Annotated in this window: 813 protein-coding genes, 5 tRNA genes, 1 other RNA gene, 6 pseudogenes and 1 CRISPR repeat array (2 of these 826 running past the window's edge); of the genes and pseudogenes, 509 read left to right on the top strand and 316 right to left on the bottom strand. The window is 34.3% G+C overall.

Translation table 11 applies throughout. The features are described from left to right. Positions 1 to 149, top strand: the 3' end of a protein-coding gene (locus AC1B0Z_RS05305) for an aminoacyl-histidine dipeptidase (RefSeq protein WP_483794534.1). Its footprint begins 1,312 nt before the window's first position; only the last 149 of its 1,461 coding nucleotides appear in the window; its start codon lies beyond the left edge, outside the window; it ends in the stop codon at positions 147 to 149. A 147-nt stretch (positions 150 to 296) separates the two neighbouring features. Here AC1B0Z_RS05305 and AC1B0Z_RS05300 read toward each other — a convergent pair whose 3' ends face one another. From AC1B0Z_RS05300 to folE (AC1B0Z_RS05280), 5 genes are all read right to left on the bottom strand, one after another. Then, positions 297 to 956 (bottom strand): SMI1/KNR4 family protein, encoded by a 660-nt coding sequence (locus AC1B0Z_RS05300; RefSeq protein ID WP_483794533.1) that lies wholly within the window; start codon positions 954 to 956, stop codon positions 297 to 299. A gap of 133 nt (positions 957 to 1,089) precedes the next feature. After that, complete coding sequence (locus tag AC1B0Z_RS05295) at positions 1,090 to 2,820, bottom strand: amidohydrolase (protein WP_483794531.1); 1,731 nt, start codon at positions 2,818 to 2,820, stop codon at positions 1,090 to 1,092. Between the two features lie 54 nt (positions 2,821 to 2,874). Further along, positions 2,875 to 3,099, bottom strand: a complete 225-nt coding sequence (gene yidD, locus AC1B0Z_RS05290; RefSeq protein WP_130965391.1) for a membrane protein insertion efficiency factor YidD — start codon at positions 3,097 to 3,099, stop codon at positions 2,875 to 2,877. Positions 3,100 to 3,196: 97 nt separating this feature from the next. Continuing rightward, on the bottom strand, positions 3,197 to 4,678 hold the full coding sequence (gene cysS, locus AC1B0Z_RS05285; protein WP_483794529.1) for a cysteine--tRNA ligase: 1,482 nt from the start codon (positions 4,676 to 4,678) through the stop codon (positions 3,197 to 3,199). Between the two features lie 71 nt (positions 4,679 to 4,749). Further along, positions 4,750 to 5,424 (bottom strand): GTP cyclohydrolase I FolE, encoded by a 675-nt coding sequence (folE, locus tag AC1B0Z_RS05280; protein ID WP_483794527.1) that lies wholly within the window; start codon positions 5,422 to 5,424, stop codon positions 4,750 to 4,752. Positions 5,425 to 5,648: 224 nt separating this feature from the next. On the opposite strand from folE (AC1B0Z_RS05280), the gene AC1B0Z_RS05275 reads away from it, so the two are divergent. Beyond that, positions 5,649 to 9,746 (top strand): T9SS type B sorting domain-containing protein, encoded by a 4,098-nt coding sequence (locus tag AC1B0Z_RS05275; RefSeq protein WP_483794525.1) that lies wholly within the window; start codon positions 5,649 to 5,651, stop codon positions 9,744 to 9,746. Between the two features lie 60 nt (positions 9,747 to 9,806). Here the strand turns inward: AC1B0Z_RS05275 and AC1B0Z_RS05270 are convergent, their stop codons facing one another. After that, on the bottom strand, positions 9,807 to 11,333 hold the full coding sequence (locus tag AC1B0Z_RS05270) for an OmpP1/FadL family transporter (RefSeq protein WP_483794523.1): 1,527 nt from the start codon (positions 11,331 to 11,333) through the stop codon (positions 9,807 to 9,809). Between the two features lie 129 nt (positions 11,334 to 11,462). Next, on the bottom strand, positions 11,463 to 12,692 hold the full coding sequence (locus AC1B0Z_RS05265; RefSeq protein ID WP_483794521.1) for a hypothetical protein: 1,230 nt from the start codon (positions 12,690 to 12,692) through the stop codon (positions 11,463 to 11,465). A 100-nt stretch (positions 12,693 to 12,792) separates the two neighbouring features. On the opposite strand from AC1B0Z_RS05265, the gene proS reads away from it, so the two are divergent. The 3 genes from proS to rpsT all read left to right on the top strand — a co-directional run bounded on the left by proS (position 12,793) and on the right by rpsT (position 14,729). Then, on the top strand, positions 12,793 to 14,271 hold the full coding sequence (proS, locus tag AC1B0Z_RS05260; protein WP_483794519.1) for a proline--tRNA ligase: 1,479 nt from the start codon (positions 12,793 to 12,795) through the stop codon (positions 14,269 to 14,271). A 113-nt stretch (positions 14,272 to 14,384) separates the two neighbouring features. Next, positions 14,385 to 14,456 (top strand) — tRNA-Glu (locus AC1B0Z_RS05255). 21 nt (positions 14,457 to 14,477) lie between these two features. Further along, the gene (gene rpsT / locus AC1B0Z_RS05250; RefSeq protein WP_483794517.1) at positions 14,478 to 14,729 is read left to right on the top strand and encodes a 30S ribosomal protein S20; all 252 of its coding nucleotides are present in this window, start codon (positions 14,478 to 14,480) and stop codon (positions 14,727 to 14,729) included. Positions 14,730 to 15,123: 394 nt separating this feature from the next. Here the strand turns inward: rpsT and AC1B0Z_RS05245 are convergent, their stop codons facing one another. Together AC1B0Z_RS05245 and AC1B0Z_RS05240 are read right to left on the bottom strand one after the other, a co-directional pair. After that, positions 15,124 to 16,062 carry a LysR substrate-binding domain-containing protein gene (locus AC1B0Z_RS05245; RefSeq protein WP_483794515.1) on the bottom strand — a complete coding sequence of 313 codons (939 nt, stop codon included), beginning with the start codon at positions 16,060 to 16,062 and terminating at the stop codon, positions 15,124 to 15,126. A 197-nt stretch (positions 16,063 to 16,259) separates the two neighbouring features. Then, positions 16,260 to 16,685 carry a DUF2141 domain-containing protein gene (locus AC1B0Z_RS05240; RefSeq protein ID WP_483794514.1) on the bottom strand — a complete coding sequence of 142 codons (426 nt, stop codon included), beginning with the start codon at positions 16,683 to 16,685 and terminating at the stop codon, positions 16,260 to 16,262. A 191-nt stretch (positions 16,686 to 16,876) separates the two neighbouring features. Here AC1B0Z_RS05240 and AC1B0Z_RS05235 point away from each other — a divergent pair, with 191 nt between their 5' ends. Beyond that, complete coding sequence (locus AC1B0Z_RS05235; protein ID WP_483794513.1) at positions 16,877 to 17,395, top strand: hypothetical protein; 519 nt, start codon at positions 16,877 to 16,879, stop codon at positions 17,393 to 17,395. Positions 17,396 to 17,401: 6 nt separating this feature from the next. Here AC1B0Z_RS05235 and AC1B0Z_RS05230 read toward each other — a convergent pair whose 3' ends face one another. The 5 genes from AC1B0Z_RS05230 to AC1B0Z_RS05210 are packed head-to-tail and all read right to left on the bottom strand — an operon-like array spanning position 17,402 to position 22,768. After that, a complete protein-coding gene (locus tag AC1B0Z_RS05230; protein ID WP_483794512.1) occupies positions 17,402 to 18,733 on the bottom strand; it encodes a DUF58 domain-containing protein in 1,332 nt (443 codons plus the stop codon). Between the two features lie 48 nt (positions 18,734 to 18,781). Further along, on the bottom strand, positions 18,782 to 19,858 hold the full coding sequence (locus AC1B0Z_RS05225) for an AAA family ATPase (RefSeq protein WP_483794511.1): 1,077 nt from the start codon (positions 19,856 to 19,858) through the stop codon (positions 18,782 to 18,784). A gap of 2 nt (positions 19,859 to 19,860) precedes the next feature. Continuing rightward, on the bottom strand, positions 19,861 to 21,066 hold the full coding sequence (locus tag AC1B0Z_RS05220) for a DUF4350 domain-containing protein (protein ID WP_483794510.1): 1,206 nt from the start codon (positions 21,064 to 21,066) through the stop codon (positions 19,861 to 19,863). Further along, the gene (locus AC1B0Z_RS05215; protein WP_483794509.1) at positions 21,066 to 21,791 is read right to left on the bottom strand and encodes a hypothetical protein; all 726 of its coding nucleotides are present in this window, start codon (positions 21,789 to 21,791) and stop codon (positions 21,066 to 21,068) included. The genes AC1B0Z_RS05220 and AC1B0Z_RS05215 overlap by 1 nt, the downstream gene beginning before the upstream one ends. Beyond that, on the bottom strand, positions 21,791 to 22,768 hold the full coding sequence (locus tag AC1B0Z_RS05210; protein WP_483794508.1) for a stage II sporulation protein M: 978 nt from the start codon (positions 22,766 to 22,768) through the stop codon (positions 21,791 to 21,793). The genes AC1B0Z_RS05215 and AC1B0Z_RS05210 overlap by 1 nt, the downstream gene beginning before the upstream one ends. A gap of 24 nt (positions 22,769 to 22,792) precedes the next feature. Between AC1B0Z_RS05210 and AC1B0Z_RS05205 the strand changes: the two genes are divergently transcribed. Further along, positions 22,793 to 23,512 (top strand): RDD family protein, encoded by a 720-nt coding sequence (locus AC1B0Z_RS05205; RefSeq protein WP_483794506.1) that lies wholly within the window; start codon positions 22,793 to 22,795, stop codon positions 23,510 to 23,512. 639 nt (positions 23,513 to 24,151) lie between these two features. Then, a complete protein-coding gene (locus AC1B0Z_RS05200; RefSeq protein WP_130962302.1) occupies positions 24,152 to 24,760 on the top strand; it encodes a trimeric intracellular cation channel family protein in 609 nt (202 codons plus the stop codon). Positions 24,761 to 24,763: 3 nt separating this feature from the next. Here the strand turns inward: AC1B0Z_RS05200 and AC1B0Z_RS05195 are convergent, their stop codons facing one another. Next, positions 24,764 to 25,462 carry a peptidylprolyl isomerase gene (locus tag AC1B0Z_RS05195; protein WP_483794504.1) on the bottom strand — a complete coding sequence of 233 codons (699 nt, stop codon included), beginning with the start codon at positions 25,460 to 25,462 and terminating at the stop codon, positions 24,764 to 24,766. A 5-nt stretch (positions 25,463 to 25,467) separates the two neighbouring features. Between AC1B0Z_RS05195 and AC1B0Z_RS05190 the strand changes: the two genes are divergently transcribed. The 3 genes from AC1B0Z_RS05190 to AC1B0Z_RS05180 all read left to right on the top strand — a co-directional run bounded on the left by AC1B0Z_RS05190 (position 25,468) and on the right by AC1B0Z_RS05180 (position 28,578). Next, a complete protein-coding gene (locus AC1B0Z_RS05190; protein ID WP_483794502.1) occupies positions 25,468 to 26,109 on the top strand; it encodes an NUDIX hydrolase in 642 nt (213 codons plus the stop codon). 49 nt (positions 26,110 to 26,158) lie between these two features. Next, positions 26,159 to 26,956, top strand: a complete 798-nt coding sequence (locus tag AC1B0Z_RS05185) for a lysophospholipid acyltransferase family protein (RefSeq protein ID WP_483794501.1) — start codon at positions 26,159 to 26,161, stop codon at positions 26,954 to 26,956. 161 nt (positions 26,957 to 27,117) lie between these two features. Beyond that, positions 27,118 to 28,578 carry a PQQ-dependent sugar dehydrogenase gene (locus tag AC1B0Z_RS05180; RefSeq protein ID WP_483794500.1) on the top strand — a complete coding sequence of 487 codons (1,461 nt, stop codon included), beginning with the start codon at positions 27,118 to 27,120 and terminating at the stop codon, positions 28,576 to 28,578. Positions 28,579 to 28,764: 186 nt separating this feature from the next. On the opposite strand, the gene AC1B0Z_RS05175 is transcribed toward AC1B0Z_RS05180, so the two are convergent. Then, positions 28,765 to 29,442 (bottom strand): SIR2 family NAD-dependent protein deacylase, encoded by a 678-nt coding sequence (locus tag AC1B0Z_RS05175; protein ID WP_483794499.1) that lies wholly within the window; start codon positions 29,440 to 29,442, stop codon positions 28,765 to 28,767. Positions 29,443 to 29,449: 7 nt separating this feature from the next. After that, entirely contained in the window at positions 29,450 to 30,676 is a 1,227-nt protein-coding gene (locus tag AC1B0Z_RS05170) for a tetratricopeptide repeat protein (protein ID WP_483794498.1), read from the bottom strand. A 44-nt stretch (positions 30,677 to 30,720) separates the two neighbouring features. Between AC1B0Z_RS05170 and AC1B0Z_RS05165 the strand changes: the two genes are divergently transcribed. Continuing rightward, entirely contained in the window at positions 30,721 to 31,380 is a 660-nt protein-coding gene (locus tag AC1B0Z_RS05165; protein WP_483794497.1) for a TrmH family RNA methyltransferase, read from the top strand. Positions 31,381 to 31,394: 14 nt separating this feature from the next. Here the strand turns inward: AC1B0Z_RS05165 and AC1B0Z_RS05160 are convergent, their stop codons facing one another. Both AC1B0Z_RS05160 and AC1B0Z_RS05155 read right to left on the bottom strand, forming a co-directional pair. Next, on the bottom strand, positions 31,395 to 32,171 hold the full coding sequence (locus AC1B0Z_RS05160) for a carboxypeptidase-like regulatory domain-containing protein (protein WP_483794496.1): 777 nt from the start codon (positions 32,169 to 32,171) through the stop codon (positions 31,395 to 31,397). A gap of 223 nt (positions 32,172 to 32,394) precedes the next feature. Further along, the gene (locus AC1B0Z_RS05155; RefSeq protein WP_483794495.1) at positions 32,395 to 34,152 is read right to left on the bottom strand and encodes a DEAD/DEAH box helicase; all 1,758 of its coding nucleotides are present in this window, start codon (positions 34,150 to 34,152) and stop codon (positions 32,395 to 32,397) included. 402 nt (positions 34,153 to 34,554) lie between these two features. Here AC1B0Z_RS05155 and lpdA (AC1B0Z_RS05150) point away from each other — a divergent pair, with 402 nt between their 5' ends. The 8 genes from lpdA (AC1B0Z_RS05150) (at position 34,555) to AC1B0Z_RS05115 (ending at position 42,769) form a co-directional block, all read left to right on the top strand. Next, positions 34,555 to 35,955, top strand: coding sequence for a dihydrolipoyl dehydrogenase (gene lpdA / locus AC1B0Z_RS05150; protein WP_483794494.1), 1,401 nt, complete (start codon positions 34,555 to 34,557; stop codon positions 35,953 to 35,955). A gap of 101 nt (positions 35,956 to 36,056) precedes the next feature. Then, positions 36,057 to 38,435 (top strand): TonB-dependent receptor, encoded by a 2,379-nt coding sequence (locus AC1B0Z_RS05145; RefSeq protein WP_483794492.1) that lies wholly within the window; start codon positions 36,057 to 36,059, stop codon positions 38,433 to 38,435. Between the two features lie 3 nt (positions 38,436 to 38,438). Continuing rightward, on the top strand, positions 38,439 to 39,281 hold the full coding sequence (locus AC1B0Z_RS05140) for a DUF4249 domain-containing protein (protein WP_483794490.1): 843 nt from the start codon (positions 38,439 to 38,441) through the stop codon (positions 39,279 to 39,281). 227 nt (positions 39,282 to 39,508) lie between these two features. After that, on the top strand, positions 39,509 to 40,078 hold the full coding sequence (locus AC1B0Z_RS05135) for an RNA polymerase sigma factor (RefSeq protein WP_483794488.1): 570 nt from the start codon (positions 39,509 to 39,511) through the stop codon (positions 40,076 to 40,078). 6 nt (positions 40,079 to 40,084) lie between these two features. Continuing rightward, on the top strand, positions 40,085 to 40,261 hold the full coding sequence (locus tag AC1B0Z_RS05130; protein ID WP_165453852.1) for a hypothetical protein: 177 nt from the start codon (positions 40,085 to 40,087) through the stop codon (positions 40,259 to 40,261). Positions 40,262 to 40,294: 33 nt separating this feature from the next. Continuing rightward, complete coding sequence (locus tag AC1B0Z_RS05125) at positions 40,295 to 41,122, top strand: mechanosensitive ion channel family protein (RefSeq protein ID WP_483794487.1); 828 nt, start codon at positions 40,295 to 40,297, stop codon at positions 41,120 to 41,122. Positions 41,123 to 41,315: 193 nt separating this feature from the next. Beyond that, positions 41,316 to 41,951, top strand: coding sequence for a peroxiredoxin-like family protein (locus AC1B0Z_RS05120; RefSeq protein WP_483794485.1), 636 nt, complete (start codon positions 41,316 to 41,318; stop codon positions 41,949 to 41,951). A gap of 116 nt (positions 41,952 to 42,067) precedes the next feature. Then, the gene (locus tag AC1B0Z_RS05115; protein ID WP_483794483.1) at positions 42,068 to 42,769 is read left to right on the top strand and encodes a hypothetical protein; all 702 of its coding nucleotides are present in this window, start codon (positions 42,068 to 42,070) and stop codon (positions 42,767 to 42,769) included. 139 nt (positions 42,770 to 42,908) lie between these two features. Here AC1B0Z_RS05115 and AC1B0Z_RS05110 read toward each other — a convergent pair whose 3' ends face one another. Then, on the bottom strand, positions 42,909 to 43,880 hold the full coding sequence (locus tag AC1B0Z_RS05110; protein ID WP_483794482.1) for a PKD domain-containing protein: 972 nt from the start codon (positions 43,878 to 43,880) through the stop codon (positions 42,909 to 42,911). Between the two features lie 535 nt (positions 43,881 to 44,415). Here AC1B0Z_RS05110 and AC1B0Z_RS05105 point away from each other — a divergent pair. Beyond that, positions 44,416 to 45,642 carry a porin family protein gene (locus AC1B0Z_RS05105; protein ID WP_483794481.1) on the top strand — a complete coding sequence of 409 codons (1,227 nt, stop codon included), beginning with the start codon at positions 44,416 to 44,418 and terminating at the stop codon, positions 45,640 to 45,642. 1,010 nt (positions 45,643 to 46,652) lie between these two features. Here AC1B0Z_RS05105 and AC1B0Z_RS05100 read toward each other — a convergent pair. The 5 genes from AC1B0Z_RS05100 to AC1B0Z_RS05080 all read right to left on the bottom strand — a co-directional run bounded on the left by AC1B0Z_RS05100 (position 46,653) and on the right by AC1B0Z_RS05080 (position 50,698). Further along, positions 46,653 to 46,805, bottom strand: coding sequence for a hypothetical protein (locus AC1B0Z_RS05100; RefSeq protein WP_483794480.1), 153 nt, complete (start codon positions 46,803 to 46,805; stop codon positions 46,653 to 46,655). A gap of 441 nt (positions 46,806 to 47,246) precedes the next feature. After that, positions 47,247 to 47,399, bottom strand: coding sequence for a hypothetical protein (locus AC1B0Z_RS05095; RefSeq protein ID WP_483794480.1), 153 nt, complete (start codon positions 47,397 to 47,399; stop codon positions 47,247 to 47,249). Between the two features lie 370 nt (positions 47,400 to 47,769). Continuing rightward, complete coding sequence (locus AC1B0Z_RS05090) at positions 47,770 to 48,081, bottom strand: GIY-YIG nuclease family protein (RefSeq protein WP_483794479.1); 312 nt, start codon at positions 48,079 to 48,081, stop codon at positions 47,770 to 47,772. A 243-nt stretch (positions 48,082 to 48,324) separates the two neighbouring features. Continuing rightward, a complete protein-coding gene (locus tag AC1B0Z_RS05085; protein WP_483794478.1) occupies positions 48,325 to 49,680 on the bottom strand; it encodes a DEAD/DEAH box helicase in 1,356 nt (451 codons plus the stop codon). A gap of 127 nt (positions 49,681 to 49,807) precedes the next feature. Continuing rightward, the gene (locus AC1B0Z_RS05080) at positions 49,808 to 50,698 is read right to left on the bottom strand and encodes an aldose 1-epimerase family protein (protein ID WP_483794477.1); all 891 of its coding nucleotides are present in this window, start codon (positions 50,696 to 50,698) and stop codon (positions 49,808 to 49,810) included. Positions 50,699 to 50,769: 71 nt separating this feature from the next. Between AC1B0Z_RS05080 and pabB the strand changes: the two genes are divergently transcribed. Further along, positions 50,770 to 52,062 carry an aminodeoxychorismate synthase component I gene (pabB, locus tag AC1B0Z_RS05075; RefSeq protein WP_483794476.1) on the top strand — a complete coding sequence of 431 codons (1,293 nt, stop codon included), beginning with the start codon at positions 50,770 to 50,772 and terminating at the stop codon, positions 52,060 to 52,062. Positions 52,063 to 52,119: 57 nt separating this feature from the next. After that, positions 52,120 to 52,734, top strand: coding sequence for a hypothetical protein (locus AC1B0Z_RS05070; RefSeq protein ID WP_483794475.1), 615 nt, complete (start codon positions 52,120 to 52,122; stop codon positions 52,732 to 52,734). A 21-nt stretch (positions 52,735 to 52,755) separates the two neighbouring features. Here the strand turns inward: AC1B0Z_RS05070 and AC1B0Z_RS05065 are convergent, their stop codons facing one another. After that, positions 52,756 to 53,448 carry a hypothetical protein gene (locus AC1B0Z_RS05065; RefSeq protein WP_483794474.1) on the bottom strand — a complete coding sequence of 231 codons (693 nt, stop codon included), beginning with the start codon at positions 53,446 to 53,448 and terminating at the stop codon, positions 52,756 to 52,758. 285 nt (positions 53,449 to 53,733) lie between these two features. On the opposite strand from AC1B0Z_RS05065, the gene tilS reads away from it, so the two are divergent. After that, positions 53,734 to 55,047 carry a tRNA lysidine(34) synthetase TilS gene (tilS, locus tag AC1B0Z_RS05060; protein ID WP_483795248.1) on the top strand — a complete coding sequence of 438 codons (1,314 nt, stop codon included), beginning with the start codon at positions 53,734 to 53,736 and terminating at the stop codon, positions 55,045 to 55,047. Positions 55,048 to 55,138: 91 nt separating this feature from the next. Here the strand turns inward: tilS and AC1B0Z_RS05055 are convergent, their stop codons facing one another. Further along, on the bottom strand, positions 55,139 to 55,477 hold the full coding sequence (locus tag AC1B0Z_RS05055) for a winged helix-turn-helix transcriptional regulator (RefSeq protein ID WP_483794473.1): 339 nt from the start codon (positions 55,475 to 55,477) through the stop codon (positions 55,139 to 55,141). A gap of 101 nt (positions 55,478 to 55,578) precedes the next feature. On the opposite strand from AC1B0Z_RS05055, the gene AC1B0Z_RS05050 reads away from it, so the two are divergent. The 24 genes from AC1B0Z_RS05050 to AC1B0Z_RS04935 all read left to right on the top strand — a co-directional run bounded on the left by AC1B0Z_RS05050 (position 55,579) and on the right by AC1B0Z_RS04935 (position 87,181). Beyond that, positions 55,579 to 56,253 (top strand): NAD(P)H-dependent oxidoreductase, encoded by a 675-nt coding sequence (locus AC1B0Z_RS05050; RefSeq protein ID WP_483794472.1) that lies wholly within the window; start codon positions 55,579 to 55,581, stop codon positions 56,251 to 56,253. 104 nt (positions 56,254 to 56,357) lie between these two features. Then, entirely contained in the window at positions 56,358 to 57,980 is a 1,623-nt protein-coding gene (ade, locus tag AC1B0Z_RS05045) for an adenine deaminase (protein ID WP_483794470.1), read from the top strand. A 3-nt stretch (positions 57,981 to 57,983) separates the two neighbouring features. Then, complete coding sequence (locus AC1B0Z_RS05040; protein ID WP_483794469.1) at positions 57,984 to 58,949, top strand: YheT family hydrolase; 966 nt, start codon at positions 57,984 to 57,986, stop codon at positions 58,947 to 58,949. Between the two features lie 87 nt (positions 58,950 to 59,036). Next, the gene (locus AC1B0Z_RS05035) at positions 59,037 to 59,498 is read left to right on the top strand and encodes a (2Fe-2S)-binding protein (protein WP_483794468.1); all 462 of its coding nucleotides are present in this window, start codon (positions 59,037 to 59,039) and stop codon (positions 59,496 to 59,498) included. Positions 59,499 to 59,517: 19 nt separating this feature from the next. Beyond that, positions 59,518 to 61,725, top strand: a complete 2,208-nt coding sequence (locus tag AC1B0Z_RS05030; protein ID WP_483794467.1) for a xanthine dehydrogenase family protein molybdopterin-binding subunit — start codon at positions 59,518 to 59,520, stop codon at positions 61,723 to 61,725. Positions 61,726 to 61,733: 8 nt separating this feature from the next. Beyond that, positions 61,734 to 62,750, top strand: a complete 1,017-nt coding sequence (locus AC1B0Z_RS05025; RefSeq protein ID WP_483794466.1) for an XdhC family protein — start codon at positions 61,734 to 61,736, stop codon at positions 62,748 to 62,750. A 2-nt stretch (positions 62,751 to 62,752) separates the two neighbouring features. Continuing rightward, positions 62,753 to 63,358 (top strand): nucleotidyltransferase family protein, encoded by a 606-nt coding sequence (locus AC1B0Z_RS05020; RefSeq protein ID WP_483794465.1) that lies wholly within the window; start codon positions 62,753 to 62,755, stop codon positions 63,356 to 63,358. A 242-nt stretch (positions 63,359 to 63,600) separates the two neighbouring features. Beyond that, positions 63,601 to 65,898 carry an FdhF/YdeP family oxidoreductase gene (locus tag AC1B0Z_RS05015; protein WP_483794464.1) on the top strand — a complete coding sequence of 766 codons (2,298 nt, stop codon included), beginning with the start codon at positions 63,601 to 63,603 and terminating at the stop codon, positions 65,896 to 65,898. 146 nt (positions 65,899 to 66,044) lie between these two features. Then, a complete protein-coding gene (locus tag AC1B0Z_RS05010; RefSeq protein ID WP_483794462.1) occupies positions 66,045 to 66,458 on the top strand; it encodes a response regulator in 414 nt (137 codons plus the stop codon). Continuing rightward, entirely contained in the window at positions 66,459 to 66,998 is a 540-nt protein-coding gene (locus AC1B0Z_RS05005) for a heme NO-binding domain-containing protein (protein WP_483794461.1), read from the top strand. Continuing rightward, positions 66,998 to 68,209 (top strand): sensor histidine kinase, encoded by a 1,212-nt coding sequence (locus AC1B0Z_RS05000; protein WP_483794459.1) that lies wholly within the window; start codon positions 66,998 to 67,000, stop codon positions 68,207 to 68,209. Before AC1B0Z_RS05005 ends, AC1B0Z_RS05000 begins: the two co-directional genes overlap by 1 nt. A gap of 3 nt (positions 68,210 to 68,212) precedes the next feature. Further along, the gene (locus tag AC1B0Z_RS04995; RefSeq protein WP_483794457.1) at positions 68,213 to 69,346 is read left to right on the top strand and encodes an FIST signal transduction protein; all 1,134 of its coding nucleotides are present in this window, start codon (positions 68,213 to 68,215) and stop codon (positions 69,344 to 69,346) included. Then, positions 69,346 to 70,395 carry a sensor histidine kinase gene (locus AC1B0Z_RS04990; RefSeq protein ID WP_483794456.1) on the top strand — a complete coding sequence of 350 codons (1,050 nt, stop codon included), beginning with the start codon at positions 69,346 to 69,348 and terminating at the stop codon, positions 70,393 to 70,395. Before AC1B0Z_RS04995 ends, AC1B0Z_RS04990 begins: the two co-directional genes overlap by 1 nt. Positions 70,396 to 70,398: 3 nt before the next feature. Next, positions 70,399 to 70,716, top strand: a complete 318-nt coding sequence (locus AC1B0Z_RS04985; RefSeq protein WP_483794455.1) for an Hpt domain-containing protein — start codon at positions 70,399 to 70,401, stop codon at positions 70,714 to 70,716. A gap of 10 nt (positions 70,717 to 70,726) precedes the next feature. Further along, the gene (locus tag AC1B0Z_RS04980; RefSeq protein ID WP_483794453.1) at positions 70,727 to 71,437 is read left to right on the top strand and encodes a LytR/AlgR family response regulator transcription factor; all 711 of its coding nucleotides are present in this window, start codon (positions 70,727 to 70,729) and stop codon (positions 71,435 to 71,437) included. 183 nt (positions 71,438 to 71,620) lie between these two features. After that, positions 71,621 to 72,604 (top strand): integrase core domain-containing protein, encoded by a 984-nt coding sequence (locus AC1B0Z_RS04975; protein ID WP_483791788.1) that lies wholly within the window; start codon positions 71,621 to 71,623, stop codon positions 72,602 to 72,604. A 306-nt stretch (positions 72,605 to 72,910) separates the two neighbouring features. After that, positions 72,911 to 75,514, top strand: coding sequence for a DUF6923 family protein (locus AC1B0Z_RS04970; protein WP_483794451.1), 2,604 nt, complete (start codon positions 72,911 to 72,913; stop codon positions 75,512 to 75,514). A 996-nt stretch (positions 75,515 to 76,510) separates the two neighbouring features. Further along, positions 76,511 to 78,010 carry a TolB family protein gene (locus AC1B0Z_RS04965; RefSeq protein WP_483794450.1) on the top strand — a complete coding sequence of 500 codons (1,500 nt, stop codon included), beginning with the start codon at positions 76,511 to 76,513 and terminating at the stop codon, positions 78,008 to 78,010. A gap of 1,171 nt (positions 78,011 to 79,181) precedes the next feature. After that, the gene (locus tag AC1B0Z_RS04960; RefSeq protein ID WP_483794449.1) at positions 79,182 to 81,497 is read left to right on the top strand and encodes a PHP domain-containing protein; all 2,316 of its coding nucleotides are present in this window, start codon (positions 79,182 to 79,184) and stop codon (positions 81,495 to 81,497) included. A 48-nt stretch (positions 81,498 to 81,545) separates the two neighbouring features. After that, positions 81,546 to 81,755, top strand: a complete 210-nt coding sequence (locus tag AC1B0Z_RS04955; RefSeq protein WP_483794448.1) for a hypothetical protein — start codon at positions 81,546 to 81,548, stop codon at positions 81,753 to 81,755. A gap of 253 nt (positions 81,756 to 82,008) precedes the next feature. Next, positions 82,009 to 84,669 carry an ATP-binding protein gene (locus AC1B0Z_RS04950; RefSeq protein ID WP_483794447.1) on the top strand — a complete coding sequence of 887 codons (2,661 nt, stop codon included), beginning with the start codon at positions 82,009 to 82,011 and terminating at the stop codon, positions 84,667 to 84,669. Further along, positions 84,669 to 85,463: a hypothetical protein gene (locus tag AC1B0Z_RS04945; RefSeq protein WP_483794446.1), complete on the top strand. Its 795-nt coding sequence runs from the start codon at positions 84,669 to 84,671 to the stop codon at positions 85,461 to 85,463. Before AC1B0Z_RS04950 ends, AC1B0Z_RS04945 begins: the two co-directional genes overlap by 1 nt. Continuing rightward, positions 85,456 to 86,667: a hypothetical protein gene (locus AC1B0Z_RS04940; protein WP_483794445.1), complete on the top strand. Its 1,212-nt coding sequence runs from the start codon at positions 85,456 to 85,458 to the stop codon at positions 86,665 to 86,667. Before AC1B0Z_RS04945 ends, AC1B0Z_RS04940 begins: the two co-directional genes overlap by 8 nt. Next, positions 86,654 to 87,181 (top strand): condensin complex protein MksE, encoded by a 528-nt coding sequence (locus tag AC1B0Z_RS04935; protein ID WP_483794443.1) that lies wholly within the window; start codon positions 86,654 to 86,656, stop codon positions 87,179 to 87,181. Before AC1B0Z_RS04940 ends, AC1B0Z_RS04935 begins: the two co-directional genes overlap by 14 nt. A gap of 101 nt (positions 87,182 to 87,282) precedes the next feature. Here the strand turns inward: AC1B0Z_RS04935 and AC1B0Z_RS04930 are convergent, their stop codons facing one another. Continuing rightward, on the bottom strand, positions 87,283 to 89,325 hold the full coding sequence (locus tag AC1B0Z_RS04930; RefSeq protein ID WP_483794441.1) for a tetratricopeptide repeat protein: 2,043 nt from the start codon (positions 89,323 to 89,325) through the stop codon (positions 87,283 to 87,285). A gap of 157 nt (positions 89,326 to 89,482) precedes the next feature. On the opposite strand from AC1B0Z_RS04930, the gene AC1B0Z_RS04925 reads away from it, so the two are divergent. The 4 genes from AC1B0Z_RS04925 to AC1B0Z_RS04910 all read left to right on the top strand — a co-directional run bounded on the left by AC1B0Z_RS04925 (position 89,483) and on the right by AC1B0Z_RS04910 (position 94,112). After that, entirely contained in the window at positions 89,483 to 89,761 is a 279-nt protein-coding gene (locus AC1B0Z_RS04925; protein WP_483794440.1) for an STAS domain-containing protein, read from the top strand. A 40-nt stretch (positions 89,762 to 89,801) separates the two neighbouring features. Then, positions 89,802 to 91,049: an oligosaccharide flippase family protein gene (locus AC1B0Z_RS04920; RefSeq protein WP_483794438.1), complete on the top strand. Its 1,248-nt coding sequence runs from the start codon at positions 89,802 to 89,804 to the stop codon at positions 91,047 to 91,049. Between the two features lie 70 nt (positions 91,050 to 91,119). After that, entirely contained in the window at positions 91,120 to 92,073 is a 954-nt protein-coding gene (locus tag AC1B0Z_RS04915) for a Fic family protein (protein ID WP_483794437.1), read from the top strand. Positions 92,074 to 92,894: 821 nt separating this feature from the next. Beyond that, complete coding sequence (locus AC1B0Z_RS04910) at positions 92,895 to 94,112, top strand: glycosyltransferase (RefSeq protein WP_483794436.1); 1,218 nt, start codon at positions 92,895 to 92,897, stop codon at positions 94,110 to 94,112. Here AC1B0Z_RS04910 and AC1B0Z_RS04905 read toward each other — a convergent pair. From AC1B0Z_RS04905 to AC1B0Z_RS04895, 3 genes are read right to left on the bottom strand one after another with little or no spacing between them, the layout of a single operon-like run. Further along, positions 94,102 to 95,619, bottom strand: coding sequence for a cellulase family glycosylhydrolase (locus AC1B0Z_RS04905; protein WP_483794435.1), 1,518 nt, complete (start codon positions 95,617 to 95,619; stop codon positions 94,102 to 94,104). The two genes, AC1B0Z_RS04910 and AC1B0Z_RS04905, sit on opposite strands and share 11 nt — an antisense overlap. Further along, positions 95,616 to 96,818, bottom strand: a complete 1,203-nt coding sequence (locus tag AC1B0Z_RS04900; RefSeq protein ID WP_483794434.1) for a hypothetical protein — start codon at positions 96,816 to 96,818, stop codon at positions 95,616 to 95,618. The genes AC1B0Z_RS04905 and AC1B0Z_RS04900 overlap by 4 nt, the downstream gene beginning before the upstream one ends. Further along, positions 96,818 to 99,910, bottom strand: a complete 3,093-nt coding sequence (locus AC1B0Z_RS04895) for a hypothetical protein (protein WP_483794433.1) — start codon at positions 99,908 to 99,910, stop codon at positions 96,818 to 96,820. The genes AC1B0Z_RS04900 and AC1B0Z_RS04895 overlap by 1 nt, the downstream gene beginning before the upstream one ends. 177 nt (positions 99,911 to 100,087) lie before the next feature. On the opposite strand from AC1B0Z_RS04895, the gene AC1B0Z_RS04890 reads away from it, so the two are divergent. Then, positions 100,088 to 101,278, top strand: a complete 1,191-nt coding sequence (locus AC1B0Z_RS04890) for a response regulator (protein WP_483794432.1) — start codon at positions 100,088 to 100,090, stop codon at positions 101,276 to 101,278. 60 nt (positions 101,279 to 101,338) lie between these two features. Here the strand turns inward: AC1B0Z_RS04890 and AC1B0Z_RS04885 are convergent, their stop codons facing one another. Beyond that, complete coding sequence (locus AC1B0Z_RS04885; protein WP_483794431.1) at positions 101,339 to 101,794, bottom strand: RNA methyltransferase; 456 nt, start codon at positions 101,792 to 101,794, stop codon at positions 101,339 to 101,341. A 127-nt stretch (positions 101,795 to 101,921) separates the two neighbouring features. Between AC1B0Z_RS04885 and AC1B0Z_RS04880 the strand changes: the two genes are divergently transcribed. After that, a complete protein-coding gene (locus AC1B0Z_RS04880; protein WP_483794430.1) occupies positions 101,922 to 103,022 on the top strand; it encodes a DUF748 domain-containing protein in 1,101 nt (366 codons plus the stop codon). A 24-nt stretch (positions 103,023 to 103,046) separates the two neighbouring features. On the opposite strand, the gene moaA is transcribed toward AC1B0Z_RS04880, so the two are convergent. From moaA to AC1B0Z_RS04830, 10 genes are all read right to left on the bottom strand, one after another. Beyond that, the gene (gene moaA, locus AC1B0Z_RS04875) at positions 103,047 to 104,054 is read right to left on the bottom strand and encodes a GTP 3',8-cyclase MoaA (RefSeq protein ID WP_483794429.1); all 1,008 of its coding nucleotides are present in this window, start codon (positions 104,052 to 104,054) and stop codon (positions 103,047 to 103,049) included. A 78-nt stretch (positions 104,055 to 104,132) separates the two neighbouring features. Then, positions 104,133 to 105,044, bottom strand: coding sequence for a bifunctional molybdenum cofactor biosynthesis protein MoaC/MoaB (moaCB, locus tag AC1B0Z_RS04870; protein ID WP_483794428.1), 912 nt, complete (start codon positions 105,042 to 105,044; stop codon positions 104,133 to 104,135). A 32-nt stretch (positions 105,045 to 105,076) separates the two neighbouring features. Further along, on the bottom strand, positions 105,077 to 105,394 hold the full coding sequence (locus AC1B0Z_RS04865; protein ID WP_483794427.1) for a four helix bundle protein: 318 nt from the start codon (positions 105,392 to 105,394) through the stop codon (positions 105,077 to 105,079). Between the two features lie 82 nt (positions 105,395 to 105,476). Beyond that, positions 105,477 to 105,920, bottom strand: a complete 444-nt coding sequence (locus AC1B0Z_RS04860; RefSeq protein WP_483794426.1) for a molybdenum cofactor biosynthesis protein MoaE — start codon at positions 105,918 to 105,920, stop codon at positions 105,477 to 105,479. Between the two features lie 2 nt (positions 105,921 to 105,922). Continuing rightward, entirely contained in the window at positions 105,923 to 107,047 is a 1,125-nt protein-coding gene (moeB, locus tag AC1B0Z_RS04855) for a molybdopterin-synthase adenylyltransferase MoeB (RefSeq protein ID WP_483794425.1), read from the bottom strand. A 138-nt stretch (positions 107,048 to 107,185) separates the two neighbouring features. Next, entirely contained in the window at positions 107,186 to 107,419 is a 234-nt protein-coding gene (locus AC1B0Z_RS04850) for a MoaD/ThiS family protein (RefSeq protein ID WP_483794424.1), read from the bottom strand. Beyond that, positions 107,403 to 107,987, bottom strand: a complete 585-nt coding sequence (mobA, locus tag AC1B0Z_RS04845; protein ID WP_483794423.1) for a molybdenum cofactor guanylyltransferase — start codon at positions 107,985 to 107,987, stop codon at positions 107,403 to 107,405. Before mobA ends, AC1B0Z_RS04850 begins: the two co-directional genes overlap by 17 nt. Positions 107,988 to 107,989: 2 nt before the next feature. Continuing rightward, positions 107,990 to 108,730 carry a sulfite exporter TauE/SafE family protein gene (locus AC1B0Z_RS04840; protein WP_483794422.1) on the bottom strand — a complete coding sequence of 247 codons (741 nt, stop codon included), beginning with the start codon at positions 108,728 to 108,730 and terminating at the stop codon, positions 107,990 to 107,992. 113 nt (positions 108,731 to 108,843) lie between these two features. Further along, on the bottom strand, positions 108,844 to 109,182 hold the full coding sequence (locus AC1B0Z_RS04835) for a winged helix-turn-helix domain-containing protein (protein ID WP_483794421.1): 339 nt from the start codon (positions 109,180 to 109,182) through the stop codon (positions 108,844 to 108,846). Between the two features lie 4 nt (positions 109,183 to 109,186). Further along, the gene (locus tag AC1B0Z_RS04830) at positions 109,187 to 110,365 is read right to left on the bottom strand and encodes a molybdopterin molybdotransferase MoeA (protein WP_483794420.1); all 1,179 of its coding nucleotides are present in this window, start codon (positions 110,363 to 110,365) and stop codon (positions 109,187 to 109,189) included. A gap of 125 nt (positions 110,366 to 110,490) precedes the next feature. Here AC1B0Z_RS04830 and AC1B0Z_RS04825 point away from each other — a divergent pair, with 125 nt between their 5' ends. The 11 genes from AC1B0Z_RS04825 (at position 110,491) to AC1B0Z_RS04775 (ending at position 122,513) form a co-directional block, all read left to right on the top strand. Beyond that, entirely contained in the window at positions 110,491 to 110,727 is a 237-nt protein-coding gene (locus AC1B0Z_RS04825; RefSeq protein WP_483794419.1) for a hypothetical protein, read from the top strand. 7 nt (positions 110,728 to 110,734) lie between these two features. After that, on the top strand, positions 110,735 to 113,062 hold the full coding sequence (locus AC1B0Z_RS04820) for a molybdopterin-dependent oxidoreductase (protein WP_483794418.1): 2,328 nt from the start codon (positions 110,735 to 110,737) through the stop codon (positions 113,060 to 113,062). 3 nt (positions 113,063 to 113,065) lie between these two features. Next, a complete protein-coding gene (locus AC1B0Z_RS04815; protein ID WP_483794417.1) occupies positions 113,066 to 113,761 on the top strand; it encodes a nitrate reductase cytochrome c-type subunit in 696 nt (231 codons plus the stop codon). Further along, positions 113,754 to 114,386: a multiheme c-type cytochrome gene (locus tag AC1B0Z_RS04810; RefSeq protein WP_483794416.1), complete on the top strand. Its 633-nt coding sequence runs from the start codon at positions 113,754 to 113,756 to the stop codon at positions 114,384 to 114,386. The genes AC1B0Z_RS04815 and AC1B0Z_RS04810 overlap by 8 nt, the downstream gene beginning before the upstream one ends. A gap of 10 nt (positions 114,387 to 114,396) precedes the next feature. Further along, positions 114,397 to 115,515: a 4Fe-4S dicluster domain-containing protein gene (locus AC1B0Z_RS04805; RefSeq protein WP_483794415.1), complete on the top strand. Its 1,119-nt coding sequence runs from the start codon at positions 114,397 to 114,399 to the stop codon at positions 115,513 to 115,515. A 300-nt stretch (positions 115,516 to 115,815) separates the two neighbouring features. Next, positions 115,816 to 117,033: a sulfate reduction electron transfer complex DsrMKJOP subunit DsrP gene (dsrP, locus tag AC1B0Z_RS04800; protein WP_483794414.1), complete on the top strand. Its 1,218-nt coding sequence runs from the start codon at positions 115,816 to 115,818 to the stop codon at positions 117,031 to 117,033. A 281-nt stretch (positions 117,034 to 117,314) separates the two neighbouring features. Next, positions 117,315 to 117,977: a carboxypeptidase-like regulatory domain-containing protein gene (locus AC1B0Z_RS04795; protein ID WP_483794413.1), complete on the top strand. Its 663-nt coding sequence runs from the start codon at positions 117,315 to 117,317 to the stop codon at positions 117,975 to 117,977. A 19-nt stretch (positions 117,978 to 117,996) separates the two neighbouring features. Continuing rightward, entirely contained in the window at positions 117,997 to 119,037 is a 1,041-nt protein-coding gene (locus AC1B0Z_RS04790; RefSeq protein WP_483794412.1) for a transglutaminase domain-containing protein, read from the top strand. Positions 119,038 to 119,089: 52 nt separating this feature from the next. Next, positions 119,090 to 120,625, top strand: a complete 1,536-nt coding sequence (locus AC1B0Z_RS04785) for a YifB family Mg chelatase-like AAA ATPase (protein ID WP_483794411.1) — start codon at positions 119,090 to 119,092, stop codon at positions 120,623 to 120,625. 91 nt (positions 120,626 to 120,716) lie between these two features. Then, positions 120,717 to 121,934: a hypothetical protein gene (locus AC1B0Z_RS04780; protein ID WP_483794410.1), complete on the top strand. Its 1,218-nt coding sequence runs from the start codon at positions 120,717 to 120,719 to the stop codon at positions 121,932 to 121,934. 72 nt (positions 121,935 to 122,006) lie between these two features. Then, entirely contained in the window at positions 122,007 to 122,513 is a 507-nt protein-coding gene (locus tag AC1B0Z_RS04775; protein WP_483794409.1) for a hypothetical protein, read from the top strand. Between the two features lie 133 nt (positions 122,514 to 122,646). On the opposite strand, the gene AC1B0Z_RS04770 is transcribed toward AC1B0Z_RS04775, so the two are convergent. The 4 genes from AC1B0Z_RS04770 to deoC (AC1B0Z_RS04755) form a co-directional block, all read right to left on the bottom strand. Further along, entirely contained in the window at positions 122,647 to 123,693 is a 1,047-nt protein-coding gene (locus tag AC1B0Z_RS04770) for a hypothetical protein (RefSeq protein WP_483794408.1), read from the bottom strand. Between the two features lie 412 nt (positions 123,694 to 124,105). Further along, positions 124,106 to 125,428 carry an ATP-dependent 6-phosphofructokinase gene (locus tag AC1B0Z_RS04765; RefSeq protein WP_483794407.1) on the bottom strand — a complete coding sequence of 441 codons (1,323 nt, stop codon included), beginning with the start codon at positions 125,426 to 125,428 and terminating at the stop codon, positions 124,106 to 124,108. Between the two features lie 256 nt (positions 125,429 to 125,684). Further along, positions 125,685 to 126,383 carry a purine-nucleoside phosphorylase gene (deoD, locus tag AC1B0Z_RS04760; protein WP_483794406.1) on the bottom strand — a complete coding sequence of 233 codons (699 nt, stop codon included), beginning with the start codon at positions 126,381 to 126,383 and terminating at the stop codon, positions 125,685 to 125,687. Positions 126,384 to 126,392: 9 nt separating this feature from the next. Further along, the gene (deoC, locus tag AC1B0Z_RS04755; RefSeq protein ID WP_483794405.1) at positions 126,393 to 127,058 is read right to left on the bottom strand and encodes a deoxyribose-phosphate aldolase; all 666 of its coding nucleotides are present in this window, start codon (positions 127,056 to 127,058) and stop codon (positions 126,393 to 126,395) included. 173 nt (positions 127,059 to 127,231) lie between these two features. Here deoC (AC1B0Z_RS04755) and AC1B0Z_RS04750 point away from each other — a divergent pair, with 173 nt between their 5' ends. The 5 genes from AC1B0Z_RS04750 to AC1B0Z_RS04730 all read left to right on the top strand — a co-directional run bounded on the left by AC1B0Z_RS04750 (position 127,232) and on the right by AC1B0Z_RS04730 (position 132,217). Beyond that, positions 127,232 to 128,362, top strand: a complete 1,131-nt coding sequence (locus tag AC1B0Z_RS04750) for a DUF2891 domain-containing protein (protein WP_483794404.1) — start codon at positions 127,232 to 127,234, stop codon at positions 128,360 to 128,362. A 305-nt stretch (positions 128,363 to 128,667) separates the two neighbouring features. Then, the gene (locus AC1B0Z_RS04745; RefSeq protein WP_483795247.1) at positions 128,668 to 129,900 is read left to right on the top strand and encodes an Nramp family divalent metal transporter; all 1,233 of its coding nucleotides are present in this window, start codon (positions 128,668 to 128,670) and stop codon (positions 129,898 to 129,900) included. Beyond that, entirely contained in the window at positions 129,900 to 130,640 is a 741-nt protein-coding gene (gene pxpA, locus AC1B0Z_RS04740; protein ID WP_483794403.1) for a 5-oxoprolinase subunit PxpA, read from the top strand. Before AC1B0Z_RS04745 ends, pxpA begins: the two co-directional genes overlap by 1 nt. 1 nt (position 130,641) lies before the next feature. Next, the gene (gene pxpB, locus AC1B0Z_RS04735; protein WP_483794402.1) at positions 130,642 to 131,373 is read left to right on the top strand and encodes a 5-oxoprolinase subunit PxpB; all 732 of its coding nucleotides are present in this window, start codon (positions 130,642 to 130,644) and stop codon (positions 131,371 to 131,373) included. Then, positions 131,366 to 132,217 carry a 5-oxoprolinase subunit C family protein gene (locus AC1B0Z_RS04730; RefSeq protein ID WP_483794401.1) on the top strand — a complete coding sequence of 284 codons (852 nt, stop codon included), beginning with the start codon at positions 131,366 to 131,368 and terminating at the stop codon, positions 132,215 to 132,217. Before pxpB ends, AC1B0Z_RS04730 begins: the two co-directional genes overlap by 8 nt. On the opposite strand, the gene deoC (AC1B0Z_RS04725) is transcribed toward AC1B0Z_RS04730, so the two are convergent. Both deoC (AC1B0Z_RS04725) and clpB read right to left on the bottom strand, forming a co-directional pair. Next, on the bottom strand, positions 132,207 to 132,950 hold the full coding sequence (gene deoC, locus AC1B0Z_RS04725) for a deoxyribose-phosphate aldolase (protein ID WP_483794400.1): 744 nt from the start codon (positions 132,948 to 132,950) through the stop codon (positions 132,207 to 132,209). The genes AC1B0Z_RS04730 and deoC (AC1B0Z_RS04725) overlap by 11 nt on opposite strands. Positions 132,951 to 133,260: 310 nt before the next feature. Continuing rightward, positions 133,261 to 135,864, bottom strand: a complete 2,604-nt coding sequence (gene clpB, locus AC1B0Z_RS04720; RefSeq protein WP_483794399.1) for an ATP-dependent chaperone ClpB — start codon at positions 135,862 to 135,864, stop codon at positions 133,261 to 133,263. 400 nt (positions 135,865 to 136,264) lie between these two features. Between clpB and ytxJ the strand changes: the two genes are divergently transcribed. From ytxJ to AC1B0Z_RS04690, 6 genes are all read left to right on the top strand, one after another. Then, complete coding sequence (gene ytxJ / locus AC1B0Z_RS04715; RefSeq protein WP_483794398.1) at positions 136,265 to 136,654, top strand: bacillithiol system redox-active protein YtxJ; 390 nt, start codon at positions 136,265 to 136,267, stop codon at positions 136,652 to 136,654. A 14-nt stretch (positions 136,655 to 136,668) separates the two neighbouring features. Next, positions 136,669 to 137,076, top strand: a complete 408-nt coding sequence (locus tag AC1B0Z_RS04710; protein ID WP_483794397.1) for a gamma-glutamylcyclotransferase family protein — start codon at positions 136,669 to 136,671, stop codon at positions 137,074 to 137,076. After that, positions 137,063 to 138,751 (top strand): RluA family pseudouridine synthase, encoded by a 1,689-nt coding sequence (locus tag AC1B0Z_RS04705; RefSeq protein WP_483794396.1) that lies wholly within the window; start codon positions 137,063 to 137,065, stop codon positions 138,749 to 138,751. The genes AC1B0Z_RS04710 and AC1B0Z_RS04705 overlap by 14 nt, the downstream gene beginning before the upstream one ends. Positions 138,752 to 139,125: 374 nt before the next feature. After that, a complete protein-coding gene (locus AC1B0Z_RS04700) occupies positions 139,126 to 140,091 on the top strand; it encodes a Rossmann-fold NAD(P)-binding domain-containing protein (protein ID WP_483794395.1) in 966 nt (321 codons plus the stop codon). A 2-nt stretch (positions 140,092 to 140,093) separates the two neighbouring features. Continuing rightward, a complete protein-coding gene (locus AC1B0Z_RS04695; protein ID WP_483794394.1) occupies positions 140,094 to 141,212 on the top strand; it encodes an aminotransferase class I/II-fold pyridoxal phosphate-dependent enzyme in 1,119 nt (372 codons plus the stop codon). Positions 141,213 to 141,527: 315 nt separating this feature from the next. Then, on the top strand, positions 141,528 to 143,486 hold the full coding sequence (locus AC1B0Z_RS04690) for a glycoside hydrolase family 9 protein (RefSeq protein WP_483794393.1): 1,959 nt from the start codon (positions 141,528 to 141,530) through the stop codon (positions 143,484 to 143,486). Between the two features lie 123 nt (positions 143,487 to 143,609). On the opposite strand, the gene AC1B0Z_RS04685 is transcribed toward AC1B0Z_RS04690, so the two are convergent. The 3 genes from AC1B0Z_RS04685 to fahA form a co-directional block, all read right to left on the bottom strand. Beyond that, the gene (locus AC1B0Z_RS04685) at positions 143,610 to 144,797 is read right to left on the bottom strand and encodes a hypothetical protein (RefSeq protein WP_483794392.1); all 1,188 of its coding nucleotides are present in this window, start codon (positions 144,795 to 144,797) and stop codon (positions 143,610 to 143,612) included. A gap of 305 nt (positions 144,798 to 145,102) precedes the next feature. Further along, positions 145,103 to 145,630: a hypothetical protein gene (locus AC1B0Z_RS04680; RefSeq protein WP_483794391.1), complete on the bottom strand. Its 528-nt coding sequence runs from the start codon at positions 145,628 to 145,630 to the stop codon at positions 145,103 to 145,105. A gap of 257 nt (positions 145,631 to 145,887) precedes the next feature. Then, positions 145,888 to 147,177 carry a fumarylacetoacetase gene (fahA, locus tag AC1B0Z_RS04675; protein WP_483794390.1) on the bottom strand — a complete coding sequence of 430 codons (1,290 nt, stop codon included), beginning with the start codon at positions 147,175 to 147,177 and terminating at the stop codon, positions 145,888 to 145,890. Between the two features lie 193 nt (positions 147,178 to 147,370). Between fahA and glyA the strand changes: the two genes are divergently transcribed. Further along, entirely contained in the window at positions 147,371 to 148,642 is a 1,272-nt protein-coding gene (glyA, locus tag AC1B0Z_RS04670) for a serine hydroxymethyltransferase (RefSeq protein WP_483794389.1), read from the top strand. Between the two features lie 452 nt (positions 148,643 to 149,094). Here the strand turns inward: glyA and AC1B0Z_RS04665 are convergent, their stop codons facing one another. From AC1B0Z_RS04665 to AC1B0Z_RS04655, 3 genes are read right to left on the bottom strand one after another with little or no spacing between them, the layout of a single operon-like run. Then, positions 149,095 to 149,517, bottom strand: a complete 423-nt coding sequence (locus AC1B0Z_RS04665) for a hypothetical protein (RefSeq protein ID WP_483794388.1) — start codon at positions 149,515 to 149,517, stop codon at positions 149,095 to 149,097. 3 nt (positions 149,518 to 149,520) lie between these two features. Continuing rightward, positions 149,521 to 149,949, bottom strand: coding sequence for a helix-turn-helix domain-containing protein (locus AC1B0Z_RS04660; protein ID WP_483794387.1), 429 nt, complete (start codon positions 149,947 to 149,949; stop codon positions 149,521 to 149,523). Then, positions 149,942 to 150,448 carry a hypothetical protein gene (locus tag AC1B0Z_RS04655; protein WP_483794386.1) on the bottom strand — a complete coding sequence of 169 codons (507 nt, stop codon included), beginning with the start codon at positions 150,446 to 150,448 and terminating at the stop codon, positions 149,942 to 149,944. Before AC1B0Z_RS04655 ends, AC1B0Z_RS04660 begins: the two co-directional genes overlap by 8 nt. A gap of 300 nt (positions 150,449 to 150,748) precedes the next feature. Here AC1B0Z_RS04655 and AC1B0Z_RS04650 point away from each other — a divergent pair, with 300 nt between their 5' ends. Together AC1B0Z_RS04650 and AC1B0Z_RS04645 are read left to right on the top strand one after the other, a co-directional pair. After that, positions 150,749 to 152,155, top strand: coding sequence for a M20/M25/M40 family metallo-hydrolase (locus AC1B0Z_RS04650; RefSeq protein WP_483794385.1), 1,407 nt, complete (start codon positions 150,749 to 150,751; stop codon positions 152,153 to 152,155). Between the two features lie 8 nt (positions 152,156 to 152,163). Beyond that, entirely contained in the window at positions 152,164 to 152,718 is a 555-nt protein-coding gene (locus tag AC1B0Z_RS04645) for a hypothetical protein (RefSeq protein WP_483794384.1), read from the top strand. Between the two features lie 161 nt (positions 152,719 to 152,879). On the opposite strand, the gene AC1B0Z_RS04640 is transcribed toward AC1B0Z_RS04645, so the two are convergent. The 7 genes from AC1B0Z_RS04640 to lysA all read right to left on the bottom strand — a co-directional run bounded on the left by AC1B0Z_RS04640 (position 152,880) and on the right by lysA (position 162,071). After that, positions 152,880 to 154,298: an amidohydrolase family protein gene (locus AC1B0Z_RS04640; RefSeq protein ID WP_483794383.1), complete on the bottom strand. Its 1,419-nt coding sequence runs from the start codon at positions 154,296 to 154,298 to the stop codon at positions 152,880 to 152,882. 13 nt (positions 154,299 to 154,311) lie between these two features. After that, positions 154,312 to 155,493 (bottom strand): acetyltransferase domain-containing protein, encoded by a 1,182-nt coding sequence (locus AC1B0Z_RS04635; RefSeq protein ID WP_483794382.1) that lies wholly within the window; start codon positions 155,491 to 155,493, stop codon positions 154,312 to 154,314. A gap of 196 nt (positions 155,494 to 155,689) precedes the next feature. Then, positions 155,690 to 157,048, bottom strand: a complete 1,359-nt coding sequence (locus AC1B0Z_RS04630) for an MFS transporter (protein WP_483794381.1) — start codon at positions 157,046 to 157,048, stop codon at positions 155,690 to 155,692. A gap of 166 nt (positions 157,049 to 157,214) precedes the next feature. After that, positions 157,215 to 157,952 carry a hypothetical protein gene (locus AC1B0Z_RS04625; protein WP_483794380.1) on the bottom strand — a complete coding sequence of 246 codons (738 nt, stop codon included), beginning with the start codon at positions 157,950 to 157,952 and terminating at the stop codon, positions 157,215 to 157,217. Positions 157,953 to 158,123: 171 nt separating this feature from the next. Further along, positions 158,124 to 158,867, bottom strand: a complete 744-nt coding sequence (locus AC1B0Z_RS04620) for a LytR/AlgR family response regulator transcription factor (protein WP_483794379.1) — start codon at positions 158,865 to 158,867, stop codon at positions 158,124 to 158,126. Next, positions 158,867 to 160,756, bottom strand: coding sequence for a tetratricopeptide repeat-containing sensor histidine kinase (locus AC1B0Z_RS04615; protein WP_483794378.1), 1,890 nt, complete (start codon positions 160,754 to 160,756; stop codon positions 158,867 to 158,869). The genes AC1B0Z_RS04620 and AC1B0Z_RS04615 overlap by 1 nt, the downstream gene beginning before the upstream one ends. A gap of 79 nt (positions 160,757 to 160,835) precedes the next feature. Then, complete coding sequence (lysA, locus tag AC1B0Z_RS04610; RefSeq protein WP_483795245.1) at positions 160,836 to 162,071, bottom strand: diaminopimelate decarboxylase; 1,236 nt, start codon at positions 162,069 to 162,071, stop codon at positions 160,836 to 160,838. 205 nt (positions 162,072 to 162,276) lie between these two features. Between lysA and sucC the strand changes: the two genes are divergently transcribed. Together sucC and AC1B0Z_RS04600 are read left to right on the top strand one after the other, a co-directional pair. Beyond that, positions 162,277 to 163,467: an ADP-forming succinate--CoA ligase subunit beta gene (gene sucC, locus AC1B0Z_RS04605; protein WP_483794377.1), complete on the top strand. Its 1,191-nt coding sequence runs from the start codon at positions 162,277 to 162,279 to the stop codon at positions 163,465 to 163,467. Positions 163,468 to 163,624: 157 nt separating this feature from the next. Then, on the top strand, positions 163,625 to 163,966 hold the full coding sequence (locus AC1B0Z_RS04600) for a hypothetical protein (protein WP_483794376.1): 342 nt from the start codon (positions 163,625 to 163,627) through the stop codon (positions 163,964 to 163,966). 21 nt (positions 163,967 to 163,987) lie between these two features. Here the strand turns inward: AC1B0Z_RS04600 and AC1B0Z_RS04595 are convergent, their stop codons facing one another. After that, positions 163,988 to 164,242 (bottom strand): DUF1456 family protein, encoded by a 255-nt coding sequence (locus AC1B0Z_RS04595; protein WP_483794375.1) that lies wholly within the window; start codon positions 164,240 to 164,242, stop codon positions 163,988 to 163,990. A gap of 370 nt (positions 164,243 to 164,612) precedes the next feature. Here AC1B0Z_RS04595 and AC1B0Z_RS04590 point away from each other — a divergent pair, with 370 nt between their 5' ends. Continuing rightward, the gene (locus AC1B0Z_RS04590) at positions 164,613 to 165,026 is read left to right on the top strand and encodes a TerB family tellurite resistance protein (RefSeq protein ID WP_483794374.1); all 414 of its coding nucleotides are present in this window, start codon (positions 164,613 to 164,615) and stop codon (positions 165,024 to 165,026) included. Between the two features lie 59 nt (positions 165,027 to 165,085). Here the strand turns inward: AC1B0Z_RS04590 and uvrB are convergent, their stop codons facing one another. The 8 genes from uvrB to AC1B0Z_RS04550 all read right to left on the bottom strand — a co-directional run bounded on the left by uvrB (position 165,086) and on the right by AC1B0Z_RS04550 (position 190,162). After that, positions 165,086 to 167,089 carry an excinuclease ABC subunit UvrB gene (gene uvrB / locus AC1B0Z_RS04585; RefSeq protein ID WP_483794373.1) on the bottom strand — a complete coding sequence of 668 codons (2,004 nt, stop codon included), beginning with the start codon at positions 167,087 to 167,089 and terminating at the stop codon, positions 165,086 to 165,088. A gap of 24 nt (positions 167,090 to 167,113) precedes the next feature. Beyond that, on the bottom strand, positions 167,114 to 172,270 hold the full coding sequence (locus AC1B0Z_RS04580; protein ID WP_483794372.1) for a T9SS type B sorting domain-containing protein: 5,157 nt from the start codon (positions 172,268 to 172,270) through the stop codon (positions 167,114 to 167,116). Between the two features lie 147 nt (positions 172,271 to 172,417). Beyond that, positions 172,418 to 178,090, bottom strand: coding sequence for a T9SS type B sorting domain-containing protein (locus AC1B0Z_RS04575; protein ID WP_483794371.1), 5,673 nt, complete (start codon positions 178,088 to 178,090; stop codon positions 172,418 to 172,420). Between the two features lie 147 nt (positions 178,091 to 178,237). Further along, positions 178,238 to 183,082, bottom strand: coding sequence for a T9SS type B sorting domain-containing protein (locus AC1B0Z_RS04570; RefSeq protein WP_483794370.1), 4,845 nt, complete (start codon positions 183,080 to 183,082; stop codon positions 178,238 to 178,240). A gap of 119 nt (positions 183,083 to 183,201) precedes the next feature. Further along, entirely contained in the window at positions 183,202 to 185,634 is a 2,433-nt protein-coding gene (locus AC1B0Z_RS04565) for a T9SS type B sorting domain-containing protein (RefSeq protein WP_483794369.1), read from the bottom strand. Between the two features lie 43 nt (positions 185,635 to 185,677). Continuing rightward, the gene (locus tag AC1B0Z_RS04560) at positions 185,678 to 188,398 is read right to left on the bottom strand and encodes a T9SS type B sorting domain-containing protein (RefSeq protein WP_483794368.1); all 2,721 of its coding nucleotides are present in this window, start codon (positions 188,396 to 188,398) and stop codon (positions 185,678 to 185,680) included. Positions 188,399 to 188,427: 29 nt separating this feature from the next. Further along, complete coding sequence (locus tag AC1B0Z_RS04555; RefSeq protein WP_483794367.1) at positions 188,428 to 189,255, bottom strand: ABC transporter permease; 828 nt, start codon at positions 189,253 to 189,255, stop codon at positions 188,428 to 188,430. A gap of 10 nt (positions 189,256 to 189,265) precedes the next feature. Beyond that, entirely contained in the window at positions 189,266 to 190,162 is an 897-nt protein-coding gene (locus tag AC1B0Z_RS04550; RefSeq protein ID WP_483794366.1) for an ABC transporter ATP-binding protein, read from the bottom strand. A gap of 121 nt (positions 190,163 to 190,283) precedes the next feature. On the opposite strand from AC1B0Z_RS04550, the gene AC1B0Z_RS04545 reads away from it, so the two are divergent. Then, positions 190,284 to 191,357: a hypothetical protein gene (locus AC1B0Z_RS04545; protein ID WP_483795243.1), complete on the top strand. Its 1,074-nt coding sequence runs from the start codon at positions 190,284 to 190,286 to the stop codon at positions 191,355 to 191,357. Here AC1B0Z_RS04545 and AC1B0Z_RS04540 read toward each other — a convergent pair. From AC1B0Z_RS04540 to AC1B0Z_RS04510, 7 genes and pseudogenes are all read right to left on the bottom strand, one after another. Continuing rightward, positions 191,354 to 191,866, bottom strand: a complete 513-nt coding sequence (locus AC1B0Z_RS04540) for an IS1096 element passenger TnpR family protein (protein ID WP_483794365.1) — start codon at positions 191,864 to 191,866, stop codon at positions 191,354 to 191,356. The two genes, AC1B0Z_RS04545 and AC1B0Z_RS04540, sit on opposite strands and share 4 nt — an antisense overlap. A 31-nt stretch (positions 191,867 to 191,897) precedes the next feature. Further along, on the bottom strand, positions 191,898 to 192,914 hold the full coding sequence (locus AC1B0Z_RS04535; RefSeq protein ID WP_483794364.1) for a COX15/CtaA family protein: 1,017 nt from the start codon (positions 192,912 to 192,914) through the stop codon (positions 191,898 to 191,900). Continuing rightward, complete coding sequence (locus AC1B0Z_RS04530; protein ID WP_483794363.1) at positions 192,901 to 193,365, bottom strand: GNAT family N-acetyltransferase; 465 nt, start codon at positions 193,363 to 193,365, stop codon at positions 192,901 to 192,903. The genes AC1B0Z_RS04535 and AC1B0Z_RS04530 overlap by 14 nt, the downstream gene beginning before the upstream one ends. Beyond that, positions 193,365 to 194,783, bottom strand: coding sequence for a CCA tRNA nucleotidyltransferase (locus AC1B0Z_RS04525; protein WP_483794362.1), 1,419 nt, complete (start codon positions 194,781 to 194,783; stop codon positions 193,365 to 193,367). Before AC1B0Z_RS04525 ends, AC1B0Z_RS04530 begins: the two co-directional genes overlap by 1 nt. A 113-nt stretch (positions 194,784 to 194,896) precedes the next feature. Then, positions 194,897 to 195,271: pseudogene (locus AC1B0Z_RS04520) on the bottom strand (GxxExxY protein). A 27-nt stretch (positions 195,272 to 195,298) separates the two neighbouring features. Then, a complete protein-coding gene (locus AC1B0Z_RS04515; RefSeq protein WP_483794361.1) occupies positions 195,299 to 195,868 on the bottom strand; it encodes an L-threonylcarbamoyladenylate synthase in 570 nt (189 codons plus the stop codon). After that, positions 195,861 to 196,970 (bottom strand): glycosyltransferase family 4 protein, encoded by a 1,110-nt coding sequence (locus AC1B0Z_RS04510; RefSeq protein WP_483794360.1) that lies wholly within the window; start codon positions 196,968 to 196,970, stop codon positions 195,861 to 195,863. Before AC1B0Z_RS04510 ends, AC1B0Z_RS04515 begins: the two co-directional genes overlap by 8 nt. A gap of 163 nt (positions 196,971 to 197,133) precedes the next feature. On the opposite strand from AC1B0Z_RS04510, the gene AC1B0Z_RS04505 reads away from it, so the two are divergent. Then, positions 197,134 to 197,934: a lipopolysaccharide kinase InaA family protein gene (locus AC1B0Z_RS04505; protein ID WP_483794359.1), complete on the top strand. Its 801-nt coding sequence runs from the start codon at positions 197,134 to 197,136 to the stop codon at positions 197,932 to 197,934. Positions 197,935 to 198,001: 67 nt separating this feature from the next. Next, complete coding sequence (locus tag AC1B0Z_RS04500; RefSeq protein WP_483794358.1) at positions 198,002 to 198,946, top strand: glycosyltransferase family 4 protein; 945 nt, start codon at positions 198,002 to 198,004, stop codon at positions 198,944 to 198,946. Here AC1B0Z_RS04500 and AC1B0Z_RS04495 read toward each other — a convergent pair. Beyond that, positions 198,938 to 199,705 (bottom strand): glycosyltransferase family 2 protein, encoded by a 768-nt coding sequence (locus AC1B0Z_RS04495; protein ID WP_483794357.1) that lies wholly within the window; start codon positions 199,703 to 199,705, stop codon positions 198,938 to 198,940. The two genes, AC1B0Z_RS04500 and AC1B0Z_RS04495, sit on opposite strands and share 9 nt — an antisense overlap. A 43-nt stretch (positions 199,706 to 199,748) precedes the next feature. On the opposite strand from AC1B0Z_RS04495, the gene AC1B0Z_RS04490 reads away from it, so the two are divergent. Further along, the gene (locus AC1B0Z_RS04490; RefSeq protein WP_483795241.1) at positions 199,749 to 200,567 is read left to right on the top strand and encodes a glycosyltransferase family 2 protein; all 819 of its coding nucleotides are present in this window, start codon (positions 199,749 to 199,751) and stop codon (positions 200,565 to 200,567) included. Here the strand turns inward: AC1B0Z_RS04490 and AC1B0Z_RS04485 are convergent. Further along, the gene (locus AC1B0Z_RS04485) at positions 200,557 to 201,621 is read right to left on the bottom strand and encodes a glycosyltransferase family 9 protein (protein ID WP_483794356.1); all 1,065 of its coding nucleotides are present in this window, start codon (positions 201,619 to 201,621) and stop codon (positions 200,557 to 200,559) included. The two genes, AC1B0Z_RS04490 and AC1B0Z_RS04485, sit on opposite strands and share 11 nt — an antisense overlap. An 88-nt stretch (positions 201,622 to 201,709) precedes the next feature. Further along, on the bottom strand, positions 201,710 to 202,525 hold the full coding sequence (locus AC1B0Z_RS04480) for a 2,3,4,5-tetrahydropyridine-2,6-dicarboxylate N-succinyltransferase (RefSeq protein WP_483794355.1): 816 nt from the start codon (positions 202,523 to 202,525) through the stop codon (positions 201,710 to 201,712). Between the two features lie 327 nt (positions 202,526 to 202,852). Between AC1B0Z_RS04480 and AC1B0Z_RS04475 the strand changes: the two genes are divergently transcribed. The 6 genes from AC1B0Z_RS04475 (at position 202,853) to AC1B0Z_RS04450 (ending at position 206,490) form a co-directional block, all read left to right on the top strand. After that, positions 202,853 to 203,113 carry a hypothetical protein gene (locus AC1B0Z_RS04475; RefSeq protein ID WP_483794354.1) on the top strand — a complete coding sequence of 87 codons (261 nt, stop codon included), beginning with the start codon at positions 202,853 to 202,855 and terminating at the stop codon, positions 203,111 to 203,113. A gap of 107 nt (positions 203,114 to 203,220) precedes the next feature. Further along, complete coding sequence (gene ruvX, locus AC1B0Z_RS04470) at positions 203,221 to 203,631, top strand: Holliday junction resolvase RuvX (RefSeq protein ID WP_483794353.1); 411 nt, start codon at positions 203,221 to 203,223, stop codon at positions 203,629 to 203,631. Between the two features lie 69 nt (positions 203,632 to 203,700). Continuing rightward, the gene (def, locus tag AC1B0Z_RS04465; protein ID WP_483794352.1) at positions 203,701 to 204,291 is read left to right on the top strand and encodes a peptide deformylase; all 591 of its coding nucleotides are present in this window, start codon (positions 203,701 to 203,703) and stop codon (positions 204,289 to 204,291) included. Positions 204,292 to 204,349: 58 nt separating this feature from the next. Next, positions 204,350 to 204,772, top strand: a complete 423-nt coding sequence (locus AC1B0Z_RS04460; RefSeq protein ID WP_483794351.1) for a DUF5606 family protein — start codon at positions 204,350 to 204,352, stop codon at positions 204,770 to 204,772. Positions 204,773 to 204,865: 93 nt separating this feature from the next. Further along, positions 204,866 to 205,537, top strand: a complete 672-nt coding sequence (locus tag AC1B0Z_RS04455) for a Crp/Fnr family transcriptional regulator (protein ID WP_483794350.1) — start codon at positions 204,866 to 204,868, stop codon at positions 205,535 to 205,537. A 74-nt stretch (positions 205,538 to 205,611) separates the two neighbouring features. Further along, complete coding sequence (locus AC1B0Z_RS04450; RefSeq protein ID WP_483794349.1) at positions 205,612 to 206,490, top strand: anti-sigma factor; 879 nt, start codon at positions 205,612 to 205,614, stop codon at positions 206,488 to 206,490. Positions 206,491 to 206,564: 74 nt separating this feature from the next. Here the strand turns inward: AC1B0Z_RS04450 and AC1B0Z_RS04445 are convergent, their stop codons facing one another. The 8 genes from AC1B0Z_RS04445 to AC1B0Z_RS04410 form a co-directional block, all read right to left on the bottom strand. Then, entirely contained in the window at positions 206,565 to 208,523 is a 1,959-nt protein-coding gene (locus AC1B0Z_RS04445; RefSeq protein WP_483794348.1) for a DUF349 domain-containing protein, read from the bottom strand. 97 nt (positions 208,524 to 208,620) lie between these two features. Continuing rightward, positions 208,621 to 209,364, bottom strand: coding sequence for a shikimate dehydrogenase family protein (locus AC1B0Z_RS04440; protein WP_483794347.1), 744 nt, complete (start codon positions 209,362 to 209,364; stop codon positions 208,621 to 208,623). Then, positions 209,357 to 210,373, bottom strand: a complete 1,017-nt coding sequence (locus AC1B0Z_RS04435; protein WP_483794346.1) for a DUF368 domain-containing protein — start codon at positions 210,371 to 210,373, stop codon at positions 209,357 to 209,359. The genes AC1B0Z_RS04440 and AC1B0Z_RS04435 overlap by 8 nt, the downstream gene beginning before the upstream one ends. Beyond that, the gene (locus AC1B0Z_RS04430; RefSeq protein WP_483794345.1) at positions 210,373 to 211,293 is read right to left on the bottom strand and encodes a polyprenyl-phosphate transporter; all 921 of its coding nucleotides are present in this window, start codon (positions 211,291 to 211,293) and stop codon (positions 210,373 to 210,375) included. The genes AC1B0Z_RS04435 and AC1B0Z_RS04430 overlap by 1 nt, the downstream gene beginning before the upstream one ends. A 43-nt stretch (positions 211,294 to 211,336) precedes the next feature. Continuing rightward, complete coding sequence (locus AC1B0Z_RS04425) at positions 211,337 to 212,725, bottom strand: tetratricopeptide repeat protein (protein ID WP_483794344.1); 1,389 nt, start codon at positions 212,723 to 212,725, stop codon at positions 211,337 to 211,339. 160 nt (positions 212,726 to 212,885) lie between these two features. After that, on the bottom strand, positions 212,886 to 214,070 hold the full coding sequence (locus AC1B0Z_RS04420) for an aspartate aminotransferase family protein (protein ID WP_483794343.1): 1,185 nt from the start codon (positions 214,068 to 214,070) through the stop codon (positions 212,886 to 212,888). Positions 214,071 to 214,072: 2 nt separating this feature from the next. After that, positions 214,073 to 215,800, bottom strand: a complete 1,728-nt coding sequence (locus AC1B0Z_RS04415; RefSeq protein WP_483794342.1) for an OstA-like protein — start codon at positions 215,798 to 215,800, stop codon at positions 214,073 to 214,075. Positions 215,801 to 216,090: 290 nt separating this feature from the next. After that, a complete protein-coding gene (locus AC1B0Z_RS04410) occupies positions 216,091 to 217,113 on the bottom strand; it encodes a glutamine synthetase beta-grasp domain-containing protein (RefSeq protein ID WP_483794341.1) in 1,023 nt (340 codons plus the stop codon). Between the two features lie 271 nt (positions 217,114 to 217,384). Here AC1B0Z_RS04410 and AC1B0Z_RS04405 point away from each other — a divergent pair, with 271 nt between their 5' ends. The 4 genes from AC1B0Z_RS04405 (at position 217,385) to AC1B0Z_RS04390 (ending at position 222,350) form a co-directional block, all read left to right on the top strand. Beyond that, complete coding sequence (locus tag AC1B0Z_RS04405) at positions 217,385 to 219,571, top strand: glutamine synthetase III family protein (protein ID WP_483794340.1); 2,187 nt, start codon at positions 217,385 to 217,387, stop codon at positions 219,569 to 219,571. Between the two features lie 56 nt (positions 219,572 to 219,627). After that, the gene (locus AC1B0Z_RS04400) at positions 219,628 to 221,283 is read left to right on the top strand and encodes a sensor histidine kinase (protein WP_483794339.1); all 1,656 of its coding nucleotides are present in this window, start codon (positions 219,628 to 219,630) and stop codon (positions 221,281 to 221,283) included. Then, positions 221,280 to 221,912: a response regulator transcription factor gene (locus AC1B0Z_RS04395; RefSeq protein ID WP_483794338.1), complete on the top strand. Its 633-nt coding sequence runs from the start codon at positions 221,280 to 221,282 to the stop codon at positions 221,910 to 221,912. Before AC1B0Z_RS04400 ends, AC1B0Z_RS04395 begins: the two co-directional genes overlap by 4 nt. A 114-nt stretch (positions 221,913 to 222,026) precedes the next feature. Continuing rightward, entirely contained in the window at positions 222,027 to 222,350 is a 324-nt protein-coding gene (locus AC1B0Z_RS04390) for a hypothetical protein (RefSeq protein WP_483794337.1), read from the top strand. Positions 222,351 to 222,745: 395 nt separating this feature from the next. Here the strand turns inward: AC1B0Z_RS04390 and AC1B0Z_RS04385 are convergent, their stop codons facing one another. Together AC1B0Z_RS04385 and AC1B0Z_RS04380 are read right to left on the bottom strand one after the other, a co-directional pair. Beyond that, positions 222,746 to 223,045 (bottom strand): type II toxin-antitoxin system RelE/ParE family toxin, encoded by a 300-nt coding sequence (locus tag AC1B0Z_RS04385; protein ID WP_483794336.1) that lies wholly within the window; start codon positions 223,043 to 223,045, stop codon positions 222,746 to 222,748. Next, complete coding sequence (locus AC1B0Z_RS04380) at positions 223,045 to 223,293, bottom strand: type II toxin-antitoxin system ParD family antitoxin (RefSeq protein ID WP_483794335.1); 249 nt, start codon at positions 223,291 to 223,293, stop codon at positions 223,045 to 223,047. Before AC1B0Z_RS04380 ends, AC1B0Z_RS04385 begins: the two co-directional genes overlap by 1 nt. A gap of 292 nt (positions 223,294 to 223,585) precedes the next feature. Here AC1B0Z_RS04380 and AC1B0Z_RS04375 point away from each other — a divergent pair, with 292 nt between their 5' ends. The 3 genes from AC1B0Z_RS04375 (at position 223,586) to AC1B0Z_RS04365 (ending at position 228,546) form a co-directional block, all read left to right on the top strand. Beyond that, complete coding sequence (locus tag AC1B0Z_RS04375; protein ID WP_483794334.1) at positions 223,586 to 224,767, top strand: AIR synthase related protein; 1,182 nt, start codon at positions 223,586 to 223,588, stop codon at positions 224,765 to 224,767. A 71-nt stretch (positions 224,768 to 224,838) separates the two neighbouring features. Next, positions 224,839 to 225,798, top strand: coding sequence for a DUF3078 domain-containing protein (locus tag AC1B0Z_RS04370; RefSeq protein WP_483794333.1), 960 nt, complete (start codon positions 224,839 to 224,841; stop codon positions 225,796 to 225,798). A gap of 195 nt (positions 225,799 to 225,993) precedes the next feature. Continuing rightward, positions 225,994 to 228,546, top strand: coding sequence for an adenosylcobalamin-dependent ribonucleoside-diphosphate reductase (locus AC1B0Z_RS04365; RefSeq protein WP_483794332.1), 2,553 nt, complete (start codon positions 225,994 to 225,996; stop codon positions 228,544 to 228,546). A gap of 53 nt (positions 228,547 to 228,599) precedes the next feature. Here AC1B0Z_RS04365 and AC1B0Z_RS04360 read toward each other — a convergent pair whose 3' ends face one another. Further along, entirely contained in the window at positions 228,600 to 229,259 is a 660-nt protein-coding gene (locus tag AC1B0Z_RS04360) for an ATP-binding cassette domain-containing protein (RefSeq protein WP_483794331.1), read from the bottom strand. 404 nt (positions 229,260 to 229,663) lie between these two features. Here AC1B0Z_RS04360 and prfA point away from each other — a divergent pair, with 404 nt between their 5' ends. Continuing rightward, positions 229,664 to 230,740, top strand: a complete 1,077-nt coding sequence (prfA, locus tag AC1B0Z_RS04355) for a peptide chain release factor 1 (protein ID WP_483794330.1) — start codon at positions 229,664 to 229,666, stop codon at positions 230,738 to 230,740. After that, entirely contained in the window at positions 230,741 to 231,562 is an 822-nt protein-coding gene (gene pyrF / locus AC1B0Z_RS04350; protein WP_483794329.1) for an orotidine-5'-phosphate decarboxylase, read from the top strand. Between the two features lie 229 nt (positions 231,563 to 231,791). Here pyrF and AC1B0Z_RS04345 read toward each other — a convergent pair whose 3' ends face one another. Continuing rightward, positions 231,792 to 233,621 carry an SLC13 family permease gene (locus tag AC1B0Z_RS04345; protein ID WP_483794328.1) on the bottom strand — a complete coding sequence of 610 codons (1,830 nt, stop codon included), beginning with the start codon at positions 233,619 to 233,621 and terminating at the stop codon, positions 231,792 to 231,794. Positions 233,622 to 233,963: 342 nt separating this feature from the next. Here AC1B0Z_RS04345 and bshB1 point away from each other — a divergent pair, with 342 nt between their 5' ends. Both bshB1 and AC1B0Z_RS04335 read left to right on the top strand, forming a co-directional pair. Further along, positions 233,964 to 234,683 (top strand): bacillithiol biosynthesis deacetylase BshB1, encoded by a 720-nt coding sequence (gene bshB1, locus AC1B0Z_RS04340; protein WP_483794327.1) that lies wholly within the window; start codon positions 233,964 to 233,966, stop codon positions 234,681 to 234,683. Between the two features lie 89 nt (positions 234,684 to 234,772). Next, positions 234,773 to 234,848, top strand: a tRNA-His gene (locus tag AC1B0Z_RS04335). A gap of 169 nt (positions 234,849 to 235,017) precedes the next feature. Here AC1B0Z_RS04335 and AC1B0Z_RS04330 read toward each other — a convergent pair. The 3 genes from AC1B0Z_RS04330 to AC1B0Z_RS04320 all read right to left on the bottom strand — a co-directional run bounded on the left by AC1B0Z_RS04330 (position 235,018) and on the right by AC1B0Z_RS04320 (position 239,819). Further along, positions 235,018 to 235,437 (bottom strand): thiol-disulfide oxidoreductase DCC family protein, encoded by a 420-nt coding sequence (locus AC1B0Z_RS04330; protein WP_483794326.1) that lies wholly within the window; start codon positions 235,435 to 235,437, stop codon positions 235,018 to 235,020. An 18-nt stretch (positions 235,438 to 235,455) separates the two neighbouring features. Next, positions 235,456 to 237,354 (bottom strand): tetratricopeptide repeat protein, encoded by a 1,899-nt coding sequence (locus tag AC1B0Z_RS04325; RefSeq protein WP_483794325.1) that lies wholly within the window; start codon positions 237,352 to 237,354, stop codon positions 235,456 to 235,458. 293 nt (positions 237,355 to 237,647) lie between these two features. Next, positions 237,648 to 239,819: an endonuclease MutS2 gene (locus AC1B0Z_RS04320; RefSeq protein WP_483794324.1), complete on the bottom strand. Its 2,172-nt coding sequence runs from the start codon at positions 239,817 to 239,819 to the stop codon at positions 237,648 to 237,650. A gap of 144 nt (positions 239,820 to 239,963) precedes the next feature. Here AC1B0Z_RS04320 and sppA point away from each other — a divergent pair, with 144 nt between their 5' ends. The 7 genes from sppA (at position 239,964) to AC1B0Z_RS04285 (ending at position 247,709) form a co-directional block, all read left to right on the top strand. After that, positions 239,964 to 241,730, top strand: coding sequence for a signal peptide peptidase SppA (gene sppA / locus AC1B0Z_RS04315; protein WP_483794323.1), 1,767 nt, complete (start codon positions 239,964 to 239,966; stop codon positions 241,728 to 241,730). Positions 241,731 to 241,953: 223 nt separating this feature from the next. Then, complete coding sequence (locus tag AC1B0Z_RS04310) at positions 241,954 to 243,099, top strand: T9SS type A sorting domain-containing protein (protein ID WP_483794322.1); 1,146 nt, start codon at positions 241,954 to 241,956, stop codon at positions 243,097 to 243,099. A gap of 145 nt (positions 243,100 to 243,244) precedes the next feature. After that, positions 243,245 to 243,538 (top strand): hypothetical protein, encoded by a 294-nt coding sequence (locus AC1B0Z_RS04305; RefSeq protein WP_483794321.1) that lies wholly within the window; start codon positions 243,245 to 243,247, stop codon positions 243,536 to 243,538. 572 nt (positions 243,539 to 244,110) lie between these two features. Further along, positions 244,111 to 245,052, top strand: coding sequence for a hypothetical protein (locus AC1B0Z_RS04300; RefSeq protein WP_483794320.1), 942 nt, complete (start codon positions 244,111 to 244,113; stop codon positions 245,050 to 245,052). 37 nt (positions 245,053 to 245,089) lie between these two features. Next, entirely contained in the window at positions 245,090 to 245,794 is a 705-nt protein-coding gene (locus AC1B0Z_RS04295; protein ID WP_483794319.1) for a hypothetical protein, read from the top strand. Positions 245,795 to 245,854: 60 nt separating this feature from the next. Further along, complete coding sequence (locus tag AC1B0Z_RS04290; RefSeq protein WP_483794318.1) at positions 245,855 to 246,568, top strand: hypothetical protein; 714 nt, start codon at positions 245,855 to 245,857, stop codon at positions 246,566 to 246,568. Between the two features lies 1 nt (position 246,569). Then, positions 246,570 to 247,709 (top strand): T9SS type B sorting domain-containing protein, encoded by a 1,140-nt coding sequence (locus AC1B0Z_RS04285; RefSeq protein ID WP_483794317.1) that lies wholly within the window; start codon positions 246,570 to 246,572, stop codon positions 247,707 to 247,709. Positions 247,710 to 247,719: 10 nt separating this feature from the next. Here the strand turns inward: AC1B0Z_RS04285 and AC1B0Z_RS04280 are convergent, their stop codons facing one another. From AC1B0Z_RS04280 to AC1B0Z_RS04260, 5 genes are all read right to left on the bottom strand, one after another. Beyond that, entirely contained in the window at positions 247,720 to 250,848 is a 3,129-nt protein-coding gene (locus tag AC1B0Z_RS04280; RefSeq protein ID WP_483794316.1) for a cytochrome c biogenesis protein, read from the bottom strand. 84 nt (positions 250,849 to 250,932) lie between these two features. After that, a complete protein-coding gene (gene nrfA, locus AC1B0Z_RS04275; RefSeq protein ID WP_483794315.1) occupies positions 250,933 to 252,429 on the bottom strand; it encodes an ammonia-forming cytochrome c nitrite reductase in 1,497 nt (498 codons plus the stop codon). An 11-nt stretch (positions 252,430 to 252,440) separates the two neighbouring features. Beyond that, on the bottom strand, positions 252,441 to 253,043 hold the full coding sequence (nrfH, locus tag AC1B0Z_RS04270; protein ID WP_483794314.1) for a cytochrome c nitrite reductase small subunit: 603 nt from the start codon (positions 253,041 to 253,043) through the stop codon (positions 252,441 to 252,443). A gap of 12 nt (positions 253,044 to 253,055) precedes the next feature. Continuing rightward, positions 253,056 to 254,333, bottom strand: a complete 1,278-nt coding sequence (locus AC1B0Z_RS04265; RefSeq protein WP_483794313.1) for an alginate export family protein — start codon at positions 254,331 to 254,333, stop codon at positions 253,056 to 253,058. A 198-nt stretch (positions 254,334 to 254,531) separates the two neighbouring features. Next, the gene (locus AC1B0Z_RS04260; RefSeq protein ID WP_483794312.1) at positions 254,532 to 256,175 is read right to left on the bottom strand and encodes an acyl-CoA carboxylase subunit beta; all 1,644 of its coding nucleotides are present in this window, start codon (positions 256,173 to 256,175) and stop codon (positions 254,532 to 254,534) included. A 144-nt stretch (positions 256,176 to 256,319) separates the two neighbouring features. On the opposite strand from AC1B0Z_RS04260, the gene AC1B0Z_RS04255 reads away from it, so the two are divergent. From AC1B0Z_RS04255 to ettA, 7 genes are all read left to right on the top strand, one after another. Continuing rightward, positions 256,320 to 256,676 (top strand): DoxX family protein, encoded by a 357-nt coding sequence (locus AC1B0Z_RS04255; RefSeq protein WP_483794311.1) that lies wholly within the window; start codon positions 256,320 to 256,322, stop codon positions 256,674 to 256,676. Between the two features lie 37 nt (positions 256,677 to 256,713). Next, the gene (locus AC1B0Z_RS04250; protein WP_483794310.1) at positions 256,714 to 257,244 is read left to right on the top strand and encodes an NADPH-dependent FMN reductase; all 531 of its coding nucleotides are present in this window, start codon (positions 256,714 to 256,716) and stop codon (positions 257,242 to 257,244) included. A 35-nt stretch (positions 257,245 to 257,279) separates the two neighbouring features. Next, the gene (locus AC1B0Z_RS04245) at positions 257,280 to 257,717 is read left to right on the top strand and encodes a MarR family winged helix-turn-helix transcriptional regulator (RefSeq protein ID WP_483794309.1); all 438 of its coding nucleotides are present in this window, start codon (positions 257,280 to 257,282) and stop codon (positions 257,715 to 257,717) included. A 50-nt stretch (positions 257,718 to 257,767) separates the two neighbouring features. Beyond that, complete coding sequence (locus tag AC1B0Z_RS04240) at positions 257,768 to 258,637, top strand: pirin family protein (RefSeq protein ID WP_483794308.1); 870 nt, start codon at positions 257,768 to 257,770, stop codon at positions 258,635 to 258,637. Positions 258,638 to 258,940: 303 nt separating this feature from the next. Next, positions 258,941 to 259,657, top strand: coding sequence for a pirin family protein (locus AC1B0Z_RS04235; protein ID WP_483794307.1), 717 nt, complete (start codon positions 258,941 to 258,943; stop codon positions 259,655 to 259,657). A 101-nt stretch (positions 259,658 to 259,758) separates the two neighbouring features. Further along, on the top strand, positions 259,759 to 259,941 hold the full coding sequence (locus tag AC1B0Z_RS04230; RefSeq protein ID WP_042243884.1) for a CAL67264 family membrane protein: 183 nt from the start codon (positions 259,759 to 259,761) through the stop codon (positions 259,939 to 259,941). Continuing rightward, positions 259,941 to 261,632, top strand: coding sequence for an energy-dependent translational throttle protein EttA (gene ettA / locus AC1B0Z_RS04225; RefSeq protein ID WP_483794306.1), 1,692 nt, complete (start codon positions 259,941 to 259,943; stop codon positions 261,630 to 261,632). The genes AC1B0Z_RS04230 and ettA overlap by 1 nt, the downstream gene beginning before the upstream one ends. A gap of 76 nt (positions 261,633 to 261,708) precedes the next feature. On the opposite strand, the gene AC1B0Z_RS04220 is transcribed toward ettA, so the two are convergent. Then, positions 261,709 to 261,879, bottom strand: coding sequence for a hypothetical protein (locus tag AC1B0Z_RS04220; RefSeq protein ID WP_483794305.1), 171 nt, complete (start codon positions 261,877 to 261,879; stop codon positions 261,709 to 261,711). 8 nt (positions 261,880 to 261,887) lie between these two features. Beyond that, positions 261,888 to 262,127, bottom strand: coding sequence for a hypothetical protein (locus tag AC1B0Z_RS04215; RefSeq protein WP_483794304.1), 240 nt, complete (start codon positions 262,125 to 262,127; stop codon positions 261,888 to 261,890). A 325-nt stretch (positions 262,128 to 262,452) separates the two neighbouring features. On the opposite strand from AC1B0Z_RS04215, the gene AC1B0Z_RS04210 reads away from it, so the two are divergent. The 11 genes from AC1B0Z_RS04210 (at position 262,453) to AC1B0Z_RS04160 (ending at position 274,457) form a co-directional block, all read left to right on the top strand. After that, positions 262,453 to 263,796, top strand: a complete 1,344-nt coding sequence (locus AC1B0Z_RS04210; protein WP_483794303.1) for a microtubule-binding protein — start codon at positions 262,453 to 262,455, stop codon at positions 263,794 to 263,796. A gap of 187 nt (positions 263,797 to 263,983) precedes the next feature. After that, positions 263,984 to 265,048, top strand: a complete 1,065-nt coding sequence (locus AC1B0Z_RS04205) for a hypothetical protein (RefSeq protein ID WP_483794302.1) — start codon at positions 263,984 to 263,986, stop codon at positions 265,046 to 265,048. Between the two features lie 60 nt (positions 265,049 to 265,108). Further along, on the top strand, positions 265,109 to 267,070 hold the full coding sequence (locus AC1B0Z_RS04200; RefSeq protein ID WP_483794301.1) for an AAA family ATPase: 1,962 nt from the start codon (positions 265,109 to 265,111) through the stop codon (positions 267,068 to 267,070). Further along, a complete protein-coding gene (locus AC1B0Z_RS04195) occupies positions 267,060 to 267,647 on the top strand; it encodes an NUDIX domain-containing protein (protein ID WP_483794300.1) in 588 nt (195 codons plus the stop codon). Before AC1B0Z_RS04200 ends, AC1B0Z_RS04195 begins: the two co-directional genes overlap by 11 nt. A gap of 12 nt (positions 267,648 to 267,659) precedes the next feature. Continuing rightward, positions 267,660 to 268,418: a pentapeptide repeat-containing protein gene (locus AC1B0Z_RS04190; RefSeq protein ID WP_483794299.1), complete on the top strand. Its 759-nt coding sequence runs from the start codon at positions 267,660 to 267,662 to the stop codon at positions 268,416 to 268,418. A 28-nt stretch (positions 268,419 to 268,446) separates the two neighbouring features. Then, entirely contained in the window at positions 268,447 to 269,682 is a 1,236-nt protein-coding gene (locus AC1B0Z_RS04185) for a DUF6638 family protein (protein WP_483794298.1), read from the top strand. 161 nt (positions 269,683 to 269,843) lie between these two features. After that, positions 269,844 to 270,101, top strand: coding sequence for a GIY-YIG nuclease family protein (locus AC1B0Z_RS04180; RefSeq protein WP_483794297.1), 258 nt, complete (start codon positions 269,844 to 269,846; stop codon positions 270,099 to 270,101). After that, on the top strand, positions 270,092 to 270,622 hold the full coding sequence (locus AC1B0Z_RS04175; protein ID WP_483794296.1) for a hypothetical protein: 531 nt from the start codon (positions 270,092 to 270,094) through the stop codon (positions 270,620 to 270,622). Before AC1B0Z_RS04180 ends, AC1B0Z_RS04175 begins: the two co-directional genes overlap by 10 nt. Before the next feature lie 262 nt (positions 270,623 to 270,884). Further along, the gene (locus AC1B0Z_RS04170) at positions 270,885 to 272,582 is read left to right on the top strand and encodes a hypothetical protein (protein ID WP_483794295.1); all 1,698 of its coding nucleotides are present in this window, start codon (positions 270,885 to 270,887) and stop codon (positions 272,580 to 272,582) included. Between the two features lie 261 nt (positions 272,583 to 272,843). Beyond that, entirely contained in the window at positions 272,844 to 273,725 is an 882-nt protein-coding gene (locus AC1B0Z_RS04165; RefSeq protein ID WP_483794294.1) for a chromosome partitioning protein ParA, read from the top strand. Positions 273,726 to 273,875: 150 nt separating this feature from the next. Beyond that, positions 273,876 to 274,457 carry a Crp/Fnr family transcriptional regulator gene (locus AC1B0Z_RS04160; RefSeq protein WP_483794293.1) on the top strand — a complete coding sequence of 194 codons (582 nt, stop codon included), beginning with the start codon at positions 273,876 to 273,878 and terminating at the stop codon, positions 274,455 to 274,457. 144 nt (positions 274,458 to 274,601) lie between these two features. Here the strand turns inward: AC1B0Z_RS04160 and fumC are convergent, their stop codons facing one another. Next, entirely contained in the window at positions 274,602 to 275,999 is a 1,398-nt protein-coding gene (gene fumC, locus AC1B0Z_RS04155; RefSeq protein ID WP_483794292.1) for a class II fumarate hydratase, read from the bottom strand. 186 nt (positions 276,000 to 276,185) lie between these two features. Between fumC and AC1B0Z_RS04150 the strand changes: the two genes are divergently transcribed. Continuing rightward, complete coding sequence (locus AC1B0Z_RS04150; RefSeq protein WP_483794291.1) at positions 276,186 to 276,827, top strand: peroxiredoxin; 642 nt, start codon at positions 276,186 to 276,188, stop codon at positions 276,825 to 276,827. An 89-nt stretch (positions 276,828 to 276,916) separates the two neighbouring features. Further along, positions 276,917 to 277,096 (top strand): hypothetical protein, encoded by a 180-nt coding sequence (locus tag AC1B0Z_RS04145; RefSeq protein WP_092578595.1) that lies wholly within the window; start codon positions 276,917 to 276,919, stop codon positions 277,094 to 277,096. A gap of 77 nt (positions 277,097 to 277,173) precedes the next feature. Here the strand turns inward: AC1B0Z_RS04145 and arsC are convergent, their stop codons facing one another. The 3 genes from arsC to prfB form a co-directional block, all read right to left on the bottom strand. Further along, positions 277,174 to 277,515: an arsenate reductase (glutaredoxin) gene (gene arsC / locus AC1B0Z_RS04140; RefSeq protein WP_483794290.1), complete on the bottom strand. Its 342-nt coding sequence runs from the start codon at positions 277,513 to 277,515 to the stop codon at positions 277,174 to 277,176. Next, complete coding sequence (locus tag AC1B0Z_RS04135) at positions 277,512 to 278,132, bottom strand: HAD family hydrolase (protein WP_483794289.1); 621 nt, start codon at positions 278,130 to 278,132, stop codon at positions 277,512 to 277,514. Before AC1B0Z_RS04135 ends, arsC begins: the two co-directional genes overlap by 4 nt. Then, positions 278,129 to 279,239, bottom strand: a protein-coding gene (gene prfB / locus AC1B0Z_RS04130) for a peptide chain release factor 2 (RefSeq protein ID WP_483794288.1) whose coding sequence is annotated in 2 segments (ribosomal slippage) — positions 278,129 to 279,175 and positions 279,177 to 279,239 — 1,110 coding nt in all. Because the reading frame shifts where the segments join, the coding sequence is not laid out codon by codon here. Before prfB ends, AC1B0Z_RS04135 begins: the two co-directional genes overlap by 4 nt. Positions 279,240 to 279,340: 101 nt before the next feature. Between prfB and AC1B0Z_RS04125 the strand changes: the two genes are divergently transcribed. Continuing rightward, a complete protein-coding gene (locus AC1B0Z_RS04125) occupies positions 279,341 to 280,357 on the top strand; it encodes a threonine aldolase family protein (RefSeq protein WP_483794287.1) in 1,017 nt (338 codons plus the stop codon). Positions 280,358 to 280,369: 12 nt separating this feature from the next. On the opposite strand, the gene AC1B0Z_RS04120 is transcribed toward AC1B0Z_RS04125, so the two are convergent. Continuing rightward, positions 280,370 to 280,693, bottom strand: a complete 324-nt coding sequence (locus tag AC1B0Z_RS04120) for a YbaB/EbfC family nucleoid-associated protein (RefSeq protein ID WP_483794286.1) — start codon at positions 280,691 to 280,693, stop codon at positions 280,370 to 280,372. Positions 280,694 to 280,838: 145 nt separating this feature from the next. On the opposite strand from AC1B0Z_RS04120, the gene AC1B0Z_RS04115 reads away from it, so the two are divergent. The 3 genes from AC1B0Z_RS04115 to capB all read left to right on the top strand — a co-directional run bounded on the left by AC1B0Z_RS04115 (position 280,839) and on the right by capB (position 285,510). Next, positions 280,839 to 282,908: a S9 family peptidase gene (locus tag AC1B0Z_RS04115; RefSeq protein WP_483795239.1), complete on the top strand. Its 2,070-nt coding sequence runs from the start codon at positions 280,839 to 280,841 to the stop codon at positions 282,906 to 282,908. 75 nt (positions 282,909 to 282,983) lie between these two features. Continuing rightward, positions 282,984 to 284,024 carry a cysteate synthase gene (capA, locus tag AC1B0Z_RS04110; protein WP_483794285.1) on the top strand — a complete coding sequence of 347 codons (1,041 nt, stop codon included), beginning with the start codon at positions 282,984 to 282,986 and terminating at the stop codon, positions 284,022 to 284,024. Positions 284,025 to 284,250: 226 nt separating this feature from the next. Continuing rightward, positions 284,251 to 285,510, top strand: a complete 1,260-nt coding sequence (gene capB / locus AC1B0Z_RS04105) for a cysteate-C-fatty acyltransferase (protein ID WP_483794284.1) — start codon at positions 284,251 to 284,253, stop codon at positions 285,508 to 285,510. Between the two features lie 57 nt (positions 285,511 to 285,567). On the opposite strand, the gene AC1B0Z_RS04100 is transcribed toward capB, so the two are convergent. Beyond that, the gene (locus tag AC1B0Z_RS04100; protein WP_483794283.1) at positions 285,568 to 286,686 is read right to left on the bottom strand and encodes a GTP cyclohydrolase; all 1,119 of its coding nucleotides are present in this window, start codon (positions 286,684 to 286,686) and stop codon (positions 285,568 to 285,570) included. A gap of 20 nt (positions 286,687 to 286,706) precedes the next feature. Beyond that, the gene (locus tag AC1B0Z_RS04095) at positions 286,707 to 287,735 is read right to left on the bottom strand and encodes a transporter (protein WP_483794282.1); all 1,029 of its coding nucleotides are present in this window, start codon (positions 287,733 to 287,735) and stop codon (positions 286,707 to 286,709) included. Between the two features lie 155 nt (positions 287,736 to 287,890). Here AC1B0Z_RS04095 and AC1B0Z_RS04090 point away from each other — a divergent pair, with 155 nt between their 5' ends. From AC1B0Z_RS04090 to AC1B0Z_RS04075, 4 genes are read left to right on the top strand one after another with little or no spacing between them, the layout of a single operon-like run. After that, on the top strand, positions 287,891 to 288,142 hold the full coding sequence (locus AC1B0Z_RS04090) for a DUF4834 family protein (RefSeq protein WP_483794281.1): 252 nt from the start codon (positions 287,891 to 287,893) through the stop codon (positions 288,140 to 288,142). 30 nt (positions 288,143 to 288,172) lie between these two features. Further along, positions 288,173 to 290,596, top strand: a complete 2,424-nt coding sequence (locus tag AC1B0Z_RS04085) for a YfhO family protein (RefSeq protein ID WP_483794280.1) — start codon at positions 288,173 to 288,175, stop codon at positions 290,594 to 290,596. Between the two features lie 24 nt (positions 290,597 to 290,620). Beyond that, positions 290,621 to 291,865 carry a glycosyltransferase gene (locus AC1B0Z_RS04080; protein ID WP_483794279.1) on the top strand — a complete coding sequence of 415 codons (1,245 nt, stop codon included), beginning with the start codon at positions 290,621 to 290,623 and terminating at the stop codon, positions 291,863 to 291,865. Beyond that, a complete protein-coding gene (locus AC1B0Z_RS04075; RefSeq protein WP_483794278.1) occupies positions 291,865 to 293,331 on the top strand; it encodes an oligosaccharide flippase family protein in 1,467 nt (488 codons plus the stop codon). Before AC1B0Z_RS04080 ends, AC1B0Z_RS04075 begins: the two co-directional genes overlap by 1 nt. 79 nt (positions 293,332 to 293,410) lie before the next feature. Here AC1B0Z_RS04075 and AC1B0Z_RS04070 read toward each other — a convergent pair whose 3' ends face one another. Continuing rightward, a complete protein-coding gene (locus tag AC1B0Z_RS04070; RefSeq protein ID WP_483794277.1) occupies positions 293,411 to 294,643 on the bottom strand; it encodes a hypothetical protein in 1,233 nt (410 codons plus the stop codon). A 135-nt stretch (positions 294,644 to 294,778) separates the two neighbouring features. On the opposite strand from AC1B0Z_RS04070, the gene AC1B0Z_RS04065 reads away from it, so the two are divergent. After that, positions 294,779 to 295,885, top strand: coding sequence for a DUF3667 domain-containing protein (locus AC1B0Z_RS04065; RefSeq protein ID WP_483794276.1), 1,107 nt, complete (start codon positions 294,779 to 294,781; stop codon positions 295,883 to 295,885). Positions 295,886 to 295,900: 15 nt separating this feature from the next. Here the strand turns inward: AC1B0Z_RS04065 and uvrA (AC1B0Z_RS04060) are convergent, their stop codons facing one another. Then, the gene (gene uvrA / locus AC1B0Z_RS04060; protein ID WP_483794275.1) at positions 295,901 to 298,684 is read right to left on the bottom strand and encodes an excinuclease ABC subunit UvrA; all 2,784 of its coding nucleotides are present in this window, start codon (positions 298,682 to 298,684) and stop codon (positions 295,901 to 295,903) included. A gap of 237 nt (positions 298,685 to 298,921) precedes the next feature. Here uvrA (AC1B0Z_RS04060) and AC1B0Z_RS04055 point away from each other — a divergent pair, with 237 nt between their 5' ends. Together AC1B0Z_RS04055 and AC1B0Z_RS04050 are read left to right on the top strand one after the other, a co-directional pair. Then, positions 298,922 to 299,506: an RNA polymerase sigma factor gene (locus AC1B0Z_RS04055; RefSeq protein WP_483794274.1), complete on the top strand. Its 585-nt coding sequence runs from the start codon at positions 298,922 to 298,924 to the stop codon at positions 299,504 to 299,506. A 309-nt stretch (positions 299,507 to 299,815) separates the two neighbouring features. Then, a complete protein-coding gene (locus AC1B0Z_RS04050; protein WP_483794273.1) occupies positions 299,816 to 299,962 on the top strand; it encodes a hypothetical protein in 147 nt (48 codons plus the stop codon). 55 nt (positions 299,963 to 300,017) lie between these two features. Here the strand turns inward: AC1B0Z_RS04050 and AC1B0Z_RS04045 are convergent, their stop codons facing one another. Next, positions 300,018 to 301,316: a Kelch repeat-containing protein gene (locus AC1B0Z_RS04045; protein WP_483794272.1), complete on the bottom strand. Its 1,299-nt coding sequence runs from the start codon at positions 301,314 to 301,316 to the stop codon at positions 300,018 to 300,020. Between the two features lie 74 nt (positions 301,317 to 301,390). After that, positions 301,391 to 302,980 carry an RICIN domain-containing protein gene (locus AC1B0Z_RS04040; protein ID WP_483794271.1) on the bottom strand — a complete coding sequence of 530 codons (1,590 nt, stop codon included), beginning with the start codon at positions 302,978 to 302,980 and terminating at the stop codon, positions 301,391 to 301,393. A gap of 223 nt (positions 302,981 to 303,203) precedes the next feature. On the opposite strand from AC1B0Z_RS04040, the gene AC1B0Z_RS04035 reads away from it, so the two are divergent. The 4 genes from AC1B0Z_RS04035 to AC1B0Z_RS04020 are packed head-to-tail and all read left to right on the top strand — an operon-like array spanning position 303,204 to position 305,958. After that, positions 303,204 to 303,914, top strand: a complete 711-nt coding sequence (locus tag AC1B0Z_RS04035; RefSeq protein ID WP_483794270.1) for a hypothetical protein — start codon at positions 303,204 to 303,206, stop codon at positions 303,912 to 303,914. A gap of 1 nt (position 303,915) precedes the next feature. Beyond that, positions 303,916 to 304,569, top strand: coding sequence for a hypothetical protein (locus tag AC1B0Z_RS04030; protein ID WP_483794269.1), 654 nt, complete (start codon positions 303,916 to 303,918; stop codon positions 304,567 to 304,569). Then, on the top strand, positions 304,545 to 305,327 hold the full coding sequence (locus tag AC1B0Z_RS04025; protein WP_483794268.1) for a sensor histidine kinase: 783 nt from the start codon (positions 304,545 to 304,547) through the stop codon (positions 305,325 to 305,327). The genes AC1B0Z_RS04030 and AC1B0Z_RS04025 overlap by 25 nt, the downstream gene beginning before the upstream one ends. After that, the gene (locus AC1B0Z_RS04020; RefSeq protein ID WP_483794267.1) at positions 305,317 to 305,958 is read left to right on the top strand and encodes a response regulator transcription factor; all 642 of its coding nucleotides are present in this window, start codon (positions 305,317 to 305,319) and stop codon (positions 305,956 to 305,958) included. Before AC1B0Z_RS04025 ends, AC1B0Z_RS04020 begins: the two co-directional genes overlap by 11 nt. A 3-nt stretch (positions 305,959 to 305,961) precedes the next feature. On the opposite strand, the gene AC1B0Z_RS04015 is transcribed toward AC1B0Z_RS04020, so the two are convergent. Beyond that, the gene (locus AC1B0Z_RS04015) at positions 305,962 to 306,621 is read right to left on the bottom strand and encodes an endonuclease III domain-containing protein (RefSeq protein ID WP_483794266.1); all 660 of its coding nucleotides are present in this window, start codon (positions 306,619 to 306,621) and stop codon (positions 305,962 to 305,964) included. Between the two features lie 53 nt (positions 306,622 to 306,674). On the opposite strand from AC1B0Z_RS04015, the gene bcp reads away from it, so the two are divergent. Continuing rightward, entirely contained in the window at positions 306,675 to 307,130 is a 456-nt protein-coding gene (bcp, locus tag AC1B0Z_RS04010) for a thioredoxin-dependent thiol peroxidase (RefSeq protein ID WP_483794265.1), read from the top strand. Positions 307,131 to 307,155: 25 nt separating this feature from the next. Here bcp and AC1B0Z_RS04005 read toward each other — a convergent pair whose 3' ends face one another. Further along, positions 307,156 to 308,640 (bottom strand): TonB-dependent receptor, encoded by a 1,485-nt coding sequence (locus AC1B0Z_RS04005; protein ID WP_483794264.1) that lies wholly within the window; start codon positions 308,638 to 308,640, stop codon positions 307,156 to 307,158. Between the two features lie 94 nt (positions 308,641 to 308,734). On the opposite strand from AC1B0Z_RS04005, the gene AC1B0Z_RS04000 reads away from it, so the two are divergent. Continuing rightward, positions 308,735 to 309,496: an MBL fold metallo-hydrolase gene (locus AC1B0Z_RS04000; protein WP_483794263.1), complete on the top strand. Its 762-nt coding sequence runs from the start codon at positions 308,735 to 308,737 to the stop codon at positions 309,494 to 309,496. 3 nt (positions 309,497 to 309,499) lie between these two features. Next, on the top strand, positions 309,500 to 310,000 hold the full coding sequence (locus tag AC1B0Z_RS03995) for a hydrolase (RefSeq protein ID WP_483794262.1): 501 nt from the start codon (positions 309,500 to 309,502) through the stop codon (positions 309,998 to 310,000). A gap of 3 nt (positions 310,001 to 310,003) precedes the next feature. On the opposite strand, the gene AC1B0Z_RS03990 is transcribed toward AC1B0Z_RS03995, so the two are convergent. Next, entirely contained in the window at positions 310,004 to 310,375 is a 372-nt protein-coding gene (locus tag AC1B0Z_RS03990) for a DNA topoisomerase IV (protein ID WP_483794261.1), read from the bottom strand. Positions 310,376 to 310,412: 37 nt separating this feature from the next. After that, positions 310,413 to 310,784 carry a helix-turn-helix domain-containing protein gene (locus tag AC1B0Z_RS03985; protein ID WP_483794260.1) on the bottom strand — a complete coding sequence of 124 codons (372 nt, stop codon included), beginning with the start codon at positions 310,782 to 310,784 and terminating at the stop codon, positions 310,413 to 310,415. A gap of 239 nt (positions 310,785 to 311,023) precedes the next feature. On the opposite strand from AC1B0Z_RS03985, the gene AC1B0Z_RS03980 reads away from it, so the two are divergent. Together AC1B0Z_RS03980 and AC1B0Z_RS03975 are read left to right on the top strand one after the other, a co-directional pair. Next, positions 311,024 to 312,232, top strand: coding sequence for a M14 family zinc carboxypeptidase (locus tag AC1B0Z_RS03980; protein WP_483794259.1), 1,209 nt, complete (start codon positions 311,024 to 311,026; stop codon positions 312,230 to 312,232). Between the two features lie 70 nt (positions 312,233 to 312,302). Continuing rightward, on the top strand, positions 312,303 to 312,782 hold the full coding sequence (locus AC1B0Z_RS03975; RefSeq protein WP_483794258.1) for an Lrp/AsnC family transcriptional regulator: 480 nt from the start codon (positions 312,303 to 312,305) through the stop codon (positions 312,780 to 312,782). Between the two features lie 154 nt (positions 312,783 to 312,936). Here AC1B0Z_RS03975 and AC1B0Z_RS03970 read toward each other — a convergent pair whose 3' ends face one another. The 3 genes from AC1B0Z_RS03970 to AC1B0Z_RS03960 form a co-directional block, all read right to left on the bottom strand. Beyond that, positions 312,937 to 313,962, bottom strand: coding sequence for a GNAT family N-acetyltransferase (locus AC1B0Z_RS03970; protein WP_483794257.1), 1,026 nt, complete (start codon positions 313,960 to 313,962; stop codon positions 312,937 to 312,939). Between the two features lie 280 nt (positions 313,963 to 314,242). After that, positions 314,243 to 314,890, bottom strand: coding sequence for a sugar transferase (locus AC1B0Z_RS03965; protein ID WP_483794256.1), 648 nt, complete (start codon positions 314,888 to 314,890; stop codon positions 314,243 to 314,245). A gap of 128 nt (positions 314,891 to 315,018) precedes the next feature. Further along, positions 315,019 to 315,870, bottom strand: a complete 852-nt coding sequence (locus AC1B0Z_RS03960) for an aldo/keto reductase (RefSeq protein WP_483794255.1) — start codon at positions 315,868 to 315,870, stop codon at positions 315,019 to 315,021. Positions 315,871 to 316,197: 327 nt separating this feature from the next. On the opposite strand from AC1B0Z_RS03960, the gene AC1B0Z_RS03955 reads away from it, so the two are divergent. From AC1B0Z_RS03955 to AC1B0Z_RS03935, 5 genes are all read left to right on the top strand, one after another. Further along, complete coding sequence (locus AC1B0Z_RS03955) at positions 316,198 to 316,689, top strand: hypothetical protein (protein WP_483794254.1); 492 nt, start codon at positions 316,198 to 316,200, stop codon at positions 316,687 to 316,689. 104 nt (positions 316,690 to 316,793) lie between these two features. After that, positions 316,794 to 317,399 (top strand): sugar transferase, encoded by a 606-nt coding sequence (locus AC1B0Z_RS03950; RefSeq protein ID WP_483794253.1) that lies wholly within the window; start codon positions 316,794 to 316,796, stop codon positions 317,397 to 317,399. Between the two features lie 138 nt (positions 317,400 to 317,537). Continuing rightward, the gene (locus AC1B0Z_RS03945) at positions 317,538 to 318,284 is read left to right on the top strand and encodes an SDR family NAD(P)-dependent oxidoreductase (RefSeq protein WP_483794252.1); all 747 of its coding nucleotides are present in this window, start codon (positions 317,538 to 317,540) and stop codon (positions 318,282 to 318,284) included. 14 nt (positions 318,285 to 318,298) lie between these two features. Then, the gene (locus AC1B0Z_RS03940; RefSeq protein ID WP_483794251.1) at positions 318,299 to 319,114 is read left to right on the top strand and encodes an SMP-30/gluconolactonase/LRE family protein; all 816 of its coding nucleotides are present in this window, start codon (positions 318,299 to 318,301) and stop codon (positions 319,112 to 319,114) included. A 4-nt stretch (positions 319,115 to 319,118) separates the two neighbouring features. Next, positions 319,119 to 320,333: a glycosyltransferase family 2 protein gene (locus AC1B0Z_RS03935; RefSeq protein WP_483794250.1), complete on the top strand. Its 1,215-nt coding sequence runs from the start codon at positions 319,119 to 319,121 to the stop codon at positions 320,331 to 320,333. A gap of 36 nt (positions 320,334 to 320,369) precedes the next feature. Here AC1B0Z_RS03935 and AC1B0Z_RS03930 read toward each other — a convergent pair whose 3' ends face one another. From AC1B0Z_RS03930 to rfbF, 3 genes are read right to left on the bottom strand one after another with little or no spacing between them, the layout of a single operon-like run. Then, positions 320,370 to 321,257: an NAD-dependent epimerase/dehydratase family protein gene (locus AC1B0Z_RS03930; protein WP_483794249.1), complete on the bottom strand. Its 888-nt coding sequence runs from the start codon at positions 321,255 to 321,257 to the stop codon at positions 320,370 to 320,372. 5 nt (positions 321,258 to 321,262) lie between these two features. Then, complete coding sequence (rfbG, locus tag AC1B0Z_RS03925) at positions 321,263 to 322,327, bottom strand: CDP-glucose 4,6-dehydratase (protein ID WP_483794248.1); 1,065 nt, start codon at positions 322,325 to 322,327, stop codon at positions 321,263 to 321,265. Then, positions 322,312 to 323,079: a glucose-1-phosphate cytidylyltransferase gene (rfbF, locus tag AC1B0Z_RS03920; RefSeq protein ID WP_483794247.1), complete on the bottom strand. Its 768-nt coding sequence runs from the start codon at positions 323,077 to 323,079 to the stop codon at positions 322,312 to 322,314. Before rfbF ends, rfbG begins: the two co-directional genes overlap by 16 nt. A 603-nt stretch (positions 323,080 to 323,682) precedes the next feature. Between rfbF and AC1B0Z_RS03915 the strand changes: the two genes are divergently transcribed. The 4 genes from AC1B0Z_RS03915 (at position 323,683) to AC1B0Z_RS03900 (ending at position 327,074) form a co-directional block, all read left to right on the top strand. Continuing rightward, positions 323,683 to 324,972, top strand: a complete 1,290-nt coding sequence (locus tag AC1B0Z_RS03915) for an ATP-grasp domain-containing protein (protein ID WP_483794246.1) — start codon at positions 323,683 to 323,685, stop codon at positions 324,970 to 324,972. Between the two features lie 39 nt (positions 324,973 to 325,011). Continuing rightward, entirely contained in the window at positions 325,012 to 325,785 is a 774-nt protein-coding gene (locus AC1B0Z_RS03910; RefSeq protein ID WP_483794245.1) for an SDR family oxidoreductase, read from the top strand. Positions 325,786 to 326,051: 266 nt separating this feature from the next. Continuing rightward, positions 326,052 to 326,378 carry a glycosyltransferase family 2 protein gene (locus tag AC1B0Z_RS03905; protein WP_483794244.1) on the top strand — a complete coding sequence of 109 codons (327 nt, stop codon included), beginning with the start codon at positions 326,052 to 326,054 and terminating at the stop codon, positions 326,376 to 326,378. A gap of 51 nt (positions 326,379 to 326,429) precedes the next feature. Beyond that, entirely contained in the window at positions 326,430 to 327,074 is a 645-nt protein-coding gene (locus tag AC1B0Z_RS03900; RefSeq protein WP_483794243.1) for a hypothetical protein, read from the top strand. A gap of 318 nt (positions 327,075 to 327,392) precedes the next feature. Here AC1B0Z_RS03900 and AC1B0Z_RS03895 read toward each other — a convergent pair whose 3' ends face one another. The 14 genes and pseudogenes from AC1B0Z_RS03895 to AC1B0Z_RS03830 form a co-directional block, all read right to left on the bottom strand. Continuing rightward, on the bottom strand, positions 327,393 to 328,526 hold the full coding sequence (locus AC1B0Z_RS03895) for a glycosyltransferase family 4 protein (protein ID WP_483794242.1): 1,134 nt from the start codon (positions 328,524 to 328,526) through the stop codon (positions 327,393 to 327,395). Further along, a complete protein-coding gene (gene asnB, locus AC1B0Z_RS03890) occupies positions 328,526 to 330,433 on the bottom strand; it encodes an asparagine synthase (glutamine-hydrolyzing) (protein WP_483794241.1) in 1,908 nt (635 codons plus the stop codon). The genes AC1B0Z_RS03895 and asnB (AC1B0Z_RS03890) overlap by 1 nt, the downstream gene beginning before the upstream one ends. A 15-nt stretch (positions 330,434 to 330,448) precedes the next feature. Then, a complete protein-coding gene (locus tag AC1B0Z_RS03885) occupies positions 330,449 to 331,591 on the bottom strand; it encodes a glycosyltransferase (protein ID WP_483794240.1) in 1,143 nt (380 codons plus the stop codon). Between the two features lie 13 nt (positions 331,592 to 331,604). Then, on the bottom strand, positions 331,605 to 332,687 hold the full coding sequence (locus AC1B0Z_RS03880) for a glycosyltransferase (RefSeq protein WP_483794239.1): 1,083 nt from the start codon (positions 332,685 to 332,687) through the stop codon (positions 331,605 to 331,607). A 2-nt stretch (positions 332,688 to 332,689) separates the two neighbouring features. Next, on the bottom strand, positions 332,690 to 333,274 hold the full coding sequence (locus AC1B0Z_RS03875; RefSeq protein ID WP_483794238.1) for a serine O-acetyltransferase: 585 nt from the start codon (positions 333,272 to 333,274) through the stop codon (positions 332,690 to 332,692). Between the two features lie 52 nt (positions 333,275 to 333,326). Then, positions 333,327 to 334,259, bottom strand: coding sequence for a hypothetical protein (locus tag AC1B0Z_RS03870; protein ID WP_483794237.1), 933 nt, complete (start codon positions 334,257 to 334,259; stop codon positions 333,327 to 333,329). Positions 334,260 to 334,261: 2 nt separating this feature from the next. Next, positions 334,262 to 335,695, bottom strand: coding sequence for an MBOAT family O-acyltransferase (locus tag AC1B0Z_RS03865; RefSeq protein ID WP_483794236.1), 1,434 nt, complete (start codon positions 335,693 to 335,695; stop codon positions 334,262 to 334,264). Between the two features lie 184 nt (positions 335,696 to 335,879). Further along, positions 335,880 to 336,965, bottom strand: a complete 1,086-nt coding sequence (locus AC1B0Z_RS03860; RefSeq protein ID WP_483794235.1) for an O-antigen ligase family protein — start codon at positions 336,963 to 336,965, stop codon at positions 335,880 to 335,882. Positions 336,966 to 336,971: 6 nt separating this feature from the next. Continuing rightward, entirely contained in the window at positions 336,972 to 338,069 is a 1,098-nt protein-coding gene (locus AC1B0Z_RS03855; RefSeq protein WP_483794234.1) for a glycosyltransferase family 4 protein, read from the bottom strand. Positions 338,070 to 338,079: 10 nt separating this feature from the next. Continuing rightward, complete coding sequence (locus AC1B0Z_RS03850) at positions 338,080 to 339,630, bottom strand: lipopolysaccharide biosynthesis protein (RefSeq protein WP_483794233.1); 1,551 nt, start codon at positions 339,628 to 339,630, stop codon at positions 338,080 to 338,082. A 70-nt stretch (positions 339,631 to 339,700) separates the two neighbouring features. Further along, on the bottom strand, positions 339,701 to 340,984 hold the full coding sequence (locus tag AC1B0Z_RS03845) for a nucleotide sugar dehydrogenase (RefSeq protein ID WP_483794232.1): 1,284 nt from the start codon (positions 340,982 to 340,984) through the stop codon (positions 339,701 to 339,703). A gap of 10 nt (positions 340,985 to 340,994) precedes the next feature. Next, positions 340,995 to 342,374, bottom strand: a complete 1,380-nt coding sequence (locus AC1B0Z_RS03840; protein WP_483795238.1) for a nucleotide sugar dehydrogenase — start codon at positions 342,372 to 342,374, stop codon at positions 340,995 to 340,997. Between the two features lie 15 nt (positions 342,375 to 342,389). Continuing rightward, positions 342,390 to 343,374, bottom strand: a pseudogene (locus AC1B0Z_RS03835) (SDR family oxidoreductase). A gap of 103 nt (positions 343,375 to 343,477) precedes the next feature. Then, a complete protein-coding gene (locus AC1B0Z_RS03830; RefSeq protein WP_483794231.1) occupies positions 343,478 to 344,506 on the bottom strand; it encodes an NAD-dependent epimerase in 1,029 nt (342 codons plus the stop codon). Between the two features lie 431 nt (positions 344,507 to 344,937). Here AC1B0Z_RS03830 and AC1B0Z_RS03825 point away from each other — a divergent pair, with 431 nt between their 5' ends. The 3 genes from AC1B0Z_RS03825 to AC1B0Z_RS03815 all read left to right on the top strand — a co-directional run bounded on the left by AC1B0Z_RS03825 (position 344,938) and on the right by AC1B0Z_RS03815 (position 350,213). Further along, positions 344,938 to 346,791: an Ig-like domain-containing protein gene (locus AC1B0Z_RS03825; protein WP_483794230.1), complete on the top strand. Its 1,854-nt coding sequence runs from the start codon at positions 344,938 to 344,940 to the stop codon at positions 346,789 to 346,791. A gap of 613 nt (positions 346,792 to 347,404) precedes the next feature. After that, entirely contained in the window at positions 347,405 to 348,496 is a 1,092-nt protein-coding gene (locus AC1B0Z_RS03820; RefSeq protein ID WP_483794229.1) for a GNAT family N-acetyltransferase, read from the top strand. A gap of 61 nt (positions 348,497 to 348,557) precedes the next feature. Continuing rightward, positions 348,558 to 350,213, top strand: coding sequence for a glucosamine inositolphosphorylceramide transferase family protein (locus AC1B0Z_RS03815; RefSeq protein ID WP_483794228.1), 1,656 nt, complete (start codon positions 348,558 to 348,560; stop codon positions 350,211 to 350,213). A gap of 65 nt (positions 350,214 to 350,278) precedes the next feature. Here the strand turns inward: AC1B0Z_RS03815 and asnB (AC1B0Z_RS03810) are convergent, their stop codons facing one another. After that, the gene (gene asnB / locus AC1B0Z_RS03810) at positions 350,279 to 352,084 is read right to left on the bottom strand and encodes an asparagine synthase (glutamine-hydrolyzing) (RefSeq protein WP_483794227.1); all 1,806 of its coding nucleotides are present in this window, start codon (positions 352,082 to 352,084) and stop codon (positions 350,279 to 350,281) included. 557 nt (positions 352,085 to 352,641) lie between these two features. Here asnB (AC1B0Z_RS03810) and AC1B0Z_RS03805 point away from each other — a divergent pair. From AC1B0Z_RS03805 to AC1B0Z_RS03790, 4 genes are read left to right on the top strand one after another with little or no spacing between them, the layout of a single operon-like run. Then, positions 352,642 to 353,721, top strand: a complete 1,080-nt coding sequence (locus tag AC1B0Z_RS03805; protein WP_483794226.1) for a DegT/DnrJ/EryC1/StrS family aminotransferase — start codon at positions 352,642 to 352,644, stop codon at positions 353,719 to 353,721. Positions 353,722 to 353,743: 22 nt separating this feature from the next. Further along, positions 353,744 to 355,705 (top strand): polysaccharide biosynthesis protein, encoded by a 1,962-nt coding sequence (locus AC1B0Z_RS03800; protein WP_483794225.1) that lies wholly within the window; start codon positions 353,744 to 353,746, stop codon positions 355,703 to 355,705. A gap of 45 nt (positions 355,706 to 355,750) precedes the next feature. Further along, complete coding sequence (locus tag AC1B0Z_RS03795; protein ID WP_483794224.1) at positions 355,751 to 356,524, top strand: polysaccharide biosynthesis/export family protein; 774 nt, start codon at positions 355,751 to 355,753, stop codon at positions 356,522 to 356,524. A 7-nt stretch (positions 356,525 to 356,531) separates the two neighbouring features. Further along, positions 356,532 to 358,928, top strand: a complete 2,397-nt coding sequence (locus AC1B0Z_RS03790) for a GumC family protein (RefSeq protein WP_483794223.1) — start codon at positions 356,532 to 356,534, stop codon at positions 358,926 to 358,928. Positions 358,929 to 358,978: 50 nt separating this feature from the next. Here AC1B0Z_RS03790 and aroB read toward each other — a convergent pair whose 3' ends face one another. Then, positions 358,979 to 360,046, bottom strand: a complete 1,068-nt coding sequence (gene aroB / locus AC1B0Z_RS03785) for a 3-dehydroquinate synthase (protein WP_483794222.1) — start codon at positions 360,044 to 360,046, stop codon at positions 358,979 to 358,981. Positions 360,047 to 360,140: 94 nt separating this feature from the next. Here aroB and AC1B0Z_RS03780 point away from each other — a divergent pair, with 94 nt between their 5' ends. Next, complete coding sequence (locus AC1B0Z_RS03780; protein WP_483794221.1) at positions 360,141 to 361,316, top strand: proline dehydrogenase family protein; 1,176 nt, start codon at positions 360,141 to 360,143, stop codon at positions 361,314 to 361,316. A 2-nt stretch (positions 361,317 to 361,318) separates the two neighbouring features. Here the strand turns inward: AC1B0Z_RS03780 and AC1B0Z_RS03775 are convergent, their stop codons facing one another. Genes AC1B0Z_RS03775 through AC1B0Z_RS03760 form a run of 4 tightly spaced genes read right to left on the bottom strand, consistent with a single transcriptional unit; the run spans position 361,319 to position 364,625 of the window. Next, complete coding sequence (locus tag AC1B0Z_RS03775) at positions 361,319 to 362,386, bottom strand: UDP-N-acetylglucosamine 4,6-dehydratase (RefSeq protein WP_483794220.1); 1,068 nt, start codon at positions 362,384 to 362,386, stop codon at positions 361,319 to 361,321. 60 nt (positions 362,387 to 362,446) lie between these two features. Further along, positions 362,447 to 363,040 carry a sugar transferase gene (locus AC1B0Z_RS03770; protein ID WP_483794219.1) on the bottom strand — a complete coding sequence of 198 codons (594 nt, stop codon included), beginning with the start codon at positions 363,038 to 363,040 and terminating at the stop codon, positions 362,447 to 362,449. Beyond that, complete coding sequence (locus tag AC1B0Z_RS03765; protein ID WP_483794218.1) at positions 363,037 to 363,396, bottom strand: hypothetical protein; 360 nt, start codon at positions 363,394 to 363,396, stop codon at positions 363,037 to 363,039. The genes AC1B0Z_RS03770 and AC1B0Z_RS03765 overlap by 4 nt, the downstream gene beginning before the upstream one ends. Before the next feature lie 29 nt (positions 363,397 to 363,425). Next, positions 363,426 to 364,625, bottom strand: coding sequence for an alanine dehydrogenase (locus tag AC1B0Z_RS03760; RefSeq protein ID WP_483794217.1), 1,200 nt, complete (start codon positions 364,623 to 364,625; stop codon positions 363,426 to 363,428). A 185-nt stretch (positions 364,626 to 364,810) separates the two neighbouring features. Here AC1B0Z_RS03760 and AC1B0Z_RS03755 point away from each other — a divergent pair, with 185 nt between their 5' ends. Continuing rightward, positions 364,811 to 367,237 carry a TonB-dependent receptor gene (locus tag AC1B0Z_RS03755; RefSeq protein ID WP_483794216.1) on the top strand — a complete coding sequence of 809 codons (2,427 nt, stop codon included), beginning with the start codon at positions 364,811 to 364,813 and terminating at the stop codon, positions 367,235 to 367,237. A 4-nt stretch (positions 367,238 to 367,241) separates the two neighbouring features. On the opposite strand, the gene AC1B0Z_RS03750 is transcribed toward AC1B0Z_RS03755, so the two are convergent. From AC1B0Z_RS03750 to porX, 4 genes are all read right to left on the bottom strand, one after another. After that, positions 367,242 to 367,763, bottom strand: coding sequence for a hypothetical protein (locus AC1B0Z_RS03750; RefSeq protein ID WP_483794215.1), 522 nt, complete (start codon positions 367,761 to 367,763; stop codon positions 367,242 to 367,244). Next, positions 367,726 to 367,869 (bottom strand): hypothetical protein, encoded by a 144-nt coding sequence (locus tag AC1B0Z_RS03745; protein WP_483794214.1) that lies wholly within the window; start codon positions 367,867 to 367,869, stop codon positions 367,726 to 367,728. The genes AC1B0Z_RS03750 and AC1B0Z_RS03745 overlap by 38 nt, the downstream gene beginning before the upstream one ends. A 200-nt stretch (positions 367,870 to 368,069) precedes the next feature. After that, positions 368,070 to 368,486, bottom strand: coding sequence for a tRNA (adenosine(37)-N6)-threonylcarbamoyltransferase complex ATPase subunit type 1 TsaE (tsaE, locus tag AC1B0Z_RS03740; protein ID WP_483794213.1), 417 nt, complete (start codon positions 368,484 to 368,486; stop codon positions 368,070 to 368,072). 84 nt (positions 368,487 to 368,570) lie between these two features. Next, on the bottom strand, positions 368,571 to 370,118 hold the full coding sequence (gene porX / locus AC1B0Z_RS03735) for a T9SS response regulator signal transducer PorX (protein ID WP_483794212.1): 1,548 nt from the start codon (positions 370,116 to 370,118) through the stop codon (positions 368,571 to 368,573). A gap of 80 nt (positions 370,119 to 370,198) precedes the next feature. Here porX and AC1B0Z_RS03730 point away from each other — a divergent pair, with 80 nt between their 5' ends. The 19 genes from AC1B0Z_RS03730 to hisIE all read left to right on the top strand — a co-directional run bounded on the left by AC1B0Z_RS03730 (position 370,199) and on the right by hisIE (position 389,270). Beyond that, positions 370,199 to 371,410 (top strand): HD domain-containing protein, encoded by a 1,212-nt coding sequence (locus AC1B0Z_RS03730; protein WP_483794211.1) that lies wholly within the window; start codon positions 370,199 to 370,201, stop codon positions 371,408 to 371,410. Between the two features lie 132 nt (positions 371,411 to 371,542). Continuing rightward, complete coding sequence (gene lpxD / locus AC1B0Z_RS03725; protein WP_483794210.1) at positions 371,543 to 372,568, top strand: UDP-3-O-(3-hydroxymyristoyl)glucosamine N-acyltransferase; 1,026 nt, start codon at positions 371,543 to 371,545, stop codon at positions 372,566 to 372,568. Continuing rightward, positions 372,555 to 373,961, top strand: a complete 1,407-nt coding sequence (locus AC1B0Z_RS03720; protein WP_483794209.1) for a bifunctional UDP-3-O-[3-hydroxymyristoyl] N-acetylglucosamine deacetylase/3-hydroxyacyl-ACP dehydratase — start codon at positions 372,555 to 372,557, stop codon at positions 373,959 to 373,961. Before lpxD ends, AC1B0Z_RS03720 begins: the two co-directional genes overlap by 14 nt. Positions 373,962 to 373,980: 19 nt before the next feature. Next, complete coding sequence (lpxA, locus tag AC1B0Z_RS03715) at positions 373,981 to 374,766, top strand: acyl-ACP--UDP-N-acetylglucosamine O-acyltransferase (RefSeq protein WP_483794208.1); 786 nt, start codon at positions 373,981 to 373,983, stop codon at positions 374,764 to 374,766. A gap of 24 nt (positions 374,767 to 374,790) precedes the next feature. Beyond that, on the top strand, positions 374,791 to 375,357 hold the full coding sequence (gene efp / locus AC1B0Z_RS03710) for an elongation factor P (RefSeq protein ID WP_483794207.1): 567 nt from the start codon (positions 374,791 to 374,793) through the stop codon (positions 375,355 to 375,357). A 5-nt stretch (positions 375,358 to 375,362) separates the two neighbouring features. Further along, positions 375,363 to 376,307, top strand: coding sequence for a UDP-3-O-(3-hydroxymyristoyl)glucosamine N-acyltransferase (locus tag AC1B0Z_RS03705; protein WP_483794206.1), 945 nt, complete (start codon positions 375,363 to 375,365; stop codon positions 376,305 to 376,307). A gap of 101 nt (positions 376,308 to 376,408) precedes the next feature. Beyond that, the gene (gene sucD, locus AC1B0Z_RS03700; RefSeq protein ID WP_483794205.1) at positions 376,409 to 377,281 is read left to right on the top strand and encodes a succinate--CoA ligase subunit alpha; all 873 of its coding nucleotides are present in this window, start codon (positions 376,409 to 376,411) and stop codon (positions 377,279 to 377,281) included. A gap of 126 nt (positions 377,282 to 377,407) precedes the next feature. Further along, a complete protein-coding gene (gene fabG / locus AC1B0Z_RS03695; protein WP_483794204.1) occupies positions 377,408 to 378,154 on the top strand; it encodes a 3-oxoacyl-[acyl-carrier-protein] reductase in 747 nt (248 codons plus the stop codon). Between the two features lie 9 nt (positions 378,155 to 378,163). Next, on the top strand, positions 378,164 to 380,194 hold the full coding sequence (locus AC1B0Z_RS03690) for a VWA domain-containing protein (RefSeq protein ID WP_483794203.1): 2,031 nt from the start codon (positions 378,164 to 378,166) through the stop codon (positions 380,192 to 380,194). Positions 380,195 to 380,204: 10 nt separating this feature from the next. After that, a complete protein-coding gene (locus AC1B0Z_RS03685) occupies positions 380,205 to 381,020 on the top strand; it encodes a prohibitin family protein (protein ID WP_483794202.1) in 816 nt (271 codons plus the stop codon). A 387-nt stretch (positions 381,021 to 381,407) separates the two neighbouring features. Next, positions 381,408 to 382,265, top strand: a complete 858-nt coding sequence (hisG, locus tag AC1B0Z_RS03680) for an ATP phosphoribosyltransferase (protein WP_483794201.1) — start codon at positions 381,408 to 381,410, stop codon at positions 382,263 to 382,265. Between the two features lie 57 nt (positions 382,266 to 382,322). After that, on the top strand, positions 382,323 to 383,609 hold the full coding sequence (gene hisD, locus AC1B0Z_RS03675) for a histidinol dehydrogenase (RefSeq protein WP_483794200.1): 1,287 nt from the start codon (positions 382,323 to 382,325) through the stop codon (positions 383,607 to 383,609). 38 nt (positions 383,610 to 383,647) lie between these two features. Next, the gene (hisC, locus tag AC1B0Z_RS03670; RefSeq protein ID WP_483794199.1) at positions 383,648 to 384,688 is read left to right on the top strand and encodes a histidinol-phosphate transaminase; all 1,041 of its coding nucleotides are present in this window, start codon (positions 383,648 to 383,650) and stop codon (positions 384,686 to 384,688) included. 109 nt (positions 384,689 to 384,797) lie between these two features. Next, the gene (hisB, locus tag AC1B0Z_RS03665; protein ID WP_483794198.1) at positions 384,798 to 385,934 is read left to right on the top strand and encodes a bifunctional histidinol-phosphatase/imidazoleglycerol-phosphate dehydratase HisB; all 1,137 of its coding nucleotides are present in this window, start codon (positions 384,798 to 384,800) and stop codon (positions 385,932 to 385,934) included. A 68-nt stretch (positions 385,935 to 386,002) separates the two neighbouring features. Then, entirely contained in the window at positions 386,003 to 386,584 is a 582-nt protein-coding gene (gene hisH, locus AC1B0Z_RS03660) for an imidazole glycerol phosphate synthase subunit HisH (RefSeq protein WP_483794197.1), read from the top strand. Positions 386,585 to 386,669: 85 nt separating this feature from the next. Then, positions 386,670 to 387,404, top strand: coding sequence for a 1-(5-phosphoribosyl)-5-[(5-phosphoribosylamino)methylideneamino]imidazole-4-carboxamide isomerase (gene hisA, locus AC1B0Z_RS03655; protein ID WP_483794196.1), 735 nt, complete (start codon positions 386,670 to 386,672; stop codon positions 387,402 to 387,404). A gap of 36 nt (positions 387,405 to 387,440) precedes the next feature. Then, positions 387,441 to 387,791: a four helix bundle protein gene (locus AC1B0Z_RS03650; RefSeq protein ID WP_483794195.1), complete on the top strand. Its 351-nt coding sequence runs from the start codon at positions 387,441 to 387,443 to the stop codon at positions 387,789 to 387,791. 34 nt (positions 387,792 to 387,825) lie between these two features. Beyond that, positions 387,826 to 388,581, top strand: a complete 756-nt coding sequence (gene hisF / locus AC1B0Z_RS03645) for an imidazole glycerol phosphate synthase subunit HisF (RefSeq protein ID WP_483794194.1) — start codon at positions 387,826 to 387,828, stop codon at positions 388,579 to 388,581. A 95-nt stretch (positions 388,582 to 388,676) separates the two neighbouring features. Next, positions 388,677 to 389,270, top strand: coding sequence for a bifunctional phosphoribosyl-AMP cyclohydrolase/phosphoribosyl-ATP diphosphatase HisIE (hisIE, locus tag AC1B0Z_RS03640; protein ID WP_483794193.1), 594 nt, complete (start codon positions 388,677 to 388,679; stop codon positions 389,268 to 389,270). Between the two features lie 87 nt (positions 389,271 to 389,357). Here the strand turns inward: hisIE and AC1B0Z_RS03635 are convergent, their stop codons facing one another. After that, positions 389,358 to 389,777 (bottom strand): hypothetical protein, encoded by a 420-nt coding sequence (locus tag AC1B0Z_RS03635; protein WP_483794192.1) that lies wholly within the window; start codon positions 389,775 to 389,777, stop codon positions 389,358 to 389,360. A gap of 96 nt (positions 389,778 to 389,873) precedes the next feature. Here AC1B0Z_RS03635 and AC1B0Z_RS03630 point away from each other — a divergent pair, with 96 nt between their 5' ends. The 7 genes from AC1B0Z_RS03630 (at position 389,874) to AC1B0Z_RS03600 (ending at position 394,630) form a co-directional block, all read left to right on the top strand. Beyond that, on the top strand, positions 389,874 to 390,659 hold the full coding sequence (locus tag AC1B0Z_RS03630) for a tRNA pseudouridine synthase A (protein ID WP_483794191.1): 786 nt from the start codon (positions 389,874 to 389,876) through the stop codon (positions 390,657 to 390,659). Between the two features lie 405 nt (positions 390,660 to 391,064). Then, positions 391,065 to 391,568, top strand: a complete 504-nt coding sequence (locus AC1B0Z_RS03625) for a Dps family protein (protein WP_483794190.1) — start codon at positions 391,065 to 391,067, stop codon at positions 391,566 to 391,568. Positions 391,569 to 391,625: 57 nt separating this feature from the next. Next, a complete protein-coding gene (locus tag AC1B0Z_RS03620) occupies positions 391,626 to 392,528 on the top strand; it encodes a mechanosensitive ion channel family protein (protein WP_483794189.1) in 903 nt (300 codons plus the stop codon). Between the two features lie 56 nt (positions 392,529 to 392,584). Continuing rightward, a complete protein-coding gene (locus AC1B0Z_RS03615) occupies positions 392,585 to 392,746 on the top strand; it encodes a DUF1328 domain-containing protein (RefSeq protein WP_483794188.1) in 162 nt (53 codons plus the stop codon). A gap of 29 nt (positions 392,747 to 392,775) precedes the next feature. Further along, positions 392,776 to 392,949, top strand: a complete 174-nt coding sequence (locus tag AC1B0Z_RS03610; protein ID WP_483794187.1) for a hypothetical protein — start codon at positions 392,776 to 392,778, stop codon at positions 392,947 to 392,949. Positions 392,950 to 393,008: 59 nt separating this feature from the next. Beyond that, positions 393,009 to 393,569 carry a hypothetical protein gene (locus tag AC1B0Z_RS03605; protein WP_483794186.1) on the top strand — a complete coding sequence of 187 codons (561 nt, stop codon included), beginning with the start codon at positions 393,009 to 393,011 and terminating at the stop codon, positions 393,567 to 393,569. Positions 393,570 to 393,946: 377 nt separating this feature from the next. After that, positions 393,947 to 394,630 (top strand): DUF2461 domain-containing protein, encoded by a 684-nt coding sequence (locus AC1B0Z_RS03600; RefSeq protein ID WP_483794185.1) that lies wholly within the window; start codon positions 393,947 to 393,949, stop codon positions 394,628 to 394,630. A 667-nt stretch (positions 394,631 to 395,297) separates the two neighbouring features. Here the strand turns inward: AC1B0Z_RS03600 and AC1B0Z_RS03595 are convergent. After that, entirely contained in the window at positions 395,298 to 395,714 is a 417-nt protein-coding gene (locus AC1B0Z_RS03595; protein WP_483794184.1) for a glyoxalase, read from the bottom strand. A gap of 116 nt (positions 395,715 to 395,830) precedes the next feature. Between AC1B0Z_RS03595 and AC1B0Z_RS03590 the strand changes: the two genes are divergently transcribed. From AC1B0Z_RS03590 to leuB, 6 genes are all read left to right on the top strand, one after another. After that, a complete protein-coding gene (locus tag AC1B0Z_RS03590) occupies positions 395,831 to 396,718 on the top strand; it encodes a DUF72 domain-containing protein (protein ID WP_483794183.1) in 888 nt (295 codons plus the stop codon). 14 nt (positions 396,719 to 396,732) lie between these two features. Next, the gene (locus AC1B0Z_RS03585) at positions 396,733 to 397,116 is read left to right on the top strand and encodes an acyl-CoA thioesterase (protein WP_483794182.1); all 384 of its coding nucleotides are present in this window, start codon (positions 396,733 to 396,735) and stop codon (positions 397,114 to 397,116) included. Positions 397,117 to 397,342: 226 nt separating this feature from the next. Next, positions 397,343 to 398,752, top strand: a complete 1,410-nt coding sequence (gene leuC, locus AC1B0Z_RS03580) for a 3-isopropylmalate dehydratase large subunit (RefSeq protein ID WP_483794181.1) — start codon at positions 397,343 to 397,345, stop codon at positions 398,750 to 398,752. 57 nt (positions 398,753 to 398,809) lie between these two features. Beyond that, on the top strand, positions 398,810 to 399,409 hold the full coding sequence (gene leuD, locus AC1B0Z_RS03575; protein WP_483794180.1) for a 3-isopropylmalate dehydratase small subunit: 600 nt from the start codon (positions 398,810 to 398,812) through the stop codon (positions 399,407 to 399,409). 86 nt (positions 399,410 to 399,495) lie between these two features. Beyond that, positions 399,496 to 401,016, top strand: coding sequence for an alpha-isopropylmalate synthase regulatory domain-containing protein (locus tag AC1B0Z_RS03570; protein WP_483794179.1), 1,521 nt, complete (start codon positions 399,496 to 399,498; stop codon positions 401,014 to 401,016). Positions 401,017 to 401,292: 276 nt separating this feature from the next. Continuing rightward, entirely contained in the window at positions 401,293 to 402,348 is a 1,056-nt protein-coding gene (leuB, locus tag AC1B0Z_RS03565; RefSeq protein WP_483794178.1) for a 3-isopropylmalate dehydrogenase, read from the top strand. 63 nt (positions 402,349 to 402,411) lie between these two features. Here the strand turns inward: leuB and AC1B0Z_RS03560 are convergent, their stop codons facing one another. The 7 genes from AC1B0Z_RS03560 to thrA all read right to left on the bottom strand — a co-directional run bounded on the left by AC1B0Z_RS03560 (position 402,412) and on the right by thrA (position 410,623). Continuing rightward, positions 402,412 to 403,683 (bottom strand): mechanosensitive ion channel family protein, encoded by a 1,272-nt coding sequence (locus AC1B0Z_RS03560; RefSeq protein WP_483794177.1) that lies wholly within the window; start codon positions 403,681 to 403,683, stop codon positions 402,412 to 402,414. Next, on the bottom strand, positions 403,683 to 403,970 hold the full coding sequence (locus AC1B0Z_RS03555; RefSeq protein ID WP_483794176.1) for a DUF3817 domain-containing protein: 288 nt from the start codon (positions 403,968 to 403,970) through the stop codon (positions 403,683 to 403,685). The genes AC1B0Z_RS03560 and AC1B0Z_RS03555 overlap by 1 nt, the downstream gene beginning before the upstream one ends. 62 nt (positions 403,971 to 404,032) lie before the next feature. Further along, positions 404,033 to 404,650: a YqaA family protein gene (locus AC1B0Z_RS03550; protein WP_483794175.1), complete on the bottom strand. Its 618-nt coding sequence runs from the start codon at positions 404,648 to 404,650 to the stop codon at positions 404,033 to 404,035. A 109-nt stretch (positions 404,651 to 404,759) separates the two neighbouring features. Next, a complete protein-coding gene (locus AC1B0Z_RS03545; RefSeq protein WP_483794174.1) occupies positions 404,760 to 405,773 on the bottom strand; it encodes a T9SS type A sorting domain-containing protein in 1,014 nt (337 codons plus the stop codon). Between the two features lie 112 nt (positions 405,774 to 405,885). Further along, the gene (gene thrC / locus AC1B0Z_RS03540; RefSeq protein WP_483794173.1) at positions 405,886 to 407,181 is read right to left on the bottom strand and encodes a threonine synthase; all 1,296 of its coding nucleotides are present in this window, start codon (positions 407,179 to 407,181) and stop codon (positions 405,886 to 405,888) included. Between the two features lie 2 nt (positions 407,182 to 407,183). Then, on the bottom strand, positions 407,184 to 408,107 hold the full coding sequence (locus tag AC1B0Z_RS03535) for a homoserine kinase (RefSeq protein WP_483795236.1): 924 nt from the start codon (positions 408,105 to 408,107) through the stop codon (positions 407,184 to 407,186). Between the two features lie 71 nt (positions 408,108 to 408,178). Next, positions 408,179 to 410,623 carry a bifunctional aspartate kinase/homoserine dehydrogenase I gene (gene thrA, locus AC1B0Z_RS03530; RefSeq protein WP_483794172.1) on the bottom strand — a complete coding sequence of 815 codons (2,445 nt, stop codon included), beginning with the start codon at positions 410,621 to 410,623 and terminating at the stop codon, positions 408,179 to 408,181. 340 nt (positions 410,624 to 410,963) lie between these two features. Here thrA and AC1B0Z_RS03525 point away from each other — a divergent pair, with 340 nt between their 5' ends. After that, complete coding sequence (locus AC1B0Z_RS03525) at positions 410,964 to 412,526, top strand: NAD(P)H-hydrate dehydratase (RefSeq protein ID WP_483794171.1); 1,563 nt, start codon at positions 410,964 to 410,966, stop codon at positions 412,524 to 412,526. Positions 412,527 to 412,570: 44 nt separating this feature from the next. Here AC1B0Z_RS03525 and AC1B0Z_RS03520 read toward each other — a convergent pair whose 3' ends face one another. From AC1B0Z_RS03520 to AC1B0Z_RS03495, 6 genes are all read right to left on the bottom strand, one after another. After that, on the bottom strand, positions 412,571 to 413,617 hold the full coding sequence (locus AC1B0Z_RS03520) for a TlpA family protein disulfide reductase (protein ID WP_483794170.1): 1,047 nt from the start codon (positions 413,615 to 413,617) through the stop codon (positions 412,571 to 412,573). Positions 413,618 to 413,686: 69 nt separating this feature from the next. Then, positions 413,687 to 414,547, bottom strand: coding sequence for a substrate-binding domain-containing protein (locus AC1B0Z_RS03515; protein WP_483794169.1), 861 nt, complete (start codon positions 414,545 to 414,547; stop codon positions 413,687 to 413,689). Positions 414,548 to 414,549: 2 nt separating this feature from the next. Then, positions 414,550 to 415,413 carry a nucleoside phosphorylase gene (locus AC1B0Z_RS03510; protein ID WP_483794168.1) on the bottom strand — a complete coding sequence of 288 codons (864 nt, stop codon included), beginning with the start codon at positions 415,411 to 415,413 and terminating at the stop codon, positions 414,550 to 414,552. Continuing rightward, positions 415,403 to 416,347: a DUF1835 domain-containing protein gene (locus tag AC1B0Z_RS03505; protein ID WP_483794167.1), complete on the bottom strand. Its 945-nt coding sequence runs from the start codon at positions 416,345 to 416,347 to the stop codon at positions 415,403 to 415,405. The genes AC1B0Z_RS03510 and AC1B0Z_RS03505 overlap by 11 nt, the downstream gene beginning before the upstream one ends. A 3-nt stretch (positions 416,348 to 416,350) precedes the next feature. Next, positions 416,351 to 416,680 carry a translation initiation factor gene (locus AC1B0Z_RS03500; protein WP_483794166.1) on the bottom strand — a complete coding sequence of 110 codons (330 nt, stop codon included), beginning with the start codon at positions 416,678 to 416,680 and terminating at the stop codon, positions 416,351 to 416,353. A 122-nt stretch (positions 416,681 to 416,802) separates the two neighbouring features. Then, positions 416,803 to 417,753 (bottom strand): isopenicillin N synthase family dioxygenase, encoded by a 951-nt coding sequence (locus tag AC1B0Z_RS03495; RefSeq protein WP_483794165.1) that lies wholly within the window; start codon positions 417,751 to 417,753, stop codon positions 416,803 to 416,805. A 137-nt stretch (positions 417,754 to 417,890) separates the two neighbouring features. Between AC1B0Z_RS03495 and AC1B0Z_RS03490 the strand changes: the two genes are divergently transcribed. Continuing rightward, positions 417,891 to 419,879: an alpha-ketoacid dehydrogenase subunit alpha/beta gene (locus tag AC1B0Z_RS03490; RefSeq protein ID WP_483795234.1), complete on the top strand. Its 1,989-nt coding sequence runs from the start codon at positions 417,891 to 417,893 to the stop codon at positions 419,877 to 419,879. A gap of 208 nt (positions 419,880 to 420,087) precedes the next feature. On the opposite strand, the gene corA is transcribed toward AC1B0Z_RS03490, so the two are convergent. The 8 genes from corA to AC1B0Z_RS03450 are packed head-to-tail and all read right to left on the bottom strand — an operon-like array spanning position 420,088 to position 426,414. Continuing rightward, positions 420,088 to 421,155 carry a magnesium/cobalt transporter CorA gene (gene corA / locus AC1B0Z_RS03485; RefSeq protein WP_483794164.1) on the bottom strand — a complete coding sequence of 356 codons (1,068 nt, stop codon included), beginning with the start codon at positions 421,153 to 421,155 and terminating at the stop codon, positions 420,088 to 420,090. Positions 421,156 to 421,166: 11 nt separating this feature from the next. Beyond that, positions 421,167 to 421,718 (bottom strand): mechanosensitive ion channel domain-containing protein, encoded by a 552-nt coding sequence (locus tag AC1B0Z_RS03480; RefSeq protein ID WP_483794163.1) that lies wholly within the window; start codon positions 421,716 to 421,718, stop codon positions 421,167 to 421,169. Between the two features lie 51 nt (positions 421,719 to 421,769). Further along, positions 421,770 to 422,684, bottom strand: coding sequence for a septum formation inhibitor Maf (locus AC1B0Z_RS03475; RefSeq protein ID WP_483794162.1), 915 nt, complete (start codon positions 422,682 to 422,684; stop codon positions 421,770 to 421,772). A gap of 29 nt (positions 422,685 to 422,713) precedes the next feature. Next, entirely contained in the window at positions 422,714 to 423,307 is a 594-nt protein-coding gene (locus tag AC1B0Z_RS03470; protein ID WP_483794161.1) for a Maf-like protein, read from the bottom strand. A 5-nt stretch (positions 423,308 to 423,312) separates the two neighbouring features. After that, positions 423,313 to 424,170 carry a geranylgeranylglycerol-phosphate geranylgeranyltransferase gene (locus tag AC1B0Z_RS03465; RefSeq protein ID WP_483794160.1) on the bottom strand — a complete coding sequence of 286 codons (858 nt, stop codon included), beginning with the start codon at positions 424,168 to 424,170 and terminating at the stop codon, positions 423,313 to 423,315. A 50-nt stretch (positions 424,171 to 424,220) separates the two neighbouring features. Next, positions 424,221 to 425,090, bottom strand: a complete 870-nt coding sequence (locus AC1B0Z_RS03460; RefSeq protein ID WP_483794158.1) for an energy transducer TonB — start codon at positions 425,088 to 425,090, stop codon at positions 424,221 to 424,223. A 1-nt stretch (position 425,091) separates the two neighbouring features. Continuing rightward, positions 425,092 to 425,622: a KdsC family phosphatase gene (locus tag AC1B0Z_RS03455; protein WP_483794156.1), complete on the bottom strand. Its 531-nt coding sequence runs from the start codon at positions 425,620 to 425,622 to the stop codon at positions 425,092 to 425,094. A gap of 3 nt (positions 425,623 to 425,625) precedes the next feature. Beyond that, positions 425,626 to 426,414, bottom strand: coding sequence for a Rossmann-like and DUF2520 domain-containing protein (locus tag AC1B0Z_RS03450; RefSeq protein WP_483794155.1), 789 nt, complete (start codon positions 426,412 to 426,414; stop codon positions 425,626 to 425,628). Between the two features lie 91 nt (positions 426,415 to 426,505). Here AC1B0Z_RS03450 and AC1B0Z_RS03445 point away from each other — a divergent pair, with 91 nt between their 5' ends. Further along, positions 426,506 to 426,892: a group III truncated hemoglobin gene (locus tag AC1B0Z_RS03445; RefSeq protein ID WP_483794154.1), complete on the top strand. Its 387-nt coding sequence runs from the start codon at positions 426,506 to 426,508 to the stop codon at positions 426,890 to 426,892. A gap of 117 nt (positions 426,893 to 427,009) precedes the next feature. Here the strand turns inward: AC1B0Z_RS03445 and AC1B0Z_RS03440 are convergent, their stop codons facing one another. From AC1B0Z_RS03440 to AC1B0Z_RS03430, 3 genes are read right to left on the bottom strand one after another with little or no spacing between them, the layout of a single operon-like run. Continuing rightward, positions 427,010 to 427,504, bottom strand: a complete 495-nt coding sequence (locus AC1B0Z_RS03440; RefSeq protein WP_483794153.1) for a GNAT family N-acetyltransferase — start codon at positions 427,502 to 427,504, stop codon at positions 427,010 to 427,012. After that, a complete protein-coding gene (gene trhA, locus AC1B0Z_RS03435; RefSeq protein ID WP_483794152.1) occupies positions 427,501 to 428,127 on the bottom strand; it encodes a PAQR family membrane homeostasis protein TrhA in 627 nt (208 codons plus the stop codon). Before trhA ends, AC1B0Z_RS03440 begins: the two co-directional genes overlap by 4 nt. Further along, positions 428,127 to 428,810: a DUF4294 domain-containing protein gene (locus AC1B0Z_RS03430; RefSeq protein ID WP_483795232.1), complete on the bottom strand. Its 684-nt coding sequence runs from the start codon at positions 428,808 to 428,810 to the stop codon at positions 428,127 to 428,129. The genes trhA and AC1B0Z_RS03430 overlap by 1 nt, the downstream gene beginning before the upstream one ends. Before the next feature lie 104 nt (positions 428,811 to 428,914). Between AC1B0Z_RS03430 and AC1B0Z_RS03425 the strand changes: the two genes are divergently transcribed. Both AC1B0Z_RS03425 and AC1B0Z_RS03420 read left to right on the top strand, forming a co-directional pair. After that, a complete protein-coding gene (locus tag AC1B0Z_RS03425) occupies positions 428,915 to 430,003 on the top strand; it encodes a M42 family metallopeptidase (RefSeq protein ID WP_483794150.1) in 1,089 nt (362 codons plus the stop codon). A gap of 158 nt (positions 430,004 to 430,161) precedes the next feature. After that, positions 430,162 to 430,235: transfer RNA gene (locus tag AC1B0Z_RS03420), tRNA-Arg, on the top strand. A 457-nt stretch (positions 430,236 to 430,692) separates the two neighbouring features. Here the strand turns inward: AC1B0Z_RS03420 and AC1B0Z_RS03415 are convergent. After that, positions 430,693 to 431,535: an AraC family transcriptional regulator gene (locus tag AC1B0Z_RS03415; protein ID WP_483794149.1), complete on the bottom strand. Its 843-nt coding sequence runs from the start codon at positions 431,533 to 431,535 to the stop codon at positions 430,693 to 430,695. Between the two features lie 133 nt (positions 431,536 to 431,668). Here AC1B0Z_RS03415 and AC1B0Z_RS03410 point away from each other — a divergent pair, with 133 nt between their 5' ends. The 5 genes from AC1B0Z_RS03410 to AC1B0Z_RS03390 all read left to right on the top strand — a co-directional run bounded on the left by AC1B0Z_RS03410 (position 431,669) and on the right by AC1B0Z_RS03390 (position 438,507). Then, complete coding sequence (locus tag AC1B0Z_RS03410; RefSeq protein ID WP_483794147.1) at positions 431,669 to 432,625, top strand: dihydrodipicolinate synthase family protein; 957 nt, start codon at positions 431,669 to 431,671, stop codon at positions 432,623 to 432,625. A 199-nt stretch (positions 432,626 to 432,824) separates the two neighbouring features. After that, a complete protein-coding gene (locus AC1B0Z_RS03405) occupies positions 432,825 to 434,348 on the top strand; it encodes an aldehyde dehydrogenase (NADP(+)) (protein WP_483794146.1) in 1,524 nt (507 codons plus the stop codon). Positions 434,349 to 434,366: 18 nt separating this feature from the next. After that, on the top strand, positions 434,367 to 435,377 hold the full coding sequence (locus tag AC1B0Z_RS03400; protein ID WP_483794144.1) for a 4-hydroxyproline epimerase: 1,011 nt from the start codon (positions 434,367 to 434,369) through the stop codon (positions 435,375 to 435,377). A gap of 7 nt (positions 435,378 to 435,384) precedes the next feature. Further along, entirely contained in the window at positions 435,385 to 436,632 is a 1,248-nt protein-coding gene (locus tag AC1B0Z_RS03395; RefSeq protein WP_483794142.1) for an NAD(P)/FAD-dependent oxidoreductase, read from the top strand. Between the two features lie 468 nt (positions 436,633 to 437,100). Beyond that, the gene (locus tag AC1B0Z_RS03390; protein WP_483794141.1) at positions 437,101 to 438,507 is read left to right on the top strand and encodes a hypothetical protein; all 1,407 of its coding nucleotides are present in this window, start codon (positions 437,101 to 437,103) and stop codon (positions 438,505 to 438,507) included. Positions 438,508 to 438,907: 400 nt separating this feature from the next. Here AC1B0Z_RS03390 and AC1B0Z_RS03385 read toward each other — a convergent pair whose 3' ends face one another. The 7 genes from AC1B0Z_RS03385 to tsaD all read right to left on the bottom strand — a co-directional run bounded on the left by AC1B0Z_RS03385 (position 438,908) and on the right by tsaD (position 445,517). After that, positions 438,908 to 440,086 (bottom strand): THUMP-like domain-containing protein, encoded by a 1,179-nt coding sequence (locus AC1B0Z_RS03385; protein ID WP_483794140.1) that lies wholly within the window; start codon positions 440,084 to 440,086, stop codon positions 438,908 to 438,910. A gap of 7 nt (positions 440,087 to 440,093) precedes the next feature. Then, the gene (locus AC1B0Z_RS03380; protein ID WP_483794139.1) at positions 440,094 to 441,182 is read right to left on the bottom strand and encodes an AI-2E family transporter; all 1,089 of its coding nucleotides are present in this window, start codon (positions 441,180 to 441,182) and stop codon (positions 440,094 to 440,096) included. 53 nt (positions 441,183 to 441,235) lie between these two features. Continuing rightward, entirely contained in the window at positions 441,236 to 441,739 is a 504-nt protein-coding gene (locus AC1B0Z_RS03375; protein WP_483794138.1) for a TrmH family RNA methyltransferase, read from the bottom strand. A gap of 208 nt (positions 441,740 to 441,947) precedes the next feature. Beyond that, positions 441,948 to 442,589, bottom strand: coding sequence for a DUF4159 domain-containing protein (locus AC1B0Z_RS03370; protein WP_483794137.1), 642 nt, complete (start codon positions 442,587 to 442,589; stop codon positions 441,948 to 441,950). A 4-nt stretch (positions 442,590 to 442,593) separates the two neighbouring features. Then, a complete protein-coding gene (locus AC1B0Z_RS03365) occupies positions 442,594 to 443,298 on the bottom strand; it encodes a 16S rRNA (uracil(1498)-N(3))-methyltransferase (RefSeq protein ID WP_483794136.1) in 705 nt (234 codons plus the stop codon). Further along, positions 443,299 to 443,937, bottom strand: coding sequence for a peptidylprolyl isomerase (locus AC1B0Z_RS03360; protein WP_483794135.1), 639 nt, complete (start codon positions 443,935 to 443,937; stop codon positions 443,299 to 443,301). A 557-nt stretch (positions 443,938 to 444,494) separates the two neighbouring features. Beyond that, positions 444,495 to 445,517, bottom strand: a complete 1,023-nt coding sequence (gene tsaD, locus AC1B0Z_RS03355) for a tRNA (adenosine(37)-N6)-threonylcarbamoyltransferase complex transferase subunit TsaD (RefSeq protein ID WP_483794134.1) — start codon at positions 445,515 to 445,517, stop codon at positions 444,495 to 444,497. Positions 445,518 to 445,713: 196 nt separating this feature from the next. Between tsaD and AC1B0Z_RS03350 the strand changes: the two genes are divergently transcribed. From AC1B0Z_RS03350 to AC1B0Z_RS03330, 5 genes are all read left to right on the top strand, one after another. Further along, positions 445,714 to 450,126 (top strand): translocation/assembly module TamB domain-containing protein, encoded by a 4,413-nt coding sequence (locus tag AC1B0Z_RS03350; protein ID WP_483794133.1) that lies wholly within the window; start codon positions 445,714 to 445,716, stop codon positions 450,124 to 450,126. Between the two features lie 145 nt (positions 450,127 to 450,271). Continuing rightward, entirely contained in the window at positions 450,272 to 451,258 is a 987-nt protein-coding gene (pfkA, locus tag AC1B0Z_RS03345) for a 6-phosphofructokinase (protein WP_483794132.1), read from the top strand. A 19-nt stretch (positions 451,259 to 451,277) separates the two neighbouring features. Next, a complete protein-coding gene (gene gap / locus AC1B0Z_RS03340; protein ID WP_483794131.1) occupies positions 451,278 to 452,279 on the top strand; it encodes a type I glyceraldehyde-3-phosphate dehydrogenase in 1,002 nt (333 codons plus the stop codon). Positions 452,280 to 452,362: 83 nt separating this feature from the next. Beyond that, the gene (locus AC1B0Z_RS03335; protein WP_483794130.1) at positions 452,363 to 453,223 is read left to right on the top strand and encodes an N-acetylglucosamine kinase; all 861 of its coding nucleotides are present in this window, start codon (positions 452,363 to 452,365) and stop codon (positions 453,221 to 453,223) included. Positions 453,224 to 453,232: 9 nt separating this feature from the next. Further along, positions 453,233 to 454,459: an ABC transporter ATP-binding protein gene (locus AC1B0Z_RS03330; protein ID WP_483794129.1), complete on the top strand. Its 1,227-nt coding sequence runs from the start codon at positions 453,233 to 453,235 to the stop codon at positions 454,457 to 454,459. 5 nt (positions 454,460 to 454,464) lie between these two features. On the opposite strand, the gene AC1B0Z_RS03325 is transcribed toward AC1B0Z_RS03330, so the two are convergent. From AC1B0Z_RS03325 to AC1B0Z_RS03310, 4 genes are all read right to left on the bottom strand, one after another. Then, positions 454,465 to 455,355, bottom strand: coding sequence for a transglutaminase family protein (locus AC1B0Z_RS03325; RefSeq protein ID WP_483794128.1), 891 nt, complete (start codon positions 455,353 to 455,355; stop codon positions 454,465 to 454,467). Next, positions 455,356 to 457,914, bottom strand: coding sequence for a circularly permuted type 2 ATP-grasp protein (locus AC1B0Z_RS03320; RefSeq protein WP_483794127.1), 2,559 nt, complete (start codon positions 457,912 to 457,914; stop codon positions 455,356 to 455,358). It abuts the gene before it with no gap. Between the two features lie 3 nt (positions 457,915 to 457,917). Further along, the gene (locus AC1B0Z_RS03315) at positions 457,918 to 461,235 is read right to left on the bottom strand and encodes a transglutaminase family protein (RefSeq protein ID WP_483794126.1); all 3,318 of its coding nucleotides are present in this window, start codon (positions 461,233 to 461,235) and stop codon (positions 457,918 to 457,920) included. Between the two features lie 206 nt (positions 461,236 to 461,441). Then, a complete protein-coding gene (locus AC1B0Z_RS03310; protein ID WP_483795230.1) occupies positions 461,442 to 462,482 on the bottom strand; it encodes a GMP reductase in 1,041 nt (346 codons plus the stop codon). Between the two features lie 121 nt (positions 462,483 to 462,603). Between AC1B0Z_RS03310 and AC1B0Z_RS03305 the strand changes: the two genes are divergently transcribed. Then, entirely contained in the window at positions 462,604 to 464,040 is a 1,437-nt protein-coding gene (locus tag AC1B0Z_RS03305) for an ATP-binding protein (protein ID WP_483794125.1), read from the top strand. 4 nt (positions 464,041 to 464,044) lie between these two features. Here the strand turns inward: AC1B0Z_RS03305 and AC1B0Z_RS03300 are convergent, their stop codons facing one another. Next, positions 464,045 to 464,425 carry a RidA family protein gene (locus AC1B0Z_RS03300; RefSeq protein ID WP_483794124.1) on the bottom strand — a complete coding sequence of 127 codons (381 nt, stop codon included), beginning with the start codon at positions 464,423 to 464,425 and terminating at the stop codon, positions 464,045 to 464,047. 39 nt (positions 464,426 to 464,464) lie between these two features. After that, complete coding sequence (locus AC1B0Z_RS03295; RefSeq protein WP_483794123.1) at positions 464,465 to 467,248, bottom strand: putative LPS assembly protein LptD; 2,784 nt, start codon at positions 467,246 to 467,248, stop codon at positions 464,465 to 464,467. A 159-nt stretch (positions 467,249 to 467,407) separates the two neighbouring features. On the opposite strand from AC1B0Z_RS03295, the gene AC1B0Z_RS03290 reads away from it, so the two are divergent. The 6 genes from AC1B0Z_RS03290 to AC1B0Z_RS03265 are packed head-to-tail and all read left to right on the top strand — an operon-like array spanning position 467,408 to position 472,510. Beyond that, positions 467,408 to 468,496, top strand: coding sequence for an N-acetylmuramoyl-L-alanine amidase family protein (locus AC1B0Z_RS03290; protein WP_483794122.1), 1,089 nt, complete (start codon positions 467,408 to 467,410; stop codon positions 468,494 to 468,496). 51 nt (positions 468,497 to 468,547) lie between these two features. Then, the gene (locus AC1B0Z_RS03285) at positions 468,548 to 469,489 is read left to right on the top strand and encodes an MlaD family protein (protein WP_483794121.1); all 942 of its coding nucleotides are present in this window, start codon (positions 468,548 to 468,550) and stop codon (positions 469,487 to 469,489) included. A 17-nt stretch (positions 469,490 to 469,506) separates the two neighbouring features. Beyond that, positions 469,507 to 470,820, top strand: a complete 1,314-nt coding sequence (locus AC1B0Z_RS03280) for a 4Fe-4S dicluster domain-containing protein (RefSeq protein WP_483794120.1) — start codon at positions 469,507 to 469,509, stop codon at positions 470,818 to 470,820. Next, on the top strand, positions 470,813 to 471,151 hold the full coding sequence (locus AC1B0Z_RS03275) for a hypothetical protein (RefSeq protein WP_483794119.1): 339 nt from the start codon (positions 470,813 to 470,815) through the stop codon (positions 471,149 to 471,151). The genes AC1B0Z_RS03280 and AC1B0Z_RS03275 overlap by 8 nt, the downstream gene beginning before the upstream one ends. Before the next feature lie 43 nt (positions 471,152 to 471,194). Then, the gene (locus AC1B0Z_RS03270) at positions 471,195 to 471,983 is read left to right on the top strand and encodes a (Fe-S)-binding protein (protein ID WP_483794118.1); all 789 of its coding nucleotides are present in this window, start codon (positions 471,195 to 471,197) and stop codon (positions 471,981 to 471,983) included. A 44-nt stretch (positions 471,984 to 472,027) separates the two neighbouring features. Then, entirely contained in the window at positions 472,028 to 472,510 is a 483-nt protein-coding gene (locus tag AC1B0Z_RS03265; RefSeq protein WP_483794117.1) for an ABC transporter ATPase, read from the top strand. A 42-nt stretch (positions 472,511 to 472,552) separates the two neighbouring features. Here the strand turns inward: AC1B0Z_RS03265 and AC1B0Z_RS03260 are convergent, their stop codons facing one another. Both AC1B0Z_RS03260 and AC1B0Z_RS03255 read right to left on the bottom strand, forming a co-directional pair. Beyond that, positions 472,553 to 473,302 (bottom strand): C40 family peptidase, encoded by a 750-nt coding sequence (locus AC1B0Z_RS03260; protein ID WP_483794116.1) that lies wholly within the window; start codon positions 473,300 to 473,302, stop codon positions 472,553 to 472,555. Positions 473,303 to 473,497: 195 nt separating this feature from the next. Next, entirely contained in the window at positions 473,498 to 474,676 is a 1,179-nt protein-coding gene (locus AC1B0Z_RS03255) for an acetyl-CoA C-acyltransferase (protein ID WP_483794115.1), read from the bottom strand. 127 nt (positions 474,677 to 474,803) lie between these two features. On the opposite strand from AC1B0Z_RS03255, the gene AC1B0Z_RS03250 reads away from it, so the two are divergent. The 8 genes from AC1B0Z_RS03250 to AC1B0Z_RS03215 all read left to right on the top strand — a co-directional run bounded on the left by AC1B0Z_RS03250 (position 474,804) and on the right by AC1B0Z_RS03215 (position 483,416). After that, positions 474,804 to 476,852, top strand: a complete 2,049-nt coding sequence (locus tag AC1B0Z_RS03250; protein ID WP_483794114.1) for an HD family phosphohydrolase — start codon at positions 474,804 to 474,806, stop codon at positions 476,850 to 476,852. Between the two features lie 95 nt (positions 476,853 to 476,947). Beyond that, positions 476,948 to 477,031, top strand: a tRNA-Ser gene (locus AC1B0Z_RS03245). A gap of 80 nt (positions 477,032 to 477,111) precedes the next feature. After that, positions 477,112 to 477,186 (top strand) — tRNA-Pro (locus AC1B0Z_RS03240). A gap of 258 nt (positions 477,187 to 477,444) precedes the next feature. Further along, entirely contained in the window at positions 477,445 to 479,961 is a 2,517-nt protein-coding gene (gene nirB, locus AC1B0Z_RS03235) for a nitrite reductase large subunit NirB (RefSeq protein WP_483794113.1), read from the top strand. 24 nt (positions 479,962 to 479,985) lie between these two features. Continuing rightward, a complete protein-coding gene (gene nirD / locus AC1B0Z_RS03230; RefSeq protein ID WP_483794112.1) occupies positions 479,986 to 480,363 on the top strand; it encodes a nitrite reductase small subunit NirD in 378 nt (125 codons plus the stop codon). Between the two features lie 251 nt (positions 480,364 to 480,614). Continuing rightward, positions 480,615 to 481,199: a DUF4202 domain-containing protein gene (locus AC1B0Z_RS03225; RefSeq protein ID WP_483794111.1), complete on the top strand. Its 585-nt coding sequence runs from the start codon at positions 480,615 to 480,617 to the stop codon at positions 481,197 to 481,199. Positions 481,200 to 481,211: 12 nt separating this feature from the next. Further along, on the top strand, positions 481,212 to 483,035 hold the full coding sequence (locus tag AC1B0Z_RS03220) for a sensor histidine kinase (RefSeq protein ID WP_483794110.1): 1,824 nt from the start codon (positions 481,212 to 481,214) through the stop codon (positions 483,033 to 483,035). Next, a complete protein-coding gene (locus AC1B0Z_RS03215; protein ID WP_483794109.1) occupies positions 483,036 to 483,416 on the top strand; it encodes a RidA family protein in 381 nt (126 codons plus the stop codon). Positions 483,417 to 483,539: 123 nt separating this feature from the next. On the opposite strand, the gene AC1B0Z_RS03210 is transcribed toward AC1B0Z_RS03215, so the two are convergent. Then, positions 483,540 to 484,802: a multiheme c-type cytochrome gene (locus tag AC1B0Z_RS03210; protein ID WP_483794108.1), complete on the bottom strand. Its 1,263-nt coding sequence runs from the start codon at positions 484,800 to 484,802 to the stop codon at positions 483,540 to 483,542. 241 nt (positions 484,803 to 485,043) lie between these two features. Between AC1B0Z_RS03210 and AC1B0Z_RS03205 the strand changes: the two genes are divergently transcribed. The 13 genes from AC1B0Z_RS03205 to AC1B0Z_RS03145 all read left to right on the top strand — a co-directional run bounded on the left by AC1B0Z_RS03205 (position 485,044) and on the right by AC1B0Z_RS03145 (position 503,456). Further along, entirely contained in the window at positions 485,044 to 485,709 is a 666-nt protein-coding gene (locus tag AC1B0Z_RS03205; protein ID WP_483794107.1) for a response regulator, read from the top strand. A gap of 18 nt (positions 485,710 to 485,727) precedes the next feature. Next, entirely contained in the window at positions 485,728 to 485,952 is a 225-nt protein-coding gene (locus tag AC1B0Z_RS03200) for a hypothetical protein (protein WP_483794106.1), read from the top strand. Between the two features lie 306 nt (positions 485,953 to 486,258). Beyond that, positions 486,259 to 489,780, top strand: a complete 3,522-nt coding sequence (locus AC1B0Z_RS03195; RefSeq protein WP_483794105.1) for a molybdopterin-dependent oxidoreductase — start codon at positions 486,259 to 486,261, stop codon at positions 489,778 to 489,780. Then, positions 489,780 to 491,222 carry a rubredoxin gene (locus tag AC1B0Z_RS03190; protein WP_483794104.1) on the top strand — a complete coding sequence of 481 codons (1,443 nt, stop codon included), beginning with the start codon at positions 489,780 to 489,782 and terminating at the stop codon, positions 491,220 to 491,222. Before AC1B0Z_RS03195 ends, AC1B0Z_RS03190 begins: the two co-directional genes overlap by 1 nt. Positions 491,223 to 491,301: 79 nt before the next feature. Continuing rightward, positions 491,302 to 492,036, top strand: a complete 735-nt coding sequence (locus AC1B0Z_RS03185) for a Crp/Fnr family transcriptional regulator (protein WP_483794103.1) — start codon at positions 491,302 to 491,304, stop codon at positions 492,034 to 492,036. A 165-nt stretch (positions 492,037 to 492,201) separates the two neighbouring features. Further along, complete coding sequence (locus tag AC1B0Z_RS03180) at positions 492,202 to 493,185, top strand: integrase core domain-containing protein (RefSeq protein ID WP_483791788.1); 984 nt, start codon at positions 492,202 to 492,204, stop codon at positions 493,183 to 493,185. Between the two features lie 234 nt (positions 493,186 to 493,419). Continuing rightward, positions 493,420 to 495,111 carry a DUF262 domain-containing protein gene (locus AC1B0Z_RS03175; protein ID WP_483794102.1) on the top strand — a complete coding sequence of 564 codons (1,692 nt, stop codon included), beginning with the start codon at positions 493,420 to 493,422 and terminating at the stop codon, positions 495,109 to 495,111. Next, complete coding sequence (locus AC1B0Z_RS03170) at positions 495,104 to 497,122, top strand: GmrSD restriction endonuclease domain-containing protein (RefSeq protein WP_483794101.1); 2,019 nt, start codon at positions 495,104 to 495,106, stop codon at positions 497,120 to 497,122. Before AC1B0Z_RS03175 ends, AC1B0Z_RS03170 begins: the two co-directional genes overlap by 8 nt. Positions 497,123 to 497,517: 395 nt before the next feature. After that, positions 497,518 to 498,912 (top strand): CmpA/NrtA family ABC transporter substrate-binding protein, encoded by a 1,395-nt coding sequence (locus AC1B0Z_RS03165; RefSeq protein WP_483794100.1) that lies wholly within the window; start codon positions 497,518 to 497,520, stop codon positions 498,910 to 498,912. 117 nt (positions 498,913 to 499,029) lie between these two features. Next, complete coding sequence (locus tag AC1B0Z_RS03160) at positions 499,030 to 500,136, top strand: ABC transporter permease (RefSeq protein ID WP_483794099.1); 1,107 nt, start codon at positions 499,030 to 499,032, stop codon at positions 500,134 to 500,136. 199 nt (positions 500,137 to 500,335) lie between these two features. Continuing rightward, entirely contained in the window at positions 500,336 to 501,184 is an 849-nt protein-coding gene (locus tag AC1B0Z_RS03155) for an ABC transporter ATP-binding protein (RefSeq protein WP_483794098.1), read from the top strand. A gap of 9 nt (positions 501,185 to 501,193) precedes the next feature. Next, positions 501,194 to 502,018 (top strand): ABC transporter ATP-binding protein, encoded by an 825-nt coding sequence (locus tag AC1B0Z_RS03150; protein ID WP_483794097.1) that lies wholly within the window; start codon positions 501,194 to 501,196, stop codon positions 502,016 to 502,018. Between the two features lie 145 nt (positions 502,019 to 502,163). Continuing rightward, a complete protein-coding gene (locus AC1B0Z_RS03145) occupies positions 502,164 to 503,456 on the top strand; it encodes an alginate export family protein (protein ID WP_483794096.1) in 1,293 nt (430 codons plus the stop codon). Between the two features lie 164 nt (positions 503,457 to 503,620). On the opposite strand, the pseudogene AC1B0Z_RS03140 reads toward AC1B0Z_RS03145, so the two are convergent. The 4 genes and pseudogenes from AC1B0Z_RS03140 to AC1B0Z_RS03125 form a co-directional block, all read right to left on the bottom strand. Continuing rightward, a pseudogene (locus tag AC1B0Z_RS03140) lies at positions 503,621 to 503,875 on the bottom strand (IS3 family transposase); the annotation flags it as partial. Between the two features lie 367 nt (positions 503,876 to 504,242). Further along, positions 504,243 to 504,578 (bottom strand): CCC motif membrane protein, encoded by a 336-nt coding sequence (locus AC1B0Z_RS03135; protein WP_483794095.1) that lies wholly within the window; start codon positions 504,576 to 504,578, stop codon positions 504,243 to 504,245. Between the two features lie 13 nt (positions 504,579 to 504,591). Then, positions 504,592 to 504,885, bottom strand: coding sequence for a DUF2752 domain-containing protein (locus AC1B0Z_RS03130; RefSeq protein ID WP_483794094.1), 294 nt, complete (start codon positions 504,883 to 504,885; stop codon positions 504,592 to 504,594). A gap of 74 nt (positions 504,886 to 504,959) precedes the next feature. Continuing rightward, positions 504,960 to 506,852, bottom strand: coding sequence for a T9SS type A sorting domain-containing protein (locus AC1B0Z_RS03125; protein ID WP_483794093.1), 1,893 nt, complete (start codon positions 506,850 to 506,852; stop codon positions 504,960 to 504,962). Positions 506,853 to 507,114: 262 nt separating this feature from the next. Between AC1B0Z_RS03125 and AC1B0Z_RS03120 the strand changes: the two genes are divergently transcribed. Together AC1B0Z_RS03120 and AC1B0Z_RS03115 are read left to right on the top strand one after the other, a co-directional pair. Beyond that, positions 507,115 to 507,294, top strand: coding sequence for a hypothetical protein (locus tag AC1B0Z_RS03120; protein ID WP_483794092.1), 180 nt, complete (start codon positions 507,115 to 507,117; stop codon positions 507,292 to 507,294). Positions 507,295 to 507,299: 5 nt separating this feature from the next. After that, positions 507,300 to 507,857: a Smr/MutS family protein gene (locus tag AC1B0Z_RS03115; RefSeq protein ID WP_483794091.1), complete on the top strand. Its 558-nt coding sequence runs from the start codon at positions 507,300 to 507,302 to the stop codon at positions 507,855 to 507,857. Here AC1B0Z_RS03115 and AC1B0Z_RS03110 read toward each other — a convergent pair. Next, entirely contained in the window at positions 507,854 to 508,774 is a 921-nt protein-coding gene (locus tag AC1B0Z_RS03110; protein WP_483794090.1) for a hypothetical protein, read from the bottom strand. The genes AC1B0Z_RS03115 and AC1B0Z_RS03110 overlap by 4 nt on opposite strands. Before the next feature lie 98 nt (positions 508,775 to 508,872). Here AC1B0Z_RS03110 and AC1B0Z_RS03105 point away from each other — a divergent pair, with 98 nt between their 5' ends. After that, positions 508,873 to 510,021, top strand: coding sequence for a cysteine desulfurase family protein (locus AC1B0Z_RS03105; RefSeq protein WP_483794089.1), 1,149 nt, complete (start codon positions 508,873 to 508,875; stop codon positions 510,019 to 510,021). Positions 510,022 to 510,280: 259 nt separating this feature from the next. Beyond that, positions 510,281 to 511,588 (top strand): hypothetical protein, encoded by a 1,308-nt coding sequence (locus tag AC1B0Z_RS03100; protein WP_483794088.1) that lies wholly within the window; start codon positions 510,281 to 510,283, stop codon positions 511,586 to 511,588. 4 nt (positions 511,589 to 511,592) lie between these two features. Here AC1B0Z_RS03100 and AC1B0Z_RS03095 read toward each other — a convergent pair whose 3' ends face one another. Genes AC1B0Z_RS03095 through AC1B0Z_RS03080 form a run of 4 tightly spaced genes read right to left on the bottom strand, consistent with a single transcriptional unit; the run spans position 511,593 to position 517,491 of the window. Then, the gene (locus AC1B0Z_RS03095; RefSeq protein WP_483794087.1) at positions 511,593 to 512,129 is read right to left on the bottom strand and encodes a PH domain-containing protein; all 537 of its coding nucleotides are present in this window, start codon (positions 512,127 to 512,129) and stop codon (positions 511,593 to 511,595) included. Between the two features lie 2 nt (positions 512,130 to 512,131). Next, positions 512,132 to 513,328: an aspartyl protease family protein gene (locus AC1B0Z_RS03090; protein WP_483794086.1), complete on the bottom strand. Its 1,197-nt coding sequence runs from the start codon at positions 513,326 to 513,328 to the stop codon at positions 512,132 to 512,134. A 2-nt stretch (positions 513,329 to 513,330) separates the two neighbouring features. Then, on the bottom strand, positions 513,331 to 515,793 hold the full coding sequence (locus AC1B0Z_RS03085; protein ID WP_483794085.1) for a TonB-dependent receptor: 2,463 nt from the start codon (positions 515,791 to 515,793) through the stop codon (positions 513,331 to 513,333). Positions 515,794 to 515,805: 12 nt separating this feature from the next. Then, complete coding sequence (locus tag AC1B0Z_RS03080; protein ID WP_483794084.1) at positions 515,806 to 517,491, bottom strand: M23 family metallopeptidase; 1,686 nt, start codon at positions 517,489 to 517,491, stop codon at positions 515,806 to 515,808. Between the two features lie 416 nt (positions 517,492 to 517,907). On the opposite strand from AC1B0Z_RS03080, the gene AC1B0Z_RS03075 reads away from it, so the two are divergent. The 4 genes from AC1B0Z_RS03075 (at position 517,908) to rny (ending at position 520,325) form a co-directional block, all read left to right on the top strand. Continuing rightward, positions 517,908 to 518,198: a hypothetical protein gene (locus AC1B0Z_RS03075; RefSeq protein WP_483794083.1), complete on the top strand. Its 291-nt coding sequence runs from the start codon at positions 517,908 to 517,910 to the stop codon at positions 518,196 to 518,198. A gap of 16 nt (positions 518,199 to 518,214) precedes the next feature. Next, positions 518,215 to 518,508: a cell division protein ZapA gene (locus AC1B0Z_RS03070; RefSeq protein WP_130962780.1), complete on the top strand. Its 294-nt coding sequence runs from the start codon at positions 518,215 to 518,217 to the stop codon at positions 518,506 to 518,508. Between the two features lie 55 nt (positions 518,509 to 518,563). After that, positions 518,564 to 518,692, top strand: a non-coding RNA gene (gene ssrS, locus AC1B0Z_RS03065) — 6S RNA. A gap of 58 nt (positions 518,693 to 518,750) precedes the next feature. Continuing rightward, a complete protein-coding gene (gene rny / locus AC1B0Z_RS03060) occupies positions 518,751 to 520,325 on the top strand; it encodes a ribonuclease Y (RefSeq protein WP_483794082.1) in 1,575 nt (524 codons plus the stop codon). 88 nt (positions 520,326 to 520,413) lie between these two features. Here rny and xerD read toward each other — a convergent pair whose 3' ends face one another. Continuing rightward, positions 520,414 to 521,310, bottom strand: coding sequence for a site-specific tyrosine recombinase XerD (gene xerD / locus AC1B0Z_RS03055; protein ID WP_483794081.1), 897 nt, complete (start codon positions 521,308 to 521,310; stop codon positions 520,414 to 520,416). Between the two features lie 227 nt (positions 521,311 to 521,537). Between xerD and AC1B0Z_RS03050 the strand changes: the two genes are divergently transcribed. The 5 genes from AC1B0Z_RS03050 to AC1B0Z_RS03030 all read left to right on the top strand — a co-directional run bounded on the left by AC1B0Z_RS03050 (position 521,538) and on the right by AC1B0Z_RS03030 (position 524,313). After that, a complete protein-coding gene (locus AC1B0Z_RS03050; RefSeq protein ID WP_483794080.1) occupies positions 521,538 to 522,035 on the top strand; it encodes a hypothetical protein in 498 nt (165 codons plus the stop codon). Positions 522,036 to 522,233: 198 nt separating this feature from the next. Beyond that, on the top strand, positions 522,234 to 522,713 hold the full coding sequence (locus AC1B0Z_RS03045; protein WP_483794079.1) for a DUF3575 domain-containing protein: 480 nt from the start codon (positions 522,234 to 522,236) through the stop codon (positions 522,711 to 522,713). A gap of 80 nt (positions 522,714 to 522,793) precedes the next feature. Beyond that, positions 522,794 to 523,213: a type II 3-dehydroquinate dehydratase gene (gene aroQ, locus AC1B0Z_RS03040; RefSeq protein WP_483794078.1), complete on the top strand. Its 420-nt coding sequence runs from the start codon at positions 522,794 to 522,796 to the stop codon at positions 523,211 to 523,213. 64 nt (positions 523,214 to 523,277) lie between these two features. Next, a complete protein-coding gene (locus AC1B0Z_RS03035) occupies positions 523,278 to 523,715 on the top strand; it encodes a hypothetical protein (RefSeq protein WP_483794077.1) in 438 nt (145 codons plus the stop codon). Positions 523,716 to 523,854: 139 nt separating this feature from the next. Then, on the top strand, positions 523,855 to 524,313 hold the full coding sequence (locus tag AC1B0Z_RS03030) for a hypothetical protein (RefSeq protein ID WP_483794076.1): 459 nt from the start codon (positions 523,855 to 523,857) through the stop codon (positions 524,311 to 524,313). A gap of 344 nt (positions 524,314 to 524,657) precedes the next feature. Here the strand turns inward: AC1B0Z_RS03030 and lpdA (AC1B0Z_RS03025) are convergent, their stop codons facing one another. Then, entirely contained in the window at positions 524,658 to 526,034 is a 1,377-nt protein-coding gene (lpdA, locus tag AC1B0Z_RS03025; protein WP_483794075.1) for a dihydrolipoyl dehydrogenase, read from the bottom strand. Positions 526,035 to 526,140: 106 nt separating this feature from the next. On the opposite strand from lpdA (AC1B0Z_RS03025), the gene AC1B0Z_RS03020 reads away from it, so the two are divergent. Further along, the gene (locus AC1B0Z_RS03020; RefSeq protein ID WP_483794074.1) at positions 526,141 to 527,415 is read left to right on the top strand and encodes an NAD(P)/FAD-dependent oxidoreductase; all 1,275 of its coding nucleotides are present in this window, start codon (positions 526,141 to 526,143) and stop codon (positions 527,413 to 527,415) included. Positions 527,416 to 527,508: 93 nt separating this feature from the next. Further along, positions 527,509 to 528,453 carry a nuclear transport factor 2 family protein gene (locus AC1B0Z_RS03015; RefSeq protein WP_483794073.1) on the top strand — a complete coding sequence of 315 codons (945 nt, stop codon included), beginning with the start codon at positions 527,509 to 527,511 and terminating at the stop codon, positions 528,451 to 528,453. Positions 528,454 to 528,500: 47 nt separating this feature from the next. Here AC1B0Z_RS03015 and AC1B0Z_RS03010 read toward each other — a convergent pair whose 3' ends face one another. Both AC1B0Z_RS03010 and msrB read right to left on the bottom strand, forming a co-directional pair. Continuing rightward, positions 528,501 to 529,052 (bottom strand): DUF1572 family protein, encoded by a 552-nt coding sequence (locus AC1B0Z_RS03010; RefSeq protein WP_483794072.1) that lies wholly within the window; start codon positions 529,050 to 529,052, stop codon positions 528,501 to 528,503. Positions 529,053 to 529,068: 16 nt separating this feature from the next. Continuing rightward, the gene (gene msrB, locus AC1B0Z_RS03005; protein ID WP_483794071.1) at positions 529,069 to 529,557 is read right to left on the bottom strand and encodes a peptide-methionine (R)-S-oxide reductase MsrB; all 489 of its coding nucleotides are present in this window, start codon (positions 529,555 to 529,557) and stop codon (positions 529,069 to 529,071) included. 166 nt (positions 529,558 to 529,723) lie between these two features. On the opposite strand from msrB, the gene AC1B0Z_RS03000 reads away from it, so the two are divergent. Then, complete coding sequence (locus tag AC1B0Z_RS03000; RefSeq protein WP_483794070.1) at positions 529,724 to 530,542, top strand: M48 family metallopeptidase; 819 nt, start codon at positions 529,724 to 529,726, stop codon at positions 530,540 to 530,542. A gap of 65 nt (positions 530,543 to 530,607) precedes the next feature. Further along, positions 530,608 to 531,987, top strand: a complete 1,380-nt coding sequence (locus AC1B0Z_RS02995) for an MFS transporter (RefSeq protein ID WP_483794069.1) — start codon at positions 530,608 to 530,610, stop codon at positions 531,985 to 531,987. A gap of 49 nt (positions 531,988 to 532,036) precedes the next feature. Here the strand turns inward: AC1B0Z_RS02995 and AC1B0Z_RS02990 are convergent, their stop codons facing one another. The 4 genes from AC1B0Z_RS02990 to AC1B0Z_RS02975 form a co-directional block, all read right to left on the bottom strand. Next, on the bottom strand, positions 532,037 to 533,131 hold the full coding sequence (locus AC1B0Z_RS02990) for a hypothetical protein (RefSeq protein ID WP_483794068.1): 1,095 nt from the start codon (positions 533,129 to 533,131) through the stop codon (positions 532,037 to 532,039). Beyond that, entirely contained in the window at positions 533,109 to 533,678 is a 570-nt protein-coding gene (locus AC1B0Z_RS02985) for a hypothetical protein (protein WP_483794067.1), read from the bottom strand. The genes AC1B0Z_RS02990 and AC1B0Z_RS02985 overlap by 23 nt, the downstream gene beginning before the upstream one ends. A 2-nt stretch (positions 533,679 to 533,680) precedes the next feature. Beyond that, entirely contained in the window at positions 533,681 to 534,250 is a 570-nt protein-coding gene (locus AC1B0Z_RS02980; RefSeq protein WP_483794066.1) for an RNA polymerase sigma factor, read from the bottom strand. Positions 534,251 to 534,367: 117 nt separating this feature from the next. Further along, positions 534,368 to 536,920: an ATP-dependent Clp protease ATP-binding subunit gene (locus AC1B0Z_RS02975; RefSeq protein WP_483794065.1), complete on the bottom strand. Its 2,553-nt coding sequence runs from the start codon at positions 536,918 to 536,920 to the stop codon at positions 534,368 to 534,370. A gap of 262 nt (positions 536,921 to 537,182) precedes the next feature. Between AC1B0Z_RS02975 and gyrA the strand changes: the two genes are divergently transcribed. Both gyrA and AC1B0Z_RS02965 read left to right on the top strand, forming a co-directional pair. Beyond that, positions 537,183 to 539,720: a DNA gyrase subunit A gene (gene gyrA, locus AC1B0Z_RS02970; protein ID WP_483794064.1), complete on the top strand. Its 2,538-nt coding sequence runs from the start codon at positions 537,183 to 537,185 to the stop codon at positions 539,718 to 539,720. Positions 539,721 to 539,737: 17 nt separating this feature from the next. After that, the gene (locus AC1B0Z_RS02965) at positions 539,738 to 540,991 is read left to right on the top strand and encodes a tetratricopeptide repeat protein (protein ID WP_483794063.1); all 1,254 of its coding nucleotides are present in this window, start codon (positions 539,738 to 539,740) and stop codon (positions 540,989 to 540,991) included. A gap of 73 nt (positions 540,992 to 541,064) precedes the next feature. Here AC1B0Z_RS02965 and rocD read toward each other — a convergent pair whose 3' ends face one another. From rocD to AC1B0Z_RS02945, 4 genes are all read right to left on the bottom strand, one after another. After that, on the bottom strand, positions 541,065 to 542,342 hold the full coding sequence (rocD, locus tag AC1B0Z_RS02960) for an ornithine--oxo-acid transaminase (protein WP_483794062.1): 1,278 nt from the start codon (positions 542,340 to 542,342) through the stop codon (positions 541,065 to 541,067). A gap of 213 nt (positions 542,343 to 542,555) precedes the next feature. Next, positions 542,556 to 542,939 (bottom strand): DUF6768 family protein, encoded by a 384-nt coding sequence (locus AC1B0Z_RS02955; protein ID WP_483794061.1) that lies wholly within the window; start codon positions 542,937 to 542,939, stop codon positions 542,556 to 542,558. Next, positions 542,929 to 543,474, bottom strand: a complete 546-nt coding sequence (locus AC1B0Z_RS02950) for an RNA polymerase sigma factor (RefSeq protein WP_483794060.1) — start codon at positions 543,472 to 543,474, stop codon at positions 542,929 to 542,931. Before AC1B0Z_RS02950 ends, AC1B0Z_RS02955 begins: the two co-directional genes overlap by 11 nt. Next, positions 543,471 to 543,959: a hypothetical protein gene (locus tag AC1B0Z_RS02945; protein WP_483794059.1), complete on the bottom strand. Its 489-nt coding sequence runs from the start codon at positions 543,957 to 543,959 to the stop codon at positions 543,471 to 543,473. Before AC1B0Z_RS02945 ends, AC1B0Z_RS02950 begins: the two co-directional genes overlap by 4 nt. A gap of 114 nt (positions 543,960 to 544,073) precedes the next feature. Here AC1B0Z_RS02945 and rlmD point away from each other — a divergent pair, with 114 nt between their 5' ends. The 5 genes from rlmD (at position 544,074) to AC1B0Z_RS02920 (ending at position 548,265) form a co-directional block, all read left to right on the top strand. Further along, positions 544,074 to 545,489, top strand: coding sequence for a 23S rRNA (uracil(1939)-C(5))-methyltransferase RlmD (gene rlmD / locus AC1B0Z_RS02940; RefSeq protein ID WP_483794058.1), 1,416 nt, complete (start codon positions 544,074 to 544,076; stop codon positions 545,487 to 545,489). Positions 545,490 to 545,501: 12 nt separating this feature from the next. Continuing rightward, the gene (locus AC1B0Z_RS02935; protein ID WP_483794057.1) at positions 545,502 to 546,059 is read left to right on the top strand and encodes a DUF6452 family protein; all 558 of its coding nucleotides are present in this window, start codon (positions 545,502 to 545,504) and stop codon (positions 546,057 to 546,059) included. Continuing rightward, complete coding sequence (locus AC1B0Z_RS02930; protein WP_483794056.1) at positions 546,025 to 546,774, top strand: DUF6048 family protein; 750 nt, start codon at positions 546,025 to 546,027, stop codon at positions 546,772 to 546,774. Before AC1B0Z_RS02935 ends, AC1B0Z_RS02930 begins: the two co-directional genes overlap by 35 nt. Before the next feature lie 113 nt (positions 546,775 to 546,887). Next, entirely contained in the window at positions 546,888 to 547,271 is a 384-nt protein-coding gene (locus AC1B0Z_RS02925) for a hypothetical protein (protein WP_483794055.1), read from the top strand. Between the two features lie 7 nt (positions 547,272 to 547,278). Beyond that, on the top strand, positions 547,279 to 548,265 hold the full coding sequence (locus AC1B0Z_RS02920) for an exonuclease/endonuclease/phosphatase family protein (protein WP_483794054.1): 987 nt from the start codon (positions 547,279 to 547,281) through the stop codon (positions 548,263 to 548,265). A gap of 73 nt (positions 548,266 to 548,338) precedes the next feature. Here the strand turns inward: AC1B0Z_RS02920 and AC1B0Z_RS02915 are convergent. Then, positions 548,339 to 548,674: pseudogene (locus AC1B0Z_RS02915) on the bottom strand (class I SAM-dependent RNA methyltransferase); the annotation flags it as partial. Positions 548,675 to 548,918: 244 nt separating this feature from the next. Here AC1B0Z_RS02915 and AC1B0Z_RS02910 point away from each other — a divergent pair. Further along, positions 548,919 to 550,346 (top strand): peroxidase family protein, encoded by a 1,428-nt coding sequence (locus AC1B0Z_RS02910; RefSeq protein ID WP_483794053.1) that lies wholly within the window; start codon positions 548,919 to 548,921, stop codon positions 550,344 to 550,346. Positions 550,347 to 550,628: 282 nt separating this feature from the next. Here the strand turns inward: AC1B0Z_RS02910 and AC1B0Z_RS02905 are convergent, their stop codons facing one another. Further along, positions 550,629 to 551,786 carry a THUMP domain-containing class I SAM-dependent RNA methyltransferase gene (locus tag AC1B0Z_RS02905; RefSeq protein WP_483794052.1) on the bottom strand — a complete coding sequence of 386 codons (1,158 nt, stop codon included), beginning with the start codon at positions 551,784 to 551,786 and terminating at the stop codon, positions 550,629 to 550,631. Positions 551,787 to 552,019: 233 nt separating this feature from the next. Here AC1B0Z_RS02905 and AC1B0Z_RS02900 point away from each other — a divergent pair, with 233 nt between their 5' ends. The 5 genes from AC1B0Z_RS02900 (at position 552,020) to mscL (ending at position 558,456) form a co-directional block, all read left to right on the top strand. Then, on the top strand, positions 552,020 to 552,751 hold the full coding sequence (locus tag AC1B0Z_RS02900; protein WP_483794051.1) for a class I SAM-dependent methyltransferase: 732 nt from the start codon (positions 552,020 to 552,022) through the stop codon (positions 552,749 to 552,751). A gap of 214 nt (positions 552,752 to 552,965) precedes the next feature. Further along, positions 552,966 to 553,640, top strand: a complete 675-nt coding sequence (locus tag AC1B0Z_RS02895; protein ID WP_483794050.1) for a ZIP family metal transporter — start codon at positions 552,966 to 552,968, stop codon at positions 553,638 to 553,640. A 153-nt stretch (positions 553,641 to 553,793) separates the two neighbouring features. Continuing rightward, positions 553,794 to 554,222, top strand: a complete 429-nt coding sequence (locus tag AC1B0Z_RS02890; RefSeq protein ID WP_483794049.1) for a DUF4268 domain-containing protein — start codon at positions 553,794 to 553,796, stop codon at positions 554,220 to 554,222. Positions 554,223 to 554,490: 268 nt separating this feature from the next. Continuing rightward, complete coding sequence (locus AC1B0Z_RS02885; protein WP_483794048.1) at positions 554,491 to 557,787, top strand: cytochrome c biogenesis protein; 3,297 nt, start codon at positions 554,491 to 554,493, stop codon at positions 557,785 to 557,787. Positions 557,788 to 558,015: 228 nt separating this feature from the next. After that, on the top strand, positions 558,016 to 558,456 hold the full coding sequence (mscL, locus tag AC1B0Z_RS02880) for a large conductance mechanosensitive channel protein MscL (RefSeq protein ID WP_483794047.1): 441 nt from the start codon (positions 558,016 to 558,018) through the stop codon (positions 558,454 to 558,456). A gap of 198 nt (positions 558,457 to 558,654) precedes the next feature. Here the strand turns inward: mscL and kbl are convergent, their stop codons facing one another. Continuing rightward, on the bottom strand, positions 558,655 to 559,842 hold the full coding sequence (gene kbl / locus AC1B0Z_RS02875) for a glycine C-acetyltransferase (protein ID WP_483794046.1): 1,188 nt from the start codon (positions 559,840 to 559,842) through the stop codon (positions 558,655 to 558,657). Between the two features lie 3 nt (positions 559,843 to 559,845). After that, positions 559,846 to 560,799: an NAD-dependent epimerase/dehydratase family protein gene (locus AC1B0Z_RS02870; RefSeq protein ID WP_483794045.1), complete on the bottom strand. Its 954-nt coding sequence runs from the start codon at positions 560,797 to 560,799 to the stop codon at positions 559,846 to 559,848. 169 nt (positions 560,800 to 560,968) lie between these two features. Here AC1B0Z_RS02870 and AC1B0Z_RS02865 point away from each other — a divergent pair, with 169 nt between their 5' ends. Continuing rightward, positions 560,969 to 561,430 carry an Lrp/AsnC family transcriptional regulator gene (locus tag AC1B0Z_RS02865; RefSeq protein WP_483794044.1) on the top strand — a complete coding sequence of 154 codons (462 nt, stop codon included), beginning with the start codon at positions 560,969 to 560,971 and terminating at the stop codon, positions 561,428 to 561,430. 59 nt (positions 561,431 to 561,489) lie between these two features. Here the strand turns inward: AC1B0Z_RS02865 and AC1B0Z_RS02860 are convergent, their stop codons facing one another. Then, complete coding sequence (locus tag AC1B0Z_RS02860; protein WP_483794043.1) at positions 561,490 to 562,161, bottom strand: HAD family hydrolase; 672 nt, start codon at positions 562,159 to 562,161, stop codon at positions 561,490 to 561,492. 76 nt (positions 562,162 to 562,237) lie between these two features. Here AC1B0Z_RS02860 and AC1B0Z_RS02855 point away from each other — a divergent pair, with 76 nt between their 5' ends. Beyond that, entirely contained in the window at positions 562,238 to 563,017 is a 780-nt protein-coding gene (locus AC1B0Z_RS02855) for an ABC transporter substrate-binding protein (protein WP_483794042.1), read from the top strand. Between the two features lie 197 nt (positions 563,018 to 563,214). Here the strand turns inward: AC1B0Z_RS02855 and AC1B0Z_RS02850 are convergent, their stop codons facing one another. Then, positions 563,215 to 563,421: a Lacal_2735 family protein gene (locus AC1B0Z_RS02850; protein WP_483794041.1), complete on the bottom strand. Its 207-nt coding sequence runs from the start codon at positions 563,419 to 563,421 to the stop codon at positions 563,215 to 563,217. Positions 563,422 to 563,935: 514 nt separating this feature from the next. Between AC1B0Z_RS02850 and AC1B0Z_RS02845 the strand changes: the two genes are divergently transcribed. Beyond that, complete coding sequence (locus AC1B0Z_RS02845) at positions 563,936 to 564,103, top strand: hypothetical protein (protein ID WP_483794040.1); 168 nt, start codon at positions 563,936 to 563,938, stop codon at positions 564,101 to 564,103. Positions 564,104 to 564,209: 106 nt separating this feature from the next. Here AC1B0Z_RS02845 and AC1B0Z_RS02840 read toward each other — a convergent pair whose 3' ends face one another. Next, the gene (locus AC1B0Z_RS02840; RefSeq protein WP_483794039.1) at positions 564,210 to 564,923 is read right to left on the bottom strand and encodes a DUF4197 domain-containing protein; all 714 of its coding nucleotides are present in this window, start codon (positions 564,921 to 564,923) and stop codon (positions 564,210 to 564,212) included. Positions 564,924 to 565,192: 269 nt separating this feature from the next. Here AC1B0Z_RS02840 and AC1B0Z_RS02835 point away from each other — a divergent pair, with 269 nt between their 5' ends. Both AC1B0Z_RS02835 and AC1B0Z_RS02830 read left to right on the top strand, forming a co-directional pair. Continuing rightward, complete coding sequence (locus AC1B0Z_RS02835) at positions 565,193 to 566,308, top strand: TlpA family protein disulfide reductase (RefSeq protein WP_483794038.1); 1,116 nt, start codon at positions 565,193 to 565,195, stop codon at positions 566,306 to 566,308. Between the two features lie 127 nt (positions 566,309 to 566,435). Then, a complete protein-coding gene (locus tag AC1B0Z_RS02830) occupies positions 566,436 to 567,020 on the top strand; it encodes a hypothetical protein (protein WP_483794037.1) in 585 nt (194 codons plus the stop codon). 101 nt (positions 567,021 to 567,121) lie between these two features. On the opposite strand, the gene AC1B0Z_RS02825 is transcribed toward AC1B0Z_RS02830, so the two are convergent. Further along, positions 567,122 to 568,219 carry an OmpA family protein gene (locus AC1B0Z_RS02825; protein ID WP_483794036.1) on the bottom strand — a complete coding sequence of 366 codons (1,098 nt, stop codon included), beginning with the start codon at positions 568,217 to 568,219 and terminating at the stop codon, positions 567,122 to 567,124. 151 nt (positions 568,220 to 568,370) lie between these two features. Continuing rightward, entirely contained in the window at positions 568,371 to 569,225 is an 855-nt protein-coding gene (gene purU, locus AC1B0Z_RS02820; protein WP_483794035.1) for a formyltetrahydrofolate deformylase, read from the bottom strand. 142 nt (positions 569,226 to 569,367) lie between these two features. On the opposite strand from purU, the gene AC1B0Z_RS02815 reads away from it, so the two are divergent. Together AC1B0Z_RS02815 and AC1B0Z_RS02810 are read left to right on the top strand one after the other, a co-directional pair. Beyond that, a complete protein-coding gene (locus AC1B0Z_RS02815; RefSeq protein ID WP_483794034.1) occupies positions 569,368 to 572,817 on the top strand; it encodes a methylmalonyl-CoA mutase family protein in 3,450 nt (1,149 codons plus the stop codon). Between the two features lie 129 nt (positions 572,818 to 572,946). Further along, positions 572,947 to 573,372, top strand: coding sequence for a hypothetical protein (locus tag AC1B0Z_RS02810; protein ID WP_483794033.1), 426 nt, complete (start codon positions 572,947 to 572,949; stop codon positions 573,370 to 573,372). Here AC1B0Z_RS02810 and AC1B0Z_RS02805 read toward each other — a convergent pair. Further along, positions 573,369 to 573,761: a hypothetical protein gene (locus AC1B0Z_RS02805; protein ID WP_483794032.1), complete on the bottom strand. Its 393-nt coding sequence runs from the start codon at positions 573,759 to 573,761 to the stop codon at positions 573,369 to 573,371. The two genes, AC1B0Z_RS02810 and AC1B0Z_RS02805, sit on opposite strands and share 4 nt — an antisense overlap. 125 nt (positions 573,762 to 573,886) lie before the next feature. Here AC1B0Z_RS02805 and AC1B0Z_RS02800 point away from each other — a divergent pair, with 125 nt between their 5' ends. Then, the gene (locus AC1B0Z_RS02800; RefSeq protein WP_483794031.1) at positions 573,887 to 574,330 is read left to right on the top strand and encodes an Lrp/AsnC family transcriptional regulator; all 444 of its coding nucleotides are present in this window, start codon (positions 573,887 to 573,889) and stop codon (positions 574,328 to 574,330) included. Here AC1B0Z_RS02800 and AC1B0Z_RS02795 read toward each other — a convergent pair whose 3' ends face one another. The 3 genes from AC1B0Z_RS02795 to AC1B0Z_RS02785 are packed head-to-tail and all read right to left on the bottom strand — an operon-like array spanning position 574,331 to position 577,016. Then, entirely contained in the window at positions 574,331 to 574,831 is a 501-nt protein-coding gene (locus tag AC1B0Z_RS02795) for a hypothetical protein (RefSeq protein WP_483794030.1), read from the bottom strand. Between the two features lie 14 nt (positions 574,832 to 574,845). Next, positions 574,846 to 575,805 (bottom strand): YpdA family putative bacillithiol disulfide reductase, encoded by a 960-nt coding sequence (locus AC1B0Z_RS02790; RefSeq protein ID WP_483794029.1) that lies wholly within the window; start codon positions 575,803 to 575,805, stop codon positions 574,846 to 574,848. Further along, positions 575,802 to 577,016 (bottom strand): MDR family MFS transporter, encoded by a 1,215-nt coding sequence (locus AC1B0Z_RS02785; RefSeq protein ID WP_483794028.1) that lies wholly within the window; start codon positions 577,014 to 577,016, stop codon positions 575,802 to 575,804. Before AC1B0Z_RS02785 ends, AC1B0Z_RS02790 begins: the two co-directional genes overlap by 4 nt. Before the next feature lie 267 nt (positions 577,017 to 577,283). Here AC1B0Z_RS02785 and AC1B0Z_RS02780 point away from each other — a divergent pair, with 267 nt between their 5' ends. Both AC1B0Z_RS02780 and AC1B0Z_RS02775 read left to right on the top strand, forming a co-directional pair. Further along, on the top strand, positions 577,284 to 577,811 hold the full coding sequence (locus tag AC1B0Z_RS02780; protein WP_483794027.1) for a DUF4252 domain-containing protein: 528 nt from the start codon (positions 577,284 to 577,286) through the stop codon (positions 577,809 to 577,811). Next, entirely contained in the window at positions 577,811 to 578,542 is a 732-nt protein-coding gene (locus tag AC1B0Z_RS02775) for a DUF1684 domain-containing protein (protein WP_483794026.1), read from the top strand. Before AC1B0Z_RS02780 ends, AC1B0Z_RS02775 begins: the two co-directional genes overlap by 1 nt. Before the next feature lie 24 nt (positions 578,543 to 578,566). Here the strand turns inward: AC1B0Z_RS02775 and AC1B0Z_RS02770 are convergent, their stop codons facing one another. The 3 genes from AC1B0Z_RS02770 to AC1B0Z_RS02760 form a co-directional block, all read right to left on the bottom strand. After that, the gene (locus tag AC1B0Z_RS02770; protein WP_483794025.1) at positions 578,567 to 579,580 is read right to left on the bottom strand and encodes a DUF3500 domain-containing protein; all 1,014 of its coding nucleotides are present in this window, start codon (positions 579,578 to 579,580) and stop codon (positions 578,567 to 578,569) included. 112 nt (positions 579,581 to 579,692) lie between these two features. Continuing rightward, positions 579,693 to 580,058, bottom strand: a complete 366-nt coding sequence (crcB, locus tag AC1B0Z_RS02765; RefSeq protein ID WP_483794024.1) for a fluoride efflux transporter CrcB — start codon at positions 580,056 to 580,058, stop codon at positions 579,693 to 579,695. Between the two features lie 4 nt (positions 580,059 to 580,062). After that, positions 580,063 to 581,082 (bottom strand): SRPBCC family protein, encoded by a 1,020-nt coding sequence (locus tag AC1B0Z_RS02760; RefSeq protein ID WP_483794023.1) that lies wholly within the window; start codon positions 581,080 to 581,082, stop codon positions 580,063 to 580,065. Between the two features lie 186 nt (positions 581,083 to 581,268). On the opposite strand from AC1B0Z_RS02760, the gene AC1B0Z_RS02755 reads away from it, so the two are divergent. From AC1B0Z_RS02755 to AC1B0Z_RS02730, 6 genes are all read left to right on the top strand, one after another. Further along, entirely contained in the window at positions 581,269 to 583,299 is a 2,031-nt protein-coding gene (locus tag AC1B0Z_RS02755) for a dipeptidyl-peptidase 3 family protein (RefSeq protein WP_483794022.1), read from the top strand. Between the two features lie 368 nt (positions 583,300 to 583,667). Continuing rightward, positions 583,668 to 584,687: a ligase-associated DNA damage response exonuclease gene (locus tag AC1B0Z_RS02750; RefSeq protein ID WP_483794021.1), complete on the top strand. Its 1,020-nt coding sequence runs from the start codon at positions 583,668 to 583,670 to the stop codon at positions 584,685 to 584,687. Continuing rightward, complete coding sequence (locus AC1B0Z_RS02745) at positions 584,684 to 586,273, top strand: ATP-dependent DNA ligase (RefSeq protein ID WP_483794020.1); 1,590 nt, start codon at positions 584,684 to 584,686, stop codon at positions 586,271 to 586,273. Before AC1B0Z_RS02750 ends, AC1B0Z_RS02745 begins: the two co-directional genes overlap by 4 nt. Next, entirely contained in the window at positions 586,273 to 588,726 is a 2,454-nt protein-coding gene (locus AC1B0Z_RS02740) for a ligase-associated DNA damage response DEXH box helicase (RefSeq protein ID WP_483794019.1), read from the top strand. Before AC1B0Z_RS02745 ends, AC1B0Z_RS02740 begins: the two co-directional genes overlap by 1 nt. 3 nt (positions 588,727 to 588,729) lie before the next feature. After that, positions 588,730 to 589,380: a ligase-associated DNA damage response endonuclease PdeM gene (gene pdeM, locus AC1B0Z_RS02735; protein WP_483794018.1), complete on the top strand. Its 651-nt coding sequence runs from the start codon at positions 588,730 to 588,732 to the stop codon at positions 589,378 to 589,380. A gap of 231 nt (positions 589,381 to 589,611) precedes the next feature. Next, positions 589,612 to 590,217: a hypothetical protein gene (locus AC1B0Z_RS02730; RefSeq protein ID WP_483794017.1), complete on the top strand. Its 606-nt coding sequence runs from the start codon at positions 589,612 to 589,614 to the stop codon at positions 590,215 to 590,217. Between the two features lie 207 nt (positions 590,218 to 590,424). On the opposite strand, the gene AC1B0Z_RS02725 is transcribed toward AC1B0Z_RS02730, so the two are convergent. Together AC1B0Z_RS02725 and AC1B0Z_RS02720 are read right to left on the bottom strand one after the other, a co-directional pair. Then, positions 590,425 to 590,727 (bottom strand): hypothetical protein, encoded by a 303-nt coding sequence (locus AC1B0Z_RS02725; RefSeq protein ID WP_483794016.1) that lies wholly within the window; start codon positions 590,725 to 590,727, stop codon positions 590,425 to 590,427. 157 nt (positions 590,728 to 590,884) lie between these two features. After that, the gene (locus AC1B0Z_RS02720) at positions 590,885 to 591,478 is read right to left on the bottom strand and encodes a hypothetical protein (protein WP_483794015.1); all 594 of its coding nucleotides are present in this window, start codon (positions 591,476 to 591,478) and stop codon (positions 590,885 to 590,887) included. A 78-nt stretch (positions 591,479 to 591,556) separates the two neighbouring features. On the opposite strand from AC1B0Z_RS02720, the gene AC1B0Z_RS02715 reads away from it, so the two are divergent. Further along, entirely contained in the window at positions 591,557 to 592,459 is a 903-nt protein-coding gene (locus AC1B0Z_RS02715; protein ID WP_483794014.1) for a winged helix-turn-helix domain-containing protein, read from the top strand. Positions 592,460 to 592,465: 6 nt separating this feature from the next. Here AC1B0Z_RS02715 and AC1B0Z_RS02710 read toward each other — a convergent pair whose 3' ends face one another. Then, positions 592,466 to 593,362 carry a peptidoglycan DD-metalloendopeptidase family protein gene (locus tag AC1B0Z_RS02710; protein WP_483794013.1) on the bottom strand — a complete coding sequence of 299 codons (897 nt, stop codon included), beginning with the start codon at positions 593,360 to 593,362 and terminating at the stop codon, positions 592,466 to 592,468. A gap of 228 nt (positions 593,363 to 593,590) precedes the next feature. Here AC1B0Z_RS02710 and AC1B0Z_RS02705 point away from each other — a divergent pair, with 228 nt between their 5' ends. The 12 genes from AC1B0Z_RS02705 (at position 593,591) to AC1B0Z_RS02650 (ending at position 608,281) form a co-directional block, all read left to right on the top strand. After that, the gene (locus AC1B0Z_RS02705) at positions 593,591 to 595,825 is read left to right on the top strand and encodes a leucine-rich repeat domain-containing protein (protein ID WP_483794012.1); all 2,235 of its coding nucleotides are present in this window, start codon (positions 593,591 to 593,593) and stop codon (positions 595,823 to 595,825) included. A gap of 126 nt (positions 595,826 to 595,951) precedes the next feature. Then, positions 595,952 to 598,132 (top strand): tetratricopeptide repeat-containing sensor histidine kinase, encoded by a 2,181-nt coding sequence (locus AC1B0Z_RS02700; RefSeq protein WP_483794011.1) that lies wholly within the window; start codon positions 595,952 to 595,954, stop codon positions 598,130 to 598,132. After that, positions 598,132 to 598,869, top strand: coding sequence for a LytR/AlgR family response regulator transcription factor (locus tag AC1B0Z_RS02695; RefSeq protein WP_483794010.1), 738 nt, complete (start codon positions 598,132 to 598,134; stop codon positions 598,867 to 598,869). Before AC1B0Z_RS02700 ends, AC1B0Z_RS02695 begins: the two co-directional genes overlap by 1 nt. A 123-nt stretch (positions 598,870 to 598,992) precedes the next feature. Then, on the top strand, positions 598,993 to 600,447 hold the full coding sequence (locus tag AC1B0Z_RS02690; RefSeq protein ID WP_483794009.1) for a DUF3360 family protein: 1,455 nt from the start codon (positions 598,993 to 598,995) through the stop codon (positions 600,445 to 600,447). Between the two features lie 168 nt (positions 600,448 to 600,615). Further along, a complete protein-coding gene (locus tag AC1B0Z_RS02685) occupies positions 600,616 to 600,753 on the top strand; it encodes a hypothetical protein (protein ID WP_483794008.1) in 138 nt (45 codons plus the stop codon). Between the two features lie 112 nt (positions 600,754 to 600,865). Continuing rightward, a complete protein-coding gene (locus AC1B0Z_RS02680; RefSeq protein WP_483794007.1) occupies positions 600,866 to 601,645 on the top strand; it encodes a prohibitin family protein in 780 nt (259 codons plus the stop codon). A 25-nt stretch (positions 601,646 to 601,670) separates the two neighbouring features. Beyond that, positions 601,671 to 601,820, top strand: coding sequence for a hypothetical protein (locus tag AC1B0Z_RS02675; protein WP_483794006.1), 150 nt, complete (start codon positions 601,671 to 601,673; stop codon positions 601,818 to 601,820). Positions 601,821 to 602,138: 318 nt separating this feature from the next. Beyond that, positions 602,139 to 603,182 (top strand): leishmanolysin-related zinc metalloendopeptidase, encoded by a 1,044-nt coding sequence (locus AC1B0Z_RS02670; protein ID WP_483794005.1) that lies wholly within the window; start codon positions 602,139 to 602,141, stop codon positions 603,180 to 603,182. 681 nt (positions 603,183 to 603,863) lie between these two features. Next, positions 603,864 to 604,466, top strand: a complete 603-nt coding sequence (locus AC1B0Z_RS02665) for a hypothetical protein (RefSeq protein ID WP_483794004.1) — start codon at positions 603,864 to 603,866, stop codon at positions 604,464 to 604,466. 55 nt (positions 604,467 to 604,521) lie between these two features. Continuing rightward, on the top strand, positions 604,522 to 606,267 hold the full coding sequence (locus AC1B0Z_RS02660; RefSeq protein WP_483794003.1) for a tetratricopeptide repeat-containing sensor histidine kinase: 1,746 nt from the start codon (positions 604,522 to 604,524) through the stop codon (positions 606,265 to 606,267). A gap of 20 nt (positions 606,268 to 606,287) precedes the next feature. Continuing rightward, positions 606,288 to 607,055: a LytR/AlgR family response regulator transcription factor gene (locus AC1B0Z_RS02655; RefSeq protein ID WP_483794002.1), complete on the top strand. Its 768-nt coding sequence runs from the start codon at positions 606,288 to 606,290 to the stop codon at positions 607,053 to 607,055. A gap of 323 nt (positions 607,056 to 607,378) precedes the next feature. Then, positions 607,379 to 608,281 carry a hypothetical protein gene (locus AC1B0Z_RS02650; RefSeq protein ID WP_483794001.1) on the top strand — a complete coding sequence of 301 codons (903 nt, stop codon included), beginning with the start codon at positions 607,379 to 607,381 and terminating at the stop codon, positions 608,279 to 608,281. Between the two features lie 375 nt (positions 608,282 to 608,656). Here AC1B0Z_RS02650 and AC1B0Z_RS02645 read toward each other — a convergent pair whose 3' ends face one another. After that, entirely contained in the window at positions 608,657 to 609,091 is a 435-nt protein-coding gene (locus tag AC1B0Z_RS02645; RefSeq protein ID WP_483794000.1) for a hypothetical protein, read from the bottom strand. Between the two features lie 52 nt (positions 609,092 to 609,143). Between AC1B0Z_RS02645 and AC1B0Z_RS02640 the strand changes: the two genes are divergently transcribed. The 19 genes from AC1B0Z_RS02640 (at position 609,144) to AC1B0Z_RS02550 (ending at position 635,588) form a co-directional block, all read left to right on the top strand. Beyond that, positions 609,144 to 610,273, top strand: a protein-coding gene (locus tag AC1B0Z_RS02640) for an IS3 family transposase (protein ID WP_483793999.1) whose coding sequence is annotated in 2 segments (ribosomal slippage) — positions 609,144 to 609,405 and positions 609,405 to 610,273 — 1,131 coding nt in all. Because the reading frame shifts where the segments join, the coding sequence is not laid out codon by codon here. A gap of 1,106 nt (positions 610,274 to 611,379) precedes the next feature. Beyond that, positions 611,380 to 613,449, top strand: coding sequence for a hypothetical protein (locus AC1B0Z_RS02635; RefSeq protein ID WP_483793998.1), 2,070 nt, complete (start codon positions 611,380 to 611,382; stop codon positions 613,447 to 613,449). Positions 613,450 to 613,454: 5 nt separating this feature from the next. Beyond that, a complete protein-coding gene (locus AC1B0Z_RS02630) occupies positions 613,455 to 613,925 on the top strand; it encodes a hypothetical protein (protein WP_483793997.1) in 471 nt (156 codons plus the stop codon). After that, entirely contained in the window at positions 613,922 to 614,989 is a 1,068-nt protein-coding gene (locus AC1B0Z_RS02625) for a hypothetical protein (RefSeq protein WP_483793996.1), read from the top strand. The genes AC1B0Z_RS02630 and AC1B0Z_RS02625 overlap by 4 nt, the downstream gene beginning before the upstream one ends. A gap of 28 nt (positions 614,990 to 615,017) precedes the next feature. Then, a complete protein-coding gene (locus tag AC1B0Z_RS02620; RefSeq protein ID WP_483793995.1) occupies positions 615,018 to 615,884 on the top strand; it encodes a hypothetical protein in 867 nt (288 codons plus the stop codon). Between the two features lie 235 nt (positions 615,885 to 616,119). After that, on the top strand, positions 616,120 to 617,343 hold the full coding sequence (locus AC1B0Z_RS02615) for a DNA cytosine methyltransferase (protein WP_483793994.1): 1,224 nt from the start codon (positions 616,120 to 616,122) through the stop codon (positions 617,341 to 617,343). Then, a complete protein-coding gene (locus AC1B0Z_RS02610) occupies positions 617,340 to 619,517 on the top strand; it encodes a sensor histidine kinase (RefSeq protein ID WP_483793993.1) in 2,178 nt (725 codons plus the stop codon). The genes AC1B0Z_RS02615 and AC1B0Z_RS02610 overlap by 4 nt, the downstream gene beginning before the upstream one ends. After that, the gene (locus AC1B0Z_RS02605; protein ID WP_483793992.1) at positions 619,514 to 620,623 is read left to right on the top strand and encodes a response regulator; all 1,110 of its coding nucleotides are present in this window, start codon (positions 619,514 to 619,516) and stop codon (positions 620,621 to 620,623) included. The genes AC1B0Z_RS02610 and AC1B0Z_RS02605 overlap by 4 nt, the downstream gene beginning before the upstream one ends. A 1,205-nt stretch (positions 620,624 to 621,828) precedes the next feature. After that, complete coding sequence (locus tag AC1B0Z_RS02600) at positions 621,829 to 622,248, top strand: GIY-YIG nuclease family protein (RefSeq protein WP_483793991.1); 420 nt, start codon at positions 621,829 to 621,831, stop codon at positions 622,246 to 622,248. Positions 622,249 to 622,253: 5 nt separating this feature from the next. Next, complete coding sequence (locus tag AC1B0Z_RS02595; RefSeq protein WP_483793990.1) at positions 622,254 to 622,457, top strand: hypothetical protein; 204 nt, start codon at positions 622,254 to 622,256, stop codon at positions 622,455 to 622,457. Beyond that, positions 622,438 to 624,861: a DUF2813 domain-containing protein gene (locus AC1B0Z_RS02590; RefSeq protein WP_483793989.1), complete on the top strand. Its 2,424-nt coding sequence runs from the start codon at positions 622,438 to 622,440 to the stop codon at positions 624,859 to 624,861. The genes AC1B0Z_RS02595 and AC1B0Z_RS02590 overlap by 20 nt, the downstream gene beginning before the upstream one ends. A 95-nt stretch (positions 624,862 to 624,956) precedes the next feature. Next, a complete protein-coding gene (locus AC1B0Z_RS02585; RefSeq protein WP_483793988.1) occupies positions 624,957 to 628,451 on the top strand; it encodes an AAA domain-containing protein in 3,495 nt (1,164 codons plus the stop codon). Next, complete coding sequence (locus AC1B0Z_RS02580) at positions 628,438 to 629,868, top strand: phospholipase D-like domain-containing protein (RefSeq protein ID WP_483793987.1); 1,431 nt, start codon at positions 628,438 to 628,440, stop codon at positions 629,866 to 629,868. The genes AC1B0Z_RS02585 and AC1B0Z_RS02580 overlap by 14 nt, the downstream gene beginning before the upstream one ends. 267 nt (positions 629,869 to 630,135) lie before the next feature. After that, on the top strand, positions 630,136 to 630,567 hold the full coding sequence (locus AC1B0Z_RS02575) for a hypothetical protein (protein WP_483793986.1): 432 nt from the start codon (positions 630,136 to 630,138) through the stop codon (positions 630,565 to 630,567). Between the two features lie 926 nt (positions 630,568 to 631,493). Beyond that, positions 631,494 to 632,576, top strand: coding sequence for a glycine cleavage system aminomethyltransferase GcvT (gene gcvT, locus AC1B0Z_RS02570; RefSeq protein ID WP_483793985.1), 1,083 nt, complete (start codon positions 631,494 to 631,496; stop codon positions 632,574 to 632,576). Then, positions 632,576 to 633,487, top strand: coding sequence for a glutaminase (locus AC1B0Z_RS02565; RefSeq protein WP_483793984.1), 912 nt, complete (start codon positions 632,576 to 632,578; stop codon positions 633,485 to 633,487). Before gcvT ends, AC1B0Z_RS02565 begins: the two co-directional genes overlap by 1 nt. 27 nt (positions 633,488 to 633,514) lie before the next feature. After that, positions 633,515 to 634,345, top strand: a complete 831-nt coding sequence (locus AC1B0Z_RS02560; protein ID WP_483793983.1) for a sugar nucleotide-binding protein — start codon at positions 633,515 to 633,517, stop codon at positions 634,343 to 634,345. A 63-nt stretch (positions 634,346 to 634,408) separates the two neighbouring features. Continuing rightward, positions 634,409 to 634,702 carry a 4a-hydroxytetrahydrobiopterin dehydratase gene (locus AC1B0Z_RS02555; protein WP_483793982.1) on the top strand — a complete coding sequence of 98 codons (294 nt, stop codon included), beginning with the start codon at positions 634,409 to 634,411 and terminating at the stop codon, positions 634,700 to 634,702. Positions 634,703 to 634,841: 139 nt separating this feature from the next. Further along, complete coding sequence (locus AC1B0Z_RS02550; protein ID WP_483793981.1) at positions 634,842 to 635,588, top strand: YebC/PmpR family DNA-binding transcriptional regulator; 747 nt, start codon at positions 634,842 to 634,844, stop codon at positions 635,586 to 635,588. A 53-nt stretch (positions 635,589 to 635,641) separates the two neighbouring features. On the opposite strand, the gene AC1B0Z_RS02545 is transcribed toward AC1B0Z_RS02550, so the two are convergent. The 8 genes from AC1B0Z_RS02545 to AC1B0Z_RS02510 all read right to left on the bottom strand — a co-directional run bounded on the left by AC1B0Z_RS02545 (position 635,642) and on the right by AC1B0Z_RS02510 (position 642,895). Next, positions 635,642 to 636,718 (bottom strand): AMP-binding protein, encoded by a 1,077-nt coding sequence (locus AC1B0Z_RS02545; protein ID WP_483793980.1) that lies wholly within the window; start codon positions 636,716 to 636,718, stop codon positions 635,642 to 635,644. A gap of 9 nt (positions 636,719 to 636,727) precedes the next feature. Then, positions 636,728 to 637,687, bottom strand: coding sequence for a lysostaphin resistance A-like protein (locus AC1B0Z_RS02540; RefSeq protein ID WP_483793979.1), 960 nt, complete (start codon positions 637,685 to 637,687; stop codon positions 636,728 to 636,730). Between the two features lie 3 nt (positions 637,688 to 637,690). Next, positions 637,691 to 638,725 (bottom strand): o-succinylbenzoate synthase, encoded by a 1,035-nt coding sequence (locus AC1B0Z_RS02535; protein ID WP_483793978.1) that lies wholly within the window; start codon positions 638,723 to 638,725, stop codon positions 637,691 to 637,693. 95 nt (positions 638,726 to 638,820) lie between these two features. Beyond that, positions 638,821 to 639,582, bottom strand: a complete 762-nt coding sequence (locus AC1B0Z_RS02530) for a carbonic anhydrase family protein (protein WP_483793977.1) — start codon at positions 639,580 to 639,582, stop codon at positions 638,821 to 638,823. A 21-nt stretch (positions 639,583 to 639,603) separates the two neighbouring features. Continuing rightward, a complete protein-coding gene (locus tag AC1B0Z_RS02525; protein WP_483793976.1) occupies positions 639,604 to 640,293 on the bottom strand; it encodes a DUF2490 domain-containing protein in 690 nt (229 codons plus the stop codon). Between the two features lie 115 nt (positions 640,294 to 640,408). Then, positions 640,409 to 641,086, bottom strand: a complete 678-nt coding sequence (locus AC1B0Z_RS02520) for a metal-dependent hydrolase (protein WP_483793975.1) — start codon at positions 641,084 to 641,086, stop codon at positions 640,409 to 640,411. A gap of 67 nt (positions 641,087 to 641,153) precedes the next feature. After that, positions 641,154 to 642,068 carry a 1,4-dihydroxy-2-naphthoate octaprenyltransferase gene (gene menA / locus AC1B0Z_RS02515; protein ID WP_483793974.1) on the bottom strand — a complete coding sequence of 305 codons (915 nt, stop codon included), beginning with the start codon at positions 642,066 to 642,068 and terminating at the stop codon, positions 641,154 to 641,156. Continuing rightward, on the bottom strand, positions 642,056 to 642,895 hold the full coding sequence (locus AC1B0Z_RS02510) for a 1,4-dihydroxy-2-naphthoyl-CoA synthase (RefSeq protein WP_483793973.1): 840 nt from the start codon (positions 642,893 to 642,895) through the stop codon (positions 642,056 to 642,058). Before AC1B0Z_RS02510 ends, menA begins: the two co-directional genes overlap by 13 nt. Before the next feature lie 263 nt (positions 642,896 to 643,158). On the opposite strand from AC1B0Z_RS02510, the gene AC1B0Z_RS02505 reads away from it, so the two are divergent. Continuing rightward, on the top strand, positions 643,159 to 643,359 hold the full coding sequence (locus AC1B0Z_RS02505; RefSeq protein WP_483793972.1) for a hypothetical protein: 201 nt from the start codon (positions 643,159 to 643,161) through the stop codon (positions 643,357 to 643,359). Between the two features lie 6 nt (positions 643,360 to 643,365). On the opposite strand, the gene AC1B0Z_RS02500 is transcribed toward AC1B0Z_RS02505, so the two are convergent. Both AC1B0Z_RS02500 and holA read right to left on the bottom strand, forming a co-directional pair. Continuing rightward, a complete protein-coding gene (locus AC1B0Z_RS02500) occupies positions 643,366 to 644,031 on the bottom strand; it encodes a uracil-DNA glycosylase (protein WP_483793971.1) in 666 nt (221 codons plus the stop codon). Next, positions 644,032 to 645,036, bottom strand: a complete 1,005-nt coding sequence (gene holA, locus AC1B0Z_RS02495) for a DNA polymerase III subunit delta (RefSeq protein ID WP_483793970.1) — start codon at positions 645,034 to 645,036, stop codon at positions 644,032 to 644,034. A 60-nt stretch (positions 645,037 to 645,096) separates the two neighbouring features. Here holA and AC1B0Z_RS02490 point away from each other — a divergent pair, with 60 nt between their 5' ends. The 3 genes from AC1B0Z_RS02490 to AC1B0Z_RS02480 all read left to right on the top strand — a co-directional run bounded on the left by AC1B0Z_RS02490 (position 645,097) and on the right by AC1B0Z_RS02480 (position 647,478). Then, positions 645,097 to 645,543 (top strand): type I restriction enzyme HsdR N-terminal domain-containing protein, encoded by a 447-nt coding sequence (locus AC1B0Z_RS02490; RefSeq protein ID WP_483793969.1) that lies wholly within the window; start codon positions 645,097 to 645,099, stop codon positions 645,541 to 645,543. Further along, positions 645,540 to 646,529, top strand: a complete 990-nt coding sequence (locus tag AC1B0Z_RS02485) for a glycosyltransferase family 2 protein (protein WP_483793968.1) — start codon at positions 645,540 to 645,542, stop codon at positions 646,527 to 646,529. The genes AC1B0Z_RS02490 and AC1B0Z_RS02485 overlap by 4 nt, the downstream gene beginning before the upstream one ends. 109 nt (positions 646,530 to 646,638) lie before the next feature. Beyond that, the gene (locus AC1B0Z_RS02480; protein ID WP_483793967.1) at positions 646,639 to 647,478 is read left to right on the top strand and encodes an OmpA/MotB family protein; all 840 of its coding nucleotides are present in this window, start codon (positions 646,639 to 646,641) and stop codon (positions 647,476 to 647,478) included. 871 nt (positions 647,479 to 648,349) lie between these two features. Continuing rightward, positions 648,350 to 651,354: direct repeats of the CRISPR family, unit length 46 nt; unit sequence GTTGTGAATTGCTTTCAGTTCTTTAAATTTATGGAGAATTCACAGG. 198 nt (positions 651,355 to 651,552) lie between these two features. Here AC1B0Z_RS02480 and cas2 read toward each other — a convergent pair. From cas2 to AC1B0Z_RS02460, 4 genes are all read right to left on the bottom strand, one after another. Next, positions 651,553 to 651,897, bottom strand: a complete 345-nt coding sequence (cas2, locus tag AC1B0Z_RS02475) for a CRISPR-associated endonuclease Cas2 (RefSeq protein ID WP_483793966.1) — start codon at positions 651,895 to 651,897, stop codon at positions 651,553 to 651,555. A 215-nt stretch (positions 651,898 to 652,112) separates the two neighbouring features. After that, positions 652,113 to 653,033, bottom strand: coding sequence for a type II CRISPR-associated endonuclease Cas1 (cas1, locus tag AC1B0Z_RS02470; protein WP_483793965.1), 921 nt, complete (start codon positions 653,031 to 653,033; stop codon positions 652,113 to 652,115). A gap of 8 nt (positions 653,034 to 653,041) precedes the next feature. After that, positions 653,042 to 656,611, bottom strand: a complete 3,570-nt coding sequence (cas9, locus tag AC1B0Z_RS02465) for a type II CRISPR RNA-guided endonuclease Cas9 (RefSeq protein ID WP_483793964.1) — start codon at positions 656,609 to 656,611, stop codon at positions 653,042 to 653,044. Positions 656,612 to 657,033: 422 nt separating this feature from the next. Beyond that, a complete protein-coding gene (locus tag AC1B0Z_RS02460; RefSeq protein WP_483793963.1) occupies positions 657,034 to 657,654 on the bottom strand; it encodes an L-threonylcarbamoyladenylate synthase in 621 nt (206 codons plus the stop codon). Positions 657,655 to 657,752: 98 nt separating this feature from the next. Between AC1B0Z_RS02460 and AC1B0Z_RS02455 the strand changes: the two genes are divergently transcribed. Genes AC1B0Z_RS02455 through AC1B0Z_RS02445 form a run of 3 tightly spaced genes read left to right on the top strand, consistent with a single transcriptional unit; the run spans position 657,753 to position 660,587 of the window. Continuing rightward, entirely contained in the window at positions 657,753 to 658,619 is an 867-nt protein-coding gene (locus AC1B0Z_RS02455; RefSeq protein ID WP_483793962.1) for an alpha/beta hydrolase fold domain-containing protein, read from the top strand. A gap of 40 nt (positions 658,620 to 658,659) precedes the next feature. Then, positions 658,660 to 659,625: a retropepsin-like aspartic protease gene (locus AC1B0Z_RS02450; RefSeq protein WP_483793961.1), complete on the top strand. Its 966-nt coding sequence runs from the start codon at positions 658,660 to 658,662 to the stop codon at positions 659,623 to 659,625. Beyond that, a complete protein-coding gene (locus tag AC1B0Z_RS02445) occupies positions 659,622 to 660,587 on the top strand; it encodes a glycogen-binding domain-containing protein (RefSeq protein ID WP_483793960.1) in 966 nt (321 codons plus the stop codon). Before AC1B0Z_RS02450 ends, AC1B0Z_RS02445 begins: the two co-directional genes overlap by 4 nt. A gap of 3 nt (positions 660,588 to 660,590) precedes the next feature. On the opposite strand, the gene AC1B0Z_RS02440 is transcribed toward AC1B0Z_RS02445, so the two are convergent. Then, positions 660,591 to 662,966 (bottom strand): ATP-dependent helicase, encoded by a 2,376-nt coding sequence (locus tag AC1B0Z_RS02440; RefSeq protein WP_483795229.1) that lies wholly within the window; start codon positions 662,964 to 662,966, stop codon positions 660,591 to 660,593. Between the two features lie 131 nt (positions 662,967 to 663,097). Between AC1B0Z_RS02440 and AC1B0Z_RS02435 the strand changes: the two genes are divergently transcribed. Both AC1B0Z_RS02435 and AC1B0Z_RS02430 read left to right on the top strand, forming a co-directional pair. Then, positions 663,098 to 664,660, top strand: coding sequence for an FMN-binding glutamate synthase family protein (locus tag AC1B0Z_RS02435; RefSeq protein WP_483793959.1), 1,563 nt, complete (start codon positions 663,098 to 663,100; stop codon positions 664,658 to 664,660). Positions 664,661 to 664,673: 13 nt separating this feature from the next. Next, a complete protein-coding gene (locus AC1B0Z_RS02430) occupies positions 664,674 to 665,195 on the top strand; it encodes a DUF7935 family protein (RefSeq protein WP_483793958.1) in 522 nt (173 codons plus the stop codon). A gap of 3 nt (positions 665,196 to 665,198) precedes the next feature. On the opposite strand, the gene AC1B0Z_RS02425 is transcribed toward AC1B0Z_RS02430, so the two are convergent. Then, positions 665,199 to 666,113, bottom strand: coding sequence for a patatin-like phospholipase family protein (locus AC1B0Z_RS02425; protein WP_483793957.1), 915 nt, complete (start codon positions 666,111 to 666,113; stop codon positions 665,199 to 665,201). 183 nt (positions 666,114 to 666,296) lie between these two features. On the opposite strand from AC1B0Z_RS02425, the gene AC1B0Z_RS02420 reads away from it, so the two are divergent. Together AC1B0Z_RS02420 and AC1B0Z_RS02415 are read left to right on the top strand one after the other, a co-directional pair. Beyond that, positions 666,297 to 672,374 carry a PKD domain-containing protein gene (locus tag AC1B0Z_RS02420; RefSeq protein WP_483793956.1) on the top strand — a complete coding sequence of 2,026 codons (6,078 nt, stop codon included), beginning with the start codon at positions 666,297 to 666,299 and terminating at the stop codon, positions 672,372 to 672,374. Positions 672,375 to 672,377: 3 nt separating this feature from the next. After that, positions 672,378 to 673,382, top strand: coding sequence for a PorP/SprF family type IX secretion system membrane protein (locus AC1B0Z_RS02415; RefSeq protein ID WP_483793955.1), 1,005 nt, complete (start codon positions 672,378 to 672,380; stop codon positions 673,380 to 673,382). Positions 673,383 to 673,482: 100 nt separating this feature from the next. Here AC1B0Z_RS02415 and AC1B0Z_RS02410 read toward each other — a convergent pair whose 3' ends face one another. Together AC1B0Z_RS02410 and AC1B0Z_RS02405 are read right to left on the bottom strand one after the other, a co-directional pair. Continuing rightward, complete coding sequence (locus AC1B0Z_RS02410; RefSeq protein ID WP_483793954.1) at positions 673,483 to 675,534, bottom strand: M1 family metallopeptidase; 2,052 nt, start codon at positions 675,532 to 675,534, stop codon at positions 673,483 to 673,485. A 177-nt stretch (positions 675,535 to 675,711) separates the two neighbouring features. Beyond that, the gene (locus AC1B0Z_RS02405) at positions 675,712 to 677,400 is read right to left on the bottom strand and encodes a histidinol-phosphatase HisJ family protein (RefSeq protein WP_483793953.1); all 1,689 of its coding nucleotides are present in this window, start codon (positions 677,398 to 677,400) and stop codon (positions 675,712 to 675,714) included. 459 nt (positions 677,401 to 677,859) lie between these two features. Between AC1B0Z_RS02405 and AC1B0Z_RS02400 the strand changes: the two genes are divergently transcribed. Next, positions 677,860 to 680,397 (top strand): DUF559 domain-containing protein, encoded by a 2,538-nt coding sequence (locus AC1B0Z_RS02400; protein WP_483793952.1) that lies wholly within the window; start codon positions 677,860 to 677,862, stop codon positions 680,395 to 680,397. 179 nt (positions 680,398 to 680,576) lie between these two features. Continuing rightward, the gene (locus AC1B0Z_RS02395) at positions 680,577 to 680,717 is read left to right on the top strand and encodes a hypothetical protein (protein WP_483793951.1); all 141 of its coding nucleotides are present in this window, start codon (positions 680,577 to 680,579) and stop codon (positions 680,715 to 680,717) included. Positions 680,718 to 680,749: 32 nt separating this feature from the next. On the opposite strand, the gene AC1B0Z_RS02390 is transcribed toward AC1B0Z_RS02395, so the two are convergent. The 3 genes from AC1B0Z_RS02390 to rpsA all read right to left on the bottom strand — a co-directional run bounded on the left by AC1B0Z_RS02390 (position 680,750) and on the right by rpsA (position 684,906). Then, a protein-coding gene (locus tag AC1B0Z_RS02390) for an IS3 family transposase (protein WP_483793950.1) occupies positions 680,750 to 681,879 on the bottom strand; the annotation gives its coding sequence in 2 pieces (ribosomal slippage) (positions 680,750 to 681,618 and positions 681,618 to 681,879; 1,131 coding nt in all). 50 nt (positions 681,880 to 681,929) lie between these two features. Beyond that, the gene (locus tag AC1B0Z_RS02385; protein ID WP_483793949.1) at positions 681,930 to 682,439 is read right to left on the bottom strand and encodes an IS110 family transposase; all 510 of its coding nucleotides are present in this window, start codon (positions 682,437 to 682,439) and stop codon (positions 681,930 to 681,932) included. 634 nt (positions 682,440 to 683,073) lie between these two features. Next, positions 683,074 to 684,906, bottom strand: a complete 1,833-nt coding sequence (gene rpsA / locus AC1B0Z_RS02380; protein ID WP_483793948.1) for a 30S ribosomal protein S1 — start codon at positions 684,904 to 684,906, stop codon at positions 683,074 to 683,076. Between the two features lie 347 nt (positions 684,907 to 685,253). On the opposite strand from rpsA, the gene AC1B0Z_RS02375 reads away from it, so the two are divergent. Then, a complete protein-coding gene (locus AC1B0Z_RS02375) occupies positions 685,254 to 685,631 on the top strand; it encodes a LysM peptidoglycan-binding domain-containing protein (RefSeq protein ID WP_483793947.1) in 378 nt (125 codons plus the stop codon). Between the two features lie 52 nt (positions 685,632 to 685,683). Here AC1B0Z_RS02375 and cmk read toward each other — a convergent pair whose 3' ends face one another. The 5 genes from cmk to AC1B0Z_RS02350 all read right to left on the bottom strand — a co-directional run bounded on the left by cmk (position 685,684) and on the right by AC1B0Z_RS02350 (position 691,358). Then, the gene (gene cmk / locus AC1B0Z_RS02370) at positions 685,684 to 686,379 is read right to left on the bottom strand and encodes a (d)CMP kinase (protein ID WP_483793946.1); all 696 of its coding nucleotides are present in this window, start codon (positions 686,377 to 686,379) and stop codon (positions 685,684 to 685,686) included. Positions 686,380 to 686,475: 96 nt separating this feature from the next. Next, positions 686,476 to 687,495 (bottom strand): type IX secretion system protein PorQ, encoded by a 1,020-nt coding sequence (porQ, locus tag AC1B0Z_RS02365; RefSeq protein ID WP_483793945.1) that lies wholly within the window; start codon positions 687,493 to 687,495, stop codon positions 686,476 to 686,478. A 73-nt stretch (positions 687,496 to 687,568) separates the two neighbouring features. Continuing rightward, positions 687,569 to 688,093, bottom strand: a complete 525-nt coding sequence (locus AC1B0Z_RS02360) for a LysM peptidoglycan-binding domain-containing protein (protein ID WP_483793944.1) — start codon at positions 688,091 to 688,093, stop codon at positions 687,569 to 687,571. Then, positions 688,077 to 690,527, bottom strand: coding sequence for an endopeptidase La (gene lon, locus AC1B0Z_RS02355; RefSeq protein WP_483793943.1), 2,451 nt, complete (start codon positions 690,525 to 690,527; stop codon positions 688,077 to 688,079). Before lon ends, AC1B0Z_RS02360 begins: the two co-directional genes overlap by 17 nt. A 159-nt stretch (positions 690,528 to 690,686) precedes the next feature. Continuing rightward, complete coding sequence (locus AC1B0Z_RS02350) at positions 690,687 to 691,358, bottom strand: rhomboid family intramembrane serine protease (protein WP_483793942.1); 672 nt, start codon at positions 691,356 to 691,358, stop codon at positions 690,687 to 690,689. Positions 691,359 to 691,420: 62 nt separating this feature from the next. On the opposite strand from AC1B0Z_RS02350, the gene AC1B0Z_RS02345 reads away from it, so the two are divergent. After that, complete coding sequence (locus AC1B0Z_RS02345; RefSeq protein ID WP_483793941.1) at positions 691,421 to 692,311, top strand: lysophospholipid acyltransferase family protein; 891 nt, start codon at positions 691,421 to 691,423, stop codon at positions 692,309 to 692,311. A gap of 32 nt (positions 692,312 to 692,343) precedes the next feature. On the opposite strand, the gene glmM is transcribed toward AC1B0Z_RS02345, so the two are convergent. Continuing rightward, positions 692,344 to 693,732, bottom strand: a complete 1,389-nt coding sequence (gene glmM / locus AC1B0Z_RS02340) for a phosphoglucosamine mutase (protein ID WP_483793940.1) — start codon at positions 693,730 to 693,732, stop codon at positions 692,344 to 692,346. 77 nt (positions 693,733 to 693,809) lie between these two features. Between glmM and AC1B0Z_RS02335 the strand changes: the two genes are divergently transcribed. The 8 genes from AC1B0Z_RS02335 to AC1B0Z_RS02300 all read left to right on the top strand — a co-directional run bounded on the left by AC1B0Z_RS02335 (position 693,810) and on the right by AC1B0Z_RS02300 (position 704,957). Then, the gene (locus tag AC1B0Z_RS02335; RefSeq protein WP_483793939.1) at positions 693,810 to 694,406 is read left to right on the top strand and encodes an acyl carrier protein phosphodiesterase; all 597 of its coding nucleotides are present in this window, start codon (positions 693,810 to 693,812) and stop codon (positions 694,404 to 694,406) included. A gap of 151 nt (positions 694,407 to 694,557) precedes the next feature. Beyond that, the gene (locus AC1B0Z_RS02330) at positions 694,558 to 695,256 is read left to right on the top strand and encodes a hypothetical protein (protein WP_483793938.1); all 699 of its coding nucleotides are present in this window, start codon (positions 694,558 to 694,560) and stop codon (positions 695,254 to 695,256) included. Between the two features lie 130 nt (positions 695,257 to 695,386). Continuing rightward, the gene (uvrA, locus tag AC1B0Z_RS02325) at positions 695,387 to 698,218 is read left to right on the top strand and encodes an excinuclease ABC subunit UvrA (RefSeq protein ID WP_483793937.1); all 2,832 of its coding nucleotides are present in this window, start codon (positions 695,387 to 695,389) and stop codon (positions 698,216 to 698,218) included. Between the two features lie 10 nt (positions 698,219 to 698,228). Next, positions 698,229 to 698,915, top strand: coding sequence for an LOG family protein (locus AC1B0Z_RS02320; RefSeq protein WP_483793936.1), 687 nt, complete (start codon positions 698,229 to 698,231; stop codon positions 698,913 to 698,915). Between the two features lie 136 nt (positions 698,916 to 699,051). Continuing rightward, entirely contained in the window at positions 699,052 to 699,879 is an 828-nt protein-coding gene (locus tag AC1B0Z_RS02315) for a gluzincin family metallopeptidase (protein WP_483793935.1), read from the top strand. A gap of 89 nt (positions 699,880 to 699,968) precedes the next feature. Then, positions 699,969 to 701,843 carry a hypothetical protein gene (locus AC1B0Z_RS02310; protein ID WP_483793934.1) on the top strand — a complete coding sequence of 625 codons (1,875 nt, stop codon included), beginning with the start codon at positions 699,969 to 699,971 and terminating at the stop codon, positions 701,841 to 701,843. A gap of 157 nt (positions 701,844 to 702,000) precedes the next feature. After that, a complete protein-coding gene (locus AC1B0Z_RS02305) occupies positions 702,001 to 704,412 on the top strand; it encodes an alpha-ketoacid dehydrogenase subunit alpha/beta (protein ID WP_483793933.1) in 2,412 nt (803 codons plus the stop codon). A gap of 71 nt (positions 704,413 to 704,483) precedes the next feature. After that, a complete protein-coding gene (locus AC1B0Z_RS02300; protein WP_483793932.1) occupies positions 704,484 to 704,957 on the top strand; it encodes a hypothetical protein in 474 nt (157 codons plus the stop codon). 39 nt (positions 704,958 to 704,996) lie between these two features. Here AC1B0Z_RS02300 and bshA read toward each other — a convergent pair whose 3' ends face one another. The 3 genes from bshA to AC1B0Z_RS02285 form a co-directional block, all read right to left on the bottom strand. After that, the gene (bshA, locus tag AC1B0Z_RS02295; protein WP_483793931.1) at positions 704,997 to 706,133 is read right to left on the bottom strand and encodes an N-acetyl-alpha-D-glucosaminyl L-malate synthase BshA; all 1,137 of its coding nucleotides are present in this window, start codon (positions 706,131 to 706,133) and stop codon (positions 704,997 to 704,999) included. A 12-nt stretch (positions 706,134 to 706,145) separates the two neighbouring features. Further along, entirely contained in the window at positions 706,146 to 709,058 is a 2,913-nt protein-coding gene (locus AC1B0Z_RS02290; RefSeq protein WP_483793930.1) for a serine hydrolase domain-containing protein, read from the bottom strand. 201 nt (positions 709,059 to 709,259) lie between these two features. After that, complete coding sequence (locus tag AC1B0Z_RS02285; RefSeq protein WP_483793929.1) at positions 709,260 to 710,906, bottom strand: sodium/sugar symporter; 1,647 nt, start codon at positions 710,904 to 710,906, stop codon at positions 709,260 to 709,262. A 147-nt stretch (positions 710,907 to 711,053) separates the two neighbouring features. Here AC1B0Z_RS02285 and AC1B0Z_RS02280 point away from each other — a divergent pair, with 147 nt between their 5' ends. From AC1B0Z_RS02280 to AC1B0Z_RS02250, 7 genes are all read left to right on the top strand, one after another. Further along, a complete protein-coding gene (locus AC1B0Z_RS02280) occupies positions 711,054 to 712,046 on the top strand; it encodes a GntR family transcriptional regulator (RefSeq protein ID WP_483793928.1) in 993 nt (330 codons plus the stop codon). Positions 712,047 to 712,057: 11 nt separating this feature from the next. After that, positions 712,058 to 712,948 carry an aldose epimerase family protein gene (locus AC1B0Z_RS02275; protein WP_483793927.1) on the top strand — a complete coding sequence of 297 codons (891 nt, stop codon included), beginning with the start codon at positions 712,058 to 712,060 and terminating at the stop codon, positions 712,946 to 712,948. 18 nt (positions 712,949 to 712,966) lie between these two features. Continuing rightward, positions 712,967 to 714,115 (top strand): galactokinase, encoded by a 1,149-nt coding sequence (gene galK / locus AC1B0Z_RS02270; protein ID WP_483793926.1) that lies wholly within the window; start codon positions 712,967 to 712,969, stop codon positions 714,113 to 714,115. Positions 714,116 to 714,134: 19 nt separating this feature from the next. Then, entirely contained in the window at positions 714,135 to 715,157 is a 1,023-nt protein-coding gene (locus AC1B0Z_RS02265) for a UDP-glucose--hexose-1-phosphate uridylyltransferase (protein ID WP_483793925.1), read from the top strand. Positions 715,158 to 715,302: 145 nt separating this feature from the next. Then, a complete protein-coding gene (locus tag AC1B0Z_RS02260) occupies positions 715,303 to 716,082 on the top strand; it encodes a hypothetical protein (RefSeq protein ID WP_483793924.1) in 780 nt (259 codons plus the stop codon). Positions 716,083 to 716,197: 115 nt separating this feature from the next. Next, positions 716,198 to 716,953 (top strand): hypothetical protein, encoded by a 756-nt coding sequence (locus tag AC1B0Z_RS02255; protein WP_483793923.1) that lies wholly within the window; start codon positions 716,198 to 716,200, stop codon positions 716,951 to 716,953. A 60-nt stretch (positions 716,954 to 717,013) separates the two neighbouring features. Next, on the top strand, positions 717,014 to 718,579 hold the full coding sequence (locus AC1B0Z_RS02250) for a hypothetical protein (RefSeq protein WP_483793922.1): 1,566 nt from the start codon (positions 717,014 to 717,016) through the stop codon (positions 718,577 to 718,579). A gap of 204 nt (positions 718,580 to 718,783) precedes the next feature. On the opposite strand, the gene AC1B0Z_RS02245 is transcribed toward AC1B0Z_RS02250, so the two are convergent. The 8 genes from AC1B0Z_RS02245 to AC1B0Z_RS02210 all read right to left on the bottom strand — a co-directional run bounded on the left by AC1B0Z_RS02245 (position 718,784) and on the right by AC1B0Z_RS02210 (position 727,122). After that, positions 718,784 to 719,635, bottom strand: coding sequence for a PPK2 family polyphosphate kinase (locus AC1B0Z_RS02245; RefSeq protein WP_483793921.1), 852 nt, complete (start codon positions 719,633 to 719,635; stop codon positions 718,784 to 718,786). A gap of 42 nt (positions 719,636 to 719,677) precedes the next feature. After that, the gene (locus AC1B0Z_RS02240; RefSeq protein WP_483793920.1) at positions 719,678 to 720,841 is read right to left on the bottom strand and encodes a sigma-54-dependent transcriptional regulator; all 1,164 of its coding nucleotides are present in this window, start codon (positions 720,839 to 720,841) and stop codon (positions 719,678 to 719,680) included. A gap of 3 nt (positions 720,842 to 720,844) precedes the next feature. Continuing rightward, positions 720,845 to 721,678: a DUF6268 family outer membrane beta-barrel protein gene (locus AC1B0Z_RS02235; RefSeq protein WP_483793919.1), complete on the bottom strand. Its 834-nt coding sequence runs from the start codon at positions 721,676 to 721,678 to the stop codon at positions 720,845 to 720,847. A gap of 61 nt (positions 721,679 to 721,739) precedes the next feature. Beyond that, positions 721,740 to 722,678 (bottom strand): mechanosensitive ion channel family protein, encoded by a 939-nt coding sequence (locus tag AC1B0Z_RS02230; protein ID WP_483793918.1) that lies wholly within the window; start codon positions 722,676 to 722,678, stop codon positions 721,740 to 721,742. A gap of 1 nt (position 722,679) precedes the next feature. After that, on the bottom strand, positions 722,680 to 723,993 hold the full coding sequence (locus tag AC1B0Z_RS02225) for an ABC transporter permease (RefSeq protein WP_483793917.1): 1,314 nt from the start codon (positions 723,991 to 723,993) through the stop codon (positions 722,680 to 722,682). Between the two features lie 4 nt (positions 723,994 to 723,997). Then, positions 723,998 to 724,933, bottom strand: coding sequence for an ABC transporter ATP-binding protein (locus AC1B0Z_RS02220; RefSeq protein ID WP_483793916.1), 936 nt, complete (start codon positions 724,931 to 724,933; stop codon positions 723,998 to 724,000). A 497-nt stretch (positions 724,934 to 725,430) separates the two neighbouring features. Next, positions 725,431 to 726,549, bottom strand: coding sequence for a molecular chaperone DnaJ (gene dnaJ / locus AC1B0Z_RS02215; RefSeq protein WP_483793915.1), 1,119 nt, complete (start codon positions 726,547 to 726,549; stop codon positions 725,431 to 725,433). Positions 726,550 to 726,558: 9 nt separating this feature from the next. Further along, positions 726,559 to 727,122 carry a nucleotide exchange factor GrpE gene (locus AC1B0Z_RS02210; protein WP_483793914.1) on the bottom strand — a complete coding sequence of 188 codons (564 nt, stop codon included), beginning with the start codon at positions 727,120 to 727,122 and terminating at the stop codon, positions 726,559 to 726,561. Positions 727,123 to 727,290: 168 nt separating this feature from the next. Between AC1B0Z_RS02210 and AC1B0Z_RS02205 the strand changes: the two genes are divergently transcribed. The 3 genes from AC1B0Z_RS02205 to AC1B0Z_RS02195 all read left to right on the top strand — a co-directional run bounded on the left by AC1B0Z_RS02205 (position 727,291) and on the right by AC1B0Z_RS02195 (position 729,096). Continuing rightward, complete coding sequence (locus tag AC1B0Z_RS02205) at positions 727,291 to 727,947, top strand: YceI family protein (RefSeq protein WP_483793913.1); 657 nt, start codon at positions 727,291 to 727,293, stop codon at positions 727,945 to 727,947. 204 nt (positions 727,948 to 728,151) lie between these two features. Further along, positions 728,152 to 728,832, top strand: coding sequence for a hypothetical protein (locus AC1B0Z_RS02200; protein ID WP_483793912.1), 681 nt, complete (start codon positions 728,152 to 728,154; stop codon positions 728,830 to 728,832). 9 nt (positions 728,833 to 728,841) lie between these two features. Continuing rightward, positions 728,842 to 729,096 carry a putative phage abortive infection protein gene (locus AC1B0Z_RS02195; protein WP_483795227.1) on the top strand — a complete coding sequence of 85 codons (255 nt, stop codon included), beginning with the start codon at positions 728,842 to 728,844 and terminating at the stop codon, positions 729,094 to 729,096. Between the two features lie 191 nt (positions 729,097 to 729,287). On the opposite strand, the gene AC1B0Z_RS02190 is transcribed toward AC1B0Z_RS02195, so the two are convergent. Then, positions 729,288 to 729,800, bottom strand: coding sequence for a fasciclin domain-containing protein (locus tag AC1B0Z_RS02190; RefSeq protein WP_483793911.1), 513 nt, complete (start codon positions 729,798 to 729,800; stop codon positions 729,288 to 729,290). Positions 729,801 to 729,928: 128 nt separating this feature from the next. Here AC1B0Z_RS02190 and AC1B0Z_RS02185 point away from each other — a divergent pair, with 128 nt between their 5' ends. Further along, complete coding sequence (locus tag AC1B0Z_RS02185; protein WP_483793910.1) at positions 729,929 to 730,486, top strand: RNA polymerase sigma factor; 558 nt, start codon at positions 729,929 to 729,931, stop codon at positions 730,484 to 730,486. Then, the gene (locus AC1B0Z_RS02180) at positions 730,483 to 731,259 is read left to right on the top strand and encodes an anti-sigma factor (protein ID WP_483793909.1); all 777 of its coding nucleotides are present in this window, start codon (positions 730,483 to 730,485) and stop codon (positions 731,257 to 731,259) included. Before AC1B0Z_RS02185 ends, AC1B0Z_RS02180 begins: the two co-directional genes overlap by 4 nt. Positions 731,260 to 731,268: 9 nt before the next feature. On the opposite strand, the gene AC1B0Z_RS02175 is transcribed toward AC1B0Z_RS02180, so the two are convergent. From AC1B0Z_RS02175 to AC1B0Z_RS02165, 3 genes are all read right to left on the bottom strand, one after another. Continuing rightward, complete coding sequence (locus tag AC1B0Z_RS02175) at positions 731,269 to 732,174, bottom strand: TIGR01777 family oxidoreductase (protein ID WP_483793908.1); 906 nt, start codon at positions 732,172 to 732,174, stop codon at positions 731,269 to 731,271. Between the two features lie 467 nt (positions 732,175 to 732,641). After that, on the bottom strand, positions 732,642 to 733,370 hold the full coding sequence (gene mnmC2, locus AC1B0Z_RS02170) for a tRNA (5-methylaminomethyl-2-thiouridine)(34)-methyltransferase MnmC2 (RefSeq protein WP_483793907.1): 729 nt from the start codon (positions 733,368 to 733,370) through the stop codon (positions 732,642 to 732,644). A gap of 157 nt (positions 733,371 to 733,527) precedes the next feature. Further along, positions 733,528 to 734,031, bottom strand: a complete 504-nt coding sequence (locus AC1B0Z_RS02165; RefSeq protein WP_483793906.1) for a DUF4920 domain-containing protein — start codon at positions 734,029 to 734,031, stop codon at positions 733,528 to 733,530. A 91-nt stretch (positions 734,032 to 734,122) separates the two neighbouring features. Here AC1B0Z_RS02165 and AC1B0Z_RS02160 point away from each other — a divergent pair, with 91 nt between their 5' ends. Beyond that, on the top strand, positions 734,123 to 735,190 hold the full coding sequence (locus tag AC1B0Z_RS02160; RefSeq protein WP_483793905.1) for a branched-chain amino acid aminotransferase: 1,068 nt from the start codon (positions 734,123 to 734,125) through the stop codon (positions 735,188 to 735,190). Positions 735,191 to 735,284: 94 nt separating this feature from the next. Here the strand turns inward: AC1B0Z_RS02160 and AC1B0Z_RS02155 are convergent, their stop codons facing one another. Beyond that, complete coding sequence (locus tag AC1B0Z_RS02155) at positions 735,285 to 735,671, bottom strand: pyrophosphohydrolase domain-containing protein (protein ID WP_483793904.1); 387 nt, start codon at positions 735,669 to 735,671, stop codon at positions 735,285 to 735,287. Between the two features lie 118 nt (positions 735,672 to 735,789). Here AC1B0Z_RS02155 and AC1B0Z_RS02150 point away from each other — a divergent pair, with 118 nt between their 5' ends. From AC1B0Z_RS02150 to AC1B0Z_RS02100, 11 genes are all read left to right on the top strand, one after another. Beyond that, positions 735,790 to 735,975 carry a hypothetical protein gene (locus tag AC1B0Z_RS02150; protein ID WP_483793903.1) on the top strand — a complete coding sequence of 62 codons (186 nt, stop codon included), beginning with the start codon at positions 735,790 to 735,792 and terminating at the stop codon, positions 735,973 to 735,975. 155 nt (positions 735,976 to 736,130) lie between these two features. Continuing rightward, on the top strand, positions 736,131 to 736,481 hold the full coding sequence (locus AC1B0Z_RS02145; RefSeq protein ID WP_483793902.1) for a hypothetical protein: 351 nt from the start codon (positions 736,131 to 736,133) through the stop codon (positions 736,479 to 736,481). A 5-nt stretch (positions 736,482 to 736,486) separates the two neighbouring features. Continuing rightward, a complete protein-coding gene (locus tag AC1B0Z_RS02140; RefSeq protein ID WP_483793901.1) occupies positions 736,487 to 737,572 on the top strand; it encodes a hypothetical protein in 1,086 nt (361 codons plus the stop codon). 2 nt (positions 737,573 to 737,574) lie between these two features. Continuing rightward, complete coding sequence (locus AC1B0Z_RS02135; protein WP_483793900.1) at positions 737,575 to 738,021, top strand: hypothetical protein; 447 nt, start codon at positions 737,575 to 737,577, stop codon at positions 738,019 to 738,021. Positions 738,022 to 738,104: 83 nt separating this feature from the next. Further along, complete coding sequence (locus tag AC1B0Z_RS02130; protein WP_483793899.1) at positions 738,105 to 739,790, top strand: tetratricopeptide repeat-containing sensor histidine kinase; 1,686 nt, start codon at positions 738,105 to 738,107, stop codon at positions 739,788 to 739,790. Further along, entirely contained in the window at positions 739,787 to 740,410 is a 624-nt protein-coding gene (locus AC1B0Z_RS02125; RefSeq protein ID WP_483793898.1) for a response regulator, read from the top strand. Before AC1B0Z_RS02130 ends, AC1B0Z_RS02125 begins: the two co-directional genes overlap by 4 nt. Before the next feature lie 76 nt (positions 740,411 to 740,486). Next, positions 740,487 to 741,311 (top strand): hypothetical protein, encoded by an 825-nt coding sequence (locus tag AC1B0Z_RS02120; RefSeq protein ID WP_483793897.1) that lies wholly within the window; start codon positions 740,487 to 740,489, stop codon positions 741,309 to 741,311. Between the two features lie 408 nt (positions 741,312 to 741,719). Further along, positions 741,720 to 742,769 (top strand): right-handed parallel beta-helix repeat-containing protein, encoded by a 1,050-nt coding sequence (locus AC1B0Z_RS02115; protein ID WP_483793896.1) that lies wholly within the window; start codon positions 741,720 to 741,722, stop codon positions 742,767 to 742,769. Positions 742,770 to 742,780: 11 nt separating this feature from the next. Then, positions 742,781 to 745,456: a T9SS type A sorting domain-containing protein gene (locus AC1B0Z_RS02110; RefSeq protein ID WP_483793895.1), complete on the top strand. Its 2,676-nt coding sequence runs from the start codon at positions 742,781 to 742,783 to the stop codon at positions 745,454 to 745,456. 117 nt (positions 745,457 to 745,573) lie between these two features. Next, a complete protein-coding gene (locus AC1B0Z_RS02105) occupies positions 745,574 to 749,149 on the top strand; it encodes an immunoglobulin domain-containing protein (RefSeq protein ID WP_483793894.1) in 3,576 nt (1,191 codons plus the stop codon). 89 nt (positions 749,150 to 749,238) lie between these two features. Beyond that, positions 749,239 to 749,646 carry a response regulator transcription factor gene (locus AC1B0Z_RS02100; protein WP_483793893.1) on the top strand — a complete coding sequence of 136 codons (408 nt, stop codon included), beginning with the start codon at positions 749,239 to 749,241 and terminating at the stop codon, positions 749,644 to 749,646. A gap of 327 nt (positions 749,647 to 749,973) precedes the next feature. Here the strand turns inward: AC1B0Z_RS02100 and AC1B0Z_RS02095 are convergent, their stop codons facing one another. From AC1B0Z_RS02095 to AC1B0Z_RS02040, 12 genes and pseudogenes are all read right to left on the bottom strand, one after another. Then, positions 749,974 to 750,111, bottom strand: a complete 138-nt coding sequence (locus tag AC1B0Z_RS02095; RefSeq protein WP_483793892.1) for a hypothetical protein — start codon at positions 750,109 to 750,111, stop codon at positions 749,974 to 749,976. A gap of 74 nt (positions 750,112 to 750,185) precedes the next feature. Then, a pseudogene (locus AC1B0Z_RS02090) lies at positions 750,186 to 750,337 on the bottom strand (pyrophosphohydrolase domain-containing protein); the annotation flags it as partial. Positions 750,338 to 750,457: 120 nt separating this feature from the next. Next, positions 750,458 to 750,931 (bottom strand): Hsp20/alpha crystallin family protein, encoded by a 474-nt coding sequence (locus AC1B0Z_RS02085; protein ID WP_483793891.1) that lies wholly within the window; start codon positions 750,929 to 750,931, stop codon positions 750,458 to 750,460. 224 nt (positions 750,932 to 751,155) lie between these two features. Next, positions 751,156 to 751,719 (bottom strand): DUF4251 domain-containing protein, encoded by a 564-nt coding sequence (locus AC1B0Z_RS02080; protein ID WP_483793890.1) that lies wholly within the window; start codon positions 751,717 to 751,719, stop codon positions 751,156 to 751,158. Positions 751,720 to 751,814: 95 nt separating this feature from the next. Further along, complete coding sequence (locus tag AC1B0Z_RS02075; protein ID WP_483793889.1) at positions 751,815 to 756,287, bottom strand: T9SS type B sorting domain-containing protein; 4,473 nt, start codon at positions 756,285 to 756,287, stop codon at positions 751,815 to 751,817. 135 nt (positions 756,288 to 756,422) lie between these two features. Then, a complete protein-coding gene (locus AC1B0Z_RS02070) occupies positions 756,423 to 757,724 on the bottom strand; it encodes an MFS transporter (RefSeq protein ID WP_483793888.1) in 1,302 nt (433 codons plus the stop codon). Positions 757,725 to 757,737: 13 nt separating this feature from the next. Then, a complete protein-coding gene (locus AC1B0Z_RS02065; RefSeq protein ID WP_483793887.1) occupies positions 757,738 to 758,790 on the bottom strand; it encodes a glycosyltransferase family 9 protein in 1,053 nt (350 codons plus the stop codon). Further along, positions 758,790 to 760,169, bottom strand: coding sequence for an NAD(P)(+) transhydrogenase (Re/Si-specific) subunit beta (locus tag AC1B0Z_RS02060; protein WP_483793886.1), 1,380 nt, complete (start codon positions 760,167 to 760,169; stop codon positions 758,790 to 758,792). Before AC1B0Z_RS02060 ends, AC1B0Z_RS02065 begins: the two co-directional genes overlap by 1 nt. After that, the gene (locus tag AC1B0Z_RS02055) at positions 760,169 to 760,477 is read right to left on the bottom strand and encodes an NAD(P) transhydrogenase subunit alpha part 2 (protein ID WP_483793885.1); all 309 of its coding nucleotides are present in this window, start codon (positions 760,475 to 760,477) and stop codon (positions 760,169 to 760,171) included. The genes AC1B0Z_RS02060 and AC1B0Z_RS02055 overlap by 1 nt, the downstream gene beginning before the upstream one ends. Positions 760,478 to 760,481: 4 nt before the next feature. Next, positions 760,482 to 761,582 (bottom strand): Re/Si-specific NAD(P)(+) transhydrogenase subunit alpha, encoded by a 1,101-nt coding sequence (locus AC1B0Z_RS02050; protein ID WP_483793884.1) that lies wholly within the window; start codon positions 761,580 to 761,582, stop codon positions 760,482 to 760,484. 289 nt (positions 761,583 to 761,871) lie between these two features. Beyond that, the gene (locus AC1B0Z_RS02045) at positions 761,872 to 762,711 is read right to left on the bottom strand and encodes a DMT family transporter (RefSeq protein WP_483793883.1); all 840 of its coding nucleotides are present in this window, start codon (positions 762,709 to 762,711) and stop codon (positions 761,872 to 761,874) included. Between the two features lie 17 nt (positions 762,712 to 762,728). Continuing rightward, complete coding sequence (locus AC1B0Z_RS02040) at positions 762,729 to 764,282, bottom strand: DEAD/DEAH box helicase (protein ID WP_483793882.1); 1,554 nt, start codon at positions 764,280 to 764,282, stop codon at positions 762,729 to 762,731. A 216-nt stretch (positions 764,283 to 764,498) separates the two neighbouring features. Between AC1B0Z_RS02040 and AC1B0Z_RS02035 the strand changes: the two genes are divergently transcribed. Next, on the top strand, positions 764,499 to 766,805 hold the full coding sequence (locus AC1B0Z_RS02035; RefSeq protein ID WP_483793881.1) for a S9 family peptidase: 2,307 nt from the start codon (positions 764,499 to 764,501) through the stop codon (positions 766,803 to 766,805). A gap of 99 nt (positions 766,806 to 766,904) precedes the next feature. Further along, positions 766,905 to 767,918, top strand: a complete 1,014-nt coding sequence (mgrA, locus tag AC1B0Z_RS02030) for an L-glyceraldehyde 3-phosphate reductase (RefSeq protein WP_483793880.1) — start codon at positions 766,905 to 766,907, stop codon at positions 767,916 to 767,918. A 6-nt stretch (positions 767,919 to 767,924) separates the two neighbouring features. On the opposite strand, the gene AC1B0Z_RS02025 is transcribed toward mgrA, so the two are convergent. Beyond that, positions 767,925 to 768,599 carry a hypothetical protein gene (locus tag AC1B0Z_RS02025; protein WP_483793879.1) on the bottom strand — a complete coding sequence of 225 codons (675 nt, stop codon included), beginning with the start codon at positions 768,597 to 768,599 and terminating at the stop codon, positions 767,925 to 767,927. 527 nt (positions 768,600 to 769,126) lie between these two features. On the opposite strand from AC1B0Z_RS02025, the gene AC1B0Z_RS02020 reads away from it, so the two are divergent. Beyond that, positions 769,127 to 769,258, top strand: coding sequence for a hypothetical protein (locus tag AC1B0Z_RS02020; protein WP_483793878.1), 132 nt, complete (start codon positions 769,127 to 769,129; stop codon positions 769,256 to 769,258). Positions 769,259 to 769,412: 154 nt separating this feature from the next. After that, on the top strand, positions 769,413 to 769,970 hold the full coding sequence (locus AC1B0Z_RS02015; RefSeq protein WP_483793877.1) for an ExbD/TolR family protein: 558 nt from the start codon (positions 769,413 to 769,415) through the stop codon (positions 769,968 to 769,970). 1 nt (position 769,971) lies between these two features. Here the strand turns inward: AC1B0Z_RS02015 and AC1B0Z_RS02010 are convergent, their stop codons facing one another. Then, positions 769,972 to 770,376 (bottom strand): 3D domain-containing protein, encoded by a 405-nt coding sequence (locus AC1B0Z_RS02010; RefSeq protein ID WP_483793876.1) that lies wholly within the window; start codon positions 770,374 to 770,376, stop codon positions 769,972 to 769,974. Positions 770,377 to 770,838: 462 nt separating this feature from the next. Here AC1B0Z_RS02010 and AC1B0Z_RS02005 point away from each other — a divergent pair, with 462 nt between their 5' ends. The 12 genes from AC1B0Z_RS02005 to AC1B0Z_RS01950 all read left to right on the top strand — a co-directional run bounded on the left by AC1B0Z_RS02005 (position 770,839) and on the right by AC1B0Z_RS01950 (position 780,342). Beyond that, the gene (locus AC1B0Z_RS02005) at positions 770,839 to 771,420 is read left to right on the top strand and encodes a hypothetical protein (protein WP_483793875.1); all 582 of its coding nucleotides are present in this window, start codon (positions 770,839 to 770,841) and stop codon (positions 771,418 to 771,420) included. A 230-nt stretch (positions 771,421 to 771,650) separates the two neighbouring features. Continuing rightward, entirely contained in the window at positions 771,651 to 771,899 is a 249-nt protein-coding gene (locus tag AC1B0Z_RS02000; protein ID WP_483793874.1) for a DUF6364 family protein, read from the top strand. Continuing rightward, positions 771,899 to 772,324, top strand: a complete 426-nt coding sequence (locus tag AC1B0Z_RS01995; protein WP_483793873.1) for a type II toxin-antitoxin system VapC family toxin — start codon at positions 771,899 to 771,901, stop codon at positions 772,322 to 772,324. Before AC1B0Z_RS02000 ends, AC1B0Z_RS01995 begins: the two co-directional genes overlap by 1 nt. 190 nt (positions 772,325 to 772,514) lie before the next feature. After that, positions 772,515 to 773,423, top strand: a complete 909-nt coding sequence (locus tag AC1B0Z_RS01990; RefSeq protein ID WP_483793872.1) for a hypothetical protein — start codon at positions 772,515 to 772,517, stop codon at positions 773,421 to 773,423. A 166-nt stretch (positions 773,424 to 773,589) separates the two neighbouring features. Continuing rightward, the gene (locus tag AC1B0Z_RS01985; protein WP_483793871.1) at positions 773,590 to 774,156 is read left to right on the top strand and encodes a hypothetical protein; all 567 of its coding nucleotides are present in this window, start codon (positions 773,590 to 773,592) and stop codon (positions 774,154 to 774,156) included. Between the two features lie 152 nt (positions 774,157 to 774,308). Beyond that, complete coding sequence (locus AC1B0Z_RS01980; protein ID WP_483793870.1) at positions 774,309 to 774,983, top strand: hypothetical protein; 675 nt, start codon at positions 774,309 to 774,311, stop codon at positions 774,981 to 774,983. A gap of 194 nt (positions 774,984 to 775,177) precedes the next feature. Then, a complete protein-coding gene (locus AC1B0Z_RS01975) occupies positions 775,178 to 775,579 on the top strand; it encodes a hypothetical protein (protein WP_483793869.1) in 402 nt (133 codons plus the stop codon). Positions 775,580 to 775,745: 166 nt separating this feature from the next. Then, positions 775,746 to 776,264 carry a hypothetical protein gene (locus AC1B0Z_RS01970; protein WP_483793868.1) on the top strand — a complete coding sequence of 173 codons (519 nt, stop codon included), beginning with the start codon at positions 775,746 to 775,748 and terminating at the stop codon, positions 776,262 to 776,264. Between the two features lie 179 nt (positions 776,265 to 776,443). Beyond that, positions 776,444 to 777,298 carry an SMI1/KNR4 family protein gene (locus AC1B0Z_RS01965; protein ID WP_483793867.1) on the top strand — a complete coding sequence of 285 codons (855 nt, stop codon included), beginning with the start codon at positions 776,444 to 776,446 and terminating at the stop codon, positions 777,296 to 777,298. A 775-nt stretch (positions 777,299 to 778,073) separates the two neighbouring features. Beyond that, positions 778,074 to 778,958 (top strand): T9SS type A sorting domain-containing protein, encoded by an 885-nt coding sequence (locus AC1B0Z_RS01960; protein ID WP_483793866.1) that lies wholly within the window; start codon positions 778,074 to 778,076, stop codon positions 778,956 to 778,958. 153 nt (positions 778,959 to 779,111) lie between these two features. After that, a complete protein-coding gene (locus AC1B0Z_RS01955) occupies positions 779,112 to 779,594 on the top strand; it encodes a YybH family protein (protein WP_483793865.1) in 483 nt (160 codons plus the stop codon). Between the two features lie 148 nt (positions 779,595 to 779,742). After that, on the top strand, positions 779,743 to 780,342 hold the full coding sequence (locus AC1B0Z_RS01950; protein ID WP_483793864.1) for a hypothetical protein: 600 nt from the start codon (positions 779,743 to 779,745) through the stop codon (positions 780,340 to 780,342). A gap of 110 nt (positions 780,343 to 780,452) precedes the next feature. Here AC1B0Z_RS01950 and AC1B0Z_RS01945 read toward each other — a convergent pair whose 3' ends face one another. Then, positions 780,453 to 782,012, bottom strand: a complete 1,560-nt coding sequence (locus AC1B0Z_RS01945) for an IS1182 family transposase (protein WP_483792090.1) — start codon at positions 782,010 to 782,012, stop codon at positions 780,453 to 780,455. Positions 782,013 to 782,193: 181 nt separating this feature from the next. After that, positions 782,194 to 782,472 carry a hypothetical protein gene (locus AC1B0Z_RS01940; RefSeq protein ID WP_483793863.1) on the bottom strand — a complete coding sequence of 93 codons (279 nt, stop codon included), beginning with the start codon at positions 782,470 to 782,472 and terminating at the stop codon, positions 782,194 to 782,196. A gap of 159 nt (positions 782,473 to 782,631) precedes the next feature. Here AC1B0Z_RS01940 and AC1B0Z_RS01935 point away from each other — a divergent pair, with 159 nt between their 5' ends. The 3 genes from AC1B0Z_RS01935 to AC1B0Z_RS01925 all read left to right on the top strand — a co-directional run bounded on the left by AC1B0Z_RS01935 (position 782,632) and on the right by AC1B0Z_RS01925 (position 785,743). Then, complete coding sequence (locus tag AC1B0Z_RS01935; RefSeq protein WP_483793862.1) at positions 782,632 to 783,348, top strand: hypothetical protein; 717 nt, start codon at positions 782,632 to 782,634, stop codon at positions 783,346 to 783,348. Positions 783,349 to 783,481: 133 nt separating this feature from the next. Continuing rightward, a complete protein-coding gene (locus AC1B0Z_RS01930) occupies positions 783,482 to 784,321 on the top strand; it encodes an energy transducer TonB (protein WP_483793861.1) in 840 nt (279 codons plus the stop codon). Positions 784,322 to 784,474: 153 nt separating this feature from the next. Next, entirely contained in the window at positions 784,475 to 785,743 is a 1,269-nt protein-coding gene (locus tag AC1B0Z_RS01925) for a hypothetical protein (RefSeq protein ID WP_483793860.1), read from the top strand. A 111-nt stretch (positions 785,744 to 785,854) separates the two neighbouring features. On the opposite strand, the gene AC1B0Z_RS01920 is transcribed toward AC1B0Z_RS01925, so the two are convergent. After that, complete coding sequence (locus AC1B0Z_RS01920; RefSeq protein WP_483792090.1) at positions 785,855 to 787,414, bottom strand: IS1182 family transposase; 1,560 nt, start codon at positions 787,412 to 787,414, stop codon at positions 785,855 to 785,857. A gap of 276 nt (positions 787,415 to 787,690) precedes the next feature. Here AC1B0Z_RS01920 and AC1B0Z_RS01915 point away from each other — a divergent pair, with 276 nt between their 5' ends. From AC1B0Z_RS01915 to AC1B0Z_RS01890, 6 genes are all read left to right on the top strand, one after another. Further along, complete coding sequence (locus AC1B0Z_RS01915; protein WP_279450110.1) at positions 787,691 to 788,032, top strand: type II toxin-antitoxin system RelE/ParE family toxin; 342 nt, start codon at positions 787,691 to 787,693, stop codon at positions 788,030 to 788,032. Next, positions 788,019 to 788,321 (top strand): helix-turn-helix domain-containing protein, encoded by a 303-nt coding sequence (locus AC1B0Z_RS01910; RefSeq protein ID WP_483793793.1) that lies wholly within the window; start codon positions 788,019 to 788,021, stop codon positions 788,319 to 788,321. The genes AC1B0Z_RS01915 and AC1B0Z_RS01910 overlap by 14 nt, the downstream gene beginning before the upstream one ends. A gap of 168 nt (positions 788,322 to 788,489) precedes the next feature. Then, positions 788,490 to 789,599, top strand: coding sequence for a DUF4236 domain-containing protein (locus tag AC1B0Z_RS01905; RefSeq protein WP_483793859.1), 1,110 nt, complete (start codon positions 788,490 to 788,492; stop codon positions 789,597 to 789,599). Positions 789,600 to 789,801: 202 nt separating this feature from the next. Further along, positions 789,802 to 790,536, top strand: a complete 735-nt coding sequence (locus tag AC1B0Z_RS01900; RefSeq protein WP_483793858.1) for a DUF6090 family protein — start codon at positions 789,802 to 789,804, stop codon at positions 790,534 to 790,536. A 209-nt stretch (positions 790,537 to 790,745) separates the two neighbouring features. Further along, complete coding sequence (locus AC1B0Z_RS01895; RefSeq protein WP_055413791.1) at positions 790,746 to 790,994, top strand: type II toxin-antitoxin system ParD family antitoxin; 249 nt, start codon at positions 790,746 to 790,748, stop codon at positions 790,992 to 790,994. After that, the gene (locus tag AC1B0Z_RS01890) at positions 790,987 to 791,286 is read left to right on the top strand and encodes a type II toxin-antitoxin system RelE/ParE family toxin (protein WP_483793857.1); all 300 of its coding nucleotides are present in this window, start codon (positions 790,987 to 790,989) and stop codon (positions 791,284 to 791,286) included. The genes AC1B0Z_RS01895 and AC1B0Z_RS01890 overlap by 8 nt, the downstream gene beginning before the upstream one ends. A gap of 111 nt (positions 791,287 to 791,397) precedes the next feature. On the opposite strand, the gene AC1B0Z_RS01885 is transcribed toward AC1B0Z_RS01890, so the two are convergent. After that, on the bottom strand, positions 791,398 to 792,957 hold the full coding sequence (locus AC1B0Z_RS01885) for an IS1182 family transposase (protein ID WP_483792090.1): 1,560 nt from the start codon (positions 792,955 to 792,957) through the stop codon (positions 791,398 to 791,400). A 288-nt stretch (positions 792,958 to 793,245) separates the two neighbouring features. On the opposite strand from AC1B0Z_RS01885, the gene AC1B0Z_RS01880 reads away from it, so the two are divergent. Together AC1B0Z_RS01880 and AC1B0Z_RS01875 are read left to right on the top strand one after the other, a co-directional pair. Next, positions 793,246 to 793,623, top strand: a complete 378-nt coding sequence (locus AC1B0Z_RS01880; RefSeq protein WP_483793856.1) for a DUF4242 domain-containing protein — start codon at positions 793,246 to 793,248, stop codon at positions 793,621 to 793,623. A gap of 91 nt (positions 793,624 to 793,714) precedes the next feature. Then, complete coding sequence (locus AC1B0Z_RS01875; RefSeq protein WP_483793855.1) at positions 793,715 to 794,800, top strand: nickel-binding protein; 1,086 nt, start codon at positions 793,715 to 793,717, stop codon at positions 794,798 to 794,800. Positions 794,801 to 795,605: 805 nt separating this feature from the next. Here AC1B0Z_RS01875 and AC1B0Z_RS01870 read toward each other — a convergent pair. Beyond that, a protein-coding gene (locus tag AC1B0Z_RS01870; protein WP_483791680.1) for an IS3 family transposase occupies positions 795,606 to 796,735 on the bottom strand; the annotation gives its coding sequence in 2 pieces (ribosomal slippage) (positions 795,606 to 796,474 and positions 796,474 to 796,735; 1,131 coding nt in all). A 91-nt stretch (positions 796,736 to 796,826) separates the two neighbouring features. Between AC1B0Z_RS01870 and AC1B0Z_RS01865 the strand changes: the two genes are divergently transcribed. The 5 genes from AC1B0Z_RS01865 (at position 796,827) to AC1B0Z_RS01845 (ending at position 800,481) form a co-directional block, all read left to right on the top strand. After that, positions 796,827 to 797,372 (top strand): STM3941 family protein, encoded by a 546-nt coding sequence (locus tag AC1B0Z_RS01865; RefSeq protein ID WP_483793854.1) that lies wholly within the window; start codon positions 796,827 to 796,829, stop codon positions 797,370 to 797,372. Positions 797,373 to 797,503: 131 nt separating this feature from the next. Beyond that, positions 797,504 to 798,028, top strand: a complete 525-nt coding sequence (locus tag AC1B0Z_RS01860) for a DUF6933 domain-containing protein (protein WP_483793853.1) — start codon at positions 797,504 to 797,506, stop codon at positions 798,026 to 798,028. 150 nt (positions 798,029 to 798,178) lie between these two features. Further along, complete coding sequence (locus AC1B0Z_RS01855; protein WP_483793852.1) at positions 798,179 to 798,826, top strand: hypothetical protein; 648 nt, start codon at positions 798,179 to 798,181, stop codon at positions 798,824 to 798,826. A 149-nt stretch (positions 798,827 to 798,975) separates the two neighbouring features. Then, complete coding sequence (locus tag AC1B0Z_RS01850) at positions 798,976 to 799,695, top strand: DUF2071 domain-containing protein (protein ID WP_483793851.1); 720 nt, start codon at positions 798,976 to 798,978, stop codon at positions 799,693 to 799,695. 231 nt (positions 799,696 to 799,926) lie between these two features. Then, positions 799,927 to 800,481 carry an SRPBCC family protein gene (locus tag AC1B0Z_RS01845; RefSeq protein ID WP_483793751.1) on the top strand — a complete coding sequence of 185 codons (555 nt, stop codon included), beginning with the start codon at positions 799,927 to 799,929 and terminating at the stop codon, positions 800,479 to 800,481. A 117-nt stretch (positions 800,482 to 800,598) separates the two neighbouring features. Here the strand turns inward: AC1B0Z_RS01845 and AC1B0Z_RS01840 are convergent, their stop codons facing one another. Next, the gene (locus AC1B0Z_RS01840) at positions 800,599 to 802,158 is read right to left on the bottom strand and encodes an IS1182 family transposase (protein WP_483793840.1); all 1,560 of its coding nucleotides are present in this window, start codon (positions 802,156 to 802,158) and stop codon (positions 800,599 to 800,601) included. 202 nt (positions 802,159 to 802,360) lie between these two features. On the opposite strand from AC1B0Z_RS01840, the gene AC1B0Z_RS01835 reads away from it, so the two are divergent. Then, positions 802,361 to 803,122 (top strand): DUF6090 family protein, encoded by a 762-nt coding sequence (locus AC1B0Z_RS01835; protein ID WP_483793850.1) that lies wholly within the window; start codon positions 802,361 to 802,363, stop codon positions 803,120 to 803,122. 286 nt (positions 803,123 to 803,408) lie between these two features. Next, positions 803,409 to 804,263, top strand: a complete 855-nt coding sequence (locus AC1B0Z_RS01830) for an SMI1/KNR4 family protein (protein WP_483793849.1) — start codon at positions 803,409 to 803,411, stop codon at positions 804,261 to 804,263. A gap of 111 nt (positions 804,264 to 804,374) precedes the next feature. Here AC1B0Z_RS01830 and AC1B0Z_RS01825 read toward each other — a convergent pair whose 3' ends face one another. Beyond that, positions 804,375 to 805,934, bottom strand: a complete 1,560-nt coding sequence (locus AC1B0Z_RS01825; RefSeq protein WP_483792090.1) for an IS1182 family transposase — start codon at positions 805,932 to 805,934, stop codon at positions 804,375 to 804,377. Between the two features lie 200 nt (positions 805,935 to 806,134). Here AC1B0Z_RS01825 and AC1B0Z_RS01820 point away from each other — a divergent pair, with 200 nt between their 5' ends. The 5 genes from AC1B0Z_RS01820 to AC1B0Z_RS01800 all read left to right on the top strand — a co-directional run bounded on the left by AC1B0Z_RS01820 (position 806,135) and on the right by AC1B0Z_RS01800 (position 809,475). Beyond that, the gene (locus tag AC1B0Z_RS01820; protein ID WP_483793848.1) at positions 806,135 to 806,461 is read left to right on the top strand and encodes an NUMOD4 domain-containing protein; all 327 of its coding nucleotides are present in this window, start codon (positions 806,135 to 806,137) and stop codon (positions 806,459 to 806,461) included. A 27-nt stretch (positions 806,462 to 806,488) separates the two neighbouring features. Beyond that, a protein-coding gene (locus tag AC1B0Z_RS01815) for an IS3 family transposase (protein WP_483791680.1) occupies positions 806,489 to 807,618 on the top strand; the annotation gives its coding sequence in 2 pieces (ribosomal slippage) (positions 806,489 to 806,750 and positions 806,750 to 807,618; 1,131 coding nt in all). Positions 807,619 to 807,627: 9 nt separating this feature from the next. After that, complete coding sequence (locus tag AC1B0Z_RS01810; protein WP_483793847.1) at positions 807,628 to 807,906, top strand: hypothetical protein; 279 nt, start codon at positions 807,628 to 807,630, stop codon at positions 807,904 to 807,906. A gap of 221 nt (positions 807,907 to 808,127) precedes the next feature. Continuing rightward, positions 808,128 to 808,574 (top strand): hypothetical protein, encoded by a 447-nt coding sequence (locus AC1B0Z_RS01805; RefSeq protein ID WP_483793846.1) that lies wholly within the window; start codon positions 808,128 to 808,130, stop codon positions 808,572 to 808,574. Positions 808,575 to 808,836: 262 nt separating this feature from the next. Beyond that, on the top strand, positions 808,837 to 809,475 hold the full coding sequence (locus tag AC1B0Z_RS01800) for a helix-turn-helix domain-containing protein (RefSeq protein ID WP_483793845.1): 639 nt from the start codon (positions 808,837 to 808,839) through the stop codon (positions 809,473 to 809,475). 69 nt (positions 809,476 to 809,544) lie between these two features. On the opposite strand, the gene AC1B0Z_RS01795 is transcribed toward AC1B0Z_RS01800, so the two are convergent. Continuing rightward, the gene (locus AC1B0Z_RS01795) at positions 809,545 to 811,104 is read right to left on the bottom strand and encodes an IS1182 family transposase (RefSeq protein ID WP_483793844.1); all 1,560 of its coding nucleotides are present in this window, start codon (positions 811,102 to 811,104) and stop codon (positions 809,545 to 809,547) included. A 266-nt stretch (positions 811,105 to 811,370) separates the two neighbouring features. Here AC1B0Z_RS01795 and AC1B0Z_RS01790 point away from each other — a divergent pair, with 266 nt between their 5' ends. The 4 genes from AC1B0Z_RS01790 (at position 811,371) to AC1B0Z_RS01775 (ending at position 812,929) form a co-directional block, all read left to right on the top strand. Further along, positions 811,371 to 811,619, top strand: coding sequence for a DUF6364 family protein (locus AC1B0Z_RS01790; RefSeq protein ID WP_483793843.1), 249 nt, complete (start codon positions 811,371 to 811,373; stop codon positions 811,617 to 811,619). Continuing rightward, complete coding sequence (locus AC1B0Z_RS01785; protein ID WP_483793842.1) at positions 811,619 to 812,044, top strand: type II toxin-antitoxin system VapC family toxin; 426 nt, start codon at positions 811,619 to 811,621, stop codon at positions 812,042 to 812,044. The genes AC1B0Z_RS01790 and AC1B0Z_RS01785 overlap by 1 nt, the downstream gene beginning before the upstream one ends. A 209-nt stretch (positions 812,045 to 812,253) precedes the next feature. Continuing rightward, a complete protein-coding gene (locus AC1B0Z_RS01780; RefSeq protein WP_040492771.1) occupies positions 812,254 to 812,586 on the top strand; it encodes a type II toxin-antitoxin system RelE/ParE family toxin in 333 nt (110 codons plus the stop codon). A gap of 10 nt (positions 812,587 to 812,596) precedes the next feature. Continuing rightward, positions 812,597 to 812,929, top strand: coding sequence for a helix-turn-helix domain-containing protein (locus AC1B0Z_RS01775; RefSeq protein WP_483793841.1), 333 nt, complete (start codon positions 812,597 to 812,599; stop codon positions 812,927 to 812,929). A gap of 110 nt (positions 812,930 to 813,039) precedes the next feature. Here the strand turns inward: AC1B0Z_RS01775 and AC1B0Z_RS01770 are convergent, their stop codons facing one another. Continuing rightward, the gene (locus AC1B0Z_RS01770) at positions 813,040 to 814,599 is read right to left on the bottom strand and encodes an IS1182 family transposase (protein ID WP_483793840.1); all 1,560 of its coding nucleotides are present in this window, start codon (positions 814,597 to 814,599) and stop codon (positions 813,040 to 813,042) included. Positions 814,600 to 814,783: 184 nt separating this feature from the next. Here AC1B0Z_RS01770 and AC1B0Z_RS01765 point away from each other — a divergent pair, with 184 nt between their 5' ends. The 7 genes and pseudogenes from AC1B0Z_RS01765 (at position 814,784) to AC1B0Z_RS01735 (ending at position 824,049) form a co-directional block, all read left to right on the top strand. Then, the gene (locus AC1B0Z_RS01765) at positions 814,784 to 815,863 is read left to right on the top strand and encodes a glycosyl hydrolase (protein WP_483793839.1); all 1,080 of its coding nucleotides are present in this window, start codon (positions 814,784 to 814,786) and stop codon (positions 815,861 to 815,863) included. 313 nt (positions 815,864 to 816,176) lie between these two features. Further along, positions 816,177 to 816,686: pseudogene (locus tag AC1B0Z_RS01760) on the top strand (RidA family protein). 239 nt (positions 816,687 to 816,925) lie between these two features. After that, complete coding sequence (locus AC1B0Z_RS01755) at positions 816,926 to 817,906, top strand: hypothetical protein (RefSeq protein WP_483793838.1); 981 nt, start codon at positions 816,926 to 816,928, stop codon at positions 817,904 to 817,906. 130 nt (positions 817,907 to 818,036) lie between these two features. Continuing rightward, a complete protein-coding gene (locus tag AC1B0Z_RS01750) occupies positions 818,037 to 818,525 on the top strand; it encodes a hypothetical protein (protein ID WP_483793837.1) in 489 nt (162 codons plus the stop codon). A 205-nt stretch (positions 818,526 to 818,730) separates the two neighbouring features. Continuing rightward, entirely contained in the window at positions 818,731 to 821,256 is a 2,526-nt protein-coding gene (locus AC1B0Z_RS01745) for a PIG-L family deacetylase (protein ID WP_483793836.1), read from the top strand. A 110-nt stretch (positions 821,257 to 821,366) separates the two neighbouring features. Continuing rightward, positions 821,367 to 823,082, top strand: a complete 1,716-nt coding sequence (locus tag AC1B0Z_RS01740) for a sodium:solute symporter family protein (RefSeq protein WP_483793835.1) — start codon at positions 821,367 to 821,369, stop codon at positions 823,080 to 823,082. Continuing rightward, positions 823,060 to 824,049 carry a Gfo/Idh/MocA family protein gene (locus tag AC1B0Z_RS01735; RefSeq protein WP_483793834.1) on the top strand — a complete coding sequence of 330 codons (990 nt, stop codon included), beginning with the start codon at positions 823,060 to 823,062 and terminating at the stop codon, positions 824,047 to 824,049. The genes AC1B0Z_RS01740 and AC1B0Z_RS01735 overlap by 23 nt, the downstream gene beginning before the upstream one ends. 209 nt (positions 824,050 to 824,258) lie before the next feature. Here the strand turns inward: AC1B0Z_RS01735 and AC1B0Z_RS01730 are convergent, their stop codons facing one another. After that, a complete protein-coding gene (locus AC1B0Z_RS01730) occupies positions 824,259 to 825,116 on the bottom strand; it encodes a DUF2911 domain-containing protein (protein WP_483793833.1) in 858 nt (285 codons plus the stop codon). Between the two features lie 231 nt (positions 825,117 to 825,347). Between AC1B0Z_RS01730 and AC1B0Z_RS01725 the strand changes: the two genes are divergently transcribed. The 28 genes from AC1B0Z_RS01725 (at position 825,348) to AC1B0Z_RS01590 (ending at position 850,000) form a co-directional block, all read left to right on the top strand. Further along, on the top strand, positions 825,348 to 826,004 hold the full coding sequence (locus AC1B0Z_RS01725; RefSeq protein ID WP_483793832.1) for an MIP/aquaporin family protein: 657 nt from the start codon (positions 825,348 to 825,350) through the stop codon (positions 826,002 to 826,004). A gap of 240 nt (positions 826,005 to 826,244) precedes the next feature. Then, complete coding sequence (locus AC1B0Z_RS01720; protein WP_483793831.1) at positions 826,245 to 826,613, top strand: endonuclease domain-containing protein; 369 nt, start codon at positions 826,245 to 826,247, stop codon at positions 826,611 to 826,613. Between the two features lie 274 nt (positions 826,614 to 826,887). Beyond that, positions 826,888 to 827,544 carry a TetR family transcriptional regulator C-terminal domain-containing protein gene (locus AC1B0Z_RS01715; RefSeq protein ID WP_483793830.1) on the top strand — a complete coding sequence of 219 codons (657 nt, stop codon included), beginning with the start codon at positions 826,888 to 826,890 and terminating at the stop codon, positions 827,542 to 827,544. After that, positions 827,544 to 828,857 carry an ABC1 kinase family protein gene (locus AC1B0Z_RS01710; protein ID WP_483793828.1) on the top strand — a complete coding sequence of 438 codons (1,314 nt, stop codon included), beginning with the start codon at positions 827,544 to 827,546 and terminating at the stop codon, positions 828,855 to 828,857. The genes AC1B0Z_RS01715 and AC1B0Z_RS01710 overlap by 1 nt, the downstream gene beginning before the upstream one ends. Before the next feature lies 1 nt (position 828,858). After that, positions 828,859 to 829,494 carry a flavin reductase family protein gene (locus AC1B0Z_RS01705; protein WP_483793827.1) on the top strand — a complete coding sequence of 212 codons (636 nt, stop codon included), beginning with the start codon at positions 828,859 to 828,861 and terminating at the stop codon, positions 829,492 to 829,494. After that, positions 829,491 to 830,951 (top strand): SDR family oxidoreductase, encoded by a 1,461-nt coding sequence (locus tag AC1B0Z_RS01700; RefSeq protein ID WP_483793826.1) that lies wholly within the window; start codon positions 829,491 to 829,493, stop codon positions 830,949 to 830,951. Before AC1B0Z_RS01705 ends, AC1B0Z_RS01700 begins: the two co-directional genes overlap by 4 nt. Further along, positions 830,911 to 831,057, top strand: coding sequence for a DUF2256 domain-containing protein (locus AC1B0Z_RS01695; RefSeq protein ID WP_483793824.1), 147 nt, complete (start codon positions 830,911 to 830,913; stop codon positions 831,055 to 831,057). The genes AC1B0Z_RS01700 and AC1B0Z_RS01695 overlap by 41 nt, the downstream gene beginning before the upstream one ends. After that, the gene (locus tag AC1B0Z_RS01690) at positions 831,027 to 832,337 is read left to right on the top strand and encodes a DASH family cryptochrome (RefSeq protein ID WP_483793823.1); all 1,311 of its coding nucleotides are present in this window, start codon (positions 831,027 to 831,029) and stop codon (positions 832,335 to 832,337) included. The genes AC1B0Z_RS01695 and AC1B0Z_RS01690 overlap by 31 nt, the downstream gene beginning before the upstream one ends. Then, on the top strand, positions 832,338 to 833,870 hold the full coding sequence (locus tag AC1B0Z_RS01685; RefSeq protein ID WP_483793822.1) for a cryptochrome/photolyase family protein: 1,533 nt from the start codon (positions 832,338 to 832,340) through the stop codon (positions 833,868 to 833,870). It begins immediately after the preceding gene. Next, positions 833,860 to 835,341, top strand: a complete 1,482-nt coding sequence (locus tag AC1B0Z_RS01680; RefSeq protein ID WP_483793821.1) for a cryptochrome/deoxyribodipyrimidine photo-lyase family protein — start codon at positions 833,860 to 833,862, stop codon at positions 835,339 to 835,341. The genes AC1B0Z_RS01685 and AC1B0Z_RS01680 overlap by 11 nt, the downstream gene beginning before the upstream one ends. A 123-nt stretch (positions 835,342 to 835,464) precedes the next feature. After that, positions 835,465 to 835,893: a hypothetical protein gene (locus AC1B0Z_RS01675; RefSeq protein ID WP_483793820.1), complete on the top strand. Its 429-nt coding sequence runs from the start codon at positions 835,465 to 835,467 to the stop codon at positions 835,891 to 835,893. Continuing rightward, positions 835,890 to 836,162: a TIGR03643 family protein gene (locus tag AC1B0Z_RS01670; protein WP_483793818.1), complete on the top strand. Its 273-nt coding sequence runs from the start codon at positions 835,890 to 835,892 to the stop codon at positions 836,160 to 836,162. The genes AC1B0Z_RS01675 and AC1B0Z_RS01670 overlap by 4 nt, the downstream gene beginning before the upstream one ends. A 48-nt stretch (positions 836,163 to 836,210) precedes the next feature. Continuing rightward, entirely contained in the window at positions 836,211 to 836,900 is a 690-nt protein-coding gene (gene folE, locus AC1B0Z_RS01665; protein WP_483793816.1) for a GTP cyclohydrolase I FolE, read from the top strand. A 10-nt stretch (positions 836,901 to 836,910) separates the two neighbouring features. After that, positions 836,911 to 837,126: a hypothetical protein gene (locus tag AC1B0Z_RS01660; protein WP_483795226.1), complete on the top strand. Its 216-nt coding sequence runs from the start codon at positions 836,911 to 836,913 to the stop codon at positions 837,124 to 837,126. A 155-nt stretch (positions 837,127 to 837,281) separates the two neighbouring features. Beyond that, positions 837,282 to 837,497 carry a hypothetical protein gene (locus AC1B0Z_RS01655; protein ID WP_109353114.1) on the top strand — a complete coding sequence of 72 codons (216 nt, stop codon included), beginning with the start codon at positions 837,282 to 837,284 and terminating at the stop codon, positions 837,495 to 837,497. A 21-nt stretch (positions 837,498 to 837,518) separates the two neighbouring features. Further along, positions 837,519 to 838,202, top strand: coding sequence for an SDR family NAD(P)-dependent oxidoreductase (locus AC1B0Z_RS01650; protein ID WP_483793815.1), 684 nt, complete (start codon positions 837,519 to 837,521; stop codon positions 838,200 to 838,202). A gap of 3 nt (positions 838,203 to 838,205) precedes the next feature. Further along, a complete protein-coding gene (locus tag AC1B0Z_RS01645; protein ID WP_483793814.1) occupies positions 838,206 to 838,742 on the top strand; it encodes a glutathione peroxidase in 537 nt (178 codons plus the stop codon). Between the two features lie 5 nt (positions 838,743 to 838,747). Then, positions 838,748 to 838,924 carry a Lacal_2735 family protein gene (locus AC1B0Z_RS01640; protein WP_483793813.1) on the top strand — a complete coding sequence of 59 codons (177 nt, stop codon included), beginning with the start codon at positions 838,748 to 838,750 and terminating at the stop codon, positions 838,922 to 838,924. Then, entirely contained in the window at positions 838,911 to 839,372 is a 462-nt protein-coding gene (locus tag AC1B0Z_RS01635) for a TspO/MBR family protein (protein WP_483793811.1), read from the top strand. The genes AC1B0Z_RS01640 and AC1B0Z_RS01635 overlap by 14 nt, the downstream gene beginning before the upstream one ends. Before the next feature lie 35 nt (positions 839,373 to 839,407). Beyond that, positions 839,408 to 839,869 carry an SRPBCC family protein gene (locus tag AC1B0Z_RS01630; RefSeq protein ID WP_483793809.1) on the top strand — a complete coding sequence of 154 codons (462 nt, stop codon included), beginning with the start codon at positions 839,408 to 839,410 and terminating at the stop codon, positions 839,867 to 839,869. A gap of 99 nt (positions 839,870 to 839,968) precedes the next feature. After that, on the top strand, positions 839,969 to 841,273 hold the full coding sequence (locus tag AC1B0Z_RS01625) for a cryptochrome/photolyase family protein (protein ID WP_483793808.1): 1,305 nt from the start codon (positions 839,969 to 839,971) through the stop codon (positions 841,271 to 841,273). A gap of 235 nt (positions 841,274 to 841,508) precedes the next feature. Further along, complete coding sequence (locus AC1B0Z_RS01620; protein WP_483793806.1) at positions 841,509 to 842,621, top strand: tyrosine-type recombinase/integrase; 1,113 nt, start codon at positions 841,509 to 841,511, stop codon at positions 842,619 to 842,621. Between the two features lie 155 nt (positions 842,622 to 842,776). Further along, positions 842,777 to 843,223 (top strand): GNAT family N-acetyltransferase, encoded by a 447-nt coding sequence (locus AC1B0Z_RS01615; protein WP_483793805.1) that lies wholly within the window; start codon positions 842,777 to 842,779, stop codon positions 843,221 to 843,223. Positions 843,224 to 843,486: 263 nt separating this feature from the next. Then, positions 843,487 to 843,693 (top strand): helix-turn-helix transcriptional regulator, encoded by a 207-nt coding sequence (locus tag AC1B0Z_RS01610; protein WP_483793804.1) that lies wholly within the window; start codon positions 843,487 to 843,489, stop codon positions 843,691 to 843,693. 5 nt (positions 843,694 to 843,698) lie between these two features. Then, the gene (locus AC1B0Z_RS01605; protein WP_483793803.1) at positions 843,699 to 845,972 is read left to right on the top strand and encodes an N-6 DNA methylase; all 2,274 of its coding nucleotides are present in this window, start codon (positions 843,699 to 843,701) and stop codon (positions 845,970 to 845,972) included. Positions 845,973 to 845,979: 7 nt separating this feature from the next. Then, a complete protein-coding gene (locus AC1B0Z_RS01600) occupies positions 845,980 to 847,317 on the top strand; it encodes a restriction endonuclease subunit S (protein ID WP_483793801.1) in 1,338 nt (445 codons plus the stop codon). After that, positions 847,317 to 849,005, top strand: a complete 1,689-nt coding sequence (locus AC1B0Z_RS01595; protein ID WP_483793800.1) for an ATP-dependent nuclease — start codon at positions 847,317 to 847,319, stop codon at positions 849,003 to 849,005. Before AC1B0Z_RS01600 ends, AC1B0Z_RS01595 begins: the two co-directional genes overlap by 1 nt. A 269-nt stretch (positions 849,006 to 849,274) precedes the next feature. Further along, entirely contained in the window at positions 849,275 to 850,000 is a 726-nt protein-coding gene (locus AC1B0Z_RS01590; RefSeq protein ID WP_483793791.1) for a hypothetical protein, read from the top strand. A gap of 152 nt (positions 850,001 to 850,152) precedes the next feature. Here the strand turns inward: AC1B0Z_RS01590 and AC1B0Z_RS01585 are convergent, their stop codons facing one another. Continuing rightward, positions 850,153 to 850,602, bottom strand: coding sequence for a hypothetical protein (locus AC1B0Z_RS01585; protein WP_483793798.1), 450 nt, complete (start codon positions 850,600 to 850,602; stop codon positions 850,153 to 850,155). Between the two features lie 233 nt (positions 850,603 to 850,835). Between AC1B0Z_RS01585 and AC1B0Z_RS01580 the strand changes: the two genes are divergently transcribed. The 4 genes from AC1B0Z_RS01580 to AC1B0Z_RS01565 all read left to right on the top strand — a co-directional run bounded on the left by AC1B0Z_RS01580 (position 850,836) and on the right by AC1B0Z_RS01565 (position 854,852). Further along, entirely contained in the window at positions 850,836 to 851,855 is a 1,020-nt protein-coding gene (locus AC1B0Z_RS01580; RefSeq protein WP_483793797.1) for a hypothetical protein, read from the top strand. Positions 851,856 to 852,043: 188 nt separating this feature from the next. Next, positions 852,044 to 852,379, top strand: coding sequence for a hypothetical protein (locus tag AC1B0Z_RS01575; RefSeq protein ID WP_483793796.1), 336 nt, complete (start codon positions 852,044 to 852,046; stop codon positions 852,377 to 852,379). 900 nt (positions 852,380 to 853,279) lie between these two features. Further along, positions 853,280 to 853,975 carry a gamma-glutamylcyclotransferase family protein gene (locus AC1B0Z_RS01570; RefSeq protein WP_483793755.1) on the top strand — a complete coding sequence of 232 codons (696 nt, stop codon included), beginning with the start codon at positions 853,280 to 853,282 and terminating at the stop codon, positions 853,973 to 853,975. Between the two features lie 145 nt (positions 853,976 to 854,120). Then, positions 854,121 to 854,852 (top strand): phospholipase D family protein, encoded by a 732-nt coding sequence (locus AC1B0Z_RS01565; RefSeq protein ID WP_483793795.1) that lies wholly within the window; start codon positions 854,121 to 854,123, stop codon positions 854,850 to 854,852. Positions 854,853 to 854,964: 112 nt separating this feature from the next. Here the strand turns inward: AC1B0Z_RS01565 and AC1B0Z_RS01560 are convergent, their stop codons facing one another. Beyond that, positions 854,965 to 856,524 (bottom strand): IS1182 family transposase, encoded by a 1,560-nt coding sequence (locus AC1B0Z_RS01560; RefSeq protein ID WP_483792090.1) that lies wholly within the window; start codon positions 856,522 to 856,524, stop codon positions 854,965 to 854,967. Between the two features lie 195 nt (positions 856,525 to 856,719). Between AC1B0Z_RS01560 and AC1B0Z_RS01555 the strand changes: the two genes are divergently transcribed. Then, positions 856,720 to 857,265, top strand: coding sequence for a hypothetical protein (locus tag AC1B0Z_RS01555; RefSeq protein WP_483793794.1), 546 nt, complete (start codon positions 856,720 to 856,722; stop codon positions 857,263 to 857,265). Between the two features lie 110 nt (positions 857,266 to 857,375). Here the strand turns inward: AC1B0Z_RS01555 and AC1B0Z_RS01550 are convergent, their stop codons facing one another. Further along, on the bottom strand, positions 857,376 to 858,935 hold the full coding sequence (locus tag AC1B0Z_RS01550) for an IS1182 family transposase (RefSeq protein WP_483792090.1): 1,560 nt from the start codon (positions 858,933 to 858,935) through the stop codon (positions 857,376 to 857,378). A gap of 276 nt (positions 858,936 to 859,211) precedes the next feature. On the opposite strand from AC1B0Z_RS01550, the gene AC1B0Z_RS01545 reads away from it, so the two are divergent. The 33 genes from AC1B0Z_RS01545 (at position 859,212) to AC1B0Z_RS01385 (ending at position 884,871) form a co-directional block, all read left to right on the top strand. Next, positions 859,212 to 859,553, top strand: coding sequence for a type II toxin-antitoxin system RelE/ParE family toxin (locus AC1B0Z_RS01545; protein ID WP_279450110.1), 342 nt, complete (start codon positions 859,212 to 859,214; stop codon positions 859,551 to 859,553). After that, on the top strand, positions 859,540 to 859,842 hold the full coding sequence (locus AC1B0Z_RS01540; protein ID WP_483793793.1) for a helix-turn-helix domain-containing protein: 303 nt from the start codon (positions 859,540 to 859,542) through the stop codon (positions 859,840 to 859,842). The genes AC1B0Z_RS01545 and AC1B0Z_RS01540 overlap by 14 nt, the downstream gene beginning before the upstream one ends. Positions 859,843 to 859,999: 157 nt before the next feature. Then, positions 860,000 to 860,725, top strand: coding sequence for a hypothetical protein (locus tag AC1B0Z_RS01535; protein WP_483793791.1), 726 nt, complete (start codon positions 860,000 to 860,002; stop codon positions 860,723 to 860,725). 134 nt (positions 860,726 to 860,859) lie between these two features. Then, on the top strand, positions 860,860 to 861,297 hold the full coding sequence (locus AC1B0Z_RS01530; RefSeq protein ID WP_298346699.1) for a hypothetical protein: 438 nt from the start codon (positions 860,860 to 860,862) through the stop codon (positions 861,295 to 861,297). Positions 861,298 to 861,570: 273 nt separating this feature from the next. Continuing rightward, positions 861,571 to 862,530 carry an ABC transporter substrate-binding protein gene (locus tag AC1B0Z_RS01525; RefSeq protein WP_483793790.1) on the top strand — a complete coding sequence of 320 codons (960 nt, stop codon included), beginning with the start codon at positions 861,571 to 861,573 and terminating at the stop codon, positions 862,528 to 862,530. Positions 862,531 to 862,534: 4 nt separating this feature from the next. Continuing rightward, a complete protein-coding gene (locus AC1B0Z_RS01520; RefSeq protein WP_483793788.1) occupies positions 862,535 to 863,290 on the top strand; it encodes an ATP-binding cassette domain-containing protein in 756 nt (251 codons plus the stop codon). Beyond that, positions 863,277 to 864,065: an ABC transporter permease gene (locus tag AC1B0Z_RS01515; RefSeq protein WP_483793786.1), complete on the top strand. Its 789-nt coding sequence runs from the start codon at positions 863,277 to 863,279 to the stop codon at positions 864,063 to 864,065. Before AC1B0Z_RS01520 ends, AC1B0Z_RS01515 begins: the two co-directional genes overlap by 14 nt. Continuing rightward, a complete protein-coding gene (locus AC1B0Z_RS01510) occupies positions 864,055 to 865,290 on the top strand; it encodes a hypothetical protein (protein ID WP_483793785.1) in 1,236 nt (411 codons plus the stop codon). The genes AC1B0Z_RS01515 and AC1B0Z_RS01510 overlap by 11 nt, the downstream gene beginning before the upstream one ends. Continuing rightward, positions 865,287 to 865,808: a cysteine hydrolase family protein gene (locus tag AC1B0Z_RS01505; protein ID WP_483793783.1), complete on the top strand. Its 522-nt coding sequence runs from the start codon at positions 865,287 to 865,289 to the stop codon at positions 865,806 to 865,808. The genes AC1B0Z_RS01510 and AC1B0Z_RS01505 overlap by 4 nt, the downstream gene beginning before the upstream one ends. 475 nt (positions 865,809 to 866,283) lie before the next feature. Further along, positions 866,284 to 866,574 carry a helix-turn-helix domain-containing protein gene (locus AC1B0Z_RS01500; protein WP_483793782.1) on the top strand — a complete coding sequence of 97 codons (291 nt, stop codon included), beginning with the start codon at positions 866,284 to 866,286 and terminating at the stop codon, positions 866,572 to 866,574. 3 nt (positions 866,575 to 866,577) lie between these two features. After that, complete coding sequence (locus AC1B0Z_RS01495; RefSeq protein WP_483793780.1) at positions 866,578 to 867,636, top strand: DNA methyltransferase; 1,059 nt, start codon at positions 866,578 to 866,580, stop codon at positions 867,634 to 867,636. After that, entirely contained in the window at positions 867,629 to 868,441 is an 813-nt protein-coding gene (locus AC1B0Z_RS01490; protein ID WP_483793778.1) for a DNA-methyltransferase, read from the top strand. The genes AC1B0Z_RS01495 and AC1B0Z_RS01490 overlap by 8 nt, the downstream gene beginning before the upstream one ends. A gap of 14 nt (positions 868,442 to 868,455) precedes the next feature. Further along, positions 868,456 to 869,712: a hypothetical protein gene (locus tag AC1B0Z_RS01485; RefSeq protein ID WP_483793777.1), complete on the top strand. Its 1,257-nt coding sequence runs from the start codon at positions 868,456 to 868,458 to the stop codon at positions 869,710 to 869,712. Between the two features lie 274 nt (positions 869,713 to 869,986). Next, the gene (locus tag AC1B0Z_RS01480) at positions 869,987 to 871,141 is read left to right on the top strand and encodes a peroxiredoxin family protein (RefSeq protein WP_483793775.1); all 1,155 of its coding nucleotides are present in this window, start codon (positions 869,987 to 869,989) and stop codon (positions 871,139 to 871,141) included. Between the two features lie 143 nt (positions 871,142 to 871,284). After that, the gene (locus AC1B0Z_RS01475) at positions 871,285 to 872,061 is read left to right on the top strand and encodes a hypothetical protein (protein WP_483793773.1); all 777 of its coding nucleotides are present in this window, start codon (positions 871,285 to 871,287) and stop codon (positions 872,059 to 872,061) included. A gap of 232 nt (positions 872,062 to 872,293) precedes the next feature. Beyond that, positions 872,294 to 872,944, top strand: a complete 651-nt coding sequence (locus tag AC1B0Z_RS01470) for a hypothetical protein (protein ID WP_483793771.1) — start codon at positions 872,294 to 872,296, stop codon at positions 872,942 to 872,944. Positions 872,945 to 873,425: 481 nt separating this feature from the next. Next, a complete protein-coding gene (locus tag AC1B0Z_RS01465; RefSeq protein WP_483793770.1) occupies positions 873,426 to 873,707 on the top strand; it encodes a hypothetical protein in 282 nt (93 codons plus the stop codon). Positions 873,708 to 873,905: 198 nt separating this feature from the next. Beyond that, a complete protein-coding gene (locus AC1B0Z_RS01460) occupies positions 873,906 to 874,277 on the top strand; it encodes a transposase (protein ID WP_483792995.1) in 372 nt (123 codons plus the stop codon). Beyond that, positions 874,235 to 875,128, top strand: a complete 894-nt coding sequence (locus AC1B0Z_RS01455; protein WP_483795225.1) for an IS3 family transposase — start codon at positions 874,235 to 874,237, stop codon at positions 875,126 to 875,128. Before AC1B0Z_RS01460 ends, AC1B0Z_RS01455 begins: the two co-directional genes overlap by 43 nt. Positions 875,129 to 875,179: 51 nt before the next feature. Then, the gene (locus AC1B0Z_RS01450; RefSeq protein ID WP_483793768.1) at positions 875,180 to 875,701 is read left to right on the top strand and encodes a hypothetical protein; all 522 of its coding nucleotides are present in this window, start codon (positions 875,180 to 875,182) and stop codon (positions 875,699 to 875,701) included. Between the two features lie 150 nt (positions 875,702 to 875,851). Beyond that, entirely contained in the window at positions 875,852 to 876,436 is a 585-nt protein-coding gene (locus AC1B0Z_RS01445; protein WP_186564013.1) for a hypothetical protein, read from the top strand. A gap of 126 nt (positions 876,437 to 876,562) precedes the next feature. After that, positions 876,563 to 877,735 carry a hypothetical protein gene (locus AC1B0Z_RS01440; protein ID WP_483793766.1) on the top strand — a complete coding sequence of 391 codons (1,173 nt, stop codon included), beginning with the start codon at positions 876,563 to 876,565 and terminating at the stop codon, positions 877,733 to 877,735. 166 nt (positions 877,736 to 877,901) lie between these two features. Further along, positions 877,902 to 878,759, top strand: coding sequence for a GIY-YIG nuclease family protein (locus AC1B0Z_RS01435; RefSeq protein ID WP_483793764.1), 858 nt, complete (start codon positions 877,902 to 877,904; stop codon positions 878,757 to 878,759). Positions 878,760 to 878,920: 161 nt separating this feature from the next. After that, positions 878,921 to 879,907 (top strand): hypothetical protein, encoded by a 987-nt coding sequence (locus tag AC1B0Z_RS01430; RefSeq protein ID WP_483793762.1) that lies wholly within the window; start codon positions 878,921 to 878,923, stop codon positions 879,905 to 879,907. Between the two features lie 226 nt (positions 879,908 to 880,133). Beyond that, positions 880,134 to 880,745: an LEM-3-like GIY-YIG domain-containing protein gene (locus tag AC1B0Z_RS01425; protein ID WP_483793760.1), complete on the top strand. Its 612-nt coding sequence runs from the start codon at positions 880,134 to 880,136 to the stop codon at positions 880,743 to 880,745. Continuing rightward, on the top strand, positions 880,717 to 881,010 hold the full coding sequence (locus tag AC1B0Z_RS01420; protein ID WP_483793759.1) for a hypothetical protein: 294 nt from the start codon (positions 880,717 to 880,719) through the stop codon (positions 881,008 to 881,010). The genes AC1B0Z_RS01425 and AC1B0Z_RS01420 overlap by 29 nt, the downstream gene beginning before the upstream one ends. A 214-nt stretch (positions 881,011 to 881,224) precedes the next feature. Then, positions 881,225 to 881,473, top strand: coding sequence for a type II toxin-antitoxin system ParD family antitoxin (locus AC1B0Z_RS01415; protein WP_055413791.1), 249 nt, complete (start codon positions 881,225 to 881,227; stop codon positions 881,471 to 881,473). Then, a complete protein-coding gene (locus AC1B0Z_RS01410; RefSeq protein ID WP_483793757.1) occupies positions 881,466 to 881,765 on the top strand; it encodes a type II toxin-antitoxin system RelE/ParE family toxin in 300 nt (99 codons plus the stop codon). The genes AC1B0Z_RS01415 and AC1B0Z_RS01410 overlap by 8 nt, the downstream gene beginning before the upstream one ends. Before the next feature lie 155 nt (positions 881,766 to 881,920). Then, positions 881,921 to 882,436 carry a hypothetical protein gene (locus tag AC1B0Z_RS01405; RefSeq protein ID WP_483792098.1) on the top strand — a complete coding sequence of 172 codons (516 nt, stop codon included), beginning with the start codon at positions 881,921 to 881,923 and terminating at the stop codon, positions 882,434 to 882,436. Between the two features lie 2 nt (positions 882,437 to 882,438). After that, positions 882,439 to 882,810: a hypothetical protein gene (locus tag AC1B0Z_RS01400; protein ID WP_483792096.1), complete on the top strand. Its 372-nt coding sequence runs from the start codon at positions 882,439 to 882,441 to the stop codon at positions 882,808 to 882,810. Between the two features lie 163 nt (positions 882,811 to 882,973). After that, entirely contained in the window at positions 882,974 to 883,669 is a 696-nt protein-coding gene (locus AC1B0Z_RS01395) for a gamma-glutamylcyclotransferase family protein (protein ID WP_483793755.1), read from the top strand. A gap of 144 nt (positions 883,670 to 883,813) precedes the next feature. Then, entirely contained in the window at positions 883,814 to 884,137 is a 324-nt protein-coding gene (locus AC1B0Z_RS01390; RefSeq protein ID WP_483793753.1) for a hypothetical protein, read from the top strand. Between the two features lie 179 nt (positions 884,138 to 884,316). Beyond that, the gene (locus AC1B0Z_RS01385; RefSeq protein WP_483793751.1) at positions 884,317 to 884,871 is read left to right on the top strand and encodes an SRPBCC family protein; all 555 of its coding nucleotides are present in this window, start codon (positions 884,317 to 884,319) and stop codon (positions 884,869 to 884,871) included. A 117-nt stretch (positions 884,872 to 884,988) separates the two neighbouring features. Here the strand turns inward: AC1B0Z_RS01385 and AC1B0Z_RS01380 are convergent, their stop codons facing one another. Further along, positions 884,989 to 886,548: an IS1182 family transposase gene (locus tag AC1B0Z_RS01380; protein WP_483793750.1), complete on the bottom strand. Its 1,560-nt coding sequence runs from the start codon at positions 886,546 to 886,548 to the stop codon at positions 884,989 to 884,991. Positions 886,549 to 886,772: 224 nt separating this feature from the next. On the opposite strand from AC1B0Z_RS01380, the gene AC1B0Z_RS01375 reads away from it, so the two are divergent. The 6 genes from AC1B0Z_RS01375 (at position 886,773) to AC1B0Z_RS01350 (ending at position 891,609) form a co-directional block, all read left to right on the top strand. Next, the gene (locus AC1B0Z_RS01375; RefSeq protein ID WP_483792995.1) at positions 886,773 to 887,144 is read left to right on the top strand and encodes a transposase; all 372 of its coding nucleotides are present in this window, start codon (positions 886,773 to 886,775) and stop codon (positions 887,142 to 887,144) included. Beyond that, entirely contained in the window at positions 887,102 to 887,995 is an 894-nt protein-coding gene (locus AC1B0Z_RS01370) for an IS3 family transposase (protein WP_483795225.1), read from the top strand. Before AC1B0Z_RS01375 ends, AC1B0Z_RS01370 begins: the two co-directional genes overlap by 43 nt. A 115-nt stretch (positions 887,996 to 888,110) precedes the next feature. Beyond that, positions 888,111 to 888,455 carry a PadR family transcriptional regulator gene (locus AC1B0Z_RS01365; RefSeq protein WP_483793748.1) on the top strand — a complete coding sequence of 115 codons (345 nt, stop codon included), beginning with the start codon at positions 888,111 to 888,113 and terminating at the stop codon, positions 888,453 to 888,455. Further along, positions 888,428 to 889,120, top strand: a complete 693-nt coding sequence (locus AC1B0Z_RS01360; protein WP_483793746.1) for a hypothetical protein — start codon at positions 888,428 to 888,430, stop codon at positions 889,118 to 889,120. Before AC1B0Z_RS01365 ends, AC1B0Z_RS01360 begins: the two co-directional genes overlap by 28 nt. 317 nt (positions 889,121 to 889,437) lie before the next feature. Further along, positions 889,438 to 889,821: a hypothetical protein gene (locus AC1B0Z_RS01355; RefSeq protein WP_483793745.1), complete on the top strand. Its 384-nt coding sequence runs from the start codon at positions 889,438 to 889,440 to the stop codon at positions 889,819 to 889,821. Positions 889,822 to 889,941: 120 nt separating this feature from the next. Continuing rightward, the gene (locus AC1B0Z_RS01350) at positions 889,942 to 891,609 is read left to right on the top strand and encodes a formate--tetrahydrofolate ligase (protein ID WP_483793744.1); all 1,668 of its coding nucleotides are present in this window, start codon (positions 889,942 to 889,944) and stop codon (positions 891,607 to 891,609) included. Here the strand turns inward: AC1B0Z_RS01350 and AC1B0Z_RS01345 are convergent. Further along, complete coding sequence (locus tag AC1B0Z_RS01345; protein ID WP_483793743.1) at positions 891,606 to 892,553, bottom strand: NAD(P)H-dependent flavin oxidoreductase; 948 nt, start codon at positions 892,551 to 892,553, stop codon at positions 891,606 to 891,608. The two genes, AC1B0Z_RS01350 and AC1B0Z_RS01345, sit on opposite strands and share 4 nt — an antisense overlap. Positions 892,554 to 892,727: 174 nt before the next feature. Here AC1B0Z_RS01345 and AC1B0Z_RS01340 point away from each other — a divergent pair, with 174 nt between their 5' ends. Further along, positions 892,728 to 893,228, top strand: a complete 501-nt coding sequence (locus AC1B0Z_RS01340) for a nicotinate-nucleotide adenylyltransferase (protein WP_483793742.1) — start codon at positions 892,728 to 892,730, stop codon at positions 893,226 to 893,228. 6 nt (positions 893,229 to 893,234) lie between these two features. Here AC1B0Z_RS01340 and AC1B0Z_RS01335 read toward each other — a convergent pair whose 3' ends face one another. The 3 genes from AC1B0Z_RS01335 to dnaK form a co-directional block, all read right to left on the bottom strand. Further along, the gene (locus AC1B0Z_RS01335) at positions 893,235 to 894,464 is read right to left on the bottom strand and encodes a class I SAM-dependent rRNA methyltransferase (protein WP_483793741.1); all 1,230 of its coding nucleotides are present in this window, start codon (positions 894,462 to 894,464) and stop codon (positions 893,235 to 893,237) included. A gap of 77 nt (positions 894,465 to 894,541) precedes the next feature. Beyond that, on the bottom strand, positions 894,542 to 895,108 hold the full coding sequence (locus AC1B0Z_RS01330) for a transposase (protein WP_483793740.1): 567 nt from the start codon (positions 895,106 to 895,108) through the stop codon (positions 894,542 to 894,544). Between the two features lie 155 nt (positions 895,109 to 895,263). Beyond that, positions 895,264 to 897,177, bottom strand: a complete 1,914-nt coding sequence (dnaK, locus tag AC1B0Z_RS01325; RefSeq protein ID WP_483793738.1) for a molecular chaperone DnaK — start codon at positions 897,175 to 897,177, stop codon at positions 895,264 to 895,266. A gap of 170 nt (positions 897,178 to 897,347) precedes the next feature. Here dnaK and AC1B0Z_RS01320 point away from each other — a divergent pair, with 170 nt between their 5' ends. The 8 genes from AC1B0Z_RS01320 to AC1B0Z_RS01285 all read left to right on the top strand — a co-directional run bounded on the left by AC1B0Z_RS01320 (position 897,348) and on the right by AC1B0Z_RS01285 (position 906,902). After that, the gene (locus tag AC1B0Z_RS01320; RefSeq protein WP_483793736.1) at positions 897,348 to 897,869 is read left to right on the top strand and encodes a collagen-like triple helix repeat-containing protein; all 522 of its coding nucleotides are present in this window, start codon (positions 897,348 to 897,350) and stop codon (positions 897,867 to 897,869) included. A gap of 139 nt (positions 897,870 to 898,008) precedes the next feature. Beyond that, the gene (locus AC1B0Z_RS01315) at positions 898,009 to 899,430 is read left to right on the top strand and encodes an L-serine ammonia-lyase (protein ID WP_483793734.1); all 1,422 of its coding nucleotides are present in this window, start codon (positions 898,009 to 898,011) and stop codon (positions 899,428 to 899,430) included. A 210-nt stretch (positions 899,431 to 899,640) separates the two neighbouring features. Continuing rightward, the gene (locus tag AC1B0Z_RS01310; protein WP_483793732.1) at positions 899,641 to 901,449 is read left to right on the top strand and encodes a DUF1800 domain-containing protein; all 1,809 of its coding nucleotides are present in this window, start codon (positions 899,641 to 899,643) and stop codon (positions 901,447 to 901,449) included. Positions 901,450 to 901,454: 5 nt separating this feature from the next. Then, positions 901,455 to 902,870 (top strand): DUF1501 domain-containing protein, encoded by a 1,416-nt coding sequence (locus AC1B0Z_RS01305; protein ID WP_483793730.1) that lies wholly within the window; start codon positions 901,455 to 901,457, stop codon positions 902,868 to 902,870. Next, positions 902,867 to 903,622, top strand: coding sequence for a T9SS type A sorting domain-containing protein (locus tag AC1B0Z_RS01300; protein WP_483793729.1), 756 nt, complete (start codon positions 902,867 to 902,869; stop codon positions 903,620 to 903,622). Before AC1B0Z_RS01305 ends, AC1B0Z_RS01300 begins: the two co-directional genes overlap by 4 nt. A 292-nt stretch (positions 903,623 to 903,914) precedes the next feature. Beyond that, entirely contained in the window at positions 903,915 to 904,733 is an 819-nt protein-coding gene (panB, locus tag AC1B0Z_RS01295; protein ID WP_483793727.1) for a 3-methyl-2-oxobutanoate hydroxymethyltransferase, read from the top strand. Positions 904,734 to 904,806: 73 nt separating this feature from the next. Continuing rightward, a complete protein-coding gene (locus AC1B0Z_RS01290; RefSeq protein WP_483793725.1) occupies positions 904,807 to 905,505 on the top strand; it encodes an RluA family pseudouridine synthase in 699 nt (232 codons plus the stop codon). A gap of 17 nt (positions 905,506 to 905,522) precedes the next feature. After that, positions 905,523 to 906,902 carry an aldehyde dehydrogenase gene (locus tag AC1B0Z_RS01285; protein WP_483793724.1) on the top strand — a complete coding sequence of 460 codons (1,380 nt, stop codon included), beginning with the start codon at positions 905,523 to 905,525 and terminating at the stop codon, positions 906,900 to 906,902. 4 nt (positions 906,903 to 906,906) lie between these two features. On the opposite strand, the gene AC1B0Z_RS01280 is transcribed toward AC1B0Z_RS01285, so the two are convergent. From AC1B0Z_RS01280 to AC1B0Z_RS01260, 5 genes are all read right to left on the bottom strand, one after another. Further along, a complete protein-coding gene (locus AC1B0Z_RS01280) occupies positions 906,907 to 907,707 on the bottom strand; it encodes a sensor histidine kinase (protein ID WP_483793722.1) in 801 nt (266 codons plus the stop codon). Beyond that, on the bottom strand, positions 907,683 to 908,405 hold the full coding sequence (locus AC1B0Z_RS01275; RefSeq protein WP_483793720.1) for a hypothetical protein: 723 nt from the start codon (positions 908,403 to 908,405) through the stop codon (positions 907,683 to 907,685). The genes AC1B0Z_RS01280 and AC1B0Z_RS01275 overlap by 25 nt, the downstream gene beginning before the upstream one ends. A gap of 20 nt (positions 908,406 to 908,425) precedes the next feature. Further along, the gene (locus AC1B0Z_RS01270; protein ID WP_483793718.1) at positions 908,426 to 908,947 is read right to left on the bottom strand and encodes a hypothetical protein; all 522 of its coding nucleotides are present in this window, start codon (positions 908,945 to 908,947) and stop codon (positions 908,426 to 908,428) included. A gap of 78 nt (positions 908,948 to 909,025) precedes the next feature. After that, a complete protein-coding gene (locus tag AC1B0Z_RS01265) occupies positions 909,026 to 909,652 on the bottom strand; it encodes a CPBP family intramembrane glutamic endopeptidase (protein WP_483793717.1) in 627 nt (208 codons plus the stop codon). Then, positions 909,649 to 910,110 (bottom strand): Lrp/AsnC family transcriptional regulator, encoded by a 462-nt coding sequence (locus tag AC1B0Z_RS01260; RefSeq protein ID WP_483793715.1) that lies wholly within the window; start codon positions 910,108 to 910,110, stop codon positions 909,649 to 909,651. Before AC1B0Z_RS01260 ends, AC1B0Z_RS01265 begins: the two co-directional genes overlap by 4 nt. Positions 910,111 to 910,268: 158 nt before the next feature. On the opposite strand from AC1B0Z_RS01260, the gene AC1B0Z_RS01255 reads away from it, so the two are divergent. Continuing rightward, on the top strand, positions 910,269 to 911,492 hold the full coding sequence (locus tag AC1B0Z_RS01255) for an aminotransferase class I/II-fold pyridoxal phosphate-dependent enzyme (RefSeq protein WP_483793713.1): 1,224 nt from the start codon (positions 910,269 to 910,271) through the stop codon (positions 911,490 to 911,492). Here the strand turns inward: AC1B0Z_RS01255 and AC1B0Z_RS01250 are convergent. From AC1B0Z_RS01250 to AC1B0Z_RS01240, 3 genes are all read right to left on the bottom strand, one after another. Beyond that, on the bottom strand, positions 911,489 to 912,511 hold the full coding sequence (locus AC1B0Z_RS01250; RefSeq protein WP_483793711.1) for a metal-dependent hydrolase: 1,023 nt from the start codon (positions 912,509 to 912,511) through the stop codon (positions 911,489 to 911,491). The two genes, AC1B0Z_RS01255 and AC1B0Z_RS01250, sit on opposite strands and share 4 nt — an antisense overlap. 40 nt (positions 912,512 to 912,551) lie before the next feature. Next, complete coding sequence (locus AC1B0Z_RS01245) at positions 912,552 to 913,322, bottom strand: hypothetical protein (RefSeq protein WP_483793709.1); 771 nt, start codon at positions 913,320 to 913,322, stop codon at positions 912,552 to 912,554. Between the two features lie 142 nt (positions 913,323 to 913,464). Further along, positions 913,465 to 913,683, bottom strand: coding sequence for a hypothetical protein (locus AC1B0Z_RS01240; RefSeq protein WP_483793707.1), 219 nt, complete (start codon positions 913,681 to 913,683; stop codon positions 913,465 to 913,467). A 110-nt stretch (positions 913,684 to 913,793) separates the two neighbouring features. On the opposite strand from AC1B0Z_RS01240, the gene nhaC reads away from it, so the two are divergent. The 6 genes from nhaC to AC1B0Z_RS01210 all read left to right on the top strand — a co-directional run bounded on the left by nhaC (position 913,794) and on the right by AC1B0Z_RS01210 (position 918,112). Beyond that, positions 913,794 to 915,287: a Na+/H+ antiporter NhaC gene (nhaC, locus tag AC1B0Z_RS01235; protein ID WP_483793705.1), complete on the top strand. Its 1,494-nt coding sequence runs from the start codon at positions 913,794 to 913,796 to the stop codon at positions 915,285 to 915,287. A gap of 216 nt (positions 915,288 to 915,503) precedes the next feature. Continuing rightward, on the top strand, positions 915,504 to 916,148 hold the full coding sequence (locus tag AC1B0Z_RS01230; RefSeq protein ID WP_483793703.1) for a peroxiredoxin: 645 nt from the start codon (positions 915,504 to 915,506) through the stop codon (positions 916,146 to 916,148). A 74-nt stretch (positions 916,149 to 916,222) separates the two neighbouring features. Beyond that, positions 916,223 to 916,531, top strand: coding sequence for a thioredoxin family protein (locus tag AC1B0Z_RS01225; RefSeq protein WP_483793701.1), 309 nt, complete (start codon positions 916,223 to 916,225; stop codon positions 916,529 to 916,531). Positions 916,532 to 916,615: 84 nt separating this feature from the next. Then, on the top strand, positions 916,616 to 916,873 hold the full coding sequence (locus AC1B0Z_RS01220; RefSeq protein ID WP_483793699.1) for a DUF6952 family protein: 258 nt from the start codon (positions 916,616 to 916,618) through the stop codon (positions 916,871 to 916,873). A 223-nt stretch (positions 916,874 to 917,096) separates the two neighbouring features. Next, a complete protein-coding gene (locus AC1B0Z_RS01215) occupies positions 917,097 to 917,591 on the top strand; it encodes a tetratricopeptide repeat protein (protein WP_483793697.1) in 495 nt (164 codons plus the stop codon). Positions 917,592 to 917,602: 11 nt separating this feature from the next. Continuing rightward, positions 917,603 to 918,112, top strand: coding sequence for a tetratricopeptide repeat protein (locus AC1B0Z_RS01210; RefSeq protein ID WP_483795223.1), 510 nt, complete (start codon positions 917,603 to 917,605; stop codon positions 918,110 to 918,112). Between the two features lie 160 nt (positions 918,113 to 918,272). On the opposite strand, the gene AC1B0Z_RS01205 is transcribed toward AC1B0Z_RS01210, so the two are convergent. Beyond that, complete coding sequence (locus AC1B0Z_RS01205; RefSeq protein ID WP_483793696.1) at positions 918,273 to 918,740, bottom strand: ankyrin repeat domain-containing protein; 468 nt, start codon at positions 918,738 to 918,740, stop codon at positions 918,273 to 918,275. Between the two features lie 76 nt (positions 918,741 to 918,816). Further along, on the bottom strand, positions 918,817 to 921,033 hold the full coding sequence (katG, locus tag AC1B0Z_RS01200) for a catalase/peroxidase HPI (protein WP_483793695.1): 2,217 nt from the start codon (positions 921,031 to 921,033) through the stop codon (positions 918,817 to 918,819). Positions 921,034 to 921,306: 273 nt separating this feature from the next. On the opposite strand from katG, the gene tpx reads away from it, so the two are divergent. The 3 genes from tpx to AC1B0Z_RS01185 all read left to right on the top strand — a co-directional run. Next, positions 921,307 to 921,813, top strand: coding sequence for a thiol peroxidase (tpx, locus tag AC1B0Z_RS01195; protein WP_483793694.1), 507 nt, complete (start codon positions 921,307 to 921,309; stop codon positions 921,811 to 921,813). Then, on the top strand, positions 921,806 to 922,174 hold the full coding sequence (locus AC1B0Z_RS01190) for a diacylglycerol kinase family protein (RefSeq protein WP_483793692.1): 369 nt from the start codon (positions 921,806 to 921,808) through the stop codon (positions 922,172 to 922,174). Before tpx ends, AC1B0Z_RS01190 begins: the two co-directional genes overlap by 8 nt. Before the next feature lie 63 nt (positions 922,175 to 922,237). Beyond that, positions 922,238 to 922,746: the 5' end (the start) of a DNA translocase FtsK gene (locus tag AC1B0Z_RS01185; protein WP_483793690.1), read on the top strand. It continues 1,882 nt past the right edge of the window; 509 of the gene's 2,391 nt are visible here — the first part of the coding sequence; it begins with the start codon at positions 922,238 to 922,240; its stop codon lies beyond the right edge, outside the window.

Below are 922,746 nucleotides of genomic sequence, written 5' to 3'. Positions count from 1 at the left end.
TAGGGCAAAACTATCCTGATATGGATATGATTAGTTTCGGACCAAATATTAAAGGGGCACACTCTCCAGATGAACGTGCACAAATTTCGTCCGTTCAAAAATATTGGAAGTTTGTTTTGGAGATTTTAAAGGCGATACCTGAGAATTAGAAGGGTTTCGTTAACGGTTTTGGCTATGGTTTCGTTACGGAATGGTACGCGAGTATCATTCCGCCGTAACCATAAATTTAGCAAAAAGGCTCGAAATTCCGATTAGGAATTTCAGCCGTAATGAACTATAGCCGTTGTTGTAAAGCGTTATTTTTCTAACCATTTTATCCATTTTTCCAATGTGGTTTGGTCAGAAAGCATAGTTTTTGATTCATAATCATAAAATGGTTCAAACTGCCAACCTTCTGTTCCTACGCAACCTATTTGAGTCCATTTATTTATAAAGTCAATAAAGTTATCCCCAAGTATTTGACCGTGAAACTCATCTCCGTCGTGACTCAAGTAAACTACCTGATTACCGTTCTCTGTTTTATCACCAAAGGCTATGATATCGCCATTTGGAATATCTAAAAATGGAACTTTGTTATACCAGACTTTATCATAATCATCTTCTGGATTCGAGTAACATTCAGCAATCCATTCTTGAATATTTTTATAGTCATCTCGCAGTGTTTCAAAATCCCATAAATATCCACGTCCAGCACCACAGAAAATTTGTCGAAACTCTCCATCAGTTTCTTCTCCCTCAATTTGCCAATCCATTAAAATTCCAGACGAATATTTGGTCAATACTTCTTTGAAGTCAGTAGGATATTCAAGATTTAAGTCTTTTTGAAGGATGTCGAATGCTTTTTCAGAAACAGGTTTCTTTATTCTTAATTCAGAATATTCCCAATTTCTTTTTTTTGCAATATTCAGAATCCACTCGACTCTTTCAATCCAATTATCCCAAATCTCCTTATTCATTCTTTTTTTTCGTAATGCTTTACAACGTGTTTACGGATATGCTTCGTTGACAATGACTTATATCCGCCGTTAACGAAGGTAGTTGAAAATTTTTACAAAATCAAGTTGTTAAAGTTTGTTGCAAATTATAAAATTAGTCCTTTTTTGTGTACACAACTTCACCGCCAAAAATAGTCATCACAATTTCGGTCTTTAAAATATCACTTTCATCAACACGCATCAAATCTTGATTAAAAATGGTAAAATCTGCCAGCTTTCCTACCGAGATAGATCCTTTTATATTTTCTTCGAAAGCGCCATAAGCAGCATCAAGTGTATAGGATTTTAAGGCTTGTGGTCTGGTCATTTTTTGCTCCGGTTCATAGCCATCTTCTGGTGTGCCTTTTAGCGTTTTTCGGCTTACACTGGCAAAAAAACTGGCAATGGGGTTTATGGGTTCTACTGGTACATCGGTACCGTTTACGATGGGTACACCACTTTTTAATAAAGCTTGCCACATGTAAGCCCCTTCCTTTATGCGTTTTTCACCAAGTCTATCAATAGCCCATGGCCTGTCAGAGGACATATGAATCGCTTGCATCGCAGGAATAACCTTTAATTCGGCAAAACGCGGTATATCATCTGGATGTAAATGTTGTGCATGCTCTATACGAAATCTATGGTTATTTGCTTTATTTGGAAGTTCTTTAATCGCCAATTCATATCGGTCTAAAATTTCACGATTTGCACGATCGCCAATAGCGTGTGAACAGACTTGAAAACCATGTTTCAATCCATTTAGTGCTGTTTCTTTTACAAATGCCATGGGTAACGTTTCATGTCCGTAATGGTCTGGTCTATCGCTGTATGGTTTTAGCAACCATGCACCACGAGAACCAAGGGCACCATCGCAGTTTAATTTTACTGAGCGAATCGTTAAAAGATGAGATGTATCAATCATAATACCTTTGGAGAACCATTCATTTAGTAGCGTCTTATCCCAACCTGTAAGCATCGCGTAAATTCTGGTTTTCATCTTGCCTTCGCGTTTCATTTTTTGGTACAATGCTATGGTTTCTCTAGGAATACCCGCATCATGAAAACTTGTGATGCCGTTTTTATGACAGGCTTTTACAGCTAAATCAAACGCTTTTAAATCGGTATTTATATTTTTCTCTGGAATATGTTTTGTTATCAATGTTTGCGCACGTTCATTGAAAATGCCCGTTGGTTTATCATTCTTGTCCACAATAACTTCTCCACCGTCTACATGAAATGTTTTAATGCCTTCTTTAGCGAATGCTTGTAAGCCTGCTATCTCCATAGCCTTGGCATTGGCAAAACCAGCATGACCACTGGCATGCGATAAATACACAGGATTATCTGGAGATATTTCACTTAACCTATGGTGCGTTTGAAATCCTTTGACCATATCTTGTGGTAAGGAATCCCATTTACTTTGGTGCCAACCTCTACCTACAATCCATTCTCCAGGTTCTAAAGTGGATACACGGTCTGCTACAGCATCAATAACGTCCTGATAACTCGTGGTATTTAGTAAATCTAAGTTTAGCTCATTATAACCTAAACCCATAAAGTGGCCATGACCTTCTATAAAACCAGGTGTCATGGTATTACCTTCCAAATCTATAAGTTGCGTGTTTTCATTTTTATACAACTCTGCTTCTTCAAGATTACCAACAAAAATGATTTTGTTGCCTTTTATAGCAACAGCTTCGGCAGTGGTTTGGGTTGAATCTACTGTATAAATAGTACCACCATGAATGAGTATAGTTGCATATTCTTTTTTAGTGTTTTTAGAACATGATAGTATGGCTAGTGAAAGAAAAACAACGTATAGCGATTTAATGTACCTTTTGTGCATAGTGAATGTTTTAAAGGATTAAGGTACAACAATTATAAAAATTGATGAAGTTTTTTAAGGCACCGGATCGTAACCCGAACCACCCCAAGGATGACAACTAAAAATACGTTTTAAAGCAAGCCATCCGCCTTTTAGTACACCATGCTTTTTTAACGCTTCTTTTGAATAATGAGAACACGTAGGTTGATAGCGACACGTCGCAGGAGTTAAAGGCGATATCAATGTTTGATAAACTTTTATCAAAAACAAAAAAGGTGCTATAAGAATTTTTTTTAGCATTTCGCTGTCTTTCCTGCATAGGCGGGAATCTATCTAATTAACATTTTGGGCTTTTATTTTGGATTCCCGCCTTCGTGGGAACGATAGAATGCACAATTTAATTCACCGAAAATGTTGTGCCGTCTTTTCCATCTTTTAGAACAATACCTACTTCGGCTAATTCATCACGAATTTTATCCGATAGGGCAAAATCTTTATTGGCTCTGGCTTCTTGTCTTAGTTTAATCAAAACGTCAATAGCTCCTGCCAACTTATCACCTCCAGAACTAGCTTTTGCAGTACTCTCCAAACCTAATACATCATACACAAAGGCATGCACCGTAGTTTTTAATACTTCTAAATCTTCTGAAGAAATACTAGCAGCTCCTTCTTTTATTTGATTGGTATATTTTACAGCCTCAAATAAATGCGCAATAAGAATTGGCGAATTAAAATCGTCATTCATCGCATCGTAACATTTCTGTTTCCACGAAGCAACATCGATAGTAGAGCTATCAGAGGGTTGAATTTTATTTAATAACTCCATGCCATCCATTAACCGGTAAAATCCTTTTTCGCTTGCTAGTAGCCCATCATCGGTTAAGTCTAACACACTTCTGTAAGAGGATTGTGCCATAAAAAACCGAATAACGCTAGGCGCATAGGCTTTACTCATTTTATCATTATTCCCCGACAGTAATTCATTGGGATTAATAATATTCCCAGTACTTTTAGACATGCGCTGTCCGTTCATTTCCAGCATGTTGGCGTGCATCCAATAATTTACGGGAGAAACCCCTTTCGCAGCTTCATTCTGTGCAATTTCACACTCATGATGCGGAAATTTTAAGTCCATCCCACCACCGTGTATATCAAACTGTTCTCCCAAATACTTGGTGCTCATGGCGGTACATTCTAAATGCCAACCTGGGAAACCATCGCTCCAAGGTGAGGGCCAACGCATAATATGTTGCGGTTCGGCTTTCTTCCAAAGGGCAAAATCTTGCGGATTCTTTTTATCGCTTTGTCCGTCCAATGCGCGGGTATTGTGAATTAAGTCTTCTAGCTTTCGCTTACTTAATTTTCCGTATTCGTTGGATTCGTTGAACTTGTGTACATCAAAATACACCGAACCGTTAACCTCATAAGCAAAACCATTATCCATAATCTTACTTATCAATTCAATTTGCTCAATAATATGTCCGGTGGCTGTAGGTTCAATGCTAGGAGGGAGGAAGTTTAAAGTATTAAGGATATTATGGAAATCTACAGTATAGCGCTGCACGACTTCCATGGGCTCAATTTGCTCCAAGCGCGCCTTTTTTGCGACTTTATCCTCACCAGCATCTTCATCATTCTCCAAATGGCCAGCATCCGTAATATTTCTAACATAGCGTACTTTATATCCTAAATGTTTCAGGTAGCGAAATACCATGTCGAAAGACATAAACGTCCTTACGTTTCCTAAATGAACATTGCTGTATACGGTTGGTCCACAAACATACATGCCCACATGCCCTTCGTTTATGGGTTTAAAAACTTCTTTTTGTCCAGTAAGGGAATTGTGTATTTTTATTTGGTTAGTTTGGTATAACTGCATTGTGGCATTCAATTAAAATCAGTAGGGTGCTAGTTTTGTTTAAAAACTTTCGGGCTAAATAACTAACATTTTTAAAATTCAGTGTCTAATTTGATGTAATCTAAAAACTCACGACGCGTTGCTCTATCTTTAAACTTTCCACCAAATTCCGAGGTAACGGTACTGCTTTCAATATCACGAATTCCTCTAGAATTTACGCAAAGGTGCTTTGCGTCTATAACGCAAGCCACATCTTTAGTATTTAATACCTTTTGAAGTTCTTTAACAATTTGAATGGTTAAACGTTCTTGTACTTGCGGGCGTTTAGCAAAATAATCTACAATACGGTTCATTTTAGATAGGCCTACAACCGTCCCGTTAGAAATATAAGCTACATGTGCTCTACCAACTATAGGAAGTAAGTGATGCTCGCAGGTTGAATATACTGTTATATTCTTCTCAACCAGCATTTCGCCATATTTGTATTTATTATCAAAAGTTGATGCGCTAGGTTTTTTTTTAGGGTCTAAACCTCCAAAAATCTCATTAACAAACATTTTAGCCACACGATTAGGCGTGCCGCTTAAGCTATCGTCCGTTAAATCTAAACCAAGGGTTTCCATGATGTGCCGTACATCATCTTTGATAATATCTATCTTTTCCTCGTTTGTTAGTTCAAAGGCATCATTACGCAATGGTGTATTCTCCGAAGAACCAACGTGTTCATCACCCAAAGCATCAAACTCTTCTAAATTGTCAAACTTCATGATATATAACTGAAAATTTAATTTGCAAAGATAAGCATTTCTTAGTTTTTGCGTTCTTAATTAACAAAGTATTCACGTGTGAGGAATCACTTGATATTGAGGTTTTATGTAGTCGAAATATAAGCAGATATCGACTTTTTGTTTTTAATTGTAATATTAACAAAAGTATGTCCTTATATTTGAAAGTTTAAAATACTTTTTTAATTGCTTTTGAAAAAGATTGTATGAAGAATATCCCTAAACTTTTCCTATTTCTTGTAGGTTGGTTAAGTTTTTCGCAAACCTGCCAAACTATTGATACACAATTGGATAATTCTATTCCAGCATTAAATGCTAACGGTATTATTCAGGTGTGTAGGAATCAAAATATTATACTTGAAGGTAGCGCAATATTCTCTGATAATGATACAGGTGCAGTGTATGAATGGGATTTGGGTGATGGTAATACTGTTAATGGAAGTACCGCTAGGTTTTCTTACATAAGAGCGGGTATTTATATCGTTAATCTTCAAGTAGAAGGAACTACACCTGTAAGATGTATAACATCTAGCACTCTAGAATTGGTAATTCAGGTAGCCGATAGCCCCGATTTTAGAGGTACGGCAGCAGATGACACTATTTTATGTTTTGGAGAATCAACATTACTAACAGGAGTTGTTGCTCCCACCGAAGTTTCATTTAATTGTACGCCTCCAGTTGGAACAACCACAGCTTTACCCGATGGTGTTGGAATACCTTATGAAACATCAGTGTTTGTAGATTGTTACGCTCTTGGTTCCACATTAACAAACGTTAATCAAATTGAAAGTATTTGTATGAGTCTTGAACACTCCTACGTAGGTGATTTAGATATTGAGATTGTTTCTCCAGATGGCAGAACAGTGGTTCTTGTAGCGAATAATCCAGTGGTTTCTGCAAATTTAGGGATTCCCTGGGCTGTAGGGGAGATAGATCTAGATAGTGCAAATACCACTCCAGGTACTGGTATCGAATATTGCTTTTTGCCCGATAGAACATTATTGTCTATACATGAGGGTATACAATTTGGAGGTGTTTTTACTAATGGAGACGGTCCAGGTAGTTATATAGATAACTTTGTTCCTGCTGGAAATTATAGATCTGATTTCCCTCTTAGCGGACTTATTGGTTCGCCCTTAAATGGTGAATGGCGAATTAGAATAACCGATAATTTTATAGAAGATAATGGTAATATTTTTGAATGGCAAATAACTTTCGATTCTGCTATTTTACCTGCTGATTTAACTACTACACCAGCCATAGTTTCAGAATCTTGGGATGCCGATGCTTCAATTACCAATACAGCTGGAAATGTAATAACGGTTTTACCAGCTACCGCAGGAAATAATTGCTATACCTATAGGGTTGTGGATGAATTTGGCTGTGAATACACTCAAGATGTATGTGTAGATGTTATAAGGGATATTTCCATCGTAGCATCTCCAGCAGATATTTATTTGTGTGATGCTGGAAGTGATGGTTTAGAAGTCTTTGATTTTTCTAATAATGAAGCTTTGGTAAGAGGCAGTCAACCTGTTTCGGAGGTTGTTGTTTCTTTCCATTCTAGCGAAGCTAACGCCATGAATAATGATAGTGCATTAGCATTAACATATACCAATACTCTTACTAGTGAAACTATTTGGGTTAGGGTAGCAGATGCAACACAACGTTGTTATGAGATAACATCGTTTAACATTCAAGTTTTATCTAGTCCCATTGCAAATGCTACCTCAAACTATTTATTATGCGATGATAATTCTGATGGTGACGATACAAATGGCAGTACAACATTTGATTTGTCTACTAAAGCTATTGAGGTGTTAGGTACTCAAAATGCAGCGGATTATGAAGTGAAATTTTACACCTCTCAGAGAGATGCTAATGCTGGTATTTTGGGAACAGAATTGCCTACATCATTTGTAAATACAATTAATCCTGAAACTATTTACGCACGAATAGAGCATAGGTTGAATACAGATTGTTTTGCTACTACCAATTTTGATCTTATTGTTAATCCGCTTCCAATAGTAAATTCCATTGTACTATTAGAGCAATGTGATGACGATACGGATGGCGTAACCGATTTTAATTTAACGGAAGCAAACGCATTAATATCAACAAATCATTTGAATGAGACGTTTACATATTATCCAACGCAAGCAGATGCAGATGGACTTTTAGCCAATCAAATTACAAACGAAACGAATTATACATATCCAAATGGAACAGCAGGTGCTTCTGTTTATACAAGAGTTGAGACCGCAAACGGTTGCCATAGGGTTGCTCAGATAGATTTAGTAGTTGGGGTATCACAAATTCCCACAACGTTTAATACTTTACAATATTTTGAGTGCGATACTAAAGAAGTGGATAATGACGATTTTAATGGGGTTGCTACTTTTGATTTTAGCGATGCAGAACAGACCATAAGAAATTTGTTTCCACCACCACAAAATTTCAGTATAACATTTTATGAAAATGAGGCAGATGCTCTTGCTGAAACTAATGTAATACCAGATATAAGTAACCATAGAAATGATGCTTCACCAAGAACGCAAAATATATATGTTAGAATAGACAGTAATGATGTGAACGCCTGCTTAGGATTAGGACATCATATTACTCTTAATGTAAATAGTTTGCCAGAAAATAATGTAGTTACCGATTTTGTAGAATGTAGTGATACCAATTCTGCCATATTCAACCTAACCACAAAAACAGCTGAAGTTATTGGGACTCAAACAAGACCCATAGTTGTAAGTTACCATAATGCCCAAGAGGATGCTAACAATAATATTTCGATAGTAAATCCTAATACCTATTTAGGTACTGATGGCGAGGTGATTTTTGTTAGGGCATTTTTTGATGATAATAATAATGGTCTGCTAGACGGCAACGAATGTGTCAATACCAATATGTCTTTTGTGCTGTCTACCATACCAAGCCCAGAGGTTTTTAATCCAGACCCTATAATCGTATGTAGCAATCAAGTAAATGCTATTTATGATTTAACTTTAAGAGAAAGTCAAATAACGAGTGGAGATACCAATATCATGCTTTCATATTTTGAAACCCAAACAGATTTAGATAATAACGATCCCATTATCTCACCGCTAGCTTACAATACTACTGTTGCCAATTCTACTTTATTAGTTTTAGCAACAGGTGCTAATGGTTGTTCTGCAACAGTAAATTTAGAGCTAAATACTATTTTATATAACAATTTGAATTTGTTGCCGCCATCACTGGAGGAATGTGAAATTGATAATAATGGTTTTGATATTTTTGATTTAACACGAAGTGAAAATGAAATTTTAAACGGATTAGACGAAGCTAATTTTACGTTTGATTATTTTGAAGACAGAGCAGATGCAGAAATCGGAAATTCAAATATAATTGACAATCCTTCAGCTTTTGAAAACACACAACCACGTCAACAAACCTTATATGTTCGTATTACTCCAATAACTGATGATTGTTTTCAAATAGCTGAACTACCAATTATTGTAAACCCTGTTCCAGAAATTCAGATAGCAGATGAGTATGTTATTTGTTTAGCATCTGACAATTCTGTAATACCGGCAATAGATAATCTATTGTTAGCATCGGTGCCTATTGATACGCAATTAAGTGTATCAGATTATAGTTTTGAGTGGTATGCAGGAACATCTGCAGACCCTACAAATATTATTGTAGGGGCAATAGATTCAATGTTTTCTCCTACAGAGGATGGAGATTATACCGTAATTGCAACCAACTTAGTTTCGGGTTGTACAATTCCTGCAACAACTACGGTTATTGGCTCTTATCCACCTGAAAGCATAACTGCAGAAGTTACAACAGATGCGTTTTCTGATAATGACATGATTGAAGTTACCGTTGTGGGTAACGGTGCTTATGAATTTAATTTAGATGGAGGTGAATGGCAAACGTCTAATGTTTTTGAAAATGTAAGAGGCGGGGAGCATATTGTGAGTGTAAGAGATATTTATAACTGTAACAGCTTAGATTCTCAATCTTTAATCGTGATTGATTATCCCAGATACTTTACGCCAAATGGTGATGGCACAAATGAGTTATGGCAAATTAGAGGTATAAATAATCAAGCAGATGCAAGAATATATATTTATAATCGCTATGGAAAATTATTAAAGCAATTGGTATCAACAGAACCTGGTTGGGATGGCACATCGAGAGGTAATATAATGCCGACGGATAGTTATTGGTTTACAGTTGAGTTTAACGACATAAATAAAAACAATACACGTAAAATATTTAAGGCATATTTCGCATTAAAAAGATAAGTAAACAAAAAACCCTCAAGTATATCCTTCTTGAGGGTTTTTTAGATAATAAAGTATGCTTTAGATATTAAACCCTAGGGTAAGAGTAATATTTGAATTTTGTCTATTAATTCTTGCGGTGTCAACCAATCCAATGTTGTAAAGTGGTGTTTGGTCTGTGCGTTCCCATTTGTCATAGGTAATATCGAGCCTCGTGTTTCCGAAGTTATATCCAAAACCAAGAGAAAAACCGGTTAAGTCACCAACTGTTACACCGTTAACATAAGGACTTTCCTCAAATCTGTAACCACCTCTAAAGCTAAATTGCTTGTGCTTGTACTCACCACCTAGCCTATAAGTTGCAGCAGTCGTTAAAATGTCACTTACATCAGCATTTAAGCCTGTAAAATCACTTTCGGGTCTAAATTTTGTAGCACCATAATTCTTAGTAGAATAATCAAAACTAATTAAGCCTTGTTTACCAAAGACATAAGCAGCACTACCTGTAATTCTAGATGGAGTTTGCAGTCTATATGATGGATAAATATTTGTTACTTGTGGGTTTATGGATACGTTGATAGGAGCGCCGTCATCTCCAACGGTACCTAAAAATTGAGACGTTTCCTCTTCAATGGTATACCAAACCGGAGAGTCATAAGTTAATCCAACTCTAAATTCGTTACTCAACTTTAAAATACCGCCTAATTGGAAGGAAAACCCTGATCCTCTGGTAGATAAATTATTTTCAAACTCCACGTCAGTAATAGTTGAGCCAGCGTTGTTGTTGTTCTCAAATAATAAGGTAGAACGGTCGTAATCTATAAAGTGTGAATTAAGGTTTGCCCCCAGAAACAAATCCTCGCCGTATTGTGCCGCGATATTTACTGCAATTTTCCCATTATATCCCGCAGATGCAAAAGTATAATCGTGGTTAAAGTTGCCTTCCGCAACATTCAATAAATAACTTGTATTATCATCAGCATCAACTTCAGGCTCTAAAATAAATGACTCGAATCCTAAAAAAGCTTGCTGGTGCGCAAAACCAAGATCATTACCTATGTTAACATAAGCATCATCTAAGGTTTCATTTGGAAAAGCTGAAATCTCATCCAAACGCAGTCCATTTGCGTAATCAAAGAAATAACTTCCGATGGTATTATTAAAATTGTTGCTGTTGGTGTTTGTTCCATCTCGGAAAAACCAACTGTCATCAAAATTATTTGTTCTATCGTAAGCCACACCAATAGTAAACTTTTTCCAAGGTGAGTTGCTTGTGCTTCTAAAAACAAAAGAAGCCCCTGCTTGTGCCAGATCAAAATTAGAATCGTTTACACTTCCTGTACCATTAAAGTACTGTGCATCATTATTTATTTCTGAATTACCTAAAGAAAATGAAGCATGGCTCTGGCTAAACACCGCTGAACCAGCTGGGTTTATATTAACGGCACTCATATCGCCACCTAGGGCACCAAATGCACCGCTTAAGGCTCTAAAACGCGCTGTTCCTTGAATGTTGTCTTGAGAATATCTTAAAGCATCGCTGATATCCTGTGCATAAATTGAGGATACCGATAAAAGCGCTATGCAAAATAATTGGAGCTTTTTCATAAGTTCACTATTTTTTTTATTAATTGGGCAAAGGTAACCTTAGCCTGTTTAAAATAATCACTGCTTTGTGAGCAACTTGATTATTTTAAACATTCATAAGGCATACTAATTTATTGTTTTGTTGAAATATTAACGTCTTCTTCCGCCACCAGAAGATCCTCTTGAACCTCCAGAGCTTCTAGAACCTCCTGATGATCTAGAGAAAGACCCAGAGCTTCTTGATGACGACGATCTTGAATATGAACCACTACTTCTGCTACTTGAAGAACCTCTGCTGTAGTTTGAGTTACGGCTAGAGCCACTTCTTGAGTATGTAGAAGAAGAATTTCTTCTTATAGGTGTCGAATATCTGCTTCTAGAAGCAGATGATCTATTAGGAGAATATGATGGCTGCCTAGAGCTACTTCTTCTCACAGTAGAGTTTCTATTAATTGTCGTAGGTGAACTAGAGCGTCTTACTCTATTGGACGTGCCATTATTTATTTTAGATGTCGCATTACGTCTAGTAGTACTATACCTTGATCCTGTATTATTACTTGCTACACTGGTTCTTCGAGATGTACTGTTATATCTTCTATTGGCAGTAGAAGTTCTAGCTGTTGTAGAAGACGAACGTCTTGTACTCGCTATACTGCTTCGTCGTAATGTGTTGCTTGCTGTTGTATTTCTACCAAATAATGCCGCACTACCTCGCCTTGTGTTACTAAAGGCTAATCTATTTCCGAATCTATTTGCACCGAAACCTCTATTTAGCCAAGGGTCATTCCATCCCCAGCCAAAGCCACCGCCCCAGCCCCAGTTGTTCCAGCCCCAGCCGAAGCCGCCGCCCCAGCCCCAGCCAGCACCCCAGCGGTTCCATCTATTCCAGCCCCAATTATTCCAACCCCAGTTATTCCATCCCCAACCGAAGCCGCCGCCCCAGCCCCAGCCAGCGTTAAACCATGGGTCCCAACCCCAGTTGTTCCAACCGTTGTCGATGTAATTTATGGTAACATTATCATTTGTCTGCCCCCATCCGGCAAATCCTTGATAATCATTGTATATGGTATCATTTACGGCGAGGTTTTCCTCACCACTGCTGTAGCTATCTATATCTGTGAAGATTGCCCCGTTATCCGTGGCTATTTCATATTCTTGCGCTTTATTTCTAAAGTAATTTTCATAGTAATCATTACCTTCAGCATTTCTGCTTGCATCAACAACTCTTTCTTGATTTTGCGTATTATCGGTGGTTCCGCCGTAAATCCCATCATTGTCAACACCTACGTATTGGTAGGAACCGCAAGATGCTAATCCGAAAAACAATCCAAGGATTGCTGCGAATCGCATTTTCGATTTTAAGTAGTTATTAATTTGCATATCTCTTATAATTTAATTGTTGAACATAACAAAAATAGTTAGTTTTGCGCAACTATTTTTTTATTTAACATAGACACAATATCTGTGCCAAAAAAGCGATATGGGAAAAAAATTGACGAGTAGGGCCGAAGATTATTCAAAATGGTATAACGAATTGGTTGTTAAGGCTGATTTAGCGGAGAATTCCGCAGTAAGAGGCTGTATGGTCATCAAACCCTATGGCTATGCTATTTGGGAAAAAATGCAGGCAGAATTAGATAGAATGTTTAAGGAAACGGGCCATCAAAATGCATATTTCCCGCTTTTTGTTCCCAAAAGCCTATTTGAAGCTGAAGAAAAAAATGCTGAAGGTTTTGCTAAGGAATGTGCAGTAGTTACGCATTATAGATTACAATCTGACCCTGATAACGAAGGAAAACTAAGAGTAGATCCACAGGCAAAACTAGAGGAAGAGTTAGTGGTTCGACCAACAAGTGAGGCCATTATTTGGAATACATACAGAAACTGGATTCAATCCTACCGAGATTTACCGTTGTTAATAAATCAATGGGCTAATGTGGTGCGTTGGGAAATGCGCACGCGCTTGTTTTTACGTACTGCTGAGTTTTTATGGCAGGAAGGGCATACGGCACATGCAACTAAGGCAGAAGCGATTGCCGAAACAAAATTGATGAATGGCGTATATGCGAAGTTCGTTGAGAATTTTATGGCTATTCCAGTTATTCAAGGTGTAAAAACTGAAAGTGAACGTTTTGCAGGAGCAGAGGACACTTATTGTATCGAAGCCTTAATGCAGGATGGGAAAGCGTTACAAGCAGGAACATCACATTTTTTAGGTCAGAATTTTGCAAAGGCCTTTGATGTTAAATTTGCTAATAAGGAAGGAAAACAAGATTATGTTTGGGCCACTTCATGGGGCGTTTCAACACGTTTGATGGGAGCACTTATTATGACGCATAGTGATGATAACGGATTGGTTTTACCACCAAACTTAGCACCTTATCAAGTAGTAATTGTACCCATTTACAAGAATGAGGAACAGTTTGATGCTATAGCTAAGGTTGCTGAAGACATCATGAAAGACCTGAGAGATAGAGGTATTTCCGTTAAGTTTGATAAACGGGACACGTTGCGTCCAGGAGCAAAATTTGCGCAACATGAGTTGCAGGGTGTGCCTTTGCGCATTGCTATAGGGCCAAAAGATTTGGAATACGAAACAGTTGAAGTTGCTAGGAGAGATACTTTAACAAAACAGTCGGTAATTTTAGATAGAATAACTGTTGTAATAGAGGATTTATTAGAAGAGATTCAAGAAAACCTTTTTGATAAAGCTCTAAAGTTTAGAGATTCTCATACCACAGCGGTAGATACATTTGAAGAGTTTAAAGAAGTGCTTGAAACCAAAGGAGGATTTGTTTCGGCGCATTGGGATGGAACCAATGAAACCGAAGACAAAATAAAAGAATTAACAAAGGCCACAATTCGTTGTATTCCATTAGATTTTAAGGAAGAAGAAGGGAAATGTGTTTACACAGGGAAGCCTTCAAGTAAGCGTGTTTTGTTTGCTAAAGCTTATTAGGTCAATTTTTTTTTAAAAAAGTTTCATCTACTGTTGCATCATTTAAAAATAGTTGTATTTTTGCATCCGCAATGGAAACATTGTTGTTCATTTAAAAACTGAATAATAAAAATGGCCCGTTCGTCTATCGGCTAGGACGCCAGGTTTTCATCCTGGTAAGAGGGGTTCGATTCCCCTACGGGCTACAATTAAATAATAAAAAATAAATGGCAAATCATAAGTCAGCTTTAAAAAGAATTAGAAGTAACGAAGCTAAGCGTGTGTTAAATAGATACCAACACAAAACAACGCGTAGTGCAATCAAAAAGTTACGTGAATTAACTGATAAAAAAGAAGCAGAAGCTATGTTTCCTTCAGTTGTTTCAATGTTGGATAAATTAGCTAAGAAAAACGTTATTCATGCTAACAAGGCTGCTAATATAAAATCTGGTTTAGCGAAACATATAGCTGCACTATAGTAGGTAGTTATAATAGTTATATAATATTAAACCACTCTTTTTAGAGTGGTTTTTTTGTTTAAAAACGCAAGGAATTCACATCTCTGCGGAAATTCTTTCCATTGAATTCTTTTTTTAATGGAATTTATTTTAACGCGAGTTCGATATAAGGTTTCCTTATTAATATACTGAAAAAGAACAAGTTGTCATTTCGACAGAGCGAGGAACGAGCGACGAGAAATCTCAAAAGCGATGAGATTCCTCCTCATACTTCGTTCGGAATGACAGAATAAATCTTATTTTACAGATATTTAGCTGTTTAAATTGCAGTTTACGTCTAACTCACGTTATTTTAGAATGACAAAGGCTAAATACTGACTGATTCCTTAAAACCCCGTGTTTTAACACTGAGTATTTACTTTGGTAATGGACTTACAATTTTTACATCTTGAAACTTAATTGCACCCCTAACAATTCCAGCAATAACGGACTGCATCGCTTCTATAATTTGCATTTTTAATTCGCTTTTATGGTAAATAATACTTACTTCTCGTGCAGGGCTTGGCTCTTCAAAGTAATGCAGGTTTTCTTTGGCCTTGTCGTTCACGTCTAAAGTATGTAAGTATGGGAGAAGCGTCATGCCCAGACCTTCGTTTGATAGTTTAATTAATGTCTCAATACTACCGCTTTCCAATTGAAACTTATCTTCTTCATGGTCTTTAAAAGCTTTACACAAATTAATAACGCCATCCCTGAAACAATGCCCGTCTTCTAAAAGCAAAATATCTTCAATCACCAGTTCATCAGCTTTAATTTTTTCCTTAGTATGCAATTTATGCCCCTTCGGTATGTAGGCAGCAAAAGGTTCAAAATATAACACGCGTTCTTTTATGTTTTCATTCTCAAGTGGCGTTGCGGCAATAGCAGCATCTAAATGTCCCTCGTTAATACGATGAATAATTTCTTCAGTATTTAACTCTTCAATTTTAAGCTTAATTTTGGGATATTTCTTTATAAATGTTTTTAAAAACATAGGTAGAAGAGTTGGCATTATTGTAGGAATAATACCTAACTTAAATTCTCCACCAATGTATCCTTTTTGCTGATCTACAATATCTTTAATTCTGTATGACTCATTAACTATATTTTTAGCTTGGGTAACTATTTTTCTACCAACATCAGTTAATTCTATAGGTTTTTTGCTCCGATCGAAAATTAAAATATCAAGTTCATCTTCTAATTTTTGAATTTGCATACTCAACGTAGGTTGCGTTACGAAGCATTTTTCCGCAGCTTTAGTAAAATTTTGATGTTCAGCAACGGCTAGAACATAGTATAATTGAGTAATTGTCATTTGAATAAGTTTAGGCTATAAAAATATAAAAACTATCAATTATATTTATGGAAATAGAGGAATATTATAAAGTATTTTTAATTTTCTAAAGTACACTTGTATAGTTACAAACGTGTTTTAGTTAGTTTAAGTTTAGTTTAGTTAAAAGAAAAAAGACGACCACATGGTCGTCTTTTTGTATGCTATAGTATTTTAAATTAGAATCTAATATTCATTTCTAAATCTTCAGCAGAAATCTCAAACTTTGCAGTTGCAAATTGTGGCGGGCCATAACTCATTGGATTATTGGACATCCCATAAGATTCTTTTGGCATACCGTTATCTTCAAAATCCATAGCGTTATTGTCGTTTTCATCATGCAATGCCATAACTGCATAGGTGCCAGGGGATATATTTTCAAAAGTTGCTGTAATCTTTCCATCAACAATTTCGCTTTTCACACTTTTTATACCAGGCCCTTTCATAAAAGTATCCTTAGTGTGTAGAGATAGTAAAACATGACCATTATTATTCGTAATGTTGTTGATTGTAACGGTTACTGTTTGTCCAGTAGTGTCTTCTTGTGCGTTGCTAAAGTTGATACTTAAAAATAATGCGATAAATAATGTTGTTAGTGTTCTCATGATGTATAGTGTTTTAGATGTTATGTTTTATTGAACACTTCAAAGATGCGGAGCCAAAGCAAAATTTTATAATTACTGTTACCGAATTGTGATTTTTTGAGGATGAATTGAATAAAAGGATAAATTTTAAATGATGACATTTCATTAAAGCTTCGATGTAGATATATATAGAAACTTTTAAATCTTAAATTATGAAACTTTTTAAAAAATCAATTTTAGTAATAATGCTAATTTTTTTATGTAATGCGTGTTCCGAAGGTGATGATGATAATTCTAATTTTAAAGCGCAACCACCTAATAGTTTTACTATAGATCCTTTATTGCAAGAAACCTTTCAAGTTTCAGGTTCTGAATTAGCTCATCATAATGTTTTAGTTGGGGTTTTCCCATTTGACCCTGATGCAGTTAGATATGAAGTTAAGTATTATGGTACTAATTTTCCTAATCTACATTTTGAGGTGAGTTGGAACGCATTTGAAACTTTACCAAATAAAGTTGCTCTTTCAAACCTCGTTGAAGGTTATAATAATGGGCGCATAGGCAATAATTTTTATATAAAGGCTGTTGGTAATGGGTGTAATTACACAATAAATCCAATGAACTCAGGATGCTACCCAGGAAGTGATGCATTAGAAAATAATAAACAAGCATTACTCGATATAGGTGGAAAAATGGATGTCACTATTTATTATGAAATTGAAGAGGATTAATTTTTCTTAAAGCAACCCTCTAGCTTTAATTTCTAAATATTTATTAATAGTATCCACCGTTAAGTTTTCTGGTGTAGTAAGAATGGAGTGAATGCCAAACTTTTTGAGTTCGTTTACAATTAAGCGCTTTTCAAAATCAAACTTTTCTGCGATCACCTTATCATACACCTGTTGAATGGTTTCAGCTTTGTTATTAATCAAGGTATCGATTTCAGTATTTTTAAAGAAAATTACAACTAGTAAATGGCTTTTAGCTATGGCCTTTAAATAGGGCAGCTGTCTGTTAAGCCCATCCAAAGTTTCAAAATTGGTATACATTAAAAGAAGGCTACGGTGGGTAACGTGGCGCTTGATATTAGCATAGAGCCTACCGAAATCACTTTCAAAAAAATCGGTTTTTACATTGTATAGCGCTTCTAAAATAAGTTGCATTTGTCCGCTGCGACGTTCAGCTACAACCACATTTTCAATCTTTTTAGAAAACGACAGCATACCTGCTTTATCATGTTTTTTTAACACTATATTGCTAATAACCAAAGTGGCATTAATCGCATAATCCAATAAGCTTAAACCATCAAAAGGCATTTTCATAATACGTCCTTTATCAATAATGGAATATACAGGTTGCGATTTTTCATCTTGAAATTGATTGACCATTAATTGATTTTTCTTAGCCGTAGCTTTCCAGTTAATGGTGCGCAAATCGTCTCCTAAAACATAATCCTTTATCTGTTCAAACTCCATGGTATGACCTAATCTGCGTACTTTTTTAAGTCCGTAATCCATGGCATTTTTATTAATGTTCAATAATTCAAACTTTTTAAGTTGTTTAAAACTAGGGTAGGTTGGCACCATCACCTTATGTTCTAACATAAAACGTTTTGCTACTAATTTAATGGCAGAAGATGCGTAAATATTTAGATATCCAAAATGATATTCTCCCCGTTCTTTGGGAGTTAAATTATAGTATATGTGTTTTTCTTTTCTGGGGTTTACCTTATCCTTTATTTTAAAATCCCTAATTTGAAATTGCTCTGGCACTTCATCTATAATTTCCAAATAGGCTATAAACGGGTAATTGTTTCTTATGGATAGCTCAATCTGGTTTGCATCTCCATTTGAAAACTTATCGGGAACAATTCTGCTAGCTTCAATCTTTTTGTTTCCAATAAACACCAATAAAATATCCAGTATAAAAAGAGCAGCTAAAACCAGAATGCTGAGTTGGGCAATATTAAACAGCAACGGTATAAAGTAACTTAATGCAAATAGCACCACAATACCAATGCCAGCATAGAAAAATCGTGGTTGTATGTAAAAGGGTTTAAGGAACTTCAATACTTTCGTTATTCGTTATTCGTTATTAGTCATTGCAAACTGCGACTTTTATCTAGGAATTTCCACCGTTTCAATAATCTGATTTATAATTTGTTTGCTCGTCACACCTTCCATTTCTCTCTCTGGTGTAACAATTACTCTATGATGCAACACAGGAACCACTGCACGTTTGATGTCCTCGGGCGTTACAAAATCTCGTCCGTTCATAGCAGCAAAGGCTTTACTCGCTTTTAATACAGAAATGGATGCCCTTGGAGAGGCGCCCAAGTATAAAAAGCGATTACTTCTGGTGGCCACAATCAATTCTGCGATATACTTCAATAGGTGTTTTTCAACAATTACCTGACTTACCAAACTTTGATAATTAGCAATTTGCTTTGCTGTTAAAAAAGATGTGATTTGTTCCGTTTTTGTATTTTCTTTCAACTCGTGCTCTCTCGACAGTATTTCAATTTCTTCATCTAAATTTGGGTAATCCACATCAATTTTAAATAAGAATCTATCTAATTGCGCTTCGGGTAAACGGTACGTGCCTTCTTGCTCTACAGGATTTTGCGTAGCTAATACCATAAATGGAGCATCTAAAATATACTTGTGTCCGTCAATTGTGATTTGCTGCTCTTCCATCACTTCAAATAGGGCAGCTTGTGTTTTTGCAGGCGCACGGTTAATCTCATCTATCAATACCATATTAGAGAAAATAGGCCCTTTTTTAAACTCAAATTCAGAATCCTTCAGATTAAAAACCGAAGTTCCTAAAATATCACTAGGCATTAAGTCTGGCGTGAACTGAATTCTGCTAAAATTAATACTCAAGGATTTTGCCAATAATTTTGCAGTTACCGTTTTTGCAACACCAGGAACACCTTCGATTAAGGAATGTCCTTTTGCCAAAAGTGAAGCTATCAGCATATCTACCATATCTTTTTGGCCTACGATGACTTTTCCAACTTCAGCCTTAATTTTTGCTACACTTTGTTGTAATTCTGATAAATCCAGTCGGTTTTTAAATTCCAAATCTTTGGATTCATCATTTAATGCGCTGTCATCAATTGATGATACAACGTCTTGCTCTGGTTTTGGCAAAAATTCTTCGTGATTCTCTTTTTCTTTGTTTTCGTCCATAATTATTGTAAATAAAAGGCTTCTATAAATCTATTAAGTTTTATGAGACTTTGCTCTGAAAGCTCATCTTTGGTTCGCAACCATTTTATATAATTCATCAATTGTGATACATCTTCTTTTTTTCTGCCTGCTTTTCCAGCCAATTTTTTGATAAAATCGTCGTCGAGCTTGGATGTATCCATATTAAAATCTGTTCTAATTTTTTCTAAAAAGTACATTATTTTTTTATCAATAAGGTTCTTATAATCCTGGGTTTCTATGTATAAATTAGAAATCGTTTTTACGAATGCCAAGGACGTATTTTGTAATGGTTTGATAATTTTTATAACACGTTGCCTGCGTTTTGCATTAAAAATCATGAAGAGTAACATGAAAATTAATGCAGTATACCACGCCCAACGAAACGATAGTTGATCTAAAAACCAGCTTAAGTTAGATTCTTGTTTGGCATCGCCATACGGCGTTTGTCGCTTTGCATAAGAATCATAATACACATCGTCATCAGGTAAATAAGAGAGCGCACTTTCCACATAGCGGTATCTATCATCCTTTAAAATGTGATAATTTGTGAATGCTTTGGGTTCGGTATGTAATAGAATGTTTCCTTTTCCAAAAGGCACTCTTATAAAGTTAACACGCTTTTTGTCAGTTTTCGCATGACCTAATATGGTGTAATTAATGCTATCAAAACTTGAAAAGAAATAGTCACCTTCGTTCTTATCAATAGTAATTGCGTTTAAGTTTTTATTCTGAAAGGACAGTTGAGATATACTGTCATTTTTCAAGTTATATTCAAAATCAACATCAATACCCAAAGTGTCATGAATACGCTGTGCAAAATAGTAATCTGAAATAAACAACGTATTTCCGGCATCTACAAAGCCTAAGAGTTTATCTACCGAAAAGTCCGTGAGATAATCAGAATTTCCAATAATAATATAGTTGCCTTTGGCATGATGGTCGCCATATCCAAATTCTGAATTCGCTGTGAGATAGCTTGAAGGTTGATGGTACACCGTTCTGAGTTTATAACCTTCAAAAAGACTAGGGAGTTCTTTATAGAGCACACTAGTACCATAAGGCTTATTGCTTTTTTCGTTGAAAGATTCTTCCCAGTCAACCGTTTTGGTGCGTTTTATCCCAAACGTTAAAGAAGCGACTACAATTAGTGCTACAATTACTAGTATGATAGGTAAAATCTTCTTCATTATTTTACCTGATTTAAAAGTGACTGGAAATTATCTTTCGCTTTGAAGTATTGCGATTCAGCCAGGGCAAATTTTCCATACCATATATAGGTATAGAGGTATGATACATATGAAAACCCTTTAAAGAAAGGCTTTTGGTTTAGTTCATTCAAATATTCGGCGTTTGTTTTATCATCTTCAAATTTTATATGATTTTTTAAACTAAGTGTTTTTAGAACCAACAGGTAATAATAACGAATAGCCAACCTGTAATCCTTACTGTTTTCGGCATTTTTTATTAATGCATGAATATCTGCGTGCTCAATGTTTTCGGCATTAATATCATCATAGCGCTCGATAGATTTATTTTTACTTGAAGCGAATATGCCAGTGCCGCCTTCATTCAATAAAACGTAAGCTAAATACAGAACTGCTCCAATTAATATAACTATGAATATCCACCAAAACGGACCTAGATTAATAATAATGTTTTCAGAATTATCCTGTTCTTTCGTTTTAATCTTTTCTTTATCATAGTCTTCAAATTCCCCTGAACCAGATTCTGTTCTATTAACCACCTTAGTGCCTTCGTAATTGTATTTATCGCCTGTATAACGCTCTTTAAAATCGGAATCAAAAACACGATACACTTCTGGGGATTGTACCGGAGTAATGGCATGAGACTCCGCATTGCCTAAAAGCAAAAACGCTAAAAATAAAAAAATATGTAAAGGCTTTTGTTTCATTAAGTGGGTAGGGGGATCTGGGTGATTTGTTTTTGAACTTTAAACGGATAAACTAAATAGTAATAACTAATAATAGTTAGTGTGATTAAGATGATACCTACCGAGAGCCAATTAGGCATAATGTTAGAATATCGGGTAATGAAACCTTCTAGAAAACCAGCGGAAAATGTAAAGGGGAAGGTGCTTATCAAAATTTTAATACCAGTTTTAGCACCTTGTTTAAAAGAGGTATAGCGTGAGTGTGTTGCAGGAAACAGTATGCTGGCGCCCAGAATGAGTCCAGCGGCACATTCGATAACAATGGCAAAAATTTCCATAGCACCATGTATCCAAATACCGCGAACACTTTCCCAAAACACGTTTTTTTCGTAAAAGAAGTATTGGAAAGACCCTAGCATGATACAATTTTTAAACATAATGTATAAGGTGCCAATACCCAAAAACACGCCAAATACAAAAGCAATTATGCCAACGCGTAAGTTGTTTATAGTAATACCGATAAAACTGCCCCAATTACTGCCACTTTTATAAACCGCAACGGGGTCACCAGCTTCGATATTCGCGATAGTTTGGTCTACATACGCATCTCCAACAACCGATCTTAAAAATTCAGCGTTGTTTGCAGCCGATATAACACCTATTAAAGTGAATACTGTAAACACAATAAACGCCACATAAATAAACTTACGATATTGGTAACAAATTAGCGGTACCTCAGTTTTCCAAAATCCGATGATTCTATTGGTATCTTGTCGTTTTGTTTTATAGATTTTTTGAAATGCCTTAGCAGCAAGCTGATTTAAATAGGTAATCACCTTACTTTTAGGATAGTACGTTTGGGCGTATGCTAAATCATTTATTAAGTGAATGTAGTTTGACGCAAGTTCATCGGGGTCCTTGAAATCATTATTAAAAATAGCATTCTCAAAACTCAACCATTTTTCTTTATTTTGCTTAATAAATGCAACTTCTCTCATATACGAGATAAATTAAAATATAAAATGTCAGAGTTACAAATTAACACGACGCAAAATGTAAAAATTAAGTTCACTGCAGCAGGCGTAGGAGAGCGATTGGTTGCTTTTATTATTGATACTGCTATTAAAATTGGGTATTTATTAATTCTGAACAAAGTCTTTGGAGTGTTTGAGGGAATGGATGAGTGGTCTCAAATTGGGATAAATACAGTTTTGAGTTTTCCAGTAATGTTTTACACGTTGGCTTTAGAAACTTTTTTAGATGGCCAAACTGTTGGGAAACTCGCTCTAAAAATAAGGGTGGTGAAGATAGATGGCTTTCAGGCTACGTTTTCTGATTATGTGGTACGTTGGTTTTTTAGAATTGTAGATGTCTGGATATTTGGTATTGGTTTTTTTGTGATTATTTTTAGTAAAAAGTTACAGCGTATTGGCGATATGGCAGCAGGTACGGGTGTTATCAGCTTGAAGGATAAGGTAAATATTAGCCATACTATTCTTGAGCAATTAAAAACGGATTATAAGCCAACTTATCCTAATGTGATTAAACTCTCCGATAATGATGCCCGAATTATAAAGGATACCTATACAAGAGCAAGAGCTGCTAAAGACTATTCAACATTAATAAAATTAAGAAATAAACTTATTGAAGTTGTGGGAATTAAAGAGGTGAAGCAAAGTAATGATATTGAATTTATTGATGTGATTTTAAAAGATTATAATTTTTACACTCAGGATATGTAAGCAGAGAGCCACTTTTTCTTTTTTCAGAAAAAGTGTGCGAATCGCTTATGCTGAGCGGAGCCGAAGTATCTCAGAGAGCCACTTTTTCTTTTTTCAGAAAAAGTGTGCGAATCGCTTATGCTGAGCGGAGCCGAAGTATCTCAGAGAGCCACTTTTTCTTTTTTCAGAAAAAGTGTGCGAATCGCTTATGCTGAGCGGAGCCGAAGTATCTCAGAGCGCCACTTTTTCTTTTTTCAGAAAAAGTGTGCGAATCGCTTATGCTGAGCGGAGCCGAAGTATCTCAGAGAGCCACTTTTCCTTTTTCAGAAAAAGTGTGCGAATCGCTTATGCTGAGCGGAGCCGAAGTATCTCAGAGCGCCACTATGATAGTTAATGGCAATTGGCTATCATAGTGTGCGAATCGCTTATCCCGCCTTTTGGTGGGATCTCTAAAAAGGAATAACTTAACAAAAGTGAATAGTTTTTTAGTAGAAAAAGGCACTAGCAGATAGGTGCGTTAGGTATTGAGCGGCATGCTTCGACTGCGCTCAGCATAAGTGTTTGAAATCCCCGACGTAGGAGGGAGGGAGTAGTGAAAGCCTGCCGGCAGGCAGGCTCGACCTCGCTAGAGCGGGGTAACGACCAAATAAAAATTAAAATATGTTTTACACTTTAGATATTTTAGGAACCATAGCATTTGCCATTTCGGGGGTATTGGTGGCTTTTAACAAAAAAATGGATTTGTTTGGGATTTTGATAATTGCATTTGTTACTGCTGTGGGCGGCGGGACTTTGCGCGATTTGCTTATTGGAAATACGCCTGTAAGCTGGATGCTGGATATGAATTATACTTATGTGATTTTAGGGGCGGCTATTTTGGCGATTATCTTTAGAAGTAAGATAAATTACTTGCGCACATCATTATTTTTATTTGATACAATAGGTATTGGTTTGTACACTGTGGTTGGTATTGAAAAAGGATTGAATGCCAATTTGCACCCTATTATTTGTATTGCCTTAGGTACTATGACTGCTAGTTTTGGTGGTGTTATTAGGGATATTTTATGTAATGAAATTCCAGTGATTTTCAGAAAGGAAATTTACGCCACAGCCTGTATCTTGGGAGGGTTTACTTATTTTCTTTTGAATGAATTACCGATAAAAACAGATGTTGTATTTATGATTTCTGGTTTAGTAGTGATTATAATTAGACTTTTAGCCGTGAAATTTAAAATAGCTTTACCAAATATTTATGCAAAGGAAAAGTAGCGCTTATTCCAAAATCTCTACTTTTCTGATATATACATTTTTTAAAGGCCAATCGGCTTCATCAGTGTCTACAGCGGCTATTTTATCTACCACATCCATACCTTTTATTACTTTACCAAAAACAGTGTAATTACCATCTAAATGATGTGCACCACCGTTTTGTTGTACAATAAAAAATTGATAGGGAGATGCTAATTTGTGCGGGTTTTCAATATCGCTACTAGGCATTGAGACTGTGCCACGATCGTGTTTAAAGCCCCGATTGGTATCCTTGGGGAGTAAATATTTCCCGATTTTTCGTCTTTTAATTGCGGTTGCCATATCGTCTCCATTACCACCTTGTATCATAAAATTATCTATCACTCTAAAAAACTGAGTGCCATCAAAATATTGCCTTTTAGTAAGGTAGATAAAATTTGAACGGTGGAATTTGGTTTCATTAAATAGCAGAATATCAATAGCTCCAAAATCTGTGGTAATCCTAACTATATTCTCTTTGTTTTCCTTGTCGTATTGTAAAAAAAACTCCATCGCATTTGGACTGTCCAGTACAGGAAACGCCTCCACTTTATTAGCTGTAGTATCCTTTGCTTTTTTTGGCTGTTTTTTTACTGTAGTAGTAACTTTTGCTTTGTTCTTAGATTGTTTATCTTCACAATTCAAAAGACATAAAAAAAAGCATAAAAACAATACAACGCGCATAAAGAATGAATTTTGATGAATTCGTAGCATTGCTGTCAAAAATAAAAAATATAGAGCTTCCAGCCGAATCATCTCATTTTAAAATGGTGCCGCCTACCAGAAAGGCGTTTGCACAATATTCTGATGAGCAATTACAAAACGCAAAACGCGCTGGGGTTTTGGCTTTATTCTATCCCAACACTTTAAATGAGACAAAGTTTGTGCTTATGCTGCGCAAAACGTATAAAGGGGTGCATTCTGCCCAGGTCTCCTTTCCAGGAGGAAAAAAAGAATCTCAGGATAAAAACTTGGAAGAAACTGCACTAAGAGAAACTTTTGAGGAAGTTGGAGTGCCAATTCCTGATATAAAAGTAGTAAGACCGTTATCTCAGGTTTTTATTCCACCAAGTAATTTTTGTGTAAAGCCTTTTGTAGGGGTTATGGATAAAATGCCCACTTTTATAAAAGAAGAAAGTGAGGTAGAAGAAATAATTGAAGTGAAATTATCTGATTTAATGAACGACACCAATCTTATTTCAAAAACGATAAAAACTTCATATAGTGCTAATATAGAAGTACCTGCATTTAACCTTAACGGATTTAAAGTTTGGGGAGCCACAGCGATGGTGCTAAGTGAAGTTAAAGATATTATCACAACATTGACATAGATGATAGATTTATTACCTTTGTTGCCCAACCATAACATGATAACAGTACATGGGATTGTTTAAAAAAAATCCTTTCGGACATATACTTTTTGTTAAAAGATGGCTCATCCGCATTTTGGGAGCCTTAACGCATAGACGTTTTAGAGGGTTTAACGAATTGCATATAGAAGGTTCAGAAATTATAAAAGATCTTCCAGACAAGAACGTACTTTTTATATCAAACCATCAAACCTATTTTGCCGATGTAGTGGCGATGTTCCACGTGTTTAATGCGAGTTTAAGCGGGCGCACCGATTCTATAAAAAACATAGGCTATCTCTGGAACCCGAAACTGAATATTTATTATGTAGCTGCAAAGGAAACCATGAAAGCTGGTTTACTTCCAAAAATACTGGCTTATGTGGGTTCCGTTAGTATTGAACGCACTTGGCGATCTGAGGGTAAAGATGTAAATAGGCAGGTACGTATGAGCGATATTTCCAATATTGGTACGGCCTTAGATGATGGTTGGGTAATTACCTTTCCGCAAGGTACAACTACACCTTTTAAACCTATAAGAAAAGGTACTGCACATATTATTAAACGCTACAAGCCAATTGTTATACCCATCGTTATTGATGGTTTTCGTCGTTCCTTTGATAAAAAAGGATTGCGTATTAAAAAGAAGAACATCTTGCAATCTATGGAAATAAAGCAACCTTTAGAAATAGACTATGATAACGAAACTACCGAGGAGATTGTAAAGAAAATTGAGTTTGCAATAGAGCAGCATCCGTCGTTCTTGAAAGTGATTCCAGAAAAAGAGTTGAAAGCCCAACTAGAGTTAGATAAATTGAGAGAGTGGTAGTTTGTTTTTAAATAAAAGAAAAATTACAGTAATTTGATTTGCAATAATTTAACAAAAAATTTCGTTATATTAATGTTGCAAAATTGATAGACAGTTAGTCGAATAACTCCTTGTTTTAGGATTTATTTTAGAGCTAGGAACACCCTCAAAACCTATCTGTTATGAAAAATCTTAACCATTCAAAATTAGCTTTTTTAAGTGTTCTCCTAATAATCTTTTTGTTTAATTGTTCCAACCAAACAGAAACTACGGGTCAAGAGGAGATGGAAGAAGAGCAGGAAGAAGTAGCAGCTGACTTTGCCAAGGCAGCCGTAAATTATACAAACCATTGTGGTGGTTGTCATGGACAAAAGTTTGAGTCCTTTATAGAACGGCAGTGGCTATATGGTAATGCTTCTGGAGATATAGCTAACTCTATTACCGTTGGATATGAATCCAATGGTATGCCTTCTTACGAAAATACGTTTACTGCGCAAGAAATAACGGATTTAGCAGATTATATTCTTCAAGAAATTGATGGAAAAACTAAGGCTGATATAGAAGTTGAAAACCCTAACCTTTCAGGAATCATAGAGTCTGACGATCTCATTTTTAGATTGGAAACCATAACGAATCAAATTACTGGTGTACCCTGGGGCATGGTGCAACTGCCAAATGGAGATTTTTTAGTTACACAACGAGAAGGAAAACTGTTTAGGGTAACGAGCGAAGGTGCAATTTCAGAGATTAGCGGTACTCCCAATGTAGTAGCGCAAGGTCAAGGTGGTTTATTGGATGTAATATTGCATCCTGATTTTGAGAATAATACGTACGTCTATTTATCTTATTCCAGTCCAAACCCAAATAATTCCAATCAAAAAACAACAGCTTTTGCGCGCGGACGTTTATCTGGTAACACCTTAGAGGGAACAGAAGAAATTTTTACTGCCTTACCCTATGAAAATAGTGGCAATCACTTTGGATCAAGATTGGTGTTTGATAATGCAGGCTATCTTTATGTTACAGTTGGAGACCGTGGTAATAGAAACACTTACCCTCAAGCTTTAAATAATGGTATAGGCAAAGTGCATAGGCTTATGGATGATGGTGCAATACCAACTGATAATCCGTTTTACAATATGCAAGATCGTGAGTGGTCCGTTTTTAGCTATGGAATTAGAAATCCTCAAGGTTTAACAAAACACCCTGTGACAGGTGATATTTGGGAGGGGGAACATGGTCCTCAGGGCGGTGACGAAATCAATATTATAGATTCTGGAAATAATTATGGTTGGCCAATAATTACTTACGGTATTAATTATAATGGTACACCCATAACAGATCAAACTGCAATGGCAGGAATGGAACAACCGGTTCATTATTGGGTACCCTCAATTGCACCTTGTGGTATGGATTTCTTGTCTGGTAATTTTTATGGTAAATGGCAAAATGATCTTTTTGTAGGGTCTTTAAAGTTTAGGTATTTACACCGTTTAAAAATGGACGGCAATGTAGTTACTGGTCATGAAGAGTTGTTAAACGATATTGGTCGTGTAAGAGATGTTCACATGGGTAATGATGGCTATATCTATGTTCTAGTTGAAGGTCCAGGAAGACTTATAAGACTTGTGCCTGAGCAATAATCTATTGTGTGTGCCTGCCTAATGGCCAGTAAGCGGACTTTCGGTAAAGTTTGTTCTTATCCAAGACAAAGGGCTTTCTGGCAATAGCTTCCACAAATTTGCGCTGAGTTTATCGAAGTATGCCTCAATCCGTAACGCAGATTTTGCAATTAAACCATTTTCTATCTTTTGCTTGGAATTTTACGATTATTCACTCAAAAATTTAAAGAACTTTTGTATACCCAGAGTAGCGGTTTCTGCAATAACGGTAACACGTGTATTACTCTCAATATTAGGTTTTGGGTCGATAAAATAAATTGGCGAATTACTTGGTGCATAATGCATCAATCCCGCAGCAGGATATACTTGCATAGATGTGCCAACAATTAATAAAACATCAGCAGTTTCACAAATTTGAGCAGCCTTTTCAATAAGAGGTACATCTTCTCCAAACCAAACAATATGTGGACGTAATTGATGTCCATTTTTACAAAGGTCGCCCAAAACCAAATCGGTTGTCCATTCTTGGATATCATTTGCATCAAAAGTGCTTCTTACTTTTAATAGCTCGCCATGCAAATGCAAAACGCTTGTGCTTCCTGCACGTTCATGCAAATTATCTACATTTTGTGTAATAACTGAGACGTCGTATCGCTCTTCTAATTTGGCAATGTCAATATGTGCAGCATTCGGTTTTACCTCAAACAACTGCCGACGTCTTTGGTTGTAAAAATCTAATACTAATTCTGGATTTTTTGCAAAACCTTCTGGTGTTGCTACTTCCATAACGTCATGTCCTTCCCATAAGCCGTTTTCATCCCTAAAGGTTTTCACACCACTTTCAGCACTCATGCCAGCTCCGGTAAGTACTACAATATGTTTCATAAGGTTATTATACTTTTTTCCAAGACCTAAAGGCCTCAGATTTTGCCAAACCTATTAAAATATTTTCGTTGTTTGCATCTAGTTCTTCAACAAAACCAATAATATCATCTTTGGCATAACCATCTTCAACTAAGAAGTTAAGTATATCAATACACTTATCATATTTCTTTAATAATGAGTAGCAGCTAAGTATAGAGGAATGCCCTTCGAATAGGTCTGGATAGCCTTTGGCTATATTTTTAAAATAGGATAGGGCTTTTTCATAATTCATTCTTTCAAATTCTACATTCCCCTTAAGTAAATCTAAAAAATCGTCTGCTGTATCCTCTTTTAGTTTATCGAACAAATTTTGTGCTCTATCATAATTCTCATTCAAAAGAAAATAGTCTATCTGGCTCAGATATAGAGTGGGGTCGTCGGGGTGATGCTCCATGATACGTTTCATAGATTCCTTATAAAGGTCATCACTAATATTTGATGCACAAACGGCTTTTATCACCAAAACAAATTTGTCGTTTTTTAAATCCCCTTTCAGCGTATTTAATTTTTTGTAGGCATTTTTAAAGTCCCCTTCATTATAAAAATTAACACCCTGAGCCATTTTAACGAATTCATCAGCATTACTTTTTCCAAAAAAATCGAATAAGCTTTTCTTTGGTAGCGCATATAGGTAAAAACGTTCCAAAGTTTTACTCAATTCCTCACCTGTTAAGTACACATAAACATCATTAAATGTAAACTTCCCATTTAGCTTTGAAACCCTGTAATGGTGGTAGTTGATACCTGTTTCCGCAGAAAAAATACGGAACAGCATATAATAGGTACCCATTTCATCATTGTAGCTATAGTTCACAAAATTATAATAGCTTCCAGCTTCTACTTCAGTAATGAGTCTTTTAGGAAAGACGCTGATATTTGATTTAAAACCGCTTAAAAAATTATCTCTGTAAGATTTTAGGGAATTATCCTTTCTGGTACTGTATGTAACTAATTTTCCAAAACCTTCGGTGTCAAAAAGTATCATGAAGGCATTGGTATTACTTTCAAGAATGGCGTTTTGTATCTGCTGCCCAAGTTCGGCTACTTTGGTATCATTAGTTTCGTTTTCAGCAATGTAAAAACTTGTGCTTGGAATCTGCTGTGACGTTATAGCGCGTTCTTTGCCTTGGGAAACTCCAGTGTTAAAAACTAAAAGTAAAATTTGGGTGATGAGAGATCTTTTAAAACGAATCATAGTCAGTGATTTGTATCTTTATGTTATAAATATAACTGAATTAAATGACAGACCAAGATTTACTGCGCCATTTGGAAGGGTATTTAACTGGGCATCGGCTTACAAAATTCATAAAAGTACTCTCTGAACGCACAAAATACTTTACAGTTGCTATTGAAGATGTTTACCAGTTGCATAATACCAGTGCCGTTATACGAAGTTGTGATGTTTTTGGCATACAAGAGGTGAATATTATCGAGGAGCAAAACACGAAACTTATAGACAGAGAAATAGCGATGGGTGCTCAAAAATGGGTAGATTTAAATAGATACCATTCGGTGGTAACTTGTATAAATGACTTAAAACAAGGTGGTTACCAAATAGTAGCGACTACACCTCACAAGAACGATTGTAATTTGCAAGATTTTGATGTTAGTAAAAAGTCCTGTTTTTTCTTCGGAAGAGAGACCGAGGGTTTATCTGATGAGGTCTTGAATGCCGCCGATTGTTACTTAAAAATTCCTATGGTTGGATTTACCGAGAGTTTAAATATTTCAGTATCTGCAGCAATCATTTTGCAGCATGTAACCCATAAGCTAAAGCAATCTAATATACATTGGCAACTATCAGAAGAAGAACAACTCGTAAAACGGATGGATTGGTGCAAGAAAACCATAAAAAGTTATGATAGGATTGTGGAACGATTTTATGAAAAAAGAACTTAGTTGGCCAACACGTGCTAAATACGATCTTTACGTCTGTTGCTAAGTAGCTTGTATTCTTCGTAGCATTCGCTAATAGCATCCAATATTTGTAGGTCATTAGCTGTTTGGATAAACCCTTTGGAGTAATTGCATTGGCTTACTATTTCATCCAAATCTACACGGTCTACCTTTAATAGGGCAGTAAGCATTTCACGGTCAAATCGGGAAGCTAGTAAATTACGTATTTCGTCATCCTTTTTCATCTGCTTTAACTTTCTAAGCTCGTTCGGTTTTTTGCCAAACATGCGATGCAAAAAGTCTGCAGGGTTAAAAATTGAACCTATAACTTTGGTTAAACCAGATTTTTTTCCAGCTTCATAGCCTTTAGATAAACCGGCTATCTGATAGCGGTAGTTATCATTTATCTGTGGTACTTGTTTTATGTCCACTTCTAAATATCCAGTAAGCTTTAGCTGATTTACAACAACCTCTTCCAGTGCTAAAGCCAATTCGGTTAATTCAATGGTAGAACTTCCAAATTTCAACCAGTCATTAGTTACTCTAACCTTTATAGATTTAAATCCTATATATGAGAAGTGCAGCGTGTCATTTACTTCTGCGGTTATTGCAAATTCACCTTTGCTGTTGGTTGTGGTACCCTTAACCTGATTTAGGTTAACAATATTAACACTTTCTAAGGGCTTGCTGTCTGCTGAATTTACAACTACACCAATCGCTTTTTTAGCGTCGTCTTGTCCCATTGCCAAAGCAGAGACTAAAAGAAAAGTAAAGATGCTTATGAAGCGTTTCATGGTATAACTGTAACAGATATGAGTTTATAAAAATACTAAACAAAACACTAATGCACCGCAATTAGGGTTTTAATTTGACTTAAAATTAACAAAAAGCATACCTAAATAATAACTATAATGCTATTCTGAACTTGTTTCAGAAGTTTATGTTGTTTTATTAGAATAATATTTAGCGACTGAAAACCAGTAAATTGAATTACAAAGGGTGAATTGCTAATTCAAGTTATCGTCTAGAACGTCTTGGTCTTGAACTCGCAATATCTCCAGACTTAGAACGTCTTGATTTTGATGCGCCTTCACTTCTACGTCCTCCTTTTTTACCAGAATTAAAGTTTCCTTTTCTATCATCACGACGTTTTCCCCGATTTCTATCACGTTTTCTTCCACGTCCGCGATTTTCAGATATTTCAACATTCACAAAGCGCCCATTATATTTAAAGTCGTTAAAAAAGCCAAGTACTTTCTCTTGTAGTTCTTTTTCAGTATTAAAGAACGAAAAGGTGTCTTTGGCTTCAACCTTAAACACATCGTCCTGCCCAAGTTCTAAAACTTCTTTTAAAAAGTCCTTTAGGCTCATCCAGTCAAAACCATCTTTCTTTCCAACATTGATAAAGTAGCGAACAGAATTCCCAGAATCTTTATGGTCATCGTTAGAAGTTGAAATATTTAAGTCTAATGCTTTCTGATAATAATTGTAAAAACGAGAAAACTCTACAGAAAAGAATTTTTTAATCAATTCATCCTTACTGGTGTCTTCAAATAGTGCATTAATATCTCCTAAATAGGCATCAATATCATGATTTACATCCGTATGGTGTACTTTTTTTGCAAGCGACATCAATTGCACTTCGCAAATTTCCATGCCATTTGGGATATCTTTCTTTTCAAACTGTTTCTTGATGATACGCTCAATACTTTTAATCTTGCGTACCTCACTCTTAGAAACAATTACCATAGATACTCCAGTTTTTCCTGCACGCCCCGTGCGCCCTGAACGGTGTGTGTAGGTTTCAATTTCATCAGGCAATTGGTAATTAATCACATGTGTAATATCATCCACATCAATACCACGAGCAGCAACATCTGTAGCCACTAACATTTGTATTTGTTTGTTTCTAAACGATTTCATCACCAAATCACGTTGGTTCTGGCTCAAGTCGCCATGCAGTGCACCAGCGCTATATCCATCTTCGATTAAACGTTCCGCAACTTTTTGGGTATCACGCTTTGTTCTGCAGAAAATCACCGAAAAAATATCTGGATTCGCGTCTGCTAAACGTTTCAACGCTTGGTAGCGATCTCTGGCATTTACCAAATAATATTCATGTGAGACTTGGCTGGTGCTTTCGTTTTTGCGACCCACAGTAATTTCCTGTGGATTATGCATAAAGTTTTTGGCGATTGCCGCGACCTCACGAGGCATAGTGGCCGAAAATAACCAAGTACTCTTGTCATTTGGTGTATGCGATAGAATAGATGTTATATCCTCCTTAAATCCCATGTTTAGCATCTCATCAGCCTCATCTAAAACCGCATATTCAATTTTGGTAATATCCACTAAACGTCTGCTAATCATATCCTTCATACGGCCAGGAGTAGCAACAATTATTTGGGCGCCTCGTTTTATTTCGCGTGCCTGTTCGGTAATGCTTGCACCACCGTAAACAGCAACCACGTTCAAACCTTTACAGTATTTACCATATAATTTCATTTCGTTGGTAATCTGTAAACAAAGTTCTCTTGTAGGCGATAGAATTAAGCCCTGGGTTGTGCGGCTATCCACATTAATTTTTTGAAGCATAGGGAAACCAAACGCCGCGGTTTTACCAGTACCGGTTTGGGCGAGTGCCACTAAATCGGTGTCAGAATTTAATAAAATGGGAACTGCTTTTTCTTGAACTTCACTTGGTTTTTCAAAACCTAAATCAGTAATAGCTTGTAATAGGTCCTTGTTAAGACCTAAATCTTGGAATGTGCTCATGTGTGTTATGTATGCGATTTTGTTATGCAGTGCTGCATAAGAAGCGCATCGACATACGTAACCTAAACTTCTAGCAACACATCCTCACCCTGAGGAATTTAAGAGGCAAAGATACATTAATATTTTATATTTACGGTTTTGGAGTAACGATTGATTATAAATCACCACTGATTATAAGTTTTGGATTTGTAATTATCATAGCGTCACCCACTCCCCGGTAGCGATCTAGATTGGAGATTTCAAAAATGGCGCCTGTACCGAGCGTAGTCGAAGTATTCAATCCCTGACGCGGGCAAGCTTGCCAAAGCCATTTTCATCAAATTTTATGGTGTATTTTTTTATGGTCTTCCCACAAAACATTTGTATTTTTGAATTTCATTTTTTTAAATTCAAAAATACACTATGAAATCATACGATGTAGCCGTTATCGGTTCTGGTCCTGGAGGATATGTTGCCGCAATACGCTGTGCGCAATTAGGCATGAAGACAGCAATAATAGAAAAATATAGTACTCTTGGCGGTACCTGTTTAAATGTGGGCTGTATACCGAGCAAAGCACTTTTAGATTCATCACACCATTATGACGATGCTGTAAAGCATTTTGAGGAACATGGCATTGAAATCCCAGGAGACGTAAAGGTGAATTTGGAAAAAATGATTGCAAGAAAGCAGGCTGTAGTAGATCAAACTACAGGAGGTATTGATTTTTTGATGAAGAAGAATGAGATTGATGTTTATAATGGTTTAGGAAGTTTTAAGGATGCCACCCATATTAAAATTGATGGAGAAGAACCCAACGAGATTGAAGCCAAAAAAACTATAATAGCCACAGGAAGTAAGCCATCAACTTTACCGTTTATTGATATTGATAAAGAGCGTGTTATTACGTCAACCGAAGCACTAAAACTTAAAGAAATACCAAAACACCTTATCATTATTGGCGGTGGTGTTATAGGTTTAGAATTGGGACAAGTGTATCGACGCCTTGGTGCTGAGGTTACCGTAATTGAATACATGGACAGAATTATCCCAACAATGGATGCAGGTCTTTCTAAAGAATTGAATAAAGTATTCAAGAAAGCAAAATTCAAGGTGCAAGTATCTCATAAAGTAAAATCTGTGGAGCGTAAAGGCGATGAGGTTGTTGTTAAAGCCGATAATAAAAAAGGAGAAGAAATTGAATTTAAAGGCGATTACTGTTTGGTATCTGTTGGGCGTCGCCCATATACCGATGGTTTAAATGCTGAAGCAGCAGGTGTCAAGTTGGATGATAGAGGCAGAGTGGAAGTAAACGAGCATTTACAAACTTCAGCATCCAATATTTATGCCATAGGTGATGTAGTGAAGGGAGCTATGTTAGCCCATAAGGCTGAAGAAGAAGGGGTATTTGTTGCCGAAACTATAGCAGGACAAAAACCACATATCGATTATAACTTAATACCTGGCGTGGTTTATACATGGCCAGAAGTAGCAGCGGTTGGAAAAACCGAAGAGCAATTAAAAGAAGCTGGAATTGATTATAAGGTAGGGGCTTTTCCAATGCGTGCCTTAGGTAGAAGTAGAGCCAGTATGGATTTAGACGGGTTTGTGAAGATACTAGCGGATAAAACTACAGATGAAATATTAGGTGTACACATGATAGGAGCAAGAGCAGCGGATATGATTGCAGAGGCTGTAGTGGCTATGGAATATCGTGCATCTGCCGAGGATGTATCAAGAATGTCTCATGCACACCCTACGTTTACAGAAGCTATCAAAGAAGCGGCATTGGCAGCTACTGAAGATAGAGCGTTGCATATTTAAATTCACTTAATTTAAGTTCGCTTTTTATGTTTAGCAATTTAACATTTAATTTAAACAAAATTAATCAAATTGCTTAATTTTGTTCTTCATAAATTGCTTGTATGGTCAACCCAAAACTATTATGTCTATCCCTTTTCCTAGTGCTTTCTGCCTTAGTTTCAGCCCAAGCTAAGTACACCATAAGCGGTACTGTTACAGACGCATCAAATGGGGAAACCGTGTTTGGAGCCTCTGTTTTTTTTGAGGGCACCGCGATAGGGGCGATTACTAATGAGTATGGTTTCTACTCTATAACTGCAGAAGAAGGAGATTATAAGTTAGTAATATCCTATGTAGGTTTTGCCTCATTAAAAACAAAAATTACCCTCGATGGAAACTTAAAGAGGGATTTCGAAATTTCTGAGGAATCTACCCAACTTGAAGAAGTTTTGGTGGTTTCTGAATCATCAGAGCGCCTTAATATCAAAAGTCCTCAAATGAGTGTGTCTAAGCTAAAATTGGAAACCATCAAACAGATGCCAGTTGTTCTTGGAGAGGTTGATATTTTAAAATCTATTCAATTATTACCTGGGGTTACAAGCGGTGCGGAAGGGTCTTCAGGGTTTAATGTGCGTGGGGGAGCTGCAGATCAAAACTTGGTGCTACTGGATGAAGCTATTATTTATAATACTTCCCACTTATTTGGTTTCTTTTCGGTATTTAATGCTGATGCAATTAAAGATGTAAAACTATACAAGGGCGGTATCCCAGCACGTTTTGGTGGGCGTGTATCATCAGTATTGGATGTGCGTCAAAAAGATGGTAACAGTAAAAATTTTGAACTTAATGGTGGTATTGGTTTGATTTCAAGTAGACTTTCTGCTGAAGGACCTATGTTTAACGAAAAGGGTTCGTTTCTAGTTGCCGGACGCGGATCCTATGCACATTTATTTTTACAAGCGTCTGGTGAAGAGAATAGTGCTTATTTTTATGATTTAAACCTTAAAACTAATTACAATATTAATAAAAACAACAAATTATATTTGTCAGGATATTTCGGGAGGGACGAGTTTAATTTTGGAGCTAATTTTAATAGCGGGTATGGTAATGCCTCTGGTAATTTAAGGTGGAATCATATCTTTAGTGATCGTATATTTTCAAATTTATCTTTTATTTACAGTGATTACGACTATATTTTGGATTTCAAATCTTTTGATTTTGATTGGATTTCAGAAATCACAAATTATAATATAAAATATGACGTAACGTATTACCAAAGTAATAAGTTGCAATTAGATTTTGGCTTGAATGCTATTTACTATGATTTTAACCCTGGCGAGATAAACCCAACTTCAGAAACATCATCTATCAATCCGCTACTTTTAGACCAAAAACGTGCGTTTGAAAATGGTATATATGCGAGTGCAGAATATAAAGTATCAGACAAACTCACTGCTAATATTGGGTTACGTTACAGCTATTTTATTAGGCGTGGCGGGCAGCCCATAACAGAATACGAGAATGGGCTACCCATAGTTTACAATGAAACTTTGGGGGTTTACGAAGAGGGTAATGCCATCGGCGAAACAATTTATCCTAAAAACGAGACTATAAAATCCTATGGTAATCTAGAGCCGCGTTTAGCATTAGCCTATCAATTAAATGATAATTCATCTATAAAAGCTGGATATAGTCATACAGCACAATACATTCATTTATTGTCTAATACCTTGTCGGTTACACCGTTAGATGTGTGGACACCAAGTGGAGGTTTTATTAAACCGCAATTATCCGACCAATATGCCATAGGGTATTTTAGAAACTTTAAGGACAGGGAATATTCATTAGAGGTGGAAGCCTACTATAAAACTGTGGATAATAGAATTGATTACGTGGATGGCTCAGATTTAATTGGCCAAAATACAATAGAGACGGAAATTTTAAATGGAGAATTAAGGGCTTATGGTCTTGAATTTCTTGTTAGAAAAACCAAAGGCGATTTCACAGGGTGGTTAGCTTACACGATTTCCAAGGCAGAACAAAGAACCCCAGGAGGTGCTGCCGGAGGCCCTGGTATTAATGATGGTAATTGGTACTACGCACCTCATGATAGAACGCATGATGTCTCCCTGACTGGTGCATACAAACTCAATAAAAAATGGAATTTTGGAGCTAATTTAATTTTTCAAACAGGACGTCCTGTAACATATCCAGATGGTCAATATACTTATGAAGACTTGAATATTGCTAATTTTTCAGATAGAAATGCAAGTAGACTAACAGACTATCATCGTATAGACGTATCTGCAACCTACGTTCCTAATAGAAAACCAGAAAAGCGTTGGAAAGGAGAATGGGTATTTGGTATTTATAATATTTATAATCGTAGAAATGCAGCCGCAATCTCTTTTGGACAAAATAGAGAAACAGGGGCTAATGAGGCTACCAGGACAGCAATTTTTGGTATCGTGCCTTCAATATCTTATAATTTTAAATTTTAAACCATGAAGACCCAAATTTTTAAAATTATCATTTTTGTTTTTGTAATCACTTCATGTACAGATGTGGTTGATGTAGATGTTCCAGAAGCTGCTCCTAGATTGGTAGTTGAAGCTTCTATTGATTGGGAAAAAAGCACCCAAGGTAATGAGCAATCTATAAAATTAAGTACATCTACGCCGTATTTTGATAATCTTAGTAATACCAGTGTTGTTAACGCCTCAGTTAAAATTACTAACAATGCTTCAAACGAAGAATTTATGTTTGCCCATCAAGGAAATGGTATTTATAGCACTTCAAGTTTTGTTCCTATTTTAAATCAGTCCTATACTTTAGAAATAAATTATCAAGGCGAAACTTACATAGCACAAGAAACCATGACTCCCGTAGTGGATATTGATGAAATAAGTCAGGCAAGAGTTGGAGGTTTTAACGATGACGCTTTAGAAGTGGATATCTATTTTAACGACCCACCAAATGAGGAAAATTTTTATTTCTTTAGATTTGAAGAGGAGGGCGATTTGCTGCCTGAATTATTGGCTATCCCAGATGAATTTACCGATGGAAATAGAATGAAAGTGTTTTTTGAGAAGGAGGAAGATGAAGATATCGGTCAGGAAGAATTTGAACCAGGAGATATCGCACACATAGCATTTTATGGGATTTCTAAGCAATATTTTAATTATATAGATCTTTTGATTGATCAATACGAAAATGCTCAAAACCCATTTGGTACCGTACCAGCAACTTTAAAAGGTAATGTTGTAAACCCTTCAAAGCCTGAAAACTATGCATTTGGTTATTTTAGGTTAACACAAGTGAATAAAGCTACTTATGTGTTTCAGTAGCGTTTTATAATTGGATTTACATAAAAAATCACTCAGCGTTCTATAAATGTTTAGTCAAAAAGCTTGGTAAATATTAAACTTTTGTTTGCGTACCAAATGCGTATAGATTTGGAAGTCTTTTTTTACATTATTACATTTTTTTTACTTTCTTTTGCCATACATGTGACTTACTAAACAAACATGTGTCTTAAATACATCAACTATTGTAATTTAGCGAGAAGCTACATTTGAAAACCCTAGAAGACATTAACAGCAAATCAGACGAGGATCTGGTAAAAGCAATTGTACAGAATAATGATACATTGCTTTTTGAGGTGCTTTATGATCGGTATGCAACTTTAGTATACAACAAATGTTATGGTTTTGCTAAGGATGAAGATGAAGCAAAAGATTTAACACAAGATGTATTTTTGAAGCTTTTTGTAAAATTAGCTAGCTTTAAAGGGAAATCTAAATTTTCAACATGGTTATATGCTTTTACATATAACCATTGCGTAAATTACGTAACAAGAAACACAGCGAAAAAAATTGAAAAACAATCTGTCGATTATAAGGATATTGAAAATGTATCCGATGATGAGATAGAAGATAAAGAGTTTCTCAACATGCGGGTAGATAAGTTAAAGAAATCTATGGAGTTGATATCTCCCGATGAGAAAATGATACTATTACTAAAATATCAAGACTTTTTAACCATAAAAGAAATAGAGTCGGTTTTAGGGATAGGAGAGAGTGCAGTAAAAATGAGAATTAAAAGAGCAAAGGATAAACTTATACAAGTTTATTCAGATAACTAATAACCGATGGAAAATCCGTTTAAACAAATAAATACGCCGCTTAAGGAAGTTCCGCCAGAGTTGAAGTCAAAGGTGATGAGCGATATCGCAATGGCAAAGCTTATTATGGATTTGGCTGCGTTGTTTTCATATAACATGGGGCATGTTATTGAAACGGTAATTAGTAAACGAGAAAAAAAATAAACCAAATAACCTAACATAAATATTTTATTAATCATGGAAAAAGCAGCAGAATGGAAAAATATGGCCATGGAATCTTTAACTGCAATATGGTCTGAAATATCGGCAATATTTCCTAATATTATCGGAACAATTTTAGTGTTACTTTTCGGTTGGCTTTTAACTAAAATAGTAGTCAAGATTATAAAAAAGGCATTAAGGCTTGCTAAAGCTAACAAATTGGACGATACTTTAAATGATATTGAAATAGTAGAAGGAAAAAAATTAAAGTTTGATACCATTAAAATTGTATCAAGTTTTGTGAAATGGGTAATGTATATCATGCTAATCATTATGGCATTGGATATTATGAACCTTACCATGATTTCTCAAAAAATAAGTGAACTATTAGGTTATTTGCCTCAATTGTTCACTGCGCTAATCATTTTTACAGTTGGATTATTACTGGCAAACCTTATCAAGAAAGGGTTGAAATCGTTCTTTGAGTCCATGGATTTGTCCGGTGCTAAAATTATCAGTCAGATTGTGTTTTTTATAATTCTTGTATTCGTTTCAATTACAGCGTTAAACCAAGCCGGCGTGAATACAGAGATTATTACAGAGAATCTTACAATGATACTTGGTGCATTTCTTTTAGCCTTTGCATTAGCTTTTGGGTTAGGTGCTCGAAATGCTATCGAGAAAGTGCTCAATACGTTTTATGCCAGAAAGCTATATGAAGTAGGACAGATAATTGAGTTTAATGATATTAGAGGCGAGGTAGAAGCGATTAATAGTATTTCCATAACTTTGAAAACAAAATCAGGTAAAATCATAGTGCCTATTAAAGATATTGTAGAGAGTCAAGTAAGTATACAGGATTAACTTTAAGTTAGGGTTAAAATTTGGTTGGTTACTTTTCTGTATACCGAAAACGGCTCTCTACATCTTATAATCCCTTTTCTCCCGATAGCTATCGGGATTGAAAAGGGATTTTTTTTATGCTACATGCAGTACCAATGAAAAAGTTAGGTTTTAATCGAAAAGAAGACCAACTGTAAAATTTAAAAGTTTAAAAATGAATTTAACAGAACAATTAATAGCTAGAAAAGACCAATCGGCAGCTAATATCCCAAAAGATAAGCTTGATGTAATGCTAGGTAGTACTCAAGACTTAATAAATAAACATCTATCTGAAAAAGCTTTAAATGTAGGCGATAGCATGATTAATTTTGAATTACCAAATGTTCATAACGAAAAGGAAAGTTTATCTAGCTACCTAAATAAAGGTGCGGTAGTTATTTCATTTTATAGAGGTGGATGGTGTCCATATTGCAATTTAGAACTTAAAGCTTTACAGGCTGTGCTACCTGAAATAAAAGCTAAAGGTGCATCTTTATTAGCCATATCTCCAGAAACGCCTGATAATTCTTTAACAACTTCAGAAAAAAATGAATTAGCGTTTTCTATATTAAGTGATATTGACAATAAGGTAGCCAAAGAAATAGGGCTTGTGTTTCAAATGCCAAAAGCGTTGCAGGATGTGTATAATGCATTCAATTTAGATGTTGCTAAGCACAATGGAAATTCTAATTATGAGTTACCCATGACGGCTACTTATGTAGTGAATTCAGATGGAAAAATAACATATGCTTTCGTTTCAGAAGATTATACCGAAAGAGCAGATCCTAAAGATATTTTAAAAGTGATATAAACAAAAGTATTTATTAATGCGTAAATATTTTGAAAATCCCTTTTCCAGACAATTTGGAAAGGGATTTTTAGTATTAAAATGAAAGGTTTATCTTAGGTATTTTAAATATATAAGATATGAAAAAATACTGTTTCATTTTGATGACTTTTGTTTTTTGTGCAGCTACAGGGGCACAAGCAAAAATTCCAGATACTTACAAATTAGTTTATACTCAAGATTTTGAATCGCCTAAAGTGATAAATGATTTTGAGATGACAGACAGTGATGTCTGGCGCATATCGAAAGAAGAGGATGGTAAGTGTTTAGAACTTTTTGCAAAAAGTAACTATAAACCAGAAGTAAGATCGCCTTTCAACATCGCTGTAATAAAAGAAGTTTTAGTTGGAGACTTTATTTTTGAAATAAAACTAAATCAAAACGGACGAGAATATCCCCATAGAGATTTATGTTTAATGTTTGGTATCCGTAATGCTTCAAATTTTTATTATACGCACATAGCGTCTAAAGCCGATGCACATGCTAACTCTATTTTTATAGTGAACGACGAGCCTAGAAAAAGTATAGCTTCAAAACGAACTGATGGAACCGCTTGGGGTGCTGAAGATTCTTGGCATACAGCAAGAGTAGTTAGAAAAACTAAAGAAGGGCTTATTGAAATTTATTTTGATGATATGGTTACACCTATAATGACTGCAAAAGATACTCATTTTAAATCGGGCTATCTAGGTTTTGGCTCTTTCGATGATACGGGTAAGTTTGATGATATTAAAGTTTGGGCTCCAAGTACTTTAGAAGTTAAAAGTGGTTTTTTTAATTAAAAACGTCCAAAATGTAGAGCGAGTCAAACTCATGCCTCTGTAATATTAAAAAAGCGGGAAACCCATTTCTGGAATTCCCCGCCTGAGGGTCATATCTACATGATGTAGATAAAGTTGGTTACCTCAAAAAGTTTAATAATTATAGCGTAAGGTTTACAGTTCTTGTAGAACTAACATCACCATTTGAGGCTACCAGGGTAATGGTTTTTACGCCTCCCTCTGTATAGGTTACACTAGGGTTTTCTTCTGTAGAAGTTTCAGGGCTTCCACCAGGAAAACTCCACTGAAAATCTGTTGCATTTGTAGAACGATTTCTCATCGTAACCACCGATTGCCCGTTTACTCTACGAATACTAACAAAAAATCTTGCTCTAACATCTACTGCTTCTGCAGGAGGGTTTACAACTTCATTAGGCACATTATTAATTGTAATGTTTTGTGTTACCGTATCGCTAGCATCACCGTTAGCCGCCACTAGTGTTATTGCAAAAGTTCCATTTCTTGGGTATGTTACAATAGGGTTTTCTTCTGTAGATGTTGCAGGCGTTCCTCCAGGAAAACTCCACCGGAAGCTTTCAGCATTTTCAGAACGATTGTTAAGCGTTACTTGCGCTTGATTATTTACAGTTCTAACACTAGTAAAAAATCTAGCATTAACGTTTACTTCACCTTGGTTAGGCGCTCCACCACCATTACCGTTAAGTTCAGATATAACAATATCTTGCGTAAAGGTATCTTTAGTTCCGTTTCTGTCTATTGCAACAAGAGTTACAGTAAATGTGCCATTCTCTGAATAAACCACCTGTGGGTTTCTTAAAGTAGAAGTTTCTGGTGCTCCTCCAGGAAAACTCCATTCAAACGTTCTCGCAAAACGAGATCTGTTTATAAAAGAAACAAATGCTTGATTGTTAATAATATCTACAGAGGGTTGAAAACTAGCTCTAAAAAACCTTGAGGTTCTTGCGGTTAGAGACTCATCATCAAGCTCCGTTTGTTCTTGAAGCGCCGCTTGTTCTTCTTCATACTCGTTAATAGATTGGTCTTCGTTGCACGACTGTAAGAAGATAAGAGAAAAAATTAGTGTTAATGATAATAAATACTTTGTGTTCATGGTTTTTAATGAATAAATTAATTAATAATAAATGTCAAACTTTATACCTACGCGCTTAGGGTTAAAAAATGCATGATCGAGTAGGCAGTACATTTACATAGTTGTAATTTTTGTTAATAATACTTACTGCTCAAACGCACTGCAAATCTATGCTACGACACTAGTCTCAAACTACTAAAACTGCTTAATGAGGAATTTTTAAGCTTAAAAAGGAATAATTAGCGGTATTAAAAATATTTTAGATTGTAGAGCACAGCCATGCAATTAAAAACACAATATACTGTGTTTCTTAATCCCTAATTTAAAATGATAACTACATGGGTTTTCACCTAATTTTTAAGATAATGGCGTATTAGAAGTTCTTGATAAGCCAAAGAGATAATCTAAACTATAAATCTGTTTCACTGTTTGGAGTAAAAAGGTTTTTTGTTAGAACATAAGTTGTATGTTAAAAATAATAACTTCTTTATTATAAACTTTGGTGGAACATATTATAAGTTATTTTAGCATTGTAATTATTAAACATAACATACAAATGAAAAGACAAACACTTCTTATTTTGATGATAGTATACAATACATATGCTTACACTCAAATTTCTTTTGAGAAAGGATATTTTATTGATAACGATAATAAAAAAACAAATTGTCTTATAAAAAATATGGATTGGGAAAGTAACCCAACAAAATTTGAATATAAATTATCTGCGGGGAGCCAATCAAAAATAGAAACAATACAAACAGTTAAAGAATTTGGTGTTATTAACGTGTCAAAGTATATTAAAAGTACTGTAAATATTGATAGATCGAGCGAAAATATAAATAAATTAACCACTAACAAAAACCCTAAATTTAATGAAGAAACACTTTTTTTAAAAGTATTGGTTGAAGGCAAAGCATCACTTTATGAATATAAGTCGGCAAATTTAAAGCGTTATTTTTATAATAAAGACAACATGGAAATTAAACAGCTCGTCTTTAAAAGTTATAAAGATGCTGAGAATAAATTAAAACAAAACAACACATTTAGAGAACAATTATTTGATGATTTGAATTGTCCTAAATTTAAAATAGATACTTTTTTAAATTTAGATTATTACAAGAAAGCATTGGTTAATGTGTTTGTAGAGTATAATGAATGCTTGGATGAAACATTAATAAATTATGAAGATAAAGTAAAAAGAGATGTATTCAATTTAAATATTCGACCTCGTATTGTTAATTCATCTTTAGTCATTAATGGTGTATCTGAGCTTAGAGATTTTGATTTTGGTACGAGCACTAATTTTGGTTTTGGAATTGAGGCTGAATTTATTTTATCATTCAACAAAAATAAGTGGGCCATTATAGTTGAGCCAACGTACCAAAACTATAAGAATGAAAAATCTAAAGATGTAGGTGTGTTTTTTGGAGGAGAATTAGCCCTAAAAGTTAATTATAATTCATTTGAGCTTCCGTTAGGGTTAAGGCATTATTTATTTTTAAATGAGACATCAAAAGTCTTTGTTAATGTTTTATATATACAAGATTATAGCTTTAGTTCATCAAGTGAATATGTAAGAGGTGATGGGTTTAGTTTAGATCCTTTGGTAATAGAAACAAAAGGAACCAACAATTGGGGATTTGGTTTTGGTTATAAATGGAAAGATTTATTTAGTGTAGAATTTAGACATCAGACGTCTAGGGAAATTTTAGGCGGCAATATTAGTGATGTTTCTAAATATGGTTCTAATTCAATAATACTTGGGTATTCGATTTTTTAAATAGCTTATGTGTTTTTTAACAACCGTTTTTGGTGCGGTTACTTTTATACTTCCTAGAATCGGTATTATTATTTTAAAAGTATTACAGAAAAACTAATTGCGTTAGTATGATTTCATTAATCAGTTAACTTTAAAATCTCTTTTCTCCCGATAGTTATCGGGATTGAAAAAGGGATTTTTTTGTTGATAACTGCTTGCAATTAAGTATAAGTGCTTAAGTGTATTAAAAAACATGCCAGCATTTGAATTGTGTAATAGATTCCTGCCTGCGCAGGAATGACAACGTTGTGTTTATTTGGCATGGAGGGATTTATGGTAATAAGTAAATTAAATTAGAGTTTTAATATATCTAAAAAGTTAGTTTTTTGCTGTCTGTCATTCCTGCGCAGGCAGGAATCCACAATAAAAGATTATTCAATCAAATAGATCCAATCCGCAGATAAACCTTCCCAATTAGGGTTGTATTATTAAATTAAGTTTATTTTTCATTAGAGTTTCCACTTTTATGTTTTTTGATAAAAATAGATTCCTGCCTGCGCAGGAATGACAACGTTGTGTTTATTTGGCATGGAGGGATTTATGGTAATAAGTAAATTAAATTAGAGTTTTAATATATCTAAAAAGTTAGTTTTTTGCTGTCTGTCATTCCTGCGCAGGCAGGAATCCACAATAAAAGATCATTCAATCAAATAGGTCCAATCCGCAGATAAACCTTCCCAATCAGGGTTGTATTATTAAATTAAGTTTATTTTCCATTGGCGTTTCCACTTTTATGTTTTTTGATAAAAATAGATTCCTGCCTGCGCAGGAATGACAACGTTGTGTTTATTTGGCATGGAGGGATTTATGGTAATAAGTAAATTAAATTAGAGTTTTAATATATCTAAAAAGTTAGTTTTTTGCTGTCTGTCATTCCTGCGCAGGCAGGAATCCATAATAAGGTCATTCAATTAAATACGTCCAATCCGCAGATAAACCTTCCCAATTAGGGTTGTATTATTAAATTAAGTTTATTTTCCATTGGCGTTCCCTTTTTTATATTTTTTTGGTGCTTCATAACGTCCTATATAAATTGAGTTTTTATGATAAAAAATAGATTCCTGCCTTACTGAAACGAGTTCAGCACATGTCGCAGGAATGACAACGTTGTGTTTATTTAGCATAGAGGGATTTATGGTAATAAGTAAATTAAATTAGAGTTTTAATATATCTAAAAAGTTAGTTTTTTGCTGTCTGTCATTCCTGCGCAGGCAGGAATCCACAATAAAAGATCATTCAATCAAATAGGTCCAATCCGCAGATAAACCTTCCCAATTAGGGTTGTATTATTAAATTAAGTTTATTTTTCATTAGAGTTTCCACTTTTATGTTTTTTGATAAAAATAGATTCCTGCCTTCGCAGGAATGACAACGTTGTGTCTATTTGAAATAGAGGAATTTATGGTAATAGGTAAACAAAATTGGAGTTTTGTTATATCTCAAAAGCCAAATTTTTATTGTCTGTCATTCCTGCGCATGCAGGAATCCATATCAAAATCATTCAATCAAATAGGTTCAATCCGCAGATAAACCTTCCCAATTAGGGTTGTATTATTAAATTAAGTTTATTTTCCATTGGCGTTCCCTTTTTTATATTTTTTTGGTGCTTCATAACGTCCTATATAAATTGAGTTTTTATGATAAAAAATAGATTCCTGCCTTACTGAAACGAGTTCAGCACATGTCGCAGGAATGACAACGTTGTGTTTATTTAGCATAGAGGGATTTATGGTAATAAGTAAATTAAATTAGAGTTTTAATATATCTAAAAAGTTAGTTTTTTGCTGTCTGTCATTCCTGCGCAGGCAGGAATCCATAATAAGGTCATTCAATTAAATACGTCCAATCCGCAGATAAACCTTCCCAATTAGGGTTGTATTATTAAATTAAGTTTATTTTCATTAGAGTTTCCACTTTTATGTTTTTTGATAAAAATAGATTCCTGCCTGCGCAGGAATGACAACGTTGTGTTTATTTGGAATGGAGGGATTTATGGTAATAAGTACATTAAATTAGAGTTTTAATATATCTAAAAAGTTAGTTTTTTGCTGTCTGTCATTCCTGCGCAGGCAGGAATCCACAATAAGGTCATTCAATTAAATACGTCCAATCAGCAGATAAATCATTCCAATTAGGATTCTCTTCTTCAATTAAATTAATTTTCCATTGGCGTTTCCATTTCTTCATGTTTTTTTCACGCTTTATGGCATCATTAACATATTGATAAGATTCAAAATACATGAGTTTGTCTAATCCGTATTTTAAAGTAAAACCCTCAACGAGTTTGTTTTTGTGTTCAAACATTCTGCGTTCTAAGTCATTTGTGACACCAATGTATAAGGTTCCGTTCTTTTTGTTTGAAAGTATATATAGGTAGTATTGGTGTATGTTTTTGTGCATTTGGTTTAATAAAGGTGGATTCCTGCCTTCGCAGGAATGACAGCGTTATTTTGTGGTAATTAGCTTTAGGGTAATAAGTATGATATGATTAATGCTTTTTGTTACATCTCAAAAATTAAGTTGTTGCTGTTTGTCATTCCTGCGCAGGCAGGAATCCATCCCCAAAACCTAAATATCAAAGAAAACTAAAACGTTAAATTTTAAAAACGCTAAACACTGCAAACTGCAACTGAGTACTGCGACTTATTTTTTCTTATTCCGCTTATTATAATTCTTATCCCCTCGTGTTTTAGGTTTTTTATACTTTTTAGCAATTTTAAATTTATAAGAACCACCTAAATTTTCCTTTTGGTTTTTTTCTTTCTTTTCATGGAATGCTGGCCCAGGCGCATCTTCGTCTCTGCGTTTTGTTGGGTTGTTGTGCTCTCTTATTTGTGGGCGTTCCTCTTCAATAAGCTCAGTGGAAATCTCGACAACCTCAGGGAGTTCTAAAACAGGGATTTTCATAGCCATTAAACGTTCTATGTTTTCAATGGCTTCCTGTTCTTTTTCAGTAGAAAATACCAGCGCTTCGCCTTTGCGTTCTGCTCTACCAGTTCGACCTATACGATGCATGTAGTTTTCAGGATATTGAGGGGTGTCAAAATTAATCACATGGCTTACATTATCAATATCTAAACCACGTGCCATAACATCTGTAGCTATTAATATGCGGTTTTCACCTTCACGAAATTGTTCGATACTTCTTAACCTATAATTTTGTGTTTTGTTCGAGTGTATCACACAGAGTTCTTCTTTAAAGAATGCATCTAATTTATCAAACAAGCGGTCAGCCATACGCTTAAACGCCACAAAAATCAACACTTTATTAAAACGTGCTTCGTCTTGTAATAAATGCACTAACAAATTTACTTTGGTGTAAAAGTTAGGAACATTATACAGGTGTTGTGAGATATTCTCTAATGGTGTGCCAGAAACAGCAATAGAAATGCGTTCTGGGTTTCTAAAGAAATCGGTAATCAACAAATCGACATCTTCAGTCATAGTAGCAGAAAACATGATATTTTGACGACGTTGCGGTAGAATATCAAAAATATTAATCAATTGGTGCCTAAATCCTAAATCGAGCATCACATCAACCTCATCAATAACCAATTTTTGAATGGATTTTAATTGCAATACACGACTCACAGCTAAATCATACAAACGCCCAGGTGTTGCCACAATAATATCTAAACCCTGAGCTACAGCTTGTTTTTGTGTGTTAATATTGGTGCCACCATAAACACCCAATACACGATTATTGATGTATTTAGATAGTTTTTCAATCTCTTCAACCACTTGTACTACCAATTCACGCGTAGGAACCAGAACCAATACACGCGGATTATCCTGCTTAGAGAATTTTAAATTCCGCAAAATTGGTAACATATAAGCAAAGGTTTTACCTGTACCTGTTTGTGCAATACCCACAACGTCTCTACCAGAGGCAACCACATTAAAAGCTTCTGCTTGAATTGGTGTAGGGGTAGTAAATCCTAAATCGTCTAAGGCGTTATAAAGCGGGGTGTTTAGGTTTAAATCTTTGAAATGAGCCATACAAATTATGATATTACTTCTATTGATGGGGCGAATTACAACTGTCCTTTAAAAATCAAATATTAGCCATCAGTTGAAAATCACGTATTAGCGTTTTGCAGGCAAAGGTAGCCTTAAATTATTTAGTTTATACTAAATGCCTATGGTCTATTTCTATGGTGTATGTGGCTTTAAATGTTTTGCTTTCTGGAAGAGCTATAATCCCTTCTTTGGTTTTAAAATCTTGGTTGGTGTTTACAGCATCTGCAATACCTAACCAGGGTTCTATACACACAAAGTTTCCGTTGGGTTTTGCCCAAATACCTAAATAGTTAAAATCTTTAAAATTTACCGATAGTATAGTACCCGAAATTTTGCTTTTCAATAATACTTTTCTGGATTTTAAATCTTTAAAAATTAAAGCATCTTCATCAAACAAATTATGTGTTAATGGTAAACTATTGGTGTTATTAAAAACAGATTTAGTTTCAGACGAAATAAGCCCGTTTTTCATGTCTATTAAATGCCTTTTAGAATTTTCAGGATGTTCAAATTCTAAAAAATAATCGTCGTAATTTTCATTATCAAATACAGGGCATTTAAAAGCGGGGTGCCCACCAAGTGAGAAATACATGGTTTTAGTGTCGCAATTCTTAACCGTGTGCGCTACTTCAATACAATTATCATTAAGTGTAAAGCTTATGTAAAATTCAAAATTAAAAGGGTAAGTATTTAATGAATTAGCGTTAGATGTCAACTTATAAGTTAAGTTGTTTTCGGTTTTATTATCCAGTACAATATCTTTGTTATGACGAACAAATCCGTGCTTAGGTAATGTATAAGTCTTTCTTTCATAAACATAAGAATCATCTTTTAAAGCACCAATAATAGGGAATAGGTTAGGAGCAAAACTTTCCCAAATATTAGGATCTGCATGCCACATAAAATCAGTGTTATGTTTTACAGAAGCGATTTCGCATAATTCAGCACCAATATCTTGTACAGCTATTTTTAGTTTGTCATTTTTTAATGAAGCCATTATATATGTATTTTTACAAAAGTCTTAATTTTTTAAGGATTCTAAGTAACTTTGCTGAATAATACTTTTTATTGAGAACAAATTACATTCATAAATTAAAACACCCCCAAATTTTTAAAAAGCAACTATTGCTTTGGGCGCAACAGTTTGACGATGTAGTTTGGTTAGACTCTAACAATTACGAGCAGAAATTTACAAGTTATGATGCGGTTTTAGCGGTTGATGCCTTTACAAGTATAAAGACGGATTATCACCAAGGTTTTGAAAAACTCAAAGAATATCAAAACTATACAAAAGACTGGATTTTTGGTTATTTGGGTTACGATTTAAAGAATGCTGTAGAACAATTAAAATCTGAAAATTTCGATGGCCTTGGGTTCTCAGATTTATGTTTTTTTCAACCCAAAAAAGTGTTTCTGATTAAAAATAATCAAGTTGAGATTCAATACTTAAATTTTGTTTCAGATGAAATTGAAGATGATTTATTTGATATAAGACAAGCAAAAGACCTAGCAAGAGGTAAAGCGTTTTCAGATATAAAAATTAAGCTTCGCATTCATAAAGATGCCTATTTTGATAAAGTGAATGCTATGTTAGAACACATCCACCGAGGCGATATTTATGAAGCCAATTTTTGTCAGGAATTTTATGCTGAAAACACTAAAATAAACCCCTTAGAAACTTATCAAAAGCTCAATAAGATATCAAAACCACCATTTGCGTCCTTTATTAAATTTGAAGATAAATATATTTTAGGCGCTTCTCCTGAACGATACATAAAAAAAGAAGGGCAAACCATTATCTCTCAACCTATAAAAGGTACAGCAAAACGTTCTGATAATCAAGAAGAAGATGAAAGGCTAAAAACAGCTTTAGAGCACGATGAAAAAGAGCGTAGTGAAAATATAATGATTGTAGATTTGGTGCGAAACGATCTCTCTAAAACCGCGTTAAAAGGCAGTGTAAACGTACACGAATTATGCAAGATTTACACGTTTGACCAAGTGCATCAAATGGTTTCTACCATCACTTCAAAAGTTGATAACAATACACATCCTGTAGACATTATTAAAAGTACATTCCCAATGGGAAGCATGACTGGAGCACCCAAAATTTCAGCAATGCAAATTATTGAAAACCTTGAAGAAACCAAACGAGGTGTTTATTCTGGAGGCATAGGATATTTTGCACCAAATGGCGATTTCGATTTTAATGTCGTCATCCGCAGCATTCTATATAACGCAACAAAGGAATATATATCATACTCAGTTGGAGGCGCTATTACAGCCAAAAGCAATCCGATGAAAGAATACGAAGAGTGTCTGGTAAAGGCTAAGGCTATGCGTGAGGTTTTGGAGAATTAAAAAGTTCATTTCACGCAACCTTTTGCAAATTAATGTATCTTGACAAAAAACCTATCTATGAAAAAGTATTTAAAATTTGTTGCCATAGCACCACTTTTTATGGCCGTTTTGTGTGAAGAAGACCAAGAAGAGAATTGCGGATTCGAACCTCCAGAAGCCTACACGCTAAACATTGAAAATACAGCAACAACTTATGCTGTAAATGAAACCATTTGGTTAAATGCGCAGACTTCTTCCATGCTTTTAGATAATTGTTCAGAAACCGAAGAGACCGTGTTAATAACCGACAGTGAGTTATTTATTGACGGGTTATTTATTCTAAAACTTAACAATCAAACAGACATTAATGCAGAGGTGTTTACAAACGCCACTATAAATTTTGATATCGGTGAGCTTTTTACTTTTAACGCGTGTGCAGAATCTACTAATTATATACCCGAACTCACTGATGACAATCAGTTTTACCAATACAGATTAGGCGTTTCAGTTAACACACCCGGTGATTATTGTATGGTAAGCGCCTATAGTAATGCGTTTAACCTAAATACCGAAAACAACGCTCAAATATTTGAGGCTTACAACACGTTAAACGACGAAATAAAGTTTGAAAGTTGTAACACCGTATTTACCCGAACGGGAACAGACGGACATTATTTTTTTACAATAGAATAATATTTTTTTAATGTATTGAAATTAAATAAGGTGTTCCTTAAAATCTTCAATAGCCAATTCTAAAATACGTTCAACACGTCTTGCTTCAATATTTTTTACTGTCGCTATTTCATCAAAACTCAATTTACCAAAAACGAATAAATCCACAATATCAGAAACCTTAAGGGGCAACCAAGTATAGTATTTACCTAATAAATGCTTGTTGCGTTTCGTAGAAATATCAGAAATATCAAAAGCATTTTGTAACGAGGCATTATTGTCATCATACACAAAAACATGTTTGTCCTCTTGGTCCTGATGGTACGAAATATCACTTAACTCCTCATTCATAATAAAATCAAAACCTTCATCAGCAGTAAATTCTTCTTCTAAACCATCCAATTCATCTTTTAGAATAGAATCCGTACTCATCGTATTTTGATGAAACGCTTCATTTTTAAACAAATCATCTAAATCTGCATCCACAATTTTAAAAAGCTCAATTTTTATAGAAGCCGCATCAGCATCCACATTATATCCTTGCTCATAAAACTTAGCAATGCCTTCATCTATAATATCGTTAGATTTATACATGTTTTTCGGGATAATCTTTGTCGATTCTGCAATATATAAACGGTGCTTTACGTAAGCTTGTAAATGTTGTGTAGCAGAAATAACCTTCTTATCAAATGCAGTTTGCGCGGTTTTGTCGTTTAATTTATCTATCGTACACATAACTCAATTATTTAAAATTTATAGTTTAAAATTACAAAATCTCCAAAACGAGCTTATGATTTTTGTCATGCCAAAATTCATTAAAGATGCTTATATCATTAATAATTATTTGGGCGCAACCCAAAGGGTCGGGCTTTTCGTTACAAGTCCTCGCAACCACAAAAAAAATGTGGTTGCTGTGGGCTTTCCTCTGCAATCCCTTGCGCATCTATCCGCTATGGTAGTTTCTTAAAACTTTAGGCCTTTGTACCTTTGCGAGAACAAAATGAAACCGTAAATTTGATTGTGTTAAAAGATTTTCAAAATCATATTTCTAGCAAGCTGCCCTTTTTAAACAACGGCAAGCTATTAATTGCAATCTCTGGAGGTATAGATAGTGTGGTGCTAACCCATTTATGTCATAGCGCTAATTTAAATGTTGCACTAGCGCACTGCAATTTCAATTTAAGAGGTACCGAAAGTGATGCCGATGAAGACTTTGTTGTAGAACTTGCTAAAAATTTAGAAGTAGAAGTATTTACCCAACGGTTTGATACCAATAAATATGCGCAAGATAACAAACGCTCCATACAAATGGCAGCACGGGAACTGCGTTACAATTGGTTTACAGAATTAGCAGATCAATTAAAATTCGACTATATTTTAACAGCACACCACGCCGATGATAATTTAGAAACCTTTTTAATCAATTTTACACGCGGTACAGGTTTAGAAGGTTTAACAGGAATCCCAGAAATTAATGGCAAATTTGTGCGTCCGTTATTACCATTCTCAAGTGATGATATTGAAAACTACGCTAAAGCCCACAGCATTAATTGGAGAGACGATAGTAGTAACGCATCTGTTAAATACTTGCGTAATAAATTAAGGCACGAGGTAGTACCGATTCTTAAAGAAATTAATCCCAGTTTATTACAAAGTTTTCAAACCACTCTAGAAAATTTAAACGATACCGCAGATATTGTTGAAGAAAGCACTAATGCTGTACTAAAGCGTGCTATCGAAACGATGAACGAGCATTTTATAACCTTTAAAATTTCAGAATTTAAAAAGGTAAATAATCCCAAGGCTTATATGTTCGAGGTCTTTAAAAGTTTTGGTTTTACCCAGTGGAATGATTTGGTAGATTTATTGGATGCCGAAACAGGTAAACAAGTATTCTCCAATACACACAGGCTTATAAAAAATAGAGATCAGTTATTATTAAGTCCGTTTAAAGGCGCAGAAACGCCAAATACCATTAGTATTTCAGAAGATGAAACACAAAAAGAAACCCCATTTGGAACGTTGTTTTTTGAAGCGGTTAATGCAATTTCAAAAACTCATCAAAACGTCATTTACGTAGATAAAGATACCTTAAAATACCCTTTAGAGTTAAGAAAACGACAAGAAGGCGATATATTTTATCCCTTAGGCATGAAAGGTAAAAAGAAGTTAAGCAAGTATTTTAAAGACGAAAAACTATCACTGTTAGATAAAGAAAACACATGGTTACTATGTTCCGATGATGCCATTGTTTGGGTAGTTGGAAGACGAGCCGATGAGCGTTATAAAATAACAAAAAGTACAAATCAGATACTTAAAATTGAATTGAAATAATGGCGTTCACTATGAGTAGTTCAATTATCTTTTTATTTAAGATATAAGTTTGTCATTCCTGCGGAGGCAGGAATCCAAACAAATAATAACACTAAGTTTCCATCTGCGTTTCAATAACATATTCGCCCCAATCAATAATAGATTGAATTAACGGAATAACACTTTTACCAAAATCAGTTAATGTATATTCAACTTTTAAAGGTGGTTTAGAGGTGTAGACTTTACGCTTAATAAGACCATCGTTTTCCAAAGTTTTTAATTGCAAACTCAACGTACGTTCAGTAACCGATGGTATTTCCTTGCGTAGTTCGTTATACCGCAACGTTTTATCAATTAAATGGTATAAGATTACCGTTTTCCACTTACCACCAATAATTCCCATGGTTAAGCTGGTACAGCAAGGATAGGTTTTACCTTTAAATGTATACATATCTTTAATTTTTTTCTAACTATCATTTATGACCGTTATTGCAAAGATAAAATACTATACTTAAGTTTGTAACTATAAAAAGTATAGTTAAAAATTTAAATATGAAAACACCTAATATTTCAAAAGAAGCCATTTTAAATGCCTTTAATTATAGGCATGCAACAAAAGAGTTTGATGCCACTAAAAAATTATCAAAAGCCGATATAGATTTTATCTTAAAAACGGCAAATTTATCTCCAAGTTCCTTTGGTTTCGAGCCTTGGCATTTTGTAGTAGTACAAGATAAAGACTTAAGAGAATTATTAAAACCAGTAGCTTGGGGTGCTCCTGTAAAGTTAGATACCGCAAGTCACTTTATTTTAGGCTTAAGTATGAAAGCACCTATGACGAAGTGGGACTCAGATTATATCATGCACATGATGAAAGATGTAAAGCAGTTTCCGCAAGATGTGATTGAGATGTACTCTGGGTTTTATAAAAATTTTCAGAAAGAAGATTTTAATTTAGATACCGATAAAAAATTATTTGATTGGGCATCAAAGCAAACTTACATTGCATTAGCAAATATGATGACGGCCGCTGCACTAAATGGTATTGATAGTTGCCCGATTGAAGGATTTCATCAAGAAAAAACAGAAGCCTTATTGCAAGATAAATTTGGAATAGATACTAGTAAATATGGTATGTCTTATATGGTAGCCTTTGGGTATAGAAAAGAGGCGCCACCTCATGCCAAATCCAGAAGACCAATTGACGATATTGTAACTTGGAAATAGAGGTTAATACACCAGACAAAAAAGAATTAAGCGAAAGTTTAGTTCTTTTTTTTTATCCATAAAAATAACCTCGTAACTTCGTTGATATTTTACGTATTACAACAATGAAACTACTAGGGAACATAGTAGACATACCAAACAAACGTGTTTACAAAGGCGAAATTACCATAGCCAACGGTAAAATAGTTGCTATTGTAGAGAAAGCACATGATGTAGACCATTACATTATACCAGGGTTTGTAGATGCACATATTCATATAGAAAGTTCTATGTTGGTGCCTTCAGAATTTGCTAAAATAGCAGTAAAGCATGGTACTGTAGCTACAGTGTCTGATCCACACGAAATTGCCAACGTATTAGGTGTTGCTGGTGTAGAATTTATGATTGAAAACGGAAAACAAGTACCGTTTAAATTCAATTTTGGAGCACCGTCTTGTGTGCCTGCAACTAGTTTTGAATCGGCAGGAGCAGTTATAGATTCAGAAGGTATTAAAATACTATTGAAAAATCCAGATATTAAATACCTCGCAGAACTAATGAATTACCCAGGTGTAATTTTTGATGATGCAGAGGTGCTAAAAAAAATAGCTTGGGCAAAACATTACAACAAACCTGTTGATGGACACGCACCTGGAGTAAGAGGAGACGATATTACAAAATACATTAACGCGGGTATCACAACCGACCACGAATGTTTTACTTATGAAGAAGCCATAGAGAAACTCGAAAAAAGCATGAAAATTTTAATACGTGAGGGTAGTGCTGCTAAAAATTTTGAAGCCTTAATTGATTTGCTACCTGAGCATTTTGATCGTATGATGTTCTGTAGCGATGATAAACATCCAGATGATTTACTTCTTGGGCATATCAATCAATTATGTGCTAGAGCTGTTTCAAAAGGTATTGATGTTTTTAAAGTATTGCAAGCAGCATGTATAAACCCAGTAAAACACTATAACTTAGATGTTGGATTGTTGCAAGTTGGAGATGAAGCCGATTGTATTGTAGTAGAAGATTTAAATCATTTTAAAACACTTCAAACGTACATTAATGGTGAATTGGTTTTTGATATTGATACATCCTTAATTGAGCCAGTACAGTTTAAAAACTTAAATAATTTTAATTGTGAAACGAAAGATGTATCAGATTTTAAATTTATATCAACTGCAAAACAAATCCGCGTTATCGAAGCTTTAGAAGGACAACTGGTAACCAATGAACTCATAGCGGAAGCCACAGTAGAAAACGGGAATTTAGTGTCAAATATTAAAAATGATATTTTAAAAATAACTGTCGTAAATCGCTATCAAAACCAAAAACCAGCAATAGCCTTTATCAAAAACTTCGAATTAAAAGAAGGTGCCATTGCATCCTCTGTAGGGCATGATTCCCATAATATAATTGCGGTTGGAGCCTCAGATGAGGCGATTTGTAAAGCAGTTAATTTAATCATTGAAAACAAGGGAGGTATTTGTGCTGTTTCTAATTCAGATGAAAAAATACTACCGCTACCTGTAGCAGGAATTATGAGTGACAAAGATTGTGTAACAATTGGTAGCCAATATGCCGAATTAGACAAAATGGCGAAATCTTTAGGTTGTACCTTAAATGCGCCATACATGAGCTTGTCGTTTATGGCGTTATTAGTAATTCCATCTTTAAAACTAAGTGATAAAGGGCTGTTTAATGGTTCTGCGTTTCAGTTTACAAATCTTGAAGTGAGGTAAGGTATGCCAGTAGTTGAATCAAAGTACAAGCCACCTTTCTATCTTAAGAACGGATTTCTGGCTACTGTTTACTCTGGGCTCTTTAGACGTGTTTCTATCGAGCAAACCCGAGAGCGCATTACATTAAGCGATGGTGATTTTTTAGATTTGGATTGGAGCTATTCAAAAGAGAAGACTAACGCCGTTGTCATTCTGCTGCATGGGCTAGAAGGTCATGGACAACGCCCTTATATGACGGGGGCTGCGAAACACTTTAACAACAACGGTATAGACGCAATCTGCGTAAATTTTAGAGGTTGTAGTGGCGAAAATAACTTGTATTACCATAGTTATCATTCGGGGTTTACTATGGATTTGCACGCTGTGATTCAACATGCTATGACTTCAAAAGAATATTCAAAAATTTACTTGAAGGGCATTAGTTTGGGAGCTAATATTATTTTGAAGTATTTGGGAGAACATTCCGATATTCCCCAGACAGTTAAAGCAGCAATCGCTGTTTCTGTTCCTGTGGATTTATACGGGTCTTGTAAAGAACTCCATAAACTAAAAAATAAACCATTTCACGACAGGTTTTTAAAGGACTTGGTAAAGCACCTCAAGGAAAAACAACGACGTTTTCCAAATGACTTAAATGTTGAAGAAGTGAAAGGTATCAAATCTTTAGTAGAGTTTGATAATGTGTATACTTCAAAAGCTCATGGTTTTAAAGATGCTTTAGACTATTATGAGAAATGCAGCAGTTTACAGTTTTTACCAAATATAGAGATACCTACTTTAATCATCAATGCGTTGAACGATTCATTTTTATCACCAGAATGCTACCCAGTTAAGGAAGCAAAAAACAATCCTAATTTATACTTGGAAATGCCAACACATGGCGGGCATGCAGGGTTTATCGCCCCGAAGAATATTTATTACAACGAAAAACGAGCTTTAGAGTTTTGTATTGCATTTTCGCAAGATTAAGTTGTATTCGTTAATCGATTGTTAAATATTAAGCTACTAGTATAGTAGCCTATAATTTTTTTTATACCTTTTTGAAAAAATTATAATATGCCAATATTCAATTTAAAAATTAATGGGAAAACACATGCTGTTGATACTGATGCAAACATGCCATTATTATGGGTTTTAAGAGATAAAATTAATTTAGTTGGTACCAAATTTGGATGCGGTATAGGCCAATGTGGTGCTTGTACGGTTCATATAGATGGTAGTGCTATGCGTAGTTGTCTTTTGCAAGTTTCTCAATCTGAAGAAATGGAGATAACCACCATTGAAGGCCTTTCAGAACATGGAGACCATCCCGTACAACAGGCTTGGAAAGATATTGATGTGCCGCAATGTGGGTATTGTCAAGCAGGACAAATTATGACAGCTTCTGCGTTTTTAAATGAAAATCCAAATCCTTCAAACGAGGATATTAGAAATGCTATGAACGGCAATATCTGCAGATGCGCTTCATACAATAGTATAGAGGAAGCTGTCAAAGTGGCTTCGAAAAAAATGAGTTAACCCAATTATAAAAACGAATATGAAACATACATTCAATAGAAGATCATTCTTAAAAACATCAGTACTGGCAAGTGGTGGCATGTTAATTGGGTTTAATCTTTTTAATGCCTGTAAATCAGATGTAGAACCTCCTGTAGATTTAAGCGCCCTTAACTACAAGGATTTTAATGCCTACATAAAAATATCTCCTGAAGGAAAGGTTACTATATATTCCGTAAACCCAGAAATCGGACAAGGCGTAAAAACGTCAATGCCCATGATAATTGCAGAAGAGTTAGATGTGGCTTGGGACGATGTTTATGTAGTGCAAGCGCCACTAGATACAGGAAATTTTAGTAACCAAGTAGCTGGTGGTAGTCAGTCTATTCGTGGTAGTTGGCAGCCATTGCGTGAAACTGGCGCGACAGCAAAACAGATGTTGATTAATGCTGCAGCGGCAAAGTGGGGTGTTGATGCTAATACGTGCAGCGCTAAAGCAGGTGTTATTACTAATGCTAATGGTGATACTTTAGGTTATGGGGATGTTGTTGAAGCTGCCGCTATTTTAGATGTGCCAGAGGAGGTGACTTTAAAAGATCCAAAAGACTTTACCATTATAGGAAAGGGTAAAGGAAATGTGGATATTGATAAAATCATCACAGGAAAACCACTTTTCGGACTAGACTACAAAGAAGAAGGTATGGTGTATGCTTCGGTATTACGACCGCCTGCATTTGGACAAGTACTGGAATCTTTCGACGCCTCAAAAGCAAAGGCATTACCTGGTGTTATAGATGTAATAACCATTGGGGAAAAAGCAAGATCAATTTTGGGTAAAAACAAACCTAATTGGAGTGTGAAATTGAGTACTACGGACAAAGTGGTAGTAATTGGAAAAACAACTTGGGATGTTATAAAAGGTAAAAAAGCGATAACCGCTACTTGGAAAACAGACTCCGAATTGGAAAGTACTGAGGATCATGATGAAAAGCTTTTGAATTTATTACATGGTAATACATTTAAAACTAGACGAAACGATGGTAATGTAAAAAAGGCTTTTGTCAACGCAGATAAAATATTAGAGCGTGTTTACGAATCTACATTTTTGCCGCATAATACAATGGAACCCATGAATTTTTTCGCTAATGTTACTCCTGAAAAAGTACATTTAGTAGGTCCCACACAAACGCCAGAGGCTGCAGAAGGTGCTGTGGCTGCTATGTTAGGGAGGCCTGTAGAAGATATTCATGTAGATCTTACAAGAATGGGTGGTGGCTTTGGAAGACGTTTGTATAACGATTATGTTTTAGAGGCTACCGAAATTTCAGATGCTATAAAACAACCTGTAAAAATGATTTCAACCAGAGAAGATGATATGTCTACAGGAGTCTATCGTCCCGCAAGCAAATATAAAATTGCGGCTTCCATAAAGGATGGAAAACTTACGGGCTATCATTTAAAAGAAGCCTGTGTAAATGGCAATATGTATGGGTTAATTCCTAATTTCTTTCCAGCTGGTGCCTTAGAGAATTATCAAGTAGATAGTGCTAGATTAAAAAGTAATATTACTGTTGGGGCTTGGAGAGCACCATATACTAACTTTTTGGCGACTGCTGAACAAAGCTTTTTTGATGAATTGGCTGAAGAACTAGGTGTAGATCGTGTACAATTGCACATGGATTTATTAGAAAACGTTAAGAACAATCCAGAGCCAAATATAGAATACAGTCCAGAACGATTGCAAGGCGTTTTAAAAATGGTGGTTGAGAAATCCAATTGGGGTAAAGTTGCTGATGGAATTTACCAAGGGCTATCTGTTTATTATTGCCATAATACGCATGTAGCTGAGGTTGCAGATGTAATGATGGAAAACGGTGTGCCTGTTGTTAAAAAGGTAACCTGTGCCATCGATTGTGGTATTGTGGTAAATCCTTTAGGTGCCATGAATCAAGCAAAAGGTGGTGTTTTAGATGGAATAGGACATGCCATGTACGCCGATTTTAGTTTTAAGGATGGTGTACCATCTGCTAATAATTTTAATGGCTACCAATTGATTCGTATGGCACAAACACCAAAAGTAGATGTGCATTTTATTGAAAGCAATATTGCACCAACTGGACTTGGAGAGCCTACGCTTCCACCAGTAGGGGCGGCAGTTGCAAATGCTATTTACAAGGCAATGGGAATACGTTTGACTAAATTTCCATATATCAATAATATGAATGCTGAATCAAGTATAGCAGGATAAAATTTTTAATGACACACGAGTTTAAACATATTATACAGGAAGCTATTCTAGCGAAATCAAAAGGGTTAAAATCTGTTTTGGCATCCGTGGTAGATTTAGATGGATCTTCATACAGACGCCCAGGAGTAAGAATGCTCATTTTAGAAAATGGAAATATGGTAGGCGCAGTAAGTGGTGGTTGCGTGGAGAAGGAAGTGGTCATACGGGCACAATCTGTTTTTGAAACAGGACAATCCAAAATGATGACTTATGATGGCAGATATCGTTTGGGGTGCGAAGGTGTTTTATATATTTTATTGGAAGAAGTTAATGTTGAATCCTTTTTTGAAGACACTTTTTTTAAATGCTTAAGAGGCAGAAATTCTTTTGAAGTAATTTCTAAATATAAAAAATCCGAAGGTGTTTTTGAGGGAATAGGTTCTGAAGTCATTATTGGGACTATCAGATTTACTATATCAAACAAATCAGTTGAGTCTTCGGATGGCTTAGTGTTTCATCAAAATATGCCACCATGCTTTAAATTGATAATTATAGGTGCAGACCATGATGCGGTGCAGTTGTGTAAATATGCAACATTAACAGGGTGGGAAGTTACCATAGTTGCAGGTCTTTCACAAGCTAAAACAGTTGATTATTTTGAAGGTGCTAATAGTTTGATTGCAACAACACCAGAACATCTAGACGTATCAAACATTGACGATCAAACAGCTATTGTTTTAATGACACATAATTTTGCTTACGACTTACGCTATTTGGTAGCTTTACAAAATACCAACCCTAATTATATTGGCCTTTTAGGCCCTACAAAACGACGTGAAGATTTATTGTCGCAGTTTATAGAATATTGTCCAGAGATATCAGATAAATTTTTAGAATCTATCCATGGACCTGCAGGTTTAGATATCGGTTCAGAAACCCCACAAGAAATTGCTATTTCTATAGTATCTGAGATTTTATCTGTAACTCGAAATAGAGATCCTAAATCGCTAAGTGAAAAGACAGGACGTATTCACCAGAAACAATAACTTTGGATTCATCTTCAAACATTGTTATCGCTATTCTAGCAGCGGGAGGTTCATCACGAATGGGAACCCCTAAACAACTTTTAAAATGGGGAGATGTTTCATTACTACAACATGCTATAAACACTTGTAATGCTAGTTCAGCTAAAGAAATTGCGGTCGTTTTAGGAGCAAATCAAGATGCAGTTTTTTCAGAAATTAAAGATGAATCAATTGTTGTAATCATCAATAAAGATTGGCAATTGGGTTTAGGGAAATCTATAGCTTGTGCAGCACTACATTATTTAGATTCAAAAGAAAAAATAGATGGACTTTTAATTGTTTTAGCAGATCAACCTTTTGTGACGTCTTCATTTTTAAGTGAAATGATAATGAGTTTTGATGTTGGTAGAGAAAGTATTTTCACAACCAAATACAATGAAGGCAAAAAGGGTGTACCAGTATTATTTCACAAGAATTATTTTAAAGAATTATCTCAAATTTCAGGTGATGGCGGTGCCAAATCGATACTAAAAAAGTATAACAGTTTGGTTAAAACTGTAATTCCAGATTTTGATAATATGGATATTGATACTCCAGAAGATTATCAGAACCTCAATAAACCTTTATAACGTGACTTCGACATAACATTTATATAATTAGATGCTTTATTTATTGTTTTTCAGCTATTTGTCAATTTCGACAGAGAGAGGAACTAGCGACGAGAAATCTCATTCAATAGACATTCTTCCTCATTCTTCGTCTGAATGACATAGTCTTAACTTTGTAAAGTTATAACTTGTTGATTTTGAATTATAATTGTATAGAACTCACGTTTATAGTTACTTTTTATAATTTATCATATCTTAGAAGCATGAGCAAGTCATCAATAGATAAAGCCTTAACACCAGAGGCGTTTAAAAACTTAAAAATATCAAAGCCTCCAACAAATTCTGCTGGAGTTGGAGGTTTAAAAGCGGCCACAACACATGCTGTAAAATACATTAAGCCATCAAATATTTTAAAAATTACCCAAAATCTGAATCAAAAAGGTGGTTTTGATTGCCCAGGTTGCGCATGGCCAGATCCAGATGATGAGCGTTCGTCTTTGGGCGAATATTGCGAAAATGGTTTAAAAGCCATGGCAGAAGAAATGCAAAATAAACTCATTAATCGTGATTTTTTTGCTAATAAATCTGTTGATGAACTAGCAGCATTGTCAGATTTTGAAATAGGTAAATCAGGACGATTAGCAGAACCGATGTATTTACCTCATGGCGCAACACATTATCAACCCATTTCTTGGGAAGATGCTTTTGCCAAAGTTGGTGAACATTTAAATGCTTTAGACCATCCAGATGAAGCGGTGTTTTACACTTCTGGAAGAACCACAAATGAAGCAGCCTTTTTATATCAATTATTTGTCCGCGAATATGGTACTTCAAACTTGCCAGATTGTTCAAATATGTGTCATGAAGCTAGTGGGAGTGCGTTGTCTGAAACACTTGGAATAGGTAAAGGCTCAGTTGCTTTAGACGATTTGTATAAAGCAGAATTGGTTATTGTTGTTGGTCAAAATCCTGCAACAAACCATCCAAGAATGTTGTCTGCTTTAGAAAAAACTAAGAAGAATGGTGGTAAGATTATAGCGATTAATCCATTACCAGAAGTAGGATTAATGAAGTTTACAAACCCACAGAATCCAATAAAAATGTTAACGGGTGGTACAAAACTTTCAGATGTATTTGTACCGATTACTATTAATGGTGATGTGGCATTTTTTAAGGCATTATTATTAAAACTCTTAGAAAAAGAAGAAGCCACAGAAAATGTATTTGATAAAGCGTTTATTGAAGCATACACAAACGGTTTAGAGGATTTTATTTCAGATTTAAAAACGTATAATTTTGAGGAATGTTTAAAAGCATCAGGCGTTTCTAGAGACATATTTGATGATGTTTTAGACTTGGTTTTAAATAAAAACAAGATTATAATTTGTTGGGCAATGGGCTTAACACAGCACGAAAATGCAGTTGATAACATCCGAGAATTAGTGAATCTGTTATTGCTTAAAGGCAGTATAGGAAAAGAAGGCGCAGGCACATGCCCTGTTCGGGGACATTCTAATGTACAGGGCGATAGAACTGTGGGTATTTGGGAGTCTGCACCACAGGCGTTTTTAGACAAAATTGAAGCAAAGTATGGATTTAAGCCGTCTCCAAAACATGGGTATAGTGTTATTGAAGCTATTAAAGCCATGTATGAAAAGAAAGCCAAAGTATTTTTTGGCTTAGGTGGTAATTTTATTTCGGCAGTTCCAGATACAGCATATTCTGCTCAGGCTTTGGCAAATTGTAATTTAACGGTACATGTAAGTACCAAATTAAACCGTTCGCATTTAGTTACAGGAAAAGAAGCGCTCATTTTGCCATGTTTAGGTAGAGCAGAGAAAGATTATCAAAAAACAGGTATACAAACGCAAAGTGTTGAAAACTCTATGGGAGTGGTGTCTTCTACAAGGGGTGTTTTGGAGCCATGTTCCGATGCATTGATGAGTGAGGTTGCCGTGGTTTGTAGCGTTGCTCACGCCACTTTAAAGGATCGTTCTAAAATCGATTGGTTGGCATACAAAGATGACTATAATTTGGTACGGGATGACATTGCCGAGGTAGTGAATGGTTTTGAAGGTTATAACACCAAATTAAAACAACCGTCTGGATTTTATTTGCCTAATGGGGCTAGGGAGCGCAAATTTAAAACCAAAACAGGAAAGGCAAACTTCACAAAAAACAAACTCCCCAATTGGCAATTAAAGGCCGACGAGTTAATTATGATGACAATTAGAAGTCATGATCAATTCAATACCACAATTTACGGTTTAGATGACAGATATAGAGGTGTTTTTAATGAACGGCGAATTATTTTTATGAACCGAGAGGACATGAAACAACGTGGTTTACGAGAACAGGATATTGTGAATCTAAAGTCGGAATACAATGGTGTTATCCGTGAAGCTAATAACTTCAAGGTGGTGGGTTACGATATTCCAAAAAACTGTTGTGCTACGTATTTCCCTGAAACCAATGTGCTAGTGCCTCTTGATAGTTTTGCGCATACTGCGAAGACTCCGGCTTCAAAAAGTGTTCGGATTATTGTTGAACATGCAAAATAATTTTATGGATACACTACTTAAAATTTTTTTTTAAACCATTCGTCTACACTTAAAGTCCATTCGTCTACACTTGTTTTCTGTTCACCTTGTTAAGAGATTGAAAGTTACTTTGTTTAATTAACTTCACTAACTAAAACAGGAGAGACATGGCAAACATACTTAACTTACTACTTATTGAAGACGACATGATAGAAGTGATGAAATTAAACAGAACAATTTCAAAACTCAATCTTCCTCATAAGATAATAGAAGCCAATAATGGTGAGGAAGCCTTAAAAATTTTACAAAACAAAGCAGATTTACCTGACATAATTTTATTAGATTTGAATATGCCTAAGCTAAATGGTATAGAGTTTTTAAGTATTCTGAAAAATGATAGTGTCTTAAAATATATTCCAACCATAATTTTAACGACTTCTAACAATCAAAATGATTTATTAGAATGTTATAAAATAGGAATTGCTGGTTATGTTTTAAAACCATTAAAATACGAAGACTACGTATTGAAAATTGAAAAGTTATTAGGATATTGGAGCATTAACGAGTTAAAGAAAGTATAGATGAAAGGTATAATATTTACAGAGTTTTTAGATTTAGTTGAGGATAAATTTGGATTGGAGATGGTTGATAAAATTATAAATCAATCCGATTTGCAATCAGAAGGTATTTACACTTCCGTTGGTACTTATGAGTTTAATGAAATGCTTCAACTTATTTCCCATCTCAGCAAAAATACCGACATATCAGTAGATGATTTGCTCATGGTTTATGCTGAACACTTGTTTGCTGCTTTGATAAAAACACATCCAAATTTAGTGAGTCATTACCAAGACCCAATGGATTTGATAGCATCTATAGAAAATCATATTCATGTTGAAGTAAAAAAGATATATCCTGACGCTCAATTACCAACATTTGATCTAGAAGAGCGTACTGAAACAAAAATGGTAATGGTGTATAAATCTGATAGAGCACTATACATGCTTGGTAAGGGATTGATGCTAGAAACATTTAAGTTATTTAAAGTACCAGTGCATATTGAATATGAAAAGCTTAATTCAGCTGGTACAGAGGTAAGGTTTGTAATTAACAAAAACTAATGAGTCAAGAAAAAATTGACATGTTACAGCGTGCATTAGTACGCGAAAAAGCTGCTCGTAAACAGGCTGAGAAAATCTTGGAAAGTAAATCGGCCGAATTATATGAAGCCAAACAAAAATTAGAGAAGTCTTATTCTGAATTAGAGGCACTACTCAACAAAACAGATTCTCAATTACAAGGTGTTTTCGAAAATATAGTAGACGCTTACGTAATAATGGATTTAATGGGTAATATTCTTAAAATGAATGATGCTGCGGTTAGCTTATTGGGTTTTGAAAATTCAAATGTTGAGTTTAATCTTCTTGAAATGGCGCATCCCGATGAAATAGAACGTGTTGCAGAATCATTTCAATCCTTAATGAGCAATGGTACACTCACTGATTTTGATGTTAATATTATTACCCAAAAAAAGGAAAAAAAGCTAGTTCATATCAATGCTAGTATTATTTATGATGAAGGACAACCAGTTGCTGCACAAGGTATAGTTAGAGACATTACAGAAGTAAATAGCCTACAGATACAAAAGGAAAACCTCCTTAAAAAATTAGAAAAAAGCAATAACGAACTCCAAGAATATGCCCATATCGTTTCACATGATTTAAAATCACCATTAAGAAGTATTGATGCTTTGGTCAATTGGATTAAGGAAGATAATAAGGATAAACTAGATGAAGTAAGTCTCCAAAATTTTGATCTCATTGAAACTACCTTAGAAAAAATGGAACAGCTCATTTCTGATGTACTAACCTATTCTAGTGTAAGTACAGAAACATTAGAAAAACAAACTGTTGATTTGCATGAGCTGGTAACAGACTTAAAATCTATTTTATATGTTCCAGACCATGTATCTATTTCAGTTTTGAATCCACTTCCGAAAATTGAAGGCGAAAAAGTTAAACTACAGCAATTATTTCAAAATTTAATTAGTAATGCTATTAAATTTATAGATAAAGACCTCGGGTTAGTTGAAATAGATGTTAACGATCATGATACACATTATCAATTCTCAGTTAAGGATAATGGAATTGGTATTGAGGAAAAGTTTCACGATAAAATTTTCAAAATATTTCATGCGCTTAACAAGAGTAAAGATTCAACAGGTATAGGGCTTTCCATTGTTAAAAAAATTGTGGATTTACACGAAGGCCAAATTTGGTTAGAAAGTAAACCTAATGAGGGTACTACATTCTTTTTTACACTAAAAAAATAGTATATGAAAATAGTACAATTAAAAAAATATAAAGATTCAGCTTGGGAATATTTATCGCCTAAGCTAACCCTTGCAAAACCGCTAGTGTTGGTTTTAGGTAACAGATATATGCTAGAAAATGACACTATTTTTGAAGAGGTGAAAACACTATTTCCTGATGGCGCCATAGTTATGGGTTCTACAAGTGGCGATATTACATCAAATAGGGTTGATGACAATAGTGTAACAGTTACTGCCGTAGAGTTTGAAAAAACAGAATTTTTAATTAAAACTAGTAATGTTTTAAGCTCAGATTTAGATAGTTATAAAACTGGGGTAAGCTTATTAAAGCAATTTCCAGAAGAAGGATTAAAATATGTTTTTGTATTATCCGAAGGAAGTTTTATAAATGGGAGTGAGCTAACCAAGGGGATGAATGCATCCGTACAAGATAATATTTTAATAACTGGTGGGTTATGCGGTGATGCTGCACGTTTTGAAAAAACTTTAGCAGGCTATAACGAAAACCCAAAACCAGGAGAGATTATAGCTATAGGATTTTATGGAGAAACCTTTGAAGCTTCGTTTTCAATCCATGGTGGATGGACACCATTTGGTCCAGAACGTGTGGTAACAAAATCAGAGTCTAATGTGCTATATGAGTTAGATAATAAACCTGCACTAGATTTATATAAGAAATATTTAGGAGAAAAATCTAATGAGCTACCAGCAGCTGCATTATTGTACCCATTAAATGTAAAATCTACAGAAGAAAAACAATCTTTTGTGCGCACTATTTTGAATATAAATGAAGACGATAATACAATGATTCTCGCTGGGGATATCCCTGAAAATTCCAAGGTTCAGCTCATGATGACTAATGTAGATAACATTGCAAATGCATCAGAACGAGCAGCAAAACAAGCTTTAGAAGTAAGAAATAATAAACCGCAATTGGCGTTATTAGTAAGCTGCATAGGCAGAAAGTTAGTTTTAGACCAGCGCGTTGAAGAAGAAATTGAAGAGGTTGTTGCAGTAGTGGGTGATAATACTACTATATGCGGGTTTTATTCCTATGGAGAGATAGCACCCTTCCACGGTGAGAAAAATTGCCAATTGCACAATCAAACGATGACTATAACGCTATTAAGTGAATAATGAACTCGTTACTAAAGCGACAAATACGTAAATATCTATCAGAAGAACAGGCCTCTTCACAGGAGATGGCAGAATTCCTAGATGCAGTAAATCGGTCTTATACCAATTTTGACGAACAATACGTCATGCAGCAAAGAGCTATGTCAATTAGTTCAGAAGAATTGTTTGTTGCTAACGAACAATTAAAGCAAGAAGCTCAAGCTCAAAAAGCATTTATTGATAAGCTAAAACACGTTATAGAAACCCTTAAGTTTTATGAGCTACCTAGTAGTTCAAGTTTAGATAATGTAGACCTAGATGGTTTAAAATTGGTTGAATTTATAGATAATCAAACCAAGGAAATCGTTAAAATGAATAAGCAGCGTGAAAAGTTGCTTGAAGAACTAGGGCATCAAAATCAAGAGCTAAGTGATTATGCGCACATGGTATCCCATGATTTAAAATCGCCGCTTCGAAGTATAGATGCATTAACGGCTTGGATAAGTGAAGACTATAAAGATAAGCTAGATGAGAATGGACGTGAAAGTTTAACACTCATTAGAAATAATGTTGAAAAAATGGATACGCTAATTAGCGGTATTTTAGATTATTCAACCATTAATAAAAATCAAACTGAAGTTTACGATGTTGATATTGATAAACTAGTTGAAAACATTATAACTACTATGTTGATACCACAACATATTACGATAGTTAAAGATGATAAGCTACCCCTAGTAAAAGGTGACAAATTTAGATTACAACAGCTCTTTCAAAACCTAATTGATAATGCTGTAAAGTATAATGATAAATCTCAAGGAAGGATAGAAATAGGAGTGGAAGATGATAATTCCTTTTGGAAGTTTTTTGTAAAAGATAACGGTAAAGGTATTGAAAAGACATACTTTGATAAAATATTCAAAACATTTCAAAAATTAGAGAATAATCCTGAATCTTCGGGAATTGGACTATCAATTGTAAAAAAAATAGTGACACTTTATGGTGGTGAAATTTGGGTAGAGTCTAAACTAGAAAGCGGCACAACATTTTATTTCACCTTAAAAAAATAATTCATGGAACAACCCAATCTGTCGTATATCAATGAGCTCTCTGGAGGAGACGAAAGTTTTAAGAATAAGCTAATTGCGATTATAAAAAAGGAATTTCCCGAAGAAAAAGAAGTGTATTTTAAGAATATACAGGCCAAAGATTTTAAAGCTTCAGCAGAAAATGTACACAAACTTAAACATAAAATTAGTATTTTAGGGCTTGAAAAAAGTTATGAGATAGCGGAGCGTTACGAGGATAACCTTAAAGAAAATAACACTTCTGGAGAAGAAGCGTTTAACGATATTCTTGAAACGATAACAGACTATCTGGCGACTTTGTAAAGCCACCTGCATGAACTGTATTATTATTGATGACGAAGCCACAGCAAGAACCATTCTTGCTCAATTGTGTTCTAATGTCCCCAGCTTAAATATCTTAGAAGAGTTTCCAAACGCTATTCAGGCTATTAAATACTTAAATCAGAATGAGGTCGATTTAATTTTTCTGGATATTCACATGCCTGATTTTACGGGCTTTGATTTCATTGAAACCATTAAAAATCCGCCTAAAATTATATTAACTACATCAGATTCTAACTTTGCTATTCAAGCTTTTGAATACGATTGTATTGTCGATTATTTAGTAAAACCAATAACACCAGAGCGTTTTCAAAAGGCAGTACAAAAAGCGGAATCGGTAAGCACAACAGCAGCTAAAACCTCCGAAAATGATAAGGTAGAAACGACTTCGGGTAACGATCTTTACGTCAATATCGACAGACGTTTAATTAAGATTGATATCCCTACTATCTATTTAATAGAAGCCAAAGGCGATTACATTCACGTAAAAACCGAGGAAAAGAATTATACCGTACATTCTACATTAAAGAAAATAGAGGAGAAGCTGCCCAAAGATCTCTTTTTAAAAGTACATCGATCTTATGTTATCAATGTTCAAAAAATCATTGATATAGAGGATAATAGCGTCCTTATTAAAAAAGATGTTATTCCCGTAAGTCGCTCCAATAGACCAGAATTGATGAAACGGCTTAATTTGCTTTAGCATTAGTAGTCATTTCGACAAAAGGAGAAATCACATAGAATTTTGAAGTATATAGGTTCTAAATAATGTGATGTCTCACATGCGTTCGACATGACAAAGGGCTTCAATTTAAATGATCAGAGTCATTTCTGTAGAAGTCAACTAATTCGATGACAGAATTAACCAAGAGATTAATTTTGTTCCATGAGAAATAACAACGACGACCTAACCTTAAAACGCAATTACCTCCAGAAATACCAGTTTTTGATTAGTGAGTATGAACTGGTGAAGAACAAGTGCCATCCCAGGTATCGATATGTCAAGGATTTTCATGAGGCCAATGGCACTGATCGACGAAGCTTTTTAAAATATTACAATAGGTTCAAGCAAAGCGGAAAAGCAGAAGACCTGTTGCCCCAGAAGCGTGGGCCAAAGTGGAAGAGCAGAAGGCCTCTGCCCTTTATTGAGCAAAAAGTCATAGCGTTAAGAAAGCAGGGGAACAACAAATACGAGATTAGTTGTATTTTAAAGCCCCAATTAAGACAGTTTACCCCATCGCCATCTGGAGTATATAACATCACCAAGCGCTATGGGCTAAACAAGCTAACACCAAAGATGCAATCCAACAAACGACGTATCATAAAAGAAAAGGCTGGGGAACTGGCACACATAGACACACATTATCTCCCAAAAGGTATCGTAGCCAAAGAACCTAAAAAACGGTATTATCTGTACGGTATCATAGACTCGTGCACCCGTGTGGCATGGGTAGAACTTACAGAAGACCTAACCGCGTTAACAACCATGTTTGCGGGACTTAGAAGCTTCAATATCCTTTCTGAACATTACAATATAAAGTTCAGGGAGGCTCTTACGGACAATGGACCCGAATTCGGGCAGAAACAAAGTAAATCAAAGCATAACCACGCCTTTGAGCGGATGCTGTCCGAACTTGGGGTCAAACATAGATATATAAGACCCTATAGGCCACAGACCAACGGAAAAATTGAACGCTTTTGGAGAACCATTGAGGACGACCTAATAAGAGAGACATATTTCGAATCCAAAGAACATCTAAAAGAGGAAATATTACAATACCTTTACTATTATAACGAGGAAAGGCCTCACCAAAGTTTAAATGGTAAAGCTCCTAACAAGTTTAACAAAAATTGTCCTCGAATTAGTTAACCTTTACAATTTCGACGCTAGGAGAAATCACATAATTCAGTTATTCTTAATTCTTATGAGATGTCTCAATCGTGCCTCATATCGACATGACTAACGTTACTCAGTTTAAGTATATAGTCACCGAGTCATTTCGACGACAGGAGAAATCACATCACACTTTTCCTAAAATAAAGAGAAACTTCAGACCTAAATAAAAAAAGCTAAACACCTTAAAACAACCATTCGTCTACACAAAATTTTCATCCACCGAAAAACAAAAAAATCACAGCATTAAGCAACTAGTTTTGTGGTATAAATTAATATATCATGAAAAAATTATTACTATTATGTGTTATCATTATTTGTTTTAAACACATTAACGCGCAGGTTGGAGCATCAACCCAAGACCAACCTTTTAATTGCGACTATAACGCCTACTTATTCCAGTATAACGATGTGTATGCCATTGATTTGGCTTCCGGAAATTCGTATGCGGTTGCTATGGATATCACTGAAGGCACTATTAACGCAGCCGCTTATAATCCGGCAGACGGTTATATTTGGGGGTCACTAAGTTTTCCTTCAAAATCGATAGTACGTATAGGAAAGGACTTTTCTACACTTACCTTTTATGTGGATGAACTGCCTGATAGCGGACGCTATATTGGCGATGTAAGTGCAGATGGCATATATTATCTTAAAGGCGGCGGAACCGAATATTATGCTATCGATGTAAACCCAGAATCCGATAATTACGGTCAGCACATCGCTACCTCAGATTTACCAAAGAGTATCAGTATCCACGATTGGGCATTTAATGCTGTAGATGGAATGTTATACACCGTTGAAAAAAAGACAAACTTTTTATACAGAATAGATATAAAAACTGGTGCGATGACCAACTTAGGCGAAGTGCCAATTCTTTCAGGATTAAACTATACGTATGGCGCAGTTTATTTTGATGCTGACGGTCGTTTTTATGTGTCAGCAAATCAAACAGGAACCATTTATGTCATTCAAAATGTGCAAGATGTAAATAGTGCAGCGGATATGGAATCTAATTTATTTGCTTTCGGGCCATCAAGTTCTCAAAATGATGGGGCACGTTGTCCAACAGCACCAGTACCACAAGAAGACTGTACCAATGGTATTGATGATGATGGTGATGGATTAATCGATTGCGAAGACCCTTCATGTTCAGGATATGCCGATTGTCCAGTAATAGAAGTATCTTCATCTTCAAGTGCAAATGCAGGAGGTTTAGAAAGTAATAACAGACTTTCAGAATTAATCAACAAACGCAACTTTAACCGTGCAAAACTGAACTATAAATTCAGTAAAACAACTGCGAAACGTCTATCTAAAAAATCCACTTATGGTAAGCGTATGATGGGTAAAAACGGAGGCTTCCTATTAACAGACTTCATTCCTTTAGATGTCATTAACGAAGACCAGGTGATCGAGTCCTCTCCAAGAGATTTAATCGGTATTACCAATGCTAAAGATTTGTATTCAGTAGACTATTTAAAAAACGGAGAAGCCGTAGGGTCTGTAATGGTTTTAGAAACAGAAAAAGGTGTTTACGAGCATACAAAATACATCTGCGATAGACTGTTAGGCGCAAAATTAATATCCGTATCTACTATTGAAATTAAGGAACAACAATTCATAAAAGCACTCATCCAGAATATAGATGGCTCTTTAGAATTCGTATTGAGTTTATCAGCAAAAGCCACCGATGGAAATACCAATTTCGGTATAGAAAGCCACTGGAATTTAGATAAATACCAAAAAGACGTACCGTTTTACAATTTCCAAATATGGTCTAGCTCACTAGATAATTTAATAAAGTTAGGTGAAGAAGTAGTAAGCCTGTTAGAAGGTCAAAAACCAGTAACACGTTATAACAACTCAACACCACCAACCGTATTTGTACGTCAAGGAAAATACCATAACGGAAAGTTAGATTTACAAATAGTAAATACCAACAGCACCGAAGCGGTACAATTTGATGGCGGAGTACGTAACACAGAAACCGATACCGTAGAATTTGTAACAACCAATATCGATTTAAACGGAAACTACATTTCAAATATAGAAGTAGATGCAGGCAACCTATTTGATGTAGGTTTCAGAATAGGCGATGGTACAAACACACCAGATGATTTATTTCTATCAGACGGTCCTTGGGGATACGACGATGCAAAAGCCAATGTAACACGTTTTGATGTCGCCACCAACGATGAAACGTTTGAAACTGATGCCTATGCAGTAGAACGTAACATCACTTTAGAAGCTACAACCAACGATTATGTAGCCGTATATCGTGCGCTTACACCAAAATTCAACCCCATAGATTTGTCGGCGTACAACAGTTTAAAACTAAATGCAAAAGGCACAGGCACACTAGTAGTACGTTTGGTAAAAGAAAGTGTGAATAATTGGGAAGCACAGTATAAAACCACAATCCAGTTAACAGAAACTATGTCGGGGTACACCTTACCATTCTCAGCATTCACATCCATCACAGGAACCGAAATGCAAGTAAACGATGTTACCTCAATCGTATACACCATGCTAACCGATACAGGCAATGTAGAAACCAAAACACTAATGCTAGAGCAGGTACACTTTGCAAACAGTAGCACCTTGTCGGTAAACACTATCGAAGAAAATGGGATACAAACCCAAGCCACACCCAACCCAATGCGCTTAAGCACAAGCATACAGTTTCAAGCACCAGTAAGCGAAACGTTAAATGTACACCTATACAACCAGCTAGGGCGTTTAGTAAGCACCATTCCGGTAACAGCGGTAAGAGGCGCAAATACCGTAACCGTAAAACGTGGCAACCTAAGTTCAGGTATGTATTTCGTAAAAATATCAGGTAGCCAAACCACCTATAACACCCTAAAACTACTCATAGAATAATTAATAGCAAATTTTCTAAAGTAGCCAGAGCGGAAGACATTAGTTTTTCGCTCTTTTTTTTATGGATGTACTTGTTGTGATAACGATTTGGGCGTTCCCTCCGCTTTGGCTCCGGTCGGGCTTTCCGCTATATCTTTTTAATGCGTCATTGCGAGGAGTAGGCGACGTGGCAATCTTTTACATTACAGTTCAAAAGCTAATTTTTTTCTAACCAAGCATTAAAAAGGATGCCGCTGCAATCCCTAACGCGGTGCAGAACAAACCTGAAACATAGGATATCATATTCAAAATACCTCATAATTCAAACACCGCAAGTCATGTCGACATGAGGAGCGATTGAGACATCACATAGGAGTAAGCAGGGGCTATTGCCAAAATAATGCGATTTCTCACATAAGTTCGAAATGACTAGAAATGTCAAATAAAGCAACGTTAGTCATGTCGACATGAGTCACGATTGAGACATCACACAAGAGTAAGCACGAGTGGTTGTCAAAACAATGCGATTTCTCACATAAGTTCGAAATGACTAGGAATATTAAATCAAGACAGGTTAGTCATGTCGACATGAGGCACGATTGAGACATCACATAACAGTAAGGAATAATCGTTAGCAAAACAATGTGATTTCTCACATAAGTTCGAAATGACTAGGAATGTCAAATCAAGACATGTTAGTCATGTCGACATGAGGTACGATTGAGAGATCACATAAGAGTAAGCAAGGGTTGTTGCCAAAATAATACGATTTCTCACATAAGTTTAAAATGACTAGGAATGTCAAATCGAGATACGTTAGTCATATCAACTTTTCGACTCCGCTCAAGATAAACTTTAGGAGACATTACCCCAGAACATCCTTACTGAATAAAGACTGCATAATATTAATTTATAGAAATACGCAACTGCGTATTAAACCTAAATGTATAATGCAACAGTTTAAGAATAATTATTATACTTTTAAGCAACTGTAATTTTGTAATTAAAAAGGTTTTTATGAAAATAGTATTATATGTAGCGTGTCTTATAACATCAATCACATTAACTCAAGCACAAACAAATTTAGGCGTATTTAGTAACCATCTAGATGTTGGAAACCCAGAGCATAGTGGATTTGCTCATTATAATACCGATAATCAAACGTATACAGTAGGAGGAAGCGGTACAAATATGTGGGCAGATACCGATCAGTTTCATTACTTATGGTCTACCATACAAGGCGATTTTATTTTAAGAGCAGAAGTTGCATTTTTAGGTAAAGGTGTAGATCCGCACCGTAAAGTAGGTTGGGTAGTAAAAAACGATTTAGATCATAATACGCCACATGTTAATGCAGCACTACATGGCGATGGCCTTACAGCATTACAATACCGTAAAACCACTAATGGTGCAACCGAAGAAATAGTCTCTAAAGATAGCTTACCAGACGTTATTCAATTAGAACGTAAAGGAAATACATTTATCATGTCTACCGCCAAATTTGGTAAACCTTTTACCCAAGTGCAATTGGAAGACATGCCACTAAAAAATCAAGTATATGTAGGTTTGGCAGTGTGTTCTCATAATCCAAACATCACAGAAACCGCAATGTTTAGAAATGTTAGAATTATCACCCCTGCAGAACAGGACTTTAAGCCTTATCAAGATTATATTGGGAGCCATCTGGAGCTAATGGAGGTTGCCACGGGGCACAGAAAAATAATTCACAGTACCAAGCATTCCATACAAGCGCCTAATTGGACTACGGATGGCACACAATTAATTTATAATTCCGAGGGGCGTCTTTTTAATTATAATTTAAACCACAAGCGCATTACACCTTTAAATACTGGTGCAGCAATTAATAATAATAACGACCACATATTGTCTTTTGATGGAAAATTATTAGGTATTAGCCACCATAACCCTGAAGATAATTATACATCAACGCTTTACTATTTGCCCACAACGGGCAGTTCCAATCCTGTAGTGGTTACAAAACCAGGTGCAGGAGCATCTTATTTGCATGGGTGGTCTCCAGATAATAAAAAAATGATTTTTACAGGAGAGCGTAACGGGCAATTCGATATTTATGCTATTGATGTAGCCACACGAAAAGAAACACAGTTAACCAACAGAAAAACATTGGATGATGGCTCAGAATACAGTCCAGACGGTAAATACATTTTCTTCAATTCTGTACGTACAGGAACGATGCAATTATGGCGTATGGATGCTGACGGCAAAAACAAAAAGCAGCTTACTTTTGATGGCTATAACGATTGGTTTCCCCATGTAAGTCCTAATAAAAAGTGGATTGTTTTTATTTCCTTTCCTAAGGATATGGATCCCACTACCCATCCATTTTACAAACATTGTTTATTGCGTATTATGCCTTACGAAGGCGGCACTCCAAAAGTTATTGGGTACATCTATGGTGGGCAAGGTTCAATAAATGTACCGAGTTGGTCGCCAGATAGTAAGTATATTGCTTTTGTTAGTAATTCTAAATTGTAGTATTATAATGGTTGTGAAGTAGTTTCGAAATGACAAGGAATGTCAAATCAAGACACGTTAGTCATGTCGACATGAGGCACGATTGAGACATCACATAAGAGTAAGCAAGGGTTGTTGCTAAAACAATGCGATTTCTCACATAAGTTCGAAATGACTAGAAATGTCAAATCAAGACATGTTAGTCATGTCGACATGAGGCACGATTGAGACATCACATAAGAGTAAGCAGGGGTTATTGCCAAAATAATACGATTTCTCACATAGTTCGAAATGACTAGCAATGTTAAATCAAGACACGTTAGTCATGTCGAAATGAGGCACGATTGAGACATCCCATAAGAGTAAGCAAGGGTTGTTGCTAAAACAATGCGATTTCTCACATAAGTTCGAAATGACTAGAAATGTCAAATCAAGACATGTTAGTCATGTCGACATGAGGCACGATTGAGACATCACATAAGAGTAAGCAGGGGTTATTGCCAAAATAATACGATTTCTCACATAGTTCGAAATGACTAGCAATGTTAAATCAAGACACGTTAGTCATGTCGAAATGAGGCACGATTGAGACATCCCATAAGAGTAAGCAAGGGTTGTTGCCAAAATAATACGATTTCTCACATAAGTTCGAAATGACTAGGAATATTAAATCTAGACACGTCAGTCATGTCGACATGAGGTACGATTGAGGCATCACACAGGAGTAAGCAGGGGCTATTGTCAAAACAATGCGATTTCTCACATAAGTTCGAAATGACTAAGCAACATAAATCAAATAGCGTTATTCATGTCGACTTTTAGACTCCGCTCAAAATAAACTTTAGGAGGCATCACACACCAACTTTTGTTTTGTCATTCCTGCGCAGGCAGGAATCCACTAATACAACAAGTAACTTTAATCTAAAGTACTGTAATTTACAAGAAAACAAATGATACCACTGTTCCCGATAGCTATGGCGACTAACACGGTCTTTGATTAAATATTTAGAGACTATAATTAAGTAAGAAAACTATAGGTTTTTAAAGTGTTATTTAGTACTTTTCTGTCAGATAAAAAACAGTATAAAATGTGGATGTTTCTAAATGGCATGCAGAAATAGAGGTATTGCCAGATAAGAGTTTTATAGGTAAATAAGTTAGCCACAAGCAAAACAAAATTAATGAAAATCAAATGAATCCAGTATTTCTTGACCTACATATACATACTTCTGACGACCCTAACAATCTGAATCCAGATTACGATTTACAATTGTTAGTGGGCAATATAAATAAATACACTAATGATTCTACATTTTTAATTTCAATTACTGACCACAATACCATTAACAAAACAGTATACCTGAAAGCAAAAGATTTAGGGATAAATATATTGGTTGGAGTTGAACTTCATATAAAAAATTATAGTACCTGTCCACCTTATCACTGTCATATTTATTTCAATTTAAATGAGATTAATAGTAAAACCATTGATGATTTGAACAGTAAATTAGATGAGTTATACCCAAACAAAGTAGTTCAAAAAGACGACGAGAATATTCCATCAATTGAAACTGTCATAAACACCTTTGATTTGTATGAGTTTTTGCTTTTACCACACGGAGGACAATCTCATTCAACATTTGACAAATCAATTCCTGATGGAGTTAGATTTGATAGTACGATGGAAAGAAGCATTTATTATAATCAGTTTGATGGATTTACTGCAAGAGGGAATTCTGGATTGGAAAGAACACAGGAATATTTCAAAAAGCTTGGTATTAATGAATTTGTGAATTTAATGACTTGTACGGATAATTATAACCCAAATCAATATCCAAACGCAAAATCATCACAAGCAAAACCTTTCGTACCTACTTGGATGTTTTCACTACCAACCTTTAACGGTTTAAGATTGTCTCTTTCAGAATCATCCAGATTAGCCTATTCAGAACAAAAACCAAAGAACTGGTCAGAAAGCATAAGAACAATAAAACTTTCCAAACCAAATATTGAAATAGATGTAGAATTGACATCAGGGTTGAATGTTGTAATTGGAGGTTCTTCAAGTGGAAAAACCCTATTGGTTGATTCCATAAACAACAAAATCTATAATGACTTTTCAAAAAGTAATTATGGGCATTTTGAGGTGGAAAAAATAATTATTGAGAATCCTTCAGGTTTGCATCCGCATTATATATCTCAAAACTATATTATGAGTATTGTCAACGAAACTACGGACGACAATCTTGGTAATATTGATATTATTAAAAAAGTTTTTCCTGGTGATGATACGATACGTGAAAAAGTAGATGCAGGTCTTTTAAAATTAAAATTGGACTTAAAAGATTTAGTCAAATGCGTTAAAATAATTGAAGACGAAGACAAAAATTTAAAAAAAATACCAATCCTTTCAAGGTTAGTTAATAAACAAGATGTTCAAAAAAACATCATATCGAATCTTTTACCTTCACAAGAAATTATAGACAAAACTGAATATCCACAACATCAGTACGAGCAACACTTATTAATCTTGGACGAGATTGAAAACCTTCTAACAGTTAATCCTTTCATTGAACATAATGAAGATTTGGTAGCTAATCTAAAAGAAGAGCTTGAAAAGGCTTTCAATGTTTCTAAATTCGAAAACAAAACAAGAAAATTAATTCAACAATCTAAATTAGCATATGACGAGCATTTAAAAGCATCAAACGAAGAAGAACAGTCTAAAAAACAACATTTTGACACACTAATTACAAGTATTAAAAATTACTTTAAAGCCTATTCACAATTCAAAAAGATTATTGAGAAAATTTCTGAATACGCAATTCGATGCGATTCAGAAGTAATTGAATCTATGGGACACAAACTATATATCCAAAATGATTTTAGTTTAACCAAAGAAAAATTTCTCGATGTGATTAATTTTTATTTAAAAACTGATAAGAAAGTTATTGACTTTACTCAATTAACACCTGAAAACTTATTTTTTGAAAATTTCAAACAACAGTCGCCTAAAGTTCACAGTTATGATGATTTTGAAATTAAAGTCAATAAAAAATTTGAAGACCTGAATAAGAAAAAATATAAAATTGAAACGGCTGATGGAAGAGATTTTGATAATTTGAGTGCTGGTTGGAAAACATCTGTAATACTCGATATTATTTTAGGTTATGATGGAGATATCGCACCAATTATAATTGACCAGCCAGAAGATAATTTAGCTACAAATTACATTAATAAAGGGCTAGTAAAAGCGATAAAAAAGATTAAGCCAAAAAAGCAAGTTATTTTGGTTTCTCACAACGCCACAATTCCAATGCTAGCAGATGCTCAAAACATTATTTTATGTCAAAATATAGATAATAAAATAAGTATTGTATCCAGTCGATTAGAAGGTCAAATAGATGATAAAAACGTCCTTGATTTCATAGCAGAAATTACGGATGGTGGTAAACCTTCAATTAAAAAACGAGTAAAAAAATACAACCTAAAACATTTTACAGAATAAATGAAACTATATTTTTCAAAAGACGACCAAGATGAGATAGTTGTTAAAATGTCAACATCTACTATTCAAGAAGATTTTTCGTATGTTGAAATGATTAAAAATCTATTAAATAATAATGAATTCGATGAGACTGAATTCAGTGACGACTTTTCAGATGATGAAAAATCAAGAATCCAAACAATGTTAAGTTCAATCAATGAATCTATAGCATCTGAAAATTTAGGAGAAAGTGAGACGTCAGAAAATGCCATTGACTAAAAATGTATAAAAAATAATAGCACTTTAATCTCTAAAACAAAACTAAATAATAATAAAAAGAGGGCAGTGTTTAACCGAAAAGTTAGTGCATAAACCAGTTGCTTTTCGTATATGAGACCTTTTTAAGTAATGCCAAATAATGCTGAAATTGAAAATTTGAATTAGAAAAGCGAAATTCATAAACAGAATATTTGGTTCTTTCCCAACTCTCAAAAAACTATATATTGAAAACGAATAAATTGACCTAAATTAAATGCTTAAAAGATTAATAATATTAAACTCTGACATCTATTCAAAAGCAGATATCGAACTTGATGATTGTAATTCCCTTCAAATTGTTGGGCCAAACAACATCGGAAAAAGTACGCTGATTTACGCTCTAAACTATCTATTTATAATTGATGGACGTGAAATGACCTTTAGTGGAAATAGAATTGGAGACAAAACTACTTTTAACCATTATTTTCCTTCAGTAAATTCTAGTTTTATAATCTTTGAAATTTTCAAAAACCGTTACTACTCTATTCTAGTAAAGAAAAATGCCGAAGGTAATCTAGACTACTATAAAATTGACAGCGAATACAAAGAAGAACTGTTTTTTACAGAAACAAATAACGGACAAAAAATAAGGAAATTCGATTCACTACTATCTGAACTTACAACAAATGGAATTGAACATAAAAAGTTTACTAAACGTTCAGAGGTTTTTAATTTTGTATATCAAAAAGGAAAAAGAAACAACGGAGTTGTTTGGCTAAATCAAAACGTAAATCAAGATGGACGTGGAATTAGCAATAATTTTTCTAAAATCTACAAATACTTAATAAACTCAAAATTAATCAATAACAATTCACTTAAAGAATCTTTAATTATAGCAGATAATAAAGAAAATGAGAGTGTGTCTTTTTCAAAGAAAAACCAAAAAGACATTCAGACTTTATTAAGGCATAATCGAGATATAAAAGTAATCAAAAGTATACAACGAAGCTTTACTGATTTCAAGGAATTGGTAAATCAATACAAAGGAAAAAGTGCAATTTTGTCTGAATTAATTTTTGCATTTGACCAACAATATTCTTCACTTTATTCTGAGTTGGGAACTTCTGTTTCTAAAATGAAAACAGAAAGAGATAAAAACCGGACTTATTTAAATGAAACCCTAAATCCAAGAAAGGACAGATTGAACCAAGAATTGGGTAAAATAAAAACCCAATTGGAGCAGAAACAGAAAGATATTGACAAAAAAGATGAACTGATAAAAGAAGTTAAGTCGTTTGAGGGTTTGCAATTTTTGGAACAATCTTTTGAAAATTTGGATACTGAAAGAAAAACAATAGAAAGTCAAATAACTCAAATAGAGCATCAAAATCTAAGCAGTAAAGATGTTGAGAGCAAGATTGAAAAACTCAAATCTCAAATTGATAAACTCACAAAACAAGTTGAGAGCTATTCAAATCAATTGATTCATCAGATTTCAGATAATCAAGAGAACAAAGAATTACTAAATAGAATTCTGTCAACAGAGATAACTAGTTTGCCATCAGAAAATATTTCTTCAAAAATCAATTATATAGAGAGCTTGATGAAACTTTTTGATGGAGCAATAGAATTACCTAATTACTTGAAAGGAAAATCAATAGATTCGATTGAAGATTTAAAAAAACGAGTAAAGGAATTTGAGAAAGAAAAGATTTATAATGAAAAATTACTACCAATTGTTAAAGATTTAGAAAAGCATCAAAAAGATTTAGAAGAAATAAAGAAAAAAATTAAAAATGTATCCAATAAAATTGAGAAGCTAAATAAGCTACCAACTTTAGAGAAGGAACTAGAAATATTAAGAGCTGAATTCAGTAAGCTACTAGAAGAACAAGAGAAATCTACAAGTGATATTAAACTTCTTGAGGAAGAAATAAGAAAGCTAGTTGAGTCTATAAGGCAAGACGATAGAGAAATTACTACAAAAGAAAATCGAATCAAAGAAATCCAAACTTGGAAAGTAGAACTTGAGCAACTTGGAATTAAACCTATCGAATATCAATCAACGGATTCACTTGATAATATCTATAAAAATCTTAAAAGAAACTTTGAAGAGAGAAGAGAAATCAAACTCAAAAAAGATAGTTTATTTGAACGGTTAAAGCTTAAAACAGAAACATCTTTTGCAAGTGAAACTGATTTCATAAAACACATTGATTCTGAATTAGTAACATTGGAAGACAAACAAAAGGCAATTGATGGTTTGCTTAAAAATATATCAACCCAATTTGCAAATCCTTGTCGTACAATTTATTCAAGATTTGAAGAATTTAACTCATTTATTACAAATCAATTCAATTCAAAAATTAAGAAAATAAAAATCTCTGATATTGATACCTTAAAAATTGAAATTGTAGAAAACGAGAAACTCATAAAGGACTTAAATAAAATCATTCAGATTAGAGATTTAACGTCAGAACTAATTTTTGATGACCAGTCAGAAAATCTAAACACACTTAATAAATATTTAGATAATCAAACCACAATTACATTTAATGATTTATTTGATATTAAACTTCACTTACATAAGAAAGGACAACACAAAGTTGTTGACCTAAAAAATCAAATTGAATCTGATGGAACAGATAAAATGATTCGGTTGGTACTAATTATGTCTATTATTAATCAAATAGTTGTAAAAGATGATGAAAACAAAATTGTACTTTTTGTTGATGAAATTGGAACTATTGATGAAGCAAACAGAATTGAAATATTGAACTTCTGCAAAGAACACAATTTTATACCGATTTCAGCTGCACCACTTCATCCTTATGATGGTTTTGATAAATACTATCTCGTCAGAAGAAACAAAGGTAAAATCGTAGTTAGTGAGAAGAACGGAAACGTGATATTAAGAAAACCGATTGAAGCATAATGAAAGAAGTTGACTTTAACACATATAGACTATTATATGAATCAAAATCGATTTCAAAATCGTCAATTCCTAGAAGCGTTTTAAAGTCTGATGTTTTTGAAAACTTGCTTCGTGCGGAAATTTTAGAATCATTAAAACTTGGTAGAGGTTTTAAAATTATAGTTTCTAAAGAAGAAGAATTTGAAAAGTTTTTTAAAACATCTTTTCCAGAACAAAACGTTAGCAAAAGCAAATCAGGGAATATTAAAAAATACAGAAACTCAAAAGCAACAAAAATTGACAATAACCCAATTTTCTTGTTAAGAGGTTTTAATCCTGTTCAAATAAACAATCAACTTGTAGATATAAAAAAAAAGACTCTTGATTTTGGTTTATTTTCTGTAGTTCCAAATTCAATTATTGCTGATAATATCTGTTTTGTAGAAAATTTAGAAACTTTTTTAAATGCAGAAAAACTATTAGGCAAAAAGTATTTGTATCTACATAAATATGGTAGAATCGGAAAAGAATCGATTTCAATGATTAGAGCTAAGGAAGTTTTAGTTTTTGTCGACTTTGACTTTAATGGACTTGATGAATATTTAAGAATAAAAGAGGTATTTACTAATGCTAAATTGTATTTACCATCCAACTACAATGAACTTTTCGATAAACATTCTGCTTCATTAAAAGGGAACAAAGCAAAAATGAGCATTCCGGTAAAAAACTCAAAAGATGCAATCGTTATTCAAATTAGAGAACAAGTTGCTCGCACAAATAGATTTTTAGAACAAGAAATTTTAATTAATGTTTAAGTCAGAACCAAAAACCATATTACAATTTTTGGCAACTCATTTTGACTTGCTAAGGCAACTCTTTGACATCCAAGTTAAGAATGAAATTATCTTAAAAAGTCAAGTTTCTGATGCACTTAAAGAATTTGGAAGTGATATTGAGAATCAGCTTTTTGAACACAAATTACTTGTGGAACAAAATGATGATTATTTAATTAACGAACCATATTTCGTTTTGTTTGAGTTTATTCTTCAACAATTCAAACCTTTACTTCCAGAAGAGATTGAAAAATTTGGGCAATCTATTAGAACTTTGTTCTTAAATATAAAAGAAGACATCAATCAAGATAAAAACATTTTGTTGGATAGGATTGAAGCTTTGGCAAACGAGATTAAGAAATTTTCAAATGCAGTAGCAAATAACACAATAAGTCTTTTAAATGAGTCTAGAGAACTAAAAGCAAATACTCGAAAAATAGAATATCAAGAGAAAGTACAAAAAGCGAGATATTTAATAGATTATTATATCATTCCTTTAAACACAATTTTAGATATAAATCATTCTCAATCCATTTATAATGAACTGCTAAGTATTTCTCAATTTTCAAATAACAAACGCTTTGATTATACAGATGAAAGCATTAGAAGACAGTTTGAAAAACTCTATAATCTGTTAAGACAAGTAGTGAAAGATATTAGCAAACAGTCTTCTATCTTAAGCAATGAACTTTTACCTCTTATAGATAGAATTAGAACAGAAAGTGAATATTTACAAGGTTTTCATTTATACTTAACAAATGGAAATTGTTATAAAGGAATTAAACCACCAGAGCTTTTCAATACAACAAGAGATAATCTATATAATCCGTTTATTTACGAAAATACAAAAGAGTATTTTGACCAATTTAAAAATGAAGAAGACGTATTTATTGAAGAAGAAACTGATATTGTAGAACAATGGATTTTCAACAAAAGTGAATACAAATCTCAACTCAATTCAAAACTTCCAGTAGATGACTTTTTTAGTTGGTGTAAAACAGCATTTGAAAATGAAAACAAGAATTTTGATTTTGACAACTATTTTATGGTTACCAGTCTAATATTTGAAGAAGATTATGAAGTACAGCAAGACAAAGAGAACCGAAATATTTCTTTTAAAACAGAACAAGGAGAGCTAATAATGCCAAAACTAAAAATCACTAAAAAAGAAAATGTATCCGAATAAACACAAACAAATAGTTACATCTTTAATGGATGGAAGATTTATAACCATTGACGAATCTTATTTTGATATCGTAAAGGAGAATCAAGATTTCTATGCTGAGTTTTTTGATAAATCTTTTGGTTTTGAATTAAAGAATACACAAGAGTTTTATTATATAATTTCAGAAGAAACAAATGAAAATACTTCTCGTGATATAAGCATATTTTTCTCAATATTTTGCTATGAACTAGACAAAGACGGAAAGAATTTTATGGATGAATTAGGGTTTTCGGACTTTCACATTGAGGAAATAATCGACTACATCAAAAACAGTTCTTGGAGTGATATTGTAAAATCAAATAAGCAGTTAAATGATGTAGATAGTATAAAAAGGTTAGTTGGTTCTACAATGGTAAAAAGGAACATAGCTGTTAAACATTCAGATGACAACTATTCATTTACAAAAGCATATAAATTATTCATTGATTTTGCACGTGAATTGATAAAATCTGAACCGAATAATGCCAAGATATAAGATATGTACATTTGCAATTTGCTAAAGCAAACACACAAGCCAAAACAGCAAGAAATTATGCTTTTGGCGATGATTTAAGCAATTGATTTTTACAAGCTAAATTACTTACCCAACCACCACTTAAACCTAACCCCAACTTCAGTAAACGTAAACCCCGCCGCAGTAGCCGAAGCAATATTACTTCTTGTGCCATACAGGTTTAATAAAGCACGTTCAGAGAATTTATAACCCAATTTTCCTTGTACGCGGTAGGTGCTTTGTTTAGCATCATCTTCAATAAACTGGTAACCTGTGGCCGCAGTCAGTTCGTAAAACCACGCTTTAGGTTTGGTAATGGTTTCATCTTTTATCAAATTAATAAATACCTCGCCGGCATTAAAACGCTCTGGGCTAAAATAAATACTAGGTACTTGGTCTTTAAATGTAATATACTGGTAGTTTAGTCCAGCCTTTAAACTTGGTTTTGCTAAAATGTTATAGTACAGCGAGGTAAACAATAAGTTTCTTGCGTTATTATCACTTTGTGTGGTGTAATAGTATTGCGTAAACCAGCCTAAATTAAAGTTGGTACTCAGGCTATAATTGGCGTAAAAGTTATTCATCACAATTTCACGATCTAATAAATCGGCATTAAAATTTTGCACATCCCTCTGGTAACCAACATCCAAAACCTGTAACTTAAATGGTTTAATCTGTAAAGACACATCGGCTAAAAATTGTGTAAAATCATCTGTATCTGCTTTTGCTGAGGTAATACCCGCAGTTCCCTTAAGCGTCATATTTGGTAACAACTGATACGCTAAGCCCAAACTAAAATTATTGGAGGATGCTTTGGCATCGGTTACCATATTGCTGGTGTTTCTATACCCATAACCAGCTAACCATTTAAATTTGGTAGAGGTTGGGTATTCCAAATTCGCTTGAAACATATAGGCTTCGTTATCGCCATTATCAAAACTGTAGGATGCCTTAGTTTCTAAAGACGGCGTAAATTGGGTGTTTAAGGTTTTAATAAACTGTGTGGCATCTTTTTGATTCTCATAAAACTTCAAGGTATTGTTCGCCGAGGTAAGCGCATCATCATATTTGCCTAAAGCTTTAAGCGTATTGGCTTTTCCTAAGTTACCATCAAAAGAGGTGCTGTCGTTTGCTAAAATCTGATTGTAATCGGCTAAACTTTTCTTAAAGTCGCTCTTATAAATATTTAAAGTCGCTCTTAAGGCTAATACCCAATTTTTATTGGGGTGTTGCTGTACTAACTTAGTAATTAACTGTTTCGCTTGTTTAAACTTTTTATTCCAAATTAAAGCTTGTGCATAACGTTCTGTTGTAGATTTTACCTGTACTTCATAAGTGGTGTCTGTGATGCTTAAAAAAGCCTGCTCGCTAAGTTTTAAAGCCTCTTTTTCTTTACCATTTAAATGTTGTGCTAAGGCTAAACCGTTTAATGCGATACGTTTGTTATCTGGATTTTGTGCGAGTATGTTATAAGTTTCAGTAGCTTTATCTAGCTCACCCATAATTAAATACAGATTTGCTAAATTCAGCAAGGTGTCTTTATCATTTTCAAACAAACCTAAGTTTTCTTTTAAAAGACGTTCTGCTTCCTCATAGTTTTGTGCTTGCTGATTTTGATAAGCGTATCCTAAATACATGTACTTTTTAGAGGTTAATGCATTTGGGTTTCCTGGAGAGACTTCCAATGCTTTATTCACATACGTTAAAGCATCTTTAAATAACTTAAGGTTAGATAAGGTATTGGCATACCCTAAAAGCGCAGAAAAACTTTGACTGTCTTCTTTTATTAAAGTTTCATAGTAAGGTTTAGCGGATGCAAAGTCCTTATTCCAAAGTAAGCTTTCCGCATAATTCAATTTAACTTCAAAATCGTTTGGGTATTGATTTAGTAAGTTGGTAAATAGTTGTACCGCAGTTTTAGAATCGCCAGATAGACCAACGGCTCTACCATAACATAGTTTAGCGGTTTTGTTATCAGGGTAATCGTCTAAAACTGTTTTAAAGAAGGTAACAGCCTCTGTATATTTTCCAGTTTCTAAGTAGGTAAATCCTTGTTGCATGTTTTGACTAAAGCCAAATGAAATAGCAAATAATAAGGTGAAACTTAAGTGTTTTAAAGTACGCATTACTTGGGTTTTTTTGTGATACTGCAAGTTAAGGACAAAAGGTGTTTCATTCATCTACAGCAACTTGCCACTCACCGAAATTTGACCGCCTTCCGTTGAATGTTGAAGCATCTTTGTGTCAGAAATCAATGAAAACAATAATTAAAACCTAGAAATTATGGCACTTAAAATTAAAGAAAACAACGGAACTTTTTTTATAGAAGGTATGATTAATGCTTCAACGGTGAAGCAATTTAAAAACCATGTAGAATTCTTATTATTTTATACCAAAGGGGTAACCCTTAATATAGATGAGGTAACCGAAATTGATACAAATGGCATGCATGCGTTAAGAGACTTGTACACAACAGCTCTTATAGAAAATAAGTCTTTTTACATTATCGGAAATGGCTGCAAGGAGATATTTCAAGATTTTGAAAGTCAGATAGCTGCATAACCCATTTCCCAAATTCACAAATCACAAAAATTTTTCAATCATGCAACTGATAGCATCCCTAAAATCAAAAAAAATTACGCCAGAACAACTATTTATGTTAAGTGTTCTGGCCGTAAATGGCGGTAATTATTTGTATAATTTAATTCTTGGTCGGTTATTGGGTCCTGCAGCTTTTGCAGACGCCGCTGTACTCATTACATTTTTGTTGGTATTGAGTTTCGCAGCAATGACCTTTCAGTTGGTAACCGCAAAATTCTCAGTGCTTTTTGAGCATCAATTATTTGAAAGTTTCATTGCAAAAGTCTATCAAAATGCATTTGCGGTAGGGTTGTTTTTTGGAATCGCTATCGTGGTGTTTGCACCAACATTACAAGAGATATTTAATACATCATCATCCACCATGTTTGTGGTGTTTGGGTGCGGTGTACCTATTTACTTTTTAATGAGCGTAAATAGAGGCGTTTTTCAAGGAAAAAAAGCCTTTAAATTGCTTTCCATAACCTATCAAACAGAGATGTGGAGTAGGTTGCTCATCACCTTGCTTTTAATACTGGTATTGGATATAAAATCACCTGTAATTATTGCTGTAGGTATTTTGGCATCTTTCGCTTTTGGACTAATACCATTTAAGTCGTCCAATATTAGTTTTAAACGTCAAGTAATTCCTCAAACACAGAAGAAAGCTATTAGAAGTTTCTTTGTAATTACGGCCTTTTACGAACTCACACAGATCATCATTAACAACAGTGATATCCTTTTAGTAAAGCACTATTTTGAATCGTATGAAGCGGGATTATACGCATCCTTAGCTTTAATAGGGCGTATTGTATATTTTATTGCTTGGATGTTTGTTATGTTACTTTTACCAACGGTAGTACAATTGAAAAAAGAAGGAAAAGCAACTTCTGGTATACTATTTAAATATATTGGTTACATCGCTGGTATATCACTTTCAATTGTTGTGGTGTGTTTTAGTTTTCCAGAACTCATCATTCAACTTTTATTTGGAGACAGCTACATTGCTATGGCACCATTACTTTATAAATATGCTATTGCTACATCTTTGTTCGCTATCTCAAACATTTTTGCATATTACTATTTGTCTTTAGATAAATATATTCCGGTAATTATTTCAGGAATATTCGGTATGCTTCAGGTAGCATTAGTTATAGGGTATCATGATAGTTTAAACCAGGTAGTTCACATGCAAATCGTAGCCATGGCGCAGCTTTTGGTGATTCAAATTGTGTTTTTTAGGCTTGATGGTAAAAGGAGTTCATCCCAATAAAACTCAGATTTAGTACATAATTTAGACTAAATGATTGTATATTTGATAGCATCAAATGATAGTATCAATAATGAAGCCACCTTACGAAATAACACCTTCAATTTTAAAATTAATTACTTCTATTTCTGAGAAAATAGGAGAGGTAAATGCAAACTTATTAAACAGACCTTCACCTAAATTACGAAAACAGAATAGAATTAAGACCATTCATTCTTCATTAAAAATAGAAGGGAATACACTTACAGAAACGCAAATAACAGCGCTTCTTGAAAACAGAAGAGTTGTTGGTCCTAAAAAAGACGTTCTTGAGGTTTTGAACGCTATTAAAATCTATGAAAATCTAGAACACTACAATCCTTCAAACGAAAAGTCATTTTTAAAAGCGCATAGACATTTGATGGAAGGGCTTATTGAAAGCTCTGGCACATACAGAAAGCAAAGTGTCGGCATTGTAAAAGGTTCTAAAGTTGAGCATTTGGCACCACCTTTTGAAAATGTACCGCACTTAATGAAAGACCTTTTTAAATATTTAAAAACCTCTGATGACATTGAATTAATTAAAAGTTGTGTGTTCCATTATGAAATGGAATTTATTCATCCTTTTTTGGATGGCAATGGGCGAATGGGACGATTATGGCAAACATTAATTTTAATGGAAAAATATCCCATCTTTGAGTTTTTACCTTTTGAAACTTTAATTAGCAACGACCAAGATAAATATTATAAAGCCTTGGCTGTAAGTGATAAATCTGGACAATCAACTACGTTTATCCAATATATGTTAAGCATAATTGACGCTTCAATAAGTGACTTATTAAATTTTAATAGTAGAACCTTAAATGAGAAGGACAGATTAGAATATTATGTGTCTTTAAATAAAACTGAATTTACTAGAAAAGATTACATGACTATTTTTAAAGCCATTTCAACTGCAACGGCAAGTAGAGATTTAAAAAAAGGAGTTGAGCTAGGTTTGTTTGAAAAAATAGGAGAAAAAAACAAAACAAGCTATCAATTAAAATAAGAGGGTACAGCGTTATATAAAAAGAATAACGGTTTGATCACTAAAACAAAAATGAAATTGATAAACCTTATGGATAATTTGATTTCTCCTAGCATCAGAAATGACTAGGAATGTTAAATTAAGGTAGGTTAGTCATGTCGACATGAGGCACGATTGAGACATCACATAAGAATAAGCGTGAATACTCTCAAGGATTAAATAAATAGTGTGATTTCTCTTAGCGTCGAAATGACAAGGAGTTTCTAATAAAGCGTACGAGTCATGTCGACGAAAGGAGACATTACTTAAGAGTGAGCAAGCATTGATTAAAAAAATAATGTGATTTCTCATATACATTCGAAATGACTAAAGTATATTCAATAAAAAGTCGTTAGTCATGTCGATATGAGGCACGATTGTGATATCATATAAGAGTAAGCACGAAGACTTTATAAGGATTAAATAAATAATGTGATTTCTCCTAGCGTCGAAATGACTAGGGATACTAAATTAATATACGTTATTCATGTCGATATGAGGCACGATTGTGATATCATATAAGAGTAAGCACGAAGACTTTATAAGGATTAAATAAATAATGTGATTTCTCCTAGCGTCGAAATGACTAGGGATACTAAATTAATATACGTTAGTCATGTCGACATGAGGTACGATTGAGACATCACATCACTTTGTCTAAATATATCTAAAACAGGCTTAATCTAAAGTAAATTACCATTCGTCTACAGTAATTTTCCATCTACCTAAATACACCATAAATATCTTGTAATACGCTGCATCTTTGTAGTGTAAATCACAAATAACATAAAACTCAAATCATTATGAAATTAGCAATCGTTACAGCATATCCGCCAAGTAAAGTTACTTTAAACGAATATGCATATCATTTAGTAAAACACTTCAGACAAAACCAAAATATCACAGAATTAGTTTTACTTACTGATACTACTGAAGGACAAAAAGACATCAATTTTACAGAAGATGGATGTAAAATTACAGTAAAAGAATGTTGGACATTTAATAGCTATTTAAACATTGTAAATGTTACCAAAGCTATTAATCAAGTGAAACCAGATGCAGTTCTATTTAACCTGCAGTTTATCAAGTTTGGCGATAAAAAAATCGCAGCAGCTTTAGGTTTAATGTTGCCATTGGTGTGTAAATTAAAAAAGATTCCAAACATTGTATTACTTCATAACATCATGGAAGAAGTAGATTTAGGAAGTGCAGGATTTACGAGTAACAAAATCATGCAAAAGATCTACGGATTCATTGGAAGTACCTTAACACGATTGATTTTACAAGCCGATACAGTTGCAGTGACTATGCAAAAGTATGTTGATATTTTAAGTAAAAAATATAATGCTGATAATGTAAAATTAATACCTCACGGGACTTTTGAAATTCTTGAAGAACCAAGTTATGATACACCTTTAGAACCTTTTAAAATAATGACTTTTGGAAAGTTTGGGACGTATAAGAAAGTAGAAGGAATGATTGAAGCTGTAGAAATGCTAAGAGAAGTTTCTGACTTAAATATGGAAATAGTCATTGCAGGAACTGATAACCCAAATACTCCTGGGTATTTAGAAAGCGTACAAAAACACTATAGCCATGTTAAAGGTTTAACATTTACCGGTTATGTTGCTGAAGAAGATGTGCCAAAGATTTTTAAAGAAAGTGCTGTTGTGGTATTTCCATACACATCAACTACTGGAAGTTCTGGTGTGTTACACCAAGCGGGTAGCTACGGTAAAGCAGTAGTGATGCCAGATTTAGGAGATTTAGCATTATTAGTACAAGATGAAGGCTATAGAGGTGAGTTTTTTGAACCAACAAGTGCAAGTAGTTTAGCTGTTGCATTACAGAACATATTGGAAGATAATGCGTATCGCGTATCACTTGAAAAAGCAAATTATAAAGCGGCTACGGCGTATCCCATGTCTAGAATTGCAGAGATGTATATCAATACTTTTGAAACGATAATTGATAAAAAATCTTTAGTAAAAACGGTACAATCTCAAGAAGTTATTCTTTAGAAATATATTTAAAAGCAGGCTTAGTCTCTCCGTTTTGGTCGATAAAACCAAAATATCCTTGAGCCTGTTTTCTCCAAGGAAGTCGTCCAACGACTTCCTTTGGTATTTCTGTAAAGTCGTAAAGGGTCCAGTTCATAAACTGGATATTGTTTTTAGCAAATAGTGTTTGCGCTTTCTTATGATAGCTGGCTTGATCCTCTTCATTGTTACCAAAAGGTCGCCACAAACCACGGTAAGAAGATAGCCCAAATTCTGAAATTATAACAGGTTTGTCTGGAATATTAGTTTTTAATGTATTGTATTCGGTTTCTAATGTATCTAAATCTTCATAATAGTGAAAGGATACAAAATCGACTTTGTCTTTTAAGATAGTAGCACTTTCGGTATTAGACCACCCTATAGTTACAGGGTGTTCTGGATCTGTAGCTTTTACTAAGTGTATCATTTTTTCTAACCAAGCTAAAACTAAGGCTTTTGTTCTTGATTCAAAATCTAAATTAGGTTCATTTTTAATATCCCAAGCTAAAAGGGCAGGATGATTTTTTAAGGCGTTTACAATAGTTTCAGCATGATGCTGATTTAGCGACCAGTTTAAAACAGAGTAATCACCATAAAAATCAAATAGTGTTACAATTACTTTTAAGTTTTCAGTTTCAGCTATATCTAATACAGTTTTGAGCTTATTTAGTTTTTCAGGTTTTACCTGCGCTTGTCCAAAATCTTCATAAGGCACAAAAATTCTAATGGTGTTTAAACCAGCTTCTTTTATAATTTTGAAATCTTTTGCAATAGTTCTTCTGTCAAATTTATTTCCATACATATCCCAAGGTGAGGATTGGGGATAATAATTAATACCCTTAATTTTTGAAACTTTAGTTTGGCCTGGAATACATTCGTTTTTGTAATCTTTACTTTGTTCTTTTATGATATGCCTAATACGCCAAAAGCCATCTTCCAAAAGAAAAATTATTTTGTAATTAGATGCTTCGGTAGTTTCAAGTATCAGGTTGTTGTTGTCAAAAACACGTTTAAATTCAATAACATTTTTGTCTGTAACTACTGCTAATTGCCCGTCTTCACTAAAAAAATCAAGAGTGAGGTGATGCGCCAAAGTGGTGCCTTCAATAGAAATATTATTTGATTTGTTTTGTGCTATAAGCGCAGCAATATTTTTACGTGCACTTTTAGTATAATAATCTTCAATTCCAGCTAAAGTATTGGTTTTGTAAGCTACATGTTTTACATACCAAGCGTCGAGATAATCGGTTTCAATAGATTTTAAAGTCTGTAAATCCATTGGTCGTCCTTCATTTTGTAAAGGTGCCCATTCTAATTTTGGTAGATACTGCTCTATTTTTTTAATTTCGGTATGGAGCATGGTGCTTCTGTCTGCACCAGTATTTAAATAACTATACAAACTACCAATACCAAATAAAACAAAGGCTATAATAGCGATGTAAGACAGCATTAAAACACTACGTAGTATATGTTTGTTAGTCCCTGTCATAGTTTAATGTTTGTATATGTTTTTTCTATGCCAGCAGTTTCAATTTTTAATGTATAGCTTTTGCTTGGGAAGTTATTGGTATCTAATTTAAAAGTGGCATAACCTTCAAAAGCACTTTTAGTAAGTGTATTTAATTTTTTGTTATTTTGAAAAATAGAAACTGATACCTCTAACCCATCAGGAACCATTTGATTCATAAAACTTTTTAAAGGCCCTATAGTCAACGTTCTATTATCTTCTGAAAATACAACGTTAAAATCTGTGATGATGGGTTTGAATACTAATTCGATCGCGTTACTTTCTGCCATACCCTCTATAATGGCTTTAACCAACCATTTATCTTCATAACTTGGATGAATTATTTTAGCACTTGCAATACCATTAATTGTTGTACCAGAAGTTTTTAAAATATGATTTTTGGCATTAGTTATAAAAAATTCAACATACGTACCATCGCTTACCACATTTTGATATTTGTCTTGGATAATTGATGTTGTAAACGTGGTAATTTGATTACCATCAGCATAATCATGATGTCTGCTATACGAAATACTAAAATCTGTTGGTATTGCTGGTAATACATTAACCGTAAATTCTTTAGAATTCAATCCCAGATGTTCTGAGGACACTAATATTCTACCTGTTTTAGTGTTTGAATATATGTTTTTATATGCAATTCTATTTTTTACTAGAATAACTTCGTTGTTCTGATTTTCTAAAAATTGATGTTTAACATTAAGCGCTGTATTATCAGCTAAAGGGTTGTCTAAACTATCTGTTGGGATAACCACTAGCATAGAATAATCTGTTCCACCAGCTTGAATACTTGGTGGGCCTAAATAGGTTTCTAAAGATGTTGCCTGTTGCTTAGCTATAATAGTGAATGAACCAGAAAGTGAATTGTTTTTTAATAATTTCCAATTTACAACTCCAGTTTTATTACTTATAGATTGTGGGATTTGATAATTTAAAACTCCTGATACTATTTTAGGTTTAATTATGGTAGAACCATAACTATTACTTACATATAAATTAGGTGTTTCGTTGTTATTACTTGAAAACTCTAAAGTAATAGATTGACCAGCTTTAAATGTAGTAACCTTGGTAAGCAGCTTTAAGTCTCCATTGCTTGCATAGGTAGCTATTGAGAGTAAAACCATCAATCCAGATAAAAGTAAATATGTAAGTTTCAATTTCATTAAAGAGGATTTCCTATATAAGTGTTTAATTCAATTTTAATAAAGCTATAGTTTTTGTTTTTAATGGGTTGCAAAAAGTTATGTGCTTGGTTTTTAATTCTATCAGGTACCACTTTGTTAGAAATAGATTCGTTTGGTAAACCGTTTACAAAACAGTTTTTCATATCTTCATTTATAACCTTTATGGTGTCACTTTTAATAATATGATAATTGAATGCTTGTTGACGTTGTTGCCTGATGCCTTCTGGGATAAATTGATGATCTACCCAAAGGATGTTTTTATTTGCATCATAATACGTAAATAGTAATTGTGGAATAGTTACCTCCTCCAAACCAGAATTGAATAGTTTTCCAGAAATGCTTTCTTCAGATATATCTAAATCACTCAATGTGGTGTCTTTATATAAATCTGACCCCGAAACGTTTCCTGCTATTTGTAAGTTGAATTTAGTTGGTTGCTCTTTAAATTCTACAGGAGTAAACTCATCAGGATTAAAGGTTTTAGGAATAGAATCTTGGGTTTTAGACCAGGCAATACCTTCAAAATTAATTTTAAAGGAACTCACTTCCTTGGGCAATAATTTGTGCTTTACATGATATTTAGCGTTGTAAGTCGCTAATTCTTTATTAGTATCATTATAAAGTGTGCCTTTTAAGACTACATCGGCAGGTACATTATCTATATTTTGAACTTCTCCAATTAATGCATAACTACCATTATGTTTTACCAGTTTAGCTGAAAGAATTTCTAAAACTGGCTGTTTTAAAACATCTTCGTGGTGGGTTTGTTCGGTTGTAATGCGACGCCTACCTTGATTAAAATATTTAGTAACATTTCCTGAATATAATTGGTCTGGAGGTAAGTCCAAATCAATATCCTCTGGGTTTACATACCATTTACCTTTTAGTTTGGTTAATGTTTTATAATCGGTTTTGTTTATTTTTTCTAAAGGCGTAATCCAATTAGTGTTCACTTTTACAGTAGCTAGAGTATCCGTTTTTGATATTATTACAGTTTCAATAGCGTCTAATTTAGCATAAGAACTTAACAAACCATCAGTTACCGATATCTCTAACATATATTGTGCAATTGATAAATTACTATTTGGGTTAATTAAGCTATGTGCGGTTTCAAATTCTTTAAAATCTAAGGCATCATAATAAGCTAATAAGGCATTTTCAGGAGAATGGTGTGAGTCATTTTTTATATAGAAGAAGTACATACCATAACATACAATTATGGCAAGAATAGCAGACCAAACATGAGTTATTCTTAAAATACCTCTTGAGAATTTAGTATAGTTGCTTTTAATGTTTAAAAATTCTGGAATAGTTGTGGTTTTAGTTTTAAGTGCATGTACCCAAAGCATTTGAATATTTAAAATAAACGCAATAATAACCGTTAAAAAAGGCATAATACCCCATAATATTTTTAGCCATGTACTAACATCGTCTTTAGGCAAAATAGATGATAGAGGAGGTACGTTAAGCTTCTCCCAGACTTGAATTCCATTTTCTAGTTGTCGTAGGCGCTGCCATCCGCAGAAATACAGAATAGGGTCGTAAAACTTATCGTTAGAAAAAATATACTTAAAATTATATTTTTCAGGAGCAGTTAAAAACTGTTGTAGCGAACCAATACCCTCAACACCTTTAAACTTTGAATTTTCTAAACGTTCTATGGGGCGGGTAGTTAATTCTGGTAATCGTCTTGCAGAGTGGTAATTACCATCTACACTCATAGCATTTGTTTGTGCAGATAACCACGCCATTTGATCGCCAAACCCTAAAGTCATATACCGCCATTGGTCATGCTGATCTTGATTCAAGAAATTGATAATGGGTAACATTTTTATTTTCTGAGGTTGCGATGGTCTAAAATAGCTCAGACTCATTGTAAAAATGGTCATAAATAAAAATAGGCCAGCGAGTAATCCACCAATTAATCGGTGGTATATGGCTCCAAATTGTTCTTGGATGAGCTGTTTTAAATCGCCTTCAACAAAACGATATACAAACTCTCCAAAAAGCGGTAATGACATAATTGATGCCCAAAGTGTAAATCGGTCTAAGGTTAAAATATTAAATGCAGTTTCCCCTAAAAATAATTTAGGGATAGGGGTTGTGCCTCCGGTTCCTAAAATTGTTAAAATGGTTATGGATAATCCAAAAAATAAATAACGCTTGCTATAGTATCTATAAAATATATAAGGCAACAGAATTAATAAAATTCCCCAAGGAATTAAAAAGAACACCAATCCTGATGAGGTCACTTCTAAAAAATTATCGCGCGATCCATGAGGGATTGGAACTTGCGTAATGGGGTTGTTTTTAGAGTTTATCCAATAGGGTAAAATACAGGTGATGATAATAACTAAGGATAACATTCCAAAGGCAACAATACGCTTAAAAAGTTTAAAAAAACTATTAAGAAATACTTTAAATGAAACGGCTTTCATGCTACCCGTTTTCTCTTTGGAAACATCCATAATTACCATACCAATCAATGGGAAAATAAAGAATACCATCCCAAAGATGGGTGTTACATGGTGTGAGGTAACCGTAACTGCTATTAGAGATAAGCAGGTACATAAGTATCGAAGCTTACCAGTTTTAAGCCATAAATATATTTCTGGTAGTGCATGCATTAAAATAGAAATACCTATAATACTTGGTAACTGCCCAAATACATGTAAAGTTTCTACAAAAGAGGACGATAAAACTGCCAAAATAGAAGCGTAACCCGCTACGGTACGGTTTCCAGTAATTAATAACGAAAATCGGTAAACACCAGTGATAAAAAGTACTATACTTATTAAAGCTACAGTAAACATCCCAAACTTAAGGCCACCAATTGCGGAAAGTGCTGCGATAGATTGATGTACCAACGGCGGATAACTCATTACAGTAAACCCAGTGTACCATTTATAATTCCAAGGCTCAAACCAACTATTTGCATAATGATCTGCAAAAAATAAGTGGATGAGCGCATCGTAGGTGGTTTCTAATGTAAAAAATATAGATGTGCCATGAAATGCAATACCTATAAGTAATGCTACAATTAAGTATTTATTTGATTTGGTTCGGTTCAATACATAAATATTTATAACGATGTAAAGATAAATATTGCTTTAGTAGGCATCAATTGTATTCATCTACAGTAAAACACCATTCGTCTACACAAAATATCGCCTTAGGCTAAAATACAGGATTTCTTACAGCATTCACAATACTTTTGTCTCAGAAATAATCACAAAAACAATATTATCATGAAAATTTTAGCTATTGATGACCAACAACTAGTGTTGTTACCATTACAAAAAAGATTAATAGAATTGGGTTATGACGTAAAAATAACTACCAGTTCTTTAGAAGGTATGGATCTATTGGGATCCTTTCAACCAGATTTATTAATAGTGGACATAAATATGCCAGAAATTCCTGGATTGGATATCGTAAGGTATGTTAGAACCACTATGGATTCTCAAGTACCAATAATGGTATTATCAGGTAATACTCAAGATAATGTAATAACTAAGGGGTTTGAATTGGGAATTAACGACTACATGAAAAAACCTCTAAGTCTCAATGAAATATGTGCCCGTGTAAAACGATTAATTGGGGCGCCAGAAACCAACATAGAAACATCTAAAACTGATGTTATGATACAACAACGTTGCGTTGGTGTTGTAATACCTTGTTATAATGAAGAAGATAGATTGTTAAGCGAAGAATTTCTTCAGTTTATTAATAAGAACTCAGGATACCATTTATGTTTTGTTAACGATGGTAGTAAAGATAACACCTTAGACGTTTTAAATAAGTTAAAGGAAGGGCGTGAAGATTATATTTCAGTATATAATTGCGAAAAAAATGGAGGAAAAGCAGAAGCGGTGAGATTGGGAATGTTGCACATGGCAGACAAGGAAGATTTAGACTATATAGGATTTTTAGATGCTGATTTGTCAACGGACTTAGAAGATTTTGACGATTTAGTTTCTACAATTGAAAATTCCGATTTTAAAATCGTAAGTGGTTCCAGAATTAGTAGAATGGGAGCAAATATTACCAAAGAGTCGGCAAGAAAACTAATAAGTATGACGATTAACTTCATTATTAGAAAGATTTTGGGTATGGACTTTAAAGACACGCAATGTGGTGCTAAAATCTTTAGAAAAGATGTGATTCAACTAGCTTTTGCAGAAGAATTTGTAACGCAATGGATTTTTGATGTTGAAATATTCAAAAGAATGTCTGCACATTTCGGTATTGAAAAAGCAAAACAATATATATGCGAGCAACCTTTAAAGCGTTGGATTCATGCTGATGGTTCTAAGCTTTCAATGAAAGATTCAGTTAAAATAGTTGGTCAGTTAGCCCAAATTGCATGGGTGTATAGAGTAAAGAAAAGTTTGGTTGATTATAATCAAGTTGAACTTTCGGTAGCGCATAGAAACTAGTTTAGCTTGATTTGTTTTTTGTGATTAAAAGGTGGTACTGTAAAGTATCGCCTTTTTTATTTAAGAACGCGGTTTTTCAATACCTCTATCATACATCACAATACTGCCGGCTACCGAAACATTTAAACTAAGTTGGGACTTAAATTTTACTAGAAAGTGACTCTTTTCAATGGCTTTTTTAGATAACCCATGATCCTCCGCACCTAACAAATACACACAACGCCTTGGGTGATGAAAGGTTTCTAAATCTTCAGCTTCATCTGTCAATTCAACGCCTACAAGTCTAGCACCTTTGGGTAGGTTTTTATAAAATTCTTCAAAGGTTTCATAATGAAAATAGGGCATTGCTTTTACCGCATTATGTGTATCACAGGCCTGTTTTGCATAACGATTTCCAATGGTAAAAATAAAACTCGCTCCTAAATTTTGAGCAGAACGCCATAGTACGCCAAGGTTTTCTGGAGTTTTACCGTTTTGTATGCCTATACCAAAGTATTCGTTTTCAAAATTATCCATGCAGCGGCTAAAAATACACATTTCCTATTTTATTGGGTTAATAAAATATTTAGAAACAACCCTTTTGTGTCTTTAATGAATTAATTTTGAACCATAAAAACCTTTAGATAAAATTAAATTTAAACGTATGAATGCTAAGAACCAAACAATAAAGCGAAAGGTGTACAAACGTAAACGCTATATTTTACCTGCCTTAATACTTCTGCTTTTAGTGTGTTTAAGGCTTTCTTTACCTTTTATAGCAAAACATCAAATTAATAAATCTCTAGCTGAAATTCCAGGATATTACGGCCAAATAGATAAGGTTGATATTGATTTATACCGTGGTGCTTATGTTTTGCATGGTTTATATATAAATAAAGTAGCGGCAAAAACTCAAATCCCTTTTTTAAACTTTCCCAAAAATGATATTGCCATAGAATGGAAACCGTTGCTTAAAGGAAAAATTGTTTGTGAAATTGTAATGCACTCCCCAGAGATTTCTTATGTTCTGGAAGATCAAAGTGCAAGTAATACAGATACCGATGTAGACGATTGGACAAAGGTACTTACCGACATAGTTCCAATAAATATTAACGATTTGCGCGTGCATAACGGGAAACTTGCTTATATAGAAAATGGAGTAAACCCAAAAATTGAACTTTTTTTTAACGACGTAGAATTTGAGGCAACCAATCTACGTAATGTTATAGAGCGTGAAATGGTGCTACCTTCCTCATTAAAAGGTAGTGCAATATCCTTTGGAGGCGGTAAAGTGGATGTTAAAGGTAAAATTAACCTTATTAAGCAAATACCAGATATGGATGTTTCGTTTGCTTTAGAAAATGCGAATGCCACAGCCTTAAATAATTTTACAAAACATTATGCTGAGTTAGATTTTGAATCGGGTGATTTTGGACTATATAGCGAAATTGCAATTGCCGATGGCTATTTAAAAGGTTACATGAAACCACTACTTAGCAACAGCAAATTAATAGGTAAAAACGATAGCTTTTTAAGTAAACTTTGGGAGGGGTTTGTTGGTTTTTTTAAGTTTATTCTTAAAAACCAAAGAACAAATACCTTGGCTACAAAAATACCAATTGAAGGTGATTTGAATCAGGTTGAATCTGGTGTTTGGACCACCATAACCAATATTTTTAAGAACGCTTGGATTAATGCGTTTAAGGGAACGGTAGATAACGACATAGAATTTAAGGACGCTATAGAGGGTAAAAACGATGAGTAGTTTACTATTTTAGACGGTGTTTTTTTACCCGCCAATAGTTATCATACTTCTATTTTTTGAATGTAAATCGGGTTTCTGAAGCTTCTCTAAAGTATCCATACCACCGCGGATTTTAAATTTGGCTTGTACTGCTTTTTGGATAATAGGCTCGATAGGTTTTCCTGCTCTAAGTGTTGTTAATAGATCGGATTCCGAAGATGAAAACAAACAGTTTTTTAATTGACCGTTAGCGGTTAAACGTAATCTATTACAGGAATCGCAAAACGGATTTGTAACCGAACTTATAATGGCAAAACTCCCTTGATAGCCTTTTATTTTGTAGTTTTTTGAAGTGTCGTTTGGTGCATCTTGTAAGCGTAAAATATCTTCTTTAGGATAGGTTTTATTGACATATTCCATGACTTCGGCATAAGACACCATTTTACTCATATCCCATTTGTTGCCATCAAAAGGCATAAACTCTATAAAACGAACTGAAATTGGTAGGTCTTTGGTGAAATTGATGAAATCTATAATTTCATCATCATTAAACCCTTTTATTAAAACTGCATTTACTTTTATTTTAAAGCCTTCTTTAACCAGTAAAAGAATATTATCATAAACCTTTTGAAATTCATGGCGACGTGTAATATGTTTAAATTTTGAAGCATCTAAAGAATCTAAACTTACATTGATTTTAGAAATGCCATTAGCCTTTAAAACATCGATGAATTTATCTATAATAACTGCATTCGAAGTAATAGACAATTCAACAGGTAATGTTGCCAATTTTTCAAGAATTACCGGGATATCTTTTCTAACCAAAGGTTCACCACCTGTTAATCTAATTTTGGTAACACCATGTTTTACAAAGGTTTTGGCAATATCGTAAATCTCTTCATACGTCATTAAATGACTTTTAGGAGATAATGGCACACCATTGGCAGGCATACAATAGGTGCATCGTAAATTGCATCGCTCGGTCAGAGAAATACGCAGATACGCATGGTCTCTACCGTGTAAATCTGTTAATATATTTTTGTTTTCGCTCATATCTTCACTTTGTTTAATCGTTGAATTGTTAAACTGTTTAATCGACTAAATGATTTAACGATTCCACGTATAAACATTTTAATCATGTCTCGCCCCTTTTAAAATTCTAAAACTATGTAACACAGCGGGAAAAATAGCATCCATAGACTCTTTAGCACCATTGGTAGAACCAGGTAAAGCCAATACTAAAGTATCGCCAATAGTTCCTGCAACACTTCTAGATAACATGGCAAATGGCATACGTCCTTGGCCGTAACTTCTAATGGCTTCTTCAATTCCAGGAATACGTCTGTCTAACAAAGGAATTAAAGCTTCTGGCGTTACATCTCTTCCAGATAAGCCTGTGCCTCCTGTGTAAATTACCATATCAATACCTTGTTCTTGGTACAGTTTTACTTTTTGTTGAATCACCTCTTTTTCATCAGGAATAATTACGTATTCATTCACCTTAACTTCACATTCTTCAAGCTTTTTTATAATAGCTTTCCCCGCTTTATCTTCTTTATGACCTGCCGAAATGGTATCGCTACATACCACAACTGCGGCGGTTAAATCTTTTCTAAACCTGTCCTTGAAATCAGACTTTCCGCCTTTCTTTTTGAGAAGTTTAATCGCATGAATTTCAATACCTTTATCAATAGGTTTTAGCATGTCATACATATTTAAGGCTACAACGCTAGCACCATGCATAGCCTCAACTTCAACCCCAGTTTTATAGATGGTTTTTACTGTAAACAGTACTGTGATTTCTAATCCGTCAATTTTATACTCCACCCCAGTAAATTCTATAGGTAAGGGGTGGCAATCGGGTAAAATATCTGGTGTGCGCTTTACACCCAAAAGTCCAGCGGCTTTACTCATTGCGAATACGTTTCCTTTTGGAACGGTATCGTTTTTAATAGCCGCAATCGTTTCAGGTTTACTGACTTTGACTATTGCTTGCGCAACTGCGGTTCTTAGGGTTGTGTTTTTATTTGTAATATCGACCATTTTGAGATTTATTATTTATTATTGAAAATTGATTATTTCTTACTTGCTGTCTTTCTGGATGCCATAAATATTGCTGTGAGTTCGCTAGATTCTTTCAATAATTTTTCAATGTTATTTTTCTGGATTAAATTTTCATCTAAAGTAAATTCTAACCAAAAATTCGCTTCATCTACTTCTTCAATTACAATGCTGATTTTAGCAATAAAGCTAGCTTTTGATTGCGCTATACAAGTAGCTCTATAATTTGCTGCAACAGATATAGAACATCTAATAAGTTGACCTTTAATATGATTTGCTAGATAATTGTTTGGTAACTGCTGTGTTATTTTAATACAATTATGTGCAAACAATTTAGTCCGTTTTTTTTAAAGCTTCTTTCATAGTATTGTTTTTCAGTTTGAGTGGCAATAATCAATAATAATTAGTCAATAATCAATTATTAATCTTCCATTGATGACTTTCATCCTCAAAAATCTCTTTTCCAAAAACAGGAACATCAGCTTTTATAGCTTCAACAATAAATTCTAAAGCTTCAAATACTACTTTTCGCCTAGGTGATGATACAAATACGAATAAGCATATTTCACCTGCTTTTACAGTTCCAAGACTATGATAAATATGCATGCAGGTTAAATCAAATTTTTCAAAAGCACCTTCACGTATCTCGTGAAATTTCTGATTCGCCATGTCCTCATAGGCTGTATATTCAATAGCCGAAACAGTTTTACCATCTATTTCATCGGCTCTCACTTGACCTAGGAAAATATTATGAGCACCAATACTCGTTTTTGTTTGGTGTTTGTAGATGGAGTTTCCAATAAATTCTGAGGAAATTGCACCTTGTTGGAATACGTTTTTTGGTTTTTTATCTTTCATAATTATATTTTTTCATTTCCGCGAATGCGGAAATCTTCTGTATTCACCTTACTGTGTTCTTTTAAATAATTATTTATTTCCGAAGCACCTTCTGGTATACTACAACAATTTTTAATACCTAATCCTTGTAATATTCTAACGGCATGTTTACAACGCATTCCTGATTTACAAAAAAGTGCTTTCTTTTTTGAAAGCTCAATGTGGTGTAGATTAGTTTCTAATGTGCTTAACGGTATACAGGTAACGTTTAAATGGTCTACTTTGGGGTGCTCGTGAGACTCTCTTACATCAATAAATTGTACGTTTTTTTCTGAAATTAAATCGACTATCGACACTTCAATAACTTCGGTATTACAACCTAAATGCATTTGCTTATTCTCAAAACTATGTGCTTCATCTAATACAGATGTAATCATAGCGTCGTTTCTGTTAATTTTTAAAGTTGACGTTTTAGAATTTAAAGCATTGTAGCACAATAATTTCCCTGAAAGTGTATCACCGAGGTCCAATATAATTTTTAAAACTTCGTTGGCTTGCATGCTTCCAATAATTCCAGGAAGAACGCCCAAAACACCAATGTCTGAGCAATTTGGAACTGCGTCTTTTTGCGGTGGGTTAGGGAAGAGGCATCGGTAACTTGGTCCGTTTTTATAATTGAAAACCGAAACCTGACCTTCAAACTTATAAATTGCTCCAAACACCAAAGGTTTTTTTGTTATAATACAGGCATCATTTACCAAATAGCGCGTTTCGAAATTATCAGAACCATCCACGATAATATCATATTGCTCAAATAGTGTAATGGCATTTTGGTAGGTGAGTGGCTCTGGGTAGGCATTTATCGAAATAGCGTCATTTAAATCCTCTAACCGTTCTTTAGCAGCTATGGCTTTATTTTTTCCAAGAGACGATTTACCAAATAAAACTTGACGTTGTAAATTGGATAATTCTACAACATCAAAATCTATAACACCAATAGTGCCAACGCCAGCCGCAGTAAGGTATTGTAAAATTGGGCAGCCCAAACCACCAGCACCAATTACTAGTACTTTGGCATTAAAAATTTTATCCTGACCAGCTTGTCCGATTTCTGATAAAATGATATGTCTGTTGTATCTATTTGTCATTCCTGCGAAGGCAGGAATCTCATCCTGCCAATTGTGAATTCTATATTATAAACTAATTTGTTTCAATTTCTTTTTGTTACGTCGGCAATAGAGACATCTCATCAAAATGATGTGATTTCTCCCTTTAGGTCGAAATGACTAGCCTCCCGCAAATGGCGGTAATAATGCAATTTCTGCACCCGTTATTGCTGTTTCATTAGTTACCAATTCCTGATTTTGGGCCACTTGAAAATCTTTCGATTTAAGTCCGTCATATTTTGAATACAACAGTTCCAATAGTTCAGAAATTAAGGTTACTTTAATCTCAATTTGCTCTTCCTCTTTTTCTGTTACCTCTGCAATTTGTCCGAAATATTTAATTGTTATGAGCATTTAATATGTGTTTAAAATCTTCTTTAGTATTTATATTCATTGTAGCATTCATATTGGTTTTATCCAACGTTACATTTTTAAAGCTACAGTGTTTCACAGCTATTCGCAATCGGCGTTCATCATTTTGCAATAACTCCAAAAATTTAGCCTTCACGCTACTTTTGTAAAGTGCAACAAGCGGCATGGATTTACCATTGCTTTCAGCTTGAATGATTTCGGTTTTGCTATCAGCTTTATTAATTAATTTTTCTAAAACCTCAGATGTAATTAAAGGAATATCGCAACTCAATATCAAATTATAGTCGGTTTTAGAAGCTTCTAAACCTGAATAAATACCAGAAATTGGTCCTGCATCTTTAATATGGTCGGTAATGCGTTTGTAACCTAAACTATCGTAAGTTGAATGGTCGGAAACTACAATAATTTCAGAAACCAATGGTGTTAATGCATCAATGCTATACTGTACAAATGATTTGCTATTGAGCTCTAAAAATCCTTTATCAGAACCCATACGAGAGCTTTTTCCGCCAGCTAAAATAATGCCTGTTATGTTTTTCTTTTCTATCATTTTTAGGTGAAAAATAATTTAGCACAGGCTATGATTAATACAAAAGCTAATAGGTATCGCAAACTTTGGTTGTTTATTTTTTTGCTGCCGTAATAACCGCCTAAAATACCGCCGACTAAGGCTATCCCAACCAATAGGAATGCGCCGCTTTCAATGGATACACCACTTTGCAGTTGTCCGATTAAACCAGCCACAGAATTCACCCAAATAAATAATGCGGAAACTGCTGCAGCTTCTTTCATATTGCCCCAATGGAGCAGTAGAATTACCGGCGTTAATATGATGCCACCACCAATGCCAATTAACCCAGAGAAGAACCCGATAATACCTCCAACTAAAAGTCCTTGCCAGAGTTTTATATTTTTAACGGTACGTGTTTCTTTTCCGAAAACATTCAACATTTTTAAAATGGCGAAAATGAGTAACACCGCTAATATCTTCTTGTAAATAGAAGCATCAACTTCTAAAGTACCACCGATGTAGGCTAGTGGAATAGAAGCCATCGCAAAAGATAGAAACAACTTTTTATTAAAGTGCCCTTCTTTGTAATAGTAATAAAATGAAATGCCCGCTACAAAAATATTGAGCAATAGGGCAGTAGGTTTCATGGTTTCTGGTGCAAATGAAAACAGTGCCATTAATGCTAAATATCCGCTCGCACCACCATGGCCCACACTAGCATATAGGAAGGATACTATGGGTAGTATGATGAGGAATAGGTATATGTTTTCTGTTTGCAGCACTTGTGTTAATTTATTCCGTCTTTGTCATGTCGAAATGAGGCAAGATTGAGACAGCTCATTATTCTAGTGCGATTTCTCACTGTGTTCGAAATGACAAGCGTTTAATATTTTAATTATAGTTTTTCAATTCTAGCTAATTCCTTATCCAAAAACGCCCAACAATTTCTATTGATTTCATCAAAAGCCTTAACTAAGGATTTTCCATACTCAGTTAATTGTGCGCCACCACCACCTTTACCACCAATACTATTTATAGTAACAGGTTTTTTAGACGATTTGTTTACAGAATCCAAAAGTTGCCATGCCTTTTTGTATGAAATGTTTAAAGATTTAGCTGCTTTAGATAATGAACCCGTTTTTTGAATCGCTTTCAATAAATGCACACGACCTTCGCCTAAAAGCACATTATTTTCAGATTCAATCCAAATACGACTTTTAATTTTGTATCCCATAGCTTTAATTTGGTAATAAAATCACTTCAATAGCATCACCAGTTTTAATATTAGTAACATCCTCAGGAGCAAACACCAAAGCATTAGCCAAAGCGAAGGTTTGCAGCATGGATGAATTCTGTCCATCTAAAATTTCAACATGTCCGTCGGTGTAAATACCTTTCAAAAATTGTGGTCTATCACCTTTCTTTTGAAATTGATTAGAAACGGTAGCCATAACCCTTGGCAACTCCAAAGCCTTACGATTCATAAATTGTTGCAAAGCGATATACACATATACATAAAAACACGACAAGGCTGCTGCTGGATTTCCAGGAAGCGCAAATATCTGAGTATCTTCTTTTTTGGCGTAAAATAAAGGCTTTCCAGGTTTTTGCTTTACCTTATAAAATAACTCTTCAACTTGTAATGCATTAAGTGCTTTCCCCACATAATCATAGTCACCAACAGAAATACCGCCAGTAATCATTACTAAATCGTTATCATTAATTGCTGTGCTTAATGTATCAACAGTTTTATCATAGTTGTCTTCAACTTTGTAAAGCGTGACGTCGTAAAACTTTAAATTGTAAAGTGCACTCAACAGCATTTTAGAGTTACTTTCAAATATTTTTCCGTGAGGTAAATCTTGTCCAGGTGCAATCAACTCATTACCTGTAGTTACAATCGCGATATTAGGTTTTTTAAATACAGAAACCTCAGTTATTCCTAAAGACAATAAGTAACCAATTGCAGCTGGTGTCAATTTCGTGCCTTTTTTCAAGGCAATGTCTCCAGTTTTTACCTGTTCACCTAGAGGACGGATATTGAGTTCAGGGTCAATATGATGCGCTATAGTAATCACATCACCATTAATTTCAACTTTTTCCTGCATCATTACAGCATTCGCAGAATCTGGTACTGCTGCTCCTGTAAAAATTCTAATAGCCTCTCCAGGGTTTAATTCGGGCTTATGGCCATCACCGGCTTTTACTTCTCCAATTAACTTATATGACAAATCGGTGTGTAAGTTTAAAGCGTAGCCATCCATGGCGGATTGCCTAAAAGGGGGCATGTTGATAGGGGATGTAATATCCATATATAACCCATAGCCACCAGCTTTTTCAACCTTTTTTAAGGTCGCTTGTTGTAAGGATTTGCCATTGTTTTTTACAATTGAAATGGCTTCTGAAATTGTAATCATTAACTTTTTCGTTATATCCATGCAAATATAGCGAATTGAAATTTCATCATAACATGATAATTGTCATATAATTTCCTGCTAAAAAACAGGACTTTTATGTCGGAAATAAAAAAATCGATTACGGAATGCCGATAAAAAGTTACCTAGCACACCCTAAAACGGGAGAAAAGCAAAAGCTGATAACTGCGCTTTCTCAATTAAACGGTTGTGAAGTGATACCAGCCACCAATCAAGATGTGGTTGTGTTGGTTACAGAAACATTAGACGACGCTTCTGATGTTATTCTCAAAGAAAAGATAGAACATATAGAGAGCCTAAAACTACTAGCATTAGTTTCTGGCTTTAATACTCCACAAAACTAGCACACGTATGTACAATTCATTATCAACTAGAAGAAGTTTTATTAAAAAGATGGCGCAACTATCTGCAATGACAGCAGCTGCCGCTATGTTTCCAGGTATATTGTTTGCTAGCGAGCAAGAAGCGGGAATTCCGAATAGTGCCAATTTAGACTGGAAAAAAGGCCCTTGTCGTTTCTGCGGTGTAGGCTGTGGTATTTTGGTAGGAACAGAAAACGGAAAAGCCGTTGCTGTAAAAGGCGATCCTAATTGTTCGGTAAATAAAGGGCTTTTATGTGTTAAAGGTTATCATCAAACTATGTGTATTCAATCTAAAGATAGATTAACACATGCTTTAGTAAAGAAAAATGGTAAGTACGTAAAAACACCTATTAGTGACGCTTTAGATCTTGTTGCTAGTAAAATGAAATCTACTATTGAAACGCATGGTAAAGATGCTGTGGCAATGTATACTTCTGGGCAATCTACAATTCCTGAAGGTTATGTAGCTTCTAAGTTAATGAAAGGTGCTATTGGTACTAATAATCTAGAATGTAATGCCCGTTTATGTATGGCAAGTGCTGTGGCAGGGTTTTTAACCACTTTTGGAGCTGATGAGCCTATGGGGTGTTATGAAGATATAGACCATGCAGACTATTTTATTACTTGGGGAAATAATATGGCAGAAATGCATCCCGTATTATTCTCCAGAATGTTAGAGCAGAAAACCAATCGAGGAGCTAAAATTATAGATTTTGCAACGCGAACATCACGTTCTAGTACAGCATCGGATAAATCTATTCTGTTTGAACCCCAAACCGATTTAGCTGTTGCTAATGCCATTTGCTATGAAATTATAAATAACGGTTGGGTTAATAAATCCTTTGTTGAAAAGCATTGTAATTTTAGTAAAGGCCTTACAAACATGGGTTATGGAACAGAGGATAAATATAGTTTTAATGATAAGCCAGAGAAAATAGATTTTCAAGCATTTAAAACATTTTTAAACGACTATACTCCTGAGAAAGTTGCTAAATACTCCAAAGTATCTGCAAAAGACATCAAATATTTAGCTTCTATTTATGGCGATCCAAATAAGAAAGTTGTTTCCTATTGGTGTATGGGAGTAAACCAACATACTAGAGGTACATGGATGAATAATTTAATTTATAACATGCATTTGCTTACAGGTAAAATTTCTCAACCAGGAAATGGCCCATTTTCATTAACGGGTCAGCCTTCAGCTTGTGGAACAGCTAGAGAAGTAGGTACGTTTACGCATAAATTACCAAAAGGTGTGGTGATGAATGAAAAGCACCGTCGTTTGGCCGCAAAAATTTGGAAAGTACCTTATGAGAATATTCCATCCAAACCAACGTATCATACCACTGAAATGTTTAGAGCTGTAGATCGTGGTGATATTAAATTTATATGGACTCAAGTAACAAACCCATTGGTATCCTTACCAAAAACAAGTCGTTACCGTGCTGCAATGGAAAAAGATTCTTGTTTTGTAGTGGTTTCAGATGTTTTTCCAACACCAACATCCGATGTGGCTGATGTTATTTTACCTGCATCATGGCATATTGAAAAAAGTGGTTTATACGGAAACTCAGAACGAAGAACGCAACATTGGGATAAAATGGTGGAAGGTCCAGGTGAAACCACACCAGATGCGTGGATGACTATTGAGGTGGCTAAGCGCATGGGTTACGGCAATTTGTTTCCATATAGCAAAGAAAATCACGTTGAGGAAATTTATAACGAGTACCGTCAATTTCATGAAGGCGCAAAACACGGTATGGCACCGTTGGAGGTTTTAAAGAAAGAATCGGGTGTAATTTGGCCTTATGTAAATGGTAAATCTACCCAATGGCGTTTTAATGCGAAATACGACCCCGCTTGTAAAGAAGGTTCTGATTTTGATTTCTACGGCAAACCAGATGGAAAAGCTGTGATTTGGCAGCGTCCTTATGAGCCTGCAGCAGAATCGCCAGATAATGAATACCCGTTTTGGTTAAATACTGGCCGTGTTATTGAACATTGGCATACAGGCTCTATGACGCGCAGAATACCAGTATTGCATAAAGCCATGCCAGAGGCTTATATAGAATTTCATCCAGAGGATGCCAAAGCATTGGGTATACGAGATGGAGAACGTATAAAAGTGAGTTCTAGACGTGGTAGTTGTGTATTGCCAGCGTCCATTAATAAGCGTGGATTACCAACACGCGGACAGGTGTTTGTGCCATTTTTTGATGAAAATATGATGATTAATGATGTGACATTGGATGCGTTTTGTCCGATTTCCAAAGAACCAGACTTCAAAAAGTGTGCTGTTAAAGTTGAAAAAGCATAAAACATGAAAAAACGACTCGGAATTATTTCACTTTTTGTACTGCTCTTTATAGCCTTTATTACCATTTGGAATTTTAGTTATCAGCAAGGTTTGGAAGAAGCCTATATTCCAGTAGAAGAGCGTAGTTCTGATTATTATTTACCATCAGAAGCTGGAGTTTTTGAGCGTTCAGAATATGCTACAGAATACGCTAATATACCCGTTGATGAAAACCATCAACGGTTACTAAAAGACTATTATAAAAACAGGGCCTACCATGGTGCACCACCAAGTATTCCGCATCCTGTTGAAGAAATGAATTTGGGTGATAACACCTGTTTACAATGCCATCAAAATGGCGGATTTGTAAATAAATATAAGGCTTATGCACCTGTGACGCCACATCCAGAAATGATTAATTGTAGGCAATGTCATGTAGCACAAAATAGTAATACACTATTTAAAGCTACTAATATGGCGCAGGTAAATGCACCAAAAGTGGGCGTAAATAATGCTTTAATTGGTACACCGCCCATGATACCACACCAAATACAAATGCGGGAAAATTGTTTATCGTGTCATGCAGGACCTGCGGCTCCCAAAGAGATAAGAGTAACACACCCAGAGCGTGTTAATTGCAGACAATGCCATGTGCCAACGGATAAAGTTGTTTCAGAAATAACACCTTTTTCAAGAACTAAAATAGATAGCAATGAATAGAAAGCTCTACAAATATAGTTTAGCATGTGCGTTTTTGGTTATGCTTTTTTCTTGTAAGCATAACGAAGGTGAATATCATAATTTGAATGATAAAATTAAAGCCGAAAGTAAAAGCTATCATGGGACTTTATCTTCAGAAGCATTGATTGATGGTATTAAAACTGTTGAAATTACTGAAGGCGATCACACGTTTTTAATTTCAGAAAGGAAAAGTCAAATAAAATCATTCGCTTGTATTGAGTGCCATAATACAGGTTTAGATAAATTACAAAGTAAAGGTATTAAGAAGGCCCATTGGGAAATTGCTTTGGTGCATGCTGATGAAAGCACCATGAATTGTGCAACCTGTCACAATGGCGAGGATATGAATGCCTTAAATACGTTAACAGGAAATAAGGTAGATTTTAATAAAAGTTATAAGCTATGTGCACAGTGTCATTCTTCACAATTTGAAGATTGGAAAGGTGGCGCACATGGTAAGAAAGTTGCAGGTTGGGCACCACCTCGAGCTTCGTATACGTGTGTGAATTGTCATAATCCGCACGACCCAAGTTTTAAATCGAGATGGCCATCGCGTTATAACACAGAACAAGTTGAAGCACCTAGTGCAGAGTCGGGTCATTAAATATTAAGGTATGAGTGAGAAGAAAAAATGGTATTCGCTAGATTTAGGATTGAACAGAAAAAAATCTGATACAGCCTGTGGTTGCGGTAAACCTGAAGGCGGTTGTGGAAATCATAAACCAGAGATGACTGATGATGCTTTTCTTGAAGCAGCAGTTAATGCATCTATTGGTGATGAAGTTAAAAAAGATGGATTTGAGCAGGTTTTTGATGTGAAAATGGACAGACGCTCTGCGTTTAAAAAGTTAACAGCAAGTTTATTAATTGGTGCAGGCGCAGTAAGCACATCGTGTAGCGTAATTACTGGTGATGAAACCAAAGAAAAAGCGCAAATAGATTGGGAAGAGCAGTTTAAGGGCAACTATAAACTGATGAATGATGACGAGAAAAAAGCCACTGTAGATAGACTGATGCGTTCTTATGAATTAAGAACGGGTAAAAATATAAGCATGACTGCTGAAAATGCCGCAGATGATGTGTTGTTTGGTTATGCCTTTAATATATCGAAGTGCCAAGGGTATATGGATTGTGTGAATGCTTGTGTTGAGGAAAATAACCAAGACCGAGACTCACAAATGCAGTACATCCGTATACATGAAATGAAGGATGGCAAAGGTTTTAATTTTAATGAAGCTGATGATAATTATTACCATGAAGTGCCTGCTGAAGGTCATTTTTATATGGGAACACAATGTTTTCATTGTGATAATCCGCCATGTGTAGAGGTTTGTCCGGTGTCGGCCACATGGAGAGAAGATGATGGTTTGGTGGTTATTGATTACGATTGGTGTGTAGGTTGCCGTTATTGTATGGCTGCTTGCCCTTACGATGGCCGACGTTTTAATTGGAGTAAGCCTGAAGTTCCTGAAACAGAAATTAACAAAAATCAGCATTATTTAGGAAACAGAATGCGTAAGAAGGGTGTTATGGAAAAGTGTACATTTTGTGTACAACGTTCTAGAAAAGGGCAAAATCCTGCCTGTGTTGAAGCTTGCCCAACGGGAGCTAGAATATTTGGAAATTTATTAGACCCGAAGAGTACCATTAGATGGGTTTTAGAGAATAAAAAGGTGTTTAGATTAAAAGAAGATTTAGGAACAGAACCTAAGTTCTGGTATTTTATGGACTAGATGTAAAATGTTTATTTGTTGAATTGTTGAAGTGTTCAAATTTTGAATTGAAACGAACGATTAAACATATAAACGCATAAACGATTACACAAAAAAGAAATGGCGATTGTAAGTATAAGTGATGCTTAGGGCAGGTAGTAGAATTTGCAAGTACGCCCCGCGTTAGGGATTGCAGAGGAAAGCCCACAGCGATTCCGATAGCTATCGGAAGAGCGAGGACTTGCAACGGAAAGCCCGACCACGCCTTAGCGTGGTAACGCCCAAATAAATAAAAATTGAAGTGTTTTAATTGACATACAGATGAGACGATTTAAGGTTTTTAAGAATTTAGTGATTGATAGTTTGGATACGATTACAAAAGGGTCGAAAAAATACCATATTTGGATGGGGTTTTTAACCTTTGTAATGTTGGTTGGCATGTATTGCTATTCGATACAATTGAAGGAGGGACTGAGTGTTACTGGGATGTCTGACCGCGTGAGTTGGGGTTTGTATATTTCTAATTTTACGTTTTTGGTGGGTGTTGCTGCCGCGGCTGTGATGTTGGTAATGCCTACCTATGTGCTTAAGGATATAGATTTTAAACGTTCTGTTTTAATGGGCGAGGGGCTTGCTGTGGCTGCCCTAATTATGTGTTTGGCTTTTGTGATTGCCGATATGGGTGGACCATCTGTACTTTGGCACATGATACCTGGGATTGGGGTGTTTAATTTTCCTAATTCTATGCTAACATGGGATGTTATTGTTTTAAATGGGTATTTGTTTTTAAATTTAAGTATTCCGTTTTATATATTGTTTAGACGCTACCAAGGGAAAGTACCCAACCCGAAGGTGTATATACCTGGGGCTATACTTTCTGTACTTTGGGCTGTTGCTATTCATTTAGTTACTGCATTTTTATACCAAGGGCTGCAGGCGCGTCCGTTTTGGAACAATGCGCTTTTAGGGCCTCGATTTTTAGCATCGGCTTTTGCTGCGGGTCCTGCACTTATTATTTTGGTACTGGCAGTTATTAGAAGCTTTACAGCTTTTAAAATAGAGGATAAAACAATTAGAAAAATAGCTATGATTGTTACTGTGGCGGCACAAATTAATATTATTATGTTAGTGTCTGAGTTATTTAAAGAGTTTTATGCGCCAACGCACCATAGTGAGAGTGCCTATTATTTATTCTTTGGATTAGATGGTAAAACGGCTTTACTACCTTGGATTTGGACAGCTATAAGTATGAATGTTTTGGCTACGGTAATTTTAACTATTGGTAAGCTGCGTAAAAATCTAAAAATACTGTATTTCTGTTGTGCCTTACTTTTTGTTGCTATTTGGATAGAGAAAGGGTTTGGGCTTATTGTGCCTGGGTTTATTCCAGGGCCTTATGGCAAAATTATAGAGTATCTTCCAACGGGTATTGAAGTAGGTGTTACTCTAGGTATTTGGGCTATGGGTGCCTTAATATTTACCATTTTAGCGAAAACTGCTATTGGTATTGAGTTGGGGGAGTTGCGGTATAAGAAATAAATTATTGTCTAGTTTGTCATTCCGCACTTGATGCGGAATCCAGTTCTTAGTTTTTCTGGATTCCTGACTTCATTGGAATGACAGTCGCTTTTGAAGAAAAATTTCATTCTTTTGTTAAAAACTATGGATTTAAAATCCATAATGCAATGCTTTATTTGGAGATTAATTATCTAAACTAACCCAAACCCATCTTTCACTCATTGATTTTGTATATTACATAAAACTAAATAGTCTATAATATTTCTTATTTTTAGATTCGAGATACCAAAAATTATAACATTATGAAAGCAAATTTTAGTATCTCAATCAAAAATCCGTGTTCTGAACTATTCAGCGGGTTTGAAAAAACAGCATCAGGAGGATTTTGTAAATCCTGCGAAAAGGAAGTCATTGATTTTAGAAATATGACAGACATGCAAGTAAAACAAGTTTTAAAACAAAAAGGAGATAATACCTGTGGTTATTTTAAAAAAGAACAATTACATGAAAACAATCACGCCATGGAAACTCGAAATAATCCAACATCAAAATTTATAAAAGCAGCTGCTATTGCGGTTTTAGCCTTCACTACGTTTCAAAATATTGAAGCACAGGAAAAAAGCAGCAGCACTGAAACGATTCAAAGTGTAAAATCTGATAAAGCCCAAGACAAGCTCTTAAAAGGTGAAGTTAAAGATGAATCAGGACCATTGGCTGGTGCAAGTATATTGCTTAAGGGTACAAAAATAGGAGTTACCGCCGATTTTGACGGTAAGTTTGTGTTCCCTAAAGCGTTAAAGGAAGGCGATATTCTTCTAGTAAGTTATATTGGTTATGAAACCCAGAAAATTGTTATTGCAAAAGACCAGAAGTTTTTAGGTGTGCAATTAACAGGGGATGATATTGATTTATTAGGAGAAGTTCAGGTAAATCAGGTGTATAGCTCAAAGCGAAAAGCAAAATAGCCCCGTTCTAGAAATTTCTATGATTCGTTTATACACCATTTTTCTATTCTTCTTTTGTATAACTCTATCTGCACAAAAATCTGATTTTAAACATATCAATTTTGATAAAGCCGATAATAAGGCAAAATCATGCAGTAAAATGTCGTTGAAAAACATGCCATTGTTAGTACATGAGCTAACAAATGACTTAAACACCCAAGTAGAACAGTTTAGGGCTATTCATACTTGGGTGTGTCTAAATATTGAAAGCGACCATTATTTTAGTGAGACTACGCTTAAAAAGCGTAAACAACTACATCATAACAGCACCGCTTTTTCCAAATGGAATACTAAGGCACAATCCAAAGTGTTTAAAAGGCTGGTAAGAGACAAAAAAACAATTTGTTCAGGGTATGCTTATATATTGAAGGCTTTAACTAATCTTGCCGATATTGAATGTGAAATTGTGAATGGCTACGCGCGTACAGTTAGAACCAATGTAAACACTGTCGATTTCCCAAACCACTCATGGAATGTTGTAAAGCTTAATGGCAAGTGGTATTTCGCAGATACAACACAAGCAAGTGGTTTTTACAATTTGGATGACCGCGAATTCATCAAGGACTATAATGATGGTTATTTTTTAGCTGAACCAGAATTGTTTGCAAAAAATCATTATCCGATAGATACATTGTGGTTGCTTTTGGATGATAAATTACTGACATTAAAAGATTTTGTAAAGGCACCAATAATTTATGGTAGTACCTACAAATATGGCATTGTTCCAATAACACCTGAAACTTTAGAAGCTACAATTCATGCTGGAGATGCAGTTGTTTTTCAATTTGATGTTTTAGATGAAACTTATCTGGAAGACATCACCTTGGTAATGAGCAGCGGTTTCAAGTTCAAGAGTATAAAGGCAACAGCGGTAAATTTAAAAAACGGTGTTTTAGAGCTAAGGCATAGGTTTACTAAAATAGGACAATACGATGTACATGTTAAAGTAGGAAAGGATATTATTGTGTCTTATGCCATTAAAGTAGAAAAACTTAAAACTGTCACACTCCAACGCTCTTAATTTATTTTCAAATCCAATAACATTTCTTACATTTAGCAGGTAAAGATATACTATGCTTAAAAAAGTTTTTGGTAGCGCTGTATTTGGTGTGGAAGCTACCACGGTTACGGTTGAAGTAAATACAGATAAAGGTATTGGTTATCATTTAGTTGGATTACCAGATAATGCTATAAAAGAGAGTAATTTTAGAATTGCGGCTGCACTACAAAACAACGGTTACCGAATTCCTGGAAAGAAGATTATCATCAATATGTCACCCGCCGATTTACGAAAGGAGGGAAGTGCTTACGATTTAACGTTGGCTATTGGAATTTTAGCGTCTTCAAGTCAGATAAAAGCTGAAAATTTAGACCGTTTTTTAATTATGGGAGAGCTGTCTCTTGATGGCAGTTTACAGCCCATAAAAGGCGCACTGCCAATTGCGGTTAAAGCTCGGGAAGAAGGTTTTAAAGGGTTTATTTTACCAGCTCAAAATGCTAAGGAAGCTGCTATTGTGAATGATTTGGAAGTTTATGGTGTGGATAATATTAAGCAGGTTATTAATTACTTTGATAAAGGTGAATCTCTAGAGCAAACCATTATAGATACAAGAAAAGAATTTGAGAAGAATTTGAATTATCCAGAATTTGATTTCTCGGATGTTAAAGGGCAAGAAGGGATAAAACGCTGTATGGAAATTGCTGCGGCAGGCGGACATAATATAATTTTAATTGGACCACCAGGAGCTGGAAAAACCATGTTAGCGAAACGCCTACCAAGTATTTTACCGCCTATGACCTTGCATGAAGCTTTAGAAACCACAAAAATTCATTCCGTGGTGGGGCGTGTAAAAGATACGGGATTGATGGCGCAACGCCCTTTTAGGAGTCCGCATCACACTATTTCAAATGTAGCACTTGTTGGCGGTGGGAGTTATCCGCAACCAGGAGAAATCTCTCTATCGCACAATGGGGTGTTGTTTTTAGATGAATTACCAGAATTTAAACGTGAAGTTTTAGAAGTGATGCGGCAGCCTTTGGAAGATAGAGAGGTAACGATTTCTAGAGCGAAATTTACAGTAACCTATCCATCATCATTTATGTTGGTAGCGAGTATGAACCCGAGTCCGGGAGGTTATTTTAACGATCCTGATGCGCCCGTAACATCAAGCCCTGCTGAAATGCAACGTTATTTAGGAAAGATTTCTGGTCCGTTATTGGACCGTATCGATATTCATATTGAAGTGACACCAGTACCTTTTGAAAAATTGTCGGATGATAGAAAAGGCGAATCCTCAGTAGAGATTAGAAAACGCGTTACCCAAGCCAGAGAAATACAGACCCAACGTTTTGCAGATTCTGAAACCGTACATTATAACGCACAAATGAATGTAAAACAGATTCGGAAATTTTGTGTGCTGGATGATGACTCGAAAGCATTACTAAAAACGGCTATGGAGCGTTTAAACCTTTCAGCTAGAGCCTATGATAGGATTTTGAAAGTTTCTAGGACGATTGCCGATTTGGAAGGTTCTAAAGATGTTAATGGTTCTCATATTAGTGAGGCTATTCAATATCGAAGTTTGGATCGTGAGGGGTGGTTGGGGTAGAATTCCTGCGGAGGCAGGAATCTCATATTAAATGGTGCATATCATAAACGCGTGCTGTTAATATTATATAAATAGTATTTTGTAAAAAAGGATGAAAAAGTTTTTCTTATCAATACTGTTATTAAGCTTCATGTTTTCTTGTGAAGAGAAAATAAGAACCTTATCCCAAGAAGAATTTGTAAATAATTACAAGTTTAAAGCTGAAATATTAAATAAACTATCATCAGATTCCTTAGAACCAGATTACAGTGATGCAGCACAAGACTTCTCTATAAAGGGTGATTTTAAAAATGCACTTTTGTATTTTGATAAAACGCCTATGTTTAAACCAAAAGAGGTTAATTTTACGCAAGCTGAAATAGATTCTGTAAACAAAAGGTATAGGGTTGTAGGCGCGAAAGACTACGTTTTAAAATTAGCAACAGATTATAAAATCATAATTATTAATGAATTACATCATAATGCGACTCACCGAGTTTTCACAACATATTTATTAAAGCAATTGTATAATAAAGGCTATAATAATTTATGTCTAGAAGCTCTTGGTTATGACGATATTGAAGACCTTAAGGCAAGGAAATATCCTATTCAATCTACAGGATATTATATAAAAAATCCGCAGTTTGGTGAGCTGGTAAGAAGTGCGCTTAGTATTGGATATAAGCTATTTCCTTATGAAACCACGCAGTCCATAGGTGGAGCGATAAGAGAGGAGGATCAGGCAAAAAACATGGCTAAAATAATTAGGGCGTACCCAAATCAAAAGTTTATTATACAATGTGGTTCTGCTCATGCACTTGAAGGAAAGGTAGGTTTTTATGGTGGTGCAACTTTCGCTGAACGATTAAAGCAAAAAACGGGCATTGACCCTTTAACGATCGATCAGGTATATTACACTGAGAAAAGTGGTGCTAAATATAGGTCGCCCATTTTCAAAGCGTTCAATATAGAAAAACCATCTGTATTATTGGATTCGCAAAACGCTCCATTTGCTTATGTAAAAAGGGATTCTTGGATGGATATTGTAGTATTTCACCCCAACACTACATATATTAATAATAGACCAAATTGGTTGGTTGACAGTGATAAGCGAAAAGTTTCAATCAAACTGGATGACATGGATTTAGAATTTCCAGTAATGATTCTGGCATATGATGCTAGTGAGGATTTTAAAAACGCCGTACCTGTTGATATTTTGGAAGTTGAAAATAGCGAAACTGTTAGTCTTTACTTGAATAAAGGGAACTACAATATAATTGTGGTAAACGCATTAAAAGAAGGGGTTGTGTTTGAAAAGACAGTACGATAGTCAGTTTTAAATTTAAATGAATTTGCTTGACGGATAGCTAATAAGCTTTTTTAAAAACTAAATTGTATAAATATGAAAAAAACACTGTTGATTTTTGCACTAATATCTTTAAGTTTAAATGGTCAAAATTCTGAAGAGGATAGTTATTACCCTCTAATAAATGGAATGAGTAAAACTTTAACTTGGTATGCTAGTAAATATCGCGAAGTAGTAAAAGATAGCGTTCTAGAAGAAAACGGGAAGTATTATACATTGATTTCTCAGGTTTTTCCACCAAATGAAACAATTGATATTTACATGAGAAAATCTAATGATACGGTATACTTTTACAATGAGGTAAAACATACCGATGTTCCCTTTTTTGGAATTAACCCCAAAATTGGAGAAACTATTGGTAAGGGAACAGTCATTGACATTGATGCAAAACTAAAAACACCAAAAGGAAAATTGACTGAATTATTGGTTGTAGAAATGAATTATTCTAAAGATTCTCAGGATATAAGGTATTATAATAAAGGAATTGGGCTTGTAGCCGTTAAAAACAAGCGTAGGTTAATTTGTTATTATGTTCCTGATTAATTTGCTACGAAGTTGCAAGTTTCGTTAAGCAGGTTTATCTTATAATTTCAATAATTGTGAAGGACTCATAGTCCTGAGACTTTACGGAACGAGTTAGCTTAATTGTTAACACTTTAAAACAATTACCAAGAAACTAATTAGATTCTTTGTTAAATCTAGGATTTTTTGTTCTTAAATTTTGAAGTTTTTTACACCAGTCTATAATACCCTTAGCGCGTTTCTTTGCTTCCTTAAACTGCTGTCCTTTTTCAGCATACTCATACAGTTTTTTCCAATCGCCTATTAAAAAATAAGATATAGCAATATTGTTATATAATCCACCAATTATTTTATCATTAATTCTTGCTTTCTTTGAATTAGGTTGGTATTCGGTAATAGCATTTTCCCATATCTTTATGCAGGCTTTTACTTTTTTTGCATCATCTTCATTTTTATAAAAGATAACTCCTGAAGATTTAGTTAAAGCGTTTATGGAATCAAATGCCATTTCTAAATCGGAATAATCATACTTTTTATTTTTTTTTCCTTTAGTGATTTTAAAACCAGTGCGTTTTAGAATGTATCCATATTTTTCATCAACTGATGTTGAAAAAGCTATAACTCTTTTATCTAACATATTCCTGTACATTCTTTTAATGTGTGATTTACCGTCACGTTTTAAAATTTTAGATGCTAAACCAATTTCTTCTATTGCACCAGTATCCCAAATTTGCTCCGAAACAAAATCTTTTTGAATGATTATATCTTTTTTATTCACAACATCACGCATTAGAACATCCGATTTAATTAATGTTGTGACAATTAGTTGTTCTGCTGGAACTTCAACTCTTTTACCATCCTTTTTAACCTGAGTAGTAGTTTTGTGTATTTTGGATTCCGATTTAGCGGAATGAAATTTTATCTTTAATTGAATATCGGCATCAACCGATTTTTCTGTTCTTGTATATCCAGCTAATGTTAATTTCTTTGGGCTAAATTCCTTTATTGTAAAATTATTTATATCGACTATTTCAGGAATAGTATTCAGTATTTCACTGCAGTAAGTCTTTAGCTCCTCTGGAAGAGGATGTGATGGAGGTTGTACGTATTTTACACCTATGCTTTTATAGCTTGGTTTTTGAGAACTTACGTTTAGAAAGGTAAACATCGAGAGAATAAAGAGGAAGTGTTTAATAAACATAAGTAAGAATTTTAAATAATAGCTAGTCAAATATATGGTAAATTTCTGCCAATATTTTTAATTGTGAATATTAATTCAGGTGGATGCGCCAACCAAAAACTTAAAACTTGGCATTACTGCCTCTCCTTGCTACCGCTAGTTTGTAACTAATAGCGGTAACGATGATTTTTCTATTTTTAATTTTGAAGCAATAGAGCCTAAAGCCACTACGTTAAAAAGGTATTAAGATTTATTATTTATGTTAGCAAATATACCAGTGTTAGGGATTGAACGGCATGCTTCGACTGAGCTCAGCACAGGTGTCGGGGCTTCTCGGGGTAACGCCCAAATAAAACCGCTCATCTACACATTACTTCCCCGCTAACGCTCGTTTGAAACGAGTGGTTGAGTAAGCTACGACGAATAATATACCCTACTTCATCGAAAAAGGCTGCCCTGTACTTTGTAAAGCGCCAAACCAAAAACTACCTTCCATATCAATCTTTTTTCGTTTTTTGGTAACATCTGTAATAGGTAGGTAAACAAATTTATTATTGACGCTGCCAACAACAAAATTGGTTTTTCCTGCCATGGCGCCATGTACCGCATGATACGCCAAATGGTTGCAATACAAACTGTCGTTGGCATTTGCAGGGGCACTGCGGATAATATAACTAGGATCTATGTATTTTATGGTTGTTTTCATTTGTAAACTATCAAAATAAGCTTTGATCTTTTGCTTTAAAAATAGTCCAATATCCTGATGTTGTATGTTTCCTGAAGCATCTGTAATGGTTTTACTATCTTTAAATAAATGCTGACCTGCACCTTCAGCAACGACAATTACAGCGTGTTTTTTTGATTGAAGCCGCTTTTTTAGGTTTTCTAGAAATCCGTTTTCGCCTTCTAATTCAAAATCCATTTCTGGCACCAAAACAAAATTCACAACTGGCATGGATAGGGCGGTAGATGCGGCAATAAAACCACTATCGCGACCCATGAGTTTTACAATAGCCATACCATTAAAAGCACCATCTGCTTCGTTATGTGCATCTCTTACAATGGGGCAGGCTACATCGAATGAGGTTTCAAACCCAAAGGATTTGTCAATGATATCTATATCATTATCTATGGTTTTTGGTATGCCAGCAACCGAAATTTTTAAACCTCTATTTAAAATCTCTGTTCCGATAGCGTTTGCGCCTTTTAATGTGCCATCGCCGCCAATGGCAAATAAGATATCAACGTTATTATTTACAAGTGTATCCACCATAACGGACACATCTTGTCCGCCTCTTGAAGAGCCTAAAATAGTACCACCAAACTCATGAATATCTTTAACTTTATCTGGAGTGAGTTCAATAAATTCGTGACCTACTTCAGGATTCAATCCCTCATAACCGTAAGGAATACCAATGACGCGCTTTACACCATAAAAGTAATGCAGTGCCATAACTAAGCTACGGATAACGTTGTTTATACCTGGGCATAGTCCGCCGCAAGTTACAATAGCAGCTGTGGTATTTTCTCCTTTAAAAAACACTTTTTCTCTAGGGCCAGAACGTTCGTAAGAATCTGGAGCTACACCATTTTCTATAGAAGTATTAAGATTATTTAATTTAACATCTGCTAAAATTCGATCTGAATCTTCAACAAAATTGAAAATGCTATCGCCTATGGTTTTGCTTAAGTGTATTGGGGATATTAGTGTTGGTTCACCTAGATGTGATATTCTGAAATTGTTGTTGTTTTTCATGAAGCGGCTATTTTTTATCAGTTAATTAGGCATAAAAATAAATTAAAATTAAGAACTTTATTACTCTTATTTTGACATTAGTTACTAAACGAGTACTAGCATTAGGTTTAAGACAATAGCTAGCAAACAAGTGCGTTAGGGATTGAATGGCATGCTTCGACTGAGCTCAGCACAGGTGTTGGAACTCCTCGCAGAGAGCGACTAGTGAAAGCCCGACCCGACTATTAGGAGGGTAACGCCCAGGAAAACATTGCGGTTAAGCCAACTCAACAGCGACATCTATCATGTCCTTAAAGGTGGTTTCACGTTCTTTGGCTGTAGTACGTTCGCCAGTAACTAAGGAATCCGAAATGGTTAAAATGGTTAAGGCTTTAACGTTGTGTTTCGCAGCAATGGTATACAATCCCGCAGTTTCCATATCTACACAGAGTACCCCGAATTTGGACCATTTTTTATAGGATTCGAAATCGTCGGCATAAAACTCATCTGAGGTAAATACATTTCCCGCTTTTATGGGGATTTGTTTTGCTTTTGCGGTTTCTACTGCTTTTTGAAACAAATCGAAGTTGGCAGTAGGGGCATAGTCTGCACCGCTAAAGCGCAATTCGTTGACACCAGAATTTGAAGATGCTGCCATTGCCAAAACGATATCCCTGATTTTTATGTGCTTTTGATATGAGCCAGAACTACCCACGCGAATTAGGTTTTTAACGCCATAATCCGTTATAAGTTCATGCGCATAAATGGATATAGAAGGTACGCCCATGCCGGTGCCCATAGCGGAAATACGTTTCCCGTTATAGGTGCCAGTGTACCCTAACATACCCCTTACTTTATTGAAACAGAATGGGTCTTCGAAAAAGGTTTCGGCAATCCATTTTGCTCTTAGTGGATCTCCTGGAAGCAATATGGTTTCCGCAATGTCTCCTTGTTTTGCCTCTATATGAATACTCATGACATGAAATTAATAGGTTGAATTTGACGTTTCTCCATTTACTATGGCCACACCTGATGACGTACCTAAACGTTCCACGCCAAGATTGATATATTCCAGAGCAGTTTTGGTATCCCTAATTCCGCCTGATGCTTTTATTTTTACACAATCGCCACATACACTTTTCATAAGTTTAATATCATTCACTGATGCGCCTCTGGTACCAAACCCTGTGGAGGTTTTAATAAAGTCGGCTCCACTTTGTACAGCCAGCTCACTGGCTTTAATAATTTCGATTTCCTCTAGATAACATGTTTCTAAAATTACTTTCAATATATTGTTGGGTAATTGACGTTTTACGGCTTCAATATCTTTCCAAACGGCGTCGAAATCCTTACTTTTTAAAAGCCCGATATTGATAACCATATCAATTTCATCTGCTCCCGCTTCTATAGCTGTTTTGGCTTCGGCTACTTTAGCTTCGGTACTTGCTGCTCCTAAAGGAAACCCTACTACAGTACACACTTTAACATTGCTATCGTTTAATTGGGCTTTGGCAAGTGCCACGTAACCGCTATTTACGCAAACTGAGAAAAAATTATGAGTTTTAGCCTCTTTGCATAAGCTGATAATTTGTTTTTTTGTTGCATCAGCTTTTAAAAGCGTGTGGTCTATATAACGATTTAATAATTTCATAGATGACGTTTTCTTGTTTTACAAAGGTATTTATTCTTGTTGTAACCTCATTTTTTAGTAGTAAAATAATTTAGTGCTTACGGGGCAAAAACAGCTTATTGAAAATGTTATTTGTTTTTATTTGGGAAATCTCACGAGGTAAGGTAAATTTAGCATATTCTTAAAACAGATATATGAAACAGTATCTTCTCATCATTTTAATGCTCGCCTTTTTTAGTTGCGATAATTCAAAAAAGAACACGAATGGTAGTGAGCCAACAAGCCTTACTTCTGGAATAAATAAAGACATTAGTATGGAAATACCAAAACTAGATTTGGAACACGCCAATAAACTGGCAGAATTACCTCTACACTGTATCAATATAGAGTACCCCAACCGTTTATCGCAAACTTTGGGCGGTGATGAAGATTTAAAATCTCCCGCAACTTTGCATCCTGCGTTTTATGGGTGTTTTGATTGGCATTCGTCAGTTCATGGGCATTGGAGTTTGGTGAGTTTATTAAAACAATTTCCCAATTTGGATAGAGCAGATGAAATTAAACAACGTTTATTGGATAATATTTCAAAGGAAAATATTGAGGCTGAGGTGGCTTATTTTCATGGTAAGCATAATACATCTTACGAGCGCACCTATGGTTGGGCGTGGCTTTTAAAACTTGCGGAAGAATTACACACTTGGGATGATGATACGGCACGAATACTGGAAAGTAATTTGCAACTCCTTACAGATTTAATTGCTGAAAAGTATATTGAGTATTTACCAAAATTAAACTATTCGCTAAGAGTTGGTACGCACACAAACACAGCTTTTGGTCTGTCATTTGCTTACGATTATGCTGTAACTGTAGGGCATGAACCTTTGAAAAAGGCCATTAAGGATAGGGCATTATTCTTCTTTAAGAATGATAACGATTGTCCTATCTCATGGGAGCCTAGTGGCAGTGATTTTTTATCGCCATGTTTGGAAGAGGCTGCTTTAATGAAGCGACTGTTGCCACTTGAAGACTATAAAGTTTGGTTGGATGGTTTTTTACCTCAGTTGAAGCATAAAAACTTCGATATTGAAGTAGGTGTGGTTTCGGATAGAACCGATGGGCATTTGGTGCATCTTGACGGTGTTAATTTCTCTAGGGCTTGGAATTTATTTAAGATTGCAGAGGGACTTCCAGAATACAGTCATTTAGCTAATGTCGCCAACAAACATATAGCGTATTCCTTACCAAGTATTTTTGATGATGATTATATGGGAGGCCACTGGTTGGGCAGTTTTGCTATTTATGCATTGAATTCTTCTAATTTATAATTTAGAGTCAATTATTTAGAGAGCGCAATAACCCTGATGACAAAGCTAAAACCAAAGATACGCAACTTAAAAAAGCGGTTGATGAATTATTAAGTCAATTAAAATAGTATCTTAGTTAGAATAACTATTTGAATTCAAAAAGAACTCCTCGATTTTTTTATCGAGGTTTCATTTGAAATTGTCATTCCCATGAAAATGGGAATCTAAATACAAAATTCAGGTTTTGAAATATAGATGACTCATGTTGTCAATAATAGCAGATATATTTCTAACTTAGATTTAATTATTTGTACTACGAAATTTTTATTGTGAAAAACTTCTTTAAAAATATAGGTCCTGGGCCTTTGGTAGCAGCAGCTTTCATTGGCCCAGGAACAGTTACGGTCTGTACACTTTCTGGGGTTCAGTTTGGATATGCATTGTTGTGGGCCATGGTACTTTCGGTAGTTGCTACAATTGTATTACAGGAAATGACTGCTAGGTTAGGATTGGTTACCCAAAAAGGGCTATCTGAAGTTATTCGTCAAGAACTACAATCTCCATTTTTTAGAGTTTTAGCAATTGCTCTTATACTTTCTGCCATAGTTATAGGCAATGCAGCTTATGAAGGTGGAAATATCAGTGGCGGTGTTCTAGGTTTAGAAACAATTTTTGGTAAACATGATATTCAATTTGGAAACTTAACACTAAATGGGTTTAGTGTCTTCATCGGGTTCATAGCTTTTATTTTATTGTTTCTTGGAAATTATAAAGCTTTGGAGCTTTGTCTTATTGCTCTAGTATTATTGATGAGTTTAGCTTTTTTAACTACGGCAATTTTGACCAAACCGAATATTACTGAGTTATTCAAAGGTGCATTTGTTCCAAAATTTCCAGATGGGAGTACATTGCTAATTATTGCATTGATAGGAACTACAGTTGTACCTTACAATCTATTTTTACATGCTTCACTCGTTAAAGAAAAATGGAAAAACGTAGAAGACTTAACCTATGCAAGAAAAGATACTTTTGTCGCCATTGGATTGGGTGGGTTAGTTTCCATGAGTATTATCGTAGTTTCAAGTGCTATAAAAATAAACGGCGTAAATAACGCAGCAGATTTAGCTTTGGGTTTAGAGCCTTTATTTGGTAGTTTTTCAAAATATGCTTTGGCTATAGGGCTTTTTGCAGCAGGAATAACCAGTGCCATTACCGCTCCTTTGGCGGCAGCTTATGTAGCTTCTGGATGTTTAGGTTGGTCGTCAAACTTAAAATCTGCGAAGTTCAGGATAGTTTGGATTAGTATTTTAGTTTTAGGTGTTATCATATCATCTTCAGGGTTGAAACCTATACAAATCATTAAATTTGCACAAATAGCAAACGGTATGTTACTTCCTGTGATTGCTGGAATTTTATTATGGGTTATGAATAGGGCATCGCTTTTGGGAATACATAAAAATACATTAGTAAATAATATTTTTGGTGGTTTTATTTTTATAATTAGCTTGCTTTTAGCAATATCAGCTCTAAATAAGGTTTTTGAATTAAACATGTTTTAATGCATCAGTTTTCAATAGATATTAATGCAGATTTAGGAGAAGGTTTAGGCAATGAGGAACAACTTATGCCATTAATTTCCTCATGTAATATTGCTTGCGGTGGTCATGCAGGTAATGAAGATACTATGCGGGGTGTAGTTAAGTTGGCAAAAAAACATAAAGTTAAGATAGGAGCACATCCGTCGTTTCCAGATACTGAAAACTTTGGACGCGTTTTAGTTGAAATGCCATGTACAGCTCTATTTAAGTCTATTGAAGACCAAATTAATGCCCTGGTGGATATTATAAACGAGCAAAATACTGTTTTGCATCATGTAAAGCCTCATGGCGCATTGTACAATAGTGCTGCTAAGGATGAAAAGACAGCAGCTGTAATTATCGAGGTAATGAAAGGTATGCATCTACCTGTGTATTTGTATGTGCCTTATAAATCTGTAATCGCCAATTTAGCTATTGAACACAGAATTCCAATTATTTATGAAGCATTCGCTGACAGAAATTATAATGATGATTTATCACTTGTTTCTAGAACTAAAAAGGGTGCGGTACTTCATAATGAAGATGAAGTTTTTCAGCATGTCTACAGAATGATATCTGAAGAAAAAGTAAAGACCATTTCTGGTAAGGATATTGATATTAAAGCCCACACATTTTGTATTCATGGTGATAACCCCAAAGCTATTTGGTTGGCTAACCGATTAAAACACAGCTTGGAGTCTAAAGGAATCAGTATTCTTTAGCATGGGTTACAAATTAAACTATATACGTTTTGGCGCATCTGCAATTCTAATTGAATGGCCTCAAAAGATTACAACGTCTATTCTGGATGATATACTTTTGTATAAGCGCAAAATAGAGCAATCCAATCCATCTTCCCTACAGTATATCAATCATGCTTATGCATCAATATTATTGCATTTTGATAAAGAAATTCTTGATTTTCCATCAGAAATTAAAACCCTTGAAGCTATATACGCGAAATCTGATGTAAGTCGGGATGTTACTAGAAAACTATGGAAAATACCTGTATGTTATGATAAGCGTTTCGGTATTGATTTGGGAGATTTTTCAAAGGAAAAAAATATAGAAATCGATGACATCATTCAACGCCACGCATCTCCAATTTATACTGTTTTTTTTATAGGGTTTTTACCTGGGTTTTTGTATTTGGGAGGTTTGGACAAAACACTTTATTTACCAAGGCGGTCATCACCAAGATTAAAAATCCCCAAGGGATCGGTTGCGATAGGAGGTCAGCAAACAGGAATTTACCCTAGTGAAAGCCCAGGAGGTTGGCATATTATCGGTAACTGTCCATTGGATTTTTTTAACGCAACTAAAGAGGAGCCTTGTTTTGCCAAAGCCGGTGATAGTCTTAGGTTCTACTCTGTTTCACTAGAAGAATACAATACCATACAGGCTTCGGTTGAAAATGGTAGTTATCAAATAGAAAACAAGGTGTTGCATGGTTGAAGTATTAAATAAAGGCTTTTACACTACAGTTCAAGATTTAGGAAGACAAAAACACCAAAACCTTGGTGTGCCTATATCAGGGGTTATGGACCAAAGAGCGGCTAGATTAGCTAATGCAATGGTAGGGAATTATGAAAATGAAGCTGTTCTTGAAATTACTATGAGCGGACCTAAACTTAATTTTGAAACAGCATCGGTAATCGCCGTAACAGGAGCAAACATGAGCCCTTTATTAAATGGAAAACCAATAAAGAATAATCGATTTCATTTAATAAAAAAAGATGATGTATTGAGTTTTGGAAGATTAATTTCTGGTTTTAGGTGTTATTTGGCAGTTTCAGGTGGGTTTCAAACCAAAATAGTTTTAGGCAGCAGAAGTATGTACCAAGGCATTACTTCAAAATTCAAAATTGAAAAAGGAGATATTCTTGAAATACAACAGGTAAAAAGTTCTTCTGTTCAAAAACATAATTCAGGATTAAGAGTTGATGAAGACTACATAAATGATTCTATAATCTCCGTTTATAAAGGGCCGGAATTTGATCAACTGAAGGATTCTCAAAAAGAACGATTATTTTCCAAACCGTTTACGATTTCAAAGGATAATAACAGAATGGCTTATCAGCTAGAAGAGCAGGTAGACAATAATTTAAACCCTATTATAACATCACCAGTATTACCAGGAACGGTACAATTAACACCATCGGGGGAATTGATTATTTTAATGCGTGATTGTCAAACTACAGGTGGATACCCGAGAGTTTTGCAACTAACTGCATCTGGAATAAATACTTTAGCTCAGAAGTATACTGGAAAAACTATTAATTTTATACTTAAAGTTTAACCTTAATATCTTTAAGTACCTCAAGTGATACTTCACTTTTTTGTGAGGTTTCCATGTAGCGTCTATAAATCTTAGAATTTCGCTTTTGAAGTGTGTCTTTTTCAGGTCGTAGAACAGTTGACGTTCCTATTCTATCTGCACCAGATTCTAGGTATTTTACCGCTGTTTCAAAATCTGAAACACCTCCGGATGCTTTAACTTTTGCTCTATCTTTTACGGTCTTTTTCATAATTTTCACCGCAGTAAATGTAGCACCACCAGAGGCAAATCCAGTAGAGGTTTTTACAAAATCGGCATTGGCATCAACCGCTATTTCGCAAGCTTTAACAATTTCGTTCTTGTTTAACTCCGAAATCTCTATAATAACCTTTAAGGTTGTGTCTCCTACTGCACGCTTCACATCAGATATATCTCTTAACACTGAGACATAATTTCTACTTTTAAGATATCCAAGGTTGATTACCATATCTATTTCATCTGCACCGTCCTCTATGGCATTTAACGCTTCAGATATTTTACTTTTTGTAGACATAGCCCCCAGTGGAAAACCTACTACCGTACATACTTTTACATCGGTGTCCTTAAGAAGTTCTTTGGCGAATTTTACGTAAGTTCCATTAACGCAAACTGAAAAGTATGTATTGGCTTTAGCTATCTTACACACATTGATGATATCTCTTTCTGTAGCAGTCGCTTTTAAAAATGCGTAATCAATATAATTAGATAAATTCATAAAATAAAAGTAGATTTCCTTTAAACATTAATACTCTTTCATATGTTCTTATTGGGGCGATAAGACTGCTGTGAAATTAAAAATTTAAGACTAAACGGAGAGGTGCCGTTTTATATTTTTATCAACAGATTAATAAACATTTAAAAGTAAACATTATTACATAGGATAGTGGATTTTTAGCATTTTATTCGATGAATGGAATTATTATTTGGGTTTATATCCTATATAATGAACTGGTAAAGAAAAAGCAACGTTCATCAATTAAGATTCCCGCTGCTTTTCAAACTAACCAACCAAACTAAACTTATCTTTATATTTCTTCTACTAGGTCGCTTTGATTTCTAAAAACTAACATGTCGTCAAAGGCATCCAACAGAATGATACTATCCGTTGTTACTTTGCCCGCTAAAATCTCTTTGCTCAAAGCATTCAGTACTTCTTTTTGTATCACGCGTTTTACTGGTCGCGCACCATATTCAGGGTTATAACCTTTATCCGCTAGGTAACTTACCGCTTCTTTTGTAGCATCAAAAGTGATGTTTTGTTGTCCTAACATTTTAGTCACGCTTTTCAATTGTAAGCCAACAATATCTACGATATTTTCCTTACTTAATGGTGTAAACATTACAGTATCGTCAATCCTGTTTAAAAATTCAGGACGTACACTTTGTTTTAGTAATGCCAGCACATCAACCTTAGCGGCTTCAATGGCAGACGCTATATCTTTTGTCGCCTCAAAACGCTCTTGTATGATGGTGCTTCCCATATTTGACGTCATGATGATTATTGTATTTTTAAAATCGGCTACACGTCCTTTGTTATCCGTTAAATGCCCTTCATCCAATACTTGTAATAGTATATTAAATGTGTCTGGGTGTGCCTTTTCAATTTCATCAAGTAACACTACGGAATAGGGTTTGCGTCTCACAGCTTCTGTTAATTGTCCGCCTTCATCATAACCTACATATCCTGGAGGTGCACCAACCAATCTGCTTACTGCATGTCGTTCTTGATACTCGCTCATGTCAATTCTTGTCATTGCACTTTCATCGTCAAACAAATATTCTGCTAAAGCCTTCGCTAACTCTGTTTTACCAACACCTGTTGTTCCCAGGAAAAGAAACGTTCCAATCGGTTTTTGTGGATTCTGTAACCCTGCGCGACTGCGTCTTACAGCGTCACTAACGGCTTCAATAGCTTCTTCTTGTCCTACCACACGTTTGTGCAATTCGTCTTCTAGTTTCAAGAGTTTCTCACGCTCACTTTGTAACATTTTAGTTACTGGGATTCCTGTCCACTTTGCAACTACTTCAGCAATATCATCATAGGTTACCTCTTCTTTTATCAAAGAGTTCTCAGATTGCTCCTGTAATTGTTTTTGATACACTTCCAGTTGCTCTTGAGCTTGCTTGATTTTGCCATAACGCAATTCTGCCACCTTGCCATAATCGCCCTCACGTTCTGCCTTTTCAGCTTCCAGTTTGTAGTTTTCAATATCTTGTTTTGTGTTCTGGATATTGTCTACTACTTCTTTTTCACTCTTCCATTTGGCGTTTAGTTCATTGCGCTGTTCTTTCAAATTTGCCAAATCAGCTCTTAAGGATTTTAACTTCGTCTCATCTTTTTCACGTTTAATGGCTTCAATCTCAATTTCTAACTGCATGATCTTTCTATCCAAAACATCTAATTCTTCTGGCTTTGAATTGATTTCCATACGCATTTTAGAGGCCGCTTCATCCATAAGGTCGATAGCCTTATCTGGTAAAAAACGGTTTGTAATATAACGTTGTGATAATTCTACAGCACCAATAATGGCGTCGTCTTTTATACGCACCTTGTGGTGTGTTTCATACTTTTCCTTGATACCTCTTAATATTGAAATAGCACTTTCGGTGTCAGGCTCATCAACCATAACTTTTTGGAAACGACGTTCTAGCGCTTTGTCTTTTTCAAAATACTTTTGATACTCATCTAAAGTGGTTGCACCAATGGCTCTTAATTCGCCGCGTGCTAAGGCGGGCTTTAATATGTTTGCTGCATCCATAGCACCTTGTCCGCCACCTGCGCCCACTAAAGTGTGGATTTCATCAATAAACAGTACAATATCGCCATCGCTTGTTGTTACTTCTTTAATAACTGCTTTAAGTCGCTCTTCAAACTCACCTTTGTATTTGGCGCCAGCTATAAGTGCGCCCATATCTAAGGCAAAAATTTGTTTTTCCTTTAGGTTTTCTGGGATGTCCCCATCTATAATTCTATGCGCTAAACCTTCGGCAATCGCTGTTTTACCTGTTCCGGGCTCTCCAACCAAAATTGGGTTGTTTTTTGTTCTTCGGGATAGAATTTGAAGAATGCGTCTTATTTCCTCATCCCGACCAATTACAGGATCTAACTTACCCTCTCTAGCCAGTTGATTTAAGTTCTTAGCATATTTATTGAGTGAATTGTAAGTGTCTTCCTGACTTTGAGAGGTTACATTTTCGCCTTTACGCAATTCTTCAATAGCTGTTTTTAATCCTTTTTCGGTTACGCCTTGGTCTTTTAGCATTTGCGCAATTTTGCTATTTGATTTAAAAACCGCAATTAGTAAATGCTCTACAGATACGTAATCATCCTTCATCTTTTTAGCGATGATGGAAGCTTCGTTTAGGGTTTTTCCAGCTTCACGCGATAGCATAAGATCTGTTCCAGAAACTTTTGAGAAACTTTCCAGTTGCTTATCTAAGGCTTGTTTTAGTATTGAAACGTTTACATTTAATTTTTTTAAAATAAATGGTAGTACGTTTTCATCTACCTCAAAAATACCTTTAAATATATGTTCGTTTTCAATTTGTTGATGCCCATAACCTTGCGCTATTTGTTGCGCCTCTTGTATGGCTTCTTGGGACTTTATGGTATAATTATTAAAATTCATAGTTGTATTGTGTTGTTTTCTTTTTCGTTAACTTTACGGCTATGATAGGTCAATAATCTTACCACTTCTAAAAACATCTAGTTTTAAGACAAAATGTCTTAAATTTATTTAAAACGGGTGACGTTTAGTCAGTTGTAAGTTTTAAAATTATAAGCGACCTAAAGTATTGAGTAAGCACATAAAAGTGGTGCGTTAGGGATTGAGGAATACTTCGGCTGCGTTCAGCACAGGTTTGTTGAAGCTCCCCGACGCAGGAGGGAGCGACTCCCGAAAGCCTGCCTGCCGTTAGGCAGGCCCGACCCCACCTGCACTGAGCGCGTCGAAGTGTTGTGGGTAACGCCCTAAACTTTATGCAATTTAATGAGAGATGCGTCGTTTTAATTACAATGAATAGCAATTTATGGGATTATTAAAAAAAATTTTTGGAGGCGAGAAAGTGGCTAAGGAAGAAAAGATATTGCCTTGGATTCCCTTGAATGACCTCAAACAAATAGACTATATTAAGCAGAAATCTAGTATAAAAGCACAGGTGATTTTTAAACATTCTACGCGCTGTGGCATTAGTAGTATGGTGCAACGCCAGTTTATTAATGACTATAATTTTAGCGAGAAAGAATTGGATTTGTACTACTTGGATATTTTGAGTTACCGAAAACTATCTGATGAGGTTGGATATAAGTTTCAACTGATACATGAATCACCGCAATTATTAGTAGTACGAAATGGCGAGTTGGTGGCACACGCTTCTCACGGGCAGATTAATCAGGTAGATTTAAGTAGATTTGTGTAAACCATTAGCTTTTTTTGAAATCTGATTACCTTTTTGTTTACGGGACTTTACAGAAAGAAGTGGACAATTTTATGTCCAAATTTTTAATGCAACACGCTGAAGTTGTAGGTAAAGGTTTTATGTATGGTAAGCTTTATAAAATTTCGTGGTTTCCAGGTGTGTTGAAATCTGCTTTTACGAATGATAAAGTGCATGGCACTGTTTTTAAATTGAAATCTGCTTTTGATGTTTTTAAAACTCTGGATGAATATGAGGGGTTTTATAAAGATGATATCGCTTCAAGCTTGTTTAAAAGAGTACAAACTGAAGTTTTTATTAAAAATGATGATGCTATTGACGCATGGGTGTATCTTTACAACCAGAATATTACGGACGAACAGCAAATTAGTTCTGGGGATTTTTTAAAAGATGCCAAATATTAAATTTACCGATACGTTTTTTCATCCTTTTGATGTTGATGAAGCCAAGGCTTTACCCAAAAAATTCACTTACCCTTTTTATTATGAACCGCATTCGTTGAGCATTCTTGCAGCACAAGACTTACAGCAATATTTAGAGTGTCAAGCCGATTTTGAACATAATTTTGGTTTAAAATCTGACGCCAAAGGTTTAGTGATAGGCAAGATGTTTGGGGTGATGGTGGTGCGGGACAAAAACGGAAAATTAGGATATTTAGCTGCGTTTTCTGGGAAGCTGGCCGAAAGCAATTACCACAGCGGTTTTGTGCCTACAGTTTACGATACGCTTGATGAAAACGGATTTTATAAAAAAGGGGAAGCTGAATTAAATAGGTTAAATGCAGAAATTGAAGTTTTAGAAACTGAACCAGATTTTGATGAGGCGCAACGTTTTTTAAGACAATGTGAATTAGATTATGATACGGAACTTAAAGCATTTAAAATAAAACTTAAAGCAGCAAAAAAGGCAAGAAAAGCACAACGCGAAAATAGTGCAAGCACATTATCTTCAGATGCCTATGAAGTTTTACTCGAAGATTTAAAAAAGCAAAGTATTTACTATCATTTTCGGTTAAAAGATTTAAAGACGGATTGGGATGCTAAAATTGAAAAGGCAAAGGCTAAAGTTGATAGTTTTATAGCTGCGATTGAGGCTTTAAAAGAAAAACGAGCCAATTTATCTGCTACTTTACAAAAACGCTTGCATGAACAATATCGCTTTTTGAATGCTAAAGGTGAAACTAAAGATTTGCTAGATATTTTTGATGATGCGCAGATACCGCCGCCTGCGGGTTCTGGGGAGTGTGCAGCACCAAAGTTATTTCAATATGCTTATGAGAATGATTTAAAACCTATAGCGATGGCTGAGTTTTGGTGGGGCGCCTCACCAAAATCTGAAGTGCGGAAACACAAACAATTTTATCCATCTTGCCGTAGTAAATGCGAGCCCATTTTGGGGCACATGATGCGAGGGTTAATAGTGGAAGATAATCCTATTGGTGTCATTGCCGAGTATAAAGCACCATTAGATATTGTGTATGAAGACGAGTATCTGTTATTAGTAAATAAACCCCATGAGTTTTTATCGGTTCCGGGAAAGCATATTCAAGAATCAGTATTAACTAGAATGCGTCGTTATTTACCAAAAGCCAAAGGGCCATTATTGGTACATCGTTTAGATATGTCCACTTCTGGATTGCTATTAGTGGCCAAAAACGAAAAAACGCATAAAAACCTCCAAAAGCAGTTCATGGAACGAACCATAACAAAACGATATGTTGCATTGTTGGATGGGGAAATTTCTAAAAAAGAAGGTGTAATAGCTTTGCCTTTACGCGTAGATTTGGATAACCGCCCACAACAATTGGTATGTTACGAGCATGGTAAACCTGCCAAAACAAAATTTGAAGTTATTGCTGTTGAAAATGGCAAAACTAGAATTTATTTTTATCCCATTACAGGACGCACGCATCAATTACGGGTGCATGCGGCGCATGTGAATGGTTTAAATTGCCCCATGGTTGGAGATGATTTATATGGTAAAAAGGGGGCGCGACTATTTTTGCACGCAGAGCGTATTGCATTTACACACCCTGTAAAACAAAAAGTGATGGAGGTATTTTGTGAGACGCCTTTTTAGCATTTTCTTATTACCTTTAATTTGATCCCAGATCTTCTAAAAATATTATAAATGCGTGTTTTGTATTCGCAGAATCACTTTTATTGCCTGTAAATGCCGACCAGAGTGCGCTAACTTTCAAAGTTAAAAACCCAAGCTTCGCCTGGTGAACGCAGTTGTTTATAACATCTGTAACAGGAACTATATCTAATCGATGGCTAGCATTTAAACACAGGTACCATATTTTAAAATAATACCATATATTTGTAACAGGAGAACATTAGACACGTTTCTTGTGTTGAGCTTTTTTCTAACATTAGAGAAGATTTTGGGAAATTAGCCTCGTTCTTGCACAATTTTGTGCTACTCTAATAAAATTAAAATTTTATTAGAAAATGAGTTCAGAATCACCTACCGTTTTTACGCTTGAGCAAATCATTGATTGTTTAAAAAATCAAGATCTTATTTCTATTATTGAGGAAGGGTTTATTGCACTTTCTTCTGAAAAAGCTATTGTTCCACCTGTTGGAGAATTACTATTTCACAAACAAGATGGGGAAACACACATCAAATACGGCTACATTCTTGACCAAGAGTTTTATGTGATAAAAATAGCATCTGGTTTTTATCAAAACCCAAAAATAGGGTTAAAATCAAGTCAAGGGCTACTATTGGTTTTTAGCCAGCAAACAGGTGTTCTTAAAGCTATTTTATTAGATGAAGGCTACCTAACCGACATTCGAACGGCCATTGCAAGCATGATTACTCTTAAATATTTGTCCCCAAAGGAAATTACAGGTATTGGCATTATTGGTACTGGCATTCAGGCAAAACTTCAATTAGAATATCTCCACACCATTACCTCTTGTAAAAATATAGTGGTATGGGGCAGAACAAAGGAAAACCTAAACGATTTTAAAACCTACTTTAAAGATACTGACTACAACATTACCATAGCTTCTTCTGCAGAAGAAGTTGCTGAAAAATGTAATGTAATTATTACCACCACTCCATCTAAAGAACCACTACTTTACGCATCACAAATTAAAAAAGGCACACACATCACAGCCATTGGTTCTGACACTTCTGAGAAAATTGAATTAGATCCGAACATCCTTAAAAAAGCAGATGTAATAGTTGCGGATAGCATAGCACAATCCAAAACAAGAGGCGAAATTTTTAAAGCTCGACAAGCCAATTGTTTAAATGAAGATAAATTGATTGAATTAGGAAATCTAATTCAAAACTCTGGTTTAGGTAGAAAAGATGACACACAAATAACTGTAGCTGACTTAACAGGAGTTGCTGTTCAAGATATTATGATAGCTACAGCAGTAATTAACAATACTAAAAATAAATAACTATGAACATAAGAATTTTTGACTTAGAACGTATTCAATCTTTATACGAAAATACTGTTCCAATTAATTTAACCGAAAGTGGGTTTCATCCATACACACTAGAAGAGCTATTAACCGAAGACCAAATAAAAATGCTCACTTCAACCGTTTTGGGTTATGGGCAAACCAATGGTTCTATTCCTTTAAGACAAACTATTTCAAAACTTTATCCAAATTGTAATGAAGATAATATTTTAGTTACTAACGGTTCTGCCGAAGCAAATTTTATTGCTTGCCATACCATACTTGAACCTGGAGATGAAGTTGTAATGATGGTACCCAACTATATGCAAATTTGGGGTATTGTTGAGGAAATGGGCTGCACACCTAAAAAATTCCACTTAAGAGAAGAAAATAATTGGAAACCAGATTTAGAAGAGTTAGCATCTAAAATGAATGCTAAAACTAAAATGATAGCTTTATGCAATCCTAATAATCCTACAGGTTACGTATTAACCGAAGATGAAATGAAAGCCATAGTTGATATTGCAAAAAAACATGATGCTTGGATTTATTGTGATGAAATTTATAAAGGTGCAGATTTAGATGGATTAGAAAAACCTAGCTTTTATGGCATGTACGATAAGGTTATGGTTAATGGAGGACTTTCCAAAGCTTACGCATTACCTGGGTTACGATTAGGTTGGTTAACAGGTCCTGAAGAATTAATAGCAGACACCTGGGCTTATCACGATTATACTTCAATAACTGCAGGAATATTAAGTCATAAAATAGGTGATATTGTCTTAAAGTCCGAAAAAAGAAAAGAAGTCCTTCAAAGAAATATTTCTATGCTCAACGAAAATCTTAAAATAACTCAAGATTGGGCAAATGAGCATGGAGATTTATTAGAATTTGTACCGCCAAAAGCAGGAGGAATGGTATTTATTAAATATAAATACCCCATTAACTCCACAGAATTGTCAGATTGGTTGCGATTAGAAAAAGGAGTTTTTATTTTGGCAGGAGATGTTTACGGCATGGACAACCATTTTAGAATAGGTATTGGAGCAGAAAAGAAAGATCTTATAAAAGGTTATAAAATTCTTACTGATGCTTTAAAAGAACGATTTGGTGTTTAAAAAAAGAGTAGCAACTTATAAAAAATAATAGCCAAATAAAATGCTCCATTTATATGAAGCTTTGTCAACTTTTTGGCGTACTTGATAAGTGGATCGATGGCTGATAGTTTTTTATAAAAAAATCAATCAAGGGCTAAACAACAAAGGTAAATCAGATGTATATGTTCTAATTAATCGAACTGAGATCTGGATTGTGAATAACTGTATTTTTTTAGTTAATAAATTCAACTTATCTTTAAGGAATCTTTTATAAGAAACAAATTAAGACCTACTTAAATTAAAACCAAATTTTAATAATTTTTACCCCCAAATCTTATGAAATCAAAATTACTTTTTACAATTTTTCTATTTAATGCATTGATATCTATTGCGCAATCTATAGACATCAGGTATAACCAGCTAGGTTATTTTAATGAAAGATCTAAAATTATCAGCTTAACATCTACGAGTACTTTCACACCCCAATCATTTTCTGTTATTGACAGTAACAACAGTCTTGTGATTTCTGGTACTTCGGAGGCAGTTAGATACTGGGGTGATGCACAAGAATATGTTTCAAAAATTGATTTGTCTGCCATCTCTACAGAAGGCGTTTACAGACTTCAAACAAATAATGAAGAGATAACATTTAATATAGGTGCTGATATTTATGAATCTTTATCAGAGGCAAGTTTAAAGTATTATTATTACAATAGAGCATCTTCTGCTATCTCTTCAACTCATGGAGGTATTCATGCTAGAAATTTAGGACATCCAGATACTAATGTTCGCGTGCATAGTTCGGCTGCTTCAGCTTCCAGACCTACAAACACTGTTATTTCAGCACCAAAAGGATGGTACGATGCTGGTGATTATAACAAATACATTGTAAATAGTGGTATTTCAACATATACGCTTTTAGCGGCTTTCGAACATTTTGAAGAATACTACAAAGCAAAAGCAATTTTTATTCCAGAAACTGGTGGTGCATTACCTGATATCTTGGATGAAGTAAAATGGAATTTAGATTGGATGTTGGCAATGCAAGAACCTGCAGATGGTGGTGTATATCATAAGCTCACGGGTTTCAATTTTTCTGGTAGAATAATGCCCGATCAGTATACTGCGCAGCGTTATGTAGTAGGCAAAAGTACGTCAGCAGCCTTGAACTTTGCTGCGGTTATGGCTGTAGCCTCTAGAGTTTATGCTGAGTATGAAACTGAATTACCAGGATATAGCGCTACGCTTTTAAACGCTGCAGAAGCCGCTTATGCATGGGCAGAAGCAAATCCTACTGAATATTTTACAAACCCTCCAAATGTTAATACTGGAGAATATGGTGATGGCGACGTTACTGATGAATTTCAATGGGCCGCTGTGGAGCTCTTCGTTACTACTGGAAATACAGATTATAGTAATGATATCAATATCTCTAGCATAGGCAATGGCACTCCAAGTTGGCAATACACCGACCCTTTGGCGTTAATATCAATATTGCACAATGATACCTCATTTGCTTCTAGTATTGTTAATTCAGCCAGAAACGTTTTTTTAAATACCGCCAATACTTTAAAGACTAGTGTTGAAAGTGGTGTAATGAATATTGCAATGGGTACCTCTAATTATGATTATGTATGGGGCAGTAACGGCGTAGCTGCAAATCAAATTGTACTGTTGATTAGGGCTTATGAATTGACCAATGACAATTCTTTTTTAGATGCGGCGTATGTGGCTGCAGATTATCTATTAGGTAGAAACGGTACAGGATATTGTTATGTTACAGGTTATGGAGATTTTCCAACAACGTACCCACATCATAGGGTTTCAGATGCTGACGGTGTAGCAGAACCAGTACCAGGAATGTTAAGTGGAGGTCCAAATCCAGGAAGACAGGATGGATGCTCTGGATATTTTAATACATCCAATGCAGGGTCTTATGTTGACGATTGGTGTTCATATGCTTCAAACGAGGTTACTATTAACTGGAATGCACCATTGGCTTACGCTGTAAACGCACTTAATTTCTATCAAAATGGTGCCACATTAAGTTCGGAAGAATTTAGTTTATTTCCGTCTAATGCTATAGTCGTATATCCTAATCCAACCAAAGGTGAAGTGAATATTAGTTCTGATAAAATAATAACATCAATAATTGTTTATGATACCCTCGGGCGAGTTGTAGATACCTTTAGCGAAACGAATTTTAATTTACCTAATGTAAAAGATGGTTTATACTATTTAAAAATTACTAATATAGATAACGAGACTTCTATTAAAACGATGCTAAAACAATAACATACCACAGTTGTTTTCCATGAGCATTATTTATAAGTTTAGATAGAGGTTATTTGCTGTATATTTCAATACTTTACGTTTTCGTATATTGTAAATGATATGAGTTTAAAGATGTTTTTATCTCTAAATTCTTGCTACTGCACTAGTATAAGAATTGATAACCTCTTTAAGTTGCATTTTTAAATCTTCTCCGGTATCAAAAATCATTTGTTCTTCGGTAGGGAAGGGTACCGCGCGAAGCTCTAAAAATGGAATTAAACTCGTGTCTAAAGCTCTTCTATCACCTCTTGAGGTGGCATAAATATGTTCAAAGATAAATTCGCTACTTATCGGGAAGGCGTCAACTAATTGGTTGTTACGCAAATCATAATATTCTACATTTCCCGTAATTTGTGAGGCTTTAAATTGTGTGAACTCGTAATATTCACAACGAACGGTTTTCATACGGTCTACCTTAATGGCATTGCCTAAACTGTCTTTTACAACTTTACCATTTTCAATTAAATCTTGCTTACCATCAGCAATTTGCTTCTCTTTAATAATTTGACGTTCCTTAATTTGCTCTGGAGAAATATTGATGTCTCTAAAGTTAACTTTCATATTAAAATCATAGTTCACTTTTTCTTCTGCGACGCTATGAAACTGCAGCCAGAACGTGTTAATACCATAGCTACTAAAGTTAAGTAAGTCGTTTTCCAAACGCGCGGGAATAATTTTTCCAGAATCGTTAATCATGTCTACAAGCACAAAATCAGTCCCTTTTTGGTGCGCCACGTTCATCAATTCACGTGTGTCTTTGTAATTAGGGTTAATATCTTCGATCTCACGAAGTTGATCGTATGCAGCCCTAATATCAAACTTATTATTAGAGTTTAATAAGGCTTGTGCATTGTTATACAATTGCAAAGATGCACTATTTCTGTAGGTAATAATCTCGTTGCTGTAATCGCTAAAATCAAATCGTATTTCATTGCCTTTTACGCGCAACGGCAGTAAAGGTTTTATGGCCTCTTGGCGGTTGTCTAAACTTACGTAAGCATCAAAAATACGCAAGTAGCTTTCTGGATTATTGTCTTTCTTTAAGAAGCGAATGTTTTCTAAATCTCGGGTATTAGCCTTATAATAGGCTTCTTCTAAAAGGATAATAATATCTGCTTTACCTTTTCTGTCCTTATTGATTTTTAACTTGCTTATGGCATCGTTTATGGCACGATCGTAATTGCCATAACTCATGGTTTTTTCCATTTGTCTTCGCGTACTGCAAGACATTAGGAAAACCAATACTAATACAGAAAGTAATATTTTTTTCATAGGTTAAAATTTAAAGGTTTGGGTTACCTGTTCAATTGTGGTGCCAAAATAGTGAATATATCTATGAAATACCAATAAACACGTTAAGATGTAAAAAACATTTTATTTTAGAAGGATTATTCTTTCTTTTTGAGTAATTTTGATTCTTTTTAGCCAATTTACGATACTCATTGTAGCGCATGAGTTTCCCCTCCTTGGAGGGGATTTAGGGGTGGGTTTTTAAGATTAAAATGCTATTTAAGCGAAGCTAAAAACACTACAAACTAATTTGAATATATGTTGAACAGTTGTTTAACTAGAACGCTTTATCCACCACATTCTGTGCAATTAAGTTTAATATTTGAGAATGTACCAGTTGCAGATTGACTGCCGTCAGAAACATTAAAACTACCAGATACTATTATTTTATCACCGTTTTGAGATTCATAATCATAAAATGATATGCTAATTGTACCAGAGTTTGCTTGGTATATAGTGCCATTATCAACACTTAATGTTGCATAAACACCAGCAGACATTGTAGGATCTATACTTATGGTTTCACCGGGTTGTAAATCTTTTGTTCCAATTTCTGTTGTATTATCTACTAGATTAATTGTAACGGTAACATCATTTAAACTATTAGTTGCAATTATTTCTGCAGATTCATTAAATCCTGATTCATAATTACTTCCCATTGCTGTACCAGAGGTGTTTTCTAATACAATTTCTGGCATGCCAGCAACATTTAAAGTTAGGTTTGCACTAGTCTCAATAATGGGTTCTGATTCGTCTTTTGAGCATCCATAAATTAGGCTAATGAGTAAGGATAGAAAAATAAGTTTTGTGTTCATAATTTATAAGTTTTATATGAACATCGTAAATGATATGATATGTCATCATACATTTTAAATAGAAAATAATTATAGGTTAGGTGAAGGCCAAAGCAAACAGACCCGCGTTAGGTATTGCAGTGATAGCTTTTGGCGAGGCGAGCATCGAGCCAAAACTACAAACGGAAAGCCCGATCCGATAGGGTAACGCCCAATTTTTCAATGTAATTCAGATGAAAATCGGAATTAATTTAATCAGGTTGCTTTTGGTTTAACTACTATTTCTTTTTGGGAGTAAAAACTGGGAGCAATTGCGTTTTAACCTGACCAAAACCAATACGCACATCATCATTTTCGCAATACCCACGCATTACAACCGTGTCGTAATCATTTATAAACTTACGAGACGTATTATCTTTAAGTTTTAAAGGTTTAGTGCCTTTCCAAGTTAATTCTAACATGGAACCATAAGAATCTTCAGTTGGACCAGAAATGGTGCCACTTCCCATCATATCACCAGAATTTACAGGGCAACCATTAACCGTATGGTGTGCTAATTGCTGTGCCATATTCCAGTACATGTGTTTAAAGTTGGTTTTACAAACTGTAGTTTCTTTTCCTCCTTTTGGAATAATACCAGCTTCTAAATGTATATCAAAACTGTGCTTGCCTTTGTTTTGAAGGTAAGATAATGGCTTAGGGTTTTGTTTTGGGCTTTCTACTCTAAATGGTTCTAAGGCGTCTAAGGTTACAATCCAAGGGGACATTGACGACGCAAAGTTTTTTCCAAGAAAAGGACCTAAAGGCACATATTCCCATTTTTGAATATCTCGAGCAGACCAATCGTTAAACACTACTAGTCCGAAGATGTATTCTTCGGCTTCTTCAATAGGTATTGGTTCACCCAAATCATTAGCATCTGTGGTAATAAAGGCCATTTCTAATTCAAAATCAATCATTTTACTAGGACCAAAAACAGGTTTTTTGGCGCCTTCAGGCATGGTTTGTCCTTGAGGTCTATGAATTGGTATATGGGTTGTAATGATAGAGGAGCTCCTGCCGTGATACCCAACAGGTAAATGCAACCAATTTGGCATTAAGGCATTATCCTCACCTCTAAACATAGTACCAACATTGGTAGCATGTTCTTTACTTGCATAAAAATCGGTATAGTCTCCAACATAAACCGGCATTTTCATCTCTATTTCATCCAAACGAAATAAAATACGTTCTTTATGTACCGTGTTATTTTTAAGAACAGGGTTTTCAGCATCAAAAATTTCGGCAATACGGTTTCTTACCAAACGCCATGTTTTACGGCCATCAGCAATAAAATCATTTAAAGTATCTTGAAGGAAGATATCATCCGTCAACGGTATGCCGTCAAAGTACCCAAGTTGGTGTAAGGCTCCTAAATCAATTGCTGTATCACCAATACGTGTTCCAATGGTGATAATATCATCTTTAGTTAGAAATACACCAAATGGTATATTCTGAATAGGAAAATCTGAATTTTTATTAACGTACAACCAAGAACTTCTATTGGGGTTATTTGCAGACAAAGACATGTTTTTCTTTTTTATTTTTATACTCAAACCTACGTAATTTTTTCATTTTAATAGAAAAAAAACAATAAAATATAAGTTTGTTTATAAGGTTGATAAATCGGTGTATAACTTGATAAGTAAATATATGTATTTTGATGTTTTTAAGTCTTGTATTTGTTATTTTTGCGCAATTATTTAACTACAATTTAATTTTATGCAACGCGACGAACAAATTTTTGAACTTATACAAGCTGAAAAAGAGCGCCAATTACATGGTATAGAACTTATAGCATCTGAGAATTTTGTAAGCGAACAGGTTATGGAAGCTGCAGGTTCAGTGTTAACCAATAAATATGCTGAGGGCTACCCTGGAAAGCGTTATTATGGCGGTTGCGAAGTGGTAGATGAGGTTGAGCAAATAGCCATAGACAGAGCAAAAACATTGTTTAATGCAGAATATGTAAATGTACAGCCACACTCTGGAAGTCAGGCAAACACTGCAGTATACCACGCATGCATAAAACCAGGCGATACCATTTTAGGTTTCGATTTGTCTCACGGTGGGCATTTAACACACGGCTCTCCCGTAAATTTTTCAGGACGTTTATATAAACCAGTGTTTTACGGTGTAGAAAAGGAAACAGGGGTATTGAATTACGATAAAATTCAAGAGATTGCCACTAAAGAGCAACCAAAATTAATTATTGCTGGAGCGTCGGCATATTCAAGAGATATAGATTTTAAGCGTTTTAGAGCAATTGCTGATAGCGTTGGGGCAATTTTATTGGCTGATATTTCGCATCCTGCGGGATTAATTGCTAAAGGTATTTTAAACGATCCGCTTCCGCATTGTCACGTGGTTACAACTACAACGCATAAAACATTAAGAGGACCAAGAGGCGGTATGATTATGATGGGGAAAGATTTTGAAAACCCTTTCGGTATCAAATTAAAGAATGGAAATCTTAGAAAAATGTCGTCGTTGTTAGATTCTGCGGTATTCCCAGGAAATCAAGGTGGCCCGTTAGAGCACATTATCGCAGCAAAAGCTATTGCATTTGGTGAAGCCTTAACCGATGATTTTTTAAACTACCAATTGCAAGTAAAAAAGAATGCATCAGCTATGGCCGAAGCATTAGTAGCTAAAGACTATCATATTATTTCTGGCGGAACGGATAACCACATGATGCTTATCGACCTTAGAAATAAAAACGTATCAGGTAAAGATGCAGAACAAGCTTTGGTAAAAGCAGATATTACAGCCAATAAAAACATGGTACCTTTTGATGATAAATCACCGTTTGTAACCTCTGGAATTCGCTTAGGTACAGCCGCCATCACTACGCGTGGGTGTAAAGAAGACGATATGGTTGCCATTGTAGAGTTAATCGATGAGGTTATTACAAACTTTGATGACGAAACCGTTTTAGAATCAGTAAAAGTACGAGTAAATGCCATGATGAAGGACAAACCTTTGTTTGTATAATTTAAAGTAAAGTTGTCATGCTGAACTCGTTTCAGCATCTCAGTATCTCAGCATCTATAAAATTTAAAATCCCGCCTTGTGTGGGATTTTTTTATGGCGTTACCCCGCAGAAAAAGCGGGGTCAGGCTATCCGCTATATCTTTTTATGGCGTCATTGCGAGGAGTGGGCGATGAAGCAATCTCATTAATTTTTAGACTAAACCTAAAAAATCTAGATATTTAAGCCATAAAAAGGATGCCGCTTCTATCCTTAACGCGATTATCTGCTGGCTTATGTTTTAAAATCTAAAAGAGGTTTTGTTTTTGGAGGGGTTGGTTTAAGGGTCTCTGCTATGAATAGTTGCGAGGGTTAGCACTTAACTTAGAAAGTGCATACAAAGCTGAAAATCCTTGAAGGTTTTCAGAAGCAGATGAGAATATGCAATTACTTATGGTATTGCTGGCTACCGTTTTTATTTTTTTATTTGCATATTAGGGTTAACGACAGGTAGAATAGCTCCATTTAAAAATGTACCTCTAAAAATTCCATACATAACTCCTCTAAGTGTAGAAATAGAAATAGAATTCAGCATAGTGATAACACCTTGAGGTAAATTTGGAGTATTTGCTTTCTCTTCAAAATATTGTTTGAAATTCTCAACATAGTATAAGCAACTTGCATTGACGTGACCTAATTTATCTTTAGAATTGTTGTCTAATACATCAATGTTTAGTGTAACTATAACTAATTCTTTTTCCAAATTAAAACTGTGTTGTGCCTGCAAATCAAATCCAAATACTGTATTTCCATCTATTCTATTCTTTGGTCTTACAATACTTGTATCAAGGATTTCGATACCTTTTATTTGAAAATTAAATGGTTTTTCTTCAGACATAATTTAAGCTTGATATTCTTTACAATTATTAGAAGAATTTGAGAAATTAATTTTGTTTGAATTTAAAATATAATCCAGACTACTAAATGAATCAAATCCATCTGTCTTGTTTTCTAAAATTGGGAAATTAAATTCGACAGTGATTTTTTGTTCTATCGTTTCAAAGAAATTAATTTCCAAAACTTCACCTATTTCAACTAAAGTGTCTTGAGTAAAATTATGAGTTCCACTTAACCATTTAGTTATAATGCTCGGGCTTTTCATATTTAGTGCTTCTAATAATTTGGTGTTATTCCACCCTTTTGCGTCCATAGCTTTGCGGATTTTCTCCGCATTAAGCATACGTTGTTCAATTTTTTTCATTTCTACAGGCGATATTTCTTCTAAAATATCGTCTATAAAGTCAAAATTTTCTTGCGCAGATTTATTCATAATTATAGTTTTCTATTGTTAAGTCACCTTCAAAATCTAAACCATCCTCACTAAACCAAATTTCCTTGTCTTGCATTTTTTCGGTAATAAGCTTTGATAAGTCTCTCAGAAAAAAATTTTGTTTCTCTAAATTTTCATCTTCTTGGAAAGTTCGAATAGATTTTGGTTTGTGGCCTCCACCACCAAGTATTACAATTTGAGAGCCATAACGAATACAATATAATCTTAAGTTACTATCTTCTCTGTCATACAAGGCGCAAACACCATCTCCAGGGTTACCTTCGTAAAGTTTAAAAAAGTCTTCTCTCATACCTGTTTTAAACCCCATAGTTTTTAAACGTCCAATTATATCTTTTATTTCACTTTTAAATGAATTATTGTTATCCATTACAAAGTTTTTGAACGCTGTTATTTCGTCGTCATCAATTAATATAGTATAAACAGAACCCTTTGGTCCGCTAAATTGTGGTATCTTAATTAATTGACATATCGAGAACATACGGTTTGCAAATATATAATAATTTTACTTATAAGTAAAATTTAATAATCCTTAAAAAATTTCAAATGTTTTTTTAGAGTAAAAAAAAGAAACAATATTAAATATCTGTTTATGAATAGAGTGAATTTAAATGGTAGCCAATGCTTTTAATGATATGCGTCCTCATAATAGTTTATATCCAACGCTAAACAAATTTATCGTTTTTTTCTGACAAATGATATTAATTTCTAAGCCTAAATTTTAAGATTTCTTTTAGGTATCCAAAGTTTCATAAGCCCTATATTTAAAACAAAAAATAACATGCGATTACTTACCTTATGTTTAATAGTACTTTTCACAGCATTACAGCTAAAAGCCCAAACCGATGAAGCCATTATTAAAGACATTTACAAAACGTCCTTAACCAACGGTAATAGTTACCAATGGTTAGATTATTTATCCAATCAAATCGGTGGGCGGTTATCAGGGTCTTACAATGCGGAGCGCGCGGTAAATTACACCAAAGAAGAATTAGAAAAACTAGGGTTGACCAAAGTATGGCTACAACCTGTTATGGTACCAAAATGGGTAAGAGGCGCAAAAGAATATGGCTATATTGAAACTGCGGAAGGAAAAACCAATACCGTAAATATATGTGCTTTAGGTGGTTCTGTTGCTACACCTGGATTAGGCGTTAAAGCATCTGTTGTAGAAGTTCAAAATTTTGAAGAGTTAGCAGCTCTTGGTGAGGAGAATATAAAAGGTAAGATTGTGTTTTACAATCGCCCCATGCAGGCTGATTTAATTCAAACATTTCAGGCTTATGGCGGTTGTGTCAATCAACGATACAAAGGCGCTGTAGAGGCTTCAAAATATGGGGCAGCGGGTGTGATAGTGCGGTCTATGAATTTACGTTTGGACGATTTACCGCATACTGGCAGCATGACGTATGACGATTTACCAAACGATAAACGTATTCCATCCGCAGCCATAAGTACCAACGATGCGGAGTTGCTAAGCAGTATGTTAAAATTGGATACAGATACTAAATTTTACTTTCGTCAACATTGTAAGCAACTAAAAGATGTACAATCCTATAACGTCATTGGGGAAATAAAAGGGAGTGAATTCCCAGATGAATACATCATAGTTTGTGGCCATTTAGATTCTTGGGATTTAGGAGATGGTTCGCACGACGATGGGGCAGGAGTGGTACAGTCTATGGAAGTATTACGTTTGCTGAAAGTAATGAATATAAAGCCTAAACGTACCATTAGAGTAGTATTGTTTATGAATGAGGAAAACGGATTACGAGGTGGAAATAAATATGCTGAAGAAGCAAAAGCGAAAGGCGAAAATCACATTTTTGCTTTAGAAAGTGATGCTGGCGGATTTACACCTAGAGGATTTTCTTTTGATTGTAATGACGCTAATTTCAACCAGATTTTAGGGTGGAAACATTTATTTAAACCCTATTTAATTCACTATTTTGAAAAGGGTGGCAGTGGTGCAGATGTTGGTCCGTTAAAAAGTACTGGAAATGTATTGGCAGGATTACGACCAGATTCACAACGCTATTTTGACCATCACCATGCGAGCAACGATACCTTTGATGCCGTAAACAAAAGAGAGTTAGAATTAGGAGCAGCAACCATGACGGCTTTGGTATATCTTTATGATACGTATGGTGTAAACCCTATCAATAACCCGACACAAATTAAAAACTAAAACATAAAATGAAAGCATATATTCTATTTTTAACTTTAAGCATTACTGCATTATCAATGGCACAAGACACAGAAAAATTACCATACTACGAAATACCAGAAGCTGCTGAAAGCTATACTGCGGGAACTGCCGTTTCAAGAATGATTGATGGTTTAGGGTTTCGTTATTATTGGGCTACCGAAGGCTTAAGACCTGAAGATTTGGCGTATAAACCCAGCGAATCAGGGAGAACTTCTGAAGAGACTATTGACCATTTGTACGGGTTGTCAAATTTTATTTTGAGTACGATTATAAAAGATTTTAAGCCTGTGGATGGTAAAGCAATGACGTTTGAACAAAAACGAAAGCAAACCCTATTGAATTATAAAACGGCTTCTGATATTTTAATGGCTACTGATGATATATCAAAATTTGATAATAACAGATTTCCATTTTGGAATGTTATAAATGGCCCAATTGCGGATGCGTTATGGCATTGCGGGCAAGTGGTAATGTTGCGTCGTGCTTCAGGAAATCCGTTCAATTCTAAAGTAAGTGTGTTTGCTGGAAAGTTGAGGGATTAGTTTGAAACGCGTCTCGATTAAGAAAGTTTATGTCAGTTTGAATGATTTTTGCAAATAATCGTATCGAAAACAAATAAATTTTCACATCAAAAGCTTCTCGATACATCACGCTAAGGCGTGACACTCGAAGTGACACTCCTAATTTTCAAACAAGATTCACGTTAATTCAATCCTACTTTTCCTTTAACAGATTCAAACAATTTTTTAGAGTCGAAACCAACCCCTTCCTTAAAAACAATTTCCATATTTCTGATGTTTTTAATGTCGGTTCTTAAGTCACCATCAATTAAAATTAAATCTGCAAGTTTTCCTTTTTCAATGGTGCCAATGGTGTTTTTTTGTTCTAAATAGCTAGCACCATTTAGTGTGCATATTTTTATCACATCTTCTAACGGAAAACCAGCTTCAACTAAAATTTCAATGGTACGTTGGTTGGCATAACCTGCAACTGTTCTTCCTGCACCTGTTGGGTCTGTACCTGCAACAAGTTTTCCTCCTTTATCGTAAAAACGTTTCAACCAAATAAGATTCTTTTCAAATCTTACCAGAGTTAGGGAATCCCTTCCAATGCTTCTGTCATAAATATTTTTTACTTCTTTTAAAACTTCGGGTGTTACGGCACTTTCCCCACCACCAGGAATCAATTCTCTATTAGTATATGGCTCAAAAACATTTGGTGTTGTTGTTATTGTGGTGCCGTTTTTAATTAAAATATCAATTAACCGATTTACTTTATCACTATCTACAGGCTCAGTAGTTAATGAAGTTCTGGCGTTAAACGGGTCACAAATATTTTCGTCTTTATCTTCATCAAAATCTGTTGAAGCCATAAATCCATGTTCTAGATTATCAATACCAAGATTAGAAGCTTCTTCATAAGTAACGGAGCATAAATGTCCCGTAACTTTAAGACCTCTTTTATGCGCTTCTTCTATACAAACTCGCATATCTTCTTTGGTAATATTATTGTATAATTTAAAAGAGGTAACACCTCTATTTGTCCAATAGTCTACCATTTCAGAAACTTCTTTAGTGTCTTTGATGAAACCTAATTCAGCAATTGGAGGACCTTCACGCTCAATAAACGGACTAGTAACGTCCATTTTTGGTCCAGTCATTTTGCCCTCAGAGATCCATTGTTTAACATTTAAATCAGATTGTGGTTGAATACTACCCGCAGTGCGCATAGTAGTAACACCACCAGCTAAATAGAGCCTTGGAAATGAAAAGGTCATTTGTCCCACGCTAAACCAATCTTCAAAGAATTTAGTGTAGAATAAATGTTCATGCATCATTACTAAACCAGGAATAACTGTTTTTCCTGTGCCATCAATAACTAAGGCATCTTTTGGTGTTTTTACTTTTGAGCTATCACCAAAATCATAAATAATTTTGTCTTTTAAAATAACAGTTTGTTTTTCTTTTATAGCATTACCTGTGCCGTCTATTACAGTTACATTTTCAATAACTACAAGCATAGTGTCAACGCTAATAAAGGTTTTTACTCGTGGAGAGAACTCTTGTGCAGTAATTTTTAATGTGTATAAAACGGCAGCAATATATAAGATTATTTTTTTCATAAATGTGGTATTTCTAAAGATAACTTAACCACCATTTGTCTTTATTTGAAGCTTTATAAGTCATATATTTTTTGCTTGGAAAATAAAGTAATGCGATTATAAATATCCAAACTAAATATACAACAAATAACGAATAACCGTAGTTTAGGAGTTTAGCATTCATAAAGACATCTTGTGTAAGAATCATGTTTGTCCAATCACCGCCAAATATTAAAATGCCTATGATGGCTAAAGCATGTATTACTATGACATGCAGGAAATAATAGAATAAGGGCACTCGTCCGAAAACCAAAAGAAAATCTGTTATTTTATTTTTAATATTTTCTATTGCATACAAAAATAGAAGAGCGGGCCCCATGGTAATTAGCAGGTAGCTTAAGGATGGCGGATACTTTGTAACTTTAAAGAACGATAGTACAGTTTTAGTTGTAGTATCTTGCACGGACCAAGGTACTAAATCACCATAAATATTTATGCCTCTAAGAATAAAAAACAATACAATTGCACCAATTCCTATAGAAAGTAAATACGTGTTTCTAATTTTTGGGTCGAAGTCTTTTTTATAAAGCATTCCAAAGCAATAGCCCAAAGTTATTAAACCAAACCAAGGAATAATCGGGTAGGCAAATGCTACTAATTTATCACCTATAGTAATAAATTGTTGTTGATGCAAAATATACCAAATTATAGATTTAAAACTTGTACCATCAAGAATAATATTATCTAGTAAATTATGACCTCCAACTAAAACTAGCCCTAATACTAGTAATGCTCTAACAGGAATATAAATAGCAAACGATAGTAATACCATGCATAAGCCTATAGCCCATATAACTTGTAAAAATATAAGGCTATACGTAACATCAAACTTCCAAACAAAATTATTAACAACTATAGCTAAAAAAATAAGCCAAAATCCTCTTGTAATTAGAAATTTAAATAACTGTTTTTTTGTTTTTTTAGTGCCGTATAAATATGCAGAAGTACCCGCTAGAAAAATAAAAACAGGGGCACAGTAATGCGTAATAAACCTAGTGAAAAACAAAAAAGGCGTTGTTGTATTTAAATCTGTAGGATCAGTGAAAAAAGAACCGTAATGAAAATAGTCTCTCGTATGATCTAATGCCATAAGTACCATCACGAGTCCTCTAAGGATATCTATGGATTCGATTCTTGATGATTTGATTTGTGGCATAACCTGGTATTTTAAGTTAGATGATATGAATTAAAGATATGAAAAGCAAGTGAGACTGGTTTTTAAGAACTCGTTTAAACAGGCGCATCAGTAATAGCTTATCATTAACTAATTGCAAAACTTCAAAACATTTCAACATCGTAGAAGTATTTTTGCTATTACTGATGTTTTCTTCATATTCAGCCTGTTTTCTATTTTAATCCTTAATAACCTGTGGTGTTACTAAAACTTTATCCAAAATACTAAAGCTATCTATTTTTTTTCTGTGTTTATCAAAGCATACAAACTTCATCAACAATGCCATGATTAAAGGCAGTATTGCTACAAATAGAAATACGTAATCCCAAGTGAAATACGTTTTAAGGATACCCAAGAGAGCAGACCCCGAAGCTCTTCCCATATTGGACAATGCCATATAAAGTGTAAATTGTGTAGCGGCTACTGTTTTCCAACATAATTGCATGGCGGAAGCAAAAACTGCAATACATAAAAACGTATACAGTGTATAATAACCAACTATAAACATGTAGATAAATATGTTGCTGCTACAAAAATTACTGGTAAATGCAAATACGGCAATTAATGTGGCTATGACTGTTAAGTAGAACATTAGCATCTTCATTTTTCCAAAGTAATCCACTAAATATCCACCAACAAACATCCCTAAAACACCACCAATAATTGAAGCTATTGAAAACACTTGAGAGAATGAAGTGTTTGTCCAGCCTAATTCTTGCACAGAGAAAATAGGAAAGAGTGTATCCATTAAGCCGTACATTATACCTATGACGAATGAGGCTATTCCAAAAATGATACTTCCTTTCAATCGTATTACACGATACAGGCTTTTTAAGATTTGAGACCAACTCCTGAGTTGTGTTTTTTTTGATTTGGAATTGGCTCTCCCTTTGCTCCAAGGCATAGTTTTTTCGCCAGGGCGTTCGGTGAAATATATTGGCACTATCATTATGAGAGCCACAGCTATGGACAACGATGCGATAGCAGACTTAAACCCGATAGAGTTAATTAGTGCTGTTCCAATAACTAGTGATAACGAAGTGCCAATGATTTTTGATCCCCACATTAAGCCATTGGCTCGGGCTTGTTCATCTGGGGGAATTACATCTACAGCCATTCCATCAGTTGCTACATCTTGAAAAGCCCCAAAAAAACTAATTAAAAACCCAACTGTGGCCAGAGCAGTTAAATTATGCAGTGGGTCTGCAATAAAAGCAATACTTAAAAAACTAAGAATTAACCCTAACTGACCGAATATAACCCATGGGCGTTTTCTACCCATGGCCAAATAAGTGAAACGATCCATTAATGGCGCTACTATTATTTTAAAGCTCCACGGTATACCAATAATACCAACAAATGTAGCTATTTCTAAAGGAGTTTTGTTATTCATGGCTAACCAAGCTGGAATAGCAAAAAATGTAATACCTTCAGGAATACCTTGGGCTATATAAAGTGTAGAAAACGAAAAATATCGAGATATAGCACTTGCCGTAAGGTTCCTACTAAATTTTCGATTTAATCTTAGTTGTAACACGGTGTAGGAATGAATAATGATTAGAGTGATGTACAGAAACTAAATTCTTTGAAATAAAGAAGTGAATGGTCAAAATTTCAAAAACACCGTACTAGTAACTCAAATATTAAAAATGACGCCAATAGCACAGTGTTTTCTAAAATTAGGTTGGTTAATTACGTTTAGTTTACATCATACTTAACTCTTTTTCTAATGTGTATGTATAGCTAGAGGAATTTTTAAGTACAGCATAAAATTTTTCACGAATCTCCTTTGTTTTTGCTTTTCCGTGCACTTTTTCATAGCTTTCCCATGCACTAGATCTTTCCTTATCTAAATCTGCGAAATCCTTGAAAGGCGTGGATACAAAATAGTTCATACCTTCTCCTGCCATATAGCGGTACCAATATGAGCGCAAATTACCTTCTTCAGCTTTGATAGCTGCAGTAACTTCGTTTACAATTTCATTGAAAACCATACTGTTGCTAATAGTAAAGCTGTTTACCCAAACAATGGTATTATCCCCTAATGGCTCTTTTTTACTTACTTTAGGCATTGGTCTGGCAGTATTGTATTCAGTACTTTCAATATGAGGTATAATAGAGCTTATTGCAATTGCGCTACAGGCTTTTCCAGCTGGATTACTTTTATCCATTTCTGCCCAGTTTTTTAGCCTTGAAGCCATTACATAAACATTGCCTTTACCCTGCAAACGATGCCAAACATTCCAAGTGTCTTTTCCACCGTTTTCTTTGTAGCATTTATTCCACTTTTTTACCCCGTCTGTAAAATTAGAATTGTGACCAAATTTAACAGTAAATTCTGTTAAGTCTAAGATAAAGTTGTCATCGTCTTGTGCTTGGGTTGCAATTGGTAGCATCAATAAAAAAGATGCCAACACTAAAATGGTTTTAAAAGATTTCATAATTAATAGTATTTAAATGGTTAATGATAATTGAATTCATTCGTTGAATTCTTGACCAAGTAACTGATTATCAATTTGAAATTGTATTGATTTAGGACGAAAGTGCTATTTTATTGTCCGAATGTTTACATTTCTTTATTGAAGTATGTTTGGAAAGCGAAGCATGCACTTTTACAGGGTTTGGAGGCGTTGTAACAATTCATCTTTTAATGATTTACTTATAGGAATTGCTTTTTTTCCGATAACGATATGACTGTTTGCAACTTCGTTAATTTTAGAAATGTTGATGATGTAGGAACGATGCACACGCAGAAAATGTTTTGATGGCAGTTTTTCGTCCATGTCCTTTAGAGTCATTACCAACAAATGCTCTTTAGTTTTTGAATAAATACGACAGTAATTACGTTCTGCTTCAATATAAAGGATGTCATTGATATCTACCTTAACCATAGAATTATTATGGCGCACAAATACACTATCGCTTAAAATAAAAGATTCTGAATTTTGTTGTTCTGTATGATTAGGTTCTTTAGTTTCAGAAGCTATTTGGCTAATGGTTAATTCTATTGTACGTTGAAGATCTAATTTTTTATAGGGTTTTGCAATAAAACCATAAGGATGTGTTTGTTTCGCTCTGTTAAAATGTGCATCATCAACATTAGCTGTTAAATAAATAATAGGGATGTTATTATTTTTTTGCATTGCTTTTGCGGTTTCAATACCGTCTAAAGCACCTTTTAAATTTATATCTAAGAGTAAGATATCTGGTTTGTTCGCCTCTATTTGCTTTAAAGCATCTTCCCCTCTTGGAACAATTCCAGTAACCTCATAGCCTAATTCCGTAAGTTGAAGTGAAATATTGGCAGCAATAATCATTTCATCTTCAACTATAAGTATTTTGGTTTTATCTTCCATTATGCCGCAGTGTCAAGTGAAAATTCAAATTCTACAAGCGTACCACTTTCTGATTTTTCAATCATTTTACCATTCAGTTGTTGAGTAAGAAGGCTTACCAACTGAGAACCAAACCCTGTACCCTTTGGAGCCAAACCTTTGGTTTTTCCAACACCATTATCTGCAACTATTAACTTTAATACATTATTGTTGGTTTTCTTCAAACTAATACTAATCTCGCCATTATCTTTTTCTGGAAAAGCATATTTTAAGGCATTTGTGAGCAGTTCATTTACAATTAAACCAATAGGTACAGCTGTATCAACATCTAAATCAAGATTATCCATGGCACACTTAATACTTACCTTATCGTCAGCATCAAATGTATCCAAAATGCCTTCGCTTAAGTTGATGAAGTAATCCTTCATTTCTATACTTCCTAAATTTTCACCTTGATAGAGTTTCTGATGAATAATTCCCATAGATTGTACCCTGTTTTGACTTGCAATCATTGCGTCTCTAGTAGCACCATCTTCAATTTGGGCGGATTGTAAGGCTATTAGGCTCTTAACCATTTCTAAATTATTTTTAACACGGTGGTGAATTTCTTTAAGTAGCAATTCGTTTTCGGAGTTTTTGGCGTGAATAATTCGTGTTGCTTTCTTATTCTTATTGAAAAAGTAGAGCAGTGATAAGAGTAATAGCCCTAATAAAGCCGCCGCCGCTATAATCAAGTTTTGTGTTTTTGTCTTTTGCGCTAGTAATGTCGCTTGATTAGCTAAAGCTTCATCTTTTTTACCTGTTTCATATTTCACAATAGTTTCTGCTTCAAGATTATCGATGGTACCCTTGAGATCATTGATTTCGTTAGTCTTTGCTTTGCTGTTGTAGAGAAGCGCATTCTTGTAGTCACCAAGCATTTCGTAGCATTTGGCTAAATCCTCGTATTGGGTGACTAGGGTAGTGGTTCCTTTTTTTTCATACGCTTTTACTCCATCTGATAAATATTTTAGGGCTTTCTTGTAATTGTTTTGCAATAAATAGACTTTACCAATTTCTGTTTCGTATGTAGCACATCGTTCTTTACCGATTTTAGCTGAACATATTTCCCATGCCTTGATGAAATCTTCTAATGCTTTATCGTATTTTTTTTCTTTTAAGTAAACTTCGCCTCTGTAGGAATGACCTCTTACCATAATAAAGGTCTCTTCAGGCACTTTTTTTCTCACAGTCTCTAAACAATAATCGGCTGCTGCGTATGCTTTTTCAAACTCGCCTAATTCCCCATAACTCTGAATAAGGCTAAATTGGGCAATGGCAACTCCTGCATAGTTTTCTGCTTTTTCTAGAATAGGTAGGGCTTTGTTTAGGTACTCTATTGACTTTTCATAATCTTCCATAATCTGGTAAAGTGCTCCAAGTGTTCGGTACGCCCTTCCCAAACCCGCTTCATCTTCCAGCTCCTCATAAAGAGATATAGCCTTAAATAATACATCTTGTGATTTATCTAACTCCCTTATATTTATGTAGTCTATTGATAAGGCTCTATAGGTGTTTGCAATTTTCTTTTTATCATTAAGTTTTATATAAATATTTAATGCGTTGTTGGCGTGGTGTATTATTGAATCACCTGGAAATGTACCATTATAACTATACCAATTGGCCATTTCCTCATGGACTTCGGCAATCGTTTTAATTTCTGATTCTTTTTTGCTTCGCTTAAGTGTTTGTAATCCAATAGCATGAAAATTATCTAAATCTTTGCCAGTGTAAGCATTGTTTCGCATCCATGATAAACACGAATCAATTGTAGCAGTTTGTAAATCTTCAGGCGTTAGAATTTTGGATTGGGAAAAGCAACTATATGCGAAGAAGCATAAGATAAAAATCGAGAGGTCGGTTTTAGTCATAAATTTCTAAGGTTGGAATTACATGACTTAGGGATGACCTAAAGGTAATAAAAAAGCGTTTCATTCGAAACGCTTTTTACTAAACTGTCGCAGCTTTTTTTGTTTTACTAGAAAAATCTACTTCTATTTGATTGTGAATAATGTCATCAAAAGTTTCACGTTTTCTAATTAAATGCGCTTTGTTGTTGTACCACAAAACTTCCGCAGGTCTGTATCTCGAATTGTAATTGCTAGCCATGGAGAAACAATAAGCACCCGCATTTTTAAAGCGTAAAATATCGCCCTCATTGATTTCATTGATGCGTCTGTTATTTCCAAACGTATCAGTTTCGCAAATGTAGCCTACAACAGAGTAAAATCGTTCACGACCATTAGGGTTTGAAATATTATCAATTTCGTGGTGCGACCCATAGAACATTGGTCTTACTAGATGATTGAAACCAGAATCTACCTGAGCAAAAACAGTAGAGGTAGTTTGCTTAACCGCATTTACTTTTGTCAAAAAATGTCCAGATTCACTCACGAGAAATTTACCAGGTTCAAAAGCTAAGGTTAATTCTTTACCATAGTCTTCACAAAATGCGTTGAATTTACTGGATAATTTTTTACCTAGTTCTTCAATATTTGTTTCGATATCTCCTGTTTTATAAGGCACTTTAAATCCAGACCCAAAGTCTATAAACTCTAAATTTTTGAAGTTTTTAGCAGTTTCAAACAAAATTTCGCTTGCATACAAAAACACGTCAATGTCAAGAATATCACTTCCGGTGTGCATATGAATACCATTAATGTTCATTTTGGTATTTTCAACAATACGTAACAAGTGAGGTATCTGGTGAATGGAAATACCAAACTTAGAATCTATATGTCCCACTGAAATATTAGCATTTCCACCAGCCATAACGTGCGGGTTTATACGAATGCAAACGGGAGTTTTGGGGTGCTTAGTTCCAAACTGTTCAAGTATGGAAAGGTTGTCAATGTTTATTTTAACTCCAAGTTTTGCCGCCTCTTCAATTTCATCTAGAGATACACCATTTGGTGTATAGATAATTTGATTTGGAGAAAAACCAGCTGCCAAACCAAGTTGTACTTCCTGAATAGAAACCGTATCTATACCAGAACCCAAATTTTTAAGTAACTTGAGGATAGATATATTTGATAACGCTTTTACCGCATAATTTATCTTTAGGTGTTTAATACCTTTAAATGCATCAGTTAATCTTTTATATTGTGATTCAATTTTCTCTCCCTCGTAAACATATACTGGGCTTCCAAAATCGTTTGCAATTTTTACTAAATCATTATTTTTCATCAATACAATTATAATTTCCGACAAAGATATTTTTTTAGTTTCAAAAACAAACAAATAACCAAATATTATACAAATTAAACAATGTGTTAAATATTTAACAGATAATTTCTGTTATTGATTTTTAAAAAAAGTCAATACTGCGTTAAATATTAGAATAATTACGAGTGATTATTTACTTTTGCTTTTCTAAAACAACGAGCAAATTATGAACTTACACGAGTATCAAGGAAAAGAGATATTAAGCAATTTTGGTGTGCGCATTCAACGTGGTATTGTTGCCCAAAATAAACATGAAGCAGTAGCAGCTGCAAAACAACTAACGTCTGAAACTGGCACAAGTTGGCATGTGATTAAGGCACAGGTTCACGCAGGTGGACGCGGAAAAGGTGGTGGTGTAAAGCTTGCTAAAAACTTGAATGAAGTTGAGGAAATTGCTGGACAAATTATTGGAATGAATTTAGTAACTCCTCAAACGTCCGCCGAAGGAAAGAAAGTGCATCAAGTACTTGTTGCTGAAGACGTGTATTATCCTGGCGAAACCGAAACCGATGAGTTCTATATGTCAGTGCTTTTGAATAGAGGAACTGGGCGCAACATGATTATGTATTCAACAGAAGGAGGTATGGATATTGAAACTGTGGCAGAAGAAACGCCTCATTTAATATTTACCGAGGAAATTGACCCAGCCGTTGGTTTATTGCCTTTTCAAGCTAGGCGCGTAGCGTTTAATTTAGGCTTATCTGGTATGGCTTTTAAAGAAATGACGAAATTTGTTACCGCGTTGTATACCGCGTATGTGAAGTCTGATTCTTCTTTATTTGAAATAAATCCAGTTTTAAAAACTAGTGATAACAAGATCATGGCGGTTGATGCTAAAGTTACCATAGATGATAACGCGCTATATAGACACAAGGATTACATTGATTTAAGAGATTTAAGAGAAGAAAATCCCATAGAAGTTGAAGCTAAAGAAGTTGGTTTAAACTATGTAGATTTAGATGGGAATGTAGGCTGCATGGTAAATGGAGCTGGTTTAGCAATGGCGACTATGGACTTAATTAAGCAAGCAGGTGGTGAGCCAGCAAACTTTTTAGACGTTGGCGGTACTGCGGATGCAGCCAGAGTAGAAGCAGCCTTTAAAATTATTTTGAAAGATCCTGCCGTAAAAGCTATTTTGATAAATATTTTTGGCGGAATTGTGCGCTGTGACCGTGTAGCACAAGGTGTAATAGATGCCTATAAAAACATGGGTAATATCAATGTCCCTATAATTGTAAGACTTCAGGGAACAAATGCAGATATTGCTAAGGAATTAATTGATAGTTCTGGGCTGGATGTATTGAGCGCTACTGAATTTCAGGAAGCCGCGGATAAGGTTCAAGACGTATTAGCTTAATAGTAACATTGAATATAATTTAAAAAAGCACCTTTTTAGGTGCTTTTTTTATTGATAAAACATCAATAAGAGGGTTTTAAGTTAAATAATGTTAAAAAATGTAAATTAAAACATACTTACTCGTCAATATGCGCATCAAATTAAAAAAACAAATATTATGAGAGCTTTAAAATGTTTATTGTTAATAGTAGTTATGGTGTCTGCTAGCACAGTGTCTGCGAATACAAACCCTATTAAAAAGGAAAAACCAACTACTATTACTGATGTAGTTGCTAAATTGTTAAAAAACCCAGAAATTCAAATTAATGAAGGTGCCTACATCGTTGCAGATTTATTTGTAAACACTAAAAATGAGATTGTGGTTTTATCTGTTAATTCTAATAGTGATGTATTAGAAAAATATGTTAAGGATAGATTAAATTATAAAATTGTAGACAATGGCGTAGTTAATTCAAAAAGAACATTTACAGTACCAATTAGGATAGTTAAATCTATCTAATCTAAAACTAAACGGTAATAATTAATTATTGCCGTTTTTTTTATTCTTTTGTTTTGGAGGCCTAGGACCCCTTAAATGAATGATTAAACCGTTTAAAAAATTTCTTAGGATTTGATCTCCGCACTCCATATATTTTGGATGATCTTCTCGTCTAAAGAAAGCACCCAATTCACTTTTTGAAATTCTAAAGTCTACCAAACCAAGAATCTTTACAATATCATCATCACGAAGTTTTAATGCTACTCTCAACTTCTTTAAAACATCATTATTTGTCATATGTTAATTATACTTATGTTTTGTAAATGCATTTCATCGATTTTACAAATGAGCCAATGCGTTTCTGGCGTTTTTGAAATAATTTCAAAGATACTTTATTATATCTTCTTTTAAAGACTCGTTTTTTATTTTACAACGTTTAATTAAGTGGTTGTTTATCAATTAATTACAATTATATTAACTGTAAAATAGTATAAATATTTAAAATGATGATATACGTTTTTTTTAGACTAAAAAAATTTTGGATTGATAAACTCGACAAAATAGCCGATAAATAACGCTTAGTTTTTCGATAAGAGGTGTCATATCTACGATTAGTACAAAAGCTTTCTGTGTAAATTTATACTGTAATAAAAATGACCCTCATAGAATGATTAATAGAATGGAAAAATTGAGTCTTTTATCAGAAATGATTGCCTTCGCGCAGTATGATAAGGACATTCAAGATATTGAATATAACTTCTTACTAGGAGTAGCTAAGCAATTGGATATTTCTCGTGAAGATTTTGACTATTTAATCAACCATCCCATAAATTACACGCATTTAAAATCGCATAGCGAACGCATCGTTCAATTTCACAGATTGGTTTTATTGATGAATATTGAACAGGAACATGGTAGAAATGCCGCCTCTGCTGGTGTGATAAAACTTTACAATTTTGGACTACGAATGGGACTAAGCCATGAATCCATCTCGAAAGTATTGTATTTGATGGAGAGTTTCCCTAATAAAATAGTGCCACCTGATGTTTTGATTGATATTTTTAAAACACAGTATAACTAATTAATGTTGACAAAGGTAGGTCGTTAATCGGCTGAATTTATGAAAAGCTAAAGGTTTGACTAAACCTTTAGCTTTTCTAATTTATCTTGGTAGTCTTTTATATCATCTCTAAGTTGTGCAGCAACTATGAAATCTAAAGCTTTAGCTGCATCTTCCATGAGTTTGCGCTTTTCACGAATTTTCTTTTCCAACTCTGGTTTGGTTAAATACTCGCTTTCCGGTTCGGCTGCTCTCGCGGCTTCCAATTCATAGCTGTAAGTACTTACAGAATTTTTGGCCAATGCATTATCCAAACTTTTATTTAATGCCTTTGGTTTAATATTGTGTTCAGTATTATATGCAATTTGTTTTTCACGTCGATAATTCGTTTCATCTATGGTTTTTTGCATACTGTTAGTGATTTTATCCGCATACATAATGGCTTTTCCATTTAGGTTTCTAGCTGCGCGTCCAACGGTTTGTGTTAAAGAGCGGTTAGACCGTAAAAAACCTTCTTTATCTGCATCCAAAATAGCAACTAATGATACCTCGGGTAAATCCAAACCTTCACGGAGTAGGTTTACACCAACGAGTACATCAAATAGACCTTTTCTTAAATCTTGCATAATTTCAACGCGTTCTAAAGTATCTACATCACTGTGAATATAGCGACAACGAATTTGAATGCGATCCAGGTACTTAGTTAATTCCTCTGCCATTCTTTTTGTTAATGTAGTGACTAATGTGCGCTCGTCTTTTTCAACCCGAACTTGAATTTCTTCAATTAAATCGTCAATTTGATTCAAACTAGGGCGTACTTCAATAATAGGATCCAATAAACCTGTTGGCCTAATTACCTGTTCTACATAAATACCGTCTGTTTTTTGTAGCTCATAGTCGGCAGGAGTTGCACTTACATATATAACTTGATTTTGAAGTGCCTCAAACTCTTCAAATTTTAAGGGTCTGTTATCCATTGCCGCTGGCAGTCTGAACCCATATTCCACGAGATTTTCTTTTCTGCTTCTGTCACCTCCATACATGGCGTGTACTTGCGAAATAGTAACGTGGCTTTCATCTACTACCATTAAATAGTCATCTGGAAAATAATCTAACAGGCAAAATGGACGTGTACCTGGAGCTCTACCATCCAGATACCTAGAATAATTTTCAATCCCAGAGCAATACCCCAATTCTCTTATCATTTCTAAATCAAACTCAGTGCGTTCTTTCAAACGTTTTGCTTCTAAATGCTTACCGATGTCTTTAAAATAGTCGTGCTGCTTTACTAAGTCGTCCTGAATTTCCTTTATAGCTCCTTGAAGAATTTCCGGTGAAGTAACAAACATATTTGCAGGGTAAATGTTGAGGCGATCGTATTTTTCAAGAACTTCATTTGTTTGAATATCAAAAGATTCAATATCCTCGATTTCATCCCCAAAAAAATGAATGCGGAAAGCATCATCTGCATAACTAGGAAATATATCTACGGTGTCTCCTTTTATTCTAAAATTACCGTGACGAAAATCTGCCTCGGTTCTAGAATATAGGCTTTGAACCAACTGATGTAATAGTTGTGTTCTAGAAATTACTTGATCTCTTTTGATTGTGATGACGTTTTTCTGAAATTCAATAGGGTTACCAATACCATAAAGACAAGATACTGACGCTACAACCAAAACATCACGTCTCCCTGAAAGTAGGGAAGAGGTAGTGCTTAATCGCATTTTTTCTATCTCTTCATTAATTGATAAATCTTTTTCGATATACACACCAGATACAGGAATATAAGCCTCGGGTTGATAGTAATCATAATAGGATACAAAATACTCTACAGCATTACTTGGGAAAAACTGCTTAAACTCAGAGTATAATTGCGCTGCAAGCGTTTTGTTGTGCGCCAAAACTAAGGTAGGGCGTTGCACTTCTTCAATAACATTTGCAACGGTAAATGTTTTACCGGAACCAGTTACTCCCAAAAGTGTTTGGTATTTTTCACCCGAAGTTACACCATCTGAAAGCTGTTGTATGGCTCCTGGTTGATCTCCAGTAGGATTAAATTCTGATTCTATTTTGAATTTCATTCAGCAAAATTACGGAAATACTGCTTACCTTTTTAAGGTAAAGTGTCCCATAAATGTTCTGCCATCTTCAAGATTCACTTTAAACCAATAGTCGTCTGTTGGCATCAGCTGTCCATTATATGTACCGTCCCAACCATCGGAAGAGGTAAGGAGCTGTTTAATAAGTTTACCATAGCGGTTATAGATATATATGGTACTATTAGCCTGTGTACTTTCATCTACACCTTTAATATTCCAAGTATCATTGAAACCATCTCCATTAGGCGTGAAAAACCTGAAATATCCAACCACCGATATGTCTAATGTAGAGACTCCACAAATAGTATCGCGTACGTAAATGGTGTAAAATCCTGGTTTTACCCTGTCGAAAAATGGATCAGCTTGATAATCTATAAAGGTTGAATTGTCTTCTACAAGCGCATATTCATAATCACCGCTACCTAGATTTGTTGGGTCTATTGTAACCGAGTTGTTTTCAGAAATATCAACTATGATAACATCATCTAATGTAATTATTGCTTGTTCGGAGGCGTCAACTACTATTTCCCTAGATCTAGAACAACTTGTACCATCGGTTTTGGATAAAGTTATCGTGTACGTACCCGGGTCTGATATATCAATATCTCTATCATTTGAAATAAATTGATTGATTGTGGTACCATCTAAACTCGTCCATAGCCATTCATAATCAAAAACTTCAGACGGGCTATCTTCAAAAGGTTCTAAATTAATTTCAAAAGTAGGATCCGAAGTACACACAAGTTGAGGCGTGATAACGGAAAACTCTGGAAGTGGATTTACAACTAAATTGATAATAGTACTATCTGAACACGACATATTTGTTGGATTGAACACTTCAACAAATACAGTTTGCGATGAAGAAATCAAGGGATTAGGCAAACTACTCTGATCGATTAAAAAATCACCATTTTCATCAATATAATCATAATTGATGTCCATACCTGTTTGACTATCAAGAATTGTACTGGTAAATGTAGAGGTGTCAAATGGATACAGACCATCATCATCAATATCGCCATTATCACCATCACACACCACTTGTTGGGGTACGGGGTTAGCTATTGGTAGAATATCTACAATAAAATCTACAAAAGTTTCATCATAGCAAGCTCCATCAGGATCTAAAGTGTTATTGTTGGTAACCCTTACAGTTATAATTTGATTTTCAGTGAAAAATATATCTTGAATTGGGCTAACCACAGGAGTGCCATCATTATAAAGTAATGGGTTGCCGCTATTGTCAAAATAAGTAATCGTGACATCTGATGGATTTTGACCATTGAGAATATTGTTTTCGAGCTGAGAGACATCAAACGGATGGTTTAATACATTATCTGTTAGGTTAAAATCGCATTCCCTTTCTAAAGTTACTGGATGCGCTACGGGTAGTGCTTCCACATTTAATAAATTAGTAAATTCTTCAAGCCCCAAGCAATCATTGCCCAAATCACTTTTTACTCTTACCCAAATATTTTGGGTATTAGGTGAATTTGTATTTTCATGGTTTTCAATATCTACTATTTCATTGGTTTCTAATTCTGCATCTGTAAGACTTTCATAAAAATGTACCGTAACGTTTATAGTATTAAAAATTGTTATAGTAATCTCGTTACGAATGGATGTCATATCAAATGTAGCAATACCATCTCGATTATCTGCGCCATCATCACACTGATAGATTGGAGTGGGGTTGTATGATGCTAATGCTGCACTACTCGGGTTCACTTCTAATGTAATTGGGGTAACCCTATGGCAACCATTGGGGTCTTCCACACGAATCCATATTGTTTCTGGAGCAAAACCTAAAGCATCTTGATAGGCTTCTGGAGTAACAATTGCATTTGTGGCACTTTCTGCTTCTGGCTGTGTTTCGTAATATGTAAATATTAGGTTTTCGCTCTCAAAATTAGGATTGATTTCTGCCTTAATATCATCTAAAGTTAGATTGAAAAAAGCTTGACCGTCATTACTGTCATCATCACACTGAGAGTAAGTGTCAGGAACGTTGACAGTGGGTAAAGCAAAAAGGCTGAGTGTAGCAGTTTCAGAAAATATTCCACAAGAGTTGCCTGCTCTATCTATTTTAACCCTATACATATTACCATCATAAACTGCAGGTATATTTGAAATGGATAATACATCAGTTTGAACATCAGTATATATGGCATCGTTTGTAAGGGTCGTCCAGTTTGCCCCATCTGTACTTACTTCCCATTGGTAGGCTTCGGCTTCTGATGATATAATACTAAACGTTACATTGGAAAGTTGGCAAACCGTTGTGTTTTGTGGTTGCGTGGTTATAGTTAAGGGTGTACCATCTAAATAATCAGAATTTGGTAGTGTATAGCCATCAGAAGCATTGTTTACCAAACCATTAACATCTACAGTTGCTATATTGTCACCAAGGTAATCATCACCATTAGCATCAGAAAATCCGGCTTCAATAACATCGCTACAGTCATCACCATCACTATCGGCATCAATATAGCTGAATGTAGAATCGGCGTCTAAATCGTTTAAGGTATAACCAATTATATTGCTGTCTGGTGTAGTTTCGGCGGCATCTGCCCAACCATTAGCGCCATAATTTGGACCATCTTCGATACCATCTAAATTGGTGTCAGAAAGCAGTCCCAGTTCACCTGTTTCAATTAAATCCGTAATGCCATCATTATCGCTATCCAAATCATAAAAATCTAAAATTCCGTCCCCGTCGGTATCTATTGGACTAAGGGATATATCGTAAATATCATCTAACCCATTTAGATCCGCATCTGTTGCGGAAAGGGGTACTAATACGCCTTGATTTTCAATAAAATCGGGAATACCATCATTATCGCTATCCAAGTCAAATTCATCTTTAACACCATCATTATCATTGTCTTTTTTGAAACAAGTAAGGGAAAGATTTCCGCTGAATACTGATGATTGTACTACACTTGTTGATTTGTGTGTAAAAATAAACCCATCAACTTGATTTGCGAAAAACTCGTATGGCGTTGTATCTGTTGGTGAAGGGTTGATCTTAAAGTGAATTTCAGACCCTGATATTTGTGTGATTCCTGCTTCAAAAATACCATCAAAATTAGAATCTACTAGTAATCTATCATCAGGATCTACCAACGTGATGTTTTTATTAGATGGTAGAATTTGTGCTATGAAAAATTCTTCGTTTACTGTATTGTGGATAACTGTTGTATTCTCTGAGAGCTTAACATTTACAGGCTCAGTGAAATTTAGTGCATATATATTTTCTGAATCTGGTGCGGGTAGCGCCGTACTTGTAAAATTGCCCGTATTAGTAGCCGTAAAGGTATTGGTGCTTCCAGAACTATTTGTTTGAACATAAGAACTGCTAGGTATGCTTGTGTTTACCGTTCCATCCTGAAATTCCAATTGAGGTAGATTAATGTTTGATAAATTCATAACAACATCACCCCTGGATTCGGTGCAATTTAAAATACCGTCATTATCGTTATCGACATCTATATTGTCAATTATACCATCGTTATCCCTGTCATCGGGACAAATACTAACAGGTACTTCGGGGGATTCCAAACGTTCTAATGTACACGTAATAATACCAATTAGTTTATATCGGCCAGGTACAGCAGGCATTATACTAGTTGCTGATATTCCTAAGTCCACAAAACCTGAGCCAGAACCATCGTCAAATTGCCATTCAAAGCTATCAAAACTTTCAGCGTTTGCAGCTTCTAAGGTAATATTTGGTATACAATTACCAAGTGCAGCAAATTGTGTGTCAAAATTAATTTCTGGTGCCGTGGGAAAACCAGAATAAAAACTACCAGATGTGGCGGCACCATTTACATTAAAATAAGCAACATAAAGCTCATCACTGCCTTGAACAGATATATTCCCCGTTAAACCAGTGACACGATAGGTCACATAATCATTATTTCCAGTTACAGCATTTGGGCCATTACTGTTGAAGTTAGCCAATGGTAAGTTATTTATGGTTACCGTAGCGCCAGTTCTCGTAACAATTGTAAGTCCTCCGCTGAATACTGTACCTCCAATTCTATCTATATTGGCTATGTTATTAATATTGCCTCTAGTTTCACAGCTAAGCGGGGGTACAAAGAACATGCCTTGATTTGCTTCGGAATTACTCCCTCCAACACCTTGATAAGCAAAAACAGGTTGAGACGTTGCAACGTACATATTACCACTTACGTTATAAGAATCACCCTCAATTATTAAAAACTGTCCAGCATTTAAGGTGGTTCCCGTAGGGTTTCCATTAACACTTACGGTTGTATTATCTGTGTGCGCTACAATTAAGACATTTTCCCACCCGTTTGGTCCATCACCTCTAACAAATATATATTCATTTCCCACTTTGCTCAGTCCAACAATTTGATCAATACCATAGTCTCTAGCACCACCAGTACCAAAACTTCCATTTGCTGATCCGCAATTTACCACAATGGGTTTATCTGAATTTACTAAACAGCCAATTAAGCCAGCTCTATTTACCAGTGCATCAAAACTGTTTAAGGCTATGGTATAACTTTGGCCCTCATTTAAAGTTACGTTTACTGGAACTGCACCCGTATAATTCTGTATGATGAGGTTATTCGCAAGGTTGCTAAAATTAACTTGTGTATTGTCTTCTGTTGCAATGACCGATACAAAATTCAGGTAATTATCTTGAGGGTTTGCATTTGGATAAGTACCTATTCTAAAAATATTGCCAAGAGCAGACGCACCTTTACTTACCAAAGCTCCGGCTTGGGAACCACTAGTGGCGCCAATCATCCTTACTGATACATAAATTGGAGACTCAGCTTCGATAATATAACCTCTATTGCTCGTAATGGTACTGGTTTGCCCAGGTGGGATAAACAATTGAGTATTACCTCCGTTGCCTATCGCAATTTCGCTTGGTAAAGCGTTTGAAACTGTACCAGAAATGTTAGAGGTAGGGGGTTGGCCAACTAATGTAATGGTATAGTTTACAGGGTTTGCTGATGGTGTTGATAAATATAAATATTGATCTTGAGGAAGGGAACTATTGGCATCTGCATAGGTTAATGGCGGTAGATAGTGTTTTTTACTTAATTGGGAAAACCCTTTAGAGCTAAAACAAATAATTAGGCAAACAAGAAGATGTTTTAAAATAGAGCTATTAATCATTTTAAAAAGGACATTTTTTTTCGAATGTTAAATATAGAATATTTAATTCTCTTAGACTTAAGTAAACGCTCAAGGTTTAATTTTTAGACTTTTAAAAGCTAGCCGTGTATGTAGCTTTTTTTATGAAAAAAAATGAAAAAATAAGTTTTATCGTTTAAGTGTAAAATGGCCTTTTACATCAAATTCATCGCCTTTATAGAATACATGTGCAGCGAACCAATAATCGTTTGATGGCATATGTTGTCCGTTGTATGTACCGTCCCAACCTGGAGAGTTATGCCCTAAGCTTTTAATTAGCTTACCATATTGGTCATAAATGTGTATGGTGGTGCCTTCTAACTGTTCTACTCCTGTTATGTGCCATGTATCAAAATACCCATCGTTATTTGGGGTTAGGAATTTTGGAGTATCTATGACTACCACTTCTTTTGATATGTATGAGCAGCCATTGATATCAATAACGGTTATTAATCTTGGCCCAATGGGGACATTTTGGAAAAAGTTTGAAGTTTGTGGTTCACCATCATCCATTTGGTATAAATAGTCGCCAATACCACTCACTGTGATCGTGATATTATTGGGGTCTGAAAAATCTACAGTCTCGGTAAATTCTATATTGGCCTGTTCCGATTCTATGACGTTAAAAGTTTTTATAGTAGAACAGCCGTATTTAGTAGTTACTGTAACACTATATTCTCCTATTTCTTCAATATCTATATCGGCAGTTGTTTGTCCATTAGGAGACCACAGATAAGTGTCACTTTCAAATCCAGTATCAACCGAAACCATTAATGGAAAATTTTCCAAGCAAATTACTTGATCTCCAATATCATTTACGGGTTTACGTCTTACATGTGACATAAACTCTGTTATGCTGTAGCAACCAGTACTATTGTTCTCAATTCTTGCAAATAGCTTTTCCTCTCTGTTTACAGTATGGAAATTGTCATGCGGGTTGGTTTTTGACATCGCCTGTTCTTCTGAAGCATAGTAACTTACAGTAAATTCTAATGGATTTTGAGAAGCTAAGATTTGAGCATCATTTTCGGAGAGATTAAATGTATACATGTTATCATAGTCATCATCACAAGTCTCAATATCATCGGGTTTATTGGCAACAGGAAGTGGATTGACTATGAGCTGAAACGGATATACATAGTGGCAACCTCTGGAGGATGATTCAATTCTAATATAAATTGTATCATTCATCGTATGATAAGTGTAATCTTTATCTATTTGATTATTAGCGATTTCAGCATCATCTTCATTCACGTAATATGAAATTATTGCGTCAGGATCGTTAGTTACTATAACTTGATCTATAGTAGTTAAGTTGAAGTATCGTGATGCGTTATCGCATATACTGTAGGTCTTAAAATCCTCAATAGTTGGAGGAGAAGTTACAACCAGTTCTTGGTATATCACATTATAGCAATTGGCAGAACTGTTGAACACTTTAATATAAATGGTTTGTGGGTTTGAAATATTGGTATAATGTTCTGGGTTCGTAATTGCCGCCGCATCATCATTAAGCAAACTTTCATCATCATAATAAGACACTATAATATCGCTGGAAGCAATAGGAAATAATTCATTTTCATTAGCCGAAATATCAAAAACTACAGTTTCGTCGTAATCCGAATCACATAAAGTAATTGTAGAAACTTCATTAGGATAATCATGTACAATAGTTGAAAATTCAGTATTGCTGAAGCACCCTGTTGTTTTATGTTCTAAACGTACAAAAATAGCCTGCCCATTTTGGGCATTATAATTTTCTTCTAATGGATTTTCACCGGCTAAGGCATCTTCATTAGCTTCATGAAACGTAATTACATAATCATCAACATTTTGATTGCTTAATATTGAAGATGCTTGCAAAGAAAAGTCGAATACCTCAAAACCATCAGCGCTAGCATCATCACAAGCCTCCATATTATCAGGTTTATATGCCATTGGTAGTGGATGTACAACAAGCTGGAAGGGGTATACGTAATGGCAACCTCTGGATGCAGATTCTAATCTTGCATAAATAGTGTCATTAGTTGTATTATACACATAATCAGGGCTAATGGTATTAATTCCAGCTTCTGCATCGGAAGTATTTACGTAATATGTAATTATAGCGTCATTATCATTAGGAGCTACAACTTCATTAATTTCATTTAAATCGAAATATTGTGATGGATTTTCACAAATTTCGAAGGTTTTGAAATCTACTAGTGCAGGAGGTAAATCTACTTGAAGTTCTATTGGTAAACTAACAGAACAATTTGAAATAGTGTTATTTATTTTAATGTAGACCGTTTCTGGATTGCTTGTATTACTGTAGTTTTCAGGATCTGTAATTATTTCAGTATGGTTATCTACACCATCTTGGGTTTTGTGATAGGTAATCACAAGATTATTTTGTCTTACATCTAGAATTTGTAGCTCAGATTCTGTGATGTCGAATGTTACAATACCATCGTAATCTACATCGCATTTAGTTAGTGGAGATGGTTCTGTAGTTTCAGGAACTTGTACAATACTGATTAAAAAGTCTGTAAGTCCATGACAGTAGGTGCCATTTGAAATTCGTACATAAATGGGTTGAGGATTCACATAATTTGTAAATAACGGATCTATGGGGTTATACCCAAATTCGGCATCATAGGATGTTGTGTGAAGCGTCACTGTCAAATCATCATTAATACCTTCTTTTATTTGGTCTATAGTGTCATTCAAATCAAAACCTTCAACACCATCATTAGAGATATCATCGCATACTATAATATTATCTGGTTCATTAAAAAGAGGGATAGAGCCCACTTCTAAAGTAAATGATGAGGTGCCAAAACATTCAGAATCTGTAACACTTTCAACTCTTGTGTAAATAGTTTGAGGATTTGATACGTTCTGATAAATATTGTATTTATCTATTTCGTTGGTTCTGTCTATGGCGTCCTGTTCTGTCTCAAAATATAGTACATGTTTACCCCACTGTCCATTTAAAATTTCATTATCCTTTTCATAAAAATAAAAGTCGGCAATGTCGTCAGTTCCAGATTCACAATTCTCAAAAATTGTAATCTCTGGAAATACAGGAAGTGTGTTTATATTTATATATACATACGAAATGTTGAAACAAGATGTTGTTTTACTTTTTACCCTAAAATAGGCGTATTGGTTAGTGGCATTAAAGTTTTCTGGATCTTCTAGAGGTGCTTCACCATTAAAGGCTTTCCAATAATCATCGTAATATGAAATTTCTATATCAGACATGTCAGCTACCACACCTGGCGCAGCGGCTGTTAAATCTACTATGGAAAAATAATCTTGATCATCATCACAAACAATTATGGGTTGCGGATAGTTTATAGTTGGAGCTGTAATAATATTTATTTCCAATGGCTTTACGGCAACACATCCACTTTGTGGGTTTGAAATTCTGGTGTAAATGGTCTGTGGATTATAAGAATTATAGAATGTTGGCGGGAGTCTATTTTCGTCATTTAGTGCGTCTATTTCAGTAAGATAGTATTCTATGGAAACAGGGGAGATACCTTCGGTTAAATCCGCATTAAATGTATCCAAAATAACAGAGGTATAGCCATCAGTATCTGTATCGCAATAATCAACACTATCAATATCTGGTAATTCTAAAGCAGGACTTATAATAAGATCTACCAGAACGTTTACCTTACATATATCATCAATTACTGTGGTGTAAAGTGTTTTAGGGCTTGATGTTACAGTTATGGGAATATTTTCATTCAATGGATTGGTTTGGTTGTCCAGGTCGTTTTGACTTTCATAAAACACCACATCAATATCTCCATACTCTCCTTTTATGTCTTCTTCTATACTTTTCAGATCAAAATCAGCCATACCGTCATTGGAAATATCATCACAAACAGCGTAACTATTATAGTCAATACCAAATTCTACCAGATTTGTTTGTAGCTCTAAAGTGGTCATGGAGAAACATCCAGTAGTATCGTCATAAACCCTAACATAGAGCAATTGATAAAATTCTGTTGTATTATTAAAAGCTGTTTCATTGGTTATTGGGTTTTCCCCAGTTAATGCATCTGCTTCCGTAAAGTGAAATGTTACTGTTGCATCAGTTACACCATTTAAAATACTGTTTAGAGCTACAGTTAAGTCAAATTCAGCAAAACCATCAGAATTCACTTCACAGGCATTAATCCAATGTCTGTCGGTAATATTAATATCAGGATTAGGTTGTACGGTTACATCTATGGTGGTGGTAGCATGACAACCAGAAAACGAATTATAAACCCTAACGAATAAATTATCTGTAGGATTAGTGTTTGTGTAAAAGGAATAGATTGGGAAAAACCCACTGTCCGCATCTTGTTGTGAATAGTGATACGTAACAAATAGTGAATTATCACCACCTGTTATATCGTTATTTGCTTGTGATAAATCAATTTCTTTAAAGCCGTCGTTATCTAAATCGTCACAAACTATTATGGGTTCTGGATTTGTGAATGTTGGAGCTTCATTTACAACTAAATCAAAAGTAGGGTAGGCTATGCACCCATTATTTGTATCTTCAATCCTTACATATATCGTTTGCGGGTTACTTGTATTTTGATATGATGCCGTAATGGGCGAATTGCTGTTTCTTGCATTGTCCTCTGAAATGTGGTATGAGATATTATAGGTTCCTGAAGGTACCGAGAATAGAATTTCGTTATACTTTGCATTCAAATCAAAGGTTTCCGTACCATTATTACTGTTATCATCGCACAATATATAATCGGTAATTTCACCTGATATTTGCTCACCATTTAGTGTAATATCTATCTCATCTTCTATGACACAGCTTGAATTATTTAATTCAATAGTTACTTCCACTTTATAAGTTCCAGAGGTTAAAGCTGTATATCCAGGTGTATCTATTCCAGGGATTAAAGCACCATCTAAATACCAATTATAGGACGCTAAATTATTGTTGATATCGGCATTCAAATCAACAGTATTTGCACATGTAGATATATCTTCTCCAAGATTGACGGAAGCATTAAAGCTATTACCCTCTATAAATACCGCAGAATCAAAATTCTGGTCGTCTTGATCTGCAATTATGAGTTTGATATTATATTTTACGTTGGGGGTTATTGTAGCGTTTGCAGTTAAAACAGTGGTTCTGCCATTAAAATTGGTATCACCTTGATTATTTCCTTGAAAATAAGCTTCGTTTTGTGCGGGACAAAAACCAACCACTTCCTCTCTTATCGTAGTAGTATTTACCGGTGTGCTGGTTCCAGGTATAAGCGCAATATTTTCGTAGGTATCCATAGTTCCAGCTTCTTTAATAAGAAAGGCGAACCCATCACTGTAATTGCATGGATTTGTTAAATAATACTCTTCTGAAGCCAATAAATAATTAAATTGAATTTGATTGGAAAACGAAACAAAATCAAATTCAATGGTTGTGGCGTTCATCGTATTTATAATACCTAACGCATTTTCTAGATCGGCATCTGTTCCCCATGATGTTTCGCCTTCATTTAGATTTGATGCGTTTACAGTGTTTCCAGCAGAATTTACGCTACCCGTAGACAGAACGATGCCATTTTCAAAAGGAAAATTTGAATTGCCTTTTTCGAAATATCCGTAGCTTTCTATATTATTTATATTCCCATTTGTATTTGAAGATATATTACTGATCTCTACACAACCTTGTGCTAAATTGTTTAAAATCAACTGTTCTAAAGGAATCGAACTATCTGTAGTTATCTGTTGGCTGAAGAGTTTAGGGCAAAAGCATAGAATAATAAAAAGCGAGAGAAAGTAAAAATTCTTCATACGGTTGATTTATCCAGTTAGCAAGGGGCAAACCAACTTTATTATTAATAGCAACGTAAATTTAGAATTTAAAATACAGAAAAACTATACCCGATACGGAGTATATTCAATAAAAAAGACCAACTGTTAAAAAATTTAGATGTAGAGCTATCGTTTCAATGCAAAATGGCCTCGGATGTTGAAACTTTCACCATCTTGAACTATATCGGCAGAAAACCAATAGTCATCTGCAGGCATATTTTGCCCGTTAAATGTACCATCCCAACCAGGAGAGGTATGTGGTAGCATTTTTAAAAGCTTACCGTGCCTGTTGTAAATGTATACTAAGGTACCAGGCAACTCATTTACACCTGTAATGTGCCAAGTATCAAAAAAGCCATCGTTGTTTGGTGTTACAAATTTCGGGATATCGTATATAAACACTGTATCATATGCTGGTGCACAACCGTTAATATCTATTACGGTAATCTCATGACGCCCGATAGTTACATTATCAAAAGCATTTGAAGCTTGAGGCTCTCCATCATCTAGAATAAATCTATAATCGCCAGTAGCCGTTGCATCAATATTTACTGTAATACTATTAGGATCAGCAAAATTAACTGTGGAACTTGGGTTTAGTGGTGCTTGTTGCGATTCTATTACAGAAAAATTCTGAGTGATTTCGCAACCCGTAGTTTTAGTTACTGTTACCCAATAATCTCCAATTTGGTTAACATCGTTCAAAGTAATTTCTGATGTGGTGGCACCGTTAGACCATAAATAACCGTCTCCACTAACTCCCGTATCTGCATTAATTACAAGTGGTAAATCATCAGTACAAAACGCAACAATATCATCAATTGGAACAACAGGTAAGGGTAATACAGTAGTGCTAAACTGAGTGGTGCCATAACATCCTGTAGTTCTGTTTTCAAGCCTTGCATAGAAGGTTTCGTTAAGGTTTACCTCACGAGATGCAACTATGGCATTAACGTCATTTTCAGCATCATTAAGCGAGGTATGAAACGTAATTTCATGGTTTGAAGCAATTTGCGCACCCAAAATATCACTCGTAGTTTCCGAAAGGTTAAATCTTAATATACCATCATAATTATCATCGCAGTATACTAGATTTTGAGGTGTATTGGCCACAGGGTTTTGATTTATTTGAAGGGTGAAACTTCCATAACCTATACAACCTGTATTCAAATCTTCCATTCTGGTATATATCACATGACTATTTGATGTGTAATTGAACAAGCTGGCTAAGGCATTGCTGTTATTTTGAGCATCTGTGGCACTTATAAAATAACTAATAGAAACTGCACTTAAATCCTCTACTATCACATCGTTCATAATGGATAAATCAAAAGTGTTTGTTTCATTATCACAAATTAGTTGGGTGCCACTAAATTGTATTGGAGGTAGAGGTGTTACTTCAAGCTGCAGTGGAAGTACTGTGTAACAGGTAGTTAGCGTATTTAAAACCTTGATATAAACAGTCTTCGAATTTGAATCGTAATTGTTTGGATTAGGAATAGCAAGTGCGTCATTCTCAACATCATCAATATTTTCAAAGTAACTTACTACAGTACCTGTTTGTATTCTATCAAAATTTTCATATTGTGCATTATCCAAGTCAAATATGGTAAAACCATCGTAATCATCATCGCAGAGTTCAAATATTTCTGCTTCAGAAAGATCAGGAGCTGCAACCACGTTAATACCAAAATCTTCGATAACAAAACATTCAGAATCTTGATTATCTATTCTTACATAAAGCTGTTGTGGGTTTAAGGTATTAGTAAAGTCTAATGGCACTGCGTTAATATTATCAATAGCATTTTGTTCGCTTGTAAAGAAGTTGATTTCTAGGTTTGTAGTTGAGCCTTGGGAAATCTCATCTATTTTTTCATTCAAATTAAAAACGCCAAAACCGTCATTGCTCTCGTCATCACATATTAAAAATGAACTTGGAGTGTTGTAATTAGGATTGGCTCCAACTTCAATGATGAAAGAAGAAGTGGCATTACAACTAACATCGGTTATATTCTCTACACGAACGTATATAGTTTGTGGGCTGGATGTGTTGGTGTAAGGGTTAGTTTTATCTATTGGCGATGTAAAAGCAGCGTCTTCAAAATAAAATACTTCTTTACCAGTTTGACCATTTAAAATTTCGGCATCCCAATCTGTAAATAGAAATTCCGTGCGCTCGTCGTCGTCGTCCTCGCATAACTGAAAATTACTTATTGTTGACATTACAGGAATGGTATTGACAATAATTTCTAGGTTAGCAATAGCATAACATCCAGAAGCAGAACTCTCAACTCTCACAAATACAGTTTGTGTACCAGTTTCAAAACTTGTGGGGTCTAGTACCGGGTTTAAATTGTTATTGGCATCGGTAACAGAAGTAAAAAACTGTATATCCAACCCAGCAGTACTAGGTACAATTTCGGGAATTTTGTCTTCAAGATTTAAAATTGTTAATGCATCATTATCAATATCACAAAATAACCAAGGCACTGGTTGGGTTATAGGTGGAGCAGCGCGAACTTCTATATCGAAAGATTCTACTGTAAAACATTCGGTAGCAATATTTTCAATTCTAACAAATATAGTTTCTGTAGGCGAAGAATTAGTATAAAATGGTGGTAGCTGATTAAAATTATTTTCGGCATCTGATTGACTTCCAAAGTAATATACTAGAAAATCTGTATCCCCTCCAGTAATAATAGTATCAAAACTTGACAAATCGATACTTACTACACCATCATCGTCATCATCACAATAGGGGATAGGAGCAATCGGAGTAAATACTAGTATAGGGTTTACTAATAAGTTAATGTCTGTAACTTCGGTACAATTTCCATTGCCTATGCTAACTATTAAATTTGTTGGATTTGAAGCATTGTATACTTGATTTTTATCTAACGGGTTGTTATTGTCAAAATCTGTTTGAGTTTCGAAAAATGATACGTTAATACCTGGAAGTTCATTAGCAATATAAGTTTCAACAACAAATAAATTAAATCCTTCAACACCATCATTAGAACCATCATCGCACAGGGCGAAATCTCCCGTATCAGTTCCGGTTAATAAAAGGTTTGTATGAATTTCAAGTGGTACAACAGAAGCACATCCAGTAGCATCATCTTCCACACGAACAAAAACTGTTTGTACATCTGGAGTAATATTTTGATAATTAGTTTCATTTGCAATAGTGTTAATACCGTTATTTGCATCATCTAAACTTTCATGAAATGTAGTAGTAACACCTGTTAACCCCTGCAAAATATCGCTGATAGCTTGGGTTAAGTCGAAATTATCAGTGCCGTCATAATCTGCATCACAACCATCTAATGGTACTGGTTCTCTATTAACTATTGGGCTATTGGTAATATCTACAGTAAGGGTGCTAGTTGTATAACATCCTGTGGTGGCATTTATAACTCTTACAAATAAAGACTCAGTTGGCGTATTTGTATTTATATATGGAATCGGAACGGGATTACTACCGCTATTAGCATCTAAATTATTATAATGGTAAGTGACTACCAAATTGGTGTCTCCAGACGTTATTTCATCATTTTTTACGCTAAGGTCTATGGTAGTAAAACCGTCACTTGGGTCATTATCACTATCACAAATTGCCAAGTTTGTTGGATTTGTAATGTTAGGAATAGGGTTTACTACTATGTTGAATGTTGTATATGCAACACAACCAGAATCTAAATCATCTATCCTCACAAAAATGGGTTGTGTGAGAGATGTATTTTGAATGGGACTAGTTATTGGGTTGGCTCCTGATCTTGCATCAGAATCAGATAGATGATAACTAAACGTGTAGTTTGTAAAAGTGACGATACCAGCTAGTTCTGCATCTTTTGTGGATAGGTCAAACGTTTCAACCTCATCTCCGCTTAAATCATCACAAAGCTGATAGTCCGTTAGTGGGTTTAAATTGATTTCATTTTGAATGGTAACTATAATTTCATCCTCCTCAACACAGCTTGATGAGCCTAAAGGCGTTGTAATTTCTACTCTATATGTACCGCTTTGAGAGACATTTAGCATAGGATTGGTCTGCCCTGGAATAGGTGTTGTGCTACCGTTTAAAAACCATTCATAAGTTGATGAAGGGTTCTGGATATCTGCATCAAGGGGCACTGAGCTAGCACAAGTTGTGATGTCCTCTCCTAAATCTAGTATTCTAAAACTATCACCCTCAATAAAAACTGCAGAATCAAATCTTTGGTCGGCTTGGTCAGCAATTACTAGTTTAATATGATATTGTACATAAGGCGTTATGGTTGCAGTGGCGGTGAGTACTTCTGTCCTACCATTATAATTTGTATCTCCAATGTTATAACCATCAAAATATTGCTCATTTTGTGCGGCACAAACACCAACAATTTCGTCATGCACCGTATTTGTGCTAACAGGTGTTGTGGTACCAGGAACTACTGCTATATTTTGATATGGCCCCACGCTACTAGCTTCTCTTATCAAAAAAGCAAAACCATCAGAGAACTGGCAAGGGTTAATGCCTGAGTATTCCTCAGATGCTAAAAGATAGTTAAATTGAACCTGATTAGAAATCGACACAAAGTCAAATTCTATTGAGGTAGCATTCAGAAAATTATTGTTGCCAAGGGCATTTTCTAAATCGGTATCTGTTCCCCAGGTGGTTGCGCCTTCACTTAAATCTGTAGTGATTAAAGTATTACCACCAGATTCTGCATTACCAGTGGAAAGCATTATTCCACTTTCAAAAGGAAAGTTGGAAGAACCACGACTAAACTCTGCAAAACTTCTAAAACCATTGGCATCACCATTAATGTTTGATGTAACATTTGAAACCTCAACGCACCCGTCAACTAAATTATCTTCGATAAGTTGATTTATGGTAACATTTCCATTAACGTTAATTTGTTGTGCCACAACGGAATATGTGCTTAATAAAAGCACAATTAAGATAAGATTGAAATGTAGGGGCTTTTTCAATGTCTTTAATTTGGATAAAACTACAACTTTTAAAAGATGCAATGCGAGGTCGAAAGTAAATATATTTTGGATGAAACGCAAAAAAATCCGATAAAAAGCAATAATTCTAAGTTATATGTTTAATGTATTAATGTGAAATGATCTTTAAAAATTCTCCCATCCTGTAGTATTACTGAAAACCAGTAGTCATCGGTTGGTAAAACCCGTCCATTAAAAAAACCATTCCATCCTTCCTCCGAAGGTGATAATTCTTTTAATAGTTTGCCATATCTGTTATAGATTAAAATTTTGGTCTGAGATTGAAACGTATCAGAAATACCGTAAACTTGCCAAGTATCGTTTTCACCATCGCTATTGGGCGTAAAAAACTTTGGGAAACCTATCACTGATATATCTTGCTCAGTTGTACCGCAATTATTTTCAATATCTCTAACTAAAATTGTATAAAATCCAGGTACTACATTTTCAAACGTGTTATTGTTTTGGAAGCCGTAGTTTACACCTTCATCATTGATCAAACTGTATTCATATTCACCTTCACCTGTAGCATTTACAATAACACTATTGTTTTCAAAGGCATCATTAACTTCTATGGATTCAATAGTTGCAGTATTTGAAGCTTCTATAGTTATAAGCCTTTCCTTGCTACAATTAGTGCTTCTATTCGTTACTGTAACTCTTATGTTTCCTATGGTATTGGCCTCTATCGTATAATTATCTTCCCCAGTTGACCAACTATATAAAAAATCTGCAGTGTTGCCACTATTTAAACCTGCATCTATCAGTGTAGGTTGAGGAAAAAAGTTAAGACAATAGTTTGTAACCATTTCAGTTTCAATATCTGGCAGTTCGTTAACGATGAGTTGTATTTCACTAATGCCGTAACAGTTATTGTTATTTTCCACTCTGGCAAAAATGGTTTGTAAATTGGGAAGCGTATTGGTATACGTTGTACTTAATCTATTTTGTTCTGTAAGGGCTTCTTCATAACTTTCGAAATAGGAAATATCAAGCCCTAACGGGAGCCCATTAACAATATCCGAATCTGCATCACTTAAGTTAAAATTATAAAGGCCATCTTCAACACCATCATTATCACAAGCTATTATGCTAGTATCAAAAACATCTGTTGTACTGACATTTATTATTAGTTCCGATTCTGTAATGCACGAGGTGTCATTATTTATTACCTCCACATAGATGTTTTGCGGATTTGATGTGTTCGGAAAATTATCAGGAGTTAGTATTTCGTTTGTTCTTAACACATCAGTATAAAACTTAGTGGATAGATTATCTGCACCATTCGTTAAAATTGAATTTGCCTCGTTGAGATTAAATATTGTAATGCCATCTAAAGTTCCATCTTCGTCGCATTGCAAAATGCTATGATCTGTTCTCAATGGTAACGGGTTTACCGCTAATGTCAAAGAAGATACGCTAGAGCAATCAGGGTTAATCACATCTTCAATTCGAAAATATATTTCTTCATTAAAAGGTGTATTGTTGTAATACGAATCGGGTAAAATTGTGCTTGCATCATTTAGTTCTGCACCAGCTAAGGTACTGTGGTATGTTATATTAAAATCTGACGGATTTTGTCCATCTAAAATTTCATTATTTCTTGAAGATAATATAAATATACTTCTTCCATTGGTATCGTCTCCATCACTGGGGTTATCACAGATTGCATATTCTGATGGAGCAACAAAATTTGGCCCTGGTTCTACATTTAGTCTAAACTCAGTTAAATCAAAACAGCCCGTATTATTGTTAGTAATTCTCGCATATATAATTTGAGAGTTAATTGTATTGGTGTAGCGGGTTGGAATTGCATTCACCCCTATATTAGCATCAGTTTCAGACAAATGGTAAGTTATTGTTATATTGGTTTGGCTTCCCTCAATTGCAATAGTATTTGGTGTTAAGTTAAATTCGGTTAAACCATCGTTAAAAGGCGCAGTTATATCACAACTTAGTAAATTTAGTGGTATTCCAGATGCTAACGCCTCATTTGTTGGAGGTGGAGAGAAAGTTGTACTTCCTGTCCATTCCAAGGAAAATCCACTATTTCCAATGGGCCGGTCAATAACAATAAAATAAGTATCTCCAGCTTCTACATCCAACCACCTAACAAAACTATCACCATCGGCACCAGGGCCTTCGTTGGTATCAGTGGATGTTCCGTTCATTCCAGTTAAATTGTTGCCTTGAGAAGCTGCTTGCGGGTTGGTGCTAGAGCACCTTATAGCTTGCCCTATATTTCCACATGATACGTTGGGGCCATAAACAAAAAAGTCATAATCTTCTACTATAGATGTGCTATTAGGTCTTAATATAAAGCCCAAGGTTCCTGGTGTAGCGGGAGTAACCTCTAGCCAAACGCTATTATTTTCTCCTAAGCTCCCTCCTCCAAAACCACAAACATTTGTGTCAAATAATTCTTGTGTACCTGAACCGTTCACATTTAAATTTATTGTGGAGTTTCCGCACGTTATAATTGCATCTACACAGTCATTTGGTTCCTGAGCAACGAATAAACTGCTTTTTAGCATTATGCATATCAATAAAGTTAACTTGTGGTAAAATTTCAATATGTTAGTTTTTTAGAGTGAAGTGATCTTTAAAAACCCTACCATCTTGTAGTTTTACAGAAAACCAATAGTCATCCGTGGGAAGCATCTGTCCATTCGCCAAACCGTCCCAACCTTCGCCCGTAGGTGATATTTCCTTTATAAGTTTGCCATATCTGTTGAAGATTAATATTTTACTATCGGGTTGAAACATCTCAGATACGCCATATAGTTGCCAAGTGTCATTTTGTCCATCGTTATTTGGAGTAAAAAATTTGGGGAATCCAATAACTGAAACAGCATCTTCAACAACACCGCACTCGTTTTCTATGTCCTTTACGAGAACATTGTAAATACCTGGACTAATATTTTCAAACACATTACTTTCTTGGTAAGGTATGATCACTTCGTTATTCTGTTTTACAAGACTAAATTGATAGCTCCCTTCTCCGGAAACGTTAACAGTTACTTTATTATTTTGTGTTACATCAATTACGTCTATTGAATTTATAGTTGCTGGATTGGAGGGTTGAATTGTAACACTACGTTGTTTAGAACATCCAGTAGAGATATCGGTAACTATAACCGAGTAAGTTCCTATCTCATTTATGTCTATGTCATAAGTTTGATCGCCTGTAGACCAGTTATAGCTGTAGTCAGAATAATTTAAATCTACAAGTCCAGCATCAATAGAAATAGTTTGAGGAAAAAAGTTTGTACAATAAATGGCTGTATCCTCTGTAATAATTTGGGGCAGTGTATTCACCTTTAGCAATACCTCACTAATACCATAGCAGTTATTATCATTTTCTACCCTTGCATATATCGTTTGAGAATAAGGGGTAGCATTAGTGTAAGTTTCTTCTAGAATGTTCTGTTCCAAAAGCGCATCTTCGTAGGTTTCAAAATACGTTATGTCTAAATTAGAAGGTAAACCATCAGTGACTTCTGCATTTGCATTCATGAGATTAAAACTATATTGTCCATCCTCTGTACCGTCGTCATCACACACGGTAATTTGTGTGTCAAAAGAGTCTGTAACACTTACTTCTAAGGTTAATTCTGTATCTGTTATACACAGAGTTTTCCCATTAAATACTTCAATATATATAACTTGAATGCTACTTGTATTTACAAAATCCTCGGGTTTCTCAACGGGGATTGTTCGTGCGGCATCTAAAAAAAACCTCGCAGATAAATCTGCATCTCCACCTGTCAAATCCACAATTGCTTCTTCTAGATTAAAACGAGTAAATCCATCTTTGCTACCGTCTTCATCACATTGAAGGATGGTATGGTTGTATCCAACAGGGTTTTCGTTAAATATTACAAATGCCTGTCCTTCAATGGCACATTCACCGTTGTTGGGGTTGATAAATACTTCATAGTGGCCAGACTCTATGACGTCCAAATCAAAGTCTGTATCAGGTAGGGGGATGCCATCCTTCGTCCAATCATAAGTTGCTCCTGGTATGACTTCGGATGTCAATGTATACAAGTCATTTTCGCAAAGCGCAAGATTTATTTGGCTTTCACCGTTTTTTATAATATCGATTTGAGTATTAAAAAAGGACGCAACAAAAGGAGGTAATCCTTGTGAGGATTGCGCAGGAAATAGATTAACGGTATTGTGGGTGTAATTGGATGCCGTTCCTACAGCATTAGGGTCTTCTATAGTACCCAAACCACTTGAGCCACTCGCATAGGTCTGACTTAGCGCTCTATATATTTTACCATCTGGTCCTAATTGAAGTGCTCCTCGGTAAAGTTGACGTTCATCCAGTATCACTTGAGAGTCTTGAAAATTGGTAGCGCTGTAATTAAATTGATATAGTGTAGCATAATGATTTGCAGGATTATCATTATTTATTGGGTTTTCCCTGTCGAAGAAATCATTAGTGGCGTTAACGTATAATAAGTTACTATCTGGTGAAAACTCGACACCATAAGCATAAATAGTTTCATTTGCACCGTTTAATATTAACTCCCTTTGGTTTGATACTCTACCAGTACCTGTATCAAAATCATAAATAAACATGCCGTTGCTGGTGTTGGCGCAAGCAACTTTCTCTCCATCGGGAGATAGTTTAAGATATCCTCGTGCATCGTCAATAGATATTGGAAATGAGGATGTTACGGAATTTGGATTTACTCCAGTAGCTGAAATTTCAAAAGCATGAAACGTATTGAAGACACGTTCTGTACCGTCAGATGAGGCAAATGTAAGAAGCCAAATTGAACCATCTAAACAATCTTTTAAAACCGCAGTAATTTTTTCAGAACAACTTTGCAGTAAATTAATATTTCTGGTGGTTACTTCTCCCAAACCATCATTTAAAGACATATCAACTATCGAGTAGTTTAAGCCTTGATCTACACCATCGAGTAGGTTGTCAACAGTAAATACATAGTAAATATCTGGATCATTTGGTTTTGGTACAATTATTCCAGACTGCGCACTTGAAGAGTCTCCAAAAAGTCCAAAACCATTAGACATTACGCCATGGTTCTTATCCCAAACGGTAAGGCCATCGGTGTAAAACAGTAAATTACCTTGTTCATCCGAGATGCTTGAACATCCTTCTCGCGTATTCAATTGTCCATCCCGAACGACGCTAACTGAATTATTATCCAAATTAAATTTTAGGCCAGCATTTTCACCGAAGTACCAATTTGCAGCCTGCCTTTGGGCAAATAGGCCAAGGGCAAACATCCATAGCAATACGAATAGTGCAGTTTTTTTCATCTTTTACATAGCAAATGCTACCAAAGATATTACAAATCGCGCTTTTTTAATAATCTATACGATAAAAAGATGAATAGGGCTGTCCAACCCAGTACTATCGCTATTTCATACCAGTGTACTGCATAATCGTATGCCAATTCTGCTTTATCGGGAAATTTTGTCATAGCTATCCGTTGAAAAGGTTGATCAATAAGCTTGTACATAGATTCTAATGGTAAAAAGTTCTTTAATTTGAAAGCGTTATCCGTACTTCCAAATACCTCGTAAGCTCCCCAAAATACTAGCCACTCAAAAATATAAAGCACAAATAGAAAGGCTAAGGCGAATGCTGAACGTTTTACCAACATTCCTAGAAATAAACAAAGACTAAAGAAACCTACTAGTTTTACAAAATAGCCTAGTAAAAAGTTCATTTCTTGAATGATGATACCAAACTCATTATAGCTTGAATAAAATAAACCAATACATAAAGAAATTAGTCCAATTAAAATTGTAGAAACTAAAGAAAAGAATATAATTGTGTAAAACTTTGAAAGAATAAATTCTTTCTTGCTCAACCCATCTATAAGGTTTTGTTTAAGGGTTTTGTTGCTGTATTCATTACCTATCATGCTTACAACCACAATGGCAAAGAAAAACTTGAATTGTGATGCAAAAAACGTTGTTAAATGCCAGATAATAGGGAAGTTAAACACACCCAACTCACCAAGTTCTAAAGTAAAAAAACCAAAAACATTGATTTTTATCGAGGATAATAATATGACTAAAAACGGCAAAACAAACGAAATAAAAATTAGTACTTTACTCGTTTTATTAAGTAGTAGTTTTTGTAACTCTAATTGTAAAAGACGTAACATTGGCAGTGGGTTAGTTGTTATCAGTTAGTTGTAAAAATTGTTCTTCAAGGCTTTCTTTTCGTTGTACCAAATGCGTCAACACAATACCTTCTTTAAAAAGTTGCTTATTAAAATCTTCAGAGCTTAACGGCTGGTTTAAAAATGCCGTAACTAAATTTTCCTCTACTTTTACTTTGCCAAAAACGGGATCTTTTTCAATAGCTTCAAGCAGACCTTTTTGGTTGTTACATTTCAACTCAAAAAATCCGTGACTTGAAATCATTTCATCCACGCGCCCAGAATATAATTTCACACCTTTTCGTAATACGACCACATGAGAACATACTTTTTCTACTTCATCCAATAAATGCGACGCCAATAAAATAGTAGTGCCTTGATTGGCAATTTCCTTTATTATTTGTCGAATTTGATGGATACCTTGTGGGTCTAAACCATTGGTGGGTTCATCTAAAATTAAAATTTCAGGGTCGTTCAATAGGGCAGAGGCAATCGCTAAACGTTGTTTCATACCCAAGGAGTAGGTTCTAAATTTACTGTTTTTACGTTCAAGCAGCCCTACTATTTCAAGTTTTTCGTCAATTTTAGTAACGTCAACTCCTTTTATTTTGCATACCAATTTTAAGTTCTCCGCAGCGGTCATGTACGGATAGAAGTTAGGCCTTTCAATGATAGCACCCACTTTTTTTAGTGCATCATGGGTGGTTATACTCCCATCAAACCATTTAAAATTGCCAGATGTTCTATTAACTACGTTAAGCACAATGCCTAAAGTTGTCGATTTTCCACTACCGTTAGGCCCTAAAATACCATAAACGTTTCCTTTATTAATGGTGAACGAAAGGTCTTTTACAGCGGTGAGATAGCCAAATTTTTTGGTAAGATTGTTGATTGTTAAAATTGGTTCCAAACGTAAAGATTTTATACTGAGAAGAATTCAGTGATTGATTAGTTATATTCTTAAGACGATGATTGGTTAATTTTGTTACATTAATGCCAATAAAATCTTAAATTTGGGTAACGACAAAATTATGGAAGATTTAAAAATTTCAAAGAAGAAACCCTCGTTCCCAATTTCCGAAAAACTGAACGCTTATCTTTCGGATTACAGCAGAAACCTTAAACTTCCAATCTTTTATGATGATTTGCTAAGGTTTCAAGGTGCTATTGAAGTACTTGATAAAGACGATGAAGACACCCTTTGGGTACGGGTGTATTACAGTGAATTTGATAGGCAAGAAATAGATGCCTCGTTAAAAAAAGTGTATACCATATTACATTCAGATGGAAACGAAGATATTTTTCCTTTTTTAAGCGTAGACGCCATAGACTACTGTACTTTCGGTAATTCTAAGCCTTTTAGAATAAAAGTTAGAAATGTTTTGAACGATAACTACACTTATTTTTATGTAAAAACCGCAGATGCTTCTAGGATTTACGGATTAGAGTTAGAACACATGCTATCGCCGTATAACTTGAATTTTTTGGTAAGCAACAATACACTAATTGAAGAACATATAGCTGGGATTCCTGGAGATGTTTTTATTAAGGATATGTTGCCTCAATGTACTAAAAGCGAAAAAGCTCAAATAGCAAAGGAGTTTGTAAAGTTTAACGAACGTTGTATGATTCGCCTATTGGGCGATATGCGCTCTTATAATTATGTAATTGTGCCTACGCATGATTTTGATAAGGTAGTTTATAAAATTAGAGCTATAGATTTTGATCAGCAATCCTACGAAGGGAAGTTTAATATATATCGCCCACAGTTTTTTAAGGAGAATTTGGAGATGGTAAAAATAGTATCAGATTCTTTTCAAAAGCTATCTATAGAACAGTATAAAATTGAAGAGCGCTCTATACTTGTAAAGCGATTAAAAAGTTATAATTCCCGAATTAATGAACTTTTAGAATGTATTGTTAAGGACAGTATTTCAACAAAAGAACATATTGATTTATTAAAGCTTAAAATTTTTGAGTATACCCATGATGTAAGTTTTAAGAAATGTAAAACCATGGGGGATATTCTAGAAAAGGCCTTGGAGTTTTTAGTGAACAACTATGAAAACGTTAATCCTTTGAATATAAGGAAAAAACGCATTTAGTTCCAGTTTTCATCGAAATCTAAATTGTCGTAATCTTCGACATCAATACCGTCATCAAACTCATTAAGGTCATCACTATCTTCAGCCTCAAAAATACGGTCTGGAGCAGCTTCTGGCACTTGCCCTTGAACAAACATAAGGTTGGGGTAGTCAAATCCTTCTACCACTTCTACAATTTCAGCGAGTTCGACATAAAAGGTCCACATACTTAAAAAGTCGTATACATATATCAACTTGGTTTGTGCCTCATGAACTACATCACTAATTTCAGTTTCATTCATTAAACGTGCAGAACCATCATCACTTAAATCAAATAATGAAATTTCTTCCCCTTGGTCCCATTGGTCATTGCTAATGTAAAATGATGCCATTTCGGTGCCGTCAAACCCAAAAGATTGGGTAATGATATTGTGTAAACCTTCTAAAGAATCGGTTTCGCGAATCTCTAAATCTCGAAAAATATCCTCTTCAGTATCGTTATCTAAGATGACTCTAAATCTATAAATCATAATTGAAATGTGTTGCCACAAAGATATAGTTTTATTTGCTAAACCTATGCAGTGTAAATACCATGGCAGATAGTAACAAAAACGCACCAACTTGATGGGCTACGCCCAACCATACCGGTACTTGAAGTAAGATAGTAAATACTCCAAGCAAGAATTGAATGAATACCATTATTAATAAGGCAGCAACACCAATAACTTGATATTTTGAAAGGATTAATTGTTTACTTTTTCGCCATATTAAAACAATCGTAATCACCACAACATAGGCCAAAATGCGATGCACAAACTGTACACCACTTTTGCCTTCAATAAAGTTTTTGTACAATGGGTTTTGTTCAATGTAAACTGTTTCGTGCATAAACTTACCTTCACTCATCATCGGCCAATGGTTGTGTATCCAGCCTGCATCTAAACCAGCTACAAAAGCACCGTATATTATTTGGATAATTAAAATCACCAATCCAAAACGCACTAGGTTTCTAAAAGAGGTGTTGATCTCTTTTCTATGCGGAAAAATTAAATCTAAAGCTACCCAGAAGGTGTAGGCAAATGTGAGGAACGCAGTGGTTAAATGTGCAGCTAGCCTATAATGGCTTACGTCTGGCCTGTCTACCAGTCCGCTTTTTACCATATACCAGCCCAAGAACCCCTGAAAACCGCCCATAAATAGCAATATCATTGCCTTTTTTGTAGTTCGTTTTGTGAGCTGTTTGGTGACTAAGAAATATAAAAATGGTATGATAAAAACTATTCCTATCAAACGACCTAGAACCCGATGTAACCATTCCCAAAAGTAAATATCCTTAAAATCTTCTAAATCAAAATGATTGTTTAGTTTTTGATATTCGGGGTATTGCTTGTATAAATCAAAAGCTTCTTGCCATTCAGCCTCATTCATTGGCGGTATTGTTCCAGATATCAATTTATAGTTAGAAATTGATAAACCAGAATGAGTTAACCGCGTAATTCCACCAACAATTACCATGATAAAAATCAATATACATCCAGTGAGTAACCAATAAATAATGCGTTTGTTATCCTTTTTCATAACCTAATTCTTTTTCAAAACAAATACTATTATCCACACCTATGTATGGACCAAAATTTTCTATAATTTGATAATTATTCTTTTTGTAAAAGCCAACAGCTTCAACTTGCCTTCTTCCTGTTTCTAGGATACAACTTTCAAATTTCAATTCTTTTGCCCAAGTTTCTAGCTCGGTTAAAACTTGTGTTGCAAGTTGTTTGCCTCTGTAGTTTGGAACGGTATACATCCTCTTAATTTCAACTTTTCTATCATCAAAAGGTTTAAAAGCACCACAAGCCACAGGTGTATTTTCTAGATATGCTACAACTACATGTTTTAAAACATCTATGCAATTGTACTGCATGTAAAATTCATGCTCCTCCCCATCAACGGTTTTGAGATAGTTGTTGAGTTGAGCTACCAAGTTTACAAAACCTGAATGTTTAGAATTTGTACGTACTAATTTCAGCATCAATCTTTTGCTTTAATTCCTAGTTCTTTTCCTTTTTGCAACATTAATGCATAAGCGGCATCATGTTCATTTGGTATATCACCTTCTAAAATAGCTTCTTTAATGGCTTCTTTTATCATGCCAATTTCTCTTGATGGTTTTAGGTTGAAAGTTTTCATTATCTCTTCACCTGAAACTGGAGGTTGAAAATTGCGAACATGATCGCGTTCTTCTACCTCAACAATTTTTTCTCTTACCAGCTTAAAATTATTATGATATTTGTTAAACTTTTTTGGGTTTTTTGTAGTGATGTCTGCTTCACAAAGTGTCATCAAATCATCAACATAATCTCCAGCATCAAAAATTAAGCGTCTTACAGCTGAGTCTGTAACAATGTCTTGAGCAAGCACAATCGGTCTTGAACTCATTAATACCATTTTTTGTACAAATTTCATTTTATCATTCAATGGCATTTTTAAACGCTTAAACAAATGATATACCATTTTGGAGCCTTCAAATTCATGCCCATGGAATGTCCAGCCCACCTTTTTGCTAAAACGTTTGGTTGGTGCTTTACCAATATCGTGCAGTAGGGCGGCCCAACGCAACCAAAGGTTATCGGTGTGTTTAGCAATGTTATCTACAACTTCAAGGGTATGGTAGAAGTTGTCTTTGTGGCGCTGCCCTTCTTTTTCATCAATGCCCTTTAGCGCAGTTAATTCAGGTAGAATATGCTTTAATAATCCCGTTTTTTCTAATAATAAGAAACCGATTGATGGTGTTTCGCTGTCTAATATTTTATGAAGCTCAACAACAATTCTTTCATTGGTAATTATTTTAATGCGACTAGAATTTTTTGAAATGGCACTCAAACTTTTGGCTTCAATTTTAAAATTAAGCTGAGTTGCAAACCTTATGGCGCGCATCATTCTTAAAGGGTCGTCACTGTATGTAATATCAGGGTTTAGAGGTGTTCTAATGATGCCATTCTTCAAATCATTTATTCCATTAAATGGGTCGAGTAGCTCTCCGTATGATGCTTCAGATAAATTAAGCGCCAATGCGTTAATGGTAAAATCTCTTCGATTTTGATCGTCTTCTAGTGTCCCATTTTCAATCACGGGGTTTCTACTATCCTCGGCATAAGATTCCTTTCTGGCACCAACAAATTCCACCTCAATATCTTTATAGCGCAACATTGCTGTTCCGTAAGTTTTAAAGACTTGTACCTTAGGTTGTGTTGGTAAATTTTCGGCAACCTTTTTAGCTAATTCAATACCGCTACCTATTGCAACGATATCTATGTCCTTTGCATCTCCGCGTTGTAGTAGCAAGTCCCGAACAAAACCGCCAATAACGTAGCTTTCTAGATTTAGTTGTTTTGCAGCGCTTGAAATAGCCTTAAATATATCGTTTTGTAGTGCTTCTTTGTAGTTCATACTTTAATTGCCACGAATTCACCAATTATTTTATGTCTCAAAATAAATTACTTTTAATAACATAAATGTTCTGAATTTCATCGATCCTCGGTAATACTATCGCTAGATGGATTTTATAATATTATTCTTTTATGTTGCAAACCGCCTTTATGAAAGTTTCCTAAAATAGCAAGTTTGTTTTTACTGACTTTAAGATAGTTAATACATTGAGAGATGTGTTTGTCATGTATACTTTCGGCACATTTCAATTCTAAGATGATTTTATTGTACACAATAAAATCAGCATAAAATTTGTGTGATAAAATAGTGTCTTTGTAATGAACCATATATTCTTTTTTTTCTTTCAAAAGGAATATTCATGCCCTTAAGTTCGTACTCAATTGCGTCTTTATAACTATTTCAGAAAAACCGCTTCCTAGGTTATTATAAACCTCAAATAACACACCCACAATTGTATAACTCTCATCTTTGTAAAGAATATTTGTCATAAATTATTTAGTGCATTAGTGGCTGTTTTACTTGCGTAAAATCTTTACAATACTGCTATTATCAATTTGAATAATAGACGCAGGTTTTGTGCAATTTTTTTGCTTTTGCAAATTTACGACATAGTCCACACCTTTTAAAATGGTAGGGGCTATTTCTTCATAAGATTTTGGACTGGCTTCTCCCTCGATACATGCCAAGGAAGTTGCTATGGCACAGTTTGTTCTCCTAAGTAGTTGATAACAAAACTCATCGTCTGGAATTCTGATAGCTATAGTGTTGTTTTTCCAGTATAAATTTGTTGCTAAATTTTGTGGCATATCATAAACTATCGTAGTTGGTGTATCGGCAATCTCAATAATACTTTGTGCTGCATCAGGTATTTGTTTTACATATTTACCTAGCATACGGTCGTCTGCCACCAGACATGTAATGTTTTTTGGGTTGTCGCTTTGTTTTAGTATTAAAAGTTTTTCAACACTAGATGCATTATTAGCATCACAGCCTATAGACCAACAAGTCTCTGTTGGAAACAAAATGAGTTTTCCAGCTTTTATGGCTTCAACAGCACTCTTAATTTCTAAATTAAAGTTAGGCATCTTTTAAAACATCTTTATAAATTTTGATAGTTTCTTGAGCCATATTAGAAGTAGTGAATTTCTCTAATAATTTGTTATGACTTTTTTCTAAGAATTGTGATTGTAACTCCTTAGAAACAGCCAGTTTTAATATATACTTGCTTAGAGTTTTATCATCATGCATTTTGGCTAAAAATCCATTAACACCGTGTTCAATAACTTCAGGAATACCACCAACATCAGTGCTAATTATTGGCGTTTTATGGTACATGGATTCATAAATAAATTGTGGTAAACCTTCGCTTTGGGATGTCATTAGCGATATATCAAACTGAGGAATAAAGTTTGACGCATTAGGGGTGTAATCCATAAAAATGATGTGGTTGTTTAAATTATGAGTTTCTACTTCTTCCAAAAGTGCATCGGTTCTTTCGCTAAATGTTCCAATTTGAACAAACACAAACTCTTTTCTTTTTTTAATATTAATAATATTATGAACAACCTTGATAAAGGTTTCTAAATGTTTAGCTCTAATATGGTTGCCAATATTTCCAATAACGATTTTATTTTTTGAAATATCATATTTATCACGAATTTTAAAAGGTGTCTTTTTACTTTTTGTCCTTAAGTTGGTGCCATGATAAACTGTCGCCAATTTACTTTTGTCCTTTATGGCTTTTTCTGAAACCCTTTTAGTTTCTTCCGATACACAGAGGATTTTTTTAATTCTTGGGTAGTTGTATTTAAACAAAGTCTTTTTGCGCTGTTTTATGGGGAACGATGTTTTTTTACTAAATATAAACGGCGGTAGGTTATAAATTTTATCAGCAATTATTGAAAGTTGCAACGCGCCTGGGTCGTGAATATGGATTAAGTCTATATCTAGTTTTTTACAAGTTTTACCAAGTTTAAAAACATATCTTAAGTCTATTTTAATTCTAAGAGGTGCGGTTTTAAAGGCAATTTCAGATTTTGACAGGCGCTTATGGAATGGCGTATCTTTAACACATAGCACTGTGTTTTTTATTTCAGGATTCGTAATTGCCAACTCATTGCACAAATTTTCTATATGATATTCGCCACCTCCCCAATTTGTTACTCCAGATACGTGTAAAATATGCATAAGCCCTGTTATTTGGAAGTTTTAAAACTTTAATCAAAGGTAGAATTTGTATGTTGATTACACAAATGTTGGAGCAGATTAACTAAAGCATCTTCTAGAGCTTTTACTCTAATTTATTTAGATATATTTGCAGAACTGGTAAGCTAAGATTCTTGTTTTTTTGATGCATAAAACCCTAGTTGTACATCCCGACAATTCTAATTTAAAAAAAGAGATTGCTGCCGTAATTTCTAATTTTGAAGATTATAATGATATCCTTGGGGATGCAGAAAGAAATATTATCAAAAATATAGCTTTAAATGATAGGATATTAACGATTAAATCATTTAAAATTCCCAATGTAGTCAATCAAATTGCCTATCGGTTTTTTAGAAAATCTAAAGCAGAACGTTCTTACAGGTATGCTATGAAATTGATAGGCTTAGGTGTCAAAACGCCGCCTCCTGTAGCTTACCAAATAGAATTTACCCGATTTTTATTCAAAAGAAGTTACTACATCAGTGAGTTTGTAAATGCTGATTTAACATACAGGGAGCTAACCACAGATTTTGATATTAAGGACCACGAGGCTATTCTCAGGGCATTTACAAGGTTTACTTATCAACTTCACGAAAAGGGTGTACATTTTTTAGATCATTCACCAGGAAATACACTAATCGAAAGAACAAAAGAAGGTTATAATTTTTATCTGGTTGATTTAAACCGGATGGAATTTGGAATCTTAGATTTTGATACAAGATTGAAAAACTTTTCTAAACTTACCATTCATAAACCCATGATAGAAGTAATGGCTAATGAATATGCAAAGTGTACGGGAGAAGATGAAGCCAAAATTTTTAATGCGATGTGGAACCATACAAAAGCATTTCAAGATAGGTTTTATAGAAAAATTAGAATTAAGAAGCGCGTGTTTTTCTGGAAAAAGAAATATAAGAACAGAGTATCTGAATCGCCAATAAAATAATGAGGAAACGGTAATGGGAGAACAACTTTATTTTGCGATTGTCCACAAGTGGAAATATTTGATAGCTATGTTTAAGTCAAAATTCCACTGCACTTCGGACGGAATGGATAAAGTAGTTTATGTAGCACGGGAGAAAGATAAAGACTGGATTTTTGGCGCTAAGGTTAGGCGACTTTCAAGATATTCTTCACTAAATGCTGTAACGCATTATCATAATAAATTAAGAGATTTGCCAAATGCAGATGGCTATTTTTACATTTATCAAAACTATTTTTGTCGTTGTATTAGGAGTACGCCTAGTATCCTTAAGAAACGAAATGTAGTGATGTTTACGCATCCTAATTGGTCAAAAAAATACTCAAAAACACATGTGGTTTGGTGTTTAAACAAAGCCGATGTTATTATTTGTTTAAATTCTGATGTTAAGGCATATTTAATCACGTGCGGTGTAAAAGCAGAGCTGCTTGAAGTATTGCACATTGGTACGTCTTCAAAACTATTTTATTTACATGAAAGAGGAAACGGTGATATTGGATTTTGCTCAAACTTTGGGGAAAGAAAGAATCCTGATTTGATATTTGATATTATTAAAAATATGCCCAAAAGAACCTTCCATATGATAGGCAGAAATTGGGAAGATTATAATAGGTACGATGAGCTGAAAGACCTACCAAATTTTGTGTATCATAATAATTTGCCTTATGAAAGCTATCCCGATTTATACAATAAATTAGATGTATTTGTTTCTCCCTCTTTATTAGAAGGCGGGCCAGTGCCTATTTTAGAAGCAATGATGTCCAATTGTGTGCCAGTTGCATCAAAAACGGGATTTGCGCCTGATTTAATTAAACATGGTAAAAATGGCTATTTATTTGATTTAGATGCTACGTACGAAGATGTAGTACCTTTAATTGAAAAAGCCTTTAATATTACAGAAGATATTCGTCAATATGTAATGCCATACACATGGGAGAATTGCTCCAAAACTATTGACGGTTATTTTTTAAGATGATTCTTTTCTTCTCTGTAGCTCCCAGAGTTTTGTGTATTTCAAGAAAGTAATATTTGCGGTTTGTGCACAAATCACCAATCCATTTATGCCATCCAGAATGCCAAGGCGTAAAAAATAAGCTTTAAAAAATGCCCAAGTAGGGTTAAAGGTCATTTTAAAATAGTTTGATTTTTTTCCTTTATCAAAATATGCTTTTGCCGCAATTGTTGAGAAATATTCTGTTTTATTATTAAATTCAGAGTAGTTCTGGTAAGTCCAGTGCAATATATCACCTTTTAAAAATCCTGCTTTAACATTTTTATTTAATAAACGCACATTATCGTGTGGGTTTATTCCTTGCCATTCGCCTTTTCTTCTATCAAAAACCCTTAGTTTTTTATTAGGATACCAATCGGAATATTTTATCCATTGCCCACAAAAATTATTGAACCTATTGCAGAAATAGCCATCATTTTTCCAATTCGATTTCAATGAAATGATAGATTTTTGAAGTGCTTCCGAAAGTGCTTCATCTCCATCTAAAGACACAACATAATCGTAAGATGCTTCCGAAAGTGCAAAATTCTTCTGTTCAATATATCCTAAAAATTTTTGCTCCACGAATTTGACATTAAATTTTTCACAAATCACTTTGGTTCTATCTGTTGAAAACGAATCTACAACAACAATCTCATCTACTACATTCACCAAAGATTCTAGGCATCTCTCAATGTTTCGTTCTTCATTGAATGTAATTATAACGCCAGATAGTTTAATCATTATTGCCCTTAAAATTTTGATAAAAATAGTTATTTTTGAAGCAATGAGCGCAATTGATATTTCAGTAATTATAAGTACCTATAATATGCCCCAGTGGCTGGAAAAAGTATTATGGAGTTACCAGTTTCAAACCTATAAAAATTTTGAAGTAGTAATTGCCGATGACGGTTCTACCGATGATACCAAATCATTAATCACAAATATCGCGTCTAAAGTAGATTATCCCATAAATCATGTATGGCATCCTGATAACGGATTTCAAAAAACCATCATTTTAAATAAAGCTACAGTAGCTGCAAAAGCAGATTATTTAGTGTATACGGATGGTGATTGTATCGCCAGAAGTGACTTTTTGGAGGTTCATTTTAATAAAAGACAGAAAGGTTATTTTTTATCAGGAGGGTATTTTAAGTTACCTATGAGCATTAGTGAAATGATAACTAAAGAGGATATTGAGCAACAAACCTGTTTTGATATCCAGTGGTTAAAAAAGAATGGACTTAAATCTTCTTTTAAAAATAATAAAATTACTTCCAGTGGCATAAAAGAAGCTGCGCTTAATAATTTTACACCAACAGCTGCAACATGGAATGGGCATAATGCTTCAGGCTGGAAAAAAGACATTATTAAGGCCAATGGATATGACGAGCGCATGCAATATGGGGGCGAGGATAGAGAGCTTGGAGAACGATTATTTAATGCAGGTATAAAAGCAAAACAAATTAGATATTCTGCAATTTGTTTGCATCTTGACCATGAAAGAGGTTATGTTAAGCCTGAAATGATTGCAAAAAACAAACAGATTAGAGCCGAAACAAAAAAGAACAAAATAAAACGAACAAAATACGGTATTACAAAATAGAACGTAAAAACGCTTTAAGTTTAGGTTTTATCATTTCTGGAGTAAATATATCGTATAATTTTTGATATCGTTTTTTAATCTGTTTTGGGCTTGTGTCTTTAAATAGTTCTGGTTTCACGTCTTTTAAATGGATAGAATCATTTCTTGTTCCATCTTCAAAGATGTTCCATGCTTCTTTTAAAATCCATGGTGAAAAAATTGAAAAAGTAGGTTTATTAATGGCTTTTGCCATATTTATAGCGCCGCCTTCATTTCCTATTAAAGCATTACAATGACTGGTTAAAGCTATAAATTCCCTAAGATCTTTTCCAAATACATGTAAATGGATATGATTTTTGGTTTTAGATTTACAGAGGCCTATTATTTTTTTTACATCTTCAATTTGATTAGGAATATAATTAAATAACAGTGCGCCTTTCGTTTCAGCCACTATAAAATCAATCAATTCTGCCATATATTGTAGTGGATATGTTTTTGTTTCATCACTCCCCAATATGCTCATCATAAATAATGGTGATGACAAATTAATCTTGAACTCCAAAAACATCTTTTTTGCCGCTTCTATCTCATCCTTTTTTAGATATATTTTTGGTTGTGGATATTCTAAGATTTCTTTTATACCCAAAGGTTGTAAGAGTTTAACCCTATTCTCTATAGCTAAGCCAGCATTTGAAACAGGAACTTTACTCTCCTCAAACGTATGCGTATATAAAAATGAGGTATACCATTTGTGTTTAGATATTTTTGTTTTCGCACCACTAAATAGCGTTATCAAATTACTGGAAAAGGTAGAATATACATCAATTACAACATTGTAATTTTCCTTTTGTATCTTCTTTAGAAAGGAAAAAAACAGTGCACTACTTTTTTCTATGTTAGGTGTGATGATTTGAAAATTATCAATATCAGGATGGTTTTCTACAACAGGAAGTGTGTGTGAGTTAATTAAATAGTGCAATTTGGCATTAGGAAAAGACTCGCGCAATAAAGAAAAAAGAATACTACTGGTGAGCACATCTCCAATCATTTTTTGTTGTATAACCAAAATCTTCATACCGCTGATGAAATTACAAATAAAAAATTCCAAATTCCATTTTTAACTTTTGGAATTTGGAATTTAGCTTGTTTTTCAAATTTATACCTTATACCGCCACATTATGCTCTCTTAGAGCGTCATTAAGCGATGTTTTTTTATTGGTACTTTCTTTGCGTTTTCCAATAATTAAGGCACATGGCACATTATAACTACCAGACGGGAATTCTTTGCTATAACTACCTGGAATTACCACTGAACGCGCAGGTACAACACCTCTATATTCTTTTGGCTCTTCTCCTGTAACATCAATAATTTTTGTACTCATGGTTAACACTACACCAGCGCCTAAAACAGCTTCAGTTTCTACTCTTACACCTTCAACAACGATACAGCGCGATCCAATAAAAGCATTATCTTCTATAATAACAGGAGCAGCTTGTAATGGCTCAAGTACACCGCCAATACCAACACCACCTGATAAATGCACATTTTTGCCAATTTGCGCACAGCTACCTACGGTGGCCCAAGTATCTACCATTGTACCTTCATCAACATAAGCTCCTATATTTACGTAACTTGGCATTAAGATAGTACCGGCAGAAATATAAGCACCATGTCTTGCAACAGCATTGGGTACAACGCGAATGCCTCTTTCGGCAAAATTTTTCTTTAAGGGAATTTTATCGTGATACTCAAAAATACCCGCTTCCAAGGTTTCCATTTTTTGAATAGGAAAATATAAAACAACAGCTTTTTTCACCCATTCGTTTACCTGCCATCCACCTTCTATAGGCTCTGCAACTCTTAATTCCCCCTTATCTAAAAGAGAGACTACATTTCTAATAGCGTTAGTTGTTTTGGTGTCCTTTAAAAGCTCTCGGTTCTCCCAAGCATTTTCTATAGTTTGTTGTAATTCTGTCATTAGTATCAATATTTTGGGCAAATATACTATCTAATGCCTAAAACAGATGTATTTATACCCTTTAATTATTTTGAAAAATTAACCACCATTTTTGAATATTTTTTAGCGTTTCATCACACTTTTTCCCTTTGAAGAATTATTTTTTGCAGATGAAATACATTTTTCGTGTATTTCATCGTTAAAATCAAGCACTTCCACTATTCATCGATAGAACTTCTCCGATTTTCTAATAATCGAAAATTCAGTGAGGTACAACTAATTTATTGTAGCTAAGCGTTAGGATGGATATATATTTGAACCGTTGAAACAAATGAAACAACCCAAATCATGAAAACAAATTTTTACATCTTATTCATCTTATTATTCTCTTTCTCAGCGTTAAGTGCTCAGAATGATGTTAAGACTGATAAAGTAGACACTGAGATTACTGTTTCTGAAGCTACTGAGGCTACAGTAATTATAGATACTGTAAAAATTAAAGAAACGATTGCTAGAAGTAGTGATATTAGAATTTTCTTAAACAGAGAAAGAAAAGTTGATAACATCAAATTAGTATTTCCTAAAATCAACAAAAGAAAATTATCTTAAAAAACGATTAAGTATTCAAATTTAATAATAAGGTTAAACACAAAGAAGGCTGTCTGAAAAGGCAGTCTTTTTTATTTTAAAGAATTACTTTTGCATAAAATTAAAGTATGGGCAGAATTTTAGCGATTGATTATGGAAAAGTAAGAACAGGAATTGCCATTACTGATGAGTTGCAGATAATTGCTTCTGGATTAACTACTGTAGCCAGTAAGGAGCTTATTGTTTTTTTGAAAGATTATCTACTCAAAGAAAATGTTGAATTGTTTTTGGTAGGAGAACCAAAACAACTTGATAATACACCTTCTGAAAGTGAGGTACTTATTTTGCCTTTTTTAGAAAAACTTAAAAAAACCTTTCCAAAAATTCCTATTAAAAGAGTAGATGAACGTTTTACATCAAAAATGGCTTTTCAAACCATGATTGATAGCGGACTTAAAAAGAACCAAAGAAAAAATAAAGCTCTGGTTGATGAAATTAGTGCTACTTTAATTCTTCAAAGTTATTTATATTCTAAATAGATTTTTTGCTCGATAGACTATTTTACGATGTAAGTGTCGTATTTTTGCGAAAATAATTTAATCCGGACAATGATTTTACCAATTGTAGCTTATGGCGACCCTGTTTTAAAGAAGAAAGGGATAGAAATATCTAAAGATTATCCAAATTTAAACGAGTTGCTGGATAATATGTTTGAAACCATGTATAACGCTTTGGGAGTAGGGCTGGCAGCACCGCAAATAGGACTGCCTATTCGTTTGTTTTTGGTTGACACTTCGCCTTTTGCTGAAGATGAAGAGCTGTCAGAAGAAGAAAGAAACAGTCTTAAGGATTTTAAGCGTGTGTTTATTAATGCCACTATTTTAGAGGAACAAGGAGATGAATGGGTGTTTAACGAAGGGTGTTTGAGCATTCCGGATGTTCGAGAATACGTATTTAGGCAACCTAAAGTTACTATTGAATATTATGATGAGAATTTTACAAAGCATACCGAAACATTTAATGGATTGATAGCTCGTGTAATTCAACACGAATACGATCATATTGAAGGTGTTTTATTCACCGATAAATTATCCAGTTTTAAAAAGAGACTGATAAAAGGCAAGCTTTCCAATATATCTAAAGGGAAGATAAATGTAGATTACAGAATGCGGTTTGTCAATCAAAAAAAGAAGCGATAATTTTTGCAATGGATTTTAAAAATATGATATTTGCGCCTCTCTAAAAACAAAATTATTTATGGGCTTAGAAAAAGTTTTGGCCATTTCGGGAAAACCCGGACTTTATAAATTAGTAACACAAACCCGAGGTGGTTTTGTGGCAGAATCTTTAATAAATGGTAAACGATTATCTATCAGTTTACAAAATAACGTAAGTGTATTAAGTGAAATAGCAATATATACCCTTACAGAAGAAGTACCATTGTATAAAGTATTAGATAAAATTAGAGAAAAGGAAAACAGCCAGCCATCTAGCGTTGGCCCAAAAGATGGTAAAGATAAACTTGAAGAATACTTTTTTGATGTATTGCCTGATTATGATGAAGATAGAGTTTATCCCAGCGATATAAAAAAGGTAATACAATGGTATAATTTGTTGCAGAAGCACGACATGTTAAACTTGCTTGAAGAAGAAGACACCTCAAGCGATGAAGAAGAATAAGATATCAACCTCCAAAACTGGAGGTTTTTTTATGACTTAACTGTAAGTAACCATGCCCGTTTGCGACCTTTTAAGAACAAAAAAGCGTAAACAATGAAGTCCCTTTGGTTTTTTGAAGATACCAACCTTTTCAAAATTTTGTGTCCACATAAATTTAAGGCCTATAAAGTTAATCATGATTTTGACGCCTACAAAAAACAAGATTATATCTACTTTGAGGAAGATTCAGCCAATAAAGTTTACTTGATTGAAAAAGGAAAAGTTAAGCTAGGATATTACAACGATGATGGGGAAGAAGTAGTAAAAGCAATATTGACTAGAGGGGAGTTGTTTGGCGAAACTGCAATTCTTGGAGAATCAAAGCGCGAAGAATTCGCAATGTCTATTGACAATACCACAAGTATTTGCCCCATTGGTGTTAAGACCATGCATAACCTCATGCGTGATAACCAAACCTTCAGTTTTAAGGTTTATAAATTTATAGGGTTTAAACTTAAAAAATTAGAGCGCAGACTTCAACTACTTTTGTTTAAAGATACAAAAACACGCCTTTTAGAATTTTTACATGAGTTATGTACGGACTATGGATATGATTGTGAAAAAACAGGAGATGAAATCATCAATCATCCATACACACAAAAAGATATTGCTTCATTAATTGGCACTTCTAGGCCAACATTAAATATCCTTTTGAATGAGCTTAAGGAAGAGAGTGTCATTGAGTTTTCTAGAAAAGAGATAAGAATCTATAAAAAAACCGCTTAATGTTAGCTAGCTAACATTTTATCATCTTCCCATGCTATAATTTTGATTTAAATAACAAACAAAAAATTATAGCAATGATTAAAAAAATGATTTTAGCCTTATTGGCAATGGGATGTTTTACTACCTCTTGTAGTAATGATGACGACAATACAGGATCTTCTACTTCAAATCTTACATTAAATTTACAAGGCTTAGAAGCTTTGGGTGATGATTACGTTTATGAAGGGTGGATTATAGTTAATGGCGCCCCAGTTTCAACAGGTACGTTTTCTGATGTATCTAGTGCACAGGTTTTTTCAGTAGAGTCTGATCAACTAAACAATGCCACTAGATTTGTACTTTCTATTGAGCCTGCTATTGATCCAGACCCTGCACCAGCAGATACAAAAGTCTTAGTTGGTGATTTTTCAGGAAGCAGCGCTACATTAAATTCAGATGGAATAGTAGCCGATTTTTCATCAGCTTCAGGAACTTATATTTTAGCAACTCCAACAGACTCAGACATGTCTAATGAAACCAGTGGTGTATGGTTTTTAGATAACTCAAGCGGAAGTCCTGCTACTGGATTAAATTTACCTACACTTTCTGCGGGATGGCAATATGAAGGCTGGGTGGTTTTTGATGGTACTCCTGTTTCCACAGGAACATTTACAAATCCAGCAATGGCAGATAACAATGCAGCAACTTCACCTTTTAAAGGCGCCGTTGGTAACGGTCCAGGCTATCCTGGAGAAGATTTTCTTATGGGATCTGCTGCTGGAGTAATATTTTTTCCTACTGATTTAAAAGGAAGAACAGTAGTGATTTCTGTTGAGCCATGGCCAGATAATAGTCCTGCACCGTTTGCTTTAAAACCATTAGCCCATATGGTGCCAAACAATGCTGCAGATCATTCTGCGATTACTATGGGAACAGGACCGGTAGTAAGTGTTTCTGGTACTGCCATGAGATAAATGAAAAGGGAAATAATTAATTAAAAAAGGCATGATTTTAAAATCATGCCTTTTGTTTTTATTACAGATGTATTTTAGTACATCTTCTTAATTTTTTTCAATTTAGTTTTCCAAAGTTCTAGCTCTTTTTTGTGTCTAGCTATGTTCGTATTTACATCTTTTACCAGTGGATTATCGTCATCAACATTTGTAAAAAACTGCAAATTATTCTCTAATTGATTGATTTGACTCTTTACTTCATCAATTTTCTTTCTAATAAATGAGCGTTCGTTGTCTAAACTCCTATTGTCATCGTCGTTATTATGTAATGTTTCAAGCTTGGTTTCAAACTTTATAATTTCAGCTTCATTTTTATCAATCTTAAGCTTAGAAAATAATTCGTCCACCGCTTTGTTAAATTTACCTTCAATAAAGCGCTTGTCATTTGGCACTTTTCCAATACTTTTCCAAGTATTTACATGTTCTTTAATTGTTGCTAAATCTTTGTCTTTGTCCTTTGATAGCTCTAAACTCTTTAAGGCATCAAGTAGTTCTTGTTTTTTATTGAAAGCTTCAATAAATACCTTATTAGCTTCGTTTCTCTTGGAATGTATTCTGTCAAAATAATAATTGCAAGCCGCTTTAAATTGCTTCCAGATTTTGTCACTGTCTTTCCTAGGAACATGTCCAATTTTTTTCCAATCGCTCTGAATTTTTTTCATCAAAGGGGTAGTGGCATCGAAATCTTCACTGTCCTTGTTGTCCTCTGCAATTTTTACAAGTTCTCTTTTCTTTTGAAGGTTGGCGTACTGCTCTTTTTTAAGTTCTTTATAAAAGGCATTCTTTTTTCTATTGAAATTTCTAACGGCCTCTTTAAACTTAGCCCAAGTAGCTTCATTTACTTTAATTGGCACTTTGCCAGCGTTGAAGAATCCCTCTCTTAAGGTTTCTATTTCTCTTATTTTCTTTTGCCAACCTCCGTGAGAGTTAGTGGGTTTTTCGGCAATTGCTGTAATCGCAGAAATGATTTCCTCCTTTTGCTCAAGGTTCTTTTCGTAAATTTTATCTTTTTCCTTGAAGAAAAGCTGCTTTTTTTCGTTAATAACCTTAGTAGCCGCTTTAAACCGGTCCCAAATCTCTTCACGATGTTCCTTTCCTACCGGTCCCAGCTCTTCTTTCCACATTTTATGCAACTCTTGTAACTCCCTAAAAGCAAGCATGGCATCATCATAGGTAGCTAGCTCTTCGGCACGTTCTATGATTTTTAGTTTTTTTTCTAAATTATGCTTGAAATCTAAGTCACGTAAATCCCTGTTTAAGTGTAAAAAGTCATAAAATATTTCAACATGGTGATGGTAACTATTCCATGCATTATTGTATTTATCCCTTGGAATGGGACCTGTATTTCTCCAACGTTCCTGTAATTCTTTAAAGTGTTTATACGTTGTATTGATATTTTCTTCAACATTAATCAGCCCTTTTAACTCCTCAATGATTTCTAGCTTTTTTTGAAGGTTTTGTTTAAGGTTTTGTTCTATATTTTTGTAGTGTTCATTTAGTTTATTGCGGTAGTCTCTGTAAGCTGATTTGAAACGTTTTTGGACTGGACTAGAGTAGTAGAAGTCTATTTCATTTCCGCCGTCATTTAAAAAATCGGCTTTTTTCTCATCAATAAGTGCATTAAACTTTGCATTAAATTCATGTTTTATGGCATCAACATGACGCTTTATAGCCTGAACTTTTTCCCTATTTAAAAGCTTTTCTAATTCGATGGCAAGCGCTTCCAAGGACATTTTATCATACTCCTTGAATTCTATAGTATGACGCTCCTTGTTGCCTTCATCTTCCGCATCTTCGGCATTTGACTCTTCAATTTCATCAATACCATTTTCTTCCTTCTCTTTTGCTGCTTCTTCTGGAGAATTTTCAGTTATTTCTGTTTCAGAATAATTAGTATCCGAATCTATGTTTGTTTCACTAATTTTTGCAGCTTCGGTAGCTTCAGCTTTCTCTTTTTTTCCATCTGCTTCTTGCAGGTTATCTGGCTCAGACATTTTTAATAAATGTTTAGGGTTCGTACTCTTTTGCTTAAAGATACTAACAACAAAAGTATTTACAAAAAAAGGAAAGCTGTTTTAATTTGTTAAATGCTTATTTATTTAGGTTCCAGATGGACCACGCTTTTTCAGCTTGTCGTTCTAGCATATTGAGTCCGTTGATGGCAGTAGCACCTTTTTGTTTGCCCAAGCGTAAAAAAGTTGTTTCTTCTGGATTATAGATTAAATCGAATAAAATATGTTTTTCTGTAATGGCTTCATAAGGAATTTTTGGGCAGTTTTCTATATTAGGAAAAGTGCCGACAGGGGAACAGTTTACTATGATTTGATATTTGGAAATAATCTCATCATTCAAATCATCGTATGTGAATTTTACATTTTTTTTAGCCATTCTTGATACATAATGACATGTAATACCTCTTTCCCGTAAAGTGTACACTACAGCTTTACTGGCACCTCCAGTTCCAAGGATTAAGGCTTTTTTATGATGTTTTTTTAAAAAAGGTTTAAGTGAGTTTATAAAACCATAGCAATCTGTGTTATAACCAACTAGTTTTCCTTTTTTTGTAATCTTTATGGTGTTTACTGCACCAATAGCCTTTGCTTTTTTATTTAGCTTGTGTAAATATGGTATAACGGCTTCTTTATAGGGAATAGTTACATTTAAGCCTTTTAATCCCTCCGTTTTATTTATAATTTCAGGGAATGACGAGATGCTTTCTATGTCAAAATTGTCATAGCTTACGCCAGTAATGTTTTCTTTTTTGAATTTATTTTTAAAGTAGTTTCTAGAAAATGAATATGATATATTTTTACCTAAAAGACCTAATTTATGCATGCTTTTTCTGTTTTTGACCATAGATTTCGAGCGCAACTACAATTACCAAACCTAAAATTATAAAGCCAATGGCATAATAGGTTTCTGCAGACAGTTCTGGCAAGTAACGTTTATAGTTCTCTACAATTTTTTCTCCTCTTGAATCTAGCATGAATTCGCCATTTCCCAAATGTTTATAAATGGTTTTTTTCCATGGCCATACTACACCTAAAGAACCGATAATGAAACCTATAATTGATGTTGTGGTAATACTTTTATAATGTTCTAAAATATAACTTAATACATGAGAAAAGGTAACAAGACCAGTAACTGAACCTAAAGTAAAAACTGCCAAAACCTTTAACATCCTGATACGAACTTGATCATAAATAAAATCAAAATTCCCACTGAAAATATCAGCTATCGTATCATAAAGTGCATTCACTGAATCAACTAAAAGAAGCACGTAGTTTCCTAATAAAATCAGAATAAACGAGCCAGAAAAACCAGGAAGTGTCATTCCCGAAACACTGATGATACCACAAAAGAATACAAAAAACAAATTGTCGTTTTCTTTTGCTGGATTTAGAAAACTAATACCTAACCCCACGATAATACCTAAAAATAATGAAATTATTGTTTTGCTATTCCAGTCGTTAAAATCTTTATTAATATAGTATATGGAGCCAACAATCATTCCGAAGAAAACACTCCAAACATAAAGCTCGTAGTGTAAAATAAGATAGTCTAGAATTTTTGAAACACTAAAGTAGCTTATTATCATACCTAGGAAAAGCAATCCCAGAAAACGACCATTGATATAATTAAAGAAACTCTTAAACCTTCCATTAATTAAAAGTTTAAACGCTTTTCCATTTACTTTTTTTAGAGAATAGATAAACTCTTGATAAAATCCTGCAACAAAGGCAACCACACCACCAGAAACTCCAGGCACCTTGTTGGCCGCACCCATACCTAGTCCTTTTAATACTAGAAAAAGCTTGTCATTAAAGGTTCTGGTACTTTGCATTATTGTTTTTTAGAGCCTAATTTTTCAAGAATAAAAATAGTTAAAAAACCAACAATCATTAAAATTAAAGCGTATACAAAGAAGTTTTCTCCTTGATAAGAAAAAGGAGATATGCTTTCTTCTAAAAAAGGCACTTGATTACCATGTGAGTCTTTACGGTAAGAGATAACTTTTTTCCAAGGCCAAATCTTATTTAATGAACCTATAATAAAACCGGTAAGAATTGCAAGAGTAAGGTTTTCATAGTGTTTGAAAAGCCATTTCAGTAATTTTGAAAAAGACAGAAGTCCAATAATGGCACCACAACCCACTATGGCAATGGTTTTAATATTTAAAGCGTCAACAGCTTCTAGTATGGGTTTGTACGCCCCTAGTAAAACCAAAATAAAAGCCCCTGATATTCCTGGTAAAATCATGGCGCAAATGGCTAAAGCACCTGCCAAAAATAAAAACCAACTTGAATTTGATGCGCTCATTGAAGGAATAGTGGTAATATAATATGCAGCTATCGCTCCTAGAGCCAACCCTAGAATCACTGGCACATTCCATTTTTTTATCTGTTTGCCAACAAACAAAATACTCGCTAATACCAAACCAAAGAAGAATGCCCAAATAAGTATAGGATGATGCTCTAAAACCCACTTTAAAATTTTGGCCAGAGATAAAACGCTTATACCTATTCCTGTAAAAAGTGCTAGTAAAAAGTTACCATTTAATTGATACCATGCAGTTTTAAAACCATGGGTTTTTAACGTTTTAAATAAAGAAACGTTAATGTTGTTTAAAGCGGTAATTAACTCTTCGTAAATACCAGAAATAAAAGCAATTGTTCCACCAGAAACTCCTGGAACAACATCAGCAGCACCCATAGCCACACCTTTAAGAGAGATTATTAAATAATCGGATAATCGTCGTTGCATACTTTGATTTTAGGAAAGTCAAAGGTATGTAATTTGAAGCAATTTACGACTTGGAATTAATTAATGAAGTTACTAGTTCATTTGCAAGTAGCTTAGGAAATAATTCATCTATAATAAAACTAAATTCCTCGTTATTTTTTAAACCATTTTTTATATGATAAATACCCTTGTCTCTTTCTTTGATGGTAAAAAACAAACCTCCTAAACGATACTGTATTTCAGCATTATCGGGATAAAACTCTAGTGCTTGCTCAAAATTAAAGATAGCAGCTTGTGGCTCTCCAAGTTGCAATAATAGGTCGCCTCTCGTAATCCAAGTATCCAATTCAAAATTGCCCAATTCAAGCGCTTTTTTGTAACCACGTTCTGCTTCTTCAAAGAAATTTAAACTTTGATTTATTTGAGCATATAGCTTCCAATAATTTACATTTTCAGCATCTATATTGATAGCTTTATTAATATAATATAGCGCTTTTTGTAAGTTTTTCTTTTTCTTGTAAAATTTAGTAATTGCTATCCAGCCCTTATCCAACAAAGGGTCCTCGCGTACCGTTTTATAATAATATTGAAGTGCCAAATCGCAGTTTCCTAATTTTTCGTAGCAACCGCCAATTCTTAGTAACGCAAAAGAAGTTGGATCATCTAATTCAAGAGTTATCTGATAACTTTCAATGGCCTCAACAAATTCCCTTTGTTTTTCTAAAACTTTTCCACGTTCTAAATAAGCCCCAACAAAGGTGTCATCCGAAATTATAGCAAAATCAAAAGCGGCAAGTGCCTTTTTGTAATTTTTGAGGGTAACATATTGTTTCCCTAATTGGTGCCATCCTACTTCACAGTATGGATTCTTGTCTAAAAAGATATTTAAGTAATCAATAGCCTCTTGGTGCTGTTCTAAATAATCAAAACAGTAAATAACGTTGTATAATGCAGAATAGTCATCAATATCTTGCTCAAGGCATTTCATGAAGTAGGTTTTTGCATCATCAAAAGCGTCTAAAAACAAATACTCCATTCCTATAAGCGAATATATATCTACCACATCTTCCGTTAAATCAAGCGCATGTTTAAGTACTTCGATAGCCTTTTTATGATTGTCTTGTTTTGAAAGAATATTGGCTTTCTGAATGAAGATTTCTTCGTTATGCGGCTCTAATTGGTAAAGCTCATTTAATAGACTGTCGGCAGCATCAAGATTATTTTCAAATACGTAAATCTCTACATTAAAAAGTTTGAGGTTAATAGAGGAGGGGTGCTGTTCCAAACCAAGTTTTATCGCTTTTTTTGCTAAAGCTATCTTTCCTTGGTTGAGGTAGTGATGAATGATGTTTTCAAATTCTTCGGAATCAAAAAACAAAACATGATTTGTTTTTAACATCGATTCAAACTTAGTAAGAGGCAAATTGTTGTTGTCGCTTTGACTAAACTCCATAAACACGTTTGAGTGTACTGTTCAACTGAGATAAAAATAATGTTCTCATATAGGAGTTTTAAAAGCTTGTTGTAAATGTTTTTAACAAAGTAATGAACAAGTTTCTTTGATTTTACAAAGACATAGGTTTGAATATCTAAAAATCAGATGTTTAAAAGTTTTATTGTTCCGTTATTTTATCTAAAAGAGAACAAATAATACTACATCCTTTAATGATTTCTTCTTTGGAAATGGTAAGTGGCGGGGTAATTCTAACCGCTTTTGGCTCAAATAACAGCCAGAAAAGTATCAATCCATGATTTTGGCTTTCTAAAACCAAATGGTTTGCTATCTCAGTGGAGGGGAGTATCATAGCCAACATTAATCCTTTGCCTCTAATTTCTTTAATCAGCTGGTGTTTTAGCAGTCTACGAAACAATTTTTCCTTTTCTAATGTTTGAGATATCAGACCGGTTTCAGTAATTTCTTTTAAAGTGGCTAATGCAGATGCCGCAATTAATGGATGGCCTCCAAACGTAGTAATATGTCCTAATTTTGGGTTATCCATGAGTAAATCCATGTGCTCTGATGAAGCGGTGAAAGCTCCAATGGGTAAACCACCACCTAGTCCTTTGCCAGTCACTAAAATATCTGGAATACAGTTGTAATGTTCAAACCCAAAGAGTTTACCTGTTCTACCTATGCCAGGTTGAATTTCATCTAAAATTAGAAGTGTTCCTGTGCTATCACATTTTTCACGAACCTTTTTAAGGTAATTATTAGTAGGTTCAATAAAACCTGCACCACCCTGAATGGTCTCAAGGATAACACCAGCGGTCTTAGTAGTTATGAATTCTAAGTCTTTTTCATTATTAAATTCAATAAATCTAATATCTGGTAGTAAGGGCCTAAACGCTTGTTTACGTTCTTCATAACCCATAACACTCAAAGCTCCTATGGTATTGCCATGATACGCATGCTTAGCAGCAATAATTTCGCTTCTTCCAGTTACTCTTTTCACGAGCTTTAAAGCGCCTTCGATAGCTTCGGTGCCAGAATTTGTTAAATAGGTTTTTTCTAATGGTTTGGGTAAATGCTGCGCTAAAAGTTTTGTAAGTTCTACTGCTGGTTTTTGTATATATTCTCCATACACCATTACATGCAGGTACTTATCCAATTGTTTTTTTATGGCGTCTTTTATTTTGGGATGATTATGTCCTAAAGGACAAGCTGACACGCCTGCAACAAAATCTAAATACCCTTTTTGATTGATATCGTATATATAGCAACCCTCTGCATGCGAAATTTCCACGGACAGCGGGTGTGGTGTAGTTTGCGCTTGGTATTTAAAGAAGTCTTGTTTCAAAATCAACTTCTCTTTTTATCATTTTGGGGCTTCTTTTTCTTTTCTTTTGATCCTTTGCTGTTTAGTTGTGTATCGGCATTTTTAATGTTTTCTTCATCAAAAAAATCTTCTTCTTCAATATAATCATCCAAACCTTTAATTATTGGTAATTCTAAAGGCGGATCGTCTTTAAATAAATCTTCAACACTATTTGGGCGTTCTTCCTCACGCCAATCAAAGCCTTTTAGTATTTTTTCATTTTTTGGAAATTCAGACTCTGGATAAATCTTTCCATCAATCTGGTTTATCTTGCGTACTTCCTCAATCTCATTGTTGTGGATTAGTATATTGATTAAGCCTGATTTCGATTTATCTATACCAACTAATTCTCCATTTTCATTTCTGAAGTAATAAATTGACTGGGCGTTTTTAATGATATCCACATGATATAATTGATTGTCATCGTTAAAAAGTCCTACTAATTTCTTGCCATTTATTTGATTAAAGCCATCTCCTAAGGTATCCTTACTGATTAAAAACGCATGGTTAAAAACAATTAGCGAGTCCATTTTATCTTTTTCCGGATCAGATTGCAAATGGATGGTATCGCCCGTCATTTGATTACCCAAATTCCATAAAATAGGTTTTCTTGCTGTTGAGAAGGCTGCATTGGCGCCAGGTGCATTTATATTTATAAGTTGAGTAAGCCCACTTTCATGATTAACATGAACAGAGTCTGCTTTACCACTCATATCAGATTTATATAATTTTACATTCCTAAAAATTCGGGTTATTCGTTTCTCTGGTTTACCAGTAACCATAAGCGTATCTCCATGTATATAAATCGAATCCTGCTCTTGCACCGTAATCGCATAGGCGCGTTTTGTGATGAAAATAGAATCCTTCGCCTTAAAAACTTCAGCATAATGCCCTTTTACAACACTATTGTTTACGGTGTCTGTAATTTTAATATTATTTGTTGCAGACGAAAAATTAATATTCTGATCAAAATACAAGCTATCACCAACTATTTCCTTGCCGTCATAGTCAATTTTTGCATTTTTCATGGCATAACCTGTTTTTGCTTTGGTATCGTAATAGCCTTTTTCACAATACGTCACACTTTCTTCTGTAGTTATGGTTGAAGGCCCAAATAAATAGGCGTGACCAGTATCTGAATAAAAATCAAAATAGTCAGTTATAATTTCTGCTTCAGGGTTTGTAAGTACCACATCCTCAACAAAACGATATTTTTTATCCTGCATATAATAACGCCCTATTTTGCTGGTTATGGTTCCTGACGAATCTTTTACTACGGTTCCGTAGCTTCTATAAAATGCTTGCTGGCGCTCTCTGTCAAAATATAAAGTATCAGTGGTGATTGTAGAACTTGGGTCGGTTAAAACTACTTCACCACTTGCAAATGCCAACTGATTTTTGCCATTGTACTCCACGTATTTGGAGGTCATATTTATAGTGTCACCTTGAATCATTTTTACATTGCCATAGGCTTCGATAAAGTTTTCGTTGCCATAATAGTATGCTTTATCACACCACATGTCTGTGCCGCTATGAAAAATATGAACTTGCTCTGAGTCGTCCCTCGTCAATATCCTTGCTCCAGGATATTCATCTTCATCATATGTCAAAAATCCAGAATATTTAATTTCTATTTTTTGTTGTGCTTTGATAGTATTTGTTTTGATAGAACAAAATAGCAACACTAAGAATATAGTAAAGAAAGCCTTCAAGATAATATAGGTTTGTGGCAAAAATAACGATTAAAATGATGTTTCTATTATGAAAATTGGCATAAGTTTAACAGGTAAAGAAGTACCATAGGGCTGGTAAGTGCATTTGCAGAATGGTGCGTTAGTGATTGAACGGCATACTTTGACTGCGCTCAGCACAGGTGCTTGAAATCCCCGACGAAGGAGGGATTGAGTAGTGAAAGCCTGCCTGCTGGCAGGTAAGGGCCATAAAACAAAAAACGCTCCAACTGATTGAAGCGTTTTCTGAGATTTAACTAATTTATTAAGAATTAAATATTAGCAGATTTAACTGTTTTAATAATTCTTCCTGCAATTTTGTAAGGATCACCGTTTGATGCTGGCCTTCTATCTTCTAACCAACCTTTCCAACCGCTTTCTACAGTTGCAACAGGGATACGGATAGAAGCTCCTCTATCTGAAACACCATAAGAGAAGTCTGTTATAGCCGCAGTTTCGTGCTCACCAGTTAAACGTTGGTCGTTAAACTCTCCATATACTTCAATATGTTCTTTTACCACTGGGCGGAATGCTTCACAAATAGCTTCGTAGGTTTCTTTTTTACCAGCAGTTCTCAATGTGGTATTTGAGAAGTTAGCGTGCATACCAGAACCGTTCCAGTCCATGTCTTTTCCTAGTGGTTTTGGGTGGTACTCAATGTAGTAACCATACTTTTCAGTTAAACGGTCTAATAAATATCTTGCAATCCAAATTTCGTCACCAGCTTTCTTAGCGCCTTTGGCGAATAGTTGGAATTCCCATTGTCCACAAGCAACTTCTTGGTTGATACCTTCAAAGTTTAATCCAGCTTCGATACATAAATCGGCATGCTCTTCAACTAAATCTCTACCGTGGGTGTTTTTTCCACCTACAGAACAGTAGTACATACCTTGAGGCGCAGGATATCCACCTACAGGGAAACCTAAAGGTAATTGTGTTGCAGTATCCATAATGAAATACTCCTGCTCAAAACCAAACCAAAAATCATTATCATCATCATCAATAGTAGCTCTACCATTAGATTCGTGCGGAGTACCATCAGCATTCAAAACTTCAGTCATCACTAAGTAACCGTTGATTCTGTCTGGATCAGGGTAGATTGCTACAGGCTTCAAAATACAGTCTGAAGAACCACCTTCAGCTTGTCTCGTTGAAGATCCGTCAAAAGACCAGTTTCCTATTTCTTCTAATGTACCTTTAAAGTTTTCATGCTCTTCTACCTTAGTCTTACTTCTCAAGTTTTGAGTTGGCTTGTAACCATCTAACCAAAGGTATTCTAATTTAATTTTAGCCATAATTATTGATTTATTGATGTATAATTTTTATTAATTTGAACAAATATAATTTTTTATTGAGTTACTTTAAATTATTAGGGGTGGTTTTCATAAAAGGCAATGTTATTTTTATTTATCCCCTATTTTTTTAAGGTTTATTTTAAAAAAAGTATAGTTTTTTATATAAATATTGAAATATTGATAACCGGAAAAAAGTACGTTCGTGCTTATTTGTTACTTCTAATCAATTATTTTTGTATTTTAATTTTTACAAACTAAACAAACGTTAATAATGGCCATTTTACGATTTCATGCACTTAAAGAATCCATAAGCTATAAACCCATAATTTTTGTTGAAGAAGGTAAGCGATCTGAGTTGTTTGGCGCTAATGTTTTTAATGAAGACAAAATGCGCCAATATTTAACGGGGGATGCTTTTAAAGGTGTAATTAGTGCAATAGAAGACGGAAAAAAAATAAGTAGAAACGTCGCAGACCAAGTGGCCTCTTCTATGAAAGATTGGGCACTATCAAAGGGCGTAACACATTATACCCATTGGTTTCAACCATTAACTGGGGCAACTGCAGAAAAACACGATGCTTTTTTTGAAACTCTAGAGCATGGAGGTGCGATTGAAAAATTTGGGGGCAGTCAATTGGTGCAGCAAGAACCTGATGCCTCTAGTTTTCCTAGTGGTGGTATCCGCAATACGTTTGAAGCAAGAGGATATACCGCTTGGGATCCATCTTCGCCCGCTTTTATTTATGAAACTACCTTATGTATACCTACTATTTTTGTAGCCTATACAGGAGAGGCCTTAGATTATAAAACGCCACTGTTGCGTGCACTTCACGCTGTGGATGATGCCGCCACTGCAGTATGTAAGTATTTTGATAAAAATGTAAAGAAGGTAACATGTTCAATGGGTTGGGAACAAGAGTATTTTTTGGTTGATAAAAACCTTGCAGCATGCCGACCAGATATTACTCAAACGGGAAGAACGTTATTGGGGCATTCTTCAGCCAAGGGACAGCAATTGGACGACCATTATTTTGGATCCATTCCCAATAGGGCATTAAACTTTATGCGCGATTTAGAAAATCAATGCATGCTTTTAGGGATACCAGCCAAAACAAGACATAATGAGGTGGCACCAAACCAATTTGAAATTGCACCAATTTATGAAGAAGCTAATTTGGCAGTAGACCACAATTCCTTACTAATGGATGTTATGGGGCGTATTGCGTCTCGCCATAATTTTAAAGTTCTGTTACACGAAAAACCCTTTGCCAACATTAATGGTTCTGGTAAGCATAATAATTGGTCGCTTTCAACTGATACAGGCGTTAATTTATTGAAACCGGGAAAAACTCCTATGAGCAACCTTCAGTTTTTAACCTTTTTTATCAATACCATAAAAGCGGTGTATGAAAATGAAGAATTGCTAAGAGCATCAATCGCCTCCGCAAGTAACGATCATAGGTTGGGGGCAAATGAAGCACCGCCTGCAATTATATCGGTTTTCATTGGAGAGCAATTAACAAAAGTATTGCAGGAATTAGAAGGAGTGACAAAAGGAAAATTATCACCTCAGGAAAAAACCGATTTAAAACTAAATGTCGTTGGTAAAATTCCTGATGTATTACTCGATAATACTGATAGAAACAGAACATCTCCGTTTGCCTTTACAGGAAATAAGTTTGAGTTTAGGGCAGTGGGTTCCATGGAAAATTGTGGCAACCCTATGATGGTATTAAACACCATTGTAGCTAAACAGTTGAAAGAATTTAAAGAAGAAACAGATGTGTTGATCGATAAAAAGAATTTTAAGAAGGATGAAGCTGTTTTTAATGTATTACGCGAGTACATCAAGGCTTCTAGGGATATTTTGTTTGAAGGTAATGGCTATGGTGAAGCATGGGAAAAAGAGGCTGCAAAAAGAGGGTTAAGCAATAATAAAACAACGCCCGAAGCTTTAAAGGTAAAACTACATAAAAGCACCATGAGCTTATTCGAAGAAATGGGGGTAATGAGTAAAATAGAAGCGGAAGCGCGTTATGAAGTGGAAATTGAAGCTTACATCAATCATATCCAAATTGAGAGTAGGGTGCTTGGCGATATTGCAAGAAATCATATAGTGCCAACCGCCGTAAAATACCAAAACATTTTGATAGATAACGTTAAGGGACTAAAAGAAATTTTTGATAAGGATTATAACAGTTTGGGCAAAGAGCAATTGAATCTTATCAAAGCTATTTCTGGCCATATAGATGGTATCAATAAAAATGTTACCAATATGATTAATGCCCGTAAAAAGGCAAATATATTGGAGAACGCAACTAAAAAAGCCGAGGCCTATTGTGATAATGTAAAACCGTTTTTAAGCGATATACGCTACCATTGTGATAAGCTTGAATTATTGGTTGATGACGAACTTTGGCCACTAACAAAATATAGGGAATTGCTGTTTACGCGCTAATGTGTAATAATAGAAAATCCAAATGTAATCCCAATGTGATTTTATCCTGATTTTTAATGAACATCAAAACATTAATATTAATACTAATTAATAGCTTAATCGCTTTAGTTGTTGCTATATTATCTTTTTCATTCTACAATCAGTTTTCAAAAGTTTTAAATGATCGTATTTTATTGCAGCTAAACTCTATAAGAACACTTAAGCAAATTCAGCTTCAAAATTTAATAAAATCTGAATGGAATAAGTTTTTAACCTCTAAAATAGATGATAAAGATTTTGATGAGGCGTTATTTGTATCCTTAGATAGCATCCAGAATATCGAAGGCGTTTATGATTTTACACCGTATCACATCAATAATGAAACTTCAATAGGATTCGTAGCAAATTCCGATGAGGGTTCAAGAATTAAGATTTTAGAATACGATAAAATCAAAAAGATTTTACTAGAACGCACTGGGATGGGTAAAAGTGGAGAATCTTATATTGTAGGCGAAGATTTCAGGATGCGCTCTCAGTCCCGTTTTTTTCCGGACAAAACACCTTACACTATGCAGGTAAAAACAGAAGGTGTGATTAATGCGCTAAATGGAGTAGATGGCAGGGGAGCTTTTGAGGATTATCGTGGTATAGATGTATATAGTGTGTATAGTCTCATCAATATTTCAAACCTTAAACTAGTTATTCTTTCTGAGATTGATGTGAGTGAGGTTGTGGAGCCCTTAGGAGAATTAAGATCAAGGCTTATTGTGTTAACATTGGTTATTCTATTAGTTGCTGTTGTGCTCTCCCTATTTCTTACAAAAATAATTACCGATCCCATACGCAACATGCAGCAAAGTTTAAAGGTTATGGCAGATGGGGATTATAACCAGAGCAACGAGTTTACAAAAAACTCTAATGAAATGAAGCAAATGTTTGATGCTCTGGCTAATTTAAAAGCGTCCTTGCAGGGAGCGGTAAAATTTTCTAATGCACTTGGGAATATGAATTTAAATACCGATTACCAGCCCAATAGTTCCAATGATCTGTTGGGTAAAAGCCTGATTGCCATGAGAGACAAGCTAATAGAATTTCGAAACAACGAGGAAAACAACAGGATACAGGCAAAACGTATGCTGGTAGATGGTCTTGAAAAAGAAAGACGACGCTTATCAAGAGAACTTCATGACGGTATTGGTCCATACTTAACGTCTTTGAAACATTATATAGAGAATAGGGTTGAAAATGAGGAGAGGAAAACAGAGATGAAACGGATAGTTGACGATACCATTTCTGAAATAAGGCTAATGTCCAATGCGCTGATGCCGTCCTCAATAGATGATTTTGGCATAGGCGATACATTAACAAATTTTGTTGAAAGTTTAAAAAAATCAACAACGGTTAATATAGAATACGAAGATTTAACCAAGGGAGACCTTACGAAAATAAGCAAACACCAAGGCATTAATCTTTTTAGAATAAGTCAAGAATTGATTAATAATTCATTGAAACATTCTCAAGCACAAAATATTAGAATCACACTTTCAGAGTTTGATGATTTTATATCTCTTTTTTACTTCGATGATGGTATTGGTTTTAATGTTGATACTGTAAAATTAGGTTCTGGAATCATTAATATAAAAGAACGTGTAGAAATTTGCAACGGTAAAATTGAAATTAACTCTAAACCAGAAAATACAACCTTTGAAATAGAGCTACCGGTAGAATTATGAGCGAGATTAAATTAGTAATAGCAGACGATCATGAGCTTTTCCGAAGTGGCTTAGCTGAATTGCTTGGGAAGCATGATGATATAGAAATAGTAAAAAGTGTAGCAGACGGCAAAGAGTTTTTAGATTTTATAGCTAGTGATGCGGCGGTGGATATAGTACTTTTAGATATTACTATGCCTAATATGGATGGATTTCAAGTTTTAGAAAACATGAAAACCTTAAATTCAGACATCAAACCCATTGTGATATCTATGCACAGCGATGGTAATTATATTGCTAAGTGTGCTAAAAGTGGTGCTTATGGTTACTTGCTAAAAAACACAGATGAAGATGAGTTAACTCTGGCCATAAGAAGGGTAAATAAAGGAAAAAAATATTTTAGTGCTGAGATTTCAGAGAAAATGATAAATTTCATGTCAACCCAAAATGTTAGTGCTAATCTTTTATCAAATAAGGAGACCGAAGTTTTGGGTTTAATATCAGAGGGATTAACCACAAAAGAAATAGCAGCTAAACTATTTGTGAGTACTAGAACTATAGAAACTCATAGAGCCAACATCTTAAAAAAACTAGAGGTAAAAAACACTGCAGAACTCATAAAGAAAGCTGCTAAAATCAACTTGATTTAACATCATATAATCTTCAATATCCGTATAAATACGGATACAGATTCGGTACATTCTTATAGTCCTAAACACCTGTATTGGTGTGTAATTTTGTCATGAACCATAAAACAAATAATCATGAAAAAAGTTGCATTAATCTTAGGAAGTTTACTTATATCTCTCGGAGCATTTGCACAAGAAGATAAAATTGTTAAAAGAAGTGATTTAAAAGGGCCTGCTTACAAAAACTACAAACCTTGGAAGCACAAAACCATACTTACGGCTGTTTACACCGTTGAGAGAGCTGAAAAGCTTACAGGACCCGCTTATAAAAATTATAAGCCATGGGAAGATAAAACAAGTAAAGAAAAAACTATTGTAAAGATTGGAGATAGTGAAAGGCAAAAATTAACTGGGCCTGCCTATAAAAACTACAAGCCTTGGAGAAAAAAGGCTAAATAGTTATGGTTCGATAGGCAGCATGTACCATGAGATGTAATAGTGCGTCAGGTCATGTTGCTTATTCAAACTGGATTAAAAAGCATCTAAAGCTATACAAGGTTTAGATGCTTTATTCTTTGATTTTAAGTTTTGTTGCATATTGGTTAATTAATTGGGTATGCTTTTAATCCTTGATGTGTTATATGAAAATGAGCATGATGTTTGAAGATAAATGTAATTTTAAATAGAGACAATCATTTTTTGGTAAGTTCGTTTAACGGTAAAGTGTATGATTTCGTCACGTGGTTTAGGCACTAAAGTTAGCAAATAATCACAGATAGAAAATTCCAGCGGAATTTTCGTAAGTAAGACTTTATTAGCAATAAATTACACACAGTGTTTGCAACTGGCATTTTTCATTCGTCCAATCGAGATTCTAAATCCATACGTTGGTGTAATACTCTTATTATCTCAATTTGTTCTTTCTTGAGATTAATTTTGTAGAAAATAAAGTGTGATTTTATTCGAGCACGAAAATATCCTTTTCTTATTTGATTATAATCCTTTCCAGATTTAGGATGTTCAGTCAAATATTCAATTTCATCAATTATCAAATTCAAATATCTGTCAGCTTGTTCAACGGACCAATTCTCGAATGTATAAAGCCATATATTTTCAATATCTCTATTAGCTTCTTCACTGATTATATAGTTCATTATTCAGCCAGATGCTTTTGATGTAATTGTTTTAAAAGCTTTTTTCGGTCAAAATTTTCGACAAATCCCGATTTCTCTCCTTTTTTAAGTTCCTTAATGAGTTCCACTTTTTTGGATTCCTCGTGCTCAAACATTCTCAATGCTGCTCTAACAACTTCACTTGCTGAAGAGTACTTTCCAGTTTTTATTTGTCGACTTATGAAGTTGTCGAAATAGTCGCCTAATAATATAGATGTGTTTTTAGCCATAACTACTTTTTTTCAAATATACCAACTCTTGGTATCAATTCAAAATTTTAAGCTTGAGATTCCATTCAGGGTTTTTGCTTGTTGCTAATGTGGAGATATCGTTCCGTTTTAATGAACTATATCGGATAATAAACGAATATATATTAAAATTCTTATAAAATCAAGTGACGTTAATTCAATCACAACACTCGCTTCTTCGGTTAAAAACACGTTAATAAATCCCTTTTCATAATTACCTTAAAAACCATAAATCTTTAAAATATTCCTTTTCTTTGTAGCATACTAAAGTTATATGAGTCAAGAAGTATCAAAACGCTATGCACAACGAGGAGTTTCAGCCTCAAAGGAAGATGTGCACAACGCCATTAAAAATATAGACAAAGGCCTGTTTCCAAAGGCGTTTTGTAAAATTGTACCCGATTATTTAACTGGTGATGAAGACTATTGCCTAATTATGCATGCTGACGGCGCGGGTACAAAATCATCTTTAGCCTATATGTATTGGAAAGAAACGGGAGATGTTTCCGTTTGGAAAGGTATTGCTCAAGATGCCTTAATTATGAATATTGATGATTTATTATGTGTTGGTGCTACAGATAATATTATGCTATCTTCAACTATTGGACGGAATAAAATTATTATTCCAGGTGAAGTGATTTCAGCAATAATAAACGGGACCGAAGAATTGATATCGGATTTAAAGTCTTTTGGGGTAACCATTCATTCTACGGGTGGTGAAACTGCTGATGTTGGTGATTTGGTGCGCACCATAATTGTGGATTCGACCGTAACTGCAAGAATGAAACGTAGCGCTGTGATTGATAATGCTAATATTAAAGCAGGTGATGTTATTGTTGGTTTAGCATCTTTTGGGCAAGCAAGTTACGAAACAGCATATAACGGTGGAATGGGCAGCAATGGTTTAACTTCCGCCCGTCATGATGTATTTCATAAATACTTAGCTGAAAAATATCCAGAGAGTTTTGATGCTGCAGTTCCAGAGGATTTAGTATATTCTGGGCGAGTAAAACTTACTGATGACGTTGAAAACGCACCAATTGATGCAGGCAGGTTAGTGCTATCGCCTACACGAACTTATGCCCCAATTATTAAAGAAATACTTTCAAAATACAAAAGTGATACTGTTCATGGTATGGTACACTGTTCAGGTGGCGCACAAACAAAGATTCTTCATTTTATTGATAATTTACATATTGTAAAGGATAATATGTTTCCTATACCGCCACTATTTAAGCTGATTCAAGAGCAATCAAAAACCGATTGGAAAGAAATGTACCAAGTGTTTAATTGTGGGCATAGAATGGAACTATACGTGTCTCCAGAAATAGCGAATAACATTATTGAAATTTCTAAATCTTTCAATGTAAATGCACAAATAATCGGTAGAGTAGAGGCTTCAGAAAAAAAATCACTTACAATAAAAAGTGAGTTTGGTAAGTTTATATACTCATAAAAATATTCCAAATTATTACAATCTATGGAATGGTTTTTGATAAAAACAGTGTTAATCAAACCAAAAGAACCATGAGAAGATTTATAACAGCCCTCACTGTTTGTATTATTCAATTCTCTTTTTCTCAACCCGATTCACTTTACATCAAAGAAAAAAAAGTCTATGATGGTCCGCAATGGGAACAAAATCAGAAGGCAAGCATAGATATTAGTCAAGTGAGTTTTACCAATTGGAATGCAGGAGGTACCAATTCCATTTCGGCGTTATTAGGCTATCAATACACTGCAAACTATAAAGACAAATTTTTCTTCTGGAATAATGGTGTAAGAGTGGGTTATGGCGTAAACAAACAGGAGGACAGAGAATTGCGTAAAACGGATGATATTTTTGAAATTACCTCAAATTTAGGGTATCAACCCACTCCAAATTCTAAATGGTTCTATTCAGCACGCTTTAATTTTAAAACCCAGCTTACAAATGGGTTTCAGTATCCTGATACAAGTAATCCTATTTCCCGACTAATGGCACCGGGATATCTGTTTTTTGGTGGTGGTATGGAATATGGTAAAAACATTGACGAATTATCTTTTTATGCTTCTCCCTTAACTTTAAAGGCCACATTTGTTTTAGATCAAGATTTAGCAGATGCAGGTTCTTTTGGAGTCGATCCGGCTATTTTTGATGAGAACGGAAATATTATAAGAGAGGGGAGTAACCTAAGGCGGGAAGTTGGTATTTTAATAACTAACACTTATGCGTTGGAACTTGCGAAAAACATTAAGGCAACCAACTTGCTAAGTGTTTACACTGATTACATCAATAATTTTGGAAATGTAGATGTGGATTGGAGAGTTAATTTTGATTTCAAAGTAAACAACTTTGTTAGAGCGACCTTAGAATCACATTTAAGATACGATGACGACGTGAAAACACTGCAGCCGTCTGCGACTGTGGATGGAGAGTTTGACGAAACGGGAGCGAGGGTACAATGGAAGCAGTTTTTGGGTATTGGTTTTGCAGTTGATTTCTAGTGTTTAAAAATTAATAAGATTTAAAAATTTGTTAACTTTTTTATGTTGATAAATATTTAAGTTGTTGAAAATCAAGTTTTTGATTATTTTTTAATGTAAACTTTATGATGTTTGTCATGTTTGAAATGAAATAAATTTTGTTGTTTTACGGTTTCTTAACTAATCCATAAATTTTATAAAAACCATAGAACTACAATGAATGTGAAAACCACCCCTCATCAAAAATCTTACACCCAAGAAGAAGCTTTTGAAGCTTCATTAAAATACTTTAAAAACGACGATTTAGCGGCACGCGTTTGGATAAATAAATATGCTTTAAAAGATTCTGAAGGTAATTTATTTGAATTATCACCTGATGATATGCACAAACGTATTGCAAAAGAAATTGCTCGTGTAGAAAAAAAATATGCTAATCCACTTACTGAAACTGAAGTTTTTGATTTAATAAAAGACTTTAAATATATAGTGCCTCAAGGAAGCCCCATGGCAGGCATTGGAAATCCGTATCAAATCGCATCACTTTCAAACTGCTTTGTTATTGGTAATGATGGCGCTTCAGATTCTTACGGTGGTATCATGAAAATTGACCAAGAGCAGGTGCAATTAATGAAACGTCGTGGAGGTGTTGGTCATGATTTATCTCATGTGCGCCCAAAAGGGTCTCAGGTAAAAAATTCAGCGTTAACATCAACAGGTATTGTACCTTTTATGGAGCGTTATTCTAACTCTACAAGAGAGGTGGCCCAAGATGGGAGAAGAGGGGCTTTAATGTTGTCAATTTCTATTAACCATCCTGATGCTGAGGATTTTATTGATGCTAAGTTAGAAGCTGGCAAAGTTACTGGTGCAAACGTTTCTGTTAGAATTGATGATAGTTTTATGAAAGCAGTTAAGGCTGATACAGAATATGTTCAGAAATATCCTGTATTTAGCGAAAAACCTAAGTTTTCAAAAACGATTGAAGCTAATGGGCTTTGGAAAAAAATAGTACATAACGCGTGGAAATCTGCCGAACCTGGAATTTTGTTTTGGGATACTATTGCAAACGAATCTGTACCAGATTGTTATGCAGATTTAGGCTATAAAACAGTATCCACTAACCCATGTGGAGAAATTCCACTTTGTCCTTATGATTCTTGCCGATTATTGGCCATAAATTTGTTTTCTTATGTTGAATCGCCTTTTACAGACAACGCAAAATTTAATTTTGATTTGTTTAAAGAGCACGTATCGTATGCGCAACGTATTATGGATGATATCATCGATTTAGAATTGGAAAAAATAGATGTTATTCTTAAAAAAATTGATGAAGATCCGGAAAGTGATGATGTAAAAACAGTTGAGCGTAATTTATGGTTAAATATTAGAAAGAAGGCACATGAAGGACGCAGAACCGGAATAGGTATCACTGCAGAAGGTGATATGCTGGCAGCACTGGGTTTAAAATATGGAAGCGAAGAAGGAAATGCATTTTCTGTAGAATTGCATAAAACTATCGCACTAGAGGCTTATCGCGGTTCGGTAAATTTAGCAAAAGAGCGCGGTGCTTTTTCAATTTATGATTCTGATAGAGAAAAAGATAACCCGTTTGTATTACGTATAAAGGAAGCAGACAGTCAGTTATATTACGAAATGATAGAATATGGAAGACGTAATATTGCATTATTAACCATTGCACCAACAGGTACAACAAGTTTAATGACGCAAACCACATCTGGTATTGAACCTGTGTTTTTACCAGTATATAAAAGAAGGAGAAAAGTAAACCCCAATGATAAGGATGTGCGCGTAGATTTTGTTGATGAAGTAGGAGATTCTTGGGAGGAATATGTGGTGTTTCATCATAAATTCAAGCAATGGATGGAGGTTAAGGGTATAGACACATCCAAGAATTTCTCGCAAGAAGAAATAGATAATTTAATTAAAGAATCTCCATATTACGGCGCAACATCAAATGATGTAGATTGGTTGAGCAAAGTGAGTATGCAGGGTGCTATCCAAAAATGGGTAGACCATTCCATAAGTGTTACTATTAATTTACCAAACAATGTAAGTGAAGAATTAGTGGGCGATTTATATGTAAAAGCATGGGAAGTTGGTTGTAAAGGAGTTACTGTATATCGTGAGGGTTCGCGCTCTGGTGTATTAATTTCAAATGATGAGAAGAAAGAAGAAAGTACTGAAAATAAATTAACTGTTTTCCCAAATAAGCGTCCGCAAATATTAGAAGCTGATGTAGTGCGTTTTCAAAATAATAAAGAAAAATGGATTGCTTTTATTGGTTTAGTTGATGCTAAGCCTTATGAAATCTTTACAGGTTTAGCAGATGATGAAGATGGTATTTTAATTCCGCGTTGGGTAAACCGTGGTTTAATTATCAAAAATAGAAATGAAGACGGTACATCACGTTATGATTTTCAATATAAGAATACCAGAGGCTATAAGACCACTATTGAAGGCTTATCCCATAAGTTTGATCCAGAATTTTGGAACTATGCAAAACTAATTTCTAGTACGTTGAGACATGGTATGCCAATTGACAAAATAGTAGATTTAATAAATAGTTTACAATTAGATAGTGAGTCTATAAACACCTGGAAAAACGGTGTGGGTAGAGCATTAAAACGTTATATAGAAGACGGTACACATGCCAAAGGGCAAACATGTATGAATTGTGAATCTGAAAATTTAATCTATCAAGAAGGTTGCCTAACGTGTAAGGATTGTGGTTCTTCAAAGTGTGGCTAAAGGTTAACACAAATTTTATATTGAAAAGGGAGGCTATTGAGGTTTCCCTTTTTTTATAAACTTCCTATAGTCAAATATTTATAATCTTCTAATTCGGTAAGTTTATCAATTAGTTTAGTGCACCCATTTTTCAAAAGATAAAGGTTGTCTGATATATCAACAATATGCCGATACATGTGATCGGTAATTATAATAATTTTATGCTGTTTTTCTTCTGAAATAATAGTCTTGATAGTTTCAATATGAAGCGGTGCTAAGTGAGAAAAGGGTTCATCTAAAAAAATGATTTCTTTATTGCTTCTTAAGATAATATATGTTTCAACCAAACGACGTTCTCCTCCTGATAGCCTACTAAATTTTGTGTTTTTTAAGATTTTTAATCCTTCAAAAGCAGTAATAAAACTCTCCCAATTCACTTTAAAAAGTTTAAAAGCAGTCTTCAACTTCATTTGATCTGGAATAAAATTGGTTTGAGGTAAAAGCGTAGTAATATTTGTTTGATATAAGGGTTTTAAAACAGGTTTATTATCCACTCTTACCAATTGGTATTTGGCTTTTAAATTTCCAAAAGCAATATTTAAGATACAACTTTTTCCACAACCATTGCTTCCTAATATTCCTGTAACTTCTCCAGTTTTTGCTTTTAAGTAAACGCCGCTTAAAATCTTTTTATTTGAAAAGTATAGCTCAATATTATCAAGTTCTAAAATCATACAAAAGCCTTAACTATTAATAGAAAAGGTAAACTCAATATTACATCTATCACAAAAAATATGGTAAACAGTTTGAATGTAGAAATGCCTAAATTTTTATAAAATATTAACTGGCGTTTTGCTTGTGTCTCAGTAATAAAATACCATATACATATTACTAGAAAAACTTTCACTATAAATAAAGGTATTACATCAAACCCTAAAAGTAAGAGTACAAAATTAACACCATAAGACCAGATAAAGAAAGGCCTATAAAACAGAAAGACTGATGAAAACTGCTGCATAGTAACACTACTAACGTATAAACTTTTAGATTATTTTTATTTGGCAGTGACATGGTGAGGTTTCAATAGATTATAATTCATAAATTATCGTATTTTTGATGACTAATTTGAATAGAGCAGATGTTAGACAAGTTACAGATAGTAAAGCAGCGTTTTGATGAAGTGAGTGATTTAATCATTCAACCAGACATTATTTCTGACCAGAAACGTTATGTGCAACTAACTAGAGAGTATAAGGATTTAAAACTTTTAATGGATAAGCGAGAGACTTATATTGAATTGACAAACAATTTAAATGAAGCCGAGGAAATAATAGCAGATGGAAGTGACCCAGAAATGGTAGAAATGGCAAAAATGCAATATGATGAAGCTAAGGAGGGTATTCCAAAACTCGAAGAAGAAATAAAAGTATTGCTCATTCCAAAAGACCCTGAAGATGCCAAAAACGCAGTGGTTGAATTACGCGCGGGCACAGGGGGAGACGAGGCAAGTATTTTTGCTGGAGATTTATTTAGAATGTATACCAAATATTGCGAAGGTAAAGGCTGGAATGTAAGTACTGTAGATTTTAGTGAAGGTACCAATGGAGGCTTTAAGGAAATACAGTTTGAGGTAACAGGTGAGGATGTTTACGGTACCTTAAAGTTTGAGGCTGGTGTACATCGTGTACAGCGTGTACCACAAACCGAAACGCAAGGGCGTGTACATACGAGTGCGGCAACCGTAATGGTATTTCCTGAAGCAGAGGAGTTTGATGTAGAAATAGATCCAAAAGATGTGCGTATTGATTATTTCTGTTCTTCAGGACCAGGTGGGCAATCTGTAAATACCACATATTCCGCAGTACGATTAACGCATGAGCCAACAGGTTTGGTAGCGCAATGTCAGGATCAAAAATCGCAACATAAAAATAAAGAGAAGGCTTTTAAGGTATTGCGTTCTCGTTTATACGATTTAGAGCTGGCTAAGAAACAAGAAGAAGATGCAGCAAAACGAGGAAGTATGGTGTCATCAGGAGATAGAAGTGCTAAAATTAGAACCTATAATTATCCGCAGGGACGTGTTACCGATCATCGTATCGGATTAACCCTTTACGACCTTCAGAATATTGTGAATGGCGATATTCAAAAAATAATTGATGAATTACAATTGGCTGAAAATACAGAGAAATTGAAGGCTAGTGACGACGTGATTTAAATGACAACAAACCAACTCATTTCAGAAATCAAAAAAAAGCAATCCTTTTTATGTATTGGATTGGATGTGGATTTAGATAAAATACCCCAACATCTTTTAAACGAAGAAGACCCAATTTTTGAATTTAACAAAGCCATTATTGATGCCACACATCACTTATGCGTAGCTTATAAACCTAATACTGCTTTTTATGAAGCTTACGGTATCAAAGGTTGGAAAGCATTAGAAAACACAATTAAGTATCTAAATAAAAATCACCCAGAAATATTCACTATTGCAGATGCAAAACGTGGAGATATTGGTAACACTAGTACTATGTATGCTAAAGCCTTTTTTGAGGATTTGCAGTTTGATTCCGTTACGGTTGCGCCATATATGGGAAAAGATTCAGTAGAACCCTTTTTAGCATTTAAAGATAAGCATACCATTATGTTGGCTTTAACCTCTAATAAAGGGGCTTTTGATTTTCAAACATTATCTGTGAACAATCAGGAATTGTATAAAGAAGTACTTAAGGTATCCAAAGCATGGACAAATTCTGAAAATTTGATGTACGTTGTTGGTGCTACAAAGGCTGAATATTTAGCTGACATAAGATACATTGTCCCAGATAGTTTTTTATTGGTTCCTGGAGTAGGAGCACAAGGAGGAAATCTTCAAGATGTTTGTAAATATGGTATGAATGATACTGTTGGATTGTTAATCAATTCTTCCCGAGGAATTATTTATGCTTCTAAAGGAGAGGATTTTGCTCAAATGGCTGCTGAAAAAGCAACCGAACTTCAAAAATCCATGGCTGTTGAGTTATCCAATTATTTCTAACACCTTGCAAAAAGGTACTTAGTTGTGATAGTACTGTCGTTGGCGTATAGGCCCCTGCGTTAGGGCTTGCAGCGGCATCCTTTTTGGTATTGGTGGCTGAGGTTCTCGAAGCCATAATAGCGAAAAGATATAGCGGAAAGCCCGAGCCGAAGGGGAACCTGCCTGCCGGCAGGCAGGCGCCCAAAGAAAAATTAAAAAACCTTTACATCACAAACAAAAATTCTTTGACTTAAAACGGCCAAATAATGGGTACGAGCAATAGCGATATAGCAAAGAATATAAGCAGTAATGGTGCGCCCACTTTTAAGTAGTCCATGAACTTGTACCCCCCGGCAGACATTACCATGGCGTTCGTTGTTGTACCTACAGGTGTTAAAAATGCTGTTGAAGCACTAATGGCAACCACTATCATAAATGGTTCAGGAGATAAGTTTAAAGAAGTTGCTGCAAGTATTGCTATTGGTGCCATAAGTACCGCAGTTGCAGAGTTATTGATAACCTGACTAAATGTGGTTGTTAATAAAAATATACCACCTAGGAGCATAACTGGGGAAACAGAACCCAAATAGGTTACAAGTGCATTTGCTACCATTTGTGCTGTTCCTGTTTTTTGTAGTGCTATACCCATAGGAATCATGGCTGCAATCATCACAACGCTTGTCCAACTTATACCTTTATATGCTTTTTGCATTGGGACACACCCTGTTAATAATACGATTCCAGCACAAATTAATGCAGCCATTGATCCTGGGACTACTTTAAAAACCAATAAACCAATCATTAGTAATAGAGCGCCTAAAGCGATGTAAGATTTTGAATTTAAGCTATCTACGTTTTTAGCCATTCCTTCTGGGCTACCACAAATTACGAGGTTGTCGTGTTGGTTTTTTAAATCTTCGATGTTTTCCCATGAACCTCTTAGTAAGAAAGAATCGCCTACTTTTACTTGTATCTCTTTATCAAGAAGCGGTTTGTTATTTCTGGATGCTGCTAGTAGTTGAATACCGTACCTTTTAAAATAGTCGCCTAGTTTATATTTTCTTCCTACTAGAATAGAGTTTGGGTTTACAATAACCTCTGTCATACCCACCTCTTGATTTATTAAGTTGTTTTTTAGTTCATCGGTCACGGGCTCCAGTGGTAAAAGACCTAATCTGAATTTAATCATTATTCTGTTAATATCTTCCGTACTACCTTTTACCGTAATGATATCGTGATATTTGAAGAATGTTTGATTATCCGGAAATTCAACAAATTGAGGCACACCTTTTAAAGGGTTTGGGTGTCTTCTTTTTAATCTAAGAATGGTGATGCCGTAATCTTTTTCAAAATTCCAGATACCGATTTTTGTATTTAATAAAGGGGAAACAGAGCGCACACGGAGTCTGTAGTAGTCATCATCTATTCGATAAGCCTCAATCCAATTATGAAACGTGGTTTCTAGGTTAACAGGCTTATTGTTAGTTTTGTTTTGAGGTAATAATTTGTAACCTATATATCTAAAATATACTAAGGCAATTATAAGTAATGGCAGTCCAATTAATCCAAACTCAAAAAACGAAAAACCTTCATAGCCACTTTCAACAAGAGCGTTACTAGCAATAATATTTGGTGGTGTTCCTGTAAGGGTTAATAACCCACCTGTATTTGATCCAAAAGCCACGGGCATTAGCATTTTTGATGGTAGTGTACCAATACTCCAAGCAGATGAGATGGTTAATGGCATTAAGGTGGCAACCGTACCTGTATTGCTTACAAAACCAGATAGTATTCCAGAACCTAAAGACACAATTACCAATAGTTTCGGAATGCTCTTTCCTGCCCATTCTACAAACTTTTTACCAGCCAATGCGGTCCAGCCTGTTTGCGATAAACCTTCACCAATAATGAAGAGCGCTGCAATCATGATAACGGTTGGGTTACTAAAACCACTTAAGGTTTCCTTAGCATCCAAAATTCCAGTTAAAAACAGACTGATCATTGAGAGTAGTGCAACAATATCCGGGGTAAATTTTCCCCAAACAAATAATGCTATTGTTATTACAAGAATGGTAAGCATTAAATAGATCATAATTTCTAATTGATTAAAGAGGTATTATTTTCCTCAAAATTATAATGTAAAATTACCCTAGTACCTCATTAATAATTATGACTATTGTCATGCTTTTTTAGGTAAACTAATTTTTATGTTTTTCTCTATTTTTTAGTGTCAAAAATAAGAAAAGCAGTTACGAAAACGCTTTCGTGATACAAGGTTGCTAAATAAAGTTGTAGTTTTGACTTGAAGTTTAATTTGAGCTAGGGGCATCATCCAATTATTTCGGTGAAAGTTTGTAAAAATATGTCAAAAGTTCAGTTTTTTTACGACAGATTAGTTCAAAAGCAAAAACCATAAATTTATATGAAGTTAGATATACTAGCCATAGGTGCACATCCTGATGATGTTGAACTAGGCTGTGGTGCTACCGTAGCTAAAGAGATAGCAAAGGGTAAAAAAGTTGGAATAATAGATTTAACACGTGGTGAGTTGGGTACTAGAGGTACAGTTGAAACTCGAAGGGTTGAAGCAAAAAATGCTGCAGATATTTTAGGTGTTTCGGTAAGGTTGAATATGGGATTTTCAGATGGGTTTTTTGTGAACGACAAAGCGCATCAATTGGCTTTAATTCAAAAAATAAGAAAGTTTCAGCCAGAAATAGTGTTATGTAATGCTATTGATGATAGGCATATAGACCATGGAAAAGGCAGTAAATTGGCAAGCGATGCTTGTTTTTTAAGCGGACTTGTTAAAATTGAAACTAACGATGATGACGGTGCTATCCAAAAACCATGGCGACCAAAATTTGTGTATCACTTTATACAGTGGAAAAATTTGGAGCCAGATATTGTTGTTGATGTTTCTGGATATATTGATACCAAAATGAAAGCGGTTTTGGCTTATGAAACTCAGTTTTATAGTGAAAATAGTAAGATGCCTGAAACGCCAATTTCTAGTAAAAACTTTACTGATAGTGTGAAGTATAGGGCAAGAGATTTGGGACGCCTAATTGGTGTTGAAGCAGGAGAGGGTTTTAATGTTGAACGCTATCCTGCGGTTGATAGCTTGTTTGATTTAAAGTAGTCCAAAACGCTTTTAAAAAACAAAAAAACGTTTTGCAGACAGAAGTAAATAAATTACATTTGCACTCGCATTTCTATTTAGAAATACATGGTGGTTGTAGCTCAGTTGGTTAGAGCGCCTGATTGTGGTTCAGGAGGTCGTCGGTTCGAGACCGATCTTCCACCCAAAAATACCAAGCCTTTCAGTTTTGAAAGGCTTTTTTTGTTTACCGTTACGGATATAAGCCGTTTTAATACTTCGATAAACTCAGCGCATGTGGTTTATATCCGACGGTAACTGTCTGCCAACAGGCAAGATCGAAGTAGTTTCAAGTTTTTACAAAGTCAAGTCAGGCTTACTCCAAAAACTTACTCTTCAATTCAGGAGTAGGAATCATACAAGCATCTTTTTTGCCATACCATTTATGGCGATTCTTGGCAATAAAATCATAAAACCAATTACTTATGAATGATGGTACAATAAGAAAAATACTCAATACATTGGTGGGAAACCCTAGTTTTGAAGCCACTTTTAAAGCAGCGGTACTTTTGGAAACAATGCCTTTTTCAGGAATATAAAGCAGTATAGAATCTACTTTTTGGGTATCAACATTAAAATGGCTTATTATCTTTTTTCCGGTTTCATTTTGAAGTGCGGTAAACATAAAACGGTTTTTCTTATCGTGCTTTATTACATATTGCACAGAGGAATTGCATAGGTTACAAACACCATCAAAAAGAATCAATTGTTTATCTTTTGGTACACCAAATTCCATGTTGCAAAGATACGCCCTTTATAACTCACTTAAAAATTGGTTGAGATCGACTTCTTTATCTAAATTGAGTTTCTTTTTGAGTCTATATTTACTTTTTAAAACACTTTCGGGCAACACGTTAAGCATAGATGCAATTTCCTTTGTAGACAAATTCATTCTTAAAAAAGAAGCTAAACGCATTTCTTTTTCCGAGGCATCGGGGTATATCTCTTTAATCTTATGGTCAAAGTTATTGTGCACTTCTGTAAAGTAGGATTTGAATACTTCCCAATCTTTATCTTCTGCACTCTCTTTTTTCAAGAGCATTACAATACGCCTAAATTCAACTTTAAACAATTCTGGCGAACGTTTTATCTTTTCTAAGTTTTCTTTCAATTCTTGAATAAAGGTGTTTTTTTGAACCAGATGCAGGGTTTGGGAAGCCAATTCCTTCTTTTTAAATTCAATTTCCTGTTTGTATATTTCTTCTTGTTTCTCGCGTTCTATTTTGTTTTTTTTCATGCGTTGTTTCAAGCTAAAAAAGATAAGGCCAGCAATAGCAATAAAGGAAAACATACCGATACCATAGAGTGTTTTGGTGAGCTTGTCGTTTTCTGCCTCAGCATTCAAGGTTTCAATCTCCTTTTTCTGAATGGAAATTTCTGCTTCTTTTTGTTCGGTTTCGTATATAGCTTTTAGTTCCTCAATTTGTTGTAACTTTTTTGTAGTGAAAAGGCTATCATTTATGGTTTGATATAACTTTAAGAATTCTAGCGCATCATTGCTTTTATTGAGACCTTCTAAAAATGTAGAGCGGTTTTTATATAAACGTGCAAGATGCGACATAGCACCTAAAGATTTTGCTATATCTATTGCTTCCACATTACGCTTTAATGCAGCGTTGTAGTTTTTATTTTGAAAATCAATTTTTGAGAGGCTTTCTAATGTGTTAACCATACCTAGCTTTAAATTTTCTTTTTTAGCGATATCCTTTGCTTCAATTAGTATAGGTTTGGCTTCATTGAGTTTGCCCTGTAAACGTTTAATTTCCCCAAGGTTATGTAATGCATTTGTAGTTCCTAAATTGTCCTCTACTTTTTTAGCATTTTCAACTGCGTGATTAAAATAAGTTTCAGCAGATTTATAATCATTCAAATTTTGATAGGAAATACCCATGGAATTTTGCGTGTATGCCACATAAAACGTTTCTTCAAAGCGCTCATATATGTTTAATGCATCTTTAAAATATTTTATGGAAGATTCATGGTTTTCTAAACCACTTTCTATGTCACCAATCATTTTCAGCGCATCTGCCTTTCGGGTTTCATGGTTTATGTTCTCAAAACATTTCAAACCTTGGAGCGCATATATTAATGCTGTTTTATAATTAGCCTTTTCTACATAAATACCAGCTATAGAAACGTATTGGGCTCCAAGAAATTTGGTTTTAGCATCACCTTCTTTTTCATGTGTTTTTATAAGTTTTATATTCTCTTTTGTAATGGCAACTGCATTATCAAGGTTGCCATTGGAACTTTCTATTGAGGACAATGAGTGATTAACAAAAATAAGCCCGCGCATACTTTTGGCTTCTTTAAAAACTATTTTGGCTTTGTTGTAGTAAAACAAGGCAGAGTCATTTTCAGATCTATTGGCAAAGTAATCAGCACGATGCATATAGCCAACAGCAATTCCTCTGGTATAATTTATTTGCTTTGAAATTTGTAGCCCTTGTTCTGCATAAATTTTAGCTTCTTCTGGTTTAGAGAACATCATTTTTTCATGAAGACGCGTTAAAATCATCACTTTAACAGAATCGTCTTCCTTTCTATTGGCGAGTTCGGTTTTTAAACTATCTATAAGTTTTGTGTTTTGGGAATAGCCCGATAAGGAAAGAAAAAATAGAAAGAACAAGAAAGCTAGGGTTGGATTTTTCATTTTCGACGGTTGTTAACTATTGCTAAGTTATAGATAATAGCGGTTCGTTCTACAAGGTTGTATTTTGCTAAAAGTATGTTTGTCTAGAACTTGTCCATCGTGTTCTTAAATTAAATTAGTTTTAATTATTTGAAAATAAGATACTTAAAAATTAACTTGATAAACAAATCCAGATACTGTCCTAATAGGGATTTAGATGAATGTCCCCCTTTTGTCCACTAATGAAAAAAGTAAATTCGTATTGATAAGCTTTTTATAATAATTGTAAAACTCGAAACTATAGCTGCGACTGTCTACTTTTTTCCTGCTTCGACTAACTCTAATAGATCCAAAGCCACATTAGTGGTGAACATACCGTAGTTTACATTGGCCTTATTTTTTTCAATACTATCAATGCTTCCAATGGCTCTTCCATCATTCATACGTACACGGTCGCCCACTTTTAAAACAGGTTTTGGTTTTGGTGGTGCTTCATCTGCTTTTTTCTTTGCGGCTTTCTTCTTCTTTCTAATAGCATTCACCTTTTTTTCGGCTTCCTGTTTTACTTGTTGTTCTTTGGCCTTTTGCGCACGTTTTTGTTTCGCAGATACTTTTTTGCGTTTAGAGTTTTCAATTTGTACTAATTTGAATAACTCTGCTAATAACTCGCGTTTCTTATGATTTTCAAAGTATTTTTCAGCAATATCATTCACTTTCTGACCTAAGTAAATTAAACGCTGATTACTATCATACAATTCTTGATAACTCTCTAATTTCTTCTGAATTTTAGTATTTATTTCTTCAAGTTTATCCGCTTCTTCCTCTTTTTTCTTTTCATTGATTTTTAGCGACTGCCCCGTTTTTTCTAATCTAGAACGTTCTTTTTGAAGCTTAGCAATTGTAGCATCAAAGCGCACTTTACTGCGTTCAATCTTTTTCTTTGCACGGTTAATTAAAGAATAAGGAATTCCATTTTTTTGTGCCACCTCAAACGTAAAACTGCTACCAGCTTGCCCTACTACCAGCTTAAACATGGGCTCAAGTGTACGCTCGTTAAAGAGCATATTGGCATTAATCATGTGTGGTAACTCCGTTGCTAAAATCTTTAGGTTGGAATAGTGTGTGGTAATAATCCCAAAAGCTTCACGATGGTAAAACTCTTCCAAAAAGGTTTCTGCCAGCGCTCCGCCTAATTCAGGGTCAGAACCCGTACCAAACTCATCAATTAAAAAGAGTGTGTTTTTGTTACACTTCCGAAGAAAATAATTCATCTGTTTTAAACGATAGCTATACGTACTTAAATGATTTTCAATAGATTGATTGTCGCCAATGTCACTTAAAATTCTATCGAATAAGCAAACGGTACTACGCTCATGAACAGGAATAAGCATGCCGCTTTGTAGCATCACCTGTAATAAACCAACGGTTTTTAAGGTGATACTTTTTCCGCCCGCATTTGGGCCAGAGATAACGATAATTCTGCTGCCTTCCTTTAGTGAAAGGGTTTGCGGAAAGGTTTTTTTCTTTTGCTCTAAATTATTTAAATAGAGTAGAGGGTGATATGCATCACGTAAATACATGCTCTTGTCTGTAGAAAGTTCAGGAAGAATAGCGTTCATAGATTTCGCATATTTTGCTTTTGCGGAAATCACATCAATATCAATCAAAAAAGATTGGTAGTCTTTTAAAAGAGGTAAAAAAGGACGCATAAAATCCGTTACTTCTTTTAAAATACGAACAACCTCTTCCTTTTCTTCATATTCTAAATTGTTAAGCTCTCGTGTATATTGCAGTGTAGTTTCAGGTTCAATATAAACAATGCTTCCTGTTTTACTGTTTCCCATAATGGCTCCCTTCACTTTTCGTCGGTACATGGCTTTTACAGCTAAAACACGACGGTTATCAACTACTGATTCTCGGATGTCATCCAAATATTCGAGATTGTGATAAGTGTTTAATGCAGATGCGAAACTCTGATTTATTTTACCTTTTACTTTGTTTATAGACTTTCGCAAATCATATAAGGTGTCAGAAGCATTATCTTTTATATCTCCAAAGCGGTCAACAATGGCGTCTACCTTTTCAATCAAAACTTTAGTAACTTCAATATGGGAGGCGAACTTATTTAACGTGGGGTAGTATTCCTCAAACTTCTTTAGAAAAGTAACGATGGTGTTCACGGTCAAAGACATGGAAACTATTTTCTTCAACCCATGAACCTCTAAAAACGTATTCTCAATATTTAAAAGCTGAATTTCCTTTGAAATGGTATCAAACCCATGATTTGGAATGCGGTTATCATTGTCGAAGGATGATATATATTCATTAGTAAGATGCAATGCAAACTGTAATTCCTCTCTGGTTCTGTAAGGAGAAATTTTTAGAGTAGCCTGATTTCCCAAGGGTGTAATGCACAACTCACTTACTTGTTGCAATACAGTTGGAAATTCTAAATCTTGTAATGTTTTATCGTGAATGTGTATCATTTTTTGCATTGTTGCAACAATGAATGTGCGAAGTTATGAATTCTTTACATTAAGTTTTAATAAATTTGCAAACCAAAAATTCTAAAATGTTGCCGGGGAGATGTAACATTTTTTGAATTTTAGAACTAATAAATAAAAATAAAAATGAACTTTATAAAAAGAGTATTATCAACAGTTGTAGGGATTATAGTTTTTTTGGTATTATGTTTCTTTGGGTTATTTATACTTGGGGCATTGCTAGGCGGTTCTTCGGAAGAAGTTGTTCAAGTAAAACCAAATTCGGTGTTGAACTTAAAACTGGATTTTCCAATTCAAGATTATGCAGGTAAAACCATCTATAAGGAATACCCTTTTTTAAATGAAGATGAGAAAAATGGGTTGTTCAATTTAGTAGATGCCTTAAAATACGCCAAAACCGATGATAAGATAAAAGGTATCTCCATAAATAATAATTTTATTATGGCTGGAATTACGCAAACCAAAACCCTGCGAGATGCCTTATTAGATTTTAAAGATTCAGGGAAATTTATAGTGGCTTATGCAGATATGTTTACGCAAAAAGACTACTATTTAAGCTCTGTAGCAGATACCATTTATATTAATCCAGTTGGAATGATGGAGTTTAAAGGGTTGTATACAGAGCGTTTGTATTTTAAGGATTTTCAAGAAAAATCTGGTATAAAAATGGAGGTGGTACGCCATGGGAAATACAAAAGTGCTGTTGAGCCATTTCTGGAAAGTGAAATGAGCGACAATAACCGAGAGCAAATTTCGGTGTATTTAAACGGACTTTGGTCAGAAATGAAAAAAGAAGTTTCTGAAGCTAGAAATGTTCCTGTAGAACAGCTTGATATAATAGCCGATAGTTTATTGGCTAGAACCCCAGAATTAGCGATAAGCTCTAAATTGGTAGACAAAATTGCATATTATGATGAATACATTGATGGCTTAAAACATGCAGTAGGCTTATCAAAAGATAAAAACTTAAAAATGGTAAGTATTGAAGATTACGCGCGTTATGCCTCGCCAAAACTAAAAGCGAAAACCAGTAGTAAAGATAAAATAGCAGTAATATACGCTGAAGGTGATATTATGTATGGCGAAGGCGATAATGGCGTTGTAGGGCACATAACCATTAACGAGGCTATACGAAAAGCTAGAAATGATGATAATACTAAAGCCATTGTATTACGGGTTAATTCCCCAGGCGGTTCTGCTTTGGCCAGCGAATTGATTTGGAGAGAAATAGAACTAACAAAAAAAGTAAAGCCTGTAATTGTTTCTATGGGAGATTTAGCGGCCTCTGGAGGTTATTATATCGCAACAAATGCAGATAAAATTATCGCAGAACCAACCACAATTACCGGAAGTATTGGTGTTTTTGGAACTCTGCCTAACTTCAAAAATTTAGCAGATGATATGGGTATAAATGCAGAACAAGTAGCAACCAATGCCAATGCCGTAACCTATAGTATTTTTGAACCTTTGAATGAAAATCAGCATAAATACATACAGGAAGGTATTATAGATGTATATAGTCTTTTCACCAAGCGCGTTGCTGATGGACGTAATCTAACTGCAGAACAGGTTGAAGCAATAGCTCAAGGCCGTGTATGGACAGGTAATGATGCTCTAGAAAAAGGACTTGTTGATGAGTTGGGCGGATTAGATCTTGCCCTAAAATATGCTGCTGAAGCTGCTGAAATTGAAGAATATAAAATTAGAGAATATCCAGTTTTTGAAAAGAATCTAGATGAAATGCTAGAAACTTTTGGACTAGCAAAAGCCAAGGAACAAATTCTAGCTGAAGAACTTGGTGAAGAAAATTATAAGTTGATAAAAGAAGTAAAGCGTTTATCGCAGAAAAAAGGCGTGCAATTGTTATTTCCTTTTAACACAGAGATAAAATAGATTTAACTTTTATACAGATATGAAAGGCGAACTTAGGTTCGCTTTTTTTGTATTCAACCTTTGAGTTTTTTCTCATTTCAATTAATCCCATTTTTTTTGCTTTTTATAGATTTATTGATAATACGCAAAGCTTTCTTCGTAATTTTCTGTAGATGGTTTTTGAAATATACATATTTCGGAATCAGCTTCTTATATTTTAGCTATTAACAAAAAACCCTCAATTATGAAAAAAATTACGTTTATCTTTTTTAGTTTTATAACTTTTTTAATTTATGGACAAAACGAACTCATGTCCTCAACAGAAGAATTCTATGATGGAGCCAATTGGATAAGCTCCTCAGGAAGTAATTATGAATATGATACAAATGGTAATTTAATAAAAGAGACAGGTTTTAATTGGAACTTTGTGTCAAGTTCTTGGGAGTATTCATTTGAAGATACATTTGTGTTTAATGCAAACGATAGAATGACGGAAGCCATCTATAAAAATTGGGACAATTCTTTAGGTGTATTCGTAAATTTAGATAGAGAAACATATACTTATAATAATGGAAACCTCATAGAAATAATAGAGTATGGTTGGGTAGGCAATAACTGGGTGAATGAATATAGAACAACGATAACCTATAGTGGTGGTTTACCCGATGAAGTTATTGATTATGAATGGGACGGACAATGGGAATTAGATGAAAGATCTGTGCCCATGTACAATGGTAGTATTGTTGAAATGACTACATCAGAAATTAGAAACGGAACAAGCTGGGAGTTAGATTCTCGGGTACTGTATTCATATGATTCTAATAATAAACTTATTAAAGAGACTTATGAGGATAGGGATGGTATGGTTTGGGAGCAAGAAAGCAGTGTGGAGTATACCTATGATGGGTCAGAAAATTTAATTACAGAAGTTTTCAAGACTCCAGAAGAAACTGTAACATTTGAAGAAACCTATGCTTACGATACTGGTGAGCTTATGTCTAGTTTTAAACACCCATTTAAGGAACGTACAGGCTTTGATTATTTTGTACAGGACTTTCCATATATAAATAAAGTTCTTAGCGCTACGCAAAGTAATTTTAGAGTATTATACAATTATAATAGTTCAATTGTTTTAAGTGATAAAAACATTGAATCTTCCAAACTAGAACTTACTCTGCATCCTAACCCGGTTATGGAGAATGTAACTATAGATTTGTCTAAAAATGTAATAATAGAAAAAATTCAACTTTTTAATAGTTTAGGAAAACAGGTTTTAAATATACCCTTTAAACCAACTATATATTTGGGCGATTTACAATCAGGTATATATCTTTTAAAGATTACTACTAATTTAGGCACTACAGAAATAAGTAAGATATGTAAATTATAGTATTTCAATTGTTAATAATTTGAAGAGAAACATTTTATGTTTCTCTTTTTTGTTTTCACTCATCAAAACGAGCCGTCCACTCCATACGGGTTTCACAAAATATTTTTCGGTTTTAATTTTAAAGAAAAACACTTAAAGCATTATTATGAAAACTGTTTTAAAAATCGTATTTCTTTACGCCTTATTTCAATTTAACCTAATTTTTAGTCAAGAAAAAAACATTGAAACGCATTCCATTCAAATTGATGATTTTATCTCTTACATTGCAGAAAACTACGAGAAGGATGGTGGTGAGCTGTACAACCTCACATTTTTAATACAAACATCTAATATAGGCTATTCAGTTGAAGACAAAGTTGTCTTAAAGCAAGCGTTTCGTTTGTTTTCCAAACGAATGGTGGAAGATAATACCATTTCTGTTGGGCCATTAAGGTTTTAATGTTGCGGCTTTACAATGCAATCTGTAAAGAAAATCGAGAAGATATTAAATGCCTTCAAGAACTTTAAATCCAATGTAAAGGAGCTTCATAATAACGGTATAACCTTCGCTTAGGAGTTTGTCAATAAAAATTTTGATAATAAAGCTATTAATAGAATAGTGATGATACGAATTCCAAACTTAGGTAATACCAATGTAGTTGTAGAAGCTTCAAAACAAAATAAAAAGAAAAACAATGCTGTAATTCTTACGGCTATAAGGCTTTTACCTTAGATTATTTCAGTATTAAATGATTAAATATTTAAAACTAAATAGTCTAAAAATGTACTAAAGAAGTGTCAATAGGTGTAATATCTCGCCGTAATCTACATGTTTTTGCATTCGGTCTAAAAAGTTATACTACCACTTCTTCCTCTGTATATTTATTGATAAAAAATTGGTTAACCAAAAAATAAGTGTATTTTAGCGAAAAAAAAAGCTTTTAAACGATATTTTTAAAAGAATAGTTATTGTGACCTAGAAAATTAAATAGTGTCAAAACTGTTAAGATGTAAAGTTTAACCTCTCGTAAATTGTACATAAACACTAAAATATTTGCCCCAGCTCTATTTTTGCTTGTGTTTCCAATATTGACTTTAGCTCAAGTTAAGATTGGTGATAATCCATCCTTAATAGATTCTAATTCAATTTTAGAATTAGAAAGTAATAACAAGGTTTTGGTTTTAACACGCTTATCGCAATCCCAGATAGATGCTCTTGTGCCGTTAGAAGGCGCCCTAGTTTATAACACCGATACCCAATGTATTTATGCTTTTGAAGGTACAACATGGAAAAATCTTTGTAATGAGCCTAATATCACGATTGGTAATACGAGCCCAATTGTTAATTCTATTGGTGATTTTTGGTTCAATGATTCCGATGGCGTTGTAAGTGTTTGGGATGGCAATCAATGGCTACCAATAAATTTACATCCTCGTAGAGGAAGTGGAGTCCCAAATGCTTCTTTACCAAATGTTGTTGCTGGCGATATATATGTAGATCAAAATAATGGAGATATTTATACCTATAATGGTACAAATTGGGTACCATTAAATCAAAGTATAGCAGCAGATAATGGACTTTCAATCTCTAGTAATACTATACAATTAGGAGGGTTGCTTACCAAACCAACAATAATTACTACCAATAATATTAACACTTTAGCTATAAGAGGTTTAGATGATACTTTTTTAGATAGTACTAATAATAGTGTTGTGGTTGTAGACAATACTTCAGGTGTATTAAGAAAGGTTTCTGCAACAAATTTAGTAACCCAAGAGCAAGTTGTTATTATAGCAACCAATGGGCAAACACAGTTTAACCCTCCTGGAACAATAACCGATATAGATAAAATAGATGTTTACAGAAATGGAGCCAGAGTAGCTTTTTCTTTAGTAAACGCTACAACTATAGAAATTGAAGCCGAAGCAACTTGTTTTGATGGCGACGAAATACGAATAGTACAAATAAATTAATAGCAATAATTTTTTTAAATATTAAACCCCAGAACACATGAAACAGAATTTTTTAAAATTAAGATTAGCATTAATAGCTATTTTAATGTTTAGCGTAAGTAATGCACAACAAACAACAGGCGATGTTGGTAAAACTGAAGATGTTGGAAGATCTACAACACTTAATGGTACAATTAGAGTAATTGATAATAAGGGTACCAAAAAGTTTTTACAAGTTAAAAATGGTATTACGCTTTTAACGGATGCTACACCAGATGGAGGGATTGTCTCTACATGGCAGTTAGGTGGTGCCTTAACGGATGATACTTATATTGATGCATCAGGAGCTGTTTTTGCATTAGATGGTTTAGAATTAGTAGATACAGCAACTGATGCTCCATCTACTGATGCTACTGATGGCTCAACGGCTGCGCCAGGAGGAACAGCAACTGGTACAGGTTGGACCATATTAGTTAGAGATGAAGCAACAGGAGAAACTAAAAAATTATTAGCTACTGATGTAGTAGCTGCAGGTCAATTAACAGCAACTGCTGCTGCTGATGGTGCAGCCCCTGCTTTAGCAGATGGTTCTATTCCTGCTATATACCAAAAAGTATGGGTGTATAGAAATGGTGCCAAACTTGTAGCCAATATAGACTATACTGTAGCTGCGGGAGTAGTAACATTAGCCCCAAGTACAGCCGCTCCAAATGATTGGGAAATTTTTGCAGGTGATGTATTTGAAGTACAGTGGATTAACTAATTGAAAACAATGCTGAGTTTCTTATTTAAAAAATACAAGTATTTAACTATACTATTCTTGATGTTGGTTGCAGTCACTGCAACCAACGCTCAAGTAATACGGGTAATTGATAATAAAGGAACTTTACAAGCCATACAAAGAGGAAATAGTCAAGTTACTACATCAGATACTGCACCACTTAATCCTTCGGCTGGAGATGTTTGGTATGATACTAGTGGAACAACAACAGTAACAAAAACCTATGATGGTACAAACTGGATTGCAAACTCTAGTAATGTATATAATGGTGTTTTTATTGTTTCATCTGCTGGTGAAACAACAGTTTCTTCTATTCCGTTTCAGCCTACTCAAGTTACATTTCAAGCCCATGCTAACGTTGAGAGTTTAGATATTAACGCCGATAATGCTGTTGGAAATAACGCAAGAGGTATTAGTAACTCGTACGGTAGTATGAACGGTTTTGCTAGATTAAATACTGATAGCTCCATTACTCAACAGGTTATTTACGTTGGTGGTCATGGAAATTCTATTAATGATATCTCAAGGTTTGCAAGTAGTTCAAGTTGTTTAGGGCTTCGCTATGGAGATCAAAATGGAAATAATTTAGGAGTAATCCGTGGTGCACTTACGGCATTTACTATTGATGGCTTCACGATTAATGTTACTTATACTAATGGTGTTATTACAAATAATAGTACCAACCCAGTTTTAAGGGTGCAACCCAACGATGTTCAAAATGAAGATGTTGTAGTATTATTTACCGCTTATCGTTAATATGAAACATATAGTTTACATATTTTTTTTAACTGTGGGCGCACCTATATATGCTCAACCTGCATTTCAAAACTTCGGCCATGTTCAAATGCATGAAAAGGCAGAGGTTGGTTTTCATATAGATTTAATAAATGATGGTATATTTAACGAAAATCTTGGTATAGCAGGTTTCTATAATAGTGATACTGCACTATCCATTTCAGGCTCTCAAGTGCCTAGGTTTTATGACATGGAAGTAGATGTTGTAAACCATTTATTTTTAGATATTAATACAGAGGTCGTCAACAGTGTAAGTTACATTGCTGGTGATGTAGTAACACCTAGAGAAGACCCTAGTATATCTATAGATTACTTAAATAATTCATTTTATATTTTAGAAGATGATGAGAGAAACACAGACGGTTATAATAGTTATTCTGGAGATCTCTTATTTACATTTCCTATTGGAGATAATGATAAGCTAAGACCATTAATAACTAGGAATACCACACCAAATACCGCTGTAAGAGCTGCATATTTTGATGAAAACCCAAATTTTCCTTCAACATTTGTTACAGATTTTAACACAGAAGCCTTAGAGCCAATTATAGGAGAGGTAAGCATTATAGAATTTTGGGATTTTGACGGCCCTTTAAATTCTGTAGTCACTTTAACTTGGAATTCAGAGAGTGAAATAGATAACTTAGTTCCAAATTTAAGTAAATTGAGAGTTGTGGGTTGGCACATAGCTGATCAACAATGGAAAGATTTAGGAAATACAAGTACTACGGGTTCTCATTCAGAAGGAACAATAACCTCTTTTTTGTTTAACCCATCAGATTTTGAAGTATTGACATTTGGTACTTTAATTACTGAAGACGATATTAATATTTATAATTTAGTCTCACCTAATGATGACGGTATTAATGATACTTTTAATATCGAAGGTATAGAAGCTTTTGATAATGAGTTAACCATTTTTAATAGATGGGGTGCTGTGGTATATAAAATAGATAATTATAAAAACGATTGGGATGGTGTCGCTAATGTAAAGCATGTGATACAGCGCCATAAAAAAGTACCAGTAGGAACTTACTATTATATACTTAAACTGAAGGATTCGAATAAAACATCAACTGGGTGGTTATATATTATTTATTAATATAAATTAATTACTTAAAAACTCGTTTTCTAAAATAAGCCATTACCGATACCAAAATAACAACTGCAATCAATACATAAATAAAGGTTGGAATTGGTAAAGGATCACCAGCAGCATAACTGTGCAATCCTGATAGATAGTAATTTACTCCAAAAGATGTCATTATTATAGAACCAAAGGCAAATACACTAGCCGTATTTAACACATAGTTGCTTTTTAGACTTGGAATTAGCCTTAAATGCAATACAATGGCATAAACAATTATGCTAATTAACGCCCATGTTTCCTTAGGGTCCCAAGCCCAATAACGTCCCCAGGATTCATTTGCCCAAATACCGCCTAGAAATGTACCTACAGCCAACACGAATAAGCCAATAGTCATGGATATTTCATTGATGTAAGTAAGCTCTTTTATTTTAATATCCATTACTTTTTTGGTCTTCTTTGTTTTGAAAATGGTAAGTAATAACGCCATAAAACCTAAGATAGCAGAAAGTGCTAATGGCGCATAACTGCTAACAATAGTAGCCACATGCACTTTTAACCAAAAGGATTTTAATACAGGCATTAAATTAGTTATTTCTGGGCTTAACCAATCTAGATAACTAACAAATAGTAAAGCACCAGAAAATAATGTAGCCAGTGGCAGTGCGAAATCAGATTTTCTAAAGGTTAGTAAACCACAAAGCACTAAAACCCACGATACAAATACTAACATTTCGTAACCATTGCTCCATGGTGCATGTTGTGATACATACCAACGCAAAATGATGTTTCCAGTAAATAGAAGAAAACTAATGAGGGTTATTAGTATTAAAGCATTCCATAAAAATTCAATTAATTTTTTCTTAGTAAATATTTTAGCAATAGCTAACACTAAGAGTATTGCGCCTAGTGTGAAAAACACTTGAAATAGCCAAAAGTTTAAATTGAGTTCGTTATACCAAAGTTCTGCTTCAATACGTTTTCTGCTTGGTATAATTTCTTTGCCTAATTCGTCTTGAAACGTCTTAATATAACCTAGTTTTTCACTAGCATCTATCCATTTTTTTTGATTAACGTCTTCAAAATAAGCTGGAATAATTTGTTTGGCAAACTTACCATCATCAACAGGGAAATCGTTAAAATGATGTGTTTGACTGTGCCATTTGTTATTCTCGTCATTACTGTTTGGAAACACCTTTAAATAATTGCCAGAAAACACATTATACAGAATATTAAAACGTTCATCAACTTTTAATATTTCCTTATCAAATTCACTACGTTCTGCAGGTTTCTTTTTATTTGCAATTTCAGCAGCTTCAGCTAAAATATAACTGCCTTCATCACCTAATAGTGCTACAAACGAAACTAATCCATCTTCACTAATATTTAAATCACTAAACAATTCGCCTCCTTTTTTTACATCTACTTTAATAAGAGGTACATATTGCCAAATGTTAGATGCAGATTGCATTGCCAAAAACGTTTGATTCGCACTATAGCGAATACTTTTTCCATTTTGGGTAAATTTAAAATAGGGCTTGCGCGATAGTTTCCTTAAAAACTCTGAGGCCAGTGTATTCATAGGTTTTACACGTCCGTCTAAATCTTGAACCATTAAACGTCCAAAAAGCTCTGCATGCTGATTGTCTATTTCAAGTTGTTCTACTAGTTTTAAATCTATGGTAGGTTTTTTCTCTTGACCAAAACTTAAACTAGTAATAGCAAATAATAAGAGAAGCAAACTGACACTTTTCACTTTTAATTTTTTTAGTTTTTTATTGATGAGGTTAAAGCGTGATGATTTTCCAAAAAGGGTAAAAAACATACCTATCATCATCAAAAAATACCCTATATAAGTTACGTTTGTTCCTAGCGCATCATGGTTAACGGCTAATACTGTTCCCAGTTCATCGGTATCATAACTCGCTTGAAAAAACCTGTAGCCCTTATAATCCAATACGTTATTCATAAAAATACGATGTGGTATTTCTTGTTCGTTATCAATAACCTTTACTTCACTAGCATAAGAAGATGGGCTGGTAGAACCTGGGTAGCGTTCTAATTGAAAATCATCTAAATGAATAGAAAATGGTATTGTAATAGGTTGCGCGCCGTAAGAAAGCGATACGTTGATGTCTTTAAAATTCACTTCACTTGAAATCGGTAAAAAGCCTTCACGATATAAGAGGTTAACCTCTTTTTCTATGTTATCAGCACTAACATTTACAATAAGCGCATCGTCTTTTTGGGCATCATTATCTTTAGGTTTTTCAGATGCACTAACAATTTCAATTTTACCTTTTGGATGATAGGCTAGAGGCACAAATGAAGCGTCTCCATCTCTGTATAATGTTCTTAATTGTATGCTATGAAGACTATCTTTTTTAATAGTTCCAGCAGTTTCGGTAGCCATAACAAAACTGCTTAAATTTCTAGGTGACAGAATTTTAAAACTACCATTCTCCTCAGTAATATTTATAACATCTTCTTGTTGAACATCAAATCCAATTTTGTGTTTATGTGCCCCAATAGCTTCAATTTCTCCTTTTTCAAGAAATACAGATTCTCGTCCATCACCAGCAGAAATTATCATTTCTAGCATCGGTTTTCCATCAGTGTCATTATGTACTATTTGCGGAATGGCATCAGCAATAAATGCTTTGTATGAAATTGAAATTGGGGTATTTTCAAAATCTGTTTCAATAGAGAAGTTATTGTTACTTAAAGGCGAAAAATCAAGCTGTTTTCTTAAGGTTTTGGTTTTTTTTCCGTTTGAAATATGAACATGTAAATAATTATTGTCTGATATTACTATGTTAGACGAAGCACCTTCACGAACCCTCATAATACCCCCGTAAGAGGCATAACGAGTAATTCCGGCTCCTAATAGAATAACGATAAATGCCAGATGAAACATTAATAGTGCCCATTTTTCTTTACGCCAAAGTTTGTATTTAAAAATGCTAATTACAAAACACATGCCCAAGCCTATCATAACGAGCTCGAACCACCAAGCATCATAAATAAGTTTCCATGCAGTTGCAGTACCATAATCATTCTCAATAAACGTGGCTACAGCCATAGCCGTTGCAAAAGTAAACAGGCATAAAACCGCAAGTATAGGAGAAGCAAAAAGACGTGCAAATTTATTCATGATGTAAATGGAATAGGAAGTGTAAAATAAAAGACACCTTATTTATACTATCCATAAGGTGTCTTTTAGGAGAATTATAGTTGTTTAGTTTGCTGAAGACACTGTGTTAATTGGCATTGCATCTTCTCTAGCTTTGGCCTCTTCTAGCCATTTAGGTAATAAGTTTTCTTTAAACGCTTTTTTCTCAGCCTCAAGTTTTTCTATGTCTAGTCCTATATATTTTTGTGCTTTTTCTTTTGTAGAGATATCAGGCATTTCTATAGGTTTGTTATGACCTAAGTCAGCCAATAACCTAGCTAATTTTACACGAGCTTCTTGAGCTATTACTAGTCCGCTTCCAATCACACGAGCTGTTTCAACTGGCGAGTGGAATGAAGCACCATGTGCTGCTGCAGAATAATCCCAACGCCATTGTCCATGACGAATATCGGTTAATATAGGTTTCATTTGTTCTTCTGTAGCCCCTAAATCCCAACATTTTTTAGCTTCTAAATGCGCGCTAACTAAAAGTTTTTCAAGTTTTAACCTGTTTTCAGTGGCCTTACGTTGTCTTTCGTATACATTCGCAATAAGCTTGTTAGATTCTTCTCTGTGACAAACTTGACAAGCATTGGATGTGTTATTTAAAGGAGACTGAATATGGTGGTCTGTAAATTTTTGCCCACCTTCACTTTTATAAGGCATGTGGCAATCTGCACACGATACACCTCTGTCTGCATGCACGCCAGTAGTAAATGTTTCATAACCTGGGTGTTGTGCCTTCAGCATAGGTGCTTTACTTATTTTATGTGTCCAGTCTTTAAATTCTAAATTGTCATAGTATTTTTCCATATCTTCAACAGTCATACCGTCTTTCCAAGGAAATACTAAATAAGGCGTACCTTCTTTACCAGGTAAGTTTTTGTTAAAATAATATTCTACATGACATTGTGCACAGACTAAAGATCGCATTTCGTTATGAGTAGCATTATTGATGTCTTTTCCCATAGCATCAAAAGCTTCAACAAGTGCAGGTCTGGTAATTTTCAATTTCATGGTTTTATTATCATGACAATCGGCGCAACCTATTGGATTAACTACTTCAGCACCTTTATCAGCCCATTTACCACTATAAAATTCAGTAATACCAATTTCATTCATTAAACGCGGCACATCGGGACTTTTACATGTCCAACATGTAGCAGGCATTGGACCATCTCCTTTTCCTTTTGGACCACCTGTTCTCAACGAATTTTGAAGATCTTCAACAGCATAAGCATGTCCTCTTCCTTGGTTGTAATCTTTAGAAAACCCATAGCCTGCAAAAAGAATTACTAGATTTGGGTCTTCCTCTAAAACATCTCGCATAGCAGAACCACCCTGCATAGAGGCAAATGTAGTATCTAATGTTTGCAAAGAAGATTGGTATTCTAAAGGAAAATTTTCTCCCCATACAGCGTTTCTGGGTTCGTTTTCAGCAATATTTACACTAGGCGTGTATTTGTATTTTGCTTCAGATTTTCTATTGACAATACTAGATGCTAGCAGCCCCAGTAAAAAAACCACGATAATGGTTACAATAAATAATACTTTGTTTTTCATTTGGTATGGGTTTAATCTTTAGTTTTTATTTGTTCTTCCATCCATTCAGGAATTACTAGTTCCTGCTGGTCTGTGGGTAACGGTGCAACATTAAATTTTATAGTAGATAAGCCATGAACTTTACCGTGTGGTACTTGTTTATGGCAGCTCCAGCATTGTCTGCCTGTTCTGTTTTCTCTATGATCTTCAATGTAGCCATCATATTTTGCCTGAGTTACTTGTTGCACATGGCAACGAATACAATTGTTTTGTACCACTTCTTGTGAAGCCTCTTTCATTTCTATTACATCTGGTTCAGCACGTGCAGTAAAAACTGAGGCGTGGTATAAACCATCTTTTGCTTTAAAATAGTATTTATTAACAACATTATTATGCGGTACATGGCAATCATTACAATTAGCCCATTCTCTATGAGAACTATGCATCCAACTATTGTATACAGGCGTCATAACATGGCAATTAACACAGGCTTGAGGGTCGTCAGACATATATGATAATACACGGGATTCTTTCGCCATAAATAATCCCAACCCGATAACAACTGCAATAAAGAAAACTGCAGTTGTTCGCCATCTTGTTGTTTTTGGGGGTAATATTTTCCTTTTGGTTTCCAATATATGTGTTAGTTAGTTGCTTTTAAAAAGTGTAGGATTAACTATTAGTTGTACCCAACCCCAATTATTTGTATTATCGTTTGGTCTTCCACCTTTTATCAAACTCATACTATCCGAAGCAAACATGTGTGAATATCCAATATTCATTTTTATGTTTTTTGCGAGTTTATTTGTGTAAACAAAATCAAATTCAGTACCTAAATACTTATCGGCATCATTGTTTAAACTTGCATTAGCTAAGAAATAATGCGCTTTCGCTAATAAGGTAGACTTTTCTCCGGTTTTAAATACAATTTTTGCATAAAAATCATCAAGTCCTACATTATTAGCATGGTTTCCAACATAGAAATAATCCATGAAACCATTAAATTTATGATTGGTACCATATAAAGGTAAAAAGGATTTATTTTTTGTGTCCCCACCTTGATCTGTACCACTTAATATTTCTAACCCTAATGCAAATAATGTATTATTTGGTTTGTAATTAGCCTCAAGAGATACTTGATATGCACTTAAATCTGTAGTTTTATCCGATTTTCCAAATTGATAATAAGCAGAACCTGCAAGTTTTACATTATCTATTGGAAATGTAAAATAGGAGCCTGCAGTATGTTTATAAAAAACGCCATCTGCGATATCATTGTCAACACCAGTTAAACTTTGAAAACCTGTATTTAGTAATAGAAAACTAGCAGAACTCTTCTCCCAAGTTTTCTTTAGATAAGCAAACTGCATTGCTTTGTAAGTTGATGCACCTTGTATGGTAAAAACATTGCCTTCATTTACTTGTGATTGCTGACTGAAGGTAAAACCAAAGTGAGCCATAAAGTTGTCCTTTTTATATTTGATTAAGCCCGCATCATGAAAACGCCCTTGCATTGCCCAGTCTAATCCTCCTAAAATTCTCTCGTCATCATACAAAAGTACTTGACGCCCGAGCTTAGTAGACCAGTTTTCATTTATATGATATTCAAACCAAGCTCTAAATAATGAAAATGAATTATTGCTATCAGTAACATCTATTTGTTTAGTATCTCCCCAAACACTTACATCTTGAACACTTATCATAATATCTAAGTTGTCCATAATATAACTCACATTCAGTCTGGAGCGTTGCACTACAAAAGCGGCAGGCTCTGTATTATTAGGAAATAGGTTGTTAAATCCATGCCTATATTCAAATCGAGGTCTTACATCTGCACCTATTTCTAATTGTGCATAAGTGCTTTGGAATGAAAAATGGATTAAAAAAAGTAGAAAAATTTTGGGTAATAGTTGGTTTTTGCTCATCTTCAAGTTTGTTTAGAATTGCTGAACAAATTTGATGACATTTTAAGCTACATTTTATGATAAATATCATAAACCTAAAAAGATTTAGGATTTTTTTGTCTTTTTATAAAATAATGAGAGTTTTGAGCTTTATAAATGCGATATCCGCAATTTTAAATAGATTTTATAATAGCAAGCAACTAATAACAATTGTAAATTTTAAACCTGCAAAACCCCCAAATTAAACTGTTTTTCAATAGGAGCATGATTAGCAGCCTCAATACCCATAGAAATCCAAGTTCTGGTATCTAACGGATTAATAATACCATCCGTCCATAATCGTGCAGCGGCATAATAAGGCGATACTTGATTATCGTAACGGTCTTTTATTTTATTGAATAGTTCTTCTTCTTTTTCAGGAGTAATTTTTTCGCCTTGTTTTTCAAGAGAAGCCTTTTCAATTTGCAACAAAACTTTAGCGGCAGAGTTTCCACTCATTACTGCAAGTTCTGCACTAGGCCATGCAAAAATTAATCTTGGATCATACGCTTTACCACACATGGCATAATTACCAGCGCCGTAACTGTTTCCAATGATAACTGTGAATTTTGGTACTACCGAATTACTAACCGCATTTACCATTTTAGCACCATCCTTTATGATACCAGAATGTTCACTTTTACTGCCCACCATAAAGCCAGTAACATCCTGTAAAAATACTAACGGAATTTTTTTCTGGTTACAATTGGCAATAAAACGTGTGGCTTTATCAGCAGAATCATTATAAATCACACCACCAAATTGCATTTCAGTTGGTTTGGTTTTTGAGCCTGTGGTTTTGACAATCTGACGTTGATTAGCTACAATACCAACCGCCCAACCATCAATTCTAGCATAACAAGTAATAATAGTTTGTCCGTAACCAGCTTTGTATTCTTCATATTCTGAATTATCTGCCAATCGTTTGATGATTTCATGCATATCGTACTGGTCCGCACGACTTTTTGGAAGAATTCCATAAATATCTTCGGGTTTTTCTGTTGGTTTTTTTGCTTCAATTCTGTTAAAACCAGCTTTATCGTAATCCCCAATTTTATCAATAATATTTTTAATTTTATCTAAAGCATCTTTATCATGTTTGGCTTTATAATCTGTAACACCAGAAACTTCGCAATGCGTTGTTGCACCGCCTAGGGTTTCATTATCAATACTTTCTCCAATAGCAGCTTTTACCAAATAACTTCCTGCTAAAAAGATGCTTCCTGTTTTATCAACAATCAACGCCTCATCACTCATAATAGGGAGGTAAGCACCACCCGCAACACAACTTCCCATAACAGCGGCAATTTGCGTTATGCCCATACTGCTCATTATGGCGTTGTTTCTAAATATGCGTCCGAAATGCTCCTTATCAGGAAAAATCTCATCTTGCATTGGTAAATACACACCAGCCGAATCTACCAAATAAATAATCGGTAGTCGGTTTTCAATAGCAATTTCTTGAGCACGTAAATTCTTTTTTCCAGTAATAGGAAACCACGCCCCAGCTTTAACTGTAGCATCATTAGCCACCACAATACATTGCTTGCCTTTAATGTACCCTATCTTTATAACCACACCTCCCGAAGGGCACCCACCATGCTCCGGATACATGTCTTCTCCAGCAAAAGCACCGATTTCAATAGATTTAGCTTTGTCATCCAACAAATAATCAATACGCTCTCTGGCTGTTAGTTTACCTTTGCTATGTAGCTTTTCAATACGTTTTTTGCCACCGCCCAAGCTTACTTTAGCTAATCGTTTATTGAGTTCAGAGACTAATAATTTATTGTGATCTTCATTTTTATTGAAGTTGATATCCATAGGTATATTTATTTTACACGAATTTACAAAACCAATTCCTGTATAAAAAGTGAATAATTTGTTAAAATATATAACATGGAAATATATTCCTTGGAATATAAATATATTTTGCGTAGTTTTGTCATGTAATTAAAAACAATCAAAATGAAAACAAACAAAATAATCTATTATGTAGCAACAGTAGTATTAACAGCCGTAATGCTATTTTCAGTAAGTATGTACTTTTTTCAGCACGACATGATTAAAGGTGCATTTGAGAGTTTTGGTTATCCAACGTATATAATATATCCTTATGCTATAATAAAACTATTAGGTTTAGTAGCTTTGTGGCTGCCTGGGTATAAAACTTTAAAAGAATGGGCTTATGCAGGTTTCTTTTATGCTTTTGTATTAGCCTTTTTTGCACATTATATGATAGGCGATGGGCAACAAGGAACAGCAGTAATTGCCTCAATAGCTTTAGCTGTTTCATATATATTTTATAAAAGGATAAATAAATAAAAATCTTTCCTAGAGGAAATAAAAAAACATTAACGCAATGAAAAAAATAATAGCATTTGCAGGTAGTAATAGTAAAACCTCAATAAATAAGCAGTTAGCAATTTATGCATCTAGCTTAGTTGAAGATGTAACGTTAGATATATTAGATTTAAACGATTTTGAATTGCCTATTTACGGTATCGATTTAGAAAACGAAAAAGGTATACCAGATAATGCCAAAACGTTTTTAGAACATATAAAATCATCAGATGGTATCATACTCTCACTAGCAGAACACAACGGTGCTTATGCTACAGTATTTAAAAATATTTTTGACTGGATGTCTAGAATAGACGGTAAGCTTTGGAGTGAAAAACCAATGTTATTAATGGCAGCGTCTCCAGGTGGCAGAGGAGGTGCATCAGTTTTACAAGTAGCAAAAGATCGTTTCCCTTTTATGGGTGGTAACATTGTAGCAGAGTTTAGTTTTCCATCTTTTGGCGACAATTTTTCGGGAGAAAAAATTTCAAATAAAGATTTGGATAAACAACTAAAAGAAAAAGTAGAAACTTTTAAAGCAGCTCTATAACTGTTAACTGAGTTCTGAACACTGAATACTAAACAATGGGAGATATTTCAAAAGACATAAAATCTAAATTTGTTAATAATAAAGTAAAGGCAATGCTAAATATTATTTACACTGCCAATTGGATAAATAGTATTCACAACGAATTTTTTAAACCCTATGGATTATCGCCACAACAATTTAATATTTTAAGAATTCTTAGAGGTGCAGGACAGCCGCTTAAAGTACAGGAAATAAAAACACGTATGATTGAGCGGGCTCCAAATGCGACAAGACTCATGGACAAACTCTGTGATAAAAATTTAATAAACAGGTTGCCCTGTCCTGGAGATAGACGTGTTGTACATATTGAAATTACAGATGTTGGTTTAGCACTATTAAAAAAAATTGAAGCTAATTTAAATGATGATTTGCTTGATAATTTATCTGAAGAAGAAGCAGGGACTTTAAGTGATTTATTAGATAAGATTAGATAAAAAAATTTACACAAATAGTTTCCATGGAAACTATTAAAAATACAAATATTATGAAACTAAATACAATAAAAAGAGTGGGTAGAAGTGATTTTGTGAATATGGGTCCAATTCAATTACGGCAGCCCATACCAGCAAGAACGATTGATAATATAGATCCGTTTATATTATTACATCATTACGGACCTTATGAGATTTCTGAACAGAATAATCCGTTTGATTTAGGGCCGCATCCACACCGTGGGTTTGAACCGATAACATTTTTGATTCAAGGCGAGCAGTTACACAGAGATTCGCTGGGTAATGAAAGTGTTGTAAAAGCAGGCGATGTACAATGGACTACGGCAGGTAGAGGTATTATTCATGCTGAAGCACCTACAAAGGCTTTTGTACAAAAAGGAGGAATTTTAGAGGGTATTCAGTTATGGTTGAATTTGCCTGCAGACAAAAAGATGATTGAAGCTAATTATCAGCATGTCGCCAATGACGATTTTAGAGTGGTAACATCTGATGATGGTAAAGTAAACATTCAGATTATAGCTGGAGAGTTTGATGGTGTTTACGGACGTATAAAAACACAAACCGCAGTTAATACTTATATGATTGATATTGAAGTAGATGGAAGTTTTGAAATGGCTGTTCCAGAGACACATCAATCGACGATTTATTTATTAAAAGGCGATGTTACAATAAATGGTTCAGAGGAATTGAAGCTCAATGAAAATCAGTTGATTCAATTTAATCAAGATGGCACAGGGTTTTCTATTGAAGGAAATGCGACAAGTAAATTATTGTTTCTTTCTGGAGAACCTTTTAATGAGCCTATTCAAACTTATGGTCCTTATGTAATGAACACACAAACTGAAATTATGGAAGCCATGAGAGATTATCAAATGGGTAAAATGGGGTTTCTAGCCCCCTAAAACAAGCCATCTAACCCCAGAAGGGGAACTCATAACCTGCAAAGTTTTTGAAACCTTGTAGGTTTGAAAAAGTATGGGTAAGCATTCCCCTCCTTGGAGGGGCTAGGGGTGGGTTGAAGAGTATGAGTGGCGCGTTAGTCCCGATAGCTATCGGGAGCAGTTGAAAGCCCACAGCCCGATCCCGATAGCTATCGGGAGAGGTGCGAGGACTTGTAGCGTAAAGCCCGACCCTTGTGGTAACGCCCAAATAAATAAAATAAAAATTAGATTTCCTTCTTCAAGGAAATGACAAAAACACAAATTATGAAAACAATAGTTCACAAAGCAGACACAAGAGGATTTGCAAATCACGGTTGGTTAAAATCACATCATACATTTAGTTTTTCAAGTTATCAAAATCCAGAGCGTATGAATTTTGGTAAGCTTAGAGTATTAAATGATGATGTGGTGCTACCTAAAATGGGTTTTGGAACGCACCCGCACCAGAATATGGAGATTATTTCTATTCCGCTAAAAGGCGCATTATCGCATAAAGATAGTATGGGGAATAAACGCGCCATTGAGGTTGGCGAAGTGCAGGTAATGAGTGCAGGAACAGGGTTAACACATTCTGAGTTTAATGACAGTAAAACAGATGACGTTAACTTTTTGCAACTTTGGATTATACCAGAGGAAATGGGTGTTGAACCAAATTATGAACAACGAAAATTTGATGTTTCTGCGCGTAAAAACACCTTGCAAACGGTTGTGGCACCTAAGGATAAATTAGAAGGAGATGCGCTACCGATTAGTCAACAGGCATATATTTATCGAACGAATTTAGAGGTTGGTAATTCTGTGAAGCTAAGTCCGAAAAATGCAGATAATGGATTTTATGTTTTTGTTGCAGAAGGCGGTGTGGAGCTTTCTGGAAATACTTTGGGTAAGCGCGATGCCATTGGCGTTTGGGATGTTGATAAGATTGAGATTTCAGCTAATGAAAACTCGGAACTAATTATAATTGAAGTGCCAATGCACTAATCATTAAGATTGATTAATAACGAAAAAGCACCTAGAAATAGGTGCTTTTTTTATTTAAAACTACGATATTTGTTTTTTAACTAACCAAAAAAGAAAAGATTATGGCGATGAATAAAAACACAGTTTTAGCTTGGGCAACCATTTTAATGATAATTATGGGCGTTGTGCTAATTTTAATGGGAGCATACAGATACGATGATGTTGCAGGCTGGGGCTTTGCCACTGTTGGTATTGGCTTTTTTGCAATAGCATGGGTGTTTAATGCTTTAAAAGGTAGAGTGTAATGAGTGACGACAAAAAAATAATTTTCTCAATGTCTGGGGTAACTAAGACATTTCAAAGTGCAAATACGCCAGTTTTAAAAAATATATACTTAAGCTTTTTTTACGGGGCTAAAATTGGAATTTTAGGGCTTAATGGTTCTGGTAAATCTACATTATTGAAGATTATCGCTGGTGCTGATAAAAATTACCAAGGCGATGTAGTGTTTTCTCAGGACTATTCCGTTGGGTATTTAGAGCAAGAGCCACAATTAGATGATGAAAAAACAGTAATGGAAGTAGTGCGTGAAGGTGCAGCAGAAACTGTTGCTATCCTTGATGAATACAATAAAATAAACGACCAATTTGGCTTAGAAGAAGTATATAGCGATCCTGATAAGATGGAAAAGTTAATGAACCGTCAAGCAGAATTGCAAGACCAAATTGATGCAGCAAATGCTTGGGAGCTAGACACCAAGTTAGAAATTGCTATGGATGCTTTAAGAACTCCAGATGGCGATAAGAAAATAGGCGTGCTGTCTGGTGGAGAACGCAGGCGTGTGGCTCTCTGTCGTTTGCTTTTAAAAGAACCAGATGTTTTATTATTAGATGAGCCTACCAACCATTTAGATGCAGAATCAGTACATTGGTTAGAGCATCATTTAGCACAATATAAAGGTACTGTAATAGCAGTAACTCACGATAGATATTTCTTAGATAACGTGGCTGGTTGGATTTTAGAGTTAGATAGAGGAGAAGGGATTCCTTGGAAAGGGAACTACTCGTCTTGGTTAGATCAAAAATCTAAGCGTATGGCGCAAGAAGGTAAAGCGGCTTCTAAACGTCAAAAAACGTTGGAGCGTGAGTTGGAGTGGGTGCGCCAAGGTGCTAAGGGGCGCCAAACCAAACAAAAAGCACGTTTGAAGAATTATGATAAGTTAATGAGTCAAGACCAAAAACAACTTGATGAAAAACTAGAAATATACATACCTAATGGTCCACGCTTAGGTACCAATGTTATTGAAGCCAAAGGTGTTGCCAAAGGTTATGACGATAAGTTATTGTATGACGATTTAAATTTCAATTTGCCACAAGCCGGAATAGTTGGTATTATTGGACCAAATGGTGCTGGTAAAACAACCATTTTCAGAATGATAATGGGAGAAGAAACGCCAGATAAAGGCGAGTTTGTTGTGGGTGACACCGCTAAAATTGCTTATGTAGACCAAAGTCATTCTAATATTGACCCCGAGAAGTCTATTTGGCAAAACTTTAGTGATGAGCAAGAGTTAGTAATGATGGGAGGAAAGCAGGTTAATTCTAGAGCATATTTGAGTAGATTCAATTTTTCTGGAAGTGAGCAAAACAAAAAAGTAAAATTACTTTCTGGTGGAGAGCGTAACCGTTTGCATTTGGCTATGACACTTAAAGAAGAAGGCAATGTGCTACTTTTAGATGAACCAACAAACGACCTTGATGTAAATACCCTAAGAGCCTTAGAGGAAGGTTTAGAGAACTTTGCGGGATGTGCCGTAGTTATTAGTCACGACCGTTGGTTCTTAGATAGAATATGTACACATATTTTAGCCTTTGAAGGCGATTCTCAAGTATATTTCTTTGAGGGTAGTTTCTCTGATTATGAGGAGAATAAAAAGAAACGTTTAGGTGGCGATTTGATGCCTAAACGTATAAAATATAAAAAGTTAGTTAGGTAAATAAGGTATTTAGTGTAACTAAAACAGCCCATTTTTTTTGAAAGTGGGCTTTTTTAATTGTATTAAGGTTTGTTTTCTATTTGTAAATATGACTGTCTCCTAATTTATAATCAGAAATTTTGATGTTTTCAAAACTCTTCTTTGTAACATCAAACTGACGTAACAATGTATTTTGCTTTTTTATATTTCTAGAAATTAGAAAAAGAAGTACTACAATAGGAGTAAATAAGAGGATTAGTAAAATCATTTTAGATATTAATTATTATCGTATAAATGACCGTCCCTAAAATCTTTATAAGTCTTGTTGTCATCATCGCTCTGTAAAGAGCCTGAATTAGCTAATTGATCGTTTTCTTTTTTAAGAATATAAGATTTTCTTACACCTAAGATAAGAAGCACTAAAAAGAACACCACTACTATCGATAAAACGGTAACAATTTGACTTTGACTAATTAGTAAGGGACTTGTCTTTTGACTAAAAGTAAAGAGAAACATGAACTAATTGATTTGGGTTAATAGCTTCACAAATATAATCTTTTTTGCAAACTAAAACGTTTAAAATGAAGTAAATATGTGTTTTTTATTAACATTAGGTTAATTGTTTGTGCTTCAAAACCACGTAAATTAATGGTTTTCAAGCATTTTGTTTAGTGAATTATCTGACGGAATTTTATCATAAAAATTGAAATTTTATAGTAATTTGTAACATTTTCGAATAAAAATACACCAATAATTTAAGGTCAATTAAATTTCAAAAGTCATCTTTTTTAACGAAATTGCTTGACCTTAAAGATGTTCAACCTAAAACACTACACATAACATGTCTGATGATTTTGACTTATTAGAAACCAATTCCAACGAAAAAACCGAAAAAGTAGATGTCAATTGGGGAAAAGCCATTGATACTATGAAATCTAAGCTATCGCAAGAGGATGATCCTGAAATGCGTCAGAAAATCTTAAATGCAACTTTGGATGATGTGGTGCACATGGCTGAAAAAGATAGAACTACCCTTTTAGATGCAATTAAGGACTTAACAGATTACCAGGATGAAGTTGGTATTTTATTCGAAAAATTCTCATCACTTAACGCGACCGAGCAAAAGGTAATAGATGATGCTCAAAAAGCTTTAGAGCGTGCCAGAATTGAATTGGAAGATGCACAAAAGAAACCCGATACCTGGTGGAATAACCTTTGGGGACGTAAAAGTAAGATAGCAAAAGCAGAACAGGCACTTCAAATTGCTGAAAAAACAAGAGCAGCAGCTGATAATAAGGCAAAAGCCATGTTTCAAGAGCGAATTGAAAATGCCGATGTAGAAACACTATTAAAAGAGCTGTCTTATAAATCTCAGGCTGCTGTTACACGTTTGAAGAATCGTGAAATTGAAATTAAAGAAGTAGAAGATAAATTACAAGATGCAATTGTTGAAGCTACTAAAAATCATACTAAAGCACTAGAGAAGAAAAAAGAGGTAGAAGCTAAACTAGAAGAGCAGTATGCGCTTTTAAAACAAGCCAGACAAGAATTAGAGGATATTGCCGACAAGCAATCTGCGGAATATGCACAGGCTATAGGTAAAGTTACGCAGTTGGAGCAAAAAGTAGAAGAGTTAGAAGGCTTGAAAAATGCATACACAACGCTTGCTGCTAGTAAGGATAGTTTTGTACATAAGCATAACTTAACTATTAAAGTGCTAACATCGCTTAGAAGTAATTTACAAACACACCGTGCGAAACTTAAAAGTGATACGGAAGAGCGTTTAAAATATTACGATGGTTACGTGGTGGCATTAAAAGCCCGTACAGACCAAGAATTTGCCGCCATTCTAGAGCATCTTGGTGTAAAAACCGATGAACATATAGGAGAAACCCTGGCTGCGATGCATACTGCAAGCGCCAAGGCACGTCAGGACATGATGGATAATATTCCAGTACATGAAAAAGTTATGCAAGGTGTTTACAGTAGTTATGCTGAGGCTTTACAGGAAATTAGGGAGAAGGATGTAGACATTCAGAAGAATTTTGCGGAGCGCTATGGTATCGATATGAAGGAAATCTTTGAAGAGTATTATAAAGCAGATGCAAATGCACCTTCAGGTGGCGATGGTAAACCGGTAGGAGAACCAAAGCCAAAAGCGGAGGATGACGATTTACTATCGTAAATTTTCAATAAAAGGCTATAACATTTAAAACTAGGTCTATCTGCGTTAGGGATCGAACGGTATGTTTGAGCTCCCCGACGCAGGAGGGAGCGAGTAGTGAAAGCCCGACCCTTGTGGTAACGCCAAAATAAAAATTATCCAAAATTTTATAGTCTGCTAACTGACGCTGCGACTGAAAACTGAATACATGTCCATAAACCAAATAGTTACACCTTTAGATTCCGCAATTTTAGATTCCAAAGCGCACTATACGTTTTATCATAAAATGATAGATTTTGTGTTTAAAGAGTTGGTGGTTGCAGTACAAAGAGAAAAGATATGTAATGATGCTGAGGTGGCGATGTTTAAGCAATATTGCGATTTGTTGTTGTATTCTATTGAGGCGATGCGCATTAAATACATGTATGACGACGAGGATAATATGAAGGTAGATTTAACCGAATCTGGTTTTCCTAACTATTTAGAGTTTCGTTATTTATTCAATGATTTAGAACTTAGGGATGACTATTTGGGCAAATTAACACCCATTTCAACCTTAAAAGAAGAGTTTTTAGATACCCTGATGCGTAAAAAGCAGCATGTGAAGAAAAGTAGATTGTTTCAGGCTGCATCAATTGTGTATTATGCTTCGGTAAACAAAAAATACATTTTTAATCGTTTTGTGCAGGGTAAAATTGTGAATGCTCCTGAGGGTGTTGATGCAAAATATATGACGAGTTGGAGTTTTTATGATGTGGTTAAAAACAGACCTTTTATTTGCTTTATGTATTTTGATTATAGCGGATCGGATGCTCGTGATGCAAAACCAGAAATTTATCAGATAATTAAGCATGTAGGCGATAGGGATATGGCTTTAGATACTATGGCATATGGTATTGATAAAAAGTTACCTAAAGTGTCGCCAAAAGTAATTAAGCGGATTGATTTAGGGCCAATTCATAACATGTTTGCTAAGGATGAAAACACATTAACGCATACCATTTTAGAAGCTATTAGCAAAAAAACAATTCCTTTAGAATCTTATGCGGTGTCGCTTAAAGTTACCGAAGTAGCCTCTAAAAGCGAATTTAAAGAGGGCAGTTTTTTTAATAAGCAAGTATTGCAAAACTGGGGCGATGTATTTCAGCAAAAATATGTGTTAGCGCCACATCGTGTGATACAATTATTATATAACAAAACACCAGATATGATGAATGGGTTAGCAAAACCACCTATTGAAATTGCTGGTGTAGAAATAAATTTAAAAAAGTAAACAGTCGAAGTCTAATTAAGCGGTACTGAAAACTGTGACTGCGGCTGAAAACTAAAAAATATGGAACATAACTCAACATTTCCTATAAAACTATCTGAACTTGACATGCTTCGGGATGAAGCTTCCTCATACTTAAAAAGTGTGCAATGGGAGCAAGGTGCTCGTGCAAAAAACAGAGATAAAGATGCTAAAGATGAATCTATCTTGTTGTATTTATCTCGCGCTAATAATGGAAGTTCGGTAAATGTAACTTCGGTTTCTAAAACTATTTTAGGTTTGAAGAAACGCTTATTACCAGATTCCGTTGCGATTCCTATTTATTTAAATCAGACGCTGTATGCAGTGCAAGAAGGGATTACTTTAGGTATCTGGATAAAGGATAGTTATTACGATGCCTCGGGTTTATCAAGTTTAAATGAGAATAAAACTGCTTTGGATAACAATGGAAAACGCGAGTTTGAAAGTAAAATGCATACGGCAACAGCATTTATGTTATTTGCCAAGGCTTATAAAATATTATACGACTTAAAACCTCATGCTTCTGACGATTTAAGTGTGATGAAGCAGAAATTCGCTGGTATTCCTGAAGTGTCTTTAATGTCGCCTATGAAAGGGATTTCCTGTAGTTTGTTTTATTATGATAAATACTTAGGACATCCAGAAATTATTAAGTCTGACAAAGATGTTATCGATTTTACGGTAGTATATTTTGAAGCCTTAATTGATGAGATTCAATTACGCAAAAGCTCTTTAGAATATACAGAAACGATTGAAGACAGAACGTATAAACTGGAAAACTCTGAGTTTGCAGTTTCAGGATGGAATAACGTATTTCAAGGTACCGCAAAAAGTGTAGAGTTTAATAAAATCCAGTTTGAACAAATTGTTGGTAACCGCGATGCAAAACACTTTGCAAGACGATTAACTGAGCGTTTACTGAGTTACGATTTTACTGCCAAGAAAAACCCGTTTCAAGAATTAGGCGGATTTATGCCTGTATTTATGGGCTACGGTATTCCAGGAACAGGTAAAAGTATGTTAATTGCAGCTATTGCTACACGATTAAAAGAGCATTGTGATACTTTGGATATTCCGTTTTTATTTCATCCAATGCCAGATACGTTGATTTCTACATTTCAAGGTGGTTCAGCAGAAAAAATGGTAGAGTGGATGAAACCTTTGCAAGATCCTTCAAAATTAATTTTTGCACCTATTGATGATGCAGAAAATAATTTACAAGAGCGAACTGCACAAGGCGTTTCGGCTGGTGTAAAAGAAGTTATTGGTGTCTTTTTAAGATATACTGAAGGTGCCTATGCTGTTAATTATGGCAACAGTTCCATTGGGTTGTTCACCAATTTACCTGAAATGCTGGATAAGGCTGTGATTTCCCGTGTACAAGGTCGTTTTAAGATTGATGGCGCGCGTACGGAGCATGATTTTTTAGATCAAGACCATTTATGGTGGCGTAAAATTGATGATACAATGCCAGATTTTGTGAACATGCAAGGGCCAGAAAATTATAGTTACCTGCAAGATCAAGGTTTAGCAAAAAATATGGGTGATATTCTAAGTAGTGTTGAGAAACCTACTGAAGAACGTGTACATGAGGTTTATGATAGCGTGGAAAAATACTTTAAAACGAATCAGCATTTGTTTTATGCGAATCTGTACAAAGAAATTCAGGCCATATTTCCGTTCTTTTCATCTCGTGATGTACGAAATATTCAATCGGCAATTTCGCTGCGTTTAACCGATTTTGATTTAGAAGAAGATTGGTTTGAAAACCCTGAAATTTATTTTAAACAAGACTATGATACGAAGTTTAATATGCTTCAAGAATTGATGCGCTCAAATATGAAAGATTTGGACTTTTCTGAAATCCGACGACAAGAAGTGGTGCGCTACCTTGATAATGTAGCAACCATTGCTGATACCGATTTTAAACGAAAAGTTGACGCAAGAGTAAATCAATTAAATATTGAAACAGAAGCGAGAAGAACGTTTGAGAATGAAAAATAAACAAGTTAAAAACATTGAGCATACCTTACTTTCAGACAATTATTATATTCTGAATAAAGTTACTTTTGATTATTTGATGAAAAGTGGCGAATGGGTCAATCAAATGCGAGAGGTGTATGATAGAGGTGATGGCGCAGGAATATTGTTGTACAACACAAAAAAGAAAACTGTAATTCTAACGAAGCAATTCAGAATGCCAACTTTTTTAAACGATAATAAAGATGGATTTTTAGTTGAAGTTGCTGCTGGTATGCTAGACAAAGACAACCCTGAGGCTTGTATAATTAGAGAGACAGAAGAGGAAGTTGGTTATCGCTTAAAAGAAGTAAAAAAAATATACGAAGCCTATTCTTCACCTGGTGTAATGACTGAAAAGATGCACTTTTTTGTTGGAGAATACACTGATGATATGAAAGTGAGCGATGGTGGCGGTTTAGATAGTGAAGCTGAAGATATTGAAGTGTTAGAAATACCTTTTGAAAAAGCTGTAGAAATGTTGCATAATGGCGAAATAGTGGATACACGTACCATTGTGTTGCTTCAGTATGCTATTATTCATAAACTGATAGATAATTAATTGTTAACTAATTTGAATTTCACTTTAAAAAATATTAATCCGAAGATTAAGCTTTTTGTTAGTCTTGGAATTATAGCAATACTTATAGTTATAATACTAGATTTCTTTGATAAAGAATTCACCGTACATGATATTTTAGTTGAATTTCATGGTCTTATTTTCGATTTATTTGTTTTTGGAATAGTTCTCACAATTTATGATACTTACAGAGAAAAGAAAGAAAAAATAAAGTCAGATGAGAGGAAAAAAAATGAATTAATTGAGAGATATACTGAAGAAATAAATGATTACAGATTTTGGAAGAGTGAAGAAGCTCTTTATAGAACTAGAGGATTAGTAGAGCGTTTAATAAAAATAGGTGCAACTAACCTAGATTTGTCGCATTGTTATCTTTCTACCAATAATTCCTTAATGTTTAAGGATATGAAAAACTGGAAATTTTCAGGAGCTCAAATGAACGAATGTGCTTTTGCATTAAGTGATATGTCTAATACTGAGTTTTATCATACCCAGTTAATGGATGCTAATTTTAATCAAGTAGATTTATCAAATTCGAAGTTTAATTCTTCCATATTAATTAATACAAAATTTGAAAAATGCAACTTTGATAATGTTTGTTTGGATAGGGCGATTGTAGGTTCTGAAATGTGGTTTGAAATGTTGAAGAATAATGAGAACTTAGGAATAGAGTCATTAACGGATAAATACAAAATTGAGAAAAGACCAAACGTTGTAAATGATAACGAAATATATCAGATTGCTAAAAAGTAATAATCAAAAAAAGAATAGAACCTAGTTAATGCAAAAACTAAAACAAGCAAACCTATACAGAAGTGAACTCATTCCTGTGAGTGGAAAACTAGTGGAGCGCTACAACAAATGCTTGGTTAAACTTGGGTTTACAAAAACCAAACTCAAAACCTTCCATATAGATGGTATAGGGTGGAGCCCAGAAGTAGCCGAAGAAAAAGAGGATATCAACTATTTGAATAATGGAGAGGCTAATCCACATGGTATTATTATTTCGCCCCTTCAAAAAGAAAAGCCTGTGTATTTACCCTTTCACACATTTGATAGGGATATGATGAAGTATCTCTTTAAAATTCATGGTGTTAAGATTAAAGATATCACTAGAGACAGCGCAATATGTTTAGATTTTGACCAAGGGATTGATGCGTTTTATGAACCTTTAGACGTTCTAAAATATAATGAAGTTACCATTCATTTTCATTTGATTGATAACCTGGATAAGGTAAAAGAGGAGCAGTTACAACTTGTTGAAGAATTCAATAGAGGTAATAATTTCATCAGCGAAACCATGCATCAAAAACTATTGGATTCTGCTAAGGCTTATGGTGACTTGCGTCATCGTGATTTGGATTTGCATGAGTTACAATACACCCCAAATTCCTTTTATACCCGAGCTTTTGGTGGTGTTTATCTATTGCGGGATTTTATTGTACCTATCGCCATTTTTGAAGATGAGGAATGGCATAAGGAAGCTATAAAAGACACCACACATGATGTGTTGATTTATCACATTTCACAACCCGAGTTAATGGATAAACTGAGAAGTCATTCCATAATTGATTATGATTTAGAAAGCGATGTGAACACCGAGCGTTACAGTCGTATCAAAAAATTTGAACTATTTCAACATTTAAAAAAGACACAGCATCCCATAAAAGAGATTTTAGAGAACCCTATTCTATTTAAAAGTTATTTAAACAAGTTGGATATCAAATCTCGAAAAAAGGTAATGAGCGTAGAGCGTTATTTGGAAAAAATTGAAACCAGCAACCAATTCAAGATTGCCGATATTATAGATGATGAACTGTTTTTTGCATTGCACAAACCGCATTCATCTTTAGAACCTAAACATCAAGATTTAATTTGGAAACTTTTGGTAAATATTGCTCCGAAGGATGTATTGTTTTGGTATTGGTATGACAAACCAGATTTTTATAAATCTTTTGAAGCTTGGGACGATTCGTTTAAAGATTGGGTGGTGGAAACGATTAGTAACAATATTTAAGTTTTTTAGACTAATTTTATAAACTACTAGTTTGTCATTCCGCACTTGATGCGGAATCGAGGATAAATGAAAGGGAATTATCATCAATATTATGTATATCTTTTATCAAACAAGAAAACGGCACTTTATATATTGGAGTAACAAATGATTTGGAAAGAAAAATGTTTGAGCACAAGAATAAATTAGTTTCAGGATTTACAGCCAAATATGGATTAGATAAATTGATGTATTTTGAACAATTTCAATATGTAAATGATGCCATTAAAAGAGAAAAACAATTGAAGAATTGGAACAGGCAATGGAAAATTGATCTGATTGAAGAAGAAAATAGTAATTGGGAAGATTTATCTTCCGATTGGAATATTAATGGATTCCGCATCAAGTGCGGAATGACAAAAACGCTTAAACCATGGGCTTAGAACTTGTAATTTTTATTGCGGCAATTTTATTTGGCATTTTTATTTATTGGAGGGAATCTCAAGGCAATAGGCTGTATCGTTTTTTCAATAAAATCTTTAATAGTAAAGAGTTACAAATGAAGCCCACTGAAAAGAAAGGCTTTGTATTTAAACAAGCTTTTTTACCAAGATTGGTTTATGTGGTAGGGTTTTATTTGCTAATTGGATTAATTATTCAATTTCTATCACCGTTCCAAATTTTTACGAGTTACAATGGAATATCTGCATTTTCATCGATAGCAGTTGGTACTCTTATCGGTACTTATGTCGCGAATTTTGTTTTGAAATCTGGAAAAGTCATTGAAGAAAAAAGTGATGTGGTAGAAGATATGGTTCAAGATACCATAGAAAAAGGAAAAGACTTTATTGAAGATTTAAAAACTAAAGAGGCGGAAGACGTAGTGGAAATTCCAAAAAAAGAACCAAAGGGTGATGGTAAGACCGCTAGGGAACGCTTAAAAGATAAAGGATATTTAAAATGAAAAAATCAATAAATAAATTTCGTTACATATTAATAGTAATCTTTGGTGCTATTTTACTAATCAATCTTTTGAACTTAGATTATAGCACTGTTCCGAAATTTTTAGAAGGAGCAAATATAGTATCGCCTATTTTAATGATAATCGCAATGATTTTTAGTATAAGGCACGAAAACCGAAATAAAGAAAACCAAATATATTAATAAACCACAGCTACCCATACTGTGAGTTTCCTCCCTTTTGGGAGGATTAAGGAGGGCTTATTATGATAAAAAACTATTGGAACAAGGGCAAAAAACAAAAAACGATTACAATTATTGTTGGTTTAATAGTGCTCATCTCATTATTTGTTTTACGTGATGATTATCAACCAGCGTTGTTGTTTGTGCGCAAGTTTATTTTCGTGATTTTACTTAGTGGAATTATCTTGTTTTTTGGACTTCGAAAATTCAGAAGATCTGCTAGTACTGTTGGCAGGTTGGGAATTCTTGCAGTTTTAGCATTGTTTTTTGGCCTTTTATATGTGGTAGGTTGGCACTTTAAAATGTACGATTATATGAAAACGTACAATGTATTTAATCATTTAAATAAATTGGAAATCAACGAACTGCCGTTAACGCAAAATGAACGCATTCAACCTTTACGGAACATCTTCTCAATGGCGAATGAAAGTGTTGGAGAAACTAAAGATGTATCATTACCACATTTGGTTCGTATTGCAGATGAGAATAAATGGACGATGGCTATTCAACCCACCGAAAAATATGTTTGGCAAGGGATTACAGATAATACCGAAGAGGTTTTCGCAGTATCGAGTACAACACCGTTTCCTAGGTTTTCAAGTGAAAATAGAATTCCTGTAACATTTTCAATTGGAGAATCATTGAAATTCAGTAGAAACACCTATAATGCTGTAGTACAACGCTTTAATTTCTTCCAGTTATTTACTTTGGAGCCTAGCGACACTTATTACATGAAAAATGATAAAGGTGCTTGGGTGCAGGTGGTAAGCTTAATAAAATGGAAAGGCTTTTTATTTCCTTACCCAACCTTTGGCGGTGTAATGGTTATTGATAATGGTGAGCACGATTTTAGTGATTATATTGAGAGGATTTTGATTGGAAAGGGAACTTACATAAGTCCTAAAGAAATGAAAAATCATACTTATTTAACACGACAAAATACATTGGCAGAAAAAGTATCACGACTTCAGGCAGAATCCCTTAAGTTCTTAGGTGGTTTTAGCGATCCGTTGCCTTGGAATATGGAAACGGCGGTTAAAATTCCTGAAATGCCTAAAGACCAAAACCAACAACCTTATGTTACTGATTTTAATTTTTCTGAAACAGGAGAAGAAGCTTACAGCGGGCTATATCATTGGTTTGGTTTAGAACCAGTAGGAGATGAGCGCACTAGTTTAAGTTTTAGTGTTTTTGTGCCTGCGGATGGTACCGACAAATTATATTATTACAATCATGCATCTAAAAAACAAGGCTACGCAGGGGTTTCGGCAATGCCACTAAAAGTTAAAGAATCAAGAAAAGAGTACGATTGGACAGCGAATACGCCTGTGGAGTTTAGGCCATATATAAAAAATATTGCCAGTAGAAAACGTATGTTTTTTATGGGAACGGTATCTTCTATTAGTGATAAAAATGCGCAACAGTTTGATGGTGCCGCAACTCCAGATTTGGTTTTAATAGATAGCGAATACCGAGATGTAGTCTGGATAGATGTTAAACACCCTAGTCAATGGGATAAAACAGTTTACGATCAGTTAAATGAAGCCTGGAGAGCCAGTGAAGGTATTGGTTACTATTTTGCAGAGGAAAAAAGAGAAATTGACATTGCTGAATCGGTTAAAGATTCACTCAATAAGGCAATTCCTATGGATAGTGATAAAAATAAACTGCTTGACAAACTTCAAAGACAAATTGACTCGTTAAAATCGGTTACTAATTAGCAGTTTTGTTATCAAGTGAACAGTCTATGCGAGATATTAATCCTTTTTCGGTAAAATTTTTACAATCTAAGATTTAAGGTTAACTAATTTTATTTCAATGTGTTATGGTTTTTTGTTTAAACTATATTTTATTTATAAACATCTAAAAGATACACTATTGCGTATATTTATATGTAAGCAAAAACTAATAGATCTATTCTAAAAATCAAAAAGGACTTTTTTGCTAAAAGTCTTAGTATTAACACTAAAAAGACAATAATTATGGAAAATAAAAGCAACACAGGTTTAAAAGTGGCATTAGGTATAGCTTTGGTTTTATTTTTAGCTACTGGATTTTACACAATGAATTTGTACAAAGAAAGTAAGGATACCAAAAATGAACTAAGCGCCGAAAAAGAATTGGTAATGAATGATTTGAACGCTATGGCAAAGCAATACGATGAGGCCATCGCTGAAAATGACATCGCCAATAAGGATTTAATTGAGGCAAGAGACCGTATTCAAGGTTTAATAGATTCATTAAGAATTTCAGAAACTAATGTAAAGAGTTTATGGCGCTATAAAACAAAATACAGAAACCTTCAAAAGGAAATGGATGTTTTATTGGCTTTAAATGATTCACTTAAAATTGAAAATTCATATCTGGCAACCTCATTGGACAGCACACGCGTTAGGCTTGAAGAGCGTACTATGTTTACAGATTCATTATTAGTACAGAACACAGCACTTGCTGAAGTTGTAGAAAACGCATCGATTTTGAATACTGTTGATTTAAAAGGATTTGGTGTTATCGAAAGAACGTCAGGAAAACTAATTCCAACGGAAAGAGCCAGAAGAGCTGATAAAATTCGAGTTTGTTTTACAGTTGCCAAGAATCCATTGGTGCAAGCCGGAGATCAAGAATTATATGTTCAAGTGATTGACCCGAACAACAATATCTTAGGAGCTAATGAACAAGTGGCTTTTGATGAGAAAACTTTAAATTATAGTGTTGTAAGCAAGTTTAACTATGAAAGTGCTAACTTAAATGTTTGTGAGTTTGTAACTTCAAATGGGGATAGTGATTTTGAAAAAGGACGTTATGTTGTAAACGTATTTAATAAGAAAGACCTAGTATCAACGTCAGAGTTTACGTTGAAGTAGCGCTGGTAATCCTTAAAGAATAAAAGCCCGAAAGTCTTGACTTTTGGGCTTTTTTATTTTTAATGGGAAATTATAACCTTATGTAGAGTTTTTTTCTGTGTTTTGGAAACAAATTCTATATTGCGGTTACCAACCAACCCACATAACTCAATGTTTGATAATGATGAATTCTCAGACTCTTTTGGTCATATACCCGAAGAAGCTTTTTTAAAAATCAAGGGAATCTCGGAGTTTAAGAAATTTGAGCCTCACGTTCAATTGGATGAACTCGGAAAAGTACCCTCAAAATTGTATTTGCTAATATCAGGCGTAATGCGTTGCTACATTACCTCAGAATCAGGAAAAGAATTTAATAAGCGTTTCTTTTTTCCTATGAACTTTGCAGGTTCACTTACCGCTTTGATAAAGAATGCACCGTCCGAAGTTGTGTATGAAACTATTACAAAATGTAGCCTCTACGAAATTGATTATAAAGAGTTAAAACAGATGTGCGCTACTGATATAGTAATTAGCAATTTGTACACAGTTATTCTTGAAAAGGTTTTTATGAGGTACGAAAAGCGACAGCTAGAGCTTATTTCGCTAAATGCTTCACAACGCTATTTGAAACTTAAGGCGGACATACCAAATATTGATAAATTAGTACCCCAATATCACATAGCATCCTACTTAAGTATTACACCGGTTCAGTTGAGTAGAATAAGAAAAAAATTAAAAGAATCTCAGGATTAACAAATGTTAACCTCTATAACTTTTGATAATTATATATTTGTTGTGATATCTTCCAGATATTAAATTATAGGAGGATTAATAGCTAACCGACCAAAAAAAGCAGGTGTATAACCTGCTTTTTTTATATTGCTTTTATGGTATCCCTTATTTTAAGGAACCTACCATGTCCTCAGGTTTTACCCATTCGTCATATTCCTCAGCAGTAACATATCCAAGGTTTATAGCTTCTTCTTTAAGTGTTGTTCCATTTTTATGAGCGGTATTTGCAATTTCTGCAGCCTTGTAATACCCTATTTTTGTATTTAATGCTGTAACAAGCATTAAAGAATTGTTTAATAATTCTTTAATTACGGCATGGTTAGGTTCAATACCAATAGCACAGTTTTCATCAAAGCTTACACAAGCATCACCAATTAATTGGGCAGACTGTAATACGTTAGCAGCCATTACAGGTTTAAAAACATTAAGCTCATAATGTCCCTGTGTACCACCAACAGAAACAGTGACGTCATTACCAATTACTTGCGCGCAAACCATCGTTAGTGCTTCACACTGTGTTGGATTTACTTTTCCCGGCATAATTGAACTCCCAGGTTCATTTGCTGGAATAATAATCTCTCCAATTCCTGAACGAGGTCCAGACGCCATCATTCTAATGTCGTTTGCAATTTTATTTAAAGAAACAGCTAATTGTTTTAGGGCACCATGAGTTTCTACTAAAGCGTCATGTGCGGCTAAAGCTTCAAATTTATTTGGGGCGGTTACAAAAGGTAACCCTGTAAATTCTGCTATATATTCAGCAACGCGCTTACTGTAGCCTTTAGGCGTGTTTAACCCAGTTCCTACGGCTGTTCCACCTAAAGCTAATTCGCTTAAATGAGACAATGTATTTTCCAAGGCTTTCAATCCGTGGTCTAATTGAGCCACATAGCCAGAAAGTTCTTGTCCTAAAGTCAATGGAGTTGCATCCATTAAGTGGGTCCTACCGATTTTTACAACATCCTTAAATTCCTGTGATTTTTTATTTAAGGTATCCCGTAGTTGTTTTACACCTGGTATTGTAGTTTCTACAATTTTTTTGTATGCTGCAATATGCATCCCAGTAGGGAAGGTGTCATTCGAGGATTGCGATTTATTTACATCATCATTAGGTTGAATTGTTTTTTCACCCTCTCCTATAACTTTTCCAGCTATTTGATGTGCTCTGTTAGCAACTACTTCATTAACATTCATGTTACTTTGTGTGCCAGAACCTGTTTGCCAAATTACTAAAGGGAATTGCTCGTCATGTTTACCTTCCAAAATCTCGTCACAAACCTTAGCGATTAAATCACGTTTTTCTATATCTAAAACTCCTAATTCGCAATTGGTATATGCAGCGGCCTTCTTTAAGTATGCAAAACCATAAACAATTTCCAATGGCATTGAACCGCTGGGACCAATTTTAAAATTATTTCTGGAGCGTTCAGTTTGCGCGCCCCAAAGTTTATCAGCGGGTACTTTTACCTCGCCCATAGTATCTTTTTCTATTCTAAAACTCATTTCGATGGATATTATAAGTAAGCTACAAAGTTAGGTCTTTTCTAACGTTTATAATTATGATTTTTGTTAGTTTTTACGTCTGTTTTTTAACATTTAAATAACTAATTTCATGTTAATAAGAATCTAAAATCTATTAATTTAGTAGGAATAAAGTAAAATTAACATATACACACTAAAAATAAAATTATGGCAACAATTAGACTAGGAGATGAAGCTCCAAATTTTAATGCGAAAACCACTGAAGGTGACATTAATTTCCATGACTGGTTAGGAGACAGTTGGGGTATTTTATTTTCCCATCCAGCAGATTACACACCGGTTTGTACTACAGAATTAGGAACTGTAGCAAAATATAAAGAAGAGTTTGACAAGCGTAATGTGAAAGTTGTTGCACTGAGCGTTGATGGATTAGATTCTCATAAAGGTTGGATTGGGGATATTAACGAAACCCAAGGCACCATAGTAAACTTCCCAATAATTGCAGATGAAGATAGGAAGGTATCTGAACTCTATGATATGATTCATCCAAATGCTGACAGCAAACTAACGGTACGTTCAGTTTTTGTGATTGGTGATGATAAAAAAGTGAAATTAATCATTACATATCCCGCTTCAACAGGTAGAAATTTTGACGAATTGCTAAGGGTAATAGATTCTCTACAGCTTACTGCATACCATAAAGTAGCTACACCAGCAAACTGGAATAATGGGGAAGATGTGGTAGTATCTCCTGCTATAGCAACTGAAGACATACCGAGTATGTTTCCTAAAGGGCATAAGGTTGTAAAACCATATTTACGCACAACACCACAACCAAATTTAGACTAGTTAAAAAAACTGTTAATAATTTTTGGTTTAATATTGTAAAACAAAAGGCTTTGTAGTAACTTTGCCAAATATTAATTAAGACGTTTAAAATGTTATTCGAATTTGACCAGTATTTAGGATTTTTAGCTTTCTTAACAATTTTGACCATTGGATTTTGGTTAATGATTTTTTTGTTGACCTTTGTGATTCCTTATTGGATAGGAGGATCGTTAATTGAAAGATTAAAAGAAATTAGAGAAGAGAAAAAAGCGAAACGTCTGCAGAGTTAGACCAATTTAGAATAAGATAATATAAAAAAAGGAAGCATTTTGCTTCCTTTTTTTATTAGAATACTGTTCGAAAAACATCAAAGAATTTCATTAATACTTTCAGCAGGTCTACCAATGACTGCTTTATCGTTATTGATAACGATAGGTCTTTCAATTAATTTGGGATTTTGAATCATTGCAGAAATAATATCGTCTTTTGATAGTTCTTTGCCCTTGTAATCTGCTTTCCAGATGGCTTCGTTTTTTCTGACCAATTCAATAGGTTTGATACCTAAAAGATTAATAATTTTTTTTAGCTCTTCTTTTGAAGGTATATCCTCTAAATATTTAATAATCTGAAATTTCTTTCCAGAATCTTCTAATATCTGTAAACCTTCGCGCGACTTTCTGCATCTATTGTTGTGGTATATTTTTATCATGGTAGTTTAATGTTATATTTTTTTAATTCTGAAACTAGTAGTTCAGGTGTTTTAAAATGTATGCCATGTATTCCCATGTTTTTTGCAGTTTCAATATTCCGAACATTGTCATCTATAAAAATGGAATTTTCAGGTTGAATATTGAATCTTTTAAGCGTAATTTCAAAAATATCCTTATTGGGTTTCCTTGTTTTTTCTTCTCCCGAAACCACAATGCCCTCAAACCAACCTAAAAACTCAAATCGTTTTTGCGCAATAGGAAAGGTTTCACTGCTCCAGTTGGTCAATGCCACTACTTTATATTTTTCGGTTTTTATAAGGGTTTTTAAAATTTCAACTGTACCCTCTATGGCACCTCCAATCATGTTTTCCCATTCACCGTAGTACATTTTTATATAGTTTTCATATTGAGGAAACTTCTCAATCAAGTCTTCAGTGCCCGAGGATATCGGGTAACCTTCATCTTGGTTTTCATTCCAGTCCATGGTACAAATATTATTCAAAAACCACTTGGTTTTCTCTTTATCTCCTTGGAAAGCTTTTAAAAACACGTATTCAGGATTCCAATCGATAAGAACCCCGCCTAAATCAAAAATAACAGTATCTATGTTCATCATAATTGGCTATCATCTTCAACTTTTTGCCCCATCATCATTAGGTATGCCTTTAAAAAGGCATCAATATCTCCGTTCATTACTGCATCAACATTCCCTGTTTCATGAGACGTTCTTACATCTTTTACCAATTTATACGGGTGCATTACATAGTTTCTTATTTGGCTACCCCATTCAATTTTCATTTTGCTGGCCTCAATATCGTCTCGTTGGGATAATTGCTTTTGAAGCTCGATTTCATATAACTGAGATTTTAGCATTTGCATAGCTCTTGCTCTGTTATCATGTTGAGAACGTGTTTCTGAACATGAAATTTGAATCCCAGTTGGTTTATGGGTTAATTGCACCTTAGTTTCTACTTTATTAACATTTTGTCCGCCAGCGCCACTTGAACGCGCGGTCGTAATTTCAATATCGGCAGGGTTAATTTCAATCTCAATAGTATCATCTACCAGCGGATAGACATATACAGAGGCAAAACTAGTATGGCGTTTCGCGTTACTATCAAAAGGAGAGATGCGAACCAAACGATGTACGCCATTTTCTCCTTTTAACCAACCAAATGCAAAATCGCCTTCAATTTCAAGAGTAACCGTTTTTATTCCTGCAACATCGCCTTCTTGAAAGTTTAGTTCCTTTACTTTAAAGCCACTTTTTTCTGCATACATTAAATACATGCGCATTAGCATGCTGGCCCAATCACAACTCTCGGTGCCACCGGCACCTGCCGTAATTTGTAATACTGCACTAAGGCTATCTCCTTCCTCAGAAAGCATGTTTCTAAACTCAATGTCCTCTAGTAAGTTAGCTGCTTTTGCATAGCGGTTTTCTACATCTTCTTGGGTAGCCTCTTCTTCTTTAAAAAACTCGTATATAACTTCTAAATCTTCAACTAAAGTTTTTGCGGTATTGAAATCTTCAATCCACTTTTTCTTCACGCGAATTGATTTCATAATAATTTCCGCTGCTTTGGAATCGTTCCAAAAATAAGGGTCGAAGGTTTGCTCTTCTTCGTTTTGTATTTCTATAAGTTTGGCATCTATGTCAAAGATAGTGCCTTAGTTTGTCAAGGCGGGTATTAAGATCTTTAATCTGATCGGATGTTATCATAAGTTTTTTTATTTCAACAAAAATAGGATTATTAATTATCGACGAAAAATACTTGTAATATTTTTTTAGATTTGAGTAATAAATTTTTCAAACTTCAAATAATGACGATAGACTTAAGAAGTGACACGGTTACAAAACCTTCTAAGAAAATGTTAAAAGCAATGTTAACAGCAGAGGTGGGCGATGATGTTTTTAGGGAAGATGTAACCATAAATGAATTAGAAACCGCAGTTGCAAAAATGTTTGGTAAAGAAAATGCATTGTTTTTTCCTAGTGGAACTATGGCAAACCAAACTGCAATAAAGTTACACACGCAACCTGGAGACCAAGTAATTTGCGATAAGTATGCACATATTTATAATTATGAATCTGGCGGTGTGGCATTTAATAGCGGTGTTTCGTGCAATTTAATTGATGGAGAACGGGGGATGTTTACTGCAGAACAGGTAAAAGATGCCATAAACCCTGATGCCTATTATTACAGCAAAACAAGTTTAGTTGAAATTGAGAATACGACTAACAAAGGTGGCGGAGCTTGTTGGGGTTTCAATGAAATCTTAAAAATTAAGCAGGTATGTAAAGAAAACAATTTAGGATTCCATTTAGACGGTGCGCGCTTGTGGAATGCTCTTGTTGTAAAAAACGAAACGGCTCAACAATATGGACAGGTATTTGATACTATTTCGGTTTGTTTTAGTAAAGGCTTGGGTTGCCCTGTAGGTTCAGTATTGGTTGGGAACCACGAAATAATGAAGGATGCTATCAGGATACGAAAAGTATTTGGAGGTAATATGCGGCAAGCAGGCTATTTGGCAGCAGCAGCTCTTTACGCATTGGATAATAATATTGAAAGATTAAGAGAAGATCACCAAAAAGCAAAAGAAATAGGAGAGGTGTTAAGTGCACTTTCAGTTGTGAAGCGTGTAGAACCAATTGAAACCAATATCATCATTTTCGAATTGAATTCAGATATTGATGAAAACCAATTTATCCAAAAATTGAAAGCGCATAACATATTAATAATTGGAATGGGAGGAGGTAAACTGCGTATGGTAACGCATTTAGACTATACCGACGCAATGCATCAAAAGCTATTGAATTTCATTAAAACTTTTTAATTTCGGGTACTTTTATTTAAACAAGTCCATTCCAGGAATATTCGGCATGCCCTCTTTTGCCACAGCAGCAAGTTCGGTCTCGTTTACCTTAGTTGCTTTTTCTATAGCTTTATTTAATGTGATTATTAAATAATCTTCCAATTGCTCTTTGTCTTCTAAAAGGGTGTCATCAATTTCAATAGATTTTATAGTTCTATTGGCAGTCAGCGTCACTTTAACTTTGCCATCATTACTTTTTTCATCTACCAATACCGTGTCTAAACGCTTTTTTGTTTCTTCTACTTTTTTCTGGGTTTCTTTTAGTTTTCCCATCATATTCATCATATCTCCAAACATAGTATTCTTGTTTAATAAACATATTTAGAGCAAAACTATTAAAATACATGGTATTTTTGATTTAAAAATTGTTAAAGTGAAAAAACAACTTATAATTGTCATCTTAAGCCTTATTTTTGCTTCTTCTTGTAAAGATGACGGACCGATGAAAAACACCTTAGGTATTGTAACACCACCTGTTGCAAGCAAAAAACCAAAAAAGCTTACCATACACAACGATACTAGAATAGATAACTACTACTGGTTGAATCAAAGAGAGGATACCGAGGTTTTAGACTATTTGAATGCCGAAAACGCTTATACCAAAACGATGATGAAGCACACAGAGGGTTTTCAGAAATCGTTATTTGAAGAAATGAAGGCAAGGATTAAAGAGAATGATACTTCTGTGCCTTATAAACTCAATGGCTATTGGTACATTACAAGATTTGAGACAGGAAAGGATTATCCCATTTATGCAAGGAAAAAGGAAAACTTAGAGGCTGAAGAAGAAATAATGTTTGATTGCAATGCAATGGCAAAACAACATGCGTATTTCAAACTGGGCGGTATTGCGATTAGTACTAACAATACTATGGCGGCATTTTCAACAGATATTGTAAGTAGAAGACAATACACTATCAGAATAAAAAATTTAAAAACAGGCGAGATTTACAAGGACGAAATTAAAAACACAACAGGCAGTATAACATGGGCAAACGATAATAAAACGTTCTTCTACACCAAAAAGGACGAGATCACACTTAGGTCTTATAAAATATTTAAACATGTTTTAGGAACAAATACTACTGAGGACGTTGAAGTATATCATGAAGCGGATGAAACCTTTAATACTTATATATATAAGACAAAATCCAAAAAATATTTAGTAATAGGTGCATCCAGTACGCTATCAACTGAATATCGTATTCTTGATGCTGATACACCAAATGGTGAGTTTGAAATATTTCAAAAGCGAATAAGGGATTTGGAATATTCTATTGCACATTTTCAGGGTTACTTTTATATAGTTACAAACGCTGATACGTCTACAAATTTTAAAGTATGTAAAACCCCTGAAGACAGAACTTCCAAAGAGAACTGGATAGATATTATTCCGCATCGCAATAATGTTTTAATCGAAGATATTGAGATTTTCAAAGATTATTTAGTGATTAACGAACGTGAAAACGGATTGAATAACATCCGAATTATCAATTGGGATGGTAAAGAGGATTACTATTTACCTTTTGATAATGAAACTTATAATGCTTATATAGGCAATAATCCAGACTTTCAGAGCGAAACACTTCGTTACGGATATAATTCTCTAACAACACCTAGTTCTATTATTGATTACAATTTCAGTACAAAAACGAAAGATATAAAGAAAGAACAAGAGGTTTTAGGCGGTAAGTTTAAAAAAGAGAATTATGAATCTCAGCGTATTTGGGCGAAAGCAAGAGATGGTGCGATGGTTCCTATGTCCATAGTATATAAAAAAGGCCTTAAGTTAGATAGTTCTAACCCAGTACTGCAATATGCTTATGGCTCTTATGGTTCCACTATAGACCCCACGTTTTCGAGTATAAGATTAAGTATGTTGGATAGGGGTTTTATTTACGCCATTAGTCATGTTAGGGGTGGTGAGTATTTGGGTAGAGATTGGTACGAAAATGGCAAGCTACTTTTTAAGAAAAATACTTTTACTGATTTTATAGATTGCTCAAAACACTTAATTGCCAAGGGCTATACTTCCGAAAAACATCTTTATGCTTATGGTGGTTCAGCGGGAGGTTTATTGATTGGTGCTATAATAAATATGAATCCAGAGCTATATAACGGGGTTTTAGCTGCGGTTCCATTTGTAGATGTTGTTACCACAATGCTCGATGATAGTATCCCATTAACTACTGGAGAATATGATGAATGGGGAAATCCTAATAATATTGATTTCTATAACTACATGAAAACGTATTCTCCGTACGATAATGTTGTAGCCCAAAATTACCCCAATATGCTTGTTACTACAGGTTTACACGATTCTCAAGTGCAATATTGGGAACCTGCCAAATGGGTAGCAAAATTACGAGATTTAAAAACGGATAGTAATACATTGCTATTACATGTTGATATGGATTCAGGTCATGGCGGTGCCTCAGGAAGGTTTGAGAGTTTAAAGGAAGTAGCGTTGGAATACGCATTTTTACTTGATTTAGAAGAGATTAGGCACTAAAAAAAAAATTCCTTATTTTTGCCAAGTTTAAGTCATCTTTTTGATTTCAAATCGAATTGTTGATAAATTACATTTATGAAACAACAAAATAAAGTTTTTGACAATGTATTAGATTTAGTAGGCAACACTCCGCTTGTTAAGCTTAATCGAATCACTTCAAAGCTAAAAGGAAAGTTTTACGCCAAGGTAGAATCTTTCAACCCTGGCCAATCTTCAAAAGATAGAATAGCACTTTACATTATAGAGCAAGCTGAAAAGCAAGGGATATTAAAACCAGGAGATACAATTATAGAAACAACATCTGGAAACACAGGTTTTAGTTTAGCTATGGTGAGTATCATTAAAGGGTATGATTGTATTCTTGCGGTAAGTTCTAAATCTTCGGCAGATAAAATTGATATGCTAAAAACCATGGGGGCAAAAGTTTATGTTTGTCCTGCTCATGTAAGTGCTGATGACCCTCGTTCGTATTATCAGGTAGCAAAGCGATTACATGATGAAATGAAGGGCTCTGTATACATAAACCAGTATTTCAACCAGTTGAACATTGATGCGCATTATGCATCCACTGGTCCAGAAATTTGGGAACAGACAGAGGGTAAAATAACACATTTGGTTGCCTGTAGTGGTACTGGAGGAACAATATCGGGTACTGCAAAGTATTTAAAGGAGCAAAATCCTAATATTAAAATTATAGGTGTTGATGCTTTTGGTTCTGTGATTAAAAAATATCATGAAACGCGCGAATTTGATGAAAAAGAAATCTACCCATACCGTATTGAAGGTTTAGGTAAAAACTTAATACCAGCAGCCACGGATTTTGATACCATTGACGAGTTTGTAAAAGTGAATGATGAGGATAGTGCCCACACTGCAAGAGAAATCGCCAAAACAGAAGGTATGTTTGTGGGGTATACGTCAGGAGCTGCTATTCAGGCGATAAAGCAAATGGGAGAAGAAAAAAGATTTAAAAAGGAAGATTTGGTTGTTGTTATTTTCCCTGATCATGGTTCAAGATATATGAGTAAAGTGTACTGTGATAAATGGATGAACGATCAAGGATTTTTTGATAGCATTCATGAAGAAGCTTCGCAATCAATTCAATACATAAAATAACAAGTAATTACATACTTTTTAGAGAAATGGTTTTTTGTTTTATCGCAAAAAACCATTTCTTTTTTTATTTTGTCAATAATTGAAGGGCAAAAATTGTGCATAAACCAGATAAATATTTAATTTTGCAGCAACTAACTAGGAACTTAAAACTTCATGTCTAAACATAAACGAACGATGTATTGCGTTCAAAAAACATGTTTAATTTTACAGTTATATTTAATAGTAGATGAAAGATTTATTTGATAAAATTTACAAGGATAAAGGGCCTTTAGGAAAATGGGCGGCTCATGCGGAAGGGTATTTTGTGTTTCCTAAACTTGAAGGAGAGATTTCAAACAGAATGAAATTTCAAGGCAAAGAGGTGATTACTTGGAGTATAAATGATTATTTAGGTTTAGCAAATCATCCAGAGGTTAGAAAAGTTGATGCAGAAGCAGCTGCAGAATATGGTTCCGCTTATCCTATGGGGGCTCGTATGATGTCTGGCCATACTAACCTTCATGAGCAATTACAAAATGAATTAGCTGCATTTGTTAAAAAGGAAGCAGCATATCTTTTGAATTTTGGATATCAGGGAATGGTATCTACTATTGATGCGCTTGTTTCTAAAGATGATATTATCGTTTATGACGTTGATGCACATGCTTGTATCATAGATGGTGTACGTTTGCATATGGGTAAACGTTTTACCTACAAGCACAATGACGTAGATAGTTTAGAGAAAAACTTAGAACGCGCCACTAAAATGGCAGAACAAACTGGAGGGGGTATTTTAGTGATTTCTGAAGGAGTGTTTGGCATGCGTGGTGAGCAAGGACGTTTAAAAGAAATTGTTGCGCTTAAAAAGAAGTTTAAATTCAGGCTATTTGTTGATGATGCTCACGGATTTGGAACTCTAGGAGCAACAGGAGCAGGAGCAGGTGAGGAGCAAGGTGTACAAGATGATATTGATGTGTATTTTGCAACATTTGCCAAATCTATGGCTAGCACAGGTGCTTTTATAGCGGGCGACCAGGAAATCATTGACTATTTAAAATACAATTTACGTTCTCAAATGTTTGCAAAATCATTGCAAATGCAATTGGTGAAAGGCGCCCTAAAGCGCTTGGATATGTTGAGAACAATGCCAGAGCTAAAAGAAAACCTATGGAAGATTGTCGATGCGCTTCAATCTGGTTTAAAAGATAGAGGTTTTGACATTGGTACCACTCAAAGTTGCGTGACTCCTGTATATCTGAAAGGTAGTATTCCTGAAGCAATGGCACTAGTTAAGGACTTGCGTGAAAATTACGGAATATTCTGTTCTATAGTGGTTTATCCTGTGATACCTAAAGGATTAATTTTGCTGCGAATGATTCCAACTGCTACACATACTTTAGAAGATGTAAGGGAAACGTTGGATGCTTTTGATGCCATTAGGGATAGATTGCAAAACGGAACTTACAAGCGCTTATCTGCGGCTGTAATGTCTGCTATGGGCGAATAAGAACATTATAAAATGTTATAAAAAAGGTTCGATATAAACTATCGAACTTTTTTCTGTTTATAAATCTTTTCTGAAAGTTTTCCTTTTTCTATAGACTTCTGGATTGAAATGTTTCCAAATATTATGAATGGCGTGGTTGTCCTCTAATTCTGGTGTACGATAGCACATTTTAATCCCTTTTTCGGTAAATGTATTGTAATATTCATTAAAAATAACAGCATGAACGCCTTTGTTTTGATATTCCGGGTGAATGCCAATTAAATAGAAGTTTACATCCTTACTGTGTTTTTTAGCTTTTAGGATATGCGAAAAACCAAACGGAAACAATTTCCCTTTAGCTTTTTGTAATGCTTCGGCATAAGACGGCATTACAATAGCAAAGCCAATAAGTTTATCATCTTTATCTACTACGAACTTTATGTATTCTGGATTGATAAAATTCAAGAATTTCTTCTTAAAATATTCTTTTTGAATATCAGTAATGGCAACAAAACTAGATAGGGAAGCGTAGGTTTCATTAAACAAATCAAACATTTTATCAGCATATGGCATAACCTCTTCGGTTTTATTAAAAGTTAATGCTTTTAGTTGATATCTGCGCTTTATAAGTGCTTGGGCTTTCATAAAAGTATCGGGGTCTACATTAGAAAAAGGAAATCTACTTTCTATATAGCCTTTTTCAATGTTGTACCCTGCTACCTCATAGTGCCTAATGTAATATTCGTGGTTGTACCAAGTAACCATGGGGGTAATTGCATCAAAACCTTCATCTATTACCCCAACTTTATCGAGATTTGAAAACCCAACTGGTCCTTCGACGAATTCAAGGTTGTTTTCTGCTCCTATAGCTTCTACTTTTTCCAATAATGCTTTTGAAACATCCAGATCATCAATAAAATCAAACCAACCAAAACGCATTTTCTTTTGACTCTGGTTTTTCACTTCCAACCAGTTAATAATAGCCGCCACACGCCCAACTATTTCATTATTTTTATAGGCCAAAAACAGTCGTGCATCTGCATCATTGAAAACTGGATTTTCATTCTTGTCAAAAGTTTTTAATTCTTGACTTATAATTGGCGGCGTCCAGTATTTTGAGCCTTCATACAATTTAAAAGGAAACTTAACGAATGCTTTTAAATGGCGTTTGGAAGTCACTTCTTCTACTCTAATCATAAATCCCAGTCTTAGATGGATTATTTGTCAAAATCTTCATCCTTTCTTTTGCGTTTTTTAGCTTTATTTTCATCTGGTGCGATATCTTTTTTGCTTTTTTTCTTTTTCCTCTTCGTTTTTCCTCTTCTAATCTTTCTTTCTAATTCATCCTCGGCTGAATTCCCATTATCAATTTCTTTGTCCCTGTGAAAATCAAACCTGTAAGAAGCACCTAATGTTAAATTTAAAACTGAAGGCGTATCTTTTGTGTTAAATGTTACAGCAGTATCTAATTGGAAATTTTTGTCCCATAAATATGCCCCACCAAAGCGCAATAAATTATCTGCATAAAAATCACTTTTAATACCTTGGGTTTCTCCAAAAACTACCCATTGTGGACTAAATGAGTGCGTAAGTGTTAAAATATATGAAAAATCAGATTGGTTTGTGCCAATTCTATCCTTAATCAAATTCATTACAAATACCCAACCGCCATTAAAATTATTTTGAGTAGCAATCATTACTTTGGGACTAAATCCTTCAATACCTGGAGCGGTATAAGGATTATTTTCCGTATCATAATTTGCTCCAACATATACTGCCACAGCTGGAATTAATGATTTCCATCTAAAGCTGTGATTAGCTTTCCAACTGTAAAGATTTGGTTTTTCACTTTCAGCGTTTTTGTAAGGGTCAAAAATAAGATATTTAGCCCCAAGCGTGAGATATCTAAAGTTGGAACGTGGTTCTTCAGTTGTTAAAGTTGAGATATTTCTTCTTGTGTCATTCTGATAATTCCCCTCAATATTTATTTCAAGTTGCTCAAATAGCAAGCCATATCTCGCTGAAAAATCCACACCAAAACCTGAAATTTCATATTGTGGTTGCGGTGTTCTTTCTTCTTGTATGTATAGTGGGCCAACTTCAAATTGCAGCACGTTTGTTCCTACTGAAAAGGCACTTCTGGACAAACCAGGTCTGTTGGAGTTTATGACTTCTGTGTACTGTGCAAAAAGGCAATTGCTGCCAATCAATACAGAGGCAATAAGCAGATGTTTAAAGATTTTCATACGAATGATTTAGGGTAAGAAATATTAAGATATCGGGATTAGGTTGGTTTTCCATTATTTCAAATATAGATATTTTATCTTTTTTTTATGTTTTTTCAACGTTTTTTAAACCTCTAGAATTGTATTTTTGTATTTAATTATTAATAAAAGCTAATATGGGTTTATTAAGAACCATACTTATAATAGTTTTAGTTTACTACGGAATTAAGGTCCTTTCAAGGGTATTTGCTCCTTTTTTGTTTAAATATGCTACTAAAAAGGCAGAGGAAAAGTTTGGTGGTCAGTTTAATAACCAGCGTCAAGAACCCCTTAAAAAGGAAGGTGAGATTAGTATTGATAAGATACCCAGACAAAAACAGTCAAATAAAGATGTTGGAGATTATGTCGATTTCGAGGAAATTGACTAATTTCATCCCTTAGTGTTTTAATCTTTTTCCATGCAGCTCTTATTTAAGAAATCACTTTCACATTTATTTATTTTAGTCGGATTTGTTATTGTTTCGCTTGCTTATTTTAATCCTGTTTTACAAGGAAAACAAATATATCAAAGTGATATTGTGCAATACATTGGCATGTCTAAGCAGCAAAAAGATTTTAAGGCAAAAACGGGAGAAGAAACGTATTGGACAAACAGCGCTTTTGGAGGTATGCCCACCTATCAATTGGGGGCGAGGTACCCGCATAACTACATTAAAAAATTAGACTTAACATTACGCTTTTTACCAAGACCAGCAGATTATTTGTTTCTCTATCTGTTAAGCTTTTATATTTTGTTGTTAGTGCTAAAGGTGGACTTTAAGCTGGCAGCTTTAGGGGCTTTAGCTTTCGGTTTTTCTACATATTTAATAATTATTCTAGGTGTGGGACACAACAGTAAGGCCCATGCTATTGCTTACATGCCTTTGGTTCTAAGCGGAATAATTTTAGTGTTTCAGAAACGATATGTTCTTGGGTTCTTATTGACAGCAATAGCGATGGGATTAGAATTGGTGGCGAACCATTTTCAAATGACGTACTATTTGCTCATTCTTGTTATTGTTTTAGGTGTTGCCTATTTGACTGACGCATACAGAAAGCGGATGCTGCCTCATTTTTTTAAGTCTATAGCTATTTTGTTTGCTGCAGTGGTTTTAGCCGTAGGATTAAACGCAACAAACGTGCTGGCAACCCAAGAGTATGTAAAACATAGTACACGAGGTAAAAGTGAGCTAACTATAAACCCTGATGGTTCTCCAAAAGAAGTAACATCAGGTTTGGATAAAGATTATATTACGCGATTTAGCTACGGCGGCTGGGAAACGTTCAACTTGTTTATTCCTAGGTTTATGGGAGGTGGTAATGCTGAAAACTTAGGTAAGGACTCCAAAACATATGATGCTGTTAGAAAACTGGGTGCATCTCCAGCACAGGCTTTAGACCAAGCAGAACATGCGCCAATGTACTGGGGAAATCAACCCATTGTTGAGGCTCCGGCCTATATTGGCGCAGTTGTTTTATTTCTATTTGTGTTTGCGTTATTTTTAGTCAAAGGCCGCTTAAAATGGTGGCTTGTGGGAGGAACAATACTAGCACTCTTGCTATCTTATGGTAAGAATTTAAATTTTTTGACTGATTTTTTTATTGATTACGTGCCGTTGTATAACAAATTTAGAGCGGTAACTTCCATTCAGGTAATTTTAGAGCTATGTGTGCCAGTGCTTGCTATTTTTGGTCTGGTAAGGCTTTTGAATGATTTTAATAAAGACGAGGAGAAGCTAAAAGCCTTAAAATATAGTACCTTGATTACCGGAGGATTGGCTTTGGTGTTTTTGCTTTTTGGGCGTTCGATGTTCGATTTTGTTGGTGCGAATGATGGTAGGTATATTCAGGCTCTAGGTCAAGATTTTATTAGGGCGGTTAAAGATGATAGGAAATCAATTTTTACTGCTGACACCTTCAGGTCATTGGTTTTAGTGTTGCTCTCGGCCTTATTGATTTTTGGTTATCTGAAAAACAAAATGAAGGAGCATTGGATGATTTTAGGATTTACGGCTTTAATTTTATTTGACTTAGTTGGCGTGAATCGTCGCTATGTTAATGAAGATGATTTTGTGTCGTCAATACAAATGTCAAAGCCATTTACAGCGAATCAAGTGGATAAGCAAATCATGAATGACACCTCCCATTTCAGGGTGTTCGATTTGGTTTCTGGCCCTTCAAAACCATCGTACTTTCATAATTCGTTAAATGGTTACAATGCTGCTGAATTAAAGCGTTATAGGGAAGTTTTTGATTGGTATGTGTCTCGTAACAATATTAATGTCCTTAATATGTTGAACACAAAATATATTATAGCACAAGACGAGGAAGGCAACGTTTTTCCTTATGTAAATGATGAAGCTAATGGAAATGCGTGGTTTGTAGAGAGGTTATTGGTGGTGCCATCTGCAAATGAGGAAATTAAGATTTTAGATAGTTTGGATACTAAACGCGTGGCTGTAATTGATTCAAAATATCATGCTTCAGATTTTAAAAATAGTTTTGAGGTAGATTCTATTGCTAGTATTGAAGTTGTTGAATACAAGCCTAATTATATAAAGTATATTGCTAAAAACAAAAATGAGGGGTTTGCAGTGTTTTCTGAGATATATTATCCAACGGGGTGGAAAGTCACGGTTGATGGGGAAGAAGCTGAGTTCGCCCGTGTAAACTATGTTTTAAGAGGCATGCCACTTCCAGCTGGAGAGCATACCGTAGAGTTTAGGTTTGATCCAGATGTTGTAAAAGCAGGGAGCTCTATTTCATTAGCAAGTTCTGCTATTCTTGTTATATTGCTGCTTGTAGGATTATTTTTTGAGTTTAAGACCAAAAAGAGTGCGTAAAAAAGTACTCATAGTAACCTATTATTGGCCCCGGCTGGAGGTCCGGGAGTACAGCGTTGGCTTAAATTTGTAAAATACTTGCCTAGTTTTGGTATCAAGCCGCTTGTTTTTGTACCCGAAAACGCCAATTATCCGATAATTGATAAAAGCCTTCAAGCTGAAGTTTTAGATGATATTGAAGTAGTAAAGCTACCTATTTCCGAACCTTATAAGTTGGCTCAGCTTTTTTCAAAAGGAAAAACTAGTACCATAAGTAAGGGTATAATTAGTGAAAATAAAAAGCAATCAATAGCGGAGAAGTTGATGCTTTTTGTAAGGGGTAATTTTTTTATACCTGATGCTAGAGTTGGGTGGGTAAAACCTGCAACGTCCTTTCTAGTGGATTTTATTCCAAATAATGATATTGAAACCGTTATTACTACGGGGCCTCCCCACAGTATGCATTTAATAGGGCTTAACCTAAAGCAAAAGCTAGGAGTGAAGTGGTTGGCAGACTTTAGGGATCCATGGACGACTATTGGATATCATAAACAATTGAAGCTTACAAAGTCATCTCAAGGAAAACATAAAGCTTTAGAAAGGCAAGTGCTTTCAAATGCTGATAAAATCGTTGTAACATCTTCGGTTACTAAGCACGAATTTCAACGCATAACAAAACAACCAATTGAAGTGATTACTAATGGATATGATGATGAAGTTAGAGGATCTGTTGAGCTAGATTCTAAATTTACAATATCACATATTGGCTCTTTACTATCCAAAAGAAACCCTGAAATTCTATGGAAAGCAGTTTCTGAATTAATTTCTGAATATGAGGATTTTAAAAATGATATTCAATTAAATTTTGTTGGCTTTATTAGTGAAAATATATTAAAAACAATTGCTAGTTATAATTTAAGTAACAATATAAATGAGGTAGGTTATGTTTCACATTTAGAATCAATTAAATATCAAAAAAAATCTCAATTATTATTACTTATAGAGATAGATTCTGAAGATACAAGAAGTATCATACCAGGTAAGCTTTTTGAGTATATGGTCTCAAACAGACCTATCCTTTCCATTGGCCCAAAGGGATCAGATATTGAACAAATTATTGAGGATACAAATACAGGGACATTCTTTAACTACCAAGATCTGGAATCGTTAAAAAAAACTATATTAGACCATTATAAGGCTTATAAAAAAGGTAATTTAAAATCTAGTCCTGTCGGATTACAGAAATACCATAGAAAGGCACTTACGCAATCATTGTCAAATTTATTATAATGGGCATTGTAGCTTCTCAATCATTTAAAAATATAATTTCTACGTACATAGGTTTTTTAATTGGAGCCATTAATACATTGTTTTTGTATGTAAATTTTATGAGTGACACATATTACGGTATGGTCGGTTTTATGCTGTCTGCGGCTTTTGTACTGATGCCTCTTATGGCCTTTGGCGTTAACAATACACTAGTAAAGTTTTATTCATCGTTTAAAACCCGATTATCCTTAAATAGTTTTTTAACACTCATGTTGTTTCTGCCGCTGGCCGTAATTATTCCATTAAGCATAATAAGTTATTTAACTTATGAAACTATTGCTGATTTTTTGTCTTCTGAAAATGCTTTGATAAAGGATTATCTGTGGCACATGATTATAATAGCAATAGCTTTGGCGTATTTTGAGGTGTTTTTTGCTTGGGTAAAAGTGCAATTGCAAACTGTTTTTGGCAACTTTATGAAAGAGGTTTTTCATAGGACAGGAGTAATGTTCCTGCTCTTTCTGTTATATTTTGAAGTTCTGAGTATAGAACAGTTTATGATAGGCATTGTATTAGTATATGTTCTGCGAATGTTGATAATGATGTTCTATGCCTTTAGTATAAAACTGCCTGTATTGGTATTTAAAAAAGTTAATGGTATTAAATCTATTTTAAAGTATTCGCTTCTCATAATTGTAGCGGGATCCATTGCAACAATACTATTAGATGTAGATAAGGTAATGTTGGGTAAATATATTCATATTAAAAACGTGGCTTATTACAACGTTGCTATTTTTATAGCGGCGGTAATAGCTGTACCACAACGTGCAATGCATCAAATACTACTTCCGCTTTCAGCTAAATATTTAAATGAAAGGGATATGGATAGTCTAGCTGACTTGTATAGGCGTAGCTCTTTAAATCTCCTAATTGTGGCTGGACTGATTTTTTTGTTGATTGTTCTCAATATAAATCAGCTATACACATTGATCGATATAGAATATAGCGTTGGCCTGTATGTTGTGCTACTTATTAGCTTCACTAAGCTCTATGATGCAGTATTAGGCAGTAACAATGCCATTTTATTTAATAGTAACTATTATAGAATAGTCCTAATACTGGGCGTTGTTTTGGTGGTGGTAATGATTTTATTAAATATAGTTTTAATTCCTGTTTATGGATTAAACGGCGCTGCTTTGGCGACTTTTATTGCTGTATTTTTATACAATACATCAAAGCTAGTGGTGGTTTACAGGGTATTTGGTATTACTCCTTTTTCTAGTAAAACGTTTAAGGTGTGCGCATTAATAATTCTTATGGGGCTTTTGGGTTACTTCTGGGATTTTAATTTTCACGCAATTTTAAACATTTTATTAAAATCGGTAATTACTGTTATCATGTTTTCTATTGTAATTTATAAGATGAATTTTTCTTCAGATATTAATACTTTTGTAAACAATCTACTTGCCAAATTAAGAGGTAAGTAATTACAAACAGAAAACCCCACGATATTGCTTTGAGGCATACATATCGCAGGGCTTTCTTAACTAACCAACCAAAATTTATTTATCTTCTTCTACGTGTAGAATTAGATGATGTATTGTTATTTCTAGAAGTGCTTCTACTTTGCGTGGCTCTAGAGTTTGTTTTTCTTGTAATTCTTGAAACACTAGAAGCTGGTTTTGAGCTTCTTGAAGATCTGTTTACAGTTTGTCCAGAGCTTCTATTTGTGCTTCTACTGTTATATATACGAGTGTTATTTGCTTTTGGTTTTTTCACAACCGTTGTGCTTCTATTTCTCGTTACTTGCTGAGACGAATTTCTTTTTGGGCTTTGTCTTACAGTAGTACTATTTTGCTTTCTAACATTAGTATTACTGTTTCCTCGCGTTCTATATTGAGAGTTTCTATTATTAGTAGCGCTCTCACGTCTCACGGTACTGTTTCCTCTGTTTTCAACTCTAGAATTTGTTCTGTTAATACTTCTACTTTTTGTGTTTCTATCATTAGTATTAGCAATTCTTCTAGAATTGTTATTTCTTACTTTATTATCTCTAGAAACTGATCTTCTAGTGGAGGCAACAGTATTTACTTTTGTTCTATTTCTAGCACTTCTGTTAACAGTGGCATATTTTCTATTTCTTACAATAGTATTGCCTCTTCTGTTAGCAATGGCAGTTCTAGGTCTAAAGTTATTACGGAACGGTCTGTTGTATACATATCTTACAGGGTTATAAAACTGTCTGTAAGGTCTATTGAAAACAACACAGTGGTTAAATACCGGTACACTGTAAAAACGGTGCCATGGTCTAAAAACATATCTACGATTAAATGGGTTTATAAATCCTGTATAGTGCGAAAATCTATTGAACCTGTTATAGTGAACAAATAGTCCGCCAATACGGTTTATACGACCAAAATTATTGTAAAATATATTTACATTGCCAACTTGTGCTACACGACCATAGAAGTCGTAGAATATAGGCGTGTTTTCAATTTGAATAACAGCACCAAATTCATCATACTGCACGTAGGCATTATAGTTAAAACCAGAATTGAATGTAATGTTTGCATTAGGTCTGCCTATTGATATAGCCAAATCTGGCTGATATCTCAAGATATTGAAATCAAACTGTCCGTCTGGGAATATAGAAAACTCTATACCATTTTCAACAAATATGAAAGAGTTGCCATAACCTCTGTAAAATGTTGATACAGTATTGTTTTCTAAATTGGTTGTAGCGGTAGCAGAAAATCCTCCTAGGATTATTGCTGCAAAAAATAAAATAAACTTTTTCATAATTGTGAAATTTTAAGGGTTCGGTTAGATATTTACAAACAGCGTGCCAAAAAACATAAATATTTGATTTACAATTAGGTAAAAATTTTTATAAGTCTAAATTCTTTTCTTAAATTTAGGATTGAATAACATAGTATGGCAAAACATTTAGAAATTTGTAAAAACTGTGAGCAACAGTTCAACGAAGGGTTTAACTATTGCCCAAACTGCGGACAACAAGCCAAAGATGAGCTTACCGTTAAGGTATTATTTTATAATACTATAAGCAATTATTTTTCGTATGACGCTAGGTTTTTTAAGAGTTTTTTGCCTCTGTTGATTAAACCTGGATATTTAGCAGCTAAGTTTATTGAAGGCAAGCGTTTGTTGTATTTACATCCAGCGCAGATATACCTGTTTATAGCGGTGGTGTTTTTCTTCTTGTTTTCATTTGTTCAAAGAAGTCAAGTTGAAACTTTAGATAGCAAATTAGCGCAAACTCTAACAAAAGATGTATTAATTAGTGAAGTAGATAACGAACGTCTTAAAGATTCTATATTAAGCGCCAAAAAAGCTTTGAAAAGTGCTGAAGATTCAATAGCAAGGCTAAAGATTAGGAAAGCTCTGCAGGACAGTAAATACATTACGGGCTATAATAACAAACAAATAGACTCTTTAGTGGCAAGGGATGATTTTAGTAAAAATGATAATATAGTTTTAAGTTCAGACTTTAATATGCAGTCGTTGGATTCCTTAATTGGGGATGGGGCTTCAGATGACACCCTTTACAAATCTATGGGCATGAGCGACGATGCTGGCTTTTGGGAAAGACGATTGTACAAGCAAGCCTTAAAGTTTTATAAATCAAGAAAGGGAGGGAGCATTCTTCAGGCATTTTATGATGCCATTCCTATTGCGATGTTTTTTCTATTGCCAATTTTTGCACTGATATTAAAAATTCTTCACCTAAAAAAGGGAGTATATGCACATCATTTGGTATTTAGCTTTTATTATTTTTCCTTTTTATTTACTGTTTTTAGTATTGTTCTTGGTATAAATTTCATTTTTGATGTGCCAGATTGGATAGACTCTTTAATTTTACTTTCCACTTTTATATATTTAGTAATGGCTTTAAAACGTTTTTACCTTCAAGGATGGTTTAAAAGCTTTTTTAAAGGTGCAGTAGCTTCGTTCATATTTCTTTCGGTTGTAACGCCAATTACATTTGCGCTACTTGGTTTGTTTGCCTTTTTGTTTTATTAGGAAGGATTTTACTTTTTAAAGTTTGTCTTTCAGGTACCTTCCAGTCTCAGAATATTTTACCGTTATAATGCTTTCAGGAGTCCCAGAAGCGATTAAATTTCCGCCGTCCTCGCCACCTTCAACCCCTAAATCAATTATGTAATCCGCGCACTTTATCAATTCTAAATTATGTTCAACCACAATTATAGAATGCCCTTTTTCAATTAAAGCATTAAAAGATTTTAAAAGTTTTTGAATATCATGAAAATGAAGTCCTGTGGTAGGCTCGTCAAAAATAAAAAGTGTTTTATCCTTGGAGTTGCCTTTTCCTAAAAACGTAGCAAGCTTTATACGTTGAGCCTCACCACCAGAAAGGGTAGACGAACTTTGACCTAGGGTGACATAGCCTAATCCAACATCTTGTAATTGCTGTAATTTATTTTTGATTTTATCTTGCTTATTGTTTTCAAAAAATAGGATGGCATCGTCAATAGTTAGATTTAAAATATCATCAATAGTTTTGTCGGCAAAAGTAACTTCCAATACTTCTTTTTTAAAGCGTTTGCCGTTACAGGTTTCGCACTCTAAATGTACATCTGCCATAAATTGCATTTCAATAGTTACTTCACCTTCACCTTTACAGGTTTCACAACGCCCGCCGTCAACATTAAACGAGAAGTGTTTTGCTTGATAGTTTCTAATTTTACTCAATTTCTGTTTAGAAAACAAAGCGCGAATATCATCGTATGCTTTAATATAGGTAACAGGATTGGAGCGTGATGACCTGCCAATTGGGTTTTGATCTACAAACTCTATTTGTTTGATATTACTAAAATTACCGCCAATTTCAGAAAACTGACCAGCCTTCTCTCCAAAATCGGTAAGTTTTTTTTGTAATGCGGGATATAAAATCTTTTTTACTAGGGTGCTTTTTCCACTTCCTGAAACACCAGTAACTATGGTAAGCATTTCCAAAGGGAATGTTACATCTATATTTTTTAGGTTATTTTCACGCGCTCCTTTAATATCTATATGATATTTTGAAGTTCTTCTATTTTTAGGAACTTCTATTTTAAAACTTTCGTTTAGATATTTAGCTGTTAAGGATTGTGAGGCTAAAATATCATCGTAAGTGCCTTTTGCTACAACTTCGCCTCCAAAAGTTCCTGCCTCTGGGCCAATATCGATAATGCTATCGGCGGCTTTCATGATATCTTCATCGTGTTCAACCACGATAACCGTATTTCCCAAATCACGTAATGATTGCAATACAGATATCAAGCGCTCTGTATCTTTTGGGTGCAGGCCTATGCTCGGTTCGTCCAATATATACATCGAACCCACTAAACTACTGCCTAAAGACGTCGCAAGATTAATACGTTGGCTTTCTCCACCAGATAGCGTGTTCGATTTTCTATTGAGCGTTAAATAGTCTAGGCCAACATTCGCTAAAAATGATAATCTGTTGTTTATTTCCTTTAATAAACGATTCGCAATTTTGGTGTCATGGTCATTCAATTCTAATTCTTTAAAAAACTGAACTAGCTTTTTAATAGGCATTTCCACCAAATCAGTTATCGATACTCCATGTATTCTTACATAATTAGCTTCAGGGCGTAAACGCTTGCCATTACACGTTTTGCATTTAGTTTTTCCACGGTACCGCGATAACATTACCCGGTTTTGAATTTTATAGGCCTTTGATTCTAATTCAGCAAAAAAGGAATTTAAGCCTTCAAAATATGAATTGCCGTCCCAAACAAGTTGTTTTTGTTCCTTCGTAAGTTCAAAATAGGGTTTATGTACGGGGAAATCGAATTTGTGTGAATTGTTTACTAATTGATCCTTGTACCAGCTCATGCTTTCACCTCTCCATGGAAAAATAGCACTTTCATATACCGAAAGCCCTGTGTTTGGAATAACCAAATCCTCATCAATACCAATAATATCTCCATAACCTTCACATTTGGGGCAAGCACCATATGGATTATTAAAACTGAACAGGTGTATATTTGGCTCTAAAAAAGACATACCGTCCAGTTCAAATTTATTGCTAAACTCTGCTGTTTTTTTATCAGACAAGGTCTCGATGACACATTCGCCCTTACCTTCAAAAAATGCCGTTTGAATGGCATCGGCTAATCGATTTTTAAAATCTTCCTCGTGTTTTACTATTACCCTGTCTACAACCAACAAAACCGTTTTATTTTCAGCTATGGTTTTTATTTCATCAATTCTTAAAACATCTTCATTAACTTTTACTCTAGCATATCCCTGCTGTTGTAATGTTTTCAACTTGTTGTCCATTGTACGGCCCTCTTCAAGATGAATTGGAGCAAGGAGCAATAGTTTTTCACCCTCAGGAAAAGACATAATATGTTTTAAAACATCTGCAACCCTATGCTTCTTCACCTTATTTCCAGAAATAGGAGAGATGGTCTTACCGATTCTAGCAAACAGCAACTTTAAATAATCATAAACCTCTGTAGTTGTACCAACTGTTGACCGTGGATTGGTAGAGTTTACCTTCTGTTCAATAGCAATAGCTGGTGCAATACCTTTTATGTAGTCCACTTTTGGTTTGTTTAATCTACCTAAAAACTGGCGGGCATAACTCGACAAGCTTTCCACATACCGCCTTTGTCCCTCTGCGTAAAGTGTGTCGAATGCCAAACTAGACTTTCCAGAACCAGACAGACCGGTTATCACTACCAATTCATTTCTGGGAATAACAACATCAATATTTTTAAGATTGTGCAATTTAGCACCTTTAATAATGATGTTTTCTTTTGGATTTACTTCAGAAATTGCAGTATACATAGGCTTTTAAGGGAATAATTTTGCAAAGATACTACAACTATATGAGCTTAAAAAATGAAGTGTAGTTACCAAAAATGTTAAAAAAAGATGTTAATTTTTGCTTTTTAGGAATGATTGTTGTTATATTTGAATTGTTAATAACTTATTAAAAACACTCGTCTATAGCATATAATTACTTTTAAAACTAATAACCCCAAGCCTCGAAGTACTCAACTTCGTGCATTAAAAGTAAACATTATGCAAAAAGAACTTATTACTGATGCTACTTTAGTTAGTAACTACATTAAAGGACAAGAAAGTGCGCTAGAAACTCTCATTAAAAGGCACAAACACAAAATTTACAGTTTTATTTACTCAAAGGTCTACGATAAAGATATCGCTGAAGACATTTTTCAAGATACGTTTATAAAGGTGATACGTACCTTAAAAAGAGGTGCTTACAATGAAGAAGGTAAGTTTTTACCATGGACTATGCGTATTGCGCATAATCTTGTAATTGATCATTTTAGAAAGAGCAACAGGATGCCAAAGTTTGATAATACAGGCGAGTTTAGTATTTTTTCTGTGCTTAGTGACAATGCGCTAAATGCTGAAAAAAGTATCATTAAAGAGCAAGTAGAGAGCGATGTAAGACGTCTGGTTGAAGAGTTACCGCAAGATCAAAAAGAAGTACTGCTAATGCGTATTTACAGCGATATGAGTTTTAAAGAAATTTCAGATCGTACAGGTGTAAGTATAAATACTGCACTGGGCAGGATGCGTTATGCACTTATTAACCTTAGAAAGATTATTGATAAGCACAATATTGTTTTAACCAATTAATCAGGTGTATAAAATATTTTGGGCATTCCCCTCGATGTACCTCTAGAAATTTTCAATAAACATACGTACTCGGGTCGCGCTTTCCGTTGCAAGTCCTCACTCCGCTATGGCTTCGTTGTGGGCTTTCCACTGCAATCCCTAATGCGAGTTAAGTTAAATGTACAAACAAAAGTTTATAATGTGAGTGTTTTGCGATATCTAAGCTAAATATTGCTTTTAGAAATGGCCTGTTTTAAGTAAAAAAAAGCTCAATACAATATAAAAAAGTTTGCTACGTTATTATTTTGAATTAACCCTTAAAATGATAAAATGGCAAAAATTTACTCTGAGAATTCACTTGAAAGCACCAAAAACCTTAAGCCTAAGGATGAAACAATTAAATTTCTTTTAAACTACTCAAAGGCTTTAAAGGTTGTAAACGGTAAAACCGAGCAGTACGAGTTGCTTCTTAATTAATACTAAAAAGTCCTGATTTGTGAGAATCAGGACTTTTTTATTTTCTTACGATAGTTCAATCAAAAACCCATATGTCTGATTTTATCATGTTGTCATTATTTCTACCACCAATCAACCAAATTTCATCTTTGTAAACAGTTGCTCCATGGCTGTACCTTCCCGAAAAAGGTGCGTTGTTGGTTGCCGCTATCCAATCTTCACCATTATTACTATACCAAATATCGTTTTTTGTATTATTGTTGTCTATACCTCCAATAATCCAGATTTTGTTATTGTATACACTACAAGAATGAGATGCTCTCTTCGAAAATACTGTATTCGTGTTTTGTCTTAACCAGTTTATTCCATCTGTACTGCTCCATACATCATTCAATGGTCCACTATTACCATAACCGCCTATTAACCAAAGACGATCATTAAGAACACAAACTTGACTTCTTAATCTTGGAGGGAAGGCAGCATTACTAGTTAGTTCAGTCCAATTACTACCATCTTCGCTATACCAAATATCATTAGCTCTCTCATTACCTGAACCGTATATTAGCCCACCGATTAACCACATTTTATTATCAAAAACAAACGAAGAGTGGCCATATCTTCTCAAAAAAGGTGCATTGTTTGTAGCTTCTATCCATGTAAAGCCATCTACACTGTACCAAACGTCTTTTCCTACTGTTGGGCTTGCACCACTAGTATTTATAGATCCTCCAATTACCCACATTTTATTATCGAACACTACAGTTGTATGACCGGATCTGTTTTCAAAAGCAACATTAGCAACTGACAACCAATTCACTCCATCTTCGCTATACCATACTCTACCATTATTAGGAAATCCGTTGTAACTTCCTCCTATGACCCATAATTTATTATTAAACGCAGTTACAGTATGGTAAGATAATGGGGTTGCGCTTGAGCTACTGCCTGGTGCGATATCAATATTATGGAATTCAGAATTTGGAATGTTTAGTCCTCTAGTTGTAAAAGTAAATGTATTACTTTCAGTTGAAGCATTGTTGGTGTCTTTAGCTACTATCTTCCAATTATATGTTTCATATAAGGATAAAGGGTTTTCTATTTCAAACCTCACATCTGTTAAATTTTCTACGATTAGGCTTAATGGCTCACCTGAAATACCTAAGTATAAATCGTACGTCACATTATCTCCATCAAGATCATTAGCTTCATCCCATGAAAATTTAGGCAATATATCTACACCAACACTATTATCTGCTACACCAATAAGCGAAAATGTTTCAGGAGGTGTATTTTGTTTAATTTCATCATCTTTACTACAAGAAGTAAGTGCTATAAATATAACTAAGATGAATTGTGTTAAATTTTTGTATTTCATTTTTCTAATTTTTTATGTTAAAATCTTTTCTATTCTTTTTTGAATTTAAATTTGTGATAATCTTTTGATATACTCTATTTTGTTGAAAACCATTGATGATCACCAGTAAACCGTTTTAAGGGTTTTCCGCTTTCTGAATAAAAATCATGTGTTTCTCCATTTCCTTGAACTGCAATGATATTCAAGCTGTCCATATTCCAATTATCACCAAACATTCCTCCTCCAAATGTAGTTTGTAGTTTAACAGAATCTATTTGATTTCTATAAACAGGTTTGTTTAGGTATAATTCTACAGTTTGGTTATTATTATCAGGCCAGCGATGTTTTTTATTTATATTTAAAATAGTTTGTTTGGTGCCGTCTTTAAAATGAATGTGTAAATGCACATTGTCGTTACCTCCTCTTAAATCATCGCCACCAGTTCTTATTGTTACTAATAACCTATTAATCTTTGTGCCATATGTTTTAGGAGGAAGCTTAATACGTGGCGGGCTTTTGTGTTTGTATCTTTTATCTAAAAAATAACTTCGCCATTTTTTACTTGATTCGGTTTGTTCAATAAATTTTCCATTTTTAATATCACCTACTAATTGTTTGTAATGGCTTTTGTTACTTACTGGCACAAGAGCACATATACTGTTTGGATAATTAGGGTCATAAATATAAATTCTAACATCATTTCTGCATGGGTCTTTTTCTTTTTTTCCAGTATACCCATTTAAATCATAACCAATAGCAAGCACTTGGTGGTGACTAGTAGGGTTATTATGAATGTTAAGTAACCCTAAAGGAATTGGTTGGTTTCTATCTATACATTTTTTTAATTCAAAAAGCCTTCCTTCTAAGCCCCAATAGAAAAATTCGCTGTCTCTTATGCCAAAAGGATTGAGAGTATACTCTGCAAACTTATCAAGATTTGCAAATGAGTTTTGTTGACGGTCAAAAATATAGCTATGAAGTTTAGAGCCTATTGATGGTTGAAAGTTCTGTTTCGGTATTTCTAATTTTGATAAGAAATAATCATTTGCAGCATAAGCCATTCCTCCGCAGAGTCCATTTAACGTAAATTTTATACTTCCAGCATCACCAACTGTACTCTTGAATTTGTTACGAAATTTGAATCCATGTAACTTTGGTTTAAAAGTTGTCACTTTAAGCTTTGATAGGTTTTTAGCAGGCTTTAATTTCCATTTTTGAGCTTTTCCATTGTTAGGCGCCCACATCCAAATTGGTGTTCCGTCCTCAGGTTTTGCCCATTGTACATCGAGATTAGTTCCTAATTTGGATTGAATATAGTGGTAGCCATTACCGGCATTAACGAATTTCCATTTAGTATTGTTATTGCCTTTCCCTTGCCAAATTACTGCACGTGCTTTGGGTTTATTGGATTCATTTTCAATATGAATGTATTTGCCTAATGCAGATTTAATATAAAAGTACCCGTCCTTAGCGTCTTCTAATGTGAATTTTTGTGCTACCTTCCCGTTAAATGTCCATAAATGCAATGGTGTTCCATTATTTGGGTTTGCCCATTTAACATCCATATATTTACCAGCAATTATTGATTGGAAATAATAAGTTTCTCCATCCTTTTGTGAGTATAGTTTTGTGCATACAAGAATTGTGAAAATTATAGCAAAAGTCTTTAATTTGTGATTTTTCATAATTTGTGATTATTTATTATTAATAGCTGCTACAAATCTTCAACCAAACCATAAATAAATCGATGACCCATAAACCCAAAACACAAAGGGTGTTCAACTAAAAATAAAAGGGTGTTTTAACCCTAAGGCTTTAGGTTGTTAAACAATCTGAAATACAGGAAGTTATTTGTTAATTTGTAAGTATTGTAGTAAATTCAATGTCTAACTATTAACAATTTTTATTATGAGAAGAATAATTTTAACAGCATTTGTAGTTTCTGGGGTATCCATATTTTTAACTTATTACACGTTAAATAAAAAACATTTAACAGAAAAGGCTGAAATAATTAAAAAGTGCAAAAATGGGTCTAATGATTCTGGAAGAGAAAAAGGTGATATATGTATGAATTATGGCGATAGCGGAATAAGTACTTTAAGTGTTAAGCTTATACGTGATATGACCTCAAGTTATCAAAAAGGATCGGACTACTTAGCTAATCATAAACATAAGCCTTTTGATGCTCAGTCAGTTTGGTTCGATTTAGAAACACTCAAGAAATTTATTTATCAAATTGAAAACTCTTCTAGAAGTCTACCTAACTTTAATATAAAGGAGACACCTTTGGGAGTGCGCATGTATTATTCAGATTATCCAGTTAGTAATCAATGGAACAACTATGTAGACTTATCTAATTCATCATTGGGTCAGGATTTTGAACTGATGCATACACTAATTATGATTCCTACTATTAGAAAGGGTATGCTAAATGTAGATTTTAATTTAGACACTAAAGCACCTATTAAATTAGATATAGACAGCTTGATAAATAAAAATCCAGATGCAAGAATTCAGGCTTATCTTAGTGTGGATGATAGGTTTTCTGCCCAAAACCACGGCAGTTTAATACCTCCAATGCAGAACACTGAAAGGCAGGCAGCTTTTATAAATCAGTAATATGCAAGAGTTGATTTCAGTTTTGAGACCTTTGCTTCTGGTTATTTACTTCACTTTAGCGATGGTTGTAATTTTACGTTTTCCAAAACTGAAAGAAACGTATTGGAAATGGTTTTGTTTTTATCTAATTTTTATTGTCATCCAAGAATACTTCTGGTATTTTGAAAGTTTCTTTGGCGCTTCTGTAAAGCAAAAATATTATGCGTATATAGGTATTCCTGTACAGTACTTGTTTTTTTATTGGCTTTATGCTTTTAAGTCTTTAAAGAATAAAAGTCTGTTCACTTGGTGTACTGTACTGTATTTGATCGCTTTTATAGCGCAATTATTTCAAGAAAAACTTAACGTTATAAATTCAATTAGTATGATTGTTGGGGTTTTATTAATGACCATATTGGTTTTTATGGAGTACATCAAGCAAATTAGGACTGATGATATTCTTAGGTTTAAAGAAAACAAAATGTTTTACATAAATTTAGGCGTAGTTTTATTTTATATTGGCACTTTGCCTTTTTTTGCTTTTTACCAAGAATTTTTTAAAAGAGGTTTCTTTACGCTTATTGATTGGTACCATCTTTATTTCAGAATCTCAGTCTGCCTAATGTATATGTTATTCATCTGTTCGTTTATATGGGGGAAACAACCTTTAAAATAATACAGGTTATTTTTTATTTGTTTTTTGCTGTATTTATTGCGGCAATATTCATTTTTATTAGAGAATACCGTATTAAAAAACGATTACATTTAAAAAAGCTAGAGCGTATGGATTTGCAGCATAAAAAGGAGTTGTTAGAAACCCAAACTGAAATACAACAGGAAACCATGAAGTATATTGGCAGGGAAATACACGACAATGTGGGACAAAAACTCACTTTATCCAGCTTGTATCTTCAACAATTGCTATTTGAAAACAAAGCACCTAATGTAAACACCAAGCTAGATGAGGTAAATACTATTATAAATGCCTCTTTGCAGGAATTGCGAAATTTATCAAAATCGTTAACAGATGATAATATTGAAAACAGTACGCTTTCAGAGTTGCTTAGGGTAGAGTGCGAAAAAATAAAGTCTCTAAAATCTTATGAGGTAATTTTTAATGATAAATTAAATATTCATTTATCATCATATCAAATTAAAAGTATTTTGGTACGTGTAGTTCAGGAATTCATTCAAAATAGTATCAAGCATGCGGGGTTCAAAACCCTCGAAATGTCAATTTCAAATACAAAAGATGTCTTAATGCTAAATATAAAAGATGATGGCAAAGGTTTTAATGTTGAAGAACACGCCTCAAAAGGCATAGGATTAAAAAACATGAAAAAGCGTATAGAACTCATTAATGGTGATTTTAAATTGAAGAGTGCTGCTGGCGGAACTGAACTGAACCTAAAAATAGCCATTAATGAAGTATAAAATTGCAATAGTAGACGATCATATTTTGATAGCCAAAGCATTACAAAGCATAATTTCAAAATTTAGGAGTTTTGAGGTCATCTATATATGCGAAAATGGAAAGGTGTTGCAGGAGAAACTTAAAACAGAGCCATTGCCAGAGCTAATACTTTTAGATATTAGCATGCCAGTTATGGATGGTTTTGAGACTGCCAATTGGCTTAAAGCGACCTACCCAAATGTTCACGTTATGGCATTGAGTATGCAAGACGATGATAAAAGTTTGATAAAAATGGTGAAAAACGGAGCAAAAGGTTATATGCTGAAAAATACTCAGCCTCAAGATTTAGAAAGGGGCCTTGAAACTTTAATACGTAAAGGACATTATTTTCCAGAATGGGCATCTAGCAAAATCTTTATGTCTATTAATGATAACTCTATAAATACTAGCGTAGCATCTAATTTATCGGATAGAGAACAGGAGTTTTTAAAATATGTGGCTACGGAGATGACTTATAAGGAAATATCAGAAATAATGTTTTGTAGCCCAAGAACCGTTGAAAACTATAGGGATAGCTTATTTGTAAAACTGGATGTAAAATCTAGAGTAGGTTTAGCGGTTTACGCGCTTAAAAATGGATTTGCAGAATAAACCTTATTTTTTCTTCTTCTTATAATACTCCTTAATCACCGACTTCCGCCCAATAGTCTTGGTAATCACATCCTTATCCAAGTCCCAACCACGGGCAGGAGAATATTCTCGTCCATACCAAATAATCTGTAAATGCAAATCGTTCCATAATTCTTTTGGAAATAGACGTTTTGCGTCTTTTTCAGTTTGCACTACATTTTTACCATTGCTTAAATTCCAGCGGTACATTAATCTATGAATATGCGTATCAACTGGAAATGCAGGTACACCAAACGCTTGTGACATCACTACGCTTGCTGTTTTATGTCCTACTGCGGGAAGCTCCTCTAAAGCCTCAAAACTTTGGGGTACTTTACCATCGTGTTTTTCTATTAATATTTTTGATAAACCATGAATGCCTTTGCTTTTCATTGGAGATAAGCCTACGGGTTTTATAATATCCCTTATTTCTTCTACTGAAAGTTTTATCATATCATAAGGGTTATCGGCAACTTCAAATAATAGCGGTGTTATTTGGTTTACGCGCACATCTGTGCTTTGGGCAGACATTAAAACTGCAATCAATAATGTGTAGGGGTCTTTATGGTCTAGAGGAATTGGTATATGCGGATAAATATTGTTTAACGTTTTTATAACAAAGTCTACACTTTCTTGTTTTGTCATTTGGTCGTATTTTTGTAAAACGAAGTTAATAAATTATTAAACAAAAAATTGGTATGACGACATTAAAAGCAGGGGATAAGGCGCCCGATTTTAAAGCCTTAGATGAACAAGGAAACACCGTTCAATTAAGTGATTATAAGGGGAAAAAGTTGGTGGTATTTTTTTACCCAAAGGCAAGTACGCCAGGGTGTACAGCAGAAGCATGTGATTTAAACGATAATTTTGATCGCTTTCAGGCACAAGGCTATGAGATTTTAGGGGTAAGTGCAGATAGTGCTAAACGTCAATCTAATTTTAAAAATAAATATGAGTTTAAATATCCATTGCTTGCAGATGAAGATAAAGCTGTAATTGAAGCCTTTGGCGTTTGGGGACCAAAAAAGTTTATGGGTAGGGAATATGATGGTATCCACCGTACTACATTTATAATTGATGAAAATGGTATTATTGAAAATATCATTACAAAAGTAAAAACTAAAGCACATACTGCTCAAATATTGGAGGCATAAAAAAAGAGCCAAATGGCTCTTTTTTTTATTTTTTCTTCCTTGCTGTGCGGTTTTTTAAGGTTAAGGGTTTTAGAGGTCTTCTGGTATAGCCGAATAGCCTAAAATCCTTTATTAAATCTGCTGTGCCTTCAGGTAGCATATCTTCCCAACCAGGTTCTCCTGTTTCAATCATTCTTAAGGCTTCTCTAGAGAAGATATTCATGATGCTTTCATCGTAGTCCTCAATGTCAATAACTTTTCCATTGTACTTAAAGAACTTGTAAAGCTCCTTCATTCGAGGATACACTTTAAGGTTTTCACTATTTATTAATTCTCCTGTTTTCGGGTCGAACATAGGGTATAGGTATACCTTTAAGTCCTTGAAGAATAATTTTCCGAAAGCTTCTAAAATTCCTCCACTAATATGACGATAATATTTCTCGTCAAATATATCGATGAGGTTGCTTACGCCCATTGCTAGACCCATTCGTGCCTTAGTGTAATTAGAGAAATACTCAACCACCTTATAGTATTCTTGGAAATTAGAAATCATTACAGATTGCCCAAGTGCACATAGCAAATCAGCTCTATCAATAAAATCTTGCTCATCTATTTTGCCTTCGGCGCGTAAGTTTGATAATGTAATTTCAAAAACCACCACAGTTTTATCAGGGTCAACCTTGTTCTCTTGTACAAACATTTCATATGACTTTTTATACATAGCCATATTAACCTTAGTCACCGGTCTAAAACTTCCGCGTAATGCCAGAATGTTCTTCTTGTAAAAAATTCTAGCTGGTAGAACATTGTTCCCATCAGGGCCGAACATTACGGCATCCGTCATGCCATTTTTTACAAGCTGCAAACTCATTAATCGGTTGTCTACATTTTTAAATACCGGTCCTGAAAAGTTTATAGTGTCAATTTCCAGTTGATCTTTGTCCAAGTGGTCATAAAGGTATCTTAGTAGCTTTTTTGGTTCGTTGTATTTATAAAAGGCACCGTAAATAAGGTTGGTTCCTAAAACACCTAAGGTTTCTTGTTGTAAACGGGCATCAGTCTCTTTAAATCTTATATGCAGGATTATCTCGTTATAGTCCGCACCGGCTTCAACCTGATATTTAATTCCGACCCATCCGTGGCCTTTAAATTGTTTCGCAAAATCAATGGTAGCTACTGTATTGGCATAAGTGAAGAATATTTTATCAGGATTTTTATCTCTTGTTATGCGCTCTTCCATTAATGCCATTTCGTGGACGAGCATTTTTCGTAACCTAGATTCGGTTACATAGCGTCTATCATCTTCAATTCCATAGATGGCATCACTAAAATCTTTATCATAGGCCGACATAGCCTTCGCTATTGTGCCAGAAGCTCCACCAGCTCTAAAAAAATGCCTCGCGGTTTCTTGTCCAGCGCCAATTTCAGCAAATGTTCCGTAAATATTTTCGTTTAAATTTATTCTGAGAGCCTTAGATTTTAATGAAGGGATATCATCAAATTCTCTATCACCTTGTATGCTAATTTCCATAAACTATAGGTTATTGCAATTTTTACGTAAAGATACCAAATAACCATAGTTTACAAAAAAATAACCCTATTTTTGTTTAGAAAAATCACACGTTTTGGAGGTAACTTTTTTAGGTACTGGCACGTCTCAAGGCATTCCTGTAATTGGGAGTAAACATCCAGTATGTTTGAGTGAAGATGCAAGGGATAAAAGACTTAGAACTTCTGTTTTAATTGAATGGGGGGAGTACAGTTATGTTATCGATTGCGGACCAGATTTCAGGCAGCAGATGTTGCGTTGTGGATGTGAAAAAATTGATGGTGTTTTATTTACCCACGAACACTCCGATCACGTTCTTGGATTGGACGACATTCGTCCATTTTATTTTAAGCAGGGAAATATTTCAATTTACGCACACAAACGCGTGTTAAAAGCCTTGAAAAAGAGATTTGATTACATTTTTACGACTGAGAATAGATATCCTGGAGCACCTTCAGTAGATATTTATAAAATAAAAAATAGGCCGTTTAAATTAGGAAACATTGAAGTTTTACCAGTTAAGGGCTTACATTTTAAGCTTAAGGTTTTTGGGTTTCGATTTAATGATTTTTGCTACACTACAGATATAAAGTCTATGAATCAAAAGGAAAAAGACAAGTTAAAAGGTGTGAAGGTACTTGTAGTAAACGCGCTAAGGATTGCCCCTCATTATTCTCATTTTAATTTGGAAGAAGCATTAAATTTTATAGAAGAAATAGGGCCAGAACGTGCTTATTTAACGCATATAAGTCATTTGTTGGGCTTTCATGCTGAGGTAGAAGAGCAATTGCCTGAAAATGTGTTTTTGGCCTATGACAATTTAAAAATTACAGTATAACAGATGAAGCAGAAGATTTTTATGTATCTATTTGTGTTCGCACTATTGTTAGTAATATTTCAATATGCAAACGCTAAGCGAATTTTTGACGATCAAAACAGCAAGTTAGAGAAGTATAAAGCAAAAGCTGAAAAGTTAAAGGATTCTTTGAATGTTCTTCAAGACGAAATACTTAACCTATCACATTTTAATTTAGAACGAAATGAAGATGCGCTTAGTTATTTTGAACAGGATGGGTATGATGTAAGTACATTAATTCCTCTCATTAAGGATGAAATTTATAGCACTAATGAAGCGAAAGGCCAGCATCCCATCGTGCCTTATGCGTCTACTGAAGGCAGAAAGATGTTGATAAACACGGTAAAGTTATTGAACCACAAATGGTTTATTGCCGATTTTTCAGATGGAGAGTATTGGGGAGAAGTGATGGTGAATTATTATATAAACGAAGATAAAACAGTTGATTTCGAATTAGCTGAATCCTTCTTATATCCATTTGATTAGGCTTTATTCAACTCTGTAAGCGGTTCCTTTAGCTTTTGTTATTTCGCCAACATAAGAATATTCAAAAGTATATGAAGAGTCGGTGGTTTGCAGGATTTTTAGGTGTACATCCTTTTGCTCTGCCATGTTTTTTGGGTTGATTGTTCTAAAAATCACCTCACAATCATTAATCCATCTTATTTCGGAAGAGTCTGTGTGATTGTCATAGGTTTCAATTTGCAGTTGCTCTGTTCTTGTAAACCTTGATTTGTACACTACATCATTGACAACCGATTCGCTGTAGAACTTTCCAGTTCTAAATTCTTTACAATTACGCTCCGTTTGATAACAAGAAGTAATCAAGGATAAAGCACAGAAAAGCAGAATCTTTTTCATTTATGACAAATTTGTTGCAAAGCTACAAACTAGAAGTTTATTTTTCGAAATTTTCAAAACTTCCATCAGAATAAAAAATAACAATCCTCTCAATTTTCTTTTGCAACGTATTATTAGGCTCTATTATATTCTCTGGAATTTTTTTGACTGAAGGAGTAGGTGCTACCTTTTCGGTTTCTAATGGTTTTGGAAAAGTACCTTTGCCATTTAGTAACCAATATAATTCTACTTCAGGAAAAGTAGATAACACTTTTAAAACGAACTCTAAACTTGGCTTATTTCTACCACTTAAAATATGTGAAATACTAGAGCGTTGTACTCCAATTTTTTCAGCAAAAGAGGAAGCAGATTCACCATAATATTCGATAACTTTTTGGAGTCTTTTAGTGAATGCCTCGCTGTTTATCATTGTAAATTAGTTTCAAACTAGATTGGTTGTTACAAATGTAATAAAAAGCTTCAAATAACACTTATTACAAGTTGTTAATCTTTATATTTATTTAATTTTTTAGTTTAAATAAAATTAACCATATAGCTGAATTACAATTAATTAAATTATTATTTTAAAAGTATATAATAATTTGAAACATTAATTGTTTTAATGCATCTTCTTTTGTTTACTAAACTATACAAAACCATGCAAATAGCATGTTTACATTTGTAAAAATCGAAATGTTTACTTTTGTAGACCAAATAGAGTTTATGGAAATTACAGACTTACAATTATTGTTTAAAAAATATAAAGAATCTTCACTTTTTCATAGGTATATTACTAATGAAAAAATTACACCTCTGCTTTCGAAATTGAAGAAAAATACCGATGTGAAAATTGTGGGTAAATCAGTTTTGGACAATGATATTTATACGATAAAAATTGGCAGTGGCTCAAAGCGGATTTTAATGTGGTCTCAAATGCACGGAAATGAATCTACCACTACCAAAGCGATTTTTGATTTTTTGAATGTATGTATTTCAAATAATTCTATTACCAATGAAATTTTAGATAATTGTACACTTTGCATCATTCCTATTTTGAATCCTGACGGAGCCGAGGCTTACACACGCGTAAATGCTAATAATGTGGATTTAAATAGGGATGCACAGAAGAGAACACAGCCTGAAAGTGATGTTTTACGAAAGGTATATAATGAGTTTAAGCCTCACTTTTGTTATAATTTACACGGACAGCGTACCATTTTTAGTGCTGGAAACACTAATAAATCAGCTACAGTATCATTTTTGGCTCCTGCCCAAGACGAAGCGTGCACTGTTACTCCAACAAGAAAGATAGCTATGGAAGTTATCTCAGAGATGAATAGCTTTTTGCAAAAGATAATCCCTGAACAGGTAGGGGTATACGATGATGCCTTCAATATTAATTGTGTGGGGGACACCTTTCAATCTGAAAACACACCTACTATTTTATTTGAGGCAGGCCATTTTCATAAAGATTATGCTAGGGACAAAACACGAGAACTGATTTTCATATCATATATCGTGTCTTTGTCATACATTTCAAATACAGATGTAGACGGTAGTAATTATGGAGCATATTTTGATATTCCCGAAAACAAGAAGTTGTTTTTTGATGTTATCATCAGAAATGCACGCTTGCATAAAAATGATGGAGACACAATTGATTTGGCTTTTCAGTTCGAAGAACGCTTAAAGGATGATGGAATAATATTTGTTCCAATCCTGAAAAATATTGAAATATTGTCAAACAATTTTGCGCATAAACAGATTGATGCAAAGGGCGCCATAGCCCGGGGTGCAGACAGTGAAATGTTGAAAGTAGGTTACGAAAACGTTTTCGTAAAATTGAATAATGAGAAAATCGCATTATTTTCAAAATAAAATGCACTAAATATGCGTAATCTTTAGTAAAAATGTAGTAATTTTGATTTTTATTTAAGAAAATCGAATTATGGGGAAAATTAAACTAGACGAAATCGATCACCAAATTCTTGACATGTTGATAGACAATACAAGAATACCTTTTACAGATATTGCTAAAAAGCTTTTAATTTCTGCGGGAACGGTACATGTAAGAGTAAAAAAAATGGAAGAATCAGGCATTATTAGAGGCTCCTCTTTAACACTGGACTATAAGAAGCTTGGATATTCATTTATTGCTTACGTAGGAGTGTACTTAAATAACACCTCGCAAACTCAATTTGTTTTAGAGCGTATAAATGATATACCCTGCGTAACCGTAGCACATATTACCACGGGGAAATTTAACATTTTCTGTAAGATTAGAGCTAGAAATACAGAGCATGCAAAAGAAGTTATTTTTAAACTTGATGAGATAGAAGGTGTGTATCGTACTGAAACAATGATTTCTCTTGAAGAAAGTATTAATGATAAGAAGCGATTAATGCATTCTATTTTTAATGAAATGTAGATACACGAAGTTAATATACATTGGAGTTGTTTATTTTACTTGCGGGGAATCGGCTACCAAGAACTAATTTGAGAATTTAGAATCTTCAAATTTATAATAAACTGAACTTTTAATTCCTTAGACGCACTATAAAGGTTATTTTAAATTTTAGCTGCTATTTAATTAATCTATATAGGGGAAAGAATTCGGAGTTTTGGGTAATATCAGTTTTGGAAACTAGTTTGTGATATACCTCTGGGTTTATAATGAATTTCCATAGTTTAAAGTCTTTGTAATCCTTTGAAAAATTCGATTTAAATCGAAATAACGAGTCATCAAAACTACCACCTAAACCTCCTCCTAAATTAAAGAAGGTATATCTTTTTTCATTAGCTATAACTCTCATTTCATCAATAAGAAGTTTAGTAACTCCTCTATCTAAAAATTCTTTTTTTGATCCCGAAAGATGGTACTGAACTATTCCGTTGCAGATAAAATAGAAACATCCTGCCATTATCTTATTTGTTTCTTTATCAATGGCTAAGAGTAACGTAGTTTTAAAATCATCAGATTTAACTAAATTTTTAAAATATAATTCATTAAAAAAATAGGATTTGCTAGCGCCTACTCTTGACATATTTTCGTGATAGATTTCAACAAATTTCTTTATATGTTCTTCAGTATTCTCCTCTATAACAATACATTCACGACTTAGTTTACTAATATATGTCTTAAGTCTACTTTGATAATGAGATTTTTGGTTTTCTTGATTTTTAGTTAAGTCTATATTTACAATTTTTCCTTTTACCGTTATCGAACCTAAGCCTTGTAATATTTTGAATTGGTTAGGTATAAATGGATTTAATCTGGAAAAGACTGATATGTAATTCTTTGTTTTTAAAAAATGCGCAATATTTTCTTTAAAAACAGAATTATCAAAAGTTTCCGTAATGCCCTTACTTACAGGGCCTGAGTAGCCATAAACAGAAGTGATATCCTTGTATTTAGTATTACCAATATATCTTACTAAAAACGGAATACCAATTAAAACTTCCGAGGCCTGATATTTTAGTAAAATAGGAGTCTCATCAGCTGATTTGGATATTTCATGATAATCATACGTATGATACGTATCATAAGATTCTACTAAAGACAAAAATTCATCCCAATTTTTCTTATCCTTGATAATTTCTATTTTCAATACTTAAAGCAAATTTTTTTTACCAATTTAAGCAATACTAGTTGTTTATCAAAAAAAAAGAGTTTATTGGCACGAATAATGTATTTCATCGAATTTTTTTTAATGAGTTGATGTTTTTAGCATCTAAAATTAGCTGAATATTACCAATACTATAAAATTGTATATATGATTCTAGTTTTTCGTTAAAAATTTAAATTCCTTTAATTTTTAATTTATCCAAAATATGTTCTAAAAAGGAAGTAGTGTGTTAAATTTTCACGATTACTGTATGAACTCTTTTTTAAGAAGTACCTTCAACTTCCCACTGTTTTCTTCGGAAAACATGAAACTCATCCATAAATTCATCTTGATCAATTATAACCTCTGATTTTGATACTATTTTAAGAGCTGTTTGGAAAAGGATTTTTATGTCAAGTAGTAAGCTTAGATTTTTTGCATAATAAACATCAAAAGCAAAGCGGTCTTCCCATCCTAAATTGTTTCGCCCTTTAACCTGAGCAAGACCGGTAATACCGGGTCTTACATCGTGTCTTTTTCGTTCCATTTCATTGTAATATTCGAGATAAAGAACTACTAAAGGTCGAGGTCCTACCAGACTCATGTCGCCTTTAATAACATTAAGTAATTGTGGAATTTCATCAAGAGAAGTTTTTCTAATAAATGTCCCAAGTTTAGTAATGCGCTCAGCTTGATTCTTTAATTCGCTCTCATTTTTTTTTGGATCTCTCATTGTTTTAAACTTGATAATTTTAAATATCTTTTCGTTCTTACCAGGACGTTCTTGAAGAAAGAAAGGAGATCCTTTAAAATCAAAATACAGGACTATAGAAATAACTAGAAATATTGGCGATAAAACAAGAAAACCAACAATCGAAGCAGTCAAATCAAAAAAGCGTTTAAAATAGGTAGCGTATAAAGAATTAGACATGGGTTAAAGATTTGGAGATTTATTAAACTTAATTATTGGAACAAATAAAAGCCAATAATTTTGACGTTGCGAATTTAGACGACAAAAAAACCAATTCATGGGATATACCACAATTTTTTTTCTTTATTCTATAAAATAAATGACCATTCAAAGTTGTCTGGATCTGGGCCAAACCTATGATGCTGATCCATAGCGTCAATAAAACTTATGTCTTCTCTAGAAAGTTCAAAATCAAATAGACTAGCATTGGAAATAATACGTTCCTTTTTTGCTGATTTTGGAATGGTAACAACTCCCTTTTGTAAATCGTATCGTAAAACAATTTGCGCAATACTTTTATCGTACTTCTTCGCCAACTTACGAAATTCGGGTAATTCAAAAACCTTACCTTCCATTAAAGGAGACCAAGCCTCATATTGAATTTTATGTAATCGACAAAAATCTAGTAATTCTTGTTGCACAAGGTAGGGATGAAATTCCATTTGATTTACCATAGGAATTATATCTGCACCTTCCATTAAATCCTCCAACTGATGTTTTAAAAAGTTGCTAACGCCAATAGCACGAACTCTTTTCTGTTTGTATAGTTCCTCCATAGCTTTCCAGGTTTCTTTATATAGGCCTACCACTGGCCAATGTATAAGGTAAAGATCTACGTAATCCATTTTTAAATTTTCCAGACTCCTCTCAAAAGCTTTGAAAGTTTTATCATAGCCATGGTCGCTATTCCAAAGTTTTGTGGTTAAGAAAATATCTTCTCTATCTACGCCACTAGCTTCAATTCCTAGTCTCACATCATTCTCGTTTCGATAAATAGCGGCGGTATCTATATGCCTATATCCACTTTCTAGTGCAAATTGAACGGAATTAGTGACTTCAAGACGATCTTTTGGCATATACGTTCCGAAGCCCAAGTAGGGCATGTCAACACCATTATTTAGTTTAAACGTCCCGGTAATATCTGTAATTTTCTTATCCATTAATATGTTCTTTGAGTTCAAAACTAAAAAAGAAACACAAATTATACTCAATAATTCTGTGTTATTACATGATTAAAAGACAAAATACTTAAATCTGTCTACAATAGACGCATTTTGATGATATATTCATTTTAGTATAGATTTTGGATTACTCAATTATGTTTAATTTAATATTAAAAGAATTTAATTAAGATTAAAACGGCACTTTCGTCTAGTAGAATTAGATTATTATCCACAAAAATTAGTTAGATTTTCAAATTATTAAAATAATTGTTTTTTATTTGAGTAGAATAATTGAAAATAAACCAAAGAAAACTATACAAATTGATGAAAAAAGAGTATTTAAAAAAGGTGCAAACTATTGATGATTTAATAACGGCATTTTATGCTTGTCTTGGAGGAGAGCCGGGAGAAAAAAGAGATTGGGATTTTATGAAATTTTTATTTCACCCTCAGGCTTTTAAAATTGGTTATGAATATGATATAAACCGCAATCTTAGGCCCCAATGGATTCACCCGAACGATTATGTTGAACGCATAGGCTATTGGTTTAACAATACTCGAGAAACTGCCTTTTACGAAAGAGAAGTAGGCAGAGTGGTAGAAACTTATGCTAATATTGGGCACGCATTTAGCCATTGCGAAGCTTTCCATAGTAAGGAAGATATGGCAAATAATAAGCCATATAAACAAGATGTAAAAAGTATCCAATTAGCTTATTATCAGGAGCGATGGTGGATTATAAATATGTTTTGGCACGGTGTTACCCCAGAATTCCCAGTTCCAGACAGGTATAAAAAATTTCAACAGTTTCCTTAAATTGATGTTTTAGCAATATTTTTACCATATTAATAATAGCGCCAATTTTTCGGGAAGTTTTAACTAGGGCTAAATACGCTCTAGACGCACTAAACTAATTCACTATGTATGAAATTTTTTTTAAAAGAATTTTAGATATTGTAATATCGCTCATGGTTTTGGTTTTATTATCTCCTTTAATTATTGCCTTAATAATATTGTTGTTGTTTGCTAATAAGGGCAAACCCTTCTACTTTCAAAAGAGACCTGGTAAGAATGCTAAAATATTTACCATTATCAAGTTTAAAACAATGAGGGATCCTGAAAAAAGTAAAAGTGAATTAGAAAATCAGGAGCAACGTATTACTAAGGTTGGTGCAATTATAAGAAAAACCTCTATAGACGAACTATTGCAACTTGTAAACGTTTTAAAAGGAGATATGTCTCTTATAGGGCCTAGACCACTTTTAATTGAATATCTTCCACTTTATAATCAAAACCAGTCAAGAAGGCACTTAGTTAGGCCTGGTATTACTGGATGGGCGCAGGTAAATGGACGAACTGCATTATCATGGCAGAAAAGATTTGATCACGATGTATGGTATGTAGATAATTTGAGCTTAAAAACTGACTTAAGAATTTTACTAAAAACTTTTCAAAAAATATTTAATAGAAAGGCGATGTCATCGATAGAAGAAGCTTCTTTTAGTCTATGGCAAGGAAACGACTAATTAAAACCAATAAGATCACTCATATCATAATTGCTTTGAACGACAATATGAGAATTATGTGGGTAAAAAATTTTGAACCTAGCAATAAATAACTAGATTTGGACGGTGATATAATAAAAACCAAAAAACTTTGCGTCTATGAAAACCGTAATGATTTTAGGAGGTACCAAAGGTGTTGGTTTCGAGGTTCTAAAGTCCTCTTTAGATAAAGGATATAATGTGTCCTTTTGTGGTAGGAACCAAGATGAAGGTAACGAGATCATTCAATCTTTACAATCGGAAAGCAGACTCTACTTTCATGAAATTGATTTAAATACCATAAATGAAATTGAGAATTTTTTTAAGCAAACTATTGCAAAATTTGGAAGAATTGATGCTTTAGTTTTATATGCTGGCATTACCCCAATTGCTGATATCCTTGAAACCGAGGAAGAGGTTTATGATAGTGTTTTCAATATTAATCTCAAGGCGGCATATTTTTTAGTAAAACATGTACTCAAGGCAATGATAAAATCTCAGGCAGGTTCAATCATCTTCTTTGGGTCGCCACATATGGACTATGGTGATATCGATAGGGCTCCATATGCGCTTACAAAAAGTGCTTTATATACATTGTCAAACCATATTGCGCACCACTATGCTCAATATGGGGTGAGATCAAATTATTTGGCAATGGGATGGACTAATACTGAAGGAGAGCTTAAATTAAGAGCAGAAGAGGGAGTTAGTGAGGAAGAATTGAATGCTATTGCTAGCGATGTTATTCCAATGGGGCGTTTACTAAATAAATATGATCCATTACCAGCAATAATGCATTTGATTTCAGATGAATCGGCTATGACCACAGGGTCTTTAATTAGAATTACAGGAGGGCATTACATTTAAAGAATATATAACTTATGAATCCTTCACTTATTTTTTACAATAAATCACAACTTTTAGAAGGACCAGTTTTCGACCACAAAGAGAATCTTCTTTATTTTGTATCCATTTTAGATTATTTGGTATTCTGTTATAACCCATCATCTGGAGAGATTTTAAGCGTAAAGTTTGATTCTCCTGTAAGTTGTATTTATTTGCTGGATAGTAAAAGAATCATGGTTGCCTCCAAAAACGGTTTTTTTGAAGTAGATTTTAACACACTACAGAAGAAATTTTCTTTTCAAATAGATATAGAAGATTATGTTAGATACAACGACGGAATTAAAGATCCAATTGGAAGGTTTATAATTGGCACAATGGGCTTTCCCGATGTTAAAAATAATATAGGTAAGGTTTTTTCATATTCTAACGGAAAATCTAAGGTTATAATAGAGAACACCACTATTTCTAATGGTTTGTCTTTTTCGCATGATGGGAGTAACCTTTACTTTATTGATACACCAACTAAAAAAGTGGCTAAATACGCATATGATTTGACAACAGGTAATGTTTCATTTGAATCCTACGTGATAGAATTTGATGGACTCGGAAGTCCTGATGGGATGTGTATGGACAAGGGCGGTATGTTGTGGATTGCAGAATGGGGTGGAAGTTGCGTATCACGATGGAACCCTAACAATGGTAAAAAACTTGATGAACTAAAATTACCATGTCCAAATGTTTCATCCTGCTGTTTAGATAATAATTTAAATCTATATATAACAACTGCAAAATCCTCTTCAAATGACGATATTTTTGGAGGTGGACTTTTTTATGTTGAATTAAATAAATAAACTTATGAGCGAAGTTAGTATAAGTGTTATTGTACCAGTTTATAAGATTGAAGCATATCTTCCCAAATGTATTGACAGTATTTTGGATCAATCTTTCACTGATTTTGAACTGATTTTAGTCGATAATGGAAGTCCAGACAATTGTCCGCAGATTTGTGATGACTACGCAAGAAAAGATAGTAGGATTAAAGCTGTGCACAAAGAACATGGGGAATTGTTAAGTGGAAGAAAGGAAGGTCTAAGAAACGCCAAGGGGAAATATGTGGCATATATTGATGGAGATGATTGGGTTGATAAATTTTATCTTGATATTTTATTTAAACTTGCTGAAGTAAATGAATCCGATCTTGTACTTACTGGACATTTTAGAGAGTTTAATGGAAAAATTGAAACAATAAGACCACCATATACAGGAGTTTTTGATGAAGAAGAAATCAAGTCTTCCATACTTCCAAAAGCCATGTATAACGGATCCTTTTGCGAACATGAAATATCGACTTATGTATGGAGTAAGCTTTTTAAACGGGAGTTACTAAACCAAGTATTGTTTGATGTTCCTGAAGAAATTGTAATGGGAGAGGATGCAGCTATAACTTATACTTATTTGTCAATTTGTAAAAAGCTAACAATAAGTAAAATACCATTGTATTATTATAGACAAAGACACGATTCCATACTAAAATCTATTAAAAACACTACAATTGAATTTTATAGATTAGGACTACTAAAGAATTTTCTGGAAACTAAATTGCGTCCTTTTCTTCCAGATGAAAACTTAAAAACGCAGATACTATATTATCTTTATTCATTAATTTTAGTTAGATCTGGGGGATTAATTCATGATGCTTCTGGAAATATAATTTTTAATCCATTTCTTAAAGCTGAGAGGAATTCAAGGGTTATGATTTATAGTTCAGGTTCGTTTGGCCAGCATCTATTATCATCCAATTATAAAAGCAATTTTTTTCAAATTGTTAAATGGATAGATATTGATTTCCATGAAATGAGTATTGGCGATAACTATGTTAATCCTTTTGGCTCTATTGTAAATACGGATTTTGATTTTTTTATAATAGCTACAATCAATCCGGTTGCTTTTAAGGCAATTATGGAAGAATTAGTCCTTATGGGTATTGATAGTAAAAAAGTGGTTCAAATAAATACGAATGAAAAAGAAATCACGCAGCTATTCGCTCAATTGGGTTTTGATTCTAATTAAGTGTTAAAAGTTAGGTTTACTTAAGTGGTTTTTAAATCAAAAAGGCGTTTGTTCTAGTGTAAGTAAAAGGCCATGATCGAGCGTGTAATTCGGTTTCCAGCCCCATGAATTAAGTAAATCAGGTTTGGCTTTTGCTTCCATGATTTCGTTTTCCCGATATGGTAAATATCCAAATCTAAGCTGAGTTTCTTGATTTCCAGCTACCTTTTTTAAAGTCTCAAGAAAATGTCGTAGTGTATGAGATGTCCCAGTACCTAAATCGGTTTGAGTATAAGATTCTTTTAGGTCAATATACCGATTTAATGCTAATTCAATAGCACCTACAACATCGCCTACATAAATAAAGTCTCTTTTTTGTTCACCAGGAGTTAATTCTATAAATGGAGTTCTTTTTTTTATGGATTTTACCATATTAGTGACAAACTTAGTATCTGCATCTCCCGGTCCAAAAGGATGATATAGGGTGAAATCGATGACCTTACACGTATTTACCTTACTTGCTACTAGTTCGAGCCATTGAGAGCATTGTTTTTTTGATAAGGCATAATCCTGCAAATAATTGTAGCCTTTACCTTGAGTAATGAAGCTACCAATATTGATGAATACTTTAGAATTATGGGTTTGCGCCAGTTCCAACAATTTCACAGGTAAATCAACATTGACATCGAGTAAACTAGGTACAGATTCATCAGTTCTGCCATATTTGGTAGCTGTATGTACAATTCCCACAGGTTTGTATCTTTCAAAAACTTCATCAAGAGGTTGGGAAGTGCTACATAATGTTATTTGTCCAACCTTTAAGCGTTTCAGCTTTTCGGGAGATCTTACTAAACCAATTATATGATAGGTTTCTGAAAGTTGTTTTACAAGGTGATGCCCCAGAAAACCATCAGCTCCAGTAATAAAAAGGGATTGTCTGTCCATACTATTTAATTCTGAAGGAATTCCTGTATTTGCTTTTCACAAAGCGCTAAAGCATTTTGCCCCTCTGAAAAAGATTTGTACCAATCTACTATTTGCGATACTGTTTTCTCCATACCCCACTTAGGGTGCCAACCTAGCTCTTGTCTAGCCAGTGAAATATCCAATCTCAATAAACCAGCTTCGTGGAAAGTGTTATTACCTTCAATTCTATAAGAAGCAGAATCACCCCATGATTTACAAACCATATCGATAAGAGATTCGACCGTCCTGATGTTATCATCATCAGGCCCAAAATTATAACTAGATGATAATTTTTTGTTAGTTGACAATTGCCAAATAAGATGTAAATAACCACCAAGACAATCAAGAACATGTTGCCAAGGTCTTACAGCTTTTGGACTCCTTATTACCACTTCTTCACCAGACTGGATAGCTCTTATAAAATCTGGCACCAATCTATTTGCAGCCCAATCTCCACCTCCAATTACATTTCCAGCTCTTCCTGTAGCCACAATCGTTGTAGAATCAACAAAAAAGGAATCACGGAATGATTGGGTCACTAATTCAGAACAAGCTTTACTGTTGGAATAAGGGTCATGTCCACCCAAGGCATCTGTTTCCCGATACCCCCAGAGCCATTCATTGTTCTTGTAAACTTTATCTGTGGTGATATTAAGACAAACATCTACATTGGGTAATTGACGTACCCCTTCAAGCAAGTTGGCAGTACCCATTACATTTGTCCCATAGGTATAAACAGGGTTTTTATATGATTCAATCACTAGGGGTTGAGCAGCCATATGAATCACGATGTCTGGATTGGCATTTTTCATTACATCCAGAAGAGAAGCACTATCTTGAATATCCCCAATATGAGAATGCATTTTTTTGTCCAAACCGGCATAATCAAATAAGTTCTGTTCTTGATCAGGACCAAGTGCGTAACCTGTTACTTCTGCTCCAAGGGCATGAAGTAAAAGTGTCATCCATGAACCTTTAAAACCAGTATGTCCAGTTAAAAAAACTTTTTTACCATTAAAAAAACCGTCATATGCTACCATGTTTTCCATTTTGCTGTATTGTTGGACCACATTTCCTCCAGTTGATTTTTATCTCTAAGGGTATCCATTGGTTTCCAAAAGCCTGTGTGTTTAAACGCAAATAGTTCTTTGTCATCTGCCATTTTTTCTAATGGCGCTCTTTCAAAAATAGTAGAATCTCCTTCCAAATATTCAAAAACCTTAGGGTCACAAACAAAGAAACCTCCATTTATCCAACCCCCATCTCCTTTAGGTTTTTCCATAAATTGGCTAATACGATCTCCGTCCATTTTAAGAGACCCGAATCTACCATCGGGCTGCACAGAGGTCATGGTAATACAACCTGAATGACTTTTGTGATATTCCACTAATTCCTTAATGTTTACATCAGATACACCATCACCATAGGTTAGCATAAAAGGTTCATCACCAACATAATCGCGAGCACGCAATACACGTCCACCTGTCATACTGTTTAACCCAGTATCTAAAAGTGTAATCTTCCATGGTTCAGCTTTATTATCATGAATAGTTAATTTGTTTTGTGCCAAATCAACAGTAACATCAGACTGATGCAGAAAGTAATTGGCGAAAAATTCTTTAACAATGTAACCCTTGTACCCCAATAAGACTGTAAATTCATTAAAACCATAATGAGAGTACATCTTCATAATATGCCATAAAATTGGTCTTCCACCTATTTCAATCATGGGCTTAGGCTTTAGATGTGTTTCTTCAGAAATTCTTGTTCCAAAACCACCTGCTAACAATAAAACTTTCATTTTGTATATTTAATATTAAACGTTATTTCAAAAATTAATCCCACAACAATCCGTAACAGATAATAATCCATACCATTGAGAGATTTGCGCAAATCTAAATACTTTTTATAAAAGTTTACCAGTTCATTTCATTTTTTCGATAAAAACGCTTTATAAGTATATAACATACTTATGTATGAACTTACTTGCACCTCTTGTATACTTATTAAGGTCTTTTATCCTAAAACTTAGTTTAAGTCAATAAGAAACAAGGTTGTTATTAAACAAGATTTAGATCAAAATTATGCTTGTGCTTATTATAGAAATTCCAAAAAAGTAGTTATCTGTTAAGTACATGAAACCCGTATAAGCTGTTTTACTATGCTATTATTGTTTATTTTTTGTGAAAGATAGAAATAATTGGCATAGTATTATTCCTTGTCAAGACTAAAATTGAGTTGATGGTCCATAAAGAAGAGTCGTTTTAGAGGTGTTTTTAATTAAGTTGTCGAAATTTACATAAGAAGCCGTGATACAATTTTCAAGTTGAATATATTTGTTGCTTTAAGAAGCGCTTTTTAAATGCACCAACATTTGAATTGATAGAAAATAAAAATATCGTAAATGCAAAAAAAACTTATAATACTTGGAGGAAACCCTGAAACTGGAGTTTTAGTAGATATTGCAGAGTCTATGGGTGTTTATACCATAGTTATAGACCCTAATCCAAATGCCCCTGCAAAAGAAAAAGCCTCAGAAACATATAATATAGACGGTTTTGATGTAGACAAAATTGTAAATGTAGCCAAAGAACGAAAAGTAGATGGTGTTTTAGTTGGTGTGGCCGACATACTAGTAAAACCTTACAGGGAAATTTGTAATGCACTAGGATTTCCTTGTTATGCCACAGAAAAAACAGTGGAGGCATTTTGTAGTAAAGATGGTTACAAAAAATATTGTGCTGAACATGGAGTTCAGGATATTCCTGGTATTTATTTAAACAAAAATGATAAAATTAGAAAACCCGAAGGGTTGGAATTGCCATTAATGGTAAAACCTGTTGATAGTGGGGGAGGTGTTGGAATGAAAATTTGTCGAGATGAACAAGACTACAATGCTACAGTAGAAAAAGCGCTAAAATTTTCGAAAAAAGGAGTAGTTCTTGTTGAAAAGTATATGGATGAAAATTGTGACGATATGTGCGCCTATTACACTTTCAAAGACGGAATTCCTTATCTATCAGCAACTTTTGATAGAACATTAACCCGAAAACAAGGTGATTCCAGTCCCATTGCTTTAGGTACTATATACCCTTCAAAATATACAAGTCAATTTATCAATAAAGTCCATCCTAAATTATCAGAACTGTTTAAAAGTACAGAAGTGAAAACGGGGATTATTAACATTCAGTTTTTTGTCGAGAATGGAGAATTCTATAGCTATGATCCAGGGTTTAGGTTGCAAGGTGAGGCTCCACATATACATTTATTGCATATCAACGGTTTTGACCATAGAAAAATGTTAATAAATTTTGCTTTGACAGGAGTATTCGGAGAGGACAACTTTGCTGAGAAGAATGACTACATGATGAATGGGAAAGTAGCTTCTTCTATTTGGGTATTGCTTACCAATGGTAAAATTGCCAACATAGAGGGGTTAGAAGCCATAAAAGCTCATAAAAATGTAAATTATGTAGTAGAACGATTTAAAAGTGGAGACTCGGTTAAAGAAGAGTGGGTTGGTACCGAAAGGCAAATTTTATACAGAATTTATACTGCAGCAGATTCTGTCGCAGAAATTAATGCAGTTTTAGAAGATGTAAAAAACACGCTTAAGGTTAGTAATGATGCAGGTGAAAATATGGTTATAGAGTGGTTGACACCTTGGAATCAGGAAGATTATATGGCTAATTAATTTTTTTTTGATTTAAATAATAATTAAGTATCAAACATTATGACTGAAAATATTTTAAATGCCTTTAATTTAAGAGGAAAGAAGGCAATTGTTGTTGGGGGCGCAGGAGATCTAGGTAAAGCCATGGTAGAAGCCATATCTCAAGCGGGGGCACAAACTGTTGTTATTGATTTTGATGACAGAGTATTTGATATATGTAAGAAGTTTAAAGAAGATGGCCTAAATGTAAGTGCAATAAAAGCCGATGTTAGCAAGATTGAACAAATACGTGCATCTTACAAGGAATCTTTAAATATACTTGGTGATACTGTAGATATTTTAATAAATTCTGCAGGGATACAAAGACGATATCCAAGTGAGGACTTTCCTGAAGAAGAGTGGAGCAAGGTTATAGCAATAAATTTAGATGCAACGTTTTACTACTGTAAATATGCAGGAAATACAATGCTGAAAAACGGAGGAGGAAAAATTATAAATATTGCTTCTATAATGAGTGTTTTAGGTGGCATTACTATACCAGCTTATGCTGCTTCTAAAGGTGGAGTAGGGCAATTAACAAAGGCTTTATCCAATGATTGGTCCTCTAAAGGGATTTGCGTTAATGCTATTGCACCTGGGTATATGGATACACAGTTAAATACTGCACTAATAAAAGATAAAAAAAGAACCGATGAGGTGTTTATGCGCGTTCCTATGAAAAGATGGGGAAGTGGCGAGGACTTAAAAGGATTAACTGTGCTATTAGCCTCATCTGCTAGCGACTATATCACTGGCACAATAATTCCAGTGGATGGAGGTTATCTTGGAAGATAAAATCTGGAAATCAAAGCACTTATAATTTGATAATTAAAATTTTTGGCCTTTATAACTTAGTCTAAATTTTTACTTAAAACTTTTGAAATTAAGTGTTTAGTGAAAGCGCATAAACTTATTTCACGAGGATAGCATCCCTCGATATTCTATTAAACCTTATATTTGTCCTTTTCCCCAAATAATCTGTGACCCGTAATTAGTTTGTGAAGAAGAGGGGTATAAGCCTAAAAATTGGCAGTACTTAAGTTTAATTAAAAAAACAATAAATGAAATTGAGTATTGTCATTCCTTTGTACAACAAGGAAAAGTATATTGAAAGATGTCTTAAAAGCCTCATAAATCAAGACACATTTAAAGAGGATTATGAAATAATTGTAATTGATGATGGCTCTACTGACTCTAGTGGAACTATTGCAGAAAATTTTAGTCTAAAACATGCAAATATTCGCATGTTCAACCAAAAGAATCATGGTTTGAGTGCAACCCGGAATAGAGGCCTTGATCTTGCCAAAGGGGATTATATTTATTTTCTAGATGCTGATGATTATATGGCTACAAATGTTTTAAGTACACTTATCAAGTTAGCCGAATAAAACAACCTAGAAATCCTAGGATTTACTACAAAAAATGCGAAAGATGATTCTATGATTGAATCATCTAGTTCTTCGCCTAGCCACTTTGATTTAAATGTAGTAGATGGTATTACATTTTTAGGAGAGAGTGGTTATAGGAGTGAAGTATGGTGGTACTTCATTAAGACAAAGTATCTTAAAGATACGGGATTAAGATTCGTTGAGAATTTTATGGTTGAAGACTCAATATTCACCTCTAATATTTTTGTTAAAGCTAATAGAGTAGCCAAGAAAAAGATTGATGCGCATAGGTTTGTGAAGGTTGAAGGTTCTGTTCAGACTAGTACGGATGATGCGCATTTGAAAAAATTTATATACGATCTTATTATAGCCATTGAGGAACTGGATTTATTGATGGATACTCTAGATAAATCACATAAAAGCTACAATAAGGCAATTATAAATTTTAAGAAAAGGCAGCAATCCTATGTGTTTGCAATATTCATTAAAATTTTTAGGTGTAATAATTTGGTTCTTAGAGATATAAAAGATATCAGACAACGGTTAAGTCAGTTAGGAGTTTATCCAATAAATAGAAATTTAGGTGGTATTGGAGGTCCCAAAACGAGTCTTATATATAGCATAGTTTTTGTATCCGTCTTTAATAACAAGGCTTTGCTTTATCCTAGTTTAAAACTTAAGAGACTAGTCTCCTAAAAACTGCCATTATAAAATCTAATAATTAGTAGAAAAACTTTATATCTTTAACAATGGTCATAAAGCGGTTTTACTAGGGTTTATTTCAACTAGTCAGTCTTAGAAAGAGAACTAAACAAATTATCCGTCAAGCAAAACCAAATAAAATTAAGCGTAATTATACCGTTGAATTATAATGAAAAGTACGTGGTTCTTTGCATAAGAAGCTTACTAAAAAAAACCTGCCACATGGTGAGTTTATGAAATAATCATTATTAATGACGGTTCCAAAGGTTCAGGGGGGTGTCGTAAAAAAACTACACTAATTCATTTCCAAATCTAAACGATACTTTTAATTACTTCAAGTAAATCTTTATTGATAATATTAACGTCAAATTTTTCTTCGGCATATTTTCTACTGTTGATGCCCATCTCCTTAATTTTTGCCTTATTGATTAAGAAATATTCCATGGCAGAAACTAATTCCTCATAGTTCTGAGGCTCTATTAAGAAACCATTCTTTTTGTTAATCACTGTTTCTTTGCAACCAGGGGTATTTGTAGTAATAACTGGCATGCCCACGGAAAGTGCTTCTAAAATAGATCTAGGAATACCTTCTCTATAGTATGTTGGCAGTACAAAAATATCTCTTTTGAATAAGTGCTCTGGAACATTGTTTTGTGGCCCGTGAAAAACAATAGTACCTTCTTCATGTAGCGCGTTTAATCTCTCTGAATTTAATGATGAGGTTGATTCGTTAGGAGAGCCGATGATATGAAACTCCGCTTTTGGGAACTTAGATTTAAGTTCCTGTGCAGCATCAATATAGAGTTCAATTCCTTTCTCCTTTATTAATCTGGATACTATAATAAAACTAATTACATCTGAAGCATTATTATTAATCCTTGTTTTAAATTGATTTAAATTAACACCAGAACCGCTAACTATATTTACTTGTTGTTTTGTAGATATGATTTTTCTATCTAAAAACAATTGATAGTCATCAGGGTTCTGGAAAACGATAACTTTGTTTTTCCTAATAGATAATTTGTATAAAAACTCATTGAATCTTTGAAGTGTTCTTGCTTTACGTGTTAGCCCAGTAAATGCAAATCCTAAACCAGTAATTAAAGATATTACTGGCTTTTTAGTCAAGTTTGCTGCAATTGAACCATAAATTACCGGTTTAACAGTATATGGGAATAATAAATCAATTTTATTGGCAGAAATTAATTTTCTTAGCTCCAGAATTGATTTTAAATCTTTAAACGGATTTAGCCCAGTTCTTTGCAAATTAAAGCTTATTGGCGTTGCGCCTAAATCTTTAACTTGTTGTCGCTTCTCATCACTAAAACTTGGTGCACCTGCAAAAACATCATAACCATTTTTTATTAGACTTTTAATGAAGTCTCCTCTAAAATTTATTAGTGAATGGTCTAAAGATGCCAGTACCAAAATTCTTTTCTTCTCCATTAGTCCGTTATCTGTAAATAATTAAACTTATACCATTTTTGAAAACAATAAAATGCCCAAACTCTAAAGGTGTTATCTCTAGTACTGCTTAAGTGATCTTTTACCAGAGGAATTATTTTATCAACATCAAAGATGTTTTGTTCTCTTAAAAAGTCTTTTTCGATGAAAGACTCCAACTCTTTTCTCAAACTTGATTTTAACCAGTTTCCAACTGGAGAACCGAAGCCCATTTTACTTTTTTCTAAAAACTCCTCAGGGAACTGATCTTTAAAAGCTTCTTTTAATATATATTTTTTATTCCATCCATTCATTAAGAATTTTTCTGGAAGTGTATTGGTATAGTCCCATATTTTTTTGTTCAAAAAAGGAGCTCTACATTCCAAAGAGTTCTGCATACTGGTTCTATCCACTTTTGCAAGCATACCACCTTCCAAACTTAAAATTTTATCTACATGTCTAAACTCAGTTAGTGTTTTAGCTTCATCGCAATATAGAATATCCTTGTATTCACTAAATAAGTTGCCTATATGTCTGTTCGGATTTAAAATTTCTTTCAGTTCTCTTTCTGTGTTTGCCAGAGATATGATATCCCAATAGTGCTCGCCATTATAGTTTATAGCTCTAAGCATTTTTTTTATTTTGAAACGTTTACCTCTGTTATCATCTTTAGTTGCTAGTAGATATTTTGAAGCAGAAAGGATACCTTTATGAGCAAATTCTGGAATAATACTAGTGTACCTAGAATTCATTTTACCAACATAATATTTGTTGTATCCACCAAATACTTCATCACCTCCATCACCGGTAAGTGCTACTTTAACATAATCCTTTGTCTTTTTTGAAACAAAGTATGTTGGTAGAGCTGCTGTATCCGAAAAAGGTTCGTCAAAATTCAATAGAATCTCTGCAATATTATCTCTTAAATCGTCTTCTCCAATTTTAAATTCATGGTGGTTACTTCCGATAAGATTTGCTACTAATCTAGATTTATCCGTTTCATCAGATTTTGCCTCCTTAAACCCAATGGAAAATGTTTCTATTTTTTTGTTTGTTGATTGTGACAAACACAATGATGTAATTGAAGAATCTACTCCGCCTGATAAGAACGTACCTAGAGGCACATCTGCTATAGATCTACTTTCAACACTTTCGTACATTAAATCCTTAACAGTTTTTTTAGCTTCTTCAAAGCTTATATCCTGTTCTTTAGGAAGAGTTTCTTCACAAATTTTATGTGTTTCAAACTTATTGGCTTCCAAGTCAAATTCTATATAGTGATTTGCCTCTAATTTGTAGATATTATCATAAATGGAATAAGGGGCAGGTATATATGTTAATCTTAAAAAAAGGTTTAGCCCTTTATTTGATATTTCAGGCTTAAAATCCAGAACATCTACTATTGATTTTAATTCTGAAGCCCATAAAAACTGTTTATCTGTATTGGTGTAATACAATGGTTTTTCGCCAAAGAAATCTCGAGCAATAAAAAGTTTATTTTTATTTGCATCATAAATACTAAAACCAAACATACCATCTAGCCACTTAAAACTATCTGTCCCATACTTTTCGTAAAGCTTAAGAATAACTTCAGTATCGCTAGTTGTTTTAAAAGCAACTCCTGATTCTTCAAGTTTTGCTTTAAGTTTTCTGTAATTATAAATTTCACCATTAAAGACGATTACAATTTTTTTGTCATCTGTGTAGATGGGTTGTTTTCCAGTAGAGAGGTCAATAATAGATAGTCTTCTCATGGCCATACCTAAACCAAAATGCTCTTTTTTCTCTACTACAAATCCATCTTCATCTGGGCCTCTATGAATAATTAAGTTATTCATTTTGGTAAGTGCAGTTTTTATATCTTGCTTACTGCAGCTAGTTTTATCGATTAATCCATTAATTCCGCACATGGTGATTTTTGGCTTTTAGTTTAATATAAAATCCTTAAACTGTGAATAAATTGTTTTAAGTAAATAAGCGTTGGATCGTTCCAAACTCAGTTTACTGTATCTTTCACGTTCATCAGGATTGTTTTCTAAATATCGTAGGGCTTTTTCTAAGGCTATGTGGTCGTCATTATTAACAAGAATACCGTATTTACCTTTATAAAATTCTCCTTCTTTTAGATTTATAGGCTCATTTTCGTTTAGTAATTCTAATGGTCCCGAAAGACAATTGGTCGAAACGGAAGGCAGTCCAATGGCCATAGCTTCTAACAATGCATTAGGGAAACCTTCTGTAAATGATGATAATACAAAACAATTACTGTTCACTAAATAATCATTTACATTTTTTACTTTACCTTTTAAAGAAACTTTTGCATTTAAACTTCTCGTCTCAATTTCATTTTTTAAATATGCCTCTAATTCACCACCTCCTAAGATTGATAGTTTATAATTGAATTTTAAATTTTCAACAGCCCTAATAATCATTATTTGATTCTTTCTTTTGTTCAAGGTTCCAGCTGTAATTATCTTTAGAGGCGCATTATTATTTAGAGTACTAGGGTTAATCACCTTTTCTGGTTTTTCTATTGGGTTGTAAATAATGTCCATAGGTATTTTAACTCCAAAATTATCTTTTAAGTCACTATTTATATAAACTGAATTTGAAAATAGTTTATCACATCTATTATAAAGCAGAGGGTAAAATATTTTTGAAATATAGTGAGAGGTTTTACTGCTCGTATTATCCGAAGGGAAACCTCTTTCACTTATAAAAGTTTTTGGTTTTTTGTCCAAGATAGAAATAATACCTGTAAGTAAATTTGGAAAAGCCAAAAAAGAAACCACATAATCTATTTTCTTTCTTTTTATGATTTTATGGTACTTAAATAAAAACTTAAAAACATTTATTGCTTTTTCATAAAACGGGATATTGTGGTTTTTTTTACTTAAAATTTCCACATTAACTCCTTCTGGAATTGGAAAGTGTATTTCATTATAGAAGAGAATTAGCGTAACATTAAAATCCTTTATTAACTCCTTCAATAAAAGACTTATGACCTTTTCCGCACCACCACTGGTTAAACTCGTATTAAGTATACTTATGTTTTTCTTTGAGGACATTTTTTTAATATTATCAACTTAGAATTTCAAGAAATAAATTTTCATATTTCTCAAGAATTCTTTCTTTGTTAAATTTAACTTTTACAGACTCACTTACTTGTTTGTGATCCCATTTTATGTCTTTTACGGCCTTATTAAGATTACTGATAAATTCGTCTTTGCTATTGCAAATAAACCCATTAATACCATTTTCTATGATTTCATTCAAGCCACCAGGCGCATCAAAAGCTATTACAGGAGTACCTACTGCACAACTTTCTATTAAAGAATTTGGGAAACCTTCAACATATGAACCTTGTAGAAAAAAGTTTGATGCTCTTAAATGCTCAGCAACCTTGTTTGTGTAAGGGATATGTTTAATACTTCCTTGCAACTTATATTTATTAATAAGCTGGAAAACATTTTCATTTTCAGGCCCATCTCCTACAATCGTATATTCAAAAGGGAAATCAAGTTTTGAAAGTATTTCAATAATTCGTTCGTGGCCTTTTTGTTTTTTTAATCTAGCAACTGTAATAAACCTAACTTTATCTGTTTTTTTTTGGACGTGGTTGGTATATTGAAAACCATCGCTTATCGGATTATTTATGATTCTAAGTTTTTTATTTGGAACTTTATATACCAATTTCATGTCCTCAAACATATCCTTGGACTGGCATAGAATAATATCTAAAAATTTATAGCTTATTTTAGCTAAAGGGAATTTTGTGAATATGTTCTTCTCATTTTTATTAGTATAGTTACTTCTTACACTGATAACGTTAGATTCTCTACCGATAAACTTAGTCACAGGGAAAAATACAGATAAAAAGCCCATCACGGAGTTAACATGGCCAATAGAGCTAATAACAATATCTGGTTTGTATTTTGAGAGTGCTTTATAAAAACTTGGAATAGCATTTAGTATTCTAGGTTTATTGAAGTATATCACATTTATGCCATCAAGGTTGTATTTGGTGTTCTTTTCAAAACCCGCAGCCCAGAGAGAAACATCAAACTTTTCTTTTGAAATATTAGTGGCAACAAAAGACATAACTCTTTCTGCGCCCCCTGAGGTAATATCAGGTAAAACAAATACAATCTTCTTTTTTGCCATAATTATATGTGCCTGATAATTTTGGTAATATCTATTTCTTTAATCTTTTTAGCAGGATTTCCTGCAATAAAAATATTCTCTTCTTCAAAGCTTTTATTTACTACTGCGTTGGCGCCAATTGCCACGTTATTTGCAATTTTAATATCACCATATATTTTGGCACCAGGAGCTATGTATACGTTATCTCCTATTATCGGGGCTTTTTTACTACCACCAGAAGCTCCAATATTTGTGCATGCATGCATCCTGCAATTTTTACCAACCTTACTATTTATGTTAACCACAATGGTACCATAATGGACTAAAGCTAATCCAGGACCAAATACATTTTCCGGTATTGAAAAGCCAAGTTTTACAGAAGACTTCTTTAATAAATACCTAAGGTAAAAATAATAAGCCCCGCTAAATGCACCTGTCTTTGCATTCTTATAGTATTCCGCCTTTCTCAACCGCTTTAAGAAAATTTTGATGGGGTTAGGCGTTATAATATTTACAAGAGTTTGAAATATGCCCGATGAATCTCCAAAGCCATTGGCAATTCTATCTTGCTTTAAATACTCTATATAATCTTTTTTTGATGTAATCATAAAACGGAATTAAAATGTCCACTTAAATTTCTACTGCCATACACGTTATATTTTATTTATTGAAGTCTTCAAAATTAATTTCTAAGCCTTCTTTCACTTGGTGAGCTACTTTTTCATGTCCATAGCAGGTCCAGTGGGGATCATAGTCAAATGTCCAACTTTTATCTTTAGATGAATCGAGCAATATGGTTTTAAGCCCCATGGACTTAAATAAATCTATAATACTCTTATCACTATTTGGTTTGAATACGAAAACTTTATTATTGATATTGTAATTGTCTTTTATATAGGCTAATAATATTTTAATGTAGGTTTCGTTTGATTCAAATCTCCTTTTATGGTTTTTATTTTTCTTTTTGGTTTTAGCATTTTTTTTATTCGAATTTAAAGGAAATCGGTCATAAAAATAATAAAGAAGTTTCCAGGAATAAAGTACTTTTTTCAAACCAGATGATTTCAACTTGCCGTATACAATAGTTTTTTCTTTGGTATTTAGCTGAGTAATATCTGGGAACGTTTTAATTTCCTGAATACTTTCATAAACGTCATTGTCACCAGTATGAATTACTACCATTTTGGGATTAAGTGTATCTATTTGTTTGCTTATTTCCATGGATTCAATCAAAGATACCCCAGATCGTGATGCTTCAATAAAATTACTGTTTGGCATTTCTTTTTTTAGGAATGTAGCCTGATGGCATTCAAAAGGATTCATAAAATTTTCAATATACGAATCTCCAATGATAGCAATAAGGTTGTCGTAGCTTTCGGGAAGTTCTCCTGGCCAGCCAAAACGATTAATAGCCCAGTGATGGTCTCTCATTTTCCAATCACCTTTTTGATTTGGGATATACTTTTGTATGCCAAAATTATCAATAGTTCTTTTTGGTATGTCGGGCATTACATGTAGTATTCTTACAACAATCTCTCCGGCTATAATACTAATCAATAGAAATACGACTATATTTTTTAAAAAAGCTTTCATAATTAGAATTGGAAGTAAATAAATTCTTGTTGTTCACCAGTATAAGAAAATAATAGGATTATAATTAAAATATAAAACCCCCATCTTAAGCCCTTGCTCCAACTATCAAGTTTTTCAATTGCGTATTCTCCAGTTCTTCCCATCCATTCAATTACAACAAAAACAAATATCAAAATAAGCACCGTAATGGGCCAAACTTCTGGGATAGCGAACAGTGTTGAAGAAAAGATATCTTTCACAAAAAGAAAGGCATGACTTACTGTATCGGCTCTGAAAAAGACCCAAGCTATTAGGGTGATAAAAAAAGTAACTAACATTTGTATTACTTCTTTGGCACTGGGTATTAGTTTACCTTGTGCCACCATATCTGTATTCACACGATTTTTATTTGTCAGCATTAGTGGTAAAAAATAAAGAGCGTTTAAACCACCCCAAATTATAAAAGTCCAGTTAGCACCATGCCAAAACCCGCTTACCAAAAAGATGATAAAGGTATTTCTAATCTTCATTTTAACACCGCCTCGGCTACCACCCAATGGGATGTATAAATAATCCCTAAACCAAGTGGATAGCGAAATATGCCATCGTCTCCAGAATTCGGCAATATCTCTTGAGAAATAAGGGAATGCAAAGTTCCTTTTCAAATTAAAACCAAATAATCTTGATACTCCAATGGCTATATCTGAATATCCTGAGAAGTCACCATAAATTTGAAACGCAAAGAAAAAGGCACCAAGTAATAATGTGCTTCCTGAATAGTCTTCATAATTGTTAAAGATCAAATTGGCATATTTAGCACAATTATCAGCAATAACTACTTTTTTGAATAATCCCCAAAGTACTTGACGCATGCCATCTACTGCCAAAGGATAGGAGAATGTGCGTTTCTTGTAAAATTGTGGCAGTAAATTCGTAGCTCTTTCAATAGGACCAGCCACTAGTTGAGGAAAGAAACTGACAAAGGCTGAAAATGCTATAAAATCTTTGGTAGGCTCCAGCCTTCTTTTGTAAACATCTATAGTATAACTCAAAGTTTGAAATGTATAAAAACTGATACCTACGGGGAGTATAATACTTAAAGTATTTACATTTAACGGTTTTCCTAACAATGTAAAAGAGTCTACCAGACTTTCAACGAAAAAATTGTAGTATTTAAAGAAGCCTAAAAACCCCAGATTAACACAAATACTAATCCATAAAAGTGTTTTACGCCTAAGTGGAGCATCAGTTTTGGATAACATTATACCCGCTGTATAATCAACAATAGAGCTAAATGCAATTAAGGAAAGAAACCTCCAGTCCCACCAGCCATAAAAAACGTAACTAGCAACTGCTACCAACAAATTTTGGGCCTTAAGGTTTTTAGCAGTTACAAACCAATATAAGCAAAAAACAATTGGTAAGAAAACAAAAAATTCTATGGAGTTGAATAACATATTAGATTTGAGGCTTTAATAAGTTAACAGGAACAAAAATGCTACATCCCATTGTATTATTCAAAATTAATCTATGAATTGTAATTAAATTTCTTTAACTAACTTGGTAAATTAATTAAAAGTAAGCAAATACGTTTGTTACATTGATTATTGTGACTTTTTTTCATAATATTTTAAAGAGTAGTTAAACTTCACTTTGTATCTTAAGTTGTGCTTGTTGTATCCACATTACCGCAAAAGTTATATAGTAGAAATTGAAAAAATTATGATTGGCTAATAGAAAAACAGATACAGCGATGGTTTGCATAATTAGATTAGGGGCGTGTTTAAAATAAACATATCCTTTCCAAAACATATTAAAGAACATAGCCAACATAACAAATAGAGCTAAAAATCCGGCTTCTCCAACCGCAACTAAGTATGAATTATGAGCGCCAGGACCATGGCCATATACGCCAGAAAAAGTACCCCATCCATTACCAATAAATGGCGAATCTAGTACCTTGTCATAATATAATGCCCAAGTGTCTGATCTTGAATCTTCGTTCATCTCGGTAGTTGAAACTTTTTCATTTGATGCTATATTTTTAAGCTGATCAAATCGCGGGTTATTTAACCCAACAATTTCATCTATTAAAAAAAGAGTACTTAATATTAAAAAACCAACTCCAAGCATTCTTATATTTTTTATACTAATTCTAAGGGAAATCAAGTTTAATAAAATCCATATAACAATAAAAGTCCTTGAAAACGTTAGCAGCCCCATTAAGGTGAAAATAAATTGACCTATTAATTTAAGTACTGGGTTCTTAATACCATAGGTGAGGGCGTAAGCATAAATACATATAAACCCAGCTACATTTGGATTTAAGTATAAACCACTATAGCGTCCCCATTTACTGGGTATAAACATGGCTTCATAACCTATACTTAATGTCCCAATAAGGAAGATAAAAAACATATCAACAGGGCTCATTCTTTTTAATAATGCGTAACCACCTAATAGCACAATGAAATATTTCATGCTTCCATTAACATATTCACTAGGTACGCCATAATATTGAAAACTGGCGATGACATAATAGACAAGACCTAAAACAATCATCCAAATATTAGGCTTTGTTTTCTTTTCTAAATAAAAATAAAGTGCTAACATTACTATAGTTGTATAGCTTAGTAAGCTACCAACAGTTGCATTCGAATTAATTAGAATGACTGAAGGTATATTGAGTAATACCAATCCAGCGATTATAAATTTTAGTATTTTCATTAATCTCTAAATTAACGAGCAAATTACTTCATCCCACTTACTAACTACAGCATCACAGTGGTAATCTAAAGTAGACTGTTTTGCATTTTTAGAAAATTTATTCCTAAGTTCTTCGTCATTGATTAAAGCAGCTAACCTCTTTTCCATCAAATTTTGGTATTCTACAGGAATTAAGTAGCCATTTTCACCATCATTTATAATTTCAGATGGGCCAAAATTACAATCCGTTGATATAGTTGGAATCCCAAAACTTAGTCCTTCTAAGAGAGCATTTGGAAACCCTTCCGTCCTTGAAGCAAGTACAAAAACTCTAGCTTTGTTGTAATATTCATGAATATTTTGCACTTTTCCTAGCATCTCAACAGTATTAGTCAAGTTGTTTGTATTAATTAATTCTTTTAAATTATTTTCTTCAGGTCCTATTCCAGCTATTAGAAGCTTCCAGCCCTTAGTATTTATATTTTTAAAGGCTTTTATTATTATATCATGACATTTATTCTTGTCTAGGCGTCCAACTGTGAGAATAATGTTTTCTTTTTTTATACTGTCATCTCTTAGTGCCAGTAGCTCAGTTGAAATAGGGTTAGGTAATATTACTATTTTTTTTGATTCTATTTTATTGTTGTAAAATTTTTTAACCCCTTCAGTCTGCAATACCAATTTATCAGTTTTGGGATAAGCAAAATTTCTCAAAAACTTCCAAAAGCTAGAGACCTGCTCTAGCATTGGATTATTGCGTTCACTAATTATAACGGGAATCTTATTTAGCTTACTTGCTATTACCGCAATTACATTTGCTGATGTAATAAAGCCTATGGTAATATCTATGTTTTCTGATTTTATTACTTTTGAAACGCTTTTAATTAATTGATAATTAAGCTTTAAGGACTCAAAAATAGAATTGGGCGGGATAATGCTTTTCTTGCAAGATATAACCTTGATATTCTCATTAAGCTGATAAAAAGGTGAAACTTCCACAAATGTAATAATTACTATATCGTACTTAGTAATAAGTTCATTACTTAAAGTGGAGATAACGCGTTCTGCACCTCCAGAGGATAGCTTCCCAATAATAAAACCTATTTTCTTCTTTTTAACGCTCAATTTAAAGTTATTAGTTGTTTTTGTTCAGTTTGTCTTTTACTAGGTTTTTCATTCTTAAGCAAAACATTTTAAAACCATTGATGAAAAGTAATAATAAAACACCATAAACGCATACTATTATTGCAACTACTTCAAAACCGTAAAGTATCAAGCTAAAAATATTTGATGAGCTTATATCATAAGTAATTTGTTCAACGACAAAGTTTATGATAAAGATAGAAATTGCTAGAACTGACACAATCGGTAAAACACCTTTCCAATAATGCCAAACACTTTTATGAAATCCATTTTTAAACAAGAAATATGGTTTCCATATTACTACAATTAAAACGAGACTAACCAATGTTCCTAGTAAAATCCCTTCAATACCCCATAACCTCCCAAAAATGAATGAAATAGAAAGATTTATTATGGCCTCTGTAATAGGCGCCCATGTGTCTGAATATATACCATATGCATTTTTGAAGCGTTCTATTGGCGAACTTATTTCAAAAAGAAAAAAATTGGCTATCATTAAAATTAGTATGCTATTTGATAAAATATATTCTTCCCCAAGCCATAATGCTATGAGATAACCCAAAAGATAATAAAGTGCCATACTAATAAAGCCAGCTATGAAAAACTGGATTGCCACTAACTCCCAGAAAACGTTGTTAATCTTTTCTTTATCATTTTCAGCTACTAAGTTGCCAATGGCTGAACCTGTTCCTGAAAATAACATTTTAATAAGCCCGCTAAGCTTTATTATTATTAATTGATAATTTCCAAAAAATGCTACGCTTTGTAAATTAACAAAGGCGTAGATAAGGATATTATCAGTACTACCCTTAACAAAGAGAGCAATTTTATGGACAAAAACTTGCTTTATTTTTTTTATGATGACAGGATATTGCTTTATAATTTGTGCTTTTTCTGTAGAATGGATAATAAGCCATGGGTATTCTTTCTTTATTCTTGCTCTTAGGATAACGCTGAAAATAATACTGAATACCAATTCCAACGCAATCCATAAATACAAGTTCTTTAAATAAATTGCAATTAGAGTCTGTAAAATTACTCTGGCTATAGTTAGTGTTTCAAATATCTTATTATCAACGTATCCTTTTTGATCTGCACTTAATAAACTGACGTGATAATTAAAAAAATACCCTAGTAGGGTAGAAAATAACAAAGAATAAAAAACAAAATATATTAGCGTAAATGAAAACGTAGTTTTAGCAAATATTAAGGGGAAAAATAGAGAAACAAGAATACCTAATCCTAATATTAATAAGCCAATTCTTTTGTAAAGGACCCCTAAAAGGGCTATAATTTTATTTAGTTCATCTCGGTTATTATCATAAAGTGGCTGATATAAAGCAAAACCAATAGCAATGCCTATACCGAGCTCAGTTAAATTTAAAAAACCAATTATACTTCTTATAGTGGACTCTAGACCAATAAAGTCGTCTCCTAAATTGTCAAGAAATATTTTTCTCGAAAAGAATTGAACAAAGATTGATAGTATGAAAAAAAATATACCAACCTTGGCATTCTTTATAGATTTGGAGATTCTGGACATTTAATTACTTTTAATGTTTAGTTAAAGTGTAGGTTTTAAATGAAGTAATTATAATTCTTTCAATGAAATATTAAAGGCATTTATGAGCTTTATCTTTTAAAACGCCTTTAACATCGTAAATCAACCCATTGGGGGATAATAAATTTGTAAAGTCTAAATCGTCAAAAGCTTTATGGGCCACACCTAAAACAATTGTGTCAAAAGTATCGGTAGGTACTGTCGTTGTAATATCAATACCATACTCATGCTTAACCTCATCTACATTTGCCCAAGGATCATAAATGGTTAAGTCTGCCTCATACTCATTTAAAGCAGTAATTACATCTATAATTTTCGTATTTCTTACATCTGGACAGTTTTCTTTAAAAGTTACGCCTAAAATCAGAATTTTACCGCCATTAACCTTTAGCTCATTCTTTATCATCATTTTAACTATCTCACTGGCAACGTATTCGCCCATGCTATCGTTTATGCGTCTTCCGGCTAGAATAATTTCAGGATGGTAACCAACTTCTTGAGCTTTTTGAGCTAAATAATAAGGGTCCACACCAATACAATGTCCGCCTACTAGTCCAGGTTTAAAGGGTAAGAAATTCCATTTTGTACCTGCAGCCGCAAGAACGTCGTGGGTATCTATGTCCAAAAGGTTGAAAATCTTCGCTAGTTCATTCACGAAGGCAATGTTAATATCTCGCTGAGAATTTTCAATAACCTTGGCAGCTTCAGCAACCTTAATGGTAGGAGCTAAATGAGTTCCAGCTGTGATTACCGATGCATATAAATTATTAACTTTTTCTCCAATTTCGGGCGTGGAACCTGCAGTAACTTTTAAAATTTTCTCAACGGTATGTTCCTTATCTCCCGGATTTATACGTTCTGGAGAGTAGCCAGCAAAAAAGTCCTTATTAAATTTCAATCCACTAACTTTTTCCAATACTGGAATACACTCTTCTTCAGTCGCACCAGGATAAACGGTAGATTCGTAAATTACAATATCACCTTTGGATAAAACTTTTCCGACTGTTTCACTTGATTTATATAACGGAGTTAAATCAGGCCTTTTGTTTTCGTCTATTGGAGTTGGTACAGTTACTATATAGTAATTACAGTCTTTAATATCCTCAAAAGAGGTAGTAAAATATAAGCCATTAGAATCATCAGTAGAGGATGTTTTAATTACCTCGTTTAAAAGATTGTTTTCTACCTCTAAGGTTGTATCAATACCTTTTTTTAAATCATCAACTCTTTTTTGATTTATATCAAAACCAACTACATTATACTTTGTTGCAAAAAGTCTAGCTAATGGTAAACCAACATATCCTAAGCCGATAATAGCAATTTTATCCTTCTTCATTGTATTTTTTTTAATGTCCAATTGAATAGTATTTAAAACCTATATTTTCCACCTTAGTTTTGTCTAAAATGTTTCTTCCATCAAAAATGAAAGCTGGTTTTTTCATTTCACTATATATTTTTTTCCAATCATAATCTTTAAATTCATCCCATTCGGTCATAATAGCAACGGCATGAGAATCTTTTAAAGCCTCATATGGAGACTTATTTACAGTTACATACTCCTCATTTTCTTGCTCTGATCTTGTGTTCAGATAGTTAAGGTCAGAATATACTTTTTGTTCTGGGACTTTAGGATCGTAAACCGCAACCTGTGCTTGCTCGTTCAACAAGTGGTCTGCTACATAAATAGCTGCAGACTCTCTAGTATCGTTCGTGTCTTTTTTGAAAGCCCACCCTAGCATTGATATTTTTTTTCCAGAGACGGTATTGTATAAGGTTTTGATTAAATTGTCCGAGAATCTCCTTTTTTGATGATCATTCATTATAATAACCTGTTCCCAATAATCTGCAACCTCATTTAGTCCATATGTTCTTGCAATGTAAACAAGGTTTAAAATATCCTTTTGAAAGCATGAGCCTCCAAAACCAACTGAAGCTTTTAAGAATTTAGGTCCAATTCTCGAATCCATACCAATGGCCTTAGCCACTTCATCTACATTGGCTTCGGTATGTTCACATAATTCAGAAATGGCATTAATAGAAGAAACTCTTTGTGCTAAAAATGCATTTGCTGTCAATTTAGAAAGCTCAGAGGACCACAAGTTTGTTTTCAATATCTGGTCTTTTGGGACCCAACTAGCATAGACACTAGACAAAGATTCTATAGCCTTTTCAGATTCGCCGCCAATTAGCACCCTGTCTGGTTTTAATAAATCATCGATAGCTGTTCCCTCAGCCAAAAACTCTGGATTTGAAAGGATATGAAAATTAATACCATTGCCAGTATTGTCTAAAATACTTTTTACTGCTTCGGCAGTTCTTACCGGCAGCGTGGATTTTTCAACAACTATTTTATCCGTTTTGGCAACTTTTGCAATATTTCGTGCACAAAGTTCAATATACTTCAAATCGGCCGCTTGACCTTTTCCTTTACCATAAGTTTTCGTTGGCGTATTCACTGATATAAAGATCATTTCGGCTTCATCAATAGCAGTATCTACGTCTGTTGAGAAGAATAAATTTTTTCCTCTTGTTTCACCAACAATTTCTGCCAAACCAGGTTCGTATATTGGAAGTTTAGATAAGTCTTTGTCATTCCACGCAGCAATTCTCTCTGCGTTTATATCAACTATCGTTACTTTAATTTGTGGATTTTTTTGCGCAATAACAGCCATTGTAGGACCTCCTACATATCCGGCTCCGATACAACAAATTTTTTCTACTTTCATCATGTAATTTATGGGTTATAGATTTTTCCAGTACCAGTTTACGGCTTCTTTTAATCCGTCGCTAACACTGTATTTTGGGTTGTAATTTAGAAGTTTTTTAGCTTTTTCTATTGATGCCAAGGAATGCGGTATGTCACCAGCTCTGTTTTCTCTGTGTTTAACGTCTACATCTTTGATCTTTGGATCAAATTCTGATAGATATTCCTTAAGCAAGGTTGTAAGTTCTAACAAAGTAGTTCTTTCACCAAATGCTACATTATATACTTGATTTAAACTGTCTTTATTCTGCGATGTAATTGCTCTCAGGTTCATTTGTACCACATTGTCGATGTAGGTAAAATCTCTTGAGTAACTTCCATCACCATTTATGTAAGGAGATTCATGTTTTACAAATTGCTGAACAAATTTTGGGATTACTGCAGCATAGGCCCCATTTGGATCCTGTCTTTCTTCCAAAAACATTAAAATATCTTAAACCAATAGTATCTAATTCATAAGTTTTATGGAATATATCTGCGTATAATTCATTTACATATTTTGTGATCGCGTAAGGAGAAAGAGGTTTACCTATAGTGTCCTCAATTTTAGGAAGCGCCTCGTGATCTCCATAAGTCGAAGAACTAGCGGCATAAACAAATCTTTTTACATTAGCATCCCTTGCTGCAATTAACATATTAAGAAAACCTGAAATGTTTACATCATTAGTAGTAGCCGGGTCGTTAATTGATCTGGGAACTGAGCCTAATGCTGCTTGATGTAATACATAATCTACGTTTTTACAGGCCTTATGGCAATCTTCAATGTTACGAATATCTCCTTCAATAAAGGTGAAATTCTTATTACTTAGAAAAGACTGAATGTTGTGTTTTTTACCAGTTGCAAAATTATCTAAACAAACAGTTTTAACATTGTTATTTAGTAATTCTTCACATAGATTGGAGCCAATAAAACCTGCTCCACCGGTTACAAGAATAGTACTGTTTTGTAATTGTTCTATCATTTTTAGATTTGGGTTTGTTGGGCAAATATGTAAAAAAATATCTAATTAAAATACTTATTATGTCAACTAAACATTTTTAACGATGAAATTCACCCTCAAAAACTTAGTTTACGTTGTAATACCTTTTATACCAGTCGATAAACGCTTTTACTCCGTTTTTAATTGATGTATTTGGTTGATAGTTATAGTCTCGTATTAAATCATCTACATCGGCCCATGTGCGCTCAACATCTCCAGGTTGGATGGGCATCATATCTTTTTTTGCAACAGTGCCCAGGTTTTGCTCTATTTCATTAATAAAGTCAAGAAGCTTAACAGAATTATTATTACCAATGTTGTAGACTTTATAAAGTTCTTGGTTTTCAACTCTGGATTTGGTATCCTTTTCTAGTATTCTTACAATTCCTTCAACTATGTCATCCACATAAGTAAAGTCTCTTTCCATTTTCCCATAGTTAAACACCTTTATAGGTCTATCGTTAACAATAGCATCTGTAAATAGAAACATGGCCATATCAGGTCTTCCCCATGGGCCATAAACGGTAAAAAATCTTAAGCCAGTAGTAGGAAACTTAAATAAATGACTATAGGTGTGTGCCATTAGTTCATTACTTTTCTTAGTGGCTGCGTATAAACTAATAGGGTTATCAACACTGTCATCGGTAGAAAAAGGAATCTTTTCATTTAAGCCATATACACTTGAACTGCTGGCATATACGAGATGTCCAACATTATTGTTTCTGCAGCATTCTAGAATATTTAAAAAACCAACAAGATTTGAATCAACATAAGATTCTGGATTCTCTAAACTATATCTTACACCTGCCTGGGCGGCTAGGTTACAAACGGCGTCAAATTTTTCTTTTTCAAAAAGCGCAGGAAGTTGTTCTCGATTTTCTAGATTCATCCTTATGAACGAAAACCTACCGTTTTTCCCACTTTTACATAATCTATTAAATACACTAGCTTCTTCATTACTAATTCCCAATTCTTTCAACCTGTTGTATTTAAGTTTGGTGTCGTAATAGTCATTAATATTATCGAGCCCAACAACGGTGTGCCCTTTTTCCAGTAGAATTTTTGAAGTGAAGAAACCAATAAAGCCTGCAGCTCCTGTAACTAGTATTTTCATTGTTTTTCGATTTGAGGTGTTAAAATATGTTTAATGGTGCAAATATTAAAAAAAGAATTTAATGACTTTACAGTTTGTGTTAAAATGAAAATAAAATCGATTAAGTTAACACAGGATGTCTAGTTATCCGATAATTAATGTAAGAGCTGTATATAGATTAGTTATCATCATATTATTAACAATACTTTTAAATAGTCGATGAACTACCTATTTTTGCCGTCGAATTTATTTTTTTTAAAAAATTATAGTCTAAATATGTGATGCACGCGTATATAAAGAAATTTAAAAATCGATAAAATGCATTTTAGGCACGATGAAATACAATACATGTATAAAATACTACAAAAAAATAATTTTTATCGATAAAATGTATTTAAAATCAGTTAAAGTAACTTATATTTGAAATTCCAAATCTAATTTTTATTAAAGCAATGAAACACCTACATTTGACCCCAAACCTACAATTAGCCTTAAATTTACGTTTAATACCGAAAGCATTGGTTGCCTTTTTTATTTTTTTCCTACTTTTTTCGTCATGTAATAACGAGGAAATATTTATTAGTGAGGAACTATTAGAAGAAGTTGTTGAAGACACCCCTAATCCGGAAGAAGAACCTGATGATGGAGCTCAACCAGAGGCACCTATTTTAGTAGATGATGAAGTAACCACTGATGAAGATACTTCTGTAGATTTTCAGCCATGGACCAATGACACAATTGTTCCTGCTGATTACATTTTAACTTTTTCCACACCAACAAACGGAGCCGTCGAAATTAATAACAATAACACACCGCTTGATATAAGTGATGATACCGTTCTGTATACACCAAACGTTGGATATTTTGGATCAGACTCTTTTGAGTACACGCTATGTTATCAGGACTTTACAGATGTATGCGCTTCAGCGACAGTTTCAATAACCGTTAACGAAGTTGAAGACATAAATATAGACGATGATGTTTCTTCAGAATTAAAAGCTTTCCCTGGCGCCCAAGGATATGGTAAGAATGCTGTTGGGGGCAGAGGTGGAAGAGTCATCAAAGTTACCAATTTGAACAATGCTGGACCAGGAAGCTTTAGAGAGGCCTGTGAATCTAGCGGTCCAAGAGTTGTTGTGTTTGATGTAGGTGGTAGAATTGATTTATCCAGTACGGTAGTTATTAATGATCCTTTTATAACGATATCAGGACAAACTGCACCTGGAGATGGTATTACACTTACTGCTGAAGGTACACCTAATATACCTGTATTGCGTATTTCAACAAATGATGTAATTATGCGTTACATCACGATTAGACGTTCATCGGTAGATGTTTCAGAAAGTAATTCTGATGGTTTGGTTATAACTAATGCACATGAAATAATTGTAGACCATTGTTCATTTAGTTGGGCTAGTGATGAAAACATAGCTATTTATGATTATGACGGAAATAATAGAACAAATACTTATAACATAACTTTGCAAAACTGTTTAATAGATACTGCCTATGGAGGGCAAGACAAGGGGGTTATTTGCGCTGGAGGTGTAAATTTCTTGTCTTTCTATAACTTGCTTTTCACGGATGTAGGACAAAGACAGCCTTTAATTAAGAATGAATCAGGTAATTACACTACTGAGGAAGGATATTTTGAAATTGTGAATAATGTTACTTTTGAAGGTAAGCTTCATACTGATTTCCGTAATGATATACCTCAAGCAGGAACAATGCACTTAAATTATATCAATAATATGTGTATAGATAGTTCTTTTGATAGAAATCAAGTCTATGTAACAGCTACTCAACCTATTTCAATGTACTTAAGAGGAAATATTACCCCATTAAGAACTTCAATCTCTTCTCCTGTAGATTGGGATGAAGAATGGAGCATTACCCAATATGGTGGTGGCTCTGGTGATGTTCAAAATGCCGCACCTGCATCTTACAGGGCAACAACACCGTTTGATACCCCATTAATTCAAGATGGTGTGGTGTTTGCAGATGCCGTAGATGTATTTGACAATATCAAAAGCCATGTTGGTGCTTCTTTACCTACCAGAGATTCGGAAGATGCAAGAGCTATTAGTGATGTAGAGAACAGAAGATCTACAGCACCTACACTTTCTGCAACTTACCCAAGCCTTGATAGTGGTACGCCACAAACAGACTCTGACGGAGATGGAATTCCTGATGCTTGGGAAGACGCCTACGGATTAGATAAAAATTCTCCATCCGATGCTATTCTGGATAAAGATGGAGACGGTTACACTAATATTGAAGAGTATATAAACAGTATTGGATCTTAAATATAATCTATACAGTTAGAAATTAAAACCACTGATTTTTCGGTGGTTTTTTTTTAAACAGACGTCAAGGTTTATTGGTAATAGAGATGTTATAAACTTTTGATAATTAAAAGGATAAATAATAATGTTTCGGTAAGTTGGATGTTGAAATTTATATTTTCTTCAATTATCCAAGTATTTGTAAACTTAGTGTCTTTAAAATATCCACTAAATGGAAATTTAAATCGATTTAACTAAAAAAATAACATCTTAACTGGAAAATTACCATTAGATTTTAAAAACGCAGTTAATTTACAATGGATTTAATCCATTTTTTTGTATCAATTTATTACTAATCAATTAAATAGCCATAAGGCAGTAGATTGACGTGAAAAAGAAAATAGTGAAATTAAGCTATAAAAGCCCTAAAAGTTTAACCATGTGCCCAGTTATGAAACCAACATACATAAATAAATCTTAGGTTTTTATTATTGAAAATGCAAGTTTAAATTGTATTTTCGGCATTTTTTTGATACAACTTCTTTGCACCAGATAAAACAATTGGGACTTTTTAGTAGCAGTAATTTTAAGAAAATAATAAGGTGAATTAATATCCTTAATTTAAAATATTAAAATGGAAATTAGAATAGTTACAGAAACTGAAGAATTTTTGACACTCAAAGACGAATGGAATCGAATTAATAGTTCGAAAGTACCTTTTTTAAATTTTGAATGGCAATACAATTGGTGGTTGGCTTATAAAGAGCAGCATTCCGCAGATAATTTATATATCATTGTTATTCAAGATAAAGGAAAAGTAAAGGCCATTATTCCTGGATTCACCAAATCTAAAAATGTATTCGGTAAAACGATAACGACTTGGCAGTTTCTAAGCAGTTTATTGGAAAGTAAGGATTTAGATGCCATAACAAGTGAAAATAGCCCTAAGGATTTCGTAGAGGTTATGCAGCAGATTTTTAAGGATAAAAAAGTTCATGTTTGGAAATTTCATTTTTTACTACCTGAAAGTTTTTTACAAAAAGCACTTAAAGAGGTTAAGGGAATCACCAAGGATGTTTTAGAAGGAGAGTATTTGGTAATAAAAAACCATAAAAATTTTGATGACTACATAAAGGTTTTAAAGCCTCGGATGCGCACCAAAGTGCGAAAAATGGTAAAAGAGGCCACAAAGCTTAATTTAGAAGTAAAGTTAGTAGACGATCAGGAGTCGCTGGATGATTTCATAGAGCTTCATCAGGTTCGTTGGGAAGCTGAAGGCAAATTGGGGGCATTTGGAGGATATAAAAAATATAGAATTTCTTTTTTCAAGAAAAATTTATCATGGTTAATTAGTAGTGGGATTATGAGGATTTATGCTCTAATTATGGCTGATGGACAGGTTTTGGGTTACAAACAATTTTTTATTGGAGATAAAGAGGTTTATTTATTTCAAGAAGCTCATGCCTACCAAAATGAGGTTATTAAAACTCCTGGTAACCTTCTGCGCGCTTTGGTGCTTAAGGAAGTTATGAATGAAGGAAAATATGATTATGATTTCATGGATGGCACCAGTTTTCATAAAAGTTCTTGGGGGCCGGAAAGCATGAAGCAGTATGATGTCACTATTTATAAAAGCAAAGTTGTGCAATCTTTTGTAGAAAAAACAAAATTGTTTAAGGGAAAGATGAATGGTCTGAAAGTTAGATTACAAAAACTGAATGCATAAAAGTATTTCTTGTTAATTTTTTTAACGAAATTAGCACTTATTTTTTTACAATGAAGTTGGAATGAATAAATTGCGAATTGGTCTGCTGGTTAACAGTTCTTTAGTGCCGGCATGGACATATAAAATGATTGAAGTTATTAATGCTTCTAATCATTCGGAAATAGTTTTGGTGGTAAAAAAGCAACCACAAAAGGCAAAAAAACAGCCCTTATTGAAATCCTTGTGGAGCCAGAGAAAACAATTAGTTTATGTATTTTATGAAAAGTACGAAAATAAATTTCACCATGTAAAACACGATGCTTTTAAGCCAAAGCGCCTTGAGGATGTAGTAGATTGCAAGGAAATCGTTGTGGATCCAAAGGAAACTAAGTTTAGTCACTGGTTTTCAGATCAGGATGTCGAAAAGATTAAATCAGAAAATATAGATGTTCTCGTTAGGTTAGGATTTAAGATTTTACGAGGTGATATTTTAAAATCTGCTAAATATGGTGTTTGGTCTTTTCATCATGGAGACAATAACGTTAATAGAGGAGGACCTGCTGGTCTCTGGGAAGTTTTTGAACAATGGAATGAAACTGGAATTGTTCTTCAGATTTTAACTGAAGACCTTGACGGCGGAATAAAATTAGCAGAAAGCTATTCCAAAACAGATTTCACAAGCGTAAGAAAAAATAAAAGTAATTATTACTGGAAGGCCCTATCACTAATCCCACGAAAACTAAACGAACTACATAATTTAGGAGAGGAAAACTTCTTTAACAATACTTCTCAAAGCAACCAAACCCCATATCTATACTATAATAGGTTATATACTATTCCGAGTAATAAAGAAGCTCTTAAAGGTGTTTACAATATTTTTTATAGAAAATTAAAGGAAAAAATATCAGGTTATTTCTTTTTTGAGCAATGGGTGTTGCTATATAAGATAAACAAAGAGCACAAGCCATCAAAATCTATTTTTAGATTTAAGAAAATATTACCTCCAAAAGATAGATTTTGGGCAGATCCGTTCATAGTTGAAAGAGACGATAAGTATTATATCTATCTTGAGGAATTAATTTTTTCAGATAATAAAGGAACAATCTGTTTGATGGAAATGGGCCAAAAAGGTAATTACACCACACCCCAAGTTATTATTGAAAAGGATTACCATTTATCTTACCCCTTTATCATTGAAGACAACGATGAGCTGTACATGATACCTGAAACAGCACAAAATGGTACTATTGAACTGTATAAATGTACGGGCTTTCCTGATAAGTGGGAATTAGAAAAGGTACTTATGAATGATGTTTATGCCGTGGATTCTACAATTTTAAAAAAAGATGGAAAGTATTGGCTGTTTTGTAATATTAGAGAGAATATGGGAGCTTCGTCCTTTGATGAATTATTCCTGTTCTATTCGGATACTCTAGTCACAGATAACTGGACACCTCACCCCAAGAACCCCATTGTTTCAGATGCTAGGTCTGCAAGACCTGCAGGGAATATATTTATGGAAAACGGTAGGCTTTTTAGGCCTGCACAGAATTGCTCAAAGCGGTATGGCTATGGACTTAAAATTAAAGAAATAATTACTATTAGCGAAAACGATTATCAGGAAATAGAAGTACAATCAGTTTATCCAAACTGGGAGAAAAATGTTTTAGGTACGCATACATTTAACTGTAAAGGTCGACTCACAATAATGGATGCGTCACTGAAAAGAAGGAAATAAAAAACAAAGTATATTATCTATCTTAGAAAATAAAAGAGGGAGTAGCTACTCCCTCTTTTATTTTTTTAGTCAAAACCAAATTCAGAATACCATTTACTTAAAACATAAACCTTCCAGATATTTGCCGTATGGTTCTTTTTTCCTTCCATGTGTTCATTCAATAGCTTTTTAAATTTAACTACATTAAGATTTGGAACCTTATTCAAAAACTCATCATTTAGTGAAGACATAAACTCATCCTTTAATTCATTTCTCATCCATTCTGCGATAGGTACAGCAAACCCCTGTTTTGGTTGATTAAATGTTTCCTCTGGGATGTAGTCGTTCAAGATATCTCTTAAGATTCTTTTTTGCCTTCCTTTTTGATATCTGTAAGATATGGGAAGTGATCTGGCATATTCAATAACTCTGTAGTCTAAAAATGGGCTTCTTACTTCAACAGAGTAAGCCATACTTGCTCTGTCCACTTTAACATTGCTGTCATTCTCAAGCCAAAGTTTAATGTTCAAATCTGCAGCTTTCTGTAAAAAAGTTTTAGACCATTTTTTATAATCTTGATAATGCTGCATGTACTCTTGTTTCTTTTCTAATAACAAGAATCCTTTCCTAGAAAATATATTCTCAATAAAGTCATTTTTTGTCTTAGTCCTTAAAGCGTTTTTAACTCTATGGGAGTTCAAACCAAATGGTTTAAGAAACAAAGGGTTAGACAATATTTTTCTAATAAAAAAAGGTATTTCCATTATTCGTTCATTTTTCACCAATGAATCAAAATAAGGATATCCTATAAAACTTTCATCTCCTCCATCTCCTGATAAGGCTACGGTAACATGCTGTTTTGTTACCGAATTCAACAATAATGATGGTAAAGCAGAACTATCTGCGAATGGCTCATCATATACCTCAGCAAGCTTGGGAATCAGTTTTAGAAAATCCTTTGGCCCGCAAATAGTGGTAGTGTGATTGGATTTTATAATTTTGGAGTATTCTTCTGCTTTTTTACTTTCATCAAAATTAGGGTCCTCAAAACCAATTGAAAAAGTATTTATTTGGGTATTGGATACCTCTGCCGCTAAAGCTGAGACGAGAGCAGAATCAATACCACCGGATAGAAATGTACCTATAGGGACATCGGATTGCAACCTTATTTTAACCGCGTCCTTTAAAAGTGTATGCAACTCTTTTTTCGCGTCTTCATAAGATATCTCTTTTATCTTTACTTTCTTTAAATTCCAGTACTCGGAAATATTAACTTCGTTCTTATTTAAGTCAATCTCCATATAGTTGCCTGGAGGCAGCTTATAAACATTCTTAACAATTGTGTAGGGACTAGGCACAAACATACAATCCAAAAACATGGAGATAGCATCTTCATTGATTTTTTTACTTTTTAATAAAGGACGAATTTGACTACAAATTTCAAATTTATTGTCATCCCAGTAGTAGTAGAAAGGTTTTACACCAAGCCTGTCGCGTGCTGAAAATATTATGTTCTTTTCGGTGTCATAAATCGAAAACGCAAACATACCGTTTATTTTGTCTAGCATGTCTTTTCCCCAAGCACGATAACCAACCAATAATACCTCAGTATCGCTTTCGGTATTAAATTCATAACCATCCTTAATCAGTTCTTCTTTTACATCTAAATAATTGTAAATCTCTCCGTTAAATACAATATGAAGATTGTTATAAGTCATAGGTTGGTTTGACCTAGGATCTAAATCAATAATCGAAAGTCTCAAATGTCCTAAAATCACATCATTAACTTTTTCAATGCCTGTATGGTCTGGGCCTCTGAAAGAAATAGAGTCTAATTTAGATTTCACCTCTTCCTTGGAGTATGGAATGTTACTTATATATATGCCGCACATATTTATTTTTTGTGTAAAGCAAGCATATATTTTTTATAAATACAATATAATAGAGATAAAATCTACCAAACGATTAAAAGAAGAGATGTTTTGAAATGATAAAATACTTTCGATGGCTTTACTCGAATCTGGTAAAATGAACCTCGCTAAAGTAAAAATCGGTGATATGCAAAGTTTATCCATAAACATATAACGAAATGTATTTAACCGATTTTAAATACATTTTTAGCGAAATAAGGGAATTGTTCTCTTTTCGAAGTAAAACAATTACTAAATTTACCGTCACAAAACGAAATTAAATTGATTAATAGCAAAGTTGGATTTAATAGAGTATTGTAAATTAATTTTGTCTTTATCCCTCTAAAACGACAAAATTTAGAATACAAACAATTTTAAGTCTAATAGAAATTTTGAATATTAGTTATTGATTTTGTTTTCTTCTTCTAAAAGAGGGAATACCAAAAATGAATTTGACTAGTTAGTTGCTGTTAAAGCGAATAATTGTAATAATGTTGACCAAAACAAAAATATATTTATCGTCACCCCACATGGGTGGTATGGAAAGAAGCTTTGTTGAAGAGGCTTTTAGTACAAACTGGATTGCTCCATTAGGACCAAATGTTAATGGTTTTGAAAAGGATATTGAAGATTATCTTGGAGGAAAAAATAAGGTTGCGGTATTAAGCTCAGGAACAGGTGCTATCCATCTGGCATTAGTAATGCTTGGGGTAACCAAAGGAGACGAGGTTTTATGTCAGAGTTTTACGTTTTCGGCTTCAGCTAACCCCATTATGTATTTAGGAGCTACTCCAATTTTTATTGATAGTGAAGCAGATACTTGGAATATTTGTCCTGATCTTTTAGAAATAGCTATTAAAGATAGAATAGAGAAGAATAAAAAGCCAAAGGCTATAATAGCCGTTCATTTGTATGGCATGCCATACAAGGCAAAAGCAATTAATGAAATAGCTGAAAAATATAATATTCCTGTCATTGAAGATAGTGCAGAAGCCCTTGGTAGTACATATATGGATAAACCATGTGGTACTTTGGGTACGTATGGAGTGCTGTCATTTAACGGTAATAAAATTATTACTACCTCTGGAGGAGGAGCATTAATTACTCAAAATGAAACAGAGAAAAATAAAGTAGTACATCTATCAACACAAGCGCGAGATAATGCACCACATTACGAACATTCAAAAGTTGGATATAACTACAGGATGAGTAATGTTGTTGCTGGAATTGGAAGAGGGCAGATGCAGGTGCTAGATGAAAGAGTCGAAGCAAGACGAAGAAATTTTGAATTTTATAAGAGAAACTTAGAAGCCTATAAGAATATAGAATTTCTAGATGAACCCGATGGTTTTTTCTCTAATAGATGGTTAACGTGCATTAAAACAGGTTCATTTGAACAGAGAGAACGAATAAGGCTAATCCTTCTTGAGGACGAAATAGAATCCAGACCTCTATGGAAGCCTATGCATGTACAACCAGTTTTTAAAGACTTTTTGCATTTTACAAATGGTGTGTCAGAAGATTTATTTGAAAAGGGGCTTTGCCTACCGAGTGGTTCCAATTTGACAGATGACGACTTAAATAGAATATTAAGTATTATAAAAAAAACCCTAGATTAAAACCTAACTAATACTCTCACTTATGATTAAGAATTACTTTTCCCATTATTCCCAGAAATTTGCCTCTAAATGGTTGGTTTTTGCAATTGATTTGGCGATAGTATCAATAACATTTTTCATTGTTTATTTTGTACGATTTAACTTTACTTTGAATTTTGATTTAAATCAATTTTTCGTACAAGTACCTATCCTATTATGTTTGGCAGCCATAAGTTTTTTAATAGTTGGTTCGTTTAAAAGTATCATTAGGCATACAGGCTTTGCCGATGTAGTAAATGTTTTCAAGGCAATTGTTGTAATGGTTGTTCTAAACACTATGGCGGTATTGATAAATGCAGCGTTTAATTTTGTTGATAGTTTTACAATTCCTAAATCAATAATAGTAACACACGCCTTGTTTAGCTTTGTTGCCCTAAGTGGATGTAGGTTAATTTTTAAAATCGTATATAATCATTTAAAATTGACATTTACGTCGACTAGAAATGTAATGATTTATGGTGCCGGTGATTCAGGGATTATTACTTACAATACCTTATTAAACAATACCAAGACGAATTATAATATTCTGTATTTCATTGATGATGATCTCAAAAAGAAAGGAAAATTAATTAATGGAATTAGAATAATGCCCCTAATGGATGTAGATGAGGATTTCATAAGGCGATTTGAAGTGGATGAGATTATTGTGGCTGCCCAGAGCATTGATACAAGCAACCTTATTAGTATGGTTGATAATTTAATTGATTTTGATGTAAAAATTAAAAAAGTACCACCCATTGAAGATTGGATTAATGGTGAGTTTAATAGCAATCAGATTAAACAATTTCAAGTTGAGGATTTACTGGGTAGACCGCCTATTAACATAGACAACCCTAATCTTCTGAATGAGTTTACGGGAGAGACAGTTTTAGTTACTGGTGCTGCTGGTTCAATAGGTAGTGAATTGGTTAAACAACTATCTAATTTCAATCTTAAAAAGCTTATTTTGGTTGATCAGGCTGAATCTGCGTTATATGATGTTCAACAAGACTTGAAAAGAGATGGAAAGTATAATTATGTTGCAATTGTTGCTGACATCCGAGATGGATTAAGGATTGATACCATTTTCCAACAAGAAAGACCAACCATGGTTTTCCATGCCGCTGCATATAAGCATGTACCATTAATGGAAAAATCTCCTTACGAAGCAATCAAGATTAATGTCAATGGAACAAAATTGTTAGCTGATACAGCTTCGAGGTACAACGTTAAGAAGTTTGTTTTCGTATCAACTGATAAAGCTGTGAATCCTACTAGTGTGATGGGTGCTACCAAACGCATGGCAGAAATGTATATTTCTTGTTTACAAAAAGAGAGTAAAACAAAATTCATCACTACTCGTTTTGGCAACGTACTAGGCTCAAATGGATCTGTTATCCCTCTGTTCAAGAAGCAAATTGAAAAAGGAGGCCCTTTAACATTGACGCACAAGGAGATCACACGTTATTTTATGACAATACCTGAAGCTGCGCAGTTGGTTTTAGAAGCTGGTACTATGGGTAAAGGCGGTGAAATTTTTATTTTCGATATGGGTGAATCAGTAAAGATTTTTGATCTAGCGAAAAATATGATTAAACTCTCTGGATTAAGCTTTCCAGAAGATATAGATATAGAAATTACAGGACTGAGACCTGGTGAGAAACTATATGAAGAACTTCTTGCCAATGGCGAAAATACACTTTCAACATACCACAAGAAAATTTTAATTAGTAAAACTAGAGAACTGGAGTATGCTAAAATAAAAGCAGAAATTGAAGAACTTTGCATTACCAATCGTTTTCAAAACTCTAGTATTGTTTTAAAAATGAAAAATATTATTCCGGAATATAAATCGAACAATTCAAGTTATGAGAAGTTTGATAAAAGAGTACAAATATTTAAAAAGGCTAAGGGATTGACAGATAATAGTTCTAAAGACGGATCAGTTTTTAAGTCAGTACAGTAGATTTTTTAAAAAATACCTTGTATATTTCCCCAAATCTTTAACAAAATGATTTTTAATTCTATTAAAAAGCAATATTTTATCTTAAGTATTGTTGTAATTTCATTATTTTCATGTGCTTCAAGGCAAGAAGTGGTTTATTTTCAAACCGCTAAGGATTTTGAGACTATAGTTGATACTAATACATTTACCCCTAAACTTAAAGTAAATGATATTATTAGTATTTATGTTTCCACTTTTGATTTAGAAGCAGTTGAACCTTTTAATTTGAAAAAAGGGCAAACAGATAGTGGTAAACTTCAATATATAGATTACTTGATTGATATTGATGGTAATATTGATTATCCAGTACTTGGCAAAATCAAATTGATTGGATTGAGTGTTGAACAAGCTAAGGAATTACTTAAGCAAAAGCTATCAGATTACCTAAAAGATCCCATAGTAAATATTAGAATACTTAATTTTAGAATTGCAGTTTTAGGTGAGGTCAATCAACCTGGTATGTATGACGTGTCAGGAGAGCGTATTACTCTTTTAGAGGCAATAGCTTTAGCTGGGGACTTAAAAATTAAGGCTAAAAGGGAGAATGTATTGGTAGTGAGAGATTTCAATGGAACTAAAACTTACACTAGAATAGATTTAACCAATAAGGAGTTATTTAATTCTCCAGTTTATTTTTTAACACAAAACGATGTCGTATATGTTGAACCGAACAAATCGGCTATAACACAGGCATATTTTGACGGAAGAGTTGGAGCAGCCATTTCTGTTGCTTCTATAATAATAACTTCTACCGTAATTTTATTGACAAGACAAAATTAATTTAGTTATGGATAATATGTCAAGTAAAAATAGCGGCAAAACTCAGGATAAGTTTGATATAGTTAAAGTACTAAGATTGTACTTTAAAGAGTGGAAGTGGTTTACAGTTTGTTGTATAATATCTCTTGTAATAGGATTCTTTTATTTGCGATATGCTACACCAGAATACAATGCTTACGCTATGATTATGTTGGTAGATGATCAACATGTAGCAACTCCAGCAGAAACACTTCTAAAGGACTTAGGGCAAATTTCGCCTACCGAAAGTAAAAAAATTGAAGACGAAATAGAAGTGCTAAAGTCTAGAAGGTTGATGAAACGCGTTGTTGATAGCTTAAATCTTAACATAAGTATTTATGTTAAAGGCAGACTTCACGATAAACAGTTTTACCCAAATAGCAAGGCACCTATCAAGTTGAGTTTTATTAAATCAGATTCAATAATTAATTTATCCTGGCTCGATTTTAGTCTTAAAGCTAATTCTGAAACTTCTTTTGATTTCACATACATTGATCCAGATAGCGAAGAAGAAATATTGGGCAAAGGAGTCTTTGGCAGTAATATATCAACCCCAGTTGGTGACATTATTATTACTCCAAATGTTACCAATGTTTCCAATTTAGTTGGGCAAGATATCTTTGTTAATATAACCCCTGTAGAAAGTGTAGCAGAATCTTATAAAAAAACTATTTTAATTGCTCAAACGACTAAACTTTCTAAGGTTTTAAATATTTCATTTAATGATCCTGTAAAACTCAAAGCTAAACATATTGTTGATGAGTTGATTGATGCTTATAATAGGTCTTCTATTGAAGAGAAGCAGAAAAAATCAAAAAACACAGCACAATTTATAAATAATAGAATTGATTTAATCTCGAGTGAACTATCACAGGCCGATGACGCAATTGAGTCTTTTAAGACGGGTAATAGGCTTACAAATATTACTTCTGAAGCTGATATCTATTTAAAGTCGGGTACACAAACGGAAGCAGAACTCGCTAAAAGCCGTACAGAGTATGGTTTAATCAATTATATGAAGAGTCAGGTAAATGAAGATGATTTGGCTAGGATACCTGCAAATTTAGGTACCGATCCAGCAATTAATAACTTGGCTGCCAAGTACAATACTTTATTGGATGATAGAGATAGATTGTTAAGCAGTTCTAATGAGAAAAATCCTATTATTGTAAATCTAGATCAGCAGATAAATAACATTAAAAACAACCTTAAAGAGAGTTTAGATAATTCTGCAAAGTCCATGCGATTAAAAATTAATAGCCTTGAAAATCGATCTGCTAAGATAAGCTCTAAAATTTATGCTGTTCCTGGACAAGTTAGAAAGTCTAGGGATATTGAGAGAGAACAAGGGATAATAGAATCATTGTACCTTTATTTGTTACAAAAGCGGGAAGAGGCTACAATATCCTTGATTTCTACATCGCCAAACGCCAAAATAGTGGATAGAGCTCGTTACAAGAGTAAACCAGTAGCGCCAAATCAACCTATAATATACTTGGCTTCACTTGTTATCGGTTTAGGTATTCCTTTTGCTTTTTTCTATGTGAAGGATTTATTGGATAATAAAATTCACAACAAAGAGGATTTAGAAAAAGAAATTTCTAATATTACTATCCTTGGAGAAATTCCGCATTTCTCGGGAACTAAAAAGGTTGAATTAATTAAGAAAAACGATAGATCAATTCTATCTGAATCCTTTAGAATTATAAGAACTAATTTAGATTATGTTCAACGGGGTAAGGATACTAAAAAATATGATAATGTGGTTTATGTTACATCCACAATCAATGGTGAAGGTAAGTCTTTTGTTAGTGTCAATTTAGCTCTTACCTTGGCTAATACTGGTAAAAAGGTATTATTGATTGGGGCTGATATTAGAAATCCTCAAATTTTTTCAGCTATTAAAACGGCAACTGATAAAGAACGATCTAATATTGGTTTGACCGAATACTTGGTGGATGAATCATTAACCTTGAAAGAGACAGTAAATCCTTATAGTTTAAATGATGTCAGAATTGATATTATGCTATCTGGAAAGGTGCCTCCTAATCCCGCAGAGCTTTTGATGAGTGATAGAATGAAGGATTTATTTGATCTTGTCTCAGAGGAGTATGATTATGTTGTTGTGGACACGGCACCATCCATGTTAGTTACTGATACATTATTAATTAGTCAATATGCGGGACATACAATTTTTGTAACTAGAGCTGGCTATACTGAAAAAAGAATACTTAATTTTGCAAAAGAGCTTCATGACGATGATAAACTAAATGGAATGATGCTTGTCGTTAATGATGTAAAGCAGTCTAACTTTGGTTATGGCGCTAAATATGGATACTATGGTACACCAAAAAAGAAAAAATGGTATGCTTTTGGAAAATCATAAAAAAAATCCAGTTATAAGTTTATAACTGGATTTTTTTATTGATCTAAATTTTAATTTGAGTAGTATTTAAAAGCTTTCAAAATAACACTTTCATCAACCAAACAATCAATTTTACATTTGCCTATCGATTCTAAAAGCACAAAATTAATATTACCGTGATTATTTTTCTTGTCATATTTTAATAGTTCAATAATTGGCGATAAATCTTCGTATTTGAATTCTACTTTGCCATAATAACTAGTAAATAGTGTTTTAATGTTTTCTGCTTTTTCTTTAGAAAATTTTAGTAGTTCGGTAGAAATATAACTTTCTAAAATCATTCCTATGGCTATTGCTTCTCCGTGCAATAAGGTTGTTTTATTTTCATTACTTAAAAAGTAAGATTCTATGGCATGACCTAGGGTATGCCCAAAATTCAAAGTTTTTCGCAATCCATTTTCATAAGGGTCTTGCACTACAACATCCCGTTTTATAATTACAGATTCATGAATCAATTCATCTAAATCATCTAACATAAGCTTAGATAGGTCTTGAAACTTATTCCAGTAACTTTCACCGGTTATCAACCCGTGTTTAAGCATTTCGGCTAAGCCAGAGCGCATTTGTTCTTTGGGCAGTGTGCTTAAAAAACTTGTATCGATCAAAACCAAATCTGGATCTTTTATAACTCCAACTTGATTCTTTAGGTGGCCTAGGTCCACACCGGTCTTTCCGCCAACTGACGCATCTACCATTGATAATAGAGTAGTTGGCACATTTACAAAAGTTATTCCTCTTTTAAACGTACAGGCTACAAAACCGCCTAAATCGGTAATTACGCCACCACCAATATTAATCATTAAACTTTTTCTGTCAGCATCCAGATCGGAAAGCGCGTTCCAAACACCAATACAGGTATCTATTGTTTTATTAATTTCACCAGATTCAATTTCAATTATCTCGATAATTTTATCTGTATCTAGCTTTTCTAAGAATTGAGGCAAACAGTATTCATGCGTATTTTCATCTACCAAAACAAAAATTTTAGAAAAATTGTTTTCTTGTACATATTGGTTTAAAGTGCTGTAGCACTTTTTGTTAAAGTGAATTATACTGTCATTTGCCTTAATAGAATCCATTAAAAAATATTGTTTATTAGAGGGCATGAAATTAAGGAGATTTTATATAAAATGATAGCGTCGCTATAATTATCTTTACGAAAAAAACTTTCTTATGACTACTGATTTGATTTTTGATAATACAGAAATCGCCTTTTCTTTAAAAACAGATTCTGAGCTAGAGCGTGCTTATTTTTTATTTAAAATGATTTCGGTAGAACCGTTGGTAAGGATCGGAACTGCTGCAACTAATTTTGCATTAAAAGCCAATTTACCCATAGAAGGGTTGATACGTTCTACCGTATTTGACCATTTTTGTGGTGGTATTAATGAGGAAGATTGTTTGCCAGTAATAGATAGAATGTTTGAAAAAGGGGTAAGTTCTGTTTTGGACTATTCAGTTGAGGGTAAGGAAAGCGAACAAGAATTTGATAATGCACTAAAAACAGTTTTGAATATTATTGAATTTGCCAAGGCTTTAGATGCCATTCCTATTGCTGTTTTTAAACCTTCTGGTTTTGGACGTTTTAAGCTTTATAAAAAGAAAAACGAAAATTTAGAGTTGAATGCCGAGGAGACTGAAGAATGGAAAAGGGTAGAGGATAGGTTTCATGCTGTATGCAAGAAGGCAAAAGCTTATGATGTGGCTGTATTAATTGATGCAGAGGAAAGTTGGATTCAGAATGCTGCAGATGCTTTGATAACCAAAATGATGAAGATTTATAATACCGAAAGGCCAATTGTATATAATACTTTACAGATGTACAGGCACGATAGGATGTCGTTTTTAAAGAAGGAACATGCTAAGGCAAAGACTGAGGGCTATTATCTTGGTTATAAAGTGGTGAGAGGAGCATATATGGAGAAAGAAAATGAAAGGGCCGAAAGGAAAAACTACGAATCGCCAATTTGTATAAGTAAACAGGCTACTGATGAAAATTTTAATAATGCTCTACGATATATGACGGATCATCTGGATTGTATGTCAATTTTCGCAGGCACACATAATGAAGATAGCAGCTATTTGTTAATGCAATTAATGGATGAAAAGCAGATATTAAATAACGACCCGCGTATTTGGTTTGGACAGTTATATGGTATGAGCGATCATATAAGCTTCAATTTAGGACATTTGGGATATAATGTTGCGAAATACGTGCCATTTGGACCTGTAAAAGATGTAATGCCCTATTTGATTAGAAGAGCAGAGGAAAACACCTCAGTTGCAGGACAAACAGGTAGAGAATTGGCTTTGATAAAAAAAGAGAAACAAAGGCGAAAACTAAAATAAGCTTAGCATATACTTTTTAAAATTTCTTTCATCTGCGGAAAGGTAGTTTTGTAATTTACTGTATAAAGTTTTTCCAAGTCTGATCCCATTTCGCACTTAGTCTTTTTGACTAAGTAGAATATTTTTTTGTGTTTTGAAGGAACAAGCGTTTCGTCTGCTGTCGTAATGGCTTCATGAAGTTTTTCTCCAGAAGTAAGATTCGCAAAGTTTATTGCTATTTTATTTTCTGCTTTATATGCAGAAATCAATACTTCGGCCAAATCGATTATTTTTATTGGCGTTCCCATATCAAAAGACACTTTATTATGACCACTCATGTCAAGTTTGGCTAACTCTAAAATTAAATTGCATGCTTCATTCTTGTCAATAAATAGTCTTGTTGCCTCCTTATTTGTAATCGTAATTACCCCACCGGTTTTTATTTGTTTAATGAACAATGGAACAACTGAACCGTTAGATCCAAAAATATTACCAAATCGCGCGGAAATAAACCTAGTAGATTTTGAATTGATATTTAGATTTGATAAATACGTTTCAGCTATGGATTTTGTCATACCCATAACTCCAATAGGTTCAACAGCCTTGTCAGTAGAAATGAAAATAAATCTTTTTGAATGATACTCTAAGGCTAGTTGCGCAAGCAATTGAGTTGCAAAAATATTTGTTTTTATGGCTTCATATGGATTTTCTTCTACCAAGGAGACATGTTTATAAGCTGCTGTATGAAATACAAAAGTTGGCCTATAAACCTCAAAAAGATGCGTCATATGAACTTTATCTCTTATGTCTCCCAAAACGAATTCTAGATTACTTTGAAAATTTAGGGAAGTATTCCTCTTTAAGAAAAATAGAGGGGTTTCCGCATTATCCAAGAAAATAAGCTTTTTGAATTTTGTTGAGCATAATTGTTCTGCGAGTCCACTTCCAATTGAGCCTGCAGCCCCAGTAATTAATATTACCTCTCCTGAGAAGTCATAAGTATTTGTATTATTAATTAAAGGTTCACCTGCTGAAAGTATTCCAGACGACTCAATTAAACTTTTAATCCTTTCAAAAACGGTAGTATCCATTTAGACAAAACGCACTTAAGTGGTGAAAGTATTAATAATTAGAGGATATTCCAATAATGGTTACTTAGCAATAACCCTATAAACGGTCTTAAGTATCAATTTCAAATCAAAAAAGAAGTTCTGTTTTTTTAAATAAAGCTTATTGTACCTTAATTTATCAGGAATAATTGTCTCGATAAAAAACTTCTCAGGGTCTTTAGCTTTTTTTAGCAATTCTACTTCATTTCGATATTCCAAGGATGCTAATCCAGTTATACCCGGTTTCATTTTAAATATAATCAAATCGTCTTGAGAATAGAAATTTACATAGTATCTAAGTTCTGGTCTTGGACCGACAAAACTCATATCGCCTTTAATGATATTGAAAAGTTGTGGAAATTCATCAATCTTATATTTTCTTAAAAAATATCCTATTTTGGTAACTCTAGCGTCATTGTCCCCAATAGTTAATAATCCTTTTTTTTGGGATTTAATGTACATGGTTCTGAATTTGTAGATGTTGAATTCCTTGTTATGTTGACCCACGCGCTCTTGAATAAACAAAACAGGTCCTTTGGAACCAAGTTTTATAATTATGGCAATTATAATTAGGATAGGAAATAGAACTACCAAACCCAAAATAGAAAAAACAAGGTCGAATACACGTTTTATCATTTCCTAAAAGACAAATTATTCACCTTTACTAGGCTATCACAATTCTCAACAGTTATTTCAATAGTTTTATCATTTAGACTACTTTCAATTAAATAGATGCCACATGGTTCTTGCCTTGGCGTACTTTTAGAAAAGTTTACATCACCAGTTTTTAATAGCTCCTTTATGGTATTGGCGTCATACTGCTCCAGAACCTTATTGGAGAACTCTTTAGATTTAGAATTGATATTTTTTAAAACCCGTGCTTCAGGACCATAAGCACAAGATGTTTTTTTTCCACTTAAGAAAAAGGCCAAAATTATGAGTCCTATTGAAAAACCACCAAGATAGTAGCCTATGCGTTGAATAAGTTTCATTTATAATAGTTAAAATAGTAGAGCGTAACTTAAAAGATCAAAAGATTAATGTCACTGTGCTTTAAATCAAACCACTCACCAACAGATTTGTTTGTTAAAATACCATGGTAAAAGTACAACCCATTTTTTAAACCTTTATCAAATCTTAAAGAATTTTCTATACCGCCATCTTCGGCTATTTTCATTAAGTAAGGTGTGAAAATATTACTAATTGAGATAGATGCAGTTCTAGAATATCTTGCGGGAATATTAGGCACGCAGTAGTGTATAACACCATGCTTAACAAAAGTTGGCTCTATATGTGAGGTAACTTCACTAGTTTCAAAACAACCTCCCATATCAATACTTACATCAATAATTACAGCGCCTTTTTTCATGTGTTGCACCATGGCTTCAGAAACTACAATAGGTGCTCTGTTAATACCTCTCACAGCGCCTATAACTACGTCACATCGTTTTAAAGCCTTTATCAGGTTTTTTGGCTGAATGGTTGAAGTAAATAATGATCTTCCTAAATTAGTTTGTATACGTCTTAGTTTGGTAATGGAATTATCAAAAACTTTAATACCAGCACCTAAACCAATAGCGCTTCTTGCTGCATACTCTCCAACTGTTCCAGCTCCTAGAATAACAACTTCAATAGGAGGTACACCACTAATGTTTCCGAGCATTAAACCAGAACTATTTTTACCATTTGACAGCAGTTCAGACGCAATTAAAACCGATGCTGTTCCCGCAATTTCACTTAAGGAGCGCACTGCTGGATAGGTACCATCCTCATCTTTTATAAACTCAAATGCCAGGGCTGTGATACGTTTTGCTGCTAAAGCTTCAAAATACTTTTTAGTTTGTGTTTTTAGCTGAAGTGCAGAAATTAAGATGGCCTGTGGATTCATCAATTTAATTTGCTCCAAACTTGGTGGCTCAACCTTTAGAATCATTGGGCAGGAATACACTTTTGTAGTGTCACTTGATATTTCGGCACCAGCCTCACTATAATCCTTGTCACTAAATCTAGCACCTTTTCCTGCACCAGACTCTATTAAAACCCTATGGCCATTACTTACTAAAGCGGATACCGCATCAGGAGTTAAGCAAATTCGGTTTTCTTGATAAGTTGTTTCTTTGGGAACACCTATATAAAGTTGCCTTTTATGCTTTAAAATTTCTAATTTTTCTTCTTGTGGAAGTAATTGTTGCTTTGTAAAAGGCGACAAGGATTGAGACATCTTAGTAGTGTTTATCAAAATTGAAATTACAAATATTTTTGGTTTTACGAATATTTTATATGCTAATAATTTGGTTGTCCCGCATATTGTTTGAAAATAAGTAGGAATATAAGTTAAACAACTTGCGGTATTTGCACATTATACTTTAATTTAATTATTCTAATTTTGTATAGTAAATTCCATTGATGCATTACAGAATTACATTCCTTATAATGTTGCTATTTTCTTCTTTAGGATTCTCTCAAAATTACAGTATTGAAGGGGTTGTAAAAGACGAGAAGGATTTAGAAATTGCATATGCAAATATAGTACTGGAAGACGCCGAAAACCCTGCGCTGTTATTGGGAACAACTACTGATGAAAAGGGTTTTTTTAAGTTTGATGATTTAAAGCCAAAAGCGTACCAACTAACTATAAGTTTTCTAGGGTTTAATAGTTTTTTAACAAAAATAAAGTTAACGGGTAATGTTGATTTTAAAACAATTATTTTAAAAAAAACTGAAGAAGCTCTTGACGAGGTAGTTGTTACCGCTAAAAGGCCTACGGTTAAGCGCTTGGTAGATCGTATTGTTTTTGATGTTGAAAACTCCACATTGTCCAACAGTAACGTTTTAGATGTTTTGAAACATACCCCCGGAGTTATTGTTAGAGACGGTTCTATTTCTGTAAAAAATACGCCGCCTGTTGTATATATAAATGATAGGAGAGTGCACTTGTCTGCCGATGAAGTTCAACAGCTTTTAGAGGCAACACCTGCAAATAATATTAAATCTATAGAGGTAATCACCAATCCACCAGCAAAATATGACGCAGAAGGAGGTGCTGTTTTAAACATAAAAACTAGTAAAAACATTATTGCTGGGTATCATGGTAGTGTTTTTAGTAATTATAATCAAGGATTTCAGTTCCCTAAGTTTTCTTTAGGTACAAGTCATTTTTTTAAATCTAAAAAACTAAGTGCTTATATTAATTATAATATCAGTCCACGTAAAGATTTCAGAAATAATTTAGAGGCTATTAATTTTATAGATAATAATAATATTGTATCTACTTGGAATACGGATTTCAAACGAGAAAGAGAATCTGATAACCAAAATATTACCGGTACTATTAATTACGATTTTAACGAGCGAAACAGCATAAACTTTACTGCTAATACCTTAATAGCTCCCAGAGATAATTCCAGAACTAGGGTAAATAGCTTAACAGAGATATTAGGTGCGAATCAGGCTCTCGACTCTACTTTTAGAACTTTCAACAATTTAGTTTCTGAAAAATTCAATCTGGCATTTTCGTTAGGATATATACATAAATTTGAAAGAGATGGCGAGCAACTATCTATAGATTTACACCATACAGATTACGATTTTTCAGAGTTTCAAAATGTAGATACCGGATATTTTTTACCTGGAGCCTCCTCATCTTTTAGGGATAACAGATTTCAGACGTTCTCTAGTCAAGAGATAAAACTAATGACAGGGCAAATAGATTATAAACTACCTTCTGAAGATGGTTCTAAATTTGAAGCAGGCATAAAAGCAGTTAGCATAAACTCTGATAATGTTTTAGACCAATTTAATTTTGAAAATAATATCCCTGAACAAGATCTAGATAATTCAGATGTTTTTATATACGATGAAAAAAACTTCGCTGGCTATGTTAGTTACGAGAAAGATTGGGAGCATTGGAGCTTAAAGGCGGGGTTAAGGGTTGAAGTTACCGAGACCGAAGGCGAATCGATATCAACCAGCTCAACCAATACAAATGAGTATACAAATTTGTTTCCTTCTTTTTATGTATTGAATAGGTTAGACAATAAAGATGAAATATACTTTAGTTACAATAGGCGTATTTATCGGCCAAGATATAGAGAGTTAAATCCATTTAGATATTTTTTAAACGATAATGCTTTTATAACTGGAGACCCAAAGTTGCTTCCAGAAATAGATGATAGTTTTACTTTAGGATATACTATAAACGATATATTCACTTTTGAGGCTTACTATCGTTATGAAAAGAACCCTACTTTAGAGTTGCCGATTCAGGATAATGATAATAGGCTCTTGAAATACGTATTTACGAATATAGATCATAATGAATCTTATGGTTTAGATTTTACCACTTATACTGAAATTGCAAAAGGATGGAATCTATATGTACTATCTTCATTGTTTTTTTATGAAAACAATTTTTTCGCAGTTGGAACTAATAACCAACTTCAAAGTAATGAAAGATGGTCCGTATATGCTAATGTCGTGAATTATTTTAGTATTTTAAAAGACAATAGTTTGACTGCTGATATTGGTGTAGATTATATTAGCTCTATATTTATAGGCCCAAGTGATATTAGTGAAAGACTGGGTGTGGATATTAATCTAAATAAAACGTTTTGGAATAATAGAGCATCATTAAATATTGGTGTTCGAGACTTATTTAATACCAGAAATTTTTCGCAAACAACACGATATTTAAACCAAGATTGGTTTGTAGATTCAAATTTAGAGAACCGATTATTCGTGTTAGGTTTTAACTATAAATTTGGAAATTATAGACTAAACGCAAAGCGTAAGGAAATTGATCTTAATGAGCGAGATCGTCTAGAGAAGGAATAACGTATTAAAAATACTGCTTTATTTTATCCCAGAAATTTTTAGGGGACATTTTAAATTCTTCTTCTAATTCTTCAAGAGATTTTGTCGCTTCGTTGATTTTATTAAATATTCTGGCTCTAACAAGATAAATTGATGGAATAACAACGGCCATAATGGGAATCATATAAATAAGTAGGAAAGCATCTAAATCCTGATCTTGGAAGAACAAATCGAATATCTGATATATATACATAGCAATAGGTACTAAAAGGGCATGATACCACCAATGCCTGTTTGTAAAAAACCAAATAAATAATAAAATTAAAGGAACGGCTTTTCCTGTAAAAATCCACATTACTAAATTGGCGTTCCCCCAACTTTTACTATCATACGAAAACAAAAAAGTGTCCCAAATTTGACTACTTGGGACACTATTATACAGTGAAAATAAATAGGGAGTTACGGCAATAAGTGTAGCTATAAGACTCCCTTTTAATAGATTAATTTTCTTATCCGCTTCTTGGGACTTTGAATGGCTTTCTTTCAATTTTTGATGTTTGTTCTGCATCTAGGTTGTATTGGTTAGCTGCGTTAGCTAAAAACAACATGCCTCCGAAAATTGCGATTGCAATTACATACTTTTTTGTTTTCATTTCTTTAAGGGATTTAATTAATTAATTATTACCTCAAAGGTAGATAAAGACTAAGGTTACAACTTTCGTTAAATGTTAAAATTATGTTAAAAACATTAATTTTTAAAATTCTTGCTGTGGGTTTCCCGTAATCTTATAAAAAATATATGAGTTATGTTGGTTTTTCCATGCTGCGTTTGGGTTTCGGTTAAGTTTATATTTTAAATTTTCAGCTTAATTTTTCTCAACATTTCATGGTTTTCTTCTAAAAAAATATCGCAATAATTATCTGATAAAAGTGGTTTGATAATATCTGGCCACTCGATAATAATCCAGTTATCCGAATATAAATATTCTTCAATACCAAAATTATAAGCTTCTTCAATATCACTTATTCTATAAAAATCAAAATGATACAACAAGCCATCATCCAACAGGTACTCGTTAATAATTGAAAACGTAGGACTACTTACTTCATCTTTGCTGCCTAAAGCCTTGGCAATACTTTTTACCAACGTTGTTTTACCAACTCCCATCTTACCATGAAGTAGGATGGTCTTGGAGTTTACCATTTCAATTAGTCGCTCTGCAACATCGTCAACTTCATCTAAGCGATAAGTAATGTCCAAATCAATCATTCAATTTAACGCAATATTAAGCATAAAAAATCAAAAAAACTAACAAAAAACGTATTTCATCGATGTTTTTTGTATTACAAGGAATTATTTGGGGCTGAAAACTGTAAATGGAATTATCATTTCTTCAAGTGAAACACCGCCATGTTGGTAAGTATTTCTGTAGTAACTAACATAGTGATTGTAGTTATTTGGGTACGCGAAAAACAAGTCTCCTTTCGCAAAAATAAAAGAGCTACTCATGTTAATTGTGGGTAAATGAATGTTTTTGGGCTCATCGGCAAAAAGTACATCTTTCTTTTCAAAAGTTAAGCTTCGCCCTGTTTTGTAGCGTAAGTTTAGGCTGGTGTCTCTATCGCCAATTACCTTTGATGGATTTTTTACATTAATGGTACCATGATCTGTAGTTAGTATCAACTTAAACCCGAGCTGTTGCGATTGCTGAATCATTTCTAAAAGAGGCGAGTTTTTAAACCAGCTAAGTGTCAGGGAGCGGTATGCTTTATCATTTGAAGCCAATTCCTTAACCACTTCCATCTCTGTTTTGGCGTGTGAAAGCATATCTACAAAGTTGTAAACAACAACTGTTAAGTCGTTATTTTTTAATGACTTAAAGTTCTCAACCAATTTCTTCCCATTTTTTAAGTTGGTAATTTTGTGGTATTCATAACTTAAATGGTTTAATCCCAAGCGCTGCATTTGGGCTTCTAAAAAATCAGCTTCATGTAAATTTCTTCCGCCTTCATCAGTATCATTTTTCCAATATTGCGGATACAGTTTTTCCATTTCACTTGGCATTAACCCAGAGAAAATGGCATTTCTTGCATATTGCGTTGCAGTTGGGAGTATACTAAAAAAGGCTTCCTCCTTTTCCTTTTTATAATAATTATTTATTACTGATTCAAAAACCTTCCATTGATCATATCTTAAATTATCCACAACCACTAATAGCGTTGGCTGTTCCTGGCTTAGTTCTGGAACAATTTTTTCTTTGAACAATGTGTGGGACATTATTGGGGCGTCCTCATGATCATCAAACCAATTGGGGTAATTTTTATCTATAAACTTACCAAATTGAATATTAGCTTCCGTTTTTTGAGACTCCAAGATATCAAACATCCCTGCATCTTCTATGTCCTCTAATTGAATTTCCCAATAAATTAATTTTTGATATAAATTTACCCAATCTTCATAAGAATTTACCATAGCTAAATCCATGGCTATTTTTCGAAATTCCTGTTGATAATTTGAAGTGGTTTTTTCAGATACTAACCTAGAATGGTCTAAATTCTTTTTTAATGAAAGTAGAATCTGATTTGGGTTAACAGGTTTTATTAAGTAATCCGCTATCTTATTGCCAATAGCTTCTTCCATAATATACTCTTCTTCACTTTTGGTAATCATAACGACGGGCACACTATCCTTTTTTGCCTTAATCTCATTTAAGGTTTCCAAACCTGTGAGTCCGGGCATATTTTCATCCAAAAAAACAATATCAAAATTCTTTTCATCAATAATATCAATGGCCTCTGTACCACTATTGCAAGTTGTTACTTTGTAGTTTTTCTTTTCAAGAAATAAAATGTGAGGTTTTAACAAATCAATTTCGTCATCAACCCAAAGTATATTAATCATGTTGTTTCTATTTTATTGCATGTGGCCCTAAATTGGACTTCATATAATTATATTTGTAAAAATTAGTAAAGCTTCAAAGTTTGAATAAACTCAAAATATTAAACGACCCAATTTACGGATTTATTACTATTCCAAATTCGTTGGTTTTCGATATCATTCAGCATAAATACTTTCAGCGGCTTAGAAGAATTACTCAAATGGGCATGTCTTATTTGGTGTATCCTGGAGCGCACCATACAAGATTTCATCATGCTATTGGTTGTATATATCTCATGCAAAAAGCTGTGAATGTACTTCGTTATAAGGGGGTTACAATTTCTAGGGAAGAGGAGGAAGCCTTAAACGTTGCCATTTTATTGCACGATATTGGTCATGGTCCGTTCTCACATGCTATGGAACATAGCATAGTAAATGGTGTATCCCACGAGCAAATTTCGCTGTTGTTTATGGAACGTATAAATGAAGAATTTAACGGAAGTTTAACGCTTGCTATTAAAATATTTAAGGGAGAATACCATCGTCCGTTTATGTGTCAACTTATATCTAGTCAATTAGATATAGATCGTGCAGACTATTTAAAACGCGATAGTTTTTATACGGGTGTTGCTGAAGGCAATGTAAATAGTGAGCGTTTGATTACAATGCTAAACGTTGTTGATGATAATTTGGTGGTTGAAGAAAAGGGGATTTACAGTGTTGAGAAATTTATAATTGCCCGCCGTTTTATGTACTGGCAAGTGTATTTACATAAAACAGGTTTGGTTGCAGAACAATTGTTGATGCGGGTTTTATCAAGAGCAAAGGACTTAACAAAGAAAGGTTGGGATTTAGAAGCTAGCGCAGCACTACAATATTTTTTGAAGAATGATATTTCAATTGAAGAATTTTCAAGCGAAACCCTAGACGTTTTTCACGAATTGGATGATTATGATATTGTATCCGCAATGAAATCGTGGAAAACCAGTGATGATTTTGTGCTTAGAAATTTGTGCAACATGATAATTAATAGAGAACTACTTAAGATAAAAATAAAGAGCAAACCCATTAAGGACAAGGATTTAAAAAAGCATACCAGTAGACTGGTTGAAGAGCACAATGTAACGATTGAAGAGGCTGAATACTTTGTGTTTACAGGAGATATTTTTAATCAAGCGTATCAAACCAAAAAGCAGAATATTAATATCTTATACAAATCTGGAAAAATCCAAGATATTGTAAAAGCTTCAGATCATTTAAATCTTCAAGCACTATCAAAACCGGTAACTAAATATTATATCTGCTACCCGAAATAAAATTTGATTGCTACATTTGAGATTTTCAAATTGTTCACAACCGTAGAATATCTTAAGAAACAGGGCGTTATAACTTTAGTACATTTTTCCTATTTTTGCTCAAATTATTAAAATTCAACTAACTTAAACCGTGTGAAGTTCACAGCACAACAAATAGCAGATATTTTAGAAGGAGATGTTGTTGGAGATGCAAATATTGAAGTATCAAAACTTGCAAAAATTGAAGAGGGGGTTAAAGGCACTCTAACGTTTTTGGCTAACCCTAAATATACGTCTTACATTTATTCTACAAAAGCTTCAATTACTATTGTGAGTAAGGATTTTGTCCCCGAAGAAAACATCACAACCACACTTATTAAGGTTGATGATGCTTATAAATCCTTTTCAAAACTTTTAGAATATTACAATCAAGTAAAGTTGAATAAGTTTGGTGTTGAGCAACCCTCATTCATTGCAGATACTTCTTCTTATGGAGAAAACATTTATATAGGAGCGTTCTCGTACATTGGAGAAAATGTTGAGATTGGCGAAAATGTAAAGATTTTTCCAAACACATATATTGGTGATAATGTGAAAATTGGAGATCATACTATAATTTTTGCCGGAGCCAAAATATATTCAGAATGTGTTATAGGAAATAACTGTGTTATTAATTCTGGAGCTATTATTGGAGCTGACGGGTTTGGTTTTGCGCCTAACGAACATGGAGAATACCAAAAAGTGCCACAAACTGGTAATGTGATTTTAGAAGATTTTGTAGACATTGGAGCCGCTACGACTATAGACAGGGCTACATTAGGTTCAACTGTGATACGAAAAGGAGTGAAATTGGATAATCAAATTCAAATAGCACATAATGTTGAAATAGGCAAAAACACAGTAATCGCTGCTCAAACAGGTGTAGCAGGTTCCACAAAGATTGGAGAAAATTGCCAAATAGGCGGTCAAGTAGGCATTGTGGGCCATATCACTATTGGTAATAATGTAAAGATTCAAGCCCAATCTGGTATTGGTAGAAATGTAAAAGATAATGAGGTGCTGCAAGGTTCCCCAGCATTAGCTTATGGGGATTATAATAAGTCCTATGTACATTTTAAAAACTTACCTAAAATTGTCAAAAAATTTAACGATATAGAAAAAAGCTATGGCAATAGTTAATACAGATACTAAACAAAAAACTATAAAAAATGAGGTGTCACTTACCGGCGTTGGTTTACATACTGGCAAAAATGTCACCTTAACCTTTAAACCGTCAACAGCTAATTCTGGTTTAGCTTTCAAAAGAGTGGATTTAGAAGGCGCGCCTCTGATTGAAGCCGATGCAAATTATGTAACAAATACCCAAAGAGGTACATGTTTGGAAAAGAATGGTGTTGTGATTCAGACTTCAGAACACGTATTGGCTGCTTTGATAGGATTAGACGTTGATAATGCTATAATAGAACTTAATGCTTCTGAACCACCAATTATGGATGGGTCTTCAAAATTTTTCATTGAAGCTCTAGAGGAAGCTGGTATTGTAGAATTGGATGCCACTAGAGAAGAATTTGTAGTTTCTGATGTGATTTCATATACCGATGAAGAAAGTGGAAGTGAGATTTTAGTGATGCCAGCTAAAGAATATCAAATAACTACTATGGTGGATTTTGGTACAAAAGTTTTAGGCACGCAAAACGCTACACTGAATCAGATTTCAGATTTTAAAGATGAAATAGCAAACTCCAGAACTTTTAGTTTTTTGCATGAAATTGAAATGCTTTTGGAGCACGGTTTGATAAAAGGAGGTGATTTAAATAATGCCATTGTTTATGTTGATAAGCCCTTATCACCCGAAACTATGGAAAAACTGAGAGTGGCTTTTAATAAAGATAATATTGCTGTAAAGCCTAACGGCATTCTTGATAACTTGACATTGCATCACCCTAATGAGGCGGCAAGACATAAATTATTGGATGTTCTTGGAGATTTAGCACTTGTTGGAACGCGAATTCGCGGAAAAATTATTGCCAATAAACCAGGACACTTTGTAAATACACAATTTGCCAAAAAACTTTCCAAAATAATCAAGAATGAGAGACGCAATAATGTGCCAAATGTTGATTTGAATCAGGAACCTCTAATGGACGTGACTCAAATCATGGCTATGTTACCACATCGTCAGCCATTTTTACTTTTGGATAAGGTGTTTGAATTGACTGATAAGCATGTAGTTGGAATGAAGAACGTCACCATGAATGAAGAGTTCTTTAAAGGACACTTTCCAGGAGCACCAGTAATGCCAGGAGTTTTAATTGTAGAAGCTATGGCGCAGACGGGTGGTATTTTGGTATTAAGCACTGTGCCTGATCCTGAAAATTACTTGACATTTTTTATGAAAATGGATAATGTTAAATTTAAACGAAAAGTAAGTCCTGGCGATACGCTTATTTTTAAATGTACATTAATTACCCCTATAAGACGTGGAATCTGCCATATGCAAGGTTTCGCTTATGCAAATGGGAAGTTATGTGCCGAAGCAGAATTAATGGCACAAATTTCTAAAGTAAAATAATTAAAAAGTAAAATAAAGCATGAATCAACCTTTGGCATATGTGCATCCTGGTGCAAAAATTGCAAAAAACGTTGTAATTGAACCCTTTACTACAATCAATAATAACGTGGTAATTGGCGAAGGTACTTGGATAGGTAGTAATGTTACTATCATGGAAGGTGCCCGTATCGGAAAAAATTGTAATATTTTCCCAGGCTCGGTTATTTCGGCAGTACCTCAAGATTTAAAGTATAATGATGAGGATACTACTGTAGAAATTGGTGATAATGTGACCATAAGGGAATGCGTTACGATTAACAGAGGTACGGTAGACAGAATGAAAACAGTTATCGGGGATAATTGTTTAATTATGGCATATTGCCATGTAGCCCATGATTGTATTGTTGGGAATAATTGTATTTTTTCTAATAATAGCACGCTTGCAGGACATATTACAGTAGGCGATTATGTGGTTTTAGCAGGTATGACAGCTGTACATCAATTTGTTTCTGTTGGAAATCATGCCTTTGTTACGGGAGGTTCATTAGTTAGAAAAGATGTGCCGCCTTATGTAAAAGCAGCGCGCGAGCCTTTATCTTATGTAGGCATAAATTCAGTTGGGTTAAGACGAAGGGGTTTTACAACAGAAAAAATTAGGGAAATTCAAGATATATACCGTATTCTATATCAAAAAACGTACAATAACTCTCAGGCAGCAGATATTATTGAAGCTGAAATGCAAGCGACCCCGGAAAGAGATGAGATTCTTCAGTTTATAAAGAATTCACACAGAGGTATTATGAAAGGATACTTCAAATCAAATTAAATAAAAAGTTAAAGAAAATATTTTATGGTTACGACGAGTGATATCAGAAACGGATTATGCATTAGATATAACAACGACATATATAAGATTGTTGAATTTTTACATGTAAAACCAGGCAAGGGGCCTGCATTCGTAAGAACAAAATTAAAAAGTGTTACCAATGGCAAAGTCATTGACAACACCTTTTCTGCGGGACATAAATTAGATGATGTTCGTGTTGAAACGCATAAATTCCAGTTTTTATATCATGACGGTGAGTATTACCACTTCATGAATACTGAAGATTACACGCAAATTCAATTATTAGAGGCTGCACTTGACAACTCCGGACTAATGAAGGAAGGAGAGGTTGTTACAGTTTTGATTAATACTGAGGATAATATGCCATTATCGGTAGATTTACCGGCAAGTGTTATTTTAGAAGTTACACATACCGAACCAGGAGTTAAAGGAAACACCGCAACAAATGCAACCAAACCCGCAACGGTAGAGACTGGGGCAGAGGTAAACGTTCCTTTATTTATTAATGAAGGCGATAAGATTAAGGTTGAAACCGCAAAGGGCACATACAAAGAACGCGTAAAAGAATAATTTAGTTGAAGTTTCCAAAACCAGAATCCTTAAAAAATATAGCGCAATTAATTAATTGTGAATTTGTTGGCGACTCAAGTTTTCCTGTTTTGGGAATGAACGAAATTCATGTTGTTGAACCCGGGGATATCGTTTTTGTAGATCATCCCAAATACTACGATAAAGCATTACAATCTGCTGCAACCATCATTTTAATTAATAAAAAAGTTGATTGCCCAGAGGGAAAAGCATTGTTGATTAGTGATGACCCGTTTCGAGATTTTAATAAAATAACTAATCACTTTAAGCCTTTTCAGTCCTCTCATAAATTAATTTCAGACTCTGCTCAAATTGGATTAGGTTCTGTTATTCAGCCAAATACATTTATTGGACATAATGTAAAAATTGGTAAAAATTGTATTATCCATTCAAATGTAAGCATCTATGATGATACAGTAATTGGTAACAACGTTACAATACACGCAGGTACTGTTTTGGGTGCTAATGCATTCTATTACAAAAAGCGACCAGATGGTTATGATAGATTAAAATCTGGAGGAAGGGTGGTTATTGAGGATAATGTTGATATTGGGGCAGCTTGTACAATAGATAGAGGTGTTACAGCAGATACTAAAATAGGCGAGGGTTCAAAATTAGACAATCAAATACAAATAGGTCATGATACGGTTTTAGGTAAGCAATGTTTAATAGCATCACAAACTGGTATTGCTGGTTGTGTTGTAGTTGAAGATAATGTTACTATTTGGGGACAAGTAGGCGTAAAAAGTGGTATAACGATAGCTAAAGGAACTGAGTTGTATGCGCAATCAGGACTTGGCCATTCTACAGATGAAAACAAGACTTATTTTGGGTCGCCAGCTTTTGAAGCTAGAGAAAAGTTTAAAGAAATGGCATATATCAGGAAAATCCCTGAAATATTGGCGCAGCTTAAGAAGCAAAAAAATAGTTAATATTTAGATAAACTTTAAAGAAAAGTAATGTTTTACTTTAAAATCTATGCTTAAAAAATTACTTTTGTTTCAATTTAAATAAATTTGAAAAATCATCACTTATGAGTGTATTAGTAAATAAAAATTCAAAAATAATTGTTCAAGGTTTTACAGGAAGCGAAGGTACATTCCATGCCAGTCAAATGATTGATTACGGTACCAATGTTGTCGGTGGAGTAACTCCTGGCAAAGGAGGGCAAACACATTTAGATAAACCTGTTTTTAACACGGTGGAAGAAGCTGTTAATCAAGTAGGAGCCGATACAACCATTATTTTTGTGCCACCTGCATTTGCTGCAGATGCTATTATGGAAGCTGCAGACGCTGGAATTAAGGTGATTATTACGATTACAGAAGGTATTCCTGTGGCAGATATGATTACTGCTTCAAATTATATAAAAGATAAAGGCTCAAGATTAATTGGCCCTAATTGTCCAGGTGTTATCACTCCTGGTGAAGCAAAAGTTGGTATCATGCCAGGTTTTGTATTCAAACAGGGTAAAGTTGGTATTGTTTCTAAATCAGGGACGTTAACTTATGAAGCTGCAGACCAAGTTGTAAAACAAGGTTTAGGTATTACCACAGCTATCGGCATTGGAGGAGATCCAATAATAGGTACTACAACCAAAGAAGCCGTTGAGCTTTTGATAAATGATCCAGAGACTGAAGCTGTAGTGATGATAGGAGAAATTGGTGGGCAATTAGAAGCTGATGCTGCAAATTGGTATAAAGAGAGTGGTAGCAAGAAACCTATTGTTGGTTTCATTGCTGGTGAAACGGCACCTGCGGGACGTACCATGGGACACGCGGGAGCTATTGTTGGTGGAAGTGATGATACTGCACAAGCCAAAAAGAAAATTATGAGAGCTTGTGGTATTCATGTTGTAGATTCACCTGCTGAGATTGGGAAAAAAGTTGCCGAAGTAATGGCTTAAGTATAAATTAGATCCGTTGAAAACCTTACAAATATTGTGAGGTTTTTTTATTTGAAGCCACTTCTATTTATTATATTTGAACAACTTGTTTACATGAAATCAACTATTATAAACTAACTATAACTCATGAAATTATTAGAAGGAAAAACAGCTATAATTACAGGTGCCAGTCGAGGTATTGGTAGAGGAATAGCAAAGGTTTTTGCAGAACATGGTGCTAACGTAGCGTTTACTTACAGCTCTTCTGTTGAAGCTGCAAATGAGCTGGAAAAAGAATTGAAGGCTTTAGGTGTAAATGCAAAAGGCTATCAAAGTAACGCGGCAAGTTTTGAAGAAGCACAAGAACTAGCTGCAGATGTAGTTAAAGACTTTGGAGGTATCGATGTATTAATAAATAATGCTGGTATTACAAAGGATAATTTGCTCATGCGTATTAGTGAGGAGGATTTTGATAAAGTTATTGAAGTAAACCTCAAATCGGTTTTTAACATGACAAAAGCGGTTCAGCGTACAATGCTTAAGCAGCGCAGAGGCTCAATTATCAATATGAGTTCCGTAGTTGGAGTAAAGGGTAATGCTGGACAAACCAATTATGCAGCATCAAAAGCTGGAATTATAGGTTTTTCTAAATCTGTCGCACTAGAATTAGGTTCTAGAAACATTCGAAGCAACGTGATTGCCCCTGGTTTTATAGAAACTGAAATGACAGCTAAATTAGATGAAGAAGTTGTAAAAGGCTGGAGAGCTGGCATTCCGTTAAAACGAGGTGGAACACCAGAAGACGTTGCAAATGTCTGTGTGTTTTTAGCAAGTGACATGAGTGCATACGTAACTGGACAAACGCTAAATGTAGATGGGGGAATGCTTACTTAAAAGATATTAATGCAAATAGAAACAGTTTTATACATAATACTATCTGGAATTATAGCGCTACTTGTAGCGCTTTTTCAGTATAAGTATAAAGAGAAACATAGACATGCATTATCTATTGCTTTTTCATTTCTAAGGTTTTTATCCGTATTTGCTATTTTGTTGCTTTTGGTGAATCCTAAATTCGACCAAGTTCAGGTTTTTACCGAAAAACCAAATCTTATTGTTACTGTTGACAATTCCAACTCAATTAAACATTTAAATCAAGTTGAGAATATCAATCAAACTCTTAGCACAATTAAAAATAATACTGAGCTTACTGAAAAATTTGATGTTGAGTACTTCAGATTTAATGAGGATATTGAAAACTCTGTAGTCTTAGATTTTGAATCTAAGGGAACAGATATCGACAAAGCATTAAATCAGATTTCTGATATTTATAAAAATGATATTGCGCCGATTGTTTTAATTTCAGATGGAAATCAAACATTTGGGAATGATTATGCGGTTTCCAATAATTATTCTCAACCTATTTATCCCATTATTTTAGGAGATACAACTACATATACCGATTTACAAGTAAAACAACTTAATGTCAATAAATATGCGTTTTTAAAAAACAAATTTCCCGTTGAAGCTATTTTATTATATCAGGGCAATACCGATATTACTTCTAGGTTTACCGTAATTTCAAATGGTAAAAGTGTATTTAATAAAACTATAAGTTTTTCAAAGGAAAATAATTCTGAGATAATCCAATTTACGTTACCAGCTAATAAAGTAGGGGTTAGAAGTTATACTGCAAGGTTAGAACCGATTCAAACAGAGAAAAACAAGATAAACAACTCAAAGAAGTTTGCTGTTGAAGTGATTGATCAAAAAACGAAAATTGCTTTGGTAAGTGATATGATTCATCCAGATATTGGAGCCCTAAAAAAAAGCATAGAAAGTAACGAACAGCGTGCTGTTTCAATTTTAAATCCATATGAAATTTTAAATCAACTAAATGATTTTCAATTAATTATACTTTATCAGCCTAATAATAAATTTAAGAGATTATATCAAAATTTAGAAAAAGAATCGATAAACACATTTACTATAATTGGAACCAAAACGGCATTAGGTTTCTTAAATAGTACAGTTGAAGTTTTTAATCAAGAGTCCACTGGACAAAAAGAGGATTTTCAACCAAAGGTCAATCTAAACTTTTCACCTTTTTTAGTGGAAGATATTAACTTTGAAACTTTTCCTCCTTTGATTGGGCCATTTGGTGCTTCAAATTTTTTTGTGCCTTATGAAACTTTGCTAGAGAAAACAGTTTTGGGGATTGATAAAAATGAGCCCTTGTTGGCAACATTAGAGCATAATTCTATAAAAAAAGCAGTCTTATTTGGAGAAAATATTTGGAGATGGCGTTCCCAGAGTTTTATAAACGAAAAATCTTTTGCAGATTTTGATAACTTCATGGGGAAATTGGTACAGTATTTAGCTTCAAGCAAAAGAAAATCTAGGCTAACCGTTGAATATGAATCGTTTTACACAGGTAGTTCCAATATTATTTTAAAAGCCCAAATTTTTGATAAAAATTACGAATTTGATGCACGTCAATCTTTATATGTTATTCTAGAGAATACAGTTTCAAAAGAAAAACAAGTATTTCCTTTTGTACTTAAAAACAATAACTATCAGGTTGATTTAAGTGGATTAAACCCTTCCAAATATAGTTTTACGGTACGTTCCAAAGGGGAAAATATTTCAAAATCGGGTAGTTTTGAAGTATTGGAATATAACATTGAGCAACAATTTTTAAATGCAGATGTAACTAAACTGCAACAACTTGCTACTAATACAAATGGTAAGGCATATTTTTCGAATGCTGTTGATGCTTTGATTTCAGATTTATTATCTAATGAAAGCTATAAAACAATTCAGAAAAGCAATAAAAATACCATACCTTTGATAGATTGGAAATTTCTGCTTGGTATCATACTTTTATCACTTTCAGCGGAATGGTTTTTAAGAAAATATAACGGACTAATTTAAATACATAACTATGGAAAGATTACCAAAAATTGCATTCCCCATAATAGTGGTGGCAATTATATTATTTGTTTTACTTGCCAAATCGGCTATAACTATTGGATCTGGTGAGGCTGGTGTTTTGTACAAAACATTTGGTGGCGGTGTTGTAACTGATGAGGCTCCTATGGGAGAAGGATTTCATATCGTTGCGCCTTGGAACAAGGTCTACATTTACGAGGTACGTCAGCAAGAATTATTTGAAAAAATGAGAGTGTTATCATCTAATGGATTAGAAATTCAAATTGACGGTTCTGCTTGGTATCAACCGGTATATAACGATTTAGGGAAACTACATCAAACCTTGGGAGAGAACTATTTACAGCGTGTTATTCAACCTGCTATACGTAGTGCTGCAAGAAGTGTTGTTGGGCGTTATACACCAGAGCAATTGTATTCCACCAAGAGAGACGCCATTCAAGATGAAATTTTTGTGGAAACAAAGAAAATTTTAGAAAAGCAATTCGTACAATTAAACGAGGTTTTAGTCCGCGATGTAACTTTACCTCCAACCATCAAAGAGGCAATTGAGCGCAAATTAAAGCAAGAGCAAGAATCTCTAGAATATGAGTTTAGATTAGTTACTGCAGCAAAAGAAGCTGAAAAAGTAATTATTGAAGCTAAAGGTAAAGCGGAATCAAACAGAATTTTAAGTGCCTCTTTAACAGATAAAATTCTTCAAGATAAAGGTATTGAAGCAACTGTTAAACTTTCAGAATCACCAAATAGCAAAGTCATTGTTATTGGTTCAGGTGATAGTGGTATGCCTATTATTCTAGGGAATCAATAAAAAGAATAAATTCATCAAACAAGGAGTTCTTTTAAAAATTATTAATTTTTCAGCATTCAAATATTAATAATTTTTAATTGTTACAAGAATTGTATTTATAATTTGGTTTAAATCATTTAAATTATAGATATTTGTATCAAATAAATAACATGACTTTTACTCAAACACATCATCATTTTTGCATTTGCTCTCAAGCGAAGTAAAAATGTATTGAGTAATATCAACATATATTTTAAACCCGTTTGAGACAATCAAGCGGGTTTTTTAGTGAAACTCAATTTGAAGAAGTCCAAAGGACGTACTTAAAATTGTAAGTTGAACTAATCCCGCTGAAAATCAGGATATAAGTTCTCAATCTGGAAACAGATAAATTAATTAAGATTTAAAATGAGTAAATTAAGAATTGCAGTGCAGAAATCGGGTCGATTAAACGAAGACTCGATGCGTTTATTAAAAGACATTGGTATTTCTATTGATAATGGAAAAGACCAATTAAAAGCTTCGGCAAAAGGGTTTCCAGTAGAGGTTTTCTATTTGCGTAATGGAGATATTCCACAATATTTAAAAGACGGTGTGGTTGATGCGGCCATAATTGGCGAGAATGTTTTAATCGAAAAAGGAGAGGGCATTGGTATAGTTGAAAAGCTAGGATTCTCGTCTTGTCGTGTTTGTATTGCAGTCCCAAAAGGAGATAAATATAAAAGCATTAAGGATTTAGAAGGCAAGCGAATTGCAACATCTTATCCGAATACAGTTCAACAATTTTTAGATAAAAATGGCGTAAGTGCAAATCTGCACATTATTAATGGCTCTGTTGAAATAGCTCCAAATATTGGTTTAGCTGATGCTATTTGTGATATTGTTTCTAGTGGTAGTACTTTGTTTAAAAACAACTTAAAAGAGGTTGATACGATTTTAAAATCAGAAGCGGTTTTAGCAGTGTCTCCAAAATTAGATGCTGAACGTCAAGCCATTTTAGAGAAAATTAAATTTAGAATTCAGTCTGTTTTGAAAGGTAGGGACTCTAAGTACGTCCTGTTAAATGCACCTAATGATAAACTAGAAGATATTATTAAAGTATTACCTGGAATGAAAAGCCCAACGGTATTGCCTTTAGCCGAAGAAGGGTGGAGTTCTGTACACTCTGTAATTAGTAAAAATCAGTTTTGGGATGTCATAGACGACTTAAAGGCCAAAGGTGCGCAAGGTATTTTGGTATGCCCAATTGAAAAAATGGTACTTTAATTTTTTGTCATTCTGAACTCGTTTCAGAATCTCACTATTAATTTGAAGATTTAAGTAATGCAAATCATAAAAAATCCAAATAGAAACGAGTGGTCTGAAATTTTAAAAAGACCAACCCAAACCGTTGGAGATATTGAAGATACTGTTAATACAGTGTTTAAAGATGTTTCTGCAAATGGGGATAGTGCTATTAAGCAATATACGCAAAAGTTTGATGGCGTCTCTTTAGAATCTAATGTGGTGACTTCTGAAGAAATTGAGGAGGCCATTCAATTAGTTCCAGAAAAATTACAGGATGCCATAAAGCAGGCAAAGCACAATATTGAAACGTTTCATAAGGCTCAAAGAACATCTAAAGTAGAGATAGAAACTACTAATGGCGTGAAATGTTGGCAAGAAAAAAGACCGATACAAAAAGTAGGTTTGTATATTCCTGGAGGGACGGCACCTTTATTTTCAACAGTATTGATGTTGGCTGTTCCTGCTCAAATAGCGGGTTGCAAAGAGATCGTTTTATGTTCTCCACCAAATAAAGAAGGTAAACTAGCACCTGAAATTTTGTTTACAGCTAAATTATGTGGAGTTACTAAAATTATCAAAGTTGGTGGTATTCAAGCCATAGCAGGATTAACTTTTGGTACAGAAACGATTCCAAAAGTTTATAAAATTTTTGGACCAGGAAATCAATTTGTAACCGTTGCTAAACAAATAGCCACAAAATATGGTGTAGCTATTGATATGCCTGCAGGACCAAGTGAATTATTGGTTGTTGCAGATGAAACTGCAAATGCCGCTTATGTGGCATCAGATTTATTGAGTCAGGCTGAACATGGTACAGATAGTCAAGTTATCTTAGTAACTACTTCAAAAGACATGATTACTAAAGTTTCGGAGGAAGTTGCGCAACAGTTAGCAGTTTTACCACGTAGAACCATTGCAGAAAAAGCCATAGCAAATTCAAAATTAATTTATGTTGAAGATGATGCAACAGCCATAGAAATAATCGATGAATATGGACCAGAGCATTACATTATCTGTTGTAAAAACGAAGACTTATATGTTGATAATATCAATAATGCAGGATCAGTTTTTATAGGTGATTACACGCCTGAAAGTGCAGGAGATTATGCTTCGGGAACCAATCATACCTTACCAACTAACGGATTTTCAAAAGCCTATTCAGGTGTAAACTTGGATAGTTTTATGAAACAAATGACCTTTCAAAAAATATCTAAAGAAGGCATTTTGAATATTGGAGAAACCATTGAATTGATGGCAGAGGCAGAAGGCTTACAAGCCCATAAAAATGCGGTAAGCATTCGATTAAAGGATTTAAAAAAATAACTTTTGTCATGCTGAACTAAATTTAGCATCTAAAGATTATGATAGATATACAAAAATTAATAAGACCAACGGTAAAAGCACTAAAACCTTATTCATCGGCAAGAGATGAATATCAAGGTAATAGTGACGACATGGTATTTTTAGATGCTAACGAAAATCCGTTTGAAAATGGGGTGAATCGTTATCCAGATCCACAGCAACGTACCGTGAAATCATTACTTTCAGAAATTAAAAGCATTCCACAAAAAAATATGCTTTTAGGAAATGGAAGTGATGAAGTTTTAGATTTAATTTACAGAGCATTTTGCGAACCAAATCAAGACAACATCATTACATTGCCACCAACTTATGGTATGTATAGTGTATTGGCTAATATTAATGCTATCGAGATTAAAAGTGTTCAGTTAGATAAAAATTTTCAACCTAAGGTTGATGAAATACTGAATATTACCGATTCAAATTCTAAATTATTGTTTCTGTGTTCGCCTAACAATCCCACAGGGAACAGTTTTGAAGCTTCTTCAATTGAAAAGTTGATAAATGAATTCAAAGGTATTCTAGTTATTGATGAAGCGTATATTGATTTTTCAAATGAAGAAAGTTGGGTAAGCAGATTGAATGAATTTCCTAATTTAATTGTAACGCAAACCTTATCAAAAGCTTATGGAATGGCAGGTATTCGATTAGGAATTTGTTATGCTTCAGAAGAAATCATTTCAGTATTAAATCGCATTAAACCGCCATATAATGTGAATGAGTTAACGCAACAAAAAGCGATTGCACAATTAGAGCAAAATGAGGTAACCCAAAAACAGGTGGCCGAAATTTTGAAAGAGCGAGATATTTTGGTTGAACAATTAGATGCGATTAGTTTTGTGTCAAAAATATATCCATCGGATGCTAATTTTTTATTGGCCAAGGTAGATGATGCTACAAAGCGTTATAATGAGTTAATAAAAAAAGGCATCGTAATCAGGAATAGAACGACGCAACCAGGATGCGAAAATTGTTTGCGTTTTACAATTGGAACTAAAAAAGAAAACGAAGTTTTAATAAAAGCTTTAAAAGCGTTAGAGTGATTTGTCATTCCGCACTGTCACACTGAGCGCAGTCGAAGTGTGATGCGGAATCCACAATAGACTATGTAATTTAAAATAGATTCCTGCCTTCGCAGGAATGACAAAAAAAATGAAGAAAGTACTTTTTATCGATAGAGACGGCACATTAGTATTAGAACCACCAGTAGATTATCAATTAGATAGTTTAGAAAAGCTGGAATACTACCCAAAAGTATTTCAATACATGGCTAGAATAGCTAATGAATTAGATTACGAATTGGTTATGGTGACTAACCAAGACGGTCTAGGAACAGATAGTTTTCCCGAAGACACCTTTTGGCCAGCTCAAAATAAAATCATTGATGCGTTTAAAAAAGAAGGCGTCGTATTTTCAGAAGTTCATATTGATAAAACCTTTCCGCATGAAAATGCAGATACACGCAAACCAAGAACCGGCTTATTAACGCAGTATTTTTCAAAAGACTATGATTTGGAGAATTCGTTTGTGTTAGGCGATAGAATTACAGATATGGAGTTGGCTAAAAACCTTGGCGCAAAGGGTATTTATTTATCTGAAGATCCAGAATTAGGAGCCGATGAAATTGAAAGTTCAAAACAAGATATTTTAGACTGTATAGCTTTAACAAGCACAGATTGGGCAGAGATATACGAGTTTTTAAAGTTGAAAGATAGAGTGGCTGAAATTACTAGAAACACTAATGAAACAAAGATATATATAAAGCTTAACTTAGATGGTTCTGGTAAAAATGATATTGATACTGGCTTGTCATTTTTCGATCACATGTTAGATCAAATTGGGCGACATGGTGCGATGGATTTAACCATTAAAGTTGATGGTGATTTAGAAGTTGACGAACACCATACTATTGAAGATACCATGATTGCTTTAGGCGAATTGTTTCATAAAGCCTTAGGTGATAAATTGGGCATAGAGCGCTACGGTTTCTGTTTACCAATGGACGATTGTTTAGCACAAGTAGCGGTTGACTTTGGCGGAAGAAATTGGCTGGAGTGGGATGCAGAGTTTAAACGTGAAAAAATAGGGGATATGCCAACGGAGATGTTTTTCCACCTATTCAAATCGTTTACTGATGGTGCGAAATGTAATTTAAACATAAAAGCAGAAGGCACAAACGAACATCATAAAATTGAAGGGATTTTTAAAGCCTTTGCAAAAGCTATGAAAATGGCTGTAAAACGCGATCCTAACAAGATGTTTTTACCAAGTACAAAGGGAATGTTATAAAATAGCCTTTAGCCTTTAGCTACTAGCATTTTGCTAAGAGCCAAAAGCTAAGAGCCAAGAGCTTATAAATGAAATTAGTAATAATAAATTACGGTGCAGGAAACATAAAGAGTATTCAGTTTGCTTTCAATCGTTTGGGTTGTGATGCTATTTTGTCAAATAATCCAGAGGAAATAAAAGCTGCTGATAAAGTGATTTTTCCTGGTGTTGGAGAAGCAAGTTCTGCAATGAAAATGCTTAAAGAAAGTGGTTTAGATGAATTGATTCCTACGCTTAAGCAACCCGTTTTGGGGATTTGTTTAGGTATGCAACTCATGTGTTTACATACTGAAGAAGGCGATACGAAAGGTTTGGGTATTTTTCAAACCAAGGTAAAACGCTTTTCTGAGCATGTGAAAGTGCCACAAATGGGATGGAATGTTATTAAAGATTTAAAATCTGATTTATTTAAAGATATCAAAGAAAACGAATACATGTATTTGGTTCACAGTTATTATGCAGAACATTGTAATGAAACCATTGCTGCTACAGATTATGGTATTAATTATGCGTCGGCATTACAACATGAAAATTTTTATGGTACGCAATTTCACCCAGAAAAAAGTGGAAATGAAGGAGCCAAAATATTAAAGAATTTTTTAGCACTTTAGTGTCATTCTGAACTTGTTTCAGAATCTGAAAATATAAAACAAAAAGACCCTGAAACAAGTTCGGGGTTGATTAACAAGTTAATCAATGAGAATAATACCAGCCATAGATATTATAGACGGAAAATGTGTACGTCTCACCAAAGGAGATTATGATACTAAAAAAGTATATAATGAAAATCCGCTTGAAGTTGCAAAAATGTTTGAAGCTTCAGGCATCGAGTATTTGCATTTAGTAGATTTAGATGGCGCTAAGGCGAAGCATATTGTAAATTATAAAGTATTAGAGCAAATTGCTTCTAAAACCAAATTAAAGATTGATTTTGGAGGTGGTTTAAAAGCAGATGAAGACTTACATATTGCCTTTAATTCTGGAGCAAGACAGGTTACAGGTGGAAGTATTGCTGTAAAAGACCCTAAAACATTTGAAGGTTGGGTTTCTAAATATGGCGGCAATAAAATTATTTTAGGTGCTGATAGTGATGCTGGAAAAGTATCAATAAGTGGTTGGATGGAACAAAGTAAAGAAGATGTTATTCCATTCATTAAAGGCTATCAAAAGAAGGGGATTCAATATGTAATTTGTACTGATATTTCAAAAGATGGTATGCTGGAAGGTCCATCTTTTGATTTGTATAAAGACATCATTGAAGAGTGTTCCAATAGTAGTAGTGGTCAATCTATAAAATTAATTGCCTCTGGAGGTATATCACATATTGATGAGTTGCCAAGACTCATTGAATTAGGTTGTGAAGGTGTTATTATTGGTAAGGCTATTTACGAAGACAGAATTAGTCTTCAGCAATTAGAAAAATTTGTGTAGCTAATAGTAATTAGATTTTAGTACTAAGTATTTAGAATGAATAAGTTTGAAGATTTGCATATTTGGAAAAAATCAATGAATTTGGTAGAACAAGTTTATTTGTTATCAAATGAGCTGCCTAACGAAGAACGTTATGGGTTGATATCTCTAATGAAAAGATGTAGTATTTCAATACCTTCAAATATAGCAGAAGGTGCTGGGAGAAATTCAAAAAAAGAGTTTATTCATTTTTTATCAATTGCAAACGGCTCAACATCAGAGCTTAAAACGCAACTATTATTGTCATTAAGATTAAATTTTCTTCCTAATGACATAGTTGAACCTTTAATTAACTTATGTAATGAAATTCAAAAGATGAATAGGTCATTACAAAACAAACTAAACTAACTTCTAGATACTAGAGACTAAATACTGATAAAAAGTGTTAACAAAAAGAATCATACCTTGTTTAGATATTAAAAATGGGCGTACTGTAAAAGGTGTAAATTTTGTTGATTTACGTGATGCAGGAGACCCTGTGGCATTAGCAAAGCAATATGCAGATCAAGGCGCTGATGAACTTGTATTTTTAGATATTGCAGCCACTTTAGAAAATAGAGGTACAACTTTAGATATGGTATTGCGTGTTGCAGAACAGGTTAATATTCCGTTTACCGTAGGTGGCGGTATTTCCAGTATTGCTCATGTAGATGCATTATTAAAAAACGGTGCAGATAAAGTTTCTATTAATTCTTCGGCAGTAAAGCGACCGGAATTGGTAAATGAATTGGCTGATAAATTTGGTAGCCAATGTGTAGTGGTGGCTATCGATGCGAAACAAGTTAACGGAGACTGGAAAGTGCATTTAGCAGGAGGAACGATTCCAACGGAGATTGATTTGTTTGAATGGGCAAAAGAAGTTGAAGAACGTGGTGCTGGAGAAATTTTGTTTACATCTATGAATCATGACGGTACTAAAAATGGTTTTGCTAATAAAGCCTTAGCGAAATTATCAGGAGAATTAAATATTCCAATAATTGCATCAGGTGGTGCAGGAAATATGCAGCATTTTGTAGATACTTTTAAAGAAGGAGAAGCTGATGCGGCATTGGCGGCTAGTGTGTTTCATTTTGGAGAAATTCCCATTCCAGAGTTAAAAAAAGAATTAAAAAAACAAGATATTGAAGTGCGTATTTAAAAATAATACGTGTTTTGTCATTCCGCACTTGATGCGGAATCCATAAAAACTAATAACATTAAATAGATTCCTGCCTTCGCAGGAATGACAAGAAAATGGAAATAAAATACGATCAAAACGGTTTAGTCCCAACTATCATTCAAGATGCCACGACAAAAAATGTATTAATGTTGGGGTACATGAATCCGGAAGCCTATGAAAAAACGTTACAAACCAAAAAAGTCACTTTTTTTAGTCGAAGCAAGCAACGCTTATGGACTAAAGGCGAAGAGAGTGGCAACTTTTTAGAATTAGTAGATATTAAAAACGACTGTGACAAGGATACGTTGTTAATTAAAGTGAATCCTATAGGTCCTACCTGCCATACGGGGACAGATACGTGCTGGAAAGAGGAGAACACCTCTAATTATGGATTTTTTTCTACGTTAGAAACAATAATTGCGGAGCGGGTTGCCAATAAGGATACAGCAAAATCTTATGTAGCGAGTTTATTTTCAAAGGGTATAAATAAAGTGGCTCAAAAAGTAGGGGAAGAAGCCGTAGAAACTGTAATTGAGGCAATGGATAATAATGATGAGCTTTTCTTATATGAATCGGCAGATTTATTATTTCATTACTTAATGTTATTGCAAGCTAAAGGATTTACTTTAAAAGATATTGAAGAAGAACTGAAAGGAAGGCATAAATAAACCACATTTGTCACCCTGAACTTGATTCAGAATCTAATGCTCTCAAAAAAGACCCTGAAACAAGTTCAGGGTGACAAATATTATGTATTACGATAACCACCCATTAGCTTCAGATTTTCTGGCAAACCAAGTAAAGAAAAAAGCAAATACTATTATCATTATGGTCATAACTATACTTGACGCATAGCCATTTATCAAAGCATATCCCATTTGGACTAATACCGCTAAAAGGGATAAGTACCAAAGTTTAACAGACCAAGATTTTCTGAGTAATAAACCAATAGCGGCTAAGGCGCCAGCAAATACTGCAATTGCAAAAGCAGCGGTAACCCATGCTGGCATATTTGCATCAATTTCAAGTTGTTCTGGTGTGTACATAGCACGGTAACTTTCTGTATTATAGGCTTGATCTAAATAAGCTTTTACACCCATTCCATTCCAAATTAGGGCAATAACACTAATAATCCAAAACCAAATTGGGAGCTTGTTTGATGTAGAATTCGACATAATTTTAAAGTTTTTAGTTAGTAAATTGTATTACAAGTTATAAATTTTTTGTCACAGTGGATTATATAGACTAATTTTCGCTTTCTTTTTATTGTTATGAAAAAGTACTTTTACCTTATTAAAATTCAATATTTAGGCTACCGTTTTCACGGTTGGCAAAAACAGCCTAACCTTAAGACGTTGCACTTAATGGTGGATAGAACATTTAATTATATTTTAGAAGGAAAGTATTTTAAAACACTAACTTCTGGTAGAACTGATGCCATGGTTTCTGCTGAAAGTGCTGCTTTTGAATTGTTTTTAAAGGAGCCTATAGAAGATGAAACTGCATTTTTAGAGCTGTTTAATTATAACTTACCTCAAGATATTAGAGCTTTAAGCATAAAGGAGGTTGATGCAGAATTTAACATCATTCAACATTCTAAAATAAAAGAGTATTTGTATTTATTTACCTATGGCGCTAAATGTCATCCATTTTGTGCACCAATAATGACAACTATTTTAGATGATTTGGATATCGACATTATGAAACAAGGTGCTAAACTGTTTGAAGGTGAAAACTACTTGTGGTCTTACTGCTATAAGCCTACCGAAAATGGTATTTACACTCGTAATATTCTACAATGTGAGTTGGTTAAAAATGACATATATACCGCTAATTACTTTCCTAAAAACTCTTATTTACTAAGGGTGAAAGGAAAAGGGTTTATGCGCAACCAAATACGTTTAATGATGGGCACCTTGATTGATTTAGGTAAAGAAAAACTAACGCTTCAGGATATTAAAGATAGTCTTGTTCCTGATAGTAAGATTAAAATGAATTATATCGCACCTGCGTCGGGGTTGATTTTGAATGCTGTGGAGTTTACAAGCCCCTCTTAATCTCCCCAAAGGGGAGAAACACATTCCTAGAAAATAATTCAGAGTTAGAGTGGAGTTCCCCTCCTTGGAGGGGCTAGGGGTGGGTTGCGCTAGGGATAGAAGTGGCATCCTTTTGCTTTTTTGGTGTTTTGCACGAGTTTTGGAAGCTAGAATTGGATTAGTGATAGATTCCTGCCTTCGCAGGAATGACAGAAAGCAAAAGATATAACGGATAGCCCGACCCTTGGGTAGCGCCCAAATATTTAAACAAGATATTCTCTTAAAATCCTTTAACATCTTCATTTTTATTTAACATAATTTAAGTTAATTATTTCTTAACGCCGTTAAAACCTGTTAAACCGCTTGACAAAATTGCTATTGCCCATATATTGAAAGTGAGTTTAATTTAAAAAACAAAAATATATTATGAGCTATTTAAACATGAATGAAGAAGAATTAATGCCTGTGGTGGTTGAATTAAATGTTTTATTAGCTGACTACCACGTGTATTATCAAAAATTAAGAAGTAAACATTGGAACATTATCGGGAAGAATTTTTTCGATTTGCATGAGCAATTTGAAACCATGTACAACGATGCAAAAGTTAAAATTGATGAAATTGCAGAACGTATTTTAACATTGCGTTTTCATCCGATGAGTAAGTTGGAGGACTATTTAAAGACTTCGGCTATTTTGGAAGAGGCGCCATTAAAGGAAGATCAGGATATGGTTGTAGATACATTAAACGATCATAAATTGTTACTGGCACAAATGAGTAAGGTTATTGAAAAGGCCGAAGCTATTAGTGATGAAGGTACGATTGACCTGATGGGAGCTTACATTAGAGAACTAGAGAAAACAAGTTGGATGCTAAATGCATGGACCAAAAAAACGTCGGAAAGTTTAAAGGAAAGTATTGTTGAAGCGTAATAGAATTTATAGACGCTATAATCTAAAACAATATTAACCTTAAAAAATTTTAAGACTATGGAAAGTACAATGTCTACGGCATTTGATAACTTATTAGATAAACTACAAGGCTGGGTAAGTGCCGTAATAGAAAACATACCAAATTTAATTCTGGCCATTTTGGTAATGACAGCCGCTTATTTTGTAGCCAGATACACGAGAAAATTAGTTTTAAAGCTAGTTGATAACAGAGTACCTCAAAAATCTATCGCTAATATTATTGCTAAAATTTCGGCAGTAGTTGTTGTAGTAGCGGGACTGTTTTTGGCTCTGGGAATTATGAACCTTAGTAAAATGCTAACCTCCTTATTGGCAGGTGCTGGTGTTGCAGGTTTAGCTATTGGTTTAGCATTGCAAGGTACATTATCTAACACTTTTGCTGGTGTAGTAATTTCGTTTAGAAAACGTATACAATTAGGTAATTGGGTAGAAACCAATGGCTATTCTGGAGAAGTAATTGATGTAAATTTGAAAGAATTTGTATTAAAGGAAGCCGATAATAATATTGTTATAATTCCTAATAAAATGATTCTTGAAAATCCTTTAAAAAACTATTCCTTAACGACGAGAATGCGTGTGTTTTTAGAATGTGGTGTGGGCTATGAGTCTGATTTAGAAGAAGTACAGCAATTAACTAAAGACGTTATAGCCGATACTTTTGATCAGGTTGAAAGCGCTGATGATGTAGAGTTTTACTATACCGAATTTGGAGATAGCTCTATTAACTACCTGTGCAGATTTTGGATTGATGCCGAAAGTATGTTAGAAAAGCTAAAGGCAAAAACCACAGCTATTATTGAAATTAAGAAAGCTTACGATAAAGCAGGAATTAATATTCCGTTCCCTATCCGTACTTTGGAATTTAACAATAAACTAGCGTTTGATGACGCTGTTATGGAAAACCAATTCTCTAACAACTAGAGTAGATTTATCGATCCTGATAAATTGTTAAGTCGAATTTTTTAAAACCATCGATTATGTTACGCTGGACGATAACGTTTGTAATAATCGCACTTATCGCAGGAGTACTAGGTTTTGGTGGCATTGCAGGAGCATCAGCTGGAATAGCTAAAATATGTTTCTACATTTTCATCATACTATTTGCAGTCTCCTTGATAAAAGGATTAGTGAGGAAATAAAAATTAATTAACCTATAAAATTTATAATCATGAAAAAAATCATAATAACATTGGCCTTATTATTTACAGTAACTACCGTATTTACAGGCTGTAGAGAAAAGAAAACAGAAGATAAAATTGAAGAAGCTGTAGAAGAAGTAAAAGATGAAGCTGGAGATGCTGTTGAAGAGATTGAAGACGAAATTGATGATGCTACCCATTAACTAGCAACACACTATAGCAGATATTAAATAAAAGATTAACAAGATAAAAAACAACAAAAATGAAAACTTACATATATATAATGGCTTTATTAATTTGTGTACCAGCAATGGCACAAGAAAAGCCAACAGAAATTAAGAAAGAAACTAAAGTAAAGGAAGTGAAATATACTGATGGTGACAAAACCAAAGAAGGAAAAATAAAAGTAGTTACCAAAGAAACTTCAAAAGTTAAGCTTGATGCTGATGATAAGTACAAGTTAAATCAGGATAGAGTTTCATCCGACAAAAAGGTAACAACTACCATAATGATTGATAACGATGCAGACAAAGCTTATAATGTTTTAACTTCTGAAACCTATTACATAAGTGCAGATAAGGATTATAAATTTAGTCCGAATACATCTGGGTTTATGATGGCATTAGCGAATGATAAGAATGAGTTTGTAGAAATAGGAAAAGCTTGGAATACGCACAGTCCAGGAAGTTACATTATTAAAGGCGAAACCTTTAACGGCATTGGTTATTTTGATAAAGATGGTAGTTTTATTGTAGAATACTATGATGAAGATTCAGAAAGTATTAAAACCATGACGTATAACGAAAAGAAAGACGCCATGTAATCACACATCGTGTTAAGATAAATAATAAGTCTCGGGGAAACTCGAGACTTTTTATGTTTAAAGGCTTATGTTGTATAAACAATTTTAGATAGTATTATTTGGGCGTTACCGCAATCCCGATAGCTATCGGGAGGGCTTTTCACTATATCTTTTTGCGCAGCAGTCCTGAACTCGTTTCAAGATATCGTTATTTAAATTAGTATCTCTAAAACAGTTTGAATATTCTATAGATTTAGGTGCTGCGCAAAAAAGATGCCGTTGCAATCCCTAACGCACTAATCCAGAAAATTTAAGGTTTAATTATGAGTAAGTAGAATGAATTAAGTCAATAACATCACATACTTTTTTGTAATTTAGAAACCACTTAAAAAGCAACAATGAGCATTACCGTACCAAAATCCGTATTCACATTTTTTAAAAAACTAGAAAAGAACAACAACCGCGATTGGTTTAACGAAAACAAACTAGAGTTTAAAGCGATTGAAGCAGAAGTAAAACAGTTTTATAATGCTATTTTAGAAAACTTGAACAAACATGACGAGATTGATAAACTTAAAATCTTTAGAATTTATCGTGATGTCCGTTTTTCAAAGAACAAGTTGCCCTATAAAACTCATTTTGGTGGCTCGTTTCATAGAACAAAACCGCGATTAAGAGGTGGGTACTATTTGCATATTCAGCCAAATAACGAAAGTTTCATTGCTACAGGTTTTTGGCAACCAGAGTCTGCAGATTTACTAAGAATACGTAAAGAATTTGAAATGGACGATTCTGAAATCCGAGAAATTCTAGCAGATAAAAATTTCAATTCAGTTTGGGATGATAAATTTGTTGGCGATGAAGTAAAAACAGCGCCTAAAGGATTTAGTAAAGAACATAAAGCGATAGATTTAATCAAAAAGAAACAGTATATCTTCACTAAAAAATATACCGATAAAGAAGTCTTGGATACTGGGTTTTTAGAAGAAGTGGATAATGCTTTTAAGGCAATTCGCCCATTTTTCGACTATATGAGTGATGTGTTGACCACAGATTTGAATGGGGTGTCTTTGATTGATTAGTTTTTTGTCGTTCCTGCGAAATGTGCTGAACTTGTTTCAGTAAGGCAGGAATCTCGTTATATAAAAGCAGAAACCATATAACGGTTTCATCGTTTTAATGTGATGTCTCAATCGTGCCTCATTTCGACATGACTAAGTTAATTTTTGATTATATGAGCGATGTGTTGACTATGGATTTGAATGGGATATCTTTGATAGACTAATTTCAAAATAGAGAAACTGAGTCATTTCGACGTTAGGAGAAATCACATAAGGTGTTTACTAGTTCTAATGTGATGTCTCAATCGTGCCTCATTTCGACATGACTAAGTTATTTTTAATTATTATGAGTGATGCTTTGACTATGGATTTGAATGGGGTTGCAACAATTAGAATAGTTAAAAAATATTGATGCGAGCGTCATTTCGACGAAAGGAGAAATCACACATGATTTTGTAGTGTATGTGATGTCTCAATCGTACCTCATTTCGACATGACTTAGTTTATTTTTATTATATGAGTGATGTGTTGACTACGGATTTGAATGGGATATCTTTGATAGACTAATTTCAAAATAGAAAAATTGAGTCATTTAGACGTTAGGAGAAATCACATAAAGTGTTTACTAGTTCTAATGTGATGTCTCAATCGTGCCTCATTTCGACATGACTAGTTTTTTAAATAATATTTAAACCGCCACCAAAACTTCAGGCTTCTCAAACAGTTGAATATTACTAATCAAGCGTTGCTTTACAATATTCATCATACGTTTATTTAAAGCAGAAGAATTTTGAATATATATCTCGTATTCTTCAACGGTAAACAAACCGATAATCATACCTTTCATAGAATTTCGAAGCTTCATGTCCTTTTGAATGGCATTTTCAATATAATCAATGCGCTTTTCAATAGACAAATCATAAAACACCGATTTATGTTTTTTAATATAATTTTTAAACACTGCTAGCAATAAATCATTTTGAAATTTAATAATAGGGCGTAATACCAAATTCTGAAAACGCTCATCTATACTCATATTGTCGTTAATTGTAGCACTTAAAATTTCAGGGCGAATATTTTTAAGGTTGAATTGTCTGGAGTCCATTTCTGTAGATTTTTAATAAAAATATTGAATATAGAAGTTGAATTTAATTCTTCATTTTATAATTGTTAACGAGGTTATCAACATTGAAGTTTTTATCTTTATTCAAAATTTAAAACATGAAATTTGGAAGCGTTGATAATCCTGAATTAATAGATTTTACTTTTCCGAAGGATCATCCTGATACGCAACGTGTATTAAATGCAGTAAAAGATGATAACATACCTGAAATTTATGTAGGCTGTGCCAAGTGGAATAAGGCAGACCTCAAAGGGTTTTATCCGAGAGGTACAAAAGATGAGTTGGGGTATTATTCGTCCCAATTTAATTGCATTGAGATGAATGCTACGTTTTATCGCATATTTCCAGCAGAACAATTTTCCAAATGGTACGATAAAACCCCTGAGGGTTTTAAGTTTTTTCCAAAGTTAAATCAAGAGATTAGCCATTGGAAACGCTTAAACGACACCAATGCCGTAGTTGAAAATTATTTGTACAACGCTTCAAACTTAAAAGAGAAATTAGGCACCATTTTTTTACAAATGCACAGTAATTTTGCGCCTAAAGATTTTGACAGAGTAATAACTTTTGTTGAAGCATGGCCAAGAGAAATTCCATTGGCTATAGAATTTAGACACACCAATTGGTATAACGATAAAGCTATTGCAGAAGACTTATACCAACTTTTGGAAGCCAATAATATATCCAATGTTATTGTAGATACTGCTGGCAGGCGTGATTTAATGCACATGCGATTAACCAACGCCACAGCATTCGTGCGCTATGTTGGTGCTAATCATGCATCTGATTATTCACGTTTAGACGATTGGGTAGAACGCTTAAAACTTTGGCAAAAACAAGGTGTTAAGGAGATAGATTTTTTTATTCATCAAAACATAGAAAAAGAGTCGCCCTTATTATCAGCTTATTTTATTAAAAAATTAAATGCAGCTTTGGGATGTCATCTTACCATTCCAAATGAAGATCCTCAAAAGACATTATTTTAACATAAAACCTAATTATGCGATTTCATACTAGAAAATGGATTAAACCAGAAGATTTGAATGCTAACGGCACCCTTTTTGGAGGGCGATTATTAGAGTGGATAGACGAAGAGGCTGCCCTATACAGTATTGTTCAGCTGGAAAACCAAAAGGTGGTTACCAAATATATTAGCGAGATAGATTTTAAGGCCTCAGCAAAACAAGGCGATGTTATTGAAATTGGTATTAAAGCTATAAAATTTGGAAAGGCATCACTTACTTTAAGTTGTGAGGTGAGAAACATGATGACCAGAGAAACCATTATTACCATTTCTAATATAGTCATGGTAAATGTAGGGCAAGATGGCAAGCCTCTGGCGCATGGAAAAACAAAAGTTGAGTTCGTAAAAGATAGATTGTAAATTAGAGTTAAAAATCTACTTTAAAAATTATAATCAAATTTTTAGTTTCATTGCATAAAATGCAATTTATATGGTGTTCATTGTGTTTTTTGTAAAAATAAAATAACAATATGGTCTAAACTTTTGAATAAATGTAATTAAGTATAAATTTGTATGCTGTTATAATTCTAAAAAACTGCTATTTGGTGTTTAGAGTTGTTTCATTCTGAAAAAACCTTTATTATTTATGAGTAAGACATTATTTGACAAAGTTTGGGATTCGCATGTTGTTAGAAACATAGAAGATGGACCAGACGTGTTTTTTATAGACCGTCATTTTATACACGAAGTAACAAGTCCTGTTGCATTTGTTGGTTTAAAACAACGCGGTATAGGTGTTATGTATCCAGAGCGCACATTTGCTACAGCCGATCATAACACACCAACTTGGGATCAACATTTACCAGTTGCAGACCCACTATCTGCTAATCAGTTAGAGGCTTTAGCCAATAACGCTGCTGAATATGGTATTTCGCACTGGGGATTAGGCCATAGAAATAATGGCATTGTGCATATTGTTGGGCCTGAAAATGGTATTACATTACCAGGTTCAACCATTGTTTGTGGCGATTCACATACCTCTACACACGGTGCTTTTGGTGCTATTGCCTTTGGTATTGGTACTTCGGAGGTGGAGATGGTATTATCTACACAATGTATCATGCAACCTAAGCCAAAGAAAATGAGAATTAACATTAATGGTGAATTAGGTTTTGGTGTAACACCTAAAGATGTGGCTTTATATATTATTTCTCAGCAAACCACTTCTGGAGCTACTGGATATTTTGTAGAATATGCAGGTGATGTATTTGAAAATATGTCTATGGAAGGCCGTATGACAGTGTGTAACCTTTCTATTGAGATGGGTGCTCGCGGTGGTATGATTGCTCCAGATGAAAAGACTTTTGAATATATTAAAGGTAGAAAGCATACACCAAAAGGTGCAGATTGGGATAAAGCGATGGACTATTGGAAAACGCTATACACAGAACCTGATGCTGAGTTTGACGTGGAGTTTACCTATGATGCTGCCGATATAGAGCCAATGATTACTTACGGTACCAATCCAGGAATGGGTATGGGGGTAACACAATCTATCCCAATGGCAGAAGATGTGCAAGGTGGTGTTGCTACCTATAAGAAGTCTTTAGGTTATATGAAGTTTGATGAAGGTGATGATATGATTGGCAAGCAAGTAGATTATGTATTCCTTGGATCTTGTACTAACGGACGTATTGAAGATTTTAGAGCATTCTGTTCTATTATAGAAGGACGTCAAAAAGCAGATAATATTACGGCTTGGTTGGTTCCAGGATCTCATAAAGTGGTAGATCAAATTAAAGAAGAAGGTTTAGACAAAATATTAGAAGCAGCTGGATTTGTATTAAGAGAACCAGGATGTTCTGCATGTTTAGCAATGAATGATGATAAAGTGCCTGCTGGTAAATTAGCGGTATCAACGTCAAACAGAAACTTTGAAGGACGCCAAGGACCAGGTTCAAGAACCTTACTAGCATCGCCTCTGGTAGCAGCTGCTACAGCGGTAACTGGTGTGGTAACCGACCCACGAACGATAATGGAGCAAGTTAGTGCTTAACAAATAAATTAAAGAATAATACTGCCAACTGATACTGGCAGATTGAATACTGAATATATGGCTTACGATAAATTTGAAGTATTAACAAGTACAGCATACCCACTACCAATTGAGAATGTGGATACAGACCAAATTATACCTGCACGTTTCTTAAAGGCTACAGAGCGTAAAGGGTTTGGCGATAATTTTTTCCGTGATTGGAGATACGATTCTGAAGGCAACCCCATTGTAGATTTCCCATTGAATGATGCAAAATATACAGGTTCTAAGATTTTAGTAGGAGGGAAGAATTTTGGTTCTGGATCTTCTAGAGAGCATGCAGCATGGTCGGTTTACGATTTTGGATTACGTTGTGTAATATCTTCGTTTTTTGCAGATATCTTTAGAAATAACTGTTTAAACATTGGTGTGTTACCAGTACAAGTTTCGGCTGATTTTGCTCAAACATTATTTGATGCAATAGAAGCAGATCCTAAAACTGAAATCAAGGTAGATTTACCAAATCAAACAGTGACATTATTGTCTACTGGAGAATCAGAGACCTTTGATATTAATGGTTACAAAAAGGGTAATATGCTAAATGGCTTTGATGATATAGACTATCTTCAAAACATGAAAGACGAAGTAAAAGCTTTTGCCGAAACAAGGCCATTTTAAGTATATTAGAAAAAAATATAATAATACATTAAAAAAAGCATTCCATTTAACTAATGAAATGCTTTTTGTGAATATAAAAACTGGCAATGTCTAAGCGAAGAATAGAAATAATGGATACGACTTTACGGGATGGAGAGCAAACCTCTACCGTGTCGTTTTCTGCATCTGAGAAACTAACGATAGCGAAACTTTTACTTGAAGAATTAAAGGTGGATCGTATTGAGGTTGCTTCGGCTAGAGTTTCAGAAGGTGAGTTTCAAGCGGTAAAAGACATTACAGATTGGGCATCAGAACACAATTACTTAGATAAGGTAGAAGTGTTGACTTTTGTTGACAAAGGCGTGTCTATAGATTGGATGGTTAAGGCTGGAGCAAAGGTTCAAAACTTATTAACTAAAGGTTCATTAAACCATTTAACACATCAGCTTAAAAAGACTTCTAATCAGCACTTTAAAGAGATAGGAGACACTATAGCGCTAGCCTCAAATCATGATATTATTACTAATGTATATTTAGAAGATTGGAGTAATGGTATGCGCAATTCTAAAGACTATGTGTACGAGTTTTTAGCCTTTTTAAGCACGCAAAATATAGCTAGAATAATGCTCCCTGATACCTTAGGGGTTTTAACTCCTGAAGAGTCGCACACGTTTGTTAAGGAAATAAAAGATACATATCCAAACTTGCATTTTGATTTTCATGCGCATAATGACTATGATTTGGGTGTGGCCAACGCCATTGAAGGTTTAAAGGCTGGTGCTGATGGCTTACACTTAACCGTAAATGGGATGGGAGAACGTGCTGGTAATGCTCCTATGAGCAGTACTATTGCCGTGATTAATGATTTTATGCCCAATATTGAAATGGGTGTAAATGAAAAGGTTTTATATACAGTAAGTAAGTTGGTGGAGAATTTTTCTGGCGTTATGATTCCTGCAAATAAGCCTATTGTTGGTGCTAATGTCTTTACACAAACGGCTGGAATTCATGCCGATGGTGACAATAAAAACAACCTGTATTTTAGTGATTTAATGCCGGAACGTTTTGGTAGAAAACGTCAGTATGCTTTAGGTAAAGCGTCTGGAAAAGCCAATATCCAAAAGAATTTACAGCAGTTGGGATTGCAGTTGAACGATGAAAATTTAAAGAAAGTTACCCAGCGTATTATAGAACTTGGCGATAAAAAGCAGGTGGTTACCAAAGAGGATTTACCATATATTATTTCGGATGTGTTGGATGAAACCTACGAGGAAAAGATAAGGGTAAACTCTTATGTGTTAACACATTCCAAAGGATTGAAGCCCTCTACAACAGTTTCTATTACTATAGAAGATGAAACTTTTGAAGAAAATGCTCAGGGCGACGGACAGTATGATGCGTTTATGAATGCTGTTAGAACGATTTTTAAAAGAAAAAAAATAGAGCTTCCAAATTTAATTGATTACGCGGTTAGAATTCCTCCAGGGAGTAATTCTGATGCTTTATGTGAAACGATTATTACTTGGAAAAACTCTGAAAAAGAATTTAAAACACGTGGTTTAGACAGCGATCAAACGGTTTCTGCCATTAAAGCTACGGAGAAGATGTTGAATATTGTAGTGAGTTAATATTGTTTAATCGTTTAGTTGTTTCACTGAAAAATCGATTACACAGTTAAACGTATAAACGTATAAACGGTTAAACAATTAAACAAAAGAAAAGGTTTTAGTAAGTGTGCTATTACTTTGAGTTGAGAACTTAGTAAGCAAGTACGCCCTGCGTTAGGGATTGCAGAGGAAAGCCCACAGTGAGCCCGAAGGAGCGAGCGAGGACTTGGAACGTAAAGCCCGACCCCTTGTGGGTAACGCCCAAAAAAGAATAAATAAAGATTAAATTACATATAAATGAAATTAAACATAGCCCTTTTAGCTGGAGACGGCATAGGACCTGAAGTGATAGACCAAGCAGTAAAAGTAAGTGATGCTGTTGCTGAAAAATTTGGACACGAGATTAATTGGAAACCTGCCTTAACGGGTGCAGCAGCCATTGATGCTGTTGGGGAGCCTTACCCAGATGAAACGCACGAGATTTGTAAAAGTAGTGATGCAGTGTTGTTTGGTGCTATTGGGCACCCAAAGTTTGATAATGATCCTTCGGCGAAGGTGCGTCCTGAACAAGGTTTATTAAAGATGCGTAAAGCTTTAGGCTTATTTGCTAATGTACGACCTACGTTTACGTTTCCATCGTTATTGGAAAAATCGCCATTAAAAAGAGAGCGAATTGAAGGTACCGATTTGGTGTTTTTACGCGAATTAACTGGAGGGATTTACTTTGGTGAAAAGGGTAGAAGAGAAGAGGGTGAAACGGCTTTTGACAATTGTGTGTACACCAGAGCAGAAGTACAACGTTTGGCTAAAAAAGGGTTTGAATTAGCAATGACTCGTGGTAAAAAATTATGCTGCGTGGATAAAGCGAATGTATTAGAAACATCAAGACTTTGGAGAGAAACGGTGCAAGCTATGGAGAAAGATTACCCAGAGGTAGAGGTGAGTTACGAGTTTGTTGATGCTGTTGCAATGCGTTTGGTACAATGGCCAAATAGCTACGACGTGTTAATTACTGAAAACTTGTTTGGAGATATTTTAACGGATGAGGCTTCTGTGATTTCAGGCTCTATGGGCTTAATGCCAAGTGCCTCTTTGGGATCGGATATTGGTTTGTTTGAGCCTATTCACGGATCGTACCCACAGGCTACTGGTTTAAACATTGCAAACCCAATGGCTACGGTACTTTCGGCAGCTATGATGTTTGAAAACTTTGGTTTACAAGCTGAAGGTAAAGCTATTAGAGATGCTGTAAATAGCGCCCTAGAAAAAGGTATGGTTACAGAAGATTTAGCCGATGGTGGTAAATCCTATGGTACTAGTGAGGTTGGTGATTGGTTAGCTGCTAATATCTAGACTTTAAAAAGATAAATATATAGGCCTGTTAGGTTTTTGAAACCTGACAGGTCTTTTTTTGTGCTATGATTTCAAACTAAGATTTGAAGGATATTCAAAAACCTCTAAGTCGAAATAGGGAACCGCAGCCAATACATGGTCAAAAATATCCGCCATAATATATTCGTAGCTTACCCAACGCTTGTCACTGCTAAAGGCATAGATTTCGATAGGCAAACCTTGTGCTGTTGGAGCTAATTGGCGCACCATAATCGTCATATCCTTATTAATTGCAGAATGGTTTTCTATGTATGTTTGAATGTATTTTCTAAAAACTCCAATATTGGTTAGGTTTCTGCCGTTTAAAGCAATTTCCTTATTAATATGGTGTTCTGCGTTATATTTATCAATATCTTTTTGTCTCTGTTCTAGATAAGGTCTTATTAACTCGATATGCTTTAGTTTATTGATATCATCTTCACTAAGACACTTAATGGTGTCTTGTTTTATATTAAGAGCTCTTTTAATTCGGCGTCCATCAGAATTAGACATACCTCTCCAATTTTTAAACGATTCGGAGATAAGTGCATAGGTTGGAATGGTAGTAATCGTTTTATCGAAATTCTGAACTTTAACCGTGGCCAAAGTAATTTCAATCACATCCCCGTCAGCGCCGTATTTTTCAAAAGTAATCCAATCTCCGATACGAACCATATCGTTAATTGACACCTGAATACTAGCTACAAAACCTAAAATGGTATCTCTGAACACTAGAATAATTACCGCGGAAATAGCCCCAAGTCCAGTTAAGAATTTAAAAAATGGTATTCCTGTAACAATTGCTATCGCAGACATAATGCCACCTAACCAAGCAAATATCATGAACACTTGAATATAACTAGCGATGGGCTTATCTTTTAATCTAGGAAGCGTTTTTAAATAATCTTTTATAGCATTTAGTAAGCTTCTTGCTATCCAAAGGGTTAATATTATAGCGAATACTTGTAGTCCCTTTTCTATAATAATCTCAAAATTGTAAAAATCAGCAAAAACATCTGGAACAAATTCTAGTGAAATTAGTAAAGGAATGATGTGTGCTATATTTAAAGGTACTTTGTTAGATATTAAAAAATCATCGAAATTGGTTTTAGTACGTTTAGCAAATTGTGTAAAAGTACCTATCAGCACGCGCCTTATCACCACATCAATAATAAAGATAACGATAAGAAGTACTATCAGTAAAACAAGCATATTTAAATACTGGGCAGCCTGTTCAGAAACTCCTAATTCTAAAAGTTTTGTAACAACCCAATGATTTAAATCTGATGATGGGTCTATTAGTTTATCTTGAACCATTATGCAGATTTTAAATATTTTCTATCAATATAAAATGTTCCAAAAGGGATGATTGCTGCCAGTAATACAGTTGCAAACGTTTTATTATTCCACTTCAAGTCGCTTTTAATAACAAACGCCATACCAACGTATGCAACAAACAGCAAACCATGGGGCATACCCAATAGTTTAACATATTGTGGATCGTTAGCTAGATATTTGATAGGTGTTGCAATAAACAGTAAAAGAATATATGAAACACCTTCTAAAAAGGCTACGGCCCTAAAAATGTTGATAAATGAAAACATGTTGTAAATTTTCTGCAAAAGTAGAACAGAAGAACAACATAGCACTACGATTTAAGTTTTTTTTATAATGCGCTAAAAATAACGAGACCATAAATTACGAAACGTAATAAACGCAACGCACCAAATAGCACAACAATTTTGAAAGGGAATTTAATAATGCCGGCAGCAATACATGATATTGAAAATGGAAGCGGTAGCAAAGCACCAACGATGATTAAAAATCCTCCCCATTTTCTGGAGTTTTTCAGCTGTTTTTGCATTTTCACCTCTAAATAGGTATGGACAGATGGGATTTTGGTAATTAAACGTCCTAAGTGATATGCCAATAACCCTGCCGAATAAGATAACACAGCTAAAATGCTTAAATATCCCCAAGGATTTGGCATTTTACCAGACCAAGCAATAAATATTTCTGGAGGAATGAGTCCTAAAAGCGTTTCAGATACGAAAAAGAAACTTAATACACCATGAGATGGCAGTATCTCTGTTAATCTTATTAAGGCATCATTAATATTGAAAAAATGATTTATTACATAGATTACGCCAATAGCACCAACAATATATGGTATTGCCTTTTTTACTGCTTGCCATACAAATGTGTAAAAACCAGTGTAATTATAATACTGGTGAAGTAATTGAAGACGTGATTTACCGCTTTTTTCTTTTGGTTTTGATTTCATGTTAAAAACTCCAGGCCAACAAATATAATTACCAGTCAGAAAAGCAAGAAATTATTAATGTTAATTAGGGATTATTTAACCTTTAAAATCGATGTAGCGCAACAAAAATTTAGATTTTAACAATCTTTTTCACAAAATAGTTGCTCGTATCAGAATTTGAGATAAAATAAACACCGGCCTGCAAATCACTTATATCAATGGTCTTATTTGAAGAGGTATAATTAAATATCTTTACAGTGATACCATAAATGTTTTTTAATAAAACTGTTCCTGTGTTTGGTAAGTTGCTAATTTTAATACTACCATTTGAAGGATTTGGGTATAATTTTATATCATTTCTTTTTGTTGCTTCGCTCAATGACAAAACAGCACAAGACGATTCACTATTGTTTAAATTAAATGCTATCCCATCAGATACATCTGTTCTACGTAATACCATTTTATCCATAAAAAAGAAGCTAGACCTTGCATCAACGATTACAGAATAGTTTCCTGGAGTATTAAAAGTTGCCCATATAAATCTAAAAGAATCCCCATCATTTGTATTAGTAACAAAGCCCCATACTCTATCAGGTGCAGAGTTTACAGGATGCCTATTCATAAACGCTTTAAAAAAACCACCAACGCTAGATCCTACAGGACAATTTCTATTTGGATTGCTATTACAATTAGGTCTTGGTTCTACCGCTTGAGTAGAAGTAGAACTACTTTGTTTGGTGGCATAAAAATCATCAGCTACAATTTTTAACCATGCATCGTTATGTTCACCACCAGAATTACCTTTACCGATACGTCCACGCCATGCTAATCTGTATGTTCCAGGGTTATTAATTTTTATGTTGTAAGTTATTTCAGCGCCTGCCAATGCATTAAAAATCTGATCCCCATCATCTACATCCCAATAAATATAATTAATAGTAGATCCTGCTAAGTTTGGGTCTGCTTCATTTCCAGTTTTCCAATTGGAACCATTTGGCAAAATACCTGATTCCATTTCAATTGTCAGTAATCCATTTTGCTCTTCAAATACACCATCGCAAGTAGTAGCTTGTGAAAATAATTGAAAATTAACTAATGAAAATATGGATAGGGCTACTAATGCTTTGAGAGTAATTTTTATCATTGCTTATTTTTATAGTTGCAATTTCCGAAAAAATAAGCATTAAACCGTCATGAGCTGTCCTGATGATTGTATTCTATATTTACTTAGAAAAAGTTTTGTTACTAAGGAATTATTATTTTGATAAAAAGAAGCTTTTCAAATCCTCATAAATAGAAATACTACTAGCTTCTTTAGCTTTTCCCATTACCGATTGAATTTGTGGAGGCAAGTTTTGCTTTTCTTTAATAACCTCTTCAACCACATCTAAGAACTTCGTTGGATGGGCAGTTTCTAAAAACACACAATGCGCACTAGGGTTGTCCTTTAAATAAGATTTACAACCCAAATAGCCCACTGCACCATGAGGATCTGCCACATAATTGAAATTATTATACATTTCCAACATGGCTTCTTTGGTTTCTTCGTCTGTAAAACTGTAAGAAGACAAGTTGTTCTTTAAATCCTCAAACCTGTTTTTATAAATCTCTTGAATACGAATAAAGTTACTTGGCGCACCAACATCCATAGCATTACTTATGGTTTGTATGGATGGTTTCGGTTCGTATAGCTGAGATATTAAATAACGAGTTACCACATTATTTAAGTTGTTAGCGGCTATAAAATGATTTACCGGCAGGCCTAATTGTTGGGCCACCATACCAGCACAAATATTTCCAAAATTTCCACTTGGAACAGAAAATACAATATCATCATATTGTTTATGTAACTGCTTATAGGCAAACATAAAATAGAAGAGTTGTGGTAACCAACGAGCAACGTTTATAGAGTTGGCAGAAGTCAATTGCATTTTACTTGTTAATTCTTCATCTAAAAATGCAGTTTTCACCATGGCTTGACAGTCATCAAAAGTACCTTCAACCTCAAGCGCCTTAATGTTTTGTCCAAGCGTTGTCAACTGTTTTTCCTGAATATCACTCACTTTTCCGCTAGGATATAGAATAACAACATTAACTCCTTTTACACCTAAAAACCCGTTGGCAACAGCACCTCCAGTATCTCCAGAAGTGGCTACTAATACAGTTACCTCTTTATTATTATGTTGGTTGAAATAGCCTAAACACCTTGCCATAAACCTTGCGCCAACATCCTTAAATGCCATGGTAGGACCATGAAACAACTCTAATGTAGAAATGTTATCATTTAATTTTACCACAGGAAAATCAAAGGATAGTGTATCGCGAACTATAGTTTTTAAAACATCTTCTGGAATTTCTGGAAGAACAAATTGTTTTATAGCTTCATATGCTATTTCAGGATATGATAGGCTATCAAAATCATTCCAAAATGACTTAGACAGCGGTTTAATATTTTCAGGAAAATACAATCCTTTATCAGGAGCTAAACCTTTAATTACAGCATTTTTGAAGGTTGAATTTGGAGCTTTTTTATTTAAAGAATAGTAATTCATTTTTAGCCTATAATTTTTACACCTTGGATGTTAATTTTTGATACATGAATATCGTAATCAATTACAAGATCTGCATATACATTTTCGAAACTTTGTTTTACATGATTAGCGATATCTAAGCCTTTACTCAACGAAAAAATTGAAGGACCAGAACCTGAAATACCGCATCCTAAGGCACCAGCATCTATGGCGGAACTTTTGGCTTCATTAAAAAGGGGTATCAATTTGCTTCTGTGTGGCTCAATAATCACATCTTTCAAAGCACTTTTTATCAAATCGTAATCACTGGTATGTAGCGCATGGACTAGACTGCCAAGGTTTGCCCATTGTTCAATGGCGTTGCTTAGTTTAACTTCTTTTGGAAGTACGGCTCTAGATTCTGATGTTTTAATTTCTATTTGTGGATGAATAATAGTCGCATACAAATCCTCAGGTGTGGGGATTTCTAACACTTTTAAAGGTGCTACACTTTTCACTAAGGTAAATCCTCCAAAAAGAGCCGGAGCGAGGTTATCCGCATGTTCGCATTTGCTTGCTAAAGCTTCTCCTTTTATGGCAAACTCGGTCAATTGTGTTTTGTTGAAAGGTCTCCCTAATAGCTCATTCATACCAAAAACACTACCAACTGCACTAGCTGCGCTACTGCCAATACCACTTCCAGGTTTTATGTTCTTGTAGATTTCAATTTCAAAACCAAAATCAACGTCAATAGCGTCATACATGGCTAAAGCAGAAACCCCAGCAACGTTCAACTCTGTTTCTAGTGGTAAATCAAATCCTTCTACTTTGGTAATGACAATACCTTTCTTATCAACTTTTCTTATTACCATTTCATCGCCAACTGTATCCAAACAAAATCCCATAACGTCGAAACCACAGGATACATTGGCTACAGTAGCTGGAGAAAATATTTTTATTTCGTTCATTTTTTCTATTAAATAGTTTTCTGCTGCACTAGAGCAGGAAATAGAACTTTCTATGTGCAACTCCATTTTAATTAATCGTTGCCCAATCTTATAATATCCGCAAACAGTCCAGAGGCGGTAACATCAGCACCAGCGCCAGCGCCTTTAACAATCATAGGTTGTTGTGAGTAGCGTTCTGTATAGAACATCACAATGTTATCACTACCTTCAAGATTATAAAACGGATGTCCTTCAGGAATTTCCTGTAAACCTACACTTGCTTGCCCATGATCAAATTTGGCCACATACTTTAATTGCGCATTATTGGCTTTCGCAGATGCATACAAGCCTTGATAATGAGTTTCGTCGGCAATGAGTGTTTTGTAAAATTCTTCAACTGTACCACTTTTTTGACCAGAAAGCGATAAAAATGATGTGTTTTCAATGTCCTCTAAATTCATTTCAACCCCACTTTCTCTAGCAAGAATTAGGATTTTTCGTGCTACATCAACACCACTTAAATCAATTCTCGGGTCTGGCTCGGTATAACCTTCAGCTCCAGCTTGTTTTACGATATCATAAAACTTAGTAGTATCATTAAAATTATTGAAAACAAAGTTTAAACTACCAGATAATACGGCTTGAATTGAAGTAACTTTATCTCCTGAGACCACCAAATTATTCAATGTGTCAATAATAGGTAAACCTGCGCCAACATTGGTTTCAAATAAAAATGGCGCGTTGTATTTTAATGATAAGCGTTTCAACTCTTTATAATTAGCAAAATCACTAGAACATGCAATTTTGTTACATGCCACTACAGCGATACTTTCTCTTAAGTAATTGGCATATAAACTAGCCACATCTGCGTTTGCAGTAACATCTACAAAAATACTATTGCGCAGATTTAATGCTTTTGATTTTTCGAAAAACCCTTGCAATGATGCTTTTTCTCCATCTGCCAATAACGTTTTCCAATGTTTTAAAGGAATGCCACTTTCATTAAAAACCATCGTTCTAGAGTTGGATAGTCCCGTAACACGGAGATTGATTTTAAGGTTTTCTTTAAGGTATTTTTTTTGTTGTCTTATTTGTTCGACCAAGCGTTCTCCAACATTTCCAACACCTGTAATGAAGACGTTGAGTTGTTTTGTGATGCTTTCAAAAAACACTTCATGCAACGTGTTTAATGCTTTTTTCACATCGCTATCTTCAATAACTATAGATATATTTCGCTCTGAAGCACCTTGGGCAATAGCTCTAATATTGATATTGTTTTTTCCTAAAGAAGAGAACATTTTACCGCTAATACCTTGATGGTTCTTCATATTATCACCAACTAGTGCTACGATAGACAAACCGGTTTCAACGGTTAAAGGTTCTATTTTATGTAAAGCAATTTCATTTTCAAAAGTAATATCGATAGCCGTTTTTGCAATTTCAACATCTTTTTTTTCAATACCCAAACATATAGAGTGTTCTGAAGAGGCTTGAGTAATTAAAATCACATTTATTTTTTCATTGGAAAGTGTTTCAAATAAACGTTTAGAAAACCCAGGAATTCCAACCATACCACTACCTTCGAGTGTCAATAATGCAATATTTGAAATATTACTAATGCCTTTTACAGGAGAACTTGTACCGTTTGCATCTTTAGAAATAATTGTACCCACAGCTTCAGGTTCCATGGTGTTTTTAATATGAATAGGAATCTCTAAATCCAATACAGGTTGTACCGTTGGAGGATATAATACTTTAGCCCCAAAATGAGACAGTTCCATAGCTTCTTGATAAGAAATAGTCTTTATAGGATATGCTTGTTTCACCATTTTTGGGTTTGTTGTAAACATACCGCTAACATCCGTCCAAATCTCTAACTGTTCTACCTTTAGAGCAGCAGCCACAATCGCCGCAGTAAAATCTGAACCACCTCTACCTAAAGTGGTTTGCTCCCCAAGGGCAGAATTAGCAATAAAACCTGGAAGTATCGTAGTACGTTCTTCAGCCGATTCAAAGTAATTTTTAATATTGCCGTTAGTAACATTATAATCTACTTCGGCTTTTGTGAAATTTGAATTGGTAACGACTAGCTCTTGCGAATTCTTTCTGGTTGCTGACAAACCTCTGTTTTTCATTGTTTCAGCAATAATATAAGATGACAATAACTCGCCAAAACTCACTAATTTATCTGATGTTTTTGGGGATACTTCGTTTATAAGAAAGATACCCTCCAATAGACTATGAAGCGCACTTAATTTTTCTTTAGCATAAGCTAAAATCCCCTCATTGTTTTCGGGGTTTAATTCTTTGATTATTGAAAAATGGATAGACGTGATAGTCTCAAAAGTATCATTAAAACTTGCATCTTTTGCCTGTGCTTGTCTTCCTGCAAGCAGCAATTTATCAGTGATACCGCCAACTGCCGAAACTACGCATGCTACTTTACCTTCTTGTGAATAAGTATCTAGAATACTTATGACTTTATTTATATTTTTTGAGGAACCTACTGAAGTTCCACCGAATTTTAAAACCTTCATTATGTAATGAATTGATATTTAAATGTAAAAATTGAAAGGGATGTAATTGTAAAATTACATGAAATGCTGGAATAATATATAACTAATAACCCCAAAGGGTTGTTGTATTTGTAGTTGTAGCTAAAATAGAAACAGTGCTTGCAGATATTGAAAACACGGTTGGATAATTATTTTGGCTTAAATGAATCATTTTCGTTATATAAAACACCTCAAAAGTATTACTTTTAGCCTAATAAAAAAACAAAAAACAGTTTTTTACAATATTCTTATAATCATGAATTTTTCGTTTAAAAAAAATGACTAATTATGATTAGAATTGAAAATTCAATAAAATAGTTTTATGAAGATTTTTTCTAAGGAACAGATATACGCTGGCGATAAACTAACTGCTAAACGCCAAAACATTACATCCGCCGAGCTTATGGAACGTGCAGGTACCCAAATTTTTAATTGGATGCACATGCGAATGCAAGGTGCTCAAGTACCTGTGCATGTTTTTTGTGGTATAGGCAATAATGGTGGCGACGGTTTGGTTTTAGCACGACATTTGGTAACGCACGGTTATAATGTGCATACTTACGTTGTAAACTGTAGCGACAAGCGCTCTAAGGATTTTTTAGTTAATTATGATCGTATAAAAAACGTTACTAAAAAATGGCCAACGCTTTTAAAATGTGCAGCGGATTTTCCAGAAATGCATCCAGATGATATTATTGTTGATGCTGTTTTTGGTATTGGTTTAAATCGGCCAGTACATGATTGGGTAAAGCAATTATTTCAACATTTTAGAGCTTCAAAAGCGTTTACACTATCTATTGATATTCCTTCGGGTTTATATCCTGATAGAGCTTTAGAAGATAAGGATGCAGCAGTTTATGCAGGGTTTACGTTAAGTTTTGCGTCTCCTAAATTAGTATTCTTCTTACCTGAAACTGCTAAATATACCGTGCAATGGGAGATTTTAGATATTGGTTTGGATCCTGAATATTTATATACCACAGAGACAGAAGCTCAACTTATAGGGAAACATGAAGTATTACCCAACTATATACCCAGAGACAAGTTTTCCCATAAAGGACAATTTGGACACGCCCTTATCATTGGCGGAAGCTATGGCAAGATTGGTGCTGTAACTCTTGCTAGTAGAGCAGCTCTATCAGCTGGGGCAGGTTTGATAACCACTTATGTGCCTAAATGTGGTTATGTCCCAATACAATCTTCTTTTCCCGAAGCTATGGTGATTACTGACAATGATGATGATAAAATTACTTCCATAAATTTTGACATCGAACCGACTGTTATAGGTTTTGGAGTAGGGGCAGGAACTGATGCGAAAACCATATCCGCTTTTGAAGCATTTTTAAATACTAACAAAAGCCGTCTAGTAATCGACGCTGATGGTTTAAATATGCTTGCAAAGAAAAAGGCACTATTGAAACTATTGCCAGAACTAACAGTTTTAACACCACACCCCAAAGAATTGGAGCGACTTGTAGGGGCGTGGACTGATGATTTTGATAAACTTGCAAAAGTGAAAGCATTTGCAAAAAAGCACAAGGTAATTGTAGTTATTAAAGGAGCAAATACTATCACCGTTTTTAACGATAAACTTTTTGTAAATACTACCGGCAATCCAGGATTAGCGACAGCTGGTAGTGGGGATGTATTAATGGGTATTATAACTGGATTACTGGCACAAGGTTACCATCCGTCAGTTGCAGCTATTTTTGGAGTGTATTTACATGGTAAATCAGCAGATATTGCGGTTGAGGACTTCGGTTATCAAAGTTTGATCGCAGGTCATGTAATTGACTATTTAGGAGAGGCCTTTATAGACCTATTTAAGCAGCCAGAGCAACCACCACAGCAAGACAAAGAAGAACATAGGGAAGAAAAACAATAATAAAAAAAGCCGCTATCTACGGCTTTTTTTGTTATCAAAAATTTTTAGATGTTTAACGATTTGAAAACATCCCGTAACTTAGGATTTGAAGGCCTAGGGGCATCAGGGTTTACTATGTTTCCATTTGGGTCGAGTAAAATAAACCTTGGGATGCCGTTGATTTTATAGTCCTGAATAAATTGAGATTGCCATCCCTTTGGTGCTATGATTTGGATACCTCCTAGCTCTTTTTCTGCAATCATTTTTTTCCACCCTTCTTTAGCTAATTTAGCTGATTCCTCTTTTGTCTTACCTCTATAGCCTCTGCCATCATCTACTGAAAGACTTACAAATTGAATATTCTTATCATGATATTCTTTTTCTAATTTTTTTAAGGATGGTATTTCAGCTTTACATGGTCCGCACCATGTTGCCCAGATATCAATATACACGTATTTTCCTTTTAGGTCTGATAAAGAAGTTTTTCCACCTTTATAATTTTCATAATTTGTAAATGAAGGAGAAGGCGACCCTTTTGGAAGTAATGATTTCAATCCAATACTTTGGCTAAAATATCTTTCATAAGACCTCAGCATAGCCTTTAATTGATTCTTGAAACTGTTAGTTATCGAAGTGTCAATTTTAGGATTAGAATTATAAAATGTTGTAAGCTCATTTTCTATACTACTTAGCTTTGTCTCTAACCCTTCCATATCAAGATTGTCGAAAGCACTTGGGTTTAAGAGTTTCTCATGAAGCAAATTACTCTTTGCTAAATAATTACTATGTTCAGAACCATTGCCACTATATGAAATGGTTTCATCAAATTCAGCAGCATCAAAAGTTAAATTGATATCAAATCCATTTTTTAAGAAAACAGATGTTATTTCTTTGCCGTCATATAAATTATATATTCCTGTTTCTGTTTTTAAAGTATCGCTAAAACTTCCATCTTCTGAGAGAGGGATTGTTTTAAGATAAGAACGGGAACGTATGGTGAGGGAATCACTATTTTTATTTGCTATTTTACCAGATAGCGAAACATAGTCTTTTGGTTCTGTTTTACAGCTAAAAATGCTAAGTATCACCATTAAACTAAGTAGCTTTTTCATAATTGTAATATTTGGTTAAGTTTCGAAAATAAATAAACCACTAAAGAAAGCTAAAACTTTAACAATTGTTTAGGGGTTCAATTTGTGTATGAGTCTTTCGTACGGAACAATTTCAGGGATAATATCTAAAGCCCTTAGTTCTTTCTGAACATTCACAATAGTAGGCTCATCAATAATTTCTTGAGACCATTCAGTAATAGTCAACCAATCTTGTACATCTTCAAGTTGTTGTTCATACCTGTTTGCAATCATACGATCAATACTCGGTATATGCTTAAATTCTGAAGTGGTTGCATTGATTATATTTAAAATGGTTCGCAGGTCGCTTAGGTTATTTTTCAAGAAATCCTCACGAACCGCAATTACAAAGCAAGGCCAAGGCGATGGACATTCTCCGATACGTCTAAAAACACCGTCGTCAACTATTGGTTTTGTGGTGTATTTTTCCCATAAAAAGTAATCGGCAGTCCCATTGGTTAAGCCTTCAACAGCACCGCTAAGATTTTTTATCACTTCAAAATTTAAATCTTTATCTAAATCCCAATCATTATTTTGTGCATTTATGTAGGCCATCAAGTGCGAACCAGAACCGTATCTGCTTATCGCCGCTTTAGCGCCTTTTAAATCTTCAATAGCTTTATATTTTGAATGATGTGCTACATGAACCCCCCAAATGAGTGGTGTTTCAACAAAGGTTTGAACAATCTTACTAGGATTTCCAGCGATTATATCTTTTATAATGCCTTCAGTTAAAATTACCGCAATATCTATATCACCCTCACGAAGCGCTTTGCACATGGCTCCTGTACCACCATGATAATCGTGCCAACGAAGATTTATACCTTCATTTTTATATTCACCATTTTTAAGTGTCAAATACCAAGCTAAATTGAAATGCTCTGGTACACCGCCAATATTCACTTTCTTCATTTTTAAATTCTATCTAAAGTATAAATGATTAAACTTTCTACTGCTTTTCGTGGGTTTATGCTAAAAGTACCATTGGCTCTATTAGCAATTATGGCATTGAGGGAGATCGCATGATGTCCTAAAAGTTTTGATAGGCCATATATGGCAGATGTTTCCATCTCAAAGTTTGTAACTTTTGTGCCCTCAAAATTAAAAGTATCCATCTTTGTATTCAGTTCAGCATCCATTAGTGGTAATCGCAAAATGCGTCCTTGAGGCCCATAAAACCCATTAGCTGTTGCCGTTAAACCTTTTATTGTAGATTCGCTTTTTAATTTTGATAAAAGTGTCTTGGAGCCATCAATTATTATAGGTCGAGCCTTACTAGTGTTCCAGTTGGTATGCTTTATAAAGGCTTCTTCGATTTTTGGTCTGGAAATACCTGCAATTTGGTAGGAGTGCAGCAACCCTGTTAAATCTAAGCCACTTTCGCTAATTACAAATGAATCAACTGGAATATTTGGTTGTAACCCTCCAGAGGTGCCAATTCTTACTATGTTTAAACTCTTAAGATATTGTTTAATAGTTCTCGTTTCAAAATCGATATTTGCTAACGCATCCAATTCATTTAGTACAATATCAATGTTGTCTGTACCAATACCTGTTGATATTACAGAGATTTTTTTACCACTGATTGTTCCGGTATGGGTTTTGAATTCACGTTTTTGAGTTTCAAATTCTATACTATCAAAATGCTTTGATACTAAAGCAACTCTATCTTGATCGCCAACTAAAATGATGGTATCCGCAATGTGTTCTGGTTTTAAATTTAGATGGTATATGCTACCGTCTGGATTTAGAATAAGTTCGGAATCCTTAATTGGCATGAAATGGCGACTTTATCAATTTATTTTGTGATTTACTGAATTGAAAATCTGTTTTTTTAACCCCACCAAAAACCATGGCATTATCAAATTCTCCTGTTGCATTGCGCTGACCTATTAAAACTTCATGCCCTTTTCTGTTCAAATCAATTTTTTCTTCCGTAACAGTATAGAAAGGTTGTAGATAATCAATAATACGCTGTATTTGCAGATCACCAAAGCCATAAAATCCTTGATAGTTTAATGCATAACCCAATAAATGGTGCTTGGATTTAATGTCGTTATCTTTAATAAGTTTAAGAATATTGGTTTCTAGAACGTTTAGACCTGTTTTTGAATCTGGAAAACGCTCCAAATGCGCTTTTAAACAATTGCTTAAGTATTTAAAAGAGGAGGACTGTACAATGTATGGTTTCAATAAGTTATGGTCTACACCACAATAGATATTCCAAAGTGTTTTTGCAAGATCTAAATCACTATCCAAAAGTTTAGTTTTGTTTTTATAATGCGCTAGAAGCTGACTAGAGCTTAATTCGCCTAAACCTTTTAGTTCTTTTACCCCAGGAATTCGTCCACTACAAACTAAATAAATTGGTAGGTTAATGCCCTTTTCATTCAGCAAGTTGATTACGGCTAGCATATTGACGTGGCAGAACAAATCATATTCAAACCAAAGTACAACTTCAGCGTACCTTTCATTGGCACCATTAAGTTGAGATAGTGCAAAGTTAATTTTATCAGAATCGAGATCTATATTATAAAATTCCTTTAAAAAATCGCGACGTGCTTCTATAAGTTCATCAGAATGCACTACCTCTTTTGTTGGGCCTTCACATAACATTTCCTGCCATGTAACTATCTCGCCTTCAACTTCCAACTCTTTTAAATATCCAGTTAAAACACCACCGTTTGTAATATGCAAAATACCTTTATTCATAATTTATCCACCAACTCGTTTAACATTAAATCCTTTATCTTTAAGTATTTGCATAATTTTATCACGATAATCTCCCTGAATGATAATCTTGTCATCTTTAAAACTACCACCAACGCTTAATTTGGTTTTAATCTCTTTTGCTAGGGCTTTAAAATCTTCTGTAGCACCAGTATACCCTTCAAGAATAGTTGTGGGTTTGCCTTTACGCTTTTCGTATTTACAGATAATAGGATCATCTTGCATCCAAATATTTGAAGTATCGGATATATCTTCTGTGGTTTCCTCTGGAGTATGGTCTGGAAATAGGTTTTTTAATTGATCTTGTAAATCCATTATAGGCCCCTCTTAATCTCCCCGAGGGGGAGAAACTCAAATCGGGTATTCTGAGTTGTTGTATGCAAAATAATTTATTTGTTGTAAGTTCCTTCCCTTTGGAAAGGTTAGGAAGGGTTTCTCTACTTTTTAATAAGCCCTAATTCAATTAAACGTTCTGTTAGAAATTCCCCTGCAGTAATATCCTCATATTGTTTCGGGTTATTTTCATCAATACAATTCTTAAGTACATCAAGTTTCATGTCGCTTACTGGATGCATAAAAAATGGAATAGAATATCTCGAAGTTCCCCAAAGTTCTTTAGGAGGGTTTACCACGCGGTGTATGGTTGATTTTAATTTGTTGTTGGTATGTCTTGAGAGCATATCTCCAACATTAATCATCAATTCATCTGGTTGAGCGATAGCATCTAACCATTCACCTTTATGATTTTGAACTTGTAAACCACGGCCTTGTGCCCCCATTAACAATGTAATTAAGTTGATATCGCCATGTGCCGCGGCACGAACAGCTTCCTTAGGCTCTTGCTTTATTGGTGGATAATGAATTGGACGTAAAATAGAATTTCCATTTTTAATATAATCGTCAAAATATGTTTCTTCCAAACCAAGATGCAATGCTAGTGCTCGTAAAACGTACTTTGCAGTTTTCTCAAGCATTTGATACGTTTGTTTTCCTATTCTATTAAATTCCGGTAATTCCTCAACAATCACATTATCAGGATATCCATACTTTTCCTTGTCATTGTCATCGATGTATTGTCCAAAATGCCAAAACTCCTTTAAATCTCCTTCTTTTTTACCTTTTGCACTTTCCTTTCCAAAGGATACATAACCACGTTGTCCTGAAATTTCAGGGATTTCGTATTTCTGTTTTACTTCAAGAGGTAAATCAAAAAAGTTTTTTACCTCGCTGTAAAGGTTATTCACTAAGGTATCATCTAAAAAATGACCTTTTAATGCTACAAACCCAATGTCTTCGTAAGCTTTTCCTATAGATTTTACAAAACTCTGTTTTCTTTCAGGATTTTCAGAAATAAAATCATTCAAATCTACGCTTGGGATACTATTCATGACTAAAGTACAATAATTGTGATGTCAACAAATGTACAAAAACATTCTATTGAATTATATGCAATTTATCTATTCATATATCGAAATTACAGTATATTTGATAGTAGATTAAGAGTTATTTTATGAAAACCTCAAAAATGCAGCCTCAGATAGACTTTAATACTGAGGGCTTAGACTCTGAAGTTTTACTGGAGCTTTATAAAAGTATGCTCAAGCCTAGACTTATTGAGGAAAAAATGCTGGTGCTATTACGACAGGGGAAAATCAGTAAATGGTTTTCAGGAATAGGGCAAGAAGCTATCGCGGTTGGGGTTACTTCAGCACTTAATTTAGATGAATATATCTTGCCAATGCATCGCAATTTAGGGGTGTTTACTACAAGAAAAATTCCTTTATACAGGCTTTTTGCACAGTGGCAGGGAAAAGCTTCTGGATTTACAAAGGGTAGAGATCGTTCGTTTCATTTTGGCACACAACAGTATCATATCGTTGGTATGATTTCGCATTTAGGGCCTCAACTGGGAGTTGCAGATGGGATTGCGCTAGCTTCAAAATTGCGACAAGAAAAAAAAGTGACTGCTGTTTTTACGGGAGAAGGCGGTACTAGCGAAGGTGATTTTCATGAAGCGCTAAACGTAGCGTCCGTATGGCAATTGCCGGTGTTATTTTGTATTGAAAATAATGGTTACGGGTTGTCTACACCAACTTCAGAACAATATCATTGTAAAGATTTAGCCGATAGAGGCTTAGGTTATGGTATAGAATCCCATATTATTGATGGCAATAATATTTTAGAGATTTATACGAAAGTTACTGAAATAGTAAAGAGTATACGAGAAAATCCACGTCCTGTGTTGATAGAGTTTAAAACCTTTAGGGTACGCGGGCATGAAGAGGCGAGTGGCACTAAATATGTTCCACAAGAGTTAATGGATGCTTGGGCAAAAAAAGACCCTATTGAAAATTATCAGAATTTTTTAAAAGAAGAAGGTATTATAGATGAGCCTTTAGAGGTTGAAATTAAAACAAAAATAGTTCATGAAATCAATGAACATTTGGAGGTTGCTTTTGATGAGGAAGTTGCACATCCAAATTTAACTAACGAATTGAATGATGTTTTTAAACGTTTTGATTATCAATATATTAATCCGAATTCGAATAAAAAGGAAATACGACTAGTTGATGCTATTTCGGAAGGTCTTCGTCAAAGTATGGAGCAACACGATGAACTCGTTATCATGGGACAGGACATCGCAGAATACGGTGGAGTTTTTAAAATCACAGAAGGTTTTGTTGAAAAATTTGGTAAAGACCGCGTTAGAAATACACCTATTTGTGAATCTGCAATTGTAGAAGCGGCAATGGGTTTATCTATTGCTGGGATGAAAAGTGTTATGGAAATGCAGTTTGCAGATTTTGTATCCTCTGGATTTAATCCGATTGTAAATTACCTAGCAAAATCGCATTACCGATGGGGGCAAGGTGCAGATGTAGTTATTAGAATGCCTTGTGGCGGTGGCGTAGGTGCTGGTCCTTTTCACTCACAAACCAACGAGGCTTGGTTTACCAAAACGCCAGGGTTAAAGGTGGTTTATCCCGCCTTTCCGTATGATGCAAAAGGCTTATTGAATACAGCAATTAACGACCCAAATCCAGTTCTATTTTTTGAACATAAAGGATTATACAGAAGTATTAGACAGGACGTACCAACAGGCTACTACACCATGCCATTTGGAAAAGCTAGCTTAATTACATCAGGAAATGAAATTACAATTATAAGTTATGGAGCTGGCGTACATTGGGCTATAGAAACTCTTGACAGTTACCCAGATATTTCAGCGGATGTTATCGACTTAAGATCACTTCAACCATTGGATACGGAGACTATTTTTGCATCGGTAAAGAAAACAGGTAAAGCCATAATTCTTCAAGAGGATTCTTTGTTTGGAGGTATTGCTAGTGACATTTCGGCGTTGATAATAGAGTATTGTTTTGAGTTTTTGGATGCTCCTGTAAGACGCGTGGCGAGTTTGGAAACACCAATTCCGTTTGCTAAATCTCTTGAAGAGCAGTATTTGCCAAAAGAAAGATTTGAAAGCGAATTACTAGCTTTATTATCATATTAGCATTAAGTTTTATTTGGAACATGCTTAAGCAGATATATGGGTTAAGGATAGGAACGGCATCTTTTTTTTTTCTCAAAAAAGATCTACCTGCTGGAAGAAAGGTATAGCGGATAGCCCGACCCACCACTTGCACCGAGCTTGTAGAATTGTTGCGGGTAACCTGCCTGCGATATCGAAGGTGGGCACGCTCCCTAATGCATAATAGCCGTTAGATCCACTTTTTTCTTTTAAAGTAGTAGAGTAGGACGACGAATATAAGTACCATGAGTGCCCAAACGATATGATAACCGTATTTGTAATGCAGCTCTGGCATGTTTTGGAAATTCATGCCGTAAACGCCTGCAATAAATGTAAGCGGTATGAAGATGGAAGCCATTATGGTGAGTACTTTCATGACTTCGTTCATTTTATTGCTTATGGAGGTCATGTACATGTCCATTAAACCCCATATCATTTCGCGGTAGATGTCTATGTTTTCTGAGACTTGTATTAGGTGGTCGTAAATATCTCTATAATAAGTTAGGGTTTTGCGCTGTATGAGTTCGGTTTCGTTTTTATCGATACGGTTAAGCATTTCGCGCAGTGGAAAGATAGCGCGACGTACGCGTAGTATTTCGCGTTTTAGCTCTTGAATGTTTCGGCTGGCGTCTTCGTTAACATTGCCTGCAAATATTTCGGTTTCAAAATCTTCTATTTTATCGCCTAGGATTTCAATAACCCCAAAATAATGATCTACAATGGCATCAACAAGCGTATACAATAAATAGTCTGCCTGCATGTTGCGCACGCGCCCTTTGGCATAACGAATGCGGTCTCTTACGGTATCAAACACATCCCCCTCGGCTTCTTGAAAGGAAAGGACGTAATTTTTACCCAATATAAAACTCACCTGCTCTGAAACAATATTTTGGGTTTTATCATAGTATAGCATTTTGAGTACGATAAACAGGTAATTTTCATATTCGTCAATTTTTGGGCGTTGGGCTATATTTACGATGTCTTCTAAAACTAAGGGATGTAGGTCGTAATGCTGCCCAAGTTTTTCAATCTCTGAAACGTAATTGAGTCCGTTGATGTTAATCCAGGTAATAGATTCTGTATGTTTAAAGTCGAAACTCTCTTCTATGTTTTGGAGTTTTTTTTCCGTGCAGTTCTGTTTGGTATAATCAAAGGCTTCTAATATTAACGTAGGTTTAGAGCGTTCGCCTGTATATACTACGCTTCCTGGAGCTTGTCCTAGTTTTTTCTTGGATCGGTACACTCTTTTTCTAGGCATAAGCATAATTTTTAAACCGCATCTGCGCCATCATCACTATCAGTTTCGATAGCGTCTTTCTCTACCAGTGTTACTGCTTTTTGTAGCATAAGGTTGTTTGGATAAGTGACCAAATCGCCATTTTCTAATCGTAAATGTAGCTGAAATGCCCTAATATCCTCAATTATGGCCGTGATAGGGAAATCTTTATCGTGTATTGAAATTTTATCGCCCACTTTATATGGGAAATTAAAGAACATGATGATGCCCGAAGTTACATTGCTTAAAATAGACCAGATGGCAAATAGTGCTATACCAATAATGGCAAATACTGAAGAGAATATGACTGCGATGTCCTCAAATTTAGCACCAAACACAAATGATTGGATTAAAATACCAATGATTAATAACGATACTAGCACGTATCTCCGCATCAGCCTTATTCTTGCCTCGTTAATACCACTTTTGCGTCCAATCTTTTTGATAAGAATGTTAGTGATGAGCGCAATGATGAAAAGAATGCCTATTACAAACCCGGTTTGTATAAGTTCTGTGCTGTACGTTTCAAAAAATTCTGCAATCATTCTTAAAAACCATTAAATATGCAGTAAATATACATTCAAAACTTTTAGATTTTAATTTAATTTGAGTGAATCTCTTAAAACTTCGTGTTTGTTCTGGTTTTTTTGCCAATATGGCGATGTTATGGTGTTGAGTTTGGTGGCCTTTGTTGTCATGGTTTGCGAGCGACTTTGAAACGTTTCTTCCCAACCCAAAATATCATGTGGAAACATTGGATTGAATGTGATGATTAATGACCTGTTTAGGTTATTGTATTTTAGGGTGTATGTATTCCCTGTTAAGGTCGCATCCGCTTGATATGGCTTAATATCGATATGTTTCATTCTAGTAAATTCCAATGATGGGATTACAGAAATACTTCCCGTTGGTAAGGATTTTGGGTTGATGCGCAATTGTGACCATAGTTCATTTTCCAAAATGGCTTTATCAAGTATTAAGTTTTGGTCAGCTTCTCCTTCAAAGTAGGAGTGGGACATGATTTCGAATTTATTCTTATTGTTTAGCTGTGCGTATACATGTCCGCACCATTCTTGCATGGAACTAGACACTTTAATGGCATGTTGGTTGTTTGCCAAAGGATAAAACGTACTTTGCATGATGCTGTAGGGATAAATGCCCGTGTTGAAATTTTTAGTGGCATTTAGCTTTAAAACAGGAATGTTTTTCTCATTTTGATGGTCTGCTTTAACCTGAATTTCGGGTAGAAAATCTTCAGTCACAAAAATTAAAACTGCGGTACCGTCTCGCATTTCGCCATAGCGGGCCTGTTCAAGTTTATAGGATGAAATTTCGGCTTTTCCTGCGTACCAATAGTCTTTAAACTGTTGGCTTAAAGGTTGTGCTGGTTTTGCATTTTGGTTGGATGAATTAATTGCTAGCGTATCTTTTTTTATGGATTCTTCCTTGCATCCAAAGCATGTTATTAATAATCCTAGGATAATAACAGTACATGAACTAATGGCCTTCATAGTATTATGTTTTTTATAAAATTACAAACTTACTTCAGGTCGGCAATGCTATTTAACGTTTTATACACAAGATGAACGGGCAAGCCCATAACGTTAAAATAGGAGCCTTCAATTTTGGTGGCACCAATATGCCCAATCCAATCTTGAATACCGTAAGCGCCTGCTTTATCAAAAGGCTTACGCGTTTTGATATAGTAGTCTATTTCATCATCTAACAGGGCTTTAAAGGTAACCTTGGTGATGTTGTGCAAGGTTTTTTCATAATCTTTCATAGTGAAACATACCGAGGTGATTACTTCGTGCGTGGTGTCGCTTAATGATTTTAATATTGAAACGGCCTCATCGATATTTTCTGGTTTTCCTAATGCGGTGTTATCGTTCCAAACAATAGTATCGCTGGTAATTAAAATATCATTGGGTTGCAATTCGTTTTTAAACGGAAGTGCCTTTAATTGCGCCAGGTAATTGCTTATTTCAAAATGCCTTAGCCTTGGCGGATATTCTTCTTTTACGGGTTTTAGTCGGATTTCAAAATCTAAACCTAGTTCCTTAAAAAATGCTTGTCGCCTTGGGGATTGAGAGGCTAAAATGATATTGTATTCTTTTAGTTTTTCTTTGAGCACCAGTCTTAAATTGTAAACGCATATAAAAGTAGCGAAAGCATTCCAAATAGCATCACTAACTTGTACATGTTTGATATATGCTGAAAATGGTTTTTGGATTTAGCACCGAATAATTTTATGGAAATATAGATTAGTGGCGCAATAATGCCTACTAAAAAGTAGATAAGCATTAGCTGTTGTTTGTACAAATTAATTACGGTGTAGATGATTATAACAACTAGTGGGATACAATTGAGTGCAATTAGCACATTACGGGTACGTTCGCGCCCAATGGCTATGGGTAAGGTGTTGTGGCCTGCTTTATGGTCGCCATCTACATCTTCAATATCTTTTGTAATTTCTCGTAGAAGATTAATCATAAAAGCGAATATGGCATAGTCTAAAACGATTCTAAAAAAAGTAATTTGAATTTCTCCGTTAAATGCTGTTATGGTTGGTGAGAGTTCAAACAGACCAACAATTAAAACGCTTGTAGCAACTAAAACTGAAATTATTATATTTCCGATGAGTAATATGCCTTTAAGATACGACGCATACATGTAGAGTAGTGCAGAAATAAGAACGAAAAAGGTAAAAAAAGGACTTTTACCTATGCGATGCGAGAGGTAAAACCCAACACCAACACCAATAATATTGAAAATGATAAAAGCATTATATGCTGCCTTTTCTGAGATGGATTTACCAACAATAGCCTTATCGGGTTTGTTGATGTAATCTGTATTTTGGTCGTAAATGTCGTTTATAATATTTCCTGCTGCCGCTATACATGTGGTAGCAAAAATTAATAGAGCAATTCCAAGTCCGTCAAGTGCTGTATTTACTCCAAAAGGCTCTAGAAGTGCATACTTAATTAAAAGTTGCACAAGAGCAATCATTAATAAATTCTTCCAGCGGATGAGGTTTAAGCAGATCATTAATCCATTACTTGAAATATAAATGGGAAGCTGTATTTAAAATTGATACTATTTCCATCTACTTTTGCAGGTATAAACTTAGGAAGTAAATTAATGGTACGTTTTATTTCATTGCTTAATTCCGGATTTTTTGATTCTACATCAATATTAACAATGTTACCTTCCTTATTAATTATAAATGTTATTTCACTCTTTAGTTTACCAGAAAGTCCAATTCGAGAAGCAATTTCAGGATTGAATTTTCTCATGAAAAACCTGTTGACAGTTCTCGATACACATTCTTTTATAACTGCTTTATCTTTTAAGTTGGCACAATTATAAGTTTTTGGGAATTCATCGTAATTATCTTTGACGGTAATGATTTCCTCTATATTTTTAAAAAGTAACGGTTTACTGGTTAAAAAACCTTTAGCACCTTGAATTATGCTTTTGTCTATTTTTAGTTTACTTTTAGTAGGGGCCTGTTTTACTTTGAGTAGTGCTCCTAATAAGTTGAAATACATGTAATTTTGACCTTCTTTGGCTTGAATGTATAAAACGTTAGCAATTTTTTTTCTACTGCCAATACTTATGATGTTGTTCTCGATATTATAATAAAAAACCTTATTGATAACATCCCTGTTAAAAGGTGTAGTAGCGTCTTCTTCAGAAGATAACCTTACCAGTCCATTTTTGCTAAACGTAAGTGATAAAGAAAGTAAAAATGATTCAATTTGATCAATTTTGGCTCTATCGGGGTTGTTAAAGACTTCGGGGTTTATTTCTGTATCAACCACCTCCCAGGTGCCAACTACAGATTTATTGGAAAAATTTTGCGAGTATATTTTGTTACAAATAACAATTAAAAAAAGAAAAGCAAATCGTCTCATGTCAATCATACTTCGCATCAAAATTACCGTTCCACTTTCCTTGAACTTTTAAAACCTGTTCAATAACGTCCCTTACTGCACCTTTACCGCCATTTTTGTGTGAAACGTATTTTGATATGGCTTTAATTTCAGGCACTGCATCTTGCGGACAGCAGGGTAGGCCTATACCTTTCATTACAGGATAATCGGGAATATCATCGCCCATATACAGTACATTTTCAGAAGTTAATTTTTTGCGATTAAAATAATCATCCAACTGCTCAATTTTATTGTGAGCGCCTAAATAAATATCACTAATGCCTAAACCCTTCAAACGTTTTTCAACACCTTTATTGCGGCCTCCAGAGATAATGCAAACGTTATATCCTTGGTCAATAGCGGTCTTAAGGGCGTAGCCATCTTTTATGTTCATGGTGCGCAACATTTCGCCAGATGATGTAATATGTACCGTGCCATCGGTTAGAACGCCGTCAACATCAAAAATAAACGTGGTAATATGATTTAAATATTCTTTATAACTTTTCTCTTCCATTATTTAGTTTTTTTTGGAGCTTGTTGCACGCGTTGCAACACCATGGGTGTTTTGGATTGATTTGGTCATTAATTTATAAATCTCTTGATGTTCTTCGTTTTTTAAAAGCTTTAAATGATTTTTAATGGTCTTTAGGTCATTACGCCTTGCCGGACCAGTTTGTGCCATATAAGGCGATAAATCTTGTATTTTGTTTGCAGTTTCTAATATAAGCGGTTTTAGTAAATCGAACTCTGTTGCTTCAGATTCTGTAATTTCATGAGCAATACGATACATCTGATTGGTAAAATTATTTACAAAAACGGCCGCTAAATGCAAGGTTTTCCGTTGGTCGCTATTCACTTTTTTTACAGGGCCACCTAATTTTTGGGCTAAGGACTTCAGGACCTGATAATCTATTTTTTCAAGGGTTTCGATGCAAATTGGGATTTCTGAAAAATCTAAATCGGCCGTTTTGGTAAAAGATTGCAAAGGGTAGAATACGCCGCGTCTGTTTTTTTTATCTAAATCGTGGATATTAATACTGCCAGCAGTATGCACTACCAATCTATTTTCAAAAGGTAATGCAGATGAAATATCGGTAACAGCTTCGTCGCTCACTGCAATAATGTAAACATCAGCAACTTCCAGACTGCTTAAATCATCTGTAATATTTACATCGTTTTTATATTTTGAAATCGAATTTATGCTTCTGTTAAACCATTGTTTTACAGTTATTTGATTGTTTTTATTGAACGCTTTAAATAAATGCGTTCCAACATTGCCAGCACCGAGAAGCGTTACAAAAATCATGACGCTAAAATAAGCAAGAATTACGATTTAGGATTTAGGATTTACATTTTTTTAATCGCATTATATGATTTAAAAAATTTACTTTTGAGTAATGGCGAAAAAGGATATCGAAAATAGGGAGGATGTTTATCTTTTAGTGAGTACATTCTATAGCATGGTTAGAGAAGACGAAACTTTGGGGTCTTTTTTTAATGAAACTATTAAAGATTGGGATGAACATTTGGAATTTCTTACGACATTTTGGGAATCGAGCTTATTTTTAAAAACGCGCTATTTTGGAGATCCAGTGGCAGCACACATTAAGGTTGACAAACAATTTAATCATTCTATTACCGAGATGCACTTTGGTATTTGGCTTAATTTATGGTTTGAAGCTATTAACGAGCTGTTTGAAGGCGATTATGCTGAAAACGCCAAACGGCGGGCCAGAAAAATGGGAACGTTTATTTATTTGAAGATTTTTGAGGCTAGAGGTTAGTCGTGGTTCATGGCTCTTCAATAGTGCTGGGTATAGGCTCTGCGAAGATTCATAATAACTATAGGGAGCGTAGTTTTATAGATGCTTCAATCACTATCTTCAGAATGATAAAATCTGTTATATAATTGATTTTTCCATCTTATAATCATCCATTAAAAAACCATTTCCAATATCAATAATGATATCTCCCATATTTTTAAACCCAGCTTTTTCATAGGCTTTCATGGAACTAAGGTTGTTCTTATTCACTGTTAAGCTAATGGCGTTGCAATCCATGTTTTTAGCTTTGGTTTCAATAAAAGCCAGTGCCTGTTTACCAAAACCTTTTCTGCGATGGGTTTTTAAGAGATATAATTTGCTTAAAAACAAACTTTTACATTTCTTTTTGATACATAGATAGCCGATATTGGATGTGAGAGTTTCCATCAAAAAATAGTGATAGCCATCTTTAATTTGTTGTTTTATAGCATCACGGGATTGAAATTTTTTCAGCATGTAGTCTACTTGTTCTTTTCCAATAATGGGAATATAATGCTCGTGCCAAATGCTATTGGCTAGTGCTTCAATAGTATTAAAGTGGTGCTCTTTTATGGCTTCAGTAAACGATATCATATCACATATAAAAATATCATCAAGAAATGAAAAATAGCACCAGCGAGTACAAATAAGTGCCAAATGACATGGTTGTATGGTATTTTTTCAATCACATAAAAAATGATACCCACAGTATAGGAAAGCCCTCCGGCAAATAGTAGAAGAATCCCGTTACTATGCATTACATCGGATAGGGTTGTAAAATCAAAAACTATCAACCAGCCCATAGCGAGATAGAGCAGAGTAGAGAATATTTCAAATTTTCCAGTGAAAAACGTTTTTAAAATGACTCCAAATGCAGCAATCCCCCAAACAGTGTAAAATAAAGCCCAGCCTAAGCTTTGTTCTAACATGATAAGCAATACGGGTGAGTACGTGCCAGCAATTAAAAGATAAATACTAATATGATCTATCACTCTAAGAAACCGTTTCTTGCGTTCGTCTTTTGCGGCATGATAAAATGTAGAAGCGCTAAAAAGTATAATTATTGAAAACCCATAAATAATGACGCTTGTTAAACTGTAATCGGTCTTTCTTGTATCAAAAACAATCAATAGTATCAGTGCTACAACTCCAAAAATAGCACCAATGGCATGACTTACTGTATTTAGTTTTTCTTCAAAAGCTGATTGTACACGCATTATTCGGGGGTCTCAGATTTGTAGTAAACCCATTTATCGGTAAGTTCGTAGAAATCAATATCCAACTTGGGTTTCTGTCGTTCCAAGCGCCCACTCTGAAAATTGCGTTGCAAAATATCTTCAATCAAATAATCTTCCTTATCATTCCATGGGTCGTATTCCTTTTTCAATTTTATATCAAACACGTTGGCGGTTGTATTGTACCAAAATGCACGCCATCCGTTGCGCAGTTCTTTCACCAAATCAAACGCAGTACGTCCCGTTTGCCTATGTATTAGCTTTACCAATATTTGTCCTTCAGTGCGTGTTAGTTTTTTCAGCTCATCTGAAAATTCCCCTTCAATATATTTCTGTACCTTTTTAGTGTAGCGCTTTTTTTGCCGCTTTTTAGTAAGCTTCGCTAAATGCTTCGTGAGCGAATCTAAACGTTCTGCGGCCATTTTTGCATATGGGTATACCTTAATGGTTTTTCGGCGTAAAATTAAATAACGGATACGGTCTTTTTTACTATCAAATTTTAACTTGTGAAGCAGCATTACTTCATCCAAATCTATTGCCGTTTTTGGTATGGAATCGCCTTCAACCACAATATAGGTCACCTCGGTAGAATCTGTTTCAACCTCGCTTGTTTGGGCAACCATTAACACTGGAAATAGAAGCGCTATGTATTTTAAATAATTCATGATATTGTCCATGGAGCAATTATGGTTTCAAAATTAAGAATTTACATGCTCTTAAACATTCATTTAACATATATATTGCTATTTTAGTGCAAAATCTTAAACACATGGCGAAACAATCGATTTTAAACAAAAAATCATTAGAATTTCTAGAGAAATATTTAAATAATGCAGCTCCTACGGGTTATGAGTGGGACGGACAAAAACTTTGGATGGACTACCTGAAACCTTATGTAGATGAGTTTATAACCGATACTTACGGTACAGCAGTTGGAGTTATTAATCCAAAAGCAAAATATAAAGTCGTTATTGAAGGGCATGCCGATGAAATTTCGTGGTACGTAAATTATATTTCGGACAATGGCCTAATTTATGTTATTAGGAACGGTGGAAGCGATCACCAAATTGCCCCTAGTAAAGTGGTTAACATCCATACCAAAAAAGGTATAGTAAAAGGTGTTTTTGGATGGCCGGCAATACACACAAGAAATAAGTCTAAAGAAGAGCCGCCAAAACCAGACAATATTTTTATTGACTGTGGTTGTGCGAATAAGGACGAAGTTGAAAAACTTGGTGTACATGTAGGTTGTGTGATTACCTACCCAGACGAATTTCATGTTTTAAATGGCGATAAATTTGTATGTCGCGCTATTGATAACCGCATGGGAGGTTTTATGATTGCCGAAGTGGCCCGTCTTTTAAAAGAAAACAAAAAGAAGTTGCCTTTTGGATTGTACATTACCAATGCGGTACAAGAAGAGATAGGTTTAAGAGGTGCCCAAATGATAACGGAGACTATTCAACCTAATGTTGCTATTGTGACTGATGTAACGCATGACACCACAACGCCAATGATAGAAAAGAAAAAAGAAGGGCATTTAGAAATAGGAAAAGGCCCTGTTGTGGCGTATGCACCTGCAGTACAACAGAAACTACGTGATTTAATTATTGATACGGCGCAAGAAAAGAACATACCATTTCAGCGTTCGGCATTATCACGTGCTACAGGAACAGATACCGATGCCTTTGCTTACAGTAATGGAGGTGTAGCTTCTGCATTAATCTCATTACCATTGCGATACATGCATACCACTGTAGAAATGGTACATAAAAACGATGTAGAAAATGTAATTAAATTGATTTACGAATCGGTTTTAAAGATTAAGGGAGGTGAAAGTTTTAGCTACTTCGATTAACCTAAAAATTAAGTCAAATTAAAAAACATTTGTCTTGTTTTATAGTGAAGATGTTTTATATTTGCACCGCTTTTAAACAAAAGATGTCGCTTTGATTTAAATCACAATCTGATGTCTGTCTTTCCCAAAAAAAAGGGGATTCTGTTTAAAATGTCAATGGTCGCGTAGCTCAGCTGGATAGAGCATCTGCCTTCTAAGCAGACGGTCACAGGTTCGAATCCTGTCGCGATCACAAATAAATAGATCAAACAAAAAACGCCAAGTGTACTTGAGCGTTTTTTTGTTTATTATTTGTTGTCTCGTCCTAAAATAGCGTTATAATAAAATGTTATTTATGGGATCTAAAACTTCAAATTATGTAAAGCGAACATAAAAGGATTACAGTTTATCCTTTAAACTACACCTTGTTCAATTTCTTGAACAAGGTGTATTAACGCGAACCAAAGCACTTGGACAAATATGGTATTCAAGCCAGATCGACGATTCGTACTTGATTAAAAAAATGATGGTAAATTTGATAATGATTTTAGCATTAATGAATCCATGTCCAAAACACCATAACAACGAATTTTAGAATTGGAACAACAAGTTAAACTACTTGAGAAACAAAAAGCAAAGGCAGAAACCCTGACAGAAGACGAAGACAAGAAAGACATTTGGAGTCCTGCCTTTAAAAACCGAAAGCAAGACTAAACACGTTTCCTAACAAATGAAGGAATGTGTCCTTTTACTTTTTTGTACTGCCTGTTAAAGTTTGATAAATTGTTAAACCCTGATAATTCAGCTATTTCAACAATAGGTAAATCTACCTGTTGCTCTAAAAGTCTTGTAGCGTGTTCTACCCGTATTTCATTTAAAAAGGTAACGTAAGTTTTATTAGTGCGTTTTTTAAAATATTTACAAAATGCATTTTTAGTCATATTTGCCTCATTTGCAATAGTTTCTAATGAAATGTCTTTTTGGTAGTTAGTCATCGTGTATTCAAAAACATGGCGCATACGGTTACCCTCGTTGTCAGAATAGGTTTTTTCATATATAAAAGTGGAAAGTGTTTCAGATTTAGCAGTAGCAATATGTTTTAAAATTTTTAAAAACAAAATAAATCGTTCTAATTTAGATGATTTTTTTAGTTTTTTAAAGCATTCTATAATGTCACTTTTATTATTTTTTACAACCAAACCCTGCGTAGATTTTGCAAAAAAACGGTTAAGTTCTGTAAATTCACTCAATTCAAAAAAAGTATCACCAAAAGAAGATTCAGTAAAAAATAAACTCAACATTTTAGATTCAGTCACACCATGTTTATCACTTTTAAAAGCATGTGGCAAATTGCTGCCAATAATAAAAATATCATGTTCTACATAACTAGAAATATGATCACCCACCAATAGCGTTCCGTTTCCTTTTTCTATAAAACTAATCTGAATTTCATTATGTTGATGCAACTTATCATAAAAAACTGCTTCAATATCTTCTTGATAAATTAATGCGCTATTTTCTGGCTTAGGTATTTTAAAAGGGTGTACTTTCATTAATACAAAAATACTCAAAATATAAGAATAATTTGAATAAATGGATAATATAATATTAAAACCGAATAATTTAGTAGTATTGTTGATGGTAATATTTATATAGTTTTATAACTCATTAAAAAGAATAAAAAAAATGAAATCCAATTGGGATGGTGTAATGCCTGCAGTGTTTACATGGTTGAAAGAATCAAAATCTGGTACTCTTGAAATTGATTTTGATACAACACAAAAACAAGCCGCAGGTATTTTAAAAGCTCAAGGAAAGGGAGGAAGCAGAATGAGCGGACTTGTTGGTTCTGGTACTCTGGGCGAGAATAGCTATTTGAGTAACACACAGCGCCTTTCTTTACTTAAATCCCTTTCTGAGGTTGCTGAGGAATACAATGTTCCGTTAATCAGCGGAGCTTCGGCAGAAACTAAGGAAGAACTTGCCAAAATCATTGAAGGGCTTGCAACAGTAGGAGTTGATACAGTTATGGTCATGCCGCCAAAAACTAAGGCGGTTCCTTCTGAAAAAGAAATGTATGAATATTATGCGCTTTCGGAAGCAACTGCAACGAAAATGGGTATAACAATGATGCCTTATAATAATCCTGATGCAGCTGGCTATCATTCGCTTTCAACTGATCTTCTTTTAAGACTTTCTGTGCTTCCTAAAGTAACTGCGCTTAAAATATCGACTATAGATGTTTCAATTATTGAAACGCTGATGTTAGAGAATAAAGATTTAAAAGTTTTGGCAGGAGTAGACACAGTTACTGTGCATGCAGGACTAGCTGGAGCATGTGGTGGAATTACAGGTGTAGGTTGTATCTTCCCGAAAGCAAGTGTTACCATGCAAGAGTATGTTTTAAATGGAGAGTGGGCTAAGGCAAACAAAATTTCTCAGGCTTTAAATTCCATATCGTATCTGGATGCTCAACCGCTGCTTTTGGAATATCTAAAACTTGCCATGGGAATTCATCATAATGATGTTGCTGGAGGGCTGCGTACCTTTGGTAAGAAATTAACTAAACAGCAAATTGATGATGTACGTGCAAGATATATTCTGGCAAAAGAAAGACTTGAAGTTTTGGACTTAATAAGTTGATCCTTTTAAATATTTAAAAATGAGAAAACTTCGTTTTTACAGAAAACAAATATGTAGATTTTATAACACGTTTATCACAATTATAGAGATGTTTATGAGAAAAGATTTTTCATTTTAAGGTATTTTGTAAAAATACCTATTATCAAAAAAAGTAGTTTACAAACGAGTAAATTAAAAAAAATTAAAAAAATAAGTAACAATGACTACAGGAAAAAACTATATCGGGCAAACACTTAAAGCCTCAGGTAATAGTACTTATAAAACCGTAAATCCTAAACTAAATATTGAAAACCCAACACTGTTTTTTGATGCCACGGAAGAAGAAGTAAATGAGGCAGTAAATTTAGCTTGGAACGCTTTTAAAATTTTTAGAAAAGTATCAGGAGCTAAAAGGGCGGCTTTTTTAAATGCCATTGCCGATGAGATTTTAGCTTTAGACAAAACATTAATCGACATGTATATGTCAGAATCTGGTTTGCCAGAAGGAAGAGCAGTAGGAGAGCGAGGTAGAACTATTTTTCAGTTACGATCTTTCGCTACATTAATAGAGAATGAAACTTGGAGAGATAATATTTTTGATGCCGCAGAGCCCGATAGAAAACCATTACCAAAAGCAGATTTAAGAAAAACCTCTATTCCATTAGGACCTGTAGTTGTTTTAGGAGCAAGTAATTTTCCACTGGCATTTTCCACCGCAGGTGGAGATACAGCTAGTGCTTTGGCTGCGGGTTGTCCTGTAATTGTAAAATCGCACCCAATGCATTCTGGAACAGGAGAATTGGTTGCTAATGCAGTTATTAAAGCAGCAAAAGATACAGGAATGCCAAATGGCGTGTTTTCAAATTTAAACGGAAAAAGTGTAGAAGTAGGTTCTACATTAGTAAAACACTCAAAAGTTAAAGCAGTTGGCTTTACAGGAAGTGTGGGAGGAGGAAGAGCGTTATTCAATCTGGCGACACAACGCGATGAACCTATCCCTGTTTTTGCTGAAATGGGAAGTATAAATCCAGTTATCATAACACCTAATGCTATTACAAAACGTTCAGAAGCTTTAGCTTCACAATACGCAAGTTCTATAACATTGGGAACAGGACAGTTTTGTACAAATCCTGGGTTACTTCTCACTATTGATAGTGACGAAACACAACAATTTATAAACGATTTAGCAGATAAAACCGTGGCCATTGAGGCGCAATGCATGTTGCATCCAAACATTAAAGCAGGTTTTTTAGAAAATGGAGCAAAAGTATCTTCACAAAATGGTGCAGAGACCGTTGCTAAAATTGAAGATAAAGTTGCACCAAATTACGCACCATCACAAATTGTAAGTGTTTCAGGAAAAGACTTCTTAGAAAATCCAAAAATGCAACAAGAGGTATTTGGACCATTTTCATTGGTAGTAAAAGCAAAAGATGAAGCAGAATTAATCGATATAATCAACGGTTTAGAAGGCCAATTAACAGGGACTATTATCGCCGAAGAATCAGAATATGCGCAACTTCATGACATTGTTGATGCGCTTGAAGATAGAGTAGGGCGTTTAATATTTAACGGTGTGCCAACAGGGGTTGAAGTATGTCCGTCTATGCAACATGGAGGACCATATCCTGCATCAACAGATTCTAGGTTTACAGCTGTTGGAACAAACTCTATTAAACGTTGGGTGCGTCCAGTAAGTTACCAATCATTTCCAAAGGTATTATTACCAGAAGCACTAAAATGATGAACTAAAGTTTTAATAATGACAAAACATACTTTTGTTTGTATTGATGCGCATACCTGCGGAAACCCAGTGCGAGTTATAAAAAAAGGCGGGCCAGAATTGGTGGGAACTAATATGAGTGAAAAGCGTCAGCATTTCTTAAAGGAATTCGATTGGATTCGCAAGGGCTTAATGTTTGAACCTCGTGGGCATGATATGATGAGTGGTAGTATTTTATATCCACCGCATAATCCAGATAATGATTTTGCAATACTGTTCATTGAAACCTCGGGATGCCTACCCATGTGTGGTCATGGAACTATTGGCACTATAACCATTGCTATTGAAGAAGGTTTAATTACACCTAAAACTCCAGGTAAAATTAAAATGGAAGCTCCAGCAGGTTTGGTGGAAATCGAATACCAACAAACCGATGGTAAAGTTGATTGGGTGCGATTAACAAATGTGAAAAGCTACTTAGCTGCTGAAGGATTAACGGTAGATTGTCCAGAACTAGGTCAGTTAATATTTGATGTGGCCTACGGAGGTAATTTCTATGCTATTATAGACCCTCAAAAGAATTTCTCTGGTATTCAGGATTTCTCAGCAAGTAAACTCATTCAATATTCACAAGTATTAAGGCAAGCTATTAATCAAAAATATCCTGATAGATTTATTCATCCAGAAAATGATACTATTAGAAACGTGTCTCATTTATTATGGACAGGAGTACCATTAGATCCAACTTCATCTGGAAGAAATGCAGTGTTTTATGGTGATAAAGCTATCGATAGAAGCCCTTGTGGCACAGGAACATCTGCAAGAATAGCGCAGCTTTATGCTAAAGGTAAATTGAAACTCAGAGAGAAATTTATTCATGAGAGTTTTATAGGAAGTAAATTTATTGGGCGTGTAACTGCAGAAACTTCTATATCGGGTAAACCAGCGATTATCCCAAGTATTCAAGGTTGGGCAAAAATTTATGGCTATAACACTATAATTATTGATGATGAAGACGATCCTTATGCACACGGTTTTCAAGTAATTTAATTATGGTATGAGTAAGAATGTAATCATTATTGGTGGTGGAATTATTGGGTTGTGTTCCGCTTATTATCTTCAAAAAGAAGGTCATCAGGTTACTGTTATCGATAAATCGAATATGGATTCTGGTGCATCTCATATTAATGCTGGTTATATTACCCCAAGTCACTTTATTTCCTTGGCTTCACCAGGAATGCTTTCAAAAGGTATTAAATGGATGTTCAATCCTAAAAGTCCATTGTACATAAAACCTAGGCTAGATTCAGATTTTTTAAAATGGTCTTGGGCCTTTAAAAAATCAGCAACACTTTCAAAGGTAGAACAATCAATAAAACCCTTATTGGATATTAATTTGCTTAGTAGAGATCTCTACGAAGATTTAAAGCAATCAAACAATTTCAATTTTCATTTTGAAAAAAAGGGACTTTTAATGTGCTATAAAACAGATAAGGTTGGTGAAGAAGAATGGGGAGTTGGTAAACGTGGATTAAAAGAAGGTTTACATGTTGAACACTTAACTGCAAAACAAGTTGAAGAAATTGAACCCAATGCGCATTTATCCATTAAAGGTGCTGTTTATTATCATTCTGATGCTCACATGACACCTAATAATTTCATGCAAGACATGATATTGTATTTAAAAAGTAAAGGAGTCTTAATTTTTAAAAATGAAAACGTTGAGGATGTTAAAATAGCCTATCATAAAATTTCAAAAGTAATTACTAATAAGCAACACTTAGATTGTGATGAAGTTGTTTTGGCTGCTGGTAGCTGGAGTCCAAAAATTAGTAAAAAATTAGGATTCAAATTATTACTTCAAGCGGGCAAAGGTTACAGTATTAATGTAAAGCAAGATACTAAAATTACTATTCCTGCAATACTATGTGAAGCCAAAGTTGCAGTAACTCCAATGGACGGTTTTACACGATTGGCGGGTACTATGGAAATGTCGGGAATTAATCATAAGATAAATACTGTTCGCGTAAATGCTATTGCGAAAGCTGGCGCATCATATTACAAAAAACTTCATGTAACTTTAGAGGAAAAAGCTCATGCTAAATGCGGTTTACGCCCCTGCACCCCTGATGGACTGCCATATATTGGTAAATCATCAAAATATAAAAATTTAACTATTGCAACAGGACATGCTATGATGGGTTGGAGTTTAGGGCCAGCTACAGGGAAATTGGTTTCAGATCTTATGTCAGAAAAGAAAACCACGCTCGATATTTCTGCTTTTCATCCAGATAGAAAGTTTTAATACTATTATATTAGATCAAGCCTGTAAATACATGTAGCGAAGCATAAATATAGTGCTGATAATAAGGATTATTTCAAACAAAATCTAGCAGAAATAACCTATGAAATGGCCGTGGATGAATAGGAATAGCCAAAATCTTTTAATTTTAAGGTTATATTTAAAATATTCCTCCTGTAGAGTTTCATCTTTCCAATAAAGATGCTATTTCAATCTTTGTTTTAAAGCTTTTATACGTGGTTTTTCTACTTAATCCTTTCAAACGTAACATGTTATTTATGTTAAAATTTCACATGTAAATAATTGATTAGTAATTCATTATGATCATTTTGTATTTCAGTATATATTTTATAAGTAATCAAAATAATAATCTTTCGTCTAAACCAGTGAAATTGTGAAGAAACTCTAGAGAAACCAATAAAAAATTCACAATATCTTAATAATATCGTATTAATATTAAAAAAAATCAAAATGAAAAAGTTAAATATAATGTTTGTGGCATTATTGTCACTAAGTGTATTCTTTGCTAGTTGTGAAGGCGAAGATGGAATCGACGGGGCAGATGGCAGAGACGGAATTGATGGACAAGACGGAATTGATGGACAAGATGGACAAGACGGAATTGATGGACAAGATGGACAAGACGGACAGGACGCAGTAGTAGTAATGATGGCAGATGCGGCTGATTTACTATTAACAAGTATTCAAACTGATGGTGGTGTTCCTTTTGATGCTGCGAACCCAGCCGTAGATTATCCAGAAGAGGCAAATGTATTTTTTCTGAGTGTATTGGGGGTTGATTATACCGTAGACAGGAGTATTGCTCCAGAGGGGCCTACAGTTAGACTTCCGTTGTTTCAAGGTTGGGAGATAGTAAATGGGGCTCCTAGGGAACTATATTATGTAATAACTGAAGCTTCTGATAGAGAATTAGCTAGATTACTAGGAGTGATTTATGCGCCAAGAATGGCAAATTCAATCGGGTCTGGAGGAGAACAAAATTCAACTTGGAGCGAAGACGGGAGGTTGGTTTTTGAAGGCACTGTAGATTTTTCTCCTAAAAGAAGTTTAACTCCAGGCGGTAGTTCTGATGATGGGTTATTAGTTGGTTTCCCACCAGCAGAAGTTATCCCTGGAGCTGTAGCAGATGATGCTTGGTCTTCTTATGTAGTATTGCCAGGTACAGATGTGGTTATTAACGCACAACCGATAGCTAATAGTACAGGTGTGCACGATAGAGTTCCTCACGGAAACGGAACAAGCTCTGAGCAAGAAGATAACTTGAATAATCCAAATCTAGATATGGACGGTGCAGCTGTGGTATTGCAATTACTAGACGGATGGCATAATGGTAGAAAGTACTATTTCCACATTGTTACGGATACTTCAGATCCAGCACCAGCAACAATCGAGCTAGGTGTATTTGCTCCAAGATTGGCTAACCTACCTTCATTTGGAATCTTCCCAGGCGGTTCTATGTTGCCTTTTAGCCCTACAGTAAACGGAAGAGGAGATACTGGTGATGGTTTGTTTCAAGGGTTAAATGTGGCTTCCTTGAGTAATAGGCAAGTTATGGATCCTACAAATACATTTCCTATTGATCCAAGAGACCCATCGTATGCGCCAATGTGGGACGCTCACTTAACAGAGTTTACGGTTCCAGAAGACCAGCGTGTGATTTTAAAAAGTTTTGATCAGATAAATCAATTAATGGATGAGGGTATTTTAAGGCCATTTAGAGGTAATTTAAACAAATACCCAGCATCTAATTCATTATCTAGTTCGTTGACTGCGGCAGGAGCTATCATTAACTGTCCGGTGGTTTCTCAGCCTTTTAGTAGTGCCATTGGCAAAATATATGGTGAGCCTTCAAATTAATAAGAAGAGTTTATTAAATTAGTTAATCTATTATTTATTTAAAGTCGAACCATTTTTAATAGTTCGGCTTTTTTTTATTCATTATAATTTAGTTTTTAATTTTATAAAAATGTTGCTTATAATTTAAACAAGCTATAATTTATAGTAATGACTGGTATTCATTCATTTTTGAACTTAAAATATGAATTACTTATTGTCATAGAAATCAGGTGGTTAATAACTTGAGGACTAATACGCGAGTGGTTTTTACAGTTATTTGTTATAGTATTTTTCAACAGCAAAAAGTATATTAAAAATTAACCATCAATTTTGAGATTGATTATCTCTTGTTTGCTCACAAAATTTGTATCCAAATAAAGTTTGAATGTTTGTGGGTCTAGGATATGGAAAACCCCAGATCTTAAAGTTTTGTGCATTTAATTATTATCTTATCTTCATTGATATGAGTAGTGAAAAAAAGATAGCAATCACCACCATCTTTTATTTTTAGTTTTTTTCTGATACTATCAACACTATCAGGAAAATTTCTAGTCGTAATATTAGCTTTAGAGATACCTAATTTTTTGAAACTTTTTTTATTGTACGGTATTACAGTTTCAATTTTAAAAACCCTTCCAGGAAACTCTATTAAGGTTTTGCTGGTATATAGATGAGAATGTTGATGCAACTTATGCACTTGTAATTGGTGTGATATTTGGTGAAATGCACCAGATTTCATAATGGCTGCGTTGGGCTCAAATAAGTAATTTAAAGGAGTATTTAGATTTGGTTGGGTGTGTTTTTCGTCTTCAAATTTGAAATTGAATTCTTCAACGGAATCATTCTTGAGATTTACAGTATGTATTGAGATGGAATCGTTATCATCTTTTTTTAAAATCCAAAGCAATTCTTTAACTTCATTATTAACGGCTACGATATGAACGGATTTAACGCTCTTAAGTTCTTTAATTCCCGCAGAAATATCTAACAAAGGAGAGGTTTTTATTAGGATGTTATTTGAGTATTGAAACAGCAGGTGTAAATGTTTAGGAACATTAGGCAAGCAATCTTTTAAAAGAATAACCTTTCCTTTTGCATCATGTCGTCTTGAAGGATCAATATAAATCCAATCGAATTTAGATATTATTTCGGAAAGAAACGCAATACCATCAGTATTTTCAACTTGAACATTCTTGACATTGAGTTGAGAATAGTTATGTTTTACAATAGATGATAATTCATTATTTATTTCACAATGCATGACATTTTTAAAGCGTTTTGCAAAGTAATAGCAGTCAACACCAAAACCTCCTGTTACATCGATTATAGTTTCTCCTTGGAGTAATTCTGATTTATATCTTGCTGTAACTTCAGAAGATGTTTGTTCTATATGAAGCTTGTTTGGATAGTAAATGTTTTCTGTTTGAAACCAACTTGGAAGTTTTGTTTTACACCGTTTTTTGGCTTCAATTTGATGAATAATTTCAGAAGTTAAAACATCTTTAAAACGAGTGCCTTTTAAAAGCAATGCGTTTATATCAGATTCTATATTATTTTTTATAAATTCTTGAATTTCAGTATTTAAAATTAATTTATTCAAACTAAAACTATAAGTTCTTAGTTAACTTTTTAACGATTTTATTTTCTGATAAAAACGCTTTTAATATTACTTTAATAGCAGTATAAGCAGGTACAGCAATTATTAAGCCGACAACACCAAACAAAATTCCGGTAATAAGAATGACCAAGAAGATTTCCAGCGGATGCGATTTTACACTTTTTGAGAAAATGATGGGCTGGCTTCCAAAATTATCAACCAGTTGACCGATAGCAAAAACAAGAAGCACCCAAAAGGTTTTGGGTAAAATTATGTCGCTAAAACTTTCGCCTAAATTACTGGTCATTGTTAGTGTAATCATTAGTACAGCACCAATAATTGGACCAACATAGGGTATTAAATTTAGAAGTGCGCAAAGGAAGGCGATTACCACAGCGTTTTCTACGCCAATAATTAGCAGTCCTATCATATAAATAATAAAAAGGATTAATATTTGAAAAATTAAGCCCACAAAATAACGGGATAGCAGATCCTTAATTTTTGTAGATGACGTTTTCCAACGACTTTCCTTATTATCAGGAATTAAGGTTAATATGATGTTTTCAAACAGCCTGCTGTCTTTTAAAAAGAAAAAAGAGATAAAAAGTACTGAAAACAAGCCAATACTGAAACTTCCCAAACCGCCTATTACTGAATTCAAGAAATTTGGAATTAGTGAAAAATCTATTTTTGATAATAAATTTGACTCTTTTAGTGATTGTTCCACGTCAATTTGGTGTAAATCGAAATAGGTAACAATTTCGGTGTATAGATTTTCGATATTACCTTGAAGCTCTTCAATATTTAAAAGTGATAAATTTTGCCCTTGTTTTATGATAAGCGGAATAAACAAACTTACCAGCCCAATAAAAATTCCCAATAAAAGTGTCATGGTAACCACAACCGCAATAGTATTTTTAAATTTCAATTTACGCTCCAGAAACAGGACAATAGGCCTGCCAATAAGAGAAATAACCGCTGCAATAGCAATATAACCTATAACCGATTGTATTTGGTAGAGAAAATAAAGTAGAAGTGCGATGCCGCAAATAATGGCAATAGCTCTTAAAATACCGTTGGCGATGGTGTTTGAATTCATGAAGTAAATATAAACAATGATGTTGTAAGGGTGAAAGCAGAAGTAAAGAGATTTTACCTTAACTGTTTTGTAATCTCATAAAGAGCGATATTGGTGGCCTGTACAACGTTCATACTACTGTTTTGACCAAACATATCAATATGAACTATCTTGTCCGATAATTTCAAGATGTTTTCTGAAACCCCGAAATTTTCATCTCCAACCACTAGGACAATGGGTTTTTCAGTAGAGAATGAAATTTGATGAAGAGGTCCACTAGAACTTGTAATCTCCAAGGAAATCACTTCACAATCTGATTTTTTATACTGCTCAACAATTTCTAAAGCCGAGTTTTCAATTTGAAAATCAACTACTTTTTCAGTAGCTCTGGAAGTCTTAGTCATCTTTCTTCCTAAAGGAATGTCCGCTCCACATAGCACAAGTTTTTCAACACCAAAAGCATCTGAAGTTCTAAATAAACTGCCAATGTTTGGTGCGTTTGTAACATTGTCACAAACTATAGTGATTGGGAATGTTTTTTTATTAAAGTGGGTGTTATAATGGTTTAACTGATTCAAGTTTCAATGAAAATCATTACAAAAATATGATAAATGTATTTTGATAGAGAATAAACAACTAGCTTCAGAATGAATGAATACTCCTTTGTTTGAATAAGTATGTTCATTTATTTGCGACATTGACTGAAACATAAAAAACATTGCTAATAAAAAGGCAAGAATTTTATGTTTTAATTTAAAAGCTTTCATACTTAGGTAAAAATAATAATTAATTCTCAAAAGCATACTTCACAATATTGGCTCCCATTTTTAATGCTTTTTGTCTTATATCTTCAGGGTCATTATGCACTTCGGGATCTTCCCAACCATCGCCTAAATCGCTTTCAAAGGTAAAAAGCAGTATCAATCTATCTTCATGAAAAATACCGAAAGCTTGCGGACGCTTACCATCATGCTCATGAATTTTTGGCAAACCGTTTGGAAATTTATAAGCACTATTAAAAATTGGATGGCTAGAAGGTACTTCAACTAAATCTTTATTAGGAAATACTTTTTTAAGCTCTTTTTTTAAAAATGGTTCCATGCCATAGTTGTCGTCAATATGTAGAAAACCACCAGAAATCAAATAATTACGTAGATTTTCAGCATCATCTTCAGTAAAAAACACATTGCCGTGACCTGTCATATGTAAAAAAGGATATTGAAAAATATCTGTACTTCCGGTTTCAACAGTTTCGGGCTGTTCTGTAATTTTCGTTTTGATGTTCTCATTACAGAATTTTATCAAGTTTGGCAACGCTGTTGGATTACTATACCAATCGCCTCCACCTTTGTATTTTAAAACGGCTAGTTCTTGTGAAAAGGACACAAGACACAACAGGTAAAAGATGAAAGAAAAAACTAGTTTCATAGTATTACTCATTAACAAAAGCAACAGAATGGCACGCTACAATGGCGGCAGTTTCAGTTCGCAATCGTGTTTCCCCCAAAGTTACTGGAATAAAATCATGATTTAAAGCCAATTCTATTTCTTTTGTGCTAAAGTCGCCTTCGGGTCCAATTAAAATGGTAACGTCGGTTTTGGGGTTTAGTTGTTTTTTTAACGATTTCTTATCAGTCTCCTCGCAATGTGCAATAAACAAATCGCCTTTAAATTCGTTTTCCATAAACGATTTAAACGCAATGGCATTGTTTAATTTTGGCATATAGCAATTTAAAGATTGCTTCATGGCAGATTGTAAAATGCGCTTGAAGCGTTCAGGTTTAATCATTTTACGTTCGCTATGGTCGCAAATGATAGGTGTTACGGTATCGATGCCAATTTCAGTAGCTTTTTCTAAAAACCATTCGTAGCGGTCGTTCATTTTGGTTGGGGCAACTGCTAAATGTAAGGTGTAGTTTTTTTGCTTATGAAACGATTTGGAATTTATAGAAATCAAGCATTTATTTTGAGTTGCTAAAGTGATTTCTCCAGTAAATAGCCAGCCTTTCCCATTGGTAATTTTAAGCATATCCCCAACTGATTTGCGCAACACTTTGAAAATATGCTTGCTTTCATCCCTAGGAAAGGAAAAATCTTTTGAATTTTCGTTGATGTCTGGGCTGTAGAAAAGTTGCATCTAATCCAATGGTTCAACAATTTTTAACACTTCAATCTCCGCTATTGCTTTAGTTTCGTGCGTTTTTAAAACTAGGTAATACCAGTTTTTTGAAGGAATATCAATAGTGTATATGTCATCAAGAGCGTGCAGATTATCGGTTATGGCGTTTTCAAAATCTGTATGCATATTACCTGTCGTAAGCCAACCTGTATCCCCACCTTTGCTGGCATTTTTGTCCATAGAATGTTGGTTTGCAAGCTCTGAAAAAGGAATATTATTATTAAACTTTTCTATTAAGGTTGCTCTTAGTTCATTGATACTTTTTGTGCTATAGACATTACCATCCATAAAAATATAAGACACTCTATAATAATCTTTTGAGGTTTTGTTTAGAATTTTATAAAGGGTTTTTTCGTACTCGTTTTTTTCAGATTTTATTTGCCCTTTTTCTAGTTGAAATAAAGCTTTGGCAAGCTGCGTTTTATGCTTTTCTTCGTTAAATGTAAAAACCTTGCTTTCAAACCTGTGTTTGTCTTTAATAAATTGTTTTGCTTGTTCTTGGTTTTCTATGGTAGCCAAAGATGCTTCAGTACTTTTTTGTGCAGTTAAACTAAGCGTAAAAGTGGTAATAATCAAGATAAGTAGGTGTTGTTTCATGTTTTATTTTTTGAATTGATTCAAAAATAAATTTTAAACTTCGGGATAATTATTTCTGCTTCAGAAGTTTTTAAGAATTTTTTGTTTACAACTTTAGAACATCTTTTTAATCAAGCTAATGCTCAAATTTGCAACGAAAACTATTTGGCCTAAAATAAATAGTGTTAGCGATAATATATTTAAAATATTTCTATTCGATTGATTATTAAATAATGGGAAATTATTCGAACCTGCAATCTCAAAATAAAACCAATTCAAGAAATAAATTACAAAACTTACCATGCTGAAAATCAAATGAATATTAACCAATCTTTTTAAAAGACTAATATTCCATGTGTACAAATACAAGTAGATAAATCCAATTAAACTAAATACACCAGAACTACAAATAAACAAATCGAAATTAGAGATTGTATAATAGGTATCATAAATATTAATAGTAAGACTACCATGATTTATTATGAAATGCCGAGTTTTTTGGCCAACACCCAATAAAAATATGATTGCTGCAATACCAAAAAAATATTCATAAGAATGTTTGCTTAGAGGTTGCATTTTTATATTTTCAACCGAGCTGAGGCCATCACATCCTGCTCTGCAAAACTACCTTCTAAAAACTTTAAATACCCAACTATGGCTATCATAGCAGCATTGTCAGTGGTATATTCAAATTTTGGAATGTAGGTGGTCCAACCAAACTTTTGTTCGCCATCTTTTAATGCTTTTCTAATGCCAGAATTGGCAGAAACACCGCCACCAATAGCTATATGGTCTATACCCGTTTCTTTTGACGCTTTTTTCAGTTTATCTATCAAAATACCAATAATTGTATATTGAATAGACGCGCAAACATCGTTTAAATTTTCTTCTATAAAATTTGGATGCGCTTTAGTTTCTTTTTGAATAAAGTATAGAATCGCGGTTTTTAAACCGGAAAAACTAAAATTTAATCCATCCACTTTAGGTTTTGTAAATGGGAAAGCTTTTGGATTTCCTAATTGTGCACATTTATCAATTTCAGGACCAGCAGGATAGCCTAAGCCTAAAATTTTTCCACTTTTATCATAAGCTTCTCCAACGGCATCATCAATAGTCTCACCAATAACGGTCATATCAAAGTAGCTGTCTACTTTAACTATTTGTGTGTGCCCACCTGAAATAGTCATTGCCAAAAAAGGAAAAGGTGGTTTTTTAAACCCTTCTTCTTCAATAAAATGCGCCAAAATATGCGCTTGCATATGGTTTACATCAATTAACGGAATATTAAGGCCGTAAGCCAAAGACTTCGCAAAAGAGGTACCTACCAATAAGCTTCCCATGAGTCCTGGACCTCTTGTAAATGCAATAGCACTTAAATCTTCCTTGGAAACACCTGCTTTTTGAAGTGCTTGGTGTACCACGGGCACAATGTTCTGTTGGTGCGCCCTAGAAGCTAATTCTGGTACTACGCCGCCATAGGCCTCGTGTATTTTTTGGCTAGCCACAACATTGCTTAAAACCTTACCGTTTTGTATTACAGCAGCTGATGTATCATCGCATGAGGATTCAATTCCAAGAATATAAATATTTTGTTTTGCCATTACTGAATATTAGGCACAATAATTGTTAATTTTGAAATCGAATTTACATCCGTTTTCATTTAAAAAATCGTAAATACAAAACTAGGCATTATTTCAATGTTAAATAAGCTAAGTTTTATGGTTTATTGATAAACTAATTTTAAACAAGTACAAGATTAAAAAAGCACTTAAAATATTATACAAAGTTATTGCAATAGTGTTATTGCTCTTTGTTATTTTGGTGCTTATCCTTTCTATTCCATCGGTACAAACAAGTTTAGGTAATTACGCTACACAACGCCTAAACGAAGAATTTAAAACTAATATTAATATTGAAAAAGTAGGCCTTCAGTTTAACGGCGATGTAGAACTGAAGCAAATTTATGTTGAGGATTTTAAGCAAGATACACTTATTAGTATCGAAGAGCTGAATACGTCCATACTCAGCTTTTCAAACTTAATTAATGGTCAACTGGTATTTGGCGATATAGATGTTATGGATTTGATATTAAATATTAAAACCTACGAAGGCTACAAGGATACCAACCTTGACATATTTGTAGCAAAACTAGAAGGGGATAATCCTAAAAAAGGTGATGGTAGCTTTTTGTTGTCTTCCAGTGATGTATCCATTTACGACAGCACATTTAGGCTTTTGGATGAAAATAGAGAAACCACAAAGGTGTTGGAATTACATAGTTTAAATATTAACGCGACCAACTTTTTAATTAGAGGAAGTGATGTTAGTACACGGATAAACACCCTGTCTTTTGAGGATAGTAGGGGAGTATTTGTTAAAAACTTTATGACCAATTTTAAGTATACGCTATCAAGTATGACATTTGATGTTTTGGAAATAAAAACGGAAAATTCTGTTTTAAGGGGCGGCCTAAAATTCTTTTACAAAAGAGAAGACTTGCAGTTTTTTACGGATAAAGTTTTAGTTGAAGCTTCTTTTAAGGATTCGAACGTATTGATGGATGAACTAAATACATTTTATGATGAATTTGGAAAAAACCAAGAAACAACATTTAGTGTAAACCTATCCGGCACTCTTAATGATCTTAAGGCTAAAAATCTTGAGCTAAATACAAGCAGCAATACTTTAGTTTATGGTGATATAAATTTTAAAAACCTATTTAGTAAGGCATCCAATGATTTTTTAATGGATGGTGAATTCTCAAACCTCACTTCAACCTACAAGGATTTAAAGGCGTTATTGCCTAATGTTTTAGGTGCTGCAATTCCTTCATCTTTTGATAGACTTGGGAAATTTAAAATTACAGGAAACTCACAGATTACGGCTTCAGAGGTGGATGCAAATATTAGGATGAATACTGAACTAGGGTTTATAAAATCTGATCTTCATATTACCAAAATAAACGATATTGACAATGCATCATACAAAGGGAAAATGGTGCTGGATACGTTTGATTTGGGTACATTTATAGAAGACCCAAAAGTAGGGCAAGTATCTCTCGATCTGGATGTAAATGGTCAAGGGTTTCTTGCGGAAACCATAGACACAGAAATAAAAGGAGATGTATACGCTTTAAATTACAATAACTATAACTACAATAAAACTCAGGTTTCAGGCAAAATAAGAAATAAGATTTTTGATGGTATCTTACTGGTTAATGATGATAATCTGAAGCTGAAATTTAACGGGTTGATTGATTATTCCGAAACCGTAAACAAGTACGATTTTGAAGCCGATGTTGACTATGCTGACTTAAATACTTTAAACTTTGTAAAAAAGGATAGTATTTCAATCTTCCGAAGCAAAGTTAATATGAATATGAACAGCAGTAGTTTAGATGATGCTTATGGCAGAATAACATTTAGGAACACATTATATAGAAACGAACACGATACTTACAATTTTAAAAGTTTTAAGATAGCATCGCGTTTTGAGGGGAAAACACGCTATGTTGATATTGATTCTCCAGATATCATTGAAGGCGGTGTAAGCGGAGAATTTAGGGTAAGGGATATTGTAAAACTTTTAGAAAACTCCGTTGGCAATATTTATACTAACTATAAACCTTATGAAGTCGCGGAAAATCAAAGAATCGACTTTAACTTCAAGATTTATAATAAAATTATAGAAGTTTTTTTTCCAGAGGTAGAGCTTGGAAAAAACACGTTTATCCGAGGAAGCATTCAAAGTGAAGCTGACAAATTTAGACTTACTTTTAAATCCCCAAAAATTAAGCTTTTAGAAAATTTTGCTAATGGTATTGAGCTTCAAGTGGATAATAGAAACCCATTGTTCAACACTTACGTAGAGGTGGATAGTATCAATACCAAATTTTACAATACATCTAAGTTTAGCTTGATTAATGTTACTGTTAATGATACACTTTTTATGCGTTCTGAATTCTCTGGTGGTAAACGTAACAACGATAAATTTAACCTTAGCTTTTATCATACAATTAACGAGGACAATAATTCTGTAATTGGTTTTAAAACTTCTGATGTTACAGTTAAAGATTATAAATGGTATATAAATGGAAACGATGATAAATTCAATAAAATTTCTTTTGCTAAGGACTTATCATCTATTAATATTGATAGGTTGAACATAAACCATGGGAGGGAAGAGGTAACTTTATCTGGTTTTATAAAGGACTCTACTGAAAAGGATTTAAAATTGAAATTCAAAGATGTACTACTTTCAAAGATAACTCCGGATATAGATAGTTTAAAACTAAATGGACGTGTCAATGGAAAGTTAGATATTTTGCAGAAAAATGGCAGTTATTTGCCAAATTCAACTGTAGTGGTTGATAATTTAAAGGTTAATAACTTTCCGTTGGGAGATTTTAATGCACAGATTATAGGTAATGATGATCTAACAAAGTATAATGTTGATGTTAGTATAATTGATGATGTTAAAAGTACTTTTGCTGCTATTGGGAATATTAGTGTTAAACGTAATAACGCAAATATTGATGTAGATTTAGAGTTCGACCGGTTTAATCTAAGTCCGCTAAATCCATTACTAGCTGGTGTTTTATCAAATATACGAGGTAAAGTTTCAGGAGAAGCCAATATTGTTGGAGACCTAAATAGACCTGATATAATAGGAAATCTAAATATAAATGACGGCGGTTTTACAATACCGTATTTAAATGTAGATTATCAGTTTAATAATAACGCAAAAGTAGGGTTAGATAATCAAAGTTTTGTGTTTCAGGATATTCTTCTTACGGATACTAAGTATAATTCTACAGCACGATTAAATGGAAAGTTGAGCCATATTAATTTATCCGATTGGCGATTAAATCTAGGGCTTTCTACTGGCAGATTTTTAGTTTTAGACACTCAAGAAACAGAGGAATCGCTCTATTATGGTACTGGTTTTGTCGGCGGAACCGCAAGTATTTACGGGCCAACAGAAGAATTAGTGATAAAAGTCGTAGGGGAAACCAAGAATGGAACAGTGTTTAAAATTCCGTTATCCGATACGGAGTCTTTTGGAGATAATTCCTTTATTCACTTTATAACACCAGAGCAAAAGCTGGCAAGGGAAAAAGGGGAAGAATTTGTTTTGGAGGATGTTGAAGGCTTAGAATTGGATTTTGATTTAGATGTGACTCAAGATGCCGAATTAGAGATTATTATTAATAAGGAAACCGGTCATGCCCTTAAAGGTCGAGGTGTCGGGGGTGTTTTAGTAGAAATCAATACCAATGGTAAGTTTGATATGTGGGGTGATTTTTCCGTATTTGAAGGTGTTTATAATTTTGCTTATGGTGGTTTGGTTCAAAAACAGTTTATTGTACAGCCAGGTGGCTCTATAGCTTGGAACGGTGATCCATTACGGAATACAACAATAAATATGTTGGCAACATATAAAACCCAAACAAACCCTTCGCCACTGCTCGACAATCCCATCAATAGAAGTATTCCTGTTGAACTGAATATTACATTAACAGGTGATTTAGAGCGTCCAGATCCAACATTTGATTTTGAGTTTCCTAATGCAAATTCTACTATTAAATCAGAGTTACAATATCGTTTAGATTCAGATGACGAACGTGCTAATCAGGCGCTATACTTTTTGGCAACTGGTGGCTCTTTTCAAAATAGAGGTTCAGGAGAACTTAATGTTTCAGGTACCATTGCCGAACGTTTAAATGGTATCGTAAATGGAATCTTTTCAAGCGAAGATGGTAAGGTTAACTTTGGTTTTAATTATGAGGCAGGCCAAAATAGGCCAGATTATCAAACCGACGACAGGGTGGTGGCCACGTTTCAAACACAAATAAACGATAAGGTCTTTTTTAACGGAAGTGTTGGTGTGCCTGTAGGAGGCGCAGGAGAAACACAAACAGTAGTTGCAGGAGATTTGGAAATCAATTTCTTGTTGAATGAAGATGGTACTTTGTCAGCCAAAGTATTCAATAGGGAAGTAGATATTCAGAGTTTTGGTCAGGATATCGGTTATAAACAAGGCGTTGGATTATCCTATAATGTAGATTTTGATACTTTTAAGGAACTTATTAGGAGTTTGTTCAAAAAGAAGCCAAAACCTCAAGAAGTTACAAAAGAAACACCTCAAGAAAAAGAAGCCGAAGCACTACCTAGCTTTATTACGGTAAAATCCTCTAAAAAAGAGGATTAACTCATTCAATACCTGCTATTTTTGTTGGTAAATCAAGTTTAATTATTAACTAAAACGTTATAGTTTTATTAATACATTAAAATATGACATATGTTATAAAAATATGATATATGTTTAGTAATTTTACCTCGAAATAAAGGAACTGATGTCTAGAAAAATTAAGAAGGTAGGTGTTTTTACTTCTGGAGGAGATGCTCCTGGAATGAATGCCGCTATACGCTCCGTTGTAAGGACCTGTGCTTTTCATAACATTGAATGTGTAGGGATTTATAGAGGTTACCAAGGACTTATGGAAGGTGATTTTGAGCCAATGGGACCTAGAAGTGTGAGAGGAATCATAAATAAAGGAGGAACAATATTAAAATCTGCGCGTTCTAATGAATTCCGAACAAAAGAAGGAAGACAAAAAGCCTATGATAGCTTGGTTAAGGCCGAAGTTGATAGTTTAGTAGCCATTGGAGGCGATGGAACATTTACAGGGGCTATGATTTTTAATCAGGAGTTTAATTTCCCAGTTATGGGTATCCCTGGAACCATTGATAACGATATCTTTGGAACGTCTCATACCTTAGGTTTTGACACAGCTCAAAATACTGTTGTAGAGGCTATCGATAAAATTAGGGATACTGCCAGTTCTCATAATAGATTGTTTTTTATAGAAGTTATGGGACGTGATGTAGGGCATATAGCACTTAACGTTGGCATTGCAGGTGGTGCAGAAGAGATTTTAATCCCTGAGGAAGATTTAGGATTAGAGCGTTTAGTCGATTCTTTAAATAAGAGCAGAACATCAGGTAAATCCTCTAGTATCGTTGTCGTTGCTGAAGGTGATAAAATAGGTAAAAACATATTTGAACTAAAGGAATATGTTGATGAAAACATGGAAGGCTATGACGTTAGGGTATCTGTTTTAGGACACATGCAGCGCGGTGGATCACCATCATGTTTCGATAGAGTACTGGCCAGTAGAATGGGGGTAAAAGCTGTAGAATCCTTAATGGAAGGCAAAACAAATTACATGGTAGGTTTAAAAAACAATGTGATGCAATTAACACCATTGGATCAAGCCATAAAAGGAAAATCAAAAATTAACTTAGAATTACTTCGTGTCTCAGATATAATGAGCACATAAACATTAATACATAATTAACATGTCAAAATTAAAAATTGGAATTAACGGATTTGGAAGAATAGGTAGAATTGCTTTTAGAGTAGCAGCTTCTAGACCTGATATTGAAATAGTAGGAATTAATGATTTATTAGACGTTGAGCATTTAGCGTACCTATTAAAATACGATTCTGTTCATGGAAGATTCAATGGAACTATCGATATTAATAACGGAAACTTAGTTGTAAACGGTAATGAAATTAGAATTACTGCAGAACGTAACCCAGAAGATTTAAAATGGGATGCTGTAGGAGCAGAGATTATTTTGGATTGTACAGGTATCTTTACAACATTAGATAAAGCGCAAGCACACATTAAAGCTGGAGCGAAAAAGGTTGCTATTTCTGCACCTTCTGCAGATGCACCAATGTTTGTAATGGGCGTAAACCACAAGAAAATTACTGCAAGCGATACTATCGTTTCAAATGCATCTTGTACTACTAACTGTTTAGCACCTTTAGCTAAAGTAATTAATGATAACTTTGGAATTGTAGAAGGTTTAATGACTACGGTGCATGCTGCAACAGCAACTCAGTTAACGGTTGATGGACCATCTAGAAAAGATTGGAGAAGTGGTAGAAGTGCTATTGCAAATGTTATACCTGCTTCAACTGGTGCTGCAAAAGCAGTTGGTAAAGTAATTCCTGAATTAAACGGTAAACTTACAGGTATGGCATTTAGAGTTCCTACTCCAGATGTATCTGTTGTAGATTTAACTGTTAGAACTGAAAAATCTGCATCTTGGGATGAAGTAAAAGCAACATTAAAAGCTGCTTCTGAAGGAGAATTAAGTGGTGTTTTAGGGTATACTGAAGAAAAAGTAGTATCTCAAGATTTCGTATCAGAACCAATGACAAGTGTATTTGATGCTGATGCCAGTATCGCATTAAATGATAACTTCTTTAAATTAGTATCATGGTACGATAATGAGTTTGGGTATTCAACTAAATTAGTAGACTTAGCTCAATATATTGCATCTGTTTAAAATAAAGTAAATTAACTCATAACTCCACAGAGTTATTGTGTTTTTCACAGTAGCCTGTGGAGTTTTTTTATATATAGTAAATTATGATTTTAATAGTAGATAGTGGTTCTACAAAGTCAGACTGGTTGGCTGTAGATAACAACGGAAACAAATTAATGAGTAAGATTAGAACTAAAGGTCTTAATCCTGCTATTTTAAGTGAAAAAAAGCTGTTTAAAATCATTAATAAAAGTGATGAACTAATTAGTAATAAAGACAAAGTAACACATGTATTTTTCTACGGGGCAGGATGCGGTACTGAAAACGCTAGAGAATTATTGACTGATGTATTAAAAACTATATTTGAGAAGGCCCACGTTGAGGTAAATGAAGACACCTTAGCCGCAGTTTATTCTACAATAAACCATCCAAAAGAAGCTGCTGTGGTTTGTATTTTAGGAACAGGATCTAACTGTAGTTACTATGATGGGAACATACTGCACCAAAGAGTTAAATCCCTAGGATATACACTTATGGATGATGCTTCGGGTAACTATTACGGCAAACAACTTATTAGAGATTATTACTTTAATCACATGCCAGAAAATGTAAAAATAGCATTTGGTGCTAAATACAATATGGATGCTGATTTTATAAAGTATAACCTGTATAAACAACCAAGTCCTAATGCGTATTTAGCAAATTTTGCAGAGTTTATGTTTCTGCATAAAGATTCTGATTATACTATTAAATTAATTAAAGATGGTATTCGGATTTTTGCTAAAAATATGATTATGCAATTTAAAGAGGAACTAAAAACTGTACCTGTGCATTTTGCAGGATCTATTGCGTATTTTTCTCAAAAAGAAATTATAGAGGTAGCAGATGAAATGGGCTTTAAGGTAGGGAATTTTGAGCGTAGACCTATTGATGGTTTAGTACCTTTTCACACAAAAAACCTATAATAACGTATTGTGATTGAGCATGTTGCAATATATGTATCGAACAAAGACGATAAAAAATCACTTATAAATAGAATAACTTCTGGGGGTATTTTCCCTGAATTGGCATCTCAAAAGGGTGCCATTTTTTCTGAAACTATATTAAACAGATTTATTGACGAAGAAAGGCGCCACGGGCATTTTAAAGTTGCTACTGAAACGACAAATAGCCTTGAGCATTCTTCGGAAGGAGAACGCAAAAGAGCGCTATTAAACCACATACTTTCAGGAGATACGTCAGATTACCTTGTTTTAGATAACGTATTTGATTGTTTAGATATAAAAGCACAGTCAAATATCAATAGAGTGCTTACTGAAATAAGTGCTACAACCAAAATTATTCAAATTGCTACTCGCAAACGAGATATTTTAAGCTTTATTAATGTCGTTTATTCGATTGAAAACAACAATTTAGAACTTTATTCAAATATTGAGAACAACAGTAAAACAACTTATTTTGTTAAAGCATTGCCACAACCATATAAAAACGAATTTCAATATATCAATCCTCTAGTTTCGCTGCGCAATTTAAAACTAAGCTATGGGGACAGACCAATTTTAAATAATGTGTCTTGGAAAATAAGGCCAAATGAATTTTGGCAGTTAATAGGGCCTAATGGCTCCGGAAAAAGTACTATTCTATCATTAATTTCAGGAGGTAATCCCAAGGGATACATGCAAGATATGACCTTATTTGGGATGAAAAAGGGTAGTGGTGAGACCATTTGGGATATAAAAAAGAATATCGGATTTTACTCTTCTGAGATGCTGAGAGGGTTTAAGCGAAAGGATACCATTGAAAGTATGATAGTTTCTGGGTTTCTGGACTCTATAGGACTCTATAAGTACCCGACAGATGTACAGCTTAAAATTGCTAGAGAGTGGGTTAACTTGCTTAACATGAATTCTATTAAGGATAAAAGTTTCCATTTTTTGTCAAATGGACACAAACGCCTTGTGTTAATAGCTAGAGCTATGGTAAAACATCCACCACTATTAATCTTGGATGAACCCACAAATGGACTAGATGATCAAGATGCTCAAATCTTTTCTGAATTAGTCAATAAAATTGCTAAAGAAAGTACTACCTCTATAATTTATGTGTCGCACAGAAAAGAAGAATACATTAGCCCTGATTTTATTTTTGAACTCATTCCAAGCGAAATAGGTTCAACAGGGGAAATACGCTTTCAAAAGTAATTACTCTAAATTGCAGGTCTAATATCCACTGCAACTTTCAACTTATTTTTACCTGTACTAAAAATAACTCCTTTTAAAGGAGGTACATCATAATAATCTCTGCCATAAGAAACTACAATATGTTGATTTGATGGAATTTGATTATTAGTCGGATCAAAATCTACCCATCCAAAATTGGGAATGTATACCGAAAACCAAGCATGAGAGGCGTCCGTTCCAACAAGTTTTTCTTTTCCTGGAGGAGGTAAGGTTTCTATATACCCGCTAACATATCGAGCTGCTAATCCAACCGAACGTAAACATGCAATTGCTATTTGAGCGAAATCTTGACAAACGCCCTTTCGCAATTTCATAACTTCATTGATGGGCGTAGCAACGTTTGTTACTTTAGAATTAAATTCAAAATCTTTAAAAATACGCTGCATTAGTTCAAAAGAAGCTTCAAAAATAGAACGTTTAGGTTGAAACGAAACTTCAGCATATGCCTTAATTTCAGAGGAAATATTCGCAACTAAGATAGATTCTAGACAAAATTGTTTAGCTTCAAGGATGTCTTCCATATTAGTTTTTAATATTTTTAGAACCTCTTCTAAAGTAATTTTTTGTGCTTCAAAAGCATTGTAAATATTTGGAATTTCGTTGTAATTTAGTTTTACTTTACTTTTAGCGGTAACTTTAAGCTCAGTATGCTGTTTCTGTATTGAAAAGCGAGTAATTGTATTTCCAAAAAAATCTATTTTCTCTGATAGTTCGTCAGGAGTTGGAGTTATTTGTAAATCATATTCCAAAAGTGTTTGCCCTAAAGTGTTTTTTGGCTTTAAAGTGGCTATATTATGACAGAATGAAACACCATGTTCATAGTTATAGGATGTTGTATGTGAAACTTGATAAATCATTTAAGGCATCGGAAAATTTTGATTTACCAACTGTTTTTGACGGTATGCATGGTTAAAGTAGGTGTCTGAAAGTGCAATTGAGCTTTTATGCAAGTTATTACTTAATTCGGCTAAAACATCATCTAAGGTTTTACGTAAGCTTTGAATATCGTCTAATTGTAACAGATCAGTAATTGATGATTTTTCCAGAATTTTATTGGCTCTCGAAATATAAAAATTACATGAATTAATTTCTGAACTGGTTTCTGATTTTGGCAATCTATCCATATCCTTTTGAATTCTTCGCAGTTGGTATGCCAATGATTTTGCATATTCAGTATTTAAAATCATAAGCTGTATTACATTTTCAACGCTTAAATATGAACGGTAACTGTATCTGTAAATATTTAAACTCTCATTACTAGATAAAAATGATTCTAAGATTTCATATTGTAATTGTTCATCGTAGTTAAAAATCAGCAGTGTTCTTAATTTGGCAATATTCATCATGGCCTGTTCAGTTTGTAAACCTATAAAGTAGAGGAGAAGCCCTTGGCTTACTAAAATACTTTCTTCTATAAGCCCCATAAAGGCCATGAGTCTTGTAATAGCACGATCTAAAAACTTGGTAAGGTCTGTTGTAGCATGATTTTCTATTGCCTTAAATTTATTCCAAAGTTTTTTTATACTATCAAAAACACGCCACATATCTTTTGACCATAGGCTGCGTAAAGAGTAGTACGAGTGATTAAAACTAGACATTGTTTGTGCAAAACTACCTAAACGTTCTTCGTCTAAAAGAAGTGAAATGATTTCTGCTAAGGGGTTTTGTAGCGTTTTATCAGAATCCTTACCAACAAACCCCGGAAAGGTTGATGTAATGTTTGTTATGGATTTATAAAGATATATTAAACTTCTGGATTCGGCAGATTCGTTATTATATTGTTCATCATTAATGCGGTTTAAAACCATGCGCAAATATCTTGCAGTCGTAATGGCACGTCCCAAATATCTACCAGACCAGTATAAATTTTCGGCAGTATTACTTGGTAAATCATTTACATCAGAAAAGGATATTTTACAGCTATTGTCCCAAGAGTAATTTTGAATATTTTTTTGAAATTCATCTGAAATAATCCAAAAATCCTTACTTACACCACCACGTTGATTTGAAACGAATAAATTTTCACGTTCAGCGGCAACTCTAACTAATCCCCCAGGCATAATACTGTAGCTTTCTTTTTTGGCGACAGCAAATGTTCTGCACATTACTTTACGAGGTTCTAAAGCTGCATTCTGAAAGTCAGGTGCTGTTGAAAAAGATATTTTCTCTTGCGCCACAAACTTATAAGGTTTTAAAAGGATTTCATTTTTCAGGTTATTTAATGCCGTATTATCTAAAAACTCACAAAAAAATAAGTGTTCTCTGTTAGAGCGATCAATTCGTTTTACTACGAATTCCTTCATATTGTTAAGCACATGGTTACGCTCCTTTTCTTGTCCGCACCACCAAGATGCTATTTGTGGTAATATTAAATCCTCATTAAAAAAATAATTACAAATGCCATTCATAAATGGAATTAGTCCTGAATTTTCTAAAACACCAGCACCAATAGGATTTACAATAGAAACCTGCTTATTTCTAACTACATCAAGCAAACCCGCTACGCCCAAATAAGAGTCTTCACGTAACTCTAAAGGATCCATAAAAGCATCATCTACACGTTTTAGTACAACATCAACTTGCTTAAGTGCTTTAAGCGTTTTCATCCATAACTTACCATTTCTAACTACAAGATCATTCCCTTTAACCAATGGGTAACCTAAAAATGAAGACATATAGGCATGGTCAAAATAAGTTTCATTAAGAGGTCCTGGAGTTAGAATAACTATGCTTGGGTTGATTTTATTCTCAGGCGAAGCCTCCAAAAGCATTTGGTTAAGCTCGTTAAAAAAGTGCGTTGGTTGTTTTACATTAACACCTTTAAACAAATTTGGCATCATTCTACTTAAAGAGTACCTGTTCTCTAGTGCATACCCCATTCCTGAAGGTGCTTGAGTACGATCGTTAACTACCCACATACGCCCGTCAGGTCCCCGAGCCAAATCAGCTGAATGAATTAATAGTTGTTTAGATGTTTTATATTGAATTTGATCACATTGTCTTAAAAAGCCACGGTGAGCAAAAACCACTTCTTGAGGTATAATGCCATTGCTAATAAGCTCTCTTTTGCCGTAAATATCCTTAAGAATGAGATTGAGAAGTTCTGCGCGTTGTACTAAACCACGTTCAATAGTTTGCCATTCATTCTGATGAATTAAAAATGGTACAATATTTAAACGCCATGAGCGGTGCATTCCGTCAGGATCATTATAAACATTATAGGTAACCCCATTCTCTTCTAATAACCAGTTGATTTCATCTTGCTTTTCTAAAAGATTATCAATTCCTAATTGGGTAAGATTATCAAGTAATTTTTGCCAGTTAGGATTAATGGTCATATCAGATTTCAAAACTTCATCATAATCTTTAAAGTCAGAAAAATAATTTTGAAATAGTATGTTAGAATTAATGGGCATATGTTATTTCTTTCTTAAATCTAGAGTAACAGGAAATTCTTTATTTACAGGCAGTTCTTTATATTTAAATTTCTTAGGGTTAGTTTGTTTCTTTATAGTTTTGAATTCTTCCTTGCTTATAGTGTCATTTTTATCTGGAAGAATGTCTCCTTGTGTATGGTTAAAACTCCAAAATCTATTTATTCTTCTTGATTCGGCTTCTAAACTATTTACTGGAAAAGATTCATACGATCTACCTCCAGGATGTGCCACAAAATACGTGCAACCGCCAATAGATCTATTATTCCATGTATCTACTACATCAAAAACCAAAGGGGCATCAACACCTATGGTAGGGTGAAGTGAAGAATAGGGATTCCAAGCTTTATAACGTATACCAGCCACATATTCTCCTTTTACATCCGTGGGTTTTAAATGTACTTTTACGCCATTACAAGTTATTAAATATCTTTCATTAGTAAAATTAGTCACTTTTATTTGAATACGCTCTAAAGAAGAATCTACATATCTGGCAGTACCACTACCGCTCATTTCTTCTCCTAAAACGTTCCAAGGCTCTATGGCTGCTCGTAATTCAATATGAATATCATTAATAGTTACCATCCCATGCAGCGGAAATCTAAATTCAAAGAATGGATTAAACCAGTATTCTTTAAATGGATACCCAGCATTATTTAATTTTTTTACTATTTCATTTATATCTTTTCTAACAAAGTGTTCTATTAAAAATTTGTCATGTAATTCTGTACCCCATCTTACCAAATCGTGTTCATAAGGTGTTTTCCAAAACCATGCTACTAGCGTTCTAACTAATAAGTTTTGCATTAAACTCATTTGCGGATGAGGCGGCATATCAAAAGCACGTAATTCTAAAATACCTAAACGCCCAGTGTTAGAGTCTGGTGAATATAGTTTGTCAATGCAAAATTCAGCACGATGTGTATTTCCTGTTAAATCGGTTAATAAATGTCTAAATAGTCTATCGGTTAACCAAAAAGGAACGTCCCCGTTTTTAGGTATTTTGCTAAAGGCAATTTCAAGTTCGTATAAGTTTTCCATACGTGCTTCGTCGATGCGAGGTGCTTGACTTGTTGCTCCAATAAACGCACCTGAAAACAAATAGGACAACCCTGGGTGGTGTTGCCAAAATGTAAGCAAACTTCTTAACAAACTTGGGTTTCTAAGTAAAGGACTATCTGCAGGGGTTATACCACCTAAAGTTACATGATTTCCACCTCCAGTTCCAGTATGTTTTCCATCAATCATGAATTTTTCAGTACCCAATCGAGACAGTTTCGCATGCTTGTATAGCGAGAGTGTATTATCTGTTAATTCTTGCCAATTTTCAGAAGGATGCACGTTCACCTCAATAACTCCTGGGTCTGGTGTTATTTTCATGGACTGAACACGATTATCAAAAGGTGCGTTATAGCCTTCAAAAACTACTGGTATATTAAGTGTTTTTGATGTGGCTTCAATTGCTGATACCAATTCTAGATAATATTCGATAGCATCTAATGGCGGGAGAAATATGTGTAATTTATTATCTCTAACTTCAATACATAAAGCAGTTCTTATAAAATATTCAACTTTACTGGATTTTTTTTTCTCTTCAAAGCGTTTAGAAACAACATCAGTATAAATTGGTAATTCATCTTGTTTTGAGAACTGATCTGGTTGAAAATCAGGAAACTCTTTTTGTTTTGGTTTTTTTATGAGAGAACTCAATGGTAGACGCAAACCAATAGGGGAGTTTCCAGGTAATAAAAACAAGTATTTTCTTCGGAATTCCCAGTGGCAACTATGCCATTTCCCATCAGAATTATTTAAAGGCAACACATAGCCAACAGGTTTGGTGGTGCCTTCCTTTAAAATATTTTGAAGTTTTTCTTTAACCAATAAATTGCCATCTTCTTTTGTAGGATCAATGTCTAAAGGTATTTGTCCTTCCTGCCAAAGAAAATAAAAGCTATCTTCAAAAGTGGGTTTTATGTATTTATCTGAAACGCCTAAATATTTGGTTAGTGTTTTTATAAACCTTTTATCAGCATCTTTTGGTAGCTTTTTGTTTTCAGAAAATAATGATAATAGATTTTTATTTTGCCAAATAGGTTTGCCGTCTTTTCGCCAACAAATTTCAATTGACCAACGGGGAAGTGGCTCATCAGGGTACCATTTTCCTTGTGCTTGATGTAAAACTCCACCTTTGCCAAAATCATCGTATAATCTTGTAGATAGTTCTTTGGCCAGTTCTCTTTTATGTGGGCCATCAGCATCTGTATTCCATTCAGGCGATTCCATATCATCAATGGAAACAAATGTTGGTTCTCCCCCCATAGTAAGACGAACGTCTCCTTTCTCTAGCTCTTCATCTACTTTAAATCCAAGACCGTAAATAGCATTCCATTGCTCATCAGTATATGGCTTTGTTACCCTTGGTGATTCAAAAATACGTTTAACAGTATTTTCATAATGAAACTCGGTTTCGCAAATATCTGTCATCCCAGAAACTGGAGCTGCACTTTCAAAAGAAGGCGTACACGCTAATGGGATATGTCCTTCACCAGCTAAAAGCCCTGAAGTGGCATCAAACCCTATCCACCCCGCACCAGGAATATAAACTTCTGCCCAAGCATGCAAATCGGTAAAATCTTCTTCTGGACCTGATGGGCCATCTAATGATTTTTCATCAGACTTTAATTGTACTAAATAACCAGATACAAATCGGGCACCAAATCCTAAGTGTCGCATCACTTGCACAAATAACCAAGCATAATCTCTACAAGAACCTACTTTACTTTCTAAAGTTTGTTCGCAATTTTGTACACCAGGATCTAGCCTAATACTGTAATTTAAGTATTCGTAAATTTTTCTATTTATATCGATTAAAAAGAATATTGTTTTCCTTGAAGTTAAATCAACTGTCTCAAGAAATTCTTTTAGAAGAGGACCATTATCTGTTATTTCTAAGTATGGAAGAAGCTCTTTTTTAGTTGTTTCGATGTATTCGAACGGATAATCCTCAGCATATTTTTCAACAAAAAAATCGAAGGGATTAATAGTTTTTAAATCTGCGATAATTTCAACATCCACAGAGAGTTCTTTCGTTTTTTCAGGAAAGGTTAAGCGTGCCAAATAGTTGCCAAAAGGATCTTGCTGCCAATTAAAAAAGTGGTTTTCAGGTTTTATTTTTATAGAATAAGCTTCTATTGGTGTTCTGCTATGTGGCGCAGGACGTAACCTAAATATATGAGGGGAAAGCGATACTAACCGATCATATTTGTAAACTGTTTTATGAGAAACAACAATTTTTAAAGCCATAAAAATAAAATGGATTTGAACCTAATTTTATTGGAAAAGTACTAATAATAAACTGTTTTATGTATATGAACTGATGATTAAATAAATAACCGATTTACGATTTATGAGATATTAAAGAATACTGAATGCAGTTTATGAAAAATTAAAATAAAGATTTTAATTTTTAGAACTTTGCAATTGCAAAATGAAAAAAAATATTATTAAACTTATGAATTGTAAATTTTATTTTCTTGCTCAGCAACCCTTATAAAAGTAGTACGTTTTGTTAATTCCTTCAAACGAGAAGCACCAACATATGTACAGGTACTTCGCAAGCCACCTAAAATATCTCTTATAGTGTTTTCAACAGAACCTCGATATGGCACTTCTACTGTTTTACCTTCGCTTGCTCTATAATCTGCCACACCACCCGAATGTTTGTCCATAGCAGTAGAAGAACTCATACCGTAAAACTTCTTATATTTCTCACCATTTTTCTCAATTGTTTCGCCTCCACTTTCATCATGACCCGCAAACATACCCCCGAGCATCACAAAATCGGCACCAGCGCCAAAAGCTTTGGCAACATCGCCAGGAGTTGTGCAGCCTCCATCGCTAATAATCTGCCCGCCCAGACCATGAGCGGCATCGGCACATTCTATAATGGCCGAAAGTTGAGGATAGCCCACACCAGTTTTAACCCGGGTTGTGCATACTGAACCTGGGCCAATGCCAACTTTTACTATGTCTGCTCCAGATAATAACAGTTCTTCAACCATTTCTCCTGTAACTACATTTCCAGCGATAATCACTTTCTCGGGATGTTTGTCCCTAGTTTGCCTTACAAAATCTGTAAAATATTCAGAATAGCCATTTGCAACATCAATACAGATAAATTGTAATTGAGGATTTGCTTTTATATTTTCTGAAAGGCGTATCGCATCTTGTTTGCCTATACCTGTACTTACAGCGGTATAATTTTCAATACCTTTTTTTGCTGAATTGAAAAACTTAGTCCATTGTTCTAAGGTATAGTGTTTGTGTATCGTTGTGAATAGTTTTGCTTTAGAAAGCGCATCGGCCATTTCAAACGTACCAACGGCATCCATATTTGCCGCAATAATTGGGATTCCAGACCAAGTTATCGGGCTGTGCAAAAATTTGAATTCACGTTTTAGGCTAACTTCTTTTCTGCTTTTTAGTGTTGATCGTTTTGGTCGAATCATTACATCCTTAAATCCTAACTTAATATCATATTCTATGCGCATTCCATTACTAGTTTTGATGATATTCAAAATTATGATTTTAAATCACTTCAACGAAATTATATTTGATAGCATCTATAAATTCATATTGTTTCGTATATTTAAGGTCATCTAATTTTTAGCAATGAATTTTCCCCCAAAATCAAAACAAGGTTTTAAACTATGGACTACAGGGTTTATATTGGGTCTCATTACTTTAGGAATTCTATTTTTTGCAGGTAGATATATTTCTGATAGTGCCGATTATTTTTCAACGTTATCCTTTTTACTTTTTTTGCTCTTATTTATTTTGGCAGGAGCTTTTTTGTATACGCTAAGGTCACAACTAGATAATGATGTTGTAGAATCTTATTTGAATCAGAAAATTAATGAACTGGAAGAAAGACTAGAAGCTGCAAGTGAGGATTCAGAACATAAATCTGTTTACTTGGAGAATATGAGTCATGAGATTCGTATTCCCTTAAGTACAATTTTGGGTATGATTCGAATGCTTAAGAATACTGATTTGGATATCGACCAGAAAGCTCAGATTGAAATTGCAGAGTATTCATCAGAACATTTGTTGCAACTTATAAATATGATTCTAAACAACTCTAAGGGAGTTGATACCAGCTTAGAATTAGAACAGGTGCCAATCAGTTTAGAAGCTGATTTTACTAAATTGTTTAAAATATTTGAGTACCAAGCTTGGGAAAAAGGTTTAGAGTTTAATTACAAATTTTTAACCAATAAAAAACAGGATTTTTTATTGCTAGGTGATATCGGAAAAATTCAACAAGTGCTTATCAATTTGGTTAACAATGCTATCAAGTTTACCAATAATGGTAAAATTGAGGTTACCATTGACCATAAAGTGACTTATGATAATCTACAAGTGGTTGCGTTCTATATTAAGGATACCGGGATTGGTATGAGTACTATAGAGCAGGACCAAGCTTTTGGAAATTCAGACAGTAAAAATGCTTCTTCAGCAGTAAAGCATTATAGAGGTTCTGGTATTGGATTAGCTGTAAGTAAAAAGCTTGTAGAGTTAATGGGAGGAGAACTTAAGTTTGAGAGTAAGGAAAATGAAGGGTCTACCTTTTATTTCAGTTTGCAATTGCAAAAAACATTAAATGTAATTACTGGGCCTCCAAAAGAAGCGCCAGTGTTATTGAACAAGTATGATTTTAGATTTAGTGTTTTGGTAGCTGAGGACAATAAAATGAATCAAAAGGTAATTAAATTTTTGTTAGAGCAACATGGTGCTGAATGTACATTTGCAACCAATGGGTTAGAGGCTGTAAATCTGTATAAGGTGATTAATTTTGATATGATTTTTATGGATATTTACATGCCAGAAATCAATGGATATGAAGCTACGCGAATCATTAAAAACTCTGATAAATATGCGAAAAATAATATTCCTATTGTAGCTGTTTCGGCTAGTGCGTTTGAAGCGGATATTGAAAAAGCAAAAGCTGCTGGCGTTGATGAGTTTTTAGCAAAACCTATTGACAATGAAAAATTGAATAGTGTTTTAAGAAAATATGCTCTAAACAAAGAAGAGCAGGTGTCTTAACTGCTTATTTTACGGCTATCATACTTATTTCGACGTTTACATCTTTTGGTAATCTGGCAACTTGTACCGTTTCTCTTGCTGGAGCCGTTACATCATTAAAAAAGCTTCCGTATACTTCGTTAATTAAAGCAAAGTCATCCATATTATTTATAAATATTGATGATTTAACTACATCCTCAAAAGTGTAATTCGCAGCATCTAAAACTGTTTTTAGATTCTGCATTACTTGCATAGTTTCAGCTTTGATATCATCTAATACTAAATTGCCCGTTGAAGGATTAATGGCTATTTGACCTGATAGATACAAGGTGTTTCCACTTAATATAGCTTGGTTGTATGGTCCTAATGGTGCTGGTGCTTTATCGGTTGAAATGATTTTTTTCATTTTTAAATAGTATAAAAATTGAATTATTTGGGATTACCATTATAATGTTTGGTCAGGTTGTCTTCGTTGTTCGTATTTTAAGTCTTGAAGAATATTAGATTTTATCCCTATAAAGAAATTCCATGAACTTCTTGAGCTAAACGGTACCCAACTAAAATTCATACGCCAACTTAATAAATCACGCTCAAATCGCAACTGTGTAAAGGTGAAAGCATGATTTTTAAAATCGTATCCAGAAGAACCTCCAATTGACCATTTAGGTGATAATTCAATATCTCCTGAAAACATTAAAGAGTGTGATGCTATCTCGTTATTCCGTCGTTGATTAGAGTAGTTTACGGCATAGGCCAGTCTTAAACTCCAAGGTACCTTAAAGTTGTAAAATTTATCATCCTCTTTCTTTTCATCTTTTTTAGCATTTGAATCAAATCGTTTGCTTGTGAAATCCTCTGCACGTCCAAATAAATCATCGGCTCTACCTCCGTTTCTAATATTCTCTTCAATACTAGCATCCCTAGCATTATCATCTTTTTTGCCTTCACCCTTGCTAGAAAGCGTATAGCTCATATTCATATTGGCACTCGTAAGCCTAAACAAGCTACCTCCGTTATCAATATTAAAAGTGTTTATTCTTCTGTTGTTGTTGTCAAGTGCATAAGGGTCTAGTGTAGCACTAAAATTTACACTCAATTTCTTATCAAACAATTGGGTACCACCATTAAGTCTTACCGGGCTCCATTGTAAAGAATCTCCAGCAAAATTATACGCGGTTGATAAATTCAAGTTGTTTAAAAGCATTACCTTTTTTGGATCGGTTTTAGTTGAGTCTTTATCTCTAACCTTTGCCTCAAAGTTATTTGATAATGAAATGCCCATTGAACTAGAAAAGCGCCTGTTGGGAACACCAAATAAACTTTGCTCAAAGCGTGTAAATTCAACATCATCACGTGTAGCACCATCTGCAGTTACTACCTCAGTTTCATAACTGTCATAATACCTGTCAAAGGCTGGATTAATATTATAGCTGATTGCTGGACGTACAACATGCCTTATTGCCTTTATTTTTTTATCCTCTCCCTTCTTTTCAAAATTAAACATGCCGTAAACAGTTGTACCAATACTGGTGCTGAAATTATAGGTTCTGTAGGAATCGAATCCGCGAATAGTATCTGTAATGGTTTCTCTCGTTTCAAAATCAAAACGTCTATCAATGGTGTTAAATGTCCAAACTTCATTAAAATTACTACTTGCGCTTACACTAAAGTGCTTAAAAACCTTAAAGTTTGTACTTATGGGTATGGAATGTTGAAAACCTGCTTTTGCGTCATCAAACATTTCTTTTTTAAAGAATAAAGAATCGGTAGTTTGAATTCTATTTTCACCCCTTACATTATATTGAAAGTTGATGTTTTGAATCAATCCCTTCTTAGTTCCCGTTTTGGGCGCAAAAGGGAATATACGCCCCATATTACCCTGAAAGGTAGGAAGCGTCATGCTAATTTGTTGGGTTTGGGTATTTTGTGAGTGTGTGGCGGTTACACTAAAATCTACCTGTGGTTCTCCTTGAAATGTTTTAGAATATGATACCGAGGAGGCCAAAGTGTTATTTAAAAAAGCTCCAGTGGTAGCTTGATTTAGAGAGGCTCTAAAGAAGGTGCTACTACCAAGGTTTACAGAAGCCGAAAAACGAGAGTTGGGACTTGCCTTGGCATCTTGACTATGAGACCATCTTAGGTTGTAAACGGTGGTTTTTGTATAATCAGGGAAACCGCGTTCACTGGTTATCAAGTTTTCAAACCTAAATCCAAAATTACCTCTAAACTTGTAGCGTAGCGCATAGGTGCTCTCGCCCCTAATACCATAACTTCCATTAGTGTAATAGTCTCCCATAAGCGCCAAATCTATATGGGGACTAATAGCAAAATAATAACCTCCATTTTGCAAAAAATATCCACGCTCATTTTGTTGTCCAAACGTTGGAATCAACACACCCGAAGCCGACGTATTTGCCGGTCTTTGCGGAAAGAAACTAAAAGGCATCCATATAGGCGTTGGCACATCATAAAAATACATTTGCGCAGGGCCAGTTACAATTTTTTTCTTCGGAACGATTTTAGCTTTTTTAAGTAATATATAATATTCGGGATCTTCTAAATTTTCTGCAGTAGTGTATTTGGCATCTTTTATAAAGTAAACCGAATCGTTTTCTTTTTTTGTAGTTTCGGCTATTACAGTACCTTCTCCTTGTTCAGTAATACTGTTATAAATTAGGGCCTTTTGTGTTTTTGTATTAAACCGGATAGAGTCGGGCTTTACAATATTACCAGCTTGGTCAAAAATAGGCGCTTGTGTATATGCTCCAGTAGAATCTACAATGCCTCTAGCATACACCTCGTTTTTTTTGTAATCTATGGTAATATCCCCAGCCTTAATGTTGAGTTCTCCATAGGTTATTTCTGCCTGGTTGTAAAGGTATAATTTTTGTTTCCTCTGATTCATAGAGGTATAATCCTGGGCGTTGTATATAACAATACTTTCTAAAAACTCTTTCTTTTTGGGTTTGATGGAATCTACAACCGTAGTGTCTTGCGGTGTTTCTGGAAGTTCAGGTTTTACAATACCGCCAAGAGATTTTACTACAGTATCAAGTTTTTTTTGAGGCTTTGGTTCAATGGGTTCTCCCTTTTTTGGGATATCTTGAGCGAAGCTAAAAGTGTTGATAAACACTGTAAAACTCAATGCAAAAAGTATTTTAAACTTGTTTGTACGCAACGCTTTTAAATGTATTTTTGTAAAAGTATGGCTCGGTTTTTGAAATGCCAAAATTACATATATTTTTCTGGCTTTAATTTATATTTCTGTAGAAAAATTTCTATTTGAAATAAACTAAATTGTTAAGCCGTTTAAAGCTTATAACAATATCAAAAACTGAACCTTTTTTTGGTAAAATTGAATTTATATTCAAAACTTAAGAATTACCACATGAAAACGAACATGATATTACGTTTCGTATGTTTTATAATAGTATTAACATTTAGTTTGCCTATTAATGCACAGCTGAAAAACAAATTTGTTGTTGTTTTAGATGCCGGACATGGAGGAAAAGACCCTGGTAATTTAGGTAATGGCTATAGGGAGAAGGACATTGCATTGAAAGTAGTACTTGAAGTAGGCAAACAGTTGGAGAAAAACCCAAACATAGACGTTATTTATACTAGGAAGAAAGATGTATTTGTGGATTTGTTTGTAAGAGGTAAAATTGCAAATAAGGCAAAAGCTGATTTATTCGTTTCTGTGCATTGCGATTCGCATACATCTCAGGCCTATGGTGCAGGAACATTTGTTTTAGGACTCCATAGAAATAAAACAAATTTTGAGGTTGCAAAAAAGGAGAACTCCGTAATTTTTATGGAGGATGATTACAAGAAGAATTATGCAGGATTTAATCCAAACTCACCAGAAGATGCAATCTCAATTATACTAGGACTTGAAGAATACTTAGACCAAAGTATCTATTTGGCAACGTTAATTCAAGATAATTTTGTAAAACTAAATAGGAAAAATCGAAAAGTAAAGCAGGCAGGGTTCATCGTTTTGCACCAAACAGTAATGCCGAGTGTTTTGGTTGAGCTAGGATTTTTAACTAATAATAGAGAGGGTAGATATTTAAACTCCAAAAAAGGACAACTAGAAATGGCTAATTCAATTACAGATGCCGTTTTAAAATATAAAAAATCAATCGATCAAAATACGGTTAATGTAGTAAATGATGCGGAGTTAGTTGAAGAGCAAGAAATGAAATTTGATGGTATTACCTTCAAAGTACAAATTGCTGCAAGTTCCAGAGCGTTAGAGCCTAAGCCATATAATTTCAAAGGGCTAAATGATATTTCCAGAATCAGTCAAGGCAATCTATATAAATATTTTTACGGCAATACATCTGATTATAATAAGGCCAAATCTTTAGTAAAAGAAGCAAAAGCAAAAGGTTATGCAACTAGTTTTGTGGTTGCGTTTAAAAATGGTAACAAAGTCCCATTGGCCAATGTTTTAAAAACAACATCAAATTAATAACTTCCTATCTAAATTTATTTTAAATTTGTTTTTAAAAGAAAGGAAATTTTGAAAATATCTAAAGAAGTAAAAACAGGCATCCTTGTATTGTCTGGAATTATACTGTTCATTTTTGGATTCAACTACCTCAAAGGGAAAAACCTACTAGATTCTTCTAGAACATTTTATACCGAATACGACAATGTTGAAGGCGTTGTGGCATCAACACCTGTTACAATTAACGGTCTTCCTGTTGGCAAGGTAATGGATATAGGTTTTAAAGGTGATGGATCTGGGAAACTAGCCGTAGAACTAGTGGTTAATAGTGATTTTGAGTTTTCTAAAAACAGTCGGGCGGAATTATACGAAACAGGCCTGATAGGAGGGAAAGCAATAGCTATTGTTCCCGCTTTTGATGGTGCAGAAAATGCTAAAGACGGAGATAATCTTACTGGGGGCATTAAGGCTGGTCTTAGCGAATTAGTTAATCAAAGATTGACGCCGTTGCAGGAGAAAATTGAAATCATGATGGTGGGTGCAGATTCTTTGCTTTCTAATGTTAATGAAATTTTTGACGCAAAAACTAAAGCTAATCTTAGAGCAAGTATTGCGGGTTTAAACGATATTATTCAAAACTTTAAAGATGCATCAAAATCTATTGACGTTTTAATCGTCAAAAATGAAGAAAAATTAGACAATACCCTGAGCAATGTAGATAATATTTCTTCAAACTTGTCTAAAACTACCGCGCAATTAGCAGAAACAGATTTGAAATCTACTGTAAAGAACCTAGAAGAAGTGTTGCAAAATTTTAATGACATAAGCGGTAAGATTAAGAACGGTGAAGGCTCAATAGGTAAATTGTTAAATGAAGATACGCTTTACGATAATTTAGAAGGAGCTAGTTTGCAATTGAAACAGTTACTGGAAGATATAAAATTACATCCAGCGCGTTATAGACGCATATTATCAAAAAAAGAAATTCCCTACGTACCACCTGTTGAGAAATAAAATAACTAAATTTAAGTATGCAATATTTGCCTAACATATTATTTGCTATCGTCTTAGTATTAGGAATTGGCTATTTTACAAAAAACGTCAGAAAGCTAATTAGAAACATCAAACTTGGAAACGAGGTTGACGCTTCAGATAACAAATCCCAACGTTGGAAAAATGTGGTTAATATTGCCCTAGGACAGAGCAAAATGGTTCGCCGTCCAGTTTCTGGGTTTCTGCATTTTATTGTTTATGTAGGTTTTATAATCATCAATATTGAGGTATTGGAAATCATAATTGACGGATTGTTTGGAACGCACCGAATCGGGTTAAAAATATTACCAACTTCCGTTTATGGCTTTTTAATAGGCACTTTTGAAGTTCTAGCATGCTTAGTTTTTATTTCTGTAATTGTTTTCTGGATAAGACGAAACGTTTTAAAACTAGCGCGTTTCTGGAAAAGTGAAATGACCAGTTGGCCCAAAAACGATGGTAACTTCATTCTTTATTTTGAAATGGTATTAATGACGCTTTTCTTAGTCATGAATGCAACAGATTTAGAATTTCAAGCATTAAATTCTGGAAATATAGTAAGTCAGCACATAGCACCATGGTTTTCTAGTTTGTCAGAAACCGCACTTCATGCCATTGAGCGTACCGCATGGTGGTTGCATATCTTGGGGATTTTGGTATTTCTTAATTACCTGTATTTTTCAAAGCATTTGCATATACTTCTGGCATTTCCAAATGTGTATTTTGGGAGTTTAAAACCTCAAGGTGAATTCAATAACCTTGAAGCGGTAACTAATGAAGTTAAGATGATGATGGATCCCAATGCAGACCCTTTTGCTACACCAGCAGAAGGTGCGGAAGAAGAGGTGCCTGCAAAATTTGGTGCAAGTGACGTACAAGATTTGAGTAGAATTCAATTATTAAACGCTTATACCTGTACGGAATGCGGACGTTGCACCAGCGAGTGTCCTGCGAATCAAACTGGAAAAAAACTATCGCCTAGGAAAATCATGATGGATACCCGTGATAGGCTTGAGGAGGTTGGAAAAAATATCGATGGAAATAAGGGTGAATTTAAAGATGACGGCAAACAGCTATTGGATGATTATATCACACGGGAAGAGTTGTGGGCATGTACCTCATGTAATGCTTGTGTAGAGGCTTGTCCCGTAAGTATAAATCCACTATCTATTATATTAGAGATGCGCCGCTATTTGGTGATGGAACAGTCCGCTGCCCCAACAGAACTCAATAATATGATGACCAATATTGAGAATAACGGCGCGCCGTGGCCTTATAACCAAATGGATAGACTAAATTGGGCCAATGACTAAATTCTGCATATACGCGATATGCCTGTTAATGATGAGTTTTGACAGTAGTTATGGCCAGAATTTTAGAAAAGATTCTTTACAATTTAAAGTTTATACAATCGCACATTTTAAAGATGCAAAAGTAAAGAATATTAATGTTGATAAGATTTTATGCGATTATTGTTCAGATGCACAGTTTACAGCCTTGAAGCAAATGAGTATAAAATCATCGATGAAATTAATTAAGAAGCCTAAGTATAGATTAATTAATGGCGAAATGCGACTAGCGATTTACATTAGGGTAAAAAGAGAGAATTTTGACAAGTTAAAACATAAAGATTCACTTAGATAATGTTATTTCATTGAATTAACGATAATACTTAATTTTAGAGAGTATGAGCGAAACACTTAAAGTGCCTACAATGGCCGAATATATGTCACAAGGAAAACAACCCGAAGTTTTGTTTTGGGTAGGTTGTGCTGGAAGTTTTGATGATAGGGCAAAAAAGATAACAAAGGCTTTTGTAAAACTACTGCATAAAGCAAACGTAGAATTTGCAGTTTTAGGGACCGAAGAAAGTTGTACCGGAGACCCTGCAAAACGTGCAGGTAATGAGTTTTTATTTCAAATGCAGGCGGTAACCAATATTGAAGTGCTTAACGCTTATGAGGTAAAAAAGATAGTAACAGCTTGCCCACATTGTTTTAATACCATAAAAAACGAGTATCCAGAACTGGGTGGTAATTACGAGGTAATGCACCATACGCAGTTCTTAAAAACGCTATTGAATGAAGGCAGACTAACTATAGAAGGAGGGAAGTATAAAGGAAAACGTATCACATTTCACGACCCGTGCTATTTAGGACGTGCAAATAATATTTATGAAGCTCCTAGACAACTAATTGAAAAACTTGAGGCGGAATTGGTTGAAATGAAAAACTGTAAGCGCAATGGCTTGTGCTGTGGCGCTGGAGGCGCACAAATGTTTAAGGAACCGGAAAGCGGGGAAAAAGATGTAAATGTGGAGCGTACCGAACAAGCTCTTGAAACCAAACCAGAGATAGTAGCAGCAGGATGCCCGTTTTGCAATACCATGTTAACCGATGGTATGAAAGCCAAAGAACGAGAAGAAGTGCAGGTTATGGATGTCGCGGAGTTAATTGCTAATGCTGATGATTTATAAACAATTCGTTTAAAAGCAATCAAGACCCACAAATTATTAAAAAAATGCTAGTAGATTTTAATACATTACCAGAAGAATCCAGAGTTTGGATATACCAAGCGAGCCGTTCGTTTACCTCAGAAGAAATTACTGAAATAGAAAATAAACTAGATGTTTTTATAGAAAATTGGACTGCTCATGGAAGCGATCTACAGGCAGGCTATCTAGTTAAATACAAACGGTTTATGATTATTGGCTTAAATCAAAACTTAAATAGTGCAACAGGATGTTCCATTGACGCTTCCGTACATTTTATTCAACAATTAGAAAGGGATTATAATGTTGATTTAATGGATAAAATGAATGTATCTTATAAACAAGGCGAATTCATTGCTTACAAACCCTTAACTGATTTTAAGAAGATGGCAAAACAACGGGCTGTCTCTAAAAAAACTATTGTTTTTAATAACCTAGTAAGTAACATTGCAGAGTTTAAAGACAATTGGGAAGTACCTGCGAGTGAGAGTTGGCATTCGCGGTTTTTGTAAATCGATTGCTTTTAGGCAGGTATGAAGTATTCTGAATGATGACTAAACTATTTTTTTTATCACCCGCAACTTATGCGTATGCACCCTATTATCCACATTATAAATGCCAGAATGGTCTAGTCTGTCTATACGCACTTTGCCATGTGCATGTATGATGTAATTGTCCTTCATGATAATACCCACATGAATAATTTCACCGTCAGCATTATCAAAAAAAGCTAAATCCCCTGGCTCACTTTCTTCTATAAAACTTAAGGCTTCGCCTTGTGTGGCTTGTTGAGATGCGTCTCGAAGTAATTTATAGCCATTTAATTTATAAACCATTTGAGTGAAGCCAGAACAATCAATACCAAAAGGTGTCTTTCCACCCCACAAATAAGGGCTGTTTAAGTAAAGAAATGCCGTTTGAATGATATTTTTTTTATTGATACCACCTTCGGTGGAATTACCATCAAAAGTATGCTTTAGAAGCGATAAACCATTTAGAGTGGATCCTAGTTGAATTGGGTAGATTTGCTCGTTTTCATCTTGAACAAATTCAACCAAATCTGTCGAAAGTTTTAAGGATGCAGTGTTAAGCTTTTTATAATCATCAACTTCAATTTCCACATATTGCTTGTTATCAATCCAGCCTTCATAATTGTCAAAAGCCAACCGGATTTTGCTCCAGCTTTTTCTTCTTTCAATCACCTTAAACCATTCGCCATATAAAACCTGAGACACTAACTCACTTTTATCGGAAGCTTCAAATCGTAATGGAACGATACTTAAATTACAAATTCCGTATTGCATAAGAATTATTAACTATTTCTTATTCTTATAAATTATTAAAACTGTAACACTGGTTGTAGCTATCATTTGTTTTAACAATTAAATTAACTGAATTTTGTTGGCGTATCATATTCATAATAAAAGATAATCGGTAATAAAAAATAAGATTTAAAATTGAGTGTTTACTGCTAACTATTACTGCCTACTGCCTAATTCTCACGGACGTTCAATTACCATAGCAGAAGCACCACCACCACCATTGCAGATAGCTGCGGCACCAATTTTGGCATTGTTCTGTTCTAGAACGTTTAGCAAAGTAATTAAAATTCTAACACCAGAGCAACCTAATGGGTGACCAAGAGATACAGCGCCACCATTGATGTTTACTTTATCATCATTTAATCCAAGAATTTTCATGTTGGCTAATGCCACCACCGAAAAAGCTTCATTAAACTCAAAATAATCTACATCTTCTTGAGTAATTCCTGCTTTGGCCAGTGCTTTAGGTAAAGCTTTTGCAGGAGCCGTTGTAAACCACTCAGGTTCATGCGCTGCATCAGCATAACCTTTTATAGTTGCCAAAATATCTAAGCCCAATGCTTCAGCTTTGCTTTTACTCATTAAAACCACGACACCCGCACCATCATTTATGGTAGAGGCATTTGCAGCTGTAACTGTACCGTCTTTTGTAAAAGCAGGTCGAAGGCTTGGTATTTTTTCTAGTTTTACTTTGGTAAACTCTTCATCTGTATCAACTATCAACGGTTCGCCACGGCGTTGTGACACTTCAACAGGAACTACTTCCTTTTTAAATCTACCTGCCTTCCAAGAGGCTGCAGAACGTTTGTAGGACTGTATTGCGTAGCTATCCTGATCTTCACGAGAAAACTTGTATTCAGAAGCACATGCATCGGCACAAACACCCATGGCATTTTGGTCGTATGCATCCACCAATCCGTCACGTTGTAAGCCATCAATTAAGGTGCTTGGACCAAATTTAGTACCTGTTCTAGCGTAAAGATAATGGGGAATTAAACTCATGTTCTCCATACCTCCGGCAACCACAACCTCAGCATCTCCCAAACGAATAGCTTGCGCTCCATGCATCACTGCTTTCATTCCAGAAGCACAAACCTTATTTACGGTTGTACAAGGCACAGTATCAGGAATTCCTGCGCCTAAAGCAGCTTGTCTTGCAGGTGCCTGTCCATTTCCGGCTTGCACCACATTTCCCATAAATACTTCGTCAACCATTTCTGGTTTTAAATTAATCCTGTCCAACGCCCCTTTTATGGCAACCGAGCCTAATTTGGTAGCTGGTACAGTTGATAAAGCACCTAAAAAACTACCTATTGGAGTTCTTACAGCAGACACAATAACAACTTCTGAATTCATATCTAAAGTTTAAAATTGATATGGCGAAAATAATCAATTTTTAACAGATAATGTAAGTATTAATTGGATTAAAGGATAGACGGTAACACCTTAGAATTTCTTACATTTGAAAATATTCTAGCCAAATATGAAAGACTTCATAAATAAACTTTACAGAAATCATTCATTGATATATAAAGTTTTATTGTTTGTATGCACCACGTTTTTAATCGTGTATTTATTTCCGAAGAGCGGAAAGTTTAAATACAGTTTTGAGAGAGGAAAACCTTGGCAATCGGAAAACTTATTGGCACCTTTTGATTTTGCAATAAAAAAGGCGGAAGATGAAATAAACAAGGAAAGAGAGGCTATTGAAAGTAGAGCACCATTGTATTTTGATGTTGATGATGCAATTAAATCAAAAGTGCTTCAGAACTATGATACGTCGTTTTCAAGTGTGTTCTCAGATTCTCTTCCAGCATTTAGCGTTAAAACCTTAAAGACTTTAGGTCGATCTATTTTGGACGATTTATATAGTTTCGGAATACTTTCTGACAGTTATACATTTCAAGATGATAGACTTGTTGAAATAATCAGTGGAAATGTAAAGCAAAACAATACGGTATTCAGTAGTTTGATTCAACAAGATGAAGTAAAGTCCTTAATTGAAAGAAAGTTAACTGCTGCGGGATTAAATAATTACGCCTCTAAATTCACATCACTGTTTTTTGATATCATTGAGCCAAATCTCACCTATAATAAGTCATTTACGGAAAAGGCGCTTGAAGACGAGTTAAGTAAGATATCTTTTACTCGTGGTAGTGTAGAACGAGGTACTTTAATTATTTCAAAAGGGGAAGTCGTTGAGGGCGATAAATTTCAGAAGCTCAAATCGCTTCAATCCGAATATGAGTCTCAAGTATGGAGTGAGGCCAATTACAACTGGATATTATTTGCCTACACGTTACTTGTTGCTTTAGCCTTGTTAATGTTGCTATTATTCTTAAGGAAATATAGATTAGAAGTTTTTGAGAATAACACGAAAGTTACTTTTATTTTCTTCAACATCCTGCTTATGGTGTTTATTACCACATTGGTAGTAAACTACAATTCTGAGTATTTATATATTGTACCATTGTGTATGCTACCTTTGGTATTAAAGGCATTTTTTGATGCTCGATTGGGTATGTTTACCCATGTAATAACTGTGTTGTTATTGGGTTCGATTGTACCGAATAGTTATGAGTATATGTTTCTGCAAATTTTGGCAGGAATAGTAACAATATTAACAGTTTCAGAACTATACAAGCGTGCAAATCTATTTATATCGGTAGGTCAAATTACACTTATTTACATCATTGCATATTTTGCGTTTTTTGTAATTCATGAGGGCAGTATAGAAACTATCGATCTGAATACGTTTTTGTTGTTTATTCTTTGTGGACTCGCCACGCTTTTTGTACAACCTTTAATTTACGCATATGAAAAATTGTTTGGTTTGGTCTCTGATGTGTCACTTTTGGAGTTATCTGATACCAATACCAAATTATTAAAAGAATTATCAAATGTATCACCAGGAACATTTCATCACTCTTTAAATGTTGCGAATTTAGCTGAAGCCTCAGCTAATGAAATAGGTGCAAACGCGATGCTGGTTAGGGTAGGAGCATTGTACCACGATATAGGTAAAATGTTAAACCCTAACTATTTTACTGAAAATCAGTCTACGGGAATTAATCCGCATGATGAGTTGTCTTCAAAGGAAAGTGCTCGGATTATAACAGATCATGTAATAAACGGGATTGAGATAGCAAAAAAGTACAACTTACCAGATAGAGTTATTGATTTTATTAGAACACACCACGGCACTAGCGTAGTGTATTACTTTTATATGAAAGCCAAAGAGATTGATGCTGAAATTGACCCCGATTTATTTCGGTACCCTGGGCCAAAACCATTTAGCAAGGAAACGGCTATTTTGATGATGTGCGATAGTGTAGAAGCGGCCTCTAAAAGTTTGAAAAACCCAACCTCTACAAAAATAGATGCTTTTGTTGAAAACATAATCAACAAACAGATTGAGGAAGGGCAATTCTTAAACGCAAATATCACTTTCAAAGAAATTCAAGCCATCAAAAAAGTGCTAAAACACAAGCTTGCAAATATTTACCATTTGAGGATAGAATATCCAGAATAAAATTATTAAAAATTCAATTAAATAGTTGCGTTCTTATAATGTTTAAATTACATTTGCATCCGCAATTTTACTTGCGAACGTTCTTTATGGAATTGGGAGAGGTGCCAGAGTGGTAATGGAGCAGATTGCTAATCTGTCAACGCGTAAGTGTTGCCCGGGTTCGAATCCCGGTCTCTCCGCAAGGGTTGTTTAGAAATTCCAGCACACCAGCTGGCTCTTTCGCTAAAAATGTCTGCAGACATTTTTTGAACGCTCAGCCCGGGGTGTAGCGTAGCCCGGTTATCGCGCCGCGTTTGGGACGCGGAGGTCGCAGGTTCGAATCCTGCCACCCCGACAAAAAAAGAAGCCCTTGTTTTCACAAGGGTTTTTTTATGACCAAAAATGAATATTATTGGTATTTCCAGAGTTTTAAGTATACATCTTCCTGTTTATTTAGATTTCCATAAAAACTAAACCCTAAATTTTATTATAAACTAATAATTGATATTTCAATTTGAGAAATTGATAATAATTACAGTTCTAAGTAAAAATCTTCTAAAATCCATTTAAAAAATACGTATAAATACTTAGTTTTGCTTGTAAATACGTAATTATGAAAAACATCATAGTAGTTGGAAACGGTATGGTAGGTTATAAATTTTGTGAAAAATTTGTAGCTAGTGAAGCAAGTAAAGATTTTAAAATTACTGTTTTTGGTGAAGAGCCAAGACCAGCGTATGATAGAGTACATCTTAGTGAGTTTTTTGAAAGTCAGGATGCAAAAGCATTAGAAATGGCACCTGCATCTTGGTATGCGGAACAAGGTATTGATTTAGTTACGGGGGAACGTGTTGCTGACATAAATAGGTCTGCCAAAACTATCACCACCGCAAGAGATCGTGAGTTTACATATGATTATTTAGTATTAGCTACAGGATCTACTCCTTTTGTACCTCCAATTAAAGGTGTAGAAAAAGAAGGGGTATTTGTGTATAGAACAATCGAGGATTTAGAAGGTATGCTCGCGTATGCCGCCAAACTTAAATCCGAAAAGCCCGATGCACGAGCAGCTGTTTTAGGAGGAGGTTTACTAGGTTTAGAGGCCGGTAAAGCCGTTATGGATATGGGTTTAGAACCGCATATCGTAGAGTTTGCACCTAAGCTAATGCCACGTCAGTTAGATTCTAGGAGTTCCCAAGTTTTAAGACTGAAATTAGAATCCATAGGACTTAATATTCATTTAAGCAAAGCAACAAATCAAATTCTTGGGAATGGTGCAATTACTGGGATGGAGTTTGGAGAAGACGATATGCTGGATGTGGATATGTTGATTATTTCGGCAGGTATTCGCCCCAGAGATGAACTAGCTAGAGCATGCGGATTGGAAGTTGGTGTCCGCGGTGGTATTGTGGTAGATAATTCTATGAAAACTTCTGATGATAGCATTTATGCCATCGGCGAGATTGCATTGTATAACCAAATGATATATGGATTGGTGGCACCTGGCTACGATATGGCTGCTATTGCCGTAGAACAAATTATTGGTAATACAGAGGCCTTAATGCCTGAAGACATTGATATGTCTACCAAATTAAAATTAATTGGAGTAGATGTTGCAAGTTTTGGCGAACCATTTATGCCTGCTTCAAAAGGGCATTCCATCATTTTTGAAAATAAAACACAACATTTATACAAAAGAATTAACGTTAGTTTAGACGGTAAAAAGTTGCTTGGAGGCATATTGGTTGGAGATGCAGCCGATTATAATATGCTTCATCAGATGTATTTAAATAGTATGGCAATTCCAGAAGATCCATCACAATTAATTTTGCCAGCTAGCGACGGCGCTGCTTCTTTTGGAGATGTTACCGATTTACCTGATGAAGCCCAAGTCTGCTCTTGTGAGAGCGTTACAAAAGGACAAATTTGTGGCGTAATCGAAACTGGGGAAGCTACAGATTTAGCTAGTGTTGTAGGCTGCACAAAGGCTGGCACTGGATGTGGTGGATGTAAACCTATGGTAGCAGACTTAACAAATGCAACGTTAAAGTCATTGGGTATAGAAGTTAAAGACTCTATTTGTGAGCATTTTGATTATAGCAGACAAGACTTATACAAAATCATACAAGTAAAAGGTTATACTAAATTTAACGAAGTATTAGATGGTCATGGAAATGGCGGACATGGTTGTGAGATATGTAAGCCCGTTATAGCTTCTTTGATGGCTTCTATCCATGCAGATACTGCTAATAAAGAATATGCCATTCAAGATTCAAATGATAGATTTTTGGCAAACATTCAGCGTAATGGAACCTATTCTGTTGTACCACGTGTTCCTGGAGGTGAAATCACTCCTGATAAGCTTATTGCTTTGGGTGAAATTGCTAAGAAATACGACCTGTACACCAAGATTACAGGCGGTGTTCGTATTGATTTATTTGGTGCTACCTTAAAGCAATTACCTTTGATTTGGAAAGATTTAATCAATCATGGATTTGAAAGCGGACATGCTTACGGGAAGTCACTACGAACCGTAAAAACCTGTGTGGGTTCAACATGGTGTCGTTATGGAATGGATGAAAGTGTAAGTTTTGGTATCGAATTAGAAAATCGATATCGAGGTATTCGAGCACCACATAAAATTAAAGGAGGTGTATCTGGATGTATTCGTGAATGTGCAGAAGCTCGCGGAAAAGACTTTGGACTTATAGCGGTAGAGGGTGGTTGGAACCTATATGTTGGCGGAAACGGGGGAGCAAATCCACGTCATGCTGAATTATTTGCAGAACAAATTGATAACGAAACGGTAATTAAATATCTAGATAGATACCTCATGTTCTACATGCGTACAGCAAAACCTTTGCAGCGAACAGCCGCATGGCAGGAGAGACTTGAGGGTGGATTGGACTATTTAAAAGAAGTAATTATTGAAGACAAGCTTGGTATTGCTGAAGACTTGGAAACCGAAATGCAAACTTTGGTTAATAAATTTGAATGTGAATGGACACAAGCCATTAACAACCCAGAAATGATGAAGCGATTTAATCACTTTGTTAATAGTGAAGAAGAGGACGATAGTTTGGTTTTTGTGCCGATGCGTGATCAAAAGATGCCTGAACCTTGGGTATAATTATTAATACTAAAACTTAGACAAATGGAAGATATTCTAGAAAAATATGTGGCGACAAACTTAGATAATGTAAAGGTGTGGTTTAAAGCAGCATCAATACATGATTTTCCTTTGGATGGAGGTGCTTGCGTAAAATATAAAGACAAGCAAATTGCTGTTTTTAATTTTGCAAGACTAGGGAAATGGTATGCATGCCAAAATCTTTGTCCACATAAAATGGAAATGGTTTTAAGTAGAGGTATGATTGGTGATGATAAAGGCATACCTAAAGTAGCGTGTCCGCTGCATAAAAAAACGTTTTCATTGGAAAATGGCAAGAATCTTAATGGAGATTTAGATGCCATTGCTACGTATCCAGTTAAAGTAGAAGGAGAGTTTGTATATGTGGGTTTTGCTGATTAAATATAAGCTGATAGTAAAGCCTTTAGGAATAAGAACACCAAAGAATGCGGTTTTAATGAAGATTAATAAACACTATTAGGTTATTAAAGTACCTTAGACAAATATGTAACATTCAGCATTACTGCCGCACTATCTTTGGCTGTGTTTTTTAATTTAAAATGAAATCAAATTCATAAAATTCTGAAACACTCTATTAAAATTGAATAACTTATTATGTATCTTGGCTTCTCAGGTTAAAATTATTCAAATACATGAAACCAACACGTTTTGAAACTGCTATTGCCTTAATTGATAAAGCGAATTCACAGGACATAAATAACTACAAAGTTGCTGGAATAAAATATCCTAAAGAGTTGTTGTACTCGCAACGCATGACGCGAAAACTGTTGCAATTTAAACCAGATGCCTCAAAAGCATTGCAAATTGCCGCTCGTGCTCAACACATTTGTAGATGGAAAATAGCGCGTGACGAATATCCAATGGATCGTGTAGGGTATTTGAAATGGCGTGAAACTTTAAAAAAGATGCATGCCGATTTAACGTCAGATATTTTAAGGCAGGTGGGTTATGACGATCAGTTCGTGGATAGAATTCGGAAAATCATTCTAAAAAGACTTATTAAGAAAAACGAGGAGTCTCAAGCTTTGGAAGATACAATTTGCCTGGTGTTTTTAGATTATTACTTTGAAGAGTTTGCCGAAAAGCATCCCGATGAAAAAGTGATAGATATCTTGCAAAAAACTTGGGTAAAGATGAGCGAAGAAGGTCAGCAAGAAGCCCTAAAGCTTAATTTTTCAGAAAAGTCACTAGATCTTGTTAAGCAAGCTATAGCTTAAATTCTAGTTAGTATGGCAAAAAACGGTAACTCATTAGATCAAAGGACTTTTGATAAACTACGCCGTTTGTATATTATTGGTTTTAGTACTATTGCGCTTTCGGTAATTATTAGTCAGGTTTTAATCAGAAACCACCTTAGTGGTCAAGAAAGTGATTCTACCGTTATAAATATTGCAGGCAGGCAACGTATGTTAAGTCAGAAACTCACCAAGGACGTTGTTGCGCTTTCTTCTGAAATGGACCTTGAAAATAAAATTTTACTTAAGAATAAAATTAAGCACACACTAAATTTATGGGAAGTGTCCCACCATGCCTTACAGAAGGGAAATGACAGTTTAGGCCTTCCAAAGGATAATAGTGAAACCATCGTAGCTAAATTTAAACGCTTAAATCCTGTTTTCGATACCATAAGTAAAGCGTCAAAATCAATAATTTATCAATTGGAAAAGCCTTCCTCTCAGGATTTGAGTACTTATGTTGATGATATTGAAAAAGTAAAATCCAATGAAGGTGACTTTTTGATAATGATGGATGATATTGTAAACCAATATGATAGGGAAGCAAATGAAAAGGTTGAATGGCTTCGTAAACTTGAAACATGGTTAACTGTGCTTACTTTATTAATTCTTTTAGGTGAATTTCTATTTATTTTTTGGCCAGCCGCTAAATCCGTAAGGTTTACGTTGAAGGAATTATTAACTGCTGAAAGCAATGCAAAAAAGATGGCTTTCGATGCTGATGAATTGAGCAACGCGAAAGAAAAATCTATCAAAGAGTTACGTGCATTAAGTAGAGCAATGGATGATACGTTATTATTCGCACGCATCCTTCCAAATGGTACGGTTGTACATATGGGGAATAAGTTCTCGCGCTTGTTTCGGTTTTTGAAGTTTAATGATTCGGCTCTCCTTTGGAGCGTATTGTCACCATCCGAAAGCGAACAACAAATAATAGAAGAAATCATCCTAAAGCATAAAAAAACGGGGTGGCAAGGAGAAGTGAAAGCAACTTCAAAAGACGGAGAGGATTTATGGTTGGAAATGGCAGTGATACCTTATACACCTACCGAATCAAAATCAGAATTGCTTATCATCGCTTCGGACATTACAGCACGTAAAAAAGCCCAATTAGAAATAGACCGATTAACGACACAACAGTTTGAGGAGAAAATGAATCAACAAAAGGTTATTTCTAGTAAGATTATCGAGAATCAAGAAAAGGAACAGAATAGAATTGCCAAAGATGTACATGATGGTATTGGGCAGATGCTTACAGGATTAAAATATAATTTAGAAAGTATCGACACAAGGGATGTTGAAAAGGCAACTACCAAAATTGAACATTTGAAAGTGCTAACCTCTAATATTATAAAGGGCGTAAGAACAGCTACTTTCAATTTAACACCTCCAGAATTAACGGATCATGGTATTGTTCCTGCCCTAACAAAATTAACGCAAGAATTGACGAAACTTACTGGGATAGAAATTGTTCTTTTCAATAAAAGTGACTTCAACCTACGATTAGATTCGCTCGCAGAAATCAATATTTATCGAATCACTCAAGAGGCAATTAATAACGCTATTAAGTATGCCGAATCCACTCATATTATTGTGTCATTATCTCATAGTAAAGATATTTTAAGTATCGTTATTGATGACAATGGAAAAGGCTTTAATCCTGATAAAGTAAAACGTGTAAAAACAGCCGATGGTGGTATGGGAATGACCTTCATGAATGAGCGAATTAAATATATTAACGGACGTATGTTCTTAACATCTGAAAAAGGTAAAGGTACTCGTGTAACTTTAAATATTCCCTTAAATCAAATAAATTAAATGGAAAGAAAATTAATTAGTTCTGGTTCCACATTCGAAGAAAAAATTGGTTATTCCAGAGCAGTTGTTCAAGGTGATTGGATTTTTGTATCAGGAACTACAGGGTACGATTATAAAACTATGACGATTAGTGATGATATAGCAGTACAAACGGAAAAATGCCTTATCAATATAAAAAACACATTAGAACAAGCTAAAGCCAATTTATCCGATATTGTTCGGGTTACTTACATTTTACCTAATTCAAGTGATTTTGAAGACTGTTGGCCAGTTCTTAAAAAGTACTTAGGTGAGATAAAACCCGCTGCCACAATGTTTTCAGCTGGATTAGCAAATGACAAAATGAAAATTGAAATAGAGGTGACAGCTTTAAAATCATAATTTCATAATAACTATTTGCATTATGAACATATTGAACTATCCGCCTTTTATCTTAAAAATTTGTATCATAATAGTTTTCAGGTAAAACAACCAAGATTTAAAGCTTTTTAAGAATTCATTTTTTTATAAACTCTGGATATACTGATCTATTTTATCCTGTGATACGTCATGTATTTTTATCAAATGGCTTCGCACTTTAACTTGAACCAAGCCAGTTTTATCTTGAATTTTTAAACTATTAGATTTGGATAAGGGCATGTGGCAATCTATGCAATTATTCAAGTTATCTTGGTTACTAGTCATTACAAGGCCACAGTTAATATTTTGATCTGTATGACAGTTTATGCACTTAGCATTAAATATATTTAAATTACCTCTTTCATTAGCATGGGCACTATGGCAGGTATTACAGTCCATCGTAGGTGTTTTTTGAAAACATTTGCTGGACTCTAAAAGTTCTACTTGATTTCCATGAACATCCAAATTAGATTTATATTTGGATGCATACTTGGATTTATAGTAATCCTTAAAGTCTTTAACGATATATTGTTCCAAAGTATCACCTAAAACAAAATGGAACTCTTTATTTGGAGCTTTAGTTTTAGATCCTGAGTGACACAACGCGCACATATCAATTTTTTGCTGTCTTGACAGTTGACTGTGTTTAACAATGTATTTCCCTGTAGTATCATTAGGGTGTTTGTTTTGATATGCTACATGCATCCCAGAAGGGCCGTGGCACCTTTCGCAATCTACACCTAAAATTATACTACGCTTGGAAAGTTCATTTTTGGTTTGAGCATTTTGAGCTGTTTTGGCAAAAGTAGCATGACATTCTAAACAGCTCACGGAAATTGGACGTAAGTTTGATACGACGTTTTCCTTATATCCTGGGCTATTTATCCATTGTTTACTGGGTACAAAATATGAGGTTTGTAGTTGAAATAATTTATTGTCGTCCCAACTAAAAAACGATTGCCCTTTTACACCGGATCCAATTACAATATCAATCTTGTTCTCTTTTACAATTGTATTTGAAGAATCATTTTTCAGCATCTCATAGAAGTCATCTCCTTTTTTATTAATAGAATAGCTATGATACTTTCCTATATCAAGACGGTTGTTAATAGCTTGGTAAACTCCTTTAATAGTACTATCTGTGGCAATGGTCGAGGTTGAAAAATGTGCTGATGTTATATGTTGATTATAAACATCTTCGTGACAGTTAATGCAGGCTTCAGACCCAGCGAACTCTAGACCATTATAATGCTTTAAAACCTGTCCTTTTGCAAAATACTTGTAGTTCTCTGTACTTCCTTTATACCATATATATGAAGCAATAACTGTAATACAGACGACAATGGAAATACCTATTTTTTTCAACACTTGATAAAATTACAAAATTGAAGCAATATCTTAACCACTTACTTAATTTTAATGACCAAGTGTAATTGGTTTGTTCTTATATATTAAAAATGAACCTTTAAAACTCACGCAATATCTTTAGATTGTAGGTTGCCAAAAACTTGAACTAGTAACTCCATGAAGTGATATATAAAATACAAAGGTAAGCGTAATTACGTAGTATTACTTAATTTGTTATTTTTGTACTTATAACAATAAATTCATGGATATAATTAATGTTGTTTTAGCTGACGATCATGTCTTGGTAAGAGATGGAATTCGTGCACTTTTAGAAGATCAAAAAGGAGTTGCTGTAATAGACGAGGCATCCAATGGAAAAGAGGCTCTAGAGGTTATTTCAAGAAATAAACCGCATGTGTTAATTGTGGATATACGAATGCCAGAAATGAATGGAATTGATGTGGTTGGTGAGATTAATAGATCTCATCAAGATGTGAAAACATTGGTGTTATCCATGCACGATTCTGAGGAATACGTTGTGAAAGCAATTCAAGCTGGTGCCGATGGCTATTTATTAAAGGGTGCCAGTAAAGATGAGTTTTTAAAAGCTTTAAATAAAGTCGCCTCGGGTGGCAAATATTTTACAGGGGACGTGTCGGCCATTATCATGAACAATTTTGTAAATGGGAATACAAATGTAGCGGTTGCACCAAAACCTGTATCCAAAGTAGATCCATTTAATCTTACAAAACGTGAAAAGCAAATTTTAAGTTTGGTCTTAGAGTTAAAAAACAACAAAGATATCGCTGAAGAACTTAAAATAAGTAAGCGAACCGCCGAAGTACACCGATTTAATTTGATGAAAAAATTAGAGGTGACTAATTTAAAAGAATTGATGGATAAGGCCAGAGAGCATAGGTTAGTTTAGCCGAAAAACAATTCATTATTGAAAGAATACAAAGATTATTTCATAAACCTTATTGAAGAGAATCCTAAATATTTTGGGGTATGCTTTTTGATTTTAGCTCTGCTATGGCTGGCTTACAAGATTAAAAAAAATGAGCCAATAGACTTTGATAATAGAAATATCGCATCTTGGAATGTTTTTATTAATGGGTGGGCTCTACTTGTAATGTTATTTATTTTTAGCTTTTTTTTAATATTCTATTAAATATTTTATTCAAATTACCTTTCTGTTTTTCTTTTGATTTTACCAAATCCTTAAAATCAATCCACTCAAATTATCAACTTCATATAAATTTCGAGATACTTAAAAATTAGTATTTAAATTAAGTATTAATACTTAGATTTGTAAATGCGGTGTTGTTTTATTTCTGTTGCATAGAACTGTTATTTTAAATATAAATTTTACCAAAAATTAAATTTAAAAGCTCTTTTTTAAGGTATTCAGAATAATAAAGTTAGTGCTTGCTTTCGTAAAATAAAATATAGTAATTAGTATAAATATTGGTTGAAAATGATAAAGAGCGAAGTAAAAACTACCTGTTCATATTGTGGAGTTGGCTGTGGAATCATTGTTAAGAAAGATGCTAATAACCAAGTATTTGTTGAGGGTGATAAGGACCATCCTGTAAACAAAGGCATGTTGTGTTCCAAAGGCATGAACTTACATTATGTAGCGAATGATACTTCCGATAGAATTTTGTATCCAGAAATGCGTTGGAGCAGATCTCATCCTAGAGAACGTGTAAGTTGGGATGATGCTTTAGATAGGGCAGCAAGTGTTTTTAAATCGATTATAAAAAAACACGGTCCAGATAGTGTCGGCTTTTATGTTTCTGGCCAGAGTTTAACCGAAGAATATTACATAGCTAATAAACTAACTAAAGGTTTTTTAGGTACAAATAACATTGATACCAATTCGCGCTTATGCATGAGTTCTGCAGTAGTTGGTTATAAAAAAACGTTTGGAGAAGATAGTGTACCTATTTCTTATGCTGATATTGAATTGGCAGATACGTTTTTAATCACTGGAGCTAACCCAGCTTGGTGTCACCCCATTTTATTTAGAAGATTAGAAAAACATAAAGAGGAAAACCCAGATGTAAAGATTATAGTTGTAGACCCAAGAAAAACAGATACAGCCAATTTTGCAGATTTACATTTACAGCTATTACCAGGAACTGATGTGGTGCTTTACAACGCCATTGGAAGATGTTTATATAAACGCGGTTTAATTGATGAAGATTTTATTAAGAATCATACAGAAGGATTTCAAGATTATAAAGAGTTAATCTCCAAAACCTCGTTAAAACAAGCCTCAAAATTATGTGGTGTACCAGAAAAAGATATACAAAAAGCAGCTGATATTATTGGGCTTTCAAAAGGTTTTATCAGTATGTGGGCCATGGGTTTAAACCAAAGTGTGGTAGGAACGGATAAGAATGTATCGCTATTAAACCTATCCCTAATAACAGGGCAAGTTGGAAAACCTGGAGCAGGACCATTTTCGTTAACGGGCCAACCTAATGCTATGGGCGGACGTGAAGTAGGAGGAATGGCAAATCTTTTGGCGGTTCATAAGGATTTAATGAATGAAGAGCATAGGCGAGAAGTAGCGCAGTTTTGGGGCGTAGACCAAATTAATCCTAAACCTGGATTAACGGCTACCGAAATGTTTGATGCTTTAGAAAGTGGTAAAATGAAAGCCGTTTGGATTGCGTGTACAAATCCGTTAGTGAGTTTGCCAAATTTAAATCGCGTTGAAAAAGCCATGAAAAACGCAAAGTTTGTTGTGGTTCAAGATATATCTCATAAATCAGATACTGTAGCTTTTGGAGATTTAGTACTACCAGCAGCGGCGTGGTTAGAGAAGGAAGGTACAATGACAAATTCTGAAAGACGAATTTCATACTTACCAAAAGAAATTGAAGCTCCTGGAGAAGCAAGACCTGATGTTGAAATCTTTTGTGATTTTGCACAGCGTATGGGCTTTAGAGGCTTCAATTTTAATAGTGCTAGTGAGATTTATGATGAGTATGCTTCAATGACTAAAGGCACCAATATTGATGTGTCTTACTTAAACTACGATAGGCTTAAGAATGAAGGTACATTTCAATGGCCTGTACCTGAGCATAGACATCAGGGTACTTCTAGGTTATTTGAAGATAAAAAGTTTTATACCCCATCTCAAAAGGCTAAATTCAATGTGCCTACATCTATTGTTAACACATCGGTACTACCAAATGACACCTATCCACTCATTTTAACTACAGGCCGTATAAGAGACCAATGGCATACCATGACCAAAACAGGTAAGGTATCGCGTTTAAAAACACACTACCCTAAACCTGTTTTAGAAATCCATCCGGTAGATGCTTATTTGTATAAAATTAAGGATGGTGATATTACAGAGATAAAAGGTGAGAATGGAGAAGTTAGAGTTCGTGCAAGCGTTACTGAAAATATTAAAAAGGGTGTTGTATTCTTACCCATGCACTGGGGTAAACAATTACAAAGTAATTTAAACAGAGCCAATAATTTAACCAATACTCATGTTGATCCTACATCAAAAGAACCCGATTTTAAGTTTACACGTGTTGCGGTTTCAAAATATAAAAAACAAGCGGAAAAAATTATAATTGCTGGTGCTGGTGCTGCGGCATTTCGTTTTGTTCAAAACTATAGAGAGCAAAATGAAACTGATGAAATCCATGTATTTTCAAAGGAGCCTAATCTGTTTTATAATAGAGTATTACTACCAGAATATGTGACGGAGGAATTATCATGGGAGCAACTTTTAAAAATTAAAAACGCTGAATTAAGCAAGCTTAATGTGTATTTACATCCCGAAAATTACATCACTAAAATAGATAAAACGTCTAAGATAGTTACAGATAGTAATGGCGGTAATCATAGTTTTGATAAACTCATTTTAGCCACAGGAAGTCGTGCATTTGTTCCAAAGGATGTTCAAATAGATTTACCTGGACGTTTTACCATGCGAAATAAAATTGATGCCGATAAGTTTAAGAAGCACCTAGATGCTACAGGATTGCCTCCTGAAGAGCAACATGTTGTGATAGTTGGTGGTGGTTTACTTGGTTTAGAGCTGGCAGCTGCCATGAAACACAAAAACGCCAAAATAACCATTATACAGCGAGCATCGCGTTTAATGGAGCGTCAGCTAGATAAAGTGTCTAGTAAATTATTAGCCTTAGACGTTCAAGAGCGCGGTATTCAAATATATTTTGATAATGAAGTAAGTACAGTTTTTGATGATGAAGATACGGGCGAATTAAACATCACCTTAAAAAGTGGAAAATACATAACAGCCAACGCTATTGTATATGCTATAGGTACTATTCCTAATGTGGATATTGCCAGAGCAAATGGTATTGCTTGTAGTAGAGGTGTTAAGGTAAATCAACATTTACAATCTTCACATCCTGATATTTTCGCAATTGGAGAGATAGCAGAATTTAATAATCAATTGTTCGGAATTACATCAGCAGCAGAAGAGCAAGCCAATATACTAGCCAATTTTATTGCTGGAGATGTGAGTAGCTCCTATAATGGCTCAGTATTGATGAACATATTAAAGTTTAATGATTTAAACTTGTGCAGCATTGGAGACATTAGCGTACCTGAGCACGATGATAGCTATGAAGAAATTATTTTCACAGACATCAAGAAGCGCTACTATAAAAAATGTATTGTAAAAGATGATCTTTTAGTTGGTGCTGTTTTAATGGGCGATAAAAATGAATTTGCCGAATTTAAAACCATGATTGAAAGTAAAATAGAAATGGCCGATAAGCGCGATACATTACTAAGAGGTTCTTCTAATGATGCACCAATTATTGGAAAATTGGTATGTTCTTGCAGTCAAGTGGGACAAGGAAATATCGAAGAAGTTATTGCTCAAGGCTGTACCGATTTTACAGAACTATGTAACAAAACAGGCGCAGGCATCGGTTGTGGTAGTTGTAAAACAGAAGTTAGAGAGATACTTCAAAACTCAAAAGTATTAGCATAATGGAAGAACCATATAGATTAATGATAAACGGTGGTGTATTGTCGCCAGGTGAATTAAAATATATTTGTGAAGCTGCAGAAAACTTAGGGCTTGATGCTATTTCTTTTGGGTCTAGACAAGATATAATTTTTCCAGAGGAAATCGATGCAAGCAAATTTGACAAATTTGATAAAATTAAGTTTGTAAAACCTAAACAAGACGGTGTCGAAAATATTGCATCCTCTTATGTTTCTGCTGAAATATTACCAAGTACCTCTTGGTTAACTAGTGATAGATACCTATATGTTATAGAGCAGTTTAAACATAATCCTAAGTTAAGAATCAACGTCACCGATCCAAAACAGCGCTTAGTACCTTTGTTTACTGGAAATGTAAATTTTATAGCTTCAGAGCATGAAGATTATTGGTATTTATATTTAAGACTTCCAGGTTGGCAGAACACTAAAATGTTTCCTGCATTAATTTATAGTTGGGATATGGATAAAGTAGAACAAGCCATTGAAAGTATCCTGATTGAAGAACCTGAATCCATTGAAATGGTATTTGATTTGGTTAATGACGCTGTTGAAACGAATAACAGAACAGTGGATAAGCCGTTGGAAGTACCATTTTATCCATTCCCGTATTATGAAGGGATGAATCGCATAGGTACAGACCGCTATTGGTTAGGGCTTTATTGGAGAAGTAATCGTTACGATTTAACGTTTTTAAAAGCCATGTGCGAGTTATGTTCCGAAAATAAAATTGGAAAAATTTCCATCACACCGTGGAAATCCTTTATTGTAAAAGGTATTCCTACAAAACATAAGATGCAGTGGGAAAAGCTTCTAGGTAAATTTGGTATCAATGTGAGACATTCCATGCTGGAAATGAACTGGCATGTACCTGTAAACGATAAAGAAGCGTTGAATTTAAAAAAATATTTGGTTACTAATTTCGATCAAAACGATATTAGTACGTATGGCTTAACCTTTGGCATTACGAGCTACGATAGCGACACCTACAATTTTACATCTATAGTGATCGAAAAAAACAGATCACCAAAAGTTAATGGTACGTTTAAGATTAGAGACACTTATAACTTACTTTATGCCAAAAATTTCGATCCCAATACACGGGAATATATCATACATGTGCAAGATGTAGATATGGTTGAGCTTCCTGGATTATTAATGGAGTTAAGTAAGCTATATTTTGAGCAATTAGGTGCCGAGAAAGAAACAGAAACACTACCAGAGCCACAAACGGAAAGGGAGGAAGAAGAAGTGTATCAGTGCTCAGATTGTAAAACCGTTTATAGTGAAACTTATGGCGATATTACTCAGGATATCGCGCCTAATACACCGTTTGAGAATTTACCTAGTACTTACGAATGCTCAATTTGTGAAGCTCCAAAACGTAGTTTTGAGAAGAAAACCTTCCAAATTTTACCAAATTCATAAAAGTTAATCCAAATTACAAAAATTACGTATTATTACTTATTTTTGAAATGTAACCCTGAACAACGTGCCCGCAGTCGCCATGTCTACACATACAAGATTCCGTTCCTTAAAAGATACGTCGTGCGCTTCATGCGATAACTCAAATTGTATAGTAAATAGAAACCTTCGCATTCTCGAAAATTCCACGTTAGTAAACAACAAAAGCACGTTGCGTTGTAAAAAAGGGCAGCAGTTTATTATGGAGGGCGCGCCGGTAAACGGACTCTTCTTCATTCTAAAAGGTACCGTTAAGGTCATTCGCACTGGAATTAACGGGCGCGAACAAATCGTGCGTTTCGCTAAAGAAGGCGAAATTATCGGCCACCGTGGTTTCGGTACAGAAGAGTACTATTCCATTGGTGCTATAGCGCTTCAAGATGCTGTATTGTGCTATTTTTCTAAGGAAAACCTGCAAGAAACCCTGCTAGACAATCCTAAGTTTGCCTTCGATATGATGTTGTTTTATGCCAACGAACTTAACCGAAGTGAAAACAAAGTAAAGTCTATTTCGCAAATGACGGTTCGCGAGCGTGTCATCGATTCCCTGTTATACATACACCGAAAGTTTGGCGATTTAAATGGCTTTCTAAACCTTCCTTTAAGTAGAAGAGAATATGCCGATTATGCAGGTACAACAGAAGAGCAAGTCATTCGCGTGTTTTCAGCTTTAAAAAAAGAAAAACTAATTAGTGCTAAAGGCAAGAAAATCGGTATTAACGATATCCAATCGCTTAAAAAAGAAATTAACGACCATAACTATTTCTTAGATAGTTAATGCTGTGTTTTGGGCGCCTGCCTACCTGCGGTATCGCAGGCAGGTTACCCTCCTAACACTTCGACAAGCTCAGTGCAGGCCTAATGCGGGTGTGCTTGCCAGCGTCATTGCTGTAGAAGTCAACTAATTCGATGACAGAATTAACCAAGAGATTAATTTTGTTCCATGAGAAATAACAACGACGACCTAACCTTAAAACGCAATTACCTCCAGAAATACCAGTTTTTGATTAGTGAGTATGAACTGGTGAAGAACAAGTGCCATCCCAGGTATCGATATGTCAAGGATTTTCATGAGGCCAATGGCACTGATCGACGAAGCTTTTTAAAATATTACAATAGGTTCAAGCAAAGCGGAAAAGCAGAAGACCTGTTGCCCCAGAAGCGTGGGCCAAAGTGGAAGAGCAGAAGGCCTCTGCCCTTTATTGAGCAAAAAGTCATAGCGTTAAGAAAGCAGGGGAACAACAAATACGAGATTAGTTGTATTTTAAAGCCCCAATTAAGACAGTTTACCCCATCGCCATCTGGAGTATATAACATCACCAAGCGCTATGGGCTAAACAAGCTAACACCAAAGATGCAATCCAACAAACGACGTATCATAAAAGAAAAGGCTGGGGAACTGGCACACATAGACACACATTATCTCCCAAAAGGTATCGTAGCCAAAGAACCTAAAAAACGGTATTATCTGTACGGTATCATAGACTCGTGCACCCGTGTGGCATGGGTAGAACTTACAGAAGACCTAACCGCGTTAACAACCATGTTTGCGGGACTTAGAAGCTTCAATATCCTTTCTGAACATTACAATATAAAGTTCAGGGAGGCTCTTACGGACAATGGACCCGAATTCGGGCAGAAACAAAGTAAATCAAAGCATAACCACGCCTTTGAGCGGATGCTGTCCGAACTTGGGGTCAAACATAGATATATAAGACCCTATAGGCCACAGACCAACGGAAAAATTGAACGCTTTTGGAGAACCATTGAGGACGACCTAATAAGAGAGACATATTTCGAATCCAAAGAACATCTAAAAGAGGAAATATTACAATACCTTTACTATTATAACGAGGAAAGGCCTCACCAAAGTTTAAATGGTAAAGCTCCTAACAAGTTTAACAAAAATTGTCCTCGAATTAGTTAACCTTTACAATTGCGAGGAGTTTACGATGTGGCAATCTAGCATTGCTCTTTTCATTGTCCAAAATTATGATGCCTCACTTCTTTTAATACAATTTTGTTAAAAACTACGTATAAGTATGTATTGATTTTATCGTAGGAAAAGTCGAACTTTGTTTTTCGGACGTTATAGTTCATTAAAAGGGAACCATATTTAACCGTTGTAGGTAATATTAAAAATTGACGAATAAATATTAAAATGGAAAACAAACTTGAGTTAAAAACAATAAGTGAATTAAATCAATTTTCATTTTTTATTCCATCTTACCAAAGAGGTTATAAATGGACTAAAAAAGAGGTAAATGACCTACTTAATGACATAAACGAATTTAAACCTCGAGTTATTGACAACACAGACGATAAAACCTGGTATTGTCTTCAACCAATAGTTATTAAAAGACGAGAAACAAAGGCTCATTCATACGAGGTTATTGACGGGCAACAACGCTTAACAACTATTTACTTGATTTTGCACTATTTAAATCAAGATTTTATTGAAAGTAGAAGAGAAAAAATATTTCATATAGACTATCAAACTCGTTTAGGCACATCTGATTTTCTTGATAAACTTGAAGAAAATAAAATAAATGATAGCAACGTTGATTTCTACCATATTTCCCATGCTTATCAAACTATTTGCAGTTGGTTCGAAAAGAGAAAAGTAAACTTTGACAAACAAGAATTCGGTTCAAAATTTAAATATCATTCAAAAGTAATTTGGTATGAATCCCAAACTGAAAACCCAATTTCAATATTTACTAGGATTAATATAGGAAAAATTCCTTTGACAAATAGTGAATTAATAAAAGCTCTCTTCTTAAATAGTTCAAATTTTATTGGATCAAACCCAGAACAGTTAAGATTGAAGCAACTTGAAATAGCAACAGAATGGGATAATATTGAACATGGTCTTCAGGAAGATAGATTTTGGTATTTTCTAACAGGTCAAAATACTCAGACAAACCGAATTGAATTCATTTTCAATTTAATGAATCAAGATAAAGACGAAAATGATCCTTATGCAACTTTTAGGTATTTCACCAAGCTATTTAGAAATAGTAATCAAGAAACAATTGAAACTAACTGGCAAAAAATAAAAAGATATTATCAAAGATTTAGTGAGTGGTTTAACAAACGTGAATGGTATCATAAAATCGGCTTTTTAGTAACCATCAATGAAATTTCAATCAGTAAATTATATTCAGAATCAAGTAATCTTTCAAAAGTTGAATTTAGTTTTTATTTAGATGACTTAATAGTAAAATCAATGAAAGACTTGGTTATTGAAAACTTACAATATCAAGATAAAAAAGAAGTACGTAAAACTTTACTTCTTTACAATATTATTACAATGCTCAATAGTCCGAAAGATAACTCTTATTTTCCTTTTCATTTATTCAAGAATGAAAGTTGGGATATTGAACATATTACATCTATAAAGGACACAGTCCCTGATAAAAATAGAGAACATTGGCTTAATGATGCAAAAGTCTTTATTGATGTATCTAAAAAAGAAGGCACCAAGCTACTTAAGAGATCTGAACAGTGTAATGTTAATAATGAAGATGAATTCAAAGAATTATTTGAAGATATTGTTTCGCACTTTAATTCAGATCTTGGTGATGATGCTATAAACGATATTTCTAATCTTACACTCCTTGATTCCCAAACAAATCGAGGATATAAGAATGCTGTATTCCCTCTAAAAAGAAAAACAATTATTAATCGTGATAAATCAGGCATTTTTATTCCAATTTGTACTAAAAATGTATTTCTAAAATATTTTAGTGAATATCCACCGAAAATCTCATTTTGGACTGAAGAAGATCGTAAAAATTATGAAACAGACTTGTATTCTGTTCTGGACAAATATTTAACAATAAATGAGTAATCAAGAAAATTATACTGGACGCATTATTAACTTTAATGATTTGATTAATGAACATCCCATTCAAATTCCTATCATACAAAGGGATTATGCTCAAGGAAGAATAAATCAGAAAGAAGTTAGAGACAACTTCCTTAATGCAATTTTTAATTGTCTTAAAAATAATGAGCCAATAAAACTTGATTTTATTTATGGCAGTATTGTGGATTCAAAATTCCAGCCATTGGATGGACAACAAAGACTGACAACTCTTTTTTTACTTCATTGGTATGGAGCCACAAAAGAAGAATTACTATCAAATAACGATGTCCGTGTTTTGCTACAGAAATTCACCTATGAAACCCGTATATCTTCGCGTGAATTTTGTCAAGTTTTGGTTAAGGAATCAATTAAAGTATTAAATTCTGACCAAATATTAAGTGAAACAATTATTGATAAAAATTGGTTCTTTTTATCTTGGAAAAATGACCCTACAATTGACTCAATGCTTAGAAGCATTGATGCGATTCATGAAAAATTTTATGTAATTGATAACCTTTGGGAGAAACTAAAATCTAATCTTATTCAATTCTATTTTGTAGAACTAGAGAATATGGGTTTAACGGATGACCTATATATTAAAATGAATGCAAGAGGTAAACTCTTAACACCTTTTGAGAATTTTAAAGCAGGTTTTCAAAAAAAAATAATTGATGAGAACTGGGAGAATGGTGTAAATATGAAAGATCAATTTGGAGTTAAAATTGATAATGACTGGACTGACTTTTTCTGGGATTATTTTAGGAAAAACAACACAATTGATGATGCTCAAATAAGGTTTGTTAGTGCTATTGCAATGACAATGTCATCAGTAGAAAGAGTTAATACAACTGACGTTAGAATCGATTTAATAAACCAATTACAAGAAGAACCTAGTAAAGTTCGCCCTTCGCACTTTACAAAAAGAGCTTTTGATTTTCTTGTTTCAACTTTGGACATATATCATGAAAGGCTATTTCTACATGATTACTTATCAGACAAATTACCCTTTCCGTTATGGAGACATGCACCAAAAGGATCTTTTCTTTCTATGATTGTACATGAAGATAATGCCACTTCTACTCTTCAAAGAAATAGTGCCACATATACTCAGAAAGTTTTGTTTTTTGCAGAGTCTGTCTATTACAGAAAAAACAATGAAAAAAATAAAGAAACTTATGAAGATTGGATGCGAGTGGTTAGAAACATTGTTTCAAGAGGTGATGTGGAAAAAGATGGTTCAAGACCAGATATAGTAAGAAGTCCACAATCTTTTGATGGTGTTATAAATCTAATCAATGAATTATCAAATGGTTGCCAAAACATATATCAATTTCTTGATCATCAACCAAACCTAAAGTCACAATATGCAAAAGATCAAATAAATGAAGAGATTGAAAAGGCAAGGTTGATTTGTTTCGATTCAGACTACAGAAATATCATTTTTAAGGCTGAAGACAATGAATTATTGAGAGGAAAAATAAGTTTCATTTTTCACTGTATTAATTATGACTTTAATCCTTTGAATTTTGATTCGATTAAGTTTTCAAAAATCGCAGATGTAATTAATAATTACTTTGGTAATGAAAAAAGCTTAAATAATAATATAAGAAGAGCAATGTTGACAATTGAAGTCAATGGAAATTATGAATTCTATTCTTACTGGTGGTCATATTGGCACATAGGCAATGCAACTAAAAGAAGACTATTTGACAAATTCAGAGAAATAGAATATTGCATAAACGATGAATATTACAAAGAATATTTTAAAAAGTTTATTTTGCAACTAATATTAAAAACCCCTGAACAAATTGCGCTGGATTTTATTCCTTCCGAGAATTTTCCAAACTGGAAAAAGCGGTTGATTAAAGAATCAAATCTATTGGATAATAATAACAAAACAAATCATATTGCTATCGCAGAAGATAACTCACATTGTTATTTATTGAAAAGTAAAAGACCACGTGAAATAGAAGGTAATATCAAAATACAGTAAATATTACCCAAACAATAGCTATAAGTAACTGCTTGTTCTCGCTTACTTCTGAAAATCTTCTCATGTTTTTTTTATAATTAGGAACTACGTACTTTTCCCTTCAAAACCCTCCATTTCCTTTTTAATATTTAACCTTTTCACTAAAACAATACGTAAAATGTTATTAACAACTGCATGTTTATACGTAGTGTTTTAAGTAGTTCTTTCTGTGCTTAAATTTATTTTAATAATCTAAAAATCAAATATATAAAAATAAAACCTGTGTTTTAGCAGGTTAGTTTATGGATAAAAAGAGGTGTGTTTATGGGGTTTAACATGGAGTATTTCTAAGTGTACTTATATATTTGCTTCAAAATTAAGTATAAATACTTAGAAAACTTTAAAACTTATATAACATGAAATCTCTATTAAAACGTACCTCTTGGATTTTACCCGTAGCAGTGTTACTATTTGCTTGTGGTGGCGAAAAGAAAAAAGACGCGGTTGTGGCAGAAGCTACTGCTCCAGAAAGTAAAACAAAAACATTAGATATTGAAAAGCCACAGTTAACCTTTGGTTTTATCAAATTAACAGATATGGCACCTTTAGCGATTGCTAAAGAAAAAGGTTTCTTTGAAGATGAAGGCTTATTTGTTTCTGTTGAAGCACAATCAAACTGGAAAAACGTTCTAGACCGTGTAATTGATGGTCAGTTAGACGGATCGCACATGTTAGCGGGACAGCCCATTGCTGCAGGTGCAGGCTTTGGTCGTCAAGCAGAATTGGTAACACCATTCTCCATGGACCTTAACGGTAACGGTATCACGGTTTCAAACGACGTTTGGAGCAAAATGAAGCCAAATGTACCAAAAGGTGCTGATGGTAAACCTGTTCACCCGATTAAAGCAGATGCCCTTAAGCCTGTAATTAACGAGTACAAAAACTCTGGTAAAGCTTTTAAAATGGGTATGGTATTCCCTGTATCTACACATAACTACGAAATAAGATATTGGTTAGCAGCAGCTGGTATTCACCCAGGAATGTACACTGCTGATAACGTACAAGGACAAATTGATGCCGAGGTTTTATTATCTGTAACGCCTCCGCCACAAATGCCTGCAACACTTGAAGCTGGTACTATTTATGGGTACTGTGTAGGTGAGCCTTGGAACCAACAAGCGGTATTTAAAGGTATTGGTGTGCCTGTAACTACAAACTACGACATCTGGAAAAACAACCCAGAAAAAGTATTTGTAATGACTAAGAAATTTGTGGATGAAAATCCTAATACTGCAATTGCTGTAACGAAAGCATTAATTAGAGCAGGGAAGTGGTTAGACGAACCAGGAAATAGAGCAGAAGCTGTAAAAATATTATCTATGAGCCAATACGTAGGTGCTGATGAGGCAGTATTAGCAAACTCTATGACGGGTACGTTTGAATTTGAAAAAGGTGATAAGCGTGAGATGCCAGACTTTAATGTATTCTACAAGTACAACGCTACATATCCATTCTACTCTGATGGTATCTGGTTCTTAACACAAATGAGACGTTGGGGACAAATTCCTGAGTCTAAGCCAGCAGATTGGTACGCATCAACGATCAAAGATATTTACAGACCTGATATTTGGACTAAAGCTGCTAAACTTTTAGTAGAAGAAGGCAACATTCCTGCAAGTGATATTCCAACAACAGATGGTTACAAACCAGCAACGGCTGACTTTATAGATGGAACATCTTACGATGCTAAAGATCCTATTGGATACATCAACAGTTTTAAAATTGGTAATAAAGAAAAGGCTGTACAGTAATATAAATTTATCTGTCATTCTGAACTTGTTTCAGAATCTAGTTAGGCTGAGATGCTGAAACTAGTTCAGCATGACAATAGTAAGCACAAACACTAAACACACATTAAATAAAGAGTCATGAAGCAAAGTGTAACATTAGGAAAAGTAACCAAGTTTATGGGCTTAGGTTTTTTAAGCACGTTTAAAGACCTATTTACTGGGAAGCTGGAAAAAGAAGACTATAAAGCCTTTTTGCGTAAGGTAATTGTACCTATTGCTTCCGTTCTATTATTTATAGGGCTTTGGCACATGGGTGCAAAAGCGCTTTACAATGTTGAAGCTGATTTTAGAATTGAAAAAGCACTAAACGAACAAGGGCAAGCTGCTGCTGATGAAATGGCCGCTTGTATTGCTAGTGGCGACACTAGTTGTCAGCCTAACACCTTGCCATCGCCATCGCAAGTTTGGGCATCGTTCCAATCGTTACTAAAAGATCATGCTTTAATTAGCGCAGACAAAGCGGCTTTTATTGAAAAAACGGCAGCTTTAAATGAAAAAAGAATTGCGGAAGGTAAAGACGCAATTGTGTATACTGGACGTCCGTCTTTCGTAGATCAAATCTTTAGAAGTTTAAAAACGGTATTTGCAGGTTTCTTTTTAGCCTTATTAATTGCGGTGCCTCTTGGTATTTTTATTGGATTGAGTCCAGCGCTGAAAAGTGCGTTTAACTGGTTTATTCAGATTTTTAAACCAGTATCGCCAGTAGTTTGGTACTTATTAGTTTTTATGATTGTAAAAACCTTATTGATTGATTCTAGCGAGGATAGCTCGTTTACCATTTCCTTTATTAGTGTGGGCTTATGTTCTATGTGGGCAACCCTAGTAAATACTTCTATGGGTGTATCTTCAGTTGATAAAGATTATATAAATGTGGCGAAGGTTCTAAAATTAGGAAACTTTCAAAAGGTATTTAAGGTGGTGTTGCCATCGTCTTTACCATTAATCTTTACAGGTTTAAAAATTACCTTATCTGTAGCGTGGATGGTACTTATTGCTATTGAGCTTTTAGCACAGAGTCCTGGTTTAGGATTGTTTGTTTGGGAGGAATTCCAAAACGGCGCGAACGACTCGAACGCAAAAATTATAGTAGCCATGTTTGTAATTGGTATTATTGGTTTCTTATTAGATCGCTTGATGTTAGCCATTCAAAATGCAGTGTCTTTTGAGAAAACGGATGCGATATAAAATGACCGAAGACCGAAGTTTAGCTCGTTTGCGGATAAATAGATTATAAAATATGAGTAAGAGTTCCCCTCCTTGGAGGGGCTAGGGGTGGGTTTTGCGTTAGGGATTGAACGGCATGTTGGAGCTCTCCCGAAAGCTTTCGGGAAGCGACTAGTGAAAGCCCGACCCTTGTGGTAACGCCCAAATAAAACAAAAGATTATGGCATACTTAGAATTAAAAAATATTTACAAAACTTACGGTACTGGTGATAATGCTACTGAAGTGCTTTCTGATATTAATTTATCGATTGAGGAAGGTGAGTTTGTTGCGATTGTAGGATTTACAGGAAGTGGTAAAACTACTTTGGTAAACTTAATAAACGGACTGTTAGAGCCTACTAGCGGTGAGGTATTGTTTAAAGGAAAACCTGTGGTGGGGACAAGCCATGAACGGGGAGTGATTTTTCAGAATTACTCGTTATTACCTTGGTTAACCGTAGAGCAAAATGTGATGATGGCGGTAAAAGAGGCGTTCCCAAAACGTAAAAAAGAAGTGTATAAACGTAAAGCGGCACATTATATTGATATGGTGGGATTAACACCAGCCATAAATAAATTACCTAAAGAATTATCTGGTGGAATGCGCCAGCGTGTGGCTGTAGCGAGAGCTTTATCCATGAAACCTGATATGATTATTATGGATGAGCCTTTAGGAGCTTTGGATGCCTTGACGAGAGGCACGCTTCAAGATCAGATTTTAAATATTTGGGGTAAAGATAAGCGTACGGCTTTATTAATTACTAACGATGTGGACGAAGGAATTTATATGGCAGACCGTATTATTCCGTTACGTCCGGGACCAAATGCTACGTTAGGGCCAGAGTTTAAGATTGATATTGAGCGCCCACGTGATAAAACCGAAATGAACGATAACCCCAATTACAAAAAAACCAGAAATGCCATTATTGAGTATTTAATGGATATTGGTGCAGAACGTAAAGCACAGGCTACAGAGGAATTTGTTTTGCCAGATTTAGCACCAAAAGATTTTGTAAACCAATTTAGATAAAGATCAGTTATGAGCACTATAATTACAGATACAGCGACACCAGTACATAATGGCATTTTTCCTTCTGATGAAGTGATGCTTGATTTAAAAGATTTAAAAAAGGTTTATCCAACGCCAAAAGGCGACTACGTGGTATTGGAGCATTTGAATCTTCAAATTAGAAAAGAGGAATTCGTGACTATTATCGGGCATTCGGGTTGTGGTAAAACCACTATGCTGTCTATGATTGCGGGATTGAATCCTATTTCTGGTGGAAACATCTCCGTACTGGGAAAACACATTAAAGGTCCAGGGCCTGATAGAGGGGTGATTTTCCAAGCACCAAGTTTAATGCCTTGGATGACGGCTTTACAAAACGTGATGTTGGGTGTTAATCAGGTATTTCCGCATGCCACCAAGGCGCAACGTAATGATATTGCAAAATACTATTTACAGAAAGTAGGTTTAGAAGATGCATTTAATAAGCGTGCAACAGACTTGTCGCAAGGGATGCAGCAGCGTGTAGGTATTGCGCGTGCCTTTGCTATAAAACCAAAAGTATTATTACTGGATGAGCCTTTTGGTATGTTGGATTCACTAACGCGTGGTGAATTACAGGATACTCTAATAGACATCTGGAATAAAGAAAAAATTACTGCAGTGATGATTACCCACGATGTGGATGAAGCTATATTTTTAGCAGACCGCGTGGTGATGATGACTAGCGGCCCTCGTGCAAAAATTGGCGATGTTCTTGATATTGATTTTGAAAGACCAAGAACCAGAAAATCTGTGCTTGAACACGACGATTATTACAAATACAGAAAACACTTGATTGACTTTTTAGAGCACTAAGAAGCGCCATTTACAAATATTTATATCATAAAAATAGCTTACCAAAAAAATAAGGTTTTTTGGAAGCACAGGATAAATACAACCTAAAATCAAAAACAATTAATTAGAAAACTCGAACAAAAATTAAACTTAAAAACAAGTAAAAATGAGAAAACAATATGTATTAATAGGCTTGATGGCATTGATGATTCAATTTGCACAGGCGCAGTTTACTTTAGACGGTCAGTTTAGACCAAGAGCAGAATACAGAAACGGTTTCCAAAGCTTAATACCAGATGGCGCCGATGCAGGTTTTGCAATAAATACAAGAGCGCGTTTAAACGCAGGATACCAAACCGATGCATTTAAAGTGTATTTAAGCATTCAGGATTTACTGGTTTGGGGAGAAAACCCACAACTTATCCCTGTAGATGCCAATAATTCTTTATCGATTTTTGAAGCATGGGCAGATTTAAAATTAGGAGGTAACTGGTCCACTAAAATCGGTCGTCAAGTATTGTCTTATGACGATCAGCGTTTCTTTGGAGGCTTAGACTGGGCGCAACAAGGTAGAAATCACGATGTGGCTTTAATCCAGTATAAAGGCGATTTTGTTTTAGACTTAGGTTTTGCATTTAACCAAGATTTTGATAATGCAGCAGGTCCATTATTTGGTTTCCAAAATGTGGGTACGGGCTATCCAAATAACAATCCGTTTCAATACAAAACGATGCAACATTTGTATGCTAAAAAAGCTTGGGACGGTTTTGCGGCAAGTTTATTATTAGTAAACTATGGGCACCAAGCCTTTGATACTAACAATGATCCCGACGGTGTAAACAGTTTATTTACTGCTGGTACGCACCTAACATACAAAAACGGTGCTTTTGGGGCTGCTGCAAATGCCTTTATTCAAACCGGAGAATTCTTTAATGGTAGCACAGATGTAGGCGGTGCTTACTTATTAGGCTTAGAATTAACCTATAAAACATCAGATAAAGTAACATTAGGTGCTGGTGTTGAATTAATTAGTGGTGATGATGTAAGTACTACTGATAAGACGGAAGCATTTATCCCAACGTTTGGTACTAACCATAAGTTTAACGGTTTTATGGATTATTTCTACGTGGGCAACCACATTAATACCATCGGTTTATTTGATGTTCACGTTAGTGCTAACTTCAAGTTGAGCGATACCTCTAGCTTAATGGCAAAAGTGCTAAACTTTAGTGGTGACCAAGAATTACCAAGCGGAGAAAAATCTTTAGGTACTGAGATTGACATGGTGTATTCCAAGAAATTTAAAGGCTATGCCTTAAAGCTTGGATACTCGCATTTATTCGCTGCCGATGGTATGTACGAACTTAAAGGTGTTGCCGAAAGTGCTGCAAAAGACACCCAAAACTGGGCATGGGCGATGTTAATTATTAAGCCAAAATTTTTAAATACAGCGAAATAAGACGTTTAGTGTTTGTGTAAATTGGAAGTAATTTTCATAATACAAAGTGTTAATTAGTTTGATATTCCAATTTATAGAGTCCCGCTTAGTGCGGGACTCTTTCTTTAATGAAGTAGTTGGTTAATAATAAGTCGATTTTGTATCAACTTATTTCAGGACGAGACATCTTCTAGTTCCCGTTCTAATCGTTTTATCTTTTGGGCAGGGGTTTCTTTGGATCTTGGCAAAACTCTAGTTTTTGGTTTACTCCAGTCTAAAGTACCGTATTTTCTCAACCATACCAAAACTGTACTTCTACCTTGGATACCATAAACCTTTTGAATCTGTTTGTAAGTGTAATTGCCTTTTTCTACTTCAGATACAATAGCTGATTTAAAGCCTAAATTAACGTGAGTTCGATATAAGGTTTCCTTATTAATATACTGAAAAAGAACAAGTTGTCATTTCGACAGAGCGAGGAACGAGCGACGAGAAATCTCAAAAGCAATGAGATTCCTCCTCATCTCGCTTCGCTGCTGTATTTTCAATTAAAATATATTTTAATTTCAATAGTGTTCGGAATGACAGAATAAATCTTATTTTACAGATATTTAGCTGTTTAAATTGCAGTTTACGTCGAACTCACGTTAAATTATAATCACGCTGGGTGCGCTTTACTAGCCTGTTGTCTTGGTCTTTTATAATAAGTCGATTTTGTATCAACTTATTTCAGGACGAGATACGGTGATAAAAAAAAGCCTTGAAGTAAAATTTCAAGGCTTTTCTTGTTGTATGAAAGTTAGTTTATTAACTGCCCAAACCCAATTGCTCCATAGCTTCTTGTTGTTGCTCCATATAAGCTTCCCAGCCTCCTGCAGAAATAATTTGGAAAATAGACAATGCCAAAGCAACTACGCCTAAAACTAAACCAATTATAGCAATAGTCTTTGCAGTTTTCAATTGACTGAAATTACTATACAATTCAGGATTCTCTTGATATAACTTTGTGTCTTTATTTACTAAAAACAAGGCTATACCCGAAAATAGTAAACCTCCGATACCCATACTACAGCAGCAAGCTATAAAAGATATTATCCCAAGGATTAAAGCGATGGTTGCATTAGGTAATTTTTGTTGTTCCATAATTTTAGATGTGTTAAATTAAAATTTTAAAAGCATAGCTTCCTACTATGATGGCAACATTTAATATTGCCAATATTATAATTATTCTATTTGAAGATTTAAAAGGTTTCACAGTATTGATGCCAACAACCAGAAATAATAATACCAATGTGTAAATGGCAGGATACATTTTAAATGCTTCGATAAATTCACCTTGTATTAATAACGAAAAGCTACGTTGTAAGCCACAACCCATGCATTCTACACCCAAAAACTTCTTGTTTAGGCAAGGGAGCATGTATTTTTCTAATTCACTTAATAGTAACATCAACACGTTATTTGTGCTAAATATAATGAAAATGAGAGAATTTAAATGCGAAAGGAATTTAAGAAATAGTAATTTTAATTACCAGAGATAACAACCTTTTTGTTAAGTATTTGATTATCTGATAATTTTAAGGATACAACGTAAACACCAGAACTTAATGATTTTGTGGATATACTATTTTTGCGCTTGTTGGAAAGTATAGTTTTATCCATTACCAACTTACCAGAAACATCGTAAAGGGTTACTTGGTGTATTTCAAGACGATTTGGATTAATTATCTCTAGCTGGTGACGTCTTGAGTTTTCAAAAATTTTGAAATCTGATATGCTTACAATTACAGTATCTAGGGTACTTTGTTTACTAAATGTGATTTCAAATCTGTCGTTGTAAACACCTTCATCTAAATTTATGCTGAATGTATTATTTTTAATATCAGTATAGGTGTTGCTTAGTTTGTCATGAACATAAATCTCCACATTTTCAGGGATAGATTTAAGCTTGAAAATAGATAAATCAAAAGGTGTATTGTCTTTATTAGTTTTTAATCCTAATGGAATTCTTACAGATTCATCATATGCTATTGATTTGATAGCTAGTGGAATATCTTCTGATATTAGGTAGGCATCATTATCTAGTGTTACATCCCCGTATTTACCATCAAAATTATTATTGTAGGTGTAATTGTTAGGCGTGCCTTTTCTAAAAGCGATAAGGTTTTCCCTAAAAAATGCATTGTTAACTTTAGTATGAATTCTTATTTCTGGTGTAATTGTAGGGGTGTTTATAATAGATTCATAATCAATACCATTATGAGACTGTGGTATGCGCTTTTTCTCAGATACACTATTTTTACCAGAGTTATTTTTTGCAAAAACAGACCCGTTTAGATTAGCTGGGTCTTCTGGAAAATAAACACGCATGGCATTTGTGAAAATAGCTTGATTTCCTGGTGGGGATGCTGCATCGCCTGGATTTATTTTACTACTAATCATAAAACCTTGACCTACAGCTGCAAATCTTCTTTCGTTATTTGGGGCAAAGTCCGTACCAGTTCCCAGATTTAATCCATTGCTGCCTCCATAATTATCATATGTTGTAAAAGTGGCGGGAACATAATTACCATTATCGGTGTCTACTGCTAAATCTCCTGCAGTATAAATACCGTAACCGCCTTGGTAATCTAGAAGGTTATGAGAGCCTACGGCTTGTTGTTCCCAGAAATATATTTCACCATTAATATAAGATATAGTTGGGTGTCCAGTGCCTCCATCGGCTACACTTGTATTAGCTTTTACAAATTCCTTTAAATCCAAGGCAGATGGATAGGGGTTTCCTGTAAGTGTTTCTACCTGGTTTGTTGATCCGGAGTTAGGATCTGAATCTACGCCACTAAAATAACAATCAACAAAAATATCGCCATTATTAGGTCTGCCTCTGAAATCCAAAACATTGTTTACATTCGGGCTACCTTTCAATGTAAATCCATAGCCTGTCGGTATATTGCCAGTGTTTAACTGATTTACCCAATCCGCATAACCGCCACCCGAAATTAGGGTAAATATCCAATATGAAGCTAGTTGTGTAGCAGTACCATTATATGAATTACCGATAAAACCGTAAGGAGCAGATGTTACATTTGTTAAGTCTGTATGGTCTGCAGGATCATGAATATTAGTGCCGTCAAAATCCACATTCTCATTCACAATACCTTCTGCACTTACACCAACTGGCGAGCACCAAAAGTTGTACTCATAAATTCCAGTAGTTTGATTTTGGTAAATTGAGAGTTCCCCAGCATCAGAGTTTTTTGTATCCGTATTTTGAAGTAGTTGTGCATCACCTCTCATATAAATATTAGATGTGGTGGTTTCCAATCTAATATCATTATTTACAAAAAGCACAATGTCCCTAGCATAGAGGTATGAGTTATCGTCAACATACAAGTCTTGAGAAAAAGAAGCACTCAAGCCAAACCATATAAAGCAATATATAAGGAAGTGCTTTAAGGTAAAACTGAGGCACACAGAACTAAACGTTCTTGTTGTAGGAGTAGGAAAATTCATTGTCTTTTAGGGCTTTTATGAGCGAATATACAAAATTTTATCATTTCAGCAGATTTATTTGTATTTCAACGGCATTTTATTTTTTAAATTTAGCTCCTCTTATTAAAAAGATGTCGCTGTTTTCATGTAAATTTGTGTCACTGTATTAAAGCAGCTCTATCCTCGTATGAAATACCTTAGTTACATTTTGATTCTATTAGGTGCTATTATTGCTATTTATGCTAAAGCCGGCGAAGAGCAGAATCAGTATATTTTGATTGCTGGTATAGTTGTTTTAATGATAGGTGTTTATAGAATAGCTAAGACTATTCCTAGTAAAAAGGATCATGAAGAAGACGATAATTAGTTCTAATGGCTATTAAGATAGGAGATACGGTTTTAGTTTTAGACGATGACCTCGCAGGTGTTGTTAAGATGATTAAGGGCAACGAACTAACATTAGAAACTGAAGACGGTTTTTTATTAAGTTTTGCTGAAAGTGAATTAGTGTTAGTGCATAGTGCGGATGCTATGATTGAAAATACGCTTAACACGTCTAATATTAAAGATGTCATCGCAGAAAAGGAAGCTGTTAAAAGAAAATCTTCTAAGCGTATAAAACCAAAAGAGCGATCTCAAACAGCAATGGAGGTAGATTTGCATATCCATCATTTGGTGAAATCATCTCGTGGTTTGACAAATTTTGAAATGCTTGACCTACAATTACAGACCGCGAAGCGTCAACTGGAATTTGCCATTGCCAAACGTATTCAACGTATTGTTTTTATACATGGCGTAGGTGAGGGGGTTCTAAAACAAGAACTGGAGACTTTATTTAGGCGCTATGATAACATCAAGTATTACGATGCCAATTTTCAGAAATATGGATTCGGTGCTACCGAAGTTTATGTTTACCAAAATGTGAATTAAGGAAATTCTGGGGTGATTTCTGTGGTTCCTGATAAGGTTTCTCCAGTTAAAACACCAAAGTCAAATTCATCCTGAGATAAAAAATCAATGCTTATTTCAGATACAACAAGCCTAACAACAAATACTCTAAAAATCTTATGCTCTCTATATGCAGAAGCAGGAACAGTATTAGCAACATTCGGATTTATATAATCTGGACCAACATCACTATTCGTGATATCATCTAAAGGGTTTTGGTTTGGTGTATCGTTTTCTTCATCTCTTGTTAATACGCCGTCGCCATCATCGTCACTATCTAGATAATCTGGGGTACCATCTCCATCGGTATCCTGGGCATCAGAGAGGTCTCCATCTCCATTAGGGTCTGGGTTCTCATTTATGGTAAGTACATTATCACCATCGTCGTCTTGATCTAAATAGTCAGGTAGTTCATCACCATCAGTATTTTGCGCATCTATAAAATCCCCATCTCCATTTGGGTCTTGGTTTTCAAGTTCAGCAGAAATACCATCATTATCATCTTCGGTAAAAGTTCTAATGATTGTGGCGACCGCAGTCGCATCATTTTGATCAACTACGATATTTAAACCCTCTGGAGGGATACTAGAGCAGAATAAATCATTTGGCAACTCAACTCTGTCATAGGTTCTATAGGTGAAGCGCACATTGGGCTTAGGTATTACTAGAGAATCATTATCTGGCTCTTCCTCAAATATATCATCTAAGGTATAGCTTGATATTAATACCGAAACAGTTTCTGATGGATCTTCTTTTTCTTTATACAATAAAAGGTCTGCTTCACCACAAGCCACAAACGTATCATCGAAATCAAATTCAAAATCAATCACATCACCGTCGCTACATGAAAAAATAACTAGAAAGCCATATGATAAAAGCAGTGATAGTAGACGTCTCATAGAATTAAATTTTAAGCAAAAATAATAGAATTGTATATATAACGTCTCTAATTATTAATAATTTTATTTGACCTATTTTTGTTAAAAATTTAGAAAGGATGCAACAGGTATATTTTGATAATGCTGCTACTACTCAAATGCGAGAAGAAGTTATTTCTACGATAACGGATGTGTTAAAAAATAATTATGGAAATGCTTCATCTTCATATAGTTTGGGAAGGTATTCTAAATCTTTAATTGAAAACTCTAGAAAGGTGATAGCAAAGATTTTAAACGCCTCTTCCAGTGAAATTATTTTTACTTCTGGTGGCACCGAAGCTGATAATTTCGCATTGCGAAGTGCAGTAAGAGACCTTGGTGTAAAACATATCATTACTTCTAAAATTGAACACCATGCTGTTTTACATACTGTTGAGGCTTTGAAGAAGGAGTACAGTATTGAAGTTTCTTTTGTTGGTATGGATGAAAAGGGAACCATTAACTACAATGAACTTGAGCAACTTTTAAAGAATGATAGCACTAAGACATTAGTTAGCTTAATGTTGGTTAACAATGAAATCGGGAATATTCTAGATATAAAAAAGGTGGCACACATGTGCGAAGTCTATAATGCTTTGTTTCACACTGATGCTGTACAGGCTATAGGACACTATAATTTGGATTTACAAAATATTAAAGTAGATTTTCTAGCTGCAAGCGCACACAAATTACATGGGCCCAAAGGCATTGGTTTTGCTTATGTAAGAAAGAACACCCACATAAACCCATTGATTTTTGGGGGAGAACAAGAGCGAGGTTTGAGGGCAGGTACTGAAAGCGTTCATAACATAGTTGGGCTTGAAAAAGCCATGACCGCGGCTTATGAAAACTTAGATTCTGAGACTGAATACATTAAGGGGCTAAAATCTTATTTCATTTCAAAAGTTAAAGATGAAATCCCTAATGCTGCATTCAACGGACTGTCTGCGGATTTAGACAGGAGCACTTATACACTCGTTAATTTGCGATTACCAATTGCTGCGAACAAATCCGCAATGTTTCTGTTTCAATTGGATTTAAAAGGAATAGCATGTTCAAAAGGTAGTGCGTGCCAAAGTGGAAGTTCCCAAAAATCTCATGTATTATCTGAAATATTAAATGCTGAAGATTTAGAAAACCCGTCAATTCGTTTTTCATTTAGTATCTACAATACTAAGGATGAAATTGATTACGTGGTTGGTATTTTGAAAGATTATATAAACGACTAAAAGTACGTGATTTAGCGTAATAAATTCTTCCAAAAATTTTAATCATTTTCATTTTATCCATTAAATTTGTTTTTAATCGATATAATAGTTAACTTAGTTGTGCTATTTTTAAAGAAATGTCTCTCGTAACAAAACCCAAATTATTTGTAATGAAGAGATTTATCTTTTTTCAATTAGCAATACCTATTGTCAAATAGGTATCGGGAATACCAATCCTGATCCATCAGCTCTTTTAGATGTTACATCAACAACTCAAGGGATGTTGGCGCCAAGAATGACTACTGCGCAGCGTACTGCAATTGCAAGTCCTGCGGAAGGTTTATTGGTGTTTGATACAGATGAGGACGTATTCTACTTTTATGATAGTACAGGATGGCTACCCTTGGAAAGCGCTCCTGTTAGGGATAATTATAAGCTAATAAAAAATGCTACGGATTTGGCTGATGAATTAACCGCAGGAGGAGGCACAACTTATTTATTGGATGAGAATACCTATTATGAGATAAATGGCACCATTGTGTTAGCGGCTCCGATTGATCTAAACAATGCATACATTTCTGGTTTAGATGCTAATGAAGATATTTTAGTTTATGTGGGCGGCACTATCTTTGCTGGCTCAAACGGTGGCTCCATTAGGAATTTAACTTTGACTGCTCCTGGTGGTAGCATTTTTAATTTAACAGGAACACTTGCCGAAACGCTGATTTTTCAAAACTCTATAATTGCCAATGCTAATAATGTCGGCGCTATTGATACGTTTGGGGTTGTATTTATGAATATAATTCAATTAGTAGGAAATGCTAATGGAATAGTATATACAGACATTGATGATTTATTGCTTAGTAATGTTGCATGGTTTGATAGTAATGGTGGTACTTTTGAAACCTATTTGGGAACATTCTCTTTAATAGAAAAAGTAAGTGGATTTTGCATAGTACCAGCTTTAGCAACTGGTATTGATGTAAGCTCAGATCCTGCAGTTTCTACGGGTGTTATTAATAGTACCACATTTTCCGGGGCTGGCACTTATATTAATGGCTATACAACTGGTTCATATGCTGGATATAATTTTGACAAAGCATGGGACATAAATTGCCCAGGTATCCCTGTAGAATCTGATGCATCTGCAACAGGATATTATTATATGGCTGGAAATACCACAAATACAAACTTTGTGACAAATAATGTTGCAGTTAAAGTAGGTGGTGCAACCATATCAGATGGTCTATTTAGAATGTCGTCGACAGATAATAGATTGGTATACGAGGGTAGGGAGGCAAGAGAATTTCAAGTTATTTGTACTGGGGCTTTAGACCATGACACCACTGCAACTCCAAACGGAAGGATATATGAGTTTTTTTTAAGTAAAACACCAAATGGCGGGTCTCCAGCTATAGTGAACTCTGTTTCTTCTGAGAGGCGTTTTTCAAATAATGATGTTGGTAATTTCTCTATGGTAGGTTTAATCAATCTTGCGCCAGGGGATGCCATAGAAATCTGGGTGTCAGTAAATAATGCCGCAAATATTGATACGGATTTTTCAAGATTAAATGTGATTTTAAAATAGAAAACTATTTTTGATTTTTTCTAATATCAAGTAAAATTTCTTTTATATCTTCTAGTAAAACTTCCGTTTTATCTTTTTCATTATTAGTAGATTGTACTGAGCCTGAGTTGTTTTGAAGTAGCTCCCTTTGTTCTAAAACAGTTGTTTTAAAATCATGAGCATCAACAATTCCAATAAGTTTCATGTCGCTTCCCTTGGGATTACTATTACCAGCGGTTTCAATTTTTAAAACTCTCAAGTCTAGATATTTTAGAATAGGGTTCTCAATAAAGGTTAAATCTTGAATGTTTTCCAAAGGAATCGTTTTTTCAACTCTAAAAAACACCCCTTTTTTAAACTCCAAATGTTTAGTTGTGAGTTGGCACTCTAAACTGTTATAATATTTTTTACCAATATGCTGCCCCAAACCTAAGAGCCATACAATAAGGATCGGGATTCCGATAATTGAAATGAACAGAAAGAATGAAACCACCAAAACAATATATGTCTTTATGTTTTTGCTAAATGTAGCTTGTTGGATTAATTTTACTTCGGGTTTCATAGTTAATCTTGAAAAGTTCGTTTTAGTGTAAATCTGTTGATTTTGTTGTATTTATTTTTGAATGCTATCTCCAAAGTATCTGAAGATTTAAAAGGTGATTCCTTTGTAATTAAGTCACATACATTAGCATTTGAAAATTTAATATTGTTTATACTGACAATTTCATCCCCATAACTTATTTTATCCTTCAATTGTTTGTCCCAGACCACACCCACTATTAGTTTATTGTTTTGAACTATAGGAGTAAAACCCAATTGCTTTTCCCTTAGATTTGCTGTTTCGTTAAAACTATTAAAATAAAAATGACGCTTTCTAAAATCAAAAGTTACCACACCGTATTTAAAAATATCAGAACCAATTCTTGAATTCTTATCATCTGTTGTTTCGGTCATTACATTGGTAAATACATGGTTGTTAATTGAAATTTCAGGGATTGTCAATCTATATGTCGTGTTGGCCTCTGATGCTCCAAAAAGCCCAATGCCAGCAGAACCTTCACTACTTAAAATATGTTTGGCTACTTTTTGTTCCTTAAATAAGCTTAAGCGCCGTTTGCTCATATCGTAAAACCCACTTGCTCCAGTATCAAATAATAGCTTTTCTGAAACGTTGTTTTTACCCTTTAGCTGTATTTCAATATATGGACTACCTTGACCATTATTAATAAATAGTTTTGTAGGCGTCTCACTTTTTAAATCTAAATTATCAATAGAATTTGTAAGTATGAGCTCCTGCGTTTTTGAATTTATTTGAACGATAGATTTCTGCAGCAGATTGCTTCCGATTATGCCATCAATCTCAAAACAGTCAAAAAGGATATTATTATCGCCATCAAACACCAAAGCACTTGTATTTGCAAACTCTAAATCTCCAATCGTAATTGACTGAAGCGTGGTTAAATCCATACGCTGCTTTCTATCATTAGAGTCTGATACCGTTAGGGTTTTTTTTGAAGAATGTTTTACAACGTTTAATAGGTTTGATGAAATAACGTTCGGGGCTCCCGTATCAAATAAAAAATAATAAGTGCTGTCTTGAATACTTACAGGGATTATTATTTTACCTCTTACGTCCTTATACTTTATTGCGGTAAAATATTTTTTGCTGCTGGTTTTACCTGTTTTGAATTTTGTTTTTTGGGCATAAGTGAAAGCAATGCTCAGTAAGCATAAACTTAAATTTATAAGCGTTTTTTTCATGATTAGAATTTCATGGTAGTCCTCACATTAAACACCCGAGGCGTTAAAAAGTTTGGGATAGCAAATTGTCGTTTGCTATACACATCCCTTACCCAAGTATTTGTTATTGAGTTTTGTACATCAAAAATATTGAATATTTCAACACCAAATGAAAGTTGTTTGAACGGTTTTTTCCATCCGCTTTGGAATTGCTTGTTTTCATCAACCAATACAAATTGAAAACCAACGTCGGCTCTTTTGTAATCTGGCAACCTAAGTTGAAAATCATAAGGATCTGCGTAACTTGGAGAACCTCCGGGCAATCCAGTATTATACACCAAATTGAGATAAACCCTCATATTTGGTATATTAGGCACATAATCTTGAAATAATGCAGCAAATTTTAAACGTTGATCTGTTGGTCTTGAAATAAAACCTCGATTATCTATGTTTTCTTCTGTTTTTAAATATCCAAAACTAAACCAGGACTCAGTTCCGGGAACAAACTCCCCATTTAAACGCATGTCTAATCCATAAGCATAAGCTTTTGCATTGTTTCTAGCACGATAGCGAATACGAACATTTTCTAATGTATATGGGTTTACATCCGTTAGGTTTTTATAGAACACTTCTGAAGTTAGTTTAAAAGGACGATCCCACATTTTGAAACTATAATCGTTACCTAAAACCAAATGAAATGATTTTTGGGCCTTTACATTGGGTTGAACCGTTCCCGTAGAATCTCTTAGCTCGCGATAGAAGGGAGGTTGGTAATACAATCCAGCAGCAGCCCTAAACAGCATATCCTTCTTCCAGTTTGGCTTTATGGCAAATTGTGCACGTGGACTAACAACCGTTTGGTTTGATGATGCAATGCCATCTCCAGACACACTCCAGTTGTGCACACGAACACCCGCATTGTACCACACATCACTTTCGCCTAATGTAGCCCGTTTACTCCATTGCCCATATGCCTGAATCCTGTTAATTTTAGTGTTGTTCCTGGCTCTAACATTGGTAAAAGGTGTTATTGAGCCTTCATACGGTGTATAAGGTTGCTCGTTAATGGGGATGGTTCTTGGAGGTCTTACAGAAAAACCTGCTGAATCAATAACTTCCCATTCTACTAAACGGTCTCTAATATCTTCGTTCGTATACTTTATCGACCATTCAAATCTGTTATCATCAACTTTTAGATCTCCTTTTGCTTGCACCGTCGAAATCAACGCATCCAAATCATTTCTTCCGTGGTTTAGTTGACTTCCAATGCCTTCGCTAAATTCAACTTCTCCTAAATTTTCATCGCCAATATTGCTATTTACCTCTCCTAAATTGTACTGTGCCAAAATATCGAAGTACTCTTCCTCTGTAGTGTGATATGTTGAAGCCGTCAAGCTAAGGGTTAAATCGTCATTGGCAAAATATGTACCTTGAAACGCCCCAAAATACGTTTGATATTCTGTTTTTTCCTGACCTTCATAAAATACTATTAAAGCTACAGGGTCTGCCAACGTACCAAAATTGGTTTGTCGCGTTAAGGGCTCGTAATCATATTTGTTTAACGATGCGTTACCTAGAAAGCTTAAATGGAATTTATTGGTGAATTTATAATTGAAATATCCTTGTAAATCAGCGAAAACAGGGCGGAAGTTGGTTTGTGTTTGTTTTGCATTGACAAACAGGTTGTTGTTGCGATACCTCGCGCCAACGATACTGGTGAATTTTGAATCCTTACTTATATTTTCAACAGATACGGCTGCCCCGAGCAAACTTAAATCGGCATTTACTTCAAATTGATAAGGCGTTTTATAGGTAATATCTAAAACAGAGGATAGTTTATCTCCATATTTAGCCTGAAAACCACCTGCTGAAAAATCTACGTTTTGCACTAAATCAGGGTTTACAAAACTTAAGCCTTCCTGTTGACCAGAGCGCACTAAAAATGGACGGTATACTTCTATCCCATTAATGTAAACTAAGTTTTCATCATAATTCCCGCCTCTTACCGAATATTGTGTGCTTAATTCATTATTGTTATTAACTCCTGGAAGTGATAATAATAAGTTCTCAACACCTGCATTTGCTCCAGGAATTTTTTTAACGGTTTCTCTATCTAAGGTTATAATGCCTTCAACTTCCTTTCTACGTGTTCCAGATATCACAACTTCGTTTATTTGTTCAACTGAAGTTCTCATTACCGGATAAAACTCTTTAATTACGCCATTTTTTAAATTAAAGGTAACAACCACTTTTTTGTGTGAAATATGAGTAAACTCTAGAGTTACATCTTGATTCGCAGGAATACCCAAAGTATAAAAACCGTTTTCGTTGGTTTGGGTGCCTATACTACCAGTTTTAACGGATACATTTTGGATGGGTTTACTGTTTTCATCAAGAATAACACCTTTTATTGTGGCTTGCTGACCAAAACTTATTAGCAATGTAAATACGAAAAGAGTTGTGGTTAAGATGTAACGCGTTTTCAAAAGCAGTTAAGTTTATTTCCTGTAAAATGTAGTTTCAAAAGTAGAACTATTTCCAACATTATCTGTAACAATTACTTTTAAATTGTTTTTTGTATCAACAACTACACCATCGTTAAAATCGTGTGTTAGTGTTTTTGTCTTATAGTCATATTCCATTAAAATCCAATTTCCATTTACTGTGGCCCTATAATTTGATATCCCTGAAACTTCATCGTTAATTTTAACTTTAAGGAAGCGGTATTTGCTTAACCACTGACCCTTTTTAAAGTTAATTGGCGTTATGGTTGGCACTTCGTCATCATAAGCTAAAGCATATGTCCCCAGTCTTTTGGTATAAGATGATAAGGTGTCTCCTTCACGTTTTGTAAACGAATAATATGGTGTTTTCTTATAACCAGATAGTCTGGCTATAAAAAGTTTATTCTTGTTTTCTGCACTATAGTTGCTAATGTTGTACGATATTTTCAAGTTTTTCTTTAAGGGAACAATATCCTTATGAAGGGTCAAGGTATCGGCGTTAACGTTAAAATCAATATAAAAATCTTCATAAAATGTATCAGGAAAGATATCTACACTTATATTTTTCTCCTTTAACGTCGTACTTTTTTCCGCATAAATGTAATATGGTGTTTTGGTTACAGGTTTAGATTTGATGCTTTTACTCTTTTGGCCTTTGATAGAAATTGTAACCCAAGATGTGTTGTTTTTAAAATCACTAACCTTTATTTTATATATTGAATATGTACTGTCTTGAATAGATAGAATGCCTTCTTTATAAAGGTCTTTATAAATGCTTAACGGATTGTTTGCTCTAAACAATTTTTGAAGTCGCTGTTTTCTGGTTTTGAACTGTTTATAGTCAATTAATTGATTAATATGTTTAGTTTCGTCAAAAGAGAATCTTTTAAAATCCAGCTCAAAGTTTTTACTGCCATTTACGAAGGTTTGAATATTGTATACGCCATTTTTATTTGGTGCTAAATCCTGTCTGTCCCAAGTAGTAATTCCGAACCCTATTTTACCAAAAGCGTTGATGTTTTCAACGGTGTAATCTCCATTTTTTAACGGGATTAATCGCAAGCTCTGTTTTGTGTTGGAATTATTTACATGTGAGCTTTCATCCAGTGGATACGCATAAATGGAAGTTACCGTGGGAAGTTTACTGTCCTTAATTTCTATCCCAAAAAGCATAGGGTTTATGGGGCGTTCGGCATTATCACGAATTTCAAAATGTAAATGTGGGCCGCCAGAACCTCCGGAGTTACCGCTGTAAGCGACTAAACTGCCTTTGTTCACTAATAACTCATCGACTTTTGGGAACAGTTCAATCTCATAAGACTCTTTATCGTACTGCTTTTTTTTAATATAATCTTCAATTTCTGGAGAAAAGCTTTTTAAGTGTGCGTAAACCGTTGTGTATCCATTTTTATGGGTAATGTATAGTGCTTTTCCATAGCCGTAATGCGCTATTTTTATTCTGCTGACATAGCCATCTGCTGAAGCCTTTACCTTTAGCCCTGTACGCTGTTGAGTTTTTATATCCATACCAGAATGGAAATGGTTTGAGCGCAGTTCTGCAAAAGTACCTGAAAGTACAAGCGGAATATCTAAAGGACTAGCAAAGTAATCTTGAGGGTATATGTTTTGTGCACCAATGGGCGCGCAAAGTAGGATGAAGAGGGCAAGAAGTATTCGCATAACGATGTATTGGGCTAAAATATTAATTTGAGTGTGAATTAGCAAAGTAGAAAACAAAAATCACGCCAATGGTTTTTTATAGTTGAATTATTACGTAATGTTTGTCGCCATACGTTGCAGGAGCGCTTTGGTATTGATGCAAGACACAGCCTTGGCAGATAGACCCGCGTTAGGGATTGCAGCGGCATCCTTTTTGCGAACCTTGAATAATGCATTTTAAATGGAAACGATTTGCTTTAAAAATTAATGTGATCTTGAAATGAGTTTGGGGTGCTTCGTGAAAAGATATAGCGGAAAGCCCGACCCCTTTGGGGTAACGCCCAAAACGCAATGCAGGTTTTAAAAAATTAACTAAAAACTATTGCTATTTAGGCCAAGGTATGTTAACTTTGTTTACTAAGTATTGTTTTTTGTAAATGAGTAAGATTGAAGATATTGTCGATTCTTTAGAACACAAAATTAGCAAAGTACTACTGAGAGTAGACCATTTAAAGCAAGCTAATTTAGAATTATCGAAAGATTTAGCTTCGGCGCGACAAGAAATTCAAACCCAAAAACAATTGAATATTGATTGGGAGGAAAAATATGGCGCTCTAAAAATTGCAAATTCAATGCTTGGTAGTGACGATAATAAAAAAGAAACTAAGCTTAAAATAAATGCATTAATTAGAGATATTGACCATTGTATAGCGCAATTATCGGATTAATGTAACATAAGAATCAATGTCAGAAAAGCTTAAAATAAAGCTATCTATAGCTAACAGAGTATATCCTTTAACCATTGATACATCTCAGGAAGAAGGTTTACGCAAGGCGGCTAAGAACATTGAGACTATGATTAAACAATTTGAGCAAAGTTATTCCGTTAGAGATAAACAAGATGTATTGGCCATGTGCGCTTTACAGTTTGCATCTCAAGTGGAGCAGAAAACTATAGATAAAGAAGTGCGAAATGAGGTTGTTGAAGAAAAGCTTGAGGCTATCAGCAATATGTTAGAAGCTCATTTAAGTGCTTAACGTTCTTTAAAATAAAGTAGAAAGTTACTACCTACATCGGTTATTTTTTTGATAAACTCAACGTTAATTCTTTAAAAAGGGTGAGTTGAAGTTGTAAAAGCATGCTGCTAGTGCTGGTTAATTCTAGTATCTCGGGCAGACCCTTGATCAGCTTGTTAGCCCTAAACTTGTTTTTAAGGAGTTTATACAAAACACTATACTGATGTAGGTTTTTTTATATATATAAATCAACTAAATTAAAAATGGACAACCCAATTATATTAATTGTAGTAGGCGCAATTGTAGGGCTAATAATAGGATTTATTATAGCCAAAACAATGGAAAAGAATAATGCATCAAAGCTTATAAAAAGTGCAAAAAAGAATGCAGCATCAATATTAAAAGAAGCCAAGAGTGAAGGCGAAACTATAAAAAAAGATAAAATACTTCAGGCTAAAGAGAAATTTATTGAACTTAAAGCTGAGCATGAAAAGGTAATTTTATCTCGCGATAAAAAAATGGCAGAGGCCGAAAAGCGCACTAGAGATAAGGAATCTCAAATATCTAATGAACTCTCTAGAAATAAAAAGCTAAATGCCGAGGTTGAAAATAAGATTAAAGATTACAACCATAGGCTGAATGTACTTGACAAAAAGCAATCTGAAATTGACAGACTTCATAAAAGTCAGGTACAACAGTTAGAAGTCATTTCAAGCTTATCAGCCGAGGAGGCCAAGGAGCAGCTTGTAGAGTCCCTTAAAGGAGAAGCTAAGAATGATGCTATGGCTTACATACAGGGCGCGCTTGAAGAAGCAAAATTAACAGCAGAACAAGAGGCTAAAAAAGTTATTATTAATACCATTCAACGTGTTGGAACCGAGGAAGCGGTTGATAATTGTGTCTCTGTGTTCAATATTGAATCAGATGACGTAAAGGGCAGAATTATTGGGCGTGAAGGAAGAAACATTAGGGCGATAGAGGCTGCAACTGGTGTTGAAATTATTGTTGATGACACACCTGAGGCCATCATATTGTCTTGTTTTGATTCTGTACGTCGAGAAATTGCAAGGTTATCACTTCATAAATTAGTAACAGACGGTAGAATCCATCCAGCTAGAATTGAGGAAATTGTTAAGAAAACTAAAAAACAAATTGAACAAGAAATTATTGAGGTTGGCAAGCGCACAGTGATAGATTTGGGTATCCATAATTTACATCCAGAATTGATCAAGACTGTCGGAAGAATGAAATACCGCTCCTCTTACGGACAAAATTTGTTACAGCACTCCAGAGAGGTCGCGAAACTTTGTGGCGTGATGGCTGCAGAATTAGGTTTGAATCCTAAGCTTGCAAAAAGAGCTGGATTATTACACGATATTGGTAAAGTGCCAGATGCTGAAACTGATATGGAAACACCTCATGCAATTTTAGGTATGCAATGGGCTGAGAAATATGGAGAAAAAGATGATGTTTGTAATGCTGTTGGAGCACACCATGACGAAATAGAAATGAAATCGTTATTAGCGCCTATAGTTCAGGTGTGTGATGCCATTTCAGGAGCACGCCCGGGAGCGCGTCGTCAAGTACTGGATAGTTATATTCAGCGTTTAAAGGATTTAGAAGATATTGCTTTTGGGTTCAACGGCGTTAAAAAAGCCTATGCCATTCAAGCAGGTAGAGAACTACGTGTTATTGTTGAAAGCGAAAAAGTGAACGACGAAAAAGCTGCGGAGTTATCCTTTAATATTTCACAGAAAATCCAAACAGATATGACGTACCCAGGGCAGGTAAAGATTACGGTGATTAGAGAAACTAGGGCAGTTAATATTGCGAAATAATTTTGATAGACACGAATTTCACTAATTTGCCCAAATAATAGTTCTTGACTTATTTTAAAAAATTAGTGAAATTAGTGTCTTTACAATGCTACTTACGAGGATGAAACTTCTCTACAACTTCGGTGAGATGGCTTTTATCTAAATGCACATATATTTCTGTAGTAGTAATGCTTTCATGACCCAACATCATTTGTATGGCTCTTAAATCAGCATTATTCTGTAATAGGTGAGTGGCAAAAGAATGACGAAAGGTATGAGGGGACACATTTTTTTTGAGTCCGATTTTTTCAACCAATTGCTTAATAATCGTAAATATCATTGCGCGTGTTAATTGTTTGCCTCTTCTGTTCAAAAATAAAGTATCCTCAAATCCCGCTTGAATATTTTGATGATTTCTAATTTCGTTTCTATAAATGTTGATATATTTTATTGTAGACGCTACAATAGGAACAAAGCGCTGCTTATCACCTTTCCCTGTTACTTTTATAAAACCTTCATCAAAGAATAAATCAGATAATTTTAGATTGATGAGCTCACTTACTCTTAAGCCACAACCATAGAGTGTTTCTAACATGGCTCTGTTTCGTTCACCTTCAGGTTTACTTAAATCTATGGCTTGAATAATTTGGTCTATTTCCTCTTCCGAAAGCGTGTCCGGAAGTTTCCGCCCAATTTTAGGGGATTCTATGAGCTCTAAAGGGTTATTACTTCTGTAGTCCTCAAATACTAGATAATTGAAGAAGCTTCGAAGACCAGAGATTAACCGCGATTGCGAGCGGGCATTTAATGATTTAGCAGACTCATAGATAAACTCCTGAATGGTTTCAGAGGAAATAGAAAGAGGAGATTTGGAGATGTTATTTTCTTCTAAATGAGATATCAGCCTAAGAATATCATGACAATAACTTTCAATTGAATTGTCTGAAAGACCTCGTTCTATCTTTAAATAAAGCTGAAAATCCTTTAAAGCGTTTTGCCATTTCATTGGTCATAAAAATAACTAAAATATTTTTCTAAACGCAGCAAACATTCTAGAGATGAACAACAATAGTTTGGTTAGTAAGCCCTATACCAATAAGCGAACTCTATTTTAATCTTTACTAGAATGTAATCTTTCATATAAGTGAAAATTTTATGATAAAAATCACTTTTTATAATATATTTCTTATTAAGTTTGTGGGTCTACAAAATTTAAAATAATAATTAATTAATATGAAAAACATTTTCTTTCTTACCATAGTTTTTATTTTAGGCACTAGTGCTGCTCATGCACAAAAGGCTAATAGTGTTTTATCTAAAGGAAGCTTTTTAATCGAGATAAATACAGGATCTTTTACAACTGGAAGTACAGCTTTTTCATTTTCATCTACCAATGGTACAACTGCATGGTCATTAGGGGCAGAGGGTGGTTACTTTTTAAATGATAATTTAGCCCTTAAACTCGGTTTAGGTTACGGAGATTCTGAGCTATTACGTGGTGATTTGGTATATAAAGTAGGCGTTAAATATTACGTTATTTCAAAATTCCCTGTAGGAGTAGATTTCACAGGCTCTTCAACAAGCTCTAGTGCCAATTGGCTTGGTGTACAGGGTGGTTATGCATGGTTTGTAGCAGACAATGTTAGTATTGAGCCTACGCTGAGATACAATCTCGGTTTAGACATCAATAACTTGTTTCAGGGGCTCATAGGATTCGTATTCCATTTTTAATTGCCCAAGTAAGTTTTTAGAATTCTACTTTCAACATTAGCTAATTAATAAAATTGTTAATAACTAAATTTTTAAAATATTGATAAACAGCATATTGCATTTATGTGTTAATAAAATTGTTGATAATTGAAGTTTTGTTGTTAATATTAGAAAAAAAATCCTTTAATTTGTAAGAATCAAACTATAAACTTTATTAACATGAAAAAATTATTTTTATTAACTGCATTAGTTTTATTTGGAATGTCTAATTCATTTGCGCAAGAGCAAGTTATCAAAGCAAACCCAATCGGTTTAGCATTTGGTATTGCCAACGCTGGTTATGAGTTTACTGTAAAGGATGGTCAAACCGTAACTATTTCTGGTCTATACTACAACATCTCAGATGTCTCTGGTTTTGGAGCAGGTGGAGAATACAGATTTTATTTTGATGGTGAGGCTATAAGAGGTTGGCATGCTGGTCCTTCAGTAGGTTACTTTTCGCTTAGCGATGATTTTGATAACTCTGCTGGTTTCTTTTCAATTGGAGGTGAAGTAGGTCATCAATGGGTGTTTGGAGAACATTTTGCATTGGATGTATTTGCTGGTCTTGGGTATATAGCTGGAAATTCTGATGATTTAGCAGTGTCATTGAGCTCTGCCTCTGTATCTTTAGGTGTTTCTATAGGTTATGCTTGGTAAGACATAACAACTTTATAATCGAGAAAACCGAAGTATCATGCTTCGGTTTTTTTATGCAATAACTTTTGTATTTTTAGCTCATGAAGAAACTTATTATCATAAACGGACCAAATCTTAACTTATTGGGAAAGCGAGAACCTAGTATATATGGTAGTTTAACTTTTACTGAATTTTTGGATGAAGTAAAACAAAAGTATTCTGATATAGATTTGGATTACTTTCAATCAAATATAGAAGGGGCGTTGATAGATAAACTACATGATGTTGGGTTTAGCTACGATGGCATTATTTTGAATGCAGCCGCATACACACATACATCAGTTGGTATAGGTGATGCTATAAAGGGTATAGAAACGCCCGTAGTTGAAGTTCATATTTCTAACACTTTTGGGCGTGAAGAATTTAGACACCAGTCTTATGTCTCGCCAAACGCCAAGGGTGTCATACTTGGTTTTGGACTACAGAGCTACGAACTTGCTATACAAAGTTTTCTAAGTTGATTACTATTTTTATTCCGTTATGAAGACTATTCGTTTTTTCTTTTTTCTACTGATAGTGACTATTTTGAACATAGAGGCACAATCTGAAAATACTTTTGGAATAAAGGGAGGAGCTAACTTCACTTTTTTTAAGGTTGCAGAAGATTCATTTGGTACCAACCCTGAAACTGCTACTGGTTTTTACTTTGGAGGTTTTGCAGATTTTGAAGTAAATCAAAGTTTTTCGATTCAGCCAGAGGTACTTTATATAGGGCTTAATGATTTCAATTTTATAAATGCGCCTATTTACATGAAATATGAAGTAGGGCATAATTTCCACTTTTTAGTAGGGCCAAGTTTAAATTACTTTTTTGATTTTTTTACCAATAAATTTAAAGTGAGAGGTGATATCGCAACTGCATACCAGCTAACAAAAGCATTTGATATTCATATTAAATATACTTTAGGATTTCAGGAAATAACACCAAACGGTCTTTTTATTGGTTTGGGGCTAAGGTTTTAAAAATCCCTCTTGTCTTTCTAGATGTAAGCGATACCGTTTAGGGCAATAAAAATTAACATCTTATTCTGGCTTTTTGTGATAGTTTTATCATAAAGATATTATATTTTATAATAGTTTTGACTAGATCAAAATTAATAATATGCTGTTTAATAAATCCATTTTAGTGGTTTTATTCATAGTAAGTTCTCTTTATTCGCAGGAGAAAACAAAGTCTTATACGCCTCAGGATGATTTTGTTTCCAAATATGATGCTCCATTAAATTATTCAAGATATTTTTCCGAATATAAAATTGAGAACAACCTTTTTGTAAGGTTTGAATCACAAAGAACTTCTGTAATGAGTTTGACAGGTAGTACTACACTTCTTGAGTACCCTATGCTTATGAAGTTTTGTACCAGTGGTAAGTTTAGTGTTTTTTTGGGGCCAAAAATCAATATATTGAAGGTGGATGCGAGTATTGTCGACATTTCAACCTCTCTTACAACAGGGTTTCAGTATGATATTAAGAACAATTTAATTCTTGAAGGAAGAGCAAATACTCCGAGTTCTACAGGTTTAGATAGTCAACTTAAATTAGGTACAAGATTTAAGTTTTAAAAAAAGGTTCTTAATATATTTATAAATTAACTAAGAGAATGACACCACATTAGATATTGTGGAAGCATTCTTTTCGTGATCCATTTGAAACTGATTTGTCTTGTAAGGAGATAGTTTTCAATTGGTGAAACACTCAGCAAAAGACCTTCCTGATGACAAACAGGTGCAGTAGCGAGCAGCCTGAACCGATTAAATTATTTTAATATATAACAAACAGATTGTTAATAGAGGAAAACGTGTGTAAGAATAAAATTCTATAAAAAAGGTTCGAAAACTCGAACCTTTTTTTTGTCTCATATGGATTAAGTATTCCTCACAATTTGGGAGGCTAGCTGGGGCTTCTTCTAAATATGAATTACTTCATCATAAGCTGCAGCAACAGCTTCCATAACCGCTTCACTCATTGTTGGGTGAGGGTGTACTGCTTTTAACACTTCGTGCCCCGTAGTTTCTAATTTTCTGCCTAAAACAGCTTCAGCTATCATATCTGTAACTCCAGCACCGACCATATGGCATCCTAACCATTCGCCGTATTTGGCATCAAAAATAACTTTCACAAAACCTTCTTTATTTCCACCAGCACTTGCTTTACCGGAGGCAGAGAACGGGAATTTCCCTACTTTAATATCAAATCCTTTTTCTTTAGCTTGTTTTTCAGTTAAGCCAACACTAGCGATTTCAGGCGTACAATAAGTACAACCTGGAATATTGCCATAGTCAATTGGCTCAACATGCATGTCGGCAATTTTTTCAACACACAAAATACCTTCTGCAGAAGCAACGTGCGCTAATGCTTGGCCTGGTGTAACATCCCCAATAGCATAATATCCAGGAATATTAGTTTGATAGAAATCGTTTACTAAAATTTTATCTCTGTCTACAACAATACCTACATCTTCCAAACCAATATTTTCAATATTAGTTTTTATACCTACAGCTGATAAAATAATATCAGCTTCTAAAACTTCTTCGCCTTTACCAGTTTTTACTGTAGCTTTCACGCCTTTTCCAGAAGTGTCAACTGAAGTCACCTCAGCAGAAGTCATGATATTGATACCATTCTTTTTAAAAGAACGTTCCAATTGTTTAGAAACATCTTCATCTTCAACAGGAACAATGTTTGGTAAATATTCTACAATAGTAACCTCGGTTCCCATAGAGTTATAGAAATATGCAAACTCAACGCCAATAGCACCAGAACCAACAACGATCATTTTCTTAGGCTGTTTTTTCAAAACCATTGCCTGACGATATCCAATCACCTTTTCGCCATCTTGTGGCAAACTTGGTAATTCACGAGAGCGCGCTCCAGTTGCAATAATGATATGGTCGGCAGAATACTCGGTACCATCAACATCCACTTTTTTACCAGGCTTTATTTTGCCATAGCCTTCTATAACATCGATTTTGTTCTTCTTCATTAAAAACTGAACACCCTTACTCATACCGTCAGCAACACCACGGCTACGTTTTACAACAGCGTCAAAATCATGTTCAGCATCCTTAACTTTTAAACCATAATCTTCTGCATGTTTCAGATATTCAAATACTTGAGCAGATTTTAATAATGCTTTCGTTGGGATACATCCCCAATTTAAACATACACCTCCAAGGTTTTCTTTTTCAACAATAGCAGTTTTAAAACCTAATTGTGATGCTCTAATGGCCGTAACATAACCACCAGGACCGCTTCCAAGAACTATAATATCGTATTTACTCATCTGTTAAAATTTAAGCTGCAAATTTACAAAATGAAGTTTGAATAACGAATTTAGAACCCTATTAATTTGCATCTAATTACTACCTTTGCGAAGCAATCTTCAAGAAATGAACATACCTAGAACTAGTTTTCCACGTGTTGTAATTATTGGTGGTGGTTTTGCTGGCGTAGCTTTAGCCAAAAAACTTTCCAAACAGGAAGTTCAGGTAGTGCTTATGGACAAACATAATTATCACACATTTCAGCCCTTATTATATCAGGTATCTACAGGCGGATTAGAGCCAGATTCCATAGCATATCCCATTCGTAAAATATTGAAGGATTTTCCCAATTTTTATTTTAGACTGGCTTCTGTCGAGAAGATTGACACCAAAAGAAACAAAGTTATAACCAATATTGGTGACTTAAAATTTGATTACTTGGTGGTAGCCTCGGGCTCAAAAACAAACTTTTTTGGAAATACTGAGATTGAAAAATACAGTATGGCTATGAAAACCATACCACAATCGTTAAACCTAAGAAGTTTAATTTTGGAAAATTTCGAGGATGCACTGCTAACCTCAGATTTAAACGAGCGCAATGCCCTTATGAATTTTGTTATAGTAGGAGGTGGGCCAACTGGTGTTGAACTCGCTGGCGCTTTAGCTGAAATAAAAAAAGGCATTCTTCCAAAGGATTATCCAGATTTGGATACACGTTCGGCACAAATACATATCGTGCAATCGGGGGACTGCATACTCAAAGGAATGAGTGCTAAAGCTTCGCAAAAAGCTGAGGATTTTCTAGAAAAACTTGGCGTACACATATGGAAAAATGTACGTGTTACCAATTATGATGGCAACATCGTCACTACCGATTCTGATTTAACTTTTGAAACTGCCACTGTAGTTTGGGCTGCAGGTGTAAAAGGGGCCACAATTAAAGGATTGGATGCCGAAGATTTTATTACACGCGGTAATCGTATTATGGTTAACGAATACAATCAAGTAAAAGGGTTTGAACACATTTTTGCCATTGGTGATATTGCCTGTATGGCTACCAAGGAGCATCCCTACGGATTTCCAATGATGGCGCAACCTGCCATTCAACAAGGAGATCAACTTGGAGATAATTTGCTTAGAATTTTCGAAGAAAAACCTTTGAAACCTTTTGTTTATAAAGATAAAGGCGCTATGGCAACCATTGGTAGAAACAAAGCCGTTGTAGACTTGAAGAATTGGAAGTTTCAAGGTGTTTTTGCTTGGTATGTCTGGATGTTTGTCCATCTTTTTTTCTTAATAGGTTTTAGAAACCGCATGGTAGTATTTGTAAATTGGGTTTACAATTATGTGCGTTTCGATAGAGAGGCGAGATTAATTATTCGCCCATTTAAAAGAAATTGATTCCCTTTTTTCTCCGCTCTTAACATAGTATAAGATTTATGGTAAGTTTTTTAGCTACATTGAAAAACTATTAACAATCAAATTTTATTTTAAATGAAAAATCTAACTGTCATCACTATGATACTGCTTTCTGGTATCATCTATTCTCAAACCCAAAAAAACGGAACTATCTACCTCGAGCATCCAGCTATTGAAGTTGCAGAACAGGCGCAACAAGCCTTTATAAAGGGTGATACTACAAAACTAAAGAGTCTTTTAGCAGACGATTTTAAGGCATTTAATGGTATGAATACGAATCCAAACAATAAAGGTACCGATAAGACTACCCTTTTACGTCAATCTATTTTTTGGGTAAACAATGCATCATATCTAAGTATTGAAAGATATCCTGGAGCTTATCCAGACGCGCTTCAGTATAAAAAGGACAATAAAGAGGATGATGTTTGGGTGCAAACCTGGGATATGCTAAAAGGTGTGCATAACGAAACAGGCGTAAAACTAAACATGCCGCTTCATAGGCTTTTCGTTATTAATAAAGACAATAAAATTAAAACGATGATAACCTATGATGATGGAACAGTGTTTCAAACTCTAAGAGAGGGGTTTTCTGAGAGAACCAACGGTACTATCTACAATCAGCATGATTACATCAATAAAGTAAGAAGAATGATGGCTGCATTTGAAAATATGGATTTGGAGAAGGCATATAGCTATTTTGATGAAAAAGCGCAGTTTAGTAATTTAGAAATGCCCATAGATGAGCGTATGAACTTAGATGAAATAAAAGAGATGCATAAAGATTTTTATGAAAATTTTGAAATTGTAAGTATTGATGTTGTGGGTTATCCAGATGCTTTAGATTATGAAATAGGAGGTGGGGGAACCACCGTTCAATCTTGGTGGAACTTTCGAGTTATTAGAAAATCTGACAAGAAGAGGCTAACAATGCCTGCTATGTATACACATGATTTTAACGATGATGGCAAAATCTCTAGGTCAATAGGTTATTTTAGTTCCAAAACTTTAGAAGCAAAATAAATAATGTAGCAATACTAAAAAACTTCTCAAAAAAATTGAGAAGTTTTTTATACATCATCAGTAAAATGTGTTCTACTTTTTTCTTTACTAAACTTGTCTTGGTTATATTTTGCAGAATCGCCTTTTGGGATTGACAAGGAAACCCATTGCTTACCTTTTAGCAACTTACCCAAAAACACAATTTGCCCTATATGATAAGCATAATGTGCTAGTTGTCTATTGATGGCTTCAATCACCGTGTGCCCTTGATTTCTTATATAAATAATTTGCTCCAAATTTTTTTCTTCCAGAGGAGTAATAGCATCCAAAAGACATTCACACCCTTTTTTCCAATCTGCAATTAAATCATCTTTTGAAGTATAGGTGTCTATGAACTCTTGGTCGCGATGGCGCCATTCTTTTTCGCCATCCTCGGTTAAAAAGTTAGTCCACCTACTCAACATGTTACCAGCCAAATGTTTTACAATAATTGCAACTGAATTAGAATCCTGAACGAACTCATTTTGCATTTCGTCAAAAGTTAAATCTATAAAAGTTTTATCTCCCAAGGATTTGTAATACTCAAATTGCTTTTTAATACTGGTTAGGTAGCTTTCCATATTTTAAAAATACGAATTATTCCTTTGGAATAAATTTTAAGGCAACACCATTTATACAATGACGCTTTCCAGTAGTATCTCTAGGCCCATCATTAAATACATGTCCTAGATGCCCACCACAAATGGCACAATGCTCTTCCGTTCTGGCATATCCTAAATTATAATCGGTAGAAAACTCAACATTACCTTTAATTTCTCTATCAAAACTAGGCCAACCGGTACCAGAATCAAATTTATGTTGACTTTTAAAAAGTGGTGTATCGCATCCTTTGCATACATATGTGCCTTCTTCATAGTTTTTATTTAGTGGACTAGTAAAGGCACGTTCTGTGCCAGCCTTTCGCAGTACGTAATATTCTAACTCAGTAAGCTGCGCTTTCCATTCTACATCTGTTTTTGTAACTTCAAAAGTCTTTTTCGTGGTTTTATCTTCCGATTTCTTTTGGGCAGCGGAATTACAATTGAATATTAAGGCAAAAGCAACTAATATGAGGAAATTTTTCATAATCAAAATTTTAAATTCTCAGTCGATGGATTTTAATAAAAATAACAACATGTTAGAAATTAATGTGTTTAGTTAACTTAAAAAACAAAATGTGACCAATAAAAATAAAAAGTGTCTCATTAATATACATCGATTTTGTATTTTTAACTCTAAATTTAACGTTATTATGAAACAAAATAAAGTTATACTTGGTTTTGCACTGGCATTACTTTTAGTTGCATGTGCTACCAATCCATTTACAGGAAAGAAAACCATAGCTTTGGTACCTAATTCTCAATTATTCCCAACGGCTTTTGCGCAATACAATCAGTTTTTAAATGAAAATAACGTAGTAACCGGAACCAAAGATGCCGAAATGATTCAGCGTGTTGGACAGCGCATTGCTGTTGCAGCAGAGCGTTATTTAAACGCTAACGGTCATCAAGGATATTTAAAGGATTATAAATGGGAATACAACTTGGTAAACGATGAAACCGTAAATGCCTGGTGTATGCCTGGAGGTAAAATTGTGTTCTACACAGGTATTTTACCTATTGCGCAGAACGAAGCTGGTGTTGCGGCAATTATGGGGCATGAGGTTGCACATGCATTAGCAAACCATGGACAACAACGTATGAGTGCTGGTATTTTGCAACAATTAGGAGCTGTTGCCGGAAATGTGGCAATTAAAGATGATCAAACAAGAGCAATTTTTAATCAAGCATATGGTATAGGGTCTCAACTTGGTGTGATGTTGCCATTTAGTAGAAGTCATGAAACAGAATCTGATTTGATCGGTATATATTTAATGGCAATCGCTGGTTATAATCCCGATGAGGCCGCACTACTTTGGAAGCGCATGAAAGCAAAAAGCGGAGGGCAGGCACCCCCAGAGTTTATGAGTACACATCCGTCAAACGATACAAGAATTGCAAACCTTACTAAATGGGCGCCTCAGGCGAGGAGCGAAGCAAAAAAGTATGGTGTGTCAACCTTTAGAAATTAAAAAAGTACATAGAACAAATTATTTGTTTATTTTAGAAGTCACGCAATTAAAGCGTGACTTTTTTTATGAAAGAACCATTACAAAAGGGTAGTAAAAAACTCTTAAACGCTTGGGCTTTTTATGATTGGGCAAATTCGGTGTATACACTTACCATAGCCTCTTCTATTTTTCCACTTTTTTACTCAAATTTATTCGACACCAAAGAACAACTGGTTTCTGCTTTTGGTTTTGAAATGAAACAAACAGTTTTAATCGAAATAGTAACAGGGTTTACGTTTTTGGTTGTTGCATTTCTATCGCCTTTATTATCAGGTATTGCAGATTATGTTGGGAATAAGAAGAATTTCATGAAATTCTTTTGTTATATGGGAGGTGTGGGTTGTATTGGTCTTTATTTTTTTGATCTTGATTTTATACATACCGGCATTCTGTTTTATTTTATGGGTCTCTTAGGTTACTGGGGAAGTTTGGTTTTTTATAATTCTTATCTACCAGATATAGCATATCCAGAGCAGCAAGATAGTATTAGCGCCAAAGGTTTTTCTTGGGGGTATATTGGAAGTGTTCTCCTTCTTGTTTTGAACTTGTTAATGGTTATGTTTCCAAATTGGTTTGGTTTTGACATTAGTATCTCAGAAGATATCAAACTCAACGGAAGTGAAATTGAGATAGCTGAAGCTTTGGAAAAGGCAAAGAATTCGGCATCTTTTAAAGCCATGAAAATCTCATTTATTACTGTTGGATTATGGTGGATTTTATTTAGTCAGTATACATTTTATCATTTACCCAAAGGAAGTTCAAAAGGTCGTAAAGTCACCAAAGATGTGGTGTTTAATGGTTTTAAGGAATTGAAATCAGTTTGGAGAGAATTAAAAAATAATTTGAGGCTAAAACGTTACCTAAATGCATTTTTTGTTTTTAGTATGGCAGTACAAACGATAATGTTAATGGCAGTATATTTTGGTGAAAAAGAAATACTTTGGAATGACGAAGAACACAAAACAACAGGACTTATTCTAAGTATTTTGGTAATACAGCTTGTTGCAGTTTTAGGTGCATATATAACATCAAAAATGTCGGAGAAATATGGAAATATAAAAACGTTAATCATTATTAACTTCATTTGGATGGGCTTATGTTTTTACGCTTATTTTATGAAGATGCCGATGGAGTTTTACATCGCTGCAACATTAGTGGGATTTGTCATGGGAGGTGTCCAATCTTTGGCACGGTCTACCTATTCTAAATTTTTACCAGAAACTGAGGATACTACGTCTTACTTTAGTTTTTATGATGTAGCAGAAAAAATAGGTATCGTTATTGGTATGACCATATTTGCTGTGGTCGATCAGTTATATACTATGCGATCTGCTATTCTGTTTCTATTTATTTTCTTTTTTGTAGGCATTGTTCTACTATATAGAGTACCAAAATCAAGCTCATAAAAAAAGCTGGTTTTCATACCAGCCTTTTCGATTTTATAAAAAGTGGGCATTAGTTTTTGTAAAAGTTAACACCACCGTACTGCGAATTAACAGTTATAATTGTTCCAGAATTTTTGCTGCCATAATATCCTGAATACTTTTTACGTGTAGATTCCTTAATTTTTTGCGTAAAGTTAAAACCATCGTCTCCATTTAGATTAGCATAACTAAGATCTATATCGAAATCAAAACTTAAGCTTGGGTCAAACCCTATTTTTAAACCTGTGTAACCAGATTTTATATTCAATGTTTTTAATTCTGTTTGTAACTTTTCAATTCTTATTGAACCATAATCGGATTTCAAAATTGCAACATTGTAAATGTCACCAATCTTCAAAGTTAAATAATCGCTATTCCCATTAATTATATTTGCCGAATCAATAACCAATGAGCCATAATCACAATTGTAATTAATTTCTTCTGCGAGCTCAATTCCCGACTTTGTATAGTCAGCATTAATTTCTAAGCGTTTTGACTTCCCAACGTTGAAACTACTATAGTCGGCATTAATTTTACCACTTTTAATATATTCAAAATAACATCCGTTAGAATAATCAAAGTTTAGTATATTCCCATCGGCCATTAGTTCTTTTGTTGTTATTTTTCCATAGTCGCAGTTTATTTCGGCTTTACCCTCTAGCTTTTCGACGTTAATATTCCCATAGTCATTATTCAAATTTATTTTACCAGAAATTGGCATCTTTACAATGTAGTCAATTTTCATTTTAACATTGTTTTTATTGCTACCTTTCCACCAATTGTTAGTGTTCTTTTTATTGTACAGAGTTTCTGCTGCCATCCAATCTTTTGATGCAGAAAATTTTACATCAATATCATTTAACTTTCTTTCCACTTTTTCTTCATCATTACCAGTTGTGGTTATAGTTATCTCAAAAACAATTTTGTTTTCGTTCCATGTAATAATGTCAAGGTTTCCGTAGCTATTATCTATTTTCAAAGTAACGCTAGATGATACCGAATACTCCTTATTAATTGTTTTCTCTTTAGTATATTTCCCTTTTTTCATTGGGTTGCTTACCGCCGATGCCAAAAAAGGTATTAACAAGAAGGTGATGAGGCTTCTAAATTGTACTGTTCGTTTCATATGATGTGATTTTTAATTGTTTTATGTTTTCTATTTCTTTAAGTGTACGTTGTAATATGTCTATTCTGGTTTGAAAATTGGAAATCATTGCATAAATAACACGTTTGTCATCTCCACTTTCACTTAAATCTTTTTTCAAATTCTCATAATCTCTCTCGAGTTTGTCTAAGCGTTTGGTAGCATCCTTAATTAATCTCTGAGTATCTGGAGTAGACGCTGCGTTAAGTTTATAGAGTTCTTCCGAAATTGAAAGCGTAAAGAAGTTTTGTGTGGTAGCCATTTCTGGTGAAACACTTGCTAAATCTCTAAGCTCTTCTTCTTGAGAAAAACTATTGACACTAATGCTTACAATAAGCAAAATAGAGGCTGCTACACCAAGTAATGGTTTCCATGGACTACGCCTTTGTCTAGTCTTCTTAACAACATCGAGCTGGCCTTTATTATTAAGTTTTTCTACAAAGCGCTCTCTATGATCAGTACTAGGTTCTTCTATATCAAAATTATTTTCTTTGTCTTCAAAAAAGCGTTCTAAGTAATTTTCATTCATCTTCAAATATTATTAGTGTTTTGATACTCTATTTTTTGGCGTAAACTAGCTTTCGCTCTTGAAATCATGGTTCTGCAATTAGCATTATTAATATTCATTATTTGGCTTACTTCTTCATAATCGTAGCCCTCAATCAAATTCAAGGTTAAGGCCACTCTATAATTATCCTTTAAAGCATTTAAACCATCTAGTACCTGCTTAACTTTTAAGTTTGCTCCATCCTTTTTTTGGTTTTCAATACCGTATTCGTCTTCAATTATAAAAATTGCATCATTTAATGGTGTCTCCTGTTTCTTTATTTCTTTATTAAAATGATATATACTATTATTAATAACTATTCGCTTCAACCATGCTCCAAAAGTTTTTTTATCCTTCAAAGTTTTAAGTTTTGTAAAAGCAGTCAAAAACGATTCTTGCATAATGTCCTCTGCTTCAAATTTATTTTTTACTATTCTCAAAGATGTATTATACATTGCTTTATAATATCTATTGTAAACTTCCATTTGCGCAGAGTGGTTTCCAGAGATGCACAAATCAATTAGTTTTACTATATTTTGGTGGTTAGTCGTCAAAAAAAACTAGTTGTTTATTTTAAAGATAAATGCCTTTTCAATTTGTTACAGTTTTAACCAAAAAAAAGCCCACAATCTTAAATAAGATGTAGGCTTTGTATTTGATATTTGAATTATTTATGATTCAGTGGGCTTTTCCGCCTTTTCAATCTTAATATTTAATTCATCTGTTTTCTTATCTAAATCGATAATAATTTTGTCTCCTTCTCGAAGATTGGAAGCAACAATCTCTTCAGCTAGTGCATCTTCAATATATTTTTGAATGGCACGCTTTAGTGGTCTTGCACCATATTGCTTATCAAAACCTTTATCGGCAATATAATCTTTTGCCGTTTTGGTTAACTTTAGGTTATAGCCTAAACCTTTAATTCTTGCAAGAAGCTTCTCCAATTCAATATCGATAATTTGATTGATGTCTTCTCTTTCAAGAGGATTAAACACCACTACATCATCTATTCTATTTAAAAATTCTGGTGCGAAGGATTTTTTAAGTGCATTTTCAATTACTTTTTGAGCATTTGAATCTTCTTGCGCTTTTTGAGCCGATGTACCAAAGCCAATACCTGATCCAAAATCTTGAAGCTTTCTTGCTCCAATATTTGAGGTCATGATGATTATAGTATTTCTAAAATCGATCTTTCGGCCCAAGCTATCCGTTAAATGACCATCATCAAGCACTTGCAGTAACATATTGAATACATCAGGATGTGCCTTTTCAATCTCATCCAATAGAATCACAGAATAAGGCTTGCGACGTACTTTTTCAGTCAATTGTCCACCTTCTTCATAACCAACATATCCTGGAGGTGCACCAACTAAACGAGAAATAGCGAACTTCTCCATATACTCACTCATATCGATTCTAATTAAAGAATCTTCACTGTCAAACAATTCGCGAGATAACACTTTTGCCAATTGGGTTTTACCAACACCTGTTTGTCCTAAGAAAATAAACGACCCAATAGGTTTATTAGGATCTTTCAATCCTGCGCGGTTACGTTGGATCGCTTTAACAACCTTAGCCACAGCTTGGTCTTGCCCAATTACTTTTCCTTTGATTAAATTCGGTAATTCGGCCAATTTATTAATCTCAGTTTGAGCGATTCTATTTACTGGAATACCCGTCATCATAGATACAACGTCAGCAACATTCTCTTCTGTAACAATTTCACGATGTTGTTTTGTTTCTTCTTCCCATTTTTCCTGTGCAATAGCTAAATCTTTTTCTAAGCGCTTTTCATCATCTCGTAATTTAGCAGCTTCCTCATACTTTTGTTTTTTAACAACGGAGTTTTTGGTTTCCCTTACTTGTTCTAATTGTCGCTCCAACTCTAAAATCTGTTGGGGTACATCAATGTTTGTGATATGAACTCGAGAACCTGCTTCATCTAAAGCATCAATGGCTTTGTCTGGTAAAAACCTGTCCGTCATATATCTGTTAGTTAATTTTACACAAGCCTGTATGGCTTCATCTGTAAAATCAACATTGTGATGTTCCTCATACTTACCTTTAATATTGTTAAGAATTTCAATAGTTTCCTCAACGGTAGTGGGCTGCACAATAACTTTTTGAAAACGACGCTCTAAGGCACCGTCTTTCTCTATATACTGTCTATATTCATCTAAAGTTGTAGCGCCAATACACTGAATTTCGCCTCGTGCCAATGCTGGTTTAAACATGTTAGACGCATCTAGACTTCCAGTAGCACCACCCGCACCAACTATGGTATGAATTTCATCAATGAATAAAATAACATCATCATTTTTTTCAAGCTCGTTCATTACCGCCTTCATGCGCTCTTCAAACTGCCCTCTATATTTCGTGCCAGCCACTAAGCTTGCCAAATCGAGCGTAACAACTCTTTTATTAAATAGAATTCTAGATACTTTTCGTTTTACAATTCTAAGGGCTAAACCTTCGGCAATGGCAGATTTACCAACACCAGGTTCTCCAATTAAAAGCGGGTTGTTTTTCTTTCTTCTACTTAAAATCTGTGAAACACGCTGTATTTCAGCTTCTCTCCCCACAACAGGGTCTAGCTTCCCTTCTTCGGCTAAAGCCGTTAAATCCCTTCCAAAGTTGTCCAAAACAGGTGTTTTAGACTTCTTATTTGACTTACCTGACGGAGAATTAAAAATATTGTCCTTTTGAGATTCATCTCCTAAATTAGAATCGTCATCTTGAAAAGACTCTGATTTAGGTTCTATATAATCATCGTTTTCGTTTGTAATCATTTGTTTAAATTGTTCTTTAACATTATCATAGTCAACTTTTAACTTGTTTAATAGCTTGGTAGTTGGGTCGTTTTCATTTCTTAAAATACACAATAGCAAATGCGCAGTATTTATGGAAGTGCTTTGAAATAACTTTGCTTCTAAAAAAGTGGTTTTTAAAGCACGTTCTGCTTGTCGCGTTAAGTGAAGGTTTTTCTTTTGGTTTGAAGCAATGTTGATATTGGGATTAGCAGGACTTAAAATCTCCACTTTTCGTCTTAAGTGGTTTAAGTCCACATCTAATGCGTTTAATATATCAATTGCCTTACCATTGCCATCACGCAAAAGCCCAAGCATTAAATGTTCGGTGCCAATAAAATCATGGCCCAAGCGCAGTGCTTCTTCCTTACTATATGCTATTACATCTTTTACTCTGGGGGAAAAATTATCATCCATAACTAAGTTCCTTTCTGCTTTAAAAATACTAAAATAGTTTTACTCAAAGCAAAAACTGTACCTTAAAATCAATGCGTCATGCTAATTGACGAAAAATTAATCAAAAAATCAAAGCATATTCGCTTATAGTTATTAACGAAAAACAGGTGCAAAATTGTTAATAAAAAGTCCTAAATTGGAAGTGTAAATCTCTTATTCTCACTAATGAAATTCGTATATTAGCATGTTTTGAAAAATTCGTAAAAATTAAATTAAATTATATATGGCAGAAGGAGAAAAACTGATACCTATCAACATTGAAGATGAGATGAAATCTGCGTACATTGATTACTCAATGTCGGTCATTGTGTCACGTGCATTACCAGATGTAAGAGATGGCTTAAAGCCTGTTCATAGACGCGTACTTTACGGTATGCACGAATTAGGAGTAAGAGCAAATTCGGCACATAAGAAATCAGCTAGAATAGTTGGGGAAGTTTTAGGTAAATATCACCCACATGGTGATACTTCGGTTTACGATACCATGGTGCGTATGGCACAAGAATGGAGCTTGCGATACATGTTAGTGGATGGGCAAGGTAACTTCGGTTCTGTGGATGGAGACAGTCCTGCAGCAATGCGTTATACAGAGGCAAGAATGCAAAAAATTTCTGAGGAAATGCTTGCAGATATCGACAAGGAAACTGTAGACCATAAGTTAAATTTTGATGATACACTGCAAGAGCCTACCGTTTTGCCAACCAGAATACCAGGCCTATTGGTAAACGGAGCTTCAGGAATTGCGGTAGGAATGGCAACAAACATGCCTCCGCATAATTTAACTGAAGTTGTAAATGGTACCATAGCTTATATAGATGATTCTGATATTGAGATTGATGAACTAATGACGCATATAAAGGCTCCCGATTTTCCAACCGGGGGAACTATTTATGGTTATGATGGTGTAAGGGATGCATTCCAAACTGGGCGCGGTAGAATTGTAATTCGTGGAAAAGCAAATATTGAAGAAGTTAATGGACGCGAATGTATTATAGTTGACGAGATTCCGTACCAGGTAAACAAGGCAGATATGATTAAGAAAACTGCCGACTTAGTGAATGAGAAAAAGCTTGAAGGCATTTCTACAATCCGTGATGAATCCGATAGAAAAGGAATGCGCATTGTTTACGTTTTAAAGCGTGATGCTATACCAAATATTGTATTGAACAAATTGTATAAGTATACGGCGTTACAGTCCTCATTTAGTGTGAATAACATTGCGCTAGTTAATGGTAGACCACAGCTTTTAAACTTAAAAGATTTAATCCATTATTTTGTTGAACACAGACATGAAGTTGTAGTTAGAAGAACCCAATACGAATTGCGCAAAGCGGAAGAAAGAGCGCACATTTTAGAAGGTTTAATAATTGCTTCTGATAATATAGATGAAGTGATCAAAATCATCAGAGCATCTTCCAATGCTGATGAAGCGCGCAATAATTTGATTAAACGTTTTGAACTTTCTGAAATTCAAGCTCGTGCCATTGTTGAAATGCGTCTACGTCAATTAACAGGACTGGAGCAAGACAAGCTGCGTTCAGAGTATGATGAAATTATTAAGACTATAGCCGACTTAAAGGATATTCTTGATAAGAAAGACCGTAGAATGAATATTATTAAGGAGGAATTAGAGGTTATTCGCGATAAATATGGAGATGAAAGACGTTCTACAATAGAATATGCTGGTGGCGACTTAAGTATTGAGGACATGATTCCAAACGAGAAAGTAGTAATCACCATTTCTCATGCTGGCTATATTAAGCGCACATCGCTTACTGAATATAAGACGCAAAATAGAGGAGGTGTTGGACAGAAAGCTTCAACTACAAGAAACGAGGATTTCTTAGAGCATCTATTTGTTGGCACCAATCACCAGTATATGCTCTTCTTTACCCAAAAAGGTAAATGTTTCTGGATGCGTGTTTATGAAATACCAGAAGGTGCAAAAACCTCAAAAGGAAGGGCGATTCAAAACTTAATAAATATTGAGCAAGATGATAAGGTAATGGCTTTTATATGCACTCAAGATTTAAAAGATGAGGATTATATTAATAATCATTATGTTATCATGGCTACTAAAAAAGGACAAGTTAAGAAGACTTCTTTAGAGCAATATTCAAGACCAAGGACTAATGGGATTAACGCCATTACCATCAAAGATGATGATGAACTACTTGAGGCTAAATTAACAACTGGTGAGAGTCAAGTAATGCTTGCACTTAAATCTGGAAAAGCTATTCGTTTTGAAGAAGCCAAAACAAGACCAATGGGCAGAAATGCATCTGGTGTTAGAGGTATTAAGCTAGCTAATGATAATGATGAAGTAATTGGTATGATTGCGGTGGATGATATGGAAAGTAATATACTTGTAGTGTCAGAAAATGGGTATGGAAAGCGCTCTAGTCTAGATGATTACCGAATTACCAATAGAGGCGGAAAAGGTGTAAAAACTATATCTATTACCGAAAAAACAGGTAACTTAGTGTCAATTAAAAACGTTACAGATACTGATGACTTAATGATTATCAATAAATCTGGGATAGCGATAAGAATGGCCGTTAAAGATTTACGTGTAATGGGGCGTGCTACCCAAGGTGTGAAATTAATCAACCTAAAAGGTAATGATTCCATAGCCGCAGTGGCTAAAGTAATGCATGATGAAGATAATGTTGACGATGATGAAGATTTTAAAAACACTGAAGCTACAAATGATGGCACAACTGTTGATAAGAATGATACCGAGAACAACAATAATGAATAACACAAATTAAATTAAAAATGAAAAAACAATTAATTATAGCTTTAGCTATTTCCATTAGCGCATTTTCTTTTGCTCAGAAGAAAGAGTTAAAAGCTGTCGAGAAAGCAATTAAGGCCAATAATTTTGCTGAAGCAAAATCTGCTCTGGCGGTCGTTGAGCCAATGTTAGCGTCATTAGATGATAAACTGATGGCCAAATATAATTATTTAAAAGGTGTGGCTTTATATGCAAATGGAGCTGGAACCAATGCCGATATGACTAAAGCGATAGGGTTTTTAAACAAGGCCAAAGATGACTTCAAAGTTGAAGTTACCGAACTTAAAAATTCTATGCTTAACAAAACACTAGAAAAGGGTAATAAAGCTTATGAAGCGAAAAAATATGATGTAGCTTCAGAATACTTTGAACAAGCTTATAAGTTAAAAAAGAAAGATACTACCTACCTTTATTACGCTGCAGCTACAGCCGTTAGTGTTCCTGATTACGATAGAGCTTTAAGCTTATACCAAAAATTGAAAGATCTAAACTATACTGGTATTGAAAAGCAATACTATGCGGTTAATGTAGAAACCAACCAAAAAGAAAACTTTAATGATAAAAACATGAGGGATTTATCGGTGAAATCTAAAACCCATAAAGATCCTTCTGAAGGAATAAGTGATTCTAAACGAGGCGAAATAGTTAAAAATGTAGCGCTTATATACATTTCTAAAGGCGATAACGAAAAAGCCATACAAGCTATAAAGGATGCCAAAGCTGAAGCTCCAAATGACATTAATTTGATCCTTTCAGAAGCAAACATTTATTACAAAATGGGTGATATCGAAAAGTTTAAGGAATTAATGGAAACTGCCACAACATTAGATCCAGATAATGCTGAGTTACAATATAATTTAGGCGTTATATCTGCGGATACAGATCATCCTGAAGAAGCACTTAAATATTACAAAAAGACTATTGAATTAGATCCTAATTACTTGAATGCGTATATCAATAGTGCTGCTGTAGTTTTGGGTAGAGAAAAAAGTCTTATTGAGGAAATGAACGGATTAGGCACCTCTGCAGCTGATGACAAACGCTATGAACAATTGCGTGAAGAACGTCAAAATTTGTATAAGGCCGCTATTCCTTATTTAGAAAAAGCTTTAGAGATAAATGCCAAAAGTGAAAGTGCCGCTAAAACCTTAATGAATATTTACAGCGTTCTTGGTGAGACCGATAAATATAAAGCGATGAAAGCTAAAGTTGAGTCGTTGGGTGGAGCGCAATAAGAATTATTGCCATAAAAAACAAAAACCAGAGTATTTCACTCTGGTTTTTTTATGCTTAAACTCCAAACACTTATCACTCAAACGCTTTTAACGTTTTTGTGATAATTGAAATACAATCCAATAGTTGCTCTTTTGTAATTACCAAAGGAGGCGCAAAACGAATAATATTACCATGTGTAGGTTTGGCCAATAGGCCATTATCTCTTAAAGCTAAACAGATGTCCCAAGCCTTATTGTTTTTTTCTTCATCGTTGATTACAATGGCATTTAATAAACCTTTACCTCTAACTAACTTCACCACATTACTGTTTGTAATGTAAGTATTCAATTCGTTTCTAAAAATTTCCCCTAGGCTATCTGCATTTTCAGCTAAGTTTTCTTCTTGAACTACCTCCAAAGCTGCAATAGCAACTGCCGCAGCAACGGGGTTACCCCCAAAAGTACTGCCATGATTTCCTGGTTTAATCACAGCCATAATATCATTATTGGCTAATACAGCACTTACAGGATACGCGCCTCCACTAAGTGCCTTTCCAAGAATTAAAACATCAGGTTTTACATCTGGCGTACCATTGCATATTTTATTTTCGCAAGAGCAATTGCCGCAGGTTGCCAAAAGACGTCCAGTTCGCGCAATACCCGTTTGCACTTCATCTGCAATAAACAAAACATTATAGGTCTCACATAAAGCCTTTGCAGCAATTAAATAGCCATCACTGGGCACGTAAACACCTGCTTCGCCTTGTATAGGCTCAACTAGAAAGCCAGCAATATTTGAGTTAGTTTTTAAAACTTCCTCCAAAGCTTTTAAATTATCATACTCAATTTTAATGAACCCTTTAGTATAAGGACCAAAATTTTCACGTGCCACTGGATCATTTGAAAATGAAATTATAGTAGTAGTTCTTCCATGGAAGTTATTTTTACAAACCACAATTTCGGCCTCGTTTTCGTTAATACCTTTTACCTCATAGGCCCATTTACGTGCCAACTTTAAAGCCGTTTCTACCGCTTCAGCTCCCGTATTCATGGGTAAAAGCTTATCAAAACCAAATAGTTCTGCAGCGTACTTTTCAAATTTACCTAGCATGTCATTGTAAAATGCTCTTGAGGTAAGTGTTAATGTTTTGGCTTGCTCCACCATAGCATTAACAATTTTTGGATGACAATGCCCTTGATTTACAGCAGAGTATGCAGATAAAAAATCGTAATACCGTTTACCTTCGACATCCCACATGTAAACGCCTTCACCACGACTAAGCACTACGGGAAGTGGATGGTAATTGTGCGCACCATACTTGTTTTCTAACTCAATTGCTCTTTGAGATGTTAATTGTTCTAAAACAGCCATTTTAAAAATAGTTTAAAAAATTCTTAATTATTGAATATTTGTACATTCAAACATTCATAATTAATCTCGCTATGCGAGTAAAATAACCATTCCTTCTGTACCTTTATTCTTTCGGAGATCCCGATAGCAATCGAGACGAAAAAGCAGCGTGGGAGAGAAATCATCCCTGGATAGGTGTGCAATTTAATAAATAAAAACTGTTTGCTAAAATTATTAAGATAATCGGCCAGTAAGAGAGGATACTTGCAACTCCAATCTTTTCAACTCCCGCAGGATAGCGTTTTTGTCCATTTGCATCCAAGCAAATACTTTAAGCATGCTAACACCAATCAGAAACACGAGACTTCCCGTTGCCCACTTAATTAACTCAAATGTACTTTCTACATTGAAAAATTGCACTACGCAATAAATGAAAAGCCCAAAAAACACTAAGGTCATAAAATTCATCATGTACATAATCCACTTGTTTTTGCCTCTAAACAAGCCCCATACCATTTCCAGTACATTTTGCTCATCTAACTCATCATAGAATTTACTTTCTTCTTCTGATAAGGTTTCCTTTATTAATCTGTCAATATCTTCCATATTAGTCTTCATAATTATAATTTTTTAAAAGTTGTTTTAATTTTTCTCTTGCATGAAACAGTCTAGATTTAGCAGTACCAACTGAAATATTGAGCGTTTCACTTATTTCTTTAAGGCTGTAATCTTCAGTATAAAAGAGTTTTATTACAATTTGCTGATGTGATGGTAGCATTTTATAAGCGTCTAATAGTTTTGCTTTTAATGCGACGTTATTTTGTGGTTCTTCAATATCAATTTGCTTACTTTGTTCCTGTTTTATCTGTTCTAAATGCTTCCTAATTCTGCTGTTTTTATTTAGCCAATCGATAGACTTATTGCAAACAATACGCAAGCCCCAACTACCAAAACTCTCAGGTTTTTCTAAGGTGTCAATTTTATCAATAATAACCCGCCAGCTATCTTGGGCTATATCCTTTGCAGCATCAGCATCCTTAACTAACCAATACGCTTTTTCGCAAAAGGGTTTGTGCCAGTGCCTTACCAATTGGTTTAAAGCTTTGGTGTTTCCAGATTTAAATTCTAAAACTAATTCTTTATCCGTTTTCACCTTAATGGTTTAAATATGAAACGCCATAAACGCACCCAAATATTCCATTTTGTGAATGTTTTGGTATTAGAAACATTGTTCTCAATACGGTCAAAGGCATTTTCAATCAAGGCATCATGAAGCCACCTAATGGCGATTACCCATTGTATAGCAGCAGTTTCTTTGCCTTGCATAATAATGCTATGTTTTATTTCCGTTTTGTATTTATCCAATATACTGATGTCAAATCTATGAATACCATCAAAACCCTTTGGTTCTAAAAACCGAAATGTAATGGTATCGCCTTCCTTATATTCCTCAATAACATATTTGATAATACCATGACCGCCTTTAGAACCTACAGAAAGTCCATCTTCAAACTTAATAGCAGACCAGTCTTGATGTGGCCATACTTTATCGTGCTTTGTAGCAAGTGTTTTTAGCAAAGGTGATATCTTTTCCTTTGGCGCATTTATAATTCGCTTATGTATGTTTGTAATATTCATACTAAAGACGAAAAAATAATCGAAAGGTTCATTTTATTTTAGCAAAAGTGAAAATCTCTTAAAGTTAATGGAAATAAACCAACATTTATTTCTCGCTATTGTTATTTTTGCAGCATGCCTAGAAGAAGAAATTCTAAAAGAAAACTATTTGAGCAACTTGAAGTTATCGATGCTGGTGCCAAAGGGAAAACTGTGGCTAAAGCACCTGATGGAAAAGTGGTGTTTTTATCCAATACAGTTCCTGGTGATGTTGTGGATGTGCAGACCTTTAAAAAGCGAAAAGCTTATTACGAAGGTAACGCTATCAATTTTCATAAACTTTCGGAAAAACGTGTGACACCTAAATGTGAGTATTTTGGGACTTGCGGTGGCTGTAAATGGCAAGACATGGGCTATGAACACCAGTTGTATTATAAACAGAAGGAAGTTATTAATAATTTGACTAGAATTGGGCATATTGATTTACCAGAAATCACACCAATACTGGGTTCGGATAAGCAATATTTTTATCGTAACAAGATGGAGTTTTCTTTTAGTGATAGCCGATGGTTAACTCAAGAAGAAATTCAATCTAACGAAGATTTAGGAGATAGAAATGCATTAGGATTTCATATCCCTGGCATGTGGGATAAGATTTTAGATATCAACAAGTGTTATTTACAAGCTGATCCTTCAAATGCCATAAGAAATGCGGTAAAACAATTCGCTGTTGAAAATGGTTTAGAGTTTTTCAATACAAGACAGCAGAAAGGATTTTTAAGAACCATGATGATTCGGACTTCTAGTACTGGCGATATTATGGTGTTGATTCAATTTTTTAAAGAAGATATAGAGAAACGAACTTTACTATTGGATTTTATCGCTGAAGAATTTCCTGAAATTACATCATTACAATATGTCATCAATGGCAAAGGCAATGATACCATTTACGATCAAGAGGTGATTTGCTACAAGGGCAATGATCATATTTTTGAAGAAATGGAAGGGTTGAGATTCAAAATAAATGCAAAATCCTTTTACCAAACCAATTCAGAACAGGCTTACGAACTCTATAAAATCACAAGGGATTTTGCAGGATTATCTGGCAACGAACTTGTTTACGATTTATATACAGGTACAGGAACTATTGCGCAATTTGTATCAAAAAAGGCAAAAAAAGTAGTAGGGGTAGAGTCTGTTCCAGATGCCATTGTAGCTGCAAAAGAAAATGCACAATTAAATAACATTACTAACGTTGACTTCTATGTTGGTGATATGAAACAGGTATTTAATGATGCTTTTATAGCAACGCATGGGCATCCTGACATTGTTATTACCGATCCACCTCGTGATGGCATGCATAAGGATGTTGTTGCGCAATTGCTTAATATAGCAGCAGATAAAATTGTGTATGTAAGTTGCAATAGTGCAACCCAAGCTAGAGATTTAGCTCTATTAAATGCTATGTATAAAGTTACTAAAGTGCAACCTGTAGATATGTTTCCACAGACATTTCATGTGGAAAACGTAGTGTTGTTGGAAAAACGATAACTAAAACTGTTAATGAAAAAATTAAGTTTACTCATTTTGATGCTCATCGTTGTTGGCAACTATAGTTGCGAACGCGATGATTTATGTCCTGAAGCTACCCAGACTACTGCGAGACTAGTGATTGAAGCATTTGATGTTTCGCTACCAGAAGATAGCAAGAATATTTTTGGTTTAAGAATTGAAGGTATTAACAATAACGGAGAAGGCAATGGTGTTTTAGAGAATTATAATGTGGTCACCTCTAGCGAATTGATTTTACCACTTAGAACGGATGCCGAGGTAACGCAGTATAGGCTGCATAGGGATTATGCTGAAAATGACAACGGTACACCAGATGATACTAGTGATGATTTTATAGAAGGTAACGAAGACATTATTACCATAACTTATATTCCTGAAGATGTTTTTGTGTCCAGAGCTTGTGGGTTTAAAACCGTATTTAATAATGTTCAAATAAGAGTTGATGTAGATAATGTTGATGATGACGAATGGATACGATCAATAACAACCGAAAATGATAACCAAATTGTAGAGAATGAAGCAGAAGCGCATTTTATATTATTGCATTAATGCCGTACTGATAGTTTTGGTTTGTTTGGGAAGTTTGCAAGCCCAAAACGATAGCATTCCAAAAGTAGAAAGTGATTCTACGGTGGTAAAGTTAAAATACGGCTTACGTGTTGGTGTGGATACTGGAAAGCTAATCCGCTCGTTTTTAGATGACGATTTTCAAGCTATTGAATTAGTTGCAGATTATCGACTTACCAAAAGGTTGTATATCGCTGGAGAATTGGGTAACGAAGAGCGCATTGTAACCACCGATTTTTTAAATACTACTACAAAGGGAAGCTATTTTAAAGCAGGGATAGATTATAACACCTATCAAAACTGGTTGGATATGGACAATATGGTCTATTTTGGATCACGTTTAGCCTTCAGTTCCTTTAACCATACTATAAATGACTATCTAATTTATAGTACAGACCAATATTGGACGCCACAAAAACAACTGGAAAACAGCTATGAAATAGATGGGTTAACCGCCATTTGGACCGAGCTTATTTTAGGTATAAAAGCAGAGCTTTTTAATAATCTTTATTTTGGTTTGAACGTACAACTTAAGGTATTACTCACAGAAACAAAACCAGACAACTTCCAGAATATTTACATTCCTGGGTTTAATAAAACTTATGACGGCACACGTATTGGTGTTGGTTATGGGTACACTTTGGCATACAGGATACCGCTTTATAAAAAGACCACGGTTATTGGTCCTGCTGAGTAATTCTTTTATTTTTTAATTTTAAGTAGAGGTACGTATTGTTTTATCGATGCGAAAATTATAACTTAAAGGCATGAATTTATCTTTTAATTCTAATAAAGCTAATAGTTATAATCATGCCATTTTATCCTTCACTAAAAATACACCCTTCAAACTCTAATAAACAGAAGATTAAAAAGAAAAGGGTTGCTCAACGAATCAAGAACCTGAAAAAAGCACTTAAGGCACATTTTAAGGCCTCTTCTTCTGAAGCAGACTCTACCGAGTCCGTTAGAATAGCCACTTGGAATTTAAGAGAATTTGGCGGGTCAAAATATAGAGGACGCGATTTTGAATGCGTGTATTATATCGCGGAAATTATATCACATTTTGATTTAGTCGCTTTACAGGAAATTAGAATTGACACCGATGATTATGATGATTTTGATAATCTGTTAAGAATTTTGCACAAGCTGGACGTATATAGCAACCGATGTTACCGACGGAAGAGCTGGAAATAATGAACGGATGGTGTTTTTATATAATAGGAAAAAAGTATTTTTTAAAAATGTTGCAGGAGAGCTTACCCTTGAAGAAGGTGGTAAAATTAGAGCATATTTTGGTGAACGCATAAAATTAGAAAAAGGTTTAAAATTGAAACTACCAAACAATGTAGATCTTTCGGGTACCTATAGTGCACGATTGAAAACATCGAATGGGCAAAAGAAACTTAATACTGATTTAGAAATTCCGCTACCAGACAAAACCCTTTTAGAACTTCCAGGTGGTGCGCATTTAACTTTGGTCAAAAACAGTATAGTCACCAGTCCAGGAAGGGGGAAAGCCAATGTAACCATACCTAACGTGATTTCAGGCGATAATTATAGATTGCGATTTATGAATGACGTTTTTGATGATTCTTTAAGGCAATTTGCCAGAACTCCTTTTTTAATATCGTTTCAAGCAGGTTGGCTAAAACTCAATCTTTGTACGGTACATATATATTATGGTGATAATAGTAAAAGAAAATTAGAACAGCGCAGAAGCGAAATAGAAATGTTAACTAAAGCATTGGCAGACAAGGCTAAATCAGAATTTAAGCAAGATAAAGAGGCGTTTTTAGGTGTTTTAGGCGATTTCAATATCATTGGTAGAGGTCATGCTACCATGGAGGCGTTGGAATCTAACGATTTTATAATTCCAGATGAAATAAAATCCATACCAGGAAGTAATGTGAAAAAGGACAAGGCTTACGATCAGATTGCATTTTGGAATCCTAAAAGGAACACAGAGTATGCAAAATTGGATATTAAAGGTGCCAACGTATTTGATTTTTTTGAGCATGTTTTTAAAACGGAAGATGAAGCTATCTATAGAAATGAAGACCGTAATGGGCTAAAAGCCAATACATCATACAATGATTGGCGCACTTACAAGATGTCTGACCATCTACCGATGTGGATAGAATTAAGAACAGACTTTGGTAAAGAGTACCTTGATAATGTTACGGGATGAAAAGGCAAAAAAAGAAAGAAACCAACAAGGATAAGTAATTACTTTATAACTTTGATTGGGTAAAAGATATTTATTATTCCCATTTCATATACTTCCCCTTCTTACTCCCTTCATACATCACATATTTCACAAAACGCGACTCTAGTTTGGCATTGTAAAGCTGTATTTTTCTAGAAGGGCGTAAACCAACGTGCTTTAGTGCATCTAAATTGCTGGTAATAAACCATGCATCGGTGCCTGGGTAATTTTGTTTTAGGGTATCGCCAATATCTTTGTAAAAAACTTCCATGTCTACGTTTAATCGCTCTCCATAGGGAGGGTTAAACACTATATGTAGTTTTTGTTGTTTGCCTTTAAAGGAATCTTTGTGTTTTATGGTGATAAAACCTTCTAATTTTTTTATGTTTTCATTATTTAAAATGGCTAATACAGTTTTGGTTATATAATTAACCAAAATCATCTAGTTTCATACGTAAGATATAACATCTTTTTTTGTAAAAATTACGTATAACTACGTATTTATTAACGTATAAAAAATAACTAATTTTATATGCTTTCAATTTCCCTGAGTTCATTAGAAAAGTAGAACATGATATTTTACTGTTTTCTTAAGTAATTAATAGTCGCATTATTAATCACTTAAAATTAAAATTATGTCACATCACGGAATGAACAGTTTGCATGGTATTAACGCCATGTGCAGTTTTGACAAAAACCACGAAGGTAGGTTTGGGAGATTATTTAAATCGTTTAACCCAAACTATACAGACCCCTCACAACTAAAGGAATTGGGGAAAAAGGAAGGCCCTATGGATGGAGGTATAGGTAGAAATCCATCTCAAACTATCCCTATGGGATTTGTTTTCTTAGGTCAATTTATAGACCATGATATTACTCTTGACACTACGTCTTCCTTAGACAGGGTGAATGATGAAAACGCAACTCAAAATTTTAGAACACCATCTCTTGATTTAGATTGTATTTATGGTTCAGGACCTGAGGCCAATAATTTTTTGTACAAAAAAGGCGGGATGTACTTAAATACTGCAAAAGATAGTACTGCGCTAGATTCTCAAAGTAACGAACATAGAGGGCATGATCTTTCCAGAACAGCCGAGGGTGTTGCAATTATTGGAGATCCAAGAAATGACGAGAATAGGATAATTTCTCAAATGCAATTGGCCTTTATAAATTTTCACAATAAAGTTGTGGATTACTTAATTACAGAAGCTAAGTACACGGCGCAAGATTTAAAAAAGGCATCACTTAGGAAAGAAGTTTATGAGGAAGCTCGACAAACAGTCACTTGGCACTATCATTGGATTGTTTTAAATGAGTTCTTGCCTTTAATGATAGGAAAACCTATGGTTAATGATATTTTAGGAAGAGGGAGAAAATATTATACCCCTAAAAGGTCTTTTATTCCAATAGAATTTTCTGCGGCAGCATATCGTTTCGGTCATTCATTAGCACCTCAAAAGTTAAAAGTTAGAAAAGAGCAAACTCATGATTTTGAGTTATTTGGAAGAACTTTAGGTTTTGGTTTTTCAGAAATTGATGATGATAAACAAATTGTGGAGTGGGAAACACTATTTGATATTGATGCCTCCACTCCTGCACAAAGAACGGATGTGTTGGATGTCAAGTTACCATCCGATTTATTAAATCTACCATTTATACCAGATGGAGATGAAAAATCACTTGCTAATCGAAATTTATTAAGAGGACAAAGTTTTTTATTACCATCTGGAGAACAAGTAGCGGAATTTATTGGTGTTGAAGAAGCGGATAGGGAAAAAGTGTCAAACCATATTAAAAATACGACTACTGGTATAAACTTATCTGCTGGTACGCCCTTATGGTTTTATATTTTGGCTGAAGCCGAATGTATAGGAAGGAATGATGTAGATACTAGCAAACCCGGAGAGGGACTAGGGCCTGTAGGGGGAAGAATTGTTGGAGAAACATTGATTGGACTCATGGAATTGGATTCAAATTCATATTTAAGTGTAAATAGAAATTGGTCTCCTACTTTAGGTAATTCAGATAGCTTTTCCATGGCTTCTCTGTTAACTTTTTAATTTAGTGGATCACTGTATATATAGAAGATAGGGATTAAATAAAGGCTTTTATTTAATCCCTATTCATTTCATATACTTCCCCTTCTTACTCCCTTCATACATCTCAAACTTAACAAAACGCAATTGTAATTTGAAGTTCTGAGTCATTTCGACGATAGGAGAAATCACATTATTAATAACATCTAAAATGATGAGATTCCTCATATGCATTCGGAATGACAAACGTCTGTGATTTGAAATTTAATTATTAATTGAAGAAATAAAAGCCTTTACAGGTATTTATCATTTCATATACTTCCCCTTCTTACTCCCTTCATACATCACATATTTCACAAAACGCGATTCTAATTTGGCATTGTAAAGCTGTATTTTTCTAGAAGGGCGTAAACCAACGTGCTTTAGTGCATCTAAATTACTGGTAATAAACCATGCATCGGTGCCTGGATAGTTTTGTTTTAACGTATCGCCAATATCTGAGTACAATTTTTCCATATCGATATCTAAACGCTCACCATAAGGTGGGTTAAATACCATGTGTAGTTTTTCTTGTCCCCCCTTTTGGGTTTTAAAAAAGTCCTCGTGTCTTATGGTGATAAAATCATCTAACTGTGCATTTGCAACATTTTCTTGTGCCTTACGTACGGCACTTGGTGCTTTATCGTACCCAATAATTTGGTGATGAAAATCGCGGGTTTTCTTTAAAAGGGATTCCTCAATTTTTTCAAAGAGGTCCACATCCCAATCTTGCCAACGCTCAAAGGCAAATTCTTTGCGCATTAGGTTAGGAGGGATGTTGCAGGCTATCATTGCTGCTTCTATGGGTATGGTACCCGAACCACACATGGGATCCATAAAATCCGATTGTCCGTCCCAACCCGAGAGCATAATTAACCCTGCGGCTAATACTTCGTTTATGGGCGCAATGTTGGTGGCTAGCTTATAACCACGTTTGTGCAAGGATTCGCCCGAGGTATCTAAAGACACCGTGCATTCGTTTCTGGAAATACGGACGTTTATTTTTAAATCGGGAAATTTTAAATCTACATTGGGGCGCTGGCCTGTGTTGTCGCGAAAACGGTCAACTATAGCATCCTTTGTTTTTTGCGCGATAAAGAGCGAATGTGTAAACAAATCGGAATGTATGGTAGCATCAACTGCCAAAGAGCCTGTGGGTTTTAAATAGTTTTCCCAAGGCATGTTTTTTATATTGTCGTACAGGTCTTTTTCATTATGAACTCTAAAGGTTTTTACAGGCTTTAGAATTTTTATCGCAGTACGCAACGCTAAATTTGCTTTGTACATAAACCCTTGATCTCCCACAAATTCTACAACGCGCACGCCTTTTTTAACGTGCATCGCCCCAAGTTGTGTGAGTTCTTTTTCTAAGATGTCTTCAAAACCAAATAAGGTTTTGGCTACCATATTGAAATTTTCGGCCATAGTTTTCGTCCAATAGGTTGCAAAAATAGTGTAATTTTGCGGGCAAATAAATGACCATAGCAAATAAGTGGGTTAGGGATTGTGCTTCGAGTGCCTCAGGAACCGGAGTAGCATTCTTTAATATTGGTGACTGAGGTTTTCGAAGTCACAATAGCGAAAAGATATAGCGGAAAGCCTGCCGGTAGGCAGTCCCGACCCCCGCCCAAAAACGGGGAAAACCCCAAAAAGAATATATGACGGAAGATACAGCGACATGGTTTAAATCGTGGTTTGATACGCGGTTTTACCACATTTTATACAGGGATAGGGACGGCGCCGAGGCGCAGGTGTTTATGGATATCCTTACGAATTACTTGAATTTACCTGAGGGCGGTACTATTTTGGATTTGGCCTGTGGCAAGGGGAGACATTCGCGCTATTTAAATAAGATTGGGTATGACGTGACGGGGATTGATTTGAGTGTGAATAGTATTGCCTACGCTAAACAGTTTGAAAACCATAGGTTGCGTTTTGAGGTACATGATATGTGCAAGCCTTACCCTAAGCGGTTTGATGCGGTGTTTAATTTGTTTACGAGTTTTGGGTATTTTGAGGATGATGCCGACAACTTAAAAACCATTAAAGCGATTAAAGCCGACTTAAACGATACGGGTTTTGCGGTAATTGATTTTATGAATACTGAAAAGGTGATTGCGAATTTAGTACCTGAGGACAGTAAAACTGTAGATGGTATTACGTTTTACCAAAAGCGTTATGTTGCCGATGGGTATATTGTGAAGGATATTAGTTTTGAAGCGGATGGGAAAGCATTTAATTTTCAGGAACGGGTAAAAGCATTTACTTTAGCGGATTTCGAGGCTTTGTTTGAAGCGGCCGATGTGCATTTGCTTGATGTGTTTGGGGATTATAAATTGCGGAAGTTTGATGCTAAAACCTCTGAGCGCTTAGTGATGATTTTTAAGTGATTGTCAGTTCGAGTATTATTTTAAGTGACTTTTTTAAAAATTCTGTCAATTCGAGTGAATTTTATGATTGGAATGAATAAAATTTGTATCGAGAATCAGAATTTTGGTTTTTTAAAATGTTCTCGATACGATTTTTTTACTGAAAAAATAACTCGAACTGACATTCTGACTAAGCTACTAAAAATAAAAAGCTGATTATAAATTAGTTTCATAAATGAATAAATTTCTTTTTCCTGTTTACGCCGTTATTATTGGTGTGGTTATAGCAAAACTCACTAAGAATAAAACCACTTGGAACACAAAGTTATTGCTATCCTTTAGTGGGGCGTTTTTATTGGCGTTGACTTTGTTTGAATTGCTTCCTGAAGTTTATAATCATTTAGACACTAAGCTTACCGGTCTGTTTATCATGTGTGGTATTTTGTTGCAGATTATTTTAGAATTATTCTCTAAAGGTGCGGAACATGGTCATGTGCATGTGCACAGTCATTCTACTGCATTTCCGTGGCTACTGTTTGTGAGTTTGTGTATTCACAGTTTTTTAGAGGGCTTTCCTATACATCAACATAATGATATGGTTTATGGGATTTTAGTGCATAAAATTCCTATTGCGGCTTTGGTGAGTATGTTTTTGTTTAAATCGAAATTTAGCACTGCCAAAATTGTTACCTTTTTAGTTGTATTTGCTGCAATGACACCTTTGGGGACGCTAATTTCAAATACCTCAGATATTAGTGCGCAACTAGCGCATAGTATTAATGCTGTGGTTATTGGAATCTTTTTTCATATTTCAACGACCATACTTTTTGAAAGTAGCGAGGGGCATAAGTTTAACTTAAGTAAATTTATCGCTATAATATTGGGTGTTGGGATTGCTTATATTATATAAAAAAGCCTTTCCCTAACCCTTTCCTAAGGAAAGGGAATACTGTTGCAGAATTGGGGGTTGATGCTGTTTTTGAAATAAAATATAATAGAGATTAGTTTATAAAGAGTTTAAGTATTTCCTCCCCACTTGGGGAGGATTAAGGAGGGACTGCTTATGTTTTCTAAAGAAGAATCGCGCATATTACGACAGGAGTTTTGGACCAGTTTTGGAAAATCTTTTCCCAGAAAATGGATTCTGTACAATACAAAACTAAAAGGACTGAGTTTTAAATTTCATTTTGATACCAAAAAAGCACTGGTGGCTCTTGACTTGGAGGACGATTTGGAGCATCGCATAAAATATTGGGAGAAGTTGGAAGCCTTAAAATCTATTTTGCTAGATGACTACTTGCCTGATGCAATTTATAAAGAGGAATACTTTTTAGAAAACCATAAAGAAATCTCCAGAATTTATGTGCCTTTGGAACAAAAAGTATCTATTCATAATAAAAACTCATGGCGGGATGTGATGGTGTTTTTTAATGAAACGATGATTCGTTTTGAGGCATTTTTCTTGGAATACAAGGATGTTATTGAGGGATGACAATTCTTAGAATTGTCATTCACAGGGTTATTGAAACCAAAATATATTTTGATTGAAAATATATAAACGAAGTTTAGGCCTGAAGAATCTAGAGTCTAAAAAGAGATTCTTCACTTCACTGCGTTTCGTTCTGAATGACAAACGTTTTCAATTGAATTCAATCTAGAATTGGTATAAACAAAAAGAAACTATTTAAACCCCTGTTAAAATAAAGTTTAAATTCACATTTATCCGTATTTTTGCACGAGCAAAAAAAGTGCAAATTGTTATGTTAGATAAACTCGCCAAAATTCTTTTTTCTACACGACTTACCGCTGTTTTATTCATCGCTTTTGCGGCTGCTATGGCTGCAGGAACATTTATGGATGCAGGACAAGACACCTCTCCAACACCATACACCAGAAATTTAATTTATAACGCGTGGTGGTTTGAAGCAATTATGGGACTTTTTGTAGTGAATTTCACTGGGAATATCTTTAGATATCGTCTGTATAAAAAAGAAAAATGGGCGACTTTAGTTTTGCATTTATCTTTTATTTTCATTCTTGTTGGAGCATTTATTACACGTTACGTTAGTTTTGAGGGCATGATGGCGATTCGCGAAGGTGCTACTGAAAATACATTCTTGTCGCAGAAAACATATATTACTGGTCGCGTTTTTGGGGATTATAAAGTCAACGGTGTTAATCAAATGCGTGTGCTTGAAGAAGAGGTTGATTTTTCTCCAAGATTGGACAATGATTTTAGTTTGAATTCCGAATATAACGGACAGCCTTTTACCATTGAATTAGAAAAGTTTATTGGTGGTGCGGAAGAGGGTATTGTTCATGACGACAATGGTGAGTCTTATTTAAAAATTGTGGAGGCGGGAACTAATGGCCCACATAATCACTTCTTAAAAGTTGGTCAAGTAGCAAACATTCATAACATTTTATTTGCCTTAGACAAGCCAACACCTGGAGCTATAAATATTACTCAAGAGGGAAACTCTCTTAGTATCAATTCACCTTTTGAAGGTGAGTATATGACAATGAGAACTGGAGCTCAAGGAAAATTGGTGAAAGACAGTTTACAGCCTTTGTATTTACGATCACGTTACGTTATCGGAAATATGCAAATGGTGTTTCCAAAACCAGTAACTAAAGGTTTTTTTGATATTGTTAAAAAGCCTCAAATATTAAAAAATGATGATGATGGCGCAGTTTTAAAAATTACCTCTAACGGTGAAACTAAAACTCTTGGATTACTTGGTGGAAAAGGACGCTACAGCAACTACAAGAAAGTTGAAGTTGGCGGTTTGGAGTTTGAATTTAGATATGGTTCAAAAGAATTAGAATTACCTTTTGGAGTCAAATTAAATGATTTTGAAGCTGAACGTTACCCTGGAACTGAAAATGGCTATTCTGCATATTCTAGTGAAGTTACGGTGGTTGACGAGCAGGAGGGGAGCTACGATTATAAAATCTATATGAATAATATTTTGGATCATCGCGGATATCGCTTCTTTCAGTCCAGTTTTGACCCTGATGAAAAGGGAACTATTCTTTCTGTAAACCATGACTATTGGGGTACTCTGATTACCTATATCGGTTATATTTTGCTGTATTTTGGATTGATGGCCATTATGTTTGCTAAAGGCACACGTTTTTGGGATTTGAAGAAGCGTTTGGAAAATGTAAAGTCAAAAAAGGCTGAGTTATTGACAATATTTTTAATCTGCTTTTCATTAACTGGATTTGCACAACAAGAACAGCACTCTCCTGATGATGGGCATAATCATGGTCATGAATTTGTAGGTCCGACAAAAGCGCAAGTAGACTCCATTTTAAAAGTAAACATTACCCCAAAAGAGCACGCCGAAGCCTTTGGGAATATGGTTATCCAAGATATTGGTGGTCGTATGATGCCTGTAAACACCTATGCTTCAGAATTATTGCGAAAGTTAAGTAAGCATGACACTTATGAGGGTTTTGATGCAAATCAAGTGTTTTTGTCGATGCAGGAAAGTCCACAGTTGTGGTATAACGTACCAGTAATTTATTTAAAACTGAAAAAAGGAGACTCTATTAGAACCTTAATAGGTGCGGAAAAAGATGATAAATACGTAACACTGGCAGATTTCTTTTCAGATAGAGGTGAATATAAATTGGCACCTTTTTTAGATGAAGCTTACAAAGCACAAATACCAAATGGATTTCAAAAAGAATTCAAAGAGACTGACCAGAAGGTAAATTTATTGTACAATACTATTCGTGGGCGCTCACTAAAGATATTCCCCATTCCAGAGGATGAAAACAATAAATGGATTTCGAATTTTGAGTATACGTTCGAAGGCTTCAATACCAAAATTAAAGATTCACTGTATGGTAATTTTATCAAAAATGGATTTAGAGCCTATTTGATTAAATTAAATGAAGCAAAACAAAGCGGAGATTTCTCTGAGCCTGATAAACTTCTAGCGGCATTTAAAAAAACCCAACAAAAGTATGGTGCAGAAGTTATGCTTTCGGATGATAAAATTAGGACTGAAGTACTTTACAACAAGTATGATATTTTTAAAAAGTTGTTTAGCTGGTACATGTACGCTGGTACCCTGTTTTTCATCATACTGATTGTTCAAATATTTAGTGATAAGAATAAGTTTTTAAACGTGGCCGTCAATATATTCAAATGGATTATTATTGGATTGTTTTTATTGCATACAGCAGGATTAATAGCACGCTGGTATATTTCTGGACATGCACCGTGGAGTGACGCTTATGAATCTATGATTTATGTCGCTTGGTCTACGATGTTATTTGGCCTAATTACAGGTATAAGCAAGGTAAAAAAGAAACAAAAAGCGCATTTAAAAGATGTTCAGGTAGCCTCTGTAATTCCTATAAAACCTGTGTTTAATGGCGAATCTTCTAATTTAACCGTAGCCTCAGCTGCTTTTGTAACCGCTATGATTTTAATGATAGCGCATTGGAATTGGATGGATCCGTCCATTGCAAATCTTCAACCAGTTCTAAACAGTTATTGGTTAATGATACACGTTGCAGTAATTGTAGCAAGTTATGGGCCTTTTACTTTGGGTATGATTTTAGGCGCCGTGACTTTATTCTTAATGGCCTGCACCACAGAGAGGAACAAGAAGAAAATGGCTTTAAATATTCAAGAGTTGACCATTATTAATGAAATGGCATTAACTGTTGGATTGGTAATGTTGACCATAGGGAACTTCCTTGGTGGCATGTGGGCCAATGAAAGCTGGGGACGTTATTGGGGCTGGGATCCTAAAGAAACTTGGGCATTGATTAGTATTATGATTTACGCTTTTGTAATTCATATGCGATTGGTTCCTGGGCTTCGTGGCCGTTGGTTTTTCAATTTGATGTCTATCGTAGCATTCGGCAGTATTTTAATGACATATTTTGGGGTGAACTTCTATTTGGCTGGTTTGCATTCATACGCAAGTGGCGATCAAATTGTAAGTGTGAAGTTCATTGCGATTGCTTGTGTATGTATTGCTATTCTCGGGGCATTTGCATATCGCGGCTATGCTAAGTTTTATAAGAAATAGCTAGGTGTCAGTTCGAGTGATTTGGAGGTTATTGAAATCAAAATATATTTTGATTGAAGATACCGAGCGAAGCTCAAAAATCGTATCGAGAACTTTTATTGATTCTCGATACAAATTTGCCTCATTACAATCGTCAAATTCACTCAAATTGACAACGTTTTTATTTTTCTTATAATATTTAACTATTCTGATGAAACTTCTAATTTTGCATTTCTAAATTAGAAGCTTATGCAATTATTAAAAGAGTTTAAGGAATTCGCCGTAAAAGGCAATATGATGGATATGGCTATTGGTATTATTATCGGCGCTGCATTTAACAAAGTAATTGACGTTTTAGTGAAACAAGTGATGCTACCACCTTTGTCTTTGCTAACGGATGGTGTCAATTTTCAAAACAAAAAAGTCATTTTAAGAGATGCTGTTTTAAACACCGATGGTACAACATTAAAAGATGAAGTAGCCATAGGTTATGGTGCCTTAGGCGAGGTGTTTTTGGATTTCATAATTATTGGGTTCACCGTATTTATCGTTGTTAAGTTTATGAACCGACTTAAAAAGAAGGCCCAAGATACTAAGGATACTACCGTTGAAACGCCAAAGGATATTGAGTTGTTAGACAAATTGACGGTATTGATGGAGGAGCAAAATGCGCTTTTGAAGTCGAAATAGTTAAAGCATTTACCATATTGCCTGAGTAAGAGTTCCCCTCCTTGGAGGGGCTAGGGGTGGGTTGCGTTAGGGATTGCATTGGAAAGCCCGCAGGTACGAGGACTTGAAACGTAAAGCCCGACCCGAGGACGTTGTTTTCATTAAACGTTCTAATGTAGCATCGAGGGTAACGCCCAAATAAAAGTAATTAAATTGTAATTAAATAACCTCTAGTCTTTTTCCAATCTTAACAAAAGCATCTATCGCCTTTTGGATATGCTCTGTTTTATGCGCAGCAGATAGTTGCACGCGTATTCTGGCTTTTTCTTTGGGCACAACGGGGTAGAAGAAGCCTATAACGTAAATGCCTTCGTCTAACAACATTTTTGCAAACTGTTGCGATAGTTTTGCGTCATAAAGCATTATGGGTACAATAGGATGAATTCCTGATATTATATCGAAGCCTGCTTTTGTCATTTCGGTCCTAAAAAACGTAGTATTTGCCTCTAACTTATCCCTAAGCGATGTGTCTTCAGAAATGATATCGAAAACTTTTAACGTTGCCCCAACTATAGCAGGGGCAAGGGTGTTAGAAAATAAGTAGGGCCTAGAATGTTGACGAAGAATATCCACAATTTCTTTGCGAGCTGCCGTAAAACCACCTGAGGCTCCGCCAAGCGCCTTTCCGTAGGTGCCAGTGATAATATCTACGCGGTCCATAACGCCATGGTATTCGTGAACACCTCTTCCCGTTTTTCCAATAAAGCCCGTAGAATGACATTCGTCAATCATAACCAAAGCTTCGTATTTATCTGCTAAATCGCATATTTTATCCAACGGCGCAATTTTACCATCCATAGAAAACGAACCATCAGAGACTATTAATTTTCTTCTAGCGGAAGACGCTGCTTTTAGCTGAGCTTCTAAATCCTTCATATCACAGTTCTTGTAACGAAAGCGTTGTGCTTTGCACAAGCGCACGCCATCTATGATTGAAGCGTGATTTAATTCATCTGAAATAATTGCGTCCTCCTTGGATAACAAAGGTTCAAATAAACCACCATTGGCATCAAAAGCGGCAGCATAAAGAATACAGTCTTCCATTCCGAGGAACTCTGCGGTTTTACGCTCTAATTCCTTGTGGATATCTTGAGTTCCACAAATAAAACGGACTGAAGATAACCCAAAACCATGAGATTTTAGGGTATCAATTCCAGCCTGAATTACAGTTTTATTTGAGGATAATCCCAAGTAGTTATTTGCACAAAAGTTTAAGACATCGGGGTTGGATTGCGTATCAATTTCTGCACCTTGTTTTGAGGTGATAATACGCTCTTTTTTGTACAACCCACTTTCTTTTATGGCTTCTAAATCTTCTTGAAATTGTTGTTTTATAGCTCCGTACATGGTTTATGCTTTTTCGGTTTTATAGGTTTCCTTTAAATTTTTAATCATATCAACAGTCATGGCTTTCAAATCGTATTTTGGTTGCCAGTTCCAATCTTTTCTTGCCTCGGTATCGTCAATACTATCGGGCCACGAATCTGCAATATTTTGTCTAAAATCTGGCTTGTATACCATTTTAAAGTTAGGCATAATTTCAGAAATAGCTTCTTGTAATTCAGCTGGATTAAAACTCATGCTTGCAACGTTGTAAGACGTTCTTGTTTTAAGGCTATTTGGTGGCGCTTCCATTAATTCAATAGTTGCTCTAATGGCATCATCCATGTATATCATTGGAAGCGCAGAAGTTTCATTTAAAAAGCAGGTGTAAACTTCGTTCTTAACGGCATAATGGTAGGCGTCTACAGCATAATCTGTAGTTCCACCGCCAGGGGAAGTTTGGTAGCCGATAACCCCTGGATATCTTAAGGAGCGTACATCTAAGCCATATTTCAAAAAGTAATAATTAGCCCAATGTTCCCCAGAAGCCTTACTCATACCGTAAACTGTGGTTGGTATAAGGAAAAAATCTTGTGGTGTATTGGATTTAGGTGCATTTTCGCCGTAAACTGCTATGGAGCTTGGATAGAACACTTTCGCCACTTTGTTAAGTCTTGCAGCTTCCAATACATTTAGAAATGTTTGGTTGTTAATTTCCCAAGTTCTTAAGGGCTGCTGTTCTCCTTTGGCAGATAAAATAGCCGCCATGTGGTATATTTGAGTAATACGGTGTTCTTTAACAACTGATACAATGCTGTTGAAGTCTGTGGCATCTAAAAACTCAAAATTGCCTTTAAAGTCTGCACTAAACTTAATATCCGTTGCAGTAATATTTGCTTCTCCGTATTTAATTTGAAGTGCTTTGGTTAATACAGACCCTAACTGGCCATTAGCACCAATAATTAGAATTTTCTCTTTCATTTTGTTTTAAATTGAAACAGTACTAAATTATTTTATAATTAGATATGACGATTAAAAATTCTGTTAATTATTAATATTTAAGTGTTTTATTCTGCAAATATTTGTTTCTGCGAATATAATTTCTTTATCTTTATTAATGTTGATGCTTTAAAAGTAAAGTTTACTGATTATGGAAAAATTGGATGATATTGATTTGAACATATTAAGAATTCTACAACAGGATTCTAAGAAAACAACAAAGGATATAGCAAAACTATTGCATCTAACTGCTTCACCTGTATACGAACGTATAAGGCGCTTGGAAAAAACAGGCTACATTAAAAAGTATGTGGCGTTGGTAGATAAAAAAAAAGTGAATTGCCTTATAAGTGCTGTGTGTATGGTGTCGCTACGCTATCATAATGAAGGCTTTATTGATAAATTTGATAGACAAATCAAGGAATTGCCCGAGGTGCAAGAATGCTATCACATGGCAGGAAAGGTGGACTTCTTTTTGAAAATACACCTGAGAAGCCTTGAGGAATACCATGAGTTTGTGCGTTTAAAATTATCCAAAATTGAAAATATTGGTGTTTTAGAAAGCTATTTTGTTCTAAAGGAGATTAAGGCTTCTACGGAGTATCACTTTTGAGTTTATAAAAATTCTCGATACAATTCCGCTTGGGCTCAATCACTCAAACGTACTCAGGCTTAGATAAGTGATTTGTTGAATTTATCAGATATTTTTTCGAAATAAATATCTTTAAAATCATTTATGAGGATATTAGCTTTTGAATAATCTTGATTTTTAGAATGAAAACTGTCATAACCCACACAAAATATTCCAGCAGATTTTGCAGCTTCAATACCGTTGGTAGAATCTTCAATCACCAAACATTCTTCTTTCTTAAAACCTGTAGCTTCGGCAGCTTTGATAAAAATTTCAGGATGTGGTTTGGACTGTTTTAAATCTGCACCGCTCAATTTAGCCTTAAAGTACTTGTTTAAGTCAAATCGCTCAAATATCATGTTTATACCACTCATGGAAGCCGAAGATCCCAAAACTAAGGTTAATCCATTGTCATGATAGTTTTTAATTAAATCTAATACGCCATCAATCAAACCTAAATCAGAATCCGTATCAAAAAACTGTTTATAATATTTGCGCTTTAGAGCAACTAATGTTTCAGGGGGTTCACTTAAATTAAAATGCGTGCATAGTTTTTTACAAATATTGATAGTTGATTGACCCGTAAATGATTCATACATACCTGTTGAAACGTCGATACCTATTTCATTAAACATATCATGATATGCTTTATGGTGCATAGGTTCGCTATTGATAATCACACCGTCCATATCAAAAATTACAGCTTTAAGCATTTCGGTTTTTTTGCGAAGATATAATAATGTATTTTTTAAGAATGGTTAAAACAAGAATTATTTAGTTTTGAATATTATGATTAGGGATCAATTAAATAGACAGTTACTTATTAAAACAATTCCAAAGCGAATTGTGTCTTTAGTGCCTAGCCAAACAGAATTACTGTTCGATTTGGGTTTGGAAGATTACCTTGTTGGTGTGACAAAATTTTGTGTCCATCCGCAACATATTAAGACTATGGCCACAATAGTAGGAGGTACAAAGCAAATCAATATTGATAAAATAAAAGCACTACAACCTGATATTATTCTATGTAATAAAGAAGAGAATACCAAAGCAATTGTAGATGAGTGCGAACAAATTTGTAACGTTCATGTTTCAGATATTTTTGATTTAGAAGATAGTTATGAATTGATACAACAATATGGTATTCTTTTTCAAAAAGGAAATAAAGCAGAAGAAATTATATCTGAAATAAGAAAAGAAGCAAAAGATTTTAAGGTTTACATTGAAAGTAAGTCCAATCTGAAATCAGTATATTTTATATGGAGAGCCCCTTGGATAGTTGCTGCAAACGATACATTTATAAATTACATGATGCAGCTAAATAAATTTGAAAATATTAATAAAAATAAGAATCGTTATCCGGAAATAGAGTTAAAAGAAGAGAATAATGTAGAACTTGTAATGTTATCTAGTGAACCTTTTCCTTTTAAATCGTCCCACAAAAAAGAGATAAAAAAATTCTATCCAAAAGCAAAAATACTTTTGGTAGATGGAGAAATGTTCTCTTGGTACGGCTCTAGACTAATTAAAGCATTTCGCTACTTCAAATGGCTCCGCGAGCATCTTTAGAAAACTCAACCTTGCTGATATCATCTACAAAGTTTTTTATTCTTCGCTCTAGTTTTTTTACACTAACTAATTTGTTAGTGTTTACTTTAATTTTGCCTACTTTACAAAAATGGGGACTCATAATCTTCTCTTTTACCATAAATTACGAGCATTTTGCCGATTTGGATGTAATGCGAACGTTAAAGAAACGCTAAACTTTATACAGCTGGCCTTTGATGGTTTCTGGCGAGGTATCCTAGTTTGTTCAGTTTGTTCAGTAATTTAATCGCTTTATACTCAGAAAAATCACTTAATGGTGCATCAGTTTGTCTAAGATTGTAAGCTTGTTCTATAAGGGTTTTGTACTTTTTTATGAGTTCAATTTGGTTTTGCTGGATAAAATCATCCTTTTTGTATTTTTTCATTTTTTTGAAAGTATTAAAAAAAGTAGTTGGCAAAACAAATTAACTTGCAACAGACTTACATTTCAAGAATATGTATAGACCGTGTTAAGCGTATTTTATAATGTTATGTTAATTAACACTTAACGACATCTAAACATCTTTAAATTTAAATAATTATTTTAAAAGTCTGATACTTATGCGAATAAAATTTTTATACTTCCTTTTGTTTGTGTTTTCAATCGGTCTTACCGCACAAGAAAGTAACTGCAATTGCTAGACTGAAAAGCATTCGGAGTTTGATTTTTGGATTGGGTCATGGACAGTTACCGATGCGGATGGCACCATAGCGGGAAAAAATGTTATTGATAAAATTCAGGACAATTGTGTTTTAAGAGAGAAGTGGACTAGTGCCAAAAGTAATTTTACGGGCACTAGCAACAATTTTTACAACAATGCCAAGAACCAATGGGAGCAAATTTGGATTGACAATCAGGGTGGCAACTTACACTTAAAAGGCAATAGGGCAGGCAATCAGATGATTTTAAAAACCGATGTATCCAAAAATAAAAACGGACAGCCCTATTATCATAAAGTAACCTGGACGTTGAACGAAGATGGTTCAGTAAGGCAATATTGGGAAACTATTACTAATTATAAAGATATCACTGTTGCTTTTGATGGATTGTATAAAAAAGCTGAATAAAAGGCTCATTTGTCAACCTGAACTTATTTCTTGTTCTATCCACGATTTTTTGAGAACAAAATAGATTGGGATTCTGGATCACGTTAAGAATGACAGTTATGATCCTCTAAGGGCGCCTATCTTGTAAAGCAAAAACCCTTTTCAACAAATCTGTAGTTCTAGAGTTTATTTTGTTTCTTATTTCCTTTTCTTCAATAGCAATCATCGTGTACACGCCTTTTAATGCCTGATTGGTAACATAATCTGTCAAATCCGGATTTACGTTATTAGTAAATGGGAGAGTATTGTATTTAGTGATAAGATTGTTCCAAATATCATCAGCACCAACTTTACTAAAAGAATTTTTAATCACAGGATTAAACTTATCATATAAAGCAGTTTGCGTTTTTGAAGTTAGATATTGCGTTGCTGCATCATCATTACCTAGTAAAATATTTTTTGCGTCAGCAAAAGTGATATCCTTTACAGCGTTAACAAAGATAGGGGTAGCCTCTTTTACAGCATCTTCAGCGGCTCTATTTAAAACTTTTAGCCCCTCATCTGCCAACTTACTTAAGCCAATATCCCTAAGTGCTTTATCTACTTTTTGTAGCTCGTCGGGCAGGAGTATTTTTACCAAATCATTTTTATAAAATCCATCTTTCTGGGTAAGCTTGGTAACCTGTTTGTCTATTCCAAAATCTAACGCTTGTCGCAAACCAGAACCAATTTCTTCATTGCTTAGAACTCCACCTTTTGGCAACTGATCAATAACACCTTGCAATTCGGCACAGGCCATTAAATTAAAGATTATGAAAACTGAAAGAATTTTACGTAGCATGATAATTGGGTTTTATTTTCAAAAGTAATGAATACTAAAAATAAGACACCCAAAAAACATGCATTTAGGTGCCTTTATATGTGTAAACCAGATTAATCCCTCAATTAACTAGGCTTCATTTTATATTTATAAGACACGTTAAAATTAAAAAGGTCACATAGTTTTATAATTTTTATTTATTTTGCACAGTAATCCCAACCAAATACTATTCTAGCATAATTATTGTTATTACTGTTATAGACACTTATTTTATGTATTTGAAATTAAAAATGAAACACTTCATCCTTCTTGCTATCACCATACTTTTTCCGACTCTATTTTTCGGGCAAATTAGAATCTCTGAAAACATTCAAAACTCTCAAATTAATACGTCTGAAGACAATGCACTCTATTTTGTGGATTTTTGGGCAACTTGGTGTGGGCCTTGTATACATGCATCCAAATATTTAACCTCTTTGCAGCGTCAATACCCCGAGAAATTCCATATTATGTCTCTAAGTCAAGAAAACCCTGATATAGTGAAGCGTTTTATGACAAAGCATGTTTTAGAATTGGCAGTGGCTATAGATCATGAAGGAGAAACCTTTTCAAAATATAATATAGCGAGTTTGCCTTATGGAATTTTGTTTAATGCCAAAGGCGAAAAACTCTGGGAAGGCCATCCTGCAGAATTTAAAAACTACCATTTAGATGGTTATTTAAGCACCAATAAAACAACTATGGATATTGGTGATATGTACAAGCTACAATCTTATAAACCAATAGATATTGTTAAGGAAACTGGTCCAAAAACAGATTTTGATATTACCGAAATTAGCGATTCTTACGAAACATTGGAAATAATTGAGAAACCAGATTTTTTACAGTTAACAGGAAGCTTAAAGGATATTATTGCTTATGCAAATTATGCATATCGAAATCAAGTAAATATGCCTTCTGAGTTAAACAAAACATACCGCATGCGTTTTAAGTATGAAACAAAAGCACTAAAACAGATGGAACGTATTGTTTTGAAGCATTTAAAGCTAAAACGGAAATATGATTCTGCAAATGGAGAAGTTCTTTTTTTAAATTTATCAAGTGCACGTTTTTGGGATATAAACCAAATTAATTGGGGTAGTGACACACCTCATTTTTTAATCGGAGATTCTGATATTAAGGCGGATAATGTGTCGTTAAACCAAATTGGATTTCAACTGGCTAATTTATTAGAAATACCGGTGATTGCCAGTGATGAAGATATGGCCAACGAACCGCACGATTGGGAATTGCATTATAAATATTTTGATTTAATGGCCTCTAACTTAAATGATACTTATGGCATTAAAATAGAAAAAAAGGTGGTTGAATATCCAAAGTATATCATTACTAAAAGAACGTTTTAGAGTGTTTTCTATACGTGCTATAACTACACAGCTTTGATGTCGTGAATACATATTACTACCGTTTAAGTAATACTCATTTTTTATAATTGTTGATATGCATAGAAGTGCTTTTTTAATTCTAATACTTATGCTTTTAGGAACAGTAAATGTATATGCGCAAAGCAAAGTTGGGAATGACTTTGTAGTTCTTTACACTGGAGATACGCTTTATGGTAATGTAGTATACATAAATGAAAGTAGAAGACAACTTTATAAAAAGATTAGAATTATAGATGATAAAGGGAAACAAAAACGCTATAAGAGAAAACAGGTAGCATCATTTAAAAAGGATAATTACAATTATATAAGTTTTTGGCTAAAACAACCTTCAAAATCATTTAATTTTAAATCTTTTGTTAATCCTTTTTATAACATAGACATAAAAAATGGTGAGCAACATTTCTTAAAACTTATCCAAATTGGAAATTTAAGTCATTACCAATTAGAATGGTTTGAACAAGCTGAGAGTAGATTGCATTTTATGACTTTGTTTAAAAAATCTAATGATGATTTTTTTGTAAGAGCAGATCAAGGCGTATTTGGGTTAAAGGTTAAACTGCTAAGGGATTATTTTAAAGACTGCACAAAACTTCAAGAAAAAATAAGAGATAAAACATTAAAAAAAGTTAGGGATGTCGTTAAGTTTTATAACGATAATTGCACCGTTTATTAGGATATTTTAAGTTTAAAAGGAATATGTAAATCTTTAAAGATGAGGGTTAAGCATAAAAAAAGGTGCCAATGGCACCTTTTTAATTTATAAAAACTTAAATATTAGTTTCCAATAACTCTAAATTCAGTTCGTCTGTTCTTTCTGTGTTCTCCTTCAGAACAATCAACACCATTAGAACAACGATTCACTAATCTAGATTCTCCGTAACCTTTAGCAGATAATCTACTTCTAGAAATACCTTTAGATACTAAATAGTTTACAACAGAATTAGCACGTTGTTGTGATAATGACATGTTGAAATCATCGTTACCTCTAGAGTCTGTATGAGACATTAATTCAATACTTACAGGCTTGCTGTTTAATAATGGTAATAACGTTTCATCAATAATTTTCTTTGAAGCAGGAGTGATACGAGCGCTACCCAATTCGTAGAATATTGGTAATACGTTAGCATTTAATAACCCACAATCCACTTCTTCCCAAGTAGTTAAACCACCTTTTTTAGCTAAAACAGTTCTAGTTACAGTTTTAGACTGTGCAGGCACAGTTACACTTCTTGTTGAAGCTGGAGTAGCTAAAACTTGACGTTTGATAGTTTTGTACTCTGCAGGAATATCAATTTGATCCATTCTAGCAGGCGTTTTTACTACACGTTTTTTGTAGGTAGCACCTTGCTCTGGCACAGGAACACTACTTGTAGCAGCGTCTCTATCTAAAGTAGTAAAACTTACATCTCTAAATTGTGCAGGATACTCAACAAAACATGCTACCATACAATCCTCTTTATTTGGAGAATCACAAGCTGTTTCTCTGTATTCCCAACCAGAAGTTTTAGGATATGTTTCAAAAGTTCTTGAATCAGAACCAAAAGAAGCAGGAATAATGCTTAAGTCAGATCTTCCTTCTTTGCTAACATACGGTACTTCAACAGTTTCGTAAGTAGCAGGTACATAAACAAACTTTTTAGAAGCTTCCTTAACTAAAACACGCTCTTCAACGGTTCTGTATGTTGCAGGAACAACTTCTAATTTAGTGTATGCAGGATAGGTTTGGATAGTTTCTTCAACTGTCTTAAACTCATCTTTTGTAATACACTTTACGTAGCATTTCCCTGGATCGGGGTTTGCAGGTAAGTTTTGTGCTTGGGACATTCCGAAGCCTAATAAAATAGTTAGGCATAAAATAAAATTTGATTTCATAAAAATTAAGAAATTAGTTAATGGTTTTTATCTATTCAATAATTAGGACACCAATATATCAAATTAGTCACAATTAACATTTGTTAATATTAACAAATGTTAACTTTTTTTTAAGAATAGTATTAAATGCTATTGAAAATCAGTGAAATAACTAAGAAAAGATTACGGTCTTATTATTATACACCATTACTTTTCTTTCAGAATGCAATTTTATGGCATTAGCCAACACTATTTTTTCAAGGTCTCTGCCTTTTGCAATTAGGTCTTTAATTGTATAGGCATGTGTTACTCTAGATACATCTTGCTCTATGATTGGACCAGCATCCAGTTCTTCAGTAACATAGTGGCTTGTGGCACCGATGATTTTTACACCACGCTTATATGCTGAATGATATGGTTTTGCACCAACAAAAGCTGGCAAAAATGAATGATGAATATTTATAATTTTGTTAGGGTATTTGTTTATCAATTTTGGCGATACAATTTGCATATATCTAGCAAGCACTATAAAATCTATTCCGTTGGCCTCAAGTAGTTCCAATTGTTTATCCTCCGCTTCAGATTTTGTGTCTTTGGTAACCGGTATATGATAAAATGGAATTTTAAAACTATCTGCTATCGGTTTTAAATTCATATGGTTACTTATAATAAATGGGATTTCAAGATGAAGTTCACCTGAATTATAACGTCCTAAAATATCATACAAACAATGATCGTATTTGGATATGAATAAAGCCATTTTTGGCTTTTTTTCAGAAGAATAAATACGCCATTTCATGTCAAATGCATCAGCCAAATCATTCTTAAAACACGTTTTAAAGGTGTCTGTAGAAAAATTATCATCAGTAAACTCACTTTCCAATCTCATGAAAAATATATCCTGTTGTCTATCAACATGCTGATCTAGATAAACAATATTGCCATTTTTTTTTGCAATGAAGTTCGTTACAGTTGCAATGATATTTGAACGATCTTTACAATGAATTAAAATCGTGATTTTTTTCATGAGGTTTCTTTTGAGCTTTCAAAAATAAATAAAAAGGGTTTTGAGACTTAAAATTGATATATTTTTGCAAAATCTGTTTTGAAATCAATTTTTTTTTGAATTATTCGTAAATTGCAACCCGTAAAATAGTTATTTTTCAATAATGAATCAACACAGCCCTTATAAACCAAAACATAAAATTAGAGTAGTTACCGCAGCATCTCTTTTTGATGGACATGATGCCTCAATAAATATTATGCGGCGCATTATTCAAGCTACGGGTGTTGAAGTCATTCATCTAGGGCATGACAGAAGTGTAGAGGAAGTTGTAAATACGGCGATTCAAGAAGATGTTAATGCTATATGTTTAACGTCTTATCAGGGTGGGCATAACGAGTATTTTCAATATATGTATGACCTTTTGAAAGAGAAAGGTGCAAATCACATCAAAATCTTTGGAGGTGGCGGAGGAGTAATTCTCCCTGCAGAAATTAAAAATTTGATGGATTATGGAATTACACGCATTTATTCTCCAGATGATGGAAGAGAAATGGGGTTGCAAGGTATGATTAATGATTTAGTTGAAAAATCAGATTTTGCCATTGGAGATAATTTGGATGTTTCTTTGAAAGACCTGAAAACGAAAAATCCGAAAGCTATCGCTAGAATAATTTCTTCTTCCGAAAACTTCCCTAATACCGCAAAAGGTATTTTAAACGACATTACTATTAAAAACAAAAACACAACCATTCCTGTTTTGGGTATTACAGGGACAGGTGGTGCTGGAAAATCCAGTTTGGTGGATGAACTTGTAAGACGGTTTTTACTAGATTTTCCTAAAAAAACAGTTGGTATTATTTCTGTAGATCCTTCTAAGCGAAAAACTGGTGGCGCATTACTAGGTGATAGAATTAGGATGAACTCTATTAATAATGACAGAGTATACATGCGCAGTTTGGCAACACGACAGTCCAATCTCGCCCTTTCAAAACATGTTAATGAGGCCGTAGCAGTTTTAAAAGCTGCTGAATATGATTTGATAATCTTGGAAACTTCTGGAATAGGGCAGAGTGATACCGAGATTATAGAGCATTCTGATGTGTCGTTATATGTAATGACACCAGAATTTGGTGCAGCTACGCAATTGGAAAAAATTGATATGCTAGATTTTGCTGATATTGTTGCCATTAACAAATTTGATAAACGGGGCGCCCAAGATGCCTTACGTGATGTAAAAAAGCAATACATGCGTAACAATGATCTTTGGGATACGCCACAGGAACAATTGCCCGTTTTCGGCACTATAGCCTCGCAGTTTAACGACCCAGGGATGAATACACTTTACAAAGCAGTTATGGATGTTTTGGTGGAAAAAGTAGGGGCGCAGTTGAAATCATCATTTAAGACCACTGATAAAACAAGTGAAAAACTATTTATTATCCCTCCATCTAGAACAAGGTATTTGTCTGAAATTGCAGAAAGTAATCGATCTTATGACAAATTCTGTTCAGAACAAGTTGATGTTGCTCAGAAACTATATGGAATATTTCAAACAATTTCCTCAGTTTTAGATGTATCCTTCAGTGTCGTAGAAAAATCTTTTATCGGCGAATCAGGTTTAAATGAAGATGAGATTCTCAATACTTCGGAAGTATCAGGACAGACCGATAAAAACGATTTCATCAAATTATTAATTGCAGAATTTAATAAAGTAAAAAAAGATTTAAGTCCGTACAATTGGGAAACTATTTGCGGCTGGGGTAAAATCGTAGATCGCTACAAAAATCCTATTTATACCTTTGAAGTAAGGGGCAAGGAGATTGAAATTAAAACGCATACAGAATCATTGTCCCACACTAAAATCCCAAAAGTTACGCTTCCAAAATACAAAGCTTGGGGAGATATTTTAAAATGGTGCTTGCAGGAAAATGTACCAGGGCAATTTCCGTACACCTCAGGTTTATACCCCTTTAAGCGAACTGGAGAAGACCCAGCACGTATGTTTGCTGGCGAAGGTGGTCCAGAGCGCACAAACAAACGTTTTCATTATGTAAGTACAGGCATGCCAGCTAAACGATTATCCACTGCTTTTGATAGTGTAACACTTTATGGCAACGACCCAGATTACCGCCCAGACATTTATGGTAAAATTGGTAATGCAGGTGTTTCTATTTGTTGTTTAGATGATGCTAAAAAGTTATACTCTGGCTTTAATCTTGCAGACCCGATGACCTCGGTAAGTATGACGATAAACGGACCTGCGCCAATGCTTTTAGGTTTTTTTATGAACGCCGCGATAGATCAGCAATGTGAGATTTATATTAAAGAAAACAACCTTGAAAAAGAAGTTATTTCCAAAATTGAAAAACTATATAAAAATAAGGAGCGACCAACATATAATGGGACATTACCAGAGGGAAATAATGGCTTAGGGCTAATGCTTTTGGGTGTTACTGGCGATCAAGTGTTGCCAAAAGAGGTTTATCAAAAAATAAAAAAAGATACCATTGCACAAGTTAGAGGTACGGTTCAAGCAGATATTCTTAAGGAAGATCAAGCACAAAATACTTGTATTTTTTCTACTGAATTTGCTTTGCGCTTAATGGGAGATGTGCAGGAATATTTTATTGACAACAATATTAGAAATTTTTATTCAGTATCAATATCAGGTTATCATATTGCTGAGGCTGGTGCAAACCCAATTACGCAGTTAGCTTTAACTTTATCCAATGGTTTTACGTACGTAGAATATTATTTGAGTAGAGGTATGGACATCAATAAATTTGGTCCAAATCTGTCATTTTTCTTTTCAAACGGCATAGATCCAGAATATGCAGTTATTGGAAGGGTGGCTCGTAGAATTTGGGCAAAAGCCATGAAAGAAAAATATGGTGCAAACCCCAGAGCGCAAATGTTGAAGTATCATATTCAAACATCAGGGCGAAGTTTACATGCTCAAGAAATTGATTTTAATGATATAAGAACCACACTGCAAGCACTTTATGCTATTTACGATAATTGCAATTCTTTGCACACTAATGCGTATGATGAGGCGATTACTACGCCAACTGAGGAATCAGTACGTCGTGCCATGGCAATTCAACTGATCATAAACAAAGAGTTAGGTTTAGCTAAAAACGAAAACCCTATTCAAGGTGCTTTTATTATTGAGGAGTTAACCAACTTAGTTGAAGAAGCGGTACTATTAGAATTTGATAGAATTACCGAACGCGGTGGAGTTCTTGGCGCAATGGAAACTATGTATCAACGTAGCAAAATCCAAGAGGAGAGTTTGTACTACGAAACTTTAAAACACAATGGTGAATTTCCAATAATTGGTGTAAATACTTTTTTAAGCAGTAAAGGTTCAAAAACTGTTTTACCTGCTGAAGTTATCCGCGCCACAGAAGAAGAGAAGCAATTTCAAATTAAAACTTTAGAAAACCTTCATAAAGCTAATGATACGAAACCGATTTTAAAGGAACTTCAGGAAACCGCCATCAATAACCAAAATATTTTCGAAGTTTTGATGGAAGTTTGTAAAGTCTGTTCCTTAGGGCAAATTACAAAGGCTTTGTTTGAAGTAGGCGGGCAGTATCGCAGAAATATGTAAGCAGAAAAGCAGGTTTACACATTAAATATGGGTGAGTTTATCCCTCTAAAAGCCATATCATCACAATTATGTGTATTATTTAAGCAACCATTTTCAAAATTTTTCATCTATAAGAAAAGCGTACCTAAAATGAAAACGATATTATGCTTGACAATCATCAGTCTGTTGTTCAATTGTACATCTGATGTTAGCAAACCTTCAGAACACACACAGCTTTTAGGAAAATGGAAACTAACTGATGAATTATTAGATCCTGGTGATGGAAGTGGCTCTTTTAAACCTGTATCAAGTGATAGGGTGATTGAATTCTTAAGTGACAATACAGTAGTTATTAATGGTGTTTTGTGTTTTATGTCAACTGAAGAAGGAGATAAAGAATCTGGCTCGTACATCATAATTACAGATTCAGATACGCAACATGATGGTGAAATAATACCTAATAAATGTAATTCCCGTTCTGCAAAAGTATATTTTGATTTACCGGTTGACGGTACTTTAATTTTATGGTATCAATGTATTGAACCTTGCGGCCAAAAATTCAAGAAAATAAATTAAAGCGTTAACATCCAATTATGTTGAAGTTTTTTAAACTTCTTTAATTCGCGACGCAAAACCGGTAAAAAATCCTTGCCATTGCTATTACTCTTTTCTAAACGATAAGAGTTTTTATAGAGCGTATTGGTTAATCGGCGCAATGAAGCTAAATGCCTATGCTTTCTATCTGAATGACGTTCGCGTTCAATATTTTCAATCTCAGGGGCCAATGATACAGACTGCTGTACAATGTCTCCAGAAAAATAAATATGGGTATCTTCAGAACCGTCTTCTTTGAGTCCAGAAAGATCTTCGCTAAGGTATGAGGAAATGCTTTGAGATAATGCAAAAATCTCGATCGCCTTTTGATAAATAGGTAATTCCGATAGATTTACTGGGGTATTATGCATTTTTTTATTTTTTCATTAGCAATTGTAACAAAATTAGGCACTGAATTTTATATATAACCTTAATATTTAAAGTAAAATTGTATTTTTACTTTAAATTTTATGTTTTATTAACCAAATCTCTTTAAATGCAAATTGATATACTTAATGCTAAGATTTTAAAATGCTTACAGCAAAATGCACGACAGTCTAACGCGGAAATTGGGAGACAAGTTGGCATCAGTTCTCCTGCTGTTTCCGAGCGCATTAAAAAAATGGAAGATATTGGCATTATTGAAGGGTATAAAGCACTTGTTTCTCCATTTGAAATTGGCTATCAACTAAAGGCTATTATCACGATTAGAGCTTTTATGGGAAAATTAAAACCGTTTTTGGATAAAGTAAAATCCTTTGACGAAGTGGTGAATTGCTACCGCATAACGGGAGATGAAAACATAGTTATGGAAGTGGTACTGAAAGACAATAAACACTTAGAACGCTTTATTGATAATTTGATTATTTACGGCGAATCTAAAACGCAAATTGTGTTGTCTAGAGTAGTGAAGCAAAAAGAAATAGTTCCTATTAAATAATCAAAAGCCCTCAAAATCATCGGGGTTGAAAGGTAAATCATCGTCGGGGTCTTTATCATCATAATTTACCCCTGGAGGATTAAAGAGTCCCCATCTGTCAATAATATAGTTCCAGGGATCGAAAGTTTTAACCCATTCGGCAAAAATAACCCTAAACTCCTCAACTTCATTTCGTAATATATCTAAGTATTCAACATCCTTAAAACCGTGCATTTCTATACCCCTAGCATCTGTTATTAACTCCCTTGCCGCTTTTCGAATAATGGCTGCATTTTCCATTTTTAAGTCATATAACATATCTTCGCCTGATGCCCCAGCTATTTTTGCAGGAATAATCATTGCGTTTTTCCGCATGTAACTAATATTGTTTTTAAGCATTTCCGCTTCTATATCGTGTTCAAAATCAATATCTGTATTTTCAACACTTTCTACAATATGATCTACCAGTTTTTGAATATCTATTGCTTTCTTAAATACTGGTAGTTTTTCCCATTTATTCATAATAGTTAAAGATTCTAGAGTGTGATTTCAATATGTTCTGCTATTTGTTTTGCATGAATACGACTGTTTTCAATAAACCATTTGTGGGTTTCCATGCCACCGCAAATAACACCTGCAAGATATACACCTTCCACATTAGTTTCCATAGTTTCAGGATTATAAGTTGGCAATTGCTTTTTATCATCAGATTGTGATACACCAAGTTGATTCAGCAAATCAAAATTTGGTTTATAACCCGTAAGTGCCACTACAAAATCATTTGGAATTCTTTTTATACCATCAGGCGATTCAAAAACAACTTCATTTTCAGTAATCTCTATGATTTCAGAATTAAAATAGGCTTTTATGCTACCCTCTTCAATACGGTTAATGATATCTGGTCGCACCCAATATTTTACGCGTTCACCAATACCTTCACCACGAATAATCATGGTAACGTTGCCGCCTTTGCGATAAATTTCTAAAGCAGCATCTACAGAAGAGTTACTGGCACCAACCACCACAATGTCTTGCATTGCATACTGATGTGCTTCTTTGTAATAATGGGTGACTTTTGGTAAATCTTCACCAGGAACATCAATCAAATTTGGGATATCATAAAATCCCGTTGCTAAAATCAACTTTTGCGATTGGTAGGCACCTTTATCGGTTTTCACCTTAAAAGCACCATCGTCCTTCGAAATTTCTTCAACAGTTTCAAAAAGGTTGATGTTGATTTGATTTGAAGTCGCCACACGCCGGTAATATTCCAAAGCTTCATCCCGATTTGGTTTTGGATTTTTACTGATGAATGGAATACCGTCAATCTCTAACTTTTCCGAAGTAGAGAAGAAGGTCATATTCTTTGGGTAATTAAAAAGGGAGTTGGTTAACGCTCCCTTTTCAATTACTACATAATTCCAGTTACGTTTCTTACATTCTAAGGCACAAGCTATTCCAATTGGACCACCTCCGATAATAATCACATCCTTCATTTAGCAATTTTTCTTTTGGTACGTAAATAGTTTTTCAAAATGAACAATAAAAATACACAAATACCGCCTATTCCCGTAATGATGTACCAAGTATTGTCGTAATCCAAATGTGCCACCATTTCCATACCTGCTTTATGGCTAAATATATGCGACAATGAAAATGAAATCGTGTACAAAGCCATATATTCCCCTTGATTGCCTTTGCTTGCCCTGTCATAGGCAAAAGCGTTGGAGAAGGGGAACGCTATCATTTCACCAAGGGTCATCAGTAGCATTCCAATAACCAGAATTCCCGTCCACGAGGTTAGATTCAACACCAAAAAACTCACAGCAGTTAAAAAGCCTCCAAACAGAATCAATGCTATTTTAGTTAATCTGGTATTTTCCAACCAGCTAATCAAAGGCATTTCCAAAAGGAAAATGATAAAACCATTCATACCTAAAAGCAATCCTATTTCAAGCTCGGTAAGTACATGCCGTTCTCTGTAATACAATGGCATTGTAGAGAAATACTGCAAAAAGATAAATCCAAACAAAAACATGGCACATAGAAAAATAAGAAATGCCTTGTCTCCATAAGCAGATTCAGGATTATCAACCTTAACGTCGTCCTGAACCCTTGATTGTTTCGGATTCAAAACCAATACAAGCAAAATAGTGGCCAAAATACAAGTAATACCATCCACCCAAAATAAACCAGAATAGCCTATGGACGTAATGATGATACCACCAACAGCAGGTCCTGCCGAAAATCCTAAATTTATGGCAAGTCGTATAAGCGTTACGCTTCTGGTTTTATTTTCCGGCTTACTGTACGCGCTCAGCGCCACAAACATGGCAGGACGAAACATGTCGGCCACCACCATCACCAAAAAAATCCCTAAACACAAACTGTAAAAGGTATTGAGGAATTGTAGCGCAATAAACAGAACCCCTGTACTCACCAAACTCCTCACCATTACTTTGTAGTAGCCAATAGTATCGGTTAGTTTTCCACCCAACCAAGACCCAACAACGGAACCTAAACCAAAGCATGCCATTATGGTACCCACATTACTTTTTGAAATTTCTAAATCCTCCGTTAGGTACAAAGACAAAAACGGAATTACCATAGTACCAGCCCTATTTATTAGCGTAATTAAGGCAAGCCACCATACTTCTGTTGATAAACCTTTAAAGGTATTTAGGTAATTGTTAAAAAGAGTTTTCATGAGTTCTAAAAGTGCTACATATTTGTAATTGATTTGTTTAATGTTCTAAAAACAAAAAGTCCGACTGTGAAGCCGGACTTTTAAATATATCTGTAAACGTTTATTCTATAACATCACAATACATCACAAGTCCGTCTTCCTTTCTTTAAAGAAACGGTCCATTGTTTTCTACAAATTGTGACGTTGCTACGCATTTTATTTACTTTGAAAGTTCAAATCTAGATAAAATTTTTGGATATTGTATTTTTACCAAGATAAAATTTTAAAATGAAGCGATTAGTTTTAGCAATATACCTGCTGTTTTTACTCACATCATGCGGCAGTAGTTTTCAAGGATTTTACAATAACCACAAGGCAGATTTAGGGGTTACCTCGTTTCAAGTACCCAACTTTATGAAATCGGTTTTAAGTACGCTTTCCCCCGAAATGAAACATTCCATTGGTAATATTTCAGACCTAAAGTTTATAAAATTCGACAACTTAAATGCTGTTAAACGCCAAAGCCTTATCACAGAAATGAATGCCGTAACCAATAACGAGTACCTAGATGTATTTAGAAAAAACGACCCCGATAACACCAGGATTATTTCCGTTCGGGAAGCGGGCGTTGTTGTAACCGATGTCATTATTTTCAATAGTTCTGCATCCCAAACCACCGCATATTATTTACAGGGAAATTTCGATCCAGAAAAAATTAAGTCCTTCGCAGACGAAGACACTTTTAATGCCTTTTCAAACGATGTAATGCAGCATTACAAAATGAACATAAACCCATCCTTCAATCCAGAAAACTAATGAGAGTTTCAAAAGTATTACAAGCATTTGGGCGTTACCCACGAGGGGTCGGGCTTTCACTACTCGCTCTTTGCGAGGAGCTCAAACACGCCGTTCAATCCCTAACGCGGGTAAACCAGCCAAAACCATCAAAAACCCTAATACCGTTACTATTTGCTTTGGTAATGGTCTGTACAAGCTGTGCTCAAAAAAAACGACCTTTAAAAGGAGAGACAACATTTCAAAAAGAACTGAATGCTTTTTACAAGGATGCTTCAACATCTCCATTAAAAAAGAAAGACCTTAAGACGTTTGAAGGTCTGGATTTCTTCAAATATGATTCGTCATATGTAGTAACAGCAAAATTAAAGCGAACTCCAGACTCTGAATGGTTTAACATGAAAACTACAACTCAGCGTGTTTCAGAAGAGCGTGTTTACGGTATTTTGTACTTTGAGCTCCATGGGAAACATTATCAACTCAACATATTCCAAGGTAAGGATGCCGTAGTAGAAGGTGATGACTATTTATTTCTGCCTTTTTTGGATGAAACTAATGGGTTAGAGAGCTATGGTGGTGGGCGCTATATTGATGCGAATATTCCCGAAGGCGATACTATAATTATAGACTTTAATTCAGCCTATAACCCCTATTGTGCTTACAATGATAAATATTCCTGTCCAATAGTACCTCGTGAAAATTATTTAAAGATTAGGGTAGAGGCGGGCGTTAAAGCTTTTGAAAAGCATTAATATTAAAATAGCATAAACAACTTGTTATTTTTTATGATGATGTTCTGCATTGTGGTAATGATCCCGTATTAAGTCTCTTCCAAAATCTCCATCAAAATCTCGCCATACCGTATGAATATGATTTGCACCATTTTGCGTATTATCAAATTCTATTAAAAAAGACTTTCCTTGAATTCTATAATAATGCCCAATTCCTTTAACCTGTGCACCCGCCCAAGCAAATTTTATATATTCAAACTCATCGTTGTTAATCTTTTTTTCGCGTGCAATGGCTACGTCCTTTGGTATTGAACTTAAATATTCTTTTAGTAACTCTTTTAGTAAGTCCTTTTGGTTCGAATTCAACTTCCTTACTTCAATACCAAAAGGCTCCAATGGGGTTACCTTAGAATTATTTCGGGTTAACACATCTGGAAAAGCAACCTTACTAAAAATAGCTTCTTCCTTTTGGTCTTCTGTAAGTGTATTTAGAAGTTCAAAGGCTAAATCTTCTTCTTTATCAAGTATTCTTTCACCCTTTCTACTGCCACTCGGTATATTACCAGGATTAGCTCCAAAAAATCTGGGTGCAGTAGCTAATTTTCCATTAGCTATCGTAAAGTTTAATGATAAGTGGTGCCCTTCAAATGAAAATGCCCATAAACTATCTTTTTTTGGATTACCGTATATAGATAAAAAATAAGCTCCTGAATCTCGATATGCTGAATCGCCCCCTAATTCTACTAGAACATTTTCCAATGCTATAACATCTTGAGTTTTTTTATAACCAGACTTACTTAAAAACGATTTAAGCATATTAGAAAAAGCCGTTTTTTGTGTACTATTAAGTTTACCAATTTTTAGCCCTTTTCTGGGGTATGACGCAGCGGGCAAATAGTGCCATTTTTCTCTCGAGGTATCTTCAAAAGGCATTAGAAGTTGACCTAACTGTTTTTCATCTAAAGTATCCAAAAACTTAATTGTTTCATTGGTGTTATTTAAACTGATAAAACATACAGCTATTACCACTAGAGATAAAGTTATTATTAGCTTTTTCATAATATAAATAATTTAGATAATCTGTTAGCAGGATATAGTTGATTCCAACTATTTAGAGTCTGAAAATTACGTTTCATATAAAGTATGGGTTATAATAAAACTAAAATAGGATTTACTTCACCATATACATCCCAGCAAAAACAGCCAAAAACCCCACTACAAAACTCGCAATGGTATAAATAGCAAAACTCATAAAATCACCAGATTTTAAAAACACATGATTTTCATAAGCAAAGGTAGAGAAGGTGGTAAAGCCACCACAGAATCCTGTTGCAAGCAACAAGGTGTTGTTCTGGGAAAGTGCATCATTTTTAGCGGCCAGCCCCAAAATTATACCAATAAAGAGGCTTCCTAAAATATTAGCAGCAAGTGTACCATATGGTATCCCTGTTTCAGTACTATTTAAAAATTTACCAATTATATATCGCAACACACTACCAAAACCACCACCTAAAAACACCAATACGACTTGCTTCATAAATCTACTTTAAAGCAATATAAATTTCGGTTAACCAATCTGAAGGATTAGGATGTTGCATGGGATCGTTTGTGTAAGCTTCTAGTGTTGGTCCATTTTCATCTGTCTGCAGATTATTTTTGGCGATATAATCCATACTAGTTTCCCAAGCCTCTTTTAAGTTTTCATAATTACCCTTAAGCGTGGTTTTTAAAGCTTTAAAGGATGGTAATTTTCCTGTGAGGATATCTGGCTCTGTAGAAATGACTTTATTTATAGTAGGAATACAACAAGAAAACATCACTGTATTGTTGGCTTCATCCCATTTATGATATAAATTAAAAGGTGCTCCTGCCATTTTTATGTTATTTTTCATAGCATAATCCCCCAGCTTTGGCATCATTTGCTGTATGTGTTTGGGCATATCTGGAATTTTACAGGATACCGTATTGTAAATATAAAAGCCACCACTGTGTTCAGTAACACCGTTTACAGTAATACTATATTTTTTCATATCCGCAACCAAAATACTATCTAACTTCTCTAAACTGCGCTCGTAATGAGGGCCAATTTGCTTTTCCATACCGCCCATTAAAGTGGCAAAGGCTTTAAATCCAAAAGGTAAATCCTTACCAGAAATCGTCCAAGTGGTTTCAGTTGTGCCATCTTGGTTTGGTGTAAAGCTCCATGTAATATTTGAAGGAGGAAAATCTGCAAATTGCATTTCCTGGTGTATTGATTCATTTGGTAGGGCTTTAGTGGTTTTCATCGTGCCAATACCATCCTTATCTTCCCATTGGTAAGAGCTTCCAACTCCAGATGTTTTTCCGGGATATGTAATTTTCATTTCAGGGTCGGCCTCCACCCAAGAAGACCATGATTCCCAATTCTTATAATCGATAACTTTATTATACACTACAGGTGCTGGTGCATTTATGGTTTTAGTTCGGGTAACTTCAAACGAATTAGGCTGTACAGCAATATAAATTGCAAGCCCAATAATGGCGATGAGCAACAGAAAGAAAATATACTTTAAAGCTTTCATTTTTATACGTTTGGATTGTACAAAACAAATATAGTTATTTTTAAAATTTAGATTTAGAAATTGTTACATTTGTTATGGCTAATTTAGTTTTTCGATAACAAAATTTCGATATTTTACGTTAATCAATAATCAAAACTGGATAATTCACCTATATTCTGAAAATAATTTAAAATTCAAAATAACCTTATGAAACTAAAATCTGTATTACTGTTTTCGGTAGCCTTAATGATTTTGTCTTGCGGAAATGACAAAAAATCTACTAATGCTGATAGCAAAACTGAAGTGAAACAAGAGTTTGATTATAATGTTGAGCAATTTGCTGATATTAAAATATTGCGATACCAAATTCCAGGTTGGGATAAACTGTCCTTAAAAGAGAAAAAGTTGGTATACTATCTCACCCAAGCTGGATTATCTGGTCGTGATATTATGTGGGATCAAAACTACCGCCATAACCTTACAATCAGAAAAGCACTGGAAAATGTATATAAAAATTATAAAGGTGACAAGTCTTCAGAAGATTGGAAAGCGTTTGAAACGTACTTAAAGCGTGTTTGGTTTAGTAACGGAATTCACCATCACTATTCAAACGATAAGCTAAAACCTGAATTTTCGGCAGATTATTTGAAAACGTTATTGTCACAAACCAATACGTCATTAGAAGGAGAGCCGTTTGACGTAATTTTTAATGATAAAGACAACAAAAAAGTAAATCAAGCCAAAGGTGTGGATAACGTAGCGCTTTCTGCTGTTAATTTTTACGGACCAAACGTTACCAATGCTGATGTTATCAATTTCTACAAGCAGAAAAAATCACCAAACCCAGATAAGCCTTTATCTTTTGGCTTAAACTCTCAACTGGTAAAAGAAAATGGTGTTTTGAAGGAACGCATTTATAAATCTGGCGGATTGTATGGGGAAGCCATTGATGAAATAATTAAGTGGTTAGAATTGGCAAAAGGCGTTGCAGAAAACAAAGCCCAAGGAGACGCTTTAGGTTTGTTAATTGAGTATTACAAAACAGGAGACTTACAGACTTGGGACGATTATAATGTAGCTTGGACCGCTGCTACTGAAGGTAATATCGATTATATAAATTCATTTATTGAAGTATATAATGACCCATTAGGGTACAGAGGCTCATACGAAACTATTGTGCAGATTAACGATTTTGATATGTCCCAGAAAATGAAGGTGTTATCGGATAACGCACAATGGTTTGAAGATAATTCTCCGCTAATGGACGCTCATAAAAAGAAAAACGTGGTTGGCGTTAGCTATAAAGTGGTAACCGTTGCCGGAGAAGCAGGGGATGCCTCACCAAGTACCCCAATAGGTGTGAATTTACCTAATGCAAATTGGATTAGAAAAGAGGTGGGAAGTAAATCTGTTTCTTTAGGAAATATTATTGAGGCCTATAATAATTCTGGAAGCTCGGGGCGTTTAAAGGAATTTGTGCACGATGAGGAGGAATATCAACTTGAAAAAGAACATGGGCAATTGGCTGATAAATTGCATACTGCACTTCATGAAGTTATTGGTCATGCCTCCGGACAATTGAATCCAGGAGTTGGAGAAACCAAGGAGACACTTAAAAATTACGCATCTACTTTAGAAGAAGGACGTGCAGATTTAGTAGGGCTATACTATCTATATAATCCGAAACTACAGGAGTTAGGCTTGGTTGATGATTGGAAAAAAGTTGGAATGGCAGCATACGATGGCTATATTAGAAATGGATTGATGATGCAATTAATCCGCTTGAATCTAGGAGACGACGTAGAAGAAGCACACATGAGAAACAGACAATGGGTATCTGCTTGGGTGTTTGAAAAAGGAAAACCAGATAACGTAATAGAAAAAGTACAACGAGATGGTAAAACGTATTTCAACATTAATAATTATGATAAATTACATGATTTATTTGGTGAATTATTAAGAGAAACCCAACGCATAAAATCTGAAGGTGATTATGCGGCAGTTGAAGCGTTGGTTGAGACGTATGGTGTAAAAGTGGATCAAAGCATACACGCCGAAGTTTTAGAGCGCAACAAACAATTTACCTCAGCGCCTTACAGTGGCTTTGTCAATCCAGTTTTAGTGGCAGATATGGAAAATGGTGAAGTTTCCGAAATACGCGTTACTCAACCAGAAACATTTGCTGGACAAATGCTAAATTACAGTGAAACCTATAACTTTTTACCTGAAGAGAATTAGGTAGTTGTTATACATAAAAACTAAAAAACAGAACCTTAATTAAGGTTCTGTTTTTTTATTAACACTAAAAGCTAATAGTATTAAATTAACAACAATGAGTAAGCTAATTATTAGTAATATTTTCATGTTGTCGCTGCTGATGTTATTAAGTAGATGCAATCTTTTTTAAAAGGTTGCGTCATGAAACCTAATTTTATTTATAAAACAGTTTAGTTTTCCCCAGTATAGACATTTATAAAGCATCTTATTTTAGGTTACCCGAAATAGCATGCGGATTAATTAAATCAGAAGAATTAACAGAGATGCTTTTAAAGGTAGTTTAGCTACTATAACATCATTAATTTGTATTTTTAGTAAAAATTGCATCCTTGAAATTAATCCGTTTTACAAAAAAGGGACTGTATTGTATTCCTGGAAAATTCTATCTAGACCCTTGGTACCCTGTAGATTATGCCGTAATATCTCATGGACACGCAGATCATGCAAGATGGGGTATGAATCGGTATTTATGCCATCATCATTCTAAGCCTATTTTACAGCATCGCATAGCTTCAGATATTAATATTCAAAGTTTAGGGTATAATGAGCCATTACTAATTAATAGTGTTGAAGTAAGTTTTCATCCCGCGGGTCATATTATTGGTTCTGCACAAATTCGCTTAGAGTATAAAGGGTTTGTAGTGGTTTTTACTGGTGATTACAAAACCACCGCGGACGGACTCACAGTACCCTTTGAGCCTGTAAAATGCCATGAGTTTATTACCGAAAGTACATTTGGCTTGCCAATTTACAAATGGCTGCCAGAATCTGTATTGAAGCAACAAATGCACGATTGGATAGCTACAAACCAATCTAATAATAGAACTAGCGTATTTTTTGGATATTCTTTAGGAAAAGCGCAGCGCATTATGAAAATGCTTGATGGCGTAGATGAAATATTTGCTCACAACGCCATTATAAATTTAAATGAAGCTATTGAGACTTCCGGTATTAAGTTACCCAAGTCCAAATTAATTGCATCGGACTTCGATAAAAAAGAATTACAAAACAAAATAGTAATCTTACCACCATCATTATTAGGTTCTCGTTTACTAAAACGTATTCCAAATGCTGCTACAGCAGTATGCTCAGGTTGGATGCAAATACGGGGTAATAGACGTTGGAAAGCAGTAGATGCTGGTTTTCCTGTGAGCGATCATGCCGATTGGGATGGGCTTCTAAGCGCCGTAAAAGCGAGTGAGGCCGAAAAAGTTTACGTCACTCACGGCTCACAAGCAATCTTTAGTAAGTATTTAAATGAAATAGGAATTCCTGCAGCTGAGGTTAAAACAGAATATGGCGAAGAGCAATTAAACGATGCTGAAACTACTAAAACTGCTGATGTATGAGAGACTTTGTAACCCTGATTAATACAGTAGAAATCACCAATAAAACCAATGCTAAAATTCAAGCCTTGGTAGATTTTTTTGAAAACGCCACTGATAAAGACAAACTTTGGCTCATTGCTATTTTTACTGGTAAACGCCCTCCCAGACCTGTAAAAACCTCACTAATGAAACAGTGGTGTATGCAACAGATGGCTATTCCTGAATGGTTGTTTTTAGAGAGCTATAGCACTGTTGGCGATCTAGGGGAAACATTAGCATTGTTGCTTCCAGAGCCAATACATCAAATTGATAAAACTCTAGATGCTTGGATGCAAGATGTTATCGCCTTAAAAGCAAAAACCGAAGAAGAGAAAAAAGATTTTGTACTTAATGCTTGGTCTGGACTTAACATGCAAGAGCGTTTTATTTTTAATAAGCTCATTGGTGGCAGCTTTAGAATTGGCGTTTCTAAAAAAACACTTGTAAATGCTTTAGCCAAAGTATCAGGAATTGATGCAAATCAATTAATGCACAGTATCATTGGTAATTGGAATATTCATACAATTACTTTTGATGCGCTTATTAGTGGTGCACATATTAATTATGATAATTCTAAGCCTTATCCATTTTGTTTAGCTTATGCTTTAGAAAAAGAATTAAAAGATGTGGGACAACCTAATGAATGGCAAGTGGAATATAAATGGGACGGTATACGCGGGCAAGTGGTAAAACGTAATGGAGAAATATATATTTGGTCTAGAGGTGAAGAGCTTGTTACCAAACAATTTCCTGAAATTGAAACTGTTATGCAGCAGTTTAATGACGATTTTGTTATAGATGGAGAAATACTTGCACTAAAGGATAGTAATGTTTTACTATTCAATGATTTACAAAAGCGATTAAATAGAAAAAATATTTCAAAAAAATTATTGGAAGAGGTGCCTATTGGTTTTTATGCGTATGATATATTGGAATACAATGGAGGAGATTTAAGAAACTCATCATTAGAAAAACGGAGAACTATTTTAGAGAAATTATTCACAAGTATAGCACTTCCTAATCATATTAAATTATCACAAATAATTGCATTTGATGATTGGGATGTTTTAGGCGAGATTCGCGAAAATGCGCGACGCATAAATTCTGAAGGATTAATGTTGAAACAGAAAGCCTCTCCCTATCATGTTGGACGTAAAAAGGGAGATTGGTGGAAATGGAAAGTAGACCCCTTAACAATTGATGTAGTAATGATTTATGCGCAAAAGGGTAGTGGTAGGCGCAGTTCAAAATACACAGATTACACTTTTGCCGTAAAAAAAGACGATGGTTTAGTTACTGTTGCCAAAGCCTATTCAGGTTTAACTGATAAAGAAATTACTGAAATATCTAGATGGGTGAATAAAAATGCAATCGAAAAATTTGGTCCCGTAAGAACCGTTAAGCCTGTGTTAATCTTTGAAATTGCTTTTGAAGGTATCGCGCTTAGTAACCGTCATAAATCTGGAGTAGCGCTACGTTTTCCGAGGATTAAACGTTGGCGAAAAGATAAAACTATTGAAGATATAGATACTATCACTTCAGTTAAAAGCTTAATACACGCGCAGTAATGGGGAAGTTTGAAGAAAGCGACGGTTTTAAAATTATAAAAAATTACTTTGAAGACAAAAGGCAGTTCCCTTTTCAATTTCAAATAAAAACATGGAAAAAATATGCTTCTGGTCATAGTGGTGTCGTAGTTGCGCCTACTGGCTTCGGTAAGACATTCTCAGTATTTTTAGGGGTACTAATTGATTATCTAAATCATCCAGAACGCCATAAAAAAGGATTGAAACTATTATGGATAAGTCCACTAAGATCCCTAGCAAAAGATTTAGCAAAAGCCATGAAAGCTGCAGTAGATGAGATTGGTTTAGATTGGGAAGTACAGGTCCGCAATGGCGACACACCACAAAATGTAAGGCGACAACAAGAGCGCTTAATGCCAGATATTTTATTGACCACTCCCGAAACCATGCATTTACTCTTTTCACAAAAGAAAAACTCCCGTTGGTTTACAGCATTGCAATGTGTAGCTGTAGACGAATGGCACGAACTACTAGGAAACAAACGTGGCGTACTTACCGAGTTGGCCATATCTAAGCTATTAACCATAGCGCCAAAGTTAAAAATATGGGGTATTACCGCTACTATTGGCAATTTAAAAGAAGCCATGGATGTCTTAATTCCTTATGCAGATAAAAAAACCGTAATGGTTACCGCTAAAGAAAAGAAGAAAATAAAAGTGGTATCTGTATTACCAGATGAGGTAGAGGTATTGCCCTGGGCAGGCCATTTAGGGAAATCTTTAAGTTCAAAAATAATCCCCATTATTTACGAAAACAGCACCACACTTATTTTCACAAATACACGGGGTCAAAGTGAGTTGTGGTACCAAATTATACTAGAAGCTGCTCCAGAGCTTGCGGGCCAACTCGCTATTCATCATGGCTCCATTGATTTAAAGTTGCGCCATTGGATTGAGGACAATATTGCAAAAGGTACTTTAAGAGCGGTGATTTGTACGTCGTCTTTAGATTTGGGTGTAGATTTTAAACCCGTAGATTGTATAATACAAATTGGCTCTGCAAAAGGAGTTGCAAGATTTATACAACGGGCTGGTAGAAGTGGGCATTCCCCTTATGAGGTTTCAAAAATATACTTTGTACCAACACACTCCTTAGAACTAATTGAGGTAGCAGCATTAAAAGAAGCCCTTAAAACTGGAAAGATTGAAGAACGACAACCTATGGTATTGTGCTACGATATTATGGTGCAATTTCTAGTTACTCTGGCTGTTGGTGAAGGTTTTCAAGCTGAAGCAGCTTATAAAATATTAAAACAAACCCATGCCTTTTCATATTTAAATACAGACGAATTTAACTGGGGCTTACAGTTTATTACTCAAGGAGGTGCAACATTAAAGGCTTATGAAGAATTTCATAAAGTTACAAAAGATGAAAACGGACTATATAAAGTAAAGAGCAGGCGTATTAGTATGTTACACCGTATGAATATTGGCGCTATAGTTAGTGATGCTATGCTACGCGTAAAGTATATGTCTGGTGGTTATATCGGTATGATTGAGGAATTTTTCATCTCAAAACTTAAACCAAATTCTAGTTTTGTATTGGCCGGCAAAACTTTAGAATTGGTAAAGATTAAGGACATGACCGCTTTTGTGAAACGAAGCAAAGCAAAAAATGCGATAACACCAAGTTGGTTGGGGGGAAGGCTGCCGCTATCCTCTCACTTAAGTCATTATCTAAGAATAAAACTGGCTGATGCCCTGTCTCCTGGCATTAGGGAACGAGAGCTTAAGTTTTTGCACCCACTTATTTCTAGGCAATCAGCACATTCTCATATCCCACAATCAGATGAGTTTTTAATTGAACTTATCGAGACCAAAGAAGGGCACCATTTGTTTATGTATCCTTTTGAAGGCAGATTGGTACATGAAGTAATATCAGCATTAATAGCACACCGCATCAGTAAAATTAAACCATTAACTTATACCATAGCCATGAACGACTATGGGTTTGAACTGTTAAGCGACCAACCGTTTCCTATTGATGAAAATAATATACAAAACATACTTTCAAAAGAAAATTTAATGGAAGATGTAGCTGCCAGTATTAATGCATCGGAGATGGCATCACGAAAATTTAGAGATATTGCTGTCATTGCAGGTTTAGTAGTACAGTCCAGACCAGGAAGTAGACAAAACAATAAGAGTTTACAATCCTCATCGGGTTTAATATTTAGAGTTTTAGAAGATAATGAACCGCAAAATTTATTATTAAGGCAGTCTTATACTGAAGTGTTTGATCAACAGCTAGAAGAAGTAAGATTACAAGCTGCGTTTGAGCGAGTTTCTAAAAGTAAAATCGTATTAAAACATGCTAAGAGTTTTACACCCTTAAGTTTCCCAATTAAAGTGGATAGCTTAAGAAACGCGATGAGCTACGAGAGTTTGGAAAAACGTATTGAGCGTATTAAAAAACAAACCCTTAAGATGAATTAGAATATGAACATAGCCACTAAGACTATAAATCTTCAGGGTGAAAAACTGGTGCTTACGAATCAACGATGTATACATTGGGAAGTAAAGGAAGCTTTAATTTTGTCCGATCTACATATTGGTAAAACTGCTCATTTCAGAAAGAACGGTATACCCGTGTCTTCAGAAGTCCTTCAAAAGGATTTACACCGTCTAGAAGCGCTTATTCACAACTTTAAACCAAAATCGCTAATAGTAGTAGGCGATTTATTTCATGCTGAATTGAATAACGATGTTCTGTTTTTTAAGAAATGGATGCAACAATTTCCCAGTATCGAAATCACATTGATTAAAGGCAATCATGATAAAAAATTATTCGAACTATATGATACGCTAAACATTAAGTTAGAAGAACATCAACTAGAGCTACCTCCATTTGTATTTATTCATGACATAAAAACCAATGCACCGGATAGTTTCTATATTTCAGGGCACATTCATCCAGGAGTTCTCATAAAAGGCAGAGGAAGACAACGCATAAAATTACCTTGCTACAAAATCATAAGAAATCAATTAATACTCCCTGCTTTTAGTGAGTTTACAGGACTAAACTCTAGCAACAAAATCGAATCTGCAAAATATATTGCTTTCACAAAAACTCAAATTTTTGAGGTATAATCTTAAATACAATATGCATTTTAACATAAATCTAGGCTAGGTTTAAATCTTTAAAAAGTTATAAGTAACATATCTAATTTAAATTCAAGCAATGGTAGGCGTTTCATCGTCAATTTTTGCAGTTGATATTCCCGCTCGTTCAATGAACCCGTGATTTTTGCTTTTTTCCGATTTTCTATTTCGACAGCGAGTTAGTTATTTAGTTTTGAGATGATTATAAAACAAAGCCCCATGAAACGTTTATTATCATCTTTAATTATCGTATTGAGTTTAAACTCATTTATAGGTGTAAATGCACAAAATTTTGCAAAAAATATTAAGAAGCACCATGCTTTTTATGGCTATTCAGAAAGCAATTTGAAAAGTACAGATACTATTTCTGGTTTTGCAACAAAAGAAGAAAAACTCAAAATTACGGGTACCATCTATCAAAGTGATGGCATTACACCTGCAAAAAATGTTATCCTTTATATATGTCAGTCTGATGAATATGGAGATTACAACCCTAAAAAAATAAATGGTAAGCGTGTTTTAGAGCATCAAGGTTGGATAAAAACGGATGCAGATGGAAAGTATACCTTCTATACTTTTGTTCCAGGAACGTATTGGCCATCAAGAAAGATACAGCAAATTCATGCTGTGATAAAAACTTCTGACGATACCGAGGCTTATCAGTTAAACCATTTTGTTTTTGATAGCGATCCGCTTTTAAACGCATCGTGTAAAAGAAAAATAGAAAAACGTGGTTTAAACAACCTTATCACATTGGTAAAGAAAGATGATTTACTAATTGGCGAACGAAATATTATTTTAAACCATAAAGAACATACATATTAGTGTTTATTATGTAAATTGAAATCCCCGAACATTGGAAACCATGCCTCGGGGATTTTTTCTGTTTTCTATCTTGATTTAGTAGACTGGCAAATTGCAAGTTCCTAACAAAATTTCAAAATCTCCCGTTACGGTAATATCGCCAGAGCTATTATCTTGCCTATCGTACTCAACATTTAATTTGCCTCTGTAAGTTGCGCAATCGCCATTTTAAATAATTTGTTCAACATCTATTGTTCCACCAGCTTTAGATAAAAATATACCACTATCTAGAATACCCATCCTTGAAATATGGTCTTTAGTGTTATTGTAAACAATCATAGTGTATTGTTTCTGTTCAATAGGCAATGGTAATGTAAATGTAATTCTATAGCTTTCATCATTTCTAACATCTAAACGCACTCTATCTTCAAGGGTAATTACATCCGCACAATTTAAATCAACTTTAAGATTTGTAAAACCAGCGCCGTCAATGGTTAGTGTTGAAAAAATGGTATTTAGTTGTTCGTCCATTATTTCTACAGCTCCATCGTCGTTATTAGAACATGCAGAGAAGGAAATAAAAACACTAAAAAAAATACGTTGTAAATGAGCTTTTTCATGGTTATCAATATTCGGTTATACATATTTATATATCCATCGAAAACCACTTAAAACATCATCAAACTTTTTAACAATTATCAATCTCAAATTTTAATTCGCCATCTTCTTGAAAAATTACGATTGGTATTTTTTCCAATGTGCATCGCGGTTCTATAGTAAATTGTATAAAGCCGTTTACTTTAAAATCTTCATTGGTTTTTACCTTAATCTTTTGTGTATATGTAGTATTTTGCTTTACCCAATTTACTTTACCGTTTACAAAAGGATGCGGGTCGTGTTCTTCAACGCTTAAGGGGAATTCTATTAAATCATCTAATGCCAATATTTTGTCATTTTCATTAAAAACGACTTTGAATTTTCCAGAAAAGTCTCTTTTTGCATTTGGAGAAACAAAGTAAGCACCGTGGTGTAGGTTTATATCAATTATAGAGCTATAAGTATTTTTGCCTTGTGGCTCTAATTTTAAATGCATTTCATAAGGATTACAGTTTCCATTCACTTTATAAAATTTTTCAAAATTAAAAGCTAAATCTGGCGAAATATTGTCAACGCAATATTGAGCTTTAGAAGTGTTAATGGTATACTCTGGAGTTGAATTAGTGCTTTTTGAAATACAACTAAAAGCCAAAATGCAAACAAAACAGATGATCATTTTTTTCATAATTAATTGATTTTAAAATTAATGTGAAGTAAAATTAAGTGTGTATTATCTTAAAAGTGTCAAAAAAATGTAAAAGAAGTGTCAACCATTGTAAAAATTGAAGAAATTGTATGTTATTTACAGTATACTATGAATAAAGGCTCTACCATATTTATCAAAATCTTATTATTTTTTTTAGTGACTTTCGTTGTGTTCTCATGCGAAACTTCATCTGATAATCCTGAAAAAATTGTTAAGGTAGCGTTGCGTGACGCAGGTGATAAATTGTTGTTGAGCAATAATAATTCAACTTCTGTAGTAAAGCCTGTTATTGCACTAGATACCTACACCTATCAATTATCGTTTGAAAAACCTCTAGCAATTCAGCCAGATAGCTTGGTGCGTATTATAAAAACTAGCTTTAAAAAGGCGAACATATCGCAACATTATATTACCGAAGTTTTGGAATGTACACAAAATGAAGTTGCTTATAGTTATAAAGTTATATTCGATACCGAAGAGAGTGTAATACCCTGCAGCGGAAGACAATTACAAAAGGCTTGTTACACCATACAGGTACATTTTACCAAAAATACTGGAAGTACATTTGGAGGTTTAAAATACGTTATTCCCATCGCTGTATTGCTTTTGGCATTTTTAGTCTATCGGAACAATTCAAAAAGAAATATAACGCCGCAAAATGAATATTTTAAAAGAGTAGGGCATTTTAAGTTTTATCCAGAACAAAACAAATTGGTACAGGAGACCGTAGAAATTGCACTTTCAAAAAAAGAATGTGAACTCCTTGACATTTTTGTGGCAAGACCCAACGAAATCATCAAGCGAGAAGAACTGATTAAGCGTGTTTGGGAAGATAATGGAGTGGTAGTAGGAAGGAGTTTAGATACCTACATTTCTAAACTTCGAAAAAAACTGAAAGAGGACGAGCGTATTAAACTTACCAACATACATGGTGTAGGGTATAAGCTGGAGGTAGAGTAGGAGTATTTACTTTTCAATCACCAATTGCTGACCAATACGCAACACTGAATTTCTTTTAATGGTATTTACTTTACATAAAGATGCTATGGTAACATCGTTACGCCTAGAAATACCCGATAATGTATCTCCCGATTTTACAATGTATATAGAGCGTGTTTTAATTAAACTGGCAATGGCCTCTTCTTCACTTAGCAAGGGTTTTATTTTGCTTTGTTTTTTAGAACTATGGGCAATGGGTTGTGTCCATGTTTTGGTCACCCAAATTTCTTTGTTTCTTATTTTGTTCTCTTCTCCAAAATCAAATAAGTATTCTGGGTTTATGGAAACGCCTTTGTAGTTTACAACCAAATGCAAATGGCTACCACGCGCATTCCCCGAAACGCCACCTTTGCCCAAATAAGCACCTTTGGTAACGGTATCATTTTCCTTAACGCCGTATTCTGATAAATGCGCATACACGGTTTCCAAGCCATTATAATGGCGCACTACAACGGTTCTACCATGCCCACGCGTGTATCGGGACATACGTACTATGCCATCAAACATGGCAAAAATACTATCGCCGGTAACCAAATCAATATCAATACCTTTATGTGCTCTACCGCGTCGCCATCCATAACGTGAGGTAATCACTTTTTTGGTTTTGATAGGTGAGTGGTAGGTGGAATCTTCAAAGGTTAGTTTTAAAGGAAATTTTAATGCCTCGGCATACTTGTAAGGATTGTACACAGTACTTATCCAATAGTTACCTGTGATATCCTTCTTTTTTGAATCGATCGAATCAACCACAACAGTTGAAGAAGTCTTTACAATAGGAATTTCTATGGGTTGGAGAAAGCGATACTTTTGGGCATTCAATTGAAAACCATACATCATCAGTACACTACAAAATAATACTCTCATGAGGGTATAAGTCTTATTTTTCGGTTGGACGACCGCAAATTTAAGCATTTCAACGATATAATTACCTCTTAATTATTCAGATTTATGAATACACAATTATTTGATGTATCAAATATGGATTCAAAAGCTTCATATATTAATTAAAATCTATCAAAAATAACTTCGCTATATCATAGCATAATGTGTTAGTCTACTTTGGTATTTTATTAACCCAAAAACACACTAAAAATGAAAAAACATCTACTTATTTTATTTACCCTATTGACGGCAGCGATGGGGTTTTCACAAGTGATTGGCGATACCTTTGTCGATAATTTTATTACTTATGAAGTGACTTCCATTTCACCAAATACTGTTGAAGCTATAGATTATAATACGGCTGGAGGCACAGTAGTTACCATACCAAATACAGTTCAAAATAACACAAATACATATAATATAACCAGTATTGGTGTGCAATCTTTTAGGCTTAAGCAATTGACTGAGGTAACTATCTCTGGTAATGTTACCACAATTAAATCTTCTGCATTTAGTGGTAACAATAATATGGTAAGCGCAACTATTCAAAACGGTGTTGTTGATATACAAAACAGTGCTTTTTTTAATTGTGGCCTAACCACTATCACTATCCCAGATAGTGTTGTAAGTATAGGTAATCAGGCATTTGATTTTACTGACATTGGAAGCATCAATTTCGGTAATGGTCTTAATACTATAGGCACTAGTGCTTTCAGAAATACGTTGTTAACTAGTATTACAATTCCAAGCAGTGTTACGAGTATCGGTTTGTCGGCATTTGCTAATAGTCCACTAACTAGTATTACATCTTTGGCAACCATTCCTCCAGATATAAATTCAGTTCCTAGTGTTGATACTTTTGGGAGCAACCGTTCCAATATTGATTTATTTATACCTTTCGGTACTTTGAACGATTACGTAACCAATCCAAGTCCAACAGCTAATTGGACAGGTTTTAATTCAGTAACAGAAGCTAGTCTGTCAGTCGGTGATACTTTTGTAGTTGATTTTATAACTTATAGAATTACTTCTATATCACCAGACACCGTTGAAGTTTTAGATTATGACGTAGCTGGAGGTACTACGGTTAATATACCTTCTACGGTATCTGATAGTGTTGTTACGTATGAAGTTAACGAAATAGAAGGTAATGCATTTAATGCTAAAGGATTAACAAGTGTTAGTATTTCAGACAATGTTACAACCATAGGCAACCAAGCCTTTTTAAATAATAATTTAACAAGTGTTACTATCGGTAATGATGTTGAAAATATAGGTGGTTTAGCATTTGATAGTAATAACTTAACAAGCGTTGTTATTCCAAATAGTGTTACAACAATAGGAGCTAGAGCTTTTGATAATAATCTAATTACAGATGTTATAATTGGAAGTGGCGTAACAACAATAGAATTCGGAGCTTTTAGAAATAATCCTTTGGCCAATATTCTATCTTTGGCAGTTACACCTCCAAGTGTAATTACTGATACTTCTTTTCCAGGTGTTGTCGATTCTTTTAGTCATGATCGTAGCAACATTAATTTAGTTGTAACAAATACCACTACAGACGAGTATGTTATAGATAGTGGCGCACTTTGGACTGGATTTAAAATGGTTTTTGAAGCAACGTCACCAACAACTTCTGAAGTTTCACATTATGACTCAGCAAATGGCACCAATGTTGTAATTCCTGCATCTGTTACGGTAGGTTCTAATGTATTCGATGTAAACAGAATTGATGATTCAGCATTTGAAAATATTGGCTTAACAAGCGTAACGATTCCTGATAGTGTAACTGAAATTGGAATTTCTGCATTTAACACCAATAATTTAACGAGTGTAACTATACCTGATAATGTTACCCTTATAGGTACAACAGCTTTTGCAACCAACCCTATCAGTAATCTATCCTTAGGAGCTAATGTAACTGATATAGGTATTGGTGCTTTCGTAGATAACAATCTTACTGATGTTACTATACCTAGTAATGTTACTTTTATTGGTTTGTTAGCTTTTGGTAATAACCCACTAGCTAGCGTAACCTCATTGGCTACAACACCTCCAACAATTACAACTGGAACTAATGATACATTTGCTTTTAATCGCGGTAATATAGCTCTGCATATACCACCTGGCACTCTTGCAAATTATGTAACAAATCCTGGAGCCTTATGGACAGGATTTAGCCCAGTAACACAAGATGCCTCTTTAAGTACTTCTAATTTTGAATTTGAAAACAACATAAAAATCATTTCAAGGTCTAATCAAATTGAAGTTAAGTATTCTAATAACATCATGCTAGAAAGCTTTGCTATCTATAATATGACTGGTTCCAAAGTTATGGAAGGGTATAAAAACATAATCGAAACAGCTGTACTTTCAAATGGTATTTATATTTTAGAATTAACGTTTAACGAGGGTAGGGTTGTAAAAAAGTTCATAAAGTAGACGGGTATGAACTTTTAATTTTTTTAGGATTATCTGTTTTTTTACTAACCGTAAGCATTTTACCCAATGGCTTACGGTTAGTTATTAAATATATTGTTAATTAGCATTTTGTTCAATTATTCCCGTATGAAGAATATTCATAATACTATAGTCTTACTCATTTTGTTAATTGCTAAAGTTGGGGTATCTCAAAATACTGAAATAGATAGCCTTAAAATAGAGTTGCAAAAACATAAAACAATTGATTCTACACGGGTAAATCTATTAAACAATCTAGCATTCGCCTTAAAGAAAATCGACACTACGGCTGCTGAAGAATATTTAAAAGAATCTACCAAAACCTTGGGTAAGTTAGATTTTACAAAAGGAAGAGCTAAAAACACACTTATTAAAGGTATAATTCGTGCTTATAAATCAAAATTTGAAAAAGGTTTTTCACTATATGAAGAATCGCTTCAATTAAATAAAGATATTGGATATAATAAAGGAATTATAGAGTGCTATCTAGAAATGGGAGATTTCTATTACAGAAAAGGGAACCAACATGATGCTCTAGATTATTATGAAAAAGCCTTAACACTAAGTAAAAAAATAGATGATAAAGAGTCTATATTCAAACTTTTGAATGATATTGGGTGGTCTCACATTTTGCTTGGAAACTATGATAAAGCAGAGTCTTATTATAAAGATGCATTGGTGTTTAGTGAAGTAACAAAAAATAGAACACTTCTTTCCAATAATTATAGCGATCTAGGAATTATTTTTTCCTATAAAGGCAATTATAATAAGGCCTTAGCCTATTATAATAAATCTATTGAAGTAGCAAAAAAAACTTCAGATAGCATTGCTATTGGAAATGCTTTTGGTAATATGGGACCCATCTATAGTGAACTAGAAAACTATGATGAAGCTATAAAATGTTACAATCAATCCATACTGTTTTTAAAAGGTGAGTATAAGAATGCTACTGCAAGTAATTTAAATAATTTAGGGCTAGCATATACCGCCAAGAAAGATTACGAAACTGCCAAAACGTATCTACACAATTCAAAAAAAGTATACATAGAAATTGGCGACAAAGGAGGTGAAGCAATTGTTCTTAACAATATTGCAGATATACATTTAGCATTAAACGAATATGATGTTGCTTCAAAATACTTTAACTTAGGGAAAACACTTGGTTTAGAAGTTGATAATCAGAGGACAACCTGTTATTCATACCTAGGGCTAGCTAAAGTTCTTATTAAAAAAAACAAGTTTGATGAGGCTCTAATTTATACTTATAAAGGGAAAAAAATTGCGGATAAGCTTAAGCTTTTGAATTTCCAAAGGGATAGTGGAGAATTGCTCTCTCAGATATATAATGGCATGGGTAACTACAAAAAAGCTTATGAGAGCCATCAACAATTTAAAATACTTAACGATAGTCTTTTTAATAAAAAAAATATTGAAAAATTGGCTCAAATGGAAGCCGATTATAAATACAAACAAGCTTTAGATTCTGCTAGTATAAGAGAATTAGAATTAACCAAAACCGTAAATGAAACCAATAAAAACCTCGTAAAAACTGAACGCAATTACTTATGGGCCATTATTGGAGTACTCTTGGTTTCCATGGTATTAGTATCGGTCATCTTTTATCAAAAGTTGAAAAACGCCAAGGCCAAAACCCAACATGCGGTAATAGAGCAAAAATTGTTGCGCTCGCAGATGACACCACATTTTATCTTCAATTCGCTATCTGTATTACAAGGCATGATTTTAAATAAAGAAGAAAAAAAGTCTGTTAGTTATTTGTCAAAATTTTCTAAATTGATGCGAATTACTTTAGAGAATTCTAGAGATAAATTGGTATTGCTTTCTCAAGAATTATTAGCTGTAGAAAATTATTTGGCACTTCAGAATTTAGAAAATGAATCTTATGAGTATTCAATACATATAGATGACACCATTGATAGTGATGCATTTGAAGTTCCTCCAATGCTTATTCAGCCATTTGTGGAAAATGCCGTGGAGCATGCTTTTAAAGACAAATCTCAAGATAAAAAAATTGATATTAGCCTAAAATATTCAGGTAAAAAATTAATTTGTACCATCACCGACAACGGTATTGGATACACGGCGCGAAAAACTTCAAATAATGCGCATAAAAAATCACTTTCAACTACCATAACATCGGAACGCTTAAAAATTTTATCAAAAGACTTCAATATGGAAGGCAGTGTATCCATCGAGGATAGAAATACTTATAATGAATCGGGAACTATAGTAACTTTGGTAATTCCGCATAAAATAATTTCAGTGTAATGAAAACTATACTGGTAGAAGACAAAGAATACATTAGAAAAGGTCTGCGAAACCTATTGAATTCTATTGAATTTGGCATAGAAGTGATAGGGGAGTGCGAATCTGTAAAAAATGCCGTAGTGGTTTCTAATGCCTGTAAGCCAGAGTTAGTTTTTTTAGATATAAATCTTACCGATGGTGATGCATTTGACTTTTTAGAGCAAACCGAACACCTAAACTTTAAAGTCATATTTATTACGGCTTACGAAGAGTATGCACTTAAAGCCCTAAAAAGCGGCGCTGTAGATTATATTTTAAAACCTGTGGATATTGAAGAACTTGAAGCTGCTTTAAAAAAGGTAAAAACCCTTTCGGTAACAGACCAGAAACAACAAATTAAAACGGCTAAGGCAGTGTGGCATAACGATAACTCTAAATTGGTACTGTCACTACATGACAGTTTTCAAGTTATAGATTTAAACCAGCTTTTGTATTGCGAATCAGATAAAGGCTATACCACATTTTATTGCAATAGCGGTAAAAAATATTTGGTTTCAAAAACATTAAAGGAGTACGAAGAGCAGCTTACTAAAGCTAATTTTGTACGTCCGCACCAATCTTATATCGTCAACCTCAATTTTATAGATAAATACGAAAAGTCAGGTACTATCTATCTTGAAAATGGCAAAAAAATCCCCGTTTCTTCTAGAAAAAAAGACCATTTTGTTTCTGTATTTTTAAATTGGAGCAAGCCATAGTATAACTCTTTCGATCTTAGATTTTATGGTCATTCATTAATAAACACTGACATATCTCATGTTTATCTGAAATTTTGCAAAGTACTTTTGTCGCACTAGTAATCATAAATGTATTGGTCAAACATGAAGGACTCCAAAAAGAACTCTTACAAACAGAAACGAAAAAAGTCTAGTGAATTTGAAAACAGGAATGCATATTTGGAGCACGAATTATCCATAATGAATTTTAAAAGATGGAAAATTCATTTACCATTTAGAGATTTTAATATAGAATTGGAGGATTTAGTTCCTGCATTGGCCGCCACTATAGGAAAGGTGGTGATGGTAACAGCCATGGTTGCAGCCTTTGCCGCACAATTTGGGCTTTCAGCAGAATTTATTGCCGAAAACGTGAGGTACGAATTACTGATTGCTGGCGGTATATTTGTAATTCTTTTTTCAGCGGTATTAAACCCTAGGGCAAATTTAGCTGGAACGCATGGACCTATGATACCACTAATACCCATAATAGCTTTGGCAGGAGGACACCCGCTTGCATTAGGTATTTTAATTGGTGTATTTGGTTTAATATTAAGTATTACTAAAGGTGGCTCAAAATTAATGGCTTTAACTGGAGTTGGAGTTCGTGGTGGATTACTCATATACCTTGGTGCGGTAGGGCTTATAGGGCAGATTACAAAACTGGAAACATGGGCATCAAGTGCAAATGCCAGTACCGTGTCATTTGTAGTTATCGGAACTACAATTTTTATTTATGCTTATTTGGCTAGAATTAAAAAAAGATGGTTGGCTATTCCCTTGTGTTCGTTAATTGCTGGAATTATTGCCTATGCTATGGGTGTTAATTTTGAATTTACTACAGCGCCAGGGCTACCGCATTTTAATCCGTTTTGGTGGTGGGGCGAAGATACAGGATGGCAATTGGGATGGCCAAATTTTGGGCATTTTGTGGCAGTTATTCCATTCGCAATTTTAGCTGTCGCTATGTGGTCGCCAGATTACTTAGGGCATCGTGTATTTCAAGAACTTAACTATCCCAAAAAAGCAAAGAAAGTTTTAATGGATGTTGATGATACGATGACGGTTTCTTCCATTCGTCAAATGGTTGGTACCGCTTTAGGCGGTGGAAACATTGCATCGTCATGGGGTACCTATATGATTCCCGCCGCTATTGCAAAACGCCCTATACCTGGAGGAGCAATTTTAACTGCTATTTTATGTGTGCTAGCTTCTGTTTTTGGGTACCCGATGGATTTAGCCATGTGGGAGCCCGTATTAAGAGTAGCATTAATAGTTGGCGTGTTTTTGCCTTTATTAGAGGCAGGCATGCAAATGGTAAAAGAGCACAACGATTCTCTAAGTGCAGGAACATGCATTTTTGCCTGTGCTTTTGTTAATCCTGTGTTTGGTTGGGCCTTAACCATGCTCTTAGATAATCTTGGTTTAATAGGGGACACAGAGCGCTCAAAAACACTAACCTTAAAAGAACGATTGATAATACCTGGTATTATGTTTATAGTATGTGCGGTGTCTTTAGCATTGGTTGGACAACTCCCTGGAATTCCAGGAGTATTTTAAATTGTGACATTGATAAACTTAAAGCGTATAAATATAATCTAGTATTATAGATGCATTTCAAGTTTTTGGCAGCATTAACAGTTATAGAATAAAACTGATTATCAATACATGTTGTATTTATCAATATCTTTGCAACTCAACAAATTCATTAAATAGGTAATACTGCTTTTGAGTACTAAAGATTACATCTTCTACACTCTAGTGTTTTTAAATATTGGTTTTGTCATTTTCGTTTTCGTTAGCCGATATCTTACCAGAAATGATGCGCATCATCATGACGAAGATTCAGAAGATAATCCTGTTTAAAATGGAGCATTATTTACTTCAAATTCATAATGATTATTTATATATATCATTAAAAATATAAATAAAAATAAATAATTTTTGTTTTGTAATTTTACTCAAAAGTCAAACAGTTATGAAAACAAAAATTTTATCATTAATTCTATCTACGTTATTATTTTCAAGTTGTGCTGTTATCAGGCCGGGAGAGGCAGGTGTAAAGCAAACATTGGGTAAATTTTCTGAAGGTGTTGTAACCGAAGGCACAGTGTTTTACAACCCTTTTACAAGTAAAGTCATCAAAGAATCTACCCAAACCAATAATATTAAGCTCATATTAAATCTTCCCAGTAAAGAAGGGCTTAGTGTGAAGTCTGAAATATCCATTCTCTACCGTTTGGAAAAGGAAAAAATTCCATCTGTATTAGAGAATCTTGGAAGGGATTACGAATCTATTATCACCAGTGTATTTAGGTCTGCATCTTCAGATGTTTGTGCAAAGTTTTTCGCAAAAGATATGCATTCAGGTATGCGTGCTAATATCGAGGAGGAGATCAAACAAAAAATGATGATAAATTTAGAAAAGCAGGCTGATGGTATTGAACTCATTGCTGTGTTAATGAAAAGTATACAACTTCCCAGAGGACTAGCTAGTTCCATTGAGCGTAAGTTGCAAGCGGAACAAGATGCAATGCGTATGGAGTTTGTAATTCAGCAGGAAAAACTTGAGGCAGACAGAAAAATAATTAATGCCAAGGGTGAAAGAGATGCCCAAAAAATACTATCTGAAGGCTTAACTCAAGAGATAATAAAAATTAGAAGTATTGAGGCTTTCAATAAGCTGTCTAATTCTGCAAATAGCAAAATCATTATTACAAATGGTAAGGCGCCATTTTTAATTGAAACTGAGCAATAATGTAATTAATTTTAAAAAAAATGCCATGAAACTAATAGAAAAAGCAATTGAGTTTGAAAAACGTAGCATGTCAAGAATGAGTACTAGCGATCGCGTAAAAGCTTCTAGAGAAGCTAAAGCAATTGTACTAGCTATTAATGAAATTTATAAAAAGAGACTAAAGAACCTTACTTAATGAAAGTGATGAAATTGATGACGGTAAAGAAACTCAAAATAGATAAACGCTTAAAAGGAGTCTTAATAAGTGCGTCAGTTTAAAAAATGTTGATAATATTAGTTTTAGTAAGGATATAAATAAGATACTAATTGACTTAATTTTAGTAAGACGAGAACTTAAATAAGTTCTCGTTTTTATTTAATATATAACAAGTAGCCATTAATAGGCGTAAAATCTATTGTTTCTTTTTTTTATTTTTTAACAAAAAATTATGTTAAATTTGTAAATATTAACAAATTAACATTACATTTTTTAACTATTACCAATTAAACTATTATGAAACGAAACATTAAAATTTCATTAAAATTGTTAGGTAGTGCCGCAATAGTTACTACGTTATTTTTAACATCTTGTTCAGAAGAACAAGTAGTTCAAGATGATTCTCAAGAGTTTGAGGTTAATGCAGAATTGCAAACCATTGCCCTAAAAACACCACCCGTAGAACCAATTGTTATTGAAAATTTAGGTGAATTGTCATCTAAGAGTATCCCTGAAAAATTTAGTAATTCTATCAACCGTTCGCGTTATGACATTGATCTTAAATTCGTAACACCAGTAACTACAAAACAAAGAAATGCTTTTATAGCTGCTGTAGAGCGTTGGGAGCGTATTATCATAAAAGACGAAAGCGATTTTAGTGGTACAATACCATCAGCTTTTGAGGGGTTACCTGCTCTAGTGGAAGACGGTGTGGTTGATGACCTTATTATAGAAGTTGCCTTAGCTCCAATTGATGGGCCTGGTGGTATTCTTGGTCAAGCAGGACCACAGATAGTACGTTTAGATAATTTCTTAACGGTTTCTGGTGTCATGTTCTTCGATGTAGACGATTTAGATCTATTGGATGAATTTGATTTATTAGAAGATGTTATCCTTCATGAAATGGGTCATGTTTTAGGTATAGGTACGCTTTGGAATGTAGAGCCTTTTGGGTTTGACAGAACACTTTTAAGAGGTACTGTTGACGCCCCATTTTTCTCAGGAAACATAGCAAACGGCTTTTGGAATCTTGCAGGAGGGCTAGGTAAATTACCTGTAGAAGCCGATGGCGGTGCAGGTACTGCTTTCTCACATTGGGACGAAGATGTCTTAGGTAATGAGTTAATGACAGGTTTTATAAACTTAGGAGAAAATCCTTTAAGCAGTATAACATCAGGTTCATTAAAAGATTTAGGTTATGGTGCTGTCCCAAAAGGAGACAGATATAGAGTGCCAGCTCAAAATCAATCTAAAACTACTAAAAAATCTTCTAAATCAAGAGAGGGTTTAAACTTAGCAGAAATGGAAACTTTATTAAAACCAGTAGGTTTTGTTAAATAAAAGTTTATCGTAAACAACCTAAAGCGTATTGTAAACTAGTGTTTACAAAAACAGAATAGTAAAAGAGCTTGTAATAAATCAGATATTGGTTGTTCAAGCTCTTTTGTTTATCTACTACTTAATACAGTTAGCTAAAACTATACATCTCTAAACTACACTTACACTTATATATACAATGATGTAAAATAGTCGCATACATTAATTTTTCTTCAAAATAATATCTATCCAGTAATATCAAAAAGTCCATAATACTTTTCGAATATTGTCACATATACAATAATACTTAGTGTTTTGTTACTTGCACTTTAGATACCTCTCTAGTAGGCTTTTATTAGTATGAACTTGGTGAAGCTAAGAAAAAGTTTTACCTCATTAATTTTTTGGGATGTTAATGGATTACTTATTATATAACGACATAGTGATAAACCAAACGTACTTAGAATAGCAATAAATCACTAAAACTCCAATCAATTATAATTTCTACAAGCTTAATTCTTACAAATTCACTATATTTAACTATTGTCTACCTGATTTTTAAGACAAAAAAGGCAACATAGTCTATGTTTATGTATCAAATCTAGACTTGATAAATTGTTATTTTTTCTAATTTAAATAATTCAAGGACAACTACCCTAACTTTAAAGATGTTATCTAACTTTTAAACATAAAAACAACCAACCAATGTACATTAATATCAAAATTAAAAGAAAACAACAAAAAGACGTATCTCAAGAATCACCTAGGTCACCAAAATTTAAAATAGAAATAACAGAGCTACTGGATGCCTTAGAAAATTGTTATACGCAATTAGGAACACCTTATGATCCTATTAAAATAGATAACTTTGTTTCCGTTGGCGCAGATGCTTTTTCTTCAATCGATGTAGAAACAGAGGTTACAGTGAGTTTAGAGCCAGGTATTGCCAAGGATTACGCACATATTATAAAAGATTATAAACTTGTATGTTGTTCAGTTAAAGTTGTAGATAAAGAATTTATAAACAAAGATCGTATAGCCGATAGTAAGTTTTGGGGCAAAATTTTTAAGTATCGTAAAGATGCCATGTGTAGTACTCCAGATGGTACTTTATATATTTCACCTAATACAAAAGGAGAATGTATTGTTAACACTTTAGAACCTGAAAACATATATACTGTATCCTATAGCATTTTATTGTCGCTTAAAGTTAAGTTTAAAAACCTACGAGAAAGACGGTTTTATTTAATATTGGATCCTTTGGTGAAAGTAAGTTCAGGTAGAGGCACTAATCCACCGAATAATTAGCCCAATAATGGTGAATAATTATTTCAAAAATAGGTTAACATTTTTTATTTTTTTTTTGTTAATATGTCAAAATAGTTTCTCTCAAAATAGTTTCGTCCTTGATAGCCTTGGAAAAATTTTAAAAAACAAAGCAATTTCTAAAGCTGAAAAATCACAAATTTTAATTTTAAGGTCATATTACTTTAATGATGTAGATTCATCTTTAATATCTTCGAAACTTGCTTTAACTATTGCTGAAGAGATTAATAGACCTATCCTAAAAGCTGAAGCATTGGAAGAGATAAGCCATGTTGAGCGTCGTTTAGGGAACTATTCCAAGTCAATAGAAGCTTCATTAAGTGCTTTGAGCATATATGATTCTTTAGGTATGAAAGAGCGCACTGCTGCTTCATATGTTCAATTGGGAAGTAATGCTATTAGTGATGAAGATTATGTTTCTGCAATAAAGTATCTAAAAAGTGCTGAAGATATTTATACAATTTCAGATAAAAAAGGTAATCTAATACTAACGCTTTTAAATCTAGGAGAAACGTATCGTCTAGCGGGAAAACTTGATAGTGCAACTATCTATTTTACAGAGACACTAAAAAGAAATAAAATTAAGAATAATGACATAGTTCAAAGCTATTCCCTAGGTAATTTAGGCATGGTGCTATCTGCAAAGGGTAAGTTTAAAGAAGCGAAACAGCATCTTAAGGATGCTATAAAAATTCTAGTTCCTTTAGACGATCCCTACTCGACATCAGTTTATATTGCTGAACTCGGTGACATTTATATAAAAGAGCAAAATTGGGATTTAGCAGAATCTAAATTATTAGAAGCCTACAATATGGCTTACCAAACCGGTCTCAAAGAACAAATTAGAGATTTCAGTAAAAAACTCACTGATTTTTACAAAGAACGACATCACTTTGATAAAGCATTAAATTATCTAGAGATTAATCGAGTATACCAGGATAGTTTAGTAAATAAAGCTTCTATTCAAGAAATCGAGCAAATAAAGGCACGTTACCAAATTAATAAAAGAGAAACTGAGATTAAATTACTAAATGCTAAGTCTGCTAATCAAAAAAAACAGATGATTTTACTGGCTATAGGTATTTTTATATTTAGTTTACTAGCCTACATGTTACATAGAAGTAATAAGGCCATCAAAGAGGTGAATAAACATGTGTCTTCTCAAAATTTAATTATAGAAAAGCGAGAACAAGAAAAAGCGCTTTTATTAAAAGAACTAAACCATCGGGTAAAGAATAATTTGCAAATGATTTCCAGTTTATTAAATCTTCAAAGTAAAGAACTTAGTGGTCATCCTGCGCAAGAAGCTTTATTAACTGGCAAAAATAGGGTGGAGGCACTATCTTTAGTGCATCAAAAACTATATCAAGAAGGCACTGAAACCAAAGTATTTTTAAAAGACTATATCGAAGAATTAGTTTTAGGCCTTTTCCATGGTTATGATGTTTCGTTTAAACCAAAATTTGATATTGATAATTTTAGCATTTCAATAGATAAAGCCGTACCAATCGCATTAATTGTTAATGAAATGGTCGTTAATTCGTTAAAGTACGCGTATAAAGGCGTAAAATCGCCAACATTTTTAGTAAGCCTAAAAAAAGTAAACAATACACTGGAATTAGATATAAGCGATAATGGTATCGGTTTTACAGAAAAAGAAGGAGCTAAACTTAATTCCTTTGGTTTAAAGTTAATTAAGTCCCTTATTATACAGCTCGATGGAAGCATGAAAAGACTTCAATTTCAAGGTACACATTGGAAAATAGCCATTAAGGACAATTAAAAGTCATAAAATGAGGTTAAATGAATACTATTCCTAAGGTAAAAATACTTATTGTAGAAGACGAAATTCTGTTAGCAAATGATATTGCCAATAAACTTAGAGATAATAATTATCACATCGTAGGAATTGCAGATACAGTAAAAAAAGCTTTAGATATTCTGTCCAATAAACAAGATATCGATATTGTATTAATAGATATTATTTTAAAGGGTGAGTTTGATGGAATAGAACTAGCAGAATTTATAAATGATAAGTATAAAATTCCATTTCTTTTTTTAACATCCAATGCAGACAGCCACATCATTGAAAGAGCAAAGCGTGTAAAACCTCACGCATATTTATTTAAGCCTTTTAATGATCGCCAAGTGTTTATTGCCATTGAGCTCGTTTTGATGAACTATTCGAATAAGGTTTTTCAGAAAGAAATGCTAAACAAAAGTAATTTTGATGCATCAGAAAATCAGGTACTCAATATTCATGACAGCTTATTCTTAAAAAAGCAACATCATTTTGAACGCGTTCAGCTTAAACAAATTCTCTTTTTAAAAGCAGACAGTAATTACTGTAGCGTACATACCGAGTCGGATCGTTTTATTTATTCTGTAGGGCTTAATAAAATTGAAGCACAATTACCTACCAAACGTTTTATGCGTGTACATCGCAGCTATGTTGTAAACATTAATTCTGTAAATGGTTTTGAGGGTAATATGCTTTTTATTGGTAACAATAAAATACCTGTAAGTAAAGCACATAAAGAAGATGTGTTTAAGCTTTTTAAAATTATATAAATTATCTGCCAATTACCGTTTACTCATATATTTTAGTTATTCGCTAAGATATCCTATCCATTCACTCATGTCTTTTTTATTAAAAGGTTTGTTTTTTCAAATTTGAGAAACGAAAGAAATAGTAATCTTTCATTATCAGATAAAAATAAATGAATTTCTAGGTTAGACGAATTAAACAAACTTCAAGCCATATTCATGGTAGAAATTGGAAAAAAAACTTAAGAATAATACAAGATTAGTCATTAATAATCTTTTGTATAAAATCTTAAATATGGGGAGGCCGAAAAACAAATAGAGTAGGCAAAAACTTAAATCAATTTAATATGGCAACCATTGTTAATGTTTCTCAATCTAATGAAGTCTACGGTACTGTTTGGGCTTCAAGACCTAACCCTGACCCAACAGTTCCTGCATGGAGCCTCGCTCCAGGCAAAAAAATGACTGTTGTTTATCCAGGCGGTAAAGAATTACCTTGTTATCATTATTTCTTTCCAGAGGCAAGGTCTGTAGCTAATCAAACGCCTTATTATCAAGCATATCTGCGACAAAACTACGAGGTAGACGTAAACCCAGATAACAAAACAGTAAAAATTGTTGGGCAATATTTAACCGAACGTGATCTTCTTGCGTACAAAAGCCTTCATCCAAATGATGAAAAGATACAAGCGGTTACTCTAGCTGAACTACAAGCAAAGTACAATCCAGATCAATTTAGAGGTAATGGAGCCAAAAAGCGAAGTGTAAGTGTAAATGAAGAAGTATTTGTTAGGGATATAGGTATCACAGATTGCCAATGGTCAATAGCTATTGTCGTTATAGATTGCATTTTTGCTTTAACAGGTGCTTACGGTTTAGCTAGTAAAATATCACAGCGTTCCACGCAACAGGTAGCTCATCTTATTGCACCAGTAATGAATGAGATGGAAGAAGCCATTCATGTTTTAGCAACTTCCGATAGTAAACTTGCAAAAGCCGGTGCAATAAAAGATATAATCCATGTCATTTGGTCAGGTAGTTTAATAGAAGCCGTTTATCATGCAATTATGGAAAGTTTGACATGGTGGGATATGATAATTTATGGTGTTTTGGGTATAGCAACAATTGCCGCTGCATTTTTAACTGATGGAGCTGCATTAGTTGCAATGTTCGTAGCCGAATTAGCATTATTAGCATTCATTGTCTCTGATTCTGCAAAAGCAGTTCAAGCCTGTAGCATCTCAGCTTAATCATTTGTATATAAATGCAGCAACCAAACTCTCACGTGGTTGTTGCATTTTATTTATGGGTTTTAGTTTACATAACTTCAAATTATAGTAACAGTTGAAGTAACGTTGGCGCAAATTAACTTTTACATAATTGCTATCGATATAAAACACTAGCATGTTATTACATCTGCAATTATGTAAAATGCAAGCATACGTTAATTTGCTATAAATGTACTATAATGTTCTCGCGTTATGTAACTTAAGCTTTGGATAAAAGCGAAAGTCCTTTCTATAGTTTCTTTAAAAATTTATTCCCAAAAGTTTCTTTACGATGTTAATGTAACACGCTTTTTACGAAACGACGATAGGAGAGTAGTGGAATGTGTGTGGAATGGTTTATAAACTTAATTCTTTTATTGTACTTAATGCTTTTTCAAATGTATAAATTGTAGATTTAGAATTAATAAAACTATCTAAAGAATCATCAATTAATCTATTTATATAAAATAAATCTGCCCCTTGATTCATTAAATCTTCTTTTATCTCAATTAAAATCGATTGAACTAATTCAAAAGTATCCTCTTTAACTGAAAAAATAGTTATTAAATAATTAAAGAAATTCCTGTAAGTATGGGATTCAAATCTATCAAATTCTGATTTGTAAATTAAATTAAAAAAGGTCTTTAACTCATTTAAATCTATAACGTTGTTAAAATTATTGAATTTAATATAGCCAAAAGATGGAACAATCCCTTTATTTAATAATTTGATTAAACAAGGTAGCGCATTTTGATTATTCAACATAAACAATGTTTGATGTAAGCTTCCCATAAAACCGAACTGTTTAAAAGTATAAAAATAGTTTTAACTTTAAACAGTAATTATGAGAAGAAGTAAATTTTCACCGCAACAGATTGCAAAGATTTTAAAAGAGTTCGACAATGGTAAAAGTGTCGATGAAATTAGCCGTGAACACGGGGTAAGTTCTGCAGCTTTTTACAAGTGGCGTTCCAAATATGCAGGAATGAATTCTAAGGAACTCAAAAGGCTCAAGGAGCTTGAAGAAGAAAACCGCAAGCTTAAGCAGATGTATGCTACTCTGGCACTTGATCATCAAATGGCTAAGGAGATTATCGAAAAAAAGCTATAAAGCCCTGTCGTAAAAGAGCAATTACCAAAGAACTTATTCATTACGGCATTAACAGGGCGTGCCGTGTCTTAGGGATGAGTAAGAGTGTCTATTACTACAAGCCATTGCCCAAGGACGATACGGCTATAGAACAGGCTTTGCAACAAAAAGCAAAAGATCACTCAGAAGAGGGGTTTTGGAAGGCCTATGATCGCTTAAGAGAGGAAGGTAAACCTTGGAATCATAAAAGAGTGCATCGTGTTTATGTAGCATTGGGACTTCCACTTAGAAGAAAGGTTAAGAAACGTCTGCCTACTAGGGTTAAAGAGCCTTTAGAGGTTCCAAATGAACTGAACCATACTTGGAGTATGGATTTTATAACAGATGTCTTAGAGAACAAGAGACGCTTCAGGGCATTCAATATCATTGATGATTTTAATAGAGAGGCACTTCACATAGAAGTTGATTATTCATTGACGAGTAATCGTATTGTCTGGGTACTGAATCATTTAATTAACAAAAAAGGGAAGCCTCAACGGATACGAATGGACAATGGCCCAGAGTTTATAGCACATATCACAAATGATTGGAGCCAAATGCACGAAATAGAGTTTAAGTATATTCAACCAGGTAAACCCACACAAAATGCATTTATAGAACGCTTTAATGGTTCTTACAGGCGTGGGGTTTTAAACAAATATATTTTTGAAGACCTACATCAAGTACGTGAGCAAACTCAAATCTGGATGGATGATTATAACCATAACAGACCACATGATAGCTTGGGGAAAATATCACCAGTGAAATATGCAAAGCTTAATTCCTCTGGGGCTAGCCCCAGAGGAATTAAAAACAAATTAAATAATGTAATTTTGGAAAAATAAGCAGTTCTAATGAAGGGAAGCTTACAATTGAGTATCAATTTTTCAAATACATCTTAGATAATTTCTATTTGACATAATAAATAGCAAAAGTTAATTTCTTGAAAACTTAAATAGAAGTTCATCACAAAACAAGTGTATAGAAATTTTAGAGAGTGGATACAAGCGAGGGAAAATTTTATACTCTTGTGGCAAGTTAGCCGAGAATCACTTAAATTTTTTTATGAGGCATATTTTCACGTTTACGGGAATTTCAATATGAATCCAAAACTTAGCTTTTATAATGCGCTGGCATGCGGTTGGAAATTGTGTTTAAAATACGAGGGAGTAAAATTGATTGAGTATCAATTTTGCGAATCTGTGAGTTGATGCGGCTGCAATAAGCAATTTGATTTTATAAAACAATCGAGCGCAATGGCAGCGGATATTTTACATAACGGCAAATTATAGTACACATGTGCAGACGATAACTTTATTGAAAATCTTTTATTTAAAAATTTCTAGATAATTATACAGAATATCCAAATTATGAAGAATATTTAATTTAATTACAAAAGCCCGAAGACGAATGTTTCAACACCCACGTTCTAAATATTCTAATAACAACGGATTATTCTGGGATATTTTAAATAGTATGAAATTATAGCTACAGTTGGTTTAGAATTGGCGCAAATTAACTTTTACATAATTGCTATCGATATAAAACACTAGCGTGTTATAATATCTGCAATTATGTAAAATGCAAGCATACGTTAATTTGCTATAAATGTACTATAATGTTCTGCGTTATGTAACTTGAGCTTTGGTTAAAAGCGAAAGTTGTTACTACAGTTTCTTGAAAAAATTTAATCCCAAAAGTTTCTTCTGCAATGTTAATGGAACACTTTTTATGCGACGACGTAGGAGGGAAGCGTAATATGTGTGGAGTGGCAATTGAAATATTTTTCTTATCTTTAACTTAATCACTTGACATTTAGTAGTTAATTCTCCCAATTGACGATTTCATAATAGCAATATTTATTAATTACCCATTATTGGGTATTTACATGATTTATTGATTTAGTTAAACTTGTACTCAAAAGATTCTTTTGTAATTGAAAACTAGCTATATGAAAACCAAAAATCGAATAATTTTTTTATGGGCTCTTGTTGCCATATTTACCATTAAAGGCTATGGTCAAACAAAGGATGAGCAAAGTGTGACTTTGGATCCAACCGCTAGATCACTGACACTACCTCCCTTCGATGCTAAATTTAGGGTGAATAGTTTCACCACGGATTTTGATAGTATAGATTTCAAGTATTTTATCGATGACGTTGAAAGCCTGAAAAGACTGAAGGCTAAGGCTAAGAATAGCTTTGATAGCATCAATGGTGTACTTACTTCATTGATTCAATCGATCGATAAGACCAGTTTGGATAAAATCATAAAAACAGATTATGATATAGAGCTTGAGAAAAACACTAAAAAGTTTATCCAAGCGATCGAAAAATCTGCCGACAATGAAGCTTCCATTAAAGGGATAGTGACTGGGGTTTCAAAGTTTAAAAAAGGAAAAATTGTAGGTACAAAACAAGTTGATGATTATTCTGTTTTACTTGTTTTACAGTTATATAAACTGCTCAATATTGAAAACAAAAATTTTGACAATCATATTGGATCACTTGAGAAACTAAGGGAACTGTCTATAGAACTCTATTCTTATGATAAGCGCATTAAGTCTTTAAAAAAAGGTGGTAACTATTATTTTGTAGGAGATGAGTTCAAACTAGAAGTTGCAAATAATAAAGCACATTTTCCAAAAAGTATTGGTCCTTTACACCCAGAGGTGAGCTATACTTTTAAACTTGATGGCACAAAAAAAGTTCAGTTAAATCCAACTGAATTAACAACTCTAAAATCTGAGACCATTAAACTTCTTGATAAGTATTTCCCTCTTTCCGGTTATGCGGATCAGGATGATATTGATAAATTTAAAGTAGCTGTTTTTGATTTAATGAAGTCCTACTCTAAGTCTGATAGGATTTTTGGCCCCGACGGTGAATTAAAAAATGTATCTGACAATCCACTTCGAGATTCTCAGTTGTGGGACATCATTCAGAAATTATACCTTCCATACGATCAAATTAATAAGCAAGACAATCCTGAAATATCATCCAATTCAACGAACTTAATAAACCTGTTTGAATCTTCACAAACGGTATTTGATAAATTATACTTATTACATTCTGGAAAAATTAAACCTTCCGAGGGATTAACTAAAACAATCCTTGATCAACCTTTAAATTCGGGGCTCGACGTAAATAAAGATTTGACATTCGGACAGTTTCTGGGACTTCTGATAAACCCTGATCAAAACCATTTCATCAATCAAGTATTATCTACAGATAACAATACCGTATATAAGGTTAAAGGAAATAGTTTAGTTAAAGGAACCGGAATTGATAACGAAACAATCTATTTGTTAAAATCCTTTTTTGATAAACTGTTATGGCGCTCTTTTTTAGAAGTAAAAGGTTCCGGCAAGAAAACTCGAGAGGTTAAAGTTTTTAATTCTAACGGCGATATTGCTAAAATAAAAGCCATCCGGGATGCGACAGATAATTTAATTACAGCAATTAACTCGAAGGGAAGTCAATTAAAAAAAATAAAGTCAATTAAAGAAGATGTTCCCAATATTCTGCAGAACATATATGTAAAAGAGGAAATCACTATTAATAAATCTATAGTTATTAATGTTTTTGCAGAGAATAATGCATACATAGGATTAGATCTTGGATTGATGTATGCCTTCGATATTGATGGTATATTTTCGTTTCAAGGAACACATTTTTATCTCACTCCAATTAACCGTGAGGCACCGTTTAAGTATTTCGACGATTACAACAGGTATTTTTTGAAGCGCTTCAGTTTCTATGTTGGGATTGCTCAGTTGGTAAGCGATAAAAATGACCGATATGAAGGCTTGTTCGCTAAGAATAGCTTAGCACTTGGCTTAGGGTATAGACTTACGAGAACCATTAGATTTAGTGCTGGCACCTTGATCTATAATGAATTAGACCCAAATCCTTTGGTGGATAATAAAGCCTTAAAGTTAGCACCAACGGTTGCTCTTTCTATAGATATAGATTTGACCAATGCCTTAGGTGCGATAGGTAAAGCAATTAATTTTAAATAAACAATATGGCAAAATTAAAATACACAATAAGGGGTTACAGTCCTGTGGCCTCCAAATTAAATTATAAATCAGAAGACGGCGCATTGATTTCAATTAGATCAGTCAATTTCAAATTGAGGATTAAGAGTAATAATAACCAAGACTTGATTACAGGCGAGGTAATTTGTGAAATTGGGGGACCAGGAGCTGGGTTTTATAAATTTAAAAAAAATGGACAGAAAAAGTTAGTCGAATCTTTTACGAGTGTGCCAAATGATTATAATATCGATATTGACTCTAAAATTATTATGTTAAATAATCCGGATAAGATGGCATTATGGATTTATGTAACAGTTAAAGACAAGGATGGAAATTCTTTTCCAAGACCAATATCTAAAGGACGATATGTTTGGGATAGAGGTGATGTTATGATCCCACTTGACAATTTGATTGATCGATTGAATGGCTTGAACATTAATTTAAATCAAATACTATGAAAAAGGCAGGGTTTTTAATTTTCCTTCTGGGATGTGTGGTTTCTTGTGGTGAGCTCGATGACACCGTTAATCCTGATGAAATCATTAAGCTGAAAGTTTTCAATTTTGAAGGAACTACTGAAATCTCGGAAGCCATTGGCGATGGAGAGTCAATAGTTACATTAAGGGCAACTATTCCCGCAAACAGTGATGAGAACTCCAGAACAGTAACCTTTCAAGCGTCAAACAACGCAGAATTCCAGGGTGTAGGAACCAGCCTTCACACAGATGTTGCAGGATCAGATGGTATAGCCGAAGCCAAGTTAAGAATGCCCTTGGATGATAATCCGGTCTTTGTGTCGGCATTAATAACCAAGGGGAGTAATACCTATAAAAGCGAGGGTAGTATAGTTTTAATGGGAGTAGATGAGATTGTCTCACTTGAACTATTGGATTCTGATCAAAACCCAATCAACTCTCCTCAAAGGGCCGACGGACAAACCTTAATTACCTTAGAAGCAACTGTACTGTTTAATCAGGAAGAGTTTGATCAGGTGACCTTTGAAAAATCGGCCGGAGTATTTCAAAGTGTGTCTGGAGATAACGCCATAAAAGATACCGATGAACAAAATATGGCTTCGGTAGATCTGAGATTACCAACGGTTGTAGGTCGTATTTATTTACTGGCCAAGGTAGGCTCAGGAACTACCTATTTTGAAGAGGTAGAATTAGATCTTATAAGAGCGTATCCAGACCAGATTATAATAGAGCCTAATTCTCTAACCATGGGAGAAGATGCCACCAATGTTATCCACGTATATCTGAATAGAAATTCGGGAGAGGTAAGCCAAGAGACTCCTGCTACATTCGAGTCCTTTCAGATTGTTAGCGGAGCAGAAGTACAGACAGGTCGATTTACGGGATTAGATGGAGCACAAACCAATGCCGATGGTCAGATCACGGTAAATTTTAAAACTGACACAGATAATTTTGATTTTAGTATACCAGTTATAATTAGGGTAACTTCTCAAAATGACAATGGAGATACAGTGCAGTCTAGTATTTCAATCTCTCTTACCGAATAAAAACTAATAAACTCAAAATACACATCTTATGGAAAAAGCAATTAAAATATTTATTGGAATTTTAATTATTGTTCTGGCCATTTTATCATTTACCGATAGAAAAACTTTTAATAATGAAGACGATGTAAAAACTTTGATTGATGCCAGAAAAGTTATTATAAATGATGCAGATGATATATTTATAGATAATTTAAATAAAACCTTTATTGATAAAATTAGGACCAATGACGAAAAGCTTGCTAAAAGTTTAAATTCTTTAGGACTAGAAGATGGTAAGGATAAGGAATTTATGACTGTAATAGATGTCAAGAATAAAGATTTAGAGGAATCAAACTCTAAAAACTTAGAGGCGCTTAAGGATTCAAAAAATAAAGTCGTGTTTGAATATGAAAAAGCGAAACTCAAATCCATTCCAAATATTTGGCTTATTATTTTAATCATTCTTTCAGCTGGGCTCATTGGAGGTTGGGCCAGAACAAATTATGCTAATCTTCCTGATTTAAAGGATAATATTGAAGAATTAGTGAACAAGATGAAGGCAATTTTAAAGGAAATAGGAGAATCAAAAGTTCCAGTACAAAATGAAGGTATGGGCAATAAAGCTTCGGTAAATATAGCTGCCGTTGAACAAAATACAGACGAACTGGCAAAAAGGATCAAAGATGTAATTGATAAGGTGCCGGATGAAAAAAAACGTTTAAATACTAGCTTGGTATTTGGTGTTATAGCTTCTTCAATAGCAATACTTGCCTTGAGACTTACAGAGAGTCAGGTCCTTGACTTTGAGAATACCATCGATTATTTTGTTTTGTGGGCATGGTGTTTGTTAGGTGCAGTTTATGCTAAGGATTCTTTGGAGAGAGTTTATAATAATCGATTTCCTAAAAAACCTTAATTCTCTTTTGCTTTTGGTACTTGCGTTATGTAACTTGAGCTTTGGTTAAAAGCTCAAGTTTATTACTTCATTTTCTTTATTTTTTTCTTCTAAAAAACTTTCTCTACGATGTTAATGGAACACTTTTTATGCGACGACGAAAGGAGGGAAGCATAATGTGTGTGGAATGGATAAGTATGTTAATAATTATATACGAACTCATTGCACAATTTTTTATTATTAGTATATTCACGTTATGAATTTTATCGATTTATTTTCTGGTGCTGGTGGACTTTCTGAAGGCTTTATTAAAGCTGGTTTTAATCCTGTTGCTCATGTGGAGGTAGACTCTCATGCTTGTAATACATTAGAAACTAGACTAATTTATCATAAATTAAAGCAGGAAAATAATCTTGACCATTATTACGATTATTTGAATGAGAAAATGTCTCGTGAAAATTTCATATCAAAATTTGGAGATAGTTTATTATCCGATTCAGTTTTAAATATTGGAATTGGAGGTAAAAACAATGATATTATCTTTAATAAGATAGATGAGTTAGCAGGAAACAACGAAATAGATTTAGTTATTGGTGGACCTCCTTGTCAAGCTTATTCATTGGTTGGAAGAGCAAGAGATGCAAAAGGAATGAAAGATGACCCAAGGAACTTTCTATACAAGGAATACGCTAAATTTTTGAAAAATTATTCACCAAAATTTTTTGTTTTTGAAAACGTTTTAGGTCTCGAAACTGCTGATAAAGGAAAGTATTTAAAAAATATGTTATCATATTTTAAAAGAATAGGTTATAAAGTAGAATACAAAAAACAAAAATCTGAAGATTTTGGAGTTCTTCAAAAGCGAAGAAGAATTATTTTAATTGGTTGGAGAAAGGATATTGACTTTAAATATCCAGTTTTCGAAGAAAATAAGTATGATTTTAAAGTTAGAGATATTTTATCAGATTTAAAAAAACTTAAACCAGGAGAACAAAACAATATAACAAAATATAAAAATGACAGTTCAAACTACCTTAATAAGTTCGAATTAAGAAATGGTATTGATTTTGTTTCTCAACATATTGCGCGACCTCATAACAGCAGAGATTTAGAAATTTATAAAATAGCTATAAATAAATGGCTCAAAAATGAGGAAAGATTAAAGTATCCTGATTTACCAAATAGATTAAAAACACATAAAAACGAAAAATCTTTTGTAGATAGATTTAAGGTAGTTGACCCAAATGGTTATTCCCATACAATGGTTGCTCACATTGCAAAAGATGGACATCATTATATTTATCCTGATTCTCGACAAATTCGTTCATTGTCTGTACGAGAAGCTGCAAGAATACAATCCTTTTCTGATGATTTCTTTTTTGAAGGAGGAAGAAGCGCTGCTTTTAGACAAATTGGAAATGCTGTGCCTCCACTAATGGCCAAAGAAATAGCGCTTCAGATTAAAAAACAAACTATATGAGCAAGCAAGATTTAACTTATAAAATTAGGCCAGCCGCTAGACTTATTCATACTATTGGAAGTGACTTAATTGGTGATTCATATGCGGCATTAGTTGAGTTGGTTAAAAATTCATATGATGCAGATTCACCTAAGGTAGATATTAACTTTGAGTACAAACAAATAGATAAAGAAGATTCATTAGTGATTAAGGTAACTGATGAAGGACACGGGATGAGTTTTGATACTGTTATTAACAAATGGCTTGTTCCTGCTACAGACGATAAGTTAAAAAGAAAGAAAAGCCCAAAAGGCAGGTTATTTCAAGGAAGAAAAGGTATTGGAAGATTTGCAGCTTCAATATTAGGACAAGAAATGACTCTTTGTTCAATAGATGAAACTGGTGAAAAGTCAACTGCAATAATAGATTGGAGAATTTTTAAAAGTGATGATTTTCTTGAAAATATAGAATTATTAATTGATAGGGAAAAGACTAATGAAGAATCAGGCACTTTTATTGAAATTATTGCAAAAGATGAGCCAAAAGACAATAAAATATCCATTTGGGATGAGAACTCAATTGAAAACTTAATTAATGAGTTAAGAAAATTAATATCACCATTCAAGGACTATGAGAAAGACAAATTTTCAATTAATCTTTCATTTACAAATAGTCCTTTTGAAAAATATAACAATGAGAGTTTTGATATTGAGACTTATCCAATAATTAAGTTATATGATTATAGAATTAGTGGTACAATTGACTTAAAAGGAAATGCTAAGCTTCTCTATGAAAACAATGTTACTGACACTAAACAGTCTGAAGCATTTGAAACTAATTATAAACTTGAAAATGGAGGAGAATATTGTGGGAATTTAATAATCGATTTTCGAGTATTTGATAGAGAGCCTGAAGCAATAGATAATCTAATTAACAAAGGTTTAATTGACCCAGTTACAGAAAAGTATATGGGTAAAAACGATGCAAGGAGATTATTGAATGAAGTATACGGCGTAAACATTTATAAAAGTTTCTTTAGAATTAGACCTTATGGTAATGGCGGTGTAGATTGGCTAGATTTGGATAAAGAAAGAATTCAAAATCCTACATTAAGAATAAGTAACAATCAAATTGTTGGTTTTATTACTATACAGCCAGAAGAAATTTCTAATCTTGAAGAAAAAAGTGCAAGAGATGGACTTAAAGAAAATGAATATTATCTTGGACTTAAAGAATTATCACAAAAAGCACTACGAGAACTTGAATTAAGAAGATTAACATTTAGAGAAAGAAGCCAAAAAAGCAGACAATCAAGAATTACAATAAATGATTCTTTATCTAACTTATTTAGCTTTTCGGATTTATCAAATAATATTGAAAGTAAATTAGAACAGTTTAATGTTACAAAGAAGAACATTGAGCATATAAAAACTATCTTAAAGAAAGAAGAAGAATCTAAAGCCGGTTTACTTGAAGATATTCAAAAAACTATAGCAATTTATCAAGGTCAAGCAACCCTTGGAAAAATAGTAAATTTCATTTTGCACGAAGGAAGAAAACCAATTCAGTTTCTCAATACAGAAACAAGAGTAATTGAAAGGTATATTAGGCATTATAAAGCGACTAAGGATGATGAATTACTTGATGATTTAGACGAAAGTATTGATGGTTTTAGAAGAAATAGCAAGTTAATTTCGGATTTATTTAAACGTGTGAACCCTTTAGCTAGTCAAAAAAGAGGTAATAAAAAAGATTTTAAAATCAAAGACACGATTATAAATAGCTACAAAATTTTTAAAGAATCTATGAATGAAGAGGGAATAGACTTTAAACTTAATTGTAATGATTCTGCAACAATTTTTGGGTGGGAAGAAGACCTTTTTACAACTACAACTAATTTAATAGAAAATAGCATATACTGGTTAACACTTTCGGATATTGAAAATAGAGAAATCAGAATTGATGTTACTGAATCTGAAAACTCAATACAAATCGATTTCAGAGATAATGGCCTAGGTTTAACAGATGATGAGATTCAGACAGATATTATATTTGAACCTGGTTATTCTAAGAAGCATAACGGAACAGGTTTAGGTTTAGCAATTGCAGGTGAAGCTGTTGATAGACTAAATGGTAAATTAAAAGCCAGAAAATCAGAAAAAGGTGTTTATTTTCAAATAGAGATTGATTTATGAAAGAATTAAAGTTGTTAATAGTAGAAGATGACCCAAATGTATTGAAGTCATATAAAAGAGATATAAAGTCTTATAATTTAGGTAAAGAAGTAGTGATAAAAGAAACACCTGTTGATACTAAAGAGGAAGCTTTAAATCTATTACAAGATTCAAATTCCGATTTTGATGCCGCAATTGTTGATTTAGACTTACTAGGTTCGGGAGGCGAAGACAGTTCAGGCAATGAAGTTATTCGAGAAATTAAAAATAATTTAAGATTTCCGGTATTTGTAATTACTGGAACACCTCAAAATGTAGATGCAGATTTGCAAGAAGAATCTGCTCTGTTTAAAATCAAAACACGTGGAGAAGAGGAGGAGCAGAGTTATTGGTCACAACTTGTAAAGATTTATAATACAGGAATCACTAATATTCTAAATAAAAAAGGTACAATTGAAAACTATTTAACAAATATATTTTGGAACCATTTATCAAATTCAATGAGTTTATGGGTAAATGATGATACAAGAAATCCTGAGGAAAAAGAAAAGTCTTTATTGAGGTATACTTTGTTACATATGCAAGAGTATTTAGAAATATCCACTTCAGGAGATTTAGAAAAATATCATCCAGCTGAATTTTATATAAGTGCACCTGTAAAAAATAATATTTTTACTGGAGATATTGTTTTATTTGAAGATGGAACTAGGCATATTGTATTATCACCAGCTTGTGATATAGATTTAAAAAATGGTATAAGAAAATCTAAGAAAATACTCTTCTTAAAAATAGTAAATCCGGAAAATATTGATGTTGAATTTAGTAATCATCAAATGAGTAATGGTAAACAAGGTGAATTAAAATCCCATATAAGAAACTCTAGACCTAGATATCATTTTACACCAAATTCTGGTGATATTCCAAAAGGGTTTATAGATTTTCAAAACAAACTCACTATTGATGATAATATTATCGATGAACATATTGAAAATGGCACAAAACAGCGTATAGCAACCATATCAAGTCCTTTTCTTAAAGATATAATAGCCAGATACTCTGCATATTACTCAAGACAAGGTTCTCCAGATTTTGATGAAAGTGAAATATTAGAAGGATTCCTAAGTTAAACCATTATGTAAAATAGAATCTCAATGTTAAACTTGGCCTCATAAAATTTTGGTCAAAACAATAGGAGAAATAAGCGTCCATATTTTAGGGGTTTAGTAATTCGGTTTCTTAAGACTTTCAAGTATAAAAGGTATTTCAAAGCAATATTAGTAATTACAATGTTTCCTAAAATATAGCGAATGAGCCGTTAATTGTTTCCAAAATTATATGCAGTCTTGAATTTTTGTTTCTTTTGTTTCAAGACACTATTTTAAAGAATTGATTGAGTATCAATTTTTAAAATACCTAATAATGAAAGAATGAAAAGAAAGATTAATTGAAGTTCTACAGTTAACAAGTGCATAGAATTTTATTTTTACTCACATATTTAATTATTTGCAAAAACTTCAAATGTGTTCGTGAATCTCGTAAAAACTCGATTTCTTAAAATTTATGCTCTTGTGGCAATCCACGAGAATCGTCTAAATTTTTTTATTACGTACATTTTATCGAATACGCGATTTTTAATACGAGTAAAAAGGTTAGCTTTTATTTTGGCGTTGGCAAGCGTTGGATAATTGTGTGTAAAATAAATTGCCAGAGCAATTTGATTTTATAAAACAATCGAGCGCTTGGTAGCGGCTATTTTACATAACGGCTAATTATAGCTACAAATGTTTTTAAACGCTGCGAAGCAAACCGCTTAATAGTTTAATGACCCAAGTTCCAATTATTCTAATGGAATACAATGCTTCTGGGATATTTTACATAATACTACATTATAGCTATAAAATGGACTTCTCTCATAAAATACCAATGATAACATTTGTACTATAATGTTCTGCGTTATGTAACTTGAGCTTTGGTAAAAAGCTAAAGTTTATTACATCATTTTCTTTATTTTTTTTCACTATAATTTTCCTCTGCGATGTTAATGGAACACTCTTTTTACGAAGCGACGATAGGAGAGTAGTAGAATGTGTGTGGAATGATTATAAATTAATTCACATTATGATATTTACGGTTTTCCCTTAAATATATTCTTACAAAATTTACTATATTTAAACTCTCCCTATTTATAATTAATTGTGTTAACAATATTGTTTTATTGCTATAGCTATGAAGCATGATTATGTATAAAGAGTTAATACCTTAAATCAAAAATCTAGTTTAAAAGTTAGTAGTAATAATGGCAAAAGAAGTAATAATATATTTTGACAAACCAATGAACTTTACTCCAGAAAACATTAGACCATTAAACGGTATTGCTGGTTTGTATTTTATTTTTAGTAAATCTATAGATATTAACTATCCATTTGATATTTCTAAGCTATTATACATAGGAATGAGTGAGAAAAAAACGAATAGTATAGGAAGTAGACTTATAGAGCATTATGATGGTAAATCTAAAAATGCTGGATTATCTAATTATAGAAAGACAGAGCCATTACTTTTCACCTATATAAATTTCGAAATGTTAAGAAGTGTTTGGAAGTTTAAAATTGAAGATTTAGAAAGTTATTTTCTTCTCGATTTTGTAGATAAATATGGTGTCTATCCTATTTGTAACAATAAGACTAGTTCTGAGATTCTAAAAAATGAATTAATCACGAGCTTCCGAATTAACTGGGAGTATTTTAAATAAAAATAATGAGCAAAGAAGTAAAATCAGGGCAAGAAATATTGGATGATTTCTTTGAGACTGTTGAGGCTATAGAAGGTGTAGATTCAAAAATATCGAAAATGATATCAGGTCTATATAAAGAAGGTACGCTAACCGAGGCTAAAATAAAAAACGAATTGCAACTACTAAGAATTCAAGAAAAGGATGAAGATGAAGCTAAAGCAAATTGATATAAAAGGATTGCGTGGGATAAAGGAATCTCTTTCATTAGAACTAAATGGTAAATCTGTTGTTCTTTATGGAGATAATGGTATGGGTAAAAGCAGTATCTCTGATTCTATTGAATGGTTTTACACGAATAAAGTCGCACACCTTGCAGGGACTGAAATTGATTTAAAAGATGCTTTAAGAAATGCTTCGTTAGAAGAAGATTTTATATCTGAAGTAGCATTGAAATTCCTTAAAAAAAGTGACTTTGATACAGGGAATACAATTTTTTACAAAAGAGGAAAGTTAGAACAAGATTATACTGTCAAAACAGATGAGATACGTGATTATCTAGTAAAGTCTAAAGAAGAAAATTTATTGTTACGCTATAAAAGTTTAAATGACTTTGTGGATAATACTAAAGGCGATAAACTCAAGTATCTATCAGATATAATTGGTTTTTCTGAGGTGACAAAAAAGAAAGAAGTGCTTAGAAAAGCTTTTACTTCTATAAAAACAGAAATAAAAAATCAAAATTTCGAGGGACAAATTAATGGGCAAAAAGCTATACTTATAGATAAGATTGGGGCAGCAGTAAGTCAGGATAAGGACCTATTTGAAATATTAAAAACAAAAATAGCTCCACTAAAAACGAAAATGAAAATTGAAAGCATCGAAGATATCGATGCGCTTTTAAAACACTTGAAATCTGCAACTAATGAAAAGCTACTAAAGGAAAACACCTTTTTAGAAAAAGTCCAAACTAGTATAATAGTACTTCAAAGTGAAGTAGTTATAATTAATACTCATTTCGACAAGTATTACGACGAGTTCCAAAAAATTGCAGCTGATGTAGAAGGAATAATCAAAATTTATATTGGTGACCTTTTAAAATCTGGAGATAAGGTAATTAAAAAGTTTCATAAAGAAGAGAGCTGTCCATTATGCTTGCAACCTAAAGGCAAAGATGAATTAATAAAAGAGATTGCTGAACGTTTAAAGGAAATTGAAGAAGCTGAAAAGAAGCTGAAAGCCTATCAAAAATCTCAAGAACTGTTAAAAAGTATAAGCATTGAAAGAGTAAAAAGAGTTGAGTTGCTTTTATCCGAACCCCTTTTTAAATTACCAGAAAATGAACAATTAAAAAACGATTTAGAATCTATAAAAGGAAAACTAAAACTTATGGAGACAGCAAGTTTAGTGAAGCCTTCTTCTGGTGAGAAAATACAAGATTCTAAAAGTATAGCGTTTAATGTTTTAGATTTTCTATTTCTGGATGATTTAGCAGCAAGAATTAAGAAATTAAAAGAGACTATAAAAAAGGATAATAAAACGGAAATTTATGCAAACATATCAGCTTCTAAAGATGCATTTCTTAAAATCAAAACTTTAGAAAAAGAGAGAAAGATACTTAAAAAACAGAGCTCTTCATTATTTATCATTTACAATGAGTTTATAAAGGTGCAAAAAGAAGGCCTAGAAAATTTTATCGACTCTTTCTCTTCTAAAATAAATGAATACTACCAATATATGAATCCTGATGAGCCATTTCAGGAGATTAAGATTGTTACAATGGGAGAAGAGGACGAACTTAATGGTATAACAATTGAATATAAATATAATGAAACTTGGGTTTCTCCTCCTCAAAAATACTTTAGTGAATCACATCTTAATTGCTTTGGGATATCATTTTTTTTGGCATCTGTAGATGCTTTTAATGATATCAATGAGTTCATAGTTTTAGATGATGTAATATCAAGCTTTGACTCTAATCATAGAAAACGATTTGCTGAGTTATTATTTGAAAAATTTTCTGAAAGGCAAATCATTTTGCTCACACATGAAGAAGAATGGTTTAGGAATTTTGTTAAACCACTTGCTAAGAAAAAAGGTTGGTTAGTAAATGAAATAAAATGGACAGAAGCTAAAGGAACGCATTTTGAAGAATCACAAGGAGATATTAAATCCAGGATTGAGAAAAAACTATCAGAATCTGAGGTTGATGGATTAGGTAATCCCATTAGACAATACTTAGAATCATCGTTAAAAGAGATTTGTATTAATCTTGATGTTAAGGTTAGTTTTAGACCAAACGAAATCAATGAAAAAAGAATGCCAGATGAATTAATTAATGAATTAAAATCAAGAATTAAGTCTAAAAGCAAAGATTTGAAAGAGCATTATCCAACTTTAGAAAGAGTTGCAAACTCATCTATTTTAGGAAATTTACTTTCTCACGACAATCCCTTTAATCCCAAAATTGGAGACCTAAAAGCATTTTGGTCAGACGTTAAAGAAATTGAAAGAATATTTTATTGTCAAGAAGAAAGTTGTACAAAAAGAGCTGTTTCTTTTAGAAATTTTGATACTGTAAGTAAAGAAATAAGATGTGGTGGATGTGGTAAAACAAAATATGATTGGAAATAATTAATGTTTATTATGTTTATAGAATTATTAGAATGCAAAAATATAACTATAAAATAAGTGTGTTTAAATAAGTTTAAAAGAATAAAGTATATAAAATGAATTTAAACAATGTAGATGTATACAATAGAGTAAGTGAAATAACAGAAACGCCAAATGGATATTTGTTTGATGTAACAGCTCCTGATGCTAAAGAATATTTGGCAAAAGTTCCTAAAAACTTAGAATCCGGAAGTTCTGCTGAAAGACAATTTACTATAACTGCTCGAAATCTAAAGAAAATTGACTCTAAATATATTAATAAAGTAATTGATTCTGGTCGGGATGCGAAATCAGGAGTATATTATATGATTCTTGAGAAAATTCAAGAAGCTAAAACACTTGAAGAGTATGTTACTGAAAATAACGAAGCATCTAAAGCTAATATAAAAAAGACTGCTCAACTTTGGTATTATGCTTGTGAAGGTCTAGATAGAGCAGGACAAAAAAATATTCAACATAAAGATTTACATCCAAAAAACATATTAATTGATAAGGATGGGTTTCCAATTATTATTGATTTTGGAATTTCAATTTTAGAGCATACAATATCGAAAAAGACATCTGTTAGTGAATATAGTATGAAGTTCGCTGCTCCAGAATATATTAATAAACAAGAGAATCGCCTTAAAGCTCGTACTGATATGTATTCATTGTCATTATCAATGATTTACGCCTTATTAGGTCATCAATTGTTTTATGAGATTGAAAATAATGAAGACCGAATTAATAGTGTAATTAATTACTATAAAGATTTACTTTCAGATTGTAGTATAGAAATTTTATCTGAAGTACTTAAAAAGTCTTCAGCTATAAATCCAGACGAAAGATATATGCGTCACTCCATGTTAATGGATGATTTGCTAAAGTTCATTGATAGTATTATTGCAGAACCAGAAAAGCCTTTTTTTATAAAATTTATTGATGAAAATAATGTTAATGCAGTACCTTTTATTCAAGAAATAAATAAAAATGGATTATACATAAGTATAAATGAGAGACTCCATACAGAACATAATTCAATTAATGCAAAATTGGCTTCAGATAATTATTATGTTTTTACTAGTTTTTTATCCAGCGCTAAAAAAAGTCTTGTAGTTGGAGAAGTAAAGCAAAAAGAAAATCTAGAAGGGAATGAACTTAAAGGGCATCAATGGATTCTTGATAATAAAACCCCATTGATTGATCTAACTTATAATGTGATAGATAAAAGTCAATCTGTTAAGACTGATCATTATGATGTCCAAGGATTGCTTGAAAGACTACATCTTGAAGAGAAAGCTACTGCAAAAAGAAATTTACCTCGGATTCCTAGACAGATTTTAAGGGATTATTTAACGCTATTAGAAGCTGAAATAAACCACCTTAAATCTCAGGCATTTAGTATAAATTATTCAAGTTTTAACGTAGTTTCAAAAAATGAGGCAGAATTTAAACTAGTAGTTGATGTGACTACAATTCATGACGTTAAAAGCTTAGTACATCGTTCTCGACAAATTTTTAGAAAAGGTGATACTATCAATCTTTTCATAAAACCAGATCCTAGAACAGATGATAAAGAACAAATAGGGTTTTCAGTTGATTTTAATGAGGAAACAAGTATTCTATCCGTTAGAGAATTTCCAGATACTCGTAAAGATGAAATCCCGTTAAAGGGAACTCTTTATGAAGATACTTCAATGATGGAAATTCAATACAGACGTCAACTTTATGCAATAAAGAATTATATGGCTGGAAAAATCCTGAATAATAATTTAAGGGATTATTTATTTCAGCCTGAAAAACTAAATCAACTTGCAGAAGAATCAGGTTATATTGATATTGAACTTGATGTCATATCATTAGATAAAAATGGTAAACCTGTGAATTTTCAAGAGGCTCAAAAAGATGCTATTTTGAAATCATTGTATAGAAAACCTTTAACAATAATTCAAGGTCCACCTGGAACTGGAAAAACAACTGTAATCGCTGAAATAATACTTCAAATTCTAAAGCGGGATAGACAAGCAAAAATTTTAATCACATCTCAAACTAATTTAGCTGTAGATAATGTCCTCTCAAAAATGAATGGAATCAACGGTGTTAGTTTTATTCGGCTAGGAAAAAATATTGATGATGCAACTATAGCTCTACATTCTTTTGATAAAAAATTAAGCTTTTGGGCTAATAAAACTAAAAGAAAATCTGATAGCTATTTTTCTAAATTAAGAAAAGGATTTGATCAACAAAACACCAATACAAGCCCAGTATTAAATAAGATATTGAAAGAGTCCAATAAGAAACAAGACTGGTCTGTTGCTAAGCGTGAATTAAAAACACTACTTGATAGTCCGTTCTCCAAAGATTATCAAGATTTAAAAGCTTGCCTTGATTCAAGATCTAAGTTTAATGATAAACTGGCAGAATATTTGGGAGAATTTTCATCAAACTTTAATAAACTTAAACTACTGCATGGTAAATGGAAATCCATACTTTCCAATATTGAAAATAGAGATGCATTGAAATCTCGTTTTATAACTAATATTAATATTGTAGGAGCAACTGCTAATCATATCGCTGCGGGAATGTATCGCGATTTTAATTTTGAGTTTGATTATGTGATAATGGATGAGGCTGCAAAGGCAACACCTTCTGAAACCCTCGTTCCGGTTAATATGGCTCAACAAGTTATAATGGTAGGGGATCATTTACAGTTACCACCTCTTGTTACTGCAACCGAAAGCGTTAAAGAACAAGTTGCTAAAAAATTAAATTTAGAAGATGAAAAGATTGATTTTGATAAAATATATTATGACAAGCCTAGCCTTTTTGAAATAATGTTTGATGGAGCACCTGAAGAATTTAAAGAAATGCTTGATTTACAATTTCGAATGCCAGAGCAAATTGGAGATATAATTTCCAATTTGGTCTATGAAAATAAACTTCGTTCAAGTAAATTTAGTGGCAAACCTCATAAATTAAATCTTCAGACGAATTCAACTGTTTTTATGTGCGATACGAGTAAATATCCTAATAGATTTCACGAGAAGGACCCGACAAGTAAATCATCCTATAATAAATGTAATGCTGATGTAATAATTGATATTTTAAAAACGATAGATGGCTATTCAGATTTAATAAATAATGAAGAATATGAGGTTGGTGTTATTACTGGTTATGGTAAGCAAGCTGAATATTTAACAAATCAAATAGATGATATTAAGCTACATAATTTGCGTTTAAAACAAAACTTAACTGTAGCTACGGTTGATAGTTTCCAAGGAGCAGAAAAGGATATCATTATATACGATTTAGTTAGATCAACTAAAGAAAATGATAATTCGGGTCTTGGATTTTTAGAAATGCCCAATAGAATAAATGTAGCCTTTACAAGAGCAACACGATTACTAATAGTAGTTGGTGATGCTAATTTTTTAAAAACGGTAAAACCTAGTAGGAGATGGACAGAAAACAATAATAACAAGCCATTGTTGTTACAAGAGTTTGCACTTCATCTTGAAAAAGAAGGTTTAATTTATAACGACCCAAAAGAGATTTTTTATGCATCAAAATAAAAAAAGGAAGCCTTATAAAAATAATAAACAGCACAAATCAAAGGCTAAAATTAATGTTAGAAAAAAGAATGTGTTAACTAATGTGAGAAAACTTTTTGAGAAATATAAAAATGATTTAGGAGAGGAATATCTTTTAAATGATATTATTGAATTAGCCTATCCAAAAATACAAACTACAATAGATGTGCTTGTCTCAAGTAAGCCTAGTGATGTATTACAAGATTTACATATATTTCTTTTAGACACTATTCAAACTGGATTAAATGAAAAATCTGTTTTATGTAGTTTTCTAGGGATAGAAGAAGATGATTTCATTATCGATGAACTATATCTTTTAATTAAAGAAGGGCTGGTTGATTTAGACGATGAAAGTAATTATAGACTAACTACAAAAGGTCAGCTATTCCTTGAAAATCAAAAATTTATCCCAGAAACTAGTAATGAGAAATTTACTTTTTATGTAGATGGTCTTACTAACGAAATAACGACGAGTACAATTGCGAAAACACATTCTCAAAACAAATTAAAAAGTTTAGTTGATGTAAATCATTCATTTATACAAGAAAACTGGCTTGAGATTAATTCAAAGTTCAGTAAATCTAGTCAAGAAGAAAAAGAGATAATAGAGCTTTCTAATTACAAGCGAAGCATTGTGAAAAAGCCGAGAGCTGTATATGAGAAAATTTATGCTTTGGTTTATTATCCAAAAGAGGAAACTGGAAAAAAAATTCAGATTAAAGCTTACAATAAAACCTTAAGACTATTAAAAAACACTACAGATTCGCTTAATGATCAATTTTCAAAGAATCCTCTGTTATTTGATTTTTCACAGGATGTAGAAACACTTAATGAATTTAAGGATATAATTGAAAAAAGTAAAGCGGCTGATAAACCAAATGATAGATTATCTGGTAAATACAAGGACATCTCAACTTTTGAGCATAAAGAACTTATTTCAGAAGCATTATTAACAGGAGAATCAAGAGTATATATTGAAAGCCCATGGATAAGAAGGGCAACAGGTAATTATATTGAGGCAATGAATACTTTTTTAAAGAAAGGAAATACAGAACTATTTATTGCTTATGGTATTGATTTATCAGACAGAAATAAACCTCATTATGAAACATTTGAAAAAATAAAAGCTTTACAGATTAAGTATCCAAATAGGCTAAAAATATATCACTTACCAACTCATTTTAGTACGAACTTTAATGATCGTAGTGGTACTCATAGAAAAATTCTTATTAAGGATAATGAATTTTATATAAAAGGAAGCTTTAACTGGTTATCTTATGCAGGTGAAAAAGGGAAAAATTATGCTGTTGAAGAAGGAACTCAATTTTTCAATAACGTTGAGGGATTTTGGGAAAAGGTCTTTAAAGACTATAAATTAGATTTTGAACTTAATATTTAATAGTTTGAGATTCGACCTCATAAAATTTTGGTAAAACAATAGGAGAGTGGAGCGTCCATATTTTAGGGGTTTAGTTACTGTTTTTAATGGTTCACCTACGTTTTAAAGCGTTTTCTACAGAAATCTTGGTTAGTTCCAATGTTTCCTAAAATATAGCGAAACGAACCGTATATTGTTTCCAAAATTATATGCAGTCATGATTTTTTTGTTTCTTTTTTTATCCAAGAAAAAAAGATAATAAAATATTTAAAATGTATCTTGTTTTCTATGGATTCTACAACTAAAAAAGCTATAAATTTCATGATTTCAGAGCTTAAAAAAGCTCAGATTAGTGTAACTCAAAAGGAAAATGGGAGAGAAGGAATAGACTATATTATTGATACAAGTAATAATAGCTACAATGTTTATTTTCTAATACTTAATTATGGAACCGAACGAAATATCAAGATTCCAAAACAAGATTTAGGAGATTTAAGCGATAATTTATTTATTGGTTTAGTTCTTTTAATTGATAATGAAACTAAAGTGTCCTATTTAATTCCTTCAAAAGTCTTTTTAAATCCAAATTCGATATTTATAAGCAATGACGTCATGTTAGAACATTTATCTAATTGGGAAATTAGTGTTTCTGCAAATGCAATCCCAGAATTAAGTAAATATGCTTTAGAAAACATGATTTCTATTTTACATAATAATTAACGTAAAGTTCATTTCTTGAAAACTTAAATAGAAGTTCATAACAAAACAAGTGTATAGAAATTTTAAAGCAAGGATTTAAGCGAGGGAAAATTTTATACTCTTGTGGCTAATTTAGCCAAGAATGTCTTAAATTTTTTTATGACGCGTATTTCCACGTTTGCGAGAATTTTAATTGGAATCCAAAACTTAGCTTTTATAATGCGCTGGCATGCGGTTGCAAATTGTGTTTAAAATAAATTGCTAGAGCAATTTGATTTTATAAAACAATCGAGCGCAATGGCAGCGGATATTTTACATAACGGCAAATTATAGTACACATGTGCAGACGATAAGTTTCTTGAGAAATGGGTTTCGCATTCATGAGCTCCTCTAAAAAAATATTAACCTTGCGAATACTCTCGTATTTGAAAATTTCTGGATAATTCGAATGCCTAATTTAATTACAAAACCCAAAGACGAATGTTTCAACACCCACGTTCTAAATATTCTAACAATTACGGATTATTCTGGGATATTTTACATAGTATGAAATTATAGCTACAGTTGGTTTAGCATAGGCGCAAATTAACTTTTACATAATTGCTGTAGATATAAAACACTAGCGTGTTATGATATCTACAATTATGTAAAATGCAAGCATTCGTTAATTTGCTATAAATGTACTATAATTTACATTATGTAAAATAGAATATTTTGTAGCCTGTGCACTACTTCTCGTTTTTCAATAACCATTGTTCTATTTAATTTCAATATTTTTGCTAACGTTCAAACTATGGAAGACTTTTTAGTTGGAGTTATTAGATTTATCGCTAACTTCTTTTTGGATATCCTAATATCCTTTAAAACTAAACATGCTATAATCACAGCATTTCTGCTTCTCATCGTTTGTTTTATCATCGTTTATATATTGCTTAAAAATCATTAAAATGAAACATACAGCCTTATCAAACACTCACGAAGCTCTCGGCGCCAAAATGGTACCTTTTGCAGGTTTTAATATGCCTGTTCAATACGAAGGCGTTACTATAGAACACGAAACAGTACGAAATGCGCTTGGTGTTTTTGATGTTTCGCACATGGGCGAATTTTTAATTGAAGGCCCTAATGCTTTAGAATTAATTCAGAAGGTATCGAGTAACGATGCTTCGAAACTCACCATTGGTAAGGCGCAATATAGCTGCTTACCCAACGATGATGGCGGTATTGTAGATGATTTAATTATTTACCGTGTTAAGGAAGACACTTATTTATTGGTTGTAAACGCCAGTAATATTGAAAAAGATTGGAATTGGATTCAATCTAAAAACAATGTTGGCGCTACCATGCGCAATTTAAGTGCCGATTACTCCCTACTCGCCATTCAAGGTCCAAAAGCTGTGGAAGCAATGCAGTCTTTATCTAGTGTAGATTTGTCCGCTATTAAGTTCTACAATTTTGTGGTGGGTGATTTTGCTGGTATAGACCATGTAATTATTTCGGCTACCGGCTATACGGGTAGCGGTGGTTTTGAGATTTATTGCAAAAACAGTGAAGTACAACAAATTTGGGATAAGGTTTTGGAAGCTGGTGCAGATTTCGGTATCAAACCCATAGGATTGGCAGCACGAGATACACTACGCTTAGAAATGGGCTATTGTCTCTACGGCAATGATATAGACGATACTACTTCTCCCATTGAAGCTGGCCTAGGTTGGATAACCAAATTCACCAAAGAATTCACAAATTCTGAAGCTTTAAAAGCCGAAAAAGAACGCGGATCAGAACGTAAATTAGTCGGTTTTGAGTTAGATGACCGCGGGATTCCACGTCATGGCTACGATATCGTAGATGGTAATGGCAATATCATCGGAAATGTCACTTCTGGCACTATGGCACCATCCTTAGGCAAGGGTATTGGATTAGGCTACGTCCCTCCTATTTTTGCTGACGCTGGCAGTAAAATAAACATTCAAATTAGAAAAAAAGCAGTACCTGCAACCGTTGTTAAACTGCCTTTTTACAAAAATTAATGGATTATCAAGCTATTTTAGAGGATATTTACAGGCAAGTTATGTCTAGAAAAGATCGTGGTATTCCCGCATCCTACATTCCTCAATTAGCGCATGTAGATCCCCGAAATTTCGGATTACACCTTAAATTCAACACTGGCGCATCTTATGGTGTTGGCAAGTATAAAACTGGATTTTCTATTCAAAGTATTTCTAAGGTTTTGGCATTAGCATTGGCTGCTTCCTTTAAAAGCAACGAGATTTTACAACGTGTAGATGTAGAGCCTTCAGGCCATCCTTTCAATCAACAAGCGCTTTTAGAGGTTGAGGGTGGCATTCCGCGAAACCCATTTATCAATTCTGGAGCCATTGTTATCGCTGATATTTTAGTGTCTAATTTAGAGCATCCGAAGAAAGATTTTCTTAATTACGTACGAGATATCATAGGAGATCCTTCTTTGAATTATGATTTAAAAGTAGCGCAGTCTGAAAAAGATACTGGACACAAAAATTATTCAACGGCACATTTATTAAAATCTTTTGGGAATTTAAGTAATGATGTAGATGAGGTTCTAGATTTTTACTTTCATCAATGCTCGCTTCACATGTCTTGTGAGCAGGTTACCAAAGCGTTTTACATGTTTGCCAATAGAGGGAAATGTATATTGAATAAAACACGGTTAACCGAACAAAAAATAAAACGCATCAATGCCATTATGTTAACCTGCGGGTTTTATGATGAAGCAGGAGAATTTGCTTTCGAGGTTGGTTTACCTGGAAAAAGTGGTGTAGGTGGTGGTATTGTAGCACTTTTACCTGACCATTTTGTGATTTCTGTGTGGTCTCCAGGACTTAATAAACGAGGTAATTCTAAATTGGGGATGTTGGCGCTTGAACAATTCACCACAAAAACCCAACTATCTATATTTTAATTTTTGTTTTTTTGCGTTAGACTAGTAATGAAGAACAGAGAAAAACATAGAATTTTAATTTTAGGCGGAAGTGGCTTTTTAGGAAATGCTATTTATGGCGAACTCTGCTCCTATTTTAGAACCTTTGCTACCTATAACACGTCCAACAAACAACTGGAGAAAAACCACCATTTTTTTCAATATAATTTTGAGGAAGACGATATTTATGAAATTTTAGATATCGTTAAACCCACCATAATAATTTCAGCACTTCGGGGCGATTTTTCTAAACAGGTATTATTGCACCAACATCTTGCAGAATATGTATTTTCAAAACAGATAAAGCTTCTCTTTTTATCCTCTGCAAATGTATTTGACGCCTACAGTAAGTATCCAAGCTATGAGCAAGATAAAACCTTGAGCAACAGTGTTTACGGGCATTTCAAAATAAAAATTGAAAACATGCTACTTTGTTTGCCCAAAAAGCAAGTGGCCATTTTAAGATTGCCTATGGTGTTTGGCAATCAGTCACCCAGAATTAATGAAATACTTCAAAATATCAAGGAAAAAACACCTATTGAAATCTTCCCCAATTTGATAATAAATGTTACTACAGACTCTAAGCTTACGCAACAAATCCATTACATCATCAATAGAAATAAATATGGCGTGTTCCATTTGGGAAGTACCGATTTGGTGCATCATGACGAGTTTATAAAAGATATTTTGGCTTCCTTTCGATTGAAATCTAAAGTCGCTTACAAAAGTGTGTATACCACCAACGATGACAGATACTTAGCGGTATTACCAAAGTTTAACAAGTTGCCCAAACACTTACAATCCTTAAGTACGGAATTGCTTAAAGAATTAAATCCGTAGCGTTATATACTATGTTTAAAATTGATTAATTTAGAGGCTGGACTTTAAAAATAAAACAGAATTATGAGCAAACTTTCAGAAAGCGAAATAGAAGCAAAATTATTACGTTTCCCAGATTGGGAGTATTTTGATAATGCCATTAACGCAGAATTTGAATTTGAAAACTTTAAGGATTGTTTCAGTGCCATGAGCCGTATTGCTTTTGAGTGCGAAGCGCTGAACCATCATCCCAATTGGTCTAATGTCTATAATGTATTAACTGTATCGTTATCCACCCATGATGCTGGTGGCGTTACCAACAAAGATTTTAAATTAGCAGAAGCTATTGAAACTATTGTAGAACCTGCTGAGGATTAGTTCCAGTATGTATTGAAATATCCCAATAGATAATTGCTAATGATTAAGAGCTTGCGATAACATCTATTTTTTTAAATTTGTGCCTTAAAAAACGAAAAATTAGCACTGTAAATACTTATAACTTTTAATTGATATAAAAATGGGAAGAGCTTTTGAATTTAGGAAAGCAAGAAAAATGAAACGTTGGTCTGCCATGAGTAAAGCCTTTACCAGAATTGGTAAGGATATAGTTATGGCGGTAAAGGAAGGTGGTCCCGATCCTGATAGTAATTCCCGATTAAGAGCTGTGATACAGAATGCAAAGTCTGTGAACATGCCTAAGGATAATATTGAGCGTGCCATAAAGCGTGCCAGTGATAAAAACCAAGGCGATTATAAAGAAGTTGTGTTTGAGGGATATGCACCCCATGGTATTGCAGTTTTGGTAGAAACCGCAACGGACAACAATACTAGAACTGTGGCTAACGTACGCAGTTATTTTAATAAATGCGATGGTAGCTTAGGTACCTCTGGATCGGTAGTTTTTATGTTTGACCATACCTGCAATTTCAAAATAAAAGGTGAAGCTCTTGATTTAGAAGAATTAGAATTAGAGCTGATTGATTTTGGTGTAGAAGAGATTTTTGAAGATACCGACGAGGATGCGGACGGTAACGAAATTAATAGCGTTATGATTTATGCGCCATTTGAAAGTTTTGGTAAGATTCAAGGGTATCTAGAAGAGAATAATATTGAGATTCTATCATCTGGTTTTGAACGTATTCCGCAAGTCACCAAACCATTATCTGCAGAACAAGCTGCCGATGTTGAAAAACTTTTGGAAAAGCTAGAGGAAGATGACGATGTGCAAAACGTATACCACACAATGGAAGAGACTATGGATTGATTATAGAGCGAAACGAAATTAAAAATCCGAATAACTACTGATTCGGATTTTTTTTATTGTTCTAATATAGATTGAATAGTTTTAGCTCTATGAATTTTCCCTGAGGCAGTTTCTTTAAACTTACGGGTAAATAAAACATCTTTAGGTTTTTCATATTTATCTAAAACATCAAATAATGACGTATTTAAGTCTTTTTCGCCGCCTTCAACAACCATAACAATCTTTTCTCCTAGAGTATCGTCCTTAATACCGTGAATAAAAAATTGTCTACCATCCATTCTATCCTGTAGCTTCTGCTCTATTCTCTCTGGAAACACTTTGATACCTCCTGTATTAATCATATTATCGAAGCGTCCAATCCATTCAAATTGGTTTTCAGAATAGATTTCTACTAAATCGTTTGTTACGATGGTTTCATCTGAAAGTTTTGGGGCTCTAATCACTAAGCACCCTCTATCATCTGCTGCAATTTCTATTCCCGGCAACGTAGTAAAATAGTTGTCTGATGCATCACCAGTAAAATTGTTTAGCTTCTTTACTGCAATATGCGATACGGTTTCCGTCATGCCATACGTCTCATACACTTGTGGCTTCTTATCCTTTATCAAATCTTTAATATGACTTGAAACACGCCCCCCTCCTACGATTACGGTTTTTATCGATTTTAAATATCTTGCAAAGTTCTTTAGCTGCATTGGTGTAAATGCGCAAAAATCATAATCCTTTTCATAGTCTATTCTTGGTAGCGATGATGGCACTACCATATCAACCTCAAGTCCTAAAACTATGGCTCTTACCATCATCATTTTTCCTGCTATAAAGTTGGATGGTAAACAGTTAAGTACTTTTTTTCCAGGTGTTAAATCAAAAAAATCACCTGTAGTAATTGCAGAATTTATCATGGCTTGCTTCTTGATTTTTAAGATTTTTGGCTTGCCGGTAGAACCTGAAGTCTGCACTTTTATATAATCTTTCTTGTCCAACCAATCCAGTAAAAAAAGTCCCAACTGCTGCTGATACGGGTAGCCTTCTTTCACAAAACTGTAGGCTACTTCCATTAAGTCTTCGTGGTTATAGTGAAATCCTTCTAATTTAAACCTGTTGTGTACTTTAGTATAATCGGGCGTCATTGAATAATCTTATTCTTCTAAAATTTTATAATCTTCTTTTGGTGGTTCAACAACTGGTCCAAATAATTTATCCTTCCAGTTGGTCCATTTATAAATCTTAGACAAAATAAATAAAAGAATTGGAAACACTACCAAAACTGGAACAAGTATTTCTGAAATTAGCATTTCTGAGGGATCAGTAATATCTTTCAGCGCACTATCAGTTTGTAATACTGTCCAATCCGTTGTCACCAAAAGTGCGGTGAACAGATTATTTGCAAAGTGAAACCCTAGTGCCAACTCTAAACCATCATCCATAAGTGTAATAATACCTAAAAAGAATCCTGTACCTATATAGTAAACCATAATAATATAGCCCAACTTTTCTACCTCAGGATTAAAAATATGCAACACACCAAAAGCGACGGAAGTAATCACTAACGGCAACCATCTATTTTTTGTTAAGGTGCCAAGAAAATGCATTCCATAGCCTCTAAAGGCATATTCCTCAAAACTGGTTTGCAATGGGAGTAGAAAAATACCAATTACCAAAAGAATTAAAAAAGGCTCTAATTTAAAGTTCCAAACATAGCTTTCCGGAGATATATAATAATAATCTAATAGCAATAGTCCACTGGTTATCCCTCCCCATAAAAAGAAAATAAACCAAAATCGTTTCCAATCGATTTTTGATCTAGAAGTAGTTAAATTTTTAATGGACAACTTGTGCAAGTATTTAGATGATACAAAAACTCCAACAAGTCCTATAGCAAAAGAAATAAGCGTTAAAAACAGAAAAAGGTTGCTTCCCATTAGTTCAACCATTCCAGTAATATCGGTTGGGAAATTTTCAAACCCATCCATATTCAAAAATAGTCCAGTCAATAATGGGACAGACCCTAAAATTTGCCACGCAAAAAATATGATTCCGCCACCAACAATATACCGCCATGCATCTGTTAACCCCTTGTAAGCCTGCTCTATATACATAATTTATAAATTAATGTTCCAATTTTTATGTCTATCATAATGTAATCCACCATGGTTTACGTAAAGTGGCGAATCAAAATTATTTGTAAACAAGCCACCTGTACCCAAACCTTGTGGGAGCTTGTTCCGTTTGGTAAAGGTATATTGAGCTATAGCATTTAAACCAATATTACTCTCCAGAGCGCTTGTTATCCACCAACCAATATTGTTTTTTTCTGCAATAGCTATCCAAGCATCACTCCCGTGATACCCACCTACCAAAGTGGGTTTCAATATAATGTATTGTGGACGAATTGTTTGTAACAATTCTGCTTTTTTTGTTACATCAAAAACACCTATTAACTCTTCGTCAAGGGCGATGGGTAAAGGCGTGATTTCACAAAGTCGGGACATTTCCTCCATTTGACCTTGCTTTATAGGTTGTTCAATGGAATGCAAATCAAAATCGGATAGGATATTTAATTTTTCCAGTGCTTCATCTGCACCAAAAGCCCCATTAGCATCCACCCTAAGCTCAATATCTTTTGAAGTGAATTCTTGTCTTATAGATTTTAATAAGCCCACTTCGGTCTGAAAATCGATAGCGCCTATTTTCATCTTAATGCAATTGAAGCCTGCGTCAATCTTGTCTGCAATTTGCTGTTGCATAAAACTTTTACTACCCATCCAAATTAAGCCATTAATGGGAATAGAAGCCTTTGCGTTTGTAAAGTCTGATGGAAATAATTCGAAAGTATCGTTTGCCTCAAGAGATTTAAATGCCATTTCTAGACCAAACTGAATACTAGGAAATTCATTAAGTCTTGAAATTAAAAATTTTAAGCCTTTATCAATATTTTGGGACGTCCATTTTAGCTTCTCAATAAAATCTGGTCTATCGTCTGCGGATAACCCTTTGAACATACCACACTCTCCTACACCTGTTTTTTCTTCAGAATCAATTTTGATGATCCAGGTGTCTTTGGTTTTCAACACTCCTCTAGAGGTACCGCTGGGTGTTTTAAATTTTAAAATGTGTTTATGGTATCTCGCCCTCATGCTAAGTATAATGTTGTAAAAATAGACAACAAACTATAAAAAGGACAACTTTTAAATTATAAGCTGTCCTTTCGTTTAATAATATTAAAATTGCTTTACATAAAATTTACTTTTCCCGTTTCCATGTCGTAAACCGCTGCAACTATTTTAATTTTGCCTTGTTGTTCAAGGTCCTTCATAACGGGTGATGCAGCTCTTATATCCTCAACTGTTTTTAAAGCATTGTTTTTGATAACATTATTAGTGAAAGCTATATTTTTTGATGACACTTCTCCTGTTTTTTCTGTGATTTCAACAGAAGGTTTAATAGCTTTTAATAAGTTGTCTAGAGCAGTCATATTCATAGCTGCAGCATCTGTATTGTCTATCGCATGTTTTACAGCTCCACAAGCTGTGTGCCCCATAACTATCACAACTTTTGACCCCGCTACAGCAGATGCAAATTCCATAGAGCCTACAATGTCGTTGTTTTCAATGTTGCCAGCGACCCTGGCCACAAATATATCTCCTATACCCAAATCAAAAACATCCTCTACGGGTACCCTACTATCTACGCAGGATAGCACAATAGCTTTTGGATACTGACCGATTGTGGCTTTTCTGCGTTGCTGAGAATGGTCTCTCTTAGTTAAATTATTATTAACAAAGTTTTCATTGCCCTTTTTAAGTCTACCAATGATTTCATCAGGGGTCATGCTAGCCTGCTCTTCTGCAGTAAGTATGCTTTTTACAGGGGTTTCAATACTTAAATTGTCTGATACTGTGTCGGCAGTATTGGTTTTTTTATCCATGTTTTCACAAGAGATAAACATTAAAAACGATAATAGAATTCCCGAAATTTTAAAATTTGTTTTCATAGCGAAAGAATTAAGTGATTATTAAAAATTATGATGGAAGCTAAATTGTAACTGTCCTTTACCCCATGTGGCGGTTTTTTGATTCATCCATCCTAATTGAAAACGTTGCCCTGGGTTTAGAACATACCCTACACCTAAATATGTTCTATTTCTGTCAAAAAGTTCAACCGATGTATTATCGCCTATATCAGTCTGTCCGTTAATAAAAATCTCATTGTAAAGTGCAGCATATATAGCATTTTTTTCAAGCCCTTTTTTATTAAAAGGTATGTTTAAAAACAAATTATAGCGATAGCGCGTTCTAAAATCTTGGCTTTCCACAAAACGCTGCTCGTATCTAAAGCGATGCGTTATTAAAAAACGTTGTCCTAGTATTTGAGAAAATAAAGCCTCTTGGTAAATTCTGTTTTCGCCGCTGGTAACTGCGCTATCACCAAATGTGCCTGTAGTAATATTGGCATATCCTAAGGTGAACATAATACCAGAATCTTTGGGTGTATACGTAACACCAGTTCTAATTAGAAGCTGCTCCAGATCTGCAACAATGTTCCAATTTCTGTGCTGAATATCGCCTTGAATTCCAAAACTATTGTTTTTAAATTGTTTATTGAAAAAATACATATACCATGCTCCTGTAGCAGATTGATCTACTTGTGCATTAGTTATTGATACCAAACAGATCGAAAATAAAATCAATAGTTTTAATTTCATTATTAATAGTGTTAATCATTATTATAAAAGTAATACTATTAATTTAATAATAATAAAAATCTCTATCATACTTTCTTATAGTATCATAGAGATTTTAACTTTCATTGCTTATTTTCTATATATAAATAGATGCCCCTATGTCCAATAGTGTTAAGGACTTAAGTTCTGTATCAAATTTGGCTTTTGCTTTTACTTTATCTATTTCGATGTAACCAAATGTGTCATAATGGTATCCCAAAATTTTATCGCACTTTATAAAATCAGATGCAATAATGGCGTCATCAACACCCATAGTGAAATTATCGCCAATAGGCAAAACTGCCAAATCCAAATCATAGGCTTCACCTATTAGTTTCATATCGTAGGTTAGTGCGGTATCACCAGCAATATAAATTGTTTTCTTACCAGATTGAATAATAAATCCTCCTGGTTGGCCACCATAACTGCCATCAGGGAAAGAAGATGTGTGTATCGCGTTTACATATTTTACTGTGCCAAAATCGAATTGCCATGAGCCACCATGATTCATTGGGTGCCCTTTTAGGCCTTTTTGTTCATAATGTGTAACAATTTCATAGTTGGAAACTATTATACCGCCAGTTCGTTTTGCAATCGTTTCAACATCCAAAGTGTGATCTTGGTGTGCATGCGTAACCAAAATGTAATCTGCTTTTAAGGTTTCTATGTCAATAGATTCCGCTTTTGGATTTCCTGAAATAAAGGGATCTACTATAATATTGAAGTCGCCCATTTCAATTCCTAGGCTTGCGTGTCCGTAAAACGTTATTTTCATATAAAATATCTTTTCAAACTAAATTAATGATTTTAGAAACAACTATAAAATTAATGCTTCAAGGTAGCTAAAGCAGATGTCCAATAGCTAAAAGCACCGCAAGTAAAAAAGTTGAAAGTGCCACTTTTTTTAACTCCGGATCTAAATCCTTTACAAACGTATTTTTTCTAACTTTTTTTACATGTTTTAGGAGGGGAATATATACTAAAAAGTATATTAAATTATAAGGCGATGTGTAATATAATATCCCAAATAAAGCGGAAATAATAATAGCAGAAATAACTAACCAGGAATGATATATTTTGGCTTTTTCCAAGCCTAATTTTACGGCTAACGTCAATTTTCCAGAAATTAAATCGGATTTTACATCCCTCATGTTATTCAAATTGAGAACCGCTACTGATAAAAGTCCTATCGTAATGGCGGGAAGAAAAACAACATGATCCACCTTTTTTGCATAAAGTACATAGCATCCAATAACACTAACAAGCCCGAAAAAAACGAAAACAAACAGGTCACCTAATCCGCGATACCCATAGGCCTTAGTGCCAATCGTATAGCTAACCGCTGCAACTACAGAGCCAATACCTAATACAAAAAAAATCAGGGTTAATTGATAATATTGCGAACCAAAAGCCGTAAAAATTAAAAGAAACGCGAGAACGATGCAGACCAATATATTTAATTTAATACCCTCAAACATTTCATTTGGACTAATTTTACCACTTTGTATGGCACGCTCCGGCCCTATCCTATCATTATCGTCGGTACCTTTTATACCATCGCCATAGTCATTTGCTAAATTTGAAAGCACCTGTAGGCTTATAGTAGTTAAAATTGCTAAAATGAATATGTACCAATCAAAATACCCATTATATTCTGCGAAACTTGATGCGACTACAATACCTGATACTGACAACGGTAATGTTCTTAGACGCATTGCTGAAATCCAAGCTGAAAGATTTTGCATTATGGAATCCATTTTTTATTGAAGTTTGGTTTGCGCTTTTCCAAAAAAGCATTCCGTCCCTCTTTAGCCTCATCGGTCATGTAAGCCAATCGTGTGGCTTCGCCCGCAAAAACTTGTTGTCCTACCATACCATCATCTGTTAGATTCATCGCAAACTTAAGCATTTTGATAGAGGTAGGAGACTTTGCCAAAATTTCTTGTGCCCACTCAAAGGCAGTACTTTCTAATTCGGCATGAGGCACAACGGCGTTTACCATACCCATTTCAAAAGCTTCCTGTGCTGAATAATTTCTACCCAAGAAGAAAATCTCCCTTGCCTTTTTTTGCCCCACCATTTTAGCTAAATACGCCGAACCATAGCCACCATCAAAACTGGTAACATCAGCATCGGTTTGCTTGAAAATGGCATTTTCTTTACTTGCAAGTGTCAAATCACAAACTACATGTAAACTATGTCCACCCCCGACTGCCCATCCAGGAACTACGGCGATAACCGCTTTGGGCATAAACCTTATCAAACGTTGTACTTCGAGAATATTTAAGCGATGATAACCGTCTTCACCTACATAGCCTTGATGTCCCCTAGCCTTTTGGTCTCCTCCACTACAAAATGAATATACACCGTCTTTTGTAGATGGTCCTTCAGCAGACAGCAAAACTACGCCAATTGAAGTATCCTCATTAGCGTCATAAAAAGCATCATAAAGTTCGCTGGTGGTTTTTGGCCTGAATGCGTTTCTTACATTAGGCCTGTTGAATGCAATTCGGGCAACACCTTCACACTTTTTATATGTGATGTCTTCATATTCTTTGGCAACAACCCACTTTGATTCGTTCATATCAATTTATTTTGATCAAAAATAAATTATATTTTTTTATCTAAATAGATTATCAAAATATTTAGCCAATATTTTACGAAAATGTCAGTTTTAACGTATTGTATTTTGAAATTAATAAGATTTTTCATTTTAACAAACATATCAACTCCAAAGTACTGTACTTTGTTAATTTTTAGCTAATTTTGAAAAAGAATTCACATTTAAACCAAAAAATTTGTATTTCATCGAAATTTTATATACTTTCGTCGAGCAGCAAACCCAAGATGCCTATGTTATTTAATATTACTCTTTTTATACTAGCTTTAGTTACCATAAATGCGGCGGTCTTTCTAGTCACACGTTTTATACCAAAAGCTAAACGAGAAATACAGGAAGAATTTAATACTACTGAACAAGCTATTAAGCTAAATCAAGATATCGAAGTGGAAACTGCTTCTCAAGATTTAGCCCCTACCGGAAGCTAGTTTTTCTCACCAATTAATTTCATTTTTATTCGCATCAAGCAACAATTTGTTTGTATTGCTAAAGTGTTTATTTCCAAACCAGTAGCCTCTATTAGCGCTTAAAGGAGAGGGATGACCTGAACTTAAAATTTGATGTTTACCGGTATCAATTAATTTAGCTTTTTGTTTGGCATATCCACCCCAAAGCAAAAAGATAACATCGGTTTTTCTTTTGCTGACGGTTTCGATGACAGCATCTGTAAACGTTTCCCATCCCTTTTTTTGGTGGCTTCCCGCTTGGTGTGCTCTTACTGTTAATGTTGCATTAAGCAATAACACGCCCTGTTTGGCCCAACGCGATAAATCCCCACTCCCAGGGTAGGAAGTCCCTAAATCGTTTTCTATCTCTTTAAAAATATTAATGAGGGATGGCGGATGGGAAATTCCATCATTTACCGAAAAACACAGTCCGTTGGCTTGCCCTGGTCCGTGATAGGGATCCTGACCTATAATTACAACCTTTACATCGTCAAAATGACAATGGTTAAACGCATTAAATATCTCGCTCCCAGGAGGAAAACAGGTATTAGTTTTATACTCATGCCTTACAAAGTCAGCTAAATCTTTAAAATAGGATTTTTCAAATTCCTGCTTTAAATACGGTTTCCAGCTTTCATGAATTTTTACCTCCATTTAGTTTAATATTCTAACTAATAATTCCTTTAACAAATCCCCTTGGGGAACAGCATTAGCACCAACACCTTTGCTCTTCACATCAAAAGTTCTTAGTGTTGAAACTATAGCACTCACCTTTCGCATAGGGTAGTTTCTAGCGGCTGTTACATATTCGTTAACGAAATATGGGTTGATTTTTAGTGCAGACGCTACACTCCTTGGTGTTCTATCCTTAAGTCCATGAAAATGCAAAAGCTGCGAAAAAAAGTTAAACAATAACGACACAGTCACTACCATTGGGTTGTCCTTTGGATTATCTGCAAAATAGTTTACAATTTTATAGGCCTTAACTGCATCCCTATCACCAATAGCTTTGCGCAATTCAAAATTATTATAATCCTTACTAATGCCAATGTTTTTTTCAATTGCTTCTGGTGTAATTTGACTGTTCTTTGGTAAAATAATCTGCAGTTTCTCTAGCTCGTTATTTATTTTACTTAGGTCAGTGCCCAAAAACTCCACTAACATTTGCGCCGCTTTAGGTGTTATAGAATAACCTTTGGGAGAAAGCACACGCCTTATCCAATCAGCTACTTGATTTTCGTAAAGCTTTTTACTTTCATAAATAATACCTGTCTTTTTTAAAGTTTTGTAAAGCGCTTTTCGTTTATCAATTTTTTTATACTTGTAGTTTATCACTAAAATTGTCGTGGTTTGAGGGTTTTCAGCATAAGATGCTAATTTTTCAATAGTACGCGATAGGTCTTGAGCTTCTTTTACAATTACCACTTGATATTCCGCCATCATCGGGTAGCGTTTGGCATTACTTACTATATCTTCAATCGAAACATCCCTACCATATAACACCATTTGATTAAAACCGCGCTCTTCTTCAGTTAAAACGGTTTCTTCAATAAAATCTGAAATTCTATCAATATAGTAAGGCTCCTCTCCCATTAAGAAATAAATAGGTTTAAGGTTTCTGTTTTTTATATCCGTTACTAATTGTTTGACCTCGTCCAAAAAAAGAAAATTTTCAGTGAAAAACTCTTAAAATATTATTACTAATGATACTTTTGCTAGGTGCATAAATTGAATTTCCCAACATATCAGTTTCGATTCAAAAATAGCGAAAATAAAGTTCTGATTTTTGACATTATTCGTAAAAAGTTTGTGGTCTTGCAACCTGAGGAATGGGTGCGCCAAAACTGTATACATTTCTTAATTGAAGATAAAAAGTATCCTAAATCGCTAATTAATGTTGAAAAGGAATTGAAAATTAATGGTTTAAGTAAACGCTATGACATCATCGTCTACAAACCAGACGGCTCAATTCAAATTATTGTAGAATGCAAAGCGCCTAAAATAGAAATAAACCAAAATGTATTTGACCAAATCGCGAGATACAACTTAGTACTTGATGCAGACTACCTGATGGTGACTAATGGATTAAATCATTATTATTGCCAGATGGATGTTGAAAACGAACAATATCAATTTTTAAGGGATATACCTGAGTATAACACATGAATATTGCTGTAGTCATATTAAATTGGAATGGAAAAAAACTCTTAGAACAGTTTTTACCTTCGGTCATTAAACATTCTAACAGTGCTAATATTTATGTGGCCGACAATGCTTCTACGGATGATTCGGTTTTATTTTTAAAATCTAATTTCCCAGAAGTCAAAATCATTCAAAACAGCGAAAATGGAGGGTTTGCAAAAGGCTATAATGATGCTTTAAAACATGTAGATGCTGATATTTTCTGTTTGCTGAATAGTGATATTGAAGTTACTAAAGACTGGTTAGTTCCTGTAAAACAAAGTTTTATTGACAATCCTAAAATTGCTATTGTACAACCTAAAATCTTAGATTTTAAGCGAAAGGATTATTTTGAATATGCGGGTGCAGCAGGAGGCTTTATTGATAAGTTTGGTTATCCATATTGTAGAGGCAGAATTTTTAATACTGTAGAAAAGGATAACGGACAGTACGACGATATCAGTCCTATATTTTGGGCATCAGGCGCCTGTTTGTTTATTAGAAGTAATGTTTATGAAGAACTTGGTGGCTTTGATGAATCATTTTTTGCGCATATGGAAGAAATCGACTTGTGCTGGCGTGCAAAAAATAAGGGTTACGACATCATTTATAACGGCAATTCCGAAGTTTATCACATTGGCGGTGCTACATTAAGCAATACCAATCCTAAAAAAACATTCCTAAATTTTAGAAACAGCCTTTTTGCACTGGTAAAAAATGCTAAGGGTAATGTGGCGTTGTTAGTTTTTATCCGATTAATTTTGGATGGTATAGCAGGCTTAAAGTTTTTACTTGAGTTTAAATTCAGCCATACATTGGCTATTCTAAAGGCGCACTTAAGCTTTTATAACCATATTCATAGTCTTATTCTAAAAAGAAAAGGGATAAAACATAAAACTAAATATTATCAGAAAACATCCATAGTTTGGGCGTATTTCGTAAATAGGAAAAAGTTCTATAAAAGTTTATAACTCGGTTAGTAAAAGTTTTGTTAACAGTTCTAATTTCATCCGTTTTTTGTATACTTTTGTCGAAACATGTAGCAAATATTTTATCCAACAAAAAACCTTATTAATAATTATGAAGAAAGTACTATTACTTAGTTTATCAGCCTTATTCATTCTAAGTTCTTGTGTTTCTAAAAAGGAATTTTTAGCCTTACAGGAAAAGCAAAAAGAAACCCAGGATTTATTGAATTCTGCAACCGTTAAATTGAACTCTTGTTTAGAAGAAAGAGCAACAGCAACAGCTAAAGTTTCTGTGTTAGAAGATAGAGTAAAAGATTTAAAAGATGCGAATGACAATCTTGGAATCATATCTGCTAAGGGTGCCAACAATATGGAAAAAACTTTAGAGAGCTTAAAGGAAAAAGACCTTAAAATTACACGTCTTCAAGATGCCTTAACTCAGAAAGATAGTGTAACGCTTGCTCTAGTAACTAGCTTTAAACGTGAAGTTGGGATTAATGACCCAGATATTGAAGTAAATGTTGAAAAAGGCGTCGTATTTATCTCTATATCAGATAAATTACTATTTAAGAGTGGTAGTTACAATGTAACTTCAAAAGCTAAAGAAGTTTTGGCAAAAGTAGCTAAGGTTGTAAATGCAAAACCAGATTTTGAATGTATGGTTGAAGGACATACTGATAGTAGATCTTTTGCTAGTGGTGTTTTGCTGGATAACTGGGATTTGAGCGTAAAACGTGCAACTTCCATTATCCGTGTACTTGAAGATTTAGACGTAAATCCAGGAAGACTAATTGCCGCAGGACGTAGTTCTTATGTGCCATTGGTTGACAACGACACTGCTGAGAACAGAGCGATTAACAGACGTACAAGAATTGTGGTACTTCCAAAATTAGATCAGTTCTATGAATTGGTTGAAAAGGAAATGAAAAATTTAGAGGCTGGAGGAAACTAAGCAGCACTCTTTAAACATAATATTTAAAAGCTCAACTTTTATAGTTGGGCTTCTTTGTTTTATTTTGGGCGTTACCCCACCCTTCGAGTACCTCAGGGTAAAAGGGGTCAGGCTTTCACTACTCGCTCCTCCTGCGTCGGGAGCTCAAGCATGCCGCTCAATCCTTAACGCGAATTCGTCTGGTTTAAAACAATATATATTTATTATCGAGCAATAGCCTCTTAAGGTAGATTTAGAAAAAGCTAAAGAAGAAAAAGAAGATATATAAAAGTACATAGAGCATCCCTCTCATTGAGGGCCATCCTCAGACAGCCATTTTAAAAATATAAAATAATTTAGATATGATACTGCCAAGTTATATTATTAACTTCCTAAGTGATTATTAATTGCTTTCAGTTCCGAAGTTTCTCTTATATCCGCAAAAATAAAGAACCTTACGTCATGAGCATCACTTAGCGTTTAGGCTATCGCTCGGTATCCTGTAAGGTTCCTTACTAAATATAAACATACAAATTTTATAGCTAAATTACGTAAAGTAGAATTTCAATATTTTAAAGTACTAACCAAAAGCATAAACACGATTATGAATTTTTTTAGCTGCGCTGAACCTCGTCCTTATTTTGTTTCCCATCATTTCTTTTATGCATCGATCTAAATTATTGACCTATCCTGTTGTCATTGTTTTAGGTTTCAGTTCTTTAAATCCTGCACTGAGCGCAGTCGAAGTGTTATGGAGAATTCACAGGTTGTTGGAACAGGTGAAACGGAAGGGGTAAGTTGTGAATTGCTTTAGCTGCGCTGAACCTCGTCCTTATTTTGTTTCCCACCATTTCTTTATGCATCGATCTAAATTATTGACCTATCCTGTTGTCATTGTTTTAGGTTTCAGTTCTTTAAATTTATGGAGAATTCACAGGTCAGCAACAATTCATATATGCGTAACGTTAGTTGTGAATTGCTTTCAGTTCTTTAAATTTATGGAGAATTCACAGGATATTATGTTTCCTTTCTCGTCATGAGAGAGTTGTGAATTGCTTTCAGTTCTTTAAATTTATGGAGAATTCACAGGTTTAAGCAATCTACCGATAACCTTCAACGAGTTGTGAATTGCTTTCAGTTCTTTAAATTTATGGAGAATTCACAGGGTGATCGTTTAGAGATTGAAGAACAACTAGTTGTGAATTGCTTTCAGTTCTTTAAATTTATGGAGAATTCACAGGCAACTCTTAAAGATTACAGAGTAGCCTCAAGTTGTGAATTGCTTTCAGTTCTTTAAATTTATGGAGAATTCACAGGAGGTTACGATTCTGTCTATCTCGTCGTTAGTTGTGAATTGCTTTCAGTTCTTTAAATTTATGGAGAATTCACAGGTGATATTCCGAAGGAACGCATTTTAAAACAGTTGTGAATTGCTTTCAGTTCTTTAAATTTATGGAGAATTCACAGGATTACCTAATGATGAAATAATGTAGTTGCCGTTGTGAATTGCTTTCAGTTCTTTAAATTTATGGAGAATTCACAGGAGCTTACCACCGCTATTGACGAACATTTATGTTGTGAATTGCTTTCAGTTCTTTAAATTTATGGAGAATTCACAGGTTTTTCCAAAAAGAGTTTTAAGTGTCGCAAGTTGTGAATTGCTTTCAGTTCTTTAAATTTATGGAGAATTCACAGGTGATGTATCAATCGACCTGCTGCAATGCAGGTTGTGAATTGCTTTCAGTTCTTTAAATTTATGGAGAATTCACAGGACCAAAAAGGATTGAATAATCCGCATATAAGTTGTGAATTGCTTTCAGTTCTTTAAATTTATGGAGAATTCACAGGAATTGGAGATTTCTTTGTTGTAAAGGCAACGTTGTGAATTGCTTTCAGTTCTTTAAATTTATGGAGAATTCACAGGTTAAAGAAACCCGTTATCAGCTGTCAACTGTTGTGAATTGCTTTCAGTTCTTTAAATTTATGGAGAATTCACAGGTTATACGGTGTTACCTATTGGTGCGACTTTGTTGTGAATTGCTTTCAGTTCTTTAAATTTATGGAGAATTCACAGGCTGTTACGGTATCTAAATCCGCATCTCCACGTTGTGAATTGCTTTCAGTTCTTTAAATTTATGGAGAATTCACAGGAATTATCACCAAACAACACACACCACATCGTTGTGAATTGCTTTCAGTTCTTTAAATTTATGGAGAATTCACAGGGTGATGGACATTTAGATGTAACAAGCTCAGGTTGTGAATTGCTTTCAGTTCTTTAAATTTATGGAGAATTCACAGGCAGCAAATTACTGTCCGATACGAATTACATGTTGTGAATTGCTTTCAGTTCTTTAAATTTATGGAGAATTCACAGGTTTGGGTATGGTTTGATTTTTAACGACTTAGTTGTGAATTGCTTTCAGTTCTTTAAATTTATGGAGAATTCACAGGGTTGGATGCGTAAAATAGACCATAACGGAAAGTTGTGAATTGCTTTCAGTTCTTTAAATTTATGGAGAATTCACAGGAGGTAGATACCAAAGAATGCATCTACTACGTTGTGAATTGCTTTCAGTTCTTTAAATTTATGGAGAATTCACAGGGTGTTTCGATTTTATACATACTGGCAATACGTTGTGAATTGCTTTCAGTTCTTTAAATTTATGGAGAATTCACAGGTGGCACATGGCGCACGCGTTGGTTGGTGGCGTTGTGAATTGCTTTCAGTTCTTTAAATTTATGGAGAATTCACAGGACCAATAAGTTACAGCACATTGTGCCAATAGTTGTGAATTGCTTTCAGTTCTTTAAATTTATGGAGAATTCACAGGGGAAACTCTAATTTAATTGAACAAATACACGTTGTGAATTGCTTTCAGTTCTTTAAATTTATGGAGAATTCACAGGCCAATTAAAGTAGAAGGCGACGCGCCGGTAGTTGTGAATTGCTTTCAGTTCTTTAAATTTATGGAGAATTCACAGGACGACTAAAAAACAAGAAGAAGCAGACGACGTTGTGAATTGCTTTCAGTTCTTTAAATTTATGGAGAATTCACAGGTTACGACGATTATTGCACCACAGTTCCCACGTTGTGAATTGCTTTCAGTTCTTTAAATTTATGGAGAATTCACAGGTTTATAGAGTTGAAAGCTTAAAATTTGTAAGTTGTGAATTGCTTTCAGTTCTTTAAATTTATGGAGAATTCACAGGAAAATGAAAGGCTTTTGGGTAGAAGATTACGTTGTGAATTGCTTTCAGTTCTTTAAATTTATGGAGAATTCACAGGCGCATTACCTATAAGGACCATTCGCATTTAGTTGTGAATTGCTTTCAGTTCTTTAAATTTATGGAGAATTCACAGGTATGCGTTTTGTAAAATCGTACTGCCCTCTGTTGTGAATTGCTTTCAGTTCTTTAAATTTATGGAGAATTCACAGGTTTAGGTATTGAAACGCCTTTAGCGTCTACGTTGTGAATTGCTTTCAGTTCTTTAAATTTATGGAGAATTCACAGGCTTCGGCGACAGCGAACTTATGCAATCAGTGTTGTGAATTGCTTTCAGTTCTTTAAATTTATGGAGAATTCACAGGTCTTACTAATAAGTTCACACAATTCTTTAGGTTGTGAATTGCTTTCAGTTCTTTAAATTTATGGAGAATTCACAGGTTGTGGCTGCTAATACAGATGCAGATACACGTTGTGAATTGCTTTCAGTTCTTTAAATTTATGGAGAATTCACAGGTTTTGAAGATTATTTAGTTAATCATTATGGTTGTGAATTGCTTTCAGTTCTTTAAATTTATGGAGAATTCACAGGAAAATGCAATAATTCAATATCAAGGAAACCGTTGTGAATTGCTTTCAGTTCTTTAAATTTATGGAGAATTCACAGGATACTTGCTGTAACAGGCTGGTATCCTGTTTTTTATGTTAGTTGTTAGAATTGTTGTTTTTATCTAAATTAATAAGGTTTCGACTGCGTTCGACCTGACATTTCAAGTTCTATTTACTATAATATTTAAGATGCTGAAAAGAGTTCAGCATGACAGAGCGTGTTTAAATGGATTCCTGCCTTCGCAGGAATGACAATCCTAAAAAAGTTCTAATTGTTGTGATGGTGGTTCTAAATCGGCTTCTTTTTGGCCATGGAAGAGTTCCATCATACCAAATTGCTTATCGGTAATTTGCATGATACATACCTTTCCTTTTTTAGGTAGCGCCTTTTTTGTACGTTTTATGTGTACGGTAGCATTTTCTCTGCTTGGGCAAAATCTGGTATAAATGCTAAACTGAAACATGCCAAAACCATCATTTAACAAGTTTTTCCTAAAGCGTGTTGCTGCCTTTCGCTCAGTAAGAGTTTCTGTCGGTAAATCAAAAAACACGAGTACCCACATACATCTATATTGATTTAATCGTGTTAAGTAAGATGCCATACATGCTTTTTTGTTTTAGTTAAAAGTATCCGTCCTGTCATTCCGCGCATGACGCGGAATCCAATTTTATCTTAGATTCCTGCCTTTGCAGGAATGACAACCTAATGTTGAGAAAATTTTTTTTTTTTGTTTAAAACTATTGATTCCAAATCCATAATGGTTTATTTTAGTTAAAGGTATCTGCCTTGTCATTCCTGCGAAGGCAGGAATCCATTTTATCCCACAAAAGCCTCCAAAGACGACTTAAATTCTGGATATAACAATTTCCGTCTACTGCCTTCAAAACATTCAAAAAGGCTAGTTGTAGTTCTGCTCATGGCATTCATTAATGGGCTTTGTTTTCCATCAATAACCACATCCAAAGCAGGAATCATTAATAAGTCTGTTTTTATAGTCGTGTTTAGTTCCTCTATTTGGCAGCCTGTTTCTACAATATCATACACTATGGCGTCCACATAAGGCCTGTAGGGTTCCATAACATCATCTGCCAAACAAAAGGCATTGTACTTATTATGATGGAAAATACCAACTGATGGCAATAAACCACTACTTACCAGTGCCCTAGCGGCTACAGCCCGTAAAATGGCGTAACCATAGTTTAGTAAGTTATTTGGCGCAATGCCTTTTTGGTTACGGCTAAAACCATCTATATCAAATAAATTTTGAAAGTAAAACGCAGCTGCAATCGCTTCTTGATTATCTAAATCGCCACTTTTCACTTCTTTGACATAACGTTTTAAACGCAACGCATTTTTTTCTCGCATCAAAAAATGATTGGCTTGGTTATCAATTTTTGCAACAACCGTTTGCTGCCACAAATTCTTTTTTAAGGGTATACTAGCATTTAGTTGGTAGCGCATACGCTCTGTTTGTTCGCTATGTCCCGTTAGTGGTTGTAAAAGTGAACAAGGTAAATGTTGTTGGTCGCAGGTAATAACGGCGGTTTTGTTCTCTACCAATTTACGTAACAAACCGTTAGTTATGGTGATTTGTGGGTCTTCCAACACCACATAGCCCAAATCTTCAATAGGAATGGTTTTTTCGTCCTTTTCTTCCTCTGGAAAATTGACCACAAGTTGCTGATTTTTGGTGCTGAGATAAGCGGGATTGCCAAAAAACAAGGTTCGTTTTATCATGACTTAAGTTATTCTCCGATTTTAACTATTTTACCAATGTGGTTTAGTCTTATTTTAGTTAGTCGCTCTAAATCTGCATTTTTTGAAATAGTAAACCAAGTTATATCCTTTAACTTTAGATCGCTTCTAGTTACACTTGTTTCAAGATGATGTCTAAAATCAACAAGAAATCTACCACTTCCACTTTTGCTCATTTTCTGCAACCTGAACAATTTTTTACTGATAATTGCTCTATTATTTTCGTCAAAAAAATCAATTTCATTTTCATATTGTGGGTTCTTTGAATGTTTTAAATCGAAAACAAATAAATCGTTAATTTGCATTGAAAACTGAAATTTGCCCAATTCAGCATCGTTTCTTCTTTCAATTATGGGTGTCGGTTTTCCAGAGAGTTCAATATTCAGCATGCCTATTTTTACGGCATCCCAAAAGGATACTACTCTATCATTGTATTTTCCTTTTTCGTCCTTAAAAATAAGTGTATGATGATTTTTACCTAAAATCACGTAACCATCCCTCACTTTTTCTACTTTGCTTTCATCGGAAACCGTAACTGATTTCAATAACATTCCATTCTTTAGGCGAATTGGGTTTTCTTTTAAATTTTTAAAAGCTTCTTTTATCTTTCCATTATGCAGTTCCAATCGCTCTTGAATAACTCGTTTGGATTCTCCGTCAATAATCTTTTTAATTTGTGCAAGTGTTATGCTTTCATTTATCACCACTCTTTTAGTGTTTACCCATTCATAAATAGTGACCTCATTTATTAGCTCATTTTTGTAAACTATAGGTTCTTTTTTAAGTGCTTTTGATGAAAAAGCTAATTTTGGGTCTCCTTCGAACTTTAAAAGGTGTTCCTTTATCAGTTTTTTAATTTTTGGGTTAACTATTAAGTTTTGTTGTTCTCCTAAAAGCTTATTCAGTTTTACTTTTTTATCGGCTATTCTCTTAATACGCCCCATTACTGTATCTTCATGCAACCTTGCCCTTGGAACCCAAGTTACTTGCTCCATTCCATTTTTTGGACGATTAATGGTTTTAGTTAATACTTTACTATTTTCTTTTTTGAAGGATATGAAAATATTTTCCAAATGTTTTTTGGCCTCCTGCCTTATATTAGGTATGTCACATTTAATTATGTTACCTTGATGCTGAGCAAATTCTTTTAATGAAAATCTGCTTTCTAAAAAATCCTCATAATTTTTGAGTTCCGCTTCGGTTAATGTTCCTTTTTGGTATTGATAAATTTTATTTAGGTTGTTGAGCTTAAAGATTATTTTCTGATTCGTTAATGCACAAATTAAAGCATCAACAGCATGATGCCTATGGTCATCACGTTTACTCCAGTCTTTAATTATTTCAAATGATTTGGTCTGTCCGTTGGTTTTGATAGTTTTTTCTTCAACTTGACCAATAGATTTATAGGTCTCAAAGGACAATTCTTGCAAGAGGTGTTTTAGTTGCCATTCATCTCGCAAGAAGTCGGTGACTTGTCCTGTAGTAGTATGAACATTTGGGCAAACCGATTTTAGCATTTTGACTGCCTCTTTTGCGATATATTGCGAATCTTTTTTCATACGCTCCACAAAATCAGAAGGAATATCTTCGCCTTTACAAAGTAAATTTTCAAATTTTGTCCTTGTTATACTACCCTTGCCATCTTTGTACAAATCGTTTACCTTTGATATGTATTGATAAAGTACTTTTTCCCCTTTTGAAGCCATAAAATCATACGCTGTCATTTGCCCTTTATCTGAATTGCAACTCCTATGCGCTATGATGAAGTTACTCATGGCATTATTAAAAGACCTCGATTTTGGCAGGATGTGCTCTATATCCGCATTGCCCGTTAACATATCTGTTCCAGTAATAGGGTTGTTGCAATACAAACATTCTTGAGTAACCTCCTCCCAAAGAATAAACCGCTTTACATCTCTTCCGTTCACCAATTTGAAACCATGATTTTCCTTGAGTTCTTTTCGAATTCTATCATTGTTTTTTTTATTTCTTGAATTAGATTGTGAAATACTTTTCCTGGTCTTAGCACTGTTGCGTAATTCTCTTGCGAGTTCAACCCGTATCTCATGGATTTCTCCATACTCTTCTATGACAAGATTAACCACATTAACAACTTGATTGAGAATTTGCTCTACCACTGGGTTTCTTAAAGCATTTTTATTAAGTTGTTTTAATTTTGGCAACAACTCAATAACTGTTTTGTAGCCACTATGGTCATAGCCCACTTTTTCACAAGCCTCGCTGTAACCCAGACCCTTTTCTAAACTTGGCAAGAGTTTCCTTATTGCTCTAGTTGATAGATTTCCATAATCCGCAGAATAGCCAACTTTATTTGCTATTATTGTACTTTGCTGTTCTTGAAACCCAAAGCGTTTCATCAGTGCAGCTATTACTTCTTTTTCCGTAGGCAATGAGTAAGTAATGTGCCATAGCTCAAATAACCCACCCTTTTCGTCGTTTTTATCCAAATTAAAAAACAAGTACTTTTCAGGGTTGTCAATTCCAGCTACTTTTAAAGCGTTTTTTAAAACACTATATGTGCGGCTTCCGTCTAATTCCGTAAAGTTTAAATAAATCCTGTCGTTTCGCCCATACCCCAAAAGATTCTTGATTTTGGAAACAGATAATTTGAATTTTCCGTTTAACTCGTATCCGTGCCAAAGAGCTTCTTTTAATTGTAGCTTTTGTTCCAAAGAGGGCTTAAGCTCTTCCCCATTGGGTGATTTCCAAGCTAAATCATTTACCTTTTGCCAAATCCTGAATAATTCAAAATAAGGTGAACTCTTTGCAACCGCTTTATGGTGTTTCTCAAAAGGGCATTCCGATACCAATCCTTTTTGACTTTTAAGAGGTCGTTGGTAATATATGGTCTTGTTGCGGATAAGGTCGTACAGAGTTGCTTTATTGTCATCATCTTGTGAATTTCCAGTTAAAATGCCGTGGTATTTTTGCTGTTCGTCCCAAATACGGTCAAATTCTTCAACATAAGAGCTTCTTTGATAGGTACGTTCTCGGATAAGGACATCAAAAGAATTGTTACCTTCGATTAGTTCCGAATATAGTTTTTGACCAATGGTTTTTCCCTCTAATTCTTTTTCCAACGATGCGATTCGATCTTTATATTCAGTCGTGTTTTCTTCTTCTGACACTGATTTTCTGTTGCTCAAAAAACCACGTCTTTGGTTAAGAAGAATCAAAACACGTCCAAGTTCTTTTAAAGAGATTTTTTTGGTTACAGCTTTTGCTCTAATAGCATAAAGCTCGGTTGAAGAAAGTCTAAACAAATCCAAAGAGGGAAACATATCATTTTCTTTCAGAATTGCATATAGTTTATCCCTTCTTGCCTTATATCTTTGATTATTTCTTCTTATGCCTCTTTTTATGGTTCTATCCAGGTTTTTGCTAGCTGTATTTCCCGAATAGAACTTACCATGAAAGTCTGGGTCTTCAGGGACTATCCTAACCGCCAATTTTTCAATCTCTTTTTTATCATCATCTTCTTTAATGACTGCTAGACCAACAGATGATACGCCTATGTCAAGTCCTAATATTCGTTTCATACACTAAATTATTTATCAATAAACTTATTCCTTATTTTTTATACTTTTTTACGGTATTCCGTATTTGCCCAACCACTTTCTTTTTATATCTTTAAGCCCTGAAAGCAATTCACAATAAGGATTATTCCGTTGTGAAAACATTTAAAGCGGTTCTTACGAATCGCTTTTTCTTTTCTATTTAACTGCTATAATTTTTAAGGAGGATTTTAAATGTAAGAAAAATAACTTAAAAAAAGACTGTTATTTACAATTAATACAGATTTTTCTTCCGCTCTAGGGATTGGACGGTATACTTCGATAAACCCAGCACAGGGGTTTGAAATCGCCGACGCAGGAGGGATTGAGTAGTGAAAGCCTGCCGGCAGGCAGGCTCGACCCTTTTACCCTGAGGTTCTCGAAGGGTGGGTAGCCCCCAAATAACTCTAAAAAATCTCCAAACTACCCTTTCCTTCTCTTATCACAACGGGTTCTTCATTAGATAAATCAATAACAGTTGACGGCTCGTTCCCGCCGTATCCACCATCTATAACCAATTCCACCAAGTTGTCCCATTTTTCAAGAATTAATTCGGGATCGGTAGTGTATTCTAAAATTTCGTCTTCATCCCGGATGGATGTGGAAATAATAGGGTTGCCCAATTGCTTTACTATATCTAACGCGATGTTGTTGTTTGGCACTCTTATACCTACAGTTTTGCGCTTTTTAAAAGGATTTGGTAAAGATTTAGACCCAGGCAGAATAAAGGTGTAAGCTCCTGGAAGGGCGCGCTTTAAGATTTTAAACGTGGACGTATCAATTTGCTTTACGTAATCGCTGAGATTGCTTAAATCGTGGCACACAAAGGAAAAGTTAGATTTTTCTAATTTCACACCCTTAATTCTAGCTACTTTCTCTAAAGCCTTAATATTAGTAATATCACAGCCTAAACCATATACGGTATCAGTGGGGTAAATTATAAGTCCGCCTTTTTTTAGCACCTTTACTACCTTATCGATTTCCTTTGGATTAGGGTTTTCCTCGTATATTCTAATAAATTCCGCCATAATATTTATCTTGTGCAAACGTTTACAAAATAATTGACCATTTACACCCTAAAGTTACTCAATAAAATTAAAGTACAACTGGTTTTAAACCTAGACTTATGAAATTAGAAAAACTTTTTTTTACAGTAATTCTTTTTACTGTTCTACTTTTAGGATGTTCTAACGAAACCACTGATGATAGTGATGTTTCCAATACATTTGACACGAGCAAAATTTACGAGGAACTTAATATGCCGTATGGTACCGAGGAGCGCCAGAGGTTTGATTTATACCTGCCTGCTAATAGAACTTCTGCTACAAAAACCGTGATTTTAGTTCACGGCGGTGGATGGACGTCTGGCAGTAAAGAAGATATGGATCCTATTAAGCTATTGATTAATCAAGAACTTAAGGATATTGCCGTTGTAAACATGAATTACAGATTGGCAGACGCAAACAACCAACCGTACCCCATGCAAATTGAGGATATCACAAGTGTTGTGAACTTTTTGAAGGAGAATAAAACTAAATATTCTATTTCTGAAGATATTGGTTTTATCGGCACTAGTGCTGGTGCGCATTTATCATTATTGTGGAGCTATGCTTTTGATAATAACAAAAAGGCAGATATGGTTTGCAGTATTGTTGGCCCTACAAATTTAACAGACCCTGCGTATCTAAATAATTCAAATCCTATTTTACAAAATCTTCTGGATTTATTTGGCATTGAACCAACTACAGCGTTTTTGGAAGAGGTAAGTCCGTTTCATCAAGTCACGTCCTCAGCACCTCCAACCATATTATTTTATGGTGGACAAGACCCTTTAATCCCTACAACTCAAGGCACAGATTTAAGAGATAAACTACAATCTTTAAACGTAACGCATGAGTTTACGCTTTATGAAAATGCTGGACATGGCTGGGTTGGATTAGAACTATTGGATACTTGGAGTAAACTAAAAGCCTACATGGAAATACATTTGTAGTTTTAATGTAACATTTTTAGTGCTACACCGTCTTTATAATATGAGTAAAATATGGGGCATAGTATTATTTTTTCTATTAAGTGTTTGTATCACTTATGCAAATTCCACGGCTAACCCTCCTATAATTTTCCCGAAAGCAGAAATATTAAACCAATACACTACGCGCATTCCTTTTAAACTTGTAGACCATTTGATGGTGTTAGAAGCAGAACTGCAAGGTAAAAAAGGCAACTTCATTATTGATACAGGCTCAGAAGCTTTGATTTTAAATAGTGTTCACTTTGATAACCTTTATGAATTTCAAAAAAAATCAATCAATGCCTCCGGCGTAAGCGAAATTTTAGATCATTCCTATGAAAGGCGAATAGATGAATTTAATTTGAGTAGTTTTAAACTTCAAAATAAAATATCTGATGTTATTGATTTATCGCATATTGAGAAAAGTAAAAAAATCAAATTACTTGGAATTATTGGGTACAGTATTTTAAAGGATTATGAAGTTTTTATCGATTTACATTTAAATCAAATTACCTTAACCAAGGTTGATACAAAAGGCAATAAGCTTACCGACAAAGTGTATTTAGAAAAGATTGTGGATAGTTTAAACTTCAGTTTAAAAAAACATACCATCGTTGTAAACGGTACCATCAATAATCAAAAAGTACGATTGGGTATTGACACTGCAGCTGAGTTTAACCAGATAAATAAGAGTGTAAACAAAAAAGCACTGCGTTATTTTATTCCCAAAAAGCGATTAAAACTAAACGGTGCCAGCGGAAAAACCATTAGGGTTTTGGCAGGGAAATTGCACCGTGTAAGGTTAAGTGATGGTATTTACTTTGGCCCTATGTATACCGTTTTAACCAATCTAGGCCATATGAACGAGGCTTTTGGAGTGCAACTAGATGGTATTTTGGGATATGAGTTTTTTGCACGAAAACGAACCATCATTAATTATAAAAAAGAGAAATTATATTTTATAGATTATCCGTTACCTAAGGAATGAAACTAATAAAATACCATATCGTTTTTATAGTATTCACCTTTATGAGCTTTAGTGTTTTGGGACAAAAAGAGCTAAAGGGTTATAAAATTGAAAATGATACAGTTGTGTTTAGATTTGACGTAAGGGATTATTCCAAATTTACCCATGAACACACAGCACAACGGCTTGAATTCTCAGATTTTGATATAGAAAGTGTTACCGTCTCTGGGGAATTTAACCTGTGGTCTCGCGAAGGCTGGAAAATGCAACGTATAAGTGATTATATTTATGAACTTAGGAAAAGTGTTTCGGATTTTAATGATGCCTTCTCATGGGAATTTAAGTATGTGATAAACAATGCGTATTGGGCAGAACCTTCTAGAAAAGATGCCAATGTTGCAAAAGCAACAAAAAATGGTAAAAAAATAAGAGGTATTTTCAATTTGAAAATGTACACCGCCTACCCTAGCGAAATGGGGAACGCCTATTTTAAACTGAAGGGTTTCAAAGATGCTAAAAAAGTGATTCTTGCCGGTTCATTTAATAAGTGGAACGAGGACTTATTTGAAATGAATAAAACCGATTTTGGTTGGGAACTCACCTTACAAATGAAACCAGACATATACCAGTATCGTTTTATTGTTGATGGAAAGTGGATGGAAGATCCGCACAACCCAAACAAAACGCCCAATGAGTTTCATGAATATAATTCTGTAATCGATATTCAAGAGTATACCACTTTTGCTTTAGTTGGCTATCCTGAAGCTAAGAACGTGATATTGGCAGGTTCCTTTAACAATTGGAGCGAAGACGATTTTAAGATGAAGAAAACCACTGATGGTTGGGTTTACACTATTCCATTATCTGGTGGTAAACATCACTACAAATTTATTGTAGATGGTAAATGGATGACAGATCCTGACAATCCAGTTCGTGAGTATGATGGCGATGGGCATATCAATTCGGTTTATATGGTGAAGTAGCGATTACCCTACCACTTCCAACTTAGCAAAACGCAACAATAGTTTTTTAGTTCCACCAGTTTCAAACTGAATTTCAGCTTTGGTATCCGCACCTTTGCCTTCAATTTTTAAAACTTCACCATTACCAAAACGGATATGTTTTACAATATTGCCAACCACTAATTTACTATCAAACAAATTTGAAGTTCCATTACTTGTTTTGGATACGGGCTTTAAATTTTTGGGTGTAGTAACTTGAAATTTTTTAGGGTCTTTTCTAGACGCTCCTTTTTTGGGTTTAAATTGTTTTGCGGGTTTAAAACGTATTTTATCCGGTGACGCTGTTTTATTGGCGCACATCCTTCGATTACCCTCAGGAATCACATCCCCAAAAATACTAGCATCCAACATGGGATTGTAACGTCGTTCTTCAATTGGTGTAATAATATCTAAATACTGCTCGTCAATTTCCTCAATAAAACGGCTTGGTTCTGCGTCAATTAATTTCCCCCAACGATAGCGTGATAATGCATAAGTTAAATAGGCTTGCTTTTCTGCTCTGGTTAAGGCCACATAAAACAGTCTTCGCTCCTCCTCTAGTTCGCTTCGGGTATTCATACTCATGGCACTTGGGAATAAATCTTCTTCAAGTCCAACAATAAACACATAAGGAAACTCTAACCCTTTGGCTAGATGAATCGTCATTAACGCAACATGGTCACTATCGCCCTTGTCATTGTCTAAATCAGTAGCAAGTGCCACATCTTCTAAAAATTCTGCTAGAGACCCTGTGGCATCAGCAAGTTCTTTTTGGCCTTCAACAAAATCCTTCATACCGTTAAGTAGCTCCTCAATGTTTTCCATTCGGGCTACTCCTTCTGGAGTTCCGTCTTTGTTAAACTCTCTAATTAAACCACTGCTTCTGGTAACGTGTTCTGCCAATTCAAAAACATCAGCAGTTTGATTCATCACTTGATAGCTTTCAATTAGAGTTGCAAAATTATCAAGTTTCGCTTTGGTTCCAGAATTGATTTTAATTTCAATCTTGTCTAAATCCTTGATGACGTCGAAAATGGGTTTATCTAGGCCATTCGCAGCCACAACCAATCTGTCTACAGTTGTTTGACCAATCCCTCTTGGAGGAAAATTAATCACGCGCTTTAATGCTTCTTCATCAGCAGGATTTATAACCAATCGTAAATATGATAAAACGTCTTTTATTTCTTTGCGCTGATAAAAGGATAAGCCGCCATAAATACGATATTTAATATCACGTTTTCTTAATGCATCCTCAATGGCACGAGACTGTGCATTGGTGCGATACAATACAGCAAAGTCGCTATTCGGCAAATGCTCCTGCATTTTGGTTTCAAAAATTGTACTAGCAACGTAGCGCCCTTCATCGCCATCCGTAAGAGAACGATTCACTTTTATTTTTGCACCTTCTTCGTTAGCCGTCCAAACAATCTTTTCAAGCTTCGTTTGGTTTTTGTCAATAATAGAATTGGCTGCATTGACGATATTTTTTGTAGAGCGATAATTCTGCTCTAAACGAAATACCTTTACATCATCATAGTCTTTCTGAAAGTTCAAAATATTATTGATATTCGCTCCGCGGAAGGCATAAATACTTTGGGCATCATCACCTACAACACAAATGTTCTGAAACTTATCAGAAAGTGCTCTTACAATTAAGTATTGTGAGTGATTGGTATCTTGATACTCATCAACCAGAATGTATTTAAATCGGTTTTGATATTTTGCCAATACATCAGGGAAACGTGTTAAAAGCTCATTGGTTTTCAAAAGTAAATCATCAAAATCCATGGCACCGGCTTTAAAGCAACGCTCCACATACTCCTTATAGATATCACCCATTCTAGGTCGTCTTGCCATGGCATCGGCTTCAATCAATTCTGGGTTTTGAAAATAAGCTCTAACTGTAATCAAGCTATTTTTATATGAAGAAATTCTAGATCGAATTTGTTTATACTTGTAAATATCCTTATCCAGACTCATTTCTTTAATAATAGAAGCAATCAATCTATCGGAATCTTGTGTATCGTAAATCGTAAAATTACTAGGGTAGCCCAACCTATCTGCTTCAATACGCAAAATTTTTGCGAATACGGAGTGGAAGGTTCCCATCCATAAATTTTTAGCTTCACTGGCACCAACTATGGAGGCAATACGCTCTTTCATCTCGCGTGCTGCCTTGTTGGTAAACGTTAATGCCAAAATATTAAAAGGGTCTATACCCTTACTCATCATATAAGCAATACGATAGGTAAGCACCCGTGTTTTGCCAGAACCCGCACCTGCAATAACAATCATTGGGCCGTCAATTTGAATTGTTGGCTCTAACTGCGCACTGTTTAGCTGATTTAAATATTCTTCCAAAGTATCTTCTTTTTCAACATGTGAAAATAACCAATGTTTGCTGCATATTACCCTTGAATTATCAATAATTATAAACAATTTGCTTTTATTATATTTTGAATATATTTAAGCATATTTTTCAAGCATAAAACATGGATAACGTTTTAGAGTTTCTATCTAGCATCCCTTGGTGGTTATGGATCATCATTATTCTAGCGCTAATCGCAATTCGCGATATATTTCAAAGAAAACACACTATTATTCACAACTTTCCCTTAGTTGGGCATTTACGCTATTTGTTGGAAAGTATAGGCCCGGAAATGCGCCAATATTTTGTAGCTAATAACAGGGAGGAATTGCCTTTTAACCGTATTGAGCGCGGCTGGGTATACGCTTCTTCTAAAAAGGAAAATAATTATGAGGGGTTTGGTACAGACAGGGATATTTACGAGCACCAGCACATTTTCATTAACAATGCGATGATGCCTTTTCGAATTAAAGAAGATCATCCCCATGCCATTGACAATACATTCTTGCCATGTGCTAAAGTGATAGGCGCCTATAATAAGCGCAAAAAACCTTATAGACCAGCTTCAATTATAAACGTTTCGGCAATGAGCTATGGCTCTCTATCTGCCAAAGCAATTGATTCTTTAAACAAAGGTGTAGCTATGGCCGATGCCTATCATAATACTGGTGAAGGCGGACTATCGCCCTACCACAGTAATGGTGGTGATGTGGTGTTTCACTTTGGCACGGGTTATTTTGGTGTACGTTCTAAACACGGTGGATTCTCCATGGAAAAAATGGTAAAACTAGTTGAAGATAATCCTTTTGTAAGAGCCATTGAAGTAAAACTATCCCAAGGTGCAAAACCCGGAAAAGGCGGTGTACTTCCTGGAAAAAAGATTTCAAAAGAAATTGCCGAGATACGCGGTGTTGAGATAGGTAAGGATGTGTTATCTCCTCCAACCCACAAAGCATTTACCAATGTGCCTGAAATGGTAGATTTTATTGAGTCCATTGCCGAAAACACAGGACTTCCAGTAGGTATCAAAGCCGCTATTGGTAAATTAGACCAATGGGAAGAACTTGCAGATATCATGCTAAAAACGGGAAAAGGGCCTGATTTTATAACTATTGACGGTGGCGAAGGAGGCACTGGTGCAGCACCTCCAAGTTTTGCGGACCATGTATCCTTACCTTGGGTATATGGATTTTCAGACATCTATAGACTTTTTAAGGCCAAAGGATTATGCGAACGTGTAGTGTTTATTGGTAGTGGAAAATTAGGATTTCCTGCTAAAGCAGCTATGGCATTTGCTATGGGTGTAGATTGTATAAACGTGGCGCGTGAAGCCATGTTAAGCATTGGTTGTATTCAAGCACAAATTTGCCATACAAATCGTTGCCCTACAGGAATTGCAACACAGCGTAAATGGTTACAGAACGGTATAGATCCTACACTAAAGTCTGTGCGGCTAGCTCAATATTTTAAGACCTTTAAAAAAGAGCTAATAGAAATTACAAATGCAGCTGGTTATGAACATCCCTGTCAATTTAAAATGAGCGATGTAGAAATGAACGTTGACGACCATAATTTGTCTAAACAATTAGATAAAGCCTACATGTACAATAAAGCACCTGTACCCTTTAAGAGCATGCAACATTTGAGAGATTGTGTATATTTGGGAGGTAAACACAAATCGACCTAAAACCTTAACCATTATGGATTCTAGCAGAATTATAGATTTATTTTTATTCACCATTCCAGGTTTGATTACTGGATTGATCGCCTATTATTTTTTTAAAACCCATACGGCAAATGAAGACGGTCGCAGAAGATTTCTATTGAAGAAAGATTTACAAACTACTTCGCTTCCATTACGCCTACAAGCCTATGAAAGACTTACGTTATTTTTAGAGCGTATTTCCCCAAATAAATTGCTAATTCGAGTTAAACCAATGTCTTCAAATAAAGATGATTACGAAGCTTTATTGATACAAAACATTCAACAGGAAATGGAACACAATTTAGCGCAACAAATTTATGTTAGCGAAAAATGCTGGAGCGTTATCAGTACCGCAAAAGCCGCGACTGTTCAACTTATAAGAAAGGCTAATTTATCTGAAAAAACAGATTCTGCAGATAAACTCCGTGAAGTTATTTTAACCGAAATGATGGAACGTCATTCTCCCAGTGATGCTGCAATTTCAATATTAAAGGAAGAAGTAAGAGAACTTTGGTAAGCTTTACTTATCCAATCGTAATTCGTTAGATTTTGCCTGTTCGCACTTTTGTTTGGCATACTCCCAACCTTGTTGCCACCAAGACGTCATGAGATTTTTATTAAAAATCAATGAGTTTTCGGTAAGCTTTGAAGGCGTATAGTACAAGTTGAGATCAACACCTCTATTTTTCGCTGCCAATTTCCCTATAGTAATATCATTTCGCTCTATTTGATCAGATAAATGTCCAAATAAATTAATAAGCAGTGAAAATGGATTCTTTCCCAAAACCTTATTATATTCCATACTTTCAGATTCCAAAACTATGGCATCCACTTCGGTAGCGCCCCTTAAAATGGCTTCCCTTATTGGTATCACGCACCCTAAGCCACCATCAGCATATTCAAAATCATTTTTTTTAACCAGAGACATAAACGGTATATAATTGCAGGACACCCATATCCAATCACAAAACTCATCGTAGTCATAATCTTTAATCGACTTGTACTCTACCCTGTTTTTAGATAAGTTGGACACTGTAACCACAACATCATCCTTTGTAGTTTTGATATTATCATATTCTGCTTTGGTAAAATGTTTTTTTATATGGCGTCTTAAAGCTTTACTTTCCCCAAAAGTGCGTTTCATTCGTATAAATTGCCATATCGTATTCAAAAAATCAATAGATACAAACTCCCTTTTTCCTTTTTTTCTTATGGTAAAAGGGTTTACACTAAAAATATCCCGTTGCGTCACATTGGTGTAAACATGGTAGATTTTATCGATCTTTCCTGCTGCAAGATGCGGTACGAGCAAACTCCCCGTGGACGTGCCTAAAAACATATCATAGTCTTTACCCTCAACTTCCATTAAGTATTGGGCAACACCACCGGCATAGGCGCCTTTACTTCCTCCTCCTGATATAACTAGGGCTTTCATAAAAACTATTTGAGATAAATATAACGAATAAGAGTACATGTTGAAATCAATGTAAAACAAATATTAGTTTGTATACCCAATACATGGTATTTTATAGAGAAAAATCACTTTATCACGAAATTTTCTGCCCAAGCTAAAAAAGAATCTATATTTTAGGGACTAGCTATTAACCTAACTTTTACTATGCTAAGGAAAACCTTTCTTGTTGCATTATTTTCAATAGTAATAATTGCATCTTTATTTGCTCTAAAAAAAACTCATCCTAAATTTCAATTTACGACAAGTAGCATTTCAATTTTACCTCCAGATGCCACAATTTCTGGAACAACTGAAGTCTGTTTAAATAGCAGTCGCGATCCTGAAATCACTTTCACAGGCTCAGGCGGTAACGCTCCCTACACCTTCACTTACACGATAAATGGCGGAGGGGATTTAACTATTTCGACATTAGGATCGAATAACTCGGTTGATCTGTCTGTGAATACAGGAACTGCTGGAACGTTTATCTACAGGCTAGTTTCTGTTGAAGACAGTACAGGAGGTATGGAATCTGCTACTGGTACGGCTACCATTACTGTCAATGAGCTTCCAACGGTAGATTTTACGTTTGATAATAATTCGGCTTGCTCAGGTACACCAATTAATTTTACACCTTCTGCTGCGGGTAATGGGCCATTTACATATAGCTGGAGTTTTGGTGATGGCGATACATCTTCTAATAATAGTCCATCGCATGTATTTGAGGCTACAGGATGTGGAAACTCAGTTTTTCAGGTTACACTAACTGTTACAGATGATAATGGTTGTACGGCTTCTGTAACAAAACCAATTACGGTAAGGCAAAAACCGCTTTTAGAATTTTTCGATGTTGACAGTAGGTTTGATCCTTTTAATAATTGTGGTAACAACACAACCGATCCTTCCTACACGATAAATGTAGATATTGATAACGTTTCACCATGTATTAGTTCGTATAATGTAGATTGGGGCGATGGTAGTCCTGTAGAAACTGGTGTTACATTTCCTGCTACGCACACCTACACACAACTTGGGTCATTCAATATGGAAATTACAGGTATTGGGACGGATTGTGATAATACAGTAACTTATTTGATTAAAAATTCAAGTAATCCAACAGGAGCCATTGTGAACCCAGGAAATACGGTAAACTTATGTACACCGGTAGACCCTATTGAATTTGCTATTGGTTCGTGGGCTACCAACCCTCCAGATACAAATTATTTTGTTGATTATGGGGATGGCAATACAGAAAGTTACACTCAAGCCCAATTAGAAGCATCGCCTTTTTTTAATGCTGCCGACCCAATTAATTCCCAAGATTTCCCCATTCCGCATACGTACACCGAGACGAGTTGTCCTTTGACTTATACGGTATTTCTTTTCATAACAACATCTTGCGGACAAACCAATTTAACCGCTGGCCCTATTATTATTTTAAGAAGGCCAGAAGTAGATTTTGAAGACCCTCCAACAAGTTGTGTCAACACTCCTGTTTTGTTCGAAAACACTTCATTAGATGGCTATAGCAATAATTGTAGTATAAACGACGGGTACTTTTGGGATTTTGGGGATGGTACAATGTCAACAGACAGAAATCCATCTCACATTTACACCACTCCTGGCACTTACACAGTGTCGCTATATGCTGAAAACTCTTGTGGTGTGACAGACACCGTAACTAAAGATATTTGTATTGAGTCTGATTTAACCGCGGCTTTTACTTTAGATACCACTAACGGGTGTTCTCCATTAAATGTACAAACCACTAATACGACAGATTTAAGTGAAAGCTGTGGCGGAGATTCCTTTTTATGGGAAGTGTCTTATGCTTCTGGTTTTTGTAGTACTGGGGTTGCACAGTGGAACTTCACGAATGGAACAGATGAAAACAGTGCTGCACCTGCGTTTGAATTTATAAGCGCGGGCACATACACGTTAACGCTTACTGCCACAAATACTTGTGATAGTGATATGGTTTCACAAACTATTGAAGTAAAACGTCCACCAACAGTTGCTATTGACGCTATTCCAGATTTTTGTGGAACTGCCTCCATCACACCTGCTGCAAATGTAGATAATTGTGCGCCTGCTTCTGAAACTGTAACTTATAGTTGGAGTTTCCCTGGAGGAACACCGGCAACAGCTACTACCCTGAACCCTGGCACTATTGTATATGCCACTCCTGGAAACTACCAAGTCACTTTTAGTGTAACGTCCAGTTGCGGCACTACTACAGACACTGAAGATTTTGTTATTAATGAAATACCAACTATAACCAATACTAATTTAAGCCAAACGATATGTTCTGGAACAGAAATAACGGAAGTTGTTTTAACATCTGATATCTCAGGAACAACATATACATGGTCTGCTACAGCACCTGTGGGAGTAACAGGGTTTATTGCAAATGGAACGACCAATACCATACCGGTTCAAACTATTTTCAATGCTAACACCACATCAGAAGATGTTACCTATACCATAATACCATCCAACGGTAATTGTGATGGTCCACCTGTAAATTTGGTGATAACAGTTGACCCCGCACCAGAGTTTACAACACAACCCCAGGACGAAACTATATGTTTGAACGGCCCTATTTCACCGCTTACAGTTGTAGTGAATGGCCCAGGAACACCAACGTATCAATGGTATAGCAATACAGTTGACAATACAACTACAGGAACTGCCATTACAGGAGAAACGAATGCCTCATACACACCGCCCAACAATCCCATAGGCGTTACGTATTATTATGTTATTGCATCTTTTACCTCTGGAGCTGGGTGTAATGAGATTGTATCGAATACGGCAAGAATTGAAATTGTACCTAATGTTCAAATAGATACAAACCCTATTGTAACGCAGAGTTTATGTGTTGGTGGTATTGTAAATACCGATTTATCAGTGACGCACTCAGGTGGCACAGGAACTATTACCTACCAATGGTATAGCAATACGGTAAATGCAAACACAGGAGGTACTCTAATAGCTGGAGCTACAAATGCCACCTATACTCCTCCTGCTTTTACAGTTGCGGGCAACTATTATTTTTATGTAGAGATTTCTTCAAGCGGCAGTGGTTGTGCTCCTGTAACAAGTGAAGTTTCTGAAGTTGTAGTTGCAGACGACCCCACGATAACCACACAACCCTTAGCGACCCAGACCTTATGTCAAAGTACTATCCCACAAGATTTGCAAGTTACAGTTTCTGGAGGTATTGGTTCTGGTTACACATACCAATGGTATAGCAATACTGCAAACGCCAATACTGGTGGCACCGCAATTGTTGGAGCGACAAATGCAACGTTTACACCACCAACAAATACCGTTGGAACATTGTATTATTATGTTATTGTTACCGAAAACGAACCCGGTTGTAGTGTTACCAGCGAAGTTTCAGAAGTGAACATAAATCCCGCTCCAAGTTTTACTAATCAACCCATATCCCAAACTATTTGTTTTGGTGAAACTTTTAATACACTTTCGGTCACTTTTGCCAATGGTGTTGGCACACCAACATATCAATGGTATAGTAACACAATTAATGATACCACAACAGGGACAGCAATAGCGGGAGAAACTTCAAATAGCTACACCCCGCCCTCAGGAACGGTTGGAACAGTATATTACTATGCTATCATTACGTTTTCAACCGGTGGCTGTACAGAAATTATTTCTCAGGTTTCAGAACAAACTGTGAATGAAACTCCCAACATCAGCAATAAAACTGCTATAATTTGTAGCGGTAATGCGTTTTCAATAGCTCCAGATAGTTCTGGTGGAGATATTGCGGCTACTGGCACCACTTACACCTGGACAAACCCAGTTATCAATCCCCTAGGAACTATAACTGGCGCATCACAAGAAACTATTCCACAAAATTCAATAAGTCAAACTCTAACCAATACCACAACAAATCCTTCAACTGTTACCTATACAGTTACACCTACTTTGGGCACATGTGTAGGTAATGATTTTGAAATCGTGGTTACGGTAAATCCATCTATAAGCATAACTACGACTCAAAATAATAGTCTTTGCTATTTGGATAACGGCGGGTCTTTAGAGATAGATATTTCAGGTGGTGTTCCGTTTACAAGTGGTGCGCCGTATCAAATAAGTTGGACAGGACCAAATGGTTACACCAGTACCGATGAGGATATTTTCAATCTAGCACCAGGGGATTATACGGTTTCTATTTTAGACGATGGCGGTTGTCCTTTTACGGAAACCTTTGCCATCACAGAGCCTGATGAGTTAGTTTTTAGTGCCATTGATTTTGATCCTGAGACAATTTCATGTTTTCAAGAAGATGATGGCACCATAGGTATTACTATTGCTGGTGGTATTGCACCTTACACGTACAACTGGACTAGAAACGGTGCGCCTTTTAGTAATGATGAAGATTTAAGCAATCTAGCTCCAGGTCTTTATGAAATTACTGTAGTTGATGCCAATAACTGTGCACCTATTATTCAAAGTTTTGATGTGGTTGAACCACCCGAGCTTATTGCAAGTTCAGTAAACCAAGTGGATGTTATCTGTTTTGGGGAAGCTACTGGAGCAATAAATATAAGCATTGCTGGTGGAAGACCTTTTGAAACGTCCCCTGGCGTTTTTGATTACACTTACAATTGGACAGGACCTAACGGATTCGCAAGCACAAACCAAAATTTAACAGGTTTAATCGCAGGAACCTATAATTTAGTTGTTACCGACAGATCGGGATGTACAGATGATTTAGAAGTCATCATCAATCAAACAGATGAAATTATTATCGATTACACCGCTACTGAAATAGAATGTTATGGTGATAATGATGCATCCATTACAATTGACACTATTTCAGGAGGAAATGCGCCATACGATGTAGCTTGGAGCAACTTGGGCTCAGGACTCGCACAAAGCAATTTATCTCCAGGAACTTATGTTATCACCGTTACGGATGCTACCGACTGCGTTAAAGAAGCCACAGTGGTAATTGCAGAACCTCCTATTTTTAGGATTACACCTCAAGTGACTAATGTCTCCTGCTTTGGTGCAAATGATGCTAGAATTATTCTAAATTTGGAAGGCGGCATTGATCCTGTGAATTTAAATTGGGATGACGACCCAACCGCAGGCGTAGAACGTAACAATATTGGCCCAGGAACATATACCGTTACCATAACTGATGGAAAACCCTGTGAGATTACCGAAACTTTTGTAATTACAGAACCAGATGCTTTAAACATTTCGGGTACTAAAACTGATGCTTTAGATTGTGATGATGCCAATACTGGTAACATAAATGTAATTGTTACGGGTGGCACCTTACCGCTTACCTATCAATGGTCAAACGGAGCAACCACCGAAGATTTGAATAATATTCCACCTGGTGAATATACTATCACCGTTACCGATGCCAATAACTGTGAAATCTCAGATACATTTGTGATCAACAGATTTGATCCTTTAGAAGTTGATGTTGAAACAGATACTAATTTTGATTGTGATGCCAAAACCGTAGACCAGTCTTTTATAGCAGTGCCTAAAGGTGGCGTACCTCCTTATCAAATTTCATGGTCTAGTGGAACGGTAAGTGGTATAAATAATGAGATTATGCAGACCGATGTTAATGGTTTGGTCATTATTGATGTTACAGATAGCGCAGGGTGTTCTATTTCATTTTCATATAATATTGAAATTCCAGAATTGGGAGATCCAAATTTTACAGTAAGCTCAGAAGCATTTAATAATTTTGGGTTTTATTCCATAGAAGACCCTATTCAATTCACAAACACATCCACTGGTGATTATGTAAGCATGTCTTGGGATTTTGGCGATGGTAGTTTTTCAACCGAAGAAAATCCAGTTCACACGTATAGCACCGTTGGTACGTATATCGTAACCCAAACTGTCGTATATCCTTTTGACTGCATTTATGTAAGAACCATAACCTTAGACATTCAGAAGGGTTATACTTTAATTGTTCCTAATGCCTTTACACCTAACAATGATACACTAAATGATAACTTCTTGCCATCTCAAATTGCGCTATCAAATATGAAACTCAATATTTACGATACCTGGGGTAGCATGATTTATTCTGAGGAAGATAATGAAAGTATAGAGGGATGGGATGGCACTATAAAAGGTGACCCCGCTGAAAATGGCAACTATTATTATACCTTTTCTGGGAAAACATTCTATGGTAAGAAAATAGAAAGTAAAGGTGTAGTGGTTTTAATAAAATAAGAAATGAAGACAAAATTATATATAACGCTAGTGCTAGTTTGTCTTTGTTTTAAGGCAAATGCTCAAGACCCAATTTTTTCACAATATATGATGGTGCCAGAGAGTTTAAACCCTGCATTTTCAGGTTTTGAACAGGCTACCTATTTTGGGGTGATTCACCGCACGCAATGGCCATATTTAGATTTGCAGGTAGATACCGATTACGCATTTTTAAATACTTGGGTTGAAAACGCAAAGGATGGTATCGGCATGGGATTTAGCTTTTTAAATCAGCGTGAAAACAGTACAAACTATAACCATTTTCAATTTAACGGCAACTTCGCCTACATCATCGGTTTGAATAACGACTGGTATTTTAGACCAGCTGTTGAGGTTGGCTATGGTATGAAATCCTTTAATTTTAGAAACCTACTGCTTTCAGACCAAATAAACATTAATGCAGGAACAGTAAATCCTACTAGTTCAGATCCGTTTGCTATGAATGCCAATAACCGTATTGGTTTTGTAGATTTTACGGCAGGTTTTGTATTTGATAAAAAGAATAGACGTAATGATACCGACTTATGGTTAGGTGCCGCCATTAAGCACTTAAACCAACCCAATATTTCGTTTTTTGATGAAGGGAATGTGCCCTTGGACATCTTTTATACGGTACATGGCAGCTATCGCTTTGCATACTTTGACCATAATGATATGATACTCTCTGCAAACTATATGCAACAAGGGCGTTATAACCGTTTAGATTTGTCGGGAACCATCAAACTAAATAAACTATTTTTAGGAGCTATGGCAGTTACCAATCCTGCAAAAAATAGTGGAAATAGTCATTTGTTGACCTCCGTTAATGCTTTAGTTGGCGTAGAATTAGAACGTTTTAGGTTTGGGTTTTCTTATGATTTCAACACCTCAAATATTGGTAGAACCGATGGGGTTTATGAACTCTCCATTACGTATCTCGCTGATTGTTTGATTTGTAGAAGTCCTGTGAATAATGAGCGTAGAAAGTAAATCTAATCATCTTGTTGTCACCCTGAACTTGTTTCAGGGTCTCATAGCTATATTAGAGTTTTATAGAGATTCCGAAACAAGTTCGGAATGACAAATAGTTTTATTTTTCTTCCAAAAGCGACTTAGCAAACTTCTTAAAACGCCAATTATGATGCGTTATAGCTTGTTTTAAATTATCTTTACAAGTATCATTACAAGCCTGTATTTGGTGCAAATATTGAAATGCATTTTGCCGGACTTCAAAACCGTATTTAGGACTCGTATAATCCGTCAATTCTTGAAAATAATTGCGTTTATTTTCTGCTTGAAAATCTTCTGTAATCAAAGCTAAAGTCAGCCATAAGATTCTCACATTCTTATTATTAAAACCAATGATGTCTTTGGTTTGGTTGAGGTATTTAACTCTATCCTGTGGAAAGTTTCGCCATAAGTTAAATAGCGCTGTTTCAATAGTAATATAAGATTTGTCGTTTAGTAACGATTCATAGCCTTCTTTTAAAGCTTCAGGAATATCGACTAAATTTTGAGCAATGGCTTGACGAACTTTGATGTCTTTAATGGCAAATGTAGATTTTGAAATACGATCTTTTACTTGAGCAACTATTCTAGCATTTCTAAAAGAATCATCTGAATTTATCATTAAAACTTTGCAAATCTCAGGATGGTTTTCGCAATCCAAAGGATAATAGCCTTTCGATAAATTTGAATCTTTTTTAGCTCCATCTGCGCTCTCTATGCTGTTTTTATGTAAAAAAAAGTACGGTTTTAAATCTTCAAAATGCAATTCTGGTGATTTCAACCACTTTTCAACAAACTCAGTCAAATCTTCTCCACTACTCTTTTCAACTTCAGAAATAAAATCATTGGTTTCTACATTTTTAAACTGATGCTTTTTCAAATAACGCTTAACAGCAGTTTTAAAAGCGGCATCACCAACTTTTTCTCGCAATATATGCAATACCCAACAGCCTTTTTTATAAAAGGTAGTACTGCTCGATTTTGGGTCCAGTAACGATGTGCTTTGTCCTGCTGTGTCTTGAGCAAATAATTCTTCGGCATATTCATAAAGTCGCCAATAGTAATAATCTTCACCAAAAATGTCTTTTTCAGCTAAAAGCGCATAATACGTAGCAAAACCTTCTTGAAGCCAATGGTGTGTGCCATGAGTTGCCGTTACCAAATTACCAAACCATTGGTGCGCCAATTCGTGGGCATTGGTATTCACAAAATTCTTATCTACAAAAGCTATAGAATCCACCACAAAAGCATCCGAATAAATATTCAAACTCGTATTCTCCATTCCAGCATACAAAAAGTCCTTTACAGGTACCATTTTATAATTTTGCCAAGGGTATGGTACTCCTATTTCTTCCTCTAAAAAATCAAACATGCGCTTGGTGTAACGATAGGTAGGTTCAAACTTTAGAAAATCTTCAGGATAATAATACATTTCTAAGGGCACGCCACTTTTGGAGTATTCTACTTTTTTATTGTATTTACCAATTGCTAAAGCAACTAAATAACTAGGCATTGGTTGTTGCATGTCGTAGTGCCATGTCATTGTGGAATCTTTGATTTCTTTATCTGTCAACTTACCGTTTGAAATGACTTCGTAGTGCTTATCAAATGTAATAGACAAATCGAACTCGATTTTTTCGTTCATATCGTCAATAGACGGTAGCCAATTACTTGTGTATTTACCCTGACCTTGGGTCCAGACCTGCCCTGAGCCTGTCAAAGGGTTCTCGACTGCGCTCGAACTGACACTGTCTTCCCAACCTATAAAATAGAGTGCTTTTTTGGGATTACATGTATAATCAAATTCAATATGATATTTTTTTCCTTTTTTAAAATCATCATAAATAACAATTTTATTATCGCTATTTTTAATATTGAAGCCCACATGATCAATATCAATATGTGTTCCAAATTCTATCAACTCAATATTAAAAAATTTTGAGTTGTTTGCATCTAAATAAATAGAATCTGCATCTTCTAAAATTTCAAACCTATATGAGATCTCGCCTTTCACTTGTTTTTGAGCAATGTCAAAATTTATATCTGCACTACATTTAAGAAAATCAACATAATCCGTCTGTTGCGCCAATAATAGATTGCCACAAAAACATAATAAAAAAAGGAATTGCTTCATACGGATAAAGCTATCAAAGATTACTCCAAAAACAAAATAGTAATAATTGAATTTTAAGAAAATACTGGGCTGCAATCAACCAATACTTGTCAACCTGAACTTGTTTCAGGTTCTCAAAAATTATTTAGAGTTCTTAATTGTAGATTCTGAAACAAGTTCAGAATGATAGCGGTTTTCTTAAAAACTATGAAACTCAATCAAATTAGCTTCATAATACTGGTCGCCCAACTTCGTTAAAAGGTTTCTAATCATATTACTATCGCCATTTACAGCAATAGCAGAGTAGCCAACAGCGTTTAGATGCCCTAAACGCAAATCTTTAATATTAATGTTTTTAGAAGCTAATGCGGATAATAATATCAATAACACACCAGGTGAATTGTTGTGTTTCGTTAAAATGACTTTTTCGCTTAGTGCCAAATTCAACTTTACACCATCCATTTCTAGCAAATACACACCTTTACTGTAGTAATTTGGCAGCACTTCGTTTTCCTTATAAGTCAAGCTTTTAAACAAACCACCATCGGTGCCCTTAATAAAATCTATAGCTGTGGCTATACTACCATTGGTAGGATCAACGGATAAAAAGGCTACAGCAGTACCATCATTATTAGACTTTAATCGCGCCGTTTCCACATTAATACCCTCAGATGCTAAGGTGTTAAATAAAGAAGAAATAACTCCCGGTTCATCCAAGTGTTCAGAAAACAGACCATTTACGATACGTTTAGTGTTTTTCGGAACCTCATTGGTAACCGTTATAGATTTACCCCATTTTCTTATTCTAATGGCGTTATAATCCCCCATACTGGTGGCAGTTCTATATAAATCTACAAACTCAGAAAACGAGCCACCAAAAGAAAAATCTGGAATGATGCGGCGTTGTGTATCGTCCAAACGCTGGTTCAACAATTCAATACCTTTATTTAGTACCGTATATTTTACCTTCAAATCGTGGTCGTCATAAATGGTGCGATTCTCAGGAATTAATTTAGAATAGCTTACGTAGCTTTCATAACCCGCTTGTTGAATATACTCTAAACTCTCTCTGTAATTTAATCCGTAGTATTTCACATGATGCGTATCAGTACCCACGCAAACCGGAATCTGTAATTCATTGGCATACCGCAATATACTTTGGGTTGGATACACGCCAACACCTTTGAACTCACCTGCCATATTCACATCAAGCGATAAATTTCTGTCGGCAATCAGTTCTAAAAGTGTTCTGAATTTATTGGCTAAAGGGTGATCGCTAGTTTCAAAATTCACCAAAGCTTTGGGCATATCCACATTTAGTTTTGGCAAGTCAATATGACCAATAATCTGAATCATATCCCCAAAACTCTCAATCATCTGGATCATTTCATTAAAATACCCATCCCAATACGCTTCTAAACTACCGCGAAGCTTTAATAACTCTTGCGCCTCTTCTTTAGAGCCATCATACGGCAAACCTTCGGGTGCAAAATGGACAGACCCAATCACATAATCAGCATCTTCTGCTTGAAAAATCTTAGAACGGCTCCATTGCAACCCCAAATCCGGTCCCATCCATTCCAACTCCACACCGTACTTTATGTTGATTTGCCCTTCGTACTTTTCGCGCAAATTTGCAATGCGCTTTGGGTAATTCAAATACGAACGGTTACCGCGAATAAACTTTACATTCGTCTCACGTTCAGCGATATACCTAAAGTTTGTCAATCTGGGAGAGTGAATAATAAACGTAATACTCGGGTTGCCAGCCTCAATCGCCTTATCTATAATATCCTCTAATTTATCAATCCCATGTTTTACATGATCTTGCTCCGTACCAGCATGTATACCGTGGGTTTCCCAAATAAAATCGTTAAGCTTTCTCATCAAATAATTCCGTTTGCACATTAAAGAAGCCAAATTTAACCATTCTAAGGAAAACAGATAATAAAGTTTAATCAAAAAAACATTCCTCGATGTTTTTTGGGGTATCCGCTGATATTGTCATTCCCGTGAAAACGGTAATCTAAATAAAGGAGTTTCTTTTTTATTTATTTGGGCGTTACCTTACGCTCATACCTACAAGGTTTTTCAGAAACCTTGCAGGATCGCTTCAGGTCGGGCTTGGAGTTTATCCTGAGCGTAGTCGAAGGGTTCCAAGTCCTCGCTCCCACCTGCGGGGTCGCTGTGGGCTTTCCACTGCAATCCCTAACGCAGGCGCACTTGCTAGTTTTTAGGTTATCCAAAACTTACCAGCATGTCAGTTCGAGTGATTTCGAAACATGAGAAATTGTATCGAGAACTTTAAAACTTCTAATTTTCGGCGCATTTGCTTAATTTCGCTCTATGTCTATTAATCTCCAAACACCAATCGATTACCTCAAGGGCGTTGGCCCCAATCGTGCCGATTTGCTGCGAAAGGAGCTTAATATTCATACCTATCAAGATGTTCTAAATTTATTCCCGAACCGGTACATCGATAAAACACGATTCTATAAGATTAACCAAATTCAAGACAATGGTGCTGAAATTCAAATTGTTGGAAAAATTACAGCATTCAAGGAAGTTGCCCAAAAACGAGGCAAACGTCTAGTAGCTACATTTCAAGATGATACAGGCACGATGGAATTGGTCTGGTTTCGCGGACAAAAATGGATAAGGGAAAGCTTAAAACTCAACACACCTTATGTCATTTTTGGCAAAACAAATCGGTTTGGTAGAACTTTTAGCATGCCGCATCCAGATATTGAAACGATAGATGAGCATAAAAAAAGTTTAAGTTCGGGAATTCAACCTATTTACCCTTCCACAGAAAAGTTAAGCAATAAAGGCATCAGCAATCGGGTAATTAGCAAAATTGTACAACAACTGTTTTTAGAAAGTAAAGGCAGATTTGCAGAAACACTCTCCGAATCTATGCTATCAGAATTAAAACTGATTTCGAAAGCCGAAGCATTATTAAATATCCATTTTCCGAAGAGTCAGGAGTTGTTAGCAAAAGCAAAGTTCCGATTAAAGTTTGAGGAACTCTTCTATATTCAACTGCAGTTAATTTTAAAGAACCTCATTCATAAATCAAAAATTAAAGGATTTCCCTTTGAAAAAGTGGGCGATTATTTTAACGACTTTTTTCAAAACCATTTACCTTTCCAACTCACCAATGCCCAAAAGCGTGTGTTAAAAGAAATTAGGGCAGATTTAGGAAGTAGTGCGCAAATGAACCGCTTGTTGCAAGGTGATGTGGGATCCGGGAAGACCATAGTGGCGTTCATGTCAATGCTCATCGCACTTGACAACGGTTTTCAAACATGTTTGATGGCTCCGACTGAAATTTTGTCAGTCCAACACTACTCTGGATTAATAAAATGGTGTAACAAATTGAATATCAGCATTTCATTACTAACTGGATCAACTAAAACTTCAATTCGAAAAGAAATTCATGCAAATCTTGAAAATGGTCAATTACAGATATTAGTCGGCACTCATGCCCTATTAGAAGACAAAGTTAAATTTGCAAATTTAGGACTTGCAATAATTGATGAACAGCACAGGTTCGGAGTCAAACAAAGAAGTAAACTTTGGAGAAAAAGCCCTCCTCGGTCCTCCCGAAGGGAGGAAGCCTCAGCAGTACGTAAAAAATATATGACTGCTCGTCCTTCTGTTTATAAATTGCTAAAGGAATTACAAATTGAAAATAAAAAGCACTCTACCGAGGCAGAACGTGCGCTGTGGGAATCTCTGCGAGGTAAAAAGTTGGATCATAAATTTAGACGACAACATATTATTGATGAGTTTATTGTTGATTTTGTGTGTTTGGATAAAAATTTAGCGATTGAAGTCGATGGTGGTTACCACACCACAATAGAACAAAAAGAAGCAGACGAACTTCGCACCAAAATCTTAAACGAAATAGGCTTCAAAATCATAAGATTCACCAATGAACAAGTATTAGGAGATATTGATAACGTATTAAATTATATAGAGAAAGAGTTGAAAAGCCTCCCCTCCGGGGAGGTTGGAGGGGCTTTTATCCCCCCACATATTCTCGTGATGACCGCAACACCAATTCCGCGGACTTTGGCCATGTCGGTTTACGGCGATTTAGATATTTCAGTCATTGATGAATTACCACCAGGACGAAAATTCATAAAAACAGTGCATCGTTATGACGCGAATCGTTTAAACGTATTTAAGTTTATGCGTGATGAAATAGCAAAAGGCAGACAGGTTTATATTGTTTATCCATTAATCCAAGAAAGTGAAGCCATGGATTATAAGGATTTAATGGATGGTTATGCAAGCATTGAGCGTGATTTTCCTAAACCGCAATATCAAATCTCCATTGTACATGGTAAAATGAAACCTGCCGATAAAGATTATGAAATGCAGCGTTTCATTAAAGGTGAAACGCAAATTATGGTGGCGACTACCGTTATTGAAGTTGGTGTAAATGTGCCCAATGCCTCTGTAATGATTATTGAAAGTGCAGAACGCTTTGGTTTATCGCAACTCCACCAATTACGCGGACGTGTAGGCCGTGGTGCAGAACAGAGTTACTGTATTTTAATGACCAGTCATAAACTAAGTAACGACAGTAAAACCCGTTTAGAAACCATGGTGCGCACCAATGATGGCTTTGAAATTGCCGAAGTAGATTTAAAACTCCGCGGACCGGGAGATATTATGGGCACACAACAAAGTGGTGTTTTAAATTTACGAATTGCAGATATTGTTAAGGACAAAGCCATTTTACAACAAGCAAGACATTCTGCACAAAAGGTATTGCGTGCTGACCCTTCTTTAAAAGCTACTGAAAACCAAGTGATTTTAAATACGTATGCGCAATTGGCTAAGTATAAGAATATTTGGAATTATATTTCTTAAATACTTTTCCCTTCTGTCATTCCTGCGCAGGCAGGAATCTTTTACTAAAAGCAGTAGATGATGACTTTATTATTGATTTTGTCAGAAAAAAAACCGTACTTCGTTTAGCTTCTGAAATAAGTCATTAAAACGACGCATATCCGAAAAAATTAGCAGTAATTAAAAAAAATCTCTTCATAATGAACGAATTCCTGTTCCCAGATAAAATTGATTGGCTGAAAAAAGATAAAAGGAATAGTGAATGGACAACAGTTTATAAACGTACAAGAAAGGAAAGTGATGAAGAAATATATTTGCAATTATTTTCCCCGAAAACCTAAAAAAAGTGTAAGCTTCCCTTCATTAGAACTGCTTAGTTTTCCAAAATTACATTATTTAATTTGTTTTTAATTCCTCTGGGGCTAGCCCCAGAGGAATTAAGCTTTGCATATTTCACTGGTGATATTTTCCCCAAGCTATCATGTGGTCTGTTATGGTTATAATCATCCATCCAGATTTGAGTTTGCTCACGTACTTGATGTAGGTCTTCAAAAATATATTTGTTTAAAACCCCACGCCTGTAAGAACCATTAAAGCGTTCTATAAATGCATTTTGTGTAGGTTTACCTGGTTGAATATACGTAAACTCTATTTCGTGCATTTGGCTCCAATCATTTGTGATATGCGCTATAAACTCTGGACCATTGTCCATCCGTATCCGTTGAGGCTTCCCTTTTTTATTAATTAAATGATTCAGTACCCAGACAATACGATTACTCGTCAATGAATAATCAACTTCTATGTGAAGTGCCTCTCTATTAAAATCATCAATGATATTGAATGCCCTGAAGCGTCTCTTGTTCTCTAAGACATCTGTTATAAAATCCATACTCCAAGTATGGTTCAGTTCATTTGGAACCTCTAAAGGCTCTTTAACCCTAGTAGGCAGACGTTTCTTAACCTTTCTTCGCAATGGAAGCCCCAATGCTACATAAACACGATGCACTCTTTTGTGATTCCAAGGTTTACCTTCCTCTCTTAAGCGATCATAGGCCTTCCAAAACCCCTCTTCTGAGTGATCTTTTGCTTTTTGTTGCAAAGCCTGTTCTATAGCCGTATCGTCCTTGGGCAATGGCTTGTAGTAATAGACACTCTTACTCATCCCTAAGACACGGCACGCCCTGCTAATGCCGTAATGAATAAGTTCTTTGGTAATTGCTCTTTTACGACAGGGCTTTATAGCTTTTTTTCAATAATCTCCTTAGCCATTTGATGATCAAGTGCCAGAGTAGCATACATCTGCTTGAGCTTGCGGTTTTCTTCTTCAAGCTCCTTGAGCCTTTTGAGTTCCTTAGAATTCATTCCTGCATATTTGGAACGCCACTTGTAAAAAGCTGCAGAACTCACACCGTGTTCACGGCTAATTTCATCGACACTTTTACCATTGTCGAACTCTTTTAAAATCTTTGCAATCTGTTGCGGTGAAAATTTACTTCTTCTCATAATTACTGTTTAAAGTTAAAACTATTTTTATACTTTTAAACAGTTCGGTTTTATGGGAAGCTTACATCGGGCGAGATAAAATCTTTATTTTCTTTAGTCATTCCAAATAGTAAAAGTGATTTTTTGAGTTTCTCGCGTTCTGTAAAAAGCAATTTTAACTGCTGTATTTCTTTCTCTGGAATACTTGAAAGTTTAAGCTTGTCTATATTCCTAATACTATAAAATGCAATATCACCTGCGTCAGACTTATCACTCTTACCTCGTGATATACCCTTGGATCGCTTAATCTCTACTGTTGGAACAATCCAATAATCAAAATTGTTATCAAAACAAAAGCAGCTTAATGGAAAGGTATAAACCCCTGTATTTTCAAAACAGAATAAGGTGTTCTCAAAATCAACACCGCCCTGTTTTAACCTAAGACGCATACCCTTTAAACCTTTAGCATTATTAGCAACAACAAAATGATCTTTTTGGCTGATGTCATTCTTATTAACCATAACAACATCTAGTTTTAATTTTGAAATGTCAATACCTACGTGAAACAAATAATTTTTCATAATTTTAACCTTAAGTAAATTAAAAATGTTGAACTTCTTTAGAACCTTTATTAGAGCTTTTATCTACTATTCTATTTGAAGCAATTCAACGGATATTCAAACCGAAAACAGAGGACTGATACGCGCGCTAAGTCTATCTTAGTTAGGGATATAGTTCACCTCTGTTTTCTTTTGAATAAAGGTAACTTTTACTCTGAATACAAACTAAAGGTTAGGGATTGTAGCGGCATCCTTTTTAAAACTTTGAATAGATAAATTTCACAAAGAAATTACGTGTTTGAGATTGCCACGACGTACCTCCTCGCAATGACGTATTTTTTAAAAAGATATGGCCCTTCGACTCCGCTCAGGATAAACTACAAGCCCGACCCGAGGAAGAATTTTCCATGAATCGTTCTAAAGTTTCTTCGAGGGTAACGCCCAAATAAATCTAAAACAATGCTGTCATTCAGAAGGCTATTGAAATCAAAATATATTTTGGTTGAAAATACATAAACGAAGTTTACGACTGAAGAATCTTTTACTCATAAACAGAGATTCTTCGCTTTCGCTCTGAATGACAAACAAAAAAAGCGACCACACTTCGAGAACCTCAGTGAACAGTCGCTTTTTTAATTTCTAAATGGTGGTTGAATTACTTCTTCCCGTCCATTTTATCTTTAAGAGCTTGTAAAGCATCGTTAGCATCACCTAAAGTTGGTTTCGCTTCTGCAGCTTGTGAAGCTTGCTTTTTAGCAGCAGCTTTTACATTTGCAGCTTCCTCAGCTTTGTGGATAGCAGCATGAGAGGCTACTACACGCTTAAACTCTTTGTTAAATTCAATAATCTTGAATTCTGCCTCTTCACCTTTTTTGAGCTTAGAACCGTCTTCTTTCTCTAAGTGACGTTGTGGCACGAAAGCAACGATATCTTCGTTAAATTCTATTGTAGCTCCTTTGTCAACTATCTCAGTAATAGCAGCGGTATGCGTAGTGTTTAAAGCAAATTCAGTTTCATACTTATCCCAAGGATTTTCAGTAGTTTGCTTGTGTCCTAAACTTAGTTTACGTCCTTCAACGTCTAACTCAAGTACAATAACATCTAACTTGTCTCCTACGGCACAAAACTCTGATGGGTGCTTGATTTTCTTAGTCCAAGATAAATCAGAGATATAAATTAATCCGTCGATACCTTCTTCTAATTCAACAAATACACCAAAGTTTGTAAAGTTACGTACAATACCTGTGTGCTTAGAACCTAATGGGTATTTTGCCGTAATATCTGTCCATGGATCTGGAGTTAATTGCTTGATACCAAGAGACATTTTACGGTCTTCTCTATCTAAAGTCAAAATTTGAGCTTCAATCTCGTCTCCTACAGAAACGAAATCCTGCGCAGAACGCAAATGTGTAGACCAAGACATTTCAGAAACGTGGATTAAACCTTCAACACCATCAGCAACCTCGATAAATGCACCGTAATCTGCAATGACTACCACTTTACCTTTTACTTTATCACCTATTTTAACCTCTTCTCCAAGAGCTTCCCATGGGTGCTTGCTTAATTGCTTAAGACCTAATTGGATTCTAGATTTATCTTCATCAAAATCAAGAATTACAACATTTAATTTCTGATCTAATTCTACAATCTCGTTTGGATGGTTGATTCTAGACCAAGATAAATCTGTAATGTGCACTAATCCGTCAACACCACCAAGATCAATAAATACACCGTAAGATGTGATATTTTTCACAACACCCTCCAATACTTGACCTTTTTCTAATTGACCAATGATTTCTTTCTTTTGCTCCTCGATATCAGCCTCAATAAGTGCCTTATGAGAAACTACTACGTTTTTAAATTCGTGGTTGATTTTTACAACCTTAAATTCCATAGTTTTATTTACGTACTGATCGTAATCTCTAATTGGTTTAACATCAATTTGAGAACCTGGTAAGAAGGCTTCGATACCGAATACATCTACAATCATACCACCTTTAGTTCTACATTTTACAAAACCGTTAACGATTTCACCAGTTTCGTGAGCTTTATTTACCCTGTCCCAAGCCTTAATTACACGGGCCTTACGGTGAGATAATACTAATTGTCCTGTTGCATCTTCACGCACATCAATTAATACTTCTACCTTATCCCCTACTTTTAAGTCTGGATTGTAGCGAAATTCATTTAAAGAAATTACACCTTCAGATTTTGCATTGATATCGATAATCGCATCTCTATCTGTGATGTGTATTACTGTACCTTCAACAACCTCGTCGTCTAAAGTGTCAACAAAATTTTCTGCTACTAATTTTTCAAATTCTTCAAGTTGTTTGTCATCTACCTCATCAATACCTTCTTGGTAATTGTGCCAATTGAACTCTTTTAAGAATTTTTCAGGATTTGCTTGAGCTTCTGATACTACAGGAGCCTCAGCGGTTTGTGCTTCAGTTGCTTCAACCTCTGCTTGTTTTGCTTTTTCAGCCATTTAATAAAATCTGCGAATCGTTGCTAAGATTTCCACTTTTACGGAAACGCCACCTCATCGCGTTTGTATTCTGTATGTTTCGAAAAGTTAACCGCTTAACACACAGAAGTGTTATAAAATTGTTTTTCTCGTTCCCTTTTATCTTTTCGATACTGCGCTAAAAAGGAGTGCAAAAATATACATTTTCAGATAATTAGCCTAATTCAGACTTAAAAAAATAAGTGTGACTTGTAAGTAGTTTTGGCGTCTTAAATTTAGATGAAGATATAGAAGTATAATTAGCGCATTAGAAAGAATTATTTATTATATTGTTCATCCGAAAATTAATTATCTAAAAACAATAAATCATGGTAAGAGCTAAATATCAAGCGGTTTTAGAATTAGGAGAATCGCTGAACATCCAAAATGGAGATGTTAAAGAAGAAAACGGACAGCTACAAGTAACTGGTACTGCAAGTACACCTTACGAAAAAGACCTACTTTGGGATAAGATTAAAGAAATAGGTGGTGAAAACCCAGCAGATATTATGGCAGACATAAAGGTTGCAGATGAGAGTGTATACCATCGTCACACTGTAAAGAGTGGAGAAACGCTAGGAAAAATAGCCATTCAGTATTATGGAAAAGCATCAAAATATCAAGATATCTTTAAAGCGAATTCTGATATTTTAAAGAATCCTGATTTAATTCATCCAGACCAGGAATTGATTATTCCGAATTTGTAAAATTCTCAGAAATAAAATTTAAAGGGCATTTTTTTAAAAAGTGTCCTTTTTTTTATTCCATGCCTTCCATGGTAATTTTGGCTAGTTGCAGTACTTTTTCGAATTGCTCATCAAGTGATAAATTAGAATTGTCAATTTCAATGGCGTCTTCAGCTTTTATCAAAGGAGAATCTTTTCGGGTGGTGTCTATATGATCGCGTTCTGTAACGTTTTTTAAAACGTCCTCATAAGTTATCTTATCGCCACGCTCCAAGAGTTCGTTATATCTACGTTTTGCACGTTTTTCAGAAGAGGCCGTCATAAAAATTTTGAGTGCAGCATTAGGGAATACCACCGTTCCAATATCTCGCCCATCCATCACTACACCTTTATCCTCACCCAGCCTTTTTTGAATAGCTACTAATTTTTGCCGTACTTCGGGAACTGCCGCAATAGTACTTACAAAACCAGACACTTCCAAAGTGCGGATTTTAGATTCTACATTTTCTCCATTCAAATACACCTCGGCATACCCTAGGTCCTCATTAAACTGAAACGTTAATTCAATGTTTTCTAATTGATAGATTAGGGCTTCTTTATTAAAATCATCTTCAGAAATCAATCCGTTTTGAATGGCATAAAGCGTAACTGCCCTGTACATTGCACCAGAATCTACATATACATAGCCTAATTCTTTTGCAATTTGTTTTGCGACTGTACTCTTACCTGTTGAAGAGTAACCGTCTATGGCAATGGTGATTTTATTCATTATGCGAGTTTCAAGTGGCTAAAGTACTTAATGTGGGCTAAAGTTAAAAGCATGGTAACTTTAAATACGTTTTGCTTGAGGCTAAAGACGCTTATACTACTGTAAGTCAATTTGTAATCCGAAAAAATTAGAATTAGCAGCACTAGTGTATTTTGCATGCGTATAACTAAAGCGCATTTTATTAAGTTTTATTGAAAAACCTGCCGAAAGCCCTGAAAAATTGCGTTGGTCTACAATACGCAATTCTTCAGAACGACGAAAATTATAGCCTAATCTGATATTAAAACCACCTTCGGGAAACAGTTCAGCCCCAAGTATGGTGTGCCTTATTAATTGCCCAACAAAACCAATTTTTTCCTGCGTCTGATTTCCTGACAAATCGCTCGTAACTCTTGCAGGGTTTGGTCGTGCAATTGGCCAATCTTGAAGATTTTCAAAAGTAATGTGCCATCTTATGGGGACGTGCTCCAGACGTTGAGATAAGCCTACCCCAACCTCAAAAGGTAATGGTTCATTTAGTCCTGCATAGGTTGTGATTTGAGAACCTAAATTCCTAACCACTAGCGCCGCATGAAAATCGAGATCTTCATCAATGTATAACAATCCTAAATCTACCGCAGCCCCAAAAGAGTTATATTGCTCTAATTTTGAGGTGATTAATTTTAAACTTGTTCCGAAATAAAAATCTGAATACCCTATTTGCAGCGCATAACCAACCGATAAAGCCGTTTCACTTCCCGTAAATGCCCCGGTAAAAACGTTGTTTTCGTCATAGCCATCAAACGACCCGTAATTAATATAAGTAATGCCGCCATGTATGGTTTGGGTTCGTCTATCTATGGTGTATGCGTATGATGCTGTACCATAACCTATATCTCCCAAATAGCTGGTATAATTTAATGCTAGCTGGTTATCCATTTCAACATTTATAGTTGCCGGATTAAATAAGCCTTGGGTTACATCATAATCTACGTTAGTAAATACCTTTCCCCCCAAAGCAGCTTGTCGTGGAGATGATACTAAGTTTAAAAACTGATAAGTGCTTTCGCCTCCTACCTGCGAAAACCCAAGCGAAGCGCTCAACAAACAAAAAAAAGCGATAATTTTCCTTAGCATATTTACGGCACAAAGTAAAGGAATCTATCTTAAAACGGTAGTATGTGCCTTTTATTTTTTTTAAGTAAATTTTCTACTTAATATACAGCTTTTGGCCAATACCAATAGTATTGTTCTTTAATCCATTTAGGCGTTTTATTTGCTCTACCGAAACATTAGTTTTTTTTGATATATAATACAGTGTTTGTCCTTTCTTTACAATCCAGATATTATCAATAACTTCTTTTTCAAGCTTATCAAAGTTTCTTATGCGAAGTTTTTGACCTGGAGCTATAAGTGTAGTCTGTAAGTTATTTGCCTTTTTTAACTCATTTAATGATGAGCCGTATTGTTCCGCGAGTTGCAATAGCGTTTCGCCTTTTTTTACAAAATGAAAATCTTTTTTATCCTTAGACAAGTGCTCATTTTGCTCTGATGGTCTTATGGTATCGGCACCTTTAGTGTTTTCTACAATAAACTCACCCGTGGATAAATTCAGTTTTGCCGGTTTACCATTTAAAAGCACATCCTTATAAATTACTTTTTTTGTTTGAGCGCTTAAAGATAAACTTAGTAACAAGCCTCCAAATGCCAATAATACTTTATAATTTTTTCGCATGCTTTACTTTTTGATTTGTAATTGCTATATCTATGACATCACTCATATCTGTAACATAATGAAACGTTAAGCCTTTAAGGTATTCTGGTTTAATTTCCTCAATATCCCGTCTGTTATCTTCACAAAGTAAAATTTCCTTTATCCTAGCGCGTTTCGCCGCAAGGATTTTTTCTTTAATACCACCTACAGGCAAAACCTTTCCGCGAAGGGTAATCTCTCCAGTCATGGCGAAACTTTTTTTAACTTTCTTTTGCGTGAATAAAGATACTAAAGATGTTAACATAGTTACACCTGCACTTGGGCCATCTTTGGGTGTTGCTCCTTCGGGAACATGAATGTGCACGTTGTACTTATCAAAAACTTCTGGATTGATTCCAAAATTATCAGCGTTGGATTTTATGAATTCCATAGCAATGGTAGCGGATTCCTTCATTACCTTACCAAGGTTTCCAGTAATGCTTAACGTTCCTTTACCTTTCGATAAAATAGATTCTATAAATAGAATATCACCACCAACGCTTGTCCATGCTAAACCAGTAACAACTCCAGCTACATTATTGTTTTCATATTTATCCCGTTCTAGTTTTGGTCCTCCCAACACCTCAACAATATCTTCATTCGTTACTTTAATATTGTAATCTTCTTCCATAGCTATATTTTTGGCTGCAAAACGCACCATTTTAGCTATTTGTTTTTCTAAACCGCGCACTCCAGATTCCCTTGTATAACCTTCAACAATCTTTTCTAACTGGGGTTTCCCTATCTTTAAATGTGATGCATCTAAACCATGCTCTTTTAATTGCTTTGGCAATAAATGACGCTTTGCAATCTCAACCTTTTCTTCAATGGTATATCCCGTTACATTTATGATTTCCATGCGATCTCTTAGTGCAGGTTGAATCGTAGCTAAACTATTGGAAGTAGCTATAAACATCACTTTAGAAAGGTCGTATCCCATTTCAAGAAAGTTATCATAAAACTCGCTGTTTTGCTCAGGATCTAAAACTTCTAACATTGCAGAAGATGGGTCGCCTTGGTGCGAGTTTGATAGTTTATCAATTTCATCCAAAACAAAAACAGGGTTTGATGTTCCAGCTTTTTTCAAACTCTGGATAATACGCCCTGGCATTGCACCAATATACGTTTTACGATGTCCGCGAATTTCGGCTTCATCGCGTAAACCTCCCAAAGACATACGCACATATTCTCTACCCAAAGCCTCAGCGATGGATTTACCTAACGATGTTTTACCAACACCAGGAGGGCCGTATAAACACAGGATAGGCGACTTCATATCATTACGCAATTTTAAAACCGCTAGATATTCTATAATTCTTCGTTTTACATCATCTAAACCGTAGTGGTCTCTATCTAGTATTTTCTTTGCGCGTTTTAGATCGAATAAATCCTTGCTGAATTCATTCCAAGGCAAATCTAAAAACAACTCTAAATAATTGCGTTGTATAGAATATTCTGAAACTTGCGGATTCATGCGCTGTAGTTTCCCAACTTCTTTTTCAAAATGCTTCGCTACTTTTTCATCCCAAATTTTCTCTTTGGACTTAGCAATCATCTCGTCAATTTCGGCATCATGACTCACACCACCTAATTCTTCCTGAATGGTTTTCATTTGCTGGTGCAAGAAGTATTCGCGCTGTTGTTGGCTCATATCCATCTGAACTTTAGATTGGATATCGTTTTTAAGTGCTAGCTTCTGAAACTCAACATTCATATACTTTAAAGTAGCCAAGGCGCGACTCTTCAAGTCATTATTCTCTAATAGCTCTTGCTTTTCAGACACTGAGAGATTCATGTTTGAGGACACAAAATTTACTAAAAACGAATTGCTTTCAATATTTTTTATAGCAAAAGATGCCTCACTTGGAATATTAGGACTTTCCTTGATAATTTCTAAAGCTAAATCCTTTATAGAATCTATTATTGCCGTAAACTCTTTATTTTTTTGTGCTGGTTTAGCTTCTGGTAAATCCTTTATGGTTGCTGTTATATAAGGTTTCTCTGAAACAACTTGTTCTACCTTGAAGCGTTTTTTACCCTGAATGATAACCGTAACATTGCCATCGGGCATTTTTAAAACTCTTAGAATACGAGCTACCGTACCAGTGTTGTATATATCCTTCCCAGTTGGGTTTTCTACAGTTTCATCTTTTTGGGCTACCACACCTACAACTTTGCTCCCTTTATTAGCATCGTTTATAAGCTTTATAGAAGTATCTCTACCTGCGGTAATAGGAATAACTACTCCGGGAAACAACACTGTGTTTCGCAATGATAAAATGGGAAGAGACGCTGGTAGTTCTTCATTATTTATGGCTTCTTCATCCTCTGGCGTCATTAAGGGAATTAATTCTGAGTTCTCATCAAATTCCTGTAATGACAAACTGTCAAATGTTATAAAATTAGATTTCTTCATATAGATATTTAGGTCATTCTGTCATTAATACAGCTTTCACCTTTTTTCAAATTCATTATACATAATTGAAAACAACTGTAAATCAAATACTTAATATCAAATCAATTGTTGCATTATACTATTAAATTCAATAGTTATGCCAATAAGATATATGAACAACTAGATTTTTCCCAATTTCTGCAAAATAAAAAGTACAACTATAGGTATGGCTAATAGAGCAACCATTAATAAATTGGTTTGTAGCAGCGAAGGCACTAAAATTAAGGTAATAAAGTAGCCGCCAACAGCACCACCAAAATGTGCATCATGACCAATATTTCCAATACGCTTCTTCATGCCATAAATTGAATATAACAGATACCCAATTCCTAGAACAAAACCTGGAATTCCTAGATCTACATCACCTATTCGTGAAGGCAAAAACAAAAAGTAATAATCCCTCTCGGGTCTTAACAATATTGCAGAATACAAAATACCCGTAACTGCGCCGCTAGCACCAACAGCACTGTAATGATATTCATTTTTATGAAAGTATAGCGACAATAGGTTACCAGCAATTAGGCTGCCAATATAAACCACAAAAAAGTAAAACTTACCAATATCAAAAATTACCAAATCGGAGAATAGATACAACGCAAACATGTTAAAGAACAAATGCGTGGTGTCAGCATGCAAAAATCCTGAACTAAACATTCTAACCTGCTCGCCACGGCGAATGGCACCAACGTTAAACTTATACTTTTCAAAAAAGCTAAAGTCATTAAACCCCTTATAGGATACTATAACATTTGCAGCAATAAGTACTATTGTAATAACCTCTAAATTCCCCATGTGATAGAAACGTTTAAAATCAAATTAACATATCTTTGCGCCTACAAAGCTAAAACTTATAAATGCATTTTCTAGCCTATATTCTGGTTTATCCTCTTTTATATGTTATATCCATCCTTCCCTTTAGAATGCTATATGCGGTATCTGACGGTTTGTACATCCTAATATATCGGGTGTTTGGGTATCGCAAAAAAGTTGTAAAAAGCAATCTAAACTTGGTGTTTCCAGAGAAGTCTGATACAGAAATAAAAACTATAACCAAGGTGTTTTATCATCATTTATGTGATATGATAGTGGAATCCATCAAATCGTTAACTATTAGCACAGATGAAATGCGTAAGCGATTTACTTTCACTAATGTTGAACTTATACAAAACATCGAATCACAAGATAAAAGTATCATTTTGATGTGCGCCCATTATGGAAGCTGGGAATGGATTTTCATTCTTCAAACGTATGTGAAATCCAGAGGAAATGCAGTTTACAAACCATTAGCGAATAAATATTTTGACAGATTAGTTAAACGCATAAGAGCGAAGTATAATAGCTATTTGGTTGCTACTAAAGAAATTATCCCAACACTAATTCAAGAAAAAAGAGAAGGAGTTATGTCAATTAATGGGTTTGTGTCAGACCAATCTCCTAAGCTTGATAAGGCTTTCCATTGGAATAAATTTATGGGCGTGAACGTGCCCGTGCATACCGGCGCAGAAATGCTAGCAAAAAAACTAGATATGGCTGTGGTATTCTTTAAAGTGAAAAAAGAAAAACGTGGCTATTACGAAACCACATTTAAAACTATTACGCTAACACCAAAAGAATTTGAAGATTATCAAATAACAGATATTTTCCTAAAATTGGTTGAGGATCAAATACGTGAGGCACCAGAATACTATTTGTGGACGCATAAGAGGTGGAAGCATAAAGATAAAGCACCTAAACAAGACGTTTAGATGCTTTTAAACTTTTTTAACGATTTAAGATTTTAAGCGTTTGTTATGGCATCAATCTCTTCAATAAATTTATCTGCTAAATCATCTGCTTCTTCCTGAGATTTTGCTTCGGTATAAATTCTAATAATAGGTTCGGTATTACTTTTGCGTAAATGTACCCAACTTTCAGAAAAGTCAATTTTCACACCATCAATTGTGGTTAATTGTTCGTTTTGGTAACGGTTTTCCATAGCTTTTAAAATACCATCAACATCCAAGTCCGGAGTTAACTGTATTTTCTTTTTGCTCATAAAATAGTTGGGGTAAGTTTTTCGTAATTCGCTTACTTTCATGCCCTTCTCAGCTAGTAAACTTAAAAATAAAGCAATACCAACTAGAGCATCACGACCATAATGCAATTCTGGATAAATAATACCGCCATTGCCTTCCCCACCAATCACTACTTTGTTTTTCTTCATAAGCTTAACCACGTTTACTTCACCTACTGCTGAAGCTTCATACATCCCGCCATGTTTTTCGGTAACGTCCCTTAAAGCCCTTGTAGAACTCATATTGCTCACCGTATTCCCGGGTGTATGGCTTAACACATAATCTGCACAAGCCACTAAAGTATATTCTTCACCAAACATCTCGCCATTTTCGTCCATAAACGCTAAACGATCCACATCAGGGTCTACCACAATACCAAAATCTGCGTTGTGCTTTTTCACGGCATCAGATAAATCAGTTAAATGTTCTTTTAATGGCTCAGGATTGTGTGGAAAATGTCCGTTAGGTTCACAATAGAGTTTTATAACGTGAACACCTAATCGCTCCAACAACAAAGGAATCACTATTCCTCCAGTAGAATTAACACCATCAACCACCACTTTAAAACGCTCTTTCTCTATGGCTTCTACATTCACTAATGGTAAATCTAAAACCTCAATAATATGCAAATCAAAATAGGCCTTGTTCTTTGTGATTTTTCCAAGGCTATCAACATCAGCAAATGTTATATCACTGCTTTCGGCGAATTTTAAAATTTTCTCACCTTCAACGGCATCTAAAAACTCTCCTTTTTCATTTAGAAGCTTTAAAGCGTTCCACTGTTTTGGATTATGGCTGGCGGTTAAAATAATACCTCCATCAGCATGCTCCATAGGTACAGCAACTTCAACCGTGGGTGTTGTAGATAAACCCAAATCTACAACATGAATTCCCTGACCTACCAAAGTCTGCATCACTAAACTTTGAATCATTTTTCCAGAAATCCTGGCATCCCGTCCTACCACAACCTTGTAGTTTTCCTTTTTACGGTTTTGTTTTAACCATGCACCATAGGCAGCTGCAAATTTTACCGCATCAATGGGCGTAAGGTTTTCACCAACTTTACCGCCAATGGTTCCGCGGATTCCTGAAATAGATTTTATTAGTGTCATATCGTTATTTTCAATTTTGGCACAAATATACAGTTTCAAAATCGTATTTGTAAAACTGGAATTTGTAAATTTCACGAATGAACTACTTAGCGCATATTTATTTGTCTGGAGAAAATGATTTGATCACCATTGGAAATTTTATGGCTGATGGCATTAAAGGGAATCGCTATAAAAAATACCCTCGCGATATTCAAATAGGTATTATGTTGCACCGTCACATCGATACATTTACCGATGCCCATGATACTGTGCGAAAGAGCACGAAACGCCTACACGAAAAGTATGGACATTATTCAGGAATAATTGTAGATATTCTTTATGATCATTTTTTAGCAAAAAACTGGGATAAATATTGTAATATCCCATTACATATCTATGTTGAGCGCTTTTATAATTCGTTAAATGATAACTTTGAAATTTTACCACCAAGAATTCAAAAAATGACACCCTACATGATTGCTGATAATTGGTTGGTAAGTTATGCTTATATTGATGGTATTTCTAGAGTTTTGAATGGTATGAATAGAAGGACAAAATTTCGTTCTGGTATGGACAAAGCAATAAATGAACTTGAAAAATTTTATACTGAATTTGAAGATGAATTCACTATGTTTTTCGAGGAATTAGTAACTTTTTCTACAAAAAAACGCTTATTTTTAGAAAAGGAACTCTAAATTATGAAACGCATTTTTCATGGACAAACTCCCCAGAACTAGGTATAATATCGATGTAAGTTAACATCTATCGAATATATTTCTATTATTTCGGTTAAAACAAAGGTATTTAATACTTTAGACCCGTAGAAGCCTCAATCTACTTTAAACAATGAAACTAAAAAAACCAATAAAGCTCATACTTGGAGTTGTTATTTTTTTAACGCTTCCAAGCCTTCTTTTTTTCGGTTTTATCTATTTTAAAAACCATCAGGACTTACCTTATGGCACCGAGGGAAAACCCGCTGACGATTTAGCCACCAAAATGCTAGTGGCATTAAATTACGAAGCCTACGCAAGTACAGATTATATTGAATGGACCTTTAAAAACAGGCGCCATTACGAATGGGAAAAAACCAAGGGGATTTGTGATGTGTTTTGGAAAGAATATAAAATTAGGCTTGACTTAAAAGATCACTCTGAAAGTAAGGCCTACGTGCATGGATTTACCATTGAAGGCGACATGGGAGAAGAATTGGTTGAAAAAGCACTTAACTATTTTAACAATGATGTTTTTTGGTTAATCGCACCATTTCAGGTATTTGACGAAGGTGTTACAAGAAAGCTCGTTGCATTTCCTGACAATAAAAATGGCCTTTTGGTTACTTACAATGACAATGCCTCGTACTTATGGCATTTTGATACTTATGGAAAGCCCAATAGTTTTAATATGTGGGACTCAAAAACACCAATTGATGGCCTATCGGCTACATGGAGCGATTGGCAAATTGCAGAAACTGGTATAAAACTCCCAACCTTTCATAAAATCCTATATTTTGGAATGGAGATATCCGATATCAAAACCGACTGATTCAGTTGAATTACCCAGTACAATCTAAATCATAGTTTTAACGCTTTTATAACATCAACTCCCTTTTATTTTTAAACTCAAAAAACGTAACTTCGCAAATCTGTCTCATAACGGGCAGAATTTAGTTGCTATGACTGAGTTTGAAGAAAAAATTGAGGTAAAAGGTGCACGCGTTCACAATCTGAAAAATATAGATGTCTCCATACCTAGAGAAAAGCTGGTGGTGATTACTGGGTTATCAGGAAGTGGGAAATCATCATTGGCCTTTGACACTATTTATGCGGAAGGACAACGAAGATACATTGAAACATTTTCTGCTTACGCAAGACAATTTTTAGGAGGGCTTGAACGTCCTGATGTTGATAAAATTGATGGCTTATCACCAGTGATTGCCATAGAACAAAAAACCACTAATAAATCGCCACGCTCTACCGTAGGAACAGTTACGGAGATTTACGATTTTATGCGTTTATTGTTTGCTCGTGCCAGTGATGCATACAGCTACAACACTGGCGATAAAATGGTAAGTTATAGTGATGAGCAAATCAAAGCACTTATTTTAAAAGATTTTAAAAGTAAGCGCATCAATATTCTCGCTCCTGTGGTGCGTTCTAGAAAAGGACATTACCGAGAGCTTTTTGAGCAAATTGCAAAACAAGGATTTGTTAAGGTAAGAACCGATAGTGAGATTAGAGACCTTGCAAAGGGCATGAAGCTAGACCGCTACAAAACCCATGATATTGAAATAGTAATTGACCGATTGGTTGTTAACCAAGAGGTAGATAACGACAAAAGGCTCTCTGAAAGTATCAATACAGCCATGTATCATGGTGATGATGTTTTGATGGTGATTGATCAAGATACAGATGAAGCGCGCTATTTTAGTAGAAATTTAATGTGTCCGTCCTCAGGAATATCATACCCAAACCCAGAGCCTAACAACTTTTCATTTAATTCCCCAAAAGGTGCTTGCCCTAATTGCAATGGTATCGGAGAGTTGTATCAGGTTAATGAGAAAAAGATTATTCCTGATGATTCTTTATCAATTAAAAATGGAGCATTAGCGCCGCACGGGCCAGAAAAGAAAAGTTGGATCTTTAAACAGTTTGAAACTATTGCACAACGTTTCAATTTTAAGCTTACCGATGCATTCAAGGATATTCCTAAAGAGGCTAAACAAGTAATACTTTATGGAGGTAATGAAAAATTTTCAGTTGAAAGTAAAACATTAGGGGTTACTCGTGATTATAAAATAGACTTTGAAGGTGTTGCCAACTTCATTGAAAATCAATACAAAACGGCAGATTCTACGTCTTTAAAACGTTGGGCAAAAGGGTATATGGACAAAATAAAATGCCCTGTTTGTGAAGGCTCAAGATTAAAGAAGGAGTCCTTGTACTTTAAAATCAACGGCAAAAACATAGCAGAACTTGCTAATACAGACATAATTGAGCTCACAGAATGGTTTAACGATTTACATAATCACCTGTCAAGCACACAACATAAAATAGCCGAAGAAGTCCTTAAGGAAATAAAAGCCCGCTTACAATTTTTACTAGATGTTGGTTTGGATTATTTGTCACTAAACAGAAGCTCAAAATCACTCTCTGGTGGAGAGGCGCAACGTATTAGGCTTGCTACACAAATAGGATCGCAACTGGTTGGTGTGCTCTACATCTTAGATGAGCCGAGTATTGGCCTGCACCAAAGGGATAATCAAAAGCTTATTAATTCATTGGTTGCACTGAGAGATATAGGTAATTCAGTAATTGTTGTTGAGCATGACAAAGACATGATTGAACGTGCAGATTATGTTGTGGATATTGGCCCTAAAGCTGGTAAATATGGTGGCGAAATTATTAGTATTGGAAATCCTGAAGAATTGAAGTCTCATAATACGCTTACCGCTGATTATTTGAATGGCACTAAAGAAATTGAAGTGCCAAAAACCAGGCGCAAAGGCAATGGGAAATTCCTGGAGTTAAATGGATGCTCTGGCAATAATTTAAAAAATGTATCAGTAAAATTTCCGTTAGCAAAAATGATTGGGGTAACCGGTGTTTCGGGTAGTGGAAAATCTACTTTAATCAATGAAACACTCTACCCTATTTTAAATGCATATTATTTTAACGGTGTAAAAAAACCAATGCCTTATAAGGACATTAAAGGTTTAAAACACATTGATAAAGTTATTGATATTAATCAATCGCCCATTGGTAGAACTCCAAGAAGTAATCCCGCTACGTATACCAAAACATTTGATGAAATAAGAAGTCTATTCGCCAAAGTTCCTGAGGCAATGATAAGGGGCTACAAACCTGGTAGATTTAGTTTTAATGTTGCTGGCGGTCGATGCGAAACTTGCAAAGGAGGGGGTTTAAGAGTTATTGAAATGAATTTTCTTCCCGATGTTTATGTAGAATGTGAAACCTGCCAAGGCAAACGTTTCAATAGAGAAACCTTGGAAATTCGCTATAAGGGCAAAAATATTAGTGATGTTTTGGATATGACCATTAATGAAGCAGTTTCATTCTTTGAGCATGTTCCGAAAATATTCAAGAAACTAAAAACCATACAAGATGTTGGCTTAGGCTACATCACTTTAGGGCAACAAAGTACTACATTGTCTGGTGGAGAAGCCCAACGCATTAAGCTGGCTACAGAATTGAGCAAAAGAGATACGGGAAACACATTCTATATTTTAGACGAACCCACAACTGGACTGCATTTTGAAGACATCAGAGTATTAATGCTTGTATTGAATAAATTGGTAGACAAAGGCAATACAGTGCTTATTATTGAGCATAATCTAGATGTTATAAAAACGGTAGACCATATTATTGACATAGGATACGAGGGCGGTAAAGGCGGAGGACAAATAGTTGCAGAGGGCACTCCTGAAACAATCATTAAAGACAAAAAAAGTTACACCGCTAAATTTTTAGAGAAAGAACTTAATTAAGATTTTATATATGAAAGAGCAAAGACATAAAAGCTGGAACGAAATAAAAACTAACGATTCTTGGGCCATATTTAAAATTATGGGCGAATTTGTTACAGGCTTTGAAAAAATGAGCAAAATAGGCCCCTGTGTATCTATTTTTGGTTCTGCAAGAACAAAGCCAGAGGATGAATATTATCAGTTAACTGTAAAAGTTGCTGAAAAAATAGTAGAATCAGGTTACGGTGTCATTACCGGTGGAGGTCCAGGAATTATGGAGGCAGGTAATAAGGGTGCTCATTTAGGCGGAGGCACATCCGTAGGTTTAAATATAGACCTTCCCTTTGAGCAGCACGACAACCCTTATATAGATTCCGATAAAAGTTTGGATTTCGACTATTTCTTTGTAAGAAAGGTGATGTTTGTTAAATACTCACAGGGTTTTGTCGTAATGCCTGGTGGGTTTGGAACCTTAGACGAACTATTTGAAGCTATGACATTGATTCAAACACATAAAATTGAAAAATTCCCCATAATACTTGTAGGGAAACGCTTTTGGCAAGGACTAATTGATTGGATTAAAACTACTCTGTTGGAGAGAAATGGGAATATTAGTCCAAAAGACATGGAGCTAATTCACTTAGTTGATACTGAAGATGACGTTATTGAAATCTTGGATACATTTTATCAAAAATCAAGATTAACGCCCAACTTCTAAATTAGTACCATATCTAAAAGTCAAGACTAGCAAAAGATAATTTATTATATTATCGCACCTTGTCACAAATCTTATAAACTATAATAATTTGAGGTTCAGTTTTTTAACTTACTTATTTTTGATAACCTGTTGTTTTATGGGTTATGGCCAAAATCAAATGGGTATCACAGCCAGATTTGATATGGAGAAAAGACTAATAACCGTTTCTCAAACCATTACCTATAAAAACACTTCAAAAGATACGCTTCATTCTATTTATCTACATGATTGGAATCATAGCTATTCCAGTAAAAAAACAGATTTGGCCATAAGGTTAGCAGATGAATACATCAATAGATTTCATTTAGCTAATGACCAACAACGCGGATATACAAAGATTAATGCTATTGTTCAAAACAAGGATACCTTAGTTTATTCCAGATTGAAAAATCAGATTGACATTATTAAAGTTAAGCTGCCTGAGCCTTTAGTTTCAAATGAAGCCTACAACATAGAGCTAAACTATGTTTTAAAAATTCCAAGTGATGAATTTACCAGTTATGGCTACACCAAAGATAATGATTTCAACTTAAGATACTGGTATATCACTCCAGCAATCTATGATTCTGAATGGCAATACTATAGCAACAAAAATTTAAATGATTTATTTAAGCCGAAATCTGATATAAAATTAGAACTTACCTACCCTAAGGATTATAAGTTAACTTCAGAATTAAATGTTATTGAGTCTTCTCAAAATTCAGAAAATGCAACAACAGTATTACACGGAAAAGATAGAATCAATAGCAAACTATACCTTAGCAAAAACTCAAAATTTAAATCCATAAAGAATAATGAAATTGAATTAATTTCAGACTTATATGATAACGATTTGCAAGTAGTTGAAAAGGTACTCGTAAACGAAAAAATTATAAATTATATTACCGATAACCTGGCCTTTATCCGCACGAAAAATTATTACTAACAGAAATTGACAATGCAAACGACCCCGTTTACGGGTTATCTGCCCTACCAAAATTTCTACAACCCTTCTCTGATACTTTTGAGTATGAAATGCGCCTTCTAAAAGTAGCATTACATAATTACCTAGAGAATATTTTAATGGTTAATCCTAGAAAGGATCATTGGCTTTTGGATGGTATTCAAATTTATTTTTTAATAAAATATGTGGAGGACAATTATCCAAATATGAAGTTTTTAGGGAAACTAGCCAACATCTGGGGAATTAGATCGTTTCATGCAGCAGATTTACACTACAATGATAAGTACACGCTTGGATTTATGAGTATGGCAAGAACCAATAGAGACCAACCTTTAACCATGCAAAAGGATTCACTTTTAAAATTCAATAGTAATATTGCAAATAAATACAAAGCTGGCATTGGGTTAAAATATTTAGACGACTTCATCAATCATGATGTTTTTGAAGATGCCATAAAACCATTTTTAAACGAAAATAAACTCGAACGAACATCGTCAAAGGACTTTGAAATTTTCTTAAAATCAAGAACAGATAAGGATATTGATTGGTTTTTTGAGGACTATCTAAACACTAGAAAAAAGATTGACTTCAAAATAAAAAAGGTTGAGAAAACTGAGGACTCTATTACCCTAACCATAAAGAATAAGCGCAATAACAGTATGCCAATAGCACTATACACTTTGAATAATGATAGTGTGATTTCAAAATACTGGGTTGAAGATATTCAAAAACAAAAAACAATTACCGTACCTAGAAATGATGCCAACAAACTGGTGCTAAACTACAACAATGCTGCTCCAGAGTTTAATTTAAGAGATAACTGGAAATCATTAAAGGGTTTCTTTTTTAATAACAAACCATTACAGTTTAGGCTGTTTCAGGACGTGGAGGACCCCAACTATAATCAGGTGTTTTTTATGCCAATCGTTGAGTTCAATAATATTTATGATGGTTTGAATTTAGGAGCAAAAGTGTACAACGGCACCTTACTTCGCAGAAACTTTAAGTACAAAATACAACCGCAATACTCGTTAGGTTCTAAAACAATAACGGGAGGTTCATTTGCATCAATGACACATTATCTTGAAAATCGTAATTTATTTGCTATTACTTATGGGGCAAGCTACTCGTACAGGTCTTATGCAGAAGATTTATTTGTAAGTCGCGTAACCCCTTCCATCTCCTTTTCATTTAGGGAAGATGATGATTTTAGATCCAATAAAAGACAATTACTACGTTTTAGGTTTCTAGATTTTAATCGTGACAAGGATCCTCTAAACCCGGATAGCAGCGACGAACCTAACTATTCCGTTTTCAATGCGCGCTACATCCAGTCTAATGACAATCTAATCAATTTTAGCAAGTGGTATGCTGATTTTCAATTAGCACGAACATTTAGTAAAGTATCGTTTAATTATGAATTTAGAAAACTATTTGAAAGCAACAGACAATTAAATGTACGATTTTTTACGGGTATTTTTCTGGAAAACAATAATAATATTGATTCGGATTATTTCAGTTTTGCTTTAGATAGACCGACTGACTATCTTTTTGAATACAACTATCTTGGGCGGTCTGAAGCTTCAGGCATTTTTAGCCAGCAATTTATTGAAGCCGAAGGTGGTTTTAAGTCTCAGTTAGATGAGCTGGATGTAGCTTTTGCCAACCAGTGGATAAGTACAGCAAATATAAGCACTAGTATTTGGCGCTATATTTTGGCCTATGGCGATTTTGGATTGGTAAAAAATAAATTTAGCACACCAAAGTTTGTTTACGACTCAGGTATTCGCATTAACTTGGTAACAGATTATTTCGAAATTTACTTTCCCGTTTACTCCAACCTAGGTTGGGAAATCGCACAACCAAACTACGACCAGAAAATTCGTTTCAAATTTACCGTTGACCCAGAATCTCTTTTAGGTCTATTCAGAAGACGATGGTATTAACATATTATTACTATTTGATATTTTTTTTTGAGAATACTAAAAAATAAAGTCTTTTTTTTCGTCAAAATTATATTTTTCACATAATTTTAAGAGAAGTTTTAATTGCAAAACTCTTTGAGATTTCGTAATTTCGCATGCGCTTATTAACCTAACTTACATGCAATCACTCACTAACTTGAAAAATAATATATCCTTTGATGATTTTAAAGCTGAAGTCTTAAAGGACTATAAAGTTGCAGTTACAAGCAGAGAATGTAGTTTACTTGGAAGGCGTGAAGTACTTACCGGTAAAGCTAAGTTTGGTATTTTTGGGGATGGTAAGGAAGTACCTCAATTGGCGATGGCTAAAGCCTTTAAAAAAGGCGATTGGCGTTCTGGTTATTACAGAGACCAAACGTTTATGATGGCACTCGGAGAGTTAACGGTAGAGCAGTTTTTTGCAGGACTATACGCCAATACAAATTTAGAGTTAGAGCCCATGTCTGCTGGACGCCAAATGGGAGGTCATTTTGTAACGCATAGTCTTGATGAAAATGGTAACTGGAAAGATCTCACTAAGCAATACAATTCTAGTGCAGATATCTCCCCTACTGCTGGACAAATGCCACGACTTTTAGGTTTGGCACAAGCATCAAAAATCTTCAAGGAATTTAAAGGCTTGAATGCTTCAAGGTTTTCAGTGGATGGAAATGAAGTGGCATGGGGCACCATTGGAAATGCCAGCACAAGCGAAGGTCTTTTTTTTGAAACCATAAATGCTGCTGGAGTACTACAAGTACCAATGGTCACTAGTATTTGGGATGATGAATATGGTATTTCCGTTCATGCTAAATATCAAACTACCAAGGAAAATATCTCTGAAATCCTTAAAGGGTTTCAAAGAGACAAAGACAATAAAGGATTTGAAATCTTAAGGGTTAAAGGATGGGATTACGCCAATTTAATTGAGACCTACCTTGAAGCTGGAACAATTGCCAGAGAAGAACATGTCCCCGTTTTGATTCATGTTACTGAACTCACACAACCACAAGGACACTCTACTTCTGGCTCCCACGAACGTTACAAGAGTGGAGAGCGTTTAAAATGGGAATCAGAGCATGATTGCAACAAAAAAATGCGAGAGTGGATTATTGAGAGCGGTATTGCAACCAATGAAACACTCACAAATATTGAACGCACTATAAAACGTGAGGTAAAACAATTAAGAACAAAGGCGTGGAATACCTTCTTAGCGCCTATAAAGAAAGAGCGTAACGAACTTGTAGGTCTTTTGCACGGGCTCTCAAAGTCGAGTGCTAATGGCGTTTTTATTTCAAAACTTAAAGACACCTTAGAACCTATAAACGAACCGACGAGAAAAGATATTTTATCACATGGCCGAAAAGCGTTGCGCTTTGCTATTGGTGAGACTACTGAGGAAGGCACGAGATTAAAACACTGGATTAATGAGCGGTTTGAAGCTGTTCAGCCTGAATTTAGTTCACATTTATATTGTGAAACTGATAAGTCTGCACTACACGTCACGGAGGTAAAACCAGTTTATAACGATACTTCAGAACTGGTAGATGGAAGAATCATCATCCGTGATAATTTTGATGTCATTTTTAGTAAATACCCCGAAGTACTTATTTTTGGAGAAGATACTGGTAATATTGGGGATGTAAACCAAGGATTGGAAGGTCTGCAAGCTAAATATGGTGAGCAGAGAGTTACCGATGCTGGTATTAGGGAGGCTACCATTATTGGACAAGGTATCGGATTAGCACTAAGAGGGTTGCGGCCAATTGCCGAAATTCAATATTTAGACTATATCTTATATGCACTAAACGTGATAAGTGACGATTTGGCCACAACCCATTATCGCACTAAAGGAAGGCAAAAAGCGCCATTAATAATAAGAACTCGTGGACACCGACTGGAGGGTATTTGGCATTCTGGTTCTCAAATGGGTGGAATATTAAATCTTATAAGAGGTGTTTTAGTGTTAGTGCCAAGAAATATGACAAAAGCAGCTGGGTTTTATAATACGCTTTTAGAGAGTGACGATCCTGCTTTAGTTGTAGAATGTTTAAATGGATATAGGTTAAAAGAACGTCAGCCAACAAATATGGGTAATTTTAAAACACCTGTTGGTGTGGTTGAAACCATTAGAGAGGGTACCGATATTACTTTAGTCTCTTATGGGTCGACACTCCGTTTAGTAGAAGAAGCTGCAAAACAATTGATGACCGTTGGTATTGATGCTGAAGTTATAGATATCCAATCCTTGATACCGTTTGATATTCATCATGACATTGTAAAAAGTATAGCGAAAACGAATCGTATAATGGTGATTGACGAGGATGTTCCTGGTGGTGCTTCTGCTTACATTATGGATAAAATTCTTAATAAACAAAACGCTTTTCAATTTCTGGATAGTGCTCCAAAAACCTTGGCAGCAAAAGCACACAGACCAGCTTATGGTAATGATGGCGATTACTTCTCAAAACCATCAACAGAGGATATTTTTGAGGCCGTTTATGACGTTATGAACGAATTGAGTCCTACTGATTTTCCGAAACTCCGATAATAAAGCTAAAATATTACTATGAAGACCATAGCAACGCTATGGGTTTTTATTTATAATTTAATCATTAAAAAATGAAAGCCGTAAATCTTCCTGATATAAAAAAAGAACTCAACCTGCTTTCCAGCGCAGAATTGCAACAGTTGTGTTTACGATTGGCTCGCTTTAAAAAGGAAAACAAAGAGCTTCTTACCTATCTTTTATTTGAATCGCACAGTGAAACGGGCTATATACAAACGGTAAAGGGGTTTATGGATAGTGAGTTTGAGCTAATAAATACCAATAATTTCTACTATATAAAAAAGAGTATTCGTAAGATACTACGAAACGTTAAAAAATTTATACGCTATTCCCAGAAGAAGGAAACAGAGGTTGAACTTCTCATTTATTTTTGCGAAAAACTGAGAGATTTTAAACCCAGTATTAAAAGAAGTACCCAATTACAAAACATGTATTACCGCCAGATACTCTTAGCTAAAAAAACAATATCTAAATTGCATGAAGATTTGCAATACGATTATAATTTAATGCTGGAGGATTTAGAGTAAAATTTAATTGTGAATTTTATAAAAATCACTATTAATCATCTATAACACTAAACATTTTGATAGTGTATCCTCGTAAATGGCCTCATACTGCGGTACGATAGTATGTAAGTCAAATTTTTCTGCTTGGGTTTTCGCATTGGCTTTAAAGGTTTTTAGTCTTTGCGCATCTTTTAAAATATGTAGTGCATTTTTAATCATGCTATCAACATCTCCAACATCACTTAAAAAACCAGAATAGCCATTTATATTCACTTCTGGAATACCACCGGTATTACTGGAAATGACCGCAACCCCTGATGCCATAGCTTCCAACGCTGCCAAACCAAAACTTTCAGTTTCAGAGGGTAACAAAAATAAATCGCTAAAGCATAATATTTTGTCTATTTCATTACTTCTTCCAAAGAAAATCACTTTATCCAAAATATCTAAATCATTACATTGTTGCTCTACGTTTTCTTTCTCAGGGCCTTCTCCAATAAACATCAATTTTGCCGGCATTTCTTTTTGTATACCATAAAACACCTTAATCACATCCTGAACGCGCTTTACGGGACGTAAATTACTAATATGTGTAATAATTTTTTCATTATCAGCAGCCATCATCCCACGTTGGCAATCCGTAAAACTGTGGTTGTATTTATCTAAATCAATAAAATTTGGTACAACATGTATATCGTTTTTAATGTCAAATAATCGCATAGTATCATCCTTCAAACTTTGAGAAACAGCTGTTACAGCATCAGATTTATTAATGCTAAACGTTACTGCTGGTTTGTAGAATGGATGACTACCTACTAAGGTGATATCAGTCCCATGAAGCGTAGTTACAATGGGAACATGAATACCTTCTTCTTGCATCATTTTTTTTGCCATATAAGCTGCATAGGCATGTGGTATGGCGTAATGAACATGTAGTATTTCAATGTTATGCAGCTTTACCATATCTACCAATTTGCTAGACAATGCCAATTCATAGGGCTGATAATGAAATAAAGGGTATTCTGGGACATTAACCTCATGGTAATGAACATTATTGCTCACTAGCTCCAAACGTACAGGTTGATTATAAGTAATAAAATGAATCTCATGTCCGCGCTTAGATAATTCTAAACCTAACTCCGTAGCAACAACACCACTTCCACCAAAGGTTGGGTAACATACAATGCCTATCGTCATATCTAAATTCTGTTAATCTATAATCGCTTCGTATATGAAGCGTTGGATTTCTGTTCTTATATTTTCTTTCAGCAACCGATTTCTTCCCGCACTTGGATACGTTCTGTTTGCCAAAAATATATACACTATTTCTTCCTCGGGATCTGCCCAAGCATAAGTTCCCGTAAAACCTGAGTGACCAAAACTTGTCATCGAAATACAACCACAAGTGGGCCCTTCTTCGTCTAACTGAGGTTTATCAAATCCAACCCCCCTCCTATTATCATCACCACAATAATAACAGGTATTAAACTTATCTATTGTAGCAGGACTTAAATAGCGCTTACCACCATAAAATCCTTTTTGCAAATACATCTGCATAATTTTAGCAACGTCATTAGCATTACTGAATACACCTGCGTGACCTCCAACGCCATTTTGCATTGCGGCTCCCATATCGTGCACATAACCTTGAATTTTTTGATAACGGTAATAATCGTCAACTTCAGTTGGAATAATATGTTGGCTACTTATTTTACGATAAGGGTTATACATGGTGTAATTTGCTCCAAGGGATTGATAAAAATGAGTTTGTGCTATCTCATCTAGTCCTTTGTCGTAATGCTTTTCAATAAATTTCTTTAAAATATAATAAGGGAAGTCACTATACCTGTAACGCAAACGATCTAATAATTCTGATTCTTTTATTATTTTTTGAATAGAATCTTGATAATCAGTTCTTAAATATAAATTCTTAGCAACTTCAATATTGAATCTTTTACTCTTTTCAGTACGATAATATTTTCCGCTAGGGCGCTTAGTAATAGAATCTAAAGTGTGATAATAAAAAGGTTCCCAGGGGCGTAATCTTGCGTAATGGGATAACATCTGCTTTATGGTAATTCCCGCTTTATTTGACCCTCTATATTCCGGTAAAAGTTCGGACAATGAACTATTAAGTGATAAAATGCCCTTTTCCTCCAGTTCCATAACTATCGGTAAGGTTGCTAAAATTTTGGTTAAAGATGCTACATCATAAATATCTTCAAAAGTTACTTTTTCTTTACCTGAATACGTGTGTTTACCAAAATTTTTGTTGTAAATAACTTTTCCTTTTCTTGCTATCAATAATTGAATACCAGGAGTCATCATAGAATCTACAGCAACATTAGCAATCGAATCGACTTTCTTTAATTTTTCTGAACTCATTCCTACACGCTCTGGAACCGTATAACCTAATCGCTTTATAGGATTATTTACAATGCCGTCGCCCGCTTTAAAAAATTGACTGATGGATACTGGTAATTTTCCTTTTGAAGAAATAGCCCCAAAAATTAATTGCGCTGATTTCTGTTGTGCAATCTCACTATTTTGATAGTTTACTATGACACTTTCAATATTCTCAAAAGTCTTAATGTCATCTAAGGCATAAGGTTTTACAAATACGCTCAATATTACATCATGTGTTCTTGAAATTTCGTATAGCCAAACTAGTTCCTCGTTGGTAAACTTATGACCTTTCCAAGGGTTTTCATCAGAGCGATGAAATCCTACCACCACAGTGTTGTATGACTGTAATTTATTCATCAATTCGTCAAGCTTATCAGCCTTAATATTATGAACTTTAGTATACTTTTTTAGCTCTTTAAAAAATGGCATGCCGTCATCATCTCCGAGACCTACATAAGCTATAGTTTTTGTTTCCAATCGGGTTAATGGCACTAAGTCCATTTCATTTTTGACAAGGGTAATGGCGTTTTCATAAAGCTCTTCTGATAATATATCATCCTCTAAACGATTCAAATCTTTACCTAAACCATACGCGCCTATAGGTTCATAATTGTGAAGACCAGCCTTATATTTTGCCATTAATATCTTTTTTACCGAATGTGCTAAACGCTCTTCCGTAATTTCCCCATTGTCATAAGATTCAATGATTTTAGATACACCAATACCCACATCTTCAGACATAAGCATTACGTCATTTCCTGCTTTGAAAGCAGCCAAATCAATATCTCCAGTATCATCAAAATCCGCAGCACCTTTCATGGTTAAGGCATCTGTAAAAATGAGTCCATTAAATCCCAAGGAGTTTTTTAAAATATCAGTCACAATATGCTTTGATAACGAGGAAGGGTAGCCTTCCCTTGATTCTAAACTAGGCACATTTAAATGTGCCACCATAACACTTGACAACCCTTCTTTAATTAATTTCTTATAAGGATATAACTCAACAGAATCAATGCGTTTTGCATTAAAATTAATTGTTGGTAAGGTATGGTGAGAATCCGCCTCAGTATCGCCATGTCCAGGAAAATGTTTTGCGTTTGCCAAAACTCCTGCACTTTGCATCCCTTTCATAAATGCAAGTGCCTTTTGGGTAACATTATCTCTATCCTCTCCAAAAGAGCGATTGCCGATAATTGGGTTTTTAGGATTGGTATTGATGTCTACCACTGGGGCAAAATTAAAATGCACACCTAAACGCCTACAATGTTCACCTATTTGCCTACCCGTTTGTTCTATGAGTGTATTGTTTTTAACAGCTCCCAGAGCCATATTGTATGGAAAGGCATAGGTTGAGTCCAAACGCATACTCAAACCCCATTCAGCATCCATTCCTATTAACATTGGAATCTTTGATGCGGCTTGTAGTTCATTATTCAATCTGGCCTGTCTGTATGGGCCACCATTAGAGTAAATAATACCACCAATATGATGCTTATGAATAATATTTACAATCTTATTTTTAGTAGCTCCATTTTGATTGGACATCACTTGAACCATATAAAGCTGACCAACTTTCTCCTTAAGAGACATGGCGTTGTAAATACTATCTACCCATTTTTGTTGGGCTTTAGCATCAGGTGTTTTTAGCGGGTGAATAGTTTCTTGCGCATTTATGACGCATGAGAGACAACATAGGATTAAAAAGATATGGCGCATAGGGGATTAATTAAGCACGATTGTTACATAGGTGTAATTAATAATCATGCCAAAATACTACTTTTAAAAAAAAGAGGAAAATACTTTATGATAGTTTTATATAGAAAGGTATAATGGTTTATAGATAATAACTAATTATAGAATCATCTCAACTAATGAACCGTTTTTCTAGGAGTTTTTTTAGAATATTTAAAAATTTATTTACCAAAACAAGGCATACAATACCGTTAAGATAAGCATTACTGCAAACGATCCTATATTGAATAATGGTGATGTTTTAAACAGTTGTTTCGCAATTGGAATACCTTTTTCATCATCAGCACCTTTATGCTGTAAGTAACTCAAGATGGCTATTACCGCCATGGTTAAAAGTAAGGTGTAACCCATCTGATCCATGAAAGGTACATCAACAAATATTGGTGAATTAGACCATCCCTTGGGTGCAACTTTAAAATACATAGCAATTGGGATAGACACTAATGCCCCAATAATGGCTGCTTTGTTTGTAGTTTTCTTCCAAAATAAACCTAATAAGAATACTGCTAAAATCCCTGGACTTACAATACCCGTATATTCTTGAATAAACTGAAATGCTTGATCTATACCGCCTAAAAGAGGTGCCATAATACATGCTATAATTAGTGCAACACCAGCAGATAATCTACCCACATTTACAGTCTTCTTATCATTAGCAGTTTTGTTTATGTATTGCTTGTAAATATCCATTGTAAAAATTGTAGACGTTGAATTTAGCATTGATGCCAAAGAGGACACGATAGCAGCAGCTAATGCGGCAAAAGCCACACCTTTTAGCCCTGTTGGTAAAAATTGTAATAACCAAGGATAAGCATTATCTTTCTTTTCAAGTGGAGAATTTTGTATAGCCATATCCCCTAAACCAGACAATAGTTCAGGATCATTAATAATAACATAAGCAGCAATACCAGGAATTACCACAATTAATGGAATTAATAATTTTAAAAAGGCGGCAAATAAGATACCCTTTTGTGCTTCTTTTAAAGATTTTGCTGCTAGTGTTCTTTGTATAATATATTGATTAAAACCCCAATAATATAAGTTTGCAACCCACATACCACCAACAAGAACAGCTAAACCAGGTAAATTTTTATATTCGGGATTTGATTTATCTAAAATCATTTCAAAACGTTCAGGAACTGTTTGATAAACAGTAGTTAAACCAGCAATAAAGCCTTCACCACCAGAAACTGTATTTAATGCAAGGTACGTGGTAACTAAACCACCAAGCACCAAGAATACAACTTGAATTACATCTGTCCACGCCACAGCAGATAACCCACCATACAACGAATATGCCGCAGCAAACAAGGCTAAACCCGTAATGCCATAGCCTAAAGGCACACCCATTATGGTCTGTAATGCTAAAGCTCCCAAATACAGTACTGATGCTAGATTAACAAAAACGTATAGCGCTATCCAAAAAACAGCAAGAATCGTTTTTAGGTTTGTAGAGAATCGTTTTTCTACAAATTCAGGTATAGTATACAAGCCTTTTTCAATAAATATTGGCAAAAAATACTTACCAACTATGATAAGGGTTAAAGCGGCCATCCATTCATAAGAAGCGATTGCTAAACCAGAAGCAAATCCAGCACCAGACATTCCTATAAACTGTTCTGCTGATATGTTGGCTGCAATAAGAGAAGCTCCTATAGCCCACCATGGCAACGATTTACTAGCCAAGAAATAATCTTCAGCATTCTTTTGATGTCCTTTTTTGTCCCTAGACACCCACAAACCTACACCCAAAATTAAAACAGCATAAGTTATAAATACTACATAATCCCAAGTATCGAATCCTGAATTCATAATTATTTAGTTTGGTTGATAAAAGCAGCAAATATATATATTTAAAGTTAAACCAATAAATGTTCAAATGTGATCCAAAAATAAAAAACCAACTAGTAGGGTCTAGTAGGGTTTTATCAAGAATTTATTTGTAATTTTACATCAACAATGATTAAAATCAATAATAAAATAAGTACTCCGAAGTATCAACAGATAGTTTTTTCAATTGAAAAAGCCATTTCGCAAGGGGAATTAAAAAAAGGGGATCAAATACCTTCCATAAATAACATAAAAGAAGCACAAAATTTATCCAGAGATACTGTTTTAATGGCTTTTAACGACTTAAAAAGTCGAGGTGTAATACAATCTGTAGTTGGAAAAGGATATTATGTATCGAGTGAAAATATTAGCGTAAAACAAAAGGTGTTTTTATTATTTGATGAGTTAAATTCTTTTAAGGAAGACTTGTATAATGCCTTTATCAAGAATTTAAACGATAACATTGAAGTAGATATTTATTTTCACCATTTTAATTATCGTGTTTTTAATAATATTATAGAAAATAACGTTGGAGATTACAATCATTATATTGTAATGCCCGCTAACCTTAAAAACACCGAAAAAACGCTTAAAAAATTACCCGATGATAAGGTTTATGTATTAGACCAAATGCCATCAGAATTAAAGCATTACTCTGGTATTTATCAAAATTTTGAAAAAGACATATACACAAATTTAGAAAAGGCAATTTCGTACATAAAAAAATATCAAAAGTTGCTATTAATTTTTTCATTCAAAAAGCAGCCTATTGGAATGAGAGAAGGTTTCATTAAATTTTGTGAAAAATACAACATACTATATGAAATTTTAGATTCTGTCGGAGATAGAGGTATTGAAAAAGGCGATTTATATATTGTTCCCGATGACAAGCAACTACTTCAATTGATTAAGAAGATGAAGTCAATGAAATTTTCCTTAATTGATGATATCGGCATAATTTCATATAATGATACTTTATTAAAGGAAATTGTAGAAGGTGGTATTACTACTATTTCAACGGATTTTACCGCAATGGGGAAGCGTTTAGCAGAAATGATTCAAAACAACCAACATACCAATATTGAAAATGAAAACCAACTTATAATTAGAAATTCACTTTAAAGTTTAAAATAGTGTACACAATCAAACTAATAAAAAAAGATAACATTCTAGAAGTAACGAATACCGACGCTTCTGTTTATGGTAAAATTTATTTAGACAAAGGCGCCAGTCTTCAGGAATTGACCTTAAATAATCATAATATTATTCAAGATTTAAGTCCTTTAGATTACGCAACTACTTATGCATCCTCTATTTTGTTTCCTTTTGCAAATAGAATAAAAAATGGCGTTTATTCATTCAATGACAGCCAGTACCAATTCCCTATAAACGTAAGTAATGAGCAAAATGCGCTTCACGGTCTAGTTTTTAATAAAACCTTTGAAGTTGTAGAAGAAAACACCACAGAAAAAAATGCCGTGGTGGCTTTACAATATGTTCAGACTGAACTTGTAGATGGATTTCCTTACACTTTTAAAATAAAATTAGTCTACATTTTTAGTAAAGCGGCTTTAGACTTAAAAATGTACGTAGAAAATACAGACACAAAACCCTTTCCATTTACTGTGGGTTGGCATCCTTATTTTACAAGCGACAACTTATTTGAAAGCACTCTTAATATGAATTGCAAAGAAAAAATAGTTTTAGGAGACCGCAATATAACTACTGGTACGACTCCAGTACATGAGAATATTTCTATAAAAATTAGAGATGAGTTTTTTGATGATTGTTGGATGCTAAGTTCCGACGAAGTAGTATTTAAAACACCTAAATATGACCTAAAGTTTAACGCAACTGGTAATAACAACTTTATCCAAGCATACACACCGCCCCAAAAAAACACCATAGCCATAGAACCCACAACAGGTGTTTCCGATAGTTTTAATAACAAAATTGGTTTACAAACACTGCCCCCAAATGAGTCTTATGAAATAACATGGAGTGTAAAAATATCAAACAACTAAATTAAAACTGAACTGATTATGAAGGCATCATTAGTAAAAGATGTTAAAAATACTTTTATCGATAAATTCAACAGTCAACCCTTGTTGGTTTTCTCGCCTGGAAGAATAAATATTATCGGTGAACATACAGATTATAATGACGGATTTGTGTTTCCTGCTGCCGTTGATAAAGGCATTGCTGCTGCGATAGGAAAAAGTGATTCTGGCCATTGCACTGCAATTGCTCTAGATTTAGACAGCACTATTGATTTTGAATTAGATAAACTCAAGCCATCTAAAATAGGGAGCTGGGAAAATTATATTTTTGGTGTGGTTGCCGAAATTCAAAACAAAAATATAATTGTAGGTGATTTTAATATTGTCTTTAGAGGTGATATTCCAGGAGGTGCCGGCATGTCTTCTTCGGCTGCTTTAGAAAACAGTGTTGTTTATGGTTTAAATGAATTATTAGACTTAGGGCTTTCAAAACATGAAATGATTTTGATTTCACAAAAAGCAGAGCACAACTATGTGGGCGTAAAATGCGGGATAATGGACCAATATGCCAGTATGTTCGGGATTAAAAACAACGCACTTCACTTAGACTGTCGCACTATTGAATCCAAACCTTACGAAATCAACTTTAAGGACCATCAATTAATGCTTATCAATACAAATGTAAAGCACAGTTTATCCGACAGTGCCTATAATGACAGACGGTATGCATGTGAAAGTATTTCCGAGTTATTAGGCGTGAAAGCATTAAGAGACGCTACAGAAGCAGATTTGGAAACCATCATGGGTAAAGTAACACCATCAAATTACCAAAAAGCGCTTTATGTAATTCAAGAAAATGAAAGAACACTAAAAGCTGCAAAAGCTATAGAGGATGATGATTTAGAAAAATTAGGAAAACTAATTTACCAATCGCATGACGGTTTATCAAATCAGTTTAAAGTGAGTTGCGAAGAGCTAGATTTTCTTGTGTTACAAGCCAAAAAAAACAAGCATGTACTAGGTTCAAGAATGATGGGAGGTGGTTTTGGTGGTTGTACTATAAACCTTGTAGCCAAGAGTGAAGCTAAGGCTTTTGCTGAAAAAGCCTCAAAAGCATATAAGAAAGAATTTGATAAAGACTGTTCAGTGTATTTCGTCCAACTTTCGGATGGCACACACTTGGTAGAATAACACACGGAGTAAAACAAAAATGGAGAATACAGACTTACAAGACTATTCACATAAGCGCTTCAATATCCTAACGGGCGAATGGGTTTTGGTATCGCCACATCGCGCTAAGCGTCCTTGGCAAGGTCAAAATGAAGAAGTCAATAATAAAAAGCGACCAGCATATGACAACACTTGTTATTTATGCGCAGGAAATACACGCATTAATGGTGCAGTAAACCCTGATTATAAAGATGTATTTATCTTCACTAATGACTTTGCAGCATTACAGAGCGATTCACCAACATTTTCAATTCATGATGGATTGCTTATTGCAGAGAGCGAAACAGGGATTTGTAAAGTGATATGTTTTAGTCCTGACCATTCTAAAAGTTTGGCAGATATGTCGCCAACAGAAATTCAAAAAGTGGTTTATGCGTGGCAAGAACAGTATAAAGAATTGGGAGATAATCCTAAAATCAATTATGTTCAAATCTTTGAAAACAAAGGTGCTGTTATGGGTTGTAGCAATCCGCATCCACACGGGCAAATATGGAGTCAGTCTACACTGCCAAACGAGGTTGATAAAAAACACACACAACAGTTAAACTACTTCAACAAAAATAAAAGCAGTCTTTTGGGAGATTATCTTGCTCAAGAACTGGAAAAGCAAGAGCGCATTATTTTTGAAAACTATGGATTTGTAGTATTAGTTCCTTTTTGGGCAGTATGGCCTTTTGAGACAATGATTGCCCCTAAGAGACATATTTCTAGCATTTCAGACATTACGGATGAGGAAACTTTGCAATACGCCGAAGCTATCGCAGTGTTAACAAAAGCATACGATAAACTATTTAACACGTCCTTCCCATATTCCGCGGGAATACACCAATCTCCAACTGATGGAAATAACAATAAACACTGGCATTGGCACATGAGTTTTTACCCACCATTGTTGAGAAGTGCTACAGTAAAAAAATTTATGGTAGGTTACGAAATGTTTGGTACGCCACAACGCGATATTACTGCCGAAAGTGCAGTTAAAATGATGAAAGCATTAGTGTAAAACAAACTAGGACAATACTTCTAAAATAAAAGCCTAACAGAATAATCAGTGTTAGGCTTTTTTAATGATACAAAGTTAAAGTTGCCCAAAAATGGGTGTTAAAGTATCTTAATTGCTCAATGTAAATACTTCGAAATACTTTAATTTGAAAAGCATAAAACACAATCAAATTTTGCGTTATCTAATTTTGTTTTTATTTCCCGTAAGCCTTCTATCCCAAAATATAAAGGGTAAAGTTTATGATAATGAATCTACCGTAAAAGGAATAAAAGTGTATAACATTAGCAAAAAGCTTAAGACCTACACAACCAATGAAGGTGATTTTGAAATTGCTGCATCCATCAATGACACGCTGTTCTTCGAGTCGCTTTTCCATCACCCAAAGCACGCAACATTAAAGGAAATTCATTTTGAAGATATTGCAGTCTTCGAATTAAAAAAGATCGTAAACGAACTCGGTGAAGTACTAATACATAATGTAACGGATAAAGACTTTGACCCAGTTAAATATACAAACACAACTAAACTTCAATTTGCAAACGATATAAAAAATAACCCTCACCTATATGGTAGTGTACCAAAATATGGAGTTGACTTTATTTATCTAGCTAATAAAATTGCAAAGCTTTTTAAAAGAAGAAACAAACCCTTACCTATTTCATACATCTCCTATAAACATCTTGATTCTCTATTCAAAAATGATGATTTATTCGATTTAAAATTACTAAAACAAGATTTGAATATTCCTGAAGAGTATGCACATCTTTTTTTAGATTATTGCGAAACCAAAAATTTGAATAAAATCTTAGTTACTGAGCAAAGGAAGGTGGTACTATTAGATTCATTCGTAAATTTCAGTAAAGAATTTTTGAAAATTATTGAAGATTTTGAGACATCAAATGATACTTTAGGCTTCAAAAATTAAAGTCAGTACTGATTTCTCCATCTAAAAGTTATTGCTATTCGAAATGTTAAATACTGCTAATTCTGATGATTTCATCTATTAAATCTTTTAATTTGAAACATATAATACCATTATATTGAAATATCTTATTTTATTCCTATTTCCATTAACCTTGATTTCTCAAAACATCAAAGGAAAAGTGTATGATAACGAGTCCACAGTTAAGGGGATAAAAGTTTATAATGTAAGTCAAAAAAGAATGACTTATACAAACAATGAAGGTGATTTCTCAATTTCGGCAGTTGTAAACGATACACTTTTATTTGAATCGCTCTTCCATCACAACAAAATGATACAACTAAAGCAAACTGATTTTGATGATATTGCAGTTTTCGAATTAAGAAAGTCCGTTAATGCATTAGGCGAAGTCTTAATCAGTAATAATAACGAAGAATTCAATCCACTTGAATATACACAAGAAGTTGAAAGAGCATTTGAAAGGGATATGAAAAACAATTTACAATTGTACATGAATGAATCTGAATATGATAAGGGCGTAAATTTCAAAAAACTCTTTAAAAGTATTAAGAAGTTACTAAAAAAGAAAAATAAGCCCAAGCCTATTGAGTTCATAACTTATGACGATTTAGACTCCCTTTTAACACATGATAACCTATTTAATTTAAAACTATTGAATCAAGATTTAAATATTCCAGAAGAACATGCGCATTTATTCTTAGACTATTGTGAAGCTCAATATTGGAATAAAAATCTCAGTTCTGAAGCCAATAAGGTCATTCTATTGGATTCAATGGTTAATTTGAGCAAAGAATTTTTAAAAATCACTAAAGAATTCAAAGCTTCTAAGGATACTTTGGGTTTAAAAAACTAAAACCAATAATAATTGTTCCTTTCAAAAGTTATATTTTTAGCCATATTTATTTTTTGCTGAATGAAAAGATATATCTATGTTTTAATTGCCGTTTGTTTTATTGCACTTTGGAGTTCTTGTAGAAAAGATTTTGAATTTTCCGCAAGTACTGGAAACCTTGAGTTTTCAAAAGACACTGTGTACTTAGACACCATTTTTACCAACATAAGCTCTAGCACCTACAATTTAAAAGTATATAATAGAAGTGACGAGGATATTCTAATCCCAACAGTTAGATTGAGTTTAGGAGATGCTTCGCAATACCGCTTAAGTGTGGATGGCCTCACAGGAAAAACATTTGAAGACATTGAGTTATTAGCAAAAGATAGCCTCTTTATTTTTGTTGAAACTACAGTTGATATTAATAATTTCCTAAATCCGAATGGGGAGTATTTATATACTGACCAAATTGAATTTGATTCTGGAGGAAATATGCAAAAAGTTGAATTGGTTACGCTAATTAAAGATGCCATTTTCATTTTTCCAGACAGAGATAATACCACAAAAATTGTTGAAACCATAACTTTAAATGTTGATGGAGAGCAAATACAAACTGATTTACAAGGACGCGAACTATTACCTGAGGAATTAACTTTCACTAACGAAAAGCCCTATGTGATTTATGGTTTTGCAGCGGTTCCTACTGGAGAAACGCTTACTGTTGAAGCCGGCGCCCGCTTACACTTTCATGATAATTCTGGTATTATTGTACAATCTGGAGCATCTATAAACGTAAACGGTGCTTTTAGTCCAGACCAAGAAACGCTAGATAATGAAGTAATTTTTGAAGGCGACCGATTAGAGCCAAGTTTTGCCGACAGACCAGGACAATGGGGCACCATTTGGCTACTGGACGGAAGTTTGGATAACACGTTTAATTACACCACCATCAAGAATGCATTGGTTGGTATTTTATGCGATGGCGACGCTAATCCAACCAATGACAAACTTACCATTACCAATTCTAAAATATACAACTCTGGTAGTTTTGGTATTTTAGGAAGAGGCACATCTATAGCTGGAGAAAATCTTGTGGTTAATAATGCAGGACAAGCGGCCGTTGCAGCTACATTTGGTGGTAAATATAATTTTACACATTGTACGCTTGTTAATTATTGGACAAACGGCCCTCGCCCATTGCCAGCGGTACTGGTAAATAACTTTATAGTTGATGACGACGATAATGCCATAGTAACAGATTTAATTGAAGCTAATTTTAATAACTGTATTATTTATGGTAATGATAATCCAGAGTTTCTTTTAGATGAAATAGAAGATGATGCTGTGAATTTCAATTTTAAATTCACGAATTGTTTGGTGCGTTTTGATGACAGGAACGATAATTTTACAGGACCAAATTTTGATTTTGATGATACATCTAAATATGAAAATGTAATTTTTAATCAAGATCCAGATTTTAAAGACCCGAGTTTTAATATGCTTATAATTGGGGATGACTCTGCTGCAAACGCTCAAGGCAATTTGATATTTGCTTCCCAAGTGCCTACTGATATTTTAAATGTTAATAGAACTTCAAGCCCAGATTTAGGGGCTTATCAGCATATTACGTTTCCTGAGGAAGAATAAAGCCAAAGGAAAAATTAGAAACAAGTTCCAGGAATAGGTCTTTCTATGCAATTGTTTTCTCCAAAACAAACAGTTTCAGTTTCACATCCTTTGTCTTCTTCTCCACAAGATGTTAAACACAAGGTCGCTAATGATATAGCAAATACGATATAAGTTTTTATTGATTTAATATATTTCATAGTCATTTAAATAATACAGTTTATTTTACTCACCTTCCAACTGGGCCTTATACAATCCTATATTAGCTTTAGTTTCATCATCTAATTCGGGTTCTTTGATGTCTTCATATTGCTGTAAAGTCTCCAATAATATCTGTGCAACAATTAACCTTGCACTTGGTTTATCATCAGCTGGAATAGTATACCATGGCGCATGTGGTTTTGAAGTTTTGTTTATGGCCTCTTCATAACATGCTTGATACTCATCCCAAAGCTTACGTTCTTTTAAATCACCTGCGGAGAACTTCCAGTTTTTCTCTTGTTTTCTTAACCGCCTTAACAAACGATACTTTTGTTCATCTTTTGATAAATTCAAAAAGAACTTAAATATAATGGTGCCATTTTCAGCAACATGTTTTTCAAAATTATTAATCTGTTCAAAACGTTTTTCCCAAAAGGCAGTATCAATGTCATCAACAGTATCTACTCCTGGAATATTTTCACCCATAATGTAATAGGGATGCACACGTGTTACCAAAACATTTTCATAATGTGTTCTGTTAAATACGCCAAATTTTCCTCTTGGAGGTAGCGCAATATAATGTCGCCATAAGTAATCATGCTTTAACTCTAACGCCGTTGGCACTTTAAAACTATGCACTTGCACACCTCTTACGTTAAAATCTTTAAACACCTCGCGGATTAAGCTGTCCTTTCCTGCAGTATCCATACCTTGTATACAAATTAAAACGGCATACTTTCCATGGGCATATAGGGTGTCTTGGATTTTTCCTAATTCTTTTCTGGTATTTTTTAGTTTTTGCTTTGCATCTTCAATAACAACGTTGGTTTTACTGTCTTTTAATGCAATTGGAGACGTTACTTTGTAGTTATCCATAGTTAATAATTAGTAGTGTAAAAATAATGATTTAAAGCGGGTTTATTTTGAAGCAAATAGTTTTACATCTTGTTCACTAACTTCTTCTCCACCTAAGATAATCAATCGTTCTACAACGTTGCGCAATTCTCTAATATTTCCCGTCCAATCATAATTCTGCAACAGCTTAATCGCCTTATCGGAAAAACTTTTTTGGGCTGTACCCTGTTCATCTGCGATTTTATTTGCAAAATGATTCACCAGCAACGGAATATCATCACGTCTTTCATTTAATGCAGGTACTTTTATTAAAATAACTGCTAAACGATGGTACAAATCCTCACGGAACTTTCCGTCCTCAATCTCCTTCTTTAAGTTCTTGTTTGTTGCCGCAACAACACGTACATCCACTTTTATATCCTTATCGCTACCAACTCGCTGTATTCTACTTTCTTGCAGCGCACGTAACACTTTTGCTTGTGCAGAGAGACTCATATCCCCTATTTCGTCTAAGAAAATAGTACCACCATTGGCCGCTTCAAACTTTCCCGCTCTATCCTTATTGGCACTTGTAAAGGCTCCTTTTACATGACCAAAGAGTTCACTTTCAATGAGTTCGCTAGGTATAGCAGCACAATTCACTTCAATCATTGGTCCTTTTACGCGATCGCTCTTTTCATGCAACCAGTGTGCCACCAGTTCTTTTCCTGTGCCGTTAGGGCCAGTTATTAAAACCCTTGCATCGGTAGGCGCTACTTTATCAATCATATCCTTGATTTGGGAAATCGAATCGCTTTCCCCTATCATTTCATATTTCTTGCTAACCTTTTTCTTCAGGATTTTGTTTTCAACAACAAGCTCCTTTCTATCTAAAGCATTTCTAACAGTATTTAATAATCTGTTTAAATCTGGTGGTTTCGAAATATAATCATAAGCTCCTAAACGCATTGTATTTACTGCCGTATCGAGATCACCATGACCAGAAATCATCACAATAGGTGTTTCGGGTTTTATCTTTTTTGTCGCCTCTAACACTTCAACACCATCCATTTTTGGCATTTTAATATCACAAAGCACTAAATCAAAATCATCTTTCTTTAATTTATCCATTCCGGCCAACCCGTCCTCTGCTTCTTCAACCGTGTAAGTATCACTTTCTTCAGAAAGAATTTTAACTAATACGCGCCTTATGGCAGCTTCATCTTCAATAATTAATATTTTAGGCATATACTAAATTTTAAATTTTATTCCGGTTCTTAAATAAAACGCATTTATTTCGTCTAATTTAAAAACTTCATCTCTATTCTCATTACGTAAAACGTTATTTAATCTAAATGTGTAACCAGTATACAAATACCCTACCAAATGTTTCGAAAATAGATATTCGTAACCCAAACCTCCAACGGCAACGGATAGGGAGATATGGTCTGCCAAATCTCCATTAACCGTATACTTCTCCTGTATGTGCGCCAAATACCCATCTAGAACAACAAACGCTTGTAGATTGTTTTTGGTGTTTAAAGCATATTTTATATTTGATTTTGGAACCCCAGCATTAAAACTCCAGCGTTTATTTATGTTTCTAAAATAGCTAATAAACGGTAATGGAAAAGGAATGCCAGTTGTAGCATTGTACGTTAATCCTAAAACCAGACGGAAAGGACGCTTGACATCAACAGCTTTAGTTTTATCATTGATAAAGAATAGGCCTCCGTTTAAAAAAAAATCGTCCATACTTATACTTGTAGTGAGCGTAGATGCAATTCTAGGATTGAAATTTATACCTACCCGCCATCCGTCATTCCATTTAAAAGTATAGCCTAAATTTAAGTCTATAATGTGAATTCTATCAAGTACAGATGTATCAAAAGGGTAATCTTCCTCCAAATTTAAAATCACTCTATTATATTCGGCTCCAACTACCAAATAACAATCTTTTTTGGTTTCTATTGGATAATTAAATAATGCCCTTAATCTATTATAACTATCCTCAGAATTACTTTGTGGAATAAAAGAATATTCAAGTCTTGCTAAATCAGTTAATTGGGTGTGACCTAATTGCACTATAAATAAGAAAACAAAAAAGCACAATAACCTTGTTAAACGATATGATATAAATGTTTTCTTATGGATTTTCTGAAGGTTTTGAAACAATATGAATATCGCGTTGCGGAAATGGAATTTTAATATCGTGTTCCCTAAATAGGCGGTCTATTTCAAATCTTATGTCGCTTTTGGGAATAACACCTGTAAAACTATCGTTAAGCGTAAAAACTAACTTGAATTCTAATGCACTATCTCCAAAGTTTTCAAACAAAACCAGTGGCGCTGGATGGCGCAATACCATTTCATGGGAGCTGGCAGCATTGAGCAATAGTGTTTTTACCAACTCTACATCACTGCCATAGGCTACACCAACTGAGACACTTTCCCTGGTAACCTTGCCGTTTTGTGTCCAGTTATATAAACTATTTGTAAGGTATTGGTGATTTGGGATAATAAGTACTTTATTGTCTATTGTTACTGCTCTTGTGGTACGGAGTTTTATTTCTTCTACACGACCTATTTTGCCTTCTAATTCAACAATATCTCCAACTTGTACAGATCGGTCAATCAAGATGAAAATTCCAGAAATGATGTCCTGAAAAAGTGTCTGTAACGCTAAACCAATACCAATTAACAGTACAGCTGAAGCAGCAAAAATAGCGGTGACATTAAAGCCACTAGCATCTAAAACTACTAGTATAACGATGATATAAATGATCCATCTTGTAAAGGAAAACACCGTATTAAATTTCACCTTGTCTTCGTCAGGTAGTCTTCTGGTAACCAACCTTTTTACCCATTTTAATAAAAAGGTGGTAAGAATCATTACCAAAATAACAAGAAGCAAATATTTAACTCTTAGCACAATTTGATGAGCATCTGCCCCAGTGCCATAAGTAAAATCAACAATCTTGAAATCAAGAAACTCCTGAATAGCCTGCCCAACGGAAGTGCCTTGCAACACCTCCTCAATGGGACCAACTTCGTTCTGTATGTTCTCTTTTGATGTCTTTTGCATCCTAATATTTAATCCACTTTAGAAGTTCTTTGTATGTAGGCTTTTTACCGTACATCAAAATTCCAACCCTGTAAATTTTAGCGGCAATCCAAACCGTAAACACAAAGGTCGCAATCAATAATGCTAAAGATAGCAATTGTTGCCAAATGGGTACGCCAAAAGGTATACGCATAAGCATTACAACTGGAGAAGTAAATGGTATGAACGAAAATACGGTTGAGACCATACCATGAGGATCTTCTATTACAGTGAAAATCCCTATATAAACAGCCAAGATTAAAGGCATAATAATGGGTAACATAAACTGTTGTGTGTCTGTCTCATTATCAACAGCAGCACCAATAGCAGCGTAGAGTGAACTATAAAGCAAATAACCACTTATAAAAAAGAAGATAAAAGCAATAATTAAATTGGTTAAAGGCAAATTAAAAAATCCCTGCATAGCTTCTTGAATTTGGGTATTGACTTCTGGGTTTTCCATAGCTTGCTGAATAGCAGCTTGCTGCGGGGTTTGCATTTGTGCCATATCAATACCAAAAATAGCTGAGACCACAAATAGTAATATGCTACCTAAAATGAGCCAAATCGCAAATTGAGTCAATCCAGCTAAGGAGGTTCCAATAATTTTACCTAACATTAATTGTACTGGCTTCACAGAAGACACAATAACTTCTATAATTCTGCTAGTTTTCTCTTCTATAACGCTTCGCATTATCATATTACCATATATAATGATGAACATGAACAATAAATATCCTGCTGCGCCACCAAAAATGAGCTTGATGATACTATCGGTTTTTGAGGAGGTTTCCCCAACAAAATTCTCCTGAAAAATATCTACGGTTACTTTTGAATCTTTAATCTTATCAATATCAATACCTACATTTTCGTAGTTGATTAGTGTTAAATGCCTTTCTAGTTTGTTTTCCAATTTAGAAATCACAGTTAATGAAGGTGATTCTTCTGAGTAGAACTTTATATTTTTTGAAAGTTCCTTAATATCATCAATATCTTTTATATGAAGCAAACCATAGCCAGACGTTTCTGTGACCAATGTTTTTGCATCTTCAAGCGACATCCCATCAAGTTTATTATATGTAGTGTTATCAGTGCTTTCAAATATATCCTTCACCATACCCGATTCATCTAGAATTGAAATGGTTCGCACCTTATCATTATTTAATTGAGATAGATACGCCACTACGCTAATAAGCGCTATCATGATGATAGGGCTTAAAATTGTCATTACGATAAACGACTTATTTTTTACCTTCGATAAGTACTCGCGCTTTATAATAAGAGGAAGATGATTCATGCTACTATTGCAAATTATTTTCGGTTACCGTTTGAATAAAAATATCGTTTACACTTGGAATTAACTCTACAAAATGAGAGACCTCTCCTTTTGAAGTTAAATAGCTCAATAGCTCATTAGAACTCTGATTTTCATTAAGTTGAACATTCAATTTTAATTCATTACTTAATGTTTTAAAATTTGCTGGCTCAGTTTTAAACCTGTGTGAAAGTTCTTTTTCCAAGGCATTATTATTGTCTGTATTTACACCAACCTCAAAGGTATTAGACTTGTAAGCACGCTTTACATCCATTATCTTACCATCTAAAATTTTATTGGATTTATGAATCAATGCAATATCGTCGCAAAGCTCTTCTACGGATTCCATACGATGAGTCGAAAAAATAACTGTCGCACCATTTTCCCTCAATCGTAAAATCTCATCTTTAATTAAATTCGCATTAATTGGGTCAAAACCAGAAAATGGTTCATCGAAAATTAGAAGTTTAGGTTCATGTAATACAGTAACCACAAACTGTATTTTTTGAGCCATTCCTTTTGATAGTTCTTGGATTTTCTTATGCCACCAATCCCCAATTTCCAATCTATCAAACCAATACTTAAGGCGTTCTTTTGCAACCGATTTACTTAAACCTTTTAATTGCGCCAAATACAACGCCTGCTCACCTACCTTCATAGATTTATACAATCCGCGCTCTTCAGGGAGATAACCAATATCTTTTATATGAGATTCGTTCAGCGGTTCGCCGTCAAGAATCACGGAACCAGAATCTGGTAGCGTAATTTGGTTTATTATTCTGATTAAAGTGGTTTTTCCCGCACCATTTGGCCCTAGAAGTCCATAAATACTACCTTTTGGCACTGTAATAGAAACATTGTTTAATGCAGTAAAATCTCCAAATTTCTTACTCGCACCATTAACTTCCAATAGCTTATCCATTCGCAATTTTTAATTAAAATAATTGTAAAGATATTAAATGTATATGAGTCCGTTAAACTGAAAACAAGTAAATTATTTAGGGGAAAATTGACAAGCGGTAGCTTTTGTTTCGGTTTTTCTAATTTAAGATTTTGAATTGCCAGTAAACACTTGAAAGCATCGCAATTACTGGGTTTTTTATAAAAACAAAACCCACCCTCAATTAAAATTAAGGATGGGAAAAAAATTGCTATGAAAAAGAAAAATTATCACTAATTTTTATTAGCGATAATCAAAGATAGTTTTTTTTTCTTAACTAATAGCAAAACTATTAAGATAAGTTGCACCTTACATAAAAAAATTCCAATTTACTACAGAATTTTTTAATCCATTAGATTATCTTCAATCTTCTTATTAATTTTCAATAAAAAACGAAGTTAATTCCCGTGATACCTGCATGTTTAAGCGCAGATGCTAAATTTAACAAGTGTTTAAAACCTTTGTTTCGCAGAGTTTTATTAGGAAAACATGTCCTTCACTTTTTCGAAGAATGACTTATCTGAACTTTCAGGTTTTGGGGAAAAATGGTCATCTTCAAGCATCTCCTCAAAAAACTCTTTTTGCTGTTTGTTTAATGTTTTAGGTGTCCAAACATTTACATGCACTAGTAAGTCCCCCTTTCCATAACCATTCAAACTCGGGATACCTTTTCCGCGCAAGCGCAGAATTTTGCCAGATTGCACACCTGCCTCAACCTTTATACGCACTTTGCCTGTAACAGTATCAATTTCTTTTGAAGTTCCTAAAACTGCTTCCGGAATACTAACATACAAATCGTAATGCAAATTATCGCCCTCACGTTGTAAACTGGGATGGTCAGCTTCTTCTATTGCCACTAATAAATCTCCTGAAATACCATTCCCAGGTGCTTCATTACCTTTTCCTGAAACTTTTAGTTGCATACCATCAACCACACCTGCAGGAATCTTTATTGAAACCGTTTCTTCTGCAACTTTTAAACCTTGCGCATCAGCATCCGACGGCCTATTATTAATGGTTTGTCCAGCACCACCACAAGTATTACATGGTGCAGAGGTTTGCATTCTTCCTAAAATAGTGTTGGTAATTCTAGTAACTTGTCCTGTGCCTTGACATGTTGAACAAGTTTTATAAGTAGTTCCTGGTGCCTGGACTTTACGCTTTACTTTTATTTTCTTTTCTACACCGTTGGCAATTTCTTCTAAAGTCAACTTCACACGAATGCGCAGGTTGCTACCTTTCATGCGACGCTGTCCGCCTCCACCACCAAAGCCAGAGAAACCGCCGCCACCAAAAGCACCACCGAAAATATCTCCAAACTGACTGAAGATATCATCCATATTCATGCCGCCTCCACCGAAGCCACCGCCACCTTCAAAGGCTTGGTGTCCAAACTGATCGTAGCGTGCTTTCTTATCAGCATCACTTAATACCTCATAAGCCTCAGCTGCTTCTTTAAATTTGGCTTCGGCATCTTTATCATCAGGATTTTTATCAGGATGAAACTCGATAGCTTTTTTTCTGTAAGCCTTCTTTATTTCACTGGCACTAGCCCCTTTGCTAATTCCTAATACTTCGTAGTAATCTCTCTTTGCCATAATTTTTTCTTATTGACCCACAACCACTTTAGGGAAACGAATAATAGTATCTCCCAATTTATAGCCTTTCTCAACTACATCAACAATCTTTCCTTTAAGATCATCGCTCGGTGCAGGAATTTGCGTAATTGCAGTATGCACTTCAGCATCAAAAGCATCGCCTTGTGCTACTTCACAAACTGACAATCCTTTTTTCTCTAATGTAGATAGCAACTTTTGATAAATTAAAAGTACACCTTTGCGTAATTCCTCTGCCTCTTTATCTTCTTCAATGTGTAAAAGTGCACGCTCAAAATCGTCAAGAACTGGCAACAACTCAATCATCACCTCTTTTCCAGCCGTTTTAAATAATTCTACACGCTCTCTTGAAGTACGTTTTTTGTAGTTTTCAAACTCAGCAAATAAACGTAAAAACTTATCTTTCTCATTTTGAAGCTCTTCTTTCAATTTATCCTCAACTGAAAGCTCCTCAACAGGTTCTTGCACTTCTTGTTTCTCAACAGCAACAGACTCTTTTTCCTGTCCGTTGACTTGTTCTTCCTTTATATCTTTTGCTTTATTTTTTTTACTCATATCGCTCTATATTATAACAGCTACATTTCGGGTGGCAAAAGTACTGCCATTATTATTAAAATGCCATATTGTCATTAAGTTTTTTAACAAAACTTTTGTTTAACTTTTTTTTTATTCTGTAAAACAAATTTGTTACTTTTGAGGTTTAACACTAAAACCTTATTAAAAATGAAAATTAATTTAAGAAACATACTATTTATAAGTGCATTAGCTATTGCATTTGTATCTTGTAAAGACAAAGCAAAAGAAGCTGAAACATCTAAAGCTGAAGCTGCCGCTGAAGCTAAAGCAGAAGCGGTAAAATATGTTGCCGATGCCGATGCATCAACGATAGAATGGAAAGGATTTAAGCCTACGGGATCACACAACGGTACCATTAAAATTGAATCTGGAGTTGTTCAGGTGAATGGTGGGACTATTGAAAGCGGTTCTTTCTTGGTTGATATGGGTTCTATTACAGTTTTAGATATTCCTGCGGATGACGAAGGCAACGGAAAATTAAAGGGACATCTTTCAAGTGCTGATTTTTTTGATGTTGAAAAATATCCTAGTGCTGCGTTTGAAATAACTGGAATAAGCGAAGCTGAAGGCAAAACAATGCTTTCTGGCAATCTAACTCTAAAAGACGTAAAAAATAATATCACGTTTCCCGTTACGGTTTCTGAAAATGGTGATATGATGACACTTACCAGTGAAACGTTTACCATAGATCGTTCAAAATGGAACGTACAATATGGTTCTAAATCATTTTTTGATAACTTAGGCGACAAATTTATCAACGACGATATTGAATTAAAGGTAAGCCTTACCGCTAAAAAAGGGTAATACGAGTAGTGACTAACTCAAATTAATTGTAAAACCATCTTGAAATTCAAGATGGTTTTTTTTTGCTATCTAATTAAATATGAATTTGACTTTGTAAAAATTTCCACCTACCTTCGTTTAACGTCGGATATAAGCCACTTGTACTGAGTTTACCGAAGTATTAAAATGGCTCATATCCACAAAGTTGCCATTAATTTGAAAAAAATGAGTGAAATCAATTTAGGACAAGAAATTAAAGAAGCCTCTGCTCGAATAGAAACGAGACAGTCAGAAATAAAAATTGAATTGAATAGTCTAGAAGCTAAAATCACAAAATATATAAATTGGGCTTGGGGTTTTGTTTGGACAGGAATTGGCCTAACTCTATTTTCAGTTATTTTTTATTTATGTAAGTACAAACAAGATGATTTTGGATTAAATTTATTAGGCGACTTTTTAGGAGGAAGTGTTGCTTCGGTTTGGGCTTTGGCAGGTCTATTTCTAATTTATGTTGCGTTTTTAGGGCAAAAACAACAACTATTAAATCAACAATTGGAAATAATGTACAGTCAACTCGAAGTAAAATATACTAGACTGGAACTTGCTGGTCAAAAAGAAGAAATGAAACTTCAAAATAAAACACTATTAAACCAAAAATTCGAAAATACATTTTTTGAATTGCTTACGCTCTTCAATAGTATCGTCAATTCATTAGATTTGAGAAACCCTGACAAAACAATAATTGCAACTGGACGTGATTGTTTTCAGACTTTTTATAACTATTTACACTCTCAAACTCGAACAATCGTAGGACGTGGAAAACCCTTGGTCTCTGCATCGGCACCTCAAGCGATAAAAGCATATGAAAATGTCTATAATTCTAATAAATCTGACCTAAGTCATTAATTCAGAACGATATACCATATTTTTAAATTTATTGATTCAGCAAATGTAGCTGATAAAAAAAGGTCTGCATCAATTGCTAGAGCGCAATTGTCAAGTCACGAACAAGTGTTATTGTTTTATAATTGTTTGCATAAAAATGGACTGAAAAAATTCAAACCACTTATAGAAAAATATTCGATTTTTAAAAATATTGACCAAGAACTAATATTCAACACAAGTCATCTGAATGAATATAAAAATTCGGCATTTGGAAATAAAAACTAATGGCAATAATGACTATCAAATAATTGCTTGTTCTCACTTACTTCTGAAAATCCTCACGGATTTTCAGTTGGTGCGTACTTGCTAAGGTTCGTGACAAACCGCGTAACTACTCATAGCCGAGACAGTTAAACGAAACAAAAAAACGCCCCATTCACCTGGAGCGTTTTCCTTTTCATAGCAGTTTTTCCTAATTATTTAGGCATCACTACCGTATCAATTACATGAATAACACCATTACTTCCCATCACATCAGTCATAATTATTTCACTGTAATTTCCATTTTGGTCTTTCAACCATATTTTTCCATCTTTTTGCTTAACGGTTAGCTCTTGTCCGTTTAAAGCTTTTAAAGTTACCATACCTTTATTTTTCTTTAATGCTGCAACTACAGCCTTAGCATCTAACTTTCCAGATACAACATGGTATGTTAAGATATTGGTTAATGCTTTTTTGTTTTCCGGCTTTAATAAAGTGTTTAAAGTATTGGAATCAATTTTTGCAAATGCACTGTTATTTGGTGCAAAAACGGTAAATGGACCGTCACCTTGTAAAGCACCTACTAAATCGGCTGCTTTTAAAGCTGCCACTAAGGTTGAGAAATCTTCATTCCCAACAGCTACATCAACAATTGTTTTTTGAGCAGTTGCAAATTGACTTGCTGTTAAAGCAACTACTGTAGTTAAAATAAAAACTAACTTCTTCATAATAATTTTATTTTTTGGTTAAACTTAACTGCACTTTTTTCGTTTTTTGAAGTGCTTTCATTTATATTTACACAGGTTTGTTTTCTCTGGATGAACCTCTCCTGTTTTTTGGGAAATCTTTAACATTTATGCAGAACGATTCCGCTCTTATTTCTAATCTTAAAAACAAAGATGAAGCTGCGCTATCTCAACTTTATGATGCATACGCACCAGCCATCTATGGTGTTATTGTTAGGATGTGTAATGATGAGCAACACGCCCAAAACATATTGCAGGACACCTTTTTAACTATTTGGGAGAAATCGCATCAGTACAACTCTGATAAAGGCAAATTTTATACATGGGCCTACCGAATTGCAAAGAATAAAACCTTAAATTTTTTACGAAAGGATAAAAAGCTCATCCAGACTGAGGATTTGAGTGTATATAAAGATAGAGAGGAATCAACTATACGAGATAGTGATTATTTACAACTTAAAGGTTGCTTAAAACAATTGGAACCGCAGCACCAAAGAGCTCTAGAACTGGTTTACTTTAATGGCTTAACACACCGAGAAGCCCATGAGGAAATGGATGTGCCTTTAGGAACCTTTAAGTCTTATATAAAACAAGCTTTAAAAAAACTTAAATTAAGTTATGATAAAGTAATTGTGTGGTTGTTGATTTTAATTGAAGTGATACGATGATGGACAAAGCCTACATATTAGAAAACGGAATAATAGAACAATACGTATTGGGTGAGCTTTCCTCTAAAGATGAGCTTATTCTAGAACGTTTATTGGCAGAGGATGAGGAATTAAAAGCTAGGTTTAATATAGTTGAATCTAATTTTGAGGCTATAGCTTTTGATAATGCTATTAATCCCCCAAGTGATGTTAAAACACATTTAATGACTAGTGTAAAAGGTGCTGACACAAAAGTTCTGCCATTGCCTAAATCGAGTTCATTAAAAACATATTTAGCCATTGCCGCTAGTATGGCAGCAGTTTTAATGATTGGTAGTATTTGGATGTACTCGCAACTAAATGACACCAAACAACAATTGCAAATCGCAGAAGAGAATAATTCTATTTTAATTAATGATATTGAAGGCTTAAAAACCAATTTGGAAAATGTTACAGTGTGGTTAGATGTTTTAAATTCTGCTGATACGAAACAATATATTCTTAATGGTAATGCGCTTGCTCCTGATGCTAAAATCGTGAGTTATGTGAATCATAAGGATAAAAAAGTGGTTGTAAATACTACAGAATTACCAAGATTGGATACAGAGCACGATTACCAAATGTGGGCAGATGTTGATGGTGAAATGATAGATATGGGAGTGATTAAAAAAGATGCTCAATTATTAGCTATGAACTATATTGAAAATGCTGCATCTTTAAACATCACGATAGAACCTGCTGGTGGAAGCGATCATCCTACAGTATCAAGGTTAATCACCAATGTTTATTTATAGGTATTCTATCTAATCTAATAAATCGTTTAATGCAGGCTCTAAATAGTTATATTCAAATTCAAAGCCTTTTTCCTCAATCTTTTTAGAACTCACTCGCTGGCTTTCAAATAAAATAATATGCATTTCGCCTAAAACAAGTTTCATTACAAATTTTGGAATATTTGGCAAAAATAGAGGTTTTCTTAGCACTTTTGCAGCTGTTTTGGTAAGTTCAGTATTTGATACAGGGTTTGGTGCTACACCATTGTAAACCCCTTCTAAACTATGCTCTAATACAAACAAAAATACACGTGATAAATCCTCAATATGAATCCACGATTGCCATTGTTTTCCACTTCCAAAAGCTGCACCTGCACCAAACTTTATTGGTTTTGTAATTTCTTTTAGCGCACCTCCTTTATCTGACAAGACTAAACCAATGCGAACTTTCGAGACTTTAATATTTAATTTTGAAAAACCATCAACGGCTTGTTCCCAAGCCTGCACTACTTCTCCAAGAAATGAATTGCTAACCTCTTTATGGGTTTGATCGTAATAATTAGTCAATGAATCTGGATAAATCCCAATAGCACTTGCTGACACAATTTGTTTTATGTTATGCGATTCACCTTTTAATGTGTCAATAAGTAATTGTGTACTATCTACCCTACTATTAATAACTTCTTTTTTATAAGCTTCTGTCCATCGTTTTGAGATTGAGGCTCCAGCTAAATGAATAATAGCATCAACACCTTTAAAACAGTTTATATCTATTTCTCGAGTATCTACATTCCAGTAGAATCCTTTGTAGTTGTCATCTTGAGAGATTTTAGATTTGCGGGTTGTGAGGTAATTGACTTGTATGTTTTTTGCATGACAGCGTTTGACAATTTCCTGTCCGACCAATCCCGTAGCTCCTGTAATTAAAACGCGCATCTTCTTTTTTGTATAAATTTACGAAATGGTATAGGCTAAGACCGAAAGTTTAAGTTAGGTTTAACAGAAAACGTTTGAAGTTTGGAGGTTGAAGACGGAAGTCATTAAAACTTTAAAAATAGAATTACACAGAGATTCACAGAGATGACACAGAGTTATATAAAGTATTTTTGATTTCGACTAAATAAACCACTATGGATTAAAATCCATAGTTTTTAACAAAAGAATGAAATTCTTTTTTAAAAGTGCTTGTCATTCCTGCGAAGGCAGGAATCCAGAAAAACTAAGAAGTGGATTCCGCATTTCCGAGTTTCGGGACGGAATGACAAACTAGACTTAAAAAATTTATAGAAACTAAAGTAACTACAATAAAACTGCAGGGTTTTAACCTTTAACTAGATAATAAGATGACGAGATAAAGATTTTAGGGCATATTTAATTTTGCAACTGCAAACTGCGACTGTAAGCTATTTAGTTGCACGAAGCATTTCGCGTTTTCCTGGTGGTCCTGGTAATCGTTCTACTGTAAAACCCACGGATTGCATTGCGCGACGCACACTACCTTTTGCTGAATAGGTTACTAAAACACCTTTTGGTTTTAGAGCTACGTACATTTTTTGGAATATAGATTCAGTCCAGAGTTCGGGTTGTACTCTGGCTCCAAATGCATCAAAATAAACCAAATTGAATTTATTTTCATCACTTATTTCATCAAACATTTTTTGCTGCTTGGTCAACTGAAAACTTTGACTTAAATTAAACTGCTTTTCCCAATTTGAATTGTGCATGTTTTGGAATACTTCTGCTCTGCTATCTGCCTTTAATTCTGAAAGGTAGTTAAGATGATTTATTTCATTTGATGCTACAGGGTAACCTTCTACTCCAACATAGTTAATATTTAGGTTAAGCTTTTCGGCTTCTAAATAGGTGATAAAAGCGTTGAGACCGGTACCGAAACCTATTTCTAAAATGGAAATGCTTTGAGACTTCTCGACTCCGCTCGAAGTGACATTGGATTTGTTTTTTTTTACAGATCCTAAAACAAGTTCAGGATGACAAAGGTGATGTAAACCATGCTTTATAAAAACGTGATATGCTTCTTGAATAGCGCCGTGTTTGGAATGGTATTGTTCATTCCATTCTGGGATATGAATGGTTGAAGACCCATCGGCGGTAATTATAATTTCACGTTTCATGTTATACTACAAATGCAAAATGTTTCTTTTGCGTTAGGGATTGAACGGTCTGTTTGAGCTCCTCGCAGAGAGCGAGTAGTGAAAGCCCGACCCTTGTGGTAACGCCCGCCTTTTGATACAATTCTTCATACTTCAGAATCCCTCAAGGCCACAAAATTTACTGAGCTACTAAAACACCATCGGCTTCAAAAGAATACGTGCGCTTAGGCAAGGTTATTGCTGCAATTTCTTCAGCAGATTTGCCTGCATCTTCAGCATAATGGCGCTGCTCGTCTACTGAAACTTCCTTTACATAAGCCTTTCCGTTTATAATTACCTCTTTGCCCGAAATATCCTTAGGCACAAAAAAGCCGTAATCCTTAAATTTCACCATAACCTCTTTGTCTTCACCTAAATCTAGCGTCATCCAACATCCCTTGGCTTGACAAACGTTGTTAACTTTAGCTTTTATTTTTGAATCTATACTATCTCCCTGTTGCATGGTTTCGTAATGTGCCGCCATGGATTTTGCAATGACAGCATCGTTGGAAACGATTTCTTTACCAAAAGACGCATAGGCGATGTTGCTATTTTGGGTAGTTTCAGTATTGGTTTCGTTGGATTTGTTTTTACATGAACTTAGGGTTAAACCACAGATTATCAATAGTATTACGAATCTCATAATTTAAATATTTTAATTTTAAAGCATTTATGTAAATATACCGCTTTTTTGAGAATGAATTTTATAAATTTGTAGGCTAAATGAACAAGATATGAGTACTATAATCAACGACATTGAGATTATAAAAACGAAATCCAGCAAAATAAATCAGGTGGATTTTGACGATTTGAAGTTTGGAAGTGTATTTTCAGACCACATGCTCGTATGCGATTATAAAGATGGTAAATGGCATGCGCCTAAAATTATGCCTTACGCACCATTAACTTTAGATCCATCGGCTAAGATTTTCCACTATGGACAATCTATTTTTGAAGGTATGAAAGCTTACAAAGATGATGCTGACAATGTCTGGTTATTTAGACCTGAAGATAACTGTAAACGCTTGAATATTTCGGCGAAACGTTTGGCAATTCCAGAGTTGCCAGAAGCATATTTTATGGAAGGTTTAGTTGCATTGCTACAATTAGACAAAGATTGGATTCCAACAAAAGATGGAAGCTCGCTATATATTCGTCCGTTTGTATTTGCATCAGGACAAGGGTTTCATGCCTCTCCTGCGGATGAATACAAGTTTATTATTTGTACAGCGCCTTCAGGTTCTTATTTTTCAGGAGAAGTAAAGGTTTTAATTGAAGAAAAATATTCAAGGTCTGCAGATGGTGGTGTTGGTTTTGCTAAAGCTGGTGGTAATTATGCGGGTCAGTTTTACCCAACACAACTGGCAAAAGCGAAAGGATACCAACAAGTAATTTGGACAGACGACCATAAACACGAATATATAGAGGAAGCTGGTGCCATGAACATTTTTGTTCGTATTGGTGATACGTTAATTACTGGACCAACAAGTGATAGAATTTTGGATGGTATCACACGTAAGAGTATTATCGAGCTTGCCAAAAGTGAAAATATTAATGTTGAAGTTAGAAAACTTACGGTATCTGAAGTTGTGGAAGCTGCAAAAAATGGGACTTTGAAGGAAATGTTTGGTGCAGGTACTGCTGCCGTAATTTCACCTATTTCTGGTTTTGGTTATAAAGGAGTAGATTATGACTTACCTAAGCTAGAAAGTACTTATGCAGAGTATTTAAAGAAACGCATTACTGATATTCAAACAAATAAAGCGGAGGATCCTTTTGGATGGCGATATAAGGTAATTTAAAAAGAAAAAAAGACACGAATTTCATGAATTATCACAAATTATATAAGTAGTAGTTTTTAATTCGTGAAATTCGTGTCTAAGAATGATAGTAAATTTATCTGTCTAAAATAGCCTCAATATTCGGTTTGAAATAATTTGGACCTTTAAGTACTTTACCGTCTTCACGATAAATAGGTTGCCCGTCTTCCCCTAGTTTGCTCATATTACTACGTTGAATTTCATCAAACACTTCCTCTATTTTGTATTGCAAACCGTGTTCTATAATGGTACCACATAAAATGTAAAGCATATCACCAAGTGCATCTGCTACTTCCACTAAGTCGTTGTTATTTGCAGCATCTAAGTACTCTTCATTTTCTTCGCGCATCAATTTATAGCGTAACATATTTTTTGCTAATCCTAAATCGGCTTTAGGGGTTTCTCTATGTCCGATTTTAAATGCTGTATGAAATGCTTTTACGGCTTCAATTTTGTTTTTCATAATTATCATTTTTGTCATTCCCGCGAAGGCGGAAATCAATTTTTACCTCTGCTTTAATCCAAATAACTTTAGCGCAGAAATCTCGTCATTATTCTTAAATTTGCATAAAAATAGCTATATGTTTAGTAAAGGTCAAATCATTTTCGGAATTATCTTTTTTATTGTCTTTGCAATTATTATTGGCTACACCTATCGTAAGGATTTAAAGCTACACAAACGCTTTTATGCTGGTAGTATTTGGATACTTATTGCGTTTATAGGATTTATAGCATTTATTGCTGCCATAAAGTTTTTCTTTAAATAGAAACCCTATACCTGTTTTTTTTGCTTTTTATCTAGCATTTCTTCTTAACATAACTTTTCTGATTAAATTAAAGGATGAAATATACCTAGCATTGGGTATTTTTTATTGCAGGCTTTTTGTGGAAGTTTGTGATGTTATTAACCAATTCTCTCATTATGAACAAAACAGTTTCACCAATTACAATGTTTACAATTGCCGTAATCGCTCTTGCAGTATCCGCGATTGTTCTAAACAATATTTCTAAAGCAATAGCTGTGAATTCCAAAATAGATAAAACAGACTACGAGTTTGTGTTTTGGTTCTTTAGGGTTGTTACAGCTTTGGCTGCAAGTGCCATTAGTATTTCAATTCCAGGGATGTTAAAAATAGAATATAATAACGGAGCATATGTAGCCAAAACCTCTGGTCAACCACCTATGACTTTAACAGAACAAGCACCTAAGATTATCGCCGGTGGAGCTATGGCGGTTTTTGTTTTAGTTTATTTGTTTAATCCTATAGGTTAAATACTATGTTTTGGAGAAAATATGTTACTAAGTCTGAAGCTGATAAAGCTTTAGATTATCATTGGAAATCAGAAATGTGTAAAGATGACAACTGTACCCCAAAGGCTGGTATAATTTTTATAGGCGTTTTTAAGTGCTGGTATCTTAAAAATCGATACTATCTAAGGGTTGGGCATTTAACAAAAAATGGCTACAGGGAATTTGTTAATGCAGAAGAGGTAGAGAATAATATAAAAAAGATACCTAAAAAATTATCAATACCAAATGAAATTACAGGTTATAAAAACAAAAGAAAAATTAAAAAATACATTAAAGTAAAACGTCAAAAAACGTCTTTTATTATAGGAGAAAATGATAATAATAGTACCAGATACCAAAATGAACACATGCGTATTGAAACAAAGCTACACCCATCAGGTGGTACCCTAGGTGCCATTGGTAATTTCGAGTTTGAATTATTTAATCACGGTAATGAAATAAAAAAAATAGATGGTCTATTTGGAATAACTAATCATCACGTTGTAAAAAAAGATAGTGCGGAGTTGGGAGTAGACGCTTACTTAAATAAAGAAAAAGGCTTTGATAATTGTTCTACCAACATTGGTAAGGTTTTTTGTGCTAATATCAAGAATATGGATGCAGCTTTTATAGAAATCGATGTTAAAAAAGAATGTATAGATACTGTATTTAAAAATATACCTAGAATTAGTTTACAGAACTACGGTAAAGCTAATATTGGAGACAGAGTCTATAAAATAGGACTTACTGACGTTAACAAAATAGGCAAAATTTTATCAGATAAAACGATGATTTTTGTAAAACTTGGCGGATACAAAAATGAAATAAAGCTAATGCAAAATCAAATGATATTAGATAAAATAACAGATAATGGTGATAGTGGTTCGCTAATATGGAAAAAAGACGATCATGTAGCTACAGGTTTACTTTTTGCACAAAATAGCAGAAATGATGTAAAGAAAATTTCTGTAGCAACACCCTTATATAAAATAATTGATAGCAAATGGGAATCAGATTATGAAGCTACTAATAAATTAATGAAAATTAAATCTATAAACATTAAAACTATATAATTATGAGTAATGAAAAATGCAATTTTAGCAGAAAAAAAAGTGAACTTCTAGATGAATATCAACTTATTTGTAGTGATATAAAAAAGGAAGAAGTTTTATTATACGCTAAATTAAACTGGGACAATAGAAATTCTGAAACAATTACTTCTGGTCAATTTAAACTTATTAACACGCAACGCAGTAGAGGGTATATAATAAACAATGTTGACTGGTGTAAAAAATACAATAGATTAGAGGTACATATAACAATAGATAAGGATAATGCAGAAAAAGAACAGTTATTCCGTAGAACTTTTAAAGATATTTTTGAGCTAAAAGATAAGGAAGAAGTAACCTTAACATGGCGTGTAAATGATAATACATTGGATCCAAAGAAAAAATTATGTGAAGAATATGATGGCATACCTGATGACAAAGATGGATCTATAATCGTAGGAGAAAGGCCATAATATTGATATTTTGTAAACTAAATAAATTAATTTTACCAGTAATATTCTGTATTACTGGTTTTAGCTTTTCTCAAAATAACTTCTTGCACCAAGCAGAGAAATTAATACAAAAAAGAAAATCTGATTCTGCTGAGTATATTTTGCATAAAATTGAACTCAAAAATCTAAACCAATACCAATTAGCAAAGTATCGAGAGATTAAAGGGGTTATATTTTTACAGAATGACTCACACCATCATGCATTCAATGAGTTACATGAAGCTAAAAAGTATTATTTAAAAATTGACAGTTTAGAAAACGTCAACACTGTCAATCTACAAATAATTGAGCTTTTATCTCATCAAAAAAAAACACAAGTATCATCTGAACCTTATATCAAAGAAGTTTTAGAATATGCCGCAACTTCCAGTAATCCAAAGTTAAAGGCCAAGGCCTCATCTACTTTAGCAAAAATATATCTCAAAGCCAATAATGGAGAAAAATCAGTATTTTACTTCAATAAAGCTATAAAAGAAGCTTTGGAAGCTAAAGACACCATTCTTGCTACCGATTATTTATTCAACAAAGGTGTAGTTTACAATACCGTTTCAAAAGATTATAACCAAGCTTTAAAAATTTTTAAACAAGTAATTCCTATTTATAAGAAAAATAATGATTACACCTATATTGCATATAGCTACAATAATCAAGCTGAAGCTTACAAAAAGAAAGGGCAATATAAGAAAGCTCTTTTTTATTACGAAAGAGCGGATTCGATAAAACTAAAAAAAAATAATGTAAAGTCTAAAATAAGACTTTATAAAAACATGGTTTCTTTATTCGATAGCGTAAAAGACTTCAAAAGTAGCATGGTGTACACCAAACTTCTTTTAAAACTCAAAGACAGTATTAATGACACTAAGCAAAACATAGCCATATCTGAAATTAAAGAACAATACGACAACGAAAAATTACGTGCTGATAATCTAGAAAGTGAAAACAAACGCAAACAAAACCGAAATCTTCTTATAGCTGCCCTAGCCTTTATTATATTTGGAGGAACCACGATGCTACTTCTCCAAAAAAACACCCGAAAAAAGCAAAAACTAGCAGAACAAGCCAAAGCCTTAGAAACCCAAAAACTTGCAACCGTTTTAAAAGAACAAGAATTAGTGAGTATAGACGCTATGATTGAAGGGCAAGAAAAAGAGCGTCAACGTATTGCCAACGATTTACACGATGATTTGGGTGGACTCATGGCTACAGTAAAACTGCACTTTAATGCTTTAAAAAACAGACAAACGCCTGAGTTATTTGACAAAACTACTACTCTCTTAGACGAAGCTTACCAAAAAATACGGTCAATAGCTCATGCTAAAAACTCTGGAGTTATAGCGAAACAAGGACTGCTAGTTGGTGTTCAAAATATGGCGGATAAAATTTCTGCTTCAAATACAATTAGTGTAGACGTTATAGACCATGGTTTGGAACATAGACTTGAAAATAGCTTAGAACTCACCATTTTTAGAATTATTCAAGAATTGATTACAAATGTTATCAAGCATGCAGAAGCTACAGAAGCTGCAATTCATCTTACCAATCATGAGGACATTTTAAACATTATGATTGAAGATAATGGCAAGGGGTTTAACCCAAACCAAATTACTACAAAACATAAAGGCATGGGTATAAGTAGTATTGATAAACGTGTAGAACACTTAGGCGGTAATATGACTATAGAGTCTGAACCCAAGAAAGGTACAACAGTAATAATAGACATCCCAACATGATACGATTAGCTATAGCAGAAGACCATCAATCGCTTATAGATGGCATAAAATTACTTTTGGAATACGAAGATGGCATTTCTATTATTGGAAGTGCCAATGATGGTGAAGCACTTTTAGAGATTGTTGCTAAAAAACGACCAAATGTGGTGCTAACGGATATCAGAATGCCAAAATTAGATGGTATTGAAGCTACAAAACAAATCAAAAAACAGTACCCAGAAATAAAGGTATTGGCATTTACTATGTTTGACCAAACCGAAGCCATACAACGGATGTTGGATGCAGGCGCCTCAGGGTATATTTTAAAAAACTCTACTTTAAGGGAAGTTTACGAAGCGATTTTAACCGTGTACAAAGGAGATACCTATTTTGACGCAAATATTAATACTAATAGTCTCGACAAAAACCCTTCAAATAGAACCAAAGGCGTACTCACAAAGCGACAACTGGAAATTTTGGAGTTAATTGGGCAAGGGAAAACCTCGCGAGAGATTGCCGATTTACTCTTTATTGGTATACATACGGTTGATACACACCGAAAAAATATGGTGCGTATTTTAGGGCTTCAAGGCAAAGGGGAGTTGATGCGGTATGCTTTGGAGAAGAAGTATAAGTTTTGAGATTTACCTAGTAATGGGTATTTGATAACAATGTATATTAAATGACTTTTGAATTGACTAACCAAATACTTAAAACATGAAAATAAATATTTTTACAATAATTATTATAATACTTAGCAACATAAATTGTTTCGCTCAATTAAAAAATTATCAGATTAGAAATGAAAAAGTAGTTTGCGAAAAATCGCTATCCGACATTAGTATTTTAAAAATAGACGAAGAACCTTTGACAAGGGAAATATCAAATTCAGAACAAGAAGGTTTTTCAATTACCTCAGAATTAACAACCTTCCTTATTGGAAAAGTGGCCAAAATACCAGAGTATATTACCCAATACTTGCAAAAACGAAAATTAAAATTCACTGCAAATTATGAGGCAAAAAATACATTAGCCTTTACAAGCTCTAAAATGAGTTTACCAAAATTAACTTTTGAGCGTTATTTTTTCAAAAAAAACAATACAAAAGAAAGGGCGCTTAGTCTTGTGTTACAGCCAGAGCTAGTTCAGGAAGATAAATACCTTGCTTTTAAAGTTCATAGTCTTAGTTATAATTTTTCTAAAGCCAAATTAAAAAAGAAGGCTTCAAGAATTAATCTCTTGGTAGAAATAACATTAACATATGCTAAAAAATCAAAAGAATCCAACACCATAGAAAAAACGGAGTCAAAATCTGCAGCTATAATTATACCTACGAATCTTTTAAGTGAAAACCAAAATACAGATATCATAAATACTAAATTATCAGATGTCTTTATTGCTGATAATATTTCTGAAATAAGTATTAAAATAACTGAAATAAACCCTAATAAGTTAAAAATAGAGCAACTAGAAAGTTTCCTAACCACTAATAAAGAAGATTTATCAGGATTATTTGGAGAACTTTCTAAACTTCTGAAATAAATTACTTTATAAGCCTTTTCATCGATAAAATTTTCGATTAAAAACACTAAAATCCCCAATACTGGGGATTTTTTTATAACCCGTATTTACCTAGGTTTGGTGTAGCTATTAACAATAATTCTTAATTTGATGGAAAACACCTCTTAAACATCTCAAATTCACAAAAGGAGCTTTATAAAAAGTAAAACTATCTGTCATTCTGAACTTGTTTCAGAATCTCAATATTTTTAACACTAATTCAATATTAGAACCTGAAACAAGTTCAGGTTGACAAATCAGGCTTTTTTATAGCCTCCTTCTATGCTCTCCCCTTTTTTACTGTTAGATAATGGTTATACCATTTTCTGATGAAACTTTCCTATGCCTTGTTATAAACAACAATTTTCAATTATAAATACATTTAAAGTCATGAAAACATTTACACTAAAAACCAAAACACCGCTAATACTAATTTTATTTATATGCACATCATTCGCCATGGCGCAAACCACTCATATTGTAAACAATAATGTTGGTACAGATGCAGACTTTACCGACTTACAAGCAGCCATTGATGCGGCTACAGATGGCGATATTATACATGTACAACAATCTTCAACTAATTATGGCAACATTACTTTAGACAAGGAGCTAACTATTATTGGGCGCTCGCATAGCGATGCGTCTTACTCGTCTCAAGTGATCAACATAAATTTAGCGGAAGGATCCTCTAATACTACCCTAAAAGGTTTAAGAATTAGCACTATTACAGAACCTTTTGTTTCTGGAGCTACACATGTTATTGAAAATTTAATATTACAAGATAATAGGATAAGTCAAATAACTAACTTAGGACTATATGGCACCTTCAATAATATGCTTATTCAAGGTAATGTTATTGATAGTAACATAACTATTGCTGCTAAAACATCAAATGTTTTAATCACTAATAATTTAATAAATGCAAGTGGTATTTCACTTAGTATGGTAGATACCTTATTGTTTACTAATAATGTATTGAGTTATTTTAATGGGGTAGGTATTAGTAATAATACTTCAGATTTATTAAACATAAGCAATTGTATTTTTGTTATAGTGAGAACCGTGGACAGAACAGTAAACTTATCATCCGGTTCGGGCACCATACAAGTTACTAACTGTATTACTTATAACTATAACAGCCCAAACAACTACACTTTTTCAACAGGGAGCAATATCACCCTAACTAATAACCAAGAAAACATAGACCCTTTATTTGTAGATAGAGCTACTTTAGGTGATGGCTCATTTAGCCCAGAGTTATATGATTTAAATCTACAAGCGAGTTCAACCGTAGTAGACGATGGACTTTATCAAAATTATAGTTTTAAACCATTAGGTACGCCAACAGGTTTACCAAGTATTAAAATAGACACCTATAGTCCTACGGTTCCCAAAAACAGTAATCTTACCGTAACTATATCTGCAAAAACTAACTAATAAGCACTATTATGAAAACACGTATAACAACATGGTTGTGCTGTTTGTGTTGTGCTTTTAGTTTTAGTCAGTCCATAACAGAATTAGAATACTTTTATAATTCTGATCCTGGGTTTGGTAATGCTATCAGCATAACACCAAACGCAAATTCTGGCAACCTAACACAAAGTATAACTATAGCAGCACCAACAGATGCTACGGGGTTTAATACCCTTTATATAAGAGCTAAAGATGATGCGAATACTTGGAGTCTTTATTCCAATGCTATTTTTTACATACTGGATAACGAAGTAGGCACCATAGCAACAGAAATAACCGCTGCTGAGTATTTTATAAATACCGATCCTGGTTTTGGCAATGGCAACGCTATTACTATAAGTGTAAATACTGGTACTATAACAGAAAACTTGGCAATACCAATTGGTTCTAATCTTGATGGTTTTAATTCTTTATACATAAGAACACAAGACGATCTAGGGCTTTGGAGTTTGTATGACACCGTAAAGTTCTATGTAATTGACGAGTTAGGAACTGGTGCATCAAATATTGCAGCCATGGAATATTTTATTGATACCGATCCTGGTTTTGGGAATGCTAATACCGTAGCTATAAATTCTAATACGGGGAGTGTTACGCAAAACATTAGTATTCCACTAGGCACCTTAGATATTGGGTTTCATGAATTATATATAAGAACACAAGACGATTTGGGTGAGTGGAGTTTGTACGACAAACGCACATTTTTTGTTACGCCAGAGCAAACTGTATCTCCAATAGTTTCAGCAGAATATTTTTATGACACAGACCCTGGTTTTGGCAACGGTACAGCAATAGCCTTGACACCTACTGGAAATACAGACGAATTTACAGTAGATTTAAGTACTACTGATATAAGTTGTGACTTTCACGATTTTTATATAAGACTTATAAATGAAGACGGTTCATGGTCTTTATACGATTATGGTTTACAAGTTGAAGTATTTGATAACGCAGACCCTACAATTGTAGTGTTTGATGATATAACCGTAGCACTGGATGCTTCTGGAAATGGAAGCATCACCATAGCAGATGTAGATAACGGTACTTTTGATGATTGCGAATTAGTATCAGTCGTTTTAAATCAAGCCCAGTTTGATTATACGTGTGCAAATTTAGGTGCCAATACGGTAACTATTACAGCAACAGATGCCGAAAGTAAAGTGAGTACTGAAGATGTAACGGTTACTGTAGTGGATAATATAAATCCTGTTGCGATAACTCAGAATATTACAGTTCAATTGGATGCTTCAGGAAATGCTTCAATAACACCTATGCAGATAAATAATGAATCTACTGATAATTGTGGCGTAACAGGTTTTAGTTTAGACACTACAAGTTTTAATTGTTCTAATTTGGGTACGAATACCGTAAACCTTACCGTTACAGATTCTAGTGGAAATTCTAATACAGCAAGCGCAACAGTAACAGTTGTTGATGAAGCAAATCCAACGGTTGTAACGCAAGCAATTACTATACAATTAGATACAAACGGTGAAGCCTCTATTTCTAGTAGCGATATAGACAATGGTTCAACAGATAATTGTACCATAGTAAGCCGTACTTTGGATATATTGGCCTATACCTGTGATGATTTGGGTGAAAATACAGTTACACTTACAGTAACAGATCAAAGTGGAAATTCCGAAACGGGTACAGCTATTGTAACGGTTCAAGATAATATAAATCCAACCGTGGTTACACAAAATATTACAGTACAGCTTGATGCCTCAGGTAGTGCAACAATTATGATATCACAAATAGAAAACGGGTCAACAGACAACTGTAACATTTCAAATAGTAGTTTGGATATTTCTAGTTTTGATTGTGATGATTTAGGCGCAAATACAGTAACACTTTCGGTAACAGACCAAAGCGGAAATACTGGTATGGGTACAGCAACAGTAACGGTTATTGACGATATAAACCCTGTTGCACTGGCGACTGACATAACTGTGGAATTGGATATTACAGGAAACGCAACTATTACTGCTGAGGACATAGATAATAACTCTTCCGATAATTGTAATATAGCTACAATAGACATTGATGCTAATAACTTTACCTGTGCAGATATTGGGGTAAATACAGTAATACTTACTGTTGAAGATGCAAGTGGCAATACGAATACAACTTCTGCTATTGTTACGGTTGAAGACAATATCAATCCAGTAGCAATTGGGCAAGATTTAACATTAGATTTAGCCGGTAATTCCTCGGTAAGTATAACGGCATCACAAGTAAATAATGGCTCGTCAGATAATTGTTCTAACGTTACATTAAGCATTGATGTTGATACATTTACTATAGCAGGAACGTATCCTGTTGTACTAACAGCTATCGATAGCTCAGGAAATGAAAATAGCACTACGGTTACGGTAACTATTACCGACTCAACTTTGGGAGTAAATGGTAACGATTTTTCAGCTTCAGCAATAAAACTTTATCCTATACCTACTGAAAATTACTTAAATATTTCATCTCCACTACCTATTGATGTTTTAACCATCTATAATGTTACTGGTAAAAATATTATGAAGTTTGAAAAACCTCAAAACAAAATAAACTTACATAGTTTAAATAGTGGTGTTTATTTTTTAAAGTTTGAAGCCAAAGGGTCTTACGTAATAAAAAGACTTGTAAAAGAATAATACTATAGTTTGAAATTAGTTTTAACAAAAAATCCCCAATACTGGGGATTTTCCCCTCATAGTTAGTTCCCTAAATTTGTGAAGCTATTAACATTAATTTTCAAAATCCCTCTCGTGATGAAACAATTTTTACTATTTCTAAGTTTAGCCCTTTTCTTTCAAACTAATACCTTCACCCAATGCCCAAATATTGATACTGATAATGATGGTGTATTGGATTGTATAGACCCCTGCCCTAACATGGCTACTTCCAAAATTGGAAATCTAAGTTTTGAGTCAGATTTTATAGGATGGACTATTCCGCAAAACACATCATCGTTTTCGATTAATTTTAATACAGATAATATATTGCATGGTGGAAAATCACTTTATATTACTGCACCTAACGCTTCCAATTTCGAAACCCACAGCATTTATTCAGAAGAATTTACTTTAGAAGAAGGTGTAACTTATAACTTCAAAATCCCTGTAAAACGTATTGGTGATAGTGATGGTGATGCGCTTAGATGGGTGCTGATTGACGAAAACGGAATTTATCGACACTTTAATAATTATTATTCATCTACAGAAGATTGGACATACATATCTTTTGAAAATTTTTTAGTAGACTTTAGCAACTTTTCAAGTAATAAATTCAGATTACGTTTAGAGTTTGGTTTATCCACAACTGATATGGTAGTAGATAAAATAGAATTTTATGAAAGCTCTCAAATTGTAGACCCAGCCTATTTGGACATGAATGCTGATGGTAATCCAGACTGTGTTCCCTTTTCATCAGAAAACCATCCCGATTACGATACTTTAGTTTCTTTTTACAATGCCTTAAATGGTGATAATTGGAATAATAACACCAATTGGTTAGACACTACAAAGCCTTTATCTACTTGGTATGGCATTACTGAAACAAATGGGCGTGTAACAAATATAAACCTCAAACAAAATAATCTAATAGGTAGTTTACCGATTACAATTGGAGATCTTACAGATCTTAGAGTTTTGAATTTGTCCGAAAATGATATTTCTGGAGAAATTCCTAAAGAGTTGGGTAACATTATTGGCTTGCTATGGATTGATTTTCAGTTCAATAGTTTTTCTGGTACGATTCCGCAAGAGTTCACAAACTTGTTTAGTCTTAATGGATTAATCTTATCATATAATCAATTATCTGGAGCAATTCCAGATTTCACATCATTAGCAATACTCAACCATTTATGGGTTGATAATAATTTTTTTCAATTTGGCGACATAGAACCAAACTTTAACATCTATAATTCAAACTCAATACTTACCTATTTTTATACCCCACAAAATGTTTTGGCAATACCACCAGATTCCAGAATAATAAATCTTGGGGACGATATTACCTTTAACAGCATTGCTATATCCGGAAACAACAATGTTTATAATTGGTATTTAAACGGTACATTGATAAATGGTAACGACCATCAAAATATTTCTGGATTAGGAACACCTAATTTATCCATTCAAAATATTACTAATAGTGAACTTGGTACATATGAATGCTATGTTTCAAATACAATTGTTGCGGGTTTAGATATTTATTCAGGAACATTTAATATTGGAATTTCACCTGAATCACATCCAGATTATGATGCTTTAGTTGCATTGTACAATGCTCTAAATGGTCCAAATTGGAATATAAACAGCCATAATTGGCTAGATAATTCAATGCCTGTTTCGTCCTGGTGGGGTATAACAGAAACTAATGGAAGAATAACTGGTATTCAACTTAGCCAAGGTAATATAAGAGGTACTATTCCAAATGAAATTGTTAACCTTAGTGAACTGGAACTATTTTGGATTCAAAATACATTCATTTCAGGAGAAATTCCTGAAAATATTGGAAATCTTACAAAATTACGGCAGTTGGTTTTAAATCTTACCTTTGGGTTAATAGGAAATATTCCAGAGTCAATTGTAAATTGTGAAAATTTAGAATGGCTAATATTAACAAGAAACCAATTAGAGGGTGTTATACCTGACCTAACAGGACTCAATAATTTGAATTGGCTTAATATTAGCAACAATAATTTTGTTTTTGCAGATTTTGAAGATCAATACAATGATTATTTAACTAAACTAGGTAATGGCGGGTTTAGTTATTCGCCGCAAAACAAAATTGATGTAACAAGAGGTGTTTCATCAAGTATTGGAGATACAGTAACACTTAATAGTCTTCCAAATTTAGGAAGTAATACTAGCGTTTATTGGTATAGACTAAACAACCAAGGAGACTCTGAATTTATAGGCTTAGGAAATGTCTTAGACATATTAATACAATCTGAAGATAATTATACCGAATATTTTTACCGCGTAACTAGTGGTATTATCAATACTTTTAGTTTAGATAGCAGCAACATTACCATTGGTCCTCCACCAGAAAGTCATCCAGATTATAATGCACTAATTGCTGTTTATAATGCACTTGATGGATTAAACTGGAATAACTCTTGGGATATTACTGCCCCGATAAAAACATGGAGTAATTGGGACATTAGGTTTGATGATGCAACTAATAGAGTAGATTATTTAAGCTTACGTGGCAATGACAAAGTTGGACAATTGCCTAAAGAAATAGGCAATCTAACAGCTCTAAAAAATTTATATATTGAATCTTCAGAAAACATTACAGGAAATATTCCAACAGAAATTGGTAATTTATCAAACCTTGAAGACTTATATCTTTGGTATTGTGACTTTAGTGGAGAAGTACCAATCGAGCTTTTGAGTCTAAACAATTTAAAAAGTGTATTTATCGGAAACCAAAAGTCTGGTATGTTATCATTAAGCAATGGTATTCCATCAATAATTTCTAACCTACAAAATCTTGAATTGTTAGACTTAAATGGCATTCCAATTTCTGGATTTTTACCGAATGAGTTATTTAATTTACCAAAACTAGATTATATTGTTTTGAGTAACTGTGGCTTGGGTGGGCAACTTCCATCTCAATTTGCAAACATTAATCAAGTGCACCTACTGAATAATAATTTTGAAGGAGCTATACCTCAAGATATCCTTAATTCCTCTGGAAATTTTATGCTAAACATAAGAGATAACTATTTTGATTTTAATGATTTAGAGCCTCTTGTACAAGCCAGTAAGTACATGAATTTGAATTATAGTCCACAACGTACAAAAGATGTAGCTTTAAATTTAGAATTTGCTCCCGGTGAAGACATCACACTAACCATAGATGATACAAGATTAAATAAAGGAAAATACTCTAAGGGTGTTGGTGATAATTATCAATGGTTTAAAAATGGTGAGGCAATTACCAACACAAACACTAGTTCATTTACTATAACAAATGCTGAAGAAGCTGACAGCGGTATTTACCACTGCGAAATAACAAATACGCTAGTTCCAGATTTAATAATACAACGTGCAGATATCACGATAAATATTAATGCAGCACTGTCTATTGAAAATGAAGATAGTGATATAATTAAGATATATCCCAATCCTACATCTCATCATATCAACATAAAGCTCAAACCATCAGAGGCAATACAAATGAAACTTTACGATACTCAAGGTAGAATGGTTTTAAGTAGAATTTTAAAAACCCAAAATACAATTATTGACATTAGCCATTTGAATACTGGTATATATATTCTGAATATAATGTTGGATGATAGAACTATTACAAATCGAATAGTAAAACAATAAAATATTCAAACTACATTCTAAAAATCCCCAACAATGGGGATTTTTTACAACAGTTCTATAGTGTAGTTTTGAGTATAATAAACGAATAAATGATAGCCCACAAAGAAATCATAAAAACTATAAATATATTAAAGAAGAATGACTCAAAACTTTCCAAAGAGGGTGTTTTAAAAGTGCTATATGCTGCTAAATCTATAACTCAACATAAAGAAACAGTTAACGCACTAATTCATCTTTTTTTTATTTTAAAAACTCATGAAATTGAATATAAAAAGCCACTAACAAAAAGAGAATTACAAGTTTTAAAACTAATAGGAAATGGGGAAAGTTCTAACAGTATTGCAAATAAACTAAATTTAAGTATTTCTACTATTGAAACACATAGAAAAAATATTCGAAAAAAATTAAAATTATCAGGTAATGGAAAGTTGCTTGAATTTGCAATACTTCATAATCTAAAACAACCCAAATCTAACATTTATAGTAGGAAAAAATAAATTTCACTTACTATTTAATAAAGAGTTATTAAAATTGAAATCTATCATTTCTGGATGTTATTAAAATATAGATTGATTTCACCCAACCGTCTAAAAAAATTGTATCAATTATATAACATCAACAGCAAAATAGCATGAATATTTTACTAATAATTAGCTTACTTATTGTTGTGAACTTAATACTATTAGCTTTTAGTGTTAATAAAAAAACAGAACCTTAAATAGGTTCTGTTTTTGTTTTTATGAGTTTTGTAACTTAATTCCCCTTTCGTAAAAGCTGTATTTTTCGCTCTAGTCCAATATTTGTTCTGTAAATATTTTTGGCTATTAAACACCTATTTTGGTAGTTTCTCCATTTTCGTTTTTGGCTACCAAAACTGGGTTTATTAAACCACTATATGGTACTGAAATAAATTGTTTTTTGCTTTCTAAACCTTTTGTATGGATATCTTGTTCTACTTTCACATCATAATTTTCAACTAAGGCTTTTACAGCAGCATCCCGTCAAATTTAATACGCTGTATTTCATCAAAAACTTATTCTATTTTGTATTACAAAACCATATTCCCCGATAGTTCCAAATAATATATATACATATCTTCGAGTCCATCTGCAACTTCCACTAAATTGTTATCATTTGCAGCATCTAAATATTCCTCTCCTCTCGCATTAATTTATAGCGTAACATATTTATAAGTGCTATAAAGTTTTTGCTATAGAAAATAATAAAAGCTTAAATTATATTGTAAATATTTCAAAAAAAAAGAGGCCGTATTAGCCTCTTTTTTAGTCAAATTCTAATTTCAATACATTACGAAATCTTAATAGTTCTTGCTGGCTTTTGTTTAGCCTCTTCGCGTTTTGGAAGTTGAATACTTAAAATACCATCTTCATATTTAGCCTTAATCTTACTATCTTCTATAGAATCTGGTAAGGTAAATGTTCTTTTAAAAGAAGCATAACCAAATTCTCTTCTTGTAAAACTGTCTTCAGTGTTTTCGTTCTCTACTCTCTTTTCTGATGAAATTGATAGGACATCATTATCTAAATCAATATTGAAATCCTCTTTCTTCATTCCAGGAACTGCCATGTCTACAAAGTAATCATCTTTAGTTTCGCGAATATTTACTTTAGGCAAACTGATTCCTGTATTGAAATTATTGGATAACACCGTTGGGAAGGTGTCAACATTAAACAAATCGTCAATCCAATTTGACCAACCTCTGTGGCTTAAACCAGTGTTTTTGTGATCTCCATTTTTTGAAACATTCATTAGTGAGCTCATAATATTATAATTTTTAAGTTAAACTTTAAATTTTCTTTTACTTATGAAGTTTTATACTTCATCAATCAATAAGCAAATGGAATACCAAAAACAAACACTGATGGAAATGACAGTTTATAAAGGATATTATTAATAAATATATGACACAATGGCATTATGTGTGATTGAAAAAATGCCATATTGGCATTGAGATAGAAGTAAATAAAACTGAAATTATCAGCTATCTAAGACTGATCGTCTTTTGTTTTGGCTATGGGACCAAAATCCCCTGTATATCTTATAAAAAATCGAGATGCACTTCTAAGGTAAATCTCACTGTTAAAATTAGGAAATAAAGTTATCATAACATTAAAGTTTTCAGCATTGCTTTTTGCCGAAAAGGAAATTACTTTCCTATTATTCTTTCCTTCTTCAACTTTAAAATCTTCCATTACCCCATTAAACTCTATGGCACTATCAGTACCGCCATAACCTACTTGCATTTGTCGTTCTCCAAAATAAGGCAAGTAGGATGTTACACTATCACCCTTAATAGTCAAAAAATTGGCATTGCCAATTAAATTTACTGCACCACCATTATTATTAGGCCACATTAATCCAGAGTTTAAAACTTGTGTCATGGCATTGGTAAGCTGCGGATAGGCCCAATTTGATTCTATTGTGAATTCTCTCGTTTTCAACAATTTATCAAACTCTTGTATTTCTGAAGATGTAGCTATATGCGTTGAGGATTTACAAGCGAACATAGCAAGCGTCATAAAGATGTAATAAGAAAAAAAACGCTTCATAGCAAAAACAATTTTAATTATCACAAGTTACAAAATACACAAACCAAATCTTGATAAAAATTAGTTAAATTATTAAAAATGAGTAACGTGTAAAATTATCGCTTAAGCGTAAAATGCCTTCTAATTGGCGCCCTATTTATAAACTCTATAACACACCAATAATCGTCTGTAGGTAAAAATCGCCCAGATATATTTCCGTCCCAACCTTGAGATGCATCAGCAAGAGTTTTAAGTAGTTTCCCATACCTATCATATATATGAATTTGCTTTACTTCATTCTTAGGATCAACTACCCTCCAGACATCATTAAACCCATCATTATTTGGTGTGAAAAAGTTTGGAACAATTATTTCTCGGTTTTCAGTTTTAAAACTAAATTCCTCACATCCCATAGCTTCTCCTGCTAAATTATACGGAGTAATACGAACATAAATATCTGTATCATCAGAAAAATCATTTAAAGGATTATAGCTATTTAGCATACCCACATCAAAATTGCTTTCTATATCAGATCCATTTCGGGTTGTTCCTATCGATATTCTATAACCATCGGCATTATCAATAAAATCCCAAGTTATATTGGTGTTAACTGGCACGTCAACAGCACCATTCGCTGGTAAAACTAATTCTGGGCATATTGGAATAACAGCCTCCGTAGTAAAGCGCTCTTCTTGACAAGACATTGCACTACCCCTAGTATTGTAAGGAACAACCGTAACATAAATATTCGTTTCGTCGGGAAAACCATTTAATGGATTATACATGGTAGTATTGCCAACATCTTCATTATTTATTATATCCGTACCGCCAGAAGAAGTTCCTATTGAAATGAAGTAGCCAGTTGCATTTCCAACCCCATTCCACGAAATTATTGCATCTAATGCTACGTTTGTAGCGCCGTTTATAGGAGATGTTAATCTCGTGCAAATAGGAGGTGTTATTTCTGTTGTAAAACTTTCTAAAGTACATCCAATGGCGTCTCCTGCAGCATTGTACGGTATAATTTCGACAAAAATTTGAGTGTTTTCTGGAAGATCAAAAGGTAAATCAAAAGTTACACTATTACCAACATCAACTGAATCATATAAATTGGTGTTGTCTCCTATATTTATTCTGTAGCCAGTAGCATTTGAAATCGCATTCCAAGTAAAATCCGTTGCTATAGCTACGTCTGTAGCACCATTTATTGGCGATATTAAAGTTGTACAAGTGGGAACTAACGTTTCCGTTCTAAAACTATCTTCTGCACATCCAGTAGCATTGCCTTCTGAATTATAAGGTATGATAGTTACAAAAATATCAGTGTCCGAAGGAAAATCTACATTAGGATTATAATTGGTGGAATTGCCAACATCTTCATTATTTATTATATCCGTACCACCAGAAGAAGTTCCTATTGAAATGAAGTAGCCAGTTGCATTTCCAACCCCATTCCACGAAATTATTGCATCTAATGCTACGTTTGTAGTGCCGTTTATGGGCGATGTTAATCTCGTGCAAATAGGAGGTGTTATTTCTGTTGTAAAACTTTCTAAAGTACATCCAATGGCGTCTCCTGCAGCATTGTACGGTATAATTTCGACAAAAATTTGAGTGTTTTCTGGAAGATCAAAAGGTAAATCAAAAGTTACACTATTACCAACATCAACTGAATCATATAAATTGGTGTTGTCTCCTATATTTATTCTGTAGCCAGTAGTATTTGAAATCGCATTCCAAGTAAAATCCGTTGCTACAGCTACGTCTGTAGCACCATTTATTGGCGATATTAAAGTTGTACAAGTGGGAACTAACGTTTCCGTTCTAAAACGTCCCTCGGTACACCCAACAGCATTTCCTGCTGCATTGTATGGTGTTATGGTAATAAAGATATCTTGATTTGATGCAAAATCAGCAGTTGGATTATAGGTAGTAACATTCCCCACATCCTCTGCATTGGCTATGTCCGTACCGCCAGAAGTTGTTCCTATAGATACCAAATAGCCCGTAGCGCTTCCAACGGCATTCCACGTAATATCACTGTCTACTGCTACATTGGTTGCTCCATTAAGCGGTGCGGACAGTGTGGTGCAATTAGGCAACAAACTTTCTACTACAAAACTTTCTTCAACACAGCCTGTGGCATTCCCAGAACCATCATAAGGCACAACAGTAAGATAAATAGTTGCTCCCTGGGGAAAATCAGAAGTTGGAGTGTACAATGTTACATTCCCCACATCTTCATTGTTGGCAATATCTGTTCCGCCAGAAGTAGTACCTATAGAAATAGAATAGCCAGTAGCTCTCGAACTTACATCCCAAGAAATACGTGCATCAACTGCCACATCAATTGCTCCATTTAACGGTGCATTTAGTGCAGTACAGGAAATAGGGGTAACATCAGTTCCCGTAGTAAATGTTTCTTCATTACAACTCAATGCAATACCGTTAGCAAAATATGGCGTAATGGTAATATATATTTGTGCATTTGCTGGTAAATTGGCAGGTAGTGCATAACTATTTACATCCTCAACCAAAACATTATTTAAAACATCTGTTGCCCCAGGTGTAGTTCCTGCATTTACATAATAGCCGCATGCGCCTGCATTAGTGGTCCATGTTAACACTTCATTTAAAGCTACATCAGTAGCCCCATTTATTGGAGAAGTTAAGGTGACACAACTTTCTACAGGACTATTAACATTTAATGTGATATCATTTCGTCTTAATAAAAGATTTTTGCCATTGGTTCCAGGTGGGTCTGCATTTTCAAAAGGGATCAAACCACTTCTAATTTCGCAATGATATACACCTGCATCGCAACTATCAATATTATCTAAAACTAAATTTGGTGCATCTGGCGCACCAAGAATTGCCACACCATCCTTAAACCATACATAATGATTTTGAGTACCTCTAACCGTTGTTGTTAAGGTTATATCATCTCCTGCATTTCTATTGAAATTTTCAATATTGTTCACTCGTGCTTGGGGCGCGTATAAATAATCTCGAATCACAACATCTGGAGATGGACCAATAGACATGGTTGTTGTTAAATCTACCAAACCTAAATGCTGATTTTCAAAATCTCCAAAATGAAATCTGTTTTCGTTAATGTATAATTGAAAGCGGCGTGTTTGAATTGTAGGATTATAAAGCCCATAAAAATCTGGAACAGCACCTGTTAGTAGGTTATTATTAGCGATAAGGCTTCCTCCCAACCTACCACGATTGAATAGAACGGTATAAAATTGATTTAGAATATCATTACCCGGAAATAGATTGAAAGATATATCTAAAGACCAAAGATTTATATTTTGACTTATATCTAAAGATTCAACTTGATTGTTGGATATATTAATACTAGACAAATCTATATTTTGAGTAAGGTCTAACCCTATACCCGTAAACAAATTAAAACTAATATTTATTATGCGCAAAGCTATATTCTGAGTAACATCCAAATTTGGTATTTGATTATGGCTTAGGTTCAAGTACTGTAGACTGACGTTTTGTGTTAAATCTATTGAAGGCAATTGATTATAATTTGCATTCAAGCGGTATAAAAGCGGATTTTGGGTAACGTCAAGATTGGTTAAATTGTTGCTATCCACCCTTAATTCCCTTAAGATTGCATTCTGTGTTACATCAAGGGCGTTCATGTCGTTTCTTGATAAATCAATATTTTCCAGTACCAGATTCTGGGTAACATCAACAACAAGCGGTGTATCTCGGTTTGAAGTAATATCCAAGTCTTCTAGATTTGGCAGCACCGAAAAATCTAAAGGATTTTGAATATCGTGTAAAATGATGAAGATATCAGTTAGTGTAGTTGAATTAGGGAGCAGCAAATTTTCAACATAGGTGCCCCAAAAATAAATACTTTCCAGATTTATATAGTTGGATATATCAATAGTTGGAATATCTATACTGCTTATGCGCAGGTTTTGTAAGCTAGTAAAAACATTAGGCAACGTAATATCTACATTTCCTCGCCAACCACCAATTCTTAAGTTTTGCAATCCACTTAACAAAGAAAGATCGAACGTAGAATCCGACAGATACCTAACATCAATATCGGTAAATGTAGGGGTTACTGGAAAAATTATGTCGTTTACGTTATCTAAAAAATCCCCTGTAAATGAGACCAAATTCAAATTTTGAGATAAATCGATGGTAGTTATTGGTGGCGCTCCACCCGGAAAATCACCGTGAATAAAAACATTTTCCAGTAACACGTTTTGACTAAAATCTATATTTGTCAATCCTGTATTTTCATCAGATGTAAAATCGGTTAGCGCAGAGAGTGCTGTTGGCGATACATCAACAACAGGGTTTCTTCCTAAATTTAATTCAGTAACATTTAAAAAAGCATTTATCCCTGTAATATCAATTATATCAGTTCTTCCCAGGTTTAATATAGTTACAGCCTGTGCATCAACATCTAAAATATTTCCTGTAATTCCATTGGTATCAATACCTTGATCTACAAGTTCTTGTTCAAAATTTACATCTGGGATAGGAGTAGTTTGTGCAGAAAGGCAGATAATACCGCAAAATGAAACTACTAAAGCGTAAATTAACTTCATTCTAAATTTAATAATTCGGGACGCTCAATATTACGAAAGATGTTTTAAATTAACCAATTAAACGACAAATATTAACAAATGTTAATTTAAGCCATAACTTGTAACGCTCATAAGTTATACAAAAGGAATGTCGTTTTACTGCGGATTCTTAACTTTAGTGGATGCAAGCATCAAAAACAACAAAAAACCTCCCGTGAGATAACCAACGTTGCCATAGTTGCCAAGTGCTGTATAACAGTAGCTAAATAAACTTGGGGCAATAGCACTTGCGATCACTAAAAAACTCATTGCCTTTCCTGTAATTGCACCCAAATGCTTTCTACCAAAATACCTTGGCCATGTTACAGCGTTAACCACCGCAAACAATCCACCATATACACCTAAACCTAAAACTAAAGCATATACACCAATATTATAACTCAAGAAATACAAGCCTACGGACACTAAAATACCAGAAAAAAACATGATGTATAAATATATTTTATGCTGTACGTAATCACTTAAAACATTGCCTAAGGTTGAAATAATCACAGCAATTACTGAAATTGGCAAAAACACCGCTATAGCTTGAGTTCTAGAATAGTCTTGACTTTCGAAAATTGAAATGACATGAAAGGTAAAACCCGTAACGAAAAAGCTATTGAAAGCCAATGCAAGGGCAATCATCCAAAATGCACGAGTTTGTTTAGCTTCTTTTAAAGTGAAGTGTTTTTCAATATTATTTTTATTTGAAACTTTACGCTTTTTAGACACTCCATCTGGGATAAAACCAAAGTCTTCTGGATTATTTCTATAAAACTGAATGATACAAATACTAAAGATAAAAAGACAGACAGCCAATATTTGCCACGACACCTCCCAACCATGACCATCAATAAGATAGTTTATAAATAGTGGTGCGCTTGAAAAACCTAATGAGACTGTAATACTACTGATAGCATTTATTTTACCTCTGTTTTTATCAAACCACATCATAATCATATTGCGGGATGACATGGTGAGTACACCTTGGCCAAAAAATCGTATTAAAAAAAACAAAAAGGTGATGAGGACAAAAGGGATAATCCAAGAGTCGTTATCGAAGAGGCTTTTTATACTCAGGCTAATCGCAGCAGACTGTGAACACAGCAATAACGAAACCCCTAAAAAGAATGCCGAAAAAAAAGCCACGTAGCGCGCCCCAAACCTATCAAATAGCACCCCTGCCCTAGCCACAAAAAAAGCACTTAAAAGCGTTCCAAACATATAGGCATTACTAAACTGGTTTCGGGAAAGCCCCAACGCGTCTTTAACAGGATCAGTAAATAAAGACACACCTACGGTTTGTCCTGGAATGCTGGCCAATACACCTATGCTACCAAAGAACAGAACTACATAACCATAAAAAAATGGTGCTTTTTTAGGGTTAATAACGGAGAATCTATTTGGGTTTTTCACAGGTTCTTTTCTTTTATTCTGAAAGAATGTTGCGAATTTCCTCAATGCAGTCCTCTTGAGACTTTACTTTAGTATGAAGTGCCACACCACCATTACCGTAAGGCCCATAGATAGCTTGATTGTCTCTTGAAAACAGACCTATTGTTGGCGTTAAAGCAGCACTTGCCAAATGCATCACGCCATTATCTGCGGCTACAAAAATTGAAGTATTAGCAATAATACCTCCCATTTCACGAATATCTTTGCTGTAAACATTGGGCGCTTTAAAATTTATTTTTGAAATGTTTTCAATGGGCAACATTTCTATAATGTTATATGTTTCAGCAAAGTTTTCTTTTAATTTTGAATAAAATGATTCCCACCATTCTTCAGAATAGCATTTATTTCCTGTGGCATTGGTGTAAATACAAATAGTAGGTTTTTCATTATTATTTAATTTATCTAAAATCTGTTTACCAACATCAAGCTCTTCTTTTGACAGCTTTAAGTTTAACACCGGAAGTGCATTATTATTCTCGGGGTATCCTAATTTTGAAAGATAGCGTCTCAGATTGTAAACTGGGTATTTAGAAATATGTAAATAGTCGTTATATGAATTTTGAATGTCCTCATGCACGTCGCCAAAAACCTTTAGTGGTGCTTTTGCTAAATTAGTCAGCAATCTGCCTGAAGAAGAGTCTTTATCACCGTTTATTACCAAGTCGTATTTTTTTCTTTTGATTGAACCCCAGCACATAGCGTACTTAAATAAATTACTAAAGGGCTTTCTTGGTAACTGGTAAATTTTATCAATGGAACTATAATTTTCAAAAACGGCAAAGGCCACCCCTCCTTTTGCAAACAAATCTATCTTACTATCTGGGAAGGTGTTTTCCACCTCTTGTACCAAGGGCGTGGTAAGTAACTGATTGCCCAACCGATGATTTGGCCTAATAATCAGTATCTTTTTTATTTGAATATGTTTTGCCTCCTCAGGCGAAGGCTCTGAATAAGAACTCCCCACACCTTTGGTAATAGCGCCCATGATCATGCGACGCTTTTGGTTAATCCAACCTTTAAAACCCATTACATATTTTTAAGTTCGCTGACTAATTCCGTAAGTGCCGCTTTAGCATCACCAAACAACATTGATGTTTTAGAATTAAAAAACAATTCGTTTTGAATACCTGCATAACCTGCATTCATACTACGTTTGTTAACCACAATATGCTTAGCGTTTTCCACGTCTAAGATAGGCATTCCGTAAATAGGACTGGAAGGATCATTATGTGCTGCTGGATTCACTACATCATTTGCGCCCACTACCAAAACAACGTCAGTATTTGTAAATTGTGGGTTAATATCTTCCATTTCTACCAACAAATCATAATCTACATTAGATTCAGCCAATAAAACATTCATATGCCCAGGCATTCTTCCTGCCACTGGATGTACAGCATATTTTACATTAACGCCTTTTCCAGTTAATATCTCCTCTAGCTCATGAATAACATGTTGTGCCTGTGCCACGGCCAATCCATAGCCTGGAACAATGATGACATTAGTAGCATAATTCATCATTATCGCAGCGTCACTAGCGGTTGTCTTTTTAATAGTGCCTTGAGTTTTGCTTCCGCTCTCAACGGCATCTTCACCTCCAAAGGCACCAAATATTACAGAAGCCAATGTTCTATTCATCGCTTTGCACATGGCCACTGTTAGTATTATTCCAGCAGACCCTACCAAAATACCACCAACAAGCATCACCATATTATCGTATAAAATTCCTGTAATAGCTGCTGCTATACCCGTAAGGGAGTTTAACAATGAAATTACAACAGGCATATCTGCCCCACCAATTGGCAAAACAAATAGGATACCATAAACCAAGCCGCCAGCTAAAACACCGTAAGTGTATAAAGAACTATGATTACCCGAAGCAATCATGAATACAGCTAAAGCAATAATGCCTAAAAAGAAAATATTATTTACAATATTATACTGTGGAATTTTTACAACACTTTTTAGAGAACCATTAAGTTTTCCCCAAGCTATTAAACTCCCAGAAAAGGTAACGGCACCAATAATAATACCCGAAACTATAGTAATAGCTTGAAGCGAATCTTCAACATTTTTACTAAACTCTACCAAACCAATCAATGCTGCACTTGCACCACCAAAACCATTAAATAAGGATACAAGTTCTGGCATTTTCGTCATCTCCACTTTTATCGCAATTAAATATCCTATAATAGAGCCTAAAGCTATGGCTACACCAATAAGAATATAAATAATTGGAGCTACCTTTAAATCATGAATAAATATGGTTCCTAAAATAGCAAGCACCATCCCCACAGCGGCTATCATATTACCACTTTTGGCTGTATCCGGATGTCCAAGCCGTTTTAAACCTACAACAAACGTTACCGTCGCTATTAAATAAATTACGCTTAATAAAACACTCATTACTTTCTCCTTTTAAACATTTGTAACATTCTGTTGGTAACGGCAAAACCACCAACAACGTTTATTATTCCAAGCACAACAGCTATAAAACCTAAGGTTAATGCCAAATAATTCTCAGGATCAGAATGTAGCATCACTAGAATAGCTCCCACAATTACAACACCACTTAATGCATTAGCTCCAGACATTAATGGTGTATGCAACACTGCAGGAATACTTTTTATAACTTCAACTCCAACAAAAATGGCTAAAATAAGTATATAAACAATCTGTAGATTATCGCTAATAAATTGAATGAATTCGTTCATAATTTTATCTGTTTCGGATGGCTCCGTTTTTTACAATTAGAGTATCATTTGTTATTTCTTCATCTAAATCCCACTTAAAATCTGCCTCCTGGGTTAAGTGCACAAGAAAATTGTAGATGTTTTTGGCAAACAGCTCACTAGCGTTTGTAGACACACTTTCTGGCGCAATAGTCGTCCCTATTATCTTTACACCATTTACCAGTACTTTTTCGTTTAGCTTACTTAATTCGCAATTACCACCTTGTGCAGCAGCCAAATCAATAATTACGGCACCATTTTTCATGTGCGCTACCTGCTCTTTTGTAATTAATGTAGGTGCCTTTCTTCCTGGGATATTAGCGGTTGTTATTACCAAATCGGCCTGAAACAAGGATTTATTTACAGCTTCTTTTTGTTTATTCATATAATCCTCTGAGGCTTCTTTCGCATACCCGCCTTCGGAGGTTTCGCCCTCATTATCTACAGAAATAAATTTTGCTCCTAGAGACTCTGCCTGTTCCTTAGTTTCACTTCTAATATCAGTGGCCTCAACCACTGCTCCTAGTCGTTTAGCAGTAGCTATAGCTTGTAATCCAGCAACACCTACACCAAATATTAACACTTTTGATGGGGTTATGGTTCCCGCAGCAGTCATCATCAACGGAAAAATCTTGGTCATTTCATAAGCACCTAAAATTACTGCTTTATAGCCCGCTAAGTTATTTTGTGAACTTAGTACATCCATATCTTGAGCCCTCGATATCCTCGGCATCGCATCCATAGAGAATGCTGTTGCACCTTTTTTAGCTATCGCTGCTATTAATTCTGGATTTGATTTGTGATATAACTGACTTATCAAAATATGCTTCTCATCAATTAATTTTAAATCCTCATCATCAAACGGATTAATCTTAACGAGTACATCGGCCTCTTTAAAAACAACACCTCGCTTTTCTATAGAAGCACCAGCTTCTTTGAAGTCTGAATCTTTATAAGAAGAGTTTGCCCCTGCTGATTCTTCAATAATCACCTCAAAGCCCTTTTCTATTAATTGTTTTGTAATATTAGGAGATAGTGAAACCCGGTTTTCGCCTTTCTGGGTTTCTTTTAGAATACCAATTTTCATTTTGGTGGTTAGTTTGTTTATAGTTTTTATAATTTATTAAATAAAATGAAACTATCTAATTATGAATCGAATTTCAAACGGAGTTACATTTGTTTTAACAAAAAATTAAGAAACAAATATAACCAAAAGGTGCTAGGATACATCTTGAAAAAAAACTTTTACGAATAGTTTAGAATTACCCATTTTACATTGAAAAGCTTTTAATAATTATGTAAAAACTGCTCATTTTAGATATTTTCAGAAAAGATTATAAAATAAAAATAGACGCGTTTAGAAACTATTATTTTATTTAGATTTTTGGTTTGTAAGTTACATTTAGTAGCAGTCCTGTAATAATTAAAGCTATTCCTAATAAACTCCAAAACGAATACACTTCGCTAAAGAGTGTCACACCTAACAATAATGTAAATATCACCTCTAAATATTTAAAAGGTGCAATTTGATTTGTTTTTACAATTTGAAATGCTTTCGTCATATACACTTGTCCAAAATATCCAAAACAACCTAAGCCAAATACCAGAAACCAATCCTTTCCTTGAGGCATTACCCAATTATTAATCGATAAAATACCACCAACAATTGTTGCTATTACCATAAAATAATTAACGATAACAACAGGATGTTCACTCTTCCCTATTTTGCTTATAACAACATAAACCAAACCGCTAAAAATCGCGGAAATAAAAATAAGTATTAAACCATAAGCACTTAGTGAGGTATCAAGCCCTTTTAAAACAATAACACCTGAAAACGCAATTGCAAAAAACAACCATTGGATAGGTTTAATGCGTTCTTTTAATAAAAAAACAGCAAAAATACCTGCAAATATAGGCGCCATATAGCGTAAAGAAACGGCTGTGCCAATTGGTAAATATTTTGTGGACATGAAGAACAGCGCCATAGAAGTAACGCCTACAATGCCTCTTAGCACCAGCAATCCTCGTTTTTTCCCTAATAGCGGTATCTTATTTTTAAATAGAAACGTAAACGTGAAAAACAGACAACTGAAGGCTCTAAAAAATACAATTTGAAAGGCACTCATGTTTTCTAGGTGCTTTACAATACCATTCATACACGCAAAAGATAGCGTGCTAATAATCATGAATGTTATCGCTTTTTTAAGCTCCAATAAATTGTGATAAAATATTATTCTTTAGGTGCATATCCATGAATTTCCTCAAAAACCTCGTCAAAGTTCACTCTTAGATAGGAATTTAGTTTTTTGCGGTAATCACCTCGAAGCCATTCCACAAAATTATGAGTACTCTTACTGATACATTTGGTATAGCGCTTAATCCTGAAATCTATATCATCGCCCAATTTTTTTGCTAAAGCAATGGCATCATAAACATCCTCACTATTCTCGATGCAAATCTTAGCATGCTGCGCTATAGAACGTTCTAGTACTACTTTTGTAGACTCTCCTGCTCTTACTGCATCTACATATGTTTTTTGAATATCAAAGTGCACCTCTTCAGAATTTCCAAATTCTGCCCGCAAGTCATCTGGCATTTCATACCTGAAATTACTTTCTAATTCCTCGTCACTCAATAAAGAATCCAAATAATAATTTGGCGATTTAAAAATACGCTGCCAATCCAAATTATCGCCCCAAGGCCCAAATCTGTGGAAATTATTCCCTAAATCGATAACTTGAAAAGTGTCTTTGTTTTCTAAAACACGAGAACCTCTACCAATCATTTGATAGTAAAGTGTTAAAGACTTAGTAGCACGATTCAATATGATACTTTCTACGGTAGGTTCATCAAAACCTGTGGTTAAAATACTTACCGATGTTAAAATGGCATCAGGTGTTTTTTTAAACCATTTTAATATCATGGCGCGCTCTTTTTTGGTATTGGTATTATCTAAATGCGCCACTGGATACCCTGCTCTTCTAAACGTATCGTAAACATGAAGTGATGTATTGATCCCATTGTTGAAAATCAAGGTCTTTTTCCCTTTTGAGCGTTCTTCATAAGCGCGTAACAATTTGGAAAGCATATTATCATCGGTATACAAATCCTCCGAAGATTTTACCGTGTAATCTCCATTCGCTCCAACAACCAAGCTGGTTAAACCAACGTTGTAGCTAAACATTTCTGCTCGCGCTAAAAACCCTCGTTTTATTAAAGATTCTATAGATTCTCCAACAATAAGTTCATCATAATTATCAGTCATAGGCAATTCCATACTACTACTTAACGGTGTAGCTGTAACACCAAGAACAAAGGATTGACTAAAGAATTTAAATAATTTGGTAAATGAGTTGTAATGTGCCTCATCAATAATTACCAAACCAATATCAGAAATATCTAATTTACCATCATTCAAGCGGTTATTTAAGGTTTCAACCATGGCAACGAAACAACTATATTCTGACTGATCGCTTAAATCTGCTTTACTGTCAACTACTTTATTTACCACACCAAATTCCGTAAGCATGTTAGAGGTTTGCTTGCACAATTCAATGCGATGCGTCATCACCAATACCTTTTTCTTTTTGGTGTTTAAATATTGACGCACAATTTCAGAGAAAATAACCGTTTTCCCACCTCCCGTGGGCAACTGATATAATAAATGATAATCTGACGGAGATTCTTCAAATGCCGTAAAAATCTTGTCTATGGCACCTTTTTGATAGCTGTATAACTCTTTTCCGGTTTTCCTTTCTAGCAGTTCAGTTTTCGAAATTGACATACGTGTAGTTTGGTAAAATGCAAAAGTAACACCTTTATTGGGTTTATTAAAGCGGTTTTTTTTAAAGTTATTCAACCAATTGTTGATAATAATTTCAGTCCTAAATGTTAAAAAAAATCAAAACTGAAAAAAAAGTGTAACAATTAAGCCTACTTTTATTCTAATGACGTATCACAAAGAATTATTGGTTAACTATTTAAAAACTTATTATTAGTAATGAAAACTTCTATTTTAAAATTAAGTGGTGCTCTTTTTTTATTTTTGGGTATGACAATTCAAGCAAATGCCCAAGATATTGAAGGGTCTTGGAAAGGCACGCTATCTGTTCAAGGTATGGAGATGCCTTTAATTTTCGATATTAAAACTGAGGAAGGGAACCTTTCTTCAACTATGGATAGCCCGTCTCAAGGCGCAACAGGCATCCCAATGGATGTAACAACATTTGTAGACAATACCTTAACCATTAAATTTAATCAGGCAGGTATAAAATACGTTGCTACGCTTAAAGACAATGCCTTAAATGGCACATTCCATCAAGGCGGTATGGAATTTCCTTTAAACTTGGAAAAGACAGAAAAGACACTTCCAGGAAATACAGATTTACCAACTTCTGATGACGACCTAAAAAAATTAGCTAATTGGAATCCTACCAATTATAAATATTCTGTGGCGGATTATTTTGCGAGACCAAAGGCCAGATCTTTCCAGTTTTCACCAAATGGAACATACCTATCTTATAGAGAAAAAGATGAGAATGCCAAAAACCACGTGTACGTAAAAAATACTGGAACTGATGAAGTAACGCGAGTTATTGAGGAAAAGGAAGAGCTAATAAGAGGTTATGGTTGGGCAAATGATAATAGATTAATTTACGTAATGGACAAAGGTGGAAATGAAGATTACCACTTGTTTGCAGTAGATATTGATGGCAATAACCAAAAGGAATTAACTCCTTTTGATGGGGTAAAAGTGAATATTCTAAATGGTTTAAAAGAAGATAAAAACCACATGATTATTTCTATGAACAAAAACAACCCTCAAATATTTGAACCCTATAAAATCAATATAGTAACAGGGGATTTAAAGCAACTGTATAAAAACGAGGACGCCGCTAATCCAATAAACGGTTATGAGTTTGATAAAAATGGAAATTTGAGAGGTTTTGCTAAACTTCGTGATGGTGTACATGTTGATATGTATTATACAGAAGATGGCGAAAATTATGACTTGAAAAAAGAATTAAGTTGGAAAGACACTTTTAGCATATCATCTTTCAACTATGCTACAGATTATCCTCATGATGCCTATGTAATTTCTAATCTAGAAAGTGATAAAGCACAAGTATATTTGTACGATCTGAAGGAAGATAAAGTTATTGAAAAGTTATTTTCAAATGACAATTATGATGTTTCTGGTTTAGGTTTATCAAGGAAAAGAGGCTATGAATTAGACTATTTTTACTACGAAGGGGAAAAGCAAATTATTGTGCCAGTTAGTAAATACTATAAAAAGCTGCATAAAAAAATTACAGATAAGTTCTCTGGCTACAACTATTCTATCACTGATGCTACGGATGACGAAAGTAAGTATCTTATTTTTATTCAAAGTGATAAGCTATACGGAACATACTATTCATATGATGCCAAAACTGAAGAATTCAAGTTACTTTATAATCTAATGCCAAATCTTGTTGAAAACGATATGGCAGAAATGCGCCCAATCACCTTCAAAAGTAGAGATGGAAAAACCATCCATGGTTATATTACATTGCCGGAAGCTGCTTTAAATGGCGAAAAAGTACCAGTTATTGTAAATGTACATGGTGGGCCACAAGGCATAAGGGATTCTTGGGGTTTTAACCCTGAAGCGCAATTGTTTGCTAGCCGCGGATATGCCACATTACAGGTAAACTTTAGAATATCTGGAGGGTATGGGAGAGCGTTTTTAGAATCTGGCTTTAAGCAAATTGGCAGAAAAGCAATGGATGATGTTGAAGATGGATTGCAATATGCAATTGATCAAGGTTGGGTTGATAAAGATAATGCTGCGATTTATGGCGGAAGCCATGGAGGTTATGCTGTATTACGCGGCCTAACCAAAACACCAGACTTATATGCTTGTGGTGTTGACTACGTTGGTGTGTCAAACTTATTTACCTTTATGGATAGCATGCCAGAATATTGGAAACCTTATTTAAAAATTGTAAAGGAAATTTGGTATGACCCAGATGTGCCTAAGGAAAAAGCCATTATGGAAGAGGTGTCTCCTGTAAACCATATTGATAAGATTAAAAAACCATTGTTTGTAGTACAAGGTGCGAACGACCCAAGAGTAAATATTAATGAATCAGATCAAATAGTATCTGCATTAAGAGCTAAAGGGGTTGATGTACCCTATATGGTGAAATACGATGAAGGTCATGGTTTTGCCAAAGAAGAAAACAGTATTGCACTTTATGAGGCAATGATGGGCTTTTATGCGAAGCACCTAAAACCAAAAATTAAGCAACCTATTAAAGGGTAATTTTAATAACTGATAGATACTAAAGCCATTTGTAATTCAAATGGCTTTTTTTATGCTGCAATAAGTGTTAAATTTGAATTCTTCAAAAAATATTGAAATATGCAAATCAACGATAAATCTGGTGCTACAGAATATTTAGCTTCTGTAAAACGATATGATACAATTACTTATAACAGAACTGGCAATAGCGGTGTGCTTTTACCAGCCATTTCTCTAGGTTTATGGCATAATTTTGGTTTTGTAGATAACGTACAAAACGCTAGAGAGGTGTTGAGATGTGCATTCGATTTAGGCATTACTCATTTTGATCTAGCAAATAATTATGGACCACCATACGGTTCTGCTGAAGAAAATTTTGGAACCATTCTTAAGAAAGATTTTAAATCTTACAGAGATGAACTTTTTATTGCCAGTAAAGCTGGTTTTGATATGTGGCCTGGGCCATATGGAAATTGGGGTTCGCGTAAGTATTTAATAGCAAGCTTAGACCAAAGCCTAAAACGTATGGGACTAGATTATGTAGATGTATTCTATCACCATAGACCAGACCCTGATACCCCACTGGAAGAAACCATGGGTGCTCTAACCGATATTGTACGTCAAGGAAAAGCCTTGTATGTGGCTATTTCAAATTATAACCCAGAAGACACACAAAAAGCAGCGGAACTTTTAAAGGCATCAAACACCCCTTTTATTTTACATCAAGCACGCTATTCTATGTTCGACCGCTGGATTGAAGATGGCCTCTTAGAAACATTAGAACATAATGGTGTAGGTTGTATCACCTTTTCCCCGTTGGCACAAGGCATGCTTACCGATAAGTATTTAAGCGGTATTCCTAAAGATTCCCGTGCAGCAAAAAACATGACCTATTTGAATTCTGAAACGGTTCAGAGTAATTTGAAGAAGATTAAGAAATTAAATGAGATTGCAGAAAATCGTGGACAAAAATTATCGCAAATGGCAATTGCTTGGATATTGAGACATAAACAGGTAGCTTCAGTTTTAATTGGTGCAAGTTCTACAAGTCAGTTAAAGGAAAACGTAAAAGCTTTGGATAATTTGAGTTTTACAAGTGAAGAACTAAAAATGATTGATGAGATTGTAAAGTAATCTACTTTATTCCTTTACAATAACAACAGTAACCTTTATACCAGCTTCAAGTGCCCAAACTTTGCTGGTAATTCTCTTATCATTCTCGTCCAAAATGCGATATTCAGCAGTATTAGGTCCAGAAGAACCTGTATTTATGGCTTGAAATACAACTTCATTAAAACCATCCTTTAAGTCTAATTTAAACCCACCAAAACCTTGGGTTAAATAAGCTCTAGGTTGTATGATATCGCCGTTTACATACACACGAAGCAAATCGCCATCAATGGCAGAATAATCCCTGTAAAGCACACGAATAGATTTTGAGGTAGTTTTATAATCACCCCAATAGGCATCTTTTTTTAAGCCAGCTGTTTCGCCATGACCTTCAGGTAATAAGTTTTTTTCGATCTTATCCAGTTTTTTAGTGTATAATTCTCCTGGGTTACCAAATTCCTCTTGCGGAAACATTGAAAACTCTTTTTTAGGTAATTCTAGTTTTCCTACTATTCTTGGAGACTTCACACCACTAAACTGGTCATTCTTATCCAACTTTTTAGGAGCAATTTTTTTACTATCCGTTGAATCTTTAGGGGCTTCTATAGCAGGAATTATAGCACCAGATTTTTTTCTAGAATCAATCTGAGCATCTACAGATGCTGTAAAAACAAAAACCAGTATGCACGTAACTATAAATCTCATTTGGGCTCAATTAGCTTTAATACAATGTAATACAGCTTAGAAATATGCTTCAAAGATATTTAATATCTCATTACATTGCCATATTACTTCACATTTTATAACTATTTAACAATAACTATACCTAAATAGTCTTTGCAATACCTCTTCCCTTTCATTTAACCTCAAAATCTGTTAAAATTTGTTAATTTATTACTTTGTTATACATAGTACTGTAACAAAAATAGTTCTGCATCGTCTATTCAGTATAATCAATTAAAAAACAAAAACATGAGAACTTTAAACAGTAACCAATTAACAGAAACTTTAAACAGTAGTAAGTCTAATGCATGGAACAGCAAAAGACGCTATAGATAGTAATATCTATAATTTCATCAATTCAATCATTAATCAAAAAACGAAAAAACATGAGAACTTTAAACACAAACCAAGTATCAGAAACCTTAAGTGGAACAAAAACTAACACATGGAACAGCAAGAGACGTTATAGATCATAATCGTCTCAGTTTTCCCACCATCAATCAAAAATCATGCGAACAGTAATCAATATATCAAAGCACATTAAAGGCATTACAGAAGAAAATTTACATTCAAACAAGCGAATTTTAAGTTTTCCTTCTGAACAAATCTCTTGGAAACGCCTACATCACAGCATGCGTTAAAAGCTTTTGAATTTTTATGGTATTGTTTTTGTGTCTTAAAAGAGCATTAACTAATACCACAAAAATCTTAAAATAAATGATAAAATTCGTTTCTATTTCATCTAGAGAAAATATAATTTATTTTAAGATTCTTATGGTATAAAACATAAAAATCATGAGACGAACATCATCATCGCCAGAAGTAAATGCGGGATCTATGGCAGATATCGCATTTTTATTATTAATCTTTTTCCTAGTAACTGCGGTAATCCCGAAAGATCAAGGTATAAATAGGAAGTTACCAAGACCGTGTCCTCCAGGTGAAGATTGTAATATCCCAATTCCAGAGAGAAATATTTTAAAGATCGCTATTAATTCAAAAAATGAAATAATGGTTGATGATGACATTGTTACGGTCTCTGAAGTTAAAGGCCTTACTAAGAACTTTATTGACAATAATGGAGACGGAAGCTGCACCTATTGTAACGGCGATAAATCAGAGACATTATCAGACAATCCATCAAAAGCGGTAATCTCTTTGCAATCTGACAGAAATGCCAATTACAAACGGTTTATCGAAGTTCAAGATGAACTCACACAAGCGTATTTCGAATTAAGAAAAACCTATTGTGAAAGTGTTTTAAAACGTCCGATAGATAAATTATCTAAAGAAGAATTACAGCAATTAAAAGACGCTTACCCTTTCATTCTGTCCGAAGCTGAAACCAGATAATTTATTCATCTATTGATACACCATAATCAATACAAACGCGCTTTCTGCCCCATTCTTTAGCGCGTTTTACATCCTCACCCATATAAACATCAATACGGTTTCTCCAGCGCGAGTGCATTTTATCCTTAACCAAGTAAATGCCTTCCAAACCTTCAATAATTACAGGTGTATTATGCTTTAAACCTAGTGCCAGCAAATCTCTAGACACCGCAATGTATTTTAATCCTGGTTGCAAGCTATCCCCAAATGCTGTGATACTTGGATTAGAATCTGTTTGATATGCCAATGAATTATATGCCGTAGCCGTTACCATTCTGGAATGCCAATTGTAGCCATCAGGAACAGTTTCAGCTCTATTTTTACAGCTAAATATCAATAAAGTGGCTAAAAAGTAAAAACGTTTCAAAATAACATATTTTATTTTTGGGCGCCTGCCTACCTGCGGTATTGCAGGCAGGTTACGCCTAACAGTTCAACAAACTCAGTACAAGTAGGTCTAGCCTGCCTACTGTTAGGCAGGCTTTCCGCTATATCTTTTTAAGGCGTCCTCCCAATTGCCAAGAGCGAGCGCCGTAATAATCTCCAAAATAACCAACCAAATTTAGTGCAGTATTTCCTTTTAGCCTAAAAAGAATGCCATTACTATCCCTAGCACGGGTTCCTAAATATCCTTAATATACAAAAATAGGTAAGAAAAGTATTGGTAAAATTGATAGATTTTAGTATTTTTATGCGAATAAGTATACGGCATAAAAACAATCAAAACTTCCGCATAGCCATCCAATTTGGAGGTATATAAAGAAGAAAGTTCCGTATATAAACAAGTTGTAACCAATTTGAGAAAAATCATAATCTGAAATAATTTTTAATGATAAATAAGAGAAAAACAGATATAACTTTTAAGATTTTGATTCAAGCACTTTATGGTCAAAATGATTACTATAGAGTGAAACATTCACAAACAGTTGCGAAAACAAAACGTTATTACTTGAAAATTCTTGAAACATTTTCATTAGCTATAAATGAAACGATTATTATTGCGGACAAAACTCATATGGAATTATTGAATTCTATAATTCTTCAAGGAAAGGAAAGATTGAAAGCTTTGAAAACATTTGATTCAGTTGACAATTCTTTTATAACTACCCAAACGGAATTAATATTTCAATTAATTGGAAATAACCCAACAAGAAATTTCGAGAAAAATGTACCAAATCGAAAAGATAAATGGAAACTAAATGGACATAGACAAATTCAATATACTCAAACTAATGAGCAAAAACTGAATCAGATTTATAATTTAGTTCAATCAAAATATCGTGATAGATTCCCGAACTTTATTGATGATTTCTTTCACAAAATTTATATGGATGAATGTCAAAGTGACTTTCGGAATCTAATGGATTGGATAAAAATAAATCATTCAGATATCTATTTTGATATTATATAAAAACTGGTTACAACAATGTGTATAATTCATTGCTAGTAAAGGCTTACTTACGAAAATTCCGCTGGAATTTTCTATCTGTGATTATTTGCTAACTTTAGTGCTTAAACACGCAACGAAATCATACACTAGACCGTTGTTAGCCACAAGCATCAAAAAAACACGTGTAAAATAACAAATAAAAATACGTGTTTTGATTTTATTTTTTATCTTTGCTATAAATTAGAAAAAGAATGAACACAAAATTGACTTTAACGATTCAGCAAGATATAATAGAAAGGGCTAAGAAATACGCTAAGGATAAGAATCGTAGTTTGTCTGATATCATCGAAAATTATTTGAAACATCTAACAAATAGGGATTCAAATATTGAAAGCGAATTAAACCCAATGGTAGAATCTCTAAAAGGAGCATTTAAAATGCCTAAAAACTTTGATTACAAAAAGGAACTTGGAAAACGATTAGAAGAAAAGTATTTGTAATGGACAGAGTACTTTTTGATACAGACGTTTTATTAGATTTCTTCTTTGACAGAGTTCCTTTTTCAAACTATATCGCCAAAGTATTAAATCTATGCAAAGAAAAAAAGATTGAAGGATTTACAACACCTGTGATAATAGCTAATACCTATTATTTATTGAGAAAGACTGCTAAACACGAAGTCGTTATTGATAAATTAAATCAACTTTTAAATATAATTGACGTGACGGAAATGAATAAAAATGTAGTGCTAAAATCATTAAATTCAACCTTTAGAGATTTCGAAGACGCATTACAGAATTTTTCAGCAGTCGAAAATGGAAATATCAAGGTAATTCTCACTCGAAATGTAAAAGATTTTAAACATAGTGAATTGGCAATTTTAACACCCGAATCTTATTTAAAAGGGAAAAATGCCAGTGGCTAACATTGTATAAAAATAATAGCGGTTTAATCGCTAAAACGAGATGAAATTTATAAATGAAACGACAGTAACAAACCGAAAAGTAAGTACATAAAATCCGCTACTATTCTTATACGAGACCGTTGTGCATAATGCTGAAAAAAATCCGAAATCATAAAATGTTACCTTTGTATTTAGAATTATTTGCTTTTTTATGATTGGAACTACAAAAAAAATATCTGCGCACGGAATTTTAGCTTTAAAAGAGGCATTATCTGTAATTTATTGGAAAAAAGAAAACTTAAGAGATTTTGTAAAATTGACACTCAATAATTCCGCTATTGTCGGAACAATTGATTGGACAGCAACTAAAAGAGAAAGTGTCAAAGAACTTGTCGAAAGAATGACAAGCAGAACTGATTTATATCGTGATGATTTAATGAATTTACTACTCGCTGTGACTGATTTTAATGACTTTTCGCATTTAGATTTTTGGGACGATGATGGTTCAAAGAAAAAGAAAGCAAAATCAGCAGTTGAGAAATTAAGAAAACATACAAAAGGTTACATTCAAATAACTCAAGAACAAGAGGAATCAAGAAAAAGAAAATTAGAAGTTGAGAAACGTATAGCTAAATCTAAATCTCTTGACGAAGAATTAAATTCCTTAAAGCAAAGATTTACAACTATCTCAATGATTAAGGACAAACAGAAAAGAGGATTTGAATTAGAACCTTTTTTAAACGATTTGTTTCTTTTGTATGATTTAGACCCAAAAGGTTCATTTAAAAATTATGGCGAACAAATAGATGGAGCATTTACATTTGACAATACTGACTATTTACTTGAAGCTAAATGGAAGCAACAAGTGAATAGAAGCGATTTAGCTACATTTACTTACAAAGTCGAAAGCAAGTTAAAAATAGCAATGGGTCTTGTAATTACAATGGACGGATTAACACCACAAGCAATTTCTTCTGACTTCAAGTCAATAATAATTATGGATGGTTCTGATATTATGGCAATTCTAGAGGGACGTGTGAAATTACCTGACTTGCTTTATCGGAAAAGAAGAAAAGCAAATGAAACTGGAAATATTTATGTTCGGTTTTTTGAAATGTAAGTTTGGGCTAGCTTACGAAAAGCACTATGCACAACAACGTGTATAATTCATTGCTAGTTATAGCTTATTTACGAAAGTCCTCGCGGACTTTCTATCTGTGATTTATTTGCTAAATTTAGTGCTTAAACACGCAACGAAATCATACACAAAACCGTTGTAACACATTATGAGAAAAACACTGATATTATTAATAATTGTTCTGACTTCAAATTTAATTGAAGCACAGTTTGTAAAAGAAAAATTGATAAATGCTCAAATTGGATATGGACTAAGTGCACCGAATAATAGTGTTGATGAAATCGTGGACAGTGGATTTTTTGCACAAGGAGAATTAGTACTGAAAGTAGCTTCTTGGTTCGACTTAAGACCTTATGCAGGTTTCATTTTGACAAGCTCAAATGGAAAAGACCTAAATGATAACCCTACCGATGAAAAAGCAGAATCAAAAGCCTTTTTGCTTGGTGGAAAAGCAAGAGTTCGTGCACCAATTCCTTGGGTAGCACCTTACGTTGAAATTGGAATAGGAACTTCAATTGGAAAATTTGAAACAGTGACTGCTTTCGACGATATTGACAAAAGTGGAATTATTTATCATATACCTTTTTCACTTGGACTGGAATTAGGAAAAAATAATAATGTTGATTTAGCTTTTACTTATTATGTTCAGCCATCTGTTGAACAGTATGTTGGAGCATTTGCAGTTGGACTAACATTTCCGCTGAATAATAAATAACGTGTTACAACAATGTATAAAAATAATCGCTCAATTTTGGGCTTAACCAAAGGTCGTTGCAAGTTTACTACGTCTGATTTTCCTGCGGAAAATCCTCGCACGTAAACCCGCAACTATTCTTATACGTAAACGTTGGCAACAAGCTAAAAAAAATGAGTGACGACAAGAAAAAATACGAAATTGATATTTTTAAATCAGTCAAATCGAGTGCAATAAATGAATTGACACCTGAACTTCTGGAAACTGGTTTGGACTTACTAATTGAATCAGAAGCTCTTAAAGATATTCCTGTTTTCGGAATTGGATTCAAAGGTTATAGTATATATAAGAAAATTACAGAATCCTTTTTTACAAAAAAACTGCTCAAATTTCTATTTGAACTAAAAGACATTCCTCAAGCTAAAAGGGAAAAATTTATTTCGGAATTGGAATCGAAAAACGAAACCGAAAAAGCTGGAGAAAAATTGCTTATAACTCTGAACAGGTTAAATGATGTTGATAAAGCAACAATAATCGGTAGACTATTAAAGAAAACTATTTTAGGTAAATTAACTTTTGACAATTTTAAAAGATTGACTTATATGATTGATAATAGTTATTTGGAAGATTTGGAATTATTAAAAAACAATGAGTATTTGAGAAACATAAACGATGACATCAAATCTACCTTACATCAAGTTGGTTTATTAAATCAGTCAATTAAAGATAATAGAGAACACGAGGAATATAAATTTAAGCAAACTGGAAGCCGAGAAATAATTCCTGCAACATTTGAGTACAAACTGAACTCTTATGGCAGAATTTTAATTGAAAATGGATTTGACTAAAAGTAGAATAAGACAAACAGCTGAACAAAGCCTGTTGCCAACACCGTATAAAATTAATTGCTGGTTTTAGCTTATTTACGAAAGTCCTCGCGGACTTTCTATCTGTGATTTATTTGCTAACTTTAGTACTTAAAACACGCAACTAATCTTATACAACAACGTTGTAAAACATATACAACCGACCGCGAAAACAAATGAAAGTTTACGGAAAATGTAAAAAATGTAAAACTGAAATCGGATATTCGACAAGTGCGAATACGAGAGTTGAATTTGCAATGCAAGATGGAGAAAACAAAACTCTGAATTGCAAAAATTGCGGAATACAAACGGAATTTCACGTTGACGAATTATACACAAAAGAATCAAAAATTGCTCAAATTGGAGCGGGACTGATTTTTTTAATCGGAACACCATTAATGTTCTTTTTTGTGAATCCAATATTTTCTGGAAGCCGAAATCATTATGTGATTTATGTTGTAGGCGGATTTTTACTCGTGCCTGTTATTACGTACGGAATTATAAAAAAGCAAGACCAAACAAGAGTGAGTTCATTTAATCGGAGTAAACTTAAAGGTCGAATTCATAACATCGGATGAAAAAAATACGTTTTACAACAATGTATAACCGCAATTACGGCGGATTCGACTACGTCCGAATCCACTCGGAATTGCTAACGTCAGTGCTAAACCGAAAAATTAATGCATATTAACCCGTAACTGACGGTTATACGAAACCGTTAGGCAACATTTAAACAGAACGCATATGTCAATGACCCAAACTGCTTTTTTAAAGAAAGCTGATTTACCAACCAAAGCGGAAATAGAGCAAACTATTCGCGGATATGGATATGACTTTGAAATTCTAGATGATTTTGAAAATTTTTATGGAATTGACGGAATTAAATGCAGAATAAACGGACAGAAAACCTTTTTCGAAACCTACTTCAATAATCCGAATGAAATAACAGCGGATTCTGAATTTATATTAAAAGATTTGACTGACCAAGACACTGTGGTTTCATTTATTTGGGGAGCTGACTTCGCAGCTGGAGCATCAATCGGACTTATTTCTGTTGCGTTGATTGACAAAAGTAATGCTCTAATCTATTATTTAGATGATGAAATCGCTTACTCGAAAGAAATGTTATTAGCTGATACACCTGAATTTATAAAAGAACTGGAAAAACAAAAAAAGTTCGAGGAACAAAATCGGAATAGCAAACCGCAGATTCAACCGAAGAAAAAAGGGTTTTTTGACGGAATTAAGAAACTATTTAAATAAAAAACGTTGCCTAACAAAGTGTAAAAATAATTGCTTGGTTCTTGCCTACTCGGAAAATCCTGCGGATTTTCCTCTGGTTCGTTCCATTTTTAGTAAGTTAGTTGCTTAATCACGCAACTATCCTTACACAAACCGTTGTAAAACATTTGAGAGAAACATTGAAACATATAATTTTAATAATGGGAATACTATCTTTTTTCGGAGCAAATAGTCAGAACAACAAAAAGGAAAATTATGAAAATCTGACTTCTGAATTAAAAGAACAGTTTAGAAAGGAACTTCAAAGAGATTCGGAAAAAGAATTTAACCCAGAATTTATCCGAACCACAAATTTGGAAAACGAAATCATAAATAAATATGGTTTTGACGGAATCAAACTTGTTTTTGAATCAAGAAATAGTTCAAATTTTCACGAACTCGGAGAATTACCAGAAGACTGTCCTTGGAAAAACTTAAATGACAAAACAATTGCGGAATTCATAACCGAAAACTTTAAACCAATTTCCAAGAAAATTCCAAATTTGATATCTTCATTAAAAGAACGTTGTAAATTCATTTTCGCAGAGAAAAAAGAAAACACTTGGCATTTACATTACTTGCTGAATATGAAGCTTTATGATGATAGAGATTATTTCAAAATTTATACAGGAGGAGCACCACTCTTAAATGCAGAACCAAATAAAAATTTAAAAACCTTTAATTGGAACGTTCCTAATGACTTGAAAACTTTCTATAAAATACATAACGGATTTGGAGAAATATATGACGCTTATTTTGTTATGGCTAATGACGATATAAAAGTAATGGCAGAAATGATGAATCCAATTTGTAAAGAACAAAATGTACAACCCGAAGGTTATTCGTTTAATGACTTACTTGAGTTCTATCCAGATGGAGCTGGAAATGCCCAATGCTTTTATAAAAATAATGGAAATTCGACTGTAGATTGGGACCACGAAGTTTGGGAAATTTCTGGAGAAATCGGATTTTTTGAGTTTATTAACGAACGAATGTCTGAAATAGACGAGGAATAAAAAACGTTTTACAACAATGGCTATAAGTAATTGCTTGTTCTCGCTTACTTCTGAAAATCCTCACGGATTTTCAGTTTGGTGTGTACTTGCAAAGTTTAGTGCTAAACCACGCAACTACTCATAGCCGAGACCGTTGTGGTTAATATCCAAACTAGACGCAAATGAACTTAAAAAATGACTGAATAATATGAACGAAAACGTTAAATGGACATATTTCCCATTCATTTTTTTATCTAAAATCTACATCAAATTCTATCGTGGAAAAAAGGACTTTTGGATTATTTTTCCATCCCTTATTTTGAGTCTAATCGTTAGTCTGAATATTTATGTTCTCGTAAATCTAATATCTGACATAAATATTTACTGGATAATCGGACTTTACTTCTTACTCTATTTTGTCTTCTTTTTTATTTTTCATCAAAAATTTCCGAATTATGAACTAGTTGAAAAAATTAAACTGAATAAAGCCGAAAACATAATTACTCTGATTGTTATTTTATCGGTAATAACTATATCCTTTGTAATCTTGAATATGTTAAGAAATCAAAACATCTGAATTGAAAAACCGAATGGAAAAACGAAAAAAATACTAACCACAACACCGTATATAATTTATTGCTAGTTATAGCCCACTTACGAAAATCCTCGCGGATTTTCTATCTAGTTTTTATTTGCTAAATTAGGTGCTTAAACACGCAACAAACCATATACAAACACGTTGGCAAACATTTAACAGAAAACAGAAATTTTATTTAACATTTTAATCTTAATAATTATGAAAACTAAAAATTTACTATTTATGACTTTGTTTCTATTTATAGGAACGACAATGAACTCTTTTGCTCAATGCACAAACTGTATAGACTCATCTAATACCATCACAAACAATGGTAATAGCACTTTTACAGCTACTAATGCTCAGGCATATTTTTGGGAAATTGAAAATTGTGATGGGAATGCATCAATACTCGGCTCGAATACTAACCAAACTGTAACTGTGAATTGTAACATCACTGGTAGTGTTAAAGTCAAGGTTACACGCTTTTTAAATGGAAATTGTATAGAAGCCTGTGAAGTTTTCAATTGCCCTAACCCTAACTCTTGCGGTGTTGAAATCGGTGGAATTGGTGAGTTAAACTTATTAGGAGATGGTAATTTAGTGTTTATTGCAAATACAACTGTTTCAAGTGGCTGGAATATTCAAAATATTAATTTCCAACTAACATATGAGAATGGTACTGTTACAAATTATAATGGTTTTGTAGGAGCTGCTGGTGTCCCACAAACGTCTACAATATTCGTTGATTGCGATAATAAAGTTGTTTCTGCAACTGTTACTATTACAGCAAGTAATGGAACAACTACTTGCAGTGATACTAGAACTCATAGATTCCGAGGTGGTGTTTGTGGTACCGAAGGCTATTTTTCTGGTCTGAAAGTATATCCAAATCCTACCAAATCTAAAGTCATTTTTGAAGGTTTAAGTAAAAATAGTAAGCATACAATTAGAATTTTAAATTCTAAAGGAGAACTATTGCTTACTTCTAAAAACTCTATAAGAGAAATTGATTTAAGTAAACAAAAACCAGGAATATATTTTTATTATGTTTCTGATGAAAAAGGAAATATAAAAACGGGCAAAATAATTCTAAAAAAATAATAACGTTTGCCAACAAAGTATATAAAAAATAGCAGTTAAGTGTAAACTAAAAAGTTTGTACTTTTCTGCTATTTTAATTTTTAAACTGAAAATAATAGCATCTTTATTCTGCTACTTTTCATATACAAAACCGTTAGCAGTAAATTGAAAAAAATGAAAAAATCAATATTAATAGTAAGCGTAATCTTATTGAGCTCTTCTCAGATGTTTTCTCAAGAAATCAATAATGATGATTATAAAGCGATTCTGAAGAATAATGAAAATTGGAACCTATCATATAACAATCGAGATACTCTTACTTTTTTTAGCCTATTCAACGATAAAGTAACCTGGATTTCTGGAGGAGGAAAATGGTATGGGAAAGAAAATTTAATAGCCAAAATGAAACGTCAATATGAAAGAAGACCTGACATTTTTTGGAATAACAAAATAGAAAAAATAGAAGTGAATGAGAATTGGCCAGTAGCATACGAAACTGGCGTTTGGACTGAAAATTGGACTGAGAAAGGAGATTCTAAAAAATCTGAGATTATTGGTAAGTATTTTATGATGTACAAAAAGAAAAATGGCAATTGGTTAATTGACTCAGTAATTTTTACACCTGTAAGTTGTACTGGAAGTTATTGTGAAAAATAATCTACTGCTAACAATGGCTATAAGTAATTGCTTGTTCTCGCCTACTTCTGAAAATCCTTGCGGATTTTCAGTTTGGTGCGTACTTGCAAAGTTAAGTGCAAACCCACGCAACTACTCATAGCCGAGACCGTTGTGCATAATTTGAGAAATGAACAGAGGTATTTACATACAGATAATAGAAAATGAAGAATTTCAAGACAGAATATTTTGGAATGAATCCTCTGATGTTTATACTTTTCTACGAAATCACACCCTGAAAATTGAACATAAATTTGACACGAAATTCAATTCTTTCTCTGATAATGAAATCCCAATGGACGGAATAAAAATGTTAGCAAATGGAATTAAAAACGATTTGAATTTTCTAATTGGAGAATATGACAAAAAACCAATTGTAAATGGACTGAATTCGGTTGATGCTGAATACAATGGAAAACGTATGAAATTATACTACAAAGCTTCAAAATTGCATTTAATGATTTTGAATTTAGTAAGATTTCTAAAGAAATTGGAATCCGTAATTGAAAAGAATAAAAAAGTTTATGTGTGCGGAAATGCTTATTTCAATGACACTATGTTAGAGACTTTAATGAAAATCAGAGCCGAATTCAAAACAAATGGAATAGTAAGCGTTGATGAAATTCAAGAAGCTGAATTGAAAATATTGATTAAAGACAAAAGTCTGATAAAATCAGGCCCAAACTATAGATTAACACGCAAAGGTCTGATAATAGATATTGCGGAATAAAAACTATGCACAACAATGGTAACCGTTGCACAACCCCCTAACAAAACTCCGAATAATTTATAAGCCACTGATTTAAAGCCTGTTTTGATTTTGCGCGTTCTGATTTTTATCTAAAATACGGGTTGCTTAAAACCAATAATATAGCGTCTTATTTGGCGATTTATACTACTTACTAAAACACCTACAACTCCTGCTATACTTTTGGGGCTGGTTTTAATATATTTTAAATATTTCTTTAAATTATATGCTACTGCTGATAGGTGCATGCATTTGTTGGCCTGTTCTAATCCTAAAGTATTTACTTTTCGCATGCCTAAAAACTGAGTGAGCGTTCCAAAAACAGGCTCTACCGTGCTTTGCCGCTTGCCTTTCATATAACGCCCTTTTTTACTGTTCACCCGGGCTATGTTACGCTCGTATTCCGGTCGGTAATAGGTAATGGTGAACTTCTTCTCTTGTGCCGATTTTCCTAAGCACGCACTGCGCAGGGGGCAGTCTATGCAAACCTTCTTTGACGCTCGATATTCCTTCTTTTTTGTGCTATTCTTCTTCTCATAAAATACCTTGGTAAATGGAATTATTTTTCCTTGTGGACAGATATAACAGTCTTCTTGTTCGTTATAAACAAAATCATCAGGACCACCTTTATATGTGCCATGTGGCGGAATGTAACTCTCAATATTTTGGCGTTCCAAAAACGCATAGTTCTCGCCGCTACTATAGCCCGTATCGGCTACACAGGTATCCATCTTCAAGCCAGATTGCCATAAACGCCTTTGAACCCTAATGACAATGTCCGATAATTGCTGACTGTCCTTACCGTCTGCATGGTACGCCTTAATATCGCTTATAACATGGTGTGCCGTATCTACAGTAAGTTGGCTTTGGTAATTTAGCTTTCTTGCTTTGCCTGGTTTTACACTGATTCTCGCATCGGGGTCGGTAGGGCTGTAATGCGTTTTGTTACTCGTGTAACGACTCCCTTTATTGCCCGATCCTGGACGATGGTTCTGTTCGGTGGACCATTTTTTGTTTCTACTGCGTAGCGCCTGTAGCTCTGATGAACTGGCTGATAGTGTTTGTTGTGATTGGGCTGCCTTATTGGTCTTGGAGCGCCTGATGACAGCTTCTTTATCTCTATGACTAATGTGGCGCACCTGCAGTAAGTGGGAGGCCAAATCTTCTTCCGGTACTTTCAGCTCCAGACTGTCCATGGAAGCATTGGCCTTTACAGGGGCAGAATCTATAACCTGCGTATGACCGCTGACCATACCGCCTGAAACACAAAGCTTAAAAACATGTGCAAAGAGATGCTCAAAAACCGATGCTGGATAAAGTTGGCGGGTTCTACTTATAGTCGAGTGCCAAGGTAGTTCTTCATCGATATCATAGCCTAAAAAGTATAGGATATCTAATCGCATACTACAATGAGAAACTAGCTTGTGGTCGCTGATAATGTTCTCCAGATAGCCCACCAAACATAGCTTAAAAAATACAACGGGGTCCAAACTCTTTTGTCCGCATCTACCATAATAAATCTCAGTCGCTTTGCGGAGAAAATCTAAATCTAAAATACCCGATAATCTGCGGTAAAAATTGTCTTTGGGAATCCGACTGCTCAACTGGAAAGTGTTGAACAGTTTTTCTTGATAAATCTTGTTGCCTTGCATATGTTAATATACGAAATTTCTGTATATTTAACAAGGCGTTGTGCAACAGGCACAATGGCTATAAGTAATTGCTTGTTCTCGCCTACTTTGGAAATTCCTGCGGAATTTCCAACTTGGTGTGCACTTGCAAAGTTAAGTGCTAACCCACGCAACTACTCATAGCCTAGACCGTTGTAGTGCATTAGCCCACACACACTACATCGCTTTTTTTAGGCTTAAAGGCTTTATTTGAACCACCTACCAAATACTTAAAACCATTATCAAGTGTAATTTCAACAACACCAACCATAGAGTTTCCTATAAACTCTACTTTTTTAGATACACCTTTTATTTTTTCACCGTCTTTTAAGTAAGGTGTTTCAATTAATTTCCCAAGCCACCAATCTTCATAAGTCTTTTGGTGCTTAGCTTCTAATTCTAAACCGCCTTGTGTCCTATTGCTTCCGTTACGTTCCGCCATCGCTCAATAACGCACTACAACAATGTATAACAGCAATAGCGGTTGTAGTGCTTGGTTATAACACTATTGCTTTTAATTAATATTTGGTTTAACTCAATCATTTGTGCTTTCTAATCCGCTACTGCGGTTATACTAAACGTTACCTGCAATAAGAACTAAATGACAGACATTACATTTCAAATAGAGAATTATGTAAATTCACAAAACCAAAATATTTGGAATGAACTAAAAAATGAATACTCTTTTCAATTGATTTTTGACCCAACCGAATATTCTTGGAAAGGAAAAGCTGAAAATGGAACTGCTACGATTATAACACCTACGGAAGAAATAGAATTCCATTCTTTTACTCACGAACTTTTACACATCTATTTAGACTATCTTGGAATTTCAACACTTGAGGAACTAATTTATGGAATAACAGGAGAACATTCTTTTGAAGTCTTAATTGAAAATAGCTTGACCCCAATTTTGTACAACTTCTGTTCTCACAAGAAAATGTACCCTTTCTATAAAGAAATGGGATTTTCGGAATACTTGTTTGTTCAAGAAAGAATAAGCTTTGGGAACTACAACATTTTTGAAATAAAACTACTTTTTACTTTTAAAAAATGGAGAAAAAAAGCCGTTAATCAATTTATAGGACAAACTTTGTCTTTAATGAATGTGGTTGTTGAGGAAGATAAAGTAAAGTGCGAAAAATATTTAAAAAAATTACAAAAAATAAAACCAGAGTTATATAAGATAATATCAGATTTTGACAAGGAATGGACTGAATCAACAAATTTAGATTTAGCGACAATCTTTCTCAATTTTGAAAACGAATTGAACGAATGGCTAATAAAAAATAAAATTACTGCAGGTAACAACGTATAAAATTAATTGCTTGGTGCGAGCCTACTTACGAAAATCCTCGCGGATTTTCTATTCGGTTTGTATTTGCTAAATTAGGTGCTTAAACCACGCAACTAATCTTATACAACAACGTTATGCCCAATTAGACAAAAATATGAAACAACAGTTATCAATATTAGTTTTCTTGCTCACAATTACCATATGCAAATCACAAGAAACAAAAGAAGTCAAAAACTCAATCGGAGAGAAAAACGAAATTTATAATGTTCTAATATCCGACCCAGAAATTAAACAAGGAAAATATCAATTGACTTGGAACTGGAAATATTACAATTCGATAGCCGAAGAAGGAAATTTTGAGAACAACCAAAAGGTAGATATTTGGAAAGAATACTATCGTTTTCGTGGAAAATATGATGAAAACGATATGCGAATAAAATATTTATCGACCTATAAAAACGACAAAAGAAATGGACTTTTTGTAGAATTCAGTTATGATAAAGATACTATACAAGTAGGCAGTTACGCAGAAAACAAAAAAACTGGAATTTGGAAAAGATACGAAAATGGAGAACTTGTTGAACACTATGATTATTCCGCAAATAAAAACCTAATCAAAACTGAAGATATTCAGCAACAGAAAGTAGACGTTCTGCCTAAAATCATTGATGGAGATTTGAACTCTTTTCTAATTGATAATCTAAATCCAGTAAATCATAAGAACAAGAAAAATTTACTTGGAGAGGTAGAAATTACAATGCTAATAACCAAAGAAGGAGTTGCCAAGGATATTGAGATTTCTGGAGCAGACTATCCCGAATTAGAAAACGAATTTAAAAATGCTTTAACCAAATCAAGCGGAAATTGGGAGCCAGCCTTGAGAAACGGAGATAAAGTCGATGTGAAAATTATAATTCCAATTAAGTTCCTAATAGAATGGAAAAAGAAGAAATTCCGAGTTGGAATGAACGCTGGAAATATGAAACAAACTTAATAATAACTGGGCATAACAATGGCTATAAGTAATTGCTAGTTCTCGCCTACTTCTGAAAATCCCCCCGGATTTTCAGTTTGGTGTGTACTTGCTAAGTTTAACGCTAACCCACGCAACTACTCATAGCCAAAGCCGTTGGGCACAATTTGAAAAATGACAATAACTGACATAAAAAATTCAATAGTAGAAATTTTAGGTTTTGAATTGACTTCAGAATCTGATGACTCATTTACTTTTAATGTAATTGGAGACAAAACTGCTATTCTTGAGAAAAAAGAAATTGAATCTATTTTAAGAAAACTCAAAAAGTACAAATCTAATGAGGATGTTGAACTTTTTAATGATAAAAATTATGAGGTTTTAGTCAGAAATGACAATCGATTTATGCCAAGTCGAGAGCTAAAGCGAACAGATAATGTTAACAAAATAACATACTGTATTAATAAACCAACGAATGAATATTTGGTTTTTTTCTTGTTTAACTTATACAAAAGAAACGCACCAAATTTTTTGAGAAGTGGAATTATGGGACATCGTTTGAGGAGAATTTATTCAGCAAATGATGGACAAACGGAACTTTTTGAAAAACCGATACTAGAAATTATTAAAGAGATAATACCTAGATTAGAAACTATCCAAATTTCAACAAAAACCCAAACTGACCTAAAGACTTTTGACAATCTTCTTTATGCGTTCATTTTCAATTTAGGCTATAATTTAGATTTTACAATAATGCCACTACGTTTTATGGACGAATTTATTCAACCTTTCAGAATAGGAAGAATAAGACGTTCAAGAACAGGCGATGTGGAAGCACCCAAAAGAATTTACTCAAATGAATTAATTCTTCATTACCAAAAAGGTGTATCCTCTGAAAGCATAGACCATCAATACCTTTCATTTTATCACGTTCTTGAACATTTTTATGAAAAAATATACAACGATGATATTTTAGGAAGAGTGAAAAATGAACTAACAAAACCTAATTTCTCTTATAAAAGAACACGAGACTTGACAAACCTAATAGGTTTAATTCAATCTAGATTGAAATACAAAAATGAAGAGTTTCAAATAAACGAGCAAGAAGCACTAGAACTAACGCTACGAAAGTTTATTCCAGAAACTAATGAACTGAAAGAGGCAATCGAGAATGTCAGTCCTGAATTATTAGAATATTACAAAACAACTGAAGTACCTTTTTCAAAAGGTAATAGAGTAAATTTCAATTCTGACAATGAAGACGAGATTTATAAAAATCTGTCAAAAAGAGTTTATTATACAAGAAATTCAATCGTTCACAGCAAAGAGGCTCAAAAAGTAAAATTTACACCATTCAAAGATGACAAAGACTTACTAACTGAAATTTACTTAATGAGATTAATTGCTGAATTCGTAATATTGAATGACTCTAATGAACTATAAAAAACTGTGCCCAACAATGGTAACCGTTGCACAACCCCCTAACAAAACTCCGAATAATTTATAAGCCACTGATTTAAAGCCTGTTTTGATTTTGCGCGTTCTGATTTTTATCTAAAATACGGGTTGCTTAAAACCAATAATATAGCGTCTTATTTGGCGATTTATACTACTTACTAAAACACCTACAACTCCTGCTATACTTTTGGGGCTGGTTTTAATATATTTTAAATATTTCTTTAAATTATATGCTACTGCTGATAGGTGCATGCATTTGTTGGCCTGTTCTAATCCTAAAGTATTTACTTTTCGCATGCCTAAAAACTGAGTGAGCGTTCCAAAAACAGGCTCTACCGTGCTTTGCCGCTTGCCTTTCATATAACGCCCTTTTTTACTGTTCACCCGGGCTATGTTACGCTCGTATTCCGGTCGGTAATAGGTAATGGTGAACTTCTTCTCTTGTGCCGATTTTCCTAAGCACGCACTGCGCAGGGGGCAGTCTATGCAAACCTTCTTTGACGCTCGATATTCCTTCTTTTTTGTGCTATTCTTCTTCTCATAAAATACCTTGGTAAATGGAATTATTTTTCCTTGTGGACAGATATAACAGTCTTCTTGTTCGTTATAAACAAAATCATCAGGACCACCTTTATATGTGCCATGTGGCGGAATGTAACTCTCAATATTTTGGCGTTCCAAAAACGCATAGTTCTCGCCGCTACTATAGCCCGTATCGGCTACACAGGTATCCATCTTCAAGCCAGATTGCCATAAACGCCTTTGAACCCTAATGACAATGTCCGATAATTGCTGACTGTCCTTACCGTCTGCATGGTACGCCTTAATATCGCTTATAACATGGTGTGCCGTATCTACAGTAAGTTGGCTTTGGTAATTTAGCTTTCTTGCTTTGCCTGGTTTTACACTGATTCTCGCATCGGGGTCGGTAGGGCTGTAATGCGTTTTGTTACTCGTGTAACGACTCCCTTTATTGCCCGATCCTGGACGATGGTTCTGTTCGGTGGACCATTTTTTGTTTCTACTGCGTAGCGCCTGTAGCTCTGATGAACTGGCTGATAGTGTTTGTTGTGATTGGGCTGCCTTATTGGTCTTGGAGCGCCTGATGACAGCTTCTTTATCTCTATGACTAATGTGGCGCACCTGCAGTAAGTGGGAGGCCAAATCTTCTTCCGGTACTTTCAGCTCCAGACTGTCCATGGAAGCATTGGCCTTTACAGGGGCAGAATCTATAACCTGCGTATGACCGCTGACCATACCGCCTGAAACACAAAGCTTAAAAACATGTGCAAAGAGATGCTCAAAAACCGATGCTGGATAAAGTTGGCGGGTTCTACTTATAGTCGAGTGCCAAGGTAGTTCTTCATCGATATCATAGCCTAAAAAGTATAGGATATCTAATCGCATACTACAATGAGAAACTAGCTTGTGGTCGCTGATAATGTTCTCCAGATAGCCCACCAAACATAGCTTAAAAAATACAACGGGGTCCAAACTCTTTTGTCCGCATCTACCATAATAAATCTCAGTCGCTTTGCGGAGAAAATCTAAATCTAAAATACCCGATAATCTGCGGTAAAAATTGTCTTTGGGAATCCGACTGCTCAACTGGAAAGTGTTGAACAGTTTTTCTTGATAAATCTTGTTGCCTTGCATATGTTAATATACGAAATTTCTGTATATTTAACAAGGCGTTGTGCAACAGGCACAATGGCTATAAGTAATTGCTTGTTCTCGCCTACTTCTGAAAATCCTCGCGGATTTTCAGTTTGGTGTGTACTTGCAAAGTTAAGTTCTAAACCACGCAACTACTCATAGCCGAGACCGTTGCCTGTAATACGTGAAAATCCGTTTTCCAAATTAAAAACAGTTTTAAATTTTGAATTTGTTACCTTTTTAGGTAACTTTGTTTTGAATTTAACGACTAATTAATTGAGCGAGTTTAAAAGAGAAATAGGATTTTACGAAAACCACTTTAAGGACTTCTATTTAAAACAGTCGCTCGTTGTTCGCAAGAAAATAGATTGGACTCTTTTACTTTTGAGAAATACTCGAATTGTTCCAGAGAAATTTCTAAAAAATCTTACGAATACTGACGGACTTTGGGAAGTGCGAATTTCAGCAGGAAATGGAATATTTCGAATTTTCTGCTTTTTCGACAAAGGGAATTTGATAATCCTATTGAGCGGATTTCAAAAGAAAACGCAAAAAACACCAAAGAAAGAAATTAAAAAAGCGGAACGATTAAAAAAGGAATATTATGAAAACAGATAAAAGAATTACATCCTTTGATGACCATTTAGACGAACAGTATGGGAAAATTGGGACTGAATCCCGTGATAAATTCCAAGAAGAATTTGAGACATTCAGAATTGGAGTTTTAATTCAAGAGGCAAGAAAAAAGCAACAATTAACGCAACAACAGCTTGCCGAAAAAGTTGGAACAACTAAGAACTATATTTCTCGAATTGAGAATAATGCGAGTGATATCAGACTGTCGACTTTGATGCGGATAATTCGAGAAGGATTAGGCGGAAGCCTGAAATTATCAATGGATATTTAAGAATCGTAAAAGTACTACAGGCAACAATGGCTATAAACAATTGCTATTACAGGCATATCCTGAAAATTCCTGCGGAATTTTCAGCTTATCGTGTACTTGCAAAAGTCCGTGTTAAACCACGCAACTGTTCATAGCCTGAACCGTTAGCACCAATATGACCAAACAACAATGGGATTAAAATTTAGAAGAAGACAAAAATTATTTCCGGGTTTCTATGTAAACTTTAGTGCGAGCGGAATTAGCACTACTTTGGGAATTAAAGGATTTAATGTTAACCTTAATAAGGACGGAGCTTATTTGAACACTGGAATTCCCGGAACTGGAATCTATGACAGGAAAAAAATTACTGACTGGGATTCGAAAAAACAAAAATCCGTAGACTTTCCCCCAGAAACACAGCAAACCGAAAACTATTTCCTTCCAGAAAATTTGAGAGGAGAAATAAAAAGTAAAAATGCTTCAGAAGTTACTACACAGGGTTTATTGGAATTGAAAGAAACATTAGTTGCTGCTAACAAAGAAATGGTTGCAATTAAAAAAGAGATTTCACAACTTGAAAAAAAGGTTAAAAATTCAAATACTTTAAGAATAATTTCAAAAGTATTTTTAATTGGTTTTTTAATTAAATGGTTCGATAACGATTATCTTGAGAAAAAGGAATATCTAGTCAATTTAAAAAAACAAGTTACAGAATGCCATATTGATATAGAAATTGATATGGACAGAGTTCTCGATGAAAAATATTTGAAACTAAAAATTGCATTTGACAATTTATTAAATTCTTCCATCATTTGGGATATGACTAACGCAGTTCCAAATGATGACAATCGGTCTTCTGCTAACAGAAGCATAGAACGTAAGCCAACAAAAATAAGCTATCAGAAAATACCATTTTTAAATTCGGTTTATGAGGCTATGTGTTTTCAAAATCAAAATGGCAGTAATATTTACATTTATCCAGGTTTTGCTGCGCTATTTGATAACAAGGAAAATTTTGGACTCATTGAAATTGACGAATTAAATTTAACCTTTGAATCAATGAACTTTCTCGAAACTGAAAAAATACCAAAGGACAGTAAAATAGTTGGAGAAACTTGGGCAAAAGTAAACAAAGACGGAACACCTGACAGAAGATTTAAAGATAATTATAAGATTCCAATAGCACGATATGGAGAATTGACTTTCAAAAGTAATACTGGAGTTTTTGAAGTTTTTCTTTTCAGTAATGAGGAATATTCGGAGGAATTTGCTGAAAGTTATAATAAATATATTGAATAAAATACTGGTGCTAACACCGTATAAAAATAATTGCGGTTTAGTGCTTAATCAAGGGTCGTTGCGTGTTTGTAACGTCTGATTTTCCTTCGGAAAATCCTCGCATACAAACCCGCAACTATTCTTATACATAAACGTTGTGCTTCATTATTCCTCACTCTTACGGAATTAAATAATTATTCTAACTTTAGAGAAATTACAATCAATGATAAAATTCTTTAGAAAAATTCGCCAAAACTTGCTTATTGAAAATAAAACTGGAAAGTATTTTAAATATGCGATTGGTGAAATTGTACTTGTTGTTATCGGAATTTTAATAGCGTTGCAGATTAATAATTGGAACGAAAACCTGAAAAACAAAAAGGAAGAAACTTCTGTACTTAAGGAATTGTTAAGTGATTCCAAAACAAATCTTTTAAGTTTGGAAGAAGATATCTTTTTAAACCAAAGAGCTATTAATTCTAATATGTTGATTAGTGATATTCTTATAAACAAAAGACCTTATAATGATTCTTTGGACATACATTTTGGAAACATTCAATATAACACACAGTTTACCCTTAATACTGGTGGTTATGAAAATCTAAAGTCTCGTGGATTTGAAATAATATCAAACGATTCAATAAGGAAGTCTATTATTAATGTTTATGATAGGTGGTTTGATTTTATTGATGATTTAGGAGATATGAATAACAAAGTAAGTTTAGAGCAATTTAATCCTAGTTATAAATTTTATTTTAAAAATTTTAAACGTGATTTCGAAGCATTATATGTCTCATTTAAACCTCAAGATTATGAAAAACTGATTCAAAATAATGAATTCATAAAACTGATTAGAGAACAGAAGTATAATAACGAGTATACAATTCAAGCTTTAGACATGGGCATAACTCAAATCAAAGAACTAATAACTCAGTTGGAAACTGAATTAAATAAATAACGAAAGCACAACACCGTGTATAATTAATTGCTAGGTCACTGCCGATTTACGAACATTCCTGCGGAATATTCTATCTGTGATTTATTTGCTAAATTAGTTGCTTAACCACGCAACTAACCATACACAAACACGTTGGGCGTAATTTAAGAGCTGCATCCGAAATTTGAATATTTACCAAAATTTGGTATATTTGAATAAATCAAAACGGAATGAAAAACACATCTATATCATTAGGGAATTATTTTGACCAGTTCGTACAGACACAAGTTTCTGCTGGGCGATACAAAAATGTGAGTGAGGTAATTAGAGCTGGACTTCGCCTTTTGGAAAACGAAGAAAGCAAAGTAATTGCATTGCGGAATGCTATTCAAGAAGGAATTGATAGCGGAATTGCCCACGATTTCGACCCAAAAAAAAATCTTGAGGAATTAAAAGCCAAACGCAAAAAGAATGGCTAAATATGAATTGACCAACAAGGCTGTTGCGGACTTGAATGAAATATGGGAATATACACTAGAAAATTGGTCTGAAAATCAAGCTGACAGATATTATGACATGTTACTCGATATTTGCCAAGACATAGCTGACAATCCAGAATTAGGAAAAAACTACGACGGAATAAAATCTGAACTGTTTGGACTTAAAGCAAATCGACACGTTATATTTTATAGAAAGTCTAAGGTCAAGCCAATTGAGATTACGAGAATTTTGCACGAACGAATGGACTTGAAAAAAAGAATAACCGAATAAAAAACTACGCCCAACACTGGTAACCGTTGCACAACCCCCTAACAAAACTCCGAATAATTTATAAGCCACTGATTTAAAGCCTGTTTTGATTTTGCGCGTTCTGATTTTTATCTAAAATACGGGTTGCTTAAAACCAATAATATAGCGTCTTATTTGGCGATTTATACTACTTACTAAAACACCTACAACTCCTGCTATACTTTTGGGGCTGGTTTTAATATATTTTAAATATTTCTTTAAATTATATGCTACTGCTGATAGGTGCATGCATTTGTTGGCCTGTTCTAATCCTAAAGTATTTACTTTTCGCATGCCTAAAAACTGAGTGAGCGTTCCAAAAACAGGCTCTACCGTGCTTTGCCGCTTGCCTTTCATATAACGCCCTTTTTTACTGTTCACCCGGGCTATGTTACGCTCGTATTCCGGTCGGTAATAGGTAATGGTGAACTTCTTCTCTTGTGCCGATTTTCCTAAGCACGCACTGCGCAGGGGGCAGTCTATGCAAACCTTCTTTGACGCTCGATATTCCTTCTTTTTTGTGCTATTCTTCTTCTCATAAAATACCTTGGTAAATGGAATTATTTTTCCTTGTGGACAGATATAACAGTCTTCTTGTTCGTTATAAACAAAATCATCAGGACCACCTTTATATGTGCCATGTGGCGGAATGTAACTCTCAATATTTTGGCGTTCCAAAAACGCATAGTTCTCGCCGCTACTATAGCCCGTATCGGCTACACAGGTATCCATCTTCAAGCCAGATTGCCATAAACGCCTTTGAACCCTAATGACAATGTCCGATAATTGCTGACTGTCCTTACCGTCTGCATGGTACGCCTTAATATCGCTTATAACATGGTGTGCCGTATCTACAGTAAGTTGGCTTTGGTAATTTAGCTTTCTTGCTTTGCCTGGTTTTACACTGATTCTCGCATCGGGGTCGGTAGGGCTGTAATGCGTTTTGTTACTCGTGTAACGACTCCCTTTATTGCCCGATCCTGGACGATGGTTCTGTTCGGTGGACCATTTTTTGTTTCTACTGCGTAGCGCCTGTAGCTCTGATGAACTGGCTGATAGTGTTTGTTGTGATTGGGCTGCCTTATTGGTCTTGGAGCGCCTGATGACAGCTTCTTTATCTCTATGACTAATGTGGCGCACCTGCAGTAAGTGGGAGGCCAAATCTTCTTCCGGTACTTTCAGCTCCAGACTGTCCATGGAAGCATTGGCCTTTACAGGGGCAGAATCTATAACCTGCGTATGACCGCTGACCATACCGCCTGAAACACAAAGCTTAAAAACATGTGCAAAGAGATGCTCAAAAACCGATGCTGGATAAAGTTGGCGGGTTCTACTTATAGTCGAGTGCCAAGGTAGTTCTTCATCGATATCATAGCCTAAAAAGTATAGGATATCTAATCGCATACTACAATGAGAAACTAGCTTGTGGTCGCTGATAATGTTCTCCAGATAGCCCACCAAACATAGCTTAAAAAATACAACGGGGTCCAAACTCTTTTGTCCGCATCTACCATAATAAATCTCAGTCGCTTTGCGGAGAAAATCTAAATCTAAAATACCCGATAATCTGCGGTAAAAATTGTCTTTGGGAATCCGACTGCTCAACTGGAAAGTGTTGAACAGTTTTTCTTGATAAATCTTGTTGCCTTGCATATGTTAATATACGAAATTTCTGTATATTTAACAAGGCGTTGTGCAACAGGCACACTGTGTATAATTCATTGCTAGTAAAGGCTTACTTACGAAAATCCTCGCGGATTTTCTATTCGGTTTGTATTTGCTAAATTAGTTGCTAAACTACGCAACGAAATCATACACTTTACCGTTACCTGCAAGCTGAAAAAAGCATTGAACCAAAATTGTGGTTTTTTGGACTAAAAGCATAATTAATTGATTATAAGATGTTTTAGTTTTGAATTATTAATATTTAAAACATCTATTATGAAAACAATCAAATTAGTTTTAGTCCTAATTGTGTTTACTCTCAATTATACTCAAGCACAACAAAAAGAAAATCAAACAACAATTAAAAACAATGACATTATGAAAACGTATGTAATAGAACGTATTATTCCAGGAGCAGGAGAATTAACAGCTGAACAACTGAAAGGAATTTCACAAACATCATGTTCAGTCTTGAAAGAAATGGGACCAAAAATTGAATGGCAACACAGCTATGTTACTGGAGATAAAGTGTATTGTGTTTACAAAGCAGAGAATAAAGAATTAATTGAAGAACATGCAAAAAAAGGTGGTTTTCCAGCAAATTCGGTAAGTGAAGTCAAAACAGTAATTAGTCCAGCAACTGCAGAACTTTAAAAATACTAAAAGACTCTTTAAGAAGCTGTCAAGCCATTAAATCTGACAGCTTCTTATTTAAAAATAGTATATTACATAAAACTTATTTCTCATGCCAATATATATGGACTTTCATGATTTGCCAGATGGAGTAACTGCTAAGGATATAGCAGAAATGCATCAAGCGGATTTAAAGATTGAACATAAATACAATTGTCGTGGATTAACTTATTGGTGTGATGAAAGAAGACAAACAGCATTTTGTTTAATAGAAGCGCCAAACCAAGAAGCCATAAAAGAACTTCATGAAAAATCACATGGAGCTGTTCCTCAAAGGATAATAGAAGTAAATGACACTCTAGTTGAATCATTTTTAGGTCGAATTGAAGACCCAGAAAATACGCAAAACACCCAACTCAATATAGTTACTGATTCTGCCTTTAGAATATTGATGGTTATTAATTTAAAAAAGAAAAAATTAAGAACTGAAAATATTGAAACATTAAATGCTGCTATTCGTGGTTACAAAAAGTCAATAATCAACATTGTTAGTAAGCACAAAGGACGCATGGTAAAACAGAAATCAAATTCATTTCTAATGTCTTTTACTTCTGCTACAAATGCTGTTGAAAGTGCTATTAAAATTCAAGAATTGCATAATTGTGTAATAACACCTGATTTAGAATTTAAAGTAGGAATAAGTGCAGGAAACCCAGTAACAAATGGAGATAGTATTTTTGAGGACACTGTAAAAAAAGCAGAATATTTGACTTATGTTACTAATGGAAACATAATATTAACACCAGAAGTCAAAGATCTATACGAAAGAGAAAATCAAAATAATCCAATAAATATTAAAAATATTAAACCATTAAGTAATACTGAAATGGAATTTGTAATTCGCTTATTTGATTATACTGAAAGTGTTTGGACAAATTCGAACATAAGTGCCACAAATTATAATAAGAATTTAGGTTTAAGTAAATCAAAACTATATAGAACAATAATGCCAATTATAGGGAAGTCCCCAAACAGTTTCATAAAAGATTTTAGATTGGATAAAGCACTTGAATTACTGGATAAACAAGAATCAAATATCTCTGAAATCGCGTATCAAACAGGTTTTAGTAGTCCAACTTATTTTTCAAAATGCTTTCATGAAGCTTATGGTGTTTTACCATCAAAATATAAGAAGTAACAATTAGCATAAAAATTATTTCTTTTCAATTAACTAGTGAATTAGAACAAAAGCCAGCAGGTAACAACGTGTATAATTAATTGCTAATCAAGTTATTACTCGGAAAAATATTAGAATTACTCTTTGGTTCGTTTTCTTTTACTAATTTAGTTCTAGCCAACGCAACTAACCATACACGAACACGTTAGCAACAAGTTGACCAGACCAATGAAAATCGTGCTAACTTTCAAGTTTTTTGATTCTTAAAAAAGGAAAAATGAAATTCTGAATTGAAAAAACAACTCGGAATTTCACTCAAGCGGAATTGAAAATTGTTGCGGAAGATTACGTTGAATTTCGGCTTATCCAAAGTCAGTTTTCGCATCGAAAATGTAGCTTTCCAAAAGTCTCTGCTGAATATTGGAATCGCTAAACTTTAAGACTGAACGTTGTGAAAAGGGATTTTCCCAGCTTCCGTTTTTTAACAACGAAAATTTAGATTTCCAAAGGTTTGTGCTGAATATTGAAATGGCAAAACGTTCGAAAAAAAAGCGGAATGATAATCGAAATTTTTTTTTTGAGATTTTAAGGAAAAAGAAAAATAACGGAATCGAAAAACACATTGGAATATTACTCGTGCGGAAAGAATAAAACCAGTTGCTAACAAAGTATAAAATTAATTGCTTGGTTCTAGCCGACTTGGAAAATTCCTGCGGAATTTTCTCGCGTTCGTTCCATTTTTGCTAAATTAGTTGCTTAAACAACGCAACTAATCTTATACATAAACGTTACCTTGCATTTGTAAGCTTCCCTTCATTAGAACTGCTTATTTTTCCAAAATTACATTATTTAATTTGTTTTTAATTCCTCTGGGGCTAGCCCCAGAGGAATTAAGCTTTGCATATTTCACTGGTGATATTTTCCCCAAGCTATCATGTGGTCTGTTATGGTTATAATCATCCATCCAGATTTGGGTTTGCTCACGTACTTGATGTAGGTCTTCAAAAATATATTTGTTTAAAACCCCTCGCCTGTAAGAACCATTAAAGCGTTCTATAAATGCATTTTGTGTGGGTTTACCTGGTTGAATATACGTAAACTCTATTTCGTGCATTTGGCTCCAATCATTTGTGATATGTGCTATAAACTCTGGGCCATTGTCCATCCGTATGCGTTGAGGCTTCCCTTTTTTGTTAATTAAATGATTCAGTACCCAGACAATACGATTACTCGTCAATGAATAATCAACTTCTATGTGAAGTGCCTCTCTATTAAAATCATCAATGATATTGAATGCCCTGAAGCGTCTCTTGTTCTCTAAGACATCTGTTATAAAATCCATACTCCAAGTATGGTTCAGTTCATTTGGAACCTCTAAAGGCTCTTTAACCCTAGTAGGCAGACGTTTCTTAACCTTTCTTCGCAATGGAAGCCCCAATGCTACATAAACACGATGCACTCTTTTGTGATTCCAAGGTTTACCTTCCTCTCTTAGGCGATCATAGGCCTTCCAAAACCCCTCTTCTGAGTGATCTTTTGCTTTTTGTTGCAAAGCCTGTTCTATAGCCGTATCGTCCTTGGGCAATGGCTTGTAGTAATAGACACTCTTACTCATCCCTAAAACACGGCACGCCCTGCTAATGCCGTAATGAATAAGTTCTTTGGTAATTGCTCTTTTACGACAGGGCTTTATAGCTTTTTTTCGATAATCTCCTTAGCCATTTGATGATCAAGTGCCAGAGTAGCATACATCTGCTTGAGCTTGCGGTTTTCTTCTTCAAGCTCCTTGAGCCTTTTGAGTTCCTTAGAATTCATTCCTGCATATTTGGAACGCCACTTGTAAAAAGCCGCAGAACTCACACCGTGTTCACGGCTAATTTCATCGACACTTTTACCATTGTCGAACTCCTTTAAAATCTTTGCAATCTGTTGCGGTGAAAATTTACTTCTTCTCATAATTACTGTTTAAAGTTAAAACTATTTTTATACTTTTAAACAGTTCGGTTTTATGGGAAGCTTACACATTTACTCACTCAAAACAGAAAAGTTGAATAATAGAATTGAAATACCTTTAAGTAAAAAGAAAATAGCGTTGCTTCTATTAGGCTCGATTGTATTCGTAGCTGGAGGAATTTGGATTGCAACTAATCCAGAAAGATTTATTCCAAATATTTTCAGAGTAACTAACCCAGAAATAATCCGAATTGGTGGAATAGTTGGAATTCTATTTTTCGGTGCGACAGGAATTTATGGAATTAAAAAACTGTTTGACAAAAAAGTCGGACTTATAATTGACTCGAACGGAATAACTGACAACTCGAATGCTACAAGTATTGGGTTAATCGAGTGGAATGATATTACGGAAATCAGAACAAAACAAGTAATGTCAACAAAATTCTTGCTGATTGATATTACCAATCCCGAAAAGTATATTGGAAAAGCTAAAAACGGAATGCAAGCTAAACTTATGAAAGCGAATATGAATATGTACGAAACGCCACTTTCGATTACCTCAAATACATTGAATTACGACTTTGACGAACTTGAAAAACTGGTACAAACTGAATTGAAACGAAATAAAAACGCAAGGTAACAATGGCTATAAGTAATTGCTTTTACTCGCCTACTTCTGAAAATCCTTACGGATTTTCAATTTGGTGTGTACTTACAAAGTTAACCGCTAACCCACGCAACTACTCATAGCCCAACCGTTGTAAACCATTTATGCGAACATCAATATACACTACCAAAAAGCTTGAAAAGTTGATTAAGAAATTAATATCAACTGACGAAAAAACTGAATGTGGAATACTTGGAAAATGGAACGCAACAGTATTTTATATCGACAGAAAAAAATGCTGGTTAATAACGAACGGAAAAACAAAATATAACGTAATACTGACCGACATAAAATCAGCGGATTTAAAAAACATTGAGCAAATTTTTAAAGAGTCGTTTTACGCCCAATTGGCTTACGACGGAATAATAACTGACTTTAAATATCTGAATTCTATAATCGGGAAAATTGACTTTTTACCAACTGACAATGACCGAAGAACAACAGGTTTTCAAAATACAAATCTACAATCATTAGATTCGTGGAAAGCCGAATATGGAGCGCTGAAAAATATGCCTATAAAGGACTTGACAAATAGACTAAATAATATTCCTATACACATCGGAGAGAGTAAAAAAATGTCTGATTTCACAAAAGCTCTGAACGAAATGAAAAAACTAATAAATGAGTAAAAAACGGTTTACAACAATGTATAAAAATAATTGCTTGGGTAAGTCTGTACTTGGAAAATTCCTGCGGAATTTTCCGCTGGCAAGTTTTTGTTTACTAAATTAGTTGCTTAACCACGCAACTATTCTTATACGCACCGTTGTGCCTAATTTATGAAAATCGCACTAAAGAGAATATTATTTATAATTATTGGAATTTCGATACTCGTAATTTTGATGTATAATATTTCGCTTTGGAATCAGAAAATAAACTTTGAAAAATACGCAACTGACTTTAATCCTGAAAGAACTAAAATCGGACTAAAACAAATCTCTAAAAACTGGAAATCGGAAAAAAAGACTTGGGACAATTGGAATGAATTAAGTGACGAAAATTATGATGACGGAAAAATCTCAAAATTTAGAAAAATATTCAGTTTTCAAAACATATCAACAGGAATAATTTTTGAAAATGACTCAACTGACAAAAGGACAAACTTTAAAAGTAAAATAATTTGGTTGAACTCAAATATCTTGTTCTGGAAAAATGGAATTGAATCGGAAATGGACGTTTATGAAAAAACTCTTGATTCAGTCACAACTGAAAATTTATTAGTGAGATATTATTTTAAAGATGATAATGGAAATGAGGACTATTTTGAGGCTGACTATTATCAAATAAACGAAAACGAATTAGGCTTTTGTGGAACACCAGCAATTATGGAAAGAGAGGAACAACGGATTTCTGGAAAACCATATTTCGGTAATATTACAAAGAAACAAGCTGATAGTATTTTAACAAGGTGGAACGAAAAAAACTAGGCACAACACCGTATATAATTTATTGCTAGTTCTAGCCTACTTACGAAAATCCTCTCGGATTTTCTATTCGGTTTTTATTTGCTAACTTTAGTGCTTAAACCACGCAACAAACCATATACAAACACGTTAGGTGCAATTTGCTCACTCAAATGAAAATACCGAAAATAAAAGGAATAATAGACAGACGAATTTTAATCAATTACCAAATTGATAAAGAAGTCTTGGAAAATTATTTACCAAAACCTTTCAAACCTAAATTAGTAAACGGAAAAGGAATTGCAGGCATCTGTTTGATAAGATTAAAAAAAATCAGACCGAAAGGTTTGCCGAAACAAATCGGAATTTCTTCCGAAAATGGAGCTCATAGAATTGCAGTCGAATGGACTGAAAACGGAAAGCCAAAAGAAGGAGTTTATATTCCAAGAAGAGATACTTCTTCTAAATTAAATTCTTTCGCTGGTGGAACTATATTTCCTGGAATTCATCATTTAGCAAATTTTAATGTAAATGAAAAAGATGGAAACTACGAAGTCGGTTTTATCAGCGATGACAAAACTTCATTATCAATAAAAGCAAAAGAAACAAACTCGTGGAATACTGAAAGTGTATTTGAAAATTTAGAATGTGTTTCTGAATTCTTTGAAAATGGTTCTATTGGATATTCACCTGACAAAAATGACTTTGACGGACTTGAATTAAAAGCTTATAATTGGAAAGTATCACTTTTGGAAGTTGAGAATGTAAAATCAAGCTTTTTTGAAAATGAAAATATTTTTCCAAAAGGCTCTGTAAAATTTGATAATGCCCTATTAATGAAAGATATTGAACACGAATGGATTGGGTTGCCGAAAATAAAAAACTGCACCTAACAATGTATATAAAAAATAGCGCAAGTCATTACTAACAATAAGGTTTGCGGATTTTTGGAAAGTCGCCAAATTTTTAAATTTGACGATTTCCAATAAAAAAGATAAATAGTAAAATTTAAAAATTCGGCTTGTGTTAATCCGAAAAGTAATAGCATATTTTCAGCGCTACTTTTCATATACGAGACCGTTGCCCACAATTTGAGAAAACGAGATAATGAAAAATATAGTCAAATGAAAAAAATACTAATCCTTCTCTTTTCAGTCTTTCTGACCTCAATTACTTTCGGACAAGAGAAAAGAGTTGTATCGAAAATTGATTCAACAAAAACACCTGAATTAGTTCTAATCCAAGAACTAACTATAAAAGCACCAATAGATTCTATTTGGAATGCTTACACTACAAAAAAAGGTTGGGAAAATTGGGCTGTACCACTTGCGGAGGTTGACCTGAAAGTTGGTGGATATATAAAAACGAATTATAACGAACAAGGTAAAATTGGAGATAGCACTACAATTGTTACTCACATCATAAATTACGTACCAAAAAGACTTCTGACTTTACAAGCGGAAATAACCGATAATTTCCCTGAATTTATGAAAGATGATGCCAAGGATTTTTTCAATGTTATTTATTTTGACGAGTTAGAAAATGGACACACCAATATTAAATCATTCGGAATTGGATATAAAAATAATCCGAAATACTTGTCATTAATGAATTATTTCATTCCAGCCAATGAAAAAACCTTAATGAAACTAATCGATTACTTGGAAAAAAAGAACTGAAAATAAAAAACTGTGGGCAACAATGGTAACCGTTGCACAACGCCCTAACAAAACTCCGAATGATTTATAAGCCACTGATTTAAAGCCTGTTTTGATTTTGCGCGTTCTGATTTTTATCTAAAATACGGGTTGCTTAAAACCAATAATATAGCGTCTTATTTGGCGATTTATACTACTTCCTAAAACACCTACAACTCCTGCTATACTTTTGGGGCTGGTTTTAATATATTTTAAATATTTCTTTAAATTATATGCTACTGCTGATAGGTGCATGCATTTGTTGGCCTGTTCTAATCCTAAAGTATTTACTTTTCGCATGCCTAAAAACTGAGTGAGCGTTCCAAAAACAGGCTCTACCGTGCTTTGCCGCTTGCCTTTCATATAACGCCCTTTTTTACTGTTCACCCGGGCTATGTTACGCTCGTATTCCGGTCGGTAATAGGTAATGGTGAACTTCTTCTCTTGTGCCGATTTTCCTAAGCACGCACTGCGCAGGGGGCAGTCTATACAAACCTTCTTTGACGCTCGGTATTCCTTCTTTTTTGTGCTATTCTTCTTCTCATAAAATACCTTGGTAAATGGAATTATTTTTCCTTGTGGACAGATATAACAGTCTTCTTGTTCGTTATAAACAAAATCATCAGGACCACCTTTATATGTGCCATGTGGCGGAATGTAACTCTCAATATTTTGGCGTTCCAAAAACGCATAGTTCTCGCCGCTACTATAGCCCGTATCGGCTACACAGGTATCCATCTTCAAGCCAGATTGCCATAAACGCCTTTGAACCCTAATGACAATGTCCGATAATTGCTGACTGTCCTTACCGTCTGCATGGTACGCCTTAATATCGCTTATAACATGGTGTGCCGTATCTACAGTAAGTTGGCTTTGGTAATTTAGCTTTCTTGCTTTGCCTGGTTTTACACTGATTCTCGCATCGGGGTCGGTAGGGCTGTAATGCGTTTTGTTACTCGTGTAACGACTCCCTTTACTGCCCGATCCTGGACGATGGTTCTGTTCGGTGGACCATTTTTTGTTTCTACTGCGTAGCGCCTGTAGCTCTGATGAACTGGCTGATAGTGTTTGTTGTGATTGGGCTGCCTTGTTGGTCTTGGAGCGCCTGATGACAGCTTCTTTATCTCTATGACTAATGTGGCGCACCTGCAGTAAGTGGGAGGCCAAATCTTCTTCCGGTACTTTCAGCTCCAGACTGTCCATGGAAGCATTGGCCTTTACAGGGGCAGAATCTATAACCTGCGTATGACCGCTGACCATACCGCCTGAAACACAAAGCTTAAAAACATGTGCAAAGAGATGCTCAAAAACCGATGCTGGATAAAGTTGGCGGGTTCTACTTATAGTCGAGTGCCAAGGCAGTTCTTCATCGATATCATAGCCTAAAAAGTATAGGATATCTAATCGCATACTACAATGAGAAACTAGCTTGTGGTCGCTGATAATGTTCTCTAAATAGCCTACCAAACACAGTTTAAAAAACACCACCGGGTCCAAACTCTTTTGTCCACATCTACCATAATAAATCTCAGTCGCTTTGCGGAGAAAATCTAAATCTAAAATACCCGATAATCTGCGGTAAAAATTGTCTTTGGGAATCCGACTGCTCAACTGGAAAGTGTTGAACAGTTTTTCTTGATAAATCTTGTTGCCTTGCATATGTTAATATACGAAATTTCTGTATATTTAACAAGGCGTTGTGCAACAGGCACAATGTGTATAATTCATTGCTAGTTAGAGCTTACTTACGAAAGTCCTCGCGGACTTTCTATCCGTGATTTATTTGCTAACTTTAGTGCTTAAACACGCAACGAAATCATACACTTTACCGTTGTGCTTCATTATAACCAACCATTAACCAATGATTAAATTCTTTAGAAAAATTAGACAAAAACTACTCTCTGAAAATAAATTCAGTAAATATCTGATATATGCAATCGGAGAAATCGTTCTTGTGGTTATCGGGATTTTAATAGCCTTATGGATAAATAACAAAAATATTCAAAATCAAAACAAAGAAAAAGAAAGACTCGGCCTTACAGAGATTAGAGATAACCTCATTTCGGACACTCTGCAACTTGATGACAATCTCAAGCATTTTAAAAACCGACAAGGACTAATAATGAAAACCATGAAATTGCTGTCAAAAAATGAATACAATGCAAATGATAAAGATTCCCTTTTCTTTCACTTTATGTCTGCAGAGTTGTATCTAAATGCGAAATTCAAGTCCAATAGTGTAGGATTTACAAATATGGTAAGTTCAGGGAATATTGACCTTTTGAGCAATAACGAATTAAGAAAAAAATTGAGCGAATATTACCTTATCGAAAATGACAATATTGGAGCTTATGATTACACAATAATAATATCTCGCGATTTTCAAAATTACATAGCACCGCTATTGACTAATAATTGGAGCGCTAAAATACTTTTCGGAATCGATACACCATTAGAGAAAGAATTCGATGTGACACAACTTCAAGCAACACAAACATTTAGTTATTTGACACAACTATTTGTTAATATAAATACGTCTACAGAAACATCAATGGAGCTCAAGAATGATATCACAACATTAATTGAAATGACAAACAAGGAGTTGGATAGTTTTGAAAAATAACGAAAGCACAACAACGTGTATAGCTCATTGCTAATCAATCGCTTAAACCGAAGTTAAGGCGTATTTGGGAAGTCGCCAAATTTTTAAATTTACTGTCTTTTTTATTTTATATTTTGGTGGCAGTAGTCCTTCGGTAGACGATTTCTAAAAAAGAAAGATAAATAGTAAAATTTAAAAATTCGGCTTGTGCCTAACCGAAAAATAATCGCTAATTTGCACGCAACGAGCCATACACCAGACCGTTGTAAAACATTTGAGAGAAACATTGAAACATATAATTTTAATAATGGGAATACTATCTTTTTTCGGAGCAAATAGTCAGAACAACAAAAAGGAAAATTATGAAAATCTGACTTCTGAATTAAAAGAACAGTTTAGAAAGGAACTTCAAAGAGATTCGGAAAAAGAATTTAACCCAGAATTTATCCGAACCACAAATTTGGAAAACGAAATCATAAATAAATATGGTTTTGACGGAATCAAACTTGTTTTTGAATCAAGAAATAGTTCAAATTTTCACGAACTCGGAGAATTACCAGAATACTGTCCTTGGAAAAACTTAAATGACAAAACAATTGCGGAATTCATAACCGAAAACTTTAAACCAATTTCCAAGAAAATTCCAAATTTGATATCTTCATTAAAAGAACGTTGTAAATTCATTTTCGCAGAGAAAAAAGAAAACACTTGGCATTTACATTACTTGCTGAATATGAAGCTTTATGATGATAGAGATTATTTCAAAATTTATACAGGAGGAGCACCACTCTTAAATGCAGAACCAAATAAAAATTTAAAAACCTTTAATTGGAACGTTCCTAATGACTTGAAAACTTTCTATAAAATACATAACGGATTTGGAGAAATATATGACGCTTATTTTGTTATGGCTAATGACGATATAAAAGTAATGGCAGAAATGATGAATCCAATTTGTAAAGAACAAAATGTACAACCCGAAGGTTATTCGTTTAATGACTTACTTGAGTTCTATCCAGATGGAGCTGGAAATGCCCAATGCTTTTATAAAAATAATGGAAATTCGACTGTAGATTGGGACCACGAAGTTTGGGAAATTTCTGGAGAAATCGGATTTTTTGAGTTTATTAACGAACGAATGTCTGAAATAGACGAGGAATAAAAAACGTTTTACAACAATGGTAACCGTTGCACAACCCCCTAACAAAACTCCGAATAATTTATAAGCCACTGATTTAAAGCCTGTTTTGATTTTGCGCGTTCTGATTTTTATCTAAAATACGGGTTGCTTAAAACCAATAATATAGCGTCTTATTTGGCGATTTATACTACTTACTAAAACACCTACAACTCCTGCTATACTTTTGGGGCTGGTTTTAATATATTTTAAATATTTCTTTAAATTATATGCTACTGCTGATAGGTGCATGCATTTGTTGGCCTGTTCTAATCCTAAAGTATTTACTTTTCGCATGCCTAAAAACTGAGTGAGCGTTCCAAAAACAGGCTCTACCGTGCTTTGCCGCTTGCCTTTCATATAACGCCCTTTTTTACTGTTCACCCGGGCTATGTTACGCTCGTATTCCGGTCGGTAATAGGTAATGGTGAACTTCTTCTCTTGTGCCGATTTTCCTAAGCACGCACTGCGCAGGGGGCAGTCTATGCAAACCTTCTTTGACGCTCGATATTCCTTCTTTTTTGTGCTATTCTTCTTCTCATAAAATACCTTGGTAAATGGAATTATTTTTCCTTGTGGACAGATATAACAGTCTTCTTGTTCGTTATAAACAAAATCATCAGGACCACCTTTATATGTGCCATGTGGCGGAATGTAACTCTCAATATTTTGGCGTTCCAAAAACGCATAGTTCTCGCCGCTACTATAGCCCGTATCGGCTACACAGGTATCCATCTTCAAGCCAGATTGCCATAAACGCCTTTGAACCCTAATGACAATGTCCGATAATTGCTGACTGTCCTTACCGTCTGCATGGTACGCCTTAATATCGCTTATAACATGGTGTGCCGTATCTACAGTAAGTTGGCTTTGGTAATTTAGCTTTCTTGCTTTGCCTGGTTTTACACTGATTCTCGCATCGGGGTCGGTAGGGCTGTAATGCGTTTTGTTACTCGTGTAACGACTCCCTTTATTGCCCGATCCTGGACGATGGTTCTGTTCGGTGGACCATTTTTTGTTTCTACTGCGTAGCGCCTGTAGCTCTGATGAACTGGCTGATAGTGTTTGTTGTGATTGGGCTGCCTTATTGGTCTTGGAGCGCCTGATGACAGCTTCTTTATCTCTATGACTAATGTGGCGCACCTGCAGTAAGTGGGAGGCCAAATCTTCTTCCGGTACTTTCAGCTCCAGACTGTCCATGGAAGCATTGGCCTTTACAGGGGCAGAATCTATAACCTGCGTATGACCGCTGACCATACCGCCTGAAACACAAAGCTTAAAAACATGTGCAAAGAGATGCTCAAAAACCGATGCTGGATAAAGTTGGCGGGTTCTACTTATAGTCGAGTGCCAAGGTAGTTCTTCATCGATATCATAGCCTAAAAAGTATAGGATATCTAATCGCATACTACAATGAGAAACTAGCTTGTGGTCGCTGATAATGTTCTCCAGATAGCCCACCAAACATAGCTTAAAAAATACAACGGGGTCCAAACTCTTTTGTCCGCATCTACCATAATAAATCTCAGTCGCTTTGCGGAGAAAATCTAAATCTAAAATACCCGATAATCTGCGGTAAAAATTGTCTTTGGGAATCCGACTGCTCAACTGGAAAGTGTTGAACAGTTTTTCTTGATAAATCTTGTTGCCTTGCATATGTTAATATACGAAATTTCTGTATATTTAACAAGGCGTTGTGCAACAGGCACAATGGCTATAAGTAATTGCTTGTTCTCGCTTACTTCTGAAAATCCTCACGGATTTTCAGTTTGGTGTGTACTTGCAAAGTTAAGTTCTAAACCACGCAACTACTCATAGCCGAGACCGTTGTAGTGCATTTGAGAAAACTCTGAAATATGATTAGAAACTATTGGAATGAAGAATGGAAAGCCATTGAATTTGACGATGGAATTTCCGAAAATGAACAATTCAAAATCTCAAATTACGGGCGAATTTTAAACTGTAAAAACGAAACCGAATTTGAAATTAAAAAATCATACATCAATGGATATCAAAATCTTCCGTTAAAACAGAAACGGAACGGAAAATCGACCAGTAGGTACGTACACAAACTTGTAGCTGAACATTTTCTTGAACGAAACGACGGAATTTATGTCATTCATCTGAATTACGATAAAACCGATTGTAAGCTTCCCATAAAACCGAACTGTTTAAAAGTATAAAAATAGTTTTAACTTTAAACAGTAATTATGAGAAGAAGTAAATTTTCACCGCAACAGATTGCAAAGATTTTAAAGGAGTTCGACAATGGTAAAAGTGTCGATGAAATTAGCCGTGAACACGGTGTGAGTTCTGCGGCTTTTTACAAGTGGCGTTCCAAATATGCAGGAATGAATTCTAAGGAACTCAAAAGGCTCAAGGAGCTTGAAGAAGAAAACCGCAAGCTCAAGCAGATGTATGCTACTCTGGCACTTGATCATCAAATGGCTAAGGAGATTATCGAAAAAAAGCTATAAAGCCCTGTCGTAAAAGAGCAATTACCAAAGAACTTATTCATTACGGCATTAGCAGGGCGTGCCGTGTTTTAGGGATGAGTAAGAGTGTCTATTACTACAAGCCATTGCCCAAGGACGATACGGCTATAGAACAGGCTTTGCAACAAAAAGCAAAAGATCACTCAGAAGAGGGGTTTTGGAAGGCCTATGATCGCCTAAGAGAGGAAGGTAAACCTTGGAATCACAAAAGAGTGCATCGTGTTTATGTAGCATTGGGGCTTCCATTGCGAAGAAAGGTTAAGAAACGTCTGCCTACTAGGGTTAAAGAGCCTTTAGAGGTTCCAAATGAACTGAACCATACTTGGAGTATGGATTTTATAACAGATGTCTTAGAGAACAAGAGACGCTTCAGGGCATTCAATATCATTGATGATTTTAATAGAGAGGCACTTCACATAGAAGTTGATTATTCATTGACGAGTAATCGTATTGTCTGGGTACTGAATCATTTAATTAACAAAAAAGGGAAGCCTCAACGCATACGGATGGACAATGGCCCAGAGTTTATAGCACATATCACAAATGATTGGAGCCAAATGCACGAAATAGAGTTTACGTATATTCAACCAGGTAAACCCACACAAAATGCATTTATAGAACGCTTTAATGGTTCTTACAGGCGAGGGGTTTTAAACAAATATATTTTTGAAGACCTACATCAAGTACGTGAGCAAACCCAAATCTGGATGGATGATTATAACCATAACAGACCACATGATAGCTTGGGGAAAATATCACCAGTGAAATATGCAAAGCTTAATTCCTCTGGGGCTAGCCCCAGAGGAATTAAAAACAAATTAAATAATGTAATTTTGGAAAAATAAGCAGTTCTAATGAAGGGAAGCTTACACGATAATCGAGTGGAAAACTTAAAATGGGCAACGAAAAGAGAAAAGGAACTACATCAATTCAACAATCCGAATTGGGAAAAAGTTGTAGAAAAAAGAGGTAAAAAAATTGGAAAACTAAACGAGGGAAAAGTTAAAATCATTAAGCGTCAATTGAAAAACGAAAAGAACAGAATCAATAAGATTGCTCAACGATTTGGAGTTTCGGATACGCAAATTCATAGAATAAAAAGAGGAGAAAATTGGAGTCAAGTAACCGAATAATAAAAACGCACTACAACAATGTATAACCGCAATTACGGCGGATTCGACTGCGTCCGAATCCACTCGGAATTGCTAACGTCAGTGCCAAACCGAAAATTAAAGCATATTTACCCGTAACTGACGGTTATACGAGACCGTTGTGCAACATATTGAGAAAACCAATGAGACTGATATTGATTTTGATTTTTTTGACAAACATTAGTTGTTCTGGACAAGAAAAATTGGGAAAAGCTAAAATTGTTGATTTGACAAATTATGAAAAAGAAGATTTCTATTTTCCACATGATTGCACAATGGAATCTGACGTTTTGGACAAAACAATAAAACTCAATAAAAATGGAAATAGTTTTATAATAAAGAATATAGCAAATGATGGATTCACAGGACATATTCTGACTATTAAACTAAATAATGACCTCGATATAATAGGGGTAGAATATGATGAATGGACTGATGTCATCGATGGTAGTGAAATGACTTTCAAAGCAGATAGCGTTGATTTAAAATTAAATGCTAACCCATTTAGCAGTAAAGAACTGACTGGTTATTATACTCTTTATATGAAGAACTTTTTTAAGGCTGGAGAATTTTTGAAAAAGCAAGGAATGAAAGACGAAGTTTTTGATAAAGAATTTTCCGGAAAATTTAGAACTATTTGTAATAAATAAAAAATACGTTGCACAACAAAGTATATAAAAAATTGCTGGTTTTAGCTAAACCAAAGTTTGTTGCGTGTTTGCTTGCTTCTGATTTTCCTTCGGAAAATCCTCGCATACAAACACGCAACATTTCATATACGTAACCGTTAGCACCAATTAAACCCAGCAATAACAACAAGTTCCGAAAATGCCGTATAAATGTCGTTGACAAGTCGCTATAAAATGAGATTTTAAAGAATATTTTTACGGTACAAATTAAACTGAATTAATAATGACTGAAATCGGAAAAAGAATAAAAGAAATACGATTAAAAAAAGGATTATCCCAAGAGGAACTAGCTGAAGCTTCAAAAGTAAATCTACGGACAATTCAACGAATTGAAAATAATGAAACTAAACCAAGAGAAAAAACACTTCAATTAATTTTTAACGCATTAGAAATTGAAATAATTGAGCGAGAAAAAAAGATAGTTGATAAATATTTAATTTGGTCATCTTTTTTGACAATTATAATAATTATATGCTCGATACTTCCTTGGACTAGATTTTTTAAACATTTTAAAAAAGGAGAGAGAATTTATAGAAATAAAACAGGCTGGAATGGAGAATCAATAGTATTTGATTATCATTTTCCACATTGGCTGATTAGTTTAAGTGTTATTTCTATTGGATTAATAGTTATTGGTCATTCTTTGGGGTTTATAAAATATAAGAAAAGATATATTGCTATTCAATTTGGATTGATGATTTTGTTTTTGCTAGGTTTATTTAATTATAGTTTTAGACAAAGCTTTGATTTAAGACCTGGTTTGTTTATTATAATAATTGCGACAATTTTATTAATTTTTGAATATAGAAAAAAAGGAAGAAAAACTGGTGCTAACACCGGTAACCGTTGCACAACCCCCTAACAAAACTCCGAATAATTTATAAGCCACTGATTTAAAGCCTGTTTTGATTTTGCGCGTTCTGATTTTTATCTAAAATACGGGTTGCTTAAAACCAATAATATAGCGTCTTATTTGGCGATTTATACTACTTCCTAAAACACCTACAACTCCTGCCATACTTTTGGGGCTGGTTTTAATATATTTTAAATATTTCTTTAAATTATATGCTACTGCTGATAGGTGCATGCATTTGTTGGCCTGTTCTAATCCTAAAGTATTTACTTTTCGCATGCCTAAAAACTGAGTGAGCGTTCCAAAAACAGGCTCTACCGTGCTTTGCCGCTTGCATTTCATATAACGCCCTTTTTTACTGTTCACCCGGGCTATGTTACGCTCGTATTCCGGTCGGTAATAGGTAATGGTGAACTTCTTCTCTTGTGCCGATTTTCCTAAGCACGCACTGCGCAGGGGGCAGTCTATGCAAACCTTCTTTGACGCTCGGTATTCCTTCTTTTTTGTGCTATTCTTCTTCTCATAAAATACCTTGGTAAATGGAATTATTTTTCCTTGTGGACAGATATAACAGTCTTCTTGTTCGTTATAAACAAAATCATCAGGACCACCTTTATATGTGCCATGTGGCGGAATGTAACTCTCAATATTTTGGCGTTCCAAAAACGCATAGTTCTCGCCGCTACTATAGCCCGTATCGGCTACACAGGTATCCATCTTCAAGCCAGATTGCCATAAACGCCTTTGAACCCTAATGACAATGTCCGATAATTGCTGACTGTCCTTACCGTCTGCATGGTACGCCTTAATATCGCTTATAACATGGTGTGCCGTATCTACAGTAAGTTGGCTTTGGTAATTTAGCTTTCTTGCTTTGCCTGGTTTTACACTGATTCTCGCATCGGGGTCGGTAGGGCTGTAATGCGTTTTGTTACTCGTGTAACGACTCCCTTTATTGCCCGATCCTGGACGATGGTTCTGTTCGGTGGACCATTTTTTGTTTCTACTGCGTAGCGCCTGTAGCTCTGATGAACTGGCTGATAGTGTTTGTTGTGATTGGGCTGCCTTGTTGGTCTTGGAGCGCCTGATGACAGCTTCTTTATCTCTATGACTAATGTGGCGCACCTGCAGTAAGTGGGAGGCCAAATCTTCTTCCGGTACTTTCAGCTCCAGACTGTCCATGGAAGCATTGGCCTTTACAGGGGCAGAATCTATAACCTGCGTATGACCGCTGACCATACCGCCTGAAACACAAAGCTTAAAAACATGTGCAAAGAGATGCTCAAAAACCGATGCTGGATAAAGTTGGCGGGTTCTACTTATAGTCGAGTGCCAAGGCAGTTCTTCATCGATATCGTAGCCTAAAAAGTATAGGATATCTAATCGCATACTACAATGAGAAACTAGCTTGTGGTCGCTGATGATGTTCTCTAAATAGCCTACCAAACACAGTTTAAAAAACACCACCGGGTCTAAACTCTTTTGTCCGCATCTACCATAATAAATCTCAGTCGCTTTGCGGAGAAAATCTAAATCTAAAATACCCGATAATCTGCGGTAAAAATTGTCTTTGGGAATCCGACTGCTCAACTGGAAAGTGTTGAACAGTTTTTCTTGATAAATCTTGTTGCCTTGCATATGTTAATATACGAAATTTCTGTATATTTAACAAGGCGTTGTGCAACAGGCACAATGTGTATAATTCATTGCTAGTTAAGGCTTACTTACGAAAATTCCGCTGGAATTTTCTATCCGTGATTATTTGCTAACTTTAGTGCTTAAACACGCAACGAAATCATACACTAGACCGTTAGCCACAAGCATCAAAAAAACACGTGTAAAATAACAAATAAAAATACGTGTTTTGATTTTATTTTTTATCTTTGCTATAAATTAGAAAAAGAATGAACACAAAATTGACTTTAACGATTCAGCAAGATATAATAGAAAGGGCTAAGAAATACGCTAAGGATAAGAATCGTAGTTTGTCTGATATCATCGAAAATTATTTGAAACATCTAACAAATAGCGATTCAAATATTGAAAGCGAATTAAACCCAATGGTAGAATCTCTAAAAGGAGCATTTAAAATGCCTAAAAACTTTGATTACAAAAAGGAACTTGGAAAACGATTAGAAGAAAAGTATTTGTAATGGACAGAGTACTTTTTGATACAGACGTTTTATTAGATTTCTTCTTTGACAGAGTTCCTTTTTCAAACTATATCGCCAAAGTATTAAATCTATGCAAAGAAAAAAAGATTGAAGGATTTACAACACCTGTGATAATAGCTAATACCTATTATTTATTGAGAAAGACTGCTAAACACGAAGTCGTTATTGATAAATTAAATCAACTTTTAAATATAATTGACGTGACGGAAATGAATAAAAATGTAGTGCTAAAATCATTAAATTCAAACTTTAGAGATTTCGAAGACGCATTACAGAATTTTTCAGCAGTCGAAAATGGAAATATCAAGGTAATTCTCACTCGAAATGTAAAAGATTTTAAACATAGTGAATTGGCAATTTTAACACCCGAATCTTATTTAAAAGGGAAAAATGCCAGTGGCTAACATTGTATAAAAATAATAGCGGTTTAATCGCTAAAACGAGATGAAATTTATAAATGAAACGACAGTAACAAACCGAAAAGTAAGTACATAAAATCCGCTACTATTCTTATACGAGACCGTTGCCAGTAATGCGAACGAAACCATCAAAAGTTTCCATATAATTCAACTTTTTTGTTATCTTTGCTAAAATATAACGACAAATAATCTGAATGAAACCAAAATTTGAGGTAGTTTTTCTTGAACAAGCTATTGACTTTATGTCCAAATTGGATGCTAAAGCAAAAAAGAAAATCTATTACAATTTAGATAAAGCGAAACTCGAAAATGACCCAAAACTGTTTAAAAAACTAACAGACGACATTTGGGAATTTAGAACACTTTATCAAGGAATTCAATACAGACTCTTTGCCTTTTGGGACAAAACAGATAAAACTGAAACGCTTGTGCTATCGACTCACGGAATGGTAAAAAAGGTTAGTAAAGTTCCTAAATCAGAAATTGAGAAAGCATTGAAAATTAGAGCTGAATATTTTGACGAATAAACTTAAAATTATGGCAACGAAAAATAAGAAAATGAAAATGATGACACTTGACCAGATGAAAGACAAGGACATTGGAAAAATTGGAACACAAGAACGCGACAAATACGAATTTGACTTGCGAATGGAAGTGCTTGGAGATATGATAAAGTCTGTCCGAAAAGAACGAAATTTGACTCAAGAGCAACTCGGCGAATTAATCGGAGTTCAAAAATCGCAAATCTCGAAATTGGAAAGAAACACTAAAAACGTAACTATCGAAACGATTTTAAAAGTGTTCAGAGCATTGAAAGCAAACGTTCGATTTAGTGTCGAAATGAATGAATCAGAATTTAAAGTAGCATAAGCACTACTGGCAACAATGGTAACCGTTGCACAACGCCCTAACAAAACTCCGAATGATTTATAAGCCACTGATTTAAAGCCTGTTTTGATTTTGCGCGTTCTGATTTTTATCTAAAATACGGGTTGCTTAAAACCAATAATATAGCGTCTTATTTGGCGATTTATACTACTTCCTAAAACACCTACAACTCCTGCTATACTTTTGGGGCTGGTTTTAATATATTTTAAATATTTCTTTAAATTATATGCTACTGCTGATAGGTGCATGCATTTGTTGGCCTGTTCTAATCCTAAAGTATTTACTTTTCGCATGCCTAAAAACTGAGTGAGCGTTCCAAAAACAGGCTCTACCGTGCTTTGCCGCTTGCCTTTCATATAACGCCCTTTTTTACTGTTCACCCGGGCTATGTTACGCTCGTATTCCGGTCGGTAATAGGTAATGGTGAACTTCTTCTCTTGTGCCGATTTTCCTAAGCACGCACTGCGCAGGGGGCAGTCTATACAAACCTTCTTTGACGCTCGGTATTCCTTCTTTTTTGTGCTATTCTTCTTCTCATAAAATACCTTGGTAAATGGAATTATTTTTCCTTGTGGACAGATATAACAGTCTTCTTGTTCGTTATAAACAAAATCATCAGGACCACCTTTATATGTGCCATGTGGCGGAATGTAACTCTCAATATTTTGGCGTTCCAAAAACGCATAGTTCTCGCCGCTACTATAGCCCGTATCGGCTACACAGGTATCCATCTTCAAGCCAGATTGCCATAAACGCCTTTGAACCCTAATGACAATGTCCGATAATTGCTGACTGTCCTTACCGTCTGCATGGTACGCCTTAATATCGCTTATAACATGGTGTGCCGTATCTACAGTAAGTTGGCTTTGGTAATTTAGCTTTCTTGCTTTGCCTGGTTTTACACTGATTCTCGCATCGGGGTCGGTAGGGCTGTAATGCGTTTTGTTACTCGTGTAACGACTCCCTTTACTGCCCGATCCTGGACGATGGTTCTGTTCGGTGGACCATTTTTTGTTTCTACTGCGTAGCGCCTGTAGCTCTGATGAACTGGCTGATAGTGTTTGTTGTGATTGGGCTGCCTTGTTGGTCTTGGAGCGCCTGATGACAGCTTCTTTATCTCTATGACTAATGTGGCGCACCTGCAGTAAGTGGGAGGCCAAATCTTCTTCCGGTACTTTCAGCTCCAGACTGTCCATGGAAGCATTGGCCTTTACAGGGGCAGAATCTATAACCTGCGTATGACCGCTGACCATACCGCCTGAAACACAAAGCTTAAAAACATGTGCAAAGAGATGCTCAAAAACCGATGCTGGATAAAGTTGGCGGGTTCTACTTATAGTCGAGTGCCAAGGCAGTTCTTCATCGATATCATAGCCTAAAAAGTATAGGATATCTAATCGCATACTACAATGAGAAACTAGCTTGTGGTCGCTGATAATGTTCTCTAAATAGCCTACCAAACACAGTTTAAAAAACACCACCGGGTCCAAACTCTTTTGTCCACATCTACCATAATAAATCTCAGTCGCTTTGCGGAGAAAATCTAAATCTAAAATACCCGATAATCTGCGGTAAAAATTGTCTTTGGGAATCCGACTGCTCAACTGGAAAGTGTTGAACAGTTTTTCTTGATAAATCTTGTTGCCTTGCATATGTTAATATACGAAATTTCTGTATATTTAACAAGGCGTTGTGCAACAGGCACAATGTGTATAATTCATTGCTAGTTAAGGCTTACTTACGAAAATTCCGCTGGAATTTTCTATCCGTGATTATTTGCTAACTTTAGTGCTTAAACACGCAACGAAATCATACACTAGACCGTTAGCTGTAATTATGAAAATGATACTGCAAATAATAATAATAATAATAATAATACTATTCACTGGATGTTCAAATGATAATTTGAATGACAACAATCAATCTGCGATAGATGAACCAATAGGTTTCGATTTGGGTATTTCGTTTCCTCCAGTTGCAGACGAAGAACAGCGTATCTTTACAGCACCTCTATTAAGTGAGCTAAATGTAAAGTCCATTCGGATTGGAGAAAACTGGAAATTCAGAGAACCTTCCGAAGGGAATTTCAACTGGTCACCTCTCGATGAGAGACTAAATTGGGCAGAAAACAACGGAATTGAAGTTTTACTGACCATACAGTCCAATGGTCCTAATTGGGCTTGTGGCTCACAACAAAATGAAAACTCTTGTGTGTTTGTTGATAATGAAAAGTTCAAAAACTATGTTGAACTACTGTTACAGCGTTTTCCCAACAGGATTTCCAAAATCCAGTTTGGAAACGAATGGCAATCTGATTTCTGGTACATTGGTAACCAACAAGAGTTTGTTGTCACAAGTAATATTGTTTATAACGCTATTCAACAATATTCACCACAAACAAAATTTGTTTTAGGTGGGTTTACAACAATTTCATTAAGATTTTTGGCAGGATGCAATGGACAAATTGATGAATTTTATGATGATGAAGGTAATCTCTACAATAGAGATTTTTTAGATAACCACTGTGATAGCATTGAATTTCAAGAAATCATTAACCGAATAGAATATGTTTTAGAGAATGCTAACTATGACGAATTGGATATACACCTATACGATGATGCAGAAAACTGGAAAATATATTTTGAAAATTTCCAAGCAATGGTAAATAAGCCAATTATCATTACTGAATTTGGTGGCCCAAATGTTAATCTTGAGCCGATTTCAGAAACCTATCAAAGTGAAAGATTAGAAGATTATATAAGAACAATTGATAGCTTACAAATAGAGCAGGCTTATTTTTTCAAACTTGTAGAAGGAACCAATAATCCTGCTCACGCTGAATCTGGTTTAATTAACAGTCCCGAGCTAACAAAAAAACTCAATTTTTTCACATTTAAAGAATTAAACAGAGAATAAATAACTGCAGACAACAACGTATACGGCTCATAACTAATGATTTGCTAAAACTAAGTTAAGAGATATTTGGAAAGTCGTAAAATTTTAAATTTGAAGTTTTCCAAGAAAAAGACCCGCCTACCGGACGGGCAGGTAAATAGTAAAATTAAAAATTTGGCTTGTGCCCCAACCGAAAAAACAATCGCTAATTTAGGCGCTAAGAGCCGTATACAAGACCGTTATGGGTAAAATTGACCCGTCCTGAAAAAAGAAACTCATTTTAAAAACGGGATAGCCGAAAACCTAGCAAAGTAGGCATTAAACAATCAGAATTATGAAAAAAACAAACAACCACCTGACTTTACTCGCAACACTCTGCGTATTGACTTTTGGACTACAAAGTTGTGAACAAAAGCAAGCAACTAAAGAAGTTGAAAAAGAGATAATAGTTGAATCAAAAAAACCTGAGTATTTTCTGTTCAGACCCGAATTGGAAAAGCTTATGGATATTCCCATGCTGTGAAAATCGGAAACAGTATTAAAATCTCTGGAGCAGTAAGTATGGATGATAAGGGGAATCCTACTGCCGTTGGAGATATAGAGCAGCAAATGAAAAACTGTTACGCAGATTTAGAAAAAATATTAAAACACTATGGTTGTACATTTGACGATGTTGTAAAAGAAGATATTTTTACAACCGATATGGCGCAAATGCTTGAAAAGGCAGCCTACCGAGCTGAAATCTATAAAAACGGCCCCCACTGGAACTTGGCTTGAAGTAAAGGGTTTAGCTTTACCTGAATTTATGATTGAAATCGAACTTGAAGTGCATAAATCTGAATAAAAGCACGAACACACAACATCTTATAACACTAATTTATTCGCCTATATTGTATTGCTTGAGGTGTTCATTGATCGCTACGCTATGTTTGGTGGATATGACTACTCTTCGACTTTTCTCAGGACAGGCGCTCTAGTACACTTGAAATTGCTAAAGTAAGTGTCAAACCGAAAATAAACGTTAATTTAACCCTTGTTATAAGGTTGCTCGAGACCATAAAACGTAGTTAAAAACAAACAATAATGAAGAAGACTTTTAAGGTACTATTTTTACTCTTCTTGACTCTTTTTAGTATGAAATCTTTTTCTCAGAAACTGGTTTCGTATTATGAACCGGTAAAAAATGACAGCCTAAGGGTTGGAACAGGAGAAAATGATTTTTTGCCTTTTATTCAAAAAGGGTATTCGCTAATGCTTCCTGAAAATAAAGAAACAAAAGGTGTGCTCATTTTTCTCGAAGATTCAAAGTATGATAAAAAAAACAGAAGCGCAAAACAGATGTATACTCAGGCAGCAGAAAAAGACTTTGCCGTATTATCTGTTTCAACAGAAATTCCTCTTGACTTTTACTTTTCTAAATCCTCTATGGTTTCTACGCATAAACTCATTCGGGAAGCCTTCGGTAAATATAATTTGCCAAATGATAACATTTTCTTCTTGGGAGCAAGTTTAGTTGGACACAGAGCTATGCAGTATATTAAATTTATGAAAGAGAATGACTTTGAATTTCAACTTAAAATAAAAGGTATTGTCCCTTGCAATTTCACGATGGATTTTACAAGGAAATGGTATCAGCATAAACGCGACATAAGACTTAACCAGATTGACCTTTGGGAGCCAAAATTTATTAACTATCTATTGGAAACGAATTTGGTAGGAACACCAAAAACGAATCCAGAGCGTTATCACCACTTCTCATCATATAGCTACTTTAATGAAAAAAATGAAAATGTAAAGATTTATAAAGACTATGCGGTTCGAGCATACATAGAACCGGCAATAAAATATAAGCTAACGAAACAACTAAGAACCTTATATGAGAATAATGCAACAGACATAGTTGGCTTTTTAGCCGAATTAAAGATAGTAGGAAATGAAAATACCGAATTGATTGTATTACAACCTAGCGACAATCCATCAACTAAAAAGCATACGCAATCAACCTGGGATGCAATTGATAAAGATGAACTTATGGATTGGATTCAAAAGCAGACGAAAAAATGACTAAGCTAAAAACCATAGCATCCTGCCATCTTGACATTTCTTGATTTCATAAAAGTATGATGTCCTCATCTGGCATATTTTTTGAAAATTTGATAACGTTTTAAAACGTATAATTCAAAAATAAACCACGATGAAAACACTGAACCTACTCCCATTGTTTTGTCTATTATTTTTTAATTGTTCAGGACAAGACAAAACACAAAAAACAGAAGAGAATACCGTAAAACCTGATGAAAACATTACGGTAAACAAAGAATATGACGAGTTTGGCAACCTGAAACGCTACGACTCCATTTATTCTTATAGCTATTCCTCAAACGGGAAACTAAGCGATAGTTTAAAATTGCAATTCCAGCAGCATTTTAATAGTCATTCGTTTTTTGACAATTCCTTTTTTGATGATTTTTTTGGAAGGGATTCCATTTCAGGCGGCGGCTTTTATCCAGACAATTTCTTTCAAAGAGGCTTTATGGATCATAACCAACAAATTGAACAGATGATGAAACGTATGGATTCCATACAGCAGCTCTTTTTTAGAGACAGGCGGCAAATGATTATTCCACCAGAGCCAGAGCAACCAGAAAAAAAGGTGCAACCTAAAGACCTGAAACAGATATAATTCCGTCATTACGAGAAGCGAGGCATGAGCGACGAAGTAATCTCACACAACAAAAAGGTAAAATAGTAATGATATTATCAAGATTGCTTCAGTCATACCTCCCTCCCAATGACATCAACAGTTTCAGATTCCGTTAAATAAAAATTAAAACCAGCCATAGCGCTGGTTTCTTTATTTATATTTGGCAGTCAGCTAAAAGAAAATCATGCAAAAACGCTTACTTTTTACCCTGATAGTTTGTTTTACACTATCTACAATTTCGGCACAAAAACCAAAAACACCGGCATCTTCAGAAATATATGAATCCATACAAAAACTCAACGTTTTAGGTTCAGTTTTGTATGTGGCGGCACATCCTGATGATGAAAATACAAGGCTTATTGCTTATATGGCAAACCAAGTAAAAGCCCGTACAGCCTATTTATCCCTAACACGAGGTGATGGCGGACAAAACCTAATTGGTCCAGAAATACGAGAACTTTTGGGTGTGATTAGAACCCAAGAACTTTTAGCAGCAAGACGTGTGGACGGTGGCGAACAACTATTTACTAGGGCAAACGATTTTGGGTATTCCAAACACCCAGATGAAACTTTGGAAATTTGGGACAAGGATAAAGTGCTTAGCGATGTGGTTTTAGCGATAAGAAAGTTTAAACCAGATATCATCATTAATAGGTTTGACCACCGAAGAGCGGGACAAACTCACGGTCATCATACCGCTTCTGCCATGTTAAGCATGAAAGCGTTTGAACTTGCCAATGATAAATCTGCCTATCCTGAATTATTAAAACAACCAGGCATTTGGCAACCTAAACGCTTATTTTACAATACCAGTTGGTGGCGTTACGGCAGTAGAGAAGCTTTTGATAAAATTGACAAAACTAATATGATAGTGTTGGACATTGGAACATATTATCCACTTAAAGGTATGTCTAATAACGAATTAGCATCCATTGCTAGCAGCCAACATTTATGTCAAGGTTTTGGACGTGTGTCCACCCGCGGTTCGCAGGAGGAATATATCGAGTTTTTAAAAGGAGAACCGCTTGATGGTGCCAGCGATGTGTTTGATGGGATTGATACCTCATGGAATCGTGTAAAAGGTGGTAAGGCCATTGGAGATATTTTAAATGCCGTTGAAAACAACTTCAATTTTAAAAATCCATCGGTTCATATGTCAGACCTCTTAAAAGCCTACAAATTGTTACAGCGAATAGATAATGAACATTGGAAAACCCTGAAAACAAAAGAGCTGAAAGCAATCATTGAAATGTGTGCTGGACTATATTTAGAAGCGTCAGCCAACACCAATTGGGCTACCGCTGGCGAGATGGTAGATGTATCTTTGGAGGCACTAAATAGAAGTGAATTGCCAATTACTTTAGTTAGCATTGATAACATCCGTAACATGTCGATTTCAAAAAACATCGCTTTAGATAACAATACAAGATTTACCTTTAAGGAAGTTTTAAAAATAGCAGACGATGCAAAACCCACAACGCCCTATTGGTTAAATAGGAAAGGGTCATTAGGCATGTACAAAGTAGATGATAAAACCCTTATTGGCAAACCAGAAACACCAAGAGCGTATAATGTGGATTTTAATCTTTTGATTGAAAACACACCAATCACGTTTACAAAACCTGTGATTCAACGCTTTTCGAAACCAGACAAAGGGGAATTGTATCGTCCGTTTGAAATTATACCTGAAGTTTCAGCTAGCATCAAGGAAAAGGTGTTTATTTTTGAAAGCAACCATCAGCAGGAAATATCTGTTATTGTTAAAGCAGGTCGCGATAATCTAGAAGGTGATATAGAGTTATGTCATCCAGACGATTGGCAGGTGTATCCTAAAAAACAAAAGGTAAATATCCTGCATAAAGGTGAAGAACAAACTTTGGTTTTTACGGTATTTCCTCCTGAAAATCAAAGTGAAGGATTTATAGGGCCGATAGTGCATATTGGCGATAAGAATTACACAAAAGAATTGATTGAAATAGATTACGAACACATTCCCTTTCAAACTATACTATTACCAAGTGAGAGCAAAGTAGTACGTTTGGATATTCAAAAACGAGGTGAAAATATCGGATATATTCAAGGTGCTGGCGACGTAGTACCTGAAAGTTTAAGGCAAATTGGCTATAATGTACGGGTACTTAATTTAGATGAAATAAACCCAGTAACCTTAAGCAGGTTTGATGCCGTTGTGGTTGGTATTCGAGCTTACAACACATTAGACAACATAGATTTTAAACAACAGCAACTTTTTGATTTTGTAAAAAATGGCGGGAATATGATTGTGCAATACAATACATCTTACCGTTTGAAATCTGAGCATTTAGCACCTTTCGATTTGCAATTATCCCGAGACCGCGTAACCGATGAAAATGCAGAAGTGCGTTTTGTAAATCCAGAACATGAAGTGCTTAACTTCCCAAATAAAATCACTCAAAACGATTTTGATGGCTGGACACAGGAACGTGGCTTGTATTTTGCCAATAGCTGGGGCAGCGAGTTTACTCCCATTCTATCCATGAACGATAAGGGCGAAACACCCAAAGAAGGCAGCTTACTTGTTGCGAAGTACGGTAAAGGGTATTACATGTACACAGGCTTGAGCTTCTTTAGAGAATTTCCTGCGGGTGTATCTGGAGCTTACCGACTGTTCGCTAATATGTTATCCTTAGGAAAGGATGAAATAAAAGCTTCTCTAAAACTAGAAGACTAATCATGGAAAAGGAAACACCAAAACAAAAATGGAATAAATTATATACTATAGTACTAGTAGCTAATGCCTTGTATTTTGTTGTGTTTTATCTCATAACCAAAGCATTTTAGATGGTTAACACATTAAGTTGGATAGACTGGACGGTACTCTCGGTTACCTTAATTGCCATTGTTGCCTATGGCACATTGCAAACTAGAGGTAGCAAAAACGTAAAGGATTATTTACGGGGTGGAAACACCTCCAAATGGTGGACTATCGGGTTATCTGTAATGGCTACTCAGGCCAGTGCCATTACATTTTTATCCACGCCTGGACAGGCCTTTAATGACGGGATGGGATTCGTACAATTTTATTTTGGACTGCCCATTGCTATGATTGTGATTTGTATGGTGTTTATTCCGCTGTACCATCGCCTTAAAGTTTACACCGCCTATGAGTTTTTAGAAAACCGATTCGATTTAAAAACAAGAACGCTGGCTGCCATTTTATTTTTAATTCAGCGCGGACTCGCAGCGGGCATTACCATTTTTGCACCGGCAATTATTTTATCCGTTGTATTGGGCTGGGATTTATTAACACTAAATATTGCTATTGGTGTTTTGGTGATTATATATACGGTTTCAGGTGGTACGCGAGCTGTAAACGTGACGCAAAAGCATCAAATGGTGGTAATATTTACGGGGATGTTGGTGGCGTTTTTTATCATAGTAAATAAACTTCCTGAGGACATTACATTTACCAAAGCTTTAGATATCGCAGGCGCTAGCGGGAAAATGGAAGTTTTAGACTTTTCATTTAGCTTAAATAACCGTTATACGTTTTGGAGTGGTATTATCGGTGGTACGTTTTTAATGTTATCATATTTTGGTACAGACCAAAGTCAGGTGCAACGCTATCTTTCGGGAAAATCCGTTAAGGAAATGCAACTAGGATTGATTTTTAATGGCCTCCTAAAAGTACCCATGCAGTTTTTTATTCTCCTAGTTGGCGTGATGGTGTTTGTGTTTTATCAATTTAATGAAGCGCCTGTAAACTTTAATCCGACAGCGACGGAAATTGTGCTAGATTCTGAGTATGCGGAAGATTATAAAAGACTACAAGAAGAGCAATCTCAAATTTTTAGGGATAAGCAGAAAATAATAAACGCTTATAAAACAACTAACGACCCCAAAGTCTCCGCATTTATTACTGCAGCCAATGCTGCCAACGACGATTTACGAAAGGAAGCACGAGTACTTATTGATAAAGCTGGAGAAGAAAAAGACGTTAAGGTAGAAAGCAACGATAAAGATTATGTGTTCATTCATTTTATTTTGAATAACCTTCCACGAGGTCTTATTGGGCTTTTGTTAGCAGTGATATTAAGTGCAGCCATGTCTAGTACCTCAAGTGAATTAAACGCTCTAGGTTCTACTACCACCATGGATTTATATAAAAGAAATGTCTCTGAAAAAACTGAAGAAGAAATGGTAGCAGCTTCCAGGTGGTTTACGCTGCTTTGGGGTGTTATAGCCATTGGAGTGGCTTGTGTTGCTAATCTTGCTGAAAATTTAATTCAGTTGGTAAATATTATTGGTTCTATTTTTTATGGTAATGTTTTAGGGATTTTCTTATTAGCCTTCTTCTTTAAGTTTGTAAAAGGTAACGCCGTATTTATTGCTGCACTAATTACTCAAGTACTTGTTATTACGTTGTATTTTTTAAACGCATACGAGTATATTAATCTGCCATTTTTATGGTTGAATTTTGTTGGCTGTATTATTGTTATTTTTATAGCCTGTTTACTTCAAGTATTATCTAAAAATGACAAACAAGCAAAAGCTTAAAACCATAAACTGGGGCATTATAGGCCTTGGTAATATTGCGCATAAATTTGCAACAGATTTATTAACTATTGGAGATGCTAAACTCTATGCTGTAGCCTCTAGGAATCAAGAAAAAGCAGATGCTTTTGCTTTGAAATATAATGCGCCAAAGGCGTTTGATAGTTATGAGGCTTTGGCACAAAACCCCAACATAGATGCCGTTTATATTGCTACACCACACGCTTTACATAAAGAAAACACCTTACTCTGTTTACAAAATGGTATTGCTGTACTATGCGAAAAACCTTTTGCTATGAACGCAGAAGAAGTTGCAGAAATGATTGCAGTAGCAAAAGCAAATAATGTATTGCTTATGGAAGCACTTTGGACGTATTTTTTGCCACATTATAATCATGTACTAAAACTTATTGAAAACAAAACTTACGGTAATATTTTAAAAATTGAAGCTGATTTTGGATTTAATCGCCCTTTTGATGATTCGCATAGATTATTTAATAAAGCCTTAGGTGGTGGTAGTTTATTGGATATTGGCATCTACCCTATTTTTGCGGCGTTATCTACTTTAGGTATTCCAAAAAATATAGAAGCGAAAGCTACTTATTTTGAAAACGGTGCAGATGCTTCTTGTGATATGGTTTTTGAATATGATAACGCGGTTAAAGCGTACTTAAAAAGTTCGCTTATTGAAGATACACCCACGGAAGCTATTTTCTATTGCGAAAACGGTATTATTAAAATTAATAGCATGTTTCATGCGCCTGCAACGGTAACACTTATTTTAAATTCAGGGGATTCGGAAACTTTAGATTTTGGTTACAGCACAATTGGCTATAACTACGAAGCTATACATTTTAACAAACTACTAAAAGCAGGAAAAACTGAAAGTGATGTGATGACTTTTGAATTTAGTAAACAGTTGATACAAACTTTGGACGCTGTAAGACAGCAAATAAACCTGAGTTATTAATCTGTAAAACAACTTTAGCAAATACACCCGCGTTAGTCCCGATAGTTATCGGGATCAGTGGTAGCTTTTGGCGAGGCAGTCCCGATAGCTATCGGGAAGCCAAAACTTTTAGCGGAAAGCGCGACCCCTTGCGGGTAACGCCAAAAAAAAAAGCGCAACCTTAAAAAGTTGCGCTCTCTTATTATATTTTAAAATCTAAGACCTTTGAATTATATAGCGCCCCATTCTTTTAATACCTCTTCATTTTTTCTTATGTAAGCATCATAATTAGCTTCTTTTGCAAGTGCTAATGATGATTTTGCTGCTGCAATAGCTCCTTTTTTATCGCCTGCCTTAGCATGAATTAAAGCTTGTTGATGTATCCACCAGAACTTTGGCTTCGCTTTAGACATATCTACAGCTTTATCTATCCATTTAACGGCTTGGTCAATATCACCATCAGACTCTAGGTTATATACAGCAGCGGCATAATAATCGGCACCAGAAGGCCCATTCATAACCTTTTTTATGTTAGCCGTTACTTTAGCATCGGTTGGTACTGTAAACGGAACTGCCGCATAAGACTTCTCCCAAATTAGCTCTAAAACTGCGCCATCGTTTTTAATATTATTAATATCAATAGCAAACGTTTCTACGTTAAACGGAACCTCTTCAACATCTACCTTAGCCGTAGCAACTACTTTGCTATCATCCCACTTTTCTGGTGATGGCGTTCCCCAGTTATCAGTATCGTTATAAAACATAACATCCCATTGTTTTGCAGAGTTAAGCTTAGTAAAAATAGCGTAAGATCCAGCTTTAACATCCTGTCCTGCAATTTTAACATCGTCGCTAAAAGTAATAACTGTGTTTTTATTAGCACCCGTTCTCCAAATGGTTCCATAAGGCTCCAAGCCTCCAAATATTTTTCGTCCTTTTACACCAGGTCTAGAATACTCAATAGTAATATCAGTTAATCCCACTTTTTGCTCCAATTTTGCTAAAGGACTAGGTTGCGGGGTTTCTATTTGAGCCTGTAAGCTGTAAACCATAGTACACGCCACAAATAATAGTAATAATTTTTTCATTTTTCTCGTTTTTAATAATTAGGTTTTAATTGGCTAAAATTAACTAATCTAAAATCGCTAATTGTTAACAAAAGCTTAAAATAAGAGGTTGTATCTTTGCCGAGTATTAATATAGGCGTTACCACGCTTAGGGCGTGGTCGGGCTTTCGGCAGTCGCTCTCTCCTGCGTCGAGGAGCTTCAACAAATGCCTCAATCCCTAACGCGAATTCGTAAAGATTTAAAATGATGTTATGAAACAATATATCTCCGAATCATTAGGCACATTCACTATGATATTCTGTGGTTGTGGTGCCATGACTATTAATGAAATTACAGGAGGGAGCATTTCTCATGTAGGTGTTGCTGCCACTTGGGGCCTTATAGTTATGGCTATGATTTACGCTTTTGGCGAAATATCAGGAGCACATTTTAATCCAGCGGTTACTATAGGTTTTGCCTTTGCAAAAAAATTTCCTTTAAATAAAGTACCCAAATATATTTTAGCACAAACTATAGGTGCTGTTTTTGCAATTTTCTTATTGTGGTTTCTCTTTCCTGAAAGCCAGTTTTTAGGAGAAACTACTCCTGCAGAAGGTTTTCCTGCCTATAAAGCCGCTATTTTAGAGTTTTTGCTAACCTTCTTTTTAATGGTGGTGATTATTAATGTTTCTACTGGAAGTAAAGAAATAGGCACCATGGCAGCCATTGCCGTAGGTGGTGTAATTCTCTTGGAAGCTATGTTTGCAGGCCCCATGACAAAAGCATCTATGAATCCTGTACGCTCTTTAGCTCCTGCTCTTTTTACAGGAAATTTTCAGTATTTATGGTTGTACATTACTGCACCAATTTTAGGCGCTATTGCCGCTGTTTCTAGTTGTAAATTGGTTAAGGATGAGCAATGTTGCTAGATTTTAAACATACTTTCCTAGGATAAAGCACCCCTAAAGTCCCCTCAAGGGGACAACACTCATACTCTTGAAACAAACTGTTTTTCGAAAGAAATCTACAGTTTCAAAAAAAAATATATTGCAAAGCATACTAAATATTAGATCTTAACTTTTGCGTTTGAGTTAGCAAATGTCCCCTTGAGGGGACTTTAGGGGTGTAAAATTCTTATTCATTCTTTTAGAAAAAGTTATCTTTCAAAAGTGAAAAACAAAATCATTCCATACAATCCAAAACTAAAAGAACGCGCTAGACAATTAAGAAAAAACAGCACGCTTCCAGAAGTACTTTTATGGCAAAAAATCAAGCAAAGAGCATTTGGTGTACAGTTTCATAGACAAGTTCCTATGCTAAATTATATTGTTGATTTCTATTGTCATGAAATACAATTAGCTATTGAAATTGATGGGCAGAGTCATGATTTCAATGATGTGTATGATTTAAAAAGACAAGCTGAAATAGAGACTTATGGCGTAACATTTTTGAGATTTTCCAATGAAGAAGTAAAGAAGAATATGTTCAGTGTTTTGTTGGTTATTGAAGAAACCTGCAGCGGATTAATGGAGCAGTAGACACGTAACACCCCTAAAGTCCCCTCAAGGGGACACCACTCATACTCTTGAAACAAACTGTTTTTCAAAAGAAATCTACAGTTTCAAAAAAAATATATTGCAAAGCATACTAAATATTAGATCTTAACTTTTGCGTTTGAGTAAGCATATGTCCCCTTGAGGGGACCACAGGGGTGTACATAAATTAGTATTTTTTTAAACCAAAATTTAATTTTGTTTAACTTTTTTTATTATTAGTTAAACATTTTGTATCTTTACCATAAATAAATCAATTATGGCAAAGAAAAAAACCATTTCAAAAAACGATATCATCACTTGGTACATGGATTATGTACTAGAGCATGATGAGAACCCAAAAACTGTATTTGCTTTTGCCAAAATGAACAATTTTGAAGAAGCTAAATTTTACGAACACTTTACATCTTTCGAAAGTATTGAGAAGGGTATTTTTGAAGCATTTTACACAAACTCAATTAAGGCTTTAGAAAAAAGTGAAGATTATAAAATATTTGACGCCCGTAATAAACTATTAAGTTTTTACTACACCTTTTTTGAAAATTTAACGGCAAACAGAAGCTACGTAAAACATGTCTTAGATAAGTATAAAAATGATTTAAAAGGCTTAAAAATATTGTCTGACTTAAAAATACATTTTACCATATACATTAGTGAACTTGGAATACAAATGTTAGACATAAAACAAGAACAGCTTGAGAAAATTCAGGATCGCGCTTTAAAAGAGTCGGCATGGTTACAATTATTATTAACTATGAAGTTTTGGTTAGACGATACTTCGGCTTCTTTTGAAAAGACCGATATTTTTATTGAAAAATCCGTTAACACCACTTTTGATGTGTTAGATGTTGCGCCTGTAAAGAGCGTCATAGACCTTGGTAAATTTTTGTTTAAAGAAAAATTCCACATGAATTAATGAAAACCATTGATAACATACCTACTTCAAAAATTCAACGAGCTACAAAACTTGTATCTACAGGTGCGAAAGTAGGCGTGAATTATTTAAAATATTATGGTGATAAAATTGTAAAAACCGAAGAAGAAGCCAAAGAGCGTTTAAACAAAAACAATGCAGAAGATATATATGACGGTTTAAAACAATTAAAAGGTAGTGCACTTAAAGTGGCACAAATGCTAAGTATGGAAAAAAGCATTTTGCCAAGAGCCTACGTAGAAAAGTTTTCGCTGGCTCAGTTTTCCGTACCACCGTTATCGCCACCATTAGTCATAAAAACATTTAAAAAATACTTTGGAAAACACCCTAATGAACTGTTTGATACTTTCAATGCAACTTCTGTAAATGCTGCTAGCATCGGTCAGGTGCACGTCGCTTTTAAGAATGGGAAAAAACTTGCTGTGAAAATCCAATATCCAGGAGTTGCAGAGAGTATTGCTTCAGATTTAGCTATGGTAAAACCAGTAGCCATGAGCATGTTCAACATCAAAGGAAAAGATTCCGATAAGTATTTTAAAGAAGTAGAACATAAATTGGTTGAAGAAACCAATTACATTTTAGAAGTGGCGCAAAGCAAAGAGATTTCCGAGGCTTGTAGTCACATCGACAACTTAAGGTTTCCAAAATATTATGAAGACTTATCTTCTGAACGCATCATAACTATGGATTATATGGAAGGTGAGCACCTTTCAGAATTTACAGCCCATAATACAGACCAAGAAAAAGCAAATAAATTAGGACAAGCCCTTTGGGATTTCTACATGTACCAAATTCATAAATTGAAAAAAGTTCATGCAGACCCTCATCCTGGAAATTTCCTGATTTCTTCAGGCAGCCAATTAATAGCGCTTGATTTTGGGTGTATGAAAACCATCCCTCAGGAATTTTATACACCCTATTTTGAGCTTGCTTTACCTGAAAACATTAATAACAGAGATTATTTTGTTTCAAAACTTTATGAGCTTGAAATCTTGAGAGAAGATGATACTAAAGATGAGATTACTTTCTTTACTGAAATGTTTCATGAAATGTTAAGCTTATTTACACAGCCATTTCATCAAGACACTTTCGACTTTTCTGATGAAACGTTTTTCGGGAAAATTGCCGAACTGGGCGAGCGCTACTCAAAAAGTACCGATTTAAAGAAGATGAATGGTAACCGGGGTTCAAAACACTTTATCTATATCAACCGTACATTTTTCGGACTATACAACTTAATGTTTGATTTAAAAGCAGAACACATTAAAATCAATAACTATTTAAAACTATCGTAGCATGCAGTATTTCAGCGAAAGCGACATACAGAATTTAAATCACATCTATAAAATCAATTTAATTAATAGTTGCTCTGGTTACAAATCTGCTAACCTTATTGGTTCAGTTTCAGAAGATGGCATTGAAAATGTAGCGGTATTTAGTTCGGTAACGCATATAGGGTCAAGTCCAGCGATGTTAGGATTCTTTTTACGCCCAACAACTGTAATTCGCAACACTTACGAGAATTTAAAGGCCACTGGTGTTTACACCATCAATCATATTCATGATAATATTAAAGAAGATGCACACCATACCTCGGCTAAATACGATAGTAATATCTCTGAATTTGAAGTCACTAAACTAGATTCGGAATACAAAACAGGATTTAAGGCTCCATTCGTTAAGAATGCACCTATCCAATTAGCAATGCGCTTTGTTGAGGAATATCCAATTAAAGCAAATAATACCATTTTAGTAATTGGAAAAGTAGTTGGATTATATGTTGATAATGAACTGATTGAAGATGATGGATTCATCAACCTATCAAAAGGAAAAGTAGCAGCCATAAATGGTTTGGATGGTTATGTAATTCCAAAGAGCAATACTCGCTATGGATATCAAAGACCCAAAACTTTAGCATCAGAAACATCATGAAAATTCTTGTAACAGGAGCAACAGGCTATATAGGCAAGCGCCTTATCCCGTTTTTATTAAATCAGGGGCATACCGTTGTTTGTGTTGTAAGAGATCGATTAAGAGCTGATAAAAGTTATAGTGAAGATGAGAATGTGTATGTGATTGAAGCTGATTTTTTAAAGCCAGAAACACTAGAAAACATACCAATAGGAATTGATGCTGCGTATTATTTAATACATTCTATGTCCAATTCCTCCAAGGATTTTGAATCACTTGAGGAAAAATGTGCTATAAACTTTAGGGAATATATTGAAACCACAGATGCTAAACAAGTTATTTATTTAAGTGGCATTACTAATGAAGATGAACTTTCTAAACATCTTCGTTCAAGAAAAAATGTAGAAAATATATTAGCTTCAGAGCATTATGCACTTACTATCTTTAAAGCAGGCATTATAGTAGGTTCGGGGAGTTCTTCATTTGAAATCATAAGGGATTTAGTTGAAAAGCTCCCCTTTATGATAGCACCTAAATGGTTAAATACGAAAACGCAGCCCTTAGCAGTTAGAGATGTTTTGGCTTTTCTATCTAGAGCGGTTGGTAATGAAGCGGTTTACAACAAAAGTTTTGATGTTTTTGGACCAGAAATAATGACCTACAAAGAGATGCTGATGCAATTTGCAGAAGTACGCGGGTTGAAACGCTACATTTTAACGGTACCAGTAATGACGCCAAAGTTATCATCCTATTGGCTATATTTTGTTACCTCTACATCTTATAAATTGGCTACATCACTTGTGGATAGTATGGGAGTTCAAATTATAGGAAAACCAAGTGAGATTAATCAAATATTGAATGTCAATCCGATAACATACAAGGAAGCAGTCTCATTAGCGTTCGAAAAAATAGAGCAAAATAGTATTGTTTCCAGCTGGAAAGATTCTATGGTAAGTAGCGGAAGACTGGGCAAACAACTACATAAATATGTAAATGTGCCAAAATTTGGTTGTTTTAAGGATTACAAAGAACGTTATGTAACTGATACCGAAGAAACTATAGAAAAAATTTGGAGTATTGGCGGACAAAACGGTTGGTACTACGGTACAATTCTATGGCGCATTAGAGGTTATATTGACAAACTTTTTGGTGGTATAGGTTTAAGACGTGGACGCACAAGTCCGACAGAACTGGATGCCGGAGATGCTTTAGATTTTTGGCGGGTGATTTTTGCAGATAAAGAAAAACAAAAACTATTGCTCTATGCCGAAATGCGTTTACCAGGAGAAGCCTGGTTAGAGTTTAAAATTGAAGATGGGAAACTTAAACAAACCGCCACTTTTAGACCACGAGGCCTATGGGGGCGCTTATACTGGTATAGCGTTCTGCCATTCCATGGTTTTATATTTTCTGGTATGATAAATAAACTAGTTGAAGTTGAGTCACAAAAAGCCACACTTACCACAGAAAATCTGTAAAACTTGCAATTTACCTTTTACTTGGAGAAAGAAATGGCAACACAATTGGGACAACGTAAAATATTGTAGCGAACGATGCAGGAGAAACAAAACAACATTGGCTTAGTTTGGTTTAGAAACGATTTACGTGTTAATGATAACGCCGTATTAAATGAAGCCACTAAACAACATAAACACATTATAGCGGTTTATTGTTTCGATCCACGACATTTTCAGGTTAATACTTTCGGATTCAAAAAAACTGAAAAATTTAGAGCAAAGTTTTTAATTGAAACGGTTAATGATTTAAAACAAAATCTTAAGGACCTAAATATCGAGTTATTCGTTTTCAACAAAAAACCAGAACATGCTATTCCAAGACTCATTGAGCAGTTCAATATTAATAATATCTTCCTTCAAAAAGAGTGGACCAGTGAAGAAATTGAAGTCTTAGAAGCTGTAAAACAAAATTGTTCTGAAAACACTGATTTTTACGAATATTATAATCAGTTCCTATTTCATCCAGAAGACATCACTATGTCTTTTAAACACATACCTCAAGTATTCACCCAGTTTAGAAAAGAGGTTGAAAAAAATTGTGCGGTAAGACCAACGCATCATCCGATACCGCCAGAACCAATCCAAAAAATTTCTAATAATACCGAGGTGCCAACACTTGAAAACTTGGGCTTCGAAGATTTTAAAACGCATCCCAATTCAGCCTTTCCTTTTGAAGGTGGTGAAAATTCAGCCTTAAACCGTTTGGATGATTACTTTTTTCAAACTAAAAAACTAGGGTACTATAAAAAAACTAGAAATGGCTTATTGGGGAAAGATTACAGTTCTAAATTTTCGCCTTGGTTGGCAAATGGCAGTATTTCGGCAGCAACCATCTATTGGGCTGTGAAACAATTTGAAAAAGAACATTATAAAAATCAATCGACCTATTGGTTAGTTTTTGAATTGATATGGCGAGATTATTTCAAATACATATCATTAAAACACGGAAATAACATCTTTAAAATTGGCGGTATTCTTGAAAAAGATTACCAGTGGAAGATTGATAAAACTTTATTAAACAAATGGATTCAAGGGGAAACCAGTTCAACATTTGTAAATGCCAATATGTTAGAACTTAAACATACAGGATGGATGAGCAATAGAGGTAGGCAAAATGTAGCATCATTTTTTTCAAAAGACTTATTACTAGATTGGAGAATTGGTGCTGCATATTTTGAGTCACTGCTATTAGATTATGATGTGCATAGCAATTATGGCAATTGGATGTATGTTTCTGGTGTTGGCAACGATCCTAGAGACCGAAAATTTAACGTGAGTTTGCAAGCTGAACGCTATGATGCCAATAATAAATTTCAAAATCTATGGTTGCAACCTACACTGTTTTAAATGAAAACGCTAAGACTCATATTAGGCGACCAGTTAAACATGAAACACTCGTGGTTTAAAGAAACTAACGATAATATTTTGTATTGCATGTTTGAAATGCGCCAAGAGACTGACTATGTAAAACACCATATCCAGAAAGTGATCGGTTTTTTTGCTGCAATGCGTCAGTTTTATGACCATTTAAAATCTGAAGGTCATCAAATTGCTTACTTCAAAATAAATGATAAAGATAATACGCAAAACCTCACTGAAAATCTTTCACAATTAATAGAAACACATAACATTGAGTGTTTTGAATATATGCTCCCTGATGAATACCGATTGGATGAGCAACTAAAAACATATTGTGATAATCTTAAAATTTCAACAAAAGCGTACACTGCAGAACATTTTTATACCAGACGAGACGATTTAAAGACCTTTTTCAAAGGAAAAAAGCAATATCTCATGGAAAACTTTTACCGAGATATGCGCAAGAAACATGATATTTTGATGGTAGCTAATCAACCAGAAGGCGGCAAATGGAACTATGACAAGAGCAATAGAAACAAATGGAAAGGTGAGGTTGAAATTCCAAACTACAAGCTTTTTAAAAATGATGTTTCTGAAACTGTAAAAGATATTGAGGATGCCAAAATAGAAACTATAGGTAAATTTGAAACCAAAACATTTCCCTACCCTACTTCTAGAGCACAGGCACTAGAACAGCTCAAATATTTTTGCGAACATTTGCTGGTTCACTTTGGGGATTATCAGGACGCGATGCATACTGATGAAGAATATCTGTTTCACTCTCGATTATCTTTTGCTATGAACTTAAAATTGATTTCTCCAAAAGATATTGTAAAAACGATTCTCAATTATTATAGAAAACATGGTGAACATATTCATATTTCGCAAGTAGAAGGTTTTATAAGGCAAATTATAGGGTGGCGTGAATACATGCGAGGGATGTATTGGGCGTTTATGCCCGATTACAAAAGTTTAAATAAGCTGGACAATCATAATAAGCTTCCAGAATTTTTCTGGACAGGTAATACGAAAATGAATTGCTTAAAACATGCCATTACAAATTCACTAGATAATGGTTATGCGCACCATATACAGCGGCTAATGATTACCGGAAATTACACCCTTTTAACGCAAACCAATCCAGATGAAGTAGATGCATGGTACTTGGGTATTTATTTGGATGCCATAGAATGGGTACAGCTAACTAATACAAGAGGCATGAGCCAATTTGCTGATGGTGGTAAAATAGCAACGAAACCGTATGTATCCTCTGGCTCTTACATAAACAAAATGAGCAATTACTGTTCTAGTTGCCATTACAGCCAAAGTAAAAAAACAGAAGAAGACGCTTGTCCATTTAATAGCCTGTATTGGAATTTCCTTGACGAAAAGCGTGAGTATTTAGGAAATAATTTTAGAATGGGCATGATGTATAGCTTGCTTGATAAAATGGATAAAAGCCAACTGCAAAATATAAAAAAACGCGCGCAACACATAATTACACATCAAGATGAATACTAAGCCTCAAGTAAATGTAGTGTGGTTAAAACGCGATTTGCGTTTACACGATAACGAAGCTGTTTTTAATGCCCTAAAGGCTGGAAGACAAATTCTATTACTTTATAGTTTCGAGCCTCTCTTGATGGAAGACGCTCATTACAGCGAACGCCATTGGAATTTTATAAAAGAATCTCTAGTAGATTTAAACGCTGAACTTCAGCACTATAATTCCAAAGTACTTGTGGTACAATCTGATATTATTGCTGCGATCAACCAACTGCAATCACATTTTAGAATTTCTGATATCTATTCTCACCAAGAAACTGGAATTCTTGTGACTTACGAGCGCGATAAAAATTTCAAACGCTTTTGCAAGAATAATTTGATTAATTGGCATGAAAATATCAATAATGGCGTAATACGAGGTTTAGAAAATAGAGAAGGTTGGAACAAAAAAGTAGATGCATTTTACGCTATTGCCCCACTCCCCTTTCAGCCAAGGCAGGACCAATTGGTTTCTATTGAAGTTATTAACGAGATAGAACAAAATCTGAACATACCAAGTTTATCCACCCCAGAGTTTACACCGTTTCAAAAAGGAGGACGTTCAACAGGGAAAAAATATCTTAAATCCTTTTTTTCAGAACGCTATCCTAATTATATGCAACATATCTCTAAACCAGAATTGGCCAGAACAAGTTGCAGTAGAATTTCACCATACATCGCTTGGGGTAACCTATCTGTTAGAGAAGTGTATCATGAGGCTTATCATTTAAAAGAAACGTCAAAACATAAAAAGGCTTTGGAAGCATTTATGTCTCGATTGCGTTGGCAAACGCATTTTATTCAAAAGTTTGAAATGGAGCACACTATGGAAGAAGCTAGTGTAAATAAAGGGTTTCACCGACTAAAAAAAAGTATCTCAAAAAAATATCAGACCGCTTGGAAAACTGGAAATACTGGATATCCGTTGGTAGATGCGTGTATGCGCTGTTTAAATGAAACTGGCTACTTAAACTTTAGAATGCGTGCCTTGGTAGTTTCGTTTTTTACTCATAATCTTTGGCAACCTTGGCAAGAAGCTACTACACATTTATCGCAAATGTTTTTAGATTTTGAACCTGGCATACACTTTCCGCAACTACAAATGCAAGCAGGCGAAACAGGCATTAATATGCTGCGTATTTACAACCCTATAAAAAACAGTTTAGAGCATGATACTGATGCGTCTTTTATAAAAAAATGGGTGCCAGAGCTAGAAAAACTAGATACGCCTTTTGCACATCAGCCTTATTTGATGACGGCACTGGAACAGCAATTCTACAATTTTAAACTAGGCAATGATTATCCAAGGCCTATTGTCGATTTAGATACTACTCGAAAAAAAGCGGGTGATGCCCTTTGGAAACTGCGCAAGGACAAAACCGTGTTGGAAGAAAGCAAAAGAATTCTTAATAAACATACCACAAGAAGTAGACTTCAAGACACATAAACACCTGTTAAACAACATGTTAAACACGTAATAAGTTTTATCAATAGTATTATTTTTATTTTTGTTTAACTTATTTTAATAAAAGTTAAACATTTTGTATATTTGGTATGTAAAGTTAAAAACATGATACTTAATACCACACACCACAACAGAGAACATAAGCTGCTTTTAGAGGATTTAGTAGGAAGATCATTCACATTACTAGAGTCTTTGAAGATGAAAGGTGTAGGTTCTAAAAGAATGATTGTGGGAGAGGTAAGTCCGAATATGCAATCCTATTTAAATGCGGTTTCTGATATCAATTACGCCAATATTGAATTGAGAAAAAGTGGCATTTTGATATTCATCAATAAAGGTCTGCAAAATTTCACTTGGGCCATCCCATATTATCAGCTGGTGATGTATAAAACGAATGGTGCGAGTATCCATGCCCAAGGAAAATATATTCATTTTAAAAACAACAAAACCTTTAAAGAGAATAAAACGTTTTTCAAAAAAATGTTAGATGAAAAAATAAAGTACGACCAACAATATAACTTTCTACAGACATGAACTTTGCTACAGAAGAAATAGATAGAATAATTGAAATGGCGTGGGAAGACAGAACCACTTTTGAAGCGATAGAATTTCAGTTTGGTTTAAAGGAACAAGAAGTTATAGAATTGATGCGACGTGAAATGAAACCAAGTAGTTTCAAAATGTGGCGAAAGCGCGTTCAAGGTAGAACCACAAAACACGAAAAATTAAGAGGATTTGAAGAAGGTCGCTTTAAATGTAGCAGACAAAAACAAATTACACACAATAAAATTTCAAAACGCTAACGTGCTTTGATTAATGAAATATTTAAGACAGCACAAAAAAAAGAGATTATGCAATTAGAAAAATTAAAAACAAACGGGCACAAACTAAATGGATTTTCACTAGAAGATATTGGAGATGACCACCTCTATACAGGTTTAGAAACCCCTATGCGAGAGGACGCTTTTAGACTAAGTGATACTGAAAAGAAAGAACGCATAGCAATACTCTTTGAAGAAATCATGGAAGTTATGGGATTAGATCTCACAGACGATTCATTAAAAGGCACACCAAAACGTGTTGCCAAAATGTATATAGATGAGATATTTTCAGGCTTAAATCCTGAGAATAAACCCAAAGTAGCCTTGTTTGATAATAAATACCAATACAATCAAATGTTGGTAGAAAAAAACATAACGTTTTATTCTAATTGTGAACATCATTTTGTACCAATTATTGGAAAAGCTCATGTAGCTTATATATCATCTGGTAAAGTTATTGGACTTTCTAAACTGAATAGGATAGTACAATATTATGCAAAGCGTCCGCAAGTACAAGAACGTTTAACAAATCAAATAGCAAACGAATTAAAATCAATTTTAGATACCGAAGATGTCGCTGTGATTATTGATGCAAAACACCTTTGTGTATCTTCAAGAGGTATAAAAGATGATACCTCATCGACGGTTACCGCTTATTATGGCGGAAAGTTTAACACTTCAAAAAAAATCACAGAGTTACAGAATTATTTAAACGGATAGTATTATGGAAATGGAATTAATCAACAGAGCTTTAGAGTTTGAGCAAAGAAAAATGAAATCCTTGTCTACAAGTGATCGCGTTAAATTATCTAGAGAAGCAAAAGCCTTAATCTTAGATTTGAATCAGATTTACAAGGCTAAAAAAGATGAAAAAATTATGGATATCATGAAACGATTAACCGTTATAAAAAGAAAGGTTGAAAAGCGGTTAAAAATGCGTTTATAATGGTATTACTATCAAAAACAGGTGGTTAAAAACCCGAAATATTAAATTTTATCTAATATTTCGGGTTAAAAATAGGTAATCTTCTATATTTTATTATATTGCGAAAATGTGCAAATAATAGTGCATTTACATTAAATATAGTAAGATTAAAATTTATGGAGATTATTGACAAGGCTTTAGAGTTCGAACAGCGTAGACACACTTTTAAAACTACAAGTGAGCGCATCGAATCGTCTAGAGAAGTAAAAAGTTTAATATTAGGCTTGAACGACATCTATAAAGTAGAAAAAGATCCTGAAATTATGGATTTGATGAAGCGTTTAACCGTAATCAAACAAAAAATAGAAAAACGGCTAAAGGGCAGGCCATAAAAACAAAATGCCCTGAAACCCATGAAAACAATAATTGTAGTTGGTGGAAGTAAGGGCATTGGAAAAGCTATAGTTGAAAAACTTTTAGAATATTCTAATGTTATAAACATTAGTAGGAGTACCCCGAAAACATCGCATATCAATCTAACTCACCACCAATGCGATGTTACTCAAGAAGATTTACCAGATATCGAAACGGCAGATGGACTAGTCTACTGCCCTGGTAGTATCAATTTAAAACCCATATCTCGATTAAGTATTGATGATTTTAAAGATGATTTTGAAATTAATGTACTTGGTGCAGTAAAAGTAATTCAAAAATACCTTCCTATCCTTAAAAACGGAAGCAAGCCTTCTATTGTATTATTCAGTACAGTTGCAGCTAAATTAGGTATGCCCTATCATGCTAGTATTGCTGTTGCTAAATCTGGAGTTGAAGGTTTGGTAAAATCATTAGGTGCAGAACTTGCTCCTACATTTCGCATTAACGCCATTGCCCCAACGGTTACGGATACCGATTTAGCATCAAAACTACTTCGAAACGACAAAATGATAGAAAATATTACGGAGCGCCATCCTCTTAAAAAGTTTCTATCCCCAGAGGAAGTTGCAGATATGGCTAAGTTTTTATTATCTGAAAAATCATCCTCAATTTCTGGTCAGGTATTTGAAATGGACTGCGGCATTGTAAGTTTTAAAATTTAAGTTATGAATATCTTAAAAACATTTGTAGCCACTTTGGGCTCCTCTTCCGAAGAGAAAAAAATGGATGTTGCGAGCATATATGATATTGATATAAATGCCCTAAGCGGCCAACCGATAGATTTGGCTCAATTTAAAGGAAAACACATCTTGTTTGTAAATGTTGCCTCAAAATGCGGCTTTACACCACAATACAAAGCCCTTCAAGAATTGTATAATACGTACAAAGATAAAATTCAGGTAATCGGAGTTCCTTGTAATCAATTTGGTGGGCAAGAGCCAGGAAACGCTGATACCATCAATCAATTTTGTGAAGTTAATTATGGTGTGTCATTTTTAATGACCGAAAAGATACGAGTAAAAGGAAAAGAACAGCATCCATTATACACTTGGCTTACTCAAAAAGTAAACAATGGTGTTTCAAATTCCTCGGTAAAATGGAATTTTCAAAAATATTTAGTAGATAAAGAAGGCCATTTGATAGATTACTTTTTTTCATCCACAAACCCCATGAGTTCAAAAATTGTAAAACACTTAAAATAAAAGCTATGTTAGGATTGTATAAAAGAAAATCAAAAAGAGAAAAATTAGAAGAGAAGTTTAAAAAATTAATGCAAGAATGGCACGAGTTATCTTCTATCAACAGAGCTGCTAGCGATAGAAAATATGCTCAAGCACAGGAACTGGCAAAAATATTGAATGGCATGAAACATGAAGCTGCTTAAAACCACAATCATATTTTTGGTCATTAATTTTGGAGCATTAGCCATTGGTAGCTTATTAATGGCTAACGGGCCTCAAACAGAGTGGTACATGAATTTAAACAAAGCACCATGGACGCCTCCGGGTTGGGTTTTTGGTGTAGCTTGGACAACCATCATGATATGCTTTTCCATTTATATGGCCTTTTTGTATAAATTAGAGCCTAGAGCAACCGTTATTACATTGTTTGGTATTCAGTTTGTATTAAATGTTATTTGGAATTATATTTTTTTTAATCTGCACTTTATTGGCCTAGGGTTAACAGTTATTATCTGTTTAACCAGTGTTGTTGGTTTATTTACATTTTTATACGCAAAAGTAATGCGCTTTAAAACCATACTTATAATCCCCTATTTTATTTGGCTTTGTATCGCTTCATCGCTTAACGGCTATATTTTATTAAACAATTAAACCTTAATATCTTTTTAGATAAATCTTAATGTTGCATGAAAATTTATACATTACATAAAACTCAAAAGCTACCTATCTCTGTAAATGAAGCGTGGGATTTTTTATCTGATCCTAAAAACTTAAAAACTATAACCCCTGATTATATGGGGTTTAATATTTTGTCAGGCGCAGATCGAGAAATGTATGCTGGCCAAATTATTCAATATATTGTAACGCCTGTTCTGGGTGTAAAAACAAAATGGGTTACAGAGATTACGCATTGCATTGATAAGCAGTATTTTGTAGACGAGCAGCGTTTTGGGCCTTATGCACTATGGCATCACAAACATTTTATCAAGAAAATTGATGGTGGTGTAGAGATGGAAGATATTATTGATTATAAAGTGCCTTTTGGTTTTATTGGTCAGTTAGTTCACCCTATCTTAGTGAAGCCCAAATTAGAAGAGATTTTCAGCTATAGAACGCAGAAATTGGAAGAGCTTTTTGGGAAGTATTAATTTACCTGTATTAGGTTGTTCTTAACAGTTCTAAATTTATCAAACAAAATACAAGGGTAATTAAAGACACTTCAGTTTTAAGAATGAAAGTTAGCATATATGAAACAACTCATATCCATTTTTTGGTTTAGACGCGATTTACGATTGGATGATAACAAAGGCTTTTATGAAGCCTTAAGAGGAGAACATCCCGTTCTTCCCATATTCATTTTTGATTCGGACATTTTAGATAAACTTCCTGAAGATGATGCACGTGTTAACTTTATACACAGCACACTTCAAGAGATGCGCAATACGCTTCAGCATGAATACGGCAGCGGTATTGCCATGTATTACGGAAAACCACTTGATATTTATAAGAAATTAATAGAAGATTTTGATATTGATTGTGTTTATACCAATCATGATTATGAGCCCTATGCTAGTGAGCGAGATGAGCGTGTTAAAACATTTTTAAAAACAAACAATATTGAATTTAAAACTTATAAAGACCAAGTTGTTTTTGAAAAAGATGACGTTGTCAAAGCGGATGGAAACCCGTATGTGGTTTACACACCCTATATGAAAACTTGGAAAGAAAAATTCAAATCCTATGATTTAGAGATTTTTTACACCAACCCATATTTAAACAATTTGGTGGAGCATACTAGATTGCAAAACTTAAGTTTATCCGACATTGGGTTTAAAAAATCATCACAACACATTACACCATATACGGTTACGCCCACTTTAATACAAGAATATGAAGCCACACGTAATTTCCCTGCAAAAGATGCAACGTCACGTTTAGGTCCACATTTGCGTTTTGGCACTGTTAGTATTCGTAAAATGATTAAGAAAGCCATTGCGGAGCAAAACGAGATATTCTGGCAGGAACTGATATGGCGCGAGTTTTTTATGCAGATTTTATGGCATTTTCCAGAAACCGCAACCCAGAGCTTCAAATCAAAATACGACCGCATTCAATGGCGTAACAACGAAAAAGAGTTTAAAGCCTGGTGCGAGGGCAATACAGGCTATCCTTTAGTAGATGCAGGTATGCGACAGTTAAACGAAACTGGATTTATGCACAACCGCGTGCGTATGCTGGTAGGTAGCTTTTTATGTAAACACTTGCTTATCGATTGGAGATGGGGCGAAGCTTATTTTGCTGAAAAGTTGCACGATTACGAAATGGCGAGCAACATTGGTAACTGGCAGTGGGTTGCGGGCTCTGGTGTAGATGCGGCACCATATTTTAGAATTTTTAATCCTACCACACAAATTAAGAAATTTGACCAGGACTTGGAATATATCAAAACCTGGGTGCCAGATTTTCAAGAACTCACCTACCCACAGCCTATCGTTAATCATAAATTTGCGAGAGAGCGTTGCTTAGACACTTATAAAGCTGCTTTAAATTAAGCTTTTTTTTGTTAAACTGAGAAAGCTACTATTTTCAGCGCTTGGGTATTAATAAAATTATACGCTTCAACATAACCACTTCATTTTTAGTTTAAGGCCAGATATCCAATTATAAAGTTTTCTTGTTTTACATATTTTTAATTAGGCTAACTAAAAACAGTTTTGTGCAATTTTATCTTTAGTATTTGTAGTAAAACAAATCTATATTACATATATTTATACATAATATGTAACTATGAAACGTATAAAACTCTCTCTTCTTAAGCATAAAAACGCTCTTCAAATAGCGTTTTCTTTTAACTATGATGAAGAAATAAGGTTTCATCTAAAAAAGCTACCTGAAGTGAAATGGAGCCAAACACATAAAACATTTTACATTCCATTTACAACACAAAATAAACAACAGGCATACCAACATCTAAGATTAAAAAATTGGTTTGTAGATTATAAGGAATTAAAAGCACCAAAACAGATAAAAACTAATCCTCATCCAATAAAACTTCCCACACTTACGGAGTATCAAAAAAAAGATATTGCTAGATTTAAAAAATGGCTGCAACAAAAAAGATTGAGTATAAACACGGTAAACTCCTATACAGAAGTCACATCTTTTTTTATGAGGTATAGCACACTAAAAAACAAAACTCATTATTCTGCAAGGTTAATAGAATCTTTTAATTACGATTTTATTGTTAGGGCAAACAAATCGGTATCCTACCAAAATCAATGCATCAATGGCATTAAAAAATATTTAGATTACAAAAGTATAGATATTAACCAACTTAATATAAAACGCCCAAAAAAAGAAAAGCGATTGCCAACCGTATTGAGTTTGGAAGAAGTAAAACAACTATTTGACAGTATTACAAATTTGAAACACAAAACGCTTTTAAGCTTAATTTATTCTGCTGGTTTAAGAATAGGAGAAGCCATCAACATAAAAGTTACCGATATAGACAGTAAAAGAATGCTAATACACATAAAAGCCGCCAAAGGCAAAAAAGATAGATATACTTTGCTGTCTTCATCATTTCTTGAGCTTTTAAGAGCGTATTATAAAACCTATAAACCAAAGCACTATTTGTTTGAAGGGCAAGATAAGGAACAGTATAGTAGTAGTACTGCCCAAAAAATTTTGAAAAGAGCAACAGAGAAAACAGGTTTAAAAAAACGTATTACGCTGCATACCCTAAGACACAGTTTTGCTACTCACCTTTTAGAAAACGGTACAGATATTAGATATATTCAAGAATTATTAGGCCATAATAGCCCAAAAACTACTATGATTTATACCCATGTATCAGAAACTAGTATCAGAAAAATCAAAAATCCGTTTGATAAAATTTAAAAAATTGCGACATTGCATAAACATCAGAATTTTCATTCTTTTATGGTGAGGGCTAAAAGGTATAAAAAAAGTCAAAACTTCCGCATAGCCATCCAATTTGGAGGTATATAAAGAAGAAAGTTCCGTATATAAACAAGTTGGCATTAATTTGAGAAATGAACGTTAAAGTAGCAGACAAAGTCGACCAAAAATCTTATGACAGAGTTGTCGAGTTGTTAATGGAATATAACAAAAGTAAAACTGAACAGTTTGCTGATGAAATTAATAAACCGATTGAAATAATTGTTAGAGATGATAATGATGAAATCATTGGTGGACTTTATGGACGTTCGATTTGGGGAACATTGGAAATAAAAACCTTTGTTGTAAAACCTGAAAAAAGAAACAACGGAATAGGTAAGAAACTTATTATCGAAGCGGAAAAAGAAGCAGAAAAACGGAATTGTAGATTTATAAGTTTAGATACGTTTTCATTTCAAGCGCCTGAGTTTTATGAGAAACTCGGATTTGAAAAAATTGGAACGGAAACTGATTTCCCAAAAGGATTTGAAAAATATTATTATCGAAAAAATATTAAAAAAACTAATGCCAACAATGTATAAAAATAATGCTTAAGTTTAATCTTAAATCAAAGGGTTGGTGCGTATTTGGTCACTCCGATTTTCCTACGGAAAATCCTCGGACACAAAACCGCACTATTCTTATACGTAACCGTTGTACACAAGCTGAAAAAAGAGCCAGCCGCACGTTCAAGCACATTTCATTTTGCTCGTACCTCACAAAATAAAAAGAGCTTTCACTTCCCTACGCTCAAACAGTGACAATTCATTAAAAGTTGATATATTTGCATTAAATGCTAATAAATATGAATAAAAAAGCAATTAATAGACTAAAAGTCGTTTTAGCTGAAAAAGGTAAGACCAATAAATGGTTAGCTGAAAAATTGGATAAAAACGAGACGACAATTTCTAGGTGGTGTACGAATGAAGTTCAACCATCATTAGATAGCTTAATAATCATTGCAGATTTACTAGCAGTTGATGTAAAAGAATTAATTAATTCAACTCTTTAGGTAATATGAAAATAGAAGTTCAATCAAAAGGAAATCAAATTTTTGCACCACTTAAAGACAAGTGGTTAATACAAACACCAGAAGAGTTAGTAAGACAAGAATATATAAAAAGGCTTGTAAATGATTATGGGTTTTCTTTAGAGCAAATGGCTCAAGAAATACAAGTTAACAATTCTCAAAGAGGACAAGGAAGAGCGAGTGCAGATATTGTAATTTGGAAAAATAAAAAAGACAGACAAGAATCAATTAGTCCAGTAATTGTTGTTGAATGTAAAGCAGAACACATAACTGTAAGAGAAGAAGATTACTTTCAAGGTTATAATTATGCTTCTTGGGCTGGAGCTGATTTTTTTGTTACAACCAATTTAAAAGAAACAAGAATCTTTAAAGTTGTAAAAGGAAAAATCCCAAAAAGGCTTGAAGAAATTATTGATATTCCAGATGCTTCAAGTATTCAAAGTGAAAAGAAAATTGATGAAATTTTAAAGCAAACAAAAGCTTTTACTAGAGATGAGTTTTCTAAACTACTTTTTAATTGCCATAACATCATTAGAAATAATGACAAGCTATCACCAGAAGCAGCTTTTGACGAAATTTCCAAAATCCTATTTATCAAAATCAGATACGAACGCACAAATTCTGGAAGTCAAATTTTTTCAAAAAAACAATTTTTATCTGACAAAGAAGCTTACGATAGACATAAATCAAAAGATAGCAGACCATTTTACCAGCAACTTTTTGAAAGCACAAAAGAAGACTTCAAAAATGATGACCTTTTTGCAGAAAACGAAACCGTAAAAATCAGAGAAAATAGTTTTGAAGCAATCGTAGAAAAGCTTGAAAAATATAATCTTTCAACAACTTCTGATGACGTTAAAGGAATTGCATTTGAGCAATTTTTAGGCAGAACATTTAGAGGAGAACTTGGTCAATTTTTTACACCTAGAACTGTTGTAGATTTTATGGTTGAGGTCTTAGACCCACAAGAAGGAGAGGTGCTTTGCGACCCTTGTTGCGGTTCGGGTGGTTTTCTAATCAAAGCCTTTGAATATGTACGTGCAAAAATTGAAGATGAGATTCAGGAGCAGAAAGAAAAAATAAAAGCAAAATACTTTGATGAAAATTACGAGAAACTCACTGACAAGAAAAAAGAAGAGGTTGAAGAAAAAGTAAACGAACTATTCAATTATCTAAATCAAGAATTAGATATTAATAATGAAAAGAGTCGTTTACGTGTACTTTCTTATGACTGTATTTTTGGAACAGATGCAAATCCAAGAATGAGCAGAACAGCCAAAATGAATATGATAATGCACGGAGATGGTCACGGAGGTGTTCATCATAATGACGGATTATTAAATGTCAATGGCATTTTCGAAAATCGCTTTGATGTTATTTTAACCAATCCGCCTTTTGGTGCAAGAATTGAGAAAAGTTTAAAAATTACGGAATCTGATAAATATACAGACGAAGTAAGAATTGCCGAATATAAAAAGCGTTATGGAAAAGCATACGAAACAGCTTTAAAACAAATAAATGATAATATTGGTGAGCCACTTTTAGGTTTATATAAAACTGGTAAAATGAGTTCTTTAACAGAAGTTCTCTTTATTGAAAGATGCCTTAACTTATTAAAGCCAGGTGGTAGAATGGGAATTGTTTTACCAGAAGGAGTTTTAAATAACAGTAATCTTCAAAAAATCAGAGAATTTGTAGAAAGCAAAGCCAAATTAATTCTAATTACTTCTATTCCACAAGATGTATTTATTGCTAGTGGTGCAACTGTCAAACCAAGTCTATTATTCTTTAAAAAATTTACTGAAGAAGAAGGTAAAAACTGGAAAGCTGTTACTGTAAAAGCAAAAAAAGAAATAGAAGCTAAATATGCAGACGAACTCAAACCTCTCAAAGAAAAACTTGTATTAAAAGGAAAAGACGCACCTACAACAGCAGAAAAGAAAGAAATTCGCAAACAGTTAAAAGAACTGAATGAAAAAATTGAATCTGAAATTAAGGCTCAAATCAAAAAAGAATTTGATTATGAAATTCCAATTGCTGAAGTAGAAAAAGCAGGAATAAGCACAACAGGTGCTCAAATTGAAAACGAGCTAAAACCATTAGCAGAAGAGTTTACTACCTATAGAATAGACAATCAATTATGGCAGAAAAAATTTGATTTTATAGAATATGAAATAGACGAAAGCAATAATTTTTATCGTATTCCTTTTGCAGGTAATCCTGCAATAGCTAAAGAACCAGAAGTGTTTTATGGAAAATAGTATGACAATGATACATAAAATACCATTTTCTGAATTAAACATTTGGGACGTAAAAAGCTTTTTTCATCAAGCAGATGTTTTTAGTGAGAAACATCCATTGGTGCTGTTTGGAGAGTTTTTAACAAAGCCACAAATTGAAAAAATTAAAATTGAAGATTCTGGTGAATATAAAATTTTAGGTGCTCGTTCCTATGGGAAAGGTGTTTTTGTAAACCGAATAGTAAAAGGTTCTACTTTAAAGATGAGAACCTACCAGCAGGCTAAAGAAAATCATTTGTTTTGGTGTAAAGTTGATACTAAAAATGGAGCTTTTGGAATTATAACACCAGAATTGGCAGATGGTGTCGGTTCATCCAATATGACATTTGCAAAAATTGAAACGAATAAAGCAAATCCAGAATATGTACAATTACTTTTTGCAAGCAAAAAAGTTAATGAGTATATGGATGGTTATGTCTCTGGTACAACAAATCGAAAGTATATTAAACCTGACCAATTAAGAAACGAAATTAAAATTCCTCTTCCTATTTTAAATGAGCAGAATAGAATTGTTGACAACTATAATAAAAAAATAAATCTAGCATTTAGTCAAGAAGAAAAAGCTAATCAATTAGAACAAGATATAGAACAATATCTTTCAGATATTTTGGGTTTAAAACCACTTGAAGAAAAAGAATATAAAAAAGGCTTGCAATTTATCAACCTTAAGAATCTTGACAGATGGGATGTTTTAGCAAAAGACTTACGGGTTTTAAATGGTTTAAATACGTCTAAATATGATTTAAAAAAGATAGGTAATGTATTTCGTTTTCCTTCTAAATCTTGGAAAAAGAAAGATTACCAAGCAAATACATTTAGATATATTGAATTAGGTGCTATTGATGAAAACTTCGGTGTAACAAAAGTTAAAGTAATTGAGGTTAATGAAGCACCAAGTAGAGCAACACAACAAGTAAGTAAAGGTGATTTAATTATAGGTACTACTAGGCCTTACCTAAAACGTTTTGCAATAGTTGAGGAAGAAAATGATAATGATATTTGCTCTTCAGGTTTCTCTGTAATAGAACCAAGTTCGAGTTATGACCTAAACTATTTAAAAGAATTTTTGATGTCTTTTTATGGCATTGAACAATTAAAAAGTAGAATGACTGGTGGTACTTATCCTGCAATTACAAATTCAGAATTAAAAGAAATTTTAATTCCTTTTCCCAGTCCTACTATTCAAAAAGAAATAGGTAGCCATATAAAAGCCCTAAAACAAGAAATACAAGAATTAAAAACCAAATCAGAACAAAACAAAAGTCTTGCAATTGAAGAATTCGAGAAAGAAATATTTAAAAGTTAATGAGATTAGTTCAACTACATATTCAAACTAGGTTTAAAAACATTGAGAACTTAAAGATAGACTTTAGAGCAAAAGAAGGCTTAACTGTACTAATTGGAAATAATGGTAGCGGTAAGAGTAATATTCTTGAAGCGTTGAGTAGTATTTTTGCTGGACTTTATGACCAAACTTTTAATCCAAGTTTTCGTTATTTCTTGATTTACGAAATAAATGGAAATGAAATTAAAATTGTATACAATAACTTAACCCAAGCTTATGAATTAAAAGCAAACAATGTTGTAGATAACATTAAACCAGAACATTTGCCATCACAAGTTGTAGCAAGTTATAGTGGCGAAGAAACCAGATTATGGGAAACATATTATTGGCCTTTTTATCAAAAATATATTCAAGCGATAAAAGGTGCTACTTTGCCAAATCAAGATTTAATTTTCATTAATAAATATTATTGGAATATTGCCTTACTGACATTCTACTTTTACGATTTTGAAGCATTTACAGATATTAAAAAATTCTGTGAAACTGATTTAGGTATTACGCAGGTAAATAACATCAAATTTGACTTTGACACACAAAAAATAGGCACATTTCAATTAAATCCTGTTGTAAACTTTGTGCAGCAAATTAACCCAAACAATGATGCAACACTAACTTTAACTCTTGACGAATTAAAGCAAAGACTTGGTTATATATCTAACGAGATTGATTTTTTTAATTATCTCACAGCAGCTTCAATGCCAAAAGATGATAAACTTATAACAAATATTGAATTCAACTTTAACAATAACTTAAACGCTTCTTGCTTTAGCGAAGGAGAAAAAAAACTAATTCTTGTAAAACTAATTCTTGAAGTCATTGGAGACGAAAATTCATTGATTCTACTTGATGAACCTGATTCTCATATACATATTTCACGTAAAGAAGATTTGCAAAAACTATTAAACAATTATGCAAGTCGTGAAAACATCTTAACAACTCATTCACCTACTCTAACTCATTGTTTTGATAATAAGCATATAATTATGCTAAACAGAAATGCCAATAATGATGCAGAAATTGAAGAACAAGAAAAGCAAGAAATTGTAAATAAACTAACTAATGGAATTTGGTCTTATCAAGAACAAAATATATTCTTGAACACACAAAAAGATATTCTTTTAGTAGAAGGACCATCAGACGAAACATTTATTACAGAAGCACTTAAAGTTCTTAAAACCTCTGAACCTAGATATGCAGATTTAGATTTTGCTTTTATGCCTTGTGGTGGAGCAGCTGGTGTGGAATTAATGTTAGGAAAGTTTGCACCTAAACCCAATCAAACCATAATTGCATTTTTTGATAGAGACCAAGCAGGAGTTGATGGAATTAATAAAATTTTCAGAAGAAATAGGAACAACAAATACAATACGAGCAATTTTACACACAGAATAAAGAATGATATTTGGGTGAGCTTTTTTCCTGTAAGAACTCATTTTAGAGGCTCGAACTTTAATGTTGAGGATTATTTTAGCAAAAAATTATTGAATAAATATGTGTTTCAGAATTTTAGAGGACTAGATTCAATAAGTTCTAAAGACAACGTGAAAAGGAAACTGGAATCGGAATGTAGAAATGGAAATATACCTGATAATGAATTTAGATTCTTTAAAAAATTATTTGACGAAATATTGATTATTAAAAACAAATAAAGCCGAAGCAATGTTCAAGCACATTTGCCTTTTTTTCGTGCCTCAAAAAGTCAAAAGAGCTTTCACACCAACGCTCACGTTTGAATTGAAAGAAACACCTAAAAAACAAGCTGAATAGAAAAAGCCAGTGTACAACAATGTATAAAAATAATAGCGGTTTAATCGCTAAAACGAAAGTAAATAAATATAAAAAAGGTCTATGCTAAACTGAAAAGTTAGGGTTTTAAAATCCGCTACTATTCTTATACTAGACCGTTGGCAAACATTTGATGAAATATATAGTCTATAAAAATAATATTGATAAAGGAGGAGGTTCTTGTTCATTCGAATCTGAATTAACAGTTTACTTAAACTCTTTTATTCAAAAGTTTAATCATAGATATAACAAAAACATAGGTTTCTTTTCAGAAGAAACACTTGAAGGAGAGAATTTAATTATAGCCAAAAATATAATTGAATCTGAACTAACTGACCTAATCGAAAACTATCATATTGATGCGGACCAAAACGGATTTGGAAGAAGTGCTCTTAAGGTAGAAATATTGGGAAAAGAAAGAATTTTAGACCATTTCAGTTGTAAGCTTGACCAAATTATTTACTCACTCAATAGTTTACTCAGTTTTTTAAATCGGTCTATAGAAAATAGTGGACAAGTAGAAATCTACGGACTTGGACATATTGATGTATTGGATTGTAATCTAATTTGGGAACTGAAAAGAATAATAAGAGAAACTGGAAATTGTACAGTAAATGAATTAACGAAGGAGATTGAATATATTTTCCATATTGATGGAATAATTAAGCGAAACCCTAATGTAATAAACGAACGCCTGAAAAAATTGAATAAGCATAATTACTTAATAATTTCAGATAATATGATTGAAGTAACGAAAAAGGGTAAGGTGGTAGATGTTTGGACAAACTATATTGAAAAAACCGTAACCATCGAGAAAGAAGAATTAAAAAAACGATTTGCCAACAATGGCTATAAGTAATTGCTTGTTCTCGCCTACTTCTGAAAATCCTCGCGGATTTTCAGTTTGGTGTGTACTTGCAAAGTTAAGTGCTAACCCACGCAACTACTCATAGCCGAGACCGTTGGCAACAATAATTTTTAAAAACCGCCACTTACTCAAGCGGATAAAAATTATTGATTTTTAAGAACGTCTTCAACATTGCTATTTGGGTTAATGTATATTTTTTTAAGAGGTTTTTCGTCTACATAAAATTTAGGTATATAAACGTAAGGAGAGTAATTACTTCCTTTTGGCTCTGTTAATTCGTATGATTCTTTTAAGTGAATAAATAAAGAGCTGTAATCTTTAAATTTATCTTCACCTTGTTTTTCGCTTTTTATCTCGCTAATATAAGAGGCTAACCAGTTAAATACAGCAAAGTAGCTATCAACATCAATAGTTAAAAAACCTCTAACTATTATGTTAGGTATATTTTCAGCTAAATGACATATTAAAGTCCATTCTAAACCCCATTCTTCAAAATTATTTGGTTCGCCTTCATTTTTTACATCGGTTAAAAAAGAATACAATAGTATTTGTTGGTCTGTTGTTAGTTTAATTGAAGTGTTTTCTAATTTCATTATTTTAGTTTTTATGCCCTCGTTCCTCATGCAGGCGGTTTTTAAAAATTACATTTGCCAACACTGTATATATAAAATTGCTGGGCTTGTGTTTAATCGATGGTCGTTGCTTGTTTTGTTACTTCTGAATTTCGTGCCGAAATTCCTCGCTCACAAAACAGCAACTTTCCATATACAAGGCACGTTGGCAATAATTTGAGAAAAACTAAACGCTACAAATTGAAATTTTAAATATGAAGGAAGATAATGATATGCATCAAGCATTATTCGGAAAATTGAATATGAGCAAAATTGCAAAGCAGTTTTCAGAAGCCAATCTTAATAACTTCAATATAACAGCAATTAGTGGAGTAACGAACATTGCGAAGATAATTTCTCAACAAAATAAAGCATTCGAAAAAGCAAGTAATATTGCTGGAATGAATTTTTATAACCAAAACTTCAACAAAGTACTTTCAGCTCAATCTGCTTCTCTTGCAGGTTTAAGTCAATCATTAAAAAATATTGCTGAAATTAATAAGCCTTTGTCAAAACAACTATCTGAAATAGCTTCGAATCAAGTATTATTTTCCAATAACATTTCTAATATTGCTAAATCGATAAATATTACTCACTTAAATAAATTTAATGGTATTGATATCGCAATTCAAGGAATTTCAAATAGTTATTTAAAAAGTATCTCTCAAACGAAAAACTGGAATGAGCTACTTGTGGCTGAACAGGTTTCAGAAGTTATGTCAGCGACTACAACTGAATTTATTACTAACGAAACAGAAGGAATAACAAAAGAAGATTTAGAAAAATTGCAAGCTTCAATAATTAGTGAACTTGAAGTTTTACTTGAAAAAAGCACATCTGAAAAAGCATTGAATTTTATTTTTAGAGTAATAGTTGTCATTACCTTTCTAATGAACCTTTATCGTTTTAATCAAGATGCTGAAAACTCATCTTCAAATATTGATAAAATATTTCCCGAAACAAAAAAGGAAATTGAAGAAACTAAAATTAATCTGACTAAAGATTTTGAGAAAATTCTTGGTCAATTAAATGAACAAAGAATAGCAAAAACTGATGTGCATTTAAGATATTCCAATAAGATTAGAACAAATATTATAGGAGTTGTAAAAAAAGGACAATTAGTATCAGTTATTGAAATTAAACATAAATACTTATTGATTTCATACATTGACAATATTACTAAAGAACCTAAATCTGGGTTTGTGAAAAAAAAGTATTTTGTGAGAATAAAATAAAAAACTATTGCCAACAATGTGTATAATTCATTGCTAGTTATAGCCTACTTACGAAAGTCCTCGCGGACTTTCTATCTGTGATTTATTTGCTAAATTTAGTGCTTAAACACGCAACGAAATCATACACCAGACCGTTGCCATTCATTGCGGAACGCACTCTGAATCGAAAAATCTGAATTCAAAAAATAATGAAAACAAAGAAAGAAAATTATCCTATTTACTCGATAGTTCTTTTAGTTTTTGGATGGTTATATTTTTTCATCATTAGTTACTTAAATGAAGTCGATTTTCAAGAGCAATTTATAGATGGAATCTTAATTCCTTTTGCAAGATTAGGGAAATATGACACGATTTGGTTTAAATTAATTGCTGTCGGATTTGGAATTATTAGTCTATACTTTAGTTTAAAAAGTAAACCGTTGATTCAAAAAAAGTTAAGATTTTTTTTAATTTTATTGTCAGTACTATTAATAATTATGAGCATTATTGCTTTTCCGAATTTAATATTCCATTTTTTTATTTAAAAACTGAACAGTATCTGGAATTTAGCAAGTTGCGGAATTACTCACTCAATCGGAATTGAAAAATATTGCGGAATAAAACGCTGTCTGAATTCACTCAAACGCTGAAAATAGGAAAACGGAAATTAGCCGAATAATTAAAAATCTGAAAAAACAACGAAATGGCAACAACGTGTATAATTAATTGCTTTGGTCGTTGCCTACTTGGAAAATTCCTTCGGAATTTTCTCGCGTTCGTTTTTGTTTACTAAATTAGTTGCTGAAACACGCAACTAACCATACACAAACACGTTAGCAACAAGTTGACCAGACCAATGAAAATCGTGCTAACTTTCAAGTTTTTTGATTCTTAAAAAAGGAAAAATGAAATTCTGAATTGAAAAAACAACTCGGAATTTCACTCAAGCGGAATTGAAAATTGTTGCGGAAGATTACGTTGAATTTCGGCTTACCCAAAGTCAGTTTTCGCATCGAAAATGTAGCTTTCCAAAAGTCTCTGCTGAATATTGGAATCGCTAAACTTTAAGACTGAACGTTGTGAAAAGGGATTTTCCCAGCTTCTGTTTTTTAACAACGAAAATTTAGATTTCCAAAGGTTTGTGCTGAATATTGAAATGGCAAAACGTTCGAAAAAAAAGCGGAATGATAATCGAAATTTTTTTTGAGATTTTAAGGAAAAAGAAAAATAACGGAATCGAAAAACACATTGGAATATTACTCGTGCGGAAAGAATAAAACCAGTTGCTAACAAAGTATAAAATTAATTGCTTGGTTCTAGCTGACTTGGAAAATTCCTGCGGAATTTTCTCGCGTTCGTTCCATTTTTGCTAAATTAGTTGCTTAAACAACGCAACTAATCTTATACATAAACGTTAGCCTGCATTAAAACCAACACATAAAAAAATGAAATTAAATCAAGCATACGTTCTATTAATACTCATAACAGTTTTGTTTGGATGTAATAAAAATTTAGAAAAACAAATTATCAATATTGAAAAAGGTAAAATTGGAATGGTAGGTTATGGCTCTTTAATGTCAAAAAAAAGTATGGAAAGAACCCTAAAGAGAACCTATCAAGATTCTGTTTATCTCGTTCATCTTGAAGGCTACCAAAGGTCTTGGAATGCCTCTAGATCAGTAAAAAATCCTGAAAAAGATTTATTCTATGCACGAGATAAAGATACCATTCAAATACATAATACTATAGCATTGAATATAATAGAATCAGATAACGAAAAGATAAATTGTGTATTGTTCTTCATCACACCAGAAGAATTAGCTCAATTTGACATACGTGAAAAAGGTTATAACAGAATAGACGTAACTGATAAAATAAATGAATATGAGTTTATAGGAGGAGAAGTATACGTCTACAAAGCAGATAAGGAGCATACTTATAGTTATAATCTAAAAGAAAATACCGTTTTACCAAAAGGATATTTTGAATTAGTAACAAAGGCTTGTGACAGCATCGGTGTTGAATTTAGACAAGAATTTGAATCATCAACAAAACACCTAGATAAAGTTACTGTATTACCATATAGTGCTGTTTTTTGGGTAGAAAAAGAAAAAACGCAGGCTAACACCGTGTATAATTAATTGCTTGGTCACTGCCGACTTACGAACATTCCTGCGGAATATTCTATCTGTGATTTATTTGCTAAATTAGGTGCTTAACCACGCAACTAACCATACACAATTCCGTTGTAAACAATTTAAGAAAACCGAAAAACTGAAATAAAAAATGGCAAAATTTTTAAACACGACAGGTGTTTCATATCATTTAGAAGAATTAATTAAAACAACAAAAGACCGTCTAATTTTAATAAGTCCATATCTGCAATTTCATAAAAGAGTAAAAGACCATTTGGAAAATCTGAACATTCAAAAAAGAGACATTCGAATTATTTACCGAGAAAATAAACTGCAAGTTGAGGAAAGTAATTGGTTGGAAAGTCAAATCGGAATTCGGACAAGTCTTTGCAATTCTCTTCACGCAAAATGCTATCTGAACGAAAACGAAGCGATAGTAACTTCAATGAATTTATATTCCTTTTCGCAACAAAATAATGACGAAATGGGAATTCACGTTACGAAAGAAAATGATGCGGATTTATATAATGATATCTATGACGAAGTTCAAAGACTTTTGACCATCAGCGAAGAAATACGAGTTTCTGTTAAAAAAGTAGATAAGGAAATTGAAAAGAAATCCGAAAAGACTGTTGAGAAAGTTCAAGAAAATATGGACTTATCAAATTCAAAACTCTTGACAACAAAAGAATTGTCTCAATTAACTGGATTGAGTAGCCGAAAAGTTAATAGTTGGTTTACCGACAATAAACTGATGTATAAAAAAGAGGAAGACTGGATAACTACAAAAAAAGGAAAAGAACTTGGCGGAATTGAAAAAGCTGGTCAATATGGCAAATTTGTAATATGGCCAGAAGGTATTGCAAAACACATAACCGAATAAAAAAACTGTTTACAACAATGGTAACCGTTGCACAACCCCCTAACAAAACTCCGAATAATTTATAAGCCACTGATTTAAAGCCTGTTTTGATTTTGCGCGTTCTGATTTTTATCTAAAATACGGGTTGCTTAAAACCAATAATATAGCGTCTTATTTGGCGATTTATACTACTTACTAAAACACCTACAACTCCTGCTATACTTTTGGGGCTGGTTTTAATATATTTTAAATATTTCTTTAAATTATATGCTACTGCTGATAGGTGCATGCATTTGTTGGCCTGTTCTAATCCTAAAGTATTTACTTTTCGCATGCCTAAAAACTGAGTGAGCGTTCCAAAAACAGGCTCTACCGTGCTTTGCCGCTTGCCTTTCATATAACGCCCTTTTTTACTGTTCACCCGGGCTATGTTACGCTCGTATTCCGGTCGGTAATAGGTAATGGTGAACTTCTTCTCTTGTGCCGATTTTCCTAAGCACGCACTGCGCAGGGGGCAGTCTATGCAAACCTTCTTTGACGCTCGATATTCCTTCTTTTTTGTGCTATTCTTCTTCTCATAAAATACCTTGGTAAATGGAATTATTTTTCCTTGTGGACAGATATAACAGTCTTCTTGTTCGTTATAAACAAAATCATCAGGACCACCTTTATATGTGCCATGTGGCGGAATGTAACTCTCAATATTTTGGCGTTCCAAAAACGCATAGTTCTCGCCGCTACTATAGCCCGTATCGGCTACACAGGTATCCATCTTCAAGCCAGATTGCCATAAACGCCTTTGAACCCTAATGACAATGTCCGATAATTGCTGACTGTCCTTACCGTCTGCATGGTACGCCTTAATATCGCTTATAACATGGTGTGCCGTATCTACAGTAAGTTGGCTTTGGTAATTTAGCTTTCTTGCTTTGCCTGGTTTTACACTGATTCTCGCATCGGGGTCGGTAGGGCTGTAATGCGTTTTGTTACTCGTGTAACGACTCCCTTTATTGCCCGATCCTGGACGATGGTTCTGTTCGGTGGACCATTTTTTGTTTCTACTGCGTAGCGCCTGTAGCTCTGATGAACTGGCTGATAGTGTTTGTTGTGATTGGGCTGCCTTATTGGTCTTGGAGCGCCTGATGACAGCTTCTTTATCTCTATGACTAATGTGGCGCACCTGCAGTAAGTGGGAGGCCAAATCTTCTTCCGGTACTTTCAGCTCCAGACTGTCCATGGAAGCATTGGCCTTTACAGGGGCAGAATCTATAACCTGCGTATGACCGCTGACCATACCGCCTGAAACACAAAGCTTAAAAACATGTGCAAAGAGATGCTCAAAAACCGATGCTGGATAAAGTTGGCGGGTTCTACTTATAGTCGAGTGCCAAGGTAGTTCTTCATCGATATCATAGCCTAAAAAGTATAGGATATCTAATCGCATACTACAATGAGAAACTAGCTTGTGGTCGCTGATAATGTTCTCCAGATAGCCCACCAAACATAGCTTAAAAAATACAACGGGGTCCAAACTCTTTTGTCCGCATCTACCATAATAAATCTCAGTCGCTTTGCGGAGAAAATCTAAATCTAAAATACCCGATAATCTGCGGTAAAAATTGTCTTTGGGAATCCGACTGCTCAACTGGAAAGTGTTGAACAGTTTTTCTTGATAAATCTTGTTGCCTTGCATATGTTAATATACGAAATTTCTGTATATTTAACAAGGCGTTGTGCAACAGGCACAATGTGTATAATTCATTGCTAGTTATAGCCTACTTACGAAAGTCCTCGCGGACTTTCTATCTGTAATTTATTTGCTAACTTTAGTTCTGAAACACGCAACGAAATCATACACAAAACCGTTGTGCTTAATTAAACGAACGAAATGAAAATCATAAAATTAATAGGAATAATTGCCTTAACAATTAACTTGAATGCTTGTGGTCAAACGCCAGAAAACAAGACTGAAACCGCTAAAGGTTGGAAATCTATAACAGGAAACAATTATTCAATTGAATACCCTAACAGTTGGGAACTAAACAAATCTGGTCAAATGGGAACAAGCTTTATTTTATTTAGCCCACTTTCTTTTGAAAAAGACCAATTTAAAGAAAATGTCAATCTAATGATTCAAGATTTAACAGGACATAATTTAGACCTCGATAAATATGTTGAAATTTCGGAAGGTCAAATAAAAACCATGATAACTGATGGGAAAATTTTAGAAAATAAAAGAATAACAACAGATAATCTGAATTATCAAAAAGTTATTTACACAGGAAAACAAGGAATATTTAATCTGAAATTTGAACAGTACTATTGGGTGATTGATAATAATGCATATATCCTCACGTTGACTTGTGAACAAAGTCAGTTTGACGATTACCAAGAAACAGGTGAAAAAATTCTAAACAGTTTTAAAATTAAATAAAAACTAAGCACAACAATGGTAACCGTTGCACAACCCCCTAACAAAACTCCGAATAATTTATAAGCCACTGATTTAAAGCCTGTTTTGATTTTGCGCGTTCTGATTTTTATCTAAAATACGGGTTGCTTAAAACCAATAATATAGCGTCTTATTTGGCGATTTATACTACTTACTAAAACACCTACAACTCCTGCTATACTTTTGGGGCTGGTTTTAATATATTTTAAATATTTCTTTAAATTATATGCTACTGCTGATAGGTGCATGCATTTGTTGGCCTGTTCTAATCCTAAAGTATTTACTTTTCGCATGCCTAAAAACTGAGTGAGCGTTCCAAAAACAGGCTCTACCGTGCTTTGCCGCTTGCCTTTCATATAACGCCCTTTTTTACTGTTCACCCGGGCTATGTTACGCTCGTATTCCGGTCGGTAATAGGTAATGGTGAACTTCTTCTCTTGTGCCGATTTTCCTAAGCACGCACTGCGCAGGGGGCAGTCTATGCAAACCTTCTTTGACGCTCGATATTCCTTCTTTTTTGTGCTATTCTTCTTCTCATAAAATACCTTGGTAAATGGAATTATTTTTCCTTGTGGACAGATATAACAGTCTTCTTGTTCGTTATAAACAAAATCATCAGGACCACCTTTATATGTGCCATGTGGCGGAATGTAACTCTCAATATTTTGGCGTTCCAAAAACGCATAGTTCTCGCCGCTACTATAGCCCGTATCGGCTACACAGGTATCCATCTTCAAGCCAGATTGCCATAAACGCCTTTGAACCCTAATGACAATGTCCGATAATTGCTGACTGTCCTTACCGTCTGCATGGTACGCCTTAATATCGCTTATAACATGGTGTGCCGTATCTACAGTAAGTTGGCTTTGGTAATTTAGCTTTCTTGCTTTGCCTGGTTTTACACTGATTCTCGCATCGGGGTCGGTAGGGCTGTAATGCGTTTTGTTACTCGTGTAACGACTCCCTTTATTGCCCGATCCTGGACGATGGTTCTGTTCGGTGGACCATTTTTTGTTTCTACTGCGTAGCGCCTGTAGCTCTGATGAACTGGCTGATAGTGTTTGTTGTGATTGGGCTGCCTTATTGGTCTTGGAGCGCCTGATGACAGCTTCTTTATCTCTATGACTAATGTGGCGCACCTGCAGTAAGTGGGAGGCCAAATCTTCTTCCGGTACTTTCAGCTCCAGACTGTCCATGGAAGCATTGGCCTTTACAGGGGCAGAATCTATAACCTGCGTATGACCGCTGACCATACCGCCTGAAACACAAAGCTTAAAAACATGTGCAAAGAGATGCTCAAAAACCGATGCTGGATAAAGTTGGCGGGTTCTACTTATAGTCGAGTGCCAAGGTAGTTCTTCATCGATATCATAGCCTAAAAAGTATAGGATATCTAATCGCATACTACAATGAGAAACTAGCTTGTGGTCGCTGATAATGTTCTCCAGATAGCCCACCAAACATAGCTTAAAAAATACAACGGGGTCCAAACTCTTTTGTCCGCATCTACCATAATAAATCTCAGTCGCTTTGCGGAGAAAATCTAAATCTAAAATACCCGATAATCTGCGGTAAAAATTGTCTTTGGGAATCCGACTGCTCAACTGGAAAGTGTTGAACAGTTTTTCTTGATAAATCTTGTTGCCTTGCATATGTTAATATACGAAATTTCTGTATATTTAACAAGGCGTTGTGCAACAGGCACATTGGCTATAAGTAATTGCTCGTTCTCGCCTACTTTGGAAATTCCGTTGGAATTTCCAACTTGGTGTGTACTTGCAAAGTTAAGTGCTAACCCACGCAACTACTCATAGCCGAGACCGTTGCCTGTAATACGTGAAAATCCGTTTTCCAAATTAAAAACAGTTTTAAATTTTGAATTTGTTACCTTTTTAGGTAACTTTGTTTTGAATTTAACGACTAATTAATTGAGCGAGTTTAAAAGAGAAATAGGATTTTACGAAAACCACTTTAAGGACTTCTATTTAAAACAGTCGCTCGTTGTTCGCAAGAAAATAGATTGGACTCTTTTACTTTTGAGAAATACTCGAATTGTTCCAGAGAAATTTCTAAAAAATCTTACGAATACTGACGGACTTTGGGAAGTGCGAATTTCAGCAGGAAATGGAATATTTCGAATTTTCTGCTTTTTCGACAAAGGGAATTTGATAATCCTATTGAGCGGATTTCAAAAGAAAACGCAAAAAACACCAAAGAAAGAAATTAAAAAAGCGGAACGATTAAAAAAGGAATATTATGAAAACAGATAAAAGAATTACATCCTTTGATGACCATTTAGACGAACAGTATGGGAAAATTGGGACTGAATCCCGTGATAAATTCCAAGAAGAATTTGAGACATTCAGAATTGGAGTTTTAATTCAAGAGGCAAGAAAAAAGCAACAATTAACGCAACAACAGCTTGCCGAAAAAGTTGGAACAACTAAGAACTATATTTCTCGAATTGAGAATAATGCGAGTGATATCAGACTGTCGACTTTGATGCGGATAATTCGAGAAGGATTAGGCGGAAGCCTGAAATTATCAATGGATATTTAAGAATCGTAAAAGTACTACAGGCAACAATGGCTATAAACAATTGCTATTACAGGCATATCCTGAAAATTCCTGCGGAATTTTCAGCTTATCGTGTACTTGCAAAAGTCCGTGTTAAACCACGCAACTGTTCATAGCCTGAACCGTTGGCAAACATTTGATGAAATATATAGTCTATAAAAATAATATTGATAAAGGAGGAGGTTCTTGTTCATTCGAATCTGAATTAACAGTTTACTTAAACTCTTTTATTCAAAAGTTTAATCATAGATATAACAAAAACATAGGTTTCTTTTCAGAAGAAACACTTGAAGGAGAGAATTTAATTATAGCCAAAAATATAATTGAATCTGAACTAACTGACCTAATCGAAAACTATCATATTGATGCGGACCAAAACGGATTTGGAAGAAGTGCTCTTAAGGTAGAAATATTGGGAAAAGAAAGAATTTTAGACCATTTCAGTTGTAAGCTTGACCAAATTATTTACTCACTCAATAGTTTACTCAGTTTTTTAAATCGGTCTATAGAAAATAGTGGACAAGTAGAAATCTACGGACTTGGACATATTGATGTATTGGATTGTAATCTAATTTGGGAACTGAAAAGAATAATAAGAGAAACTGGAAATTGTACAGTAAATGAATTAACGAAGGAGATTGAATATATTTTCCATATTGATGGAATAATTAAGCGAAACCCTAATGTAATAAACGAACGCCTGAAAAAATTGAATAAGCATAATTACTTAATAATTTCAGATAATATGATTGAAGTAACGAAAAAGGGTAAGGTGGTAGATGTTTGGACAAACTATATTGAAAAAACCGTAACCATCGAGAAAGAAGAATTAAAAAAACGATTTGCCAACAATGGCTATAAGTAATTGCTTGTTCTCGCCTACTTCTGAAAATCCTCGCGGATTTTCAGTTTGGTGTGTACTTGCAAAGTTAAGTGCTAACCCACGCAACTACTCATAGCCGAGACCGTTGGCAATAATTTGAGAAAACCGAAATCTTAATGAACTTTTACGAATTAATTTATCTGAATATTTATTTATCACTTTCAAGAACGAACAAATCTATTCCTGAATGGTCAACTTTGTTTTGTCTTTCTATTATATTTTTTTTCAATTTGCTTTCTACATTGCGCTTGTTGAATATTGACATAAAAGGGATTGAAAAAAATCTATTTTATGTTATTCTTGGTGGAATTTTTGGAATTCACTACTTATATTTTCAAATGGGAAATCGGATTATAAAAAAAATAACGGACTTAAAACCAAAACTAAATCTGATAAGCAGAATTTTGACAATATTTTATCTTTTCGGAACTATTTCTTTATTTTGCTATTTAGGGAACGTTGGACTTAATAATTCTCTGATTTTGATAATTGGATTAGGCGCAATGGTTATTTTCAGCCAAGTTTTTGGAAAAAAAAACAAACAATTTGAATAAAAAAACTATTGCCAACACCGTATATAAAAAATTGCTGGTGTTGTGCTAAAACAAAGGTCGTTGCACGTTTGCTACGTCTGATTTTCCTTCGGAAAATCCTCGCACGCAAACCCGCAACTTTCCATATACATAAACGTTACCTGCAAGCTGAAAAGCCAACGCGCATAAGGTACATTTGGGTTTTGCCAACGCACGATAAACCAACGCTAAAAAAACCCAAAAGAACCTTATCTTGCAAACACAAGTTGAATTGAACCAAAAAGAAGTAAAATTATGAAACGAATAACATTAATAATTCTTATCGGACTAACTCTTTTTTCTGCCTGTAAAAACAATCAGAAAAAAGAAAATGGAAAAGCAAAAGAAAAAGTAACTGTTGGTTATCTTAATATGGTATCAAGCCTAACCCACTTTGTAGCTTTAGAAAATGGATACTACTCAGAACAAAATCTTGAAGTAAATGGAAATCCTATCAAAACTAGTAATCTTATTGCTCAAGAACTAGTGGCTGGACATATTGATGTGGGAATTGAACTAGCAATAACACCAGCCTTAAAACAACTTGAACAATCATCTAACTCAATCAAAATTTTTTCTACAAGTAATATTACTACCGAGAATGGCTTTGATGCAATTGTTGTTAAACAAAATTCATCAATTCAAAACCTTCAAGATTTAGCAGGTAAAAAAGTTGGTGGTTTTCCTGGAACAACTGCCAAAGTTTCATTTCTTCAATTATTTAAAGAAAAATTTCCTGAACTAGAACAACCAGAGTTTATACAATTAACACCAAATCTACATATTCAATCATTAATAACTGAGGATATCGATGCTTTGTTTGCTTACGAACCAGTATTGAGTACAGGAATCGTCAATCATAAATTTAAAAAAATATTCCCTTCTGTTTATGGAACACAATTCACACCAAATCCAATAGGTGTTGGTGCTGTTAATCAAAAATGGCTAGAAAAAAATCCTAAAACTGCAGAAGCATTTTTTAAAGCTATTGACAAAGCAATTCAATTTATTGAAGATAATCCAGTAAAAGCCAAAAATATATTGGCTAAAGCTACAAACATTGACTCTACAATTGCTCAAAATATGAATACCTTACCTCTTTCCAAATCTACAGAGATTGACTTATTGAATTTGGACAAGTATTTATCACTACTAAAAGAATTGAATGAAATATCTATTGTTCCTAAAGCTTCTTCAATATGTATAAAACAGTAATAAAATGGATATTTCAATAAAAAACATATCCTTCAAATATGACAATGGAAATTCTAAAGTCCTTGAAAATGTCAATCTTGAAATTAAAGAAAGAGAAACAATAGCAATCTTGGGGAAAAGTGGCTCTGGTAAATCGACATTATTGAATATTATATCGGATTTCAGTAATCCATTAACAGGAGATATAGAATTAAATGAAATAACATTAAAAGATATTTCTTATATACGTCAGTCTGCAATTGAAATGTTATTTCCTTGGAAAAACGTTAAAGAAAATGTTGATTTTGCTTTAACTGAAAGAAAGCAATATACAGAAGTAAATAAAAAAAGAAATCTAGAACTATTAAAAATTTTAAACCTTTCAGATAAGAAAAAACAATACCCAAATGAATTATCTGGTGGCGAAAAAAAACGCCTTTCTTTTGCCTGTGGTTTGAGTTACTCACCAAAATTAATACTTCTTGATGAAGCATTTTCTGGTATAGATTTTTCTCTAAAATGGGAATTGTGGACTTTTCTAAGGGCTGAAATTGAGAAACTAAACGCTAGAGCCATAATTATTACTCACGATTTTGATGAAGCATTATTACTGGCAGATAAGGTTTATTTTCTAAATCCCAACAAAGAGATTGATAACACAGTAATTAATACAAAAGGGATGAATAGACGAGATATAGCAACAACACTATCATCAAGTGATTTTAATAAATTGAAAATTGAAACGCTAAAAGCTTACAACAAAATTAATGAAGCAGTCTAAGAAAAATAACGTCAAGTCAGTTTTATTAGGGATAGTATTTCTTCCTATTTTACTAGCATTGTTTTTTGCAGTTTTAAGGTTTTTTAGCCCGAATACAATAAAATTCCCAACTGTTATTGAAATTTATCAAGATTTCACATCTTCATTAGTTGATACAGTAGTTCTCAATGCACTACTATCTACTGCTAAATATGTATTAATTAGTATTATCACATCCATAGTAATTGGAGTGTCCCTAAGCTTTATTCTTAATCTTAACAAAAAAATATGGTCTGCAGTAGAGCCAACCATAGACTTTTTAAGGTCTGTACCAATTACTTTTTTTATACCTGCATTTGCTGTAATTCTTGGGATTTCCTCACCTAATATTATCTGGATATTAGCAGTTATCCCGAGTGTATTAATAATTATAGTAAATGTTGCATCTGGAATCAAAGAACTTGAAAAAACAGATAAGCAAAATAGGCTTCATCAATACCAATTGCTCTCTGGAAAGAAAAGTAAATGGCAATCATTCATAAAAGTAAAAATTTATGAAATACTTCCACATTTTATGAGTGGATTTAAAGTCGCTTTATCATATTCAATCGTAATTGTAACAGTCTTGGAATATATGCAAATGGGAAACGAAATTGGTCTAGGTAGATTAGTATATGACGAAATGGAACAATTGAATTATGATAGGGTCTATTCAATAATTATTATAGTCGGGTTGATTGGTTATTTACTCAATCTTCTTCTCGACAAATTAATATCTAAAAAATATGGGAGATAGAGAAGAAAAAATTAAATGGTGGAAAGAGAACAAAAGTATATTCTTTTCAATAGCAGGATTATTTCTTACAGTTACAATAACTAGTATATTTTTTATAACTAATAATCCAGAAGGATTTTTAGCTAAAAATTTTATAGTCTTATTATTATTTTGGATTTTATTTCTATTATTTGTTTTATTTATCTTTACTGGAAAGCACGTATCTTATTATGTGGCCCCTCAACATAATTCAAAATCTCGTATTGCAATACTTCTTCCATTATCTTGTCCTGATGGTTATGAAAATGAGGATTTAAAATTAATGATTGAAGGTTTTGGCGAAGGGATAAGAGATTTTGCATCAAGAAAACACGATGAACTTTCTGAAACTTATGAAATAGTATTAATTGATAATAAAGTATACAACTCAGCAATAGAGAAAGTTAAAGAAGAGTTGAAATTTGGCACAAAGTACTTTATTAGTACATTAAGCAAGTTTTCATTAAAGTTTAGCGAAGACTTCAAAAAAATTAACCATAATGCAATTTTAATTAATACGATAAGTGGCTCATCACTAATAAAAGAAGAGACTAATACGATTTATAACTTCTATCCAACTTCAAAGTATGAAATAGCCGAATTATTAAATGATGCTCTTAATAATAAATTTCAAAAACCATTTATTTACTGCTTTGCCTCTAAATTTACAGAAGAGTGCAGAGATATGTTTATTGACAATTGGAACAAGAAGAACACAGATGAATATGAAATAAACGAAGAGGAAAATTCTTTTACATTCGCTAATAGTTCAGACATACAATATAGTCATCCAAAGTTTTATAATGATACTGTTAAAAACACAGACTCTCTATTTATTTTTGGATATGGCAGTTCCTTTTATGATATACTAAAAGAGCTAAGAACTAATTATGAAGATGTCAAATCAAAAGCAATTTATACAATATCTACATTTAAATATCGTGATTGGAAAGATGAAGAAAAGAAAATACTTAGTGATTTAAATATTACTACTATTCGACCTTGCTTACACAATGAAGAATTTTCAATTGAGCAAGATGTTGTTGAGTATTTTGCTGAACAAACATTAGATAGGCTACTAAATACATTAGAGCTAATGAATTCGAAAACTTGGATGAAATTTGACAAGGCTTGGAATAAATCAAAGCAAAGAAAACTTGAGCTAATAGGTGGAAAGAATATTAAGGTAAAAGCTGTTAAACTGTGAAAGTTCTAATCATAATAGATATGCTTAATGGGTTTTGTAGAAAAGGAAATCCACTTAGCTTAAATGAACCTACATATGAAATTGAGAAAGAAATTGAATCAAGGATAAATTCATATCAAAAAAATGGGGATAAATATTTTTTCATTTGCGATTCTCATTCATTAAACGACCCTGAAATTAACAATCCATATCCACCACATTGCATACAAGATACTAATGAAGCCGAAATCATTGATACACTTGTTAATTACACCAATAAGAAAAATACTTTGACTAAAAACACTTTAAGTATAACGTATAATACTAAACTAATTGAAAAACTAGAAGGACTAAAACCGACAGAATTAGAAATAACTGGAGTATGCACTGACATTTGCGTATTGTTTGCGGTTTATGAATTAAAAATTCGAGGTTATAAAGTAATCGTAAATTCTAAAGGTATTTTACCTTTGAAATCTGAAAATCAACAATTCTTTCTAAGTTATATGGAAGAATCATTAGGTGCGGAAATTGAATAATGGAAGCCAGCGCTTAAAGCCATACACATTTACAGTCGCATCATCCAAACTTCACCAAAACTGTAAAAGAGTATGACTTTGCCAACGCTAGCAAGTTTACGGAATAAAGCCAGCAGGTAACAATGTATATAAAAAATAGGGCAAAAAGTGCTTAATCGAAAGGTCTGTGCGTATTTGCCAAGTCGCCAAATTTTTAAATTTGTATAATTAAAAAGAGAAAAGATAATTAACAAAATTTAAAAATTCGGCTTTAGCTTAATCCGAAAAGTATCGCATACAACTGCCCTACTTTTCATATACTAGCCCGTTGTGTTTCATGCTAACCCACCGCATATTTTAGCACTTTCGGTTTTTGCCAACACTCAATTCCATCGCTCTAAAAACCAAAAGAGCTAAAATTTCCCACCACACGAATTGAATTTCAAAATAAATTATTTACATTTGACCAATAATAGACAAGTCTAAATTTGGTAAAATGACACTTGGACAGAAAATCAAGGAATTGCGAGAATCAAATGGAATGTTTCAAAGGCAACTTGCTTCAATACTTGAAATCGGAGATGGTTTTTTAAGTAAAGTCGAAAGCGACCAAAAACCTTTAAAACGTGAACACCTGAAAACTTTAAGTGAGACCTTCAATTGTTCATTCTCGGAGTTAGAAGCTTTGTGGATTGGTTCAAAGGTTTATGATATAGTTAAGGACGAAAAAGAAGGAATGAATGCCCTCAAAGTTGCAGAAGAACAAATGAAATACGAGAAGAAGTAATTGATGAAATACCAACTATATAAAAAAGAAAGAAAAGAAGTTGTTCCTGTTGAGGAGGCTAATCAGAATAAACTTGCAAAAACTAAACTGAACGAGATTTTTGAAAATCGAGTTGCGTTGAGAATACCCAACAGATTTATTGAGGATTGGGACAAAGTTGCTCTATTTCATTCAAAAGGAGATGTTGAAAAAGCCAATGCAATTCTATTTCCAAACGAGAAATCAGCTTTTGCACTAAATAATGGCTTAAATGATTTGACAGCAAAAGAATGGTTACCTGAAACTATAACGGTTTTCAGTCAAAAAGGATTAGGAGCTGGAAATAAAGATGCACAAATAGAAAAACAACATCCTGCACCTTTTTCTTTTCAAGATGTTGGCAGACTTATTCAATTCTTTTCTAAAGAAAATGATAAAGTTCTGGACCCATTTTCTGGTGTAGCCTCAACAGTAAAGGCTTGTGCTTTCAACAATAGAATTGGTTACGGAATTGAATTAAATCCTAAATACCACGATTTAGGATTACAACGGATTGAATTAGAAGTTCCTGACGATTTTCCATTTAAAACCAAGCAAAACTTAATAAACGGAAACAGTCAAAAGGAAATTAAAAAATTCAAAAAAAACGAGATTGATTTTATTGCAACGAGTCCACCATATTGGAACATTTTAGAAACTGTTGACCATAAAGGAAAAGAGAGAATTGACAATGATTTAGACCATAAGTACAGCGAAAACAATGAGGATTTAGCAAATATTGAGGATTATGATAAATTCCTTTCTACACTCGCAAAGTTTTTCAACGACTGTTCAAGACCGTTAAAGGCTGGAAAATATATGTGTGTAATTGTAAGCGATTTTAGAAAAAAAGAAAAATACTACACCTTTCACGCTGATTTAGCCAATGCGTTGGAGAAAAAAGGAAATTTTGTGCTAAAAGGGATTAAAATATTATATCAAAGGCACAAAAGCATTTATCCTTACGGTTACCCTTTTTCATTCGTTCCAAATATGCACCATCAAAATGTTTTAATATTCCAAAATATCAAGAAAGATGATTGAGACCAACAAAATACATTATGGAGACTGTATAAAGCAAATGCAGAAATTAGACAACGATTCAATTGATTTAATCATAGCTGACCCACCCTACAATTTAAACAAGAATTTTGGGAATTCATCTGACAATTGGAATGATGTCGAAGAATGGATAAAATGGTCAAAAAAATGGCTTGATGTTGCAATTACAAAATTAAAACCAACTGGTTCAATTTTCATTTATGGAATCCACCATTATTTATGTCATCTTCACGTTTATCTATACCAAAAAGACTTAAAATACAGAAGGCAAATAATTTGGCATTATGAAAACAGTTTTTCAGGTTATAAAAATTCCCCTTCGGCAAATTATGAACCGATACTTTGGTTTTCGAAAACTGATAATTATACATATCATCAAATAAGAGAACCATATAAAAGTAAAGAAAGATTAAAAAACAAAATAACCAAAAACGGTAAAGTTTGGACACCTCACCCTGATGGTAAACACGCTGGAGATGTTTGGAATATTCCTGTTTTAGCAGGCAAAAGATTTGCAAACGAGAAGGTCGACCATCCAACCCAAAAACCGTTAGCAATTTGTGATAGAATAATCAAACACTTCTCAAACGAAAATGATTTAGTTCTTGTTCCTTTTGGTGGTTCAGGAAGCGAATGCGTTAGTGCAATAAAAAACAACAGAAATTTTATTGCCTTTGAGAAAAACAGAGATTACATTAAAATCGCAAATAACAGATTGAAAGAATTGAATGTCAACAATCAGATGGCGATAGAAATTAATACTAATGGTATATTAGCAGAAATTTAACTTTTGCTAATTCAATGAAAAACTTTCCTCATCAATTTAATGACTTAAACAAAATATTTAATGCTTTGTTGGCTGTTAAACAGCTTATTGATGAAGAAATAGCTCTGAAAGATGAAAATTTCGGAGAGCTTTTGACAAGAAATCAAATTTATACTTATCGCGATAAAACTCTTTCGATTGACGAGTTTCTTGCATTGGAGGAACAAAAGCCAAAATCGAATAGAGGTTATTTAACGGTTGCAAGAGATATCAGACGATTATTTGAACTTCTTGGTTTTTTAACCGTTTTTGACGATAAATCTGGAATCTTAAGTTCACAAGCTATACAATTACTTGCTTCACCAAATGAGGAAGTTAAAAAGGAATTATGGAAAAATTCCTTTTTACAGTTAGGTTTGGAAGGTACTGATGGAGAAATAAGTCATCCATACAGAATCCTGTTGAAACTTGTAAGAGAAAAACCTGGAATTGAAACAAAAAAACTGATGCTTGCCCTTGAGTCCGAAAATGACTCATTAGAGGAGTACGAGAGAATTGTAGACTTGTCCGAACTATCGTTGAATGAAATTCTTGAAGCAACAGGTACTTCCGAATCAATGGCGAAAAATGCCGTTAAAATACTGCCTGGTATAGCTGAACAATTAGGCGATATTGAACGCAGAGGCAACTTTGCGTTTCCAGTTGGTAATATTGTCGTAACAGAGGATGAAATAACAACCGAAATACCTACTGGAGCAACAAATCGAGACGGAGTTCCATATTCCCAATATAGAAATGTAACATCTGACACAATTGCTGTTGACCCAGTTTTTAATACAAGTTCATCAGTTACGATTGACTATACCGAATCTATAAGAATAAGACAGGAAAGATTAGCTGAACACCAAAATATTGTTAGACAGCTTGGTCTGTTTTGTGAGCAAAAAGGATTTGACCTTTACGAAGGAAAATTTGATTGTTTATCGACAATGGAAGAAACGGCTTTGGTTTTTGAAATTAAAACTATCTTGAATTCAATGTCAGACCAAGAAAAACAGACTATTAAAGGAGTTGGACAGCTTAAATATTATAAGTTTTCAATTGTCAACAGACAAATGGAATATGAGGACATAAAAGAATTTTTAGTTTATTCTCAAAAACCAGAAGTTAGTTTAATAGAATTTTGTTCTGCTGAAAACATTAATGTTGTTTGGTTAGAAGATGGAGTATTTAAAATGATTGATGTCGATACAAATGATGATGTTGACTTTGAACCATTAAATTTTGTTTAAAAAGCCCACGCTAAAAGCCATACACATTTGCAATTCGCTCAAGCCAACACACAAGCCCGAAATTGCAAAAGAGTATGTCTTTGCCAACGCTTATAGACAAATGGAATGAAAAAAGCACGAAAACACAACATTGTATAAAAATAATAGCGGTTTAATCGCTTAAACGAAATGAAATTTATAAATCGAAAACAGTAACAAACAGAAAAGTAAGTGCATAAAAATCCGCTACTATTCTTATACGTTACCGTTAGCGGTAACTATAAAACGATTCATTATGACAAAAACATTAACATTTATAAGTTGCATCTTCTTTCTTGTTTCTTTTAAAGAAATAAATGTAAATGAACTGATTAATTCAACCGTTGATAAAATTGAAGAGTATAAAACTATAAATCATTTTTCTGACCAAAAGTGGGGAAACATTGGAGATATTACCGATTTTAAACCGTTAAAAGGTCATTGTAAATTTAAATTAGTCAAATCGGATACTGCAATTGGAGCAAATTACTCACTAAAAGCAGAAAATGGGATTGCAGATAATTATAATAGTTCAGCACTTTCAAGGATAAATTATAACGATAGCACTTTTACAATTACCGTCCTTATAAAATTCCCAAAAGAAAAGAGGTATATTGATTCTAAGATGCTCTACAGTTATTCTGTTGTGGATATCTACAATCTTATGAAAGAGAAAGAAGACACTATAGTACAAGGAGAAAAATGCCACAGAATATTATTAAACCCTGGAAACCCTGAGAAAGATGAATATTTTATGAAACACACAATTACACCTAATAAAAAACCACATCTTCCAGTGCATTTTTTTTCAGTTGCCAAAACTCCTTATGGCAAACAAATTCATCAAAATACCCTTTCGGATTATAAACTGAATACCCCTTTAATTGAAGATGAATTATTTTCTGATTATGGAGTGCCAGAAAATTTTAAAACTATTCAATATACTCCTTCAAAATATTTAAAAAAAGAACCTATTCTTAAAGTAGGAATGCAAGCACCTGATTGGAACGCGCCTACCCTTGACAATCAAAATATCTCGCTATCAAACTTAAAAGGTAAAGTTAATTTACTTGTGTTTTCTGGAGTGCATTGTGGATTTTGTCGAGTTGCTGTTCCTATACTAATAAATATAAAAAACAGGTTTGAAGCTGAAAAATTTCAGATATATAGTTTTTATTCAGACACAAAAAAAGTAAAACTAAAGAAATACAAAGAAAGATATTCAATAAATTATACTCTCATATCTGACAGAAAACAAAAAGAGATTAGAAGGAATTATGGAGTTTCAGGCATACCACATTTTTTTCTAATAAATGAAACAGGGGAAATAACTAATATTTGGAAGGGCTATAATCTAAATATTGAAAAATTGATTACCAATGCAATTGAAAAACAACTAAATAGAAAATAGTATACCGCTAACACCGTATAAAAATAATGCGGTATTTAGTGCTTAATCAAAGGTTAGTACATTTTTGTTACGTCTGATTTTCCTGCGGAAAGTCCTCGCATACAAAACCGCACTATTCTTATACATAACCGTTGCCCACAATTATGACGAACATCGATAAAAAAGAAATATTAGTAAGTACAGTTAAAGCACTTTTTGGAGCTATACCATTTGGAGGAACAGCATTAAATGAATTATTTTTCGAATATAATGGGCAGTTAAAACAGAAAAGACTAAATAAGTTTGTCGAAATACTTTCCGATAATTTTACTGAAGAATCTGGTATAAAATTAGAAAATATAAAAACAGAGGATTTTAATGACTTGTTTGAATCAGTTTTGCGGAGAGTTGTCAGAACTAAATCCGAACTAAAATTACAAAGATTCAAAGATATTCTAATTAAACAATTAATAAGTCCGACAGAGCATTCAGAACTAAATGACCATTACCTTGAACTTATTAGTACTTTAACGGAAGAGGAAATTACTATTCTGTATAATCATAGGCATTTTACACTTGAGTATGAAGATAAGATTACCGAGCTGAATAGACATAAAAGTAATTTAGGTTCTTTAGAAAAGCAACTTAAAGAGGAAAGAATAGTAATTGGTCAATCCAAATTTCAAGAGCCTTATGAACGATTAACAATAACTTATAATAAATGCAAAGAATATATTGACTCTTTAGCAAAATTTAAAACGGCTGAATATTACGAACTGACTGAAAATGTTTTTATGTTTTATAAGCAAAGATTATTTTCAAAAGGTCTATTAATTGATGATAGGATGAAACGAATTGGAAATCTTCCATTTAGTCATATGGGAATAACTGAATTTGGAATTGAATTTATTGATTTTATAAAAAATAGTACGGAAAAATAACTGTGGGCAACACCGTATATAATTTATTGCTTGGTTCTTGCCTACTTACGAAAATCCTCGCGGATTTTCTATTCGGTTTTTATTTACTAAATTACGTGCTAAACCACGCAACAAACCATATACAAACACGTTCTACGCAATTTGAAACGAGCATTTGTCTAAACGAAAACGGGAGTTTACTCATTTTGACTTTTAATCAAATCTGGAATTGCTGAATTTTGGACAAAAACAAATGAACAGAAACTATTCGATTTTCATCCTTTTACTTTTTCTTTCGCTTGGACTTAACGGCCAACGATTAAAAACGGAAGAAATAAAAGACTTGTCCGAAAAGTATTTGAGAGAAGCTGTTGGAGAGGATATATTCCAATATTTCGAACCGACTGAAAATATATCTTATTACAAACTACCTGCGAATAGATTTGGATTTGAAAACTCAAAACTGCTCAAAAAAAACCGCCGAATTAGAAAAAATTGGACTTCAATATTAGTGTTTTGGCCTTTTAATTATCCAGAGGTTGACGGAATTCGTTCTGGTGTTTGGGTTAAAATCAATAAACAGCTTGAACTTTACGAACCAATTGAACTGAATTTCATTCCAAAATTTGTTTGGGAAAAGAGAGCTTGCGACTTTATAACAATAGAAGAGGCTACTGAAATTGGAAATCAAAATTTAACGAAAACTAAATTTGACCGAACAAAACCAAAATTGTCTTTCGACAATAAAAGAAACGAATACATCTATACGATAATCAATAAAGTAACGAGCGAAAAAGATATTTACGGAAAGGAACGCGGAATGACGGAAATACTTGAAATTAATGCTCTAACTGGAAAACCATACGAATTGAAACAAGGCTATCACGGAATAATAATAAGATAAAAAACTGCGTAGAACAATGTGTATAATTCATTGCTAGTTTTAGCCTACTTACGAAAGTCCTCGCGGACTTTCTATCAGTGTTTTATTTGCTAACTTTAATGCCTAAACACGCAACGAAATCATACACTAGACCGTTGCCATTCATTGCGGAACGCACTCAAAACCTAAAAAATTATTAATGAGATATTTAAAAATAACCTTCGTTAGAATTGTATTAAGTTTTTTCGCTGGTAGTATGGCAAAGGAACTAATAATTGCTAATACAAATCGTGAATCTGTACCAGTAATTTTTACTATTATCTTTATGGGACTTTTTTATTACGGACTAACTCTTTATGTAAATAATAGGAGATAAATTTGAAAAGCAACTTTCGGGATTATAACTCAAACGGAATTTCAGCAAGTTTGTGAAATTGAAATCTGAATTAAAAAACAAAACTGACTGTGGAATATAGCAAATTGTGGAATTGAAAAATATAGCGTGAAAAAATTAGAGCAATATTATAAAGGAGATGATAGCTGGAATAACTACTCAAGTATTTTTGGAGAGGATTGGACTGATTCTGATTTTCAAAAAGAATTATTAGTTCTTGTCAACAATCAAATTGATTTAGCCAAAGTTATTTACTACCATAACACGGAATTTAGTGTGAAATGGTTGAATTCTAAAGTACCCGCTTTGGATGACTTAACACCTTTGGAATGTTTAAAAGACATTGAATTGACCAAAAGATTAAAGGTTTGTTTAATGAGAATTCAATAAATAATAAAACAACGAAATGGCAACAACGTGTATAATTAATTGCTTTGGCAAGTGCTTATTTGGAAAATTCCTTCGGAATTTTCTTGCGTTCGTTTTTGTTTACTAAATTAGTTGCTGTAACACGCAACTAACCATACACAAGACCGTTGTGCAACATTTTGACCCGTCCTGAATAAAGGCTACATAATTTCAAACATTATGTACAAAAATGACAAAGTGATCAGACGGTATTCAGAACCTTTTAAACTGAAAATTTTAGACGAACTTACAACCGGAAAACTAAACAAGTATCAACTAGGTAAAGCTTACGGTATTGCACCAACCACCATTAACGAATGGATAAAGAAGTATAATCGTAAAGACCTAATGAACACCAGAGTAACCGTGAAGACCAAAGACGAAATAACTCGCATCAAGCAGCTTCAAAAAGAGATTGAACAGCTTAAAAAACTTCTTTTGAAAAAGGATATGGACGCTCTTATAGATGACTCTTATCTCGAAGTAGCTGCAGAACAACTTGGATATAAATCAGTTCTAGAACTAAAAAAAAAGCTAAGTATCAAGCCTTAATCAAAGCTAGAGAAAAGTCAAAGGGATTTGTCTCTCTAACTACTATAGCTGCTTGTTTTGGACTTAAACGTGATGCATACTACAAATACAAACGTAGAGAAGACAGGCGTTTAGAGATAGAGAAAAAGGTTGTGGCTATAGTAAAGAACAGACGCAGATCCCTTCCTAGAGAAGGTGTCAGGAAACTTACCAAATCACTAGATGAAGAGTTTACAAATGCCAATTTGAAAATAGGCAGGGACACCTTGTTCAACATTCTTAGAAAACACAACATGCTTACACTTAGAAAGAAATACAGCTCAAGAACAACGAACTCTTTGCACAGGTTCTACAAGTATAAGAACATCATTAAAGATGTCGAAATAACTAGACCAAACCAAATCTGGGTAAGTGATATCACTTACATCAGAACCATAAAGGGATTTTGTTATCTAGCGCTAATTACAGATATGCACAGCCGTAAAATAGTAGGTTATGATATCAGCAATAGCCTAGAGCTTAAAGGTTGTGTGAGAGCTTTGAACAAGGCCTTGTATCAAGCTAAAAATATTAAACAACTTGTTCATCATTCCGATAGAGGAATACAATATTGCAGCAATGTTTACACACAAATTTTAAAGAGAAACAACATCGGTATTAGTATGACAGAAGAAAATCACTGCTACGAAAATGCAATGGCAGAACGTGTAAATGGCATCTTAAAAGACGAGTTTTATCTCGACCACACCTTTGATAGCCTACAACACGCAAAGAGAGCCACAAAAAATGCTATAAATCTGTACAATGAAATAAGATTACATTTATCTTTAGACTATAAAACACCAAATATGGTATACAAATTAACAGCGTAAATCAATTATTAACCTGTAGCCATATTTCAGGACAAGACATTTGAGTAAACTATGGGCATTTTTGATTTTTTAAAGAAAAAAATAAAGACATCTGAAACAATTAATGAGGAAATTCCATCGTACAAAGAAATTACAGTTAATCTTCAGACAAAAACTTCTGCTGAAAAAGGAATTATAGAAAAATATTGGTTTGAGAATAAAAACATTGGAATAGATAAAACCTTAATACATAGAATTGAAATCCCCCTCAAACCCTTTGATTCTGGATTTGAATATGAAACTCAACCTTTAAAAACTACTTTAGTATTTGACTTTTTGAAATTGGATTTACAGAATCCGAATGAACTTGACGGAGTTTTAATTTCGAGCGATAAAGAATCAAATATTGACGCATCAGTCTATGTTGGAAGCGTGCACAACCCTTTTGATATAGACAGCTTGACCTTTAAAAAAGTGAAAGAAAACGAATATGAAGTGAAAGGAAATATCATGGTTGATTTTGAACATGAAATGCTTGCTAAAAATGAAACTTTTGAATTCAGCACAACACTTGAATTTAAACAAACTGAATAAAAAAAAACGTTGCACAACAATGGCTATAAGTAATTGCTTGGTTAGTTCTTACTCGGAAAATCCTGCGGATTTTCCTCTGGTTCGACAACTTTTGCTAAATTAGTGACTTAACCACGCAACTACTCATAGCCGAGACCGTTGGCAACAATAATGAACAATCAATACTTTCAAAATATTACCCTGATTGAATTTCTAAAATCTGAATTTCGGAATAAGAAATCATCCATTGGGATAGGAAATAAAATTGGTTCTCTTTTTAGTTTGTTTCCTTCTTCCTTATACAACTATCAAATAAAAAAATCTTGGAACGAACTCTATAATTCCATCGAAAAGAAATTATTGAATTTCTACCCCGAATTAAATTGCGAATGGAATGGTGAAAAACCAAGTATTTTAAAGCTTGTATTAAATCAGGACGTGGAAAGAATTGAATTTAAATTTGACAAGTGTCATATCGGAATTACACCAGATTCTATTTACTTTTTTCCATATGAAACGGCGGACTTGGACTCGCCTTTTTATAACACTTTAGAAAAGCCTTTTAGAATTGTATACAATCCAGAATTAAAGAAAGACAAATATTCAATAATAAATACTATATCGGACTTGAAATCTATTACGGAAACTGATAAACAAACTCGTTTGAACTTTCAATTAAAAGAATTGGAAGAAGAAACGGAATTAATAATTAACAAAAAATTACAGTTGCCAACATTGTATAAAAATAATGCTTAAGTTTAATCCTAAATCAAATCGTTAGTGCGTATTTGGTCACTCCGATTTTCCTGCGGAAAATCCTCGGACACAAAACCGCACTATTCTTATACGTAACCGTTGGGCATAATTAAGACCAAAATTCAAGTGAAAGAAATAAAACAAATAAACCTATTCATATCTTGTCCTGGAGATATTGTCGATGAAATTAATTCCATTGAAGTAATCGTAAAAGAAATCAATAAAACCTACGGTAAAATCGGGAATTTTGTAATTCAAATTGTTCATTGGAATGAAGATACTTATACGGAAATTGGAGAAGATGGTCAGGAGATAATTAATAATCAAATTGAATACGACATATTAGTTGGAATCTTATGGATGAAATTGGGTACACCTACGAAAAGAGACAAATCAGGAACAGTAGAAGAAATTAATAGAGCCATAAATAACCCAGATAAACAACAATTAATTTATTTCAAAACCGCAACGCCAACTAATTTAAATTCTATTAATACTTCTGATTTAAATGATGTTATGTTATTTAAAAAAGAGCTTACGAATAAACTCTTATACAAAGAATTTGAAAGCACAGAAAATTTTGAGACTTTGTTTCGATTAAATCTATCAAGTCTAATAAGAGACAAATTTATTGAAGAGCAAAAACCAATTCAAAGCTCAACAGATATAATAAAAGTTGAAAAAGATGATAAATATCAAAACATTGTTTCTTTAATTGATGAAATTGAGAACTCTACCAAAGGTAATTTTGAGGATTTAGACATCTTTGAAATGAATGAAAATGGATATGAGTGTTTTGAAAAAATCACTAGTAATTTAAATATAATGACAGGTTATCTGAATAAATTAACAGATAATTTAAACAAGGGAACTGAAAAAATTAATCAAGCAAATAACATCAAGGATACTAGATTAAAACTATCTAAAGCAAAAAAAGTTGTAAATCGACTTTCTAAAGAGCTAGATGAATTTAACGATGAAATAAATTCTGAGTTACCAGATTTTTCTGAAAATTTAAGAGAAGTAGGAAAGGCAACTTCTGATATACTGATGACTTTAAGGTCATATGGTCAAACTGAAGACAATGATGTTGAAGAAAATACTTTAGCATATCGAGACTCAATGGAAAGTGCAATGAATTCAACAGCCAATATGTTGAAAGAAGTAATGAAATGGCCACCGATAAACTTAAAATTTAATACTAGTAAAAGAAATACAGAGCTAACTCTAAAGGATTTAATGAAAGAGATAATGTTTGGCTTAAAATTAATCGACGAGGCTTTAGAAATTGAAAATTAAAAATAAATAACTATGCCCAACAATGGCTATAAGTAATCGCTTGTTCTCGCCTACTTTGGAAATTCCGCAGGAATTTCAAACTTAGTGTGTACTTGCAAAGTTTAGTGCTAACCCACGCAACTACTCATAGCCGAGACCGTTGGCGTGCATTTAAAAACAGAACTATATGAAAAAATTTGGAAAGACAATTAAGTTGTTTCTTATCGATGGAGAACCTAATGGAAGAATGACTTGTGAGCTTTCTAATTGGACAGGAAAAGCGTATAAAATCCCAAGAATAATGATTAAAGAATCTTATTCCCGAGAAGATTTACAAAGTCCTGGAATTTATCTATTATTCGGAGAAAACGAGGACGGAAAAGGACTAGTCTACATTGGAGAAGCTGAAACGATAATCGACAGACTAAAACAACACGTTGCTCAAAAAGAATTCTGGTCTGAAGTAATTCTATTCATAAGTAAAGACGAAAATCTAAATAAAGCACATATCAAATATTTAGAAAGTCGTTTATACGAAATAACTAAAAAAGTTAATCATTACGAATTAGAGAACAATACAGTTCCTGCAAAGTCATCAATATCGGAATCTGAAATTGCTGAAATGGAGGAATTTATTGAAAACATAAAATTACTTACAAATACTTTAGGTCATAGAGTTTTTGAAACACTAGTAAGTGCAGAAGCAAATAAGACGAAAAAAACGAATACTTTCTATATTAAAGCTGCAAGAGGAGCAAACGGATTTGGAATCCCAAGTTCAAAAGGATTTATAGTTTTCAAGAATAGTGAAGTAGCAACAAGTACAACTGATTCAATGCAGAAATCATTGATTAACATTAGAAAAAGATTAATTGAAAACCAAACAATAAAAAAATCGGAAAATGGACTTGTATTTGATAAAGACTATGAGTTTTCAAGTCCATCAACTGCTGCTGCAATTCTAATGGGAAGAAATGCAAATGGACTTAAGGAATGGAAATTGAAAAGTGGAAAAACTTTAAAAGAATACGAAACAACCGAATAATAAAAAACGACACGCCAACACCGTGTATAATTCATTGCTAGTACTCGCCTACTTACGAAAATCCTCACGGACTTTCTATCTGTGGTTTATTTGCTAACTTTAGTGTTTAAACACGCAACGAAATCATACACTAGACCGTTGTAAACAAGCTAAACCAACCTATGGGATTGACAGGACTGAGAGAAAGAATATTGAAAATGCGAGCTGAACAAGCTAAATCTATTCCATCTAAAGTATTCTTCAATCATTTTTTCTCAATTGTTTACTGCATAAATTGTGACGGAGATAGATTTGACCTAAAAAAAATCCCATATTACAACGATATTAGAATTAAAAATGGAGATTTTGATATCCAACAAGTGAGAAAGTTACTTTGGAACTCTTGGAGTACCGAATATGCCTATCGAATTGGAGAAAAAATAGATAACAACGATTATTATAAATTTTCTTTACATTGGAATTTCCCACAAGCTTATTACTCTGTTTATTTATCAATGACAGCATTTCACGAAACACAGGGAACAGCTAACGAACAACACGAAAAATCAATAAAACTTTTTGGTAATTCTGTTAAAGACAAACATTATCCAAGAGCAATTAGTTTTTACACTACTGGATTGAAAGATGAATTTAAATATTATGGATTACCCAACTTTAAAGGATTTCCAAAAGATAATAGTGTTTTAAGTAAAATAGATTGTTTAGAAGATGCAGAGTTACAATTAGCAACATTTTTAAAGACAACAAGAAAGAAAAATGCTGAGGACAAAAGAAAGCGCTTTGAAAAACAAAAAGACCGCAGATTTAAAACAGCCAAAGGAGAATTTAGAAAGTCATTTAAAAAAGAACATTGGGATATTATATACACAACAATTCCAACAACTTCAGTTTTTAATTTGCTATACAGATTGAGGATTAAGGCTAATTACAGAGATATTGAAAGTTTTATAAATGCTGATATTGATTTTAAAAGTTTCCATACAAGTTTAGGGGAACTGATTTATTATTTGAATTTTGTCCACGAAGCATACATAGTAAAAGCAATCGGGATAAAGGAGTATGAAAAAATATTAAACGGATTTCCCAACCATTTGAATAAGGATACAGCGATAAAAAGATTTGAAGAAAACATAAAACCTTTGGGATAAAGCCAGTTTACAACAACGTGTATAGCTCATTGCTGGTCAGTTGCTTGACCGAAATTAAGGCATATTTGGAAAGTCGCCAAATTTTTAAATTTGACGATTTCCAATAAGAAAAATAAATAGTAAAATTTAAAAATCTGGCTTGTGCTCAACCGAAAAATAATCGCTAATTTACACGCAACGAGCCATACACCAGACCGTTAGCAGCAACCTAAAGAAACCTTATCGATTGAAAGAAAATACAGCCGAATATTACGTTTACGTTTATATTGACCCAAGAAATTTTGAGGAATTCTATTATGGAAAAGGAAAAGGGAATAGAAAGGACGCACATCTGAAAGACAATTCAGATTCTGAAAAATCAAAACGAATAAAAGCAATTTTTAAAGCCGGTTTAAGTCCTATAATAAAAGTAATTGCAAAAGAGCTGACAGAAAGAGAGGCTTTCCTCATAGAAAAAACCTTAATCTGGAAATTAGGAAAAAATCTGACCAATCAATCGTCTGGTCATTTTGCCGAAAAGTTTCGACCTCACGACACTTTGCACTTAAATTTAGCTCATTTCGACTTTAAAAACGGATTATACTATGTAAATGTTGGAGAGGGAAAACATAGGAATTGGGTAGATTGTAGAAAATATGGTTTTCTAACAGCTGGACAACACAGAAAGTATAGTGACCCAATCCGAACCTTAGTGAAAGGAGATATTATTGCTGCTTACTTGAAAGGATTTGGCTATGTCGGAATTGGACGTGTGAAAAAACAAGCAGTACGTGTAAATGATTTTAAAATCGGAGGAAAATTTTGGACGTGTGAAAAAACAAGCAGTACGTGTAAATGATTTTAAAATCGGAGGAAAATTATTGAACACATTGGAGTTAAACGCTCTTGGATATTACAATAATTGTGATAATGAAAATTCGGAATTTCCAGTACAAATAGAGTGGATAAAAAGTGTTGACAGAAAAAATGCGAAATGGAAATCTAAAAGCGGACTTTTTTCATCACAATTAATCAAGGCTTCGTTGCAAGGACAGCCGAAAACGATAGAGTTTTTAGAAAAAGAATTTGAACTAAATTTTAACGAAATAATGTTAGCGGAATAGAAAAAAGGCAGCTGCTAACAATGTGTATAATTCATTGCTGGTAATAGCCTACTTACGAAAGTCCTCGCGGACTTTCTATCTGTGATTTATTTGCTAACTTTAGTGCTTAAACACGCAACGAAATCATACACTAACCGTTGGGCGTAATTTAAGAGCCGTATCCGAAATTTGAATATTTACCAAAATTTGGTATATTTGAATAAATCAAAACGGAATGAAAAACACATCTATATCATTAGGGAATTATTTTGACCAGTTTGTACAAACACAAGTTTCTGCTGGACGATACAAAAATGTGAGTGAGGTAATCAGAGCTGGACTTCGCCTTTTGGAAAACGAAGAAAGCAAAGTAATTGCATTGCGGAATGCTATTCAAGAAGGAATTGATAGCGGAATTGCCCACGATTTCGACCCGAAAAAAAATCTTGAGGAATTAAAAGCCAAACGCAAAAAGAATGGCTAAATATGAATTGACCAACAAGGCTGTTGTGGACTTGAATGGAATATGGGAATATACACTAGAAAATTGGTCTGAAAATCAAGCTGACAGATATTATGACATGTTACTCGATATTTGCCAAGACATAGCTGACAATCCAGAATTAGGAAAAAACTACGACGGAATAAAATCTGAACTGTTTGGACTTAAAGCAAATCGACACGTTATATTTTATAGAAAGTTTAAGGTCAAGCCAATTGAGATTACGAGAATTTTGCACGAACGAATGGACTTGAAAAAAAGAATAACCGAATAAAAAACTACGCCCAACACTGTGTATAATTCATTGCTAGTAAAGGTTTACTTACGAAAATTCCGGCGAAATTTTCTATCCGTGATTATTTGCTAACTTTAAGGCTTAAACACGCAACGAAATCATACACTTTACCGTTGTGCATAATTTGAGAAAATATGGGATTTGAAATAATAGGAGCTTTAGTTTCAGCAGTTATCGGATTACTCTTTGGAGTTTTTCGCCCTTTGTTAGACAAAATAATTTATCCAAAAGCTGAAAAATATTATCTAGAAAATCCAGAAAGCAAATGGTCAAAGTTTCTTGAACAAATTTTCATTTTCAATAAAGATAAAAACAAACCTTTCAAAGAGAGGTTATCTGAATCTTTAGACACTCTCAAAAATGCAACCGAAGAAATTGATGGAGTAATTGAAGAAATTTCAAAAATCAGTAAAGAAAAACAACAAACGATAGAAAAACTAGAAACTACTTTGTCAGATTTAGAAACTAGAGAGAATGATTTAAAAGAGAAAATCTCTACAATGGAAAAAGTTCCAGTTGAATCATTAAAGCATTTCGAAGAAATTTTAAACAAAGGAAATAAAAGAAGTGCTACTAGAGATTATGTGATTTTTGTTTCAGGTATTATTTTAACAACCATAATAGCAATTTTGCTGAACAAATTTATGTAGATATGACAAACAAAAAACTTGAAGGTTGGGGCTTAATTTTAATTCTTGTTTCTTTTGGTTGGCAATTCCTCGAAGTAAACTTGACTGAATTATCTAATGAGGTGGATAAATATCAACTTCACGAAAAAGTTGACGATTTATATATGATTATCGCAGATGTATATTCTCATAGCGAGTTCAATAATAGTCAAGTAAGAAGTTCTGTTGACTTTGAAACTATAAATAAAAATTGGAAATATTGGAATGGATTAAAAATTGAAAAAGAGAGTTTAGTTGGACAGCTAAAATGGACTTTCTATTTAAAGTCGCTTCTTTTTATAATAGGTAGTATCTTTTTGATTATTCCAAAATTCAGACCTTCAAAAGAACAATAAAAACTATGCACAACAATGGCTATAAGTAATTGCTTGTTCTCGCCTACTTCTGAAAATCCTCGCGGATTTTCAGTTTGGTGTGTACTTGCAAAGTTAAGTGCAAAACCACGCAACTACTCATAGCCGAGACCGTTAGCCTGCATTAAAACCAACACATAAAAAAATGAAATTAAATCAAGCATACGTTCTATTAATACTCATAACAGTTTTGTTTGGATGTAATAAAAATTTAGAAAAACAAATTATCAATATTGAAAAAGGTAAAATTGGAATGGTAGGTTATGGCTCTTTAATGTCAAAAAAAAGTATGGAAAGAACCCTAAAGAGAACCTATCAAGATTCTGTTTATCTCGTTCATCTTGAAGGCTACCAAAGGTCTTGGAATGCCTCTAGATCAGTAAAAAATCCTGAAAAAGATTTATTCTATGCACGAGATAAAGATACCATTCAAATACATAATACTATAGCATTGAATATAATAGAATCAGATAACGAAAAGATAAATTGTGTATTGTTCTTCATCACACCAGAAGAATTAGCTCAATTTGACATACGTGAAAAAGGTTATAACAGAATAGACGTAACTGATAAAATAAATGAATATGAGTTTATAGGAGGAGAAGTATACGTCTACAAAGCAGATAAGGAGCATACTTATAGTTATAATCTAAAAGAAAATACCGTTTTACCAAAAGGATATTTTGAATTAGTAACAAAGGCTTGTGACAGCATCGGTGTTGAATTTAGACAAGAATTTGAATCATCAACAAAACACCTAGATAAAGTTACTGTATTACCATATAGTGCTGTTTTTTGGGTAGAAAAAGAAAAAACGCAGGCTAACACCGTGTATAATTAATTGCTTGGTCACTGCCGACTTACGAACATTCCTGCGGAATATTCTATCTGTGATTTATTTGCTAAATTAGGTGCTTAACCACGCAACTAACCATACACAATTCCGTTGTGCAACATATCTGAACTGAATATCGAACGATAAATTTTGAAAAGTCAAAGAAAAACAATTTACCAAGTATTACTAATGATGATTTTCATCTTGATTGGATTATCAATATTGACTGTTGTTTTAGGTATCCTGTCAATGGGAGACAACGTGAATGATAAACAGGTTGAATTTAATGGAATTATAAATAGCGTTGTCGGATTTCCAATCGGACAATTTAAAGACGGATTCCCACTGTTGCAGAACAATACTGAATTTTGGAAAATCAATAATCTGATTTTACTCTTTTTAAACACTTTGATTCAAGCATCAGGAATTGTTTTCATTGGAAAATACGTAAAAAGGAAAAGAGTAAACAAATAAAATACGTTGCACAACACCGTATAAAAAAAATTGCTAGTTTTAGCTAAACCAAAGTTAGTTGCTCGTTTGCTAGCTTCTGATTTTCCTTCGGAAAATCCTCGCACACAAACACGCAACTTTCCTTATACATAAACGTTGCCCACAATTTGAGAAAACGAGATAATGAAAAATATAGTCAAATGAAAAAAATACTAATCCTTCTCTTTTCAGTCTTTCTGACCTCAATTACTTTCGGACAAGAGAAAAGAGTTGTATCGAAAATTGATTCAACAAAAACACCTGAATTAGTTCTAATCCAAGAACTAACTATAAAAGCACCAATAGATTCTATTTGGAATGCTTACACTACAAAAAAAGGTTGGGAAAATTGGGCTGTACCACTTGCGGAGGTTGACCTGAAAGTTGGTGGATATATAAAAACGAATTATAACGAACAAGGTAAAATTGGAGATAGCACTACAATTGTTACTCACATCATAAATTACGTACCAAAAAGACTTCTGACTTTACAAGCGGAAATAACCGATAATTTCCCTGAATTTATGAAAGATGATGCCAAGGATTTTTTCAATGTTATTTATTTTGACGAGTTAGAAAATGGACACACCAATATTAAATCATTCGGAATTGGATATAAAAATAATCCGAAATACTTGTCATTAATGAATTATTTCATTCCAGCCAATGAAAAAACCTTAATGAAACTAATCGATTACTTGGAAAAAAAGAACTGAAAATAAAAAACTGTGGGCAACAATGGTAACCGTTGCACAACCCCCTAACAAAACTCCGAATAATTTATAAGCCACTGATTTAAAGCCTGTTTTGATTTTGCGCGTTCTGATTTTTATCTAAAATACGGGTTGCTTAAAACCAATAATATAGCGTCTTATTTGGCGATTTATACTACTTACTAAAACACCTACAACTCCTGCTATACTTTTGGGGCTGGTTTTAATATATTTTAAATATTTCTTTAAATTATATGCTACTGCTGATAGGTGCATGCATTTGTTGGCCTGTTCTAATCCTAAAGTATTTACTTTTCGCATGCCTAAAAACTGAGTGAGCGTTCCAAAAACAGGCTCTACCGTGCTTTGCCGCTTGCCTTTCATATAACGCCCTTTTTTACTGTTCACCCGGGCTATGTTACGCTCGTATTCCGGTCGGTAATAGGTAATGGTGAACTTCTTCTCTTGTGCCGATTTTCCTAAGCACGCACTGCGCAGGGGGCAGTCTATGCAAACCTTCTTTGACGCTCGGTATTCCTTCTTTTTTGTGCTATTCTTCTTCTCATAAAATACCTTGGTAAATGGAATTATTTTTCCTTGTGGACAGATATAACAGTCTTCTTGTTCGTTATAAACAAAATCATCAGGACCACCTTTATATGTGCCATGTGGCGGAATGTAACTCTCAATATTTTGGCGTTCCAAAAACGCATAGTTCTCGCCGCTACTATAGCCCGTATCGGCTACACAGGTATCCATCTTCAAGCCAGATTGCCATAAACGCCTTTGAACCCTAATGACAATGTCCGATAATTGCTGACTGTCCTTACCGTCTGCATGGTACGCCTTAATATCGCTTATAACATGGTGTGCCGTATCTACAGTAAGTTGGCTTTGGTAATTTAGCTTTCTTGCTTTGCCTGGTTTTACACTGATTCTCGCATCGGGGTCGGTAGGGCTGTAATGCGTTTTGTTACTCGTGTAACGACTCCCTTTACTGCCCGATCCTGGACGATGGTTCTGTTCGGTGGACCATTTTTTGTTTCTACTGCGTAGCGCCTGTAGCTCTGATGAACTGGCTGATAGTGTTTGTTGTGATTGGGCTGCCTTGTTGGTCTTGGAGCGCCTGATGACAGCTTCTTTATCTCTATGACTAATGTGGCGCACCTGCAGTAAGTGGGAGGCCAAATCTTCTTCCGGTACTTTCAGCTCCAGACTGTCCATGGAAGCATTGGCCTTTACAGGGGCAGAATCTATAACCTGCGTATGACCGCTGACCATACCGCCTGAAACACAAAGCTTAAAAACATGTGCAAAGAGATGCTCAAAAACCGATGCTGGATAAAGTTGGCGGGTTCTACTTATAGTCGAGTGCCAAGGTAGTTCTTCATCGATATCATAGCCTAAAAAGTATAGGATATCTAATCGCATACTACAATGAGAAACTAGCTTGTGGTCGCTGATAATGTTCTCTAAATAGCCTACCAAACACAGTTTAAAAAACACCACCGGGTCCAAACTCTTTTGTCCACATCTACCATAATAAATCTCAGTCGCTTTGCGGAGAAAATCTAAATCTAAAATACCCGATAATCTGCGGTAAAAATTGTCTTTGGGAATCCGACTGCTCAACTGGAAAGTGTTGAACAGTTTTTCTTGATAAATCTTGTTGCCTTGCATATGTTAATATACGAAATTTCTGTATATTTAACAAGGCGTTGTGCAACAGGCACAATGTATAAAAACAATTGCGGTTTAGTGTTTAATCAAAGGGCGTTGCGTATTTGCTACGTCTGAATTTCCTTCGGAAATTCCTCGCACGCAAACCCGCAACTATTCTTATACGAGACCGTTGTGTGCAATACTGACCCGTCCTGAATAAAGGCTACATAATTTCAAACATTATGTACAAAAATGACAAAGTGATCAGACGGTATTCAGAACCTTTTAAACTGAAAATTTTAGACGAACTTACAACCGGAAAACTAAACAAGTATCAACTAGGTAAAGCTTACGGTATTGCACCAACCACCATTAACGAATGGATAAAGAAGTATAATCGTAAAGACCTAATGAACACCAGAGTAACCGTGAAGACCAAAGACGAAATAACTCGCATCAAGCAGCTTCAAAAAGAGATTGAACAGCTTAAAAAACTTCTTTTGAAAAAGGATATGGACGCTCTTATAGATGACTCTTATCTCGAAGTAGCTGCAGAACAACTTGGATATAAATCAGTTCTAGAACTAAAAAAAAAGCTAAGTATCAAGCCTTAATCAAAGCTAGAGAAAAGTCAAAGGGATTTGTCTCTCTAACTACTATAGCTGCTTGTTTTGGACTTAAACGTGATGCATACTACAAATACAAACGTAGAGAAGACAGGCGTTTAGAGATAGAGAAAAAGGTTGTGGCTATAGTAAAGAACAGACGCAGATCCCTTCCTAGAGAAGGTGTCAGGAAACTTACCAAATCACTAGATGAAGAGTTTACAAATGCCAATTTGAAAATAGGCAGGGACACCTTGTTCAACATTCTTAGAAAACACAACATGCTTACACTTAGAAAGAAATACAGCTCAAGAACAACGAACTCTTTGCACAGGTTCTACAAGTATAAGAACATCATTAAAGATGTCGAAATAACTAGACCAAACCAAATCTGGGTAAGTGATATCACTTACATCAGAACCATAAAGGGATTTTGTTATCTAGCGCTAATTACAGATATGCACAGCCGTAAAATAGTAGGTTATGATATCAGCAATAGCCTAGAGCTTAAAGGTTGTGTGAGAGCTTTGAACAAGGCCTTGTATCAAGCTAAAAATATTAAACAACTTGTTCATCATTCCGATAGAGGAATACAATATTGCAGCAATGTTTACACACAAATTTTAAAGAGAAACAACATCGGTATTAGTATGACAGAAGAAAATCACTGCTACGAAAATGCAATGGCAGAACGTGTAAATGGCATCTTAAAAGACGAGTTTTATCTCGACCACACCTTTGATAGCCTACAACACGCAAAGAGAGCCACAAAAAATGCTATAAATCTGTACAATGAAATAAGATTACATTTATCTTTAGACTATAAAACACCAAATATGGTATACAAATTAACAGCGTAAATCAATTATTAACCTGTAGCCATATTTCAGGACAAGACATACGAGAAAAAAATTCCGATTTTTATTTTTATACATCGAACTTCTATGTATATTTGTTTTCATAAAAGAATATTTTATGGAAAAAATATCAAAAGAACTAATTGGAGCTTCTTCAATACCAATTATCCTATCCATACTTTCTGAAAACGAATCTTATGGTTATGAAATAATTCAAAAAGTAAAAGCAATATCCAATGGAAAAATAGAATATGGAGATGGAACTTTATATCCTGTATTACACAAACTAGAAAAAAAGAAACTAATTGAATCCTATTGGAAAATTCCCGAATCTGGAAGAAAAAGAAAATACTACACAATTAGTAAAAAAGGGAAAAAAGAACTTGTATCACAAAAAGAAAATTGGGCAACTATCAATCAAATAATATCTAACTTATGGAAAATCGAACCAACTTTGACCTAAATAAAAACATCGAAATCTGGAAATCAGATCTATCGAAAAACTCGAAAATAACTCTTGACAATATAAACGAATTGGAAAGTCACTTAAGAGATGAAATAAATGAACTTCAACTACTTGGTTTGAGCATTAAAGAATCGTTATTAATAGCAAAAAACAGAATTGGAAAGACAGAAGATTTAAAGACTGAATTCGGAAAAGTTAATAAAGATTTCTATTTTAAAAATAAAATCATACCATATCTAAAAGGGATACTGTTCTTTCTTGCTTTTATTACTTTAACCGAGTTAATAACTGGGTTTTCAGTAATCATTGCGAATAAGTTTGGTTTTAGTGAAAACCTGAATTACATTTCTATTGGACTACTTACCATCTCAACTTTAATATTACTGATAATAAGTTACAAGAAATATAAAAACACAAGCTTAGATTTAAGAAAATTTACAAACATTCCGATTTTAGTAAGCGTAATTTTAGTCAGTAAGTTATTTACTTTTTTTACCTCTCTTTTTATGACTCGTTCAGGTTCAATTAAAATATCTGATTTCGCCAACTTACAAATGAATTTAAGTGTCTACAAGTTAATATTTGGACTTTTTATTTTAATCATTTCTTGTATTATGTTTTACTCATTGAAAAGGGAGAACAAGTTCAAAATTGCGGAATAAAGTACTGGCCACAACAAAGTAATTCGTATATATAATTGATGATCAGTTGCTTAAACAGAAGTTAAGGCATATTTGGAAAGTTGCCAAATTTTTAAATTTGACGATTTCCAATAAAACAGACCCTCCTGCCGGACGGGCAAATAAATATTAAAATTTAAAAATTTGGCTTGTAGCTCAACCGAAAAATAATATAGATAATTAAAACTCTAGGAATTAGACATCTTTTTTTGTCGCTTTAATCTACATTTTAATATCTTACCTTTCCTACTAAGTTAAAAAAACCGTATATTTACTTAAGTAACCAATGCTCTAATATTATGAGGAAACTAGTTTTCATACTATTTTCCATGTTCTCACTAAGTACTTACAGTCAAGACAAAGCTTGCTTAAATTTTAAAACAGGAAAATTTAAGTATGCGGATGCGTCTTATTCTGACTGGAATATCATAAGAACTACATCCAAACAAATTGAAACAAACAAAGCTACGGGACTAGTGATACATAATGATATAAAATGGACATCAACTTGTGAATTTACACTTACTTGTAGTAAAGTTTCTCAGCCTAAATACCAACATGCGGTTGGTAAAGTATTTAAAGTGGTTATTATTGAGACATCAAAACATGCCTATACCTGTATTTTGATACATAACGATATACAACCCAATAATATGCTATTTGAAATGGTGATGGTGGATTGATCCTTTTGTATCCTTAATATTTTGTTTATCTGCACTAAATTTATTTTTGGTTTTAGTCACATAATCCTATTAATTTCATACATTTAATTCATTACTAAACTTTCCTTTAATATTTAATGTATGACCGATATTGAAGTTGCCAAAACCGTTACATTAAAACACATTACAGATATTGCTGAAGCCTTTGGGATTGATAAAGATCTTATAGAAATGTATGGTAAACACAAAGCGAAATTACCTCTATATTGTATAGATAAAACCAAAGCCCAACAAAGTAATTTAATATTGGTTTCGGCTATTTCCCCTACTCCTGCAGGCGAAGGCAAGACCACCATGTCTATCGGTTTATCAGAAGGACTGAACCGGTTGCAGAAAAAAACAACAGTGGTATTGAGGGAGCCTTCTTTAGGTCCCGTATTTGGTATTAAAGGTGGTGCTACTGGTGGAGGTTATTCCCAAGTGTTACCAATGGAAGACATTAATCTGCATTTTACAGGAGATTTTGCTGCGATTGAAAAAGCACATAATTTATTGGCTGCAATTATAGATAACAATATTCAAAGTAAAACAAACTCTTTATATATAGATCCTAGAACGATTAGTTGGAAACGTGTAGTAGATTTGAATGATAGAGCGTTAAGACGTGTAATTGTTGGTTTAGGTGGCACAACGTCTGGCGTACCAAGAGAAACGGGTTTTGATATTACTGCTGCTTCAGAAATTATGGCTATTTTGTGTTTAGCTGAAACCCTAACGGATTTAAAAGAGCGTTTAGGAAAAATATTTATTGGTTATACTTTTGATAAGAAACCCATTTATGCTAGAGATTTAAAAGCCCAAGGCGCTATGACTGCGCTTTTAAAAGATGCTATAAAACCTAATTTAGTGCAAACTATAGAAGGAAACCCAGCCATTATTCATGGTGGCCCTTTTGCAAATATTGCTCAAGGTACAAATACGGTTATTGCAACATTGATGGGAATGTCGCACTCTGAGTATACAGTTACCGAGGCTGGCTTTGGTTTTGATTTGGGTGCAGAAAAATTCTTTGACATTAAATGCCAAAGTGCTGGATTAAAACCCAAAGCTGTAGTGCTAACCACAACTATTCGTGCTTTAAAATATCACGGCGGTGCAGACTTAAAATCACTTACTGAGCCTAATTTAGAGGCTCTTGAAAAAGGAATTCCGAATTTAGAAAAGCATCTGGAAAACATTGAAAAATTTAAGGTGTCGCCAGTTATTGCCTTAAATAAGTTTGCTACAGATACAGATGATGAAATTAAATTAATCCTAGATTTTGCAGCATCAAAAGGTATAAGAATTGCATTAGCTGATGTGTGGGGTAAAGGTGGTGAAGGTGCTATAAAGTTGGCACAACAAGTTATTGATATAGTAGAAAGTAATACTTCAAACTTTACATCTTTATACGATTGGAAATCGCCTGTTACTGAAAAAATAGCAACTATTGCTACAGAAATTTATGGTGCTGAACATGTTGATTATACAGCTAAAGCTAAAGCACATTTAAGAAAAATTGCAAATTTAGGCTTGGAGCATCTGCCAGTATGCATAGCCAAAACTCAGAAATCTTTGTCTGATAATCCTAAACTTTTAGGACGCCCTAAAGATTTTATTATTACTGTGAGAGAAATTGAAATTGCTGCAGGAGCTGGGTTTTTAATTCCGATTACTGGAGATATTATGCGCATGCCTGGGTTACCGGCTATTCCTGCTTCTGAAAACATAGATATTAATGAAGATGGAGAAATTATTGGATTATTTTAGTTTACCAATTTTTTAATAATGTCCTTAACTGGTAAAATAGCATCAGTATGTTCAATACTCGGGCCAGCAACCCATACTGTTTTGTAGGTTGCTTTTGTTGCGGCATTTTTTGTAGCATTCATTCCTATTGAAAAACGAACCATTTTAACCCACTTTTTAAGTTTTCTGTTCTTATTAAGTAGGTTTTCAATCCATGTGGATTTAGTTCCAATTTTTTGAACGTAAGGCGTATTTATTACCGTACATGGTGTACCAGAAATACGTTCTGTCATTACTATGTCTTCTGCTCCATAATCCACACAAGCCTGCTTATATTCATCAGTAACGTTCGCTTCTTCTGAAGCAATGAACGGACTCCCCACAGAGACTCCAGCTGCGCCATAACTAAGCATTTCATCAATATCTGCCTTACATCCTACGCCTCCAGCTGAAATAACTGGAATTTCACAATTTGCAGTTAATGTTTCTATCAATTCTTTAGGAGACAAATTACCACGGTGCCCGCCTGCTTCATTATTTACAGCAATAATTGCATCGGCACCCAAACCTTCAACCTTTTTAGCAAATTTTAAATCAGTAACATCACAAAAAACTTTAATACCAACTTTATGTGCTTGATTTATGGTTTCTTCGGGACTTCCCAAAGACGTTATTATAAAATCGCAACCTTCTTCGCAAATCACTTCTAATTGCCCTTTATATTTTACATTAGATTTATTGACTATCAGATTAAATCCAAAAGATCCGCCGTCAGGTTTTGCAGTTTTTAATTCTCGTAAAGCAACACGAAGTTCGTCCAAAGTTCTATAATTTAATGCTGGAATACACCCTGCAATTCCACCCTGCATTGCCGCTTTAACCATTGTAACGTTAGACACTAAAAACATTGGTGCTTGAATAATTGGGTGTTTAATTTGAAGTAAATCTGTCAATGCTGTAGCCATTTAAAAAATTTTATCAAATATAGTAAAATATTATGCGCGCATAGTATTTGATAATCAATCAGTTACAAAATGTACTTACCAAAAATAATCTAAATAATTGATAACATGACATTTATCATTTTTTTATTATGCATGCATAGTTAATTTTGATCCTGTATTTATAAAACCTCAGTCATGAAAACTTTTTTATTTAGCCTTTTTCTACTAGGCTGTTTTGCTTTTAGTAATTCACAAACAGTTGAGCTTCCCGAAACTATTATTTCAATCAATTCTGATTACTTCAATTCAGTAGATACTCAAAACTATTGTAACTATGTTCAAAAATTAGAACAAGCATTATTAGACTATGATCATTCTGATTTATCTGAACTCTATGATTTAAAAGATGATATTTATAAAGTTACCTTCAAACTTCCTGAAGGAAAAATAATAGCATCTTTCAATAAAGATGGAAAGATTATAAAAACTTACGAAAAGTATAATAATATCAGACTCCCACAATCTGTTTTACAAGCTATTGCAGAAAAATACCCAAATTACAGTATAGAAGAAGATGTATACATTGTTAAGTTTCATTGCGATGCAGATGCGCTACAACAAGAATATAGAATAGAAATTAAAAATGAAGACACTAAGCTAACACTTAAAACTAACGAAAAAGGTGTGTTTATTTAATACCAACTAATCTAAAAATTGGTAATACCCACTTTTTAAATACGCACCTTCGGGAAACCCAATGGGATGATCTACATCGTGTTGGGTTTTCAATTTTAAACTGTATGTTCTATTTTTTGACGATAATACTTGATTATTGATATCAAAAAACGTTTGGGCAATAACTCGGGAGGAACAAGATGCTAAAACTAGTAATCCATTTTTAGCAGTTAGTTGCTCCCCTAACTGAGCTAATTGTGCGTATTTCTTTTTTGCCAATTCAATTTCTGAAGCTTGTTTTGCAAAACTTGGTGGATCAATCACTACAACATCATAAGTGATTTTGTTTTTAATCAATTCTTTTAGTTCTTCAAACGCATCACCTGCAATAGTTTTATGAACTCCTGAATAATTATTAAGTTTTCCATTTTGAACAGCAATTTCTAAGGCTTGTTTACTAATATCTAAGCTCGTTACTTCTTTTGCGCCATTTGCCAACGCATGCACTGAAAAGCCACCGGCGTAACTAAACACATCTAAAACTGTTTTTCCTTTACTCCACGCGCCTACTTGTTTTCTATTAGCCCGATGATCTAAAAAATAACCGGTTTTATGACCTTTGATAACATTTGCTGAAAAAATCACACCATGTTCTACAAACTGAACAACCTCGTTTTCCAAAGTGCCATAAACCACAGCTCCATTTTTTAATTGATGTGATTTTGAGTTTTCTAAACTCCTACTTAATCGAATAACTACAGTCTCTGCATTAGAGGTTTGTTGTAAATTTTTTAAAATAGGCTCTAGATACGGTAACCATATTTCAGAATAAATTTTTACTACCAAAACCGATGCATACACATCAGCGATTAATCCAGGGAAACCATCATTTTCTCCAAATATAAGGCGGTAACTGTTCGTGTTGGTTTCTAATAAGGATTGACGTTTGTTGAATGCTCCTTTTATTTTATTTTGAAAGAACGCTGCATTGATTTCTGCTTTTTCGATGCCAGAATGCAACATTTTAATCCGTATAGGAGAATTGGCATCATACAAACCCAAACCAATTACACGATTTTTATTTTTACTGAAAATTATGGCTAAATCCCCAGTTTTGGCATCTGTATTAATCTTAGTAATACTATTTGAAAATACCCAAGGGTGGCCTTTTAAGACGAATTGTTCGCCTTTGGTGTTTAGTTTAACGGCTAAACGTTTTGGTTTATATTTGGGTTTTATATTTGAAGAGAAAACCATTAATTCCTTTGGTTAATTTTAATTGAAAACACAAAAACATGCTCATTATTAATTGTGCATTACAAATGTATTAGAAATTACATACGCAATCCTTTTTTATTGTTTCTATCGCGCTGCCACATAGCTGGATTATTCAAAATATAGTTTTGAATATTGACCAATGATTTTTCATTTTGAATAATATGGTCATAAAACCTAGATTGCCAACCAAAATTTATATCAGGAAATTTTTTATTTATTTCAAATGTGCATCTGCCTTTGTACCAGCGTATAATACGTGATATATTTTTGTGGAACATTGGGTTGTTTTTCCCTGTTACACCACCTGTAGAGACGCGATTCATCACGTCTCTACCAACCACAGAATCATTATCAATCCACAAAACACCATGTATATGATTCGGCATCACAACCATTTCGTCCAATTTCATAAATGGAAATTGTTGTGCAATTGCATCCCAATATTTCTTAACCAATACCCCAACATCATTCAAAACCATATCACCATTGATAACGTCACCAAAAAAATGATTCCGGTCCGCAGTACAAATCGTAATAAAATATGCACCATTTGATGCATAATTGTATCCCTTCAAACGCGCTGACGGAATTCTGTATTTATCATTAAATTTGGGTGCAGACATAATTATAAACAATATACAAATTAATCCGTACAGACGCGATTCATCGCGTCTCAAAACAATGAATCATAATGAGACGCGATGAATCGCATCTCTACCAAATAAAAAAACGCAACCAAATTGGTTGCGTTTTATCCAAATAATGCAATCGCATTTTTTTATTTCACCTCCTCAAAGTCAACATCCTCAACATCATTGCCTTCAGATTGCGCTTGATCTCCAGCACCAGCATCTGGTCCTGGTTGTGCACCACCTGCTTGTTGTGCTTCAGCTTGTGCTTTGTACATTTCTTCAGAAGCTACTTTCCAAGCTTCATTTATTTTCTCTAAAGCTGGCTCAATTTGTGCCAAATCTTTAGTTTCATAAGCTTTCTTCAACTCTTCTAAAGCATCTTGGATTGGTTGTTTCTTATCATCAGATAATTTATCACCAAACTCTTCTAATTGCTTTTCCGTTTGGAAAATCATAGAATCAGCTTCATTTAATTTTTGAGCCGTTTCAGCTGCAGCTTTATCTGCTTCAGCATTTGCTTCAGCATCAGCTTTCATTTTTTGGATCTCTTCTTCAGTTAATCCAGAAGACGCTTCAATTCTTATATCTTGTTTCTTACCAGTGGCTTTATCTTCAGCAGATACTTTAATGATACCATTGGCATCAATATCAAAAGTTACTTCAATTTGTGGCGTACCACGTCTTGCTGGTGGAATACCATCTAAGTGAAAACGTCCAATAGTTTTATTATCTGCTGCCATAGCGCGTTCACCCTGTAGTACGTGAATTTCTACCGATGGTTGATTATCTGCTGCAGTTGAAAACACTTGCGATTTCTTAGTAGGAATCGTAGTATTAGCTTCAATCAACTTTGTAAATACATTACCCATAGTTTCAATACCTAGTGATAATGGTGTTACATCAAGTAATAATACATCTTTAACATCACCTGTTAATACACCACCTTGAATACCAGCACCTAAAGATACAACTTCATCAGGGTTTACACCTTTACTTGGTGCCTTTCCGAAGAATTTCTCAACAGCTGCTTGTACTGCAGGAATACGTGTAGAACCACCTACTAAAATTACTTCATCAATATCACTTTTACTTAAACCAGCCGCTTTAAGTGCAGAATCACATGGCTCTATCGTACGTTTTACTAAATCGTCAATTAATTGCTCGAATTTAGAACGTGTCAATGTACGTACCAAGTGCTTCGGGCCACTAGCTGTAGCTGTAATATACGGTAAGTTAATTTCTGTCTGTGTAGAAGATGATAATTCAATCTTAGCTTTTTCAGCAGCTTCTTTCAAACGTTGCAAAGACATCGGGTCCTTACGCAAGTCCATATTCTCTTCAGCATTAAACTCATCTGCTAACCAATTGATGATTTTTTCATCAACATCATCACCTCCTAAGTGTGTATCACCATCAGTAGACAATACTTCAAATACACCATCACCCAATTCAAGGATAGATACATCATGCGTACCACCACCAAAGTCAAACACCACTATTTTTTGGTCTTGTCCTTTTTTATCTAAACCATAAGCCAATGCAGCAGCAGTAGGCTCATTAATAATACGCTCTACTTTTAAACCAGCAATCTCACCAGCCTCTTTCGTTGCTTGACGCTGAGAGTCATTAAAATAAGCAGGCACAGTAATAACCGCTCTACTTACATCTGTACCTAAATAATCCTCGGCAGTTTTCTTCATTTTTTGAAGAATCATAGCCGATAGTTCCTGTGGCGTATACAATCTGCCATCAATATCTACCCTAGGTGTATCGTTGTCACCTTTTACCACTTTATATGGCACACGTTCTGCCTCTTTTTTAGATTCAGAATATTTATTTCCCATAAAACGCTTAATAGAATAAACCGTTTTAGTAGGGTTTGTTACCGCTTGTCTTTTCGCAGGATCACCAACCTTAATTTCGCCACCTTCTACAAACGCAATCACCGATGGCGTGGTACGTTTCCCCTCCGCATTTGGGATTACAACAGGATCGTTACCCTCCATTACCGAAACGCAAGAGTTGGTTGTTCCTAAATCGATTCCAATAATTTTACTCATAATATATTTTTTATTGTGTTGAATGTTCTTTTTAAACTCGATTTCTAATAGTCAATCATTATGCCATGACAAGAAATATGACATGATGTCATAAATTTATATTAAACATTAATAAAATAATAATCACTTTGGTATATCATTTGATATTATGATTATAAATCCTAATAATTATGAAACGTATTTTATCTTTTTTTGCAGTATTCGCCATATTATTAACATCTTGTACAGGACCCCAAGGACCTCCTGGGTTTGACGGTTTTGACGGTATTGATGGCATTAACGGGCAAGATGGCGGCCTTATCGTAGCTTCTGCTTTTGAAATTGAAGTTAATTTCAATGCTGACAATAACTTCCAATTTACAGAACCTTACGGTTTTGAAGTTTTACCTTCTGATGTTACCTTAGTTTACATTGAATGGGAAACTGATGCTGGTGAACCTATTTGGAGACTATTAACACAAACCGAATATTTTGAAAACGGTATTTTAGTTTACAATTATGATTTTACACAACAGGATGTTACGTTCTTCTTGGATGGAACAATAGATTTTAATACTTTAGATGATAGTTGGACTCAAAATCAGGCATTTAGAGTCGTTGTTATTCCAGCAGATAATATTGATGGTCTTGACACTTCAAACTTTAATTCAATTATGGATGCTAGTACTATCGAGTTATTTGATATACGATAAAATTTATGTAAAATAGATATAACCACTAATAAATAAAATCAAAGCATTTTCATTAACATGAGAATGCTTTTTATTTTAAAAAAAAAAATCTTAAAGATTCTATTTTGATATATTTGAAGTATTAAAAACGACTCTGTAAATGGAATGTATCTCAGTTTTCGACATGCTAAAAATAGGTATTGGCCCATCAAGCTCCCATACACTAGGGCCTTGGCGAGCTGCCGAACGCTGGATAAACGAACTTAAAACAGCAAATAGATTCGAGGATGTTCAGAAAATTACAGTTAATCTTTACGGCTCATTATCCCTAACAGGAAAAGGACACGCCACAGACTATGCCGTTATGTTGGGACTAAGCGGAAAAGACCCTGAAACCATTCCAACAGATGATATTGAAAACACCGTAAAACTCATAAAGGAGAATCATATTATAGATTTTGGAGGAGAAATTAAACTAGCATTCAATCCTAAAACAGATATTATATTTAATAGAAAGTTTTTACCATTTCATGCCAACGGCATGAGCTTTACAGCGCTTGTAAATGATAAAAAAAGCACCTCAAAATTCTACTCCATTGGTGGAGGTTTTGTTGTAAAAGAGGAGCGTAAAAATGCAAAACGCAATTTTGAAATAAAATGCAACTTCCCTTACCCAATCGACAAAGGCACGGATTTGCTACAATATTGTAAGCAGCTTAACAAACCTATATCACAAGTGGTATTAGAAAACGAAAAATCTATTCGTACTTCCGAAGACATTAATAAAGAACTACAGCGCATATGGGACACCATGCTAGAATGCATGTATATAGGTTGCCATACTGAGGGGACACTTCCCGGGGGTTTAAACGTAAGGCGTCGCGCATACGACATTTACCAAAACTTAAAAGGAGAAAAGGTCTATACGACTCCTGTAGAATGGATTTATGCCATACGCGATACCGAGGTTAAATTCCGCCAAATTCTGAAATGGGTAAGCTGTTTCGCTTTAGCAGTAAATGAGGTAAACGCCTCTTTAGGTCGCGTTGTAACAGCGCCAACCAATGGAAGCGCAGGTGTTATTCCAGCTGTACTGATGTATTATTTGGTAATAGAAAACCACGACGGTAATTTTGAAGACATTAAACGCTTTCTTCTGGTTGCAGGAGAAATAGGTAGTATATTTAAAAAAGGAGCCACTATAAGTGCTGCAATGGGTGGTTGTCAAGCAGAAATTGGTGTATCATCTGCCATGGCTGCTGGGGCGCTTTGCGAATTGCACGGTGGCACACCAGAACAAGTACTAATGGCAGCCGAAATCGCTATGGAACATCACCTAGGTTTAACCTGCGACCCTATAGGTGGTTTAGTACAAATCCCCTGTATTGAACGTAACGCCATGGGAGCTATAAAAGCTATAAATGCATCTGAATTAGCATTGGATACTTCACCAGAAAATGTAAAAGTGCCTTTGGATAAAGTGGTAAACACCATGTGGGAAACCGCCAAAGATATGAATACCAAATACAAAGAAACTTCAGAAGGTGGTTTGGCTGTTGGTGTGCATTTATCAGATTGCTAGTTCGCGCATCAAAATATCTGATTTATAATTACTTACCAATTTTAGCGTTAAAACGCTATACATTCTTGACTTCAAAGATAAATATCGACGAAAGCTAATCAATATTTACGTTTCATCGAAAAAATAATTCATTAATCGGTTATTTATTTATATTTGAACGAATTAAGACTTAAAAAACCTACAATTTAAAGTTAATTCAATTAAAAAACTATGAAAAAACATCTACTCTTTACGCTTTCGTGCTTAACCTTAAGTATCTCCGCTCAAGATTACAGAGATTATTTAGGTGCAGGTCATAGTAAAGGGATAACAGTAACATCTAGCAGTCAACAAACAAGAACAGATTGGAGAGAAAGTGCTGAGGCTATAAATACTATAAATGGGAATGGGTTAGATGGAAAATTACTAGAAACTTCTCGTTTTCTAGCGCAAGCAACTTTCGGAACTAATTTAGAATATATAAAATCTGTAGCAGAACAACCTTTTGAAGATTGGATTGACAATCAATTTGGTATAGAGTCCAAACCACTTCAACAATTAACTCAAGAAATCTATTCAGAAGCACGTCAAATACATGTTTCTAATGGCGGAAGCGCTGAAGATTTTGATAATCTCAATTGGCAATATTTTATGTATGCTTGGTGGCAAAGCAATATTAAAAATGAAGACTTACTACGTCAAAGAATTGCCTTGGCCTTAAGTCAAATTCTAGTAATTTCAAGAGAATCAAACCTCTCTAGTTATGGCGTTGGTCTAGCAGACTATTACGATGTTTTAAAAGATAATGCCTTTGGTAATTATAGAGATCTTTTAAAAGAAGTTACGCTTCATCCAATGATGGGTGTGTATTTAAGTCATTACAATAATCCAAGAAGTGTTCCAAACAGAAATATTCATCCCGATGAAAACTATGCCAGAGAGATCATGCAGTTATTTACGATTGGATTATATGAACTAAATCAAAACGGCACATACAAACTTGATGGAGAGGGTAATCGCATGCCCACCTACGATAACGATGATATTAAAGAATTTGCCAAAATTTTTACAGGCCTAGGACCTGCAGCTATTGAAGAGGAGTTTACAGATAGAACTTTAAGGTTTGGTATGGGGCATTATTTTGCTAGAAAGGATATGCCAATGATAATGTATGATGATTGGCATGAGCCTGGAGCAAAACAATTATTAAATGGCTACACCATTCCAAACGGTCAGTCGGGTATGCAGGATATTGATGATACGATCAATCACTTATTCAATCATGACAACACGGGACCATTTATAGCAAAGCGATTAATACAGCAATTAGTAAAATCAAATCCATCTCCTGCCTACGTATCCAGAGTAAGTGCTGCATTTAACAATACCAAAGGTGTAAGAGGCGACATGAAAGCCGTAATTAAAGCCATATTATTGGATGAGGAAGCTAGAAGTTGTAGCTGGATAGAAAACCCAACAAGCGGTAAGATTATTGAACCTATGATGCGGTATTTTAATGTTGTACGACAAGTTGATTTAGATAACGAAGATGGACGTTATTGGAATAACGGACAACATTTTTTCAGGGATACGGGTCAAGCACCTCTCGCAGCACCAAGCGTGTTCAATTTTTTCCTACCTGAATATGTTCCTAATAGTGAATTTGCCAATGCAAACCTGTTTGCGCCAGAATTCCAAATTCACAATTCTGCTACCAGTATCAATTATCTTAATCAGGTTGATGCTTGGACAAACCCTCGATGGTACGAAGTTTTAAGAACATGGGGATTGGAACTAGATGGAACACCACTAGACTTTGAAGCATTAAAGTACTATGCAAAAGATAGTGAAGTATTGGTAAATCAATTAGATAAATTATTTACTAGAGGGCAACTATCTGATGAAACCAAACAAATTATAGTGGATGCAGTTGAGGGCATTACAAGAGGTTGGGGTGATGATGTTACCCAAACAGACTTAAGAGTAAAAATGGCACTATACCTACTAATGGTAAGTCCTGATTATGTCATTCTAAAATAAGATTTATGGCGAAGAAGAAAAACACAATGTCAAGAAGAAAATTTTTGGGAGACTCATGTGCTGCGTTGGGCTACACCACTCTATTTTCCTCTCTTATCAACCTAAAAGCTATGGCAGCAGCTGCCATGGATAATTCAGCCATTATACCTTATGGTGGGGATTATAAAGCGTTAGTTTGCCTTATGCTAAGCGGCGGAAACGATTCTTTTAATATGCTCATTCCAAAGGGAAACAATGAGTATAGCGAATATGCTACAACTAGATCAAATTTAGCAATACCGCAAAATGATATCTTGCAAATTAATCCAAACACAAACGATGGTAGGGTCTTTGGTTTACACCCACAACTTACTGATATGCATCAAATGTTTGAGAGCGGTAACCTTGCTTTTTTATCTAATGTAGGTACTTTGATAGAGCCTTCTACAAAAAGTGATATTAAAGATAATATTGTAAAAACACCACTTGGGCTGTTTTCACACTCCGATCAATCTCAACAATGGCAAACAGGAAATCCTGGAGAGCGTACAAATATTGGTTGGGGAGGAAAAATTGCAGATTTGGTTCAATCAATGAACTCTAGTCAAGAAATATCAATGAACATTTCTCTACGTGGCTCAAATATATTTCAACGTGGTGATCAAATAACGCCATATACTATTAAAAACTCAGGGAGTGTTGGGATAAATGGTTACGGTGGCAATGGTTTTTTTAACGAATTAAAGACCAATGCTCTAAATTCCATGCTAGAAAAAGACTATCAAGATATTTACAAAAACACTTATAAAAATACCGTAAAAGCATCAAATGATGCCAATTTAGCATTTCAAGCTGCAGTTGATGGCGTTCAAGACTTTATTACACCGCTTCCTGAAGAAAATAATTTAGCGGAACAATTGCATATGGTGGCTAAAACTATCGGAGCAAGAGACACATTAGGGTTCTCCAGACAAATATTTTTCGTAGAAATTGGAGGATTTGATAATCATGATGAATTGCTCATCAATCATGGGGATAATTTAAAAGAAGTAAATGATGCATTGAGCTATTTTAATAGTTTAATGTTTGAACTTAATACGAATGATTGTGTTACAACGTTTAGTGTGTCCGATTTTTCTAGAACATTAACCTCTAACGGCAATGGAACGGACCATGCCTGGGGTGGAAACGCCTTTATGATGGGAGGTGCAGTTAACGGAAAAGAAATTTACGGAGAGTATCCAACATTAGCGCTTGATAGCGATTTAGATTTAAGAAATGGTGTACTCGTCCCTACCACTGCCGCTGATTTATATATGGCAGAATTAGCCCTATGGTTTGGGGTTTCCCCGACAGACTTAAATATGGTACTGCCCAATTTGTCAAATTTCTACGATACAAATAGCGGCACACCTCCAATTGGATTTATGAATTTAACATGATGAAGCATATTTATCTATACATAGCCTTATTTTTCGTTTCTGGAGTACAAATTCTAGAGGCGCAATGCTATCCTGACAGACACAGTACAACGTGGTTTGACGGTTGGGTATCGTGTGAACCTTCACAAAACCCAATTACCTCATACGGAGAAACACATTGGATTATGTACGACTTAGGATATAATTACGTGCTAAACGAAACCCAATTTTGGAATGCCAATGAAGCCAAAAACCTAGATTTTGGCATAAACGAATTTAATATAGATTACTCTTTAGATGCTGTTACTTGGACTAAACTAGGTACGTTCAATTTAGAGCAGGCAACAGGTTCGTCAACGTATCAAGGTAGTGAAGGCCCGAATTTTAATGCTACAAAAGCTAGGTATGTTCTTATTACCCCTACGTCAAATTTTGGTGGTAGCTGTTATGGCTTAAGCGAACTAAAAATCGCTATTACAGATCCTTTTACAGTGGTTGAAGAAGAAGATGGTTACAATGCATCAGTCTATCCAAATCCATTTATAGGTAACGTTTCGCTTAGAATAGTAAGTCTATCACAATCAGAACCTGTGGACTTTGTACTCTACGACATTATGGGTAGAGCTATAACAGCAGGAAATATCACTATTTCAGAGGACAGTCAAAACTATCAATTACCAATAAATGGACACAATCTATCCGTGGGTATTTATATTTTAAAAACCAATCAAAACGGTTTGGAAAAGTCTTTCAAACTTATCAAAAGGAAATAAGTGTTTGGGCGCTCCCCCGCTTTATGCGGGGTCGGGCTTTCCGCTATATCTTTTCGCGTAGCAGTCTTGAACTCATTTCAGGATCTCATCATTTCAAGATCAATTTATAATATTATGAAAATCTTGGAATTTTAAACACTACACAAAAAGGATGCCGCTACAATCCCTAGCGCACTTGCTCGCAGCAACATTTCGTTTTACACAATTTAAGTCTCTATCGCAACTCCAACAATAAAATAATCATTACAATCTTTAATTTACTATTTTTACGGCTACACAAAATTTATATAACATGTCTACCGCTAAAAAAGAATACAAACGTGTTACGGTAAAATCCCTAGTGGATATGAAATCTACTGGCGAAAAAATATCAATGCTTACCGCTTATGATTATACTATGGCTAAAATTGTTGACGGTGCTGGGGTTGATGTAATTTTGGTTGGCGATTCGGCAAGTAATGTGATGGCTGGACATGAAACTACACTCCCCATTACTTTAGACCAAATGATTTATCACGCATCCTCAGTAATAAGAGCCATCGATAGAGCTTTAGTTGTAGTAGATTTGCCTTTTGGCAGCTACCAAAGCGATCCAAAAGAGGCCTTACGTTCTGCTATTAGAATAATGAAAGAAAGTGGCGCACATTCCGTTAAATTAGAAGGCGGCAAAGAAGTAAAAGAATCCATAAAGCGTATTTTAAACGCTGGCATTCCAGTAATGGGGCATTTAGGGTTAACACCCCAATCCATTTATAAATTTGGTACCTATACCGTTCGTGCCAAAGAGGAGCAAGAAGCAGAACAATTATTGAGCGACGCAAAAATGCTTGAAAAATTAGGCTGTTTCGCCATTGTTCTGGAAAAAATTCCAGCTAAACTAGCACAACAAGTCGCCGAAAGTGTAAGCATTCCTATTATTGGCATTGGTGCTGGCCCTGAGGTGGACGGGCAAGTATTGGTGCTTCACGATATGATTGGAATGACGCATGAATTTAACCCAAGGTTTTTAAGGCGCTATTTGAATCTATATGAAGAAATGACCAGCGCCATTTCCCAGTATGTTGATGACGTGAAAACTCAGGATTTTCCTAATGAAAGTGAGCAGTATTAGTAAACACTCTCAGTCACAGTTATAAGTTTTACTCAAGAATCTCAAATCACATTAGTGAAAATTCGTGAAATTCGTGTCAAAAAAAACACTATCAAATAAAGACAACCTTCAAGTTCTTTACGAGGACAACCATTTAATCATTGTCAATAAACGTGCTGGCGATATCATACAAAGCGATAAAACCGGAGACACTCCGCTTAGTGATGTGGTTAAAGCCTATATTAAAGAGAAATACAACAAACCTGGAAACGTTTATCTAGGAACAGTACATCGTTTGGATAGACCCACAACAGGTATTGTGATGTTCGCAAAAACCAGTAAGGCACTACCAAGACTAAACAAATTATTCTTGTCAAAAGAAGTCAATAAAACTTATTGGGCGGTAGTCAAGAACCCACCGTCTAAACCTGAAGGCACCTTAATACATTGGCTTAAAAAAAACCCGAAAAACAACAAGTCGTATGTCCATATTAAACAAGTGAAGGACAGTAAAAAAGCAATTCTACATTATAAAATCATTAAGAAATTAGATAATTATACGCTTTTAGAGGTGAATTTAGAAACGGGCAGACACCATCAAATCAGAACACAATTATCACACATTGGCAGCCCTATAAAAGGAGATTTAAAGTATGGATTTGACCGAAGCAATAAAGACTCCAGTATTCATCTTCATGCAAGACAAATTGAATTTATGCACCCAGTAAAAAAAGAACCTATATCCCTTGTAGCACCCCTGCCAAATGATGTAATTTGGGATGCTTGCATTTAATGTTTTATCTTAGGTAAATGAAATCAATACCAGATATTTTAGCTTCCCATAAAGCGTTGTTTTTATCTCAAACAACAAAAGATGTTTCGTATCGTTTGTCGCTCTTAAAGGCTCTAAAAACTGAAATTATTAAAAGAGAGCAAGATATTTTAGAGGCATTGCATAAAGACTTCAAAAAATCAGAATTTGAAACCTATATTAGTGAATTTGGGCTGGTGCTTTCTGAGATAAACCTAGCCATTAAAAAACTAAAATTTTGGAGTAAACCACAACGCGTCAGGTCATCAATATTAACGTTTCCTTCTAGAGACTACATTTATAAAGAGCCCTACGGTTCTGTTTTGGTGATTGCCCCTTGGAATTATCCATTTCTATTGGCTATAGATCCTCTAATTATGGCAATAGCCGCTGGCAACACCGTAGTCTTAAAACCAAGCGAACTTACCGAAAACACTTCAAAAGTAATTACACAAATTATAAAACATGTATTCCCAGAAAACATAGCTATTTCTATTGAAGGCGGTGTAGAAACTTCAACAGAATTATTAGCTCAAAAATGGGACTATATCTTTTTTACCGGTAGTACTAAAGTTGGCAAAATAGTGGCAAAAGCAGCAGTAAAACAACTTACACCAGTAACGTTAGAATTGGGCGGAAAATCACCATGCATTATTGATAACACCAATAACCTGAAACTTGTGGCGCGCCGTTTAACATGGGCAAAATTGTTTAATGGCGGGCAAACTTGTATTGCCCCTGATTATGTACTTGTAAAATCCTCTGCTAAAATAGATTTAGTTGAAGCGTTAAAAAATGAAATTATAAAGCGCTACGGCGACAACCCTAAAACATCCCACGATTTTCCAAGAATAATTAATTCTAAAAACCTAGAAAGATTAAAGGGCTTAATAAAAAATGAAACGATTCTGTTTGGAGGTGAAATTGATGAAACCGACAATTACATGGCACCAACCTTGATTGATAACCCAAGTTTGGATAGCGAAATAATGCAGGAAGAAATTTTTGGACCTATTTTGCCAATTCTTACTTATGATACTGAAAACGATATTGAAACCATTGTTTTAAAAAACGATAAGCCATTGTCCCTCTACGTTTTTTCAAAAGACAAACGTTTTGTTGAAAACACAATCAAAAAATTTAGTTTTGGTGGTGGTGTTATTAACGATTTACTGGTACATTTTGGCAACCCCAAATTACCGTTTGGAGGCATCGGTGGTAGCGGTATGGGAAAATATCATGGTAAGCACGGTTTTGATACATTTTCACATGAAACGTCAATTATGAAACGGGGTACTTGGTTTGACCCTTCTTTTAGATATGCACCTTACAAAGGAAAAACAGATCTCTTAAGAAAGGTTTTTAAATACTTTGGGTAGCGTTTTAATTTAAAGGGTAGTTCAGTATTAATTCAACACCCTCATTAGGTTGCGATTTCAGAACGAGTATTGCACCAATAAGTTCCGCCCTACTTTTCATATTGATTAAACCTGAGCCTTTTTCAACCGTAGCCATATCAAAACCTTTGCCGTCATCTTTAGCGGTAATCTCTATATTATAAGCACCGTAATTTATGGTGATATTCAAATTTTTAGCTTCAGAATATTTTACAGAATTAGATAAAAATTCCTGAAGTATTCTAAAGACAATTATCTCATGGTTTTTATCGTTAAACGCTACCTTATCACCAATAATTTTTAGTTCTGCGGATGTAAACTTCATACGCTTTAAACGATCTAATTCATTGGTAATCGATTTTTCGAAACCTATATTTAAAATCACATCGTTGTTAAGCGTTTTAGATAAGGCACGCACTTCTTTTAACCCATTGCTTAAAGCTTCCGTAGTGTCTTTAAATTTATCCCTAACATCATCAGCCACTTGCATTTTAAGAATACTTAATTGCATACTGGCAAATGACAGTAATTGCCCAACGTTATCGTGTAGCTCCCATCCTATATTTTTAAGCGTTTGCTCTTGGGTTTCGGTTTGGGCTTTTACCATTTCCTCTTCAAAGGCGCGCTGCTGTTCAATTTTCTCTAAAAGCAATTTGTTCTTACGCTTTTGAAAAACTACAAAAAACACAATAACAAGCGAAGTAATGATTACCAAAACAGCAATCATGTATATCAACATGTAACGCTCTGAAGCGCTGCTTACTATTCGTTCTCCGGTTTGCACCATATTAAAGCAAAGATAAAAGTTAAATACATGAAAATATTTGCAAACAAGAAAACTAAACGTCTCAAATCATGAAATTCTTGGTCGTAAAACGATTTTCCAACTTCGTATTTGTAATATACATCATAGAAAGACATTGGTGAAATAATCAACCACCAAATAAAAATAGTTGCTGTGATGTAAAAATTGATGGATTTATAGAAGTGTAAAATTTTATCGCTCAATAAAATTTCGATAAAATATAAAACACAACAGGTAAATATAACCAATGCACCAAATAAATCGAGAGTTACAAAAAAAGAATTAAAAAACGCTTCCCAATGTAACGTAATATAGACTATGGAAAATATTAAAAACACATGTTGAAATGCTTTAACTATGTTTTTAAATAAGACAGTTTTTAAAATTCTTTGATAATAAAAGGTATAAAAAAATATAGCTCCAATGACCCAATAAAGGTTTGCCCACCAATGATTTTTTTCAAATTTTGTGCCTTTTAAAAAGTATAAAAATTTGTTAGGTCTTATAAAATAGTTGTAAGCAGCCAATAATTCTGCAAAGGCTATAAAGACTAAAAAAAAAATAAAATACCTAACTGGAGTTTTGCTGTATTTTTTGTAACAAAAAATTCCTGTTATTGCTGCTGAGAATTCTAAAAGAGCATATAAATAAAAATTATTATTTAATAAAAAATCAATCAATAGATGAACTAAAAACTATGTTAAGGATACTCGTTTCCTCCACCGCTTCCATGATTCAATGGCGGCATAGGTTTATCTTGTGTAATCATAAAACTAGCCACAGCTGCTTTAGAGGTGCCGCTTTTTGCAACAGGAGTTATAAATAGGGTATTACGGTTTTTAAGTGCTGGGTCGGAAGGGTTTTTACCGTAATTACCTTCAAAAACAGCTAAATCAGTAATTTCCACTTTTAGTGAATCCGCAATCTGTTCAACGAATTTAATATATTGTTTTACATCTTTTAAAGGCCATGACACATTAGTAGTTTTTTTTCTGGAATCTCCTACTAATTCTATTGAATCATCTATTTCAGTTTTATTGTTTTGCTTCCAATTTTTAAATAATTGCGTTGCTTCTTGCACACTTATTACGCCTTTTGGAGGCTTTACGTCTTTAACACCCATTGTGGGCATTTCAGTACTTTCTGTTGGTCTTGGACAAAAGAAATAGGTTAATACTGCTCCAATGATAAATCCTAAGATAATAGGTCCTAATTTTTTCATAATTTAATAATATTGGTTAATAATAGCTTGCCTAAAAATAGCAAAAAGATTCTACTCTGTGCGATAATTTTGAATTTTTTAGGTAGGAAAGCCTAACATTTCCCCCATACCTAAGGTAAACAACCAGCAACCATAAATGGCATGTTCAATAGAAACCAAAAGTGTGGATTTTGTTTTCAAAAAAGTTAAAGCAAATAAAATACCACCAAAAAATGTAAGGACTAATACCAAGGTGTTTTTGAAAAACATATGTCCCAAAGCAAATAACATGGCATTCATAAAAATAAATAACCTACTTGAACTAAATAGTTTAGCGTATCGCTTAAAGAAAAACGTACGATAAATGAGTTCTTGCGGATATACTGAAAACAAGGAATATACAAATAGAATAAATACCCAAAGCTTTGGCTTATTTAGTATTACGATAAATAGATCATCTTTATTAGTAATCCATAAAAACATAGTAGTTAGTGTCGCTATAACCAACAGCTTAACCAAAGTCCCTTTCCAAAAAGATACCCAATTTAGATTTGGTGCTATTTTAAATTGCTCTTGCTCTACTTTCAATAATACATAAATCACATACATAAAACCTACTAAACCAACGCCCAACTTTATAAATGGTGAGTAGTCAAGAGCAAAACTTATGGGAACTAAGATGAATATGACAAACAGCTCTAAGCACTTATAAGTAGTCGACTTCATGAAAAACGAATCACATTGGTTTGTTTTACTTCATTTATTACAAACATACTATGCGTACTGCCAATATGGTTTATTTTAGTTAGTTTTCTTACCATAAATTCCCTAAAAGCTTCCATATCGGTAACAATTACTTTTAAAAGGTAGTCGTAGTCACCACTGAGATGGTAACATTCTAAAACCTCATCAAGGTTGTTTACTTCTTTTTCAAAACTAAAAACATACTCTTGGCTATGCTGCAATAATTTTACATGACAAAAAGCAACAAAATTCCGTTTAATTTTTTGTTTGTTTATTAATGCGGTATAACCTTCAATAAAGCCCTCTTTTTCTAGTTTTTTAATACGTTCATAAACCGCAGTTACCGAAAGATCTAATTTATTTGAAAGCTCTTTATTGGTTTGTTTACTATCCTTTTGAAGATACTCCAGTAGTGCTTTATCAGTTTTATCAAAGACCATGGTTGAAAAATTTTCGTTTTAGGTGACCATCGACAACAAAATATAAATAATTTATCTATAATAGTAACTTTTTATAGTTTTATTTTCTAATAAATATAATTATTATTGATTTTAATTCTAATTATTTGGAATTTAGTAAGATAAAAAAACATAACGTTATGAGTTTTAAGCCTGCAAATAACATTCAGGATTTACAATATTTTGGAGAATTTGGGGGTGTAAATCCTTCAATTTCAGATTCGTCAACCTACACCTTTCTGTCTGCAAAAACTATGTTTGATACCTTTGAAGGTAATGCAGATGGCTGTTACTTATACTCACGCCACTCCTCTCCTTCGAACTTATATCTGGGCGAAGCATTGGCTGCTATGGAAAATACAGAAACCGCAAATGTTACAGCTTCGGGTATGGGAGCCATAACTTCAGTTATAATGCAATTATGCAATGCTAAAGATCATATCGTGTCCAGTAGAACAATTTACGGTGGCACTTATGCTTTCTTTAAAAATTTTACACCTAAGTTCAATGTTGAAACTACATTTGTCGATATCACAAAACTAGATGCGGTTGAAGCCGCAATCACAGAGCACACCAAAGTTTTGTATTGTGAATCTGTAAGCAATCCGCTTTTGGAAGTAGCAGATATTAAAAGCTTGTCAAAAATCGCTAAAAAGCACGGTTTAAAGCTGGTTGTTGATAATACCTTTTCTCCATTGTCCATTTCTCCAGCCGTATTGGGAGCAGATATTGTTATTCATAGTTTAACCAAGTTTATTAATGGCTCTAGCGATACTGTTGGCGGTGTTGTTTGTGGAACACAAGAATTCATCAATGACTTACGGGATGTAAATGATGGTGCCGGTATGCTGTTTGGTTCCACCATGGATAGTTTACGGGCATCTTCAATACTGAAGAACTTAAGAACCTTACATATCAGAATGCAGCAGCATAGCAAAAACGGACTGCATTTAGCCAAAAAGTTTGAAAAAAATGGTTTAAAAACGGTATACCCTGGACTAAAATCCCATCCTTCACACGAACTATTTAAACGCATGATGAATACTGAATATGGTTTTGGCGGCATGCTAACTATTGATGTGGGCTCTTTGGAGAAGGCTAACGAATTGATGGAATTGATGCAGCATAAAAACCTTGGATATTTAGCGGTAAGTTTAGGGTTCTACAAAACTTTATTTTCTGCCCCAGGAACCTCAACTTCTTCGGAAATTCCAGAAGACGAACAAAAAGACATGGGTTTAAGTGATGGGTTGATACGATTTTCCATAGGTTTGGATGCCGATATTAAACGTACTTACGAAATGATGCATGATTGTATGGTGCAATTGGGAATATTGGATAACAAAGTGCTAAATGCAAACTAGATGCCTTTAATACGCTCCCAGAGTGATTTAAATGCACTGTTCATATCATCTACTTTGGGTTCAAATGGCCTCATATTTAGCCTGTTGCCGTCCTTATAAAGCAATAAACTAAATACTGAAGTATTTGGGTTGTCTAAATCCAAAAGTGGGTAACGCAAATCGTTATATCGATATTCGTTGTTATTCACTTTATAAACACTGTAATACTGATTGCTAAACCACGCTAACCCTTTAATGTCATCGTATTCAGTGGCTTTTAAATCGCGCTGTTTTGGTACTTCCCTGAAATTTAAAAAACGGCTTTTAGTGTCAAATAAGGAATAGTCCGTCACATAATAAGCTGATTCAGTTTCTGCAATGGCATACCACAATATATTATTTAAAATAGCAGGTTGGGTACTAAATCTAGCTGCATTAATCTCATTCTCTTTCAAAGATTTTCTAAATATCGAATCTATATACAGTTTATTTCCCAATGTAAACAGCAAGTAAATGGAACTTATACCAATACCCCATTTTAACCACATACGTCTTTTAGCAGAAGTTCTTTTAAAAAACATTAATACTATTATACATACCAAAAAAGGTAAAGTATAAGCAGGATCTGCTACTGCAATATTGTTTAAGGCTACGCGATAGTTGCTAAATGGCGCAAATAACTGTGTGCCGTAAGGTGTAAAAGCGTCTAAAATTGGATGCGTAAAAAGGGTCCAAAAGAAAAGGGCTATCCAATCTTTGTGTACGGTAGTGTTTTTACGTTTCCCACTATCGTATAGCCTATGAACTAACCATCCCAATAAAAACGCTGCCAAAACCGAAAACAGAATGGAGTGCATAAACCCTCTGTGAAACAACATCGCGTCAATTTCGTTGCCATAAAACCAACTACCAACTATAACATCCAAATCGGGAATTGTGCCACCTATGGCACCAAATAATAAAGCTTTATTGCCTATTTTCTTGCCTAAAACTGCTTCACCACAAGCAGCGCCTAAAACAATTTGAGTGAGTGAATCCATATAAAGTCAGCAAAGTTAACTAACTTTTATTTATGAATAATTATGGTATCCTTCTTAGCCATACAGCAACTCGGGCACTATTAACATTTCCCGTTTCGGTAATAGAGCGAAACCCTAAAGTGGTTCCAGCGGGTATAGCAACAGGCGTAGCTAAAATTTCAGTATATGACATATTATCATTTGCACCAGTAGCCGTAAATCGAAAAAATTCTGTGAATGCACCATTTCCAGATATATCAACTACTGCCATTAACACAGCATTTGACGCATTAGACGTGTTATCAGCATGAAAACTTACTGCATATGCTTCCCAAGCTTCGGGCAATGGTACTCCAATAAAACCAGCATCCCCATTACCAAAAGACCATTCCATTTGATTATTAGCAAGATCTGCAGCCTCTTCTGCCCAAATCACTATTTTTTCATACCTGATTTTATTAGCGCTTATTTGTTGCCAGTTGGTGCCATCACTTTGTAAAGATATTGTGGTTTCACTATTAATTGCTGTAGCTGCTGTTCCTGTTAAATCTTGATAGCTAGAAACTGTAGGGGTATTAGTAGTGGGGTTTTTTATTACATATATTCTTCCAGTACATGTGTTTGCCGCTGGTAAGGTAATATTATGATTGCCGCCAAGAACAATAGTATGATGCGTGTCATCCAAGGTTAAATTTCCAGAAGTTGCAGTAATATTTGCAGATAGCGAACCATTTACGTCCAGAGTAGACACTGGAGTAGTAGTCCCAATACCTACTTGGGCATAGATACCAAAAGACAACAAGAAAAGGAATTGTGAGAGAATTCTTTTCATTTTTGCTATAGCAATATTTACAATTATCTAACAATAATAACGAAAAATCGGAAAGATAGTATAGAATATTACAGGTTTTTTTAGATTTTTCATTTTAATATAAGAATACCTACAAATTCGTTACTATATGCTTATTAGTGAACTATTTAGGTTTCTCCATAAGAATGCTCAATTCTTCAGGTAATATTAAAGTTTCAAAATCAAAATCTATAAGTTCAGATTTTGTCAAAACTTCACATTGTGCTTTCTTTTCAAAATTGAAACCTTTAGATAATTTATGGTTTAAACTTGACGAAAGTCCGTCATTTACCAAAACATAAAGAATAGCTAAGACAACCAAAAAAGAAAATGCAAAAAACATAACTAGAATATTTGGGGTTACTATGAATAAGACCCAAAAGACCCAAAAAAAGTCACCCTATTTTGAAAGAAATTAATAAAATCGTAACATTACATGACTAAAGCGCAATTATGGAAGACGATAAGAATATCTCAAAATTTAAGGCCAACGACCAAAGTATTATTGAAAATACCGAATTGAATATATGGGAAGCTTTAATCCCTGTATTCGCACTTGTAGGTTTGCTGGCCTATAATATATCGATTTATGGAGATGATGCCTTAAGCGGAAGCAATCAATTCGTACTTCTTTTAGGAGCTGCAATCGCAGCAATTGTTGGTTTTAAAAACAAAGTAACGTACAAAAGAATGTTAGCTGAAGTAGCAGAGAATGTTAAATCAACAGCAGGGGCGTTACTGATTTTATTAATGGTTGGTGCATTAGCAGGTACTTGGTTAATAAGTGGCATTATACCGTCTATGATATATTATGGGTTACAGATTTTAAATCCTACTATTTTTCTTGCCGCTTGTGTTATTATTTGTGCCATTATTTCTATCGCTACAGGTAGTTCTTGGACTACTTCTGCCACAGCTGGAATTGCTTTAGTTGGTATTGGTGAAACACTAGGGATTTCATTAGGAATGAGCGCTGGTGCTGTTTTATCTGGTGCTTACTTTGGAGATAAAATGTCGCCTTTAAGCGACACCACTAATTTAGCTCCTGCAATGGCTGGTGGCGAATTGTTTTCTCATATAAAATACATGACCTATACTACCATACCAACTATTATAATTACGTTAATCATATTTATTTTTATTGGATTAAGTATTGATACAACTGGAACACCACAAATTCAAGAGAAACTTCAAGCTATTGATGAAGCATTTAATATTACTCCATGGCTTTTTATCGTGCCAGTTTTAGTGATTTTTATGATTGTAAAAAAAACACCGCCACTAATTGCTTTACTTATCGGTGCGCTCCTAGGTGGCATAACTGCTGTTATTGCTCAACCACATATAGTAGCAAACATCGCCGGAGCAGAATCATTAAATTTCAATTCGGGATATAAAGGAGTTATGAATGCGCTTACTGTTGATACTGCCGTAGAAACCTCCAGTGATGAATTGAATGATTTGTTTACAGCTGGAGGCATGAAGGGCATGTTAGGAACCATATGGCTAATTATATGTGCCATGGTTTTTGGTGGCGTTATGGATGCCATTGGTGCTCTTTCAAGAATTACTAAGTCGCTATTAAACATTGCATCAACTACATTTGGGTTATTTGCAAGTACGGTTGCTAGTTGTCTTGCCTTAAATCTTACTGCTTCGGATCAGTATCTAGCGCTTGTTGTACCGGGAAAAATGTTTAAAAAAGCATATGAAGATAAAGGACTGGCTCCTGAAAATTTAAGTAGAACCCTTGAGGATTCGGGAACGGTAACGTCAGTCTTAATTCCATGGAATACTTGCGGTGCTTATCATTCAAAGGTGTTATTTGGTTATGCTGGAGCAACTGCTTATATTCCTTATGCTTTTTTCAGTATAATTAGTCCTTTTATGACACTACTTTTTGCCGCTTTTCATATTAAAATCAGACAACTTTCAAATTCTAAATAAGAATACATCACCCCTTTTTGGTCAAGTATGAGAACTTGATAATTCTAATCATCATTTTTTACATGATTCTCAAAAACAAGCATTGGTTTTTGAATCGATACACAAATGCTATTCTTCAATAAAATTTACTAATTACATTCTATTTTCACAGGTGTTTTACAATGGTAATTTTGCCTAAGATTAGAATATTATTAATTAAACATCACTTATAAAATTATGGCATTAGTAGGAAAAAAATTTCCAGATTTAAACGTAAACGCAATGAACGATTTGGGCGATACATTTAAGTTAAACGTATTAGAAGAAGCAGTAAATAACAAGAAGAAGGTAATCTTATTTTGGTATCCAAAGGATTTTACTTTTGTATGCCCAACAGAATTACATGCATTTCAGGCAGCTTTAGGTGAATTTGAAAAGCGCAATACTATTGTAATTGGCGCATCTTGTGATACACCCGAAGTACATTTTGCTTGGTTAAACACCGAAAAAGACAATGGCGGTATAGAAGGTGTAACCTACCCGCTTTTAGCAGATTCTAACAGAAATTTAGCTTCTACTTTAGGTATTCTAGATATTACAAATGAAACGTATAATGAAGAAACTGGTGTGGTAACTGTGGAAGGTGATAACGTGACTTACAGAGCTACTTACATCATTGATGAAGACGGGATTGTACAGCACGAAAGTATCAACAACATGCCTTTGGGTAGAAACGTTCAAGAATACTTACGTTTAGTAGATGCCTTAACTCACGTTCAGGAAAAAGGAGAAGTTTGTCCTGCAAACTGGGAAGAGGGAAAAGATGCAATGAATGCTAATAGAGACGGTGTAGCAGATTATTTAGCTGCACATGTAAATTAAGAAATTCCAAAAATTCAAATTCCAAATTTACCCTTTTGGAATTTGGGATTTAGATATTAAAAAGTTAAACAGTTATGGTAAAAGAATTAGATCAAGATAATTTACAAGAATTAGTTTCTAAAAATGAAACTGTTGTAGTGCAATATTCAGCTACATGGTGTGGCAACTGCCGTATTATGAAACCAAAAGTTAAAAAGTTAGCCTCAGAATTGGAAGATATAACTTTCGTTATTGCAGATGCCGAAAAGTTTCCAGAATCTAGAAAATTGGCTACGGTTGATAATTTGCCAACTTTTGCAGCTTTTAAAAAAGGGACTTTTATAAACCAGGTACAAACTAATAAGTTTGATGTTTTAAAAGAGCTCGTTGAAGAAGTTGCTTAATGTTTTCGCTTACGCGGAAGTTGATGAAGGCAGATGATTTTAAAAAGATTTCCGCCTTCCCGGAAATGACAAAATGTACTATTTATGAAGTTACCAGTAATTAAGCATTTAACGAATTTTATTGAGGAGAACGACGAAGATTTTGTTGTTGAAACCATTGAAACCTTAGAAGCTTTAACAGAAGTACCGTCTTTAAAGGATGAAGAACTAGACGTTATAGGAGAATTGATCTCCAACATGTACGGCGCTATTGAAGTTCATAAAATGGTAAAGAACGGCTCCCCAAAAAAAGAAGCATTAAATAGTTTTATGAGTCGGGTTATGGGCTCTATTGACACTTAATTGATAAAGAAAAATTTGACATTTAAAGCCATCTCTTTTGAGGTGGCTTTTTTTTTCTGCAAAATTGACTTTGTAAAAAATTTCAACTACCTTCGTTCCTGCCTGTCAGCAGCCAGGTACCGTTAGATATAAGCCATTAAATAATGCCGTATATCCGTCAACACACTGTGCTTCATTTTGACCCTTCCTGAATAAGGCTACCTAATTTTAAAAATAAACCGATATGAAAAATTTAGTTGGATTTATATTCCTCTTAAGCACCTTTAATTTGTTTGCTCAAACCAATCTTTTTTTTGAAACGAAAAAAAAAGCTGAAGAAGGTAATTTAATAAAGCAAAAGGAGCTAGGAGATTTTTACTATTACGGAAAAGAAGGAATTGAAAGAAATTTAGAAAAATCTATTTTTTGGTACCGGAAAAGTGCTGAACATGGTAATAGTGAAGCTCAATTCAATCTAGGTTTTGCTTATCATTTTGGTGAAGGTGTTAAAATTAACTACTTACTTGCTCGACAATGGTATTTGAAAAGTGCTGAGCAAAATAATCAGTTTTCTCAATATCGTCTTTCTACATTATACTTTCTAAATAAAATCGACGTGCCTTTTAAAAATAAAGAAGTCTTAGAACTGGCAACAAAAAGCGCAGAGCAGGGATATGCCAGAGCACAAAGCTTCTTATCATCATTATATAGAGAAGGGGAAATTGTAAATAATGACTAAAACAAGCCTTTATTTGGGCCTTAAAAAGCGCTGAACAAGACTTTACTAATGCACAAGTAATAGTTGGTGAAATGTACCGTTTAGGAGAAGGAACGGAAGTTGACAATAAAAAATCATACTATTGGTATGAGAAAGCAGCAAAAAAGGGAGACATTACAGCACAGTTTTGGATTGCTAAACTACTATTTCATAATAAAGAGTATTCAGATTCATTTCTTGAGTTCACTAAATGTTATGAAATGGATAAAAACACCTGTGGTAGAGAATTAGCAGGTATGTACTACTATGGGTATGGTACAAAAAAGGACAAGATAAAGTCAAAATATATTCTAAGAGATTTAGGTTATGTAAGATGTTTAACTTGCTGGGGTGGTGGTAACGTAGATTGTGAAAAATGCAAGGGAAGCGGTAAACAGTATTATGACTCGGGTCGTGTCAAAGGCAAATGCTTATACAATTGCAATTATGGTCAAGTATATTGCAATGTATGTGATGGTATCGGATTATATGATCCCAATTAACAAATATAAAAGCGTTTTACAACAATGGCTAAAGTAATTGCTTGTTCTCGCCTATTTCTGAAAATCCTCTCGGATTTTCAGTTTGTTGTATACTTTTATAGTTAAGTGCCAACACATGCTACTACTAATAGCCCAACCGTTAAACGAAACTCTCAAAAAATCACTTTAACAATCCAATAACTTCCCGAAACTTCTTTTGTTCAGCATAATCTAAAGCTGTTCTTCCTTCATTATCTTTTACAGTTGCATCGGCTTTATGCTTCAACAATAATTCCACCATTTTAGTTTGCCCGTACATACTTGCAAAAATTAAAGGCGTGTAACCTAAATTGTTTTGGGCATTTACATTCGCGCCATGTTTAAGCAGTAGTTTTGCTAAATCTGTATTTCCTTTAAAAGCTACACCAATAAGCGCCGTATTTCCAGTACCATCGGTATCATCTACTAAAGCGCTGTATTCCAATAATGTTTGAACTATAGCCTTTTTATCAAAATAGGATGCAAAAATCAATGGAGTAAATCCTCTTTGGTCTTTTCCATTAACCAATTCGGGGTGCGCTTTTAATAAGGTTGCTATGCGATCTTTATCTCCCGATTGTATCGCACCAAAAAATTGTGTAATGTCCATAACAACAAAGTTTAAAATAAAATTGGGATAAGCACAATGAAATGCCCATCCCAATTTCAACTATCAATACATCAAACTATTTTAAATCAAATCTATCAGCATCCATCACTTTGGCCCAGGCTGCAACAAAATCGTTTACAAATTGCGCTTCTCCGTCATTAGCACCATACACTTCGGCTATGGCTCTCAATTCGGTGTTAGAACCAAAGATTAAGTCAGCACGAGTTCCAGTAAATTTTGCAATACCTGTTCTTCTATCTTTTCCTTCAAAAATGCGATCATCGGAAGATATAGCATTCCAAGTATAAGCGAAATCTAAAAGATTCGTAAAGAAATCGTTTGTTAAGTGACCTACATTATCAGTAAACACGCCATGATTTGAACCATCATAATTGGCTCCTAACACACGCAAACCACCAACTAACGCAGTCATTTCTGGAATAGATAAGTTCATTAAATTGGCCTTATCTACCAATAAATCTTCAGCAGCAACCTTTAATTCATCCTTAATATAATTTCTAAAACCATCTGCTAAAGGCTCTAAATAGCCAAACGATTCCAAATCAGTTTGTTCTTGAGATGCATCTCCTCTACCTTGGGAGAATGGCACTTCAATGGTATGTCCTGCATTTTGTGCTGCTTCTTCTACACCTGCATTTCCTGCTAAAACAATCAAATCCGCCATAGACACCTCGCCCTTGAATTCTTTTTGGATACCTTCTAAAACGTTTAAGATTTTACTTAGTTCCTGTGGATTGTTCACTTCCCAGCTACGCTGAGGCTCTAAACGAATACGTGCGCCATTGGCACCTCCGCGCTTATCAGAATCTCTATAAGTAGAAGCTGAAGCCCAAGCAGTTTTTACCATTTCGGAAATAGTTAATCCGGAAGCCAAAATCATCTTCTTCAGGGAGCTAATGTCAGCATCGCTTAAGGTATAATTCACTTTTGGAATAGGATCTTGCCAAATTAACTCCTCTTGTGGCACTTCTGGTCCCAAATAACGGTCTACAGGTCCCATATCACGATGGGTTAACTTATACCAAGCTCTGGCAAACGCATCTTCAAATGCCGCATGGTCTTTATGAAAACGCTTTGAAATCTCTAGGTATTTAGGATCAATTTTCAATGCCATATCAGCTGTACTCATCATTAGAGCTTGAGTACCATTACCTCCTGCTGCTGGTGCTTGTTTAGCATCTGGGTTTTTTGGTGTCCATTGGTGCGCACCTGCTGGACTTTTTGTTAATTCCCAATCATAATTTAACAATACATCAAAATACTCATCGTCCCAACGGGTTGGATTTGGTGTCCATGCCCCTTCTAAACCACTAGTAATGGTATCGTCAGAAACACCAGATTTGTAGTTATTCTTCCAACCGGTACTCATTTCTTCAATAGACGCCCCGTGAGGTTCTGGCCCTACATATTTATCAGGGTCTGCCGCACCATGCGCTTTTCCAAAGGTATGTCCTCCTGCTACTAGCGCAACAGTTTCTTCATCATTCATTGCCATTCTACCAAAAGTTATTCTAATATCATGAGCAGATTTCATTGGGTCTGGAACACCGTTTGGCCCTTCAGGATTTACGTAAATTAATCCCATATGCACCGCTCCTAGGTGTCCTTCTAAATCACCATCACTCGTATCATAGCGCTCATCGTTATCTAACCAACCTGTTTCACTTCCCCAGTAAATATCTTGCTCTGGCTCCCAAACATCCTCTCTTCCGCCTGCAAAACCAAATGTTTTAAAGCCCATAGACTCTAATGCGCAATTTCCTGCTAAAATCATTAAATCTGCCCAAGACAAACTTTTCCCATATTTCTTTTTTATAGGCCATAATAACAGGCGTGCTTTATCTAGATTTCCATTATCTGGCCAACTGTTTAATGGCGCAAAACGTTGAGATCCAGAAGATGCACCTCCTCTACCATCACCAACTCTATATGTTCCCGCACTATGCCATGCCATACGAATCATAAATGGTCCGTAATGTCCATAATCTGCTGGCCACCAATCTTGAGAATCTGTCATTAAATCAATTACCTCTTGCTTTAAAGTAGCATAATCTATGCTCTTAAAGGCTTCGGCATAATCAAAATCCTTATCAAAAGGATTTGATCCTTTTCCATGCTGACGCAGGATGTTAAGCTTTAACTCGTTTGGCCACCAATCTCTATTATTGGTTCCATTACCTGCCGTTTGTTTTTGCGTGCCGCTTAAAAAAGGACATTGACTAGCATCAGAACTATTAATGTCAAATGCGTCGCTGTGAGGGTTGTTGTTCATATTTTATGGTTTTTATGTTCGATTAAAATTATATTCACTACGTAAAAATACATGAATTCATAATTTTCTAATTAGTCGAGACATTTTTAATAACTATACAATAATCATTAAATTCTATTATTTTTTAAAAAGCTATAGTTTTTATAAATTACCATGTTTTTAATCTTGATGCATTTACACCATACTCTTAATTATTTCTTAAAGATTACAACTATTATGATTTAGGCATATCAATTATTACTATTTTAGAAGTCTGAATTAAAAACAAAAAACATGGCTAAAATTACATTAAAGGGTGATGCTATACATACCTCAGGAAATTTACCAGAGGTAGGAACAATAGCTCCAGATTTTTTATTAACTGCTACAGATTTGTCCATAAAAAGTTTAAGCAATTACAACGGCAGTAAATTAGTTTTAAATATATTCCCAAGTATTGATACAGGAACTTGTGCGCAGTCTGTTAGAGAATTTAACAGGGAAGCTAGCGAATTGAAAAACACCAAAGTGCTATGTATTTCTAGAGACTTACCGTTTGCACAAGCTCGTTTTTGTGGCGCAGAAGGTTTAGACAATGTTATAAACTTATCCGATTTTAAGGATGGAAGTTTTGGTAAAGCCTATGGTTTAAACTTTGTAGATGGACCACTAGATGGATTACATTCAAGATGTGTTGTAGTAATTGATGAAAATGGTGTTATAAAATATACTGAACAAGTTGGAGAAATTATAGATGAGCCTAATTATAAAGCAGCATTGGAAGCGCTCTTAGATGGCTAAAAAAGAATCCTTCTTAAAGAATAGAATAAAAAGTATAGGCTATGCCTTTAAAGGTGCTCTTTTATTAATTACTAAAGAGTCAAGTATAAAAATCCAGCTGGTTATTGCAATGATAATGACCGTTGCTGGATTTTATTTTGAGATTTCAAAAACCGAATGGCTCATTCAAATACTTACTATTGCCCTAGTTATGGGACTGGAAGGTTTAAATACAGCTATTGAAGAAATAGCAAATTTTGTACATCCAGAATACCATAAAAAAATAGGCTACATTAAAGATGTTTCTGCCGGCGCAGTTTTTATAGCCGCTATTTGCGCAATAATTATTGGGTTTATTATTTACATTCCTAAGTTTACTTAAAAATACTAATCATCTAGGATAAACGTTAGTAATTTGTATTTTTGCTTAAACTAAGGCATACCAATGGCGAAGAGAACCAAAACTAAAAAACCTACTAAATCAAAATTCAAAAAGCCAAGCTTTAAGTTGTCCAATCAACAAAAGTTAGTTTTTGGTAGTTTCTTGGTTATTTTCGGCATTATCCTCTGTGTATCTTTTATTTCATTTTTCTTTACTGGCAAAGCAGACCAAAGTACTCTTTCAGAGTTTGCAACACGCGATGCTGAAGCCAAAAATTGGTTAAGCAAAATAGGCGCTTGGTTAAGTGATTTTTTTATTCAGCGTGGATTTGGAGTTGCTTCTTTTATTTTATCAGGTTTGGTTTTTTTGTCAGGGATCTATGTCCTTATGGATATTAAAAAAGCAAAACTGAGAAAACATTGGTTTTGGGGTATTTTGATAATGATTTGGTTTTCGGTGCTTCTAGGATTCTTTTCATCAAAAAACGACATATTAGGAGGTACTGTTGGTTTTGAAATTAACAGCTTTTTACAAGATTATATTGGAAAAATAGGTACAGTACTGCTATTGAT

It is taken from the genome of Hyunsoonleella sp. J2K-J805, from assembly GCF_057167125.1.
The sequence above is the reverse complement of the archived record's forward strand: the minus strand, read 5'-3'. Positions and strand labels throughout refer to the sequence as shown.

Excerpts from the sequence above, each read along its gene's own strand:
- AC1B0Z_RS05300 (WP_483794533.1), bottom strand. The coding sequence starts at position 956 with ATGAATAAGGAGATTTGGGATAATTGGATTGAAAGAGTCGAGTGGATT.
- AC1B0Z_RS05295 (WP_483794531.1), bottom strand. The coding sequence starts at position 2,820 with ATGCACAAAAGGTACATTAAATCGCTATACGTTGTTTTTCTTTCACTA.
- yidD (WP_130965391.1), bottom strand. The coding sequence starts at position 3,099 with ATGCTAAAAAAAATTCTTATAGCACCTTTTTTGTTTTTGATAAAAGTT.
- cysS (WP_483794529.1), bottom strand. The coding sequence starts at position 4,678 with ATGCAGTTATACCAAACTAACCAAATAAAAATACACAATTCCCTTACT.
- folE (WP_483794527.1), bottom strand. The coding sequence starts at position 5,424 with ATGAAGTTTGACAATTTAGAAGAGTTTGATGCTTTGGGTGATGAACAC.
- AC1B0Z_RS05275 (WP_483794525.1), top strand. The coding sequence starts at position 5,649 with ATGAAGAATATCCCTAAACTTTTCCTATTTCTTGTAGGTTGGTTAAGT.
- AC1B0Z_RS05270 (WP_483794523.1), bottom strand. The coding sequence starts at position 11,333 with ATGAAAAAGCTCCAATTATTTTGCATAGCGCTTTTATCGGTATCCTCA.
- AC1B0Z_RS05265 (WP_483794521.1), bottom strand. The coding sequence starts at position 12,692 with ATGCAAATTAATAACTACTTAAAATCGAAAATGCGATTCGCAGCAATC.
- proS (WP_483794519.1), top strand. The coding sequence starts at position 12,793 with ATGGGAAAAAAATTGACGAGTAGGGCCGAAGATTATTCAAAATGGTAT.
- rpsT (WP_483794517.1), top strand. The coding sequence starts at position 14,478 with ATGGCAAATCATAAGTCAGCTTTAAAAAGAATTAGAAGTAACGAAGCT.
- AC1B0Z_RS05245 (WP_483794515.1), bottom strand. The coding sequence starts at position 16,062 with ATGACAATTACTCAATTATACTATGTTCTAGCCGTTGCTGAACATCAA.
- AC1B0Z_RS05240 (WP_483794514.1), bottom strand. The coding sequence starts at position 16,685 with ATGAGAACACTAACAACATTATTTATCGCATTATTTTTAAGTATCAAC.
- AC1B0Z_RS05235 (WP_483794513.1), top strand. The coding sequence starts at position 16,877 with ATGAAACTTTTTAAAAAATCAATTTTAGTAATAATGCTAATTTTTTTA.
- AC1B0Z_RS05225 (WP_483794511.1), bottom strand. The coding sequence starts at position 19,858 with ATGGACGAAAACAAAGAAAAAGAGAATCACGAAGAATTTTTGCCAAAA.
- AC1B0Z_RS05220 (WP_483794510.1), bottom strand. The coding sequence starts at position 21,066 with ATGAAGAAGATTTTACCTATCATACTAGTAATTGTAGCACTAATTGTA.
- AC1B0Z_RS05215 (WP_483794509.1), bottom strand. The coding sequence starts at position 21,791 with ATGAAACAAAAGCCTTTACATATTTTTTTATTTTTAGCGTTTTTGCTT.
- AC1B0Z_RS05210 (WP_483794508.1), bottom strand. The coding sequence starts at position 22,768 with ATGAGAGAAGTTGCATTTATTAAGCAAAATAAAGAAAAATGGTTGAGT.
- AC1B0Z_RS05205 (WP_483794506.1), top strand. The coding sequence starts at position 22,793 with ATGTCAGAGTTACAAATTAACACGACGCAAAATGTAAAAATTAAGTTC.
- AC1B0Z_RS05200 (WP_130962302.1), top strand. The coding sequence starts at position 24,152 with ATGTTTTACACTTTAGATATTTTAGGAACCATAGCATTTGCCATTTCG.
- AC1B0Z_RS05195 (WP_483794504.1), bottom strand. The coding sequence starts at position 25,462 with ATGCGCGTTGTATTGTTTTTATGCTTTTTTTTATGTCTTTTGAATTGT.
- AC1B0Z_RS05190 (WP_483794502.1), top strand. The coding sequence starts at position 25,468 with ATGAATTTTGATGAATTCGTAGCATTGCTGTCAAAAATAAAAAATATA.
- AC1B0Z_RS05185 (WP_483794501.1), top strand. The coding sequence starts at position 26,159 with ATGGGATTGTTTAAAAAAAATCCTTTCGGACATATACTTTTTGTTAAA.
- AC1B0Z_RS05180 (WP_483794500.1), top strand. The coding sequence starts at position 27,118 with ATGAAAAATCTTAACCATTCAAAATTAGCTTTTTTAAGTGTTCTCCTA.
- AC1B0Z_RS05175 (WP_483794499.1), bottom strand. The coding sequence starts at position 29,442 with ATGAAACATATTGTAGTACTTACCGGAGCTGGCATGAGTGCTGAAAGT.
- AC1B0Z_RS05170 (WP_483794498.1), bottom strand. The coding sequence starts at position 30,676 with ATGATTCGTTTTAAAAGATCTCTCATCACCCAAATTTTACTTTTAGTT.
- AC1B0Z_RS05165 (WP_483794497.1), top strand. The coding sequence starts at position 30,721 with ATGACAGACCAAGATTTACTGCGCCATTTGGAAGGGTATTTAACTGGG.
- AC1B0Z_RS05160 (WP_483794496.1), bottom strand. The coding sequence starts at position 32,171 with ATGAAACGCTTCATAAGCATCTTTACTTTTCTTTTAGTCTCTGCTTTG.
- AC1B0Z_RS05155 (WP_483794495.1), bottom strand. The coding sequence starts at position 34,152 with ATGAGCACATTCCAAGATTTAGGTCTTAACAAGGACCTATTACAAGCT.
- lpdA (WP_483794494.1), top strand. The coding sequence starts at position 34,555 with ATGAAATCATACGATGTAGCCGTTATCGGTTCTGGTCCTGGAGGATAT.
- AC1B0Z_RS05145 (WP_483794492.1), top strand. The coding sequence starts at position 36,057 with ATGGTCAACCCAAAACTATTATGTCTATCCCTTTTCCTAGTGCTTTCT.
- AC1B0Z_RS05140 (WP_483794490.1), top strand. The coding sequence starts at position 38,439 with ATGAAGACCCAAATTTTTAAAATTATCATTTTTGTTTTTGTAATCACT.
- AC1B0Z_RS05130 (WP_165453852.1), top strand. The coding sequence starts at position 40,085 with ATGGAAAATCCGTTTAAACAAATAAATACGCCGCTTAAGGAAGTTCCG.
- AC1B0Z_RS05125 (WP_483794487.1), top strand. The coding sequence starts at position 40,295 with ATGGAAAAAGCAGCAGAATGGAAAAATATGGCCATGGAATCTTTAACT.
- AC1B0Z_RS05120 (WP_483794485.1), top strand. The coding sequence starts at position 41,316 with ATGAATTTAACAGAACAATTAATAGCTAGAAAAGACCAATCGGCAGCT.
- AC1B0Z_RS05115 (WP_483794483.1), top strand. The coding sequence starts at position 42,068 with ATGAAAAAATACTGTTTCATTTTGATGACTTTTGTTTTTTGTGCAGCT.
- AC1B0Z_RS05110 (WP_483794482.1), bottom strand. The coding sequence starts at position 43,880 with ATGAACACAAAGTATTTATTATCATTAACACTAATTTTTTCTCTTATC.
- AC1B0Z_RS05105 (WP_483794481.1), top strand. The coding sequence starts at position 44,416 with ATGAAAAGACAAACACTTCTTATTTTGATGATAGTATACAATACATAT.
- AC1B0Z_RS05100 (WP_483794480.1), bottom strand. The coding sequence starts at position 46,805 with ATGCTAAATAAACACAACGTTGTCATTCCTGCGACATGTGCTGAACTC.
- AC1B0Z_RS05095 (WP_483794480.1), bottom strand. The coding sequence starts at position 47,399 with ATGCTAAATAAACACAACGTTGTCATTCCTGCGACATGTGCTGAACTC.
- AC1B0Z_RS05090 (WP_483794479.1), bottom strand. The coding sequence starts at position 48,081 with ATGCACAAAAACATACACCAATACTACCTATATATACTTTCAAACAAA.
- AC1B0Z_RS05085 (WP_483794478.1), bottom strand. The coding sequence starts at position 49,680 with ATGGCTCATTTCAAAGATTTAAACCTAAACACCCCGCTTTATAACGCC.
- AC1B0Z_RS05080 (WP_483794477.1), bottom strand. The coding sequence starts at position 50,698 with ATGGCTTCATTAAAAAATGACAAACTAAAAATAGCTGTACAAGATATT.
- AC1B0Z_RS05070 (WP_483794475.1), top strand. The coding sequence starts at position 52,120 with ATGAAAAAGTATTTAAAATTTGTTGCCATAGCACCACTTTTTATGGCC.
- AC1B0Z_RS05065 (WP_483794474.1), bottom strand. The coding sequence starts at position 53,448 with ATGTGTACGATAGATAAATTAAACGACAAAACCGCGCAAACTGCATTT.
- AC1B0Z_RS05055 (WP_483794473.1), bottom strand. The coding sequence starts at position 55,477 with ATGTATACATTTAAAGGTAAAACCTATCCTTGCTGTACCAGCTTAACC.
- AC1B0Z_RS05050 (WP_483794472.1), top strand. The coding sequence starts at position 55,579 with ATGAAAACACCTAATATTTCAAAAGAAGCCATTTTAAATGCCTTTAAT.
- ade (WP_483794470.1), top strand. The coding sequence starts at position 56,358 with ATGAAACTACTAGGGAACATAGTAGACATACCAAACAAACGTGTTTAC.
- AC1B0Z_RS05040 (WP_483794469.1), top strand. The coding sequence starts at position 57,984 with ATGCCAGTAGTTGAATCAAAGTACAAGCCACCTTTCTATCTTAAGAAC.
- AC1B0Z_RS05035 (WP_483794468.1), top strand. The coding sequence starts at position 59,037 with ATGCCAATATTCAATTTAAAAATTAATGGGAAAACACATGCTGTTGAT.
- AC1B0Z_RS05030 (WP_483794467.1), top strand. The coding sequence starts at position 59,518 with ATGAAACATACATTCAATAGAAGATCATTCTTAAAAACATCAGTACTG.
- AC1B0Z_RS05025 (WP_483794466.1), top strand. The coding sequence starts at position 61,734 with ATGACACACGAGTTTAAACATATTATACAGGAAGCTATTCTAGCGAAA.
- AC1B0Z_RS05015 (WP_483794464.1), top strand. The coding sequence starts at position 63,601 with ATGAGCAAGTCATCAATAGATAAAGCCTTAACACCAGAGGCGTTTAAA.
- AC1B0Z_RS05010 (WP_483794462.1), top strand. The coding sequence starts at position 66,045 with ATGGCAAACATACTTAACTTACTACTTATTGAAGACGACATGATAGAA.
- AC1B0Z_RS05005 (WP_483794461.1), top strand. The coding sequence starts at position 66,459 with ATGAAAGGTATAATATTTACAGAGTTTTTAGATTTAGTTGAGGATAAA.
- AC1B0Z_RS05000 (WP_483794459.1), top strand. The coding sequence starts at position 66,998 with ATGAGTCAAGAAAAAATTGACATGTTACAGCGTGCATTAGTACGCGAA.
- AC1B0Z_RS04995 (WP_483794457.1), top strand. The coding sequence starts at position 68,213 with ATGAAAATAGTACAATTAAAAAAATATAAAGATTCAGCTTGGGAATAT.
- AC1B0Z_RS04990 (WP_483794456.1), top strand. The coding sequence starts at position 69,346 with ATGAACTCGTTACTAAAGCGACAAATACGTAAATATCTATCAGAAGAA.
- AC1B0Z_RS04985 (WP_483794455.1), top strand. The coding sequence starts at position 70,399 with ATGGAACAACCCAATCTGTCGTATATCAATGAGCTCTCTGGAGGAGAC.
- AC1B0Z_RS04980 (WP_483794453.1), top strand. The coding sequence starts at position 70,727 with ATGAACTGTATTATTATTGATGACGAAGCCACAGCAAGAACCATTCTT.
- AC1B0Z_RS04975 (WP_483791788.1), top strand. The coding sequence starts at position 71,621 with ATGAGAAATAACAACGACGACCTAACCTTAAAACGCAATTACCTCCAG.
- AC1B0Z_RS04970 (WP_483794451.1), top strand. The coding sequence starts at position 72,911 with ATGAAAAAATTATTACTATTATGTGTTATCATTATTTGTTTTAAACAC.
- AC1B0Z_RS04965 (WP_483794450.1), top strand. The coding sequence starts at position 76,511 with ATGAAAATAGTATTATATGTAGCGTGTCTTATAACATCAATCACATTA.
- AC1B0Z_RS04960 (WP_483794449.1), top strand. The coding sequence starts at position 79,182 with ATGAATCCAGTATTTCTTGACCTACATATACATACTTCTGACGACCCT.
- AC1B0Z_RS04955 (WP_483794448.1), top strand. The coding sequence starts at position 81,546 with ATGTCAACATCTACTATTCAAGAAGATTTTTCGTATGTTGAAATGATT.
- AC1B0Z_RS04950 (WP_483794447.1), top strand. The coding sequence starts at position 82,009 with ATGCTTAAAAGATTAATAATATTAAACTCTGACATCTATTCAAAAGCA.
- AC1B0Z_RS04945 (WP_483794446.1), top strand. The coding sequence starts at position 84,669 with ATGAAAGAAGTTGACTTTAACACATATAGACTATTATATGAATCAAAA.
- AC1B0Z_RS04940 (WP_483794445.1), top strand. The coding sequence starts at position 85,456 with ATGTTTAAGTCAGAACCAAAAACCATATTACAATTTTTGGCAACTCAT.
- AC1B0Z_RS04935 (WP_483794443.1), top strand. The coding sequence starts at position 86,654 with ATGTATCCGAATAAACACAAACAAATAGTTACATCTTTAATGGATGGA.
- AC1B0Z_RS04930 (WP_483794441.1), bottom strand. The coding sequence starts at position 89,325 with ATGCGTACTTTAAAACACTTAAGTTTCACCTTATTATTTGCTATTTCA.
- AC1B0Z_RS04925 (WP_483794440.1), top strand. The coding sequence starts at position 89,483 with ATGGCACTTAAAATTAAAGAAAACAACGGAACTTTTTTTATAGAAGGT.
- AC1B0Z_RS04920 (WP_483794438.1), top strand. The coding sequence starts at position 89,802 with ATGCAACTGATAGCATCCCTAAAATCAAAAAAAATTACGCCAGAACAA.
- AC1B0Z_RS04915 (WP_483794437.1), top strand. The coding sequence starts at position 91,120 with ATGAAGCCACCTTACGAAATAACACCTTCAATTTTAAAATTAATTACT.
- AC1B0Z_RS04910 (WP_483794436.1), top strand. The coding sequence starts at position 92,895 with ATGAAATTAGCAATCGTTACAGCATATCCGCCAAGTAAAGTTACTTTA.
- AC1B0Z_RS04905 (WP_483794435.1), bottom strand. The coding sequence starts at position 95,619 with ATGACAGGGACTAACAAACATATACTACGTAGTGTTTTAATGCTGTCT.
- AC1B0Z_RS04900 (WP_483794434.1), bottom strand. The coding sequence starts at position 96,818 with ATGAAATTGAAACTTACATATTTACTTTTATCTGGATTGATGGTTTTA.
- AC1B0Z_RS04890 (WP_483794432.1), top strand. The coding sequence starts at position 100,088 with ATGAAAATTTTAGCTATTGATGACCAACAACTAGTGTTGTTACCATTA.
- AC1B0Z_RS04885 (WP_483794431.1), bottom strand. The coding sequence starts at position 101,794 with ATGGATAATTTTGAAAACGAATACTTTGGTATAGGCATACAAAACGGT.
- AC1B0Z_RS04880 (WP_483794430.1), top strand. The coding sequence starts at position 101,922 with ATGAATGCTAAGAACCAAACAATAAAGCGAAAGGTGTACAAACGTAAA.
- moaA (WP_483794429.1), bottom strand. The coding sequence starts at position 104,054 with ATGAGCGAAAACAAAAATATATTAACAGATTTACACGGTAGAGACCAT.
- moaCB (WP_483794428.1), bottom strand. The coding sequence starts at position 105,044 with ATGGTCGATATTACAAATAAAAACACAACCCTAAGAACCGCAGTTGCG.
- AC1B0Z_RS04860 (WP_483794426.1), bottom strand. The coding sequence starts at position 105,920 with ATGAAAGATAAAAAACCAAAAAACGTATTCCAACAAGGTGCAATTTCC.
- moeB (WP_483794425.1), bottom strand. The coding sequence starts at position 107,047 with ATGACAAATAGATACAACAGACATATCATTTTATCAGAAATCGGACAA.
- AC1B0Z_RS04850 (WP_483794424.1), bottom strand. The coding sequence starts at position 107,419 with ATGCTCATAACAATTAAATATTTCGGACAAATTGCAGAGGTAACAGAA.
- mobA (WP_483794423.1), bottom strand. The coding sequence starts at position 107,987 with ATGATAGAAAAGAAAAACATAACAGGCATTATTTTAGCTGGCGGAAAA.
- AC1B0Z_RS04835 (WP_483794421.1), bottom strand. The coding sequence starts at position 109,182 with ATGGGATACAAAATTAAAAGTCGTATTTGGATTGAATCTGAAAATAAT.
- AC1B0Z_RS04830 (WP_483794420.1), bottom strand. The coding sequence starts at position 110,365 with ATGATTACAATTTCAGAAGCCATTTCAATTGTAAAAAACAATGGCAAA.
- AC1B0Z_RS04825 (WP_483794419.1), top strand. The coding sequence starts at position 110,491 with ATGCCGATAAAAAGTTACCTAGCACACCCTAAAACGGGAGAAAAGCAA.
- AC1B0Z_RS04820 (WP_483794418.1), top strand. The coding sequence starts at position 110,735 with ATGTACAATTCATTATCAACTAGAAGAAGTTTTATTAAAAAGATGGCG.
- AC1B0Z_RS04815 (WP_483794417.1), top strand. The coding sequence starts at position 113,066 with ATGAAAAAACGACTCGGAATTATTTCACTTTTTGTACTGCTCTTTATA.
- AC1B0Z_RS04810 (WP_483794416.1), top strand. The coding sequence starts at position 113,754 with ATGAATAGAAAGCTCTACAAATATAGTTTAGCATGTGCGTTTTTGGTT.
- AC1B0Z_RS04805 (WP_483794415.1), top strand. The coding sequence starts at position 114,397 with ATGAGTGAGAAGAAAAAATGGTATTCGCTAGATTTAGGATTGAACAGA.
- dsrP (WP_483794414.1), top strand. The coding sequence starts at position 115,816 with ATGAGACGATTTAAGGTTTTTAAGAATTTAGTGATTGATAGTTTGGAT.
- AC1B0Z_RS04795 (WP_483794413.1), top strand. The coding sequence starts at position 117,315 with ATGAAAGCAAATTTTAGTATCTCAATCAAAAATCCGTGTTCTGAACTA.
- AC1B0Z_RS04790 (WP_483794412.1), top strand. The coding sequence starts at position 117,997 with ATGATTCGTTTATACACCATTTTTCTATTCTTCTTTTGTATAACTCTA.
- AC1B0Z_RS04785 (WP_483794411.1), top strand. The coding sequence starts at position 119,090 with ATGCTTAAAAAAGTTTTTGGTAGCGCTGTATTTGGTGTGGAAGCTACC.
- AC1B0Z_RS04780 (WP_483794410.1), top strand. The coding sequence starts at position 120,717 with ATGAAAAAGTTTTTCTTATCAATACTGTTATTAAGCTTCATGTTTTCT.
- AC1B0Z_RS04775 (WP_483794409.1), top strand. The coding sequence starts at position 122,007 with ATGAAAAAAACACTGTTGATTTTTGCACTAATATCTTTAAGTTTAAAT.
- AC1B0Z_RS04770 (WP_483794408.1), bottom strand. The coding sequence starts at position 123,693 with ATGTTTATTAAACACTTCCTCTTTATTCTCTCGATGTTTACCTTTCTA.
- AC1B0Z_RS04765 (WP_483794407.1), bottom strand. The coding sequence starts at position 125,428 with ATGAAAAACAACAACAATTTCAGAATATCACATCTAGGTGAACCAACA.
- deoD (WP_483794406.1), bottom strand. The coding sequence starts at position 126,383 with ATGAGTATTCATATAGAGGCAAAACAAGGAGACATTGCGGAAACCATA.
- deoC (WP_483794405.1), bottom strand. The coding sequence starts at position 127,058 with ATGAAATTATTAAATCGTTATATAGACCACACGCTTTTAAAAGCTGAT.
- AC1B0Z_RS04750 (WP_483794404.1), top strand. The coding sequence starts at position 127,232 with ATGAAACAGTATCTTCTCATCATTTTAATGCTCGCCTTTTTTAGTTGC.
- pxpA (WP_483794403.1), top strand. The coding sequence starts at position 129,900 with ATGCATCAGTTTTCAATAGATATTAATGCAGATTTAGGAGAAGGTTTA.
- pxpB (WP_483794402.1), top strand. The coding sequence starts at position 130,642 with ATGGGTTACAAATTAAACTATATACGTTTTGGCGCATCTGCAATTCTA.
- AC1B0Z_RS04730 (WP_483794401.1), top strand. The coding sequence starts at position 131,366 with ATGGTTGAAGTATTAAATAAAGGCTTTTACACTACAGTTCAAGATTTA.
- deoC (WP_483794400.1), bottom strand. The coding sequence starts at position 132,950 with ATGAATTTATCTAATTATATTGATTACGCATTTTTAAAAGCGACTGCT.
- clpB (WP_483794399.1), bottom strand. The coding sequence starts at position 135,864 with ATGAATTTTAATAATTATACCATAAAGTCCCAAGAAGCCATACAAGAG.
- ytxJ (WP_483794398.1), top strand. The coding sequence starts at position 136,265 with ATGGGATTATTAAAAAAAATTTTTGGAGGCGAGAAAGTGGCTAAGGAA.
- AC1B0Z_RS04705 (WP_483794396.1), top strand. The coding sequence starts at position 137,063 with ATGCCAAATATTAAATTTACCGATACGTTTTTTCATCCTTTTGATGTT.
- AC1B0Z_RS04700 (WP_483794395.1), top strand. The coding sequence starts at position 139,126 with ATGAGTTCAGAATCACCTACCGTTTTTACGCTTGAGCAAATCATTGAT.
- AC1B0Z_RS04695 (WP_483794394.1), top strand. The coding sequence starts at position 140,094 with ATGAACATAAGAATTTTTGACTTAGAACGTATTCAATCTTTATACGAA.
- AC1B0Z_RS04690 (WP_483794393.1), top strand. The coding sequence starts at position 141,528 with ATGAAATCAAAATTACTTTTTACAATTTTTCTATTTAATGCATTGATA.
- AC1B0Z_RS04685 (WP_483794392.1), bottom strand. The coding sequence starts at position 144,797 with ATGAAAAAAATATTACTTTCTGTATTAGTATTGGTTTTCCTAATGTCT.
- AC1B0Z_RS04680 (WP_483794391.1), bottom strand. The coding sequence starts at position 145,630 with ATGAACACAAAACTTATTTTTCTATCCTTACTCATTAGCCTAATTTAT.
- fahA (WP_483794390.1), bottom strand. The coding sequence starts at position 147,177 with ATGTCTTTGTCTGCAAATAACCCCAATAGAAGTTCTTGGTTGTACGTT.
- glyA (WP_483794389.1), top strand. The coding sequence starts at position 147,371 with ATGCAACGCGACGAACAAATTTTTGAACTTATACAAGCTGAAAAAGAG.
- AC1B0Z_RS04665 (WP_483794388.1), bottom strand. The coding sequence starts at position 149,517 with ATGTCTGAAGAAAAACCATTTAATTTTCAAATAAAAGGTATCGAAATC.
- AC1B0Z_RS04660 (WP_483794387.1), bottom strand. The coding sequence starts at position 149,949 with ATGAATAAATCTGCGCAAGAAAATTTTGACTTTATAGACGATATTTTA.
- AC1B0Z_RS04655 (WP_483794386.1), bottom strand. The coding sequence starts at position 150,448 with ATGTTCTCGATATGTCAATTAATTAAGATACCACAATTTAGCGGACCA.
- AC1B0Z_RS04650 (WP_483794385.1), top strand. The coding sequence starts at position 150,749 with ATGCGATTACTTACCTTATGTTTAATAGTACTTTTCACAGCATTACAG.
- AC1B0Z_RS04645 (WP_483794384.1), top strand. The coding sequence starts at position 152,164 with ATGAAAGCATATATTCTATTTTTAACTTTAAGCATTACTGCATTATCA.
- AC1B0Z_RS04640 (WP_483794383.1), bottom strand. The coding sequence starts at position 154,298 with ATGAAAAAAATAATCTTATATATTGCTGCCGTTTTATACACATTAAAA.
- AC1B0Z_RS04635 (WP_483794382.1), bottom strand. The coding sequence starts at position 155,493 with ATGCCACAAATCAAATCATCAAGAATCGAATCCATAGATATCCTTAGA.
- AC1B0Z_RS04625 (WP_483794380.1), bottom strand. The coding sequence starts at position 157,952 with ATGAAATCTTTTAAAACCATTTTAGTGTTGGCATCTTTTTTATTGATG.
- AC1B0Z_RS04620 (WP_483794379.1), bottom strand. The coding sequence starts at position 158,867 with ATGGAAGATAAAACCAAAATACTTATAGTTGAAGATGAAATGATTATT.
- AC1B0Z_RS04615 (WP_483794378.1), bottom strand. The coding sequence starts at position 160,756 with ATGACTAAAACCGACCTCTCGATTTTTATCTTATGCTTCTTCGCATAT.
- lysA (WP_483795245.1), bottom strand. The coding sequence starts at position 162,071 with ATGAAAAATAATGATTTAGTAAAAATTGCAAACGATTTTGGAAGCCCA.
- sucC (WP_483794377.1), top strand. The coding sequence starts at position 162,277 with ATGAACTTACACGAGTATCAAGGAAAAGAGATATTAAGCAATTTTGGT.
- AC1B0Z_RS04600 (WP_483794376.1), top strand. The coding sequence starts at position 163,625 with ATGAGAGCTTTAAAATGTTTATTGTTAATAGTAGTTATGGTGTCTGCT.
- AC1B0Z_RS04595 (WP_483794375.1), bottom strand. The coding sequence starts at position 164,242 with ATGACAAATAATGATGTTTTAAAGAAGTTGAGAGTAGCATTAAAACTT.
- AC1B0Z_RS04590 (WP_483794374.1), top strand. The coding sequence starts at position 164,613 with ATGATTAATAGAATGGAAAAATTGAGTCTTTTATCAGAAATGATTGCC.
- uvrB (WP_483794373.1), bottom strand. The coding sequence starts at position 167,089 with ATGAAATTCAAAATAGAATCAGAATTTAATCCTACTGGAGATCAACCA.
- AC1B0Z_RS04580 (WP_483794372.1), bottom strand. The coding sequence starts at position 172,270 with ATGATTAATAGCTCTATTTTAAAACATCTTCTTGTTTGCCTAATTATT.
- AC1B0Z_RS04575 (WP_483794371.1), bottom strand. The coding sequence starts at position 178,090 with ATGAAGAATTTTTACTTTCTCTCGCTTTTTATTATTCTATGCTTTTGC.
- AC1B0Z_RS04565 (WP_483794369.1), bottom strand. The coding sequence starts at position 185,634 with ATGCTAAAAAGCAGTTTATTCGTTGCTCAGGAACCAAATGACTGTGTA.
- AC1B0Z_RS04560 (WP_483794368.1), bottom strand. The coding sequence starts at position 188,398 with ATGAAAAAAACTGCACTATTCGTATTGCTATGGATGTTTGCCCTTGGC.
- AC1B0Z_RS04555 (WP_483794367.1), bottom strand. The coding sequence starts at position 189,255 with ATGTTACGTCTTTTACAATTAGAGTTACAAAAACTACTACTTAATAAA.
- AC1B0Z_RS04545 (WP_483795243.1), top strand. The coding sequence starts at position 190,284 with ATGGAAGATTTAAAAATTTCAAAGAAGAAACCCTCGTTCCCAATTTCC.
- AC1B0Z_RS04540 (WP_483794365.1), bottom strand. The coding sequence starts at position 191,866 with ATGATTTATAGATTTAGAGTCATCTTAGATAACGATACTGAAGAGGAT.
- AC1B0Z_RS04535 (WP_483794364.1), bottom strand. The coding sequence starts at position 192,914 with ATGAAAAAGGATAACAAACGCATTATTTATTGGTTACTCACTGGATGT.
- AC1B0Z_RS04530 (WP_483794363.1), bottom strand. The coding sequence starts at position 193,365 with ATGCTGAAATTAGTACGTACAAATTCTAAACATTCAGGTTTTGTAAAC.
- AC1B0Z_RS04525 (WP_483794362.1), bottom strand. The coding sequence starts at position 194,783 with ATGAACTACAAAGAAGCACTACAAAACGATATATTTAAGGCTATTTCA.
- AC1B0Z_RS04515 (WP_483794361.1), bottom strand. The coding sequence starts at position 195,868 with ATGCCTAACTTTAATTTAGAAATTAAGAGTGCTGTTGAAGCCATAAAA.
- AC1B0Z_RS04510 (WP_483794360.1), bottom strand. The coding sequence starts at position 196,970 with ATGCATATTTTACACGTATCTGGAGTAACAAATTGGGGAGGTGGCGAA.
- AC1B0Z_RS04505 (WP_483794359.1), top strand. The coding sequence starts at position 197,134 with ATGCATAAAACCCTAGTTGTACATCCCGACAATTCTAATTTAAAAAAA.
- AC1B0Z_RS04500 (WP_483794358.1), top strand. The coding sequence starts at position 198,002 with ATGTTTAAGTCAAAATTCCACTGCACTTCGGACGGAATGGATAAAGTA.
- AC1B0Z_RS04495 (WP_483794357.1), bottom strand. The coding sequence starts at position 199,705 with ATGATTAAACTATCTGGCGTTATAATTACATTCAATGAAGAACGAAAC.
- AC1B0Z_RS04490 (WP_483795241.1), top strand. The coding sequence starts at position 199,749 with ATGAGCGCAATTGATATTTCAGTAATTATAAGTACCTATAATATGCCC.
- AC1B0Z_RS04485 (WP_483794356.1), bottom strand. The coding sequence starts at position 201,621 with ATGAAGATTTTGGTTATACAACAAAAAATGATTGGAGATGTGCTCACC.
- AC1B0Z_RS04480 (WP_483794355.1), bottom strand. The coding sequence starts at position 202,525 with ATGACAGAATTACAACAAACTATAGAAAATGCTTGGGAGAACCGAGAG.
- AC1B0Z_RS04475 (WP_483794354.1), top strand. The coding sequence starts at position 202,853 with ATGAAAACAAATTTTTACATCTTATTCATCTTATTATTCTCTTTCTCA.
- ruvX (WP_483794353.1), top strand. The coding sequence starts at position 203,221 with ATGGGCAGAATTTTAGCGATTGATTATGGAAAAGTAAGAACAGGAATT.
- def (WP_483794352.1), top strand. The coding sequence starts at position 203,701 with ATGATTTTACCAATTGTAGCTTATGGCGACCCTGTTTTAAAGAAGAAA.
- AC1B0Z_RS04460 (WP_483794351.1), top strand. The coding sequence starts at position 204,350 with ATGGGCTTAGAAAAAGTTTTGGCCATTTCGGGAAAACCCGGACTTTAT.
- AC1B0Z_RS04455 (WP_483794350.1), top strand. The coding sequence starts at position 204,866 with ATGAAGTCCCTTTGGTTTTTTGAAGATACCAACCTTTTCAAAATTTTG.
- AC1B0Z_RS04450 (WP_483794349.1), top strand. The coding sequence starts at position 205,612 with ATGATTAAAAAAATGATTTTAGCCTTATTGGCAATGGGATGTTTTACT.
- AC1B0Z_RS04445 (WP_483794348.1), bottom strand. The coding sequence starts at position 208,523 with ATGTCTGAGCCAGATAACCTGCAAGAAGCAGATGGAAAAAAAGAGAAA.
- AC1B0Z_RS04440 (WP_483794347.1), bottom strand. The coding sequence starts at position 209,364 with ATGCATAAATTAGGTCTTTTAGGTAAAAATATATCATATTCATTTTCT.
- AC1B0Z_RS04435 (WP_483794346.1), bottom strand. The coding sequence starts at position 210,373 with ATGCAAAGTACCAGAACCTTTAATGACAAGCTTTTTCTAGTATTAAAA.
- AC1B0Z_RS04430 (WP_483794345.1), bottom strand. The coding sequence starts at position 211,293 with ATGCAACGACGATTATCCGATTATTTAATAATCTCTCTTAAAGGTGTG.
- AC1B0Z_RS04425 (WP_483794344.1), bottom strand. The coding sequence starts at position 212,725 with ATGGAGTTTAGTCAAAGCGACAACAACAATTTGCCTCTTACTAAGTTT.
- AC1B0Z_RS04410 (WP_483794341.1), bottom strand. The coding sequence starts at position 217,113 with ATGGCTAAAATTAAATTAGAATACCTTTGGTTAGATGGTTACAAGCCA.
- AC1B0Z_RS04405 (WP_483794340.1), top strand. The coding sequence starts at position 217,385 with ATGGCCATTTTACGATTTCATGCACTTAAAGAATCCATAAGCTATAAA.
- AC1B0Z_RS04400 (WP_483794339.1), top strand. The coding sequence starts at position 219,628 with ATGAACATCAAAACATTAATATTAATACTAATTAATAGCTTAATCGCT.
- AC1B0Z_RS04395 (WP_483794338.1), top strand. The coding sequence starts at position 221,280 with ATGAGCGAGATTAAATTAGTAATAGCAGACGATCATGAGCTTTTCCGA.
- AC1B0Z_RS04390 (WP_483794337.1), top strand. The coding sequence starts at position 222,027 with ATGAAAAAAGTTGCATTAATCTTAGGAAGTTTACTTATATCTCTCGGA.
- AC1B0Z_RS04385 (WP_483794336.1), bottom strand. The coding sequence starts at position 223,045 with ATGAACTATATAATCAGTGAAGAAGCTAATAGAGATATTGAAAATATA.
- AC1B0Z_RS04380 (WP_483794335.1), bottom strand. The coding sequence starts at position 223,293 with ATGGCTAAAAACACATCTATATTATTAGGCGACTATTTCGACAACTTC.
- AC1B0Z_RS04375 (WP_483794334.1), top strand. The coding sequence starts at position 223,586 with ATGAGTCAAGAAGTATCAAAACGCTATGCACAACGAGGAGTTTCAGCC.
- AC1B0Z_RS04370 (WP_483794333.1), top strand. The coding sequence starts at position 224,839 with ATGAGAAGATTTATAACAGCCCTCACTGTTTGTATTATTCAATTCTCT.
- AC1B0Z_RS04365 (WP_483794332.1), top strand. The coding sequence starts at position 225,994 with ATGAATGTGAAAACCACCCCTCATCAAAAATCTTACACCCAAGAAGAA.
- AC1B0Z_RS04360 (WP_483794331.1), bottom strand. The coding sequence starts at position 229,259 with ATGATTTTAGAACTTGATAATATTGAGCTATACTTTTCAAATAAAAAG.
- prfA (WP_483794330.1), top strand. The coding sequence starts at position 229,664 with ATGTTAGACAAGTTACAGATAGTAAAGCAGCGTTTTGATGAAGTGAGT.
- pyrF (WP_483794329.1), top strand. The coding sequence starts at position 230,741 with ATGACAACAAACCAACTCATTTCAGAAATCAAAAAAAAGCAATCCTTT.
- AC1B0Z_RS04345 (WP_483794328.1), bottom strand. The coding sequence starts at position 233,621 with ATGCTTACCATTCTTGTAATAACAATAGCATTATTTGTTTGGGGAAAA.
- bshB1 (WP_483794327.1), top strand. The coding sequence starts at position 233,964 with ATGAAGTTAGATATACTAGCCATAGGTGCACATCCTGATGATGTTGAA.
- AC1B0Z_RS04330 (WP_483794326.1), bottom strand. The coding sequence starts at position 235,437 with ATGGAATTTGGTGTACCAAAAGATAAACAATTGATTCTTTTTGATGGT.
- AC1B0Z_RS04325 (WP_483794325.1), bottom strand. The coding sequence starts at position 237,354 with ATGAAAAATCCAACCCTAGCTTTCTTGTTCTTTCTATTTTTTCTTTCC.
- AC1B0Z_RS04320 (WP_483794324.1), bottom strand. The coding sequence starts at position 239,819 with ATGATACACATTCACGATAAAACATTACAAGATTTAGAATTTCCAACT.
- sppA (WP_483794323.1), top strand. The coding sequence starts at position 239,964 with ATGAACTTTATAAAAAGAGTATTATCAACAGTTGTAGGGATTATAGTT.
- AC1B0Z_RS04310 (WP_483794322.1), top strand. The coding sequence starts at position 241,954 with ATGAAAAAAATTACGTTTATCTTTTTTAGTTTTATAACTTTTTTAATT.
- AC1B0Z_RS04305 (WP_483794321.1), top strand. The coding sequence starts at position 243,245 with ATGAAAACTGTTTTAAAAATCGTATTTCTTTACGCCTTATTTCAATTT.
- AC1B0Z_RS04295 (WP_483794319.1), top strand. The coding sequence starts at position 245,090 with ATGAAACAGAATTTTTTAAAATTAAGATTAGCATTAATAGCTATTTTA.
- AC1B0Z_RS04290 (WP_483794318.1), top strand. The coding sequence starts at position 245,855 with ATGTTGGTTGCAGTCACTGCAACCAACGCTCAAGTAATACGGGTAATT.
- AC1B0Z_RS04285 (WP_483794317.1), top strand. The coding sequence starts at position 246,570 with ATGAAACATATAGTTTACATATTTTTTTTAACTGTGGGCGCACCTATA.
- AC1B0Z_RS04280 (WP_483794316.1), bottom strand. The coding sequence starts at position 250,848 with ATGAATAAATTTGCACGTCTTTTTGCTTCTCCTATACTTGCGGTTTTA.
- nrfA (WP_483794315.1), bottom strand. The coding sequence starts at position 252,429 with ATGAAAAACAAAGTATTATTTATTGTAACCATTATCGTGGTTTTTTTA.
- AC1B0Z_RS04265 (WP_483794313.1), bottom strand. The coding sequence starts at position 254,333 with ATGAGCAAAAACCAACTATTACCCAAAATTTTTCTACTTTTTTTAATC.
- AC1B0Z_RS04260 (WP_483794312.1), bottom strand. The coding sequence starts at position 256,175 with ATGGATATCAACTTCAATAAAAATGAAGATCACAATAAATTATTAGTC.
- AC1B0Z_RS04255 (WP_483794311.1), top strand. The coding sequence starts at position 256,320 with ATGAAAACAAACAAAATAATCTATTATGTAGCAACAGTAGTATTAACA.
- AC1B0Z_RS04250 (WP_483794310.1), top strand. The coding sequence starts at position 256,714 with ATGAAAAAAATAATAGCATTTGCAGGTAGTAATAGTAAAACCTCAATA.
- AC1B0Z_RS04245 (WP_483794309.1), top strand. The coding sequence starts at position 257,280 with ATGGGAGATATTTCAAAAGACATAAAATCTAAATTTGTTAATAATAAA.
- AC1B0Z_RS04240 (WP_483794308.1), top strand. The coding sequence starts at position 257,768 with ATGAAACTAAATACAATAAAAAGAGTGGGTAGAAGTGATTTTGTGAAT.
- AC1B0Z_RS04235 (WP_483794307.1), top strand. The coding sequence starts at position 258,941 with ATGAAAACAATAGTTCACAAAGCAGACACAAGAGGATTTGCAAATCAC.
- AC1B0Z_RS04230 (WP_042243884.1), top strand. The coding sequence starts at position 259,759 with ATGGCGATGAATAAAAACACAGTTTTAGCTTGGGCAACCATTTTAATG.
- ettA (WP_483794306.1), top strand. The coding sequence starts at position 259,941 with ATGAGTGACGACAAAAAAATAATTTTCTCAATGTCTGGGGTAACTAAG.
- AC1B0Z_RS04220 (WP_483794305.1), bottom strand. The coding sequence starts at position 261,879 with ATGATTTTACTAATCCTCTTATTTACTCCTATTGTAGTACTTCTTTTT.
- AC1B0Z_RS04215 (WP_483794304.1), bottom strand. The coding sequence starts at position 262,127 with ATGTTTCTCTTTACTTTTAGTCAAAAGACAAGTCCCTTACTAATTAGT.
- AC1B0Z_RS04210 (WP_483794303.1), top strand. The coding sequence starts at position 262,453 with ATGTCTGATGATTTTGACTTATTAGAAACCAATTCCAACGAAAAAACC.
- AC1B0Z_RS04205 (WP_483794302.1), top strand. The coding sequence starts at position 263,984 with ATGTCCATAAACCAAATAGTTACACCTTTAGATTCCGCAATTTTAGAT.
- AC1B0Z_RS04200 (WP_483794301.1), top strand. The coding sequence starts at position 265,109 with ATGGAACATAACTCAACATTTCCTATAAAACTATCTGAACTTGACATG.
- AC1B0Z_RS04195 (WP_483794300.1), top strand. The coding sequence starts at position 267,060 with ATGAAAAATAAACAAGTTAAAAACATTGAGCATACCTTACTTTCAGAC.
- AC1B0Z_RS04185 (WP_483794298.1), top strand. The coding sequence starts at position 268,447 with ATGCAAAAACTAAAACAAGCAAACCTATACAGAAGTGAACTCATTCCT.
- AC1B0Z_RS04180 (WP_483794297.1), top strand. The coding sequence starts at position 269,844 with ATGTTTGAGCACAAGAATAAATTAGTTTCAGGATTTACAGCCAAATAT.
- AC1B0Z_RS04175 (WP_483794296.1), top strand. The coding sequence starts at position 270,092 with ATGGGCTTAGAACTTGTAATTTTTATTGCGGCAATTTTATTTGGCATT.
- AC1B0Z_RS04170 (WP_483794295.1), top strand. The coding sequence starts at position 270,885 with ATGATAAAAAACTATTGGAACAAGGGCAAAAAACAAAAAACGATTACA.
- AC1B0Z_RS04165 (WP_483794294.1), top strand. The coding sequence starts at position 272,844 with ATGGAAAATAAAAGCAACACAGGTTTAAAAGTGGCATTAGGTATAGCT.
- AC1B0Z_RS04160 (WP_483794293.1), top strand. The coding sequence starts at position 273,876 with ATGTTTGATAATGATGAATTCTCAGACTCTTTTGGTCATATACCCGAA.
- fumC (WP_483794292.1), bottom strand. The coding sequence starts at position 275,999 with ATGAGTTTTAGAATAGAAAAAGATACTATGGGCGAGGTAAAAGTACCC.
- AC1B0Z_RS04150 (WP_483794291.1), top strand. The coding sequence starts at position 276,186 with ATGGCAACAATTAGACTAGGAGATGAAGCTCCAAATTTTAATGCGAAA.
- AC1B0Z_RS04145 (WP_092578595.1), top strand. The coding sequence starts at position 276,917 with ATGTTATTCGAATTTGACCAGTATTTAGGATTTTTAGCTTTCTTAACA.
- arsC (WP_483794290.1), bottom strand. The coding sequence starts at position 277,515 with ATGATAAAAATATACCACAACAATAGATGCAGAAAGTCGCGCGAAGGT.
- AC1B0Z_RS04135 (WP_483794289.1), bottom strand. The coding sequence starts at position 278,132 with ATGATGAACATAGATACTGTTATTTTTGATTTAGGCGGGGTTCTTATC.
- AC1B0Z_RS04125 (WP_483794287.1), top strand. The coding sequence starts at position 279,341 with ATGACGATAGACTTAAGAAGTGACACGGTTACAAAACCTTCTAAGAAA.
- AC1B0Z_RS04120 (WP_483794286.1), bottom strand. The coding sequence starts at position 280,693 with ATGTTTGGAGATATGATGAATATGATGGGAAAACTAAAAGAAACCCAG.
- AC1B0Z_RS04115 (WP_483795239.1), top strand. The coding sequence starts at position 280,839 with ATGAAAAACACCTTAGGTATTGTAACACCACCTGTTGCAAGCAAAAAA.
- capA (WP_483794285.1), top strand. The coding sequence starts at position 282,984 with ATGAAACAACAAAATAAAGTTTTTGACAATGTATTAGATTTAGTAGGC.
- capB (WP_483794284.1), top strand. The coding sequence starts at position 284,251 with ATGAAAGATTTATTTGATAAAATTTACAAGGATAAAGGGCCTTTAGGA.
- AC1B0Z_RS04100 (WP_483794283.1), bottom strand. The coding sequence starts at position 286,686 with ATGATTAGAGTAGAAGAAGTGACTTCCAAACGCCATTTAAAAGCATTC.
- AC1B0Z_RS04095 (WP_483794282.1), bottom strand. The coding sequence starts at position 287,735 with ATGAAAATCTTTAAACATCTGCTTATTGCCTCTGTATTGATTGGCAGC.
- AC1B0Z_RS04090 (WP_483794281.1), top strand. The coding sequence starts at position 287,891 with ATGGGTTTATTAAGAACCATACTTATAATAGTTTTAGTTTACTACGGA.
- AC1B0Z_RS04085 (WP_483794280.1), top strand. The coding sequence starts at position 288,173 with ATGCAGCTCTTATTTAAGAAATCACTTTCACATTTATTTATTTTAGTC.
- AC1B0Z_RS04075 (WP_483794278.1), top strand. The coding sequence starts at position 291,865 with ATGGGCATTGTAGCTTCTCAATCATTTAAAAATATAATTTCTACGTAC.
- AC1B0Z_RS04070 (WP_483794277.1), bottom strand. The coding sequence starts at position 294,643 with ATGAAAAAGTTTATTTTATTTTTTGCAGCAATAATCCTAGGAGGATTT.
- AC1B0Z_RS04065 (WP_483794276.1), top strand. The coding sequence starts at position 294,779 with ATGGCAAAACATTTAGAAATTTGTAAAAACTGTGAGCAACAGTTCAAC.
- uvrA (WP_483794275.1), bottom strand. The coding sequence starts at position 298,684 with ATGTATACTGCAATTTCTGAAGTAAATCCAAAAGAAAACATCATTATT.
- AC1B0Z_RS04055 (WP_483794274.1), top strand. The coding sequence starts at position 298,922 with ATGCAAAAAGAACTTATTACTGATGCTACTTTAGTTAGTAACTACATT.
- AC1B0Z_RS04050 (WP_483794273.1), top strand. The coding sequence starts at position 299,816 with ATGGCAAAAATTTACTCTGAGAATTCACTTGAAAGCACCAAAAACCTT.
- AC1B0Z_RS04045 (WP_483794272.1), bottom strand. The coding sequence starts at position 301,316 with ATGAAATACAAAAATTTAACACAATTCATCTTAGTTATATTTATAGCA.
- AC1B0Z_RS04040 (WP_483794271.1), bottom strand. The coding sequence starts at position 302,980 with ATGAAAAATCACAAATTAAAGACTTTTGCTATAATTTTCACAATTCTT.
- AC1B0Z_RS04035 (WP_483794270.1), top strand. The coding sequence starts at position 303,204 with ATGAGAAGAATAATTTTAACAGCATTTGTAGTTTCTGGGGTATCCATA.
- AC1B0Z_RS04030 (WP_483794269.1), top strand. The coding sequence starts at position 303,916 with ATGCAAGAGTTGATTTCAGTTTTGAGACCTTTGCTTCTGGTTATTTAC.
- AC1B0Z_RS04025 (WP_483794268.1), top strand. The coding sequence starts at position 304,545 with ATGGGGGAAACAACCTTTAAAATAATACAGGTTATTTTTTATTTGTTT.
- AC1B0Z_RS04020 (WP_483794267.1), top strand. The coding sequence starts at position 305,317 with ATGAAGTATAAAATTGCAATAGTAGACGATCATATTTTGATAGCCAAA.
- AC1B0Z_RS04015 (WP_483794266.1), bottom strand. The coding sequence starts at position 306,621 with ATGACAAAACAAGAAAGTGTAGACTTTGTTATAAAAACGTTAAACAAT.
- bcp (WP_483794265.1), top strand. The coding sequence starts at position 306,675 with ATGACGACATTAAAAGCAGGGGATAAGGCGCCCGATTTTAAAGCCTTA.
- AC1B0Z_RS04005 (WP_483794264.1), bottom strand. The coding sequence starts at position 308,640 with ATGGAAATTAGCATACAAGGTGATAGAGAATTTGATGATATCCCTTCA.
- AC1B0Z_RS03995 (WP_483794262.1), top strand. The coding sequence starts at position 309,500 with ATGAAGCAGAAGATTTTTATGTATCTATTTGTGTTCGCACTATTGTTA.
- AC1B0Z_RS03990 (WP_483794261.1), bottom strand. The coding sequence starts at position 310,375 with ATGAAAAAGATTCTGCTTTTCTGTGCTTTATCCTTGATTACTTCTTGT.
- AC1B0Z_RS03985 (WP_483794260.1), bottom strand. The coding sequence starts at position 310,784 with ATGATAAACAGCGAGGCATTCACTAAAAGACTCCAAAAAGTTATCGAA.
- AC1B0Z_RS03980 (WP_483794259.1), top strand. The coding sequence starts at position 311,024 with ATGTTTACATTTGTAAAAATCGAAATGTTTACTTTTGTAGACCAAATA.
- AC1B0Z_RS03975 (WP_483794258.1), top strand. The coding sequence starts at position 312,303 with ATGGGGAAAATTAAACTAGACGAAATCGATCACCAAATTCTTGACATG.
- AC1B0Z_RS03965 (WP_483794256.1), bottom strand. The coding sequence starts at position 314,890 with ATGTCTAATTCTTTATACGCTACCTATTTTAAACGCTTTTTTGATTTG.
- AC1B0Z_RS03960 (WP_483794255.1), bottom strand. The coding sequence starts at position 315,870 with ATGGATAAGAAAATTACAGATATTACCGGGACGTTTAAACTAAATAAT.
- AC1B0Z_RS03955 (WP_483794254.1), top strand. The coding sequence starts at position 316,198 with ATGAAAAAAGAGTATTTAAAAAAGGTGCAAACTATTGATGATTTAATA.
- AC1B0Z_RS03950 (WP_483794253.1), top strand. The coding sequence starts at position 316,794 with ATGTATGAAATTTTTTTTAAAAGAATTTTAGATATTGTAATATCGCTC.
- AC1B0Z_RS03945 (WP_483794252.1), top strand. The coding sequence starts at position 317,538 with ATGAAAACCGTAATGATTTTAGGAGGTACCAAAGGTGTTGGTTTCGAG.
- AC1B0Z_RS03940 (WP_483794251.1), top strand. The coding sequence starts at position 318,299 with ATGAATCCTTCACTTATTTTTTACAATAAATCACAACTTTTAGAAGGA.
- AC1B0Z_RS03935 (WP_483794250.1), top strand. The coding sequence starts at position 319,119 with ATGAGCGAAGTTAGTATAAGTGTTATTGTACCAGTTTATAAGATTGAA.
- AC1B0Z_RS03930 (WP_483794249.1), bottom strand. The coding sequence starts at position 321,257 with ATGGACAGACAATCCCTTTTTATTACTGGAGCTGATGGTTTTCTGGGG.
- rfbG (WP_483794248.1), bottom strand. The coding sequence starts at position 322,327 with ATGGAAAACATGGTAGCATATGACGGTTTTTTTAATGGTAAAAAAGTT.
- rfbF (WP_483794247.1), bottom strand. The coding sequence starts at position 323,079 with ATGAAAGTTTTATTGTTAGCAGGTGGTTTTGGAACAAGAATTTCTGAA.
- AC1B0Z_RS03915 (WP_483794246.1), top strand. The coding sequence starts at position 323,683 with ATGCAAAAAAAACTTATAATACTTGGAGGAAACCCTGAAACTGGAGTT.
- AC1B0Z_RS03910 (WP_483794245.1), top strand. The coding sequence starts at position 325,012 with ATGACTGAAAATATTTTAAATGCCTTTAATTTAAGAGGAAAGAAGGCA.
- AC1B0Z_RS03905 (WP_483794244.1), top strand. The coding sequence starts at position 326,052 with ATGAAATTGAGTATTGTCATTCCTTTGTACAACAAGGAAAAGTATATT.
- AC1B0Z_RS03900 (WP_483794243.1), top strand. The coding sequence starts at position 326,430 with ATGATTGAATCATCTAGTTCTTCGCCTAGCCACTTTGATTTAAATGTA.
- AC1B0Z_RS03895 (WP_483794242.1), bottom strand. The coding sequence starts at position 328,526 with ATGGAGAAGAAAAGAATTTTGGTACTGGCATCTTTAGACCATTCACTA.
- asnB (WP_483794241.1), bottom strand. The coding sequence starts at position 330,433 with ATGTGCGGAATTAATGGATTAATCGATAAAACTAGCTGCAGTAAGCAA.
- AC1B0Z_RS03885 (WP_483794240.1), bottom strand. The coding sequence starts at position 331,591 with ATGTCCTCAAAGAAAAACATAAGTATACTTAATACGAGTTTAACCAGT.
- AC1B0Z_RS03880 (WP_483794239.1), bottom strand. The coding sequence starts at position 332,687 with ATGGCAAAAAAGAAGATTGTATTTGTTTTACCTGATATTACCTCAGGG.
- AC1B0Z_RS03875 (WP_483794238.1), bottom strand. The coding sequence starts at position 333,274 with ATGATTACATCAAAAAAAGATTATATAGAGTATTTAAAGCAAGATAGA.
- AC1B0Z_RS03870 (WP_483794237.1), bottom strand. The coding sequence starts at position 334,259 with ATGAAAGCTTTTTTAAAAAATATAGTCGTATTTCTATTGATTAGTATT.
- AC1B0Z_RS03865 (WP_483794236.1), bottom strand. The coding sequence starts at position 335,695 with ATGTTATTCAACTCCATAGAATTTTTTGTTTTCTTACCAATTGTTTTT.
- AC1B0Z_RS03860 (WP_483794235.1), bottom strand. The coding sequence starts at position 336,965 with ATGAAAATACTAAAATTTATAATCGCTGGATTGGTATTACTCAATATA.
- AC1B0Z_RS03850 (WP_483794233.1), bottom strand. The coding sequence starts at position 339,630 with ATGTCCAGAATCTCCAAATCTATAAAGAATGCCAAGGTTGGTATATTT.
- AC1B0Z_RS03845 (WP_483794232.1), bottom strand. The coding sequence starts at position 340,984 with ATGAAGAAGGATAAAATTGCTATTATCGGCTTAGGATATGTTGGTTTA.
- AC1B0Z_RS03840 (WP_483795238.1), bottom strand. The coding sequence starts at position 342,374 with ATGAAAGTAGAAAAAATTTGTTGTATCGGAGCCGGATATGTAGGAGGT.
- AC1B0Z_RS03830 (WP_483794231.1), bottom strand. The coding sequence starts at position 344,506 with ATGAAAATACTAGTTACAGGAGCTGCAGGCTTTATTGGTTTCTTCACT.
- AC1B0Z_RS03825 (WP_483794230.1), top strand. The coding sequence starts at position 344,938 with ATGAAACACCTACATTTGACCCCAAACCTACAATTAGCCTTAAATTTA.
- AC1B0Z_RS03820 (WP_483794229.1), top strand. The coding sequence starts at position 347,405 with ATGGAAATTAGAATAGTTACAGAAACTGAAGAATTTTTGACACTCAAA.
- AC1B0Z_RS03815 (WP_483794228.1), top strand. The coding sequence starts at position 348,558 with ATGAATAAATTGCGAATTGGTCTGCTGGTTAACAGTTCTTTAGTGCCG.
- asnB (WP_483794227.1), bottom strand. The coding sequence starts at position 352,084 with ATGTGCGGCATATATATAAGTAACATTCCATACTCCAAGGAAGAGGTG.
- AC1B0Z_RS03805 (WP_483794226.1), top strand. The coding sequence starts at position 352,642 with ATGGAAAGAAGCTTTGTTGAAGAGGCTTTTAGTACAAACTGGATTGCT.
- AC1B0Z_RS03800 (WP_483794225.1), top strand. The coding sequence starts at position 353,744 with ATGATTAAGAATTACTTTTCCCATTATTCCCAGAAATTTGCCTCTAAA.
- AC1B0Z_RS03795 (WP_483794224.1), top strand. The coding sequence starts at position 355,751 with ATGATTTTTAATTCTATTAAAAAGCAATATTTTATCTTAAGTATTGTT.
- AC1B0Z_RS03790 (WP_483794223.1), top strand. The coding sequence starts at position 356,532 with ATGGATAATATGTCAAGTAAAAATAGCGGCAAAACTCAGGATAAGTTT.
- aroB (WP_483794222.1), bottom strand. The coding sequence starts at position 360,046 with ATGGATTCTATTAAGGCAAATGACAGTATAATTCACTTTAACAAAAAG.
- AC1B0Z_RS03780 (WP_483794221.1), top strand. The coding sequence starts at position 360,141 with ATGACTACTGATTTGATTTTTGATAATACAGAAATCGCCTTTTCTTTA.
- AC1B0Z_RS03775 (WP_483794220.1), bottom strand. The coding sequence starts at position 362,386 with ATGGATACTACCGTTTTTGAAAGGATTAAAAGTTTAATTGAGTCGTCT.
- AC1B0Z_RS03770 (WP_483794219.1), bottom strand. The coding sequence starts at position 363,040 with ATGATAAAACGTGTATTCGACCTTGTTTTTTCTATTTTGGGTTTGGTA.
- AC1B0Z_RS03765 (WP_483794218.1), bottom strand. The coding sequence starts at position 363,396 with ATGAAACTTATTCAACGCATAGGCTACTATCTTGGTGGTTTTTCAATA.
- AC1B0Z_RS03760 (WP_483794217.1), bottom strand. The coding sequence starts at position 364,625 with ATGTCTCAATCCTTGTCGCCTTTTACAAAGCAACAATTACTTCCACAA.
- AC1B0Z_RS03755 (WP_483794216.1), top strand. The coding sequence starts at position 364,811 with ATGCATTACAGAATTACATTCCTTATAATGTTGCTATTTTCTTCTTTA.
- AC1B0Z_RS03745 (WP_483794214.1), bottom strand. The coding sequence starts at position 367,869 with ATGAAAACAAAAAAGTATGTAATTGCAATCGCAATTTTCGGAGGCATG.
- tsaE (WP_483794213.1), bottom strand. The coding sequence starts at position 368,486 with ATGATTGATTTGGACATTACTTATCGCTTAGATGAAGTTGACGATGTT.
- porX (WP_483794212.1), bottom strand. The coding sequence starts at position 370,118 with ATGATTAATATACTTTGGGTTGATGACGAAATTGATTTGTTAAAACCT.
- AC1B0Z_RS03720 (WP_483794209.1), top strand. The coding sequence starts at position 372,555 with ATGGCAATAGTTAATACAGATACTAAACAAAAAACTATAAAAAATGAG.
- lpxA (WP_483794208.1), top strand. The coding sequence starts at position 373,981 with ATGAATCAACCTTTGGCATATGTGCATCCTGGTGCAAAAATTGCAAAA.
- efp (WP_483794207.1), top strand. The coding sequence starts at position 374,791 with ATGGTTACGACGAGTGATATCAGAAACGGATTATGCATTAGATATAAC.
- sucD (WP_483794205.1), top strand. The coding sequence starts at position 376,409 with ATGAGTGTATTAGTAAATAAAAATTCAAAAATAATTGTTCAAGGTTTT.
- fabG (WP_483794204.1), top strand. The coding sequence starts at position 377,408 with ATGAAATTATTAGAAGGAAAAACAGCTATAATTACAGGTGCCAGTCGA.
- AC1B0Z_RS03690 (WP_483794203.1), top strand. The coding sequence starts at position 378,164 with ATGCAAATAGAAACAGTTTTATACATAATACTATCTGGAATTATAGCG.
- AC1B0Z_RS03685 (WP_483794202.1), top strand. The coding sequence starts at position 380,205 with ATGGAAAGATTACCAAAAATTGCATTCCCCATAATAGTGGTGGCAATT.
- hisG (WP_483794201.1), top strand. The coding sequence starts at position 381,408 with ATGAGTAAATTAAGAATTGCAGTGCAGAAATCGGGTCGATTAAACGAA.
- hisD (WP_483794200.1), top strand. The coding sequence starts at position 382,323 with ATGCAAATCATAAAAAATCCAAATAGAAACGAGTGGTCTGAAATTTTA.
- hisC (WP_483794199.1), top strand. The coding sequence starts at position 383,648 with ATGATAGATATACAAAAATTAATAAGACCAACGGTAAAAGCACTAAAA.
- hisB (WP_483794198.1), top strand. The coding sequence starts at position 384,798 with ATGAAGAAAGTACTTTTTATCGATAGAGACGGCACATTAGTATTAGAA.
- hisH (WP_483794197.1), top strand. The coding sequence starts at position 386,003 with ATGAAATTAGTAATAATAAATTACGGTGCAGGAAACATAAAGAGTATT.
- hisA (WP_483794196.1), top strand. The coding sequence starts at position 386,670 with ATGAGAATAATACCAGCCATAGATATTATAGACGGAAAATGTGTACGT.
- AC1B0Z_RS03650 (WP_483794195.1), top strand. The coding sequence starts at position 387,441 with ATGAATAAGTTTGAAGATTTGCATATTTGGAAAAAATCAATGAATTTG.
- hisIE (WP_483794193.1), top strand. The coding sequence starts at position 388,677 with ATGGAAATAAAATACGATCAAAACGGTTTAGTCCCAACTATCATTCAA.
- AC1B0Z_RS03635 (WP_483794192.1), bottom strand. The coding sequence starts at position 389,777 with ATGTCGAATTCTACATCAAACAAGCTCCCAATTTGGTTTTGGATTATT.
- AC1B0Z_RS03630 (WP_483794191.1), top strand. The coding sequence starts at position 389,874 with ATGAAAAAGTACTTTTACCTTATTAAAATTCAATATTTAGGCTACCGT.
- AC1B0Z_RS03625 (WP_483794190.1), top strand. The coding sequence starts at position 391,065 with ATGAGCTATTTAAACATGAATGAAGAAGAATTAATGCCTGTGGTGGTT.
- AC1B0Z_RS03620 (WP_483794189.1), top strand. The coding sequence starts at position 391,626 with ATGGAAAGTACAATGTCTACGGCATTTGATAACTTATTAGATAAACTA.
- AC1B0Z_RS03615 (WP_483794188.1), top strand. The coding sequence starts at position 392,585 with ATGTTACGCTGGACGATAACGTTTGTAATAATCGCACTTATCGCAGGA.
- AC1B0Z_RS03610 (WP_483794187.1), top strand. The coding sequence starts at position 392,776 with ATGAAAAAAATCATAATAACATTGGCCTTATTATTTACAGTAACTACC.
- AC1B0Z_RS03605 (WP_483794186.1), top strand. The coding sequence starts at position 393,009 with ATGAAAACTTACATATATATAATGGCTTTATTAATTTGTGTACCAGCA.
- AC1B0Z_RS03600 (WP_483794185.1), top strand. The coding sequence starts at position 393,947 with ATGAGCATTACCGTACCAAAATCCGTATTCACATTTTTTAAAAAACTA.
- AC1B0Z_RS03595 (WP_483794184.1), bottom strand. The coding sequence starts at position 395,714 with ATGGACTCCAGACAATTCAACCTTAAAAATATTCGCCCTGAAATTTTA.
- AC1B0Z_RS03590 (WP_483794183.1), top strand. The coding sequence starts at position 395,831 with ATGAAATTTGGAAGCGTTGATAATCCTGAATTAATAGATTTTACTTTT.
- AC1B0Z_RS03585 (WP_483794182.1), top strand. The coding sequence starts at position 396,733 with ATGCGATTTCATACTAGAAAATGGATTAAACCAGAAGATTTGAATGCT.
- leuC (WP_483794181.1), top strand. The coding sequence starts at position 397,343 with ATGAGTAAGACATTATTTGACAAAGTTTGGGATTCGCATGTTGTTAGA.
- leuD (WP_483794180.1), top strand. The coding sequence starts at position 398,810 with ATGGCTTACGATAAATTTGAAGTATTAACAAGTACAGCATACCCACTA.
- AC1B0Z_RS03570 (WP_483794179.1), top strand. The coding sequence starts at position 399,496 with ATGTCTAAGCGAAGAATAGAAATAATGGATACGACTTTACGGGATGGA.
- leuB (WP_483794178.1), top strand. The coding sequence starts at position 401,293 with ATGAAATTAAACATAGCCCTTTTAGCTGGAGACGGCATAGGACCTGAA.
- AC1B0Z_RS03560 (WP_483794177.1), bottom strand. The coding sequence starts at position 403,683 with ATGGTTCAAGATAAACTAATAGACCCATCATCAGATTTAAATCATTGG.
- AC1B0Z_RS03555 (WP_483794176.1), bottom strand. The coding sequence starts at position 403,970 with ATGTTTTCATTTATCAACATTTTTAGGGCCGTAGCCTTTTTAGAAGGT.
- AC1B0Z_RS03550 (WP_483794175.1), bottom strand. The coding sequence starts at position 404,650 with ATGAAATCAAAACCAAAAGAAAAAAGCGGTAAATCACGTCTTCAATTA.
- AC1B0Z_RS03545 (WP_483794174.1), bottom strand. The coding sequence starts at position 405,773 with ATGATAAAAATTACTCTCAAAGCATTAGTAGCCCTATCCATATTTTCA.
- thrC (WP_483794173.1), bottom strand. The coding sequence starts at position 407,181 with ATGAATTACTATTCTTTAAATAAAAAAGCTCCAAATTCAACCTTCAAA.
- AC1B0Z_RS03535 (WP_483795236.1), bottom strand. The coding sequence starts at position 408,107 with ATGAACGAAATAAAAATATTTTCTCCAGCTACTGTAGCCAATGTATCC.
- thrA (WP_483794172.1), bottom strand. The coding sequence starts at position 410,623 with ATGAAGGTTTTAAAATTCGGTGGAACTTCAGTAGGTTCCTCAAAAAAT.
- AC1B0Z_RS03525 (WP_483794171.1), top strand. The coding sequence starts at position 410,964 with ATGAAGATTTTTTCTAAGGAACAGATATACGCTGGCGATAAACTAACT.
- AC1B0Z_RS03520 (WP_483794170.1), bottom strand. The coding sequence starts at position 413,617 with ATGAAAAAGCTACTTAGTTTAATGGTGATACTTAGCATTTTTAGCTGT.
- AC1B0Z_RS03515 (WP_483794169.1), bottom strand. The coding sequence starts at position 414,547 with ATGAAGAAAGTGAATATTGGCGGTGTACCAGAGCATTTCAATTTAGCT.
- AC1B0Z_RS03510 (WP_483794168.1), bottom strand. The coding sequence starts at position 415,413 with ATGCCAATTAAGGATTCCGAACTTATTCTAAATCCAGACGGTAGCATA.
- AC1B0Z_RS03505 (WP_483794167.1), bottom strand. The coding sequence starts at position 416,347 with ATGAATAAAGGTATTTTGCATATTACAAACGGTGGTGTTTTAACTGGA.
- AC1B0Z_RS03500 (WP_483794166.1), bottom strand. The coding sequence starts at position 416,680 with ATGGATTTACAAGATCAATTAAAAAACCTATTTCCAGACCATACTCCA.
- AC1B0Z_RS03495 (WP_483794165.1), bottom strand. The coding sequence starts at position 417,753 with ATGAATAGTATCCCAAGCGTAGATTTGAATGATTTTATTTCTGAAAAT.
- AC1B0Z_RS03490 (WP_483795234.1), top strand. The coding sequence starts at position 417,891 with ATGCAGCCTCAGATAGACTTTAATACTGAGGGCTTAGACTCTGAAGTT.
- corA (WP_483794164.1), bottom strand. The coding sequence starts at position 421,155 with ATGCCTAGAAAAAGAGTGTACCGATCCAAGAAAAAACTAGGACAAGCT.
- AC1B0Z_RS03480 (WP_483794163.1), bottom strand. The coding sequence starts at position 421,718 with ATGATTGCAGAATTTTTTGAAACGTACAGCACAGAACTTATACAAACC.
- AC1B0Z_RS03475 (WP_483794162.1), bottom strand. The coding sequence starts at position 422,684 with ATGAAGGCCATTAGTTCATGTACTGTTATTATCCTAGGATTATTAATA.
- AC1B0Z_RS03460 (WP_483794158.1), bottom strand. The coding sequence starts at position 425,090 with ATGAGACGATTTGCTTTTCTTTTTTTAATTGTTATTTGTAACAAAATA.
- AC1B0Z_RS03455 (WP_483794156.1), bottom strand. The coding sequence starts at position 425,622 with ATGGAAGAGAAAAGTTATAAAGAATATTTAAATCATATTACCACGTTT.
- AC1B0Z_RS03450 (WP_483794155.1), bottom strand. The coding sequence starts at position 426,414 with ATGATTTTTGTAACGCTTCTCGGTGCTGGCAATGTTGGAACGCATTTA.
- AC1B0Z_RS03445 (WP_483794154.1), top strand. The coding sequence starts at position 426,506 with ATGGCGAAAAAGGATATCGAAAATAGGGAGGATGTTTATCTTTTAGTG.
- AC1B0Z_RS03440 (WP_483794153.1), bottom strand. The coding sequence starts at position 427,504 with ATGATATCGTTTACTGAAGCCATAAAAGAGCACCACTTTAATACTATT.
- trhA (WP_483794152.1), bottom strand. The coding sequence starts at position 428,127 with ATGCGTGTACAATCAGCTTTTGAAGAAAAACTAAATACAGTAAGTCAT.
- AC1B0Z_RS03430 (WP_483795232.1), bottom strand. The coding sequence starts at position 428,810 with ATGAATTATTTAAAATACATAGCGCTTCTATTTCCAGTGTTAATGGTT.
- AC1B0Z_RS03425 (WP_483794150.1), top strand. The coding sequence starts at position 428,915 with ATGGCGAAACAATCGATTTTAAACAAAAAATCATTAGAATTTCTAGAG.
- AC1B0Z_RS03415 (WP_483794149.1), bottom strand. The coding sequence starts at position 431,535 with ATGAAAGTACACCCTTTTAAAATACCTAAGCCAGAAAATAGCGCATTA.
- AC1B0Z_RS03410 (WP_483794147.1), top strand. The coding sequence starts at position 431,669 with ATGAAATCCAATTGGGATGGTGTAATGCCTGCAGTGTTTACATGGTTG.
- AC1B0Z_RS03405 (WP_483794146.1), top strand. The coding sequence starts at position 432,825 with ATGACTACAGGAAAAAACTATATCGGGCAAACACTTAAAGCCTCAGGT.
- AC1B0Z_RS03400 (WP_483794144.1), top strand. The coding sequence starts at position 434,367 with ATGACAAAACATACTTTTGTTTGTATTGATGCGCATACCTGCGGAAAC.
- AC1B0Z_RS03395 (WP_483794142.1), top strand. The coding sequence starts at position 435,385 with ATGAGTAAGAATGTAATCATTATTGGTGGTGGAATTATTGGGTTGTGT.
- AC1B0Z_RS03390 (WP_483794141.1), top strand. The coding sequence starts at position 437,101 with ATGAAAAAGTTAAATATAATGTTTGTGGCATTATTGTCACTAAGTGTA.
- AC1B0Z_RS03380 (WP_483794139.1), bottom strand. The coding sequence starts at position 441,182 with ATGAATTCAAACACCATCGCCAACGGTATTTTAAGAGCTATTGCCATT.
- AC1B0Z_RS03370 (WP_483794137.1), bottom strand. The coding sequence starts at position 442,589 with ATGAAACTAGTTTTTTCTTTCATCTTTTACCTGTTGTGTCTTGTGTCC.
- AC1B0Z_RS03365 (WP_483794136.1), bottom strand. The coding sequence starts at position 443,298 with ATGCAACTTTTCTACAGCCCAGACATCAACGAAAATTCAAAAGATTTT.
- AC1B0Z_RS03360 (WP_483794135.1), bottom strand. The coding sequence starts at position 443,937 with ATGAAACAACACCTACTTATCTTGATTATTACCACTTTTACGCTTAGT.
- tsaD (WP_483794134.1), bottom strand. The coding sequence starts at position 445,517 with ATGGCAAAACAAAATATTTATATTCTTGGAATTGAATCCTCATGCGAT.
- pfkA (WP_483794132.1), top strand. The coding sequence starts at position 450,272 with ATGTCTAGAAAAATTAAGAAGGTAGGTGTTTTTACTTCTGGAGGAGAT.
- gap (WP_483794131.1), top strand. The coding sequence starts at position 451,278 with ATGTCAAAATTAAAAATTGGAATTAACGGATTTGGAAGAATAGGTAGA.
- AC1B0Z_RS03335 (WP_483794130.1), top strand. The coding sequence starts at position 452,363 with ATGATTTTAATAGTAGATAGTGGTTCTACAAAGTCAGACTGGTTGGCT.
- AC1B0Z_RS03325 (WP_483794128.1), bottom strand. The coding sequence starts at position 455,355 with ATGATTTATCAAGTTTCACATACAACATCCTATAACTATGAACATGGT.
- AC1B0Z_RS03320 (WP_483794127.1), bottom strand. The coding sequence starts at position 457,914 with ATGCCCATTAATTCTAACATACTATTTCAAAATTATTTTTCTGACTTT.
- AC1B0Z_RS03315 (WP_483794126.1), bottom strand. The coding sequence starts at position 461,235 with ATGGCTTTAAAAATTGTTGTTTCTCATAAAACAGTTTACAAATATGAT.
- AC1B0Z_RS03310 (WP_483795230.1), bottom strand. The coding sequence starts at position 462,482 with ATGCGCATAGAATATGATATTAAGTTAGGATTTAAGGATGTAATGATT.
- AC1B0Z_RS03305 (WP_483794125.1), top strand. The coding sequence starts at position 462,604 with ATGAATTTTCCCCCAAAATCAAAACAAGGTTTTAAACTATGGACTACA.
- AC1B0Z_RS03300 (WP_483794124.1), bottom strand. The coding sequence starts at position 464,425 with ATGAAAAAAATCATTTCAACCGATAAAGCACCAGCACCATTAGGACCA.
- AC1B0Z_RS03290 (WP_483794122.1), top strand. The coding sequence starts at position 467,408 with ATGAAAACGAACATGATATTACGTTTCGTATGTTTTATAATAGTATTA.
- AC1B0Z_RS03280 (WP_483794120.1), top strand. The coding sequence starts at position 469,507 with ATGCAATATTTGCCTAACATATTATTTGCTATCGTCTTAGTATTAGGA.
- AC1B0Z_RS03275 (WP_483794119.1), top strand. The coding sequence starts at position 470,813 with ATGACTAAATTCTGCATATACGCGATATGCCTGTTAATGATGAGTTTT.
- AC1B0Z_RS03270 (WP_483794118.1), top strand. The coding sequence starts at position 471,195 with ATGAGCGAAACACTTAAAGTGCCTACAATGGCCGAATATATGTCACAA.
- AC1B0Z_RS03265 (WP_483794117.1), top strand. The coding sequence starts at position 472,028 with ATGCTAGTAGATTTTAATACATTACCAGAAGAATCCAGAGTTTGGATA.
- AC1B0Z_RS03260 (WP_483794116.1), bottom strand. The coding sequence starts at position 473,302 with ATGCAATACGGAATTTGTAATTTAAGTATCGTTCCATTACGATTTGAA.
- AC1B0Z_RS03255 (WP_483794115.1), bottom strand. The coding sequence starts at position 474,676 with ATGAATTCAGAAGTTGTTATTGTGTCTGCTGTAAGAACTCCAATAGGT.
- AC1B0Z_RS03250 (WP_483794114.1), top strand. The coding sequence starts at position 474,804 with ATGAAAGACTTCATAAATAAACTTTACAGAAATCATTCATTGATATAT.
- nirB (WP_483794113.1), top strand. The coding sequence starts at position 477,445 with ATGAAAAACATCATAGTAGTTGGAAACGGTATGGTAGGTTATAAATTT.
- nirD (WP_483794112.1), top strand. The coding sequence starts at position 479,986 with ATGGAAGATATTCTAGAAAAATATGTGGCGACAAACTTAGATAATGTA.
- AC1B0Z_RS03225 (WP_483794111.1), top strand. The coding sequence starts at position 480,615 with ATGAAACCAACACGTTTTGAAACTGCTATTGCCTTAATTGATAAAGCG.
- AC1B0Z_RS03220 (WP_483794110.1), top strand. The coding sequence starts at position 481,212 with ATGGCAAAAAACGGTAACTCATTAGATCAAAGGACTTTTGATAAACTA.
- AC1B0Z_RS03215 (WP_483794109.1), top strand. The coding sequence starts at position 483,036 with ATGGAAAGAAAATTAATTAGTTCTGGTTCCACATTCGAAGAAAAAATT.
- AC1B0Z_RS03205 (WP_483794107.1), top strand. The coding sequence starts at position 485,044 with ATGGATATAATTAATGTTGTTTTAGCTGACGATCATGTCTTGGTAAGA.
- AC1B0Z_RS03195 (WP_483794105.1), top strand. The coding sequence starts at position 486,259 with ATGATAAAGAGCGAAGTAAAAACTACCTGTTCATATTGTGGAGTTGGC.
- AC1B0Z_RS03190 (WP_483794104.1), top strand. The coding sequence starts at position 489,780 with ATGGAAGAACCATATAGATTAATGATAAACGGTGGTGTATTGTCGCCA.
- AC1B0Z_RS03185 (WP_483794103.1), top strand. The coding sequence starts at position 491,302 with ATGTCTACACATACAAGATTCCGTTCCTTAAAAGATACGTCGTGCGCT.
- AC1B0Z_RS03180 (WP_483791788.1), top strand. The coding sequence starts at position 492,202 with ATGAGAAATAACAACGACGACCTAACCTTAAAACGCAATTACCTCCAG.
- AC1B0Z_RS03175 (WP_483794102.1), top strand. The coding sequence starts at position 493,420 with ATGGAAAACAAACTTGAGTTAAAAACAATAAGTGAATTAAATCAATTT.
- AC1B0Z_RS03170 (WP_483794101.1), top strand. The coding sequence starts at position 495,104 with ATGAGTAATCAAGAAAATTATACTGGACGCATTATTAACTTTAATGAT.
- AC1B0Z_RS03165 (WP_483794100.1), top strand. The coding sequence starts at position 497,518 with ATGAAATCTCTATTAAAACGTACCTCTTGGATTTTACCCGTAGCAGTG.
- AC1B0Z_RS03160 (WP_483794099.1), top strand. The coding sequence starts at position 499,030 with ATGAAGCAAAGTGTAACATTAGGAAAAGTAACCAAGTTTATGGGCTTA.
- AC1B0Z_RS03155 (WP_483794098.1), top strand. The coding sequence starts at position 500,336 with ATGGCATACTTAGAATTAAAAAATATTTACAAAACTTACGGTACTGGT.
- AC1B0Z_RS03150 (WP_483794097.1), top strand. The coding sequence starts at position 501,194 with ATGAGCACTATAATTACAGATACAGCGACACCAGTACATAATGGCATT.
- AC1B0Z_RS03145 (WP_483794096.1), top strand. The coding sequence starts at position 502,164 with ATGAGAAAACAATATGTATTAATAGGCTTGATGGCATTGATGATTCAA.
- AC1B0Z_RS03135 (WP_483794095.1), bottom strand. The coding sequence starts at position 504,578 with ATGGAACAACAAAAATTACCTAATGCAACCATCGCTTTAATCCTTGGG.
- AC1B0Z_RS03130 (WP_483794094.1), bottom strand. The coding sequence starts at position 504,885 with ATGTTACTATTAAGTGAATTAGAAAAATACATGCTCCCTTGCCTAAAC.
- AC1B0Z_RS03120 (WP_483794092.1), top strand. The coding sequence starts at position 507,115 with ATGAAATACCTTAGTTACATTTTGATTCTATTAGGTGCTATTATTGCT.
- AC1B0Z_RS03115 (WP_483794091.1), top strand. The coding sequence starts at position 507,300 with ATGGCTATTAAGATAGGAGATACGGTTTTAGTTTTAGACGATGACCTC.
- AC1B0Z_RS03110 (WP_483794090.1), bottom strand. The coding sequence starts at position 508,774 with ATGAGACGTCTACTATCACTGCTTTTATCATATGGCTTTCTAGTTATT.
- AC1B0Z_RS03105 (WP_483794089.1), top strand. The coding sequence starts at position 508,873 with ATGCAACAGGTATATTTTGATAATGCTGCTACTACTCAAATGCGAGAA.
- AC1B0Z_RS03100 (WP_483794088.1), top strand. The coding sequence starts at position 510,281 with ATGTTGGCGCCAAGAATGACTACTGCGCAGCGTACTGCAATTGCAAGT.
- AC1B0Z_RS03095 (WP_483794087.1), bottom strand. The coding sequence starts at position 512,129 with ATGAAACCCGAAGTAAAATTAATCCAACAAGCTACATTTAGCAAAAAC.
- AC1B0Z_RS03090 (WP_483794086.1), bottom strand. The coding sequence starts at position 513,328 with ATGAAAAAAACGCTTATAAATTTAAGTTTATGCTTACTGAGCATTGCT.
- AC1B0Z_RS03080 (WP_483794084.1), bottom strand. The coding sequence starts at position 517,491 with ATGCGAATACTTCTTGCCCTCTTCATCCTACTTTGCGCGCCCATTGGT.
- AC1B0Z_RS03075 (WP_483794083.1), top strand. The coding sequence starts at position 517,908 with ATGAGTAAGATTGAAGATATTGTCGATTCTTTAGAACACAAAATTAGC.
- AC1B0Z_RS03070 (WP_130962780.1), top strand. The coding sequence starts at position 518,215 with ATGTCAGAAAAGCTTAAAATAAAGCTATCTATAGCTAACAGAGTATAT.
- rny (WP_483794082.1), top strand. The coding sequence starts at position 518,751 with ATGGACAACCCAATTATATTAATTGTAGTAGGCGCAATTGTAGGGCTA.
- xerD (WP_483794081.1), bottom strand. The coding sequence starts at position 521,310 with ATGAAATGGCAAAACGCTTTAAAGGATTTTCAGCTTTATTTAAAGATA.
- AC1B0Z_RS03050 (WP_483794080.1), top strand. The coding sequence starts at position 521,538 with ATGAAAAACATTTTCTTTCTTACCATAGTTTTTATTTTAGGCACTAGT.
- AC1B0Z_RS03045 (WP_483794079.1), top strand. The coding sequence starts at position 522,234 with ATGAAAAAATTATTTTTATTAACTGCATTAGTTTTATTTGGAATGTCT.
- aroQ (WP_483794078.1), top strand. The coding sequence starts at position 522,794 with ATGAAGAAACTTATTATCATAAACGGACCAAATCTTAACTTATTGGGA.
- AC1B0Z_RS03030 (WP_483794076.1), top strand. The coding sequence starts at position 523,855 with ATGCTGTTTAATAAATCCATTTTAGTGGTTTTATTCATAGTAAGTTCT.
- lpdA (WP_483794075.1), bottom strand. The coding sequence starts at position 526,034 with ATGAGTAAATACGATATTATAGTTCTTGGAAGCGGTCCTGGTGGTTAT.
- AC1B0Z_RS03020 (WP_483794074.1), top strand. The coding sequence starts at position 526,141 with ATGAACATACCTAGAACTAGTTTTCCACGTGTTGTAATTATTGGTGGT.
- AC1B0Z_RS03015 (WP_483794073.1), top strand. The coding sequence starts at position 527,509 with ATGAAAAATCTAACTGTCATCACTATGATACTGCTTTCTGGTATCATC.
- AC1B0Z_RS03010 (WP_483794072.1), bottom strand. The coding sequence starts at position 529,052 with ATGGAAAGCTACCTAACCAGTATTAAAAAGCAATTTGAGTATTACAAA.
- msrB (WP_483794071.1), bottom strand. The coding sequence starts at position 529,557 with ATGAAAAATTTCCTCATATTAGTTGCTTTTGCCTTAATATTCAATTGT.
- AC1B0Z_RS03000 (WP_483794070.1), top strand. The coding sequence starts at position 529,724 with ATGAAACAAAATAAAGTTATACTTGGTTTTGCACTGGCATTACTTTTA.
- AC1B0Z_RS02995 (WP_483794069.1), top strand. The coding sequence starts at position 530,608 with ATGAAAGAACCATTACAAAAGGGTAGTAAAAAACTCTTAAACGCTTGG.
- AC1B0Z_RS02990 (WP_483794068.1), bottom strand. The coding sequence starts at position 533,131 with ATGAAACGAACAGTACAATTTAGAAGCCTCATCACCTTCTTGTTAATA.
- AC1B0Z_RS02985 (WP_483794067.1), bottom strand. The coding sequence starts at position 533,678 with ATGAATGAAAATTACTTAGAACGCTTTTTTGAAGACAAAGAAAATAAT.
- AC1B0Z_RS02975 (WP_483794065.1), bottom strand. The coding sequence starts at position 536,920 with ATGGATGATAATTTTTCCCCCAGAGTAAAAGATGTAATAGCATATAGT.
- gyrA (WP_483794064.1), top strand. The coding sequence starts at position 537,183 with ATGGCAGAAGGAGAAAAACTGATACCTATCAACATTGAAGATGAGATG.
- AC1B0Z_RS02965 (WP_483794063.1), top strand. The coding sequence starts at position 539,738 with ATGAAAAAACAATTAATTATAGCTTTAGCTATTTCCATTAGCGCATTT.
- rocD (WP_483794062.1), bottom strand. The coding sequence starts at position 542,342 with ATGGCTGTTTTAGAACAATTAACATCTCAAAGAGCAATTGAGTTAGAA.
- AC1B0Z_RS02955 (WP_483794061.1), bottom strand. The coding sequence starts at position 542,939 with ATGAAGACTAATATGGAAGATATTGACAGATTAATAAAGGAAACCTTA.
- AC1B0Z_RS02945 (WP_483794059.1), bottom strand. The coding sequence starts at position 543,959 with ATGAATATTACAAACATACATAAGCGAATTATAAATGCGCCAAAGGAA.
- rlmD (WP_483794058.1), top strand. The coding sequence starts at position 544,074 with ATGCCTAGAAGAAGAAATTCTAAAAGAAAACTATTTGAGCAACTTGAA.
- AC1B0Z_RS02935 (WP_483794057.1), top strand. The coding sequence starts at position 545,502 with ATGAAAAAATTAAGTTTACTCATTTTGATGCTCATCGTTGTTGGCAAC.
- AC1B0Z_RS02930 (WP_483794056.1), top strand. The coding sequence starts at position 546,025 with ATGAAGCAGAAGCGCATTTTATATTATTGCATTAATGCCGTACTGATA.
- AC1B0Z_RS02925 (WP_483794055.1), top strand. The coding sequence starts at position 546,888 with ATGCCATTTTATCCTTCACTAAAAATACACCCTTCAAACTCTAATAAA.
- AC1B0Z_RS02920 (WP_483794054.1), top strand. The coding sequence starts at position 547,279 with ATGGTGTTTTTATATAATAGGAAAAAAGTATTTTTTAAAAATGTTGCA.
- AC1B0Z_RS02910 (WP_483794053.1), top strand. The coding sequence starts at position 548,919 with ATGTCACATCACGGAATGAACAGTTTGCATGGTATTAACGCCATGTGC.
- AC1B0Z_RS02905 (WP_483794052.1), bottom strand. The coding sequence starts at position 551,786 with ATGGCCGAAAATTTCAATATGGTAGCCAAAACCTTATTTGGTTTTGAA.
- AC1B0Z_RS02900 (WP_483794051.1), top strand. The coding sequence starts at position 552,020 with ATGACGGAAGATACAGCGACATGGTTTAAATCGTGGTTTGATACGCGG.
- AC1B0Z_RS02895 (WP_483794050.1), top strand. The coding sequence starts at position 552,966 with ATGAATAAATTTCTTTTTCCTGTTTACGCCGTTATTATTGGTGTGGTT.
- AC1B0Z_RS02890 (WP_483794049.1), top strand. The coding sequence starts at position 553,794 with ATGTTTTCTAAAGAAGAATCGCGCATATTACGACAGGAGTTTTGGACC.
- AC1B0Z_RS02885 (WP_483794048.1), top strand. The coding sequence starts at position 554,491 with ATGTTAGATAAACTCGCCAAAATTCTTTTTTCTACACGACTTACCGCT.
- mscL (WP_483794047.1), top strand. The coding sequence starts at position 558,016 with ATGCAATTATTAAAAGAGTTTAAGGAATTCGCCGTAAAAGGCAATATG.
- kbl (WP_483794046.1), bottom strand. The coding sequence starts at position 559,842 with ATGTACGGAGCTATAAAACAACAATTTCAAGAAGATTTAGAAGCCATA.
- AC1B0Z_RS02870 (WP_483794045.1), bottom strand. The coding sequence starts at position 560,799 with ATGAAAGAGAAAATTCTAATTATTGGTGCTAATGGCCAGTTAGGGTCT.
- AC1B0Z_RS02865 (WP_483794044.1), top strand. The coding sequence starts at position 560,969 with ATGGAAAAATTGGATGATATTGATTTGAACATATTAAGAATTCTACAA.
- AC1B0Z_RS02860 (WP_483794043.1), bottom strand. The coding sequence starts at position 562,161 with ATGCTTAAAGCTGTAATTTTTGATATGGACGGTGTGATTATCAATAGC.
- AC1B0Z_RS02855 (WP_483794042.1), top strand. The coding sequence starts at position 562,238 with ATGATTAGGGATCAATTAAATAGACAGTTACTTATTAAAACAATTCCA.
- AC1B0Z_RS02850 (WP_483794041.1), bottom strand. The coding sequence starts at position 563,421 with ATGAAAAAATACAAAAAGGATGATTTTATCCAGCAAAACCAAATTGAA.
- AC1B0Z_RS02845 (WP_483794040.1), top strand. The coding sequence starts at position 563,936 with ATGATTTTAAAAACCGATGTATCCAAAAATAAAAACGGACAGCCCTAT.
- AC1B0Z_RS02840 (WP_483794039.1), bottom strand. The coding sequence starts at position 564,923 with ATGCTACGTAAAATTCTTTCAGTTTTCATAATCTTTAATTTAATGGCC.
- AC1B0Z_RS02835 (WP_483794038.1), top strand. The coding sequence starts at position 565,193 with ATGAAACACTTCATCCTTCTTGCTATCACCATACTTTTTCCGACTCTA.
- AC1B0Z_RS02830 (WP_483794037.1), top strand. The coding sequence starts at position 566,436 with ATGCTTTTAGGAACAGTAAATGTATATGCGCAAAGCAAAGTTGGGAAT.
- AC1B0Z_RS02825 (WP_483794036.1), bottom strand. The coding sequence starts at position 568,219 with ATGAAATCAAATTTTATTTTATGCCTAACTATTTTATTAGGCTTCGGA.
- purU (WP_483794035.1), bottom strand. The coding sequence starts at position 569,225 with ATGAAAAAAATCACGATTTTAATTCATTGTAAAGATCGTTCAAATATC.
- AC1B0Z_RS02815 (WP_483794034.1), top strand. The coding sequence starts at position 569,368 with ATGAATCAACACAGCCCTTATAAACCAAAACATAAAATTAGAGTAGTT.
- AC1B0Z_RS02810 (WP_483794033.1), top strand. The coding sequence starts at position 572,947 with ATGAAAACGATATTATGCTTGACAATCATCAGTCTGTTGTTCAATTGT.
- AC1B0Z_RS02805 (WP_483794032.1), bottom strand. The coding sequence starts at position 573,761 with ATGCATAATACCCCAGTAAATCTATCGGAATTACCTATTTATCAAAAG.
- AC1B0Z_RS02800 (WP_483794031.1), top strand. The coding sequence starts at position 573,887 with ATGCAAATTGATATACTTAATGCTAAGATTTTAAAATGCTTACAGCAA.
- AC1B0Z_RS02795 (WP_483794030.1), bottom strand. The coding sequence starts at position 574,831 with ATGAATAAATGGGAAAAACTACCAGTATTTAAGAAAGCAATAGATATT.
- AC1B0Z_RS02790 (WP_483794029.1), bottom strand. The coding sequence starts at position 575,805 with ATGAAGGATGTGATTATTATCGGAGGTGGTCCAATTGGAATAGCTTGT.
- AC1B0Z_RS02785 (WP_483794028.1), bottom strand. The coding sequence starts at position 577,016 with ATGAAAACTCTTTTTAACAATTACCTAAATACCTTTAAAGGTTTATCA.
- AC1B0Z_RS02780 (WP_483794027.1), top strand. The coding sequence starts at position 577,284 with ATGAAGCGATTAGTTTTAGCAATATACCTGCTGTTTTTACTCACATCA.
- AC1B0Z_RS02775 (WP_483794026.1), top strand. The coding sequence starts at position 577,811 with ATGAGAGTTTCAAAAGTATTACAAGCATTTGGGCGTTACCCACGAGGG.
- AC1B0Z_RS02770 (WP_483794025.1), bottom strand. The coding sequence starts at position 579,580 with ATGAAAAAGCTAATAATAACTTTATCTCTAGTGGTAATAGCTGTATGT.
- crcB (WP_483794024.1), bottom strand. The coding sequence starts at position 580,058 with ATGAAGCAAGTCGTATTGGTGTTTTTAGGTGGTGGTTTTGGTAGTGTG.
- AC1B0Z_RS02760 (WP_483794023.1), bottom strand. The coding sequence starts at position 581,082 with ATGAAAGCTTTAAAGTATATTTTCTTTCTGTTGCTCATCGCCATTATT.
- AC1B0Z_RS02755 (WP_483794022.1), top strand. The coding sequence starts at position 581,269 with ATGAAACTAAAATCTGTATTACTGTTTTCGGTAGCCTTAATGATTTTG.
- AC1B0Z_RS02745 (WP_483794020.1), top strand. The coding sequence starts at position 584,684 with ATGAGAGACTTTGTAACCCTGATTAATACAGTAGAAATCACCAATAAA.
- AC1B0Z_RS02740 (WP_483794019.1), top strand. The coding sequence starts at position 586,273 with ATGGGGAAGTTTGAAGAAAGCGACGGTTTTAAAATTATAAAAAATTAC.
- pdeM (WP_483794018.1), top strand. The coding sequence starts at position 588,730 with ATGAACATAGCCACTAAGACTATAAATCTTCAGGGTGAAAAACTGGTG.
- AC1B0Z_RS02730 (WP_483794017.1), top strand. The coding sequence starts at position 589,612 with ATGAAACGTTTATTATCATCTTTAATTATCGTATTGAGTTTAAACTCA.
- AC1B0Z_RS02725 (WP_483794016.1), bottom strand. The coding sequence starts at position 590,727 with ATGGACGAACAACTAAATACCATTTTTTCAACACTAACCATTGACGGC.
- AC1B0Z_RS02720 (WP_483794015.1), bottom strand. The coding sequence starts at position 591,478 with ATGAAAAAAATGATCATCTGTTTTGTTTGCATTTTGGCTTTTAGTTGT.
- AC1B0Z_RS02710 (WP_483794013.1), bottom strand. The coding sequence starts at position 593,362 with ATGAGAGTATTATTTTGTAGTGTACTGATGATGTATGGTTTTCAATTG.
- AC1B0Z_RS02705 (WP_483794012.1), top strand. The coding sequence starts at position 593,591 with ATGAAAAAACATCTACTTATTTTATTTACCCTATTGACGGCAGCGATG.
- AC1B0Z_RS02700 (WP_483794011.1), top strand. The coding sequence starts at position 595,952 with ATGAAGAATATTCATAATACTATAGTCTTACTCATTTTGTTAATTGCT.
- AC1B0Z_RS02695 (WP_483794010.1), top strand. The coding sequence starts at position 598,132 with ATGAAAACTATACTGGTAGAAGACAAAGAATACATTAGAAAAGGTCTG.
- AC1B0Z_RS02690 (WP_483794009.1), top strand. The coding sequence starts at position 598,993 with ATGAAGGACTCCAAAAAGAACTCTTACAAACAGAAACGAAAAAAGTCT.
- AC1B0Z_RS02680 (WP_483794007.1), top strand. The coding sequence starts at position 600,866 with ATGAAAACAAAAATTTTATCATTAATTCTATCTACGTTATTATTTTCA.
- AC1B0Z_RS02675 (WP_483794006.1), top strand. The coding sequence starts at position 601,671 with ATGAAACTAATAGAAAAAGCAATTGAGTTTGAAAAACGTAGCATGTCA.
- AC1B0Z_RS02670 (WP_483794005.1), top strand. The coding sequence starts at position 602,139 with ATGAAACGAAACATTAAAATTTCATTAAAATTGTTAGGTAGTGCCGCA.
- AC1B0Z_RS02665 (WP_483794004.1), top strand. The coding sequence starts at position 603,864 with ATGTACATTAATATCAAAATTAAAAGAAAACAACAAAAAGACGTATCT.
- AC1B0Z_RS02655 (WP_483794002.1), top strand. The coding sequence starts at position 606,288 with ATGAATACTATTCCTAAGGTAAAAATACTTATTGTAGAAGACGAAATT.
- AC1B0Z_RS02650 (WP_483794001.1), top strand. The coding sequence starts at position 607,379 with ATGGCAACCATTGTTAATGTTTCTCAATCTAATGAAGTCTACGGTACT.
- AC1B0Z_RS02645 (WP_483794000.1), bottom strand. The coding sequence starts at position 609,091 with ATGGGAAGCTTACATCAAACATTGTTTATGTTGAATAATCAAAATGCG.
- AC1B0Z_RS02635 (WP_483793998.1), top strand. The coding sequence starts at position 611,380 with ATGAAAACCAAAAATCGAATAATTTTTTTATGGGCTCTTGTTGCCATA.
- AC1B0Z_RS02630 (WP_483793997.1), top strand. The coding sequence starts at position 613,455 with ATGGCAAAATTAAAATACACAATAAGGGGTTACAGTCCTGTGGCCTCC.
- AC1B0Z_RS02625 (WP_483793996.1), top strand. The coding sequence starts at position 613,922 with ATGAAAAAGGCAGGGTTTTTAATTTTCCTTCTGGGATGTGTGGTTTCT.
- AC1B0Z_RS02620 (WP_483793995.1), top strand. The coding sequence starts at position 615,018 with ATGGAAAAAGCAATTAAAATATTTATTGGAATTTTAATTATTGTTCTG.
- AC1B0Z_RS02615 (WP_483793994.1), top strand. The coding sequence starts at position 616,120 with ATGAATTTTATCGATTTATTTTCTGGTGCTGGTGGACTTTCTGAAGGC.
- AC1B0Z_RS02610 (WP_483793993.1), top strand. The coding sequence starts at position 617,340 with ATGAGCAAGCAAGATTTAACTTATAAAATTAGGCCAGCCGCTAGACTT.
- AC1B0Z_RS02605 (WP_483793992.1), top strand. The coding sequence starts at position 619,514 with ATGAAAGAATTAAAGTTGTTAATAGTAGAAGATGACCCAAATGTATTG.
- AC1B0Z_RS02600 (WP_483793991.1), top strand. The coding sequence starts at position 621,829 with ATGAACTTTACTCCAGAAAACATTAGACCATTAAACGGTATTGCTGGT.
- AC1B0Z_RS02595 (WP_483793990.1), top strand. The coding sequence starts at position 622,254 with ATGAGCAAAGAAGTAAAATCAGGGCAAGAAATATTGGATGATTTCTTT.
- AC1B0Z_RS02590 (WP_483793989.1), top strand. The coding sequence starts at position 622,438 with ATGAAGCTAAAGCAAATTGATATAAAAGGATTGCGTGGGATAAAGGAA.
- AC1B0Z_RS02585 (WP_483793988.1), top strand. The coding sequence starts at position 624,957 with ATGAATTTAAACAATGTAGATGTATACAATAGAGTAAGTGAAATAACA.
- AC1B0Z_RS02580 (WP_483793987.1), top strand. The coding sequence starts at position 628,438 with ATGCATCAAAATAAAAAAAGGAAGCCTTATAAAAATAATAAACAGCAC.
- AC1B0Z_RS02575 (WP_483793986.1), top strand. The coding sequence starts at position 630,136 with ATGGATTCTACAACTAAAAAAGCTATAAATTTCATGATTTCAGAGCTT.
- gcvT (WP_483793985.1), top strand. The coding sequence starts at position 631,494 with ATGAAACATACAGCCTTATCAAACACTCACGAAGCTCTCGGCGCCAAA.
- AC1B0Z_RS02565 (WP_483793984.1), top strand. The coding sequence starts at position 632,576 with ATGGATTATCAAGCTATTTTAGAGGATATTTACAGGCAAGTTATGTCT.
- AC1B0Z_RS02560 (WP_483793983.1), top strand. The coding sequence starts at position 633,515 with ATGAAGAACAGAGAAAAACATAGAATTTTAATTTTAGGCGGAAGTGGC.
- AC1B0Z_RS02555 (WP_483793982.1), top strand. The coding sequence starts at position 634,409 with ATGAGCAAACTTTCAGAAAGCGAAATAGAAGCAAAATTATTACGTTTC.
- AC1B0Z_RS02550 (WP_483793981.1), top strand. The coding sequence starts at position 634,842 with ATGGGAAGAGCTTTTGAATTTAGGAAAGCAAGAAAAATGAAACGTTGG.
- AC1B0Z_RS02545 (WP_483793980.1), bottom strand. The coding sequence starts at position 636,718 with ATGACGCCCGATTATACTAAAGTACACAACAGGTTTAAATTAGAAGGA.
- AC1B0Z_RS02540 (WP_483793979.1), bottom strand. The coding sequence starts at position 637,687 with ATGTATATAGAGCAGGCTTACAAGGGGTTAACAGATGCATGGCGGTAT.
- AC1B0Z_RS02535 (WP_483793978.1), bottom strand. The coding sequence starts at position 638,725 with ATGAGGGCGAGATACCATAAACACATTTTAAAATTTAAAACACCCAGC.
- AC1B0Z_RS02530 (WP_483793977.1), bottom strand. The coding sequence starts at position 639,582 with ATGAAAACAAATTTTAAAATTTCGGGAATTCTATTATCGTTTTTAATG.
- AC1B0Z_RS02525 (WP_483793976.1), bottom strand. The coding sequence starts at position 640,293 with ATGAAATTAAAACTATTGATTTTATTTTCGATCTGTTTGGTATCAATA.
- AC1B0Z_RS02520 (WP_483793975.1), bottom strand. The coding sequence starts at position 641,086 with ATGAAAATAACGTTTTACGGACACGCAAGCCTAGGAATTGAAATGGGC.
- menA (WP_483793974.1), bottom strand. The coding sequence starts at position 642,068 with ATGGATTCCATAATGCAAAATCTTTCAGCTTGGATTTCAGCAATGCGT.
- AC1B0Z_RS02510 (WP_483793973.1), bottom strand. The coding sequence starts at position 642,895 with ATGAACGAATCAAAGTGGGTTGTTGCCAAAGAATATGAAGACATCACA.
- AC1B0Z_RS02505 (WP_483793972.1), top strand. The coding sequence starts at position 643,159 with ATGCCTATGTTATTTAATATTACTCTTTTTATACTAGCTTTAGTTACC.
- AC1B0Z_RS02500 (WP_483793971.1), bottom strand. The coding sequence starts at position 644,031 with ATGGAGGTAAAAATTCATGAAAGCTGGAAACCGTATTTAAAGCAGGAA.
- AC1B0Z_RS02485 (WP_483793968.1), top strand. The coding sequence starts at position 645,540 with ATGAATATTGCTGTAGTCATATTAAATTGGAATGGAAAAAAACTCTTA.
- AC1B0Z_RS02480 (WP_483793967.1), top strand. The coding sequence starts at position 646,639 with ATGAAGAAAGTACTATTACTTAGTTTATCAGCCTTATTCATTCTAAGT.
- cas2 (WP_483793966.1), bottom strand. The coding sequence starts at position 651,897 with ATGGCATCTTACTTAACACGATTAAATCAATATAGATGTATGTGGGTA.
- cas1 (WP_483793965.1), bottom strand. The coding sequence starts at position 653,033 with ATGATAAAACGAACCTTGTTTTTTGGCAATCCCGCTTATCTCAGCACC.
- cas9 (WP_483793964.1), bottom strand. The coding sequence starts at position 656,611 with ATGAAACGAATATTAGGACTTGACATAGGCGTATCATCTGTTGGTCTA.
- AC1B0Z_RS02460 (WP_483793963.1), bottom strand. The coding sequence starts at position 657,654 with ATGGCGGAATTTATTAGAATATACGAGGAAAACCCTAATCCAAAGGAA.
- AC1B0Z_RS02455 (WP_483793962.1), top strand. The coding sequence starts at position 657,753 with ATGAAATTAGAAAAACTTTTTTTTACAGTAATTCTTTTTACTGTTCTA.
- AC1B0Z_RS02450 (WP_483793961.1), top strand. The coding sequence starts at position 658,660 with ATGAGTAAAATATGGGGCATAGTATTATTTTTTCTATTAAGTGTTTGT.
- AC1B0Z_RS02445 (WP_483793960.1), top strand. The coding sequence starts at position 659,622 with ATGAAACTAATAAAATACCATATCGTTTTTATAGTATTCACCTTTATG.
- AC1B0Z_RS02435 (WP_483793959.1), top strand. The coding sequence starts at position 663,098 with ATGGATAACGTTTTAGAGTTTCTATCTAGCATCCCTTGGTGGTTATGG.
- AC1B0Z_RS02430 (WP_483793958.1), top strand. The coding sequence starts at position 664,674 with ATGGATTCTAGCAGAATTATAGATTTATTTTTATTCACCATTCCAGGT.
- AC1B0Z_RS02425 (WP_483793957.1), bottom strand. The coding sequence starts at position 666,113 with ATGAAAGCCCTAGTTATATCAGGAGGAGGAAGTAAAGGCGCCTATGCC.
- AC1B0Z_RS02420 (WP_483793956.1), top strand. The coding sequence starts at position 666,297 with ATGCTAAGGAAAACCTTTCTTGTTGCATTATTTTCAATAGTAATAATT.
- AC1B0Z_RS02415 (WP_483793955.1), top strand. The coding sequence starts at position 672,378 with ATGAAGACAAAATTATATATAACGCTAGTGCTAGTTTGTCTTTGTTTT.
- AC1B0Z_RS02410 (WP_483793954.1), bottom strand. The coding sequence starts at position 675,534 with ATGAAGCAATTCCTTTTTTTATTATGTTTTTGTGGCAATCTATTATTG.
- AC1B0Z_RS02405 (WP_483793953.1), bottom strand. The coding sequence starts at position 677,400 with ATGAGAAAGCTTAACGATTTTATTTGGGAAACCCACGGTATACATGCT.
- AC1B0Z_RS02400 (WP_483793952.1), top strand. The coding sequence starts at position 677,860 with ATGTCTATTAATCTCCAAACACCAATCGATTACCTCAAGGGCGTTGGC.
- AC1B0Z_RS02395 (WP_483793951.1), top strand. The coding sequence starts at position 680,577 with ATGAACGAATTCCTGTTCCCAGATAAAATTGATTGGCTGAAAAAAGAT.
- AC1B0Z_RS02385 (WP_483793949.1), bottom strand. The coding sequence starts at position 682,439 with ATGAAAAATTATTTGTTTCACGTAGGTATTGACATTTCAAAATTAAAA.
- rpsA (WP_483793948.1), bottom strand. The coding sequence starts at position 684,906 with ATGGCTGAAAAAGCAAAACAAGCAGAGGTTGAAGCAACTGAAGCACAA.
- AC1B0Z_RS02375 (WP_483793947.1), top strand. The coding sequence starts at position 685,254 with ATGGTAAGAGCTAAATATCAAGCGGTTTTAGAATTAGGAGAATCGCTG.
- cmk (WP_483793946.1), bottom strand. The coding sequence starts at position 686,379 with ATGAATAAAATCACCATTGCCATAGACGGTTACTCTTCAACAGGTAAG.
- porQ (WP_483793945.1), bottom strand. The coding sequence starts at position 687,495 with ATGCTAAGGAAAATTATCGCTTTTTTTTGTTTGTTGAGCGCTTCGCTT.
- AC1B0Z_RS02360 (WP_483793944.1), bottom strand. The coding sequence starts at position 688,093 with ATGCGAAAAAATTATAAAGTATTATTGGCATTTGGAGGCTTGTTACTA.
- lon (WP_483793943.1), bottom strand. The coding sequence starts at position 690,527 with ATGAAGAAATCTAATTTTATAACATTTGACAGTTTGTCATTACAGGAA.
- AC1B0Z_RS02350 (WP_483793942.1), bottom strand. The coding sequence starts at position 691,358 with ATGGGGAATTTAGAGGTTATTACAATAGTACTTATTGCTGCAAATGTT.
- AC1B0Z_RS02345 (WP_483793941.1), top strand. The coding sequence starts at position 691,421 with ATGCATTTTCTAGCCTATATTCTGGTTTATCCTCTTTTATATGTTATA.
- glmM (WP_483793940.1), bottom strand. The coding sequence starts at position 693,732 with ATGACACTAATAAAATCTATTTCAGGAATCCGCGGAACCATTGGCGGT.
- AC1B0Z_RS02335 (WP_483793939.1), top strand. The coding sequence starts at position 693,810 with ATGAACTACTTAGCGCATATTTATTTGTCTGGAGAAAATGATTTGATC.
- AC1B0Z_RS02330 (WP_483793938.1), top strand. The coding sequence starts at position 694,558 with ATGAAACTAAAAAAACCAATAAAGCTCATACTTGGAGTTGTTATTTTT.
- uvrA (WP_483793937.1), top strand. The coding sequence starts at position 695,387 with ATGACTGAGTTTGAAGAAAAAATTGAGGTAAAAGGTGCACGCGTTCAC.
- AC1B0Z_RS02320 (WP_483793936.1), top strand. The coding sequence starts at position 698,229 with ATGAAAGAGCAAAGACATAAAAGCTGGAACGAAATAAAAACTAACGAT.
- AC1B0Z_RS02315 (WP_483793935.1), top strand. The coding sequence starts at position 699,052 with ATGGGTTATGGCCAAAATCAAATGGGTATCACAGCCAGATTTGATATG.
- AC1B0Z_RS02310 (WP_483793934.1), top strand. The coding sequence starts at position 699,969 with ATGCGCCTTCTAAAAGTAGCATTACATAATTACCTAGAGAATATTTTA.
- AC1B0Z_RS02305 (WP_483793933.1), top strand. The coding sequence starts at position 702,001 with ATGCAATCACTCACTAACTTGAAAAATAATATATCCTTTGATGATTTT.
- AC1B0Z_RS02300 (WP_483793932.1), top strand. The coding sequence starts at position 704,484 with ATGAAAGCCGTAAATCTTCCTGATATAAAAAAAGAACTCAACCTGCTT.
- bshA (WP_483793931.1), bottom strand. The coding sequence starts at position 706,133 with ATGACGATAGGCATTGTATGTTACCCAACCTTTGGTGGAAGTGGTGTT.
- AC1B0Z_RS02290 (WP_483793930.1), bottom strand. The coding sequence starts at position 709,058 with ATGCGCCATATCTTTTTAATCCTATGTTGTCTCTCATGCGTCATAAAT.
- AC1B0Z_RS02285 (WP_483793929.1), bottom strand. The coding sequence starts at position 710,906 with ATGAATTCAGGATTCGATACTTGGGATTATGTAGTATTTATAACTTAT.
- AC1B0Z_RS02280 (WP_483793928.1), top strand. The coding sequence starts at position 711,054 with ATGATTAAAATCAATAATAAAATAAGTACTCCGAAGTATCAACAGATA.
- galK (WP_483793926.1), top strand. The coding sequence starts at position 712,967 with ATGAAGGCATCATTAGTAAAAGATGTTAAAAATACTTTTATCGATAAA.
- AC1B0Z_RS02265 (WP_483793925.1), top strand. The coding sequence starts at position 714,135 with ATGGAGAATACAGACTTACAAGACTATTCACATAAGCGCTTCAATATC.
- AC1B0Z_RS02250 (WP_483793922.1), top strand. The coding sequence starts at position 717,014 with ATGAAAAGATATATCTATGTTTTAATTGCCGTTTGTTTTATTGCACTT.
- AC1B0Z_RS02245 (WP_483793921.1), bottom strand. The coding sequence starts at position 719,635 with ATGGATAACTACAAAGTAACGTCTCCAATTGCATTAAAAGACAGTAAA.
- AC1B0Z_RS02240 (WP_483793920.1), bottom strand. The coding sequence starts at position 720,841 with ATGCCTAAAATATTAATTATTGAAGATGAAGCTGCCATAAGGCGCGTA.
- AC1B0Z_RS02230 (WP_483793918.1), bottom strand. The coding sequence starts at position 722,678 with ATGCAAAAGACATCAAAAGAGAACATACAGAACGAAGTTGGTCCCATT.
- AC1B0Z_RS02225 (WP_483793917.1), bottom strand. The coding sequence starts at position 723,993 with ATGAATCATCTTCCTCTTATTATAAAGCGCGAGTACTTATCGAAGGTA.
- AC1B0Z_RS02220 (WP_483793916.1), bottom strand. The coding sequence starts at position 724,933 with ATGGATAAGCTATTGGAAGTTAATGGTGCGAGTAAGAAATTTGGAGAT.
- dnaJ (WP_483793915.1), bottom strand. The coding sequence starts at position 726,549 with ATGGCAAAGAGAGATTACTACGAAGTATTAGGAATTAGCAAAGGGGCT.
- AC1B0Z_RS02210 (WP_483793914.1), bottom strand. The coding sequence starts at position 727,122 with ATGAGTAAAAAAAATAAAGCAAAAGATATAAAGGAAGAACAAGTCAAC.
- AC1B0Z_RS02205 (WP_483793913.1), top strand. The coding sequence starts at position 727,291 with ATGAAAATTAATTTAAGAAACATACTATTTATAAGTGCATTAGCTATT.
- AC1B0Z_RS02200 (WP_483793912.1), top strand. The coding sequence starts at position 728,152 with ATGAGTGAAATCAATTTAGGACAAGAAATTAAAGAAGCCTCTGCTCGA.
- AC1B0Z_RS02190 (WP_483793911.1), bottom strand. The coding sequence starts at position 729,800 with ATGAAGAAGTTAGTTTTTATTTTAACTACAGTAGTTGCTTTAACAGCA.
- AC1B0Z_RS02185 (WP_483793910.1), top strand. The coding sequence starts at position 729,929 with ATGCAGAACGATTCCGCTCTTATTTCTAATCTTAAAAACAAAGATGAA.
- AC1B0Z_RS02180 (WP_483793909.1), top strand. The coding sequence starts at position 730,483 with ATGATGGACAAAGCCTACATATTAGAAAACGGAATAATAGAACAATAC.
- AC1B0Z_RS02175 (WP_483793908.1), bottom strand. The coding sequence starts at position 732,174 with ATGCGCGTTTTAATTACAGGAGCTACGGGATTGGTCGGACAGGAAATT.
- mnmC2 (WP_483793907.1), bottom strand. The coding sequence starts at position 733,370 with ATGAAACGTGAAATTATAATTACCGCCGATGGGTCTTCAACCATTCAT.
- AC1B0Z_RS02165 (WP_483793906.1), bottom strand. The coding sequence starts at position 734,031 with ATGAGATTCGTAATACTATTGATAATCTGTGGTTTAACCCTAAGTTCA.
- AC1B0Z_RS02160 (WP_483793905.1), top strand. The coding sequence starts at position 734,123 with ATGAGTACTATAATCAACGACATTGAGATTATAAAAACGAAATCCAGC.
- AC1B0Z_RS02155 (WP_483793904.1), bottom strand. The coding sequence starts at position 735,671 with ATGAAAAACAAAATTGAAGCCGTAAAAGCATTTCATACAGCATTTAAA.
- AC1B0Z_RS02150 (WP_483793903.1), top strand. The coding sequence starts at position 735,790 with ATGTTTAGTAAAGGTCAAATCATTTTCGGAATTATCTTTTTTATTGTC.
- AC1B0Z_RS02145 (WP_483793902.1), top strand. The coding sequence starts at position 736,131 with ATGAACAAAACAGTTTCACCAATTACAATGTTTACAATTGCCGTAATC.
- AC1B0Z_RS02140 (WP_483793901.1), top strand. The coding sequence starts at position 736,487 with ATGTTTTGGAGAAAATATGTTACTAAGTCTGAAGCTGATAAAGCTTTA.
- AC1B0Z_RS02135 (WP_483793900.1), top strand. The coding sequence starts at position 737,575 with ATGAGTAATGAAAAATGCAATTTTAGCAGAAAAAAAAGTGAACTTCTA.
- AC1B0Z_RS02125 (WP_483793898.1), top strand. The coding sequence starts at position 739,787 with ATGATACGATTAGCTATAGCAGAAGACCATCAATCGCTTATAGATGGC.
- AC1B0Z_RS02120 (WP_483793897.1), top strand. The coding sequence starts at position 740,487 with ATGAAAATAAATATTTTTACAATAATTATTATAATACTTAGCAACATA.
- AC1B0Z_RS02115 (WP_483793896.1), top strand. The coding sequence starts at position 741,720 with ATGAAAACATTTACACTAAAAACCAAAACACCGCTAATACTAATTTTA.
- AC1B0Z_RS02110 (WP_483793895.1), top strand. The coding sequence starts at position 742,781 with ATGAAAACACGTATAACAACATGGTTGTGCTGTTTGTGTTGTGCTTTT.
- AC1B0Z_RS02105 (WP_483793894.1), top strand. The coding sequence starts at position 745,574 with ATGAAACAATTTTTACTATTTCTAAGTTTAGCCCTTTTCTTTCAAACT.
- AC1B0Z_RS02100 (WP_483793893.1), top strand. The coding sequence starts at position 749,239 with ATGATAGCCCACAAAGAAATCATAAAAACTATAAATATATTAAAGAAG.
- AC1B0Z_RS02085 (WP_483793891.1), bottom strand. The coding sequence starts at position 750,931 with ATGAGCTCACTAATGAATGTTTCAAAAAATGGAGATCACAAAAACACT.
- AC1B0Z_RS02080 (WP_483793890.1), bottom strand. The coding sequence starts at position 751,719 with ATGAAGCGTTTTTTTTCTTATTACATCTTTATGACGCTTGCTATGTTC.
- AC1B0Z_RS02075 (WP_483793889.1), bottom strand. The coding sequence starts at position 756,287 with ATGAAGTTAATTTACGCTTTAGTAGTTTCATTTTGCGGTATTATCTGC.
- AC1B0Z_RS02065 (WP_483793887.1), bottom strand. The coding sequence starts at position 758,790 with ATGGGTTTTAAAGGTTGGATTAACCAAAAGCGTCGCATGATCATGGGC.
- AC1B0Z_RS02060 (WP_483793886.1), bottom strand. The coding sequence starts at position 760,169 with ATGAGTGTTTTATTAAGCGTAATTTATTTAATAGCGACGGTAACGTTT.
- AC1B0Z_RS02055 (WP_483793885.1), bottom strand. The coding sequence starts at position 760,477 with ATGAACGAATTCATTCAATTTATTAGCGATAATCTACAGATTGTTTAT.
- AC1B0Z_RS02050 (WP_483793884.1), bottom strand. The coding sequence starts at position 761,582 with ATGAAAATTGGTATTCTAAAAGAAACCCAGAAAGGCGAAAACCGGGTT.
- AC1B0Z_RS02040 (WP_483793882.1), bottom strand. The coding sequence starts at position 764,282 with ATGTCAATTTCGAAAACTGAACTGCTAGAAAGGAAAACCGGAAAAGAG.
- AC1B0Z_RS02035 (WP_483793881.1), top strand. The coding sequence starts at position 764,499 with ATGAAAACTTCTATTTTAAAATTAAGTGGTGCTCTTTTTTTATTTTTG.
- mgrA (WP_483793880.1), top strand. The coding sequence starts at position 766,905 with ATGCAAATCAACGATAAATCTGGTGCTACAGAATATTTAGCTTCTGTA.
- AC1B0Z_RS02025 (WP_483793879.1), bottom strand. The coding sequence starts at position 768,599 with ATGAGATTTATAGTTACGTGCATACTGGTTTTTGTTTTTACAGCATCT.
- AC1B0Z_RS02020 (WP_483793878.1), top strand. The coding sequence starts at position 769,127 with ATGCGAACAGTAATCAATATATCAAAGCACATTAAAGGCATTACAGAA.
- AC1B0Z_RS02015 (WP_483793877.1), top strand. The coding sequence starts at position 769,413 with ATGAGACGAACATCATCATCGCCAGAAGTAAATGCGGGATCTATGGCA.
- AC1B0Z_RS02005 (WP_483793875.1), top strand. The coding sequence starts at position 770,839 with ATGATAAATAAGAGAAAAACAGATATAACTTTTAAGATTTTGATTCAA.
- AC1B0Z_RS02000 (WP_483793874.1), top strand. The coding sequence starts at position 771,651 with ATGAACACAAAATTGACTTTAACGATTCAGCAAGATATAATAGAAAGG.
- AC1B0Z_RS01995 (WP_483793873.1), top strand. The coding sequence starts at position 771,899 with ATGGACAGAGTACTTTTTGATACAGACGTTTTATTAGATTTCTTCTTT.
- AC1B0Z_RS01990 (WP_483793872.1), top strand. The coding sequence starts at position 772,515 with ATGATTGGAACTACAAAAAAAATATCTGCGCACGGAATTTTAGCTTTA.
- AC1B0Z_RS01985 (WP_483793871.1), top strand. The coding sequence starts at position 773,590 with ATGAGAAAAACACTGATATTATTAATAATTGTTCTGACTTCAAATTTA.
- AC1B0Z_RS01980 (WP_483793870.1), top strand. The coding sequence starts at position 774,309 with ATGAGTGACGACAAGAAAAAATACGAAATTGATATTTTTAAATCAGTC.
- AC1B0Z_RS01975 (WP_483793869.1), top strand. The coding sequence starts at position 775,178 with ATGAAAGTTTACGGAAAATGTAAAAAATGTAAAACTGAAATCGGATAT.
- AC1B0Z_RS01970 (WP_483793868.1), top strand. The coding sequence starts at position 775,746 with ATGTCAATGACCCAAACTGCTTTTTTAAAGAAAGCTGATTTACCAACC.
- AC1B0Z_RS01965 (WP_483793867.1), top strand. The coding sequence starts at position 776,444 with ATGGGAATACTATCTTTTTTCGGAGCAAATAGTCAGAACAACAAAAAG.
- AC1B0Z_RS01960 (WP_483793866.1), top strand. The coding sequence starts at position 778,074 with ATGAAAACTAAAAATTTACTATTTATGACTTTGTTTCTATTTATAGGA.
- AC1B0Z_RS01955 (WP_483793865.1), top strand. The coding sequence starts at position 779,112 with ATGAAAAAATCAATATTAATAGTAAGCGTAATCTTATTGAGCTCTTCT.
- AC1B0Z_RS01950 (WP_483793864.1), top strand. The coding sequence starts at position 779,743 with ATGAACAGAGGTATTTACATACAGATAATAGAAAATGAAGAATTTCAA.
- AC1B0Z_RS01945 (WP_483792090.1), bottom strand. The coding sequence starts at position 782,012 with ATGCAAGGCAACAAGATTTATCAAGAAAAACTGTTCAACACTTTCCAG.
- AC1B0Z_RS01940 (WP_483793863.1), bottom strand. The coding sequence starts at position 782,472 with ATGGCGGAACGTAACGGAAGCAATAGGACACAAGGCGGTTTAGAATTA.
- AC1B0Z_RS01935 (WP_483793862.1), top strand. The coding sequence starts at position 782,632 with ATGACAGACATTACATTTCAAATAGAGAATTATGTAAATTCACAAAAC.
- AC1B0Z_RS01930 (WP_483793861.1), top strand. The coding sequence starts at position 783,482 with ATGAAACAACAGTTATCAATATTAGTTTTCTTGCTCACAATTACCATA.
- AC1B0Z_RS01925 (WP_483793860.1), top strand. The coding sequence starts at position 784,475 with ATGACAATAACTGACATAAAAAATTCAATAGTAGAAATTTTAGGTTTT.
- AC1B0Z_RS01920 (WP_483792090.1), bottom strand. The coding sequence starts at position 787,414 with ATGCAAGGCAACAAGATTTATCAAGAAAAACTGTTCAACACTTTCCAG.
- AC1B0Z_RS01910 (WP_483793793.1), top strand. The coding sequence starts at position 788,019 with ATGAAAACAGATAAAAGAATTACATCCTTTGATGACCATTTAGACGAA.
- AC1B0Z_RS01905 (WP_483793859.1), top strand. The coding sequence starts at position 788,490 with ATGGGATTAAAATTTAGAAGAAGACAAAAATTATTTCCGGGTTTCTAT.
- AC1B0Z_RS01900 (WP_483793858.1), top strand. The coding sequence starts at position 789,802 with ATGATAAAATTCTTTAGAAAAATTCGCCAAAACTTGCTTATTGAAAAT.
- AC1B0Z_RS01895 (WP_055413791.1), top strand. The coding sequence starts at position 790,746 with ATGAAAAACACATCTATATCATTAGGGAATTATTTTGACCAGTTCGTA.
- AC1B0Z_RS01890 (WP_483793857.1), top strand. The coding sequence starts at position 790,987 with ATGGCTAAATATGAATTGACCAACAAGGCTGTTGCGGACTTGAATGAA.
- AC1B0Z_RS01885 (WP_483792090.1), bottom strand. The coding sequence starts at position 792,957 with ATGCAAGGCAACAAGATTTATCAAGAAAAACTGTTCAACACTTTCCAG.
- AC1B0Z_RS01880 (WP_483793856.1), top strand. The coding sequence starts at position 793,246 with ATGAAAACAATCAAATTAGTTTTAGTCCTAATTGTGTTTACTCTCAAT.
- AC1B0Z_RS01875 (WP_483793855.1), top strand. The coding sequence starts at position 793,715 with ATGCCAATATATATGGACTTTCATGATTTGCCAGATGGAGTAACTGCT.
- AC1B0Z_RS01860 (WP_483793853.1), top strand. The coding sequence starts at position 797,504 with ATGCGAACATCAATATACACTACCAAAAAGCTTGAAAAGTTGATTAAG.
- AC1B0Z_RS01855 (WP_483793852.1), top strand. The coding sequence starts at position 798,179 with ATGAAAATCGCACTAAAGAGAATATTATTTATAATTATTGGAATTTCG.
- AC1B0Z_RS01850 (WP_483793851.1), top strand. The coding sequence starts at position 798,976 with ATGAAAATACCGAAAATAAAAGGAATAATAGACAGACGAATTTTAATC.
- AC1B0Z_RS01845 (WP_483793751.1), top strand. The coding sequence starts at position 799,927 with ATGAAAAAAATACTAATCCTTCTCTTTTCAGTCTTTCTGACCTCAATT.
- AC1B0Z_RS01840 (WP_483793840.1), bottom strand. The coding sequence starts at position 802,158 with ATGCAAGGCAACAAGATTTATCAAGAAAAACTGTTCAACACTTTCCAG.
- AC1B0Z_RS01835 (WP_483793850.1), top strand. The coding sequence starts at position 802,361 with ATGATTAAATTCTTTAGAAAAATTAGACAAAAACTACTCTCTGAAAAT.
- AC1B0Z_RS01830 (WP_483793849.1), top strand. The coding sequence starts at position 803,409 with ATGGGAATACTATCTTTTTTCGGAGCAAATAGTCAGAACAACAAAAAG.
- AC1B0Z_RS01825 (WP_483792090.1), bottom strand. The coding sequence starts at position 805,934 with ATGCAAGGCAACAAGATTTATCAAGAAAAACTGTTCAACACTTTCCAG.
- AC1B0Z_RS01820 (WP_483793848.1), top strand. The coding sequence starts at position 806,135 with ATGATTAGAAACTATTGGAATGAAGAATGGAAAGCCATTGAATTTGAC.
- AC1B0Z_RS01810 (WP_483793847.1), top strand. The coding sequence starts at position 807,628 with ATGAAGGGAAGCTTACACGATAATCGAGTGGAAAACTTAAAATGGGCA.
- AC1B0Z_RS01800 (WP_483793845.1), top strand. The coding sequence starts at position 808,837 with ATGACTGAAATCGGAAAAAGAATAAAAGAAATACGATTAAAAAAAGGA.
- AC1B0Z_RS01795 (WP_483793844.1), bottom strand. The coding sequence starts at position 811,104 with ATGCAAGGCAACAAGATTTATCAAGAAAAACTGTTCAACACTTTCCAG.
- AC1B0Z_RS01790 (WP_483793843.1), top strand. The coding sequence starts at position 811,371 with ATGAACACAAAATTGACTTTAACGATTCAGCAAGATATAATAGAAAGG.
- AC1B0Z_RS01785 (WP_483793842.1), top strand. The coding sequence starts at position 811,619 with ATGGACAGAGTACTTTTTGATACAGACGTTTTATTAGATTTCTTCTTT.
- AC1B0Z_RS01780 (WP_040492771.1), top strand. The coding sequence starts at position 812,254 with ATGAAACCAAAATTTGAGGTAGTTTTTCTTGAACAAGCTATTGACTTT.
- AC1B0Z_RS01775 (WP_483793841.1), top strand. The coding sequence starts at position 812,597 with ATGGCAACGAAAAATAAGAAAATGAAAATGATGACACTTGACCAGATG.
- AC1B0Z_RS01770 (WP_483793840.1), bottom strand. The coding sequence starts at position 814,599 with ATGCAAGGCAACAAGATTTATCAAGAAAAACTGTTCAACACTTTCCAG.
- AC1B0Z_RS01765 (WP_483793839.1), top strand. The coding sequence starts at position 814,784 with ATGAAAATGATACTGCAAATAATAATAATAATAATAATAATACTATTC.
- AC1B0Z_RS01755 (WP_483793838.1), top strand. The coding sequence starts at position 816,926 with ATGAAGAAGACTTTTAAGGTACTATTTTTACTCTTCTTGACTCTTTTT.
- AC1B0Z_RS01750 (WP_483793837.1), top strand. The coding sequence starts at position 818,037 with ATGAAAACACTGAACCTACTCCCATTGTTTTGTCTATTATTTTTTAAT.
- AC1B0Z_RS01745 (WP_483793836.1), top strand. The coding sequence starts at position 818,731 with ATGCAAAAACGCTTACTTTTTACCCTGATAGTTTGTTTTACACTATCT.
- AC1B0Z_RS01740 (WP_483793835.1), top strand. The coding sequence starts at position 821,367 with ATGGTTAACACATTAAGTTGGATAGACTGGACGGTACTCTCGGTTACC.
- AC1B0Z_RS01735 (WP_483793834.1), top strand. The coding sequence starts at position 823,060 with ATGACAAACAAGCAAAAGCTTAAAACCATAAACTGGGGCATTATAGGC.
- AC1B0Z_RS01730 (WP_483793833.1), bottom strand. The coding sequence starts at position 825,116 with ATGAAAAAATTATTACTATTATTTGTGGCGTGTACTATGGTTTACAGC.
- AC1B0Z_RS01725 (WP_483793832.1), top strand. The coding sequence starts at position 825,348 with ATGAAACAATATATCTCCGAATCATTAGGCACATTCACTATGATATTC.
- AC1B0Z_RS01715 (WP_483793830.1), top strand. The coding sequence starts at position 826,888 with ATGGCAAAGAAAAAAACCATTTCAAAAAACGATATCATCACTTGGTAC.
- AC1B0Z_RS01710 (WP_483793828.1), top strand. The coding sequence starts at position 827,544 with ATGAAAACCATTGATAACATACCTACTTCAAAAATTCAACGAGCTACA.
- AC1B0Z_RS01705 (WP_483793827.1), top strand. The coding sequence starts at position 828,859 with ATGCAGTATTTCAGCGAAAGCGACATACAGAATTTAAATCACATCTAT.
- AC1B0Z_RS01700 (WP_483793826.1), top strand. The coding sequence starts at position 829,491 with ATGAAAATTCTTGTAACAGGAGCAACAGGCTATATAGGCAAGCGCCTT.
- AC1B0Z_RS01690 (WP_483793823.1), top strand. The coding sequence starts at position 831,027 with ATGCAGGAGAAACAAAACAACATTGGCTTAGTTTGGTTTAGAAACGAT.
- AC1B0Z_RS01685 (WP_483793822.1), top strand. The coding sequence starts at position 832,338 with ATGAAAACGCTAAGACTCATATTAGGCGACCAGTTAAACATGAAACAC.
- AC1B0Z_RS01680 (WP_483793821.1), top strand. The coding sequence starts at position 833,860 with ATGAATACTAAGCCTCAAGTAAATGTAGTGTGGTTAAAACGCGATTTG.
- AC1B0Z_RS01675 (WP_483793820.1), top strand. The coding sequence starts at position 835,465 with ATGATACTTAATACCACACACCACAACAGAGAACATAAGCTGCTTTTA.
- AC1B0Z_RS01670 (WP_483793818.1), top strand. The coding sequence starts at position 835,890 with ATGAACTTTGCTACAGAAGAAATAGATAGAATAATTGAAATGGCGTGG.
- folE (WP_483793816.1), top strand. The coding sequence starts at position 836,211 with ATGCAATTAGAAAAATTAAAAACAAACGGGCACAAACTAAATGGATTT.
- AC1B0Z_RS01660 (WP_483795226.1), top strand. The coding sequence starts at position 836,911 with ATGGAATTAATCAACAGAGCTTTAGAGTTTGAGCAAAGAAAAATGAAA.
- AC1B0Z_RS01655 (WP_109353114.1), top strand. The coding sequence starts at position 837,282 with ATGGAGATTATTGACAAGGCTTTAGAGTTCGAACAGCGTAGACACACT.
- AC1B0Z_RS01650 (WP_483793815.1), top strand. The coding sequence starts at position 837,519 with ATGAAAACAATAATTGTAGTTGGTGGAAGTAAGGGCATTGGAAAAGCT.
- AC1B0Z_RS01645 (WP_483793814.1), top strand. The coding sequence starts at position 838,206 with ATGAATATCTTAAAAACATTTGTAGCCACTTTGGGCTCCTCTTCCGAA.
- AC1B0Z_RS01640 (WP_483793813.1), top strand. The coding sequence starts at position 838,748 with ATGTTAGGATTGTATAAAAGAAAATCAAAAAGAGAAAAATTAGAAGAG.
- AC1B0Z_RS01635 (WP_483793811.1), top strand. The coding sequence starts at position 838,911 with ATGAAGCTGCTTAAAACCACAATCATATTTTTGGTCATTAATTTTGGA.
- AC1B0Z_RS01630 (WP_483793809.1), top strand. The coding sequence starts at position 839,408 with ATGAAAATTTATACATTACATAAAACTCAAAAGCTACCTATCTCTGTA.
- AC1B0Z_RS01625 (WP_483793808.1), top strand. The coding sequence starts at position 839,969 with ATGAAACAACTCATATCCATTTTTTGGTTTAGACGCGATTTACGATTG.
- AC1B0Z_RS01620 (WP_483793806.1), top strand. The coding sequence starts at position 841,509 with ATGAAACGTATAAAACTCTCTCTTCTTAAGCATAAAAACGCTCTTCAA.
- AC1B0Z_RS01615 (WP_483793805.1), top strand. The coding sequence starts at position 842,777 with ATGAACGTTAAAGTAGCAGACAAAGTCGACCAAAAATCTTATGACAGA.
- AC1B0Z_RS01610 (WP_483793804.1), top strand. The coding sequence starts at position 843,487 with ATGAATAAAAAAGCAATTAATAGACTAAAAGTCGTTTTAGCTGAAAAA.
- AC1B0Z_RS01605 (WP_483793803.1), top strand. The coding sequence starts at position 843,699 with ATGAAAATAGAAGTTCAATCAAAAGGAAATCAAATTTTTGCACCACTT.
- AC1B0Z_RS01600 (WP_483793801.1), top strand. The coding sequence starts at position 845,980 with ATGATACATAAAATACCATTTTCTGAATTAAACATTTGGGACGTAAAA.
- AC1B0Z_RS01595 (WP_483793800.1), top strand. The coding sequence starts at position 847,317 with ATGAGATTAGTTCAACTACATATTCAAACTAGGTTTAAAAACATTGAG.
- AC1B0Z_RS01590 (WP_483793791.1), top strand. The coding sequence starts at position 849,275 with ATGAAATATATAGTCTATAAAAATAATATTGATAAAGGAGGAGGTTCT.
- AC1B0Z_RS01585 (WP_483793798.1), bottom strand. The coding sequence starts at position 850,602 with ATGAAATTAGAAAACACTTCAATTAAACTAACAACAGACCAACAAATA.
- AC1B0Z_RS01580 (WP_483793797.1), top strand. The coding sequence starts at position 850,836 with ATGAAGGAAGATAATGATATGCATCAAGCATTATTCGGAAAATTGAAT.
- AC1B0Z_RS01575 (WP_483793796.1), top strand. The coding sequence starts at position 852,044 with ATGAAAACAAAGAAAGAAAATTATCCTATTTACTCGATAGTTCTTTTA.
- AC1B0Z_RS01570 (WP_483793755.1), top strand. The coding sequence starts at position 853,280 with ATGAAATTAAATCAAGCATACGTTCTATTAATACTCATAACAGTTTTG.
- AC1B0Z_RS01565 (WP_483793795.1), top strand. The coding sequence starts at position 854,121 with ATGGCAAAATTTTTAAACACGACAGGTGTTTCATATCATTTAGAAGAA.
- AC1B0Z_RS01560 (WP_483792090.1), bottom strand. The coding sequence starts at position 856,524 with ATGCAAGGCAACAAGATTTATCAAGAAAAACTGTTCAACACTTTCCAG.
- AC1B0Z_RS01555 (WP_483793794.1), top strand. The coding sequence starts at position 856,720 with ATGAAAATCATAAAATTAATAGGAATAATTGCCTTAACAATTAACTTG.
- AC1B0Z_RS01550 (WP_483792090.1), bottom strand. The coding sequence starts at position 858,935 with ATGCAAGGCAACAAGATTTATCAAGAAAAACTGTTCAACACTTTCCAG.
- AC1B0Z_RS01540 (WP_483793793.1), top strand. The coding sequence starts at position 859,540 with ATGAAAACAGATAAAAGAATTACATCCTTTGATGACCATTTAGACGAA.
- AC1B0Z_RS01535 (WP_483793791.1), top strand. The coding sequence starts at position 860,000 with ATGAAATATATAGTCTATAAAAATAATATTGATAAAGGAGGAGGTTCT.
- AC1B0Z_RS01530 (WP_298346699.1), top strand. The coding sequence starts at position 860,860 with ATGAACTTTTACGAATTAATTTATCTGAATATTTATTTATCACTTTCA.
- AC1B0Z_RS01525 (WP_483793790.1), top strand. The coding sequence starts at position 861,571 with ATGAAACGAATAACATTAATAATTCTTATCGGACTAACTCTTTTTTCT.
- AC1B0Z_RS01520 (WP_483793788.1), top strand. The coding sequence starts at position 862,535 with ATGGATATTTCAATAAAAAACATATCCTTCAAATATGACAATGGAAAT.
- AC1B0Z_RS01515 (WP_483793786.1), top strand. The coding sequence starts at position 863,277 with ATGAAGCAGTCTAAGAAAAATAACGTCAAGTCAGTTTTATTAGGGATA.
- AC1B0Z_RS01510 (WP_483793785.1), top strand. The coding sequence starts at position 864,055 with ATGGGAGATAGAGAAGAAAAAATTAAATGGTGGAAAGAGAACAAAAGT.
- AC1B0Z_RS01500 (WP_483793782.1), top strand. The coding sequence starts at position 866,284 with ATGACACTTGGACAGAAAATCAAGGAATTGCGAGAATCAAATGGAATG.
- AC1B0Z_RS01495 (WP_483793780.1), top strand. The coding sequence starts at position 866,578 with ATGAAATACCAACTATATAAAAAAGAAAGAAAAGAAGTTGTTCCTGTT.
- AC1B0Z_RS01490 (WP_483793778.1), top strand. The coding sequence starts at position 867,629 with ATGATTGAGACCAACAAAATACATTATGGAGACTGTATAAAGCAAATG.
- AC1B0Z_RS01485 (WP_483793777.1), top strand. The coding sequence starts at position 868,456 with ATGAAAAACTTTCCTCATCAATTTAATGACTTAAACAAAATATTTAAT.
- AC1B0Z_RS01480 (WP_483793775.1), top strand. The coding sequence starts at position 869,987 with ATGACAAAAACATTAACATTTATAAGTTGCATCTTCTTTCTTGTTTCT.
- AC1B0Z_RS01475 (WP_483793773.1), top strand. The coding sequence starts at position 871,285 with ATGACGAACATCGATAAAAAAGAAATATTAGTAAGTACAGTTAAAGCA.
- AC1B0Z_RS01470 (WP_483793771.1), top strand. The coding sequence starts at position 872,294 with ATGAACAGAAACTATTCGATTTTCATCCTTTTACTTTTTCTTTCGCTT.
- AC1B0Z_RS01460 (WP_483792995.1), top strand. The coding sequence starts at position 873,906 with ATGTACAAAAATGACAAAGTGATCAGACGGTATTCAGAACCTTTTAAA.
- AC1B0Z_RS01450 (WP_483793768.1), top strand. The coding sequence starts at position 875,180 with ATGGGCATTTTTGATTTTTTAAAGAAAAAAATAAAGACATCTGAAACA.
- AC1B0Z_RS01445 (WP_186564013.1), top strand. The coding sequence starts at position 875,852 with ATGAACAATCAATACTTTCAAAATATTACCCTGATTGAATTTCTAAAA.
- AC1B0Z_RS01435 (WP_483793764.1), top strand. The coding sequence starts at position 877,902 with ATGAAAAAATTTGGAAAGACAATTAAGTTGTTTCTTATCGATGGAGAA.
- AC1B0Z_RS01430 (WP_483793762.1), top strand. The coding sequence starts at position 878,921 with ATGGGATTGACAGGACTGAGAGAAAGAATATTGAAAATGCGAGCTGAA.
- AC1B0Z_RS01415 (WP_055413791.1), top strand. The coding sequence starts at position 881,225 with ATGAAAAACACATCTATATCATTAGGGAATTATTTTGACCAGTTTGTA.
- AC1B0Z_RS01410 (WP_483793757.1), top strand. The coding sequence starts at position 881,466 with ATGGCTAAATATGAATTGACCAACAAGGCTGTTGTGGACTTGAATGGA.
- AC1B0Z_RS01405 (WP_483792098.1), top strand. The coding sequence starts at position 881,921 with ATGGGATTTGAAATAATAGGAGCTTTAGTTTCAGCAGTTATCGGATTA.
- AC1B0Z_RS01400 (WP_483792096.1), top strand. The coding sequence starts at position 882,439 with ATGACAAACAAAAAACTTGAAGGTTGGGGCTTAATTTTAATTCTTGTT.
- AC1B0Z_RS01395 (WP_483793755.1), top strand. The coding sequence starts at position 882,974 with ATGAAATTAAATCAAGCATACGTTCTATTAATACTCATAACAGTTTTG.
- AC1B0Z_RS01385 (WP_483793751.1), top strand. The coding sequence starts at position 884,317 with ATGAAAAAAATACTAATCCTTCTCTTTTCAGTCTTTCTGACCTCAATT.
- AC1B0Z_RS01380 (WP_483793750.1), bottom strand. The coding sequence starts at position 886,548 with ATGCAAGGCAACAAGATTTATCAAGAAAAACTGTTCAACACTTTCCAG.
- AC1B0Z_RS01375 (WP_483792995.1), top strand. The coding sequence starts at position 886,773 with ATGTACAAAAATGACAAAGTGATCAGACGGTATTCAGAACCTTTTAAA.
- AC1B0Z_RS01365 (WP_483793748.1), top strand. The coding sequence starts at position 888,111 with ATGGAAAAAATATCAAAAGAACTAATTGGAGCTTCTTCAATACCAATT.
- AC1B0Z_RS01360 (WP_483793746.1), top strand. The coding sequence starts at position 888,428 with ATGGAAAATCGAACCAACTTTGACCTAAATAAAAACATCGAAATCTGG.
- AC1B0Z_RS01355 (WP_483793745.1), top strand. The coding sequence starts at position 889,438 with ATGAGGAAACTAGTTTTCATACTATTTTCCATGTTCTCACTAAGTACT.
- AC1B0Z_RS01350 (WP_483793744.1), top strand. The coding sequence starts at position 889,942 with ATGACCGATATTGAAGTTGCCAAAACCGTTACATTAAAACACATTACA.
- AC1B0Z_RS01345 (WP_483793743.1), bottom strand. The coding sequence starts at position 892,553 with ATGGCTACAGCATTGACAGATTTACTTCAAATTAAACACCCAATTATT.
- AC1B0Z_RS01340 (WP_483793742.1), top strand. The coding sequence starts at position 892,728 with ATGAAAACTTTTTTATTTAGCCTTTTTCTACTAGGCTGTTTTGCTTTT.
- AC1B0Z_RS01335 (WP_483793741.1), bottom strand. The coding sequence starts at position 894,464 with ATGGTTTTCTCTTCAAATATAAAACCCAAATATAAACCAAAACGTTTA.
- AC1B0Z_RS01330 (WP_483793740.1), bottom strand. The coding sequence starts at position 895,108 with ATGTCTGCACCCAAATTTAATGATAAATACAGAATTCCGTCAGCGCGT.
- dnaK (WP_483793738.1), bottom strand. The coding sequence starts at position 897,177 with ATGAGTAAAATTATTGGAATCGATTTAGGAACAACCAACTCTTGCGTT.
- AC1B0Z_RS01320 (WP_483793736.1), top strand. The coding sequence starts at position 897,348 with ATGAAACGTATTTTATCTTTTTTTGCAGTATTCGCCATATTATTAACA.
- AC1B0Z_RS01315 (WP_483793734.1), top strand. The coding sequence starts at position 898,009 with ATGGAATGTATCTCAGTTTTCGACATGCTAAAAATAGGTATTGGCCCA.
- AC1B0Z_RS01310 (WP_483793732.1), top strand. The coding sequence starts at position 899,641 with ATGAAAAAACATCTACTCTTTACGCTTTCGTGCTTAACCTTAAGTATC.
- AC1B0Z_RS01305 (WP_483793730.1), top strand. The coding sequence starts at position 901,455 with ATGGCGAAGAAGAAAAACACAATGTCAAGAAGAAAATTTTTGGGAGAC.
- AC1B0Z_RS01300 (WP_483793729.1), top strand. The coding sequence starts at position 902,867 with ATGATGAAGCATATTTATCTATACATAGCCTTATTTTTCGTTTCTGGA.
- panB (WP_483793727.1), top strand. The coding sequence starts at position 903,915 with ATGTCTACCGCTAAAAAAGAATACAAACGTGTTACGGTAAAATCCCTA.
- AC1B0Z_RS01285 (WP_483793724.1), top strand. The coding sequence starts at position 905,523 with ATGAAATCAATACCAGATATTTTAGCTTCCCATAAAGCGTTGTTTTTA.
- AC1B0Z_RS01280 (WP_483793722.1), bottom strand. The coding sequence starts at position 907,707 with ATGGTGCAAACCGGAGAACGAATAGTAAGCAGCGCTTCAGAGCGTTAC.
- AC1B0Z_RS01270 (WP_483793718.1), bottom strand. The coding sequence starts at position 908,947 with ATGAAAAAATTAGGACCTATTATCTTAGGATTTATCATTGGAGCAGTA.
- AC1B0Z_RS01265 (WP_483793717.1), bottom strand. The coding sequence starts at position 909,652 with ATGAAGTCGACTACTTATAAGTGCTTAGAGCTGTTTGTCATATTCATC.
- AC1B0Z_RS01260 (WP_483793715.1), bottom strand. The coding sequence starts at position 910,110 with ATGGTCTTTGATAAAACTGATAAAGCACTACTGGAGTATCTTCAAAAG.
- AC1B0Z_RS01255 (WP_483793713.1), top strand. The coding sequence starts at position 910,269 with ATGAGTTTTAAGCCTGCAAATAACATTCAGGATTTACAATATTTTGGA.
- AC1B0Z_RS01250 (WP_483793711.1), bottom strand. The coding sequence starts at position 912,511 with ATGGATTCACTCACTCAAATTGTTTTAGGCGCTGCTTGTGGTGAAGCA.
- AC1B0Z_RS01245 (WP_483793709.1), bottom strand. The coding sequence starts at position 913,322 with ATGAAAAGAATTCTCTCACAATTCCTTTTCTTGTTGTCTTTTGGTATC.
- AC1B0Z_RS01240 (WP_483793707.1), bottom strand. The coding sequence starts at position 913,683 with ATGTTTTTTGCATTTTCTTTTTTGGTTGTCTTAGCTATTCTTTATGTT.
- nhaC (WP_483793705.1), top strand. The coding sequence starts at position 913,794 with ATGGAAGACGATAAGAATATCTCAAAATTTAAGGCCAACGACCAAAGT.
- AC1B0Z_RS01230 (WP_483793703.1), top strand. The coding sequence starts at position 915,504 with ATGGCATTAGTAGGAAAAAAATTTCCAGATTTAAACGTAAACGCAATG.
- AC1B0Z_RS01225 (WP_483793701.1), top strand. The coding sequence starts at position 916,223 with ATGGTAAAAGAATTAGATCAAGATAATTTACAAGAATTAGTTTCTAAA.
- AC1B0Z_RS01220 (WP_483793699.1), top strand. The coding sequence starts at position 916,616 with ATGAAGTTACCAGTAATTAAGCATTTAACGAATTTTATTGAGGAGAAC.
- AC1B0Z_RS01215 (WP_483793697.1), top strand. The coding sequence starts at position 917,097 with ATGAAAAATTTAGTTGGATTTATATTCCTCTTAAGCACCTTTAATTTG.
- AC1B0Z_RS01205 (WP_483793696.1), bottom strand. The coding sequence starts at position 918,740 with ATGGACATTACACAATTTTTTGGTGCGATACAATCGGGAGATAAAGAT.
- katG (WP_483793695.1), bottom strand. The coding sequence starts at position 921,033 with ATGAACAACAACCCTCACAGCGACGCATTTGACATTAATAGTTCTGAT.
- tpx (WP_483793694.1), top strand. The coding sequence starts at position 921,307 with ATGGCTAAAATTACATTAAAGGGTGATGCTATACATACCTCAGGAAAT.
- AC1B0Z_RS01190 (WP_483793692.1), top strand. The coding sequence starts at position 921,806 with ATGGCTAAAAAAGAATCCTTCTTAAAGAATAGAATAAAAAGTATAGGC.